Source organism: Stenotrophomonas sp. 63632_Sma, assembly GCF_056482875.1.
Genome location: NZ_CM151220.1, coordinates 2,934,534 through 3,844,995, shown reverse-complemented (window position 1 = coordinate 3,844,995; position 910,462 = coordinate 2,934,534). Strand labels below are relative to the sequence as shown.

Annotated in this window: 820 protein-coding genes, 13 tRNA genes, 1 other RNA gene, 7 pseudogenes and 2 riboswitches (2 of these 843 only partly in view); of the genes and pseudogenes, 491 read left to right on the top strand and 350 right to left on the bottom strand. The window is 66.3% G+C overall.

Features of this window, described 5'->3' with window-relative positions:
- Positions 1-818 carry the 3' portion of a FecR family protein gene (locus ACZK45_RS17885; RefSeq protein WP_478445025.1) on the top strand. The gene continues 115 nt to the left of window position 1, outside the view, so only the last 818 of its 933 coding nucleotides appear in the window; its start codon lies off the left edge, out of view; it ends in the stop codon at positions 816-818.
- Positions 819-1,085: 267 nt separating this feature from the next.
- Positions 1,086-4,004: a TonB-dependent receptor gene (locus tag ACZK45_RS17880; RefSeq protein WP_478445024.1), complete on the top strand. Its 2,919-nt coding sequence runs from the start codon at positions 1,086-1,088 to the stop codon at positions 4,002-4,004.
- Positions 4,005-4,100: 96 nt separating this feature from the next.
- Here ACZK45_RS17880 and ACZK45_RS17875 read toward each other — a convergent pair whose 3' ends face one another.
- Positions 4,101-4,358, bottom strand: coding sequence for a DUF2789 domain-containing protein (locus tag ACZK45_RS17875; RefSeq protein ID WP_006390068.1), 258 nt, complete (start codon positions 4,356-4,358; stop codon positions 4,101-4,103).
- Positions 4,359-4,464: 106 nt separating this feature from the next.
- Between ACZK45_RS17875 and ACZK45_RS17870 the strand changes: the two genes are divergently transcribed.
- The 5 genes from ACZK45_RS17870 to ACZK45_RS17850 are packed head-to-tail and all read left to right on the top strand — an operon-like array spanning position 4,465 to position 7,417.
- Positions 4,465-5,052 carry a biliverdin-producing heme oxygenase gene (locus tag ACZK45_RS17870; RefSeq protein WP_049400694.1) on the top strand — a complete coding sequence of 196 codons (588 nt, stop codon included), beginning with the start codon at positions 4,465-4,467 and terminating at the stop codon, positions 5,050-5,052.
- A 31-nt stretch (positions 5,053-5,083) separates the two neighbouring features.
- Positions 5,084-5,551: a YbaN family protein gene (locus tag ACZK45_RS17865; protein WP_478445023.1), complete on the top strand. Its 468-nt coding sequence runs from the start codon at positions 5,084-5,086 to the stop codon at positions 5,549-5,551.
- Positions 5,538-6,266, top strand: a complete 729-nt coding sequence (gene exbB, locus ACZK45_RS17860) for a tonB-system energizer ExbB (RefSeq protein WP_478445022.1) — start codon at positions 5,538-5,540, stop codon at positions 6,264-6,266. Before ACZK45_RS17865 ends, exbB begins: the two co-directional genes overlap by 14 nt.
- A 9-nt stretch (positions 6,267-6,275) precedes the next feature.
- Positions 6,276-6,701, top strand: coding sequence for a TonB system transport protein ExbD (gene exbD, locus ACZK45_RS17855; protein WP_336685638.1), 426 nt, complete (start codon positions 6,276-6,278; stop codon positions 6,699-6,701).
- Positions 6,698-7,417: an energy transducer TonB gene (locus tag ACZK45_RS17850; RefSeq protein ID WP_478445021.1), complete on the top strand. Its 720-nt coding sequence runs from the start codon at positions 6,698-6,700 to the stop codon at positions 7,415-7,417. The genes exbD and ACZK45_RS17850 overlap by 4 nt, the downstream gene beginning before the upstream one ends.
- A gap of 93 nt (positions 7,418-7,510) precedes the next feature.
- Here ACZK45_RS17850 and ACZK45_RS17845 read toward each other — a convergent pair whose 3' ends face one another.
- Complete coding sequence (locus ACZK45_RS17845) at positions 7,511-9,538, bottom strand: sodium-translocating pyrophosphatase (RefSeq protein ID WP_478445020.1); 2,028 nt, start codon at positions 9,536-9,538, stop codon at positions 7,511-7,513.
- Between the two features lie 310 nt (positions 9,539-9,848).
- Here ACZK45_RS17845 and ACZK45_RS17840 point away from each other — a divergent pair, with 310 nt between their 5' ends.
- Positions 9,849-10,352 (top strand): hypothetical protein, encoded by a 504-nt coding sequence (locus tag ACZK45_RS17840; protein WP_032128388.1) that lies wholly within the window; start codon positions 9,849-9,851, stop codon positions 10,350-10,352.
- 165 nt (positions 10,353-10,517) lie between these two features.
- Here ACZK45_RS17840 and ACZK45_RS17835 read toward each other — a convergent pair whose 3' ends face one another.
- From ACZK45_RS17835 to ACZK45_RS17825, 3 genes are all read right to left on the bottom strand, one after another.
- On the bottom strand, positions 10,518-10,907 hold the full coding sequence (locus ACZK45_RS17835; protein WP_032128407.1) for a DUF488 domain-containing protein: 390 nt from the start codon (positions 10,905-10,907) through the stop codon (positions 10,518-10,520).
- A 120-nt stretch (positions 10,908-11,027) separates the two neighbouring features.
- Positions 11,028-11,822 carry a hypothetical protein gene (locus ACZK45_RS17830; protein WP_049400701.1) on the bottom strand — a complete coding sequence of 265 codons (795 nt, stop codon included), beginning with the start codon at positions 11,820-11,822 and terminating at the stop codon, positions 11,028-11,030.
- A gap of 205 nt (positions 11,823-12,027) precedes the next feature.
- A complete protein-coding gene (locus tag ACZK45_RS17825) occupies positions 12,028-13,284 on the bottom strand; it encodes a 6-phosphofructokinase (protein WP_032128386.1) in 1,257 nt (418 codons plus the stop codon).
- Between the two features lie 136 nt (positions 13,285-13,420).
- Here ACZK45_RS17825 and ACZK45_RS17820 point away from each other — a divergent pair, with 136 nt between their 5' ends.
- From ACZK45_RS17820 to ACZK45_RS17810, 3 genes are all read left to right on the top strand, one after another.
- Complete coding sequence (locus ACZK45_RS17820) at positions 13,421-13,984, top strand: adenylate kinase (protein WP_032128385.1); 564 nt, start codon at positions 13,421-13,423, stop codon at positions 13,982-13,984.
- Positions 13,985-14,312: 328 nt separating this feature from the next.
- Positions 14,313-15,677 (top strand): UDP-N-acetylmuramate:L-alanyl-gamma-D-glutamyl-meso-diaminopimelate ligase, encoded by a 1,365-nt coding sequence (mpl, locus tag ACZK45_RS17815; protein ID WP_317217890.1) that lies wholly within the window; start codon positions 14,313-14,315, stop codon positions 15,675-15,677.
- Positions 15,674-16,252, top strand: coding sequence for an LON peptidase substrate-binding domain-containing protein (locus tag ACZK45_RS17810; protein ID WP_032128383.1), 579 nt, complete (start codon positions 15,674-15,676; stop codon positions 16,250-16,252). The genes mpl and ACZK45_RS17810 overlap by 4 nt, the downstream gene beginning before the upstream one ends.
- A gap of 96 nt (positions 16,253-16,348) precedes the next feature.
- Here ACZK45_RS17810 and ACZK45_RS17805 read toward each other — a convergent pair whose 3' ends face one another.
- Complete coding sequence (locus tag ACZK45_RS17805; protein ID WP_049421707.1) at positions 16,349-18,343, bottom strand: bifunctional DedA family/phosphatase PAP2 family protein; 1,995 nt, start codon at positions 18,341-18,343, stop codon at positions 16,349-16,351.
- Positions 18,344-18,428: 85 nt separating this feature from the next.
- Here ACZK45_RS17805 and ACZK45_RS17800 point away from each other — a divergent pair, with 85 nt between their 5' ends.
- From ACZK45_RS17800 to ACZK45_RS17785, 4 genes are all read left to right on the top strand, one after another.
- Complete coding sequence (locus tag ACZK45_RS17800) at positions 18,429-19,091, top strand: serine/threonine-protein kinase (RefSeq protein WP_253145201.1); 663 nt, start codon at positions 18,429-18,431, stop codon at positions 19,089-19,091.
- Between the two features lie 14 nt (positions 19,092-19,105).
- Positions 19,106-19,594 (top strand): DUF2867 domain-containing protein, encoded by a 489-nt coding sequence (locus ACZK45_RS17795; protein ID WP_430541985.1) that lies wholly within the window; start codon positions 19,106-19,108, stop codon positions 19,592-19,594.
- Positions 19,595-19,777: 183 nt separating this feature from the next.
- Positions 19,778-20,107 (top strand): hypothetical protein, encoded by a 330-nt coding sequence (locus tag ACZK45_RS17790; protein WP_180838353.1) that lies wholly within the window; start codon positions 19,778-19,780, stop codon positions 20,105-20,107.
- Positions 20,107-20,610: a hypothetical protein gene (locus ACZK45_RS17785; RefSeq protein WP_478445019.1), complete on the top strand. Its 504-nt coding sequence runs from the start codon at positions 20,107-20,109 to the stop codon at positions 20,608-20,610. Before ACZK45_RS17790 ends, ACZK45_RS17785 begins: the two co-directional genes overlap by 1 nt.
- Before the next feature lie 141 nt (positions 20,611-20,751).
- On the opposite strand, the gene ACZK45_RS17780 is transcribed toward ACZK45_RS17785, so the two are convergent.
- A complete protein-coding gene (locus ACZK45_RS17780) occupies positions 20,752-21,435 on the bottom strand; it encodes a hypothetical protein (protein WP_125894971.1) in 684 nt (227 codons plus the stop codon).
- A gap of 108 nt (positions 21,436-21,543) precedes the next feature.
- Between ACZK45_RS17780 and ACZK45_RS17775 the strand changes: the two genes are divergently transcribed.
- From ACZK45_RS17775 to ACZK45_RS17765, 3 genes are all read left to right on the top strand, one after another.
- Positions 21,544-22,362, top strand: coding sequence for an SDR family oxidoreductase (locus tag ACZK45_RS17775; RefSeq protein ID WP_071228178.1), 819 nt, complete (start codon positions 21,544-21,546; stop codon positions 22,360-22,362).
- 93 nt (positions 22,363-22,455) lie between these two features.
- Positions 22,456-23,448: a YiiG family protein gene (locus ACZK45_RS17770; protein ID WP_125894969.1), complete on the top strand. Its 993-nt coding sequence runs from the start codon at positions 22,456-22,458 to the stop codon at positions 23,446-23,448.
- Between the two features lie 17 nt (positions 23,449-23,465).
- Entirely contained in the window at positions 23,466-24,431 is a 966-nt protein-coding gene (locus ACZK45_RS17765; protein WP_478445018.1) for a YiiG family protein, read from the top strand.
- Between the two features lie 65 nt (positions 24,432-24,496).
- Here ACZK45_RS17765 and ACZK45_RS17760 read toward each other — a convergent pair whose 3' ends face one another.
- Positions 24,497-25,369 (bottom strand): ion transporter, encoded by an 873-nt coding sequence (locus ACZK45_RS17760; RefSeq protein ID WP_125894967.1) that lies wholly within the window; start codon positions 25,367-25,369, stop codon positions 24,497-24,499.
- Positions 25,370-25,432: 63 nt separating this feature from the next.
- Between ACZK45_RS17760 and ACZK45_RS17755 the strand changes: the two genes are divergently transcribed.
- Complete coding sequence (locus ACZK45_RS17755; RefSeq protein ID WP_293795512.1) at positions 25,433-26,659, top strand: acetylornithine transaminase; 1,227 nt, start codon at positions 25,433-25,435, stop codon at positions 26,657-26,659.
- A 53-nt stretch (positions 26,660-26,712) separates the two neighbouring features.
- Here the strand turns inward: ACZK45_RS17755 and ACZK45_RS17750 are convergent, their stop codons facing one another.
- Complete coding sequence (locus ACZK45_RS17750) at positions 26,713-27,315, bottom strand: HAD-IA family hydrolase (RefSeq protein ID WP_293795510.1); 603 nt, start codon at positions 27,313-27,315, stop codon at positions 26,713-26,715.
- A gap of 123 nt (positions 27,316-27,438) precedes the next feature.
- On the opposite strand from ACZK45_RS17750, the gene azu reads away from it, so the two are divergent.
- Positions 27,439-27,888 carry an azurin gene (azu, locus tag ACZK45_RS17745; RefSeq protein WP_049460658.1) on the top strand — a complete coding sequence of 150 codons (450 nt, stop codon included), beginning with the start codon at positions 27,439-27,441 and terminating at the stop codon, positions 27,886-27,888.
- Positions 27,889-28,019: 131 nt separating this feature from the next.
- On the opposite strand, the gene hemL is transcribed toward azu, so the two are convergent.
- The gene (gene hemL, locus ACZK45_RS17740) at positions 28,020-29,309 is read right to left on the bottom strand and encodes a glutamate-1-semialdehyde 2,1-aminomutase (protein ID WP_478445017.1); all 1,290 of its coding nucleotides are present in this window, start codon (positions 29,307-29,309) and stop codon (positions 28,020-28,022) included.
- A gap of 16 nt (positions 29,310-29,325) precedes the next feature.
- Positions 29,326-29,952, bottom strand: coding sequence for a thiamine phosphate synthase (gene thiE / locus ACZK45_RS17735; RefSeq protein WP_182266644.1), 627 nt, complete (start codon positions 29,950-29,952; stop codon positions 29,326-29,328).
- Between the two features lie 34 nt (positions 29,953-29,986).
- Here thiE and ACZK45_RS17730 point away from each other — a divergent pair, with 34 nt between their 5' ends.
- Positions 29,987-30,211, top strand: coding sequence for a rubredoxin (locus tag ACZK45_RS17730; RefSeq protein WP_080291769.1), 225 nt, complete (start codon positions 29,987-29,989; stop codon positions 30,209-30,211).
- Between the two features lie 59 nt (positions 30,212-30,270).
- Here ACZK45_RS17730 and ACZK45_RS17725 read toward each other — a convergent pair whose 3' ends face one another.
- From ACZK45_RS17725 to ACZK45_RS17690, 8 genes are all read right to left on the bottom strand, one after another.
- Positions 30,271-31,116 carry a SirB1 family protein gene (locus tag ACZK45_RS17725; protein WP_010484022.1) on the bottom strand — a complete coding sequence of 282 codons (846 nt, stop codon included), beginning with the start codon at positions 31,114-31,116 and terminating at the stop codon, positions 30,271-30,273.
- A 298-nt stretch (positions 31,117-31,414) separates the two neighbouring features.
- Entirely contained in the window at positions 31,415-31,858 is a 444-nt protein-coding gene (locus tag ACZK45_RS17720; protein WP_125894959.1) for a DUF192 domain-containing protein, read from the bottom strand.
- A gap of 21 nt (positions 31,859-31,879) precedes the next feature.
- Positions 31,880-32,527 (bottom strand): ribose-5-phosphate isomerase RpiA, encoded by a 648-nt coding sequence (rpiA, locus tag ACZK45_RS17715; protein WP_006389802.1) that lies wholly within the window; start codon positions 32,525-32,527, stop codon positions 31,880-31,882.
- 22 nt (positions 32,528-32,549) lie between these two features.
- Complete coding sequence (locus ACZK45_RS17710; protein ID WP_032128370.1) at positions 32,550-33,029, bottom strand: EVE domain-containing protein; 480 nt, start codon at positions 33,027-33,029, stop codon at positions 32,550-32,552.
- Complete coding sequence (locus ACZK45_RS17705) at positions 33,026-33,619, bottom strand: 5-formyltetrahydrofolate cyclo-ligase (RefSeq protein WP_125894957.1); 594 nt, start codon at positions 33,617-33,619, stop codon at positions 33,026-33,028. The genes ACZK45_RS17710 and ACZK45_RS17705 overlap by 4 nt, the downstream gene beginning before the upstream one ends.
- A gap of 83 nt (positions 33,620-33,702) precedes the next feature.
- A non-coding RNA gene (gene ssrS, locus ACZK45_RS17700) (6S RNA) lies at positions 33,703-33,888 on the bottom strand.
- 152 nt (positions 33,889-34,040) lie between these two features.
- Positions 34,041-34,337 (bottom strand): cell division protein ZapA, encoded by a 297-nt coding sequence (locus tag ACZK45_RS17695; protein WP_005410899.1) that lies wholly within the window; start codon positions 34,335-34,337, stop codon positions 34,041-34,043.
- The gene (locus ACZK45_RS17690; protein WP_005410898.1) at positions 34,334-34,555 is read right to left on the bottom strand and encodes a TIGR02449 family protein; all 222 of its coding nucleotides are present in this window, start codon (positions 34,553-34,555) and stop codon (positions 34,334-34,336) included. The genes ACZK45_RS17695 and ACZK45_RS17690 overlap by 4 nt, the downstream gene beginning before the upstream one ends.
- Positions 34,556-34,708: 153 nt before the next feature.
- On the opposite strand from ACZK45_RS17690, the gene ACZK45_RS17685 reads away from it, so the two are divergent.
- Both ACZK45_RS17685 and ACZK45_RS17680 read left to right on the top strand, forming a co-directional pair.
- On the top strand, positions 34,709-35,257 hold the full coding sequence (locus ACZK45_RS17685) for a YecA/YgfB family protein (protein WP_478445016.1): 549 nt from the start codon (positions 34,709-34,711) through the stop codon (positions 35,255-35,257).
- 5 nt (positions 35,258-35,262) lie between these two features.
- Positions 35,263-36,585 carry an aminopeptidase P N-terminal domain-containing protein gene (locus tag ACZK45_RS17680; protein ID WP_478445895.1) on the top strand — a complete coding sequence of 441 codons (1,323 nt, stop codon included), beginning with the start codon at positions 35,263-35,265 and terminating at the stop codon, positions 36,583-36,585.
- A 504-nt stretch (positions 36,586-37,089) separates the two neighbouring features.
- Here ACZK45_RS17680 and pepQ read toward each other — a convergent pair.
- From pepQ to rph, 7 genes are all read right to left on the bottom strand, one after another.
- Complete coding sequence (pepQ, locus tag ACZK45_RS17675) at positions 37,090-38,421, bottom strand: Xaa-Pro dipeptidase (protein ID WP_346485465.1); 1,332 nt, start codon at positions 38,419-38,421, stop codon at positions 37,090-37,092.
- A gap of 75 nt (positions 38,422-38,496) precedes the next feature.
- Positions 38,497-38,871 carry a PilZ domain-containing protein gene (locus tag ACZK45_RS17670; protein WP_032130391.1) on the bottom strand — a complete coding sequence of 125 codons (375 nt, stop codon included), beginning with the start codon at positions 38,869-38,871 and terminating at the stop codon, positions 38,497-38,499.
- Entirely contained in the window at positions 38,868-41,147 is a 2,280-nt protein-coding gene (locus tag ACZK45_RS17665; protein ID WP_478445015.1) for a DUF1631 family protein, read from the bottom strand. The genes ACZK45_RS17670 and ACZK45_RS17665 overlap by 4 nt, the downstream gene beginning before the upstream one ends.
- Positions 41,148-41,348: 201 nt before the next feature.
- Positions 41,349-42,575: a radical SAM family heme chaperone HemW gene (gene hemW / locus ACZK45_RS17660; RefSeq protein ID WP_478445014.1), complete on the bottom strand. Its 1,227-nt coding sequence runs from the start codon at positions 42,573-42,575 to the stop codon at positions 41,349-41,351.
- Between the two features lie 56 nt (positions 42,576-42,631).
- Positions 42,632-43,228 (bottom strand): RdgB/HAM1 family non-canonical purine NTP pyrophosphatase, encoded by a 597-nt coding sequence (gene rdgB, locus ACZK45_RS17655; RefSeq protein WP_049461728.1) that lies wholly within the window; start codon positions 43,226-43,228, stop codon positions 42,632-42,634.
- A complete protein-coding gene (locus ACZK45_RS17650; RefSeq protein ID WP_478445013.1) occupies positions 43,225-43,614 on the bottom strand; it encodes a VOC family protein in 390 nt (129 codons plus the stop codon). The genes rdgB and ACZK45_RS17650 overlap by 4 nt, the downstream gene beginning before the upstream one ends.
- Positions 43,611-44,336: a ribonuclease PH gene (rph, locus tag ACZK45_RS17645; protein WP_012512000.1), complete on the bottom strand. Its 726-nt coding sequence runs from the start codon at positions 44,334-44,336 to the stop codon at positions 43,611-43,613. The genes ACZK45_RS17650 and rph overlap by 4 nt, the downstream gene beginning before the upstream one ends.
- A gap of 124 nt (positions 44,337-44,460) precedes the next feature.
- Here rph and ACZK45_RS17640 point away from each other — a divergent pair, with 124 nt between their 5' ends.
- Positions 44,461-45,321 (top strand): YicC/YloC family endoribonuclease, encoded by an 861-nt coding sequence (locus ACZK45_RS17640; protein ID WP_019661992.1) that lies wholly within the window; start codon positions 44,461-44,463, stop codon positions 45,319-45,321.
- A gap of 25 nt (positions 45,322-45,346) precedes the next feature.
- Here the strand turns inward: ACZK45_RS17640 and ACZK45_RS17635 are convergent, their stop codons facing one another.
- From ACZK45_RS17635 to fdhE, 7 genes are all read right to left on the bottom strand, one after another.
- Complete coding sequence (locus ACZK45_RS17635) at positions 45,347-46,000, bottom strand: nucleotidyl transferase AbiEii/AbiGii toxin family protein (RefSeq protein WP_478445012.1); 654 nt, start codon at positions 45,998-46,000, stop codon at positions 45,347-45,349.
- Entirely contained in the window at positions 45,997-46,488 is a 492-nt protein-coding gene (locus ACZK45_RS17630; protein WP_049400724.1) for a helix-turn-helix domain-containing protein, read from the bottom strand. The genes ACZK45_RS17635 and ACZK45_RS17630 overlap by 4 nt, the downstream gene beginning before the upstream one ends.
- 70 nt (positions 46,489-46,558) lie before the next feature.
- Entirely contained in the window at positions 46,559-47,638 is a 1,080-nt protein-coding gene (selD, locus tag ACZK45_RS17625) for a selenide, water dikinase SelD (protein ID WP_478445011.1), read from the bottom strand.
- Between the two features lie 26 nt (positions 47,639-47,664).
- A tRNA-Sec gene (locus ACZK45_RS17620) sits at positions 47,665-47,760 on the bottom strand.
- Between the two features lie 24 nt (positions 47,761-47,784).
- Entirely contained in the window at positions 47,785-49,716 is a 1,932-nt protein-coding gene (gene selB / locus ACZK45_RS17615; RefSeq protein WP_478445010.1) for a selenocysteine-specific translation elongation factor, read from the bottom strand.
- The gene (gene selA, locus ACZK45_RS17610; RefSeq protein WP_478445009.1) at positions 49,713-51,137 is read right to left on the bottom strand and encodes an L-seryl-tRNA(Sec) selenium transferase; all 1,425 of its coding nucleotides are present in this window, start codon (positions 51,135-51,137) and stop codon (positions 49,713-49,715) included. Before selA ends, selB begins: the two co-directional genes overlap by 4 nt.
- A 4-nt stretch (positions 51,138-51,141) precedes the next feature.
- The gene (fdhE, locus tag ACZK45_RS17605) at positions 51,142-52,125 is read right to left on the bottom strand and encodes a formate dehydrogenase accessory protein FdhE (RefSeq protein ID WP_125894084.1); all 984 of its coding nucleotides are present in this window, start codon (positions 52,123-52,125) and stop codon (positions 51,142-51,144) included.
- Here fdhE and ACZK45_RS17600 point away from each other — a divergent pair.
- Positions 52,124-52,363 (top strand): hypothetical protein, encoded by a 240-nt coding sequence (locus ACZK45_RS17600; protein WP_478445008.1) that lies wholly within the window; start codon positions 52,124-52,126, stop codon positions 52,361-52,363. The genes fdhE and ACZK45_RS17600 overlap by 2 nt on opposite strands.
- A gap of 49 nt (positions 52,364-52,412) precedes the next feature.
- Here the strand turns inward: ACZK45_RS17600 and ACZK45_RS17595 are convergent, their stop codons facing one another.
- The 3 genes from ACZK45_RS17595 to fdnG are packed head-to-tail and all read right to left on the bottom strand — an operon-like array spanning position 52,413 to position 57,053.
- Complete coding sequence (locus ACZK45_RS17595) at positions 52,413-53,060, bottom strand: formate dehydrogenase subunit gamma (protein WP_049461733.1); 648 nt, start codon at positions 53,058-53,060, stop codon at positions 52,413-52,415.
- Entirely contained in the window at positions 53,057-53,974 is a 918-nt protein-coding gene (gene fdxH, locus ACZK45_RS17590; RefSeq protein ID WP_012481154.1) for a formate dehydrogenase subunit beta, read from the bottom strand. The genes ACZK45_RS17595 and fdxH overlap by 4 nt, the downstream gene beginning before the upstream one ends.
- Before the next feature lie 10 nt (positions 53,975-53,984).
- On the bottom strand, positions 53,985-57,053 hold the full coding sequence (fdnG, locus tag ACZK45_RS17585; protein WP_478445007.1) for a formate dehydrogenase-N subunit alpha: 3,069 nt from the start codon (positions 57,051-57,053) through the stop codon (positions 53,985-53,987).
- 290 nt (positions 57,054-57,343) lie between these two features.
- Between fdnG and gmk the strand changes: the two genes are divergently transcribed.
- The 5 genes from gmk (at position 57,344) to recG (ending at position 63,371) form a co-directional block, all read left to right on the top strand.
- Positions 57,344-58,009, top strand: a complete 666-nt coding sequence (gmk, locus tag ACZK45_RS17580) for a guanylate kinase (protein WP_014038334.1) — start codon at positions 57,344-57,346, stop codon at positions 58,007-58,009.
- Positions 58,010-58,119: 110 nt separating this feature from the next.
- Positions 58,120-58,419 carry a DNA-directed RNA polymerase subunit omega gene (gene rpoZ, locus ACZK45_RS17575; protein WP_005410877.1) on the top strand — a complete coding sequence of 100 codons (300 nt, stop codon included), beginning with the start codon at positions 58,120-58,122 and terminating at the stop codon, positions 58,417-58,419.
- A gap of 106 nt (positions 58,420-58,525) precedes the next feature.
- Positions 58,526-60,688 (top strand): RelA/SpoT family protein, encoded by a 2,163-nt coding sequence (locus ACZK45_RS17570; protein WP_019661980.1) that lies wholly within the window; start codon positions 58,526-58,528, stop codon positions 60,686-60,688.
- Positions 60,689-60,865: 177 nt separating this feature from the next.
- Complete coding sequence (locus ACZK45_RS17565; RefSeq protein WP_005410875.1) at positions 60,866-61,252, top strand: RidA family protein; 387 nt, start codon at positions 60,866-60,868, stop codon at positions 61,250-61,252.
- Positions 61,253-61,259: 7 nt separating this feature from the next.
- Positions 61,260-63,371: an ATP-dependent DNA helicase RecG gene (gene recG, locus ACZK45_RS17560; RefSeq protein ID WP_032127835.1), complete on the top strand. Its 2,112-nt coding sequence runs from the start codon at positions 61,260-61,262 to the stop codon at positions 63,369-63,371.
- A 144-nt stretch (positions 63,372-63,515) separates the two neighbouring features.
- Here the strand turns inward: recG and ACZK45_RS17555 are convergent, their stop codons facing one another.
- Positions 63,516-64,844: a Fic family protein gene (locus ACZK45_RS17555; protein ID WP_125894093.1), complete on the bottom strand. Its 1,329-nt coding sequence runs from the start codon at positions 64,842-64,844 to the stop codon at positions 63,516-63,518.
- Positions 64,845-65,067: 223 nt separating this feature from the next.
- On the opposite strand from ACZK45_RS17555, the gene ACZK45_RS17550 reads away from it, so the two are divergent.
- From ACZK45_RS17550 to ACZK45_RS17530, 5 genes are all read left to right on the top strand, one after another.
- Complete coding sequence (locus ACZK45_RS17550) at positions 65,068-66,006, top strand: nucleoside hydrolase (RefSeq protein WP_032127836.1); 939 nt, start codon at positions 65,068-65,070, stop codon at positions 66,004-66,006.
- Positions 66,007-66,094: 88 nt separating this feature from the next.
- Positions 66,095-66,337 (top strand): type B 50S ribosomal protein L31, encoded by a 243-nt coding sequence (locus tag ACZK45_RS17545; RefSeq protein ID WP_005418951.1) that lies wholly within the window; start codon positions 66,095-66,097, stop codon positions 66,335-66,337.
- 296 nt (positions 66,338-66,633) lie between these two features.
- Entirely contained in the window at positions 66,634-67,911 is a 1,278-nt protein-coding gene (locus tag ACZK45_RS17540) for a citrate synthase (RefSeq protein ID WP_032127838.1), read from the top strand.
- A 291-nt stretch (positions 67,912-68,202) separates the two neighbouring features.
- Positions 68,203-69,273: a hypothetical protein gene (locus tag ACZK45_RS17535; RefSeq protein WP_125894095.1), complete on the top strand. Its 1,071-nt coding sequence runs from the start codon at positions 68,203-68,205 to the stop codon at positions 69,271-69,273.
- 300 nt (positions 69,274-69,573) lie between these two features.
- Positions 69,574-69,936 (top strand): NirD/YgiW/YdeI family stress tolerance protein, encoded by a 363-nt coding sequence (locus ACZK45_RS17530; protein ID WP_125894097.1) that lies wholly within the window; start codon positions 69,574-69,576, stop codon positions 69,934-69,936.
- 47 nt (positions 69,937-69,983) lie between these two features.
- Here the strand turns inward: ACZK45_RS17530 and ACZK45_RS17525 are convergent, their stop codons facing one another.
- Entirely contained in the window at positions 69,984-70,889 is a 906-nt protein-coding gene (locus tag ACZK45_RS17525; protein WP_478445006.1) for an IS110 family transposase, read from the bottom strand.
- A gap of 756 nt (positions 70,890-71,645) precedes the next feature.
- Here ACZK45_RS17525 and ACZK45_RS17520 point away from each other — a divergent pair.
- The 7 genes and pseudogenes from ACZK45_RS17520 (at position 71,646) to ACZK45_RS17490 (ending at position 82,638) form a co-directional block, all read left to right on the top strand.
- A complete protein-coding gene (locus ACZK45_RS17520; protein WP_478445005.1) occupies positions 71,646-72,155 on the top strand; it encodes a CS1 type fimbrial major subunit in 510 nt (169 codons plus the stop codon).
- Between the two features lie 51 nt (positions 72,156-72,206).
- Positions 72,207-74,939 carry a TcfC E-set like domain-containing protein gene (locus ACZK45_RS17515; RefSeq protein ID WP_478445004.1) on the top strand — a complete coding sequence of 911 codons (2,733 nt, stop codon included), beginning with the start codon at positions 72,207-72,209 and terminating at the stop codon, positions 74,937-74,939.
- A complete protein-coding gene (locus ACZK45_RS17510) occupies positions 74,936-76,075 on the top strand; it encodes a CfaE/CblD family pilus tip adhesin (protein WP_478445003.1) in 1,140 nt (379 codons plus the stop codon). Before ACZK45_RS17515 ends, ACZK45_RS17510 begins: the two co-directional genes overlap by 4 nt.
- 18 nt (positions 76,076-76,093) lie before the next feature.
- Positions 76,094-76,801 (top strand): pilus assembly protein, encoded by a 708-nt coding sequence (locus ACZK45_RS17505; RefSeq protein ID WP_478445002.1) that lies wholly within the window; start codon positions 76,094-76,096, stop codon positions 76,799-76,801.
- Positions 76,802-76,860: 59 nt separating this feature from the next.
- Positions 76,861-76,935 (top strand): annotated as a pseudogene (locus ACZK45_RS17500) (ESPR domain-containing protein); the annotation flags it as partial.
- Positions 76,936-77,154: 219 nt separating this feature from the next.
- Positions 77,155-81,825, top strand: a complete 4,671-nt coding sequence (locus tag ACZK45_RS17495) for a YadA-like family protein (protein WP_478445894.1) — start codon at positions 77,155-77,157, stop codon at positions 81,823-81,825.
- A gap of 69 nt (positions 81,826-81,894) precedes the next feature.
- Positions 81,895-82,638 carry a hypothetical protein gene (locus tag ACZK45_RS17490; protein ID WP_107432127.1) on the top strand — a complete coding sequence of 248 codons (744 nt, stop codon included), beginning with the start codon at positions 81,895-81,897 and terminating at the stop codon, positions 82,636-82,638.
- A 281-nt stretch (positions 82,639-82,919) separates the two neighbouring features.
- Here ACZK45_RS17490 and ACZK45_RS17485 read toward each other — a convergent pair whose 3' ends face one another.
- Together ACZK45_RS17485 and ACZK45_RS17480 are read right to left on the bottom strand one after the other, a co-directional pair.
- Positions 82,920-83,564, bottom strand: coding sequence for a hypothetical protein (locus ACZK45_RS17485; protein WP_012511978.1), 645 nt, complete (start codon positions 83,562-83,564; stop codon positions 82,920-82,922).
- A gap of 295 nt (positions 83,565-83,859) precedes the next feature.
- Entirely contained in the window at positions 83,860-86,283 is a 2,424-nt protein-coding gene (locus ACZK45_RS17480) for a penicillin-binding protein 1A (protein ID WP_478445001.1), read from the bottom strand.
- Positions 86,284-86,502: 219 nt separating this feature from the next.
- On the opposite strand from ACZK45_RS17480, the gene ACZK45_RS17475 reads away from it, so the two are divergent.
- From ACZK45_RS17475 to ACZK45_RS17405, 15 genes are all read left to right on the top strand, one after another.
- Positions 86,503-87,561 (top strand): pilus assembly protein PilM, encoded by a 1,059-nt coding sequence (locus ACZK45_RS17475; protein ID WP_010484061.1) that lies wholly within the window; start codon positions 86,503-86,505, stop codon positions 87,559-87,561.
- A complete protein-coding gene (locus ACZK45_RS17470; RefSeq protein WP_478445000.1) occupies positions 87,561-88,466 on the top strand; it encodes a PilN domain-containing protein in 906 nt (301 codons plus the stop codon). The genes ACZK45_RS17475 and ACZK45_RS17470 overlap by 1 nt, the downstream gene beginning before the upstream one ends.
- Positions 88,463-89,119, top strand: a complete 657-nt coding sequence (locus ACZK45_RS17465; RefSeq protein WP_049400744.1) for a type IV pilus inner membrane component PilO — start codon at positions 88,463-88,465, stop codon at positions 89,117-89,119. The genes ACZK45_RS17470 and ACZK45_RS17465 overlap by 4 nt, the downstream gene beginning before the upstream one ends.
- Before the next feature lie 26 nt (positions 89,120-89,145).
- The gene (locus ACZK45_RS17460) at positions 89,146-89,652 is read left to right on the top strand and encodes a pilus assembly protein PilP (RefSeq protein WP_010484064.1); all 507 of its coding nucleotides are present in this window, start codon (positions 89,146-89,148) and stop codon (positions 89,650-89,652) included.
- 21 nt (positions 89,653-89,673) lie between these two features.
- Positions 89,674-91,647 (top strand): type IV pilus secretin PilQ, encoded by a 1,974-nt coding sequence (locus tag ACZK45_RS17455; protein WP_180838615.1) that lies wholly within the window; start codon positions 89,674-89,676, stop codon positions 91,645-91,647.
- A gap of 196 nt (positions 91,648-91,843) precedes the next feature.
- Positions 91,844-92,869 (top strand): AAA family ATPase, encoded by a 1,026-nt coding sequence (locus ACZK45_RS17450; RefSeq protein WP_032127852.1) that lies wholly within the window; start codon positions 91,844-91,846, stop codon positions 92,867-92,869.
- Positions 92,870-92,877: 8 nt separating this feature from the next.
- A complete protein-coding gene (locus ACZK45_RS17445) occupies positions 92,878-93,807 on the top strand; it encodes a DUF58 domain-containing protein (protein ID WP_049422629.1) in 930 nt (309 codons plus the stop codon).
- Complete coding sequence (locus tag ACZK45_RS17440; protein ID WP_197616968.1) at positions 93,804-94,253, top strand: DUF4381 family protein; 450 nt, start codon at positions 93,804-93,806, stop codon at positions 94,251-94,253. Before ACZK45_RS17445 ends, ACZK45_RS17440 begins: the two co-directional genes overlap by 4 nt.
- Positions 94,250-95,254, top strand: coding sequence for a vWA domain-containing protein (locus tag ACZK45_RS17435; RefSeq protein ID WP_197616969.1), 1,005 nt, complete (start codon positions 94,250-94,252; stop codon positions 95,252-95,254). The genes ACZK45_RS17440 and ACZK45_RS17435 overlap by 4 nt, the downstream gene beginning before the upstream one ends.
- Positions 95,251-97,089, top strand: coding sequence for a tetratricopeptide repeat protein (locus ACZK45_RS17430; protein ID WP_197616971.1), 1,839 nt, complete (start codon positions 95,251-95,253; stop codon positions 97,087-97,089). The genes ACZK45_RS17435 and ACZK45_RS17430 overlap by 4 nt, the downstream gene beginning before the upstream one ends.
- Positions 97,086-98,789: a BatD family protein gene (locus ACZK45_RS17425; RefSeq protein ID WP_197616973.1), complete on the top strand. Its 1,704-nt coding sequence runs from the start codon at positions 97,086-97,088 to the stop codon at positions 98,787-98,789. The genes ACZK45_RS17430 and ACZK45_RS17425 overlap by 4 nt, the downstream gene beginning before the upstream one ends.
- A 57-nt stretch (positions 98,790-98,846) precedes the next feature.
- Complete coding sequence (locus ACZK45_RS17420) at positions 98,847-100,166, top strand: dicarboxylate/amino acid:cation symporter (RefSeq protein ID WP_032127858.1); 1,320 nt, start codon at positions 98,847-98,849, stop codon at positions 100,164-100,166.
- Positions 100,167-100,642: 476 nt separating this feature from the next.
- Positions 100,643-102,640 (top strand): transketolase, encoded by a 1,998-nt coding sequence (gene tkt, locus ACZK45_RS17415; protein WP_049461813.1) that lies wholly within the window; start codon positions 100,643-100,645, stop codon positions 102,638-102,640.
- A 306-nt stretch (positions 102,641-102,946) separates the two neighbouring features.
- Positions 102,947-103,225 (top strand): type II toxin-antitoxin system RelE/ParE family toxin, encoded by a 279-nt coding sequence (locus ACZK45_RS17410; protein WP_478444999.1) that lies wholly within the window; start codon positions 102,947-102,949, stop codon positions 103,223-103,225.
- Between the two features lie 11 nt (positions 103,226-103,236).
- Complete coding sequence (locus ACZK45_RS17405; RefSeq protein ID WP_478444998.1) at positions 103,237-103,542, top strand: HigA family addiction module antitoxin; 306 nt, start codon at positions 103,237-103,239, stop codon at positions 103,540-103,542.
- Positions 103,543-103,627: 85 nt separating this feature from the next.
- Here ACZK45_RS17405 and ACZK45_RS17400 read toward each other — a convergent pair whose 3' ends face one another.
- Both ACZK45_RS17400 and ACZK45_RS17395 read right to left on the bottom strand, forming a co-directional pair.
- Positions 103,628-105,580, bottom strand: coding sequence for an acetyl-CoA hydrolase/transferase C-terminal domain-containing protein (locus ACZK45_RS17400; protein WP_478444997.1), 1,953 nt, complete (start codon positions 105,578-105,580; stop codon positions 103,628-103,630).
- A 34-nt stretch (positions 105,581-105,614) separates the two neighbouring features.
- Entirely contained in the window at positions 105,615-106,172 is a 558-nt protein-coding gene (locus ACZK45_RS17395; protein ID WP_478444996.1) for a flavin reductase family protein, read from the bottom strand.
- A 118-nt stretch (positions 106,173-106,290) separates the two neighbouring features.
- Here ACZK45_RS17395 and ACZK45_RS17390 point away from each other — a divergent pair, with 118 nt between their 5' ends.
- From ACZK45_RS17390 to ACZK45_RS17380, 3 genes are read left to right on the top strand one after another with little or no spacing between them, the layout of a single operon-like run.
- On the top strand, positions 106,291-106,656 hold the full coding sequence (locus tag ACZK45_RS17390) for a BlaI/MecI/CopY family transcriptional regulator (RefSeq protein WP_010484077.1): 366 nt from the start codon (positions 106,291-106,293) through the stop codon (positions 106,654-106,656).
- On the top strand, positions 106,649-107,851 hold the full coding sequence (locus tag ACZK45_RS17385) for a TonB family protein (RefSeq protein WP_197616819.1): 1,203 nt from the start codon (positions 106,649-106,651) through the stop codon (positions 107,849-107,851). The genes ACZK45_RS17390 and ACZK45_RS17385 overlap by 8 nt, the downstream gene beginning before the upstream one ends.
- Positions 107,848-108,411 (top strand): hypothetical protein, encoded by a 564-nt coding sequence (locus tag ACZK45_RS17380; RefSeq protein ID WP_197616821.1) that lies wholly within the window; start codon positions 107,848-107,850, stop codon positions 108,409-108,411. The genes ACZK45_RS17385 and ACZK45_RS17380 overlap by 4 nt, the downstream gene beginning before the upstream one ends.
- A 57-nt stretch (positions 108,412-108,468) precedes the next feature.
- Here ACZK45_RS17380 and ACZK45_RS17375 read toward each other — a convergent pair whose 3' ends face one another.
- From ACZK45_RS17375 to ACZK45_RS17365, 3 genes are all read right to left on the bottom strand, one after another.
- Positions 108,469-109,269 (bottom strand): MBL fold metallo-hydrolase, encoded by an 801-nt coding sequence (locus ACZK45_RS17375; protein ID WP_071229432.1) that lies wholly within the window; start codon positions 109,267-109,269, stop codon positions 108,469-108,471.
- Between the two features lie 11 nt (positions 109,270-109,280).
- Positions 109,281-110,099: a S1/P1 nuclease gene (locus ACZK45_RS17370; protein ID WP_180838622.1), complete on the bottom strand. Its 819-nt coding sequence runs from the start codon at positions 110,097-110,099 to the stop codon at positions 109,281-109,283.
- A 565-nt stretch (positions 110,100-110,664) separates the two neighbouring features.
- Positions 110,665-111,294: an OmpW/AlkL family protein gene (locus ACZK45_RS17365; protein ID WP_125894137.1), complete on the bottom strand. Its 630-nt coding sequence runs from the start codon at positions 111,292-111,294 to the stop codon at positions 110,665-110,667.
- A gap of 193 nt (positions 111,295-111,487) precedes the next feature.
- Between ACZK45_RS17365 and gap the strand changes: the two genes are divergently transcribed.
- The 8 genes from gap to ACZK45_RS17325 all read left to right on the top strand — a co-directional run bounded on the left by gap (position 111,488) and on the right by ACZK45_RS17325 (position 123,256).
- Positions 111,488-112,492, top strand: coding sequence for a type I glyceraldehyde-3-phosphate dehydrogenase (gene gap, locus ACZK45_RS17360; RefSeq protein WP_032127866.1), 1,005 nt, complete (start codon positions 111,488-111,490; stop codon positions 112,490-112,492).
- Between the two features lie 125 nt (positions 112,493-112,617).
- The gene (locus ACZK45_RS17355; RefSeq protein ID WP_478444995.1) at positions 112,618-115,293 is read left to right on the top strand and encodes a DUF2339 domain-containing protein; all 2,676 of its coding nucleotides are present in this window, start codon (positions 112,618-112,620) and stop codon (positions 115,291-115,293) included.
- Complete coding sequence (locus tag ACZK45_RS17350) at positions 115,290-116,666, top strand: DUF3999 domain-containing protein (protein WP_049422663.1); 1,377 nt, start codon at positions 115,290-115,292, stop codon at positions 116,664-116,666. Before ACZK45_RS17355 ends, ACZK45_RS17350 begins: the two co-directional genes overlap by 4 nt.
- 638 nt (positions 116,667-117,304) lie before the next feature.
- Positions 117,305-118,480: a phosphoglycerate kinase gene (locus tag ACZK45_RS17345; RefSeq protein WP_032127869.1), complete on the top strand. Its 1,176-nt coding sequence runs from the start codon at positions 117,305-117,307 to the stop codon at positions 118,478-118,480.
- Positions 118,477-119,130 carry an HAD-IA family hydrolase gene (locus ACZK45_RS17340; protein ID WP_253144758.1) on the top strand — a complete coding sequence of 218 codons (654 nt, stop codon included), beginning with the start codon at positions 118,477-118,479 and terminating at the stop codon, positions 119,128-119,130. The genes ACZK45_RS17345 and ACZK45_RS17340 overlap by 4 nt, the downstream gene beginning before the upstream one ends.
- A gap of 180 nt (positions 119,131-119,310) precedes the next feature.
- On the top strand, positions 119,311-120,777 hold the full coding sequence (pyk, locus tag ACZK45_RS17335) for a pyruvate kinase (RefSeq protein ID WP_125892698.1): 1,467 nt from the start codon (positions 119,311-119,313) through the stop codon (positions 120,775-120,777).
- Between the two features lie 196 nt (positions 120,778-120,973).
- Positions 120,974-121,978: a class I fructose-bisphosphate aldolase gene (locus ACZK45_RS17330; RefSeq protein ID WP_010481439.1), complete on the top strand. Its 1,005-nt coding sequence runs from the start codon at positions 120,974-120,976 to the stop codon at positions 121,976-121,978.
- A 129-nt stretch (positions 121,979-122,107) separates the two neighbouring features.
- Entirely contained in the window at positions 122,108-123,256 is a 1,149-nt protein-coding gene (locus tag ACZK45_RS17325; protein WP_154264281.1) for an ABC transporter substrate-binding protein, read from the top strand.
- A 91-nt stretch (positions 123,257-123,347) separates the two neighbouring features.
- Here the strand turns inward: ACZK45_RS17325 and ACZK45_RS17320 are convergent, their stop codons facing one another.
- Positions 123,348-123,947, bottom strand: a complete 600-nt coding sequence (locus tag ACZK45_RS17320) for an O-acetyl-ADP-ribose deacetylase (protein ID WP_032127873.1) — start codon at positions 123,945-123,947, stop codon at positions 123,348-123,350.
- A gap of 275 nt (positions 123,948-124,222) precedes the next feature.
- Positions 124,223-125,182, bottom strand: coding sequence for a cysteine synthase A (cysK, locus tag ACZK45_RS17315; protein ID WP_014038293.1), 960 nt, complete (start codon positions 125,180-125,182; stop codon positions 124,223-124,225).
- Positions 125,183-125,389: 207 nt separating this feature from the next.
- Here cysK and ACZK45_RS17310 point away from each other — a divergent pair, with 207 nt between their 5' ends.
- The 10 genes from ACZK45_RS17310 to ACZK45_RS17265 all read left to right on the top strand — a co-directional run bounded on the left by ACZK45_RS17310 (position 125,390) and on the right by ACZK45_RS17265 (position 139,815).
- Entirely contained in the window at positions 125,390-126,373 is a 984-nt protein-coding gene (locus tag ACZK45_RS17310) for a LysR family transcriptional regulator (RefSeq protein ID WP_043403003.1), read from the top strand.
- Between the two features lie 617 nt (positions 126,374-126,990).
- A complete protein-coding gene (locus ACZK45_RS17305; RefSeq protein ID WP_478444994.1) occupies positions 126,991-127,422 on the top strand; it encodes a DUF2946 domain-containing protein in 432 nt (143 codons plus the stop codon).
- 72 nt (positions 127,423-127,494) lie between these two features.
- The gene (locus ACZK45_RS17300) at positions 127,495-129,558 is read left to right on the top strand and encodes a TonB-dependent copper receptor (RefSeq protein WP_253144038.1); all 2,064 of its coding nucleotides are present in this window, start codon (positions 127,495-127,497) and stop codon (positions 129,556-129,558) included.
- 276 nt (positions 129,559-129,834) lie between these two features.
- The gene (locus ACZK45_RS17295; protein ID WP_253144035.1) at positions 129,835-130,941 is read left to right on the top strand and encodes an efflux RND transporter periplasmic adaptor subunit; all 1,107 of its coding nucleotides are present in this window, start codon (positions 129,835-129,837) and stop codon (positions 130,939-130,941) included.
- Positions 130,938-134,063, top strand: a complete 3,126-nt coding sequence (locus tag ACZK45_RS17290) for an efflux RND transporter permease subunit (protein ID WP_346484921.1) — start codon at positions 130,938-130,940, stop codon at positions 134,061-134,063. The genes ACZK45_RS17295 and ACZK45_RS17290 overlap by 4 nt, the downstream gene beginning before the upstream one ends.
- On the top strand, positions 134,056-134,595 hold the full coding sequence (locus tag ACZK45_RS17285) for a GNAT family N-acetyltransferase (RefSeq protein ID WP_107432154.1): 540 nt from the start codon (positions 134,056-134,058) through the stop codon (positions 134,593-134,595). Before ACZK45_RS17290 ends, ACZK45_RS17285 begins: the two co-directional genes overlap by 8 nt.
- 178 nt (positions 134,596-134,773) lie before the next feature.
- Entirely contained in the window at positions 134,774-136,294 is a 1,521-nt protein-coding gene (locus ACZK45_RS17280) for an alanine/glycine:cation symporter family protein (RefSeq protein WP_478444993.1), read from the top strand.
- Positions 136,287-137,123 (top strand): TrmH family RNA methyltransferase, encoded by an 837-nt coding sequence (locus ACZK45_RS17275; protein ID WP_478444992.1) that lies wholly within the window; start codon positions 136,287-136,289, stop codon positions 137,121-137,123. The genes ACZK45_RS17280 and ACZK45_RS17275 overlap by 8 nt, the downstream gene beginning before the upstream one ends.
- Positions 137,124-137,360: 237 nt before the next feature.
- Positions 137,361-138,353 (top strand): hypothetical protein, encoded by a 993-nt coding sequence (locus ACZK45_RS17270; protein ID WP_125892714.1) that lies wholly within the window; start codon positions 137,361-137,363, stop codon positions 138,351-138,353.
- Positions 138,354-138,363: 10 nt separating this feature from the next.
- A complete protein-coding gene (locus ACZK45_RS17265; protein ID WP_478444991.1) occupies positions 138,364-139,815 on the top strand; it encodes an alanine/glycine:cation symporter family protein in 1,452 nt (483 codons plus the stop codon).
- 201 nt (positions 139,816-140,016) lie between these two features.
- Here ACZK45_RS17265 and ACZK45_RS17260 read toward each other — a convergent pair whose 3' ends face one another.
- From ACZK45_RS17260 to ACZK45_RS17245, 4 genes are all read right to left on the bottom strand, one after another.
- Positions 140,017-141,438 carry a M28 family peptidase gene (locus ACZK45_RS17260; protein WP_032130207.1) on the bottom strand — a complete coding sequence of 474 codons (1,422 nt, stop codon included), beginning with the start codon at positions 141,436-141,438 and terminating at the stop codon, positions 140,017-140,019.
- A 242-nt stretch (positions 141,439-141,680) separates the two neighbouring features.
- The gene (gene mscL / locus ACZK45_RS17255; RefSeq protein ID WP_032130206.1) at positions 141,681-142,085 is read right to left on the bottom strand and encodes a large-conductance mechanosensitive channel protein MscL; all 405 of its coding nucleotides are present in this window, start codon (positions 142,083-142,085) and stop codon (positions 141,681-141,683) included.
- A 55-nt stretch (positions 142,086-142,140) separates the two neighbouring features.
- Positions 142,141-142,857, bottom strand: a complete 717-nt coding sequence (locus tag ACZK45_RS17250) for a fumarylacetoacetate hydrolase family protein (protein ID WP_293794656.1) — start codon at positions 142,855-142,857, stop codon at positions 142,141-142,143.
- A gap of 75 nt (positions 142,858-142,932) precedes the next feature.
- Positions 142,933-143,214 carry a hypothetical protein gene (locus ACZK45_RS17245; protein WP_046985468.1) on the bottom strand — a complete coding sequence of 94 codons (282 nt, stop codon included), beginning with the start codon at positions 143,212-143,214 and terminating at the stop codon, positions 142,933-142,935.
- Between the two features lie 178 nt (positions 143,215-143,392).
- Between ACZK45_RS17245 and ACZK45_RS17240 the strand changes: the two genes are divergently transcribed.
- Positions 143,393-143,728, top strand: coding sequence for a Rieske (2Fe-2S) protein (locus ACZK45_RS17240; RefSeq protein WP_478444990.1), 336 nt, complete (start codon positions 143,393-143,395; stop codon positions 143,726-143,728).
- Between the two features lie 317 nt (positions 143,729-144,045).
- On the opposite strand, the gene ACZK45_RS17235 is transcribed toward ACZK45_RS17240, so the two are convergent.
- The 4 genes from ACZK45_RS17235 to thiS all read right to left on the bottom strand — a co-directional run bounded on the left by ACZK45_RS17235 (position 144,046) and on the right by thiS (position 147,803).
- Complete coding sequence (locus ACZK45_RS17235) at positions 144,046-145,893, bottom strand: SLC13 family permease (RefSeq protein ID WP_010481466.1); 1,848 nt, start codon at positions 145,891-145,893, stop codon at positions 144,046-144,048.
- A 27-nt stretch (positions 145,894-145,920) separates the two neighbouring features.
- The gene (trmB, locus tag ACZK45_RS17230; protein ID WP_010481468.1) at positions 145,921-146,655 is read right to left on the bottom strand and encodes a tRNA (guanosine(46)-N7)-methyltransferase TrmB; all 735 of its coding nucleotides are present in this window, start codon (positions 146,653-146,655) and stop codon (positions 145,921-145,923) included.
- Positions 146,655-147,449, bottom strand: a complete 795-nt coding sequence (locus tag ACZK45_RS17225; RefSeq protein ID WP_010481470.1) for a thiazole synthase — start codon at positions 147,447-147,449, stop codon at positions 146,655-146,657. The genes trmB and ACZK45_RS17225 overlap by 1 nt, the downstream gene beginning before the upstream one ends.
- 153 nt (positions 147,450-147,602) lie before the next feature.
- Positions 147,603-147,803: a sulfur carrier protein ThiS gene (thiS, locus tag ACZK45_RS17220; protein ID WP_008265079.1), complete on the bottom strand. Its 201-nt coding sequence runs from the start codon at positions 147,801-147,803 to the stop codon at positions 147,603-147,605.
- 207 nt (positions 147,804-148,010) lie between these two features.
- On the opposite strand from thiS, the gene ACZK45_RS17215 reads away from it, so the two are divergent.
- Together ACZK45_RS17215 and ACZK45_RS17210 are read left to right on the top strand one after the other, a co-directional pair.
- Positions 148,011-149,864, top strand: coding sequence for an autotransporter domain-containing protein (locus ACZK45_RS17215; protein ID WP_478444989.1), 1,854 nt, complete (start codon positions 148,011-148,013; stop codon positions 149,862-149,864).
- Positions 149,865-149,992: 128 nt separating this feature from the next.
- Positions 149,993-150,066 (top strand) — tRNA-Gly (locus ACZK45_RS17210).
- Positions 150,067-150,137: 71 nt separating this feature from the next.
- Here the strand turns inward: ACZK45_RS17210 and ACZK45_RS17205 are convergent.
- The 16 genes from ACZK45_RS17205 to ACZK45_RS17130 form a co-directional block, all read right to left on the bottom strand.
- Positions 150,138-150,380 carry a hypothetical protein gene (locus ACZK45_RS17205; RefSeq protein WP_478444988.1) on the bottom strand — a complete coding sequence of 81 codons (243 nt, stop codon included), beginning with the start codon at positions 150,378-150,380 and terminating at the stop codon, positions 150,138-150,140.
- A 112-nt stretch (positions 150,381-150,492) separates the two neighbouring features.
- Positions 150,493-151,533, bottom strand: coding sequence for a tyrosine-type recombinase/integrase (locus tag ACZK45_RS17200; RefSeq protein WP_478444987.1), 1,041 nt, complete (start codon positions 151,531-151,533; stop codon positions 150,493-150,495).
- 1 nt (position 151,534) lies between these two features.
- On the bottom strand, positions 151,535-151,732 hold the full coding sequence (locus ACZK45_RS17195) for a DUF4224 domain-containing protein (protein WP_478445893.1): 198 nt from the start codon (positions 151,730-151,732) through the stop codon (positions 151,535-151,537).
- Between the two features lies 1 nt (position 151,733).
- On the bottom strand, positions 151,734-152,027 hold the full coding sequence (locus tag ACZK45_RS17190) for a hypothetical protein (RefSeq protein WP_478444986.1): 294 nt from the start codon (positions 152,025-152,027) through the stop codon (positions 151,734-151,736).
- Positions 152,024-152,608 (bottom strand): hypothetical protein, encoded by a 585-nt coding sequence (locus ACZK45_RS17185; protein WP_478444985.1) that lies wholly within the window; start codon positions 152,606-152,608, stop codon positions 152,024-152,026. The genes ACZK45_RS17190 and ACZK45_RS17185 overlap by 4 nt, the downstream gene beginning before the upstream one ends.
- Positions 152,605-152,853, bottom strand: a complete 249-nt coding sequence (locus ACZK45_RS17180; protein ID WP_478444984.1) for a hypothetical protein — start codon at positions 152,851-152,853, stop codon at positions 152,605-152,607. Before ACZK45_RS17180 ends, ACZK45_RS17185 begins: the two co-directional genes overlap by 4 nt.
- On the bottom strand, positions 152,850-153,353 hold the full coding sequence (locus ACZK45_RS17175) for a hypothetical protein (RefSeq protein ID WP_478444983.1): 504 nt from the start codon (positions 153,351-153,353) through the stop codon (positions 152,850-152,852). Before ACZK45_RS17175 ends, ACZK45_RS17180 begins: the two co-directional genes overlap by 4 nt.
- A gap of 189 nt (positions 153,354-153,542) precedes the next feature.
- Positions 153,543-153,797 (bottom strand): hypothetical protein, encoded by a 255-nt coding sequence (locus tag ACZK45_RS17170; RefSeq protein WP_478444982.1) that lies wholly within the window; start codon positions 153,795-153,797, stop codon positions 153,543-153,545.
- Positions 153,790-154,905, bottom strand: coding sequence for a hypothetical protein (locus tag ACZK45_RS17165; protein WP_478444981.1), 1,116 nt, complete (start codon positions 154,903-154,905; stop codon positions 153,790-153,792). The genes ACZK45_RS17170 and ACZK45_RS17165 overlap by 8 nt, the downstream gene beginning before the upstream one ends.
- Positions 154,902-155,114 (bottom strand): hypothetical protein, encoded by a 213-nt coding sequence (locus tag ACZK45_RS17160; RefSeq protein WP_478444980.1) that lies wholly within the window; start codon positions 155,112-155,114, stop codon positions 154,902-154,904. The genes ACZK45_RS17165 and ACZK45_RS17160 overlap by 4 nt, the downstream gene beginning before the upstream one ends.
- 77 nt (positions 155,115-155,191) lie before the next feature.
- Positions 155,192-155,434 carry a hypothetical protein gene (locus ACZK45_RS17155; RefSeq protein ID WP_478444979.1) on the bottom strand — a complete coding sequence of 81 codons (243 nt, stop codon included), beginning with the start codon at positions 155,432-155,434 and terminating at the stop codon, positions 155,192-155,194.
- Between the two features lie 109 nt (positions 155,435-155,543).
- Positions 155,544-155,831 (bottom strand): hypothetical protein, encoded by a 288-nt coding sequence (locus ACZK45_RS17150; protein ID WP_478444978.1) that lies wholly within the window; start codon positions 155,829-155,831, stop codon positions 155,544-155,546.
- A complete protein-coding gene (locus ACZK45_RS17145; protein WP_478444977.1) occupies positions 155,828-156,163 on the bottom strand; it encodes a hypothetical protein in 336 nt (111 codons plus the stop codon). Before ACZK45_RS17145 ends, ACZK45_RS17150 begins: the two co-directional genes overlap by 4 nt.
- Positions 156,160-156,381 carry a hypothetical protein gene (locus tag ACZK45_RS17140; RefSeq protein ID WP_478444976.1) on the bottom strand — a complete coding sequence of 74 codons (222 nt, stop codon included), beginning with the start codon at positions 156,379-156,381 and terminating at the stop codon, positions 156,160-156,162. Before ACZK45_RS17140 ends, ACZK45_RS17145 begins: the two co-directional genes overlap by 4 nt.
- Positions 156,378-156,593 carry a hypothetical protein gene (locus tag ACZK45_RS17135; protein WP_478444975.1) on the bottom strand — a complete coding sequence of 72 codons (216 nt, stop codon included), beginning with the start codon at positions 156,591-156,593 and terminating at the stop codon, positions 156,378-156,380. Before ACZK45_RS17135 ends, ACZK45_RS17140 begins: the two co-directional genes overlap by 4 nt.
- The gene (locus ACZK45_RS17130) at positions 156,590-156,781 is read right to left on the bottom strand and encodes a hypothetical protein (RefSeq protein ID WP_478444974.1); all 192 of its coding nucleotides are present in this window, start codon (positions 156,779-156,781) and stop codon (positions 156,590-156,592) included. The genes ACZK45_RS17135 and ACZK45_RS17130 overlap by 4 nt, the downstream gene beginning before the upstream one ends.
- Before the next feature lie 730 nt (positions 156,782-157,511).
- Between ACZK45_RS17130 and ACZK45_RS17125 the strand changes: the two genes are divergently transcribed.
- Both ACZK45_RS17125 and ACZK45_RS17120 read left to right on the top strand, forming a co-directional pair.
- Complete coding sequence (locus ACZK45_RS17125; RefSeq protein ID WP_227415982.1) at positions 157,512-157,853, top strand: type II toxin-antitoxin system HicB family antitoxin; 342 nt, start codon at positions 157,512-157,514, stop codon at positions 157,851-157,853.
- A gap of 9 nt (positions 157,854-157,862) precedes the next feature.
- On the top strand, positions 157,863-158,105 hold the full coding sequence (locus ACZK45_RS17120) for a type II toxin-antitoxin system HicA family toxin (RefSeq protein ID WP_197638432.1): 243 nt from the start codon (positions 157,863-157,865) through the stop codon (positions 158,103-158,105).
- 66 nt (positions 158,106-158,171) lie between these two features.
- Here ACZK45_RS17120 and ACZK45_RS17115 read toward each other — a convergent pair whose 3' ends face one another.
- Positions 158,172-158,870, bottom strand: coding sequence for a S24 family peptidase (locus ACZK45_RS17115; protein WP_182680975.1), 699 nt, complete (start codon positions 158,868-158,870; stop codon positions 158,172-158,174).
- A gap of 82 nt (positions 158,871-158,952) precedes the next feature.
- Between ACZK45_RS17115 and ACZK45_RS17110 the strand changes: the two genes are divergently transcribed.
- The 30 genes from ACZK45_RS17110 (at position 158,953) to ACZK45_RS16965 (ending at position 177,437) form a co-directional block, all read left to right on the top strand.
- The gene (locus ACZK45_RS17110; protein ID WP_134709544.1) at positions 158,953-159,432 is read left to right on the top strand and encodes a YdaS family helix-turn-helix protein; all 480 of its coding nucleotides are present in this window, start codon (positions 158,953-158,955) and stop codon (positions 159,430-159,432) included.
- Positions 159,433-159,541: 109 nt separating this feature from the next.
- Complete coding sequence (locus ACZK45_RS17105; protein ID WP_111008138.1) at positions 159,542-160,072, top strand: phage regulatory CII family protein; 531 nt, start codon at positions 159,542-159,544, stop codon at positions 160,070-160,072.
- Positions 160,069-160,380 (top strand): winged helix-turn-helix domain-containing protein, encoded by a 312-nt coding sequence (locus ACZK45_RS17100; RefSeq protein ID WP_478444973.1) that lies wholly within the window; start codon positions 160,069-160,071, stop codon positions 160,378-160,380. Before ACZK45_RS17105 ends, ACZK45_RS17100 begins: the two co-directional genes overlap by 4 nt.
- 1 nt (position 160,381) lies before the next feature.
- Positions 160,382-161,275, top strand: coding sequence for a helix-turn-helix domain-containing protein (locus ACZK45_RS17095; protein ID WP_032129810.1), 894 nt, complete (start codon positions 160,382-160,384; stop codon positions 161,273-161,275).
- A 25-nt stretch (positions 161,276-161,300) separates the two neighbouring features.
- Positions 161,301-161,936, top strand: coding sequence for a hypothetical protein (locus ACZK45_RS17090; RefSeq protein WP_478444972.1), 636 nt, complete (start codon positions 161,301-161,303; stop codon positions 161,934-161,936).
- Positions 161,933-162,127, top strand: coding sequence for a hypothetical protein (locus ACZK45_RS17085; protein WP_088026427.1), 195 nt, complete (start codon positions 161,933-161,935; stop codon positions 162,125-162,127). Before ACZK45_RS17090 ends, ACZK45_RS17085 begins: the two co-directional genes overlap by 4 nt.
- Positions 162,127-162,414 (top strand): hypothetical protein, encoded by a 288-nt coding sequence (locus tag ACZK45_RS17080; RefSeq protein ID WP_201118928.1) that lies wholly within the window; start codon positions 162,127-162,129, stop codon positions 162,412-162,414. The genes ACZK45_RS17085 and ACZK45_RS17080 overlap by 1 nt, the downstream gene beginning before the upstream one ends.
- Positions 162,414-162,791, top strand: a complete 378-nt coding sequence (locus ACZK45_RS17075) for a Ref family recombination enhancement nuclease (RefSeq protein WP_478444971.1) — start codon at positions 162,414-162,416, stop codon at positions 162,789-162,791. Before ACZK45_RS17080 ends, ACZK45_RS17075 begins: the two co-directional genes overlap by 1 nt.
- Positions 162,788-162,991 (top strand): hypothetical protein, encoded by a 204-nt coding sequence (locus ACZK45_RS17070; RefSeq protein WP_478444970.1) that lies wholly within the window; start codon positions 162,788-162,790, stop codon positions 162,989-162,991. Before ACZK45_RS17075 ends, ACZK45_RS17070 begins: the two co-directional genes overlap by 4 nt.
- On the top strand, positions 162,988-163,341 hold the full coding sequence (locus tag ACZK45_RS17065; RefSeq protein WP_032129815.1) for a Lar family restriction alleviation protein: 354 nt from the start codon (positions 162,988-162,990) through the stop codon (positions 163,339-163,341). Before ACZK45_RS17070 ends, ACZK45_RS17065 begins: the two co-directional genes overlap by 4 nt.
- 70 nt (positions 163,342-163,411) lie before the next feature.
- Positions 163,412-164,110, top strand: a complete 699-nt coding sequence (locus ACZK45_RS17060) for a hypothetical protein (protein WP_478444969.1) — start codon at positions 163,412-163,414, stop codon at positions 164,108-164,110.
- Positions 164,111-164,299: 189 nt separating this feature from the next.
- Entirely contained in the window at positions 164,300-164,497 is a 198-nt protein-coding gene (locus ACZK45_RS17055) for a hypothetical protein (protein WP_032954460.1), read from the top strand.
- Positions 164,494-164,958: a lysozyme gene (locus ACZK45_RS17050; RefSeq protein WP_164171517.1), complete on the top strand. Its 465-nt coding sequence runs from the start codon at positions 164,494-164,496 to the stop codon at positions 164,956-164,958. Before ACZK45_RS17055 ends, ACZK45_RS17050 begins: the two co-directional genes overlap by 4 nt.
- Entirely contained in the window at positions 164,955-165,431 is a 477-nt protein-coding gene (locus ACZK45_RS17045) for a lysis system spanin subunit (protein WP_478444968.1), read from the top strand. Before ACZK45_RS17050 ends, ACZK45_RS17045 begins: the two co-directional genes overlap by 4 nt.
- Positions 165,432-165,472: 41 nt before the next feature.
- Positions 165,473-165,772 carry a DUF1064 domain-containing protein gene (locus ACZK45_RS17040; protein ID WP_201118933.1) on the top strand — a complete coding sequence of 100 codons (300 nt, stop codon included), beginning with the start codon at positions 165,473-165,475 and terminating at the stop codon, positions 165,770-165,772.
- Positions 165,773-165,934: 162 nt separating this feature from the next.
- Positions 165,935-166,225: a hypothetical protein gene (locus ACZK45_RS17035; protein WP_478444967.1), complete on the top strand. Its 291-nt coding sequence runs from the start codon at positions 165,935-165,937 to the stop codon at positions 166,223-166,225.
- Positions 166,226-166,835: 610 nt separating this feature from the next.
- The gene (locus ACZK45_RS17030; protein ID WP_239503577.1) at positions 166,836-167,135 is read left to right on the top strand and encodes a hypothetical protein; all 300 of its coding nucleotides are present in this window, start codon (positions 166,836-166,838) and stop codon (positions 167,133-167,135) included.
- Complete coding sequence (locus ACZK45_RS17025; RefSeq protein ID WP_478444966.1) at positions 167,068-168,975, top strand: terminase large subunit; 1,908 nt, start codon at positions 167,068-167,070, stop codon at positions 168,973-168,975. Before ACZK45_RS17030 ends, ACZK45_RS17025 begins: the two co-directional genes overlap by 68 nt.
- Positions 168,972-170,231, top strand: a complete 1,260-nt coding sequence (locus tag ACZK45_RS17020) for a phage portal protein (protein WP_285308866.1) — start codon at positions 168,972-168,974, stop codon at positions 170,229-170,231. Before ACZK45_RS17025 ends, ACZK45_RS17020 begins: the two co-directional genes overlap by 4 nt.
- Complete coding sequence (locus tag ACZK45_RS17015; RefSeq protein WP_478444965.1) at positions 170,224-170,871, top strand: HK97 family phage prohead protease; 648 nt, start codon at positions 170,224-170,226, stop codon at positions 170,869-170,871. Before ACZK45_RS17020 ends, ACZK45_RS17015 begins: the two co-directional genes overlap by 8 nt.
- Entirely contained in the window at positions 170,868-172,079 is a 1,212-nt protein-coding gene (locus ACZK45_RS17010; RefSeq protein ID WP_478444964.1) for a phage major capsid protein, read from the top strand. The genes ACZK45_RS17015 and ACZK45_RS17010 overlap by 4 nt, the downstream gene beginning before the upstream one ends.
- 66 nt (positions 172,080-172,145) lie before the next feature.
- Positions 172,146-172,625, top strand: a complete 480-nt coding sequence (locus tag ACZK45_RS17005; RefSeq protein ID WP_065179723.1) for a hypothetical protein — start codon at positions 172,146-172,148, stop codon at positions 172,623-172,625.
- Positions 172,625-172,927, top strand: coding sequence for a head-tail connector protein (locus ACZK45_RS17000; protein ID WP_065179724.1), 303 nt, complete (start codon positions 172,625-172,627; stop codon positions 172,925-172,927). Before ACZK45_RS17005 ends, ACZK45_RS17000 begins: the two co-directional genes overlap by 1 nt.
- Positions 172,927-173,262 (top strand): phage head completion protein, encoded by a 336-nt coding sequence (locus tag ACZK45_RS16995; protein ID WP_164136024.1) that lies wholly within the window; start codon positions 172,927-172,929, stop codon positions 173,260-173,262. Before ACZK45_RS17000 ends, ACZK45_RS16995 begins: the two co-directional genes overlap by 1 nt.
- Entirely contained in the window at positions 173,255-173,758 is a 504-nt protein-coding gene (locus ACZK45_RS16990; protein WP_478444963.1) for an HK97-gp10 family putative phage morphogenesis protein, read from the top strand. Before ACZK45_RS16995 ends, ACZK45_RS16990 begins: the two co-directional genes overlap by 8 nt.
- A complete protein-coding gene (gene gp17, locus ACZK45_RS16985) occupies positions 173,755-174,117 on the top strand; it encodes a tail completion protein gp17 (RefSeq protein WP_478444962.1) in 363 nt (120 codons plus the stop codon). The genes ACZK45_RS16990 and gp17 overlap by 4 nt, the downstream gene beginning before the upstream one ends.
- A 78-nt stretch (positions 174,118-174,195) precedes the next feature.
- Positions 174,196-174,675: a phage tail tube protein gene (locus tag ACZK45_RS16980; protein WP_164222462.1), complete on the top strand. Its 480-nt coding sequence runs from the start codon at positions 174,196-174,198 to the stop codon at positions 174,673-174,675.
- 124 nt (positions 174,676-174,799) lie between these two features.
- The gene (locus ACZK45_RS16975) at positions 174,800-175,174 is read left to right on the top strand and encodes a hypothetical protein (RefSeq protein WP_065179729.1); all 375 of its coding nucleotides are present in this window, start codon (positions 174,800-174,802) and stop codon (positions 175,172-175,174) included.
- A 77-nt stretch (positions 175,175-175,251) separates the two neighbouring features.
- Complete coding sequence (locus tag ACZK45_RS16970) at positions 175,252-175,467, top strand: hypothetical protein (RefSeq protein ID WP_478444961.1); 216 nt, start codon at positions 175,252-175,254, stop codon at positions 175,465-175,467.
- A gap of 2 nt (positions 175,468-175,469) precedes the next feature.
- Positions 175,470-177,437, top strand: coding sequence for a hypothetical protein (locus ACZK45_RS16965; RefSeq protein ID WP_478444960.1), 1,968 nt, complete (start codon positions 175,470-175,472; stop codon positions 177,435-177,437).
- On the opposite strand, the gene ACZK45_RS16960 is transcribed toward ACZK45_RS16965, so the two are convergent.
- On the bottom strand, positions 177,434-177,817 hold the full coding sequence (locus tag ACZK45_RS16960) for a hypothetical protein (RefSeq protein ID WP_201118950.1): 384 nt from the start codon (positions 177,815-177,817) through the stop codon (positions 177,434-177,436). The genes ACZK45_RS16965 and ACZK45_RS16960 overlap by 4 nt on opposite strands.
- On the opposite strand from ACZK45_RS16960, the gene ACZK45_RS16955 reads away from it, so the two are divergent.
- The 8 genes from ACZK45_RS16955 to ACZK45_RS16920 all read left to right on the top strand — a co-directional run bounded on the left by ACZK45_RS16955 (position 177,810) and on the right by ACZK45_RS16920 (position 191,024).
- Complete coding sequence (locus tag ACZK45_RS16955; RefSeq protein WP_189719880.1) at positions 177,810-178,055, top strand: hypothetical protein; 246 nt, start codon at positions 177,810-177,812, stop codon at positions 178,053-178,055. The two genes, ACZK45_RS16960 and ACZK45_RS16955, sit on opposite strands and share 8 nt — an antisense overlap.
- A complete protein-coding gene (locus ACZK45_RS16950; RefSeq protein WP_478444959.1) occupies positions 178,049-178,810 on the top strand; it encodes a hypothetical protein in 762 nt (253 codons plus the stop codon). Before ACZK45_RS16955 ends, ACZK45_RS16950 begins: the two co-directional genes overlap by 7 nt.
- 7 nt (positions 178,811-178,817) lie before the next feature.
- A complete protein-coding gene (locus ACZK45_RS16945; RefSeq protein ID WP_107432117.1) occupies positions 178,818-179,195 on the top strand; it encodes a hypothetical protein in 378 nt (125 codons plus the stop codon).
- Positions 179,196-179,268: 73 nt separating this feature from the next.
- Complete coding sequence (locus tag ACZK45_RS16940; protein ID WP_478444958.1) at positions 179,269-183,861, top strand: tape measure protein; 4,593 nt, start codon at positions 179,269-179,271, stop codon at positions 183,859-183,861.
- 6 nt (positions 183,862-183,867) lie between these two features.
- Positions 183,868-188,295, top strand: coding sequence for a hypothetical protein (locus tag ACZK45_RS16935; RefSeq protein ID WP_478444957.1), 4,428 nt, complete (start codon positions 183,868-183,870; stop codon positions 188,293-188,295).
- Between the two features lie 354 nt (positions 188,296-188,649).
- The gene (locus tag ACZK45_RS16930; RefSeq protein WP_478444956.1) at positions 188,650-189,333 is read left to right on the top strand and encodes a hypothetical protein; all 684 of its coding nucleotides are present in this window, start codon (positions 188,650-188,652) and stop codon (positions 189,331-189,333) included.
- 48 nt (positions 189,334-189,381) lie between these two features.
- Positions 189,382-190,314, top strand: a complete 933-nt coding sequence (locus tag ACZK45_RS16925; RefSeq protein WP_478444955.1) for an SOS response-associated peptidase family protein — start codon at positions 189,382-189,384, stop codon at positions 190,312-190,314.
- A gap of 203 nt (positions 190,315-190,517) precedes the next feature.
- Positions 190,518-191,024, top strand: a complete 507-nt coding sequence (locus tag ACZK45_RS16920) for a hypothetical protein (RefSeq protein WP_478444954.1) — start codon at positions 190,518-190,520, stop codon at positions 191,022-191,024.
- Between the two features lie 310 nt (positions 191,025-191,334).
- Here ACZK45_RS16920 and ACZK45_RS16915 read toward each other — a convergent pair whose 3' ends face one another.
- The gene (locus ACZK45_RS16915; RefSeq protein WP_125892726.1) at positions 191,335-192,069 is read right to left on the bottom strand and encodes a hypothetical protein; all 735 of its coding nucleotides are present in this window, start codon (positions 192,067-192,069) and stop codon (positions 191,335-191,337) included.
- Between the two features lie 296 nt (positions 192,070-192,365).
- On the opposite strand from ACZK45_RS16915, the gene ACZK45_RS16910 reads away from it, so the two are divergent.
- Positions 192,366-192,770 (top strand): DUF805 domain-containing protein, encoded by a 405-nt coding sequence (locus ACZK45_RS16910; RefSeq protein ID WP_049425112.1) that lies wholly within the window; start codon positions 192,366-192,368, stop codon positions 192,768-192,770.
- 1 nt (position 192,771) lies between these two features.
- On the opposite strand, the gene ACZK45_RS16905 is transcribed toward ACZK45_RS16910, so the two are convergent.
- Entirely contained in the window at positions 192,772-193,746 is a 975-nt protein-coding gene (locus ACZK45_RS16905; protein WP_478444953.1) for a PoNe immunity protein domain-containing protein, read from the bottom strand.
- Here ACZK45_RS16905 and ACZK45_RS16900 point away from each other — a divergent pair.
- Positions 193,745-194,926 carry a hypothetical protein gene (locus tag ACZK45_RS16900; RefSeq protein ID WP_478444952.1) on the top strand — a complete coding sequence of 394 codons (1,182 nt, stop codon included), beginning with the start codon at positions 193,745-193,747 and terminating at the stop codon, positions 194,924-194,926. The genes ACZK45_RS16905 and ACZK45_RS16900 overlap by 2 nt on opposite strands.
- Positions 194,927-195,051: 125 nt before the next feature.
- Here the strand turns inward: ACZK45_RS16900 and ACZK45_RS16895 are convergent, their stop codons facing one another.
- Entirely contained in the window at positions 195,052-195,474 is a 423-nt protein-coding gene (locus ACZK45_RS16895) for an acyl-CoA thioesterase (RefSeq protein ID WP_478444951.1), read from the bottom strand.
- A gap of 79 nt (positions 195,475-195,553) precedes the next feature.
- On the bottom strand, positions 195,554-195,919 hold the full coding sequence (locus ACZK45_RS16890) for a hypothetical protein (protein ID WP_223224661.1): 366 nt from the start codon (positions 195,917-195,919) through the stop codon (positions 195,554-195,556).
- A 167-nt stretch (positions 195,920-196,086) separates the two neighbouring features.
- Here ACZK45_RS16890 and rimK point away from each other — a divergent pair, with 167 nt between their 5' ends.
- The 5 genes from rimK (at position 196,087) to ACZK45_RS16865 (ending at position 200,266) form a co-directional block, all read left to right on the top strand.
- Positions 196,087-196,965, top strand: a complete 879-nt coding sequence (gene rimK / locus ACZK45_RS16885; RefSeq protein ID WP_005418651.1) for a 30S ribosomal protein S6--L-glutamate ligase — start codon at positions 196,087-196,089, stop codon at positions 196,963-196,965.
- Positions 196,966-197,210: 245 nt separating this feature from the next.
- Positions 197,211-197,687: a hypothetical protein gene (locus ACZK45_RS16880; RefSeq protein WP_010481495.1), complete on the top strand. Its 477-nt coding sequence runs from the start codon at positions 197,211-197,213 to the stop codon at positions 197,685-197,687.
- Positions 197,688-197,776: 89 nt separating this feature from the next.
- Positions 197,777-198,250: a hypothetical protein gene (locus ACZK45_RS16875; RefSeq protein ID WP_071229642.1), complete on the top strand. Its 474-nt coding sequence runs from the start codon at positions 197,777-197,779 to the stop codon at positions 198,248-198,250.
- Positions 198,251-198,258: 8 nt separating this feature from the next.
- The gene (locus ACZK45_RS16870) at positions 198,259-198,936 is read left to right on the top strand and encodes a response regulator transcription factor (RefSeq protein ID WP_005410804.1); all 678 of its coding nucleotides are present in this window, start codon (positions 198,259-198,261) and stop codon (positions 198,934-198,936) included.
- Positions 198,899-200,266 carry a sensor histidine kinase gene (locus ACZK45_RS16865; RefSeq protein ID WP_032128829.1) on the top strand — a complete coding sequence of 456 codons (1,368 nt, stop codon included), beginning with the start codon at positions 198,899-198,901 and terminating at the stop codon, positions 200,264-200,266. The genes ACZK45_RS16870 and ACZK45_RS16865 overlap by 38 nt, the downstream gene beginning before the upstream one ends.
- A 173-nt stretch (positions 200,267-200,439) precedes the next feature.
- Here the strand turns inward: ACZK45_RS16865 and coaE are convergent, their stop codons facing one another.
- Genes coaE through ACZK45_RS16850 form a run of 3 tightly spaced genes read right to left on the bottom strand, consistent with a single transcriptional unit; the run spans position 200,440 to position 203,194 of the window.
- Complete coding sequence (gene coaE, locus ACZK45_RS16860) at positions 200,440-201,051, bottom strand: dephospho-CoA kinase (RefSeq protein WP_253143961.1); 612 nt, start codon at positions 201,049-201,051, stop codon at positions 200,440-200,442.
- A gap of 11 nt (positions 201,052-201,062) precedes the next feature.
- Complete coding sequence (locus ACZK45_RS16855) at positions 201,063-201,926, bottom strand: prepilin peptidase (protein WP_032128827.1); 864 nt, start codon at positions 201,924-201,926, stop codon at positions 201,063-201,065.
- Positions 201,927-201,934: 8 nt separating this feature from the next.
- Positions 201,935-203,194, bottom strand: coding sequence for a type II secretion system F family protein (locus tag ACZK45_RS16850; RefSeq protein ID WP_478444950.1), 1,260 nt, complete (start codon positions 203,192-203,194; stop codon positions 201,935-201,937).
- A gap of 360 nt (positions 203,195-203,554) precedes the next feature.
- On the opposite strand from ACZK45_RS16850, the gene ACZK45_RS16845 reads away from it, so the two are divergent.
- From ACZK45_RS16845 to pilB, 6 genes are all read left to right on the top strand, one after another.
- Complete coding sequence (locus ACZK45_RS16845; RefSeq protein WP_180838165.1) at positions 203,555-203,965, top strand: pilin; 411 nt, start codon at positions 203,555-203,557, stop codon at positions 203,963-203,965.
- Between the two features lie 82 nt (positions 203,966-204,047).
- Positions 204,048-206,009, top strand: a complete 1,962-nt coding sequence (locus tag ACZK45_RS16840; protein ID WP_180838166.1) for a hypothetical protein — start codon at positions 204,048-204,050, stop codon at positions 206,007-206,009.
- Positions 206,002-206,448, top strand: a complete 447-nt coding sequence (locus ACZK45_RS16835) for a GtrA family protein (protein WP_180838167.1) — start codon at positions 206,002-206,004, stop codon at positions 206,446-206,448. The genes ACZK45_RS16840 and ACZK45_RS16835 overlap by 8 nt, the downstream gene beginning before the upstream one ends.
- Positions 206,445-207,989: an NAD(P)/FAD-dependent oxidoreductase gene (locus tag ACZK45_RS16830; protein WP_180838168.1), complete on the top strand. Its 1,545-nt coding sequence runs from the start codon at positions 206,445-206,447 to the stop codon at positions 207,987-207,989. The genes ACZK45_RS16835 and ACZK45_RS16830 overlap by 4 nt, the downstream gene beginning before the upstream one ends.
- A gap of 144 nt (positions 207,990-208,133) precedes the next feature.
- Positions 208,134-209,063, top strand: a complete 930-nt coding sequence (gene galE, locus ACZK45_RS16825) for a UDP-glucose 4-epimerase GalE (RefSeq protein WP_478444949.1) — start codon at positions 208,134-208,136, stop codon at positions 209,061-209,063.
- A 116-nt stretch (positions 209,064-209,179) separates the two neighbouring features.
- Positions 209,180-210,907 (top strand): type IV-A pilus assembly ATPase PilB, encoded by a 1,728-nt coding sequence (pilB, locus tag ACZK45_RS16820; protein WP_478444948.1) that lies wholly within the window; start codon positions 209,180-209,182, stop codon positions 210,905-210,907.
- A 227-nt stretch (positions 210,908-211,134) separates the two neighbouring features.
- On the opposite strand, the gene ACZK45_RS16815 is transcribed toward pilB, so the two are convergent.
- Together ACZK45_RS16815 and ACZK45_RS16810 are read right to left on the bottom strand one after the other, a co-directional pair.
- On the bottom strand, positions 211,135-212,508 hold the full coding sequence (locus ACZK45_RS16815) for a sigma-54-dependent transcriptional regulator (RefSeq protein WP_032128822.1): 1,374 nt from the start codon (positions 212,506-212,508) through the stop codon (positions 211,135-211,137).
- A gap of 60 nt (positions 212,509-212,568) precedes the next feature.
- Entirely contained in the window at positions 212,569-214,182 is a 1,614-nt protein-coding gene (locus tag ACZK45_RS16810) for a sensor histidine kinase (protein WP_032128821.1), read from the bottom strand.
- Positions 214,183-214,587: 405 nt separating this feature from the next.
- On the opposite strand from ACZK45_RS16810, the gene sucC reads away from it, so the two are divergent.
- The 3 genes from sucC to ACZK45_RS16795 all read left to right on the top strand — a co-directional run bounded on the left by sucC (position 214,588) and on the right by ACZK45_RS16795 (position 218,512).
- Positions 214,588-215,757: an ADP-forming succinate--CoA ligase subunit beta gene (gene sucC, locus ACZK45_RS16805; RefSeq protein ID WP_004154430.1), complete on the top strand. Its 1,170-nt coding sequence runs from the start codon at positions 214,588-214,590 to the stop codon at positions 215,755-215,757.
- 20 nt (positions 215,758-215,777) lie between these two features.
- On the top strand, positions 215,778-216,653 hold the full coding sequence (gene sucD, locus ACZK45_RS16800; RefSeq protein ID WP_005410793.1) for a succinate--CoA ligase subunit alpha: 876 nt from the start codon (positions 215,778-215,780) through the stop codon (positions 216,651-216,653).
- Positions 216,654-216,877: 224 nt separating this feature from the next.
- On the top strand, positions 216,878-218,512 hold the full coding sequence (locus tag ACZK45_RS16795) for an NAD+ synthase (protein WP_032128820.1): 1,635 nt from the start codon (positions 216,878-216,880) through the stop codon (positions 218,510-218,512).
- Between the two features lie 169 nt (positions 218,513-218,681).
- Here the strand turns inward: ACZK45_RS16795 and ACZK45_RS16790 are convergent, their stop codons facing one another.
- Both ACZK45_RS16790 and ACZK45_RS16785 read right to left on the bottom strand, forming a co-directional pair.
- Positions 218,682-219,884: a lipase family protein gene (locus ACZK45_RS16790; RefSeq protein WP_125892739.1), complete on the bottom strand. Its 1,203-nt coding sequence runs from the start codon at positions 219,882-219,884 to the stop codon at positions 218,682-218,684.
- A gap of 190 nt (positions 219,885-220,074) precedes the next feature.
- Positions 220,075-220,962 carry an outer membrane protein assembly factor BamD gene (locus ACZK45_RS16785; protein ID WP_029379759.1) on the bottom strand — a complete coding sequence of 296 codons (888 nt, stop codon included), beginning with the start codon at positions 220,960-220,962 and terminating at the stop codon, positions 220,075-220,077.
- Between the two features lie 113 nt (positions 220,963-221,075).
- On the opposite strand from ACZK45_RS16785, the gene rluD reads away from it, so the two are divergent.
- The 4 genes from rluD to ACZK45_RS16765 are packed head-to-tail and all read left to right on the top strand — an operon-like array spanning position 221,076 to position 223,774.
- Positions 221,076-222,065 carry a 23S rRNA pseudouridine(1911/1915/1917) synthase RluD gene (gene rluD, locus ACZK45_RS16780; RefSeq protein WP_080291790.1) on the top strand — a complete coding sequence of 330 codons (990 nt, stop codon included), beginning with the start codon at positions 221,076-221,078 and terminating at the stop codon, positions 222,063-222,065.
- Positions 222,065-222,835, top strand: a complete 771-nt coding sequence (gene pgeF, locus ACZK45_RS16775) for a peptidoglycan editing factor PgeF (protein ID WP_032128817.1) — start codon at positions 222,065-222,067, stop codon at positions 222,833-222,835. Before rluD ends, pgeF begins: the two co-directional genes overlap by 1 nt.
- Before the next feature lie 20 nt (positions 222,836-222,855).
- Positions 222,856-223,362, top strand: a complete 507-nt coding sequence (locus ACZK45_RS16770; protein WP_253144040.1) for a DUF4166 domain-containing protein — start codon at positions 222,856-222,858, stop codon at positions 223,360-223,362.
- Positions 223,337-223,774 (top strand): thiol-disulfide oxidoreductase DCC family protein, encoded by a 438-nt coding sequence (locus ACZK45_RS16765; protein WP_478444947.1) that lies wholly within the window; start codon positions 223,337-223,339, stop codon positions 223,772-223,774. Before ACZK45_RS16770 ends, ACZK45_RS16765 begins: the two co-directional genes overlap by 26 nt.
- Before the next feature lie 72 nt (positions 223,775-223,846).
- Here the strand turns inward: ACZK45_RS16765 and otsA are convergent, their stop codons facing one another.
- From otsA to ACZK45_RS16745, 4 genes are all read right to left on the bottom strand, one after another.
- On the bottom strand, positions 223,847-225,211 hold the full coding sequence (gene otsA / locus ACZK45_RS16760; protein ID WP_121504692.1) for an alpha,alpha-trehalose-phosphate synthase (UDP-forming): 1,365 nt from the start codon (positions 225,209-225,211) through the stop codon (positions 223,847-223,849).
- Positions 225,208-226,989, bottom strand: coding sequence for a glycoside hydrolase family 15 protein (locus ACZK45_RS16755; protein WP_346484952.1), 1,782 nt, complete (start codon positions 226,987-226,989; stop codon positions 225,208-225,210). The genes otsA and ACZK45_RS16755 overlap by 4 nt, the downstream gene beginning before the upstream one ends.
- 39 nt (positions 226,990-227,028) lie before the next feature.
- Positions 227,029-227,787 (bottom strand): trehalose-phosphatase, encoded by a 759-nt coding sequence (gene otsB / locus ACZK45_RS16750; protein ID WP_032128814.1) that lies wholly within the window; start codon positions 227,785-227,787, stop codon positions 227,029-227,031.
- Positions 227,788-227,933: 146 nt separating this feature from the next.
- Positions 227,934-230,366 carry a TonB-dependent receptor plug domain-containing protein gene (locus ACZK45_RS16745; RefSeq protein WP_478444946.1) on the bottom strand — a complete coding sequence of 811 codons (2,433 nt, stop codon included), beginning with the start codon at positions 230,364-230,366 and terminating at the stop codon, positions 227,934-227,936.
- Positions 230,367-230,580: 214 nt separating this feature from the next.
- Here ACZK45_RS16745 and ACZK45_RS16740 point away from each other — a divergent pair, with 214 nt between their 5' ends.
- From ACZK45_RS16740 to ACZK45_RS16725, 4 genes are all read left to right on the top strand, one after another.
- Positions 230,581-231,063 (top strand): DUF3574 domain-containing protein, encoded by a 483-nt coding sequence (locus ACZK45_RS16740; RefSeq protein ID WP_478444945.1) that lies wholly within the window; start codon positions 230,581-230,583, stop codon positions 231,061-231,063.
- Positions 231,064-231,099: 36 nt separating this feature from the next.
- Positions 231,100-231,957 (top strand): XAC2610-related protein, encoded by an 858-nt coding sequence (locus ACZK45_RS16735; protein WP_478444944.1) that lies wholly within the window; start codon positions 231,100-231,102, stop codon positions 231,955-231,957.
- Between the two features lie 132 nt (positions 231,958-232,089).
- The gene (locus tag ACZK45_RS16730; RefSeq protein WP_346484957.1) at positions 232,090-233,808 is read left to right on the top strand and encodes a thiamine pyrophosphate-dependent enzyme; all 1,719 of its coding nucleotides are present in this window, start codon (positions 232,090-232,092) and stop codon (positions 233,806-233,808) included.
- A 685-nt stretch (positions 233,809-234,493) separates the two neighbouring features.
- A complete protein-coding gene (locus ACZK45_RS16725; RefSeq protein ID WP_032128551.1) occupies positions 234,494-236,098 on the top strand; it encodes a SulP family inorganic anion transporter in 1,605 nt (534 codons plus the stop codon).
- 79 nt (positions 236,099-236,177) lie between these two features.
- Here ACZK45_RS16725 and ACZK45_RS16720 read toward each other — a convergent pair whose 3' ends face one another.
- Positions 236,178-236,888, bottom strand: coding sequence for a glutathione S-transferase (locus ACZK45_RS16720; protein WP_478444943.1), 711 nt, complete (start codon positions 236,886-236,888; stop codon positions 236,178-236,180).
- A gap of 170 nt (positions 236,889-237,058) precedes the next feature.
- Between ACZK45_RS16720 and ACZK45_RS16715 the strand changes: the two genes are divergently transcribed.
- On the top strand, positions 237,059-237,880 hold the full coding sequence (locus tag ACZK45_RS16715) for a DUF3014 domain-containing protein (protein ID WP_125892758.1): 822 nt from the start codon (positions 237,059-237,061) through the stop codon (positions 237,878-237,880).
- Between the two features lie 181 nt (positions 237,881-238,061).
- Positions 238,062-240,647: an ATP-dependent chaperone ClpB gene (gene clpB, locus ACZK45_RS16710; RefSeq protein WP_478444942.1), complete on the top strand. Its 2,586-nt coding sequence runs from the start codon at positions 238,062-238,064 to the stop codon at positions 240,645-240,647.
- Between the two features lie 72 nt (positions 240,648-240,719).
- On the opposite strand, the gene ACZK45_RS16705 is transcribed toward clpB, so the two are convergent.
- The 3 genes from ACZK45_RS16705 to ACZK45_RS16695 all read right to left on the bottom strand — a co-directional run bounded on the left by ACZK45_RS16705 (position 240,720) and on the right by ACZK45_RS16695 (position 243,684).
- A complete protein-coding gene (locus ACZK45_RS16705) occupies positions 240,720-241,520 on the bottom strand; it encodes a MipA/OmpV family protein (RefSeq protein ID WP_253145662.1) in 801 nt (266 codons plus the stop codon).
- A gap of 140 nt (positions 241,521-241,660) precedes the next feature.
- On the bottom strand, positions 241,661-242,950 hold the full coding sequence (locus ACZK45_RS16700) for an ATP-binding protein (protein ID WP_478444941.1): 1,290 nt from the start codon (positions 242,948-242,950) through the stop codon (positions 241,661-241,663).
- On the bottom strand, positions 242,947-243,684 hold the full coding sequence (locus ACZK45_RS16695) for a winged helix-turn-helix domain-containing protein (RefSeq protein WP_125892767.1): 738 nt from the start codon (positions 243,682-243,684) through the stop codon (positions 242,947-242,949). Before ACZK45_RS16695 ends, ACZK45_RS16700 begins: the two co-directional genes overlap by 4 nt.
- A gap of 181 nt (positions 243,685-243,865) precedes the next feature.
- Here ACZK45_RS16695 and ACZK45_RS16690 point away from each other — a divergent pair, with 181 nt between their 5' ends.
- Positions 243,866-245,152, top strand: a complete 1,287-nt coding sequence (locus tag ACZK45_RS16690; RefSeq protein ID WP_032128543.1) for an O-acetylhomoserine aminocarboxypropyltransferase/cysteine synthase family protein — start codon at positions 243,866-243,868, stop codon at positions 245,150-245,152.
- A 397-nt stretch (positions 245,153-245,549) separates the two neighbouring features.
- Here ACZK45_RS16690 and ybaL read toward each other — a convergent pair whose 3' ends face one another.
- Positions 245,550-247,247, bottom strand: a complete 1,698-nt coding sequence (gene ybaL / locus ACZK45_RS16685) for a YbaL family putative K(+) efflux transporter (RefSeq protein WP_180868515.1) — start codon at positions 247,245-247,247, stop codon at positions 245,550-245,552.
- Between the two features lie 256 nt (positions 247,248-247,503).
- Positions 247,504-249,891 (bottom strand): TonB-dependent receptor plug domain-containing protein, encoded by a 2,388-nt coding sequence (locus ACZK45_RS16680; protein WP_478444940.1) that lies wholly within the window; start codon positions 249,889-249,891, stop codon positions 247,504-247,506.
- A 336-nt stretch (positions 249,892-250,227) separates the two neighbouring features.
- Here ACZK45_RS16680 and ACZK45_RS16675 point away from each other — a divergent pair, with 336 nt between their 5' ends.
- Positions 250,228-252,093 (top strand): ABC-F family ATP-binding cassette domain-containing protein, encoded by a 1,866-nt coding sequence (locus ACZK45_RS16675; protein WP_346484967.1) that lies wholly within the window; start codon positions 250,228-250,230, stop codon positions 252,091-252,093.
- 73 nt (positions 252,094-252,166) lie between these two features.
- Here the strand turns inward: ACZK45_RS16675 and ampR are convergent, their stop codons facing one another.
- Positions 252,167-253,030 carry a LysR family transcriptional regulator AmpR gene (ampR, locus tag ACZK45_RS16670; protein ID WP_012511908.1) on the bottom strand — a complete coding sequence of 288 codons (864 nt, stop codon included), beginning with the start codon at positions 253,028-253,030 and terminating at the stop codon, positions 252,167-252,169.
- Positions 253,031-253,206: 176 nt separating this feature from the next.
- Here ampR and blaL2 point away from each other — a divergent pair, with 176 nt between their 5' ends.
- The 3 genes from blaL2 (at position 253,207) to ACZK45_RS16655 (ending at position 256,115) form a co-directional block, all read left to right on the top strand.
- Positions 253,207-254,118, top strand: a complete 912-nt coding sequence (gene blaL2 / locus ACZK45_RS16665) for a L2 family extended-spectrum class A beta-lactamase (protein ID WP_478444939.1) — start codon at positions 253,207-253,209, stop codon at positions 254,116-254,118.
- An 85-nt stretch (positions 254,119-254,203) separates the two neighbouring features.
- A complete protein-coding gene (locus ACZK45_RS16660) occupies positions 254,204-255,418 on the top strand; it encodes a cation:proton antiporter (RefSeq protein ID WP_032128538.1) in 1,215 nt (404 codons plus the stop codon).
- A gap of 55 nt (positions 255,419-255,473) precedes the next feature.
- Entirely contained in the window at positions 255,474-256,115 is a 642-nt protein-coding gene (locus ACZK45_RS16655; RefSeq protein WP_049422905.1) for a hypothetical protein, read from the top strand.
- Positions 256,116-256,248: 133 nt separating this feature from the next.
- On the opposite strand, the gene ACZK45_RS16650 is transcribed toward ACZK45_RS16655, so the two are convergent.
- The gene (locus ACZK45_RS16650) at positions 256,249-256,992 is read right to left on the bottom strand and encodes a DUF3011 domain-containing protein (RefSeq protein WP_032128536.1); all 744 of its coding nucleotides are present in this window, start codon (positions 256,990-256,992) and stop codon (positions 256,249-256,251) included.
- A gap of 159 nt (positions 256,993-257,151) precedes the next feature.
- On the opposite strand from ACZK45_RS16650, the gene aspS reads away from it, so the two are divergent.
- From aspS to queC, 18 genes are all read left to right on the top strand, one after another.
- Entirely contained in the window at positions 257,152-258,903 is a 1,752-nt protein-coding gene (gene aspS / locus ACZK45_RS16645; RefSeq protein WP_010481582.1) for an aspartate--tRNA ligase, read from the top strand.
- 16 nt (positions 258,904-258,919) lie between these two features.
- Positions 258,920-259,249 carry a DNA primase gene (locus ACZK45_RS16640; RefSeq protein ID WP_478444938.1) on the top strand — a complete coding sequence of 110 codons (330 nt, stop codon included), beginning with the start codon at positions 258,920-258,922 and terminating at the stop codon, positions 259,247-259,249.
- A gap of 31 nt (positions 259,250-259,280) precedes the next feature.
- On the top strand, positions 259,281-259,802 hold the full coding sequence (locus tag ACZK45_RS16635; protein ID WP_478444937.1) for an N-acetyltransferase family protein: 522 nt from the start codon (positions 259,281-259,283) through the stop codon (positions 259,800-259,802).
- A gap of 75 nt (positions 259,803-259,877) precedes the next feature.
- Positions 259,878-260,510, top strand: coding sequence for an esterase/lipase family protein (locus ACZK45_RS16630; protein WP_032128532.1), 633 nt, complete (start codon positions 259,878-259,880; stop codon positions 260,508-260,510).
- Between the two features lie 179 nt (positions 260,511-260,689).
- Complete coding sequence (locus ACZK45_RS16625) at positions 260,690-261,421, top strand: YebC/PmpR family DNA-binding transcriptional regulator (RefSeq protein ID WP_032128531.1); 732 nt, start codon at positions 260,690-260,692, stop codon at positions 261,419-261,421.
- 105 nt (positions 261,422-261,526) lie between these two features.
- Positions 261,527-262,048: a crossover junction endodeoxyribonuclease RuvC gene (gene ruvC / locus ACZK45_RS16620; protein WP_032128530.1), complete on the top strand. Its 522-nt coding sequence runs from the start codon at positions 261,527-261,529 to the stop codon at positions 262,046-262,048.
- Positions 262,049-262,061: 13 nt separating this feature from the next.
- Positions 262,062-262,655 (top strand): Holliday junction branch migration protein RuvA, encoded by a 594-nt coding sequence (gene ruvA / locus ACZK45_RS16615; protein ID WP_005410756.1) that lies wholly within the window; start codon positions 262,062-262,064, stop codon positions 262,653-262,655.
- A 48-nt stretch (positions 262,656-262,703) separates the two neighbouring features.
- Positions 262,704-264,623: a potassium transporter Kup gene (locus ACZK45_RS16610; RefSeq protein ID WP_032128529.1), complete on the top strand. Its 1,920-nt coding sequence runs from the start codon at positions 262,704-262,706 to the stop codon at positions 264,621-264,623.
- Between the two features lie 533 nt (positions 264,624-265,156).
- Complete coding sequence (gene ruvB / locus ACZK45_RS16605) at positions 265,157-266,197, top strand: Holliday junction branch migration DNA helicase RuvB (protein ID WP_010481595.1); 1,041 nt, start codon at positions 265,157-265,159, stop codon at positions 266,195-266,197.
- Complete coding sequence (ybgC, locus tag ACZK45_RS16600; RefSeq protein ID WP_071229045.1) at positions 266,187-266,618, top strand: tol-pal system-associated acyl-CoA thioesterase; 432 nt, start codon at positions 266,187-266,189, stop codon at positions 266,616-266,618. Before ruvB ends, ybgC begins: the two co-directional genes overlap by 11 nt.
- Before the next feature lie 10 nt (positions 266,619-266,628).
- The gene (tolQ, locus tag ACZK45_RS16595) at positions 266,629-267,408 is read left to right on the top strand and encodes a protein TolQ (RefSeq protein WP_006438802.1); all 780 of its coding nucleotides are present in this window, start codon (positions 266,629-266,631) and stop codon (positions 267,406-267,408) included.
- Between the two features lie 24 nt (positions 267,409-267,432).
- Positions 267,433-267,861, top strand: coding sequence for a protein TolR (gene tolR / locus ACZK45_RS16590; RefSeq protein WP_049400778.1), 429 nt, complete (start codon positions 267,433-267,435; stop codon positions 267,859-267,861).
- Positions 267,851-268,906, top strand: coding sequence for a cell envelope integrity protein TolA (tolA, locus tag ACZK45_RS16585; RefSeq protein WP_478444936.1), 1,056 nt, complete (start codon positions 267,851-267,853; stop codon positions 268,904-268,906). Before tolR ends, tolA begins: the two co-directional genes overlap by 11 nt.
- A gap of 284 nt (positions 268,907-269,190) precedes the next feature.
- Positions 269,191-270,510: a Tol-Pal system beta propeller repeat protein TolB gene (gene tolB, locus ACZK45_RS16580; protein WP_014038220.1), complete on the top strand. Its 1,320-nt coding sequence runs from the start codon at positions 269,191-269,193 to the stop codon at positions 270,508-270,510.
- A gap of 64 nt (positions 270,511-270,574) precedes the next feature.
- The gene (pal, locus tag ACZK45_RS16575; RefSeq protein ID WP_032128527.1) at positions 270,575-271,093 is read left to right on the top strand and encodes a peptidoglycan-associated lipoprotein Pal; all 519 of its coding nucleotides are present in this window, start codon (positions 270,575-270,577) and stop codon (positions 271,091-271,093) included.
- A gap of 3 nt (positions 271,094-271,096) precedes the next feature.
- Positions 271,097-271,915: a tol-pal system protein YbgF gene (ybgF, locus tag ACZK45_RS16570; protein ID WP_010481611.1), complete on the top strand. Its 819-nt coding sequence runs from the start codon at positions 271,097-271,099 to the stop codon at positions 271,913-271,915.
- Positions 271,916-272,152: 237 nt separating this feature from the next.
- A complete protein-coding gene (gene queE, locus ACZK45_RS16565) occupies positions 272,153-272,854 on the top strand; it encodes a 7-carboxy-7-deazaguanine synthase QueE (RefSeq protein ID WP_478444935.1) in 702 nt (233 codons plus the stop codon).
- Positions 272,855-272,932: 78 nt separating this feature from the next.
- On the top strand, positions 272,933-273,598 hold the full coding sequence (gene queC / locus ACZK45_RS16560) for a 7-cyano-7-deazaguanine synthase QueC (protein ID WP_049422913.1): 666 nt from the start codon (positions 272,933-272,935) through the stop codon (positions 273,596-273,598).
- 122 nt (positions 273,599-273,720) lie between these two features.
- Here the strand turns inward: queC and ACZK45_RS16555 are convergent, their stop codons facing one another.
- Positions 273,721-274,677 carry a DUF2268 domain-containing putative Zn-dependent protease gene (locus ACZK45_RS16555; RefSeq protein ID WP_346484981.1) on the bottom strand — a complete coding sequence of 319 codons (957 nt, stop codon included), beginning with the start codon at positions 274,675-274,677 and terminating at the stop codon, positions 273,721-273,723.
- Between the two features lie 177 nt (positions 274,678-274,854).
- On the opposite strand from ACZK45_RS16555, the gene ACZK45_RS16550 reads away from it, so the two are divergent.
- Positions 274,855-274,930, top strand: a tRNA-Lys gene (locus tag ACZK45_RS16550).
- 75 nt (positions 274,931-275,005) lie between these two features.
- On the opposite strand, the gene ACZK45_RS16545 is transcribed toward ACZK45_RS16550, so the two are convergent.
- Positions 275,006-275,323: a hypothetical protein gene (locus tag ACZK45_RS16545; protein ID WP_049463266.1), complete on the bottom strand. Its 318-nt coding sequence runs from the start codon at positions 275,321-275,323 to the stop codon at positions 275,006-275,008.
- 650 nt (positions 275,324-275,973) lie between these two features.
- Between ACZK45_RS16545 and ACZK45_RS16540 the strand changes: the two genes are divergently transcribed.
- Together ACZK45_RS16540 and ACZK45_RS16535 are read left to right on the top strand one after the other, a co-directional pair.
- The gene (locus tag ACZK45_RS16540) at positions 275,974-276,825 is read left to right on the top strand and encodes an alpha/beta hydrolase (RefSeq protein WP_293797874.1); all 852 of its coding nucleotides are present in this window, start codon (positions 275,974-275,976) and stop codon (positions 276,823-276,825) included.
- A gap of 84 nt (positions 276,826-276,909) precedes the next feature.
- Positions 276,910-277,848: an alpha/beta hydrolase gene (locus ACZK45_RS16535; RefSeq protein WP_478444934.1), complete on the top strand. Its 939-nt coding sequence runs from the start codon at positions 276,910-276,912 to the stop codon at positions 277,846-277,848.
- A 107-nt stretch (positions 277,849-277,955) separates the two neighbouring features.
- Here ACZK45_RS16535 and ACZK45_RS16530 read toward each other — a convergent pair whose 3' ends face one another.
- Positions 277,956-278,381, bottom strand: a complete 426-nt coding sequence (locus ACZK45_RS16530) for a response regulator (RefSeq protein ID WP_049400506.1) — start codon at positions 278,379-278,381, stop codon at positions 277,956-277,958.
- A 94-nt stretch (positions 278,382-278,475) separates the two neighbouring features.
- Complete coding sequence (locus ACZK45_RS16525) at positions 278,476-279,243, bottom strand: CPBP family glutamic-type intramembrane protease (RefSeq protein ID WP_478444933.1); 768 nt, start codon at positions 279,241-279,243, stop codon at positions 278,476-278,478.
- Between the two features lie 149 nt (positions 279,244-279,392).
- Between ACZK45_RS16525 and ACZK45_RS16520 the strand changes: the two genes are divergently transcribed.
- Together ACZK45_RS16520 and ACZK45_RS16515 are read left to right on the top strand one after the other, a co-directional pair.
- Positions 279,393-279,719 (top strand): TFIIB-type zinc ribbon-containing protein, encoded by a 327-nt coding sequence (locus tag ACZK45_RS16520; protein WP_277778882.1) that lies wholly within the window; start codon positions 279,393-279,395, stop codon positions 279,717-279,719.
- A 473-nt stretch (positions 279,720-280,192) separates the two neighbouring features.
- The gene (locus tag ACZK45_RS16515; RefSeq protein WP_478444792.1) at positions 280,193-281,005 is read left to right on the top strand and encodes an IS110 family transposase; all 813 of its coding nucleotides are present in this window, start codon (positions 280,193-280,195) and stop codon (positions 281,003-281,005) included.
- Between the two features lie 39 nt (positions 281,006-281,044).
- Here ACZK45_RS16515 and ACZK45_RS16510 read toward each other — a convergent pair whose 3' ends face one another.
- From ACZK45_RS16510 to ACZK45_RS16485, 6 genes are all read right to left on the bottom strand, one after another.
- Entirely contained in the window at positions 281,045-281,557 is a 513-nt protein-coding gene (locus ACZK45_RS16510; RefSeq protein ID WP_032128517.1) for a GNAT family N-acetyltransferase, read from the bottom strand.
- 81 nt (positions 281,558-281,638) lie between these two features.
- Positions 281,639-282,664, bottom strand: a complete 1,026-nt coding sequence (locus ACZK45_RS16505; protein WP_346487317.1) for a copper resistance protein B — start codon at positions 282,662-282,664, stop codon at positions 281,639-281,641.
- A complete protein-coding gene (locus tag ACZK45_RS16500; RefSeq protein WP_107431695.1) occupies positions 282,661-284,472 on the bottom strand; it encodes a copper resistance system multicopper oxidase in 1,812 nt (603 codons plus the stop codon). Before ACZK45_RS16500 ends, ACZK45_RS16505 begins: the two co-directional genes overlap by 4 nt.
- 75 nt (positions 284,473-284,547) lie before the next feature.
- Positions 284,548-284,931, bottom strand: a complete 384-nt coding sequence (locus ACZK45_RS16495; RefSeq protein WP_182266569.1) for a CopL family metal-binding regulatory protein — start codon at positions 284,929-284,931, stop codon at positions 284,548-284,550.
- A gap of 85 nt (positions 284,932-285,016) precedes the next feature.
- Positions 285,017-286,822, bottom strand: a complete 1,806-nt coding sequence (recQ, locus tag ACZK45_RS16490; protein WP_049463264.1) for a DNA helicase RecQ — start codon at positions 286,820-286,822, stop codon at positions 285,017-285,019.
- Between the two features lie 546 nt (positions 286,823-287,368).
- Complete coding sequence (locus ACZK45_RS16485) at positions 287,369-287,917, bottom strand: Dps family protein (RefSeq protein WP_125892792.1); 549 nt, start codon at positions 287,915-287,917, stop codon at positions 287,369-287,371.
- 86 nt (positions 287,918-288,003) lie between these two features.
- Here ACZK45_RS16485 and hrpA point away from each other — a divergent pair, with 86 nt between their 5' ends.
- A complete protein-coding gene (hrpA, locus tag ACZK45_RS16480; RefSeq protein WP_478444932.1) occupies positions 288,004-292,086 on the top strand; it encodes an ATP-dependent RNA helicase HrpA in 4,083 nt (1,360 codons plus the stop codon).
- Between the two features lie 53 nt (positions 292,087-292,139).
- On the opposite strand, the gene ACZK45_RS16475 is transcribed toward hrpA, so the two are convergent.
- Positions 292,140-292,676, bottom strand: a complete 537-nt coding sequence (locus ACZK45_RS16475; protein ID WP_032130197.1) for a hypothetical protein — start codon at positions 292,674-292,676, stop codon at positions 292,140-292,142.
- Between the two features lie 130 nt (positions 292,677-292,806).
- On the opposite strand from ACZK45_RS16475, the gene ACZK45_RS16470 reads away from it, so the two are divergent.
- Both ACZK45_RS16470 and ACZK45_RS16465 read left to right on the top strand, forming a co-directional pair.
- On the top strand, positions 292,807-294,963 hold the full coding sequence (locus ACZK45_RS16470; protein ID WP_478444931.1) for a RelA/SpoT family protein: 2,157 nt from the start codon (positions 292,807-292,809) through the stop codon (positions 294,961-294,963).
- A gap of 30 nt (positions 294,964-294,993) precedes the next feature.
- Positions 294,994-296,559 (top strand): hypothetical protein, encoded by a 1,566-nt coding sequence (locus ACZK45_RS16465; RefSeq protein WP_107431691.1) that lies wholly within the window; start codon positions 294,994-294,996, stop codon positions 296,557-296,559.
- Here ACZK45_RS16465 and ACZK45_RS16460 read toward each other — a convergent pair.
- Complete coding sequence (locus ACZK45_RS16460; RefSeq protein ID WP_478444930.1) at positions 296,556-298,655, bottom strand: glycosyltransferase; 2,100 nt, start codon at positions 298,653-298,655, stop codon at positions 296,556-296,558. The genes ACZK45_RS16465 and ACZK45_RS16460 overlap by 4 nt on opposite strands.
- A 96-nt stretch (positions 298,656-298,751) precedes the next feature.
- Between ACZK45_RS16460 and mrcB the strand changes: the two genes are divergently transcribed.
- Together mrcB and ACZK45_RS16450 are read left to right on the top strand one after the other, a co-directional pair.
- A complete protein-coding gene (gene mrcB / locus ACZK45_RS16455; RefSeq protein WP_032130201.1) occupies positions 298,752-301,190 on the top strand; it encodes a penicillin-binding protein 1B in 2,439 nt (812 codons plus the stop codon).
- Complete coding sequence (locus ACZK45_RS16450) at positions 301,187-301,726, top strand: hypothetical protein (RefSeq protein ID WP_180837845.1); 540 nt, start codon at positions 301,187-301,189, stop codon at positions 301,724-301,726. Before mrcB ends, ACZK45_RS16450 begins: the two co-directional genes overlap by 4 nt.
- 69 nt (positions 301,727-301,795) lie before the next feature.
- Here the strand turns inward: ACZK45_RS16450 and ACZK45_RS16445 are convergent, their stop codons facing one another.
- Both ACZK45_RS16445 and ACZK45_RS16440 read right to left on the bottom strand, forming a co-directional pair.
- Positions 301,796-302,701 (bottom strand): IS110 family transposase, encoded by a 906-nt coding sequence (locus ACZK45_RS16445; protein WP_478444929.1) that lies wholly within the window; start codon positions 302,699-302,701, stop codon positions 301,796-301,798.
- 684 nt (positions 302,702-303,385) lie between these two features.
- Positions 303,386-304,736, bottom strand: a pseudogene (locus tag ACZK45_RS16440) (IS3-like element ISStma2 family transposase).
- 202 nt (positions 304,737-304,938) lie between these two features.
- Between ACZK45_RS16440 and ACZK45_RS16435 the strand changes: the two are divergent.
- Both ACZK45_RS16435 and tsaB read left to right on the top strand, forming a co-directional pair.
- Positions 304,939-306,987, top strand: coding sequence for an ATP-dependent DNA helicase (locus ACZK45_RS16435; RefSeq protein ID WP_478444928.1), 2,049 nt, complete (start codon positions 304,939-304,941; stop codon positions 306,985-306,987).
- Positions 306,988-306,996: 9 nt separating this feature from the next.
- Positions 306,997-307,710, top strand: coding sequence for a tRNA (adenosine(37)-N6)-threonylcarbamoyltransferase complex dimerization subunit type 1 TsaB (gene tsaB / locus ACZK45_RS16430; protein WP_478444927.1), 714 nt, complete (start codon positions 306,997-306,999; stop codon positions 307,708-307,710).
- A 502-nt stretch (positions 307,711-308,212) separates the two neighbouring features.
- Here the strand turns inward: tsaB and ACZK45_RS16425 are convergent.
- Together ACZK45_RS16425 and gshB are read right to left on the bottom strand one after the other, a co-directional pair.
- Positions 308,213-309,097, bottom strand: a complete 885-nt coding sequence (locus tag ACZK45_RS16425) for an energy transducer TonB family protein (RefSeq protein WP_125895864.1) — start codon at positions 309,095-309,097, stop codon at positions 308,213-308,215.
- A complete protein-coding gene (gshB, locus tag ACZK45_RS16420; protein WP_012511876.1) occupies positions 309,097-310,044 on the bottom strand; it encodes a glutathione synthase in 948 nt (315 codons plus the stop codon). The genes ACZK45_RS16425 and gshB overlap by 1 nt, the downstream gene beginning before the upstream one ends.
- A 240-nt stretch (positions 310,045-310,284) precedes the next feature.
- Here gshB and pilG point away from each other — a divergent pair, with 240 nt between their 5' ends.
- The 7 genes from pilG to ACZK45_RS16385 all read left to right on the top strand — a co-directional run bounded on the left by pilG (position 310,285) and on the right by ACZK45_RS16385 (position 322,262).
- Complete coding sequence (gene pilG / locus ACZK45_RS16415) at positions 310,285-310,686, top strand: twitching motility response regulator PilG (RefSeq protein ID WP_005418455.1); 402 nt, start codon at positions 310,285-310,287, stop codon at positions 310,684-310,686.
- 18 nt (positions 310,687-310,704) lie between these two features.
- Positions 310,705-311,067, top strand: coding sequence for a response regulator (locus tag ACZK45_RS16410; RefSeq protein ID WP_005410717.1), 363 nt, complete (start codon positions 310,705-310,707; stop codon positions 311,065-311,067).
- Entirely contained in the window at positions 311,067-311,597 is a 531-nt protein-coding gene (locus ACZK45_RS16405) for a chemotaxis protein CheW (RefSeq protein WP_005410716.1), read from the top strand. The genes ACZK45_RS16410 and ACZK45_RS16405 overlap by 1 nt, the downstream gene beginning before the upstream one ends.
- Before the next feature lie 41 nt (positions 311,598-311,638).
- On the top strand, positions 311,639-313,675 hold the full coding sequence (locus ACZK45_RS16400) for a methyl-accepting chemotaxis protein (RefSeq protein ID WP_032130100.1): 2,037 nt from the start codon (positions 311,639-311,641) through the stop codon (positions 313,673-313,675).
- A gap of 100 nt (positions 313,676-313,775) precedes the next feature.
- On the top strand, positions 313,776-320,474 hold the full coding sequence (locus ACZK45_RS16395) for an Hpt domain-containing protein (protein WP_478444926.1): 6,699 nt from the start codon (positions 313,776-313,778) through the stop codon (positions 320,472-320,474).
- A complete protein-coding gene (locus ACZK45_RS16390; protein ID WP_478444925.1) occupies positions 320,461-321,801 on the top strand; it encodes a chemotaxis protein CheB in 1,341 nt (446 codons plus the stop codon). The genes ACZK45_RS16395 and ACZK45_RS16390 overlap by 14 nt, the downstream gene beginning before the upstream one ends.
- The gene (locus tag ACZK45_RS16385) at positions 321,798-322,262 is read left to right on the top strand and encodes a chemotaxis protein CheW (RefSeq protein ID WP_006385148.1); all 465 of its coding nucleotides are present in this window, start codon (positions 321,798-321,800) and stop codon (positions 322,260-322,262) included. The genes ACZK45_RS16390 and ACZK45_RS16385 overlap by 4 nt, the downstream gene beginning before the upstream one ends.
- Before the next feature lie 105 nt (positions 322,263-322,367).
- Here ACZK45_RS16385 and ACZK45_RS16380 read toward each other — a convergent pair whose 3' ends face one another.
- Positions 322,368-323,105, bottom strand: a complete 738-nt coding sequence (locus tag ACZK45_RS16380) for a 16S rRNA (uracil(1498)-N(3))-methyltransferase (protein WP_478444924.1) — start codon at positions 323,103-323,105, stop codon at positions 322,368-322,370.
- Entirely contained in the window at positions 323,096-324,487 is a 1,392-nt protein-coding gene (gene bioA / locus ACZK45_RS16375) for an adenosylmethionine--8-amino-7-oxononanoate transaminase (protein ID WP_285303450.1), read from the bottom strand. The genes ACZK45_RS16380 and bioA overlap by 10 nt, the downstream gene beginning before the upstream one ends.
- Positions 324,488-324,564: 77 nt before the next feature.
- Here bioA and nudE point away from each other — a divergent pair, with 77 nt between their 5' ends.
- The 9 genes from nudE (at position 324,565) to gcvH (ending at position 331,207) form a co-directional block, all read left to right on the top strand.
- Positions 324,565-325,128: an ADP compounds hydrolase NudE gene (gene nudE, locus ACZK45_RS16370; RefSeq protein ID WP_010482713.1), complete on the top strand. Its 564-nt coding sequence runs from the start codon at positions 324,565-324,567 to the stop codon at positions 325,126-325,128.
- Entirely contained in the window at positions 325,125-325,928 is an 804-nt protein-coding gene (gene cysQ / locus ACZK45_RS16365; RefSeq protein ID WP_293798794.1) for a 3'(2'),5'-bisphosphate nucleotidase CysQ, read from the top strand. Before nudE ends, cysQ begins: the two co-directional genes overlap by 4 nt.
- Before the next feature lie 13 nt (positions 325,929-325,941).
- A complete protein-coding gene (mazG, locus tag ACZK45_RS16360; protein ID WP_049422149.1) occupies positions 325,942-326,781 on the top strand; it encodes a nucleoside triphosphate pyrophosphohydrolase in 840 nt (279 codons plus the stop codon).
- On the top strand, positions 326,778-327,107 hold the full coding sequence (locus ACZK45_RS16355) for a YnfA family protein (protein ID WP_032130110.1): 330 nt from the start codon (positions 326,778-326,780) through the stop codon (positions 327,105-327,107). Before mazG ends, ACZK45_RS16355 begins: the two co-directional genes overlap by 4 nt.
- A gap of 245 nt (positions 327,108-327,352) precedes the next feature.
- On the top strand, positions 327,353-327,655 hold the full coding sequence (locus ACZK45_RS16350; protein WP_049422150.1) for an Mpo1-like protein: 303 nt from the start codon (positions 327,353-327,355) through the stop codon (positions 327,653-327,655).
- A gap of 66 nt (positions 327,656-327,721) precedes the next feature.
- A complete protein-coding gene (locus ACZK45_RS16345) occupies positions 327,722-328,681 on the top strand; it encodes an SPFH domain-containing protein (protein ID WP_005410704.1) in 960 nt (319 codons plus the stop codon).
- A gap of 1 nt (position 328,682) precedes the next feature.
- Positions 328,683-329,117, top strand: coding sequence for an NfeD family protein (locus tag ACZK45_RS16340; RefSeq protein ID WP_125895565.1), 435 nt, complete (start codon positions 328,683-328,685; stop codon positions 329,115-329,117).
- Between the two features lie 488 nt (positions 329,118-329,605).
- Positions 329,606-330,718 carry a glycine cleavage system aminomethyltransferase GcvT gene (gcvT, locus tag ACZK45_RS16335; protein WP_478444923.1) on the top strand — a complete coding sequence of 371 codons (1,113 nt, stop codon included), beginning with the start codon at positions 329,606-329,608 and terminating at the stop codon, positions 330,716-330,718.
- Between the two features lie 93 nt (positions 330,719-330,811).
- Positions 330,812-331,207, top strand: coding sequence for a glycine cleavage system protein GcvH (gene gcvH, locus ACZK45_RS16330; RefSeq protein ID WP_005410701.1), 396 nt, complete (start codon positions 330,812-330,814; stop codon positions 331,205-331,207).
- 292 nt (positions 331,208-331,499) lie between these two features.
- Here gcvH and ACZK45_RS16325 read toward each other — a convergent pair whose 3' ends face one another.
- Positions 331,500-331,799, bottom strand: a complete 300-nt coding sequence (locus ACZK45_RS16325) for a hypothetical protein (protein WP_125895567.1) — start codon at positions 331,797-331,799, stop codon at positions 331,500-331,502.
- A gap of 21 nt (positions 331,800-331,820) precedes the next feature.
- On the opposite strand from ACZK45_RS16325, the gene ACZK45_RS16320 reads away from it, so the two are divergent.
- Positions 331,821-332,501: a histone gene (locus ACZK45_RS16320; protein WP_182266552.1), complete on the top strand. Its 681-nt coding sequence runs from the start codon at positions 331,821-331,823 to the stop codon at positions 332,499-332,501.
- 119 nt (positions 332,502-332,620) lie between these two features.
- Here the strand turns inward: ACZK45_RS16320 and ACZK45_RS16315 are convergent, their stop codons facing one another.
- Complete coding sequence (locus ACZK45_RS16315) at positions 332,621-333,514, bottom strand: LysR family transcriptional regulator (protein WP_125895568.1); 894 nt, start codon at positions 333,512-333,514, stop codon at positions 332,621-332,623.
- Positions 333,515-333,628: 114 nt separating this feature from the next.
- On the opposite strand from ACZK45_RS16315, the gene ACZK45_RS16310 reads away from it, so the two are divergent.
- On the top strand, positions 333,629-334,387 hold the full coding sequence (locus ACZK45_RS16310) for an SDR family NAD(P)-dependent oxidoreductase (protein ID WP_032130070.1): 759 nt from the start codon (positions 333,629-333,631) through the stop codon (positions 334,385-334,387).
- A gap of 107 nt (positions 334,388-334,494) precedes the next feature.
- Here the strand turns inward: ACZK45_RS16310 and ACZK45_RS16305 are convergent, their stop codons facing one another.
- A complete protein-coding gene (locus tag ACZK45_RS16305) occupies positions 334,495-335,892 on the bottom strand; it encodes a serine hydrolase domain-containing protein (RefSeq protein WP_032130059.1) in 1,398 nt (465 codons plus the stop codon).
- Positions 335,893-336,178: 286 nt separating this feature from the next.
- On the opposite strand from ACZK45_RS16305, the gene ACZK45_RS16300 reads away from it, so the two are divergent.
- Complete coding sequence (locus ACZK45_RS16300; protein ID WP_293797914.1) at positions 336,179-337,507, top strand: NTP/NDP exchange transporter; 1,329 nt, start codon at positions 336,179-336,181, stop codon at positions 337,505-337,507.
- 30 nt (positions 337,508-337,537) lie between these two features.
- The gene (locus tag ACZK45_RS16295) at positions 337,538-337,885 is read left to right on the top strand and encodes a DUF1304 domain-containing protein (RefSeq protein WP_125895571.1); all 348 of its coding nucleotides are present in this window, start codon (positions 337,538-337,540) and stop codon (positions 337,883-337,885) included.
- 29 nt (positions 337,886-337,914) lie between these two features.
- Here ACZK45_RS16295 and ACZK45_RS16290 read toward each other — a convergent pair whose 3' ends face one another.
- From ACZK45_RS16290 to ACZK45_RS16275, 4 genes are all read right to left on the bottom strand, one after another.
- Positions 337,915-338,298: a hypothetical protein gene (locus ACZK45_RS16290; RefSeq protein WP_260467374.1), complete on the bottom strand. Its 384-nt coding sequence runs from the start codon at positions 338,296-338,298 to the stop codon at positions 337,915-337,917.
- Between the two features lie 27 nt (positions 338,299-338,325).
- Positions 338,326-338,805, bottom strand: a complete 480-nt coding sequence (locus ACZK45_RS16285; RefSeq protein WP_478444922.1) for a hotdog fold domain-containing protein — start codon at positions 338,803-338,805, stop codon at positions 338,326-338,328.
- Between the two features lie 75 nt (positions 338,806-338,880).
- Positions 338,881-341,358 carry an acyl-CoA dehydrogenase gene (locus ACZK45_RS16280; RefSeq protein ID WP_032130064.1) on the bottom strand — a complete coding sequence of 826 codons (2,478 nt, stop codon included), beginning with the start codon at positions 341,356-341,358 and terminating at the stop codon, positions 338,881-338,883.
- A complete protein-coding gene (locus ACZK45_RS16275) occupies positions 341,355-342,272 on the bottom strand; it encodes an alpha/beta fold hydrolase (protein ID WP_032130065.1) in 918 nt (305 codons plus the stop codon). The genes ACZK45_RS16280 and ACZK45_RS16275 overlap by 4 nt, the downstream gene beginning before the upstream one ends.
- A 141-nt stretch (positions 342,273-342,413) precedes the next feature.
- On the opposite strand from ACZK45_RS16275, the gene ACZK45_RS16270 reads away from it, so the two are divergent.
- Entirely contained in the window at positions 342,414-343,016 is a 603-nt protein-coding gene (locus ACZK45_RS16270) for a TetR/AcrR family transcriptional regulator (protein WP_006464233.1), read from the top strand.
- Between the two features lie 150 nt (positions 343,017-343,166).
- On the opposite strand, the gene ACZK45_RS16265 is transcribed toward ACZK45_RS16270, so the two are convergent.
- From ACZK45_RS16265 to hslO, 3 genes are all read right to left on the bottom strand, one after another.
- Complete coding sequence (locus ACZK45_RS16265; protein WP_478444921.1) at positions 343,167-345,929, bottom strand: TonB-dependent receptor plug domain-containing protein; 2,763 nt, start codon at positions 345,927-345,929, stop codon at positions 343,167-343,169.
- Between the two features lie 382 nt (positions 345,930-346,311).
- Positions 346,312-347,160: an XOO1806 family protein gene (locus ACZK45_RS16260; protein ID WP_049420960.1), complete on the bottom strand. Its 849-nt coding sequence runs from the start codon at positions 347,158-347,160 to the stop codon at positions 346,312-346,314.
- 116 nt (positions 347,161-347,276) lie between these two features.
- The gene (gene hslO / locus ACZK45_RS16255) at positions 347,277-348,170 is read right to left on the bottom strand and encodes an Hsp33 family molecular chaperone HslO (protein WP_032130068.1); all 894 of its coding nucleotides are present in this window, start codon (positions 348,168-348,170) and stop codon (positions 347,277-347,279) included.
- 77 nt (positions 348,171-348,247) lie between these two features.
- Between hslO and mtgA the strand changes: the two genes are divergently transcribed.
- The 3 genes from mtgA to ACZK45_RS16240 are packed head-to-tail and all read left to right on the top strand — an operon-like array spanning position 348,248 to position 350,465.
- A complete protein-coding gene (gene mtgA, locus ACZK45_RS16250; protein ID WP_478444920.1) occupies positions 348,248-348,997 on the top strand; it encodes a monofunctional biosynthetic peptidoglycan transglycosylase in 750 nt (249 codons plus the stop codon).
- Between the two features lie 57 nt (positions 348,998-349,054).
- Positions 349,055-350,074: a glycosyltransferase family 2 protein gene (locus ACZK45_RS16245; protein ID WP_032130071.1), complete on the top strand. Its 1,020-nt coding sequence runs from the start codon at positions 349,055-349,057 to the stop codon at positions 350,072-350,074.
- Positions 350,034-350,465 (top strand): CBS domain-containing protein, encoded by a 432-nt coding sequence (locus ACZK45_RS16240; protein ID WP_019336409.1) that lies wholly within the window; start codon positions 350,034-350,036, stop codon positions 350,463-350,465. Before ACZK45_RS16245 ends, ACZK45_RS16240 begins: the two co-directional genes overlap by 41 nt.
- A 233-nt stretch (positions 350,466-350,698) precedes the next feature.
- Here the strand turns inward: ACZK45_RS16240 and ACZK45_RS16235 are convergent, their stop codons facing one another.
- The 5 genes from ACZK45_RS16235 to ACZK45_RS16215 form a co-directional block, all read right to left on the bottom strand.
- Positions 350,699-351,613 carry an IS110 family RNA-guided transposase gene (locus ACZK45_RS16235; RefSeq protein ID WP_107314970.1) on the bottom strand — a complete coding sequence of 305 codons (915 nt, stop codon included), beginning with the start codon at positions 351,611-351,613 and terminating at the stop codon, positions 350,699-350,701.
- 580 nt (positions 351,614-352,193) lie between these two features.
- Positions 352,194-354,167, bottom strand: coding sequence for an AsmA family protein (locus ACZK45_RS16230; protein WP_346487179.1), 1,974 nt, complete (start codon positions 354,165-354,167; stop codon positions 352,194-352,196).
- An 83-nt stretch (positions 354,168-354,250) separates the two neighbouring features.
- A complete protein-coding gene (gene trhA, locus ACZK45_RS16225; protein ID WP_005410682.1) occupies positions 354,251-354,889 on the bottom strand; it encodes a PAQR family membrane homeostasis protein TrhA in 639 nt (212 codons plus the stop codon).
- Positions 354,890-355,103: 214 nt separating this feature from the next.
- Positions 355,104-356,708, bottom strand: a complete 1,605-nt coding sequence (locus ACZK45_RS16220; RefSeq protein ID WP_014038155.1) for a peptide chain release factor 3 — start codon at positions 356,706-356,708, stop codon at positions 355,104-355,106.
- Positions 356,709-356,774: 66 nt separating this feature from the next.
- Positions 356,775-357,659 (bottom strand): M23 family metallopeptidase, encoded by an 885-nt coding sequence (locus ACZK45_RS16215; RefSeq protein ID WP_121504649.1) that lies wholly within the window; start codon positions 357,657-357,659, stop codon positions 356,775-356,777.
- A gap of 149 nt (positions 357,660-357,808) precedes the next feature.
- A riboswitch (SAM riboswitch) is annotated at positions 357,809-357,927 on the top strand.
- Between the two features lie 77 nt (positions 357,928-358,004).
- Here ACZK45_RS16215 and metX (ACZK45_RS16210) point away from each other — a divergent pair.
- The 3 genes from metX (ACZK45_RS16210) to ACZK45_RS16200 are packed head-to-tail and all read left to right on the top strand — an operon-like array spanning position 358,005 to position 361,332.
- On the top strand, positions 358,005-359,036 hold the full coding sequence (gene metX / locus ACZK45_RS16210) for a homoserine O-succinyltransferase MetX (RefSeq protein WP_049401407.1): 1,032 nt from the start codon (positions 358,005-358,007) through the stop codon (positions 359,034-359,036).
- Positions 359,033-360,268, top strand: coding sequence for an O-succinylhomoserine (thiol)-lyase (locus ACZK45_RS16205; RefSeq protein WP_478444919.1), 1,236 nt, complete (start codon positions 359,033-359,035; stop codon positions 360,266-360,268). The genes metX (ACZK45_RS16210) and ACZK45_RS16205 overlap by 4 nt, the downstream gene beginning before the upstream one ends.
- On the top strand, positions 360,265-361,332 hold the full coding sequence (locus ACZK45_RS16200; protein WP_478444918.1) for a homoserine dehydrogenase family protein: 1,068 nt from the start codon (positions 360,265-360,267) through the stop codon (positions 361,330-361,332). Before ACZK45_RS16205 ends, ACZK45_RS16200 begins: the two co-directional genes overlap by 4 nt.
- A gap of 48 nt (positions 361,333-361,380) precedes the next feature.
- On the opposite strand, the gene ACZK45_RS16195 is transcribed toward ACZK45_RS16200, so the two are convergent.
- Together ACZK45_RS16195 and ACZK45_RS16190 are read right to left on the bottom strand one after the other, a co-directional pair.
- Positions 361,381-362,376: an alpha/beta fold hydrolase gene (locus ACZK45_RS16195; RefSeq protein WP_478444917.1), complete on the bottom strand. Its 996-nt coding sequence runs from the start codon at positions 362,374-362,376 to the stop codon at positions 361,381-361,383.
- Between the two features lie 122 nt (positions 362,377-362,498).
- Positions 362,499-363,881, bottom strand: coding sequence for an L-serine ammonia-lyase (locus tag ACZK45_RS16190; protein WP_049456519.1), 1,383 nt, complete (start codon positions 363,879-363,881; stop codon positions 362,499-362,501).
- Between the two features lie 100 nt (positions 363,882-363,981).
- Between ACZK45_RS16190 and ACZK45_RS16185 the strand changes: the two genes are divergently transcribed.
- Positions 363,982-364,212, top strand: coding sequence for a glutaredoxin family protein (locus ACZK45_RS16185; protein ID WP_149909241.1), 231 nt, complete (start codon positions 363,982-363,984; stop codon positions 364,210-364,212).
- 99 nt (positions 364,213-364,311) lie between these two features.
- On the opposite strand, the gene ACZK45_RS16180 is transcribed toward ACZK45_RS16185, so the two are convergent.
- Genes ACZK45_RS16180 through ACZK45_RS16170 form a run of 3 tightly spaced genes read right to left on the bottom strand, consistent with a single transcriptional unit; the run spans position 364,312 to position 366,103 of the window.
- The gene (locus ACZK45_RS16180; RefSeq protein ID WP_010482754.1) at positions 364,312-364,884 is read right to left on the bottom strand and encodes a YceI family protein; all 573 of its coding nucleotides are present in this window, start codon (positions 364,882-364,884) and stop codon (positions 364,312-364,314) included.
- A gap of 3 nt (positions 364,885-364,887) precedes the next feature.
- Positions 364,888-365,460: a cytochrome b gene (locus ACZK45_RS16175; protein WP_005410672.1), complete on the bottom strand. Its 573-nt coding sequence runs from the start codon at positions 365,458-365,460 to the stop codon at positions 364,888-364,890.
- Between the two features lie 10 nt (positions 365,461-365,470).
- A complete protein-coding gene (locus tag ACZK45_RS16170; RefSeq protein WP_032127796.1) occupies positions 365,471-366,103 on the bottom strand; it encodes a YceI family protein in 633 nt (210 codons plus the stop codon).
- A gap of 166 nt (positions 366,104-366,269) precedes the next feature.
- On the opposite strand from ACZK45_RS16170, the gene ACZK45_RS16165 reads away from it, so the two are divergent.
- Both ACZK45_RS16165 and ACZK45_RS16160 read left to right on the top strand, forming a co-directional pair.
- Entirely contained in the window at positions 366,270-369,815 is a 3,546-nt protein-coding gene (locus ACZK45_RS16165) for a hybrid sensor histidine kinase/response regulator (RefSeq protein WP_197617342.1), read from the top strand.
- Positions 369,816-369,911: 96 nt separating this feature from the next.
- Positions 369,912-373,439: an ATP-binding protein gene (locus ACZK45_RS16160; RefSeq protein WP_197617343.1), complete on the top strand. Its 3,528-nt coding sequence runs from the start codon at positions 369,912-369,914 to the stop codon at positions 373,437-373,439.
- Positions 373,440-374,110: 671 nt separating this feature from the next.
- On the opposite strand, the gene mdtD is transcribed toward ACZK45_RS16160, so the two are convergent.
- The 5 genes from mdtD to ACZK45_RS16135 all read right to left on the bottom strand — a co-directional run bounded on the left by mdtD (position 374,111) and on the right by ACZK45_RS16135 (position 378,757).
- Positions 374,111-375,520, bottom strand: a complete 1,410-nt coding sequence (mdtD, locus tag ACZK45_RS16155) for a multidrug transporter subunit MdtD (protein WP_478444916.1) — start codon at positions 375,518-375,520, stop codon at positions 374,111-374,113.
- A 92-nt stretch (positions 375,521-375,612) separates the two neighbouring features.
- Positions 375,613-376,695, bottom strand: coding sequence for a uroporphyrinogen decarboxylase (gene hemE / locus ACZK45_RS16150; protein WP_032127799.1), 1,083 nt, complete (start codon positions 376,693-376,695; stop codon positions 375,613-375,615).
- A 26-nt stretch (positions 376,696-376,721) separates the two neighbouring features.
- Positions 376,722-376,961, bottom strand: coding sequence for a WGR domain-containing protein (locus tag ACZK45_RS16145; RefSeq protein WP_032127800.1), 240 nt, complete (start codon positions 376,959-376,961; stop codon positions 376,722-376,724).
- A 144-nt stretch (positions 376,962-377,105) separates the two neighbouring features.
- Positions 377,106-378,218 carry a 3-dehydroquinate synthase gene (aroB, locus tag ACZK45_RS16140; protein ID WP_478444915.1) on the bottom strand — a complete coding sequence of 371 codons (1,113 nt, stop codon included), beginning with the start codon at positions 378,216-378,218 and terminating at the stop codon, positions 377,106-377,108.
- Positions 378,215-378,757: a shikimate kinase gene (locus ACZK45_RS16135; RefSeq protein WP_032127802.1), complete on the bottom strand. Its 543-nt coding sequence runs from the start codon at positions 378,755-378,757 to the stop codon at positions 378,215-378,217. Before ACZK45_RS16135 ends, aroB begins: the two co-directional genes overlap by 4 nt.
- Before the next feature lie 98 nt (positions 378,758-378,855).
- Between ACZK45_RS16135 and ACZK45_RS16130 the strand changes: the two genes are divergently transcribed.
- On the top strand, positions 378,856-379,059 hold the full coding sequence (locus ACZK45_RS16130; RefSeq protein ID WP_005410663.1) for a dodecin family protein: 204 nt from the start codon (positions 378,856-378,858) through the stop codon (positions 379,057-379,059).
- A 6-nt stretch (positions 379,060-379,065) separates the two neighbouring features.
- Here ACZK45_RS16130 and ACZK45_RS16125 read toward each other — a convergent pair whose 3' ends face one another.
- Positions 379,066-379,893, bottom strand: coding sequence for a kinase (locus ACZK45_RS16125; protein ID WP_253145175.1), 828 nt, complete (start codon positions 379,891-379,893; stop codon positions 379,066-379,068).
- Between the two features lie 40 nt (positions 379,894-379,933).
- Between ACZK45_RS16125 and pdxH the strand changes: the two genes are divergently transcribed.
- The 3 genes from pdxH to ACZK45_RS16110 all read left to right on the top strand — a co-directional run bounded on the left by pdxH (position 379,934) and on the right by ACZK45_RS16110 (position 381,525).
- Positions 379,934-380,533 (top strand): pyridoxamine 5'-phosphate oxidase, encoded by a 600-nt coding sequence (gene pdxH, locus ACZK45_RS16120; protein ID WP_032127805.1) that lies wholly within the window; start codon positions 379,934-379,936, stop codon positions 380,531-380,533.
- Between the two features lie 9 nt (positions 380,534-380,542).
- Positions 380,543-380,902, top strand: a complete 360-nt coding sequence (locus tag ACZK45_RS16115; RefSeq protein ID WP_253145173.1) for a YqfO family protein — start codon at positions 380,543-380,545, stop codon at positions 380,900-380,902.
- A 161-nt stretch (positions 380,903-381,063) separates the two neighbouring features.
- Entirely contained in the window at positions 381,064-381,525 is a 462-nt protein-coding gene (locus ACZK45_RS16110; RefSeq protein ID WP_197616310.1) for a DoxX family protein, read from the top strand.
- Between the two features lie 136 nt (positions 381,526-381,661).
- Here the strand turns inward: ACZK45_RS16110 and prpR are convergent, their stop codons facing one another.
- The gene (prpR, locus tag ACZK45_RS16105) at positions 381,662-383,245 is read right to left on the bottom strand and encodes a propionate catabolism operon regulatory protein PrpR (RefSeq protein WP_346486825.1); all 1,584 of its coding nucleotides are present in this window, start codon (positions 383,243-383,245) and stop codon (positions 381,662-381,664) included.
- A 153-nt stretch (positions 383,246-383,398) separates the two neighbouring features.
- Here prpR and prpB point away from each other — a divergent pair, with 153 nt between their 5' ends.
- The 9 genes from prpB to pbpC all read left to right on the top strand — a co-directional run bounded on the left by prpB (position 383,399) and on the right by pbpC (position 399,218).
- Entirely contained in the window at positions 383,399-384,292 is an 894-nt protein-coding gene (prpB, locus tag ACZK45_RS16100) for a methylisocitrate lyase (RefSeq protein WP_049401429.1), read from the top strand.
- Positions 384,293-384,328: 36 nt separating this feature from the next.
- Positions 384,329-385,486 carry a bifunctional 2-methylcitrate synthase/citrate synthase gene (gene prpC, locus ACZK45_RS16095; RefSeq protein ID WP_014038133.1) on the top strand — a complete coding sequence of 386 codons (1,158 nt, stop codon included), beginning with the start codon at positions 384,329-384,331 and terminating at the stop codon, positions 385,484-385,486.
- A gap of 97 nt (positions 385,487-385,583) precedes the next feature.
- Positions 385,584-388,202 (top strand): Fe/S-dependent 2-methylisocitrate dehydratase AcnD, encoded by a 2,619-nt coding sequence (gene acnD / locus ACZK45_RS16090; protein ID WP_478444914.1) that lies wholly within the window; start codon positions 385,584-385,586, stop codon positions 388,200-388,202.
- Between the two features lie 100 nt (positions 388,203-388,302).
- Complete coding sequence (locus ACZK45_RS16085; protein ID WP_006384133.1) at positions 388,303-388,560, top strand: type II toxin-antitoxin system ParD family antitoxin; 258 nt, start codon at positions 388,303-388,305, stop codon at positions 388,558-388,560.
- 121 nt (positions 388,561-388,681) lie between these two features.
- Entirely contained in the window at positions 388,682-388,873 is a 192-nt protein-coding gene (locus ACZK45_RS16080; protein ID WP_478444913.1) for a hypothetical protein, read from the top strand.
- Positions 388,874-388,896: 23 nt separating this feature from the next.
- Complete coding sequence (prpF, locus tag ACZK45_RS16075; RefSeq protein ID WP_478444912.1) at positions 388,897-390,075, top strand: 2-methylaconitate cis-trans isomerase PrpF; 1,179 nt, start codon at positions 388,897-388,899, stop codon at positions 390,073-390,075.
- 124 nt (positions 390,076-390,199) lie between these two features.
- Positions 390,200-391,660, top strand: a complete 1,461-nt coding sequence (locus tag ACZK45_RS16070) for a bifunctional 2-methylcitrate dehydratase/aconitate hydratase (RefSeq protein ID WP_478444911.1) — start codon at positions 390,200-390,202, stop codon at positions 391,658-391,660.
- A gap of 204 nt (positions 391,661-391,864) precedes the next feature.
- Entirely contained in the window at positions 391,865-396,772 is a 4,908-nt protein-coding gene (locus ACZK45_RS16065; protein ID WP_478444910.1) for an alpha-2-macroglobulin family protein, read from the top strand.
- A 64-nt stretch (positions 396,773-396,836) separates the two neighbouring features.
- Positions 396,837-399,218 carry a penicillin-binding protein 1C gene (gene pbpC, locus ACZK45_RS16060; protein WP_478444909.1) on the top strand — a complete coding sequence of 794 codons (2,382 nt, stop codon included), beginning with the start codon at positions 396,837-396,839 and terminating at the stop codon, positions 399,216-399,218.
- 129 nt (positions 399,219-399,347) lie between these two features.
- Here the strand turns inward: pbpC and ACZK45_RS16055 are convergent, their stop codons facing one another.
- Positions 399,348-399,923: a ferritin-like domain-containing protein gene (locus ACZK45_RS16055; protein WP_049421227.1), complete on the bottom strand. Its 576-nt coding sequence runs from the start codon at positions 399,921-399,923 to the stop codon at positions 399,348-399,350.
- Positions 399,924-399,952: 29 nt separating this feature from the next.
- The gene (locus ACZK45_RS16050; RefSeq protein ID WP_032127816.1) at positions 399,953-400,435 is read right to left on the bottom strand and encodes a peroxiredoxin; all 483 of its coding nucleotides are present in this window, start codon (positions 400,433-400,435) and stop codon (positions 399,953-399,955) included.
- 261 nt (positions 400,436-400,696) lie between these two features.
- Between ACZK45_RS16050 and ACZK45_RS16045 the strand changes: the two are divergent.
- Positions 400,697-401,592: pseudogene (locus ACZK45_RS16045) on the top strand (DnaJ C-terminal domain-containing protein).
- 88 nt (positions 401,593-401,680) lie between these two features.
- On the opposite strand, the gene pilH reads toward ACZK45_RS16045, so the two are convergent.
- The gene (gene pilH / locus ACZK45_RS16040) at positions 401,681-402,052 is read right to left on the bottom strand and encodes a twitching motility response regulator PilH (protein WP_005410644.1); all 372 of its coding nucleotides are present in this window, start codon (positions 402,050-402,052) and stop codon (positions 401,681-401,683) included.
- An 88-nt stretch (positions 402,053-402,140) separates the two neighbouring features.
- Positions 402,141-403,136, bottom strand: coding sequence for a YhdH/YhfP family quinone oxidoreductase (locus ACZK45_RS16035; protein ID WP_478444908.1), 996 nt, complete (start codon positions 403,134-403,136; stop codon positions 402,141-402,143).
- A 153-nt stretch (positions 403,137-403,289) separates the two neighbouring features.
- Here ACZK45_RS16035 and hflK point away from each other — a divergent pair, with 153 nt between their 5' ends.
- The 5 genes from hflK (at position 403,290) to ACZK45_RS16010 (ending at position 408,148) form a co-directional block, all read left to right on the top strand.
- Positions 403,290-404,423 carry an FtsH protease activity modulator HflK gene (gene hflK, locus ACZK45_RS16030; RefSeq protein WP_049401370.1) on the top strand — a complete coding sequence of 378 codons (1,134 nt, stop codon included), beginning with the start codon at positions 403,290-403,292 and terminating at the stop codon, positions 404,421-404,423.
- Positions 404,420-405,283, top strand: coding sequence for a protease modulator HflC (gene hflC, locus ACZK45_RS16025; RefSeq protein WP_010482785.1), 864 nt, complete (start codon positions 404,420-404,422; stop codon positions 405,281-405,283). Before hflK ends, hflC begins: the two co-directional genes overlap by 4 nt.
- Positions 405,284-405,350: 67 nt before the next feature.
- Positions 405,351-405,536, top strand: a complete 186-nt coding sequence (locus tag ACZK45_RS16020; RefSeq protein WP_005410640.1) for a DUF2065 domain-containing protein — start codon at positions 405,351-405,353, stop codon at positions 405,534-405,536.
- Between the two features lie 539 nt (positions 405,537-406,075).
- Positions 406,076-407,368 (top strand): adenylosuccinate synthase, encoded by a 1,293-nt coding sequence (locus ACZK45_RS16015; protein WP_014038120.1) that lies wholly within the window; start codon positions 406,076-406,078, stop codon positions 407,366-407,368.
- A gap of 117 nt (positions 407,369-407,485) precedes the next feature.
- A complete protein-coding gene (locus ACZK45_RS16010; protein ID WP_125895319.1) occupies positions 407,486-408,148 on the top strand; it encodes a hypothetical protein in 663 nt (220 codons plus the stop codon).
- Here the strand turns inward: ACZK45_RS16010 and ACZK45_RS16005 are convergent.
- Both ACZK45_RS16005 and ACZK45_RS16000 read right to left on the bottom strand, forming a co-directional pair.
- A complete protein-coding gene (locus ACZK45_RS16005; protein ID WP_125895318.1) occupies positions 408,078-408,758 on the bottom strand; it encodes a M23 family metallopeptidase in 681 nt (226 codons plus the stop codon). The two genes, ACZK45_RS16010 and ACZK45_RS16005, sit on opposite strands and share 71 nt — an antisense overlap.
- Positions 408,759-408,762: 4 nt before the next feature.
- Entirely contained in the window at positions 408,763-409,725 is a 963-nt protein-coding gene (locus tag ACZK45_RS16000; RefSeq protein WP_125895317.1) for a L,D-transpeptidase family protein, read from the bottom strand.
- 235 nt (positions 409,726-409,960) lie between these two features.
- Between ACZK45_RS16000 and ACZK45_RS15995 the strand changes: the two genes are divergently transcribed.
- Positions 409,961-412,084 carry a methyl-accepting chemotaxis protein gene (locus tag ACZK45_RS15995; protein ID WP_478444907.1) on the top strand — a complete coding sequence of 708 codons (2,124 nt, stop codon included), beginning with the start codon at positions 409,961-409,963 and terminating at the stop codon, positions 412,082-412,084.
- Positions 412,085-412,133: 49 nt separating this feature from the next.
- Here the strand turns inward: ACZK45_RS15995 and ACZK45_RS15990 are convergent, their stop codons facing one another.
- Both ACZK45_RS15990 and ACZK45_RS15985 read right to left on the bottom strand, forming a co-directional pair.
- Positions 412,134-412,757, bottom strand: coding sequence for a hypothetical protein (locus ACZK45_RS15990; protein WP_032127824.1), 624 nt, complete (start codon positions 412,755-412,757; stop codon positions 412,134-412,136).
- Between the two features lie 194 nt (positions 412,758-412,951).
- Positions 412,952-413,170: pseudogene (locus tag ACZK45_RS15985) on the bottom strand (hypothetical protein); the annotation flags it as partial.
- 107 nt (positions 413,171-413,277) lie between these two features.
- On the opposite strand from ACZK45_RS15985, the gene ACZK45_RS15980 reads away from it, so the two are divergent.
- The 3 genes from ACZK45_RS15980 (at position 413,278) to ACZK45_RS15970 (ending at position 415,963) form a co-directional block, all read left to right on the top strand.
- Positions 413,278-414,000: an AraC family transcriptional regulator gene (locus ACZK45_RS15980; RefSeq protein WP_032127825.1), complete on the top strand. Its 723-nt coding sequence runs from the start codon at positions 413,278-413,280 to the stop codon at positions 413,998-414,000.
- Positions 414,001-414,081: 81 nt separating this feature from the next.
- Positions 414,082-415,449, top strand: coding sequence for an amino acid permease (locus ACZK45_RS15975; RefSeq protein WP_125895312.1), 1,368 nt, complete (start codon positions 414,082-414,084; stop codon positions 415,447-415,449).
- Positions 415,450-415,552: 103 nt separating this feature from the next.
- Entirely contained in the window at positions 415,553-415,963 is a 411-nt protein-coding gene (locus ACZK45_RS15970) for a VOC family protein (protein WP_005410627.1), read from the top strand.
- Positions 415,964-416,055: 92 nt separating this feature from the next.
- Here ACZK45_RS15970 and gcvP read toward each other — a convergent pair whose 3' ends face one another.
- Entirely contained in the window at positions 416,056-418,923 is a 2,868-nt protein-coding gene (gene gcvP / locus ACZK45_RS15965) for an aminomethyl-transferring glycine dehydrogenase (RefSeq protein ID WP_071228125.1), read from the bottom strand.
- 62 nt (positions 418,924-418,985) lie between these two features.
- A riboswitch (glycine riboswitch) is annotated at positions 418,986-419,088 on the bottom strand.
- A gap of 299 nt (positions 419,089-419,387) precedes the next feature.
- Between gcvP and ACZK45_RS15960 the strand changes: the two genes are divergently transcribed.
- The 3 genes from ACZK45_RS15960 to ACZK45_RS15950 all read left to right on the top strand — a co-directional run bounded on the left by ACZK45_RS15960 (position 419,388) and on the right by ACZK45_RS15950 (position 422,128).
- Positions 419,388-420,614: a multidrug effflux MFS transporter gene (locus ACZK45_RS15960; protein ID WP_478444906.1), complete on the top strand. Its 1,227-nt coding sequence runs from the start codon at positions 419,388-419,390 to the stop codon at positions 420,612-420,614.
- A gap of 141 nt (positions 420,615-420,755) precedes the next feature.
- On the top strand, positions 420,756-421,652 hold the full coding sequence (locus tag ACZK45_RS15955) for a siderophore-interacting protein (RefSeq protein WP_478444905.1): 897 nt from the start codon (positions 420,756-420,758) through the stop codon (positions 421,650-421,652).
- An 83-nt stretch (positions 421,653-421,735) separates the two neighbouring features.
- On the top strand, positions 421,736-422,128 hold the full coding sequence (locus ACZK45_RS15950; protein WP_008265644.1) for a hypothetical protein: 393 nt from the start codon (positions 421,736-421,738) through the stop codon (positions 422,126-422,128).
- Positions 422,129-422,247: 119 nt separating this feature from the next.
- On the opposite strand, the gene ACZK45_RS15945 is transcribed toward ACZK45_RS15950, so the two are convergent.
- Complete coding sequence (locus ACZK45_RS15945) at positions 422,248-424,212, bottom strand: M2 family metallopeptidase (protein ID WP_125895308.1); 1,965 nt, start codon at positions 424,210-424,212, stop codon at positions 422,248-422,250.
- Positions 424,213-424,902: 690 nt separating this feature from the next.
- Here ACZK45_RS15945 and ACZK45_RS15940 point away from each other — a divergent pair.
- Positions 424,903-425,817, top strand: a complete 915-nt coding sequence (locus tag ACZK45_RS15940) for an IS110 family RNA-guided transposase (RefSeq protein ID WP_478444904.1) — start codon at positions 424,903-424,905, stop codon at positions 425,815-425,817.
- Positions 425,818-426,075: 258 nt separating this feature from the next.
- Here the strand turns inward: ACZK45_RS15940 and ACZK45_RS15935 are convergent, their stop codons facing one another.
- From ACZK45_RS15935 to ACZK45_RS15925, 3 genes are all read right to left on the bottom strand, one after another.
- A complete protein-coding gene (locus ACZK45_RS15935) occupies positions 426,076-427,725 on the bottom strand; it encodes a phosphoethanolamine transferase (RefSeq protein WP_478444903.1) in 1,650 nt (549 codons plus the stop codon).
- A complete protein-coding gene (locus ACZK45_RS15930; RefSeq protein WP_125895855.1) occupies positions 427,722-428,489 on the bottom strand; it encodes a phosphatase PAP2 family protein in 768 nt (255 codons plus the stop codon). The genes ACZK45_RS15935 and ACZK45_RS15930 overlap by 4 nt, the downstream gene beginning before the upstream one ends.
- 111 nt (positions 428,490-428,600) lie before the next feature.
- Positions 428,601-430,304: an ArnT family glycosyltransferase gene (locus ACZK45_RS15925; RefSeq protein WP_049461541.1), complete on the bottom strand. Its 1,704-nt coding sequence runs from the start codon at positions 430,302-430,304 to the stop codon at positions 428,601-428,603.
- A 130-nt stretch (positions 430,305-430,434) separates the two neighbouring features.
- Between ACZK45_RS15925 and ACZK45_RS15920 the strand changes: the two genes are divergently transcribed.
- Both ACZK45_RS15920 and ACZK45_RS15915 read left to right on the top strand, forming a co-directional pair.
- On the top strand, positions 430,435-431,148 hold the full coding sequence (locus ACZK45_RS15920) for a response regulator transcription factor (protein WP_049421248.1): 714 nt from the start codon (positions 430,435-430,437) through the stop codon (positions 431,146-431,148).
- A complete protein-coding gene (locus ACZK45_RS15915; protein ID WP_032129860.1) occupies positions 431,135-432,421 on the top strand; it encodes a sensor histidine kinase in 1,287 nt (428 codons plus the stop codon). Before ACZK45_RS15920 ends, ACZK45_RS15915 begins: the two co-directional genes overlap by 14 nt.
- A gap of 137 nt (positions 432,422-432,558) precedes the next feature.
- On the opposite strand, the gene ACZK45_RS15910 is transcribed toward ACZK45_RS15915, so the two are convergent.
- Positions 432,559-432,948, bottom strand: coding sequence for a VOC family protein (locus tag ACZK45_RS15910; protein WP_049401346.1), 390 nt, complete (start codon positions 432,946-432,948; stop codon positions 432,559-432,561).
- Positions 432,949-433,081: 133 nt separating this feature from the next.
- Between ACZK45_RS15910 and ACZK45_RS15905 the strand changes: the two genes are divergently transcribed.
- Positions 433,082-434,332 carry a DUF819 family protein gene (locus ACZK45_RS15905; protein WP_049421249.1) on the top strand — a complete coding sequence of 417 codons (1,251 nt, stop codon included), beginning with the start codon at positions 433,082-433,084 and terminating at the stop codon, positions 434,330-434,332.
- A 204-nt stretch (positions 434,333-434,536) separates the two neighbouring features.
- On the opposite strand, the gene ACZK45_RS15900 is transcribed toward ACZK45_RS15905, so the two are convergent.
- Positions 434,537-434,761: a YbdD/YjiX family protein gene (locus ACZK45_RS15900; protein ID WP_005410613.1), complete on the bottom strand. Its 225-nt coding sequence runs from the start codon at positions 434,759-434,761 to the stop codon at positions 434,537-434,539.
- Positions 434,761-436,842: a carbon starvation CstA family protein gene (locus ACZK45_RS15895; protein ID WP_032129857.1), complete on the bottom strand. Its 2,082-nt coding sequence runs from the start codon at positions 436,840-436,842 to the stop codon at positions 434,761-434,763. The genes ACZK45_RS15900 and ACZK45_RS15895 overlap by 1 nt, the downstream gene beginning before the upstream one ends.
- Before the next feature lie 215 nt (positions 436,843-437,057).
- On the opposite strand from ACZK45_RS15895, the gene ACZK45_RS15890 reads away from it, so the two are divergent.
- Positions 437,058-437,909, top strand: coding sequence for a pirin family protein (locus ACZK45_RS15890; RefSeq protein WP_478444902.1), 852 nt, complete (start codon positions 437,058-437,060; stop codon positions 437,907-437,909).
- Between the two features lie 83 nt (positions 437,910-437,992).
- Here ACZK45_RS15890 and ACZK45_RS15885 read toward each other — a convergent pair whose 3' ends face one another.
- The 4 genes from ACZK45_RS15885 to ACZK45_RS15870 form a co-directional block, all read right to left on the bottom strand.
- Positions 437,993-438,451 (bottom strand): hypothetical protein, encoded by a 459-nt coding sequence (locus ACZK45_RS15885; protein ID WP_032129855.1) that lies wholly within the window; start codon positions 438,449-438,451, stop codon positions 437,993-437,995.
- 196 nt (positions 438,452-438,647) lie between these two features.
- Positions 438,648-439,367, bottom strand: a complete 720-nt coding sequence (gene aqpZ / locus ACZK45_RS15880; protein WP_032129854.1) for an aquaporin Z — start codon at positions 439,365-439,367, stop codon at positions 438,648-438,650.
- Positions 439,368-439,488: 121 nt separating this feature from the next.
- On the bottom strand, positions 439,489-440,352 hold the full coding sequence (locus tag ACZK45_RS15875) for a pirin family protein (protein ID WP_032129853.1): 864 nt from the start codon (positions 440,350-440,352) through the stop codon (positions 439,489-439,491).
- Between the two features lie 410 nt (positions 440,353-440,762).
- The gene (locus ACZK45_RS15870; RefSeq protein WP_049401338.1) at positions 440,763-442,826 is read right to left on the bottom strand and encodes a 3-hydroxyacyl-CoA dehydrogenase NAD-binding domain-containing protein; all 2,064 of its coding nucleotides are present in this window, start codon (positions 442,824-442,826) and stop codon (positions 440,763-440,765) included.
- Between the two features lie 235 nt (positions 442,827-443,061).
- On the opposite strand from ACZK45_RS15870, the gene rpoE reads away from it, so the two are divergent.
- The 9 genes from rpoE to recO all read left to right on the top strand — a co-directional run bounded on the left by rpoE (position 443,062) and on the right by recO (position 451,738).
- Positions 443,062-443,682 carry an RNA polymerase sigma factor RpoE gene (rpoE, locus tag ACZK45_RS15865; RefSeq protein ID WP_010482816.1) on the top strand — a complete coding sequence of 207 codons (621 nt, stop codon included), beginning with the start codon at positions 443,062-443,064 and terminating at the stop codon, positions 443,680-443,682.
- The gene (locus tag ACZK45_RS15860; protein WP_125895916.1) at positions 443,679-444,569 is read left to right on the top strand and encodes a sigma-E factor negative regulatory protein; all 891 of its coding nucleotides are present in this window, start codon (positions 443,679-443,681) and stop codon (positions 444,567-444,569) included. Before rpoE ends, ACZK45_RS15860 begins: the two co-directional genes overlap by 4 nt.
- A 74-nt stretch (positions 444,570-444,643) precedes the next feature.
- On the top strand, positions 444,644-446,179 hold the full coding sequence (locus tag ACZK45_RS15855) for a DegQ family serine endoprotease (RefSeq protein WP_032129850.1): 1,536 nt from the start codon (positions 444,644-444,646) through the stop codon (positions 446,177-446,179).
- 179 nt (positions 446,180-446,358) lie between these two features.
- A complete protein-coding gene (lepA, locus tag ACZK45_RS15850; RefSeq protein WP_032129849.1) occupies positions 446,359-448,152 on the top strand; it encodes a translation elongation factor 4 in 1,794 nt (597 codons plus the stop codon).
- Between the two features lie 54 nt (positions 448,153-448,206).
- On the top strand, positions 448,207-449,001 hold the full coding sequence (gene lepB / locus ACZK45_RS15845; protein WP_032129848.1) for a signal peptidase I: 795 nt from the start codon (positions 448,207-448,209) through the stop codon (positions 448,999-449,001).
- A gap of 52 nt (positions 449,002-449,053) precedes the next feature.
- The gene (locus tag ACZK45_RS15840; RefSeq protein WP_010482821.1) at positions 449,054-449,437 is read left to right on the top strand and encodes a DUF4845 domain-containing protein; all 384 of its coding nucleotides are present in this window, start codon (positions 449,054-449,056) and stop codon (positions 449,435-449,437) included.
- Positions 449,427-450,107 (top strand): ribonuclease III, encoded by a 681-nt coding sequence (gene rnc / locus ACZK45_RS15835; RefSeq protein ID WP_012511808.1) that lies wholly within the window; start codon positions 449,427-449,429, stop codon positions 450,105-450,107. Before ACZK45_RS15840 ends, rnc begins: the two co-directional genes overlap by 11 nt.
- A complete protein-coding gene (gene era, locus ACZK45_RS15830) occupies positions 450,104-451,000 on the top strand; it encodes a GTPase Era (protein ID WP_006382863.1) in 897 nt (298 codons plus the stop codon). Before rnc ends, era begins: the two co-directional genes overlap by 4 nt.
- Positions 451,001-451,018: 18 nt before the next feature.
- The gene (gene recO, locus ACZK45_RS15825) at positions 451,019-451,738 is read left to right on the top strand and encodes a DNA repair protein RecO (RefSeq protein ID WP_032129846.1); all 720 of its coding nucleotides are present in this window, start codon (positions 451,019-451,021) and stop codon (positions 451,736-451,738) included.
- Positions 451,739-452,367: 629 nt separating this feature from the next.
- On the opposite strand, the gene ACZK45_RS15820 is transcribed toward recO, so the two are convergent.
- On the bottom strand, positions 452,368-453,096 hold the full coding sequence (locus ACZK45_RS15820) for a response regulator (protein ID WP_032129364.1): 729 nt from the start codon (positions 453,094-453,096) through the stop codon (positions 452,368-452,370).
- Between the two features lie 127 nt (positions 453,097-453,223).
- Here ACZK45_RS15820 and rlmD point away from each other — a divergent pair, with 127 nt between their 5' ends.
- From rlmD to ACZK45_RS15770, 10 genes are all read left to right on the top strand, one after another.
- Positions 453,224-454,558 (top strand): 23S rRNA (uracil(1939)-C(5))-methyltransferase RlmD, encoded by a 1,335-nt coding sequence (gene rlmD, locus ACZK45_RS15815; RefSeq protein ID WP_125895832.1) that lies wholly within the window; start codon positions 453,224-453,226, stop codon positions 454,556-454,558.
- Positions 454,559-454,591: 33 nt separating this feature from the next.
- Positions 454,592-455,077: a CYTH domain-containing protein gene (locus tag ACZK45_RS15810; protein WP_071229427.1), complete on the top strand. Its 486-nt coding sequence runs from the start codon at positions 454,592-454,594 to the stop codon at positions 455,075-455,077.
- 115 nt (positions 455,078-455,192) lie between these two features.
- Positions 455,193-455,888 carry a DsbA family oxidoreductase gene (locus ACZK45_RS15805; protein ID WP_121504611.1) on the top strand — a complete coding sequence of 232 codons (696 nt, stop codon included), beginning with the start codon at positions 455,193-455,195 and terminating at the stop codon, positions 455,886-455,888.
- Positions 455,889-456,051: 163 nt separating this feature from the next.
- Positions 456,052-457,059 (top strand): beta-N-acetylhexosaminidase, encoded by a 1,008-nt coding sequence (gene nagZ / locus ACZK45_RS15800; RefSeq protein WP_032129343.1) that lies wholly within the window; start codon positions 456,052-456,054, stop codon positions 457,057-457,059.
- A complete protein-coding gene (locus tag ACZK45_RS15795; protein WP_005410592.1) occupies positions 457,059-457,613 on the top strand; it encodes a hypoxanthine-guanine phosphoribosyltransferase in 555 nt (184 codons plus the stop codon). Before nagZ ends, ACZK45_RS15795 begins: the two co-directional genes overlap by 1 nt.
- 82 nt (positions 457,614-457,695) lie before the next feature.
- Positions 457,696-458,442, top strand: a complete 747-nt coding sequence (locus ACZK45_RS15790) for an S-methyl-5'-thioinosine phosphorylase (RefSeq protein WP_010482830.1) — start codon at positions 457,696-457,698, stop codon at positions 458,440-458,442.
- 88 nt (positions 458,443-458,530) lie between these two features.
- Positions 458,531-458,737 (top strand): cold-shock protein, encoded by a 207-nt coding sequence (locus ACZK45_RS15785; RefSeq protein ID WP_005410590.1) that lies wholly within the window; start codon positions 458,531-458,533, stop codon positions 458,735-458,737.
- Positions 458,738-458,848: 111 nt separating this feature from the next.
- Complete coding sequence (locus ACZK45_RS15780) at positions 458,849-460,174, top strand: IS4 family transposase (RefSeq protein ID WP_478445890.1); 1,326 nt, start codon at positions 458,849-458,851, stop codon at positions 460,172-460,174.
- Between the two features lie 85 nt (positions 460,175-460,259).
- On the top strand, positions 460,260-461,528 hold the full coding sequence (locus tag ACZK45_RS15775) for an FAD-dependent oxidoreductase (RefSeq protein ID WP_478444901.1): 1,269 nt from the start codon (positions 460,260-460,262) through the stop codon (positions 461,526-461,528).
- 179 nt (positions 461,529-461,707) lie between these two features.
- Positions 461,708-461,977, top strand: a complete 270-nt coding sequence (locus ACZK45_RS15770) for a hypothetical protein (RefSeq protein ID WP_032129345.1) — start codon at positions 461,708-461,710, stop codon at positions 461,975-461,977.
- 1 nt (position 461,978) lies between these two features.
- Here ACZK45_RS15770 and pdeM read toward each other — a convergent pair whose 3' ends face one another.
- From pdeM to ACZK45_RS15750, 4 genes are read right to left on the bottom strand one after another with little or no spacing between them, the layout of a single operon-like run.
- Complete coding sequence (pdeM, locus tag ACZK45_RS15765; protein ID WP_478444900.1) at positions 461,979-462,620, bottom strand: ligase-associated DNA damage response endonuclease PdeM; 642 nt, start codon at positions 462,618-462,620, stop codon at positions 461,979-461,981.
- A complete protein-coding gene (locus ACZK45_RS15760; protein ID WP_478444899.1) occupies positions 462,610-465,069 on the bottom strand; it encodes a ligase-associated DNA damage response DEXH box helicase in 2,460 nt (819 codons plus the stop codon). The genes pdeM and ACZK45_RS15760 overlap by 11 nt, the downstream gene beginning before the upstream one ends.
- Positions 465,066-466,673 (bottom strand): ATP-dependent DNA ligase, encoded by a 1,608-nt coding sequence (locus ACZK45_RS15755; protein WP_478444898.1) that lies wholly within the window; start codon positions 466,671-466,673, stop codon positions 465,066-465,068. The genes ACZK45_RS15760 and ACZK45_RS15755 overlap by 4 nt, the downstream gene beginning before the upstream one ends.
- Positions 466,670-467,668, bottom strand: a complete 999-nt coding sequence (locus ACZK45_RS15750) for a ligase-associated DNA damage response exonuclease (protein ID WP_336684999.1) — start codon at positions 467,666-467,668, stop codon at positions 466,670-466,672. The genes ACZK45_RS15755 and ACZK45_RS15750 overlap by 4 nt, the downstream gene beginning before the upstream one ends.
- Positions 467,669-467,781: 113 nt before the next feature.
- On the opposite strand from ACZK45_RS15750, the gene ACZK45_RS15745 reads away from it, so the two are divergent.
- The gene (locus ACZK45_RS15745) at positions 467,782-469,419 is read left to right on the top strand and encodes an acyl-CoA dehydrogenase family protein (RefSeq protein ID WP_049398306.1); all 1,638 of its coding nucleotides are present in this window, start codon (positions 467,782-467,784) and stop codon (positions 469,417-469,419) included.
- Between the two features lie 282 nt (positions 469,420-469,701).
- On the opposite strand, the gene ACZK45_RS15740 is transcribed toward ACZK45_RS15745, so the two are convergent.
- The 3 genes from ACZK45_RS15740 to ACZK45_RS15730 all read right to left on the bottom strand — a co-directional run bounded on the left by ACZK45_RS15740 (position 469,702) and on the right by ACZK45_RS15730 (position 471,909).
- The gene (locus ACZK45_RS15740) at positions 469,702-470,112 is read right to left on the bottom strand and encodes a hypothetical protein (protein WP_014647982.1); all 411 of its coding nucleotides are present in this window, start codon (positions 470,110-470,112) and stop codon (positions 469,702-469,704) included.
- 155 nt (positions 470,113-470,267) lie between these two features.
- The gene (locus ACZK45_RS15735) at positions 470,268-470,609 is read right to left on the bottom strand and encodes a hypothetical protein (RefSeq protein ID WP_004153024.1); all 342 of its coding nucleotides are present in this window, start codon (positions 470,607-470,609) and stop codon (positions 470,268-470,270) included.
- A 124-nt stretch (positions 470,610-470,733) separates the two neighbouring features.
- Positions 470,734-471,909 carry a thiolase family protein gene (locus ACZK45_RS15730; RefSeq protein WP_010482849.1) on the bottom strand — a complete coding sequence of 392 codons (1,176 nt, stop codon included), beginning with the start codon at positions 471,907-471,909 and terminating at the stop codon, positions 470,734-470,736.
- A gap of 183 nt (positions 471,910-472,092) precedes the next feature.
- On the opposite strand from ACZK45_RS15730, the gene ACZK45_RS15725 reads away from it, so the two are divergent.
- A complete protein-coding gene (locus ACZK45_RS15725) occupies positions 472,093-474,933 on the top strand; it encodes a S8 family serine peptidase (RefSeq protein ID WP_478444897.1) in 2,841 nt (946 codons plus the stop codon).
- 44 nt (positions 474,934-474,977) lie between these two features.
- Here the strand turns inward: ACZK45_RS15725 and ACZK45_RS15720 are convergent, their stop codons facing one another.
- On the bottom strand, positions 474,978-476,075 hold the full coding sequence (locus ACZK45_RS15720; protein ID WP_125895918.1) for a Glu/Leu/Phe/Val dehydrogenase dimerization domain-containing protein: 1,098 nt from the start codon (positions 476,073-476,075) through the stop codon (positions 474,978-474,980).
- Positions 476,076-476,353: 278 nt separating this feature from the next.
- Here ACZK45_RS15720 and ACZK45_RS15715 point away from each other — a divergent pair, with 278 nt between their 5' ends.
- Positions 476,354-477,430 carry an HDOD domain-containing protein gene (locus tag ACZK45_RS15715; protein WP_032129353.1) on the top strand — a complete coding sequence of 359 codons (1,077 nt, stop codon included), beginning with the start codon at positions 476,354-476,356 and terminating at the stop codon, positions 477,428-477,430.
- 3 nt (positions 477,431-477,433) lie between these two features.
- Here the strand turns inward: ACZK45_RS15715 and ACZK45_RS15710 are convergent, their stop codons facing one another.
- From ACZK45_RS15710 to ACZK45_RS15700, 3 genes are all read right to left on the bottom strand, one after another.
- Positions 477,434-478,999, bottom strand: coding sequence for a phospholipase D family protein (locus ACZK45_RS15710; protein WP_346486730.1), 1,566 nt, complete (start codon positions 478,997-478,999; stop codon positions 477,434-477,436).
- A gap of 93 nt (positions 479,000-479,092) precedes the next feature.
- A complete protein-coding gene (locus ACZK45_RS15705) occupies positions 479,093-479,791 on the bottom strand; it encodes an RNA pseudouridine synthase (RefSeq protein ID WP_032129355.1) in 699 nt (232 codons plus the stop codon).
- A gap of 47 nt (positions 479,792-479,838) precedes the next feature.
- Positions 479,839-480,339 carry a M48 metallopeptidase family protein gene (locus tag ACZK45_RS15700; protein WP_005414217.1) on the bottom strand — a complete coding sequence of 167 codons (501 nt, stop codon included), beginning with the start codon at positions 480,337-480,339 and terminating at the stop codon, positions 479,839-479,841.
- Between the two features lie 62 nt (positions 480,340-480,401).
- Between ACZK45_RS15700 and ACZK45_RS15695 the strand changes: the two genes are divergently transcribed.
- Both ACZK45_RS15695 and ACZK45_RS15690 read left to right on the top strand, forming a co-directional pair.
- Positions 480,402-480,959: a DUF2058 domain-containing protein gene (locus ACZK45_RS15695; RefSeq protein ID WP_032129357.1), complete on the top strand. Its 558-nt coding sequence runs from the start codon at positions 480,402-480,404 to the stop codon at positions 480,957-480,959.
- 160 nt (positions 480,960-481,119) lie between these two features.
- Positions 481,120-481,386: a DksA/TraR family C4-type zinc finger protein gene (locus ACZK45_RS15690; protein ID WP_032129365.1), complete on the top strand. Its 267-nt coding sequence runs from the start codon at positions 481,120-481,122 to the stop codon at positions 481,384-481,386.
- A 555-nt stretch (positions 481,387-481,941) separates the two neighbouring features.
- Here ACZK45_RS15690 and ACZK45_RS15685 read toward each other — a convergent pair.
- A complete protein-coding gene (locus ACZK45_RS15685; protein WP_080291803.1) occupies positions 481,942-482,535 on the bottom strand; it encodes a mechanosensitive ion channel family protein in 594 nt (197 codons plus the stop codon).
- Positions 482,536-482,570: 35 nt separating this feature from the next.
- Complete coding sequence (locus ACZK45_RS15680) at positions 482,571-482,750, bottom strand: hypothetical protein (protein ID WP_049398314.1); 180 nt, start codon at positions 482,748-482,750, stop codon at positions 482,571-482,573.
- Positions 482,751-482,876: 126 nt separating this feature from the next.
- On the opposite strand from ACZK45_RS15680, the gene ACZK45_RS15675 reads away from it, so the two are divergent.
- From ACZK45_RS15675 to ACZK45_RS15665, 3 genes are read left to right on the top strand one after another with little or no spacing between them, the layout of a single operon-like run.
- Complete coding sequence (locus tag ACZK45_RS15675) at positions 482,877-483,455, top strand: RNA polymerase sigma factor (RefSeq protein WP_032129359.1); 579 nt, start codon at positions 482,877-482,879, stop codon at positions 483,453-483,455.
- Positions 483,452-483,985, top strand: a complete 534-nt coding sequence (locus ACZK45_RS15670; protein ID WP_032129360.1) for a hypothetical protein — start codon at positions 483,452-483,454, stop codon at positions 483,983-483,985. The genes ACZK45_RS15675 and ACZK45_RS15670 overlap by 4 nt, the downstream gene beginning before the upstream one ends.
- Before the next feature lie 10 nt (positions 483,986-483,995).
- A complete protein-coding gene (locus ACZK45_RS15665; protein WP_032129361.1) occupies positions 483,996-484,877 on the top strand; it encodes a DUF4097 family beta strand repeat-containing protein in 882 nt (293 codons plus the stop codon).
- A gap of 49 nt (positions 484,878-484,926) precedes the next feature.
- On the opposite strand, the gene ACZK45_RS15660 is transcribed toward ACZK45_RS15665, so the two are convergent.
- The 3 genes from ACZK45_RS15660 to ACZK45_RS15650 form a co-directional block, all read right to left on the bottom strand.
- Positions 484,927-485,109, bottom strand: coding sequence for a hypothetical protein (locus ACZK45_RS15660; RefSeq protein WP_005410566.1), 183 nt, complete (start codon positions 485,107-485,109; stop codon positions 484,927-484,929).
- Positions 485,110-485,120: 11 nt separating this feature from the next.
- Complete coding sequence (locus tag ACZK45_RS15655; RefSeq protein ID WP_005410565.1) at positions 485,121-485,372, bottom strand: YkgJ family cysteine cluster protein; 252 nt, start codon at positions 485,370-485,372, stop codon at positions 485,121-485,123.
- Positions 485,373-485,643: 271 nt separating this feature from the next.
- Positions 485,644-487,005: an Hsp70 family protein gene (locus ACZK45_RS15650; protein WP_032129362.1), complete on the bottom strand. Its 1,362-nt coding sequence runs from the start codon at positions 487,003-487,005 to the stop codon at positions 485,644-485,646.
- A gap of 192 nt (positions 487,006-487,197) precedes the next feature.
- Between ACZK45_RS15650 and ACZK45_RS15645 the strand changes: the two genes are divergently transcribed.
- Complete coding sequence (locus tag ACZK45_RS15645; RefSeq protein WP_010482882.1) at positions 487,198-487,533, top strand: zinc ribbon domain-containing protein YjdM; 336 nt, start codon at positions 487,198-487,200, stop codon at positions 487,531-487,533.
- A 6-nt stretch (positions 487,534-487,539) separates the two neighbouring features.
- Here ACZK45_RS15645 and ACZK45_RS15640 read toward each other — a convergent pair whose 3' ends face one another.
- Positions 487,540-488,694 carry a tetratricopeptide repeat protein gene (locus tag ACZK45_RS15640; RefSeq protein ID WP_478444896.1) on the bottom strand — a complete coding sequence of 385 codons (1,155 nt, stop codon included), beginning with the start codon at positions 488,692-488,694 and terminating at the stop codon, positions 487,540-487,542.
- A 228-nt stretch (positions 488,695-488,922) separates the two neighbouring features.
- Here ACZK45_RS15640 and ACZK45_RS15635 point away from each other — a divergent pair, with 228 nt between their 5' ends.
- The 4 genes from ACZK45_RS15635 to ACZK45_RS15620 all read left to right on the top strand — a co-directional run bounded on the left by ACZK45_RS15635 (position 488,923) and on the right by ACZK45_RS15620 (position 491,788).
- Positions 488,923-489,525, top strand: a complete 603-nt coding sequence (locus tag ACZK45_RS15635; RefSeq protein WP_180838495.1) for an HD domain-containing protein — start codon at positions 488,923-488,925, stop codon at positions 489,523-489,525.
- Positions 489,526-489,575: 50 nt separating this feature from the next.
- A complete protein-coding gene (locus ACZK45_RS15630; RefSeq protein WP_049398321.1) occupies positions 489,576-489,749 on the top strand; it encodes an oxidoreductase-like domain-containing protein in 174 nt (57 codons plus the stop codon).
- Positions 489,746-490,363, top strand: coding sequence for a DUF998 domain-containing protein (locus ACZK45_RS15625; protein WP_032130397.1), 618 nt, complete (start codon positions 489,746-489,748; stop codon positions 490,361-490,363). The genes ACZK45_RS15630 and ACZK45_RS15625 overlap by 4 nt, the downstream gene beginning before the upstream one ends.
- 78 nt (positions 490,364-490,441) lie before the next feature.
- Positions 490,442-491,788, top strand: coding sequence for a virulence factor family protein (locus tag ACZK45_RS15620; RefSeq protein WP_275943022.1), 1,347 nt, complete (start codon positions 490,442-490,444; stop codon positions 491,786-491,788).
- A 924-nt stretch (positions 491,789-492,712) separates the two neighbouring features.
- On the opposite strand, the gene mprF is transcribed toward ACZK45_RS15620, so the two are convergent.
- Positions 492,713-495,277, bottom strand: coding sequence for a bifunctional lysylphosphatidylglycerol flippase/synthetase MprF (gene mprF / locus ACZK45_RS15615; RefSeq protein ID WP_125893956.1), 2,565 nt, complete (start codon positions 495,275-495,277; stop codon positions 492,713-492,715).
- Between the two features lie 192 nt (positions 495,278-495,469).
- Between mprF and ACZK45_RS15610 the strand changes: the two genes are divergently transcribed.
- On the top strand, positions 495,470-495,817 hold the full coding sequence (locus tag ACZK45_RS15610) for a RidA family protein (RefSeq protein ID WP_005410556.1): 348 nt from the start codon (positions 495,470-495,472) through the stop codon (positions 495,815-495,817).
- Between the two features lie 151 nt (positions 495,818-495,968).
- Here ACZK45_RS15610 and rnfB read toward each other — a convergent pair whose 3' ends face one another.
- From rnfB to ACZK45_RS15565, 9 genes are all read right to left on the bottom strand, one after another.
- A complete protein-coding gene (gene rnfB, locus ACZK45_RS15605; protein ID WP_080291848.1) occupies positions 495,969-496,382 on the bottom strand; it encodes an Rnf electron transport complex subunit RnfB in 414 nt (137 codons plus the stop codon).
- 25 nt (positions 496,383-496,407) lie between these two features.
- Positions 496,408-496,998, bottom strand: a complete 591-nt coding sequence (locus tag ACZK45_RS15600) for an HAD family hydrolase (protein WP_478444895.1) — start codon at positions 496,996-496,998, stop codon at positions 496,408-496,410.
- A gap of 76 nt (positions 496,999-497,074) precedes the next feature.
- The gene (gene metG, locus ACZK45_RS15595; RefSeq protein WP_478444894.1) at positions 497,075-499,162 is read right to left on the bottom strand and encodes a methionine--tRNA ligase; all 2,088 of its coding nucleotides are present in this window, start codon (positions 499,160-499,162) and stop codon (positions 497,075-497,077) included.
- 102 nt (positions 499,163-499,264) lie between these two features.
- On the bottom strand, positions 499,265-499,708 hold the full coding sequence (locus tag ACZK45_RS15590) for a DUF2147 domain-containing protein (protein WP_071228702.1): 444 nt from the start codon (positions 499,706-499,708) through the stop codon (positions 499,265-499,267).
- A gap of 274 nt (positions 499,709-499,982) precedes the next feature.
- On the bottom strand, positions 499,983-500,387 hold the full coding sequence (gloA2, locus tag ACZK45_RS15585) for an SMU1112c/YaeR family gloxylase I-like metalloprotein (RefSeq protein ID WP_049463208.1): 405 nt from the start codon (positions 500,385-500,387) through the stop codon (positions 499,983-499,985).
- The gene (locus tag ACZK45_RS15580; protein WP_346485089.1) at positions 500,384-501,454 is read right to left on the bottom strand and encodes a serine hydrolase domain-containing protein; all 1,071 of its coding nucleotides are present in this window, start codon (positions 501,452-501,454) and stop codon (positions 500,384-500,386) included. The genes gloA2 and ACZK45_RS15580 overlap by 4 nt, the downstream gene beginning before the upstream one ends.
- A 16-nt stretch (positions 501,455-501,470) precedes the next feature.
- Positions 501,471-503,411: a DUF885 domain-containing protein gene (locus tag ACZK45_RS15575; protein WP_071228705.1), complete on the bottom strand. Its 1,941-nt coding sequence runs from the start codon at positions 503,409-503,411 to the stop codon at positions 501,471-501,473.
- Positions 503,412-503,505: 94 nt separating this feature from the next.
- The gene (locus tag ACZK45_RS15570; protein ID WP_049437362.1) at positions 503,506-504,291 is read right to left on the bottom strand and encodes a queuosine precursor transporter; all 786 of its coding nucleotides are present in this window, start codon (positions 504,289-504,291) and stop codon (positions 503,506-503,508) included.
- On the bottom strand, positions 504,288-504,983 hold the full coding sequence (locus ACZK45_RS15565) for a DUF502 domain-containing protein (RefSeq protein WP_005414135.1): 696 nt from the start codon (positions 504,981-504,983) through the stop codon (positions 504,288-504,290). Before ACZK45_RS15565 ends, ACZK45_RS15570 begins: the two co-directional genes overlap by 4 nt.
- A 76-nt stretch (positions 504,984-505,059) precedes the next feature.
- Here ACZK45_RS15565 and ACZK45_RS15560 point away from each other — a divergent pair, with 76 nt between their 5' ends.
- Positions 505,060-506,376, top strand: coding sequence for a hypothetical protein (locus tag ACZK45_RS15560; RefSeq protein WP_346485092.1), 1,317 nt, complete (start codon positions 505,060-505,062; stop codon positions 506,374-506,376).
- 7 nt (positions 506,377-506,383) lie between these two features.
- On the opposite strand, the gene ACZK45_RS15555 is transcribed toward ACZK45_RS15560, so the two are convergent.
- From ACZK45_RS15555 to trxA, 4 genes are all read right to left on the bottom strand, one after another.
- Positions 506,384-506,836, bottom strand: a complete 453-nt coding sequence (locus ACZK45_RS15555) for a DUF4442 domain-containing protein (RefSeq protein ID WP_032128978.1) — start codon at positions 506,834-506,836, stop codon at positions 506,384-506,386.
- Between the two features lie 75 nt (positions 506,837-506,911).
- Complete coding sequence (locus tag ACZK45_RS15550) at positions 506,912-508,537, bottom strand: CHASE2 domain-containing protein (RefSeq protein ID WP_346485094.1); 1,626 nt, start codon at positions 508,535-508,537, stop codon at positions 506,912-506,914.
- Positions 508,534-510,234 carry a FecR family protein gene (locus ACZK45_RS15545; protein WP_032128980.1) on the bottom strand — a complete coding sequence of 567 codons (1,701 nt, stop codon included), beginning with the start codon at positions 510,232-510,234 and terminating at the stop codon, positions 508,534-508,536. Before ACZK45_RS15545 ends, ACZK45_RS15550 begins: the two co-directional genes overlap by 4 nt.
- A gap of 107 nt (positions 510,235-510,341) precedes the next feature.
- Positions 510,342-511,199 (bottom strand): thioredoxin, encoded by an 858-nt coding sequence (gene trxA, locus ACZK45_RS15540; protein WP_164080895.1) that lies wholly within the window; start codon positions 511,197-511,199, stop codon positions 510,342-510,344.
- A gap of 125 nt (positions 511,200-511,324) precedes the next feature.
- Between trxA and ACZK45_RS15535 the strand changes: the two genes are divergently transcribed.
- From ACZK45_RS15535 to ACZK45_RS15500, 8 genes are all read left to right on the top strand, one after another.
- The gene (locus tag ACZK45_RS15535; RefSeq protein WP_164080896.1) at positions 511,325-511,927 is read left to right on the top strand and encodes a DUF998 domain-containing protein; all 603 of its coding nucleotides are present in this window, start codon (positions 511,325-511,327) and stop codon (positions 511,925-511,927) included.
- 105 nt (positions 511,928-512,032) lie between these two features.
- Entirely contained in the window at positions 512,033-514,675 is a 2,643-nt protein-coding gene (gene leuS, locus ACZK45_RS15530) for a leucine--tRNA ligase (RefSeq protein WP_121504589.1), read from the top strand.
- Between the two features lie 136 nt (positions 514,676-514,811).
- Positions 514,812-515,396, top strand: coding sequence for an LPS-assembly lipoprotein LptE (locus ACZK45_RS15525; RefSeq protein WP_032128984.1), 585 nt, complete (start codon positions 514,812-514,814; stop codon positions 515,394-515,396).
- Between the two features lie 9 nt (positions 515,397-515,405).
- Complete coding sequence (gene holA, locus ACZK45_RS15520) at positions 515,406-516,443, top strand: DNA polymerase III subunit delta (RefSeq protein ID WP_032128985.1); 1,038 nt, start codon at positions 515,406-515,408, stop codon at positions 516,441-516,443.
- A 3-nt stretch (positions 516,444-516,446) separates the two neighbouring features.
- Positions 516,447-517,112 (top strand): nicotinate-nucleotide adenylyltransferase, encoded by a 666-nt coding sequence (gene nadD / locus ACZK45_RS15515; RefSeq protein ID WP_197616009.1) that lies wholly within the window; start codon positions 516,447-516,449, stop codon positions 517,110-517,112.
- A gap of 58 nt (positions 517,113-517,170) precedes the next feature.
- A complete protein-coding gene (gene rsfS, locus ACZK45_RS15510; RefSeq protein WP_005418109.1) occupies positions 517,171-517,581 on the top strand; it encodes a ribosome silencing factor in 411 nt (136 codons plus the stop codon).
- Positions 517,582-517,645: 64 nt separating this feature from the next.
- The gene (rlmH, locus tag ACZK45_RS15505) at positions 517,646-518,116 is read left to right on the top strand and encodes a 23S rRNA (pseudouridine(1915)-N(3))-methyltransferase RlmH (RefSeq protein ID WP_005418108.1); all 471 of its coding nucleotides are present in this window, start codon (positions 517,646-517,648) and stop codon (positions 518,114-518,116) included.
- Between the two features lie 22 nt (positions 518,117-518,138).
- Positions 518,139-518,215 (top strand) — tRNA-Asn (locus ACZK45_RS15500).
- Between the two features lie 135 nt (positions 518,216-518,350).
- On the opposite strand, the gene ACZK45_RS15495 is transcribed toward ACZK45_RS15500, so the two are convergent.
- The 4 genes from ACZK45_RS15495 to ACZK45_RS15480 all read right to left on the bottom strand — a co-directional run bounded on the left by ACZK45_RS15495 (position 518,351) and on the right by ACZK45_RS15480 (position 524,541).
- Complete coding sequence (locus ACZK45_RS15495) at positions 518,351-519,772, bottom strand: basic amino acid/polyamine antiporter (protein WP_478444893.1); 1,422 nt, start codon at positions 519,770-519,772, stop codon at positions 518,351-518,353.
- A 138-nt stretch (positions 519,773-519,910) separates the two neighbouring features.
- Positions 519,911-522,745: a TonB-dependent receptor gene (locus tag ACZK45_RS15490; protein WP_032128988.1), complete on the bottom strand. Its 2,835-nt coding sequence runs from the start codon at positions 522,743-522,745 to the stop codon at positions 519,911-519,913.
- 191 nt (positions 522,746-522,936) lie between these two features.
- Positions 522,937-523,587, bottom strand: a complete 651-nt coding sequence (locus ACZK45_RS15485) for an energy transducer TonB (protein ID WP_071228714.1) — start codon at positions 523,585-523,587, stop codon at positions 522,937-522,939.
- A gap of 216 nt (positions 523,588-523,803) precedes the next feature.
- Positions 523,804-524,541, bottom strand: coding sequence for an SIMPL domain-containing protein (locus tag ACZK45_RS15480; protein ID WP_006382138.1), 738 nt, complete (start codon positions 524,539-524,541; stop codon positions 523,804-523,806).
- A gap of 131 nt (positions 524,542-524,672) precedes the next feature.
- Here ACZK45_RS15480 and ACZK45_RS15475 point away from each other — a divergent pair, with 131 nt between their 5' ends.
- From ACZK45_RS15475 to tldD, 4 genes are read left to right on the top strand one after another with little or no spacing between them, the layout of a single operon-like run.
- Complete coding sequence (locus tag ACZK45_RS15475) at positions 524,673-525,281, top strand: Maf family nucleotide pyrophosphatase (RefSeq protein ID WP_032128990.1); 609 nt, start codon at positions 524,673-524,675, stop codon at positions 525,279-525,281.
- The gene (gene rng / locus ACZK45_RS15470; protein WP_010482960.1) at positions 525,274-526,761 is read left to right on the top strand and encodes a ribonuclease G; all 1,488 of its coding nucleotides are present in this window, start codon (positions 525,274-525,276) and stop codon (positions 526,759-526,761) included. The genes ACZK45_RS15475 and rng overlap by 8 nt, the downstream gene beginning before the upstream one ends.
- 30 nt (positions 526,762-526,791) lie before the next feature.
- On the top strand, positions 526,792-530,646 hold the full coding sequence (locus tag ACZK45_RS15465; protein ID WP_180836608.1) for a YhdP family protein: 3,855 nt from the start codon (positions 526,792-526,794) through the stop codon (positions 530,644-530,646).
- A 60-nt stretch (positions 530,647-530,706) separates the two neighbouring features.
- Positions 530,707-532,152 (top strand): metalloprotease TldD, encoded by a 1,446-nt coding sequence (gene tldD / locus ACZK45_RS15460; RefSeq protein WP_201117028.1) that lies wholly within the window; start codon positions 530,707-530,709, stop codon positions 532,150-532,152.
- A 41-nt stretch (positions 532,153-532,193) separates the two neighbouring features.
- Here the strand turns inward: tldD and yjgA are convergent, their stop codons facing one another.
- Positions 532,194-532,781, bottom strand: a complete 588-nt coding sequence (yjgA, locus tag ACZK45_RS15455) for a ribosome biogenesis factor YjgA (RefSeq protein WP_478444892.1) — start codon at positions 532,779-532,781, stop codon at positions 532,194-532,196.
- Positions 532,782-532,849: 68 nt separating this feature from the next.
- On the opposite strand from yjgA, the gene pmbA reads away from it, so the two are divergent.
- The gene (gene pmbA / locus ACZK45_RS15450; protein WP_478444891.1) at positions 532,850-534,217 is read left to right on the top strand and encodes a metalloprotease PmbA; all 1,368 of its coding nucleotides are present in this window, start codon (positions 532,850-532,852) and stop codon (positions 534,215-534,217) included.
- A gap of 87 nt (positions 534,218-534,304) precedes the next feature.
- Positions 534,305-534,676: a DUF4870 domain-containing protein gene (locus tag ACZK45_RS15445; RefSeq protein ID WP_010482972.1), complete on the top strand. Its 372-nt coding sequence runs from the start codon at positions 534,305-534,307 to the stop codon at positions 534,674-534,676.
- Between the two features lie 85 nt (positions 534,677-534,761).
- Here the strand turns inward: ACZK45_RS15445 and ACZK45_RS15440 are convergent, their stop codons facing one another.
- The 5 genes from ACZK45_RS15440 to ACZK45_RS15420 all read right to left on the bottom strand — a co-directional run bounded on the left by ACZK45_RS15440 (position 534,762) and on the right by ACZK45_RS15420 (position 540,075).
- A complete protein-coding gene (locus ACZK45_RS15440) occupies positions 534,762-535,640 on the bottom strand; it encodes a polyprenyl synthetase family protein (RefSeq protein ID WP_049398680.1) in 879 nt (292 codons plus the stop codon).
- Entirely contained in the window at positions 535,630-535,890 is a 261-nt protein-coding gene (locus ACZK45_RS15435) for an exodeoxyribonuclease VII small subunit (protein ID WP_005410522.1), read from the bottom strand. The genes ACZK45_RS15440 and ACZK45_RS15435 overlap by 11 nt, the downstream gene beginning before the upstream one ends.
- A 36-nt stretch (positions 535,891-535,926) precedes the next feature.
- The gene (tilS, locus tag ACZK45_RS15430; RefSeq protein ID WP_478444890.1) at positions 535,927-537,213 is read right to left on the bottom strand and encodes a tRNA lysidine(34) synthetase TilS; all 1,287 of its coding nucleotides are present in this window, start codon (positions 537,211-537,213) and stop codon (positions 535,927-535,929) included.
- 613 nt (positions 537,214-537,826) lie between these two features.
- Entirely contained in the window at positions 537,827-538,372 is a 546-nt protein-coding gene (locus ACZK45_RS15425) for a WG repeat-containing protein (RefSeq protein WP_032128996.1), read from the bottom strand.
- Positions 538,369-540,075 (bottom strand): alkaline phosphatase, encoded by a 1,707-nt coding sequence (locus tag ACZK45_RS15420; RefSeq protein WP_197615832.1) that lies wholly within the window; start codon positions 540,073-540,075, stop codon positions 538,369-538,371. The genes ACZK45_RS15425 and ACZK45_RS15420 overlap by 4 nt, the downstream gene beginning before the upstream one ends.
- Positions 540,076-540,229: 154 nt before the next feature.
- Here ACZK45_RS15420 and ACZK45_RS15415 point away from each other — a divergent pair, with 154 nt between their 5' ends.
- Positions 540,230-541,564, top strand: a complete 1,335-nt coding sequence (locus ACZK45_RS15415; protein WP_006381938.1) for a dicarboxylate/amino acid:cation symporter — start codon at positions 540,230-540,232, stop codon at positions 541,562-541,564.
- A gap of 256 nt (positions 541,565-541,820) precedes the next feature.
- Here the strand turns inward: ACZK45_RS15415 and ACZK45_RS15410 are convergent, their stop codons facing one another.
- Complete coding sequence (locus ACZK45_RS15410; protein ID WP_005414115.1) at positions 541,821-542,594, bottom strand: C40 family peptidase; 774 nt, start codon at positions 542,592-542,594, stop codon at positions 541,821-541,823.
- Between the two features lie 131 nt (positions 542,595-542,725).
- Entirely contained in the window at positions 542,726-543,304 is a 579-nt protein-coding gene (locus tag ACZK45_RS15405) for a C40 family peptidase (RefSeq protein ID WP_065428014.1), read from the bottom strand.
- Between the two features lie 73 nt (positions 543,305-543,377).
- On the opposite strand from ACZK45_RS15405, the gene ACZK45_RS15400 reads away from it, so the two are divergent.
- From ACZK45_RS15400 to ACZK45_RS15370, 7 genes are all read left to right on the top strand, one after another.
- Positions 543,378-543,860: an FKBP-type peptidyl-prolyl cis-trans isomerase gene (locus tag ACZK45_RS15400; protein WP_049398704.1), complete on the top strand. Its 483-nt coding sequence runs from the start codon at positions 543,378-543,380 to the stop codon at positions 543,858-543,860.
- 99 nt (positions 543,861-543,959) lie between these two features.
- On the top strand, positions 543,960-545,204 hold the full coding sequence (locus tag ACZK45_RS15395; protein WP_180836613.1) for a DUF418 domain-containing protein: 1,245 nt from the start codon (positions 543,960-543,962) through the stop codon (positions 545,202-545,204).
- A 3-nt stretch (positions 545,205-545,207) separates the two neighbouring features.
- Positions 545,208-546,458, top strand: a complete 1,251-nt coding sequence (locus ACZK45_RS15390; protein ID WP_478444889.1) for an NAD(P)/FAD-dependent oxidoreductase — start codon at positions 545,208-545,210, stop codon at positions 546,456-546,458.
- Positions 546,455-547,813 (top strand): glutathione-disulfide reductase, encoded by a 1,359-nt coding sequence (gene gorA, locus ACZK45_RS15385; protein WP_253144900.1) that lies wholly within the window; start codon positions 546,455-546,457, stop codon positions 547,811-547,813. Before ACZK45_RS15390 ends, gorA begins: the two co-directional genes overlap by 4 nt.
- 188 nt (positions 547,814-548,001) lie before the next feature.
- Positions 548,002-548,922, top strand: a complete 921-nt coding sequence (locus tag ACZK45_RS15380; protein ID WP_180836616.1) for a DMT family transporter — start codon at positions 548,002-548,004, stop codon at positions 548,920-548,922.
- Positions 548,829-549,257 carry an MGMT family protein gene (locus ACZK45_RS15375; protein WP_428993065.1) on the top strand — a complete coding sequence of 143 codons (429 nt, stop codon included), beginning with the start codon at positions 548,829-548,831 and terminating at the stop codon, positions 549,255-549,257. The genes ACZK45_RS15380 and ACZK45_RS15375 overlap by 94 nt, the downstream gene beginning before the upstream one ends.
- 93 nt (positions 549,258-549,350) lie before the next feature.
- Entirely contained in the window at positions 549,351-550,025 is a 675-nt protein-coding gene (locus ACZK45_RS15370; RefSeq protein ID WP_032128229.1) for a rhomboid family intramembrane serine protease, read from the top strand.
- Between the two features lie 140 nt (positions 550,026-550,165).
- On the opposite strand, the gene ACZK45_RS15365 is transcribed toward ACZK45_RS15370, so the two are convergent.
- The 9 genes and pseudogenes from ACZK45_RS15365 to ACZK45_RS15325 all read right to left on the bottom strand — a co-directional run bounded on the left by ACZK45_RS15365 (position 550,166) and on the right by ACZK45_RS15325 (position 569,414).
- Positions 550,166-551,749, bottom strand: a complete 1,584-nt coding sequence (locus tag ACZK45_RS15365) for a phytoene desaturase family protein (RefSeq protein WP_478444888.1) — start codon at positions 551,747-551,749, stop codon at positions 550,166-550,168.
- Positions 551,750-551,825: 76 nt separating this feature from the next.
- On the bottom strand, positions 551,826-552,320 hold the full coding sequence (locus ACZK45_RS15360) for a VOC family protein (protein ID WP_032128230.1): 495 nt from the start codon (positions 552,318-552,320) through the stop codon (positions 551,826-551,828).
- Positions 552,321-552,447: 127 nt separating this feature from the next.
- Positions 552,448-554,454 (bottom strand): M13 family metallopeptidase, encoded by a 2,007-nt coding sequence (locus ACZK45_RS15355; RefSeq protein ID WP_049460715.1) that lies wholly within the window; start codon positions 554,452-554,454, stop codon positions 552,448-552,450.
- A gap of 308 nt (positions 554,455-554,762) precedes the next feature.
- The gene (locus tag ACZK45_RS15350; RefSeq protein WP_478444887.1) at positions 554,763-556,865 is read right to left on the bottom strand and encodes a M13 family metallopeptidase; all 2,103 of its coding nucleotides are present in this window, start codon (positions 556,863-556,865) and stop codon (positions 554,763-554,765) included.
- Positions 556,866-557,053: 188 nt separating this feature from the next.
- Entirely contained in the window at positions 557,054-557,875 is an 822-nt protein-coding gene (locus ACZK45_RS15345) for a hypothetical protein (RefSeq protein WP_478444886.1), read from the bottom strand.
- A gap of 138 nt (positions 557,876-558,013) precedes the next feature.
- On the bottom strand, positions 558,014-559,990 hold the full coding sequence (locus tag ACZK45_RS15340) for an alpha/beta hydrolase family protein (protein ID WP_240792080.1): 1,977 nt from the start codon (positions 559,988-559,990) through the stop codon (positions 558,014-558,016).
- Positions 559,991-560,150: 160 nt separating this feature from the next.
- A complete protein-coding gene (locus tag ACZK45_RS15335; protein WP_132810558.1) occupies positions 560,151-563,006 on the bottom strand; it encodes a TonB-dependent receptor domain-containing protein in 2,856 nt (951 codons plus the stop codon).
- A gap of 465 nt (positions 563,007-563,471) precedes the next feature.
- A pseudogene (locus tag ACZK45_RS15330) lies at positions 563,472-566,279 on the bottom strand (TonB-dependent receptor domain-containing protein).
- A gap of 342 nt (positions 566,280-566,621) precedes the next feature.
- The gene (locus ACZK45_RS15325) at positions 566,622-569,414 is read right to left on the bottom strand and encodes a TonB-dependent receptor plug domain-containing protein (protein ID WP_478444885.1); all 2,793 of its coding nucleotides are present in this window, start codon (positions 569,412-569,414) and stop codon (positions 566,622-566,624) included.
- Positions 569,415-569,628: 214 nt separating this feature from the next.
- On the opposite strand from ACZK45_RS15325, the gene apbC reads away from it, so the two are divergent.
- Both apbC and dcd read left to right on the top strand, forming a co-directional pair.
- A complete protein-coding gene (gene apbC / locus ACZK45_RS15320; protein WP_026347084.1) occupies positions 569,629-570,483 on the top strand; it encodes an iron-sulfur cluster carrier protein ApbC in 855 nt (284 codons plus the stop codon).
- 77 nt (positions 570,484-570,560) lie between these two features.
- On the top strand, positions 570,561-571,133 hold the full coding sequence (dcd, locus tag ACZK45_RS15315) for a dCTP deaminase (protein WP_010483020.1): 573 nt from the start codon (positions 570,561-570,563) through the stop codon (positions 571,131-571,133).
- 96 nt (positions 571,134-571,229) lie between these two features.
- Here the strand turns inward: dcd and ACZK45_RS15310 are convergent, their stop codons facing one another.
- From ACZK45_RS15310 to ACZK45_RS15300, 3 genes are read right to left on the bottom strand one after another with little or no spacing between them, the layout of a single operon-like run.
- Positions 571,230-571,397 carry a LiaI-LiaF-like domain-containing protein gene (locus ACZK45_RS15310; protein ID WP_005418011.1) on the bottom strand — a complete coding sequence of 56 codons (168 nt, stop codon included), beginning with the start codon at positions 571,395-571,397 and terminating at the stop codon, positions 571,230-571,232.
- A gap of 15 nt (positions 571,398-571,412) precedes the next feature.
- Positions 571,413-571,835 carry an HIT domain-containing protein gene (locus ACZK45_RS15305; RefSeq protein WP_049398714.1) on the bottom strand — a complete coding sequence of 141 codons (423 nt, stop codon included), beginning with the start codon at positions 571,833-571,835 and terminating at the stop codon, positions 571,413-571,415.
- Positions 571,832-572,503 (bottom strand): dienelactone hydrolase family protein, encoded by a 672-nt coding sequence (locus ACZK45_RS15300; RefSeq protein ID WP_125895846.1) that lies wholly within the window; start codon positions 572,501-572,503, stop codon positions 571,832-571,834. The genes ACZK45_RS15305 and ACZK45_RS15300 overlap by 4 nt, the downstream gene beginning before the upstream one ends.
- Positions 572,504-572,706: 203 nt before the next feature.
- On the opposite strand from ACZK45_RS15300, the gene rimO reads away from it, so the two are divergent.
- Both rimO and ACZK45_RS15290 read left to right on the top strand, forming a co-directional pair.
- Complete coding sequence (gene rimO, locus ACZK45_RS15295; RefSeq protein WP_125895847.1) at positions 572,707-574,068, top strand: 30S ribosomal protein S12 methylthiotransferase RimO; 1,362 nt, start codon at positions 572,707-572,709, stop codon at positions 574,066-574,068.
- Positions 574,065-574,901 carry a DUF3025 domain-containing protein gene (locus ACZK45_RS15290; RefSeq protein WP_478444884.1) on the top strand — a complete coding sequence of 279 codons (837 nt, stop codon included), beginning with the start codon at positions 574,065-574,067 and terminating at the stop codon, positions 574,899-574,901. The genes rimO and ACZK45_RS15290 overlap by 4 nt, the downstream gene beginning before the upstream one ends.
- Positions 574,902-575,059: 158 nt before the next feature.
- On the opposite strand, the gene greB is transcribed toward ACZK45_RS15290, so the two are convergent.
- Together greB and ACZK45_RS15280 are read right to left on the bottom strand one after the other, a co-directional pair.
- Complete coding sequence (greB, locus tag ACZK45_RS15285; protein ID WP_032128239.1) at positions 575,060-575,566, bottom strand: transcription elongation factor GreB; 507 nt, start codon at positions 575,564-575,566, stop codon at positions 575,060-575,062.
- Between the two features lie 78 nt (positions 575,567-575,644).
- A complete protein-coding gene (locus ACZK45_RS15280) occupies positions 575,645-577,150 on the bottom strand; it encodes a helicase HerA-like domain-containing protein (RefSeq protein ID WP_125895849.1) in 1,506 nt (501 codons plus the stop codon).
- Positions 577,151-577,272: 122 nt separating this feature from the next.
- Between ACZK45_RS15280 and ACZK45_RS15275 the strand changes: the two genes are divergently transcribed.
- Positions 577,273-578,877 (top strand): transglycosylase SLT domain-containing protein, encoded by a 1,605-nt coding sequence (locus tag ACZK45_RS15275; protein ID WP_180836622.1) that lies wholly within the window; start codon positions 577,273-577,275, stop codon positions 578,875-578,877.
- 22 nt (positions 578,878-578,899) lie between these two features.
- Positions 578,900-579,247, top strand: coding sequence for a ribonuclease E inhibitor RraB (locus ACZK45_RS15270; RefSeq protein ID WP_071228773.1), 348 nt, complete (start codon positions 578,900-578,902; stop codon positions 579,245-579,247).
- A gap of 112 nt (positions 579,248-579,359) precedes the next feature.
- Here ACZK45_RS15270 and asd read toward each other — a convergent pair whose 3' ends face one another.
- Positions 579,360-580,202 (bottom strand): archaetidylserine decarboxylase, encoded by an 843-nt coding sequence (gene asd / locus ACZK45_RS15265; protein ID WP_197615841.1) that lies wholly within the window; start codon positions 580,200-580,202, stop codon positions 579,360-579,362.
- Positions 580,199-580,849, bottom strand: coding sequence for an SCO family protein (locus ACZK45_RS15260; protein ID WP_006381470.1), 651 nt, complete (start codon positions 580,847-580,849; stop codon positions 580,199-580,201). The genes asd and ACZK45_RS15260 overlap by 4 nt, the downstream gene beginning before the upstream one ends.
- Before the next feature lie 122 nt (positions 580,850-580,971).
- On the opposite strand from ACZK45_RS15260, the gene prmB reads away from it, so the two are divergent.
- The 10 genes from prmB (at position 580,972) to ACZK45_RS15210 (ending at position 592,049) form a co-directional block, all read left to right on the top strand.
- Positions 580,972-581,901 carry a 50S ribosomal protein L3 N(5)-glutamine methyltransferase gene (prmB, locus tag ACZK45_RS15255; protein WP_032128243.1) on the top strand — a complete coding sequence of 310 codons (930 nt, stop codon included), beginning with the start codon at positions 580,972-580,974 and terminating at the stop codon, positions 581,899-581,901.
- On the top strand, positions 581,898-583,001 hold the full coding sequence (aroC, locus tag ACZK45_RS15250) for a chorismate synthase (RefSeq protein WP_010483045.1): 1,104 nt from the start codon (positions 581,898-581,900) through the stop codon (positions 582,999-583,001). The genes prmB and aroC overlap by 4 nt, the downstream gene beginning before the upstream one ends.
- A complete protein-coding gene (locus ACZK45_RS15245; RefSeq protein WP_125895652.1) occupies positions 582,994-584,031 on the top strand; it encodes a 2-hydroxyacid dehydrogenase in 1,038 nt (345 codons plus the stop codon). The genes aroC and ACZK45_RS15245 overlap by 8 nt, the downstream gene beginning before the upstream one ends.
- A 93-nt stretch (positions 584,032-584,124) precedes the next feature.
- A complete protein-coding gene (locus tag ACZK45_RS15240) occupies positions 584,125-585,153 on the top strand; it encodes an aspartate-semialdehyde dehydrogenase (RefSeq protein WP_012511725.1) in 1,029 nt (342 codons plus the stop codon).
- 148 nt (positions 585,154-585,301) lie between these two features.
- A complete protein-coding gene (locus ACZK45_RS15235; protein ID WP_346486252.1) occupies positions 585,302-587,356 on the top strand; it encodes a FimV/HubP family polar landmark protein in 2,055 nt (684 codons plus the stop codon).
- A 26-nt stretch (positions 587,357-587,382) separates the two neighbouring features.
- Positions 587,383-587,745 (top strand): VOC family protein, encoded by a 363-nt coding sequence (locus ACZK45_RS15230; RefSeq protein ID WP_125895654.1) that lies wholly within the window; start codon positions 587,383-587,385, stop codon positions 587,743-587,745.
- A gap of 32 nt (positions 587,746-587,777) precedes the next feature.
- Positions 587,778-588,548, top strand: a complete 771-nt coding sequence (gene truA / locus ACZK45_RS15225; protein ID WP_049398724.1) for a tRNA pseudouridine(38-40) synthase TruA — start codon at positions 587,778-587,780, stop codon at positions 588,546-588,548.
- The gene (locus ACZK45_RS15220; RefSeq protein WP_019660598.1) at positions 588,545-589,201 is read left to right on the top strand and encodes a phosphoribosylanthranilate isomerase; all 657 of its coding nucleotides are present in this window, start codon (positions 588,545-588,547) and stop codon (positions 589,199-589,201) included. Before truA ends, ACZK45_RS15220 begins: the two co-directional genes overlap by 4 nt.
- Positions 589,202-589,454: 253 nt before the next feature.
- Positions 589,455-590,144 carry a hypothetical protein gene (locus ACZK45_RS15215; protein ID WP_125895655.1) on the top strand — a complete coding sequence of 230 codons (690 nt, stop codon included), beginning with the start codon at positions 589,455-589,457 and terminating at the stop codon, positions 590,142-590,144.
- A 48-nt stretch (positions 590,145-590,192) separates the two neighbouring features.
- Positions 590,193-592,049 (top strand): C40 family peptidase, encoded by a 1,857-nt coding sequence (locus tag ACZK45_RS15210; RefSeq protein WP_125895656.1) that lies wholly within the window; start codon positions 590,193-590,195, stop codon positions 592,047-592,049.
- A 48-nt stretch (positions 592,050-592,097) separates the two neighbouring features.
- Here the strand turns inward: ACZK45_RS15210 and ACZK45_RS15205 are convergent, their stop codons facing one another.
- Positions 592,098-592,985, bottom strand: a complete 888-nt coding sequence (locus ACZK45_RS15205) for a LysR family transcriptional regulator (RefSeq protein WP_478444883.1) — start codon at positions 592,983-592,985, stop codon at positions 592,098-592,100.
- Between the two features lie 97 nt (positions 592,986-593,082).
- On the opposite strand from ACZK45_RS15205, the gene trpB reads away from it, so the two are divergent.
- From trpB to glmM, 5 genes are all read left to right on the top strand, one after another.
- Positions 593,083-594,300: a tryptophan synthase subunit beta gene (gene trpB / locus ACZK45_RS15200; protein WP_125895657.1), complete on the top strand. Its 1,218-nt coding sequence runs from the start codon at positions 593,083-593,085 to the stop codon at positions 594,298-594,300.
- Entirely contained in the window at positions 594,297-594,974 is a 678-nt protein-coding gene (locus tag ACZK45_RS15195; RefSeq protein WP_180836628.1) for a hypothetical protein, read from the top strand. Before trpB ends, ACZK45_RS15195 begins: the two co-directional genes overlap by 4 nt.
- A gap of 1 nt (position 594,975) precedes the next feature.
- Positions 594,976-595,785, top strand: coding sequence for a tryptophan synthase subunit alpha (gene trpA / locus ACZK45_RS15190; RefSeq protein WP_125895659.1), 810 nt, complete (start codon positions 594,976-594,978; stop codon positions 595,783-595,785).
- A 261-nt stretch (positions 595,786-596,046) separates the two neighbouring features.
- The gene (gene accD, locus ACZK45_RS15185; protein WP_005410473.1) at positions 596,047-596,922 is read left to right on the top strand and encodes an acetyl-CoA carboxylase, carboxyltransferase subunit beta; all 876 of its coding nucleotides are present in this window, start codon (positions 596,047-596,049) and stop codon (positions 596,920-596,922) included.
- Positions 596,922-598,283, top strand: coding sequence for a phosphoglucosamine mutase (glmM, locus tag ACZK45_RS15180; protein ID WP_032128253.1), 1,362 nt, complete (start codon positions 596,922-596,924; stop codon positions 598,281-598,283). The genes accD and glmM overlap by 1 nt, the downstream gene beginning before the upstream one ends.
- An 81-nt stretch (positions 598,284-598,364) precedes the next feature.
- Here glmM and ACZK45_RS15175 read toward each other — a convergent pair whose 3' ends face one another.
- From ACZK45_RS15175 to ACZK45_RS15165, 3 genes are read right to left on the bottom strand one after another with little or no spacing between them, the layout of a single operon-like run.
- Entirely contained in the window at positions 598,365-599,222 is an 858-nt protein-coding gene (locus ACZK45_RS15175; RefSeq protein ID WP_478444882.1) for a polysaccharide deacetylase family protein, read from the bottom strand.
- On the bottom strand, positions 599,215-600,360 hold the full coding sequence (locus ACZK45_RS15170; RefSeq protein ID WP_032128255.1) for a glycosyltransferase family 4 protein: 1,146 nt from the start codon (positions 600,358-600,360) through the stop codon (positions 599,215-599,217). Before ACZK45_RS15170 ends, ACZK45_RS15175 begins: the two co-directional genes overlap by 8 nt.
- 20 nt (positions 600,361-600,380) lie before the next feature.
- Positions 600,381-602,267, bottom strand: a complete 1,887-nt coding sequence (locus ACZK45_RS15165; RefSeq protein WP_478444881.1) for a DUF3413 domain-containing protein — start codon at positions 602,265-602,267, stop codon at positions 600,381-600,383.
- A gap of 195 nt (positions 602,268-602,462) precedes the next feature.
- On the opposite strand from ACZK45_RS15165, the gene ACZK45_RS15160 reads away from it, so the two are divergent.
- The 27 genes from ACZK45_RS15160 (at position 602,463) to pnp (ending at position 630,327) form a co-directional block, all read left to right on the top strand.
- Positions 602,463-603,398: an isopenicillin N synthase family dioxygenase gene (locus tag ACZK45_RS15160; protein WP_032128257.1), complete on the top strand. Its 936-nt coding sequence runs from the start codon at positions 602,463-602,465 to the stop codon at positions 603,396-603,398.
- A gap of 705 nt (positions 603,399-604,103) precedes the next feature.
- Complete coding sequence (tpiA, locus tag ACZK45_RS15155) at positions 604,104-604,859, top strand: triose-phosphate isomerase (RefSeq protein WP_032128643.1); 756 nt, start codon at positions 604,104-604,106, stop codon at positions 604,857-604,859.
- 31 nt (positions 604,860-604,890) lie between these two features.
- Positions 604,891-605,328, top strand: coding sequence for a preprotein translocase subunit SecG (gene secG, locus ACZK45_RS15150; protein ID WP_010486424.1), 438 nt, complete (start codon positions 604,891-604,893; stop codon positions 605,326-605,328).
- A 51-nt stretch (positions 605,329-605,379) separates the two neighbouring features.
- Positions 605,380-605,464: transfer RNA gene (locus ACZK45_RS15145), tRNA-Leu, on the top strand.
- A 111-nt stretch (positions 605,465-605,575) separates the two neighbouring features.
- Positions 605,576-605,932 carry an NADH-quinone oxidoreductase subunit A gene (locus ACZK45_RS15140; RefSeq protein WP_008265012.1) on the top strand — a complete coding sequence of 119 codons (357 nt, stop codon included), beginning with the start codon at positions 605,576-605,578 and terminating at the stop codon, positions 605,930-605,932.
- Entirely contained in the window at positions 605,923-606,477 is a 555-nt protein-coding gene (locus ACZK45_RS15135; RefSeq protein WP_005410463.1) for a NuoB/complex I 20 kDa subunit family protein, read from the top strand. Before ACZK45_RS15140 ends, ACZK45_RS15135 begins: the two co-directional genes overlap by 10 nt.
- A gap of 33 nt (positions 606,478-606,510) precedes the next feature.
- Positions 606,511-607,260 carry an NADH-quinone oxidoreductase subunit C gene (locus tag ACZK45_RS15130; protein WP_005410462.1) on the top strand — a complete coding sequence of 250 codons (750 nt, stop codon included), beginning with the start codon at positions 606,511-606,513 and terminating at the stop codon, positions 607,258-607,260.
- The gene (locus ACZK45_RS15125) at positions 607,257-608,564 is read left to right on the top strand and encodes an NADH-quinone oxidoreductase subunit D (protein ID WP_293797609.1); all 1,308 of its coding nucleotides are present in this window, start codon (positions 607,257-607,259) and stop codon (positions 608,562-608,564) included. The genes ACZK45_RS15130 and ACZK45_RS15125 overlap by 4 nt, the downstream gene beginning before the upstream one ends.
- Before the next feature lie 97 nt (positions 608,565-608,661).
- Entirely contained in the window at positions 608,662-609,189 is a 528-nt protein-coding gene (gene nuoE, locus ACZK45_RS15120; protein WP_006381132.1) for an NADH-quinone oxidoreductase subunit NuoE, read from the top strand.
- A 4-nt stretch (positions 609,190-609,193) separates the two neighbouring features.
- Positions 609,194-610,534 carry an NADH-quinone oxidoreductase subunit NuoF gene (gene nuoF / locus ACZK45_RS15115; RefSeq protein WP_006381131.1) on the top strand — a complete coding sequence of 447 codons (1,341 nt, stop codon included), beginning with the start codon at positions 609,194-609,196 and terminating at the stop codon, positions 610,532-610,534.
- On the top strand, positions 610,531-612,765 hold the full coding sequence (gene nuoG / locus ACZK45_RS15110; protein WP_006381130.1) for an NADH-quinone oxidoreductase subunit NuoG: 2,235 nt from the start codon (positions 610,531-610,533) through the stop codon (positions 612,763-612,765). The genes nuoF and nuoG overlap by 4 nt, the downstream gene beginning before the upstream one ends.
- Positions 612,762-613,856 (top strand): NADH-quinone oxidoreductase subunit NuoH, encoded by a 1,095-nt coding sequence (gene nuoH / locus ACZK45_RS15105; protein ID WP_006381129.1) that lies wholly within the window; start codon positions 612,762-612,764, stop codon positions 613,854-613,856. The genes nuoG and nuoH overlap by 4 nt, the downstream gene beginning before the upstream one ends.
- Positions 613,857-613,859: 3 nt before the next feature.
- Positions 613,860-614,348: an NADH-quinone oxidoreductase subunit NuoI gene (gene nuoI, locus ACZK45_RS15100; protein ID WP_006381128.1), complete on the top strand. Its 489-nt coding sequence runs from the start codon at positions 613,860-613,862 to the stop codon at positions 614,346-614,348.
- Between the two features lie 9 nt (positions 614,349-614,357).
- Positions 614,358-615,014, top strand: a complete 657-nt coding sequence (locus tag ACZK45_RS15095) for an NADH-quinone oxidoreductase subunit J (RefSeq protein WP_032128645.1) — start codon at positions 614,358-614,360, stop codon at positions 615,012-615,014.
- Complete coding sequence (nuoK, locus tag ACZK45_RS15090; protein WP_005417921.1) at positions 615,011-615,316, top strand: NADH-quinone oxidoreductase subunit NuoK; 306 nt, start codon at positions 615,011-615,013, stop codon at positions 615,314-615,316. The genes ACZK45_RS15095 and nuoK overlap by 4 nt, the downstream gene beginning before the upstream one ends.
- A 7-nt stretch (positions 615,317-615,323) precedes the next feature.
- Positions 615,324-617,501, top strand: a complete 2,178-nt coding sequence (gene nuoL, locus ACZK45_RS15085) for an NADH-quinone oxidoreductase subunit L (protein ID WP_478444880.1) — start codon at positions 615,324-615,326, stop codon at positions 617,499-617,501.
- Positions 617,502-617,524: 23 nt separating this feature from the next.
- Positions 617,525-619,033 (top strand): NADH-quinone oxidoreductase subunit M, encoded by a 1,509-nt coding sequence (locus tag ACZK45_RS15080; protein ID WP_478444879.1) that lies wholly within the window; start codon positions 617,525-617,527, stop codon positions 619,031-619,033.
- Between the two features lie 15 nt (positions 619,034-619,048).
- Entirely contained in the window at positions 619,049-620,509 is a 1,461-nt protein-coding gene (nuoN, locus tag ACZK45_RS15075; protein WP_125894343.1) for an NADH-quinone oxidoreductase subunit NuoN, read from the top strand.
- 127 nt (positions 620,510-620,636) lie between these two features.
- Positions 620,637-620,713: transfer RNA gene (locus ACZK45_RS15070), tRNA-Met, on the top strand.
- A gap of 84 nt (positions 620,714-620,797) precedes the next feature.
- Positions 620,798-620,874 (top strand) — tRNA-Met (locus ACZK45_RS15065).
- A 356-nt stretch (positions 620,875-621,230) separates the two neighbouring features.
- On the top strand, positions 621,231-621,821 hold the full coding sequence (gene rimP / locus ACZK45_RS15060) for a ribosome maturation factor RimP (protein WP_032128649.1): 591 nt from the start codon (positions 621,231-621,233) through the stop codon (positions 621,819-621,821).
- Positions 621,822-621,825: 4 nt separating this feature from the next.
- A complete protein-coding gene (gene nusA / locus ACZK45_RS15055) occupies positions 621,826-623,337 on the top strand; it encodes a transcription termination factor NusA (RefSeq protein WP_005410449.1) in 1,512 nt (503 codons plus the stop codon).
- A gap of 92 nt (positions 623,338-623,429) precedes the next feature.
- Positions 623,430-626,075 (top strand): translation initiation factor IF-2, encoded by a 2,646-nt coding sequence (gene infB / locus ACZK45_RS15050; protein WP_032128650.1) that lies wholly within the window; start codon positions 623,430-623,432, stop codon positions 626,073-626,075.
- A gap of 158 nt (positions 626,076-626,233) precedes the next feature.
- Positions 626,234-626,617, top strand: a complete 384-nt coding sequence (rbfA, locus tag ACZK45_RS15045; protein ID WP_005410447.1) for a 30S ribosome-binding factor RbfA — start codon at positions 626,234-626,236, stop codon at positions 626,615-626,617.
- Between the two features lie 107 nt (positions 626,618-626,724).
- Positions 626,725-627,633, top strand: coding sequence for a tRNA pseudouridine(55) synthase TruB (truB, locus tag ACZK45_RS15040; RefSeq protein WP_478444878.1), 909 nt, complete (start codon positions 626,725-626,727; stop codon positions 627,631-627,633).
- Positions 627,634-627,806: 173 nt separating this feature from the next.
- Positions 627,807-628,067 carry a 30S ribosomal protein S15 gene (rpsO, locus tag ACZK45_RS15035; protein WP_005410445.1) on the top strand — a complete coding sequence of 87 codons (261 nt, stop codon included), beginning with the start codon at positions 627,807-627,809 and terminating at the stop codon, positions 628,065-628,067.
- Between the two features lie 151 nt (positions 628,068-628,218).
- On the top strand, positions 628,219-630,327 hold the full coding sequence (pnp, locus tag ACZK45_RS15030) for a polyribonucleotide nucleotidyltransferase (protein WP_032128652.1): 2,109 nt from the start codon (positions 628,219-628,221) through the stop codon (positions 630,325-630,327).
- Positions 630,328-630,461: 134 nt separating this feature from the next.
- On the opposite strand, the gene ACZK45_RS15025 is transcribed toward pnp, so the two are convergent.
- Positions 630,462-631,448 (bottom strand): tetratricopeptide repeat protein, encoded by a 987-nt coding sequence (locus tag ACZK45_RS15025; RefSeq protein WP_236494365.1) that lies wholly within the window; start codon positions 631,446-631,448, stop codon positions 630,462-630,464.
- A gap of 222 nt (positions 631,449-631,670) precedes the next feature.
- On the opposite strand from ACZK45_RS15025, the gene ACZK45_RS15020 reads away from it, so the two are divergent.
- Positions 631,671-632,861: a glycoside hydrolase family 18 protein gene (locus ACZK45_RS15020; protein WP_293797567.1), complete on the top strand. Its 1,191-nt coding sequence runs from the start codon at positions 631,671-631,673 to the stop codon at positions 632,859-632,861.
- Between the two features lie 90 nt (positions 632,862-632,951).
- On the top strand, positions 632,952-633,344 hold the full coding sequence (locus ACZK45_RS15015; protein ID WP_049401221.1) for a VOC family protein: 393 nt from the start codon (positions 632,952-632,954) through the stop codon (positions 633,342-633,344).
- Between the two features lie 129 nt (positions 633,345-633,473).
- On the opposite strand, the gene ACZK45_RS15010 is transcribed toward ACZK45_RS15015, so the two are convergent.
- Genes ACZK45_RS15010 through ACZK45_RS15000 form a run of 3 tightly spaced genes read right to left on the bottom strand, consistent with a single transcriptional unit; the run spans position 633,474 to position 635,603 of the window.
- Entirely contained in the window at positions 633,474-635,033 is a 1,560-nt protein-coding gene (locus ACZK45_RS15010) for a PepSY-associated TM helix domain-containing protein (protein WP_329893986.1), read from the bottom strand.
- A gap of 10 nt (positions 635,034-635,043) precedes the next feature.
- Entirely contained in the window at positions 635,044-635,307 is a 264-nt protein-coding gene (locus ACZK45_RS15005) for a membrane protein (protein ID WP_032128657.1), read from the bottom strand.
- A complete protein-coding gene (locus ACZK45_RS15000) occupies positions 635,307-635,603 on the bottom strand; it encodes a hypothetical protein (RefSeq protein WP_005410439.1) in 297 nt (98 codons plus the stop codon). Before ACZK45_RS15000 ends, ACZK45_RS15005 begins: the two co-directional genes overlap by 1 nt.
- 429 nt (positions 635,604-636,032) lie before the next feature.
- On the opposite strand from ACZK45_RS15000, the gene thrS reads away from it, so the two are divergent.
- The 11 genes and pseudogenes from thrS to ACZK45_RS14945 all read left to right on the top strand — a co-directional run bounded on the left by thrS (position 636,033) and on the right by ACZK45_RS14945 (position 644,519).
- Positions 636,033-637,934, top strand: a complete 1,902-nt coding sequence (thrS, locus tag ACZK45_RS14995; RefSeq protein WP_032128659.1) for a threonine--tRNA ligase — start codon at positions 636,033-636,035, stop codon at positions 637,932-637,934.
- Positions 637,935-637,982: 48 nt separating this feature from the next.
- Entirely contained in the window at positions 637,983-638,525 is a 543-nt protein-coding gene (gene infC / locus ACZK45_RS14990) for a translation initiation factor IF-3 (RefSeq protein WP_005410437.1), read from the top strand.
- Between the two features lie 266 nt (positions 638,526-638,791).
- Positions 638,792-638,989 (top strand): 50S ribosomal protein L35, encoded by a 198-nt coding sequence (gene rpmI, locus ACZK45_RS14985; protein WP_005410436.1) that lies wholly within the window; start codon positions 638,792-638,794, stop codon positions 638,987-638,989.
- Between the two features lie 11 nt (positions 638,990-639,000).
- Entirely contained in the window at positions 639,001-639,360 is a 360-nt protein-coding gene (gene rplT / locus ACZK45_RS14980) for a 50S ribosomal protein L20 (RefSeq protein WP_006380762.1), read from the top strand.
- A gap of 193 nt (positions 639,361-639,553) precedes the next feature.
- Positions 639,554-640,549, top strand: a complete 996-nt coding sequence (locus ACZK45_RS14975) for a phenylalanine--tRNA ligase subunit alpha (protein WP_005417865.1) — start codon at positions 639,554-639,556, stop codon at positions 640,547-640,549.
- Between the two features lie 121 nt (positions 640,550-640,670).
- Positions 640,671-643,054: pseudogene (gene pheT, locus ACZK45_RS14970) on the top strand (phenylalanine--tRNA ligase subunit beta).
- A 27-nt stretch (positions 643,055-643,081) separates the two neighbouring features.
- On the top strand, positions 643,082-643,381 hold the full coding sequence (locus tag ACZK45_RS14965) for an integration host factor subunit alpha (protein ID WP_005410432.1): 300 nt from the start codon (positions 643,082-643,084) through the stop codon (positions 643,379-643,381).
- On the top strand, positions 643,362-643,718 hold the full coding sequence (locus ACZK45_RS14960; RefSeq protein WP_005410431.1) for a MerR family transcriptional regulator: 357 nt from the start codon (positions 643,362-643,364) through the stop codon (positions 643,716-643,718). Before ACZK45_RS14965 ends, ACZK45_RS14960 begins: the two co-directional genes overlap by 20 nt.
- Positions 643,719-643,786: 68 nt before the next feature.
- Positions 643,787-643,863: transfer RNA gene (locus tag ACZK45_RS14955), tRNA-Pro, on the top strand.
- Between the two features lie 117 nt (positions 643,864-643,980).
- A complete protein-coding gene (locus tag ACZK45_RS14950; RefSeq protein ID WP_014037933.1) occupies positions 643,981-644,181 on the top strand; it encodes a hypothetical protein in 201 nt (66 codons plus the stop codon).
- The gene (locus ACZK45_RS14945) at positions 644,178-644,519 is read left to right on the top strand and encodes a low molecular weight protein tyrosine phosphatase family protein (RefSeq protein ID WP_032128660.1); all 342 of its coding nucleotides are present in this window, start codon (positions 644,178-644,180) and stop codon (positions 644,517-644,519) included. Before ACZK45_RS14950 ends, ACZK45_RS14945 begins: the two co-directional genes overlap by 4 nt.
- On the opposite strand, the gene ACZK45_RS14940 is transcribed toward ACZK45_RS14945, so the two are convergent.
- Both ACZK45_RS14940 and ACZK45_RS14935 read right to left on the bottom strand, forming a co-directional pair.
- Positions 644,498-644,935 (bottom strand): GNAT family N-acetyltransferase, encoded by a 438-nt coding sequence (locus ACZK45_RS14940; RefSeq protein ID WP_125894328.1) that lies wholly within the window; start codon positions 644,933-644,935, stop codon positions 644,498-644,500. The genes ACZK45_RS14945 and ACZK45_RS14940 overlap by 22 nt on opposite strands.
- Before the next feature lie 85 nt (positions 644,936-645,020).
- Positions 645,021-645,530 carry a DUF3011 domain-containing protein gene (locus tag ACZK45_RS14935; protein ID WP_125894326.1) on the bottom strand — a complete coding sequence of 170 codons (510 nt, stop codon included), beginning with the start codon at positions 645,528-645,530 and terminating at the stop codon, positions 645,021-645,023.
- A 240-nt stretch (positions 645,531-645,770) separates the two neighbouring features.
- Between ACZK45_RS14935 and ACZK45_RS14930 the strand changes: the two genes are divergently transcribed.
- Positions 645,771-646,166 carry a hypothetical protein gene (locus ACZK45_RS14930; RefSeq protein ID WP_012511691.1) on the top strand — a complete coding sequence of 132 codons (396 nt, stop codon included), beginning with the start codon at positions 645,771-645,773 and terminating at the stop codon, positions 646,164-646,166.
- A 24-nt stretch (positions 646,167-646,190) separates the two neighbouring features.
- Here ACZK45_RS14930 and ACZK45_RS14925 read toward each other — a convergent pair whose 3' ends face one another.
- The gene (locus ACZK45_RS14925; RefSeq protein ID WP_125894325.1) at positions 646,191-646,883 is read right to left on the bottom strand and encodes an aspartate/glutamate racemase family protein; all 693 of its coding nucleotides are present in this window, start codon (positions 646,881-646,883) and stop codon (positions 646,191-646,193) included.
- Positions 646,884-646,909: 26 nt separating this feature from the next.
- Between ACZK45_RS14925 and ACZK45_RS14920 the strand changes: the two genes are divergently transcribed.
- From ACZK45_RS14920 to ACZK45_RS14900, 5 genes are all read left to right on the top strand, one after another.
- Complete coding sequence (locus ACZK45_RS14920; RefSeq protein WP_478444877.1) at positions 646,910-647,281, top strand: ArsR/SmtB family transcription factor; 372 nt, start codon at positions 646,910-646,912, stop codon at positions 647,279-647,281.
- On the top strand, positions 647,281-647,631 hold the full coding sequence (locus ACZK45_RS14915; RefSeq protein WP_125894322.1) for an SRPBCC family protein: 351 nt from the start codon (positions 647,281-647,283) through the stop codon (positions 647,629-647,631). The genes ACZK45_RS14920 and ACZK45_RS14915 overlap by 1 nt, the downstream gene beginning before the upstream one ends.
- 37 nt (positions 647,632-647,668) lie before the next feature.
- Positions 647,669-648,277 (top strand): ATP-dependent Clp protease proteolytic subunit, encoded by a 609-nt coding sequence (locus ACZK45_RS14910; RefSeq protein ID WP_032128666.1) that lies wholly within the window; start codon positions 647,669-647,671, stop codon positions 648,275-648,277.
- A gap of 98 nt (positions 648,278-648,375) precedes the next feature.
- Complete coding sequence (locus tag ACZK45_RS14905; protein WP_032128667.1) at positions 648,376-649,017, top strand: LysE family translocator; 642 nt, start codon at positions 648,376-648,378, stop codon at positions 649,015-649,017.
- Positions 649,018-649,111: 94 nt separating this feature from the next.
- Positions 649,112-649,285 carry a DUF1328 domain-containing protein gene (locus ACZK45_RS14900; protein ID WP_006380555.1) on the top strand — a complete coding sequence of 58 codons (174 nt, stop codon included), beginning with the start codon at positions 649,112-649,114 and terminating at the stop codon, positions 649,283-649,285.
- 22 nt (positions 649,286-649,307) lie between these two features.
- Here ACZK45_RS14900 and ACZK45_RS14895 read toward each other — a convergent pair whose 3' ends face one another.
- The 4 genes from ACZK45_RS14895 to ACZK45_RS14880 all read right to left on the bottom strand — a co-directional run bounded on the left by ACZK45_RS14895 (position 649,308) and on the right by ACZK45_RS14880 (position 650,843).
- On the bottom strand, positions 649,308-649,640 hold the full coding sequence (locus tag ACZK45_RS14895) for an SMR family transporter (RefSeq protein WP_005410423.1): 333 nt from the start codon (positions 649,638-649,640) through the stop codon (positions 649,308-649,310).
- Positions 649,641-649,653: 13 nt separating this feature from the next.
- Positions 649,654-650,226, bottom strand: coding sequence for a TetR/AcrR family transcriptional regulator (locus tag ACZK45_RS14890; protein WP_049401207.1), 573 nt, complete (start codon positions 650,224-650,226; stop codon positions 649,654-649,656).
- A gap of 86 nt (positions 650,227-650,312) precedes the next feature.
- The gene (locus ACZK45_RS14885) at positions 650,313-650,546 is read right to left on the bottom strand and encodes a DUF1653 domain-containing protein (RefSeq protein WP_032128669.1); all 234 of its coding nucleotides are present in this window, start codon (positions 650,544-650,546) and stop codon (positions 650,313-650,315) included.
- A gap of 12 nt (positions 650,547-650,558) precedes the next feature.
- The gene (locus ACZK45_RS14880) at positions 650,559-650,843 is read right to left on the bottom strand and encodes a hypothetical protein (RefSeq protein ID WP_125894318.1); all 285 of its coding nucleotides are present in this window, start codon (positions 650,841-650,843) and stop codon (positions 650,559-650,561) included.
- Positions 650,844-651,247: 404 nt separating this feature from the next.
- Here ACZK45_RS14880 and ACZK45_RS14875 point away from each other — a divergent pair, with 404 nt between their 5' ends.
- The 3 genes from ACZK45_RS14875 (at position 651,248) to ACZK45_RS14865 (ending at position 652,519) form a co-directional block, all read left to right on the top strand.
- Positions 651,248-651,454: a hypothetical protein gene (locus tag ACZK45_RS14875; protein ID WP_049423877.1), complete on the top strand. Its 207-nt coding sequence runs from the start codon at positions 651,248-651,250 to the stop codon at positions 651,452-651,454.
- 131 nt (positions 651,455-651,585) lie between these two features.
- Positions 651,586-652,149 (top strand): DUF3011 domain-containing protein, encoded by a 564-nt coding sequence (locus ACZK45_RS14870; protein WP_049401711.1) that lies wholly within the window; start codon positions 651,586-651,588, stop codon positions 652,147-652,149.
- Positions 652,150-652,315: 166 nt separating this feature from the next.
- A complete protein-coding gene (locus tag ACZK45_RS14865; protein WP_005417823.1) occupies positions 652,316-652,519 on the top strand; it encodes a hypothetical protein in 204 nt (67 codons plus the stop codon).
- Positions 652,520-652,671: 152 nt separating this feature from the next.
- On the opposite strand, the gene dxs is transcribed toward ACZK45_RS14865, so the two are convergent.
- The 7 genes from dxs to ACZK45_RS14830 form a co-directional block, all read right to left on the bottom strand.
- Entirely contained in the window at positions 652,672-654,579 is a 1,908-nt protein-coding gene (gene dxs / locus ACZK45_RS14860; RefSeq protein WP_049424033.1) for a 1-deoxy-D-xylulose-5-phosphate synthase, read from the bottom strand.
- 105 nt (positions 654,580-654,684) lie between these two features.
- Complete coding sequence (locus tag ACZK45_RS14855; RefSeq protein WP_019336875.1) at positions 654,685-655,350, bottom strand: HNH endonuclease; 666 nt, start codon at positions 655,348-655,350, stop codon at positions 654,685-654,687.
- A 503-nt stretch (positions 655,351-655,853) separates the two neighbouring features.
- Complete coding sequence (locus tag ACZK45_RS14850; RefSeq protein WP_049401710.1) at positions 655,854-657,644, bottom strand: acyl-CoA dehydrogenase C-terminal domain-containing protein; 1,791 nt, start codon at positions 657,642-657,644, stop codon at positions 655,854-655,856.
- 65 nt (positions 657,645-657,709) lie between these two features.
- Positions 657,710-658,186: an LEA/WHy family protein gene (locus ACZK45_RS14845; RefSeq protein ID WP_032130304.1), complete on the bottom strand. Its 477-nt coding sequence runs from the start codon at positions 658,184-658,186 to the stop codon at positions 657,710-657,712.
- A 162-nt stretch (positions 658,187-658,348) separates the two neighbouring features.
- On the bottom strand, positions 658,349-658,900 hold the full coding sequence (locus ACZK45_RS14840; RefSeq protein ID WP_032130303.1) for a lipocalin family protein: 552 nt from the start codon (positions 658,898-658,900) through the stop codon (positions 658,349-658,351).
- 142 nt (positions 658,901-659,042) lie between these two features.
- Positions 659,043-659,118 (bottom strand) — tRNA-Phe (locus ACZK45_RS14835).
- Between the two features lie 73 nt (positions 659,119-659,191).
- Positions 659,192-659,267: transfer RNA gene (locus tag ACZK45_RS14830), tRNA-Phe, on the bottom strand.
- 334 nt (positions 659,268-659,601) lie between these two features.
- Between ACZK45_RS14830 and ACZK45_RS14825 the strand changes: the two genes are divergently transcribed.
- On the top strand, positions 659,602-660,627 hold the full coding sequence (locus tag ACZK45_RS14825; protein WP_478444876.1) for an NADP-dependent oxidoreductase: 1,026 nt from the start codon (positions 659,602-659,604) through the stop codon (positions 660,625-660,627).
- A 109-nt stretch (positions 660,628-660,736) separates the two neighbouring features.
- Here ACZK45_RS14825 and ACZK45_RS14820 read toward each other — a convergent pair whose 3' ends face one another.
- Positions 660,737-661,579 (bottom strand): bifunctional transcriptional activator/DNA repair enzyme AdaA, encoded by an 843-nt coding sequence (locus ACZK45_RS14820; RefSeq protein ID WP_049423883.1) that lies wholly within the window; start codon positions 661,577-661,579, stop codon positions 660,737-660,739.
- A 132-nt stretch (positions 661,580-661,711) separates the two neighbouring features.
- Here ACZK45_RS14820 and ACZK45_RS14815 point away from each other — a divergent pair, with 132 nt between their 5' ends.
- The gene (locus tag ACZK45_RS14815; RefSeq protein WP_032130300.1) at positions 661,712-662,473 is read left to right on the top strand and encodes an SDR family oxidoreductase; all 762 of its coding nucleotides are present in this window, start codon (positions 661,712-661,714) and stop codon (positions 662,471-662,473) included.
- Positions 662,474-662,479: 6 nt separating this feature from the next.
- Here ACZK45_RS14815 and ACZK45_RS14810 read toward each other — a convergent pair whose 3' ends face one another.
- The gene (locus ACZK45_RS14810; protein ID WP_197585214.1) at positions 662,480-662,965 is read right to left on the bottom strand and encodes a hypothetical protein; all 486 of its coding nucleotides are present in this window, start codon (positions 662,963-662,965) and stop codon (positions 662,480-662,482) included.
- 161 nt (positions 662,966-663,126) lie between these two features.
- On the opposite strand from ACZK45_RS14810, the gene ACZK45_RS14805 reads away from it, so the two are divergent.
- On the top strand, positions 663,127-663,297 hold the full coding sequence (locus ACZK45_RS14805) for a hypothetical protein (RefSeq protein WP_165929940.1): 171 nt from the start codon (positions 663,127-663,129) through the stop codon (positions 663,295-663,297).
- Positions 663,298-663,359: 62 nt separating this feature from the next.
- Here the strand turns inward: ACZK45_RS14805 and ACZK45_RS14800 are convergent.
- The 4 genes from ACZK45_RS14800 to ACZK45_RS14785 all read right to left on the bottom strand — a co-directional run bounded on the left by ACZK45_RS14800 (position 663,360) and on the right by ACZK45_RS14785 (position 666,423).
- Positions 663,360-663,435 (bottom strand) — tRNA-Ala (locus ACZK45_RS14800).
- A gap of 95 nt (positions 663,436-663,530) precedes the next feature.
- Positions 663,531-664,463, bottom strand: coding sequence for an alpha/beta hydrolase (locus tag ACZK45_RS14795; protein ID WP_478444875.1), 933 nt, complete (start codon positions 664,461-664,463; stop codon positions 663,531-663,533).
- Positions 664,453-665,346: an alpha/beta fold hydrolase gene (locus ACZK45_RS14790; RefSeq protein WP_478444874.1), complete on the bottom strand. Its 894-nt coding sequence runs from the start codon at positions 665,344-665,346 to the stop codon at positions 664,453-664,455. Before ACZK45_RS14790 ends, ACZK45_RS14795 begins: the two co-directional genes overlap by 11 nt.
- A 21-nt stretch (positions 665,347-665,367) precedes the next feature.
- Entirely contained in the window at positions 665,368-666,423 is a 1,056-nt protein-coding gene (locus tag ACZK45_RS14785; RefSeq protein ID WP_125894296.1) for a sugar phosphate isomerase/epimerase family protein, read from the bottom strand.
- A 101-nt stretch (positions 666,424-666,524) separates the two neighbouring features.
- Between ACZK45_RS14785 and ACZK45_RS14780 the strand changes: the two genes are divergently transcribed.
- On the top strand, positions 666,525-667,106 hold the full coding sequence (locus ACZK45_RS14780; protein WP_049461862.1) for a TetR/AcrR family transcriptional regulator: 582 nt from the start codon (positions 666,525-666,527) through the stop codon (positions 667,104-667,106).
- A gap of 180 nt (positions 667,107-667,286) precedes the next feature.
- Positions 667,287-669,617, top strand: a complete 2,331-nt coding sequence (locus ACZK45_RS14775; protein ID WP_253144719.1) for a TonB-dependent receptor — start codon at positions 667,287-667,289, stop codon at positions 669,615-669,617.
- Positions 669,618-669,691: 74 nt separating this feature from the next.
- Here the strand turns inward: ACZK45_RS14775 and ACZK45_RS14770 are convergent, their stop codons facing one another.
- On the bottom strand, positions 669,692-670,765 hold the full coding sequence (locus ACZK45_RS14770; protein WP_100435027.1) for a hypothetical protein: 1,074 nt from the start codon (positions 670,763-670,765) through the stop codon (positions 669,692-669,694).
- 90 nt (positions 670,766-670,855) lie between these two features.
- Entirely contained in the window at positions 670,856-671,935 is a 1,080-nt protein-coding gene (gene rnd / locus ACZK45_RS14765) for a ribonuclease D (RefSeq protein WP_478444873.1), read from the bottom strand.
- 84 nt (positions 671,936-672,019) lie between these two features.
- Here rnd and ACZK45_RS14760 point away from each other — a divergent pair, with 84 nt between their 5' ends.
- The gene (locus tag ACZK45_RS14760; RefSeq protein WP_478444872.1) at positions 672,020-673,906 is read left to right on the top strand and encodes an SUMF1/EgtB/PvdO family nonheme iron enzyme; all 1,887 of its coding nucleotides are present in this window, start codon (positions 672,020-672,022) and stop codon (positions 673,904-673,906) included.
- An 89-nt stretch (positions 673,907-673,995) separates the two neighbouring features.
- A complete protein-coding gene (locus ACZK45_RS14755; protein ID WP_049401698.1) occupies positions 673,996-674,892 on the top strand; it encodes a M48 family metallopeptidase in 897 nt (298 codons plus the stop codon).
- 701 nt (positions 674,893-675,593) lie between these two features.
- Here ACZK45_RS14755 and xseA read toward each other — a convergent pair.
- A complete protein-coding gene (xseA, locus tag ACZK45_RS14750) occupies positions 675,594-676,925 on the bottom strand; it encodes an exodeoxyribonuclease VII large subunit (RefSeq protein WP_478444871.1) in 1,332 nt (443 codons plus the stop codon).
- 45 nt (positions 676,926-676,970) lie between these two features.
- A complete protein-coding gene (queG, locus tag ACZK45_RS14745) occupies positions 676,971-678,041 on the bottom strand; it encodes a tRNA epoxyqueuosine(34) reductase QueG (protein WP_253143613.1) in 1,071 nt (356 codons plus the stop codon).
- A 23-nt stretch (positions 678,042-678,064) separates the two neighbouring features.
- Here queG and ACZK45_RS14740 point away from each other — a divergent pair, with 23 nt between their 5' ends.
- The 6 genes from ACZK45_RS14740 to ACZK45_RS14715 all read left to right on the top strand — a co-directional run bounded on the left by ACZK45_RS14740 (position 678,065) and on the right by ACZK45_RS14715 (position 685,601).
- On the top strand, positions 678,065-679,549 hold the full coding sequence (locus ACZK45_RS14740) for an NAD(P)H-hydrate dehydratase (RefSeq protein ID WP_478444870.1): 1,485 nt from the start codon (positions 678,065-678,067) through the stop codon (positions 679,547-679,549).
- Positions 679,546-680,028, top strand: a complete 483-nt coding sequence (gene tsaE, locus ACZK45_RS14735) for a tRNA (adenosine(37)-N6)-threonylcarbamoyltransferase complex ATPase subunit type 1 TsaE (protein ID WP_049401237.1) — start codon at positions 679,546-679,548, stop codon at positions 680,026-680,028. The genes ACZK45_RS14740 and tsaE overlap by 4 nt, the downstream gene beginning before the upstream one ends.
- Positions 680,029-680,110: 82 nt before the next feature.
- Entirely contained in the window at positions 680,111-681,673 is a 1,563-nt protein-coding gene (locus tag ACZK45_RS14730; RefSeq protein ID WP_032130507.1) for an N-acetylmuramoyl-L-alanine amidase, read from the top strand.
- A 121-nt stretch (positions 681,674-681,794) separates the two neighbouring features.
- Positions 681,795-683,702: a DNA mismatch repair endonuclease MutL gene (gene mutL, locus ACZK45_RS14725; protein WP_478444869.1), complete on the top strand. Its 1,908-nt coding sequence runs from the start codon at positions 681,795-681,797 to the stop codon at positions 683,700-683,702.
- A gap of 11 nt (positions 683,703-683,713) precedes the next feature.
- Complete coding sequence (locus ACZK45_RS14720) at positions 683,714-684,646, top strand: DUF1684 domain-containing protein (protein WP_049401240.1); 933 nt, start codon at positions 683,714-683,716, stop codon at positions 684,644-684,646.
- A gap of 1 nt (position 684,647) precedes the next feature.
- Positions 684,648-685,601, top strand: coding sequence for a TraB/GumN family protein (locus ACZK45_RS14715; protein WP_032130255.1), 954 nt, complete (start codon positions 684,648-684,650; stop codon positions 685,599-685,601).
- Positions 685,602-685,675: 74 nt separating this feature from the next.
- Here ACZK45_RS14715 and phaR read toward each other — a convergent pair whose 3' ends face one another.
- The 3 genes from phaR to gluQRS all read right to left on the bottom strand — a co-directional run bounded on the left by phaR (position 685,676) and on the right by gluQRS (position 688,077).
- On the bottom strand, positions 685,676-686,215 hold the full coding sequence (gene phaR, locus ACZK45_RS14710) for a polyhydroxyalkanoate synthesis repressor PhaR (protein ID WP_032130258.1): 540 nt from the start codon (positions 686,213-686,215) through the stop codon (positions 685,676-685,678).
- Positions 686,216-686,398: 183 nt separating this feature from the next.
- The gene (gene phbB, locus ACZK45_RS14705) at positions 686,399-687,139 is read right to left on the bottom strand and encodes a beta-ketoacyl-ACP reductase (protein WP_180836674.1); all 741 of its coding nucleotides are present in this window, start codon (positions 687,137-687,139) and stop codon (positions 686,399-686,401) included.
- A gap of 17 nt (positions 687,140-687,156) precedes the next feature.
- On the bottom strand, positions 687,157-688,077 hold the full coding sequence (gluQRS, locus tag ACZK45_RS14700) for a tRNA glutamyl-Q(34) synthetase GluQRS (protein WP_478444868.1): 921 nt from the start codon (positions 688,075-688,077) through the stop codon (positions 687,157-687,159).
- Between the two features lie 93 nt (positions 688,078-688,170).
- Here gluQRS and htpX point away from each other — a divergent pair, with 93 nt between their 5' ends.
- Positions 688,171-689,037: a protease HtpX gene (htpX, locus tag ACZK45_RS14695; RefSeq protein WP_049457138.1), complete on the top strand. Its 867-nt coding sequence runs from the start codon at positions 688,171-688,173 to the stop codon at positions 689,035-689,037.
- Between the two features lie 700 nt (positions 689,038-689,737).
- Here htpX and ACZK45_RS14690 read toward each other — a convergent pair.
- On the bottom strand, positions 689,738-690,565 hold the full coding sequence (locus ACZK45_RS14690) for an inositol monophosphatase family protein (protein WP_049401244.1): 828 nt from the start codon (positions 690,563-690,565) through the stop codon (positions 689,738-689,740).
- Between the two features lie 120 nt (positions 690,566-690,685).
- On the opposite strand from ACZK45_RS14690, the gene ACZK45_RS14685 reads away from it, so the two are divergent.
- From ACZK45_RS14685 to ACZK45_RS14675, 3 genes are all read left to right on the top strand, one after another.
- Positions 690,686-691,456 (top strand): RNA methyltransferase, encoded by a 771-nt coding sequence (locus tag ACZK45_RS14685; RefSeq protein WP_049423915.1) that lies wholly within the window; start codon positions 690,686-690,688, stop codon positions 691,454-691,456.
- Between the two features lie 76 nt (positions 691,457-691,532).
- Positions 691,533-692,435, top strand: coding sequence for a phosphate/phosphite/phosphonate ABC transporter substrate-binding protein (locus tag ACZK45_RS14680; RefSeq protein WP_032952775.1), 903 nt, complete (start codon positions 691,533-691,535; stop codon positions 692,433-692,435).
- Positions 692,432-694,558, top strand: coding sequence for a putative bifunctional diguanylate cyclase/phosphodiesterase (locus ACZK45_RS14675; protein ID WP_049460742.1), 2,127 nt, complete (start codon positions 692,432-692,434; stop codon positions 694,556-694,558). Before ACZK45_RS14680 ends, ACZK45_RS14675 begins: the two co-directional genes overlap by 4 nt.
- Before the next feature lie 73 nt (positions 694,559-694,631).
- Here ACZK45_RS14675 and epmB read toward each other — a convergent pair whose 3' ends face one another.
- Positions 694,632-695,648, bottom strand: coding sequence for an EF-P beta-lysylation protein EpmB (epmB, locus tag ACZK45_RS14670; RefSeq protein ID WP_049401246.1), 1,017 nt, complete (start codon positions 695,646-695,648; stop codon positions 694,632-694,634).
- 120 nt (positions 695,649-695,768) lie between these two features.
- On the opposite strand from epmB, the gene efp reads away from it, so the two are divergent.
- The 5 genes from efp (at position 695,769) to ACZK45_RS14645 (ending at position 700,025) form a co-directional block, all read left to right on the top strand.
- The gene (gene efp / locus ACZK45_RS14665; protein ID WP_014037874.1) at positions 695,769-696,335 is read left to right on the top strand and encodes an elongation factor P; all 567 of its coding nucleotides are present in this window, start codon (positions 695,769-695,771) and stop codon (positions 696,333-696,335) included.
- A 197-nt stretch (positions 696,336-696,532) separates the two neighbouring features.
- A complete protein-coding gene (locus ACZK45_RS14660; RefSeq protein WP_014037873.1) occupies positions 696,533-697,876 on the top strand; it encodes a TRZ/ATZ family hydrolase in 1,344 nt (447 codons plus the stop codon).
- A 24-nt stretch (positions 697,877-697,900) separates the two neighbouring features.
- Complete coding sequence (gene ubiG / locus ACZK45_RS14655; protein ID WP_049401248.1) at positions 697,901-698,617, top strand: bifunctional 2-polyprenyl-6-hydroxyphenol methylase/3-demethylubiquinol 3-O-methyltransferase UbiG; 717 nt, start codon at positions 697,901-697,903, stop codon at positions 698,615-698,617.
- Positions 698,614-699,309, top strand: a complete 696-nt coding sequence (locus tag ACZK45_RS14650) for a phosphoglycolate phosphatase (RefSeq protein WP_478444867.1) — start codon at positions 698,614-698,616, stop codon at positions 699,307-699,309. Before ubiG ends, ACZK45_RS14650 begins: the two co-directional genes overlap by 4 nt.
- A gap of 11 nt (positions 699,310-699,320) precedes the next feature.
- On the top strand, positions 699,321-700,025 hold the full coding sequence (locus ACZK45_RS14645; RefSeq protein ID WP_049460737.1) for a squalene/phytoene synthase family protein: 705 nt from the start codon (positions 699,321-699,323) through the stop codon (positions 700,023-700,025).
- 89 nt (positions 700,026-700,114) lie between these two features.
- Here ACZK45_RS14645 and ACZK45_RS14640 read toward each other — a convergent pair whose 3' ends face one another.
- From ACZK45_RS14640 to yidD, 3 genes are read right to left on the bottom strand one after another with little or no spacing between them, the layout of a single operon-like run.
- Entirely contained in the window at positions 700,115-700,963 is an 849-nt protein-coding gene (locus tag ACZK45_RS14640) for a M23 family metallopeptidase (RefSeq protein WP_478444866.1), read from the bottom strand.
- The gene (locus ACZK45_RS14635) at positions 700,963-702,309 is read right to left on the bottom strand and encodes a dihydroorotase (RefSeq protein ID WP_010486624.1); all 1,347 of its coding nucleotides are present in this window, start codon (positions 702,307-702,309) and stop codon (positions 700,963-700,965) included. Before ACZK45_RS14635 ends, ACZK45_RS14640 begins: the two co-directional genes overlap by 1 nt.
- A gap of 1 nt (position 702,310) precedes the next feature.
- Positions 702,311-702,565: a membrane protein insertion efficiency factor YidD gene (yidD, locus tag ACZK45_RS14630; RefSeq protein ID WP_014037867.1), complete on the bottom strand. Its 255-nt coding sequence runs from the start codon at positions 702,563-702,565 to the stop codon at positions 702,311-702,313.
- 272 nt (positions 702,566-702,837) lie between these two features.
- Between yidD and dksA the strand changes: the two genes are divergently transcribed.
- The 4 genes from dksA (at position 702,838) to radC (ending at position 707,418) form a co-directional block, all read left to right on the top strand.
- The gene (gene dksA, locus ACZK45_RS14625) at positions 702,838-704,067 is read left to right on the top strand and encodes an RNA polymerase-binding protein DksA (RefSeq protein ID WP_478444865.1); all 1,230 of its coding nucleotides are present in this window, start codon (positions 702,838-702,840) and stop codon (positions 704,065-704,067) included.
- Between the two features lie 229 nt (positions 704,068-704,296).
- Positions 704,297-705,496 carry a tyrosine-type recombinase/integrase gene (locus ACZK45_RS14620; RefSeq protein WP_014603550.1) on the top strand — a complete coding sequence of 400 codons (1,200 nt, stop codon included), beginning with the start codon at positions 704,297-704,299 and terminating at the stop codon, positions 705,494-705,496.
- Positions 705,493-706,557, top strand: a complete 1,065-nt coding sequence (locus ACZK45_RS14615; protein ID WP_016487843.1) for a PDDEXK nuclease domain-containing protein — start codon at positions 705,493-705,495, stop codon at positions 706,555-706,557. The genes ACZK45_RS14620 and ACZK45_RS14615 overlap by 4 nt, the downstream gene beginning before the upstream one ends.
- Positions 706,558-706,908: 351 nt before the next feature.
- A complete protein-coding gene (gene radC, locus ACZK45_RS14610; RefSeq protein WP_003092330.1) occupies positions 706,909-707,418 on the top strand; it encodes a RadC family protein in 510 nt (169 codons plus the stop codon).
- 66 nt (positions 707,419-707,484) lie between these two features.
- Here the strand turns inward: radC and ACZK45_RS14605 are convergent, their stop codons facing one another.
- Positions 707,485-709,941 carry an ATP-binding protein gene (locus tag ACZK45_RS14605; RefSeq protein ID WP_001223964.1) on the bottom strand — a complete coding sequence of 819 codons (2,457 nt, stop codon included), beginning with the start codon at positions 709,939-709,941 and terminating at the stop codon, positions 707,485-707,487.
- A gap of 392 nt (positions 709,942-710,333) precedes the next feature.
- On the opposite strand from ACZK45_RS14605, the gene ACZK45_RS14600 reads away from it, so the two are divergent.
- The 4 genes from ACZK45_RS14600 (at position 710,334) to ACZK45_RS14585 (ending at position 714,672) form a co-directional block, all read left to right on the top strand.
- Entirely contained in the window at positions 710,334-711,161 is an 828-nt protein-coding gene (locus ACZK45_RS14600; RefSeq protein WP_003092327.1) for a DUF932 domain-containing protein, read from the top strand.
- 80 nt (positions 711,162-711,241) lie between these two features.
- Positions 711,242-713,311: a ParB/RepB/Spo0J family partition protein gene (locus ACZK45_RS14595; protein WP_000994919.1), complete on the top strand. Its 2,070-nt coding sequence runs from the start codon at positions 711,242-711,244 to the stop codon at positions 713,309-713,311.
- A 61-nt stretch (positions 713,312-713,372) separates the two neighbouring features.
- On the top strand, positions 713,373-713,582 hold the full coding sequence (locus tag ACZK45_RS14590; protein ID WP_022580212.1) for a hypothetical protein: 210 nt from the start codon (positions 713,373-713,375) through the stop codon (positions 713,580-713,582).
- Positions 713,583-714,357: 775 nt separating this feature from the next.
- Positions 714,358-714,672: a DUF736 domain-containing protein gene (locus ACZK45_RS14585; protein WP_001273857.1), complete on the top strand. Its 315-nt coding sequence runs from the start codon at positions 714,358-714,360 to the stop codon at positions 714,670-714,672.
- Positions 714,673-714,984: 312 nt separating this feature from the next.
- Here ACZK45_RS14585 and ACZK45_RS14580 read toward each other — a convergent pair whose 3' ends face one another.
- Complete coding sequence (locus tag ACZK45_RS14580; protein WP_006379425.1) at positions 714,985-715,278, bottom strand: helix-turn-helix domain-containing protein; 294 nt, start codon at positions 715,276-715,278, stop codon at positions 714,985-714,987.
- Between the two features lie 287 nt (positions 715,279-715,565).
- Between ACZK45_RS14580 and ACZK45_RS14575 the strand changes: the two genes are divergently transcribed.
- The 9 genes from ACZK45_RS14575 to ACZK45_RS14535 all read left to right on the top strand — a co-directional run bounded on the left by ACZK45_RS14575 (position 715,566) and on the right by ACZK45_RS14535 (position 723,024).
- Complete coding sequence (locus ACZK45_RS14575) at positions 715,566-715,913, top strand: DUF2958 domain-containing protein (protein ID WP_016487838.1); 348 nt, start codon at positions 715,566-715,568, stop codon at positions 715,911-715,913.
- Between the two features lie 342 nt (positions 715,914-716,255).
- Positions 716,256-717,026 carry a DUF2285 domain-containing protein gene (locus tag ACZK45_RS14570; protein WP_003092318.1) on the top strand — a complete coding sequence of 257 codons (771 nt, stop codon included), beginning with the start codon at positions 716,256-716,258 and terminating at the stop codon, positions 717,024-717,026.
- A 111-nt stretch (positions 717,027-717,137) separates the two neighbouring features.
- The gene (locus tag ACZK45_RS14565) at positions 717,138-717,422 is read left to right on the top strand and encodes a helix-turn-helix transcriptional regulator (protein ID WP_001247107.1); all 285 of its coding nucleotides are present in this window, start codon (positions 717,138-717,140) and stop codon (positions 717,420-717,422) included.
- Positions 717,423-717,436: 14 nt separating this feature from the next.
- Positions 717,437-718,294: a replication initiator protein A gene (locus ACZK45_RS14560; protein WP_003092315.1), complete on the top strand. Its 858-nt coding sequence runs from the start codon at positions 717,437-717,439 to the stop codon at positions 718,292-718,294.
- A 241-nt stretch (positions 718,295-718,535) separates the two neighbouring features.
- Complete coding sequence (parA, locus tag ACZK45_RS14555) at positions 718,536-719,174, top strand: ParA family partition ATPase (RefSeq protein ID WP_003092312.1); 639 nt, start codon at positions 718,536-718,538, stop codon at positions 719,172-719,174.
- Positions 719,171-719,434 carry a hypothetical protein gene (locus ACZK45_RS14550; RefSeq protein ID WP_000147048.1) on the top strand — a complete coding sequence of 88 codons (264 nt, stop codon included), beginning with the start codon at positions 719,171-719,173 and terminating at the stop codon, positions 719,432-719,434. The genes parA and ACZK45_RS14550 overlap by 4 nt, the downstream gene beginning before the upstream one ends.
- On the top strand, positions 719,431-719,988 hold the full coding sequence (locus ACZK45_RS14545) for a DUF2840 domain-containing protein (RefSeq protein ID WP_023093372.1): 558 nt from the start codon (positions 719,431-719,433) through the stop codon (positions 719,986-719,988). Before ACZK45_RS14550 ends, ACZK45_RS14545 begins: the two co-directional genes overlap by 4 nt.
- A complete protein-coding gene (locus ACZK45_RS14540) occupies positions 719,985-720,572 on the top strand; it encodes a S26 family signal peptidase (protein ID WP_003092304.1) in 588 nt (195 codons plus the stop codon). Before ACZK45_RS14545 ends, ACZK45_RS14540 begins: the two co-directional genes overlap by 4 nt.
- A gap of 448 nt (positions 720,573-721,020) precedes the next feature.
- The gene (locus ACZK45_RS14535; RefSeq protein WP_000132148.1) at positions 721,021-723,024 is read left to right on the top strand and encodes a relaxase/mobilization nuclease domain-containing protein; all 2,004 of its coding nucleotides are present in this window, start codon (positions 721,021-721,023) and stop codon (positions 723,022-723,024) included.
- Between the two features lie 66 nt (positions 723,025-723,090).
- Here the strand turns inward: ACZK45_RS14535 and ACZK45_RS14530 are convergent, their stop codons facing one another.
- The 9 genes from ACZK45_RS14530 to ACZK45_RS14490 all read right to left on the bottom strand — a co-directional run bounded on the left by ACZK45_RS14530 (position 723,091) and on the right by ACZK45_RS14490 (position 732,773).
- Positions 723,091-723,690, bottom strand: coding sequence for an ABC-type transport auxiliary lipoprotein family protein (locus tag ACZK45_RS14530; RefSeq protein WP_003124411.1), 600 nt, complete (start codon positions 723,688-723,690; stop codon positions 723,091-723,093).
- Between the two features lie 92 nt (positions 723,691-723,782).
- Complete coding sequence (locus ACZK45_RS14525) at positions 723,783-724,712, bottom strand: MlaD family protein (protein ID WP_000433686.1); 930 nt, start codon at positions 724,710-724,712, stop codon at positions 723,783-723,785.
- 91 nt (positions 724,713-724,803) lie between these two features.
- Positions 724,804-725,628 (bottom strand): ABC transporter ATP-binding protein, encoded by an 825-nt coding sequence (locus ACZK45_RS14520; protein WP_155936418.1) that lies wholly within the window; start codon positions 725,626-725,628, stop codon positions 724,804-724,806.
- A complete protein-coding gene (locus ACZK45_RS14515; protein ID WP_000063629.1) occupies positions 725,622-726,779 on the bottom strand; it encodes an MlaE family ABC transporter permease in 1,158 nt (385 codons plus the stop codon). The genes ACZK45_RS14520 and ACZK45_RS14515 overlap by 7 nt, the downstream gene beginning before the upstream one ends.
- Positions 726,776-727,396: a DUF3313 family protein gene (locus ACZK45_RS14510; RefSeq protein WP_000837791.1), complete on the bottom strand. Its 621-nt coding sequence runs from the start codon at positions 727,394-727,396 to the stop codon at positions 726,776-726,778. The genes ACZK45_RS14515 and ACZK45_RS14510 overlap by 4 nt, the downstream gene beginning before the upstream one ends.
- Before the next feature lie 15 nt (positions 727,397-727,411).
- Complete coding sequence (locus tag ACZK45_RS14505; protein ID WP_038421338.1) at positions 727,412-727,759, bottom strand: DMT family transporter; 348 nt, start codon at positions 727,757-727,759, stop codon at positions 727,412-727,414.
- A gap of 80 nt (positions 727,760-727,839) precedes the next feature.
- Positions 727,840-730,944: an efflux RND transporter permease subunit gene (locus ACZK45_RS14500; RefSeq protein ID WP_003092293.1), complete on the bottom strand. Its 3,105-nt coding sequence runs from the start codon at positions 730,942-730,944 to the stop codon at positions 727,840-727,842.
- 24 nt (positions 730,945-730,968) lie between these two features.
- Entirely contained in the window at positions 730,969-732,000 is a 1,032-nt protein-coding gene (locus ACZK45_RS14495; protein WP_225984323.1) for an efflux RND transporter periplasmic adaptor subunit, read from the bottom strand.
- A 131-nt stretch (positions 732,001-732,131) separates the two neighbouring features.
- Positions 732,132-732,773 carry a TetR/AcrR family transcriptional regulator gene (locus tag ACZK45_RS14490; RefSeq protein ID WP_023093369.1) on the bottom strand — a complete coding sequence of 214 codons (642 nt, stop codon included), beginning with the start codon at positions 732,771-732,773 and terminating at the stop codon, positions 732,132-732,134.
- A gap of 100 nt (positions 732,774-732,873) precedes the next feature.
- Here ACZK45_RS14490 and ACZK45_RS14485 point away from each other — a divergent pair, with 100 nt between their 5' ends.
- The 4 genes from ACZK45_RS14485 (at position 732,874) to ACZK45_RS14470 (ending at position 735,948) form a co-directional block, all read left to right on the top strand.
- Positions 732,874-734,277, top strand: a complete 1,404-nt coding sequence (locus ACZK45_RS14485) for an efflux transporter outer membrane subunit (protein WP_000078291.1) — start codon at positions 732,874-732,876, stop codon at positions 734,275-734,277.
- 93 nt (positions 734,278-734,370) lie between these two features.
- Positions 734,371-735,276: a LysR family transcriptional regulator gene (locus ACZK45_RS14480; protein ID WP_000405670.1), complete on the top strand. Its 906-nt coding sequence runs from the start codon at positions 734,371-734,373 to the stop codon at positions 735,274-735,276.
- A gap of 32 nt (positions 735,277-735,308) precedes the next feature.
- On the top strand, positions 735,309-735,572 hold the full coding sequence (locus tag ACZK45_RS14475; RefSeq protein WP_000717310.1) for an EexN family lipoprotein: 264 nt from the start codon (positions 735,309-735,311) through the stop codon (positions 735,570-735,572).
- A 58-nt stretch (positions 735,573-735,630) separates the two neighbouring features.
- On the top strand, positions 735,631-735,948 hold the full coding sequence (locus ACZK45_RS14470) for a DMT family transporter (RefSeq protein WP_000539741.1): 318 nt from the start codon (positions 735,631-735,633) through the stop codon (positions 735,946-735,948).
- A gap of 228 nt (positions 735,949-736,176) precedes the next feature.
- On the opposite strand, the pseudogene ACZK45_RS14465 reads toward ACZK45_RS14470, so the two are convergent.
- From ACZK45_RS14465 to ACZK45_RS14455, 3 genes and pseudogenes are all read right to left on the bottom strand, one after another.
- Positions 736,177-736,356, bottom strand: a pseudogene (locus ACZK45_RS14465) (integrase core domain-containing protein); the annotation flags it as partial.
- Between the two features lie 101 nt (positions 736,357-736,457).
- The gene (locus tag ACZK45_RS14460; RefSeq protein ID WP_000043569.1) at positions 736,458-736,988 is read right to left on the bottom strand and encodes an SRPBCC family protein; all 531 of its coding nucleotides are present in this window, start codon (positions 736,986-736,988) and stop codon (positions 736,458-736,460) included.
- 281 nt (positions 736,989-737,269) lie between these two features.
- The gene (locus tag ACZK45_RS14455) at positions 737,270-738,175 is read right to left on the bottom strand and encodes a LysR family transcriptional regulator (protein ID WP_023093368.1); all 906 of its coding nucleotides are present in this window, start codon (positions 738,173-738,175) and stop codon (positions 737,270-737,272) included.
- 305 nt (positions 738,176-738,480) lie between these two features.
- Between ACZK45_RS14455 and ACZK45_RS14450 the strand changes: the two genes are divergently transcribed.
- The 13 genes from ACZK45_RS14450 to ACZK45_RS14390 are packed head-to-tail and all read left to right on the top strand — an operon-like array spanning position 738,481 to position 750,810.
- Positions 738,481-740,478, top strand: a complete 1,998-nt coding sequence (locus ACZK45_RS14450; RefSeq protein ID WP_001163195.1) for a conjugal transfer protein TraG — start codon at positions 738,481-738,483, stop codon at positions 740,476-740,478.
- Positions 740,475-740,951 carry a ribbon-helix-helix protein, CopG family gene (locus tag ACZK45_RS14445; protein WP_000085131.1) on the top strand — a complete coding sequence of 159 codons (477 nt, stop codon included), beginning with the start codon at positions 740,475-740,477 and terminating at the stop codon, positions 740,949-740,951. The genes ACZK45_RS14450 and ACZK45_RS14445 overlap by 4 nt, the downstream gene beginning before the upstream one ends.
- Complete coding sequence (gene trbB / locus ACZK45_RS14440) at positions 740,948-742,018, top strand: P-type conjugative transfer ATPase TrbB (protein ID WP_023093367.1); 1,071 nt, start codon at positions 740,948-740,950, stop codon at positions 742,016-742,018. Before ACZK45_RS14445 ends, trbB begins: the two co-directional genes overlap by 4 nt.
- Positions 742,015-742,401 (top strand): TrbC/VirB2 family type IV secretion system protein, encoded by a 387-nt coding sequence (locus ACZK45_RS14435; protein WP_000150010.1) that lies wholly within the window; start codon positions 742,015-742,017, stop codon positions 742,399-742,401. The genes trbB and ACZK45_RS14435 overlap by 4 nt, the downstream gene beginning before the upstream one ends.
- Positions 742,398-742,667, top strand: coding sequence for a VirB3 family type IV secretion system protein (locus ACZK45_RS14430; protein ID WP_003092280.1), 270 nt, complete (start codon positions 742,398-742,400; stop codon positions 742,665-742,667). The genes ACZK45_RS14435 and ACZK45_RS14430 overlap by 4 nt, the downstream gene beginning before the upstream one ends.
- A gap of 12 nt (positions 742,668-742,679) precedes the next feature.
- Entirely contained in the window at positions 742,680-745,130 is a 2,451-nt protein-coding gene (gene trbE / locus ACZK45_RS14425) for a conjugal transfer protein TrbE (protein ID WP_000933135.1), read from the top strand.
- Entirely contained in the window at positions 745,127-745,870 is a 744-nt protein-coding gene (gene trbJ / locus ACZK45_RS14420; RefSeq protein WP_003092277.1) for a P-type conjugative transfer protein TrbJ, read from the top strand. Before trbE ends, trbJ begins: the two co-directional genes overlap by 4 nt.
- A 33-nt stretch (positions 745,871-745,903) precedes the next feature.
- On the top strand, positions 745,904-746,209 hold the full coding sequence (locus ACZK45_RS14415; RefSeq protein ID WP_425479879.1) for a hypothetical protein: 306 nt from the start codon (positions 745,904-745,906) through the stop codon (positions 746,207-746,209).
- On the top strand, positions 746,206-747,573 hold the full coding sequence (trbL, locus tag ACZK45_RS14410) for a P-type conjugative transfer protein TrbL (protein ID WP_001000746.1): 1,368 nt from the start codon (positions 746,206-746,208) through the stop codon (positions 747,571-747,573). Before ACZK45_RS14415 ends, trbL begins: the two co-directional genes overlap by 4 nt.
- Before the next feature lie 18 nt (positions 747,574-747,591).
- Entirely contained in the window at positions 747,592-748,296 is a 705-nt protein-coding gene (trbF, locus tag ACZK45_RS14405) for a conjugal transfer protein TrbF (protein ID WP_001211312.1), read from the top strand.
- Positions 748,293-749,285: a P-type conjugative transfer protein TrbG gene (gene trbG / locus ACZK45_RS14400; RefSeq protein ID WP_000776560.1), complete on the top strand. Its 993-nt coding sequence runs from the start codon at positions 748,293-748,295 to the stop codon at positions 749,283-749,285. The genes trbF and trbG overlap by 4 nt, the downstream gene beginning before the upstream one ends.
- Before the next feature lie 2 nt (positions 749,286-749,287).
- Positions 749,288-750,568: a TraB/TrbI/VirB10 family type IV secretion system protein gene (locus tag ACZK45_RS14395; protein WP_003092274.1), complete on the top strand. Its 1,281-nt coding sequence runs from the start codon at positions 749,288-749,290 to the stop codon at positions 750,566-750,568.
- A complete protein-coding gene (locus ACZK45_RS14390; protein ID WP_000108283.1) occupies positions 750,565-750,810 on the top strand; it encodes a DUF2274 domain-containing protein in 246 nt (81 codons plus the stop codon). Before ACZK45_RS14395 ends, ACZK45_RS14390 begins: the two co-directional genes overlap by 4 nt.
- A 750-nt stretch (positions 750,811-751,560) precedes the next feature.
- Here ACZK45_RS14390 and ACZK45_RS14385 read toward each other — a convergent pair.
- The 3 genes from ACZK45_RS14385 to cysS are packed head-to-tail and all read right to left on the bottom strand — an operon-like array spanning position 751,561 to position 754,687.
- The gene (locus ACZK45_RS14385) at positions 751,561-752,808 is read right to left on the bottom strand and encodes an MFS transporter (RefSeq protein ID WP_478444864.1); all 1,248 of its coding nucleotides are present in this window, start codon (positions 752,806-752,808) and stop codon (positions 751,561-751,563) included.
- Positions 752,805-753,257 carry a SufE family protein gene (locus tag ACZK45_RS14380; RefSeq protein WP_049423936.1) on the bottom strand — a complete coding sequence of 151 codons (453 nt, stop codon included), beginning with the start codon at positions 753,255-753,257 and terminating at the stop codon, positions 752,805-752,807. Before ACZK45_RS14380 ends, ACZK45_RS14385 begins: the two co-directional genes overlap by 4 nt.
- Before the next feature lie 53 nt (positions 753,258-753,310).
- The gene (gene cysS, locus ACZK45_RS14375) at positions 753,311-754,687 is read right to left on the bottom strand and encodes a cysteine--tRNA ligase (RefSeq protein WP_478444863.1); all 1,377 of its coding nucleotides are present in this window, start codon (positions 754,685-754,687) and stop codon (positions 753,311-753,313) included.
- A gap of 188 nt (positions 754,688-754,875) precedes the next feature.
- Here cysS and ACZK45_RS14370 point away from each other — a divergent pair, with 188 nt between their 5' ends.
- The 11 genes from ACZK45_RS14370 to ACZK45_RS14320 all read left to right on the top strand — a co-directional run bounded on the left by ACZK45_RS14370 (position 754,876) and on the right by ACZK45_RS14320 (position 766,292).
- On the top strand, positions 754,876-755,445 hold the full coding sequence (locus tag ACZK45_RS14370; protein WP_032129397.1) for a glycine zipper 2TM domain-containing protein: 570 nt from the start codon (positions 754,876-754,878) through the stop codon (positions 755,443-755,445).
- Between the two features lie 318 nt (positions 755,446-755,763).
- Entirely contained in the window at positions 755,764-756,774 is a 1,011-nt protein-coding gene (locus tag ACZK45_RS14365; RefSeq protein WP_032129398.1) for an N-acetylornithine carbamoyltransferase, read from the top strand.
- A 119-nt stretch (positions 756,775-756,893) separates the two neighbouring features.
- Positions 756,894-758,090: an argininosuccinate synthase gene (locus ACZK45_RS14360; RefSeq protein ID WP_125894472.1), complete on the top strand. Its 1,197-nt coding sequence runs from the start codon at positions 756,894-756,896 to the stop codon at positions 758,088-758,090.
- A 137-nt stretch (positions 758,091-758,227) separates the two neighbouring features.
- A complete protein-coding gene (locus ACZK45_RS14355; RefSeq protein WP_478444862.1) occupies positions 758,228-759,316 on the top strand; it encodes an acetylornithine deacetylase in 1,089 nt (362 codons plus the stop codon).
- 75 nt (positions 759,317-759,391) lie between these two features.
- A complete protein-coding gene (locus tag ACZK45_RS14350) occupies positions 759,392-760,720 on the top strand; it encodes an acetylglutamate kinase (RefSeq protein WP_478444861.1) in 1,329 nt (442 codons plus the stop codon).
- 3 nt (positions 760,721-760,723) lie between these two features.
- Entirely contained in the window at positions 760,724-761,326 is a 603-nt protein-coding gene (locus ACZK45_RS14345) for a GNAT family N-acetyltransferase (protein ID WP_049401159.1), read from the top strand.
- Positions 761,323-762,276, top strand: coding sequence for an N-acetyl-gamma-glutamyl-phosphate reductase (gene argC / locus ACZK45_RS14340; RefSeq protein ID WP_293797344.1), 954 nt, complete (start codon positions 761,323-761,325; stop codon positions 762,274-762,276). The genes ACZK45_RS14345 and argC overlap by 4 nt, the downstream gene beginning before the upstream one ends.
- A gap of 20 nt (positions 762,277-762,296) precedes the next feature.
- The gene (gene argH / locus ACZK45_RS14335) at positions 762,297-763,592 is read left to right on the top strand and encodes an argininosuccinate lyase (protein ID WP_478444860.1); all 1,296 of its coding nucleotides are present in this window, start codon (positions 762,297-762,299) and stop codon (positions 763,590-763,592) included.
- A complete protein-coding gene (locus ACZK45_RS14330; RefSeq protein ID WP_024958392.1) occupies positions 763,592-763,855 on the top strand; it encodes a YciI family protein in 264 nt (87 codons plus the stop codon). The genes argH and ACZK45_RS14330 overlap by 1 nt, the downstream gene beginning before the upstream one ends.
- 11 nt (positions 763,856-763,866) lie before the next feature.
- Entirely contained in the window at positions 763,867-765,024 is a 1,158-nt protein-coding gene (gene proB / locus ACZK45_RS14325) for a glutamate 5-kinase (RefSeq protein WP_099480726.1), read from the top strand.
- The gene (locus ACZK45_RS14320; protein ID WP_478444859.1) at positions 765,021-766,292 is read left to right on the top strand and encodes a glutamate-5-semialdehyde dehydrogenase; all 1,272 of its coding nucleotides are present in this window, start codon (positions 765,021-765,023) and stop codon (positions 766,290-766,292) included. Before proB ends, ACZK45_RS14320 begins: the two co-directional genes overlap by 4 nt.
- A 137-nt stretch (positions 766,293-766,429) precedes the next feature.
- On the opposite strand, the gene pgaD is transcribed toward ACZK45_RS14320, so the two are convergent.
- From pgaD to ACZK45_RS14270, 10 genes are all read right to left on the bottom strand, one after another.
- Positions 766,430-766,900 carry a poly-beta-1,6-N-acetyl-D-glucosamine biosynthesis protein PgaD gene (pgaD, locus tag ACZK45_RS14315; protein ID WP_032129407.1) on the bottom strand — a complete coding sequence of 157 codons (471 nt, stop codon included), beginning with the start codon at positions 766,898-766,900 and terminating at the stop codon, positions 766,430-766,432.
- Positions 766,897-768,153: a poly-beta-1,6-N-acetyl-D-glucosamine synthase gene (gene pgaC / locus ACZK45_RS14310; RefSeq protein WP_010486660.1), complete on the bottom strand. Its 1,257-nt coding sequence runs from the start codon at positions 768,151-768,153 to the stop codon at positions 766,897-766,899. Before pgaC ends, pgaD begins: the two co-directional genes overlap by 4 nt.
- A 1-nt stretch (position 768,154) precedes the next feature.
- Positions 768,155-770,041: a poly-beta-1,6-N-acetyl-D-glucosamine N-deacetylase PgaB gene (gene pgaB, locus ACZK45_RS14305; protein WP_032129408.1), complete on the bottom strand. Its 1,887-nt coding sequence runs from the start codon at positions 770,039-770,041 to the stop codon at positions 768,155-768,157.
- Between the two features lies 1 nt (position 770,042).
- Positions 770,043-772,070, bottom strand: coding sequence for a poly-beta-1,6 N-acetyl-D-glucosamine export porin PgaA (gene pgaA / locus ACZK45_RS14300; protein ID WP_121505065.1), 2,028 nt, complete (start codon positions 772,068-772,070; stop codon positions 770,043-770,045).
- A 343-nt stretch (positions 772,071-772,413) separates the two neighbouring features.
- Positions 772,414-773,619 (bottom strand): CynX/NimT family MFS transporter, encoded by a 1,206-nt coding sequence (locus ACZK45_RS14295; protein WP_478444858.1) that lies wholly within the window; start codon positions 773,617-773,619, stop codon positions 772,414-772,416.
- Between the two features lie 222 nt (positions 773,620-773,841).
- Positions 773,842-773,918, bottom strand: a tRNA-Pro gene (locus ACZK45_RS14290).
- 140 nt (positions 773,919-774,058) lie between these two features.
- Positions 774,059-774,135, bottom strand: a tRNA-Pro gene (locus tag ACZK45_RS14285).
- A 56-nt stretch (positions 774,136-774,191) separates the two neighbouring features.
- Positions 774,192-774,305, bottom strand: a complete 114-nt coding sequence (gene cydX / locus ACZK45_RS14280; RefSeq protein WP_032129411.1) for a cytochrome bd-I oxidase subunit CydX — start codon at positions 774,303-774,305, stop codon at positions 774,192-774,194.
- Positions 774,306-774,359: 54 nt separating this feature from the next.
- Positions 774,360-775,514, bottom strand: a complete 1,155-nt coding sequence (gene cydB, locus ACZK45_RS14275) for a cytochrome d ubiquinol oxidase subunit II (RefSeq protein ID WP_049401140.1) — start codon at positions 775,512-775,514, stop codon at positions 774,360-774,362.
- Between the two features lie 15 nt (positions 775,515-775,529).
- The gene (locus ACZK45_RS14270; RefSeq protein WP_032129413.1) at positions 775,530-777,113 is read right to left on the bottom strand and encodes a cytochrome ubiquinol oxidase subunit I; all 1,584 of its coding nucleotides are present in this window, start codon (positions 777,111-777,113) and stop codon (positions 775,530-775,532) included.
- A 228-nt stretch (positions 777,114-777,341) separates the two neighbouring features.
- On the opposite strand from ACZK45_RS14270, the gene cydD reads away from it, so the two are divergent.
- Positions 777,342-779,087 (top strand): thiol reductant ABC exporter subunit CydD, encoded by a 1,746-nt coding sequence (gene cydD, locus ACZK45_RS14265; protein WP_125894450.1) that lies wholly within the window; start codon positions 777,342-777,344, stop codon positions 779,085-779,087.
- Positions 779,084-780,763, top strand: a complete 1,680-nt coding sequence (gene cydC / locus ACZK45_RS14260) for a thiol reductant ABC exporter subunit CydC (protein WP_478444857.1) — start codon at positions 779,084-779,086, stop codon at positions 780,761-780,763. The genes cydD and cydC overlap by 4 nt, the downstream gene beginning before the upstream one ends.
- Before the next feature lie 55 nt (positions 780,764-780,818).
- Here the strand turns inward: cydC and ACZK45_RS14255 are convergent, their stop codons facing one another.
- From ACZK45_RS14255 to ccmA, 11 genes are all read right to left on the bottom strand, one after another.
- On the bottom strand, positions 780,819-781,163 hold the full coding sequence (locus tag ACZK45_RS14255) for a DUF1294 domain-containing protein (protein ID WP_134950782.1): 345 nt from the start codon (positions 781,161-781,163) through the stop codon (positions 780,819-780,821).
- The gene (metX, locus tag ACZK45_RS14250; protein ID WP_125894446.1) at positions 781,164-782,276 is read right to left on the bottom strand and encodes a homoserine O-acetyltransferase MetX; all 1,113 of its coding nucleotides are present in this window, start codon (positions 782,274-782,276) and stop codon (positions 781,164-781,166) included.
- 138 nt (positions 782,277-782,414) lie between these two features.
- The gene (locus ACZK45_RS14245; protein WP_125894444.1) at positions 782,415-783,404 is read right to left on the bottom strand and encodes a tetratricopeptide repeat protein; all 990 of its coding nucleotides are present in this window, start codon (positions 783,402-783,404) and stop codon (positions 782,415-782,417) included.
- The gene (locus ACZK45_RS14240; protein ID WP_032129419.1) at positions 783,398-783,847 is read right to left on the bottom strand and encodes a cytochrome c-type biogenesis protein; all 450 of its coding nucleotides are present in this window, start codon (positions 783,845-783,847) and stop codon (positions 783,398-783,400) included. The genes ACZK45_RS14245 and ACZK45_RS14240 overlap by 7 nt, the downstream gene beginning before the upstream one ends.
- Positions 783,848-783,851: 4 nt before the next feature.
- Positions 783,852-784,469 (bottom strand): DsbE family thiol:disulfide interchange protein, encoded by a 618-nt coding sequence (locus ACZK45_RS14235; protein ID WP_125894442.1) that lies wholly within the window; start codon positions 784,467-784,469, stop codon positions 783,852-783,854.
- An 8-nt stretch (positions 784,470-784,477) separates the two neighbouring features.
- Positions 784,478-786,397, bottom strand: coding sequence for a heme lyase CcmF/NrfE family subunit (locus tag ACZK45_RS14230; protein WP_478444856.1), 1,920 nt, complete (start codon positions 786,395-786,397; stop codon positions 784,478-784,480).
- Positions 786,398-786,859, bottom strand: coding sequence for a cytochrome c maturation protein CcmE (ccmE, locus tag ACZK45_RS14225; RefSeq protein ID WP_032129787.1), 462 nt, complete (start codon positions 786,857-786,859; stop codon positions 786,398-786,400).
- Complete coding sequence (locus ACZK45_RS14220; protein ID WP_478444855.1) at positions 786,856-787,044, bottom strand: heme exporter protein CcmD; 189 nt, start codon at positions 787,042-787,044, stop codon at positions 786,856-786,858. The genes ccmE and ACZK45_RS14220 overlap by 4 nt, the downstream gene beginning before the upstream one ends.
- Complete coding sequence (gene ccmC / locus ACZK45_RS14215; RefSeq protein WP_006378253.1) at positions 787,041-787,811, bottom strand: heme ABC transporter permease CcmC; 771 nt, start codon at positions 787,809-787,811, stop codon at positions 787,041-787,043. Before ccmC ends, ACZK45_RS14220 begins: the two co-directional genes overlap by 4 nt.
- Before the next feature lie 43 nt (positions 787,812-787,854).
- The gene (ccmB, locus tag ACZK45_RS14210; protein WP_032129785.1) at positions 787,855-788,550 is read right to left on the bottom strand and encodes a heme exporter protein CcmB; all 696 of its coding nucleotides are present in this window, start codon (positions 788,548-788,550) and stop codon (positions 787,855-787,857) included.
- Positions 788,547-789,176 carry a heme ABC exporter ATP-binding protein CcmA gene (gene ccmA, locus ACZK45_RS14205; RefSeq protein WP_032129784.1) on the bottom strand — a complete coding sequence of 210 codons (630 nt, stop codon included), beginning with the start codon at positions 789,174-789,176 and terminating at the stop codon, positions 788,547-788,549. Before ccmA ends, ccmB begins: the two co-directional genes overlap by 4 nt.
- Positions 789,177-789,360: 184 nt before the next feature.
- On the opposite strand from ccmA, the gene ACZK45_RS14200 reads away from it, so the two are divergent.
- The 3 genes from ACZK45_RS14200 (at position 789,361) to ACZK45_RS14190 (ending at position 791,868) form a co-directional block, all read left to right on the top strand.
- Positions 789,361-790,509: a pyridoxal phosphate-dependent aminotransferase gene (locus tag ACZK45_RS14200; RefSeq protein ID WP_125894437.1), complete on the top strand. Its 1,149-nt coding sequence runs from the start codon at positions 789,361-789,363 to the stop codon at positions 790,507-790,509.
- 14 nt (positions 790,510-790,523) lie between these two features.
- The gene (locus tag ACZK45_RS14195; RefSeq protein WP_478444854.1) at positions 790,524-791,330 is read left to right on the top strand and encodes an amidohydrolase; all 807 of its coding nucleotides are present in this window, start codon (positions 790,524-790,526) and stop codon (positions 791,328-791,330) included.
- 103 nt (positions 791,331-791,433) lie between these two features.
- Positions 791,434-791,868: a hypothetical protein gene (locus tag ACZK45_RS14190; RefSeq protein ID WP_071229733.1), complete on the top strand. Its 435-nt coding sequence runs from the start codon at positions 791,434-791,436 to the stop codon at positions 791,866-791,868.
- On the opposite strand, the gene ACZK45_RS14185 is transcribed toward ACZK45_RS14190, so the two are convergent.
- Together ACZK45_RS14185 and ACZK45_RS14180 are read right to left on the bottom strand one after the other, a co-directional pair.
- The gene (locus ACZK45_RS14185) at positions 791,855-792,148 is read right to left on the bottom strand and encodes a hypothetical protein (RefSeq protein ID WP_049401115.1); all 294 of its coding nucleotides are present in this window, start codon (positions 792,146-792,148) and stop codon (positions 791,855-791,857) included. The genes ACZK45_RS14190 and ACZK45_RS14185 overlap by 14 nt on opposite strands.
- A gap of 95 nt (positions 792,149-792,243) precedes the next feature.
- Entirely contained in the window at positions 792,244-793,371 is a 1,128-nt protein-coding gene (locus ACZK45_RS14180; RefSeq protein WP_478444853.1) for an MFS transporter, read from the bottom strand.
- 90 nt (positions 793,372-793,461) lie between these two features.
- Here ACZK45_RS14180 and ACZK45_RS14175 point away from each other — a divergent pair, with 90 nt between their 5' ends.
- Positions 793,462-794,250 carry an AraC family transcriptional regulator gene (locus ACZK45_RS14175; RefSeq protein ID WP_125894429.1) on the top strand — a complete coding sequence of 263 codons (789 nt, stop codon included), beginning with the start codon at positions 793,462-793,464 and terminating at the stop codon, positions 794,248-794,250.
- A 97-nt stretch (positions 794,251-794,347) separates the two neighbouring features.
- Here ACZK45_RS14175 and ACZK45_RS14170 read toward each other — a convergent pair whose 3' ends face one another.
- The 4 genes from ACZK45_RS14170 to ACZK45_RS14155 form a co-directional block, all read right to left on the bottom strand.
- Complete coding sequence (locus ACZK45_RS14170; RefSeq protein ID WP_478445890.1) at positions 794,348-795,673, bottom strand: IS4 family transposase; 1,326 nt, start codon at positions 795,671-795,673, stop codon at positions 794,348-794,350.
- 114 nt (positions 795,674-795,787) lie between these two features.
- On the bottom strand, positions 795,788-797,437 hold the full coding sequence (locus tag ACZK45_RS14165) for a pseudouridine synthase (protein WP_049401107.1): 1,650 nt from the start codon (positions 797,435-797,437) through the stop codon (positions 795,788-795,790).
- A complete protein-coding gene (gene scpB / locus ACZK45_RS14160; RefSeq protein ID WP_125894427.1) occupies positions 797,430-798,305 on the bottom strand; it encodes an SMC-Scp complex subunit ScpB in 876 nt (291 codons plus the stop codon). Before scpB ends, ACZK45_RS14165 begins: the two co-directional genes overlap by 8 nt.
- Positions 798,306-798,318: 13 nt before the next feature.
- On the bottom strand, positions 798,319-799,224 hold the full coding sequence (locus tag ACZK45_RS14155) for a segregation and condensation protein A (RefSeq protein WP_006456456.1): 906 nt from the start codon (positions 799,222-799,224) through the stop codon (positions 798,319-798,321).
- 375 nt (positions 799,225-799,599) lie between these two features.
- Between ACZK45_RS14155 and ACZK45_RS14150 the strand changes: the two genes are divergently transcribed.
- The 10 genes from ACZK45_RS14150 (at position 799,600) to ACZK45_RS14105 (ending at position 813,486) form a co-directional block, all read left to right on the top strand.
- Positions 799,600-799,899: a YciI family protein gene (locus ACZK45_RS14150; protein WP_032129789.1), complete on the top strand. Its 300-nt coding sequence runs from the start codon at positions 799,600-799,602 to the stop codon at positions 799,897-799,899.
- Positions 799,896-800,171, top strand: a complete 276-nt coding sequence (locus tag ACZK45_RS14145; protein ID WP_434060509.1) for a BolA family protein — start codon at positions 799,896-799,898, stop codon at positions 800,169-800,171. The genes ACZK45_RS14150 and ACZK45_RS14145 overlap by 4 nt, the downstream gene beginning before the upstream one ends.
- Positions 800,172-800,320: 149 nt before the next feature.
- Entirely contained in the window at positions 800,321-801,358 is a 1,038-nt protein-coding gene (locus ACZK45_RS14140; protein ID WP_032129774.1) for a LacI family DNA-binding transcriptional regulator, read from the top strand.
- Positions 801,359-801,434: 76 nt separating this feature from the next.
- Positions 801,435-804,521 carry a TonB-dependent receptor gene (locus tag ACZK45_RS14135; RefSeq protein WP_049401101.1) on the top strand — a complete coding sequence of 1,029 codons (3,087 nt, stop codon included), beginning with the start codon at positions 801,435-801,437 and terminating at the stop codon, positions 804,519-804,521.
- A 250-nt stretch (positions 804,522-804,771) separates the two neighbouring features.
- The gene (locus ACZK45_RS14130) at positions 804,772-806,376 is read left to right on the top strand and encodes a glucoamylase family protein (RefSeq protein WP_032129772.1); all 1,605 of its coding nucleotides are present in this window, start codon (positions 804,772-804,774) and stop codon (positions 806,374-806,376) included.
- Positions 806,377-806,380: 4 nt separating this feature from the next.
- Positions 806,381-807,721, top strand: coding sequence for a sugar ABC transporter substrate-binding protein (locus tag ACZK45_RS14125; protein WP_032129771.1), 1,341 nt, complete (start codon positions 806,381-806,383; stop codon positions 807,719-807,721).
- Positions 807,718-808,599 (top strand): carbohydrate ABC transporter permease, encoded by an 882-nt coding sequence (locus ACZK45_RS14120; RefSeq protein WP_032129770.1) that lies wholly within the window; start codon positions 807,718-807,720, stop codon positions 808,597-808,599. The genes ACZK45_RS14125 and ACZK45_RS14120 overlap by 4 nt, the downstream gene beginning before the upstream one ends.
- Positions 808,596-809,432: a carbohydrate ABC transporter permease gene (locus ACZK45_RS14115; protein WP_006378064.1), complete on the top strand. Its 837-nt coding sequence runs from the start codon at positions 808,596-808,598 to the stop codon at positions 809,430-809,432. Before ACZK45_RS14120 ends, ACZK45_RS14115 begins: the two co-directional genes overlap by 4 nt.
- The gene (locus ACZK45_RS14110; RefSeq protein ID WP_125894423.1) at positions 809,429-812,596 is read left to right on the top strand and encodes a discoidin domain-containing protein; all 3,168 of its coding nucleotides are present in this window, start codon (positions 809,429-809,431) and stop codon (positions 812,594-812,596) included. The genes ACZK45_RS14115 and ACZK45_RS14110 overlap by 4 nt, the downstream gene beginning before the upstream one ends.
- 2 nt (positions 812,597-812,598) lie before the next feature.
- Complete coding sequence (locus ACZK45_RS14105) at positions 812,599-813,486, top strand: endonuclease/exonuclease/phosphatase family protein (RefSeq protein ID WP_478444852.1); 888 nt, start codon at positions 812,599-812,601, stop codon at positions 813,484-813,486.
- 285 nt (positions 813,487-813,771) lie between these two features.
- Here ACZK45_RS14105 and ACZK45_RS14100 read toward each other — a convergent pair whose 3' ends face one another.
- A complete protein-coding gene (locus tag ACZK45_RS14100) occupies positions 813,772-817,053 on the bottom strand; it encodes an Rne/Rng family ribonuclease (RefSeq protein ID WP_478444851.1) in 3,282 nt (1,093 codons plus the stop codon).
- 407 nt (positions 817,054-817,460) lie between these two features.
- On the opposite strand from ACZK45_RS14100, the gene ACZK45_RS14095 reads away from it, so the two are divergent.
- Positions 817,461-818,435, top strand: a complete 975-nt coding sequence (locus ACZK45_RS14095) for an RluA family pseudouridine synthase (RefSeq protein ID WP_049401092.1) — start codon at positions 817,461-817,463, stop codon at positions 818,433-818,435.
- A 549-nt stretch (positions 818,436-818,984) separates the two neighbouring features.
- Here the strand turns inward: ACZK45_RS14095 and zupT are convergent.
- From zupT to ACZK45_RS14080, 3 genes are all read right to left on the bottom strand, one after another.
- Positions 818,985-819,794, bottom strand: a complete 810-nt coding sequence (gene zupT / locus ACZK45_RS14090) for a zinc transporter ZupT (protein ID WP_049399991.1) — start codon at positions 819,792-819,794, stop codon at positions 818,985-818,987.
- A 98-nt stretch (positions 819,795-819,892) separates the two neighbouring features.
- Positions 819,893-820,309 carry an energy transducer TonB gene (locus ACZK45_RS14085; RefSeq protein ID WP_032129663.1) on the bottom strand — a complete coding sequence of 139 codons (417 nt, stop codon included), beginning with the start codon at positions 820,307-820,309 and terminating at the stop codon, positions 819,893-819,895.
- Positions 820,306-820,656 carry a 4a-hydroxytetrahydrobiopterin dehydratase gene (locus ACZK45_RS14080; protein WP_006456031.1) on the bottom strand — a complete coding sequence of 117 codons (351 nt, stop codon included), beginning with the start codon at positions 820,654-820,656 and terminating at the stop codon, positions 820,306-820,308. The genes ACZK45_RS14085 and ACZK45_RS14080 overlap by 4 nt, the downstream gene beginning before the upstream one ends.
- 90 nt (positions 820,657-820,746) lie before the next feature.
- On the opposite strand from ACZK45_RS14080, the gene ACZK45_RS14075 reads away from it, so the two are divergent.
- Together ACZK45_RS14075 and ACZK45_RS14070 are read left to right on the top strand one after the other, a co-directional pair.
- Complete coding sequence (locus ACZK45_RS14075; protein ID WP_032129662.1) at positions 820,747-821,346, top strand: NfuA family Fe-S biogenesis protein; 600 nt, start codon at positions 820,747-820,749, stop codon at positions 821,344-821,346.
- Between the two features lie 10 nt (positions 821,347-821,356).
- Positions 821,357-823,123: a hypothetical protein gene (locus tag ACZK45_RS14070; RefSeq protein ID WP_478444850.1), complete on the top strand. Its 1,767-nt coding sequence runs from the start codon at positions 821,357-821,359 to the stop codon at positions 823,121-823,123.
- 625 nt (positions 823,124-823,748) lie between these two features.
- On the opposite strand, the gene ACZK45_RS14065 is transcribed toward ACZK45_RS14070, so the two are convergent.
- Both ACZK45_RS14065 and ACZK45_RS14060 read right to left on the bottom strand, forming a co-directional pair.
- The gene (locus tag ACZK45_RS14065) at positions 823,749-824,162 is read right to left on the bottom strand and encodes a barstar family protein (RefSeq protein WP_032129660.1); all 414 of its coding nucleotides are present in this window, start codon (positions 824,160-824,162) and stop codon (positions 823,749-823,751) included.
- The gene (locus ACZK45_RS14060) at positions 824,162-824,620 is read right to left on the bottom strand and encodes a guanyl-specific ribonuclease (RefSeq protein WP_049398780.1); all 459 of its coding nucleotides are present in this window, start codon (positions 824,618-824,620) and stop codon (positions 824,162-824,164) included. The genes ACZK45_RS14065 and ACZK45_RS14060 overlap by 1 nt, the downstream gene beginning before the upstream one ends.
- 219 nt (positions 824,621-824,839) lie before the next feature.
- Here ACZK45_RS14060 and ACZK45_RS14055 point away from each other — a divergent pair, with 219 nt between their 5' ends.
- Positions 824,840-825,451 carry a superoxide dismutase gene (locus ACZK45_RS14055; protein WP_005410310.1) on the top strand — a complete coding sequence of 204 codons (612 nt, stop codon included), beginning with the start codon at positions 824,840-824,842 and terminating at the stop codon, positions 825,449-825,451.
- Positions 825,452-825,583: 132 nt separating this feature from the next.
- Here the strand turns inward: ACZK45_RS14055 and ACZK45_RS14050 are convergent, their stop codons facing one another.
- Entirely contained in the window at positions 825,584-826,420 is an 837-nt protein-coding gene (locus ACZK45_RS14050; protein WP_125895480.1) for an endonuclease/exonuclease/phosphatase family protein, read from the bottom strand.
- 163 nt (positions 826,421-826,583) lie between these two features.
- Between ACZK45_RS14050 and ACZK45_RS14045 the strand changes: the two genes are divergently transcribed.
- Together ACZK45_RS14045 and ACZK45_RS14040 are read left to right on the top strand one after the other, a co-directional pair.
- Complete coding sequence (locus ACZK45_RS14045) at positions 826,584-828,149, top strand: POT-type proton-dependent oligopeptide transporter (protein ID WP_032129657.1); 1,566 nt, start codon at positions 826,584-826,586, stop codon at positions 828,147-828,149.
- Between the two features lie 7 nt (positions 828,150-828,156).
- The gene (locus ACZK45_RS14040; RefSeq protein WP_032129656.1) at positions 828,157-828,783 is read left to right on the top strand and encodes a rhomboid family intramembrane serine protease; all 627 of its coding nucleotides are present in this window, start codon (positions 828,157-828,159) and stop codon (positions 828,781-828,783) included.
- Between the two features lie 43 nt (positions 828,784-828,826).
- Here ACZK45_RS14040 and ACZK45_RS14035 read toward each other — a convergent pair whose 3' ends face one another.
- Complete coding sequence (locus ACZK45_RS14035) at positions 828,827-828,988, bottom strand: hypothetical protein (RefSeq protein WP_165929939.1); 162 nt, start codon at positions 828,986-828,988, stop codon at positions 828,827-828,829.
- Between the two features lie 209 nt (positions 828,989-829,197).
- On the opposite strand from ACZK45_RS14035, the gene ACZK45_RS14030 reads away from it, so the two are divergent.
- The 4 genes from ACZK45_RS14030 to ACZK45_RS14015 all read left to right on the top strand — a co-directional run bounded on the left by ACZK45_RS14030 (position 829,198) and on the right by ACZK45_RS14015 (position 832,477).
- A complete protein-coding gene (locus ACZK45_RS14030; protein ID WP_006455911.1) occupies positions 829,198-829,500 on the top strand; it encodes a GNAT family N-acetyltransferase in 303 nt (100 codons plus the stop codon).
- Positions 829,501-829,537: 37 nt separating this feature from the next.
- Positions 829,538-830,419: a DUF3298 and DUF4163 domain-containing protein gene (locus tag ACZK45_RS14025; protein WP_329893509.1), complete on the top strand. Its 882-nt coding sequence runs from the start codon at positions 829,538-829,540 to the stop codon at positions 830,417-830,419.
- Between the two features lie 19 nt (positions 830,420-830,438).
- Positions 830,439-831,554 (top strand): cyclopropane fatty acyl phospholipid synthase, encoded by a 1,116-nt coding sequence (gene cfa / locus ACZK45_RS14020; RefSeq protein ID WP_478444849.1) that lies wholly within the window; start codon positions 830,439-830,441, stop codon positions 831,552-831,554.
- Between the two features lie 161 nt (positions 831,555-831,715).
- Positions 831,716-832,477 (top strand): hypothetical protein, encoded by a 762-nt coding sequence (locus ACZK45_RS14015; RefSeq protein ID WP_180837504.1) that lies wholly within the window; start codon positions 831,716-831,718, stop codon positions 832,475-832,477.
- Positions 832,478-832,675: 198 nt separating this feature from the next.
- Here ACZK45_RS14015 and ACZK45_RS14010 read toward each other — a convergent pair whose 3' ends face one another.
- Positions 832,676-834,844: a M3 family metallopeptidase gene (locus tag ACZK45_RS14010; RefSeq protein WP_253143580.1), complete on the bottom strand. Its 2,169-nt coding sequence runs from the start codon at positions 834,842-834,844 to the stop codon at positions 832,676-832,678.
- A 130-nt stretch (positions 834,845-834,974) separates the two neighbouring features.
- On the opposite strand from ACZK45_RS14010, the gene ACZK45_RS14005 reads away from it, so the two are divergent.
- Positions 834,975-835,454: a glutathione peroxidase gene (locus tag ACZK45_RS14005; protein ID WP_125895484.1), complete on the top strand. Its 480-nt coding sequence runs from the start codon at positions 834,975-834,977 to the stop codon at positions 835,452-835,454.
- A 77-nt stretch (positions 835,455-835,531) separates the two neighbouring features.
- On the opposite strand, the gene ACZK45_RS14000 is transcribed toward ACZK45_RS14005, so the two are convergent.
- The 4 genes from ACZK45_RS14000 to ACZK45_RS13985 form a co-directional block, all read right to left on the bottom strand.
- Positions 835,532-836,311, bottom strand: a complete 780-nt coding sequence (locus ACZK45_RS14000) for a ferredoxin--NADP reductase (protein WP_046984352.1) — start codon at positions 836,309-836,311, stop codon at positions 835,532-835,534.
- Positions 836,312-836,390: 79 nt separating this feature from the next.
- On the bottom strand, positions 836,391-838,262 hold the full coding sequence (locus ACZK45_RS13995) for an ABC transporter ATP-binding protein (RefSeq protein ID WP_164080938.1): 1,872 nt from the start codon (positions 838,260-838,262) through the stop codon (positions 836,391-836,393).
- A 242-nt stretch (positions 838,263-838,504) separates the two neighbouring features.
- Positions 838,505-838,954, bottom strand: coding sequence for a carboxymuconolactone decarboxylase family protein (locus tag ACZK45_RS13990; RefSeq protein ID WP_012511595.1), 450 nt, complete (start codon positions 838,952-838,954; stop codon positions 838,505-838,507).
- Between the two features lie 36 nt (positions 838,955-838,990).
- Positions 838,991-839,887, bottom strand: a complete 897-nt coding sequence (locus tag ACZK45_RS13985) for an RNA polymerase sigma-70 factor (protein WP_125895486.1) — start codon at positions 839,885-839,887, stop codon at positions 838,991-838,993.
- Between the two features lie 147 nt (positions 839,888-840,034).
- On the opposite strand from ACZK45_RS13985, the gene ACZK45_RS13980 reads away from it, so the two are divergent.
- The 3 genes from ACZK45_RS13980 to ACZK45_RS13970 all read left to right on the top strand — a co-directional run bounded on the left by ACZK45_RS13980 (position 840,035) and on the right by ACZK45_RS13970 (position 842,708).
- Positions 840,035-841,552: a fumarate hydratase gene (locus ACZK45_RS13980; protein WP_125895487.1), complete on the top strand. Its 1,518-nt coding sequence runs from the start codon at positions 840,035-840,037 to the stop codon at positions 841,550-841,552.
- Positions 841,553-841,679: 127 nt separating this feature from the next.
- Positions 841,680-842,015 (top strand): hypothetical protein, encoded by a 336-nt coding sequence (locus tag ACZK45_RS13975; protein ID WP_478444848.1) that lies wholly within the window; start codon positions 841,680-841,682, stop codon positions 842,013-842,015.
- A 57-nt stretch (positions 842,016-842,072) separates the two neighbouring features.
- On the top strand, positions 842,073-842,708 hold the full coding sequence (locus ACZK45_RS13970; RefSeq protein WP_253143575.1) for a glutathione S-transferase family protein: 636 nt from the start codon (positions 842,073-842,075) through the stop codon (positions 842,706-842,708).
- Positions 842,709-842,779: 71 nt separating this feature from the next.
- On the opposite strand, the gene arsC is transcribed toward ACZK45_RS13970, so the two are convergent.
- The 3 genes from arsC to ACZK45_RS13955 all read right to left on the bottom strand — a co-directional run bounded on the left by arsC (position 842,780) and on the right by ACZK45_RS13955 (position 844,880).
- Positions 842,780-843,121, bottom strand: coding sequence for an arsenate reductase (glutaredoxin) (arsC, locus tag ACZK45_RS13965; protein WP_049420898.1), 342 nt, complete (start codon positions 843,119-843,121; stop codon positions 842,780-842,782).
- Entirely contained in the window at positions 843,121-844,275 is a 1,155-nt protein-coding gene (locus tag ACZK45_RS13960; protein WP_478444847.1) for a phospholipase A, read from the bottom strand. The genes arsC and ACZK45_RS13960 overlap by 1 nt, the downstream gene beginning before the upstream one ends.
- Positions 844,276-844,394: 119 nt before the next feature.
- Positions 844,395-844,880: a DUF456 domain-containing protein gene (locus ACZK45_RS13955; RefSeq protein WP_049398758.1), complete on the bottom strand. Its 486-nt coding sequence runs from the start codon at positions 844,878-844,880 to the stop codon at positions 844,395-844,397.
- Positions 844,881-845,116: 236 nt separating this feature from the next.
- Between ACZK45_RS13955 and ACZK45_RS13950 the strand changes: the two genes are divergently transcribed.
- Positions 845,117-845,326 carry a cold-shock protein gene (locus ACZK45_RS13950; RefSeq protein WP_005410290.1) on the top strand — a complete coding sequence of 70 codons (210 nt, stop codon included), beginning with the start codon at positions 845,117-845,119 and terminating at the stop codon, positions 845,324-845,326.
- A gap of 71 nt (positions 845,327-845,397) precedes the next feature.
- Here ACZK45_RS13950 and ACZK45_RS13945 read toward each other — a convergent pair whose 3' ends face one another.
- Positions 845,398-845,892, bottom strand: coding sequence for a glycine zipper 2TM domain-containing protein (locus tag ACZK45_RS13945; protein ID WP_010486804.1), 495 nt, complete (start codon positions 845,890-845,892; stop codon positions 845,398-845,400).
- A gap of 136 nt (positions 845,893-846,028) precedes the next feature.
- Positions 846,029-846,463, bottom strand: coding sequence for a hypothetical protein (locus tag ACZK45_RS13940; protein ID WP_478444846.1), 435 nt, complete (start codon positions 846,461-846,463; stop codon positions 846,029-846,031).
- A gap of 80 nt (positions 846,464-846,543) precedes the next feature.
- Between ACZK45_RS13940 and ACZK45_RS13935 the strand changes: the two genes are divergently transcribed.
- The gene (locus ACZK45_RS13935) at positions 846,544-847,371 is read left to right on the top strand and encodes a tRNA threonylcarbamoyladenosine dehydratase (RefSeq protein ID WP_478444845.1); all 828 of its coding nucleotides are present in this window, start codon (positions 846,544-846,546) and stop codon (positions 847,369-847,371) included.
- Positions 847,372-847,444: 73 nt separating this feature from the next.
- Here the strand turns inward: ACZK45_RS13935 and ACZK45_RS13930 are convergent, their stop codons facing one another.
- Both ACZK45_RS13930 and ACZK45_RS13925 read right to left on the bottom strand, forming a co-directional pair.
- Positions 847,445-848,224, bottom strand: coding sequence for a TatD family hydrolase (locus ACZK45_RS13930; protein WP_478444844.1), 780 nt, complete (start codon positions 848,222-848,224; stop codon positions 847,445-847,447).
- Positions 848,221-848,436, bottom strand: coding sequence for a DUF6116 family protein (locus ACZK45_RS13925; RefSeq protein ID WP_032129638.1), 216 nt, complete (start codon positions 848,434-848,436; stop codon positions 848,221-848,223). The genes ACZK45_RS13930 and ACZK45_RS13925 overlap by 4 nt, the downstream gene beginning before the upstream one ends.
- 163 nt (positions 848,437-848,599) lie before the next feature.
- On the opposite strand from ACZK45_RS13925, the gene ACZK45_RS13920 reads away from it, so the two are divergent.
- The 11 genes from ACZK45_RS13920 (at position 848,600) to ACZK45_RS13870 (ending at position 862,160) form a co-directional block, all read left to right on the top strand.
- Positions 848,600-849,445 carry a glycine zipper 2TM domain-containing protein gene (locus ACZK45_RS13920; protein WP_032129667.1) on the top strand — a complete coding sequence of 282 codons (846 nt, stop codon included), beginning with the start codon at positions 848,600-848,602 and terminating at the stop codon, positions 849,443-849,445.
- 126 nt (positions 849,446-849,571) lie between these two features.
- Positions 849,572-850,114 carry a GNAT family N-acetyltransferase gene (locus ACZK45_RS13915; protein WP_049460564.1) on the top strand — a complete coding sequence of 181 codons (543 nt, stop codon included), beginning with the start codon at positions 849,572-849,574 and terminating at the stop codon, positions 850,112-850,114.
- A gap of 175 nt (positions 850,115-850,289) precedes the next feature.
- Positions 850,290-850,946 carry a glutathione S-transferase family protein gene (locus tag ACZK45_RS13910; RefSeq protein WP_478445892.1) on the top strand — a complete coding sequence of 219 codons (657 nt, stop codon included), beginning with the start codon at positions 850,290-850,292 and terminating at the stop codon, positions 850,944-850,946.
- 78 nt (positions 850,947-851,024) lie between these two features.
- On the top strand, positions 851,025-853,304 hold the full coding sequence (locus ACZK45_RS13905) for a thiamine pyrophosphate-dependent enzyme (RefSeq protein WP_478444843.1): 2,280 nt from the start codon (positions 851,025-851,027) through the stop codon (positions 853,302-853,304).
- Positions 853,305-853,307: 3 nt separating this feature from the next.
- On the top strand, positions 853,308-855,251 hold the full coding sequence (asnB, locus tag ACZK45_RS13900; RefSeq protein ID WP_478444842.1) for an asparagine synthase (glutamine-hydrolyzing): 1,944 nt from the start codon (positions 853,308-853,310) through the stop codon (positions 855,249-855,251).
- Positions 855,252-855,317: 66 nt separating this feature from the next.
- Positions 855,318-855,878 (top strand): NADPH-dependent FMN reductase, encoded by a 561-nt coding sequence (locus ACZK45_RS13895; protein WP_032129634.1) that lies wholly within the window; start codon positions 855,318-855,320, stop codon positions 855,876-855,878.
- A 212-nt stretch (positions 855,879-856,090) separates the two neighbouring features.
- Positions 856,091-857,527: a replicative DNA helicase gene (locus ACZK45_RS13890; protein WP_032129633.1), complete on the top strand. Its 1,437-nt coding sequence runs from the start codon at positions 856,091-856,093 to the stop codon at positions 857,525-857,527.
- 173 nt (positions 857,528-857,700) lie between these two features.
- Positions 857,701-859,944 (top strand): TonB-dependent receptor family protein, encoded by a 2,244-nt coding sequence (locus ACZK45_RS13885; RefSeq protein ID WP_478444841.1) that lies wholly within the window; start codon positions 857,701-857,703, stop codon positions 859,942-859,944.
- Positions 859,944-861,533 (top strand): alkaline phosphatase D family protein, encoded by a 1,590-nt coding sequence (locus ACZK45_RS13880; RefSeq protein WP_049460554.1) that lies wholly within the window; start codon positions 859,944-859,946, stop codon positions 861,531-861,533. The genes ACZK45_RS13885 and ACZK45_RS13880 overlap by 1 nt, the downstream gene beginning before the upstream one ends.
- A 169-nt stretch (positions 861,534-861,702) precedes the next feature.
- Entirely contained in the window at positions 861,703-861,915 is a 213-nt protein-coding gene (locus ACZK45_RS13875; RefSeq protein WP_478444840.1) for a hypothetical protein, read from the top strand.
- Positions 861,912-862,160 carry a hypothetical protein gene (locus tag ACZK45_RS13870; protein ID WP_478444839.1) on the top strand — a complete coding sequence of 83 codons (249 nt, stop codon included), beginning with the start codon at positions 861,912-861,914 and terminating at the stop codon, positions 862,158-862,160. Before ACZK45_RS13875 ends, ACZK45_RS13870 begins: the two co-directional genes overlap by 4 nt.
- Before the next feature lie 149 nt (positions 862,161-862,309).
- Here ACZK45_RS13870 and lpdA read toward each other — a convergent pair whose 3' ends face one another.
- The 6 genes from lpdA to purB all read right to left on the bottom strand — a co-directional run bounded on the left by lpdA (position 862,310) and on the right by purB (position 872,489).
- Positions 862,310-863,746 (bottom strand): dihydrolipoyl dehydrogenase, encoded by a 1,437-nt coding sequence (gene lpdA / locus ACZK45_RS13865; RefSeq protein ID WP_008264626.1) that lies wholly within the window; start codon positions 863,744-863,746, stop codon positions 862,310-862,312.
- 63 nt (positions 863,747-863,809) lie between these two features.
- Entirely contained in the window at positions 863,810-865,009 is a 1,200-nt protein-coding gene (gene sucB / locus ACZK45_RS13860; protein WP_032129627.1) for a dihydrolipoyllysine-residue succinyltransferase, read from the bottom strand.
- A gap of 40 nt (positions 865,010-865,049) precedes the next feature.
- The gene (locus ACZK45_RS13855; RefSeq protein ID WP_032129626.1) at positions 865,050-867,881 is read right to left on the bottom strand and encodes a 2-oxoglutarate dehydrogenase E1 component; all 2,832 of its coding nucleotides are present in this window, start codon (positions 867,879-867,881) and stop codon (positions 865,050-865,052) included.
- Positions 867,882-868,067: 186 nt separating this feature from the next.
- The gene (locus tag ACZK45_RS13850) at positions 868,068-868,964 is read right to left on the bottom strand and encodes a GNAT family N-acetyltransferase (protein WP_478444838.1); all 897 of its coding nucleotides are present in this window, start codon (positions 868,962-868,964) and stop codon (positions 868,068-868,070) included.
- Positions 868,965-868,973: 9 nt separating this feature from the next.
- Positions 868,974-870,389 carry a ribosomal protein uL16 3-hydroxylase gene (locus tag ACZK45_RS13845; RefSeq protein WP_478444837.1) on the bottom strand — a complete coding sequence of 472 codons (1,416 nt, stop codon included), beginning with the start codon at positions 870,387-870,389 and terminating at the stop codon, positions 868,974-868,976.
- Between the two features lie 732 nt (positions 870,390-871,121).
- Complete coding sequence (purB, locus tag ACZK45_RS13840) at positions 871,122-872,489, bottom strand: adenylosuccinate lyase (protein ID WP_125892132.1); 1,368 nt, start codon at positions 872,487-872,489, stop codon at positions 871,122-871,124.
- Between the two features lie 294 nt (positions 872,490-872,783).
- On the opposite strand from purB, the gene ACZK45_RS13835 reads away from it, so the two are divergent.
- Positions 872,784-874,211 (top strand): class II fumarate hydratase, encoded by a 1,428-nt coding sequence (locus ACZK45_RS13835; protein ID WP_049462122.1) that lies wholly within the window; start codon positions 872,784-872,786, stop codon positions 874,209-874,211.
- A gap of 104 nt (positions 874,212-874,315) precedes the next feature.
- Here ACZK45_RS13835 and ACZK45_RS13830 read toward each other — a convergent pair whose 3' ends face one another.
- The 7 genes from ACZK45_RS13830 to ACZK45_RS13800 all read right to left on the bottom strand — a co-directional run bounded on the left by ACZK45_RS13830 (position 874,316) and on the right by ACZK45_RS13800 (position 878,905).
- Positions 874,316-874,741, bottom strand: a complete 426-nt coding sequence (locus tag ACZK45_RS13830; protein ID WP_125892130.1) for a hypothetical protein — start codon at positions 874,739-874,741, stop codon at positions 874,316-874,318.
- A gap of 106 nt (positions 874,742-874,847) precedes the next feature.
- Positions 874,848-875,453 carry a YggN family protein gene (locus ACZK45_RS13825; protein ID WP_164081210.1) on the bottom strand — a complete coding sequence of 202 codons (606 nt, stop codon included), beginning with the start codon at positions 875,451-875,453 and terminating at the stop codon, positions 874,848-874,850.
- A 31-nt stretch (positions 875,454-875,484) separates the two neighbouring features.
- Positions 875,485-876,372 carry a DUF4097 family beta strand repeat-containing protein gene (locus tag ACZK45_RS13820; RefSeq protein WP_125892127.1) on the bottom strand — a complete coding sequence of 296 codons (888 nt, stop codon included), beginning with the start codon at positions 876,370-876,372 and terminating at the stop codon, positions 875,485-875,487.
- Positions 876,373-876,397: 25 nt separating this feature from the next.
- On the bottom strand, positions 876,398-877,426 hold the full coding sequence (locus tag ACZK45_RS13815; protein WP_125892125.1) for an ABC-2 transporter permease: 1,029 nt from the start codon (positions 877,424-877,426) through the stop codon (positions 876,398-876,400).
- Positions 877,423-878,298, bottom strand: a complete 876-nt coding sequence (locus ACZK45_RS13810) for an ABC transporter ATP-binding protein (protein ID WP_032130455.1) — start codon at positions 878,296-878,298, stop codon at positions 877,423-877,425. The genes ACZK45_RS13815 and ACZK45_RS13810 overlap by 4 nt, the downstream gene beginning before the upstream one ends.
- Positions 878,298-878,657 (bottom strand): GntR family transcriptional regulator, encoded by a 360-nt coding sequence (locus ACZK45_RS13805; RefSeq protein WP_006453095.1) that lies wholly within the window; start codon positions 878,655-878,657, stop codon positions 878,298-878,300. The genes ACZK45_RS13810 and ACZK45_RS13805 overlap by 1 nt, the downstream gene beginning before the upstream one ends.
- Before the next feature lie 2 nt (positions 878,658-878,659).
- A complete protein-coding gene (locus ACZK45_RS13800; RefSeq protein ID WP_080355172.1) occupies positions 878,660-878,905 on the bottom strand; it encodes a hypothetical protein in 246 nt (81 codons plus the stop codon).
- 368 nt (positions 878,906-879,273) lie between these two features.
- Here ACZK45_RS13800 and ACZK45_RS13795 point away from each other — a divergent pair, with 368 nt between their 5' ends.
- From ACZK45_RS13795 to ACZK45_RS13770, 6 genes are all read left to right on the top strand, one after another.
- A complete protein-coding gene (locus ACZK45_RS13795; protein ID WP_019337359.1) occupies positions 879,274-879,861 on the top strand; it encodes a glutathione peroxidase in 588 nt (195 codons plus the stop codon).
- 96 nt (positions 879,862-879,957) lie between these two features.
- The gene (locus ACZK45_RS13790; RefSeq protein WP_019337358.1) at positions 879,958-880,935 is read left to right on the top strand and encodes an FKBP-type peptidyl-prolyl cis-trans isomerase N-terminal domain-containing protein; all 978 of its coding nucleotides are present in this window, start codon (positions 879,958-879,960) and stop codon (positions 880,933-880,935) included.
- 23 nt (positions 880,936-880,958) lie between these two features.
- A complete protein-coding gene (locus ACZK45_RS13785; protein ID WP_478444836.1) occupies positions 880,959-882,308 on the top strand; it encodes a UDP-glucose dehydrogenase family protein in 1,350 nt (449 codons plus the stop codon).
- Positions 882,301-882,540 carry a SlyX family protein gene (locus ACZK45_RS13780; RefSeq protein WP_019660397.1) on the top strand — a complete coding sequence of 80 codons (240 nt, stop codon included), beginning with the start codon at positions 882,301-882,303 and terminating at the stop codon, positions 882,538-882,540. Before ACZK45_RS13785 ends, ACZK45_RS13780 begins: the two co-directional genes overlap by 8 nt.
- Before the next feature lie 10 nt (positions 882,541-882,550).
- On the top strand, positions 882,551-883,240 hold the full coding sequence (locus ACZK45_RS13775) for a DUF2058 domain-containing protein (protein WP_180837515.1): 690 nt from the start codon (positions 882,551-882,553) through the stop codon (positions 883,238-883,240).
- Between the two features lie 48 nt (positions 883,241-883,288).
- Positions 883,289-885,361: an acyltransferase family protein gene (locus ACZK45_RS13770; protein WP_293792717.1), complete on the top strand. Its 2,073-nt coding sequence runs from the start codon at positions 883,289-883,291 to the stop codon at positions 885,359-885,361.
- 212 nt (positions 885,362-885,573) lie between these two features.
- On the opposite strand, the gene metH is transcribed toward ACZK45_RS13770, so the two are convergent.
- Genes metH through ACZK45_RS13755 form a run of 3 tightly spaced genes read right to left on the bottom strand, consistent with a single transcriptional unit; the run spans position 885,574 to position 890,350 of the window.
- Complete coding sequence (gene metH, locus ACZK45_RS13765) at positions 885,574-888,258, bottom strand: methionine synthase (protein ID WP_219630850.1); 2,685 nt, start codon at positions 888,256-888,258, stop codon at positions 885,574-885,576.
- A 57-nt stretch (positions 888,259-888,315) separates the two neighbouring features.
- Positions 888,316-889,407 carry a homocysteine S-methyltransferase family protein gene (locus tag ACZK45_RS13760; protein WP_219630851.1) on the bottom strand — a complete coding sequence of 364 codons (1,092 nt, stop codon included), beginning with the start codon at positions 889,405-889,407 and terminating at the stop codon, positions 888,316-888,318.
- A gap of 13 nt (positions 889,408-889,420) precedes the next feature.
- Complete coding sequence (locus ACZK45_RS13755; protein WP_032127664.1) at positions 889,421-890,350, bottom strand: ArsR/SmtB family transcription factor; 930 nt, start codon at positions 890,348-890,350, stop codon at positions 889,421-889,423.
- A 153-nt stretch (positions 890,351-890,503) separates the two neighbouring features.
- Here ACZK45_RS13755 and ACZK45_RS13750 point away from each other — a divergent pair, with 153 nt between their 5' ends.
- Positions 890,504-891,652, top strand: a complete 1,149-nt coding sequence (locus ACZK45_RS13750) for an acyl-CoA dehydrogenase family protein (RefSeq protein WP_180837517.1) — start codon at positions 890,504-890,506, stop codon at positions 891,650-891,652.
- Positions 891,653-891,807: 155 nt separating this feature from the next.
- Complete coding sequence (locus ACZK45_RS13745) at positions 891,808-892,071, top strand: hypothetical protein (RefSeq protein WP_080355173.1); 264 nt, start codon at positions 891,808-891,810, stop codon at positions 892,069-892,071.
- A 139-nt stretch (positions 892,072-892,210) separates the two neighbouring features.
- Here ACZK45_RS13745 and ACZK45_RS13740 read toward each other — a convergent pair whose 3' ends face one another.
- Genes ACZK45_RS13740 through ACZK45_RS13730 form a run of 3 tightly spaced genes read right to left on the bottom strand, consistent with a single transcriptional unit; the run spans position 892,211 to position 897,324 of the window.
- Positions 892,211-895,384 carry a multidrug efflux RND transporter permease subunit gene (locus tag ACZK45_RS13740; RefSeq protein WP_478444835.1) on the bottom strand — a complete coding sequence of 1,058 codons (3,174 nt, stop codon included), beginning with the start codon at positions 895,382-895,384 and terminating at the stop codon, positions 892,211-892,213.
- A gap of 15 nt (positions 895,385-895,399) precedes the next feature.
- Positions 895,400-896,668: an efflux RND transporter periplasmic adaptor subunit gene (locus tag ACZK45_RS13735; protein ID WP_293792733.1), complete on the bottom strand. Its 1,269-nt coding sequence runs from the start codon at positions 896,666-896,668 to the stop codon at positions 895,400-895,402.
- Positions 896,668-897,324 carry a TetR/AcrR family transcriptional regulator gene (locus tag ACZK45_RS13730; RefSeq protein WP_032127669.1) on the bottom strand — a complete coding sequence of 219 codons (657 nt, stop codon included), beginning with the start codon at positions 897,322-897,324 and terminating at the stop codon, positions 896,668-896,670. Before ACZK45_RS13730 ends, ACZK45_RS13735 begins: the two co-directional genes overlap by 1 nt.
- A gap of 250 nt (positions 897,325-897,574) precedes the next feature.
- Here ACZK45_RS13730 and ACZK45_RS13725 point away from each other — a divergent pair, with 250 nt between their 5' ends.
- The 3 genes from ACZK45_RS13725 to ACZK45_RS13715 all read left to right on the top strand — a co-directional run bounded on the left by ACZK45_RS13725 (position 897,575) and on the right by ACZK45_RS13715 (position 904,699).
- Positions 897,575-902,551, top strand: coding sequence for an NAD-glutamate dehydrogenase (locus tag ACZK45_RS13725; protein ID WP_478444834.1), 4,977 nt, complete (start codon positions 897,575-897,577; stop codon positions 902,549-902,551).
- A 382-nt stretch (positions 902,552-902,933) separates the two neighbouring features.
- Complete coding sequence (locus ACZK45_RS13720) at positions 902,934-903,707, top strand: NAD kinase (protein WP_006376667.1); 774 nt, start codon at positions 902,934-902,936, stop codon at positions 903,705-903,707.
- A gap of 47 nt (positions 903,708-903,754) precedes the next feature.
- Positions 903,755-904,699 carry a 5'-nucleotidase gene (locus ACZK45_RS13715; RefSeq protein WP_087923029.1) on the top strand — a complete coding sequence of 315 codons (945 nt, stop codon included), beginning with the start codon at positions 903,755-903,757 and terminating at the stop codon, positions 904,697-904,699.
- 135 nt (positions 904,700-904,834) lie between these two features.
- On the opposite strand, the gene ACZK45_RS13710 is transcribed toward ACZK45_RS13715, so the two are convergent.
- The 6 genes in view from ACZK45_RS13710 to kynU are tightly spaced (at most 42 nt apart) and all read right to left on the bottom strand, a layout consistent with a single transcriptional unit that may run on beyond the window.
- Positions 904,835-905,386, bottom strand: a complete 552-nt coding sequence (locus ACZK45_RS13710) for a DUF2939 domain-containing protein (protein WP_071227460.1) — start codon at positions 905,384-905,386, stop codon at positions 904,835-904,837.
- A 42-nt stretch (positions 905,387-905,428) separates the two neighbouring features.
- Positions 905,429-906,409, bottom strand: coding sequence for an aldo/keto reductase (locus ACZK45_RS13705; protein ID WP_253144061.1), 981 nt, complete (start codon positions 906,407-906,409; stop codon positions 905,429-905,431).
- Complete coding sequence (locus ACZK45_RS13700; protein ID WP_346486134.1) at positions 906,409-907,095, bottom strand: DUF2461 domain-containing protein; 687 nt, start codon at positions 907,093-907,095, stop codon at positions 906,409-906,411. The genes ACZK45_RS13705 and ACZK45_RS13700 overlap by 1 nt, the downstream gene beginning before the upstream one ends.
- Complete coding sequence (gene sbcB / locus ACZK45_RS13695; protein ID WP_478444833.1) at positions 907,092-908,531, bottom strand: exodeoxyribonuclease I; 1,440 nt, start codon at positions 908,529-908,531, stop codon at positions 907,092-907,094. Before sbcB ends, ACZK45_RS13700 begins: the two co-directional genes overlap by 4 nt.
- On the bottom strand, positions 908,531-909,898 hold the full coding sequence (locus ACZK45_RS13690; RefSeq protein WP_478444832.1) for an FAD-dependent oxidoreductase: 1,368 nt from the start codon (positions 909,896-909,898) through the stop codon (positions 908,531-908,533). Before ACZK45_RS13690 ends, sbcB begins: the two co-directional genes overlap by 1 nt.
- 31 nt (positions 909,899-909,929) lie before the next feature.
- On the bottom strand, positions 909,930-910,462 hold the end of the coding sequence (kynU, locus tag ACZK45_RS13685) for a kynureninase (RefSeq protein WP_478444831.1). 742 nt of this gene lie beyond the right edge of the window; only the last 533 of its 1,275 coding nucleotides appear in the window; its start codon lies off the right edge, out of view — the gene reads right to left on this strand; it ends in the stop codon at positions 909,930-909,932.

Genomic DNA, 910,462 nt, shown 5'->3' with positions numbered 1-910,462 from the left:
TCGAACGCTGGCTGGCACAGCCGGGGCACCGTCGGGCCTTCGAGCACGAGCGCGCGCTGTGGCGCAGCGTCGGACCACGCCCGCAGGCCCGGCCCGCCGAACGCCGGCGCCCGCGGCGGCTGCGCTGGGCAATGGCCGCTGCAGCTGCGCTGGCGATGCTGGTGGCATGGCCGGAGGCCTGGTTGCGGCTGCAGGCCGACCATCGCAGTACGCATGTCGTGCAGAACGTGCAACTGCCCGACGGCAGTCGCGCCGTGCTGGATGCGGACAGCGCGATCGCCGTGCGGTTTGATGCCGATGCACGCCGGATCGAGCTGCTGCGCGGGCGCGCCTGGTTCGAGGTCAGCCCGGATGCCCAGCGGCGTTTCAGCGTGCGCGCGGGCAATGGCGTGGTCGAGGACATCTCGACCGCGTTCTCCGTCGCACGCGACAACGATCAGGTGGAAACCCAGGTCGGACAGGGCAGGGTGCGCGTGGCCAGCCCGGCCGACGGTGGCTGGACCTACCTGCAGGTGGGACAGCGTGCGGTCTATGGCGAGCGCAGTGGCGTGACGCGTCTGGAAGATGTGGCGGCCGACAGTGTCGGCGCGTGGCGGCAGGGTGAACTGCTGCTGGAGCAGGCCAGCGTCGCCGAGGCCATGCAATGGGTCGGGCGCTATCGCGCTGGCCCGACCTTCGTGCGTGGCGATCTGTCGCAGCTGCCGGCCGTCAGTGCAGCATTGCGCATCGATCGCCCGGAGCAGGCGCTGGATGCGTTGGCGGCAACAGCAGGTCTTCGGGTTACTCGTCTTCCATTCGGCGTCGCCATCGTGCAGTAGATCCACGCCATGCGTGGATGACCGTCCCTGTGCCGACCAACGGTCGGCACCCACCACTGCAAGCAGCCGACCAACGGTTGGCACCCACCGCGGCAACCAGCCGACCCACGGTCGGCACCTGTCGCGGCCGCAAATCGCTCTTGGGGTTGCCGCGCTTTCATCCGTCTTACTCCGCGAACGTACCCGCCGCCGCCAGTACGTCGCCGTGTCCGCCCGTGTTGCGGATGTCGCCGCGCCCGCGGCACCGATTACCTGACAGGTTCCCCCATGTTCGATTTCCATCGTCCGGGCCGCATGCCGCGCCCGTCCCGCCTGTGCATCGCCCTGCTGGCGGCCGGCCTGGCCAGCGCCGCGCCCTCCGTACTCGCGCAGGATGCCAGCGGTGACCACGCTGCCCTGCAGCGCTTCGATATCCCCGCGCAGCCACTGGACGAGGCGCTGCGCAGCTACATGCGCCAGTCCGGCGTGCAGGTCGTGTACCCGGCCACTCTGGCCCGGGGTGTGACCTCGCGTGCGGTCAGCGGCAGCCTGTCGGCCAGCGAGGCTTTGCAGCACCTGCTGCAGGGCAGTGGCCTGGCGGTGCGCCGGGTCAGTGCCGATGCGGTGACCCTGGAAGCGGCAGCGTCGGCGCAGGCCGACAGCGGTGTGATCGTCACCGATACGCTGAGCGTGGCCGGCGACCGTATCGACAGCGGCGCAACCAGCGACGAGGCGCGCCTGCTCGACGGCTATCGCAGCGTCGGCTCCACCACCACGCTCAACCGCACGCACCTGGAGCGATTCCGCGGTACGTCCAACGGCGACATCGTCAAGGGCGTGGCTGGCGTCACCGCCGGTGATCCGCGCGTTGGCAACGGCTTTGACGTCAACATCCGTGGCATCCAGGGCCAGGGCCGCGTGCCGGTGATCATCGACGGTGGCCAGTCCAGCATGGATACCTACCGTGGTTATGCCGGCCAGTCGCAGCGCACCTACCTCGACCCGGACCTGATCTCCAGCCTGACCATCACCAAGGGCCCGAGCCTGCAGGCCAACGCCTCCGGTGGCATCGGCGGCGTGGTCGAGATGGAGACGCTGAAGATCGGTGACGTGCTGCGCGAAGGCCGGGACTTCGGCGTGCGCGTGCGTGGCGGCCTGGCCAACAACAGCGCCAACAACCTGCCGTCCTACAGCGCCGCGCCGCGCACCGACCGCAGCGCCACCGGCAGCCAGTTCTTCAACGTGGCTGCTGCGGGACACTGGGATCGCTTCGATCTGGTTGCCGCCTACGCCTACCGCGACAACGGCAACTACTTCTCCGGCAAGCATGGCTACGATGACTTCCCGCAGACCCGGCGCACGCTGGCGCCGCTGAACCCGCCGCGTACCGAGGTGTTCAATACCTCGGCGCGCTCGAAGTCGGCGCTGCTCAAGGGCACCTGGCGCATCGACGATGCACAGACCCTGGAAGCGGGCTACCGCCGCTACGAGGGCACCGCCGGCGAGATCATGGCCTCGCAGATCATCCGTGTGGATCGTGACCGCATTCCGCAATGGGACCCGGGCCACGTCGACATGGACAGCTACACCCTGCGCTATCGCTTCAACCCGGACAGCGAGCTGGTCGACCTGCGCGTCAACGCCACGTACACCGATACCGACAGCGTGATGTACAACAGCCTGACCGGCATCACCCCCTGGTACTTCGATCGCCGCACCGAGTGGTACGACGCGCCCAGCTTCAGTGGCGACCCCGGTTACAAGGATGCCTACCGCAATCCGCTGCGGCAGAAGCGCTTCGGCCTGGATGCCAGCAATACCTCGAAGTTCGATACCCGCGCCGGTGCATTCACCCTCGACTACGGCCTGTCCTACAGCGATGAGGACATTGCACCTGGCAGCTCGGGGCCGGTCATGCACGATGACCTGATCAACAACCGCTTCCTGCGCAACGCCGAGCGCAAGGAATACAGTGCCGTGGCCTCGCTGAAGTGGCAGCCCGATGAGCATTGGGAACTGCTGGCCGGCGGCCGCTGGAACCGCGTGGATGTGCATGACCGCAACCGCCTGGCCACGCCCGATGCCTACGAGGTGCAGGGCCAGTACCGCTACACCGAGCTGCTCAATGGCAACCCGGCGCTGCCGTCGTGGCGGGCCAAGCGCATCGCGCTGCTGAACTGGTATCCGGACGCCAACGGCAATTTCACCCAGGAATCGCTGCTGGCTTCACCGTACAAGAAGGGTACGGTGGGCGACATCGGTGGCTGGAACTTCTACGACGCCGGCAAGGCGCAGGACCTGGAGGTGCCGGTCAGCTGGAGCTGGTCGCAGCCGATCCGTCGCCGCGACACCGCGTTCTCGCCGACCGCCAGCGTGGCCTACCGCTTCAGCGAAGACACCATGGTCTACGTGAAGTACGCCGAAGGCACCAAGCTGCCGAGCCTGTTCGAGACCACGCTGGGCCTGTTCACCGCCGCCAAGCCGGTGGGCGAGCTGAAGCCGGAGCGCGCGCGCAGCTGGGAAATCGGAGCCAGCACCATCCGCTATGACCTGTTCACCGCCGGCGACCGCCTGGCGCTGAAGCTGGCGTATTTCGATACCCGCATCGACGACCTGATCACCCGTGACTACCGCACGCTCTCGGCCGGCCTGATCCGCAACGTCGACCAGTTCAAGGTCTCGGGCATGGAGTTCCAGTCCAGCTATGACAGCGGCAAGGTATTTGCTGATCTGTCCGCGCACTATTACTTCAAGGCCAAGACCTGCGCACCGGACATCGCAGCCGAGCGCCGTGCCTATGGTGCACAGCGCAGGAACGATGAACTGGCCAACACGCCGAACTGCGTGGACGGCGGCTTCGAGGGCTCGTACACCAATACCCAGAACCCGCCGCGCTACATGGTCAACCTGACCCTGGGCTCGCGCCTGTTCGACGAGCGCCTGACGTTCGGCACCCGCGTGGTCCACAACGCCGGCCCGATCAGCAAGCTGGACAAGGACTGGAACGTGGGTCTGTCGGCGATCCAGCAGCTGTACCGGCCGACCACCCTGGTCGACCTGTTCGCCAGCTGGAGCTTCAACGACCAGCTGTCGGTGGAGGCGGGCGTGGACAACGTCACCGACCGCTACTACCTGGATCCGCTGGCGCTGGGCGTGATGCCGGCCCCGGGCCGTACCGCGAGGCTGGCGCTGACCTGGAAGTACTGATCGTCGGGGTCGGATCCCTTTCCTGCAGAAAGGGCTCTGACCCCAGCGGGAGACAACGGTAGCGCCGGGCCATGCCCGGCGCCTTCCTCCAGCCAGTTACAGCCCGGTCGCCGCCTTCACGGCATCTTCGTGCAGCGACTCGTTCAGCTCATCCACCACCGTGGTCCATGCCGCATCGGCCTGCAGCGACTCGGACAGGAACTGGCGCTGGGCATCGTTCCAGTACGGCGCTTCGACCACTTCCACATCGGTGGCCAGCTGGTGTTCGCGGATGAAGCGGGCGATGCCCTCGGCGCTGGCATCCAGGCCCAGCTGCAGGAACAGGTTGGTCATGCGCGGTTCGGTGGTGATCATCGTCGGTTCCTGCGGGAAGAAGGGATACGCCATTATCGGTGCACATGGCCTTGGGGAAAGCCCCGTGGCGAACGTCTACAGCAGGACGACCCCCTTGGCATCCCCCATGAACGCACACATCGCCCCTGAAGACAGCCGCAGCCTGCGGCTCAAGGCCGCCACCCGCGACAGCCATGGCGCGCTGGACAAGCGCATCATGGCCGGCGACATCTTCGCCGACCGCAGCAACTTCGCCCGTTTCCTGCGCGTGCAGTACCGCTTTCATCGCAGCATCGATGCGCTGTATGCCAACCCTGCGCTGGATGCACTGCTGCCGGACCTGGGCGAGCGCCGCCGCCTGACCCAGGTGGCGCGCGACCTGCAGGATCTGGAGCAGACCCTGCCGGGGGCCGACATCGCGGCGTTGCCGTCCGATCTGGAGCTACCCGCCGCATTGGGGTGGCTGTATGTGGCCGAAGGCTCCAATCTCGGCGGCACCATTCTGTACAAGATGGCTGCCAAGCTCGGCCTGGATCGTGATTTCGGCGCCCGCCACCTGGCCGCACACCCGGATGGCGCGGCGCGCCACTGGCGTGAATTCACCGCTGCGCTGGATGCGGTGCCGCTGAGCGCCGAGCAGGAGCAGCAGGTGATCGATGCGGCGGACGCCGCCTTCCGCAGCGTGCACGGCCACGTTGAAGTGGAATTCGCCTGATGCACGCCTCCCGCCTATCGGCGCAACGCTGATGCGCTGGCTCTGGTTCGCGCTGGGCTGGCTGATGGTCGGCCTCGGGGTGATCGGCGCGCTGCTGCCGGTGATGCCGACCACCATCTTCCTGATCCTGGCCGTGGGCTGCTTCGCGCGCGGTTCGCCGAAGTTCGAGCAACGCCTGCTGGCGCACCCGCGCTACGGCCCGTCACTGCGACTGTGGCGCGAGCAGGGCGCGGTGTCGCGCAAGGGCAAGGCGTTTGCCAGCGCCGGCATGGCGGTGGGCTTCGCGCTGTTCTGCTGGGGCGCACATCCGTCCTGGCGGCTGCTGCTGGGCGTGGGCCTGTTCTTCGCGGTCAGCGCCGGCTACGTGCTCAGTCGGCCCGCACCGCGGCTGGAGCCCAACCCGGTCGTGGAAGTGGACGACGCCAATGATCCGCGCTCGGCACGCCGCCGTGCAGCGACCCCTGATGCTGATGGAAAACGAGACGATGCTGCCTGCTGACCTGGCCCCCGTGGCTGCTCCTGCACTGACCCCGTGGGGCATGTACCTGGCCGCCGATGTGGTGGTGAAAACGGTGATGATCGCGCTGGCACTGGCGTCGCTGGCCACCTGGACCGTGCTGCTGGCCAAGGGGTGGGAGCTGGCCCGGCAGGGCCGGCAGCTGCGTGCAGCGCGCGCGCTGCTGCCGCAGGCGCCGAGCCTGCCCGGCGGGAGCGTGGAGGCCAGCCTGCAGCAGGGCACCGCACTCGCCATGCTGGACGCAGCGCGCACCGAACTGCGCCTGTCGCAGGAACTGGATAGCCGCGACGGCATCAAGGAGCGCGTGGCCTCGCGCCTGGACCGCATTGAACTGGAAACCGCGCGCATGCAGCGGCGCGGCATCGGCGTGCTGGCCAGCATCGGCGCGGTGGCGCCGTTCGTCGGCCTGTTCGGTACGGTGTGGGGCATCATGAACAGTTTCATCGGCATCGCCCAGAGCAACACCACCAACCTGGCGGTGGTTGCGCCCGGCATCGCCGAGGCTCTGCTGGCGACCGCGCTGGGTCTGGTCGCAGCGGTTCCCGCCGTGCTGGTCTACAACCACTTCAGCCGCGTGCTGGCCGGCCTGCGGGGTCTGCTCGGTGATCTGTCGGCGGCCGTGCAGCAACTGGTCTCACGCGATCTCGATCGTGCCGTTCCGTGTACCGCAGCGGCGCCGCTGCGTGCGGTGCACTGAGGCGCGGCGATGGCGATCAGGACCGCGTCCGACCGTGACGATACGCCGGAAGAAGCGCATGAGATCAATGTCACGCCCTTCATCGACGTGATGCTGGTGCTGCTGATCATCTTCATGGTGGCCGCACCGCTGGCCACCGTGTCGGTGCCGGTGCAGCTGCCGGCCAGCAATGCCAGTGCCACGCCGCCGGAACAGGCACCGGTGTACGTGACCGTCCAGGCCGATCTGTCGCTGCGCGTTGGTGAACAGGCCGTGGCGCGCGACAGCCTGGCGGCTGCATTGCAGGCGGCCACTCACAGTGACACCACGCAGCGCATCTTCCTGCGTGCCGATACCCGTGTGCCCTATGGCGAACTGATGGCCACGCTGGATGCGCTGCGCGCGGCCGGCTACCTGAAGGTGGCGCTGGTCGGCCTGGAGCAGGGCGCACGATGAGTGGACTGCGGCGCTGGGTGACCAGCCTGGCGATCGTGCTGCTGGTGCATGCGCTGTTGATCGGCGCGGCCTGCTGGTGGGCGGCCCGTGCGCCAGCACTGGCTGCAACGGCGCCGCCCGCGGCACTGATGCTGGAACTGGCGCCGATGGCGCAGGCACCGCCGGCGCCGCCGCGCGAGGTCGCCACCGGGCCGCTGCAGCAGCAACAGCAGCGGCAGGCGCCGACGCCGGCCCTGCGTGAACAGCCCAAGGCGCCGGTGCAGCCGCAGGGTGAGCTGCCGCCGCCGCGTACACCGGAGCCGACGCCGTCGCCGGACACCGCTGACGCCAATGTCGCGCAGACCAGCGCACCGCCGCAGGTGGCGGCTGATGCGGCCACACGCTACACCGCACCGCAGACCACGGCGGGTGAGCGCAGTCGTGCCGAGGCGACCTGGGAAGGACGCCTGCTCGGGCACCTGCAGAAACACCGCCGCTATCCGCGCCAGGCCGAGCGGCTGCACCAGCAGGGTGTGGTCTACGTGCGCTTTGCGGTTGCCCGCGATGGCGCGGTCTCGGGCTTGAAACTGGGCCGCAGCAGTGGCTTCGCGCTGCTCGACCAGGAGACGCTGGACACCGTGCAGCGGGCCAGCCCGGTACCGGCGCCGCCGGCCGAAGTGGCCGGCGACCCGGTGGAAGTGATGGTGCCGGTGTCGTTCTTCCTGCGCGGGCGTTGACCTCGTAGCGTCGAGCTTGCTCGACCGCTCTTGCGGTGTGGGCCAGAAGCAGTAGAGCAAGCTCGACTCTACGGGTTTGCGTATGGTGTGGATCTACAGCAGCGGCACCAGCAGCAGCGCCACGATGTTGATGATCTTGATCAGCGGATTGATCGCCGGACCGGCGGTGTCCTTGTAGGGATCGCCGACGGTATCGCCGGTCACTGCCGCCTTGTGCGCCTCGCTGCCCTTGCCGCCGAAGTGGCCGTCTTCGATGTACTTCTTGGCGTTGTCCCAGGCGCCGCCGCCGGTGGTCATCGAAATGGCCACGAACAGGCCGGTCACGATCGTGCCGATCAGCAGGCCGCCCAGTGCGCGCGGCCCCAGCAGCAGGCCGACCACCACCGGCACCGCCACCGGCAGCAACGAGGGCACGATCATTTCGCGGATCGCCGAGCGGGTCAGCATGTCCACCGCCTTGTCGTACTGCGGCTTGCCGGTGCCCTGCATGATGCCGGGGATCTCGCGGAACTGGCGGCGCACTTCTTCCACCACCGCACCGGCGGCGCGGCCGACCGCTTCCATCGCCATCGCACCGAACAGGTAGGGAATCAGGCCGCCGATCAGCAGGCCGATGATCACCGTGTGGTCGCTGAGGTCGAAGCGGAATTCCTGCCCCGGATGTGCTGCCTGCAGGTTATGGGTGTAGTCGGCGAACAGCACCAGTGCCGCCAGTGCCGCAGAGCCGATCGCATAACCCTTGGTCACTGCCTTGGTGGTGTTGCCCACCGCATCCAGCGGATCGGTGATGTCGCGGATCTCCGAGGGCAGCTCGGCCATCTCGGCGATGCCACCGGCGTTGTCGGTGATCGGTCCATAGGCATCGAGGGCGACGATCATGCCGGCCATCGACAGCATCGCGGTGGCGGCGATGGCGATGCCGTACAGGCCCCCAAGCGCGAACGCGCCCCAGATTGCCGCACACACCGCCACCACCGGTAGCGCGGTGGACTTCATGGAAATGCCAAGGCCGGCGATGATGTTGGTGCCATGCCCAGTGGTCGAGGCCTGTGCCACGTGCTGCACCGGCTTGTACTGGGTGCCGGTGTAGTACTCGGTGATCCACACGATCAGGCCGGTCAGTACCAGCCCGATCAATGCGCAGCCATACAGCGCCATCGGCCCATGCACGTTGTCACTCATCAGCCCGGTGGTGATCGGGTAGAAGGCGATGGCGGCCAGAACGCCGGAGACGATCACGCCCTTGTACAGCGCGCCCATGATCGAGCCGCCTGGCTTCACCTTGACGAACAGTGCGCCGATGATCGAAGCGATGATCGATACGCCGCCCAGCACCAGCGGATACAGCACTGCATTGGCGCCGGCCTCGGCCAGCATCAGGCTGCCCAGCAGCATGGTGGCGATCACGGTGACCGCATAGGTCTCGAACAGGTCGGCGGCCATGCCGGCGCAGTCACCCACGTTGTCACCCACGTTGTCGGCGATCACCGCCGGGTTGCGCGGATCGTCCTCGGGAATGCCGGCTTCGACCTTGCCGACCAGGTCGGCACCTACGTCCGCGCCCTTGGTGAAGATGCCGCCGCCCAACCGCGCGAAGATCGAGATCAGCGAGGAGCCGAAGGCAAGGCCCACCAGGGCATGCAGCGCTTGTCCCATCGGCAGGCCCATGCGCAGCAGCAGTGCGTAGTAGCCGGCCACGCCCAGCAGGCCGAGGCCGACCACCAGCATGCCGGTGATCGCACCGCCGCGGAAGGCGACGTCCATCGCCGCGCTGATGCCGTGGCGGGCAGCTTCGGCGGTGCGCACGTTGGCGCGTACCGAGACGTTCATGCCGATGTAGCCGGCGGCACCGGACAGCACCGCGCCGATGGCGAAGCCGACTGCGGTGTACCAGCTGAGGAAGATGCCGACCAGCACGAACAGCACCACGCCGGCGACGCCGATGGTCAGGTACTGGCGGTTGAGGTAGGCACGCGCACCTTCCTGGATCGCGGTGGCGATCGCGACCATGCGTTCATTGCCGGTGGGTTGGCGCAGGATCCAGCGCGCCGAGACGATTCCGAACAGGATCGCGAGAATGGCGCAGCCCAGCGCCAGTGACAGCCCGTGACGTTCCAGCATTAGACCCCTCCGCAGAATGGATGGACAAGCATCCAGTGGCGATGAACTGCACCACGAGGGGGACGACGGGCTGCAGCCTGGAACCAACCCGTACCGACCTTGGTGGTCGTCCGACGTATGGCGGTGTTCAGCATTCCCTGGTGCCCGCAGTATGCGTGCCGCGCACTGTAGAGTCGAGCCGTGCTCGACTGGTTTTTACGAGCCCCGCCGCATGCCGCCAGTCCATGGGCATGATTCGAAAGCCACAGGCCTTTGCGCCCCGTTAAGCCAGCCTCTGCAAGCCTGCGCCCAGTCCCGTAGGAGATTCCCCATGCGCCTGTCCCTGTTGATGCTTGCCGCCCTGGTCCCGGCCGTACCGGCACTCGCCGCGGAAACCCCGGAGCTGCAGCGCGCCGTGGGTGCCCCCCAGGCCGTGGGCGCGGTGCACACCCTGCGGCAGATTCCCGAGGCCTGCGCGCGCCTGGAAGGTGCCTTCACCGGTCAGGCGGCCGAGCCGTATCGCTTCGCGCCGGTGCGGACCAGCGAGCAGTGCCAGCCGCGCGCGCGTTTCGTCGACTATGCCAAGGCGCAGCCAAGCGCCGACAAGGGCTGGAAGCTCAATGATGTGATCCGCGTACCCAATGCCGCGTGCCCGGCGCAGCAGGCGGTAGTGCGGGTGTGGCGCCTGCCGTCGAGCAACAAGGTCGAGCTGGACGGGCAGGGCCAGTCGCGCATCTATCTGGAAGAGGCCAAGAAGCAGGCCGCTGCCGGCCAGATTCCGCAGGTGACGATGTTCGCCGCGCAGCTGCAGATGGAAGGCAAGGCCTGCAATTGAGGCCGTCCAGCAGCGCGCATCAACTCATGGCGTGGATCTACTGACGTGCTTGGCGCTGCGCATCCACGCATGGCGTGGATCTACTTCGCTGCGCATCGGTAGTGCCGGGCCATGCCCGGCGGGCAACCTGGTAGTGCCGGCCGCTGGCCGGCAAACCTGCAATCATCACTCCGCCAGCGTCGCCCCGCGCGCCACCAGCAGCTCTCGCAGGGCCCTGCGATGGCAATGCGCTTCATCCTCGCAGTAGCATCCCACGCTGATGTCGCTGTGCTGTGACATCGCAGCCAGCAGGTCCAGCGCGTGGGCCGCGTCCGGCGCCTTCATCTCGGCCTTGTAGTGGCGGAAGAACGCATTCCAGTCGGCCGCGGTTTTCGCTTCGTGCGCCCGCTTTACCAGTTCCGCGCTGGGTGACAGGGTCGGGAACCAGACGTCGTACCAGTCCTGTTCCGCGAACTCACTGCGCGGCACGCCGCGTGGCGGCCGCCGCACGGTACCGATGCGCAGCCCTTCGCCGGGGTGGCGCGGCGTACCCAGTCGAACAACACGCAGTGCCATGATGACCTCCGGGCGGGGCATCCATCATCCTGCGATGCACGTGCGCCAGGTGTGAACCGCTGTGGAAACGAAAAGGCCCGGGCGCCTGCGCACCCGGGCCTTTTCCCATGCTGGCAGCGATCAGTTGCCGCGGCAGTCCTTCAACCACAACACACGACCAATCTGGTCGTAGCTGTCGACCACGCCGGTCAGCGTCACCTTCTCGCGCGGGCGCAGGGCCAGCGCATACGCGGCCTGGTTGGCTGCAAACGAGCAGGAAATGGCCACGCGCTCAAAGTCGATGCTGCCATCGCTGGGCAGGTCAAAGCTGGTGTTGTAGGTACCGCCACTGCGCAGCACGGAGGTGATGCGACCGGTGATGGCGTAGGTCTTGCCCTTGTAGCGCGGCTCGACCGCGGCCGGGTTGTCCTTGTTCTGGTTGCGCAGCTGGAAGCCGAAGCGGTCGGCGGCAATCGTTACCACCGACGCCTGCGGAGTGGCCTTGGCTGCCTGTTCGCCAGCCTTGCCCGGCTTGATCTGGTTGAGCAGCTTGCACATTTCTTCGCGCACGCCGTCGGCCGAGGCAATGGCGCCCTTGTTGACCTTCACCACCATGCCGACGGTGCCCTGGCCGCCTTCGGAGGTGGCACTGATGATCATCGGAATCGGCTTGTGGGCCATGGATTCCGGCTCTTCGATCAGCATCGAGCCGCCTTCCACGTCCTCGCTGAGGACGTCCATGTTGGCGTTCTTGGCGATCACCCGCATCTGGCCGATGGCACTGGCCACGGTCAGGTCCGGATGGGTGACCGATGAGGTGAAGGTCGTGCCGACGAAGGGATTGCCCTTCTTCTGGAAGTTGCTTTCGCAGGTTGCAGCGAAGGCCGGCGCGGCAGCACCGCACAGCAGCGCGGCGATCAGGATCGGGTGCTTCATGGTTACAGTCCTTGTGAAATGGCAGCACAGGCCCGGGCCTTGAAGGCCGGGCAGCGTCGAATCTGGCTTGCGGCGGCCCCTTTGCCCCGGGCCGGAGCCCGATTGTGGGGTGCTTCGGCGGCCGCCGCAATGTGCCCTGCGCTCCGCACAGGGCTCAGCACAGAGGGGCGTATACGACTTAATCCCCTCCGTCCCCTTTTTCGGCTCAGCCCTCGAAGGCCGGCAGCTTCTGCTTCACGGCCACGTTCTTCAGCGTCACGTACTTCGGCAGGCCGTCGGTGCCGTACGGCAGCGGGGCTTCGCCCTTGATCAGCGGCGACAGGTAGGCGCGTGCCTTGGCGGTGATGCCGAAGCCGTCGCGGCGGATGAAGCCGGCGGGCATCTTCTTTTCATGATTGGCGATCTTCGACAGCGGCGCCGCTTCGATCTTCCAGCGATAGGGCGCATCGGTGCTGCGCACGATCACCGGCATCACGCCGTTCTGGCCCTTCAGTGCCAGCTGCACGGCGGCCTTGCCGACCGCCTGCGCCTGCTCCCAGTCGGTCTTGCTGGCCAGGTGGCGGGCCGAGCGCTGCAGGTAGTCGGGCAGCGCCCAGTGCACCTTCAGGCCCAGCTGGTCCTTGACCCGGCCGGCCAGGTGCGCCGCCACGCCGCCCAGCTGCGAGTGACCGAACGAGTCCTTGCCGCCACCGGCGTCGGCGACGAAGCGGCCATCGGCGGTGGCGATGCCTTCCGACGCCACCACCACGCAGTAGCCGACGCGCTCGACCACCGCCTTGACCTTGGCCAGGAACGCCGCTTCGTCATAGGCGCGTTCGGGCAGCAGGATGATGTGCGGCGCTTCGTCATCGCCGTTGCCGGCCAGACCGGCGGCCGCAGCCAGCCAGCCGGCGTGGCGGCCCATGGCCTCGTAGATGAAGACGCGGGTGGAGGTCTCGGCCATTGCCGCCACGTCCAGCGCCGCTTCGCGCACCGACACGGCGGTGTACTTGGCCGCCGAGCCGAAGCCGGGGCAGGTGTCGGTCACCGCCAGGTCGTTGTCGATGGTCTTGGGTACACCGATGCAGGTCAGGTCATAGCCGGAGGCCTTGGCCAGCTGCGAGACCTTCAGCGCGGTGTCGGCCGAGTCGTTGCCGCCGTTGTAGAGGAACCAGCGCACATCGTGGGCCTGCAGCACCTGCAGCAGGCGGTCGTAGCGGGCGCGGTCGGCATCCAGCGATTTCAGCTTGACCCGGCACGAACCGAAGGCGCCGCCCGGGGTGTGGGCGAGGGCGCGGATGGCCGCAGCACTCTCCTTGCTGGTGTCGATCAGCTCCTCGCGCAGCGCGCCGAGGATGCCGTTGCGGGCAGCCAGGACCTTGATGCCCTTGGCCCGGGCCTGCTCGATCACCGCCGCTGCCGTGGCGTTGATGACCGCGGTGACACCGCCGGACTGGGCGTAGAGGAGAGTACCGTTGCGCATGCTTCTACCTGCTTGGGGGAGGGGACATTGCAGGGACATTACCCGGATGCGGTAAAGTGGCGCTATTGCGGTGCAGCGATACCGGTCCGTCCGGGACGCGAACCTTCTTTGTTTTCAACACGTTGGAGTCAGGTCAATGCGATTGGTTCTGTTGGGACCGCCCGGTTCGGGCAAGGGGACACAGGCGACGCGCCTGAAGGAAAAGCTGGGGATCGCCCACATTTCGACCGGTGACATGCTGCGCGCGGAAATCGCCGCGGGCACGGAGCTGGGCAAGCAGGCCAAGACGGTGATGGATGCCGGCAACCTGGTGTCGGACGACATCCTGCTGGGCATGCTGGAGTCGCGCCTGACCCAGGCCGATGTCGCCAAGGGCTTCATCCTCGATGGCTACCCGCGCAATGTGGCCCAGGCCAATGCGATGGACGGCCTGCTGGCCAAGATCGGCCAGCCGCTGGATGCCGTGGTGCAGCTGGACGTGGCCACCGAGCTGCTGGTCGAGCGCATCGCCGGTCGTGCCAAGGAACAGGGCCGCGCCGATGACACGCCGGAAGCGGTGCGCCAGCGCCTGCAGGTCTACAACGACCAGACCGCCCCGGTGGTCGACTTCTACGCCGGCCGTGGCACCCTGGCCCGCGTCGACGGCGTCGGTGAGCTGGACGAGATCGAAGCCCGCATCCTGGCGGCGATCAAGGGTTGATCCTGCAGGGCCGGTGCACTGCCGGTCTTTCGGGCGCAAAAAGCACAGGCCTGGTCCGCGAGGACCAGGCCTGTGTCGTTTGATAGGCGCCAGCAGAGGGCTTGCTCAGGGCCCCGCAGCATGAGCTCCCTTGGGGATGGCCTCTTGGGGAGTAGGACCGGTTCGGGTACTGCGGCTGGCAGTTCGAATTGTGTCCGGGTTCACAGAACATCGCTATCGGGATTTCCCTGACAGATGATTGGAGTTTTCTCACATCCTGTGTAGGACTTGTCTTACCCCGGATCGGACATTGGCCCTATACAGCCGTCATCGGTCACAATCCTCGGTCATGAGCAGCGTACATATCCTTGCAATCGCCGGCACCTTCATGGGCGGCGTGGCCGCCCTGGCGCGGGAACTGGGCCATACGGTCAGCGGCAGCGACCAGGCCATCTATCCGCCGATGTCGACCCAGCTCGAACAGCTGGGCATCACCCTGGACCAGGGTTACCGCGCCGACAGCGTGCCGGCCGGCACCAATGAGGTGGTGATCGGCAACGCGCTCTCGCGCGGCAACCCGGCCGTGGAGGCCGTGCTCGACGCCGGCCAGCGCTACATCTCCGGCGCCCAGTGGCTGTCCGAACAGGTGCTGCCGGGCCGCGACACCCTGGCCGTGGCCGGTACCCACGGCAAGACCACCACCACCACCATCCTCACCTGGCTGCTGGAAAGCGCCGGTCGTTCGCCCGGTTTCCTGATCGGCGGCGTCGCCGAGGATTTCGGCGTCTCCGCCCGCCTGGGCCAGGGCCGCGAGTTCGTGGTCGAGGCCGACGAGTACGACACCGCCTTCTTCGACAAGCGCAGCAAGTTCGTGCACTACCGGCCGCTGGTGGCCATCCTCAACAACCTTGAATACGACCACGCCGATATCTTCCCCGACGTGGCCGCGATCCAGCGCCAGTTCCACCATCTGGTGCGCACGGTGCCGGCGCGTGGCCGACTGATCGTCAACGGTGAGGATCAGCATCTGGCCGAAGTGCTGGCGATGGGCTGCTGGACCCCGGTCGAGCGCTTCGGATTCGATCCGTCGCTGGAATGGCATGCCGAACTACTGGCTGCCGATGGCAGTGCGTTCCGCGTGCACCATCGTGGGCAGGCGCTGGGCGACGTGCAGTGGTCGCTTCTGGGCCGTCACAACGTGCTCAACGGCCTGGCCGCGCTGGCCGCCGCGCATGCAGTGGGCGTGGCGCCGGCCGAGGTGATTCCGGCGCTGGCGCGCTTCCGCAGCGTCAAGCGCCGCATGGAAGTGATCGGCCAGCATGACGGCATCACCATTTACGACGACTTCGCCCATCACCCGACCGCGATCGCCACCACATTGGAAGGCCTGCGTGCCAAGGTGGGTGATGCGCGCATCGTGGTCGCGATGGAGCCGCGCAGCAATTCGATGCGGCTGGGCGCACATGCGCAGGCGCTGGCACCGTCGCTGGCGCTGGCCGATGAAGTGGTGTTCCTGCATCGTCCGGAACTGGCCTGGGATGCCGCTGCGGTGATCGCTGCGGTACGTGGCGAAGCCCACGCGGTGCCCGATACCGACGCATTGCTGGCGCAGCTGCAGTCCAGCGCGCGCAGCGGCGACCACGTGGTGTTCATGTCCAACGGTGGCTTCGACGGTGCACCGCGCCGTTTCCTGGCCGCGCTGCAGGCCCGATGAGCGTCGACGGTTCGCTGCCGCTGTTTCCGCTGCACACCACGCTGGTGCCGGGTGCGGCGGTGGGCCTGCGCGTGTTCGAGCGCCGCTATCTGGACCTGGTCCGCGACAGCGGCCGCAGTGGTGAGGGGTTTGGTGTCTGTCTGATCCTCGATGGCGAGGAAGTCGGCGCACCAGCAACGCCGGCCGCCTATGGCGTGCAGGTACGCATCGAAGACTTCGATGTCGGCGCCGACGGCGTGCTGCAGTTGCGCCTGCGTGGCACCCGCCGCTTCCATGTCGAGCGCACCCGCGTACGCGACAACGGCCTGGTGGTGGCCGACGTGCGTTGGTGCGATGAAGACCCCGATGACGAATTGCGGCCGCAGCATGCGCTGCTGGCCACGGTGCTGGGGCACATCATCGAACAGGCCGGCGAGGCCTATGCGCCGGCCAACCCGGCATTGCTGGACCAGGCCAGCTGGGTCGGCTGGCGGCTGGCCGAACTGCTGCCACTGAGCGAGCAGCAGCGCCTGCAGCTGCTGCAGATGGATGACCCGCACCAGCGGTTGCAGCAATTGCTGGGCTGGATGCCGTAACCGGAAAACGCCAACCAAGGTTGGCCACTACCAGAGCGCAGCGGAACCGGGAAACGCCAACCAAGGTTGGCGACTACCAGAGAAGCACCGGCTCGATCACGGCATGGTCTTCAACCGCAACACCGGCAGCCCGGTTTCGCTGTGCACATCCTCCCGCTGCGGCAGGTCCTGCACGGCGTCCTTCACCGCGTTCAACGCCGGGTCGACACCCCGCAGCGGGTGCCACATGCCGATCCATTCGAAGTGGCGCTCGTAACGCAGGGTCTGTGCACTGCCCAGCCACAGCGGCGTGTTGCCCGGCTGCAGCTGCGCGGGTGCCGGCCACAGGCGCAGCACATAGCGCTCATCCGGCTTCGCGCCCTGGCGCACCATCAGCAAGGCTTCCACGCGGGTGTCCAGCGTTGCCGGCAATACCGGCAGCTCATCGGCGCCGGTGTTCTTGTCCAGCATCAGCAGCGCCTGCTGCCAGCCGGCCTGCTCCTGCCGCTTCCAGCCGCGGGCTTCCAGCTGCGCCTGCAGCGGCGCCAGCGGGCCCGCCACCTGCACGTCCAGCGGCCAGCGCTGGTCGTCGTCGAACTCGTTGCGGCGCGCCGGCAGCGTGGCCCAGTCGTGCTGCCACCAGGCTTGCGCATCCATCGCCTGCGGTGCCGGCAGGGTCGGCTCGAACCGCTCCAGCTTCACCGGAATGTGGCGCGGCGCGTACCACATCGCCGCCACGGCGAAGACGCCGTAGAACAGCCAGGCCACCGGCTTCACCCAGAACGAGCGGTTGAAGCGGCGGCGGTAGGCGATGCCCAGCACCAGCAGCCAGAACGTGCCGAACAGCATGCCGCCGATCACATCGCTCAGCCAATGCGCGCCCAGGTACAGGCGAGAGAAGCCGATCAGGCTGACCACGATGCCCGACACCAGGTACGGCCAGACGCGGGTGCGACCCGGCATCTCGCGGGCGATCAGCACCGCGAAGAAACCGAAGGTGATGGTGGCCATGGTCACCGATACCGACGGGAAGCCAAAGCCGCTGCTGGCATCGACCGGGCGCACCACATCCACGGTGGCGCCGAGCAGCATGGTCAGGGCCAGGCCGAAGGCAAGCGCGGCCAGCCAGTGCGCGGCGGCCATCCAGCGCCGGCGCCAGATCAGGTAGCCCATCGCCGCCGCGGTGGCCGGCAGCAGTACCTGCCAGGCGCCCAGCGATGCCAGTGCGGCCATCGGGTAGTCGGCCAGCGGGTTGCGCAGCGCCAGCATGGCCTGGTGCACCAGCAGGTCGATCGCCAGCGGCTCGCCGTGTGCGACCACCACGGTCAGCAACGCGAACCAGCCCCAGCCCAGTACCAGCAGCATCAACGCCAGCATCGCCAGCGGCACCGATTCGCGGCGCTTGGGATCAAGCACGCCAACGGTGTAGCGGCCCAGCGTCGGGTGACGGTTGGACCAGTCCAGCAGCCGCGCCAGCCAGTTGTCCATGCGCGCGGCCGACCAGCGATAGCCGTACAGAACGATGGCCCAGACCAGGCCGAGGATCACCGCCAGCAGGCCGACCACCACCACCAGTCGTCCGGCCACGGCGGCCACGGCGTCATACGCCTCGCCAAGAATCCAGCCCGGCGCCAGGAACAGCACCGCCCAGGAGATGCTGGCGATGCCGCTGGCCTGCACGTAACGGCTGGCGGGCATCTTCATCATGCCGGCGATGGCCGGCACGAACGGTCGGATCGCGCCGACGTAGCGTGCGATCAGGATGCTTTTGAAGGCGTTGCGGCGGAACAGGTTCTCGCCGCGGTCGAGCAGCTGCGGGTAGCGGCTGAACGGCCACACGCCGCGCAGGCGGTCACCCCAGCGGCGGCCGATCCAGTAACTGATACCGTCGCCGGCAAATGCGCCCAGGGCTGCAGCCGCCACCGCGTACGGCCCGGAGATCTGGCCCAGGCCGATGAACACGCCCACCGCGAACAGCAGCGGCAGCGCCGGCACGATGGCGCCAAGAATGATCACCGCATCGCAGAAGGCGATGAGGAAGATAACAGCACCCGCCAGCACGGGGTGAGCGGCAATCCACGCGAGCGTGGCGTCGATCCATGAAGAGTCCATTGCCCGATTATAGGGGCGTGAAGGTGACTGGTTCCCAGCCGCTTCGTGACCGTTTGCAACCGGCGCCTTCGCCTAGAATGTGCCCATGCCGCATACGCCAGACGCTCCATCGCATGCTTTGAAGGCCGACAGCTTCGGCCAGATTCTTCTTGTGAAAGGGCCCGATGGCCCCTTCGTGCGCCGTGATCTGGGCGCCACGCCGCTGTGGCTGCGGCTGCCGGCCTGGTGGCTGGCCCGCCGCGAAGCACGCGCGCTGCGCCACATCCACGGCATGGCCGATGTGCCGCAGCTGCTGGCGTGGGATGGCCGTCACCTCGACCGCAGCTTCATGGCCGGCGATGCCATGTACCAGCGTCCACCACGCGGTGACCTGGCCTGGTTCCGCTCGGCGCGTCGGCTGCTGCAGCAGCTGCACCGCAATGGCGTGGCCCACAACGATCTGGCCAAGGAAGCCAACTGGCTGGTCACCGAAGACGGTCGTCCAGCGCTGATCGACTTCCAGCTGGCGGTGATCGGCAACCCGCGCTCGCGCTGGATGCGGCTGCTGGCCCGCGAGGACCTGCGCCACCTGCTCAAGCACAAGCGCATGTATTGCCGCGAGTCGCTCACCCCGGTGGAGAAGCGGTTGCTCAAGCGCACCTCGTGGGTGCGCGAACTGTGGTTTGCTACCGGCAAGCCGGTCTATCGCTTCGTCACCCGCCGCATCCTGCATTGGGAAGACAACGAAGGGCAGGGGCCGAAGCCGTGAGCAGTGCGTCCGTCGTGAGCAGGCCGCCAACTGCCTGCAGCGTGCTGCGTGCGCAGTTGCCCGGTGCCGACTTCGTGCACGCCTGCCAGGCGACGACCCGTCGCGATGGGCGCTCGGCCCTGCAGGCCTATCGCGATATGGCGGCGACCATTCCCGGCTGGTTCGATGGGCTGATGGCACTGCGCAATCGCGGCATGCGCCTGCTCGGCATGAAGCACCTGGGCTCGTTGCGTGCGGTGCAGGATGTTGAGGATCCTCAACCCGGCCAGCGGCTGGGCATCTTCACCCTGCAGTCGCTGGACGACGATGCCATCGTGCTGGAAGACGACGACCGCCACCTGCGCGTGCAGCTGGCGCTGCAGTGGCAGGGCGATGTGCTGGAAGTGGCGACGGTGGTGCATACGCACAACGCGTTCGGGCGCGTGTACATGCTGCCGGTTGCGCCCGTGCATCGGCTGATCGTGCCGCATCTGCTGGAGAAGCAGGTGCAGTTGTACCGGTAGAAACACGCCATGCGTGGATGCTGTTCGCAATTCAATGATTGCGCACAGACGCCAGATAATTGGCGCTGAAAACATCTTTCATCTGCTCGTGGTACTCACCTAGAATCGAGAGCGAGAGAGTCGCATGGAAGCGTCGTCGCGCCGCCCTGGCGCGGGTTCGCATGCGGACGCGAGGGGAATGCTGTGAGTCGATTTTCTGCTTGGCAGTACCGCGCAGTTGCGGTACTGGTGCTGTGTGTGGGTGCGGGAACGGTCTCGGCGGTCCAGCCGTATCAGGAGTATCGCAAGCTCATCGAGTCCGCACAGAATCTGACCGCGCTGAAGGACGATCTCTTTGGTGAGAGTGTCAGCCTCTACAACGGCAAGACCGAATTTGCCGTGACCGATGTCAGCCTGCCCGGCAACAACGCACTGCCTGTGCAGATGCGGCGTCGCTCCAGCGTCGAGATGGATCTGGTGGGGGCTGGAAGCTTCAACGCCAACATCGAGGGAACCGTCGGAAAGGTGAGATGATGATTGATTCTGATGAATTGGCTGATGTGGCTAAAACTATTGCTTGGTATAAGAGCAATTTCTTCGAAGGTTGTGAAGAGGACTTTGTTGCAGACTTTATGGTTTTTTGTTGGCAGGCGGTTGATCCCGGTCGCGTCGCTTTCCTGGATTTGGATGACGAAACTGTAGATGCATGCGCCAACATGCTCTCTGAGTTGAAGCTCCTTGTTGATGAGAAACGCGGGAAATGGGGGGTTTCTGCTTTCTGGAGGCGCTACATCGATTGGGCGGATTACGCCATAGATTTTCCGCTTGATGAGTGCAGGCGATTCATGCGAGAGACTGTTGGTTATCTTGAGCCCTCATTTTTCGTATTTACGGCCACCGGTGGTGCCGAGATGAGGTCCGAGGCAATGGCGATTTTTGCCGAGTACTCACAGTCCGGCAAGGCGCGGGCTACCTATGTTAGATCGGTAATTGAAAGCCGGTTGGCGACTGAATCATTCTATCGACGAACCCTTTGATTCTCTCCGTCGCGAAATATGAGGTACTGCCGCTCTGGTCGTCGTTCGGCTTTTGGTCAGGGGAAAGCCAATATCCACGGTCCGCTCGGTCGATGTCGCCGGGCATGGCCCGGCGACCACAGCATCGCGACGCTCAACGCCTTACGGCGTTGCCGGCACCACCTGCTGGCCGATGAAGTTACGCTTGGCATCGAAGTCATAGGCGATCTGCAACTGCCCCACATCCGGGCAGGCGTGGCAGTCGCGCAGCGGCGTGCGGTACAGCAGGCGGATGCCGCCGTTGTCCAATGGCGAAGCGCCGGCCGACTGTGCCGGCGCGAACGGCGTGGCCTGCGGGTTGGCCTTCAGCAGTTCCTGCACAGCGGGGTCGGCACGCAGGGTGTCGTCCAACTGCACGGCATCCACATCGATGCGCTTGCCGCTGGCATCGACCAGGCGGGTGCCTTCATTGGTGTTGGCGCGGAACGGGTACTCGACCGTGGCAATGCCCAGTCCTTCGTTCTCGTGCCAGGCGGTCACATAGGCCAGCTCGCCGCCGCTGGACAACTGCTCGGCGGCGGTGATGGCATCGGCGCTGGCGCCACCCGCGCGCATCGCATCGCGCAGGCAATCGCGGGTCGCGGCGTTCTCACCCTGGCGGCAGGCGTTGAGATCGCCATCCCAGACCACCGCCTCGCTCCAGCGCATCCTGCCGTCGGCGGCGGCCTTCTCCGCGCTGGGCGCGTCACCGGCGGGCGGCTCCTTTCCGGGTTCCGGCGAACGGCCCTGGCAGGCGGTCAGCAGGACAAGCCCCAGGGCAGGCAGCAACAGGCGGGAACGGCGCATGGCGTGGACCTCGTGCGTTGTCTGGAGGCCCAAGTATCGTCAAGGGCGGGTGAACTCCGCGTCGGCGCGGCATACTAGCGGCTCATTGCATACGCTGGAGTGTGGAACGTGGGCAGTCTGCAGGGCAAAACGCTTTTCATCACCGGTGCCTCGCGCGGCATCGGCCTGGCCATCGCACTGCGCGCTGCGCGCGACGGCGCCAATGTGGCCATTGCGGCCAAGTCGTCGGTGCCGAACCCGAAGCTGCCGGGCACCATCCATACCGCGGCCGAAGCGGTAACGGCGGCTGGCGGCCAGGGCCTGGCCCTGAAGTGCGACATCCGCGAGGAAGAGCAGGTGCAGGCGGCGGTGGCGGCCACGGTCGATACCTTCGGTGGCATCGACATCCTGATCAACAACGCCAGCGCGATCTGGTTGCGCGGCACGCTGGATACGCCGATGAAGCGCTTCGACCTGATGCAGCAGGTCAATTCGCGTGGCAGCTTCCTGTGTGCGCAGGCCTGCCTGCCGTACCTGCTGCAGGCGCCGAACCCGCACATCCTCACCCTGGCGCCGCCGCCGAGCCTGGAGCCGAAGTGGTGGGCACCGCACACCGGCTACACGCTGGCGAAGATGGGCATGAGCTTCGTCACCCTGGGCCTGGCCGCCGAATTCGGTCCGCAGGGCGTGGCGGTGAATGCGCTGTGGCCCCGCACGGTGATCGCCACCGATGCGATCAACATGATTCCGGGCGTGGATGCGGCTGGCTGCCGCACGCCGCAGATCATGGCCGATGCCGCACATGCGGTGCTGGTGCGTGAAGCGGCCGGCTTCCACGGCCAGTTCCTGATCGACGATGAAGTGCTGGCACAGGCCGGTATCACCGATCTTTCCGGATACGCGGTGGATCCGTCGCGGCCGTTGTTGCCGGATCTGTTCCTGGATTGACCGCGCGTCGCTGGAAGAGGCCGAGGGCTGCGACCCTCGGCCTGCTGCGCTAGAATGCGTGGCTGTAATCGATTTCAACAAGGATGTGAGCACATGTCACGCACTCTTTCCGTCGCGGCGTTGGCCGCTTCGCTGTCGTTGATCCTGACCGCCTGCGGTGGCAAGGCACCCGCAGCTGCGGGCGGCGCCGCTGCCTCCGGCACGCCGGACGCCAGCACGGCCCCGTCCGATACACAGCAGCAGTTGACCGCCAAGCTCAACGCCTACATCGGCTGCTTCAACGCGCTGGATTCGAAAACCCACGGCAGCATCCAGTCCTACACGCGCTGGATCAAGGATGTCGACGCTGGCCCGACCGGACGCGAGACGCACGTGTACGGCCCGTTCGAGATCAGCGACTACGACATGAAGCAGTGCGACGCTCCGGTGACCGAGGCGATTGCTGCCAAGCCGGCGCTGGCCGAACTCGATGCGGCTGCAGGTCACTACCAGCAGGCGCTGAAGGCACTGGTGCCGGTCAGCAAGGACGCGCATGACTACTACGATCGCCAGGACTACGAAGACGACCAGTTCGCCAAGGGCAAGCAGCTGCACGCGCCCTTGATGGCCGCCTTCAAGGATTTCGTGGCTGCCAGCGAAACGTTCAATGCCGAGCTGGAGCGCCAGAACGACGCCGCCCAGCGCGAGCAGCTCAAGGCGCTGGAACAGGCCGAAGGGCGCACGCGCGAGTACTACCGTCTGGCGATGATGCTGGAAGCCAAGGCCATCATGGATCTGATGAGCGAGGATGATTTCGATCAGGCCAAGGCCCGCGAACGCCTGGATGCCTTCAACCGCATTTCCGATGAAGCGCACGCCAAGGTTGCCGACCAGGAACCGGGCAAGTCGGACTGGGAAGGCTTCGAGCGTGGGGCCGAGAATTTCCGGCGCGAAGGCAAGGAGCGGCTGCAGCGCGTCAGCGAGAAAAAGCCTTACACCGATTTCGAACGACGCATGCTTGATTCGCCGTCGATGGCGCCGCGTGGCTCTGCCAGCAAGCTCATGCAGGAATACAACACGCTCGTTTTCCAGAGCAACCGCCAGTGACCGGCGCGCCAGCACCCATGCGAGAGACCATGACGACTTCCTGTCTGCGTATCGCGCCGCTGCTGCTGATCGGCGCTGTGGCTGGCCTGAGCGGCTGCAACAAACCGGCAGGGTTGTCGCTGGCCGACCCCAGCCTGGAGAAGGTGAACGCCTACATCGAGTGCTACAACGGCGTTGAACAACCCATTCACGAGGGTTTCCAGACCTACACCAGCTGGATGAAGGACCCTGAAGCCGGCCCGACCGGCAATGAAGCGCAACCGCGTTCGCCCGGCAAGGTGCTGTCGCACCGCGTCGAGTACTGCGGCCAGCCACTGGCCGACGCGCTGGCGAAGACCCCGGCCTTGCCGATGGATGGCCCCGCGCGTGACTATCAGCAGGCCTTCCAGGCATTGAACACCCTGGTCGAGCGCGCCGATGGATACTTCACCCGCGAGGATTATCGTCGTGATGGCGGTGAAGGGATGCGCAGCCAGCATGCCCCGCTGATGCAGGCCTATGCTGATTTCTTCAAGGCCAGCGAAGCGATGGATGTGGCGCTGGAAAAGAACGAGAACGATCGCCGTGCCGCGCAGCTGAAGCAGATCGAGGAGAGCGAAGGGCGCTCGCTGGCCTACTATCACCTTCGCCTGCTGGGCGACGGCAAGCTACTGGCCACGGCGTTCCAGGACGACGCACCGGATGTTGCGGCGCTGCGCGTGCAGCTGGCTGACTATCAGGCACTGGTGACGGAAATCCAGAACGGCGGCGTCGGCAAGGACGACCCGATGTGGGGCCACGTGCAGCGTTCGGCGGACAAGCTGGTGCGTACTGCGGGACGTGGCGTCGAGCGCCTGGAGCAGCACAAGCCGATCACCGCCGAAGCACTGGCGGCAGAGCGGAAGGCGTCGGGCAGTTGGCTCACCACCGACCCGGAAGGAGCGCAGTCAACGATCCTCGCTGCATACAATGATCTGGTGACCACCAGCAACCGCATGCGGTGAGCAACGGCACACGCATCCATGCGTAACCGCCGAGAGGTAGTGCCGGCCGCTGGCCGGCATGTGCCTCAATGGTTGAACGCATCCGGCAGCTTGCCGCCGCACTTGCGGCAGTGCAGTGCATTTGGTTCATGGCCTTCCAGCCCACAGTCCGGGCAGCCGCGCGCATCGCGGCGCGCGGCCTGCTCGGCTTCACGCATGGTGCTGGCCAGTTCGGCGGTATAGATGCCGGTGGGCACGGCGATGATGCTGTAGCCGATCAGGATCAGCACCGAGGTGACGAAGCGGCCGAGCACGGTCTGCGGCACGATGTCGCCGAAACCGACCGTGGCCATGGTCACCACCGCCCAGTACATGCTGGCCGGGATGTTGGTGAAGCCGTGTTCGGGGCCCTCGATCACGTACATCAGCGCACCGGCGATGATGGTGATGGTGATCACCGTGAACAGGAACACCAGCACTTTGCGCCGGCTGCGCCACAGTGACGTCATCAATACGCCGCTTTCCTCGATGTAGCGGGTCAGCTTGAGGATGCGGAACACGCGCAGGATGCGCAGCGCGCGCACCACCAGCAGGCTCTGCGCGCCGGGGATGAACATCGACAGGTAGGCGGGCAGGATCGACAGCAGGTCGATGATGCCCCAGATGCTCACCGCGTAGCGCAGCGGGCGCTTGACCACCGCCAGTCGCAGGAGGTACTCGGCGGTGAAGATGATCGTGAAGGCCCATTCCAGGATGTACAGGCCGGTGGACCATTCGGCATGCAGGTGCTGCACGCTGTCGATCATCACCACCAGGATGCTGGCGACGATCGCCACCACCAGGATCAGGTCGAAATTGCGCGAGGGCCGCGAGTCGTGGCGGTAGATGATGTCGAACCACCGACGGCGCCAGCCGGTCTCGGTGGCGGGGTTCAGCTGGGGGGCGGAAAACGGTCGCATGGGCGCATTGTGCCGCAGGGGTTCCGGCGCGAGAATGGGGATTCCTGAACCCTGCCGACTGCCATGACCGCCGCTACCGATCCGCTGATCTCCCTTTCGCACTATTACCTGCCGGTCTACAAGCCCCGCCAGGTGGTACTGGAACGAGGCCAGGGCGCCCGCGTGTGGGACAGCCAGGGCCGTGAGTTCATCGACCTGGCCGCCGGCATCGCCGTGTGTGGCCTGGGCCACAACGACCCGGACCTGGTCGCCGCGCTGGTCGAGCAGGCCGGCAAGCTCTGGCACACCAGCAACGTGTTCTACAGCGCGCCGCCGTTGCACCTGGCCGAGGAGCTGGTGAAGGCCAGCCGCTTCGCCGAGCGCGTGTTCCTGTGCAATTCCGGCGCCGAAGCCAACGAAGTGGCGATCAAGATGGTCCGCAAGTGGGCCTCCAGCCAGGGCCGCCCGGCTGACAAGCGCGTCATCATCACCTTCCGTGGCAGCTTCCACGGCCGCACCATGGGCGCAGTGACGGCTACTGCCCAGCCGAAGTACCAGGAAGGTTACGAGCCGCTGCCCGGTGGCTTCCGCTACATCGATTTCAACGATGAGGTGCAGCTGGAAACGGCGATGGCCGCCGGTGACGTGGCCGCAGTGATGCTGGAGCCGATCCAGGGCGAGGGCGGGGTGATGCCGGCCAAGTCCGGTTTCCTCAAGCGCGTGCGCGAACTGTGCGACCAGCACAACGCACTGCTGGTGCTGGATGAAATCCAGGCCGGCATGGGCCGCACCGGCACGCTGTTCGCGCACTGGCAGGACGATGTGGTACCGGACATGGTCACCCTGGCCAAGGCGCTCGGCGGCGGCTTCCCGATCGGAGCGATGCTGGCCGGCCCGAAGGTGGCTGAGACCATGCAGTTCGGCGCGCACGGCACCACCTTCGGTGGCAACCCGCTGGCGGCCGCAGTCGCGCGCGTGGCGCTGCGCAAGTTGGCCTCGTCGGAGATCGCCGCCAACGTCAGCCGCCAGTCGAAGGCGCTGCGCGATGGCTTCGCCCGCATCAACGACGAGTTCGGTGTGTTCAGCGACGTGCGCGGCCGTGGCCTGATGCTGGGCGCGGTGCTGAGCAAGGACTTCGCCGGCCAGGCCGGTGCGATCCTCGACCATGCCGCCGAGCAGGGCCTGCTGACCCTGCAGGCCGGCCCGGACGTGCTGCGCTTCGTGCCGTCGCTGAACATCACCGACGAAGAAGTGGCCGAAGGCCTCAAGCGCCTGCGCGCGGCGATTGCCGCGTTCATCGCCGCGCGCTGACGCCGCGGCGCTGGGGTCGGATCCCTCTCCTGCGGAGAGGGCTCTGACCCTGATCAGCTCACCGCGTAACGCTTCAACACCTTGCCCAATCCCCGGCCATCGCGCACGGTTTCCGCGTGCAGGCCGGCGGCGCGTGCGCCGCGCACGTTGGCGAACAGGTCATCGACGAACAGCGTGCGCGCAGGTGCCACGCCGAGTACCTCAAGCGTGCGCAGGAAGACTTCCGGCGCCGGTTTGCGCAGGCCGAAATCGGCGCTGCAGAACACGCGGTCCTGCAGGGCAGGGAACAGTTCCGGCAGCAGGGTGGGCAAGGCCTGTTGCATCAGCGCGCCGTTGTTGGTCAGCACTGCCATCGGCAACTGCAGGGCCTGCAGCCGCTGCAACACGGCAGCCTGCGGATGGCTGGCGGCCCGCCGCGCCGCGGTCCAAGCAGTCACATCGACCGTCGTGCCTAGAAGCTCTCCCAGCTGCGCCAGATAGGCCGGGCCATCCAGCGTGCCATTGTCATGTGCCGCTTCCAGCCCGCTGTCGTACAGCGCGGCCTGCACGGTTTCCGGCACGACATCCAGCGCCTGCGCAAGGTACAGCACGCGCTGCGCGCGCTGGTACTGCACCAGCACGCCATCCACATCCAGCAGCAACAGGTCGATCCGCATTGGTCGAGCATGCCATTGCAGTGAACACGCGGGAAACCCTGGAGCAGCCATGCGACAGACGGTCGCAGACGCGGCCGCAGGGGCCTGCCTAGAATGGCGCTTGAATCCGCAGGAGATGCAACGATGAAGGCTTGGATGGTGGCAGTGGGACTGGGCGCGCTGATGCTGGCGCCGTCAGCGATGGCGCGGGTGTGTGCGGTGAGCATCGACAGCACCGACCAGATGAGCTTCAGCAGCCGCGAGATCAAGGTGGCCGCTGATTGCACCGCCGTGGATCTGACCCTGCGCCACACCGGCAAGCTGGCCGCTACCGCGATGGGCCACAACTGGGTGCTGACCCGCAGCGCGGATTACCAGCCGGTGGCGATGGCTGGCATGCGTATGACCCTGGCCGACAGCTACCTGCCGAAGGCCGACAAGCGCGTGCTGGCGCACACCAAGGTGATCGGCGGTGGTGAAACCGCGCGCGTGCGCTTCTCTACCCAGGGCCTGCAGAAGGGCGGTGACTACACCTTCTTCTGCTCGTTCCCCGGCCACTTCGCGATGATGAAGGGCAAGTTCGTCTTCGGTTGAGCAGCCACGCATGGCGTGGCTCTACCAGTAGATCCACGCCATGCGTGGATGAAAAAGGGGACGGAGGGGATTAAGTCGTTTGTGCACAAACGACTTAATCCCCTCCGTCCCCTTTTTCGTGCAGAGCGGGCTCAGCCCTTGGCGGCCTTGAACGCCACGCGTGCGGCGGCGAGGGTGGCCTCGATCACCGCATCCTCGTGCGCGCTGGACAGGAAGCCGGCCTCGTACGCCGACGGTGCCAGGAACACGCCCTGGTCCAGCATCGCGTGGAAGAAGCGGTTGAACGCCGGGATGTCACAGGCGGTGGCCTGCGCATAGGTCTCCACCTTCTCGCTGGTGAAGAACAGGCCGAACATGGCGCCCACGTGGGTGGTGGTCACCGCCACGCCGGCGTCGGCGGCGGCCGCTTCCAGGCCGGCACACAGGCGCGCGGTGCGCTCGGCCAGGTCGGCGTGGAAGCCCGGCCGCTGGATCAGTTCCAGCATCGCCAGGCCGGCGGCCATCGCCACCGGATTGCCGCTCAGCGTGCCGGCCTGGTAGATCGGGCCGGCCGGGGCGATCTGCTGCATCAGCTCGCGGCGGCCGCCGTAAGCACCCACCGGCATGCCGCCGCCGATGATCTTGCCGAAGGTGGTCAGGTCCGGGGTGATGCCGTAGTGCGCCTGTGCACCGCCAAGGGCAACGCGGAAACCGGTCATCACTTCGTCGAAGATCAGCAGCGCGCCATGCTTCGTGCACAGGTCGCGCAGGTGCTGCAGGTAACCCTCGCGTGGCGGAATGCAGTTGGCGTTGCCAACCACCGGTTCGATGATCAGGCCGGCGATGTCGTCACCCTGCTGTTCGAACAGGGCAGTAGCCGCTTCGAAGTCGTTGTAGGGCAGGGTCAGGGTTAGTTCGCTCAGGCCGGCCGGCACGCCCGGCGAGGTCGGCACGCCCAGGGTCAGCATGCCGCTGCCGGCCTTGACCAGGAACGAGTCGCCGTGGCCGTGGTAGCAGCCTTCGAACTTGACGATGCGGTTGCGGCCGGTGGCACCGCGCGCCAGGCGGATGGCCGACAACGTAGCCTCGGTGCCGGAGTTGACCATGCGCACCATCTCGCACGACGGCACCAGTCGGGTGATGGTCTCGGCCATGGTCACTTCGGCCGCGCAGGGCGCGCCGAAGGACAGGCCATTGTCGATCGCCTTCTTCACCGCCTGGCGCACCGCCGTGTGGTTGTGGCCGACGATCATCGGGCCCCAGGAACCGACGTAATCGATGTAGCGGTTTCCATCGACGTCGTACAGGTAGGCGCCATCGGCGCGCTCGACGAAGAACGGTTCGCCGCCGACCGATTTGAACGCGCGCACCGGCGAATTGACGCCGCCCGGCAGCAGCTGCTGGGCGCGGGAGAACAGGGCGTGGGACTGGTCGTGGTTCATGCGGATTTCCTGGGCATTACGCGAACTGGGCGAGGTAGGCGCGCTGGATCGCAACCGGGTCTTCGGCGGCGAACACGCTGCTGACCACGGCGACCAGATCGGCGCCGGCGTCGATGATGGGACCGACATTGTCCGGCGTCAGGCCGCCGATCGCCACCCGCGGCACGCCCAGTGCGGCGCTTTGCCGCAGCAGGTCGGTGTGGGCGCGGCTGCTGGTGATCTTGGTGGTGGTCGGGAAGAACGCGCCGAAGGCCACGTAGCTGGCGCCGGCGGCCACGGCCTGCTCGGCGTTGGCCAGCTGGTCGTAGCAGGACGCGCCGATGATGGCGTCCGCGCCGAGCAGGGCACGCGCGCTGGGGATATCGCCATCGGTGCCGCCCAGATGCACGCCGGCGGCGCCGACCGCCTTCGCCAGCGCCGGGTCGTCGTTGACGATCAGCGGCACGCCGTGTTCCGCGCACAGCGCCTGCAGGGCGGTGGCCTGCTCCCGCCGCAGCGCGTCGCTGGCGGTCTTGTTGCGGTACTGCAGCCAGGTGGCGCCGGCGGCCAGCAGCGGCGCGGTGCGGGCCAGCAGGCGTGCGGTATCGGGCTCGTCCGGGGTGATCAGGTAGACGCCGCGGGGCGCCGGGGAAGCAGAGGTCATCGATGGCTACCGGTGAGTGAGCCGCGATGGGACAATGGCGGCCCGTGAATCCAGCCTTGATTATCCGATGAGCGATGCCACCCCCACCACCTTGCGTACCTGGATGTGCGTGGTCTGCGGCTTTCTTTACAGCGAAGCGGAAGGCTTGCCGGAAGAAGGCATCGCGCCGGGGACGCGCTGGGAAGACATTCCCGAGACCTGGACCTGCCCGGATTGCGGCGTGACCAAGGCCGATTTCGAGATGGTCGAGGTCGATTGATGGCGGGGCCTGCAGGCCCTTCTGTGGGTGCGGACCGTTGGTCCGCACACCGGACACCCTCAATGCAGCCGCGGTACCGGCCCGCCGAGGTCGATCAGCTTCTCGCGCAGCCACTGCGCATCGCTGGCTTCCGGGTTGCGCTTCAGATACTGCCCCAGGTCGTGGCGGGCACCGGCCAGATACTCCAGCTGCAGGTAGGCCAGGCCGCGATCACGCAACGCGTCGTCCTGCTCCGGGGCCAGCTTCAGCAGGCGGTCGGCACTGCGTGCGGCGCGGTCCCATTCGCCGGCTTCGGCATACACGCCGTGCAGGTTACGCAGCATGCGCATCAGGATCGCGCGCGCCGGCGCCGGATCGAGGATCTGCGCCAGCACCTGGTCGTCGGGCATCTGCCCGCCCAGGTGTGACTTGGCCCGCTCGCGCAGTTCGTCCACGTCCAGCGGGCGGCCGCCATTGAACGGGTCCATCACCAGCACGCCGTCGTCCACCGGCAGGCGCACCAGGAAGTGGCCGGGGAAGGACACGCCGTCGAGCGGGATTCCCAGCCGGCGCGCGACTTCCATCTGCACCAGCGCCAGCGAGATTGGGTTGCCCAGGCGGCGCTCGAATACCTGGTTGAGGTAGCTGTTGCGCGGGTCGTAGTACTCGTCGTGGTCGCCGCTGTAGCCCAGCTCGTCGAACAGGTGGCGGTTGATCGCCGCCATCTTCAGCGGGCTGTTGTCGATGCTGTCCACTTCCGAACGGAGGTGGTCGACATGGCTCTGGATCAGCGCGTCGTAGGTGGACGGCTGCAGATCGGGGTATTCATCGCGCGCGATCAGCAGCGCGGTCGGCAACAGTGGCAGCGCCTCGTCTTCGAGGTCGGCCAGTGCATCCCAGTCGGGGAGTGAGATCCGGTCCTGCATGACCACAGACTGGCGTCATTCGCAGGCGGTTTCAAGCGGTGCCGCGTGAAAAGAACATCGCCTTGGAAATGTCGTGTCGACCAAGGTCGACACCTACCAACAGCCGCCGGCCAACTGTCAGAGGTGGGGCGGTGTGGGCTTGCAGGACCGCAGGCGCCATGGATGGCGCCTACGAGCCCCCAGGGACGGGTTTACGGCGTGTCCTGCAAGTCCACACCGCCCCGCCATCCCTCGGTAACCCAGCTTTTGCCTTTGATGTTGATTCGGCGGGTGCCGGGCGCAGCCCGGCAGAACCCTGTTACTCGATGCCCGGGCCGAAGGTCAGCTCGGTGCCGTCCTTCAGCTTGAGCTTCTCGGCCTGGCCGGCGTTGAGCTCCAGTACATAGCGCGCCGGGCCACCGCTGGGGTAGGGCGGGCACATGTCGCCGGCCGAGCACGGCGGCACGTCGCGCTGCTGGCTGACCAGCTTGCGCTGGCTGTCGAAGTACAGGATGTCCAGCGCAAGCTTGGTGTTCTTCATCCAGTACGCCTGCATTTCTTCGCGGTCGTGGATGAACAACATGCCGTGGTCAGCGGCCATCTGGTCGCGGAACATCAGCCCGCGCGCGCGGGTTTCATCGTTGGTGGCCAGCTCCACCTGGTAGCGCGCACCATCCAGCTCGACCCAGTGGCGGGCCGCATCGGTGGCACAGCCGGCCAGGGCCAGCAGCGGAAGCATCAGCAGCGAACGCAACAGCGACATCGTCAGGATCCTTCGAAAGGGTCAGAGCACGACCGGCGGCTCACCACCGACGATCACCACATCGGCGCGACGGCGCGCGAACAGGCCGACGCAGACCACGCCGGGCAGCTGGTTGAGCTCGCGCTCCAGCTTTTCCGGATCGGTGATCTGCAGGTTGTGGATGTCCAGGATCTGGTTGCCGTTGTCGGTGACCACGCCTTCGCGCCAGGTCGGCTGGCCGCCGGTCATGTCGCGGATCTGGCGGGCGACCAGGCTGCGCGCCATCGGGATCACTTCCACCGGCAGCGGGAACTTGCCCAGCACCGGCACCTGCTTGCTCGGGTCGACGATGCAGATGAAGCGCTCGCTGGCCTCGGCGATGATCTTCTCGCGGGTCAGCGCAGCGCCGCCACCCTTGATCAGGCACTTGTTGGCATCGCACTCATCGGCGCCGTCCACGTACAGCGACAGGTTGCCGCTGTGGTTCAGCTCGATCACCTCGATGCCGTGCTGCTTCAGGCGCGCGGTGCTCTGTTCGGAGCTGGACACGGCACCCTTGATGCGGTGCTGGATGCGGGCCAGGGCATCGATGAAATAGGCCACGGTGGAACCGGTGCCGACACCGACGATCATGCCGTCTTCAACGTACTCGATGGCTTTCTCGGCGGCCAGGCGCTTGGCTTCGGACATGGGAGAACTCTCAGGCAGGGAATCAGGATTTCTTTTCCAGCGACAGCAGCAGCTTCCACTGCGCGGCGGTCACCGGGAACACCGACAGGCGGTTGCCCTTGGCAACCAGCGGGAAGCCCTCGCCGAGTTCTTCGGCGTGCAGCTTGATCTCGTCCAGCGCGATCACCTGCTTGAGCTTGCGGTCGAAGGCCACGTCCACCAGCATCCAGCGCGGGTTCTCGCGCGTGCTCTTGGGGTCGTGGTAGTCGGATTTCGGGTCGAACTGGGTGTCGTCCGGATAGGCCGGGCTGGCGACCGTGGCCAGGCCGACGATGCCGGGCACCTTGGTATTGGAGTGGTAGAACAGGATGCCGTCGCCCACCTGCATGCCATCGCGCATGAAATTGCGCGCCTGGTAGTTGCGCACCCCGTTCCAGGGTTCGACCTTGACCTTGGCCAGGTCATCGATGGAGAAGGCGTCCGGTTCGGACTTCATCAGCCAGTAGCGCTTGCGGGCGGTCATGCGTTCACGGGGGCAGCGGAGGGGAACAGGGTGCCGTCTTCGGTGCAGATCGCATCCACCAGCACGTCCCACGACGCCACCGGCAAGGACTCGACCTGCTGCACCGCGAATGCAGCGCCGACCAGCCAGGGCGGCGCCGGCCGGTCGTGGCGGAAGGCGAAGCTGCGATCATACCAGCCGCCCCCCATGCCCAGCCGCCGGCACTGTGTGTCGAAACCCACCAGCGGGGTCACTACCAGCGCCATCTGCGCCGGTTCCAGGGTGTCTTCCACCGCCACGTCCGGCTCGGGAATGCCATAGCGGTTGCTGGTCAGCGGCTGCCCGGGGCGCCACGGTGCGAAGCGCAGCACGTCACCCGCCAGTACCGGCAGGCAGTAGGTCAGTGTGTCGGGTAGCTGCAACTGCCAGCGGTGCAGGGCAATTTCGCCATCCAGCGCCCAGTAGCCGGCCACGGCGCCTTCGCGCGGGGCGAACGGCAGGGCCAGCAGGGCATCGGCAAGCGATTCGGCGGCGGCGATGCGCTCAGCGGCGGAAAGGTCGCGGCGGCGTTGCCGCAGGTCGTGGCGCAGGGCCTGGCGCGGGTCGGTCATGGCAGCGTGCGGCAAGGATCAGCCGTCATTGTGCCGGAAAGAACAAGGGCGACGCCCGAAGACGCCGCCCTTGCTGGAATATTGCATTCTCCGCAATGTCGATGCATGCGAAACGACCTTGAACCCGGGGGCTCAAGTGGGAACGCTGGAGAACCATCGGGCTTCCCGCTACAAGGCGGACCTGCACTCCCGGCGCTGTCGCGCTCCCGGTGTCGTTCTTAAGGGACAAGGCGAATGTTTGCACATGCCGTCGAGTACCGCAGAGAACGCGTGGCCATTATAGCCAGCACGCAGGATCTGGATAGGCCGTTCGTCGGCAACAGTCCGTGCCAATTCAGATATGAGAAAAGGGGACGGAGGGGATTAAGACGTTTCCGGCACGGAAGGGGCGAATGCGCCTTGATTCCCTCCGTCCCCTCTTCTACGGGGTGCCGTCGATCGCGCGGTCCAGGCGCCGGTTCAGGTCGGCCAGCGTCTGCTGCAGGGCGACTGCCTGGCGGGCGTTCTCGTCGCGCAGCAGTTGCAGTTCATGGGCCAGGTTCAACGCCGCCAGCACGGCGACGCGGTCGACCGCGGCCATGCGGTTGCTGCCGCGGATTTCGCGCATGCGCGCATCGAGCAGGCGGGCGGCGGCCATCAGGCTATCGCGTTCATCGCCGCCGACACCCACGGTGTATTCACGATCGAGGATGCGGACACTGACCGGTTCGGCGCTCATGTGTGCTGCTCCAGGGATTTGAGCCGGCTGATCATTGCTTCCACCCGCGAGCGTGCCTGCTCGTTCTTGGCCAGCAGCGTGGAACGCTCGGCCACCAGCTGTTCCTGCTGGTGGCGCAGGCTGCGGTTCTCCTCGGCCAGGCGCTGGTTGCGTTCAAGCAACGCTTCCACGCGGGCAGCGAAGTCCTGCAGCTGGGCAAGGGGATCGGCGGGTTCCATACGGGCACGATAGGCAAGCCGGGTAAGGGCGGTCAAGCGTTGTCGCAGCAAGGCCTGACGGTCGCAGAGAGGATGCCGTCGGGTTGCTACACTACGGGGTCTCACGGGCGCGCGCGTGCGCGCCCCGGGTTTCCTTTCCGAACGAGCCGCACGATGACCGAACTTCCCTCCGTCGACGACGTTACCCGCGCCAGCCAGGAATTGGGCCTGGGCGCCACCGCTGTCGAGCTGCACGGCGCACTGTGCGGCTGGCTGGCCGCCGGTGGTGCCCCCGGCAATGATTGGCCGGCGCGTGTGCTGGCCGACGACAACCTGCCGCCGGTGGCCGCCGACAGCGTGCTGGGGCAGCTGCTGCAGGTCACCATCAAGCAACTGGAAGACCGCGATTTCGCCTTCGAACTGCTGCTGACCGATGGCGACGACGTGTCCGCGCAGGCTGATGCCATGTTCAGCTGGACCCGTTCCTTCCTGGGCGGCTTCGGCCTGGGCAGCGGCGGCCGCCGCCCGACCCTGTCCGAAGAGGGCGAAGAAGCGCTGACCGACATGGCCAGCCTGGCGCGTGCCTCCAGCGAGGATTTCGAGGCCGGCGGCGATGACGATGACGAAGCCCTGTCCGAGATCGAGGAATTCATCCGCGTGGCGGTGTTGCTGCTGCACGGTGACGTGGTGCTGGCCTCGCGCCATCGGCAGCGCCTGAACTGATGGACATCAAGCAGCGCACCGGCATCGCGGCCGGCGAATACAAGCGTCGGCGCCGCCAGCTGATGGACATGGCCGGCGAGGATGCGATCCTGGTGCTTCCCGCCGCCGCCGAGAAGGTGCGCAGCCTCGATACCCATTACCCGTTCCGGCAGGATTCGGACTTCCAGTACCTGAGCGGCTTCCCGGAGCCGGAAGCGGTGCTGGTGTTGATCCCGGGCCGCCGCCACGGCGAGGCCATCCTGTTCTGCCGCGAGCGCGATGCCGAGCGCGAGGCCTGGGACGGCAGCCGCGCCGGCCAGGAAGGTGCGGTGGCGCAGTACGGCATGGACGATGCGTACCCGATCGACGATCTGGACGACATCCTGCCGGGCCTGCTGGAAGGGCGTTCGCGCGTCTATTACCACTTCGGTCGCGACGCCGATTTCGACCTGAAGCTGATCGGCTGGGTCAACCGCGTGCGTTCGCAGGTGCGCCACGGCGCGCAGCCGCCGCATGAGTTCCTGGAGCTGGGCCACCTGCTGCATGAGCAGCGCCTGTTCAAGTCCGGCGCCGAAGTGGCGCTGATGCACCACGCCGCGCAGATCAGTGTACGTGCACATCTGGCAGCGATGAAGGCGGCGAAGGCCGGCATCCACGAGTACGAACTGCAGGCGGAGCTGGAACGCGTGTTCCGCGCCAACGACGCGGTGCCGGCCTATTGCAGCATCGTCGGTGCAGGTCGCAACGGCTGCATCCTGCATTACCGCGACAACAACGCACGTTCGCGCGATGGTGAGCTGGTGCTGATCGACGCCGGTGCCGAATACCGCGGCTATGCCAGCGACATCAGCCGCACGTTCCCGGTGAACGGCCGCTTCAGCGCCGAGCAGCGCGCGCTGCACGACCTGGTCGGTGACGCGCAGGCCGCGGCACTGGCCCAGGCCAAGCCGGGCGTGGCCTACGAGATGGGTCACCTGGCGGCGGTGCAGACCCTGACCGAAGGCCTGCTGCGGCTGGGCCTGCTGAAGGGCACGCTGGAAAAGAACCTGTCCGAGGGCCTGTACCAGCGTTTCTACCGGCACAAGACCGGGCACTGGATCGGCATGGACGTGCACGACGTGGGTGACTATCGCCTGGCCGGCGATTCGCGGCTGCTGGAGCCGGGCATGGCGTTCACCATCGAGCCGGGGCTGTATATCGGCGTGGACGATACGACGGTGGAACCGCGCTGGCGCGGTATCGGCATCCGTACCGAGGATGACGTGCTGATCACCGATGACGGGCATCGCGTGCTGACCGAAGGCCTGGCGCGCAGCGCCGACGAGATTGAAGCGGTGATGGCGGGGTAAGGGGTTTCGGCAGGGCTTGCAGCCCTGCACCTGCTGCAATCAACGGCAACGTCAAAAGCCGAAGCGGCATTCCGTGGGAGGGCGGGGCACTGTGGGTTTGCGGGGACGCCGCAAGTACGTCCCTGTAGGCTTGGTCGCCGCATCCATGCGGCTCACACCCCGCAAACCCACAGTGCCCCGCCTTTGACAGGTTCAGGCGGCTGTTGGTGTGTGCCGACCGTTGGTCGGCACATCTGTCAGATATCGAATGAATCCTCCACGCATGGCGTGGATCTACTGGCCACTGCGGCCGTTGGAACGCGCGGCTGTTGGTAGGTGTCGACCTTGGTCGACACAGAGCGAGCGCAGCGAGCGACCCGCTTCTGCTTTTCTTTTTTCTTTTCCGTGGTTGAACGCGGCAGGAAACTGTCAGAGGCGGGGCGGGGTGGGTTCACGGCGTCCCCCGCGAACCCACCCCGCCCCGCCAAGCGCGGCTTTTGACTTCTGCGACCAACCACAAGGGGCTCAGCCGTTCGCCGCCGCAAACACCGGTCGCGTCAGGTTGTCCGCCTCGCCCTCAGTGCAAAGCACTTCGTCTTCGATGCGGATGCCGCCATACGGACGGAAGAAATCCACGCGCTCCCAGTTGATCGCATCGCCATGGCCGGCATCCTTCACTTCATTCAACAGCATGTCGATGAAGTACAGGCCCGGTTCGATGGTCACCACCATGCCCGGTTCCAGCACGCGGGTCAGACGCAGGTACGGGTGGCCCGCCGGGCGCTCGATGCGGCCACCCTCGTCGCTGGCCGCGAAACCGGCCACGTCGTGCACCTGCAGGCCGATCAGGTGACCGATGCCATGCGGGAAGAATGCGGCGCTGACGCCGGTTTCCACTGCGGTCTGCGGCGAGACCTTGATCACGCCGAAGTCCTTCAGCACGCCCATCAGCGAAAGATGTGCGTCCACGTGCAGCTGCTTGTAGTCGAAGCCCGGGCGCACCGCTGCGCACATCTGCTGCTGGGCACCGTCGACGGCGGCGATCATCGCGGCGAACTCGTCGTGGCCCTGCGCGGCGTAGGTGCGGGTGATGTCGCTGGCGTAGCCGTGCGCGCTGGCACCAGCATCGATCAGGAAGCTGCGCAGCGGCTGCGGCGCCTTGCGGCCCAGCTCGGTGTAATGCAGCACGGCGGCATGTTCGTTCAACGCCACGATGTTGCCGTAGGGCAGCTCGTTGGCGTCCTGGCCGACGGCCTGGCAGTACGCCATATGGATGCTGAACTCGTCGGCGCCGTTGCGGAACGCGGCTTCGGCGGCACGGTGGCCGCGCACGCCCAGCACCTGCGCCTGGCGCATCAGCGCGATTTCATACGGCGTCTTGCTGCCGCGGTGCCATTCCAGGTAGTTCACCACCGGCGCCGGGTTGTTCGGCACGTAGTTGCCCAGCGTGCTCTGCGGCTCGCCGAGGATCGCGCAGCGCGACGGGTCGGCCGGCAGCAGGGCCAGCGCCTCTTCGGGCTTGCGGATGATGTGGATGTCGAAGTGCTCCACCCACCAGCCACTCGGTGCGTCCGGTACCACGTGCCAGTAATCGAACGGCTGGTGGAAGATCACCGCCGGACGCTTGCCGGGGGTGAACACGATCCAGCTGTTGGGCACGCGGGTCAGCGGCAGCCAGGCCTTGAACTGCGGATTCACCGCATACGGGTAGTCGCGGTCGTCGAACACCTGGTAGTGCAGGGTGCCGCTGGGCACCACCAGGTGATCGAAGCCGCCGCGGGCCAGCGCCTGTTCGGCGCGTCGGCACAGCACGGCCAGGTGGTCGGGATACAGGGCGCCGGGGTCTTGCTGGATCATTGCGGTGGCTCGACACGGAAAACGGCCCTAGATTCTGCCGCATACCGCGAAAAACCGCTGTGCCGGAACCGGCACTCAGACCGTCGAAACCGGTCCCTCGTCGCTGTCCTCGCCCACCCACTGGCGCAGCAGCTGCCGATGTTCGCGTGACAGGGTCAGGAAGCGGAAGCCGGTCCAGCTCTGGCCGGGTGCATGTGCGGGCTCGCTCCACAGCAGGTGCACGCCCACATCGATGGCCTGCTGACGGCCATCACCCAGCGGCAACGGGAAGCGCAGCTGGTACAACGCATCCTCGCGCAGCGGCACGCTAGCCAGCATCAGCATGCCGGTTTCGGAGACATTGCCGAGGCGCCCGACCACGCACTCGCGCATCTGGTCGGTGACCGGCACCAGGTCCGAGACCTGGCGGCGCGGCGCGCGGCGGGTGTCCTGCGGCGGTACGGCTTTCATGCGGGGGTCTCCTGTGCGCGGCCTGTGGCCAGTGCGCGCAGCGCACCAAGGCTGGCTTCCCAGGCACGGTCGACCAGCCGGCCCTTGTCTTCGGTGACCAGTTGCGCGCGCCCGGCACTGATCTGCCGTGCCAGCGTATCCAGGTCGGTATCGGTGATCTTCTGCCCGCGTGGATTGACGAACAGGGCGTGGCCGGTCAGCAGGCTGTACCAGGACAGGCGCTGGCGGCGCAGCGTGCCATCACCGGTATCGATGTCGAACCAGCTGCCGAACGGCAGCGTGGACAGTTGCTGGTAGGCAGCTTCTTCGGTACTGCTGCGGGGCGTTGCAGGCGCTGTGCCGGTGGGCGCGCCGGCGTGTTCGCCCAGGCGCGCACGTGCCTTCAGGCGGGCACTGAGTTCGGTACGCGAGGTGCTTTCATCCTCGCCGCCGGGCGTGGCCAGCCTGCGCGCGACGGCGGCGGCTTCCTCGGCGTGGTAGCCGACCTGCAGCAGTGCGGCCTCCACGTCCGCTGCCAACGCGGTATCGGTGCCGCCGGGGGCGTCGATGGCCTGTGCGGTGATGGCAGCGATGCGCTCGGTCTGTTGCAGGCGTTCCTGCCACTGTGGCGAATCATCGCCATGGCGCAGGCGGGTGAGGGTCAGTGCATCGGCCCAGGCCTGGCGCAACAGGGTCTGCACGAAGCGCGGTGGCGACTGCGTGTCGCAGCACTGGTCGATCTGTGCGGTGGCCTGGCGACGGGCCAGTTCCAATCGTTCCTTGCCGCGCGCGGCTTCCACGTGGCGGCGCTCGGCCAGTTCGGCACGATGGGCCGCCGCGCGCTGGTGCTGCTGCACGTCTTCGTTGGCAGCGGCGAAGGCTTCCGGCGCGCGTGCATCCTGGCCGAGCAGGCCCTGCACGCTCTGCGCCATGCGCTGCAGCAGCTGCGGATCGACATCGTCGTCGCCCAGCCAGTTGGCACCGACTTCGGCGATCTGGTTGAGCAGCTCACGCGCGGGATGTTCGTCGCGTACGAAGAAGCCCGGGTCGGCCATGGCCGCGCGTGCCAGGGGCACCTGCAGGCGGGCCAGCAGGGCGGCCGGCACCGGATCGGGACGTTGCTGCTGTTGCACCTGCTGCATCAGCATGCGCAGCAGGTCCAGGTTGTCCCGGTCGTGACTGCCCAGCTGGGCCTGCGCACCATGCTCGCTGCGCAGCTGCGCGACCACGGCCGCTTGCAGGTCGGCCACGCCGGTTGCCGCGCTGGACTGAGCCTGCAGACGCGCGAGTACCGCGTCGACTGCCGCACTGGGCACTGCGCCGCTGTCCGCCGGGGCAGGGCTGGCGTGCCGGGCCTGCTGCAGCAGCTCATGCAAAGCACTGCCGGTGGATGTGGTCACGCCCGGCGTGGCGGGGCCGGCTGCACCACCCTCGTGGAAGGCGTCCTGTACCAGGCTGGACCAGGAGCCGGCCGGTGCCGAACCGTTCCAGCCGGTCAGGGGGGCCGCGCTGCGCTTGGCCGGCCGTGTGGTGCGGCCGCCACCCACCGACTGGGTGATGATCCGCCGCGTGCTCGACGAGCGTGCCAGGTAGGGGGTGTAGACCAGCCCCGGCAGTACGCCGGACTGGGCCAGCAGGGCATTGGCACGGTCAAGGATATCGCCCAGCCGTTCCAGCACCTGTCGTTCGAAACTGCGATACAGCGCCAGCTGTACCTCGACGCTCAGCGCGTCCTGTTCGGCAATCCGGCGCACCATCGCGCACAGTGCCTGCGGTGCCAGCGGCAGGGTGTCGGCCTCGAAGGCCGGCGCCGCCGCCAGTACCCCCAGGCGTTGGCCGAGCAGGTTCAGTGTGTTGGTTGAACGCAGGGTTTCGCGCCGCACCATCTCGGTCAGCAGCAGGTCGCGATCCACTTCGTGCTCATCAACCAGCGACAGCCCGAGCATGCCCGGCAGCGCTGGCGGCGTAGCACTGGTGCTGACACCGTTGGCCGGTTCGCGCAACCGTGCGAGGGCGTCGGCAACGGCATCGAGCATGCGGTCGGCGAAGTGGCCAGCGAAGGCGTGCAGCTGTCCACGCTGGGCCATCAGTTCGGCCTGCTGCTGCGGATTGCGTGCGCGATCGGCGTCGTGCAGCAGGGTCTGCTCCAGCGCTTCGACAGTCAGGATCAGGGGCGCGGCCAGCGTCTGCCGGCACAGGCCGATCAGCGCGCCCAGCAGCTCACGTACCCGCGGTGGCAGGTCGCTGGCGGCCAGGCGGTTCTTGTCGGCAGGAGTGATGGAAAAGACAGCTGACATCGGCAGGCGGTATCCGGATTCCCGCGGATCGATCTGGTGAATCTACCGTGTCGGCCGCTGTCGGCGCTACTTTAGGGCGAATGTGCATCCCGTTCGCCAGGCATGGCCCGACCGATGAACGGTAGTGCCGGCCGCTGGCCGGCAATCCGCGCCGATCGAGCTGCAGGCCCGGCGGTGGCACTACCCGCTACTGCAAGACGCTCACTCCTCCAGGAACAGGCTCACCACATCGTTGGTGAAGCGGCGGCCCAGTTCGGTCGGCTGCACATGGCCATCGGTCACGTCCAGCCAGCCGTGCTGCACGGCCTCGGCCAACGGTGCATCCAGCACGCTGCGCGACAGCCCGGTACGCGACTCGAAATCGCGCAGGCCGAAGCCTTCGTGCAGGCGCAGCAGATTCAGCATGTACTCGAAGGGCAGGCGCTCAGGAGCGATTACATCGTCACCCCCGAACGAGGCCGGGGTGCCCGCGCTGTCCAGATAAGCCTGCGGATGCTTCAGCTTCCAGCGTCGCAGCACGTGTTCCTCTGCACCGGAGCTGATCTTGCCGTGCGCGCCGGCACCGATGCCCAGGTAATCGCCGAAGCGCCAGTAGTTTAGGTTGTGCGCGCTCTGCCGGCCAGGGCGTGCGTAGGCGCTCACCTCGTACTGGCCGAAGCCTGCCTGCGCCAGCAGGGCCTGGCAGTGTTCCTGCATGTCCCAGGCGTTGTCTTCATCGGGAATGCCCTGCGGCGGCCGCGCGAAGAACACCGTGTTCGGTTCCAGGGTCAGCTGGTAGTGCGAGATATGCGCCGGCTGCAGCGCGAACGCACGTTCCAGATCGGCCTCGGCACCGGCCAGGGTCTGTTCCGGCAGCGCGTACATCAGGTCGATGTTGAAGTTGTCGTAGCCCGCGTCCTGCGCCATCTTCACCGCGCGCTCGGCTTCGCCACTGTCGTGGATGCGGCCCAGGCGCTTGAGCATGGCGTCGTCGAAACTCTGGATGCCGAAGCTGAGGCGGTTCACGCCGGCTGCGCGGTAGCGGTCGAAACGGCCATGCTCGGCCGTGCCCGGGTTGGTTTCCAGGGTGATTTCGGCGTTGGGCGCGAAGCGCAGGCGCGCGCTGGCCTGCTGCAGGAAGCGGTCGATCGCTTCCGGCGGGAACAGGCTGGGCGTGCCGCCACCGAAGAACACGCTGTGCACCACCCGGCCCCAGACCAGCGGCAGGTCCTGGTCCAGGTCGCGCAGCAGCGCATCGATGTAGGCATCGAACGGCAGTTCGCCCTTGGCCTGGTGCGAATTGAAATCGCAGTACGGGCACTTGCGCACGCACCACGGCAGGTGCACGTACAGCGACAGCGGGGGGGGCACCAGTCGCGGCGGGCTGTCGTGGTCAGCGGAGCAGGCTTCGCCGGGCAGGTGGTTGCAGTGGTCGTGGGCGTGCGGCATGGGCTTCTTCGGTAGTGCCGGCCGCTGGCCGGCTTCCCTGGTTCGATCGGGTTGCGTCAGTACAGCGTCGCCAGCTGCTGCTTGAGCTGCTGCAGGGCAAGGGCACGGTGGCTGATGGCGTTCTTCAGGGCCGGCTCCATCTCCGCGGCGGTCAGGCCGTGGGTGGTATCCAGGAACACCGGGTTGTAGCCGAAACCATTCGTGCCGCGCAGTTCGCGGATGATCTGGCCCTCCCAGCGACCTTCGCAGATCAGCGGCTGCGGATCGGTGGCGTGACGCAGCAGCACGATCACCGCATAGAAGCGGGCGCCGCGCTGGCCATCGGGAACGTCGGCCATCGCCTCCAGCAGCTTGGCGTTGTTGGCCGCGGCATTGGTCGGGTGGCCGGCATAGCGCGCGCTGTAAAGGCCCGGCGCACCGCCGAGGGCATCGACGATCAGGCCGGAATCATCGGCCAGCGCCGGCAGGCCGGTCGCTTCGCAGGCCGCGCGCGCCTTCAGCAGCGCGTTCTCGACGAAGGTCAGGCCGGTTTCTTCCACGTCGCCCAGGCCCAGCTCGGCGGCAGAGGTGATCTGCAGCGGCAGGTCGGCGAGGATCTCCTGCATCTCCACCAGCTTGCCGGCGTTGTGGCTGGCCAGTACCAGTTTCTTCATTGACGGGGCTCCAGCAGGTCCCAGGTGTTGCCATACAGATCGCGGAACACCGCGACCGTTGCATAGGGTTCTTCGCGCGGCGCTTCCAGGAATTCGACCCCGGCGGCCAGCATCGCCGTGTGGTCGCGGTGGAAGTCGTCGGTGTTGAGGAAGAAGGCGACGCGGCCACCGGTCTGGTTGCCGATGCGGCTGCGCTGTTCCTCGTCGCTGGCGCGTGCCAGCAGCAGTGCGGCGGCGCTGCCGTCGGTCGGGCCGACCACCACCCAGCGCTTGTGGCCCTGGTCGATGTCGTCCAGCAGCGCGAAGCCCAGCTTGCCGGTGTACCAGGCAATGGCTTCGTCGTAGTCGGCCACCACCAGCGTGGTCAGGGCAAGACGCCGCTTCATGCCGACAGCGCTGCCTGCTGCGCGTCCAGCAGCTCGCGCACGCCCTTTTCGGCCAGGCCCAGCAGCGCGTCCAGTTCGTCGCGACGGAAGGCATGGCCTTCGGCGGTGCCCTGCAGTTCGATGAAGCCACCGCCGTCGTTCATCACCACGTTCATGTCGGTGTCGCAGTCGCTGTCTTCGGCGTAGTCCAGGTCCAGCACCGGGGTGCCGCGGTACACGCCTACCGATACGGCGGCCACTGCGCCCAGGATCGGGTTGCGCTTGATGTCGCCACGCTTCATCAGCACGTTCACCGCATCGACCAGGGCCACGTAGGCGCCGGTGATGGCGGCGGTGCGGGTGCCGCCGTCGGCCTGCAGCACGTCGCAGTCGAGGGTGATGGTGCGCTCGCCCAGCGCGTTGCGGTCCACGCACGCGCGCAGGCTGCGGCCGATCAGGCGCTGGATCTCCAGGGTGCGGCCGCCCTGCTTGCCACGGGCGGCTTCGCGGTCGCTGCGGGTGTGGGTGGCGCGCGGCAGCATGCCGTACTCGGCGGTCACCCAGCCTTCGCCCTTGCCGCGCAGGAAGCCCGGCACGCGGTTCTCGACGCTGGCGGTGCACAGCACGCGGGTTTCACCGAAGCAGACCAGTACCGAACCTTCGGCGTGGCGGGTGAAGCCGCGTTGGATGACGACCGGGCGGAGCTGGTCGGGCTGGCGGCCGCTGGGGCGGGAATCGGACATGGTGCGGGTTCCGTAATGGCAAGGGAGTACGCCGCCACGCCCGCGGCCTTCACGGGGCGGGCAAGGGGGCTCTGGTGAGGGCGCTAGGGTACCATTCCCCCTTTGCACGCACCGGACACAATCCATGATTCGAAGCATGACCGCCTACGCCGGCGGCGAGCGGGTCACCCCGTGGGGCACGCTGGGCTGCGAGCTGCGCTCGGTCAACCACCGCTTCCTGGAGGTCGGCACCCGCCTGCCCGAGGAACTGCGGGCGCTCGAGCCGCAGTTGCGCGAGCGTATCGCCGCGCGCCTGAGCCGCGGCAAGCTGGATCTGGTGATGCGCCTGCGCGCGCCGGAAGCGGCCGCCAACCTGCAGGTGGACGAGGCCCTGCTGGGCCAGCTGGGCCGCCTGGCGCACCGCCTGACCTCCGATTTCCCCAATCTGCAGGTCAGCTTCACCGATCTGCTGCAGCTGCCGGGCGTCACCCGTGGCGAGGCCACCGATGCCGCCGCCCTGCAGGTCGAGGCACTGGCCCTGCTGGACCAGGTGCTGGATGGCTTCGTCGAGGCCCGTGAGCGCGAAGGCGGCAAGTTGTCCGCGGCCATCAGCGAGCGCGTGGACGGCATCGAACGCATCGCTACCGAAGTGCGCACCTTGATTCCGGCCATTCGCGACGGCCAGCGCGCCAAGCTGGCCGCCCGCCTGGCTGACCTGCCGCACCCGGTCGACCCCGGCCGCGCCGAGCAGGAGCTGGTGCTGTGGCTGCAGAAGCTGGACGTGGATGAAGAGCTGGACCGCCTCGGCAGCCACATCGTCGAGATCCGCCGCGTGCTCAAGCAGCGCGAGCCGGTCGGCCGCCGCCTGGACTTCCTGCTGCAGGAGTTCAACCGCGAAGCCAATACGCTGGGGTCGAAGTCGGTGGACAGCCGTACGTCCAATGCTGCGGTAGAGCTGAAGGTGCTGATCGACCAGATCCGCGAACAGGTGCAGAACATCGAGTGATGTTCTGCGCAATCGCCTGGGAGGATCACAGTCCTTCCAGGTAGTCCCCGGCAATCGCGACGCAGTGGTCGAAGCCTGGCGTGTAGTCCAGCGTGTCGATGGCGTTGAACGCAATCTTCAATGTCGGATGGGGATTGCGGATCTGATCAAGAAACGTTGATCGATGGCGGACCAGCGCGTGCGCGGCGGCCGCCAGCGCGTCCGGCTCGCGTTCGATGACCAGCGCAAGATCGAACAGGTCTCGGGCCGTTGTTCGATGCCCGCGATGGAACATTTTCTTGGCGATGATTTCCGCCGACGTTTCCACGCGTATGCGCTGCCCATCGATCGTCCATTCCTCCCAGGCATCATCGAGAAGATTGGGGGCCGCGACGAAATCCACCTCGCCTTCCTCGAACTGCAGCTTCACCCAGGCGCTGGGATCTTCGCTGTAGTCGCCGGTAAGGCTCGCGGCCACATCGCTCAAGCGGGGAGTAACGAACCCCAGGTACTGGGGATTCGGCACGAAGATGTCGATATCCTTGCTGAGCCGATGCCGATGTCGAAACATCAGTACCGTTCCGCCGCCCAAGGTCCAGAACGGATCGGTGATACCACCGTGGCGCCGGATCTCCCCGATGAGGACAAGCGCCCGGGGCAGCAGCGCCTGCCAGGCGCCGGCCGGCAGTTTGCGGTTCACAACCACAGGTCCTTGCGATGGGCAGAAAGTGTGTTGGCCATCTTCGCCACGTTCCGCCAGATGCGCCGTGGCGGCAGCTGCGCGCCGATTGCAGCTTCCTCGACTGCCATCACCATCATGGAGGGAGGGGCTTCATCCAGCAGGTGCGCCATCTGCGCTGCGTAGGTGGCAGGAACTTCCCCGCTGACCAGCACGCGGGCCAACTCGCCAGCCGTCAGTTCGCTCGCGTAGCTCACGTTCGCAGTTCGTGCGGCCATTTTCAGGCCTTGTTTGCGCTGCCGGTTTTCGGTGGTGGGTGCCGGAACATCCAGGCCGAGCACGGACAACAACTGGCCGACACGATTGACGCCCAGGTCGCTCAGGGTGCCCCCTTCCAGGCCGACCACGGTCTGCCGGGAAAGACCGCTGAGATGAGCCAGTTGGCCTTGCGACAGGCCAAGTTCCTCACGGCGGGCACGAACCGCCTTGCCGATGTCGATCAGGTTCATGGTATGAGTGTCCAATATTTTGGACATAAATCAAGTATCCGGGAGGGACGTGTTGGCAAACCTTCACGTCTCAAACCACCCTGACGCCCGGCACTCCCTCGCTCAAGCGCCCCACCACGGCCGCCTGGCCGAACCCCGCATCGTTGAAGCAGGCCAGCACCGCATCCAACGCTTCCGGCGCACAGGACACCAGCAGGCCGCCGCTGGTCTGCGGGTCGGTCAGCAGTGACTGCCAGTGGGCGGCCAAGCCCTCGGCGAAGCGCACCTCGGCGCCATACGAGGCCCAGTTGCGGTTGGAGGCGCCGGTTACGCAGCCACGTTGCAGCAGGTCCAGGGTCTGCGGCAGCAGCGGCACCTGTGCACTGTCCACCTCGGCGGCCACGCCACTGGCGCGGCACACTTCCAGCAGGTGGCCGAGCAGGCCGAAGCCGGTGACGTCGGTCATGGCATGCACGCCGTCCAGCGCAGCCAGGGGCACGCCCACGGTGTTCAGGCGGGTGGTCGACTCGATCATCTGCTGGTAGCCGTCGGCATCCAGCACTTCCTTCTTCAGTGCTGACGAATACACGCCCACGCCCAACGGCTTGCCCAGCACCAGCACGTCGCCGGCGCGGGCATCAGCATTGCGCTTGAGCCGCTGCGGGTCGAGCACGCCGATCGCGGCCAGGCCGTAGATGGGTTCCACCGAATCGATGCTGTGGCCACCAGCCACCACGATGCCGGCATCAGCGCAGGCGCGTTCGCCGCCCTGCAGGATGCCGCGGATGGTGTCCTGCGGCAGGCTGTTGATCGGCATGCCGACGATGGCCAGCGCGAACAGTGGCCGCGCGCCCATCGCGTACAGGTCCGACAGCGCATTGGTGGCGGCAATGCGGCCGAAGTCGAACGGGTCGTCGACAATCGGCATGAAGAAATCGGTGGTGGCGACGATCGCCTGGTGGTCATCGAGGCGGTACACTGCGGCGTCGTCGCTGGTCTCGCGGCCGACCAGCAGTTCGACCGGTGCCGGAAGCGCTGGAACGCCACGCAGCAGTTCGGTCAGCACGCCGGGCGCGATCTTGCAGCCGCAGCCACCGCCATGCGCGAGAGACGTCAGTCGTTGCGGGGCATCGGCCGTTGAGGGGGCGGGGGGCTGCGCGTGCGTGGCCATGCCGACATCTCCTGCGGAAACACGAATGGCGGAAGGCAGCAGGAGTCGAACCTACCAGGGAACGATCGACGCCCCCTACTGGGTTTGAAGCCCAGCCGCATGCCCGGATGCGCATGCCTTCCGAAAGTACGGCGGTACCGGTGGGCTCAGTCGCGGGCCGCGTTCCACTGCAGGTCGCCGCGCGGCCGATGCTGGTCACCGACGCGTCGAGTGTAGCCAACGCGATTGAAGAACTCCAAGATCTGGATGCTGCGTTTGCGGCCCAGGCCGATGGCATCGCGGAAGGCCGCCGCATCCACCGTGCCGCTGGTCTGTGACAGCTGCGCGACGATAGCAGCGAGTGCCGCAATGCGCGCGGGTGAATAGAACAAGTCCGGTACCACCTGGAACAGTTCACCACGTGCGGCGGCGCGGCGCAGGACCGCGCGGACCTCGTCTTCGGCCAGTCCGGCGTCGGCGGCCAGGGTGCGCACCCACGGTGGATCGAAGCCACCGGCGTGCAGTTGCGGCAGCATGCGTTCCAGCAGGAGACGTTCGCGTTCCGGTGGCGCATGGTCATGGCCGGGCAGGCGCCACCACGCGCCCACGCGCTGCAGCGTGCCATCGGCCAGCAGGTCCTGCAGCAGCGCATTCCACAGGCTGCTCGCCAGTGCGGGCAGGGTGCTGCGCTGGAGGCGTCCGCTGTCGACGCCGGGTTCGTCGGGGCGTCGCTCGTGCCAGCCGCGCAGCGAGGTGATCACCTGCTCGCGCAGTGCTTGCCAGTGCGGTGCGAGGATGATCACCGCGTCATCGCGGGTAGCGATGCGTCGCGCGTCCTCGGGCAGGTCGATGCGGTCGGCAGCGCGTCGGCAATAGCGTTGCAACGCGGTGAGGGGAATGCCGGCAGGTGCCTGCTGCAGCAGCGGGACAACACCGGCACCGGTCGCCAGCTGCTCCAGTGCCCCCAGCCAGGCCAGCCGCGCAGGACTGCGCCGACGCCGCTGCGGAGGATCCGGATCGAGCACGACGCCACCGCCCAGTGTGTGGGTGGCTGCTGAATCACGGGCGATGAAACGATCGCCACACATCGCGCAGACTGGTGCATCGAACACCAGCTGCACCAACTGACCATCGCCGTGGTCGTGGTCTTCCAGCAGCACCACATGGGCCTGCCGGTGCATCGTGCCCCAGTGGATGTGCAGCGGTGACCAGTCGCGCAGTGGCGGCGCCAGTGCGGAAAGTCGCAGGCGCACGTCGACGCGGGTAGTGGCCAGCAGCGCGCGTGGATCGGCAATCCAGTCGCCACGGCGGATGTCGTCGCGGGCGATGGCGGCCAGGTTCAGCGCGCAGCGTTGCCCAGCCATCGCGTGCTCGCTGGCCTGGTTCTGCGCATGGATGCTGCGCACGCGCACGTCGGTGGCGGCTGGCATCAGCTGCAGATGCTCACCCACCGCGGCGATGCCGCCATGTACCGCGCCGGTCACCAGCGTGCCGTGGCCGGCCAGCGAGAACACGCGGTCCACCGGCATGCGGAACAGTTCGCTGCGCAGTTCGGCCTGGCGCGTGCTGGCGTCGTCCGCCGCCCATGCGTGTAGCTGGGTACGCAGTGCGCTGATGCCGGCATCGTCGGGTGCGGTGCTGTTGCAGGCGAACAGAGGAGAATCCTGCAGCGGTGTCGCGGCCAGCAGCGCGGCAATCTCGATCTCGACCCGGGCGAGGCGTGCCGCATCCACACGGTCGATCTTGGTCAGGGCCACCGCACCACGATCCACGCCCAGCAGCTGCAGGATGGCCAGATGCTCGCGGGTCTGTGGCATCACGCCGTCGTCGGCAGCGATCACCAGCAGGGCGACATCGATACCCGTGGCGCCGGCCACCATCGTATGCACGAAACGCTCATGGCCTGGCACGTCGACGAAGCCCAGCGTCGCAGCCGGGCCTTCGGCGTCCCTGCTTTCCACCGGGACATAGGCATAGCCCAGTTCGATCGATATACCGCGCGTTCGCTCTTCCTGCAGGCGATCGGTTTCGATGCCGGTCAGTGCGCGTACCAGGCTGGTTTTGCCATGGTCGATATGCCCGGCGGTGCCGACGATCATGCCTGCAGCGCGCTCCATTGGGCGAGGAAGTCGGCTTCGTCGGCCGGATCCAGGCAGCGCAGGTCCAGCCATAGCGCGTCATCGGCAATGCGGCCCAGCACGGGTCGCGGCAGCTGACGCAAGCGTTTGGCCAGGCGATCCAGTCCGCCACGGCGCGCGCTGGTAATGCGCAGTCCGGCGCTGGCCAGCTGCGCCTGTGGCTGGGCGCCGCTGCCGATCTGGCTCTGCATTGGTGACCGTTCAAGATCGTAGTCGGCCGCGAGCACGGAACGCATCGGCTGCAGCAGGCGCTGAGCCTGCACGTCGAGGTCCTCCTGCGTGCGTGACAGGGTGCGCAGGGTCGGCAGCCGCTGTGCCAGCAGCTCCGGCTCGCGGTACAGGGCCAGCACCGCTTCCAGTGCGGCCAGGCCCATCTTGTCCATGCGCAGTGCCCGCTTCAGCGGGTTGCGGTTGATCCGCGCGATCAGGTCGGCGCGGCCGGCGATGATGCCGGCCTGCGGCCCGCCCAGCAGCTTGTCGCCACTGAACGACACCAGATCGGCGCCGGCCGCCAGCGTTTCCTGCACGGTGGGCTCGTGCGGCAGGCCGAAGGCCGCCAGATCGCACAGGCTGCCACTGCCCAGGTCCACCACAAGCGGCAGGCCGTGCTCGTGCGCGATCGCGGCCATCGCCGCGGTGTCGACCTTGGCGGTGAAGCCGGTGATCGCGTAGTTGCTGGCGTGCACCTCCATCAGCAGCGCGGTGCGCGTGCCGATGGCATTGGCGAAGTCAGCCGGATGGGTACGGTTGGTGGTGCCGACTTCCAGCAGCCGCGCACCGGCACTGCGCATCACGTCGGGAATGCGGAAGGCGCCACCGATCTCCACCAGCTCGCCGCGTGACACCACCACGTCGCGGCGGTTGGCCAGGCTGTTGAGCAGCAGCAGGACCGCCGCGGCATTGTTGTTGACCACAGTGGCGGCTTCAGCGCCGGTCAGTTCGCAGATCAATGCCTGCACCCGTGCATCGCGGTCGCCGCGACGGCCGCGGCTGATGTCGAATTCAAGATCCACCGGCGCGGTCATCGCGCGGGTGACCGCGTGCACGGCGGCATCCGGCAGCAAGGCGCGGCCGAGATTGGTGTGCAGCACGGTGCCGGTCAGATTGAACATCGGCTGCAGATCCTGCCGTGCGTCAGCGGCCAGTGCGGCCTCGACTGCTGCCACCAGCGCCGGGCCGTCAACCGCTTCCTGCAGCTGCGTGGCCGAGAGCTGGCCGGCGCTGATACGGTCGCGCAGCACCTGCAGGTGCGAACGCAGCAGCTGGGTGATACGGCTGCGGCCGTGGCCCTCGATCAGTGCTGCCAGGGCAGGCAGACGCAGCAACCGGTCCAGCGAGGGCAGGGCGGAAATCGATGCCGGGGTGGGGGGCGCGGCTGTCATCGCCTCACTCGCCGTCGGATTGCCACAGCAGCGGATTCTGGCTGGCACGCGCATAGCCCTCCTCTGCCAGCAGCAGATCCAGCGCCAGCGTGCCGAGGTCATCGGCCACCGGCTCCAGCGACGGGTCTTTTTCCAGATACAGGATCTTGCGGTAGCTGTGGCAGTGGTCGCAGGTCTCGGCACGGACCGCGCTCTCGCGCACCGCCTCGCCGCTGTCGCCGTCCACATCGGCCAGGGCGCGATAGGCGATGTCCTTGCCGGCCGCACCACACTGGCTGCACTGCACGCGTACGTAGTGCCACTGGCAGGCACACAGCGAGCACGACAGGTAGCGGTAGGAGGCATAGGGCGGCCGCGCCTGCACCACGCTGACCACCGGCAGGGTGCCGCACAGCGGGCACAGCCCCGGTGCATCGGCCAGCGGCTTCAGCTCGGTGGGGCGGAAGCTGTCCGCCAGCACCGCCCAGTAGACCTGCAGCGCGTTCATCACCAGCAGCGCAGCCACCGCATCCACCGACGGCGCGTCATCACGCTCCAGCACCGCATGCGCCTGCGCATCCAGCCACCCGTCATCGGCAGCAGCAACGCGCTGCAGTTCCTGGCGGGTTTCCGCCGGCAGGCCGGCTTCTTCAGCGCAGTGTTGGCATAGCGTGCGCAGCCAGCCGCGCCAACAGCCATCCAGCTGAAGTGTGTTGGTCGGCCGCAACGGCATCCCGGCGCCGGCCGCCGCATTCGATTGCTGTGCACGCGCCTGTGCCTGAAGTTCCTCGCGTTGCTGCGGTGTCAGATCCTCCAGCAGCGCCTGCTGCGCATCGGCCAACGCCGCCAGCAGCTGCAGGTAACCACCGATGGCACTGTGTGCAGCCAGACTGCGCAGGCGGTCCGCACGTCCGGCAAACAGCGACGCGGTATCGGGCAGGATGATGCGCGGAACATCGCGCGAGGCCAGCGTCTCGATCTCACCGGGTTCAAGGATGCGTTGCGCCATGCAGGGCCAGCCAGAAGAACCAGGCTCCATCCTCGCCGTTGTCGACGCTGGCGTCCAGCGTGTTCCAGGCAAAGCAGTCGAGCAAAGCAGTCGAGCATGGCTCGACTCTACAAAAAAGCCGGTTTCGATCATTGCCGTGTTCATCGTGTCGACCAAGGTCGACACCCACCAAAAGCACCGGGGACCTGTCGAGGGGGACCGGACCCACCCCGCCATCCCTCAGGAAACCCGCTCTTGACGTTGATGTTGACGTTGATCCAGCGGGTGCAGGGCCGCAGGCCCTGCCGCTACCCCTCTTCCCGCCGTCCGCGCAGGATGTCCCGGAACCACTGCCGGTGATGCTTGTACGCCCACCCGTAGGTCACCTTGCCCTGGGTCATCGCCCGCACCGAGCCCTTGATCCAGATCGCGGCATAGATGTGCACCACGATCGCGCACACCAGCACCCAGCCGAACAGCGCATGGGCCAGCACCGAGAAGCGGATCAGCCCGATCGGGAAGAAGTGGCTGAAGTACTGCCGCCAGATCACGAAGCCGGTCAGCAGCAGCGCCGACAGGCAACCGATGATCGCCCAGAACAGCAGCTTCTGGCCGGCATTGAAGCGACCCACCGGTGGCAGCTTCTCGTCCTCGTTGCGCAGTACATCGCGCATGCCGCGCATCCACTTGCCATCGTCGGCGGTCGGCAGATTGTCGCGCCACATGCGGAACGCCAGCAGCGCAAAGCCGACGACCATGGCCAGGCCGATGAACGGGTGCAGGATGCGCGTCCATGGCCCACCGCCAAACAACTGGGTCAGCGGGAACAGGGCAGGGTGGAACAACGCCAATCCGGACAGCGCGGTCAACACGAAGCAGATCGCCACAATCCAGTGATTGATGCGGGTCGGCGCGCGGTAGCGGATGATCTGCCGCGGGTGCGGGGCGTACTTCATGGCCGCTGCTCCTCTTCGATCTTCTTCGCCTCGTGCTCGGCTTCCTCTTCTTCCTCGTCATTGACCGTGTTGCGGCCGATGCCGATGTAATGCAGGAAGCCGGCGAAGGCGGTAGCGGCAATCGCCAGCACGCCCAGCGGCTTGGCCACGCCCTTCCACACCTCCACCATCGGGCTGATGCGCGGGTCCTTCGGCAGGTCGGCATACAGTTCCGGCTTGTCCACGTGCTGCAGCACGTACATCACATGGGTGCCGCCCACACCCTGCGGGTCGTACAGGCCGGCGTTCTCGTAGCCGCGCGATTTCAGGTCTTCCACGCGTCCCGCCGCGTGCTCGGTCATCGCCTGCTTGCTGCCGAAGGTGATCGCGCCGGTCGGGCAGGTCTTCACGCAGGCCGGTTCCTGGCCCACCGCCACCCGGTCCGAGCACAGCGTGCACTTGTAGGCCTTGTGGTCCTTCTTGGAGATGCGCGGCACGTCGAACGGGCAACCGGTCACGCAGTAGCCGCAGCCGATGCAGTTCTCTTCCTGGAAGTCGACGATGCCGTTGGCGTACTGGATGATCGCGCCCGGCGACGGGCAGGCCTTCAGGCAGCCCGGATCGCTGCAGTGCATGCAGCCTTCCTTGCGGATCAGCCACTCCAGCTTGCCCTTCTCGTCCTCGTACTCGCGGAACTTCATCACCGTCCACGACTGTTCGCTCAGGTCGGGCGGGTTGTCGTAGCTGCCAACGCAGCTGCCGACCTCGTCGCGCAGATCATTCCACTCCATGCAGGCGACCTGGCAGGCCTTGCAGCCGATGCACTTGCTCACATCGATCAGCTTGGCGACCTGGCCGGTATGCGCGCCACGCGCCTCCGGCGAAGGCGTGGTGGTGGCCGAGCGGCGGATGATGTCCAGGGATTGCAGTGACATGGCGTGTCTCCTACACCTTCTCGACCTTGACCAGGATGCACTTCGATTCGGGCGTCTGCGAGTTGCCGTCACCGATGGCGTTGGTCAGCGTATTGGCGATGTATCCGGGCTTGGCCGCACCGAGGAAGCCCCAGTGGATCGGCACGCCCACCTGGTGCACGGTTTTGCCATCAATCTGCAGGGCCTTGATGCGCTTGGTCACCATCGCCACCGCTTCGATGTGGCCGCGCTTGGAACTGACCCGCACGCGGCTGCCGTTGTTGATGCCCAGCTCGTCGGCCAGGGCCGCGCCGATCTCGACGAACTGCTCGGGCTGGATGATGGCGTTGAGCTTGCCGTGCTTGGTCCAGAAGTGGAAATGCTCGGTCAGCCGGTAAGTGGTGGCTACATGCGGGAACTCATCCGGCGAACCGATCTGTGCGCGATCGCTGGCGAACACGCGGGCCGCCGGGTTGTTCAGCGTCAGTGCCTGGCCGGGGCTGAGCGGGTTGCTGCGCAGCGGTGTATCGAACGGTTCGTAGTGCTCCGGGAACGGGCCCTCGGCCATGCCGGCCTTGGCGAAGAAGCGGGCGATGCCTTCCGGATTCATGATGAACGGGCCCATGCCCCCGGCGGGATCTTCATCCGCCTTGAAGTCCGGCACGTCCACGCTGCCCCAGTCTTTCCCGTTCCAGGCCAGCAGCGTGCGGCGCGGATCGAACGGTTGGCCGGCCACGTCGCACGAGGCGCGGTTGTACATCACGCGGCGATTGGCCGGCCATGCCCAGGCCCAGCCCAGCGTGTTGCCGATGCCGGTGGGGTCGCTGTTGTCACGTCGCGCCATCATGTTGCCGGTCGGGCCCCAGGCGCCGATGTAGATCCAGCAACCGGAGGAGGTGCTGCCGTCGTCGCGCAGGTCGCCGAATGCCGCCAGCTGCTCGCCGGCCTTGCGCACCAGCTTGGTCGGGTCCTTCGGATCGAACACGTCGGCCAGTGCCTTGCCGTTGTATTCCATCGCCAGTTCTTCCGGCGTCGGCAGTTCCGGGTTGGAGTACTTCCAGGCCAGGTCGCGCACCGGCTCCCACCACGCACCGCCGTCCTTCTCGTACATCGCCTTGATGCGATGGAACAGCTCGGACATGATCTCGATGTCGCTGCGCGCTTCGCCCGGCGGATTGGCCCCCTTCCAGTGCCACTGCAGCCAGCGCGAGGAGTTCACCACTGCACCGTTCTCCTCTGCGAAGGAGGTGGTCGGCAAGCGGAATACTTCGGTCTGGATCGCACTGGGATCAACATCGTTCAGTGCGCCGTGGTTCTGCCAGAACGCGATGGTCTCGGTTTCCAGCGGGTCCATGCTGACCATGAACTTCAGCTTGGAGAACGCGCTGATCAGCTTGCCCTTGTTCGGCGCCGAGGCCAGCGGGTTGAAGCCCTGGCAGATGTAGCCGTGGATCTTGCCCTCGTTCATCAGCTCGTACGCCTGCAGCATGTCGTACGGCTTGTCGAGCTTGGGCAGATGGTCGAAGCACCAGTTGTTGTCGGCGGTAGCGGCGTCGCCCCACCACGACTTCATCAGGCTGACATGGAACTTCGGGTAGTTCTGCCAGAACGACATCTGGTTGGCGCGCAGCGGCTTCTGCGTGCGCTTGGCGATGTAGGCGTCGTAGTCCTGCTCGTCCTGTTTCGGCAGCGTCAGGTAGCCGGGCAGCAGGTCGGACATCAGGCCGATGTCGGTCAGGCCCTGGATGTTGGAATGCCCGCGCAAGGCGTTCATGCCACCGCCGGCCACGCCGATGTTGCCCAGCAGCAGCTGCACCATGGTGCCGGCACGCACGTTCTGCGCACCGATCGAATGCTGCGTCCAGCCCAGCGCGTACAGGATGGTCATCGCCTTGTCCTTGCCGGCGGTGGACGCGATCATCTCCCAGACCTGGCGGATGCTGTCCGCCGGCGTCCCGCAGATGCGTTCGACCATCTCCACGGTGTAGCGCGCGTAGTGCTGCTTGAGCAGGGTGTAGACGCAGCGCGGGTCCTTCAGCGTCGGGTCGCTGCGCACGAAGCCGTCGTCACCGTAGGCGTAGTCCCAGCTGGAACGGTCGTAGCTGCGCTTCTCCTCGTTGTAGCCCGAATACAGGCCGTCCTTGAAGGCGAACTCGTCCTTCACCAGGAACGACATGTCGGTGTAGTTCAGCACGTACTCGTGCTGGATGCGGTCCTCGGTCAACAGGTAGTTGATCAGACCGCCCAGGAACACGATGTCGGTGCCGGTACGGATCGGCGCATACACGTCGGCCACCGCGGCCGAGCGGTTGAAGCGCGGATCGACCACGATCAGCCGGGCCTTGTTGTGTGCCTTGGCCTCGGTCACCCATTTGAACCCGCACGGGTGTGCCTCGGCGGCATTGCCACCCATGATCAGGATCAGGTCGGCATTCTTGATGTCGACCCAGTGATTCGTCATCGCACCACGGCCTAGCGTCGGGGCAAGACCTGCCACCGTCGGGCCGTGTCAGACACGTGCCTGGTTGTCGAATGCCAACATGCCAAGGGAGCGGACGACCTTGTGGGTCAGCACCGCGGTTTCATTGCTGGTCGCCGAGGCGGCCAGCATGCCGGTGGTCAGCCAGCGGTTGACCGTCTGCCCGGCCTCGTTCTTCTGCACGAAGTTGGCATCGCGGTCTTCCTTCATCAGCCGCGCGATGCGGTCCAGCGCATCGTCCCAGCTCAGCCGCTTCCACTCGTTCGAGCCCGGCGCGCGGTACTCGGGGTAGAGCAGGCGCGACTTGCTGTGGATGATGTCGGCCAGGCCGGCACCCTTCGGGCACAGCGTGCCGCGGTTGACCGGATGGTCCGGGTCACCCTCGATATGGAAGATGCTCGGCTCGGCGTTCTTGGCGCCATCGCCGAGGCTGTACATCAGGATGCCGCAGGCCACCGAACAATACGTACAGGTGTTGCGGGTCTCGGTCGCGCGGGTCAGCTTGTACTGCCTGACCTCCGCGAGCGCGATGCCGGGCGCGAAGCCCATCAATGCCAGGCTGGAGCCGACCAGGGTTGTCCCGGTCACTTTCAGGAACTGGCGGCGGCTCATCGATGGCATGCCGTTCTCCTGGGATGGCGGGGAGGCGCAGGCCTCCGGGCTGTCGTTGGGTACGGCCCGGTTATAGCACAGGCCCCCGCACGCCCATGTGGCACAAGGCCCGGCGCCTGCCGGACGGGCGCGCAACGCGGCCGCTCTGGTAAAGTTGCGTGCCCGCCCCCCGGGGAAGCGTCTGCCGGGCCTGGTTCCAAGATGTTCCGCGCAGCCCCCGCCGTCCTGGCGCGATCCTCCGCGCCGGATCTGGAACACCGAGGAAAAATTTTGCGAAATCAACCCGTTGGATCCCCCGCATGAGCGCCCCGTCGAAGCCGTCGGACGCCGTTGCGCGCGGCACGCTGTACATCGTTGCCGCCCCGTCCGGCGCCGGCAAGAGCAGCATCGTCAATGCCACCCTGGCGCGTGACCCGCAGATCGCCCTGTCGATCTCCTTCACCTCGCGCGCGATGCGCCCGGGTGAAGTGAATGGCCAGCACTACCATTTCGTCTCTGCGGAGAAGTTCGAGGAAATGATCGCCGCCGGCGACTTCTTCGAGCATGCCTGGGTGCACGGCGACTGGAAGGGCACCGCCCGCCAGTCGGTGGAACCGCAGCTGGCCGCCGGCCAGGACGTGCTGCTGGAGATCGACTGGCAGGGCGCGCAGCAGGTGCGCCAGCTGGTGCCGGGCACGGTCACCGTGTTCATCCTGCCGCCGTCCAAGCAGGCCCTGCAGGACCGCATGCGCAAGCGCGGCCAGGACAGCGAGGCGGTCATCGCCCAGCGCCTGGGCGCAGCCCGTGACGAGATGCTGCACTTCAACGAGTTCGACTACGTCATCGTCAACGAGGTGTTTGACACCGCCGTGGACGAGCTGTGCGCCATCTTCACCGCCAGCCGCCTGCGCCGGGAGGCCCAGAAGGTCCGCCACGCAGGCCTGATCCAGGCCTTGTTGACCCCCGATCCGGGCGCAACTGACTGATTCCAAAAGAATCGGGTAGGGGTTGGCTTGATTTTGTCCAGCCCCTGCCAGTACACTCCGTCCCCTTTCCCTCATTCGACTGAGCGGCCGACCGGTCGCCGGGAGCCCGTATGGCCCGCATCACCGTAGAAGATTGCCTGGAAGTCGTTAACAACCGTTTCGAACTGGTCATGATGGCTTCCAAGCGTGCCCGCCAGCTCGCCAACGGCGTGCAGGCCACGCTGGACAACAGCGAGACCGAGGACAAGCCGACCGTGCTGGCGCTGCGCGAAATCGCCGCCCGCAAGATCGACAACGCGCTGATCGACGAAGTCGAGAAGGCCGAGCGTGAGCGCGCCGAGCGCGAAGCGCTGGAGTGGGCTGCCGCGGAAGTGGTCGCCGACGAAGACATGTCCAAGAACGACGATTGATCGCATCGATCAACGTAATCGTTGGATGTGCCGAACAGCCCGCTCCGTGCGGGCTGTTTCGCATTCAGGATTTGCCGTAAACGTCGCGCTGGAATAGGCTTCGGGCATGAACCCAGGCCCCACTGCCAAGGTCGCCGCAGCCCCCGCTGCCGCCGTACCCGACTACGTCCTCCAGCTTGAACGCGCCGCCCATTACCTGCCGCCGGAACAGCTGCCGCTGTTGCGCCGTGCCTGGGAAGTCGGAGCCGCCGCACACGCCGGGCAGACGCGCAAGTCGGGCGAGCCCTATATCACCCATCCGGTGGCCGTGGCCCAGGTGCTGGCCGAGCTGGGCCTGGACGTGGAAGCGCTGATCGCCGCGATCCTGCACGACACCATCGAAGACACCCCGCTGACCCGTGAGGCGCTGGCCGCCGAGTTCGGCGAAGCCGTGGCCGAACTGGTCGACGGCGTGACCAAGCTGGACAAGCTGAAGTTCCGCGACCGCCAGGAAGCGGCCGCCGAGAGCTTCCGCAAGATGCTGCTGGCGATGTCGCGCGACCTGCGCGTGATCATGATCAAGCTGGCCGACCGCCTGCACAACATGCGCACGCTGGGCGCGCAGAGCCGCGAAGCGCGCGGCCGCATCGCCCGCGAGACGCTGGAGATCTACGCGCCCATCGCCCAGCGCCTGGGCATGAGCCTGGTCAAGAGCGAGCTGCAGAACCTCGGTTTCAAGGCGCTGTATCCGTGGCGCCACGCGATCCTGGAAAAGCACATCCGCAGCCAGCCGGTGGTCCGCCGCGAAGCGCTGGCGCAGGTGGAAGTGCAGCTGTCGCAGCGGTTGGCGAAGGAAGGCATCGAGCACCGCCTGGTCAGCCGCATCAAGACCCCGTGGAGCATCTACAACAAGATGCGCGACGAGAACAAAACCTTCGACCAGGTGATGGACGTGTTCGGCTTCCGCCTGGTGGTGCGCAGCGTGCCCAGCTGCTACCACGCGCTGGGTTCGGTGCATGCAACGTTCAAGCCGCTGGATGGGCGTTTCCGCGATTTCATCGCCATTCCCAAGGCCAACGGTTACCAGTCGCTGCATACGGTGCTGTTCGGGCCGTATGGTTCGCCCATCGAAGTGCAGATCCGCACCGAAGAGATGGACCTGATCGCCGAACGTGGCGTGGCCGCGCACTGGACCTACAAGTTCGGCGGCGATTCACCGAACAGCGCGCAGAGCCGCGCACACGCCTGGATCGTTGAACTGATCGACTCGCAGCGTGCCGCCGGTTCCTCGCTGGAGTTCCTCGACAACGTCAAGGTCGACCTGTTCCCGGACGAGGTCTACCTGTTCACCCCGAAGGGCAAGATCCTGGCCCTGCCGCGCAATTCCACCGCGCTGGACTTCGCCTACGCCGTGCATACCGACGTCGGCAACATGGCCGTGGCCTCGCGCGTGGACAAGAAGCTGGTGCCGTTGCGCACCAAGCTGGTGTCGGGCCAGTCGGTGGAGATCATCACCGCACGCTCGGCCACGCCGAAACCGCAGTGGCTGGAATTCGTGGTTACCAGCAAGGCGCGCACCGCCATCCGCCACCAGCTCAAGCAGCTGGAGCACGAAGACGCAGTGCAGCTCGGCCACCGCATGCTCGACCGTGCGCTGGAGGCGATGGATTCCTCGTTGGAGCGGCTGCCGAAGGGGCGCCTGGATGCGTTCCTGGCCGAGCACCGCTTCCCGCGCCTGGAGGCACTGCTGGCCGAGGTCGCACTGGGCAACTGGATGCCGACCCAGGCCGCGCAGGCGCTGATGGCCTACGCCGAACTGCGTGGCGGCCCGCATTCGCGCCACCACTCGCAGGAAAAGATCCTGATCAACGGCAGCGAGCGCGGCGTGGTCACCTTCGCCGGTTGCTGCCAGCCGATTCCCGGCGACGAGATCATGGGCTACCACACCGCCGGCAAGGGCATCGTGGTGCACCGCATGGACTGCCCGAACCTGGCCGAACTGCGCAAGTCGCCCGAGCGCTGGGTGCCGATCGGCTGGGACACCACCGTTTCCGGCGACTACGACACCTCGCTGGTGGTGGAAGTGGAGAACGGCACCGGCGTGCTGGCGCAGCTGGCCGCCGCCATCGCGCAGAGCCACTCCAACATCGAACGGGTGGACTACCTGGACCGTGACTTCAACGCCGCCGTGCTGGCGTTCAACATCCAGGTGCGCGACCGCAACCACCTGGCCGAAGTGATGCGCCGCCTGCGCCGCCTGTCGGTCGTGCAGTCGGTACGCCGCCAGTAATGCGAACCCGGTAGTGCCGGCCGCTGGCCGGTAACTTCGCGGTGCTTCCGACGTTCATGGGTTTGCCGGCCAGCGGCCGGCACTACCGAAGCGGCGCGGTAGATCCACGCCATGCGTGGATGCGCCCCCACCCGGTACAATCACCGCTCTGTTTTCCCCCAAGCACCGGAGCGACCCATGTCCCGCCAGATCATCAACACCGAAAAGGCTCCCGCCGCCATCGGCCCGTACTCGCAGGCCGTGCGCGCCGGCAACACCGTGTATTTCTCCGGCCAGATCCCGCTCGACCCGGCCACCGGCGATATCGTCGGCGCCGGTGACGTCGAAGCGCAGGCCCGCCGCGCCTTCGACAACCTCAAGGCCGTGGCCGAAGCCGCCGGCGGCTCGCTGGACAAGGTCGTGCGCCTTGGCCTGTACCTGACCGACCTGGGCGAGTTCGCCAAGGTCAACGCCGTCATGCAGGACTACTTCCAGGCCCCGTACCCGGCCCGTTCCACCATCGAAGTCTCCGGCCTGCCGAAGGGCGCCAACTTCGAGGTCGACGCGGTGATGGTCATCGACTGACCGCCACGTGGCACGCAAGGCGGCGGTCACCCCGGTCCTGTCACCGTCCGGCGAAGCATCCTTGGCGATGCTCGCGGGCGTCGGTCCGGCCGTGGCCGCCAAACTGCAGGCGCGTGGCCTCGCCACCCTGCAGGATCTCTGGCTTCATCTGCCGCTGCGCTATGAAGACCGGACCCGGCTGACCCGCATCGAAGACCTGCGCAACGGCGTGCCGGCGCAGGTGGAAGGGCGGGTGGTCGCGGTCGAGCGTGGCATGCGCTACCGGCCGATGCTGAAGGTCGCCGTGGAGGATGAAGGGCAGGGCACCCTGGTGCTGCGCTTCTTCCACTTCCGCCAGCAGCAGGTCGGCCAGTTTGCGGTCGGCAACCGGCTGCGCTGCTTCGGCACGCCCAAGCCGGGCCACCTCGGCCTGGAAATCGTCCACCCCAGCTACCAGGTGCTGGGCCGCAATGACGATCCCGAACTCGGCGACCGCCTCGACCCGGTGTATCCCACCGTGGAAGGCGTTGGCCCGATGACCATGCGCAAGCTGATCGGCCAGGCGCTGGACCGCCTGCCCGAGGAAAGCACGCTGGAACTGCTGCCCAGCGGTTGGCTGGATGGCCTTGGCCTGCCGTCACTGCGCAGCGCGCTGCTGACCGTGCACCGGCCGCCGCCGGATGCCGATCTGGCCGCGCTGGCCGCAGGCACCCATCCAGCGCAGCGTCGTCTGGCAATGGAAGAGCTGCTGGCCCATCACCTCAGCCTGCGCCGCCAGCGCATCGCCTTGCAGGCGCACCATGCGCCGCCGCTGGCCGGCCCCGGCAAGCTGGCCAAGGCGCTGCTGAAGCAGCTGCCGTTCGCGCTGACCGGCGCCCAGGCGCGCGTGTTCAAGCAGATCCGCGAAGACCTCGCGCGGCCCAGCCCGATGCTGCGGCTGGTGCAGGGCGATGTGGGCTCCGGCAAGACCGTGGTCGCCGCGCTGGCGGCGATGCTGGCGGTGGAGCAGGGCAAGCAGGTTGCATTGGCTGCGCCCACCGAGCTGCTGGCCGAACAACATCTCAACAACCTGCGCGGTTGGCTGGAACCGCTCGGCGTGCGTATCGCCTGGCTGGCCGGCAAGGTCACCGGCAAGGCGCGCGCCAAGGTGATGGAGCAGGTCGCCAACGGCGAAGCGCAGGTGGTGGTCGGCACCCACGCGCTGATGCAGGAGGCGGTGGTGTTCCAGGATCTGGCGCTCGCCATCGTCGACGAGCAGCACCGCTTCGGCGTGCACCAGCGGCTGGCCCTGCGCGACAAGGGCGCGGGTGGCAACAGCGTGCCGCACCAGCTCGTGATGACCGCCACGCCGATTCCACGCACGCTGGCGATGTCCGAATACGCGGATCTGGATGTCTCGGCCATCGACGAACTGCCGCCGGGCCGCACCCCGGTGCAGACCGTGGCACTCAACAACGACCGCCGTCCCGAACTGATCGAGCGCATCGCGCTGGCCTGCCAGGAAGGGCGGCAGGTGTACTGGGTGTGCACGCTCATCGAGGAAAGCGAAGAGCTCGACGCCACGCCGGCGCAGGCCACTTACGAATCGCTGCAGGCGCTGCTGCCGGGCGTGCGCGTGGGGCTGGTGCATGGCCGCCTGAAGGCCGCCGAGAAGCTGGCGACGATGGTGGCGTTCAAGGCGGGTGAGATCGATCTGCTGGTGGCGACCACGGTCATCGAAGTGGGCGTGGACGTACCGAACGCTTCGCTGATGGTGATCGAGAATGCCGAGCGCCTCGGCCTGGCCCAGCTGCACCAGTTGCGCGGCCGCGTGGGCCGCGGTTCGGCGGTGTCGCGCTGCGTGCTGCTGTACCAGGCGCCGCTTTCGCAGATGGCACGCGAGCGTTTGCAGACCATGCGCGAAACCAACGATGGCTTTGTCATCGCCGAGAAGGATCTGGAGCTGCGTGGCCCCGGTGAACTGCTCGGTACCCGCCAGACCGGCCTGGCCGGTTTCCGCATCGCCGATCTCGCGCGTGATGCCGGCCTGCTGCCCGGCGTGCATGACCTGGCCGAACGCCTGCTGGACCAGCAACCCGCGCTGGCCGATCGCGTGGTGCAACGCTGGATCGGCACCGCCGTGCGTTACGCCTCGGCGTAATGCCGCATTGGTGGGTGTGGACCCTGGTCCACACATCCACGCATGGCGTGGGTCTACTGCGCGCCGCGCGCGTGAGTCGAGCATGGCTCGACTCTACAGACAGCGCTTTCGATCACCTTCCCGTCATCCCCGCATGGCGTAGATCTACAGCGCCAAACGTTCCGACAGGCCGGGTAGCACGAGATACTCGGACGCCTTCCCGACGCGCTCTTTGCTGACAAGCCCAGACGCCACCAATCCGTTCAGATCCTTCAACGCGGTCGGATAGGTAATGGTGTGTGCCGCCTGGTGGCTGGCGACGGTGTAGGTCCGGTCAGGATCCTTCAGCGCGTTGGCCAGCAACGCGCGCTGACGATGATTGAGAGGCACACCGCCAAGCCGGGCGGTTCGCAGCACGCGTCGCGCTGCCTGATCCTCCGCATGCTTCCTGGCGATGTAGGCATGCAAACCCTGGATCGATTGCTCAATCGCCTCCAGTTGTTGCGCCACGAAGTAGCCAAGATCCCGGTTGTCGCTTTCGGTGTAGAGGTAGGCCCGCATGTACTTGCCTGGGGACTCCTTCAACACGCTGGAAATGGAGAAGTACTCGGTCATCCAATATCCGGCATTCATCATCGCCCAGTAGAACAGTGCGCGTGCCGTACGGCCATTGCCATCCACGAAAGGATGGTCATAGCCAATCTGGAAATGCAGTGCGATGGCTTTGGCGACAGGATGGATGAACGGTGTGCTTTCCTCATTGATGAACGTGCACAGCCGCTCGATCCGTGCGGGCACTTCCTCGGCCGGAGGAGGGATGTGCAGCAGCGTAGGTGGTGAGCCGCGATCGAAGATCGCAACGTTGTCTTCGGCGGTTCTGAAACGCCCGCTGTCGGTTGGAAGCTCCAGCGTGCCGTCGGTGAGGATGCTGTGCAGCTCCAGAATCTCGCCGGGAGTGATCGGGCGTATGCCGCGCTCGCGGATCACGTTCATTGCCACGTAGTTGTTGTAGATCATGCGCTCGGACTGGTCGCGCGGCGCACGGCCTGTGCTCAGCATTTCCTTTGCCACCGCCCGCGTGGTCGAGGCGCCCTCCAGCTGCGATGAGGTCATCGCTTCCTCGATCAGCGAGCGGATCAGGAACCGTCCTTGGCCGCTGGCAGCATCCACACCCTTCACCGAGCCTGCGGCCTCCCGATCAATGTAGTGCAGGTGCCGCTGCATTGAATCGGTAAGTGCCAGCCTGAAGGGTTGCTGCGTCTTGTCCAGCAACAGCGGTAGCGGCTTCAGCAATGCTGCGCGCGTCCACGTGATGCCCAGCCACCATTGCTCCGCGTTCAGGCCCGCCGGTGGCGCTCTGTGGCGGACTTTGTCCCAGTGCTCATAGGCGCCGTTCACCTCGGGCCCGATCCGGGCGTCCAGGATGGTACCGAGGGTCTCCATGTACTTCCGGGTGAGGGTTGCCAGATCGGGAGCTGGCGCGGGCAGCTTCATGGTTGTTTTCTATAAAATGTTCAACACTTTTTATAGCAAATGATGTTGGGCGCTCCAAGCGACCCGAACTAGAATCTGTTCATGTTCGTGAGTGCGTTGGGCGGGGCGTTGGTGGGGCAACGGATCCAACCCTCTCCACTACATCTTTGCCGCCGGGGCAGACCGGTATTGCAACGGTCATCATCCCGGTCCACACTTCGTTGCCGATCTGAAGACGGCAACGATGACCCACAAGATCCCCCTGTTGATCGACACCGACCCCGGTGTGGACGACGCCCTGGCCCTGCTGATGGCCTTTGCCGATGAACGGCATGACGTGGTCGCCCTGACCATCGCCGCCGGCAATGTCGGCCTGCAGTACACCGTCCGCAACGCCCTCAAGCTCTGCGACATCGTCGGCCGCGCCGACGTACCGGTGTTTGCCGGCAGCCCGGATCCGCTGCTGCATCCCTCCGTTGACGCCGCCCACGTGCATGGCCGTGACGGCTACGGCGACGTGGACCTGCCGCCGCCGAGCCGCCAGGCTGAAGCCGAGCACGCCGCACTGGCCATCCTGCGCCTGTCGCACGAGCACGCCGGTGAACTGATGCTGGTGATGCTTGGCCCGCTGACCAACCTGGCCCTGGCACTGAAGCTGGACCCGACCCTTCCCGAGCGCATCAAGCGCATCGTGGTGATGGGCGGTGCGGTCACCTGCCACGGCAACATCACCCCGGCGGCCGAATTCAACATCGCGTTCGATCCGGAAGCGGCGCACGTGGTGTTCACTTCGTTCAAGCACCTGCTGGTGTCGGACTGGGAGGCCACCGTTGCCCATGGCCTGCCGCTGCAGGATGCTGAAAAGTGGCTGCAGGCCGATTCCGATCGCGCCCGTTTCTACGAGCTGATCTCGCGCAAGACCCGTGGCCTGTCCGAAGACAGCAAGGGTGGCCGCTGGTATACCGCCGATGCGGTCGCCATGGCCTGGGCGCTGAACCCGGAAGGGCAGCTGCAGGTCGAATCGCGGCCGCTGAACGTGGAGCTGAACGGTACGTTCAGCCGCGGCGCCACTATCGTCGACTGGAACCGCCAGACCGGCCAGCCGGACAACTGCGATCTGCTGATGGCCTACGACCAGCAGCGTTTCGAGGCCCTGGTGCGCCAGGCCCTGGGCGCGGACTGAAGTCTGTTGGCCCGCACCGGTTGCCCCGAGCGGCAACCGGTGCTTATAATGCCGCTCTTGACCACCAGCCCATTTACGGTGTGAGCCCATGAAGGCCGATATCCATCCGAACTACCGCGACGTCGTCTTCCATGACGTCACCTCCGATTTCAAGTTCCTGACCCGCTCGACCATGGGCACGAAGGAAACCATCCAGTGGGAAGACGGCAACGAATACCCGCTGGTCAAGGTTGAAATTTCCTCTGCTTCGCACCCGTTCTACACGGGCAAGCACAAGGTCATCGACACCTCGGGCCGTATCGACAAGTTCCAGAAGCGCTACGCGCGCTGATCTGTCGATCCAGCTTCGAACCGACGGCCGCGCTCTGCGCGGCCGTTTGTTTTTCCCCAACGCCTACCCAACGGGCGTTTGGATGGACGGAACACTGCGTTCGGATGACAACGCTTTTGCCGATCCGGGCCGCTCAACGGCCGGCGTCTGGCCGCCTGTTGTATACGACTTCTGTCTAGCGCCGGGCAAATGCTGCTGTGCGATAATGGCGTGATCCCCGGCACAGGCCGAGGACGTCATTCACGTGCCTGACCAATGCGCTTGGGCAGGCGCCTTCCCATGAAGGAGCGCACACAGTGTCCGATCTTGATCAGGTCACGCTCAACGCCGGCGATAAGTCGGTCGTTCTGCCCGTCATCAAACCCACCCTTGGCAACGACTGCGTCGACATCGCGAAGCTGACCAAGGAAACGGGGTATTTCACCTACGATTCCGGCTTCACCGCGACGGCCAGCTGCAAGTCCGCCATCACCTACATCGACGGCGACAAGGGCGTGCTGCTGTACCGCGGCTACCCGATCGAACAGCTGTCGGAAAAGTCGAGCTACGTCGAAGTGGCCTACCTGCTGATCAACGGCGAGCGCCCGAGCGCCGAGCAGCTGAAGGCCTTCACCGACGAGCTGGCGGCTGAAGCCAACGTCGATGAGTCGATCAACACCCTGATCGGCAGCTTCGCCAAGGATGCACATCCGATGGCCATCCTGACCGCCGCCATCGCGCAGCTGTCGGGCATCTACCACGCCTCGCTGGACCTGTCCGACGCCGAACAGCGCCGCCAGGCCGCTGTGCGCCTGATCGCCAAGGTGCCGACCCTGTCGGCGCTGATCTACCGCCACGGCAAGGGCCTGCCGGCCAACAAGCCGGACACCTCGCTGGACTATGTCAGCCGCTTCCTGAAGCAGACCTTCGAGTCGGCTGATGGCCAGTACGATCTGAACCCGGACGTGGTCAAGGCGCTGGACCTGCTGTTCATCCTGCACGCCGACCACGAGCAGAACGCCTCGACCTCGACCGTGCGTCTGGTCGGCTCGACCGGTGCCAACCCGTACGCGTCGGTTGCCGCTGGCGTCACCGCGCTGTGGGGTCCGGCCCACGGCGGTGCCAACGAAGCCGTGCTGAAGATGCTGGAAGAGATCGGCAGCGCTGACAACGTCGAGTCCGCCGTGGTCAAGGCCAAGGACAAGACCTCCGGCTTCCGCCTGATGGGCTTCGGCCACCGCGTGTACAAGAACTTCGATCCGCGCGCCAAGGTCATCGGCGAGATGACCAGCAAGGTGCTCAAGCAGCTGGGCGTGCAGGATCCGCTGCTGGACGTGGCCGTGAAGCTGGAACAGGCTGCGCTGCAGGACGAGTACTTCGTCGCCCGCAAGCTGTACCCGAACGTCGATTTCTACAGCGGCATCATCTACAAGGCGCTGCAGATCCCGACCGAGATGTTCACCGTCATGTTCGCCCTGGGCCGTACCTCCGGCTGGGTCTCGCATTGGCTGGAACAGCAGGTTGACCCGGAAATGAAGATCGGCCGTCCGCGCCAGGTCTACACCGGCAGCGACGTGCGCGACTACCAGGGCTGATCGCCCGCGTAGATTGTGCCGAGAACGCCCCGCATCTGCGGGGCGTTTTTTTTGGAGCGGACCTGGTAGGTGCGGACCGTTGGTCCGCACGATTTCGGCGCCCGCGAAAAATCATCCACGCATGGCGTGGATCTACCACCGCATCCGCCTTCGGTAGGTGCCAACCTTGGTTGGCACGCTCTTCACCGCGCCAAGACCGCGTGATTCAAGGGTCTCGCCAGCTTCACAAGCGCTCGCGCAGCCTCAGGACGCCAGCTGCATCCGCAGCATCTGATCCGGAGCGTCCGTCCCATGAGTACCCGATTCGACCCACCCGAGCGCGGCCCGCTCGGCCCTGACGTCGGCACTGTCGTCGCCGCCCCCATCGTCGCCCCGCCAAGCGAAAGCGCCGTGTCCTGGGGTGCAATCTTCGCCGGTGCCGCCGCCGCCGCCGCGTTGTCCCTCATCCTGCTGATTCTCGGCGTGGGCCTGGGGCTGTCCTCGGTGTCGCCGTGGTCGTTCGAAGGCGTCAGCAAGGAAACCTTCGGTTGGTCCAGCATCATCTGGCTCACCTTCACTGCGCTGGCGGCTTCGGGTCTGGGTGGCTATCTGGCAGGACGCCTGCGTACCAAGTGGACGCAGATCCACGGCGACGAAACCTACTTCCGCGATACCGCACATGGCTTCGTGTCGTGGGCGGTGGCCACGCTGCTCACCGCCGGTCTGCTCACCTCGGCCATCGGCGGCGTACTCGGCACGGGCGCGAAAGTGGCCGGTGCCACGGCTGGTGCTGCAGTATCCACCGCCGGCGTCGCCGCAGCGGGCGCCGGTAGCGTTGCGGCGGCTGCACCGGAAGGCGACCTCAACTACTGGGTGGACTCGCTGTTCCGCAGCGCCACCAGCGCAGGGCCGTCTGATCCTGCAACGCCGCCTCCGCCGGGTGCGCCGATGGATCCGAATGCGGCCCCGTCGCCGCCGGTCGCAAGCGTCGGCCCGCGCGACGCGCGCATGGCCGCACCGCCGCGTCCGATGCCGGGTAATGGCCCGGTGGCTGACCGCCGTGAAGTGCGTGCCGAGGTGAATCGCATCATCGTCAACAGTCTGCAGGGAGATGGCCTGGATCCGGCCGACACCCAGTACCTGTCCCAGCTGATCGCGCGCGAGACCGGCATGAGTCAGGCCGAAGCGCAGGCGCGCGTGACCGATGTGCAGACGCGCATGCGTGCTGCGCTGGAGAAGGCCAAGAACACTGCCAAGCAGGCGGCCGACGACGCCCGCAAGGCAGCAGCGTATGCCGCGCTGTGGCTGTTCATCACGCTGCTGATCGGCGCGTTCTTCGCCAGCCTCAGCGCCACCTGGGGCGGCCGCCGTCGCGACCTGTAACCCCCGTTCCATGCAAGGAGACCTGCCATGAAAATGATTCTGCTCTGGTTGTTGGGCGTGCCGATTCCGCTGCTGATCCTGTACGCGATCTTCTTCTGATCGCGCGCCAATGCGAGGTCCACGCATGCGTGGATGGGTATTTGTAGGGTCGAGCCGTGCTCGACTCTACAAAACCTTGCTTCAGGATCTGAACGAATTCTGACACTGAGTGTCGCTTTCACATCTTTTCGGATCTATTGCATAGGCATCACATCCGGGGCGATAGAACCTGAGGGCACTTACTCAGCCACGGAGACCACCATGAACCGACTGCTTGCCATTGCCCTCATCGCCACGCCGCTGGCTCTGCTGAGCCCGCACGCATTTGCCCAGTACACCGGCCCAGGCGCAGGAACCGCTGCCAGCACCGTGGCCGATGCGCGCGCCCAGCGCGACGACCAGCCGGTGGTGCTGCGTGGCAACCTCGTCGCCAAGCTTGGCCACGAGCGTTACCAGTTCCGCGATGCCAGTGGCCAGATCGAAGTGGAGATCGATGACGAAGACCTGCCGCAGCAGGCCATTGGTGCGGACACCGTGGTGGAACTGCATGGCAAGGTCGATACGCATCGGTTCAAGCCGACCGACATCGATGTTGATCGCGTGGCCGTGGTGCCCGCAGGCTGAGGCTCGCGCTCATTGCGACATGTAGAGTCGAGATCCTATGTTCGTGGTCAAGCCTGCTGGAAGCAGGCTTGACCCACCTTCAGCATGGCCGGATCGAAGTCCCGGCCGCTTTTGAAGACACCCCAGGCGATCCTGGCCAGCTTTCTGGCCAGGATGTTGAAGACGGCGGTGCTGGGGTGACCGCGTTTTGACAGCTCGTCGTAGAGCGGTTGCCCCCGGCGACACCGCTTGAGCCCCATTGCGGCCATGTAGAGCATCTGGCGCAGCACTGGCGCGCCCTGTTTGGACAGCCGACGCCGTCCCGTTCTGCCGCCAGACTCGTTGGGCCGGGGATCCAGGCCGGTGCAGGCGATCCACGCGTTGGCGTTGGCCAACGGCCAGCGCGTCATGTAGTAGATCAGGTGAGCGGCGACGGCAGGGCCGATACCAGGGATGGTCAACAGGCGCTTGTAGAGCGCGCCATGCTCTCCATCGCGACCCAAGCGCTGCAGTTCGCTTTCCAGCTCGGACAGCGTCCCAGCCAGAGCGCAGAACAGATCTGACAGCTCCCCGGGGGCACTTTTGCTTACCCCGAAGGATTGCTCCAGGCGCGCGCGTGTCTTTACCAGCGTCTGCCGCTTGCGCAGCAAATCGTGCATCTGCTGCTGCTCGTCGGTACGCGGTACGTATTCACGCAGGCGATCGCTCTCCTTCTTCACGTACCGGGCGATCGCTTCGGCGTCCATGGCGTCCGTCTTGCCACGCGAGCCCGTCGCCCGGCCGTAGTACTTGATCAGACGTGGATTGATCACATAGACAACGTGGCCTGCCTGGCCAGCCATCCGAGCCAACAACTCGTAGTACCGCCCCGTCGCCTCCATGCCAATCCGGCATCGCTGGGGCAAGGTGTTGAGCCACTGGGCTATGCCGGCCCGGGTGTTGGCGATCCTGTCGCCAGCCTTGCGGTCGGCCACTGCCGGTACGAACTCCTTGGAGTCCACGTCCACGCCAATATCGAGAGAATCAGACATTTGTACGGCTCCCAGCTATCTTTAAGGGGCTGGGGTGGTACCGCACCGACGTTAGCTTGCCTACATCGACGATCCCCTTTGGGGGCCGTACGATCCTTTATCGACGTTCGTGTGCGGGATGGGGATCGCTCGACTCGTCTGTCGGCTAGTATCCGCAGATGCATGCTTGACGGTCCCTCCACCCTGGCTCCTACATACCGCGTAGGAGCCGGGAGGAACATACAAGCCATGCTCGACTCGCACGCACAGCGCGAACAGCAGTCGAGCATGGCTCGACTCTACAAAGGCGAGGCAATGAGGTTTGTTGTATTCAATGGATGAGGAAAATTGCATAGCCATGGCCGGTGGATCCACGCCATGCGTGGATGGCCCACTGTAGAGTCGAGCCATGCTCGACTCGCACGCATAGCGCGAACAGCGCGAACAGCAGTCGAGCATGGCTCGACTCTACAAAGGCGAAGCAATGAGATTTTTTGCATTTACCGAATGAGGGAAATTGCATAAGCCTGAAACGTTGAACTAATTCAAAGATTCTTCTTAACGTTCAACGTTTTAGGAATGCTTGAATGGCCTGCAGGACAATGGGTTTCTAACATTCTCTCCGTCGCCCGCAACCACCTCTGCGGGCGGCGCCTCCCTCCCTTTCTCCTTAGGGGAGGGGGGCTTTCTCATTCCCCCCTTGTCCGAGAGAGACAACCCATGCACGCCATTCTCAAGAAGGCCGCGCTCGCTGCAGCGCTGGCCACGGCTTCGCTGTCCGCGCACGCCGTGGAAACCAAGATCTCCGTCTACGCCGACGTCGACCCAACCCTGGCCCTGCTGCGTGATGATGGCAGCGCGCTGCCGGATCTGGTCACCCTGACCCACGACCCGATGCGTGGTCTGCTGCCGAACACCCAGCGCGTTCGTATCCACTCCAACGATCAGACTGCTGATATCGAGGCAAAGATCGGCGGCACATTCGTGCTGGCCAACGGCGACGGCAAGGTCACCGTGCCGATGACGGTCAGCCTCAACGGTCGCGCTCTGGGCCTCGCCCCGATTGAATACGCTGCAGCCGACCTGTTCACCGGGGCAGGCGCCACCCCGGGTGCTTCGATCTCGATGCCGCTGACCATCGCGCAGACCACCCCGGCGGCGATCGCCACCAAGGGTACCTACAAGGGTGTCGTCAACATCGTGCTGAACCAGAAAGCCGCCGCGCCGTAATCCCCGCGCCGGCCCGCACGCCGGGCCGGCTGCCTTTCCAGCGGTACCCCCATGACCCCACACGCCCCCGTCATCACCCGGCTGGCGGTCGCGCTCGCCCTGGCGCTGGCAACGCCGCTGGTGGCCGCGCGCGGCGTCCCGCCCGGCTTCGAGGATCTGGTCGAAGGCCAGACCGAACAACTCGACATCCAACTGTTCGGCCGCTCGGCCGGGCTGTCGCCGGTGCGCGTGACCCTTGAACACGTGCAGCTGGAAGATCCGGCAGGCGTGCTGCAGGCGCTGGATCTGCCCGTCGAGGCGCAGGCCGCGCTGCTGCCCGCGTTGTCCCAGCCCATGCCGCGCAACAGCCACCTGGCCTGCCGCTTCGGCGGCGCCACGGCGGGTTGCGGCTATCTCGATCCGCCGGAAGACCCCGCCGCCGTGCGCGCGCTGTACGACGAAGGCGAGGGCGCGGTGCGCCTGTTCGTTGCACGCCAGTGGATTCCGGGCAAGCCGGCTGCCGAGCGCTTCCACACCGTCAGTGCCAACGCCGAGAACGCCTTCCTGCACCAGCAGGTGATCAATGTAAGCGGCAGCCGCGACTACCAGACGCTTTCCGCGCGTGGCACCGGCGTGCTGGGCCTGTTCGATCGCGGGCATGTCTCCGCCGAATGGAACTTCAACCAGCAGCGCTACCGCGGCCGCGGCAGTGACAGCGCGTTCGAGTTCGACAACGTTTATTACCGCCATGACCTGGGGCAGGCGCACTACCTGCAGGCCGGGCGCATGGACCGCCGCAACCTGTCCAGCCCGCAGGGCGGCACCTTCAGTTTCAGCATGCTGCCGCTGGACCGTCTGCAGGGCCTGCGCGTGGGCACCACCCAGGCCTATGTCGACTCCGATGCCGCCGTGCAGGCCACGCCGTTGACCGTGCTGCTGGCCCGCGACGCACGCGTGGATGCCTACGACGGCACGCGCCTGCTGCAGACCTCCTACCTGCAGGCCGGCATCAACCAGATCGACACCCGCAACTTCCCGTTCGGCAACTACACCATCACCCTGCGCATCTACGAAGACGGCGTGCTGGTGCGCAGCGAAGATGCGCCGTTCGACAAGGGCGGCGACTGGACCAACAGCCAGTGGCAGTGGTTCGTGCAGGGCGGCAGGCGCAACGAGCGCCGCAGTGACCGCTTCGATGGCGAACGCGTGGCGGTGGCCGGCATGCGCGTGCCGCTGGGCCGCGACGTGGCGATGGTGGCCGGTGCCGCCGACCTGGGCGGCTTCCGCTACGGCGAGCTGCGCGTCGACCTGCGCCGCCTGTACGCCAGCCAGGAACTGCGCGCCAGCTTCGGCGGCATGCGCGGCAACGATGGCAGCACCGGCCAGCGGCACCAGCTGTCGTACCGTCGCACCGCGTCCTGGAACATCTACCAGCAGCGCATGCGCGGCAAGGCCTGCCAGTTCGAGGCCGACGCCCGCGACCAGTTGGGCTGCGCCAATTCGCTCAGCGCCTCGATGGCGCTGCCGCTGGCCGGTGGCAGCGCCTATGTGGGCTACACGCGGCGCCAGACCTGGCGCGCCGGGCGTGTCCTGCCGGGTGCGGAAGACGACCCGCTGGCCGAGCTGGACCCGCTGCTGCCGCCGCCGGCGCCGTGGCAACCGCGCCGCGAGCCGCAGCTCAGCCGCACCTGGCAGGCCAGCTTCAGCCGCAGCCATCGCTGGCAGGACTTCAGCGTCTCCACCCGCGTGGGCGTGTGGCAGCAGCGTGCCAGCGACAGCCTGCGCGGCAGTGACCAACGCGACCGCGGCATCTACTTCAACCTGAGCCTGACCCGCCTGCTGCGCGGCACCGCCGGCAGCGGCCAGCGCCGCTACAGCGTGGACGTGCGGCAGCCGCAGCACCAGCGCCCGGACATCAACTACAGCGTTGGCCAAAGCCTGCGCCAGGACGTCGATGCGCAGTACCGCGAGCTGTCAGCCGAACTGCGCGCCAACAACAGCGACCGCTACAGCGCCACGCTCAGCGGCCAGCTGCAGAACAGCCTGGGCCAGAGTGGCGCCACGCTGGCGCACTACCAGCAGCGCGGCCGCAGCGAGACCGCCTACAGCGGCATGCACAGCTCTGGCTTTGCACTGGGCAAGCGCGGCTTGTACTGGAGCGGCAGCAACGGCGCCGACGCCGGCCTGGCCGTGCAGGTGGCCGACACCGACGACGTCGACCTGCGTGGCGTGGCGGCCGAACTGCAGGTGGGCGGCCTGCGCAGGCAACGCCTGCAGATCGGCGAGCGCCGCCTGCTGCCGCTGTCGTCGTACCAGGCGCACCGCGCCGAAGTACAGGACGCCAGCACGCTGGACAGCATTGCCGCCATCCGCGTGACCGGCGTGGGTGGCGCGCGGCCGATGTTCCTCAGCCCCGGGCGGCTGATGCGCATGCCGGTGCCGATCGAGGTGACCTACACCTTCATCGGCAACGCCAAGGATCTTGCCGGAGCGCCGCTGGGCGGCGCCCGCATCCTCAACGCGCCGGTGCCCGGCACCAGTGCCAACGGTGGCTTCGTCGCCGACTTCCCGCGTCGCGAAACAACGCTGTACCTGCTGCAGGACGACCGCCTGCTGCACTGCCCGCTGCAGGTGCGCGAGCGCCGCCAGGTGGTGCTGCTGGTCGGCGCCGTGCATTGCGAGCCGCTGGCCGTGGCCCAGCTGCCGGCCGAGATCCGCCAGCAGGCCCGCGTGACCCGCCTGCTGCAGGAACGCGCGCTGATTGCCGCCACGCCCCAGACCGCTGCTGCAGGAGGAACGCCATGAACCGGCGTGTGTTGTTGGTGTTGATGCTGGTGTGCGCGCTGGTGGTGCTGGCGCCGAGGGCGTGGGCGCAGCGCCCACCCGATACGGATCCGCCCAGTGGTGTGATTACGCGCGATATCAAGATGGCGTGGGATCGCTCGGCGATGCCGGGGGATATCGAGATTTGGGTGCCCAAGACTTTGATCGCGTATGACATAGATCTGAGTAAGCAATACGGAAAGCTCTATCTGACGTGCGAGTCAATCATTGATCCCGCATCTGGAATGTGCCGTACGGAAGATACAGAGGCAGAAAGTGGCGATGTAACCAGTGTGATACCGGTACGGGCGATAGAAGAGCGTACGGGAAGTCCGAGTACGATCAACTTCGCTGCTTCCATCTATAGGGCTGATTCCACCCAAATCTGTTCACTCGACTACTTTCGGGATACCAGATACGCAATCTGGTCTTCGCATTCCAGACCTTGCGGCAGTGACTACGCAGTCGGCACAGGTCTGACCATTGCGATTGCCGGAGATAGCGTTGCGCGCTTGGTGGCCGGTCGCTGGAGGGGCAGTCTCGTACTCAATCTGAGAATGCCACCAGGCAGGCATTTGGCGAAGTATGTCGTCAACTTCGACTTCACCGTCACTGACTACGACGCGATTTCAATCTACTTCCCCGGCTTCGACGGCGTTGCACCCCTGGTCAACATGGACCTGCGCTACGACCCCATCCGCAAGGTCGTTGCCGGGCGCAAAGACGTGGACATGTGCCTCTACGACGGAGTGGGTTCGCAGAGCGAGTTCCTCGGCATCACTGTGCGCGACAGCGGGCCACGTCCACCGCCTGGTCGCGATTTCTCGGTCTGGCATCAGGACGGCGGTAGCGACGATACCCAGCGCCTCGATTACCAGGTTGGCCTGAACTACGGCGGCAACCTGCTGGCCATGAAGCACGGCGAAGAACAGCTGCTCCGCGGCATCGACAGCGCACAACTGCGCATGGTGCTGCTGCCGGGCATCAGCCAGCCCGTGTACTGCGTGCCCACGCCACTGACGCTGGAAACACCACCCACGCCCATCGCCAGCAAACGCCCCGGTCTCTACGACGGCGAGCTGACGGTTGAGCTGCGCGTGCCGACCGCCAAACCCTGATCCCCACGGAGGCTCATCATGAAGAAACTGCTGTTCTGCCTGTTGCCGTTGAGCGCACTGCTGGCCCCGTCGGCACAGGCCAATCTGTCCATTCATCCGATGCGCGCAGCGGTGGATGCAAAGCACGGCACGAAGATCCGGGTGTACTCGCAATCCACCCAGCCGCAGTACGTGCAGGCACGCCTGCTGCGCATCAACAACCCGGCGCAGGTGGGTGAGGAAGAGATCGAAGTGGAAGCGGCCGATGCGGCGATTGCCATCACGCCCGGCAAGTTCGCACTCAGCGGTGGTGGCAATCGCCTGATTCGGGTGATCCCGCTGCAGACCGTCGAGAAGGAGGCGGCCTACCGCATCTATTTCGAGGGGGTCAAAGGTCCCGACGGCACGATCCTGGAAGGCGATGAACAGGCGGCGCAGGCCAACGTTGGTGTCAGCCTGGTCTGGGGCGCGCTGGTGAACGTGGTGCCCGCCAAGGGCAGCGTGGATCTGCAACTGCAGGGCAACACCCTGCGCAACACCGGCACGCTGCGTGTGGGAATCACCGGTGCTGCCGAGTGCAGCGCCGGTGGCGTGTGCACGCCGCTTGAGCTGTCCAGAAGTCTCTACCCCGACGCTGCGCTGACCTTGCCGTTCCAGCTCCAGCCGGGCAACACCCTGCAGTTGCAGTACCGATTGTCGAACGACGGCTATCGCGATCACGTAACGACCCTGGCGCCGAGCGCCTGACCTTCTATTGCCCCGCGCAGGCGCGGGGCTTCATTTCCCTTGCCCTGTTAAGGAAAAAAATGAACAAAATCTATCGTCGTATCTGGAATCACGCAAAGCAATGCTGGGTTGTGGCGAGCGAATCGGCCACCGTTAGGGGTAAAAGGGCGGGTTTCCTGCTTGATCGGCGAAAGGCGGCGCTATTGACTCTCCTGGCGATGGGAGGCGCTATCGGGAGCGCGAGCGCTGGTCACGATTTCGGTTGTTCGCCTACGGACGGCGCTGTCTATCGAGACTGCCTTCCGTTTATGGGACATTGGAATTCGCGTTTAACAACGGGATACGCCGATCTTGGCCCGGGGGTTGAGAACTCGATGGCGATCGGTGCGGGAGCTCGGATATACGGGAGTGATTCATTTGCCTTCGGGCAAGGCGCCACTATCAAGAAACGCAATAGTCTTGCGTTTGGCTATAGTGCTCAGACCCATGATGTGGATAGCATCGCTATTGGGTTCAGGGCAAGTGCGGGAAGCAATGGAGGGCATAACCTTGCTATCGGAACCAGGGCATTTGCCGATTACATTGGCGCGACAGCGGTGGGAAATGGCTCAAAATCGCAAGGCGAGAACACTGTCGCAATCGGGAGTGGGGCGACTGCAACTTCGGCAAATTCGGTAGCCATTGGTGCCAACTCAGTAGCTAGCGCTGGCAATACTGTCTCAGTGGGGAGTAGTAGCACGAAACGGCGGATCGTCAACCTTGCACCAGGTGGTGTGTCCTCCGGTAGCGCAGATGCGGTGACCGGTGGTCAGCTGTACGACACGAATCAGGCGGTGAGTGCCGCACGTAGTCGCGCGGATTCAGCTTATTCAGTTGCAAGTGCTGCCCAGACCACGGCCAATACGGCCAGAACCAATGCCGACAATGCGCTGAGCAAGGCGAGCACTCTGAGTGGGTTGTTGAGTCAAACCTCCACGTCTGGAAATGTCCGCTTGGGCGGCAGCAACAATGGCACGGTGCTGGATATCCGCAACAGCGCAAATGCTAATCGCAAAGTCACAGGAGTGGCAGACGCAACGCTGAGCACAACCAGCACTGAGGCTGTGTCAGGCAAGCAGCTTCATGCCACCAACACCAAGCTGGGGACTGTTGAGAAGACCGCAGATGCTGCGAAAGTGGAGTTGGCAGCGGTACGGACCATCGCGCAGGCCGCCACGAACCGCATCGATGCAACAACCTTGGCTTTGGGCAGAGGCGCCACCGCAGAGAATGGCAGCTACGGCATCAGCACCGCACTCGGCAACAACGCAAAAGCGTACAACGGCCGCAGCGTGGCGCTGGGCGACGACGCGCGTTCTGGCGTGGATGCGGACGGCAACAAGGTAGCCAACCAGAACGCGGGTGTCTCGGTCGGCGCCGGAACCCGCAGCGCAAACGGTGCGGTTGCAACCGGCTTCCGTGCAAATGCAAGCGGCAACTTCTCCATCGCCGTCGGCGGCGACGCCAAGGCCCAGGCTGAGCACGGCACTGCGGTTGGCTATCTGAGCAAAGCCAGCGCCAGCCAGGCAACGGCACTGGGTCGCGGTAGCGAAGCGACGGCACAGTTCGCCAGTGCGCTGGGCAATCTGGCCAAGGCTACGAACACCAGCTCCGTGGCGCTGGGTGACCGTGCTCAGGCCTCGCATGAGAATGCCGTTGCCTTGGGTGCAGGTGCAGTGACCGCCTCGGCCAATTCGGTATCGGTCGGCAGCGCCAGCAGGAAGCGGAAGATCCAGTACATTGCCGATGGTGTGGTGGGTGCCGGCAGCACCGATGCCATCACCGGCAACCAGCTTCATGCCACCAACCAAGCCGTGACCAAGGCCCAGACAGCAGCTGACGGCGCGACCACCACTGCCAATGCCGCAAAGGTGGAATCGGGCAAGGCACTGGCCGAGACGGTGGTGCTGGGTGGCCTGGTCAACCAGACCGCTGCCAATGGCAGTGTTCGTCTGGGCCAGAAGAACAGTGGCACGCAGTTGGATGTGCGCAACAGCGCCAATGCGAATCGCAGGATTCTGGGCGTTGCCGACGGGACCATCAGCGCGACCAGCAACGAGGCCGTGACCGGCAAGCAGCTCCATGAAACCAACGCGAACGTGAATGCGGCACAGACGACAGCCAGCGCAGCGAAGGACAGCGCGGACACGGCACTGGCTGACACCGGAGTGCTGAAGGGTCTTGTCGGTCAAGTCGCTGTCAACGGCAACCTTCGTGTTGGCGAGAAGAACAGCGGCACCGTGCTCGATGTACGCAACAGCGCGAATGCGAATCGGAAGCTGACTGGTGTGGCTGATGGCGTGGTCAACGCCAGCAGCTATGAGGCCGTCAACGGCAGGCAGCTCAACGCGATCAATGACAAGGTGGCGACGGTGGAGGGCATTGCCAAGTCTGCGGGCACGGAAGCTGCCGCGGCAAAGGGGGATGCGGCCAAGGCGTTGGTCGAGACTGCGGCGCTGGGTGGACTGGTGGCACAGGTGTCTGCGTCTGGCAATGTGCGCTTGGGTGAGAAGAACAGCGGTACGACGTTGGATGTGCGTAACAGTACCAATGCCAATCGGAGAATCAGTGGTGTAGCGGATGGCTTGATGGACGGCGGTAGCACCGATGCAGTCAATGGTGGGCAGCTGCATGCCGTTGAGCAGTCTGCGCAGGGGGCGAGGAGCATTGCAGATGAAGCTGTGAGAAGAATTGAGGGGCTTGCCGAGAGTTCTCGCTATTTTTCGAGCGGGAAGGGAGGGCCTCAAGGTGCGGCGCGAGCAGGCTTGATCGGCGTCGCTATTGGTGATTCCGCCGAGGCATCAGTTTCAAGTGAGGGGGCAGTCGCCGTAGGTAGTTTCTCTGCTGCTCGCGGGAAGAATTCTGTTGCTTTGGGGAGGGCTGCCCGCGTGGATGAGCTTGCTGACAATGGGTTTGCTCTTGGCGTTCTCGCTTCAGTGCAGGAATCTGGCGGTGTCTCGATCGGGGCGAATAGCATTGTTCAGAAGGGTGCCACTAGTGCATTGGCTCTGGGGGCTTCCTCTGTAGCCGATGAGGCTCATACCGCGTCATTTGGTAGTGACGAGGTTAAGCGTCGGCTCACCAACGTTGCCCGCGGAACCGCCGACCACAACGCCACCACCGTCGCCCAGCTCAAGGACTCCCTCGCACCCCTCGGCGGCGGCGCAGGCGTGGACGGCAACGGCAACATCATTGCCCCGACCTACGCGGTGCAGGGCGGAACGCAGAACACCGTCGAGGATGCACTGATGGCACTCGATGGCGCCGTCATCACTACCGGCCGTCGCGCGGACAAGCTGGAAGGTCAGCTCAGCTCGATCTTTCAGGATTCACCTTCGGCCCGTGCCGACGGCATGAGCCAGATCGCGCTGAATGGCGTGAATGGCATGGTGCTGACCAATCTTGCCGATGGCCGGGTGGCCCCAGGAAGCCGTGATGCCGTAACAGGCAACCAGCTGTACGCCGCAGAGCAGAAGATCTCGCAGAATCGGAATGATCTGGACGCGATGCGCAAGGAGCGGGAGATGGGGCAGCAGGCAATGCGAGGGTTGGATGCAAGTGTCATCGACTACGGTGGTGCGCGTTTGACTGGAGTGGCCGAGGCGAAGCTTTCGGCTGACAGTTCGGACGTTGTGCGCGGCAGTCAGCTGTATGAGACCAATAGCCGTATTTCGGAACTTGAGGGTGCTGCGCAGTTTGTGAGTATCGGGTCAGCCCCCTTTAGTGAACGCGCAGAAGCGGGTGTGGCAGGGGTCGCGGTCGGAAATTCAGCAAAGACGGGACTGGACGGGGGAACTGCGGTAGGCACGTTTGCAGAGGCGATGGGGAAGAACTCCACTGCTATCGGTAGAGGCTCAACTGTCTCTGTGGATTCCGAGAGTGGGTTCGCAATGGGAGCCGGCGCACTTGTCGGCGGGGACGCTGGCGGTGCGCGTGGAGGTGTGGCGATCGGTGCGGCCGCCAGGGTGGAAGCTGGTGCGGATCGGTCGCTGGCACTCGGTACGGGTTCTTACGCAAACGAGGCGGAAGTTGCATCATTTGGTGGTGCTGGGATGAAGCGCCGCCTCGTAAACATCGCCAACGGCACCGCCAACCACAACGCCGCCACCGTCGGCCAGCTGCGTGGTGCACTCTCCGCCCTTGGCGGCGAGGTGGATGCCAACGGCAACATCGTCGGCCCGCGCTTCAACGTCCAGGGCCAGACACAGTCCACCTTGAGTGGCGCACTTGAAGCACTGGATGGTGCGGTCGTTGCCAATACCTCACGCGTGGACAAGGTCGAAACCCAGCTCCGCTCCGTGTTCCAGGACACGCCCTCGGTCCGCGCCGATGGTGTCAACCAGCTCACCCTCGCCGGTGCTAATGGCATGGTCATCTCCAACGTGGCAAACGGCCTGATCGCGGCCGGCAGCCGCGATGCGGTCAATGGTGGGCAGCTGCATTCGATGCAGCAGCAGCTCAATGGCCGCATGGATGGTCTGGAGCAGCGCATCGACGAGGCCCCGGCACCGCGTGCGCTGGCGTCGTCCTCTGTGCCGAAGCCGCAGGCCGAGGAAACTTCGGTGGTACCGGATGGCAAGGACTCCCAGCAGGTCGCATCGGTAGGCGAGGGGGACAAGCCCACTCAGCAGCCGAAGGCCAAGCAGGACGAATCGCCGAAGCCGCAGGTCGACACCGCCGAGCTGGAGAAGATGCTGGCCCGCGCCAACGAGTACACCGATGGGGCGATCAGCAACTTCGAACGCCGCCTGGACAAGATGGACAAGCGCTTCAACCGCATGGCGGCGATGAGCAGCGCGCAGACGGCGATGGCGATGAACACCGCCGGCCTGGCCACCTACAACCGCCTCGGTGCGGGCGTGGGCTACAGCGAGGGTGAGTCGGCGATGGCGGTGGGTTACCAGCGCGTGCTCAACGAGAAGGGCTCAGCCACCTTCAGCCTCAATGGGGCGTTCACCAACAGCGGTGAGCGCAGCATGGGCGTCGGTGTGGGCATCGGCTGGTAAGCCATGGAGCCCCGGCGTGACGCGCGTAATCCACCCCGCCGCGCCGGGGTCCTCGCCCAGGAGATGGCGATGTACAGATGGGTAAAGGGAATCATCAGCTATCGCACGTTCTATATCTGGCGGGCGCGCTATCGCTACTACACCCGGAACCTGGATCTGTGGACGCTGATGAGCGGGCTGTGCATCGCCGGTCTGTTGCTGGTGCTGTGGTACATGTGGCGGATGCTGAGCGTGCCGACGCCGCGCGTGCACCCGGAGACAGCGGCGCTGCGCATCGAGGGTGTCACCAGGGAGGCGATCCATCGCATCGTGCTGGTACGCCACGCGGGCAGCACGCCGGGTGCCCCGTTCACTACGCCGGAGGAGGTGCGGGCAAGCACGCTGCGCACGATGCGGGTACGGCAGGTGATGGACAGCGAAGTGGTGTGGCGGCTGAAAGCCGACATGCTGGCGGACATTGCTGACTACATCACCGCCACAGGCGGGTGCTTCCCCTACGATTGCCGGCGGGTGCTGGATCGGCTGGACTACGTGCGCCAGGCCGGTGTGGAGAATGCGCAGATCAACGCGGCGCTGGCGACGATCCTGGAGGTGTCGTTGGACCAGATGCCGTCGTTGGAGGCAGACGAGCATGAGCGGGTGAAGAGTGGTTGGTCGGATGGGTTCAACGACATCTACTACCAGTCCTGGGTGTTGCGGGACCTGCAGGCCATGCACGCACAGATGATGCGGGAGTATCCGCAGCGTGCCCCCGCACCGTGGTTGCCGCGGCTGCTCAGCGACCCGCTGCGCGATACCCGTTTTGTCTGGTAGCGGGAGCAAGATGGGCATCATCTGCCAGAGCAGGTAACACCGCTTTTGTAGAGTCGAGCTTGCTCGACTGCTCTCCGCTCAGTCATCGAAATGCACGAAGCACAGTGCGGACCAGCGGTCCGCACCTACCAAACACGGGTGCAGCGCCCCTGTAGAGTCGAGCCATGCTCGACTGCTCTCCGGTCAGCCATCGAAATGCCCGAAGCACAGTGCGGACCAACGGTCCGCACCCACCCAAGGCAGGCACCGCTGCGCTCGCCGGCCATGGACCGGCGCTACCGTCACCCGCCGATGTACGCGGTGATCTCCGCCTCGGCCAGCACCTGCCGTAACTGCGCCACCGACGCGCGTCGCATCGGCTTCTCATCCACCGGTGACAGCGGTGCCTGACGCAGGGCGTCATACGGCAACACGGCCAGGTCGAAAGTCAGCTCTTCGGCACTAAACACCCACACCGGCACGTCCAGGCAGCGTTCGCGGTCCATGCGCAGGCGGCGTGTTCGCGATTCGGCGGGGATGCCGTGTTCGTCCAGGAAGCGGTGCACGGCTTCCGGGTCGTCACTGTGCAGGTGCAGCTGCACGGGGCTGTTGGCGTCGGCGGTGCCGTCCAGCACGGGACCAGCCAGGCGCGGGGCGAAGCCGTGAAGGAACTCCAGCGCGCGCATCGCGGCTTCGCGGCGGCGCTGCAGTTCGTTGCCGTGCTGGGGCCCGGAGAACAGCCGCTGGTACTCGCGCAGGGCGTCTTCGATCTCGGTGTTGCGGGGCAGGGAGGCATCGTCGTGGATGCCGAGCCGGCTGGCGGCCTTCAACTTGGCCTGGTGGTAGTCGCGGATGCCGCCTTCGGCCATCAGGCGGGCGGCTTCGTGGGCGAGGCGGTGACGCCGCTCGCGGGTCTGGCTGGCAGCATGCTGACGGGCGCGATGCATGCGATGACTCCCTGTTGCGACCTGGCTACAGACTAGCGCACGGATGTGACATCTGCGTGGGTATGGCGGATGCAACCGCTTTGGTGGGTGCCGACCTTGGTCGGCACGGGGCGCCAACCGAGGTTGGCATCTACCAGGGCGGCATCGGTGCCAACCGAGGTTGGCACCCACCAAGGCTTTGGTAGGTGCCGACCTTGGTCGGCACAGGGCGCCAACCAAGGTTGGCAACTACCGGGGCGGCATCGGTGCCAACCAAGGTTGGCATCTACCAGAGCGGCACCCACCGTACCCTTCCTCAGAAGATATCGAACGCGGCGGCGTCGGCCTGCGGGGTATTGAGGTTCAGGTCGTAGTCGGTCAGGCGGTCCATGTCTTCCACTTTCACCCACTCGGTGGCGCCGTTGAGGGTGGCCTGGACCATGCCGCTGGGCGGTTCGTTCTGCGCGATCGGGGTGTCCTTCAGCGCGGTGCGCATGTAGTCGATCCAGATCGGCAGGGCGGCCTTGCCACCGTATTCGCGGTAACCCAGCGAGCGGAAGTCGTCGCGGCCCACCCACACGGTGGTCACGTACGGGCCGCCGAAGCCGGAGAACCAGGCGTCGCGGTGGTCGTTGGTGGAGCCGGTCTTGCCACCCACGTCCTCGCGGCCGAGCACCTTGGCCTGGGCACCGGTACCGCGCTGGACCACGTCGCGCATCATCGACACCAGCTGGTAGGCAGTGCGGGCGTCGATCGCGCGCGGGGCGGTGCGGGCATCGGGGTTGACCGGCGCGGCCGGGGTCTCGGTCTTGGCTTCGGCCTTGGCGGCAGCAGCCGGGTCCACATTCGGGGCCGGGGCACCGAAGTTGAAGCCGTCCACCACCTGGTTGACCGGCTGGTCGCTGCTGCCGGCGCAGTCGCGGCAGGCCAGTGCCGGGTTTTCCTTGAACACCAGGTTGCCGTCGCGGTCATTGACCTGGTCGATCAGCCACGTATCCACGCGCGAGCCGCCGTTGGCGAACACGGCGTAGCCGCGGGCCACCGACAACGGGGTCAGCGAGGCGGTACCCAGCGACATCGACAGGTTCGGCGGCAGTTCCGATTCGGCGAAACCAAACTCGCTGATGTACTTGCGCGCATAGTCCACGCCCATGCCATCAAGCAGGCGCACCGAGACCAGGTTGCGCGACTGCACCAGCGCCTCACGCAGGCGCATCGGGCCGCGGAAGCCGCCGCCGTCGTTCTGCGGGGCCCAGGTCTTGCCCCGGCGGTCGCGGAACACCACCGGGGCGTCGAGCACGATCGAGGCCGGGTTGTAGCCCTTGTCGAAGGCGGCGGCGTAGACGAACGGCTTGAAGCTCGAACCCGGCTGGCGACGTGCCTGGGTAGCGCGGTTGAACTTGTTGCCGGAGAAGCTGAAGCCACCCACCAGCGCCTTCAACGCGCCGTTGTGGGCATCCAGCGAGACCAGTGCGGACTGGCCGCGCGGGATCTGGTCCAGCAGCCACTCACCTTCCTTGGCCCCGGCGCGCACGCGCACGATGTCGCCGCGCTGCACCAGCTTGCCCGGGGTCTTGTTGGTCCACTTGGCGGCGCCGGCCGGCAGCACGATCTCGCTGCGGTTTGCCAGCACCACCGTTGCGCTGCCATCGGCACCGGTGCTGGCGACGATGGCCGGCAGCAGGCCGGCCTGGCCGTACATGCCACGCAGGTGCTCGGCCAGGGCAGCGGCGTCTTCGCCGGCACCCACCTGCACCTGCTTCTCCACGCCATGCCAGCCGTGGCGGTGGTCGTACAGCAGCAGGCCGTCGCGCACCGACTGGTTGGCGGCGGTCTGCAGGGTGGCATCGATGGTGGTGGTGACGTGGTAACCCTTGTTGACCACATCGCCGCCGAAGCGGGCGATCATTTCCTGGCGCACCAGCTCGGCCACGTAGGGGGCATCGACCTGCACCGGCGGTTCATGCGCGGTGGCGTGCATCGGCACGGCCTTGGCCGCATCGGCCTCGGCCTGGCTGACGAACTTCAGGTCGGCCATGCGCTGCAGCACATAGTTGTCGCGGCGCTGGCGGGCACGTTCCGGGTTGGAGATCGGGTTGCCCGAAGACGGGAACTTGGGGATGCCGGCCAGCGAGGCCATTTCATCCAGGTCCAGCTCGTTCAGCTTCTTGCCGTAGTAGAACTCGGCGGCGGCGGCCACCCCGTAGGCGCGGTTGCCGAAGAAACTCTTGTTCAGGTACAGCTCGAAGATCTCGTCCTTGCTCAGCTCGGACTCGATCTTCCGCGCCAGCAGGATCTCGGCCAGCTTGCGGGTGTAGCTGTACTCGGAGCTGAGGAAGAACTGGCGGGCCACCTGCTGGGTGATGGTGGAGCCACCCGGCACGCGCTTGTCGTTGGTGGTGGCCAGCAGCCACACCGCTCGGCCGATGCCCATGTAGTCCACACCGCCATGCTCGTAGAAGCGGGCATCCTCGGTGGCCAGGAACGCCTGCTTCAGGCGCTCGGGCACGTCCTTCATGGTGATGGGGGTACGGCGGGTCTCGCCGAACACCGCCATCAGCTTGCCGTCGGCGGCATAGACGTACATGGGCTCCTGCATTTCCACGTCGCGCAGGGTCTGCACGTCGGGAAGCTTGGAGGACACGGCGTAGTACAGACCGCCCACGGCGGCCGCGCCGATCAGCGCCAGGACCAGGACAATCAGGAAGATCCAGCGCAGCCAGCGGCGGAGTCGAGTCATCGGGTTCAGATTCCGATTGCGAATTTCGTGGTCGCAGAGTATAGATTACGCAAGGTGGCGGCTGGGGTCGGCACCGGGGAGCGCAAGGGGAACAGTCAGGGGCTGCATGGTGAATCCGTGAGGGACTTCACAGCAGGGCCGTTGCCATTTGCTAAGAATACGTTATTAATGCTCGGGCGCAGGTCTTGCGTCCAAGTGCCCGTCGGCAGGGGAGAAACCGTGGGGCTCATCCCAAAAAGTCAGTCGCCGCTTGTAGGCGTCGACATCAGTTCGACTGCGGTAAAGCTTTTGCAGCTGTCCCGCAGTGGCAATCGTTTTCGTGTGGAACATTACGCTGTGGAACCACTTCCGCCGAATGCGGTGGTGGAGAAGAACATCGTGGAAGTGGAGGCCGTGGGTGAGGCCATCCGCCGCGCGATGAACCGCTCGGGGAGCAAGGCCAAGCTGGCCGCTGCCGCCGTCGCTGGGTCGGCGGTGATTACCAAGGTGATCCCGATGCCGGCCGAGCTCGACGAGAACGACATGGAAGCCCAGATCGAGCTGGAAGCGGTCAACTACATTCCGTATCCGATCGAGGAAGTGAACCTGGACTTCGAGGTGATCGGGGCGATCCCGAACAACCCGGAGATGGTCCAGGTGCTGCTGGCCGCGTCGCGTTCGGAGAACGTGGAACTGCGCCAGTCGGCGCTGGAGCTGGGTGGCCTGCAGGCCAAGGTGATGGACGTGGAGGCCTTCGCGGTCGAGAACGCCTATGCCCTGGTCGCCAGCGAGCTGCCGGTATCCATCGAGGGTGTGGTCGCGCTGGTCGACATCGGTGCCACCATGACCACCCTCAATGTCCTGCGCGGCGGCCGCAGCCTGTACAGCCGCGAACAGGTGTTCGGTGGCAAGCAGCTGACCGACGAGATCATGCGCCGCTACGGCCTGAGCTACGAGGAAGCCGGACTGGCCAAGCGCCAGGGCGGGCTGCCGGAAAGCTACGAGATGGAAGTGCTGGAGCCGTTCAAGGAAGCCACGGTCCAGCAGATCAGCCGCCTGCTGCAGTTCTTCTATGCAGGCAGCGAGTTCAACCGCGTTGATCACATCGTGCTGGCCGGCGGCTGCGCCGTGCTGGGCGGTCTGCCGGAAATGGTCGAGGAACAGCTGGGCGTGCCGACCGTGGTCGCCAACCCGCTGGCACAGATGACCCTGGGGCCGAAGGTGAACGCGCATGCGCTGGCCCAGGATGCCCCCGCGCTGATGATCGCAACCGGTCTGGCGCTGAGGAGCTTCGACTGATGGCACGCATCAATCTATTGCCCTGGCGCGCCGAGCGGCGCAAGCAACGCCAGCGCGAGTTCTACGCAATGCTGGGCATGGCCGCGATCGGTGGCCTGCTGCTGTCGCTGGTGATCTGGTTCTACTACGACCGCCAGGTGAGCGGCCAGATGGACCGCAACGCCTATCTGGAAGCCGAGATCGAGAAGGTCAAGGAACAGAACAAGGAAATCGACCGCCTCGACGCGCAGAAGGAACGCCTGCTGGCCCGCAAGAAGGTGATCGAGGAACTGCAGGCCAAGCGCTCGCAGATGGTGCACCTGTTCGATGCGCTGGTGCGCACGATTCCCGATGGCCTGGTGCTGACCGCGCTGAAGCAGGAAGGCGACGTGCTGACCCTGGAAGGCCGCACCCAGTCCAATGCCCGTGTTTCGGCGTACATGCGCAATCTGGAGACCTCCGGTTGGATGACCAACCCGGAACTGTCGATCATCGAAGCGCGTGATCCCGAGAAGGACAAGGACGGCAAGGTGGGCCCGCTGGCCGACATCAAGGCGCTGCCCTATGTGTTCGTGGTCAAGGTGAAGCTGCCGGCACAGAGTGAGGAAGTGGCCGGTACGCCAGGCCTCAACGCCGATGGTTCGGTGGCAGCGCCGGCTCCGCCCACAGTGGCACCGCTTGCAGCCGGCCCGGATGCAGCGGCACCTGCTGCACCGGCCGCCGGCCAGCCTGCTGCTGCACCGGCTGCACCGGCTGCACCCGCTCCCGCCGCCGCGCCGGTCAACGCACCTGCTGCCACCCCGGCCCCGGCTACGCCGAACCAGCCGGCAGCCCCGGCTGCAAAGCCTGCGCCGAAGTCCGAGGGCAGCCGCCTGGCGCAGCCGCCGCAGGCCTTCAACGCCCCGCTGCAGGGGGATCGCGCATGAGCCAGAAAATCGATCTGAAGAACCTGGATTTCAACGACATCGGCAACTGGCCGCAGAAGGCCAAGATCGTCTTCTGCTCGCTGTTGGCGCTGGTGATCATGTTCGTGGCGTGGATGCTGCTGATCAGTGGCAAGCGCGAGGAACTGGCCGGCCTGGAATCGAAGGAAGTCGAGCTGCGTTCGGAGTTCACCAAGCAGCAGGAGCGTGCGGTGAACCTGGCGCCGCTGAAGCAGCAGCTGGCACAGATGGAACAGGTGCTGCAGCAGATGCTGCGGCAGCTGCCCAGCAAGACCGAAATGCCGGACCTGATCATCGACATCTCGCAGACTGCGCTGTCCAGCGGCCTGACCAACGAGCTGTTCGAGCCGGAGCAGGAGCAGGTCAAGGAGTTCTACGCCGAGAAGCCGATCAAGCTGCGCATGGTGGGCAGTTACCACCAGTTCGGTGCCTTCGTCAGTGGCGTGGCGTCGCTGCCGCGCGTGGTCATCCTGACCATGCACGACATCAACCTCAAGCCCAAGGACAAGACCAGCGGCAACGCCCGCAGTGGTGCGCTGGAGCTGTCCGGCACGGTCAAGACCTACCGCTATCTGGATGAGACCGAGGTGCAGGCACAGCAGGCGGCTGACGCCGGCAAGGAGGAGAAGAAGTGATCCGTTCCCTCTTTGCGCGTTGTGGGATGGCTGCCGTCGTGCTGATGCTGGCCGCTTGCGGCCGCGATGTGACCAGCACGCCGGGTGATGCACCGAATCTTGAAAAGTGGGTGGAAGGCGAGCGTGCGCGACCGGCGCAGCCGCTGGAGCCGCTGCCGGTGATGCAGCAGTTCGAAACCTTCGAATACTCCGCACAGGGTCTGCGCGATCCGTTCACCGATGCCTGGACCAATCCGCAGCAGGGGAATGGCGGATTGCGTCCGGATCCGAACCGGCGCAAGGAGCCGCTGGAAGGCTTCCCGCTGGACGCACTGGACATGGTCGGCACCATCGGCACCGGAGCCGCCACCGTGGCGCTGGTGATGGGGCCGGACAAGGTGACCTACCGGGTACGCCCGGGCGGCTACCTGGGGCAGAGCGACGGGCGGGTCACGGCGGTCTTCGAAGACCACGTGGAGCTGATCGAACTGGTGCCGGATGGCGCGGGTGGCTGGCTGGAACGGCCGGCAACGCTCTCGCTTGAAGATCAATGATCGTTTACTGGGGATAGCACGATGACCTTTCACCAAGCCAAGGGGCTGCGTCCCATCCGGCGCTCTACCTTGAACCGTGTCAGCGCGTTGGGAGTCGCGCTGATGCTGGCCTGCGCTCCGGCGCTGGCCGCCGCACCGGCGGAAAAGCCGGTGGGCGCCACCGTGGCACCGGCGGCAGCGCCGGCCGGCCTGTCGGTGGCCAAGATCGATTTCAAGCGCGGCGATGATGGCGCCGGGCGCCTGATCGTCCAGTTTGACGGCCAGGGCGCGGTTCCGGACCTGCGTACGCAGGGCAACAGCGTGGTGGTCGATGTCGGTAACGCCCGACTGCCGGCCAACCTGCAGAAGCCGATGAACGTCATCGACTTCGCCACGCCGGTGCAGCGCATCGACGCCAAGCCGTCCGGTGCCGGTACCCAGCTGGTGCTGAGCACCGGCGGTGCGGTCGAATCACTGGCCTACCAGAGTGGCAACGAGTACGTGGTGGAGATCAGCCCGCGGCAGGCGCCGGCCGCCGTCGGTGCAGTCACCGCCGGCAGCGTCACCCAGGCTGCCAAGGCTGTTGGTCAGCGCGGTTTCACCGGCAAGCCGGTGACCTTCAACTTCCAGGACGTGCCGGTGCGCACCGTGCTGCAGTTGATCGCCGAGGAATCCAATCTCAACGTGGTGGCCTCCGATTCGGTACAGGGCAATGTGACCCTGCGCCTGGTCAACGTGCCGTGGGACCAGGCACTGGACATCGTGCTGCGTGCCAAGGGCCTGGACAAACGTCGCGATGGCAGCGTGATCTGGGTCGCTCCGCAGGCTGAGCTGGCCAAGTTCGAGCAGGAGAAGGAAGACGCGCGCATCGCCATCGAGAACCGCGAAGACCTGGTCACCGATTACGTCCAGATCAACTACCACAGCGCCACGCAGATCTTCAAAGCGCTGACCGAGGCCAAGGGCATCGGTGGCGGCAGTGGTGGCGGCAATGGCGGTGGTGGCGGCTCGTCGCAGGAGGAGAGTGGCTTCCTGTCCGGGCGGGGCCGCATCGTCGCCGACGAGCGCACCAACACGCTGATGATCAGCGACATTCCGAAGAAGATCGCGCGCATGCGCGAGCTGATCAGTGTGATCGACCGCCCGGTCGACCAGGTGCTGATCGAAAGCCGCATCGTCATCGCGACCGACACCTTCGCCCGCGAGCTGGGTGCGAAGTTCGGCATCAGCGGCAGCCGCGACAACGTGTACTTCAGCGGCAGCCTCGCTGCCAACGAGGAAACCCGCAAGTCGCAGGTCGATACCGCACTGGCCAACGCCAAGGCGGTCCGTGAGTGGCAGGCCGGTGGCAGCGTCGGCCCGGCGCCGATTCCCAGCGGCCCGACCATCAAGCGTGGCCTGAACTGGAACCTGCCGGTGGCTACGGCCAGCAATCCGGGTTCGCTGGCGCTGTCGATCCTCAACGCAGGCTACCTGCTGGACGTGGAGCTGTCGGCCATGCAGGAAGAATCGCGGGGTGAGGTGATCTCCAACCCGCGCGTGGTCACCACCAACCAGCGCGAGGCGATGATCAAGCAGGGCAAGGAAATCGGCTACGTCACCATCAGCGGCACCGGTGCTGCCGGTGGCGCCGGTTCCACGCCGAACGTGCAGTTCAAGGAAGTGGTGCTGGAACTGCGGGTGACCCCAACCATCACCAACGACAACCGCGTGTTCCTCAACATGCAGGTGAAGAAGGACGAAGTTGACCGCCTGATCGAACTGCAGGGCTACGGCACGGTACCGTCGATCAACCGCCGTGAGGTCAACACCGCGGTGCTGGTCGAGGATGGGCAGACCGTGGTCATCGGTGGTGTGTACGAGTTCACCGACCGCAGCAGCATCAGCAAGGTGCCGTTCCTGGGCGACGTGCCGTTCCTGGGCAACCTGTTCAAGAAGCGCGGCCGCAACAAGGACAAGGCCGAGCTGCTGGTGTTCGTGACCCCGAAGGTGCTGCGCGTGGCCAAGCAGAACTGAGCCCGCGCCTCCGCGAAACGCAGAAGGGCCGCCCTGCGCGGCCCTTCTGCGTTTCCGCCCGTAGATCCACGCCGCCCATGTCCAGTAGATCCACGCCATGCGTGGATGGGTCGTTCAGCCGTTCTTGATGCCATTCGCAGGGCACCCTGCGATGATGTCGGGAACCCGTGCCGTCCCGCGCCGGTCAAAGGCCCCCATGAACCTGCCACCGCCGATGCCCGAAACCGTCTCGCCGCCGTCCGCGCCGGCCACCTCCCGCCTGCATGCCGCTTTCAGCCAGCTGCGCGACGCATTGTCGGCCGAGATCGTCGGCCAGGCCGCGCTGGTCGAACGCCTGCTGATCGCGCTGCTGGCCGATGGCCACCTGCTGGTGGAAGGCGCTCCGGGCCTGGCCAAGACCACGGCGATCCGCGCGCTGGCCTCGCGCCTGGAGGCCGACTTCGCCCGCGTGCAGTTCACCCCGGACCTGCTGCCGGCCGACCTGACCGGCACCGAGATCTGGCGCCCGCAGGAAGGCCGCTTCGAATTCGTACCCGGCCCGATCTTCCATCCGATCCTGCTGGCCGATGAAATCAACCGCGCGCCAGCCAAGGTGCAGTCGGCACTGCTGGAAGCGATGGGCGAGCGCCAGGTCACCGTGGGCCGCCACACCTACGCGCTGCCGCCGCTGTTCCTGGTGATGGCCACGCAGAACCCGATCGAGCAGGAAGGCACCTTCCCGCTGCCGGAAGCGCAGTTGGACCGTTTCCTGATGCATGTGCGCATCGGCTACCCGGACCAGGCCGCCGAATCGGAGATCCTGCGCCTGGCTCGCGAGCGCGCCCGTGGTGCGTTGGGCGAAGCCGCACAAGCGCCGGAAAAGCTGCCGATGCAGGATGTGTTCGATGCCCGCCGCGAAGTGCTGGACCTGCACATGGCGCCGGCGCTGGAACGCTACCTGATCGAGCTGGTGCTGGCCTCGCGTGATCCGTCGCGCTATGACGCTGGCCTTGGCCGCCGCATTGCATGGGGCGCCAGCCCGCGCGGTTCCATCGCGCTGGAACGCTGTGCGCGCGCGCGCGCCTGGCTGGCCGGCCGCGATTTCGTCACCCCCGATGACGTGCGTGCGGTTGCTGCCGACGTGCTGCGCCATCGCGTGCTGCCCAGCTACGAAGCCACCGCTGAAGGCTGGGATGGTGAGCGCCTGGTGCAGGAGCTGCTGGCCCGGGTGCCGGCACCCTGAGCCTGCGCATGACCGATCCATCCCTGCACCACGCCTCCTCCGTCAGTGACGGTGACGGGCTGCGCCCGCAACTGTCCGAACTGGTGGCGCTGCGCCGCCTTGCACAGCGACCGCCGCCGCCACGCCGTGGCCGCGCCGGCAACGCCGGGCAGGCGCCGTCGCCGCTGCGCGGGCGTGGCATGGAATATGCCGAGTCACGCGAGTACGTGGCCGGTGATGATGCACGGCATATCGACTGGCGGGTGACCGCGCGTACCGGACGTGCCCATACCAAGCTGTTCCAGGCCGAACGCGAGCGGGTCAGCCTGATCGTGGCCGATACCTCGCCGGCCCTGTACTTCGGCACCCGCGTGCGTTTCAAATCGGTGCAGGCTGCACGCGCGGGTGCCGTCGCCGCGTGGTCGGCGCAGCGTCGTGGCGATCGCATCGGCGCCCTGCGTGGCAGCGACCGTGAACCACCGATTGCACCGGCAGGCGGCCCGCGCGGCGTATTGCGCGTGCTGGACGCGCTCACCCGCTGGTATGCGCAGCCCCCGGCCGATGACCTTGGCCTGGAACGTGCGCTGGACCATGCCGGTCGCGTCCTGCGCCCGGGTGCACGTGTGCTGGTGCTGGCCGATCCGCAGCAGGCCATCCGTATTCCGCCGGCGCGCTGGAGTGCGCTGGCCCAGCACCACGACCTCAGTCTGGTGCTGCTGGTGGATCCATTGGAACTGCAGCCTCCGTCAGCCGCGCTGCAGTTCCAGACCCTGCAGCAGCGCATCGGCCTCGACCTGCGACGCAGCGAGGTCCAGGCTCATTGGCAGGCCCACTTCGTCGAACCGCTGCAGGACCTGCGGCGCCAGCTGGGAGCGCGCCGCGTCGATGTGCAGGTGCTGTCCACCGACGCGCCCAGCGATGCCTGGCTGGCGCCATCACCGACCGAGGTGCCGGCATGAGCGCGAACCTGCCGCTGCGCGATGTGCAGGTGCCACCCGCCCCATCATGGTGGCCGCCGGCACCGGGCTATCTGATGATCGGCGGCGTGGTGCTGCTGTTGCTGGTGGTGGCGGCCTTCTTCTGGTGGCAGCGTCGCCGTCGCCGCCAACGCTGGTTGCAGCTGTTCGATCAGGAGCTGGCATCTACCGCCGATGCTGCTGCGGAACTGGCAGCCATCGCCGGACTGCTGCGTCGCGCCGCACGCCAGGCGCAGCCCGGCAGTGAATCCCTGCGCGATGATGCCTGGTGGCAGCGCGTGGATCCGAAAGGCACGCTCCCCGCGGCACGACGCAGTCTGCTGGCGGAAGGCGCCTATCGCCCACGGGTGGACGCCAACGATGTGGCGGCGCTGCGCAGCTGGGCGCGCGAGCGCTATCTGGCCATGCTGCTGGAGCGGCGCCGATGAATCTGCTGGCAAGTTACTGGCCATGGCCGGACCTGCAGCTGGCGTGGCCGTTGGCCCTGCTGGCGCTGCCGTTGCCGTTGCTGATGCGCTGGTGGAAGCGTCGTGCCGATCCCGGTGCTGCGCTGCGGGTGCCCTATGCGGCGACGGAACTGGAAGCGCTGGCCGGTGGCGGCCGCGTTGATGTGTCGTGGCTGCGCACGCTGCTGTTGTGGCTGGGTTGGTGCGCGCTGTGCGTCGCACTGGCTCGCCCGCAACAGCTGGGTGAAGCGATCACGCCGCCGCAGGAGGGCCGGCAGATGATGCTGGCGATGGACGTGTCCGGCAGCATGGGCGAGGGCGACATGGTGCTGGGCGGGCAGGCGGTGGATCGCCTGACTGCCGCGAAGGCGGTGCTGGCCGATTTCCTTGATCGTCGTGCCGGTGATCGCATCGGCCTGCTGATCTTCGGCGACCGCGCCTACACGCTTACGCCGCTTACGGCCGATCTGGCCAGCGTGCGCGACCAGCTGCGCGACAGCGTGGTCGGCCTGGCCGGGCGCGAGACCGCCATCGGTGATGCCATCGGCCTGGCGGTGAAGCGCCTGCGCAGCCAGCCTGAAGGCCAGCGCGTGCTGATTCTGCTGACCGACGGCGTCAGCAATGCCGGCGTGCTGGAACCGCTGCGTGCCGCCGAAGTCGCGCGTGCCGAGGGTGTGCGTATCCACACCGTCGCCTTTGGCGGTGATGGCAGCATGCGCCTGTTCGGTATTCCCATTTCCGCCGACCAGGATCCGGTCGACGAGGCTACCTTGAAGAAGATTGCCAGCATGACGGGTGGCCAGTTCTTCCGCGCCCGCGACACTGCACAGCTGGCCGGCATCTACGCCGAGCTGGACCGGCTGGAGCCGATCGCTGCGAAGGGGCCGAGCCTGCGTCCGCGCGAAGAGCGTTATGCCTGGCCGTTGGGCCTGGCGTTGCTGCTGGGCGCATTGGCCTGGCTGTGGCCGGAGCGCCGTCGATGATCGCGTTGGCTTCGAATCTTCCTGACTGGAACGCGCTGCACTTCCTGCGCCCGGAATGGCTGTGGGCGTTGCTGGCGCTGCCGCTGATCATCGTGGTGGCGTTGTATCGGCAGCGGCGCAGCGATGTGTGGCGAACAGCGGTGGATGCCCACCTGTTGCCGCATCTGCTGGCTGCGGGCACGCGCCGCCGTGCACGCCTGCCCTGGGCCGTGCTGCTGGGCTGGACCCTGGCAGCGCTGGCCATGGCCGGGCCGAGTTGGCGGCAGCAGGCACAACCGATGTTCCAGGCCAGCGCACCGCTGCTGGTCGTGCTGGATCTGTCCAGCCGGATCAATGCCACCGATCTGCCGCCGTCGCGCCTGCTGCAGGCTCGGGCGAAAGTGGGCGAGCTGCTGCGTGCCCGCCAGGGTGGCCAGGTGGGCCTGGTGGTCTATGCCGAGGATGCCTACACCGTGGCACCGCTGACCGATGACGGCAGCAACGTCGCGCTGTATCTGGACGCGCTGTCGCCGGATGTGATGCCGCGCGACGGACAACGCGCCGACCGTGGCATCGACTGGGCGACGCGGTTGATGCGCCAGATCGGGGCATTGCGGGGGCAGATCCTGCTGGTCAGCGATCAGGCGGATGATGAAGCGGCACTGGCCGCAGCGCAGGCGCGCAGCCTCGGCATGCAGGTGTCGGTACTGGGGCTGGGCACATCTGCCGGTGCGGCGTACCGGGATGGCACTGGGCAGATCCGCCAGGCCGCGCTGGATGAAGGCAGCCTGCGTGCGGTGGCGACCGCAGGCGGAGGCCGCTATGCCCGCATCGCCACCGATGACAGTGACCTGCGTGCGCTGGGCGTACTTGATGCACGCGAAGGTACTGCAGCGCAGCGGCCCGGCGAGGGCAAGCAATGGCGTGATGAAGGGTTCTGGTTGCTGCCACCGGTGATGCTGCTGGCGCTGTTGGCCTTCCGACGCCGCGCGCTGCTGGCGGCGGTGCTGGCGGTGGGCCTGCTGCCATGGATGAGTGATGTGCAGGCGCAGGCGCCCGCGGTGCCTGCCGCACCGCCGGCGCCGGGCACGCTGTGGAAGCGCGCCGACCAGGTGCAGTACCAGCGCTTGGCCGAAGGTGCGCAGGCTTACCGCAACGGTGATTTCGCCAGTGCCCGCAAGCAGTTCGAGGGCATCGACAGCGATGCGGGCTGGTACAACCTGGCCAATACGCTGGCCCGCCAGGGCAACTACGACGAAGCCATTGCCGCCTACGACCGCGCGCTGGCACTGCATCCCGGCATGGCAGATGCGGTCGCCAACCGTGCCGTGGTCGATGCCGCGCGCAAGCGCAAGCAGTCGGGTGGCAAAGGCCAGGATCAGCAGAAGCCTCCGCAGAACGGGCAGCAAAAACAACCGCAGAATGGTCAGGGCCAGCAGAATCCGCAGGGCCAGCAGCCGCAGCAGGGCCAGCAGAATCCCGGTCAGGGACAGCCACAGTCGGGTCAGCAGGGCCAGCCCAATCCCGGTGACGACAAGAACCAGTCGAGCCCGCAGCCCGGCGAGCGAGGCCGCGATGGACAGCAGGCGCCACCACAGGTGGAGGATGCCAAAGCGCAGGCCCAGGCTGATGAGCAGCAGCGCCAGCGCATGCAGCAGGCCATTCAGCAGGCACGTGAGGGCAAAGGCGATCAGGATGGCAAGCCCGTGCCAGGCAGCGACGGCACCACCCCACGCCAACGCGAGGAGCAGCAGGCGGTGGAGGCGTGGATGCGACGCGTGCCGGATGATCCGGGCGCATTGCTGCGGGCCAAGTTCCAGCTGGAAAACGAACGCAGGAAGAGGGAAGGGCGATGACGCGGGCGATCAACATGCACGGGCACTGGCCCCGACAGGTACTGGCGGCACTGCTGCTGTGGCTGCCGCTGCTGGCCTGGGCGCAGCCGCGTGCGTGGCTGGACCGCGACCGCATCGCGATGGGCGACACGGTCACGCTCAATGTCGAGAGCGACCAGGGCGCCCCTGACTTCACACCGTTGCGCACCGACTTCGACCTCAGCGGGCAGACCAGCAGCCGCCAGGTAGCGTGGAGCAATGGCAGCATGCAGCAGCGCAATCTGTATGGCGTGGCACTCACGCCACGGCGTAGCGGTGCACTGGTGGTGCCGGGCCTGCAGGTGGGCAGCGTACGCACCGCACCGTTGACCCTGCAGGTGGATGCCGCTGCCGTGGCCGGTCCCGACAGCAATGCGGTGGCGTTCATCGAAACCGCTGTCGATGACGAGACACCGTATGTGCAGCAGAGCGTAGGCGTGGTGGTGCGGTTGTATTTCGCCTCGCAGCTGGCCTCCGGCGAACTGGTGCTGGATACACCGGCCGGCGCGTCGTTGCAGCGGGTGGGCGATGACCGCACCGATGTGCGACAGGTCAGCGGCCGCCGCTACAACGTGGTCGAGCGGCGCTTCCTGCTGATCCCCGAGCGCAGCGGTGCACTTCGGCTGGCCGGTGCGCGCTTCAGCGGGCGCAGTGCCGGTGGCTTCTTCGACGATTTCTTCGGCGGCGGCGACGGGCGCATGAATGCCACCGGCGCCGATCGCACGTTGCAGGTGCAGGCGCAACCGGCACAGGCGCCGCAGCCATGGCTGCCGCTGCAGGGCCTGCAGCTGCGCTACACCAGTGCACCGACCAGCGCCCGTACCGGCGAGGCGGCCAACGTGGTGGTGGAGGCGATTGCCGAAGGCGCTACCCGCGCGCAGTTCACCGATCTGCCGGTGCCCGACGTCGGCAACGCGGCGCAGGTGTTCGCAGAACCTGCGCAGTACGAAGAGACCTTCAATGGCAGTACGCCGCGGCTGAAGATCACCCGCCGCTATTCGATCGTGCCGCGCCAGCCGGGTTCGCTGGTGGTGCCGGGGCCGCGCCTGCCGTGGTGGGACGTGCGCAATGGCAAGGCACAGGAAGCGAAGCTGCCGGACCTGACGCTGGACGTGGTGGCCGGTAGCGGGGCTGGCAGTGCGCCACCTGCACCGCTGCCGCCGATCGACACCGATGCGGCGCTGCCGGATGGCGATGGCCAGGACAGCCGTATCGCGGCGACCGATCCGCGCGCCAGTGGTTTGTCCGAGCGGCCATGGCCGTGGATGGGCGCCGCCATCGGCCTGGCGTTGCTGTGGCTGTTGACGCTGTTGTGGGGCTGGCAGCGAGGCCGTCGCCCGCGCGTGGCGGCCAAGGGCGCTGTGCCGGCTGTGGCGACTGGACGTGCCGGCGTGGCCGAACTGCGCCGCGCGCTGGATGGTGAAGGGTTTGATCAGGTGGAAGCGCAGCTGTGTGCGATGGCCGGTGTCGAACGTATCGAGCAGGTCATCGACCGCCTGGCTGACCCCGGACAGCGACAGGTGCTGCAGGACCTGCAGCAGGCGCGCTGGGGTGGGCAGGGCGACCTGGCGTCGCTGCGTGCGCGCTTGCGCGAGGCCTTCCGTGACGGACCGCACTGGTCGGCGGCTGCCGGCACCGCTGACACTGGCCTGGCGCCGCTGTATCCGCCGCGGCGAACCTGAACCGGCGCCGCTTGCGCGCTTTGTTAGAGTGCATTCATTTTTCGAGGAAACCCGCGCATGACAGCAGCTGCTGCCGACAAGAAGAAGTTGCCCCTGCATTGGAAGATGGGCATCGGCTTTGCGATCGGCCTGATCCTGGGACTGATCGTGCACGCCCTGGGCGGCAGCGTCGATGGTCTGCAGGCCGGTGCCAAGTGGGTAATGGACTACATCACCACCCCGGCTTCGGGCCTGTTCCTCAACCTGATCTTCATGCTGATCGTGCCGCTGATCTTCTCGGCGCTGATCATGGGTGTGTCGGAGATGGGCGACATCCGCGCCCTTGGCCGCATCGGTTGGAAGACCCTGGCCTATACCGTGCTGCTGTCCGGCATTGCCGTGGGCATCGGGCTGGTGCTGGTGAACCTGCTCAAGCCGGGTGTGGGCGTCGACCCGCAGGTCGCTGCGATGATGCTGTCGGAGAACGCCGAGCGCAGCAAGGAGATTGTCGCGGGCATCCACGGCACGCCGAAGGGCATGGACATGCTGCTGTCGATCGTGCCGAGCAACGTGCTGCAGGCCGCGTCTGACAACGGCGCGATCCTGTCGCTGATGTTCTTCGCGCTGATGTTCGGCATCGGCATGGTGCTGACCGACAACGAGAAGGTCGCGCCGCTGCGCCGCGCCATCGAAGGCGTGTTCGAAATTTCGATGACCCTGATCAACCTGGTCATCCGCCTGGCCCCGTATGCGGTGGCCTGCTTCATGTTCAACCTGGCCGCGCTGTTCGGCTTCGAGCTGATCATCCGCCTCGGTGCCTACGTGGGCGTGGTGGTGCTGGCACTCGGCCTGCACATGGTGGTGAGCTACGGTACGGCCGTATGGCTGTCCGGTCGTTCGCCGCTGTCGTTCTTCCGCGATACCCAGGAAGCGACGGTGATGGCGTTCTCCACCGCCTCCAGCAACGCCACCCTGCCGACCGCGCTGCGCGTGGCCGACCAGATGGGCCTGCCGCAGCGCGTGTCGCGCTTCGTGCTGACCGTGGGCGCCACCGCCAACCAGAACGGCACCGCGCTGTTCGAGGGCGTGACGGTGATCTTCCTGGCCCAGTTCTTCGGCGTGGACCTGAGCATCGGCCAGCAGATCATGGTGATGGCGGTCTGCATCCTCGGTGGCATCGGCACGGCCGGCGTGCCGTCAGGCTCGCTGCCGGTGGTGGCGATGATCTGCGCGATGGTGGGCGTGAACCCGTTGGGCATCGGCCTGATCCTGGGCGTGAACCACTTCCTGGACATGTGCCGTACCGCGCTGAACGTGACCGGCGACCTGGCCCTGACCACCCTGGTGGCCAAGGGCGAATCGCACGATGGCCCGGCGCTGGGCCCGCAGCAGGACTGAGTCCGGATTCCCGTCCCCGGACTCCGGGGACGGGTAGTGCCGGCCGCTGGCCGGGTACGCGTCATCGCATGCGCGCTGCCGCTCCCACGTTTCGCGATGCGAATCGCGGGCCCCCCCTTACCGGCCTCCACACCCCGGCGCCTATGGCGCAGCCCCCGAACTCCGGGGGCGGGTAGTGCCGGCCGCTGGCCGGGTACGCGTCATCGCATGCGCGCTGCCGCTCCCACGTTTCGCGATGCGAATCGCGGGCCCCCCTTACCGACCTCCACACCCCGGCGCCTATGGCGCAGCCCCCGAACTCCGGGGGCGGGTAGTGCCGGCCGCTGGCCGGCAACTTCATGATCTTCATTGAATTCTGCGCAACTGCCGGCCAGTGGCCGGCACGACCGGGCAAGGTGAACCGACCCCCCGCCCGGCGACTATGGGACAATAGGCCGCCCGCACGTCCGCGGCCGCCTCCCGATTCCGACAGAACCATGACGCAGCCTACCCGTCGCCAGTTGGCCAACGCCATCCGCTTCCTTGCCGCCGATGCGGTTGAAACCGCAAAGTCCGGCCACCCCGGCATGCCCATGGGCATGGCCGACATCGCCGAAGTCCTCTGGAACGACTATCTCCGCCATAACCCGAGCAACCCGCACTGGTTCAACCGCGACCGTTTCGTGCTGTCCAACGGCCACGGTTCGATGCTGCAGTACGCGCTGCTGCACCTGAGCGGTTACGACCTGCCGATTGAGCAGCTGAAGCTGTTCCGCCAGCTGGGCAGCCACACCGCCGGCCACCCGGAACGCCACGAAACCCCGGGCGTGGAAACCACCACCGGCCCGCTGGGCCAGGGTTTCGCCAATGCCGTGGGCTTCGCCCTGGCCGAGAAGCTGCTGGCACAGCGCTTCAACCGCCCGGAGCTGGAAGTGGTCGACCACCGCACCTGGGTGTTCATGGGCGATGGCTGCCTGATGGAAGGCGTGTCGCATGAAGCGGCGTCGCTGGCCGGCACCTGGGGCCTGCACAAGCTGGTCTGCTTCTGGGACAACAACCACATCTCCATCGACGGCAACGTCGAGGGCTGGTTCACCGACAATACCCCGGAGCGTTTCGAGGCCTATGGCTGGAACGTCGTGCGCGATGTCGATGGCCACGACCCGGAAAGCATCAAGGCCGGCATCGAGGCCGCGCTGTCGCAGAGCGACAAGCCGACCCTGATCTGCTGCCGCACCACCATTGGTTTCGGTTCGCCGAACAAGGCGGGCAAGGAATCCAGCCACGGCGCTCCGCTGGGCAAGGACGAGCTGGAAGCCACCCGCAAGCAGCTGGGCTGGGAATACGGTCCGTTCGAGATCCCGCAGGCGATCTACGACGGCTGGCGCGCCAATGGCGCTGGCACCCTGCGCCAGGCCGAGTGGGAACAGCTGTTCGACAAGTACGCCAGCCAGTACCCGGCTGAAGCGTCCGAGCTGACCCGCCGTTCGCACGGCGAGCTGCCGGCCGACTTCGTTGCCAAGGCCGATGCCTACATCGCCCAGGTGGCCGCTGAAGGCCCGACGATCGCTTCGCGCAAGGCCTCGCAGCTGGCCATCGAAGCCTACGCCCCGCTGCTGCCGGAAATCGTCGGCGGCTCGGCCGACCTGGCGCACTCCAACCTGACCCTGTGGAAGGGCAGCAAGTCGGTTGCCAGCGACGACGCCAACGCCAACTACGTGTACTACGGCGTGCGCGAGTTCGGCATGACCGCCATTGCCAACGGCCTGGCCCTGCACGGCGGCTTCATTCCGTTCGACGCCACCTTCCTGGTGTTCAGCGATTACGCCCGCAACGGCGTGCGCATGAGCGCGCTGATCCCGGCCCACGCCATCCACGTCTACACCCACGACTCGATCGGCCTGGGCGAAGACGGCCCGACCCACCAGCCGGTGGAGCACCTGGCCTCGCTGCGCTACATCCCGAACAACGACGTGTGGCGTCCGTGCGATGCGGTCGAGTCGGCTGTGAGCTGGAAGGCTGCGATCACCCGTCAGGATGGCCCGAGCTGCCTGGTGTTCAGCCGCCAGAACCTGCCGCACCAGCCGCGCGACGCCGAGCAGATCGCCCAGATCGAGCGCGGTGGCTACGTGCTGGCCGATGCCGCCGGTACCCCGGACGTGATCCTGATCGCCACCGGTTCGGAAGTTTCGCTGGCGACCGAAGCCAAGGCCCAGCTGGATGCGGCCGGCCTCAAGACCCGCGTGGTCTCGATGCCGTCCACCGACGTGTTCCTGCGCCAGGATGCGGCCTACCGTGAATCGGTACTGCCGAACGCCGTGCGCAAGCGCGTTGCGGTGGAAGCCGGCGTTACCGGTTTCTGGCGCCAGTTCGTCGGCCTGGACGGTGCGGTGATCGGTATCGACACCTTCGGTGCCTCGGCCCCGGCCGACCAGCTGTACAAGCACTTCGGCATCACCACCGCCCACGTGGTGGAAGCGGCCAAGGCGCTGTAAGCAGCCTCGCGAAGCAGGAAGGGAAAGGCCGGCGCACGCCGGCCTTTTCTTTGCTCGAGAGAAAAGGGGACGGAGGGGATCAAGTCGTTTGTGCACAAACGACTTGATCCCCTCCGTCCCTTTTTTCGTCCGGCATGTTGCGCCCTGCGGCACCAGTGTCGCGTTGGCCTCTTCATCTAGCCTGCATTCCTTGCGAAAAGGAGGGCCTGCCGAGGTACCCCCGGAAGTAGTCATGGACAAGAAGAGCGGCGCAGAAACCCATGGTGGATTTGCGGGGTGTAAGGTGATGCCTTACACTGGCGCCGCATGATCGTCAGCTTCAGGCACAAGGGCCTGAAGGCGCTCTATGAGCGGGGCGACATGTCCGGAGTCCGTGCCGATCATGTGGCTCGGTTGCGGCGTTTGCTTCTGCAGCTGGATCAAGCCCGGCTGCCTGGAGACATGGGGCTGCCCGGAAATCGCCTGCACCCCCTGCGCGGGAGCTATAACGGCTACTGGGCTGTAAGTGTCTCGGCGAGTTGGCGATTGGTGTTCCGCTTTCGTGGGCTGGACGTCGAACTGGTCGATTACCTTGATTACCACTAGGAGTCTGCTCGATGTCGTTGCATGATCCACCGCATCCCGGAGAGTCGCTGCGCGAAGACATCCTGCCGGCGATCAGCATGTCGATCAGTGCGCTGGCGCAGCATCTTGGCTATTCCCGCGGACAGTTGTCGACCATCATCAACGGGCACGCCGGCATTTCCGCGGAACTCGCATTCCGCCTTGAGCTTGCGGGTCTGGGCAATGCCCGCATGTGGCTGGCGATGCAGGCAGCATACGACCTGTGGCAGGTCGAGCATCGAGCGCATCCACCCATTGCCCGCCTGTACCTTGAGGATGCAGTGAGGATAGGGCAGTAGATCCACGCCATGCATGGATAAGAAGGGAACGGAGGGGATTAAGTCGTTTGTGCACAAACGACTTGATCCCCTCCGTCCCTTTTTTTCAGGCGGTACGCGCCAGCGCCAGCCGCAGCAGTCGCGCGTCCAGGCGTTCGGCGAAATCCTTGGGTGCCTGCAGGCCCATGCGCTGCAGGTACACCGCATCGCCGTCGCCAGCCGGTTGCCGCAGCGCTGCCCAGACCGTGCGCAGCTTGTCGCCGCGGGTCTGCGTGTTGGCCTTCAGCCAGCCCAGCGCTTTCACCAGCACCTGCTCGATCTCGTTGAAGTCGCTGCCCAACGGATAGTCGGGCAGGCTGCCATCGACGCGGAACGGTGCCAGTGCCGCGGACAGTGCCTGCGGCGTGTTGCGCTGCTGGCGCTCCGGATCCGGTTGCGTGGCCGCCAGCAGCTTGCGCGAGGCGTGTGCCTGCTGCAGCAGGCCGCCCTGGAACGGGGCCTCGGTGATTGCGGTCATCGCATGCACGCAGTCCTCGTCGGTCAGGCCGCGCAGGTCGGCGATGCCGTATTCGTTGAGGTAGATGTCGCGCAGGTGGCGTGGGATGGTGGTGTGCCCGTAGTTCCAGCGCACGTTGGATTCGCGCTGGCCCTTGTCATCGCGCGCGGCGCGGAACATCAGCACGCTGCGCGCTTCCGGCAGCGCATGTGCCATCGCCACGAAGTTGTACTGGCCACCCACGCCGGACACCACACGTCCATCATCCAGCGCATCCGACACCGCCGCGCCCAGCGCGGTGGCCATCATGCAGGAGTTGAAGAAGCGCGCGTGGCGGCGCTGCAGGCGTTCCAGTGTCTCGTTGCCACCGTACAGCTGGTTGATCTCGCTGATGCGGCGCATGCCGATCGCACGGCATTCGTCTTCCGGCAGCGTGCGCAACCACTCGTAGAACTCCGGCGAGCCCAGGTAGAAGGCGCCATGCAGGTACTCGCCTTCGGCAGCCAGGGTGGCGTGGTCGATGGACAGCGTGCTGCCGTTCTCGATGCGTTGCATCAGCGCCAGGTCATCGTGCACCTTGCGCTTGATCACGCCGGTCTGCACCAGCCGGCGGAAGCCCTCGTTGAGCATTTCGCTGCAGCCATACAGGCCGACCTCGAACGGATCCAGTCCGCCGATTTCCTGCACCAGCGGGTGGCTGACCAGCTGCGGATCCAGCGCATGCAGCACGCGCCGGTAGCGCGCGTTGTCGGTGTGGCGCAGCACCAGCGCATGGCTGAGCGCGTCGGCCAGCGTGCCGATGCCGATCTGCAGGGTGCCGCCGTCGCGCACCAGCGTGCTGGCATACAGGCCGATCGCGTAGTCGGCATCGCCGACCGGCTGCCGCGGCAGCCCGAACAACGCCGGGTACGGTGGTGGCGGGGTGATCACCAGATCGAAGAACGACACATCGACCGTGGCCGAGCCACCCAGGTAGGGTAGCTGCGGATCGATCTCGGCGATCAGCAGCGGGCGAGGCAGCCCGCGAGCGGTCATCGCATCCAGCGTGTCCTGGGTGATGTCGTTGTTGCACGACAGCGAGAGCCGGCGGTCGTTCGGCCGCATCGCCACCTTCTGCACGATCACCTGCGGCGCGCGCTGCGCCACCGCATCGGCGGCGTGGGTGTAGTTCAGGCTGGTATAGCTGGACTGCGCCTGCCGCGAGCCGAGCAGGGCGCCGGACTGCATGTAGAACTCTTCCACCTGCACATGTGCCGGCAACGCGTCGCGCGCGATCGCATCGGCATAGGCCAGGCGCGGGAAATCGTCGCCGAAATGGCGCTGCGCAAACGGCGCCATGAAGCGCGCTTCCAGGCCGTTGCCGCGCGCCTTCGGCGGGTTCAGCGACAGCGCGGTATACAGCTGCAGTGGCCGCGACGGATCGTGCTCGACGCGTGCGTAAAGGGCATTGAGCAGCCGATGCGGCTTGCCCAGTGCCAGCGGTGCCCCGATCCGCAGCGGCCCGTCCACGCGCGCAAACAACCAGTCGACGGCGGCGTCCAGGTCGGTGAGGTGTTCGGTCATGCGCGGCGGTCCTGCGTGTGGGGGAGTGCGGGCATTACAGCATGTCGGGCTTGAACCGCCGTCGACGCGAGACTTCGGCGCCAGACACCATGAACTGCCCATCGCCCCGGTAATGCATCGTGCGCGGTAGTTTCGGCCGGGGCGCAACATGGGCGCGCACGATTTCCCAGATGAACAGGTTGTTCGACGCCACCTGGCTGTCGTCGTACAAGCGGCATTCGAAGCACGAATGGCATTGGCCGACCAGCGGCGCGCCGACCTCGCGCGCGGGCAGCGCATCAAGCTCGAAACGGGCGAACTTGTCGACCTCGCGGCCGCTGCAGTTGCCGATGTCCACCACGGTATCGAGCAGTTCCACCCCCGGCACGTTGATCACGCACTCGCCGCTGCCGCGCGCCAGTGCATGGCTGTGGTTCTCGTGCCACAGGTAGGTGGCGACCAGCGAGGGCGAGAAGCCCATCACCATGTGCCAGCCCATCGTCATCAGGTTGCGCTGGCCGCGCCACGCCGTGCTGACCAGCACGATCGGGCCGGGTTCGAGGAAGCGGCGGGCCTGCTCGACCGGGAAATCCTTCTTGGGCAGCGCTTTCATCCGGGGCCAGGGGCGGGAGGAACCGATGCTGGCGCAGCCGGGATGAACCTGGAGTCGAGGGGCTTGACATGAGGTTCGATTACGCGCGTAATCAAATCGTCGATTACGGATGTAAACCATGACCCCGATCAGCGAAGCCGAAGCCGTTGTGATGGAGGTGCTGTGGCAGCAGGCACCGCGTAGCGCCGATGACGTGGTGGCCGCGCTGGCCCATCGTGACTGGGCCGAGCCGACCATCAAGACCCTGCTCAACCGCCTGCTGACCAAGGGGGCGATCGCCGCCGAGCGCGATGGACGGCGCTACCTGTACCGGCCGCTGCTGCAGCGACAGGCGTGGGTGGAGGCGCAGAGCCAGGACTTCATCGGCCGTGTCTTCGAAGGGCGTGTGGCGCCGCTGGTCGCGCACTTCAGCGAACGCGGCCAGTTGAGTGCGCAGGACATCGCCGAACTGAAGAAACTGATCCAGGAGCTGGACCATGACTGAGCTGCTCGACGGACTGTGGCAGGCCAGCCTGTGGCTGGCAGTGGGCGTGGTCCTGCTGGCGGTGCTGCGACCGCTGCTCGTGCGGTTGGGGGGCGCTGGGCTGGCCTACCGCAGCTGGTGGCTGCTGCCGCTGCTGCTGCTGGCCCTGCTGCTGCCGCTGCCACAGGTGGCACTTCTGGAGCATGTGCCGACGCTGCCGCTGAAAGTGGTACCCGGCGCCGTCGAAGGCATGGCAGGGCAGTCGTTGCCGTGGGCCGGGCTGTTGCTGCTGGCATGGATGCTGGGGGCGGTCCTTTGTCTGCTACGCGATCTACGTGCGCAGCGGCGCTTTGAACGTGGCATGGGCCAACTGTGTGCACGCGCCGATGGCAGCTGGCAGGCCAGCGCCGACCCGGGCCTGCCCGCGCTGGTCGGCCTGTGGCGTCCGCGCATCGTGGTAGGCCCGGACTTCGACCAGCAGTTCACCGCACAGGAGCAGGGCCTGATCCTGCAGCACGAGCGCAGCCACCGTCGCAATGGCGATCACTGGGCCAATGGGGCGCTGCTGATGGCACGCGCGGTGTTCTGGTTCCATCCGCTTCTGCCATGGGCTGCACGCCGCTTCCTGCGGGACCAGGAACTGGCCTGTGATGCCCGCACCATTGCCCCGCAGCCTGCGCTGCGCGGTCTCTACGCCAGCACGCTGCTGAAGGCGCAGCTGGTCCATCCGGTTGCGCCAGCGGTCTGCCATTGGCGCAGCCAACCCGTGTTGAAGGAGCGTATCGCCATGTTGAAGCAGTCCAAGCGGAAGGCATTGCCGTGGGTGTCGGGGCAAGTTCTGGTGGTCGGGTTGTGTCTGGGAATGGGAGCGGTGGCGTGGGCCAGCCAGGGCGGTGCAGCCGCAGACGGCCAGACAGGGGCCGCCATGGATCGGGAGATAGAGGTCGACAAGATGCCGCCACCGTCCTATCCGAAGTCCGCCATCGAACAGCGCCAGGTGGGCGTGGTGAACCTGCGCGTGGACGTGGATGCCAACGGCCATCCGACTGACGTCCAGGTGCTCAGTGCAAGCAATCCGGGTGTGTTCGATGCGGTGTCGATCGCCGCTGCGCGGAGCTGGACCTATCGTCCGGCGATAAAGAACGGAAAGCCCGTTGCAGGGGCTGTGAAGATTCCGATCACCTATGCCATGGACAACACCGAGGACTCCCAGTGAAGTCCGCGCCGCTGTTGATGATGGCGGCGCTGTTGGCAGGGTGCGCGACCCAGGATCGCCTGACCACCGTTGATACCCGCAGCGAGAATGTCGGCCATCAGCGCCTGCAGCCGCAGACCGGTGGCGGCAGTGGGCAGCTGCAGGCCTATTCGCTGGGCGCGAGCGAGGGCTACCGGATGCCGCAGTTGTACGCGGCGCCGGATCCGGAGGTCGGTGATCGTGACCCGCGTGCGGAGCTGGCACCGACCACCATCTGCCTGCAGGTGGTGGTTGATGCACAGGGCAGTGTCGAACGCAGCGTGCCGCTGAACGATCGCCCGGAGTGCGCGGCAGGTGCTGCAGGCGAGAATGCGCCCCTGCTGCAGGCGGCGCAGGAAGCCGTGGCGATGTGGAAGTACTCGTCCGCAGCGGTCTGCCACTTCGCGGCTGGCAAGGTGCCTGCCGACCGTGGCGACTGTCGCGGCGCCGAGCGCATCGAGCCGGTGGCGGTCACCCTGCAGTATGCCTTCACCTTCGAGATCGTGAAGGGACAGCACGTGGTGCGTACGCAGGGAAAATGACCGCTTGCGATGACCGGGGCAGCGCCGGGCCATGCCCGGCGAGCGCAGCGGCGTGGGTCAGGCCCCGCCCTGGATGTTGGCCTTCACCGCGGGCTGCATCAGCTTGGGTTCTTCCAGCGTCGCATCGCGTGCCTGGCGCACGCTGACGAACTCCGCCTCGGCCACGCCGTCATGCACGTGGATGTTGTGTGCGCGCTGTTCGCCGATGGTGGTTTCGTTGGCGAATGCACGACCACCCGGACCGTAGTCGTGGCAGACGAACACGCGCGTCGCATCGGGCAGCGCCAGCAGGCGCTGGATTGAACGGTACAACTGCGCGGCATCGCCACCCGGGAAGTCGCAGCGGGCGGTACCGCCGTCGGGCATGAACAGCGAGTCACCGGTGAACAGCGCATCGTCGATCAGGTAGGCGATGCTGTCGCTGGTATGGCCGGGCACGGCGATCACCTGACAGCGCAGTTCGCCCAGAGCAAAGGTTTCGCTATCGCTGAACAGGTGATCGAAGATGTCATCGGCCGCCGGAAGCTGCAGCCCATAGCGCGGTGCGAAGGTGGCCTGCACCGCGCGGATGCCTTCGCCGATGGCCAGCGTGGCCTGCGGGAAGCGCTCCTTCAGGCGGCGCCCAGCTGACACATGGTCGGCGTGGGCATGGGTTTCCAGCAGCCAGCGCAGCTGCAGGCCCTGTTGTTCGATGGCCTGCAACGCGGCATGCAGCGGCGCTTCACTGCTGGCATCGGTATCCGGGTCGTAGTCCAGGACCGGGTCGATCAGCGCTGCCTCGCCGCTGGCCGGATCACTGACCAGATAGCTGAAGGTATTGCTGTCACGGTGGAAGAACGACTGCACCTGGACTGACATTGGAACGCTCCTCAGCGCGTGCCGAGCACGCGGTTCAGCAACTGCGCCAGGTTCTCACCGGCCAGTCGCAGCTGCGCTTCGGCCAGCGGCCGGTAGCGCTCGGTGTATTCGTCACCGATTTTACGCGAGGCCGGATAAACGCCAGCTTGCATGGAGATGCGGCAGCTGGCTTCGGCCCACGTCTGCGGGTCGCGCTGCGGGTTGGACTGGCGCGCCAGCTTCGGCGCGCGCTGGCTCTGCAGCAGCGGGAGATAGCCGGCGTCGTCCAGCTTGCGGGTGTTGAGCATGCCGCTGTCCCACAGCGAGTGCAGGTTGGTACCGCGGTTGCCGAACTGCAGCTGGAAGTCGTTGCCGCCCTTGTCGTGGGCGTAACCGGCATGCATCGGCTGATGGATGTCGCCGACCAGGTGCACGACGAACTTCAGCGCCTGCAGGCGCTCGCCGTCGGTCAGGCTTCGGTCGCCGAGGATGGCGCTCTGTGCCTTCAGGGCCTCGACGATGCAGTTGCCGTTCTTGCAGTGCTTCGGTGCTTCGTAGTGGCAGTTGTCTTCGGCGATGTTGACGTAGTGCCAGCCGGCCGAGCGACGGCCCAGGCCCGGATCCTTGGCACGCAGCTGATCGGCCCACGGCGCGATGCTGGCCAGCGTGGCGTCCGGTTCGGTGGCCAGCAGGCGGTCCACTTCGGCGCGGGTGGTGGGGTTGAGGCGGGCGTCAGCGACTTCGGCGACAAGGCGGTGGCCTTGCGCGCCCCAGGCATGGGCGGGGGCGGAGACGGACAGCAGGGCCGGCGCCAGGGCGGCGGCGAGGAAGAAGGAGTGCAGGGCTTTCATGCGCACATTCTAGCGGGGGCAGGTGGATTGAAGAGCGGCGCGTTCCTGTTCCGAAGTGGGAGCGCAGCGGGAGGGGCGGCGGGACACGCCGTAAACCCATCCATGGGGGCTCGATGGCGCCATCCATGGCACCAACGGTCCCGCCGCCCCTCCCGCTGCGCTCCCCTCCAAACATGGCCGCGGAGGCGGATGCAAACGTCAAAGGCAACATCAAAAACAAATGCAGGATCAAAATCGGCCTCCTGCAATTACAGGCAACCACTACGCCTCGGATGTTCAGGTTCTGCTTCTGCTCTTGCCTTTGCTTGAGCTGGCACGCGCGCGCAGATGGGAAGGGTGGAGAGGGTGGGGTGATCGGGACCGTTCGCCGCATGGATGCGGCGATCGAGCCTACAGGGACGTATTTACGGCGTGTCCCGATCACCCCACCCTCTCCGCCCAATTCCAGATGCCGGTGCTTTTCGTGCAAATAAAAAAGCCCCGGCAATCACCGGGGCAACATGCTGCGAGGGTTTTGCATGTAGCGGGGGAGCGGGGGCGAAGCCCCCGCGCTCAACACACCGCTTTAGAACTTGAAGACGTACGAAGCGCCGTAGACCAGCGGATCGATGTTGACCGTGCCGATCTTCTCGCCGTTCAACTTCACCTTGCTGTCGATGTCGATCCAGCGCATGTCCACGCGCAGTGCGCCCTTCCCGCCGATCGCGAAGTCCACGCCCGCATGCGCGGCCAGGCCCCACGAATCCTGCAGCTTCAGGCGGCTGTCCTTCAGCGCACCGGTGGTGTCTTCGCTGAAGAAGGTCGTGTAGTTCACGCCCGCACCGATGAACGGCGACACCTTGCCCTTGCTGTTGAAGTGGTACTGCACGGTCACCACCGGCGGCAGCTGCTTGGTGCTGCCCACGCGGCCCAGGCCGTTGATGTTGATGTCGTGCTTGAACGGCAGCGCGGCCAGCACTTCGATGCCCAGGTTGTCGGCGATGAAGTACTCACCGGTGATGGTCGGCTTGACGTCGTTGTCGACGTCGACCTTCAGGGTGTGGTTGGCCAGCCAGCCGTTGTTCGACTTCGGGGCCACCTGGTGCACGCCGGCGGAGAGGGTCCAGTCGCCCTTGGACTGGGCCATGGCCGGGGCGGCGGCGAGGGACAGGGCGGCGGCCAGGCTGGCCACGATCAGGGGGGAGGTCTTGCGCATGGGGGTGATCTCGTTGCTGGGTGGATGCAGCCAGTCTCGGCCTCACATCGCGCTAACGCTTTGATCCGGATCAAATCCTGTCCGCCGGCCTGCTGCCTGCCGGGGCTGCCCGGCGGTGGCCAGCCCCGGTTTGCTAGACTTGTGGGCCCTATCCATCCCGCCGCACCCGTCGCGGCCGCAGGAGCTTGAGAACATGGCAATCAAGGTTGGTATCAACGGTTTCGGTCGCATCGGGCGTAACGTCCTGCGCTCGGCGGTGCTGAACTTCGGCGACGACATCGAAATCGTGGCCATCAACGATCTGCTGGAGCCGGACTATCTGGCGTACATGCTCAAGTACGACTCCGTGCATGGCCGTTTCAAGGCTGACGTGGCGGTGCAGGGCAACGACCTGCTGGTCAACGGCAAGAAGATCCGCCTGACCCAGGAACGCGACCCGGCCAACCTGAAGTGGAACGAAGTGGACGTGGACGTGGTGATCGAATCCACCGGCCTGTTCCTGACCAAGGAAACCGCGCAGAAGCACATCGATGCCGGCGCCAAGAAGGTCATCATGTCGGCCCCGTCGAAGGACGACACGCCGATGTTCGTCTACGGCGTGAACGACAAGACCTACGCCGGCCAGGCAATCGTCTCCAACGCGTCGTGCACCACCAACTGCCTGGCCCCGCTGGCCAAGGTCATCAACGACAAGTGGGGCATCAAGCGTGGCCTGATGACCACCGTGCATGCGGCTACCGCTACCCAGAAGACCGTCGATGGCCCGTCCAACAAGGATTGGCGTGGTGGCCGCGGCATCCTGGAGAACATCATTCCGTCGTCCACCGGTGCGGCCAAGGCCGTCGGCGTGGTCATCCCGGAACTGAACAAGAAGCTGACCGGCATGAGCTTCCGTGTCCCGACCTCGGACGTGTCGGTGGTCGACCTGACCGTCGAGCTGGAAAAGGAAGCCACCTACGCCGAGATCTGCGCGGAAGTGAAGGCACAGAGCGAAGGCCCGCTGAAGGGCATCCTGGGCTACACCGAAGACAAGGTCGTGGCCACCGATTTCCGCGGCGAGACCTGCACCTCGGTGTTCGACGCCGAAGCCGGCATCGCCCTGGACGGCACCTTCGTCAAGCTGGTCACCTGGTACGACAACGAGTGGGGCTACTCGAACAAGTGCCTGGAAATGGCCAAGGTCGTCGCCGCCAAGTAAGGCCGGCCAAGATCGCGCACGGACCCCGGCCTGGCCGGGGTTCGTCGTTTATGGGGCCAGCCCTGTCGTAGCATGGGGCGGTCGACCGCTGCCGCTGGGGCGCGGGATTGCAATGGAAGCATGCAATGGAAGCATTGATAGCCCTGGTGGTACTGGTTCTGCTGGCCATCCCGCTGCTGCTGGTGGTGGCGCTGGTGATGATTGCCGGCCTGCGCCGCCGAGTGGCCGCGCTGGAAGGTGCCTTGGCCGCCGCGCCGGCCGCCCGCCCGGCTGCAGCCGAGCCTGCGCCGGAACGGGCTGCGCCCATGCCTGCGGCTGGCGCCGATCCGCCGTTCCTGCGGCCGGTGGCGGCTGCCGCGCCGCCTCCCCCCCAGCCAATGCCGCCGCCGGTGCACGAACCGGTGCCTGCGGCAGTGGAGGCGCCGCGTCCGGTCACGCCACCGCCGGTGCCACCCGTGCCAGTGCAGCCGCCGTTGCCTTCCGAACCGACGCTGCCGAACTTCATCGAGCGCGGCATCGGAGCGGTCAAGCGCTGGTTCACCGAGGGCAACGTGCCGGTCAAGATCGGCATGCTGGTGCTGCTGGCCGGTGTTGCCGCGCTGTTGAAGTACGTCAGTGACCAGGGCTGGCTGGTGCTGCCGATCGAGCTGCGCCTGGCCGGTGTCACCGTGGGTGCGCTGGGCCTGCTGGCGTTCGGTTGGCATCAGCGCGAGCGCCGGCGCTTGTTCGCACTGGCGCTGCAGGGCGGTGCCATCGGCGTGCTGCTGCTGACCATCTTCGCCGCATTCAAGCGGTTCGAGTTGCTCAACCCCGGGTTTGCCTTCGCCAGTTCGATCGCGCTGGTGGCCGGGCTGTGCGTGCTGGCGGTGGTGCAGAACTCGCGCACGCTGGCGGTGCTGGGCATCCTCGCAGGCTTCATGGCACCGCTGTGGCTGTCCACCGGCAGCGGCAACCACGTGGGGTTGTTCAGCTACTACGCGGTGCTCAACGCCGGCATCTTCGCCATTGCCTGGTTCCGGCCGTGGCGCGCGCTGAACCTGCTGGGCTTCGCCTTCACCTTCGGCATCGGTACGTTCTGGGGCGTGCTGCAGTACGCGCCGGACAAGTTCAGCAGCACCGAGCCGTTCCTGCTGCTGTTCTTCGCCTTCTACCTGCTGATCCCGCTGCTGTACGCACGCCGGCAGCCCGCCGGGCGGCGTGACCTGGTCGACGGCAGCCTGGTGTTCGGTACGCCCTTGGTCGCCTTCTCGCTGCAGGCCGGCATGCTGCACGAGCAGCCGATGACGCTGGCGCTGTGCGCACTGGGCCTGGCGGCGATCTACGCCGTACTGGCGCGGGCACTGATTGCGCGCGCGTCGTACACCGTGCTGGCGCAGTCGCATGCGGTGCTGGCGGTGGGCTTCGTCACGCTGGCGGTGCCGCTGGCCTTGTCGGCGCGTGCCACCGGCGCGGTGTTCGCGCTGGAAGGTGCAGGCCTGGCCTGGCTGGGCCTGCGCCAGAAACGCTGGCTGCCGCAGGTGTCCGGTGCGTTGTTGCAGATGGGCGCAGCGTTCGCTTTCGTGGCCGGTGGCGATCACTGGCATGAGGACCTGCGCTTCCTGCTCAACCCGACCGCGATCGGTGCATTGCTGCTGGCCGTTGCCGGCTTCGCGTCGGCCTGGAGCTACCAGCGCAGGCAGCGCCACGAGATTGCCCTGGTCTACTACCTGTGGGGCCTGCTGTGGTGGCTGGGTGGTCTGGTGCACGAGATCACCCGTTTCTTCCCGTACCGCACCGAAGTGGATGCACTGCTGGTGCTGGCTGCCGTTACCGCATGGCTGGCCGCCGAAGTACAGCGGCGCCAGCCGGCGCGTGCGCTGGGGGTGACCGCACTCGCGATGCTGGCGCTGGGCTTCCCACTGGCGCTGATACAGAGCGACGCGCACCATCAGCCGTTCGCTGGCTACGGCGCGCTGGCCTGGGCAGTGTTCGCGGTGCTGGGCGTGCGCACGCTGCTGTGCCTGCGCCAGGGCGGCAATACCGTGGCACGCATCGCGCAGTTCCTGTGGTGGCTGCTGTGGCCGTCGCTGCTTTCGCTGCTGGCTCTGTGGGGTGGTGGCGAGGCCGATCTGGCACAGGGCTGGACGACGCTGCTGGTGACCCTGCCGTGGCTGCTGATGGCGGCGCTGTCGCTGTGGCGCTGGAATGCGCTGCGCTGGCCGCTGGGTGCAGCGTTCGACCGCGTGCGCCAGCCGCTGCAGTGCGTGCTGTTCGGCCTGTTGTCGATCGGCTGGCTGTCCGGCCAGCTGCTGCCGGGCGATGCTGCGCCGCTGCTGTGGCTGCCGGTGCTGAATCCGGCGGAGATCGGGCAGTGGCTGAGCCTGCTGCTGCTGGCGCGTTGGCTGTACAGCGATCAGGCGCCGCAGGCGCTGCTGGGTATCCGCATGCCGCTGCTGTCACTGGCAACCTTCGTCGCGTTGACCAGCGTTGTGCTGCATGGCGTGCATCAGTGGGGCGGCCTGTCCTGGAACGCGTCGATGATGCGCTTCAGCCTGGCGCAGACCAGCCTGACCGTGCTGTGGAGCGTGCTCGGCGTGATTGCCTGGGTGTGGGGCTCGCGCCGCGGCCAGCGCGTGTTGTGGATGGTCGGTGCCGTGCTGATGGGCGTGGTGCTGGCCAAGCTGGTCATCGTCGATCGCCAGCACCTGGGCAACCTGCTGGGCATCGCATCGTTCATCGCCTACGGCCTGCTGTGCACGGTCGTGGGTTATCTGGCACCGGCACCGCCGAGCGCGGCGCCGACCGTGGAGGAAAAACAATGAAGACGTGGAGCAGGGCGCTGCTGCCGGCGATGTTCGGCATGCTGGCCGCCGTCACCGCACAGGCCGCCGATTACCGTACCCAGTACGCCGAGCAGTGGCCGCTGACGTTGTCCAGCGCACAATCGGGTGCCTACCGTGTCGTGCTGGAACCGGCGATCTACCGTCGCGCCGGTAGTGCGGACCTGGGCGATGTGCAGGTGTTCAATGCCGCCGGCCAATCGTTGCCGTCGGCCTTGCTGGCGCCGGACCAGCCGCTGGCACAGCCGCCGGTGCAGCGTGAGCTGCCGTGGTTCGCGTTGCCGCCGCTGGCCGAAGCGCAGCGCAACGACCTGCAGTTGCTGACCGAGCGCGATACCGATGGTCGCGTACGCCGGGTCGAGGCGCGTGTGGGTGGTGGTGCGGTAGCGAACGGGCAGGGCGGTTGGCTGATCGATGCCAGCGTGCTCGGCCAGCAACCATTGGCGGCACTGGTGCTGGATTGGGCGGACAGTGGCCAACCGTTGCAGGCACAGGTGCAGCTGGACGTCAGCGACGACCTGCAGCACTGGCGTGCGATTGGCCGCGACATTCCGCTGGTGGATCTGCAGCGCGCCGGCAAGCGCCTGCTGCAGCGCCGTCTGCAGGTGGATGGTGAAGCGCGCTATCTGCGTGTGCTGGCGCAGGGCGATGCCCGTCTGCCAACGTTGCGCAGCGTACTGGCCGAGTTGCCGCCGGCACCGGCCACACTGCCGTGGGAGTGGCTGTCGCTGGAACCGACCTCGAAGCGCAAGGGCGAATACACCTTCGAGATGGATGGCCGCTTCCCGGCGGCGCGTGCTGACGTGGCCAGCACCGACAACAGCCTGGTGCAGTGGACATTGTTCAGTCGCGATGACGAGAGCGCGGAATGGCAGCGCCGTAGTGCACCGTGGATTGCCTATCAGCTGCAGCAGGGCGCGCAGGGCCAGCGTCAGCAATCGGCTGCGCAGCCGCTGGGCGGTGTGCATCGGGATCGTTACTGGAAGCTGGTAGCGAATCCGGCTGAAACGGCGACGGCTCCAACCCTGCGTCTGGGTTATCAGCCGGAAGTGTTGGTGTTCCTGAGCCAGGGCGCGGCGCCGTATGCGCTGGCGGTGGGCAGCTCGACTGCGCGCCGGATGGAGGCGCCGATCGGTGTGCTGATCGAGGAGCTGCGGCAGCGCAATGATCCGTCGTGGCAGCCGACGCTGGCGCGCCTGGAGGGCAGCCCGGAGCCGCTGGCCGGTGAGTCGGCACTGAAGCCGCAGCACGACTGGAAGTCGTGGCTGCTGTGGGCGTTGCTGGGGCTGGGTGTGTTGGTTGTTGGCGGCCTGGCGGTCAGCCTGCTTCGGCAGAAGCCGGCGCCTTCGGCGTAGGTTCCGGCGAACGGCGCAGCCCCTCGTGGGTGGGGTTTGTCGTGCAAAGCAAAAGCAGAAGCCGCGCTTGGCCGGGCGGGGTGGGTTCGCGGGGGACGCCGCAAGTACGTCCTTGTAGGCTTGGCAGCCGCATCCATGCGGCTGACACCCCCGCGAACCCACCCCGCCCGGCCTCTGACAGTTTCCGTGTGCGTCCACCCACGGAAGAGAAAGAAGAAGAGCAAGAGCGGAAGCGGATCGCTTCGCTCGACGGCCATCGGGGTCAGATCCGTTTTCCGCAGGAAAACGGATCTGACCTCTTCGTTCTTCATCCGACACCACACACTGCTTGTGCCTTTGCCATCCGCTCCGCCTCATGAACCTTTCGAGGCCGGGGTAGTGTGGGCTGGCAGGGGTATCCGCGCCATGGATGGCGCGGCCAAGCCTCCAGGGACGGATTCACGGCGTCCCCTGCCAGCCCACACTACCCCGGCCCAGCCCCAGCATCACGAAGCGCCAGCGCTTTGGCCGTTGCCGTAGCTGTTGCAGTTGCTGTGCGCCTCTGCCTGCCGCAGGCATCGGCCCTCCCACCACCCGCACCCGATACAATGGCCGTCTGCCGTAGCCCGGCATCCCGTCCCTGAGCCAAAGAGTTGCCCATGTCCATCGTCCGCATGACCGACCTCGACCTCTCCGGCAAGCGCGTGCTGATCCGCCAGGATCTGAACGTGCCGATCGAGAATGGCCGCATCACCTCCGAACAGCGCATCACCGCTTCGCTGCCGACGCTCAAGCGCGCGCTGGAGCAGGGCGCGGCGGTGATGGTCACCTCACACCTGGGGCGCCCGAAGGAAGGTGTGTGGAGCGAAGCCGATTCGCTGGCGCCGGTGGCCCAGCGCCTGTCCGAGCTGCTCGGTCGCGAGGTTCCGCTGGTGCGCGACTGGGTCGACGGTGTCGACGTGCAGCCGGGCCAGCTGGTGCTGCTGGAAAACTGCCGCATGAACGTCGGCGAGGGCAAGGACGATGAAGCCCTGTCGAAGAAGTACGCCGCCCTGTGCGATGTGTTCGTGATGGATGCCTTCGGCACCGCGCACCGTGCGCAGGCCTCGACCCATGGCGTCATCCGCTTCGCCCCGGTCGCTGCCGGTGGCCCGCTGCTGATGGCCGAGCTGGACGCGCTGGCGCAGGCGCTGGATGCACCGGCCAAGCCGCTGCTGGCCATCGTCGCCGGCAGCAAGGTCAGCACCAAGCTGGAACTGCTGGCCAACCTGGTCGGCAAGGTCGATCAGCTGATCGTCGGTGGTGGCATCGCCAATACCTTCATCGCTGCCGCCGGCTACAACGTCGGCAAGTCGCTGTACGAGCCGGACCTGCTGGACACCGCGAAGAAGATCGTGGCCGATGCCAAGGCGCGTGGCGCCGATATCCCGCTGCCGGTGGACGTGGTCACCGCCAAGCAGTTCATGCCGGACGCGGTTGCCGAAGTGAAGGCGGTCGACGCCGTTGCCGAAGACGACCTGATCCTGGACATCGGCCCGCAGACCGCGGCGCAGTACGCGCAGCTGATCGGGAAGGCCGGTACCGTGGTCTGGAACGGTCCGGTCGGTGTGTTCGAATTCGAGGCCTTCAGCAAGGGCACCGAAGCGCTGGCCCGTGCCATCGCCAGTTCGCCGGCGTTCTCCATCGCCGGTGGCGGCGACACCCTGGCCGCGGTCGACAAGTTCGATATCGCCCAGCAGGTCAGCTACATCTCCACCGGTGGCGGTGCGTTCCTGGAATTCCTGGAAGGCAAGACCCTGCCGGCGGTGGCCGCACTCGACGCGCGCGGCGCATGAGTGCCGATCGCAGCAAGGATGTCCTGTTCTTCGACCTGGACGGTACGCTGATCGATTCGCAGGTGGGTATCACCGCCTGCATCGCCTATGCGCTGCAGAAGATGGACCATCCGGTGCCACCGCAGGAGACCCTGCTGGGCTGGATCGGTCCGTCGCTGCGCACCACCTTCGCGCCGCTGTTCGGTGAACCGGCGCGGGTGGAACAGGCGGTGGGCTACTACCGTGAGCGCTTCGACGCCGAGGGCTGGCGCGAGCACACGGTGTACCCGCAGGTGGAAGACACCCTTCGCACGCTGCATGGTCGTGGCCATCGCCTGGCGGTGGTCACTGCCAAGAACGAACCGCACGCGCGCCGCATCCTTGCCCACCTTCCGTTCGGCGGGCTGTTCGAGGAGATCGTCGGTTCAACCTTGGATGGCTCGCGCAGCCACAAGCCGGAACTGGTCGGCGAAGCGCTGCGCCGGTTGCAGGTGCAGCCGGCGCACTGCTGGATGATCGGCGACCGCCGCATGGACATTGAAGGCGCGCGTCACCATGGCCTGCGCAGCGTCGGTGTGTTGTGGGGCTTTGGCGGTGAGGCCGAACTCACCGAAGCCGGTGCCGGGCAGCTGGCCCGTGAGCCGGCGCAGCTGGAAACGCTGCTGGCGTGATGCGCCGTTGATCGGTAACGCCGGGCCATGCCCGGCGCCACCACCACCCTGCGCCAGCGTATGTCCGGCCGATGTCCGTTCCATGACCCGCGAAGTCAGGCGGCACAAGGCTGTAACCGTATACATGCGGCGTGAAGGATGTGCTAATTTCCATTCTTTATCGGGAGAGGCCCATTCACCATGTTCGAGCGTCAGCGTCGCACCAAGATCCTTGCCACCCTCGGTCCGGCCACTGATCCGCCGGGCGTGCTGGAGGATCTGTTCCGCGCCGGCGTCAACGTGGTGCGCCTGAACTTCAGCCATGGCGATCCCTCCGGCCAGGCCAAGCGTGCTGCCGAAGTGCGCGCTGCCGCGGCCCGCGTGGGCGTGGAAGTCGGCATCCTGGCCGACCTGCCGGGCCCGAAGATCCGTATCGAGCGCTTCGCCGAAGGCAAGGTACAGCTGAAGGCGGGCAACCGCTTCGACCTGATCGCAAGCACCAGCGCCGGCCCGGGTGACGCCACCCAGGTGGGCGTGAGCTACCTCGGCCTGCCGCAGGACGTGGGTCCGGGCGATGTGCTGCTGCTCGACGACGGCCTGATGCAGCTGCAGGTGGTGGAAGTGCAGGGCGAACGCATCATCAACACCGTACTGAACGACGGTGTGCTGTCCGACCGCAAGGGCCTGAACAAGCAGGGCGGTGGCCTGTCGCTGGGCGCGCTGACCGAGCGCGACAAGGAACTGATCGGCATCGTCGCCAAGATCGGTGTCGACTTCATCGCCGTGTCGTTCTGCCGCAATGCGCAGGACATGAACGACGCGCGTGAGATCGCCCGCTCGCACGGCTGCGATGCCGCGCTGGTGTCGAAGATCGAGCGCACCGAGGCGATCGAGAACCTGGAAGAGATCGTCGAGGCCAGCGACGTGGTGATGGTGGCCCGTGGCGACCTTGGCGTGGAAATCGGCGATGCCGAACTGCCGGGCCTGCAGAAGAAGATCATCAAGGCCTCGCTGGCGCAGAACAAGGTGGTCATCACCGCTACGCAGATGCTGCAGTCGATGGTCGAAAGCCCGATTCCGACCCGCGCCGAAGTGCTGGACGTGGCCAACTCGGTCATCGACGGCACCGATGCGGTCATGCTGTCGGCCGAAACTGCTGCCGGTGCCTACCCGGTCAAGGCCGTGGAAGCGATGGCGCGCATCTGCCTGGGTGCAGAGCGCCAGTTCCAGACCGAGACCGACTTCAACGCTTCGCCGCGCAACCTGGAACGTGCCGACCAGGCCATTGCCATGGCCACCATGTTCCTGTCGCAGCACGTGGGCGTGCGCGCGATCGTGGCGATGACCGAATCCGGTGGCACCGCCCGCTACCTGTCGCGTTTCCGCGCCAAGGCGCCGGTGTTCGCGGTCACCCGCCACGACGGTGCACGCCGCCAGATGGCGCTGATGCGCGATGTCTACCCGATCAACTTCGACAGCCGTGGCCTGACCCCGCGTGAAGCCGCACGCGGCAGCATCCGCCTGCTGGTGGAAGCCGAACTGCTGCAGGCCGGTGACCGCGTCGTGTTCACCAGCGGTGAGCACATGGAAACCCTGGGCGCGACCAACACCCTGCGCCTGCTGGAAGTGGGCGAAGACGGCCGCGCCAGCGGCCTGGGCGATCTGTAAACCCAGGCGGCCCCGGGTCGGAGCCGCTGCGCGGGTCCGACCCGGGGTCAGATCCCCGAAGGGGTCGTGACCCGGCGCAACAGGACATCGCCTGTCCGGTGCGGACATTGGAATCGTTTCCAGACTGCCCTGCACGTCGGTGCAACGGGCGGCGGGGCTATACTTACGTTTTTCCCGCACCCGCCACAGGAAGTACATGAGCATCGAACAGCTGGCTGAAACCGCCCAGGCCATGGTTGCCCCGGGCAAGGGCATCATCGCGATCGACGAATCCACCGCTACCATCGCCAAGCGTTTCGCTGGCGTCGGTATCGAGAACACCGAGGAGAACCGTCGTGCCTACCGCGAACTGCTGCTGACCACGCCGAAGCTCAACGAGCACATTTCCGGCGCCATCCTGTTTGACGAAACCATCCGTCAGTCGACCAAGGACGGCGTGCCGTTCGCCAAGTACATGGCCGACCACGGCATGATTCCGGGCATCAAGGTGGACAAGGGTGCGCACCCGCTGGCCGGCTGCCCGGGCGAGCTGGTGACCGAAGGCCTGGACGGCCTGCGCGAGCGCCTGCAGGAGTACTACAAGCTGGGTGCGCGCTTCGCCAAGTGGCGTGCGGTGATCAACATCGGCGAAAGCATTCCGTCGGGCACCTGCATCGAGTCCAACGCCCACGCGCTGGCCCGCTATGCCGCCCTGTGCCAGGAATGCGGCCTGGTGCCGATGGTCGAGCCGGAAGTGATCATGGACGGCGACCACGACATCGAGACCTGCTACGAAGTCACCGAAGCCACCCTGCGTTCGCTGTTCGATGCCCTGTACCAGCAGAACGTGCTGCTGGAAGGCACCATCCTGAAGGCCTCGATGGTCATCTCCGGCAAGGGCTGCGATGAGCAGGCCGACGTCGAGGAAGTGGCCGAGTCGACCGTGATGTGCCTGAAGAGCACCGTGCCGGCCATCCTGCCGGGCGTGGTGTTCCTGTCCGGTGGCCAGAGCGACGAGCAGTCCACCGAGCATCTGAACGCGATGAACCAGCTGGGCAACCTGCCGTGGCCGCTGAGCTTCTCCTACGGCCGCGCCATGCAGCAGGCCGCGCTGAAGCTGTGGGCCAAGGACATGAAGGGCAACTACGCTGCCGCCCAGAAGACCGTGTACGAGCGCGCCAAGGACAACGGCCTGGCCGCGCTGGGCAAGTGGAACGGTTGATCCGTCCCATCGCAGGATGAACAGGGCAACGCCGGCATCACGCCGGCGTTTGCTTTTGCGGGTATCTTTTCCGCCCCCACGCACCGGGCCGGTGTGCGGGACATACATGGAAGGCCAAGGAGAAAAAACATGCGTTTGGCAGTAATCACACTGGCCGTCGCCACGGTCCTGATCGCTGGCGGTTGCAACCGCATCGGTGGCGGTGGTGACGCAGGCAAGGCCGCGTCGCTCGATTTCGACAAGCCGGTGTCCGGCGAGATCACCTCGCGCAGCGGCATCAACTTCAACGACGGCAGCCATCACCAGCTGTACCAGATCAAGCTGGAAGACAGGGAACTGGTCGGCCTGAAGCTCACCGGCGCACTGACCGGTTCGATCGCCGTGTTCAACAACGGCAGCCTGGTGTCCACCAGCAATACCGGTTACGAACGCGAAGGCGATGTCTCGCTGGCCTTCCGTGCCAACGGTGGCGGCACCTACCAGGTGGCGGTCAACGCCAACGGTCCCAGCGCCTTTGGCCCGTACCGCCTGCGCGCCGAGAAGCTGAAGCCGTACGACGGCAAGCCGCTGGTGGGCAGTGGTGAGATCGTCGACATGCTGGCCAGCAACTCGCAGGACTACACCCTGCAGGTGGAGAAGGCAGGCCTGTACGAGATCCGCCTGGTCTCGGATGTCTTCGATCCGGTGCTGAAGCTGTCCGGCCAGGGCGTGGATGCCGAGAACGATGACGGCGGCGACAGCACCAACTCGCGCCTGAACCTCTCGCTGAAGCCGGGCAAGTACACCCTGACTGCACGCGGCCTCGGCGACGGCGTCAATGGCATGTTCACCCTGTCGGCCACCCGCATTGAACTGCCAGGCAACCTGGTGGATCGCGATGGCACGGCACTGCCGAAGTCGGGCAGCGCGTACACCATGCTGGACAACGAAGGCCGCCGCCGCTTCCTGCTGACCCTGGATCGTCCGGCCGATGTGCGCCTGGACGCGATTTCCAGCCAGGTCGATACCGTGCTGCGCGTGGTTGGCGGCGACGTCGAGCTGACCGACGACGACGGTGGCAATGGCACCAATGCACGCCTGGAAGAGACGCTGCCGGCCGGTCACTACACCGTCGACGTGTCCAGCCTGAACAACGGTGCGGGCCTGGTGGAAGTGCGCGTGCAGGTCGAAGGTGCCAGCGCCGACGGTGCTGCCGCCTCGGCCGCACGCGCCGCTGCCGATGCAGCTGCTGCCGTGGCCGATGACGCCGCTGCTGCGGTGGAAGCAGCCAGCCGTTGAGGTGATCCACACGTAGCGTGGATCACCTCAAGGCCGCAACGGGAAAGGCCGGGCAATGCCCGGCCTTTCCTTTTACCGGAAGCGCTGCGGTTCAGTGCGCAGCGGCGAAGCCCGCATCGCCCAGAGGCGGCAGCATCGATCCGCGCGGTTCGTTGTCCGTGCTTTGTCCCGCGGCGCTCAATGCCTGCTGGTAGGCCTTCGCCGTAGCAGTATTGAACGCCACCAGCACGATGCGCATCGGCTGTGCATGGCTGCGCTGCCACGCCAGTGTTTCCGTCACTGCGATCTGCGCGGCCTGGTATAGCGGATAGCCATACACACCGCAGCTGATCGCCGGGAAGGCGATCGACTTCACGCCCAGCGACTCGGCCAACTGCAGCGATTTCCAGTAGCAGTTGGCCAGCAATGCCGGTTCGTCGCGCTGGCCGTCGTGCCAGACCGGGCCCACCGTGTGCAGTACATGCCGCGCAGGCAATGCGTAAGCGTCGGTGGCGCGCACTTCACCGGTCGGGCAACGCACGCCCGGACGCAGTTCCGGCAACTGCTCGCACTCGGCCAGCAATGCCGGCCCGGCCGCGCGATGGATCGCGCCGTCGACGCCGCCGCCGCCGAGCAGTGTTTCATTGGCCGCGTTGACGATCGCATCCACCGCCAGGGTCGTGATATCGCCCTGCCAAACTTCGATCTTCATGCGTCCGTCTCCTGCCTGTGAGGTGTTCCGCGCAGCATCTGCGCCGGCTGTTCCCACGGTAGGGGACAGGGCATCGATACTGCGTCATGACCGTCTCACGCGCTGCGATCCGACGGCCTTCACGCACGATGGCGGGCGACGCCTTCACGCAGGCTGAAGCAGAAAGGGCTCAGAGCTTTTTTCCGCACGGAAAAGGCTCTGACCCCTGCGATCCATGGTTCTGGCAAACCGGGTCAGAGCCCTTTCCCTGCAGGAAAGGGATCCGACCCGATGCATCACGGCAGGCCGGCCAGCCAGTCGTCGTCGGAACCCTCATTCACATCGGCGAACAGCGGTGTGGAGAAATAGCGCTCGCCGGTATCGGGCAGCATTGCCAGGATCACCGAGCCCGGTTCAGCGCGGGCGGCCACGTCCAGCGCGCTGGCCACGGTGGCGCCGGCGGAGATGCCGACGAAGATGCCTTCCTCCGCAGCCAAGCGACGCGCGGTGGCGATCGCGCGGTCATCTTCGACCGAGACCAGTTCGTCCACCACATCGCGGTTGAGCACGTCCGGCACGAAGTCCGGGGTCCAGCCCTGGATCTTGTGCGGCTTCCAGTCATCGCCCTTCAGCAGCGCGGCGCCGGCCGGTTCGGTGGCGATGATGCGGGTCTGCGGGCGCGCGACCTTCAGCACTTCGCCCACGCCGGTAAGCGTGCCACCCGTGCCCCAGCCACTGACGAAGTAGTCCAGCCGCTTGCCGGCGAAGTCGCGCAGGATCTCGGCAGCGGTGGTGTTGCGGTGATAGGCCGGGTTGGCCGGGTTGGCGAACTGGCTGGCCAGGAACCAGCCGTGCTGCTCGGCCAGTTCGGCCGCCTTGCGCACCATGCCGCTGCCGCGCTCGGCGGCCGGGGTCAGGATCACCTTGGCACCATAGGCGCGCATCAGCTTGCGGCGCTCCACCGAGAAGGTCTCGACCATGGTGGCCACGAACTTGTAGCCACGCGCGGCGGCGACCATCGCCAGTGCCACGCCAGTGTTGCCTGAAGTGGCTTCGACAATGGTGTCGCCCGGCTTGAGCAGGCCGCGTGCCTCGGCGTCGAGGATGATCGCCAGCGCCAGACGGTCCTTCACCGAACCGCCCGGGTTGAACGACTCGACCTTGGCGTAGACGCTGACCTGCGGGGGCGCCAGGCGCTGCAGCCTGACGATGGGGGTGTTGCCGACGGTATCGAGGATGGAGTCGTACAGGGCCATGGAAGCGCTCCGGAAACGGGGCCGCGCCGGGCTTCGGCGGGCGAAGGGGGAGGGCTGGCTGTTCAGGCCAGCGGCTGCCGGCTGACCGTAGCGCCGGCATATGACGCCCGGAAATGACCAGATACCTTTCTTAAACAACCTTTGGTTATAAGCTGGTGACGGCAATTGACCCTAGAGTGGACCTCCGCCCCACGCCGCCTGCCTCCCATGACGCTGACCCAGCTGCGCTACCTGGTTGCCATCGCCGACGCCGAGCTGAACATCACGCTGGCCGCCTCGCGCGTGCACGCCACCCAGCCCGGTCTGTCCAAGCAGCTCAAGCAGCTGGAGGACGAGCTGGGTTTCCTGTTGTTCGTTCGCAAGGGCCGCAGCCTGGAGTCGGTCACCCCGGCCGGCACCGAGGTCATCGCCCGCGCTCGTGCGGTGCTGGCCGAGGCCAACAACATCCGCACCTACGCGGCCAACCAGCGCCGCGAGAGCCAGGGCCAGCTGATCCTGACCACCACCCACACCCAGGCGCGCTTCGTGTTGCCGCCGGCGGTGGCAGCGATCAAGCAGGCCTATCCCCAGGTGAGCGTGCATCTGCAGCAGGCCGGCGAAGCCGACGCGCTGGACCGCTTGAACCAGGGGGATGCCGATATTGCGATCATCAGCACCGCTGGCGGTGAGCCCACTGATGGCATCGCGGTGCCGCTGTTCCGCTGGCGGCGCCTGGTGGTGGTACCCAAGGGCCACCCGCTGGACCGCGCCGGCCGCGCCCCAGACCTGGCCGCGCTGGCCCGCCAGCCATTGATCAGCTACGAATCCTCGACCCGGCCGAATTCCTCGTTGCAGCGCGCCTTCGCTGCGAACGGCCTGGTGCCGGATCTGGCGCTGACCGCGCTCGATGCCGACCTGATCAAAACCTACGTGCGTACCGGTCTGGGCGTGGGCCTGCTGGCGGAGATGGCGGTCAGTTCCAACGACGAAGACCTGAGGTCGTGGCCGGCCCCGGAGCCGATCACTGAGTGCATTGCCTGGGCGGTGCTGCCTCGCGATCGCGTGCTGCGTGATTACGCGCTGGAGCTGGTGCACGTGCTGGCACCGCAGATCGATCCGCGTGATCTGCGCAGGGTGCTGGATGGCAACCAGGCGGCGGCGTGGCCGGTGCCACCGACGTGGGAGTCACTGACCCAGACCATCACGGTGTGAGGTGGGTCGAGCAGGGCGTGCAGCCCTGCACCCGCGGTAGTGCCGGCCGCTGGCCGGCAACCTCAGAAGCAACAGCAACAGCAACAGCAGAAGCTGGCATTGCGTGGGGTGGCGGGACGGTGTCGGAGTGCGGGGACGCCGCAAGTACGTCCCTGTAGGCTTGGCAGCCGCATCCATGCGGCTGACACCCCGCACTCCGACACCGCCCCACCTCTGACAGATTCCGGCGGCTGTTGGTAGGTGTCGACCTTGGTCGACACGGTAGATCCACGCCATGCGTGGATGCATTTCGATTCCAATTCGAAATATTCGATTCCGATGGAGATTCATCCACGCATGGCGTGGATCTACTGCAGATCGCAGAAATCTGTCGAAGGCGGGGTGGGTCCGGTTGCGGGGGCGTGAGCGCCATGGATGGCGCGACCGAGCCTCCATGGACGGATTTACGGCGTCCCCCGCAACTGGACCCACCCCGCCATCCCTCAGGAAACCAGCTTCTGCTGTTGCTTCGGCACCTGCCGTGGCCTCTGCGGGTGCAGGGCGCAGCCCTGCCGAAAAACCCCTCCTGCGACGGTTCGTCGCACGGGCAACCCTGGACCCGGCTCTACACTAGCGGGGTGACCCGCCTGTCCCGCCCGCAGCGCCTTCTGCTCCAGTTCGCCGTCCTGGCGACGCTGTTGATGGTGCTTGCGCCACTGGTCAGTCGCGCGCTGCAGGCGCAGCCGATGGAGCATGCCGCGATGGCAGGCATGGACCACGCCGCCATGGGCCATGACATGCACGACATGGCCATGGCCGGGCACGATCAGCACGGCGCCGCGCCGGCCGCGCCCAGCCGCCCGCCCGACCCCCACGCCATGCACGGCGAAGCCTGCGAATACTGCGTGCTGGCCATGCGCCTGCTGCCGTGGCTGGCGGTGCTGGTGCTGCTGTTGCCGCTGCTGTGGCGGCCGCGGCTGGTGTTCCCGTGGTCGCAGCAGGTGCTGCCGGCACTGCGTTGGCCGGCGCATGCCGCGCGCGGGCCACCGCGCTTCTCCTTCGTCCGCTGATATCCCTATCGAATCTGCCGCACGACGCCTGACCGGGCGCCGTGCGCGCGTGCGTACTTTGGAGCTGTTCCGATGAAAATGACTTCCCGCCCCGCGGGCGCCTGCGCGCGCCTGCCGGTTGCCCTTGGCCTGGCCGTGGCCGCGTCACTGGCCCACGCTGCGCCTGCCGAAGAGGCACGTACCCTCGACACGATGGTGGTCACCGCCGCCGCACCGTCGTCCCCGCTGCACTGGGTGACCGATCCGCGTCTGCCGCGGCAGCCGGTGCCGGCCAGCGACGGTGCCGATTACCTGAAGACCGTTCCCGGTTTTTCCGCCATCCGCAACGGCGGCACCAACGGTGACCCGGTGCTGCGCGGCATGTTCGGTTCGCGCCTGAACATCCTCAGCAACGATGGCAACCTGATCGGTGCCTGCCCGTCGCGCATGGACAATCCGCTGTCCTACATCGCGCCGGAGAGCTTCGACCGGCTGACCATCATCAAGGGCCCGCAGAGCGTGCGCTGGGGGGCGGGCGCGTCGGCCGGCACCGTGCGTTTCGAGCGCGATACGCCGCGCTTCGAGGAACCGGGCCTGCGTGCCGATGCCAGTGCGCTGGTCGGTTCGCGCAACCGCAACGACCAGGTGCTGGACCTGACCCTGGGCAACCCGACCGGCTACGTACGCGCCAGCGGCAACCGTTCCGAAGCCGATGACTACAAGGACGGCCACGGTGACGTGGTGCCGTCGAAGTGGCGCAAGTGGAACGGTGACGTAGCCATCGGCTGGACGCCGGATGCCGACACGCTGCTGGAAATTTCCGCCGGTGCCGGTGATGCGATCGCGCGTTACGCGGGCCGTGGCATGGACGGTGCCGCGTTCGAACGCACCAGCTACGCGGCGCGTTTCGAGAAGCGCAACCTGCCGGGGGCATGGGACACGTTGCAGGCCAACGTGTACTACAACAACGCCGACCATGTGATGGACAACTACACGCTGCGCACGCCGAACCCGAACAGCATGATGCCGATGCCTATGGCGTCGAACGTGGACCGCCGTACCCAGGGCGGCCGGGTCAGTTCCGAGTGGCGCTGGCAGGACGTGCAGCTGGTGGCGGGTGTGGATGGCGAAGACAGCCGCCATCGTGGGCGCATGGGCATGGGCCGCGACACCTACCGCCAGGCCGCCTGGGAAACCGATGCCAACTTCCGCCGCTATGGCGTGTTCACCGAGTTGACCCTCGGCGCCGGCACCGACCAGCGCTGGATCAGCGGCCTGCGCATCGACCGCGCCAGCGTCCGCGATGAGCGGCAGTCGGTGCGCGGGATGATGGGCAACCGGCCGAACCCGACCGCTGGCCTGCAGCGCAAGGAATGGCTTGGCAGCGGCTTCCTGCGCTACGAGCAGGACCTGGCCGATGGCCTGACCTGGTACGCCGGCCTCGGCCACAGTGAACGCATGCCCGACTACTGGGAGCTGTTCTCGCCCAACCACGGCCCGGCCGGTGCGGTGAACGCGTTCACCGGCGTGCAGCCCGAGCGCACCACCCAGCTTGATGTGGGCATGCAATACAAGGGGCCCCGTGTGCAGGCGTGGGTGTCGGCGTACGCCGGGCAGATCCAGGACTACATCCTGTTCACCTACCACGGCAGCGGCATGATGGGCATGAGCCAGGCCCGCAACGTCGATGCCCGCATTGCCGGTGCCGAGGCGGGCCTGGAAGTGAGCGTGGCCGAGCAGTGGAAGCTGGGCGGCACGCTGGCCTATGCCTGGGGCGAGAACCGCGACCAGCATCGCCCGCTGCCGCAGATGCCACCACTGGAAGCACGCCTGAGCGCGAACTGGGAAGGCCAGCGCTGGAGTGCCGGTGCGCTGCTGCGCGCGGTGACCCACCAGCATCGTGTCGCAAATGGCCAAGGCAATGTGGTCGCGCAGGACCTGGGGCCGAGTGCCGGCTTCGCCACCTTCGCGCTCAACGCTGCTTACCGCTTCAGTTCGCAGCTGCAGCTCAGCGCGGGCGTCGACAACCTGTTCGACCGTGCCTACAGCGAGCACCTGAATCTGGCCGGCAGCGCCGACTTCGGTTTTCCGGCTGACCCGGTGCGCATCAACGAGCCGGGCCGCAGCCTGTGGATGAAGGTGAACTACCGGTACTGATCCGCCGGGTGTAAAAAAAAACCGGGGCCGGATCCCCGCCAGGATCCGCCCCCGCCCGACGCCCTCTGCCGGGCAGCTTCGACTCTACGATGGCAACGCCTGCGGTGCACGGCTGGATACACCTCGACACATGCCGACACCGCTGCGGTCAGCCTTGCACGGAACGGGTTCACGGCGCTATCGCGACGCCGGTTCCACGCCAGTAAACGCTTGGCACATATCGCTTCTGTGGGCGCTTGCCTACACTCGGCGGCCGTGGATCACTCAGGACCGTTCATGTTGGCTCGCATCGCTTCGACCCTGGCCCTTGGCCTCAGCCTGGCCGTGCTGGCCGGGTGCGCGGGCAAACAGGAGGCCGCCGCCCGTCGGCAGGGAGAAGCGGTGCCGGTCACCGCGCAGGTCGTGCAGTCCACGCAGTGGAACGACACGCTGCAGGCACTGGGTACGGCCAAGGCGCGCGAATCGATCAGCGTCACCGCCAAGGTCAGCGAGATCGTCGAGAAGGTGCACTTCGAAAGCGGCCAGCATGTTGCCGCCGGTGCGCCGATCGTGACCCTGCGCGGGCAGGCCCAGGAGGCCGCGCTGGTGCAGGCGCAGGCCACCTTCCATGAGGCCGACCAGCTGTACAAGCGCCAGCGCGAGCTGGCCACGCAGCGGCTGGTGTCCAGCGCCACGCTGGATACGCAGAAGTCGATCCGCGATGCCGCCGAGGCGCGTGTGGCGCAGATGCAGTCGGACATCGGTGACCGCCGCGTGCGTGCACCGTTCGCCGGTGTGCTCGGCATCCGCCAGGTCAGCCCGGGCACGTTGCTGACGCCGACCACGGTGATCGCCACGCTCGACGACATCGAACACATGCACATCGATTTCCAGGTGCCGGAAGTGGAACTGGCCGCGCTCGGCGTCGGTGACAAGGTCAGTGCCACCAGCGTGGCGTGGCCAGGCCGTACCTTCGAGGGCGTGGTCAGCACCGTCGACGCACGCATCGATCCGGCTACCCGTGCGGTGACCGTACGGGCCGACTTCGCCAACGGCGACCATGCCCTGCGCCCGGGCATGCTGCTGGACGTGCGCCTGTTCCACCCCGAGCGCCCGGCGCTGGTGATTCCGGAAATCGCCGTGGTGCAGGTCGGTCGCGATACCTTCGTGTACCGCATCACCGCCGACGACAGCGTCGAGCGCGTGGATGTGGTCACCGGCGCGCGCCGTGCCGGCGTGGTCGAGATCAGGCAGGGCCTGGAAGCGGGCCAGCGCATCGTGGTCGATGGCACCGGCAAGCTGCGCCCGGGCCTGAAGGTCGCGGCCAAGGACGCGGCACCGGTCACGGGTGCGAAGCCGGCTGATGCACCGGCGCCGGTCGCGGCCGAGGGCCACGGCGGATGAAGCTGTCCGACATCTCCATCCAGCGGCCGGTGTTCGCCGTGGTGATGAGCCTGTTGCTGCTGGTGCTGGGCGTGATGTCCTTCACCCGCCTGACCCTGCGCGAACTGCCCGCCATCGATCCGCCGATCGTTTCGGTATCAGTGGATTACACCGGCGCTTCGGCCGCGGTCATCGAAAGCCGCATCACCCAGGTGCTGGAAGATGCGCTGGCCGGCATCGAAGGCATCGATACGATCAACGCGCGCAGCACCAACGGCCGCTCGCAGGTCAGCATCGAGTTCACCTCCAACCGCGATATCGAAGCGGCGGCCAACGATGTGCGCGATGCGGTCAGCCGCGTCGCCGACCGCATGCCGGAAGAGGCGCGGCCGCCGGAAATCGCCAAGGTCGAGAGCGATGCCGACCCGATCATCTGGTTCAACATGGTCTCCTCGACCATGGACACGCTGGAGCTGAGCGACTACGCCGACCGCTACGTGGTCGATCGTTTCTCCAGCCTCGACGGCGTGGCCCAGGTCCGCATCGGCGGCCGCCAGCGCTATGCGATGCGGATCTGGCTGGACCGTGACCAGCTGGCGGCGCGCGGACTGACCACCGGCGACGTGGAAACCGCGCTGCGCAACGAGAACGTGGAACTGCCGGCCGGCCGCATCGAGTCGACCGACCGCGATTTCACCCTGCGCGTGGAGCGCAACTACATCAAGCCCGAAGACTTCGCGACCATCCCGCTGGGCAAGGGTCGTGACGGTTACGTGGTGCGCATGGGCGATGTGGCGAAGATCGAGCTGGCCTCGGCCGAGCGCCGCGCGTACTACCGCAGCAACGGCGAGCCGGGCATCGGCCTGGGCATCGTCAAGACCTCCACCGCCAACTCGCTGGACGTGGCGCGTACTGCGCGCGCTGAAGCCGAACGGGTCGCGCTGACCCTGCCCAAGGGCACGCAGATCTTCGTTGCCTTCGACAACACCACCTTCATCGAAGCCGCGGTGGACCGCGTCTACGCCACGCTGGTGGAGGCGATGATCCTGGTGCTGGCAGTGATCTGGCTGTTCCTCGGCAGCTTCCGCGCTGCGTTGATTCCGGCGGTGACGGTGCCGGTCTGCCTGGTCGCGGCATTCATCGCGCTGTATGCGTTCGACTTCTCGATCAACCTGCTGACCCTGCTTGCCCTGGTGCTGTGCATCGGCCTGGTGGTGGACGATGCGATCGTGGTGGTGGAGAACGTGCAGCGCCGCATCGACCTGGGCGAACCCCCGCTGGTGGCGTCCAAGCGCGGTACTGCGCAGGTCGCCTTCGCGGTGATCGCCACCACCGCGGTGCTGGTGGCGGTGTTCCTGCCGGTCGGGTTCCTGGAAGGCAATACCGGGCGCCTGTTCCGCGAACTGGCAGTGGCGCTGGCGGCGGCGGTGGCGTTGTCCGCCTTTGTGGCGCTGACGCTGACGCCGATGATGGCCTCCAAATTGCTCAAGCCGCATACCGGGCAGGCACCGCGTGGCCTGCATGGCTTCATCAACCGCAACCTGGAACGCCTGGCCGGGGCCTATGGGCGGGTGCTCGACCACCACGTGGACCGCACCTGGATCTACCTGCTGGTGATGGTGGCCGCACTGGCCGCCAGCTGGGGCCTGCTCAAGCTGCTGCCGTCGGAACTGGCGCCGGCCGAAGACCGCGGTTCGTTCCAGATCATGATCGATGGCCCGGAAGGCGCCGGCTACGACTACACCGTGCAGCAGGTGCAGCAGGTGGAATCGATGCTGGCACCGCATGTTGGCCCGGACAAACCGATCGTGCGCGCCAATCCACGCGTGCCCGGTGGTTGGGGTGCCAGCGAGGAAATGCACACCGGCCGCGTCAGCATCTTCCTGCAGCCGTGGCGCCAGCGCAGCGAAGGCACGCCGGAAGTGGCCAACGAACTGCAGAAGGAACTGGACACCATCCGCGGCGTGCGCGTGCGTACGCAGGTGGGCGGTGGCCTGGTGCGCAGCGGCGGGCAGCCGTTCCAGATCGTGCTGGGCGGCCCGGAATATGCCGAGATCGCGCAGTGGCGCGACCGTATCCTGCTGCGCATGGCCGACAACCCCGGCCTGGTCGGCCCGGACTCGGATTACAAGGAAACGCGGCCGCAGATGCGGGTCAACATCGACCGCCAGCGTGCGGCCGACCTCGGCGTGCCGGTCACCGCGATCGGTTCGGCACTGGAAACCATGATGGGCTCGCGCCGCGTCACCACCTTCGTCGACAACGGCGAAGAGTACGACGTGCTGGTCCAGGCCGGTCGCGATGGCCGTGCCAGCCCGGCCGACCTTGCCGCGATCCGTGTGCGCGCCACCTCCGGCGAGCTGGTGCCGCTGTCCAACCTGGTCACGCTCAGCGAAGTGGCCGAGGCCGGCACCCTGAACCGCTTCAACCGCCTGCGCTCGATCACCATCAATGCCGGCCTTGCGCCGGGCTATCCGCTGGGCGAGGCGATTGCCTGGGCGCAGCAGGTCACGCGCGAAGAGCTGCCGCAGTACGCGCAGGTGAACTGGAAGGGCGAATCGCGCGAATACCAGAGTGCCGGCGGCGCGGTGCTGCTGACCTTCGCCATGGCGCTGCTGGTGGTGTACCTGGTGCTGGCCGCACAGTTCGAGAGCTTCATCCACCCGCTCACCATCATGCTGACCGTGCCGCTGGGCGTGCTCGGTGCGCTGGTCGGGTTGTGGGTGAGTGGCGGTACCGTGAACCTGTTCAGCCAGATCGGTATCGTCATGCTGGTCGGCCTGGCGGCGAAGAACGGCATCCTCATCGTCGAATTCGCCAACCAGCTGCGTGACGACGGAAGAACCGTGCGCGAGGCGATCATCGAATCGGCGATGGTGCGCCTGCGCCCGATCCTGATGACCTCGATCGCCACCGTGGTCGGTGCGGTCCCGCTGGTGGTGGCCGGTGGCCCCGGTTCGGCCAGCCGTGGCACCATCGGCATCGTGATCATCTTCGGTGTGACCCTCTCGACGTTCCTGTCGCTGTTCGTGGTGCCGGCGTTCTACGCGCGGCTGGCGCCCTACACCCGCTCGCCGGAAGCGGTGAAGCGTGAACTGGAGAAGCAGGAAGCGGAATCGCCGTCGGTGGGTGGTCATGCCTGATCCGACCACCGTGCTGCGAGGCGACGGCTTCCAACTGCGCCCCTGGCGCCCGGATGATCTGGAATCGCTGCTGCGCCATGCCAACGACGCCGAGGTATCGCGGGGCCTGCGCGATCGCTTCCCGTACCCGTACACGCGCGAGGATGGCGAGGCCTTCCTCGCCGGTCGCGTGCTGGCCCCTGGCACCCTGAACCTGGCCATCGAGATCGACGGCCAGGCCTGCGGCAGCGTCGGGGCCCAGCAGGGCAGTGCCGAGCGCGGGCACATGGCGGAACTGGGCTACTGGCTGGGCCAGGCCTACTGGGGCCAGGGGCTGATGACCCGGGTGGTCGGCCTGTTCGCACCCTGGGTGATGGACGAGCTGCGCCTGTTCAGGCTGCAGGCCGGGGTGGTCGATTTCAACCTCGGCTCGGCCCGGGTGCTGGAAAAGAACGGCTTCCAGGAAGAAGGCGTGGACCGCTGCGCGGTCTACAAGCGCGGCGTGCTGCACGACCTGCGCCGCTTCGCCCGGGTGCGCACGCAGCTGCCCTGAACACGCGGGCCGGCCGCGGTAGAGCCGAGGCCGTGCCCGGCCGCCGTCATCACCACCCCGAGCATGGGCTCGGCTCTACAACACAGCGCTACCGCAGCGGCCTTCGATCAGGGAGAATCGACCGGTCCCTTCCAGCCGACGGGACGTCCTTACAACCCGCCGACTGGAGAGAGCGCGCGTGGAAGCTACCGTACATTTCATCAACAGCATCATCTGGAGCAAGGCACTGATCTTCGTGTGCCTGGGCGCCGGCCTGTTCTTCAGCCTGCGCACGCGCTTCATGCAGATCCGCGGCTTCCTCGAGATGTGCCGCCTCACCGTCAAGGGTGAGAAATCCGACGCCGGTGTGTCGTCCTTCCAGGCCCTGGCCATGTCGATGGCCGGGCGCATGGGTATCGGCAACATCGCCGGCGTGGCCACCGCCATCTCCTTCGGCGGCCCCGGTGCGATCTTCTGGATGTGGGTGATGGGCTTCCTCGGCGCATCCACCTCGTACGTGGAATGTACGCTGGCACAGATCTACAAGACCAAGGACGCCGAAGGCCGTTACCGTGGTGGCCCGGCGTACTACATCGAAAAGGCCATGGGCCTGAAGTGGTACGCGCTGGCCTTCGCCATCGCCACGATCATTGCCGCCGGCTTCCTGATGCCCGGCGTGCAGGCCAATGCCATCGCCGACAGCATCATCAACGCCTGCCGTGGCACCGCACTGTGCGGCCCGCTCGATGGCCAGGCCTTCGGCATGGAGTCGGTGCAGGCGCTGAAGCTGGGCATCGGCATCGTGGTGGCGCTGCTGCTGGGCGTGGTGATCTTCGGTGGCGTCAAGCGCATCGCCAACTTCGCCGAAGTGGTGGTGCCGTTCATGGCGGCAGCCTTCATCCTGACCGCCATCGTCATCATGATCATCAACTACGATCGCGTGCCGGAGATGTTCGGCATCATCTTCAGCAGCGCCTTCGGCACCCACGCCGCGTTCGGCGCGATGATGGGCCTGGCGGTGGAGTGGGGCATCAAGCGCGGCATCTACGCCAACGAAGCCGGCCAGGGCTCGGGCCCACACGCGGCAGCCGCCTCGGAAGTCTCGCACCCGGCCAAGCAGGGCTACGTGCAGGCCTTCGCCATCTACTTCGACACCATGATGGTGTGCACCGCCACCGCGTTCCTGATCCTGGCCAGCGGCACCTACAACGTGTACTCGCCGGCAGGTGCCGGCGCCCCGCCGATCTTCCAGGGCCTGGCCGGCATTCCGGAAGGCGCGGGCTATGCCCAGGCGGGTGTGGAAGCCGTGCTGCCGGGCTGGGGCTCGGCGTTCGTGTCCATCGCCATCTTCTTCTTCGCCTTCACCACCATCATGGCGTACTACTACATGGCCGAGACCAATCTCAGCTATGTGAACCACAACAAGAAGCGTCCGCTGACCGTGCTGGTGCTGCGCCTGGGCATCATCGGCATGGTGGTGTTCGGCGCGTTCCATAATGCAACCCTGGCCTGGGCGCTGGGTGACATCGGCGTGGGCCTGATGGCCTGGCTGAACATCATTGCCATCCTCATCATCCAGAAGCCGGCCATGCTGGCCCTGCGTGATTACGAACGACAGAAGAAGCTCGGCCTCGATCCGATCTTCGATCCCGATGCCCTGGGCATCAAGAACGCCGATTTCTGGCGTCAACGCAAGCTGGAGTTGTCCCGTAGTGAATGATCCCTGGAAGAACGCCCGCCGTCCGTCGTCGCGACCGCCGCGGGCCACCCCGCTGCCACCGCGTGAGGGCGGCACCGCGCCACCGCCGGGGCGTGGCAATGACGAACTGCGCCTGTATGGCTGGAACGCCGTGCAGGCCCTGTTCGCCAAGCGCCCGCAGGCGCTGCGCAAGCTGTACCTGGTGGACGCGCTGATTCCGCGCATGCAGCCGGTGTTGAAGTGGTGCGTGGCCAACCGTGTGGGCTACCGCGTGGTGGAGGAGGGCGACCTCAACAAGCTGGCCGCTACCACGCACCACGAAGGCCTGGTGGCCGACGTGCTGCGCGCGCCTGTCGTACCGCTGGCGCAGTGGCTGGAGGATCTGGGCGAAGGCCCGGCGTTGGCGCTGTGGCTGGACGGTGTCGGCAATCCGCACAACTTCGGTGCGATCCTGCGCTCGGCCGCGCACTTCGGCGTCAAGGCGCTGCTGCTGCCGGCTGGCAGCACGCTGGCGCTGTCCGGTGCCGCTGCGCGCGTGGCCGAAGGTGGTGCGGAGTCGGTGCCGCTGGTGCAGTTGCCGGAGACCGCCCAGGCGATGGCGCAGCTGCGTGCGGCCGGCTTCGGGCTGGCTGCGACCCTCGTTGATGGTGGCGACGACGTGTTCCGTGCGTCGCTGCCGGAACGGTTGGTGTACGTGATGGGCGCCGAAGGCGAGGGCATGGACCGCGGCCTGGCCAGTCAGTGTGACCAGCAGCTGTCGATTCCCGGCAGCGGCGCGGTGGAAAGCCTGAACGTGGCCTCGGCCACGGCCGTGTTGCTGGCGCAGTGGGCGAGCCGCCGCCACGGCTGATCCCGTCGTGCTGATGCTGTGTTGATCTCCTGACCCGGCCCTCGCGGCCGGGTTTTCTTTTGCGCGGCGCAAGAGCGCAAACAATGCACGCGCAGCAAACTGGGTCATCTGCGTCAGCTTACGTTGCTTCAAACACGCTTGATGGGTACGCAAGCGATTTTAGTATTTGTCTCATTGCTGGGCCGTTTCCCGCGCCGCACGGTGGAGTTCCTTCCAACGTCGTACAGGAGTGGTTCCATGCATCGAATCCAACGCCGCACACGTCGCACTTGCCTGGTGCTGGCACTCGCTGCGCTTGCCGCACCATCGCTACAGGCCGCGGAACGCAGTCTGGATGGCGTCAATTTCACGGGACCGCTGATCACTCCCAATCCCGCCGGCCTGCCGCAGGGCAACTGGTACATCGAGCCCTATCTGGTGCGGGTCGACAGCCGCGACCACTACGACAACAACGGTGATCGTCGCCGCAGTGCCGAGCACAGTGGCGCCTGGGCCACGGTGGTGCCGATCATCTATGGTTTCAGTGACCGGGTGATGGGCCAGGTCAATCTCAGCGCCTCGCGCTCCGAATCCGGCAGTGCGCGCAGCAGCGGCTTCCGCGCCGGTGACACCACCGCGCGCCTGCAGTACCTGCTGCAGGCGCCGAATGCCGATGGCACCCGGCCGGCCATCTCGGTCGCGCTTGTGCAGCGCTTCAGTACCGGCAGCCACGATCGCATCACCGGCAATCCGTTGGATGCGCAGGGTGACGGCGTGCAGCGCACCACCGCAGCGCTGGGCGTGCAGCAGGTGGTGTGGCTGGGCAATGACCGCCCCGTGCGCTGGCGCGCACAGCTCAGCGCCGGGCCGGCACCGTCGCGCACTGCCATTTCCGGCACCAGCGTGTACGGCACCGATGACAGCTTCCAGGGGCACATTTCGCGCGGCTCGGTACTGGGCCTGTCGGTAGGCGCCGAGTACAGCTTCAATTCGCGCTGGGTGGGGGTGATGGAAATGGCCGCCAGCCGTGAGACCGGCCAGCGTCTGAGCGGCTTCGCACGCAACGGCAGTGGTGCGATCGAGCGGATTGAAGAGCACCGTCCGGCCAGCCGCAACGTCAGCCTGGCGCCGGCGGTGGAGTATCACTTCAGCCCGTCGCTGGGCCTGATCGCCGGCGTCGAATTCACCGTGGCCGGGCGCAACACCGGCCGCATCATCAGCCCCCAGGTCGCCCTGGGCATGTTCTTCTGAGGGGCTGCCGATGAACATCGAATCCATCGTCAACACCATCCTCGGCATCGTCTGGAGCCCGTACCTGGTGGTGCTCTGCCTGCTCGCCGGCCTGTACTTCAGCGTGCGCACCCGCTTCATCCAGTTGCGCGCGCTGCCGGAGATGCTGCGCCTGATGTTCCGGCACGAGCGCTCCGAAGCCGGTGTGTCACCGTTCCAGGCCCTGTCGCTGTCGTTGTCCAGCCGCGTCGGCGTCGGCAACATCGCCGGCGTTGCCATGGCCATCGCCTTTGGTGGCCCGGGCGCGATCTTCTGGATGTGGATCGTCGCCTTCCTCGGCGCCTCCAGCGCCTTCATCGAATCCACGCTGGCACAGATCTACAAGGACCGCGATGCCAAGGGCCAGTACCGCGGTGGCCCCGCGTACTACATCGAAAAAGGCCTGGGCCAGCGCTGGTATGCAGTGCTGTTTGCGCTGGTCACCGTGCTGGCCGGTGCGATGCTGGCCGGTACCCAGTCCAATGCGATCACCAGCGCGGTGAACGAAGCCTGGGACGTGCCGGTGATGACCACCACGGCGGTTCTGCTGGTGGTGCTGGGCGCGATCCTGATCGGCGGTGTGCGCCGCATCGCGCGGGTTGCCGAGTGGGTGGTGCCGTTGATGGCCGTGGCGTATCTGCTGGTGGCGGCACTGGTGATGGTGCTCAATGCAGAGAAAGTGCCGGAGGTGATCATGCTGGTGCTGCGCAGTGCATTCGGTATGGATGCAGCGTTCGGTGCAATGATCGGCACCGCCATCCAGTGGGGCGTGCGCCGTGGCGTGTTGTCCAACGAGGCCGGCATGGGCAGCGGTGCGCATCCAGCTGCCGCCGCCGAAGTCACCCATCCGGTCAAGCAGGGCCTGGTGCAGTCATTCTCGGTCTACATCGACACGATGGTGGTGTGCAGTGCTACCGCGTTCCTGATCCTGTCCACCGGCCTGTACAACGTCTACGACCCGGCAGTGAACGGCATTCCGGATGAGGCGCGCCTGCTGCTGGGCAATCTGCCTGGCGTCGAGGCCGGGCCGCGCTTCGTGCAGCACGCGGTGGAGTCCGCGCTGCCGGGCTTCGGCCGTTCGTTCGTGGCGCTGGCGATCCTGCCGTTCGCGTTCACCACCATTCTGGCGCTGTACTACATGGCCGAGACCAATATCAGCTACCTGTGCCGTGATCGTCCCGCGCCGTGGGTGATGGGCGGGTTCCAGCTGCTGTTCCTGGCCGCGACCGGCTACTCAGCGGTGAACAGTGCAACGATCGCGTGGTCGCTGGGCGACATCGGCGTCGGCCTGATGAGCTGGCTGAACATCATCGCCATCCTGCTGCTGCAGAAGCCAGCGCTGGCGGCGCTGCGCGACTACGAACAGCATCGCCAGGCGGGCAAGGATCCGCTGTTCAACCCGAAGCTGCTGGGTGTGCGCAACACCAGCGTGTGGGAGGGCTGACAGGATCGGGGCAGATCCCTCGCCACGGCGAGGGCTCTGACCCACGCCATCGCCCGGTGGGTGCGCCATTACTCGGTGGATGCGCCCTTACCCGGTGGGTGCGCCCTTACCCGGTGGGTGCGCCCTTACCCGGTGGGTGCGAACCTTGGTTCGCACCGCTCTCGACGCTGCGTTCGCCGGGCATGGCCCGGCGCTACCGCATCACTCGTTCGGCGGCGTGGTCGCCTTGGCCTCGCTGCCGAAGCTGCCATCGGCTTCCGCGGCCAGGTACGCGAACACGGTGTACGCGGCCACGTTCTGCGCCAGCGCCTTCGGGTCGATCTTGTCCAGCGTGTCGTCGGCGGTGTGGTGCAGGTGGAAGTAGTCCGAGCCGTCCTGCGCCAGCCATGCCCACGCGCCACCCTTGGCGGCCAACGGGCCGACGTCCGGGCCCGGGCCACCCTTGTCGGCCTGGTACTCGATGCCCAGCGGCTTCATCACTTCGGCAATCTGCTTCGTCGCTTCGCGCGAGCCTTCCGGGTTCGGCGAACCGGTATTGAAGGCATAGATGCGGCCGGCACCGAAGTCACTCTCGGCCGCCAGCTGGTGCAGGGCCACGTCCTTGGCATGCGCCTCGGCGTAGGCCTTGCCGCCATACAGGCCCTGTTCTTCGTTGGCGAACGCGATCACGCGGATGGTGCGCTTCGGCGCCTGCTTGAGCTGGCCGATCAGATGGCCCGCAGCCATGGTGATGCCCACGCCTGCGCCGTCATCCACCGCGCCGGTGCCCAGATCCCATGAATCCAGGTGACCGCCGATCACCACCACTTCCTTCGGCAGGCTGCGGCCGGTGATCTCACCGATCACGTTGTACGAGGTGGCGGTGCCGTCCCAACCGCAGTCCAGCGCCACCTTCACCGTGGTGCTGCCACGTGCCAGCAGGCGGGCCAGCTGGTCGGCGTCGGGCACCGACAGCGCTGCCGACGGCACCGGGGTCAGGCCGTCGTCGAAGCGGGTGATGCCGGTGTGCGGCACGCGATGCGAGTCGGTACCGGCCGAGCGCATCAGGAAACCGACCGCGCCCTTGCGAATTGCTTCGGACGGGCCCTTGCTGCGGATCGCGCCACCACGGCCATAGTCGCGGCCATCACGGAACGGCAGCATCTGGTAATCGACGAACGCGATCTTGCCCTTCAGCGAACCGGCCGGTGCGGCCTGCAGTGCGGCCAGGTCGGCGAAGCGGACCACTTCGGCTTCAACGGTGCCGCCCGGGCTGCCACCCAGCGCCGTGATCTGCAGCGGCTGCGGGTTCCTGCCGGTCACCGCGGCGTGTTCACTGCGGCGCTCCCACTTCGGGAACGTCACCGGTTCCTTCCAGACCTTGTCGAAGCCGAGGGCCTTGAACTTGGCTTCGGCCCAGGCCACGGCGCGTGCGTCGGCCTCGCTGCCGGCGATGCGCGGGCCGATTTCGGTGGTGAGCGATTCAACCACTTTCCAGCCGGTGTCATCGGCCAGCGCCTGGTCGCGCAGCTGCGCAGCGGTGGACAGCGACGCCGGGGGCAGGGTGGTGGTGTGCGGCGCCGCGAAGGCCGGGGCGGCCAGCAGGGCGAGGGAGGATGCGATGGCAAGGACGCGGCGACGCATGGACAGCTCCGGGAAGGGACCAAGCCTTGGAGCTTAACAGTCGTTCAGCCCGGCGCATGGGCGGGAGGTCATGGCTGGCGCGAACGCTGTTTTCCGCCATGACCGGCAAAGCGAAAGCCCCGCCGGGGCGGGGCTTTCACATGCTTATGTAGAGTCGAGCCATGCTCGACTGCTTCATTTCGCCCAGTCGAGCATGGCTCGACTCTACAGATGGGTGGGGCGCCAGTCGGCGCCCAGCACCCTTACTTCTTCAGGCTGTCGCGGATCTCGCGCAGCAGCACCACTTCCTCGGCCGGTGCGGCCGGGGCGGCTTCCTGCTTGCGCGACAGGCGGTTGATCGTCTTGACCACCAGGAAGATGGCGAAGGCCACGATCACGAACTGGATCAGCGTATTGATGAAGTCGCCGTAGCCGATCACCACGGCCGGGATTTCCTTGCCGTCGGCACCGATGCTGGCCGGTGACAACGTCCAGGCCAGCTGCGAGAAATCCACCTTGCCGATCAGCATGCCCAGCGGCGGCATGATGATCTTCTCGACCAGCGCGGTCACGATCTTGCCGAAGGCCGCGCCGATCACCACGCCGACGGCGAGGTCGATGACGTTGCCGCGCATCGCGAATTCCTTGAACTCGGTGAGCATTCCCATTGTTGTTTTTCTCCGGTGGGGGAAGTGGACAGCGCGCAGGGTAGCGCAGGTGATGTCAGCCGGCGATCACGCCGTGGCGCTCGGCCACGTTTTCCAGGCGGGCACTGAAGCGATCGCCGGGCTTCAGCGCGGCCACTCCGGACGGGGTACCCATGAACACCAGGTCGCCGGCACGCAGGTGCCACAGCTTGGACAGCTCATGCAGGATCTCCGGCACGTTCCAGATCATCTGGTCCAGCAGCGCCTGCTGGCGCACCTCGCCGTTGACCTCCAGCGACAGGTTGAGCGCGGCCAGGTCGCCCACTTCAGCGGCATGCACGATCTCGCTGATCGGTGCCGAGGCATCGAAGCCCTTGGCCGCATCCCACGGATGGCCCTTGTCCTTGGCGGCGGCCTGCAGGTCGCGACGGGTCAGATCCAGTCCCACTGCATAGCCGTAGACCAGCGCATCGGCATCGGCCACGGCCAGTTCACCGGCCGGCGCATCACGGCCGATCGCCACCACCAGCTCCACTTCGTGGTGCAGGTTGGCGGTTGCCGGCGGATAGGGGATGGCATCGTCGTGGCCGACCACGATCGCATCGGCCGGCTTGCTGAAGAACATCGGCCGGCCGCGGTCGTCGGCCGCCGGCACCGCTGCGCCCATTTCGCGGGCATGGTCGGCGAAATTGCGGCCGACGCAGTAGATACGGTGCACGGGGAAGCTGCCGCCACCCACCACCGGCACACGCGGCAGGGCTACGGCAGGGATCACATCGGAGACATCGGACATGCGGGCATCCAGGAAGGGCGTGCCCGCAGTCTAGAACGCATGGCGCCCGCCGTCAGCGGGCGCGTAGGGCGTGGATCAACGCGAGGCCGGCAGCACCGGCTTGCGCACCACGCGGAACTCGCCCTCGACCACGTTCGGGTCGAGCGGACGGGCAGTGCCCGGCTTGCGCGAAGCCAGCAGCTTCCACGCCAGGCCGACCAGGATCATCGCCGCACCGACGAACACGCCGATGAACACCATCGCGGCCAGGATCGCCAGGCCGAGCAGGCCCACGGCAACACGCACCAGCGGGTGACGCGGCTTGCGCGGCGCGAACAGGGTGCGGAACTGGTTGAAGGCGGATGCGCGATTGAACATGGCGGCTCGATAGGCTGGGATCAGCGAAACCAGAGTATCGGGAGGTGCCACTGTCATTGAGTGAAAAACTCGTTAAATATAGCCTGTGCTTATTACGAATCAATGACTTGTGTTCATGTTGCAGCCAGTCACCTGAGCGGGCGTGCGACAATGCGCGTTTACTGTCCGAGCCTTCGCCATGACTGCTGCCGCTGCCCTGATCGCCCTTGATGCCATTGCCGATGGCGCGTTTGCCGAGGTCGAAGCGGTGGTTGATGGCGATGCCGAATCGCTGGTGCTGTACCGCGACGGCGCGCAGGTGCGCGCGTTCCTGAACATCTGCCCGCACGCCGGCCGTCGCCTGGACTGGGCCCCGGGCCAGTTCCTGAAGAGCCGCGAAGGCTACCTGGTGTGCGCCGCCCACGGCGCCTCGTTCGCGCTGGACAGCGGCGACTGCATCGCCGGCCCCTGCAAGGGCGATCGCCTGCGCGCGGTGCCGGTGGACGTGCGCGACGGGCAGGTTTATCTGGCCTGAGGCCGGAAGCTGTCGAGCATGGCTCGACTTTACAAAAGCCGTGTCGACCAAGGTCGACACCTACCAACAGCAGCACAGAATGCCGTTTCGACAGATCGCAGAAATCTGTCGAAGGCGGGGTGGGTCCGGTTGCGGGGGCGTGAGCCGCATGGATGCGGCGACCGAGCTTACAGGGACGTACTTGCAGCGTCCCCCGCAACCGGACCCACCCCGCCATCCCACGGATAGCCCGCTGTTGCTGTTGCTTCGGCCGTTGCCGTTGCCGTTGCCGTTGCCTCTGCGGGTGCAGGGCGCAGCCCTGCCAACAAACCCAACCCTCAGAACATCAGGTTGATCATCAGCACCACCACGCAGGTGTAGATCAGCGACAGCGGGCCGCCGACCCGCCACATCTCGCGCGGGGTGTAGTTGGCCGGGCCGGTGATCATCGAAATCACCGGGTTGGAGGCCGTCATCAGGTTGTTGGACGCCGACAGCGCCACGATCAGCGCGAACGCCGTCGGGTTGCCGCCCGCCGCCAGCGCAAGGTTCACCGCAATGGGCACCATCACGATGGTGGCGCCCACATGGCTGATGACCAGCGAGAACGCCGTGGTCAGCAGCGCCAGCGCCACCTCCAGTACCCATACCGGAATACCGGTGGGTAGCTTGTCGATGGTATGGCCGGCCACCCATGCCGCCGCGCCACTGGAATCCATCGCCCAGCCGAGCGGGATCAGCCCGGCCATCATGAACACCGTCTTCCAGTTGATCGAGGCGTAGGCCTCGTCCATGCGCAGCACGCCGGTCAGCAGCATGCCGGCCACGCCGGTCATCAGCGTCAGCGCCACCGGCAGCTTGCTGGTCAGCGCGATCAGGATGGTCAAGGCGAAGATCGCCATGGCGATCTTGAACTTGTGCGGGCGCTGCTCGCCGGTCGGGTAGTCGGTCACCACCACGAAGTCACGGCTGCGGGCGGCCTGCGCCAGGTCGGTCCAGATGCTGTGGAAGACCAGCATATCGCCGGCGCGCAGCTGCACGTCGCGCACGTCCTCGCGGATCACCTGCTTGTCGCGGTTGATCGCCAGCAGGCTGATGCCGCGCTCCTTGCGCAGGCGCAGATCGGCCGCGCTCTTGCCGATCACGTTCGAGGTCGGTGGCACCACGGCCTCGGAAATGCCGGCGCGGCTGGGGTTGAACAGGTCGCCCAGGTGCTTCAGCCGCGAAGACATGCGCAGGAACTGGTTCTGCGCGAAATCGTTGATCTGCTCACGCGGGCCCATCGCGCCGAGCACGCTGCCGACCCAGATGCGCATCTCCGCCGGTGGCGCCAGGCGAGTGTCATTGCCGGTTTTCAGGGCCAGCAGCAGCGGGGCATCGTGCAGGTTCTCGGCCTCGCCCAGGGTCATGCCCACCAGCGGGCTTTCGGCACTGACCACCAGCTCGAACACATCTCCTTCGATGCCATAGGTCTTGGCGAAGTAGCTCTCGGTGCGCGCGGGCGTGACCCCGTCGTTGACCAGGTTCTCTTCTTCGATCAGCTTGCGGTCGCCGTAGTAGCGGAAATACAGCAGCGAAGCGATCAGCAGCGCCACGCCGATCGGCAGCGGTGCGAACATGCGCAGCGGCTCGATGGTGGCCAGGCCGGAAGGCAGGTTGTTGTTGGCCGAGGCCAGCAGATCGTTCAGCAGGATCAGCGGTGAATTGCCGACCATGGTCAGCGCACCACCCATCACGATTGCCGCCGAAATGGGTAGCAGCAGGCGCTGCAGGGTCAACCCGGTGCGCGCGGCCAGTCGCGAGGCAACGGGCAGGTACAGCGCCATCACCGACGGGTTCTGCATGAAAGAGGAATTCAGGCCGGCAATGGCCGTGGTCATCATCAGCAGCCGCTGCTCGACGCCATGGCCGCGCCGCAGCAGCCACGCGGCCAGCCGGTTCAGCGCCCCGGTGCGGTCCAGGCCCGCACCGAGGATGGTGGTGGCGATGATGCTCATCACCGCGTTACCGGAGAAGCCGCCGAAGATTTCCTCCGGCGCGATCAGCCCGGTGACACCGAGCACCACCAGGACCACCAGCGCGACCACGTCGGCGCGGATGCGCTCGAACAGGAACATCGCCATCGTGAAGCCGACCAGCCCGAGCACGAGCTTCATGTCGTTGGTCAGCGTCAGCGCGGTATCCATGTGGGGCGCGGTGTCCTCAGGCGATCGTCAGGTGCGGTCGTACAGCAGGTCCCAGACGCCGTGGCCGAGCTTCTGGCCGCGGGTCTCGAAGTGGGTCTGCGGCCGCCAGTCCGGGCGCGGCACGCTGCCACGTGGGCCGGCGCGGTTGACCAGGCCGGCGGTGGCGTCGAGCACGTCCCACATCTGCTCGGCGTAGTCTTCCCAGTCGGTGGCGCAGTGCAGGCGGCCGCCCGGGCGCAGCTTGCGCACCAGCAGCTCGGCAAATGCAGGCTGCAGCAGGCGGCGCTTGTTGTGGCGCTTCTTGTGCCACGGGTCCGGGAAGTAGATGCGCACTTCATCCAGCGCGCCATCGGCGATCTCGTTCTGCAGCACTTCCACTGCATCGTGGTGGTACAGGCGCACGTGGTCGGCGTTGTCGTCGGCCAGCGCGTTCAGCAGACGGCCCACGCCGGGCGCGTGCACCTCGATGCCGATGTAGTCGCGCGACGGGTCGTGCTGGGCAGCGAAGCGCAGCGCGGCACCGTTGCCGAAGCCGATTTCCAGCACCTTGTGCGCCGGGCGGCCGAAGGTGGCGTCCAGATCACGCGGCTGGCCGTTGTAGTCGATGCCGAAGCGCGGCCAGCGTTCGTCGAACGCGCGCTGCTGGGCAGGCGTGAAGCGGCCCTGGCGCAACACGAAGCTGCGCACCTCGCGGCGGCCCTCGCTCACGGTGAAGGGCTTGGGCGGGGCCTTGGAACCGGCGCTGTCGAAGGGATTGGTCATCAGCCGATCAACCCATCCACCGGAGAGGAGGCGCTGGCGTAGCGCTTGCGCGGGATGCGCCCGGCCAGGAAGGCCTCGCGGCCGGCCTCGACCGCCTTGCGCATCGCACTGGCCATCAGCACCGGGCTGCGCGCACCGGCAATGGCGGTGTTCATCAGCACGCCGTCGCAGCCCAGCTCCATCGCGATCGCCGCATCCGACGCGGTGCCCACGCCGGCGTCGACGATGATCGGCACCTTGGCGTCTTCGATGATCTGCAGCAGGTTGTACTTGTTCTGGATGCCCAGGCCCGAACCGATCGGCGCAGCCAGCGGCATCACCGCAGCGCAGCCGATCTCTTCCAGGCGCTTGGCCAGGATCGGGTCGTCGGAGGTGTAGACCATCACCTCGAAGCCGTCCTTGACCAGCTGTTCGGCGGCCTTGAGGGTCTGCACCACGTCCGGGTACAGCGACTTCTGGTCGCCCAGCACTTCCAGCTTGGTCAGGTTGTGGCCGTCCAGCAGTTCGCGCGCCAGCCGGCAGGTGCGCACCGCGTCTTCGGCGGTGTAGCAGCCGGCGGTGTTGGGCAGGATGGTGTAGCGCTCCGGCGGCAGCACGTCGAGCAGGTTCGGCTCGCCCGGGTTCTGCCCGATGTTGGTGCGGCGGATAGCCACGGTGACGATCTGGGCGCCTGCAGCCTCGGTGGCCAGGCGGGTTTCTTCCAGATCCTTGAACTTGCCGGTGCCGGTGAGCAGCCGCGAGCCATAGGTCTTGCCGGCGATCACCAGCGAATCGGGGGAGACATGAACGTTCATGGCGCGATTATCGCTTATCCGCCTGAAGATGGGATCACGCAATGGCGTGCAGGCCGTGGATGGGTAGGGTTAGTGCCGGCCGCTGGCCGGCAGATGCAGGGTGCCTGACAGCGTCGGATTGCCGGCCAGCGGCCGGCACTACCCGGGACGGCCTCAGCCCCCACCCAGCGCGTGCACGATCTCCACCACGTCGCCTTCGGCCAGGACATGCTCGCCATGGCGGCTGCGGCTGACGATCTCGCCGTTGACCTCCACCGCCACCCGGCGCTGCAGCAGCTGCTCGGCCTCAAGCAGGTCGTGGAGGGTCGCCGAGGCGGGCAGGGTGCGGGGTTCGCCGTTGAGCTGGATGTTCATCCCTGCATTGTCGCTGATAGCCCGTCGGGATCGGAACGTTTGTAATTTGAACCGGGCGCCAGCTCCGGCACAGCAGGTTTCGACGTGGTCAGGCGACAATCCATGCGGCGGCGCAGCGTGAGCAAACGGCGGCGCGGTGAAACCATTGACCGTGCGCCGGCGTACGTGCGCCGGATTCCAACTTGTTTACCCCACAGGAGTTCCTAGATGCAGCTCAGCAAACACCCGATCCGCTCCCTCATGGCGGCTGCGATCGCACTGGCCGCGCTGCCGGCCATGGCAGGCGAAAATCCGTACTCCAAGGCGGTGTTCTTCGGTGACAGCCTCACCGACGCCGGCTACTTCCGCCCGCTGCTGCCCGAGGCCACGCAGGGGCTCTCCGGCCAGTTCACCACCAACCCGGGCTGGGTGTGGTCGCAGCAGGTCGCCAATTACTACGGCCTCAACAAGGACCCCAACGGCAACGGCCAGAACGGCGACAACTACGCTGTCGGCGGCGCCCGCGTGTCGGTCGAAGGCAGTGGTGCCCTCGGCGCGATCCCTTCGTTGAAGTCGCAGGCGGCCCGCTACCTGGCGGCAAACGGTGGCAAGGCTGACCGTAACGCCCTGTATACCGTCTGGGGTGGCGCAAACGACCTGTTTGCCGCCGCCGGCGCTGCCGGTGCGGGTGCGCCGCCGGCCCAGGTGCAGGGCATCATCGGTGCGGCGGTCACCGACCAGATCGCGCTGGTCGGTGCCCTGAAGCAGGCCGGTGCCCAGTACGTGCTGGTGCCGAACCTGCCGGACGTGGGCATCACCCCGCAGTTCCGCGGCCCCAATGCAGCAGCCGCCACCGCCATGTCGGTCGGCTACAACAAGGCGCTGTATGGCGGCCTGAAGCAGGCGGGCATCGAGTTCATTCCGCTCGATACCTTCAGCATCCTGCGTGAAGTGACCGCCAACCCGGGCATGTACGGTTTCACCAACGTCACCGGCACCGCTTGCAAGATCAACCCGGCCAACACCACGGGCAGCATCATCGGCTGCAACCCGACCACCTACGTCAGCCCCGATGCGTACCAGACCTATCTGTTCGCCGATGGCGTGCATCCGACCGTTACCGGTCACCAGCTGCTGGGCCAGTACGCCGTCTCGGTGCTGGAGGCTCCGCGCCTGCAGCAGGTGCTGAGCCACTCGGCACAGACCGTCGGCCGTTCGCGTGCCGACCAGGTCAGCAACCACCTGGGCGCCCGTCCGGCCGATGGCCTGTCGTGGTGGGGTGGCGTGCGCGGTGACCTGCAGCGCTATGACCACGCCGACCTGTACGACGGCGTGGCGCCGGCCGGCCTGTTTGGTGTCGACTGGGCACGCAACGGCGTGGTGGTCGGCGGCTTCGCCGGCTTCGGTCGCATGAGTGCCGACTTCGGCAACAGCCGTGGCGACTTCACCCAGAAGGACACCACCGCCGGCCTGTTCGCTGCCTGGTATGGCGACCGCGTCTGGGTCAACGGCCAGGTCAGCTACACCTGGTTGTCGTATGACGTGAACCGCAAGGTCCAGCTGGGCCCGGCTACCCGCGAACACGGTGGCTCGCCGGACGGCAGCAACCTGACCGCTGCACTGAATGCCGGTTACGAGTTCGGCACCGAAGGTGGCTTCCGCCACGGCCCGATCGCTGCGGTGATCTGGCAGAAGGTCAAGATCGACGGTTACAGCGAAAGCGCTGCTGCGGGCACGCTGGCCACCGCGCTGGGCTACGACCGCCAGAACGTCGACTCGACCGTCGGCCGCATCGGCTGGCAGGCCCGCTTCGATGGCGGCACCGTCAAGCCGTACGTGCAGGTGACCTACGACCACGAGTTCGAGGGCACCAAGCAGGCCAGCGCGTGGCTGCAGACCCTGCCGGAACTGGGCAGCTACCGCGTGCCGGGCCTGGACTTCGACAAGAACTACGCCACTGCCGTACTGGGTGCGCGCATGGACCTGTTCGGCCTGCAGGGCAACGTTGGCCTGAGCACCACGGCCGCGCAGAAGCGTGCCCGTGACGCGACGATCTTCGCCACCGTGGGTGGCAGCTTCTGATGAATGCAACATCCCGGGCACCGCAAGGTGCCTGGGATGCCTGCACGGCAGCGCCGGGCCATGCCCGGCGGGTGCGGCGGCCACCATTGCGCAACACCGGCCGCTCCGCATAGACTTTCAGCCGCAATGCGGGCGTAGCTCAATGGTAGAGCTGTAGCTTCCCAAGCTACTGACGTGGGTTCGATTCCCATCGCCCGCTCCATGTCTCCCAACGGTTCGCGCCATTTCAGGCGCTCCGCAATATGCAGAGCGCTCCGCAATTACGCATGGGATTCATGCTCTCCGATCTAGCAGCTCCTTCACTTTCATGGCTTGGTCTGCATCGACTAACGTCATGATCCAGGTCGGTTCTGGATCGCAATCGGTGTACGTGGTGACGGCATGTCCGGCGGTCTGGAGCACGCCAGGAGTTCCTAGCGCCTCTAGGGCCGAACATGCGTCAGCTCGCCGTGACTCAGGACCGCGAACGGTGTTGCCTTCCACGGTGACGTTTTCGCTGCGTGATCGTTCGCTCATGGTGCAACCTCCATTGGTGTAAACCGATAGTTACCCAGATCGCTGTGTCGATCTATAACGCGTCGTAGGCGGCTCCGTAACGGCAATTGCCAGCGTTTCCACGACGTTCAGCCTAGCGGGTGGGGGTCGCCTTGGATCCGCGCTTCTTTCGTACGTATGTCTCGGTCGTGGTGACCGATGAATGCCCCAGCTGGGCTTGCGCTTCGCGAATGTCCTTTGCCGAATCGGCCTTGTCCGTACCCGCCTTGGCGCGGAGATCGCGGAACTGGAACTCGCCCTTTGCAATACCCGCTGTCTCCCGGGCCTTGTCGAACCGGTAGCGCAGGGCCGCGCGCCCCAGGGCTAGGCCGTCGTCGTCTACGATCAGCCGCGTGCTGTAGACCTTCTCTCGCCCGTTCGGGCACTTCTCCCCCTTACGTTTTGCAATGCGCTCAAGCAGCGTAGCCAGCTCGCCAGTGATCTCCATAGTGACTCGGTTGCTGGTCTTCGACTGCTGGATGATGAGGCCGCGCGCTGTGACCTGGCGCACGTCCATGGACCACACGTCGCCGACTCGCTGGCCAGTCAGATAGGCCAGGTCCATTGCGTCGCGCAGAGCTGCGTCGGCGTGTGCATAGACGGCCCTGAAAGCGTCATCGTCCACGTAAACGTCGCGGCCGGCTTCCTTGTTGCGACGAATGCCCTCGCAGGGGTTGGGTAGATCGGTAATGCCTTTGCCGCGCGCCCAGTTCCAGATGTGCGAGAACAGCGAAACCTCGCGGTTCGCGATCACCTTCGCCTTCCGCCAATCCAGATACTGCCGGATGTTGATCGGGCGGATGGCTTCAAACGGCGCAGGCGGCGCGTCGAAGTAGCTCAGCAGCGCAGTGATGCAGCGATTGTTGAGGCGCTGAGTGGTTACGGCTTTGGTAGGAACCACCTCCGCTCGGTAGCGGTCGGCGACGTGCCGGAAGGTCACGACTGCAGCGGCGGGGATAGTACTCGCGTGCTCGATCTCGGCCCATCGCTTAATGGCCACGCCGTAGTCGCTACCGAGAGGCGTCTCGCGCCTCGGCTTGCCGCCGTGGTCGTAGTAGTAGTGGGTCACGCCCGATTTCTGCTTGCGTGGCCTGAACCGGGGGATTGCCCCCGGCTTGCTCGGTTTCCGTCCCATTTCAAGCGACCTTGCTGGAAGTCCATGTCGGCGGCGCTTTTGGTGTATGCGCCGTTCCCTCAACGCTGGAGCGCAGCACCACCGGCCAGTCGTGTGCGTCCAGGTAGTGCTTGATTCCGTTCTTGCGTAGAAATGCCGCCTGGCGCGCGCGCTGTGGCGTGCGGCAAAGGCCCGCGATTTCGTCCCGCGAGAGGTACATATCAGAGAGCACTGGCCACCTTCCCTCCGCCTGCCATTACCAGGCGCATCTGGATGACGTTTTCGGCTACCGCAGGCTGCGTTGATACGCGGACGCTCCGGGCCGGGCGGTTGAGCCGGCGCCATGCCGCAATGGCCGCATCGGGATCGGCATGCTTGCTGGTCGACCTGCAGGCGCACTCGACCAGGTGGCCACCGCCGGCGGAGGCGCAGCGCTTGTCGTGGATGTGGCGCGCGCGGTGTCCGGCGGCGCAGTTCGGCAACCCTTCCGGGTGGCTGATATGTTCCTGGGTCATGGCTTGTTGCACTCCTCGATGTGGGCTTCGAGCTTTTCGATCAGGAAGGTGGCTTCGGTGGCCCTGCGGCGGCGTTCGTGCGTGCTGATCGGCATGGGCCCGGCGTCGCGGATCCACTTCAGCGGCTCAAGGAGCCAGCTCGCCTCTACCGGGAGCCGGGTGCGCGGGTCGACTTTCTGGATCAGCGGCTCGCAATCCGGACCGGCCCAATCCTCGCTGTCGCCGCAGCGGACGCACACGCTCCCCCGGAATTCGTGCAGCTTCTCCGGTTGGACTACGCGCGGGGTTTCGAACAGGGCGCGGACAACGAGGCCACGCTGGTGGGCGGCGTACACATGCCCTGCGTCGGCCTGGACCCAGCAGCCCGGGCCCACGTCCTTCCTGTTGCGATACTCCCAGCGCACAGGCTGAGCGGTGTAGAGCGCTTTAAGCAGGGTGTCAGCCCAGGCACGCACTTGGCGACCATCAACCGAGGAGGCCGGATCAACGTGCCGCATGGCAGAGACGACCGCGGCGACGGGCGACGATGCCTTGGTGGCCTCGACAACGGTGGCCGGGGAAACAGGAAGTGGTGCGGTCATGCGAACAGATCCAGTTGGGCCGGCAGTGCCGGAGGTGGGGCAGGCACTGCTGCTCGTTCGATGGAGATCAGATGCAGCAGGCGCGCGCGATTCGCGGCGGCCAGGTCCATGCAGTGCCAGAAGGGCGGATCCATCAGGCCGCCATTGCCTGGGCCCTGAAGGCGTACGCGCCGCGCGAGTGCCAAGTGCTGCCGCATGAAGATCAGCAACCTGTGGCGGGCGAGCGGGAACCCAGCGGCGATCATCGGAACATCTCCAACTGCTGCGGAACGGCCGGACGACGGATTGCGTAGGGGCTGGGATCTCGTTCGTTAAGCAGGTCCAGGGCGATATGGAAGTGGTAGCCGCGACCGTTCATGTCGGTGATGCAGACCATCGGGAAGTAGCAGACCGCGATCGCACCGGAGCAGAACAGGTAGTAGCCGCGACCACACGGCGCGCGGCCGGCCTCGGTGCTGCTGTCCAGCATGTCGCGCGTCCAGCCGGCGGCAATGCGGACGGCTACCGCGTTCGATGCGATCTGCCATGCCTCGTCTCGGTCCATGATTCGCGAGGACACCATGCCCATGGTGCGCAGCGCGGCGTCCATGTCGCCGGCAGCGAGCGCCTGCAGCGCATGGCCGCGAGCCTCCCACAGACGAGCATCCTGGGGTGCGATTAAGTCGAGCTCGACCCCGGACATGCTGGCCAGCTGCCGGCCGACCTCGCGGTGGTCGATTGCAGCGGTGAGCAGCTGGTCAGCCATCGCCGAATCCCTCCTCACGCCTCGCCGCTGCACCATCGGCCACACAGGTGGGGCAGTAGTCCAGACGGCCGTGATTCTTCCAGCCGTACTCCCGTATGCGGCGACGGCACTCCGCTGCCGACTCATTGGGCGCGTCCGCCGTCTCCGTCTCGCCGCACCCGTCGCAGGTGTACTGCAGCCATTTCTCGATCATTTGCCCACCGCCTGGCTAAGCGGAGCCAGCAGCTGCACAAAAGTGATCCACGGGTGTGCCTCATGGCTCTGCGCGCCCTTGCAGCCGTCATCGTGCGGGAACGGGTAGCGTGCATAGCTGGTCAGCTGTGGCCGCTGGCAGATCCTGCAGCGCAGGTAGTCGCCATCGAGTTCCCATCGCATCGAGAACGAGCAGAGCTTTCCGTTCGCCTCGGCGATGGCCTCGCTGTGGACGATCTGCGGCTCAGCCATTGCCCACCGCCTGGCTGTCGAGGACGCGAGCGATGATTGCGGCGTTCTCCTCTGCATCCGGACCGACCAAGTTGCCGATGATGTCGTTCCCGTGCGAGAGCTGGTAGCAGGTGGCCTTCTTGCTCAGGCGCCAGCCTTCCGGCATCTGCCCCAGGTCCACGGCCTGCGCGGGCAAGTGCGCGTCGGCGCTGCCCGGTAGCGGCGTGTCGAAGTGCAGGGCGTTCTTCGCCTCCTGTTTGGCCCGGATCTTTGCCATCACCTCGGGCTGGTTGATGCGAGCCAGCTCAGCATCGCCAGCAACGTGCATGTCGAGGCCCGCCACCCAGCAGTAACCGGCCAGGGTGACCATGACGCCGCCGACTTCCTGCGCCGGCTCGCCGACTGGGCGGCCGAATACGTAGTCGACCAGTGTGGGCACACGCGCCTTGTCATAGCCGTGGGCCTGCAGCAGCTCCAACACTTCTTCCAGCAGGCGGTCGCCGCGCTCGGTCATGTTGCTGTAGAGCGACGGCAGGAAGCACTGGCCCATCCATTCGGACACGCCTGATTGGAAGGACTGCCCCACCGACTGTCGTTCGCCCTTCTCGATGCAGAATTCCGTTGCTTCGCCCAGAGCAACGCTATCCGGTTGCTTGGACGGCTGGCGGGCGGCGAGGGCGCGCAGATCGTCGCGCATCTTCCTCACCGGCTCCCACCACGCATCGCCGTAAACCCGCCTGATGTTCGGCCAAGGGTCGTGGCCGACCGAGTAGTCTAGGAAGCGTGCGACCTGTTCAAGCAGCGCATTCCCCTGACCACCCGGGGAGGGCTGGGCGGAGAGGGCGGCGCGCGGAATGTTCTGCTCCACGATCACCACCTTGGGCTTGTACATTTCCAGCGCGCCGATCCAGTCGGTGTGGGTCAGGCGCTTTTCTTCGTCGCCGTTGACCCACTCAGCATCCAATCCGAGGGCCTTGCACAGGATCTCGATCTCGCCAGCAATGGCGCTCTTGCCGCTGCCAGTGAGGCCCGAGACTTCCACGAGGACTTCGCCATTCTTCGGGTGATCCCCCAGCCTCACCCTCCCACCGGGCTGCGCGTCCGCCAGGGTCTTGTTGTCGTTGCTCATGCTCGCGGCTCCTTTGTGCCGTTGATCTGCTGGCCGCCGACAGCGGCGCGGAACTCCCACCGTTCGGCTTCGTTGGTGTAGTAGGCGGAGCGCTCCTGGCGCTCCCGCTCGGTGAACTGCGTGTCGTGCAGCGCGTGGTCGGCGGCGTCGCGGTTGGCTTTGGCCATCCGTACCGGGTCGTCCTTGAAGATGTCGAGCTGGTTACGCACGCTGGACTCCTGGTATGGGTTACCGGCGAGTGGAAGTCCGGCCGGCGCGGAGCCCGGTCACCCGGGCGGGCGGTTGCTCAGTGGGTGTCGTCAGCGGCCAGCGGCGCGCGCTGCCGCTCGGCGGTGCGGCGCTGCATTTCGGCCTTGAAGGCTGGCCAGGTGGTCTGGAGGTCTTCCCAGCAGCGCCATGCGAAGAACACGGCGCCGATGGCGCATGCGAGGGCGACGGCGTCGACCTGGGTGCGCAGTGCCCAAGGGAGCAGTGCGAGCAGCAGGCCGACGACGATGGCGCAGAAGAAGGGCAGGGCCAGGTGGCGCATTACTCGGTCTCCTGTTCGGCGGTGGGCTCGGCCGGCGCGGGCGCCGGGCCGACGGGCGGGGTGATGGGCGGGATGCCGACGGCCATGGCGGCGAAGAAGTCGTGGTCGGTCATGGCCGCTCACCGTTGGCCTTGGCGATGGCCGCTCGCGCGAAAGCAATTCGGGCCTCAACCTCCACTGGCAAAGGATCTGCCCCTGCTTCGAGTACGTCGCAGAGCATCTGCAACTCGTCGCGCATTTCCGGCGCGGCAGAGATCAGGCGTGCAGTTCTCTCGCTCTCGCCCGAGCTGTCTTGGGAAAGCTGGCAGATGAAGCTGTTGTTGGGTCCGCGCACAATGTGCGTGTAGGCGTCGCTCTGCTCCTGGTATGCCCAAGGCCCTTGCGTCCGACCGGTCATACGGCAGCGCCTTCGACGCGGATGCTGGGCTTGCCGGCGACTTCGACCGATGGGTAGAAAACCCGGTACTTGCCGGTTTTAAGGTTCTTCGTGCGCACGCTGATGGAAGCCCAAGGCTTGCCATTGCAGGTCATGTGCAGATCGACAGTGGTGGAGACGATCAACGCCTCACGTTCGACTGGTTGGTGGCCATAGCGTTGCGAGCGAACGATGCAGCGCGCACCTGGCGGGTATGCGTCCCAGCCGGCTTCAAACGCGTCCATTGCCGCGCCTTCCAGAGCTGAGAGGCGAGCGTCCAGAGTCGGGTGATCGTCGCGATACTGACGGCTCATGCTGCACCGCCTTTGAAGCGAGCGAGGGCGGCCCTAAGGTCGGCCAGGTCGCCGGTGCCGCAGCAGCATCGCCGCGCCTCGGCCAACAGCTTGTCGATGGCTTCGCCGATCTCCTGCAATGCCTCGGCGTACCGGCGGGTGTCGGCGCCGTCGTCAGCAGCGCCATGAAGAGCGCTCACGGCGTGGCGAATGGCTGGGATGGTGGAGGGGGCGCTCATGCAGCACCGCCTTGGGCGCGCGCTGCGCTGCGGACGGCCGCGACGGCGCCAGCAGCGCTCTGGCCATGCCGCAGGACGGCATTGGCGGCGACGCTGGAGGCAGCGACGACCTGGTAGGGGAGGAGGCCCCAGCGGCGACCGGCGCGGGCGACGATGCCAGCGGCTGCAGCGGCGCGCTGAGCGTTGGAGTGGTGGGCGAGGGCGGCGCTCATGCGGCGGCGTCCTGCAGCGCGGCGCGCAGCTGCTTGGCTGCAGCCTGCAGCTGGTGCGCGTGCTGCTCCGCCTCTTCGGCGGTGAGGTGCAGGCGGGCAGCGCCCATGTCTGCGATGACGCGTTCGCTGACGTGGTCAGCGGTGACTTTCATCTCTGCCGATCGGCAGCCCAGGGAAAGGGTGGCCATGCGTGATCTCCTGCGCCCGGCCCCGGGATGGGGTGGTGTTGGGCGACGGAGGCAACGTTAGCTGCACGCTAATCGTTAGTCAACAGCTATCAGCTAACAATTTTATGAATGGGGCTGCTTGGCCTGTCGACCACCCCTGCAAGTGATACGGCTGCGCCAGGGTGGGACACTGTGCAGTAGGCGGTACGGACAGGGCGGACATATGGCCGCATCTGGCCTTGTTTAACGTTAAACGGACCTATCTGCATGCCTGCCGCTGTGTCACTGGAACAGGGCGTTGTGAAGATGAACGAAATTTCAGCTTCGCGCGCTGAGGCTGAACAGACAGGCACTTGGAGTGTCGTTCATTCAGTCGTTCATAGAAGATCTGCGCAAACTGCACGACCAGAGATCGCCGTGGAACGTCCGGACAAGGAGAGCCGCACTGAAATTGCAGGCCCAATGCAATGCACCGAAAAGCGTTGCCGCTATTGGCTTCACTAAAGTTTGACGACCGAAAGCCGACAGTCTTTACGAGGGTGGAATTCGTGTGACAGGTTTCACGGAACGTGACCAAACATGACTGCCAGTTTTGTGTCAACAAACATGTTGTTGTTTTTGCGGAAGTGAAACCCTAAGATTGCCCGCGTAGTAGGTAGCAAATTGCTACCCACCACTTATTGATGTATCGGCAGACCGCCCGGCTGCCTAATAGAGCTGCCCACGGAGGGTCAGCATTTTGGAGAACACTATGCGTCCGAATCAGCTACTTCTGCGTTGCTTTGCCGAACGCGAGGATGGGTTGTGGGTGGCGTATTGCCTCGATCTTTCGCTCGTTGCGCAAGGCGACAGCCTGCAGGAAGCGCGGCACAAGCTCGAAATGCAGGTCCGCGAGTACGTTACCGATGCTCTGGTTGGTCAGGACCGCGAACATGCGGCTTACCTGATGACCCGCAAGGCACCGCTTAGCCTTTGGTTGCGGTACTACTGGGTTGGCTTGCTTGTTGCCAAAGACCGTCTTCTCCACTCTCAGCGTCAGCGCGTCGGAAAGGTGTTCAGTGAACCGCTTCCGATGAAGCCTGTTGCCTGCTGACGGGGGATCATGGTCAAGGAGCGGCCGGTCACCCACAGGGAGTTCACCGCCGTCCTCAAGCACCTAGGGTTCAAGCCTCGGCCACAGAATGGCACCTCGCATGTGCACTGGGTCAAAGAGGCAGGCGGCGGAATCCAGAAAGTGACTGTTGACGAGCACAACTCGCCTTATCACCGAAGGATGCTTAAGCTGATGATGGCCCAGGCTGGTCTCAGCAAGAAAGACTTCTTCGAGCTGCTTGAACAAGTATAGGCCCCGCTAGAGCGGGGCCTTTTCGTTTGTCCCAATTTGGGACAGTAGTGGGGACTTCATCGCTACTTAGAACTTCCGCAGCCCTGCGTGGATCAGCGCCTTACCCAGGATGCTTACATCGCCGGGATCTGGCCTATAGGCCGGGAAGTCGGTGTTGACGCTTACGACGTAGAGGCCGTCGCCGCGCTTCTGCAGCATCTTGATCTGCGTCTCGCCACCGATGTTGATCAGGTAGTAGTCGTCACCGTCGAAGTAGTCGCAGCTGGTGTCGATCCAGACAATGTCGCCGTCTTCGAGCTTGGGTTTCATCGACGGCCCGCGGCCGGTGATGATCTGGATCCTGCCTGGCTTGGGTAGGTAACCGAGCTTCCTGCGGACTTCCCATTCTGCGACCTCGATGGTCTTCACCACCTCTGGGTAGTCCTGGTTGACCATCCCTGCGCCCATTCCCGCACCCCCTTCAAACAAGTCGAAGCGAACATAGCCGGGTGGCGTCTCATTCTCCGGGATTGGTGAGACAGAAACCTCTCCGTCTTCACTCCACTGGGGCCGGTCCATCCAGCCGTGGTCCTTCCCCAATGCGATGCTGATCTTCTTGGCCACATCGTCGCCGATGTACTTCCCGCCGAGCAGCTGGGAGACGTAGGACGCAGACAAGAACCCACCCAACTGGGCGCCTTGGTCCCGGCGTCCCTTGATCCCCTTCAGTTCAAGGGCCTCGATCAGGTGGCGAAAGTTGCGGCTGCGGATCTCTCGAATGTCCATTGCGGCAGGTTAGCTGGTAACTAATCAAATTCGTGCAGCTGCCAGCTTGCAATAAGCTGTTAGCTGTGGACTAATAGCTGCCATGGACATGTCAGCACTCGATAGAGCAGTTCAGTCGGCAGGGAGCCAGCAGGCTCTTGCTCAGCTTCTCGGCATCAAGCCGCCGTCGGTATCCGGCTGGTACGACCGCTGTCGCGTTCCCGCAGAACGTTGCATCGCAATCGAGCTGGCCACCGGCGTCTCCCGCCACCAGCTTCGTCCTGACGTCTTTGGGCCAGATCCTGCGGAATCCCAGACCGAGGCAGTCGCGCAGCTGCGCGTAGAAATCGATAGCCGTATGAGCAAGCGCGCGCTGCGCGCCAAGCTCGGTATGGATAGCGACAAGCACCTGGCCATCCTGCTGCAGCTGCCCTTGGAAGAGGTAGAGGCGTGGCCGGAAGAGGGCGTCCTGCCCGCGCTGCCGCAGATCCAGCGTCTGCTCGGTGTTGAGGCCCAGGCCGCTGCTGAGCCCGCGAACGAGGATCCCGACGCGAACCGCATCGCCCCGGTCGACACCGCTTGAAAGCCCGTCCCCGGCCGTCGTCCCTGACTTGTTGATCTCCATGGCGCCCATCGTGCGCCACCCGGGCCCAGCCCGAAACCTTGAAACGCAGTCCACCCCAAGGTGACCCATGACCTGCCGTACATCCGCACTTAACTGGCTCGACGTTCTCTACAACTCCGTGCGCAAGACGCCCGGTGGTGTCGTGGACGCGGCCGCATTCCTGGCCGACCGACGCGGCAAGTCCATGCACCCGGAGACGCTGCGCGCGAAGTTGCGCGGGCTGGAAGGTGAGTCCGTGACGATGGAAATCGCCGAACTGCTTACCGAGTGGATGCAGGAGAAGGCCGGCGGCAGCGATTACGCCCTGGACTGGATGCAGGCGCTGGCGGGCCAGTTCGGCATGGCCGTCGCCACGGTTCCGCCGCCGCCGGAGGGTGGTTGGTCGGACGAGATCGGCGCCATCCAGACGAAGCTGCTGGAGATCACCACGCGGGTGGGGCGCTTGTCGGGCACCGCAGTGGATGCGATGGCTGACCGCCACATCGACAGCGACGAAGCCAAGCTGATGGTGGAAGAGGCCAACTCGCTGATCACCATGGCGCACCGGCTGATCCGCAACGTGTCGCGCGCTGCAGCGAAGGGGAGGGCGCGTCGATGAGCCATCTTGCTCGCTCCTCCGATCCGCACACCAGCCACGCCGCTGCTGCGGACCTTGTCGCCAGCGGCGCGCTGCGCGTCCAGCACGCGAAGACCGAGGCTGCGGTGATCCGCCATCCCGGCCACAGCAGCCTGCACCTCTCGATGCTGACCGGCCTGGACCGCCACATGCTGGGCCGCCGTCTGCCTGAGTTGGCCCGGGAGGGACGCATCTGGCGTGGTCCGACCGCGCCATGTGCAACGACCGGCAAGCCTGCGTGCACCTGGTGGCCGGTCGCCCCGGGCCAGAACATGACGCTGGGGCTCTGACATGTCGACCATCATCATGTCGCAGTGCTGGCCGCTGCAGGGCCTGAGCGTCACGCAGAAGGCTGTCTTGATCTCGTTGGCTGACCAGGCCAACGACGATGGCGTGTGCTGGCCAGCCGTCGGCACCATCGCTGCGCGCTGCTGCATGTCGGCGCGCGCTGTACGTAGCGCAATGGACCATCTGGAGGCCGTTGGCCTGCTGGCGCGTGATCGCCGCTTCAACAGCAGCACGGTCTATTCGGTTACGCCGGCCAAATTCAACGCTGCCGCTGCGCCGTCCAAGGGCACCCGCAAGACTGGAAAGAACGGTACTGCACCGGGCGCAGGTGCTGCGCCCCATGCAGGGGGTGCGCCCGGTGCAGGTGGGGATGCGCCCGCTGCAGGAGGGGATGCACCGGGCGCAGGTCTGGAGGTGCGCCCCGTGCCGCCTAACCGTCATATAACCCCCATTGAACCGTCAGATGAACCGCCAATTGCGCCGCCGGTGGCGACGCCGCCGACGAAGGCGGAGCTGGAGGAGCAGATGCAGCTGGCCTGCAAGGCGACGTGGGCCGCCTACCGGGCCGCCTACCGCATCCGCCACGGTGTGGACCCTGTCCGCAACGCCAAGGTCAACACCAACGTTCGGGATCTGGTGAAGCGGCTGGGCCGGGAAGAGGCGCCGCAGGTGGCGGGCTGGTTCCTGAGCGTCAACGAGAACTACGCCGTGAAGCGGATGCACGACCTGGGCGTGCTGCTGGCCGGGGCCGAGGCGTACCGCACGCAGTGGGCGACCGGGCGGCAGGTGACCGATACCAGCGCCCGGCAGCAGGACCAGACGCAGGCCAATGCCAACGCGGCCGACGACGCCAAGGCGCTGCTGCGCCGCTTGAAGGGGAACGCGAATGCTCAGTGATGCTGATCAGGACAGGCTGGTCGAAATGCTGGTGGCCACGGCCGAGGTGATGGGCGAGCAGATCCGTCCGACAGCAGCGGCCTACATGGTCACCGATCTGGCGACCTATCCGCTGCAGGTGCTGGCCAACGCGCTGACTGCCTGCCGCCGAGAGGTGAAAGGCAAGCTCAGCCTGGCCGCGATCATGGAGCGGATTGACGACGGGCACCCGGCACCGAACGAAGCCTGGGCGGTGGCAATCCGCGCTGCTGACGAGGCGGTGACCCTGGTGTGGACCGAGCAGACCCGGGACGCATGGACCGTGGCGCTGCCGCTGGTGGAGGCCGGAGACAAGATTGCTGGCCGGGCTGCATTCCTGGAGGTCTATACCCGGTTGGTGAAGGAGGCGCGCGCTGCAGGCGGCTGCGCCGTCTACCAGCCGTCGCTGGGCCACGACGCTGGTGCCCGCGACGCCGCGCTTCAGCAGGCGGTCAACGCAGGCCGCTTGGTCCATGAGCAGGTTGTCGAATACCTGTCGCTGCCGCCTGCCACGCCGGCATTCAACCCGCTGGCACTGCTGGCGGGCCGAGTGGAGGCGAGCCCGGAAGCAAACGAGCGCACCCGGAAGCGGCTGGCCGAGATCGCCGAGCTGCTCGGTTCCGCTCAGGACGCTGCGGCATGAGGCAGGACCACGTCGAACTGGAAGTGCGTCCGGTGTCCGAGCCAGTAGCGGTGGCAGGCTGGTATCTGGCCTATGGGTACGGGATCAAGCCGCTGGTGCTGTACGCCACCCGTGGCACCCGGGTGTGGCGCGATGGTATGCGCCAGATCCCGATCACCCGCTATGCCGGCCCAATTCCGGAGCTGCGCTGATGGCCGCCCGGAAAATCCTCGCCCAGTTCACGACTGACCAGCTGCTGGAAGAAGTGGTGCGGCGTCGCAACGAGCGCAAGGACGTGGGTGACGTGCAGCCTTGCGACGAGTGCCGGCACTTCAAGTTCTGGACCGCTGATTCCGAACCGCCGAAGGACTACAACCCCTGCGACCTGGGCAATCGGATGAGCTTCCACATTGCTGGCGATGACGAGGACCCGCACAGCGGCATCGGTTACTACCGCCGGGTGTGCCCCTCAAGGATGAGCAGGGAGGACGCGCGCTGATGTGGTGGTCAATGTCGCTCGGGCCGCCTCCCACCCGAGAGGAAAGGGCCCGGATGGAGCTGGCAAAGACGGGCCCTTGCATGGCCTGTCTGGCGCTCCAGATGCAGGAGCTGCTGGAGCCGGAGCTGGTGGTCTACGGCTGCGACTACAACCACGCCAAGAGCGGGAACCTGCGGCGCGGTCACATGTTCGGCTACGCGCTCTGCAAGTGGCACCACCAGCGGCATCCGATGGAGGGGAACACCTTCGCGACGATGCGCCAGATTTACGGCCCGAGCCTGATGGATGGCTCGCGGACCTTCCACGAGACGTACGGCTCCGACGACGAGCTGATTGCAAACCAGACCTACATCAACGAACTGAGGGCGGCAGCATGAAGAAGACGAAGGCCATGGCGCCGAGGATCAACCCCCAGCGTGTCCCACGTGAGCGGCGGATGGACCACAACACCGTTTCCCGACCCAAGCGGCTGAAACCGGCGAAGAAGGCGACCGGCCCGGCCGAGACGGTGGAGCAGTTCAAGGCGCGTGGTGGGCAGGTTCAGCGCCTGACGGCCAGCTGGGAACAGGCAGCATGACGGCGCCCGCACTGAATCCGTGCCCATTTTGCGGTGGCTCGGCAACCATCGAAACGTTCTCGGTAGATCACTTCATCTACGGCGACGTGCCTTGGCGGAGGATCCATTGCCAGTGCATCGCCGCGTTGGAGCAACTCGCTGAAGAACCGGAGGCGGAGATCGTTTCGGCATGGAACCAGCGCGCCCTGGTCGGGGTGAGCTGGATGCCCATAGCCGATGCACCACAGGACGGCACGCGGCTGATGCTGTGGGACTCGGTGAGCCGGCGGCCGGTGTTCGGGAGCTGGCGCGGGGACAACCCGGCGATCACGCACTATGCGGCCGAGCCGGCAGGTCCCGCGGCGGCCTGATGAACGCAACCAAGAATCCGGCGCGATCGCGCGCTGCACGAGCAAACCACCAAGGGGAAGGCGCATGCAAATGAACAATGCCCGCGAACTGCTGTCCAGCCGGACTGGCCCAAAAACAATGAGCTTCGACGGGTCTGCCGGTGGCCCGTCCACCCAGGAGATCGTCGCAGCGTTGGCATATGTTCCTCACGGGTTGGGGCATGAGCTGCTGCAGGCACTGTGGTGGCCCGAGAGCGGCCAGCGTCGACGTGAGCAGTTGCGCCAGGCTGTCGTTGGCTTAGTCGCGCCCGAGTTCACTCGGCAGATGCACGAGCTTGCCGATGCCCGGACGGACTTCGGGATCGCCAAGGCCAGCATGGGCTGGGGTGGGGGCACGGTGACGGATGTGCAGCGACGTGAACTGCGGCGTGCTGAGCAGGCGCTGGAAGATGCACGGGCGGCGGCTTGGCCGAACAACACAATGGAGCAACTTGGGGTGCTGGCCGGGGCTGTGATCGATGAGATGGCCGGGGCATGCGAGTGTTCCCGCTGCGCGGGCAAAAAGGTCCTGATGGATCCCGCGATTGCGGGAATCGTGAACTGCGACAGCTGCGGGGGGAGTGGCTTCGATCCGCTCAGCGGCCGGAAGCGTGCGGCGGCCATCGGCGCCGACTGGTCCGCCTACAGCCGGTTCTGGCGACCGGTTTATGAGTGGATGCTCTTCAACTTCCGTGCAGCTGAAGCGCGCGCTGCCAGGCAGTTCAGCAAGGCACTCACGCAGGCGGCATAGCGATGACTTCCTAGGTCATCGGAAAAGACGGCAATCTTGCCACCATCCAATCGCAAGCCCCGGCCCAGCCGGGGCTTTTTCTTTGCCCGCGTCCCAGCCGGACAAACTCTCGTGCCCAGCCGGCGCTAGGGGCGGGCACCAATCAACCGGGAGGGGCATATGCCGAACCGGACGACCTACGGGGCCACCATGAAGGACGAAATCATTGGCACTGCCGCTGGTGCTGTAGCGAAAGCTGCTCCACCTGTGACGGTTGCCGGCGCGGTCGCCGCAGGAGCGAACCTCGATCGCGTGGTGGTGGTTCTGACAATCATCTACCTGGTGGGCCAGATCAGCTACTTGGGCTGGCGCTGGGTTCGCGAGTGGCGGCAGAGGGCGCGAGCATGAAGGCCAAGATCATCGGTAGCAGCGCCGCCGCCGTCATCGCTCTGGCTGCGGCCGCGCTGGTAAAGCCATGGGAGGGCTACTCGCCGACTCCCTATGTCGACATGGTCGGCGTCGCCACCTACTGCTATGGCGATACCAGTCGCCCGGATAGGGCGGTCTACACCGAGCAGGAGTGCGCCGAGAAGTTGAACAGTCGGCTGGGCCAGTACCTGACCGGCATTCAGGCATGCATCCGCGTGCCACTGCAGCCCCACCAGGCTGCGGCGCTGCTCAGCTGGACCTACAACGTGGGCGTGGGCGCTGCCTGCCGTTCGACGCTGGTGGGCCGGATCAACGCGGGCCAGCCCGCCGCGGCTTGGTGCCCGGAGCTGGACCGCTGGGTCTACGCCGGTGGCAAGCGCGTGCAGGGCCTGGTGAACCGCCGAGCAGCCGAGCGCCGGATGTGCGAGGGCCGGTCGTGAAGCGCATCGCCATCGCAGTCGCCGTCTTTGTCCTGTGGTCCGGGGCCATGGTCGGCGTTGGTTGGGCCTGGCGCAGTGACCGGGCAGAGGGCAGGGAGGCCACCCAGCGCGCCGCCGGCGCCGAGGCGGTCGCCGCCCAGGTGAACCAGACCCGTGCCACCGAGCATGCCCAGGCCGAGACACTGGCCACCATTGGAGCAAAGCATGAAGAAGACCGAACTGCGGCCGCGACCGTCCCTGCTGCTGTGGTGGCTGACCTGCGCGCTGGTCGTCTCCAGTTGCGCGACGACCTCGCCACCTGCAGCACCAGCCTCTTGTCCCAAGCCGTCGCCGGCGCCGTCGAACGTGATGCGCACGCCGAACTACGAGCAGAGGTTGCGGGAGCTGCTGTTCAAATCGGCCGGGACGCCGACGACCACGTCCGAGCCAGCCAAGAAGTGATCGTGGCTGACCGGCAACCGGTGACGCAGTGAACCGCCGAGTGCTCGCGCTGGGTCGGCTGAAGACCGGTGAGATGAACAAGACCGAGGCTGCGTATGCCGAACGGCTGCGCGCGCTGCAGGCTGCGGGCGAGGTCCAATGGCACCGGTTCGAGGGCCTGAAACTGCGGCTGGCAGACAACACCTTCTACACGCCGGACTTTGCCGTCATGGCTGCCGACGGGGTCATGGAGTGCCACGAGGTGAAGGGCCACTGGCAGGACGATGCACGGGCCAAGATCAAGATCGCAGCGGTCATGTACCCGTTCCGCTTCATCGCAGTGAAGGTGAGGCCCAAGCGGGACGGCGGCGGCTGGGCAGTGGAGGAGTTCTAATGGTTGCGACAGTGCGTGCGGCAGTACGCATGCGGTGGTGGCTTCGTTGCTACCTCGCTGCAGTGATGTGGTTCGCCCGGGCAACCGGGATGGAGCCGGACTGGGACCGGGTGGACCGGTGGATACGTCGTGGCCTGGTGCTGCAAACAACAGGGGTTACTGATGAACGTTGCACGGATTGAGGCGCTGGCCACTGAGCTGGCCACCGAGCGGGCTGCGCGCGCTGCTGCCGATGCAGCCTTGGCTGCTCGCCTTGACTGCAGCACCGACGCGCGTATCGATCGCTTGATCGGGGCCATCGAGACACAGGGCGAGCAGATCGGCGAGTTGGCGATGCACAACGGGCTGCTGGTGCAGGCCGTGGCCCAGCTGCTGGGTGAGGAAGCCGGTGCACCGGTGCAAGACGAAGGTGCCGAGCCAGAGCGAGTCGACCTGGACGGGAAACCGTACTGATGGCTGCAGGTGCTACCCCGCGCCGCGGCAGGACCCGGCAGACCGGGGGCAGCGCCTTCGCCCACCTGTACGGCACGGCACGCTGGCAACGCACGCGCAAGGCACAGCTGGAGCGTGAGCCGCTGTGCAGCAGGTGCAAGGCCAGAGGCCACGTCACGGTCGCCACGGTGTGCAACCACACCAACGGCCACCCTGCCGGAGAGACGGAGGAGATGTTCTGGACAGGCCCCTTCGACAGCCAGTGTGCCAACTGCCATAGCAGCGACCAGGCGCGACTGGAGCGCGGCGCCGCGCAGGTTCGCGGGTGCGACAACGACGGTTGGCCGATAGGTCACTGACGGTTCCACGATCCGACGTTCCACGCCGAGGGGTAGGGGGGCGAATTTATGGCGCCGGCCGGCTCCTAGACCGTGCGCCCCCCCAAACACGCGTATCCACAATTCACGGGACGACCCCAAAAACGGGCCATCCCAGCCAAGAAAACCCGCATTTTCCCGAGGAATTCATGCCAAGGCCCCGACTGCCCGTCGCAAAGGCTGCGACAAGCGGCGCCGCCATCAAGAATCCGGGCCGGCATGCCGGGAGGAAGAGGCCAAAAGGTACGCGCGCCTTGGGCGAGCCGTTCAAAACCATGACAGCGGCCGAAAAGCGGGCGTGGAAGGAATTCGCTTCGGAGATGCCATGGCTCAATTCCAGCCATCGGGTGCTTCTCCGCCTGGCGTGCCTGTGGACGGCGCGGATGGAAGACCCAAAAGCCGAATTCGGCGTTTCAGCAACCCAGGCTCTCAGCTCGATCCTTTCGAAGCTGGGCGCCACACCTGTGGATGAATCGAAGGTCTCGCATGGCGGTGACGAAGACGACCAGGGCGAAGAGTTCTTCGGTGGCCCCAGCTCCGGCCGACCGCACTAAGGCATATGCACTGAGTGTGGTGGCTGGCCGGATCGTTGCCGGGCCCCATGTGCGCAACGCCTGCCGTCGCCACCTGCAGGATCTGATCGAAGGCCCCGAACGGGGCCTTTACTTTGACCACGAGGCTGCCGAGTACGCATTCCGATACTTCGAGAACGTGCTGATGCTCTCCGAGGGCCAGTTCGAGGGACGGAAGTTCGAGCTGCACCCCTCGCAGGCGTTCATCATCGGCTCGCTCTTCGGCTGGAAGGGTGCAGACGGCCTTCGCCGGTTCCGCCGCGCGTACATCGAGCAAGGCAAGGGCAACGGAAAGAGCCCACTGGCCGGCGGGCTGGGTCTGCTGGGCATGACTGCCGCAGGCGAAGCTGGCGCACAGATCTACTCAGCGGCGGCGAAGAAGGACCAGGCGGGCATCCTGTTCGCCGATGCGGTGAAGATGGTCAAGAAGTCGCCGCTCCTGGCCAAGCGAATCGAGTTCGCTGGCGGTGAGGGCCGGGAATTCAGCATGGCCCACCACGCCAGCGCGAGCTTCTTCCGCCCGGTTTCGCGCGATACGGGGCGCACCGGTTCCGGTCCCCGCCCGTTCTTCGTGCTGGTCGATGAGGTGCACGAGCTTCCCGACCGCCGAATCATCGAAATGCTGGAGCGCGGCTTCAAGTTCCGCCGCGAGCCGCTGCTCTTCATGATCACCAACTCCGGCAGCGACCGGACCTCGGTGTGTTGGGAGGAGCACGAGCATGCCGTCAAGGTCGCCGCCGGCCACACAGAGGCGGTGAACGATCCGACCTTCGTTGGTGACGTGATCGATGACCGCACCTTCAGCTACGTGTGCAGCTTGGACGACGGGGACGACCCGCTCGAGGATCCCAGCTGCTGGGCGAAGGCCAATCCCCTGTTGGGGGTAACTATCACCGAGCAGTACCTGGCGGACGTGGTGGCGCAAGCCAAGGCCATCCCCGGGTCACTGAACGGCATTCTTCGTCTGCACTTCTGTGTGTGGACCGATGCGGAGACCGCCTGGATGACGCGCCCAACGCTGGAACCGGCGCTGGCCGACTTCGACCCGCGCGTGCATGAGGGACGCAAGGTTTACCTCGGCCTCGACCTGTCGCAGGTTCGCGATATCACCGCGATGGCGGCGGTGGTGGAGACCGGCACAGTGCCGGTGGAGGTTGAAGTCGAGGGCGAGAAGCTCGTCATCGAGAAGCCCACATTCGACGCCTGGATTGAGGCTTGGACACCCGGCGACACGCTGGACGCGCGGCAGCTGCAGGACAAGCTGCCATACCGCACGTGGGTCAACGGTGGATACCTGCACGCGCCACAAGGGCAGGCCATCAACTTCCGGCACGTGGCCCAGGTCATGGCCGAGTACGACAACCGGTATGACGTGCAGCTGGTCGCGTACGACCGCTACGCGTTCCGCAGGTTCGAGGAAGAGGTCAACGACATTGGCTTGTCGGTGACCTTCGCCGAGCACCCGCAGGGCGGCTGCAAGAAGGGCAAGCCTTTGGAGGCCGCGGTCGAGGCCGCAGAGCAGTCGGGACAGCCAGCGCCCGAAGGCATGTGGATGCCCGGATCGCTACGCCTGCTGGAGGAGGCGCTGCTGGAAGGCCGCCTGCGCCTGCGCCGGAACCCCGTTCTGGTGTCCGCAATCATGTCCGCCGTCATCGAATCGGACCGCTGGGGCAACAGCTGGCTGTCGAAGGCCAGGTCGGCAAACAAGATCGACGCCGCCGTGGCCCTTTGCATGGCCATCGGTGCGGCACACGCCATGCCGCCGGACGCCGGCGGCATCGATGACTACCTGGAAAACGGGTTCTTTGGACTGATCGGATGACAACCTTTCGCTGGTACAACCCGCTGAGCTGGCGGTTCTTCGGGTACGACGACCCGGCAACGGGCAACTACGTCGAAGTCGACCTATCCACCGGTGGCCGCGGCACGAAGGCGGGTGTTCGGGTCACTCCCAAGAAGGCACTGACGGTCAGCATCGTCTGGTCCTGCGTCAAGGTCCTGTCCGAGTCGGCCGCGGGGCTGCCCTGGAAGCTGTATGAGGACAAGGGCGGCGTCCGAGCGCTGGTTAAGGGAAGCAGCCCTCAGCGCCGGCGACTCTTGCGCCTGCTCAGCAAGCCCAACCCCTACATCAAGTGGCTGGACCTGATCAAAGCGGTTGTGGTGAACATGGCTTTGCGCGGCAACGCCTTCATCATCATTCGACGCGATGACAGCGGCGAATGGATCGGCCTGATCCCCGTGGCGGTGGATAGCGTCCGCATCGACACCGACGACGGGCTGATCTACTGGGCAACGATCAACGGCAGTGAAACGCCGGTGTCGCCGCAGAACATGCTGCACTTCAAGTTGTTCAGCCCAGATGGCATCGCTGGCCTGTCGCCAGTTGAGTATCAAGCCGAAACAATCGGCCTGGCGCGCGCTGCGCAGGATTGGTCGGCCCGCTTCATGCGCAAGGGTGGCTTCACGGGCGGATACATCATCTATCCCGGCTTCCTGACCAAGGAGCAGCAGGCGCAGATCAAGGCGAAGTTGCCGGATATCCGGCAGGGCGACGTGGACGATCTGGGCAAGATGGCCATCCTGCAGGGCGGTCCGACGATCACGCCGGCCGGCCTGACGCAGAAAGACAGCCAGTTCATCGAATCGCAACAGTTCCAGGAAGAGGCGCTCGCCGGCATCTGGGGCGTTCCGCTCTATCTGACGAACCGCGCCCGGTCCACGTCGGTGCTGGGCTCCAATCTGGAGCAGCAGACCAGCGGCTTCGTCACCTTCGGCCTCAAGCCATACCTCGACGCGATCGAGAGCGAGATCAACGACAAGCTGTTCGCTGATGGCGACATGTTCGTGGAGGCCGTTGTAGAGGGCCTGCTACGCGCCGACAGCGGCGCCCGCTCCACCTACTACAAGACCGCCCTGGGCGGCTCTGGCGGCTCGGGGTGGATGACGATCAACGAGGTTCGGGTGAAAGAAAACCTGCCTGTGCTCGATGGCGAGCAATACAACCAGGTCACCCGGTGGACCAGCAACAAACCTGATTCCAGTAGCGACGACCCAACGGGAGATCCCGCCAATGCTTAGCAAGTACTCCTGCCCGTTCGAGGTCAAGGCGGCAGACGATGCCGGCAACTTCGAAGGCTATGCCTCGGTGTTCAACAACGTGGATCTCGGTGAGGACCTGATCCTGCCGGGCGCCTTCGTCAAGGTGAAGACGACCCGGACTGGTCGACTACGCCTGGCGCTGTACCACAACCTGACCCGTCTGATCGGCGATGCCCAGTTCAAGCAGGACGACAACGGCCTGCACCTGAAGGGCAAGGTCAACCTCAACGTCAGCTACGCCAAGGACGCCTACGAGCTGATGAAGGCCGGCACCTTGGACGAAATGTCAGTCGGCTTCAACACGTTGGAGGACGCGATCGAGAACCGCGAAGGGCGGCGGGTGCGCGTCATCAAGAAGGCCGAATTGTGGGAGGCATCGGTCGTCCCCTTCGGCATGAACCCGGAAGCACAGGTGATGAGCGTCAAGTCCGACGTTCGCGCCTTCGAATCGGCCCTGCGCGAACGCATGGGGCTGTCCCAGAAAGAGGCGGCGGCCGTCGCCTCGCTCGGCTTTCCCGCAATCCACCGAGACGGTGGCATTGGGGACACGGAGACCGTGAAGCAGCTGAAGCAACTCGGCACATCCATCGAATCCATTTTCAAAGGTATCAACCAATGAGCGAGAACATCAGCGATATCCGTGATGGCCTGGAAAAGCAGCTGAAGGACGGCTTTGCCGGCCTGCAGCAGAAGTACGACAGCGCCTCGGCCGAGATCGAAAAGGGCAACCAGGTCACCACCGATCTGAAGAAGCAGATCCAGACCGCCACCGATGAAATTCAGAAGGTGGTCGACAAGGTCCTGAAGCTGGAAGAAAAGGGCATCGGCCTGGGCAACCAGCCCGGCACGAAGAAGGGCTTCATCGACTTCATCAAGGGCAACGACGAGTACAAGTCGCTGATCGGCCGCGAGAAGTCTGCCGCTGAGATCGAGATCAAGAAGGACGAACTGGCGTCCATGCAGGAGACCAAGGCGGTCACCAGCGCAGGCATCGTCGTGCCGAATTTCGACCCGACGATCCAGCCGGGCATCCGTCAGGAACTGCGCATCCGCGACATGATCCCGTCGATCTCCGTCACCGGCCAGAGCTACACCTACTTCCGCGAGAAGCTGCATACCCGCGGCGCCGGCCCGGTCGGCGAAGGCGGGGCCAAGCCGCAGAGCAACGTTACCTTCGAGCAGAAGACTGATCTGGTGAAGAAGCTGGCGGTCTGGATCCCGGTCACCGACGAAGCGCTGGACGACGTGCCGCAGATGTACGGCTACCTGCAGCAGCTGCTGCGCTACGACCTGAAGCTGGAAGAAGAAGTCCAGATCCTGAAGGGCGACGGCCTGGGCAACAACCTGCCTGGCCTGATGACTGACGCCACGCTGTTCGATGCCGACCTTTCGAAGGCAAGCGACACCTCGATCGATACCGTCCGCCGCGCGATCTACCAGGTGCGCAAGCAGTCGAAGCTGTCGGCGGACGCCACGGTGATGACCGAGCTGGACTGGATGAACATCGAGCTGGAGAAGGACAGCCAGAACCGCTACCTGTTCGCCAACCTGCAGGGCTTCGTGACCCCGATCCTGTGGGGCCGGCCGGTGGTCGCCTCGGACAGCATGGACGAAGGCGACGGCACCACCACCGGTGGCGAGTTCCTGGTCGCCAACTTCCAGCGCGGCGCCACGATCTACGACCGCATGAGCTTCCTGTTCAAGGTCGGCCTGATCAACGACGACTTCGTGAAGAACCAGCGCGTGCTGCTGGTCGAAGAGCGCCTGGGCCTGGCCAAGCGCCGGGTCGAGGCATTCGTGAAGGGCCGCTTCAAGCCGCAGGCGTGATAGCGAGCTGATCCCGAACGAGGCCGGCAACGCGCCGGCCTCTCTCTTTCGATACGGAGCAGGAACATGAAGATCAAAGCTCAATGGGGCTTCCGCGGCGACGCCCCGAAGCTCAACGCCGAGTCCGCCGATGTGAAGGCTGGCGACGTGTTCGACGGTGTGGATCCGGAATACGGACACGCGCTGGTCGGCAAGGGCCTGGTGGTACAGGTCCACGAAGGTGCCGCACCCCAGGAGACGAAGCCGGCCAAGCCCAGCGAACTGAAGGCGGGCGAGGGCGACGGTGTGGGCGGAACTACCAGCACCGACGCAGTTCCAGGTGCAGGCGCACCGGTGGGCGATGGTGCTGCGTCCGGTGAAGCTGGCACGGCCGGCGCTGTTGCCGACGCCGTGGCCGGCAGCCCGGCAATCGATCCGGTCGGCGCTGATGAAAGGGCGCTCTTGATCCAGCAGCTGGAGGCCGCCGGCGTCGAGTTCGATCGCCGCTGGGGGGCTGCTCGCCTGGCAGCGGTGCTGGCCGAAGCCCAGAACAAGGATCCTGAGTAATGGCGATCACCCTCGACCTTGAGCTTGTCCGCGAACAGTGCCGCGTTGTCGATGAAATCAGCGACGCACTCCTGCAGACGTACATCGCCGCGGCGCTCGTGCACGTAGAGATGCATTGCGATCGCCGTCTGGTTGAGGGTGAACCGTCCAGCGAGGACGAGATGGCGCTAACGGCGGACGTGCATCAGGCGGTTCTGCTGATGGTCGGCAGCTGGGCGGAGAACCGCAGCGCCCTGGGTGAGCTGACCACTGAGATTGCCCTCGGTGTGTCACGACTGCTTTGGTACAGGAAGCGATTCTGATGGCTACTTCAGCAGGGCAGCGCCGTCACTTGATCCGCTTCGAGCGCTCAGTCGATGTCCGCGATCCGCTTGGCGGGCCGCCCAAGAAAGAATGGCAGTTTGTCGCCGAGGCGTGGGCAAAGAAGACGAACCAGCTCAGCGCGACGGCAGAGGCGATCGCTGCGGGGGCGGAGCGATACCGCGAGCAGGTCCGGTGGGACATGCTCCCGCGACATGTCGAGCCCACTTGGCGCATTGTCGAGCGGGGCAAGCCTTATGCGATCAAGAGCATTGCACCGAGCAACGACGGTAGTGAGATGGCGATCATCGCCGTAGCGGGGTTGGGCAATGGCTGAGCAAGTGTCAATTCAGGGGCTGGATGGCCTGTTGCGCTCGCTGCGGGAGGCCCCGAAGGCCATCCAAGGGAGGGCGGTGCAGGCCGGCATGCGCAAGGGCGGCAATGTCATCCGGGACGACGCCAGGCGCCGCGCACCGAAAGCGTCGGGGTTCATGGCCTCGCAGATCGTCACCCGCCGGGCCAACTCCAAGAGCCGACAGCGCGCAGGTGTAGGCCAAGGCGGCGAGTACTTCACCGTAGGCGTTAAGACGGGGCGCCGCCGCAAGTACGCCAACACCAAGCGCAATCAACGGCGTGGGCGGACCGGTAAAACCTATGTCGATAGAGGCTGGGCCTACTACTGGCGGTTCATAGAGTTCGGCACCAAGAACATGCGGGCGTCTCCGTTCCTCACGCCAGCAGGCGAGGCCAAGGGCCCGGAAGCGGCTCAAGTGGTCATCGATGAGACCTGGGCGGCGCTGGACAAGCAGCTGAAAAAGGATGGCTGGCGATGATGGTTCCTTTGATCCAATCCCTGCTGGAAGACGATGCGACCGTCCGGCAGCTGCTCGGCGACCCCGTCCGCCTGTTCCTGGGTAGCGCGCCTCAGAACACGCCGCTCCCCTACGCGACGTGGGAGGTGGTCAACGGCTCGCCAACCGCGATGCTGTCCGATCCGCCGCCGGCTGACGGCTGGCGGGTCCGCATGACCGTATGGGGCGAGGCCCTCAGCCAAGCCAACGGCGTTGCCGTCGCCATCCGCGATGTGGTGGAGCGCGTGGGCAGCATCGAGTCGTACAACCCGACGCCCGACAGCGACGGCACGGATTCGATAGGCATTTCATTCGACGTGCGGCTCCTGCAGCTGCGCTGATCCACACAACGGCAACCCTTCGGCCCCGCAAGGGGCCTTTTTCATGCCCGGCGACGGGCACAACGCAAGGAAACCCCTATGGGACAGGTAATCAAGTCGAAGCACTCCCAGTTGTTCGTCGCCACCGGTGCGGCCGAGGTCACCAAGGTGACCCGACTCCGCTCGGTTGGCTTCCCCGATGGCCAGGCGTCGGAGATCGATATCTCCGATTACGACGACGACTGGGATCAGTTCGTCGCCGGGCGCAAGCAGACCGGCAGCACCAGCATCGAGATCATCTACGACAGCGAAGATCACGAGAAGCTGGAAGATCTCCACAAGACCGGCGCTGTCGTGAACTGGCTGGTGACCGCGCCGAAGTCGGAAACTGAAGGAGCGGCGAAGCCGGTCGCAGTCGCCGGGAAGATCACCCCGCCAACTGACGTTCTGTCCAAGCAGTTCGACGGTTTCGTCCAGAACTTCGCGGTGACCAGCCAGGACAACGACGTCTGGAAGGCCACGATCACCATCCGCGGCTCAGGCGCAGTCACTACCCACCGGCCTTCGGTGGGCGGGTGACCCTCGCAACGGCGCTCTCTCTCGGCCCGCTTCGGCGGGCCATCTCTCTGATGGGGCGCGCGGATCCTCCGCGTGTTAGCCGTGCGCGGCCCGCGCGCCCTGTCGCCATTCAAGGAAACGGCCAATGAGCAAGACCAACGAAACCACCGATACCCAGCCGCAGCAGCCTGTGAGCATCCTGCAGTCGTTCACCGACCTGGGTATGTTCGCGTCCAAGGACGTGCATGCCGACACGATCACCCTGCCGAACGGCGACAAGGCGCGCTTCCATGTGCGCGAGCTGCCGGATGCGGAGTTCCGCAAGCTGTGGGGTGAGGGCGACCGCGCCAAGCTGATCGCGGCAACCATCTGCGACGAGGACGGCAAGCCGGTCATGAACGTGACGCAGGCCGCCCAGCTCAAGCCGCTGGTGGCCGCTGAGCTGCAGCGCGTGGCCATGAAGCACTCCGGTTTCGGCGACGACGCCGCGCAGGCGCAGGCCGACGCGGGAAACGGCTAAGGCAGCGTGGCGAGGACTGGTTCTGGAAGGTCCTCGCCGGTCACCTGCACCGGACGGTGTCGGACTTGCGGGCCACCATGTCGCGCCGCGAGTTCCTGGAATGGTGGGAGTTCCACAAGCAGAACCCCATCGACCCCGTGAGCCTGCACATCAAGCCCGCTGCCTTCGCCGCGTACATCACCGCCTCGCACAGCCAGGGCGGGACCAAGCGCTCCTTTCAGCACTACCTCGACGCCCTTGTGCCCCGGTCCGATGAGGACGAGGCGCAGGACTGGTTCGACGGACTGGGATGACCATGACCGACACCTTCGGGCGGTTCGCCGCTACACCCATTGGCCCGGTACTCGCTGCGCGAGATGGCGGGCTTACCCTGGCCACCACTGGCGCCACCACGCTCGCCAGTCACGCGCGTTCCGACTTCAGCCTTGATGCAGGGACGGTGGGCGTGGAGTTTGCCGTGTGGGGTGATGACGCCGTTGCAGCACTCGTAGGCTTCGCCACTGGCCCGGCAGCGCTGAACAAGGCGCTGGGTGCGGACCTCGCCAGCATCGGCTGGGACCTCGCCGCCGGGCGCCTGCTACAGGCGGGCGGTGCGATCGCCACTGGCCTGCCGGCGGCTACCCATGGCGACATTGTCGGGCTCCAGGTGGTCTTCGGGGCACCGCGCCAGATCCGGCTTTACCTCAACGGCGCGCAGATCCTGGTGCGCGAGCTGCAGCTGTCCGGGCCACTGTTCTTCGCCGCTTCGCTGGGCGCTTCGAAGGCGGGTGGTCTCTGTCTGGCTGTCAACGCCGGGCAGTGGGGGCCGCGAAGCGAGGCGGCGGCCGCTGGCTGGCGGTTGCCCACTGCATCCGTCAGCCCGACTCGGCTGGCCGACGTGGATTGGCTGTCCGCGCCCGGCGACAGCCCGGCCAATGCCCGTTACGAGGGGTTGGTGGCCGAGGGCGTCAACCTAATTCAGGAGCTGGCGTTCTGGCCGTGGGGCGGTGATCCGGTGTCCCAGGCAGCGGCCGCCGAGTGCGTCGTGGTGGATGCGGATGGTCTGCTGGACGGCATGGCTGGCACTGGTGCCTCTGGCAGTTCGGTGCAGATCCTCCTGGCCCCCGAGAGCGGGATGCGGGCCGACGCGGTCCCGGCTTTCCGATGCGCGATCGAGCAGATCGAGATCAACGACGACGGCACCAAGACGCTGCACCTGCGCGATGCGCACGACTACCTGGACGAGACGATCAACCGGGGTGTGTTCCTGCCGAATGTCGCGTCACTGGCATGGAAGCCACAGCCGGTGGTGATCGGCGCGGTGGCCAGCATCCCGGCCATGGGCGCCAATTCGGACGCAACATCGATGTTCGTCGCTGACAGCCGGGTCTACGTCAATGCGGTGATGGACCGCGGCGACTTGATGGAGATCAACACCTACAACGAGGCCCCGGACGGGCAACAGCTGCTGCTGAAGTCGCCACCGGTGACGCCGGTCGTGGTTGACGCCTCCAGCATCGGCGCGGGCATGATGCCGGCGCGGCTGGAGCAGGCGGTGGGTGATGTGATGGCCCGGTTGGGCCGAGCGGCGTGGTCGGCCAGCGACTGCGCGGTGATCGACCAAGCCACGGGCTACATGGGGATCGGTTACTACGCGGGCACAGCCATCACCGGCCGCGCGGCACTGAATTCGCTCCTGCCCAGCTACGGCGCCGGCTGCTATCAGGATCCTGCTGGCGTGTTGCGCTTTGTCCGCGTGACCGCGCCCGAGGCCCATGCCGGTGCGTTCGCCTTCGACCTGTCGGAGGATGATCTGGCGGCTGATCTGGTCATGGTGCCCGATGACGCTCCCAACCTTACCCGACGCATGGCCTACCGACCCAACGGCCAGGCGCTGGGCGCATCGGACCTGGTCACCGACGTTGTCGACGTGCCCCAGTCACGGCGCGATGAGCTGACCGGCCTCTACCGGGGGCAGGTGTATGGTGCTGGTCCGCTGCACGCCCACTACCAGCGGGCCGAGGCTGCGGACCCGGTCATCTCGTTGTTCTGGCACGCGGCCGATGCGCAGCAGGAGATTGAGCGCGTCCTGGCCATGTACCAGGTGCAGCGCCACTTCTACCAGCTCGCCGTCCGTGGTGATCAGGATCTGGCGCCGCTTCCCGGGCAGATCGGTCGGCTTACCTACGGTCGATACGGCCTCGAGGACGGCAAGCCGGTGCTGGTGCGTCGGGTAGAGCGCAACCCTGCCACGGGGGACGTGGTGCTGACGGTGTGGGGCTAAGCCCCCTCCCTGATCATGTCCTCCAGCTGGCTTGCCAGATAGGCAATGTCGACCGATGGGTTGTATAGCCCACTGGCCCACTGGGACGGTGGTGCGTTCGTCCGCAGCGAGAAGTTGGCGGATGCCTTCCTAACCGCTGGTTCGTAGAACGCGTCTTCCAGCCTGGTGAGCCGACGCTTGGAGCCATCGATCGTCCCTGTGGATGCGCGTTGCTTGAGGTGGGCTTTCAGCTCAATCAGGCGCTGCCGGTACTGATCGAGTTCATCCGCACTCAATGCTCGGTGGCGATCGCCTGCGTCAGCCAGTTCCTCAAACTCTGCATGCACTCGCTGCAGCTCGGCCAGCAAGCGCTGCGCCTCTTGGAGATTAAAAGTGTCCATTCAATTCGATCCTGAAAGCGGCCTCGTCCGTGTTGAAATCAGTGTGCGCGGAGGGGAGGCCGACGATCTCAACCGGCACTTGGCCTCCGGCGCGCTGCACACGCTGGAGTCTATTGCCGGATTGGATCAGGGACCTGTGAGACGACGGCTGATCGACTGCTTGGGGCGGCAGGTTCGGTCGCTGAAGCGAAACGAGGATGAAGTTCGCGCAGCGAAGAAGGCAGGGGCCCCGTGCTGATCGGATACGGCATGCCGGCCGTTGCGACGGTCACCCTCACGGGAGCCACGTGGCTCAGCGCGGATCAGGGCTCGGCACTCTTCGACGGCAAGCCCGGCAGGGCCTCGCGGATCCGGCGAACAAGCTCGCTGGCGATCACGATTACCCTGGCCGACGCTGTCGTCCCGGGGATCATCGCGGTTCTCGGCCTGAACATTCCGCCGGGCGTGCAGGTCAGCGCTGCCGGCGCGACCGGCACCACGGTGCGTCTGCCGGACGGCAGCGTCTGCGCCTGGTTGTTCCCGCAGGCCAGCACCCTGGTCTCGGTGGTGTCCGTGGAGATCGCCACCACCGCCACCAACGTGGACGTGGGCGAGATTGCGATCTTCCGGGCGGTGGACGTTGGTATCAAGGACGGTTGGGCCGTGGCCACGATCGACGCCAGTGTCCATGCCCGGACCAAGGGCGGCCAGGTCAACACGGTTCCCGGGGCGCTGTACCGCCGCCTGACTTGCACGCTGTCGGGCCGGTCCACGCCGGTTGTGCGCGGCAACGGCCTCGGCGGCATGGACTGGGAGACGATCGGGGCCGCGCTCTCGGGCCGGCGGCGCTCCTGTGTCGTGCCCCAGTACCGGGATATGGTCACGAAGGCGTTTGATCCGGCCCTGGCGGCGCGGTCCGCCCTCTATGGCTTCCCGACCCAGCTGCCCAGTGCCGAGAACATCAGCCGGCAGTACTTCTCGGGATACATGGAGTTTGAGGAAATCCCGGCCTGATTTTGTTGTGCAGGTTGCCCGCTGGCACAATCCCGATCTCAACGAGCAGGGAGCGGCAATGATTGAACACACGAGCAAAGTCGATGTACCGGAGGGGGATCCCCGGCCAGAAAAGCTGCCAGCCAAGGCTGGATCTGGGCTGGAGGACGTGGGCCGATTGATGGTGCTGCTGTCGCTGGTTGCAGGAGTGGTTGGCGTGTTCGCCTTTGGACGTGTGCCCCGCGTTACGTCGTGGGGCGGGGTTTCCCACGACTGGAACCTGCTCAACGTGTTCGCGGTGGTGCTGAGCACCGGGTGGGCGCTGGCCATGTCATGGGCCGTTTACCGACTGGGGACCGCCCTCTGCTGGCTTGAGCGTATCGGGAAGAAAGTCGAAGTTGAGTAGAGATCGGGCGCAAAGCCCGGAAAACCTGTAGCCCAAGGCCCGCCCAGTGCGGGCCTTTTTTATGGATGAAACCATGAGCCTGTACACCCTCACTGTCGACCTTCTGTTGAAGTCCGGATCGTTCGAGCGGGACAGCGGCAAAGCGGCCCGAGTAGTGCAACGGGACATGTCGAGCATTCAGTCGGCGATGTCTGAGGCAGCGCGACGTGGTGCCGATGACGTGGCGGCAGGGTTCCGTCGCGTGACGCTTGAGGCGGTCGGGATGGGCTCGGCTCTGGCGGCAGTCAAGGCGACAATCGGCCGGGCTGACGAATGGACCGGAATGAGCAACCGCATTCGCCTGGTCACCGCCTCGCAGGCCGAGTTTGTTGCGGCCCAGCAGGATGTGGTCCGGATCGCCAAAGCGACATATCAGCCGTTGGACGCCACCGCGAGTCTCTATCAGAACCTGGCAATGGTTCAGGATCGACTCGGCGTAACGGGCGCGCAGACAGCGCGGATCGTGGAGACGGTGAACAAGACGATTGCCATGTCGGGTAGTAGCGCAGCTGCGTCGGAGGGCGCGCTTACTCAGTTTGGCCAGGCCCTGGCGGCAGGTACGTTGCGCGCCGAAGAGTTCAACTCGATGGTCGATGGCGCATCCAAGCTGGTGCAGACCATTGAAGACGGAATGGGCATTGCCCGCGGCAGTCTCCGCAAGTTCGTGGTGGATGGCGGTGTCGCAGCCGATCAGATCGTCAACGCTCTGCTGAAAATGTCTGACGGCGTTGATGACTCGTTCGGGAAGATGCAAGTCCGTGTCTCGCAGTCGATCACCAACCTAAATACCAACCTGACTGAGATGATCGGCAGGGCAGATGAGGCAACGGGGGCTTCCCAAGCGCTTTCTGCGGGCATTGGGGCGCTTGCCAGCAACTTGGAAATGGTAGCGGTTGCTGGCGCTGCCGTGGCATCTGGCCCACTACTGAAGGCCCTACTGGCGCGGGTGGCTGCAGCTAACGCTGGAATGGCAGCAGATCGGGCCGCAGCCGCGCAGAACGTCGCCGCGGCGCAGCAGCTTGAGCTACGGACCCGCGCAGCAATGCTTGATGCTCAGGCGGAGGTGCGGCGCGCCGCTGCGATCGGCGGAAGCGTGTCTGTCAGTTCCAAGGCAGCTGCCGCGACCCTGGAGCATCGGCAGGCCGTCCTCCTGCTTGCTCAAGCACAAGGACAGGCCGCTGCCGCAAATGCCGGATGGGTGGCGCGCGCTGGAGCTTCGACGCTCGCGATGCTTGGAGGCCCGGCCGGTATCGTCACGATGCTGGCCACCGCCGCAGCCGGGTGGCTGATCTTCCGCGACAACACCGCGATAGCATCGGCCGCGCTGATCGATTTCGGTGGTGCAGCTGACACCGCCATCGAGAAGTTCAAGACCCTCAACGCCCAGATGCAGGCCGGTGAAATTCTGCGCCTGCAGAAGGAGATCGATGAGAACTATCGGACCATCACAGGCTCGATCACTGAGATGGTGGCGGCGGCGACGAACTTCGCTACAGCGAGCCAGGCATCCGAGTTCATTCAAGAAACCCAACGGCTCGATGCTGCCTTCAAGGCTGGAAAGATTGGCGCCGATGAATTCTCCAGCGGATTGGAGGCAGCATGGCGGGCGATGATTGCTGGCTCGCCCGCTGCCGCTACGGTGGCCAAGAGCCTCACGGAAGAGACCGCCGCCGCTGCGACTGCTGGTAGGGAGGTCGATCGCAAGCGGGCGATCTTGGATGCGTTCACTGGCAGCAGCACTCAGGCGAAGGGTGCCACCGACGCGCTGTCGGGCTCCTTCAATGCACTGGGGGACTCGGCCGGCGCTGCTGGTAAGCGGATCGCGTCGGCGATGCAGTCGCTGCCTGGCCAGCTGGCGCGCGTTGGCAAGAGCGCGGCAGAGGTGGCAAAGCTGGACGTGGGCGACTGGTTCAAGGAGGCCCAAGCCAGCGGCGTCGACTTCTCCAAGCGCGACGACCCGAAGGTCAAGCAGTACCTTGAACAGGGCGCCCAGTACATCCGGCTCCAGACGGAGCTGGCCGCTGCGCAGAAGAACTTCACGGAGTCGCGCAAGGCGTCGGCAGCCGCAGAGCGTGCAGGTGCGAAGGATCGCGATGCCGATGCCGAGTCGATCAAGCGCTACCGGCGCCAAGCAGAGGAGGCAGCCGGGGCGATGAACGGCCCACTTGCCGAGGCCATGGCGAGGCACCTCAACAACATGGCTCAGTACAACGAGCTGCTGGAGAAGGGGGCCATCGCCCAGGCTGACGCCAATGTACTGATGGGCGAGAGCGCGTTGGCGTATGCGAGGGTCGCTTCTGAAATCGAGAAGGCCCTGGCCAGCCCCGAGGCGCTCCTTGCGACGATGGATGCCGAGGTCGCCATGCTCGGCAAAGTCGGCCGTGCGCGCGAGCTGTCGCGGCGCGAAATGATGAACGAGCGGGACATGCGGCAGGAGCTGCAGAAGGCGGTGGAGGCCGCTGGCGGCAAGGAGGCGCTGGCGCTATCCAAGGGGGCGGCGAGCTACGAGCAGTACGAGCAGTCCATGCTGGCCGCGGCGCGGGCATCGGCAGACCTGTCCATGCGCGCTGAGGAGGCAGCGGCCAACGTCGAGGCATGGGCTGCGATCGTGGTGGGCGGGGTGAGCGATGTGGCCGATGCCATGGCCGACTTTGTTGCCGGGGGCATGCGCGACTTCGACAACCTGTGGGACGACCTGAAGGACGCGGCCAAGCGGGGCCTGCGCGATCTGGCCCGCGAGTTCCTGCAGCAGAAGCTGGTGATCCCGATCCAGACGCAGATCCTCAATGGGGTGAACGGGCAGGGCGGTGGCTTGAACCTGCAGAGTCTGATGGGGTTGTTCGGCGGCAATGGCTCTGCGGCCGGCGGCCAGAATGTGAGTACGGTGGCCGGCCTGCTCTCCAAGGGGCAGGGCCTGTTCGGCTTCGGTCGTTCGGCAGGTGCCGCGGCGGGAACCCTGACAGGCTTCGGCGACGTGACCAGCATGGCCGGGATGACCGGTTCCAGCTTCTCGGGGCTGATTGGCGGCGGGAGCGCCGGCGCTGGTGCTGGTGCTGGTGCTGGAGCTGGTGCTGCCGGCTCGGCGGCTGCGGCGGTGCCGATCATCGGCTGGATCGTGGCCGGCATGATGAAGAACGCCCAGCTGTTCGATCAAGGCTGGAACATCGCCAATGGGGAGAGCTGGGCCGGCAAGATCGCAACCGCTGGGGCTGTCGGCTTGGCCGACAAGGGGTTCCGTGCCTTGGGCTTCAACGACAAGGTCGCTTCGATCCTGTCTGGCTCCAGCATCCACGCCAAGCTGTTCGGTCGACAGGCGCCCAAGGTCACAGGCCAAGGCATCACCGGCAGCTATGGATTCGGCGGCTTCGACGGCCAGAGCTATGCGGATATCAAGGCCAAGGGCGGCCTGTTCCGCAGCGACAAGAAGTGGACGCAGTTCGGCGCGCTAGATCCGGGCATCGATCGCACGTTCGATATGGCGGCGCGGCAGGTGCGTGGCGCGGCGACCGATCTGGCCAAGCAGTTGGGTGTGGACCTGACCCACAAGCTCGGCAGCTTGCGGGTAGACCTGGGCAAGCTCCAGTTGTCGGCGGACTCCACCGAGGCCAAGGCGCAGCTGGAGGCTTACCTCGCCGATATGACCAATCGGTTGTATACCGAGGCGGTCAAGGCGGCGGGGTTCGGTGGCCAGCTCGACGGCTACTTCGAGTCGGCGGACGTGTTCACCGCGCTCAGTGCGTCGATCGCGCTGGCCGTGGGCAATGCCGATGAGCTGGGCCGAGCACTCAACGGGCTGGAAGTCGACAAGGTCAACAAGGCGGTCGACTACTTCCAGGACCTGGCCGGCGTCGCCGGCACGGACTTGGCCACCCAGGTGCAGAAGGTGACCGGGCTACTCGGCAACTACGCAAGCCTCATGGCCGACGTGAGCACCCAGCTGATGACGGCCAACCTGACGCAGTACCAGTCGCAGGCGCTGTCGATCGAACGCACCTACCGCCAGCAGGTGAAGTCGGCCAATGACTACGCCAAGGCGCTGGGCTTGTCCGGCGCCCGTGCGGAGGACCTGGCCAAGATCGAGGCGCTGCGTGCCACCAACATGGGCAAGCTGCAGGCGCAGATCGACAAGGACAAGAAGGCCATGCAGTACGGCCTGTCGATCAGCGATCTTTCGCCGCTGACGGACCAGGAGAAGCTGGGCGAGGCGATGAAGGAGCTGGAGCGGGCGGTGTCCGGAGGCGACACCAGCGCCGCACAGGCGGCCGCTCAGGCCGCGCTGGGCTTTGGTCGGAACCTCTACGCCAGCGGGCAGGACTACAACAGCCTATACGGCCGCGTGACCGGCCTGATCGACGGCATGAAGGTCGGTGACCTCGACCAGCAAGACGGCACCAGCATGGGGGCGCTGGCAGACGCCATCGAGGCGTTGCCGGACAACTTCAGCCGGGCCGTGTTCGACCTGGTCGTGAACAACGACGCTCAGACGCAAACCACCGCCGCCGTACAGCAGAGCAACGCTCTGCTCGCCGAGCAGAACCAGCTGCTCCGCCAACTCGTGTCTACCACCACCCAGGGCGTACGCAACGCCAGCAGTTCAGCGCTGCGCGAAGCACTCAACGCGAGGTAATCAGCAATGCAAGCAAGGAAACTCACGCTGGTGGAAATCGGCGTGGGCGGGCTGCCGTCCGCGTCTCCGGTGGCACCGCGCTTTTCCACGTGGTTCCCGGTGCCCTTCAAGGCACCGGACGTGCCGCCGGCGAACGGGGTTACCCCCACGCCGGTGGCCGACGGCGTCGTGCTCGAATGGGACGCCGTCAATCTGGAGGGCGTGGTCTACGTCATCTCGCGTAGCGAGAGCCAGGATGGGCCGTGGACGGAGATCCACCGCACCACCGACACCCGCTACGTCTACAGCGACGGCAGCGGCAAGACGTGGTGGTTCCAGATCACCCCGACCGTGCGTGGCAAGACAGGCACCGGAACGGTGGTGGGTATTGTTCCGCCCACGACCTCCAAGGACTTGGCCGAGCAGCAGGCCAAGCTGGCGGCGGAGATCAGCGCCCGGATCCAGGCGATCGCAGACGAGGCGGCGGCACGCGCTGCCGGGCTGGCGCAGGCTGCACAGGACCTGGTCGCCGAGGCACTGCTGCGGCAGCAGGGCGTGACCGAGGCCCTGCAGGCGGTCAGTGCAGAGGCCCAGGCGCGAATCGATGCGCTCCTGAATGAGAAGCTGGAGCGCGAGGCGGCGATCAGCCATGAGCAGCAACTGCGGCAGAGCGCCGATGAATCGCTGGCGCGCGCAGTGTCAGAGGTCGCGGCCGGCAGCGGGACGCAGTTCGACAGCATCAAGCTCTGGCCGTTCAATCAGACCATTGAAGGGTGGACGGGCAACGGTGCTCCCACGCTTGTAGATGGCTGGCTGCGGCCCGCAAACCACGCCACGGCGCCGTGGGTACAGTCGCCGGTGGCGCTGGCAGTGGACGGAAGCGCATACCGTTTCGTGAAGCTGCGCGTGAAGCGCGTGGGCTCGCCGATGTGGAGCGGGTTCCTGCAGTGGATCACTGCCACGGACCAGGCATGGAACACGCAGAAGCGTGCGGCCATCCCGGAGCCGGCGTGGGACGTGAATGGCGTGGCCACGGTCGACGTGCAGGACATTGCCTGGTGGCCGGCCACGGTTGATGCGATTCGCATGCAGCTGGGGGCGGCGCAGACCGTTGCCAGCTACTACCTGATCGACTACATCGCCGTGGGGCGTCCGCAGCCGGGTGCGTCGGTGGCGCTGGTGCAGGAGGAAACCCAAGCCCGGATCACGGCAGACGCGGCGGAGGCCACGCAACGCACCGCGCTGGCCGTGCAGATGCGCGGGAACTACAACGGGACGGATCCGCTGCAGCTGACCGCGGGCCTGGCCTACGAGGAGCTGAAGGCCCGAGTGGCTGCGGACTCGGCGCAGGTGCAGCGCATCAGCACGATGGAAGCTCGCATGCCGGTCGGCACCGGTTCGCTGGCAACCGCGGCATCGGTGACGGCGCTGCAGGAGGCCACCGCGACCACGACGAGCGCGCTGGCGCAGTCGATCACGACGATCAACGCCACATTGCCCGCGATGATTTCGCAGGGCAGCAGCATGGTCCTCAATGGCTCATGGCAGGCCGGCAAGGACGTTGGCTGGACCTACGACCCGGGTGCCACCGGCACGAGCTGGCCGGCGACGGAGGGGCGTGCAGGAGGCATGTGTGTGCGCTTCGACCCGGGGACCATCCGGCAGAAGGCCGCGTACGCCAATGGCCGCACCACAATGCCGACGAGCCCAGGCAAGAAGTACCGCTATGGCTGCTGGTATCGCAGCAGCCCGGACTTCAACGGCACTTCCGGCAACAGCAAGATGCGATTGGCGAATCAGAACGGAGAGCTGATTGGCGGGGCGACGTTCTTCGTGGCTGACAAGGCCAGTTGGACGTACCTGAGCGCCGTTTACACGATCCCGGATAGCACATCGATCACCGGGTTGCAGCTGAGCATCCTGGCCGACAACACCGCCGGTACGTTGTGGGTCGACGACGTAGCGCTGGAGGAAGTGACCGAACTTCTCGCGAACGCTCAAGCGATCTCGGACCTCAGCACCAGCGTGACGCAGTTGGGCAACACCGTCACGTCGCAGGCTGGACAGCTGACGGCGCTTCGCAGCGACCTGACCGGCGTTTCCGGGAGGACCGACGCCAACGCATCTGCCCTGCAGAACCTCACGACGCGCGTGACGACGGCAGAGGGCAAGATCGATTCGACTTCAACCAGTGTCACCAAGCTGCAGTCGGAGATGAAGGCCAGTTTGGCCGGTGGTGGTGGGATGTTCCCATCGGGGACGTTTGAGCAGTTCGCGGATGGCCAGGTGCTGTCCCAGGCCCATGGCACGACGTTCACCGTCAACCCGTCGGCAAAGCGCAATGGAAATCGTGGCCTGTTGATTCAGGTGCCGTCTGACGCCCGCCCTGATCTAAATGCCGATTGCTATCCGGTCACCGAGTTCATTCCCCTCGTCGGAGTTCGACGCCTATACGTCGAGGCGTGGGCGGCTCTTTCTTCTGGTAGCGCTGAGATTCCGGTCGACAACAAGAGCAATCTGCGCATTGGAGTTCAGACCTCTGCTGCAGGTTCTGGCGGTACGGGCAATGTTTGGACGACTGTGAATTGGGGTGTCGCCAGTCTGTCGAAAACCTCGTGGACGAAGGTGAGCGGTTACGTGACGACCAACGCGTCTGCGGCACAGGGGCGCTTGTTCGTTTCTCTCCCTGGTCACGCGACCGACCCCAAGTCCCAACGCGTGATCGGGTCGATTCTGCTGCTGGATGACATTGTCATCACCGACGTAACTGAGGCCTATGGTGCACATCAATCATCGGAGGCGAACGCGCAAGCCATCACCGGGCTTACAACGAGGGTGGTGAACGCCGAGGGCACGCTGACCAGCACAGCAAACCAGATCACCGTGCTGTCCAGCACCGTCAATGCGTCCTTCAACCGTGGCGAGAACCTCAACGTCAATGCCATGTTCGACGGTGACATGGCGCCCTTCGTCAAGGGGAACAGCAACCAGCAGAACGGTGATGTGACCTGGGTTCTTGGAGGCGGGCAGCAGGGCAGCGCAATCCAGATGGTGCACAAGGCCGGTGCTGCCGGCTCGCCGTTCGTCTACGCCAACGGCGGTCGTTGGGTTCCACTGAAGACAGGGCGCACTGGTCGCAAGCTGCGAACTGTGGTCGTTGCCAAGGTGATGGCTGGTGATGCAACGCTGACCGCGCGCTGCCGGGTTCGCCATAGTGCTGGGGAGGGCAACAACGATCAGACAACGCCGAACCTCACGAGTGCCTGGCAGCGGTTCGTGCTGGAGCATCCTGTGGGGGACGACCGCACCGAGGCCATGAGCCAGGTGTGGATTACCAATCGTGGGACAGGCGACGCCACGGTGCTTGTCGATCGCATCGAGTTCTACGACGTGACCGATGAGCTGCTGATCAGTGCCAACGCATCGGCAACGGCCGGGCTCACCACGGCGGTGAACCAGCAGGGCAGCAAGCTGGACGCGACTGCGCAGGACCTGGTGAGCCTGAAAACGCAGGTGGGCGATGTGTCGGCCAGCGGCTTCAACCAGATGCAGACCAAGGTGAATCAGCACGACGGACTGATTTCCGCCAACGCCACCGCAATCCAAGGTGTGCAGGCAGGGCTCGGCGGTAAGGCCGACGCCGCCGTGGTTGTGCAGATGGACGCTCGCATGAAGACGCTGGGCGGAGGCGGGAACCTGCTACGCACAGCGACCATGGAAGGTTCCTTGGACCCTGCATGGTTCACCCGCTGGGCGGACGGCCCGTGGAGGCGAAACAACATCGAGTTTCAGGACGGCCGCGTTCCTACTGGTATGAAGGCCATGGTCCACTATGCACCCATGGGGGGGGTGACAAACGGTTGGGGCTGTAGCACTTGCCAGATCGTACCCGCCGAGCCTGGGAAGACGTATATGGCGTCCGCTTACTTCAACAACTACCGCGTTCGTTCCCGCGTGCATGTGTTCTTTGTAGACGCGAACGGTAACGTGATCGGCCCGGAGTATGAGTCGCCGCTGGTTGAAAACTACGGACAGTCCAGCACCATGGGGGACTATAGGCGCACGTTTGTCCGCTCGGGAGTGTGTCCGCCGACTGCAAAAACGGTGTGGTTCCAGATCGTCTCCTTCAAGACGACGGACATCGCCAACGATGCCGCGATGTGGTGCGTTAACCCGATGCTGGAGCAGTGCCCCGCTGATGCCACGGCGCCGTCGCCGTGGGCTGCGGGTGGAATGGAATCCAGCGCTCAGTGGTCCGTAAACGTGCGGAACGATGGGGTCATTGCTGGTATGCGGGTCGCCGCTACCGGACGCACCGGCGAAGTAAACATCCTGGCCGATGTGTTCCGTGTGTCCTCGCCGGGAGGTGGACAGCGCACGGAGTATAGCGACGGGAACTGGCGCACCTACTACCCGAACGGGCAGCTCGCCACTCGCATGGGCTGGTGGCAATAGCAAATGGCGGGAGGCGCAAACGCCCTCCCGCCAATCAACAGAGGAGCAGACGCATGCCCGCAGGCATCCAGGCCTTCAACCCTGACGGGTCGTTGGAGATTGATTACACGACCCGCTTGGGGTTGTTCATTGGCACGGTTCAGACCGACGCTGTGCACGGTAATTCGACTTGGGTGGGACCGCTGCCCCCTGGGGATTTCCTCTTCTATGTGGTGCCTCCGCCGGCACAGCCTGGCCGCACTCCAACCGTTTGGTACTCGGATGGCCGGGTCTACTGGGGAACGGATGTGGATGCCAACGGGCAACCAGTCTTCTCCCTGGTCCCGGCAACTGTGCTGTACGGAGTGCACTGATATGCCAGCAGGCTTTGAGGCGTACACCCCAACTGGAACAGTGCAGGTCCGCAGTGATCTGCTCAACTTCCATCTGCGCCACAAGTTCGATATCAACGAAGCTGGCGCCGTTGCGTACCAGGTGTCTGGGATCGTAGTAACCCGGTACGTCACGCGTGACTTCCAGGCCAAGAGCCCCGTAGTTGCGGTCACTGGTCCGAACAACAACTTCGGGCTCAGCGTGATTCTGACCAATCTCGGCGGCAACAACTGGCGAGTGTCAGCCTACACGGGCTCATGGTTTGTGTTCGGAACGGTGTGGGTATACGACTCGGTTGTGACTGGAACGCCAGGCAAGACTGGCATCGAGGTCTACCGAGAGCACACCGGCGAACTGGCCTTCGCTTCCTGGGCAAAGCCTCTTCGAATCATGGGCGTAACGACTGCCCCGTTCGGAGCGGCTGAGGGAGCATACATGCAGGTCCCGGCTGGCAGACGCTACGCGGTGATCTCGTCTCGTTCGTGTCAGCGGATTGAGCGCGGCGTGGGCTTCCGCCTGACCGGGCCGCAGGGGGACGGGACTGGTGCAGCGGGTTCGGGGCGCTTCTACTATGCCGGCGCGACTGCCCTGATCCCGCAGGCCGACAATGCGACACAGTTCAGCGCATCGGGCCACTTCGTGCTGATCGACGTGACCGGCCACTAAGCTGCAGCGTCACGGCAACTGAACGACGGGGCGTGTCAGATTGCGCCCATGTGCTATTCCGCCCAGATCACCGCCGCCTACCAGAAGCTGGTCAGGATGACCGGCGCCACGCTGTCACTGCAGGAATTCGCCGCGCTCTATGCTCACGACCCGGGCAAGAAGCGGCCCAAGACCCCGAAGGCGATGGACGACGCCTTCCGGGGCGGGGCGAGCCCGGCTGAGCTGGCGGTGTGGGCTGAGGTGGAGCAGTGGAACCGGGTCGAGGCCGCGGTGCTTGAGCAGGAGCTGTTTGCCAACCGCAAGCGCCTGGCCGATGCCGAGCGGGCGCTGCAGGTGAAGGAGACGAAGAAGGCCCGGGAGGACGTGCGGATCGCCGGCAACAAGATCGATCGCGCCTTGGCCAAGCTGGCCGACCTGAAGCGTACCGACCCCAAGGACCGGGATTGCCGGATCTTCCCCGGCGTGTATGCCCCGGTGATCGTCTCCGAGGGTGGCAAGCTGGTGATCAGGCCCATGCGCTACCAGTGCCGGCTCGCCGGGAAGCCGGCCAACTACGACCAGCGTTACCCGGGCACCTACAACGCCCGCCGCGACAGCCTGGAGAAGTTCTGGGCGCCGGCCTTCGGCCACACCCACGGCCTGCTGGTGGTCGATACCTTCTACGAGAACGTGGAGGGGCCGGACGGCAAGAACCAGGTGGTGCAGTTCACACCGCGCACTGGTGAGCCGATGCTGGTGGCGTGCCTGTGGTCGCACTGGAAGGATCCGGCCCGCAAGGAGCCGGATCTGCTGTCCTTTGCCGCTATCACCGACGACCCGGAGCCAGAGGTGGCCGCTGCCGGGCACGACCGGACCATCATCAACATCAAGCCCGAGCACGTCGACGCGTGGCTCAATCCGGACCCAGCCGACCTGGCTGTGCTGTACCGGATCTTCGACGACAAGCGGCATCCGTTCTACGAGCACCAGCTGGCTGCGTAGGGAGAACCCCGAACGTCAGTGGGTGGTTGCCCGATAGTGCCCAGCCGCCGGCGCTGGCATTCTAACTGTGCCGGATCCGGGGCCGCAGGCAGCTCAACCCGGGGGCGCTTGAGCAGCGCCGCGCCGGCACCGATCCCGAACGATTCAGGCAGGTTGCTGCCGCGTTCGCAGGATCTGCGACGGTCGGCCGTATTCTTCCGGCCATGATCTCCTCCACCTACCAGGGCTTCCGCACCGCGCCGATCCCGTCTGGCTGGGTCCAGACCGGCGAGCGCTGGGCGCTCTGGTACAACGGCCGGGAAACGGCGAACGTCACGTTCGATGGCGGTCCTGGCGTCCGGCTGTGGATGGAAGGCCAGAAGATGTGGCACACCAAGGAAGCGCGCGCCGCCAACGTCCGACAGGCGAAGCGCTACGCCGAGCGCTGGTGCGCGGCCAGGCTCTATCCCGATCTGCCCCTTCGCGAGGCCGTCGCCCGGCTGACCGACAGCACCCCGATCCAGCCGCCGCCGCCACTGCCTGGCCTGCCGCCAACCCGTGAGCAGCAGCAACAGGCTCGGCGCCTGGCCGAGGCTGGGACAAAGGAGATCGAGCGAATCAAGGAAGCGCTGGAACCGCGCCGACCGCCGAAGGAGACCAAGCCCCGCCCGAAGGACGCACGCAAGGCGTGGGTGAGGGCAGGGCTTCAGCAGCTGCAGCGTGGTGTCTGAGAGGCCCGGGAGCGCTCCGCAATTGCTGCGGATGCTGCGTTTCTCTCGGTAAAAATGAACCTGCAGCGCGGCGCATTGCGGAGCGGAAATCATAGGTAAGCCATTGAATCGTAGAGATTCCTGACGAGCTTCCCAAGCTACTGACGTGGGTTCGATTCCCATCGCCCGCTCCATGTCTCCAGGGTGTTCACCCCAGGCAGACGCGGCGCAATCGTTGAACCACACCCCAGTCCAGCGTGTGGCAACGGCGCCGGAACCTCATTCTTCAATGCGTCGGGCTGTGGCTCTTCCGAACCACAGCCCGGGTGGCTTATGCGCCCGCTTGCGCAGCCGCGTCCTTGGCCGCGGCAGTGACGGAACTCCCGAAACCGGTATAGGTCGATCCGTTGCAGTGCAGGTATGCGCGGAAGACGACGCCATTCAACTCGGCGTTGTCAAAATAGCAGTGCGTACCGGTCTTGGATGATTTCTTCACAAGCCGCATTGCCATTGCGTTTGAATCGTCGACGCTGGAGCCAAGACCGGCAACGCTCCAGGACTGGCCCGGGCGGTTGCAGGTGTAGGGATACTTATAGCCATGCGCCGACCCATAGTAGTAGTCGACATTGCACCAGGCCTGCGTCGCCGCCAGGTTGATGGCCAGCTCAAGTACGTTCTGTCCCGCAGTGGTGGTCGTCATGCCATAGGCGGAAAGCGGTGTGGAACTGCATTCCGCTTTGATGCCAACACCCGGTGCCGGGATGCTGACATAGGGATCGCGTGCGAAGACACTGCAGACGGGTCCTTCCTCGGCGACGGCAAGGAAGCCATTGGCGTTGGCCGTCGCAGCATCGATATTGCTGCCAACGCCAGCGACCGTTCCATTCGTGCCGCAGCGCCGGATCACCACCCCTCCGCCGTTCGGCAGCATGTCCATGCCGGGGTCGCAGATGCCAGGCCCGATCGAAGCCCCCGCGGCTCTGGTGTAGTCACCTTCCGCGTTTGCGGCCATCGGGGCCTGGGTGGAAAGCAGTGCCAGCATCAGCGGAAAAGAAATCGCAGCCATTCAAAACCTCGAATCCATGAGTGAGTCGTGACGCTAGCAGAGGCGCCATTCTGGAAAACTGGAATTCGACCAATCCGCCAGTGCTGCAAGCCAGTGATCCGATTCAGAATGCCCACGTCTATGGAAATGTGCGGTAGTTCGCGCTGCGTCTCTGGCTGCGCGGCTGCCGCGGCGGGCTCCTGCAACCTCCGCTGTCTGCCGGGCCCGCTGGGCCGCAGGGTTCAGTTGGTGCTGGGCTTGGGGATGCTAAAAGATCGTTAACCCTTGCCTCCCATCGTCCGCTGCCCGGAGCGCGAATGATCCCCGCACTTTTGCCCCTCAGGCGTTGCTTTGATTTTTCAGGGCGATCCAACCGGAAGGAGTTCTGGTCGTACTCCCTGTCTGCTGCCCTTGTGGTGGCAGTGGGCTACACCTTGATGGACGGCGGATACTGGCTGACGGGCACCGTGCTGCTCGATGGGGAGGCCTTCGAGCCATTCCGGACGCTGGGGTGGGTCATGACGGTCTGCGCGGTCATCGTCCTCCTTCCGCCCATGCTGGCCCTGGCCGTTCGACGACTGCACGACATCGACGAGTCCGGCTGGTACGTCGTGATCGCCTTCATCCCGTTGGGTGTGTTCGTCCTCTTCCCGGTCATGCTTCTGCCGGGCAACGAGGAAGAGAATCGATTCGGCGGTGTTTCCGGCCTGCCGGGTGCCTGACTCAACGCCGGGCGAAGTCCACCAGGTCGGAAGGGTAGTGGGGGCAGGTGCGTAGCGTGGCGTCGTCACCGCCATACAGCACCACCAGCGCAGCCACTTCAAATGCCCAGTAGCCCCACGCGTTCGGCCCGATCAGGCGCCGGGTCCGCTTTTGAGCCTTTGGCGGCAGCAGGAAGAAGTCGCGGTACTGCACCTGCAGGTAGCCGGCCAGCAGTGAAGGGTCGAACGCTTCACCGTCGCGCAGCGGCGCGAACAGCTCGGCGAACGGTCGCGGATGAAAGACCTCATCACTGGCTTCCACCAGGCCCAGCGCCGGCGCGCTGAGGTAGTCCAGCACGCGGTCGGTGTCGAAACAGAGCACCTTCTCCACCAGCGCCGGCAGGCGTTCCTGCGCATCCAGCAGCACGCCCAGTGACAACAGCTGCAGTGCGTATTCGTAGTGCTGCGTTGTACGCGATTGCAACGACGCAGCCAGCGCGATGTCGTGGCCTTGCTGTTGCAGGCTGTCCCGGGCAAGGGCCAGCAAATGCGCATGCTCGAGCCAGAGATCTGCTACGTCGGCATGCATCTGCTGCAACGCCGTGGGGGCGAAGCCGCGGTCAACGCCTTTCAGCAGCAGGTTGCTGCCGGTCTGTGCAACCGTCTCCCAGCCGTAGGCATGCTCCAGGGCCGCATGTCCCTGCAGCGGTTCCTCCACAGATTCACCGCCATTGCGCGCATGGCGTGCAAGCAAGGCCATGCCTGCGTTCCAGTCCGCCTGCCAATCCGGCAGGCGAAGCGTGCGGCGCGGCTGGCCCGGGGCCTTGGCCAGTGCTCTCCATCGCGGCAGCATGTCCTGCAGCAGATTCCGGAGATTCACGGCAGTCATCGGTTCCATCATCAGCGAGAGTCTAGCGGCATTGCCGGCTCGAACCCCATTGCCTGGCAGAGCGTTGAAGGTTTGAATGGTGCACAGTCGCCGCCGCCCAGCCTGCATGACCGTTGATCGAATCGCCCTCCGCCGCTTCACCCAGTGGCTGCCGTTCCTGATATGGGTAGCGATCTGCGTGGTGTGGTGGTCGCCTTGGGGTGTGGTCGTTGGCCTGGCCGCATGCCTTGCCCTGGGCGGCGTGCTGCAGCACTTCGATCTGGTCGGCGATGCCGTAGGGGGCGCACTGCTGCGCTCGCGGGCGAAGCTGCCCTTCGCCACCCGGCCGCCCACGCATGATGTCCTGTTGGATTGGGGCGAGCTGGGCATGGGCGGGCCGGCCTACGGCACCCTGATGCTGCGCGATGGCGCCATTGTCGAGGGCGTATCCACCGCAGGCAGCCACGATGCCAGCGGCGAGTGGCTGGCGCTGGCGGGCAGCGCGCTGCGTTTGGCCAGTGGCTACAGCGATCGCAGCGAAGCGGTGATCGTCTACGACGAAGCGGACAAGAGGGTGATGCACCTGCTGGCGATTGTTCCCAGCCTGTTCTGGCAGGAGCTGCACGAGCGCCGGCAGCTTGGCGGGGATGCCGAAGCCGCGATGTGGTTGCGGGATATTCCCAGTCGATCGACCACGCTGCGCCCCTGCCGGGGTCTATGGCTGGAACAGGAGCATCCGGCGCTGGCCGCCGGGGTGCCGCAGGTGTTGCGGCATGTCCTGCCTGATGCCCGGGTGCTGCAGGCCATCCCGCTGCTTCCCGACGACCTGCGCCTGACTGCGCATCCGACCTTGTTCGCACGCATCTGCCCGTACGCGCTCTGTCTTGATGGCGAGCCCAGTGACCGTCACGCCTGCGATCTGGAGACGGTCATTGCCAGCCCGTCCGGTCGATGCGTGGTGGTGGCGGGAAGCGTGCTTGATGGGGATCTGCGTCCCATCGAGGGCGTATGGCTCGTTCACTGGCAGGGGCGTTGGCTGGCCATTGGCCGCCGTGCGATGGGCGGCACTGGCAAGACCCGGAGTGGGGCCTGGATCGATGTGATCGCGGTCGGCGATGACGGAACGCTTCGCTGCGAAGCCTATGAGGAACACTGGACGTTCGAGGCGATCACACGCATCCCCACGCCACATACGGCATTGGCGCTGCCTGTGGAATGGCGGGAAACCGCATTGGCCGTGCGTGTCCGCGATGGGGGCTTCTCGCTGCGCCTGCCCCGCGCGGATCAGCGGCCCTCAGTCACAGGTTAGACTGCGTCGAATCAAACAGGGAGGTTCCGGCATGCGTCGTCGATGCAGGCCGGGAAAGCGCTGGAAAAGCTGAAGAAATGGGCTGCGGGCAGTACCGGGTGCGGATGACCGGACTTCCGTATGGCTCATGCGCCTGCCGCCTGCACCTGTTGCGCATACTCCTCGGTAAACAGCCCTGACAATGCCCGGCGCTGCTCTGCATCGATGGCGCGCGAGGCGTTGGTTGTGTAGTCGAAATGCACCATCACGCAGCGCCCGCTGGCCACCAGGGCCTCGAACTGGAACGCCTGCTGCACGATCGACAGCGAGGAGCGGCCGATGTTTTCGATGCGGGTCTCGATGCGCACTTCGTGTCCCGGCTGTATCTGCTGCAGGAAGTCGATTTCGTAGCGGCGCAGGATCAGCGTCAGGTCGCGCATGCTGGCCTCGCGGCTGAGATGGCGGAAGATCTCCTGGCGACCTTCCTCGAACCAGACGGGCAGGGCGGTGTTGGTGACGTGGCCGAGTACATCCACTTCGGAGAAACGCGGAAGGATCGTCAACGGCATGAAGTCTCCGGGGTGTAGTGGGTGGGGTCTCCGGCGACGGTGCTGCCATCGCCGGAGACAGTGCGGCGACTACCGGCTGTCAGTCTGAGTAGAAGCCGTTGCCGAGGGTGCCGGGCAGGCCGGGTTCCGGCCACGGCATCAGTGACGTGCAGGCGTCATACAGCGTGCAGAAGTCCTGCCGCAGTTGTGCAGGCACCCAGCTGCCATAGGAAACGTCGGTCGAGTCGCCCTGGCAGGCGTAGGAAACATCGATCCAGCGGGTATTGGCGTGTGAGGCAACGCCCTGGTGCTGTGTCTTGCCCGTGCAGTAGCGCAGGCCCTGGCCGATCAGGGTGTTGTTGGCATCGAAGTAGAGCCGGGAGACTGCGTGGGTGGGCGCAGCCTGTACGTGTGCGGCGCTCCCCATCAGGCCAAACAGCAACAACAGCGGAATTCCCATTCGCATCTGTGGTTCTCCTTGGGTTGTGTAAGCCGGCCGTGTCCTGTCCTGTAGCCGGCAACAGCCATCTTCGCACAGCCCCGGCAGGCACGCAGATACGGCGGCCTGCAGGGCATCATCCGCCCGCCACACGCCCGCGCTATGCTGCGCGCCTGCCGTCCGATCCTGCCGCGATGAAGCTCGCCATCCTGTCCCGCAACAGCTCCCTGTACTCCACCCGCCGGCTGGTCGAGGCGGCGCGCGCGCGCGGCCACACCGTTCGCATCCTCGACCCGCTGCGCTGCTACATGCGCATCGCCGCCGATGGTTTTTCGATGCACTACAAGGGCCGGCCGATGACCGGCGTGGACATGGTCATCCCGCGCATCGGCGCCTCGATCACCCGCTATGGCACCGCCGTGCTGCGCCAGTTCGAGCTGATGGGCGCGCGTACTCCCAACCCGTCCGATGCGATCCTGCGTTCGCGCGACAAGCTGCGCGCGCACCAGTTGCTGGCAGCCAAGGGCATCGACATGCCGGTCACCGTGTTCGGCGACAACCCCGATGACACCGTCGACCTGCTGTCCATGCTCGGCCCGCCGCCGCACGTGGTGAAGCTCAACGAGGGCACCCAGGGACGGGGCGTGATCCTCACCGAGAAGGCCAGCGCTTCGCGTGGCATCGTCGAGGCCCTGCGGGGCCTGTACGCCAACTTCCTGATGCAGGAGTTCATCGGCGAAGCCAAGGGCGCCGACCTGCGCTGCTTCGTGGTCGGTGACCAGGTGGTGGCGTCGATGCAGCGCCAGGCGCCGGAAGGTGACTTCCGCTCCAACCTGCATGCCGGCGGCACCGCGGTGGCGGCCAAGGCCAGCCGCGCCGAACAGCAGGTGGCGGTGCGTTCGGCCAAGGCGCTGGGCTTGTCGGTCTGTGGTGTGGACCTGATCCGCTCCGCGCGTGGCCCGCTGGTGCTGGAGGTCAACTCCACGCCAGGGCTGGAGGGCATCGAAGCCGCCTGCGGGGTGGATGTGGCCACGCGTATCATCGAGCACGTCGAGAAGATCAAAAAGCCGTGATTAATCAATGGCTTGAAATTCTCATGGGCAAATGAGGCCGGCTTTAACGCGCCTTTAATCGGCGCCGGCGTAGCCTTCAGCGAACCGCAGCTCTGCCTCTCAGCAGGATCGGTATCGGGATACGACTTCAGACCCAGGCGGGGCACCGCCTGGGTCTTTTTTATGCCGCCGGAAGTCCCTTGTGGAGGCAGCGTGACGGCCGTAGAGTGGCGCCCATCGTTCCTGGATGGATCCGGAGGCTGGCGATGTACCGCATCACGATGATCGCGTTGTTGCTGGGGCTGTCTGGTGCTGTCTCCGCCAAGCCGGAGAAGACCGCCATACAGATGGACGGGCAGGCCCCGGTGGCCGAGCAGGTCCGGCGGGTTGAGAAGGCCCTCGATGACGGCGAGTACAGCGAGATTTCCGCCGATGACCGCGCCCAGGTGCAGCAGGCACTGGCGCGCATCACCCAGCGCATGGGCGACCACCGCACGCTTCAGGAGCTCCCGCCGCAGGTCCAGGCGGAGGTCTTCAACGACCAGGAGCGGATCAACACCGTTCTTGTCCGCGCCCACGAGGACAGCCGCCAGATCTGTCAGCACACCCGCACCACCGGCAGCAACATGCCTAAGAGCCGCTGCCTGACCGTGGCCGAGCGCCGCCGGATCGAAGAAAAGGGCAAGGCCCTGCTCAACGACCAGCGCACCTTCAACAACTTCAACCCTGCCACCAACCACTAGGCCGTCCGGTGCCCCTGCGCATGGCACTTGCTGGCGTGAAGGTGGTGCGAATACAGTCAACACTCAACTCAAACAAGGATTCGTTTGTCATGAAGTCCCTCCTGATGTCGGCGGTCCTGATCTCAGGCCTGACCCTGGCCACCGCCGCCTCTGCATCGAACCAGTCCGGTGAGGTCTTTATCCCCGGCAAGCCGCTGCAGCAGCAGATCGAGCGCATCGAAATCGAACTCAACGATGGCGAGACCTACAGCGAACTGAAGCAGACCGACCGCAGCCGCGTACGCGAGGCGCTGGTGCGCATGCGTACGGCCGTCGAGCAGCATCCTGACCGCGATTCCATGCCTGAACAGGTACGAACCGATGTCTTCAACGACCAGCAGATCGTGAACACGGTTTTGACACAGGCACGTGAGGATAGTCGTCTAATATGCCAACGTGAAAAGGCCACGGGTTCGAACCGGTCCACGACGCAGTGCACTACCGTTGCCGAGCGCGCCCGGCGGAAGGACAAGGCACAGCGTGATATGGGCCAGGCCCAGCGCATCGGCAAATTCGTAAATTAGAGGTGACAGTGAGAATCCTGGTAATCGAAGACAACAGCGACATTGCGGCCAACCTGGGCGACTACCTGGAGGACCGGGGCCACACCGTGGACTTCGCGGCTGACGGGGTTACCGGTCTGCACCTGGCCGTGGTGCACGAGTTCGACGCGATCGTGCTGGATCTCAATCTGCCAGGCATGGACGGCATCGAGGTCTGCCGCAAGTTGCGCAATGAAGCGCGCAAGCAGACCCCGGTACTGATGCTCACCGCCCGCGATTCGCTGGACAACAAGCTGGCCGGCTTCGATTCCGGCGCGGACGACTACCTGATCAAGCCGTTCGCGCTGCAGGAAGTGGAAGTGCGTCTGAACGCCCTGTCGCGACGCGGCAAGGGCGTGCAGACCCGCGTGCTGGAAACCGGCGATCTGGAATACAACCTGGATACGCTGGAAGTGCGCCGCCAGGGCAAGCTGCTGCAGCTCAACCCGACCGCACTGAAGATCCTGCAGGCGCTGATGGAAGCGGCCCCGGCCGTGGTGACCCGCCAGGAGCTGGAAACCCGTGTGTGGGGTGAAGAACTGCCCGATTCGGATTCCCTGCGCGTGCACATCCATGGCCTGCGCGCGGTGGTCGACAAGCCGTTTGAAGTGCCGCTGATCCAGACCCGCCATGGCATCGGATACCGCATCGCCACCCCGGAAGCCTGATTCGGTGGCAACCAAGGGGGAGCGCCGGCGCACGCCTTATCGGCGGCGCCTGCGCAGCCGCATCATCGTTTCGTTCGTGTTGTTGGGCTTCTGCCTGACGACACTGTTTGCGTTCGCCACCAACTGGGCCCGCCTGCGCGTGGAAAACCAGCTGGTGGAAGAGCTGATGAACCGCAACATCGACGAGTATGCGCGCCGCTATTACGAGCACCCCGGGCATAACCCGGACGCACCGGTGCTGCAGATCAAGGCCTATGCCTATTCGAAGGACAAGTTCGACCGGGTGCGCGAAGAGCGCGCGCAGTGGGCGGGCTTTTCCGATGGCATCCACAGCGTCAGCGGCGATGAGCACGGCGAGCCGTACTCCTACAAGCTGGCCGTACGCAAGACGCCCGACGCCTGGTTCTTCCTCGCCTATGACATGACCGACAGCGTGCGCGGCGGCAAACAGCTCAACCGCGCGCTGGTGCTGTCGGTGCTGGTGTTCAGCGTGCTGTCGCTGGTGCTGGGCTGGTGGTCGGCCTCGAAGGTGATGAAGCCGGTGTCGGATCTGGCCGCGCGGCTGCGTGCCTATCGCGGCGGCACCAGTGATCCCGAGCCGTTGGCGCCACGCTTCCCCGACGACGAAGTGGGGCAGCTGGCCCAGGCGCTGGACGACTATTCCTCGCGGCTGACCGAAGTGGTGCAGCGCGACCGTGAATTCAATGCAGACGTCAGCCATGAGCTGCGTACGCCGCTGGCAGTGATCCGTGGCGCCACCGAGCTGCTGCTGACCCGGCCCGGCCTGGACGAGAAGGTGCTGCAGCGCCTGCAGCGCATCCAGCGCGCCGAACAGCAGTGCAGCGATCTGATCGGCGCGCTGCTGCTGCTGTCGCGCAACGAGCGCGGGCAGGGCACCAGCAACGTCGCCCGCGTGGCCGAGCAGCTGCTGGACGCACACCGTGCGCAGCTGGGTGGCAAGCCGCTGGAGCTGCTGCTGGAAGGTGAGCGCAATCTGGTGATCGACGCGCCCGAGGCGGCGTTGTCGGTGGCACTGGGCAACCTGATCGGCAACGCCGTGAAGTACTCGCAGGACGGCGAGGTGCGCGTGTTCGTCGGCACCAACTCGGTGTCGGTAACCGACAGTGGCCCGGGCCTGAGCGAGGAAGACGCGGCCAAGCTGTTCCAGCGTGGCTACCGCGGCACGCATGCCGGCCACTCGCAGGGCGGCGGCATCGGCCTGTCGATCGTCAGTCGCCTGTGCGACCTGTACGGCTGGCAGGTAAGCGTGCGCCCCGGCGGCCAGCGTGGCGTGATTGCCACCCTGACGTTCTCGCCGAAGCCGTTGTAAGGGCCCCTACTTTGGTGGGTGCCGACCTTGGTCGGCACGAACCCCGCCGACCTTGCATCGCGCCCTGTGTCGCTTGTGCCACCACCGTGATCGCTGCCGCGCCCCGCGCGTGTAGATCCACGCCATGCGTGGATGCACTTCGGTAGTGCCGGCCGCTGGCCGGCAACCAGGCCTCAACCCCCGGCCAACCCCAGATACCGCGCATGCAGCTGTTCCACCTGCACCTGCAGGTCCTCCGGCTGCCCATCATTGACCACCACGTCATCGGCCAGCGCCAACCGCTGTGCGCGGCTGGCCTGCGCAGCAATCATCCGGTCGGCCAGCGCGGCATCAATGCCATCGCGCTGCATCAGCCGCGCGTGTTGCACGGCTTCGGGCGCATCCACCAGCAACACCCGGTCCAGCCACGGGTAGGCTTTCTGCCCGCCCACCTCGGTCAGCAGCGGAATCGCGGCAATCGCATAGGGGCTCTCAGCCTGCTCGCACTGCTGTTGCATCAGCAGGCGGATGGCGGGGTGGGTGATGGCTTCCAGCGCCGTCCGCTCGGCCGGGTCGGCAAACACGTGGGCGCGCAGGCGCCCCCGGTCCAGGCTGCCGTCGGCCAGCAGCATGTCGGCGCCGAAACGCTCGGCAATGCGAGCCAGCGCCGGGCTGCCGGAAGCCACCACGGCACGTGCGGCCAGATCGGCGTCGGCCACCACGATCCCCAGCGCCTCGAAGCGCCGGGTCACCTCGCTCTTGCCGGAGGCGATGCCGCCGGTCAGGCCAACCACATAGCGGCTCATGGGGACTCCCCTCAGCGCAGCCCGCTCATCACCAGGTACTGCTCCACCAGTGGCGCACCCCACATGAAGTACAGCCAGCCGGCGATGGCCAGGTACGGCCCGAACGGGATGGGCGTGGCGCGGTCACGGCCGCGGCTGTACAGCCAGATCGAACCGATGATGGCGCCCAGCACCGACGACAGCAGGATGATCGGCAGGATGCCCTTCAGACCACACCAGGCGCCCAGGGCCGCCAGCAGCTTGAAGTCGCCGTGGCCCATGCCTTCCTTGCCGGTCAGCTGCTTGAACAGCCACCAGACCGTCCACAGCGACAGGTAACCCACTGCTGCACCCACCAGGGCGGGCTTGGCTGGCATATACAGGTTGTCGATGCTGCCTATCAGCCCCAGCCACATCAGCGGCAGGGTCAACTGGTCGGGCAGCAGCTGCGTTCGCAGGTCGATGCCGGACAGGGCGATCAGGAAGCAGGTCAGCACGATGGCACCGAAGCCCTGCCAGCCGAAGCCGAACTGCCAGACGCAGGCCAGCACCAGCACCGAGGTCAGCGCCTCCACCAGCGGGTACTGCAGCGAGATCGGCGCCTTGCAGTGCCGGCACTTGCCACCCTGGATGATCCAGCTGAACAGCGGGATGTTCTCGTACCAGCTCAGCTTGTGCTTGCAGTGCGGGCAATGCGACGGCTCCACCACGATCCCCGGTGGGGGTGGTTCATAGAAGTCCGGTTCCTCCAGGACTTCGCGCGCATCGCGCTTCCACTGCCACTCCAGCCGCTTGGGCAGCCGCAGGATGACCACGTTCAGGAAACTGCCCAGCAGCAGTCCCAGGGCGGCCGCGGCGGGGTAGCCGAGGCCGGGGTGCTGGTCGAGAAATGCCATTGATACCTTTAGCCGACGACGGCGCCGAGTTTGAAGATGGGCAGGTACATCGCGATGACCAAGCCACCGACAATGGTACCAATGAACACCATGATCATCGGTTCCAGCAGGCTGCTCAAGGCATCCACGGCATTGTTCACTTCCTGCTCGTAGTATTCAGCCACCTTGAACAGCATGGCGTCCAGGGCGCCGGCCTCTTCGCCGATGCCGGTCATCTGGATGACCATGTGCGGGAACAGAGCAGTCTGCTTCATCGCCATGTTGACCGGATAGCCAACCGAAACGTCATCGCGCATGCGCAACACGGACTCCTCGTAGACCTTGTTGCCGGTCGCGCCGGCCACAATGCCCAGCGCCTCCACCAAGGGAACACCGGCCTTGAAGGTCACTGCCGTAGTACGGGCAAAGCGGGCGATGGCACTGTTGTGCATGATCTGCCCGATCACTGGTACCTTCAGAATGGCCCGATCCAAGCCATGCTGCATCTTTGGCGATCGCTTGTAGGCCATGATCGTTCCAACGACCACCGCAACGATCACGATCACGATGGGCAGCCACCAGCTAACCATGAATCGAGATAGTCCCACGACCATCTTGGTAAAGGCCGGAAGGTCTGCACCGAAGCTGGTGAAGACTTCTTCGAACTGGGGAACGACCCATACGAGCAGGATCGTACTGACCAGGAAGGCCACCACCAGAATCATGGCGGGGTAGAACAGGGCCTTCTTGATCTTGCCCTTCAGTGCTTCGATGTTCTCCTTATAGGAGGCGATCGTGTCCAGTACCGTTTCCAGCACGCCGGCGCTTTCACCCGCGCGCACAAGGTTGCGGTAGAGCTCGTCGAACTGGACAGGGTGACGACTGATCGCTTCGTTCAGTGAAGAACCCCCCTCGATGTCAGCCCGAATCCCATCCACCATCTTCTTCATGCGCGGGTTCTTGTGCCCGCTGCCGATGATTTCCAGTGCCGAGACGATCGGTACGCCGGATTTCATCATGGTGGCCATCTGCCGGCTGAAGAAGGCGATGTCCTTGGCATTCACCGGCTTGCCGGCCGCGCCGAACAGCGGCTTCGGCTTGGGCTTGACCTGACCGGGGTTGATCCCCTGCTTGCGTAGTTCGGCGCGCAGCAGATTGGCGTTCTTCGCCAACTGCTCACCCTTCATCTTGATACCCCGCTTGTCGGTCCCCTCCCAGACAAACGGTTGCAGCTCCATGGTGCTTCGCGCCACGGGCTCTTTCTTGATCGCACTGCGACTGACAGACATGTTGGCTCCCCAAGGCCCGCCATCCCCAGGCGGGCATCCTGACCGGCGATGGTAGCCGGTTCGGGGCCGTCCGGGGAGCCTGCTGGCGTGACGCCGCGCAGGGTTTTCGACCTGGCGAGACGAAAGGTGACGTACCGCGTCACATTGCCGCGTCCATCGCAGATTCGCTTCTGGGGGGTTCCCATCCGCGAAATTGCTGCCATCATTGGCGCGGGGAAATCGGGGAGACGCTGCCATGGGAGATTGGCACGTAACCTGCGTTGATCCACCCGCGGGGACGGGCAGCCTGCTCATCCGGTCATTTGGGCAAAGTGAGCCACCCCCGACATCAACCACTACTTATCTTGGGGATGTACCACCATGAAGAACCAGAAGGGCTTCACCCTGATCGAACTGATGATCGTCGTCGCGATCATCGCCATCCTGGCCGCCATCGCGCTGCCGGCCTACTCTGACTACACCAAGAAGTCGAAGGTGTCGGAAGTGATTCTGGCTGCTTCGTCGCTGCGTACCGCTGTGGCTGAATACGCTGCTTCGAACAATGCACTGCCCGCTGCGAGCTGGAGCGGTTATGAAGCGCAGTCGTCGAAGTACGTCAAGAGCGTGGCGTGGGAGGATGGCAAGATCGTTGCGACTGCCCAGGGCATCGATGCGGCCATTGATAACCAGACTATTGAGCTGAGCGCATCGCTGAACTCGACCAATGGCACCGTTGCGTGGACCTGTGGCGGTGACATCCCGGCCAAGTTCCGCCCGGGTAGCTGCCAGTAATTCCACCGCTCTTTCGAGCGGGCAGTGTTTCAAGGGAGCCCCGCTTTACCCGGGGCTTGCCTTTTTGGGGGAAGGATAGGGAATGAATGCTCTGCGCAGGATGGCGCCATGGTGTTTTGCATTGGCGCTGATTGTCTATTTGAGGCCATACACGGGTATTCGTCACGACGCCACTCTGTATCTTGCGCAAGCGCTGAGGGTAATTTCGCCGGACGTATTTAATCGTGATCTCTTCTTTGTTGCTGGAAGCCAGGCCGACTTCACGGTATTCCCGCAGCTCTTGGCCGCCTTGCTTCGTCATTTTCCAGTGGGCGATGTTTTTCTTGCGTTTACCTTCTTCACCAGGTTGTGCTTCTACGCTGCAAGTTGGTATCTGATCCGAGTGCTCTTCCCTGGGAAAATGCAGTGGCCTGCTATTTTCTCATTGATCGTGATGCCTACTGGATATGGCTCATACAGCATATTTGCATACGCAGAGCCTTTTCTGACCGCTCGCCCCATTGCCGAAGCTCTGTCTCTGATCGCTTTGGGCCTTTTGATTCGTCGCCACTCGATGTGCGCAATTATTGCCTTGGGCATCGCAGGAGGCCTGCATCCATTGCAGGCGCTGGGTGCGGCGATTGTTGCCTGGTGCTGGCTGGTTATGCAGGACCGACGTTGGCTGTGGGCGCTACTGGCGGCGATCCCTGTCTGCATCTTGGGCATTGCCAAGGTCGGGCCGTTCTCCGGATTGTTCACTAGGATCGATCCGGATTGGATGGAGCTGCTGCTGCAGTTGAGTGACAATATTTTCCTCTCCCACTGGGAGGTCCGGGACTGGTGCATTGTCGTCACGGATTTTTATCTTCTGTATCGGCTTTCCCGTTGTGTTCCCATCGATAGTCCTCTTGTCGCGCTCTGTAAGGCGGTCATGGCGGCATTCGCCGTCGGACTCACGTTGTCCGTTCTCTTCGCCGATATGCTGCAGTTGGCGTTGCCTGCAGGCGCCCAGTTTTGGCGTGTGCTCTGGGTAGTTCACTGGTTTGCGATGGCAGGTTTGCCATGGGTGCTGTGGGATCAGTGGCAACGCCAGCCGAAGGATTGGGTCGCGATTATTCTGATGGTGGCGATCGTCGGGACGGGCGCGAGTGTCTCCCGGACGACTCTGCCATGGGCCGTGCTCGGCCTGATTCCTCTGAGCATTGCTTGGCCATACGTTTCAACCAAGGTGGGAAGAACCATCAAGGGTTTCATGCTGGTTGGTCTCATTGCGATTCTTGTGGTCGCTTTGTTTCGCTATCAGTTCAGTGCGTGGCTGGTTTTCAAGGCGCTCGGTAGCAGTCTGGAACGTGTCCGTCAGGATGTAGTGATACTGGGTTACCCGTTAATAGCTGGCTCATGTGTGGCGCTTCTTGCCTGGATCTATACCCGCTCAGGGAGGAATCTCGGTGCTGCACTGGGAGTGCTTTCTTTGATTGCATTGGGAGGGGCGGTACACCTTTGGGATTCGCGGAGTCCTTGGTCGAGAGTGGTTGAGGCATCTGCAGGCCAAGATGTGTTCGGTGAGCATGTGCCGCTTGACTCGACTGTCTACTGGTACTCGGCAGAACCCTCGCCGTTAGGGCCATGGCTCGTGCTAGGACGTGCAAGCTACTTCAATATCTTCCAAATGGCAGGGCAGGTTTTCAATCGAGGCACATCATTCGCAGGCATACAGCGCCAGCTCCAGATTGGACCGGTGAACGTCCAAGGTGAGATCTGCGACACTGTGAACGCGGTAAACGGAGAGCCTGATTCGTGTTGGATCGGCGACGCTGGGCTGCGCTACATGTGTACGCCTTACAAGGACGTCGCTGCGCCCGACTATTTCGTCCTGCCTTTCCGACAGACTCGCCATGTGCGGGGAACATGGGAGGCTCGTCACCCGGATACCGATGAGCTTCTCGGCAGCTACTACCTGTACAAATGCAGTGACTGGAAAGATCCCTCCGGTAAGGCACACATTGATCGGCAGTCTTGGAACTCCGTTTCGGTTCGTGGTGGGGAGGGAACTGACAATGAATAGATCCTCGCGCGGCGCAATTCACGGGAAGGGAGTAGTTGGCGAAGGTATTGGCTATCTAGCAGCATCTGCCATCGCCTTGGCGGCTGATCTGGGAGCGTTCTATCTCCTCTCATGGTGGATTGGCGGCTGGTACTTTGCTGCTGCCGGGGGCTTCCTGGTTGGCAGTGTTGTCGCCTACGTCATTAGCGTTCGCTGGGTGTTCGTTCGACGCGCGGTCAGCTCTGCCTCGGCGGAGCTGGCCATATTCGTGCTGATTGGTTGCTTCGGTCTGCTGGTTGTCCAGGGCGTGATGTGGGTCTGCATTGAGTGGCTTGGTATGCCGGGGAGCATTGCTAGGCTCGTTGCGGTCGGGTTCTCGTTTACGTCGAACTTCGCATTGCGCAAGTTGATTCTTTTCCGGTCGCGGGCACGCGAACGGGCCATCGGGGAGGTGGCATGAGCAAGCATGTAGTAATCATCGGCGCGGGTCCGGCGGGTTTGACTGCCGCGTTGGAACTAGTGGGTCAGCCGGGTGTGCAGGTCACCGTGCTGGAGGCGGACGACTGCGTGGGGGGCATCTCGCGCACGGTCAACCACAATGGAAACCGCATCGATATTGGTGGGCACCGGTTCTTTTCGAAGTCGGACTGGGTGATGCAGTGGTGGGCGAACCTGATGCCCATCGAACACACAGGCGATGTGCCGTTGAATCTTCGCTATCAGGGCCAAGCGCGTGAGGGCTTGCCGACGGGGGCGCCTGTGGCAGAGAGCTCACAGCCGACTGCGATGCTGGTGCGCAACCGCCTGTCGCGCATCTATTTCAATCGGCGCTTTTTCTCTTACCCGTTGAAGCTGAATGCGGACAGTTTCCGAAACCTCGGGGTGGGCAAGTCCGTATTGTTCGGTTTCAGCTATCTGCGCTCGCAGGTTAGCAAGATTGAGCCGGAAGTGAGCCTGGAGGACTTCCTCGTGAACCGCTTCGGGCAGCGTCTTTATCGACAGTTCTTCAAGGAGTACACCGAGAAGGTATGGGGTGTGCCCTGTAACCAGATCAGTGCCGAATGGGGTGCGCAACGCATCAAGAGCTTGTCGATCACCAAGGCGGTGTTGCATGCTGCGCGAAGCGCGCTGGGCTTGAACGGAAAGGCTGAACAGACTTCGTTGATCGAGAATTTCCTGTATCCGAAGCATGGCCCCGGTGAGATGTGGGAAACGGCTGCCGCGCAGTTCGTCGCGCGTGGTGGCACGTTGTTGATGAAGCATCGCGCTGTTGGCCTGGAAGTGGGCGAAGGTCTGGTGCACAGCGTCACCGTACAGTCCGGGACTGGCGAAGCCTTCAAGTTGGAGTGCTCGCACGTTGTCTCGACCATGCCCGTGCGTGAGCTGGTGTCCGTCTCGCGGACAAGCTGGCCCGAGGATGTGGCTGCGATCGCCGATGGGTTGCAGTACCGTGATTTCATCACCGTCGGGCTGCTTTACGATGCTGCCGATCTTCCGCGGGCACTGGGCGACAACTGGATCTACATTCAGGAGCCGGGTGTGAACGTTGGGCGGGTACAGGTCTTCAATAACTGGAGCCCCTACATGGTTCGTGACGCATCAAAGGTGTGGATGGGGCTCGAGTTCTTCTGTCGCGAGACTGACCCACTGTGGAACATGGATGATGCCGACCTGCAGGCACTGGCCCAGCGCGAGATGCTCCAGATCGGCTTGGTTACTACCGAGCGTGCACAGGATGCGGTCGTGATCCGAGTACCCAAAGCCTATCCAGGCTACTTTGGTGAGGCCTACGCTCAGTTCGACCGATTGCGGTCTGCATTGGATCAGGTACAGAACCTGTTCCTGGTGGGTCGCAATGGCATGCACCGCTACAACAATCAGGATCACTCGATGCTGACAGCCAAAGAGGCTGCTGATCAGATCCTGTCCGGTAACGTGGACAAAAGTCGGCTGTGGTCGATCAACGTGGACGATGAGTATCACGAAGAGGCCAAGGCCTGAGACCAAGGTCCTCCTCATGTCTCCTTCCCGGCGCGTGCTGGGATTGAGGAAGACGATAGTCCAGCGCGGTATTCGATCTGACGTGGAGTCATGCAGATGTGGAACGTCCTTGTCTGTGGAGGGGCGGGTTACATCGGTAGCCACATGTCACAGTGGCTGGCCGAACAGGGCCATGCGGTAACCGTGTTGGACAACCTGTCTACCGGTCACCGGCAGGCAGTTAAATGGGGGGAGTTCATCCAGGCAGATCTACTGGACGAGTCTTCGATCGTGCGTGCGTTAAGCGGGCGGCGCTTTGACGTCGTGATGCATTTCGCTGCGAGTTCGTTGGTTGCATCTTCAGTCGTCGATCCATTTCCCACCTATCGGAACAATGTGGCCGGTACGCTGAATCTACTGACGCAGCTGCGGCGCAGTGATATTGGCAAGTTGGTCTTTTCATCCTCGGCTGCTGTCTTCGGGCAGTCGTCGGCTTCCCTTGTCGACGAACAGCAGCCGAAGCAGCCGATCAATCCCTATGGCGCCAGCAAGTTGATGGTTGAGCGGATGCTTGCTGACGCTTGGGAATCGTATGGCTTGTCATCAGTGGTACTTCGTTACTTCAATGCTGCCGGTGCTCTTCCTGAACACGGCATAGGTGAGGCGCATGCGTGCGAGACTCATCTGATTCCGAACGTGCTCAGGGCCGCCGCCGGACGGGCGCCACCGCTGAAGGTGTTTGGAGTGGACTACCCCACACCTGACGGGACCTGTGTGCGGGACTATGTGCATGTGCAGGATCTCGCACGGGCTCATGGATTGGCGATGAACCTGATGGAGCGGAGCCCGGGAGCCCATGACTTCAATCTTGGCAGTGAACAAGGCTACTCAGTCATGGATATCGTTGAGGCTGCCGCGCAGGTGGTCGGGCGCGCAGTACCTTTCGAGGTAGTCGGCCGCCGGCAAGGGGATCCGGCTCGGCTGGTGGCGTCCAGTGCCAAGGCGCAACGGGAGCTGGGATGGGAGCGAAGCTGGCAGGACCTGGTAGCTATCGTCGAGAGCGCTTGGGGTTGGCATCGGGAGCAGCCGTTCTGAAGGCGGACTTTGTGTGTCTGGACAAGCGTTCACACGGGCTGCGCGGTTAGTATGTCACCCCTGTAGACAACACTATGGCCGCCACGGCGGCCGTCTTGGGCCAGTAAAGGAAGCGTATGAGCGCAGTCACCACCCCCAATCTGGTCGGCATCACCGGCCTGGCCCGCCGCCTGGTCCAGGACGGCGCGCTGGACGAGGCATCCGCCCGCGACGCCATGGCCAAGGCTGCCGCCGCCAGGCAGCCACTGCCGACGTGGTTCGCGCAGAACAAGCTGGTCAGCGCCTCGCAGCTCGCCGCTGCCAACGCGGTCGAGTTCGGCATGCCCTTGTTCGACGTGTCTACCTTCGACGCCAGCCAGAACGCGATGAGCCTGGTCAGCGAGGAACTGCTGCGCAAACATAATGTGCTGCCGCTGTTCAAGCGCGGTGGCAAGCTGTTCGTGGGTACCAGCAATCCAACCCATGCACTGGACGAGATCAAGTTCCACACCAATCTGGTGGTGGAGCCGATCCTGGTGGATGAAGACCAGATCCGCCGCACGCTGGAGCAGTGGCACGCCAGCCACGACACCATCGGCGATGCGCTGGGCGGCGACGACGAGGGCATGGCCAACCTCGACGTTGGACTGGGCGACGAAGACAACGCGGGCGGCGACTCCGGCATCGACGCCAAGGGCGACGACACCCCGGTGGTGAAGTTCGTCAACAAGGTGCTGGTCGATGCCATCCGCAAGGGCGCATCGGACATCCACTTCGAGCCTTACGAAGACGACTACCGCGTGCGCCTGCGCATCGACGGTCTGCTGAAGATGGTGGCGCGCGCGCCGGTGAAGTTGAACCAGCGCATCGCCGCGCGCCTGAAGGTGATGGCGCAGCTGGATATCGCCGAGAAGCGCGTGCCGCAGGACGGCCGCATCAAGCTGAACCTGTCCAAGAGCAAGCAGATCGACTTTCGCGTCAGCACGCTGCCGACCCTGTTCGGCGAGAAGGTGGTGCTGCGTATCCTCGATGGCAGCGCGGCCAAGCTGGGCATCGACAAGCTGGGCTACGAGCCGGACCAGCAGAAGCTGTTCCACGACGCCATCCACAAGCCGTACGGCATGGTGCTGGTGACCGGCCCGACCGGCTCGGGCAAAACCGTGTCGCTGTATACCGCGCTGGGCATCCTCAACGATGAGACGCGCAACATCTCCACCGCCGAAGACCCGGTGGAAATCCGCTTGCCCGGCGTCAACCAGGTGCAGCAGAACAACAAGCGCGGCATGACCTTCGCTGCGGCGCTGCGCTCGTTCCTGCGACAGGATCCGGACATCATCATGGTCGGCGAAATCCGCGACCTGGAGACGGCCGAGATTGCGATCAAGGCGGCGCAGACCGGCCACATGGTGCTGTCCACGCTGCATACCAACGATGCGCCGCAGACCATCGCGCGTCTGATGAACATGGGCATCGCGCCGTACAACATCACCAGCTCGGTGACGCTGGTGATCGCCCAGCGCCTGGCGCGCCGGTTGTGCGGCAACTGCAAGCGCCCGGCCAACCTGCCGGAGCACGCGCTGCTGGCCGAGGGCTTCACTCAGGCGCAGCTGGATGCGGGCATCCAGTTGTACGAGGCGGTGGGCTGCGATGAGTGCACCGAGGGCTACAAGGGCCGAACCGGTATCTACCAGGTGATGCCGATGACCGATGAGATCGCCACGATCGTGCTGGCCGGCGGCAACGCGCTGCAGATTGCCGAGGCGGCGCAGCAGATCGGGGTGAATGACCTGCGGCAGTCGGCGTTGAAGAAGGCGGCAGCGGGTGTGACCAGCCTGGCCGAGATCAATCGCGTTACCAAGGATTGAGGTAAATCCACGCCATGCGTGGATGACGCGATGCATGAGGTTGCCGGCCAGCGGCCGGCACTACCGCGTTTGGTGGGTAGATCCACGCCATGCGTGGATGACGCGATGCATGTGGGTTGCCGGCCAGCGGCCGGCACTACCACGTTGGTGGGTGGATCCACGCCATGCGTGGATGGCGCGGCGGCGCGCGCCAACCAAGGTTGGCGCCTACCAGGGCCGTTCGGCCCTTACTCCATCCCCAGCTTCTTCAGCTTGTAGCGCAGCGCGCGGAAGGTAATTCCCAGCTGCGCAGCCGTGCGGGTCTTGTTCCAGCGGTTCTCTTCCAGCGCGCGCTGGATGGCGCTGCGTTCCAGCTGCTCGATGTACGAGGGCAGGGCGGCACCGCCCGGCTGCAGGTCGGCCACGGCTTCGGCGGGAGCAGCGCCGCCGGGCGCACGCGGGGCGTGCTGCGGCAGGCGCAGGTCGTCGGCACCGATGCGGTCTTCTTCGGCCAGTGCAAGCGCGCGCTCCAGAATGTTCTCCAGCTCGCGCACATTGCCCGGGAACGCATAGTGGGCCAGCGCTTCCAGCGCCGACGGCGCCAGCAGCGGGGTGGCACGGCCGTGGCTGCGGGCCAGGCGTGCCAGTACGGCGGCTGCCAGCTCCGGCAGGTCCTGGCGGCGCTCGCGCAGCGGCGGCACCTTCAGTTCGATCACGTTGATGCGGTAGTACAGGTCGTGGCGGAAGCGCCCGTCCTCGACCAGCTCGGCCAGGTCACGGTGCGTGGCCGAGAGAATGCGCACGTCCACCGGTTCTTCGTTGGCCGCACCCACCGCACGCACCGACTTTTCCTGGATGGCGCGCAGCAGCTTCACCTGCATCTGCAGGGGCAGCTCGGCCACTTCGTCCAGGAACAGGGTGCCGCCATGTGCAGCCTGGAACAGGCCCGGCTTGTCGGCATGGGCGCCGCTGAAGCTGCCTTTGCGGTGGCCGAAGAATTCGCTCTCCATCAGCTCGCCGGGAATGGCACCGCAGTTGACCGGCACGAACGGACCAGCCGCACGCGCGCCCTGGGCGTGGATGGTGCGCGCGACCAGTTCCTTGCCCACGCCCGATTCACCGAGGATGTAGACCGGTGCCTGGCTGCGCGCGACCTTGCCGATGGTGGTGCGCAGTACGTCCATGGCCGGCGAAGCGCCGAGCAGGCGTGCAGCCTGTTCGGTGGCGGGGCCGGGCGCAGGGCGTTCGGTGTTGTTGAGTTCCAGCGCGTGCTTGACCAGGCCGCGCAGCACCGAGATGTCCACCGGCTTGCTGACGAAGTCGAAGGCGCCGGCCTTCAGCGCTTCCACGGCCAGGTCCATGCTGCCGAACGCAGTGATCATCGCCACCGGTGTGCGCGGGTAGTGCTGGGCGATCTCGCTGACCAGCTCGATGCCGTTGCCATCCGGAAGGCGCATGTCGGTGATGCACAGGTCGTACGGGTTGCTGGCCAGCAGCTCGCGCGCTTCGGCCAGGTTGGCGGCGGTACTGATGCGCAGCCCCATGCGGCCGAGGGTCAGTACCAGCAGTTCGCGGATGTCGCGTTCATCGTCGACGACGAGGGCGCTGCGGGTTTCGTTCATGGGCGTGAAAGATAAACGAGGGGGCTGGAAGCGACAAATGTTTGACGCACAGAATTGGAATCAGGTGGGCAACAGCGTGTGCGGGCCAGGCAGCACCAGGCGGAAGCAGGAGCCGCCGGCGGGCACCGGGATGTAGTCGAGCCGTGCCTGGTTGGCGCGGCACAACTCGCGGGCGATATACAGGCCCAGCCCGGTGCCGTGCTCGGAGGTAGTGAAGAACGGGCGGAACAGCTGTGCGGCCACGCTCTCGGGAATGCCGGGGCCACGGTCCATCACGTCGATCACCGCGCTGCGCTCGTGCTGCGCCACGCGCAGGCGCACGCGCGCCGGCTGCTGGCCGATGCGGCCGTACTTCAGTGCGTTGTGCACCAGCACGGTGAGCACCTGGTACAGGTGTTTGCTGTCGACCTGGGCCATCACCGCCGTGTCGCTGATGATCGGTTCGATGCTGTCGGTTTCCAGCGTCTGGCCCTGCTTGTACTCCAGCACGAAGCGGCGCACGAAGGCGACCAGGTCGACGTTCTCGGGTGTGGCGCGCTCGCGCCGTGCCAGCCCCAGCACGCTCTCGACGATGCCGTTGGTGCGCTGGCATTGCTGGCGGATGATCTGCAGCAGGCGGCGGTCGCTTTCGTTGAAACCGGTGCCTTCCTCCAGCAGCTGCACGGCGTAGTTGATCGCTGCCAGCGGATTGCGGATCTCGTGGGCGAGGCTGGCCGAGAAGCGGCCCATCGCCGACAGGGTGAGCGATTCGGCGCGCCGCGAGACCACGCTGGAGTCGTCCAGGAATACCAGCGCCAGTTCGCTGCCGGCCAGCAGGCGGGCGAAGCGCGGTTGCACTTCCGGCTGGTCGGGGTTGAGCTGCAGCGGCAGTTCGTCCTGGGCCCAGCCGTTGCGCCAGCGCTGCAGGCGGCGCGCCAGTTCCGGCGCGGCACTGGCCAGATCCAGGCGTCCCGTCTCACCGATGCCGTCGTTGTCGCCGAGCAGCATCGAGGCCGCTTCATTGGCCAGGGTGATGCGGTTGTCGGCGTCCACCACCAGCACGCCGGTGCGCATGCGGCGGATGATCAGTTCGTTGATCTGGAACAGGTTGGCCACTTCGTCGCCGCGCTGGTTGGCCAGCTGCTGGTTGCGGCGCGCGCGGTTGCCCACCTGGTAGCTGATGAAGGCCAGCGCCAGGTAGCTGGTGGCGAACATGGCCAGCTCGGCCAGCGTGCGGGTGGGATCACCGCCTTCGAGCACCTTCCAGAGGTATTCGATGCCGGTGGCCAGGCTGGCAGCAACCGCCAGGCCCAGGCCCCAGCTCAGCGGCAGCAGGGTGGCGGCGGCGGCGATGTTGAACAGCAGCGACATCGAAATGCCGGCGCTGGCACCGGGCAGGGCATGCGCCAGCAGGGTGGCGGCGATGATGTCCACCAGCACGCTGCTGACCACGATCGGGCGCAGCCAGCGTTCGTTGCGGCCGATCGCCAGGGCCAGCAGCGACAGCAGCAGATAGATCGCCGCGACGGTATCGGCCAGACGCGGGTGATGGGCCTCGCCGACCATGCCGGACAGGGGGCTGTAGAGCAGGCCGGCGATGACCGCGGCGATCAGCACCCGGTACAGCGCGAAGAAGTACAGCTCACGCCGCGGAATCGATTCGATGCGGTCGATCAATGAAGCACTGGGTGACACGCCGGAACTCCCCTTCTGGCTGCCTGGGTCTGGAATCTGCGGCGGCCCTGCCTGGCATCCCCTGAAGCCGGGCGGGTTCGTCGCTTCTATGTGGCCCGCGGTGGAAGCTGCCGGGCAAGCCCGACACTACACACCTTGGTTGACCAGTATAGGGCCCCCGGCAGGACGCCGCCGGAGCCGCCCGGATCGCGCATTTGGCCTGCCGTGGATACCGGTGGCCAACGCCGGCCCGGGCGCAACTGCCTGAATGGCGGTGAAAATCTGGCCGGGTGTGGCGTTTTGTACAGACTTCTTTGCGCCCCGGCGCCGGCTCGGCCACAATAGTGGGCCCGCCGCGGTCCATGCCGGCGCCCCGCCGGGGCCCTGAGGAATTGCGTGCGGTCGTTCCTATTCCCACGGTGACGCATGAATTTCCACGAATACCAGTCAAAACAACTGCTTGCCGAGTACGGCATCCCGGTCCCGGCCGGCAAGGTCGCTGCGACCCCGGACGAAGCGGTTGCCGCTGCCAACTCCCTGGGCCAGGGCCCCTGGATGGTCAAGGCGCAGATCCACGCTGGCGGCCGCGGCAAGGCTGGCGGCGTCAAGTTCTGCAAGACCACCGACGACGTGAAGGCCGCTGCGGCCAAGATGCTCGGCACCAAGATGGCCACCTACCAGACCGCTGGCGTTGAACTGCCGGTCAACCTGGTGCTGGTGACCACCGCCGGCGAGATCGTCAAGGAACTGTACCTGTCGGTGCTGGTCGACCGTGGCACCAAGACCATCACCTACATCGCCTCTTCGGAAGGCGGCGTGGAGATCGAGCAGGTCGCGGCTGAAACCCCGGAGCTGATCCACTCGCTGAACGTCGACTTCGTCGAAGGCGTGCAGGGTTACCACGGCCGTGATTTCGGCTTCAAGCTGGGCCTGACCGCCAAGCAGGCCGGCCAGTTCGCCAGCATCATGGTGAACCTGTACCGCCTGTTCAACGAAAAGGACCTGGCGCTGGTTGAAATCAACCCGCTGGCCATCCTGGACGACGGCAACCTGTACGCGCTGGACGGCAAGTTCGACAGCGACGACAACGCCGCGTTCCGCCAGAAGGCCCTGGTCGCCATGCGCGACAAGACCCAGGAAGATCCGACCGAAGTGATCGCTTCGGAGCTGGACATCAACTACGTCACCATGGACGGCAACATCGGCTGCATGGTGAACGGCGCAGGCCTGGCCATGGCCACCATGGACGTCATCAAGCTCAACGGCGGCGAGCCGGCGAACTTCCTGGACGTGGGCGGCGGTGCCAACAAGCAGCGCGTCATCGAAGCGTTCAAGCTGATCCTGTCCTCGGACAAGGTCGAAGGCATCTTCGTCAACATCTTCGGCGGCATCGTCCGCTGCGACATGATTGCCGAAGGCATCATCGCCGCCGTGAAGGAAGTGGGCGTCAAGGTTCCGGTCGTGGTGCGCCTGGAAGGCACCAACGTGGAAGAAGGCAAGCAGCTGCTGCGCGACAGCGGCATGGCCATCATCCCGGCTGACAACATCAACGATGGCGCCAAGAAGATCGTTGAAGCTGTCAAGAACGCTGCCTGATTCGACACCAAGGAATTCCCATGTCTGTTTTGATTAACAAGAACACCAAGGTGATCGTGCAGGGCTTCACCGGCCAGCAGGGCACCTTCCACGCCACTCAGATGATCGAGTACGGCACCCAGGTTGTTGGCGGCGTGACCCCGGGCAAGGGTGGCACCACCCACATCGACCTGCCGGTCTTCAACACCGTTGCCGACGCCGTGCAGAGCACCGGCGCCAACGCTTCGGTCATCTACGTGCCGCCGCCGTACGCGGCCGACGCGATCCTGGAAGCCGCTGCTGCCGGCATCAAGGTCATCGTCTGCATCACCGAAGGCATCCCGGTGCTGGACATGCTGCGCGTCAAGAACGTGCTGACCCGTTCGCATCCGGACACCGTGCTGATCGGGCCGAACTGCCCGGGCGTCATCACCCCGGGTGAGTGCAAGATCGGCATCATGCCGGGCCACATCCACCAGCCGGGCAAGATCGGCATCGTGTCGCGTTCGGGCACCCTGACCTATGAAGCGGTCAAGCAGACCACCGAAGTCGGCCTGGGGCAGTCCACCTGCATCGGCATCGGTGGTGACCCGATCAACGGCCTGAACTTCGTCGACTGCCTGAAGCTGTTCAACGAAGACCCGCAGACCGAAGGCATCATCATGGTTGGCGAAATCGGCGGTGACGCTGAAGAAGCCGGCGCCGAGTACATCAAGAACCACGTGAAGAAGCCGGTCGTCGGTTTCATCGCCGGTGCGTCGGCTCCGGCCGGCAAGCGCATGGGCCACGCCGGTGCGATCGCCTCGGGCGGCAAGGGCACTGCCGAAGGCAAGTTCGCCGCCATGGAAGCTGCCGGTGTTGTCACCGTCCGCTCGCCGGGCGACCTGGGCGCTGCCATCGCCAAGCTGGTGAAATAAGACCGCTTGTGTAGAGTCGAGCCATGCTCGACTGACGCTCTTGCTTCAAACAGAAGGGCCGCCTCCGGGCGGCCTTTCTGCGTCTGGTGCCCTGACCATCCCGGTAACCCCATCCACGCATGGCGTGGATCTACTGAGCCGGGGCTGTCCACGCAGTGAGCGCGCCCGGCGCGCGCATGGCGCAGCGCTACAATGGGCACATTGCAACCACAGGCTGGATTCCCATGGCTTCGATCCGCATCGCGATGGCGCAGTTCGACTTCCCGGTCGGCGATGTCGCCGGCAACACCGAGCGCATCATCGAGATGATCGGCCAGGCGCGCGACGAGTACGGCGCCGAGCTGGTGATGTTCCCCGAGCTGGCGGTGAGTGGTTATCCGCCGGAAGACCTGCTGCTGCGCCCGGGCTTCCTGTACGAGTGCGAGCAGGCGATGGCCCGCATCGCTGCTGCCTGCCGTGGCATCACCGCCGTGGTTGGTTGGCCGCAGGCGGCCGGTGCGGTGGTCTACAACGCCGCCAGCGTGCTGCGTGACGGCCTGGTCGAGCAGACCTACCGCAAGCGCGAGCTGCCCAACTATGCGGTGTTCGACGAGCGCCGCTACTTCGATGTCGATCCGGATGGCGGCAGCTGCGTGTTCGAGGTCAACGGCATTCCGGTCGGCCTGCTGATCTGCGAGGACCTGTGGTTCGCCGAGCCGCTGGCCGACACCGTGCGCGCCGGTGCGCAGCTGGTGGTGGTGCCGAATGCCTCGCCCTACGAGCGTGGCAAGCATGCCCAGCGCGATGCGGTGCTGGCCGCACGCACCCGTGAGAGCGGGGCGGCGATCGCCTACCTCAACGTGGTCGGTGGCCAGGACGCGCTGGTGTTCGACGGCGCCTCGGTGGTGGCCGATGGCGACGGCACCGTGCACCCGGCCGCCGCCGCCTTCGTCGACCAGTGGCTGGTGGTGGAGTACGACGGTGAAAGCCGCCGCTTCATGCCGCACGTGTGGATGGACGATGGCGACGAGAGCATGGACGCGCTGGCCTGGCGCGCAGTGACCCGTGGCATCCAGGACTACTGCCGCAAGAACGGCTTCAAGAAGGTGTGGCTGGGCTTGTCCGGCGGCATCGATTCGGCGCTGGTGCTGGCCATGGCCGTGGACGCGATGGGCGCGGAAAACGTCACCGCCGTGCGGTTGCCGTCGCGCTATACCGCGGGCCTGTCCAACGACCTGGCCGCCGAACAGTGCCAGGCACTGGGCGTGAAGCTGGAGGCGGTATCGATCGAGCCGGCGTTCAAGGGCCTGATGGAATCGCTGGCGCCGATGTTCGAAGGCACTGCGCCGGACGTGACCGAAGAGAACCTGCAGTCGCGCAGCCGTGGCGTGATCCTGATGGCGCTGGCCAACAAGTTCGGTGGCCTGTTGCTGACCACCGGCAACAAAAGCGAATACGCGGTGGGTTACGCCACCATCTACGGCGACATGTGCGGTGGCTATGCGCCGCTGAAGGACCTGTACAAGACCGAAGTGTTCGGGCTGTCCAAGTGGCGCAACACCGTGGGCGGCGCGCCGGTGATCCCGCCGGCCGTGATCAGCCGCCCGCCGTCGGCCGAGCTGCGCGAGAACCAGCTGGACCAGGATTCGCTGCCGGCCTATGACGTGCTGGACGGCATCCTGTACCGCTACATCGACCAGGAGCAGTCGCGCACGGAGATCGTTGCGGCCGGTTACGACGCGGCCGTGGTCGACCGGGTGCTGCGCCTGGTGCGCATCAGCGAGTGGAAGCGGCACCAGGCCGCGCCGGGGCCGAAGGTCTCGCGCCGGGCATTTGGCCGCGAGCGTCGTTACCCGATCAGCAACGGCTACAAGGGCTGAAGCTGCGGTTGGCGGGTAGTGCCGGCCGCTGGCCGGCAACCCGTGTACCGTGCATCCACGCATGGCATGGATCTACTGGGATCTACTGTAGAGCCGAGCCATGCTCGGCTCAGAGGCAGTCGAGCGTGGCTCGACGCTACATTTCAGGCCTTCCACGCATGGCATGGATCTACCGGGCTTCGTCGAGCAGCTGTTCGAGATCGGCAGTTTCGGTGGCTTCGTCGAACGGGCTGTCCCTCAACCGCGCACGCACGAACGCCAGCCCATCGGCTGCCGCCGCATCCAGCGTGCCGCGGTGGTCGACCGGGTAACGCCGGAACGCGACCGGCTCGCCTCGCAGGGCTAGGCCTGCGGCATACAGCAGGGTGGTCAGATAGGGCACATCGCGGTCCTCGCTGCCGTGGCCCAGCATCAGCGGTTGGCTGAAGCCGCGGCGCGGTACACCGAGATAGTCGTACAGCACCGCCCAGATGCCCGGCACGCTGGTCAGCGGTGCAGTGAACATGCTGCCGGTATCTGCACCGTCCAGCGTGGTGGCCAATTCGCCCAGGCACTGTTCGCGTGCCACTGCCACGCGGGCGCGACCGGTGTCGCTGAGGACGCGGTCGATCTGTGGCGCAACCTGCAAAAGACCGTCGAGCAGATACGCGTGATACGCGTTGAGCGCGCCAGGATTGGCGGTGCGGTTGTCCGGCTTCATCACCAGCGCAGTCAGCTCGACGGCGGTGGGCGTGCCGGTGGTGAAGCTGCCGCGGTAGTGCAGGGAAGGGCCACCATAGGTGGGCGCCAGATGCCCGGCTGTGAGGGCTGCAGCGCCACCCTGTGAATGACCGACCGAGACCCAGCGCGGCGACAGCGCTGCGTTGCCCAGGTACTGGCGGCTGGCCTTGACCAGGTCGATGGCATTGCGCGCGGCCGTGCGGACGTGCAGATAGGCATGCTCGCCGGGGCTGCCGAGCCCCTGGTAGTCCGCGGCGACCACCGCATAGCCCTGGGCCAGGAACTGATCGAGGAAGCGCCCGTCGCGTTCGGGTTGGTAGGGGCCGGACACCGAGGGCGCGCAGCGATCTGCGATGCCCTGGGTGCCATGTGCCCAGGACACCACCGGCCAGCCGCCCGCTGGAGCCGCGCCGGCGGGCAGGTACAGCAGGCCGGTGCCTTCGGCCAGTTGGCCGCGAAGATCCGGGGTGCGGTAGTGGAGCTTGTAGGCCTGCACAGCCTTGGACGGCACCCATGACGCGCGATAGGGGGCAGCAGACAGCAGATCGCCCGGTGCACCCGGTGCGGCAGCCAGGGGTGCCGAGGACAGCGCCAGCAGGGCGGTGGCGAGGAGGCAGGCGAGGGGGCGGAAACGGCGGGGCGGTAGGGTCATGGGGCGCTCCTTCACGGCCGGGATGGCCGTTGCGCCGCAGTGTGGAGGGCGTCGCCGGAGCGGGATGCGACCGGCGTCGCATCCGCCGGGAATTCGTAGAATTCCTAGTGTCGTGGTCCATGGGCGCACGAACCCTCCACGCATGGCGTGGATCTGCCGACAAAGAAAAGGCCCCTTTCGGGGCCTTCTTTTACTTCTTTTCCAGTCGCGCGTTGCGCTGGCCGGTGCTGGCGGACTTTTCGCCGGCGAACGGGTTCAGCTTGCGGATCATCCACGGGTACTTCGGCCACTTGCCTTCCAGCCACGGGTGGTCCGGCTGGTTCAGCTGCAGGACGCGGCGGGCATCGTCGGCCAGGGTCTTGTTGCCCAGGTGGGTGTAGGAATCGGCCAGCACAGCCACGGCGTCGTACTGGAACGCGCTCTGCGGGTAGGTTTCCAGCAGGTAGTTGGCGCGGCCGGCGGCCGAGACCCAGGCGCCGCGGCGCATGTAGTACAGGGCGTTGTCCAGCTCATGCTGGGCGAACACGTCACGCAGCTCCAGCATGCGCTGGCGCGCATCGGCGGCGTAGCGGCTGTTCGGGTAGCGGTCCACCACGATGTTGAAGTCCGAATACGCCTGGTGCGGCGTGGACAGGTCGCGACGGCTGGCATCCAGCGACCATACGCGGCGCAGGAAAACCGTACTGCGGTTGGAGTTGGCCAGGCCGCGCAGGTAGTACAGGTACGCGATGTTGCGATGGGTCGGGTAGGTACGGATGAAGCGGTCGATGCTGGACACCGCGTCATCGTGCTTGCCGGCCTTGTACTGGGCGTAGGCGGTCTCGATCATCGCCTGCTCGGTGTACGGACCGTACGGATACTGGGCCACCAGGCGGCGGAAGCTGGCTTCGGCGCCGCTCCAGTTGCCACCCTGCATCAGCTTGTGGCTCTTCTCGTACAACTGTTCGACCGGCGTCCCTTCATCGGGGCGATCGCCCTTCTTGGCACCACGGTGGCAGCCGGTGGCGGCGATGACCAGCACCAGCAGCAGGGCGGTGAGGCGGACGGGCGCGGAGAGCATGGCGGAGCGTCGGATCATGGGGTCGAGGCGGGACGCGGCTGGAATACGAAGGGTCGATGATAGCCTAGTGTCCTGTCCAGCGACTGAAACCGGCCGCCGGGACCCCAAAATTTCAAAGAATGCCCCCTGCCATGTCTGAACAACCCTCTGAATCGGCCCGCCAGGCCATCGTCCCCGACACCGCTGCCGGCCGCCGTTTCGACGCCGTGGTGGCCGAACTGTTCCCCGAATACTCGCGTTCGCGCCTGACCGAGTGGATCAAGGCCGGGGAGGTCCTGCTGGACGGCGCCCAGGTGCGCCCGCGCGATCCGCTGCGCGGTGGCGAGCTGGTGACCCTCAACGTGGTGCTGGAAACCCAGACCGACGCCCAGCCGGAGGACATCCCGCTGGACGTGCTGTTCGAGGACGAGCACCTGCTGGTGATCAACAAGCCGGTCGGCCTGGTGGTGCACCCGGGCGCGGGCAACCACAGCGGCACCCTGGTCAACGCCCTGCTGTTCCGCGACCCGTCGGTGGCGGTGCTGCCGCGCGCCGGCATCGTGCACCGCCTGGACAAGGACACCAGCGGCGTGATGGTGGTGGCCAAGACCCTGGAAGCGCAGACCGCACTGGTCGAGCAGCTGGCCGCGCGCGACGTGCACCGCCAGTACCTGGCCATCGTGATGGGGGCGCTGGTGGCCGGCGGTACCGCCGATGCCCCGATCGACCGCCACCCACGCGACCGCCTGAAGATGGCCGTGCGCGAGGACGGCAAGGAAGCGATCACCCATTACCGCCTGCGCGAGCGCTTCCGTGCGCACACTGCGCTGGAGTGCCGCCTGGAAACCGGCCGTACCCATCAGATCCGCGTGCACATGGCGCATGTGCGCCATCCGATCATCGGTGACCCGCTGTACGGCGGTGCGCTGAAGCTGCCCAAGGGCGCCAGCGATGAGCTGGTAGCCGCGCTGCGCGGCTTCAAGCGCCAGGCCCTGCACGCCGAGACCCTGGAGTTCACGCACCCGATCACCGGTGAGCCGGTGCGCAACACCGCGCCGGTGCCGGACGACATGCTGCACCTGATGAAGGTGCTGCGCGAAGACAGCGAAGCCTTCGCCGCACGCGAGCGGGACCGCTGGTGATGGCCGCCGCGTTGCCTTTGCTGCAGGCGGACTGGCCGGCGCCTCCGGGCGTCCATGCGCTGACCACGCGTCGGCACGGTGCGGGCATTTCGCCGGCGCCGTTCGCGCAGTTCAACCTGGGCAACCGGCACGCGGCCGATGGTGATACCCCTGCCAACGTGGAGCACAACCGGCAGCTGCTGCAGCAGGGGCTGGCGCTGCCGTCGGCACCGCACTGGCTGCGCCAGGTGCACAGCAGTACCGTGCTGCGCTTCACAACGCCGCCGGTGCCAGGCGCAAGCGAACCGGTGGCCGACGCTGCGGTGACCTCGGTGCCCGGCGTGGTGCTGGCGATCCTGACCGCCGACTGCCTGCCGGTGGTGTTCGCCGCTGCCGACGGTAGCGAGGTGGGCGCCGCTCACGCCGGATGGCGCGGGCTGGCCGACGGCATGCTGGAGGCCACCGTGGCCGCCATGCAGACCCCGCCCGCGCAGCTTCGCGCGTGGCTGGGCCCGGCGGCCGGGCCGGCCGACTACGAGATCGGCGAAGAGGTCTTCCACGCCTTCGTCGGCCATGATCCGGCGGCTGAGGCGGCGTTTGTGGCGACACGCCAGGGGCACTGGAAGGTGGACCTGTTCGCCCTGGCACGTCAGCGCCTGCAGGCGGCGGGCATGGACCCGGCGCAGGTGTATGGCGGCACGGTGTCGACGATGGCCGATCCCGACCTGTATTCGCACCGGCGCGACCGTCGCACCGGGCGCATGGCGACCCTGGCCTGGATCGCGCCCTGACCACGCCGTTGTTCACGCGCGTGCTGGGGCCGGCCTTCGCCACCCTGGCCACGCCGGTGCAGGCGCTGCATGCCGCGCCGTTGCCGTGCCGCTACGTGGGGCAGGCGCGCATCGTGAGAGGGCGGCACTGGCTGGTGCCGCTGCTGGCCGCGTTGGCGCGGTTGCCGAAGGATGGCGACGCGCTGCCCACCGAAGTGGCGTTCAGTGCACACGGGCAGGGCGAGCAGTGGGCGAGGCGGTTTGGCCGCTGGCCGATGGTGTCGCGGCTGTGGGTACACGAGGGATACCTGCGCGAGCAGCTGGGCGCGGTGCGCTTCGAATTTGATCTGCAGGCCCGCGACGGTGGCATCGACTGGTCGGTGCGGCGGGTCTGGGCGTTCGGGCTGCTGCCGCTGCCGAGGCGCTGGTTTGGTGGTGTGCGTTGCCGCGAAGCCTGGCAGGGTGAGCGTTACACTTTCCTGGTCGATGTGACCTTGCCCTGGGCCGGAGCCCTGATCCGCTATGAAGGCTGGCTCGAACCGCAGTGATTCCGCCGCCGAGGCCGGCAGCGCGGTGATCGTGTTCGATGGCGTGTGCGCGCTGTGCAACCGCTGGGTGCGCTTCCTGCTGCGTTTCGACCGCAAGGGCCGCTACCGCTTTGCGGCGATGCAGGGCGCGCAGGGCAGTACGATGTTGCGCGCGCATGGGCTGGACCCGCAGGACCCGATGTCGTTCCTGCTGCTGGACGAACAGGGCGCCTGGACCGATACCGATGCGATCCTGCGCGTGCTGGCGGGGCTGGGCGGCGCCTGGCGCCTGACCGGTGCATTGCGCGTGCTGCCGCGCAGCTGGCGTGATGCCGCGTACCGCGCGCTGGCCCGCAACCGCTACCGCTGGTTCGGGCGGCATGATGCCTGTTACCTGCCCGCACCGGAGCAGGCCGCGCGGTTCCTGGATTGAAGAAAAAAGGGGACGGAGGGGATTAAGTCGTTTGTGCACAAACGACTTAATCCCCTCCGTCCCCTTTTTCCCTCAGCCTTCCAGCGCGTCCAGGTAGCTGCGGCGCCAGTGGTTGATGTCGTAGGTGCGCAGGTGCTCCATCATCGCGTGCCAGCGTTCCTTGCGCCTGCGCAGCGACATCGTTGCCGCGGTGGCGATGGCGTCGGCCACGCCGTCCAGATCATGCGGGTTCACCAGCAGCGCCTGCTTGAGTTCGTCGGCGGCGCCGGCCAGCAGCGACAGCACCAGCACGCCGGGGTCTTCCGGGTCCTGCGACGCCACGTACTCCTTGGCTACCAGGTTCATGCCATCGCGCAGCGGCGTGACCAGGCCCACTGCCGCCGCCCGGTAGAAGCCGGTGAGGGTGGCGTGGGTGAAGTTCTGGTTGACGTAGCGCAGCGGCGTCCAGTCCGGTTCGGCGTGGCCACCGTTGATGTGGCCGGCGATCTGTTCCAGCTGGCTGCGCAGCTGCCGGTACTCGGTGACATCGCCGCGCGAGACCGGGGCGATCTGCAGGTAGGTCAGCGAGCCGCGCTGATCCGGATGGCGCTCCAGGTAGCGCTCGAAGCCGAGGAAGCGTTCGGGCAGGCCCTTGGAATAGTCCAGGCGATCCACGCCGATCGCCAGCTGGCGATCACGCAGGCTGTTGCGCAGGTTCTTCACAGCGGCCTTGGTGGCGGCGGTGCCGGCCTGTCGCGCGATCAGCTCGGTGTCGATACCGATCGGGAACGCCGCCGCACGGAAGCGGCGCCCGCCCGGTGCTTCCAGCTCGCCGTTTTCGAGCACGCGGCCGCCGCCGAACAGGCGCAGGTAGGTCTGGAAGCGATCGGCGTCGCGCTGGGTCTGGAAGCCGACCAGATCGTAGGCGTACAGCGCGGAGAACAACCGAAGGTGGTCGGGCATGGCCTGCAGCAGGTCGGCCGACGGCATCGGGATGTGCAGGAAGAAGCCGATGCGGCAGCCGATGCCACGCTCGCGCAGCAGCGCACCAAGCGGGATCAGGTGGTAGTCGTGGATCCAGACGATGTCGTCCTCGCGCAGCAGCGGCGCGAGCTTGTCGGCGAACAGCGCGTTGACCTTATGGTAGGTCTCGCGGGTGCCCCGGTCGTAGTCGACCAGATCCAGGCGGAAGTGCAGCAACGGCCAGAGGGTGCGATTGGCGAAACCGTTGTAGTAGCCATCGACCTCGCGCTTGCTCAGGTCGAGGGTGACGAATTCGATATCGCCATCCTTCTGCGTGTGCAGCGTGCCGCTGCCGTCGCGTACGCTCTTGCCGCTCCAGCCGAACCACATGCCGCCACGTTCCTTCAGCGCGGCCAGCAGGCCCACCGCCAGGCCGCCGGCGCGGTTCTCGCCCGGTACGGCCACGCGGTTTGAAACCACCACCAGACGACTCACGATGCCTCCTGCCAGGACCGCGACAGGCGCATCGCGGCGGTGATCAGGCCGACGTGCGAATAGGTCTGCGGGAAATTGCCCCAGGCCTCGCCGCTGTCGAAGGCCAGATCCTCCGACAGCAGGCCCAGGTGGTTGCGCTGTTTCAGCAGTAGCTCGAACATCCCGCGTGCTTCGTCCATGCGCCCGATTGCCGCCAGCGCATCGATGTACCAGAAGGTGCAGATGGTGAAGCTGGTTTCCGGTTCGCCGAAGTCATCCGGCGCGATATAGCGGTACAGCGAGTTGCCATGCTTGAGGTCGCGCCCGATGGCGTCGACGGTGGCAATGAAGCGCGCATCCATCGCGTCGATGAAGCCGATGTCGGCCAGCAGCAGCAACGAGGCGTCCAGCCGATGACCACCGAAGGTGTCGGTGAAGTGGCCCAGCTCCTCGCTCCAGGACTCGGCCATGATGCGCGCATGGATGGTGTCGGCACGCTCGCGCCAGTAGTGGGCGCGGTCATCGCGCTTCAGGCGCACGGCGATTTTGCACAGGCGGTCGCAGGCGGCCCAGCACATCGCGCTGGTGTAGGTGTGCACTTCGGTGCGGCCGCGGAACTCCCACAGGCCGGCATCAGGCACGTCGTGCAGGGCGAACGCCTGTTCACCCAAGGGTTCCAGGCGGGCGAAGGTGTGCGCATCGCCCGGGTCCTGCAGGCGCCGGTCGAAGAACAACTGCGTGGACGCCAGCACCACGCTGCCGTAGACATCGTGCTGGCGCTGCACCCAGGCCAGGTTGCCGCGCCGCACCGGGCCCATGCCACGGTAGCCGGACAGGCTGGGTACTTCGTCCTCGTCCAGCTTGGCCTCGAAACCGATGCCATACAGCGGCTGCAACGTGCCGTCGGTGGTGGCCAGGTTGAAGATATAGCCGAGGAACTGTTCCATCGTGCGCGTTGCGCCGAGGCGATTCAGTGCGCGCACCACGAACGCGGCATCACGCAGCCAGCAGTAGCGGTAGTCCCAGTTGCGCACGCTGCCGGGCGCTTCCGGAATGGAGGTGGTCATTGCCGCGATGATCGCGCCGCTGTCCTCGTACTGGCACAGCTTCAGGGTGATCGCACTGCGGATCACCGCGTCCTGCCATTCCAGTGGAATGGACAGGTAGCGCACCCATTCGCGCCAGTAGTCGCGGGTGCGCTGGAAGGCTTCCTGCACATAGCCACTGATCGAGCGGTTGAGCGATTCATCCACGCCCAGGATCAGGTGGATGGGATGGTTGAGCACGAACGGCAGGCCATCGCGGATGAAGCGCACCGGCACGTCGGTGGTCAGCCGCAGCACGTGTTCGGGCAGGATCCAGCGCACGTGGTTGCTGCCCCAGGTGGACTCGGGCACGCGTGCGCCCCAGTCGGCCAGTGGCCGTGCGTGCACGGTGATGCGTGGGCTGCCGGCCAGTGGTCGTACCTGGCGGATCAGGCTGACCGGTCGGTAGAAACGGTCGTTCTGGCGCCAGCGCGGGGCGAAATCAAGGATTTCCAGTTCACCACCGTGCGCGTCGCGCAGCACGGTACGCAGGATCGCGGTGTTGGTCAGGTATTCCTGCTCGCTGCTCGCGAAGTCCTCCAGCTCGATGGCGAAGTCGCCACCCGTCTGCTGGTTGGGGCCGAGCAGGGCACAGAAGGTGGGGTCGCCGTCGAAGGTGGGCAGGCAGCTCCAGACAACGCGGGCACGTTTGTCGACCAGGGCGCCGAAGCTGCCGTTGCCGACCACGCCCAGATCAAGATCGGGTTGGGTCATCACGCGGTACATCTCGGTTGCGGCCGTGGGGTGGCCGGGTCAATAGGCATTCTCACGCAGCCAGGCGTGCACGCTGCGTATGTCGGGCAGCGCGAACACGGCTTTGCTGGGTTCCCGTTCGCCCACCAGTACGCTCCAGCCATGCTGGCCATTGGCGGCGTCGAAGCCGAACTCATCGGTCAGGTCATCGCCGAGGAATACCGGCAGGCGGCCGCGGAACGGCAGGTACTGCATCATCCGGCGCACGGCACGGCCCTTGTCGGTGCCGACCGGAACGAATTCGACCACATGGTCACCGGGCTGTAGGCGATAGCTGGCACGGCCACGCACATGGCGGTCGGCGAAGGCGCGCACATCACTTGCCGCGTGCGGCGCACCGCGCCAATGCAGCGCCAGGCCGACGCCCTTGTCTTCCACCAGCACGCCGGGATGGCCATGGGCAAAGCGCATCGCCTGCTGGTGCAGCGCGTGCAGCCACTCGGCGGTGTCGTCGTCGTGTTCGTCGCGCAGGACGCGACCGTCTTCGCCGCGCAGTTCGTGGCCATGCAGGCCGGCGGCGGGCAATTTCAGGGGAGCGAACAGTTGATCCAGCTGTTCAAGTGGGCGACCACTGACCAGTGCCACGGCACCTTCCAGGCGGTCGCTGATGCGGCCGATGGCTTCACGCACATCCGGCAGAAGCTGCACGGCATCCGGGCGTGCAGCGAATTCGATCAGGGTGCCATCGACATCGAGGAACAACGCACAGGCGTCGTCCAGCAATGGCGGTGGCGGACGCAGGGGGAGCGGTTCAGCCATGACGCCCAGCTTGCCAGCGTGGGCGTGTACGTGGGGTCGAGGGCAGGCTACGGAGTGGGTAGTGCCGGCCGCTGGCCGGCACCGTCATGGTCCCTGGATGCACCCTGAGGTTGCCGGCCAGCGGCCGGCACTACCGGACTGATGAATCAGAACGTATAGCGGACGCGGCCGTAGTAGTACGCGCCATTGCTGCCGATTGGCGACAGCACGTCGTACGGCAGGTTGCCGAAGTAGTGGATATCGCTGTTGGATCGATCCGGGTAGTTGTCGGTCAGGTTCTGGCCGCCGATGGCCACGCTCCATTGCGGGGTGATGCGGTACTCCACTTCCGCATCCAGCTGCCATTCGGCCTGGTAGGTCTGGCGCGGGATGTAGCCATCACCGAAGTTGAACACGCGTGTGGCGCTGCCGTAGCGGTTCACGCGGGTGCTCAGCGACCAGTGGTCGTTGCTCCAGGCTGCCGAGAAGCTGCCACGGGTGCGCGGTGTGGCATCGGTGAGGGTGTTGGTCTCTTCGATTCCGAACAGCACGTAGTCCGGGTTCAGTGCACGCAGCTGTGCCGGCGTGGCCAGCACGTTCTTCAGTGTGGTCTTGGTATACGCGTAGGTCCCGGTGAGCAGCAGCTGGCCATCGCCCAGCGATTGCCGCCAGTTGCTCACCAGCTCGGCGCCGCGGGTGCGGGTATCGGCGGCGTTGACGAAGAAGCTGGCGCTCTGCAGGCCGCTGACGCCGTAGTTGGCGGCCACGTAGTCGGTCAGCGCATCGCCGGTGATGCTCTCCGACAGCGCGATGCGATCGTCGATGTCGATCTGGAAGAAGTCCAGTGACAGGTCGAAGTGCTCGCCAATTCGGCTGGTGAAGCCCAGCGAGGTATTGATCGACTTCTCCGGCTTCAGGTTCTGCGCACCGAGGCCACGCGCGATCGGGTTGTTGACCGACAACAGGCGGCCCTGCACCAGCTGGCCGCCAGCGTTGTAGCCGGTGGAGGTGGATTCGTAGCCGATCTGTGCCAGCGACGGCGCACGGAAGTTGTTGGAGATGGCACCGCGCAGCGCGAACGCCGGGGTGAATTCATAGCGCAGGCCGAGCTTGCCGGTCAGTTCACCGCCGAAGTCGTCGTTGTGCTCGTAGCGCGCGGCCAGATCGGTGGAGAACTTCTCGCCGAACTGACTGGACAGGCTGGCGTAGGCGCTGGCGACATCGCGCGACAGGGTGGCCGCGTCCTGCGGGGTCAAGCCGCCACCGGCCTGCGAACCGGTCGGGCGGTCGGTGTACGGGCCGGCCGCATAGCTGGCCGGGTCGCCGGGACGGGTCTGGTAGCGCTCGTGCCGTGCTTCCACGCCCAGGCCGAGCGTGTGGCTGATGCTGTCGCTCTGGGTGAACACGCGGCTCAGATCGAGGTTGCCCACGGTCTGCGCGTATTCGTAATCGGCGGTCTTGAAGCGGGTCGGGCTGGTCGGGCCCAGCGACGCGTTGAGCGAATCACGCAGGCGGTAGGTGAAGTCGTTCTGGCCGTAATCCAGGCTGCCGTCGTAGCTCCATTCACCCCACTGGCCGCGCACGCCGGCCACGGCCTGCACGTCGCGGTTCTCGCCTTCGGAGATCGGCCGGTAACCGTTCGGATAGACCTGCTTCCAGTTGGCATCGCCATCGGGGTAGCGGAAGTAGTTCGCACCTTCGGTATCACGCTGGTTGAAGGTGCCGAACGCGTAGAACGTCGACGTCTGGCCCACCGGGATCTCAGTGTTCAGCCACAGGTTGATGTCCTTGCTCTTGCCATCGCCCAGCACGTAGTTGCGCTTGCCCTGCAGCGCCAGGTTGTCCGGCGTCTGGTCCCACGGCGGAATCTGGTCGAAGCCGGCGCGGTTGGTGCCGTTGCGGTGCTTGTACTCCAGGCCGACGCGCAGGAAGCCGCCGTCCTCACCCAGCGAGGTGCCGACCTTGGCGCTGATGTTGCCGGTCTGGCCGTCGGTGAGGGTGCGGCCGATCGGCTTGAGGTCGGTGTGGTTGGCGCCGTAGCTGGCCTCGATCTCGCCACCGTCGCCGCCGTTGTCGAGGATCACGTTGATCACGCCGGCCACGGCGTCCGAGCCGTACAGCGCACCGGCGCCGTCGCGCAGCACTTCGATGCGCTTGATCGCGCTGACCGGGATCGAATTGAAGTCGACCGGCGTGGTGCCCTTGCCGATCTTGCTGTCGGTGTTCACCAGCGCGGTGTGGTGGCGGCGCTTGCCATTGACCAGCACCAGCACCTGGTCCGGCGACAGGCCACGCAGCTGTGCGGCGCGCACGTGGTCGGCGCCGCCGGAGTTGGACTGGCGCGGGAAGTTGAACGACGGCAGCAGGGCCTGCAGCGCACTGCCCAGCTCACCGTTGACCACGCCCGCCTTGCGGATGTCCTCGGCGGTGAGCACGTCCACCGGCGAGGTGGATTCGAGCACGGTGCGGTCGGCCGCGCGTGTGCCGGTGACGATCACCGTGTCCAGGTTGGTGGCGTCCTGGGCCAGGGCCGGGGCGGCGGCGGAAAGCGCGAGGGCGATGGCGAGGCCGAGTGGCGACGCAGGCAGGCGGACGGACATGGGGGCTCCAGCAACAACAACGACGGGGAAGGGGGAGATGGTTTCACTTACATCCATCCGGATGAAGCGATATATTATCTTCGCGTGATGGCTGGTGTCGATGCAAGTCCCTGCCGTCCCGGCATGAGCTGATGCCCTGCTGGCATCAGCACGCCGGGCCAGTGGCGCTGTACGCTGCCGGCTCGCCTTGTTCCCCTTCCCCGGAGCTGTACCGATGAAACACCTTGGCCTCGTCTTCGCCGTGCTGCTGGCCACCAGTGGCTGCGCCAGCCTGTCCTCGCAGGCGCCCAGCGCCTATGCCACGGCCACCACCGCCGAACTGAAGGGCGATGCCGCACGCCCGTCCGCCGGCCACGGCTGGGTGCGCAGTGAGCTGTACTTCGGCGTGGGCGAGGAGCAGGGCGCCGGCAACCGCCCGCAGGCCGACACCATCAGCGAGGCGCAGTGGCGCACCTTCCTGGACAAGGAGGTCACCCCGCGCTTCCCGGATGGCCTGACCGTGTTCGATGCCTACGGCCAGTGGCTGTTCCGCGGCGATGCCTCGCCCAACCGCCTGCGCACCAAGGTGCTGGTGGTGCTGCACGAGGACACCCCGCAGCGCCGTGCCGATATCGAAGCCATCCGCCTGGCGTGGAAGCAGCAGACCAAGCATCAATCGGTGCTGTGGTCGCGGCAAGCGGTCGAGGTATCGTTCTGAGTTGAAGGTGCCGCCGCGGTGCCGCAGGGAGCGATGATGAACTACAGGGAATGCCTGCTGGGCCTGGTATTGGCAGGTGTGCTGGCACCGACGGCGCAGGCGCGTGGGGACGATAGCGAAACGCTACGCTTCCAGGTGGCCGCGCATGTGCAGGCGCATGCCGATCCCCAGCAGGACGGCAGCATCGCAGTGCAGCTGTCACCGTCAGGCAAGCGCCAGACGCTGGCGGGTGCGGCGGATGCCGATGGCAATTCGCGATGGTCGCTGGAAGACGTCGATTTCGATGGATATCCGGAACTGGTCGCGCGTGCATCGGTGGGCATGGTCAACGAGGCGGTGGCGGTGTACCGCTTCGACCCGGCCAGTGCCGGGTTCCGCGCGCTGCAGGCCGACACCCACGGCAAGGACAGTTGCGGTGACCTGATGGGGTTGAGCGTGGATGCTGCCACTCGAACCCTGACCAGCAGCTGCCGTAGCGGCCCGATGTGGTACGCCGACCAGTACCGGTTTGCAGGTGCGAAGCTCTACCTCTACCGCAGCGAGAGTGTGCTGATGCTGGGCGACACGTTGAACGCCGCGTTGCAATGGGAACAGACTGACGAGCAGGGTCCGCTGGCGGTCTGGCGCACCTATGATCCCGCCGGTCGTGTGCTGGAGACCGCCATCGCCGATGGCCTGGGCGCACCGCCGGATGGGCCGCTGCGTGGCCAGCAGGCCACCGTGGTGCCAGCGCGCCTGTTCCTGTTCGACCGACCCGGCGCATCCAGCACCAAGCGTTATCTGGTGCAGGGCGACCGTGCGGAAATGCTGGATGAACAGGATGGCTGGATGAAGCTGCGGTTTCTCAATCCAAAAAGCGGCGCGGTGGAAGGTTGGATCAACGTCAACGATTGAAGAAAAAAGGGGACGGAGGGAATTAAGTCGTTTGTGCCGTTAACGACTTAATTCCCTCCGTCCCCTTTTTTTGCGGAAGCATCACTTCATCGGGTCTAGCCTCGGATGTTCCCCCGTTCGAGGATGTATCCGATGAGCAAGCGCGTGGCCGAAATCGTGGTGGACGCCCTGCGGCAGGCTGGTGTCCGCCGTTGCTACGGCATCGTGGGCGATACGCTCAATCATGTGACCGATGCGATGCATGGCAGTGACATCGCCTGGGTGCACGTACGGCATGAGGAAGTGGCCGCATTCGCCGCCGGTGCCGATTCGCTGGTAAGTGGCGAACTGACCGCCTGCGCCGGTTCCTGTGGGCCCGGTGGCCTGCACTTCATCAATGGCATCTTCGAGAGCAATCGCAACCGCGCGCCGATGGTGCTGATCGCCAGCCAGATCGTCACCAGCGAGCTGGGCATGGAGTTCCCGCAGGAAGTGGACTTCAAGGCGGTGTATGGCAGCTGCACGGTGTTCTGCGAGCAGGTGCACAGTGCCGAACAGGCGCGACGCGTGGTGGCGCTGGCCTGCCAGGCCGCGATCAGCCGTCGCGGCGTCGCCGTAGTGATCCTGCCGGCTGACATCAGCGAGGCCGAGGTGAAGCACGATGTGCCGTTCTCGGTGCACTACACCCAGCCGGTGCTGCGCCCCTCCGACGCGGAACTGCAGCGTATTGCCGAGTTGTTGGGGCAGGGCAAGCGCATCGGCATCTATGCCGGCGCCGGCTGCCAGGGTGCACACGTGCAGTTGTTGGAACTGGCGCGCAGGTTGCAGGCGCCGGTGGCGCACACCTCGCGCGCCAAGGATTTCGTCGAGCCGGACAACCCGTACAACATGGGCATGACCGGCATCTTCGGCATCGAATCCGGCTTCCACACGCTGATGGAGTGCGACACGCTGCTGCTGCTCGGCGCCGACTTCGCCTGGGGCCAGTTCTACCCGGACAAGGCCACGATCATCCAGGTCGACCGCGATGGCAGCCATCTCGGCCGCCGCCACCCGGTGAACCTGGGCGTGGTCGGTGACATCGCACCGACGCTGGATGCCTTGCTGCCGATGTTGCCGCCGCGCGAGGACAGCAGTTTCCTGGACGAATGTATCGAACGTCGCGACAAGGCGCTGAAGAAGCGCGAGCAGGAAGAACAGCCGGGCGAGGGCGAGCTGATCCACCCGCAGCATCTGACCGCGCTGCTGTCGAAGTACGCCAGCGACGATGCGCTGTTCACCGCTGACGGCGGCTCGCCGATGGTCTGGGTGCTGCGGCATATCCGCGTCAACGGTCGCCGCCGCACGCTGACCAGCCTGCTGCACGGCACGATGGCCAATGCAATGCCGCAGGCACTGGGCCTGCAGAAGGCGTTCCCCGGCCGGCAGGTGATTTCGCTGTCCGGCGATGGCGGCCTGGCGATGCTGCTGGGCGACCTGCTGACGGCCGTGCAGGAGAACCTGCCGATCAAGGTGGTGGTGTTCAACAATGGCTCGCTGAACTTCGTCGAGCTGGAGCAGAAGGTGGAAGGCCTGCTGGACAACTACACCGACCTGAAGAACCCGGACTTCGGCCGCTTGGCCGAGGTGATCGGCTTCCACGGCCGCACGGTGACCCGCAGCGAGGATCTGGAGGAGGCGGTGCAGGACTTCCTGGCGCAGCGCGGCCCGGCGCTGCTGGACGTGCATACCAGCCGCGCCGAGCTGGTGATGCCGCCGCAGATCGAGGCCAAGCAGGTGGCCGGTACCGCGCTGTATGCGGCCAAGGCGGTGTTGAACGGCCGCTTCGACGACGTGAAGCATCTGCTGGTGGACAACTTCCTGAAGAAGTAACGGGGTGGGTTTGATGCAGGGCTGCGCCCTGCACCCGCTACGAGCCGGAGCCAGAGCAGAAGCGGGTTTCCTGAGGGATGGCGGGGTGGGTCCGGTTGCGGGGGACGCTGCAAGTACATCCATGTAAGCTCGGTCGCGCCATCCATGGCGCTCACGCCCCCGCAACCGGACCCACCCCGCCCTCGACAGTCTCCTGCGATCTGTCGGAACGGCATATTGCACTGGTGGGTGTCGACCTTGGTCGACACGGTAGATCCACGCCATGCGTGGATGAACGAAAGAATGATCGGAATGATCTTCGGTAGAGCCGAGCCATGCTCGGCTGAGAGGCTTCGCATATGGCAGCCGAGCATGGGCTTGGCGCTACAACGAGAGCCTTCCTTTGCTTTTGATCGTTTGATTCTCTTCCGTGGCTGGAGTCCGCGGGAAACTGTCAGGGGCCGGGCGGGATGGGGCGCGCAGGACCGTTGGCGCCATGGATGGCGCCATCGAGCCCCCAGGGACGGGTTTACGGCGTGTCCTGCGCAGCCCATCCCGACCGGCCCTACCCAGAAATCGCTGTCCGCGACCAACCCAGCCACGAGGGGGCCCCGCCGTTGACTGGAACCCATCATTCCACGACGGAATTGGCGCCCGGGCCCCGCTGGGCCTACCATCGGCGGTCCCCACCCCCACCGCCCCTTCCATGTCCGCTCCCGCTTCCGCCGCACCGCGTCGCTGGTTCGTCGCCGGCGACTTCAACGGCTTCTTCGGCCTGGTCGTCGACAACCTCTCCATCCTCGGTTTCATCGCCATGGCCCTGGTCGGGATCTTCCAGTTCCCCGCCGACGTGGTGTTCGGCCGCATGTTCCCCGGCACCGCCTTCGGCGTGCTGGTCGGCAACCTGCTGTACACCCTGATGGCCCGCCGGCTGGCCGCGCGTACCGGCCGCGATGATGTCACCGCCATGCCGCTGGGCCTGGATGCACCGACCAGCATCGGCATGGCGTTGCTGGTGCTCGGCCCAGCCTTCATCGCCTTCAAGCAGCAGGGCATGGACCCGCATGCCGCGGGTATCGCGACCTGGCAGCTGGGCATGGCCGCGCTGGTCATCATGGGCGTGCTCAAGTTCGTGCTGTCGTTCTTCGGCGAAGCGGTCACCCGCGCGCTGCCGCGGGCCGCGCTGCTGGGTTCCATCGCCGGCATCGCGCTGGTGCTGATGGGCCTGCTGCCGCTGCTGGAAACGCTGCGCTCGCCGCTGGTCGGCTTCACCACCCTGGGCCTGCTGCTGTATGTGCTGATCGCCAAGGGCAAGCTGCCGGTGCGTGGCCCGGGCGTGCTGCTGGCCTTCGTGTTCGGCACCGTGCTGTATTACGGGCTGGGCCTGGCCGGTCTGGGCGCGCCGGGCTTCCACGTGCCGGCGTGGGTGCCGCCGCAGGTGGTGCTGCCGCTGCCGACGCTGGGCTTCCTCGACGGCCTGCCCACCGCGATGACCTACCTGCCGCTGCTGCTGCCGTTCGGCCTGCTGATGGTGGTCGGTGGCATCAACGTGTCCGAAAGCGCACGCGCCGCTGGTGATGACTACCGCACCCGCGACATCCTGCTGGTGGAAGCGGTGGCTACGCTGGTGGCCGGTGTCTGCGGCGGCGTGGCGCAGACCACACCGTACATCGGCCAGCCGGCCTACAAGCACATGGGCGCGCGCAGCGGCTACACGCTGCTGACCGGCCTGTTCGTCGGCATCGGCGGCATGCTCGGCATCATCTCCGGGCTGGTGCAGTGGCTGCCGCTGGCGGTGCTGGCACCGATCATCGTGTACGTGGCCATCGACATCACCACCCAGGCCTTCCAGGCCACGCCGCGCCACCATACCGGCGCGATGGTGTTCGGTTTCCTGCCGTCGGTAGCGTACCTGCTGGCGATCAAGGCGCCAGGCTGGATCGCACCGGACCAGCTGCCGCAGCTGCTGACCAAGCTCGATGGCCACGGATTGCCTGAGCTGGCGGTGATCTTCACCCTCGGCAATGGCTTCATCATCACCTCGATGCTGTGGATCTCTGCGGTGGCGGCCATGGTTGATGGCCGCCTGCGCCGCGCCTGCGGCTTCCTGCTGGTGGCGGCGGTGCTGACCCTGTTCGGCCTGATCCACTCGGTGGACCCGCGCGGTGGCATCTACCTGCCGTGGGATCTGGACGGCCTGGCGCGCATCATCAGCTGGCAGTTCGCCGGCGCCTACGTGGCATTGGCGCTGCTGCTGGGCCTGCTGTCACTGCAGAAGCAGGCGGTGAAGCCGCTGGGTGAAAACAGCTGACCCCAGAGTAGTGCCGGCCGCTGGCCGGCATCCTCATGGACCTCGGACGTAGCGTGCAGCTGCCGGCCAGCGGCCGGCACTACCGCTCTCCATCGAGTTCCGGGTAGTGGCGGAAGATGCCGTTGGTGTTGAACGGCAATCGCCGTTCCGAGTCCAGATAGGAGGCAATGTTGGGTCGTTTCGCCACCCGCTCCTGCAGCGCGCGCAGCAGGGGCAGGGTCGGTTCCAGTGCCTGCATGCGGCGTGGGAACATGTAGTTCAGCCCGCTCAGCAGCTGGAACAGCGACAGATCCACATACGAGTGCTCGCGCAGTGCATGGCGGCCACCGTTGGCCGCCAGCACCTGCTCGAAGTAGCTGAGGAACTTCGGTAGCCGTTCGCTGCGCAGCGACGCGGCACGTGCCTTGGCCTCGGTCTTCTGCTCTTCGTAGTACTTCGATGCAGCGATCGGATGGTGGGTGTCATGCACCTCGGCCACCAGGTCGGCGATGGTCAGCTGCAACTGCAGCGCCTGTATCCGCCGCGAGGCTGCCTGTGGCACCAGGTCCAGCGTCGGGCCCAGGAAATCCAGGATTGCCGCGACCTGCGCGATGACCTGGCGACCGGCCTTCAGGAACGGCGGCGCGAAGGGCTGCGCACCTTCACTGCTGCCATCGAGAAACGGCTGCATCACTGCATCGCCGTGCACCCGCGCCATGTCGATGTAGTCGGCACCGGCATCTTCCAGCGCCAGCCGCACGAACTCGCCACGGCCCTGGATGCCGGTCCAGTAATACAGCGCGTACTGCATGGCAGTGTCTCCACACGACAAGAGCAACAGCCTCGCGCGCGTCGTGCAAAGCAGGCGTGAGCATGGCTGCAGGTCCTGCCCAACCCAAACCGCAGCCGAACGAAGGGGGAACCCTCGCCGACACGGGGGGTCACACCTTCTCCATGCGTGTGAAAACGAGGTGCTGCATCATGCAGAGTGGAAAGGCGGTATGGCCCTGGGTGCTGGGCGTGGTGGTGATCGGTGGCGCGGGCGGTTGGCTGTTCCGCGACCAGCTGAAGAGCCTGGCGGACGGAGTCTCGGTGCCGGTGCAATCCACTCCCGCCAGCAGCGCCGCACCTCCACAGCCAATGACGGCCGAGCAACCGGCCCCGGCACCTCCACCGATCAGGCACCCGCTGGAGACAGAGGCGGCCGCTGATCCAGCACTGCCGAACTTGGCCGACAGCGATGCGGCGGCCTGGGGCGCGCTGAGCCAGTTGTTCCAGGGCGAAGGGCCGCTGACCCTGCTGCTGCGCGACCACCTGATCCAGCGCCTGGTCACCCAGGTCGACAACCTGGACAAGCCCAGCGTGCCGCCGACCGCGCTGGCCGCGCGCCCGCTGCCGGGCAACCTGCAGGTCGAGGCGGGTGAGGGCGGCGAACGCATCGCCGCAGCCAATGCGGCGCGCTATGCGCCCTACGTGCAGGCATTTGCCGCGCTCGACCCGGCGGCAACGGCTACCGCCTACAAGCGCTTCTATCCGCTGATCCAGCAGGCTTACGTGGACCTTGGCCGGCCCGAGGGCTATTTCAACGACCGTCTGGTCACGGTGATCGACCACCTGCTGGAGACCCCGGAACTGGCCCAGGCGCCGCTGGTGCAGCGCGACGAACGGGGCCGCTATCGCTTCGTCGATCCCACCCTGCAGTCACGCTCGATCGGGCAGAAGGCCCTGCTGCGTATAGATCCGGCGCAGGCGCGGGCGGTCAAGCAGCAGCTGCGGGCGATCCGCAGCGCGATCACCCGTTGAACCCTTCCACCGCGCGGAACTGATCGGGATCAACGCGCCGACCACACCCGTTCCGGCATGCTGGCCGCAGGCTGACTGGCCTCGGGGTGCAGTCGCAGTCACCCTTGAAACGGGGTGGGGCAACCGCATCTTTCCAGCATCGCCGGCGCGGGCCGGCCCTGATGACCGATGAGGATTCGCAATGCGGATGGACAAGCTCACCTCGCGTTTCCAGCAGGCGCTGGCAGACGCACAGTCGCTGGCCGTGGGCCGCGACAACAGCATCATCGAACCGGTTCACCTGTTCAGCGCGCTGCTGGACCAGCAGGGCGGCAGCACGCGCCCGCTGCTGGCCCAGGCCGGGGTGAACGTGCCGGTGCTGCGCGAGCGCCTGACCGAGGCGCTGGATGCACTGCCGAAGGTGTCCGGCCAGGCCGGCAACGTCTCGATGGGCAATGACCTGGGGCGCCTGCTGAACCAGACCGACAAGCTGGCCCAGCAGAACGGCGATGCCTTCATTGCCAGCGAGTGGTTCGTGCTGGCGGCGCTGGACGACGGCGGCACGCTGGGCATGGCGCTGCGCGCCGCCGGTGCCGACAAGACCCGCCTGCAGGCTGCGATCGACAAGCTGCGTGGCGGCGAGAACGTGCAGTCGGAGAACGCCGAGGAACAGCGGCAGGCGCTGGAGAAGTACACCATCGACCTGACCGCGCGCGCCGAGAGCGGCAAGCTCGATCCGGTGATCGGCCGTGACGAGGAAATCCGCCGCACGATCCAGGTGCTGCAGCGCCGGACCAAGAACAACCCGGTGCTGATCGGCGAACCTGGCGTTGGCAAGACCGCGATCGTCGAAGGCCTGGCCCAGCGCATCATCAACGACGAAGTGCCCGAGGGCCTGCGCGGCAAGCGTGTGCTGTCGCTGGACATGGGCGCGCTGATTGCCGGTGCCAAGTTCCGCGGTGAGTTCGAAGAGCGGTTGAAGGGCGTGCTCAACGACCTGGCCAAGAGCGAAGGGCAGATCATCCTGTTCATCGATGAGCTGCACACCATGGTCGGCGCCGGCAAGGCCGACGGCGCGATGGATGCCGGCAACATGCTGAAGCCGGCGTTGGCACGCGGCGAGCTGCACTGCGTGGGCGCCACCACGCTGGATGAGTACCGCAAGTACATCGAAAAGGACGCCGCGCTGGAGCGCCGCTTCCAGAAGGTCTTCGTGGGCGAACCGTCGGTGGAAGACACCATCGCGATCCTGCGCGGGCTGAAGGAAAAGTACGCGGTGCACCACGGTGTGGAGATCACCGACCCGGCCATCGTCGCCGCTGCGACGCTGTCCAACCGATACATCACCGACCGCCAGCTGCCGGACAAGGCCATCGATCTGATGGACGAGGCGGCCTCGCGCCTGCGCATGGAAATCGACTCCAAGCCGGAGGAGCTGGACCGCCTGGAACGCCGGGTGATCCAGCTGAAGATCCAGCGCGAGATGCTGAAGAAGGAAAAGGACGAAGCCTCGCGGCAGCGCCTGGCCGATCTGGAGAGCGACATCGATGCGCTGGAGCGTGAGTTCTCCGACCTCAATGAAATCTGGAAGTCGGAGAAGGCAGCGCTGCAGGGTGCGACCAAGATCAAGGAGCAGGTCGAACAGGCCAAGCTGGAGCTGGAAGCCGCGCAGCGCCGCCAGGATTTCGCCAAGATGAGCGAGATCCAGTACGGCCTGCTGCCGCAGCTGGAAAAGCAGCTGGCCGCTGCGCAGGAAGCCGAACACAGGGACTTCAAGCTGGTGCAGGACCGGGTCACCGACGAGGAGATCGCCGAGGTCGTGTCGCGCTGGACCGGCATTCCGGTCAACAAGATGCTCGAAGGTGAGCGCGACAAGCTGCTGCGGATGGAAGAGGTGCTGCACAACCGCGTGGTCGGCCAGGAGGAAGCGATCAAGGTCGTCTCCGATGCCGTGCGCCGTTCGCGTGCGGGCCTGTCCGATCCGAATCGCCCGGCCGGTTCGTTCCTGTTCCTCGGCCCGACCGGCGTCGGCAAGACCGAGCTGTGCAAGTCGCTGGCCGAGTTCTTGTTCGACAGTGCCGACGCGATGATCCGCATCGACATGAGCGAGTTCATGGAGAAGCACAGCGTCGCCCGCCTGATCGGTGCGCCCCCGGGCTACGTCGGTTACGAAGAGGGTGGCTACCTGACCGAGGCCGTGCGTCGCCGTCCGTATTCGTTGATCCTGCTGGACGAAGTGGAGAAGGCGCATCCGGATGTGTTCAACATCCTGCTGCAGGTGCTGGACGATGGCCGCCTGACCGATGGCCAGGGCCGCACCGTGGACTTCCGCAACACCGTCATCGTAATGACCTCGAACCTGGGCTCGCACCAGATCCAGGACATGAGCGCTGATGACAGCCCGGAGGCCTACACGCAGATGAAGGCGGCGGTAATGGGCGTGGTGCAGGCGCACTTCCGCCCGGAGTTCATCAACCGCCTGGACGACATCGTGGTGTTCCACCCGCTGGACAAGCAGCAGATCAAGCAGATCGCGCGCATCCAGATGCGTGGGCTGGAAAAGCGCCTGGCCGAACGTGGTTTGAAGCTGCTGGTGTCCGATGCAGCGTTCGACCTGCTTGGCAACGTTGGTTTCGATCCGGTGTACGGCGCACGCCCGTTGAAGCGTGCAATCCAGGCACAGCTGGAGAACCCGCTGGCGCAGCAGATCCTGTCCGGCGCCTTCGTCAACGGCGACACCATCGAAGTCGGCAACGACGGCGGCCACCTGGTGTTCGCCAAGGCGTGAGTCCATCGGGGCGCTGCCTGACCGCAGCGCCCCGTTTCCTGCGGAGTACGCCGGGCCATGCCCGGCGCTCACTCAGAAGCGGTGCGTATAGCCGCTCATCAAGCCGAACTGGTTCGCCTTCTGCACGATCGGGCTGTCGGCCGCATCGCCGAGCAGGCGCGTGCCTTCGGCCGAGATGTACCAGTTGCCATTGCGGCCCACGCGGTGGCTCCATTTCAGGCCAAGACCGGCGCTGACCAGCCCAGCCTTCGGCGTGTGCTGGGCAAAGCCGGTGCGCGCCGCCTGTTCCGGGCTGACGCCGTACCAGGTCTGCATGTAACCGCGATTGCCGTAGTCGGTGGAAACACTGCCGCTGACCACGCCACCGGCCAGGTCGAACAGCGGCATGCTCAGATTCAGATGGATCTGCTGGGTAGCCAGGCCGTTCTCGGCCTTGTCCTCGTCCTTGCGGGTGAACTGCCAGGAGCCGCTCAGCACGGCTTCGCCCAGCGTATAACCAGCCGAGACACCGACCAGGGGACGGGTATCGATATCACCCATGCCGCGCAGGAAGTCCGAACCGCCGAGCAGGGAGTCCTTGTCGCGGCGGATGCCGCTGGCGCCGACGTAGGCACGCATACGGGTGTGCTCGCCAATGGACGTGCCCCAACCGATGCCACTGGTGCCCAGAAACCAGCCCCCCGGCGAGGTGACATCGAACGACAGCGACGGCGTCGCGCGGTATTCCTCGCTGCCGCTGTAGCGCGGCGTCACGCCACCACCAGCGGCGAGCTCGAAGGTCCAGTGGTCATCCTTGGCGTGGGCGATCGGCGCGGCGAACAGCGGCAGCAGGGCCAGGCAGAGCAGGGTGGGGGAACGGCGAAGCTGGGACATGGAATCTCTCGACAATGGGAGGAAAGCAGCGCGCGCATCCGGCGAGTGCTGCAGGGTCGCCAGCGTGGCGATATGCCGGCGACCGATCCCTCCGCAGTTGTGCGGGAGTTGTAATCAACTGTAATGGCGCCCGTGGGCGTTCAGCTGGCAGCCAGCGGCCAGTGCATTTCCAGACGCGCGCCACCCAGCGTGGAGCGGCTGATGCGCAGCTCGCCACCGTGGCGGGCTGCAATGCGGTTGACGATGGCCAGGCCCAGCCCGAAGCCGCCGGTATCGCGGCTGCGGCTGTCATCCAGGCGGGTGAACGGGCGCATTACTTTTTCGTGGTCGGCCTCGGCGATGCCCGGGCCGTCGTCATCCACGCGCAGGCACGCGCGGCCGCCGAAACTGACCAGCGACACTTCCACCTGCGAACGCGCGTGGCGCAGCGCATTGCCCACCAGATTGCTCAGCGCCAGCTGCAGCAGCCGCGGTTCGGCATCCACCCGTGGCAACGCACTGGGCTGCACGCGCAGGACCACGCCGGCTCGTTCGGCATCACGGCGTGCATCGGCCAGGCAGGCCTGCAGCCAGTCGTTGGCTTCAATGCGCTGCATCGGCTCGCCTTCGCCGGGATGCTCCAGACGCTCATAGGCCAGCAGTTCGCTGACCAGCCGGTTGAGTTCGGCCAGGTCGCCGTGCAGCCCCTGTGCCAGCCGTGTACGGCGTTCGTGATCGTCGCTGTCCTGCATCAGGTCCAGGCCGAAGGCCACGCGCGCGATGGGCGTGCGCAGTTCGTGCGATATGGCATGGGTGAGGTCGCGCTGGCGCTGCACCAGCTCGGCCACGCGCGCGGCCATGCGGTTGGAATGGTCGACGATGACGCGGATCTGCGAGCGTGGCGAAACCTGCGCGCGCGCCTGCAGATCGCCGGCGCCGATGCGGTCTGCATGCACGCGCAGCGCGTCCAGGTCGCGCCAGAGCAGGCGCACCCAGGCGTACAGGCTGGCGCCCACCAGCAGCAGGATGCTGAGGTAGGCGGCGATGGTCATGTACGTCGTCATCTGCACCGCGCCAGGCAGGCGCAGGTGCAGCCAGCGGCCATCGCTGCCCTCGATGGGCAGCAGGACCTGCTGGTATTGATCGCGCACGATGAAACCATCGGCCTTCACGGCCACCTGTTCCTGCGCGTCGAGTGCGGGAGGTTTGTCGAGCAGGGTCAGGGCGATGCCGTAGTGTGGCTGCCACTGCTGCAGGCGCTCACGCTGCTGGTCGGCATCCAGGCCGGCCAGGCCACTGCGCAGGGCGTACACCTGACCACGCACCTGCTGGACGAAGACGCGATCCTGCACGGGCGTGTAGATGCCGTCCAGGATGTGGTTGAGGAAGAACACCGAGGCCAGGAAGCAGGCGCCGGTGACGAACCACAGCCACAGGAACAGCCGCTTCATTCCGACCAGGCCGCAGGATTGAACTGGTAGCCGCGCCCCCACACGGTCTTGATCCGCCGGGGTTCGCGCGCATCGTCGCCGAGCTTGCGGCGCAGCTTGCCGATGCAGACGTCAACGCTGCGGTCCAGGCCGTCGAAGCCGATGCCGCGCACCGCCTGCAGGATCTGGTCACGCGACAGGATCTGCCCCGGCTGGCTGGCCAGCAGCCACAGGATCTCGAACTCGGTGGTGCCCACATCCACCGCCGCACCGTGCAGATGCACTTCACGCTGCATGCGATCGATCAGCAGTTGCCCATGCATCAGCCGGCTGGGCGTGCCGGTGTTGCCGCTGCCATGGCGGCGGCGCAGCAGGGCGCGCAGGCGGGCCAGCAGCAGGCGTGGTTCGATCGGCTTGTGCACATAGTCGTCGGCGCCCGATTCCAGGCCCAGCACCTGTTCGATGTCGTCCTCGCAGGCGGTCAGCATCAGGATCGGCACATCGGAGAAGCTGCGGATCTGCCGGCATACATCGATGCCGCCAAGGCCGGGCAGCATCAGGTCCAGCACCACCAGTTCCGGCGCGTGCTGGCGGCAGGCCGCACCGGCGAGGTCGCCACGGGCCACATGCTGCACGGCGAAGCCATGTTCGTGCAGGTAGTCGCTGACCAGTTCGGCCAGGCGGCGGTCGTCCTCCACCAGCAGCACCGGGGTCGGCGAGCCGCTGGCGGCGGGTGTCCAGGGGGATGACTGCATGCGCTTGGGCCTCCGTGCCCGGGCAGGAGCGCCCGGCGGCGAAGCCTAGCAACGGCCCATGACGGCTGCCTGAATCGCGGCCAACCTGATAACCGGTGGTACTGGCGTCATCGCCAGCAGCTTTCAGCGCGTGGTTCTGGCTGGCCTATGGTGGCGGTTTCCCCGGATGGAGCCTGGCGCAATGAGCGACCCGCAGTGGCAACTGGAAACCCTGGCCGTGCATGGCGGCTACCGTCCCGACCCGACCACCCGCGCGGTGGCGGTGCCGATCTACCAGACGGTGGCGTATGCCTTCGATGACACCCAGCACGGCGCCGATCTGTTCGACCTGAAGGTGCCCGGCAACATCTACACCCGCATCATGAACCCCACTACCGACGTGCTGGAACAGCGCCTGGCCGCGCTGGAGGGGGGCATCGGCGCGCTGGCACTGGCCTCGGGGCAGGCGGCGATCACCTATGCCATCCAGACCATTGCCGAGGCCGGTGACAACATCGTGGCCTCCAGTGCGCTGTATGGCGGCAGCCTCAACCTGCTGGCGCATACGCTGCCGCAGTACGGCATCCAGGCGCGCTTCGCCGACCCGGCCGATCCGTCCGCCTTCGCCGCGCTGATCGACGAACGCACCAAGGCGGTGTTCGTCGAATCGATCGGCAACCCGCGTGGCAACGTCACCGACATCGCGGCGATTGCCGAGGTCGCGCATGCCGCCGGCGTGCCGCTGATTGTCGACAACACCGTGGCCACGCCGTTCCTGCTGCGCCCGTTCGAGCACGGCGCCGATATCGTGGTGCATTCGCTGACCAAGTACCTCGGCGGCCACGGCAACAGCCTCGGCGGCGCGATCGTCGATTCCGGCCGCTTCGACTGGGCTGCACAACCCCAGCGCTTCGCACGGCTCAACCAGCCCGACCCCAGCTATCACGGCGTGGTCTATACCGAAGCGCTGGGGCCGGCGGCCTACATCGGCCGCGCGCGGGTGGTGCCGCTGCGCAATACCGGCGCGGCGCTGTCGCCGTTCAATGCGTTCCTGATCCTGCAGGGCATTGAAACCCTGGCGCTGCGCATGGAGCGCATCAACGCCAACGCGCTGGCTGTCGCGCAGTTTCTGAAGTCACACGCAAAGGTGGCCTGGGTGCGCTACGCCGGGCTGGCCGACGACCCCGAGCACGCCGCCGCGCAGCGCTACCTGGGCGGGCACGGCTCGGGCGTACTGACCTTCGGCCTGCCGGGCGGCCGTGAAGCCGGCGCACGTTTCCTCGATGCGCTGAAGCTGTTCACCCGCCTGGTCAACCTGGGCGACGCGAAGTCACTGGCCACCCATCCCGCCTCGACTACCCATCGCCAGCTGGACGCCGCCGAACTGGCCAAGGCCGGTGTCAGCGAAGACACCGTGCGGCTGTCGATCGGCATCGAGCATATCGGCGACCTGCGTGCCGACCTGGAGCAGGCCCTGGCTGGCGCCTGATAGCCGCACGCTTGGTCGTCATCGCCACAGGCGATCACCACCGGCACCGCGATGCGCTACGGTGGAACTGCCTCTCCAAGGCATGGCAACGTGGCGATCCAGATCCCCGGTCGATGCGGGTCGACCGGGGATTTTTTTGTTTCCGGGGTCAGATGCACCGCCGTGTCGACCAAGGTCGACACCTACCAACAGCCGCAGGAAATTGTCGAAGGCAGGGTGGGCCCGGTTGCAGGGGCGTGAGCGCCATGGATGGCGCGACCGAGCCTCCATGGACGGATTCACGGCGTCCCCTGCAACCGGACCCACCCTGCCATCCCACGGAATGCCAGCTTTTGCTTTTGTCGTTGCCGTTGCTTCAGCAGGTGCAGGGCTGCAAGCCCTGCCGCACCCACACTCCTCACACCACCGGAATACTGTGCTGTCCCAGCCCGCGATACGGCGGCGTGGCCATCACCATCTCGGCCAGCGAATAGGCCAGCTCGCGCTCTGCCATCACCGTGCCATCGGCACCGTGTTCCAGCAGATGCTTCACCTCCGCATCGCTGTGCGCACGCGCCAGCAGGGTCAGATCCGGATTGATCGCACGCAGCTTGGCCAGCGCCTCACCGGCTTCCAGCGGCTGAGGAATCGCCAGCACCGCAATCTTCGCGCGTTCCGGATGCGCTTCGGCCAGCACGCGGTCGGCAGCAGCACTACCACGGATCGCCGCCAGGCCCTTGGCGTGCGCCTGTTCGACGTGCTCCTTGTTGTCATCGATCACCAGCACCGGCACGCCGCGATCGCGCAACACCTGCGCCAGCTCGCTGCCGACCCGGCCGTAACCAATGACGATGGCATGGTCATGCAGGTCACGCGAGGGACCGGTGGCCTCTTCCGGCTCGGCGGCCTGGGGCGACTGCTCCTGCTTGGCCTGCCAACGGTCAAGCAGCCCGAACACCAGCGGGTTGAGCATGATCGACACCAGCGCACCGGCCAGCACCAGCGACTGGCCTTCCTTCGGCAGGATCTGCAGCGCGACGCCGAGGCCGGCGATGATGAAGGCGAACTCGCCGATCTGCGCCAGGCTGGCCGAGATGGTCAGCGCGGTGCTGGTCGGGTGGCCGAACGCACGCACGATGAAGAACGCGGCGGCCGACTTGCCGAACATGATGATCAGCACCGTGGCCAGCACCTGCCACGGGTGCTGCACGATGATGTTGGGGTCGAACAGCATGCCGACCGAGACGAAGAACAGCACCGCGAACGCATCGCGCAGCGGCAGCGAATCATGCGCGGCCTTGTGGCTCAGTTCTGATTCGTTGAGCAGCATGCCGGCGAAGAACGCGCCCAGCGCGAACGAGACGCCGAACAGCATCGCCGAGCCGAACGCCACGCCCAGCGCGATCGCCAGCACGGACAGGGTGAACAGCTCACGCGAACCGGTACCGGCGATGCGTTCCAGGATCCACGGGATGACCCGGCGCCCGACCACCAGCATCACCGCCACGAACAGGCCCAGCTGCACGAAGGTCCAGCCGATGTCGGCCAGCACGCTGCCCAGCGAGTGCGATTCCTTGGCCGCGTCGGGGCCGAACACGCCGGCCATCACCGGCATCATCACCAGTGCCAGCACGCAGGCCAGGTCTTCCACGATCAGCCAGCCGACCGCGATCTTGCCGCGCATGGTTTCCAGCAGGCGGCGTTCCTCCATCGCCCGCAGCAGTACCACGGTACTGGCGGTGGCCAGCGAGAAACCGAAGATGACGCCATGCAGGGCTGGCCAGCCCATCAGCGAGGCCACGCCCCAGCCGAGCAGGGTAGCGACCGCGATCTGGCCGATGGCACCGGGGATGGCGATGGCCTTGACCGCCATCAGGTCCTTCAGCGAGAAGTGCAGGCCGACGCCGAACATCAGCAGCATCACGCCCAGCTCGGCCAGCTGGTTGGCCAGCGCCTGGTCGGCGACGAAGCCGGGGGTGAACGGGCCTACGCAGATGCCAGCAACCAGGTAACCGACCAAGGGAGACAAGCGGAGCTTGTTGGCCAGCGCGCCGAAGATGAAGGCGAGCCCGAGGCCAACGGCAACGATGTTGATCAGGTCGGTGTCATGGTGCATCGGCACTCGCAGGAAATCGGGGGGATGCCCCGATTTTCACCTAATGCGCCAAATGCGGCAAACCCAGGGGCAAATCCCTTCCCGCAGCGAAGGCACCTGCCCCCTGGGTTTGCCGGAGCATTTCTCCTCTACCCCGCGCCTTCGGCGCGCCCCTTCAACAAGAAGGGGCTCTCCTCCAGATGCGGCGAGGGGATGCCGGCCAGCGGCCGGCACTACCAGAGCGGCGCTGGGTATGGCCCGGCGCTACCAATACCGCTTACCAGGTGTACTTGACCCGGCCGTATACGTACGCGCCGTTGAAGCCGAACGGCGAGTAGTTGCTGTACGGCAGCATGCCGAAGGTGGAGTTCTGCAGGTCTTCGGTGCGGTCCGGGTACTTGTCCAGCAGGTTGTCGGCGCCCACGGTCAGGGTCCAGTTGCTGCTCGGCTTGTAGCTGGCCGAGGCATCCACCACCCAGGCGTCGCCATAGGTCTGGTCGCGCAGTGCGGTGGCCGAGTTGCGCACGGTGAATTTGCCGTAGCGGGTCGCGGCCAGGCCCAGTTCCCAGCGGTCCGAACGCCAGGTGCCGCTCAGGATCGCCTTGTCGCGCGGATAGCTGTCCTCGATGCGGCCGATCTCATCGCGGCCGATCAGCGACTGGGTCAGGCCCAGCGTGCCGAACACTGCCGGGGTGCCGCCGACGCGGCGCACTTCGGTGTCGTTGTAGCTGTACGCGGCGGTCAGTTCCAGGCTGCTGGCGCTGAAGGGCACCGTGTAGCTGGACACGAAATCGACACCACGGGTGCGCGTATCCAGGCCGTTGGTGAAGTACGAGAACGCGGTCACCTGCGGCAGGCCCAGCGTGCCCAGCAGCGCGCTGGTGGCGGTGTTGGTGGTGATGCTGGACGACAATGCGATGCGGTCATCGATGTCGATCTGGTAGGCGTCGACGGTGATGTACAGGCGGTCGACCGGCTGCAGCACCAGGCCCAGGCTGTAGGAGGTGGAGGTCTCGGCCTTCAGCGGCGAGGCGCCCAGCGCCTGCGCAGCCGGGCTGGTGGTGGGGAAGGTGCCGCGCTCGACGAACACACCGTTGAGGAACTGGCTGGTGACCGCCTGGTAGCCCTGCTGCGCCAGCGACGGCGCACGGAAGCCGCTGGACGCGGTGGCCCGCAGCGCGACCTTGTCGGTGAACGCGTAGCGCGCCGACAGCTTGCCGGAGAAGCGGTCGCCGAAGTCCGAGTAATCCTCGTAGCGGCCGGTGATGCCGGCCGAGAACTTCTCGGTCAGGTCCGCTTCCAGGCCCGCATAGACCGCGTAGTTGTGGCGGTCGGCATGCACTTCATTGGTCGGGGTGAAGCCACCGAAGCCCTGCGCGCCGCTGCCGGTGTACGAGTTCAGCTCGCCCGGCTTCTGGTCCCACTTTTCCTTGCGGTACTCACCGCCGAAGGACAGCGTGACCGGGTAGGCCAGGCCCCAGTCCAGCGACTTGGTCAGGTCGGCATTGAAGATGTCCTGCTGGTACTTCAGCGTGCCGTCGTAGAACGAGCGCGGGCTGGTTGCGCCGAGGCTGTAGTTGATGCTGTTGCGGGTGTGGAAGTCGAGGGTGTTCTCGCCGTGGTTCAGGCTCAGGTCCCAGGTCCAGCCGTTGTCGGTGTTGCCCTTGACCCCGGCCACCAGCGAGCGGTCCTTGGAGTACTGGTTGATCTCCGGCACGAAGCCGTCCGGGTAGGTCTGCGCCAGCAGCGGGCTCTGCCCACTGTGGTTGCGCGAGCGGTAGAACGCGAACGAGGTGATGTCGCGGTTGCTGAGCAGCGCGCTGGCGTAGCCGGTCACGCGGTCACTGAAATCGAAACTGGCGTTGACCGAAGCCGCAGTCGCATCCACGCGCGGGTCGCCGACGATGAAGGTCTTCTGGCCGATGCTCGGGAAGTTGCCGGTGTTCGGGGTGGTGCCGCGGTACGGGCCGGCGCGGTTGCTTTCGTCCTGCTGGCTGATCTGGCCGGCCACGTGCACGCGGCCACGGCCGTTGCCGAACTCGACGCCGGTATCGCCGGAGAGCTGGTACTTGTTGCCGTCACCGGCCGAGTACTGGCCGTAGTCCACCGCCAGGCTGCCGCCACTGCCGCTGCCCTTGAGCACGATGTTGATGACGCCGGCGATGGCGTCCGAGCCGTACTGCGCCGACGCACCGTCGCGCAGCACTTCCACGCGCTCGATGGCGGCGATCGGGATCGCATTGATGTCCACCGCCGACGAACCACGGCCGATGCTGCCGTTGACGTTGATCATCGCCGAGGTGTGGCGGCGCTTGCCGTCGACCAGCACCAGCACCTGGTCCGGTGACAGGCCGCGCAGCTGCGCCGGGCGCACGCCGCTGGTGCCATCGGTCAGGGCAGGGCGCGGGAAGTTCAGCGAGGGCAGGGCGCGCGACAGTGCGGTGGCCAGCTCGCTGGTGCCGGTGGACTGCAGGGCTTCGGGGGTGATGATGTCGATCGGCGACTGCGATTCGGCCACCGTGCGGTCGGCCACGCGGGTGCCGGTGACGATCACCGTGTCCAGGGTGTTGGCGGCGGTGCCGGCCTGCTGGGCAGCGGCAACGAACGGAGAGCCACCGAGTGCGACAGCGACGGCGGCGGCGATCAGGCTGGTCTTGCGGGTCATCGGGACGGAGCTCCGGTTGGCGGGGGCGGCACCGGAATCGACATCACGGGGGTGAGGCGGACGGCGGTTGTTGCGGTGCGCAAAGCAGGAATTAACGGGATATTCAGTGCGTGTCAAATGCCGGTCATCGGAAAAAACGTTGCAGCAGCAACCATTTAGCCCGGATCGGCACTGGCGGGGGAGGGAGCCCGGGACGCGCGCGGCAAGGACGTGGGAGAGAGGAACGCCGGCCGCCGCGCATCCCGGGACGCGTCAAGTATTCGTTAACGCTAGAATTGCGTCGCAGGAACAGTGCTCACCAGCACATTCCATCTGGTTATATGGACGCCTCCCCCGATGATTTCCCTTCGTAATTTCGCCTTGCGCCGCGGCGAGCGGCTGCTGTTGTCCAATGTCGACCTGACCCTGCACGCCGGTTACCGGGTGGGTGTGGTCGGCCGCAACGGTGCTGGCAAGTCCAGCCTGTTCGCGGCGGTGAAGGGCGAGCTGGAGGCGGACAAGGGCGACGTCGATCTGCCCGGCAAGGTGCGCATCGCCAGCGTCGCCCAGGAAACCCCGTCGCTGCCCGACCCGGCGCTGAGCTTCGTGCTCGGCGGTGACATCGAGGTGGCCGCAGTGCTGGCCGCCGAGGCCGAGGCGACCGCCCGTGAAGACTGGGAAGCGGTGGCCGAGGCGCACACGAAGATGGCCGAGCTCAATGCCTACGACGCCGAAGCGCGCGCCGGCAAGCTGCTGCACGGCCTCGGTTTCCCGGCAGAGACCCACCACCGCGCGGTGTCCTCGTTCTCCGGCGGCTGGCGCGTGCGCCTGAACCTGGCCCGCGCGCTGATGATGCCCAGCGACCTGCTGCTGCTGGACGAACCGACCAACCACCTGGATCTGGACGCGGTGTACTGGCTGGAGCAGTGGCTGCTGAAGTATCCCGGCACCCTGCTGCTGATCTCGCATGACCGCGAGTTCCTCGACAACGTGGCCACCCACACCCTGCACCTGCACGGTGGCGGCGCCAAGCTCTATCCGGGCGGTTACACTGATTTCGAGCGCCAGCGCGCCGAACAGCTGCGCCAGCAGCAGATCGCGCACGAGAAGGAACAGGCCGAGCGTGCCCACCTGCAGAGCTTCATCGACCGCTTCAAGGCGCAGGCCAGCAAGGCCGCGCAGGCGCAGAGCCGCATGAAGCGCCTGGCCAAGCTGGCCGGCACCGAAGCGGTGCGTGCCGAGCGCGAGTTCCGCATCGAGTTCGCGCCGCCAGCCAAGCTGCCGTTCTCGCTGATCCGCCTGAACCACGTCGAGGCCGGCTACGGCAAGGACGCGGTGATCCTGCACAACGTCGGCTTCGGCCTGGAAGCGGGCCAGCGCATCGGCCTGCTCGGCCCCAACGGTGCCGGTAAGACCACGCTGGTGAAGACCCTGGTGGGTGAACTGGCACCGATCGTCGGCGAGCGCATGGCGCACCCGGACCTGAAGATCGGCTACTTCGCCCAGCACACGGTGGAGTCGCTGCACGAAGGCCAGTCGCCGATGGAGCATTTCCGCGAGATCGCGCCGGACGCACCGAACCAGTCGTTCCGCGATTTCCTTGGCAAGTGGAACTTCCCGGGCGACCGCGCGTTCGAGCCGGTCGATGGTTTCTCCGGCGGCGAGCGCGCGCGCCTGGCGCTGGCGCTGATCGCCTGGCAGCAGCCGAATGTGCTGCTGCTGGACGAACCGACCAACCACCTTGACCTGGAAATGCGCGAAGCGCTGGCCGAAGCACTGGCCACCTTCGAAGGCGCGATCGTGATGGTCTCGCATGACCGCCATCTGATCGGCTTGGTCTGCGATACCTACTGGCGCGTGGCCGATGGCGTGGTCGAGCCGTTCGACGGCGACCTCGACGCCTACGCGGCCTGGCTGCGCACCCGCCCGCAGGCGCAGGGCACCAAGGCGCGCATGGAACAGGTGGAAGAGCCGGTGGTGGTCAAGACCGCGCCGGTGGCTCAGGTGGTGCAGAAGAAGCCGGTGAACCCGCACAAGCTGGCCGCCGCCGAAGCCAAGGTGGCCGAACTGGAAAGCGCTCTGGCCGAGCTCGACCGCCAGCTGGCCGACCCGGCCAACTACGCCGATGCCACCCGCATGGCCGTGCTTGGCCGCGATCGCGAAACCGCCGCCGCGCAGCTGGAAAAAGCCGAAGCGACGTGGATGGAGCTGCTGGAGTCCTGATCACGCAAAAAAGGGGACGGAGGGGATTAAGTCGTTAGTGACACAAACGACTTAATCCCCTCCGTCCCCTTTTTCATCCCTGTGCCTGCAGCCATTCGCGGAACCGCTTCGCCGGCTCACGCTCGGCACGCGAGCGCAGTCGCGTGAGCCAGTAGCGCCCCAGCTCCAGCGTGGTGCTGAATGGCTGCAGCAGGCGACCCTCGGCCAGTTCCTGCTCGAACATGCGCAGCGGCAGCAGCGCCACGCCGGCACCACCCACCGCGGCCATCGCCACCGTCAACGACGAATCAAACACCGGCCCGCGGGCTTCCACGCCACTCACTCCTGCCGCCTGCAGCCAGCGCGGCCATTCGTCGCTGCGGTAGGAGCGCAGCAGGGGCAGGGTGCCCAGGTCGCGTGGCTGTTTGAGCCGCCGCGCCAATGCTGGTGCGCACAGCGGTGCAAACGGCGCGTCGAGGATCGCTGTGCAGGCCTGGCCCTGCCAGTCGCCATCACCGAAGCGGATCGCCAGGTCCAGGCCCTCGCCGGCCAGATCGATGCGGTTGTTGTGGGTCTGCAGTCGCAGCTCGATGTCCGGGTGCGCGGCCTCGAACGCAGCCAGCCGTGGCAGCAGCCAACCGGTGGCGAAGGTGCCGACCACGCCCAGCGTCAGTACTTCACGGGCCGGGCCACCGGTGTAGCGCGCGATGCTGGCCGAGATGCGCTCGAACGATTCGTTGAGCACCGGATACAGCGCCGCGCCCTCCTCGGTGAGCGCCACGCCGCGCGGCAGGCGATGGAACAGACGGATGCCGAGCCGGTCCTCCAGCCCGCGGATCTGGTGGCTCAGCGCGGCTTGGCTGACGCACAGCTCCAGCGCGGCACGGGTGAAGTTCTGGTGGCGTGCGGCCGCCTCGAAGGCACGCAGGGCGTTCAGCGGCAGGGTAGGGTGCAGCATCGGAGTAGTCGTGAGCCAGGATGATGGCTGATCCTACCTGCCTCGCGCCCAGTTCAGGAGAATTAAGGGGTTGATTGCGACAGCCATTAATCCAGCTAATGCCTCCCGCTGATTTTTCGCGCTGGTCGCCTGCGTGCGAGGCTTCAATAATCGAACGGTCCCCCAGGAGAACCCGCATGCTCGCCCGTCGCCGATTCCTGCAGTTCAGTGGTGCCGCCGTTGCTTCCTCGCTTGCCCTGCCGTTGCTGGCCCGTGCGGCGGGCAAAACCGCCGCCAGCGCACCGACCGATGCCGCCCTCACCGCCGCCACCGACTTCGCCGCACTGGAAAAGGCCTGTGCCGGCCGCCTCGGCGTGACCCTGCTTGATACCGCCAGCGGTCGCCGCATCGGTCATCGCCAGGACGAGCGTTTCCCGATGTGCAGCACGTTCAAGAGCGTGCTGGCCGCCACCGTGCTCAGTCAGGCCGAGCGCAGGCCCGCGTTGCTGGACACGCGCGTGCCGGTGCGCGATGCCGATCTGCTCTCGCACGCGCCGGTCACCCGCCGCCACGCCGGCAAGGACATGACCGTGCGCGATCTGTGCCGTGCCACGATCATCACCAGCGACAACACTGCCGCCAACCTGCTGTTCGGCGTGGTCGGTGGCCCGCCCGCGGTGACTGCGTTCCTGCGCGCGAGCGGTGATGCGGTGAGCCGCAGTGATCGCCTGGAGCCGGAGCTGAACAGCTTTGCCAAGGGCGATCCGCGCGACACCACCACGCCGGCGGCGATGGCTGCGACCCTGCAGCGCGTGGTGCTGGGCGAGGTGCTGCAGCCGGCGTCGCGGCAGCAGCTGGCCGATTGGTTGATCGACAACGAAACCGGCGACGCCTGCCTGCGCGCGGGCCTGGGCAAGCGCTGGCGCGTCGGTGACAAGACCGGCAGCAACGGCGAGGACGCGCGCAACGACATCGCCGTGTTGTGGCCGCTGGCCGGCGGCACGCCCTGGGTGCTGACCGCCTACCTGCAGGCGGGTGCGATCAGCTATGAACAACGTGCCACGGTGCTGGCGCAGGTAGGCCGCATCGCCGATCGGCTGATCGGTTGAGGTAACCGGGGTCATTCAGAAGTGGCTTGCCGGATCGGTTCGGCGCGCGCATCCTGCGCGCGTTCGAATCACACGGAAGTCCCCCATGAGCCATGAACTGATCTACCTGCTGCTGATCTTTGCGCTGCTGGTGATCCCGCGCGCGCTGCAGCGTTTCAGCCTGCCCGCGCCGCTGACCTGCCTGCTGTTCGGCATCATCGGCATGCTCTGGCTGGGCGACCAGGCGCACGACGCAGTGATCGGTCTGTTGGCCACACTGGGCATTTCCTCGCTGTTCCTGTTCGCCGGCCTGGAAGTGGATCTGCAGGCGCTGCGCCGTGGCATGTGGCCGCTGCTGGCGCATCTGGTGATCCGTACCGGCACGCTGTTCGGTGTGGGCTGGCTGGCCTGGCGTTACGCGGGGCTGCCGTGGCAGGCCGCCGGCCTGCTGGCGCTGGCGCTGCTGACCCCCTCCACCGGCTTCATCATGGATTCGCTGTCGCGGCTGGGCCTGAGCGAGGACGAGCGGTTCTGGGTGACCAGCAAGGCCATCGCTGGCGAACTGCTGGCGCTGGCGGCGTTGTTCATCGTGCTGCAGGCGGGCGATCCGGGGCACATGGCGCTGTCCAGCCTGGCGCTGCTGGCGATGATGGTCGGCCTGCCGCTGCTGTTCATCGCGCTGGGCCGCTGGGTGGCGCCGCACGCGCCGGGCTCGGAGTTCTCGCTGCTGGTGATGGTCGGCATGGTGGCGGCCTACATCACCTACCTGCTGGGCGTGTACTACCTGGTCGGTGCGTTCATTGCCGGCCTGGTCGCGCGCCTGCTGCACCAGCGCATGCCGCTGCTGGCCTCGCATGAGAACCTGCACGCGCTGCGCCTGTTCGCTTCGTTCTTCGTGCCGTTCTATTTCTTCAATGCCGGCACCAAGGTGCCCAGCGAAGCACTGAGCTTTGAGGCGCTGGGGCTGGGCATCGTGATCACCCTGGTGGTGCTGCCGCTGCGCATCGGCGTGGTCTGGCTGCAGCGCCGGGTGATGTTCGGCGAGAGCTTCCGCAGCAGCCTGCGGGTCTCGCTGGCGTTGGCCCCGACGCTGATTTTCACCCTGGTGCTGGCGGCGATCATGCGCGAGCGTTTCCAGATTCCGGCGGTGCTGTTCGGCGCGCTGCTGCTGTATGCCGCACTGACCACGCTGTTGCCGTCGCTGGTGTTCCGCACGCCGTTCGATGTCGATCCGGTTGAACAGGAACCTGCGGGTGAAGGCGAAGCCGCGCCGGTGGCGGCCACCGAAACGCTGCCAGCGGCATCTGCAGTCGATCGCTGAGCGGATGCTGCGCGTGCGGTTTGCGCACTTCGGCCATGGCCGTTAGGGTTGGGGCATGAAACTGCCTGCCGTTGTCACCGCTTCCGCCCTCCTGCTCAGCCTTGCTGCGTGTTCGCAGCGCTCCGATACGGTCGCCCATGATCTGGCGACCGCACCGGCCGATGCCTTCATGGCCGCCATCGCCGCGCATTGCGGCCAGGCTTACGCCGGCAAGGTGGTGGAGGACACGCCGGCACCAACCGGCAAGGATCCGTTCGCCGGGCAGCGCCTGGTCATGCATGTGCGCGGCTGTGCCGATCCGGCGCACGAGCTGCGCATCCCGTTCCATGTCGGCGATGACCACTCGCGGACCTGGGTGCTGACCCGTACGGAAACCGGCCTGCGCCTGAAGCACGACCATCGCCACGAAGACGGCAGCCCCGACGCGATCACCCTCTACGGTGGCGACAGCACGCCGCCGGGCACCGCCGAGCGCCAGCAGTTCCCCGCCGACGCCGATTCGGTGGCGATGTTCCGCCGCGCCGACATGCTGGCCTCCACGCACAACACCTGGGCGATGGAGATTGATCCCGACCAGACCTTTGTCTACGAGCTGACCCGCCCGGAGGGCCGCCGCTTCCGCGTGCAGTTCGACCTGAGCAAGCCGGTTGCCCTGCCGCCTGCACCGTGGGGCGACGATAAAGCGTCCGCCCCGTGATCCCAGGGTCGGATCCCTCCTGCGGAGGGCCTCGACCCCAGAAAGGCCCTCAGTAGATCCACGCCATGCGTGGATGCGGGATACCGGACCGGGGTCAGAGTCCTGGCCGTCGGCCAGGGATCCGACCGTGTACTTACCGCGTACCGAAACGCGCGCGGCAGCCGTTGCTCACCCACACCTGGCCACGTGAGTAGCCCCAGCTGCGGCCTTCCTGGCAGGCACTGCCGGACAGCTGCTGCTGCAGCACCGGGCGGCCCTGACGCTCATCCCAGTCGCAGGTCTGCGAGCGGTTGTTGTTGCTGCTGCAGGTAACCGAGTAATTGCTGTTGCCGCCGCCCCAGCCACCGCCACCACCGCCCCAGCCGCGGGCTTCGGCGAATTCGGCACGGCAGCCGCCACTGACCCAGACCGCGCCGTTGCGCACGCCCCAGGTACGCCCTTCGTTGCAGGGGCTGCCGGACAGCTGGCGGACCAGGCGGGCATTGCGCCAGCCGACCGGGCAGCTGCGCTCGCGGTTGTTCTGGCTCTCGCAGCGGATGGTCTCGCCGGGCCGGCCGTTGTTGCCGCCCCAGCCACCGCCATTGCCGCCGCCCCAGCCGCCGCGGGCCTCGACGAATTCGGCGCGGCAACCGTTGGTGACCCAGATGCTGCCGTTACGGCTGCCCCAGGTGCGTCCTTCATCGCAGTCCGAGCCGGACAGCTGGCGCACCAGCTGCGCATTGCGCCAGCCGGTGTTGCAGACCCGTTCGCGGTTGTTCTGGCTTTCGCAGCGGACCACGCCGCTCTGCGCATGCGCGGAAGGGGCGGGCAGGGCAAGGGTGCCCGCGGCACCCAGGCTGAGGGTTACGGCCAGGCTGGCCAGGGACAGCGGTTTCATGGCGGCATCCCATACGGTGGCAGGTGCCCGACTATAGGGAGGGGGGCGATCAAGCCGGTGTGACTGGCCGGATTTGCCCCGGCCGGGGCCTCGGCCGCAGAATACGAGGCTTTCCGGCCCCCATCCGGTGCCGGCGTTCTCCAGCGGAGCTTCCCCCCCATGCGTACCCACTTCTGCGGCCTGGTCGATGAGACCCTGATTGGCCAGACTGTCACCCTCGCCGGCTGGACCGACGTGGCCCGTAACCAGGGCGGCGTCTGCTTCATCGATCTTCGAGATCATGAAGGCATCGTGCAGGTGACCGTGGAAGTCGACAACGCCGACGTGTTCGCCGTGGCCGCGTCGCTGGGCTACGAGGACGTGCTGCAGGTGGAAGGCGTGGTGCGTGCCCGCCACGCGGTGAACGACAAGATGCGCACCGGCAAGGTGGAAGTGATCGCCACCGCCATCACCGTGCTGAACAAGGCCGCGCCGTTGCCGTTCCACGCCCACGAGAATCCGGGCGAGGAAACCCGCCTGAAGTACCGCTACCTGGACCTGCGCCGCCCGGAAATGCAGCGCATGCAGCGCACCCGCATCAAGCTGGTGCAGGCCCTGCGCCGCCATCTGGACGAAAAGGGCTTCCAGGACATCGAGACCCCGATCCTGACCAAGGCCACCCCGGAAGGCGCGCGCGACTTCCTGGTGCCGGCGCGCATGCACCCGGGCGAGTTCTACGCCCTGCCGCAGAGCCCGCAGCTGTTCAAGCAGATCCTGATGGTGGCCGGCTTCGACCGCTACTACCAGATCGCGCGCTGCTTCCGCGACGAGGCCCTGCGTGCCGACCGCCAGCTGGAATTCACCCAGCTGGACATGGAATTCGCCTTCGTCCGCGAGCGCGACGTGCAGGATTTCGTCGAGGACATGATCCGCGCCATCTTCAAGGAAGTGGTCGACGTCCAGCTGGATGCCAGCTTCCCGCGCATGACCTGGGCCGAGGCAATGCGTCGTTACGGCTCGGACAAGCCGGACCTGCGCATCGCGCTGGAGCTGGTCGACGTGGCCGAGCTGGTCAAGGACAGCGAGTTCGCCGTGTTCACCGGCCCGGCCAATGACGCCGAAGGCCGCGTCGCCGCGCTGCGCATCCCGGGCGGTGCAGCGCTCAGCCGCAAGCAGATCGACGAATACGCAGCGCATGCCGCCAAGTACGGCGCCAAGGGCCTGGCCTACATCAAGATCGCCGACAACGGCGAAGTCAGCTCGCCGATCCAGAAGTTCTTCAGCGAGGAATCCTTCGCCGCGCTGGTCGCCCATGTCGGCGCCGGTAACGGTGACATCGTGTTCTTCGGCGCCGGTGGCTACAACAAGGTCTCCGACTTCATGGGCGCGCTGCGCCTGAAGGCCGGCAAGGACTTCGGCCTGGTCGCCGACGGCTGGGCACCGCTGTGGGTCACCGACTTCCCGATGTTCGAGTGGGACGAGGAAGAACAGCGCTACGTTGCCCTGCATCACCCCTTCACCGCACCGGCTGTGGACGACATCGCCGACCTGCGCGCCAATGCCCGTACCGCCGTTTCGCGCGGCTACGACATGGTGCTCAATGGCAATGAAATCGGCGGCGGTTCGATCCGTATCCATCGTCCGGACATGCAGAGCGCGGTGTTCGAACTGCTCGGCATCGGCGCCGAGGAAGCCCGCGCCAAGTTCGGCTTCCTGCTCGACGCGCTGAACTACGGCGCGCCGCCGCACGGTGGCATCGCCTTCGGCATCGACCGCATCGCCGCGCTGATGGCCGGCACCGAGTCGATCCGCGACGTCATCCCGTTCCCGAAGACCACCGGTGCACAGGATCTGATGACCGACGCGCCGTCGCCGATCGTCGACGCGCAGCTGGCCGAAGTGCACATCCAGGTTCGCCCCAAGACCAACTGATCAGGAGATCCAGGCAATGACCGAGTTTGCGTTTTCGCTGGAGTGGGAAAAGCTGGGCAATGAAGGCTCCGAGGCCACCCTGGTCACCGAGCGTGCGCGCGTGTTCGGTGGTTGGCTGGTTCGCGTCGGAACCAACCCGGCGGCGATGGCCCTGACCTTCGTCGCCGACGGCGAAGGCCGTTGGGACGGTGAAGACTTCGGCGTCGAGGATTACGAGGACGACGAAGAGGAAGAGTACGACGAGGACGAGGAAGGCGAAGAAGAGGACGAGGACGAGGACGAAGAGGAGTACGAGGAAGAGGACGAGGAAGAAGAAGCGGAATCGGAATCGCCTGAAAAGGCTTGACCCGCGCTTCGCCCTGACGTCAACTTCCTGCATGTATTCGATCCGCCGCGCCACCGTGGACGACGCGCCGACCCTGTCGGCGCTGGCTGCCCGCACGTTCACCGAAACCTTCGGCCATCTGTATCCGCCGCAGGACCTGCAGGCCTTCCTCGAGGAGGCCTACACGGGCGAGCGCCAGCGCGTGATCCTGGCCCACCCCGATTACGCGGTGTGGCTGTTGGAGCTGGACGGGGAGGCGGTCGGCCATGCCGCCGCCGGCCCCTGTGGCCTGCCGCACCCGGACGTGAAGCCCGGTGACGGCGAACTCAAGCGCCTGTACCTGATCAAGACGCAGCAGAGCTGCGGCTGGGGCAGCCGCCTGCTGGAAACCGCGCTGGCCTGGCTGGAACACGAAGGCCCGCGCACGCTGTGGCTGGGCGTGTGGTCGGAGAACTTCGGCGCACAGCGTTTCTACGCCCGCGATGGATTCGAGAAGGCCGGCGAGTACCTGTTCCCGGTCGGTGATACCCAGGACCTCGAGTTCATCCTGCGCCGCGCACCGCGCGCGACCTGACGTTCACCGCCGCTTGCTGCGCGCGCGTGTTCAATCACCGTACGTTTCCGCCCCGCTGACCGCCAGGCTGTTTGCATGACTCCCCCCGTATTGCTGCTGCATGGCATCTGGAATGCCCGTGCCTGGGTCGGGCCGCTGGCCTGGCGCCTGCGCGCGCGTGGTTTCCAGGTGCACGCGTTCGGTTACTCATCGGTGTTCGGTGGCCCCGACGTGGCCGTGCCACAGCTGCTGGAGCGGCTGGCCGATGCCGGCCCGTTGTCGCTGGTCGGCCACAGCCTGGGGGGATTGCTGGCGCTGGAGGCCTTGCGCCGCCAGCCGCAGCTGGACGTGCAGCGCGTGGTCTGCCTGGGCTCGCCGCTGCGCGGCAGTGGCACTGCGCGTTCGCTGTCCGAGCACGGCTGGGGCCTGGCGTTGGGGCGCAGCAGCGATCTGCTGCTCGATGGCCTGCCGGACTGGCAGGGCAGGGCCGAGGTTGGCCTGATCGCCGGTTCGGTGCCGCACGGGCTGGGCAGCCTGCTGGGCGCCATCGACGATGCCTCCGACGGTACCGTGGCCCTGGCCGAGACACGCCTGCCGGGCCTGGCCGACCATTGCGTGGTGCGTACCAGCCACAGTGGCCTGGTGGTATCGCCCGATGCCGCGCGGCAGACCGCGCATTTCCTGCGCCACGGCCAGTTCGATCACAGCCGCGACGCCGCCGCTGCGTAAGGCGGTTCGCCGGGCAGGGCGGTGCACTCTCGGTAGCGCCGGGCCATGCCAGGCGGCAGTAGATCCACGCCATGCGTGGATGGCGCCTTCCCGATATCCCTTCGGCCCTAGACACGGTTGCCGCCCCCGATCAGGTAGAATCCGCGCCTTGATCCTGAAGCAGCCAGACGGTAGCACCCATGGGTAGAGGCCCCTCCATCGAAGCCCGCAAGAACGCGTCCGACGCGAAGCGCGGCAAGATTTTCACCAAGATCATCCGCGAGATCGGCGTTGCCGCGCGCGGCGGTGGAGGCGACCCCAACAACAATCCGCGCCTGCGCGTGGCCGTGGACAAGGGCCTGGCCGTGAACATGTCCAAGGACGTGATCGAGCGCGCCATCAAGAAGGCTACCGGTGAACTGGAAGGCGTCGATTACGAGGAAATCCGCTACGAGGGCTACGCCCCGGGTGGCGTGGCGGTGATCGTCGACTGCCTGACCGACAACCGCGTGCGCACGGTGGCCGATGTCCGCCATGCGTTCAGCAAGTGCGGCGGCAACATGGGCACCGAAGGCTCGGTGGCCTTCATGTTCAAGCGCCTGGGCGTGCTCAGCTTCGCCCCGGGAGCCGACGAGGAAGCCATCACCGAAGCGGCCATCGAGGCCGGCGCCGATGACATCGTGGTCTACCCGGACGACGGCTCGATCGACGTGGTCACCAGCCCTGACGCGTTCAACGCGGTCAAGGATGCGATGGCCGCCGCTGGCCATGTCGCCGACCACGCCGAAATCACCTTCCGCGCGGACAACGACATCAAGGTCGAGGGCGAGGTTGCCCTGCAGGTCAAGAAGCTGCTGGACATGCTTGAAGACCTGGACGACGTGCAGGACGTGTACTCCAACGCCGAACTCGGCGCCGACGCCTACGCCTGAGCCGTCCTCGACGGCCTGGGCGCGGGCCGTTGAACGGTCACCGCGGACAGTCATGAGCCCATACGCCTGCCAGCGCCTCCCGTTCCGCCCCGCCAGGAGTGCAGCATGACCCGCATCCTCGGCATCGACCCCGGTTCGCAGCGGACCGGGGTCGGCATCATCGATGTCGACGCCACCGGCCGCGTCAGCCACGTGCACCACCAGCCGCTGGTGCTGCTCGGCGCCGACGATTTCCCGCAGCGCATGAAGCTGCTGGTGCTGGGCCTGGCTGACCTGTGCCGCGAGTACCAGCCGCAGGAAGTGGCCATCGAACGCGTGTTCATGGCCCGCAACCCCGATTCGGCGCTGAAGCTGGGCCAGGCCCGTGGCGCGGCCATTTCCGCCGTGGTGCTGCGTGACCTGCCGGTGCACGAATACGCCGCCAGCGAGATCAAGCTGGCGGTGGTCGGGCGCGGTGGCGCCGAAAAGCAACAGGTTCAACACATGGTCGGGCTCATGCTCAACCTGAAAACCAAGCTGCAGGCCGACGCGGCCGACGCGTTGGCAGTGGCGATCACCCATGCCCACGTAAGGGCAACGGCCAACCGCCTGGGGCTCAGTGCCCGCCAGGCGTGGGGCCGCAAATGAGGAGCTGCACGCAATGATCGGTCGACTGCGCGGCATCGTCGCCTACAAGGCGCCGCCGTGGCTGGTGGTGGACGTGAACGGAGTGGGCTACGAGCTGGAGGCGCCGATGAGCACCTTCTACGACCTGCCCGAGCTCGGCCGCGAGGTCACCCTGTACACCCATTACTCGCAGAAGGAAGACAGCGTCTCGCTGTACGGCTTCCTGCGCGAAGGTGAGCGGCGCCTGTTCCGCGACGTGCAGAAGGTCAGCGGCATCGGCGCGAAGATCGCGCTGGCGGTGCTGTCCGGCGTCACCGTCGAGGAGTTCGCGCGCATGGTCCAGGCCGGTGACATCACCGCGCTGACCCGCATTCCGGGCATCGGCAAGAAGACCGCCGAGCGCATGGTGCTGGAGCTGCGTGACCGCGCGGCGCAGTTCGGTGCCGGCGGCGCGCTGCCCACCGGCAGCGGCCCGGCCCCGGCCGACCCGCTCTCCGATGCCACCGTGGCCCTGCAGCAGCTGGGCTACAAGCCGGCCGAAGCGGCGCGCATGGCTCGCGATGCCTTCAACGAAGGTGACGAAGTGGCCACCGTGATCCGCAAGGCGCTGCAGTCGGCACTGCGCTGACCCGCCTTCCTTTCCCCAACCCACCGCCTGAGCTTCGCCAGGAGTCCCATGTCCAGCAGTCAAACCCCGCACGCGGCCGCCCCAGGCGGTCATGGTCACGCCCCTCCAGCCGGAGGCCTGGCGCTGATCATCGGTGCGATCGGCGTGGTCTTCGGCGATATCGGTACCAGCCCGCTGTACACCCTGAAGGAGGCGTTCTCGCCGCACTACGGGCTCAACAGTGACCACGACACCGTGCTGGGCGTGCTGTCGCTGGCGTTCTGGGCGTTGAACATCGTGGTCACGCTGAAGTACGTGACCATCATCATGCGCGCCGACAACGACGGCGAGGGCGGCATCATGGCGCTGATGGCGCTGACCCAGCGCACGCTGCGCAACGGGTCGCGCTCGGCCTATGTGGTCGGCATCCTCGGCATCTTCGGTGCCTCGCTGTTCTTCGGCGATGGCGTGATCACCCCCGCGATATCGGTGCTGGGTGCGGTGGAAGGCCTGGAAGTTGCCGCGCCAGGACTGCACGCCTTCATCGTTCCGATCACCGTGGTGGTACTGCTGGCCGTGTTCGCGGTACAGCGCTTCGGCACCGCGAAGATCGGCAAGCTGTTCGGGCCGATCACCTCGATCTGGTTCATTTCGCTGGCGGCGATCGGCATCTACAACATCGTCGATGCACCGGAAGTGCTGAAGGCGTTCAACCCGTGGTGGGCAATCCGCTTCTTCATGGAGCATGGCTGGCACAGCATCTTCATCCTCGGTGCGGTGGTGCTGGCAGTGACCGGCGGTGAGGCGCTGTACGCCGACATGGGCCACTTCGGTGCCAAGCCGATCCGCCACGCCTGGTACTTCTTCGTGCTGCCGTGCCTGGTGCTGAACTACCTGGGGCAGGGTGCGCTGGTGCTCAACCACCCCGAGGCGGTGAAAAATCCGTTCTTCGAAGCGGTGCCGTCGTGGGCGCTGTATCCGATGATCATCCTGGCCACCATGGCCGCGGTGATTGCCTCGCAGTCGGTCATCACCGGCGCGTTCTCGGTCTCGCGCCAGGCCATGCAGCTGGGCTACATCCCGCGCATGCGGATCAAGCACACCTCGCACGACACCATCGGCCAGATCTACATCCCGGGAATCAACTGGGGTATCGCGGTGATGGTGATCGGCCTGGTGCTGGCCTTCCGCAGCTCGTCCAACCTGGCGGTGGCCTACGGCATCTCGGTGTCGGCCACCATGCTGATCGACACCCTGCTGCTGGCCCTGGTGGCGCGCTCGCTGTGGCCGAAGGCGCGCAAGTGGATCCTGCCGCTGTGCGTGGTGTTCTTCGTCATCGACCTCGGCTTCGTCATCGCCAACGGCGCCAAGCTGCTGCAGGGCGCCTGGTTCCCGGTGGTGCTGGGCATCTTCCTGTTCACCATGATGCGCACCTGGCGCCGTGGCCGCGAGCTGCTGCGCGATGAGATCCGCAAGGACGGCATCCGCCTGGATACCTTCCTGCCAGGCCTGATGCTGGCGCCGCCGGTACGCGTGCCGGGCACCGCGGTATTCCTCACCGCCGACCCGACCGTGGCTCCGCATGCGCTGATGCACAACCTCAAGCACAACAAGGTGCTGCACGAGCGCAACGTGTTCCTGCACGTGGAAACCCTGCCCATTCCCTATGCGATGGAAGGGCAGCGGCTGAAGATCGAATCGGTGGGCGACGAGTTCTACCGCGTCTACGTGCGCTTCGGCTTCATGGAGACCCCGGACGTACCGCTGGCGCTGATGCGCTCGTGCGACCACGGCGGCATCTACTTCGACCCGATGGACACCACCTTCTTCGCCAGCCGCGAAACCATCGTCGCCACCGCCAACCGTGGCATGCCGATCTGGCGCGACAAGCTGTTCGCGCTGATGCACAGGAACGCCGCTCCTGCCACGGGCTTCTTCCGGATTCCGGGCAACAGATTGGTGGAACTGGGCGCGCAGGTGGAGATTTAATCTCCACCTGCGCTACGTCCCACGATCTGCTGCGCAAACCGTGGGTCCCGCGCGCATTCCACCTTATCCCCGCGCCTGTCGGCGCGCCCCCTTGAAACGCAGGCGCCTTGGGCGCCGGCGTTCCGCGCATTCCACCTTAACCCCCCGCCTGTCGGCGCGCCCCCTTGAACAACAAGGGGGCTCCACTTGCGGAGATGCCGCGCGCTTGAAGCTTGGCCCACTCTGCTCTCCAGTTTCCTCCACGCCTGGATCTACCGTGCCGACCAACGGTCGGCACCCACTAAAGCAGAACGCCGTTCCGACAGGCCGCAGGAAACTGTCGAAGGCGGGGTGGGTCCGCTTGCGGGGGCGTGAGCCGCATGGATGCGGCGACCGAGCTTACATGGACGTACTTGCAGCGTCCCCCGCAAGCGGACCCACCCCGCCATTCCCCAGGAACTCAGCTTTGGCTGTTGCTCCGGCCGTTGTAGTTGCTTCTGCGGGTGCCGGGCGCAGCCCGGCCGAAACCCGCGCTTTTGCCGCATAATCAGCACATGACCGACGACCGCATCATCGGCGCCGGCGCCACCCGCGAGGATGACGCCGCCGACGCCAGCATCCGCCCCAAGCGCCTTGCCGACTACCTCGGCCAGGTGCCGGTGCGCGAGCAGATGGAGATCTACATCCAGGCGGCCAAGGGGCGCGGCGACGCGCTCGACCACGTGCTGATCTTCGGGCCGCCCGGCCTGGGCAAGACCACCCTCAGCCATGTCATCGCCAACGAACTGGGCGTGGCCCTGCGGGTCACCTCCGGCCCGGTGATCGAGAAGGCCGGCGACCTCGCCGCGCTGCTGACCAACCTGCAGCCGCACGATGTGCTGTTCATCGACGAGATCCATCGCCTGTCGCCGGTGGTGGAGGAAGTGCTGTACCCGGCGATGGAAGATTTCCAGATCGACATCATGATCGGCGAGGGCCCCGCCGCCCGCTCGATCAAGATCGACCTGCCGCCGTTCACCCTGATCGGTGCCACCACCCGTGCTGGCCTTCTGACCGCGCCGTTGCGCGACCGCTTCGGCATCGTCCAGCGCCTGGAGTTCTACAGTGTCGAGGAGCTGACCCGGATCGTGCGCCGCTCGGCAGCCATCCTGGCCATCGACTGCACCGCCGATGGCGCCGGCGAGATCGCACGCCGCGCCCGTGGCACCCCGCGTATCGCCAACCGCCTGCTGCGCCGCGTGCGCGACTATGCGCAGGTGAAGGCCGGCGGCCACATCGACGAGGCCGTGGCCCAGGCCGCGATGAAGATGCTCAAGGTCGACCCGGAGGGCTTCGACGAGCTTGACCGGCGCCTGCTCAAGACCATGGTCGACTACTTCGACGGCGGCCCGGTCGGCATCGAATCGCTGGCGGCGGCGCTGTCTGAAGAGCGCGGCACGCTGGAAGACGTGGTCGAGCCGTACCTGATCCAGCAGGGCTTCCTGGTGCGCACCGCGCGTGGCCGCATGGCCACCCACAAGGCCTACCGGCACATGGGCCTGAAGCCGAAGAACCCGCCGCAGGACCTGTTCGCGGAGGTTCCCGATGTCGGTTGAGCCCCGATTCAGTTGGCCGACACGCATTTACTGGGAAGATACCGACGCAGGTGGCGTGGTCTACCACGCCCGCTACGTGGCCTTCATGGAACGGGCCCGGACCGAATGGATGCGTGCGCTGGGCTACGGCCAGGAGCGCATGCGCGCCGAGCACGGGATGGTCTTTGCGGTGCGCTCGATGCAGATGGATTTCATCAAGCCGGCACGGCTGGATGACACCCTGCAGGTGAGTGCCCGTCTGGTCCAGCTGAAGAAGGCCAGCATGGTCTTCGACCAGCAGATCCTGCGCGACGGCGAGCTGCTGCTGTCGGCGCAGGTCCGCATCGCCGCACTGGAAGCGGCCAGTTTCCGCCCGCGTGGCATGGACGAGGCCGTCCTTGCCGTGCTGCAACCCCACCTCCACCCCGAATCCGAACACTGAGGAACAACGGATGATCGCAACGCTCCTGGCCCTGCAGGCCACGGTCACCGAGGCACTGCCGGCCGATGTCAGCAACGCCGCGACACAGACCCTTGCCCAGGCCACCACCGGCGGCGGCATCAACTACCTCGAACTGATGGCCAAGGCCAGCCTGCCGGTGAAGATCATCGTGCTGCTGCTGCTGGTCGGCTCGTTCGTCAGCTGGGTGATCATTTTCCGCAAGGCCCGCGTGTTCAAGCAGGCCACCCGCGAAGCCGACGAGTTCGAGAACCGCTTCTGGTCCGGTGCGGACCTGGGCAAGCTGTACAGCTCGGCCACCGACCGCAGCCGCAATGTCGGCGGCCTGGAAGCCATCTTCGAAGCCGGCTTCCGCGAGTACACCCGCCTGCGCGACAAGCGCCGCCTGGACGGTCGGGCCCAGCTGGAAGGCGCACAGCGTGCCATGCGCACCACTTACACCCGCGAAGTGGACCAGCTTGAGCGCAACCTGGAACTGCTGGCCAACATCGGCTCGACCGCGCCTTACGTGGGCCTGGTCGGTACCGTGTTCGGCATCATGGTGACCATGCACGACATGATCAGCAGCGGTGCGCAGGCCGGCATCGCCGCCGTCGCGCCGGGCATCTCCGAGGCACTGTTCGCCACCGCCATCGGCCTGTTCGTGGCGATCCCGGCGGTGTGGGCCTACAACCGCTTCACCACGCGCGTGGAGCGCATGTCGGTGCGGTTCGAGACCTTCGCCGAAGAGTTCAGCTCCATCCTGCAGCGCCAGAGCGCTGGCGACGAGTAAGCGCCTGACCCGGGAGTCCAAGCCATGTCCGCTGCCATCGGTCGCCGCAAGCGCCGCAAGCTGAAATCGGAAATCAACGTCGTTCCCTACATCGACGTCATGCTGGTGCTGCTGATCATCTTCATGGTCACCGCACCGCTGCTCACCCTGAGCTTCGACGTCGACCTGCCGCAGTCCAACGCCAAGGCGCTGGAGAGCAAGCAGGATCCGGTGATCGTCTCGGTGCGCCAGGACGGCCAGCTCAGCCTGAAGCTGCCCGACGCCAAGGACCCGACCGCCGTGTCGGCCGAGGAACTGGAAGGCCGTCTGGCCGGCATCGCCGCCCAGGACAAGGGCGTGCGCGTGATCGTCGCCGCCGACCGCGCCGTGGCCTATGAAAAGGTCATTGCTGCAATGGATGTGATCAAGCGCGCCAAGGTAGACAAGGTAGGCCTGGCCACCGATGCACGCTGACGCCCTGCCACCCCCGCATCAGCGCGAACCCGGCTGGGGCCTGCCCCTGGCGCTGGCGTTGCTGGTGCACCTGCTGGTCGCGCTGGTGTTCATCGTGGCCTGGTTCTGGTCGCCCGAGCGCAACACCGATGCCGCCGCCGGCGACCCCTCGGTCGAGGCCAGCCTGGCGCTGTCCGCGTCCGAGGCCTCCGCCGCACGCCAGGCCCTGCGCCAGTCGGAAAAGCTGGAAGACCTGCCGCCGCCGGTGGCCGAGCCGATCCCGGTGCCTGAAGACACCATCCCGCCGCCGCAGCCGATTCCCGAACCGCGCCCGCAGGACGCCCCCACGCCGCAGCAGCAACAGGCGCAGGAGCGTGTCGCGCAGCCGGACACCAAGGACCAGGAAGCGGTGAGCGCGCTGGCCATCTCGCAGGAGAAGGCCAAGCAGGAACAGGAAGCCAAGCGCCGCCAGGAACAGATCGACCTGACCGAACGCAAGCGCCAGGAAGAAGCGGAACAGAAGCTGCGCCTGGCCAGGCAGCAGGAAGCGGACGAAAAGAAGAAGCAGGCCGAGCAGGAGCGCGTGGCGGCTGACAAGGCCGAGGCCGAGAAGCAGAAGAAGATCGCCGAGATCCGTGCCCGCCGCGAGCAGGCCGAGAAGGAAGCCAAGCTGGCCGAGCAGAAGCTGCGCCAGGTCGCCGCCGCGCGCAATGCCGCCGGCAGTGCGGCCGCCGGTGCCAGCGGTGCCTCCCAGCCGGCCGCCGGTGGCGGTGGCAACAGCGATGATCTTTCGGCCAAGTACGCGGCCGCGATCCAGGCCAAGGTGCTGTCGCAGTGGGTGCGCCCGGATACGGTGCCGCTCGGCCAGCGTTGCCAGATCACCATCACCCAGATTCCGGGGGGCACGGTGATGCAGGCCAAGGTCAGCCCGAACTGCCCGTACGACGAGGCCGGCAAGCGTTCGATCGAGGCCGCCGTGCTCAACGCGCAGCCGCTGCCGTACCGCGGCTTCGAGTCTGTGTTCGCACGCACGCTCAACTTCACCTTTACTGCCCAGGATCGCTGAGGCGGGCAGGGCAAGGTGGCTCTCGGGTCACCTGCGCCCACGGATGTCGCGCTTGCCTCTGGCGGGCCCGGTTTCAGCCGGGCAGGCTGGGGGCTGCTGTGGAATACCACCCTGCGGGGCGGTGTGGCCGGGGCAGGCGGTGCGATGTTAGCCACGACGTTAACGGTGCGTGAGAGGACGGGCTGGAACTGACCCGGAATTCACGTACCCTTGGTTCATGATTGCGAAGCGGTTCACTCCCGCTTTGTTATCCCTCGTTCCGGTTTCCCCCTATTGAGCGCTCCATGAAAAAGATGCCTCGCTGGCTTGCCGTGTTTGCGGCCCTGTTGCTGCCCTTTGCTGCCGTCGCGCAGCAGAAGGGGCTGGATATCGACATCATCGGCGGCAATGCCTCCGCGCTGCCGATCACCATCGTGCCGATGCCCTACCAGGGTTCGTCGGCTGCACCGCAGACCGACGTCGCCGGCGTGGTCCGCGCCGACCTCGAGCGTTCGGGCCAGTTCCGCACGCTGCCGGAAGCACAGATCGTCGAAAAGCCCGTGCGGGGCGGCGACATCCAGTTCGCCACCTGGCGCGCGCTGAAGCAGAACTACATCGTGGTCGGCCGCGTGCTCGACGCCGGTGCCGGCGCCTACCGTGTCGAGTACGAACTGTTCGACGTACCGAAGGGCGAGCGCCTGCTGGGCCTGGCGATGACCGCCCGTGGCAACGCCATGCGTGACGTCGCCCACCAGATGGCCGACGCCATCTACGAGAAGATCACCGGTGTCCGTGGCGCCTTCTGGACCCGCATCGCCTACGTGACCGCCAGCGGCAAGGGCGACGCCATGCGCTACGCGCTGATGGTGGCCGACTCCGATGGCTACAACCCGCAGACCATCGTGCGTTCGGCCGAGCCGCTGCTGTCGCCGTCGTGGAGCCCGGATGGCAGCAAGCTGGCCTACGTCAGCTTCGAGCGTGGCAATTCGGCCATCTACATCCAGAACATCGGCACCGGTGCGCGTGAGCTGGTCACCAGCTTCCGCGGCATCAACAGCGCCCCGGCGTTCTCGCCGGACGGCCGCAAGCTGGCCCTGACCCTGTCGCGTTCGGGTAACCCGGAAATCTACGTGATGGACCTGGGCAGCAAGCAGCTGACCCAGCTGACCAACCACTTCGCCATCGATACCGAGCCGACCTGGGCACCGGACGGCAGCGCGGTGTACTTCACCTCCGACCGCGGCGGCCGTCCGCAGGTCTACAAGGTCGGTGCGGGCGGCGGCAGCGCCGAGCGCGTGACCTTCCAGGGCAACTACAATGCCAAGCCCTCGGTGTCCTACGATGGCAAGAAGATCGCCGTCGCCCAGGGCTCGGGCAACAGCTACAAGATCGCGATGATGGACAGCTCGCTGGGTTCGCCCCGCTGGAGCACGCTGTCCCCGGGTTCGCTGGATGAATCTCCGAGCTTTGCGCCCAACGCAAGCATGGTGTTGTACGCCGCCCGCGAGGGTGGCCGTGGTGTGCTGTACGCCGTTTCTGCCGATGCGCGCGTGCGCCAGCGGTTGGTTCTGGCTGACGGAGATGTGCGCGAACCGGCATGGTCCCCATACCGTACCCAGCGCTAAAAGAGTGTTAATATTTTCGCTGTCTTGAACCCCTCATCGGCCTAGGAGCCACAAAGGTATCGCCATGAACAAGTCCACCCGCGTTCTGCTTGTTTCCCTGCTGTCTGTGGCCGTCCTGGCCGGTTGCTCGAAGAAGGTGAAGGAAGAGCCGGCAGCCCCGGTTGACACCGGCACCTCGACCACCACCCCGACCGCTCCGTCGACCTCCGGCCTGTACGGCCCGGGCGACCTGGACACCGACGCTTGCCTGCGCCAGCGCGTTGTCTACTTCGACCTGGACAAGGAAGACGTGAAGCCGGAATTCCAGGCCATCATGGCGTGCCACGCCAAGTACCTGCGTGACCGTCCGTCCTCGCGCATCACCCTGCAGGGCCACACCGACGAGCGCGGTTCGCGCGCGTACAACCAGGCCCTGGGCGAGCGTCGTGGCAACGGCGTCAACTCGGCCCTGCAGGCCAACGGTGGCTCGGCTTCGCAGCTGACCGTCGTGTCCTACGGTGAAGAGCGTCCGGTCTGCACCGAGTCGAACGAGTCCTGCTGGTCGCAGAACCGTCGCGTCGAAATCGTCTACACCGCGCAGTAATCCATGCGTATTGGCATCAAACTGATGCTGGTCGTTGCGGCAGCCCTCGTGGCTGCCGCACCGGCGCATGCACAGCGACAGAGCCTGGCCGACCGCGTTGGCGCGATCGAGCAGCAGATGTACAACAACAGTGCCAACCAGGACCTGTTGAACCAGATCAATCAGCTGCGGCAGCAGGTCACCAGCCTGCAGGCCTCGATCGAGCAGTTGCAGCACGACAACGCCCAGCTCAAGCAGTCCGCCCAGGACCAGTACCTGGATCTGGACAGCCGCCTGAACCGGTTGGAAGGGGGCAATGCCGCCCCGGCCCTGCCGCCCGTTCCGGCGAGCGCGCCGAAGGCCGCCCCGGCCCCGGCAAAACCCGCAGCGGCGGCCACTTCCGAGCGGCCGCCTTCCGTCCATGGTGATGCCGGCAGCCTTGCCGCCACCGGCGACGAGCGCACCTCCTACAACGTCGCCTTCGATTCGCTGAAGGCCGGCAAGTACGATGATTCGGCGCAGCTGTTCCTGAGCTTCCTGCAGCTGTACCCGAACGGCGTCTACGCGCCGAACGCGCTGTACTGGCTGGGCGAGAGCTACTACGCCACCCGCAATTTCCCGATGGCGGAGACCCAGTTCCGTGAACTGCTCTCGCGCTATCCGACCCACGACAAGGCCGCTGGCGGCCTGCTCAAGGTCGGCCTCTCGCAGTATGGCGAGGGCAAGGTCGACCAGGCCCAGCAGACGCTGGAGACCGTCGTGGCGCAGTACCCTGGCTCGGACGCCGCGCGCACCGCGCAGGACCGCCTGCAGTCGATCCGCCTCGGCAAGCAGATTCGCTGATCCGCTGACCGGGCGTACAATACGTGTCCTGTAGAGCCGAGCCCACGCTCGGCTGCTTTCGTTTCCGGACCGGCAAACCCGCCCGGATCCGGTAGAGCCGGGCCATGCCCGGCGGCTTGCATTACCGGCTGGGCCACACCCGACCGGCTGCAGTTGTAGAGCCGAGCCATGCTCGGCTGCTTTCGTTACCGGCCACGGTAGCCCACCCGCCACGTGTCCCACCAAGAAGTCCCCGCCATGACCGCCGTTACCCCGTCCAGCGCCGCCGCCACGCCCAGCGAGATCGTGCAGTCGCCGCTGCCACGCCTGAAGATCACCGAGATCTTCACCTCGCTGCAGGGCGAAGCCGATACCGCTGGCTGGCCGACCGTGTTCGTGCGCCTGACCGGCTGCCCGCTGCGTTGCCAGTACTGCGACACCGCCTATGCCTTCCATGGCGGCACCTGGTGGGACATCGACGACATCGTGGCCGAGGTGCTGGCCCAGGGCGTGCGCCACGTCTGCGTGACTGGTGGCGAGCCGCTGGCGCAGAAGCGCTGCCTGGTGCTGCTGCAGAAGCTGTGCGATGCCGGCATGGACGTCTCGCTGGAAACCTCCGGTGCGCTGGACGTCAGCGCTGTGGACCCCCGGGTATCGCGCGTGGTCGACATCAAGACCCCGGGTTCGGCCGAAGTGGCGCGCAACCGCTGGGACAACCTGCCGTTGCTGACCGCCCGCGACCAGATCAAGTTCGTCATCTGCAGCCGCGAGGATTACGACTGGGCCAAGTCCCAGTTGGCCGAGCACGATCTGGTGAAGCGTTGCACCGTGTTCTTCTCGCCGAGCAAGGGTGAGATCACCGCGCGCCAGCTGGCCGACTGGATCGTCGAGGACCGGCTGCCGGTGCGCTTCCAGATGCAGTTGCATAAAATCCTGTGGAACGATGAGCCGGGCCGATGAGCCCAGGCAGCGTTCCCTGATGTAGCTCCGGCGCGGGACAGCGTGCTGGCTTTCCCCTCCCAACCGGATGTTTTACCCATGAAGAAGGCAGTCGTGCTTCTCTCCGGCGGCATGGATTCAGCCGCCGTCATCGCCATGGCCCAGGAACAGGGCTTCGCCGTGCATGCCCTGAGCGTGCGCTACGGCCAGCGCCATACTTCCGAACTGGATGCCGCCGCCCGCGTGGCCAAGGCCCAGGGCGTTATCGCGCACAAGACCGTGGACGTGGACCTGCGCAGCATCGGCGGCTCGGCGTTGACCGACGACATCGACGTGCCCGAGGCCGGCGGTGCCGGCATTCCGGTCACCTACGTGCCGGCGCGCAACACCATCATGCTGTCGCTGGCGTTGGGCTGGGCCGAAGTGCTCGGCGCCAACGACATCTTCTGCGGCGTCAACGCCGTGGACTACTCCGGCTACCCGGACTGCCGTCCCGAGTTCGTGGCCGCGTTCCAGGCGCTGGCCAACCTGGCCACCAAGTCGGGCGTGGAAGGCGCGGGCATCAAGGTGCACGCACCGCTGCAGTTCCTCAGCAAGGGCCAGATCGTCAGCGAAGGCGTGCGCCTGGGCGTGGACTTCGGCCTGACCGTGTCCTGCTACAACGCCGACGCCAACGGCGCCGCCTGCGGCCACTGCGATGCCTGCCGCCTGCGCGCGCAGGGCTTCACCGAGGCCGGCGTAGCCGACCCGACGCTGTACGCCTGAAATACGGGTGCCGGGCATGGCCCGGCGCCGCCGGGGTCTGGAATCTGGTAGTGCCGGCCGCTGGCCGGCATTCCCGTGGGTGCCAACCTTGGTTGGCACTGTCCGCAGGGCATGGACCGGCGCTACCGCTGCCGCAACCACCCAGATGCTTCAATAAACGCCCGCACCGCCTTCGGATCGGCATAGTCCAGTTCGATCATCCGCGCGATCCCCGCCTTCTCATCAGCCTGTTGTCGCATGTACCCCTGCGCGATGCGATACCCGGCGTAATAGCCCACATCACTCACCCCGAACGGATTGCGGGCGCTGTTGTAGAGCCAGTTGTCGAGATTTTCCCCGTTCATCTCAGCAATGAAGCGCGTGCGGATTTCCGCTTCGTGTGTTGCGCCGTAGTTGTAGAAGGGTAATGCTGGCCGGCGCCCGCTCAGCCGCTCCGCCACATACTCGGCCACACCCTCGCGCACTGCATACTGGGCCAGGCTGCCGGTGGTCTCGCGCTGCTGGGTATGCACGTACTCGTGCAGGTTGTTCTGCGCGTTGTTCGCCCCCGGACGGCTGTCGTAGAAGATCCGCAGGCGGCTGCGCATCGGCTCCGGCAGCTCGCTCACGTCCACGCGCTCATCGCCCAGCGCCATCTCCGCTCCGATCAGCACCTTGTCACCCAGCGTCGTGCCGCCGGTACGCAGAACACCGACCGCATAGGTGATGTTGGCGGGGCGCAGGGCGGGGTAAAGCTCCCGGAACGCAGCCAGGTCCCGTTCCAGGGTGGTGCTGGCCTGCTGCGCGTTGGCGGTCAATGGCCGTACCGACGTCCAGAAGCGCGGCCACGTACGCATGGCCGTGGCGTATTCGCGAGCGGTGTAGTTGCGCACCTGCATCAGCGCATGCAGGCCGGGGCTGCCTGGATCGATGTAGCGCTCCTGCACCAGTGCGACCTGGCGTTCAACGTCGGGCTCGGTGCGCACGGCGTCATAGGTAGCCCAGAAGCGGCCGATATCATCAGTGACGACCTGGGGCGGGGCGGCCAGTGTTGCGCAGGGCAGCAGCAGGGCGGCAATGAGGCAGAAGGGCAGGCGCATCCGTGGCTCCGGGGAAGGATCACAGATGGGATGCGACGGAGGCCCGGAAGGTTTAAGCGGGCTCACCGGATCGGGTAGTGCCGGCCGCTGGCCGGCAACCTCATGCACCAGGGTTTCACCCGGCCCGGCAAAGTAGGGTAGAATGCCCACCCCGCCGAAAGGCTGGGGCAGTGCAATGGGCCGTTAGCTCAGTCGGTAGAGCAGAAGACTTTTAATCTTTTGGTCGAAGGTTCGAATCCTTCACGGCCCACCATTGCATCCAATGACCCAGGTCATTCAGAAAGGCACCGCAATGCGGTGCCTTTTTTGTGGCGCTCGTCCAGGGCAACTACTTCGTCCGCGCATTCTTCGCTTTAGCCGCCGCCGCGTCGGCAGCCTCCTGTGCGGCCGTTGCTGCCGCATTCGCAGAACGTGCCGCCTCCGCTCTTGCCGCCTCGAAATAGGTGAGCCGCTGCAGACTGGTTCTGCGTTCCAGTTCCATTGCTGCGGCGAAGCTCTCCGGATGCTTTGCAGCACAGGCCTCCTGCACCAGTTGCACGGCACGATCAGACAGCCCGGGCTGGATGTTGCCGAGCAGGCAGTCGGCATACGGTACGGGCGCGGCCGGGCTGGCGGCCAGCGCGGCGATGAGTACGGCACTCAACATGCAAACCTCCTTGTAGGTTTCGAAGGGACTGGCGACCAGCCCGTCCCAAGTATGGACCGGTTCTGGGTAAAGCGGCGGGTACGCCGGCCGGATATCCCGGCACACCCGTTCCGCCAGCCTGCGGCAGGCGAAGAACAACCCATCGCCCCCCCTTCATCCAGATGGCAGTCGGGCATGGCCATCGACCGGCAGCGCTCAGCGGCGTGCAGCATTTCCGCCACGGTCAGCATGCCAACGGCTGCACGCTTCGCGCGTGCCATCGCGTGTTCCCGCCCGGGCGGCAGATCGGTTTCCGGCCAGGGCAGGCCGTCGGCGCCGTCGCCATCGCGGATGCGCTTGAGGCATCCCCAGAATGCGCATCCACGCATGGCGTGGATCTACTTTCGCCTGAGAACAATCGCTGCGATGACGGCTGCGATGCCGAGCGGGATCAGGACGACCGCCAGAAGAATGATCCAGTGCCAAATGCTGAAGCCCCCCATGTCCCAACTCCTTGTAGGAAACGACGAATGCTAGCAAACGCGATCGCAGTCATTTCCCGATACAGTTCAAGCATCGCGCAGCGCCGTAGCATACGTACAGGCTTGCCGAATCGGCCGACGCCTTGGCCTTGGCGTTATGCTCGGCACTTTCCCAGGATGGGCCGCTCCATGCGCTTGATCGTGCTGTCGCTGTTGTTGTCCGCTGTCTCCGCCGCGCCGTTGATGGCCGCCGAGCCGGCGCCGTCCGCACAGGCCGCTGCCGCGACCCCGCTGGTCATCGGCGAGACCTTTACCATCGAGTCGAAGGCGCTGGGCGAAACCCGCCGCATCAATGTCTACCGCCCGCAGCCGTGGGGGCTGGACCCGAAGGCACCATTGCCGGTGCTGTACATGGCCGATGGCGGCATCGGCGAGGACTTCCTGCATGTGGCCGGGCTGGTGCAGGTGCTGAGCGGCAACGGCAGCATGCGTCCGTTCCTGCTGGTAGGCATCGAGAACACCGAACGCCGCCGCGACATGACGGGCCCCAGCAGCGACCCGCAGGACCAGAAGATCGCGCCCCGCATCGGCGGTTCAGCGGCCTACCGCAGCTTCCTGCGCGATGAACTGATGCCGCAGGTGCGCCAGCGTTACCCGACTACCGACGAGCGTGCGCTGATCGGCGAGTCGTTGGCCGGCTTGTTCGTGGTCGAGACGCTGCTGCAGGAGCCGACACTGTTCAACAGCTACATCGCGCTGGACCCCAGCCTGTGGTGGAACCGGGGCACGATGTTGGCCGCTGCGGCCAAGCAGTTGCCGGCGGTGACGCGTGCGCAGCCGCGCGTGTTCCTGGCCAGCAGTGGGCAGCCGGAGCTGGCTGCGTCCGCCGCGCAGTTGGCCACGCTGCTGCAGCAGGCGTCGCCGTCGCCGCTGGTGAAGTACCTGCCACTGCCGGAGGAAACCCACGCGACGATCTATCATCCGGCCGCCTTGCAGGCACTGCGCACGCTGTTCCCGGCGCCGCCGCAGGCCTCGCCCTGATCCGGCGTGGCACTGCACCGCATGACGTGTGAGGATGCGGTAGCGGCGCCACCCGGGTGCGTCGCCCGCAACGGGAGAGCGTGGATGCAGCGTGTGCGTGGATGGAGTGTGGCGGCCTGCCTGTCCGTGAGTGGCTGTGCGATGTCGGTGGCGCCGCCGGCAGCGCAGAGTGAAGTGAAGGAGAGCGCGGCAGCCGCTGCGCCAAGCGTGGTGCTGCCGGTTACGGAAGCGTTGCGCATACATGACCCCGTGGGGCGCGACTACCCGATCTGGGTGGCGCTGCCGGCCGACTATGCGGCGCATCCGGAAAAGCACTATCCGGTGCTGTACGTGACCGATGCGCTGTACAGCTTCCCGCTGGTGCGCAGCGTGCGCAATCTGGTGGGGCAGCAGGGCGTCAACATCGAGAATTTCATCCTGGTCGGTTTGCCGCCGCAGGAAGGCCTGACTTCAAAGCAGAGCCGCTCGCGCGACTACACGCCCAGCAATCCGGCGCGCACGGTCGATGGCTATTACAGTGATGACGTCACCTACGGCGGTGCCGCGCACTACCGTGATTTCCTGGCGACACAGGTGCTGCCGATGGTCGATGCGCGTTATCGCACCGATCCCGCCCGGCGCGTGTTCGCCGGTCATTCCTATGGCGCGCTGTTCGGTACCTACGTGCTGACCACCCAGCCGGACCTGTTCAGTACCTACATCCTGTCCAGTCCTTCGTTGTGGTTCGACCAGCTTCTGCTGCCGCGCATGCAGGATGCCGCAGTCATCCCGACGCAGCCTACGCGCGTGCTGCTGTCGGTGGGCAGTTACGAGACGGACAAGCCAGGGCCGCGTTATTCCACCGGCAACGACATGCTGAAGCAGACCGCGGACTTCACTGCCCAGCTGAAGCGCACGGGTCGCAAGTTGAAGGTGGACAACGTGGTGATTGAAGGCGAGGACCATCTCACGGTCTACCCGCGGGTGATCACTCGTGCACTGCTGGAGGTGATGCCGGGTGAAGGGCCGTACACCGGCGGTTGATGGAGGGCTGCATCCACGCATTGCGTGGATCTACCGGTGGTGTTGACGTGGATCCATGCCGAAGAGAAACGGAATCAGTAGATCCACGCCAGGCGTGGATGATTGCCTCAGGCCGCGCTGGCCTGCGGCGGCGGTATCAACGTGGCATCCGCTGCGTGCCGGAAGCACAGCCGGATGGCATCGAGCAGCTCGCTCATGCTGTAAGGCTTGGGCAGGAAGTGGATGCCGGCGCGCAGCTGCGGCAGCACGCGGTGCTGGTCCATGCCGGAGGTGACCAGGATCGGCAGCTGCGGCAGGTGCTCGCGCACGCGGTTGGCGGTTTCGATGCCGCTGATGCCGCCCAGGCAGACGTCGGTGAACAGCAGGTCGAACGGTTCACCGGCGTTGAGCAGGCCCAGCGCGGCCTCGGCGCTGCTGACAGCGGTGACCTGGCAGGCCTGGCTTTCCAGGGCGAGGCGACTGAGTTCCTGGGTTTCCTCGGCGTCCTCGATCAGCAGGACGCGCGGTTCCACAAAGCGCTTGGACAGCAACATGACGCGGCAACTCCGGACAACAGGGGGAGCGAAAGGCGCGCAAGTATGCGCAAGCCGGTAGTGAGCCCGGCGTGCACGGCAAGCTAAGTGGGCGTTACAGCTGTCCGCGCCGTTGGCGGCGCACGTGCCAGGCCAGCATCGCCACCGCCAGCAGCGCGGTGCCGATGCGCAGGCTGGTGGCCTGCCAGCCGAGCGCGACGGCGTCGTCAAGGCTGAACACATTCCAGACCAGGTTCATCGAAACATGCAGGACCAGGCCGCACCACAGGGTGTCGCCGTCGAGGTGGTCAAGCCAGGCGAAGATGAAGCCGCCCACGGCGATCACTGCGCCGACGAACAGCGCGATGCCGCCACCGTCGAACCCACCGAAGCCCAGCCAGTGCACCATGCCGAACAGCAGCGCCTGCGGCAGCGCGAGCAGCGGCCACGGACCACGCACGATCTTCACCAGCAGCACGAAGCCCAGGCCGCGGAACAGCACTTCCTCGGCCAGTGGGAACAGCACGGCCAGCATCGTGGCGTCCAGCGCGGTCAGCGCGGTGTTCGGGGTGCCGAGCATCGCCAGGCCCAGCCAGCACGGCAGGCTGGCCAGCAACACCCACATAGGGCCGCCCCAACCATTCCCGCGCAGCCCGAGGCTGCCCAGCAGGCCCATGCCACGGGGCCGCAGCAGCGTGGCCAGCAGTAGTGCCACCAGCACCGCCAGCGCGTTGTCCAGCAGGCTGCCGCCGTAGGGTATGGGCAGGGCGGGAATCGGAGTCCCTGCGGCCGCAGCGATATCGCGCAGATTCAGGCCCAGGCCAACGCCCAGCAGGACCAGCAGCAGGCGCGCGGCGGTGGGCAGGCGGGACAACGCGGTCATGTACGCACTCCCTGCGGAACAGGGGCCCAGTGTGTGCGACTGCCGCCGCATCGGCACGCGTCGGAAGTCCCTGTGCCATCGGTCATGCGTTGCCGCACAGTCATCACCGCACAGGTACAGTCGATGCAGGACCGCCAGGAGCAATGCCGATGCTGTGCCCCGTGTGCAAGACCCAGACCCTGCAGATGGCCGAACGCCATGGCATCGAGATCGACTATTGCCCCGGCTGCCGGGGCGTGTGGCTGGATCGTGGTGAACTGGACAAGATCATCGAGCGTGCCGGTGCCGGTGCCGGTGCCGGTGCCGGTGCGGCCGTGCCGCCGCCCGCGCCTGTACAGCAGCATCCGGCATCCTCTCCGCCGCCGGTGATGCACCGTGATACCCGCCACTTGGGCCAGCGCTACGAGGACAATCGGGGCCACGGATACAAGAAAAAGAAGAAGGACAGCTTCCTGTCGGAACTGTTCGACTTCTAGGCGCTTCGCGCTTTGTAGAGTCGAGCCATGCTCGACTGGCTGTTGCCGCCAAGAGTCGAACATGGCTCGACTCTACAGGTTAGGTGCAGTCGAGCATGGCTTGTATGTTCCTCCCGGCTCCTACGAGGTATGTAGGAGCCAGGGTGGAGGGACCGTCAAGCATGCATCTGCGGATACTAGCCGACAGACGAGTCGAGCGATCCCCATCCCGCACACGAACGTCGATAAAGGATCGTACGGCACCCAAAGGGGATCGTCGATGTAGGCAAGCTAACGTCGGTGCGGTACCACCCCAGCCCCTTAAAGATAGCTGGGAGCCGTACAAATGTCTGATTCTCTCGATATTGGCGTGGACGTGGACTCCAAGGAGTTCGTACCGGCAGTGGCCGACCGCAAGGCCGACGACAGGATCGCCAACACCCGGGCCGATAGCCCAGTGGCTCAACACCTTGCCCCAGCGATGCCGGATTGGCATGGAGGCGACGGGGCGGTACTACGAGTTGTTGGCTCGGATGGCTGGCCAGGCAGGCCACGTTGTCTATGTGATCAATCCACGTCTGATCAAGCACTACGGCCGGGCGACGGGCTCGCGTGGCAAGACGGACGCCATGGACGCCGAAGCGATCGCCCGGTACGTGAAGAAGGAGAACGATCGCCTGCGTGAATACGTACCGCGTACCGATGAGCAGCAGCAGATGCACGATTTGCTGCGCAAGCGGCAGACGCTGGTAAAGACACGCGCGCGCCTGGAGCAATCCTTCGGGGTAAGCAAAAGTGCCCCCGGGGAGCTGTCAGATCTGTTCTGCGCTCTGGCTGGGACGCTGTCCGAGCTGGAAAGCGAACTGCAGCGCTTGGGGCGCGATGGAGAGCATGGCACGCTCTACAAGCGCCTGTTGACCATCCCTGGTATCGGCCCCGCCGTCGCCGCTCACCTGATTTACTACATGACGCGCTGGCCGTTGGCCAACGCCAACGCGTGGATCGCCTGCACGGGCCTGGATCCCCGGCCCAACGAGTCTGGCGGCAGAACGGGACGGCGTCGGCTGTCCAAACAGGGCGCGCCAGTGCTGCGCCAGATGCTCTACATGGCCGCCATGGGGCTCAAGCGGTGTCGTCGGGGGCAACCGCTCTACGACGAGCTGTCAAAACGCGGTCACCCCAGCACCGCCGTCTTCAACATTCTGGCAAGGAAACTAGCCAAGATCGCCTGGGGCGTGTTCAAGAGCGGCCGGGACTTCGATCCGGCCATGCTGAAGGTGGGTCAAGCCTGCTTCCAGCAGGCTTGACCGCGAACATAGGATCTCGACTCTACATGGAGCGCGTGATCACGGCCGCCGCAGGATGAACTCGCGGTCGTGGGTGTCGCCGACGATGAAGTCGTACTCGCCAACCTTGCTGCAGCCGTAACGCGCATAGAAGCGCTGTGCGCCGAAATTCTCTTCCCACACGCCCACCCACAGGGTGCGGCGCTGCGGCTGGTCCAGCCAGGCCATGAACGCGTCCATCATGCGTGCACCATGGCCGCCGTTCTGGTGTGCGGCCAGGATGTAGAACCGCTTCAGTTCGATGTCGCCGTCGCGTGCATCCGTGTGCGGCAGGGTGTTGGCACCGGCGGCCAGATAGCCGACCACGGCGTCACCGTCCATCAACAGCCAGATGGCACTGCGTGGATCGGACAGTTCGATGCGCTGCGGCTCGCTGCTGTAGTGCGCCTGCAGGAAATCGTGCAGCTCCTGCGGCGGATAGGAATCGCCCCAGGTTTCGTTGTAGGTGGCAATCGCGATGGCCGACAGCGCGTCGACGTCGGCAAGGGTGGCGCGGCGGATCTGCAACGACATAGCGGTGCCTGCATTGGAACGTGGCGCAGTGTAGCCGGCCCCGGCGGCTGCCGGGGCTGGCCATTGCTCACGAACTGCTGCTCAGAACCACATGCGCACGCCGGCCACCCAGCGTGTGTCGCGTGCGTGGTCACCGGCGTAGTCGGCGGTGTCACCAAACGTGCGTTCGTGGCTGATGCCGATGTAGGGCGCGAAGCGGCGGCTGAACTCATAGCGCAGTCGCAGCCCGGCTTCGACCTTGTTCAGGCCACGGCCGATGCCGTACTCCTTTTCGTCCTTGGCCGCGACGGTGGCTTCCAGCAGCGGCTGCAGAATCAGGCGGTTGGTCAGCAGCACGTCGTACTCGACCTCGGCCTTGGCCAGCACCTGGCCGCCGGAGCCCATGTACAGCGTGGCCGAGCTCTCGAACTTGTACGGCGCCAGGCCCTGGATGCCGACGGCCGCCCATGTGCGCGAGTCGGCCGGGCGGAAGTCCTGGCGCACGCCGACCAGCACGTCCCACCACGGCGACACGCTGCGGCCATAAAGCGCTTCCAGCGACGACGACTCGGTGCGGCCACGGCTGCGTTCGCCATCGGTGCGCAGCCACAGGCGGTTGATGTTGCCGCCGATCCAACCGGTCGCTTCCCAGGCCTGACCATTGCTGCTCTTGCCATCCCAATGTTCCAGACGGTCGATCAGCAGCAGGCTGTTGATCTCTGGCGCATGTTCCATCGCACCGTGGGCGATGGGCGGGAAGGCCGCGGCGCGGTCGGCATCGGTCGGCACCGGGATGGGTTCGCGCGGTTCGGTCGGTGCAGGCGATCCGTGGCCCATCGCGGCGTGGTCCATCGTGGAATGATCCATCGTGGAATGGTCCATCGTCGCCGGCTGCCTCGCGCCATGATCCATCTTCGAGTGATCCATGGCTGAGTGGTCCATCGCGCCCGAATCCATCTTCGAATGATCCATCTTCGAATGATCGACAGGTTCGACCGGCGTCTTCGCGGTTTTCGCGGGCGGATCCATCGCGGCCATGTCATGACCAGCGTGCGACTGCGCGAACACCGGCAATGCAGCGGCCAGGCCCAGGGCCAGCAGGCTGGGGGAAAGCAGTGAGCGGCTCATTCTTCGATCCTCACTTCGCGCATCATGCCCGCTTCCATGTGGTACAGCAGATGGCAGTGGTAGGCCCAGCGGCCGAGTGCATCGGCGCGCACGCGATAGCTGCGGCGGGTGCCCGGCGGCATGTCGATGGTGTGCTTGCGCAGCTGGAACTCGCCCTGTGCGTTTTCCAGATCGCTCCACACGCCGTGCAGATGGATCGGGTGCTGCATCATGGTGTCGTTGACCAGCACGATGCGCATGCGCTCGCCGTAGTTCAGCCGCAGTGGTTCGGCGCTGGCGAATGGGATGCCATCGAACGACCAGGAGAACTTCTCCATGTGTCCGGTCAGGTGCAGCTCGATCTCGCGGTTCGGCTCGCGGCCATCCGGGTCTTCGAACAGGCTGCGCATCGCACCGTAGGTCAGCACCTGGCGGCCGTTATCGCGCAGGCCGATGCCGGGGTCGTCCAGCTTCGGTTCGGAGGCCGAGCTCTGCATGTCCACCAGCGGGTTGTTGCGTTCGCTGGCAGGGTGCTTCGGTGCCTTGCTGGCGGCATCGCCGCCGCCGTGCGCGCCGTGGCCCATGCTGGCGCCGCAGCCGCCTTCCATGCTCTTCATCGCGGCCATGTCGTGACCGCCGTGGCCACCACTGCCCATGTCGTGACCCATGTCGCTCATCGTCAGCAACGGACGTGGGTCGCGCGCGGGAATCGGTGCCTGCAGGCCATGGCGAACCGCCAGTGTTCCGGCGGCGTAGCCGGTGCGGCCCATGTCCTGGCAGAAGATGGTGAAGGCGTCCTGGCCGCTCGGTTCGACGATCACATCGTAGGTTTCGGCCGGGGCGATGCGGAACTCATCGATGCTCACCGGGTGGATGTACTGGCCGTCGGCAGCGACCACGGTCATCTTCAGGCCAGGAATGCGTACGTCGAAGTAGGTCATCGACCCGCCATTGATGAAGCGCAGCAGCACCTTCTCGCCGCTGCGGAACAGGCCGGTCCAGTTGCCGGCCGGGGCGGTGCCGTTCATCAGGTAGGTATAGGTGTGCGCGTTGATGTCGGAGATATCGGTGGGCGTCATCCGCATCCGGCCCCACATGCCACGGTCGGACAGCGCCGCCGACCAGCCGTCGCGTTTCGCGTCGCGCAGGAAGTCGGGCAGGGTGCGCTTGTAGTAGTTGTCGTGCTCGGCCAGCTTCTTCATGCGGCGGAACAGCGCGCCCGGGTCCATGTCGGTCCAGTCCGACAGCATGATCACGTGCTCGCGGTCGTGGTGGTACGGCGCCGGTTCGGCCGGGTCGATGATCAGCGCGCCGTACAGACCAGCCTGCTCCTGGAACATGGAGTGGCTGTGGTACCAGTAGGTGCCCGACTGCTTCAGCTCGAAGTGGTAGTGGTAGGTCTCGCCGGGGCCGATGCCGTTGAAGCTCAGGCCGGGCACGCCGTCCATGTTGGCGGGCAGCAGGATGCCGTGCCAGTGGATCGAGGTCGGGTGGCGTTCCAGCGTGTTGCGCACGAACAGGTCGACGGTCTGGCCTTCGCGCCAGCGCAGGATCGGTGCCGGCAGCGAGCCGTTGACGGTGATCGCCGGGCGGGTGCGGCCGGTGAAATTGGCGAGCGATTCGCCGATGGCCAGTTCGATGCGGGTGTCGCTGAGCACGGCGGGGGCGCCGGCCAGCCGTGGTGCGGCCGTGGCGGCGGCGAGCGCGCGCTGCGGCACGCCGACAGCGGCGATGCCGGCAACCACGCCGCCGGCGGCCAGGCCCTGCACGAACAGGCGGCGCGACGGCATGGGCACAGCGCCCGGACCGGGGGGAATGCGGGTATTCATGGTGGTGACTCCAGACACGTAAAGACGCCGGCAGGCGGCCGGCTGCGGTGCGCAGGGCGCACGGTGCGTGTGGAATCAGCCGATGGGAGGACGCGAAATCGGCGGCAGTGGCGGCGCCGGACGGCCAGTGGCCGGCATCGGCTGCGGGGCCAGCGACAGCGCCGGGCCGGCCATGACCGGCAACGGCAGCACTACCAGCAGCGGGTGCTGGGCACAGCTGCGCACGCAGTCCTTGATCTGGCAATGAGCGTCATGGGCGGGGGCCTTGGCCTGCGGAGCCTCGTCGGCCTGCATGCCGGCGTGGTGGTGGCAGTCGGCGGTGCCGCCATCAACGGCAGCGGCTGCGGCGTGGGCCATCCGGCCCATTTCCTCGTGACCGCTGGCCATGGCCGCGTTCAGCCCGTTGAGCAACAGGCTGAGCATGAGCACGACACGGAGCAGGGTCGAGGCCAGGGACATGACGCTAATCTAGCTGCAAGCGGGCGCGGATGCACTTCCGGCTGAATGGCCGGTTCAAGGTTGGAGCAGCACCAATGTAGAGCCGCTACCCTTCTTCGCGCACGATCTCGACCAGGCGCGGGCCGTAACGGCTCAGCTTGGTGCCGCCGATGCCGCCGACCCGGGCCAGTTCGTCCAGGCTGGTCGGGCGCTGTTCGGCGATGTTGCGCAGAGTGCTGTCGTGGAAGATCACGAAGGCCGGCACGTTCTGTTCGCGGGCCAGTTCGGCACGCAGGCCGCGCAGCGCGTTGAACAGCGCCAGATCCTGCGGCAGCACCGACAGGCCGGTGCGCTGCGCGCTGCGCTCGCGCCCGCTGGTGCTGCTGGCCGGGTCGCGGCGCATGCTGATCTGGCGGCGGCCGGTCAGCACGTCGCGGCTTGCATCGGTCAGGCGCAGGCCACCGTGGCCCTCGCTGTCCACTTCCAGCAGGCTGGCGGCGACCAGCTGGCGGAACACGCTGCGCCAGGTGCGCGCGTCGAGGTCGCGGCCGATCGCGTAGGTGCTGAGCTTGTCGTGGCCCTGCTGCTTCACCTTTTCGTTCTCGCTGCCGCGCAGGACATCGATCAGGTGGCCGACGCCGAAACGCTGGCCGCTGCGATAGACACAGCTCAGCGCCTTCTGCGCCGGGATGGTCGCGTCCCAGGAGGCGGGCGGTGTCAGGCAGTTGTCGCAGTTGCCGCAGGGCTGGGGATAGGTCTCGCCGAAACCGGCCAGCAGCACCTGGCGGCGGCACTGCATCGACTCGCAGTAGCCCAGCAGGTGGTCCAGCTTGGACCGCTCCAGCTGCTTGCGCTCTTCGCCGGCTTCGGACTGCTCGATCATCTGCTTGAGCAGCACCACGTCACCCAGGCCGTAGCACAGCCAGGCCTCGGCGGCCTCGCCATCACGGCCGGCGCGGCCGGTTTCCTGGTAGTAGCCTTCCATCGACTTGGGCAGGTCGGTATGCGCGACGAAGCGCACGTCCGGCTTGTCGATGCCCATGCCGAAGGCGATGGTGGCGCACATCACGATACCGTCCTCGCGCAGGAAGCGGCGCTGGTTGCTGGCGCGTACTTCCGGTGGCAGGCCGGCATGGTAGGGCAGGGCGTTGAAGCCCTGGCCGCAGAGGAATTCGGCGGTCTCTTCGACCTTGCGCCGCGACATGCAGTAGACGATGCCGGCCTCGCCGCGGTGGCCGCGCAGGAAATCGGTCAGCTGCTTGCGGGCGTTGTCCTTCTGCACCACGGTGTAGCGGATGTTGGGGCGATCGAAGGAGCTGACGAAGTGGCGTGCTTCCTGCAGATCGAGGCGCTCGGCGATCTCGCGCTGGGTCGGCGGATCGGCGGTGGCGGTGAGCGCGATCCGCGGGATCTGTGGCCAACGCTCGTGCAGCACGGTCAGCTGGCGGTACTCGGGGCGGAAATCATGGCCCCACTGCGACACGCAGTGTGCTTCGTCGATGGCGAACAGGGCGATCTGGCTGCGCGACAGCAGTGACAGGAAGCGGCCGGTCAGCAGCCGCTCGGGAGCGACATAGAGCATGTCCAGCTCGCCGGCGAGCAGTTCGCGCTCGACGCGCCCGGCGGTCTCGGCATCCAGGGTGGAATTCAGGTACTCGGCACGCACGCCGAGCTGGCGCAGGGCTTCGACCTGATCCTGCATCAGCGCGATCAGCGGCGAGATGACGATGCCACAACCGTCACGCAGCAGGGCCGGCACCTGGTAGCAGAGCGACTTGCCGCCGCCGGTGGGCATCAGCACCAGGGCATCATGACCGGCAGCCACATGCTCCACGATGTCCTGCTGGGGACCACGGAAATCGTCGTAACCAAAGACGCGTTGGAGCAGGTCGTGCGCGGGACGGGAAGCCATCCGGCTAGTTTACCCCGGCGGGGGTTCGGCAGGGCTGCGCCCTGCACCTGCAGAAGCCTTCAAGCCAGAGCAACGTCAAAGGCAACAGCCGGCTCTGGGGTGATCCGTGGGTTGGCGGGGCGGTGTGGGATTGCGGGGACGCCGCAAGTACGTCCGTGTAGGCTTGGCAGCCGCATCCATGCGGCTGACACCCCGCAATCCGACACCGCCCCGCCCTCGACAGGTTCACGCGGCTGTTGGTAGGTGTCGACCTTGGTCGACACATCTGTCAGATATCGAGTGAATTCATCCGTGTCGACCAAGGTCGACACCTACCAGAGCGGACGCTGTCCCGGCAGATCGCGAAAAACTGTCGAAGGCGGGGTGGGTCCGGTGGCAGGGGTGTCCGCGGCATGGATGCCGCGGCCAAGCCCCCATGGACGGGTTTACGGCGTCCCCTGCCACCGGACCCACCCCGCCTACCCACAGGAAACCAGCTTTTGACGTTGATGTTGACGTTGATTCGGCGGGTGCAGGGCTGCAAGCCCTGCCGACCCCCCTCAACCCTTACTGCAGCAGCGAGCGCAGCATCCAGGCGTACTTCTCGTGGGTCTGCAGGCGCTGGGTCATCAGATCCTCGGTCGGGGCGTCTTCACCCTTGGCCGCCACGTCCAGCACTTCACGTGCCGTACGGCAGACCGCTTCGTTGGCGACCACCAACTGGCGTACCATTTCACGCCAGTCCGCACTGTCGGTCAGGCCCGGTTCCTCGGCGATCGAGGTCAGCGCAGCGAATTCCCGGTAGGAGCCCGGGGCATTGAAGCCCAGCGCGCGGATGCGCTCGGCCACGTCGTCCAGTGCCGCCCACTGCTCGGTGTACTGCGTCTCGAACATGGTGTGCAGCGAGTTGAACATCGACCCGGTCACGTTCCAGTGGAAGTTGTGCGTTTTCAGGTAGAGCGTGAACGCATCGGCCTGGAAGCGCGACAGACCGTCGGCGATCTTCTTGCGGTCGCCCTGGGTGATCCCGATATCGATGTTCGGCGCCGACGGTGCCGCCGCTGCAAGCTTCTGCTTGCCGGTCTTGGCCTTGGTCGTGCTCTTGGTCTTCGCCATGGGGTTCCTCCTTGTGGAATCGTTGGCCTTCACAATAAACCGGTCGTGATGACTGGTCGCTTTCAAAGTTTTGAACGAACCGATTGATGAACTCTATCGATAAAAATCCATCGCCCCGCCTGCGCCAACAGCGCGCCGCCATCGACGGCGCCATGAGCCGCGACCGGGGCCGTTTGCTGGGGATGCTCTCGCGATGCCAGGCCAAGCCACAGGATGCGGCATTGGCCGCCACTTTCGAGCAGGCCTTGCAGGCGTCGGTGCAGCGCCGGATGACACGGGCGCAGCAGCAGCCGTCCATTACTCTGGACCCGCAGCTGCCGATTGCGCGTGAAGCCGACGCCATCATCGGGCTGATCCGCGACCACCAGGTCGTGGTGATCGCTGGTGAAACCGGCTCGGGCAAGACCACCCAGCTGCCGAAACTGTGCCTGGCCGCAGGCCGTGGCCAGGCCGGCATGATCGGCTGCACCCAGCCGCGACGGATTGCTGCACGTGCGGTGGCCAGCCGCGTGGCGCAGGAACTGCAGAGCGAACTGGGCCAGCTGGTCGGCTACCAGGTGCGCTTCAACGACAAGGTCAGCGAAGACAGCCGCATCAAGTTCATGACCGACGGCATCCTGCTGGCGGAAATCGCCAGTGACCGCTGGTTGTCGAACTACGACACGATCATCGTCGACGAGGCGCACGAACGCAGCCTCAACATCGACTTCCTGCTGGGCTACCTGAAGCAGCTGCTGCGCAAGCGCCCGGACCTGAAGCTGATCGTCACTTCGGCCACCATCGACACCGAACGCTTCGCCCAGCATTTCGACAATGCGCCGGTGATCAGCGTCGAAGGCCGCACCTACCCGGTGGAAGTGCGCTATCGCGCGCTGGAAGGCGAGGGCGAAGACCAGGGCGAACGCACCGTCAACGACGCCATCGTGTCGGCCATCGACGAGATCACCCGCCTGGATGCGCGCGGCGACGTGCTGATCTTCCTGCCCGGCGAACGCGAGATCCGCGATGCGCACCAGTCGCTGGAACGCCGCAAGTACCGCAATACCGAGGTGCTGCCGCTGTACGCGCGCCTGTCCAACCAGGACCAGGACCGGGTGTTCAACCCCGGGTCGAACCGGCGCATCGTGCTGGCCACCAACGTGGCGGAAACCTCGCTGACGGTGCCGCGCATCCGCTACGTGGTCGATCCGGGCTTTGCCCGCGTCAAGCGCTACAGCCCGCGCAACAAGCTGGACCGCCTGCACATCGAGCCGATCTCGCAGGCCAGCGCCAACCAGCGGAAGGGCCGCTGCGGCCGTATCGCCGAGGGCATCTGCTACCGCCTGTATGCCGAGGCCGATTTCCAGGCGCGGCCCGAGTTCACCGATCCGGAAATCCGCCGCTCCAGCCTGGCCGGGGTGATCCTGCGCATGCTGCAGCTGGGCCTGGGCCGCATCGAAGAGTTCCCGTTCTTGGAAGCGCCGGACGAGCGTGCGGTGGCCGATGGCTGGCAGCAGCTGACCGAACTGGGCGCGATCGACGCCGAGCGGCGCATGACCACCATCGGCAAGCAGATGGCACGCCTGCCGGTGGACGTGAAGCTGGCGCGCATGCTGGTGGCCGCGCAGGCTGCCGGCTGCCTGCGGCCGATGCTGGTGATCGCCTCGTTCCTGGGCATCCAGGACCCGCGCGAACGCCCGCCGGAAGCGCGTGGCGCGGCCGACAGCGCGCATGCGCAGTTCGCCGATGGGCGGTCAGAGTTTGTCGGAGTGCTGCGCCTGTGGGATGCCTATCGGCAGGCCCATGAAGACCTGACCCAGTCCAAGCTGCGTGACTGGTGCGGCCGCCACTTCCTTGGCTTCCTGCGCATGCGCGAGTGGCGCGAGCTGCATCGCCAACTGCGCCTGCTGTGCGAGGAACTGGGCTGGAAGGAAGAAGCCAACGAGGCCTCGATGGCACCGCTGCTGGCCGGCAGCAGTGCACCGGCTCCGGCGCGCGATGACGCCGCTGCAGTGAAGGCCACCCGTGGCCAGCTGCACCGTGCCGCGCGCCTGGCCCGCGAAGGCAAGGCCGAGGCGGCCCCGGCGCCAGTGCCCGTGCGTGCGCAGAAGGAACAGGCACCGGTGGGCGGCGGTTTCAGCGAACGCGTGCGTGCCGCTGCGTACCAGACCCTGCATCGGGCGCTGGTGGCGGGCCTGCCGACGCAGATCGGCCACCGCACCGAGAAGGGTGACTTCCAGGCGCCGCGCCAGCGCCGCTTCCTGCCGTTCCCGGGCTCGGCGCTGTCCAAGCGTCCGCCGCCGTGGCTGCTGGTGGCCAATCTGCTGGATACGCAGAAGGTGTGGGGCATGACCCTGGCGGCGATCGAGCCGGACTGGGTCATCGCCGAGCTGCCGCACCTGCTGCTGCGCAAGCACTTCGACCCGCACTGGTCGCGCGCGCAGGGCCAGGTGCTGGCCTCCGAGCAGATCAGCCTGTTCGGCCTGGTGCTGGCGCCGAAGAAGCCGGTGCACTACGCCCGCATCGCGCCGGGCGAGGCACATGACATCTTCGTGCGCCAGGCGCTGGTGACCGGCGAGATCAACACCCGCGCCAGCTTCGTGGCCGACAACCAGAAAGTGCTGGAGGTCGCCCGCGAAGAAGAAGCCAAGCTGCGCCGCGCCGGCATCGTCGCCGACGAGGACTGGCAGGCGCGCTGGTACCTGGACAGGGTGCCGCCGCAGATCCATTCGGCCGCGGGGCTGGATACCTGGTGGAAGGGGCTGGCGCCGGAACAGCGCAAGACCCTGCACTGGTCGCTGGTCGATCTGTTGCCGGGTGAGGGCAGCGAACAGGAGCGTTACCCGAAGTACCTGCCGCTGGGCCAGGCGCGCCTGCCACTGCATTACCGCTTCGAACCGGGTGCCGACGACGATGGCGTGACCCTGGACGTACCGCTGCACCTGCTCAACGCACTGGACCCGGTGCAACTGGGCTGGCTGGCGCCGGGTTTCGTCGCCGACAAGGCCTCGGCACTGATCCGCAGCCTGCCCAAGGCGATGCGCCGCAACTACGTGCCGGCACCGGACTTCGGCCGCGCGTTCTACGAGGCGTTCCCGCAGCCCAGCGCCGATGCCATTACCGGCGAACTGGCGCGCTTCCTGTCACGTGCGACCGGCGCAACGGTGACCGCGCTCGATTTCGAGCCTGGTTCGATCGAACCGCACCTGCACATGAACCTGCGGCTGCGCGACGAGCAGGGCAAGGTGCTGGCGACCTCGCGCGATCTGGACGCACTGCGCGCGAAATTCGGTGGTCGTGCCGGCGATGCGTTCGCTGCACGCGCTGGGCGCGAGATGGCCGCCGATGGCCTGCGCACGTTCCCGGCCACGCCGATTCCGCTGCAGGTACCCGGTGAAGCGGGCGTGCCGGCCTATCCGGCGCTGCTGGACGAGGGCGACAGCGTGGCGCTGCGCATCTTCGCCGATCGCCAGCAGGCGCAGGAGGCCCATCCGCTGGGCGTGCGCCGGCTGCTGGAGATTGCCCTGGCCGAGAAGGTGAAGCAGGCGCGCAAGCAGCTGCCGGTCGGTGCCAAGACCGGCCTGTTGTATGCGGCGATCGAGTCGCAGGAGCGCCTGCGTGGTGACCTGGTCGATGCGGCGATGAACGCGGTACTGGCCGAGGGGCTGGAAGACATCCGCGATGCGGCAGCCTTCGAGCAGCGTCGTGAGCATGCGGCCAAGGCGCTGTTCGGCGAGGCCATGTCGCGGCTGAAGCTGGCCGAAACCATCCTGGCGCTGGTGGCGGAACTGAAGCCGATGCTGGAAGCACCGTTGATGGGTTGGGCGCGCGGCAATCTGGACGACATGGAAGCGCAGCTTGTCGGGCTGATCCATCCCGGCTTCCTGCGTGACACGCCGGCCGACGCGCTGGCGCAGTACCCGCGCTATCTGAAGGCGATGATCCTGCGTACCGAGCGTGCCAAGCGTGATCCGCCACGTGACCAGGCACGCATGCTGGAACTGCATCCGTTCCTGGAGGCGTTGGCAGCGGGGGAGCAGCAGGGACTGCGCGAACGCCCGCAATGGCAGGCGCTGCGCTGGGATCTGGAAGAGCTGCGGGTGTCACTGTTCGCGCAGGAGCTGGGTGCGCGCACCGGCATCTCGGCGAAGAAGCTGGCGCAGCGGGTGACCGCATTGCGCCAGGCGTGACGTCGTTGCTGCAGAGCCGAGCCCACGCTCGGCTCTGCAGCAACGTCACGGCGTTACTTGGTTCGGCGCACCTTCGGCTGGGTGTTCACGCCGTCGACCTTCAGGTACCACACGCCCATCACACCGGGCTTGATGCTGACGGCGGGGGACTGCTTGCGCACACCGGCCAGGGTGCTTGCATCGGTCTGCTCCCATTCCTGGCCGTTGTCCAGCACGTAGACGCGGCCTTTGCCGAAGCCGCGGAACTCGCCCTGCAGCACGCCGGTGATCGGCTCGCTGCTGCCGAAATCGAAGAAGCCGCGATTCTTCACGATCACTTCCTGACGGCCTTCCTCGCGCGCCGTTTCCCGTACGGCCGCAACCGCCTGGGTGGTGGCCGCTTCGACCTTGCCCTGCAGCCAGCGGTTCAGCGTGGCCAGTTCCTGCGCGTTGAGCTTGTCCAGGCCGGCCGCCTTGAACTCGGCCGGTGACATCTGCTGCTGCAGGTCACCCTCCACCACGCGCTGGGCCAGCGCAGGCGCCGACAGGGACAGCAACAGTGCGGCACAGGCCAGCAGCCGTAGGCGGAAACGCGGGACGATCGAGGACATGTCGGGACTCTCCTGGGTTTGCCCGCGAGTGTAGCGGCATGTCTTCATGCCGGGTGATGGTGGCCGCGGTGATTGTCCCTGAACGGCGCCGGCGCTAGTGTAGGGGCCTCTGTCTTGCCTGCTCGATGCTGTGAACCGCGCTTCCGTCCCCGGCCTGGATGCCTTGTTGAACCGCCCCTCGGCAGCCGTGCTGCCTGCTCCGCTGCGCCAGGCCCTGCGCGGGCACTGGGAAGCACCGGACTGCGACCATCAGATGCGCGCCAGCTGGTCGGTGCTGGGCGACACCCTCGACGCACTGGCGATGCTCTCGGCCGACGAAGGCGCGGTGGTCGCGGCCCTGCTGTTCGATCTGCCCGGCCTGCGCGCCAGCCTGGAGCAACTGCCGCTGGGCAATCACAAGGCCGCAGTGATCGGCCTGCTGGATGGCCAGGATGCGGCCGATCCGGTCTGGGCACTGCATGCCGGCCGTGAGGCCGGGCGCAACAGCGAGGGCCTGCGCCGCCTGCTGCTGGCGATCATCCGTGACCTGCGCGTGGTGCCCATCCTGCTGGCGCAGCAGCTGGCGCGCATGCGCGCGGCCGACAAGCTGGACGACGAGCAACGCCGCGCGCTGGCGCAGCTGACCCGCGACATCCATGCGCCGTTGGCCAACCGCCTGGGCATCTGGCAGCTGAAGTGGGAGCTGGAGGACCTGGCGTTCCGCCACCTGGAACCGGAGACCTACCGGCGCATTGCGCGGGAGGTGGACGAAACCCGCATCGCCCGCGAGCGTTACGTCGAGAACGTCAAGAAGGTGCTGTCGCGCGAACTGGTCGCGCAGGGCATCAAGGCCGAGGTCAGTGGCCGCCCGAAGCACATCTACAGCATCTGGCGGAAGATGCAGAAGAAGCGGCTGGCGTTCGACCAGCTGTACGACATCCGTGCGGTGCGCGTCATGGTCGACGATGTCGCCGCCTGCTACGCCGCGCTGGGCGTGGTGCATGCACTGTGGGCGCCGGTGCCCAGCGAGTTCGACGACTACATCGCCCGGCCCAAGGCCAACGACTATCGCTCGCTGCATACCGCCGTGGTCGGCCCGGAAGGGCGCACCATCGAAGTGCAGATCCGTACCCACGAGATGCATTCGCAGGCCGAGCTGGGCGTGGCCGCGCACTGGAAGTACAAGGAAGGCGGCAAGGGCGCGGAGAAGTCCTTCGACCGCAAGATCACCTGGATGCGCCAGCTGCTGGAGCAGGCGCAGGACGGGCAGGGCAATGAACTGGCCGGGGCGCTCGATGCCGAGCTGACCGAGGACCGGGTCTATGCACTGAGCCCGAAGGACGAGGTGCTGGACCTGCCGCAGGGCGCCACGCCGCTCGATTTCGCCTACCAGGTGCACACGATGGTGGGCCACCGCTGCCGTGGTGCGAAGGTCAATGGCCGTATCGTGCCGCTGACCTACCGCCTGCGCAGCGGCGACCGCGTCGAGATCCTGACCGGCAAGGAGGCCGATCCGCGCCGCGACTGGCTGATGCCGGCCAACGGCTTCCTGGCCAGCAACCGCTCGCGCGAAAAAGTACGCAGCTGGTTCCACAAGCTGGACCGCGCGCGCAACGTGCAGGCCGGGCGCGAGCTGCTCGAGCGCGAGCTGAAGCGTCTGGGCCTGCAGCATTCTGATCTGGCGGTGGCGGCGAAGAAGTTCCATGCCGACAGCGTTGACGACCTCTACATCCAGGTGGCGCTGGGTGACACCGGCCCGAACCAGGTCAGTCGTACCCTGCTGGAAGCCGAACGTGCAGCGAGCCAGCCGACGCCCGCGCCAGCCCTGCCGCGGCCGACCGCGCGCCGCGAGAACCTGGGCAAGTCCAAGTTCACCGTGCAGGGCGTGGGCAACCTGCTGGTGCAGCTGGCGCGTTGCTGCCAGCCAGTGGCCGGTGAACCGATCGTCGGCTACCTGACCCGTAGCCGGGGTGTCACCGTGCATCGTGCAGACTGTGCCGCGCTGGCCCGGCTGGCAGCCACCAGCCCGCAGCGCATCCTGCCGGTGGAGTGGGGCCAGGCCGGTGGCGGCTACGAAGTGGACGTGGTGGTCACTGCGGTCGACCGCCGCTGGCTGCTGAAGGACATCACCAACCTGATCGCCCAGGAAGACGCCTACGTGCTCGACATCCACAGTGACAACGTGCGCAACAGTGGCCGTGCCCACCTGCGCCTGCGCCTGAAGGTGAGCGACTACGGCCAGCTGTCGACCCTGCTGGGCAAGCTGGATGCGCTGCCCGGCGTGAGCGAGGCGCGTCGCCTCGGCTGAGCTTCACGCTGCCCCGGCTACCCTGCACGCATGGAACGCGAGCCTCCGCATCGCCCGCATGGCGCTGAACATCCTGCGCTGGACCGCGTCCGCCGCGAAGGCCGTTGGTGGTGGCTGCAGGCACGTCACGCGCGCCGGGTGTGGCGCTGGGCGCTGGTCGCGGCGCTGGCGGTGTTCGTGCTGCTGGTGCTGCTGCGCAAGCCGCTGGCCGACTGGTTCTGGGATGAGCCTCAGATTGAACAGTTGCTGGCCGAAGGCGATCGCGCACTGGCGGCTGGGCGGCTGAGTGCCGCCGATGGCAGTGGTGCGCGTGAGCGCTACCAGGCCGTGCTGGCGCTGGATGGTGATCGTCCGCAGGCCCGTGAGGGGCTGGCCCGTACCGGCGCCGCGGCCCTGCAGCAGGCCAGCGAAAAACTGCAGGCCAACGACCTCGAAGGCAGCGCGCAGGCGCTGGCACTGGCCCGGGAACTGCAGGTGCCGCAGGGCGATGCGGATGCCGTGGCACGCCAGCTGCAGGCCCGGCGCAGCGCAGGAGCCGGCATCGGTGCACTGCTGGCGCAGGCGCGCAACGCCTTTGCAGCGGGCCGGCTGGACGACGGTGACAGCAGCGCGCTGCCCCTGTTCCAGCGCATCCTGGTACTGCAGCCGGACAATCTTCCGGCGCTGGAAGGTCGCGAGGACGCACTGAGCGATCTGCTGCAGCAGGCCCGCATCCTGGCCGGGCGCGGCGAGCTGGCCGAGGCAGCCGCGATACTGCAGCGTGCGCGCCAGTTCGATGCCGGCCACGCCGATCTGCCCGCCAGCCAGGAAGCATTGGCACAGGCCGTCGACCAGCGCCTGCGCCAGGCCCAGCGCGCCTTGCAGCGTCGGCAGCTGGAATCCGCAGCGAAGGGATTCCTCGCCGTGCTGGCAGTGGCGGTTGATGATTCCAGTGCCCAGCGCGGCCGCGAACAGACCTTGCAGGCGGTGCTGGCACGCAGCCAGAAGCAGGCCGACGATTTCCAGTTCGAAGCGGCGCAGGCCGATGCCGCACTGGCAGCGGAACTGGGTGCTTCGCCGGCAGCGCAACAGCAGCTCGCGCAACGCCTGCAGCGCGCCCAACAGGCGCAGAAGGCGCTGCAGCAGCCGGCGGTCAGCAACACGCAGCGCGAGCGCCAACTGCGCGACCACCTGCGCAGGATCGAGCGCGCCGAACGTGCCGGGCAATGGATCAGCCCCCCCGGGCACAGTGCGTTCGACGCGTTACGCGAAGCGCAGTCACTGGCGCCACGCGATGCACGGGTGAAGGCTGCCGCAGCGCGGCTGCTGCCCGCCAGTCGCCGCTGCTTCGACGACAACCTGCGGCAGAATCGCGTGCAGGCCGCAGGTGCCTGCCTGCAGGCGTGGCAGACCCTGTCGCCGACCGCGGCCGGGCTTCCCTCGGCACGCCTGCGCCTGGCCCAGCGCTGGCTGGCGATCGGCAGCGAACGGCTCGGCAATGGAGACCTGGCGTTTGCCGCACACGCCGCCGAACAGGCCCGGTTGCTGCAACCGGACCTGGCCGAGCTGCCGGCGTTCGAAGACCGCCTGCGCCGCGCCGGCGGTCGCCCGGATTAGGTGAAGAACACCCGCTGCACGGTCGCGCGGGCAGCGTCGAGGGAGAAGTGCTCTGCGATGTTGGCCAGGCCGGCGTCGGACAACTGCTGCCACAGCTGCGGATCCTGGTACAGGCGGACCACCGCATCGGCGAAGCCCGCCGCATCATCCGCCACCAGCACGTCCTGGCCCGGGTGCAGGTGCATTCCTTCCACAGCGCAGGTGGTACCTACCACCGGCTGGCCATGGGCCATGCTCAGGTTGATCTTGCCCTTCACGCCGGCGCCGAAACGCAGCGGCGCGATGGAAATGCGTGCGCCGTCCATGTAGGGCGTGATGTCCTCGACGAAACCGTGCATCTGCACGCCGGGTTGGCGTGCGGCCAATGCCAGCAGCGATTCCGGTGTGGCGGCACCGATGCAGTGCAGGCGTACCTCGGGCAGGCGGGCGCGGATGCCGGCAAAGACTTCGCCGATGAACCACTCCATGGCATCCAGGTTCGGCGGATGGCGGAAGCCGCCGACAAACACCAGATCATGGCGCTGTTCGAACGGTTTGCCGGCGCCGGCGACGTCGTGCAGGTTGGAGATCAGCTCCACCTGCACGGAAGGGGCGTCGGCCTGCAGCTGCTCGCGCTCGGCGGCACTGACCAGCACGGTGACGTCGCACTGCTCCATCACCGCCAGCTCGCTGGCGCGGGTGCGCTCGGCGGCGCGCAGCAACCCGGCATCACCGGCGACTTCGGCACCACGACGTTCGCGCAGGTAGTGCAGGTCCACGGTGTCGAACACGGTGCGGGCCTGCGGCGCATAGCGCTTCAGCAGCGGCAGGCACTCGTGGGCGACATGGTGGCGGACCAGCAGCGCCACGTGGAAACGCGCACCGTGCGTTCGCAGCCAGCTGGCGACGCCATCGAGGAACGGCGCATACCAGACTTCCACGCCCATCCGCTGCAGTGCTTCGGTGGCGGCACCGCCATGTTCGCGGCGGGTGGGAACAAACACCACATGAGCGCCGCCCTGCAGCAGCAGGCGGATCAGGTTCACCTGGCGCAGTGACGCCGAATCGCGATCCGGCTGGGGTACTTCCTCGTCCAGGATCAACACCTGGCGTCGGCCACGCAGCAGCAGCGCGGGTGACGGCACTTCGCCCACCGCCGGATGGTGGGCCAGCTCGGTGGCCCAGCGGGCGGCGAAGATGGCCTGGTTGCGCACCTGGTAGGCCTTCACCCCGCTGCCGGTATCGGTGCCGTTGCTGGTGCCTTCATCGTGGATCACCCGGCTGGCTGGTTGCACCAGCACACGCAGGCCCTGGGCGCGAACGCGGAAGGCCAGATCGGTGTCCTCGTAGTACGCCGGCTTGTAACGGGTATCGAAGCCGCCCAGCTGCTGCCAGAGGGCGCGCGGCAGCATCAGCGCCGCGCCGGAGCAGTAGTCGACGTCCCGCAGGCTGGCAAAGCGTGGGTCGTCCGCCGCCTCGAAACGGCCGTAGCTCCAGCCGCTGCCGTTGGCGAAGATCACACCCCCTGATTCCTGCAGGCGGCCATCCGGGTACAGCAGCTGGCTGCCGACCAGGCCGGCGTCGGGCGTGCTGGCGAACGTGTTCAGCAGGGCATCCAGCCAGCCCGGCTGCGGCACCGTATCGTTGTTGAGCAGCACCACATAGCGGCCGCGTGCGCGCGACACGCCATCGTTGCAGGCCTCGATGAAGCCGCCGTTGTGCTCGCGCACCTCATAGCGCAGTCCGGCGACCTGCGGCATCCACTGCACGGTGGCGTCGCTGCTGCCGTCATCCACGACCAGGATCTCGCACGCCGCCAGCGGCGGATGTGCCGCCAGGGCGCGCAGGCAGGCCAGGGTATGGCCGACGTGGTTGTAGACCGGGATGACGATACTCACTTCCGGCGTTTCGCTGAACGGCACCGTGAAGGGGGCGAAATCCTGTGCCGGCGGCAGGAACAGCGGCGTTCGCGGCGCAGGAACGGCGCGCTGGGTATGCACGCGGATGCGCTGCCAGGTCGCCCGCCACCCACGGGTACGCAGGCTGGCCAGGCTCCGGCGGGCCAGGCCCGTGAGGCGGTTGATCAGGTATCGGATCTCGGCCAGGGACATCGCCATCCGGTTGCAACTCCAGCTTAAGCAGGGGAACCTGGGAGAATTCGCCAGCCGCAGCGGCTGGGGTAGACTCGCCAGACCCTACATTCTCGCATTCCCGTGCCCCGACGCTACGATTCCGACGACATCGACGATTTCGACGACGACGACCAGCAGGACAACGGCCCGCTGTGGCGGCGCCGGCTGATCACCTGGAGCATGGCTGCGGTCGCGTTGGGATTGGGTTTCCTCATTCCCTATACGCTGTACCTGAACCAGCAGGTGACCCAGCGTTTCGGCGAGCTGCGCTGGCAGATCCCGACGCGCGTCTACGCGCGCCCGCTGGTGCTCACCCCCGGCAAGGCGATGGATGCGTCCACGCTGAAGACCGAGCTGGCCGCCTCCGCCTACCGCGATGACGGCCAGGGCAAGGAGCCGGCCACCTATGCGGTGAACGGCGGGCGCTTCGTCATCTCCAGCCGCGGCTACAACGACGTCGATGGCCGGGTTGCCCCGCGCCGGCTCGAGCTGTCACTGGCCGATGGTGCGGTCGCCTCGCTGCGCGACGCCGACAACCGCAAGGCCTTGAAGGCCGCGCGGTTGGACCCGGCCCGCATCGCCACCCTGTACGGCCAGAAGCAGGAAGAACGCCGCCTGATCCGCATGGACGAGGCGCCGGACCTGCTGGTGACCGGCCTGCAGGCGGTGGAGGACAAGGACTTCAACCGCCACCACGGCATCGACCTGTCCGGCATCGCCCGTGCGGTGTGGGTAACCATCCGCTCCGGTGGCCAGAGCCGTCAGGGCGCCTCTACGCTGACCCAGCAGCTGGCCCGCAGCGGCCTGCTTGGCATCGGCAAGGAGCAGACGGTTACCCGCAAATTCAACGAAGTGCTCTACGCGCTGATCATGGAAGCGCGCTACGACAAGCGCACCATCTTCGAGGCCTACCTCAACCAGGTGTATCTGGGCCAGCGTGGCAGCCAGGCGATCCATGGCATGTCCTCTGGCGCCGAGTTCTGGTTCGGTCGCGACCTGCAGTCGCTGGAGACCGAGCAGATCGCGCTGCTGATCGGCCTGGTCAAGGGCCCGTCCTTCTACGACCCGCGGCGCAATCCGGAACGCGCGCTGGATCGCCGCAACTTCGTGCTGGGCAAACTGCACGAAGCCACGCTGATCGATGACGCCGAGTACCAGCGTGCGTTGAAGGCCCCGCTGGGCGTGCCCAAGACGCCGGGCCTGGTTGCCGCCAACCGCTTCCCCGCCTATGTCGATCTGGTCCGCCGCCAACTGGGTCACGACTATCCGGAATCTGCCCTGCAGGGCGCCGGCCTGAGCGTGATGACCGGCATGTCGCCGTCCGCGCAGGCCTATGCCGAAGGCGCGGTGACCCGCACCATCAAGTCGCTGGAGAGCAAGCGTCGCCCCGAACTGCAGGCCGGCATGGTGCTGACCGACGTGCACAACGGTGACGTGCTGGCGGTAATCGGCAGCCGTGAAGTGTCCGAAGTCGGCTTCAACCGTGCGATCGAAGCACAGCGCCCGGTCGGCTCGTTGCTGAAGCCGTTCGTGTACCTGCTCGCGTTGGCGCAGCCGGACCGCTACTCGCTGGCCAGCTGGGTCGACGATTCACCGGTGACCGTGCAGCTCGGCCGCGGCCGCAACTGGAATCCCGGCAATGCCGACAACCGCAGCCACGGCACCGTGCGCCTGATCGACGCGCTGGCGCATTCCTACAACCAGGCCACGGTGCGCGTGGGCATGCAGGTCGGCCCCGAGCGCGTGACCCAGCTGATCCACGTGCTGGCCGGCATCAAGGCCGAGGCGAATCCGGCGGTGATTCTCGGTTCGACCGACCAGAGCCCGTACGCGATGGCCCAGCTGTACCAGTTCCTCGCGTCCGGTGGCGAAATCCAGCCGCTGCATGCGGTGCGTGGCGTGCTCGATCCGCAGGGCAAGCTGCTCAAGCGTTACGACAAGACCCCGGCACCGGCCCAGGAAGGCGACTCGATTGCCGCCAACCTGATCAGTGTCGGCCTGCAGCAGGTGGTTGCCAGCGGCACCGCGCAGCGGCTCAACGCCGATGGCCTCGGCCGCCTGCAGCCGGCCGGCAAGACCGGTACCACCAACGATGGCCGCGACAGCTGGTACGCCGGTTACACCGGCGATCATCTGGCGGTGATCTGGATCGGCAACGACCAGAACGAGCAGGCCGGCCTGTACGGTGCCACCGGCGCGATGCGGGTCTGGTCGGGCATCTTCCAGCGCCTGCCGAGTGCGCCGCTGCGGGTCAGCAACAAGGGCCTGGACTGGCAGTCGGTGGCGCCGACCGGACTCAACAGCACGGATGAAGGCTGTCCGGGCGCGCGTCGTTTCCCGTTCGTGGTGGGCTACGCGCCGGCCTATGCACCGTGTGCGCCGGCGGTGTCGCCGGACGGGCAGGGTGCCGAAGGCGAGGGCGGTGGCTGGCGTAGCTGGTTCGGCCTGGACCGCAAGCCTGAGCCGCCTGCTGAACCTGCTGCGGCGCCCGCCGCCGCCACTCCTCCTCCGAGCCGATGATGCCGATGAACATGCGATCCATGCTGCAGCCCCTGGCCCTGACCGGCCTCAGCCTGGCCCTGGCCGCCTGCGTCAGCAGCGCACCGCCGGTGGCCAAGCCGCCGGTTGATACCACTACGCCGGCACAGCGCCTGGCTGCGGTGGATGCGGCCGCAGGTCCGGACGACAAGGAGCTGTCGGTGCAGCCGCTGCGTGATTCGCAGGTGGAAGACCTGCGGGTGACCGCACAGACGCAGCGCCAGGCCAACGACCTGGCCGGTGCCGCCAGCAGCCTGGACCACGCGCTGGAAATCGTGGCCGGTGACCCGGCGGTGTTGCAGGAGCGTGCCGAGCTGGCGCTGCTGCAGGGCCAATGGGCACAGGCTGAGACGTTCGCGCGCAAGGCGGTGGATCTGGGCTCGAAGACCGGGCCGCTGTGCCGCCGGCACTGGGCGACGATCGAGCAGTCGCGTCTGGCGCGCGGCGAGAAGGAGAATGCGGTGTCGGCGCATGCGCAGCTGGAAGGCTGCACCGTGCCGGGGATCAAGCGGTACTGAGTTTCCGGCCAACGGCGCAGCCCCTCGTGGCTGGGCATACTGCGTAGAGTCGAGATCCTATGTTCGTGGTCAAGCCTGCTGGAAGCAGGCTTGACCCACCTTCAGCATGGCCGGATCGAAGTCCCGGCCGCTTTTGAAGACACCCCAGGCGATCCTGGCCAGCTTTCTGGCCAGGATGTTGAAGACGGCGGTGCTGGGGTGACCGCGTTTTGACAGCTCGTCGTAGAGCGGTTGCCCCCGGCGACACCGCTTGAGCCCCATTGCGGCCATGTAGAGCATCTGGCGCAGCACTGGCGCGCCCTGTTTGGACAGCCGACGCCGTCCCGTTCTGCCGCCAGACTCGTTGGGCCGGGGATCCAGGCCGGTGCAGGCGATCCACGCGTTGGCGTTGGCCAACGGCCAGCGCGTCATGTAGTAGATCAGGTGAGCGGCGACGGCAGGGCCGATACCAGGGATGGTCAACAGGCGCTTGTAGAGCGCGCCATGCTCTCCATCGCGACCCAAGCGCTGCAGTTCGCTTTCCAGCTCGGACAGCGTCCCAGCCAGAGCGCAGAACAGATCTGACAGCTCCCCGGGGGCACTTTTGCTTACCCCGAAGGATTGCTCCAGGCGCGCGCGTGTCTTTACCAGCGTCTGCCGCTTGCGCAGCAAATCGTGCATCTGCTGCTGCTCGTCGGTACGCGGTACGTATTCACGCAGGCGATCGCTCTCCTTCTTCACGTACCGGGCGATCGCTTCGGCGTCCATGGCGTCCGTCTTGCCACGCGAGCCCGTCGCCCGGCCGTAGTACTTGATCAGACGTGGATTGATCACATAGACAACGTGGCCTGCCTGGCCAGCCATCCGAGCCAACAACTCGTAGTACCGCCCCGTCGCCTCCATGCCAATCCGGCATCGCTGGGGCAAGGTGTTGAGCCACTGGGCTATGCCGGCCCGGGTGTTGGCGATCCTGTCGTAAGCCTTGCGGTCGGCCACTGCCGGTACGAACTCCTTGGAGTCCACGTCCACGCCAATATCGAGAGAATCAGACATTTGTACGGCTCCCAGCTATCTTTAAGGGGCTGGGGTGGTACCGCACCGACGTTAGCTTGCCTACATCGACGATCCCCTTTGGGGGCCGTACGATCCTTTATCGACGTTCGTGTGCGGGATGGGGATCGCTCGACTCGTCTGTCGGCTAGTATCCGCAGATGCATGCTTGACGGTCCCTCCACCCTGGCTCCTACATACCGCGTAGGAGCCGGGAGGAACATACAAGCTTGCTCGACTGCGGGTCGGCGAGGTGGGCCGGGCGGGTGAGCTGCGCAGGGGGCGCTGCAAGCACGTCCGTGTAAGCTCGGTCGCCGCATCCATGCGGCTCACGCCCCTGCGCAGCCCACCCGCCCGGCCCCTGGCAGTTTCCGTGTGCGTCCAGCCACGGAAAAGAAAAAATCAGATCAAGAGCGGGTCGCGCGCTGCGCGCACTCGCCGTCATTCTTCTTTCCTGTTCCACCCACCGCTTCTGAAATCCCAGTCGAGCAAGCTCGACGCTACACCGCCCGTGCATCCGTCACCGGGAAACTGTCGAGGGTGGGACGGGAGGGGCAGGCAGGACCGTTGGCGCCATGGATGGCGCCATCGAGCCCCCATGGTGAAGTGACCCCCGAGACTTGGACGGGGTCAGGCGGCCGATTGGGCCTGCTCCCGGTACTTTATCGGGCTCAGACCTTTCAGTTTCAGTTTGATGCGCTCTTCGTTGTAGTACTGGATGTATTCCACCAGCCCAGCCTCCAGACTCTCGAGGCTGTCAAAGCTGTTCAGGTAGAAGAACTCCGACTTCAGCGTTCCAAAGAAGCTCTCCATCGCCGCATTGTCCAGGCAGTTGCCGCGCCGGGACATGCTTTGCTTCAACGAGTGCTTTTCCAGCATATGCCGGTAGTTTTCATGCTGGTACTGCCAGCCCTGGTCGGAGTGGATCATCGGGCGCTCATCCGGGGAAAGCTTCTTGATGGCCTCCTCCAGCATTTGACCCACCAGATCAAATACGGGCCGACGCTTGATCTGATAAGCCACGATTTCGCCGTTGTAGAGGTCCATGATCGGCGACAGGTACAGCTTCATGCCCTGCACCTTGAACTCGGTCACGTCAGTCACCCACTTCTGGTTGGGCCGCTCGGCATGGAACTGGCGATTGAGGTCATTGCCAACCACAACATTGGCCGCCCCCTTGAAGGCCTGGTAGCGCTTCACACGCACCCGCGATTTCAGTCCCATCTCCCCCATCAGGCGCTGAACCCGCTTGTGATTGGTCCGATGACCCTGATTGGCTAATTCCAGCGTCACCGTGCGATAGCCATAGCGCCCTTGGCTTTGATCGTAGATTGCACGGATGCGCTCGCACAGGGCTGCCTCATCCTGATCCGGATGGGCCAGGACATGGTTCTGGTAATAGAACGTACTGCGTGACAGCTCAGCTGCTTCGAGCAGAAGCGACAGCGTATGAACCTGCCTCAATCCTTGGACGGCTTGCGCTTTGCGTCCTGCGCCGCCTGCTCTTCCCGGATCAAGGCATCGAGTTTTTTTAGGTAGTCGGTCTCCGCACGCAGATAGGCGACTTCCTTGAGCAGCTCATCGCGGCTCATATCCTCAGGTGGCTTGGACGAACGGGTCTTTTTCATCGGCTTTCGGGGCGGCGGCGGAGGGGGTGCCAACGCTTGGGCACCGCCTTGAGCATACAGGCGCCGCCATCGCCCCACCGCGCGGCATCGCCAATTTGAAAGTAGGTGGTGGCCTCCCGCCCGGACAAGCCGTCCTGGCTCATCTTCTCCAGGACAGCCAGTTTGAACGGGAGGTCATAGGACCGGGCCTGGCGATGAAATCCCCGCCTACCATGCAGCCGATAGGTCGCCACCCAGCGCCTGACCGTGGAGAACTCCAGGCCGTGGCGACGGGCAATGGCTTTGACCGATGTGGAGGTCTTGCAGGCCTCTTTGGCGACCTGCAGTTTGAAACGCGCGTCGTATTTGTTCATGTATCCCTCGGGGTTGGATCTGGTGTCCAACTCCCGGGGGTCACTTCATGGATGGGTTTACGGCGTGTCCTGCCTGCCCCTCCCGCCCCACCCTGCACGCAGAAACCCAGAGCCGTGAACAACACCGTTGCCGTTGCTGGTGCTCTGGCTCTGGCTTGAAACGGGTGCCGGGCAGCGCCCGGCCGGGTATCCTTTCCCTCTGATGTCCGACCTTGTCCATGCCAGCCGCGAAGCCCTCAGCGACGGCGGCGCGCTCGCCTCGCACCTGGATGCATTCGTCCCGCGTCCGGCACAGCTGCACCTGACCGAAGCCATCGCCGATGCGCTGCAGCAGCGTGATCTGCTGCTGGCCGAGGCCGGTACCGGCACCGGCAAGACGTTTGCCTATCTGGTGCCGGTGCTGCTGTCCGGGTTGCGCACCATCATCTCCACAGGCACCCGCGCGCTGCAGGACCAGCTCTACCACCGCGATCTGCCACGGGTGCGTCAAGCACTCGGGGTCGGCCTGCGCAGTGCGCTGCTGAAAGGGCGTGCGAACTACCTGTGCCGCTATCGCCTGCAGCAGGCGCGCGGCGAGCCGCGTTTTTCCAGCCCTGAACAGGCGGCGCAGTTCCAGCGCATCCTGGCCTGGTCCGGTCGCTCGGAGTTCGGTGACATCGCCGAGCTCGACGGGCTGGCCGACGACTCCCCATTGCTGCCGATGGTCACCTCCACCGTCGACAACTGCCTGGGCACCGATTGCCCGTTCTGGGATGACTGCTTCGTGGTGCGTGCGCGGCAGCGTGCACAGGCTGCCGATGTGGTGGTGGTCAACCATCACCTGCTGCTGGCCGATCTGGCCCTGAAGCAGGATGGCTTCGGTGAACTGCTGCCGGGCGCCCAGGCCTTCGTCATCGACGAGGCGCACCAGTTGCCCGAACTGGCCGCGCAGTTCTTCGGCGAGGGTTTTGGCATGCGCCCGTGGCAGGAGCTCGGGCGCGATTGCCTGGCTGAAGCACGCGGTGTGGGCGGCGCGCAGTCGGCGCTGCAGGAACCGGTCGACCAGTTGCAGCAGGCGCTGCTGGCGCTGCGTTCGGCGATGGAGGGACTGCCTCCGCGTGGCACGCAATGGCGCGCGCTGGCGATGCCACAGGTGCGCGACGGATTCGATACGGTGATGGCAGGGTTGGTGACCCTGGAGCAGGCATTGCAGCCGCTGCGCGAAGCGGCGGCGGGTCTGGATGCCTGTCATGCGCGGGCGCGCGAGGCGGTCTCGCGGCTCAGCCGCTGGCTGGGCGATGACGAACCCACTCTCGATTTCGACACCGATCCGTCGGAAGCGAGCAGTGCGGCCGATGTGCTCTGGTACGAGCTTACGCCGCGTGGTTTCCGTTGCCAGCGCACGCCGATGGATGTGTCCGGTCCGCTGCGTGAGCATCGCGAGCGCAGCCGTGCCGCGTGGATCTTCACTTCGGCAACGCTGACCGTTGGCGGTGGTTTCGATCACATCGCCACCCGCCTGGGCCTGGACGATCCGCACACGCTGGTGCAGCCAAGCCCGTTCAATTGGCCCGAGCAGGCGCTGTGCTACCTGCCCGAAGGCCTGCCCGATCCGGCGGCGCGCGGGTTTGGCACCGCGCTGATCCAGACCTTGCGGCCGGTGTTGCAGGCCTCGCAGGGCAGGGCCTTCCTGTTGTTCGCCTCGCACCGTGCATTGCGTGAGGCCGCCGAGGCATTGCGCGACGGGCCGTGGCCGCTGTTCGTGCAGGGTGAGGCGCCGCGTGCGACGCTGCTGCAGCGCTTCCGTGAATCGGGCAATGGCGTGCTGCTGGGCTCGGCCAGTTTCCGCGAGGGCGTGGATGTGGTCGGCGAAGCGCTGAGCGTGGTGATGATCGACAAGCTGCCGTTCGCGGCGCCGGATGACCCGGTGTACGAGGCGCGGCTGGAGGCGATCCGCAGCCAGGGCGGCAATCCGTTCCGCGACGAGCAATTGCCGCAGGCGGTGATCGCGCTGAAGCAGGGCGTCGGCCGCCTGATCCGCAGCGAGAGCGACCGTGGCGTGCTGGTACTGTGTGACCCGCGCCTGCTCAACCGTGGCTATGGCCGGGTCTTCCTCGATTCGCTGCCGCCGTTCCGGCGTACTCGCAGCCTGGCCGATGTGCAGGCCTTCTTTACGCCACAATGGTCGCCTGCGGCCGATGATGCGGCTGCCCCAGTCGCTGTTGCGACCGGCCCCGAGCCGGGGCCCGGTGCCACGTTCCCCTTGTTCTGACCCGATCCGATGAAACTGCTCGCCTTTGAAACCGCCACCGAAGCCTGTTCCGTTGCCCTGCATGTCGATGGGCAGGTGCTGGAACGCTTCGAGATCGCCCCGCGCCGGCACGCCGAACTGAGCCTGCCGTGGGCGGAGGCGCTGCTGGCCGAAGCCGGCATCAGCCGCCGCCAGCTGGACGGCATCGCGCTCAGCCGCGGCCCGGGTGCGTTCACTGGCGTACGCCTGGCTATCGCGATTGCCCAGGGCATCGCACTGGCACTGGACCGTCCGCTGTTGCCGGTCTCGACGCTGCAGGTGCTGGCGTTGCGGGCACCGGCGGAAGAAACTCAGATCCTGTCAGCGATCGATGCGCGGATGGGCGAACTGTATGTCGCGCGCTTCGAGCGTGTGGACGGCCTGCCGGTGGTGCGTGATGCCGAGCGCGTATGCGCACCCGCTGCGGTATCGCTACCGGAAGGGCTGTCCGCCTACGGCGTTGGTACCGGGTTTGGTGCGGCCGAGGGTGCGCTTGTTACGCAGTTGGGCGCTGGCCTGCGCGGCGTTGATGCCACTGCGTTGCCGCGGGCGTCGGACGTGCTGGCACTGGCGGTGCCGGCCTTCGCCCGCGGCGAAGCCATCGCACCGGAGAAGGTCGAGCCGGCGTACCTGCGCGACAACGTGGCACTGACCCTGGTCGAGCAACAGGCCGCGCGCGAGGCGAAGGCGAAGGCCAACGGCTGAGCCCCTCGTGGCGGGGTTGGTTGATCGCGTAAATCAAAAGCCGCGCTTGGCCGGGCGGGGTGGGTTCGCGGGGGACGCCGTGAACCCGTCCCTGGGGGCTTAGCCGCGCCATCCATGGCGCGGATACCCCCGCGAACCCACCCCGCCCGACCTCTGACAGTCTCCGTGTGCGTCCGCCACGGAAAATCAAAAGAAAATCAAAGTCAAAAGCGGGTCGCTTCGCTCGCATCCACGCGTGGCGTGGATGTGTGTCGACCAAGGTCGACACCTACCAACAGCGGAGCGGGACGCGATGCGCCGGGATCTGTCAGAGGTGGGGCGGGGTGGCTGGGCAGGACCGTTGGCGCCATGGATGGCGCCATCGAGCCCCCAAGGATGGGTTTACGGCGTGTCCTGGCCAGCCACCCCGCCACACCAAATCCACAGTCCAACCGCCGCCTTTGACGTTGACGTTGACGTTGACGTTCAGCGGGTCCCGGGCCGCAGGCCCGGGCAACAAACCCTACCGGTCGTCGTGCAGGGTGCCGCCCGGCAGGAACACCCACGTGCGCGTGACCTGCAGGATATCGATCTCATCCTCGGTCTTCGGCAACGGCGGGAACGGCTGCGCCAGCTTCACCACCCGCAGTGCGGCCTCATCCAGCAACGGCGTCCCGCTCGAACGCAGGATCCGGCTGCTTTCCACGCTGCCATCGCGGCGCACCCCCACGCTGATCACCACCTGGCCACCCAGGCGGCGCTGCCGGGCCTCGTCCGGGTAGTTCAGGTTGCCGACGCGCTCGGCGCGATCGACCCAGGCACGCAGGTAGTTGGCATAGGCATATTCGCGCGTGCTGGCCGACACGAACTTGCGGTTCGGACGCTTGGCGTACTGCGCCGAGCGCAGGTGCACTTCAGCGGCCAGGCGGGCCATTTCCACATCGCGCTGCTCGCGCGCGCTCAGCGGTGCGTCCGGTTCGGGCTGATCCGGCGTGGGCCGGGACTGCGCCTGCGCGACCACCTCTTCGCCATTGCGGCTGCTGACCACCCGCGCCTGCGGCGGCGGAACCGGTGCGGCCGATTGCTGCTGCTGCGGAATCGGGCTGATTCCGGACTGGGCCTGCGGCACGATGCCGGCCTGGTTGTCACGCGGACGCTGTGCGCGGTCGTGTTCGCCACCGCCTTCCTGGTTGGCTGCGGCCAGGAAATCAGCCTGCTTCGGCGTCAGTGCGGTGCGGGTCTGGCTGAAGATCACTTCCAGCGTCGGCACCAGCGGTGCATCGCCCTTCACGGCGAAGCCCACGCCCAGGATCAGCAGGGCGTGGACCAGCACCGACAGCGCGATGGTCGCCCCCAGCCGTTGCGCTTCGCGCGGCGGCGGGGGCAGTACGGCAGGTGCGGCAGACATCAGCGCAGGCCGGCCTCGAGTGCGTCGAACAGGGTGCCGGCAATGTTCAGGCCGTACTGTGCGTCCAGTTCGCGCACGCAGGTCGGGCTGGTCACGTTGACCTCGGTCAGGTAATCACCGATCACGTCCAGGCCGACGAAGCGCATGCCGCGACGCTTCATCTCCGGCCCGACCTGGGCGGCGATCCAGCGGTCGCGCTCGCTCAGCGGGCGGCCTTCGCCGCGGCCACCGGCGGCGAGGTTGCCGCGGAATTCATCACCCTGCGGGATGCGCGCCAGGCAGTAGTCGACGGGTTCGCCATCGACCAGCAGGATGCGCTTGTCGCCGGCGGTGATGTCGGGAATGAACTTCTGTGCCAGCGCCATCCTGTGGCCGCCGTCGGTCAGGGTTTCCAGGATCACATTCAGGTTCGGATCGCCCTGGCCGCTGCGGAAGATCGAGCGGCCGCCCATGCCATCCAGCGGCTTCAGAACCGCCTGGCCGTGTTCCAGGGCAAAGGCCTTCAGCGCCTTGGCATCGCGGCTGACCAGGGTCGGCGGGCAGCACTGCGGGAACAGCAGGGCGGCAAGCTTCTCGTTGTAGTCGCGCAGGCCCTGCGGGTTGTTGACCACGCAGGCACCGGCAGCGGCGGCCACGTCCAGCACCTGGGTGTCGTAGATGTACTCGGCGTCGACCGGAGGGTCCTTGCGCATCAGCACGATCTGGCCGGGACCGAACTCGGTACGGCTGAACGCACCCAGCTCATACCAGCCGGCCGGGTCGTCGCGCACCTGCAGCGGTGCGGTCTGGGCCACCGCCACGCCACCTTCCAGGGCCAACCCGCCCGGGCGCACGTAGTGCAGGGCATGGCCGCGGCGCTGGGCTTCCAGCAACATGGCGAAGGTGGTGTCCTTGGCGATCTTGATGTGGGCGATGGGGTCCATCACCACGATGACGTTCAACGGCATGGGCGCACCTGTCTGGCAAGGCGTTGATGGTAGCGGCAACGCCGGTCGCGCGCCTCCCCGCCTTACTGCAACGCAGCGTCCGCCCGGCGGTCGCGCACGCATTGCGAAACCCGTCACGTTCAGGAGGGTGCCATGCCCCGCGCCATGGGGCGGCCTTGAAGCGGGCGCGGAAAGTGCGATATAGATACGCTTTCGTAGCGGCCCCCGCCAGAGATCGGGCCGTGCGCTTGGGGATAGGCAATGACTGAAAACACGACTGCGGGCGGGGAACTCGCAGGACTCCGGGTGATGGTCATCGATGATTCGAAGACCATCCGCAGGACTGCGGAAACGCTGCTCAAGCGCGAAGGCTGCGAGGTGGTCACCGCCACCGACGGCTTCGAAGCGCTTGCGAAGATCGCAGACCAGCAACCGCAGATCATCTTCGTCGACATCATGATGCCGCGCCTGGACGGCTACCAGACCTGTGCGCTGATCAAGGGCAACCAGCTGTTCAAGGCGACCCCGGTCATCATGCTGTCGTCCAAGGATGGCCTGTTCGACAAGGCGCGGGGACGCATCGTCGGCTCGGAGCAGTACCTGACGAAGCCTTTCACGCGTGAAGAACTGCTGGGTGCCATCCGCACATACGTCAACGCCTGACCAGGGGGGAAAGGCACAATGGCTCGTATCGTTCTGATCGAGGATTCACCGACCGACCGCGCGGTGTTCACCCAGTGGCTGCGCCGTGCCGGCCATGAGGTGCTGGAAGCGGACAACGCCGAGGATGGACTGCAGCTGGTCCGCGACCAGGTGCCGCAGCTGGTACTGATGGACGTGGTCCTGCCCGGCATGAGCGGCTTCCAGGCCACCCGCGCGATGGCCCGTGACGCAGCGATCAAGCACATCCCGGTGATCATCGTCAGCACCAAGGCGATGGAAACCGACAAGGCATGGGGCCTGCGCCAGGGTGCAGCCGATTACATCGTCAAGCCGCCGCGCGAGGATGAACTGATCGCGCGGATCAACGAACTGGTGGCCTGATGCGCTCGCCCTTCGACATTCTCGAAGCCTACGAACGGCGCAGCCTGGCCCATGCGGTGCAGCTGCCCGAACGGCAGTTCGCCCAGGACCTCTGGCGTGGCGTGGGCTACCGCGTCGGCCAGCGCCGGCTGGTGTCCGATTTCCGCGAAGTGGTGGAAATCGTGCCGATGCCGCCGGTGACCCCGGTGCCGTGCGCGCAGCCGTGGCTGCTGGGCGTGGGCAACCTGCGCGGCAACCTGTTCCCGGTGGTCGACCTGAAGTACTTCCTGGAAGGCACGCGTACCGTGCAGCAGGAAGGCCAGCGCGTGCTGATCATGCGCCAGGCCGGCGGCGACGTCGCGCTGACCATCGATGAACTGTTCGGCCAGCGCAGCTTCGAACTGGACCAGCAGATCGCGGCCGGCACGCTGGCCGAAGGACGTTACGGCCACTTCGTCGATCGCGCCTTCCACGCCGACGGCCACGACTGGGGCGTGTTCTCGCTCTCGCTGCTGTCGCGTACCCCTGAATTCCGGCAAGCCGCGGCCTGAGGCCGGGCATCGCCCCCTGCATTGAAGATCGAGGTTGAACGATGAGTACTGCTTCGGACGCCACCAAGACCGGCAAGCTGCGGCTGGGCGGCAGCAACCTCTGGCTGTTCCTGCTGCTGGCATCGATGATCCTGTTCGGCGTCAACACCGGCGTCGCCACCTGGCAGGGCAGTCGCCTGGCCGATGCCGGTTCCAAGGCAGCCGACCTGCAGGTGCTGTCGCAGCAGCTGGCCAACCAGGGCCGTGACGCGGTGGGCGGCAACGCGCAGGCGTTCACCGCCTTCAAGGCCACCCGCAACGCGATCGAACAGAACGTGTCGACCCTGCAGGGGCGCTACGGCAAGGAGCCGGGCGTGTCGGGTGCGATCGCCACCCTGGCCGAAACCTGGGCGCCGCTGGGCAAGCAGGCCGGGCAGCTGGTCGCCAGTGAACCGGCGGTGCTGGCGCTGGCCGGCAATGCCAACAACTTCACCGGCGCGGTGCCGGGCCTGCAGGCCCAGCTGAACGAGCTGGTGCGTGCGATGTCCGCCTCCGGCGCGCCGTCGTCGCAGGTGTACAGCGCCCTGCAGCAGGTGGTGGTGGCCGGCTCCATGGCCCGTCGCGTGACCGAAATGCGCGCCGGTGGCAGCGCTGCGGCGACGTCCGGCGATGCACTGGCACGCGACATCACCGTGTTCTCGCAGGTGCTCGACGGCCTGCGCAACGGCAACGAGGAACTGGGCATCACTGCCGTGCGCGGTGCTGCTGCCGTGGCCGCACTGGAGCAGTCGCAGCAGAAGTGGGAAGCAATGAAGCAGGACGCCGACGCGATCCTGGCCAGCTCGCGCCAGCTGTTCGCCGCACAGTCGGCGGCCACTGCGCTGGGCCAGGGGTCGGCACACATGCTGGACGACAGCCGCAAGCTGTTCGAGGCGTTCTCCTCGTTCGGCTCGGTGTCCGACACCCGCCTGTTCCCGAACTTCTGGATCGGCGTGGTGTCCGGTGCGCTGTCGCTGATCGCGATCATCGGCTTCGTCTCCACCAACGTGCGCAGCCGCTCGCGCGAGCAGGAACTGCGCTACCAGACCCAGGTGGAGTTCAACAGCCGCAACCAGCAGGCGATCATGCGGCTGCTGGACGAAATCTCCTCGCTGGGTGAGGGCGACCTGACAGTGAAGGCCTCGGTGACCGAGGACATGACCGGCGCCATCGCCGACGCGATCAACTACGCCGTCGACGAGCTGCGCCACCTGGTGACCACCATCAACGACACCTCGGCCAAGGTCGCGCTGTCCACCCAGGAAACCCAGGCCACCGCCATGCAGTTGGCAGAAGCGGCGGGCCACCAGGCCAACCAGATCACCTCGGCTTCGGACCGCATCGGCGAAATCGCGGCGAGCATCGAACAGGTGTCGCGCAACTCGGCCGAGTCGGCCGACGTGGCACAACGCTCGGTGGTGATCGCCGCCGAAGGTGCCGGCGTGGTGCGCGAGACCATCCAGGGCATGGACCAGATCCGTGACCAGATCCAGGAAACCTCCAAGCGCATCAAGCGCCTGGGTGAGTCCTCGCAGGAAATCGGCTCGATCGTGGAACTGATCAACGACATTTCCGAGCAGACCAACATCCTGGCATTGAACGCGGCGGTGCAGGCGGCTTCGGCCGGTGAAGCGGGCCGCGGTTTCGCGGTCGTGGCCGACGAAGTGCAGCGCCTGGCAGAACGCACCTCGGGCGCAACCCGACGCATCGAGAACCTGGTCCAGGCCATTCAGGCCGATACCAACGAAGCGGTCACCTCGATGGAACAGACCACCGCCGAAGTGGTGTCCGGTGCACGCCTGGCCGAGGACGCCGGCACCGCACTGACCGAAATCGAGCGCGTGTCCAATGCACTGAACACCCTCATCAAGAACATCTCCATCGCCGCCCAGCAGCAGTCGGCTGCGGCCTCGGACATCACCCGCACCATGGGCGTGATCCGGCAGATCACCGGCCAGACCTCGCAGGGTGCCGGGCAGACCGCCGAATCGATCGGTCACCTCGCGCAGCTGGCGGCCGACCTGCGCCGTTCGGTCGCCGACTTCAAGCTGCCGGCGTGACGCGGGCAGGGCGGCGAGCAAGGAACCAGTCGATGAAGCATTTCCATTCCCCACGCCAGAACTCGCGCGGCTTCCGCGCGGCGGCGACCGGAGCGCGTCCATGAGCAGTCTGCGCGATGCGATGAGCCACGCAGCGCTGGGCTGGGTCAAGCCCGAGCTGGACGAGACCCTGCGCCAGGTGCGCAACGAGGTCGAGTACTACGCGGAAGACCCGGCCGATGCCAGCCGCATGCGCATCTGCGCCGGCTACCTGCACCAGGTGCAGGGCACCCTGCGCATGGTCGAGCTGTACGCCCCGGCGATGGTGGCCGAGGAGCTGGAGCAGCTGGCCAATGCCATCGGCGCCGGTAGCGTGGCTGATCGGGATGAAGCCTGCGCGACCCTGATGCGCGGCAGCGTGCTGCTGCCCGATTACCTGGAGCGCCTGCAGAACGGTCACCGCGACATTCCGATCGTGCTGATGCCGCTGCTCAACGAAATCCGTGCCGCGCGGGGCGAAGAAGGGGTGCATGACAGCGTGCTGCTGGCGTTCGCGCCGGACAGCGTCAGCGCCACCGAGGCCGAGCTGGACCATGCCCGTGGCAGCCTGAGCGGGCGCAACCGCGAGCTGCTGGATACCGTGGGCAGCGCGGTGAAGGAAGAACTGCTGCGTATCAAGGATGCGCTGGACCTGCACCTGCGTACTGGCGGTGCGCCCGAACAGCTGCAGACCCAGGCCAACGAACTTGGCGCCGTGGCCGATACGCTGGGCATGATGGGCCTGGGCGTTGCCCGCGGGGTGGTCGTGCAGCAGCGCGATGCGCTGCGTGGCGTGGTCGAAGGGCGCCAGCAGATCGACGAGAACCTGCTGCTGGATATCGCCGGCGCATTGCTCTACGTGGACGCGTCGCTGGACGACCAGGTCGCCCATCTGGGCGCCGGCGGCAGTGGCGAAGATGACCCCAGCGCGATGGAGAACCGGCGCACGGTGGAGGTGCTGGCACATGAGGCCATCGCCAACTTCGCCGCCGCCCGCGAGCATTTCGTCGCTTTCATTGAAACCAGCTGGAACCATGCCGAGCTGCAGGACGTGCCGCGCCTGCTGGGCGATGTGTCCGGTGCGCTGCGCATGCTCGACCTGAACACCGCCGCCGATTACCTGCGCGGTGTGCAGCAGTACATCGAAGCCGAGCTGATCGGTCGCCAGCGCGTGCCCAGTGGCCGCCAGCTGGACACCCTGGCCGATGCCATGGCCAGCCTGGAGTACTACCTCGAGGCTCTGCGCGACCGCCGCCCGGGCCGCGAGGACATCCTCGACATCACCCGCAGCAGCCTTGAAGCGTTGCGCTATTGGCCGTTGCCGGACCGCAATGCGGTGGCGCCTGTTGCCGCCGCGCCGATTCCGTTCGCATCGCTGCTGGTGGACCGCGAGCCGATCGCGCTGCAGGCCGAGCCGGTACAGCCGGAGCCCATCGAGATTCCGGTGCAGCCGGCCGCGCCCGCCGCCGGCACGGTGCCGGTGCCGCTGCCGGACTTCACCTTCGATCCGCCACCGGCCGCGCCTGCACCGGAGGTGGTGGACAACCGCCTGATGTTCGGGGCGCTGGGGAGTGTCGCCTCCACACCGCTGTCGCTGCATGACGACGCGGATGCACCGCTGGTCTTCGCCGCGTCCAGCGCGCCTGCGCCCGAGGTACCGCAATGGGATCTCGCACCGTTCCATCCGGACTCCGAGCCGACCGCGAGTGCCGAAGACGAGCGCAGTCCGACCTTCGCCAGCTTCGACCCGGTCAGTTTCGAACGGGCCGAAACCAGCGTGGAACCGGCGCCGCAGTGGACACTGTCGGAGGCAACACCGCCGGCATTGGCCGATGTGGCTGTGATGGATGTCGAGGACGACGTCGACGCGTCGGTGCCTTTTGACACCGCTGACGTTGCCGCGCCCGTGTTCGACCCGGTGGCTGCCGAGCACGATGTGGTCGCCGCCGGTGACGACGTGGTGTTCCGTTTCGACGCCGATGCGCTGGACAATGCCGACGACGTGCTGTCGCTGCACGCGATGGAGACGCTGTCGCTGGACGACGATGCCGGATTGCACCCGGCGCTGGAGATCGTCGATCCCGCTGCACCCGTGCGGGTGGACGAAAGCCCTGTGGTTGCCGAAGCGGACGCGGTTCCGGCGGATGTGCAGGAGGACGTGCCCGCGCCGATGGCCGAGGTGCTGACGCCGGTCTCCGATGCACCGGCACCGGCACCGGCGGTGTCGGTGATTGATATCGACACCATCGCGCCCATCGACTTCAGCGAAGCCGACGCGCAGTTCTTCGCCGAGCTGAGCGCGGCGGCGGCCGATTTCAATCCGCAGGCCATGGCGGCTCCGCCCGCTGCGGACATCCCGGTCGTGGCCGGCACCGAGACCGGCTTCGAGGCCGGCTTCGACGACGATGCCGAGAACATCGACGAGGACATCCGCGAGGTGTTCCTGGAAGAGTTCGACGACGAGCTGGCCAACCTGGGCACGCTGCTGCCGGCATGGCGCATGCAGCTGGACAACATGGACCGGCTGCGGCCGATCCGCCGCATCTTCCACACCCTCAAGGGCAGTGGCCGCCTGGTGGGTGCACGCACCCTGGGCGAGTTCGCCTGGAAGATCGAAGGCATGCTCAATCGCGTGCTCGATGGCAGTCGCCCGGCGACTCCGGCGGTGCTGGCGATGGTCGACAACGCCCATGCCGCGCTGCCGCAGCTGAACGCCGCGCTGCGCCATGGCCAGCGCATCAGCGTGGACCTGCAGGCGATGCAGGCCATTGCCGATCGGGTCGGTGCCGGCGAGGAGACCTTCTACGTGCCGTTGCCGGCTGCGGCCGCACCGGCAGCGACACTGGCCGAGTCCGAAGGCGAAGACGAAATCAGCCGCCTGCTGGAAGCCGAGGCCGCTGCGTCGGCGCAGGCCGATGCCACGGCGGTGGCGGAAGACGCCGGTACCCCGGCCAACATCGACAGCGTACTGCGCGAGATCCTTGAGGCCGAGGTCGAACTCCACCAGGCGACCCTGCAGGAATGGCTGCGCTCGGCGCAGCAGGCACCGCAGCCGGTCAGCGACGCACTGCTGCGTGCGGTGCACACCATGAACGGCGCCTTCGCGATGACCGAAGTGCCGGAAATCACGGCGGTCACCGGCGGTGCCGAGTCCTACATCAAGCGCGCCCTGGCCGCCGACGTGGTGCCTGGCGACGAGGGCGTAGCCGCACTGGATGCGACCGCGCAGGCGATCACCGCGACCATGGAGGCGCTGCAGGCCGAACAGCCGCGGATTGTTCCGCAGGGCGCGTTGGTACAGCGGCTGCAGGCATTGGCCGGCGAGCTGCCGGAAGCGCGCTGGCCGCTGTTCGCGCTGGAAGACGAGGACGAAGAGGCCGTCGAGCTGGCGCCTGATGCCGAGCAGGCATCCGCGGCCGAAGCGCCGCTGGCCGGGCTGGACACGCTGGACGAAACCAGCATGCCGTCCGCTTTCAATGCGGCGACCGATCTCATTGCCGAGCCGCAGTCGCATGCCGAAGATGCGCTGGAACCGGTTCCAGCTGCAACCGGGCTGGAGGCGCTGGACGTCGCAGCCGACAGCGGCCTGGACGTGGGTGAGCTGACCGCCAGCGACGATCTTTCGCGTTACTTCGACGCCGGCTGGCCGTCGGTGCCGGGCGAGGGTGAACCTGCCGCGGACGACACCGGCGCGATTGAATCGATCCAGCCGATTGAAAGTGCGCCTGATGTTGCCCAGCACGAATCAGATGCCGTGCCGGCGATCGCGACGGTCGACGACGCTGACCTGACCATGGCGGACGATCTGTCGCCGTACCTCGACGCCAGTGCGCTGCCGGTGGATGACCGCGACGCGGAAGAGTTGCCGGTGTCTGCGGAAGTTGACGCGATCGACCTGAATACGCCGTTGCCGTTTGATTCGGACAGTGACGATGACAACGTCATTGACGACGCTGCTGCACTGCCACTCGACAGCGAGCTGTCGAGCCTGCAGGATGAAATGGCTGTGCCGGGTTTTGCAGAACCGGTCACGCTGGCAGCCGCGCTCGAGGCCGGCCTGCACGTGATCGAGGAGGAGCAGACCCTGGACGACGACGGGCAATGGCCCGTGATCGGCCTCCAGGCCAGCGAACTCGCGCCGGGTGAGGCAGATGCCTTTGCCGAGGATGCGGACGTCGGCGGGGAGGCGGCGGTCGGTGAAGGAGAGAGCGCCGATCAGCCGTCCCCGGCGACGGTGATTGAGGAGATCACCGCAGAGGCGCCGCAGGGCGGCACTGCTGCGGTGCGCTTCTTCGAAATGGAAGACGCACCGGGCCAGGGCACGGTCGATACCGATGCACAGGTTGCAGCGACCGACATCGTGCCGCGTGCGCCGCACCACGAGCAGGCACCTGTTGCGGCGGATGCCGAAGACGGCGCCGATGCACTCGACTTCAGCGTGTACGACCGCGAGCTGGTCGATATCTTTGTCGAGGAAGGCAAGGACCTGCTCGACCACTGCGATGGCCTGATCAGCGAACTGCGCGATGCACCGCAGGACCGCGAGGTGCTGGCCGGCCTGCAGCGTGATCTGCACACCCTGAAGGGTGGCGCACGCATGGCTGGCATCAATGCCATCGGCGACCTTGGCCACAGCATCGAATCGCTGCTGGAGGCGGTGGCCGCTGGCCGTACCGAGATCGAACGTCGCGACGTGCAGCTGCTGGAGCGTGGCTTTGACCGCCTGCACCAGCTGCTCACCCGCACCGGCGCGCACCGCGTGGTGGAGCCGGCGCAGGATCTGGTCGAAGCCTTCGAGGTCCGCACCACCATCGATATCGCCGCAGCCGCTGCGGCCGCGCGTGCGGCCAGCGAGATCGAGACCGTGCCCGCACAGGCCGCGGGCCCACTGGCGGCCCCGATCGAAGCGCCGCTGTCGGCTCCGCTTCCGGCCGAGGGCGTGGTCGATGAAGATCCGCTGGCGCGTCCGCAGCAGGAGCAGGTGCGCGTGCGTGCCGACCTGCTCGACCGCCTGGTCAACCATGCCGGTGAAGTGGCGATCTACCGCTCGCGGCTTGAACAGCAGCTGGGTGCCTTCCGTGGTGCCATGGGCGAACTGGAGCGCACCAATGCGCGACTGCGCGACCAGCTGCGGCGACTCGACCTGGAAACCGAGGCGCAGATCGTCGCCCGCTACCAGCGCGAGCAGGACCAGGCCGACCAGAAGTTCGATCCGCTGGAGCTGGACCGCTTCTCCACCCTGCAGCAGCTCAGCCGTGCGCTGAACGAGTCGGCGGCCGACCTGGGGGGCCTGCAGGGCGTGCTGGACGATCTGTCGCGCCAGTACGATTCGCTGCTGCAGCAGCAGTCGCGCGTCAGCTCCGAGCTGCAGGATGGCCTGATGCGCGCGCGCATGGTGCCGTTCGATGGCCTGGTGCCGCGCCTGCGCCGCGTGGTCCGCCAGTCCGGCATGGATACCGGCAAGCAGGTCCACCTGACCCTGGAAGGAACCCACGGCGAACTGGACCGCAACGTCCTCGACCGCATGGTCGCGCCGCTGGAACACATGCTGCGCAACTCCGTGGCCCATGGCCTGGAAGCGCCGGAACAGCGCCGTGCCGCCGGCAAGCCGGAGGAGGGCGAGATCGCCATCCGCCTGCACCGCGAAGGTTCGGAAATCGTGCTGGAAGTGGCCGATGACGGTGCTGGCCTGGACCGCGAGGCGATCCGCCGCCGCGCCATCGACCGTGGCCTGCTGGCCGCCGATGCGCAGCCGAACGAGCAGGAGCTGGACAACCTGATCTTCGCGTCCGGCTTCACCACCGCCGACCAGGTCAGCCAGCTGGCCGGTCGTGGCGTGGGCATGGACGTGGTGCGCAACGAAGTGCGCCAGCTCGGTGGCTCGGTCGACATCCAGTCGGTGCGGGGCCAGGGCGTACGCTTCACCCTGCGCCTGCCGCAGACGCTGGCCGTCACCCAGGCGGTGTTCGTGCAGATCGGCGAAACCACCTTCGCGGTGCCGGTGGCCTCGGTCAGTGGTATCGGCCGCCTGTCGCGCGAGCGTTTCGAAGCCGCCGACAGCAGCTACCGTTACAGCGGCGAAGACTATCCGCTGTACGACCTCGGCAGCCTGGTCGGGCAGGCCCTGGCGCGTGCCGATGGCCAGGACCAGGTGCCGCTGCTGCTGGTCCGTGCCGGTGATCTGCGTGCCGCCGTGGCGATCGACCAGGTGCTGGGCAACCGCGAAATCGTGGTCAAGCCGGTCGGCCTGCAGATCGCGTCGGTGCCGGGCATCTACGGTGCCACCATCACCGGCGATGGCCGCGTGGTGGTGATCCTGGACGTGGCGCCGCTGGTGCGCCGCTTCCTCGCCAACCCGACGCTGCCTGTGCTGGCCAACGCACCGCGCCAGGAGCGCCAGGTGCCGCTGGTGATGGTGGTCGACGACTCGCTGACGATGCGCAAGGTCACCGGCCGCATCCTCGAACGCCACAACTTCGAGGTCAGCGTCGCCCGCGACGGCGTGGAAGCGCTGGAACGCCTGGAAGAGCGCGTGCCGGACCTGATGCTGCTGGATATCGAGATGCCGCGCATGGATGGCTACGAGCTCGCCACCGCGATGCGTGGCGACCCGCGCTACAGGGACGTGCCGATCGTGATGATCACTTCGCGCAGCGGTGACAAGCACCGCCAGCGCGCCTTCGAGATCGGTGTCCAGCGTTACCTGGGCAAGCCGTACCAGGAACTGGACCTGATGCGTAACGTGTACGACCTGCTGGGGATCGCCCGTGTCCGTGAGTGAAACCCAAGCGGCTCCGGCCGTGGCCCTGCTGGCCCGTCCCGGCGCGGCGCGTGAGCGCCTGCGTGAGGCGTTGTCGCACGCCGATGTGCAGCTGGTGCTGGAAGATGATCCCAACACGCTGGAGGCGCGGGTCCTGCAGGAGGCGCGCCCACAGTTCGTGGTGATCGCGCTAGAAGCCGCCATCGAGGACGCCTTGGAGCGCCTGGAAGCGGTGCTGTCCGCACCGGGTCTGACCCTGGTCTTCGACGAGGCCGAACTGGCTGCACGTCGTGATGGCTGGGAGGCTCAGCGCTGGGGCCGTCATCTGTCCGCCAAGCTGCATGGCCACCAGCAGGTGTTGCCGCCGGGGGCCGAAGAAGAACCCAGCCTGCAGCTGGAGCCGGGCCACCCGGCACCGGCACCGGCGCCGCAGGAAGAAGCGCTGCAGCCGCACCTGGAGCAGGCATTGAGCTGGGCCGACGAGGTCCCCGCTGACACTCTGTACTTGCCGCCTGTACAGCTGCACGAACCGATCGCGCTGGAACAGGCGCTGGCCGCGCTGCAGCCGGTGGTGCCTGAGCCGCTGCAGGCCTCCGCACTGCCGTCGCTGGCAGAGACCGCGTCCGCAGTACCGCCGCTACCGCCGGTCTCCTTCGACCACACCGCCTGGTCGCTGGTCGAGGACGAGGCCGATGCCTCGGCAACCGCTCCGCACCACGCTGCGGTGGAGGCTCCGCTGCCTTCCTTCGATACCGGTCATCTGAGCCTGGTCGATCTGGATGCCGCAGCGCCCGTGGGCGCACGCGCCGGATCGCTGCTGGTGCTGGCCGGCATCGGTGGCCCGGATGCGCTGCGTCGCCTGCTCGGCGCGCTGCCGCCTTCGCTGAGCGTGCCGGTCCTGGTGCACATGCGCCTGGATGGCGGGCGCTACGGCAACCTGGTCAAGCAGATGGCACGCGTGTCGCCGTTGCCGGTGCAGCTGGCTGAAGCCGGCCAGCGTGCAACTCCGGGTGAAGTGCACGTGCTGGCCGATGACATCGGCGTGCAGGCAGCCAGTGACGGCCTGCATTTCGTCAGCGACGCGCAGGGCATTGCGATGGCCGCGCTGCCAGCTGACCACACCGCGCTGGTCCTGCTCAGCGGCGCTGACCTTGCGCATGTTGGTCCGGCGCTGGATCTGGCCGCCGCCGGTGCATGGGTGGCCGGGCAGGTGGGCGAGGGCTGCTACGACCCGGCTGCAGCCACGGCGGTGGTTGCTGCCGGCATGGTGGCCGGTGAACCGCAGGAACTGGCGCAGGCGATTGCCGCGCGCTGGGGTGAGCAGGACGACAACGGAGAAGCACCATGAGCTATGCCAGCAATGACGAAATCCGTGGCGTCCTGATCCAGGCCGGCAACGCGCGCGTGCTGCTGCCCAATGCCACCGTGGCCGAAATGATGTCGCGCGTGCCGGTGCAGCCGGTCTCCGATGCGCCGCGCTGGCTGGTCGGCGAGATCGGCTGGCATGGCTGGCAGGTGCCGCTGGTGTCGTTCGCGCGCCTTTCCGGGCTGGGCGAGGAAGCCGTGGGCGGCCACAACAAGGTGGTGGTGCTGAAGGCCCTCAGCGGCAACGCGCAACGCCCGTACTACGCTCTGCTGACGCAGAACTTCCCGCAGCTGATTTCGGTGCCGCGCGACGGCCTGCTGGCTGACGCCTCGGAAGAAACCCTGCCGGACATCGTGCACATGCGTGTGCTGCTGGGCGAGCAGAGCGCGCTGCTGCCGAACCTGGACGCGCTGGAAGCCGCCCTGGATTCGCTGGCGGCCTGATCGGACATCCGCCGGGCATTTTGAATTCCTGGTAGTGCCGCGCCGCTTTCGCAACCGCATGATTCCGTGGTTGTACCAGCGGCTTACACTACCAGGAATCGGGCCTTACCCCAGATCCCCCAACCGCGCCTGCAGTGCTGCAATCGCGGCCAGGCCGGCCGTTTCCGTGCGCAGGATGCGCGGGCCCAGCTGCAGGCCCTGGAATCCTGCCGCCGCCAACTGATCCCGGTCGCGCGGCGACCAGCCACCTTCCGGGCCGATCGCGATCACGATGCCGCCTGCCGGAGCGGCCGCCAGCGTCGACAAGCGATGTGTGCCCAGCGGGTCCAGGGTCAGCCGCAGCGTATCGGGCGGCAGCGCCGCTGCCGCCTGCGCCAGCGACAGCGGGGATCCCACCTGCGGAATGCGCGCGCGCCCGGACTGGCCGCAGGCTGAGGTCACCACGTTGTTCCAGTGCGCCACGCGCTTCTCCGCGCGTGCTGCATCGAGCTTCACCTCGGTGCGCTCGGCGTTGACCGGAATGATCGCCGCCACGCCCAGTTCGGTGGCCTTCTGCAGGATCAGGTCCATCTTCTCGCCACGGGCGATGCCCTGCAGCAGGGTGATCGCCAGCGGCGATTCGTTGTCGATGGCCTGCACCGCGTCGATGCGCACCTGAACCTCGCGCTTGCCGGCCACGGTCAGCGTGGCGCTGTAGTCATGGCCGTCGCCGTTGAACAGCACGCAGGTGTCTCCCTCGCGCAGGCGCATCACCCGTACCAGGTGGTTGGCGGTCTCTTCCGGCAGGGTCACGGTCTGGCCGCTGTGCAGCGCCAGGTCGATGGGGCAGCGGGTCACGCGCATGCAATCGCCTCGTCAATCGCCGCCAGCGTGGTATGTGCCAGCAGCTCCAGTTGTTCGTCATCCACGCAATAGGGTGGCATCCAGTACAGCACGTCGCCCAGCGGACGCAGTACCACACCGCGCTTCAGCGCGGCCTTGTAGGCGTGCAGGCCCAGCCGCATGGCCGGGTCGAACGGTGTGCGCTTGTTGCCATCGCGCGACAGCTCGAACGCCACCACCATGCCGGCCTGGCGCACGTCGGCCACGTGCGGATGGTCGCTGAACGGTGCGGCCAGCGTGCCCATCACCGAGGCGATGCCGCGGTTGCGCGCGATCACATCGTCGTCGCGGAAGATGTCCAGCGTCGCCAGCGCGGCCGCGCAGGCCAGCGGGTTGCCGGTGTAGCTGTGCGAATGCAGGAAGGCGCGCTCGCGCGAGTCGTCGAGGAACGCGTCGTACAGGGCCTGCGTGGCCAGTACCGCGGCAAGCGGCAGGAAGCCGCCGGTCAGGCCTTTCGAGAGGCACATCAGGTCCGGCATCACCCCGGCCTGCTCGCAGGCGAACAGGGTGCCGGTGCGGCCGAAACCGGTGGCGATCTCGTCGGCGATCATGAATGCACCGTGCGCATCGCACAGTTCGCGCACGCGCTGCAGGTACACCGGGTCGTGCATGCGCATGCCGCCGGCGCACTGCAGGCGCGGTTCCAGGATCACCGCGCAGATCTCGCCCGGGTGCTGGTCGAACAGCGTGGCCAGTCCATCCGCGGCCTGCCGCGCGCGATCTGCCGCACTCTGGCCCGGCTCGGCCAGGTAAGCGTCGGGCGAGGGCGCGAACAGGCCTTCGGCCAGCAGCGGTGCATAGACACGGCGGTACAGCGGGATGTCGCCCAGCGCGAGCGCGCCCAGGGTCTCGCCGTGGTAGCCGTTCTCCAGTGCGATGAACCGCGTGCGCCGCGGCTCGCCACGGTTCTGGAAATACTGGAAGGCCATCTTCAGCGCCACTTCCACGCCGGCGGAGCCGTTGTCAGCGTAGAACACCTTGGCCAGCGGTTCGCGGCCGGGCTGCCGCGGGGCCAGCGCCAGCAGGCGTTCGGCCAGGGTGATGGCTGGCTCATGACCGAAGCCGGCCAGCATCACCTGTTCCAGCTGCGTGGCCTGGGCGGCGATGGCACCACCGATGCGCGGTTCGGCATGACCGAACAGGTTGGTCCACCAGCTGCTGACCGCATCCAGATAGCGATTGCCGTCGTGGTCGATCAGCCAGGCACCTTCGCCGCGGGCGATCGGCACCAGCGGCAGGGTGTGCGGATGCTCGCGCATCTGCGTGCAGGGGTGCCACAGCACCTGCAGGTCGCGCTGCCGCCAATGGCGGGCCAGCGGGGAGGGGGTTGGGTCTGCTAGCATTTCGGGCTCATGAACATGTTGCTGCCTGCACATTCTATCGGCCCCGGCGCAGGCGCCGGCCGCCGCGGAGATTCCGCATGAACGATGACCGTGCCGGCCGTCGCTTGCCGATCATCCATCGGATCACCGATGAGGAGAACGGTCCCTTCCAGCGCCAGCACCTGGACCTGGAGTTCTCCAACGGCGAACGCCGCCGCTTCGAGCGGCTGGTCAGCCGGGGGCATGGCGCGGTGGTGGTGGTGCCGATGCTCGACGACGAAACCGTGCTGCTGGTACGTGAATACGCCGCCGGCATGCACCGCTACGAACTGGGCCTGGTCAAGGGCCGGATCGATGCCGGCGAGACCCCCGAGCAGGCCGCCGACCGCGAACTGAAGGAAGAGGCCGGTTACGGCGCGCGCCGGGTGGATGTGCTGCGCGCGATGACCCTGGCCCCGACCTACATGAGCCACCAGTCGTGGCTGGTGGTGGCGCGCGACCTGTACCCGGAAAAGCTGGCCGGCGACGAGCCGGAAGAGCTGGAAGTCGTCCCGTGGAAGCTGGCCGAGCTGGACCAGCTGATGCTGCGCGAGGACTTCTCCGAGGGACGCTCGCTGGCGGCGCTGTTCATTGCCCGCCAGTGGCTGCAGGGATTGCGATGATCAAACTGACCACGGACCTGCGCGAGACCGCCATCGCCATTGCCCAGGAAGCCGGACAGGCCATCATGCAGGTCTATGCCGATGGCTTCGACGTGCAGCTCAAGGACGACAACAGCCCGGTCACCGCCGCCGACCTGGCCGCCAACCAGGTCATCGAACAGGGCCTGCAGCAGCTGACCCCGGATCTGCCGATCCTGTCCGAGGAGTCGGCCCAGGTCACGTGGGAGCAACGCCGTCATTGGGGCGCCTACTGGCTGGTCGACCCACTGGACGGCACCCGCGAGTTCATCAAGCGCAACGGCGAGTTCAGCGTCAACATCGCATTGATCTACCAGGGCGCGCCGGCCTTCGGCGTGGTGCTGGCGCCGGTCACCGGCATCGTCTGGCATGCCATGCGTGGTGAGCTGGCATACCGTCGCCAGGGCCTGCACGACACCGTGCTGCGCACCCGCACGCCGGCCACCGCACCGCTGCGGGTTGCCGCCAGCCGCTCGCACCGCTCACCGGAAACCGAGGCGCTGCTGGCGAGGATGGGGCGCATCGAGACCATCGCGCAGGGCTCGTCGCTGAAATTCTGCCGGATCGCCGAAGGTGGCCTGGATGTCTATCCGCGTCTGGGCCCGACCTCCGAATGGGATACCGCCGCCGGCCAGTGCGTACTGCACGCCGCCGGCGGTGCGGTACTGTCGGCAGCGACCGGCAAGCCGTTCCGCTACAACCGCCGCGAGACCCTGTTGAACGGCGATTTCATTGCCATTGGTGATACCAGCCTGCCGTGGCGCGACTGGTTGTCCGATTGACCCTGGAGACCGCATGAGCGCGCATGACACCCCCATCGCCGGCAGTGCAGCCAGCAACGAACTGGAACGCCTGCTGGCGATCATGGCGCGCCTGCGCGATCCGCAGGGCGGCTGCCCCTGGGACCTGGAACAGAACTTCGCGACCATCGCGCCGTACACCATCGAGGAAGCCTACGAGGTGGCCGATGCGATCGACCGTGGCGACCTCGATGATCTCTGCGATGAGCTGGGCGACCTGCTGCTGCAGGTGGTGTTCCATGCACGTATGGCCGAGGAGCAGGGTGCCTTCGCCTTCGCCGAGGTCGCACGCGCGATCAGCGACAAGATGCAGCGCCGCCACCCGCACGTGTTCGCCGATGTCAGCGTCGATGACGCCGACGGGGTGACGCGTAACTGGGATGCGATCAAGCGTGCCGAGCGTGCCGCCAAGGGCGAGCAGGACACCTCCGCATTGGCCGGCATCTCGCGTGGCCTGCCCGAATGGCAGCGAGCGGTGAAGCTGCAGTCGCGCGCGGCCAAGGTCGGTTTCGACTGGCCGGGCCCGTTGCCGGTGCTGGACAAGGCGGCGGAGGAACTGCAGGAGCTGCGCGAGGAGTTCGAGCGCGGCGATATTGCCGGCAACAAAGCGCGCCTGCAGGAAGAGCTGGGCGATCTGCTGTTCGTCTGCGCCAACCTGGCACGCCACGCCGATATCGATCTGGGTGCGGCGCTGCGCGGGGCCAACCACAAGTTCGAACGCCGCTTCCGTGCGATGGAAGCGCAGGCTGACGCCCAGGGTGGAGCGCTGGCGTCGATGGACCTGGATGCGCAGGAAGCACTGTGGCAGCACGCCAAGGCGGCGGAGAAGGCGTGAAGACGCTCGCGCTGTTCCTGCTGACCGCGCTGGCCGAAATTGTCGGCTGCTACCTGCCGTGGTTGTGGCTGCGCAAGGGCGGCAGCGTGTGGCTGCTGCTGCCGGCTGCCGCCAGCCTGGCCCTGTTCGCCTGGCTGCTGACCCTGCACCCGACCGCCAGTGGCCGGGTCTATGCGGCCTACGGTGGTGTCTACATCGGCACCGCGCTGTTCTGGCTGTGGCTGGTCGATGGCATCCGCCCCAGCCGCTGGGACCTGTTCGGCGCAGCCCTGTGCCTGGCCGGCATGGCGGTGATCATGTTCGGGCCGCGCACGCCCCCGGTGTAGCGTCGAGCCATGCTCGACGGCTTCCGCTTTTGTAGCGTCGAGCCAGGCTCGACGGCTTCCGCTCTTATGTAGAGTCGAGCCACGCTCGACTGCAACTGGGAGGGCCAGTCGAGCATGGCTCGCCTCTACAAAGGCAGCGCCACCGGATCATGCACTGCCTTGTCAGAATCGGCCACGCCGTCCAGGCCGCTTTCCCTCCCAGGAAGGCGCATGATGGCGGTGACCACGGCCCCCGGAGCACGCATATGTCCCGCTTCGCCAGCTTCCGCGAGTTCTATCCGTTCTATCTCAGCGAGCACCGCCACCCGGTATCGCGCCGGCTGCACTTCGTCGGCAGCTGCGGCGTGCTGCTGCTGGTCGTTGCAGCAATCCTGCGCGGGCAGCCGGTGCTGTTGCTGGCCGCCCTGTTCTGCGGTTACAGCTTCGCTTGGGTCGGCCATTTCTTCTTCGAGAAGAACCGCCCGGCCACCTTCCAGCACCCGCTGTACTCGTTCATGGGCGACTGGGTGATGTTCGCCGACATCCTGCGCGGGCGCGTGCCCTGGTAGCTCCGCTGTGAATGTGGCCTTCACGCGCTATGCTGGGGCCTGGACGTCATAGATAAGGAAAGCAAGATGTTCCCGACCATGTTCTTTACCGTGGTACTGGCCTTCGTGGCCGTGGTCATCCTGTTCAAGGCAGTACGGATGGTGCCCCAGGGCTACGAGTGGACCGTCGAGCGCTTCGGGCGCTACACGCACACCATGACCCCCGGCCTGCATTTCCTGATCCCGATCGTGTACGGGGTGGGGCGCAAGGTGAACATGATGGAGCAGGTGCTGGACGTGCCCAGCCAGGAAGTGATCACCAAGGACAACGCCGCCGTGCGCGTGGACGGCGTGGTGTTCTTCCAGGTACTGGATGCCGCCAAGGCCGCCTATGAGGTGGCCAACCTGGAAGTGGCGATGATCGCCCTGGTGCAGACCAACATCCGTACCGTGATCGGTTCGATGGATCTGGATGAATCGCTCAGCCAGCGCGAGGTGATCAATGCCCAGCTGCTGAGCGTGGTCGACCATGCCACCAATCCCTGGGGCGTGAAGGTCAACCGCATCGAGATCCGCGACATCCAGCCGCCGCGCGATCTGCTGGATGCGATGGCGCGGCAGATGAAGGCCGAGCGCGAAAAGCGCGCGCAGATCCTCGAGGCAGAGGGTTCACGGCAGTCGGAGATCCTGCGCGCCGATGGCGAGAAGCAGGCCACCGTGCTGGAAGCCGAAGGCCGTCGCGAAGCTGCGTTCCGCGATGCCGAGGCGCGCGAGCGCCTGGCCGAGGCCGAAGCGATGGCGACCAAGGTGGTGTCGGCGGCGATTGCCGAGGGTGACGTGCAGGCGATCAACTACTTCGTCGCGCAGAAGTACGTGGAAGCGTTCAAGGAGCTGGCCAGTTCGCCGAACCAGAAGCTGGTGCTGATGCCGATGGAGGCCAGTGGCGTGATCGGTTCGATCGCGGGCGTGGCCGAACTGGCGAAGCAGGCGCTGGCCAGCCAGGACAACAAGGCCGCCGGCAAGCGGCCGCCGCCGCTCGGAGGCTGACATGCGCTGGGAAGTCGTCGGTTGGGGCGCGCTGGCGCTACTGCTGTTCGCTGCCGAAGCGCTGGCGCCGGGTGCGTTCATGCTGTGGATCGGCATTGGCGCGGCGGCAGTGTTCGTACTGGTTGCGGTGTTCAGCGACATTCCACTGTTGTGGCAGGTGATCGCCTTCGTCCTGCTGAGTGTGGTCTCGATCCAGTGCTACCGGCGCTGGGGGAGGCCGCGGGCACGGCCCAGCGATGCGCCGTTGCTCAACCGCCGTGCCGAGCAGCTGGTCGGCCGGGAGGTGGTACTGCAGCAGGCCATCGTCGGTGGCCAGGGACGGGTCAGCATTGACGATGCGTCCTGGCAGGTGAGCGGTCCGGAGCTGCCTGCAGGTACGTGGGTACGGGTGGTGGCGGTGCAGGGCAGCACGCTGCTGGTCGAAGCGGTGGCCTAGGGGTTCCCAGCCAACGGCGGAACCCCTCGTGGGTGGTCGCGGAAGGTGGTTCATGTGTTTGGGTCGGGCGGGTTGGGTTCGCGGGACACGCCGTAGACCCCGCTCCGCGGTCCGGCCCAGCCGCTGGCGGCTGCGCGTTCGGTCGCTTGCGAAGCAGTGCTTCGCAAGCAAAGCGCCCTCACCCATGGGGGCTCGATGGCGCCATCCATGGCGCCAACGGTCCCGCGAACCCAACCCGCCCGGCCCCCGACAGTTTCCGTGCGCGTCCAGCCCACGGAAAAAGAAAAAGAGCAAAGAGCAAAAGCACTCGCTCCGACCCGCCCAGGCCGAGTCAATCCAGAGCCGATGAACTCAGGCTTTGCGCTCTAGCTGTAGAAGGCGGCGCCGGCCGCAGGCCTGCCAAACACCCCGCTGCGCTGCGGCGCGACCTGCGGGCGACCGATCTGGGATAATGGGGATTCTTGTTTCCTCTGCTGCCGGACCCGGTCATGACCCAGAAGACGCTGCTCAACGATACCCACCGCGCCCTTGGCGCCAAGATGGTCGATTTCGGGGGTTGGGACATGCCCATCCACTACGGCTCGCAGCTCGACGAGCACCACCTGGTTCGTCGCGAGTCGGGTGTGTTCGACGTCAGCCACATGACCGTGGTCGACCTGCGCGGTGACCAGGTCAAGCCGTTCCTGCGCCGCCTGCTGGCCAACTCGGTCGACAAGCTGAAGGTGACCGGCAAGGCACTGTACTCGTGCATGCTGAATCCGCGCGGCGGCGTCATCGACGACCTGATCGTCTACTACCTGGGCGACGATTTCTTCCGCATGGTGGTCAATGCCTCCACCCGCGAGAAAGACCTGGCCTGGCTGCGCGAGCAGGCTGCACCGTTCGGCGTCACCGTCGAGCAGCGCCCGGACCTGGCCATCCTCGCCGTGCAGGGCCCGCAGGCGCGCGACATCGTGATCGGCCTGGCCCGTGATGCGGACCGTCAGGCGCTGACCAAGCTGGGCCGTTTCGCCGCCTTGCAGGTGCGGTCCGATGATGGTGTCGAACTGTTTGTCGCCCGTACCGGTTACACCGGCGAAGACGGCTTCGAAATCCTGCTGCCGCAGGACGCCGTGGTCGCGTTCTGGAACCGCCTGCTGGCGGCGGGCGTGAAGCCGGCCGGCCTCGGCGCACGCGACACGCTGCGCCTGGAAGCCGGCATGAACCTGTACGGCCAGGACATGGACGAAGAGATCAGCCCGTACGAAGCGGCGCTGGCCTGGACCGTGTCGCTGGACGAAGGTCGCGACTTCATCGGCCGCGACGTGCTGGAAGCGCAGAAGGCTGCCGGCACCGCCCGCCAGATGATCGGTCTGGTGATGGACGAGAAGGGCGTGCTGCGCCATGGTCAGGCGGTGACCACCGCCGGCGGCCAGGGCGAGATCCTGTCCGGCACCTTCTCGCCGACCCTGGCCAAGGGCATCGCCTTCGCCCGTGTACCGGCCGGTGAACTCGGTGAGGTCACCGTCGACATCCGTGGCCGGCAGGTGCCGGTGCGCGTGGTCAAGTTCCCGTTCGTGCGCGAAGGCCAGGCCCAGCCCGGCGTGCTCGCCGACGCCTGATCCGAAACTGCCGATCGTCACTGACAGCAGTGGCGGCCGGTTGGTTACACTAGCCCCGTTTTTTCCACCCCTGCATATCTCTGGAGCAGTCCCATGAGCGAGATCCCCGGCGACCTCAAGTTCCTCAAGTCCCATGAGTGGGCCCGTGTCGAAGGCAATGGCCGTGTCACCGTCGGTATTTCCGACCACGCCCAGGGCCTGCTGGGTGACCTGGTCTACGTCGAACTGCCGGAAGTCGGCGCCGACGCAAAGGCTGGCGAGCAGATCGCCGTTGTCGAGTCGGTGAAGGCCGCCTCGGACGTCTACAGCCCGATCAGCGGCAAGGTCGTCGAGGTCAACTCGGCGCTGTCCGACAAGCCGGAAACCATCAATGAAGATGCCTACGGCGAAGGCTGGATGTTCGTGGTCGAACTGACCAATGCTGAAGAGGTCAACGAACTGCTGGATCCGGACGCGTATGCCGAAGCCCTGGAAAACGACGACCACTGAGTCGTCACTTCCGGGTTCTGGAACGGCCACCTTCGGGTGGCCGTTTTTGTTTTGGCGAGTGCGTCGGACTCATGACGGCGGGTTCGCTCTGCACCCTCGGCGTGGCATCAGCCGACAGACGAACGGTGCCGATCAGCGTGCGCAGTTTTGCGCAAATCCGCGTTTCCGCCCCGCGCCGAAGCGATCGAATGTGAAAACTTTTCGCCCCCCGTTGCGGCCCCGTTGTGCTGGCGTCGGCGACGGTGCGGGTGACCATCGGCGATGCACGTGCGCTGTTGTCCGGAACATGTGCCTATCTGCGCAGAGTGCTTATTTCAAGTGTTTTTTGTTCAGAGAGCGCATCGACTTCGTCGTATGCGGCGCGCGTGCGCGCCGCTTCAATGGTCGTTGCAGGGCGCGCACGGCGGTGGCGAGGACGGCGTCCGGGATGGCGCGGATGTGAAAATTTTTCGCGGGGGTTGTTGACAGTAAAAAAAACCGTGATTAGGTTTCGCCTCAGCAGACCTTGCCTGCCCAACCGAGTGCGCAGAATCAATCGTCCGATGCGAAGCAGCCCCTTCAAGACCACCGCGACCCTGATGACGGTGGACATGGCCCCGCTTCCCCCGGAGAAATGCAAGGCAACTCCCGTTCCGATGTCCGCTCCGCCGATCGAGGCGGGCATTGCCGCATCCGTAACGGCGCGCCTGACGCGCCGGCGGTCCCCGCACGCAGCATCCGCGGGTTTGATCCACCTGGGCGTTTCAACTCCCTATCACTGACGAGGAGCCATCCCATGGCAACCAAGAAAGCTGCGAAGAAGAAGCCCGCCGCCAAGAAAGCGGTGAAGAAGGTCGCGAAGAAGGCCGCTGCCAAGAAGGCAGTGAAGAAGGTCGCGAAGAAGGCGACCGCCAAGAAGGCAGTGAAGAAGGCTGCGAAGAAGGTCGCCAAGAAGACCACTGCGAAGAAGGCAGTGAAGAAGGCGGCGAAGAAGGTAGCCAAGAAGTCCACTGCCAAGAAGGCCGTCAAGAAGACCGCGAAGAAGGCCGTCAAGAAGGTAGCCAAGAAGGCCACCAAGAAGACTGCCAAGAAGGCAACGGCCCGCAAGCCGGCCAAGAAGGTCGCGAAGAAGGCAACTGCCAAGAAGGCCGTCAAGAAGACCGCCAAGAAGGCAGTAAAGAAGACCGCGAAGAAGGCGACCAAGAAGGCTGCCCCGAAGAAGGCAGCGAAGAAGGTTGCCAAGCGCAAGCCGGCCGCCCGCAAGAAGAAGGCTGCTCCGGTCGCTCTGCCGGCAACCCCGGCGCCGCTGATCTAAGTACTTCCCGATAGCCGCATCCTGAAACCCCCTTCCCTGACTGCCCAGCGGGGAGGGGGTTTTTTTATGGGCCGTTTGCAGGGTCGAGCCGTGCTCGACTGCTTTTCTGACGGTCGACGCTAGCGGTGCGGCGCCGGTGGAAAGCGCTCCACCAGGAAGTCCAGGAAGCTGCGCAGGCGGGTCGAGTGGTAGCGATCGTGGGCGTAGACCACGTGCATCGGCCGACCGGTCTGGCCGAACTCAGGGAACAGCTGCACCAGGCGTCCGGTGTCGATGTCGGCAGCCAGCAGCAGTGCCGACTGCAGCACGATGCCCAGCCCATGCAGCGCTGCCGTGCGCAGCGCTTCGCCGTTGTTGATCTGCAGCCGGCCGCCAGGCACACGCTCGAGTTCGCCAGCATCGGCCTGCAGCCACTGTGCGAGTGCGCTCGGTTCGAAGGACAGGCACTGATGCAGGGCGAGGTCCTGCAGGCTGCGAGGCGTGCCATGCCTGGCCAGGTACGCCGGCGATGCGCACATCATCAAGCGATACGGTGCCAGCGCACGCGCCACCAGCATGCTGCTGTCGGCCAGCGTGCCGATGCGCAGCGCCGCTTCGAAACCCTCCTCGGCGAGGTCGACCACGCGGTCGCTCAGCGTGACTTCGACCCGGACATCCGGATGGCGCGCCATGTATTCGGCCAGTGCCGGTACCAGTGCGTGCGTGCCGAAGATCACCGGCGCACTGATGCGCAACGTGCCCGCCGGTGCCAGCTGCTGGTGCTGCGCCTGTGCGTCCGTTTCTTCCACCAGCCGCAGGATCTCCCGGCAGCGGGTGTAGTAGTCCTCGCCGAAGGGCGTCATGTGCTGGCGCCGGGTAGTACGGCTCAACAGCTGCATTCCCAGCCGTGCTTCCAGCGCACGCAGGTGCTTGCCGGTCATCGTCGCCGAGATATCCATCGCCGCCGCCGCAGCGCTGAGGCTGCCCTTGTCCACGATCAGCACGTAGACCTGCATGCTCTCCAGCAGATTCATCTGACACCCCGGGTGTTGAATGCTGAAACCTGCGCGGAGTTTATCAATCAGGGGTGATCAAACAGCATGTACTGCACGGGCCGGATGTACCGGCTGGCGGATTGGGAGAACATCATGGATCTGGGGCTTGAAGGGCGTACCGCGCTGATCACCGGGGCGGGCAGTGGCATCGGTGCCGGTGTGGCCAGGCTGCTGGCGGCACAGGGAGTACGCATTGCGATCAGTGCACGGCGTGCCGAGCCGCTGCATGCACTGGCGGCGGAGATCGAATCTGCAGGCGCGCCGGCACCGATCGTCCTGCTGGGCGACCTCACCGATGCGGAGCAGGTACGCCACATTGCGGATGCAGCCTCGGCGGCACTGACGCGTGTCGACATCCTCGTCAATGCGGCTGGAGGAGGCCGACCGACCACCGTGGATGCGGGGGACGATGTCTGGGAGGAAGCCATGGCCTTGAACTTCTCTTCGGCACGACGCCTGACCCAGGCACTGCTGCCGGCGATGCAGGCGCAGGGCTGGGGGCGGGTGATCAACCTCAGCGGTTCAATGGAACCGCGCGCGGTGAATGCTGCCACGGCGGCGAAGGCGGCGTTGCATCTGTGGAGCAAAGGGCTGTCGTCGGCGCTGGCCTCACAGGGCATCACGGTCAATGCAATCGCGCCGGGACGCATCAACAGTGCTCAGATCCGGGACCGGCTGCATCCCACCGAAGAAAGCCGGCGTGAGTTCATCGAACGCAACATTCCGATCGGGCGTTTTGGTGATCCGGAGGAGGTGGCGCCGCTGGTGGCCTTTCTGGCCTCGCCCTTGGCCGGCTACATCACCGGCGCGGTGATTCCGGTGGATGGCGGCATGCACTACTTCGCGCATTAGCCTTCCGTTTGTAGAGTCGAGCGGTGCTCGACTGCTTTGCTCTACAACTGCCAACAAAAAGGGCGACCCGCAGGCCGCCCTTCGCACACACGGTGAAGCCCGCCAACTCAGCGCGGCGAGGCCACCGCACGGTTGCTCGAAGCACCCTTGCCCTTGCGCTTGTCCTGCTGCGCCGGGCTCGCGCCTTCGGCCATCAGGTTGTCACTGCCGAAGTCGGTGTCCACGTCCAGCCAGCGCTGCGTCGGCAGGCCGAGCGCGGAATCGAGCACCGTCGGCAGCAGGCCGCTGGGCAGGCCGCTTTCGCCGTTCCACATGATGGCGATGCCGAGATCGCGTTCCGGCACCAGCGCGACCAGGCCGCGATAGCCCTGCACGGCACCGGCATGGAACACCACATCGTGGCCGGCGTAGTCGAAGGTGCGCCAGCCCAGTGCGTAGCCGGCCGAATGCAGGCGCTCGCGGCGCCAGCCCGAACGCATTTCGCCCGGGGTGTTGATCAGGCTCGAATGCAGGGTGGCCAGCAGCGGTGCCGGCAGCACGTCCGGGCGATGGCCGGTGTGGGCCAGCAGCCACTGCGCCATGTCGCTGGCGCTGGCGTTGACGCCGGCGGCCGGGGCGACGCGGTAGTAGGTCGGCTTCGGTGTCAGCGACACCCAGCCATTGCGGCTGCGCACGTGCGGACGCGCCCAGCGCGAGCTGGCCTGGATGCCGGCCAGGCCGAGGCTGGCATCGTTCATGCCCAGCGGCTTGAAGATGCGGCGCTCGACCGACTGCTCGTAGAAGCTCCCCGAGGCGGCATAGACCACGTCGCCGATCAGGCTGAAGGCCACGTTCTGGTAGGCGTAGCAGTCGCCCGGCAGGCACTTCAGGCTGGTATTGGCCAGCTTCTGGGTGAGTGCGTAGTACTCGGCGTTGCCTTCGATGTCGCGGTCGTAGGCGTTGTACGGCAGGCCGACGCGGTGGCTGAGCACGTCGGCCACGGTCAGGCGATCGGTCGCTTCCGGAGAGTTCAGGCGGAAGCCCGGCACGTAGTCGGTGACCTTGCTGTCCCAGCGCAGCGTGCCATCGTTGACCAGCAGTCCGGCCATGGTGCCGGCGAAGGCCTTGGACAGCGATGCCAGGCGGAACACGGTGTGGGCGTCGACCGGCAGCGGGTTGTTGACGTCGGTAACGCCATAACCACGCGCGCTGAGTACGCGGCCACCCTGCACGATGGCCACGGCCATGCCGGGCACACGCTCGCCATAGGTGAGTTGCTGCGCCATCGATTCGATGTTGGCCACGTTGAAGCCGGCCGCCGGCAGCTGCACCTGCGGCACCAGGCCGGTGCGGTAAGCGGCGGGCTGGGTATGGGCGACGGCGGTGGCGGCGGATTCGATGTTGGCCGGCATCGGCGGCAATGGCGGCGGGGTCTGCGCGGTGGTGGACAAGGCAACGGGCATCAACATGCCCAGCAAACCGGTGGCCGCCGAACGGATCGGACGACGCAGGCTGTTCTTTTTCATCGTGGAGACCCGTGCGCGACTGCTGATGGCGATTCTAGCGCCGCTTTTCCCTTGTGCACAAACAAAGCGAAGATGAATGCGCATCTCGTTGAAAAAATTGGAATTTTGACGCCCCGAAAGCATGTGTCAGAACGTATCGTCCGGGCGGGGCCGTGACACTGCGTTGCGGCCTTCTGCGTGGCTGCTGCTGGCGATGTTGCAGTGCATTGGCTAACGTACGCGCTTCACCGCCCCCGGAGCCTGCCATGCCGCTGTCCAACCGCCGTCTTCTGGCGAGGGACACCGCGTGAGCGCGGTGAAGGGCAAGGGGCCGTTGCGTGGGCTGGCGGCGGCACTGCGTGAGTCGCCGGCGCTGTGGTGGTCGTTCCTGTACTTCTTCTGCCTGCTCAGCGGCTACTACGTGCTGCGCCCGGTGCGTGAGGCGATGGCTGCCTCGGCCGATCTGGAGACCGTGTTTCCGCCGATGCTGATCGCCTGGTTCGCCAGCCACGGCATCGCGCTGAAGGATTTCGTCCTGCAGTTCCTGTTCTCCTGCGTGTTCGTGATCATGCTGGTGCTGCAGCCGGTGTACGGCTGGCTGGTCAGCCGCTTCCCACGGCGGGTGTTCCTGCCGGCGGTGTATGGGTTCTTCATCGTCACCTTGCTGGGCTTCTACGCGCTGTTCGACAGCAACGTGCCGGGGCGCGGCATGGCCTTCTTCCTCTGGGTGATGGTGTTCAACCTGTTCGCGGTGGCGGTGTTCTGGAGCTTCATGGCCGACGTGTTCTCCAACGCGCAGGCGCGGGCGTATTACGGCTACATCGGCGCGGCTGGCACCATCGGCGCGTTCCTGGGCCCGCTCATTACCAGCGCGCTGGCACAGCGTGTGGGCATCGCCAACCTGATGCTGGTATCTGCGGGTTTCCTGATTGTCTGCTTGTTGAGCATCTGGCGACTACGGCACTGGGCGGTGCTGCGCGAACGCGAGCAGCAGCTGGTCTCGGGCGAGAAGCCGATGGGCGGCAGCGTGCTTGACGGCCTGAAGCTGATCGCACGCGAGCCGCTGCTGCGCTGGCTGGCCGTGCTGGTGGTGTTCGGCGTGGGCGTGGGCACCCTGTTGTACAACCAGCAGGCCAGCATCGTGCGCGCGGCCTTCAACGACCCGGCTGCCAGCACCGCGTTCTTCTCGCGCATCGACCTGGCGGTGAACGCGCTGACGCTTCTGTTGCAGTTGAGTCTGACTCGCTGGCTGTTGTCGCGCCACGGCATAGCCCCGGCCCTGCTGATTCCCGCGTTCGCCATCCTGATCGGCTTCTCGGTGCTGGCCGCATCGCCGCTGCCGATGATGGTGGCGGTGGTGCAGGTGCTGACCCGCGCCAGTGAATTCTCGCTCTTCAAGCCGGCACGCGAAACCATCTACACCCGGGTGGACCGCCAATGGCGCTACAAGGCCGGTGCGGCCATCGACACGGTGGTCTACCGTGGTGCCGACCTGAGCTTCACCTGGGTGCACAAGGGCTTGTCGCTGTTTGGTTCACACGTGGTGTTCATCGGCGGCGTGGTGGTTGCCGCGTGCATGACCGCCGCCGCATTCGGTGTGCTGCGCGAAGAAAAGAAGCTGCCGCGCGACCGCTGATCCCGTCCAGTCTTTTTGAGGAGAGAAACGATGTCGCTGATCGCGCTGCTGCTGACCGTGCTGGTCGCGGTGCTGCACCTGTACTTCCTGGTGCTGGAAATGTTCCTGTGGACCCGCCCGCTGGGCCTGAAGACCTTCCGCAACACGCCCGAGAAGGCAGAGACCACGCGCGTGCTGGCGGCCAACCAGGGCCTGTACAACGGCTTCCTGGCGGCGGGCATCGTGGTGGGGCTGGTGATCGATCAGCCGGTGCTGGTGACGTTCTCGCTGGCCTGCGTGGTGGTGGCCGGGTGCTATGGCGCGTACAGCGTGAGCCGGCGCATTTTCATGATCCAGGCCGTACCGGCCATTCTGGCGCTGGCGTCGCGAGCGTTCTGAAGTCGGCGCGTGCTGGCAGGCGCCGCCGCTCAGCGGCTGATGGCGCGCATGATGCCCAGCCACATTGGCACGGCATGCAGCGCCGCACCCAGCACGAACAGGCCCGTCAGCAGGTGTACGCGCCAGTCGTTGATGCGCAGGAAGACGAATTGTTCAAGCGCGCGGCCCACCCAGAACACCGCCATGAAACCCAGCAGGACCAACCCCAGACGAGTGCCGACCAGGTCCGGGGCAAAGATCAGCGCGATCAGCCCCATTCCCAGGAACACATAGATCACGCGCAGATTGAGGATCTGCATGATCGCGCGGTTGACCGTGCCGAGCTGGGCGAGCTCGCGTTTCCAGCCGAACAGCCGCCAGAACGCCAGATGGAAGGCGGCAAACCCCAGGCTGTGAATGCCTGCCAGGCGCACAAGCAGTTCAGCGGTCGTCATGGTTGATCAGCCTGTGCGCGGAGGGCGCGGCGATACCCACATCGCGATGGTCGCATGGAACACCTCGGTCCCTGCCGCATCGGTCACGCTGACCTTCACGGGCAGGTCGTAGCCGTCCGCAGCACTGACGATGGACAACATGGGCGTCGCCACGGCCTTCAACGTGCCCAAGGCCTTGGCCTGGTATTTCACTTCCATGCCCTTGGGGATCCAGCGCATGTCTGGCGGCAGGCTGGCGTCCACCATCACCCCGCCGACCAGCTCGGCCAGGTTGCACATCGCGATCGCATGTACCGTGCCGATGTGGTTGTTGATGCGGCGGTGCTGGCGGATCACGCCTTCGCAGCGGCCTGGCTCCAGTGCGGTGATGGTGGGCGCGATGCTGGCGAAGTAGGGCGCCTTGAAGCACACCGCGCGTGAGAACAGCCAGTTGCCGGCAGGCCAGCGCTGCAGGCGGTGGTAAAGCGAGAGCAGGGGCATGGACATGGTTGATGTTCCGGTCGGCGGATAAAGCGACGGCGGGCCGAGGCCCGCCGTCGTGGCAACGCGTGTCGCGGGCGATCAGGCCGCCTGCGAATGCGGGTCCTTGTGCTGGCGGTCGTAGTAGCTGGCCGCGCGCAGTTCGTGGGTGTCGAAGTCGTCCACGGTGATGGTGTCCAGGGTCAGCGTACGCAGTTCTTCCAGCAGGCTGCGCTCGTCCTGGGTGATGACGCCTTCGGCCACGGCTTCGTCCAGCTGGCTCTTGAAGTCCAGCGCTTCGATGCCCTTGCTCTTCAGCGCCTTCAGGAACTTGCGCTCCACCGGCTCGGCCATGATCGCCTTGCTCAGGTAGCTGTTGATACGGCCGCCCGGGTTGTTCTCGCACGGGGTCAGGAACACGCCGCTGGCCAGGCGGTCGCGGGCTTCGTTCGGCGCCATCAGCAGAGCGGCAACACGGCGGCTCAGGCGGTCGCCGGGGGCCTCGGCACGACGGCCCAGCGGGAAGATCAACGCCCACATCAGCCAACCGATCGGACGGATCGGGAAGTTGCGCAGCGCGGCCGACAGCGATTCTTCGATCTTGTGCACGCTGTCATGGAAGGCCCAGGCCAGCAGCGGCTGGTCGGCCTGCGGTGCGCCTTCGTCGTGGTAGCGCTTGAGCATGGCGCTGGTCATGTAGACGTGGCTCAGCACATCGCCCAGGCGGCCGGACAGCGATTCCTTGAACTTCAGCTTGCCGCCGAGAGTCATCATCGAGATGTCGGCCATCAGCGCCAGGTTGGCCGAGTAACGGTCCAGCTTGCGGAAGTAGCGGCGGGTGTAGGCGTCACCCGGGGCAGCACCGAAGCGTGCACCGGTCAGGCCGAACCAGAACGAACGCACGGCATTGGAGAGGCCATAGCGGATGTGGCCGAACAGGCTGCGATCGAACTCCTGCAGACCGGCACGGGTATCCGGATCCTGCGCAGCCTTCATTTCCTTCAGCACCCACGGGTGGCAGAGGATCGCACCCTGGCCGAAGATCAGCAGGCTGCGGGTCATGATGTTGGCGCCTTCCACGGTGATCGCGATCGGCGCGGCCTGCCAGCTGCGGCCGGCGAAGTTGCGCGGCCCCAGGATGATGCCCTTGCCGCCGATCACGTCCATCATGTCCGAGATCACTTCGCGGCTCATGTTGGTGCAGTGGTACTTGGCGATCGCCGACGGCACCGACGGCACGTCACCACGGTCAACCGCCGCGGCGGTGGCCTGCGACAGCGCACTGATCTTGTAGGCCTTGCCGCCGATGCGGGCCAGCGCTTCTTCCACGCCTTCGAAGCGGCCGACCGACAGGCCGAACTGCTTGCGGATGCGCGCATAGGCGCCGGTCACCGCGGCACCGGCCTTGGCACCACCACTGGCGGTGGACGGCAGGGTGATCGAGCGGCCCACGGCCAGGCACTCGTTGAGCATGTTCCAGCCCTTGCCGGCCATGGCAGCGCCACCGATCAGCTGGGTCAGCGGGATGAACACGTCCTTGCCGCGGATCGGACCGTTCTGGAACGTCGAGTTCAGCGGGAAGTGGCGGCGGCCGATTTCAACACCGGCGGTGTCGCGCGGCAGCAGGCCCAGGGTGATGCCGATGTCGCGGGTATCGCCGATCAGGCCATCCGGGTCGTACATGCGGAAGGCCAGGCCGATCAGCGAGGCAACCGGGGCCAGGGTGATGTAGCGCTTGTCGAAGGTCAGCTTGACGCCGAGCACCTGCTCGCCGTTCCACTCGCCCTTGCAGACGATGCCGTAGTCCGGAATCGAGGTGGCGTCGGAGCCGGCGAACGGACCGGTCAGGCCGAAGCACGGCACTTCGCGGCCATCGGCCAGGCGCGGCAGGTACTGGTCCTTCTGTTCCTGGGTGCCGTAATGCACCAGCAGTTCACCCGGGCCCAGCGAGTTGGGCACGCCGACGGTGGAGCTGACCACCGAAGACACCGACGCCAGCTTCTGGATCACCTTGTGGTGGGCCAGCGCAGAGAAGCCCAGGCCGCCGTATTCCTTCGGGATGATCATGCCGAAGAACTTGTTCTTCTTGATGAAGGCCCACAGTTCCGGCGGCAGGTCGGCATGGACGTGGGTGATTTCCCAGTCGTTGACCATGGTGCACAGCTCTTCCACCGGGCCATCGAGGAAGGCCTGTTCTTCGGCGGTCAGCTGCGGCTTGGGATAGTTGAGCAGGATGTTCCAGTCCGGGTCACCAGTGAACAGTTCACCCTCGAAACCGACCGAGCCGGTTTCCAGCGCGATGCGCTCGGTCTGCGACAGTGGCGGCAGCACCTTGCGGAACACCTTCATCATCGGGCCGGTCAGCAGCGGCTTGCGGATGAACGGCAGCAGCAGCGGCACGGCGATGACGGCCAATACAGCGGCTGCGACGATCGTGGCGGTCTGGTTGACGTAGGGAATGAACCAGCAGGCGGCCAGCAGGGCCACGCTGATCAGCGTCCAGGTAACCAGCCGCATGCGGTGGTAGGCGACGAACGCGCCTGCCAGCAGCAGGGCGAGGAAGGGAAGAACGATGCTCATGAGCGTGCTCCGGTGACGTGCTCGTTTGTGGCGGACGAAGCCGCAGCGTCTGCTGCGGGCAACACGTCCAGATAGTCCAACACAGTAGCGGTAAAGGCGTCGTTGTCATCGCCGGCGACCATGTGCGTGGCCTGCGGCAGCTGTACATGGCGCGCGTGCGGCGCCAACGCCAGGAATTCGGCCACGGTCTGCGGCGTGACCAGGTCGCTGCGACCGCCGCTGACCAGCAGCAGCGGGCACTTTACCTGGCGCGCGGCTTCGGCCAGTGCGTCCTGGTGCTGTTCGCTGTCGCGGGCCAGTTCGGCCACCAGGCGCGGATCCCAGTGCCAGCGCCAGCGGCCGTGACCGTCTTCGCGCAGCAGCGCGCGCAGCGACTGCTCGGATTTGCGCGGACGGTGCGGCATGTAGGCCGAGATCACGTCGGCGGCCTGGCTCAGCGAGGCGAATCCGTCGGGATGGGCGGTCATGAAGGCGAGGATGCGCTCGACACCGGCGGTATCCCAGCGCGGGGTGATGTCGACCAGCACCATCGCCGAGAACAGGCCCGGCCAGCGCGACTCGGCCAGCAGACCGAACAGGCCCCCCATCGAGGCTGCAACCAGCACCGGCGGGCGTGGCTGTTCGCCAGCCAGCACGATCAGGTCATCGGCGAACTGTTCGCCGTGATAGGGCAGGTCGGCGGCATTCCAGTCCGAATCGCCGTGACCACGTGCGTCATAAGCCAGCGTCTGCAGGCCGGCTGCAGATAGGGCACGCGCGGTGGCATTCCAGGCGTGACGGGTCTGGCCGAAACCGTGCGCGAACAGCACCCGGCCACGACGACCGTGGTCGCTGGCAGTGGCGGCGAGGCGGGCACCATGGGCCGCCTCCAGGTGCAGGTCATGGAACGCAGCGGGAGTAGGGGACGTAACCATACTTGCTAGTATGGATCGCTTGTGAGGGAAGTCAATACTGCATCGTATGGTGCGGTGCGGCAGCCCTGCAGGAGAGCCCTTTGACGGTTTCGCCCGCAACGGCGTACTGCAACGAACCCCGGCGTATGGTTAAATCAGCCCATGAATCAACCTGACGCTTCCGCCGGCGAACCGCGCGCCGGCCGCAACAGCCGCCTGAGTGCCGAAGACTGGGCCCAGGCGGCCCTCGACCTGATTGCTGAACAAGGCGTAGGCGCCGTTGCGGTGGAACCGCTGGCGCGGCGCCTCGGCGTGACCAAGGGCAGTTTCTATTGGCATTTCCCCTCGCGTGACGCCTTGCTGCAGGCTGCGCTGGAACGCTGGGAACTGTTCGAACAGGAACAGGTGTTCGGCAGCCTGGAAGACGTGCCGGACCCGCGCGTGCGCCTGCGCCAGCTGTTCCAGATGGTGGCGCATGAAGTGCAGCCGCACATCATCTACAGCGAGCTGCTGAAGGCATTGGACCATCCGATGGTGCGTCCGGTGATCGACCGCGTGTCGCAGCGCCGCCTCGACTATCTGATCGCCTCGTTCCGCCAGGCAGGGCTCAGCTCGACCGATGCGCGCCACCGCGCACGCCTGGCCTACGCCGCCTATGTCGGCTTCCTGCAGCTGTCGCTGCAGCTGCAGCAGCCCAAGCAGGCGCGCGAGGATTTCGAGGCCTATGTCGAGCATCTCATCGAGACGCTGATTCCGAACGGTTGAAGATTGCCGTACTGGTCACGAGAAAGCCGCGGCACTGCCGCGGCTTTTTTCTTGCGTGCCATCCTTGCGTGCCATCCACGTATTGCCGGAGGCACAAAGAACAACGGCCCCTTGCGGGGCCGTTGCTGCATCAGCTGATCAGTGGATCGATCAGAACTTCTGCTTGTACTGCATGTACATGTAGCGGCCCGGCAGGTCGTACTGCGGGTCGAACATGTTGTACGAGGTCGAGTACGAGACCGGCGGGTTCTTGTCCCACACGTTGTTCAGGCCGACCATGATGGTGCCCTTCCACGGCGTGTTGTAGCGGAACTGGACGTCGTGGTAGGTCGTGGCGCCCATGTGGTTTTCGCGGTTCTCGGGATCCGAGCAGTAGTTGCGCAGCGAACCACCCAGCAGGCAGGACTCGGTCATCCCCGACTTGTAACGCAGGCCGTAGTTGACGCCGAAATCACCATAGGACCAGTCGACGTACAGGTTGGAACGGATGCGCCAGTACGGATCCTGATCGAGGTAACGTCCCTGGCGACCGTCAACCTGCGAATCTTCCGTGGCCTTCGTTTCCCACTTGCTCAGGTAGGTGCTGTCGAGGGTGACGGTGAACTGGCCGATCGAGGTCTCCGGGAGGCGGTACAGGATGCCCAGATCCCAACCTTCCACCTTGTACGATGCCAGGTTCTGCAGCGGCATGTTGACGTTGGTGATGGTGTAGTGCTCTTCCGTAGTGCCATAGTTCGGGTCACGGGTGATCAGGCCGCAGGCGGCTGCCTGCTCTGCCGGCGAGCCGCCGTAGCAGTAGTTCATGATGTCCTGGATCGCCGGGCGGGTGATGGCGTCCTCGATCTTGATCTGCCACCAGTCCAGCGTGACGTTCAGGCCGGTCACGAAGCTCGGGCTCCACACCAGGCCCAGCGTCTTGCTGGTTGAGGTCTCCGGCTTCAGGTTCGGGTTGGACTTCCAGGTGAACGGCTCGGCGGTCTGGGCGGCACCCGATTGCGGAACGTCCTTGCTGTCCTTGGTGTTGGGCTGGACGAAACCGCTCGGCACACCCTCGGCAATACACTGCGCCAGCACTGCACCGGTCGGGCCGTTGGCGGCCGCGCACGGATCGGCATAGGTTTCGAACGAGTCACCGTCGCCCGCATACAGGTTGCTGATACTCGGCGCGCGGAAGCCTTCCGAGTAGTTACCACGGATCATCAGGTCATCGATCGGCTTCCAGCGGAAGCCGAACTTGTTGTTGGTGGTGTTGCCGAAGTTGCTGTACTTCGAGTAGCGGGTTGCCGCGCTGAAGTCGAGCAGCTTGGCGCCCGGCAGATCGGCCAGCACCGGGATCGACAGTTCCAGGAAGAACTCGTCCAGGTCATAGCTGCCCTTGGTCGGCTTGGCACCGTTGCCGGTGCTCAGGCCCGCAGCAATGAAGGCGTCCGGATCGAACTGGCCGGATTCCTTGCGGTACTCATAGCCCGCAGCGAAGGCCAGGGCACCTGCCGGCAGCTGGGCGATTTCACCGGAGATGTTGGCGTAGTAGCCCTTGGACACCAGGCTGGAGGAATCGTGGGCGGTGAACGAGGTGTAGTCGATGGCGCCCTGGCTGATCGAGCCTTCCGGACCCAGCGCATTGACCGGAACGCAGCCCGGTTTGATGTCGCCACCCGGAGCGGTAACGCACACCGGCACGCCGTCACGAAGTTCGGAAGGACCGTATGCGTTTTCCAGGTTGGACAGATTGAACAGGCCGTAGGTCAGGTCGTTCTGGTCGGTTTTGTCGTAGCGGTAGCCGACATCCCAGTCGAAGTTGCGGTCGGCGAATTCGAAGAAGCCCTCGAAGCCACCGTAGAAGTGCCAGTTCTTCACGTTCTGATTGAACGAACGGCCGCCGCTCTCGTTGAAGCGACGGTTGACGCCGGTCAGGTCCTCACCGGTCGGGTTGTACATGCTGTCCTTGCTCAGGTCCATGCCGGTCACCGGCATGGCGGCCAGCAGCTGCTCGGACTTGCGCTCGTTGTACATCGCCTCGGTGCGGAAGGTGACGTTGTCGGTGATGTTGTACGAGCCCGATGCGAACAGCGAGGTACGCTCCTGCGGCGTCAGCAGGTAGTTGTCCGGCGCGGTGTTGTAACCGTGGACGTTGGCGTTGAACGGCGTTTCCACACCGTTGATCTGGACATAGCGCTTGTCGTTGCGCAGGTAGGAACCCGGCATGCCGGTGCTGCTCTGGCCGTCGAAGAACGGCGGGCCACCGGCGGAGATCTTGCGATCGCCAGCCATGACCTTGTCTTCCTTCACGTAGGAGACACCCAGCATCAGCGACGCACGGTCGGTGGTGGTGCCGATGGTGAAGTCGGCCGCTTCGCGTTCGCCGTCACCAGCGCTGTACTGGCCCTTGTAGAAGTTGGCTTCCGCGCCATCGAAGTTCTGCTTGGTGATGATGTTCACCACGCCGGCGATGGCGTCCGAACCGTAGATGGTCGATGCACCGTCCTTCAGGATGTCGATGCGCTCGATCATCGCGGTCGGGATGGTGTTCAGATCGACGCTGCCATCCAGGCCGGTGGTCCAGCGGCGGCCGTTGACCAGCACCAGGGTGCGTGCAGAACCGAGGTTGCGCAGGCTGATGCCGGACGAACCATCACCGCCGTTGTTGAACGTACGGTTCAGGGCGGCACCGTTGGCGGCAACGCGCTGCAGGATGTCGGCGACCGAGGTCACGCCCTGCTTTTCGATGTCGGCGCGGGTCAGGCTCAGGACCGGCTGCGAGGTTTCGATGTCGGTGCTCTTGATGCGCGAACCGGTGACCGAGATGCGGTCAAGGTTGGTCGCTTCCTGGGCCTGGGCGGTGGCAGTGGACGCCACACCGGCAACGAGCGCGACCAGAACGGCATCGCGCAGCTTGTTGGACTGGAAATTCATTGGCTCTCTCTCTCCAAGAAATCTTGGCTGGGTTAATGCCCGGCGGGGGAGCGAAAAGCGCTCCCAAATCGCGAGGCTGAGCCGATAGTAGCGGGCGTTCGCCAAGAATTAAAGCTGCGTTAATCAAGTCTATGATTTTGGTAAAAATGAAAATTGATGCACGAAATCAAGGGGTTGAATCGCAGGCGACATCACTCTGTCTCGTTTGTTAGCGCAAAGTGACGAAAAAAGTTTCCGTTGATGTGTATCGCAGTGTGTCGATGTGAATTGCGCGGTATCCAATTCGTCGAAAAGCGCTCTGCGTGTATCACGAACGCGCATACGCAACGGGCGCCTTTCGGCGCCCGGGAGAAGTCACTTCAAGAAGACCCAGGAGGTGGGGTCAGAGATCCTGTTCGTAACGCACATACGGCACGGTGCCGTCGTCATTGCTTTCATTGCGCGGGGAGAACGGATTCTTGCCGCGGCTGATCACGTTCTCGGCGCCAACGGTAAGTTGGCCAGACCACGGGGTACGCCAGGTCAGGCCGATGCCCAGGCCCTCCCACTTGCCGGGCTTGCCCGGCACGTCGATCACGCGGCCGATGATGCTGCCGGTGAAGTTGCCGTAGCCGGCGCCGATGCTCAGGCTCTTGCTGTCCCAGCGGTCGACGATGGACGGTGCGGCATCGGCCAGCGGTACCAGGCGGGCCTTGGCGTAGGTACCGGCGATCGAGACAAAACCCTCGCGGCCGATGTTCTTCTGCGCGAATACGGTCAGATCGTTCTGCTCGGCACGCAGCGAGGGTGTCTTGTTCGGGCCGGACAGCCACGCCGGAAGTGTTTCACGACCGGTGCCGGCGGTGATGCCGAGACGGCTGCTGCCGCGGTTCAGCGCAGCGGTACCGGTGAAGCGGCGGCTGTTGAGGTCGTCGTCGTCACCCAGGCTGGCCAGCATGCAGTGACTGGCCAGGCCGCTCATGCTGGTCCCGCTGCTGCTGTTGCAGAGCAGGCCCAGCGAATCGCCGGAGGACAGGCCGAAGGCCGCATCCAGTGAGTTGCGGCCGAAGTGCCAGCGGGCGCCGGCGGCCTGTTCACCGGTGGGCTCCAGGTACAGCAGGGCCTCGACCTTGCCGCTGCCCTTGTTCCATACCGGCAGCACGGTCCGGGTGTCCTTGCTCTGCGCGTGCACGCCCGTGATCGCGCCAAGGGCGATCAGCAGGGCCAGCGGTAGACGCAGGAAGGTACGCATCGGACCAGTTCAGACAGGGACGGACAACGGAAGTTCCCGCGGAGACGGGAACTTGATCCTAGGGTGTTTATGAATTCTTAACAAGCCTTGATCCCCCCAGATGCAAGACAAGCCGTTTACTGAAGCCGTTCAGGCGCCGGTACAGTCCCCTCGGCACCGTGGAACAGTATGCCGAACTCCGTCAAAGGAAAGTGATACTCCCGCCCGCAGAATTCGCAACGGACCTCGACGGCGCCGGTGTCCGCGGCTGCGGCACGGGCCTCGTCCTCGCCCAGCGACTGCAGCATCGACGCGACCCGCTCGCGGGAACAGGAGCAGGCGAAGGACAGCGGCTTGCCGCCCATCAGTTCCGGCTTCTCTTCGTGGAACAGGCGGTGCAGCAACTGCTCGGCCGGGGTGGCCAGCAGCTCGGCCTTGCCCAGGGTCTCGAACAGGGCGCTGGCACGCGCCCAGCCGTCCTCGTCACCCTCGTCACCCGGCAGCTTCTGCAGCAGCAGGCCGGCGGCGCCGTTGCGGTCGGCGGCCAGCAGCAGGCGGGTCGGCAGCTGTTCGGACTGGCGGAAGTAGTCCTCGAAGGCCTCGTCCAGCTCCGGTGCGGTCAGCGCGACCAGGCTCTGGTAGCGCTGCGGCTCGCGCGGGTCCAGGCCCGGGTTCTCGATGGTGATCGCGAGCAGGGCGTCATCACCCAGGCTGGACAGGTCGCGCGGCGCATCGGCGCCGTCGCTGAGCTGGGCGATGCCGCGCAGGGTACCGGCGGCGGTGCACTCGGCAAACAGGGTGCGCAGCGCGGTGCTGCTGCGCAGCTGGATCGAGAGGCGGCCATCGATCTTGGTGTGGCCGGTGAACAGCGCCGAGGCCACGCAGGCCTCGCCGAGCAGTTCGGCGGCGGTATCCGGGTACTCGGCGTGGGACAGGATCTCCTGCCAGGTCGCCTGCAGGCGCACGTGGACGCCACGGACGCCAGCGTCGGGAAGCAGGAAGCGGATCAGGGAATCGGGGTTGGCGGTCATCGGCTCACATCGCGCGTAAACGAGGGCGGTTGCCGGATAATGCGCCGACAACCGGATAGAAGAAGGATGCACCAGTAATGGGGGCAGGGGGAGAGCAGCACAAGGTGGAGGCCATCGCGGAAGTCCCGCGCCGCAGGCGCTGGCGCTGGAAACGGCTGCTCTGGCTGCCGCTGCTGCTGGCCGCTTTCAGCTGCCTGCAGGTACTGGTGCTGCGGTTCATCGACCCGCCGGTATCCACGGTCATGCTGTGGCGCTATGGCGAGGCATTGGGGGAGGCCGACTGGTCCTATCGCCTGCATTACCAGTGGCGCGACCTGGACCAGATGGCAGCGAGCCTGCCGATCTCGCTGGTGGCCGCGGAGGACCAGCGCTTCCCCGACCACAATGGCTTCGACCTGCAGGCCATCGAGAAGGCCCGCGACCACAACGCCAAGGGCGGACGCCTGCGGGGGGCCAGCACGATCAGCCAGCAGGTCGCCAAGAACCTGTTCCTCTGGCAGGGCCGCAGCTGGATCCGCAAAGGCCTGGAAGTCTGGTACACGGTGGCGATCGAAGCACTGTGGCCGAAGGAACGGATCCTGGAGATGTACGCCAACATCGCCGAGTTCGGCGATGGCGTCTATGGCGCGCAGGCGGCGGCGCAGACGTTCTGGGGCAAGGATGCGTCCCGGTTGAGTCCGGCCGAGAGTGCACGGCTGGCGGCGGTGTTGCCGGCACCGCGGCGCTACAACGCGGCAAAGCCAGGGCCGTACGTGCAGCGGCGCGCGGCATGGATCCAGCGCCAGGCACGGCAGCTGGGCGGCGCGGCTTACCTGTCGGAAGACTGAGGACACCTGCCCTCGGGGCGGCAGGCCATGCACCTGCAGGCAACGTACAATCCGGGCATGAACCGCGAACGCCTTACTGTCGTCATCGCCGCCTACAACGAGGAGCAGGCGCTGCCGTGCCTGCATCCCCGCCTGTGTGCGGTGCTGGACGGAATGCCCGACATCGATGGCCACATCCTGTATGTGGACGATGGCAGCCACGACGGTACCTGGCAGGTGATCGCAGGATTGGCGCAGGACGACGCGCGCGTATCGGCGTTGAAGCTGTCGCGCAATTTCGGCAAGGAGGCCGCGCTGACTGCCGGCCTGGATCTGGTGCGCGACGGCGCGGCGATGATCCTGGATGCCGATGGCCAGGACCCGCCGGAACTGGTGCCGCAGTTCGTTGCGCGCTGGCGCGAGGGCCATGACAACGTCTATGGCACGCGCATGGCCCGCGATGGCGAAGCCTGGATCAAGCGCGCCACGGCGGCGGCGTTCTATCGGGTGATCGGCCGCCTGTCACGCACGCCGATCCCTGCCGACACCGGTGATTTCCGCCTGTTGTCGCCACGCGCGCTGAGTGCGCTGCGCGAGATGCGTGAACGCCACCGCTTCATGAAGGGCCTTTTCAGCTGGGTCGGATTCAAGCGTATTGCTGTGCCCTACCACCGTCACGCGCGGGTGGCCGGCTCCAGCAAGTTCAGCCTGTGGCGGCTGTGGAACTTCGCGCTGGAGGGCATCACCGGGTTCTCGACCGTTCCCCTGCGGGCGGCGACCTACATGGGCCTGGCAACGGCGGCGGTGGCCTTCGTATTCGGCGTTTGGGTGATTGCCAAGGCGGCCCTGTACGGTGACCGGGTGGCGGGTTGGCCGACGATGATGGCGGTGATCCTGTTCCTGGGCGGGGTGCAGTTGATCGCGCTGGGCCTGATCGGCGAGTACCTGGGACGGCTGTACGAGGAATCCAAGCAGCGCCCGTTGTACCTGGTTGACGCCTGGCTAGCATCCGCCGTGGCAGACTCGGCCCTGCAACCCACCCTCGGAGGGCAGGCAGATGACCACGGTACGGCAACTGTTGGACGGCAAGTCTCCTGAAGTACATGCGGTCGCGCCGGATGCGGCGGTGATCGATGCGATCCGGTTGATGGCGGAAAAGGGCATTGGCGCGGTGCTGGTGATGGACGGTCCGCGGCTGGTCGGGATCCTTTCGGAGCGCGATTACGCGCGCAAGATCGTGCTGCGTGATCGTTCGTCGCGGGATACGGCGGTGGCCGAGATCATGACGGCGAAGGTGGTGACGGTCTCGCCGGGCGAACAGGTAGAGCATTGCCTGCAGCTGGTGACCGACTACCGCATCCGCCACCTGCCGGTGGTGGAGGGCGCACAGGTGCTGGGGGTGATTTCCATCGGCGACCTGGTGAAGTCGGTGATCGATGCGCAGCGGCGCGAGCTGGATCAGCTGCAGCAGTACATCGTGGCAGGGTGAGTTGTTCGCTGGCGGGCCTGCGGCCCGCCGGCCCGCTTTTCGAAGCTCAAAGCCAAAGCCAAAGCAGCGCCATCCTGCTACGCCGGGAGGCTGAGGGCATGGGCGTGCAGGACACGCCGCAAGTACGTCCCTGTAGCAACTGTGTTGCTGGAGAGTCTCAGGCCCTCCAGGTAAACGGGCACGGTAGTGCCGGCCGCTGGCCGGCAGCCTTTGGTCTTTCGCCCTGGCTCGCCTCAGGCGGGGACTAGCCCGCTTTCAGCGTCGCGCACACGGGCGTTGAGGATGACCAGCATCTTCCGCATCACTGCCACGATGGCCACCTTGCCTTCCTTGCCGCGGGCTCGTAGCGACTGGTAAAAATCGCGCAGCCGAGGTTCATGCCGCATGGCCGACATTGCCGCCATGTAGAGCACTTGCCGGATTTCGGCTCTTCCACCGTGGATGCTTCGTTTTCCTCTCATCGTGCCGCTGTCGTGGGACATCGGGGCTACCCCGACCAGGCTGGCGATGCGCTTGCCAGTGATCCTGCCAAGCTCTGGCAGATAGCTGGCTAGAACTGCCTGCAGCACAGGCCCTACGCCCTTCATCGACTTCAGCATCTTCAGTTGAGGCTGCTGACCAACCTGCTCGACGATCTGCTTGCCCAGACGCTCAACCAACGTTTGTAGGCGGGTGATGTTGCCCTGCAGTAGTCGGCGCAGTTCACGATCAAGCACCATTTCCTGCTGCTGCCGCGCGATGGTCAGGGCGTCCATCGCCTGCCGACGTGCCCGAACGAACTCCCGCATCTTCTGCTGCCAAGACTGCAGCGGCTGATAGGGAGGCAGCTTCACCAGGGCGGCCATCTGCGCCAACGCGTAGGCATCCAAACGGTCGGTTTTGGCAATCTGACCCAACCCCTGAGCCAGTTTCCGGGCGCGCAAGGCATTGGCACGGGCCACCGGATGACCGGCCTTGTGCAGGAAATCCAGCACCGGCTGCTCATAGCCACCCGTGGCTTCAAGCACGATCTGGCGGGTCGGACGCTTCTTCAGCCAAACATCCAGCTCAGAAAACCCGGAGCGGTTGTTGCTGACCTGCAGGGTTTCTCCGTCCGTCGTACCGATATCCAGCTGACGCTTGCTGACATCAATCCCGATCCCGTTCATCACCTGACTCCGTATAGTCTGGAAGGGTCGAGAGCTCCCCCGCTTGCCCAGTCTTATCGCTTCGAGTGGTCGCTCCAGCAACTGTTCGGGCGGATCAAGGGAGATTCCGGCGTGGGCGCCAAGCTACATGGCGATCGTCGCGATCCTGGTTACGGATCGTCGAGATCTAGGCTCGCACGGCGGCCCACGCCGGCTCTCGACGCCTACGCTGCCAGATTCCGATCAGATAAGGCTCGATGGCGCCATCCATGGCGCCAACGGTCCTGCACGCCCATGCCCTCTGCCTCTGGATACATTGCCGCGAGCGCGGTGAGATTCGCCGCAGACGATCTGCTTTTGGTAGCTGCCAACCTTGGTTGGCAACAGCTTTTGAATTTGCTTTTTTCTTCTGACTTTGAATTTCCGCTCTCGTTCCGCGCGCAGGAACCTGTCCGGAGCCGAAGCAAGGCGGCAGGCAGGACCGTGAGGCGCATGGATGCGCCGACCGAGCCTACGGGGACGTATTTACGGCGTGTCCTGCCTGTCGCCTTGCTCCGGCTCTACGCGCGGGAAAAGAGGCGCCGCGAACAACGCTGTAAACCTACTTCGCATATTGCCCACCGCAGTCGGCATCCTTCCCCGGCCCCAGTTCGATGGTCGCCAGCAACGCCGCCGGTGGGGCGATGCTGCCCAGTGCCAGGGCCACGGCTCCCCGGATGCCCAACGCCTTGAAGTCCGGTCGGAATGACGGGTCCTTGAACGTGCCACTGATGTGCAGTGGAGAGCGCAGCACCAGAATGCTCTTGTCCTTCGGGCGCGGTTTCAGCAGCAGGTCCAGGGTCTCGTCGCGCAGGCTGACCGTGCCTTCGCCGATGAGGATCGTATCGGTGGTGTCCACCGCCAGCGCCTGGCTGGTCATCAGGCCGTCGCGCACGCCGAAGTCGGCGAAGGCGCAGCGCAGGGGAATCTGTTTGTCGCCGGTCACCAGGAATTTCAGCGATTCGGTGATGTCCAGCCCTGCCAGTTCCATCACCAGGTTGCCGACATGGCCGCGGCCCATCGCCAGGCCGACCTTGCCACTGCTGCTGCCGAGCATTGCGGCGATCGAGTTGCCGCGGCCGCTCAGGTCCACCTCGCCGCCGATGCCGCCCTTGGCCTGCTCGGCCAGTTTCGCGTCCGGAAACAGCTGGCTGAGCTGCACGCCGCGCACGCTGGCCTTCAGGGCGGTGCTGATCTGCGGACGGCGCGCGTCCATGCGGATCGTGCTGCGGATATCGCCTCCGGCCACGCCGAAGTTCAGCGGGTCCAGCCGCAGTACGCCGTCATCCAGCAACAGGTGTGCATCCATGTCATCCAACGGAAGCGATGGCGCGTTGATGCGGTGGGCCTTCCAGCGCACGTCGGCATCCATCGCGCGCAGCTTGCCGAGGTTGTAGGGCGTGTCGGGCAGCACGCGTGCGCGGGCGGCAACCCGTGCGGCCTCGGCCTTCTGTTCGGCGTTGGCGGTTTCGCCGCCGCCGGTTTTCGGTGGGGCACCGACGAAGCCGGCAAGGTCATCGAAGTCCAGGCGCTTGGATTCCAGCGTGGCGGTCAGCCGCGGCCGCGCACCGCCCACTTCGAACTGCAGATTGCCAACGAGGTCGCTGTCGCCGACCTTGCCGGTGAAGGCGTCGTAGTGCCAGACGTTGTGGTCGCGCTTGAGCCGGCCATTCAACGCATAGGGCGGCGACGGCGGAATGGCAATGCCGAGCAGCGGATAGAGGTCGGCGAGGTCCTGGCCACTGAGCGCAAACTGCAGATCGAACACGCGCAGCTGGAAGGGATTGGTCAGCGTGCCACTGGCTACCGCGTGGGTGGCGCCTGCTCGGCCATCGAGATGGATGCGGAACGGATGGTCGCTGTCGGTCAGCTCCAGCGGTGATTCCGTGCCGCCACGCAGGGTGAACGGATTGCCCTGCCAGTGTCCCTTGCCCTGTACCAGCAGCGGTGGCGCCGCATCGGCCTGTTTCGGCTGGCCGCTGCGCACGTCCACGCGGATATCGGTACGGCCGAGCGCGTCGAGGAACTGCAGGCGACCGTCATCGATGCGCAGCCGTTTGAGCTGCGGGCTGGTCCCACCGGCGCTGCCACCGAGGAAATCCCAATTGCCCGGGTCGCCCTTGCGCGGCGCTGTTTCCAGCAGCACGTCCGGCCGGGTCAGGCGTACTTCGGGCAGCTGCACGCTGCCGCGCAGCAGGGGCCACACCCGCACGTCGATCTCGACGCGGTCTGCGGTGGCCATATCGGGTTGTTTCGCCCAGCTGGCATTGGCGAAGGTGATCGCATCGGCGCGGATCGTACTGGTGCGGCCGAGGTCGACATCAAGGTTCCCGATGTGCAGCGCACGGCCGGTACGTGCCTGCACCGCACGCTCAACCGGCCCCTTGAACCAGTTCCAGTCCCATAACGCGATCAGCAGCAGGAGTGCCGCCAGCAGGAAGATCAGGATCGTGAGCCAGCGCCGGCCTCGTGGGCCGGGGCGGCGGAGGCGCCAGCGGGTCGTGCGCTTTGCGGCAGGGGAGGCGGCAGCATTCACGCCGCCATGGTTGCCCCCTCTTCGTGGACAGGGCGCGAAGCGTCCATGTGCGTGGTGTGCACACGCCGCGTTCGAACGCTGGTTTACAGCACCTGCATGGTGACTGCGACGAAGTGGCAGACGCTGCCACCGATCACGAACAGGTGCCAGATCGCATGCGAATACGGGATCGATTCACGGTGGTAGAAGTAGGTCCCCAGCGTGTACGACAGGCCGCCGGCGAACAGCCAGGTGAGGGTGCCGCCGTCGATCGAAGCCCACATCGGCTTGATCGCCACGACCACCAGCCAGCCCATGGCGATGTAGATCACTGTTGAGAGCACCTTGAAGCGGCCGGTGTAGAACAGCTTGAACACCACGCCGCCCAGCGCCAGCGCCCAGATCGCGGTGAACAGGCCCCAGCCCCACGGACCACGCAGGCCGATCAGGGTGAACGGGGTATAGGTGCCCGCGATCAGCACGTAGATCGCGCAGTGGTCGAACACCTTCAAGCGGCCCTTGGCGACCGGATGCTGGATGGCGTGATACAGGGTGGAGGCGGTGTACAGCAGCAACAGCGCGATACCGAATACGATCGCGCTGGCCAGCTGCCAGCCGTCGCCGTAGATCGCAGCCAGGGTGATCAGCACCGCGCTGGCTGCCAGGGCGAACACCGCGCCCAGGCCATGGGTCAGGGCGCTGGCGATTTCTTCACGGATCGAAGCAATGGACGTCGTGGACATGGGCATGGGCATCGTTCACGGGGAGGGGGACCCGCGTCCCCCTATCATCGCCGCGATGGCCGCCGTGTGCACGCCCGTCACCGTATGGTGGGTGAATCCCTGCGTTGCGCCGATGAATCCGTGAGCGGTAGATCCACGCCATGCGTGGATGAACCACCCGCGACGGCCGGGGGCAGAGCCCTTTCCTTGCGGAAAGGGATCCGGCCCGCTGGCATCAGCCCACCGAAACCGTATGCGCCGCTTCGCGGGTGGCCGAGAAGCGCACGTCCGGCGAGCGTTCCTGCGCCAGCTGCAGGTTGACCCGGGTCGGTGCCAGGTAGACCAGGTGGCCGGCTGCATCCAGCGCCAGGTTCAGCGCATTCTTCTCGCGGAACTCTTCCAGCTTCTTCTCGTTGCTGCAGTGGACCCAACGCGCAGTGGTCACGCTGACCGGCTCGAAGGTGGCTTCCACGCCGTACTCGTCCTTCAGGCGGTAGGCGGCCACGTCGAACTGCAGCACGCCGACCGCACCCAGGATCAGGTCGTTGCTGGTCAGCGGGCGGAAGAACTGGGTCGCACCTTCCTCGGACAGCTGGGCCAGGCCCTTCTGCAGCTGCTTGAGCTTGAGCGGATCGCGCAGGCGGGCGCGGCGGAACAGTTCCGGGGCGAAGTTGGGGATGCCGGTGAAGGTGACTGCTTCGCCTTCGGTGAAGGTATCGCCGATGGAAATGGTGCCGTGGTTGTGGATGCCGATCACATCGCCCGGCCACGCCTCGGCGGCGATCTCGCGGTCGCTGGCCATGAAGGTCAGCGCGTTGGCCAGCTTCATTTCCTTGCCGGTGCGCACGTGGAAGGTCTTCATGCCGGCGCTGAAGCGGCCCGAGCAGACCCGCATGAACGCCACGCGGTCACGGTGCTGCGGGTCCATGTTGGCCTGGATCTTGAACACGAAGCCGGTCAGCTTGTTCTCTTCCGGGGCGATCTCGCGGCCGGTGGTGGAACGCGCCTGCGGCGACGGGGCATGTTCGACGAAGAAGTCCAGCAGCGGCTGCACACCGAAGTTGTTCACGCCCGAGCCGAAGAACACCGGGGTCTGCTTGCCGGCGCGGTAGGCGTCCAGGTCGAACGGATGGCTGGCGCCCTGCACCAGTTCCAGTTCGTCGCGCAGGTCGGCCAGCATCTGTGCACCGATCTTCTCGGCCAGGCCGGGCGCATCGATGGACGGGAAGATGGTCGAGTCCTGGCGGGTGAAGTTGCGGCCCGGTTCGTACAGGTGCACTTCGCCGGTCAGCAGGTGGACCACGCCCTTCAGGCGCTGGCCCATGCCGATCGGCCAGGTCACCGGCGCGCACTGGATGCCCAGCACGGTTTCCACTTCATCCAGCAGCTCGATCGGGTCCTTGCCCTCGCGGTCGAGCTTGTTGATGAAGGTCATGATCGGGGTGTCGCGCAGGCGGCAGACTTCCATCAGCTTGATGGTGCGCTCTTCCACGCCCTTGGCCACGTCGATCACCATCAGCGCCGAGTCCACCGCGGTCAGCACGCGGTAGGTGTCCTCGCCGAAGTCGGCGTGGCCGGGGGTGTCGAGCAGGTTGACGATCTTGCCTTCGTACGGGAACTGCATCACCGAGGAGGTGACGGAGATGCCGCGCTCCTTTTCCAGCGCCATCCAGTCGGAGGTGGCGTGGCGGGCGGCCTTGCGGCCCTTGACCGAACCGGCCATCTGGATCGCGCCTCCGAACAGCAGCAGCTTTTCGGTCAGCGTGGTCTTGCCGGCGTCAGGGTGGGAGATGATGGCGAAGGTGCGGCGACGCGACGCTTCGTTGGCGACTTCGGACATGGCAGTGGCGCCCGCCCGGGGCGCTTTTCAAAGAGATAAGCGCCCGATTATACCGGCCGGGGCCGTTCAGCGCCCGATGCCGCCCTCGACCTCGTCCTGGCGGGCGAACTGCAGTTGGCCCTGTTCGGCGAAGATGCGTGCCGGCACCGAGCGCAGGCCCATGCCGCGGTTGACCTGCACCACGAAGTGCAGGTGCGGCGCGCTGCTGAAGCCGCTGTTGCCGGACAGGCCGAGCGGCTGCCCGGCCCCCACCGCCTGGCCGCGACGCACGCGCATGCCGCCGGCCTGCAGGTGGCCGTACAGCGCCATGCTGCCGTCGCTGTGCAGCACACGGATGAAGTTGGCGCGGGCACCATCACGTTCGCGGTCCTGGCCGTTGCCACGAAAACCATCCTGGATCTGCATCACCGTGCCCTCGCGCGCGGCCAGCACCAGCGTGCCCTCCGGCAGTGCGAAGTCCACCGCGTCGCGGTTCTCCTCGTCATCGTGGCTGAACCGGCCCTGCGGCGCCTGGTCCACGCGCGGACGGGCCGCATCGAAAGGCAGGCGATAGGCGACATCTTCGGCCTGTGCGGCCGGGTTGCCCGGCACCGACTGCAGGCGCAGATCCAGCGTGCGGCCATCGAGCGGGGCGGGCAGGTGGCCGACCACCAGGCTGCTGTCGCCCTGGATCAGCGATTGCAGCGGCAGCCCTTCGACCGGGCGTCCGGGTGCAGCGCGCAGTTCGATCTGCAGCGGTCCTGCCAGCCCATTGTCGATCCGGGCCTGCCATTGCGTGCCGACCGGCTGCAGGCGCAGCCGGGCCATGGGGGCGGCGCCCTCGGCACTGCCAGCGTGGGTGGTTGGGGTGGCGGGGGAAACCAGTCCCCAGCCCTGGCGCCAGTCACCGGCGCTGGCCGTCGTGCTCGCCAGCAGGGACATCAGCAGGCAGGTCAGGGGCAGGCGCAGCATCAGTGGTTCCAGAGGGTAGGGACCGCCGGGACTGTAGCCGATCCTGAACAGGACGACCGCGACCGCCTTCGCATAGTCGCGTTGAAAATATTCATCGCTTTATCCGCATGAAGGGATTGACAGTGCCGGAAAGGGCTGGCATCGTGGCTCCACCATCGAGACCGGCAGAGGGACAGGCCCTTTGAAGCCGGGGCAGCCCGCGGATGCGAAAGCGTCTGCGTAGGTGCCAAATCCTGCGGGGACCGTGGCGTCCACCGAAAGATGGTTCGAACCATGCACCCCACGTGCATCTCGAACGCGGGCCCCGCGAAGGCTCGATGGCCGATTCCCCAACCGGATCCCGCCATGAGCTTCGCCGCCAGTACCGCGCTTCGCCCCGAACCCTTTGTCCCCGTCAGCGTGCCGGTCGAAGACCGCGTGCATGCCGAGCGCGGTGAGTTCGCCGCGGTGCTGTCGATGCGTCACGCCGGCCCCAGCCCGGTGCGCCTGCGCTATGAGTGGGTCGGCCCGGCCAATGCGCCGGTGGTGGTGCTGGCCGGTGGCATTTCCGCCCATCGCCACGTGGCGTCCAATGCACAGTTCAGCGAGAAGGGCTGGGCCGAAGACCTGGTCGGCAGCGGGCGCGCGCTGGATCCGCAGCAGCTGCGTGTACTGGCCTTCGACTTCATCGGCGCCGATGGTGCACTGGATGTGCCGATCGATACCGCCGACCAGGCCGATGCACTGGCGCTGCTGCTGGACCATCTCGGCATCCGCACGCTGAAGGCGTTCGTGGGCTACTCCTACGGGGCGCTGGTCGGCCAGCAGTTCGCGATCCGCCACCGTGCACGCGTGCGCCAGCTGGTGCTGGCCAGTGGCGCGCATCGCCCGCATCCGTATGCCGCCGCCTGGCGCGCATTGCAGCGCCGCGCGGTCGCGTTGGGCCAGCTGCAGTGCGGCGAAGACCACGGTCTGGCGTTGGCCCGGCAGTTCGCCATGCTCAGCTACCGCACCCCGGAAGAGTTCGGCGAGCGCTTCGATGCCGCGCCGGAAGTGATCAATGGCCGCGTGCGCGTGGCCGCCGAAGACTATCTCGATGCGGCCGGTGCGCAGTACGTCGCGCGCACGCCGGTGACTGCTTACCTGCGCCTGTCCGAATCGATCGACCTGCACCGCGTCGACCCCACCGCGATCCTGCCGCCCACCGTAGTTGTCGCGGTGGAGGGTGACCGCCTGGTGCCGCTGGCCGACCTGGTCGGTCTGGTCGAAGGGCTGGGCCCGCGCGGCAGTCTGCGCGTGCTGCGCTCGCCCTACGGCCACGACGCCTTCCTCAAAGAAACCGATCGCATCGACGCGATCCTCGCCACCGCCTTCCGCACTTCTGGAGAGTCCGCATGAGCCTGCACGCAAACGAGCCGTCCTGTAGTCGCACCACTGCCGCCGTCCGTGCCGGCATCGATCGGGACACCGCGCATGGTGCGGTCACGCCGCCGATCGTGCTGTCGTCGAACTTCAGTTTTGAAGGCTTCGGCAACAAGCGCCAGTACGACTACACGCGCAGTGGCAACCCGACCCGTGACCTGCTCGGCGAGGCGCTGGCGGAACTGGAGGGCGGCGCCGGCGGCGTCATCACCGCCACCGGCATGGGTGCGATCAACCTGGTGTTGAACGCATTGCTGCAGCCGGGCGACACCCTGGTGGTGCCGCACGATGCATACGGCGGCAGCTGGCGCCTGTTCAATGCGCTGGCGAAAAAGGGCCACTTCGAACTGGTCACCGCCGACCTGACCGATCCGCGCGCACTGGCGCAGGCGCTGGCCACGCAGCCGAAGCTGGTGCTGGTGGAAACCCCGTCCAACCCGCTGCTGCGCATCACCGACCTGCGCTTCGTCATCGAGGCCGCGCACAAGGCCGGTGCACTGGTGGTAGTCGACAACACCTTCCTGTCGCCGGCCCTGCAGCAGCCGCTGTCGTTCGGTGCGGACCTGGTGCTGCATTCCACCACCAAGTACATCAATGGCCACAGCGATGTGGTCGGTGGTGCGGTGGTCGCGCGCGATCCGGCGCTGCACGAGCAGCTGGTGTGGTGGGGCAACGCGCTGGGCCTGACCGGCTCGCCGTTCGATGCGTTCCTGACCCTGCGCGGCCTGCGCACGCTGGATGCGCGCCTGCGCGTGCACCAGGAAAACACCGCGTCGATCATCGCCCTGCTGGACCAGCATCCGGCGGTCGGCGCGGTGTACTACCCGGGCCTGGCCGATCACCCGGGCCACGCCATCGCCGCGCGCCAGCAAAGCGGCTTCGGCGCGATGCTGTCGTTCGAACTGGCCGACTGCGAAGGCGATGATCCGCATGCCGCAGTGCGTGCCTTCGTCGATGGCCTGCGCTGCTTCACCCTGGCCGAATCGCTGGGTGGCGTCGAAAGCCTGATCGCGCACCCGGCCACCATGACCCATGCGGCGATGACCGCTGAAGCGCGCGCGGCCGCCGGCATCAGCGAAGGCCTGCTGCGCCTGTCGGTCGGCATCGAGGCCGAGCGTGACCTGCTGGCTGATCTCGGCGCAGCGCTGCAGCGCGCCGAAGCCGTGATTGATGCGGCTGCGCGCCGCAAACAGGTGGTGGATGCATGAGCGCGCTCGCCGCTGACATTCCTGCGCTGGGCGCGGGGCGCCTGGCGCTGCTCGGCACTGGCACGGTCGGCTCAGCCTTCGTGCAGCGCTACCAGGCGTTGCAGGCACGCGGGTTGGAACTGCCCAGCGTGCAGTGGCTGGCCAATTCGCGCACCGCACTGGCGATCGACCGTGATCTGGCGTTGCCGCTGGAGCTGGCACGACGCGCACCGCGTGACGGTCTCAGCTCACCGCCATGGGCGAGCGCCGAAGGGCTGGAACGGGGTGACGTGGTGGTCGATGCCACTGCCAGCGAAGATGTGGCCGCACGTCACGTGCAGTGGCTGGCGCGTGGGGTGCACGTGGTCACCGCCAACAAGCTGGGCCGCGGTGCGCAGCTGGCACGTGCCACGGCCATCGCCGAGAGCTGCGCAGACAGTGGCGCACGCTATGGCGACAGCGCCACCGTCGGTGCCGGCCTGCCGTTGCTGAGCAGCCTGCGCGCGCTGGTAGCCGGTGGCGACCACATCCACGCCATCGAGGGCGTGCTGTCCGGCTCGCTGGCGTGGCTGTTCCATCGCTATGACGGCCAATCGCCGTTCTCGGCAGCGGTGCGCGAGGCGCTGGCGGCCGGTTATACCGAACCGGACCCGCGTCTGGATCTGTCCGGCGAGGACGTGCGCCGCAAGCTGCTGATCCTGGCGCGCAGCAGCGGGCTGGCGCTGGATGCTTCGCAGGTGCAGGTGGATTCACTGGTGCCTGAAGCGCTGGCAGCGCTGCCGCTGGAGGATGCGGTGGCCGCACTGGAGCAACTGGATGCGCCGCTGCAGGCGCGTTGGCAGCAGGCGCGCGACAATGGTCGTGTGCTGCGTTTCGTCGGCCGCGTTGATGGCGAGGGTGCGCAGGTAGGCCTGCGCGAGTTGCCGGCCGATCACCCCTTGGCGCAGGGCGCGGGCACCGACAACCGCGTGGCCATCCACAGCGATCGCTACCGCCGCCAGCCGTTGCTGATCCAGGGGCCGGGCGCGGGTGCGGAAGTCACTGCGGCCGCGTTGCTGGATGACGTGCTGCGGATCGTGGGTTGATGTCCGTGTTGCTGCGCTCGCCGGGCCATGCCCGGCGGGCCCGCAATCTCAACGCGACCTCAACGCCTTCAACAATGCCGCATTGAACTGCTTCGTGTCCTGCACCTGCGGCGAATGGCCCAGTTCGGCGAACTCGACCAGCGTCGCGCCCGGAATGGCCGCGGCCGCTGCTCTGCCCAGCACCGGATAATTGCCCAGCGTCGCCTTCACCGCAGGCGGCGCCAGGTCACGGCCGATCGCGGTGCGGTCCTTCTGGCCGATGAACAACGTGGTCGGCACCTGCAGATTCTTCAGTTCGTAGACCACCGGCTGGTTGAACACCATGTCCGATGCCAGTGCCTGGCTCCACGCAACGACCTGCTTGCCCGGGCCTTCATACATGCCCGACTGCATCCGCGCCCACGGTTCATACGCCGGCTTCCATTTGCCGTCGTAGTACACGTCCAGCTGGTAGCGGCGGATGCTGTCATAGCTGATGTTCATTTCGCCGGCGTACCACGTGTCCACGCTGCGCCAGGGAACACCCAGCGCCTTCCAGTCTTCCAGCCCGATTGGATTGACCAGTGACAGGCTGCGCAGGTCCTGCGGGAACATCAGCGCGTAGCGCACCGCCAGCATGCCGCCCATCGAATGACCGACCAGGTGCACCGGTACATCACCCAGCTGCAGCTGTTGCAGCAGGGCATGGGTGTTGGCGGCCAGCTGCGCGAACGAATACTGGTAGCGTTCGGGCTTGCTGGATTTGCAGAAGCCCACCTGGTCCGGGGCGATCACCCGGTAGCCGGCGTTCAGCAGCGGCGCGATGGTCTGCTGCCAGGTGGCTGCGCAGAAATTCTTGCCGTGCAGCAGCACCACCACGCCGATGGCGCGGCGTTTGGGCAGGACATCCAGATAGGCCATTTCCAGTGGCTGCCGCTGCGACTCCAGTGCGAAGATCTTCACCGGATAGCCGTAGTCGAAACCCTCCAGCCGCGGACCATAGGTCGGCGCGGCAAGCGCGGACAGCGGCAGGCAGGCAAGCAGGGCAGCAGCGATCACGCGCATGGGGCCAATCCGGGGTAGGGGAGCCCCGAGCCTAACCGGAACGCGGTGACGGTGTCGTCCGATGTTGAGCCGGGCTCATGCCCGGCTGCAGGGTAGAGCCAGGCCATGCCTGGCTGCGGCCATCAGCACTCGATGACGTTCACCGCCAGGCCACCGCGGCTGGTTTCCTTGTATTTGTCCTGCATGTCGCGGCCGGTATCGCGCATGGTCTTGATCACCTTGTCCAGCGACACCTTGTGCTTGCCGTCGCCGCGCATCGCCATGCGCGAGGCATTGATCGCCTTCACCGCACCCATCGCATTGCGCTCGATGCACGGGATCTGCACCAGGCCGCCGATCGGGTCGCAGGTCAGGCCCAGGTTGTGTTCCATGCCGATTTCCGCAGCATTCTCGATCTGGCTCGGGTTGCCGCCCAGCGCCGCGACCAGGCCGCCGGCCGCCATCGAGCAGGCCACGCCCACTTCGCCCTGGCAGCCCACTTCGGCACCGGAAATCGAAGCGTTTTCCTTGTACAGGATGCCGATCGCCGCCGAGGTCAGCAGGAAGTCGAACACACGCTGCTCGTTGGCGCCGGGGCAGAAACGGTCGAAGTAATGCAGCACCGCCGGCAGCACGCCGGCTGCACCGTTGGTCGGCGCGGTCACCACGCGACCACCGGCGGCGTTTTCTTCGTTGACCGCCAGTGCGTACAGGTTGACCCAGTCCAGCGTGGTCAGCGGATCGCGCATCGCCGCTTCCGGCTTCGACGACAGCTCGCGGTACAGCGCCGGTGCGCGACGGCCGACCTTCAGGCCACCCGGCAGCACGCCTTCCTCGCGGATGCCGCGCGCGACGCACGACTGCATCGCGCTCCAGATCTCGCGCAGGTTGGCGCGGATCTCGTCTTCGCTGCGCCAGCACTTCTCGTTCTCGAACATCAACTGGGCAATGCTCAGGCCGCTGCGTGCGGTCTGCGCCAGCAGCTCGTCGCCGCTCTTGAACGGGTAGGGCAGCGGGGTCTCGTCGGGCACGATGCGGTCATCGGCCGCGTCGTCCTGGTTGACCACGAAGCCGCCACCAACCGAGTAGTAATCGCGGGTGGCGATCACTTCGTCGTCGGCGTTGTACGCGGTGAAGCGCATGCCGTTGGTGTGGTACGGCAGCTTCTGGCGCTTGTTCATGCCGAGGTCGCGCTTCTCGTCGAAGGCGATCTCGTGCTGGCCCATCAGCTGGATGCGCTTGCTGCTGCGGATGCGCTCCAGGGTGGCCGGGATGATGTCCGGGTCGATCAGGTTCGGCCGCTGCCCTTCCAGGCCGAGCAGGATCGCCTTGTCGGTACCGTGGCCGCGGCCGGTCAGCGCCAGCGAGCCGTAGACGTCGGCACGGATGCGCGCGACCTCGTGCAGGCGGCCCGGATCGAGCAGCCAGCGATGGATGAATCGCTCGGCGGCCTTCATCGGCCCGACGGTGTGCGAGGAGCTCGGGCCAATGCCGATCTTGAAAACGTCGAACGTGCTGACAGCCATGGTTGCCGTACTGCGGGTACCGGAAGAGACCGCTATTCTAGCGGTTCACGCCGCACTTCAATGGCTGCGGCGCAGCATTTCCACCAAGGGGACCCTGCCGGTGTTGACTCTGTTCCAGCGTGACGACTGCCACCTGTGCGACATGGCGCTGGCCGAGCTGGCCAAGGCCCGGGCGCCGGAATTCGAATCGGTGTTCCTGGATGACCAGCCAGCGCTGGAATCGCGCTACGGCGCGCGGGTGCCGGTGCTGCGCGACGAGCGCGGCGACCGTGAGCTGGACTGGCCGTTCGACGCGGCTGCGGTTCGGGCGTGGCTGGCCGTCGATCGGTAGTGCCGGCCGCTGGCCAGCACCTGCCCGCATCGGTGAGGTTGCCGGCCAGCGGCCGGCACCACCGGAGATGATGGCCGGGGCGGTGCCCCGGCCCGTTGATCATTTCGCGTCGAACTTCACGATCGTGCTGATCGCGGTTTCATCCGGGATGGTCTTGGTGTCGGCCCAGTCACCGCTGCCGACGCCGAAGTCCAGGCGCTTGACGGTGGCCTTGCCGGTCAACACCGGCTGGGTGCCCGGCTTCCAGGTGAAGGTAAGGGTGACCGGCTTGCTGACGCCGCGCAGCTCCAGCGTGCCGTCGGCGGCGAACTGGTCGTTGCCCACCGCACGGAAGCCCTTGGCGGTGTAACGCGCAGTGGCGAACTTGCCGACGTTGAAGAAGTCGGCGGTCTGCAGGGTCGAGTCGCGGTCGCTGTTGCCGCTCTTGGCACCGGCCAGCGGAATCACCACGTCCAGCGAACCGGCGGCCGGGTTGGCCGGGTCGAAGCTGAGCTTGGTGGCAAAGCCCGGGAAGCTGCCGGTGAACACTTCGCCGTCGTACTTGGTGGCGAACACCAGGATCGAGCCGGCGCCGGGGGCCTGCGCGTAGTCCGCAGCGAGCGCCGGGGCGGTGGCCAGCATGCCGGCCAGGGCGGCGGCCACGGCGGCCGGAGTGGTCAGTTTCAGGTTCATCGGTCAGTCCTTCTGAGGGGAGGCGAGCCAGCCGCGCGGCAACATGCGGGACAGCGTTGCATCGCGCTGGAACAGGTGGTGGTAGAAGGCAGCGCCGGCATGGGCCAGCACCACCGCGATCAACAGCCAGAAGCCGTATTCGTGGATGGCGTGGGACACCGCGACGACCTGCGGATCCGGGCCACTCAGCTTGGGCACATCAACCAGGCCGAACCAGCGGAACGGGCGCAGGCCACTGGCCGAGTCGTACAGCCAGCCCGACAGCGGGATGGCGAACATCAGCACATACAACAGCACGTGGGTGGCGCTTGCGATGCGCTCCTGCCAGCTGGGCACGCCCGGCACCGGCTTGGGGGCGCCGGCGTACAGGCGCCAGCCGAGGCGGAACAGCACCAGCGCCAGTACGGTGATGCCGATCGACTTGTGTGCGGTGTAGACCCAGAAGTACTTGGGCGTCTTGGGCAGTTCGCCCATGGTCAGGCCGACCACGCCCAGGGCGAGGATCAGCAGTGCGATCAACCAATGCAGGATCTGGCTGACACTCCCCCAGGCGGCGGGGGTGTTCTTGGCGGTCATGAAAGGTCCTCTAGCGGGCCGTCTTGGGGTCGGAGTGCGGAACGGGAGCGGGAGTTCCCGGGGCGTCGCTGCGGTCGAGGGTGGCTTCAGCCTCGATCCTCAGCTGTACTGCATCACCGATGACGCCCGGCCAGGCGGTGATGCCGAACGCGCGCCGGCTCAGCGTGGTGCTGGCGGAAAAACCGGCGGTGCGTCGGAACGGGGGAAGGGGGTAGCGCTTGATGGCGTTGAGGGTCACGTCCAGGGTGACTTCCTGGCTGACGCCGCGCAGGGTCAGGGTACCGATCACGTGCGCACGCTTGGCATCGATCGGTTCGACCCGGCTGGAGACGAAATGTGCCTTCGGGAAACGCTCGCCATCCAGAAGGCTGCGGGCCAGCGTGGCCTGGTTCCATTTGGCATCACCTAGGTCCAATCGCGACACGGGGACCTCGACATCCAGTGTGGCCTCGCGCCAGTTGTCGGGATCGAACTGCAGGCGGCCCTCACTGCCGGAGACCGTCCCCATCGCCTGCGAGTAACCCGCGTGGTCGATGGTGAACAGCACACGCGTATGCACCGGATCGAGGCGATAGGTATCTGCATCCGCCCAGGCGGGGGCGGTGGCGAGCAGCATCGGCAGCAGGGCCAGGCAGGGACGCATCGATGGCGGGCTCCGGAAGGGGGACGTTGCGATCATACGCACAGCCCCCCGCCAACGTTGCGTGCATGGCTGCAACAGTTCGTGGTGGGTCCACCGGTGGAAACAGGCTGTTGCAGCCATGAACCCGGCCCTGTGTGACAATCGGGACAGGACAGGGGGGTTCAGGATGACGAGCGGTTGGCGCCTGTGGTGCCGAGGCATCGCGGGAATGGGGCTGCTGCTGATGGCGTTCGCCACGGCGGCCACGGCCCTCGACATGGCGGAAACACCGCGCCTGCGCCGTTTCGGTGCAGCTGAAGGCATGCCCTCGCGCATGGTGCTGGCGCTGGCCGAGGACCGCCAGGGCCATATCTGGGCGGCCACCGATGGTGGCCTGGTGCGCTATGACGGCGGCAACCTGCGGGTCTGGGAACATGATCCGGAGCAGCCGGGCTCGCTGCCCGGCAACGAGATCGAGACCCTGCTGGTCGATCCCCTGGACCGCGTCTGGGTCGGCATCAATGGCAAGGGCGTGGCCCGGCTGGATGCCGACCGCGAACGCTTCAAGACCTTCGATGCGGTCAACGGCCCCTGCATGAGCCAGTTCTGGACGCTGGCCTACGCCGAGGATGCACTGTGGATCGGCACCAGTGGCCATGGCGTCTGCCGTTTCGGTGAAGACGGCAGCCTGCGCTTCTTCGAGCATGATCCGGCCCGTCCTGGCGGGTTGCCCAGCAATACCATCTACAGCAGCCTTGTCGACGCGCAGGGGCGACTGTGGATCGGCACCGAGGCGGGCATTGCGCGCTGGAACGGGACTGGATTCGAGGCTGTCGCGCCGCGCGAACTGGGGGCGCTGAGTGTGTTGCGCCTGAGCCGCGACCCCGATGGCTCGATCTGGGCCGGCAGCCAGAATGACGGCCTCTACCGTATCGACGCGCAGGACCGGGTCAGCCGTCCGCGCTGGGCCGACAGTGCGCGCCTGCGTTCGGCACTGGTGCTGGCCGATCGCCAGGGCGGTTACTGGGCGGGCACCTCCGATGGCCTGTTGCGTGGAGATGCCAGCATGCTGCGGCGGCTCGACGGCGACCGCGGCAGTGGCTTCCTCACTGCCCAGAGCGGTGTGCTTGATCTGATGCAGGACCATGAGGGCGGATTGTGGGTGGCGCTGCTGACCCAGGGCCTGGCCTACCTGCCGCCGGACTGGCGCCGGTTTTCGATCTGGAACCAGCTTGACGGCAAGCCGCTGGACAGCCAGTACCTGCTGAGTGCAGCCAGTGATGGCCGGAATTACTACGTCGGCTCAGCGCATGGCGTGTACCAGCTGGACGCGCAGGGAGTACTGAAGTTGCTGGCCAGCGATCGCGAGATCGGCAGCGGGGCGGTGTGGTCGGTGCTGCCGCGGCCGGACGGGCGCCTGTGGCTGGGGCGTGCCGGCCGCATCAGCGTGTACGACCCGGCGACCCGCGCACTGCACGATTGGCATATCGATGGGGGAGCCGATCTGCGCCAGCGCATCGATCTGATGCGGCAGGCCCCCGATGGCACGGTCTGGCTGTCGGTGATGAACCTGGGCCTGCAGCAGCGCAGCGCCGATGGCCGCGTGCTGCGTAGTTACCCGCTGGAGGATCTCCGCAAGACCGCCGATTCACCTGTCGAGCAGATCCGCTTTGATGCCCAGGGCAAGGCCTGGGTGATGGGCGACATGGGGATCTGGCGTGAACAGGCCGGGCGCTTCGAAGCGGTGCCGGGCGTTTCGCGCGGGTTGATCTACGATCTGGTGTGGGTGGATCCGCAGCAGCTGTGGCTGGCCCGGCAGGGCGCGCTGGAACGCTACCAATGGGATGGCATGAGCCTGCGCCTGATCCAGCGCATCGATGGCAGTGCTGGCGTGCCCTCGGTCAGCATGGGCGGACTGGCGCTGGCCGAAGACGGCCGCCTGTGGGCGACCACGCCACGTGGCCTGCTGCGGTGGGACCCGAAGACGCGCCGCCTGCAGCAGTTCAACGAACGCGATGGCCTGCCCGACGCCGAGTTCACCAGCAGGCCGCCGGCGGTGAATGCCGATGGTCGCGTGCTCGCGGTGGCCCAGACCGGCCTGGTCGTGTTCGATGTGAATGCTGCCGATGCGGTGCTGCCGCCGTCGTCGCTGGTGATCGCCGAGGTCCGCGTGCGGCGCGATGATGCCCGTGGCTGGCAACCGCTGCCGACCACCGGCACGCTGTTGCTGGGGCCGGATGATCGTGATCTGCAGATCGATGCGCGACTGCTTTCCTATGCCAATCCGCAGGGCAACCGTTACCGCTTCCGGGTGCAGGGCTACGACCAGAACTGGGTGGAGCAGGGCGGTGACGGCCAGCGCACGCTGTCGCGGCTGCCGACCGGCAGCTACGTCATTGAAGTCCAGGCGGCAACGGCCAGTGGCACGTGGACGCCTTCACAGCGGTTGCAGGTGAAGGTGCTGCCACCCTGGTGGCGCAGCGGCATGGCGATCTTCGGCTACCTGCTGATCGGCTCGCTGCTGCTGCTTATCCTGGTGTGGTCGATCCGTGCGCGCCTGCGCCGCCGCCAGCAATGGCAGTTGACCGTGCACAAGCAGCAACTGGCAGAGCAGGCCTCCCAGGCCAAGAGCCGGTTCCTGGCCACGCTGGGCCATGAGGTGCGCACGCCGATGACCGGTGTGCTCGGCATGAGCGAGTTGCTGCTGGCCACCCCGCTGGATGCGGTGCAGCGCAGCTATGCAGGCTCGATCCAGCAGGCTGGCAGCCACCTGCTGCGGCTGGTCAATGACGCACTGGATCTGGCCCGCATCGAGGCAGGCCGGCTGGAGCTCGACCTGCGCCCGTTCGATCTGGCTGGCCTGCTCGACCAGGTGCAGGCGTTGATGGAGCCGATGGCGAAGCAGCGCAACCTGGGGTTCCAGCGTGGGGGCGATCCGCCGGGGCCGATCAGCGTCAGCGGCGACGAGATGCGCGTGCGGCAGATCCTGCTCAACCTGCTGGGCAATGCAATCAAGTTCACCGAGCGCGGGCACGTCGGCCTTGCCGTGCGCCTGGAAGAGAACGGTGGCGGACTCTGCTTCGAAGTGCATGACACCGGCCCGGGCATCAACGCCGAACAGCAGGACCGCCTGTTCCATCGCTTCGAACAGGCGGACGGCCCGCGCACCGCGTCGCGCTATGGCGGCAGCGGTTTGGGCCTGGCGATCTGCCAGGAGCTGGCCGTGGCCATGAACGGACGCATCGAAGTGGACAGCCAGCCGGGCAAGGGCGCGCGATTCCGGGTGTGGTTGCCGCTGCCCTGGATCCGGCAGGCCGCCAATGCGCCGGGCGAGTCGCCGGTGCTGCCGGTGCTGCCGCCGCTGCGCATCCTGCTGGTGGAAGATGACGCGACCGTGGCCGAGGTCATCGCCGGCCTGCTGCGTGGCCGTGGCCACGACGTGGTGCACGTGCTGCATGGCCTGGGCGCGCTTTCGGAGATTGCCACCGATGGTTTTGACGTGGGCCTGCTCGATCTCGATCTGCCCGCGCTGGACGGCACCGCCATCGCTCGCCAGCTGCGTACCATGGGCTATGAACTCCCCCTGGTGGCGGTCACCGCGCGCTCCGATGCCTACGCCGAGACCCAGGTCCTGGCGGCCGGGTTCGATGGCTTCCTGCGCAAGCCGGTGACCGGTGACATGCTGGTGACTGCCATTGCCCAGGCGCGCGCAAAACGACAAACCGCCCTTTGAATGCGCCAGTGCCGGGCGTGAACGGCGCGACTTTCGGTTTACCATGCCGACGCCCGTAGTGCGGGAATCATCAGAAGCAGCGTGAGGAGGCAATCGGTGGTGTATCTGCGGGCGGCGATGCTGCTGCTGGTCCTCCTGTGCTGCCTGTCGCCCGCTGCGGCGCAGCCGGTGCCACCGAGCCCGCGCCAGGTGACGGTGTTCGACGGCTTGCCGTCCAATACCGTGAACCGCATGGCCGAGGATCGTTACGGTTACCTCTGGATCGCCACCAACGACGGTCTGGCCCGCTACGACGGGCGCAACTACCGGATCTGGCGCTCGGAAGACGGCCTGCGCGACAACCGCATCTGGACGGTGCTGGTCGATGCCCGCAACCAGCTCTGGATCGGCACCGAGAACGCGGGCCTGGTACGGATGTCGGCCGATCGCCGCCAGCTGCATTTCTACGACCGCAGCAGCCAGCCGTTGATGGGCACCAACACGGTCTGGAGCCTGGCCACCACGCCGGATGGTTCGGTCTGGTTCGGCACCCACGAAGGTGGTCTGTACCGCCTGGACAACCAGGACCGGCTGCAGCGCTTCCTGCCCGAAGCGAACAACCCACGCAGCCTGCCGGCCGCATCGGTGCCTTATCTGGCAACCCTGGCCGATGGCAGCCTGTGGATCGGCACCAAGCATGGTGTCGCGCGCTGGACCGGCACGGACTTTGAACGGGTTGGTGCCGGCATCGTTCCCAGCCTGCTGATCAATGGCCTGACGGCCGAGCCCGATGGCAGCCTCTGGATCAGCACGATGGCCGGTGCCATCGTGCGTCGTCCCGATGGTCGTTTCGAGGCACCGTCCTGGAAGCTGCCCGAAGGCGAACAGGTGCTGGGCATGATGCTGCGCGACGAGCAGGGCGGGCACTGGCTGGACACCCGCACCGGCCTTGGCCGCGCGGTCGATGGCCAGTACCAGGCCGTGCCGCTGTACAGCGCGGTGGCGCGTGGCCCGGTACGCCCGAACTGGACCGGCGCCTACGAGGATCGCGAGGGGGGCATCTGGCTGGCCAGCACCAACGCCGGCCTGTGGCACCTGCTGCCGCGCTGGTGGCAGTTCTCGGTGCTGTCGCGGCTGGAGGACGACCCGCGCTCGCTGCGCAATGCCTTCGTGCTGGGTACCAGCCCATCCAGCAACGGCGGCATCTGGACGGTCGGCAGCCACGGCGCGCTGGACCGCTTCGATCCGAAGAGCGGCCGCATCGAACAGCACCGCACCTGGGTCAACGGCATGCACTGGCTGACCTCGGTGCGCGAGGATCGCCGCGGCCAGGTCTGGATCGGCTCCAACGACGCGCTGCTGCGCTACGACCCGAAGCGGCGTGATCTGCGCCGCTGGGGCCGGGATGCCGGCGCCGACGCGACCATGGAAGGGGTCATCGAATCGATGATGACCTGTGATGGTGACAGCCTCTGGCTGATGCTGCCGTCGGGTCTTCAGCAGCGCGATCTGGATGGGCGCCTGCGGCGCCAGCTGGACAATGGCCAGCGCGGATTGCAGCAGGGCCAGCTCAATCTCGATGTGGAATGCGGGCCGCAGGACCATATCTGGCTGGCCAGCAGCCGAGGCCTGCTGCAGTGGCTGCCGGAAAGCGAGCGCTTCCAGCCGGTGCCGGGCGCACCGGCGACCGCGATCCATGCACTGCACGTGGGCAGCGATGGCCAGGTCTGGCTGTCCGAGGATGGCCGCCTGTCGCGCTACCGCTGGAGCCAGGGCCGGCTGGAGCGGCAGGCCGTGATCGGTGCCGAGCAGGGCTACCCGGCGATCTCCGCTTCGGGGCTGGTGGTCGATGCACAGGGGGTGGCGTGGGCAACCAGCGCGCGTGGCCTGGTGCGCATCGGCGCCGATGGCCAGAGCGTGCGCCTGTATGGCGTGCATGACGGCCTGCCGAGCCAGGAATTCCGCGAGCACACGCTGGTGATGTCGGGAGACGGCCATCTGGTGGCGGGTACGCCGGCCGGTGTGGTGGTGTTCGACCCGGAGCAGGTGCGGCCCTCGATGCGGCGTGCGCCGCTGGTGATCGAGCGGGTGGAGGTGCGCCGCAACGAGCAGGTGCTGGACCTCACCCACGACACGCCGTTGCAGATCGCCGATGGCGACCGCGATCTGCGCATCGTCGCGCGCCTGTTGTCGTTCGCCGATTCGGCGTCCAATACCTATCGTTACCGGTTGGCCGGCTATGACCCGGACTGGGTGGAAGTGGGACCGGCCGGTGAGCGCCTGTTCTCGCGGCTGGCACCGGGCAGCTATCGGCTGGAAGTGCAGGCGCGGTCGGCCGACCATGTCTGGTCACGGGTGCAGAGCCTGGAATTCCGCGTGCAGCCACCGTGGTGGCGCAGCCTGTCCGGCCTGCTGGTGCTGGCCTCGTTCGCGCTGCTGCTGACCAGCTGGTTCGCCTGGCTGTACCGTCGGCGCCTGCAGCGTCGCCACGCCTATCAGCTGGCGCTGCACAAGCAGGAGCTGGCCGAGCAGGCGTCGGCGGCCAAGACCCGCTTCCTGGCCAACCTTGGTCATGAGATCCGCACGCCGATGACCGGTGTGCTCGGCATGAGTGAGCTGCTGCTGTCCTCACCGCTGGATCCGCAGCAGCGCGGCTATACACAATCAATCCGCCACGCCGGCGAGCACCTGCTGCATCTGGTCAACGATGCGCTGGACCTGGCGCGGATCGAATCCGGCCGTCTGGAGTTGCAGTCCAAGCCGTTCGCGCTGAGCTGCCTGCTGCAGGACCTGGCGGCGCTGATGGGCCCGTTGGCTGCACAGAAGGGCCTGCGCTTCACCCTCGACAACCAGTTGCCGCCCGGCCTGCAGGCCACCGGCGACGCGATGCGGGTACGGCAGATCCTGCTGAACCTGCTTTCGAATGCGGTCAAGTTCACCAGCCGCGGCACCATCACCCTGCACGCGCGCAGCGACGCCGAGCTGCGATCTCTGCATTTCGAAGTGCGCGACACCGGCCCCGGCATCAGCCAGGAGCAACAGCAACGCCTGTTCCGCCGCTTCGAGCAGGCCGATGGTGCACGTACCGCGGCGCAGTACGGCGGCAGTGGTCTGGGCCTGGCGATCTGCCGCGAACTGGCGCATGCGATGCAAGGGCGGATCCAGGTGGAGAGCCAGCTCGGTCGCGGCACCTGCTTCGGCGTGACGTTGCCGTTGCCGATGGTGGTCGATGCCGATGCCGAAGCAGATGGTGAAACGCACCGCGAGGACGCGGCCAACATGCCGCCATTGCGGGTACTGCTGGTGGAGGACGACGCGACTGTGGCCGATGTAGTGCGCGGGCTGCTGAGTGCGCGCGGGCACGAGGTGGTACATGCGGGCCATGCGCTGGCGGCACTGCGTGAGATCAGTGCCGGTGATTTCGACGTCGGCCTGCTGGATCTCGACCTGCCGGGCCTGAGCGGCTTCGAGCTGGCCCAGCATCTGCGCAACCAGGGCTACATGCTGCCGCTGCTGGCGGTGACCGCGCGTACTGACCCGGACCTGCAGCAGCAGGTGGAGGCGGCCGGCATCGGTGGCTTCCTGCGCAAGCCGGTGACCGGGGAACTGCTGGTGGAAGCGATTGCCCGGGTGATGGGAAGGTAGGGATTATTGCAGGGCTTGCAGCCCTGCACCTGCAGAAGCAACGTCAACGTCAAAAGCGTGCAATCCGTGGGATGGCGGGGTGGGTCCGGTTGCGGGGGACGCTGCAAGTCCCCCTCCGGGGCCCGGCCCAGCCGCTGGCGGCTGTGCGTTCGGGCGCTTGCGAAGCGGTGCTTCGCAAGCAAAGCGCCCTCACCCATGTAAGCTCGGTTGCCGCTTGCTCGTGTGCGCTGTCCTGCGCACACGGCAAGACCGGGGTTGGGCCTCCTGCCCAACTCGCCCGAGGCATGCCTCGGGCCCACGCGGCTCACGCCCCCGCAACCGGACCCACCCCGCCTTCGACAGATTCTCGCGAGGTGCCGACAGTTGCTTTCTGTAGAGCCGAGCCATGCTCGGCTCAGATCTTTCCGATATCGAAATATTCGATTTCGATGAAGTTTCATCCACGCATGGCGTGGATCTACTTACCGTCACCGGGAAACTGTCGGGGGTGGGGCGGTGTGGGGCTGCAGGACCGTTGGCGCCATGGATGGCGCCATCGAGCCCCCAAGGATGGGTTTACGGCGTGTCCTGAAGCCCCACACCGCACCGCCCAGCGCACAGCATTCACAGAGCCGGTTTTTGCTGTTGCTGCGGCTTCTAGCGGGTGCAGGGCGCAGCCCTGCCGAACCCCCTCACTCCGCGACGTGCTCGACCTGCCGTGGCTCCGGCTTGGTGTCGGGCAGCTGCCAGAAGATCATCGTCGAGGTCAGGGTGATCGCGCCCACGCACAGGAACGTCGCATGCAGTGCCGCGGTGGCGCTGTTGCTGTCCAGGTGATTGCCGAACGCGGCCAGCAGGCTGCCGGCCGCCGCGGCACCGAAACCGGCGGCGAGCATCATCACCATCGACAGCAGGCTGTTGCCGGAACTGGCGAACTCGCGGTCCAGATCCCGCAGCGTCACGGTGTTCATCACGGTGAACTGCAGTGAATTGACCGCGCCGAAGAACGCCAGCTGCAGCAGGCGCCAGGCCAGGTGCTGGCCGGGTGTCATCAGGATGAAGCTGGTCATCGCCAGGCCCACCAGCACGGTGTTGACCATCAACACGCGGCGGTAGCCGTAGCGCTCGACCAGCTTCACCGCCAGCTTCTTCGACACCATGCCGGCCGCCGCCACCGGCACCATCATCAGGCCGGCGTTCATCGGGCCAAGGCCCAGGCCGACCTGCAGCAGCAACGGGATCAGCATCGGCATGGCGCTGCTGCCGATGCGCGAGAACAGGTTGCCAAGGATGCCGATGCGGTAGCTGGGCACGCGGAACAGGGCCAGCGAGAACAACGGCGCGGTGGAGTTGGCGGCATGCAGCCAGTAACCGACCAGTGCGGCCAGGCCGGCCACGGTCATCAGCATCACCAGCGCATGTGGCGTTCCGAGCCCGGAGATGCCGTCCAGCGCCAGCGACAGCACCACCATCGCAAAGGCCAGCATGATGTAGCCGCGCAGGTCGAAACGGGTGCGATGGCTGGCGTAGTGGTCGGGCATGATCTTCATCGCGGCGATGAAACCGATCACGCCGATCGGCAGGTTGATCAGGAACACCCAGTGCCACGACGCGATCTCGACCAGCCAGCCACCCAACGTCGGGCCGATCAACGGGCCGACCAGTGCCGGGATGGCTATGAAGCTCATCGCGCGCAGGAAGTCCTCGCGTGGCACCGAACGCATCACTGCCAGGCGGCCGACCGGCAGCAGCATCGCACCGCCGATACCCTGCAGCACACGTGCCCCAACCAGCTGGTGCAGGTGCTGGGCCAGCGCGCAGGCCAGCGAGCCGAGGGTGAACAGGATGATCGCTACCAGGAAGGTACGACGCGTGCCGTAGCGGTCGGCAATCCAGCCGGAGGCAGGGATGAAAGTGGCCACCGCCAGCGCGTAGCTGAACACCACCGACTGCATCTGCAGCGGGCTTTCTCCCAGGCTGGCCGCCATCGCCGGCAAGGCCGTGTTGACGATGGTCGAGTCCAGCATCTGCATGAAGATCGCCAACGAAACCAGCCACAGCAGGGGGCGCTGGCGGTTGTAGGTCGATGGCGATGTGGACATGGGGTGTGGCCGGTGCAGCGTGGGGGACGTCATGATCGCGCACTGCGGGTCACGGCGCGATCAACATCGCGCCGCAACCGCATGCGCAATGCTCAGCGCTGGCTGTGCGCGTGCACCGCGTCGACCAGCACCTGCACGTGCGCCGGGTCCATGTCCGGCGACATGCCGTGGCCGAGGTTGAACACATGGCCCTCGCGCGAGCCGCCATTGCCGGCGGCATAGGTGTCGAGCACGCGTGCTGCTGCGGCGGCGATCGCATCCGGCGAGGCGTACAGCGTGGTCGGGTCGAGGTTGCCCTGCAGGGCGACGCGGCCGCCGGTGCGGCGCATCGCCTCGTCCAGGTCCAGCGTCCAGTCCAGGCCCAGCGCATCGGCGCCGGTCTGCGACAGCGCTTCGAGGTGCAGGCCGGTGCCCTTGCCGAACAGGATCAGCGGGGTGCGCTCGTTGCCTTCGCCGCGCTCCAGGCCCTCGGCGATGCGCTGCAGGTAGCGCAGCGAGAACTCGCGGTACATCGACGGCGACAGCACGCCGCCCCAGGTGTCGAACACCTGCAGTGCCTGTGCACCGGCCGCGCGCTGCGCGCCGAGATAGGCGATCACCGCCTCGGTGGTGACCTCCAGCAGGCGGTGCAGGGCCTGCGGATGGTTCAGTGCCATCGCCTTGATCCGCGCGAAGTCCTTGCTGCCGCCGCCTTCCACCATGTAGCAGGCCAGCGTCCACGGGCTGCCGGAGAAACCGATCAGCGGCACCTGGCCGTCCAGCTCACGGCGGATCAGGCGCACCGCGTCCATCACGTAGCCCAGGTCCTGTTCCATGTCCGGCACCGCCAGCCTGGCGATGGCCGCTTCATCACGCACCGGGTGGCGGAACTTCGGGCCTTCGCCTTCGACGAAGTACAGCTCCAGGCCCATCGCATCGGGAATGGTGAGGATGTCCGAGAACAGGATGGCCGCATCCAGCGGGAAGCGGCGCAGCGGCTGCAGGGTAACCTCGCAGGCAATCTCCGGATTCTTGGCCATGGCCAGGAAGCTGCCGGCCTTGGCCCGGGTCGCGCGGTATTCCGGCAGGTAGCGTCCGGCCTGGCGCATCAGCCAGACGGGGGTGCAGTCCACCGGTTCGCGGCGCAGGGCGCGCAGCAGGCGATCGTTGCGGAGAGGGCTGGTCACGATGGGCATTCCTTGGACGAAAGTTGGCAGCGGCGTCAGTCGCCGTGCGAGAGGATCTGGAAACCGCGATGCAGTTCGGCATCGCGGGCCTTCTCGAAGGCATGGCGGGCTTCGTCGGCCTGCAGGAACAGCTCGCGCCGCAGCTGCGAGCGGCTGCCGACGCGGCCGCTCTCGCGCAGCAGTTCCCAGCCGCCGAACAGATCCGGCTGCAGGCTCAGGCGCAGGAAGCGCGGTGCCTGCGCACCGGCGTCGGGATGTTGCAGGTAGACGTGCATGGCGCCGATTGTAGCGGGGCCAGGGTGACCCCGGCCGCAACGCGGTCGTGCCGGCCGCTGGCCGGCAATCCTGCCGCGCAGCCCGGTAGTCGCAGCCGCTGGTAAGCTTCCCCGTTTGCTGAAGTTGTAGGCCGGCCGTAGCCACTACCGGGCCGACAGCACCTTCAGCACCGCCGCCTCATCCACGTCCGGCACCACTTCGGCGCGGCCCATGCCGCGCCACAGCACCAGGCGCAGGCGGCCGGCCACGTTCTTCTTGTCCAGCCGCATGCGGCCGAGCAGGGCCTGCGGGTCCAGCCCCGCCGGGATCGCCACCGGCAGGCCGAGGCGTTCCAGCAGCGCCTGCAGGCGCGCGCGGTCGGCATCGTCGGCCAGGCCCAGGTCGGTGGACAGCGTTGCCGCCAGCACCATGCCCACCGCCACCGCTTCGCCGTGGTTCAGCGCATCGCGGCCCGGGGCGGAATAGCCCTGTTCGGTCTCGATGGCGTGGCCGAAGGTGTGTCCCAGGTTGAGCAGGGCACGTTCCCCCTTCTCGAACGGATCGCGCTCGACGATGGCGGCCTTGTGCCGGCAACTGCGCGCGATGGCTTCAGAAAGCGCGTTGTCTTCGCCGGCCAGCAGCGCATCGGCATGCTGCTGCAGCCATTCGAAGAACACTGCATCGCCCAGCGCGCCGTACTTCACCACTTCGGCCAGGCCGGCGCGCAGCTCGCGCGGTGGCAGGGTGGCCAGCACGCGGGTATCGGCAATGACCGCGCGCGGCGGATGGAATGCGCCGACCAGGTTCTTGCCGGCCGGAATGTCGACCGCGGTCTTGCCGCCCACCGACGAATCGACCATCGCCAACAGGGTGGTCGGAAGCTGCACGCAGTCCACGCCGCGCATCCAGCAGGCCGCGGCAAAACCGGCGAGATCACCGACCACGCCGCCACCGAGGGCGAACACGCAGGCATCCCGGGTGGCGCCGAGCGCGGCCAGCGCTTCGATCGCGCGGCCGAATTCGGCCAGGGTCTTGGAGGCTTCGCCGGCGGCCAGCACGTGCTCGCCGACGATCAGGTCGGGGCGTGCGGCCAGCAGCGTCTGCTTCACGGCGGCCAGGTAGCGCGGAGCCACTTCGCTGTCGCTGAGCAGCAGCACGTGGCGGCCGCGCACATGCGAGGCCAACGCGGTGCCGTCGGTCTGGGCACCAGCGCCGATGGTGATGGAGTAGGGGCGGTCGCCGCCAACGGCGACCTGCAGCAGGGCGGGGGAAGTCATGCGGTCAGGTCCTGGCGCTGCCATTGCGTGGCCAGCTTGACCACCAGGTGGGCGGTCGCGTCGGCAGCGGTGTACGGGTCGGTATCGAGGGTGAGGTCGGCCAGTTCGCGGTACAGCGGGTCGCGGTGAGCAGCCAGATCGTGCAGCACCTGCTCGCGGTCCGGGCGCTGCAGCAGTGGCCTGCCTTTGTCGCGGGCCAGGCGTTCCAGCTGCGCGGCCACGCTGACCCGCAGGTAGACCACGAAGCCGCGCTGGGCAATCAGGGCGCGGTTATCCGGATCGAGTACGGCGCCTCCACCGGTGGAAACCAGCTGGCCGCGGCCTTCCAGCACACGGGCCAAGGCTTCGCGCTCATGGCTGCGGAAGCCGGTTTCACCCGAGTGCTCGAAGATGGTCGGGATGCTGGCGCCGGCGGCATCGACGATGGCCTGGTCGACATCGACGAAGTCCAGCGTGAAGCGCTCGGCCAGGCGGCGGCCGATGCAGGTTTTGCCGGCGCCCATCGGGCCGATCAGGATCAGGTTCGGAGCAGGATTCATGCCCTCTGATGCTAACACCTCCGTGCCCTTGCCTTTACGTTCTTCACGTCAGGGTAGGCGTTCCTGCGGGGTCTCCCGCGCCAGCCGGAGTACAGGCCATGACGGTCGCCAAGGTCATCGAAATCACCGCCTCCTCGCCCAAAAGCGTGGAAGACGCCGTGCGCAGCGGGCTGAAGAAGGTTTCCGAGACGGTCAAGGGCATCCAGGGCGCCTGGGTGAACGAGACCAAGGTGGTCACCAATGGCAGCGGCGAAATCACCGAATGGCGGGTCAACCTGCGTGTAACCTTCCTGGTGGAATAGGCGCGCTCAGCGTACGTCCTGCACCTGGCGCTGGCCGTCCAGCACCACCACGTGGTCGGCTAGGGCGGGCAGGGCGCGCAGTGCCTGCCGGCTGACCCGCTCGTAGTACTGCACGAAGCGTTCCAGCTGAGGCCGGCTCATGCCGTGCCGGCCCGGCTGCGCGGCCTGCAGGTTCTGCTCCTGCTGCCAGCGCCAGCGTGGTACCACCGAGAAATCCGGCGGCTGCAGGAACCACAGGCGGTCGCAGCGCTGCCACAACGCCGGGTAGTCGCGGGCCAGCGCCTGGTTGCACCAGCGGCGCCAACGGCCATCGGCGTCGGCCTCGCGCTCCAGTGCGTTCAGCGGGCTGTCCAGTGCGTTGTCATCCTGCGCCGGTGTGCAGAGGAACCAGCCTTCGAACACCAGCAGGTCCAATGGCTGCTGCAGCTGCGGCCACTGAGCCTCGGGCAGGCGTTCATCGGCCAGCTTGTCGAATCGTGGCATCGCGAAGGGCTGGCGTGCGGCCACCGCGTCCAGCACGCCGTGGGCCAGCGGCAGGTCGTGGGTGCCGGGCGGCCCGCGGGTGATCAGCAGCGGATGCACCTGGCGGGCCAGTCGCTGGCGCTGCGCACGGGTGAGGTAGACGTCATCGATCGACAGCGTGGCCGCGTTCAGGCCGCGTGCCTGGGCGCGCGCCACCACCTGCGCGGCCAGCGTCGATTTGCCGCTCCCCTGCAGGCCGCTGATCGCCAATACTGGAACCGCTGCACCGCTGCCCAGCGCATCATCCAGCGCCTGTTCGGCCAATGTTTCGGGGAATCCTTTCACCTGGGGCATATACGCAGCAGCGGCCATGCAGCCACAATAGCCCAATCCGTGTGAGAAGAACGCAATCATGAGCGACCTGTACGCCGAAGCCCTGTCCACGTTTGCCGGCCTGTTCGACGAGGCCAAGCAGAGCCGCGAGGTCGAGCCGAATGCGATGACCGTGGCCACCGCCGATACGCAGGGCCGTCCCTCGGCGCGTACCGTGCTGCTGAAGGCCTTCGACGAGCGTGGCTTCGTCTTCTATACCCACCTGGACAGCCACAAGGGCCAGGAGCTGCAGGCCAATCCGCAGGCCGCGCTGTTGTTCCTGTGGCGCAGCCTGCGCGAGGCGGGTATCCAGGTGCGCATCGAAGGCCGTGTCGAGCAGGTTGCCGATGCTGAAGCCGACGCCTATTTCGCCAGCCGCCCGCGCATGAGCCAGATCGGCGCCTGGGCCTCGCAGCAGTCGAAGACGCTGGCGACGCGCGAGGAATTCGACGCGCGCGTGGCCGAGATCGAAGCCCGCTTCGAAGGCAAGGACGTGCCGCGCCCGGACGGCTGGAGCGGCCTGCGCGTGGTACCCGACCGCATCGAGTTCTGGTACGGCGCGCAGTTCCGCCTGCACGAACGCTGGTGCTATGAAGCCGGTGCCGAAGGGCGCTGGAGCAAGCGCCTGCTGTATCCGTAAGGCAACCTGATGCAACGCCTGCCGCTGTACCGTGTGGTGGTGTTCGTGCCGTCGGCAGCACTGGATGCAGTGAAGCAGGGCATCCTCGCGGTGGACGCGCTGGCGGCCGGCGACTACGAGCACGGGATGTGGTGGTCCGCGCCGGGGTTCGAGCAGTTCCGCCCGCGCGTGGGTGCGTCGCCCGTGCAGGGTGAGGCGGGCCGCACCGAAGTGGTCGACAGCGTGCGCCTGGAATTCTGCCTGCCTCGGAATCCGCAGCGGCTGCAGCGCATCTTCGAACAGGGCATCGTGCCGCATCACCCGTGGCAGGTGCCGGTGGTGCAGGTGGAGGAAATCGAGCTGCTGCTTACTGACGCACGCTTTTTGTAGAGTCGAGCCATGCTCGACTGCGGGTGCTCTGGCGCGCAAGGCAGTCGAGCATGGCTCGACTCTACAAGAGCAGGCTGTCGCGAACGGACTGGTCAGCTTCATCTGCGAGCAGGTCAGCAACCGGCACACTCCGACGAATGCCCTCGATTTCCGGAGTCGCCATGCCCTCCTGGCGTTGCCTGTTTGCCGTGCCATCACCGCGTTGTGGCGTGGAGGCTTACCTGCTGCTGCTTGCCCGCATCGTCGCCGGTGTGATGTTCTGCGTCTCCGGCTGGAACAAGGTGTTCACCGACGCGGGGCGCGAGCGCATGGTGCATACGCTGGTCGATACGGGGATTCCGTTCCCGGTGTTCAGTGCGCCGGTGCTGGGCGGCATTGAATGGATTGCGGGCGGCCTGCTGGTGCTGGGCCTGCTCAGCCGGCCCTCGGCCCTGCTGCTGGCGGCGATCTGTGCGGTGGCGGCGCTTACCGATGGCATAGCGCGCATTCCTGCGGGACTGAGCGTGCCGGATTGGCTGAGCTGGTTCTTCTATCTGAGTGAAGTGCCGCTGGGGGTGCTGCTGTTGTGGACTGCTGCAGTGGGGAGTGGACGGTTCGCCATCGAAGCGCGCTGGGCACGCTGAGCGCTCGTCGTCCGCGTGCAGCCGGAGCGCGTCTGTAGCATTTGGTGTGTTCCGGTAAATCCACGCCATGCGTGGATGAGATGCTTGACGGAAGAGCGGTGCGAACCAAGGTTCGCACCCACCAGGCAACGAGTGGTTACAACCCCTCCGCGCGCAGCCAGCGCCATAGCGTGGTGCGTGATACGCCCAGCGCCTGCGCCATCCCCTCGCGGTCATTGCGGTGTTCCTGCAACAGCGTTTCCAACTGCGCACGCGGCGGGCGCTTGCCGTTGCTTTCCACCGGCAATGCTGCAACGCCCTCGTTCACCAGTTCGGGCGCCAGCCGCAGCAGTCGCGCCGCATCGATCAGCCCTTCGCCCGGCTGCCAGTGGATGCGCAGACGATCAATGAGATTGCGCAGTTCGCGCACGTTGCCGGGCCACTCCGCGGTGGTCAGTACCGCCAGTGCATGCTCATCCAGTGGCGCATCGATGCCGCGCAGCTGGCGGAAGAAGTGCTGTGCCAGCAAGGGGATATCCGCGCGCCGCGCACGCAGCGAGGGCAGGGCGATACGCAACGCGGCCAGGCGGTAGTACAGGTCGCGGCGGAAGCTGCCGGCTGCCGCGCGCTGTTCCAGTGATTGCAGTGTCGCGGCCACCACGCGCAGGTCCACCGGGGTCGGTTCGGTGGCGCCCACGCGCAGTACCTCGCGTTCTTCCAGTACGCGCAGTAGGCGGGTCTGCAGCGGTAGCGGCAGTTCGCCGATTTCGTCCAGGAACAGCGTCCCGCCGTCTGCGGCTTCGACCAGGCCGACACGGCCTCCACGGCGTGCGCCGGTGAAGGCCCCATCGCTGTAGCCGAACAGCTCCGCTTCCAGCAGCGATTCGCTGATCGCGCCGCAGTTCAGCGCCACGAAGCGTCCGCGACGGCCACTGGCGGCGTGCAGCTGCCGCGCCACCAGTTCCTTGCCGGTGCCGGTTTCGCCGGTCACCAGTACGGTGCTGTCGTGCGGTGCATAGAGCGCGATCTGTGCGCGCACCTGGGCCATCGCTTCGCTGTCGCCGAGCAGTTCATGCGTGTCGGCACGCGCTGCCGCGCGCCGGCGCGGGGCGGCTCGGTTGCCGCTGGAGCGGGCCAGGGTCTGGGTCAGTTCCAGTGCATGTTCGAACGCCTGCCGCACCGAGTCGGCCGAATACAGCAGCACCCCAGGCAGGCCGGCCTGTTCGGCGTGGTCGATGGCCATGCCGGTGCCGACGATCACTTCGATGCCGTTGGCGCGCAGATCGGCGATGCAGTCGCGTGCGTCCTCGCGGGTGACGAAACGGCGATGCTCGATATCCAGGCCGAAACTCTGCTGGAAGTTGCTGAACACCGGCACGTCGCTGGCGTGGGTGACCAGGCCGATGCGGCTGGCGATGCGTCGCGCGCGCGCCAGTGCTTCCATCAGATCGAAGCCGTTGGCCTGGATCGGCACCAGTGGCAGCTCCAGCCTGCCGCGCAGCCAGGCGGCGTTGGAGCCACCGGCGATCACCACATCGCAGTGCTCGCGACGCAGGCGCTGGCCGATCACCTCCACCGCTTCCTCGAAGCCGAGGTTGATCTGCTCGATGCGCGCGCGGCGGTCGAACTCCGGAATGACGTCGCCGAGCAGGCCGGTCAGCCGCGAGACGCTGACCGTCCAGATCACCGGGCGGCCGGGGTCGGCATCGGCATGGCGCAGGGGCGAGCGGGGCAGGTACATGGCGGCGGGTTCGGGCGAAGTGTTTCATGATACATCTGTTTCAGTGTTTCATATGTTTCACTGTTGAGTGACGGTCATGTCCGTGAAATCAACGGCTTGCAGCTTGGCATGGTGCTTGCGCCTACCCATCCGTTCTTCAACCTGGATTGCCGCATGACTGCTTCCGCCCCTTTCTCCGCCGGTGCCCGTTTCCGTGAGGCGCTGGCTGCCGAGTCGCCGCTGCAGGTGATCGGCGCGATCAACGCCAACCACGCCCTGCTGGCCAAGCGCGCCGGCTTCCGTGCCATCTACCTGTCGGGCGGCGGCGTTGCCGCGGGCTCGCTGGGCCTGCCGGACCTGGGCATCAATACCCTGGAAGACGTGCTGGTGGACGTGCGCCGCATCACCGATGTCTGCGATCTGCCGCTGATGGTCGACATCGACACCGGCTTTGGCCCGAGCGCGTTCAACATCGCGCGCACCGTGAAGTCGCTGATCAAGGCCGGCGCGGCCGCCTGCCACATCGAGGACCAGGTCGGCGCCAAGCGTTGCGGTCACCGCCCGGGCAAGGAGATCGTCTCGCAGGGTGAAATGGTCGACCGGGTGAAGGCGGCCGCCGATGCCAAGACCGATCCGGACTTCTTCCTGATCGCGCGCACCGACGCCATCCAGGTGGACGGCGTGGACAAGGCTATCGAGCGCGCCATCGCCTGTGTCGAGGCCGGTGCCGATGGCATCTTCGCCGAGGCTGCCTACGACCTGGACACCTACCGCCGCTTCGTCGACGCGGTGAAGGTGCCGGTGCTGGCCAACATCACCGAATTCGGCGCCACCCCGCTGTTCAGCCGCGATGAACTGGCCTCGGCAGGCGTCGCGATCCAGCTGTTCCCGCTGTCGGCGTTCCGTGCCGCCAACAAGGCCGCCGAGAACGTCTACCAGGCGGTGCGCCGCGATGGCCACCAGCGCAACGTGGTGGACACCATGCAGACCCGCGAAGAACTCTACGACCGCATCGGCTACCACGCGTTCGAGCAACAGCTCGATGCACTGTTCGCCGCCAAGAAATAAGCAGTACCCTGCACCATCAAGTTTTCGGAGGGAAACATGAACGATACGACCGCAACCCCGACCTTCAAGCCGAAGAAGTCCGTCGCCCTGTCCGGCACCGCCGCCGGCAACACCGCGCTGTGCAGCGTGGGCCGTAGTGGCAACGATCTGCACTACCGTGGCTACGACATCCTGGACCTGGCCAACACCAGCGAGTTCGAGGAAATCGCCTACCTGCTGGTGCACGGCAAGCTGCCGACCCGCGCCGAGCTGGTTTCGTACAAGGCCAAGCTGAAGTCGCTGCGCGGCATTCCGGCAGCAGTGAAGGCGGCGCTGGAAGAACTGCCGCCGTCGGCACACCCGATGGACGTGATGCGCACCGGCGTGTCCGTGCTCGGCTGCGTGGCGCCGGAGAAGGACGATCACAACCATCCGGGCGCGCGTGACATCGCCGACAAGCTGATGGCCTGCCTCGGTTCGATGCTGCTGTACTGGTACCACTGGAGCCACAACGGCCGCGCCATCGACGTGGAAACCGACGACGACTCGATCGGTGGCCACTTCCTGCACCTGCTGCACGGCGAGAAGCCGCAGGAATCGTGGGTGAAGGCGATGCACACCTCGCTGATCCTGTACGCGGAACACGAGTTCAACGCCTCGACCTTCACCTGCCGCGTCATCGCCGGTACCGGCAGCGACATGTACAGCGCGATCTGCGGTGGCATCGGCGCGCTGCGCGGCCCGAAGCATGGCGGCGCCAACGAAGTGGCGTTCGAAGTGCAGAAGCGCTACGACAACCCGGATGAAGCCGAGGAAGACATCAAGGCCCGCGTCGAGCGCAAGGAAGTGGTGATCGGTTTCGGCCACCCGGTCTACACCGTCTCCGATCCGCGCAACAAGGTGATCAAGGACGTGGCCCGCGAGCTGTCCGAAGAACAGTCCAGCATGAAGATGTACGACATCGCCGAGCGCCTGGAATCGGTGATGTGGGACATCAAGAAGATGTTCCCGAACCTGGACTGGTTCAGTGCCGTCAGCTACCACATGATGGGCGTGCCGACCGCAATGTTCACTCCTCTGTTCGTGATCGCCCGCACCGCCGGCTGGAGCGCGCACATCGTCGAGCAGCGCATCGACGGCAAGATCATCCGCCCGAGCGCCAACTACATCGGTCCGGAAGACCGCGACTTCGTCGCCATCGACAAGCGCGTCTGATCCACCTGCTGTACCCATCCGGCCGGCCGCGTGCCGGCCGGATGCTTTCGCCGCCGCACCGCCGGCACCCGGCCCGCCTCAAGCACTCCGCCAGCCCATGAATACCGATTACCGTAAGAACCTCCCCGGCAGCACGCTGGATTATTTCGACGCGCGTGCCGCTGTCGATGCGATCCAGCCCGGCGCCTATGCCACCCTGCCGTACACCTCGCGCGTGCTGGCCGAGAACCTGGTGCGCCGCTGCGATCCGGCCACGCTCGGCGATTCGCTTAAGCAGCTGATCGAGCGCCGCCGCGACCTCGATTTCCCGTGGTTCCCGGCGCGCGTTGTGTGCCACGACATCCTCGGCCAGACCGCACTGGTCGACCTGGCCGGCCTGCGTGATGCGATTGCCGACAAGGGCGGTGACCCGGCCAAGGTGAATCCGGTGGTGCCGGTGCAGCTGATCGTCGATCACTCGCTGGCGGTGGAGTGCGGAGGTTTCGATCCGCAGGCGTTCGAGAAGAACCGCGCCATCGAAGATCGCCGCAACGAAGATCGTTTCCACTTCATCGACTGGACCAAGCTGGCCTTCGAGAACGTGGACGTGATTCCGCCGGGCAACGGCATCATGCACCAGATCAACCTGGAGAAGATGTCGCCGGTGGTCTACGTGCAGGACGGCGTGGCCTTCCCGGATACCTGCGTGGGCACCGACAGCCACACCCCGCACGTGGACGCGCTGGGCGTGATCGCGATCGGCGTGGGCGGCCTGGAAGCGGAGAACGTGATGCTGGGCCGCGCGTCCTGGATGCGCCTGCCCGACACCGTCGGTGTCGAACTGAGTGGCCGCCCGCAGCCGGGCATCACCGCCACCGATGTGGTGCTGGCCCTGACCGAGTTCCTGCGCAAGGAACGCGTGGTCGGTGCGTGGCTTGAATTCTTCGGCGAGGGTGCCGCGGCACTGACCATCGGTGACCGCGCCACCATTTCCAACATGTGCCCGGAGTACGGCGCGACCGCCGCGATGTTCTACATCGACGGGCAGACCATCGATTACCTGCGCCTGACCGGCCGCGAGGAATCGCAGGTGGCGCTGGTGGAGAACTACGCCCGTACCACCGGCCTCTGGGCCGATGACCTGGCTACCGCACAATACGAGCGTGTGCTGCGCTTCGACCTGTCCAGCGTGGTGCGCAACATGGCCGGCCCGTCCAACCCGCACAAGCGCGTGGCGACCGCCGAGCTGGCCGAGCGCGGCATCGCCGACGAAGCCAAGCTGGAAGCGGGCAAGGCCGAGCAGGCGCAGGGGCTGATGCCCGACGGCGCGGTGATCATCGCCGCCATCACCAGCTGCACCAATACGTCCAATCCGCGCAACGTGATCGCCGCCGCACTGCTGGCGCGCAAGGCCAACGAGCGTGGCCTGCTGCGCAAGCCGTGGGTGAAGTCGTCGCTGGCGCCGGGTTCGAAGGCGGTGCAGCTGTACCTGGAAGAGGCCGGCCTGCTGCCGGACCTGGAAAAGCTCGGCTTCGGCATCGTCGCCTTCGCCTGCACCACCTGCAACGGCATGAGTGGCGCGCTGGACCCGAAGATCCAGCAGGAAATCATCGATCGCGACCTGTATTCCACCGCCGTGTTGTCGGGCAACCGCAACTTCGATGGCCGCATCCACCCGTATGCGAAGCAGGCCTTCCTGGCTTCGCCGCCGCTGGTGATCGCCTATGCCATCGCCGGCACCGTGCGCTTCGATATCGAGAAGGACGTGCTGGGCGTGGACACCGACGGCAACGAGGTGCGCCTGAAGGACATCTGGCCGAGCGACGCCGAGATCGACGCGGTGGTGAAGGCCTCGGTGAAGCCGGAGCAGTTCCGCCGCGTCTACAACCCGATGTTCAACGTGCGTGTGGAGCACGGTGCGGCGGTCAGCCCGCTGTACGACTGGCGCCCGCAGAGCACCTACATCCGTCGCCCGCCGTACTGGGAGGGCGCGCTGGCCGGTGAGCGTACGCTGTCTGGCATGCGCGCATTGGCGGTGCTGCCGGACAACATCACCACCGACCACCTGTCGCCGTCCAACGCGATCCTGGCGTCCAGTGCCGCCGGTGAGTACCTGGCGAAGATGGGCCTGCCGGAAGAGGACTTCAATTCCTACGCCACCCACCGCGGTGACCACCTGACCGCGCAGCGCGCCACCTTCGCCAACCCGAAGCTGTTCAACGAGATGGTGCGCAACGACGACGGCAGCGTGAAGCAGGGTTCGCTGGCGCGCGTGGAGCCGGAAGGCAAGGTCATGCGCATGTGGGAAGCGATCGAAACCTACATGGACCGCAAGCAGCCGCTGATCATCATCGCCGGTGCCGACTACGGCCAGGGCAGCTCGCGTGACTGGGCCGCCAAGGGCGTGCGCCTGGCCGGCGTGGAGGCGATCGCGGCCGAAGGCTTCGAACGGATTCACCGTACCAACCTGATCGGCATGGGCGTGCTGCCGCTGGAGTTCAAGCCGGGCACCACCCGCCTGACCCTGGGCATCGATGGCACCGAGACCTTCGACGTGATCGGCGAGCGCACCCCGCGCGCTGACCTGACCCTGGTCATCCACCGCCGCGACGGCCAGGACGTGATCGTGCCGGCCACCTGCCGCCTGGACAGCGACGAGGAAGTGGCGATCTACGAAGCCGGCGGCGTGCTGCAGCGCTTCGCCCAGGACTTCCTGGAAGGCGCCAAGGTGGCGTGATGCCGGACTGAATGCCTGCCCCCGGAGGCCGGGGGCGGGCTTGTCCGACACCAGGGCAGGGCGCACACTGACTTGGCAAAAACTGCCAAAGGAGAGTTTCATGGCCACCATGAACATTTCGCTGACCGATCCGCTCAAGCAGTTCGTGGACGAGGAAGTGCGCGAAGGCGGCTACTCCAGTACTTCGGATTATGTGCGTGACCTGATCCGCCAGCGTCAGCGCAGCAAGGCTGAAGAGCTGCTCAAGCAGTTGATTGCCGAGGGGCTGGCTTCTGGGCCTGCCGTTCCGGTGACTGCGGCCACATTCGAGCGGATGCGTCGCGAACTGACCGAAAGGATGGAGCGTGAAGGCGATTGAATGGAGGCCCCGGGCCGAGACAGACGCAGCCGACGCCGCGCTGTGGTACGCATGACAGGGAGGGCTGGCACTGGGTCAGCGCTTTCTCGCCGAGCTGGAGGCCACGCTTCAACGTATTGCGATGTTCCCTGCGTCAGGTTCCGTCCGCCATGCCGACCTCGCCGCACAGTTACCGGCACTCTTGCGCTTCATGCAGGTTCCGGGCTTTGAACGCTATCTCGTCTACTACCTCGATCTGCCGGACCGCGTGGACGTCATGCGGGTGTGGTGCGTTGATCGTGGCCTTGACGCACTGATGCAAGACATTTCCTGAAATCCAAACGCTTGGATCCGACGATGAATTTTCTTCCGCAACTCCGAGTTCCCGCCACCTACATGCGCGGCGGCACCAGCAAAGGCGTGTTCTTCCGCCTGCAGGACCTGCCCGAGGCCGCGCAGGTGCCGGGCGCCGCGCGTGACGCGCTGCTGATGCGCGTGATCGGCTCGCCCGATCCGTATGGCAAGCAGACCGACGGCATGGGCGGCGCCACCTCCAGTACCAGCAAGTGCGTGATCATTTCCACCGCTTCGGTGCCTGACCACGACGTGGACTACCTGTATGGCCAGGTGTCGATCGACACCGCCTTCGTCGACTGGAGCGGCAACTGCGGCAACCTCAGCACTGCGGTCGGTCCGTTCGCGATTGCCAATGGTCTGATCGATCCGGCCCGCGTGCCGCGTGATGGCCTGTGCACCGTGCGCATCTGGCAGGCCAACATCGGCAAGACCATCATCGCGCACGTGCCGATGCGCGATGGCGAAGTACAGGAGATCGGCGATTTCGAGCTGGATGGCGTGACCTTCCCGGCCGCCGAGATCCAGCTGGAATTCATCGATCCGTCCGATGACGGCGATGCGGGCGCGATGTTCCCGACCGGCAATCTGGTCGATACCCTGGAAGTGCCCGGCGTGGGCAGCTTCGAGGTGACCATGATCACCGCTGGCATCCCGACGATCTTCCTCAACGCTGCCGATCTGGGCTACAGCGGCACCGAGCTGCAGCCGGCGATCAACGAAGACAAGGCCGCGCTGCAGAAATTCGAGACCATCCGCGCCTACGGCGCCTTGCGCATGGGTCTGATCAAGAACCTGGAAGACGCTGCGACCCGCCAGCACACGCCTAAGGTGGCGTTCGTTGCACCGGCGCAGGACTATGTGTCATCCAGCGGCAAGGCCATTCTGGCCTCGGCCATCGACCTGCATGCGCGCGCATTGTCGATGGGCAAGCTGCACCACGCAATGATGGGCACCGCCGCCGTGGCGATCGGTACTGCGGCGGCGATTCCGGGCACGCTGGTCAATCGTGCGGCCGGCGGCGGCGAACGCGAAGCGGTGACCTTTGGTCACCCCTCCGGCACGTTGCGCGTGGGTGCGCAGGCCGGTCTCGTTGACGGCCAGTGGACAGTAAGCAAGGCCATCATGAGCCGCAGTGCCCGCGTGCTGATGGAAGGCAAGGTGCGGGTGCCGGCCGAGTGATGCGTTGGTAAACGCCAACCAAGGTTGGCGACTACCGGGCCGCAGTGACCAATTGCTTTGGTAGATGCCAACCTTGGTTGGCATGGTGCACGGGCAACCGTGCACCGTAACGAGGAGATCGACGATGTCTGACAGCCACACCCCATCCAACGAGCGTGCAGCGTGGGATGCGCTGCTGGTGGACATCGTCGACTACGTGCGCGACGCGCGCATCGACTCACCGCTGGCGTTCCAGACCGCGCACCACTGCCTGCTCGACACGCTGGGCTGCGGGCTGGAAGCACTGTCCTTCCCGGCCTGCAGCAAGCTGCTCGGGCCACTGGTGCCAGGCATCAGCGTGGTCAACGGCGCGCGCGTTCCGGGCACCCACTACGTGCTGGACCCGGTGCAGGCGGCGTTCAATCTGGGCGCGATGGTGCGCTGGCTCGATTTCAACGACACCTGGCTGGCCGCCGAATGGGGCCACCCGTCGGACAATCTGGGCGGAATCCTCGCCGTCTGCGACTGGCTGGGACGCAACGCGCAGGCCCTGCGCCGCCCGCCGCCGACCGTGCACGACGTGCTGCTGGCGATGATCAAGGCGCACGAGATCCAGGGTTTACTGGCCCTGCAGAATTCCTTCAACCGGGTCGGGCTGGACCATGTGGTGCTGGTCAAGGTCGCCACCACCGCTGTGGTGGCGCAGCTGCTCGGGCTGGATCGCGAACGCATGCTCAATGCAGTGTCGCTGGCCTGGGTCGATGGCCAGGCGCTGCGGACCTACCGGCACGCGCCCAACACCGGTTCGCGCAAGAGCTGGGCCGCCGGCGATGCCACCAGCCGTGGCGTACGCCTGGCGCTGATCGCGGCAACGGGTGAAATGGGCTATCCGAGCGTGCTCAGTGCACCGACCTGGGGCTTCGAGGCTGTGTCCATGCATGGACAGGCACTGACGCTGGAGCGGCCGCTGGGCAGCTATGTGATGGAGAACGTGCTGTTCAAGATCAGCTACCCGGCCGAGTTCCACGGCCAGACTGCGGTGGAGGCAGCGATCGCGCTGCACCAGCAATTGCGCGCGATGGGGCGGCAGGTCGAGGATATCGCGCACATCGCCATCCGCACCCAGGAAGCCTGCATCCGCATCATCGACAAGAGGGGCCCACTGCACAATCCGGCCGACCGCGACCACTGCGTGCAGTACATGATCGCCATCGCGCTGCTGCATGGGCGGCTGGTGGCCGAGGACTATGAGGACGACGTCGCCGCCGATCCGCGCATCGACGCGCTGCGCGCAAAGATGGCCTGCCACGAGGATCCGCAGCTCAGCGCCGACTATCTGGACCCGGACAAGCGCAGCATCGCCAACGGCCTGAGCGTGCGCTTCAACGATGGCAGTGAACTGCCGGAAGTGCTGGTGGAGTACCCGCTTGGCCACGCCCGACGCCGCGGAGAAGGCATTCCGCTGCTGATGGACAAGTTCCGCCGGCACCTGGCCCATCGCTTCCCGACCGCCCAGCAGCAGCGCATCCTGGCGGCATCGCTGGACCCGGTGGCGCTGGCGGCGATGCCGGTGACCGATTACGTGGACCTGTACCTGCCGGGGTAACAACGCTTTGGTGGGTGCCAACCTTGGTTGGCACGGGCCCAACGCCAACCAAGGTTGGCGGCTATCGGGACCGCCTTGGTCGGCACGGATCCGATCCAGCCGGGCGCGGCCCGGTGCCACCGTTCCGATGCATTCCTGCCGAATCCGCGTCAACACCTTGACGCGGCCTGCCTATAATGGCCACCTCGATCAAGGAGTGACGACATGAGCGGTCCGGCACGGCGGAAGCGGTGGGGATGGGCGGCGGCGGTACTGGCAGGAGGCCTGTTGCTGGGCCTGGCCGGCTGCCGCAACGACAGCGGGCAGCTGCCCAAGGCCAGCGGTGAAGCGATCGCCACCCAGGCCGAGCAGGTGAAGGAATTCACCCTGCTGCGCGCCTACCCGGACCAGAAGAATGACGGCCTGTCGCTGGCGCTGGAGTTCTCGCGCCCGCTGGTTGGCACCCAGGATTTCGACAAGCTGGTGCGCTTCGAAGAGAAGGTCGGCACCGACGACAGCAGTTGGACGCTGTCCGATGACGGCCTGACCCTCCGCTATCCGTTCGTGGAGGCCGGCAAGGAGTTCAGCCTGGTGGTCTCGCCCGACCTGCTGGCCGCCGATGGCAGTCGCCTGGGCAAGGAACTGAAGCAGAAGGTGTTCAGCGGCGAGCTGAAGCCGGTGGTCGGCTTCGCCTCGCAGGGCAGCGTGCTGCCGGCCAAGGACAGCCGTGGCCTGCCGGTGGTCTCGGTGAACGTGCCCGAGGTTGACGTCGAATTCCTGCGCGTGCGCGAGAAGGACCTGCCGACCTTCTTCAGCCAGTACCAGCGCGGCGGCCGCCGTGGCAGCTGGGAACTGAGCAGCGACTACGAGCGCAGCCCGATCAACAAGCTGGCCGAGCCGGTCTACGTCAACCGCTTCATCCTCGGCGGCAAGAAGAACGAGCGGGTGCTGACCTACCTGCCGACCCAGGACATCAAGGAACTGCAGGAGCCGGGCCTGTACTTTGCCCTGCTCAAGCGCACCGGTGACTACGAAGGCGAGTTCGATACCGCGTTCTTCTCGGTCAGCGACATCGGCCTGCATACCCGTGCCTACAAGGACAAGCTGTTCGTGCACACCGCCGGCCTCAAGGACGGCGCGCCGCTGAAGGGCATCGACCTGCGCGTGCTGGATGCCAAGGGCGAAGTGGTGCTGAAGGGCAGCACTGACGGCAATGGCAACGCGCTGCTGAACTACACGCTGGATGCCACCCACGTGCTGGTCGCCAGCAGTGGCAAGGACACCAGCTTCCTGCCGTTCAACCAGCCGGCGCTGGACCTGAGCGAATTCGCCGTGGCCGGCCGTGACAATGCCTGGTTCGACGTCTATGCCTGGTCCGGGCGCGACCTGTATCGCCCGGGCGAAACCGTGCGCCTGTCCGCACTGCTGCGCGACAACGATGGCAAGCCGGTCAAGGCTCAGCCGGTGTTCCTGCGCCTGAAGCAGCCCGACGGCAAGACCTTCCGCGAGACCCGCCTGCAGCCGGGCGAGCAGGGCTACATCAACTTCGAGCAGGTGATCCCCGCCGAGGCGCCGACCGGGCGCTGGCAGGTCGAGTTCCGCACCGACCCGGCGAGCAAGGAAGCGATCCAGGGCATGACCCTGCGCATCGAGGAGTTCCTGCCCGAGCGCATGAAGCTGGACCTGGACAGCGCGCAGGAGACGCTGAAGCCGGGTGAGGACCTGCGCCTGCAGGCCAATGGCGCCTACCTGTACGGGGCGCCGGCCGACGGCAACCGCTTCACCGCGCGCATGGCGGTGGCCGCCGAACAGCAGCCGGTAGAGGGCCTGCCGGGCTACTTCTTCGGTGACCCGACCCTGCAGTTGCCGCGCGAAGCCAAGGACGTGATCGATACCACGCTGCCGGGCAACGGCCAGCTGCGTGAGGATGTTGCGTTGCCGGAAGAGGCGGCCAAGGCCAAGGCACCGATCGCCGTGGTGCTGTCCGGCAGCCTGTATGAAACCGGTGGCCGCACGGTCACCCGTACCCTGAAGCGGGTGATGTGGCCGGCCAACGCGCTGGTCGGCGTGCGGCCGCTGTTCAACCCCGACGATGGTGCTGATTCCAACGGCAATGCGCGCTTCGAACTGATGCGTGTGGATGCCGTCGGTGCGCCGCAGCCGGCCAAGGGCCTGAAGATCACCCTGGTACGCGAGCTGCGCGACTACCACTGGACCTTCAACGACAACCGCTGGGACTACGATTTCACCCGCCGCTTCGAGAACAAGGAAACCCGCACCGTCGACGCCGGCAGCAGCGCGGTCGCCTTCGATTTCCCGGTGGAGTGGGGCGAGTACCGGGTGGACGTGTTCGATCCGTCCACCGGCCTGACCAGCCGCTACCCGTTCCGTGCCGGCTGGAGCTGGGGCGATGACAACCGCGGCCTGGACGCGCGCCCGGACAAGGTCAAGCTGGGCCTGGACAAGACCGGCTACAAGGCCGGTGACACCCTGGAAGTGACGGTGACCCCGCCGCATGCCGGCAAGGGCATCCTGATGGTCGAGACCGACCGCATGCTGTACGTGCAGGACATCGACGCCAAGCCGGGGTCGACCTTCAAGATTCCAGTCACCGCCGACTGGGAGCGCCACGACGTCTACATCACCGCGCTGGTGTTCCGTGGCGGCAGTGCGCCGAGCAAGATCACCCCGGCGCGTGCCGTGGGCGTGGTGCATGTGCCGATGGACCGCAAGGGCCGCACCGTGGCGGTCGGCCTGGTGGCGCCCAAGCAGATGCGCCCGGAGCAGGACCTGCCGGTGACGGTCAGTGCACCGCAGCTGGCCGGCAAGATGGCGCACGTCACCGTCTCGGCGGTGGACGTGGGCATCCTCAACATCACCCGCTTCCCGGTGCCCGATGCCGGTGCGCACTTCTTCGCCCAGCGTCGCCTCGGCATCGATGCCTACGACATCTACAGCCGGGTGATCGAGAGCTTTGATGGCGGTGCCGGCAAGCTGAAGTTCGGTGGCGACATGGCGTTGCAGGCATTGCCGCAGGCCAAGCGCCCGACCGCGCGCGTGCAGACCGTGGACCTGTTCTCCGGCCCGGTGCAGCTCGATGCCAAGGGCATCGCCCGCATCCGCCTGAAGGTGCCGGACTTCAACGGCACGCTGCGGGTGTCGGCGCTGGTCTACAGCGATGACCAGTACGGCAAGCGCGATGTGGAAACCGTGGTGCGCGCGCCGATCCTGGCCGAAGCCAGCATGCCGCGCGTGCTCGCCCCGGGCGACCGCAGCACCGTGACCCTGGACGTGCAGAACTTCACCGGCAAGCCGGGGCAGTTCAACGTGAAGGTGGACACCGAGGGCCCGCTGAACCTGGGCGAGGGCAGCCGCAGCGTGCAGTTGAATGCTGATGCCAAGACAACGCTGAGTTTCCCGCTGTCGGCGCGTGAGGGCCACAGCGTGGCCAAGGTGCGCGTACGTGTGGACGGCAACGGCTTCAAGGCCGATCGCCGCTACGAGCTGCCGGTGCGTGCGGCGTGGCCGCAGGTGCTGCGTTCGCAGGTGCGCACGCTGGATCCGCTGGCAGCGGTCAGTCTCGACAACAGCCTGACCGATGGCCTGATGTCCGAGTCGGTGAATGCCCGCCTGCTGGTCAGCCCGCTGCCGCCGATTCCGTTCGCCAGTGCGCTGCAGGGCGCGCTGAACTACCCGTACGGCTGTGCCGAGCAGACCACCAGCAAGGGCTACGCCGCGCTGATCCTGGACCAGGCGACGTCGTCGATGCTCGGTGCCGATGGCCTGGATGCCAAGACCCGTCGCGAACGCATGGAAGGTGCGTTCGGTCGCCTGGCGTCGATGCAGGTGGCCAACGGCAACTTCTCGATGTGGGGTGACGACGGCTACGTGAACCCGTGGCTGACGCCTTACATCACCGAGTTCCTGCTCGATGCCAAGGAGGCCGGCTTCGCGGTGCCGGACAACGTGCTGCAGAAGGCACTGAACCGGCTCAGCGAGGACCTGCTGTCCGGCGGCAACCAGTTCTACGGCCAGGACGACCGCGAGAAGCTGAAGTTCGCCAATCAGGCCTATTCGGGCTACGTGCTGGCCCGGGTCAACCGCGCTCCGCTGGGGACGCTGCGCACGCTGTATGACAACGAGCGCAGCAAGGCGGTCGGCGGCCTGTCGCTGGTCCATCTGGGCGTGGCGCTGTCGCTGCAGGGCGATGCCAAGCGTGGCCAGGCGGCACTGGCCGCGGCCTTCGCCAAGTCCAGCAGCGAACGTCCGTCGTACTTCGGCGACTACGGCAGCGCGATCCGTGATGACGCGCTGATGATCGCGCTGACCCACGAAAACAAGCTGGCCAAGCCGGCCTGGGATGCGCGTGCGGTGGATCTGGGCCGTGGCCTGGATGCGCGCCGCAATGCCGGCTGGATGTGGCTGAGCACGCAGGAACAGGTGGCCATCGCCCGCCTTGGCAAGGCACTGGCCGCCAATCAGAAGGCGCTGGTGGCCGGTGAGCTGGTGATCGGTGGCAACACCGAAGCCATCGGCGAGCGCAAGCTGTTCGGCCGCAATTTCAGCGCCAGCGAGCTGGCCAGCGGCGTGCGCTTCACCCCGCAGGGGCAGCCGCCGATGTTCGCCAGCATCGACGTGGCCGGTATCCCGCGCAGTGCGCCGGCACCGGACAACAGCGTGCTGGGCATTGAGCGCAGCTACTTCGGCACCGATGGCAAGCCGTGGTCGCCGCGCCCGCTGAAGGAAGGCGAAGCGCTGATCGTGCGCGTCACCGTCACCGCCGACACCACGATGCCCGATGCACTGCTGACCGACCTGCTGCCGGCCGGCCTGGAGATCGAGAACTTCAACCTGGGCGATGCCAAGCAGTGGGCCGACGTAGTGGTTGATGGCATCACCATCAGCGACCGCGGCGAAGCTGCCGACACCAAGCACGAAGAGTTCCGCGACGACCGCTATGTGGCTGCGCTGAAGCTCTCGCGTGGCAGCAAGGCCAACGTGTTCTATCTGGTGCGTGCGGTGACCCCGGGTACCTACTCGGTGCCGCCGCCGCTGGTGGAGGACATGTACCGGCCGCAGCTGCGTGGCGTCGGCCGTAGCAACCCGACCACGATCACGGTGGTACAGCCGTGACCGCGCGGACGGGCCGCGACGGCGCGGCCCGTCCCGCTGGCAAGCTCCAATCCGGCGCGCTGCAATGAACAACACGATGACGACCCGGCTGGCGGCCCTGCGCCGCTGGCTGCGGCCGCTGTGGCCGTGGCTGCGCTGGGGTACAGCGGCACTGTTGGCACTGCTGCTGGTGCTGGATTTCGCCTTCCCGCCGCCGCTGCCGAAGCAACCCGATACCAGCACCCTGGTGGTTGCCGCTGATGGCACGCCGCTGCGCGCGTTCGCCGATGCCGAGGGCGTGTGGCGCTATCCGGCATCGATCGACAGCGTCTCGCCGCTGTACCTGCAGGCGCTGCTGACCTACGAAGACCGGTGGTTCTGGCGCCATCCGGGCATCAACCCGCTGGCGATCCTGCGTGCCAGCGGCCAGTTGCTGCGCGGTGGTCGCATCGTTTCCGGCGGCTCGACCCTGACCATGCAGGTCGCACGCATCCTCGACCCGCATACGCGCACGCCGTGGGGCAAGCTCAAGCAGATGCTGCGTGCGGTGCAGCTTGAGGTGCATCTGAGCAAGCAGCAGATCCTGGCCCTGTACCTGGAACGGGCACCGTATGGCGGCACCATCGAGGGCGTGGAAGCGGCCAGCTGGGCGTACCTGGGCAAGCCGGCGGCGCAGCTGTCGCATGCCGAGGCCGCGCTGCTGGCAGTGCTGCCACAGGCGCCGAGCCGGCTGCGTCCGGACCGTCATCCGGAAGCGGCGCAGAAAGCGCGGGACAAGGTGCTGTCACGCATGGCCGAACTGGGCGCGTGGACGCCGGAGGAGGTCCAGGATGCGCGCATCGAGAACGTGGTGGCGCGCTCGCTGCGGCCTCCGCTGCACGCTGCACTGCTGGCGCAGCGCCTGCACTCGGCGCATCCGGGCCAGGCGCGTATCCAGAGCAGCATCGACATCGGCCTGCAGCGCACGCTGGAAGAACGTGTGGCCAGCTATTTCTCGACGCTGCCGGAGCGCACCTCGGCAGCCTTGCTGGTGGTCGACAACCAGACCCTGCAGGCGCGTGCCTACGTCGGTACGTTGTCCTTTGGTGACCGCCAGCGGCTCGGCCACGTCGACATGGTGCAGGCCTGGCGGTCGCCGGGCTCCACGCTCAAGCCGTTCCTGTATGCGATGGCGCTGGACGATGGCCTGATCCATTCGGAAAGCCTGCTGGTGGATGCGCCACAGAGTTTCGGCAGCTACCGCCCCGGCAACTTCGACATGGCCTTCAATGGGCCGATTGGTGCTTCCAGCGCATTGCGGCTGTCGCTCAATGTGCCCTCGGTGGATCTGCTGCAGCGGGTCGGGGCCGCGCGCTTCGCCGCGCGCCTGTCGCACTCCGGCATCCAGCTGCGCTTCCCGCCGGGCAGTACGCCCAACCTCTCGCTGATCCTGGGCGGCACCGGTGCGCGGCTGGAAGATCTGGTCGGCGCGTTCGCCGCGCTGAACCGCAACGGCATTGCCGGACGCGTGCGCTACACCGATGACGAACCGATGATCGAGCGGCGCCTGGCGTCGCCGGGCGCCAGCTGGATCGTGCGCGAGATGCTGGAATCGAACCCGCGACCGGGCTACAGCGTCGGTACCTTCGATATCGGTGGCCGCCCGCGCGTGGCCTGGAAGACCGGTACCAGCTATGGCTATCGCGATGCGTGGGCGATTGGCAGCACGCGCCACTACACCGTGGGCGTGTGGGTGGGCCGGCCGGACGGCACACCGCTACCGGGCCAGTACGGCGCGGTGACCGCGCTGCCGCTGATGTTCGAAGTGGTGGACAGCCTACCGCGCCAGCGCGGCGATTCGGCTGCTGCACCGATGCCGGCCAGTGTCAGCCAGGAAGATATCTGCTGGCCCACCGGCGAACGGGCCGAAGGCCTGCCGACGGCACTGTGCCAGCGGCGGATGTCGGCCTATCTGCTGGACGGCGCGGCACCACCGACCTTCCCCGAGCGCGAGGCGCGGCGCTGGCAGCCGGGGCGGCAGCGTTACCTGGCCGACGTGCGGACCGGACTGCGTGTATCGGCCGATTGCCGTAATCCACATGAGGAAGTAGCGCGCGAGATCGCGCGCTGGCCGGCGTTGTTGTCACCGTGGCTGCCCAAGGCCACGCGCGCTGCCTCGCAGTTGCCGGCGTTGTCGCCGGATTGCCGCGACGACGGGCGTGAGGCCAGCGTGGCCCTGCACATCGATGGCCTCAATGATGGCGCCACGCTGGCGCGTGCACCCAATGCCGAACATGGCGTGCGCCTGCAGCTGCGCGCGCTGGGCAGCGAGCAGGCGGTGGACTGGCTGCTGGATGGCCGTTGGATCGCGCAGACCCGTGGCGCGCAGTTGATGCAGCGCGAGTTCGCCGATCCGGGCGCACACACTTTGACCGCGCTGGCGGCCGATGGCGCGTGGACGCAGGTGCGGTTCAACGTTCTCCGCTAGATGCCGGCCTTGGTCGGCGCGCGGTCCAACGCCAACGACACCGCCGTGCTCTGGTAGGTGCCAACCTTGGTTGGCACGCGATAAATGCGCCCACCAAGGTGGGCATCTACCAAGGCGTATGCGGGGCCGCTATTCCCCGATCCACCCATCCAGCAGGTCGGCGAACTCGTCGGCGTGCTCCTCTTCCTGCGCCAGTATCTCTTCAAGGATGCGCTTGGTGGTGGTATCGCGGTCGCCGATGAAGTTGATCATCTCGCGGTAGCTGTCGATGGCGATGCGTTCGGCCACCAGATTCTCGCGGACCATGTCGCGCAGGTCGCTGCCTTCCTTGTACTCGGCGTGCGAGCGTGCGGTCAGTGTATCGGGGTTGAAGTCCGGCTCACCGCCGAGCTGGACGATGCGCTCGGCCAGCTTGCCGGCGTGCGCCTGTTCCTGCTGTGCATGTTCGAGGAATTCGGCTTTCACCGCGTCGGCCAGCATGCCCTTGGCCATGAAGTAGTGCCGGTAGTAGCGCAGCACGCATACGTACTCGGTGGCCAACGCATCGTTGAGCAGCTTGATCACGACCTTGCGGTCGGCGCTGTAGCTGTCGGTGATCGCACCGTCTTCGATGTTGCGCCGCGCGCGTTCGCGCAGGGTCTTGCGGTCACTGATACCGGGCACCTTTGCGGCAGGCTTTGCGGCTTTGGCTGGCTTGGTGGACATGGCTGGCCGTTTCCTCTTGCGGTGGAAGATCAGGTTGGCAGGTGCTCCAGCACGTATTCGGCCGAAGACACTTCGAACTGGCCGGGCTGCTCGATCCAGGCCGCACGCACCACGCCATCCACCACGTACAGGGCGAAACGGCGTGAGCGGATGCCCATGCCCGAGGCGCTGGCGTCGAGCTCCAGGCCGAGCGCACGGGTCAGTTCGGCATTGCCGTCGGACAGCATCAGCAGGCCGTCGGGCACGCTCTGGTCGGCGGCCCAGGCCTTCATCACGAACGGGTCGTTGACCGCCATGCAGTAGACATCGATGCCGCGCTGGCGGAACGCCTGGAATTTCTCGACGTAGCCGGGCAGGTGGCGCGCCGAGCAGGTCGGGGTGAACGCGCCGGGCACGGCGAACAGCACCACCTTGCGTGCGTCGAACAGCGAATGCGTATCGAGCGTTTCGATGCCCTCGCGGATGCGCTTGAGGGTCACTTCCGGAATGCGGTCGCCGACATGGATGGTCATGGGGAACTCCTTGCTGGGGCAGGCTAGTGGGCCGGATGGGACAGGGGCGTCAAGACATTGGAAAACCCGTGTGCAGGCCCCATCTTCAGGCTTTGTGGCAGGGGCTTCCAGCCACAGCGTGGGGCATGGGGATGGCAGCCGCATTGCGCAGGATCAGTCGGCCTCACCGGGGCCGCACGAGGGGCGGCGTAGCATCGCCGGCGCGTAGAATGAACCTGGGGCGGCGCCACCGGCGCGGCCGAAGCAGATCGAGGTAGCTGGATGGAATTCAAGGATTACTACGCCACCCTGGGGGTGGAACCGAGCGCGGGCGAGGCGGAGATCAAGACCGCCTACCGCCGGCTGGCACGCAAGTACCACCCGGACGTCAGCAAGGAGGCCGGGGCCGAAGACAAGTTCAAGGCGGTCAACGAGGCCTACGAGGCGCTGCGCGATCCGGAAAAGCGCGCGGCCTACGACCAGCTGCGCGCGCAGGGCTATCGCCCGGGCGAGGAGTTCAACGTGCCGCCGAACTATGGTGGTGCTGGCGGTTTCAATTTCGAGGAAGTATTCGGCGGTGGCGGCCCCAATGGCGGCTTCAGCGACTTCTTCGAGAGCCTGTTCGCGCGCCAGCGTGGCGGTGGTGGCGCTGGTCCGGGGCCGGGTTTCAGCAGCCAGGGCCATGCGCCCAACCGTGATACCCGCGCCAAGCTGTCGGTGCCGCTGGAAGCGGCCTACAGTGGCGACAGCCTGCGCATCACGGTCAACGGCAAGCAGCTGGATGTACGCGTGCCCAAGGGCATCCGCCCAGGCCAGGTGATCCGGCTGGCCGGGCAGGGCAACCATGGCGGCAACCTGCTGCTGGAAGTGGAATATGCCGCCCACCCACAGTTCGAGGTCGATGGCCGCAACATCCTCTATACGCTGCCGGTGACCCCGTGGCAGGCCGCGCTGGGTACCAGCATCAGCGTGCCGACCCTGGGTGGAGCGGTGGAATTGAAGATTCCGGCCGATTCCGATGCCGCAAGCTGCGCCTGCGTGGCCGCGGCCTCGGCCTGCCGGGCAATCCGGAGGGCGACCAGATCGTCGAGATCGAGATCGTGGCCCCGGCCGCGACCGACGAGGCGCAGAAGAAGGCCTACCGGAACCTGGCCAAGGCCTTCGGCGAGACCATTTGAAGGTAGTGCCGGCCGCTGGCCGGCAACTTCATTGCCCGGGACGGTGATGCGTGGTTGCCGGCCAGCGGCCGTTACTACCGCGCGCGTCTCAGCCCTGCCCGGCGAACACCCGCTCCAGCACCTCGGACAGTTCGTCTTCCGAGAATGGCTTGGTGATGTAGGCCTTGGCACCCTGGCGCATGCCCCACATGCGGTCGGTGTCCTGGTCCTTGGTGGTCACCAGGATCACCGGGATATGCCGGGTCGCCTCGTCGCGGGCGAGGGTGCGGGTGGCCTGGAAGCCATTGAGGTTGGGCATCACCACGTCCATCAGGACCAGGTCGGGCAGCTCGGCCTTGGCGGTTTCGACCCCGGCGGCGCCATCGGTGGCGGTCAGGATCTGGTGCCCGAGCTTCTCGACGATGCGCTGTATCCCCAACAGCTGCGACGGTGAGTCGTCGACGATCAGAATGCGTGCCATGTTGTTCCCCATGTAATGCCCGCAGTGTAGTGCGGGCCCATTACTGGCGGGAGGGGCGCATCTGCCGTCCGTCGCCTGCCTGCGACGTTCAGTCGATCCGCACCACGGTGCGGCCCAGCGAACCGCCCGCCAGCATCCGTTCGAACACGGCAGGAAGGCCATCGAGGCCGACTTCGGCGGTGCAGATGCGGTCCAGCTGCTGCGGCTTCCAGTCACTGCCCAGCCGCGACCACACTTCTTCGCGCAGCCCACGCGGTGCATTGGCCGAGGACACGCCCAGCAGTGACACGCCGCGCAGGATGAACGGCATCACCGTCATATCCAGCGTCGGGCTGGCTGCCAGGCCGGCACTGACCACGCTGCCGTAGGGCACGGTCTGCGCCAGCAGGCTGGCAAGCATGTCGCCTCCGGCATTGTCGAGGCCCCCGCCGAAGCGGGCCGACTGCAGCGGGCCGGTGTCGGACAGTGCCTCGCGCGGTAGTACTTCAGTGGCGCCGATACCATGCAGGAACTCGGCCTGGTCCGGTTTGCCGCTGACTGCGTGCACGGTGTAGCCGGCACGACTGAAGATCGACAGCGCCAGCGCGCCGACACCGCCGCTGGCGCCGGTGACCGCCAACGGGCCGAGTTCCGGCACCTGCCGGTTGTCCTGCATGCGCAGCAGCGCCAGCGCCGCCGTGAAGCCGGCGGTGCCCAGCACCATCGCCTCGCGCGGGCTGAGCCCGGCCGGCTGGGCAATCACCGCACGCGACTCCAGCCGCACATACTGGCTGTAGCCGCCATCGCGGGTTTCGCTGAGGCCGCAGCCGGTGGCCAGCACCGCATCGCCTTCACGCCAGGCCGGGTCGGTGGATGCCACCACGGTGCCGGCCACATCGATTCCGCCGACCAGCGGGAAACGGCGCAGGATCCTGCCCTTGCCGGTGCCGGCCAGGGCATCCTTGTAGTTGACCGAAGACCAGTGGGCGCGGATCAGTACCTGGCCGGGGTTGAGGTCGTCGACATTGAGCTGGGCCAGGCCACTGCGGTAACCGGCGGCGTCGTTTTCGATGCGGAATGCGGTGAACGGGGTGGTGGGGGCCATCGGCGTTGCCTGACTTCGAGGAAAACGCCACCTTACCCCGTTGCCCCCCTTTCGATCCTGCCGATCCGCCCCATCTTGTATGATCGGTGATGGTTTCACGGCTGGTGGTGCGGGAAGGGCCCGCGCCGCAGCCCAAATCTTGATGGAGCGTGCATGGCCTGGAATACACCCGGCGGCAACAAGGGCGGACAAGGCCCCGAGGACAATCGACGCGGGCCCTTCGGGTCGCGCGGCGGTGGCAATGGTGGTGGCTGGGGCGGACTGCCCGGGCCGCTGAAGGACCTGTTCGACGGCGGCATCATGCGTTGGGTGGTGGCAGCGGTGGTGTTGCTGGTGCTGTTCTCCAGCTTCCAGCTGATCGGCGAACAGCAGCGTGGCGTGGTGCTGCGCTTCGGCCAGTTCTCGCGCATCCTGCAGCCTGGCCCGAACTTCAAGCTGCCGTGGCCGATCGAATCGGTCACCAAGGTCAATGCCACCGAGATCAAGACCTTCTCGATCCAGGTGCCGGTGCTGACCCGCGACGAGAACATCGTCAACGTCTCGCTGAACGTCCAGTACCGCATCGACGACCCGCAGCAATACCTGTTCGGAACGGTCGATGCCAACCAGGTGCTGGAGCAGTCGGCGCAGAGCGCGGTGCGCGAGGAAGTCGGCCGTGCCGACCTCAACGCGGTACTGAACAACCGTGGCCCGCTGGCCGTGGCCGCCGAGGAGCGCCTGCAGGCGCTGCTGAAGGCGTTCAAGACCGGCCTGACGGTGACCGGCCTGACCCTGCAGGACGCCCGTCCGCCGGAAGAAGTGAAGCCGGCCTTCGACGAGGTCAACGGTGCCCAGCAGGTCAAGGAACGCCTGATCAACGAAGCCCAGGCTTATGCCGCCAAGGTCGTGCCGGAAGCCCGAGGCCAGGCCTCGCGCGCCCGTACCACCGCCGAAGGCTACAAGCAGGCCGTGGTCTCCAAGGCCGAGGGTGACGCGCAGCGCTTCAGCCTGTTGCAGGCCCAGTACAAGGACGCCCCGGAAGTGACCCGCAAGCGCCTGTGGCTGGAGACCGTGCAGCAGGTGCTGAGCGAGAACCGCAAGGTGATCGGTGGCGATGGCCGCCAGCTGATCTACGTGCCGATGACCGGCGATACCCGTCCCACCACCTCGGCGCCGCCGGGAGTGACCAATCCGGAGGTGGTGATGCCGTCGCTGCCGGGTGCAGCGGCGGAAGCTTCCCGTGATCCGGGCCGGCCGGTGGGCCGCCCGACCGGGCGACCGAGCGGCCGTGAGGAGGGCAGCCGATGAAGAGTCCTATCTGGATCGCCGTGATCGTGGCGGTGGTGCTGGGCCTGCTCGGCTCGGTGTACGTGGTCCGCGAGGACCAGACCGCCATGGTGCTGAACCTGGGCAAGGTGGTGCGTTCGGACATCAAGCCGGGCCTGCACTTCAAGGTGCCGGTGGTGGAAACGGTGAAGGTCTTCGACCGCCGCTTCCAGGTGCTCGACACCGCCCCGGCGCGTTACTTCACCGCCGAGCAGAAGGACGTCAGCGTCGACTTCTTCGCCATCGGCTACATCTCCAACGTGGGTGACTACTTCCGTGCCACCGGTGGCGATCCGCGCATCGCCAATGCCCGCCTGGCACCGATCATCACCGACTCGCTGCGCAACCAGATCAACTCGCGCACCCTGCAGCAGCTGGTCTCCGGCGACCGCAGCGAGCTGATCGCCGAGCAGCTGAAGGGGATCAACGAAGCGGTGGCCGGCCTCGGCATGCAGATGATCGACCTGCGCATCAAGCAGGTGGACCTGCCCACCGACAGCCAGGTGATCAATGATGTGTACGAGCGCATGCGCGCCCAGCGCAAGCAGGAAGCGGCCAAACTGCGTGCGGAGGGCGAGGAGCAGTCGTTGACCATCCGCGCCCAGGCCGACCGTGACAGCACCGTGCTGATCGCCGAAGCCGAGCGTGATGCACAGCGCCTGCGCGGTGAAGGCGATGCCGATGCGGCGCGCATCTACGGCAAGGCCGGCTCGGCCGACCCGTCGTTCTATGCGTTCTACCGCAGCCTGGAGGCCTACCGTGGCTCCATGACCGACGGCAACGGCGTGATCGTGCTCGACAAGAACGACCCGTTCCTGCAGTACCTGAAGAACGACCGCTGAGGTCGCAGGGCAGTACCCCACGGGGCCCGGCCAGATGCCGGGCCCCGTGCTTTTTCCGGAGTCCCCCATGAAAGATCTGTTCGCCGCCGTCTGCCTGGTGGCGGTGCTGGAAGGCCTGTTCCTGTTCGTCGCCCCATTTGCCTGGAAGCGCATGGCCGAGCGCCTGCTGGACCTGCCCAGCCCAGCCCTGCGCAGCTTTGGCGGGCTGGTGCTGCTGGCCGGCCTGAGCCTGCTGTGGTGGGCGCGGCATTGAAAGGGTAGTGCCGCTGCCGCGGCTAACCCTGGGATTGCCCACCAGCGGCCGCCTGCGTTCACATGCGTGGCCCGGCTCTGGCAGATGCCAACCTTGGTTGGCATTGCCTACCAGCGGCCGGCACTACCGGGAGGCGCCTGACCGGCCGGTACATGCGTGGCCCGGCTCTGGTAGATGCCAACCTTGGTTGGCATTGCCGTACCAGCGGCCGGCACTACCGGGAGGCGCCTGACCGACCGGCACATGCGTGGTCCGGTTTTGGGAGCCCCCCCTTGGTTGGCATTGCTTACCAACGGCCGGCACGACCGGGCGGGGCGGCTGACCGGCCGGTGAAGCCGTCCGTCGGAAAGGTGGCACCCGACCCCGGAAACCCGGATAATGCACAAAAGCCGGACGGGCCTCCCCGTTCGGCTTTTTCCGTGTCTGGGCCTTCCATCGCCGGCTGCTCCCCGTTTGGAGCCGCCCTCCAGGTGCTGGCCAGCCCCGCCACGGTTCAACCGTCCGCGGCCCCGATGGCCGCAACATATGAGGAGCCCGTCATGGGTCAGTCTGTCGTAGTGTTGGGTGCCCAGTGGGGCGATGAAGGCAAGGGCAAGATCGTCGATCTGCTCACTGAGGAAATCGGCGCCGTCGTGCGCTTCCAGGGCGGCCACAACGCCGGCCACACCCTGGTCATCAACGGTAAGAAGACCGTCCTGCACCTGATCCCGTCGGGCATCCTGCGTGACGATGCGCTGTGCCTGATCGGCAACGGCGTGGTGATCTCGCCGGCCGCGCTGCAGAAGGAAATCGCCGAGCTGGAAGCCTCCGGCGTGGAAGTGCGTTCGCGCCTGAAGATCTCCCCGGCCGCGCCGCTGATCATGCCGTACCACATCGCCCTGGACCAGGCGCGCGAGCGCGCTGCCGGCGGCAAGGCGATCGGCACCACCGGCCGTGGCATCGGCCCGGCCTACGAAGACAAGGTGGCGCGTCGCGGCATCCGCATCGCCGACCTGCATTACCCGAAGCAGCTGGAAGAACTGCTGCGCACCGCGCTGGATTACCACAACTTCGTGCTGACCAAGTATCTGAACACCGATGCGGTCGATTTCCAGAAGACCTTCGACGAAGCGCTGGCCTTCGGCGAATACGTGCAGCCGATGAAGTCCGACGTGGCCGGCATCCTGCACGACCTGCGCAAGCAGGGTAAGCGCGTGCTGTTCGAAGGCGCGCAGGGTGCGCTGCTGGACATCGACCACGGCACCTACCCGTACGTCACCAGCTCCAACACCACCGTCGGTGGTGCACTGGCCGGTTCCGGCGTCGGCGCCGATTCGATCGACTACGTGCTGGGCATCGCCAAGGCCTACGCCACCCGCGTCGGCGGCGGCCCGTTCCCGACCGAACTGGACGACGAAGTCGGCCAGGGCATCCGTGACCGCGGCGCCGAGTACGGTGCCTCGACCGGCCGTCCGCGTCGCTGCGGCTGGATGGACATCGTCGCGCTGAAGCGCGCCGTGGCCATCAACGGCATCAGCGGCCTGTGCATCACCAAGCTGGACGTGCTGGATGGCATGGAAAAGCTGAAGGTCTGCATCGCGTACGAATACAACGGCAAGCGCACCGAGTACGCGCCGCTGGACGCGCAGGGCTGGGAAGACTGCACCCCGGTGTACCTGGAGTTCCCGGGCTGGAGCGAGAACACCCACGGCATCACCAACTGGGACGACCTGCCGCCGGCCGCACGTGCCTACCTGCGTTCGCTGGAAGAGCTGGCCGGTTGCCCGATCAGCATCGTCTCCACCGGCCCGGACCGCGACCACACCATGGTCCTGCAGGATCCGTTCGCCTGAGGTAGCGCCGGGCGCTGCCCGGCGTAGGTGACAGTAAGAGCCCCGCGAAAGCGGGGCTTTTTCGTTACTGTGTCGGCACGGCCAGCAGGGAAATGACGTGATGACCCGGATGTCAGCGTGAAGGGCGTAACGGTGGTGCGGATCACCCTGTGGGTGATGTGGAGCCTGTGGGGCATCGCCTGCCTGGTACTGCTGCTGGGTGCGGCCGCCAATGCCCTGGCGTCGCGCACGCAGACGGTGCCGCTGGTGCTGAGTCCTGGCGCAACCGCCCAGATCACCGTCTACCGCCTTATCGATGACCAACTGCGGTTGCGCCTGCGCTATGCCGCGGACGGTACAGAGGCTGACCCCGAGGTGCTGCTGCACATCGAAACTCCGACCGATCAGAGAGACTTCCGCGCAGGGGAGCGTTCGGGAGTGGCCGGGCAGGGCATCAATCGCGCGCTGGCTTCGGTTGAGTCCAGCGGCCTTACGGCGTTCTACTTTGGCTATGGCCGCGGCGACGCATTGCCACGCGGCCGCTCATGGCTACGGGTCACCGTGCTGGAGGTGGACCCGGCGCTGGCCGGGCACGCGGCAGACATCGAGCTGCAGCCACCGCTGGACCTGCTGAAGCTGACCGACCTGGATTACATCTGGCTGTGGCCGTTCTTCTTCTGGAAGATGGCGGCGCTGTTCCTGCTGATTCCAGGGGCTGCGTTGGCTGTCTTTACTCTGGTGTTGAGGCGCTGGCAGCGCCGGGCGTCAGTGCCGCCGACTTCAGCAGGGGATAGGGGTTGATCGACTCTCCCTTCCACCACTGTTTTTCCGGTCCGAGCATGTGTACTTCGAAATGCAGGTGCGGCGCGTCGGCACTGGCATTGCCTGTGCTGCCCACGTAACCGATCACATCCCCGCGTTTGATCACCTGTTTTTCCGCCAGGCCATCGGCGTAGCGCTGCAGATGCGCGTAGTAGTAGCACCAGCGCCCGCTGGGCTCGAACTGGTAAATCGTCAAGCCGCCGCGCTCGCTGTCGAACAGTTTTTCCACCGTTCCATCGGCCACCGCCAGGACCGGCGTACCGGTATCGGCCATGATGTCGATCGCATCGTGTACGCGTCCTTCGCTGCGGGCATCGGTGAACGTATCGCGCAGCTGGGACGCATGGATACCCTGCACCGGCAGCAGCAGACCGGATGGTGCATCCGCAGTCTGCGCGGCCGACGGCGCGGTGTTGGCGGGTGGGGCTGTTGCGGGTGTCGCTACAGATTCCTTCGCCGGCGCCGCTGCCAGTGCCGATTGCGCTTGCGGCAGCGGGGCGGGTACCGGATCACCCGCATCGCGGTGCAGCCACCAGCCTGCACCCAGCCCCAGCAGAACGCCCAGCACGATCAGTTGCGAAAGGCGCATCGGCTCACTCCTGCATCACCACGGGTACCGAGGTATCCACGGCATCGGCCACGCGCTGCGCATCCCAGTTGGTCATGCGCACGCAGCCATGCGATTCGGTCTTGCCCACATGGCCGGGTTCGGGCGTGCCATGCAGGCCGTAATGCGGCTTGGACAGATCGATCCAGACCCGCCCGACCGGATTGTTCGGACCCGGTGGCAGGGTGGCCTTCTTTTCGCCCTTGCGGGCATCCCAGAACAGTTTCGGGTTGTAGTGGAACGGCGGGTCGCGGTAAACGCCCAGGATCTTCCATTCGCCGATCGGTAACGGGTCGTGCTGGCTGCCCGACGACACCGGGACCTGTGCGATCACCTTGCCCTGCGCATCCAGCAGCTGCAGCGTGGAGTCGGATTTGTCGACCACGATCTTCGCCGCCTTCGGCAATGCGGCCAGTGCGATGTTGGGTACCTGGATGCGGCTGCCAGCCTTGGTCAGGTCCACGCCGGGATTGAGCACTTTCATCAGCTCAGGGGAGGCATGGAAGCGCTCGCCGAGGGCTTCTTCCACACTGCCGTAGCCCAGCGATGTGAGCTTGGCCTGGGCGGCGGGCCCTTTCGGAGTGGCCTGGAACGGACCGGCAACATCCTCAGCAGTCAGCGTGTAGCTGGCCAGCGGCCCAACGGTATCGGCCTGCAGGGCCTTCCAGGTGGCGTCGTCCAGTTCACCCGTTACGTCCAGCCCATGCGCTGCCTGGAAACCCGACACCGCGCGTCGCTGGTTGCTGCCCACTTCGCCATCGATCTGGCCAGGGGAGAAGCTCGCGCGATCCAGCAGCACCTGGGCGTGCAGCGCGGAGTGGGGTGCGGTGTCCGGTCCGGCCGTTTCGGCAATGGGTGCGGGCAAGTGGGGCGGCGGCGCCTGCGCGAAGGCTGGCGACGCCAGCAGCGAGAGAGCGAGCAGGGTGGATCGGGACACGGGCAAGGGCATTGGGATCTCCAGCAGGTCACGCCACCACCTTGCCCGCAGCAGCCGCCGAGCCACCGTGAAAGGGATCTGATGCCCGCATGAGCAGCCATGGGTATTGCAGCCGTGTCCAGCGCGCAGGTGCTGCTGCGCAGGGGGCTCACCAAGGTGAACGGTGGCCGACGCCGTCGACGGACGGCGATCAAGATTGCCTGCCGGGCCGCCGATAAGGGCGCATCCCCCCGTTTTGGATACCCCCATGAACTACTTGAGGAACGTCAGGGTTGCCTGGCGTCTTGGGCTGGGCTTTGGCCTGTTGCTGCTGCTGGTTGCCGCCGTGGTGGCCACCGGCGCCACCGCCAGTGTCGTGCAGAAGCGCGCGATGCAGCAGGTGGTCGACGTCAGCGTGGCCAAGGTGCGTCTGCTGTCGCAGATGCTCGATGCCAACAACCAGATGATGGTCGTGCGCCGCGAAATGCTGATTCGCCAGGGCGAAGACCGTGGCAGCGACGAGAAGCGCATTGCCGACCTGGTCAAGCGCTACGAGGCCAGCTGGACCGCCTACCAGGCGCTGCCCAGCGACGCCGACGGCAAGGCCATCGCGGAAACCATCGCCGCCAAGCGTGCCATTGCGCGTCCACTCAACAAGCAGACCAGCGAACTGATGGAGCAGGGCGACTACCCGGGCGCCGTAGCGCTGACCCTGGGCCCCGTGCAGGAAGCGGCAAACGGCTGGAACAAGGCTCTGTCCGATGGCGTGGACTTCGAAGAGAAGGAAAGCCGTGAGGCAGCCGCCGAGGCGATCCGCCTGGGTGAGCGCAGCCTGCTGCAGCTGCTGGTGCTGGGCGGCGTCGCGCTGCTGGTGGGCATCGGTGCCTCGGTGATGATCGGCCGCAGCCTGACCGGTCCGCTGGCCCGCGCGGTGAACCTGGCCGAGCGCCTGTCCAAGGGACAATTGGACCAGGAGTTCCGCCTTGGCGGCCGTGACGAACTGACCCAGCTGGGCGAGGCGATGGCCAGCGTGCGGCAGAGCGTGCAGGCGGCGATCGGCGCACAGCTGCAGATGGCTGAGCAGCATGAGGCGGGCGCGATCCGCTATCGCATGGACGTCACGGCGTTCCCCGGTGACTTCGGCCGCATGGTGCAGGCCACCAACAGCCTGGTCGAATCGCACGTGCAGGTGGAACTGCTGATGGCCGAGGTGATGCAGCGCTACGCCATCGGCGACCTCAGCCGTGACCTGCCCGACTACCCGGGCGAGAAGGGCACGCTGACCCGTACCCTGGCCGCGGTGAAGCAGAGCCTGATGGCGATCAACGCGCAGATCGATGAATTGGCCCGCGCCGCACGCGCCGGTGATTTCAGCATGCGTGGTGATGCCGCTGCGTTCCAGTACCAGTTCAAGGCGATGGTCGAACATCTCAACGGCATGATGGCCAGTTCACAGGCCAGCATCGCCGATGTCTCCGACGTGCTGCGCGCGATCTCGCACGGCGACCTGACCGCACGCATGGACGGCGAGTACGACGGCGTGTTCGCACGCATGCGCGACGATGCCAACACCACCACCGCACAGCTGACCGGCATCGTGCATGGCATCCAGGTGGCTGCCGACAGCATCAACAACGCGGCGCAGGAACTGGCCGCCGGCAACAACGACCTGTCGCGCCGTACCGAGCAGCAGGCAGCCAATCTGGAAGAAGCGGCCGCATCGATGGAGGAACTGACCTCCACCGTGCGCCAGAACGCCGAGCTGGCGCGTCAGGCCGACAGTGAAGCGCATGCGGCCGGTGCCGCCGTGCGCGAGACCGAGCAGGCGATGGCACAGATGGCCTCGGTCATGGGTGAGATCGACCAGTCCTCGGCACGCATCTCGGAAATTTCGACGGTGATCGATGGCATCGCGTTCCAGACCAACATCCTGGCGCTGAATGCTGCGGTGGAAGCGGCGCGTGCAGGTGAGCAGGGGCGTGGATTCGCCGTGGTCGCCAGTGAAGTGCGGACGCTCGCGCAGCGTGCCGGTGTCGCCGCCAAGGAGATCAAGGAACTGATCGAAGATGCCGCTGCCAAGGTGAAGAGCGGCCTGGCAGTGACCGTTGAATCGGAAGCCGCGATCGCCCGCGTAGCCCAGGCAAGTTCGCGCACCACCCAGCTGATGAGCGACATCGCAGCGGCCAGCAAGGAACAGGCCGCCGGTATCGAGCAGGTCAACCAGGTGGTGGTGCAGATGGACCAGGTGACCCAGCAGAACGCTGCGCTGGTGGAAGAAGCCACCGCCGCCAGCCGCGCGCTGGAAGAACAGGCGCATGCACTGACCACGTCGGTGTCGGTGTTCAAGGTGGAAGGCGACGCAGCTTCGGTTGTGCCGCGTCGCGCAGCCTGAGTGGAAGAGGCCGGCACTGGCACCTGAGCCAGTGCCGGTCGCACACGGATCAGCGCTTGAAAAGACGTTCGTGCATCCAACCGTCGTTCGTCAGAACGAGTGTTGCCTTGCCTGGGATATCGCCTTCCACCTGCTCGGCAAAGTTCCGGTAGCTGGCCTTCACCGCTTCAGACTTTGCCCAGTTGTCCGCCCCATCAACCTTGTACCGGAAGTTCACCTGGGACAGCTTTACTCCCATCATGTCGCTGGGCTCGGTGAAGGTATCCACTCCAACCATTGCGAACCTGCCCGTGCAGAATGCGTCCTGCGCAGCCACTGTATCGGCAGCATTGGCGACAAGGAACTTCTTGCCTGTATCGGTGATCTGGTATTCCCCTGCGGGTCGCATCGAGGTCCCGAACATTGATTTGACCTCGGTGTCACGGCGAATGAGCAGTCCGGCATCGACCAAAGCTGCGGCCCGCTTGCGGTTCTGTTCTCCCAGTCGGTCGTCGTCAGCCAAGGTGAAGGGAATCTCGCGGGCAGGAACTGCTGCGCACAGTCCCTTGTTCGTATCCAAGTAGGTCTGGATGGCCTTGCTGAAGTTGCTCTTGCTGGGATCCTTGGCGCTGCCACACGCAGCGAGGACAAGGGTGAGCGCACTGACAGTCAGCGCATGTTTCCTGAGAGACAAGGAAGCTTCCTTTCCATTGAAGTGGAAAGAGTGAATATCACGTAGGCGCCCATGCGTGGTGATCTATTGGTCCAAAGATCCAGAAAGCATCCAGGCAGGATTGCTTCAAGAGCTGCGTTTCAATGCTGTCTGATGGGAATGGACGGCCTATTGCGACATTTTTGGTTGCTGGCTCAAACTCAAGAGGCGTTATCGGCTGCGCGGGAGCGTGTCGTCCTCTTGGCCGTTGCCTTCTTTGCCACCTTGCGCCCACTGCCACTGCGCTTGCCGCCGCCGTCCTGCTTGTTCACAGTGGCCCAGGCGATGCGCTCTGCGGTGCTTTCGCTGGCACCGCGCTCGCGCTCGCTCTCTTCGATGTGCTCGGCCTGGCGCTTCTGCTTTTCGGTATAGGCGGACTTGTCACCGCGGGGCATGGCCGGTTCTCCGGTGGGGGCTGGCCCCCACGGTGGGCCTGGCGGCGTTAAGCGCAAGTCCCGCAAGGGTGATCGCACCGGCAAGGGGCCTCGGCTATGCTTGTGGCATGCGAGTCGAGCCCGCCGACATCGAAGCCCTGTTCGACGCCATCCCGGATGTGCTGTTCTTCATCAAGGACCTTCAGGGGCGTTACACCCACGTCAACCAGACCATGCTGCGGCGGCTGGGCCTGCGCGCGCGCAAGGACGTGATCGGGCGTACCGCGGCCGAGATCTACCCGACCGGCCTCAGTGCGGACTACGTCGACCAGGACGCCCGCGTGCTGTCCGGTGAGGTGATCGAGAACCTGATGGAGCTGCACCTGTTCGCCAACCGCGAACCGGGCTGGTGCCTGACCTGCAAGCGCCCGCTGGTGGTCGATGGGGCCATCGAGGGCCTGATCGGCATATCCCGCGACCTCGGCCAGAAGGACAGCCTGGGCACGCAGTACGAGCAGCTGCGGCTGGCGCTGGCCCACCTCAATGCGCACTACGCCGAAAACGTGCGCATGCAGACCCTACTGGACATCACCGGTTTCTCGCTGTCCAAGTTGGAGCGCAGCTTCCGCAAGGTGTTCCAGATGACCCCGCAGCAGGTGCTGACCCGGCTGCGGATCCAGATGGCCATGCACCTGCTGCACGGTGACGACAGCATCGCCTGCATCGGCCAGGCCTGCGGTTTCAGCGACCAGAGCGCCTTTACCCGCAAGTTCAAGGCTGAAACCGGTTTCTCGCCGCGCGCCTACCGGGCCCGTATTGGTGGCAACGTCGGCGAGCCGGCGCTGGCCTGAGCCGCCTGCTGCGCTGTGCCTATCCCCGTGGGCACGGGACAGGGTAAGGTGTCGCCCCTGTAGCCGCCGCCAGCCCTGCCGATGCCCAACTCGATTCCGACCGCTTCGCCGTCCCGCCTCGGGCACTCGCTCAAGCCCCGCCAGCTGATCATGATGGGCCTGGGCAGCGCCATCGGCGCCGGCCTGTTCCTCGGCTCGGGCGTGGGTGTACAGGCGGCCGGCCCGGCGGTTCTGGTGTCGTATCTGGTCGCTGGTGCGCTGGTGATCATCGTGATGAACGCACTGGGCGAGATGGCGGCGGCCAAGCCGACCAGTGGCGCGTTCTCGGTCTATGCCGCTGATGCCATGGGCGCCACCGCCGGCGCCACCGTGGGCTGGCTGTGGTGGGTGCAGCTGGTGATCGTGATCGCCGCCGAGGCGGTAGGCGCGGCCGGGCTTCTTGCCACGGTCTGGCCGGCGATACCGGTACCGATGGCGGCGCTGGCCTTCATGCTGTTCTTCACCGCGATCAATCTGCTCGGGGTGAAGAACTTCGGCGAGTTCGAATTCTGGTTCGCCATCCTCAAGGTGGTGGCGATCCTGGCCTTCATCGCCATCGGTGTGGCGCTGCTGATGGGCTGGCTGCCGCAGGTCACCTCGCCGGGCTTGAGCAACTTCACCGAGCATGGCGGCTTCGCGCCGAAGGGGCTGGCCGGCATCGGCACGGCGCTGCTGGTTGTCGTTTTTGCCTTTGGCGGCACCGAGATCGTAGCCGTCGCTGCGGCCGAAACCGAAGATCCCGAGCGCAGCATTGCCCGTGCCATCCGCACCGTGGCCTGGCGCATCCTGGTGTTCTACATCGGCTCGCTGAGCGTGATCATCGCCGTGGTGCCGTGGACCAGCGAGGCGCTGAAGTCGCCGTTCGCTGCGGTGCTGGATATCGCCCGCATCCCGGGCGCGGGTACGGCCATCACCCTGATCGCGGTGATCGCACTGCTGTCGGCACTCAATGCCAACCTCTACGGCGCCTCGCGCATGATGTATTCGCTGGCGCAGCGCCGCGAGGCACCGGCGGTGCTCGGCTGGACCGACCCGCGCCAGGTGCCGGTGATCGCCGTGCTGGCCAGCGTGCTGTTCGGCTTTGCCGCCACGGTGATGGAACTGCTGTTCCCGGACCGGGTGCTGCCGGTGCTGCTGAACATCGTCGGTTCCACCTGCCTGCTGGTGTGGACGCTGTCGCTGGTGTCGCAGCTGGTGCTGCGTCGCCGCGCGGATCGCCTGGGTACCCGCCTGCCGTTCCGCATGGCCGGCTTCCCGTGGCTGACCTGCTGCGCGCTGGCGATCCTGGCACTGATCTTCGGCCTGCTGCTGAGCGAGTCGCACACCCGCCTGCAGTTCCTGTCGATGGTGGCGTTGACCGCCACGATCGCCACCAGCAGCGCCATCGCACGGCGCATGCGCGAGGCGTGATTGAAGCTGCCGGCCAGCGGCCGGCACTACCACGGGGGCTGCACATCCGCCGTGCCATCCTGATCGTGTGGGCCGTCCGCGGCCCGTCGACCAGGAGTACCGCATGCTGCGCAGCCGCCCCTTCCTGATGTTCACCGGCCAGGCCGAAGCGGCCTTGGCTCTGTATGCCGAGGCCTTCGCCGATTTCCGCCTGCTGGCAATGCAGCGCCATCCGGACGGCGCCGGTGCCGGCGTGCCCGGGCAGGTCCGCCAGGCCATCTTCCTGCTCGGTGGAACCCACTACCTGTGCTTCGACAGCCTGGACGTGCACGATTTCACCTTCTCACCGTCGATCTCGCTGTTCGTCGAGTGTTCCGGCGCCGAGCAGTTCGAACGTGCCGCACGCGTGCTGGGCGAGGGCGGCCATTGGTTGATGCCGGTGGGCGACTATGACTTCAGCAACCGCTACGGCTGGGTGCAGGACCGCTTCGGCGTATCGTGGCAGTTGAGCCTGGGGCAGATGCCGGATCCGTGATCGGATGTTTGTGGGTGTGGACCTTGGTCCACACGCGCTTATGAAAACGGCCCGCTTGCGCGGGCCGTTTTCTTTACCGATGCAGCGAGGAATCACGCCTCGACTTCATCATCCTTGTAGGCATCGACCGGGATGCAGGCGCACATCACGTTCTTGTCGCCGTACACGTTGTCCACGCGTGCCACCGGCGGCCAGTACTTCTGCAGCTTCAGGCTCGGCAGCGGGAACGCAGCCAGTTCACGCGGGTAGGCGTGGGTCCACTCGCTGGCGGTCACCGCGGTCGCGGTATGCGGCGCGTTCTTCAGCGGGTTGTCCTCGCGGTCCAGGCGGCCGTCTTCGATCGCGGTGATTTCCTCGCGGATCTGGATCATCGCGTCGATGAAGCGATCCAGCTCGTGCAGCGACTCGCTCTCGGTCGGCTCTACCATCAGCGTGCCGGCCACCGGGAAGCTCAGGGTCGGGGCGTGGAAGCCGAAGTCGATCAGGCGCTTGGCCACGTCCTCGGCGCCGATGCCGCTGGTCTTCTCCAGCGGGCGCACGTCCAGGATGCACTCGTGTGCCACCAGGCCGTTGCGGCCGGTGTAGAGGGTCTTGAAGTGCGGGGCCAGGCGCTTGGCGATGTAGTTGGCGTTGAGCTGCGCGACCTGGGTGGCCTTGCGCAGGCCGTCGCGGCCCATCATCGCGATGTACATCCAGCTGATCGGCAGGATCGAGGCGCTGCCGAAGCTGGCCGCGCTGACCATGCCGACCGGGCCGTTGTCACCCAGCTTGCCCGGCAGGAACGGGGCCAGGTGCTCCTTGACCGCGCACGGGCCGACGCCCGGGCCGCCACCACCGTGCGGGATGCAGAAGGTCTTGTGCAGGTTCAGGTGCGAAACATCCGAACCCCACTTGCCCGGCTTGGCCACGCCGACCAGGGCGTTCATGTTGGCACCGTCGGTGTACACCTGGCCGCCGTGCTTGTGGATGATCTCGCAGATCTCCACCACCTCTTCCTCGAACACGCCGTGCGTGGACGGGTAGGTCATCATGATCGCGGCCAGGCGGTCGCTGTACTTCTCGGCGTTGAGGCGGATGTCCTCGACGTCGACGTTGCCGTTGGCATCGGTCTTGGTCACCACCACCTTCATGCCGCACATCTGTGCCGAGGCCGGGTTGGTGCCGTGCGCCGAGTCCGGAATCAGGCAGATATCGCGATGTTCCTCACCGCGCGAGCGGTGGTAGGCGCGGATCGCCAGCAGGCCGGCGTACTCGCCCTGCGCGCCGGAGTTCGGCTGCAGGCTGACCGCGTCGTAGCCGGTGCATTCCACCAGCATCGCTTCCAGCGTGTCGATCAGTTCCTTGTAGCCCAGCGCCTGGTCGGCCGGCACCAGCGGGTGGATCTGCGAGAACTCCGGCCAGGTCACCGGAATCATCTCGGCGGTGGCGTTGAGCTTCATGGTGCACGAGCCCAGCGGGATCATCGTGCGGTCCATCGCCAGGTCCTTGTCGGCCAGCGAACGCAGGTAGCGCAGCAGCTCGTGCTCGCTGTGGTGGGTGTTGAACACCGGGTGGGTCAGGAACGCGGACTGGCGCAGCAGGCCGGCCGGCAGCGCATCGGCAGTGCTGGCATCCAGTGCGTCGACGTCCAGCGAGGCACCGAACACGGCAGCCACGGCGACGATGTCGGCGCGAGTAGTGGTCTCGTCCAGGCTGATGCCGACCGAGTCGCTGTCGATCGCGCGCAGGTTGTAACCAGCGGCGCGTGCCTTGGCGTGGATCTCATCGGCGTGCACGCCGGTGACATGCAGGGTGTCGAAGAAGTCACCACCGACCTGCACGCCGGCGTTGCGCAGCGCGGCGGCCAGGATCGAGGCCAGGCGATGGGTGCGGCGGGCGATGCGGGTCAGGCCGTCCGGGCCGTGGTAAACGGCGTACATCGAGGCCATCACCGCCAGCAGCACCTGTGCGGTGCAGATGTTGGACGTGGCCTTCTCGCGGCGGATGTGCTGCTCGCGGGTCTGCAGGGTCAGGCGGTAGGCCGGGTTGCCCTGCGCGTCGATCGAGACGCCGATCAGGCGGCCCGGCATCGAGCGCTTGTAGGCGTCACGGCAGGCCATGAAGGCGGCGTGCGGGCCACCGAAGCCGAACGGCACGCCGAAACGCTGGCTGTTGCCGACCACGATGTCCGCGCCCCATTCGCCCGGAGCGGCCAGCAGGGTCAGGGCCAGCAGGTCGGTGGCCACGGCCACCAGGCCGCCGCGCGCGTGCACGGCATCGACCAGCGCCTTGTAATCGCCCACCTGGCCGAAGGTGTCCGGGTACTGCAGCAGCAGGCCGAAGGCTTCCGCTTCCAGCGCTTCGGCCGGCGTACCCACGCGCAGCACGATGCCCATCGGTTCGGCGCGCGTGCGCAGCAGTTCCAGCGTCTGCGGGTGCACGGCGTCGTGCACGAAGAAGGTGTCCGACTTCGACTTGGCCGAACGCTTGGCCAGGGTCATCGCTTCGGCGGCGGCAGTGGCTTCGTCCAGCAGCGAGGCGTTGGCGATTTCCATGCCGGTGAGGTCGGCGCACAGGGTCTGGAAGTTGATCAGCGCTTCCATGCGGCCCTGCGAGATTTCCGCCTGGTACGGGGTGTAGGCGGTGTACCAGGCCGGGTTTTCCAGGATGTTGCGCAGGATCACGTTCGGCGTGTGGGTACCGTAGTAGCCCTGGCCGATGAAGCTGCGCAGCACGGTGTTCTTGTCGGCGATCGCACGGATCTTCGCCAGTGCCTGCACTTCAGTCATCGACTCCGGCAGCGCCAGCGGCGCCGGCGACTTGATCTTGGCCGGTACGATGGCATCGGTCATGCCATCCAGCGACGCGTGGCCGACGACATCGAGCATCTGCGCGATCTCGGCGTCGTTGGGGCCGATGTGGCGCTCGACGAACGCATTGTGGTGCTCGAGCTCACGCAGGGAAGGGGTGTTCTGGGACATGGCGAAGGATCCGTCAGGAAAGGGCACACGCACGGGCACAAGCCGCCGGTCGGCGGTCTGCGGGGCGCCCCTCTGTCCTTTTGCCTGAGAGTTTAAAAGCGCGGCGGACCGCAGCTTCGTGCCCCTTCGGCGCCGGATCGAACCGGTCTCTCCAGAGTTCTGTTACGGGTGGTATCGGGCCTGAGCGATTACGGGCGTTGCGCCTTCGGCAGCGGTGTTCCGCTTCTCCCACCGTGTTGCCCGCTGATTATAGCCCGTTGCGGGCCCGCCGGCCGCCTCCAGACATGGCCGCCGCGCCTGAATGGCCGATGGCCATGTCGTGCGTTTTGTGCACCGCTGCATGGCATCGGGCGCAATCCCCACCTATGATGGGCGGATACCCGAATTCATCTGGCGCCGTCCCTGCAGAAGGGGACCGGCGCCCGCCGTGCGTGCCGCGCATGGCCCTGCCGGACGCCTTCCCCATGACCGCCGCTGTTGCTCCCTCCACCCGCCGCATGGCCCTGCTGCTCGCCGGTCTGGCCATGTTCGGTCCGTTCTCGATCGACACCATCTTCCCGGCGTTCCCGCAGCTGGCCCAGCGCTTGGCGGTGGACGAAGTGGCGGTGCAGCAGACCATCAGCGTGTACCTGCTGTTCTACGGCCTGATGAGCCTGGCGCACGGCCCGCTGTCCGATGCCTGGGGCCGCAAGTGGGTGATCCTCGGTGGCCTGGTGGTGTTCGTCGGCGCTTCGGTTGGCTGCGCGCTGTCCACCGACCTGACCACGCTGCTGGCGTTCCGTGCGCTGCAGGGCCTGTCGGCGGGTGTCGGCATGATCGTCGGCCGCGCGGTGATCCGCGACCTGTACCACGGCCACGACGCGCAGCGGCTGATGAGCCAGGTGTCGATGCTGTTCGGTATCGCCCCGGCCATCGCGCCGATCATCGGTGGCTGGATCCTGCTCAGTGGCGCCGGCTGGCCGCTGATCTTCTGGTTCCTGGTGGTGTTCGGGCTGGTCCTGCTGGCGGCCACTGCGCGCTACCTGCCGGAGACCCATCCGGTCGAAGCACGCGTGCCGTTGTCGCCGCGCACGTTGATGCGTGACTACGTACGCATCGGCTTCAATCCGCGCTTCCTGCGCCTGGCGCTGGCCGGCAGCATCGGCTTCGGTGGCATCTTCCTGTACATCTCCTCGGCGCCGGTGTTCGTGATGCAGCACCTGCATCTGGGCGAGGGCGGCTTCGCCTGGCTGTTCATCCCCACCATCGGCGGCATGACCACCGGCTCGTTCCTGTCAGGGCGCATGGCCGGGCACACCACGCCCACCCGCCAGGTCGCCATCGGTTTCGGCCTGTGCGCGCTGTCGGTGCTGTTGAACGTCGGCTACGTGGCGCTGGCCCCGCAGTTCGTGCTGCCGTGGGCGGTGCTGCCGATCTTCCTGGGCGGCATGGGCATGGCGCTGATCTTCCCGATCCTGGCGCTGGCGGTGCTGGACATGTACCCGCACCAGCGCGGCCTGGCCTCGTCGCTGCAGGCCTTCGTGCAGCTGATGATCAGCACCGTGGTGGCCGGCGTGGTATCGCCGCTGCTGAGCGCCAGCCCGCTGCACCTGGCGTTGGGCCAGGCTGCGTTCTTCGGTGCTGGTTTCGTGTTCTGGTACTGGGAACACCAGCGTGAACGCGCGGCGCAGGCAGTCTGCACGGGTCACTGAGCAGCGTGCAGGGGTAGGGCAGGCCGCGACGCCGGCAGCGCTTGCGACGGGAAACCACCGGACTAGGCTGGGCACTCCAGCCAGCCGGTGCACGGGTGCACGACAGCCAGCCAATCCGATGTCGTTGCATGAGGTTCCCCCATGGCTGCGCAGCAGACCTACCGCCTGTTCGAGGTGGCGCTGAAGGAGCGCCGCGTTCTCTCCCCTTCCCTGGACCGCATGGTGTTCACTGGCGCCGACGTGGCGCGGATGAAGACCGAAGGCCCGGACCAGCGGATCAAGGTGTTCTTCCCCTTGCCCGGCCAGGACCTGCCGCAGGTCCCCAGCGGCGAGGACTGGTACCCGCGCTACCGGGCGCTGCCGGACGATCAGCGCCCGCCGATGCGCACCTACACCATCCGCCAGTTGCGTGCGGAGCAGGGCGAGGTCGACGTCGATTTCGTCATCCACGGGGTGACCGGACCCGCTTCGCGCTGGGCCATGCATGCACGGCCGGGCGATCGCGTGGTGCTGCTGGCCCCGGACGCCGACTGCGCCGAGAGCAGCGAAGGCTGGGAGTGGAAGCCACCGGTCGGTGTCAGCCAGGTGCTGCTGGTGGCCGATGAAACCGCGTTGCCTGCGGTAGCCGGCATCCTCGAGGAACTGGCTGCCATGGTGGATCCGCCGCGCACGCTGGCCCTGCTGGAAGTGGCGCAGGCCGGTGATGCGGTTCCCCTGAAGGCGCCGGCCACGGCCGAGCTGGTGTGGTTGCCGCGTGGGCAGGCCGCCTATGGCCAGCCGCTGCTGCAGGCGGTCCAGGAACGGCTGTCAGCGACCTCGAGCGTGCCTGCTGGCGATGCGCTGGAGGAGATCGACGTCGATACGCAGATCCTCTGGGAGCAGGCCGACACCTGCGTGGCCGGGCCGCTGTACGCCTGGGTGGCGGGCGAGGCGGGGGCGGTGATGGCGATCCGCCGCCACCTGGTGCGCGATTGCGGGCTGGACCGCCGCGCGATCACCTTCATGGGCTACTGGCGGCACGGCAAGGTGCTGGACTGACCATACTGGATCGAGCACGCGTGAAGCAGCGCTGCGGGCGGGGTGCGCTATCCTTGCGCCCCCCTTCGCAGCGGTACCGCACCATGTCCACCAGTTCCAAGACCCGCCGCGACCAGCGCCGTCGCCAGGAAAAGCAGGCCGCCAACAAGGCCGCCGCGCAGGCATCGCCGGTGGAACCGCATGCCGAGCTGCGCGATGCGCAGCGCACCCTGCTGGCCGGTGTCGTGCGCCGTGACGGCGAATGGGTGCTGGGCATGGACGGCCGCATCGCTGGCCACAGCGAGAGCGCTGCGCAGGTGCTGGCGCTGATCATGCAGGCCGGTGAACTGCACGAGCGCAACGGCACGCCGGTGCGCCTGATGTACTCCGATGCGCTGCGCGATGCCGCGCAGGCCGAAGCGAAGGAGAAGGGCCAGACCTTCGAGGAATTCAAGGCCGAGCTGGCCGCAGCGATGGCCGCGAAGAAGAACAGCTGACAGGCATTTCGGTAGAGCCGGCCGCTGGCCGGCTGCCCGTTGGGTCTTCATCGCGTAGTCGCCGGTCAGCGGCCGGCACTACCGGAAAGGGGCGGATCCTTGCGGACCCGCCCCTTTTCTCATTTCGCCGCCGGGGCCGCGTTGGCCTGCCAGCCGCACATCTGGCCTTCGTTCTGCTGCTTCAGCCATTCGTTGACCGGGCTGAAGTACTCGATCATCGGGCCGGCATCGAGCTTGTCGGTGCCGGTCAGTTCCTTCAGTGTGGCCTGCCACGGCTGGCTGGCACCCTTGCTCAGCATCGCCCAGTACTTCTGGCCGGCTTCCTTGTTGCCGTAGAAGGTGCACTCATGCAGCGGGCCCTTGTAGCCGGACGCGTCGCACAGGCCCTTGTAGAACTGGAACTGCAGGATGCGCGCCAGGAAGTAGCGGGTGTACGGGGTGTTGCCCGGCACGTGGTACTTCGCGCCCGGATCGAAGAACTCTTCGCCACGGGTGCTGGCCGGCGCCACGCCCTGGTACTTGGCCTTCAGGTCCCACCACGCCTTGTTGTAGTTGTCGGCGGTGATCGAGCCATCGAACACGCCCCAGCGCCAGCGGTCGATCATCAGCCCGAACGGCAGGAACGACACGCCCGACAGCGCCATGCGCATCTGGTTGTTGATGACCGCTTCGCGGCTCTCGGTCGGCGCATCAACCAGGCCGATCGAGCTGAGGTACTTGGGCGTCATCGCCAGCACGATGGTGTCGCCGATCGCTTCATGGAAACCATCGTTGGCACCGCCCTGGAACAGCGGCGGCAACGGGTTGTAGGCCAGGTCGTAATAGATGTGGCCCAGCTCGTGGTAGATGGTGGTGAAGTTCTCTTCGTTCGGCTTGATGCACATCTTGGTGCGCACGTCGCCTTCCATGTTCATGTCCCAGGCGCTGGCGTGGCAGACCACGTCGCGGTCGTCAGGCTTGATGAACTGGGTCTTTTCCCAATACGACTGCGGCAGCGACGGCATGCCCAGCGACACGTAGAAGTCCTGGGCGCGCTCGGTCATCTGCTTGGCGGTACGCAGTTCGGCCTCGCGCTGTGCCTTGTACTGCGCCGCTACGTTGGCATCCTTGCCGGCCTTGGCCAACGCCGCGCTCAGGTTGGTCTGGTACTGCTTTTCAAGCGCTGCAGTGATGTCCAGGCTGCCGGCACCCGGATACGGCTCCAGCTGGTCCCACAGATTCGACCAGTCCTGCTGCCACATGTTGCCCAGCAGGTGTGCGGCGATCAGGCCATTGCCCACTTCCGCCTTGTCCTTGCCGTAGGTCTTGTCCAGCTTGCCGCGTGCGTAGCAGTGCAGCTGCTCGTACATCGGCTTGACCTGTTCCCACAGGCGGTCGGTTTCCGGGCCGATCTGCTCCGGCGGCATGTCGTAGCCGCTGCGCCACATCTGGCCGGCATCGGTGAAGCCCATGCCCTTGGCACCTTCGTTCACCAGACCGACAAATTTCTGGTAGTCGCCGCGCATGCTCTTGGTGGTGCTGTGCCAGCCCTGCCAGGCGTCGAGCTGCTTGTCGTAGTCGCGGCTGCGTGCCAGCACCTGCTCCAGCTCGCCCAGCTGGCGGCAGGAGTTGGGATCGTTGGCATCGGTGCAGTACTTGCCGGCACCGTAGCTGCCTTCCATGCGGGTGGCGATCTGGGTCAGCTCGGCCAGCTTGGCCGGGTCACGCGGTGCCGGCATCGAGGACATCAGCTTCAGCAGGTGGATCGCGCGCTTGCTGTCCTCGCTCATCGGCTTGCCATCGAACTTGGCGGCCTGTTCGATCCAGCTGTTGAGCTGGGTCAGCGAGCGCTCGTTGGCCTTGGCCGCGATGCGTTCCGAATCACTGTTGATGTAGGTGGAGGACAGCCACTGCGCCGAGGTCATCTCCGGGTAGGCGGCCTTGAACTCGGCATTGATGCGGGCCACGAACTGGTCGGCGGTTTCGCCGGCCGGGGCGCTGCTGCTGGCGGTATCGGTGCCTGGGGCAGCTTCCTTCTTGCAGGCGGCCAGGGCCAGCGTGGCGGCGGCGATTGCCGAGGCCAGCAGGAGATGACGGTGTTTCACGGGCGGTCCTTGGGTGGTGAACGACGGCCGAAGGCTAGTGGGCAGTCGCCGCCACCGCAAGTGGCGGAAGTCGGTTGGGTTCGGCAGGGCTGCGCCCTGCACCTGCCGAAGCCTTCAAGCAACGTCAACGTCAGAAGCGGGTATTCCGTGGTTTGGCGGGGCGGTGTCGGAGTGCGGGGACGCCGCAAGTACGTCCCTGTAGGCTTGGCAGCCGCATCCATGCGGCTGACACCCCGCACTCCGACACCGCCCCACCTCCGACAGATTCCGTGTGCTGTGGGTAGGTGTCGACCTTGGTCGACACATCTGTCAGATATCGAAAGGAATCTGGGGTCAGATCCGGTTTCCTCCGGAAAACGGATCTGACCCCAAGGCCGTTCCATCAGATCGCGGAAAACTGTCGAAGGCGGGGTGGATCCGGTTGCGGGGGCGTGAGCGCCATGGATGGCGCGACCGAGCCTTATCTGATCGGAATCTGGCAGCGTAGGCGTCGAGAGCCGGCGTGGGCCGCCGTGCGAGCCTAGATCTCGACGATCCGTAACCAGGATCGCGACGATCGCCATGTAGCTTGGCGCCCACGCCGGAATCTCCCTTGATCCGCCCGAACAGTTGCTGGAGCGACCACTCGAAGCGATAAGACTGGGCAAGCGGGGGAGCTCTCGACCCTTCCAGACTATACGGAGTCAGGTGATGAACGGGATCGGGATTGATGTCAGCAAGCGTCAGCTGGATATCGGTACGACGGACGGAGAAACCCTGCAGGTCAGCAACAACCGCTCCGGGTTTTCTGAACTGGATGTTTGGCTGAAGAAGCGTTCGACCCGCCAGATCGTGCTTGAAGCCACGGGTGGCTATGAGCAGCCGGTGCTGGATTTCCTGCACAAGGCCGGTCATCCGGTGGCCCGTGCCAATGCCTTGCGCGCCCGGAAACTGGCTCAGGGGTTGGGTCAGACTGCCAAAACCGACCGTTTGGATGCCTACGCGTTGGCGCAGATGGCCGCCCTGGTGAAGCTGCCTCCCTATCAGCCGCTGCAGTCTTGGCAGCAGAAGATGCGGGAGTTCGTTCGGGCACGTCGGCAGGCGATGGACGCCCTGACCATCGCGCGGCAACAGCAGGAAATGGTGCTTGATCGTGAACTGCGCCGACTACTGCAGGGCAACATCACCCGCCTACAAACGTTGGTTGAGCGTCTGGGCAAGCAGATCGTCGAGCAGGTTGGTCAGCAGCCTCAACTGAAGATGCTGAAGTCGATGAAGGGCGTAGGGCCTGTGCTGCAGGCAGTTCTAGCCAGCTATCTGCCAGAGCTTGGCAGGATCACTGGCAAGCGCATCGCCAGCCTGGTCGGGGTAGCCCCGATGTCCCACGACAGCGGCACGATGAGAGGAAAACGAAGCATCCACGGTGGAAGAGCCGAAATCCGGCAAGTGCTCTACATGGCGGCAATGTCGGCCATGCGGCATGAACCTCGGCTGCGCGATTTTTACCAGTCGCTACGAGCCCGCGGCAAGGAAGGCAAGGTGGCCATCGTGGCAGTGATGCGGAAGATGCTGGTCATCCTCAACGCCCGTGTGCGCGACGCTGAAAGCGGGCTAGTCCCCGCCTGAGGCGAGCCAGGGCGAAAGACCAAAGGCTGCTTGACCAGCGGCTTGCACACTACCGTGCCCGTTTACCTGACGGGCCTGAGACTCTCCAGCAACACAGTTGCTACAGGGATGTATTTACGGCGTCCCCCGCAACCGGACCCACCCCGCCAACCCACGGATAGCCAGCTTCTGCTGTTGCTGTTGCTGTTGCTGTCGAGGCTGCCGGCCAGCGGCCGGCACTACCGCGGGTGCAGGGCTGCAAGCCCTGCCGAACAACCCTCAACCCTCGCAGTTGGCGAACACGTCGCGGTCGCGCTCGTACAGCGAGGTCTTCACCTGCATCAGGCCCAGCACCGACGGGAACAGGTTGTCGTGGTCGGTGTAGGCCGCTGAACGCTTGCGCACGCACTGCAGGTCCAGCCCGCGGCTGCTGGCGAAGCCCTGCGAGAACCACATCGTCATCGGTACCCGGGTCTGCTCGGCCGGGGCGATGGCGTAGGGCACGCCATGCAGGAACAGGCCCTTCTCGCCCAGCGACTCGCCGTGGTCGGACAGGTAGATCATCGCCGTGTCGTAGTCCTGCATGCCCTGCAGCGTACCGATGGTCTTGGTCAGGAAGTGATCGGTGTACAGCACGGCATTGTCGTAACTGTTGGTGATCTCTTCGCGCGAGCAGCGGCCGATGTCGCGGGTATCGCAGGTGGGGGTGAAGCGGCGGAACGCGGGCGGGTAGCGCTCGAAGTAGGCCGGGCCGTGGTTGCCCAGCTGGTGCAGCACCACCACCCGGTCGCCCGGCTTTGCACGCACCTGGGTGGCCAGGTCCTGCAGCAGGATTTCGTCCATGCAGCGGCCGTCAGCGCACAGGCCCGGGGTGGTCGCATCGGACAATGACTGGAAGTCCAGGCCTTCGCACACGCCCTTGCAGCCAGACTGGTTGTCACGCCACAGCGGTGCGATGCCGGCACGGTTCAATACGTGCAGCAGCGACTGGTGCGCGCGGATCTTCTTCTCGTCGTAGTCGTGCCTGCCCCATGGCGAGAACAGGCACGGCAGTGAAACCTCGGTGCTGGTACCGCACGAATGCATGTCCGGGAAATTGACCACACTGGCCTGGGCCAGTTCCGGGGTGGTGTTGCGGCCACCGTTGAGCCCCCAGTTCTGCGCGCGCACGGTCTCGCCCATGACGATCACCAGCAGGCGCGGTTTGCTGGCAGGGGCACGCGGGGTGGCCTTGGCATCGGTACCGATCGGCAGCTTCGGTGCGCGCTGTACCGGGTTGTCGCCACGCAGTGCACGCGGCACGCCCAGCAGCACATTGGCCGGGGTGGCGAGGTAACGCACTTCGCGCTGGTTGCGCATCAGTGCCGAGACATCCTGGAACGAGATCAATGCGCCGCCCACCGCGGTCACTGCCGCCACGACCAGGAAGCCGACGCGCCAGAGCAGGCTGCGGCCCCAGCTGCGGCGGCGCAGCTGCACGCGCCACAGCACCGCCATCGGCAGCACTGCCAGCAACAGCACCGGCCACACCAGCGATATGGTCATCAGCTCGCGGCTTTCCTTGGGATCGGTCGCCAGCACGTTGCGCAGCATGTCCGCATCCAGGTAGATGTGGTAACGGCTCATGTAATGCGCAGCGAATGCGGTCACCAGCAGCAACAGGCTGATCACCACCTTGGCGTTCCAGCGCCAGACCAGGATGCCCAGCAGCACGCCGTGCGCACCGAGCAGCAACAGCAGCAGCGACAGCGCGTAGCGCAGGCTGCCCGGATGGCTGGCCATCGCGCTGTGCCAGAACAGGCCATTGCCTGCCACCGCGAAGAACAGGCTGGTCAGTGCGATCAGTGCTTCGGTGGACAGCTGCGGCCGCCAGCGGCGAAGGTTCGCCAACGCGGGAAGGCGGGTGGGGCGTTGGACCGATGCACTCATGCGTTTGCCTCCTGGCGGTGGGGACGGTCCAGCTGACGGCGGGCCAGGACGCGTTTGACGATCAGATACAGGCTCAGCGAAAGCAGCCAGCAGATCAACGCAGTAGCAACGTCATGCGAAAGGAAATGCGCGCCCCGCAGTTGCTGGCTCACGCCGAATACCAGGCCGGTGCCAAGGCCGATCCACAACCCGGCCCAGCGCCATGAAGGGCGCCACAGCAAGGCGAAAAAGTACAGGGACAACCATGCATAGCCCGCGCTGGCGTGGCCGGCCGGGAAGCAGGCCTGTGCGGCCATGCCTGCGGGGCGTGCCGTGAAAAGCCCGATGAACGGCTGGTGGCCACCGTAGCGCAGCAGGTCCCAGGGGCATTCCATCGGCACCAGCGACTTCAGCAGGGAGATCACACCTGTGCCTAGGGCCATGGCAATCACGACATAAAGCAGCGCCCACCGCAGGGTGCGATCGCGACCCTTTCGCCAGTGGTGGAAGCACAGCAGGATCGCCACGAGCGCAGCCGCCGTGCTCAGCCACTTGCCGGCCTTGTGCACCACCGTGCGGGTGACCCAGGCGTCCTGTAGCGCCCAATGGCCACCCTCAAGGCGGAACAGGTGATCGGCCACCCATTGGTCGCCGCCGAAACCCATCAGCAGCGTAAACACGGGCAGACCGATTGCGACAGGCAGCCAGAGGTGAGTTACGGCGAATTTTGACGCCAGTGGCGATGTCGCAAGCGGCGCTACCGAATCAAGGGGACGGACGGGCATGCTGGGAAAGGGCGGGTCGGGAATCCGCGGCCATGCTCGTCACCTGGATGTCGGAGAAGGGTCGGACGCTCGTTCGTGCCGGGTTAATGCTTGTCCGGCACGTGTCAGCGTTCAGTCTTCTTCGGCGGTCGCGCCGGCCCGTTCGGCGTGGCATTCCGCGTCCCACGCGGTACCGGGAAGCAGTTGCCAGCGATTCCTGTTGGCAATACCGATATCGATCACCTTGCTCGGGTCCACGCACGGGCTCATCGCATCGTCCAGCACCAGCAGCCAGCGCTTGCCCGGTGCCTCGGCCAGCCACGGGCCGGCGTCGTGCCACTGCTCGGCCCAGGGCCGCTTGAAGCCGAACTCGCGCACCGGCCGGTCTGCCTGCAACAGGTTCTGCTCGCGCCAGGCCACCAGCGCCAGTTCGGCGTCGGGTCCGATCCGCGCGCCCACCCGGCGCATGAGTGCCGACGCCGAAGCGAAGGGGTCCAGGGCAGGCATCAGCACCAGGCCGTAGAGCATCCACAGCATGCCGTGGGTCAGCAGTACCAGCGTCGCGGCACGGCGTACCCGCAGCCACACGATCAGCGTGGCCAGGGCAATGGCGAAGGTCAGCAGGCCATCGCCCAGCACCGGCAGCAACGTCTCGGGCATGGCGCGGCGTTGCAGTTGCGCCAACGCCCATGGGTGCTCGGTCATCAGCATTACGCCGAGTACGCCGGTGGCCAGCATCAGCACCACGCTGTAGCCGAACAGGTAGCGGCGCACGCACACGCGGCGCAGCAGGCCGGGCAGCAGCGGCGCCACGGCCAGTGCCATCGCCGGCAGCATCGGCAGCAGGTACACCTCGCGCTTGCCCGGGCTGGCACTGAAGAACACCAGTACCAGTACGGCCCAGCCCAGCAGCAGCCACTGGCGGCGATCGCCACGACGGATGCGGCGCCACCAGGGCTTGAACAGCATCGGCAGCAGCAGGCTGCCCGGCAGCCACAGGGTCAGGATCACCTGCAGGTAGTACCAGGCCGGCTGCCGGTGGTGCCAGGCATTGGCGTAGCGGGTGCCGGTCTGCTTGAACAACAGCTCGTGCGCGTAGGCCTGCAGTTCGGCGCTGGGCGTATGCAGCAGGGCCCAGCCCAGCGGCGCCAGCCACACGCCCACGCCCAGCAGGAACGCCGGGATCAACCACAGCAGCGTTGCCGGGTGCGGACCCTCCACACGGTGCCCGCGACGGCGCTGGTACAGCCACCAGCCGAACCAGGGCAGCACCAGCAGCAGCGGCAGGAAACCCACGCCCTTGGTCACCGTGCCGACACCGGCGGCGAAACCGGCCAGCCACAACGCGGGCAGGTTGCGACGTTCGCACAGGTGCCGCATCAAGCCCCACAGGGCGACGGTGGTCATCCCCACCAGCACCATGTCGATCTGCGCACGCTTGGCCATCAGCCCGAACTGCAGCGTGCAGAACAGCGCCGCGAGGGCATAGATGGAATGCCGCGGCGACCACAGCCTCCGTGCCAGATCCGACACCAGCCACAGACTCAGCAGGGCGCCCAGCAATGACGGCAGCAGGAACGACCATTGCCAGCTGCCGACCACCTCGTAGGCGGCCGCCTGCAGCCACATGAACACCGGTGGTTTCTCGGCATACAGCTCGCTGCCACGATGCGGCAGCAGCCATTGCCCGCTCTCGACCATGGTCCGTGCGGCCAGCACGAAGCGCGGCTCGTCCGGTGGCTGCGGCTGCCGAAGGCCGATGCCCGCTGCCAATGCAGCAATGATCAGCAGCCACAACAGGGGCAGGCGCCAACGGCGGGGCAGGGCTACGGGCACGGCAGGCTCCGGGAGCAAAACGGCCATTCTGAGGTGGCGGGGGTGGGAAAAGCGTCAGAAGGGGGCGGGACGACCGCATTCCGACATGGGCGGCGCTACCATGGTACGAACTTCCGTGGATGTTTCGTGCATGCGTCTGTTGGTGATCGAGGACAACCGCCAGCTGGTGGCCAACCTGTTCGACTATTTCGAGTCGCGCGGGCATGTGCTGGACGTGGCCCCGGATGGCATCACCGGCCTGCACCTGGCCGGCAGCCACCCCTACGATGCGGTGATCCTGGACTGGATGCTGCCGCGCATGGAGGGACCGGAAGTGCTGCGCCGGCTGCGTGCCGAGCACGCGTCGGAGGTGCCGGTGATCATGCTGACCGCGCGCGATGAACTGCCGGACAAGATCGCCGGTTTCCGCGCCGGTGCCGACGACTACCTGACCAAGCCGTTCGCCCTGCCCGAGCTGGAGGTGCGGCTGGAAGCGCTGCTGCTGCGTGCGCAGGGCCGCAACCCGCGCAAGCGCCTGCAGGTGGGCGACCTGGTGCTGGACCTGGCGACGCTGGAGGCCCAGCGTGAGGGCTTGGTGCTGCACCTGTACCCGGCCTGCCGCAAACTGCTGGAAGTGCTGATGCGGGCCAGCCCGGGTGCGGTGACGCGACAGCAGCTGGAGTTCGCCCTGTGGGGTGACGAGCCGCCGGATGGCGACCTGCTGCGTTCGCATGTCTACGAGTTGCGTCGCAGCGTTGACGGTCCGTTTGCCGAGAAGCTGATCCACACCCTGCCGCGCGTGGGTTACCGGTTGGCGGTAGTGGAGGGTGCCGACGCCGGCAGGAATGCTGATGAGGGCGCGTAAGCCGGGGCCGTTGTACCGGCGCGTGGTGTGGTGGTTGCTGGGCTATCTGGCGCTGCTGTCGATCGCGGTGTTCAGCGTCGGCAACTACGTGCACGAGCACGCCGAGCATGCCGCCTGGCGCGCGCTGCTCAACTCCGAGCTCGACAGCATCGTCGAGCATGTCGAGCACGAACCGCACTATCGCTGGCAGGATTCGGACACGCTGAGCCTGTACCGCTTCGACGCGGTCAACCTTCCCGATAGCCTGCGTACCCTGCATCCAGGGCTGCACGACGGCGTAATGGTCAAGGGCCGCGAGACGGCGGTGATGGTGCGTGAAACCCAGTCGATGGGACGGGTCGCGCTGGTACTGGACATCTCCGACTTCCATGACCTGGAACAGTTCGCCACGCGCTGGGTGATGCTGGCCGGGGTGATCATGATCTTCGTTACCGTGCTGATGGCTTCGTTCGGCATGGAGCGGATGGTGCGTCCGCTGAGCCTGCTGGCACAACACATCGCCGCGCTCAGGCCGGGCGTGCAGGGGCAGCGCATCGAGGTCGACCCGCGCGGCAGCTCAGAGCTGCACACCATTGCCAATGCGCTGAACGATTACCTGGATCGCAACGAGCAGTTCGTCGAACGCGAGCGGGTCTTCATCAGCACCGCCAGCCATGAACTGCGCACGCCGATCGCGGTGATGACCGGTGCCGCCGAACTGGCGCTGGAGCAACCGGGCCTGCCCGAGCGTGCGCGCCAGCAGATGCAACGGGTACTGCGCACCGCACAGAGCGTGGAGCAGCTGATCGAACTGCTGCTGGTGCTGGCGCGTGATCCGGCGCGACTGGCGGCGCGTGCCGAGCGCATCGCGCTGGACCAGCTGCTGCCGGAGATCGTCGACGACCATCGCCACCTGCTGGGCGACAAGGACCTGAGCATCGGCATCCAGGCCGCACCGGTGGACATCGTCGCGCCGCTGGCGGTGGTGCAGGCAGCGATCGGCAACCTGCTGCGCAACGCCATCGAGAACAGTGGCCGTGGCCACATCGAATTGCGCCTGAGTTCGTCGGCGGTGCTGACCCTGCAGGACCCGGGACATGGCATGAGCCCGGAAGAGATCGCGGCGATCCATGCGCGGATGGCCCGTGGCGAACGCGCCGATCGTGGCGGCGGCATCGGACTGGATCTGATCGCGCGGCTGTGCGAGCACCTGGGATGGACCCTGCAGCTGCAGCCCTGCGAGCCGCGTGGCACGCGTGTCACGCTCGATTTCAGTGCCTCGCGACCGCGCTGATCCGGCCGTCCTGGTAGATGCCAACCTTGGTTGGCATGCCCCGGCGGTGGCTGTGCGTGCTCTGGTAGATGCCAACCTTGGTTGGCATGCCGTTCGTCGACCAAGGTCGACGCCTACCCAGGCAATGGCTGTCCCCCTCAACGCCCGTTCGGTCGCGCCACGTGCTGGTCGATCAGGATCACGTTGCCGTCGGGATCGGCCAACTGCAGATAGCCCGTACCCTGGCCATCAGGATCGGTGCGGACCGCCAGTTCGATGCCCCTGGTATCCAGCTCTGCCTGCAGCTCACGCACATCCTGGAAGTGGGGCAGTTCCTGCTTGTGCTGGTCCCAGCCGGGGTTGAAGGTCAGCAGGTTGCCCTCGAACATGCCCTGGAACAGCCCGATCACCGTGCCGTTGCTGCGCATCACCAGCCAGTTCTGTGCCGGATCGCCGCCGGTGACCGAGAAGCCCAGGGCTTCGTAGAAGGCACGGGAGGCCGCGAGATCCTTCACCGAGAGGCTGACCGAAAAGGCACCAAGCTGCATGAGTGGACTCCCTGACGGGATGGGGGGTGTCGGCACTGCAGCATGACCGGGCGTGAAGACAATGTTAATCTCGATCTGCGCCGCCTTATGCGGCGCTTTTTTTTCTCCGCTCTTTCGATCGACAGAGGATCCCATGCCGACCGAACCCGCTACTGCCCTGATCAGCAACGATATCGTTGGACTGGGCCTGATTGCCGCCACCCTGGCCCTGATCTTCTGGGCCGCCAGTGGTCCAACCCCGCTGCTGAAGAAGATCTTCGCCTGGGTGCCGGCCCTGCTGCTGTGCTATTTCATCCCCGCCGTCTACAACACCGCCGGTGTCATCGATGGCCACAACACCTCGCTGTACAACCCGGTCGCGCGTGACGTGCTGCTGCCGGCCGCGCTGGTCCTGCTGACCCTGTCGATCGACCTGAAAGGCGTCATCAAGCTCGGCCCGAAACTGCTGATCGTGTTCTGTGCCGGTACCGCCGGCATCATGCTCGGCGCCATCGTTTCGTTCCAGCTGATGAAGCTGATCCATCCGGAAACCGTGGCCGGTGATACCTGGGCCGGCATGGCGGCGCTGGCCGGCAGCTGGATCGGTGGCGGCGCCAACATGGTCGCCATGCGCGAAGTGTTCGGCACCGATGCCACCACCTTCGGCCAGTTCGCGGTGGTTGACGTGGCCTGTGCCAGTCTGTGGATGGCGATCCTGCTGTTCCTGGCCAACCGCGCACAGCAGATCGACACCCGCAATGGTGCCGACACCCGTGCCATCGACGAGATGAAGGCGCGCATCAGTGCCTACGAGGCGCAGAACGCGCGCATTCCCAGCATGACCGACCTGATGGTGATCGTTGGCGTGGCACTGGGCGGTGTCGGCCTGGCTCATGCCATCGCCGCGCCGCTGGCGGGCTGGTTCAAGGCCAATGTCAGCTGGGCCAGCCAGTTCAGCCTCGACAGCCAGTTCGTCTGGGTGATCCTGCTGTCCACGGCGATGGGCCTGGGCCTGAGCTTCACCCGTGCCCGCCGGCTGGAAGCGGCCGGTGCGTCGCGGCTGGGCACGGTGTTCCTGTACTTCCTGATCGCCTGCATCGGCATGCAGATGAACCTGCTGTCGCTGCTGGATCGGCCGTGGCTGTTCCTGCTCGGCGCGATCTGGATGGCCACGCACGTGCTGGTGCTGTGGGTGGTGGCCAAGCTGCTGCGCGCGCCACTGTTCTTCTTCGCCATTGGTTCGCAGGGCAACATCGGCGCAGCCGCTTCGGCCCCTGTGGTGGCGGCGGCGTTCCATCCAACGCTGGCGCCGGTGGGCGTGCTGCTGGGTACGGTGGGTTATGCCACCGGCACGGGCCTGGCCTACGTCACCGGCCTGATCCTGAAGTGGATGGCCACCGGCTGAGTTCGGACCGCCCTGGCGTCATGCTTCCGTAGATCCACGCCATGCGTGGATGCATTTCATGGGTATCCATGAACAAGGAAGGGGTCAGATCTGTTTCCCGGAGGAAACGGATCTGACCCCGGACTCAACTCGATATCTGCCAGGTTTCATCCACGCATGGCGTGGATCTACTCAACGTCACTCGAGCGCTGTTGAACCGGACCCTCAACAGCAGCGGCCACCGTTGCGTCCGCCATAACGCGCTTCCTGGCGCTCGCGGAAGAACGTCTTGTAGTCCATCGGCTCCTGGTCCGGATGCTTTTCCAGCATGTGCCGGACGTAGTTGTCGTAATCAGGGATGCCACAGCACAGTCGTGCGGTCTGCACCAGGCGCCGCCAGATGCGGCGGTGCGCCTGGTACTGGCCGGCGGGAACCAGTTGGGTACTCATCACAGATCCACCATTTCATGCGGCTTCAGCGCCACGTACGGGGTCTCACGGTCAGTGCGCTGCGGATTGCGGCGGGCCGCCAGGATGGTCTTGATCGAATACACCAGCACCGCGCCCACCACCAGCAGGAACAGGGCGGTCAGGCCGGTGTTGACGTAGGCGTTGACCACGATCTGCTTCATCTGCGCCACCGACTTGGCCGGTGCGGTGATGGTGTCGCTGGCGAGCGCGGCCTGGAATTTGTGCGCCTGGGCCAGGAAGCCCTGTGCCGGGTTGCTGTCGAAGATCTTGATGAAGCCGGCGTAGGTGGTGCAGATCAGCAGCCATATGGCCGGAACCGCGGTGACCCACGCATAGCGGTCACGCTTCATCTTGAACAGCACCACCGTGCCCAGCATCAGCGCGATACCGGCCAGCATCTGGTTGGAGATGCCGAACAGCGGCCACAGCGTCTGGATGCCGCCGAACGGATCCACCACGCCGGTGTAGAGCAGGTAGCCCCACAGCGCCACGCAACCCGCGGTGCCGATGATGTTGGCGGTCCAAGATTCGGTCTTCTTCAGGGCCGGCACGAAGTTGCCCAGCAGGTCCTGCAGCATGAAGCGGCCCGCACGGGTACCGGCGTCCACCGCGGTGAGGATGAACAGCGCTTCGAACAGGATCGCGAAGTGGTACCAGAACGCCATCATCGCGTCGCTGCCACTGGGAATCGCTTCGTGCAGGATCTGCGCGATGCCTACCGCAAGTGTTGGCGCGCCACCTGCACGATGCAGGATGGTGGGTTCACCAATGGCCGCCGCGGTCGCGGTCAGCTGCTCGGGGGTGATGGTGAAGCCCCAGGTGTTGGTGATGTAGTGCGCGGCCGAGGCCGCATCGGCACCGATCACGGCCGCCGGGCTGTTCATCGCGAAATAGATGCCCGGATCGATGATCGAGGCCGCCACCAGCGCCATCACCGCCACGAACGATTCCATCAGCATGCCGCCGTAGCCGATGTAGCGCATGTGCGCTTCATTGGCCAGCAGCTTCGGCGTGGTGCCGGAGGAAATCAACGCATGGAAGCCGGAGACCGCACCGCAGGCGATGGTGATGAACAGGAACGGGAACATGCCGCCCTTCCACACCGGGCCATCACCGCTGGCGGCGAACTGGGTCAGCGCCGGCATCTTCAGTTCCGGCATCACCACCAGGATGCCGATGGCCAGCGCGATGATGGTGCCGATCTTGAGGAAGGTCGACAGGTAATCACGCGGGGCCAGCAGCAGCCACACCGGCAGCACCGAGGCGACGAAGCCGTAGCCGATCAGCATCCAGGTGATCTGGGTGCCGGTGAAGGTGAACGCCGGGCCCCAGACCGGGTCGGCGGCGACCTTGCCGCCGTACCAGATCGCGGCGAGCAGCAGGATCAGGCCAACCACCGAGATCTCGCCGATCTTGCCGGGGCGGATGTAGCGCATGTACACGCCCATCAGGATCGCGATGGGCATCGTCGCGATCACCGTGAACATGCCCCACGGGCTTTCGGCCAGCGCCTTGACTACCACCATCGCCAGCACTGCCAGGATGATGATCATGATCAGGAACGCACCGAACAGCGCGATGGTGCCGGGCACCTGGCCCATCTCTTCTCTTACCAGGTCACCCAGCGAGCGGCCATTGCGGCGGCTGGACAGGAACAGGACCATGAAGTCCTGCACCGCACCGGCCAACACCACGCCCACCACCAGCCACAGCAGGCCGGGCAGGTAGCCCATCTGCGCGGCCAGGACCGGGCCGACCAGCGGGCCGGCGCCGGCAATGGCGGCGAAGTGGTGGCCGAACAGCACGTGCTTGTTGGTCGGCACGTAGTCCAGGCCATCGTTGTTGATCACCGCCGGGGTGGCCCGGGTCGGATCCAGCTGCATCACCTTGTTGGCGATGAACAGGCTGTAGAAGCGATAGGCGACGAGGTACAGCGACACCGCCGCGACGACGATCCACAGGGCATTGATGTGTTCGCCGCGGCGCAGCGCCACGGTGCCCAGACAGAACGCGCCGAGCAGAGCGAGTACCGCCCAGCCCAGTTTGGAAAACCCTTTCATGAGGTGCTCTCTCCCGGAAAGACAGACAAAGAGTCCTGCTTGCCCACGACAGGGTCAATTGGCACAGGACGAATCAGCGGTAGTACTTTGGTCGTACGGCGGCTGCGCTGACGTGCAGCGAACATCAGGGATGGAACAATCGGTTGCGGAGCCATCCATTGGCGTACGGCCGTGTGGCGTCCATCTTCAGTGGCACCCATCCAACAGGAGTCGCCATGAGCTTTCCCGAACCGGTCCGCGTACTGCGCACCATCCGTGGCATGCCCACCTCCGACGGTGCCGGCGTGCGCCTGACCCGCGTCATCGGCGGCCCGACGCTGCCCAACCTGGATCCGTTCCTGCTGCTTGATGAGTTCGGTACCGACCGTGCCGAAGACTACATCGCCGGCTTCCCGGAACACCCGCACCGTGGTTTCGAGACCGTCACCTACATGCTCGACGGGCGCATGCGGCATCGCGACAACCATGGCAACGAAGGCCTGCTGACCCCGGGCAGCGTGCAGTGGATGACCGCTGGCCGTGGCCTGGTGCATTCGGAGATGCCCGAGCAGGAAAGCGGGCAGATGCGCGGGTTCCAGCTGTGGGTGAACCTGCCGGCGAAGGAGAAGATGACCGAGCCGAAGTACCAGGAATTCGCACCCGAGCGCATTCCCGTGGTGCACCCGGAGCCGGGCGTGGAGGTGAAGGTGATTGCCGGCAGCGTGGACGGCACCGATGGCCCGATCGTGCAGCCGGCCACCGATCCGCTCTACCTCGACATCACGCTGTCGCCCGACCGGGCCTGGACCTATGCGCTGCCGGAGGGGCACAACGCGTTCGCCTACGTGTTCGAAGGTGCGATGACCGTGGGTGAGCAGGACGCCGCGCGCGACGTTGCACGCCAGGAACTGGCGGTGCTGGGCGGTGGCGAGCAGTTGCACCTCTCGGCCGGCAGCGAAGGTGCGCGGTTGATCCTGGTGGCCGGCCGTCCGCTGCGCGAGCCGGTGATGCGGCATGGCCCGTTCGTGATGAACACGCGGCAGGAACTGATGCAGGCCTTCGTCGATTTCCAGGAAGGCAAGTTCTGAGGGGGGACGCCGGGCCATGCCCGGCGGATGTCCAGCGCATTGGATGCGGCGGGGATGCTGCCAGGCAGTCATCCCCGTCACCTTCAGCGCCCCGCGGCCACGGCCGACGGAGTCAGGCTCATGCCCTGCGCCAGCTGCTGCAGCGAGCCCAGTTCCTGCGCGCTGTCCGGATACAGCGAAATCTGCGCGTAACGCCCTTTGTCGAGCTTGACCACACTGATGCGACGCTCGGCATAGCCCGGCGGCTGCTGGCCACCCAGATCTGGCTGGTACCAGTACAGCGATTCACCGCCGAAGCTGCCCTTTTCCTGGCGCAGCGAGCGGTTCAATGGAAGGTTGGGATCGCGCGCACTGAGCATCAGGCTCAGTACCTCGCGACCATCGCCGGTGCTGGCGCGGCAGACCAGGAAATCGGCCTGTGCCTGCTGTTGCCACTGCAGGCCGCTGCTGGCCGGCAATGAAGGACATTCGGTGGGAGCCTGCGCGGCGGCCTGGGCCACCGCGAACAGCAGGCTCGACAACACTACAGGCGCGAACTTCATGCATCCCCCAAGGTGGTGTGTCGTTGGCTCCGCCGGATGGACCGGCAGCCTTGGCATCCCATCCCCGGATGCCGCCCCGGCCGGCATGTGCACGGACGGTCAACTCAACCTTAACGGAACGTGAGCGATCGCACAAATCGCGGTTACACGCGTAACCATTGCGACCGATGGTCGGCCGCAATGGTCCGCACAGGCCTCAGCGGTCGTTGCCGATCCACTTGTAGATGATGCCGCCGATCGCGCCGCCCAGCAGCGGGGCAACCCAGAACAGCCACAGCTGGCTGACCGCGCCGCTGCCGGCGAAGAAGGCCACCGCCGTGGAACGGGCCGGGTTCACCGAGGTGTTGGTGACCGGGATGCTGATCAGGTGGATCAGGGTCAGTGACAGGCCGATCGCCAGCGGGGCGAACCCGGCCGGTGCCTTGCCGTGGGTGGCGCCCATGATCACGATCAGGAACACGGCGGTCAGCACCACTTCGCACAGGAAGGCCGCGGCCACGCTGTAGCCGCCGGGGGACAGCGCGCCGTAGCCGTTGCTGGCGAATGCACCGGCCTGGCTGCCATCAATGGCGAAGCCGCTGGCGCCCGATGCGATCTGCAGCAGGATGAAGCCGGCCAGCAGGCCGCCGGCGACCTGGGCGATGATGTACGGGATCAGGTCCTTGGTCGGGAAACGACCGCCGGCCCACAGGCCGACACTGACCGCCGGATTGAAGTGCGCGCCGGAGATATGGCCGAACGCATAGGCGCCGGTTACCACGGTCAGGCCGAAGGCCAGCGCAACGCCGAGGAAACCGATACCCAGCGGATTGCCGTCACCGCCGAACTTGGCGGCCAGCACGGCACTGCCACAGCCACCCAGAACCAGCCAGAACGTGCCGAGGAACTCGGCGGACAAGCGTTTACCCATGCTCATGTGTTGCACTCCTTTGACGGTCGAAAGTGTGATTTATGTCACATTTCAATGATCAGCGGGTGACTGTAGTGTCAACGCCGGGTGCAGGGATACACCTTCGGATGTGTGCAACACGCGATGTTCAGTACTGCGGCAGCGGGATGAATTCCTTGTCGTCGCCCGGAATGGTGCCGAAGCGGCCGGCCTCCCAGTCGTGCTTGGCCTGTTCGATACGTTCCTTCGAGCTGGACACGAAGTTCCACCACAGGTGACGCGGGCCATCCAGCGGCTCGCCACCGAACAACATCGCCTTCACCGGCGTCTTTGCGCGCAGGCGGCCACGCGCACCAGCCTCGGGGATCACCAGGTGCTGGGCAGGGATGTCCACGCCATCCAGCTGCGCGTCGCCTTCGAGGATGTACAGCGCGCGCTCGCGGTGGCCGTTGTCGATATCGATTTCCGCATCCGGGTCGAGGTCGATCGCCACGTTGAGCGTATCGGCGAACACCTTCACCGGCGATTCTTCGCCGTAGGCGCGGCCGGCAATGACGCGCAGCCATGCGCCATTGCGGCGCTGCTCGGGCAGGGTGGCAGCGGCGTGGTGGTAGAACGCCGGTTCGATTTCCTCGTGCGACTTCGGCAGCGCGACCCAGGTCTGCATGCCGTGGATCGGGTTGTCGTGATCGCGGTCAGGTTGCGGCGTGCGCTCGGAATGGGCGATGCCGCGGCCGGCGGTCATCCAGTTGACGTCACCGGGACGGATCACCTGGTCCGAACCCAGCGTGTCGCGGTGGCCGATCGCGCCCGACCACAGATAGGTGACGGTGGCCAGGCCGATATGCGGATGCGGGCGCACGTCGATGGCGGTGCCGGGATGCATGAGTGCCGGGCCCATCTGGTCGACGAACACGAACGAGCCGATGCTGCGGGCCTGCAGGGTCGGGACGGCCCGGCGGACTTCGAGGCCGCCGATGTCGTGCACGCGCGGGGCGATGATGGTTGTCATGCGGGCGTTCTCGCTGGCAGGGATCAGGTGATCAGCATCGCATGCAGCTGTGACGGGGACATGCCCCGTATGGGTAACAGGTTGTTCCAGCCAACGGCGCAGCCCCTCGTGGCTGTGGGTTGGTCGCTGAAGGCAGAAGCAAGATCAAAAGCTGCGCTTGGCCGGGCGGGTGGGTGGCGCAGGGGACGCTGCAAGTACGTCCATGTAAGCTCGATCGCCGCATGCTCGTGTGCGCAGGACAGCGCACACGAGCAAGGCGCCATCGAGCCCCCATGGACGGGTTTACGGCGTGTCCTGCCCACCCACACCGCCCCGCCCAACAAACAGAAAAGCCAGAGCCGGCTGTTGCTCCGGCTCTGGCTCTGGCTGTTGATCCAGCGGGTGCCGGGCCGCAGGCCCGGCCGATCAACTCACACCACCGGTTCGCGCAGGGCGGGGTTGTCCCAGCCCGGGCGCGGTGCGAAACGGTCACCATGGCGCTGCTGCAGCGCCTTCAACCGCTCGACGATCGCGTCGGCACCCACCGCGCGGATGTGCTGGATCGGACCACCGCGGAACGGTGCGAAGCCGGTGCCGAAGATCACGCCGGCATCCAGCAGGTCCGCATCGGCCACCACGCCTTCGTGCAGGCAGGCCACCGCTTCGTTCAACAGCGGCAGGATCAGGCGGTCCTCCAGATCGGCCGGGGCCTGGTAATCGCTGGCCACGTCCGGCTTCTTCGGCTTGCCGTTCTCCCAGGTGTAGATGCCCTGGCCATCCTTCTTGCCGCGCTTGTCCGGTTCCACCGTCTGCAGCGCGGCCGGAATCTGCAGGCCCAGGAACGGTGCCAGTTCGCGGCCGACACCGGCGGCTACGTCCAGGCCCACGGTATCGATCAGTTCGATCGGGCCCATCGGCATGCCGAACTTCACCGCCGCCCTGTCGATCACCGGGCCCGGGATGCCTTCGGCGTAGGCAGTGGCGGCTTCCAGCATGTACGGGAACAGCACGCGGTTGACCAGGAAGCCCGGGCTGCCGGCCACCGGCACCGGGAACTTGCCCAGTGCCTTGCAGAACGCGGCCAGGCGACGTTCGGTCTCAGGCGCCATGCCGTCATGATGGATGATTTCCACCAGCGGCATCTGCGCGACCGGGTTGAAGTAGTGCAGGCCAGCGAACTGTGCCGGGCGCTGGATGTGGTCGCGCAGCTCCACCAGCGGAATCGACGAGGTGTTGGTGGTCAGCAGCGCATCCAGCTTCATCTTCGGTTCCAGCGTCTGGTACAGCGCGCGCTTGGCTTCCGGGTTCTCGATGATCGCCTCGATCACCAGATCGGCCTCGGCCACGCCGCTGCCTTCCAGGTCGGCACGCAGGCGCGCGGCCACCGCGGGACGCTTGCTCTCGTCGCGCACCTTCTTGGCGAACAGCGCCTGCGCGCGTTCCATGGCCGGGTCGATGAAGCGCTGCTCGCGGTCCTGCAGGGTCACCTCGAAGCCCTTGTAGGCGGCCCACGCGGCGATATCACCGCCCATCACGCCGGCGCCGACCACGTGCACGTGGCGGATGCCGGAATCACCACCGCCGAGGCCCTTCAGGCGCTCGGTCAGGAAGAAAATGCGGATCAGGTTGCGCGCGGTCGGCGTGCTGGCCAGCTTCACCACGGCACGCCGCTCGGCATCCAGGCGCGCCTGGATCGGCTTGCCGCCGCTGCGCTGCCAGGTGCTGATCAGCGCGTAGGGCGCCGGGTACTGGTCCTTCTTGGCCTTGCGCGCGACCTGCTTGACCATCTGCGGTGCCAGCAGGGTGCGGGCCAGCCAGGTGTTGGTGGCCCAGGCCGTCGCGCGCTGCTTGAACGGGCGGGTGGTGCCGGACAGCGCCAGCGCGACGGCGGTGTCGAGCACCACCGCCGGTGCCACCACCTTGTCGACCAGGCCGATGCCGCGCGCGGCCGAGGCCGACAGGGTGCGGCCGGTCAGCATCATGTCCATCGCCGCCGGTGCGCCGACCAGCTGCGGCAGGCGCGCGCTGCCACCCCAGCCCGGGAAGATGCCCAGCTGGGTCTCCGGCAGGCCGATGCGGGTGCTGCTGTCATTGGAGGCCACGCGGTAGCGGCAGGCCAGCGCCAGCTCGGTACCGCCGCCCAGGCAGTGGCCGTGAATGGCTGCCACGGTCGGGCAGGGCAGCTCAGCCAGCTTCTGGTAGGTGGCCTGGCCGCGACGGATGGCGTCGTTGACGGTGCCGCGGCGGTCGAACTCCTGGAACTCCTTCAGGTCGGCACCGGCAATGAAGCCGGCCTTCTTCAGCGACTGGATCACCACGCCCTTGGGCGGGTCCAGTGCAATGCGCTCGAGCAGGTCGCCCAGTTCCAGCAGCACGTCCTGCGACATGGCGTTGACGCTGCTGTCCTGACGATCCAGGGAGAGAACCACCACGCCGTCGTCGCGGATCTCGGGGTGCCAGTGGCTGAAGCGGAGACCATCGAAGCCTGAGAGCATGGACGTTCCATCCGGTTGTGTATGGAGAAGCGGCTATGATCCAGAGGTTGTTTCCCCCGCGTCAAATCCCAATAGCAGGGGAGTGGCGACCCCGGATCCATGGCCGTGGACCGGGACGCTAACGGAACGGTGGTTAAAAGCTGGTGCGGCGCCAGGTGATCGGCGACTGAACTTTTCCCGGGATTGGCAGTCTCATTGCCCGACGTCGGTTGGGCTGACAGGAGTGCGGCCCCTCATGGCCGATGTTGATACACCTCAGGAGCTGGATCTGGAACTGGTCCGGCGCGTGCAGCACGGCGAGAGCGCCGCGTTCGATGTCCTGGTGCGCAAGTACCAGCATCGCGTGGTGGCCCTGGTCGGTCGCTACATCGCCGACTGGAGCGAATGTCAGGACGTCGCCCAGGACACTTTCATCCGTGCGTACCGCGCGATCGGAAGTTTCCGCGGCGATGCCCAGTTCTCAACCTGGTTGCATCGAATCGCCGTGAATACCGCCAAAAACTACCTGGCTTCACACAATCGACGGCCGCCGACCGATGACATCGACATCGGTGACGCCGAACAGTTCGACAGCGGGACGCGCTTGCGCGACACCGATACGCCCGAACGCGAGTTGATGCGCCAGGAACTGGAACAGACGGTGATGAAGGCCGTCAATGCGCTGCCGGAAGAACTCCGGTTGGCGATCACCCTGCGCGAGGTGGAAGGCCTGAGTTACGAAGATATCGCGCAGAAAATGGGGTGCCCGATCGGCACCGTGCGTTCACGGATCTTCCGGGCGCGCGAGGCGATCGACACCGAACTCCGGCCGCTGTTGGACATCGGCAGCGCCACCCGTGAGAAGAGCCGCGTATGACCAGTAATCCGTTCAACGAATCGCAGAACCACCAATCGCCCGCCGGGCAGCGCCTGGACCAGCGCCATCGCGAACAGCTGTCGGCCCTGGTCGATGGCGAGCTGGGCGCCGATGAAGCGCGCTTCCTGCTGCGCCGGATGGAGCACGACCCCGAGCTGGCCGGCTGCCAGGAACGCTGGCAGCTGCTGGGTGACGTGATGCGCGGGCAGGCCTCGGCGCTGGCGCCGGCCGGCTTCAGCGCGGCCGTGGCCGCCGCCATCGCTGCCGAACCGGCGCCGCAGGCCGAGCCGCGCCGCGAGGTGCGCCGCAGCGGTTGGCGGGCCTGGGGCGGTGGCGCCGCACTGGCCGCCTCGGTGGCGGCGGTGGCGCTGTTCATGGGCGGCGAGAAGCTGAAAGAGGCCACCCCGGGCGAGCCGCTGGCACCGCAGGTGATCGCCAGCCAGGCCGAACTTGCGCCCGCTCCGGCGCCGACGACGCCGGCTCCGGTAACCGAAGCCTCGGTGGATACCGCCGCAATGGCCGTGGCCGGTGTACCGGCAGTGGCCATGGCCGCGGCCAGCCGACGCCAGGACACCCGTCGCGCCAGCGCTACCCGCAGCCAGCAGGCCGCGCGTGCCGCCCAGCGCGAGGACATGCCGCAACGCGCTGTGGCCGCTGCACAGGCGCCGCTGACCCCGACCGTGCCGGCCAACAATGCCAGCCGCAACATGCCGTTCGGTGAGGTTGGTGGCCTGCAGGCGCGACCGTGGCCGCGCTCCAGCCTGGCGCCCGCTGGCGGTGGCGCGCTCAATGCGAGCTTCCCGGCCCACGCCGGGGGCGCCGCGTTCTACCCGTTCGAGCCGCGCCTGCAGGACGACCTGCCGGTGCCGCCGCGCCCGCGCGACTGAGCCGGGCGCTTTCACGCCCCGCCGTCGGCGGGGCCCGTATTCCTCTTTCCATCCGATCCGGAGGTTGCCGTCCGATGACTCCCCGACTCCGCACGCAGGCCATGGGCCTGCTGGCCCTGACCCTGCCGTTGGTGGCCTGCGCGCAGGCCCCGGCTCCGGCCGCCCAGACCCAGGCCGCGCCGGCCGCCGCGCCGCGGGCCCCGGCCCAGCCGCTGGTCACGGGCCTGCCTGACTTCACCAATCTGGTCGAACAGGTCGGGCCTGGCGTGGTCAACGTCGACACCACCATCGTCCGCAACAACCGCCAGGCCTCGCGGGGCCCGATGGGCGGCGACGATGACATGCCGGAGTTCTTCCGCCGCTTCTTCGGCCCGGATTTCCCGATGCCGGGGCAGGGCCCGGGCGGTCCGGACGGTGGCCCCAGCATCAAGGGCCGCGGCATGGGCTCGGGCTTCATCATCTCGCCCGATGGCTATGTGCTGACCAACTACCACGTGGTGGCCGATGCCAGCGAGGTGAAGGTCAAGCTGGGTGACCGCCGTGAGTTCACCGCGAAAGTGGTGGGCAGCGACCAGCAGTACGACGTGGCACTGCTGAAAATCGACGGCAAGAACCTGCCGACCGTGCGGGTTGGCGACTCCAACTCCCTCAAGCCGGGTCAGTGGGTGGTCGCGATCGGTTCGCCGTTCGGCCTCGACCACTCGGTCACTGCCGGCGTGGTCAGCGCCCTCGGCCGCAGCACAGGTGGTCCGGACCAGCGCTACGTGCCCTTCATCCAGACCGACGTGGCGATCAACCAGGGCAACTCCGGTGGCCCGCTGCTGAACACCCGTGGCGAAGTGGTCGGCATCAACTCGCAGATCTTCTCCGCCTCGGGCGGCTACATGGGCATCAGCTTCGCGATCCCCATCGACCTGGCGATGAGCGCGGTCGAGCAGATCAAGAAGACCGGCAAGGTCACCCGTGGCCAGCTCGGCGCGGTGGTGCAGGAAATCGACGGGCTGAAGGCGCAGGCGATGGGCCTGCCGGACAGCCGCGGCGCCCTGGTCAACCAGATCGTGCCGGACTCGGCTGCAGCCCGGGCCGGGGTGAAGATCGGCGATGTGATCCGTTCGGTGAACGGCGCGCCGGTCAACAGCTGGTCCGACCTGCCGCCGCTGATCGGCGCGATGGCACCGGGCAGCCGGGTCACCCTGGGCGTGATCCGTGATGGCAAGCCGCGCGACCTCAGCGCCACCCTGACCGCACTGACCGAAGACGGGCAGGCCGGTTCACGTGGCCCGGCCACCGGCGACAGCGATGCGGCTCCGCAGGCCGGCGCCAATGCCCTGCTGGGGCTGGACGTCAGTGACCTGACCGCACCGCAGCGCAAGCAGCTGGGCCTGGAATCGGGCGAAGGCGTGCGCATCACCGGGGTCAAGGGCCAGGGCGCGCGTGATGCGGGCCTGTCTCCGGGCATGGTGATCCTGCAGGTGGCCAGCACCCAGGTCGGCAGCGTGGACGCGCTGAACCGTGCGCTTTCCAGCTACAAGAAGGGCGACGTGGTGATGCTGCTGGTGCGCACCGGCAGCGGCAACAGCGCGTTCGTCGCGGTCAAGGCCGGCCAGTAAGGCCTGCCGGGGCCGCTTCGGCGGCCCCGCCTTTTCCCCGAAGCCCCGCCCTGGCGGGGCTTCGGCCATTCCGGGCCCGGTCCGATGAGGCCGTTTTCGCGGGCGGGCGCCGGGCATGCGATAATCGACCGTTACCCTGACGACGCCGCGCGCCGCCGCCACCTATGTCTTCTGATTCGATGCGGAACATCCGCAACTTCTCCATCATCGCCCATGTCGACCACGGCAAGTCCACGCTGGCCGACCGCATCATCCAGCTCTGTGGTGGCCTGCAGGCCCGCGAGATGGAAGCGCAGGTGCTCGACTCCAACCCGATCGAGCGCGAGCGTGGCATCACGATCAAGGCGCAGTCAGTGTCGCTGCCGTACCTGGCCAAGGACGGGCAGACCTACCATCTGAACTTCATCGACACCCCCGGCCACGTCGACTTCTCCTATGAAGTCAGCCGCTCGCTGGCCGCCTGCGAAGGCGCGCTGCTGGTGGTCGATGCGGCCCAGGGCGTGGAAGCGCAGTCGGTGGCCAACTGCTACACCGCCGTGGAGCAGGGCCTGGAAGTGGTGCCGGTGATCAACAAGATCGACCTGCCCACCGCCGACATCGAGCGCGCCAAGGCCGAGATCGAGGCCGTGATCGGCATCGACGCCTCCGACGCCGTGCCGGTCAGTGCCAAGACCGGCCTGAACGTGCAGGACGTGCTGGAAGCGATCGTGCATCGCATCCCGCCGCCGAAGCCGCGCGACACCGACAAGCTGCAGGCGCTGATCATCGACTCCTGGTTCGACAACTACCTGGGTGTGGTCTCGCTGGTGCGCGTGATGCAGGGCGAGATCAAGGCAGGTGACAAGCTGCAGGTGATGTCCACCGGCCGCAACCACCAGGTCGACAACGTCGGCGTGTTCACCCCGAAGCGCAAGGTGCTGCCGGCGCTGCGTGCAGGTGAAGTGGGTTGGGTCACCGCCAGCATCAAGGACGTGCACGGTGCGCCGGTCGGCGACACCCTGACCCTGGCCGGCGACCCGGCACCGAAGCCGCTGCCGGGCTTCCAGGAAATGCAGCCGCGCGTGTTCGCCGGTCTGTTCCCGGTCGATGCCGAGGACTACCCGGACCTGCGCGAAGCGCTGGACAAGCTGCGCCTGAACGATGCCGCGCTGCGTTTCGAGCCGGAAAGCTCCGAGGCGATGGGCTTCGGCTTCCGCTGCGGCTTCCTCGGCATGCTGCACATGGAAATCGTGCAGGAGCGCCTGGAGCGCGAATACAACCTGGACCTGATCAGCACCGCGCCGACGGTGGTGTATGAAGTCCTGAAGACCGATGGCTCGATCATCAACATGGACAACCCGGCCAAGCTGCCGCCGGTGAACCAGGTCGAGGAGATCCGCGAGCCGATCATCCGTGCCAACGTGCTCACCCCCGAGGAGTACATCGGCAACATCATCAAGCTGTGCGAAGAGAAGCGCGGCAGCCAGATCGGCATCAACTACCTGGGCAGCCAGGTGCAGATCAGCTACGAGCTGCCGATGGCCGAGGTGGTGCTGGACTTCTTCGACAAGCTGAAGTCGGTCAGCCGTGGCTATGCCTCGCTGGACTACCACTTCGTGCGCTTCGACGCAGGCCCGTTCGTGCGCGTGGACGTACTGATCAACGGTGACAAGGTCGATGCACTGTCGCTGATCGTGCACCGCAGCCATGCCGACCGTCGCGGCCGCGAGCTGTGCGAAAAGATGAAGGACCTGATCCCGCGCCAGATGTTCGACGTGGCCATCCAGGCCGCCGTCGGCTCGCAGATCATCGCCCGTACCACGGTCAAGGCCATGCGCAAGAACGTGCTGGCCAAGTGCTATGGTGGCGACGTTTCGCGCAAGAAGAAGCTTCTGGAAAAGCAGAAGGAAGGCAAGAAGCGCATGAAGCAGGTCGGCCGCGTGGAGATCCCGCAGGAAGCGTTCCTGGCCGTGCTGCAGATGGACAACAAGTAAGCCCGCACCGGCCCTGCGGGGCCGGTCGTCTGGTGACGTTGCAAAGGACCCTGAATGAAACTGTTTGAGATCCTCCTGGTCGTGCTGACCCTGGCCTCGGGCCTGATCCTGCTCGCGGACAAGCTGTACCTCGCCAAGCGTCGCGCCCAGCGCGCGGGTCTGCTCGATTCCGAGCCGGTGCTGGTGGACTACTCACGTGCGTTCTTCCCGGTGCTGGCGATCGTGCTGATCGTGCGCAGCTTCATTGCCGAGCCGTACAAGATCCCGTCCAGCTCGATGATGCCGAACCTGCTGATCGGCGATTTCATCCTGGTCAACAAGTTCTCCTACGGCCTGCGCCTGCCGATCAGCAACACCAAGTTCGTGCCGGTGGGCGAGCCCTCGCGTGGTGACGTGGTGGTGTTCCACTTCCCCGGCCATGGCGAGAACGATCCGGCCAAGGGCGAGAACTTCATCAAGCGCGTGATCGGCGTGCCGGGTGACACCGTGGTCTTCGAAGGCGACGGCGTGATCCTCAACGGCGAGCCGCTGAAGTACGACAACAAGGGCATCTACGCCGGCCACAAGGGCCAGGGCGAGGGCGCCAACCTGCTGGTCGAGCACCTGCCGGGCCGCACCCACACGGTGCTGGAGACCGACTATCCGCGTGGCCAGGGCCAGTGGACCGTGCCGGCCGGCAAGTACCTGGTGATGGGCGACAACCGCGACAACAGCGACGATGGCCGTTTCTGGGGCCTGCTGCCGGAAGAGAACCTGCGTGGCAAGGCGTTCCTGATCTGGCTGAACTGCCAGGGCTGGTTCTGCAAGGATGGCTTCGAGCCGTCGCGGATCGGCTCGAGCATCAACTGAGCGGGCACCAACTGAGTATTTTCACATCCAACGCGTATCTGGGGAGAACGCAATGAAGACGATGAACACGCAGCGTGGCATGACCCTGACCTCGTTCCTGACGGTCCTGATCGTGGTTGGCTTCTTCCTCTACATCGGCATGAAGCTGTTCCCGATGTACCAGGAGTACTACGCGGTGCGCTCGGCGATGAAGAGCCTGGCCAACGAGCCGGGCGTGGGCAGCATGGAGCCGGCGCGCATCCAGGACCTGTTCTTCAAGCGCCTGTACATCAACTATTCGGACAACGTGAAGCCGGCCAACGTGAAGTTCGACCGTCGCGACAATGGCTGGACCCTCAAGGTCAACTACGAAGTGCGCCGTCAGCTGATCGGCAACCTCGATGTGGTTGGCAAATTCGATTCTTCCCAGGACCTGACACGAAGCGGTGCCCAGTAAATTCATCCAACGTGGCGACCTGATCGGTCATGCCTTCAGCGACCCGGCCCTGCTCAAGCAGGCGCTGACGCATCGCAGTGCCGGTGCGCCGCACAACGAGCGCCTGGAGTTCCTCGGCGACAGCATCGTCAACATGATGGCGGCCGAGGCGTTGTACCGACGCTGGCCCAAGGCCGACGAAGGCGCGATGACCCGTGCCCGTGCCGAGCTGGTGCGTGAAGGCGCGCTGGCGGTGATCGGGCGCACCCTGGAACTCGGCGAACGGCTGACCCTGGGCCCGGGCGAAATGAAGTCCGGCGGTCATCGTCGCGACTCGATTCTGGCCGACGCGGTGGAAGCCGTGGTGGCCGCGATCTACCTGGATGCCGGCTTCGAGGCCTGCCGGGCGGTGGTACTGCCCTGGTTCAGCGCTTCGATCGAGGCACTGCCGGCTTCCGGTCGGCCCGAGAAGGACCCCAAGACCCGCCTGCAGGAATGGCTGCAGGCCCGACAGAAGGCGTTGCCGCAGTATGAACTGGTGTCAGAATCCGGTGACGACCATGCCAAACACTTCCGGGTACGCTGCATCGTAGCCGACCCGGCCGCCAGCACCGAGGGCGAAGGCGCCTCGCGGCGGCTTGCCGAACAACAGGCGGCTGCGGCCGTCCTAGAACAACTGGATTCCAAGTGAGCGAACAAACTCCCCATCATTGCGGCAGCGTGGCCGTCATCGGCCGCCCGAACGTGGGCAAGTCGACCCTGACCAATGCCCTGGTCGGCGCCAAGGTCAGCATCGTCTCCAATCGTCCGCAGACCACGCGCCATCGCCTGCTGGGCATCGCCACCTATCCGGAAGGCCAGCTGGTGCTGGTCGACACTCCTGGCCTGCACAAGGTGCAGAAGCGGGCGATGAACCGGGTGATGAACCGCGCCGCGCGCGGTTCGCTGGAAGGCGTCGATGCCGGCCTGCTGGTGATCGAAGCCGGTCGCTGGGACGAGGAAGACAGCCTGGCCTTCAATGTTCTGCGCGACGCCGGTATCCCGGTGGTGCTGGTGGTCAACAAGATCGACCGGCTGAAGGACAAGGGCGCGCTGTTGCCGTTCCTGCAGGAAGTCACGGCCGGCCGCGATTTCTCGTCGGTGCATCCGATCTCGGCGCAGAAGCGCAACGGCCTGGAAGCACTGGTACGCGACGTACTGGCGCTGCTGCCGGAAGCGCCGCCAATGTTCGGCGAAGACGAGATCACCGACCGCAGCCAGCGCTTCCTGGCCGGCGAACTGGTACGTGAACAGCTGATGCGCCAGCTCGGCGAAGAGCTGCCGTATGCCACCACCGTGGAAATCGAGCGCTTCACCGAAGATGGCAACCTGCTGCGCATCGGTGCGGTGATCTGGGTCGAGCGCGAGGGCCAGAAGGCGATCGTGATCGGCAAGGGTGGTACCCGCCTGAAGGAGATCGGGGCCAAGTCCCGCCTGCAGATGGAGCGCCTGTTCGGGGCTAAGGTGTTCCTGGAGACCTGGGTGCGCGTGCGTGAAGGCTGGTCCGACGACGAGGCCGCACTGAAGGCCTTCGGTTACGAGTAAGCCGTTGCAGTCGCTTCGATGATGATCGAGGACGACACCGGCTTCGTGCTGCATGCACGGGCCTATCGCGAGACCAGCCTGCTGGTCGAAGTGCTGAGCGCGCAGCATGGCCGGATCGGCCTGCTCGCGCGTGGCGTATCCACCGCCAAGGGACAGGTGCTGCGCGCGGCCCTGCAGCCGCTACAGTGGATCCGCTTCAGTGCCCAGCAGCGGGGCGAATTGGCCCAGCTGCGGGGTGCCGAGGCACTGGATGCTGCCCCGCGCCTGGTCGGCCAGGCGATGCTGGCCGGCTTCTATCTGAGTGAATTGACCCTGCGCCTGGCCCCGCGCCAGGACCCGCTGCCGGAGTTGTACCTGGCCTACGGCGAGGCACGCGCGCGGCTGGCCGTGGGCGCCGGCCTGGCCTGGACCCTGCGCCGGTTTGAGCGCGAGCTGCTGTCTGCGCTGGGCCTGGGTTTCGATCTGGACAGCGCCAGCGACGGCCAGCCGATCGACCCGGCCGCGCGCTACGAACTGGACCCACAGGAAGGCGCGCAGCGCCTGCTCAGCGAGCGCGGTGGGGAACGCCGGGCGGCCGCGACGGGTTCTGCGCTGCTGGCGCTGGCCGCCGATGAAGAGCCCGATGCCGCCGACCTGGCCAGCCTGCGCCTGCCGATGCGGCGGGTGCTGGCCCATCACCTGGGGCCGCGCGGCCTGAAGTCCTGGGAAATGCTCGAGCAGCTCGCTCCCAGGCGTTGAGGGGGGCGGCAGGGCTTGCAGCCATGCACCTGCCGAATCAACGTCAACGTCAACTGCAAAAGCTGGCTATCCGTGGGATGGCGGGGTGGGTCCGGTTGCGGGGGCCGCTGCAAGTCCCCCTCCGGGGCCCGGCCCAGCCGCTGGCGGCTGTGCGTTCGGGCGCTTGCGAAGCAATGCTTCGCAAGCAAAGCGGCCTCACCCATGTAAGCTCGGTCGCCGCATCCATGCGGCTCACGCCCCCGCAACCGGACCCACCCCGCCTTCGACAGTTTCTCGCGAGCTGTCGGAACGGCACTCTGCTCTGGTGGGTGTCGACCTTGGTCGACACAGTAGAGCCACGCCATGCGTGGATGCGTTTCGATTTCAATTCGAAATATTTGATTCCGATTGAGATTCATCCACGCATGGCGTGGATCTACTGGCCACCGGCCAACTATCGAAGGCGGGGCACTGTGGGTTTGCGGGGTGTGAGCCGCATGGATGCGGCGACCAAGGCTACATGGACGTACTTGCGCCGTCCCCGCAAACCCACAGTGCCCCGCCATCCCACGGAATGCTGCTTTGGCCTTTGACGTTGCCCTGGCTTGAAGGCTTCGGCAGGTGCAGGGCGCAGCCCTGCCGAACAACCCTTAATGCAGCAGGGCAGCTACCGCGTCGCGGAACCCCGCCTGGGCCTGCCCGGACTCCGGCGCATGATGCAACTGGCGCACCGCCCGGCCCAACCGCGCCGCGCCCACGAAGCCACAGCTCGCCTGCAGCCGATGCAACTGGCTGCGCAGCTGGCGCTCGTCATGCTGGTCCACCGCCTGCTCGACCGCATCGCGTACGCCCGGCAGCTCGGCCAGGAACAGCTCGCGCAGCGCGATCAGGTGGTTGCGCTGGCCATTGAGCGCGGCCAGTGCCGCAGTCTCGTCCCAGTCCTGTACCTGCAGCTCGACTGCGGCCGGCGCCTGGGCCATGACGATCCCGGCCGGGCTGTTGACCAGGGCGCGGCGCACCGCCTTCAGCAGCTGGTCGCGGCCCAGCGGCTTGACCAGCGTGTCGCTGAAACCGGCCTCGCGCAGGCGCGCATGGATCGAGGTATCGCCGTCGGCGGTATGCGCCAACGCCGGGGTGTCGGGATGTGAACGGCGCAGTTCGCGCAGCAGCTGCGCGCCATTGCCGTCAGGCAGGTTGACGTCGATCAGCCACAGGTCATGCGCGCCGGGTTCGGCGCTGGCCAGGGCGCTGGCCAATGAATCTGCGGTGTCCACGTCCGCCGGTAACGTTTCCAACGCCGCCTTGAAAAAACCGCGGCTGATGATGTCGTCCTCGACAAGCAGGAAGCGGGGCCGGCTGGCCCGCGGGGTCATCTGCATCAGGGCTGCCTCCATGTCAGCTGTTGCAATCATCAAGCACAGCGGCGGCGGGCGCAAGCGGGTCCGGACCCTGCCGGTCAGGATCTGCGACAATACGCCCCCATTTTTGCCCGCAGCCTGTTGCCACGTGGCCCGATCCCGCTCCCGCATCGACCGTACCCCGTTCCAGACCGAGATCCTCGACCTCAGCCATGATGGTCGCGGTGTCGCCCGCCGTGAAGGCGAGGGCGGCAAGGTCACCTTCGTCAGCGGCGCCCTGCCGGGCGAGGTGGTCATGGCCGAACAGACCGCCCGCAGCCGCCATTTCGACGAAGCGCGTACGGTGGAAGTGCTGCAGGCCTCGCCGCAGCGCGTCACCCCGAAGTGCCCGCACTTCGGCACCTGCGCCGGCTGCGTGCTGCAGCACCTGGACGAAGACCAGCAGATTGTCGCCAAGCAGCGCGTGCTGATGGACAACCTGGAGCGCATCGGCCACGTGAAGCCGGGCACCGTGCTGGCGCCGCTGGTCGGTGAGAGCTGGGGCTACCGGCGCAAGGGTCGCTTCTCGGTGCGCCGGGTCGAAAAGAAGGACAAGACCCTGGTCGGCTTCCGTGAACAGGATCCGCGATTCGTCGCCGACCTCAGCCAGTGCCTGACCGTGATCCCCGAGATCGGCACCAAGGTCGAGGCGCTGTCCACCTTCATCGAATCGCTCGATGGCAAGCGTGACATCCCGCAGATCGAATTCATCGCTGGCGACCAGGCCGTGGTCCTGACCGTGCGCCACCTGCAGCCGCTCAGCGATGCCGACCGCGTGGCCTGGGCCGCCTTCGGCCAGCAGCATGGCTTCGTGATCTACCTGCAGTCCGGTGGCGTGGATACCGTGCAGCCGCTGGACGGGCAGGGCGTGCCGCTGTCGTTCCGTCTGGCGCCGTGGGATGTCGAACTGGCGTTCCGCCCGCTGGACTTCATCCAGGTCAATGCCAAGCTCAACGAGAAGATGATCGCCCACGCCCTGGACCTGCTGGAGCCGGGTGAGGACGAGCGTGTGCTGGACCTGTTCTGCGGCCTGGGCAACTTCACCCTGCCGCTGGCGCGCCGCGTGCGCGAAGTGGTCGGTGTGGAAGGTGATGCTGGCCTCGTCGCGCGGGCCCGTGAGAATGCCGAGCGCAACGGCCTGACCAACGCCCAGTTCTTCAGCGCCGACCTCACCCAGGACCAGCGCAGCACGCCGTGGATGCGCCAGGGCTTCGACAAGCTGCTCTTGGATCCGCCGCGCTCGGGCGCGATCGAAGTGCTGCAGCAGCTGCCGCTGAAGCAGTTCAAGCGCATCGTCTACGTCAGCTGCCACCCGGGTTCGCTGGCACGCGATGCCGGCTATCTGGTCAACGAACAGGGCTTCACCCTGGTCAGTGCCGGTGCCATGGACATGTTCCCGCACACCGCACACGTGGAAAGCATCGCGGTATTCGAGAAGCGCTGATCGGCTGTCATGCCCATCGCGCATAATGGCGCGATGGGCATCGAAATCGAACGCAAATTCCTCGTCAGCAGTGATGGCTGGCGCACCGCCGCGCACCGGGTGATCCCGATGGCGCAGGGCTACATCAACGACATGGGCGCGCTCGATCGCGGCACCCAGAACGCTTCGGTGCGCGTGCGCATCGAAGGCGACCACGCCGCGCTGAACCTGAAGTCGCGAACCATCGGCCACACCCGCCAGGAGTTCGACTACCCGATTCCGGTGGACGATGCGCGCGCACTGCTGGCGCTGTGCGTGGGCGGCCTGATCGACAAGCGCCGCCATCTGGTCGAACACGCCGGCCTGACCTGGGAGGTGGACGAGTTCCTCGGCGACAACGCCGGCCTGGTCGTGGCTGAGGTTGAGCTGGACAGCGCTGACCAGACCATCGACCTGCCGGACTGGGTGGGTGCCGAAGTCACCGATGATGCCCGCTACTACAACGTTGCCCTGGCCAGCCACCCGTATTCAGAGTGGTGAAACCACCCAAAAAGGGGACGGAGGGGATTAAGTCGTCTTTACCCCATCTGTGCGGGAAACGACTTAATCCCCTCCGTCCCCTTTTATCGAGGGTGTCGGCCCCCATGTGGAAAGGATGAGAATCGACATCTACTCCGACGTGGTCTGCCCCTGGTGCTGGATCGGCAAGCATCGTTTCCAGCAGGGCGTGCAGTTGCTGGGCGCCAACGCGCCTGAACTCGATATCCACTGGCAGCCGTTCCAGCTCGACCCGGATGCTGACGCCACCCCGGTGCCGCTGCGCGAGGCCTATGTGCGCAAGTTCGGCGGCGTTGAGCGTACCGAACAGATCCTCGGCCAGACCCAGACCACCGCGCGGGCCGAGGGCCTGCCGATGGACTTCAGCCAGGGCCAGGTGCGGGTGACCACGCTGCCGGCGCACCGGGTGTTGTGGCTGGCAGGCGAGCACGGCGTGCAGGATGCGGTGGGCGAAGCACTGTTCCGCGCCCACTTCGAGCACGGCCAGAACCTGGCGGACCCCTCGGTGCTGATCAAGGCGGGCGCGGCAGGCGGCCTCGACGCGGGTGAAATCGCGCAGATGCTGGCCTCCGACCGCGGCCTGGCCGAGGTCGAAGCCAAGCTGGCGCAGGCTCATGCATTGGGCGTTTCTTCGGTGCCGACCTTCGTCATCGATGGGAAGTGGGCCATTTCCGGGGCGCAGCCCCCCGAGGCCTTCGCCAACGCCCTTCGCCAGATCGCCGCCGAGCAGGGCGCGCCTGCGGCCCCGGCTGACGGCGACGAGGCCTGCGGCCCGGACGGCTGCAAGGTCTGACCGGATCCGAAAAGGGGACGGAGGGAATTAAGACGTATCCAGCCCGTAGGGGCCGATTGCGGCTTAATTCCCTCCGTCCCCTTTTTCTGACCACTGCGCCTGTCGGCCGGTTCTGCGACAATGCGGCACTGCGCCATGCGGGCGCGCGTTGTGGAGATCGACCATGCTGCTGATCGGCGTTGCCGGCACCGAACTGACCGCCCAGGAACGTGACTGGCTGCAGCACGATGCCGTGGCCGGGGTGGTGCTGTTCAAGCGCAACTTCGCCTCGCGCCAGCAGGTGACCGATCTGAGCGCGGCGATCCGCGCTGCCGCGCCACGCCCGCAGCTGATCTGCGTGGACCAGGAAGGCGGCCGCGTGCAGCGTTTCCGTGAGGGTTACAGCGAGTTGCCGCCGCTGCAGGACATCGGGGCGATGTACGCCACCGACCCGCAGCAGGCGCTGGCCCTGGCCGAGCAGCACGCCTGGCTGATGGCCAGCGAAGTGCGCGCCAGCGGCCTGGACCTGAGCTTCGCGCCGGTGGTCGATCTGGGCCGTGGCAACCGCGCCATCGGCAACCGCGCCTTCAGTGAAGATCCGCAGGTGGTGGCCGCGTTCACCGCCGCCTACGTGCGCGGCATGCATGCGGTCGGCATGGCCGCCACGCTCAAGCATTTCCCCGGCCACGGCACCGTGCTGGAAGATACCCACGTGGATACCGCGATCGACCCGCGCGCGCTGGACGAGCTGCGCGCCCAGGATCTGGTCCCGTTCCAGGCCGGCATCGCCGCCGGTGCCGACGCGGTGATGATGGCGCACGTGATCTATCCGCAGGTGGCACCGGAACCGGCCGGCTATTCGCCGCGCTGGATCCAGGACATCCTGCGCGGCGAGCTCGGGTTCCGCGGCGTGGTGTTCTCCGATGACATCGGCATGGCTGCCTCGCACAGTGCCGGCGGCGTGCCGGCGCGCGTGCACGCGCATCTGGATGCCGGCTGCGACGTGGTGCTGGTCTGCCACCCGGAACTGGTCGATGAAGCCCTGCACGCCGTGCAGGGACGCTCCCTCAATACTGCTGCGCTGCTGGGCCTGCTGGGCCGCGGCGCGCTCGGCTGGGACGGCCTGCTGGCCGATGCCCGCCATGGCGACACCCAATCCCGTCTGCTTGAAACCCTTGGAAGAACCGTCTGATGCCCAACCTCACCATTTCCCAGGCCCTGGCCCAGGCTGACCTGCTGGTCGACCGCCCCACCATCGACAAGGCCATCGCTGGTATCGCCGACGCCATCGCGCGCGATTACAAGGGCGAGGTGCCGCTGTTCCTGTCCATCATGCACGGTGCGCTGCCGTTCGCCGGCCAGCTGGCGCTGGAACTGGGCGCGCGCGGCCAGGACGTGCAGTTCGATTACCTGCACGCAACCCGTTACCGCGGTGAAACCACCGGCGGCGACCTGGTCTGGAAGCACAAACCGGCCACCTCGCTGTTCGGCCGCCGCGTGCTGCTGGTCGACGATATCCTCGACGAGGGCTACACCCTGCAGGGCGTGCGCACCTGGTGCCTGGAACAAGGCGCGACCGACGTGCGCATCGCCGCGATGACGGTGAAGAAGCACGACCGCGCGCTGCCGGACGTGACTGCCGACTACGCCGGCATCGAACTGCCGGACCGTTACGTGTTCGGCTTCGGCATGGACGTCAACGAAACCCTGCGCTGCGTGCCGGCCATCTACGCGATGAAGGAATAACGGCGCAGCCGCCCGCGGCGCGTCTTCTTCTGCCGCCGGCATCCTCGGGTGCCGGCGTTCGTCTTTTCATGGAGTGCTTCGAATGCAACAGATCGCCCTGGCCGTGATCGGCGGTACCGGTGTCTATAACCTGGCCAAGCTTGACGACGTGCAGACCCACGAGGTCGACACCCGCTTCGGACGTCCGTCGGGCCCGGTGCGCGTTGGTACGCTGCTCGGCCATCGCGTGGCGTTCCTGGCGCGGCATGGCGAAGGCCATTCGCTGCCGCCGCACAAGATCAACTACCGCGCCAACCTGGCCGCGCTGCAGCAGCTGGGCGCGCAGCGCGTGCTGGCGTTGAACACGGTGGGGGGCATCACCGAACACTTTGGTCCGCGCGTGCTGGCCTGCCCGGACCAGATCATCGACTACACCTGGGGCCGCATCAGCACGATCTGTGAGGAAGAAGGCACCGACGTAGTCCACGTTGATTTCGGCCACCCGTACACACCAATGCTGCGCAGCAAGATCCTGGCTGCGGCCAAAGTGACCGGCGTCACGGTCCATGACGGTGGCTGCTACGGCGCAACACAGGGCCCGCGCCTGGAAACCATCGCTGAAATCGCCCGTATGCGCCGCGACGGCTGCGATCTGGTGGGCATGACCGGCATGCCGGAAGCCGCCCTGGCACGCGAGCTGGGGCTGGATTACGCCTGCCTGGCGATCATCGCCAACTGGGCTGCCGGCTGTGGTGATGGCGAGGAGATCACGATGGCCGAAGTGCTGGCCAACGTGCAGGCGGCCGGCAACGGACTTCCGGAACTGGTGGGCGAATTGGCACGGGGGTGATTGTCTTCCCCGAGCAAGCTTTGCATACTCAGCTTGTGCGCGGGTTCAGCGTACACCACCCATTCATTGCATAAGGTCTCGCATCACCATGCCGAACGGTACCGTCAAGTGGTTCAACGACGCCAAGGGATTTGGCTTCATCTCGCCGGAGGATGGCAGCGCCGACGTGTTCGCGCACTTCTCCGCCATCAACTCCAAGGGCTTCCGCAGCCTGCAGGAAGGCCAGCGTGTCACCTATGACGTGACCCAGGGCCCGAAGGGTGCCCAGGCTTCGAACATCACGCCGGCCGAGTGATCCACTCGACAGTGCGTTGAAAACCCCGCTTCGGCGGTAATGCTGTTCACTTAAGCAGCTGAGCCAATCAGAATCCGATGCCAGTCTTCTGGCATCGGATTTTTTGTGCCCATCCAACAGCAACTGCTCGACCTTGGTGACCTGTTCAATTTCTCCGACCTGAGCACCTTCACCCAGAACATCCCGGTGGAATGGGTGTCCAGCGCGCTGGAACTCTCCTCGCAGGCCTCCATCCGCAGGCGCAGATTACCCAGCGATCAGGTGTTGTGGCTGGTGCTGGGCATGGCCCTGTTCCGCGATGAACCGGTGCATGAGGTGGCCAGGCGACTGAACATCTGTGCCCAAGGCCTTGCATCGCTGGATCTGCCTGCACGCAGCGGCATCAGCCAGGCTCGCGCGCGGCTTGGCGCAGATCCGGTAGAGGATCTTTTCCGCAGGTGCGGCCAGCATTGGGGTGCCGAGCGCTATCCCGACGATGACTGGCAGGGCCTGCAGGTGCTGGCCGTTGACGGTGCCCTGCTGCGCACCGCAGACACGCCAGAACTACGTGCGCATTTTGGGTCGGGCAATACCGGCACCGAACGGCAGACGCCTTATCCGCTGATGCGGCTGGTGGCGCTGATGAACGTGCGCTCGCACATCATGCTCGATGCCCGGCTCAGCCCCTACCGTCGAGGCGAAATGCGTTTGGCAGAGGACTTCTTCGAGAAGATCCCGGATCGCTCGATTACTCTGTTGGACAAGGGTTTCTGGGGCGCGGATCTGCTGTTGAGCCTGGCCGGAAACGGTACTGAGCGGCACTGGCTTACGCCCTCGCGGAGCAATCTGGTGGCCGAAGAAGTGGAGCGCTACAACGCGCATGATCGGCTGCTGGAAATGCGCGTTTCTCCACAGGCGCGGAAGAAGAATCCCGCACTGCCCACGCACTGGCGGGTGCGTGAAGTGAGCTACGAGCATCAGGGCAGGATCAAGACGGTGCTGACGTCGCTACCGGCAGGGACCTACAGCACAAAAGCCGTAGCCGCGCTCTATCAGGAGCGCTGGGAAATCGAGCTGGGTTTCCGCGATCTCAAAAGCTCGATGCAGCGAAATGCAGTGACCCTGCGCAGCAAGACCGTCGAGCTGGTGTATCAGGAAGTATGGGGGCTGCTGCTGGCGTACAACATCATCCGCCGCGAGGCGAGCCAAGCGGCGGTTGCCTACGGCCGCGCACCCTCGGAGATACGTTTCAAACCTGCCTGCCACTACATCGCCGCGCAGCTGATCGTGATGGCGGCGGCACAACCCGCTTCGGCTACCGGAAGGCGTTTATCCCAGCTGCGATCCGGCGTCGCCAGCCTCTTCCTGGAGCACCGTCCCCGGCCAACAACTCCGAGGACGGTGAAGATCTCCAAAACCCGTTATCCCGTCGATCGCAAGGCTGCACCGCTTAAGTGAACAGCATTACGCTTCGGCGGGGTTTTTTTTGCGCGGATTGCCCGCGACCCGCTCGCGATCCACCCGCCTCGGGCACAATGCGGCCATGACGGAACGACTGCGCATCGCCGTGATCGGCTACGGCACCGCTGGACAGGCAGTGTCCATCCTGCTCACCCGTGACGGCCACGAGGTGGAGATCTTCGAACGCGTGCCCACGCCGGGGCCGGTGGGTGCCGGTTTCCTGCTGCAGCCCAGCGGCCTGCAGGTACTGTGGCAGATGGGCCTGCTTGATTCCGTGCGCGCACATGCCGCGCCGGTGCACCGCCTGTATGGCGACACGCCGTGCGAGCGCGCGGTGATGGACATGCGCTACGAGGGACTGGATGCGCGCCTGCACGGCCTGGGCATGCAGCGCGGGGCCTTGTTCTCGCTGTTGGACGAGGCGCGCGCAGGCGAGGGCCAGCTGCATGCCGGTACCACCATTACCGAGGTGGATGCCGAACACGGCCGTCTGCGCGACAGCGACGGGCGCACGCATGGCCCGTTCGACCTGGTAGTGGTCGCCGATGGCGCCGCGTCGACCCTGCGCGGCACGATCGCCGGCGGTGCCGGGCTGGACCGCGTGTATCCGTGGGGGGCGCTGTGGTGCCTGCTGCCGGCCGAGGACTGGCCGCACGTGCAGGAGCTGCGGCAGCGTTACGTGGCCGCGCGCAAGATGATCGGACTGCTGCCGGTCGGCACGCGCCCCGGTGATGACACGCCGCGCCTGAGTTTCTTCTGGAGCCTGCCACGCGCCGACTTCGAACGCTGGCAGGCCGATGGCATGACGCCCTGGCTGGATGAACTGCATGCACTGTGGCCGCAGGCCAGTGCGCGCTTCGCCCATCTGCGTGATGCCGGCCAGTTGGCGCGCGCGGTCTACCGTGATGCGGTGATGACGCGCTGGCACCACGGCCGCATGGTGCTGGCCGGTGATGCCGTGCATGCGATGAGCCCGCAGCTGGGGCAGGGCGTGAACATGGCGCTGCTCGATGCGCTGGCGCTGCGCGATGCGGTGCGCACCTACGGCGGCAGCACGGTCGCGCTGCAGGCCTACCAGGCGCAACGCAGGGCACACGTTGCGGTGTACCAGCGCTGGAGTCGTTGGCTGACGCCGCTGTTCCAGTCCGACCGCGACGCCTGGGCGAAGGCGCGTGACGTGCTGCTGGGCCCGATGGGGCGCCTGCCCGGTGGCCGTGGCCACATGCTGCGCGTGCTCAGTGGCACCCAGCACGGCTGGTTCGGTGCACTTGCACTGGATCCGGCGTTCGTCGACGCACTGGCCACTGCAGCGGAAATGCCTCGTATCAACGCGATTTCGGCCAATGCGTGAAGCGCGTCGTCACCTGAATTAACGGTTGCCTCACCGCCGATATGCGAGAAGTAGGTTGCACGCGAATGCGCGTCGCCCGTTTTCCTTTCCGTGATCAACATCGCGCGTGGCCCGGGCGGCGCTGCCGTTGCGGCCTGTTGCGGCCCGGATGTGCCGCTGATGTTGAAGAGGAGGACGCCATGTTGTTCGCGGTCGAGGAGCTGGAATCGGAAATCTGCAAGCTGCGCGGATTGCTGCAGATGCTGCACGAGGACCAGCCCGACGTACTGGAGGACGTGTTCGAGTTCCATGTCGGCAGCCTGATCAGTCATGCATCAGCGGAGCACCACGCGCGCATCCGCACCTGCGCGCAGGAAATGCTGGCGGCGATCCAGGCGTTGCCGCGACGACGTGAGGGCGACACGCCTGATTTCCAGTTGATGCCGCAGCTGGGCATTCGTCCGGCCTGATTCAAGCCACCGGCAGTTGCACCAGGCCGTTTTCCATGCAGGCGACCCTTTGCTCGCCGCGGGCGGGCACGGGCACGATGCCGGCAGTGAATGCGGAGAAGGCCGGCAGCACCGTCATCCGCTGACGCAGCCAGAACGCGGGGAAGCGCCGTCGCAATGGCGGCAAGGCGACCTGTGGATGCAGATGCCCGGCGATCACATGCAGCTCTGCATCGGGCATCGGCTCATGGCGAAGCAGGAACGGGTGCAGCCGTACTTCATCGTGGATCTGTACCTGCAACTGAGCATGCGGCAGCTGGCGGTCGTGATTGCCGCGCAGGACATGCACGTCCAGCGAAGCATTGCGTTCGCGCCATGCCAGCCATTGCTGGTACCACGCAGCGCGATGCGCCGGTCCATGCAGGATGTCACCCAGGATCCACAGCTCGCGACAGGCATGCCTGTCCAGCAGCCCCTGCAGGCGTTGCAGGTCTTCGCCGGTGCCGCCGCTGGGCAATGCGATGCCGGCGCGGCGGAATACATCGGCCTTGCCCAGGTGCAGGTCGGCGATCAACAGCGCCTGCCGCGCGGGCCAGTACAGCGCACGCGCGCCAAGCAGAATCAGCGATTCGCCGGCGCGCAGCAGCGGCAGTTCATCGGCCATGGCGGCGCTCCAGCTGCTGGGCCGCACGTTGCACGCGGGTGCGCCAGTCCTCGTTGCTGAACTGCCCGCGTTGGCGTTCAGCCCATAACGGGAAGCCCAGTGGCGTGAGTGATGTCGGGTGCTGCACGGAGAGGACCTGCATGCCGATCCTTGCCAGGACCTGCTGTAGTCCCGGCAGATCCAGGCTGTCGTGCAGCACTTCGCGTTCGGCCAATGCCAATAGCAGGTGACCGGGGTCATGCTCGCGCAGTACGTCGTAGAGCAGGCCTGCCGAGGCCTGCAGCTGGCGCAGCGATCGCGGCATACCGCCGGGCAGGCTGGGGACCAGCAGGCCCGCTACGCGTGCGATGCCACGGAACTGGCGGCGCGCCAGCTCGCCCAGGTTCACCGCGGCACGCAGATCGTCCAGCAGCTGATCGGGGGTGAACAATGCTCGCCATTGCGCCGCATCCAGTTCGATCGCCTGCGCCGGTGCCAGCACCAGGCCATGATCGTTCACCGCGTAGCCGATGCTGTTGCGCTGCCGGCGGGTACAGCGCAGTGCCAGCAAGGCGGCCAGCGCCTCGTGCACGTGACGGCCGGCAAAAGGGTAGACGAACAGGAACTGGCCGTCGCGGCGCCGCACCTCTTCCACCAGCAGATGCTCTGGGCCGGGAAGCGCCGACAACTGCTGCTGCAGTGCCAGCAAGGAGGACAACCAGCGTGATTCGGCACTGTCGTCGGCGCCGGACAGTACCCACTCCAGCTCGCGGCCGAGCGGCATCGACAGTGGCAACTGGCCTCCCTGCCAGCGCGGCACCACACCATCACCGCGCCCTCGTGCCAGCCGCACGAAGGCGGTCATGTCGCGCAGCTGCACCAGTTCCAGCAGGCGCCCGGCGAACTGGAAACGGTCGCCGCGACGCAGGCGGCTGGCGAACTGTTCCTCCACGGCACCCAGGCCACCACCGCTCAGGAACTGCACGCGCACGCTGCCATCGCTGCTGATGGTGCCGATCGACAGCCGATGGCGCAGTACCTGGCGGCGATCGTGCATCCGGTAGTAGCCGTCGGCATCACGCACGACCTTGTGGAAATCGGGGTACTGGGCCAGGGCCTGGCCACCCTGCACGATGAACGTCAGCACGGCCTGCCACTGGTCTTCGCCGAGCGACGCAAAGGCATGGGTACGCCGTACCTGCGCCAGCAGCGCATCGCTGTCGAAGCCACCGGCCAGCGCGCGGCTGACCGCATGCTGGGCCAGCACATCCAGCGACAGCGTCGGCGGCCTGCGCGCTTCGACCACGCCTTGGGCCAATGCACGGCGCACCGCGGCGTATTCGGCCAGCTCCAGCGCATGGCTGGGCACGCACAGGATGGAACCGCTGGCACCCGGGCGGTGACGCGCACGTCCCGCGCGTTGGCGCAAGCGGGCCACGCCCTTCGGGCTGCCCAGCTGCAGTACCTGCTCAACCTCGGGGAAGTCCACGCCGAGGTCGAGGCTGGAGGTGGCAACCACGCAGCGCAGCGCGCCCGCGCGCAGGCCATCCTCGACCTGCTGGCGCAGCGCTGGATCCAGCGAGCCGTGGTGCAGCGCAAGCGTGTCCGGGGCTTCCGGCCAGACCGCGGCCAGCGCCTGATGCCACAGTTCTGCCTGCGCACGGGTGTTGGTGAACAACAGGCTGCTGCGTGCCCGCATCAACGCGTCCAGCACCCGCGGCAGCTGCGCCAGGCCCAGATGCCCGGCCCACGGAAAACGTTCGCCGGGTTCCGGCAGCAGGCTGCGCACGCTGATCGCGCGCGGGCGCACGCCCTGCACGATCGGCGCGTCGGGCTGTCCGGGCAGCAGCACGTCGCGCGCCTCATCCAGGTTGCCCAGCGTGGCCGAAAGCCCCCACAGCTGCACTGCAGGCGCAGCATCGCGCAACACCGCCAGGTTCAACTGCAGCAGCACACCGCGCTTGTTGCCCAGCAGCTCATGCCATTCGTCCACCACCACGCAGCGCAGCTGGCGCATGCGCGGCAACGTATCCGGATAGCTCAGCAGCAGCGCCAGTGATTCGGGCGTGGTTACCAGTACGTCGATGCGGCCTTCGCGGGCCTGGCGTCGCTCGCGGTTGCTGGCGTCACCGCTGCGCAGGCCGACACGCCATCCCAGTCCCAAGCCGTCGACGACGGCCTGGAGCGCGCGTGCGGTATCACTGGCCAACGCGCGCAAGGGCGTTACCCACAGCACCTGCAATGGGCGCACCGCACTGGCGCGGCGGGGCGAGGGCGGTGGATCGATCAGCGCCTGCAGCAACGGCCCGCCGAACATCGCCAGCGTCTTGCCGCTGCCCGTGGGCGTATGCAGCAACCCGGATTCGCCGGCCAGGTAGTGGCGCCACATCGCCCGCTGGAAGGGCAGTGAGCGCCAGCCGCGTGCCGCGAACCAGTCTTCCAGCCGGCGCAGTGCCTGGCTGCGGGTCATCGCGCCAGCGCCTGCAGGCTGGCCAGCTGGTCGGCCTCACTGGCCGGTTTGTCGTGCCGCCAGCGCAGGATGCGCGGAAAACGCACGGCGATGCCGGACTTGTGCCGGCTGCTGCGGTTGACCGCTTCGAATCCGAGTTCGAATACCTGTTCGGCGCGCACGCTGCGTACAGGCCCGAAGCGCTCACGCGTGTTGGCGCGGATCCAGCGGTCAAGCGCGAGGATCTCCTTGTCGTCCAAGCCCGAATACGCCTTGGCCACCGGCACCAGCGTGTCGCCGTCCCAGACGCCGAAGGTATAGTCGGTGTACAGCGTGCTGCGCCGCCCATGGCCAGCCTGTGCGTACAAGAGCACCGCATCGATGGCGAGCGGATCGACCTTCCATTTCCACCAGTCACCGCGGCGTCGCCCAGCCAGGTAGGGTGAGCCGCGTCGTTTCAGCATCAGCCCTTCCACGCCACGCTCGCGTGCCACATCGCGCATCGCCGCCGCCTGCGCCCAGTCGACGGCGGCAACGTCGGGCGACAGCTGGATCCGCACATCGTCCAGTGCACCGATGACCGCGGCAAGTCGCGTACGCCGTTCCTGCAACGGCAGCTCACGCAGGTCCGCGCCGTCGTGCTCCAGCAGGTCATAGGCGAGCACGCGTACCGGCGTGTTGCGCAGAGTCGCTGCTCCTGGCTTGCGACGCTGGATGCGGGTCTGCAGGGCGGTGAATGCGCGCGGCAGGTTGGCGGTCTCGTCCCAGGCCAGCAGCTCTCCGTCCAGCACGCAGCCCTCCGGCAACGCCATCGCGGCGTGCTCGATCTCGGGGAAGCGGCCATCCAGTCGTTCCTCGCCACGGGACCACAGCGCGACTTCGCCACGCCGGCGCAGCAGCTGCAGGCGTATGCCATCCCATTTCCATTCCAGCAGCCAGTCGTCGATCGCGCCGAGGCGTTCGGCAGGATCGCCTTCCAGAGGGGAGGCGAGGAAGAAGGGGTAGGGCTGCTGGCGGTCGGACGGCAGCTCGTCCGGTGACAGCAGTTGAGCCAGCAGCCCGGGCGAGGGGACCCACTCGCCGAGCATGCGCTGGGCGATGCGTGCGATGTCCAGGCCGGACCATTCCGCCAGTGCCTGCTGTACCAGTCGCTGCGAAACGCCAACGCGCAGGGCGCCGGTCAGCAGCTTGTTGAACACCAGGCGTTCGCTGCTGCACAGCTGCCGCCACCCGGCGACGACCGCAGCGCGGCGTACTGCCTCGGGTTGGTTGGCCACGGCCAGCAGATGCTGTTCGATCCAATCAGCCAACGGGCGGTCGGCGGCTGGCTGCGATGGATCATCCAGCAGCAGGGTCAGCGTTTCGGCCAGGTCACCCACCTGCGCGTAGCTGTCTTCCACCAACCAGGGAGGCAAGCCGGATTCTTCGGCAATCCAGCCGCGCAGTTCGCCGCTGGCGGCGATCTTCCGGCGTGCACCGCCCACCTTGCCGCCGCTGAGCAGGTACAGCGCCCACGCCGCATCATGCGCACGCGCGTGGCGGAAGTAGTCGACCAGCGCCGCACGCTTGTCCAGCGTAGCCGTGCTGCGGTCCAGGCGCTGGTAGAGCGCAGCGAAGGCCTTCATTCCTCGCTCCCGAAATCGGTGCGGAAGGCTTCGGCAGCCACGCCGCGCTCGCGCAGGAACGGAATCAACGCATCGGTATTGCCATGGGTAGCGATCACCCGCTGCGCGCCTGTCTGTTCGATGGTCTGCAGCAGTGCTGGCCAATCGGCGTGATCGGAAATGACGAAACCGCGATCGACATTGCGGCGCCGCCGATTACCGCGCAGCTGCATCCAGCCGGATGCGAAGCCCAGCTGGTGGCGGCCGAAGCGGCGCATCCAGGGCGTGCCCGCAGCCGACGGCGGCGCGAGGATCAGCTGGCCGGCGGCGTCAGGCTGGCGGCCCTGCTCGGCCACGGTGAGCGTCTCCAGCATCGGCACCCCGGCCTGCCGGTACACCGCCACGCCATTGGCGATGGCGCCGTGCAGCCAGGCTGGTCGATCGTCCAGCGGCAGCAGCTCGGCCAGCACCCGCTGTGCCTTGCCCAATGCGTAGCACAGCAGGATCGCGGCTTCGCCACGTTGTTCGCATTCGCGGCGCCACGCCAGGATCTCTGCAGCCACCGCCGGCGTGTCCGGCCAGCGGTAGATCGGCAGTGCGAACGTGGCTTCAGTGATGAAGGTATCGCAGGGCACCACTTCGAACGGTGTGCAGGTCGGATCAGGCTGTCGCTTGTAGTCGCCGGAGGCTACCCATACCTGCTGCCCGTCGTCGATGCGTACCTGTGACGAACCGAGTACGTGGCCGGCCGGATGCAGCGATATCTGCACCTGCCCGAGGCGGAACGGCACACCCTCGGCATGCGCCTGCACCGGCACGTCACCCAGGCGCCAGCGCAGGATCGGCAGGCTGCCTTCGCTGCAGTGGTACTCCCTCATGCCCGGGCGGGCATGGTCGCCGTGGCCATGGGTGATGACCGCGCGCGCTACCGGTCGCCACGGGTCGATATGGAAATCGCCGGCGGCGCAGTACAGCCCCTCCGGGCGCAGCACCACCAGATCGTCGTTGCCTGCCATGGGGTCACTGTGGCCTGCGTCTCGTGCAGAGGGTGAGAACCGGCCTGAACACGGGCTTGGCAGGCGATGCGGCACAATCGGGCCGCAGACCTCTTGCCGCCAGGATGGACCGGATGAGTGGACCCAGCTTCAGCAGCAACGCACCGTATGAAACCCATGTGGTGTTGAACCAGCCGCCGCCGTTCGCAGGGCGACAGTTGTGGACCGACGACGTGGCGCTGATGGAGGCCGTACAGCGCGAAGGCGCCGCGAGCTTCGCGCCGCGACTGGGTGTCTATGGTGCACTCGCCGGTGATGAACTGTACCGGCTGGGCTTCGATGCCAACCGTGATCGTCCTCGGCTGCGCACGCATGATGCACAGGGCCATCGCATCGACACCGTGGAGTTCCATCCGGCCTATCACCAGTTGATGGACACGGCAAAATCGCACGGTGTCGCTGGATTGTCCTGGCATGAGCCGCAGCCCGGCGCGCACGTGGCACGTGCGGTGTTGAGCTACCTGCATCACCAGGCCGAGGCGGGCACCAGCTGCCCGTTGACCATGACCCATGCAGCGGTGGCGGTACTGCATTCGCAGCCGCATCTGGCCGAGTGGGCGCGCAAGGCCGCTGCGCCGGTCTATGACCCGCGCGACGTGCCGGTGGCGGACAAGGCCGGCATCACCCTGGGCATGGGCATGACCGAGAAGCAGGGCGGCTCGGATGTCCGTGCCAACAGTACGCGCGCCGAACCGATCGATGGCGAGCGTTACCGTCTGGTCGGCCACAAGTGGTTCTTTTCCGCACCGATGTGCGATGGCTTCCTGGTGCTGGCGCAGGCGCCGGGAGGCCTGACCTGCCTGCTGATGCCGCGCCGGCTGGCCGATGGTGACCGCAATGCGTTCCGGTTGATGCGGTTGAAGGACAAGCTCGGCGATTGGGCCAACGCTTCCAGTGAGGTCGAGTTCTGCGGCGCACAGGCATGGCGCGTGGGCGAAGAGGGGCGCGGCGTGGCCACCATCATCGGCATGGTGATGATGACCCGCCTGGACTGCATGCTGGGTGCAGCGGCGGAGATGCGCATGGCGCTGGCGCAGGCGCTGCACCACGCACGTCATCGACGTACCTTCGGCAAGCTGCTGGTCGAGCACCCGCTGATGACCAACGTGCTGGCTGATCTGGCGCTGGAGTCGGAAGCGGCCACGGTGTTGGCGATGCGGATCGCGCGCGCGGTGGATCGCGCCGGTGTGGATGCCAATGAAGCCGCGATGGCGCGGTTGGGGACGGCACTGGGCAAGTACTGGCTGTGCAAGCGCGCGCCCGCCTTCGTCAATGAAGCGCAGGAATGCCTGGGCGGTGCGGGCTACGTGGAGGAGTCGATGCTGCCGCGCCTGTACCGGCAGGCACCGTTGAATTCGATCTGGGAGGGCAGCGGCAACATCCAGTGCCTGGATGTGCTGCGTGCGCTGGCGCGCGAACCGGAGGCGATGGCGGCGCTGCGCGGTGAGCTGGCATCGGTGGCTGACCGTGATGGGCGCTATGCAGCGGCATTGCAGCGTTGGGCAGCGGCACCGCCACCGGAGGAAGCGCAGGCGCGGCTGTTCTGCGAGCGCACTGCGCTGCTGCTGCAGGCGGCGCTGCTGCTGCGTGCGCGCAGCCCGATGGCGGAGGCATTCGTGCGTAGCCGGCTGGAAGGGGAGCACGGGCTGGCGTTCGGGACGCTGCCGGCGGGGGTGGAGCTGACGGCGATGCTGGCGCGCGCGCTGCCGTAGGAGGCGGCCAACGGCGGAGCCCCTCGTGGTGGGCGCTGATACTGATGGGTGGGCCGCGCGGGTAGATTGCGCAGGGGGCGCTGCAAGTACGTCCATGTAAGCTCGGGCGCGCCATCCATGGCGCTTACGCCCCTGCGCAACCTACCCGCGCGTCCGTGGACACTTTCCGTACGCGTCCAGCACGGAATCAACAGAAAGAGCAGAGAGCGAAAAGCAGAAAAGCCGCGGCAGTGCCGCGGCTTTTCCTGTGCAGCCGAGCCGATGCCCGGCTGCCGGTAGGGCTTAGTGCTTGGCTTCTTCCTTGGCGGCGTTGGCCTTGGCGTCATTGGCGACATCGCGGGCCTTGTCGGCGACCTTCTGTGCGGCGTTCGCAGTGGCGTCGCTGGCATGTGCGGCGGCATCGGTTGCGGCGTCCTTGGCCTTGTCGGCGGCGTTGGCGGTGGCGTCTGCAGCCTTGTCCAGCGCCTGCTGGGTATCGGCGGCGGCCTGCTCGGACGCGGCAGCGGTCTTGTCGGCGGCGTCGCGGGTGGCTTCGGCGGCCTTGTCCACGGCGTCACGGGCGGCAGCGCCTGCGCTGTCGGCAGCCTGCTGTGCGTCCTGCTTGGCCTGTTCGGCTTCGGGGCCCTTGCAGGCGGCCAGGGCCAGCAGCAGGGAGGCGGCCAGCAGGGTGGTGGTGATCGGACGAATCTTCATGGCGGTCTCCGGTACTGCAATGGATGGGGACGCCAGCCTATTCATGCCGTTGTGAAGACGGGGTCGCGATGCAGCGGCTCAGTCGCGCATTCGAAAAAAGAAAAAGCCGCTGGCGAACCAGCGGCTTTTCCAGAACAGCGTGAAGAAAGAAGTTATTACTTCTTGGCTTCTTCAGCAGCGTCCTTGGCCTTCTCAGCGGTGCCTTCAGCAGCCTTGGCAGCGTCAGCAGCGGCGCCGGCAGCGGCGTCGGTGGCAGCAGCGCCAGCCTGGGCAGCAGCGTCAACCGAAGCGTCAGCAGCGGTGGCGGCGGTGTCAGCGGCCTGCTGGGCAGCGTCGGCGGTCTGGGCGCCAGCAGCGGCGGCCTGGTCGGCAGCAGCCTGGGCTTCGGTGGCGGCTTCGTTGGCCGAAGCAGCGGCGTCCTGGGCAGCTTCCTGCTTCGAGCAGGCGGCCAGGGCCAGAGCCAGGGACATCGCGACCAGCAGCTTGTTGATGCTCATTGTGTAAATCCTCGTCGTTAGAATTAGGCAACGCGCATGCTGCGCGCCGACAACATGATGACAAGCCAAGATTGGGTGTCAAGCGATCCCGCATTCATTTTTGCGAAATCATCGTTAAATCTTTTTAAATCAATTCGATGGCGATTGCGGTTGCTTCGCCGCCGCCGATGCACAGGGTGGCAATGCCGCGCTTGCCACCGCGCGTGCGCAGGGCGTTGACCAGGGTCACCACCAGACGTGCGCCGGAGGCACCGATCGGATGGCCCAAAGCGCAGGCACCGCCATTCACGTTGAGCTTGTCGTGCGGGATGCCCAGTTCGCGCATCGGCGCCATCGCCACCACGGCGAAGGCTTCATTGATCTCGAACAGATCGACCTGGTCCAGCGACCAGCCGGTCTTGTCCAGCAGTTTGTGCAGCGCGCCGATCGGGGCGGTGGTGAACCACTCCGGTTCCTGCGAATGGGTCGCGTGGCCGACGATGCGGGCCAGCGGGGTGATGCCGCGAGCGGCTGCATCTTCCTCGGTCAGCAGGACCACTGCAGCAGCGCCGTCGGAGATGCTGGAGGAACTGGCGGCAGTGACGCTGCCGTCCTTCTTGAAGGCCGGGCGCAGGGTCGGGATCTTGGCGATGTCCGAGCGGCCCGGCTGCTCGTCGGTGGTGACCTCGACTTCGCCCTTGCGGGTGGCGACCTTCACCGCGACGATTTCATCGGCGAACGCACCGTTGGCCTGCGCCGCCTGCGCGCGCTTGACCGATTCGATGGCGTAGGCGTCCTGCTCTTCGCGGCTGAACTGGTATTTGTCCACGGCGCATTCGGCGAATTCACCCATCGCCTTGCCGTCATAAGCGTTGACCAGGCCATCGTGGGCCATGTGATCGACCGCCTGGAAGTTGCCGAAGCGGTTGCCGGTGCGCGAGTTCGGCAGCATGTGCGGCGCGTTGGACATCGATTCCATGCCGCCGGCGACAACGATGCTGGCCGAACCGGCCTTGATCAGGTCATGACCGAGCATGATGGTCTTCATGCCCGAGCCGCACACCTTGTTCAGCGTGGTGGCACCGGTCGACAGCGGGATGCCGGCAGCGATCGCCGCCTGGCGGGCGGGCGCCTGGCCGAGGTTGGCCGGCAGCACGCAGCCCATGAGGACTTCGGAAACGTCGCTGGCCGGGATGCCCGACTGTTCCAGGGCGGCTGCGATGGCGGCCGCGCCGAGGGTCGGGGTCGGCACGCCGTTGAACTGGCCGAGGAAGGAGCCGATGGCGGTGCGCTTGGCGGCGGCGATGACGATGTTGGACATGGCAATCTCGTTGATGCGTAAGCAATGTTCGGAAAGGAGACCGGGGGCCGTTGGATGTGCCCCGGTTTCCCGGCAGACTGCGTGGGGGTCGACCCAAGTATAGAGGGTCGGGGAGGGCCGCCGCTGGGCGCGGCCGCACGCCTGCCGGGATGAAGGCAGGACAACGTTCATGGGAAGGAATCGATGGAACGCACGATGATGGTGAGGTCCGCCCTGGGAACCGCGCTGGCGGTAGCGCTGACGGCCTGTGGTGGAGGTGGCGGGGGCGGCAACGTGCGCATCGATACCCCGCCACCACCGCCGCCACCGACTACCCCGCCACCGACGACGCCGCCCCCGGTCAAACCGCAGGAGCCGGCCTTCGACGCGCATCTGTCAGTCACCAATGCGCGCGCCGCACAGGCTGCCGGCCTGACCGGCCAGAACGTGCGCATCGGCATCGTCGACTCCGGCGTGCAGCGCAATGCGGTGGCGTTGAATGGCCGGGTGCTGGCCAACCTCAACTACATCGATCCGGCCAGGAACAATCTAGGTGTCGATGATGTGGTCGGCCACGGCACCGCCGTGGCCAGCCTCGCCGCCGGCGCGGCAACGGGCTCCTGGCCGGGTGGCATCGCGCCAAAGGCGCAGATCGTGTCGGCACGGATCATTGCCGACAAGCCGCCCGTCGATGACGGCAGCGGCAAGGGCAATTCCTTCAGCGGCCCGCTGGGCGTGGCGCAGGTCCACCAGGACCTGATCAGCTACAACGTGAAGGTGATGAACAATTCGTGGGGCGGCCTTTACTGGACCGACCTGCCGACCACCGCGCAGGTGGCCGCCGAATATCGCCCCTTCGTGATCAACCATGGCGGGCTGGTGGTGTTCGCCGCGGGCAATGATGGCCGCAGCGAGCCGAGCAGCCTGGCCGCACTGCCCAGCCAGCAGGGCGTGGCCGGCACGCTGCCGGCTGCCGACCTGGAGCGCGGCTGGCTGGTGGCCACCGCCGTGGATCCGTATGCGCCCGGTACGCTGGCCAGCTATGCCAATGCCTGTGGCCAGGGGGCCCGCTACTGCCTGGCGGCGCCCGGCAGCGCGGTCTACCCCGATGCCAACGGTGGCAGCTACTACTGGAACTACGGCACGTCATTCGCGGCGCCCTTGATTTCCGGTGCGGCGGCGCTGGTCTGGGAGCGCTTCCCGTACTTCAGCAACGATCTGGTGCGGCAGACCCTGCTGGGTACCGCCAAGGACATCGGTGCGCCGGGCGTGGATCCGGTGTTCGGCTACGGCCTGCTCGACATCGGTCGTGCGATCAACGGTCCGGGTCGTTTCGACTGGGGTGATGTGGTCGCCAACGTGGATCTGGCCTCGACCGGCTCGGCGTGGCGCAACGATATCGTCGGCAGCGGCGGGCTGGTCAAGCAGGGCGGGGGCACCCTGGTGCTGGCCGGCAACAACAGCTACACCGGTGCCACCCGCATCGAACGCGGCATCCTGTCGCTGCAGAACGGTGGCGTGATCCGTTCCAACGTGACCATCCTCGGCCAGTCCGATCCGGATTCGACCGGCCTGCAGTTCAATGGCGGCACGCCCCGCGTGATCGGCAATGTGGTCAACGGCAGCAGCGTATTCCTCACCACCGGCAACACCACCGGCACCATCGAGGGCAACTACACCCAGCAGGCCGGCGCACAGTTGATGATCGCACTGGGCGCCAATGCGCTGCAGGTCACCGGCAATGCCACGATCGACGGTGGCGTGCGCGTGCATGGCTTCGTTTCCGGCTACGTGCCACAGAACGGCAGCCGGCAGGACCTGATCCATGCGGCAGGCGGACTCAGCGGCGCCTTCAGTACGCCGGCTACCTCCAGTGGCCTGCAGGGGCTGTCGTTGCTGCAGAGCAGCTACGGCTATGACAGCAACAACGCGTGGTTGAACCTGACCCAGGTCAGCGTCACCGCAGCGGCCAGCGGGCTGGGGGCGTCCGCCCAGGCGGCAGCACAGCGCCTGGAAGGTGCATTCGCAGCGCTGGACAAAAACACAGGCCTGCAGGGATCGGCCTTTGGTGCAGCGGCCGGTGCCCTGCAGTGGACCGGCGGTGGCCCGCAGGGCCTGGCCGCCAGCCTGCAGAGCCTGTCCGGTCAAGCGCATGCGCGAGCCGAAGCAGCGACCTTCGACAGCATCGACATGTCGCGGCGTGCGATCGCCGAGCGCTTTGATCGTGTACAGGCCGCACCGCGCCTGCGCGGGAGCTGGCAGAGCGCGCTGGGTGAGGCGGGGCAGGGCAGCTTCGCCGGCAACGCTGCCGACAGCCGGGGCTGGATGGCCGGCCAGGATCTGCCACTGGGCAGCAACGGCCTGATGGGCGTGGCGTTTGGCGAGACCCGCAGCACTGGTGGCAGCAGTTTCGGCGGTGATCGTGGGCGTGATCGCCAGGCGCAGGCGCAGCTGTACGCCGGCTGGAATCTGGGGCGTGGCTACGCGTTGGCCCAGGTGGGCAGCGGTCAGTTCACCCGCGCGCTGGATCGTCAGCTGCTGCTCGGTGCGGGTGCCTATGGCGTCTCCGCGCGGTACGGCGGCCGTTTCAGCAGTGCCAGCGTGGAGGGCGGGTACCGGCTGGGGCGTGCGGGCGCATCGATGACGCCCTACGTCGGTGCCAGCACCACGCGTGTGGAGACCGACGCCTTCAATGAACTCGGCGGCTTTGGTTTCGGCCTGCGGGGCGATGCCAACCGCGTGCAGCGCAGCCAGATGCTGGCCGGTATCCGCGGCGAGCGCGGCTGGGGGCGTTGGACGCTGCGTGGGCATGCCGAATGGCAGCAACGGCTTGATGGTGCGGATGCGGACTGGCAGGCCAGCTTCGTCGGCGTCGACGCCTGGGCGCCGTTGGCGGGCTGGAACGCGCCGCGCGGCAGTGCGCTGATCGGCGTGGCGCTGGAATCGTGGTGGGGCCGCAATGGCCGCCTGAGCCTGGGCTTCGACCAGCGCGTTGGTGGCGAAGGTGCGCGGCAGGCCGCCTTGCACTACAGCACCGGCTTCTGAAGGACGGCTCGCGCCGGGTCATGCCCGGCGCGACATCGGCGGGTTCAACCGCCGCGCAGGTTGCCCAGGCGCGGGGTGCTGCGGCCCAGCGGCATCTTCAGCTTGCCGATCGACAGGATGCGGCTTTCGGCGATGCGGTCGGCGGCACGCTGCGGCGCGATGTTCTCGCGCTGCGACAGTTCGAAGATGCGGGTGAGGTTGTGGTAGATGCTGCGGATCAGGCGCATTGCGCGTTCGCGGTTGTAACCGTCGATCTCCAGCGACACGTTCATCACGCCACCGGCGTTGACTGCATAGTCCGGCGCATACAGGATGCCGCGCGCATGCAGCTCGTCGCCGATTTCCAGGCTCGACAGCTGGTTGTTGGCGGTGCCGCAGATGATCTTCGCCTTGATCCGCGGCAGCGTGTCGGCGTTGATCGCACCTTCCAGCGCGCACGGTGCGAACACGTCGGCGTTCACCTCGTGGATCTCATCCGGTTTGACCGCTTCGGCGCCGAAATCGCTGACCGCGCGATCAACCAGCGCGCTGTCCAGGTCGGTGACGTACAGCTTGGCACCGCGGTCGCGCAGCAGTTTCACCAGTTCCATGCCGATGTGGCCCAGGCCCTGCACGGCGATGCTGGTCTTGCCCACTTCCTCATGGCCGAACTTGAAGCGCATCGACGCCATCAGTGCCTGCAGCGCACCGTAGGCGGTGAACGGGGCGGGATCGCCGGAGCCACCATGGACCTGGTGCACGCCTGTCACGAACTGGCTTTCCAGGTAGATGTTCTCCATGTCGTTGACGTCGGTTCCGACGTCCTCGGCGGTGATGTAGCGCCCGCCCAGCGAATCGACATAGCGGCCGAAGGCACGGAACAGCACCTCGGTCTTGTCCACTTTGGGGTCGCCGATGATCACCGCCTTGCCGCCACCCACGTTGAGGCCGGCCAGTGCATTCTTGTAGGTCATCGTCCGGCTCAGCCGCAGCGCATCGGCCAGCGCCTCTTCGGTGCTGGCATAGGGGCGCATGCGCACGCCGCCCAGGGCCGGGCCGAGGGTGGTGTTGTGGATGGCGATGATCGCCTTCAGGCCGGCGTCGTGGTTGTGGCAGAACACCACCTGTTCGTGGCCGGTGGTGGCGAGGGTTTCGAATAGCATGGCGTCTCCGATGGCGCGATCAGCGGCGAACTGCAGCGAACGGCCAGTGAACGGTAGGGTCCCAAAACAAAAAAAGCGACGTCGTCGGTGCAGGGGGACGGGTCGCGCGGCGCCATTCTAGTCCATTCCCCCGGCCGGTGCCGTCGACATCGGCGGCCTTCCGGTTAAAGAAGATGAAAGTTCGGCCGATGCTGCGACGACGGCGGGTGGCCGGATTCGCGTGAAGAGGCAGGGCGGTCAGTGACGGCAAGGGCACCACAACGACAGGGCGGGCGGCGATGACGCCGGCCTGGTGGCGATCACTGCGTGGCTGGCTGGCGCGCTCGACCGGGACGGCACCGTCCCGGTTGGCGGCGGCGTCGCGGCAGGCGGTGGCGGCGGCTGCGGCCAGCCTGCAGGGCGAGGCTCTGCCCTCGGCCGAGATCGCTGCACATCTGCAGCGTGGCCTGCATGCACTGGCCCTGTACCCGCGCCTGGCCGGTGAATCCACGGCGGTGCAGGCCGCGGGGTTGGGCGAGGCGGTGGCGCGCGCGCTGCAGGACCGGGACTGGGCGGCCCGTCAGCTGCCGCGCCGCCCGCAACTGCTGCCGCAGCTGATCCAGACGGTCAACGACGATGCTGCGTCGGCGCGGGTGATGGCGGCGATCATCGGCCAGGACCCAGTGCTGACCGGCAACCTGCTGCGCATCGCCAACAGCCCGGCCTACAAGGTGCACGAGCGCCCGGTGGAAAGCCTGCAGCGGGCGGTGACGCTGGTCGGTACCGAAGGCGTGCGACAGATCATCAGCGCAGTTCTGGTGCAGCCGGTGATGCAGGTGCAGTGCGAGGTGTTTCCGCAGTTCAGCACGATCATCTGGGAGCACGCACTGCTGGCCTCGCGCGCAGCCGCTGACCACGCGCGCACGGTCACTTTCGGCGATGCCTTCGCCGCCCAGTGGCTGGGCCTGGTACAGGGGCTGGGGGCCGCGCTGGTGATGCGCCAGCTGCTGCAGGAAGCGCAGGCACGAGATGAAACGGTGGAGCCGGCGCTGGCGCTGCAGCTGCTCCAGCAGTGGTCACTGCCGTTGGCGCAACGCGTGGCTGCGGCCTGGGAGCTGCCAGAGCCGGTGCACCAGGCGCTGGCGCCCGAGGCGGATGGCCCGCTGGCCGACAGCCTGCGCCTGGCCAGCGCGGCCGCAGCGGCCAGCCTGCTGTGCCGGCACGGACATGCCAGCCAGAGCCGCATGCTGGCCCTGCTTGAACAGTTGCCTTCGGCGCCGCCGCATGCGCTGCGCTGGATCTGGCGGCGCCTGCATGGGCGCAGCGTGGAAACACGGGATGACGCCGGACAGGAAGAGGCGGGTCCTGCGCCCTGAGCGCTACAGCTGCGATTCCACCGGCAGCCAGCTGATCACCCGCGCGGTCCAGCGCTTGCCCAGGCTGGCCCCGGGTTCGGCCTCCACCCAGTGCGGCGGTGGCTGCCGCTCCAGCCAGCGCAGGTCATCATCGCGCCCCAGCGCCAGCCACCAGCTGTGCTCCGGGCCGGCCAGGCGCAGATACTCGTCGCGCAGCTGTGCACCGAGCGCCGGGTCATCGAACAGCACGCCCATTTCGGTATTGAGGTAGGCCGAACGCGGGTCGAGGTTGAACGAACCGACGAAACCGCGGCGGTCATCGACCACGAATGCCTTGGTGTGCAGGCTGGCGCCGCTGCTGCCGAACAGGCTGGCATCCAGCTGGCCGTGTGCCTTCAGTTCGTACAGCTGCACGCCGGCCCTCAGCAGCGGCACCCGGTAGCCCATGTAGCCGCCGTGTACCGCTGCCACATCGTTGGCGGCCAGTGAGTTGGTCACCACGCCCACCTGCGCGCCGCGTGCGGCCAGCGCCGACAGCGCCTCGACCCCCTCGTTGCCGGGCACGAAGTAGGGCGAGATCAACAGCGCACTGCGCCGCGTGCTGCGCAACTCGTCGCTGAGACGGCTGACCAGCCAGCCGCGGCGATCGTCATCGCGGTGCTTCATCGGCGGATCGGAAGCGATGCGCACGTTCGCGCTCCAGTGCAGCGGTTCCGGGCTGGGCCGCTGCAGCGCGCGCGACTCGGCCACGCGTTGCAGGTAGGGCTGTGCCTTGGCATGCATGGCATCCAGGTCCGACTGCCGTACCAGCTGCTGCAACTGTGCATCGGTATACGAGGCCAGTGCGGAAATCGGGATCGCCGTGCTGCTGTTCCAGTAGTCGTCGAAGATCTGGTTGGCCTGCTGCACGGCGGGGCCGGCCACCACCAGGTCCAGGTCCTGGAAGTTCACATCGTCGCGCGCGCTGAAGTATTCCTCGCCGATGTTGCGGCCACCGACGATCGCGATGCGGCCGTCGGCGATCCAGCTCTTGTTGTGCATGCGGTGGTTCACGCTGAAAGCGCGTTGCACCAGCTCCAGCGTGCGCGCGATGCCGCTGCGGTTGCGGAACGGGTTGTACAGGCGGATCTCGATGTTCGGATGCGCATCGAGTGCCATCATCAGCGCGTCCTTGTCCTTGGCGTTCATGTCGTCAAGCAGGATGCGCACGCGCACGCCGCGCTCGGCGGCGTCGTACAGCGCCTTGGCCATCAGATGGCCGATCAGGTCGTCGTGCCAGATGTAGTACTGCAGGTCCAGGCTGCGGCCTGCTTGCGCGGTGATCATCGCGCGCGCGGCGAAGGCGTCCATGCCATCACTGAGGAACGCCACGCCGGACTGCCCGGGGTGTGCGTCCTGCAGCGGCACGATCTGCTGGTCGATGCGGGTCTGCGCCGGCTGCAGTGGCAGCACATGCGAAGGTGCGCCCTGTGCCTGCGGGGTGAGGTGGTCGGCCAGCAGCAGCCCGGACAGGACCAGCAGCAACAGCGCGGCGAGGATGATCGCAGCGACGCGCAGCAGGCGTCGCCACAGGGGCTTGGGCAGGCTCATGCCCCGATGGTAGATCCACGCCGTGCGTGGATGAAAGCCAATAGACCCGCTGCAGTAGATCCACGCCATGCGTGGATGGCAGGGATTTCGCGGTCAGAAGCGCTCGTCGCTGCCCAGATAACGCCACTGCCCCGCAGGCAGCGGTCCCAGTGCCACGCGGCCAATCCGCAGCCGACGCACGGCCGCGACCTGCAGGCCGGCAGCGGTGACCGCCACGCGCAGGCCCTTGGCCGTCAGGCCCTTGCCGGCGAAGCGCAGGCGCTGCTCGCTCTGCCAGCTGACCTTGGCGCCGCCCGATTCCTGCTGCAGCCGCGCCATCAGCCACGGGCCGCGCTCGGGACCGCCTTCGGCCACTTCGATCAGGTATTCCTGTTCGGTGCGGCCCAGATTGCGCTGCAGATGGGCCAGCGTGGCCGGGTCCTGGCTGACCACCACCAGGCCGCTGTCGCTGGCCGGAAGCGAGGCGGCCAGCTGCAGGCCGTGGAAGTGACGCTGAAGCGGACGGATGTCGCTGGCATCAAGTTCGCTGCGGCTGTCACTGCTGACCAGCGCACACAGGGTTTCAGCGGCAACGCCTGCCGGCTTGTGCAGCAGCATGCTGACCCGCTCGGCCTTTTCATCGCTGGCCTGCTCGGCCACGACGATCACCGCGCTGTCATCGACCGGGCGCTGCGGCTGCTCTACCACCTCGCCATTGACGCTGACCCAGCCGCCTTCGATGTAGCGCCGCGCTTCACCGCGCGGGATGCCGAGCAGGGCGGACAGGCGTTTGTCGAGACGGATCGGTTCCATGGCGGAAAGGTCAGGCAGGGGGCGCGCAGTGTAGCCGCTGCGGCCGGTCAGCGCTGGCCGCGGTTGGCCAGCTCGGTCAGGTACAGGCGGGTATCGAACTCCAGCTGCAGGTACTCCGGCTCCATGTGCTGGCACAGCTGGTAGAAGGCCTTGTTGTGATCGGCTTCCTTCAGGTGGGCCAGTTCATGCACCACGATCATGCGCAGGAACGCCGCTGGTGCCTGGCGGAACACGGTGGCGATGCGGATCTCGCGGCTGGCCTTGAGGCGACCGCCATGCACGCGGGAGATGGCGGTATGGGTGCCCAGCGCATGCTTGATCACTTCCAGCGTGTTGTCGTAGCAGACCTTGTTGAGCGGCACCGACTTGCGCAGGTAGCGGTCCTTCAGCTCCTGCGTGTAGTCGTACAGCTGGCGGTCGCTGCGCACCTCGTGCGGATCGGGATAGCGCTGCTGCAGCCAGGGGCCGAGCTTGCCCTGCGCCAGTAGTTCACTGACCTGGGCGACCAGGGGTTCGGGATAGCCGGTGAGGTACTTCAGGACTGCCATGCAGGGGCGGCGGGGCGTCGGTAGAATGGGGCATCCAAGATTACACGCGGTACGCATCGACCATGGCAAAGCCCAACGCGCTGCAGGAACAATTGCTCAAGGCCGGCCTGGCCAAGAAGTCGCAGGCCAGCGCTGCCGCGAGCGCGCAGGCCAAGGCCCGGCAGGGCAAGGCCGAATCGACCTCGGCCGATGTCCAGCGCGAGGCTGAACGGGCCCGCGCCGAGAAGGTCGAGCGCGACCGCGCACTGGCCGCCGAGCGCAATGCCCAGGCCAGGCAGGCTGAACAGAAGGCCCAGGCCCGGCAGATCATCACGGCCCATGCCGTGCCTCACAAGGGCGACGACGAGTACCGCTTCAGCGATGGCGCGGCGATCCGCACCCTGCTGATCGACCCCAAGCTGCGCAAGGCGCTGTCGGTGGGCGTGCTGGTCATCGTTGCCCACGGCGAGGGCTACGCCCTGCTGCCGCGCGCCGCTGCCGAAAAAGTGCGTGAACGCGCCCCGGAGGCGATCATCGTCGACCACGGCCAGCCGGGCTCGACCGCCGAGATCTCCACCGGCAATGCCGAGGACGACGCCTACTACGCGCAGTTCCAGGTGCCGGACGACCTGGTCTGGTAAGCCAAAAAGGGGACGGAGGGGATTAAGTCGCAAATGGCCTGCTCCGGCCCGTCTGCCTTCTGCTCAGCTTGCTGAAGGCCTGCCGGTCATGGCTCGGCGCTACCGTTTGCTGCGCGGTGTATCGTCCCCATATCAGGCGACACACCTGCGGAGGATGGCCATGGCCACCGGTTGGGCGGGAGACGGCGCGGTCCAAGACCAGATCGACGCCACCGTCGACGATGCGATCGCCCGCGCGCGGCGCCAGCTGCGCGAGGGGCCTGGTCTGGAACATTGTGAGGAATGCGACGCGCCGATCCCGTTGGCGCGGCGCCAGGCCGTGCCCGGGGTACGGCTGTGCGTGGCGTGCCAGCAGGCGCATGACGACGAAGCGCAGGCGCATGCCGGCTACAACCGGCGTGGCAGCAAGGACAGCCAGTTGAGGTAAAGGTTGTTCGGCAGGGCTGCGCCCTGCACCTGCCGAAGCCTTCAAGCCAAGGCAACTTCAACGTCAAAAGCGGGCATTCCGCAGGTAGGCGGGACGGTGTGGGTAGGCAGGACACGCCGTAAACCCTTCCATGGGGGCTCGATGGCGCCATCCATGGCGCCAACGGTCCTGCCTACCCACACCGTCCCGCCTCTGACAGATTTCCGCGGCTGTCGGTAGGTGTCGACCTTGGTCGACACATCTGTCAGATATCGAATGAGTCATCCACGCATGGCGTGGATCTACCGTGTCGACCCAGGTCGACATACACCAGGGCAATGCGTCGTTCCGACAGCTCGCGGAAATCTGTCGAAGGCGGGGTGGGTCCGGTGGCGGGAGTGTCCGCGGCATGGATGCCGCGGCCAAGCCCCCATGGACGGGTTTACGGCGTCTCCCGCCACCGGATCCATCCCGCCAACCCACGGAATGCCGGCTTTTGTTTTCGCCTTTGCTGTTGCTGGTGCTGTTGCTCCAGCTCATAGCGGGTGCAGGGCGCAGCCCTGCCGAAAACCACCCTCAGCCGTCGCCCTGGATGCCGCCGGGGGCCTGCGCCGGGTCGCGCCAGCGGCGCACCGTGCGCTGGAAGAACAGGTTGTTCGGCAGCTGCAGCACCGTGCCCTCGTGGCCGTCGCCGGTTTCCTGCAGCGTGGTGTAGATCAGGTTCACGTCGATCACCCGGCCCTTCAGGCCCGGCTTCTCGCCGTTTTCCAGCACCTCGATGTAGTCGTGCAGGCGGAACGGGCGGGTGGTGAAGATCAGCAGCGTGCAGAAGATGTTGGACAGCACGCTCCACGCCGCGAAGAAGGCCACCGCGCCCACGGCTGCAAAGCCGGTGAACGCGGTCCACAGCACCGACGGCTTCGCGCCGAGCAGGCTGAGGATGTACAGCAGGGCACTGAAATAGACCACGAAACTGGTGATCCGGCGCGCGCCCATCACCATTTCCGGCGGCAGCGTGTAGTGCTCGGCGAAGCGGCGGATCAGGCGACGGGCGAGCACGCGCAGGAGCCATGCGACCAGCAGCACCAGTACGATCTGCAGCGCGACGCCGGCGTAGTTCAACCACGGGTGGGTCCAGGCGGGCAGGTGATCCTTCAGCGACAACATCATGGGGCGAAAACAGGCGGCGGGAACGGCCCCTGATGTTACCCGGCGCGTGCGGGGGATTCGACCGCCGGGTTCCAGGCCACGCACACCAGTTCCTGGCGGTGCTGCTGCAGGCAGGCGCGGCCATTGTCGGGACGCAGCTGCAGTGACAGGCCCAGCGCCTGCAGCAGGACACAGGCGGTGATCACCAGCAGGGCGGCGCAGGATGGGCTGGACATGGCAGGACTCCTGGACGGCAATTTCGCGAAGGACCTTTCATGGATGCAGCAGCCACCCAAAAGGTTGCATGCCATCGATCATCGATCGGCTCTAAACCTTTTCCCGGGTCGCCGCATCCAAGCGATATGCTCGACACCACCATGCCCGCGCCGCCTGCCGCCAACGACGCCGTCGATGAACCCGCCCTGGTGCGGGCGGCGGCCGCCGGTGACACCGCTGCCTATGAACTGCTGTACCGGCGCCACGCGCCCCGTGTATTCGCTGTGCTGTGGCGGTTGTGTGGCGGCCAGCAGGCACGCGCCGAGGACGCGCTGCAGGAAGCGTTCCTGCAGGCGTGGAAGGCGCTGCCGGGCTTCCGTTTCGAGAGCAGCCTGTCGACCTGGCTGCACCGGCTGGGCGTCAACGCGGCACTGATGGAGCTGCGTGGACGTGCGGGCGGGCAGGATCACGACAGCCTCGACGAAGTGGACGGAGGGTTGCAGGAGCTGGCAGTGCACGATCGTTGCGCCGGCACCGAACGCGACCTCGAACGGGCACTGTCGACACTGCCGCCACGGGCACGTGCGGTACTGGTACTGCACGACATCGAAGGCTGGAAACACCAGGAAATCGCCGAACAGCTGCAGATGGCCGTCGGCAGTTCCAAGGCACAGTTGCATCGTGCGCGCGGCCTGTTGCGCGCACGGCTGGGAGACATGACATGAGTACACACGACCACGATTCCGACCACGATCTGCTGGCCCGGCTGCGCGCGCTGCCGACCGAACGCGGCGTACCCACCGATGGCTGGGCACGCCTGTCGGCGCAGCTGCCGCCGCGTGAACCGCAGGCGGCACCTGCGCCGGGCGACAACGTGGTGGCCCTGCCAGCGCGCTCGCGGCGTCGCTGGTGGCTGCCGGTCGGTGCGGCATTGGCGGCCAGCCTGGCGCTCTACGCGGTGGCACCGTGGCGGCATGCGCAGCCGGAGGTGCCGGTACCTTCAGCGCTGCAGCTGCAGGCGGCGGCGATGACCGAGCAGTACCAGCAGGCCGTCGCTTCGCTGCCCGATGGACGGGCGCCGGAATGGCAGCCGGCGCTGCACGAACTGGATGAAAGCGCAGCGCAGATCCGTGCCGCCTTGGCGCAGGACCCGCGTGCGCCGCACCTGCTTGGCCAGCTCAAGCGCACCTACGCGCTGCGGCTGGAACTGACCCGGCAGGCGGCCTATGCCGCCGAGTCCGGCTTGACGACCTGAGGAGACCCCCATGACCCGAACCCTGATTTCCTGCTGTGTCGCGCTGCTGCTGGCCCCTGCCGTGGCGCTGGCCGACACCCGCATCGACGAGCGCCACACCCTGGCCGCGGGCGGTCGCATCGAGCTGAGCAATGTGGCCGGCAAGGTGACCGTGCGTGGCTGGGACCGCAATGACGTGCAGCTCACCGGCACGCTCAGCGACGGCCTGCAGCTGCGTCAGGAGAAAAGTGCCAACCGTGTGCGCTGGGAGATCGAATACCCGCGCCGCAGCAGCAATGGTGGCGCGACGCTGGTACTGAACGTGCCGCGCTCGGTGGAGCTGCTGCTGAGCACGGTCAGCGCCAGCCAGGACATCAGTGGCATCGATGTGCGACGGCTGCAGGCCGACACGGTCAGCGGCAGCCTGAGCGCGGCTGGCCGCAGTGGCGACAGCAAGCTCAACACGGTCAGTGGCAGCGTCAGCGCACGCCTGCAGACGCCGAAGCTGGACGTGAACACGGTCAGTGGCCGGATCGAGGCCGGCGGCGGCGTGTCCGGTGATATCGGTGCGCAGACGGTGTCCGGTCGGGTCGAGGTGGATGCCGGGCGCGTGCAGCGGCTGGCGGTGGAGACCGTCTCGGGCAGCATCGATCTGGCAGCGGCCGGGTTGGCTCCCGGCGGCCGCATCAACGTCGAATCGGTCAGTGCCTCGGTCACGCTGAGCCTGCCGCGCACGGTGTCGGCACAGCTGTCGGTGAACAGCTTCAGCGGATCGATCAACAGCGATGCCGGGCAGGTGGAGCGGCCGCGCTATGGGCCGGGCAGCCACCTCGATACGCGTCTGGGCGGCGGTGATGGTGACATCCGCATCCAGTCGCATTCGGGCAGTGTGCGGGTACGCCTGGACCGCTGAACGCGATCCGGCAGGCCGCGGCGGCAGCGCCGCCGCGGTCGATACTGGGTCAGCTGGCTTTCTTCAGTGCCCAGGTGGTGCCGAGGACTTCGATCTTGCCACCGGCCTTGCGGAACGCTGCCAGGTCCGAAGCGATCGAATCGCTGCTGACCACTGTGCTGGCGGCCGCGCCCTTGCGTTCGCTGCGGATGCTGTTGCTGGCCTTCGCGGGGGTCTTTGCCTTGCGGGGCATGGTTGCTCCTGTCAGGTGGAAGGGGAGGAAAGCGCCCAGGCATCGGCCTGGCGCAGGTAGTCCTGCCGCTCGCGGCGGCAGTCATCGCCGCCCATCGAAAACTGGCGGCAGATCGCCGGGCGCTGCGAATAGATCGTGCAGCGCAGGTGATAGGGATCGATCGCCGCGCACCAGCCTTCCTCGTTGCGCGCCATCACGGCACGGCCGTGGGTGTCGCGTGACAGGAACTGGCCGGGCACGTGGTCGCCGGGCTGCAGCAGCACGGGCAGCCGGCAACAGACCGCGTCACAACGGCGGCAGTCGATGGGTGCAGGTGCTGCGTCAGGTTGTAAGGCCACAGGGGCCTGGCGGGTGCCCAAAGCGGGTCTCGATGGCGGCTCAGGTGCTGCGCGGACCATGAACGAGCCAGGAAGGCATGGCCGCTAGGCCCGCGGGGCGGGCCAGGCTGCACTGTGGACACACACCGGCGTGGCCGGCGGAAGGTGCAGCGTGGTTCTAGCCGACCAAGAGTAACTTAGACCGCGTAACGTTTTGTTAATCCTGGCTGGCTGCCGCCAGCGCAAGGCCCTGGACCACGCCCAGCGAGGGCTCGCCGTGGACCATGCGGGCCCCCGGGAAGGCCTCGGCCACGGCCTGGCGCAGGTAGCCGGCACGGGACATGCCACCGGTCAGGAACACCGCGTCCGGGTCGCCGCCGATGTCGCTGCGGACCTGGGCCAGCAGTTCGCGGATCTGCTCCAGGTAGCCATGGGCGGCGGCGGCCAGGCCGTCGGCGCTGCTGTCGGCATGCAGGTCGCGGGCGATGTAGTCCAGCGTGCTGCGGTGTTCGCTGGCGGCGCTGAGGGCAATCTTGGCGCGTTCGACATCGCGGTACAGGCGGGCGGTGTTGCCGGTGTCCTGCAGGGCCTGCAGGCGCGCGCCCCACGGTTCGTCGACGTGGTCGTATTTGTGCTGGCGGAAGTCGCGCTGGCGCGTCATGTCCTGCACGGTGGCGGCTTCCACGTAGTGGTGGGCGGGCACGCGGGTGATGCCGCGGCCGAACAGCGGCATGTAGCTGGACAGGCTCAGCGCCAGATCGATGTCGGTACCGCCACGGGCGATACCCCAGGCGCGGTGGATGCGCGGCGCAGCATCGCCACCAACTTCGGCGTGGGCGATATCGGTGGTACCGCCGCCGATGTCAACGATCACCGCCTGGTGCCGCTCGCGGCTTTCGGCGTGGTAATGCATGGCCGCCGCGGCCGGTTCCTCGAGGAAATCGATCTGGTCGAAACCGGCCTGGGTGGCGGCTTCGCGCAGGATGTCCAGTGCCTGATCGTTGCCGGCCGCGCCGATCGAGCTGCGGAACTGCACCGGGCGGCCGAGCAGGGCGGCACGCAGCGGCTGGCCAAGCTGGGCGCTGGCGGTCAGGCGGATGTGCTCGAGGATGTGCGCGGCGATGCCGGTGATGGTCTGCTTCGCGCGCGGGTGCAGGTTGTAGCCCAGCATCGACTTCGGGCTCTGCACCAGGTTGCCTTCGTGTTCCTCGAAATAGGCTTCCAGCGCGTCGTCGCCGTAGACCGCGTTCTGCAGCAGGTCGCTGGCGCTGCGCTCCTTGCCGGCGCGGGCTTCCATCCATTCCCGGCGCAGTGCGCGCAGGGCTTCGCGGCGCAGCGCCTGCGGCGTGCGTTCCTGGCCGGCGGCGCGGGCCGCGCGCGCGGCGCTGTCGATCATCTGCTGCAGCTCGTGTTCCTGGCCGGCGTCGAGCTGGAAGTCGTCCGGGTCGGGCACCACGCCAGGGAAGTACACGCTGGTGCGGAACTGCTCGGCGTCGCCGAAGCGGATCGGCAGCAGTTTCCCCTCATGCACGATGGCGGCGGCGGAGTTGCTGGTACCGAAGTCGATGCCGAGGCGCATGGGGAGTTCCGGGGGGCGATCAGGGGCCGCGCACTCTGCTGCAGTTCGTCGCCGACTGCAAGTTCCTGCGGCCTTCTGTTCTGGGTGGGGGTTCCGGATCGGGTCATGCGAGCCGCCGGGCGCTGGCCGGAAAAGGGCAGGGAGCCAGGCGGTTACAATGGCGGCTGTTGATTCACTTTGAGGTACTTGCTGATGTCTTCTGCCCCCGCCTGCCCGCAGTGCACCCTGGAAAACACCTACGCCGATGGTGCGCTGTGGATCTGCGCCGACTGCGGTTTCGAATGGACCGCCGAGGAAAGCGCCGGTTCCACCCTGGTCGTGCGTGACAGCAACGGCAACACCCTGCAGGCCGGCGACACCGTCACCGTGATCAAGGACCTGAAGGTCAAGGGCTCCTCGATCCCGCTCAAGCAGGGCACCGTGATCCGCAACATCCGCCTGGTCGAGGATGACGCCGAGCACATCGAAGGCAACTCGGACAAGATCAAGGGCCTGGTCCTGAAGACCTGCTTCCTCAAGAAGGCCTGATCGCCTTCAGCGCTTGGCCTGCTGCTGCGCGCGCCAGCGGGCCAGGCTGTCCAGCTTGGCCTGGTAGCGCGCCTGCTCCGGCGCGCCCCCCAGTTCCTGTGCACGCAGCAGTTCGCGATCGGCGCGCTTGAGCTGGCCAGCCAGGAAATAGACGCGTGCCAGCCCGAAGTGGAACTGATGCGCGGTGTCATACAGGCGCACGGCCTGCCGGTAATAGCGGATCGCCTGGTCCAGCTGGCCGGCACGTTCGGCCTTGGCGCCGAACATGTACTGCGCGAACGGGTCTTCGCGCTGCACCGACTTCAACCGGCGCTCAAGTGACTGTGCCTGCGCGGTCAAGCCCAGGCTGCGGAACAGCGCGGAGGCATTGGTCAGTGCGGCATCCTGGCGGCCTTCCAGCTGCAGCGATCGGTCCAGCGCCTGCCGCGCCGCCTCGTTGTTGCCTTCGCGGTGGTCGAGCACGCCGAGGTTGTTCCACACTGGAGCGAACCCGCTGTCCTGAGCCAGGGACGCGTCGAAGAATGCACGCGCGCCGACGAAATCACCGTCGGCGAGGCGCTCCGCACCCCGGTTGTTGTAGAAGTGCGCCAACGCCCGCGCACGGCTGACGGGAACCGGGCCGCGGCGGTCATAGAGCACATTGCGATCCAGATCGACGGTACCGAAACGCCCACCGACGTCGACACCGGCGTTGACGTGGCCGACGCTGTAGACCACGCCCGCGTCCTGGTCCCGGTACCAGGACACCACCTGCCCGACTTCCTGCACGCGGGCCTGGATGCCAGCCTCCCGCGCAAGCGTCACGAACAGCAGGGTGAAGGCCAGGCAGTTGGCGCGGCGGTGCTGCCAGATATCGCTGACGGTGTAGGTCGCATTGGCGTCGTACTGCAGGTCCAGCCCGTGCTGGTCGAAGATCATCTCCACGAGCGCCTGCAGCCGCTGGTCGCGGGAGTAGCTGCGCTGGATCACCTGCTTCTGGAGCATCGCACGCAGGTCCGCGGGAATGGCGAACACTTCTTCCGGGGTCGGCACACGTGCGGCCGACACAGTGATGGTCGGGGTCGTCACCACATCGGCGGGCGGTGCCTGGCCTGCGCCGAAAGCAGGAGCACAGAAGGCCAGCAGCGAAAGAGTGAGGCAATGGGCGGCAGAACGGTACATGACGGTTCCCGGCAGCGGCGGGCGCTCCCGCCTGTGGCGAGTGTATGCCCATGGATGTCCGGCTGCAGCGACCGTTGGTCGGCGCCGCGTTCATCCACAACCGGTGTGGACCAGCGCTCGACAAAGCTGTGGACAACTGGCTCCGGGCCCCGCCCGGCAAGCGTTGTGAGTGCGTGGTGAAAAAACCGCCAGCTTGCCCGGCGCCGGCACAGGCGGGATGATCCGGTCATGGACTTCTCACCGCTGACGCTTGCCCCGGCGCAGTGGCAGGCGCTGCAGGACAGCTATGCAACGCCGCCACGGGCCTACCACCACTTCGGCCATGTGCGCGCGGTGCTGCAGCACTGCCAGGAGGTCGCCGATGGCCCCGGCTGGAAGCAGCCGGCCGAGATCTATCTGGCCGTGCTCTATCACGATGCGATCTACCAGGCGGGGCGCAAGGACAACGAGGCGCGTTCGGCGCAGCTGGCTCTGCAGGCGATCGCACAGGCGCCAGAGCTTGCCACTGTCGACGCCGCTCGCGTGGAGCAATTGATCCTGCTGACCGCCCGCCACGGCGCGCTTGGTCCAGAGGATGTGGATGCCGAGGCGGCGCTGTTCCTGGACTGCGACATGGCCATCCTGGCCGCGCCGGAGCCGGTGTTCGCTGCCTATGACCGTGGCGTGGCCGAAGAATACAAAGGGGTGGTGCCGGGCTTCCTGTACCGTGCCGGCCGTCGCCGCTTCCTGCAGGGCCTGCTGCGCGCTCCTCGGATCTTCCTCAGCGGGTTCTTCCACCAGCGCCTGGACGCGGCCGCCCGTGACAACCTGCGACGTCAGCTGGGTGGTTGAGCCGGCCCGGTACACTGGTGACCTGTTTCCAATGATTGCCGTTTCCGACCGTGTCCGTCCCTGATCCCGATCCCCGCCCGCTGCCACCGGAAGAACCCGGCCCCAACGAGTGCTGCGGCAGTGGTTGCCCACTGTGTGTGCTGGACCTGTATTCCGATGAGCTGCAGCGCTACCGCAAGGCGCTGGCCGAGTGGAAGACGCGGCATCCAGAGGCCGCACCATGAGTCGTGCACGCCCGGCGGCGGTGCTGGCGCTGGTGGCACTGGTGCTGTTCGTGGCCACCGCGCTGTGGACTCAGGTCGCGCGCAGTGATCTGGACTGGGTGCGGGCGACCTTGAGCCTGTACCTGCACGGGCCGTGGGGGCTGGCATTGCGCGCTGCCTACTGCCTGCTGGCGTTGGCCATTGCGGCGCTTGGCATTGCGCTGTATCGAGGCAGCATCGGCCCGCGGCGCAGTGCGGCCGCACCATTGCTGTTCACGGTTTCCGCGCTGGGCCTGGCGACGGTCGCCATCGGCGACAGCTGGCTGCCTGAAGCAACACCGCTGCTGGCACCGTTCATCCATGGGCTGGCAGCCAACACGGCGTTCCTGTGTGCCAGCGTCGGCATGCTGCTGCAGGCCTGGTATCTGCGCCGCGAACCGGGTTGGCAGTCCGCTGCGGGCCTGCTCTGGGGCTGGGCATGGCTGGCCTTTGTGCTGCTGTGGCTGCATGTGCTGTGGCGTGGTGGACCACCGCGTGGGCTGGGACAGAAAGTGGTGATCGCGGTGATCGTTGGCTGGCTGCTGTATCTGGCGATGGCGCTGTACCGTCGCAGCCGTCGGGCCGCGGCCCACTGAATCCCCAACGGCCTGCGCCGGTACGTGCCGTGCACGCGGCGGCGGCGTATCGTGTGCGCATTCCATCGGGGATGCGATATGAAGCGTGCAGGGCTGGGCAGGGCAATGGGGGTGGTACTGGCGCTGGCCGCGCTGCCGGCAACGGCGGCCGTGACCCCGCAGCAGTTCAGCCATGGGCGGTTCGAGCAGATTCCGGTGCACATGCCATCCGGCACGCCGCAACGGGTGGTGATCTGGTTCCACGAACCCACGGCCGGTGGTGACACCAGCCGCCTGCCGATCGAGGCCCTGCGTGCCGATGGCGCGCTGGTCGCGGCAGTGGACATTGCGCACCTGCGCGGTGTGCTCAAGCGCGAGGGGGACCCGACCTGTTCGTTCGGTTCCGGTGACGTCGAGAATTTCTCACGTTGGCTGCAGGCCTCGCTGCATCTGCCCGGCTACCACCTGCCGCTGGTCGGCGGTGATGGCGAAGGTGCCGAGATGGCCTATTCGCTGGCAGCGCAGGCCGATACCCAGGTGTTCGCCGGCGTACTGACCACCGGCTTCTGCCCGGACCACAACCACCAGCGCATGGTCTGCGGCGATGGTGTGAAGCACGACAGGCTGCAGCCGGCTGAACTGAATTTTCCGTGGTTGAGCGCGGCCGGTGACCGCGGCTGCAAGGTCGGCCAGGCCAGCGCGTTCGTGCAGCAGGTCGCGATGGCTCGCGAGTTCAAGCGCACCGCGCGCGGTGATGCGTCACCGGGCCTGGTGGCTGCGGCACGGGTGATCGGCGCGCAGGCCGGCGTCAGCCTGGCACCGCCGCCTGCTGCACTGAAGGGCCTGCCCGTGGTGGAAATGCCGGCGACCGGCAGCGGCGATACGCTGGCGGTGTTCGTCTCCGGTGACGGTGGCTGGGCTGGCCTGGACAAGAACGTGGCGTCGTCACTCAACGAGCATGGCGTGGCGGTCGTCGGCATCGATTCGCTGCGCTACTTCTGGAGCGAGCGCACACCGAAGGGCTTTGCGGGCGACCTGCAGAAGATCATCGACCACTACCGCCAGCAATGGCACCGCGACAAGGTGATGTTGATCGGTTTCTCGCAGGGCGCCGACGTGCTGCCGGCCACCATCAACCAGCTCGACGTCGGCACCCGTGAGGCGCTGGAGCGCATCGTGCTGCTGTCGGTGGGCAGGAAGGCCGACTTCGAATTCCATGTCAGCAACTGGCTGGGCGGTGGCGGCGACGGCCTGCCGATTGCACCGGAAGTGGCCAGGCTGCCGGCGGAAAAAACGCTGTGCGTGTACGGCGACAAGGATGAGGACGCGCTGTGCCCGGATCTGCCGGCCAATGACGGCGTGAGGAAGGTGAAGCTGCCGGGCGATCACCATTTCGGTGGCGACTACGACCGCCTCGCCGAAGTGATCCTGAAGGGCGGGGTGTAGCGTTTGGTAGACGCCGATCTTGGTCGGCGCTGGGGCTGAAGGCGCCGCGGGATGAGCGTGTCGACCAAGGTCGACACCTACCGGGTGGCAGGTAGCGCCGGGCCATGCCCGACGGCTGTTGGTAGACGCCGACCTTGGTCGGCGCCGGGGCTGAAGGCGCCGCGGGATGAGCGTGTCGACCAAGGTCGACACCTACCAGGCGCATGTAGCGTCGAGCCATGCCCGACGGCTGTTGGTAGACGCCGACCTTGGTCGGCGCCGGGGCTGAAGGCGCCGCGGGATGAGCGTGTCGACCAAGGTCGACACCTACCAGGCGCATGTAGCGTCGAGCCACGCTCGACGGCTGTTGGTAGACGCCGACCTTGGCCGGCGCCGGGGCTGAAGGCACCGCGGGATGAGCGTGTCGACCAAGGTCGACACCTACCGGGTGGCAGGTAGCGCCGGGCCATGCCCGACGGCTGTTGGTAGACGCCGACCTTGGTCGGCGCCGGGGCTGAAGGCGCCGCGGGATGAGCGTGTCGACCAAGGTCGACACCTACCAGGCGCATGTAGCGTCGAGCCATGCCCGACGGCTGTTGGTAGACGCCGACCTTGGTCGGCGCTGGGGCTGAAGGCACCGCGGGATGAGCGTGTCGACCAAGGTCGACACCTGCCAGGCGCATGTAGCGTCGAGCCACGCCCGACGGCTGTCGGTAGACGCCGACCTTGGTCGGCGCTGGGGCTGAAGGCACCGCGGGATGAGCGTGTCGACCAAGGTCGACACCTACCCGGCGCATGTAGCGTCGAGCCACGCTCGACGGCTGTTGGTAGACGCCGACCTTGGTCGGCGCCGGGGCTGAAGGTGCCGTGGAATGAGCGTGTCCACCAAGGTCGACACCTACCGGGTGGCAGGTAGCGCCGGGTCATGCCCGGCGGATCGCGGCTTCAATTCCGCCGCGGATCCAGCGAGATCAGGCGCGTGGCATCCAGCAGCGCGGCAGGCAGATGCATGCCGCCGGGCGCCGCGAGATAGCGCGGCCGCCACTGCGGATCGAACTTCGATTTGAAGCGGCGCAGGCCACTGAACCCGTAGAAGCGTTCGCCGTGCCGCGCCAGCAGACCGGCCAGTCGGTTCCAGCGACCGGCCAGCCGATGCTGTGCCAGCCCGGACAACGGTGCCATGCCCAGCGAGAAACGCGCATAGCCCTGCGCGCGGCCCCACAGGAACAGTTCGATGAAGAGGAAGTCCATCGTGCCCTTCGGTGCTTCGTTGACGTGGCGCATCAGGTCGACCGACAGCTCGGCGCCGGCCGGTGCCTGCCACAGGTTGGCGAACGCCACGATCTGGCCCTCGGCCTCGACCAGCGCCACCGGGAAGCGCACCAGGTAATCCGGGTCGTAGCTGCCCAGCGAGAAGCCCTTCTCATCGCCGGCCTTGTCTTCCAGCCATGCATTGGAAATTGCGTGCAGGCGCGGCAGCAGGCTGGGAATTTCCTCCACCGGTGCCACGCGGAAGGTCAGGCCACCGCGCTTGCCCCGGTTCCAGGCTTGGCGCAGATCGGCGCGTTCGCGGCCTTCCAGGCCGAAGTCATGCAGCGGCACCATCGCTTCCTCGCCCAGCTTGACCAGGCCCAGGCCCAGGTCGAGGTAGGTCTGCCAGTAGGTCTCGCCCACCTGGTAGAACACCGGGCGCAGGCCCAGCCGGTCGGCTTCCTCGCGGAAGCGCCAGATCAACGCGCGCGCCACGTCAGGCGGGCCGACCGGATCGCCCATCGCGATCAGCGAACCGCCGTAGCGTTGCATCATCACGAAGCCCTGTTTCGCGTCATCGCGCAGCACCGCCTTGTCGGCGGTCAGTACCAGGCAGGCCTGGGTATCGGTGGCACCGGCCAGTACCGGCGCCAGGGACTGCAGCGTGGCCTCATCGGCGGCTGGCAGCGGACTGCGCGTGCTGTGCAGCAGCCGCGCCAGGCCGAACATCACCAGCGCGATGGCGACCACCAGCAACGCACGCAGTGCGCGCGGTGCATTGCCCGACACTGCGAACTGCCACCACAGCTCGTTCTGGTATTCGACATGACTGTAGGTGAAGAACAGCAGCCAGGTGACCGCAACCAGCACCAGGCCGAGATTGCGCAGCCACGGCCACGACCAGGCTTCGTCCAGCAGGGCACCCTGGCGGTAGAACTCGCGGCGTGCGGCCCACAGTGCCATCGCCACCAGCACTGCCGAGACCGCGATCAACAGCTGGCCACCACGCAGCCACAGCGGCAGCGGGGTGATCACGCACACTGCCATCGCCAGCATCCACGCCGCATGGCTGCGCCGGGCCAGGCCCTGGCCGATCAGCAGCAGTGCAACGCCGCTGAGGCTGCCGATCAGATGGGATGTCTCCAGGATCGGCAGCGAGGCATTGACCAGGTGACGGCGAGGCGTCGGCAGCGTGCCGTCGATGACCAGCGCGGCGCCGATGCTGAACACCGCCAGCGCGATGATCTGCGGCAGCCACGGGCGCAGCGCGTTCCAGCCGGCACGCGTTGCTCCGGCGCTGGCCTGCAGCGGCTGACGCAGGGCGGGCGCAAGGGCGAGCAGGGTGGCCAGCACCAGCGGGAGTACGTAGTAGGTAACGCGGTAGATCAGCGCCGCCGCCAGTACCGCCGCCGGCGCCACCTGCGGCAACAGCTTCAGCAGGCTCCATTCGAACACGCCCAGGCCGGCCGGCACGGTCGAGACCAGGCCGGCCAGCACCGCCACCAGGTACAGGCCGACGAAGCCGGGCAGGCCGGTCGGCGTGGAGTCCGGCAGCAGCACGTAGAACGCGGCACTGGCCAGCACCAGCTCGATCACGCTGAGCACGGTGACACCGATCATGGTGCGGCGGTCGGGCAGCCACAACGCATGACCGAATACGCTGAACTGCCGTCCATCGCGGCCGACCAGCAGCACCGTGGCGAGGTAGGCGAGCAACGCGACGATGCCGACGATACGTACCGCATTGGGATCCAGCGGCAGCGCCAAGGCTGCGGCAGCCGGTTCCATGCACAGCGCCACACTGATCAGCAGCCATGCACCGAACACGAAGCCGAGCGTGCTCATCAGCACCACCTGGCCGATCTGCGCCAGGTCCAGGCCGGCGCTGCGGTAGCCACGCAGGCGCACCGCGCCGCCGGTCAACGCGGCAAAACCCACGGTCTGGCCCAGCGTGTGCGCAAGGAAGGCGGTGATGCCGACGCGCGCGGGGTGCACGCGGATGCCGCTGCGGCGCAGGCCGATGGCATCGAAACCGATCAGGCAGGCGTAACTGGCCAGGCCGAGTACCACGGTGAGCGCGATCTGCGTGCCGCTGAGCTGCCGGAACGCCTGGCGGATGGCGCGATAGCCGTGCTCGTCGAACTCGTTGGCCAGGCCGTGCAGGGCCAGGGCGAGGATCAGCAGGGGGATGACGATGGTGGCAACCCGCTTCCAGGTTGGCGTGGAAGAGGCGGTGGTGGAGTCGACGGGGGCGGTCATCGGCGCAAGGGTGCGGCAGGAGGGGCGAGGGCGGTGTCAACGCGGGCGTGGCGCATCGTGCGCCTGTCATCGTCATTTGACCAGTGGGACCGTCCGAGTCCGGTAGTGACGTGTCGCGGAGGATGCCCGTGCACCCACCGTCGACCGGTTTGGAGGACAATGCAGGCCTGATCAACCGCAGGAGCTACGCCCATGATGGAGCGTTACGACGTCGGACCGCGCATGTCCGAAATGACCGTATACAACAAGGTCGCCTATCTCTCCGGCCAGATTCCGGAAGACACCAGCCAGGACATCACCGGCCAGACCCGGCAGGTGCTGGCAGAAATCGACAAGCTGCTGGCGTTGGTCGCCAGTGACCGCCAGCACGTGCTGCGCGCCGAGGTGTTCCTGGCCGACATGGCTGACTTCGACGGCATGAACAAGGCGTGGGATGAGTGGGTGGTCGAAGGTGCGACCCCGGCGCGTGCCACGGTCGAGGCCAAGCTGGCCCACGCTGACTGGAAGGTCGAGATCGTAGTGACGGCGGCGGTACCGTAACGGCAGGCAAGGTCAGGTCCCACCAGCGGAGGGTAGAGTCGACGGTTAGTCGACTATCGCGCGCAGCGCGGGGTTTTGCGCCGCCGGAACGAAGAGCAGTCGACAAACAGTCGACTCTACCCCGCCGCTCCACTGCCGGTTGGTCTGGTGGCTACGTTGGCACCAGCTCGATGCAGTCCACCGGGCACGGTGGAATGCACAGCTCGCAACCGGTGCACAGATCGGCAATGACCGTGTGCATGTACTTGGCGCCACCGACGATGGCATCCACCGGGCAGGCCTGGATGCACTTGGTGCAGCCGATGCAGTCGGCTTCCACGATCAATGCCACCTGCGGCGCCTTGTGCTCGCCGCGCGAACGATCAAACGGAATGGCGGGTACGTCCAGTACCTGCGCCAGTGCGCGCGCGCCAGCGTCGCCGCCCGGCGGGCAGCGGTCCACGCCTGCCTCGCCGCGCGCCATGGCCTGCGCGTACGGGCGGCAGCCGTCGTAGCCGCATTGCCCGCATTGGGTCTGCGGCAGCAGGCGGTCGAGGCGTTCGGTCAGGGGAGGAATCAGGCTCATGCGTGGCGAAGGCTGCGCGTTGGGGTTACTTCAAGGGCTTGCCACGGAACCAGCGCTCGTGGGCCAGCGCCAGCATCGGCTTGTCTTCGGAACTGTCACCGTAGGCATGGATGCGCACGTAGCGTGACAGATCGAACTGGCGACGGATGTGCTCGACCTTGCGCGGGCCACAGTCACCACCGGCATAGCGACCTGTGAGACGGCCGTCCTGGCTCTCCAGCCGGTTGCAGATCAACTGCAGGCCCAGTTGTTCGCACCACGGCCGCAGATACAGGTCCAGCGAGCCGGACACGATCACCACGGTGTGCTGCTGTTCCTTGTGCCAGCGGATCTGCTCCAGCATTTCCGGGCGCACCACGTCGGGCAGGAACTCACGCGAGAAGCCGGCGGCCAGCGTGGCGATGTCATCGCTGTGGCGGTCGCTGAAGGTCAAACGGGTGGCGCGCGCGCGGATGCGCTCGGCCGAGATCAGTTTCAGCTTGTATGCGGCCAGCCACGGGCCGACCTTCCACCACGCCTGTGCCAGCTGTTCGGCCGTGGCCACGCGGCGCAGGAAACGGCCATAGGTATCGCAGGTGGTCACGGTGTGGTCGAAGTCGAACAGCGCCAGTTCCATTCCGTTGCCTCCCATCGCGTTGCCCCGAGGCCGGTGCTGCCGGCGGGCGTGGCCGCAACCACGCCCGCTGCGGGCATCAGCGGACCGGCATGCCCGGCTGCGCGCCGCTGTCGGCGTCCAGCAGCGCCAGCGCGCCGCCGTCGAAACCGGCCGACAGGATCATGCCTTCGCTCAGGCCGAAGCGCATCTTGCGCGGGGCCAGGTTGGCGATGAACACCACACTGCGGCCGACCAGCTTCTCCGGCTCGCCGTAGCTGGCGCGGATACCGGAGAAGATCTGGCGCTTGCCCAGCTCGCCGGCGTCCAGTTCGAAGCGCAGCAGCTTGTCAGAACCTTCCACGAACTCGCAGACCAGCACCTTGCCGATGCGCAGGTCGAGCTTGGCGAAATCGTCGATGCCGATGTAGGCCGGAGCATCGGCACCCTTGGCTTCGTCCTTGGCCGGTGCCGGTGCCGCTGCGGCCGGCTTGGCGGCGTCGGTCTTGGCGGCGGGGGCGGCAGCCAAGACCGGCTGCAGGGTGTCCTTGGAGGCGTCGATCATGGCGTCAATCTTCTTCGGGTCGATACGGGTGAACAGCGGGGTGTAATCGGTGATGCGATGGCCCAGCAGCGGCTGCGCCAGTTCGGTCCAGTCGTTCACCGGTGCGGCCAGGAAGGCTTCGGCCTGTGCGGCGGTGGCCGGCAGCACCGGCTTCAGTGCGGTGACCAGCACGCGGAACAGGTTCAGGCCCTGGCTGCACACCGCCTGCAGCTGCGCGTCGGCGCCTTCCTGCTTGGCGATCACCCACGGCTTGACGTCGTCGATGTAGCGGTTGGCTTCATCGGCCAGGGTCATGGTCAGGCGGATCGCCGCGGCCGGATCGTTGCGCTCGTAGGCTTCACGGATCGGCGCCACGCCGTCGACGAAGCGCTGGTACTGCGCCGCATCGGGCAGCTGTGCGGCCAGCTGGCCGTCGAAACGCTTGCTGATGAAGCCGGCACAGCGGCTGGCCAGGTTGACGAACTTGCCGACCAGGTCGGCGTTGACGCGGGCGATGAAGTCACCCAGGTTCAGGTCGAGATCGTCGACGCCACCGCCGGACTTGGCCGCGAAGTAATAACGCAGCGCTTCCGGTTCCAGGCCGGCATCGAGGAACGTACGCGCCATCACGAAGGTGCCGCGCGATTTGCTCATCTTGGCACCGTCCACGGTCAGGTAGCCGTTGACGTGCAGGCGGGTCGGCGCGCGGTGGCCGGTGCCATGCAGCACCGCCGGCCAGAACAGGCCGTGGAAGTTGACGATGTCCTTGCCGATGAAGTGGTGCAGCTCGGTGGTGGTGCCGGCGCGCAGGTGCGCTTCGAAGTCTTCGCCGAGCTTGCCGCACAGGGTCTGGAAGCTGGACAGGTAGCCGATCGGCGCATCCAGCCAGACGTAGAAGTACTTGCCCGGCTGGCCGGGAATCTGGAAACCGAAGTACGGTGCGTCGCGCGAGATGTCCCACGCGCGCAGGCCACCTTCGGCATTGAGCCACTCACCCAGCTTGGCCTTCACGCCCGGCAGGGCGACATCGCCGGCCAGCCATTCGCGCAGGAATGCATCGAAGTGGCCCACCTCGAAGAAGAAGTGCTCCGAATCGCGCATTTCCGGCGTGGCACCGGAGATGACCGAACGCGGCTCCTTCAGGTCGGTCGGCGCATAGGTGGCGCCGCAGACTTCGCAGTTGTCGCCGTACTGGTCGGGGCTGCCGCAGTTCGGGCAGATGCCCTTGACGTAGCGGTCGGGCAGGAACATGCCCTTGGCCGGGTCGTAGAACTGCGCCACCGAGCGGCGGCTGATGTGGCCGGCCGCTTCCAGCTTCAGGTAGAACTGCTCGGTCAGCGCCTTGTTGGCCGCCGAATTGGTCGAGTCGTAGTGATCGAAGGCCACGCCGAAGGCGGCGAAGTCACGTTCGTGGCTGGCCTGGATGTTGGCGATGAAGGTTTCCGGGGTGACCCCGGCCTTTTCCGCGGCCAGCATGATCGGCGTGCCGTGGGTATCGTCGGCGCAGACGAACCAGGCCTTGCCGCCGCTCATTCGCCGCGCGCGCACCCAGATGTCGGCCTGGATGTAGCCGACCAGGTGGCCCAGGTGGAGCGGGCCGTTGGCGTAGGGCAGGGCGGTGGTGACGAGCGCGGTACGGGTCATGGTCGCGGGGTGAAGCCGAGGGGGAACCGCAGAGTATCGCATGCCCGCAACGACGTGACCCGGCCGAAGCCGGGTCACGGGGATGAAGCGGGGCCTGGGGGCTTATTCGCGCTGCCAGGTCTGCGCGCGGCAGATGAAGGCAATGCAGCCGGACACGTCCAGCTTGGTGCCGCCGGGCTGCAGTTCCATCTTCGACTTGTAGGTCTTGCCGTTGGCCGGGTCGAGAATGGTGCCGCCGGACCACTTGTTGGCGCCGTCGGCCTTCAGGTTCCAGAGAATGGTCATGCCCTTCACCGGCTTGTTCTTGTTGGCGCCTTCACAGCCGTCGCAGACCGGGTTCGGGCCCTTGTCCGAGTGCAGGATGTCGACCACCTTGCCGGTCAGCGTGCCGTTGGCGGCCTGGCTGATCTCGACGATCGACTTCACCTTGCCGGTTTTGTCGTCGATGGTCTTCCAGCGGCCGGCGGCGCCGTCGGCGGCCTGTGCCGACAGGGCGGCCAGGCACAGCGGCAGTGCCAGCAGCAGGGTCTTGAAGGTCTTGCGCATGGTCCCCTCCCAGGGTTCATTCCGGCACGCTGCCGGCATGGGTCGACTGTATACCCATTCGGCGGGGTATGGGGAAGGGGGGCTTTGCAGGGCTGCGCCCTGCACCTGCAGTAGTGCCGGCCGCTGGCCGGCAACCTCAACGGCAACGGCAACGGCAACGGCAACGGCAAAACCGCCCCGCCTCCGACAGATTTCTGCGGCTGTTGGTAGGTGTCGACCTTGGTCGACACGGTAGATCCACGCCATGCGTGGATGAATCTCGATTGAAGAACGCTCAACCGACTTCGTACAGCTCCAGCGGCAGGTCGTCGGGGTCGGCGAAGAAGGTGAAGCGGCGGCCGGTGTATTCGTCCACGCGGATCGGTTCGCACACCACGCCATGCGCAGCCAGACGCTGGATGAAGGGTTCCAGCCGGGCGACGCGGAACGCGAGGTGGCGCAGGCCCTGTGCTTCCGGGCGGCTGGGACGGGGCGGCGGCGAGGGGAAGGAGAACAGTTCCAGCTGGCCACCGTCGGGCAGGGCCAGGTCCAGCTTCCAGGAATCGCGCGCGGCACGGTGGTTCTCGGCCAGCACGCGCAGGCCGAGGATGCGCACGTAGAAGTCCTTCGAGCGTGCGTAGTCGCTGCAGATCAGTGCGGCGTGGTGGATGCCCAGCAGGGCGTCGGCATCGCGGGTCATTGCAGGGTGTCCAGCCAGCGCTGGGCGATCTTCAGCGCCAGCGGATAGGGTTCGGGGTCGTTGCGGTTGGTCAGCACGATCACGGTCAGGTGCTTCTCCGGGTGGCGCACGATCACGTTGCGGAAGCCGATGCTCTCGCCGCTGTGCCATTGCACCGGGCCATTCAGGCGCCAGCCGAAGCCGTAGTGCGGCACGTCCGGTTCGGGTGTTGCGGTGGCCGGGCTGAACATCGCGCGGCGCGAGGCTTTCGACAGCAGGCGGTCGTCGTACAGCGCCGCATCCCAGCGGGCCAGGTCGTCCAGCGAGGAATAGATGCCGCCATCGCCGAGCACGGCGCTGGTGGTGCTCTGGTCGGTGCGTTGCCAACGGCCATCGATCCAGCTGTAGCCATAGGCGCGTGCAGCGACCGTGTCCTCGCCGTCCTGGTGGGCCACGGTATGCGCCATGCCCAGCGGGCGGAAGATGCGCTGCTGCAGAAAGCTCGCGAAATCCTGGCCGGAGGCGCGGCCGACGATCATTGCCAGCAGTGCATAGCCGCTGTTGCTGTAGCGGTACTGCGTGCCCGGTGCGAAGTTCAGCCGGTCCTGGCGCGACAGCAGGGCCAGCACATCGGCATCGTGTACCTGCCGTGTGTCCGCCGGGTCCATCAGGTCTTCGTAGTCGAGCAGGCCGCTGGTGTGCGAGAGCAGCTGGCGGATCGTGATGGCCGCTGCAGCCGGCGGCAACTCGGGCAGCCACTGCCGGGCCGGCTGGTCGAGCCCAAGCCGGCCATCCTCCACCAGCAGCAGCACCGCCGCAGCGGTGAACTGCTTGCTGACCGAGGCCAGCCGGAAGTTGCTGGCCGCGGTGACCGTGGTGCCGTCCTCCAGCACCGCCAGGCCGTAGCCGCGGCGGAATACCGGTTGCCCGTCGTGCAGTACCAGCACGGCGGCGCCGGGTACCTGGCCATCGTAGGCCTGCATCAGGCCGTCGATGCCCGCATCCGGTGGGGTCAGCACCGGTGCGGCGGAGGTGGCCAGCGGCAGCAGGCCCAGCACGGCGGCGAACAGGGCGACGGCAGGGCGCATGGCGGCTCCGGAGGGGTCAGGGTGAAGGCGCGGGTGTGGCGCTGGCCGGCTGCGCCATCCAGCGCTCCATCTTGCGGTCCAGCACGTCCAGCGGCATCGAGCCATCCTTCAGCAGTTCGGCGTGGAAGCGGCGCAGGTCGAAGGCGGCACCCTGGCGTGCCTTGGCCTTGTCGCGCAGGGCGACAATGGTGGTCAGGCCGGCCACGTTGGACAGCGCCTGGCCGGGCTGGGCCATGATCCGCTCGACTTCGGCGTTGGCGTCATCGCTGCTCATGTCCACGGTCTTCTGCAGGTAGGCCACGGCCTGCTGCTTGCTCCAGCCCTGGGCGTTCACGCCGGTGTCGGCCACCACGCGGGCAGCGCGCAGCAGGCGCGAATACAGGTAGCCGATGCGGTCGTAGGGATCGGTGTAGATGCCCAGGTTCTCACCCAGTGTTTCGGCATACAGGCCCCAGCCTTCGACGAAGGCGAGATCGCCACCCAGGCGGCGGAAGCGCGGCAGCTTGGCCAGCTCCTGCTGCAGGCCCAGTTGCACGTGGTGGCCGGGGATCGCTTCATGCAGGTACTGCACCGGCACGTTCCAGCGCTTGCGGCTGGGCAGGTCGCGGGTGTTCACGTACAGCACGCCCGGTTGCCCGGCCGCAGACGGCTGGTAGGCCGCTGCTGCGGCGGTCAGTGCACGCTCCGGTTCCACCGCGCGCACGTCCAGCGTTGACTTGGGCAGGGTATCGAGCACCTGCGGCAGGCGTGCGTTGACCTGCTGCTGCACCTGGCGATAGCGGTTGATCAACGCATTGGCGTCGCCGTACTGGAACTGGCGGTCGTTACGCATGCTGCGCAGCAGCTTGGCCGGCGTGCCGCGCAGCTTGGCGTCCTTCATCACCGTGGCGATCTGCGCCTGCAGTTCCTGCACGCGCTGTTCGCCCAGCGCGTGCAGCTGCGCGGCGGTCTGGTCGCTGGCCGTGGTCTGCACGATCAGGTTGGCGTACCAGGCCTGGCCATCGGGCAGTGCGCCCAGGCCGCTGCTGGTGCGCGAGGCGGGCAGGTATTCGGTGGCGATGAAACCGCGCAGGGCACGATAGGCCGGCATGATGCGCAGTTCGATCATGCGCTTGTATTCGGCGCTGATGCGGGCCTTGTCCTCGGCCGCGATGGTGTTGGGCATGGTGCGGATCGGCGACCAGAAGATGCTCTCTTCAGCAGTCGGCTTGATCACTGCATCCAGCTGCGGCAGTACCTTTTCCATCAGGTCGCGTGGCTGCACCACGCCGGCCTTCATGCCCTGGCGCATGTTGTCGATGGCCTGGTCGAACAGCTCGGGAATGCCCAGCGAACGGCGCGACCAGGTGTCGTAGTCCTGTACGGTGTTGAACGGCTGCGCGCCGGCACCTGCACCGAGGATCGCCATGATGCTGCCGACGTTGTAGTACTGGCTGATCGGCATCATCCAGCTCGGGTAGCGCTCGGCGGCCAGCGAAGCGCGCGCGTCGCGCACGAAGATCTCGTAGCTGAGCAGGTCCTGGCCCTGCAGGCCGTCGCTGCCGAGTTTCTCGACCTTGCCCAGCCACTCGGTGGTGAAGTCGTGCGATTGCTGGCGCCACGCGGCGGACAGGATGTTGGGCAGCTGGTCGTTGTAGCGGGCCTCGCCCTGGAAGGTTGCCTGCAGCGGATTCAACCGCATCGAGGCATCCCAGTATTCGTCATACAGGCGCTCCAGCTGCACCTGCTTGGGTACGGCGCGGGCCGGTGCGACCGGACGCGGCGTGGCGCGGCGCGCCGAACTGCCACGGGCCGGCGCGGTAGCGCGGGCAGGCCGGGCCTTGGGCTTGGCGGCCTGGCGGGTCTGCGCGGCGGCAGGGCGGCTGGCCTTCTTTTTCGCTGCTTCGGCCGACGGCACGGCGCTGAACAGGAACAACGCGGCGATGGCGGCGGCCAGGGCGCGGGTGGGATGCGGCATCAGGAGCTTCCGTGGAACACAGACCGTGGAGCTTGCACGATCCGGCCGCGTACGGCCAGCGTGAAGGCGCAGTCAGCTTTTTGCTGCTGGGGCTTCAGTCAGCCGCAGCGGCGGCGCGCAACGATGCGGCTCGCTCGGCACCCAGATAGCGGGTGATGGCACGCCGCATCAGGTACAGCAACGGAATCAGGGCGATCGCAAAGCCCATCTTGTAGATGTAGTTGACGCTGCTGACCGCCAGGAACAGCGAGGTCGGCCAGTGTTGCGGGCCCAGCACGAAGGCGATCCAGATCACCACGAAACTGTCCACCACCTGCGAGATCGCGGTGGACCCGGTCGCACGCAGCCACACGTGGCGTTCTCCGGTGGCCTGGCGGATGCGATGGAACACCGCCACGTCGATCAGCTGGCCGAGCAGGAAGGCCACCAGCGAACCGGCGATGGTCCACATGCCCTGGCCGAACACCGCTGCGAATGCCGCCTGGTAGTCCGGCACGCCGTGGCCATCCATCGACGTGACCCACCAACTGGCCGGCGCCAGCGAAATAGCCGCGAAGGCGAACAGGAAGCCGTAGCCGATCAGCACCACCGCCAGCCACGAGATGAAGCGCACGCCGCGCTTGCCGAAGAACTCGTTGATGGTGTCGGTCATGATGAACACCACCGGCCACAACAGGGTGCCGGCGGTGAAGCTGAGCGAGCCGGTCTGGCCGAACAGGTTCCAGTTCAGCGGAGCGATGCCCAGGGTGTCTTCCAGCGCGAAGATCTTCACCCCGATCAGCTCGGCCAGCACCGCATTGCCGCAGAAGAACGCGGCCAGCACGATGAACAGCAGGACCGCGCGGTCCTGCAGCGGGCGCTCGATCGGCGCCGGGGTCATTCGGTGCGTTCGCCGGTGCGTTCGCCGGCACGGGTGAACGGCACGCTGGACGGCGCCACGGCACCGCCGGAAATGATGAAGCTCATGGCCTGGTCGACGGTCCAGTCGGTCGGCGTCAGCAGTTCCACCGGCACGATTTCCAGATAGCCCGAGGTCGGGTTCGGCGTGGTTGGCACATACACCGCGGCCAGCTCACGGTCGGTGCCGTGTTCCTTGATCACGCGGGTGACCAGGCCGACCGATTTCATGTCGCGGTGCGGGAAGTCGATCAGCACCACGCGCTGGGTGCTGCCCGGCTCGGTCTGCAGCATGTCCAGCAGCTTCTTGGCGCTGTCGTAGATGATGCTGGCCAGCGGAATGCGCTTGATGACCGCGCCCACCCAGCGCAGCAGGCGCTGGCCGAGCACGCGGCGGCTGGCCACGCCCACCGCCAGGATCACCAGCAGGGTGGCCAGCAGGGCGATGGTGTCCTGGATCCATTCGGCGCGGACCCAGCCGAGGTAGTGCGGGAAGCTTGTCGCGATCTGCTCGGACAGCGGTACCACCAAGGGGCTGGAAATGCCCGACAGCAGCACGAACACGAACTTGACCACGACCCAGGTCAGCCAGATCGGCAGCAGGGTGAGCAGGCCGGTCAGGAACAGGCGCTGCAGGGAGGGGCGGGGGACCAGGGCGGGGGCTTCGAGCGACATGCGCGCATTGTAGCGGTCACTGCCGGTCGATTACGCTGGGGAATCGACTGTGGCAACGGCACATGGAAGGGAAGCTGTGTTGAAGATTCTGCGCGGACTGGGCTGGACCCTGGCAGGCCTGCTGGTGCTGGCCATCGTGGTGTGGTGCGCCTCGCGCATGTGGCCGGTGCCCGAATCGCGGCTGCAGGCGCAGCAGCGACTGGAAGCACGCCTGCCGGCGACTGGCCACAACGGTTATGCCCTGTTGTGGACGCTGCCGTTCGACGATCTGGATGCCCGCCAGCGCGAGCAGGCGTTGGCCGAGGACGTGCGCCGTTGGGAGGCCGACCTGCGGGGCAGCGGCGGCGGCCAGACACACTTGGTGGCCAACCATGCTGAGCTGCGCTCGCGGCCCGGTGCCAGTTGCGGGCCGGCCGCCAGCGGCTGCCTCGCCCAGGTCCGCGCGGACCCGCAACGCTTCGTGGAGGCCCATGCTGGGCACCAGCAGTTGCATGCGCGGCTGGATCAGCTGGCCGAAGCGGACTACTTCATGTCGCCGTTCCCGCCGAAGGGCGAGGGCGTTCTGGTTCCGTTGCCGACCTATGGCGTGGTGATGGACGCCACCAGTGCACGCGCGCTGGCGTACGTGCAGGGCGATATCGACGGTGCCCTGCGAGGTGCCTGCAGTGGCCTGCAACTGGGCCGGCGGCTGTTGCCCGGCAGCAGCTATCTGGTCGAGAGCATCATCGGTGCCAGCCTGGTGCAGGCCAATGCCCAGCTGCTGGCCGACATGCTGGTCGAACTGCCGGCCGACCACCCCTTGCCGGCGGAGTGCGAACAGGCCATGCAGCCGCTGCGGGCCGAGGAACAGAGCCTGTGCCGTGCCATGCAGGGTGAGTACGCGATGAGCCGGGCGGCGATCGAGACATCGGCGCGGGAGTTCGGCGGCGTGCTGGTGCTGGATCGCAGCAGCACCCTGGCCCGCGCGGCCGGCAATCTCGGCTGGGCCTGTGGCGCGGCAGCCACGTCGGCGCTGGAAGCGGATCGCCCGTTGCCAGTGCCGGCGCCACCGCAGCATGACTTCGGCTGCCTGTCGAACGTAATGGGCTGCGTGCTGACCGATATCGCCGCGCCGATCTATCCTGCCTATTCGTCACGGCCACAGGATGCCGCGGCGATGGTGCGGCTGCTGGGGGCGCAGCGTTGGCTGCGGCAGCAGACGGATGATCCGGTGGACGCACTGCAGCGGCTGCCGATGCAGTTCCGCTCGCCGGTGCGGGCGCCGCAGCTGTCGGCCGACGGCCGCCACCTGCAGGTGCCGCGTCGCTCTCCAGCGCGCAGCGCTGAAGAGAACCCGTGGCTGTCGGTGCCGTTGCAGAAGGAATCGGCTTCGACTGCGGCGGGACGCGACTGAAGCGCGCTCAGCGTGCGTGTGGCTTCAACCGTAGGTAGACCTGCTTGCGCACCTGGGCGACCACCTCGCCGCTTTCATCGACGACATCATTGCTGAACCATCTCAGCACTTTGTCACCAGCGGCCGCTTCGGCGCGCAGTTCGTCCAGCAGTGCGTCATCGATGCGGAACGACGTACGTACGGTGCCTCTGCCGGGCTTGAGGAAATCGATGGCACCGGCACGGTCCCACACGTAGTAGTCGCGGCCGAGGATGTGCAGCAGGCCAAGCATCCAGAACGGATCGGTCATCGCAAACAGGCTGCCGCCGAAATGCGTGCCGACGTAGTTGCGGTTCCAGGGCCGCATGCGCAGTTCGACGTCGATCTGCCGGTAGTCCGGCGAGACCCGGGTGACGTGGATGCCGGTGAACAGGAACGGCGGCCAGAGATTGATACCGAAGCGGAACAGGCGGGCGTTCATGCGGGTCCGGGGGCGCAGGGCGAGGCGCCCAGTCTAACCATTCGCATGCGTATGTTGCACCCCGGGCGGCGAGGGTCACGCCTCGCCGTCGATGACATACCCGTCGCGGCCGTTGGCCTTGGCCTGGTACAACGCGGTGTCGGCGCCTTCGACGAAATGGTGTGGTTGCAGCGTGCCGTCGGGTACGCGGGTGAACACGCCGATGGTGAGGGTGACGCCTGCTTCGCTGCCGTCACCGGGCGCCGGCAGTGCACGCACGCAGGCAATCAGGTCCTCGATGACCTGGCGCGCGCCTTCGGCCGGGGTATCAGGCAGCACCAGTGCGAACTCGTCGCCACCGTAGCGCGCGGCCATGTCGCGTGGGCGTCGCGCATGCGCACCGATCAGGCGTGCAACATCGCGCAGCACGCGGTCGCCGACCTGATGGCCGTGGCGGTCGTTGTGGCGCTTGAAATGGTCAACGTCGATCAGTGCGAGGCTCAAGGACTTGCCACTGCGTCGCGCGGCATCGCATTCCTGTTGCAGCGACTGCTCGAAACGCAGGCGATTGCCGAGACCGGTCAGCGCATCGCGGTTGGCCAGGCGGTGCCAGGCCGAGATGCGCCAGGTCGCCCAGGCCAGCAGCACCAGCAGGATGCCCAGCATGGCGCTGGCCGGTGCCCACCACAGGTCACCGGCGCGCAACAGCAACCAGCTCAGCAGCGGTGGAAGCGGCAGCGAGCACAGCGCCGCGAGCCATGGCAGGCGCAGGCCGAGCAGGATCACGCACAGTGCCACCAGGACGCCACTGATGGCGTGCTGCCAGAGACGGGGCAGCAGGTCGATCTGCTTGTGCTGCAGCAGCATCGAAGCGATGTTGGCCTGGTACTCGCTGCCGCTCATCCAGAACTCGCGGGTGGTCGGGGTCAGCAGCCGCGGTGCGATGCCGCTGGCGGTCATGCCCACCACGATGCGGCGGCCGTGCAGCATCGCCATGTCCACGTGACCATCCAGCACATCGGCATAGGACACCTGCGGCAGGCGTTCGGGCGGTCCGGCATAACGCACCCGCACGTAGTCGTTGCGCCGCCATTGATAGGGCGAACCGATCTCCGGGTCGGGGTCGGGCAGGCCGTGCACCGCGCCCGCGGGCAGGTCGGCCAGCGCCAGGCCCAGTGCTGGCCAGTGGGCCTGGCCGATGCCGGCACGCAGGTACACGCCGCGCGCGACACCATCGCCATCCACTTCCACATCGGTGTGGCCGATCGCTGCGGCACTGGCCGCGATCTGCGGAATCGGCAGCATTTCCTCGGCCATGCGGTCGCCGGCGGCCGGTGCCGCGAGTACCGGCAGCACCACCCGGCCGTTGCGGCGTATCGCGGCGGCCAGTTCATCGTCCTGGCGGCTGTCGCGACGATCAGGTTCGGACAGCATCAGGTCCAGTGCGACGCGCTCGGCACCGGCATCGGTCAGCCGGTCGAGCAGGCGGGCATGGATCGAGCGGGGCCAGGGCCATTGGCCGATGCGCTGCAGGCTGCCCTCGTCGATGGCCACGATCAGCACGCTGGGGTCGGGGCGGTAGTCCCAGTTGCCGACCATGGCGTCGTAGGCCGCTTCGTCCTGTCGCCACAGCCACTGGCCCTGGCTGGCGATCACCGTCAGCACCCCGGCCAGCAGTGCCAGCAGGATCCGCTTCGGCCACGGCAGCGGCGAGCGCCTCATAACAACAGCAACAGCAGCAGGGCGCCACCACCGGCGCCGTAGCACAGGCGGCAGGGCAGCTTGATCTGCTGGGCCGGTGAGTACTCACCCGCATGACCATCGTCGTCGATGTACTGCACACGCACATGCAGGGTGCCGCTCCACGGCCGCTTGAAGCTGACCTGCGGCTCGCTCACGGTCTGGTCGACCAGGGGCGCCCTGAAGTCGCCACGACGGTCCACCTGCACCCGGTACTGCTGGCCTTCGCTGCCGGCCTGCCAGCGCAGGGTCAGTTCGCCATGCGCGGCCTCAGGCGGCTGCAGGGCAGGGTCGACCGGTTCATTGCTCAGTTGCAGGGGCAGGGCTTGGCCGTAGCGGCCCTGATGGCCGTTGCCGTCGCGCGACGCCACCCGCCAGAAGTACTCTCCGGGCGGTAGCGGCTGCGCCAGGCGCAGGTCGGTACCAGGGGTGCTCTGTTCCTGCAGTGGCTGCACGAAGCTCGGCTCGGTGGCGATCTGCAGCACGCTGCTGCGCGCGCCCGGCGCCTGGCTCCAACGGAAGCGCGGGCGGTCGCTGTTGACGGTCTGCCCATGCAGGGGGGCCACGGTGAGCGGCGGCGGGGGCTGGTCGCTGAGTTCGAAATCGGCGCTGGCGTCGAGGCCTTCCACGCCCTGTGCATCCACCGCGCGCAACAGGATGCGCAGCTGGCCGGGGGGCAGGTCACCGATCGCCAGCCGGGTGTCGGCGGTGGTGGCGGCAAACAGCAGGATTTCCGGCGTCGCTGCCTGTACCACTTCCACGCGGTAGCGCGCGGCGCCGTCGACGGGGTCCCAGGCAAGCAGGGTCGGCAGGGGCGCCAGGCGCACCTCGTCGCTACGCAGCTGCGGCGCTGGAAGAAGGGCGGAGACAGCGTCCGGTGCGGCATCGGCGCTGCTGCTGCGGCTGGCCTGTCCAGGCTGGACCAGGCGCTTGCCGTGGGTGTTGCCGACCTGCACCTTGCCCTGTAGTACTTCGGTGGCAGCCACCTGGCCGGTGTCACCGGCGCTGACCCGGAAGACGGTGCCGCGCACGCTGCTGGTCGCCGTAGGTGCATCGATGATGTAGCGCGAGGCCGGGCCACGGGCAGGTGTCACCCGATTGCTGGCGCGGCCCTGCTGCAGGCGCAGGCGGGTATCGACCATACCGGTGTGGCCGTAGCGGCTGAGCTGGTCCAGGCGCAGCCGGGAGTACTCGCGCAGCTGCAGGCGCGAGGCGTCAGCGAATTCAAGCGTGACGCTGGAGTCGCCTTCGGTCTGCACGGTGTCACCGATGCGAAGTTGTTCCCCGGCGAGTATCGCGCGCGAGGCACTGCCATCGGCGCCTGACAGTTCGACCTTGCCGCGCACCGACAGCACGCGGGCAGGTGCCGGTTCGATGCGCAGCCAGCTGATCGGGAAGCGCAGCAGCTGCCCCGGTGGCAGCTGGTAGGGGTTGTCGATGCGGTTGTGCTGTTGCAGCTGCTGCCAGCGCACCGAAGGCTTGAGGTACAGGCCTCCCAGATCCCACAGGGTATCGCCGGGACGGACCCGGTAGTTCCAGTCCTGGGCGGCGGCCATGGCCGGCAGGAAGAGAAGAGCGCAGAGCAGCGCGCCCTGGAAGCGCATGGCGAACGACAGCGAGCGGACGAAGGTCACAGTTTGCAATCCCGGCAATGCGGGGGCGCAGCTGCAAGACCCCATGGCCCCGACCTCATCCCCCCGAACGGATCGTGGCGACCGTACGGCCGCCATCCCGCGCATTATTGCCCGCGTTCAGTGCAGGGATTCTGAACGAAGTGGGTTCCCGTTCAGAACAGCAGGGAGGCCATCCGGCGGCGGTACTGGCCGACCAGGTCCTCGTCGGAGATCACATTGAAGGCGTCGATCAGGGCCTTGCGCGGCAGTCCGTCCTCGAACGTGCGGTCGATCCGCAGCATTTCCAGGAACTGGGCCAGCGCGGCTTCGTCGTGGCCACCGAGCAGCAGCTGTACGCCACGCAGGTGGCGTGCCTTGAGGTCCTTGCCATCGGCGGCGATGCGCGCGTCCAGCACTTCGGCGGCCGGGGCGTCCTTCAGGGCCGAGGCGAAGGACAGCCGGGCGCGTGCACGCACGGCACGGTCGTCGGTGGCCAGGTTGGCGGGCAGGCCATCGATCAGCAGACCGGCTTCATCCACGCCACCGATCTGCAGCAGGGCCAGCGCCAGGTCGAGCTTCAGCTCGTCCTTGTCCGGCTCGGCGGCGATCTGCGCGCGCAGCACGTCCACCTGCGCCTGCGGGTCCAGCGGCGCTTCGTCTTCGGCGACGGCGTCGCCGATGTCGGCCGGCACGATGCCGTGCTGGGCCAGGAATTCACGCAGCTGGCCTTCCGGGATGGCCCCCGGGAAGCCGTCCACCAACTGGCCGCCCTTCACCAGGAACACGGTCGGCACCGAGCGGATCTGGAAGGCGGCGGCGATCTGCTGTTCCTTGTCGACGTCGACCTTGGCCAGTTCGAAGGCGCCGTTGTACTCGGCAGCCAGCTTTTCCAGCATCGGCCCGAGGGTCTTGCACGGCCCGCACCAGGTGGCCCAGAAGTCGACCAGCACCGGCGTCTGCAGCGACTTCTGCAGGACTTCGGCCTCGAAGGTCGCAGTGGTGGCGTCGAATACGTAGGTCGTCTCGGTCATGGGGGAAAGCATCGTTTGGCGTCTGGAGACTGATTCTATGGTGACGATCGATGCCGGTCTCAACCCGGGTTGTAGTAAATGCCTGACAATGCCGCCTTCCTGTCGCCGTCCTTTCCGGAGCCTGCATGTCGTCCCTGTCCCCGTTGCTGCGCCTGTCCGGTCTGGTCGCCGCACTGCTGTTCGTGCTGGCGGTGCTCGGTTTCGGCGCCGGCCTGGATGGCTACGCACAGGCTCGCCACCCGGTGGCGCTGCTGGGTGCACAGGGGGTGCCGCATGCGCTGGCCTTCAATCTGCTGGGCTTGGTGCTGCCGGGCCTGCTGGCGGTGGTTGTGGCCGAGTGCCTGCGCCGTGGGCTGCCGGCAACCGCCGGCTGGGCGCCCCGGGTGGGCAGCCAGATGCTGCTGCTGGCCGGGTTGGCGTTCGCCGCGATGGGACTGCTGCCGCTGGATGTGGATGACCTGCACGGGCCGGCCAGCCAGCTGCATGCCAGCGCCTGGATGATCTGGGTGCTGGGTTTCGTTGCCGGGACCCTGTTGCTGGGCACGTCGCAGTTGCGCCAGGCGCATGGCCGCGCGCTGGGCGCAGTGGCGCTCGCCTGTGGCGTACTGGCCGCGCTGGCGGCGTTTGCCCTGCAGGGCGTGTTGGCGGCGCCGCTGGCACAACGGCTTGCGTTCGCCTGCTGGACGGCCTGGCTGGCCCTGGCCCTGCCGTTGTCGCGGCCGCGCTGAGACCGGCCTCGGGCGCTCGCGGAGCCGGCCTTCAGCGGGCGGGATTGGAGACGTTTGCCGCACTGCGGTACGCTGTACCGCTTTGCCGCCGCATCCGCGTGTTCCATGACCAGCGCTGAAACCAACGCCTACGACCCGCAGCAGGTTGAATCCGCCGCCCAGCAGTACTGGGACGCCACCCGTGCCTTCGAAGTCGACGAGACTTCGGACAAGCCGAAGTACTACTGCCTGTCGATGCTTCCGTACCCGTCCGGTGCGCTGCACATGGGCCACGTGCGCAATTACACGATCGGCGACGTGATCAGCCGCTACAAGCGCATGACCGGCCACAACGTGCTGCAGCCGATGGGCTGGGACGCGTTCGGCCTGCCGGCGGAAAACGCCGCGATCAAGAACAAGACCGCACCGGCGGCCTGGACCTACAAGAACATCGAGCACATGCGTGGCCAGTTCAAGGCCATGGGCTATGCCGTTGACTGGTCGCGCGAGTTCGCCACCTGCCGCCCGGACTACTACGTCCACGAGCAGCGCATGTTCACCCGCCTGATGCGCAAGGGCCTGGCCTACCGCCGCAATGCGGTGGTGAACTGGGACCCGGTCGACCAGACCGTGCTGGCCAACGAGCAGGTGATTGACGGCCGCGGCTGGCGCTCCGGCGCTCTGGTCGAGAAGCGAGAGATCCCGCAGTGGTTCCTGCGCATCACCGATTACGCCCAGGAACTGCTGGACGGCCTGGACGAGCTGGACGGCTGGCCGGATTCGGTCAAGACCATGCAGCGCAACTGGATCGGCCGCTCCGAGGGCCTGGAAATCCAGTTCGATGTACGTGACGTTGACGGCGGCGTGCTGGATCCGCTGCGCGTGTTCACCACCCGTCCGGATACCGTGATGGGCGTGACCTTCGTGTCGATCGCCGCCGAACATCCGCTGGCGCTGCATGCGGCGAAGAACAACCCGGAACTGGCCGCGATGCTGGCCGACCTGAAGCAGGGTGGCGTGTCCGAGGCGGAACTGGAAACCCAGGAAAAGCGCGGCATGGACACCGGCCTGCGTGCGCTGCATCCGGTCACCGGCGAGCCGGTGCCGGTGTGGGTCGCCAACTTCGTGCTGATGGGCTACGGCACCGGCGCGGTGATGGCTGTGCCGGGTCATGACCAGCGCGACAACGAAGTGGCCAACAAGTACGGCCTGCCGATCAAGCAGGTGATCGCGCTGAAGGATGCGCGCACCGAAGAAGAGCGCACCTGGGATGGCAGCCGCTGGCAGGACTGGTACAGCGACAAGAGCCGTGCCTTCGAGCTGGTCAACTCGGCCGAGTTCGATGGCCTGGATTTCCAGGGTGCCTTCGAAGCCCTGGCCGAACGATTCGAGCGCAAGGCCCAGGGCCAGCGCCGCGTCAACTACCGCCTGCGCGACTGGGGCGTGAGCCGCCAGCGCTACTGGGGCTGCCCGATTCCGGTGATCTACTGCGCCAAGTGCGGTGCGGTGCCGGTGCCGGAAGAACAGCTGCCGGTGGTGCTGCCGGAGGACGTGGCATTCTCGGGTACCGGTTCGCCGATCAAGACCGATCCGGAATGGCGCAAGACCACCTGCCCGGAATGTGGCGGTGCGGCCGAGCGCGAGACCGACACCTTCGACACTTTCATGGAGTCGAGCTGGTACTACGCCCGCTACACCTCGCCGGGTGCCCGTGATGCTGTCGACAAGCGCGGCAACTACTGGCTGCCGGTCGACCAGTACATCGGTGGCATCGAGCACGCGATCCTGCACCTGATGTATTTCCGCTTCTACCACAAGCTGCTGCGCGACGCGCGGATGGTGGACAGCAACGAACCGGCGCGCAATCTGCTGTGCCAGGGCATGGTGATTGCCGAGACCTACTACCGCCCGAACCCGGATGGCTCGAAGGACTGGATCAACCCGGCCGATGTGGAAGTGCAGCGCGACGAGCGCGGCCGCATCACCGGCGCGACCCTGATCGCCGACGGTCAGCCGGTGGTGGTCGGTGGCACCGAGAAGATGTCCAAGTCGAAGAACAACGGCGTGGACCCGCAGGCGATGGTCGACAAGTACGGCGCCGACACCGTGCGCCTGTTCTCGATGTTCGCCGCGCCGCCGGAACAGTCGCTGGAGTGGAACGAAGCCGGTGTGGATGGCATGGCCCGCTTCCTGCGCCGCCTGTGGGCCCAGGTGCAGAAGCATGCTGCCGATGGCGCCGCTCCGGCGCTGGATGTTGCAGCACTGGATGCCAACCAGAAGGCACTGCGCCGCAAGACCCACGAGACCATCGGCAAGGTCGGTGACGACTATGGCCGCCGCCACAGCTTCAACACCGCCATTGCCGCGGTGATGGAACTGATGAACGCGCTGGCCAAGTTCGAGGACGGCAGTGCGCAGGGGCGCGCGGTACGCCAGGAAGCGCTGCAGGCCATCGTGCTGCTGCTCAACCCGATCACCCCGCACGCCAGCCATGCCCTGTGGCAGGTGCTGGGCCATGGCGAGACCCTGCTGGAAGACCAGCCGTTCCCGCAGGCCGATGCCGGTGCGCTGGTGCGCGACGCGCTGACCCTGGCCGTGCAGGTCAACGGCAAGCTGCGTGGCACCATCGACGTGGCGGCCGACGCCGCGCGCGAGCAGGTCGAGGCACTGGCCCTGGCCGAGCCCAACGCGGCCAAGTTCATGGAAGGCCTGACGGTGCGCAAGATCATCATCGTGCCGGGCAAGATCGTGAACATCGTCGCCGCCTGATGTACCCCGTACCGGCCACCCGCGTGGTGGCCGGTACCATTCCGGTGCAGGGCCCGGCGTTTGATGGCCCTGCATTCACGAGGCTTCGGGCACGCTGTCTGTTGCCGTGATCGCCCGGCTCCGCCAGACTGTCTCCATGACCCGAATCCTGCTTGCCCTCGTTCTTGTCCTCGGCCTTGCCGGCTGCGGTTTCCATCTGCGCAACAAGCTGATGCTGCCGACCGACACAGCACCGGTGAAGGTGGTTTCCACTGCGCCGTACAGCGAACTGGTCAAGCTGCTCAACCGCAGCCTGCTGGCCTCCGGCGCCAGGCTGGCCGATGAGGACAGCAAGGAGCCCAGCGCCCAGCTGCAGGTACTGTCCGAGCGCTGGGGCGACCTGCCGATCGCCATCGACTCGCAGGGCCGTGCGCAGGAATACAGCCTGCGCTACGCGGTGATCTTCATCTTCCGTCGCGAAGACGGCAGCGAACTGGTGCCGCAGCAGGTGATCGAGCTGTCGCGCGACTACGTGTCGCCACCGACCGACGCCACCGGTACCACCACCGAACGTGAAATCCTGGCCAATGAACTGCGCCGGGAAATGTCCGCCTCGATCATCCGCCGCATCGACAGCGTGGTGCGTGCCGAGATCGAGAAGGGCGGCAGCCTGTCGGCGCCGAAGGACAAGCCGATCGAAGGCGCGGTACCGGCCGAGCCGGTCCCCGCAGCCAAGCACTGAGCCGCGCGCATGGAACTGCGTCCGGAGCAGCTGGCCAGCCAGGGCGCTGATACCGCGCTGGCGCCGGTCTACCTGATTGCCGGCCCGGAAACCCTGCGCGTGCTGGAGGCGGCCGACGCCATCCGCGCACGTGCGCGCGCCTCGGGCATTGGCGAACGTGAAGTGTTCGACGCCGATGGGCGTGATTTCGACTGGAACCAGCTCGACGCCAGTTTCAATGCCCCCAGCCTGTTCAGCGCCCGTCGCCTGGTCGAGGTGCGCCTGCCCAGCGGCAAGCCGGGCAAGGACGGTGCCGAGGTGATCAGCCAGTTCTGCGCCAATCCGGCGCCGGACGTGGTGTTGATGATCACCGCCAACGAATGGAGCAAGGCGCACCAGGGCAAGTGGGCCGAAGCGGTCAACCGCATCGGCGTGCTGTCGGTGGCGTGGGCGATCAAGCCGCACGAACTGCCGGACTGGATCGAGCGCCGCCTGCGTGGCAAGGGCCTGCGCGCGGACCCGGCCGCCGTGCAGCGCCTGGCCGAGCGGGTGGAAGGCAACCTGCTGGCTGCCGCCCAGGAAATCGACAAGCTGGCGCTGTTGGCTGATGGCCAGCCGCTGGATGTGGAGCGCATGGAGTCGCTGGTGGCCGACGCCGCCCGCTATGACGTGTTCCGGCTGGTGGAGGCGACATTCTCCGGGCAACCGCCGGCGGTGCTGCGCATGCTGGCCGGCCTGCGAGGCGAGGGTGAGGCGGTGGCTGCGTTGATGCCGATGGTGATCCGCGAGCTGCTGGCCGGTGCTGGCCTGGCCCGGGTGCAGGCCCGGGGTGGCAACCTGGCCGCCGAAATGAAATCGCGCGGCATCTGGGAATCGCGGCAGGCGCCGTACAAGCGCGCGCTGCAGCGGCATCCGGAAAGCAAGCGCTGGGAGCGCTTCGTGGCTGAAGCGGGACTGGTCGACCGTATCGCCAAGGGGCGCGCCGACGGCGATGCCTGGCTGGCGCTGGAGCGCCTGCTGGTGGCTGTGGCCGAACCGCGTGCCGTGCGCCTGCTGGCGCGGGCCTGAGCAATGAGCCTGCGGATCTACTACGGGGGCACCTTCGATCCGGTGCACCTCGGGCACCTGGCGATCGCGCGGGCTGCCCGTGATGAACTGCAGGTTGCCGTGCGCATGCTGCCGGCGGCCGATCCGCCGCACCGTGCCGTGCCCGGCGCCACGGCCGAGCAGCGCTGCACCATGCTGTCGCTGGCCATCGGCGACGAACCAGGCCTGCTGCTGGACCGCCGCGAGCTGGAACGCGCGGCGCGTTTCCCCGGTCGGCCGTCCTACACCGTGGACACCCTGCGCGAGCTGCGCGGCGAGCTGGGGCCGAGCCGGCCGCTGGCCTGGCTGGTCGGCGCCGACAGCCTGCTTGGCTTGTCCCGCTGGCACGAATGGGAGGCGCTGTTCGGGCTGGCTCATTTCGTGGTGGCGGAGCGCCCGGGTAGTCCGTTGCAGGCCGCGGTGGATGGCGAGCTGGGCCGGGCGCTGGAAGGGCGTTGGGCCGACACCGAGCAGGCCCTGTTCGCCAGCCCGGCCGGGCGCATCCTGCGCCTGCACCACCCGCTGCGCGAGGAATCGGCCAGCGCCGTGCGCTCGCAGATCGCCGCCGGCGGCCCCTGGCGCGCCCTGCTGCCACCCGGCGTGGCGGACTATGTGGCTGCACACGGGCTGTACCGCCCGGCCAGGCCGTGAATGGCGCAGCGGCGCCATCCCCGTATAATCGCCCCCACGTTTATCGAGTCGATCCACTTTGAGCAACCAGACCCAGCCCCAGACCATCAAGGTCGATCTGCCCAGCCCGCCGCCGTCCGTGCCGGAACTGCTGGCCAGCGTCCGCCAAGCCACCGAAGACCTGAAGGCCAAGGACCTGGTCGAGATCGACGTGCGCGGCCGGTCCAGCGTTGCCGACTACATGATCGTCGTTTCGGGCACCTCGACCCGCCACGTCAAGTCGATTGCCGACGAAGTCGTGCGCTTCGCCAAGAACATCGACGTGATGCCGCTGGGCGTGGAAGGCGAGCGCGAAGCCGAGTGGGTGCTGGTCGACCTGGGCGACGTGATCGTCCATGTGATGCTGCCGCGCGTGCGTGAGTTCTACGCTCTCGAGCGCCTGTGGACCGTCGGCGACCAGCCGCCGTCCAGCGACGACGAAGTGGCCTGAGCCACGCGTTGATGCATCCCTTCGACGGCGCCGATGGCGCCGTCGACGTTTTGGAGGACCGTTGATGAAAGCCCGCCTGATCGCCACCGGAGAACGCGCCCCCAGCTGGGTGGCGCAGGGCTTCGCCGAGTACCAGAAGCGGCTGTCGCACTGGCTGCCGTTCGAGCTGGTGGAAATCGAACCCGGCCTGCGCGGCAAGGGGCGTGATCCGCGCCGCGCCACTGAAGACGAAGGCAAGCGGGTGATCGCTGCGCTGCCGAAGAATGCCTATGTGGTGGCGCTGGACGTGCCGGGCCGCCAGCTCAGTTCCGAACAGCTGGCGCAGCGCCTGGAACACTGGCGCGGGCAGGGAAGGGACCTGGCGTTCCTGATCGGTGGCCCGGAAGGGCATTCGCCGGAGGTGTCCGCGCTGGCCGATGAGAAGTGGTCGATCGGTCCGCTGACGCTGCCGCATATGCTGGTGCGCCTGGTGGTGGCCGAGCAGCTGTATCGGGCTGCCGCAATGATTGCCAATCACCCCTACCATCGCGCGTGAAGAGTGGTTATACTAGTCGTCTGCCCGAATAGCTCAGCCGGTTAGAGCACTTGACTGTTAATCAGGGGGTCGTTGGTTCGAGTCCAACTTCGGGCGCCACCTTGTTGAAAAACCTGCATCGCGAGATGCAGGTTTTTTTTTGCGTCTTTGTAGCGTCGAGGTTGCGCGACTGCTGTTGTGGAGCCGGGCCATGCTCGGCTGCTGCGGATGAACCAGCCGAGCCTGGGCTCGGGTCTACAGCGTGAGATTGCCTCGCCAGAACGCCACCAGCGTAGCAACCGCCACAACCAGGATCGCAGCGAACAGTACCCCTTCCCAACGCGTAAATACCTGTTCGCCGCGTTGGTGCCGGGTCAATGCGAACAACGCCACGCCGGGCACGTACAGCAGTACCGACAGCAGCAGGTTGTCCAGCCCGCCGGCATACACCAGCCACAGCGCATAGGCGCTGGCCAGCAGTGCGACCACGAAATCGCGCCAGCGCACGCCTGGTTCACCGGCATAGGCCTGCCCACGCCAGGCCAGCTGTACGCCGAATGCCGTGGACAGGAAGTAGGGCACCAGGCTCATCGACGCGGCCAGCAGCACCAGCCCGGTATAGCTGCCGGAATTGACCAGCACCAGCAGCAGGAACAACTGGATCAGCCCGTTGCTCAACCACAGTGCATTGGCCGGCACGCCGCGCGCGTTCTCACGCCCCAGGAAGGCCGGCATGGTGCCGTCACCTGCGGCGGCATAGAGCACTTCGGCGCACAGCAGCACCCAGGCCAGCAATGCACCGAGAACGGAGATGATCGAACCGATGATGATCACCGTCGCGCCCCATTCGCCGACAATGGCGCGCAGCACATAGGCCATCGACGGATTGGGCAGTCCGGCCAGTTCCGCCTGCGACAGCACGCCCATCGACAACAGGCTGACCAGCACCAGCAGCAGCCACACGCCGAGGAAGCCGATCACCGTGGCGCGACCCACGTCGGCACGGCGTGCGGCGCGCCGCGAGTAGATGCTGGCGCCCTCGATGCCAATGAACACCCACACGGTCACCAGCATCATGCCGCGCAGCTGCTGGCCGAGGTCGCCGAGTGCAGGCGCGCCGAGGAAATCGGCGCGGAACACGTCCATGCGGAACGCGCCGGCGGCCAGGACCAGGAACAGGGCGATCGGCAGCAACTTGGCCACGGTCACCAGGCCGTTGACGATGGCGGCAGTGCGCAGGCCACGCAGCACCAACAGGTGCACGGTCCACAACAGCAATGAGGATGCGGCCACGGCGGCCGGGGTATTGCCTTCGCCGAACACGGGCATGAAGTGGCCGAGGCCACTGAATATCAGCACGAAGAAGCTGGCGTTGCCGAGCACCGAGGCGACCCAGTAGCCCCACGCAGCGGAGAAGCCGATGTAGTTGCCGAAGCCTTCGCGTGCGTACGCGTAGATGCCGGTATCGAGATCAGGCCGGCGGTTGGCCAGGGCCTGGAACACGAAGGCCAGCATCAGCATGCCCGCGCCGCTCAGGGCCCAGCCGATCAGCGCGGCGGCAGGCCCGGCGCTGCGCGCCACGTTCTGCGGCAATGAAAAGATGCCGGCGCCGACCATCGAGCCGACCACCAGTGCAGTCAACGCGGGCAGGCCCAGGCGTTGCGAAGTTGCGGCCATGCAGATCCCCTGCGGCGGTGATGCCGCGTGCACACGGTAGCCATGTGCCCGTGAACATGCCTGCAAGGGGCGGAACGACGAAGGCCCGGGCAGCTGCCCGGGCCTTCGAAGTTGCTGCGTTGAAAGGTGTTGCCTGTATTACTTGAAGGTGTACTTGGCACCGACGGTGAAGTAGCGACCGATGGCACCACTGAAGTGCAGCGGGTTGTAGTTGACACCGCCGTAGGTGGACGGATCCAGCGGCGCAATGCGATCGAACACGTTCTGCACCGAGGCGTTCAACTCGAAGGCTTCAGTGATGTTCCAGCGGCCCGACAGGTCGAAGGTGGTGAACGAGGAGATCTTCTTGACGTCCGTTCCGTCTGCATACGCGAACAGATAGGAGCCGTTCGGACCACGGAAGTCCTTGTTGTCCATCTTCGAGATGTAGTTGGCAACGCCGCTGACGCTCCACGGACCCTGCCTCCAGGTGGTGCCGAAGTTGATGCGGTCCTTCGGGGTGCCGATGCAGTTGGTCACGTCGCAGTTGCCGTGAGTACCCGCGTAGTCAACCGTCACGTCGGCATCGGTGCGCTCGAACTTGAGCACATGGCTCCACTGCAGGTCCATCTCCAGCTGGCCCGGGCCGATGTCGAAGGTCTGGCGGATATCGGTATCGATACCCCGGACCCGGGTCGATGCGGCATTGATGTACTGCGTGTTGACTGCCAGGATGCTGCCGGTGCCGGGCACGCCGTTGAGCAGGTTGCTGTCACGCAACACGTTGCCGGCGGCAATGGCTTCGGAGGTGCTGCCCTGGGCAATTTCGTTGGTGCGCTTGATCTGCCAGGCATCGATGGTCAGCGAGGTCGTGGACGTCGGCTGCAGGACGATACCCACCGAGTAGCTCTTGGACTCTTCCGGCTTCAGATCCTTGTTCGGGCGGGTGATGATGGCCACCGGCAGGGCACCGCAGTCATCCCCGGTGGCACCCGGTGCCGGGTTGCCGTTCGGGCAACGTACCGGATCGGACGCGTTGGAGAACGCTGCCAGGCCACCATCGCCGTTCTCGGCCGGGTTGGGTGCCCGGAAGCCTTCGGCGTAGCTGCCACGCAGTGCGATCCAGTCGGCCGGGGTCCACTTGATGCCGATCTTCGGCGTGGCCTTGCCTTCACCGCTCTCGTACTTGTCGTAGCGAACCGCACCGGACAGTTCCAGGGTTTCCAGCACGGGCGCAGACAGCTCAACGTAGCCTGCGTACACGTTCTGGGTGCCGTCGTAGGCCGAGTAGCCCAGACCGATGATCTGGCCCTTGTCGGTGTAGGTCTGCGGGGTCAGGCTGTTGCTGGTCTTGCGCCATTCGGTACCCAATGCCAGGCCCAGCGGGCCACCCTTCAGGTCCATCAGGCTGCGCGACACGGTGAAGTCGAACATGTCCAGGCTGGACTTGGCGCGGGCGCTGATATCCGGCGAGATGAAGTCGTACAACGCCTGCGAGTTCATGCCCGCGTTGTCACCGATGCGCCAAACACCACCGGCGCAGTTCGGGTTGGCCAATGCGCAACGTACGTTGTCGTAGTTGAGGAAGCCGGTGCGCTTGTTGACCAGATCAGTGCCCGAGTGCAGATAGGCGGTGTCGTAGCTCCAGTCGCCCCAGTTGCCCTTGACGCCGACCAGGAAGCGGGTGAACTCATTGGTGTTGTTGGTCACGCGGGGCCCGACATCCCACGCCGAATAACGCAGGCGCGAGGCCTGGCCGGGAATGGGATTGTCAGGATGATTCGGGCCCAGCACCACTGCGCCCGGGCCACTGTTGCCGTTGACCGGGCCTTCGGGGAAGCCCCAGCTGCCGGATACGCCGGACGGGGTGTTGCTGAAGGTGGTCTCTTTCTTCGAGTAGCCGATTTCGGTGTAGATCTCGCCACCTTCACCAAACGCGAAGCTGGCACGGCCAAACACGTTGACGTACTTCTCTTCCGGGGTCAGATCGCGATACAGCTGGTTCGGATCCCACAGGCAGCCCTGCGCCTGTGCAGTAGCCTCGGTCTGGCCGGGAATGGTGGTCAGGCCAGCACAGCCCGGCAATGCGACCAGGAAGGCAGGATTGTCCTTGGTCACATTGCGATCGTCATACACCGAACCGTTCGGACCAACACCGCCGCGGGTCTTGCCGCTGAGGAAGGCGCCGCCGAGGAACTGGGCGTTGTTGCCATAGCCCCACGGGCGGGTATCGCCGGTACCGATCCACTTGCGGTTCTTGCGATCACTGATCTTGATCGCGTCGGTCTTTGCCACATCCAGGCTGAAGAAGGCATTCCAGCCGTCGGTGGCCAGATCGCCGGTACCGGCGGTCAGGGTCGCCTTCTTCGCGTCGCCATCGCTGTCGCCAGACAGGCCGTAGGAGCCCCGGAGGATCGCGCCCTGGAAATCGCTGCGCAGGATGATGTTGACCACGCCGGCGATGGCGTCGGAACCATAGATCGCCGAGGCGCCGTCCTTCAGCACTTCCACGCGTTCGACGGCGTCGAGCGGGATGGTGCTCAGGTCGGTGAAAACCTTCTGGCCGTCATCGGCCAGGCCGTAGGTGGCCATGCGGCGACCATTCAACAGGACAAGGGTCGAACCCGCGCCCAAGCCGCGCAGCGAGATGCCGGCACCACCGCCGGCAAAGCCGTTGCCGAAGGTCTTGGGAATGGAGCCGGAACCGTCGGCGGTCAGTGTCTGCAGGTACTCGGCAACCGTGGTCTTGCCCGTACGGTCGATTTCCTGGCGGGTCACCACCTGCACCGGGGACGGTGTTTCAGTGTTGGTGCGCGGGATGTTCGAACCGGTGACCGTGATGCGGTCCAGGTTGGTGGCCTTTTCCTGCGCGAAAGCGGAGGTGGAAGCCACGGCGCCAACCAGCAGCAGCGTGCCGCCGGTAAGGATATGGGTGATGGACGATGCCAGGGTGGTGCGGCGGCGGCTGGCGGGCCGTTGGATCAGGTGTTTCACAGCTTCTCTCCTAACTGGAAAACCGTAGCGTTGAGGGCTGTCTCCGGAAGATTCCGGGACGGACCAATCTAGGTTTCCGACAGGTGACGAAGTCGTGAATTTTTGCTTAATCAATAACAGTTGATCCTGTTCCGTCCGTACCCGCCCGGATGGAAGCGCCGGCCCGGCAAGCAGCCGGGCCGGCGATCACCTCAGTCCGGCAGCGAGAACTGCACCGGCACCATGCCGATGGCCGGCACGGCCACGCCATCACGCTGGGCCGGCTCGAAGCGCCAGTGCCTGAGCACCTGCTGGCGTGCGGCCTGGTCCAGGCTGCGCGAGCCACTGCTGCGCTCGATGCTGACCACCGCCGGCTGCCCGTGGGAGTCCACCTCTACCCGCAACAGCACCGTACCCTGCTCGCGGTTGCGCAGTGCCGCCAGCGGGTAGGCCGGCGGCGGGGCGCTGCGGTACTGCAGCTGGGCGCCGGCCAGAGGCGTGGAGGTATCGATGCTCGGTGCCAGCTGGGGCGGGGCCGGTTCGGCGGCCGGCAGTGCGATGCCCTGGGTCTCCTCCACGGTCGCGGTGGGTGCAGGCAGTGGCGGTGCTACCGGCTGCGTCCGGGGTTTCGGCACCACCTGGACGATCTCTTTCGGCGGGATCGGAACCGGTGGCGTGGGCGGTGGCGGGATCTTCTCGATCAGCCTGACCGCAGTCTTGTCACGTGGGACCTGCACGGCCTGGTAGGTCGCCGGGATCAGCAGCAACAGGAAGGCCAGCAGATGCAGGGCGATGGCCGCGCTCCAGGCGGCAACGCGGGCGGGGTCGAAATGCGGGGATGCAACGGGATACGTACGAACCATGGTCCACCTCCATGCCAGTGACGAAGTCCTCAACGCACCAGGGCCCGTGGCGGGGTTGCCGCACGCGGCTGGCAGTCCATCAGTAGCGCGACAGGGCAGCCACTGCCTAGAGGCAGGGGGGCGATCGTTGGGCTGGCCTTCAGCCAACGCCGGCTACGGGCATGAAAAAGGCGGATCTCCTGCGGGATCCGCCTTTGTCGGCAATGGCGAACGGAATCAGCGACCCAGTTCGAACACCACGTCCAGGTTGACCGAGACGGTCGATTCACCCGGTGCGACCGGGGTGGCCTTGTCCATCGCCGCGCCGGCCGACATGGCCCGCATCATCGGCATCGGGCGGTAGCCGCCGCCGGCGTTCTCGGAAATGCTGACGATGCGGCGCACCTGCAGGCCCAGCGACTTCGCATAGGTCTGGGCGCGGGCCTGGGCCTTCTTCAGTGCAGCCAGGCGGGCTTCGTCGTAGACCGGTTCCGGCTGGTCGATCTCGAAGCTGGGGCCGTTGATCTGGTTGGCGCCCTGCGCAGCCAGTGCATCCAGCACCTTGCCCAGCTTGGCGATGTCACGCACCTTCAGGCTGACCGTGTTGCTGGCCTGGTAGCCGGTGATCTTCGGTGCTTCGTTGTCGGCATAGCGGTACTGCGGGTTGAGGCTGACGCCACTGGTCTGCACGTCGCGCTCGGCGATGCCGGCGGCCTTGATCGCGGCCAGTACCTTGTCCATCTGCTGGGCGTTCTGGCGCATGGCGCTGTTGCCATCGGCAGCCTGGGTGACCACGCCGGCCGACAGGGTGGCCACGTCCGGCACGCGGGTCGCCTCGGCATTGGCCGAGATGTTCAGCAGGGTGCCTTCGGCCGGGGCGGCGATCGACGGCGACGACGGGGCAGCATGGGCGGTCATCGAGGTTCCAAGGGCGAGGGACAGGGCGAGCAGCAGCGGGGTGGCGGTCAGGCGCATGGAGAACTCCTTGTTGTGCCGTTGAGGGTGGTGTCGTAGCGATGAACGCGCTGTGAGCCCGTTCGGGGTTGCGCACGTTCCGGGACGGGTTGCCGACGATTCAGGTGGCGGCCTCAGGTTATGCTGTGCCGATGCTCTATCTTGCTTCCCGCTCCCCCCGACGCAACCAGCTGCTGGCCCGACTCGGACGCCCCTTCCAGGCCCTGGACCTGGAGGTCGTCGAGCAGCGCGCGCCCGCTGAAAGCGCCGAACAGTATGTCTGCCGGGTCGCCGCCGACAAGGCGCGCGCCGGGCTGGCCCGGGTGCTGGCCGATGACCCGCAGGCGCGCGTGCTCGGCTCGGACACCGAGGTGGTGCTGGATGGTGACGTGTTCGGAAAGCCCACTGACGCCGCCGATGCGCGGGCGATGCTGGCGCGCCTTGCCGGGCGCACCCATCAGGTGATGACCGCCGTGGTGGTGGTCGGCGCGGACGGGCTGGACAGCGAACTGGTCATTTCCGAAGTGACCTTCGCCCCGATCGACGCTGCCGACATCGCCGCCTACGTGGCCACCGGCGAGCCGTTGGACAAGGCCGGGGCCTACGCCATCCAGGGCGGGGCCGAGCGCTGGATCGAACATCTTTCCGGCAGCTACTCCGGCGTCATGGGGCTGCCATTGCTGCATACCGATCGTCTGCTGGCGCGCTGCGGCGTGCCGGCCACAACTGCCGATGCCGCCAGGGAGGCTGCCGATGTCTGAGGAAATCCTGGTCAATGTGACCCCGCGCGAAACCCGGGTCGCGGTGATCGAGAACGGCATGCTGCAGGAACTGCACATCGAGCGCGGTTGGCGCCGGGGTGTGGTCGGCAACATCTACAAGGGCAAGGTGCAGCGGGTGATGCCCGGCATGCAGGCCGCCTTCGTCGAAGTCGGGCTGGAGCGTGCCGCGTTCCTGCATGCCAACGACGTGGTGCGGCCGGCGCCGGTGGCCAGTGCCGATACCGAGAACACCACGCTGCCGCCGCCATCCAGCGTGCCGATCGTCGAGCTGCTGCGCGACGGCCAGGACATCGTGGTGCAGGTGGTGAAGGACCCGATCGGGACCAAGGGCGCACGCCTGACCACCCAGATCAGCATTCCCTCGCGCTACATGGTGCTGCTGCCGCAATCCAAGGTCGTGGGCGTTTCCGCACGCATCGAGGATGAAACCGAGCGCGCCCGCCTGAAGGCGCTGGTGACCGAACTGTCGGCGCAGCACGGGGGCTACGGCTACATCGTGCGTACCAATGCCGAGGGCCAGCCGGCAGAGGCCATCGCCGAGGACATCGCCTACCTGTCGCGCGTTTGGAACGTGGTCGAGCGTCGTGGCCGCGAAGCGGCCTCGTGCAGCAACATCTATGAAGACCTGAGCCTGCCGCTGCGATCGGTACGCGACCTGATCCGCAAGGACGTTGACAAGGTGAAGGTGGACTCCAAGGAGACCTTCGCGCAGTTGCAGGCCTTTGTTGCCAAGTACATGCCGGTGCTGGCCGAGAAGATCGAGCTGTACAGCGGTGATCGCCCGATCTTCGACATGTTCGGGGTGGAGGACGAGATCGGCCGCGCGCTGGACAAGCAGGTGCCGCTGAAATCCGGTGGCTACCTGGTGATCGACCAGACCGAGGCGATGACCACCATCGACGTCAACACCGGTTCGTTCCTCGGCCAGCGCAACCTGGAAGAGACGGTGTTCCGCACCAACCTGGAAGCGGCACAGGCGGTGGCACGGCAGCTGCGGCTGCGCAACCTGGGCGGCATCATCATCATCGATTTCATCGACATGGACGATGCCGAGCATCGCCGCCAGGTGCTGCGCACCCTGGAAAAGGCGCTGGCCCGCGACCATGCCAAGACCACGGTGTACGACTTCTCGCCGCTGGGCCTGGTGGAGATGACCCGCAAGCGCACGGTGGAAAGCCTGGAGCGCCAGCTGTCGGAGACCTGCCCGCAGTGCAGCGGCCGCGGCAGCATCAAGACCACCGAGACGGTGACCTACGAGATCTTCCGCGAGATCACCCGTGCCGTGCGCCAGTTCGATGCCGCGCGCCTGCTGGTGATCGCGTCGACCAAGGTGGTCGCGCGCATCACCGACGAGGAATCCGCGGCGGTGGCCGAGCTGGAGGAATTCCTCGGCAAGAGCATCCGCTTCCAGGCGGACGAGCAGTACCTGCAGGAGCAATTCGATGTCGTTCTGCTCTGATCCTCGCCGGCCGCAGGCCGGCGGTGGCCGATGAGCGCGCCGCCGCGCCTGCGACTGCGAAGGATCCGCCGTCATTTCATTGCCGCCTGCGCGGTGGGCCTGGTCGGGCTTGCACTGCTGGTGGGCACCTTCAGCCAGCTGCTACCGCTGGCCGAGCGCCATCCCGACAGGATTGCCGCCTGGCTTAGTGAACGCGCTGGCCAGCCGGTGCGTTTCGACCAGCTGCAGACCGCCTGGACCCGGCGCGGCCCGCTGCTGCAACTCAAGGGCCTGCGCATCGGCGCCGGCCAGGGCCTGGCGATCGGCGAGGCCGAAGTGCTGGTATCGATGTACAGCGGCCTGTTGCCTGGCCGGTCGCTGACCGAGCTGCGCCTGCGTGGCCTGGCGCTCGACCTGCAGCAGGGCGAGGACGGTCGCTGGTCGGTACGCGGCCTGCCGCAGGCCGCCAATGGCGGGGACCCGCTGGATGCGCTGCGCCGGCTGGGCGAGCTGCAGGTGATCGGAGGCCGCCTGGGCGTGCATGCGCCGGGGCTGGGGATCGACACCACGCTGCCACGCATCGACGTGCGCCTGCGGGTCAATGGCGACCGCCTGCGTGTAGGCGTGCGTGCCTGGGCCCAGACCCAAGCGCTGCCGTTGACGGCGGTGCTGGACGTGGACCGCGTGCGCGGCAATGGCCAGGCCTGGCTGGGCGCCGATCCGGTCGATTTCCATGCCTGGTCGCCGCTGCTGGCGGCCGGCGGTGTGCGCCTGCGCGAAGGCAAGGGCGAACTCAACCTGTGGCTGACCCTGCGCGATTTCGCGCCGGTGGCGGTGACCACCGATTCGGACCTGCGTGATGTCCGCATCGATGGCGCACCGATGCCCTCGATGGCGGCTCCGCAGCTGCAGCTGCAGCGGTTGCAGGCACGCCTGCGCTGGCAGCGCCAGGCTGATGGCTGGGCGTTGCAGGTGCCGCGCCTGCGCCTGAAAACCGAAGAGGGCGAGCAGCAGCTCGATGGCCTGCAGCTGCAGCTTGGCAAGCAGCTGCGGGTCCGTTCTGGCGAAGTGCAGGCCGGCACCGCGCTGCGTGCGCTGGCCCTGAGCGATCGTCTTGAACCGGGCCTGCGTCGCTGGCTGTTCCTGTCCAGGCCGCAGCTGGATGTGCGCGAGTTGCAGCTGGCGGGCGAACGCGATGGCCCGCTGTGGGCGCAGGGCGAACTGCAGTCGCTGGGCTTCGCCAGCGTGGGCAATTCGCCCGGCCTGCGCGGCCTGGGCGGGCGCTTCGAAGGCGACGCGGATGGCTTCAGCCTGCAGTTGCAGCCGCAACGGCAGCTGCAGTTCGATTGGCCGACCGGCTTTGGTGTGCGTCATGACCTGCATCTGGCGGGACAGGTGGTGGGCTGGCGCGACGAGGGCGGTGGTTGGCGTATCGGTACTGCGGCGATGCGCGTGGAAGGCACCGACTATGCGGCCGACGTGCGCGGTGGTGTCTGGTTCCAGGGGGACGGTACGCGGCCGTGGCTGCAGCTGGCGGCCAAGCTGGACGACGTGCCGATGACCGCGGCCAAGCGCTTCTGGATCCACTCCAAGATGAGCAAGGGCGCCACCGACTGGCTGGACATGGCGCTGGCCGGCGGCCAGGTGCGCAATGGCATCGGCCTGGTCAGTGGCGACCTGGACGACTGGCCGTTCGACAACAACGATGGCCGCTTCGAGGCCACCGGCCATATCACCAACGGTGACATCCGTTTCCAGCACGATTGGCCGTTGATGAGCCAGGTCGACGCCGATATCGCCTTCATCGGCCCCGGCTTCGACATGCATGGGCGCGGCGATCTGGCCGGTGTGGCGGTGCAGAAGTTCGAGGCGGGCATTCCGGATTTCGGGCAGCAGCCGCTGTATGTGCGCGCCGATGCGCAGAGCGAGGCGGGCAAGCTGCTGGCGATGCTGCGGCAGAGCCCGCTGCACAAGGATTATGGCGACACCCTGGACAACCTCACTGCTGCCGGCCCGGCGCATGTGACCTTCGATCTGCTGCAGCCACTGCACCACGATGAAGGTGGCGGCCACCTGCAGGGGACGGTTGATCTGGCCGGCGTGAAGCTGGTCGACAAGCGCTTCCAGCTCGCCTTCGACAACATGCAGGGGCAGGCGCGCTACAGCAATGGCGGTTTCGATGCCGAGGCACTGTCGGTGCGCCACCTCGGCCAGGACGGTCGCCTGAGCCTGCGTGCCGGTGGCTACGTGCACGACAGCAGACTGGCCTTCGAATCGCAGCTGTCGGCCACGCTGGATGCTGGCGTGCTGATCGACCGCGCGCCGGAGATGGCCTGGCTCAAGCCCTACATCACCGGAACCTCGCCGTGGACCATCGCGGTCAGCCTGCCCAAGGTCGCTCCAGGGGCGCCTGCGCCGCCCAGCGAGCTGCGGTTGAGCTCCGATCTGGTCGGGACCCGGCTGGACCTGCCGGCGCCGCTGGACAAACCGGCTGCCGAGCCATTGGCGACCACCGTGGCTGCACAGCTGCCGATGGGGGCCGGCCGCATCGACGTTGCGTTCGGCCAGCGCCTGGCGCTGGCCGCACGCAGCCACAACAACCAGACCGGTGTGCAGGTGACGCTGGGCAGCGACCATGTCGACCGCGAGCCGCCGCCGAGCGGATTGACCGTCAATGGCCGCAGCCCGACCCTGGACGCTCTGGAGTGGATCAGTCTGGCGCGGGGTGGCAGTGATGACGACGCCATGCCGCTGCGTGCGGTGGACGTGCAGGTCGGCCAGTTGAAGCTGATCGGTGGCGTGTTCGAGCAGACCCGGTTGCAGCTGCGCCCGGGCGCGCAGGCACTGGATGTGCGCCTGGACGGCCCGTCGCTGGCCGGGCGCCTGACCGTCCCCAATGCAGACGGCGGCACCATCAGTGGCCAGCTCGACCGCGTGCACTGGCAATCCCTGCCGGCGGCTCCGGGTGCATCGGCCGCACCGGCACGGGTACAGGCCGGCGCCAACGACATGGACCCGGCCAAGCTGCCGCCGTTCGCGCTGGACATCGCCGACCTGAAGTTCGGCAAGGTGGTGCTGGGCCAGGCGGTACTGCGTACGCGGCCGCTGGCCAATGGCCTGAACGTGGACGAGCTGCGCTTCCGTGCGCCCGACCAGGAGATCGACATCAGCGGTCGCTGGCTGGGCCGCACCGGTGGTGCCCGCACCGAGCTGACCGCACAGGTGCGCAGCGAGGACCTGGGCGGATTGATGCAGAACCTCGACTACGGCGGCCAGCTGCGTGGCGGTTCCGGCCAGGCGCAGCTGCAGGCCACGTGGAGTGGGGGGCCGTCGGACTTCCAGCTGGGCAACCTGCAGGGCCGCCTGGACCTGCACGCGCGCAACGGCCAGCTGCTGGAGCTGGAACCGGGCGCCGGCAGGGTGCTGGGCCTGCTCAGTGTCACCCAGCTGCCGCGGCGCCTGATGTTCGACTTCCGCGACTTCTTCTCCAAGGGCTTCGCGTTCAACCAGATCGACGGCAGCATGCAGTTCGGCCAGGGCATGGCACGCACCGACAAAGTGCTGATCGAAGGCCCGGCAGCCAACATCACCATCCGCGGCCAGGCCGACCTGCGCAACCAGCAGTTTGACCAGACCATAGACGTCAACCCGCGTGCAGGCAATCTGCTGACCGTGGTGGGTGCGGTCGCCGGTGGCCCGGTGGGGGCGGCGCTGGGCGCGGCCACCAATGCGGTATTGTCCAAGCCATTGGGCGAGATTGGCGCCCGTACCTACAAGGTGACCGGTCCATGGAAGGAACCGAAGGTGGAAGTGATCGAGCGCAGCCGCGACAAGGCTCCGCCACCCGTACCGGCACCGGCGCCGGCCATTCCGCCGACCGTCACCGGCCTGCCGCGCTCGCGTTGAGCGCGGCTTTCCTGTTCACGGGGCTTGCCTGAGCGCCCCCGCATCCCCAGATCGAGAACCATGACTGATATCGCCCTGACGCTTGCCCAAGACCGCCTGCTGCGCCCCGGCGGCCTGGATACCGCTGGCCTGGAGCGCACCTTCGGCCAGCTGCTCGGCCCCGGTGTGGACTTCGGCGACCTTTATTTCCAGCATGCCCGCCGCGAGAGCTGGAGCGTGGAAGACGGCATCGTCAAGGACGGCGCACATTCCATCGAGCAGGGCGTGGGCGTGCGGGCGATTTCCGGCGAGAAGACCGGCTTCGCCTACTCCGACGACATCCATGCCGATGCGCTGCTGACGGCGGCGCAGTCGGCGCGTGCGATCTCGCGTGAAGGTGGCGCCCAGTCCGGGCGGTCGCTGCTGCGCGGCAACGCGCGCGCGCTGTACCCGGCGCTGGACCCGATCGATGGCATCGGCAACGAGGCCAAGGTCGAGGTGCTCAAGCGCCTGGATGGCTACCTGCGCGCCGCCGACCCGCGCGTGAAGCAGGTGATGGTGAGCCTGTCCGGCGGCGTCGATACGGTACTCATCGCCCGCAGCGACGGTGTGCTGGGCGCTGACGTGCGCCCGCTGGTGCGCCTGAACGTGCAGGTGATCGTCGAGCACAACGGCCGCCGCGAGTCCGGCTATGCCGGCGGTGGTGGCCGCTACGGGTATGAGGAACTGTTCGCCGACGGGCGCCCCGAGGCCTTTGCCCGCGAGGCGCTGCGCCAGGCCCTGCTGAACCTGGACGCCGTTCCGGCACCGGCCGGGGTGATGCCGGTGGTGCTTGGTCCGGGCTGGCCCGGCGTGCTGCTGCACGAAGCGGTCGGCCACGGCCTGGAAGGCGACTTCAACCGCAAGGGCACCAGCGTCTACGCGGGCCGCATCGGCGAGCGCGTTGCCGCCCCGGGCGTGACCATCGTCGATGACGGCACGCTGGACGGACGTCGTGGTTCGTTGAACATCGACGATGAGGGCCACCCGAGCCAGTGCACCACCTTGATCGAGGACGGCATCCTGGTGGGATACATGCAGGACAGTCTCAACGCACGGCTGATGGGCATGGCGCCGACCGGCAACGGCCGCCGCGAATCGTTCGCGCACCTGACCATGCCGCGCATGACCAACACCTACATGCGCGCCGGCCAGCACGACCCACAGGAAATGATCCGTTCGGTGAAGAAGGGCCTGTACGCAGTCAATTTCGGTGGCGGCCAGGTCGACATCACCAGCGGCAAGTACGTGTTCTCGGCCACTGAGGCCTACCTGATCGAGGATGGCCGCATCACCGCGCCGGTGAAGGGTGCGACGCTGATCGGCAACGGTCCGGAAACCATGCAGAAGGTGCGCATGGTCGGCAACGATCTGGCCCTGGATGAGGGCGTGGGCATCTGTGGCAAGGACGGGCAGAGCGTGCCCGTGGGTGTCGGCCAGCCCTCGCTGCTGATCGAGGGCATCACGGTCGGCGGTACCCAGGCCTGAGCCGGGCGATGGCCAGCGCCACCGCCCAGGCCGGCGCGGACTCAGTCCTCGTCGGCTTCGTCGCTGTCGACGGGGTCGGCGTCTTCGGCGCTGGCCTTCAGGCCCAGTGCGGCCGGCAGCATCAGCGTGCGCAGCACCTGGAAGATTTCGCGGTAGGCGCGCGGCGGCTTGTTCCTGGCCTTTTCGGCCTGGGCATTGCGCACCAGCGTGCGCAGCTGCTGGCGGTCGGCCTGCGGGTAGTCGTCCAGCAGTGCAGCCAGCGCCTTGTCACCCTCGGCCAGCAGGCGCTCGCGCCAGTCTTCCGCACGGTGCATCATCGCCACTTCGCGGCGGCCGGTTTCGCTGTTGGCGTCCAGCGCATCGCGGATCGCATCCAGCGTGGCGTCTTCTTCGCGGCGCATGTGCTTGGCCAGGAACGCCAGCTGGCGCTTGTGGGCGATGTGGGCGGTGATGCGCTTGCACTCGGCGATATGCGGCAGCAGGTCTTCCGGGATCGGCAGGCGTGCCAGCTGGGCCGGGGTCAACGACACCAGCTTCTCGCCCAGAGCCAGGACGTCGAGCGCGTCGCGCCGGTTCTGGCTGCGGCTCTTGTCGTGGAATTCACCGGTTTCTTCGTCGCGTCCGCGCATCGTTCCTACCTGATCTCAAAAAAAGTCGCCCGGCGTGATGCCGGGCCCAACCCGTACAGGATAAAGCATTGAACGTGATCGCCCCTGAAGTCGCTGTCGGCGACGACAGCCTGGCCCGGCTGGAACGGCTGGCCGACCTCTCCCAGCAGCTGCTCGACCGCGCCCGTGCGCTGGGCGCCAGCCAGGCCGAGGTCAGCTGCAGCGAGGATCGTGGCCTGGAGGTCAATGTCCGCCTTGGCGAGGTGGAGACCGTGCAGTCCACCCGTGACCGCGGTATCGCCGTCACCGTCTATTTCGGCCAACGCAAGGGCAGCGCCAGCACCGGCGACCTGAACGAGGCCAGCCTTGCCGCCACGGTCGAGCAGGCCTGTGCGATCGCCCGGCACACCGAAGATGACCCGGCTGCCGGCCTGGCCGAGGCCGCGTTGATGGCCACCGATTTCCCGGATCTGGATGCCTGGCACCCCTGGGCGCTGCAGGCCGACGAGGCGGTGGACCTGGCCCTGGCCTGCGAGAACGCAGGCCGTGAGGCCGATGCGCAGATCCGCAATTCCGACGGCGCCTCGGTGTCGAGCATGCAGAGCCTGTCGGTGTACGCCAATTCGCATGGCTTTTTCGGCCGTGAGCGTGGCACCCATCATTCGGTGGGCTGTGCGTTGATCGCCGGCCAGGGCGATGGCATGCAGCGCGATGGCTGGTACACCAGCGCGTTGGCCCGCGAGGATCTGGAAGAGGTGGGCCTGGTCGGTCGTCGTGCTGCCGAGCGCACCGTCGCCCGCCTGCAGCCTCGTTCGATGGCCACCGGCAGCATGCCGGTGCTGTTCGCCCCGGAAGTGGCGCGCAGCCTGGTCGGCCACCTGCTGTCGGCGGTGTCCGGCGGTGCGCTGTACCGCCAGGCCAGCTTCCTGCTGGACAGCGTTGGCCAGCAGCTGTTCCCGGACTGGATGCAGATCGAGGAACTGCCCCACCTGCGCCGTGGCCTGCGCTCGGCCGCCTTCGATGGTGATGGCGTGGCTACCCGTGCCTCGGCCCTGGTCCGCGACGGCGTGCTGCAGCGCTATGTGCTGGGCATCTACTCGGCACGCAAGCTGGGCCTGCAGACCACCGCCAATGCCGGTGGCGTGCACAACCTGCAGCTGGCCGCCAACGCGGGCTCCCTGCAGGACATCGCCCGGCAGATGGGCGATGGCCTGCTGGTGACCGAACTGATGGGGCAGGGCGTGAACGGGGTGACCGGCGACTACTCGCGCGGTGCCGGCGGCTTCCGCGTCGAGAATGGTGAGATCCAGTACCCGGTGGATGGCATCACCATCGCCGGCAACCTGCGTGAGATGTTCAGCAGCATCGAAGCGGTCGGCAGCGACGTCGACCCGCGCTCGCACATCCGGACCGGTTCGATCCTGCTGGGGCGGATGACCATCGCCGGTAATGATTGATGGCGTCGATGGCGTAAGCTATGCCCGCCTGACGCAACCAGCTTGGTGCTGGTGGGTCAAGACCACCCAATGAAAAGGAGTTTTGTCGTGAGCGAATTCGATAACGTCCCGCCGCCGCCGGCCACCACCGACGTGCCGGCCGACCAGCGCACCATGGCCCTGGCTGCCCACCTGCTGGGCATCTTCACCGGCTTCATCGGCGCGCTGATCATCTGGCTGATCAACAAGGATGACGCGGGCAAGGCCTTCGTGACCGACCAGGCCAAGGAAGCCCTGAACTTCCAGATCACCGTGACCATCGCCATGGTCATCAGCATGATCCTGACCATCGTGATCATCGGCGTGTTCCTGGCCCCGATCGTGGGCATCATCAGCCTGGTGTTCAGCATCATCGCAGCGGTCAAGGCCAACAACGGCGAAGCCTACCGCTACCCGTTCGCACTGCGCCTGATCAAGTAATACCGGCGGCATGCGGAATTGAAAACGCCCGGCATTGCCGGGCGTTTTCATGTGCGGGGAGCGACGGGCGGTGCCCGGCGATCGATCAATGATCGCGTTCGACCGCCAGCGTCGCCAGTGCACGCAGTGCATCGGCCTCTTCGCCATACCCGGCCAGGATCGCCTGCATGCGTGCCGCGAGTTCGTGCAGCTGGGCCTTCGCTCCGTCCATGCCGAGCAGGGCGGGGAAGGTGCTCTTGTCTTGCGCCTGGTCCTTGCCGGCGGTCTTGCCCAGCTGCTCGGAACTGGCCTCGACATCGAGGATGTCGTCGCGTACCTGGAAGGCCAGGCCGAGTGCGTCGGCGAAGCTGTCCAGCTGGGCCAGCTGAGGTTCGTGGGCCTGGCCGCACAGCGCGCCCATGCGCACCGCCGCACGGATCAGCGCGCCGGTCTTCAGGGCATGCATGCGGGTCAATGCCGCCAGCGTCTGCTGCTGGCCGGTGGCATCGATATCCAGCGCCTGGCCACCGCACATGCCAGCGGCGCCGGACGCGTGGGCCAGGGTCTGCAGGCAGGCCACGCGCAGCGTGGCAGGCAGCGGTGCATCGGCCAGCAGGCCGAAGGCACGCGTCTGCAGCGCGTCGCCTGCCAGAATCGCGGTGGCTTCATCGAAGGCGATGTGGGTGGTCGGCTTGCCGCGACGCAGCGCGTCGTCATCCATCGCCGGCAGGTCGTCATGCACCAGCGAGTAGGCGTGGATGAGTTCGACGGACATGGCGGCCGCATCCAGGCTTTCCGGCTGCGCACCGAACAGGTGGCCACTAGCGTAGACCAGCAGTGGGCGCATGCGTTTGCCACCGCCCAGCACCGAATAGCGCATGGCCTGGTGCAGGCGCTGGGGCGCTTCGGCAGGCGAGGGCAGCGCGGCGTCGAGCTGGCTTTCGATACGGTCGCGCCAGCGCGCGAACAGAACCTCAGCCGTCATGGCTGGGCGGATCGAAAGGCTCGGATGCTTCCGGCTGCGCCGGATCGCTGAGCAGGCGCACGCGCAGCTCGGCCTGCTCCAGCGCCTGCTGGCACTGGCGATACAGACCGACGCCACGTTCGTAAGCACTGAGCGAAGCTTCCAGGCTCAGCTCGCCGGTTTCCATCTGCTCCACCAGCTGCTCCAGCGATTCGAGCGACTGCTCGAACTGGGCGACCGGGGAGGCGTTTTCGGGGGACTTCTTGGCCATGCGGCAAGTGTGGACGGGCCGCGCGCGGGGGTCAATTCACCAGCCGCCCGGGCGCCACTGCAACTGCGCGCCATGCGCCTGCAACCAGGCCTGCAGCGGTGCGGCGATGACCACGTCGGCGGCGGCCAGCAACTGCGGGCCATCAAAGATCAGCGGCAGCTGCGCGCGGCGCCAGGGGGCGAGGTGTTCGCGTTGGAGGCAGTCCTTCAACGCGTGCGAATGCTGGCGACCGGGCAGCAGAATGCGCTCACCGCCCACGCGTGTACGGACCTGCAGCGGGCGTTCGAAGGCCGGGGTGCCCTGCAGGCGCAGCTGTCCGCCATCGGGCAGTGCCAGCGGTGCGCGTCCATCCCATTCGGCCTGCCACTCGTGGGGAAGCGCAGGCAGCCGGGCCGGCAGCAGGTAGGCGTGGTCGCGCCACTGTTGGATCGCGTGATCGTGCCAGCGCACCCGCGCCTGGCGATCGTTGTCGGCCGGCAGCAGCTCGTCCAGCGCCTGCTGCAGCACGGTGGCCGGCAGCGGTGCCGCGCAATGGCCGGCCACCCAGGCACGCAGCACGCGTGCGGCACGGCCCGTTGAGACCTGACGAAGCAGCTGCAGGGACAGCACGCGTGGAGCGACTTCCAGGTGTGCGATCAGCTCGGCGTCTTCCTCGTCAAGCAGTTCGCGGGTCTGCCCGCAGTGCGTTGCGCTGCCCGCCATCGCCGCAGCGGCATGCGGCCAGCGCTGGCGCAACAGTGGCAGTACCTGCAGGCGCAGGAAGTTGCGATCGGCGTGGTCGTCGGCGTTGCTGGGGTCTTCGATCCAGTGCAGTGCATGCTGGCGGGCATAGTCGAGGAGTGCACTGCGTGGCACTGCCAGCAGCGGTCGCCATAGAGGCTTTCCGCCAAGGCGGCTGTGCGTGGACATCGCCGCCAGGCCATCGACGCCGGAAGCGCGCAGGGCGCGCAACAGGAAGGTCTCGGCCTGGTCGTCCTGGTGCTGTGCCAGCGCCAGGGTTTCGCCGTCGCGCAGTTCGGCCGCGAACGCGGCGCGTCGTGCCAGTCGCGCGGCACCCTCGGTGCCCAGGCCTGTGCCGTTCTCGACCTGCACGCGGTGCACGGCCAGTTCGATGCCCCAGGCGTCGCATTGCTGCTGGCAGTGCAGCACCCAGTCATCCGCATCGGGCTGCAGGCCGTGATGCACGTGCACCGCGCGCAGGGCGGTGCCGGAAGTCTGCGCGCAGCGCCACAGCCAGTGCAGCAGCACGGTGGAGTCGACGCCACCGCTGTAGCCCACCAGCAGCGGCGCATCCAGCGGAACGAGGGCAGGGAAGGCAGTCACGGTGGCAAGTATAGGGTTGCTCGGCAGGGCTGCGCCCTGCACCCGCTACGATCCAGAGCAACGGCAACGGCCAAAGCAACAGCAACGGCCAAAGCAACAGCAACAGCAACAGCAACAGCCAAAGCAACAGCAACAGCAGAAGCTGGTTTCCTGAAGGATGGCGGGGTGGGTCCGGTTGCGGGAGACGCCGTAAACCCATCCATGGGGGCTTGGCCGCGGCATCCATGCCGCGGACACTCCCGCAACCGGACCCACCCCGCCTTCGACAGATTGCCGCGATCTGTCGGAACGGCGTCGTGCACCGCTTTGGTAGGTGTCGACCTTGGTCGACACAGTAGATCCACGCCATGCGTGGATGACTCATTCGATATCTGACAGATGTGTCGACCAAGGTCGACACCTACCAACAGCCGCCGGAAAACTGTCGAAGGCGGGGTACTGTGGGTCTGCGGGGTGTGAGCCGCATGGATGCGGCGACCAAGGCTACATGGACGTACTTGCGCCGTCCCCGCAAACCCACAGTGCCCCGCCATCCCACGGAATGCACGCTGTTGCTGTTGCTTCGGCCGTTGCCGTTGCGTCTGCAGGTGCAGGGCGCAGCCCTGCCGAAAACCTACTTTACCCGACGACCCGAACGGTCGATGCGGAACCGCTCTCCGCCTTCCATCGGCGTGTGGCCATCGGCATCCGGCGTGCCGCGCCGGCAGCCATTGCAGACTTCGGCCACGCCATCCTGGAACGGCCAACCGAAATCGAAGGTGCCGGGCACCACCTGGCGGAACTTCAGATCGAAGTAGGCCACGCGGTTGCCGACGCGGGCGCGCAGCAGGCCTTCCTGCGGTGTTTCCGGACCGTTGTCCCAGGTCAGTACCGGCAGGCTGCGGCCCTTGCGGTTGACGTAGTGGAAGCCCTGGTCGGCGTACACCACGGCCAGGCCATGGTCGTCGTAATTCAGGTCCTTCAAGGTGTCGGCACTGATCTTCGGCCGGTGATCGACCACTTCGCAGTTGGGCAGCGGCCACAACCCGTGTTCGTCGGTCAGCAGCTTGCACGCCGGTGCCTGTGCCGCTGCATTGGCACTGACCAGCACGCCAAGCAGGACCAGCGACCGCGCGAAGCGGCCGCTGGCAGGGGCAGGGTGGGCCTGCCTCACGATCACTTGGCCTCGGCCTTGCGCTCGAATGCGGTCGGCGCCGGCAGCTGTACCGGCACGCCCTTGTCATCGCAGGTGCCGGCCTGGCACAGGCGCTCGCGCAGGGCCGGGGTGGCCTGCACGATCATGTGGTAGATCGCGTTCTGTTCCAGCGTGCCGCGGATCGCCTTGCTGCCCGGGCCGCGTGCCCAGATACCGACGTCTTCGCCGCCGTGCGACTCGGACTTCATCGGCACCAGTGCTTCCTGCATGTAGTCCGGATGCTCGGTGTCGACCTCGCGCAGGTTCGGGCGGCCGTTGGCCGGTTCGAAGCTGCTCGGGTTGTGCGGGTAACGCTTCGGACCGGCCGGCTGCTGGTTGCTGCTGCCGGTATGGCCCGGGCCATTGGCGTAGCTCAGGGTGGTGTACGGCTGGCCGGTGCCGTCCAGCGCGTAGTCCAGCTTGCCGGCGCCGTCTTCGCCGCCCTTGTCCTTCACCTTGCCCAGGATCGGGTTGCCGCGTGCCGGGTAGCCGACGAAGTTCAGGGTGTGCGAGTGGTCGGCGGTGACGATGATCAGGGTGTCGTCGGCCGACGTCAGTTCGTTGGCCACGCGCACCGCGTCGGACAGGGCCACGGTCTCGGTCAGCGCACGGTAGGCGTTGCCGCTGTGGTTGGCGTGGTCGATGCGCGCGCCTTCGATCATCAGCACGTAGCCTTCCTGGTGCTTGGCCAGGTTCTTGATGGCTGCCGCCGTCAGTTCGGCCAGGCTCGGCTCACCGCCCGGATCCTGCGGGCGCTCGTACTCGTAGCGCATGTGGTCCGGCTCGAACAGGCCAAGGATGGCCGGCGCATTCGCGGCGGCGGCCAGCTGCTTGCTGTTCCACACGTAGGCACCCTGCGGATGCGCCTGCTGCCATTCCTGCACCAGGCTGCGGCCGTCCAGGCGCTGGCCGACCTTGTCGTCGTACTCGGGATCGCGCTCTTCCACGGTGGTGAACTCACCACGACCACCGCCGAGGGCGACCAGCGGGCCACGGCCATAGCGCGAGGTGGACAACAGCTGCTGGGCGATGTCCTTGCAGCCGGCGGCCTTCGCGGCTTCGGTCAGGTCGGTGTCGTTTTCCCAGTTGCGCTCGGGCGAGTGCGCGTAGGTGGCGGCCGGAGTGGCATGGGTCAGGCGCGCGGTGGACACCACGCCGGTAGCCAGACCGGCGCTGTCGGCCAGCTGCAGCCAGGTCAGCAGGCCCTTGGACAGGCTGTCGGCACAGTCGGTCCGGCTGCCGGCGCTGACGCCGATCGCACCCATGTGGGTCTTCACGCCGGTGGTGATGGCGGTCATGGTGCCGGCCGAATCGGGCGTCTGCGAATCGGTGTTGTAGGTCTTGCTGAATGCCGTGGCCGGGAAGCGCTCCCAGGACAGCAGGTTCTCTTCACCCGAGCCGCCCTTCTGCTGGCCTTCGTAGATGCGCGAGGCGGCCACCGTGGTCAGGCTCATGCCGTCGCCGAGGAACAGGATGACGTTCTTGGCCTTGCCGGACATCGCGCCGTTGGCGGCGGCCTGGGCGGCGCCGCTGCGGTACCACCACTGCGGGGTCTCGCCGGCCGGATGGGCAACGGGGTTGACGGCGACCTTCACGCCGGCCGGGGCGGACGCGGGGGTGGTGCTGGCGCAGGCGCCCAGCAGCAGGGTGGTGGCGCAGGCGGCCAACAGGGAGACGGAACGGCGCATGGACGCAGGGATCTCACAAACTGTAACGGGACGTTCATTATGCCCGCCCTCGCAAGGCACGCCGATGACACACTGATTTGCCGGCCGGGCGGTCGTTCTGCGGGCCGCCTTGGGCTATCGTGCCAGCATCCCTTCCTTCCCCTCTGGATTGCCTATGAAGCTGGTCTCTGCCTGGCTGCGGATTCCATTCTGGCAGCGCGTGGTCGGTGGCTTCGTGCTCGGCGCGCTGGCCGGCTGGGCGCTCGGCCCGGCCGCGGAAACGTGGTTCGGCCCGCTCGGCGAGCTGTACGTCACCCTGATCAAGATGATCGCCGTGCCGCTGGTGTTCTTCGCGGTCATCAACGCAATCTCGTCGCTGCACGGCCAGAAGTCGGTCGCCGCGCTCAGTGGCCGCACCTTCCTGTGGTTCGTGATCACCGCCGCGTTGGCGGTGTGCGTCGGCCTGGGCGTGGGTACCGTGCTGCAGCCCGGCGCCGGTGGCCTGCAGCTGTCGATGGCCAGCAACTACGTGCCGCGCGAAGTGCCCAGCGTGGTGCAGGTGCTGCTGGACGTGGTGCCGGCCAATGTCTTCTACGCGCTGTCCGGCATCGGCACCAAGGTCAATGCGGCCGGTGAAACCGTGCTGGCTGCCGGTCGCGGCTCGATCCTGCCAGTGATCTTCTTCGCTGGCCTGGTGGGCTTTGCCATCGTCAAGCTGGGCGAGAAGGTGACCGAGGCGCGCAAGCTGGTCGGGCAGATGAGCGACATCATGATCCAGGTGACCCGCTTCGTGCTGGAAGTCACCCCGATCGGCACCTTCGGCCTGATTGCCGGCCTGGTCGGCAGCTACGGTTTCGAGAAGCTGCTGCCGCTGGGCCACTTCGTGCTGGCGCTGTACGTGGCCTGCGCACTGCACATCGTGGTGGTCTACAGCGCACTGCTGCTGGCGCACGGCCTGAACCCGTTGAAGTTCTTCCGTGGCGCGGCGCCGGGCATGCAGGTCGCCTTCGTCAGCTCGTCCAGCTTCGCAGCGATGCCGGTGGCGTTGCGCTCGATCACCCACAACCTGGGCGTGAACAAGGACTACGGTTCGTTCGCGGTGCCGCTGGGCGCCAGCATCAAGATGGATGGCTGCGGCGCGATCTACCCGGCGCTGTGCGCGGTGTTCATCGCGCAGTACAGCGGTGTGCCGCTGACCCCGGAGCAGTACGTGGTGGTGCTGATCGCCTCGGTGCTGGGCAGCTTTGGTACCGCCGGCGTGCCGGGTACCGCGGTGATCATGGCCACGGTGGTGCTGAGCGCAGCCAATCTGCCGCTGGAGACCATCGGCTACCTGTATGCCATCGACCGCATCCTGGACATGATGCGCACGATGACGAATGTGACGGGCCAGATGCTGGTGCCGGTGATCGTGGCCAAGGAAACCGGCCTGCTTGACCAGGCGGTGTATGACAACCCGTCCAGCAATGTGGGTGTGGATGATCCCGACCCGACACCGCCACGCGCCTGAGGTTGCGTGGAGATGAAAGGCCCGCCCTGAACGGCGGGCTTTTTGTTTTGGAGCTGACTGGCGCGGTGCCGATCAGGGTAGGTCCCCGGTAGATCCACGCCATGCGTGGATGGCCGCAGTGCCGACCAACGGTCGGCACCCACTGGGGCAGATGGCGCAGTGCCGGCCAAGGTCGGCACCCAGTGGGGGCGCAAACAAAAAAGCCGCTGCAGGGCAGCGGCTTTCTCGTGTCAGGCGGCGCGGTGGCGCCAGCGGGTCAGAGATCGACCCGGCGGGCCTGCATGAACTTGTTGCCCCAGTAGCCGCTGAGCAGGGTGTCCACGCGGACGTCCTTGCCGGAGCTCGGTGCGTGCAGGAAGCGGCCATCGCCAACATAGATGCCGACGTGGTCGACGCGGCCCTTGCGGCCGAAGAACACCAGGTCACCGGCAGCCAGTGCGGTGCGATCATTGATCAGTTCGGCGTTGTCATCGTGCGCCATTTCGCGGGAGACGCGCGGCAGCTCGATACCCAGGGCCGAGCGGAACACGTAACCGACCAGGCCGCTGCAGTCGAAACCGCTGTCCGGGTTGCTGCCACCCCAACGGTACGGGGTGCCCAGCAGGGTCATCGCGCGGCGCAGCAGCGATTGCACCTTGCCGTTGTCGGCGGCGGTGCCGACAACGCTGCCATTGGCGGCGCTGCTGGTGTCGTAGTTGGCGAGCAGGCGGCTGAGATCACCGGCCACCACGGCCGAGCGGTCCATCAGCGGAATGGTGTCGTTGGCAGCCAGGTGCGGCAGCAGGGCGGCCAGCGTGGCGCTGGCGGCGGCATCGACGCGGCTGCGCTGCGGAGCGGCAGCCTCGGCCTTGGCGGCCGGTCGGGCGGTGCTCTCGGCCACCGGGGCCGGGGTCACATCGGAACGGTTCGGAGCAGTCTGCGACCAGGCCGGAAGGCTGGTCAGGCACAGTGCCAGGCCAAGCAACAGCGGGCGGGCACTACGTGAAGATACGGAAGTCTGGCCTTCGCTTTTCAGGTCGTCAGTCGTCACGCGTCGGTCACAGGAAAAAAACGATGGGGCATCATGCCCTGTAAAAGCGGCAATAAGTTAAAAATTCCGTTAGAAAATCGTTAGTTGCATGGTGATGTGCGTCACAATTTTGAACATATCGCCTGTTCATCTTAGCGAAGGACGCGTTTCGCCCCGGTGTAGTGGTCCTTCCAGTACGGACCGCTGAGCGAGTCCAGCCGGACCGTGCCACCGGTGCTCGGCGCGTGCACGAAGCGCCCTTCACCCACATAAATGCCGACATGGGTGACGCTGCCGCGGCTGCCGAAGAACACCAGGTCGCCGGTGGCCAGGCGCTGCGGGTCGATCTTCGGGCCCTGTACCGCCGCCAGGTCGCGCGAGGTGCGTGGCAGTTTCAGGTCCAGCATCTCGCGGTAGACGTAGGCCACCAGGCCGCTGCAGTCGAAGCCGGAGTCGGGGGTATTGCCGCCATAGCGATAGGGGGTGCCGACCAGGCTGATGGCGCGCATCAGCACCGAGTTGGCCGCCTCGGGATTGTCCGGCACGGTCTTCGGCCAGTTCGCGGTCGGCGGGGGCGGCGCGGGTCGGGTGGCCTTGCCGCCGCCGCAGGCGGTCATCAGCACGGGCAGGGCCAGCAGCAGGGCCGGGGCGAGGAGCCGGCGCAGGCCGGACGAAACTGGCGTGATGTGCATGATCTCCGGATAATGCGCCACCTTAGGATTGGCCGTCATGATGGCGGCGTCCCCGCCGGGCGACAACCCGCCCCAACCCGCCTGCCTCCGGCAGATCCAGACAGAGTTGCGCATGAAGATCGAAAAAGACCGCGTTGTCCGCTTCCACTACACCGTTTCCGAAGTCGGCCAGGAGCCGATCGAATCGTCCAAGGACCGCGGCGAGCCGCTGGCGATCCTGATCGGCCACGGCAACATCATCCCGGGCCTGGAAAACGCCATGATGGACAAGGAAGCCGGCGCGACCTTCAGCGTCGACGTCAACGCTGCCGATGCCTACGGCGAGCGTCGTGAGGGCCTGTCCCAGCGCGTGCCGAAGAAGCACTTCGGCAACACCAAGCTGGCTCCGGGCCAGCAGGTCGTGCTGCAGACCAACTTCGGCCCGCGTGCGGTGACCGTGCAGAAGGTCGGCATGAGCGTCGTCGACGTCGACCTGAACCATCCGATGGCCGGCAAGGACCTGCACTTCGACGTGGAAATCGTCGATGTGCGCGAAGCCGGCAAGGAAGAAATCGACCACGGCCACGTCCACGGCGACGGCGGTCACCAGCACTGATCGCAGCGCGATCGTGATGGCAGCAACGGCCCGCTTCGGCGGGCCGTTGCGTTTGTGGAACACGGCGCGGCCATCCATGGCGCGCAGGCCGGCGGCATAATGGCGGACCTGCCCGACGGACGCCCTGTGAACGCCGCTTCTCCTTCCCTGCAGCCGGTGGCTTCCGGCGAACGCATCGCCGTGCTTGACGTGCTGCGCGGTGCTGCGCTGCTGGGCATCCTGCTGATGAACATCGAGGCCTTCAGCGGGCCGCTGGACCTGGCGTTCACCGGCATCGACGTGCATTGGCAGGGCATCGACTACTGGGCCGATGCCTTTGTCTACGTGTTCGTGCAGGGCAAGTTCTTCACCCTGTTCTCGTTGCTGTTCGGTGCCGGCTTCGCGGTGATGGCGCAGCGCGCTGAGGCCGCCGGGCGCGACTTCACCCCGTTCTACCTGCGCCGCAGCGCTGGCTTGCTGCTGATCGGTCTGTGCCATGCACTGCTGGTCTGGTCCGGCGACATTCTGGTGATGTATGCACTGATCTCGTTGCCGCTGCTGGCCTGCCGCGAGGCGCCACGCAGCTGGCTGCCGTGGATGGGGCTGATGGTCTACCTCGGCGGTGTGGCGATGATGCTGCTGGTCGGCGCGATGGTGTCGATGGCTTCGGCCGAAGATGTGCAGGGCATGCTTGCCGAGGCGCAGCGGAGCATTGAGCTGCAGCGGCAGGTGTACGGGCAGGGCAGCTGGGCGCAGGCCAATGTGCAGCGCCTGAATGAGTTCGGTACGTCGATGGGGGCGCTGCTGATCACCGGCCCGGAAGTGCTGGGCATGTTCCTGATCGGCAGCTGGTTCGCCGGCAGTGGCGCGCTGGCGGCGCCGGAGCGCTTCCCGCGGCTGTACGCGTCGCTGCGCTGGGTCGCGTTGCCGCTGGGCCTGCTGGTCACGTTGATCGGCGTTGCCTGGAAACCCTACCTGGCACCGGGCGCCTACAACCTTCCAGTGACGGCGGCGATGGGCCTGGTGACCATAGGCGGCCTGCCGATGTGCCTGGGCTATCTGGCGTGGATCGTGCACTGGCGCACGCGGCTGGCCTGGCTGGCGCCGGTGGGGCGCATGGCGCTGACCCATTACCTGGCGCAGTCGCTGGTCTGCACGCTGCTTTTCTATCACTACGGACTGGGATGGTTCGAGGTGATGCCGCGCAGCGTGCAGCTGCTGTTCGCACTACTGCTGTTCGCTGTGCAGGTGGGCATTTCGCACGCGTGGTTGCGCCGCTTCCGTTTCGGGCCGATGGAATGGCTGTGGCGTGCGATGACCTACCGGCAGTGGCCGCCGATGCGGCGCGGGGCCGGGCAGGGCTGATCGATGCAGGGCGCGCGCGAGGATGTGATCGTGGTCGGCGCCGGTGCCATTGGACTGGCCGTCGCGCTCGCGCTGCGCGCACAGGGCCGGCAGGTACGCGTGATCGACCATGGGCGTGTCGGCGGCGCGACCTCGCATGGCAACTGCGGCACCATCACCCCCAGCCACGCGCCGCCGCTGCCAGCGCCTGGCGTACCGTTGCGCGCGCTGCGCTGGATGCTCGATCCGCGTGCGCCGTTGTACGTGCGTACGCGACTGGACCCTGCATTGTGGCGCTGGCTGCTGCAGTTCAGCGCACGCTGCAATGCCCGCAACTGGCTGCAGGCCACGCGCGCCCGCGCTGCGCTGCTGAATGATTCCCGGCTGCGCCTGGCACAGTGGGTGCAGGTGCATGCGCTGGACTGCGAATTCGATACCCACGGTCTGGACTACGTGTTTGGCGATGCCCGCAATTTCGATCGCCACGCCGCTGAGTGTGAGGCACTGAACGCGCAGGGCATCGCCACGGCGCGCATCGATGGCGCCGACTATGCGCGCGACAATCCAGCTTTCCATGATCGCATTGCCGGCGCGATCCACTTCCCCGGCGATGCGCAGCTGCGTCCGGACCGCTACACCGCCGAACTGGCGCGCGTGCTGCGTGCACAGGGCGTGGTGATCGAAGAGCACTCGGACGTGCAGGATTTCAGCGCCCACGCGCAGGGTGTGCGCGTGCACGTCGGCGAACGCACGCTGCACGCACGCGAGCTGGTGCTGGCCACCGGGCCGTGGTCGCCGCGCTGGGCACGGCAGCTGGATCTGCGCGTACCGATCCAGCCCGGCAAAGGTTACTCGCTGACCTGGTCGCGACCGGTGCAGGTGCCGCAGCGCCCGGTGGTGCTGAAGGACCATTCCGTGTTCGTGATTGCCTGGCGCGACGCGCTGCGCCTGGGCGGCACCATGGAGTTCGCCGGCGCCGACCCGCAGCTGCGCACGCGCCGCCTGCAGGCCCTGCAGGAGGCCGCCGACCACTACCTGCGCGCGCCGCGCGGTGCGCAGCTGCAGGAGCAGTGGTGCGGGTGGCGCCCCATGAGCGTGGACGACGTGCCGTTGATCGGCCGCGCGCCCGCGCATCCTCACGTCTGGCTTGCAGCGGGGCATGGCATGCTCGGCATCAGCATGAGCGCCGGCACCGGCCAGCTGATCGCCGATCTCGTCTGCGGCCGCACGCCAGCGATCGATCCTGCCCCTTACCGACCCGAGCGATTCCGATGAGCACTGCATCCTATGATTACGACCTGATCGTCCTTGGCGGCGGCTCCGCCGGCCTGGCCGGCGCGATCCGCGCCGCGCAGCACGGCAAGCGCGTGGCCATGCTGGAGCCCGGTGAGCTGGGCGGGACCTGCGTCAATGTTGGCTGCGTGCCGAAGAAGGCGATGTGGCTGGCGGCCGACCTGCACGAGCGCATCGGCCTGGCCAGTGCGATGGGCTTCGATGTTCAAGCGCGCCCGGCGCTGTCGTGGAAGGAACTGGTGATCCATCGCCAGGCCTACATCAGCAACATCCACACCAGCTACCACAAACGCCTGGATGAGACCGGCGTGGTGCGCATTCCGGCGCGCGGCCATCTGCTCGATGCGCATACCGTGGCCTGCAGTGATGGCGTGCGTTACAGCGCCGAGCACATCCTGATCGCCACCGGCGCGCACCCGCTGCGTCCTGATATCCCCGGCGCGGAACTGGGCCTGGTCTCCGATGATTTCTTCGACCTGCGTGCGGCGCCGGCCGAGGTGGCGATCATCGGCGGTGGCTACATCGCGGTGGAGCTGGCCGGCCTGCTGCAGGCACTGGGCAGCAAGGTGAGCCTGCTGGTGCGTGGCCAGCGGCTGCTGGATCGCTTCGATTACGAGCTGACTGATCAGCTGGCCGAGAACCTGAAGCAGCAGGGCGTGCGCATCCATTTCGGCTATCGCCTGCGCGAACTGCAGCGCGATGGCGAACGCGTACGTGCGTTCGGCCATGACGGCCCGCTCGACAGCGTGTTCGACGCGGTGTTCTTCGCCACCGGCCGCCGCGGCAACAGTCGTGATATGGGCCTGGAAGCGCTCGGCATCGGCATTGGCGAACACCAGCAGGTGCAGGTGGACGAATGGCAGACCACCAGCGTGCCGAGCGTGCACGCGGTGGGTGACATCGCCGGCAAGGTCGGCCTGACCCCGGTGGCGGTGGCTGCTTCGCGACGGTTGATGGATCGCCTGTTCGGTGGCCGCCCGCAGTCGAAGATGGATTACGAGAACGTGGCCAGCGTGGTGTTCTCGCACCCGCCGCTGGGTGCGGTGGGCATGAGCGAGGAAGAAGCGCGCGCGCGTTTCGACCAGGTGAGCGTTTACCACAGCCGTTTCCGACCGATGCTGCAGGCGCTGGCCAACGGTACCCAGCGCAGCCTGTTCAAAATGGTCTGCGCCGGCCCGGAAGAACGCGTGGTAGGTATCCACCTGCTGGGCGAAGCGGCCGACGAGATCCTGCAGGGTTTCGCGGTGGCGGTGAAGATGGGCGCGACCAAGGCCCAGTTCGATGACACCGTGGCGATCCACCCGACCTCGGCCGAGGAAGTGGTGCTGATGCGCTGACCTGCGGTTGCTGCAGAGCCGAGCCCATGCTCGGCCGTCGCTCTTTGTAGAGTCGAGCCATGCTCGACTGCGGTGGAAAGACAGTCGAGCATGGCTAGCCTCTACAAGGCGGGCACCGGACGCCCCCGTGCGACAATGGGCGCCCCCACGCTTTCCCGGGCCGCTCCGAGCGGCCCGCCGTCGTCCTGATGTCCAATCCCGCTTCCCGTATCGCCACCGCCTCCCCACGCATTGCGCTGGGGGGTATCGGCCTGGCAGCGATCGGCGCCATCGCTGCTTCCGGCAAGGCGATCATCGTCAAGCTCGGCCTGCGTCACGGCGTGGATGCCACCACGCTGCTTGCCCTGCGCATGCAGATGGCGCTGCCGCTGTTCGTTTTGATGGCGCTGTGGGCCGCGCGTCGGGCCGAACCACTGTCCTGGGCCGACCGAGCCCGTGTGCTGTGGCTGGGTTTCACCGGCTACTACCTGTCCAGCCTGCTCGACTTCCAGGGCCTGCAGTACATCAGCGTGACCCTGGAACGATTGATCCTGTACTTGAACCCGACCCTGGTGCTGCTGATCAACGTGCTGCTGGCGCGCCAGCGGCCGGGCCGATGGCAGATCGGCGCGCTGGTGCTGAGTTATCTGGGCGTGCTGCTGGCGTTCGGCCATGACCTGCAGCGCGAGGGTGGGCAGATCATCGTTGGCAGCCTGCTGGTGCTGGGCAGTGCGCTCAGCTATGCGCTGTACCTGTTCGGCAGCGGGCAGGTGGTCGCGCGTATCGGAGCGGTGCGGCTGACCGCTTACGCCAGCTGCGTGGCCAGCGTGCTGGTGCTGCTGCATTTCGCGGTGACCCATCCGCTGCCGTTGTTGTGGCAGGCACCGGCGCCGGTGCAGTGGTTGTCGCTGGTCAATGCCACCGTGTGCACGGTGCTGCCAGTGCTGGCGATCATGCTGGCGGTGCAGCGCGTGGGTTCGTCGCTGGCCGCGCAGGTCGGTATGCTGGGCCCTGTTTCCACCATCGTGATGAGCCTATGGCTGCTCGACGAACCGATGGGGCCGGCGCAGATCGCCGGCACCGTGCTGGTGCTGATCGGCGTTCTGCTGGTAACCCGCCTGCGGCGCTGACGCCGGAGCAGGCGCGTGCGCGCATCCTGGCGGTGATCCGCGCGATCCCGGCGGGGCAGGTGATGGGCTATGGGCAGGTGGCGATGCGCGCGGGCCTGCCCGGGCGTGCACGCCTGACCGCGCGCATCCTGGGCCAGAACGACGACCCGGACCTGCCCTGGCATCGCGTGTTGCGCTCGGATGGGCGCATTGCCATGGAGGAAGGGTCGGCCGGCTGGCGCGAGCAGTCACAGCGGTTGCGCGCCGAGGGCGTGCGGGTGGAGAACGGCCGGGTGCGGATGCCGGCGGCTGATCCGGCGGCAGCACTGGATGCCGCTGTGTGGGGTCCGGGCTGAGCAACGCTGGCGACTGAACAGGCCGCGCCTGCCGGTCGCCAACAAGACACGGTGCTGCGGCTATGATGGAGGCCGTTCCATGCCGGTGCTCCCATGTTCCCGCGACTGCCAACCGTCACCAAGGCCCTGCTGATCGCCAACGCGATCCTGTTCCTGCTGCAGCAGCCGTTCCTGCTCGGCATGCAGACCTTCGAGCCGTTCATGCTGCAACCCCTGCAGCAGGGCTTCGACGCATTCTCGCCGGGCGGCAACTTCCAGCCTTGGCAGCTGCTGACCTACGGCTTCCTGCACGGCAGCTTCGGCCATCTGTTCTTCAACATGCTGGCGGTCTTCATGTTCGGCGCGCCGCTGGAGCAGACCTGGGGCGAGAAGCGCTTCCTGCTGTATTACCTGGTGTGCGTGGCCGGTGCCGGTGTCTGCCAGCTGCTGGTGGGTACGCTGCTGGAAAACCCGGCCACGGTGCTGGGCGCTTCCGGTGGCGTGTTCGGCCTGCTGCTGGCCTACGGGATGCTGTTCCCCAACCAGCGGGTGATGCTGCTGTTCCCGCCGATCCCAATGAAGGCGCGTACCTTCGTGATCCTGTTCGGCGTGGGCGAGCTGGTGCTGGGCATGACCGGCTGGCAGCCGGGCGTGGCCCACTTCGCACACCTCGGCGGCATGCTGTTCGGCTGGTTGCTGATCCGCTACTGGCGCGGGCAATCGCCGTTCAACAAGCGCCGCCCGCCCGGCCCACCGAAGCGCCCGAACCATCTGCGCAGCGTCAAATGATCCGAAGGATCATTTGACGCTGTAGGTGCCGACCGTTGGTCGGCACGCCTTGTCCCACGCGGGTAGGTGCCAACCTTGGTTGGCACGCTTTGAATGGGATCATTTGACGCGGTAGGTGCCGACCGTTGGTCGGCACACCTCTACCCATCCTGCAACACCACCTGCGCGGCATTGTGCCCGGGCGCACCGGTGACGCCACCGCCGGGATGGGTGCCCGAACCGCACAGGTACAGGCCGGGCAGGGCACCGCGATAGCCGGCTTGGCCGACCATCGGCCGTGCCGAGAACAACTGGTTGGCACTGAGCGCACCGTGGAAAATGTCGCCGCCGACCAGGCCGAAGGTGCGTTCCAGATCCAGCGGCGACAGCACCTGCCGACCGAGCACGCTGCCGGCAAAGCCGGGCGCATACCGTTCGACGGTGGCAATCATCAGGTCCGCCACAATCTCGCGGTGATCATCCCAGTTACGCCCGTCGGGCAGTACCGGCGCCACGTGCTGGCAGAACAGGCTGGCCACATGCTGCCCGCGCGGCGCCAGTGAATCATCCAGCGTGCTCGGAATCAGCATCTCTACTATCGGTTCGCGCGACCAGCCTTCGCGGCGCGCATCCAGCCAGGCGCGGTCCATGTAGTCCAGGCTGGGGGCCATGATGATGCCGGCGCTGAGGTGATCGCCGGGGCCGGGCAGGGCACGGAAGTCCGGCAACCGCGACAGCGCCACGTTCATCCGGAAGGTGCCGGAACCGCAGCGCCAGTTCGCCATGCGTTCGCGTGTGGCAGCGGGTACCTGCGTCGGCTCCAGCAGCTGTTCGTACAGCAGCTTCGGATTGACGTTGGCCACCACCGCGCGTGCACGCAGGGTTTCGCCGTTGGCCAGTTCCACCCCCACGACGCGGCCTTGTTCGGTCAGTACCTGTTGCACACCGGCATCCACGCGCAGTTCGGCCCCGGCCTCGCGCGCCGCGCTGGCGATGGCCTGGCTGATCGCGCCCATGCCGCCGATCGCGTGGCCCCACGCACCCTTTACGCCATTGCACTGGCCGAATACGTGGTGCAGCAGTACGTAGGCACTGCCCAGTGTATACGGGCTTGCGTAGTTGCCGACGATGCCATCAAAGCCGAACAGCGCCTTGATCGGCTCGCTCTCGAACCAACGGTCCAGGTACTCCGCCGCCGACAGCGTGAACAGGTCCAGCAGTTCCTGCCGCAGTGGCGCATCCAGCGCCGCCAGTTCGCGGCCGAGTTTCCCCATCTGCCATAGTGCGGGCAGCGCACGCCAACCGCCTGCTACACCCAGGTCGGGCGGCGCGCGCAGAGCCCATGCGCGCAGTACGTCGGCGAAGATTTCAAGGCGTGCCTCGTACGCGGGCAAGCGCTGCGCATCCCGCTCGGAGAACTTCGCCACTTCGGCCTGAGTGCGGCCAGGTGCCGACAACAGATAGCGGTCGTCGGGCAATGGCAGGAAGTTGTTGGCCGGGCGCGCGACGATGCGCAGCCCATGCGCATGCAGCTGCAGGTCGTCGATCACCTTCGGCTGCAGCAGCGAGACCGTGTACGAGGCGACTGAATTGCGGAAGCCGGGATGGAATTCCTCGGTGACCGCAGCGCCGCCAAGAACGCCGCGACGTTCCAGCACCAGCACCTTCTTTCCGGCACGCGCCAGATAGGCCGCGCAGACCAGGCCGTTGTGGCCACCACCAACGATGATCGCATCCCAGGTCATCTGCACCTCGGAAAAAGGGGACGGAGGGGATTAAGTCGCAATTCGCATGGGGGCACCGGCAATGGGGAGAAACGACTTAATCCCCTCCGTCCCCTTTTTTGATCGCTGCTTCGATGGTGGCGATGTCGATCTTCTTCATCGGCATCATCGCGTTGAATGCGCGCTTGGCCAGTGCCTTGTCCTGGCTGGTCACCGCTTCGATGAGCATGCGCGGGCTGATCTGCCAGGAGATGCCCCAGCGGTCCTTGCACCAGCCGCATTGGCTCTCCTGGCCACCGTTGCCGACGATCGCATTCCACAGGCGGTCGGTCTCGGCCTGGTCCTCGGTCTGGATCTGGAACGAGAACGCTTCGCTGTGCTTGAACGCGGTGCCGCCGTTGAGGCCGACGCAGGGGATGCCGCAGACCGTGAATTCGACGGTCAGTACGTTGCCTTCCTTGCCGTCCGGATAGTCACCGGGGGCGTGATGCACGGCGGTCACCGCGCTGTCGGGCAGGATACTGGCGTAGAAGGTGGCGGCCTCGAGTGCGCCGTTGTCATACCAGACACAGATCGTGTTCTTGTGTGCCATGTCGGGGCTCCACGTTGGACGAAGCCGCAGCGATAGCATGCGCGGTGTTAATCCGGGATCGTGCTGCACCTGCAAAAAAAGGAGGGCGCCCGAAGGCGCCCTCTGCGTTACCCGTGTGGCAGCTGGATCAGCGCCAGACCTTGATCTGCTCGGCTTCACTGCGCTGCATCGGCTGGCCGGCCTTGCAGCTGAAGGTGGCGCCGAAGGCCGGCAGGTTGGCCAGCGTGCCGTTGCTGCGCCACAGGCCTGGTGCACGGATGTCGGCGGTCAGGCGGCGTACGGCCTCGTTCGGCGCCAGCTGCTGCGCCCACAGCGCAGACCAGGCGCGGAAGAAGCCCTGCTGCTGGGCCTGCTTGGCCTTCGGCTCCTGCGCGACATACGCCGCCCAGGCCAGTTCCAGACCGGCGATGTCGGCCAGGTTCTCTTCCTGGGTGAGCGTGCCGTTGACCTTGGCACCCTTCACGCCCGGGAAGTCGTAGGCGCTGTACTGCGCGGCCACGCGGTTACCGAGCAGGGTCCAGGCGGTCTTGTCGGCCGGGGTCCACCAGCTGCGCAGCTCGCCCTTGGCGTCGACCAGCGCACCCTTGGCATCGATCGCGCGGGTCAGCTCATGGCCGACCAGGCCACCGAAGCTGCCGAACTTGTCGGCAGCGTCGGCCTTGGCGTTGAACACCGGGCCCTGCAGGATCGCGGCGGTGACGATCAGGCGGTTCTGGGCCAGATCGTAGGCCAGCGACGGCTGCTGCGGCAGCACGTCCCAGCGACGGTCGGCATTGCCCTTGCCGATGCGCTTCATTTCCTCGCGATGGCGCCAGGTCGAAGCAATCAGCATGTTGCCACCGAACGAACCGCGGCCCATCGGCTGCACGCTGTAGTCGAGGTCGCGCAGCGGGGTGCCAATCTCGATCTTCAGCGCAGCCAGCTTGGCCTGCGCTTCGGCCTTGGCTTCGGTGCTCATCCAGCTGCTGTTCTTGACCGCTTCGATCTGCACTTCGCGCACCTTGTCGACGATCCACGCCGCCTGGCGACGATCTTCGGCGGACAGGTAACGGGCAGCGTATTCGCGACCGACCATCGGGCCAGCGGCTACGTTGATCGCCTCCAGCACGTCTTCCCAGCGCTGCGGCGGCAGGGTTTCGCCACGCAGCACGCGGCCGCGGAATTCGAACTCGGCGTCGCGGTAGGCCTTGGACAGGTACGGCGCCATCGAGTCGCCCACGCGCCAGCGCAGGTAGGCCTTCCACTGGTCCGGCTTGAGCTTGGTGACCATGCCGTCGAGCTGCTTGAACAGGCCCGGGTCGGCCAGCGAGACCAGGTCGTCATCCACGCCCTGTGCCTTCAGGAAGGCATCCAGCTGCAGGTTGCGGTAGCGGCTGTTGAGCTCCTTGGTGGAGATCGGCGCGTAGTTGTTGAACGGGTTGTTGATGCCGGCCAGCGACTGCGCATTGCGTGCCAGCTCGGTTTCCAGCGCGATCACCGCCTGCGACTCGGCATCCAGCTTGGCCGCCGGGGTGCCGGTCAGCGCCAGGATCTGCTTGACGTAGTTGCGGTAGCGCCCCATCAGCGCCACGGTGTCGGCGTCGGTGCGGGTATAGAACGCCGGATCCGGCAGGCCCATGCCGCCCTGCATGAAGTAGCCGATGTGACGGTCCAGTGCCTTCAGGTCGACGTCCGGGCCGAAGTTGAAGGCCACCGGGATGCCGACCTGGTGCAGTGCGGCGATCGAGGCCGGCACATCCTTGGCCTTCTTGATGGCGTTGATGCGGGTCAGCAGCGGGGCGATCGGGTTGGAGCCGTCTGCTTCCACGGCCGCTTCGTCCAGGCCACTGGCCCAGAAGTCACCCAGCAGCTTCTGCACGTTGCCCTGCGGCGCCTTCATCGCTGCGTCGAGCAGTTCACGCTGCTGCTGGCGGCTTCGGTCGACCAGCTGGCCCAGCGCGGTGGTGGCGCCGGTCTGCGGCACCGGGTTGGCCTTCAGCCAGCCTGCATTGGTGGCGTCGTAGAAGTCGCTGCACTGGGCACTGACAGCCGGGGCACGCGCGGCCTTTTTCTTGGCGGCGAAGGCATCGTGGGTCGGGACCAGAGTCGCCAGGCTGATGCCCAGGGCGATGGCAAGCGGACGGAAATTGGGCATGTGGAACGAATCCGTGATGGATTGAGGGCGCGCGCACTATAGCAAGCCGCGCATGGGCGCGGCATGCACGCATCACGGCGCATCCGCCGGGCATGGCCCGGCGCTACCGGGTGTGTGGCATCGACACCGCATGCACGCATCACGGTGGCTCCGCCGTGCCATACGCCGACCAAGGTCGGCATCTACCAACGGCGTGGGCCTGCACAGGCGCAGCAGATCCACGCCATGCGTGGATGACGGGCGCGGCAAAAAACAAAGGCCCGGGAATTCCCGGGCCTCTGCAGGTCTACCTTGGCATCAGCCAGGGCTTACCAGATCACCACCTGCTGCTCGCCGGCGCGGGCCATCGGCGAACCGGCCTTGCACTGGAAGGCCGCGGCAAAGGTCGGCAGGTTCGACGGCGCACCCATGGCGCGGAACTGCGCCGGCGCGTGCGGGTCGGTGGCCAGGCGGACCTTGGCGTTTTCCGGGGTGTACTTGGTGCGCCACACGGTGGCCCAGTTGAAGAAGAAGCGCTGGTCGCGGGTGAAGCCATCGACCTTTGCATCTTCCTTGCCGACGGAGGCCTTCTGCAGCGCGTCGTAGGCGGTAGCCAGGCCGCCCAGGTCGGCGATGTTCTCGCCCAGGGTCAGGTGACCGTTCACGGCCTGGCCGTCGACCTTGTACTGGTCGAACTGCTGGACCAGCTTGCCGGTCAGGCCTTCGAAGTTCTTCTTGTCAGCGGCGGTCCACCAGTCTTCCATGTTGCCGGTCGGCCCGAAGCGTGCACCCTGGTCGTCGTAACCGTGGGTCATTTCGTGGCCGATCACCGCACCGATGCCGCCATAGTTCAGTGCGTCGTCGGCCTTCGGATCGAAGAACGGCGGCTGCAGGATGGCGGCCGGGAACACGATCTCGTTCTGCAGCGGGTTGTAGTAGGCGTTGACCGTCTGCGGGGTCATGCCCCACTCGGTCTTGTCCACCGGCTTGCCGATCTTGGACAGGTTGAACTTGTAGTTGAACTCACTGGCCGCGCGCACATTGCCCAGGTAGCTGTCGCGCTGGGTCTGCAGGCCCGCCCAGTCACGCCACTTGTCCGGGTAACCGATCTTCGGGGTGAAGGTTTCCCACTTGGCGATGGCCTTGGCCTTGGTTTCATCGCTCATCCAGCTCAGGCCCTGGATGCGTTCCTTCAGCGAAGCGGCCAGGTTCTTCACCAGCTCTTCCATCTTCGCCTTGGCTTCCGGCGAGAAGGCAACCTTCACGTACAGCTGGCCGAAGGCTTCACCGGCGTCGTTCTCGATGGTGCCCAGCACGCGCTTCCAGCGCGGCTTCTGTTCCTTCTGGCCGTTGAGGGTCTTGCCGTAGAACTCGTAGTTCTCCTGCACGAAGGCATCGGCCAGGTACGGCGAAGCGCTGTCCACGGTGTGGAAGCGCAGGTAGGCGCGCCACACCGACGGATCGGTATCGCCCAGCGCCTTGCTCACTTCCTCATGGAAGGCCGGCATGGCCAGCGAGAACTTCTCCGGCGCGGCTACGCCCTGCGACTTGAAGAACTCGGTCCAGCTGAAGTTCGGGGTCAGCTTGTCGGCGTCAGCCAGGGTGACCGGGTTGTAGTACAGCTCGACGTTGCGCGACAGCTCGACGCGCGACTTGGAGGCCTTGGCCAGGCGGGTCTCGAACTTGACCACGTCCTCGGCCTGCTTGGCAGCGTCGGCAGCGGCGACGCCGGACAGCTCCAGCACCTTGGCGACGTGTGCCTGGTAGGCCTTCAGCTTGTCGGCGTTCTTGGCATCGGTGTAGTAGGTGCTGTCCGGCAGGCCCAGGCCGCCCTGGCTGGCGTAGGCCAGGTTGACGGCCGAGTTCTTGAAGTCGGCTTCGGCGCCGAAGCCGAACAGGACGTTGTCACCCTTGGCCGCGCTGCTGCGCAGGTAGTCGGCGATGGCCGCCTTGTCCTGCAGGCCGTCGATCGCGGTCAGGTCGGCCTTCAGCGGCTCGATGCCCTGGGCATTGATCTTGGCTTCGTCCATGCCGGTGGCCCACAGGTCGCCGACGATCTTCTCGATATGGTTCGGGTTCTTGACCTGCGCGACCTGTTCAGCCAACTGGTGCTGTACGGCCACCGAACGCTCGTCGAGGATGGTGAACGCGCCCCAGCTGGTGCGGTCGCCCGGAATTTCATTGGCGGCCAGCCACTTGCTGTTCACGTAGTCGCCGAAGGCGCCACAGGCGTCCTTGCTGGCATCCAGATCGCTGGGCTGGAAGGCGTTGTAGGCCGGCAGCTTGCTCTCGTCCAGCGTGTAGTTGGTGGCTTCGGCCGCAGCCGGCGTGGAGGCGGTGGCATCCTTGGCCGGGGTTTCGTTCTTGCCGCAGCCGACCAGCGCGGCCGAAACGGCCAGGGTCAGCAGCACGATCTTGGGAGTACGGGTCACTTTGATGGCCTCCAGGCCGAGTGAGTCAGGGAAGGGCCGCGGGGACGGCCGTGGGCCGAACAATACGCCGCCGGCCTGCCCTGCAAGGGTGTCGAAGGTCATGGCCGTTGGCAAGCACGCACGACGTGGCGCACGCACTCGGGCAACCTGGCAGGATCGGCACAGTGCGATGCCTGCCAGTGTGCTGTTCAGGGCTTTTCCGGGACGGGCTGCTTTGTTGGTTGCAGGTCGTCAGTAAACGGTTCGTTGGCATCCGGATCGGGTGGAACATCCGCGATCCGGGTCCTGCGTTCAGGTTCGCCCTTCACTTGGCTGAGTGCGCCGACGTCAACTCGGGCAACCCTGGGTTTTGCCCAGATGGCATCGTGCCATTGCTGATACTTGTCCGGATCCCAGTAGCGATCGTCATAGAATTTGCTGCCGTCTATCTCTTCCGGACCGGCCGGACCGGGGACCATGATCCGTAGATTGCCGGCAAATCCGGTGCGGCTCCCGGTTACTGCGCGGCGCTCACGGCGCAGCACGGTGGCGATGCGTGGCTTTGCAGCGGAATCCCCGAATCGAGCGTAGATGGCTTCACCCTCGACTACGGCGTGGGAACGTTGCTCTGCCGTCAGCGTGGCCCAGTAGCGCTCCCGCAACTCGACAAACCCTTCGTAGCCTCGTTCGGCGGCGAGATCCATCCAGGCATAAGCCAGTGCGCGATCAGCCGGGGTGCCCGATCCATTCCACAGCATTTCGGCAACCATGGCCTGCGAAGGTTTGTCTGCATAGAACGCGGCACGCTGGAAGAACTTGAAAGCGGCCTCCTGGTCGCCTGCATTGCGCTTCTCCATTCCCAGAAGGCGAAAGCGCAGGTCCGGATGGCCGCTGAGGAACCCGGCGGTGATCATCAGCGGGTCGCTGGTCGGGTCGGCAGGCAGGGCCAGCGGCTTGCTTTCTGCCGCTTGGCTCTGCATGGGCGCCAAGGCGAGCATCGGCAACAACAGTGGCAGTGTCCAACGTTTCACGCAATCTCTCCTTGCAAGCAGTTGTAGGTTCCATCCTGCGGCGGGGGCGCCGCAACGGCCGATAGGCACAGGGGCGTGCTGTCCCGTCGAACGCAGGGAAGCTGCGGGACGGCCCGGCGATGGGGCGTCCCGGTCGCATCACTTCTTCTCTGCCGGGCCGTCGATGTGGCGGGAGAAGAAATTCAGCATGTTGGTGTAAAGGTTGACACGGGCCGGCACGCCATAGAAGCCGTGCATTTCACCGGACTGGATGATCATGCCCTCCGGCGGATTACCGGCATCGGCAAGGGCCTTGGCCATCAGCTCGGTCTGCTCGGGCACTGCGCGCACATCGCGCGCACCGGCTGCAAGGAAAACCGGAATTTTTACTTCCGCGGCGCGCCGTGCGGGGGAGGCCTTGTTCCACTCGGCGACATCGGTACCGTGAGTGCGGCGCAGGTAGCGCAGACCGGACTCGCGCTGCGGGATATCGCCCTTCTTGAACAGCATGTCTACGTCGTACACGCCGACGTAGCCAAAGGCGCATTTGAACATTCCGGGCGCGCGGATCGGCGCCATCAACGACGAGTAGCCACCGAAGCTACCACCGTAGATGCAGATCCGGTCCTTGTCGGCGTAGCCGTTCTTGATGGTCCATTGGGTAGCGTCGATGATGTCGTTCTGAATGCCATCGGCCCACTGCTTGTGGCCCGCATCCTGGAACCCCTTGCCGTAACCGCCGGAGCCACGGAAGTTGATCTGCAGTACGGCGTAGCCGCGGCTGGCAAGCAACTGGGTTTCGCCTGAATAGCGCCAGTTGTCGCGCGGCCCGATCGGACCGCCATGCGGATTGACGATCAATGGCAGGTTCTTGCCGTCCGAGTCGCGCGGCAGGGTCAGATAGCCGTGGATCTGCATGCCGTCGCGTGAGGTGAAGTTGAACGGCTTGACGTTGGCCAGCAGTTTCTTGTCCAGGTGCGGCGCGCGCTGCATCAGGAACCGGGCCTTGCCGGTATCGCGATCGAACAGATAGAGCTCACCCGGATTCGAGTCGCTGTAGACCGAAACGATGATCCTCTTGCCGTCTTCGGTATGGCTGGAGAAATCGACCATTTCTCCCTCGAACGATCCAGCCAGAGAGGCATACAGATCGGCGTCGGGGTGGTTTTCGTCGATCAGGGTGACCTTGGGCGCCCCCGCTTCGGTCACTACAGCGAGCAGGGCCTTGTCGTCCGTAGACCAGATGTAGTCCGATACCTCCGCCACCTTGTCCTGGAACAGTGGAGTAAATTCTCCGGTCGCTGTATCCAGCGTACCGATCGCACCCGGTGCCTTGTCGTCGCTCTGGGTAGCGAACACGCGTCCGTCTGCGGTGGTGCGCTCCACCCAGAGGTGCTTGCCTCCGGACTTGGAAGCATTCACCAGCACCCACTCGCGACCGTCAAGCCGATACAGCTCGGTTCTCTCGTCGTACTCGCCTTCCTCGTTGCGGCTGGAGGAGCACACGGCAAAGCGTGGTTCCTTGGCTGCATCGAGGGCAATGCTGCAGTCGTCCTTCGGAGCCCTGGCCAAGACACTGCGGCGACCAGTGATGGTGTCCACCTGTACCACCTGGGTGCCAGCCCCTTCAGCAGAGCGTGGATAGCGTGACTGCATGATGACGTTGCGGTCATCGCCCTTGAGAGTGTCAAGCAGGCTGAACGATTCGGCGCCCACCGTCTTTCCGCGCTGGGTTGCATCCCGGGTGCCATAGAAGATCACGGGAACGGCCTGCGACCCATCGGCATTGACCGCAAACCATTCGCCAGTTGCAAACGGCTGCGCATAGCCGCCAATTTTCTTGACAGCGTTGAACATGATCCGGTTCGGCGAGATCCAGTGGAATGAACCCACGCTCTTCTTGTCCGGCAGCTGATTGACCTTCAGCACTGCCAGGTCGCTGGTACGCATGATCGTCAGCACGTCCTGGTCGCCGTGGTCCATGCTGATGGCCAGGTAATCGCCATTGGGCGAAATGCGCACGTTGCCATAGCTGGGATGCTTGACGAAATCTTCGACTGAGTAGGTCGATGCGGCAAATGTGGGGGCGGCGAAGGTGAAGGAAAGAGCCAGTGCGGCCGATTGCAGCTTCTTCATGGGATCCCCTTGGTTCTAGGCGTGAATACATGGCAGGCAGAGGGCCGCAGCATGGCGCTGTATGTCCTGGACGGCATGACTGCCTGGATGTGACTGTATGGATGCAGAAGCACGAAGCCCGGCATCTGCCGGGCTTCGCGATGGAGCAAACTACGCGCTATCAGAAGCGGTAGGACAGGCTGACGTAGTAGCGACGACCCAACGGATCGGCGCCGATCAGCGGATTGAAGTACGGATAGTTGGTATCGGTCGGGTCGCGACGGAAGGTGTTGTTGGTCAGGTTGACGACGGTGAAATCAGCCGTCACGTTCGGGCCGAACTTCTTGGTGAGCTGGAGGTTGTACACGCTGTACGGACCCAGGCGCTGGGTTTGCGCGCGATTCCAGTTCGAACCGTAGCGGGTGCTGAACAGCGTCGCGCCCCATTCGTCCTTCGACCAGCTCAGGCTGCCACGGAAGCGGCTGCGCTGGCTCCAGTCGTGATCGGGCAGATCGCGGTAATCGATGAGTTCGTCGTCATCGTTTTCCTGATACTTGTTGGTCAGCATCAGCGAGTAGCCCAGGTCCAGGCCGAACCTGCCAAGGCGATCGGTGTCCAGACGATACTTGTACGACGCATCGATACCGCTGGTTTCCAGCAGCGCGGTGTTGATGTATGCAGTATTCAGACGCTGGATGCGACCATCAAGCGTGGTGCCCGGAGCGCTTGTACGGGTGATCAGGCTGGTCAGGTTCTGGCAGAAGGTCGAGTCCATGCCGAACGGGAAGGGAGAGCCATCCGGGCGGACGCCCAGTCGGCAATTGGCTTCGTTCTGCAGCAGGTAGGTCGAGCTCAACTGCGAGGCGGCATCTTCCAGACGGATCTTGTAGTAGTCCACCGTCAGCGACATGTTGTCCACGATGTCCCACACGAAGCCGACGCCCCACGACTTGCCTTCTTCTTCCTTCAGCTGCGGGTTGCCGGCGGTCAGCGACTGCGCCTGGTAATAGGTGATGTCGGTGGTGCGGTTGCACTGCGTGCGGGTGCGGCCAGGTGTGCCTGCCGGCTGGCCAAGGCCGGTACCCGAACGGCAGCTGTAGTCATCGACGATATTCGAGTACGACGCAGCACCTTCGGCGTAGACCAGCTGCATGTCCGGAGCGCGGAAGCTGGTGGCGTAGGAGCCACGCACCAGCAGGTTGCTGAAGGGACGCCATTCCAGGCCAACGTTCCAGGTCTTTGCGTCGTCCACGGCCGTGATGTCGTCGTACTTGTCGTAGCGACCTGCGATGTTCATCGAAAGGTTGCTGAAGATCGGCACGCGGAACTCGGTGCCGATCGCATAGCGATCACGCGTTCCGTGGGTCTCGCCCGAGCTGGTCAGGTTATAGATGGTCTGGCCGTCGAGCGGACGCAGCTGGTTGGTGCGCGGGTCGCTGTTCACGTCGGTGGTCTGGCGGACGCCTTCGATGACACCGGCAAAGCCAACGGCACCAGCCGGAAGTTCGAACAGGTCGCCGCTGATGTTGAAGTTGACGGTGGCCGAGGTGGCTTCAGCTTTGTTCTTTACGCGGGTTGCGAACGAACGGTAGATTTCCGGCGTGATCGGCGAGTTCCAACGTGCCTGGTCGAGCGCATAGATCGGGTAGTTGTCGGTGGTGTAACCCTGCAGTGGGCCCAGGAAATAGTCGTGGACCGGCTTGGCCAACAGGCGTGGGCGATCGGCGGTGTAGTCGTATTTGCCATAGTTCGCGCTGGCTTCCCAGTCGAATCGATCGGCGATGGTGCCGGTGATGCCGAGGGTGAAATCGTAGCTCTTCTCGTCGTACAGCGTGCTGGCCGCTTCATTTCCGCCCAGCTCGAACGGGTTGAACACGCGCTGCAGCTGGATGATATCCCTCAGATTGGAATCGTAGTACGCCGAAGTTGCAGCACCTGCGCGGTTGGAGGTGAAGCGGTCGTTCGAGGTGGCCCAGAACTCGGTGCCACTGCTGGCCTTGGCGTCTGTCTTGTAGAAGTTGACGCTGCCGAAGGCCTGCAGAGTGTCGGTGAAATCAAACGTACCGTATGCGTAGCCGTTGAAGTTGCGATTCTTGTTCTGGATCGAGCGCGAAGCCGGCTGGGTGTAGCTGCCGCAGTACTTGCCACGGGTTGCGGTGGTCACGGTGGTGTAGCCGAACGCATCGCAGGCCGCCGCGTCATAGAGCGCGTTGAAGTTGCGGGTGTGGCCATTGCGTCCACCGGCGCTGATGGCAGCCAGCGAAAGGCTCGGATTGACGGCCAAGCCGATCTCGTTCTGGCGGGTGTCGGCCAGGAAGTCGCGCTGGCTGGCGAACACCGGCTCGTTCTCCTGGTACTGGAAGGCGTAGGTCGCGCTCCAACGGTCACCTGTCTTGCCGCCGGTGTATTCGACGTTGACGCTATCGCCGCCGCCTTCTTCGGTGGTGCCGGTGGTCAGCTTGATCTGCTGTCCATCGTAATTCTTGCGCAGCACGATGTTGACCACACCGGCGACGGCGTCCGAGCCGTAGATCGCCGAGGCGCCACCGGTCAGGATTTCCACGCGCTCGACGATCGAGCTCGGGATGGCCTTGATGTTCACAACGTTGTTGTCGCGGTTGTACGGCTGCGGATACTGGGCCGGACGACGCCCGTTGATCAGGGTCAGGGTGTAGCCCGGGCCCAGGTTGCGCAGGTTGACAACCTGGGCGTTCGGCGTAAAGCCGCCCACGTTCAGGTCACCAGTGAAAGAGCTGGTGGTGTTCTGGGTCAAGGTCTGCAGCATGTCGCCGACGGACTGGAAGCCTTCCCGGTCAATGTCCGCACGGGTGATCACCGTCACCGGTGCCGGGCCTTCAACGTCAGCGCGCTTGATGCGCGAACCCACCACCGAGACACGATCGAGATTGGTTGCGTTCTTGCCGCCTGCCTCATTGCCGGCTTCCTGTGCGAAGGCAGGAGCGATGCCGGTGGCCAACAGGGCCGTGGTGAGCGCGAAGCTCAGCGGGTGGCGACAGAGCGCCTTGCGGATGGTCATGTATGGATCCCCTGATGAATCGAACCTCGGTCGGCCCCGGTGCGGTTGCCGCCGTCCTTGATGGGCAGTTGCCCGTTTCCCACCGGCTTCACAAGCCGATAAGCCAAAGTTAACACAGACTTAACTTGACCTGTCAACTGTTCATCATTCCGTCATAAAGACAAAGTTGGCAAATATCTGATTCCTCTGTGGAATTATTTCAAGCAACTGATTTTTAAGAATTATTCTTGAGTCTGAATCTGGTTGGCGGGGCTGGGCGTACCGGAGGGCGGTAGCGACCATGTTCAGGGTTCAGTAGGGAAATGGCGCTGATGGCGGCGCAAAGTGAGATGCTGAGCGTCTTGGCCTGGGGCCACGAGAGGCATTGCCTGTGCGTGAGGCCGGGATACGCTTCACGGATCGTGTGGTGACACGAAAAGAAAGGCCCCGCCGAAGCGGGGCCTTTGGGTAGAGGGCGACAGAAGCTTACTTGTCGCCGAACTCGTACTTGGCCTGCACATAGATGGCACGCCCGTAGGCGTTGTACAGGTAATTGTTGTACGGCTGGCCGCTGGTGCCGGCGAAGCTGAAGCGCTGGTTGTCCGGCATCTTGTTGAACACGTTGTTGACCATCAGCGACAGGGTCAGGTTGTCCAATGCACGGTAGTTCACGCTCAGGTTGTAAGTGGTGTAGGAGCCCCACTTGCCTGCCTTGTAGCCGGAGCTGTGGACGTAGTCGTAGCCATTGCCCACGTACGCCATGTAGTTCGGCGTCTTGCCAATGTAGTTGGCGTACAGGGTGGTGGTCCATTTGTCCTTGGCCCAGCCGACCGAACCATCAGCGCGCACCTTGGCGTACGAGTCGTACACCCACATCGCGTACGGGTCACGCAGCAGGTCCAGGAACTCATCGCCCGGCTGCGGCTGCAGTTCGCGCTTGAGCATGTCGGTGTAGTTGCCCGAGAACTGAAGCGAACCGAAGCGGCCCATGTCGTGCACGTACTTGAAGCTGGCGGTCAGCGCTTCCAGGTTCTGGCGGGCGACGTTCATCTTCGGGGTGTAGATCTCGTCCAGCACGCCGGACGCATCGCGGGTGATCCAGTCGTTGACGTTCTGGCAGCTGGCCGAGGTGTTGTTGGCCTGGCCGCCACGGCAGTAGTACTCGGCCAGCAGCAGCTGGTCGGAGCTGAGCGTATCGACCTCGTTCTTGATCTTCCAGTTGTAGTAGTCCACCGACAGCGACAGGTTGTTGATCGGTGCCCACACAACACCTGCATTCCAGACGTCGGCGGTGATCGGTTCCAGGTCCGGATTGCCGGCGCGGGTGCCGAACACCGAGACGCTGTCATACGGGCAACCGGTGGTGTTGGCCGGGTCGTAGCCCAACTGGCCGCAGCGGTAGTAGTCGGTGGAGCCGTTGGCGTAGTAGCCGCTACGGCCCTGGAACGCGTCGGACAGCGTCGGAGCGCGGAACGCCGTACCGTACTTGCCGCGGAACAGCAGGCTTTCGATCGGACGGAACTCGACGCCGATGCTGTAGGTGGACTTGTCGACGGTGTTGCTGCCGATCTTGAAGGCGTCGTAGCGACCGGAACCGGTCACCGTCAGCATGTCATGCAGGGGCAGGCGCAGTTCGCCGGTCACCGCATAGTTGCTGCGGTGGCCGGCACCGGAGACCGCCGTGGTGCCCCAGACGCTGCCATCCATCAGGCCCGGATCGGGGCTGTAGTCCCAGCCTTCGCTTCCACCTTCAACGACCACGGCCAGGCCGGCGTCGCCGCCGGGCAGCTTGAACAGTGATCCATTGGTGACCTGTGCACGGGCCAGGTTCTGCCAGGTGCGGCTCTGGCTGTAGCTGTAGCCGGTGAAGGTCTGGAAGTCACCGGCCGGCAGCGGCGCGTAGAAGGCTTCCCAGTTCGGGCTGTAGATGTCGTAGCCGGTGCTGGTGGTTCCCAGCACCGGGCCGAGCACGCGCTGTTCGAAGTAATCGTTGATCGGGTCATTCCAGCGCACGAAATTGCGCTCGGTCAGCTTGTACTCGCCGCGGGTGAAGCTGAGGCTGTAGTCCCAGTTGCCGGCCGTGCCGCGGCCGCCCAGCGTCACCTGATAGGCCTTGTTGCGGTCGGTGTTCATGATGTCGCGGTAGCCGGCGCCGCCGATGTCTTCCGGGGCGAACACGCGCTGCAGGTTCATGTACTGGCCGCTGGCCTGGTCGTAGAAGCGGCCCCAACCGGAAGATGTGCCCCACCAGGTGTAGCCGGAACCCGTTGCGTACTTGACCTCTTCCAGGCTGTACAGCGCATCGCCGAACAGCTGGAAATTGTCATTCACGTCGAAGGTGGCAGAGCTGTAGATCTGCGCGCTTTCCTTGCCGTTCTTGATGGTCTTGTAGCCGGTGCCATAGGTCGAGCCACATGCCTGGCCGGTGGGCCGGGTGCCGAGCACCGTGGTGCCATCGAACTGCCCGGCCACATTGGCGCACAGGTTCGGGTCCATCATCGCGTAACGGTTGTTGTTGGCCGGCAGCAGCACCAGGAAATCGTTGGAAACGTACTGCGGGCTGTAGCCGTCGGGATTGTTGACCTTGGTCAGATCGCGTTGGTAGCCCCAGATCGGGCTGGTCTTTTCGTACTGCACATTGACCAGCGCGTGGAAGCGGTCATCGACACCATTGAAGCCGCGGGCGCCGCTGAAGCGGAAGCTGTTGCCGCCGCCTTCGCTGTAGGCGCCGCCACGGATGTTGAGGACGCCACCATCCATGCGTTCCTTGAGGATGATGTTGACCACGCCAGCGATCGCATCGGAGCCATACAGTGAGGACTGGCCGCCCGGCAGGATCTCGATGCGCTCGACGATGTCGATCGGAATGCCGCTGATGTTGTTGAACGTATCGCCGCCGTTGTACAGCGCCGGATACGAAAGCATCGGGCGGCCGTTGATGAGGTACTTGGTGTAGCCCGGGCTGAGGCCGAACATGCCGGCGGCTTCGGCGCCCTGGGTGAACGAGGCCGAGGTCTAGCCACCCTGCAGGCCGCCAGTGGACAGCGAGGACTGCTGCAGGACATCGGCAACGCTGGTGAAGCCGCGGGTCTGGATGTCCTCCGCGGTCACGGTCAGGACCGGCGTGTGGTTCTCGATCTCGGTCTGCGGAATCAGCGAACCGGTGACCGTCACGCGGTCAAGCTGGGTCGGTGCGTTGCCGCTTTGCGCCAGGGCCGTGCCGGAGGCGAGCAGTGTGCCGAGCAGGGCGAGCGTCAGTGGGTGGCGCGAGAGTGTGGAACGATGGCGAGACATGGAAAATCCCCGTAGTGAGCGATGTCTTGGCTACCGGCTTCCGTGTCGGCTTAACGACCTGTTCAGTTGCATTCCATTCAGCCGGACCGTAACACGCACTTAACGCAGGGAACACACGATCGTCATTTCGTCAATCAAGGTTTCGGCTGAAAAATGGCGGTATATCAATGACTAACGCCAATTGTTTTGGCGTGTTTCAAAAGATGGCGATATGAAGGGCATTCTTTCGTAGTGCATTTGCTGCTTCTGCATCAATGCTTTACCGAAGGCTTCCTGGAACCAAAAAAAAGGCCCCGCCGAAGCGGGGCCTGGTCCAGACACGAAGTCCGGAAAACGACGGGATCAGAAGTTGTACTTGACCTGGGCCGAGATCTGGCGGCCGTAGACGCTGTAGAAGCCGTCATTGAACGGGGTCGATTCGTTGCCCGGGTAGTTGTAGCGCTGGCCTTCCGGCAGCTTGTTGAACACGTTGTTGACCATCAGCGACAGGACCAGATCTTCCTGTGCCTGGTAGTTCATGCTCAGGTTGTACGTGGTGTACGAACCCCACTTGCCGGCCTTGGCGCCGGAGGAGTGGACATAGCCGTAGCTGCGCCCGGTGTAGGCCAGGTAGTTCGGGGTGCTGCCGACGTAGTTGGCGTACACGGTGGTGGTGAACTTGGCGATGTTCCAGGCCACCGACAGATCGCCGCGAACCTTGGCGAAGTTGTCGTAGTACCACATGTTGTACGGATCGCTCAGCAGATCCAGCTTGGCGGCACCCGGCATCGGCTGCACTTCACGCTTCAGCATGTTGGTGTAGTTGCCGGAGAACATCAGCGAGCCGAAGCGGCCGATATCCTGCTGGTACTTGGCCGCCACGGTCACCGCTTCCAGGTTCTGGCTGGCAACGTTGAGCTTCGGCGTGTAGACACGTTCCAGATTGCCGCTCTTTTCATCGCGGGACACCCAGTTGGTCACGTCACCGCAGCTGGCCGAGGTGTTGTTCGGCAGGCCGTTGTGGCACTGGTACTCGGCCAGCAGCAGCTGGTCGCTGCTGAGGGTCTTGACCTCGTTCTTGATCTTCCAGTTGTAGTAGTCGGCCGACAGCGAGAAGTTGCTGACCGGGGCCCACACCACGCCTGCGCTCCAGACGTCGGCGGTGATCGGCTTCAGGTCCGGGTTGCCGGACTTTTCGCTGTACACCGAGGTGTTCTTGTAGAACGAGCAGGCCTCGTCACGCAGGCCGTAGCCCAGCTGGCTGCAGCGGTAGTAGTCGTTCTGGCCGGACGAGTACGAACCGCTCATGCCCTGGAAGGCATCGGACAGGGTCGGCGCGCGGAAAGCGGTACCGTACTTGCCGCGCAGCAGCAGGCTCTCGATCGGACGGAATTCCAGACCGATGCTGTAGGTGGCCTTGTCGACGGTCTTGTCGGCGATCTTGAAGGCGTCATAGCGGCCCGACGCGCTGACGGTCAGCTTGTCGTGCAGCGGCATGCGCAGCTCGCTGGTGACCGCGTAGTTGCTGCGGTGGCCGGCGCCGGCGACGGCGGTGGTGCCCCACACATTGCCTTTGACGAACGCCTGGTCCGGCGAGTAGTCCCAACCTTCGCTGCCACCTTCCAGCACGACGGCCAGGCCGGCGTCGCCGCCCGGCAGGCTGAACAGCGAGCCGTTGGTCACCTGCACGCGGCCCAGGTTCTGCCAGGTCTTGCTGCGGTGGGTACCGTAGCCGGTGAAGCTGGCGAACTGGTCCGGGGTGATCGGCGAGTAGAAGGCCGCGTAGTCCGGGTTGTAGATGTCGAAGCCATCAGCGGTGGTGCCCAGCTTGGGGCCCAGCACGTTGTCGCCGAAGAAGCCATCGATCTTGTCCTTCCAGCGCACGAAGCGGTTCTGGTCCAGGCGGTACTCACCACGGGTGAAGCTGGCGCTGTAGTCCCAGTCGCCGACCATGCCCTTGCCGCCCAGGGTGACCTGGTAGGCACGGCTTTCGTCGGAGTTCATGATGTTGTTGTAGTGGCCCGGGCCGATTTCTTCCGGCGCGAAGGCGCGCTGCAGGTTCACGACCTTGCCCAGGCCCTGGTCGTAGAAGCTGCCCAGGCTCGACTTGGTGCCCCACCACAGGGCGCTGGAGCCGGAGGTGAACTCGGTCTTTTCCTTGCTGTACAGCACATCGGCGAACAGCTGGAAGTTGTCGTTCACGTCGAAGGTCATCGACGAGTAGAACTGGCCGCTGTTCTTGCCGTTCTTCAGGGTCTTGTAGCCGGCGCTGTACACCGAACCGCAGGACTCGCCCGACGGGCGCTGGCCGACCACAGTGGTGCCGTCATACAGCCCAGCGACGTTCGCGCAACGGCTCGGGTCCATCATCAGCAGCTTGTTGTCAGCGTTGGTGATGACGGCGAAGTCGTTCGACGGGACCTGGGCGGTGTAGCCGACCGGGTTGTTCTGGCGGGTGATGTCGCGCTGGTAGCCCCAGATCGGGCTGCCGTTCTCGATCTGCACGTTGAACAGTGCATGGAAGCGGTCGTCGAAGGCGTTGATGCCCTTGGCGGCGCTGAAGCGGATGTTGCTGCCACCGCCTTCGGTGTAGGTGCCGCCACGGAGGGTCATGGTGCCGCCGTCCATGCGCTCCTTCAGGATGATGTTGACCACACCGGCGATCGCGTCCGAGCCGTACAGCGAGGACTGGCCGCCCGGCAGCACTTCGATGCGCTCGACGATGTCGATCGGAATGCCGCTGATGTTGTTGAAGGTTTCGCTGCCGTTGTACAGCGCCGGATACGAGAGCATCGGGCGGCCGTTGATCAGGTACTTGGTGTAGCCCGGGTTCAGGCCGAACATGCCGGCAGCTTCGGCGCCCTGGGTGAACGAACCCGAGGTCTGGCCACCCTGCAGGCCGCCGGTGGTCAGCGACGACTGCTGCAGCACTTCAGCAACACTGCTGAAGCCGCGGGTCTGGATGTCTTGGGCGGTGATGGACATCACCGGGGTCTGGGTTTCAACCTGGGTCTGCGGGATCAGCGAACCGGTGACGGTGATCTTGTCCAGGTTGGTCGCCTTGTCCTGGGCCATTGCCGGGGCGGCGGCCATCAGAGCGGAAATCAGGGCGACGGCGAGCGTGTTGCGACGTGCGGTGTTGCTTACGTAGTTCATGTAGTTCCATTGGAGAGCAAAAACAAAAACGGCACTGCGCATGCGCCATCGCGCGGGCTGGAAATGCCAGCTCCGCAGCCCAAAACAGTGCGGGTCGAACGTAACATGAACTTAACAATCTGTGCACGAATCTGTAGCAATCCTGAATTTCAGTCAGGTTACGTCCAGCTTGTATGATGCTCGGTTATTCCCCCTGACCCCGCCGGTGCTCGTTGTGAACAGTTCTCCCCGCCGTCCCCATGCAAGCCAGGTCCAGAAGGGACTTACGCCGCATGCCCGCATCCGCAACGTGATCGCGGTTGGTTCGGGCAAGGGCGGCGTCGGCAAGTCGACTACTGCGGTCAATCTGGCCGTGGCCCTGCAGCAGCTCGGCGCACGCGTGGGCGTGCTTGATGCGGACATCTACGGGCCGAGCGTGCCGGCCATGCTGGGCCTGTCCGGTCGCCCGGAAAGCCCCGACAACAAGAGCATCGAGCCGCTGCGTGCGTTCGGCGTGGACACCATGTCGATCGGCTACCTGATCGAAGAAGACACGCCGATGATCTGGCGTGGACCGATGGCCACCTCGGCGATGACCCAGCTGTTCAATGACACCCTGTGGGATGACCTGGACTACCTGCTGATCGACCTGCCACCGGGCACCGGTGACATCCAGCTGACCCTGACCCAGAAGATCCCGCTGGCCGGCGCGGTGATCGTCACCACCCCGCAGGACATCGCCACGCTGGATGCGAAGAAGGCGCTGAAGATGTTCGAGAAGGTCGAGGTGCCGGTGCTCGGCATCGTCGAGAACATGGCGGTGCATACCTGCAGCAGCTGCGGGCATGTCGAGCACCTGTTCGGCGAGGGCGGCGGCGAGCGCATGGCCGCGCAGTACGGCGTGCCGTTGCTGGGTTCGTTGCCGCTGCAGATCGGCATCCGCGAGCAGGGCGATTCCGGTACCCCGATCACCGTGGCCCAGCCGGATTCGGTCCCGGCCCAGGCCTACCGCCATGCCGCCCAGCGCCTGATCGAGGAGGTTGGCAAGCGTCCGCGTGCCTCGATCCCGATCCTGTCGTCGCTGCTGTAAGTGCCGGGGCAGGGGCCGCCGGCAACGCCCGGCCCCCTGCTAGAATCCTCGCGCCCCCTCGTACCCCAGGACAAAGCATGAGCATCAAGAGTGACCGTTGGATCCGCCGCATGTCCGAGCAGCACGGCATGATCGAGCCGTTCGAGGCCGGGCAGGTCAAGCAGGCCAACGGCGAGCGCATCGTCAGCTATGGCACCTCCAGCTACGGCTACGACGTGCGCTGCTCGCGCGAGTTCAAGGTGTTCACCAACATCAACTCGACCATCGTCGATCCCAAGCACTTCGATCCGGGCAGCTTCGTGGATATCGTCGGCGATGAATGCATCATCCCGCCCAACAGCTTCGCGTTGGCGCGCACCGTGGAGTACTTCCGCATCCCGCGCGACACCCTGGTGGTGTGCCTGGGCAAGAGCACCTACGCGCGCTGCGGCATCATCGTCAACGTGACCCCGCTGGAGCCGGAGTGGGAAGGCCACGTCACCCTGGAATTCAGCAACACCACGCCGCTGCCGGCACGCATCTACGCCAATGAAGGCGTGGCGCAGATGCTGTTCTTCCAGGCGGCCGCCGATGACATCTGCGAGACGTCGTACCGCGATCGTGGTGGCAAGTACCAGGGCCAGACCGGCGTGACCCTGCCGCGGACCTGAGCGGCGCGCCATCGCATGACGAAAACGCCGGGCATGCCCGGCGTTTTCATGGGTGCGGCCACACGCTGCGCTCGCCGGGCATGGCCCGGCGCCAGCTTATTTCCCGCGACCGAACAGCATCGCGATGCCCACGCCCACCAGTGCCACCGGCCACCAGGTCAACAGCAGCTTGGACAGGTTCAGGTGCGTCCAGCCGAGGTTGCTGGCGAGCATGAACAGGCCGATCAGGATCAGCAGGACGGCGGCAACGAGGTTGAATCGCATCGGGTCGGCAAACGCTCAGGACTGGGCTGGATATCCTAGCCGTTCCTTCCAGTAGGCGACATGCTGGTCCAGCGCACCCGGCTCGTAGCGGTGCGCGGGGCCACTGCCCCAGACCGGGCCCGGCCACGCGGGGTCGCCGTCATGGCGGCCGATCACATGGAAATGCAGCTGGCGCACGATGTTGCCCAGCGCACCGATATTGATCTTCTCCACCCCGTCGGCGCCCTTCAGGGCCTTGCAGGCGCGGTTGAGCTCGGTGCGCAGCTTGTCCTGCTGCTCGCCGTCCAGCTCGATCCACTCGGTCACCCCGGCCAGGCGCGGTACCAGCACCAGCCAGGGGAATCGTTCGTCGTTCATCAGCCGCACTTGCGACAACGGTCCTTCCGCCACCAGCACGCTATCGGTGGCCAGGCGTGAATCGAGTTCGAATTCGCTCATCCAAGATGCTCCGAGAAGAAGTCCAGGGTGCGTTGCAGCGCCAGGGTGGCGCTGTCTGGATCATACGCATGTCCGACCTCCCGGTTGAAGGCGTGGTCGGCCGGATAGACGAAGGTGGCCATCTGCGGCAGCTTCTCGCGATGGGCCTGCACGGCCTCCGGCGGGATGCTCTTGTCCTGGGCACCGAAGTGGAAGATCACCGGGGCCTTGGGTGTCTCATCCAGGAACTGGACGTTGCGCGCACCGTAGTAGCTGACCGAGGGCAGGCCCAGACGCAGGGCCGACAGCATCGCCACCGTGCCGCCCCAGCAGTAGCCCACCGTGCCGACCTTGCCGTAGGGGGCCAGCCGGGTCGCTGCGGCACGGACCACCTCCAGCGCCTTCTCCATGCCCAGTGCGCTGACCCGTTCCAGGCCCTGCTTCACGCCGTCGGCGTCATAGGGCAGGGCGTCCGGATCGGCTTCTGTGCCGTCAATCAGGTCGAAAAAGGACGGCGCCAGCACCGCATAGCCTTCGGCCGCGAAGCGCTCGGCCACGCCGCGGATGTGCGGGTTGGCGCCGAAGATTTCCTGCACCACCACCAGCCCGCCACGCGGGGTGCCCTCCGGCAGGGCGTGCCAGGCCCGTACCGGGCCGTGATGCGTATCCAGGGTGATCCACTCGGCCATCGTTTCCATCTCGTTGCGGGGAACAGAACGGCATTGTCGGCGCTGCGTGGGTTAGCGCGGTGTCAGCGGCTGTGCGTGATCGGGCGGCTGGCCATTCAGAGCGCGGCCGCCAACCCCGGTATACTGGCGCCCTTTCAGGCCCCGGCCCCCAGGAACCCCTGCCACGACGGCAGGGGCCCAGGCCCCCAGAGTCCCGCGATTCCATGTCCCAGCTGAACCCCAAAGTCGGCTTCGTCAGCCTTGGCTGCCCGAAGGCCCTTGTCGATTCCGAACGCATCCTTACCCAGCTCCGCTCGGAAGGCTACGACATCGTGCCGTCCTACGATTCGGCCGACGTGGTGGTGGTCAACACCTGCGGCTTCATCGATTCGGCGGTGACCGAGTCGCTGGACGCGATCGGCGAGGCGATGAACCAGAACGGCAAGGTCATCGTCACCGGCTGCCTGGGCAAGCGCCCGGAGCAGATCCGCGAGGCGTACCCCAACGTGCTGGCGGTGTCCGGCCCGCAGGACTACCAGAGCGTGATGGAAGCGGTGCACGAAGCGCTGCCGCCCAAGCACGATCCGTTCGTGGACCTGGTGCCCGACTACGGCATCAAGCTGACCCCGCGTCACTATGCCTACCTGAAGATTTCCGAGGGCTGCAACCACAAGTGCAGCTTCTGCATCATTCCGTCGATGCGCGGCAAGCTGGTTTCGCGCCCGGTGGATGAAGTGCTGCGTGAAGCCGAGCGCCTGGTGCGTGGTGGCGTGCGCGAGCTGCTGGTGGTTTCGCAGGACACCTCGGCCTATGGCGTGGACGTGAAGTACGCCGAGAAGATGTGGCGAAACAAGGCCTACCAGACCCGCCTGAAGGCGCTGTGCGAAGGCCTGTCCGAGCTGGATGCGTGGGTGCGCATGCACTACGTCTACCCGTACCCGCACGTGGACGAGGTGGTGCCGCTGATGGCCGAAAACCGCATCCTGCCGTACCTGGACATCCCGTTCCAGCACGCCAGCCCACGCATCCTGCGCCTGATGAAGCGCCCCGGCGCGGTCGAGAAGACCCTGGAGCGCGTGCAGAACTGGCGCCGTATCGCGCCGGACATCACCGTGCGTTCCACCTTCATCGTCGGCTTCCCCGGCGAGACCGAGGCCGAATTTGAAGAGCTGCTGTCGTTCCTCGACGAAGCGCAGCTGGACCGCGTCGGCGCGTTCGCCTATTCGCCGGTCGAGGGTGCCACCGCCAACGACCTGCCGGATGCGGTTCCGGAGGAAGTGAAGCAGGAGCGCTTGGCCCGTTTCATGGAAAAGCAGGCGCAGATTTCCGCTGCGCGCCTGGAGGCCAAGATCGGCACCGTGCAGCAGTGCCTGGTCGACGCCATCGAAGGCGATATCGCGGTGGCCCGTTCCAAGGCCGATGCCCCGGAGATCGATGGCCTGGTGCACATCCAGAATGCCGACCAGGTGCCGTTGCGCGTGGGTGAGTTCGTCGACGTGGACATCACCGAGAGCGACGAGCACGACCTGTACGGTGACGCGCTGCCGGCCGCCACCCGCCCGGCATTCGATCTCAAGATGCTGTGACCGCGGCGACGACCGCCGCCGGTGACGGCAGCGGCGTCCGCCGTTTCGTGCCGCCGCCGCGTGCGGCGGTCGATCCACAGGTGTTCGCGCACCCGGTGTTTGCCGGATTGCGCGACGTTCGTGATCTGTTGGAAGGCCCGGAGTGGCCGTCCATTGCAGCGCTCGAGGCACGCCTCGCGCTACCGGGCATGCAGCTGGTCGAGCAGGATGCCAGGCTGCTGGCCGACGGCCTGCACTACGAAGCCCGCATCGCACAGGGCCGCATCGCCACCCGCGCCGACAACTGGCATGACCTGTTCAACGCACTGGTGTGGGCCCACTACCCGCAGCTCAAGCAGGCGCTCAATGCGCAGCAGTGCCGGCATATCGAGGCGATGCCGCCGGGTCAGCGCAACCGCGCGCAGGCGGCACTGACCCAGTTCGACGAAACCGGCGTGATCGTGCGTGTGCGCGATCACACGCTGCTGGCTGCCTGGGATGTGCACGACTGGTGTGCGCTGTTCGAATCGAGACACTGGCTGAGCGGCGACATTGCCATCGCTACGGTATTCGGGCACGCGCTGATGGAGCAGGCGCTGCTGCCGGGCCGCCGGCTGGTGGGCAAGTGCGTGGTGGTGCACGGCGAAGTCGATGATGCCTGCGTTGACGCAGTGACCGCGGCCATCGCCGAAGGCAGGGCAGTGACCGATCCCCTGCAGTTGCGTCCGCTGCCGTTGGCTGGAGTTCCGGGCTGGCACGAGAGACAGGACGCCGACTTCTATGCAGATGCCGCGTACTTCCGCCCGTTGCGTGCCGGCCGCCAGTATCCGCCGCCGTTGCACGGGGCTATGTAGAGTCGACTGTCAGTCGACTGCTCTTCGTTCCGAGGCCGTGAACGCCTGACAGATGGCTTCGGCGAGTCATCATCCGCGATTGAGGATCGCGGTGCGTTTGCCGTCCGGCTGCGGAGGTTTGTGCCGCGCTTCGCGCGGTAGTCGACTGACAGTCGACTCTACAACGGCTCGTATTCCACCCCGATTACCGCAAAGGTGAACTGGCCGCCGGGCAGCTCCACCGAGAATTCATCATCCAGCCGCTTCTTCAGCAGTGCACGTGCCAGCGGCGAATCGATGCTGATCCAACCCAGGCCTGCGTCGGTCTCATCCGGGCCGACAATGCGATAGCGGCTGGTGTCGCCACTGTCCACGTTCTCCAGTTCCACCCACGCACCAAAGAACACCGCCTGCGGATCGGTCGGCGTGGTGTCGACCACGCGCAGCGATTCCAGCCGCTTGGTCAGGTAGCGCACGCGGCGGTCGATTTCACCCAGCTGCTTCTTGCGGTAGGTGTACTCGGCGTTCTCGGAGCGGTCGCCTTCCGCGGCAGCGGCGGCCAGCGCCTTCACCACCTCCGGGCGGCGCACACGCCACAGCTCATCCAGTTCGGCCTTCAACCGGGCGTGGCCGGAGGCGGTGATCAGGGCGGTACTCTTTTCTGCAGGGGGACGCCAACGCGACATGTGGTGCAACTTCTTTTCAGGGGAACGATGGGGCCGGGTCCTTTCCACAGGAAAGGCCTCCGACCCCGGGAGGGCAGGTCAGCGTTTGCCGCCGAAGATGCCGCCCAGCAGGCCGCGCACGATCTGGTTGCCCAGCTTGGTGCCAACGGTACGCGTGGTCTGCTTGGCCATGGTCTCGATCATGCCCTGGCGGCGCTTGGTGCCGAAGATCGCATCCTTGATCGCCTGGCCGAAACCGCCTTCCTGCGCTTCGTCCTGCTCGCGGCTGCGGGCGGCGGGAGCCTGCGCCTGCTCGACTGTTTTCTGCGCACGCTGGGCCAGCAGCTCGGCGGCCGATTCGCGGTTGATCGCGGTGTCGTAGCGGCTGCCGACCGGGCTGCCGGCACGCACCTGGGTGCGCTCGGCCTCGGTGATCGGCCCCATCCGGCAGCGCGGCGGTGCGATCATCGTCTGCTGCACCGGCATCGGCACGCCCTTGTCCTGCAGCGTGGAGACCAGTGCTTCGCCGGTGCCGAGCTGACTGAGCACCTTGGCCACGTCCAGCTTCGGATTCGGCACGAAGGTCTCGGCAGCGGTCTTCACCGCCTTCTGGTCGCGCGGGGTGAACGCACGCAGTGCGTGCTGCACGCGGTTGCCGAGCTGGCCGAGGATGTTGCCCGGTACGTCGTCGGGGAACTGCGAGCAGAAATACACGCCCACGCCCTTGGAGCGGATCAGGCGCACCACCTGCTCGATGCGCTGCACCAGCGAGGCCGGTGCGTCGTCGAACAGCAGGTGGGCCTCGTCGAAGATGAAGACCAGCTTCGGCTTGTCCAGGTCGCCCACCTCCGGCAGCTGCTCGAACAGCTCCGACAGCAGCCACAGCAGGAAGGTGGAATACAACTTGGGCTTGAGCACCAGCTGGTCGGCGGCGAGGATGCCGATCACGCCGCGGCCGTCGTGATTGACCCGCATGATGTCGGCCAGTTCCAAGGCCGGCTCACCGAAGAAGTTCTCGCCGCCATCCTGCGCCAGGCGCAGCACCGACCGCTGGATCGCAGCGATGGACTGCGCGCTGACCAGGCCGTACTCGGTGGAGATGTCCTTGCGCTCCTCGGCCACCAGGCCGAGCAGGGCGCGCAGGTCGTCCATGTCCAGCAGCAGCAGGCCACGGTCGTCGGCCAGCTTGAACACGATGTCGAGCACGCCGGACTGGGTGTCGTTCAACTCGAGGATGCGCGCCAGCAGGGTCGGGCCCATCTCGCTGACCGTGGTGCGCACCGGGTGACCCAGCTTGCCGTACAGGTCCCAGAAAATGGTCGGGCTGGCGGCCGGCGCGTAGTCGGCCACGCCGATCTCGGCGGCGCGCTTGAGCAGGTTTTCGGCGCCAGGGCCGGGCACCGCCAGGCCGGACACATCGCCCTTGACATCGGCCAGGAACACCGGCACGCCCAGCCGCGAGAAGCCCTCGGCCAGGGTCATCAGGGTCACGGTCTTGCCGGTACCGGTGGCGCCGGCCACCAGGCCGTGGCGGTTGCCGAGTTTCGGCAGCAGGGTGACGGCCACATCGTCGGTGATGCCTTTGCCGAGCAGAATCGGATCCATGGTCCAGCCCTTGTGGTGAATAGCCCAATGTTAACCGCCGGCGGTGACGGTCCGAAGGTCGGCTTGCCCGGACCTTGGCGGCGCCGCTACTCTGCCTGCCTGTTTCGCACACAGTGCCATCAATGCCCGTTCCTGTCCTGATTTCCCGCGGTTGGCCGCTGCTGGCCCTGGCCGGCCTGGTTTCCCTGGCGCCCGACGCCCATGCGCAGCGGGTTTCGGCCCGGGACAAGGTGAAGGTGGATGCGCTGCAGCAGCGCATGACCGCCGCCGAGAAGCGCTACAGCGATGCGCTGCTGCTGGTCGCCAATGCCGACCCCAAGGGCAGCAACGAAGCCGACGCCGCGCTGGAGGACATGGAAGATGTCCTCAACGACTGCGTGAAGCAGAAGGGCTGCCAGATGGGCACCCTGCTGGCCAGCTACAAGCGTCTGCTCAAGCATGATGCTGATGCCGCTGCCAGCGATGACGTGGCCGATGAGGGGGGTGACCGCCTGGAAGCCGACCCCGACCATATCGGCCCGCTTACCGCCGACGTGCCGGAGGCCGCGCGCGCTGCAGCGCTGCTCAACGACAAGCGACATGCCTTCGACACCATGGTCGAGTACAACCCCGCCGTGCAGGCCGGCATCCGCCGCTGGTTGACCGACATGCGCCCGGCGTTGCTGACCAGCTACGAGAACTACCAGAACCTGCGTGCGGTGATGTGGCCGGAGTGGGAGAAGCGTGGCCTGCCTGAAGCGCTGCTGTTCGGCATCATGGCCAAGGAGTCCAATGGCCGCGTGCATGCTTCATCGCGCGCTGGCGCCGCCGGGTTGATGCAGTTCATGCCGGCCACCGGCCGCCGCTTCGGCCTCGGCCCGGATGGCACCGGCTTTGACACCCGCTTCGATGCACGCAGTGCGGCCGAGGCCAGCGCCAGCTACCTCAACGAACGCCTGCGCGAACTGAACAACAACGTGGAAATGTCGGTGGCCGCCTACAATGGTGGCGAAGGCCGCGCCGCGCGCGTGTTCAAGCAGAGCGCCGGGCAGAGCTTCTGGACCGACAGCGTCTACAACCAGTTCCCCGGCGAGACCAAGGACTACGTGCCGATGGTGATCGCCGCGGCCTGGATCTTCCTGCACCCGCAGCAATACGGCGTGGAGTTCCCGAAGATCAGCGCGCAGCCGGCCACGCTGCGCCTGGCCAAGTCGACCACCATCTACGAACTGACCATCTGCCTGGGCAGCCACGGCACCCGCGATGGCTACATGCGCGCGCTGCGCAACCTCAACCCGCGCTATGAGGCCGATGGCTGGATCCCGGCCGGCACGCTGATCAATGCCACCACCCGCATCGCCGGCCTGTACCAGCGCAACTGCGTCAGTGGCCCGCGTGCCGACCTGGCCCGCACGCTGATCACCGCCGATCTGAACGCAGCAATCAAGCGTCCGGCCGCGACCAGCTACACCGGAAGCGTGGCCGTGGGCGGCGTGGTGCCGGTGGCCGATGCGGCCGCGTCCACCAGCGTGCCGACCACGCCGGTCGCTCCGGTGGCCACGCCGCGCCCGGCGGCGCGCCCGAAGCCGGTGCGCAGCCACAAGGTGGGCCGGGGTGAAACCCTGGGCGCCATCGCGGCCAAGTTCCAGTGCGACGTGCCCACCCTGGCCCGCGCCAATGGCCTGAAGGCCCCGGCCTACAGCCTGCGCCACGGCCAGACGCTGAAGCTGCAGGGCTGCGACAAGTAATCCCCCCGACCCTGGAATCCGCATGGACCTCGAAGACACCCGCAACCTGTTCGCCAACCTCCGCGAAAACACCGACTGGGACATCACCGGCCCGTTGCTGTGGGGGTACTTCTTCGTGCACTCCACTGCCGAGCCGTTGCAGGCACTGGCAGAGCACCTGCAGGCGCAGGGCTATACCTTCGTGGAACTGTTCGAGCAGGAGCCGGAAGAGGGCGACGCGCCGTTCCACGTGCTGCACGTGGAGCGTGTGGAGATCCACGACGAAGCCTCGCTGGATCGCCGCAACCAGGAATTCGCTGCGCTGGCCGCGGAAAAGGGCGTGGAAGACTACGACGGCATGGACGTCGGCCCGGCTCCGGCCCTGCAGTAACGCGCGTACCGGTAGTGCCGGCCGCTGGCCGGCATTCCGTTGTGGAAAAAGGGGACGGAGGGGATTAAGTCGTTTATGCATAAACGACTTAATCCCCTCCGTCCCCTTTTTGTCAGCGCAGCTTCGCCAGCGCCTGGCCCAGCTGCACCGGGCTTTCGGCGCCCAGCTGCGGGGCGAACTCGGCTACGCCCGGCGGCAGCAGCACGATCACGGTCGAGCCGTAGTTGAAGCGCGCCATCTCGGCGAAACGCTCCAGCTGGATGCCCCGGCCGCGGTAGTCCTTGCGGGTGATGCGGTCACCGTAGGCCGGAATTTCTTCGCCGCTCCACACGGTTTCCACGCCGGACACCAGCAGCGCACCGACCATCACGCTGACCATCGGGCCGAAGCTGGTGTCGAAATGGCAGACCAGGCGTTCGTTGCGCGCGAACAGGCGCGGCACGCCGTTGACGGCGGCCGGGCCGACGCTGAACAGGCGGCCCGGCACGTGCACGGTTTCGCGCAGGGTGCCGGTCCACGGCATGTGCACGCGATGGTAGTCGCGCGGCGACAGGTACACGGTGGCGTACAGGCCGTCGTTGTACGGCTTGGCATCCTCGTCACTGCCCAGCAGTTCGGCGGCGGTGAACGACTGGCCCTTGGCCTGGAAGATGCGGCCGGCTTCGATCCTGCCGAGCTGGCTGATGCGGCCATCGGCCGGCATCACCAGGCTGCGCGGATCGGCATCGGCCACGCGCGCGCCCGGCTTCAGCGCACGGGTGAAGAACTGGTTGAAGGTGGCATAGCTGCGCGGGTCCGGGTTGGCCGCTTCGTCCAGATTGACGTTGAACTTGCGGGTGACCGTGTCGATCAGCCAGCGCGACACGCGCGGATCGTCCGAGTACGCCAGCGAACGCGCCATCGAGGACAGCAGGCGGTGGGGCAGGGCGTACGTCAGGGCGGTGGTGAGGCTCATGGGGCGGTTTTCTCGGTCAGCTTCTGCAGGTCGCGGGCAATGGCCGGCGCGTTGAACGGGGGCCGCACCAGGCCGGCAAGGCGGCCCTGCGGGTCGAGCACGGCCAGGCTGGCCGAGTGCTCGACGGTGTAATCCTCGGGGTTCTCGTCGAAGTGCTTGCCCGGCACCTTCTGGAACACGAAGCCCAGCGAGGTGGCGAAGCGCTCCAGCGAGGGCACATCGGCGGTGGCGGCCAGAGTGTCCTTGTGGAAGCCGTGCACGTACTCGCCGAGGCGGGTGGCGCTGTCACGGTCCGGGTCGACCGAGATGAACAGCACGCGCGGGCGCAGGCTGTCGGGCAGGGCCTCCCACTGGTTCTGCGCGCCGGCCAGCTCGGCCAGGGTGGTCGGGCAGACGTCCGGGCAGAAGGTGAAGCCCAAGAACACCAGGGTCCAGTGACCCTTCAGTTCGCCCGGGATCAGGCGGGTGCCGTCGGACTGGGCCAGATTGAAGTCGGGCAGTTCGCGCGGCTGCGGGTACAGCGTGATCGCTTCGGTGGCCGGGGCATTGGCCGGCGGCTTCGGCGCGAACACCTGCTGGGCGGCCAGCAGGCCGAGACCCGCCGCCAGGGCGATCAGCAGGATGATGCCGGCGTTGCGATTGAACATGGGAGCCCCCGCGCGAAGTGGGCTCCATCATACCGGCTGCGGCTCGATCGTTTCTGCCGCAACGGATGCCGCCGCGGGCGCCAGCCCCTATAATCGAGGGCCACTTTGCCCGCAGTACCGCCATGACCGCTGAAACGGCCGCCGAACTCCACACGATCATCGATCTGATCCGCTACGGCACCAGCCGTTTCAACGAAGCCGGGCTGACCTTCGGGCACAGCTACGACAACGCGCTGGATGAGGCCACCCAGCTGGTGCTGCACAGCCTGCACCTGCCGCACGATCTGGGCCCGGCCTACGGCCAGGCGCGTCTGCTGCAGGAAGAGAAGGTGCGTGTGCTGGAACTGTTCCAGCGTCGCATCGACGAACGCATCCCGGCCGCCTACCTGACCGGTGAGGCCTGGTTCGCCGGTCTGAGCTTCAAGAGCGACAAGCGCGCCCTGGTGCCGCGCTCGCCGATCGCTGAACTGATCGAGTGCGGCTTCGAGCCGTGGTTGGCCGGCCGCGATGTCAGCCGTGCGCTGGACCTGTGCACCGGTTCGGGCTGCATCGCCATCGCCATGGGCCACTATTACCCGAACTGGGAAGTGGACGGTGTCGACCTGAGCGACGACGCGCTGTCGCTGGCCGAGGAAAACAAGGAACGCCTGCAGGCGCACAACGTGACCCTGCTCAAGTCGGACCTGTTCAACGGCCTGACCGGTCGCCACTACGACCTGATCGTCACCAACCCCCCGTACGTCACCAACGACGAGACCGATGCCCTGCCGCAGGAATACTCCTACGAGCCGGAGATGGGCCTGCGTGCCGGTGACGACGGCCTGGACCTGGTGCTGAAGATCCTGCGCGATGCCCCGCTGCACCTGAGCGAGGACGGCCTGCTGATCTGTGAAGTGGGCGAGTCCGAGCAGCACCTGATCAAGCTGCTGCCGGAAGTCGACTTCGCCTGGATCGAATTCAAGGTCGGCCAGATGGGCATCTTCGCGGTCGAATGCCGCGAGCTGATCGCCCACAGCGCGCGCATCACCGAGCTGGCGGCGCAGCGCCCGTGAGCTCCAATTCGTTCGGCAAGCTGTTCACCGTCACCACGTTCGGCGAGTCGCACGGGCCGGCCATCGGCTGCGTGATCGATGGCTGCCCTCCGGGGCTGGCGCTGGACGCGGCCGAATTCGCCCACGACCTGCAGCGTCGCGCTACCGGCAAGAGCCGGCACACCTCAGCGCGCCGCGAGGCGGACGAGGTCGAGATCCTGTCCGGCGTGTACGAGGGCCTGACCACCGGCACGCCGATCGCCCTGCTGATCCGCAACACCGACCAGCGCAGCAAGGACTACGCCAACATCGGCCAGCAGTTCCGGCCGGGCCATGCCGACTACAGCTACTGGCACAAGTACGGCATCCGCGACCCGCGCGGTGGCGGCCGTTCTTCCGCGCGCGAGACCACCATGCGCGTGGCCGCCGGCGTAGTCGCCAAGAAATGGCTGGCCGAGCGCTTCGGCGTGACCGTGCGCGGCTACCTGTCGCAGCTCGGCGACATCACCCCGGCCGGTTTCGACTGGTCGGCGGTGGAAGACAATCCCTTCTTCTGGCCGCACGCCGCACAGGTGCCGGAACTGGAGGCGTACATGGATGCGCTGCGCAAGTCCGGTGATTCGGTCGGTGCGCGCGTGGACGTGGTGGCCGACAACGTGCCGCCAGGCTGGGGCGAGCCGATCTACGGCAAGCTCGATGGCGAACTGGCTGCCGCGCTGATGAGCATCAACGCGGTGAAGGGCGTTGAGATCGGCGACGGTTTCGCCAGCGCCGCACAGAAGGGCACCGAACACCGCGACCTGCTGACCCCGCAGGGCTTCGCCAGCAACCATGCCGGCGGCATCCTCGGTGGCATTTCCACCGGCCAGCCGGTGGTCGCCTCGATCGTGCTCAAGCCGACTTCCAGCCTGCGCCTGCCCGGCCCGTCGCTGGACACGGCCGGCAACGTGGTGGAGGTCGTCACCACCGGTCGCCACGATCCCTGCGTCGGTATCCGCGCCACCCCGATCGCCGAGGCGATGGTGGCGATGGTGCTGATGGACCAGGCGCTGCGTCATCGCGCGCAGTGCGGCGATGTTGGCACGATCACCCCGCGTATTCCCGGGCAGATCGATGGCTGACACGCGGCCGACCGTGTGGGTGAGCCAGCCGCTGATCGACGCGGCCATCGCGCCGCTGCGCGATCGAGTGCAGCTGCGCAGCACCGACACCGTCACCGCGTGGTCGCCCGACCAGATCGCCGAACAGCTGGCCAGCGCCGACGGCGCCATCATCACCCTCAACGAGCGCATCGGTGCGGCCCAGGTGTCCGGCGCCGCGCAGCTGCAGGTGATCGCCAATGTCGGGGTGGGCTACAACAACCTGGACGTCGACGCGCTCAGCGCGGCCGGCATCCTCGCCAGCAATACCCCGGACGTCCTGACTGAAACCACCGCCGATCTCGGTTTCGCTCTGTTGATGGCCACCGCGCGCCGCATCACTGAATCCGAGCGCTGGCTGCGCGAAGGCCAGTGGCAGCAGTGGTCGTTCCAGACCATGCTCGGTGCCGACATCCACGGCAGCACGCTGGGTATCCTCGGCATGGGCCGCATCGGCCAGGGCATCGCCCGTCGCGGCGCGCATGGTTTCGGCATGAAGGTGCTTTACCACAACCGTTCGCAGCTTCCGGCCGCGACCGAAGCGGAGGTGGCGGCCCGTTACGTTGACCTGGACACGCTGCTGGCGCAGTCCGATCACCTGCTGCTGGTGCTGCCGTATACCCCGGCCTCGCACCACCTGATCGATGCCGCCGCGCTGGCGAAGATGAAGCCGTCGGCGACGCTGGTGAACATCGCCCGCGGTGGCCTGGTCGATGAGATCGCGCTGGCCGATGCGCTGGCCAACGGCCGCCTTGCTGCAGCGGGTCTGGATGTGTACGAAGGCGAGCCAAAGGTACGCCCCGAACTGCTGGCGCTGCGCAACGTCGTGCTCACTCCGCACATCGGCAGCGCCTCGCTGGCCACGCGCACGGCGATGGTACAGCTGGCCGTGGATAATCTGGTTGCCGGGCTCGGCCTGGACGGCGGCCCATCGCGCATGCCGAGCGCGATCAACGCTGACGCGGCGATGGCCGCGCGCGTGACTCTGGGCAAAAAAACCGGGAAACGATAGGGAACCTCCGCGCGCCCCGCTTGAGGAGGTTCCCCGAACCCAGCTGTCGTGCGTGTTTTTTTCCCCATCCCCGTTTTCGTGAGAGTTTCCCCCATGAGCAATGCACAGCGCAGTTTCCACGTGGCCGTCGTCGGTGCCACCGGTGCGGTCGGCGAGACCATGTTGTCGATCCTGGCCGAACGTGATTTCCCGGTCGGTACCCTGAGCGTCCTCGCCTCCGAGCGTTCGGCCGGCGGCGAGATCGAGTTCAACGGCCAGAAGGTCAAGGTCCAGGACCTGGCCACCTTCGATCCGAGCGGCGTCGAGATCGCCCTGTTCTCGGCCGGCGGCAGCGTGTCGAAGGAATATGCACCGAAGTTCGCCGCAGCGGGTGCGGTGGTGATCGACAACTCCTCGGCCTTCCGTTACGACGATGACGTGCCGCTGGTGGTGTCCGAGGTCAACCCGGAGCAGGTCGCCAACCGTCCGCGCGGCATCATCGCCAACCCGAACTGCTCGACCATGCAGATGCTGGTGGCGCTGGCGCCGCTGCATCGCAAGTACGGCATCGAGCGCATCAACGTCTCCACTTACCAGTCGGTGTCCGGCGGTGGCCGTTCGGCAACCGAGGAGCTGGGCAAGCAGACCGGCCAGCTGCTGAGTTTCCAGGAAATCGATCCGCAGCGCTTCCCGGTGCAGATCGCCTTCAACCTGATCCCGCACATCGACGACTTCCAGGACAATGGCTTCACCAAGGAAGAGATGAAGCTGATCTGGGAGACCCGCAAGATCCTCGGTGACGACAGCATCCTGGTGAACCCGACTGCAGTGCGTGTGCCGGTGTTCTACGGCCACTCCGAGTCGGTCGCGATCGAGACCCGCGACAAGGTCACCGTGGCCGAAGCACGCGCGCTGCTGGAGCAGTCGCCGGGCATCGAAGTGGTGGATCGCCACGAGGCTGGCGGCTACCCGACCCCGGTCACGCATGCGTCGGGCACCGACGCGGTGTACGTCGGCCGCATCCGCGAGGACCTGTCGCACCCGCGTGGCCTGAACCTGTGGATCGTGTCGGACAACGTGCGCAAGGGCGCGGCGTTGAATGCCGTGCAGCTGGCCGAGCTGGTCGCCGCCGAGCAGCGCTGATCACAGCGGTTGCCTCATCGGTAGTGCCGGCCGCTGGCCGGCATTGCCGTGATGGGGGCGTGCGTGTATGCCGGCCAGCTGCCGGCACTACCGAAGGTCTCCCATCGGTGGGTGCGGACCCCGGTCCGCACGCTTTATAGTGTCGCCCATGAATAAACGGGCCAAGGGCGCAAAGCGCCCGCTCACCTATCTGTCCGCCGCACTGCTCGCCCTGGCCAGCAGTTCGGCGCTTGCCCTGGGGTTGGGCGACATCCGGGTCCTGTCCAAGCCGGGCCAGCCCCTGCTGGCCGAAATCCCGGTGGTCTCGGCGGACCCGTCCGAACTGGAAAACCTGCGCGTGGCGCTGGCCTCACCGGTCACCTTCGAACGTGTCGGCCTGCAGCGGCCAACCGGACTGGTCAGTGAACTGCAGTTCGAACTGACCCGCGACACGCAGGGCAGGGCGGTGGTGCGCGTCACCTCGCAGGCGCCGGTGGAGACGCCGTCGCTCAGCTTCCTGATCGAAGCCGACTGGGGCCAGGGCCGCCTGGTGCGTGAGTACTCGGCACTGGTCGATGCGCCACCCAGTGCGTTGGCCGTGGCCGAGCCGGAAATCGTCGCGCCGGCCGGTACGCTCTCCAATACCATCGTGCGCGAACCTGCACCGGCTTCGGTGCCAGCAGCAGAGACGCCCACGACGCCGCCACCAGCGGTGGCGCCAGCACCGGCACGCCCGCGTGCGGCCTCCGCGCCAGTTGCTGCACCGGCGGCCGATGGCAGCATCACCGTGCAGCGCGGGCAGACCCTGTCGCAGATCGCCAGTGCGGTGGCACGTGGCAACCAGGTCAGTCGCGACCGCGCGATGATCGCCCTGCTGCGTGCCAATCCCGAAGCCTTCATCCGCGGCAACGTCAACCTGCTCAAGCAGGGTGCGGTGCTGCGCATGCCCGGCAGTGATGCGCTTGCTGCGGTCGACGCTGCCGAAGCGGCGACGCTCGTGCGCGAGCATGCCGCGCAATGGCGGCAGGCACGTACCGTGCCGCAACCGGTGGGCATGGCCGCACCGGTTGCCAGGGCGGCAGCCACGAACGCTTCTTCCCCGGCTGCGGCCAATGGGGCACGACTTGAGATCGCTCCGGCGCTGGCGTCCGACGCCGCGCACGCGGGCACAACCACCGGCACCGCTGCCGGCAGCGAGGGTGACATGCTGGGCAACGAACAACTGCGCCAGGCGCGTGAGGACATCGCCACCCGCGATGCCGAGATCGGCGAGCTGAAGCAGCGCGTGGCCGACCTTGAAAAGCTCAAGGAACAGCAGCAGTCGCTGATCGCGATGAAGGACAACGACCTGGCCGCCGCGCAGCAGCGCCTGACGCAGGCACCGGATGCCCGCGATGCGGCAACGCCGTGGTACTGGCTGGGGCTGCCGGTGCTGCTGCTGGCGGCGGGCGCCGCCTGGCTGCTGCGTCGTCGCAAGCCGTCGCCGCTGCCGCCGCTGCGTGAGGAAGACGATGCCGCCGGCCTGGCCGCAGCGGTGCCGGCGGGTGCGGCGCTGGATACGCTGGCCGAGCAGTCCTCGTGGTCATCGGCTGTTGCCGGCAACGGCCGCCAGGAACCGGCGATGCCCGACTGGGCGACCGAAACCGAAGTGCACGACGTAGTGGTCGCCGAACCCGTCGCCGAGCACGCGGTACGGGCCGACTGGCAGGCCGACACGCTGCGCGACGAGGACGCGGTGGCCTTGCCCGAAGCGGTGACCGATCTGCCGCGCTGGGACGATTCCGCAACCACCGCCGACGAGGTTGTCGTCGCCGCGCCGCTGCAGGACGAACGCGTTGTACCGCAGGCGCCGGCCGAAGTGGCGGTGCCGGACTACGCACTGCATGCCGAACAGCAGCCGCAGTTCCGCGGCGTGTTCGATCTGCCGGCCGACGCGCATGACAACGAGGCGCCGGCGGATGCCGCTCATCCCGAAGCCGTCGACGGCATCGACCATGGCAGCATCGAGGCCTCTCATTCCGACGACATCGCGTCGAGCGCGGCCGTGCCTGCCGACGACGCCGGCTGGTCGCCACGTGCCGGCCAGGAGCGCCTGGAACTGGCCATTGCCTACCTCGATCTGGGCGACGCGCAGACGGCGCGCACCCTGTTGCTGGAAGTCGCCGAAGGCGGTGACCTGCACAGCCAGGCCCAGGCCCGCGAACTGCTGGCCCGCCTGCCGTGACCGAATCTGCCGACAAGGACCTTGCCATGAGCCGCGAACGCCGCATCGACTACGTTGAATTCGCGTCCAGCGACCCGGCTGCCAGCCGTGCCTTCTTCGAGAAGGTGTTCGGCTGGTCGTTCGTCGACTACGGCAGCGACTACACGGCGTTCGACGATGGCCGCCTGCAGGGCGGCTTCTTCCGTGGCCAGCCGCAGCGGGCCAGCGACAGCGGTGCACCGCTGCTGGTGCTGTATGCCGACGCACTGGCACCGGTCGAGGCCGCCGTGCGCGAAGCCGGCGGCGAGATCGTGCGCGCGGTGTTTTCCTTCCCCGGTGGCAGCCGCTTCCAGTTCGTCGAGCCCGGTGGCAACGAACTGGCGGTCTGGTCCGAACGCGATCCGGCCTGAGCGCCGCCCCATCCGCAACATCGAGGTAGCACATGCGTTATGCGCTTGGCGTCGAGTACGACGGCAGCGATTTCAGGGGCTGGCAGAACCTGGGCGAGGGTGGTCCCAGCGTGCAGGCCAGCCTCGAGCAGGCCCTGTCATCGGTGGCTGATGCGCCGCTGCAGGTGGTCTGCGCCGGCCGCACCGATGCCGGCGTGCATGGCCAGTGCCAGGTCGTGCATTTCGATACCGACGTGGTGCGCGATCCGCGCGCCTGGATGCTCGGCACCACCACCCGCCTGCCGCGCTCGATCGCGGTGCGCTGGTGCGTGCCGGTGGCCGATGATTTCCACGCCCGCTTCTCCGCGCGTGCGCGCCGCTATCGCTATCGGCTGCTCAACCGCGAGGTACGGCCGGCGCTGGACCGGCAGACCCTGAGCTGGGAGCGCCGTGCGCTGGACGAGACCCTGATGCACGCCGCCGGCCAGGCATTGCTTGGTGAGAATGACTTCAGCGCGTTCCGTTCGGTGCAGTGCCAGGCGCTGCATGCGCGGCGTGAACTGCAGTCGCTGCAGGTCAGCCGTCATGGCGAAGTGATCGAAGTCGCAGTACGTGGCAATGCATTTCTTCATCACATGGTCCGCAATATCGTCGGATCGTTGATCCTGGTGGGCAGCGGCGAAAAACCGGTGGAATGGATCGCCGAACTGCTGGCCGGGCGCGACCGCACCGTAGCTGGTCCCACCGCACCGCCGCAGGGCCTGGTGTTCCTTGGGCCCCTGTACCCCGACAACTGGCATCTGCCCGCCGAGGTCACGCTATGAGCCGTTCCTACTACCGTACGCGCATCAAGTTCTGTGGAATGACCCGTGCCGGCGACGTCCGCCTGGCCGGTGAGCTGGGCGTGGACGCAGTGGGTTTCATCTTTGCCCGCGAGAGCAGCCGCCGGGTTGCACCGGCCGAGGCCCGCGCGATGCGCCAGGCGATCGCGCCGATGGTCGACGTGGTGGCGCTGTTCCGCAACAACAGCAAGGAGGAAGTGCGCGAGGTGCTGCGTACGGTACGTCCGACCCTGCTGCAGTTCCATGGTGAGGAAGACGAAAGCTTCTGCCGCAGCTTCAACATGCCGTACCTGAAGGCGATCGCCATGGGCGGCCGTGAAGAGGTCAACGCCCGCACCCTGCAGCTGCGCTACCCCAGCGCTGCCGGCTTCCTGTTCGACAGCCACGCCCCGGGTGGCGGTGGCGGCACCGGCGTGGCGTTCGACTGGGGCCGCGTTCCGACCGGGTTGCACCGGCCGTTCCTGCTGGCCGGTGGCCTGAACCCTGAGAACGTCTACGATGCTGTGCTGGCGACGCTGCCGTGGGGCGTGGACGTGTCCAGCGGCATCGAGCTGGAGCCGGGCATCAAGGACGGCTACAAGATGCGCACCTTCGTCGAAGAAGTGCGTCGCGCGGATTGCACCGTTCTGGAGTGATCCGCGTCACCTGAGGGGTCACCCGGAATGTCATCGTCGACGGTGCGTTCCGCCGTGCCGTGAAGGCGGGCGAATCCTGAATGCGATGAGTATCACGCTTTCGGGTAATTCAGGTTCCAGCGCCAAAAAGTCGACACCCCCCGAACATCTGATCGGACACAATGCGCCCAGCCTGTCTTGGCTGGGTGCGATGCCGTGTGCGTGTCGCTGGCCGCACCCTCGAGATACGCCTTACCTTTCGAACGAGGACGCAATGGATATGCCCCATCTCTCTTCCCGCCGTATCCGCCTGGCCCGCCTGACGCTCGTGCCCAGCCTGCTGCTTGCCTTGGGCGCGTGTGCGGCCGGTGACTCATCCGCTCCGACCGCATCGGCACCGGCCGCTGCCGCACCGGCAGATGCACCTGCCACAGCACCGGCCACGGTTCCGGCGGCAGCACCGGCAGCCGACGGCCTGGCTGCGCTGATCCAGGCCAGTGGCGTGAAATGCAGCAACGCCAGTACGGGCAGCGGCTGCACGGCCGGCGATGTGGACAGCGGTGATTTCTACGATGTCGAACTGTCGCCGGACTGTGGCGACCAGGGTTTCTTCGCGGGCGTAGCCGATGCCAAGGGCGTGGAGACGTTGAGTGCGGTGCCATCCACCGGCAGCAAGGCCAGCGTGACCGCGAAGCTGTCGAAGGGGCAGCTGGTCTGCGTGCAGGGCATCGGGCGCACCGGACAGAACCCGCTGTTCTATTACGTCGTTGCGGTTCCCGCTGCGACGGTCGGCAAGTGCAAGGGCAACACGTTGTGTGACACCTATGGCGACAGGCCGCTCACTGGCCTGGCGACCACGGGGGGCGAGGCCTGCCATGCGGCGGCGCCGGGACGTTACGCCGGGAACTGCGCACAGGGCTGGGTCAGTGCGGACGTGCTCGACGTGTTTTCCAACGGAATGTAATCACCGCCAGGGGAGCGGTCCAATCAACCACTGGCAAAGGAACAGCTCATGTCGGATCCAAAAATCACCCGGCTGGTCAGCAGCGTAGGTACCACGCGCACGCTGGAAATGGACGATGGCAGTGTCGTCGAACGATCAGGCGGCAGCGTCTCGTGGCGCAACAACAATCCTGGCAATCTCAAGTTTGAATTCGCCGGCAGCGCGGACAAGACGGTGACCAATCCGCGTACCCGCGAGCAGGCGCTGGAATCGGCGCAGGGGCGCTACAAGGGCGTGGTCGATCTCGACCAATGGGGCAACGCGGTTTTCGAAAGCTATGAAGCCGGCCGGGTGGCGAAGATCCAGCTGCTCGAACGCCGGTTCGGCGACAAGACCGTGGAGGAAATGCTGCCGAGCTACTCCACCAAGGATTACAGCGGCACCACCCACCACAAGGAGCAGGCGGCCACCATCTATGCCGAAGGCGATCGCCAGGGTGTCGACCTGCGCTCGAAGACCGTCGGCCAGATGAGCGTGCGCGAGCGTGAAGTGCTGGCCGACGGCATCCGCCGTTTCGAGGGCTGGCAGCCGGGTGAGGTTGCCACGCAGCAGCCTCCTACGCGCACAGCGGCGGCTGCGCCCGTGCAGGCCCAGACCCAACCGCAGGTACAGACGCCTTCGGCGGCGGCGCCCGCTGCGGGCCAGGCCGCGGCTGCAGTCGGCAGTGCCGCGCTCTACAACGAGGCCTATCAGCATTTCATGGCCTCAGGCCGCCAGTACGAATACGGGCGCCCGGACCATCCGCGCCCGGGTCGCGACAGCAGCCGGCTGGAGCGTGACCTCGATGGTGACGGACGCTTCGGCGTGGATTGCTCGGCGTTCGTATGGCGAGGCCTGAAGAACGCGGGTTACGACGTGCGTGGCGAGAACGCTGCGGGGTTCACTACGTCGACGCTGTTCAATGGTGCGAACACCACGGCTTACGCACGCGAGCATTTCGATGTGACCTCGGCTGCCGAAGCACGCAAACCGAACGGATCGCTGAAGCAGGGCGACATCCTGATGTTCTCCTCGTCGCAGGGCCAGCATGTCGGCATTTTCAAAGGCTACGACGCGCAGGGAAACATCCAGTTCATCGGTTCACAGGGAAGCACCGGGCCGGCCGAAGTCACCATCCGGCCGGGCGGGTACTGGGATGGCGGAAGCACCCGCATCGTTGGTGCGCTGACACCGAAGCCGGAATTCCAGGTGCGCGCGCCGCTGCACGGCAATGGCGAACCTGCGCTGTCCCGGCCAACCGCCACCGTGCAGCCGGCTGCATCACACACGGCGGCCAGCGAGGTGATGAAGCAGGGGCAGCGTGGCGCCGACGTGCAGGCGTTGCAGCAGACTCTCAACCAGCTCGGTGTGCGTGATGCGCAGGGCCATCGGTTGTCAGAGGATGGTCGTTTTGGTGATCACACCCGCGAAGCGGTGATCGCGCTGCAGAAACAGCAGGGGCTGGTGGCCGATGGAATTGTCGGTCGCCAGACCGCTGCCGCGCTGGCGGCGGGCCGTGCGCAGGGCCATGAACCTGCAGCGGCTGTACCGAAGGGGCCGTCGCTGAACGATGCATCGCATCCGGACCACGCACTGCACAACGCTGTCCGCAGCAAGCTTCCCAGCGTGTTTTCCGAAGAGGCTGCCGCCAATATCACCCTGCATGCAAAGCAGAACGGAATCGACGCGGCCGACAAGCTGCAGAGCATCACGGTGCAGGATGGCAAGGCGTTCGTGATGGGCACGACGCCGGGCTTCCGCACCGCGGTCGACCTGGCCCAGGCGCCGCCGTCGCTGGAGCAGACCAGTGCCAAGCTGCTGGCAGATCCTTCGCACCAGCAGCAGGTGCATGAGGAGCAGCAGCGGGTCGCGATGGGCGGTCGCTGAGGCCTGTGTTGCCGGCTCCGGGCGGTGAACGCCGCCCGGGGCCTCGTCTCATTGCAGTTGCGCTGCTGCCCAGTCGGCCAGGGCGTCCACCCGTGCATCGGCCGGGCCATCCGGCCGCGCCAGCACCCAGAAGCCGCCGGTGGCGGTAAACCCCCACGGTGCGACCAGCCGGCCTGCTGCCAGATCTTCGGCCACCAGTGGCTCCGGTGCGATCGCCGGGCCCAGCCCGGCCACGGCTGCTTCCAGCAGGTAGTACAGATGTTCGAAAGCGGTGCCCAGCTGCAGCTTCGCGGTGTCCAGATCGTGCGCCTGCGCCCACGCCGGCCACGCCTGTGGCCGTGAGCTGGTGTGCAGCAGCGTTTCCTGCAGCAGCGCCGAGGGCGGTACCTGCCGCAGGCGCTGCGCGGCCGGATGCGAGGGTGCCACCACCACGCCGACCCGTTCCGGCGCCAGCTCACGCACCTGCCAGCCCCGTGGCCACGGCCCCTGCACCAGCAGCAGCACGGCATCCAGCGCCGCCTGTGCTTCGGTGAAACTGCCATCCAGCGCCGACCACTGCAGGCGCACGCCGGGCAGGGCGGCCTGCAGCACGGGCAGGCGCGGGATCATCCAGCGCGCCAGTACGCTGCCGCTACAGCCCAGCACCAGTGCTGGGGCCGCCGTCGGCCGGCGCAGCTCGCGCACGCAGTCTTCGATGCCGCTGAACGCCTCGCTGCACGCGGCCTGCAGTCGCGTGCCCGCAGCGGTGAGGCGCAGGCCGCGGCCGGCACGCTGGAACAGCGCCAGGCCGAGATGGTCTTCCAGCAGCTTCAGTTGCCGGCTGACCGCGCCGTGGGTGACATGCAGGTCCTGCGCGGCGCGCCCAACCCCGCCCAGACGGGCGGTGGCCTCGAACGCACGCAGCGCATTGAGGGGAGGCAGCAGGGAACGACTCATGTGAGATTTCCTGACGATATGCGCCAGATAATATCCATTTTCCGGTCACGACCCGTGCGCTAGAGTATCCACCTGTCTCGAACCAGCGGTCGCTTCCATGTCTGCCTCCCCCATTGCCGACTACCACGCCTTCCCGGATGCCCAGGGCCACTTCGGCCGCTACGGTGGCAGCTTCGTCGCCGAAACCCTGGTCGGCCCGCTGCAGGAACTGGCCCAGGCCTATGACCAGGCCCGCCAGGACCCCGAATTCCAGCTGGCCTATGACCGCGACCTGGCCCATTACGTGGGCCGGCCGAGCCCGATCTACCACGCCCAGCGCCTGAGCGATCATGTCGGCGGTGCGCAGATCCTGCTCAAGCGCGAGGACCTGAACCACACCGGTGCGCACAAGATCAACAACACCATCGGCCAGGCGCTGCTGGCCGCGCGGATGGGCAAGAAGCGCATCATCGCCGAGACCGGTGCCGGGCAGCATGGCGTGGCCAGTGCCACCGTTGCCGCGCGCTTGGGCCTGGAATGCGTGGTGTACATGGGCGCCACCGACATCGAGCGGCAGAAGATCAACGTCTACCGCATGAAGCTGCTCGGTGCGACGGTGGTGCCGGTCACCTCCGGCTCGGCCACCCTGAAGGACGCGCTCAATGAAGCGATGCGCGACTGGGTCACCAACGTGCAGGACACCTTCTACATCATCGGCACCGTGGCTGGTCCGGATCCGTACCCGCGCATGGTGCGCGATTTCAACGCCATCGTCGGCCGCGAAGCACGCGAGCAGATGCTGGCCGAGTACGGCCGCCTGCCGGATGCGATCACCGCTTGCGTCGGCGGCGGCAGCAATGCCATCGGCCTGTTCCATGCCTTCCTCAATGATCGCCAGGTCGAGATCGTCGGCGCCGAAGCTGCCGGTGATGGCATCAGCACCGGGCGCCACGCTGCATCGATCGCGGCGGGTCGGCCGGGCGTGCTGCACGGCAACCGCACCTATGTGCTGTGCGACGACGACGGCCAGATCATCGAGACCCACTCGGTATCAGCCGGCCTGGACTACCCGGGTGTCGGGCCGGAGCACGCGTTCCTGGCCGATACCGGCCGCGCACGTTACCTCGGCATCACCGACGAGGAAGCGCTGCAGGCCTTCCATCTGCTGGCGCACACCGAAGGCATTCTGCCGGCGCTGGAATCCAGCCATGCGCTGGCACAGGCGATCAAGCTGGCGCGCGGTCGTCCGCGTGACCAGATCGTCCTCTGCAATCTGTCCGGCCGTGGCGACAAGGACGTGCACACCATCGCCGCGCGTGAAGGGCTGGTGCTGTGAGCGCGCGGCTGCGGAACAGCGGCGTGCTGCTGCTGGCGCTGGGCTTGGCCGCGTGCCAGCCGCCGGAGCCGCCGTTGCTGGCACCGGCCGCCAAGGCCACCACGCAGCCTGTGCAGCGGGCCGCCAACGATGATCTTGACCCGATGGCGCGTACGCCGATCGACGATCCGCCGTCTGTGGAAGATAAGGACAGCGATGACGCGCCCGCGGTGGCCTCGGTGGCGCTGGACCATGCCGGCGAGGTGCTGATCGGCCAGCATATGACCGATCTGAAGGCACTCGGGCCGTGGACCGCGCAAGGGGCGGTCGAAGCCATCGGCGGCAGTTGCGAGTACTACGACGGCAAGGGGCTGCCGCCCGGCGTGTCGATGATGACCGATGAAGATCGCGTCGTCCGTTTCGATCTCGGCCTGGATCCGGAGAGCGGGGCGCCGACCCAGCAGCCCGGGCCGTTCGGCCTGCGTGTCGGCATGACCCGCGCCCAGGCCATGGCCCAGTTCCCGAAGCCGCCGGTATCCAGCCCGCATGCCTACGACGGTGACCAGGGCGAGTACCTCACCTGGCAGGACCCGGGCTCGGCCCTTGGCATCCGCGTGGAACTGTTTGAAGGGAGGGTCATCCAGATGTACTGGGGGACCAGCGATGCGATTGAACTGATTGAAGGATGTGCCTGAGATGCCTGTTTCCCGACTCGATGCCTGTTTCCAGCGACTGCGCGAGCAGCAGCGCAAGGCGCTGATTCCCTTCATCACCGCCGGTGATCCCTCGCTGGAGGCCACCGTGCCGGTCATGCACGCGCTGGTCGATGCCGGTGCCGATGTGATCGAACTGGGCGTGCCGTTCTCCGACCCGATGGCCGACGGCCCGACCATCCAGCGCAGCTCCGAGCGCGCGCTGGCGCGTGGTGCTGGCAGCCGCTACGTGCTGAAGGCCGTTGCGCAGTTCCGCGAGCGTGACGCTCAGACGCCGGTGGTGCTGATGGGCTACCTGAATCCGGTGGAGATCCATGGCTACGCGGCCTTCGCAACGGCAGCCGTGGAGGCCGGTGTGGACGGCGTTCTGCTGGTCGACCTGCCGCCGGAAGAAGCCGGCGAAGCGCAGCAGGCCTTCGATGCAGCGGGCCTGGCACTGGTCCTGCTGGCGTCGCCGACTACCAGCGAAGCGCGCGCCGACAAGCTGCTGGCGCTGGCCCGTGGCTACCTCTACTACGTCAGCTTTGCCGGTGTCACCGGCGCGTCCGAGCGCCTGGACAGCGATGCCGCCAGTGCCCGCCTGCAGGCCCTGCGCGCGCGCGCTTCGGTGCCAGTGGTGGCCGGCTTCGGCATCAAGGATGCCGACAGTGCTGCGGCGATGGCCCGCCAGGCCGACGGCGTGGTGGTCGGCAGCGCGCTGGTGGCGGCGCTGGCCGAAGCGGGCTCGGCTGAGGAGGCCGCGCAGCGCGCCCGGGCCTTCCTGGCCCCGCTGCGGCAAGCGCTGGACGCGTAACAGGACGGCCGGCCGCTGGCCGGCATCCTCCATGCCGGCCTGCGCGCAGGGGCTGCCGGCCAGCGGCCGGCACTACCCATCGGTCCAAACACAAGGGTTGCCGGCCAGCGGCCGGCACTTCCCCGCACCTAAACGTACGTCCCAGCATGGTTTTTTCCGGCGGCCCCGTGGCTGGCAAGGGGGTGCACGGGCGGGGAAAGCGGAGCTAGACTGTCCGCCTTTGCGGCCCTTGGGCCGCCCTGAACGGAAGTGTCCTCCCGCATGAGTTGGCTCAGCAAGTTGATGCCGTCCGGCATCCGCACCGACAACACCCCCAGCAAGAAGCGCAGTGTCCCCGAGGGCCTGTGGGAAAAGTGCAGCAACTGCGGCAGCGCGTTGTACCGTCCGGAACTGGAAGAGAACCTGGAGGTCTGCCCGAAGTGCGGCCACCACATGGCGATCCGCGCACGTGCGCGCCTGGCCGCCCTGTTCGACGCCGACAGCACCACCGAGATCGGTGCGCGCCTGGGTCCGACCGACCTGCTCAAGTTCAAGGACCAGAAGAAGTACAGCGAGCGCATCAAGATCGCGCAGAAGAACACCGGCGAATATGACGCGCTGATCGCCATGCGCGGTCTGCTCAAGGGCCGTGCACTGGTGGCCTCGTCCTTCGACTTCGCCTTCATGGGTGGCTCGATGGGCTCGGTGGTGGGTGAGCGTTTCGCGCTGGCCGCCGAAACCGCGGTCGAGATCGGCGCCCCGTACGTGTGCTTCTCGCAGAGTGGCGGTGCGCGCATGCAGGAAGGCCTGTTCTCGCTGATGCAGATGGCCAAGACCTCGGCCGCGCTGGGCAAGCTGCGTGAAGCGGGCCTGCCGTACATCTCGGTGCTGACCCACCCGACCACCGGTGGTGTGTCGGCCTCGTTCGCGATGCTGGGCGACATCAACATCGCCGAACCGCAGGCGCTGATCGGCTTCGCCGGCCCGCGCGTGATCGAGCAGACCGTGCGCGAGAAGCTGCCGGAAGGCTTCCAGCGCTCGGAGTTCCTGTTGGAGCACGGTGCCATCGACCAGATCTGCGACCGCCGCGAAATGCGCGACCGCCTGTCCGATCTGCTGGCAATGCTGGGCCGTCAGCCGGCGCCGGAGGTGGCTTGATGGGAGGCCGCAAGTACTTCGGTACTGATGGCATCCGTGGGCGGGTCGGCCAGGGCGTGATCTCGGCCGACTTCGTGCTGCGCCTGGGCAATGCCCTGGGCCGTGTCCTGGTCGCCCAGCGCGGCCAGGACGGGCGCCGGCCGATCGTGGTGATCGGCAAGGACACCCGCATTTCCGGTTACATGTTCGAAGCGGCACTGGAAGCCGGCCTGGTCGCCGCCGGCGCCGACGTACAGCTGCTGGGGCCGATGCCGACCCCGGCGGTGGCGTTCCTGACCCGCACGCTGGGCGTGGACGCCGGCATCGTCATCAGCGCCTCGCACAACCCGCATTACGACAACGGCATCAAGTTCTTCTCGGCCCAGGGCGAGAAGCTCGACGATGCCACCGAACTTGCCCTGGAAGCGGCGCTGGACGTTCCGTTCACCACCGCCGAATCGGAGAAGCTGGGCAAGGCATCGCGTGCGCGTGAAGCGGTCGGCCGCTACATCGAGTTCTGCAAGGCCAGCGTGCCGCGCGCGTTCGACCTGCGTGGCGTGCGCCTGGTGCTGGATTGCGCACACGGCGCCACCTACCAGATCGCACCGCTGCTGTTCCGCGAACTGGGGGCCGAGGTGATCGGCATCGGTGCCGAGCCCAACGGCGTCAACATCAACGCCGGCGTGGGTTCCACCCATATCGACAACCTGGCGGCCAAAGTCCGCGAGACCCGTGCAGATCTCGGCATCGCGTTCGATGGTGATGGCGACCGTGTGCTGATGGCCGACGACCAGGGCAACCCGGTCGACGGTGACGACCTGCTGTACATCCTGGCCCGCGCCTGGAAGGACGAAGGCCGCCTGCGCGGCCCGGTGGTCGGCACGCTGATGAGCAACTACGGCGTGGAGAAAGCTTTCGCCGATCTGCAGATCCCGTTCGTGCGCAGCAACGTTGGTGACCGCTACGTGCACCAGGCATTGGTCGAAGGCGGCGGTGTACTCGGTGGGGAAGCGTCGGGCCATCTGCTGTGCCTGGACCGGGCCACCACCGGTGATGGCATCGTCAGCGCTCTGCAGGTGCTGGTCGCGCTGCGCAACAGTGGGCAGACCCTGCGCCAGGCACTGAAGGGCCTGGTGCGGGTGCCGCAGAAGACCGTCAACGTGCGTCTGGGCAATGTCTCGGCCAAGGCCACGGTGCAGTCTGAAAGCGTGCAGTCCGCGCTGGCCGTGGCGCAGCAGGCCGTAGCCGGCCGTGGCCGCGCGTTCCTGCGGCCGTCCGGTACCGAGCCGGTGGTTCGGGTCACCGTGGAAGCCGATGACGCTACGCTGATGCAGCAGACGCTGGACCGCTTGTCCGCTGCGGTGCGTGAAGCCGCCAGCTGAGGCGACTGCACATCCGTACAAAGAAAGCGCCCCGGAATTCCGGGGCGTTTTCTTTTGCAGCGGCCCGGGAGGATGGCGTGCTCATGGCCCCGGCACCATCTTCTTCTGGCGTGCCTTGAACCCATTGAACAGCGGCGCGATCAGCGGGTTGTAACTCAGGCGGATGCGCTTGCGCAGCCAGTTGGCCGGGCGGTTGCGGATCGCAAAACGATAGATGCGTTCCGGGTCGCCACCGATCACGTTGCGGCCGAACGGGTGGGTGGTGTGCAGGTAGCGGAAGCCCTGCTCGCGCGCCACTTCGATGTGATCCTGGTCGAAATCACCGTACGGCCAGCACAAGGTATCGGACACGTCGCCAAGCTTGTCCTGCAGGACTTCGCGCGAGATCGCCAGATCCCGGCTCAGGCCCGCGCGGCGCTGCGCACGGTCCAGATCGTCACGGCGCAGCCAGCGGGTGTGGGTATGGGTGTGGCAATGCACTTCGAAGGTGCCGGCGGCGATGGCCGCACGTGCTTCGCTCCAGCGCATCATCACGTCGTCACTGCGGTCCTGCTCGTAGATCGCCGCTTCGCAGCCGCGATGGTCCGGCGTCGAAGGCAGCGTCGCTCCGGCAATGCCGGCATGCGGACGTTCCGGGCCTTCGCCCATCCAGCCGGTGACCACGAACACCACGGCATGCATGCCGTACTTCTGCAGGATCGGATGAGCATACACCCAGTTGTCCAGGTAGCCATCGTCGAAGGTGATGACGATCGACTTGCGCGGCACCGGCTTGCCGGCCAGGAAGCCGGCGTACTGGTCCAGCGTCAGTGAGGTCCAGCCATTGCCTGCCAGCCACGCGATCTGGCTTTCGAAGTTTTCCGGCGACACGGTGATCATGCCCGGCGAAGGGCTGACATGGTGGTGCATCAGCACCGGAACGGTTCGCGCATCATCCATGTCCCAGCTCCTTCAGCCACTGGTGGTAGTAGTGTTCGGTGGCTTCACCGTGGCCGTCCGGCGTGAAGCGGTGTGCGCCGTGCATCCAGTCCCAGCCAGCGCGGCCCATCTGCCGCCGCCGTTCCGGGTCGTCCACCAGCAGGCGCAAGGCACCTGTCAGGGCGGCATTGTCTCCCAAACGGGTGAGGATCGCATTGCTGCCATCGACCACCATCTCCGGCACGCCACCCACCCGCGTGGCTACGATCGGTACGCCCACATAAGCCGCTTCCAGGAACACGGTGCCGGCCGCTTCCTTGTGCGAGGCCAGCGCGAAGATGTCGAAGCCGGCCATCAGCCGGCAGGCTCCATCGCGGTAGCCGAGCAGGTGCACCTGGCGCTGCAGGCCGTGCTCGGCGCACATCGCCTGCAGTCGTTCCGTCACGGCCTGGCCATCACCGACGATCACCAGGTGCAGGTCCGGGTTGGCCTTGCACAGCGGGATCATCGCCTGCAGCAGGTCGGCATGGCCCTTGGGCTCGCGCAGTACCGCCACGCAGCCGACCACGATGTCCTGTTCGCCGAAACCGAGCTCGGCACGCACCTGCGCGCGCGCGTCCTGCAGGCACTGCCAGGGATCGGCCTTGCGGATCTCGCTCCAGCGCGGCGGAACCGCAATCGGCGGCACGATGCCGATGCGCTCGGCCGGAATGCCACGGTCGGCCAGCAGTTGCTTGACGAAACTGCTGACGGTCAAAACCCGGTGCGGAAGCCCGGTATAGGTCAGCAGCGAATTGACCGGGCTCATCAGGTGGCGCGAGCGCACCACCAGCGGCGTGCCGCCCAGGCGTGCACCGGCGGCGGCGATCAGCGCATCGCGGCGGCTGGTGGTGTTGACCACGTCGTAGCGTTCGCGGCGCACCAGTCGCGATACCGACCACACGCCGCGCAGCAGGCGCGCCAGGCCTCCCATGCGCAGCGTATGCACGGTGAAACCGTCGTCGCGTGCCAGTGTGGCCAGGCGCGCATCGGGCTGGCACAGCAACGACACTTCATGGCCACGCGCGCGCATCACCTGCATGTGCCGGAAGATGTAGATCTCCTGCCCGCCCATTCCCTTGGCGGCTTCGGTATGCAGGATGCGCAGCGGACGGTTCATGCAGGATCGGTCCTTGAAGTTCAGCGGTTGCGGAAGCGGGTCAGCGCTTCCCATGCGGAGCGGATGGCGGCGGCGTCCGGCGCCTGCTGCGGCAGCGGACGGTAGTGCCGGTCGAGTGCGGTGGCGTTGCCGAACTTGTCGAACACGTAGATGGCATCGCCATGGCGTACCGCGCGCTGCGACCAGCTCTCCACCACCAGCGCACGTTCGCTGGTGGTGGGCGCGGCCAGCAGGTCCTGGCCAGTACTGAAGTCGCTCAGTGCGTTCTCGCAGCCCAGTGCGTGGCGCATCAACGTCGGCACCCAGTCCTCATGCGAACTGGTGCGCATCTCATGGCCGCTGGCCTGGCCTGGCCAGTGCAGCACGAACGGCACCTGCAGCTGGTAGTCGGAGAAGTTGCCGTTGTGGCCCCAGTAGTTCAGCTTGAGGTCGTTGAACTCTTCGGCATGGTCACCGGTGACCAGCACGATGGTGTTCTCGGCCAGGCCTTGTGCGCGAAGGTCGTCCAGCAGCGAGCCGATCAGGCTGTCTGCGTAGTGCACGGCGGTGCGGTAGCGGTTGAGCTCCGGCGTCGGGTCGTGGTCCGGGCCGAAGGACAGGAAGTCGATCTCCTTGGCCATCGGCGTGGCCACCGGCGGGTAGCTGGCGGGCAGGTGGTAGCCGGCGTGGGTGGAGTCGAGGAACACGAAGCCGAACCACGGGTGCTGCGCGGCCTGGCTGGTGCGGATGTCGCTCTGCAGCGCGGTGACGATGGCTGCGTCACGCTTGTCGGGTGTCAGGGCGGAGGGGCCCTGGTGCAGCTGGTCGCGTACGTCGGCGAAGGCGGTGCGGTCGAACTCCGGGCTGTACAGCGGCGCGCTGCCGTACAGGTGCAGGTCGTAGCCCTGCTGGCCCAGCACCTGGAACAGCTGCGAGCCGCGCTGTTCGTCCAGCATGCTCTGCCAGTAGCCGCCGGGCAGGCCGTAGAGCAGGCCGAACAGGCCGTAGCGGGTGGCGTTGCCGGTGCTGAAATGCTGGTCGTACACGCGCGAAGCCTGTGCCAGTGCCGTCGTATTGGGCATCAGCTGCGGCGTCATGGCGTCCTGGCGCAGCGACTCCAGCACCACCATCAGCACATTCGGCCGATGTGGGTTCTGGCAGCGCAGGGGCTGCAGCGGATACAGCAGCTGCGCATGGCGCGGGTCAGGCAGGCCAGCCTGCTGTTCGCTGACAACGCCCAGTTTGCGCATGAAGCTCTTGGCGGTGATCGGCTGCGCCCAGGGCAGGTAGTTCCACTGCGCGATGACGTCGCGGTCGCCGCGGGCATCGTAGTAGGCGGTGGCGACCTGGCCCCCCCCCATCAGCAGAGCGACCACCGCCCAGGCCTGCAGGACCCGGCGGCGGCGGGGCAGGGCGGGCAACAGCTTCCAGCATGCCCAGGCCAGCAGGCCTTCGGCGGCGAAGATGGCGGCGACCAGCAGTCCGGCCTGCAGCCAGGTTTTCCAGGACAACGCGACCTGGTCCTGCAGCGCGCCGCCGAACACCATGTTCACCACCATGGCATTGAGGTGGAACCGATACAGAGTGAAAACCTTCGCATCAACCAGCAGCAGGCACAGCCACAGGCCCTGCAGCAGCACGGCGCTGATGCTCAGCGTGCGCGTGCTGCGCTGCCACAGGCCCAGCAGCAGCGGCAGCAGGCCTGCGAGGGCACCGAAGGCGAGCAGATGCCCCGGCAGAGCGACGGACAGGTAAACCAGGCCGATTGCGCCACCGGGGTTGTCGGCCAGCGGTACGTTGCCGAGCGTGATCGCCATCGCCAGCAGCGCGTTGCCGGCCACGAACAGCGACCACCAGGCCAATCGGCGCCAGTGACGTGCCGGGCCGGAGGGCAGGGAGGTGTTGGCAGAAGGAGCAGCAGGGCGCATGAAGGACGGAGGCGGCAGGTGGAGCAGGGGCGGGAGTCCCGGTTGTGACGGAATCGTTAATCCGCGCGCGGGTTGCGCATTGTATCGGTTTGTTTCTTCGTATCGAGTGGCGTCCCCCCGGCGATCTGTCACAATGTTCAGGTGGGCCATGAATGCGCTGGCCCTTCCAGACCCAACGACAAGCCAGGAACCGCTGTGAGCCAGATCCCCACCCTCGACATCACCCGTTTCGACAGCGACCGCGAGGCCTTCGTGGCCGAGCTGGGCGCGGCCTACCGCCAATGGGGATTCGCGGGCATCCGCAACCACGGCATCCCGCAGGCCGACATCGACGCGGCCTACGATGCCTTCAAGGCCTTCTTCGCCCTGCCGGAGGAGGTCAAGCGCAAGTACCACGTGGCCGGCAGTGGCGGCGCCCGCGGCTACACCCCGTTCGGCGTGGAGACCGCCAAGGGCTCCAAGCATTTCGACCTGAAGGAGTTCTGGCACATCGGTCGCGAGATCGCCGACGACTCCAAGTACCGTGATGTGATGGCGCCGAACCTGTGGCCGACCGAGGTCGAGGGCTTCCGCGAGCGCGGTTACGGCCTGTACCAGGCGCTGGACAACCTGGGGTCGCGCGTGCTGTCGGCGCTGGCCCTGCACATCGGCCTGCCGGAAGACTTCTTCGCCGACAAGACCAACTTCGGCAACTCGATCCTGCGCCCGATCCACTACCCGCCGATCACCACCGACGACATCCCGAACGTGCGCGCCGGCGCGCATGGCGACATCAACTTCATCACCCTGCTGGTCGGCGCCAGCGCCGCGGGCCTGGAAGTGCAGTCGCACGAGGGCGAGTGGGTGCCGTTCACCTCGGACGCGGACACCATCGTGGTCAACATCGGCGACATGCTGCAGCGCCTGACCAACCACGTGTACCCGTCGACCATCCACCGCGTGGTCAACCCCCCGGGTGAGCTGGCGCGCCAGCCGCGCTACTCGGTGCCGTTCTTCCTGCATCCGAACCCGGACTATCTGATCGACGTGCTGCCGTCCTGCATCACCCCGGAGAACCCGAGCCGGTACCCGGAGGCGATCACCGCCCATGGCTTCCTCGAGGAACGCCTGCGCGAGATCAAGCTGAAGTAATGAGAAGTGAGGCCGCCGAAAGGCGGCCTTTTTCTTTGCAGGGCTGTGCCCTGCACCCGCAGAGGCCAAAGCCAAAGCCAAAGCCAATGCGGCTCTGGGTTTCTGCTGGTTGGGCGGGGCAGTGTGGGTTGGCAGGACACGCCGTAAACCCGTCCCTGGGGGCCCGATGGCGCCTTGCTCGTGTGCGCTGTCCTGCGCACACGGCAAGACCGGGGTTGGGCGTCCTGCCCAACCCGCCCGAGGCATGCCTCGGGCCCATGGCGCCAACGGTCCTGCCAACCCACACCGCCCCACCCCCGACAGTTTCCCGGTGACGGTGGGTAAATCGCGATTCCCGGTAGGTGTCGACCTTGGTCGACACGGTAGATCCACGCCATGCGTGGATGAGATCTGTTGGATCGAAGCGGGGCAGGGGTACCTGGAATGCCGCTTTTGCTCTTGATCTTCTTTTTTCTTTCCGTGGCGGGCGGAACCGCCGCAATGTGTCAGAGGCCGGGCGGGTGGGGATGGCGGGGGTGTCCGCGGCATGGATGCCGCGGCCAAGCCCCAAATCCAACCGGGCTCACCGCGACCCACCCAACCCAGCCGGCCCGCCACGAGGGGCTGCGCCGTTGGCTGAAAATCCATGTAACCGCTTACACGGAAACGGATTTTTGCCGTAACGGGTATCATGACCGGCTGACTTCACATAGGAGCCACCCGCTCATGCGCCGCAAGATCGTCGCCGGAAACTGGAAGCTGCATGGCAGCCGTCAATTCGCCAATGAACTGCTGGGGCAGGTCGCCGCCGGGCTGCCGCTGGAGGGGGTGGACGTGGTGATCCTGCCGCCGCTGCCGTACCTGGGCGAGCTGGTCGAGGACTTTGGCGAGACCGGCCTGGCCTTTGGCGCGCAGGACGTGAGCAGCAACGAGAAGGGCGCCTACACCGGCGAGGTCTGCGCCGCCATGCTGGTCGAGGTCGGCGCCCGCTATGGCTTGGTCGGCCATTCCGAGCGCCGCCAGTACCACCACGAAAGCAGCGAGCTGGTCGCACGCAAGTTCGCCGCCGCCCAGCACGCCGGCCTGGTGCCGGTGCTGTGCGTGGGCGAGACCTTGGAGCAGCGCGAGGCCGGGCAGACCGAAGCGGTCATCGCCGGCCAGCTGGCGCCGGTGCTGGAGCTGGTCGGCGCGGCCGGTTTCGCCAAGGCCGTGGTCGCCTACGAGCCGGTCTGGGCCATCGGTACCGGCCGTACCGCTACCAAGGAGCAGGCGCAACAGGTGCACGCGTTCATCCGTGGCGAAGTCGCGCGTATCGATGCTAGAATCGCTGATTCACTGCCCATTGTTTACGGCGGTAGCGTGAAGCCCGACAATGCCGGGGAACTGTTCGCGCAGCCGGATGTCGATGGTGGGCTGGTCGGCGGCGCCTCCCTGGTGGCCGCGGACTTCCTGGCCATCGCACGGGCGGCGGCCGCGAACTAATCCTAGAAGTTTTGTCCGAGGGCGGTTTCCAATGCTGATGTTGATCCTCAATGTCGTCTACGTGCTGGTCGCTGTGGCCATGATCGCGCTGATCCTGATGCAGCGTGGCTCGGGTGCGGCGGCGGGTTCGGGCTTTGGTGCCGGTGCCTCGGGTACGGTGTTCGGTGCGCGCGGCGCCTCGAACTTCCTGTCCAAGTCGACCAAGTGGCTGGCTGTCGTGTTCTTCGGCATCAGTCTCTTCATGGCCTGGTATGCCGGTCATGGCAGCCGCCCGGCGGCCGACCAGGATCTGGGCCTGATGTCCGCACCGGCGGCAGTCGCTCCGGCGGCTCCGGCGGGCGAATTGCCGGCCGTTCCGAAGGCCGATGCGGTCCCGGCCGCCCCGGTTCCGGCCGCGAATGTGCCGGCTCAGGCGGAATCTTCGGTTTCTGGTGAAGAAAAGCCTTCGGAAGGCTCCCAGAAAGACTGAAGCCGGTTACAATACGCGGCGCATCGGGAAGATAGTCTGATGTGATCGTTTGCCCAGGTGGCGGAATTGGTAGACGCACTACCTTGAGGTGGTAGCGACGCAAGTCGTAGGGGTTCGAGTCCCCTCTTGGGCACCATTTGTAAGTAAAGCGGGTTCGTCTGGCGCGCAAGGCGCCAGGCAGATTCCCGTCCACTCCCCCATGCCAAAGCGCCTGCAGGCGCGGCGGCAGAGGCAAGAGAGAATCGCTGTGCTGGCCGAATATTTGCCGTCTCTGCTGTTTCTGATCGTTGCCACCGGTATCGGCATTACGCTGATGCTGGTTGGTCGATTCCTCGGTCCCCGCCGCCCCGATCTGGAAAAGCTGTCGCCGTACGAGTGCGGCTTCGAGGCCTTCGAAGACGCGCGCATGAAGTTCGACGTGCGCTATTACCTGATCGCGATCCAGTTCATCGTCTTCGACCTGGAAATCATCTTCATCGTGCCGTGGACCCAGGTCTTCATGGAGCTGGGTGCCCGTTCGCTCATCACCATGGGCCTGTTCGTCGGCATGCTGTTCCTCGGTTTCATTTACGTCTGGAAGAAGGGAGCGCTGGAATGGGAGTGATTCAGACTCTCGATGGCCTCATGAACAACCCCACGCCGGAAGGCCGGGTTGATGACATCCTGCGGCCGGAAGGCGACAACCCGCTGCTGGAAAAGGGCTTCGTCACCACCAGCGTCGATGCACTGCTGAACTGGGCGCGCACCGGCTCGATGTGGCCGATGACCTTCGGTCTGGCCTGCTGCGCGGTCGAGATGATGCATGCCGGCGCCGCGCGTCTGGACCTTGACCGCTACGGCGTGGTGTTCCGCCCGTCGCCGCGTCAGTCCGACGTGATGATCGTGGCCGGTACCCTGGTCAACAAGATGGCCCCGGCGCTGCGCAAGGTCTACGACCAGATGCCGGACCCGAAGTGGGTCATCTCGATGGGTAGCTGCGCCAATGGTGGCGGCTATTACCACTACTCCTATTCTGTGGTGCGCGGCTGTGATCGCGTGGTGCCGGTGGACGTCTACGTCCCGGGCTGCCCGCCGACCGCCGAGGCGCTGGTGTACGGGATCCTGCAGCTGCAGAAGAAGATCTGGCGTACACAGACCATCGCCCGCTGACCCCTTCACCTGACAAGAGCGCGCCAAGCCCCCATGGCAGAGCAAGCATCCTTCATCGACCGACTCTCCGCACGTTTCGCAGGTGCGAAGGTCATCGTGGTCGAACCCCGCGGCGAAGTGACGCTGGAAGTGCCTGCCGCCGAGTGGCACGCCACCGCCCTGGCGCTGCGTGACGAGTTTGGTTTCGAGCAGGCCGTGGATCTCTGTGGCGTCGACTACCTCGGTTATGGCTCCGACGAATGGGACACCGCCGACGTGTCCTCGCAGGGCTTCAGCCGTGGCGTCGAAGGCAAGGCCCAGGGCCGTTTCGCGTGGGGCGAGTTCCCCACCGAGGAAAACGGCGCCGACGGTGCCCGCCCGCAGCACATGCCGACCCAGCGCTTCGCCGTGGTCGCCCAGCTGCGTTCGTACCAGCACAACCTGATGATGCACCTGCGCTGCTTCGCCCCTGACGAAGCGCTGCCGGTGGTGTCCTCGCTGACCGGCATCTGGCCGGGCCTGAACTGGTTCGAGCGCGAAGCGTTCGACCTGTACGGCGTGATCTTCGAAGGCCACCCGGACCTGCGCCGGATCCTGACCGACTACGGTTTCGTCGGCCATCCGTTCCGCAAGGACTTCCCGCTGATCGGCAATGTCGAAGTCCGCTACGACGAAGAAAAGAAGCGCGTGATCTACGAACCGGTCACCTCGGTGGAGCCGCGTGTCGGCGTGCCGCGCGTGATCCGCGACGACGCCCGTCTGCAGACCGCAGAAGGTGAGCGCGCGCAGGAGGCAGTGAAGTGAGCCACGTACACCAGGCCGGCGAAGCCTTCGCCAGCAACGCCGCCGAAAGCCGGCAGGAAATCCGCAACTACACCATGAACTTCGGCCCGCAGCATCCGGCCGCGCACGGTGTGCTGCGCCTGATCCTGGAAATGGACGGCGAAACCATCATGCGCGCCGACCCGCACGTGGGTCTGCTGCACCGTGGTACCGAAAAGCTGGCCGAGTCCAAGCCGTTCAACCAGTCGATCGGCTACATGGATCGCCTGGATTACGTGTCGATGATGTGCAACGAGCACGCCTACGTGCGCGCGATCGAGACCCTGATGGGCATCGAAGCGCCGGAGCGTGCGCAGTACATCCGCACCATGTACGACGAAATCACCCGCATCCTCAACCACCTGATGTGGCTGGGTTCCAACGCGCTCGACCTGGGTGCGATGGCGGTGATGCTGTACGCCTTCCGCGAGCGCGAAGAGCTGATGGACTGCTACGAAGCGGTCTCCGGCGCGCGCATGCACGCGGCGTACTACCGTCCGGGCGGTGTCTACCGCGATCTGCCGGGCCACATGCCGAAGTACAAGGAATCGCGCTGGCACAAGGGCAAGGCGCTGAAGCAGCTCAATGCTTCGCGCGAAGGCTCGCTGCTGGACTTCCTGGAGAACTTCACCGTCGAGTTCCCCAAGCGCATCGACGAATACGAAACCCTGCTGACCGACAACCGTATCTGGAAGCAGCGTACCGTCGGCATCGGCGTGGTCACTCCGGAACTGGCCCACCAGTGGGGCATGACCGGCGTGATGCTGCGTGGCTCGGGCATTGCCTGGGACCTTCGCAAGAAGCGTCCGTATGCCAAGTACGATGCCGTCGATTTCGACATCCCGCTGGGCAAGGAAGGCGACTGCTACGACCGCTACCTGGTCCGCGTTGCCGAAATGCGCGAGTCCAACCGCATCATCAAGCAGTGCGTGGCGTGGCTGAAGGCCAACCCCGGCCCGGTCATGGTCAAGAACTTCAAGGTCGCTCCGCCCAAGCGCGAGGACATGAAGGACGACATGGAAGCGCTGATCCACCACTTCAAGCTGTTCAGCGAAGGCTATTGCGTGCCGGCCGGGGAAACCTACGCGGCAGTGGAAGCGCCCAAGGGCGAGTTCGGCTGCTACCTGGTCTCCGATGGCGCCAACAAGCCGTTCCGCGTGCACCTGCGTGCACCGGGCTTCGCCCACCTGTCCTCGATCGATTCGATCGTGCGCGGCCACATGCTGGCCGACGTGGTGGCGATGATCGGTACCTACGACCTGGTGTTCGGCGAGGTTGACCGGTAATGCCGTCCGCCACGCCAACGCCCGCTGCAGGCAGCCGGCGCAAGCCGGCGCCGCAGTTTCTGGAATTTCACGTTATGCATTTCGCTGAGGTCGGCCGATGAAGGCGACAGGTAATTTCGAGGCGGCGCGCGACGTCGACCCGATGGTGGTGCTGAGCGACAAGACCCGCGCTCACATCGATCACTGGCTGTCCAAGTTCCCGCCGGACCGCAAGCGCTCTGCCGTGCTGCAGGGCCTGCATGCGGCCCAGGAGCAGAACGAGGGCTGGCTGACCGACGAACTGATCGCCGGCGTGGCCAAGTACCTCGACCTGCCGCCGGTGTGGGCCTATGAGGTCGCCAGCTTCTACTCGATGTTCGAGACCGAGAAGGTGGGCCGCAACAACGTGGCCATCTGCACCAACATCAGCTGCTGGCTCAATGGCGCTGAGGACATCGTCCGCCATTGCGAGAAGAAGCTGGGCATCAAGCACGGTGAATCGACCCCGGACGGCCGCGTCTACCTCAAGCGCGAGGAAGAGTGCCTGGCCGGTTGTGGCGGCGCGCCGATGATGGTCATCAACGGTCACTACCATGAGCGTCTGACCCTGGAAAAGGTCGACGAGCTGCTGGACGGGCTGGAGTAAGGGCATGGCACATCACCACGAATCCAAGGGTCCGGTCGGCCCCGCGCCGCTGCCGCACCAGGTGGTCTACACCACCCTGCATTACGACACCCCGTGGTCGTACGAAAGCTACCTGAAGACCGGTGGCTACGCCGCCCTGCGCAAGATCCTCGAAGAGAAGATCCCGCCGGAGCAGGTCATCGAGATGGTCAAGGCCTCGGGCCTGCGTGGCCGCGGTGGCGCAGGCTTCCCGACCGGCCTGAAGTGGTCCTTCATGCCCAAGGGCAACATGCAGAAGTACATCCTCTGCAACTCGGACGAATCCGAGCCGGGCACCTGCAAGGATCGCGACATCCTGCGCTACAACCCGCATTCGGTGGTGGAAGGCATGGCGATCGCCTGCTACGCCACCGGTTCGACCGTGGGTTACAACTACCTGCGCGGTGAGTTCCACCACGAGCCGTTCGAGCACTTCGAACAGGCCCTGGCCGACGCCTATGCAAATGGCTGGCTGGGCAAGAACGTGATGGGCTCGGGCGTGGACATCGACATCTACGGTGCGCTGGGCGCCGGCGCGTACATCTGCGGCGAAGAAACCGCGCTGATGGAATCGCTGGAAGGCAAGAAGGGCCAGCCGCGCTACAAGCCGCCGTTCCCGGCCAACTTCGGCCTGTACGGCAAGCCGTCGACGATCAACAACACCGAAACCTATGGTTCGGTGCCGGCGATCATCCGCAACGGTCCGGAGTGGTTCAAGGGCCTGAGCCTGACCGCCAACGGCGGTCCGAAGTGCTTCTCGGTGTCCGGCTGCGTGCAGAACGGCGGCAACTTCGAAGTGCCGCTGGGCACCAAGTTCCACGACCTGCTGGAAATGGCCGGTGGCCTGCGTCCGGGCCGCACCCTCAAGGGCGCGATCCCGGGCGGCGTGTCGATGCCGGTACTGACCGCGGCCGAGCTGCAGGATCTGCCGATGGACTACGACACCATCCGTGCGCTGGGCTCCGGCCTGGGTTCGGGTGCGATCGTGGTGCTCGACGACAGCGTCTGCTGCGTCAAGTTCGCCTGCCGCATCAGCCAGTTCTTCCACAAGGAATCGTGCGGCCAGTGCACCCCGTGCCGTGAAGGCACCGGCTGGATGCACCGCGTGCTGGAGCGCATCGTCGCCGGCAAGGCCACGATGGAAGACCTGCACCAGCTGAAGGCGGTGGCCGGCCAGATCGAAGGCCACACCATCTGTGCGTTCGGTGAAGCGGCTGCATGGCCCATCCAGGGCTTCCTGCGCCAGTTCTGGGACGAATTCGAGTACTACATCGTCAACGGTCATTCGATGGTTGACGGCAAGAAGGTGGAGGCAGCCGCCGCATGAGCGCGCAACCCGTAAACCCGAACGTGCCACCGGATCACGTGACCATCGAAATCGATGGCAAGTCGCTGGTCGTGCCCAAGGGTTCGATGATCATCCAGGCGGCCGACAAGGCCGGCATTTCGATTCCGCGCTTCTGCTACCACGAGAAGCTGCCGATCGCCGCCAACTGCCGCATGTGCCTGGTGGACGTGGAAAAGTCGCCGAAGCCGGCGCCGGCCTGTGCCACCCCGGTGATGGATGGCATGAAGGTCGCCACCCGCAGCGAGAAGGCCCTGAAGTTCCAGCGCTCGGTGATGGAGTTCCTGCTCATCAACCACCCGCTGGACTGCCCGATCTGCGATCAGGGCGGCGAGTGCGAGCTGCAGGACGTGTCGCTGGGCTATGGCCGTTCGGTCAGCCGCTTCAACGAGCGCAAGCGCGTGGTGCCGGACGAGGACATGGGCCCGCTGGTCGCCACCGAGATGACCCGCTGCATCCAGTGCACCCGCTGCGTCCGCTTCACCGCCGACGTTGCCGGTACCTACGAGCTGGGTGGCATGTACCGCGGTGAGAACCTGCAGATCGGTACCTTCGACGGCAAGCCGCTGACCACCGAGCTGTCCGGCAACGTCGTCGACGTCTGCCCGGTCGGCGCGCTGACCAACAAGGTGTTCCAGTTCCGCGCCCGCCCGTGGGAACTGACCGCGCGCGAATCGCTGGGTTACCACGACGCGATGGGTTCGAACCTGTTCCTGCACGTGCGTCGCGGCGAAGTGCTGCGCACCGTGCCGCGCGACAACGAAGCGGTGAACGAGTGCTGGCTGTCCGACCGTGACCGCTACTCGCACCAGGGCCTGTACAGCGAAGACCGTGCGGTCAAGCCGCTGCGCAAGGTCAATGGCGAGTGGAAGGAAGTGAGCTGGGCCGAAGGCCTGGCCGCGGCCGCCGAGATCCTCAAGGCCAACCAGGGCGACAACCTGGGCGTGCTGGTGCACCCGTCCACCTCGAACGAGGAAGGCGCGCTGCTGGCCCGCCTGGCCAAGGGCCTGGGCTCGAGCAACATCGACCACCGCATCAACAACCGGGATTTCTCCGACGCCGCAACCGCCGAAGTGTTCGGCCTGCCGCTCGCCGAGATCGAAGGCGCCGACCGCATCGTCGTTCTGGGCAGCAACATCCGCCACGAACTGCCGCTGCTGCACGCTCGCCTGCGCAAGGCGCAGACCACCAACGGCGCGAAGATCCACGTCGTCAACCCGGTGGACTTCGACTTCGCCTTCAGCATCGCCGGCAAGCAGATCGTCGCGCCGTCAAAGTTCGTCGACGCGCTGGCCAACGCCGAGCTGCGTTCGGCGGTGCAGGGCGGCAACAACACCGTGCTGATCGTCGGTGGCATCGCCGAAAACCACCCGCAGGCTGCCGCGATCCGCGCCGCCGCGCGTGACTTCGCCGCTGCGACCGGTGCCAAGCTGTGCCGCATCCCGCAGGGTGCCAACGCCGTTGGCCTGACCCGCGCAGGCGTGCTGCCGGCCGGCAAGGACGTCGCCGCAATGCTGGCGCAGCCGCGCCAGGCCTACGTGGTGTACGGCCTGGAGCCGGGTCTGGACTTCGCCGACGCCCCCGCCGCGCGCAAGGCGCTGGTCGGCGCCAAGGTGGTGGCCTTCAGCCAGTTCGCCTGCGTCTCCACCCGCGACGTTGCCGACGTGATCCTGCCGATCGGTGCGCTGCCGGAAATCGACGCCACCCTGACCAACCTCGATGGTCGCGAGCAGTCGGCGCGTGCCGGCGGCAAGCTGCCGGGCGAGGCCCGTGAGGGCTGGCGCGTGCTGCGCGCCCTGGGCGGTGAGCTGGCGGTAGCCGGTTTCGACTTCACCGACCTGGCCGGCCTGCGCGCCAGCCTGGCCCCGGTGTCGGTCGCCGTTGCCGCCTCGGCACAGCCGGTGGTTGCCGGCGAAGGCTTGGAAGTGGCTTCGACCGCCGCGATCTACCGCACCGATGCGGTGGTCCGTCGCGCCCCGGCGCTGCAGTCGCATCCGCTCAACAACGCCCCGCGCATCGTGCTGAACGCTGAAGATGCCGCTCGCCTGCAGCTGCAGGAAGGGCAGATGGCCAAGGTCGGCACCGATGCCGGCAAGGCCACCCTGCCGGTGGTGATCGACGCCCGCGTCGCTGCGGGTTCGGTCTGGATTGAATCGGGCCACGGCGCGACCGCGCCGCTGGGTGCCGCTCGCGTAACGGTGGTGGCTGCATGAACGAATTGCTGTTGAACGCGGTCGATCCGCTGCACCAGTGGCTGCTTGGCCTTGGTGACATCGGCGCGCTGATCTGGATCATCCTGAAGATCCTGGTGATCACCGTGCCGGTGATCATCTCGGTGGCCTTCTACGTGGTCTGGGAACGCAAGCTGATCGGCTGGATGCACGTCCGCCACGGCCCGATGTACGTGGGCATGGGCATCTTCCAGGCCTTCGCCGACGTCTTCAAGCTGCTGTTCAAGGAAGTGGTCCAGCCGAGCAGCGCCAACAAGGCGATCTACCTGCTGGCCCCGCTGATCACCCTGGCTCCGGCCTTCGCGGCCTGGTCGGTGGTCCCCTTCGATTCGCAGATCGTGCTGTCCAACGCCAACGCCGGCCTGCTGTACCTGCTGGCGATGACCTCGCTGGGCATCTACGGCATCATCCTGGCCGGTTGGGCATCCAACTCGAAGTATGCGTTCCTGGGTGCGATGCGCGCCTCGGCGCAGATGATCAGCTACGAAATCGCCATGGGCTTCGCCCTGGTCGGCGTGATGATCGCGTCGGGCAGCCTGAACCTGAGCAACATCGTGATGGCGCAGGCCGGCAATTCCGGTTTCTTCGACTGGTTCCTGCTGCCGCTGTTCCCGCTGTTCGTCATCTACTGGGTGTCGGGCGTTGCCGAAACCAACCGCGCGCCGTTCGACGTGGTGGAAGGTGAATCGGAAATCGTCGCTGGCCACATGGTCGAGTACTCGGGCGGTGCGTTCGCGCTGTTCTTCCTGGCCGAATACGCCAACATGATCCTGATCAGCTTCCTGATCTCGATCTTCTTCCTCGGCGGCTGGCTGAGCCCCATCCAGGGCTGGGTCAACTTCGGCGACGTCTCGCCGCTGGTCGACTGGATCTGGAAGGGCGGTGCACCGTGGCTGTTCGTCAAGGTGTTCTTCTTCGCCAGTGCCTACATCTGGTTCCGTGCCAGCTTCCCGCGCTTCCGCTATGACCAGATCATGCGCCTGGGCTGGAAGGTCTTCATCCCGCTGGCCATTCTGTGGATCGCGGTTACCGCCGTCATGGTGTTCTTCGGCGTGATTCAAAAGGGCGTCTAAGTGATGAACAGGATTACCCATTACTTCAAGAGCCTGCTGCTGCTCGAACTGCTGGGCGGCCTTTGGCTGACGCTGAAGTACAGCTTCAAGCCCAAGTACACGATGATGTACCCGATGGAGAAGTTCCCGCAGTCGCCGCGCTTCCGTGGCCTGCACGCCCTGCGCCGTTACCCCAACGGTGAAGAGCGCTGCATCGCCTGCAAGCTGTGCGAAGCGGTGTGCCCTGCATTGGCCATCACCATCGACTCGGCCAAGCGCGAAGACGGCACCCGCCGTACCACGCGCTATGACATCGATCTGTTCAAGTGCATCTTCTGCGGCTTCTGCGAAGAAAGCTGCCCGGTGGACTCGATCGTCGAAACCCACATCCTCGAGTATCACTTCGAGAATCGTGGCGAAAACATCGTTACCAAGCCGCAGCTGCTGGCCCTGGGCGACCGTCTCGAGTCCGAGATCGCCGAGCGTCGCGCCGCCGATGCCGCTTACCGCTGAGGTCGAGAGATGGATTGGGTAAATATCGCTTTCTGGGTGTTCGCCATCGCGGCAACGGTTTCGGCCGGTGCGGTGATCAGCGTGCGCAACCCGGTTCACGCCGTGCTCTGCCTGGTGCTGACCTTCTTCTCCATTGCCTGCGTGTGGCTGCTGGTCGGCGCCGAGTTCCTCGGCGTGGCGCTGGTGCTGGTCTACGTCGGCGCGGTGATGGTGCTGTTCCTGTTCGTGGTGATGATGCTCGACATCGACCCCACCAAGCTGCGTGAGGGCTGGGTCCGCTACCTGCCGGTCGGTCTCATTGTTGCCGTGGCGATGCTGGTGCAGATGCTGATCCTGATCGGCGTGAAGGGCAGGGCGGTCAACCCGTTCCCGGCCGACAACGCCGCTGCGGTCGCTGCCGACAGCTCCAACGTCACCTGGCTGGCGCGTACGCTGTTCACTGAGTACCTGCTGCCGTTCGAGTTCGCCGCCGTCATCCTGACCGTGGCCGTGGTTGCCGCCGTGATGCTGACCTTGCGCCGCCGTACCGGCGTGAAGAGCCAGAACCCGGGTGAGCAGACCATGGTCAAGGCCGGCCAGCGCCTGCGCATGGTCAAGATGGGCGCCGAAGCGCCGGTCGTGCACAGCAACAGCAAGCCGGCCGCCGGCGAGGAGACCCAGCCGTGATTACCCTTGGCCACATCCTTGCGCTGGGCGCGGTGCTGTTCGCCATCAGCCTGGCCGGCATCTTCCTCAACCGGAAGAACGTCATCGTCCTGCTGATGTCGATCGAACTGATGCTGCTGTCGGTGAACATCAACTTCGTCGGCTTCTCGCGTCAGCTGGGCGATCCGTCCGGCCAGCTGTTCGTGTTCTTCATCCTGACCGTCGCCGCCGCGGAAGCCGCCATCGGCCTGGCGATCCTGGTGACCCTGTTCCGTACCCGCCGCACGATCAATGTCGGCGAAGTCGATTCGTTGAAGGGCTGATCCACAGATGGAAATCACTCTCTCCAAGAGTCTGTTGATCGCAGTGGTGCTTGCACCGCTGTTCGGCAGCATCATCGCCGGCCTGTTCGGTCGCCAGGTCAAGCGCTTCGGCGCGCAGACCATCACCATCCTCGGCGTCGCGGTTGCCTGCGGCCTGTCGATGTACACGCTCTACCAGTTGCTGTGGGGCGGCGCGCAGCCGTTCAACCAGAACATCTACACGTTCTTCGAAGTCGGCCAGTACTCGGCCCACGTCGGTTTCATGGTCGACAAGCTGACCGCGATGATGATGGTGGTGGTGACCTTCGTGTCGCTGCTGGTCCACATCTACACGATCGGCTACATGCAGGACGATCCGGGCTACCAGCGGTTCTTCAGCTACATCTCGCTGTTCACCTTCTCGATGCTCACCCTGGTGATGAGCAACAACTTCCTGCAGCTGTTCTTCGGCTGGGAAGCGGTGGGCCTGGTGTCGTACCTGCTGATTGGCTTCTGGTTCAAGCGCCCGACTGCGATCTTCGCCAACATGAAGGCGTTCCTGGTCAATCGCGTTGGTGACTTCGGCTTCCTGCTCGGTATCGCCGGCGTGCTGTGGGTGTTCGGCACCCTGGACTACTCGCAGGTGTTCTCGCAGGCCGGCATGCTGGCTGACCCGCGCGCCCAGCTGCAGATCTGGGACGGCACCATGTTCGGCATGCAGCTGCTGAACGAACCGGTGATCTGGTCGATCGCCACCGTCATCTGCATCTGCCTGTTCATCGGTGCCATGGGCAAGTCGGCCCAGGTCCCGCTGCACGTGTGGCTGCCGGACTCGATGGAAGGCCCGACCCCGATCTCGGCACTGATCCACGCCGCGACGATGGTGACCGCCGGTATCTTCATGGTCACCCGCATGTCGCCGCTGTTCGAGCTGTCGCAGACCGCGCTGAACTTCATCCTGTTCATCGGTGCCACCACCGCGTTCTTCACCGGCCTGATCGGCATCGTGCAGAACGACATCAAGCGCGTCGTCGCGTACTCCACGCTGTCGCAGCTGGGCTACATGACGGTTGCACTGGGCGTGTCGGCGTACTCGGCCGCCGTGTTCCACCTGATGACCCACGCCTTCTTCAAGGCGCTGCTGTTCCTGGGTGCCGGCTCGGTCATCATCGCGATGCACCACGAGCAGGACATGCGCAAGATGGGCGGCCTGCGCAAGTACATGCCGATCACCTTCGTCACCATGTGGATCGGTACCCTGGCCCTGGTCGGTACGCCGTTCTTCTCCGGCTTCTACTCGAAGGACACCATCATCGAGGCGGCCGAGATCCACGCCCACATGCAGAACAGCTGGGTGGCCACCTATGGCTACTGGGCAGTGCTGGGTGGCGTGCTGGTGACCAGCTTCTACAGCTTCCGCCTGCTGTTCCTGACCTTCCACGGCAAGGAGCGCTTCCGCGACGTGCATGATGATCACGGCCATGCCCATGACGATCACCACGCCGCAGATGCGCACCCTGCTGATGCCCATCATGGGGACGCGCACCATGACGACCACGGCCATGGCCACGGTCCGCATGAGCCGCACGAAACCCCGTGGGTGGTGACCCTGCCGCTGATCCTGCTGGCCATCCCGTCGATCGCCATCGGTTTCTTCAGCATCGGTCCGATGCTGCACGGCACCGACTGGGCCGGCCACCATGCACACGACGCAATCAAGGGCCAGGTCAACACGTTCTTCACCGGCATCGTCGATTTCTACGATCCGGCCAAGAACACCGTTGCCTTCCTGGGCGAAGAGTTCCACGGGCCGGTGGCGTTTGCGCTGCACGGCATGATGCTGCCGCCGTTCTGGCTGACCCTGGCGGGCTTCCTGATGGCTGCGCTGTTCTACCTGTGGAAGCCGGACCTGTCGGGCAAGGCGCGCAAGACCTTCGCTCCGCTGGTGTCGGTGCTGGAAAACAAGTACGGCTTCGACAAGCTGTGGATCGATGGCTTTGCCGGTGGCAGCGTCAAGCTGGGCAAGGTCGCACGCTGGATCGACAGCAACATCGTCGACGGCGTGGTCAATCTTTCGGCACGTGTTGTGGACGTCGCAGCCGGCGTGCTGCGTCGTACCCAATCCGGTTTCCTCTATCACTACGCCTTCGCGATGATCATCGGCCTGATTGCCCTTCTGGGCGTGCTGATGCATTACCTGCGTTGATGACCTGTACGGAATAAGAAGACGTGTCGAACTGGCCTCTACTCAGTGTCCTCATCTGGCTGCCGATCATCGGTGGCGCCCTGATCCTTGCGATCCGTGATGCGCAGACCGCCCGTTGGGCGTCGCTGGGCGTAGCGGTGCTGACGTTCGTGGCGAGCCTCTCGCTGCTGAGCGGCTACAACGCGGGTGTCGACGGCATGCAGTTCGTCGAGACCCATGCCTGGATCCCGGCGTACAAGATCGGCTACAACCTGGGCGTGGACGGCATTGCCGTGGCGCTGATCCTGCTGACCACACTGGTCAGCGTGCTTGCCCTGATCGGCGCCTGGAGCGCCATCGACAAGCGCGTCAACCAGTACGTGGCCGCCTTCCTGATCCTGGAAGGCGTCACGGTCGGTATCTTCTCGGCCACGGACGCGATGCTGTTCTACGTGTTCTTCGAGGCGATGCTGATCCCGATGTTCCTGATCATCGGTGTCTGGGGTGGCCCGCGTCGCATCTACGCCGCGCTGAAGTTCTTCCTGTACACCTTCCTCGGCTCGGTGCTGATGCTGGTGGCGCTGATCTACCTGTACATGAAGGGCGGCAGCTTCCAGCTGGCCGACCTGTACGCGCTGCCGCTGTCGGCCAAGGAACAGACCTGGATCTTCTTCGCCTTCCTGATCGCCTTCGCGGTCAAGGTGCCGATGTTCCCGGTCCACACCTGGCTGCCGGATGCCCACGTGGAAGCGCCGACCGCCGGTTCGGTGATCCTGGCCGCCATCGCCCTGAAGATCGGTGGCTACGGCTTCCTGCGCTTCAACCTGCCGATCGTCCCGGACGCGTCGCAGGAATGGGCGTGGCTGGTGATCGCGCTGTCGCTGATCGCGGTGATCTACGTCGGCCTCGTCGCCCTGGTGCAGGACGACATGAAGAAGCTGATCGCCTATTCGTCGATCGCGCACATGGGCTTCGTCACCCTGGGCACCTTCATCGCGTTGTGGCTGGTGCGTGAAGCCGGCAACGCCGATGCCGCACGCCTGGGCCTGCAGGGCGCCATGGTGCAGATGATCTCGCACGGCTTCGTGTCCGGTGCGATGTTCTCCAGCGTGGGCGTGCTGTACGACCGCATGCACAGCCGCCGCATCGCCGATTACGGCGGCGTGGTCAACGTGATGCCTTGGTTTGCGACCTTCGCCATGCTGTTCTTCATGGCCAATGCAGGCCTGCCGGGCACCAGCGGTTTCGTCGGCGAATTCATGGTCATCCTCGCGGCCTTCCAGCGTAATCCGTGGATCGCGCTGGGCGCGGCCACCACCCTGATCATCGGCGCCGCCTACACCCTGTGGCTGTACAAGCGCATCTTCTTCGGTGAAGTGGCCAACAGCCATGTTGCCGAACTGAAGGACATCAACGGCCGCGAGTGGCTGGTGCTGGGCGTGTTCGCCATCGGCGTGCTGGCCCTGGGCATCTACCCCAAGCCGCTGACCGACCTGATGGAGCCCTCGATCGCGAAGCTGGCGATGCAGATCGCATCCAGCAAGCTGCTGTAATTCCAGGATTTGATGATGACCACCTCGCCGCTGCTGCCATTGACCGCCGCTGACCTGCCACCGCTCGCTCCCGAGCTGGTGCTGATCGGTAGCGCCTTCGCCCTGATGATTCTCGACCTGTTCGTCAGCAACCGGAACAAGCTCGTCACCCACCTGTTCTCGCTCGCTGCGCTGGCCGTGGTGCTGTTCATGCTGGCCACCGGCGTGGGCGGGCAGGGGGAGGTCTTCCATGGCATGTTCGTGCGTGATACCGCCGCGGACGTGATGAAGACCGGGATCGTGCTGCTCAGCGGCCTGACCCTGGTCTACGGCTGGCGCTACCTGCGCGACCGCAACCTGTTCCAGGGCGAGATCCCGGTGCTGATCCTGTTCGGCACCGCCGGCATGATGATCCTGGTCTCGGCCGGCAGCCTGCTGATGGTCTACCTGGGCCTGGAACTGCTGGCGCTGTGCTCCTACGCGCTGGTTGCCAGCAACCGTGAGAACGGCCTGGCCTCGGAAGCGGCGATGAAGTACATCGTGCTGGGTTCGCTGGCTTCTGGCCTGCTGCTGTACGGCATGTCGCTGATCTACGGCGCCACCGGCAGCCTCCACCTGGACGTCATCCGCGAGGCCATCCCGCACTCGGAAGAGCGCGTGCTGCTGATCACCGGTGCGGTCTTCATGATCGCCGGCGTCGCCTTCAAGCTGGGTGCCGCGCCGTTCCACATGTGGCTGCCGGACGTGTACCAGGGTGCCCCGGCACCGATCGCACTGTTCATCAGCTCGGCGCCGAAGCTGGCCGCCTTCGGCATGGCCTACCGCCTGCTGGAAATGGGCGTGGGCCCGCTGTCGACCGAACTGCAGCTGCTGATCGCCGGCCTGGCGGCGGTCTCGCTGGTCATCGGCAACCTGATGGCCATCGCGCAGAGCAACCTCAAGCGCATGCTGGCGTTTTCCACCGTCTCGCACATCGGCTTCCTGCTGATGGGCATTGCCGGTGGCGGCTCGCAGGGCTATGCCGCCGCACTGTTCTACGCACTGGCCTACGCCATCATGTCGACCGCCGCCTTCGGCGCGATCATCGCGCTGTCGCGTGCCGGCTTCGAAGCCGAGAACATCGAAGACTTCAAGGGCCTCAATGCCCGCAACCCGTGGATGGCCGGCCTGGTGCTGTGCATCATGGCGTCGCTGGCTGGCATTCCGCCGTTCCTGGGCTTCTGGACCAAGCTGGCGGTGCTGGGCGCGGCCGTCAACGGTGGCCTGCTGTGGCTGGCCATTCTCGGCGTGCTGTGTGCCGTGGTCGGCTGCTTCTACTACCTGCGCGTCATCAAGGTCATGTACTTCGATGAGCCGGTGGGCGAGGCCATGCCGCGCAGCAACGACCGCGTGCTGGGCCTGGTCCTGGGCGTGAACGCGCTGGCGCTGCTGGCGCTGGGCCTGGCATGGAACCCGATCATGGTCTGGTGCCAGCAGGCATTTGCGCATCTTGCATAAAAGTTGACACAAAGCTGCGCGATTCGTGTAATATGCGCAGCCTGAGTTGTCACTGCAGCGGTTCAGCCAGAACATCGTTGCGGTAGCCCTCCTCGAAAGAGCAGGGCAGCAGTTCAAACACTTCCGGTGCGGGGTGGAGCAGTCTGGCAGCTCGTCGGGCTCATAACCCGAAGGTCGCAGGTTCAAATCCTGCCCCCGCTACCAACACATCGAATCGGCGCCAACCAGTTCGATGAATGAGGAAAAGCTTGCAGGTTTTGAAGTTATGCCTCATAATTCCGCTTCTGATGCGGGGTGGAGCAGTCTGGCAGCTCGTCGGGCTCATAACCCGAAGGTCGCAGGTTCAAATCCTGCCCCCGCTACCAAGTAAAGAGATCGCCTTCGAAGTCCTGCTTCGAGGGCGTTTTTCTTTGCGGCTCTGGTTGATCCGCCGGGCCATGCCCGGCGAGCGAAGCGGCCGGTTTCAGGCGGGTCCAAGCCTTGCACCAGCGCGGTGCAGTCGCTATCATCAGCGGCCTAGCAATACCCCTGAAGGCGGCCTCCCAGCGGGAGTCCGGACCCGGAAGGAGGGCCGCAACCGGCAGGCACTGCAGGTTGCAACCGGAATCCAGTCACCGGAGTCTTTCCGGAAAAGGGGCCCAGCGGGCCCTTTGTCGTTTCCGGGGCGTCATGTTTCCATGCCGGCCAAGGCCGGCACCCAACCAAGAGATCAAGGCAGGCTGTGAGCGACAAGGCAACCGACATCGCGAATCTGCTCGCCCCGACCGTTGTGTCGCTGGGCCTGGAGCTGCTGGGCGTTGAGTATCTGCCGGCCCCCGGCGGTGCGACCCTGCGCCTTTACATCGACGTGCCGCTGGCTGAACAGCCCGAGCGCATCATCAATGTCGACGACTGCGAGCGGGTCAGCCGCGAAGTGTCGGCACAGATGGACGTCGAAGACCCGATCAGCGGCAACTACACGCTGGAAGTGTCTTCGCCGGGCGTCGATCGTCCGCTGTTCAACCTGGAGCAGTTCGGCCGTCACCTCGGCGAAATGGCCAAGGTCACGCTGAAGCTGCCGCAGGACAACCGTCGCCGCCTGCAGGGCCGCATCGAAGCCATCGACGAGACCGCAGGTGCCATCACCTTCATCGTCGACAAGGCCGAAGTGGTCGTGTCGGCCGACAACATCGACAAGGCACGGATCATGCCCGACTGGGTGGCGCTGGGGCTGGCCCCGAGCAAGCCGACCGGTCCGGCACCGAAGCGTCCGAAGCCGAACACGAATTCTTCTTCCAACGAGCCGGCGGCAAAGAAGCCGCGCGCGGAGTGAGCCAATGAGCAAGGAACTGTTGCTGGTAGTCGACGCGGTCGCCAACGAGAAGGGCGTGCCGCGTGAAGTGATCTTCGATGCCATCGAGGCCGCCCTGGCCTCGGCAGCGAAGAAGCGCTATCCCGACGAGGAAGTGCTGACCCGCGTGGTCATCGACCACAAGGATGGCAGCTACGAAACCTTCCGCCGCTGGGAAGTGGTGGCCGATGACGTGGTCATGGAATCGCCGGACCGCCAGATCCGCCTGATGGACGCCGTCGATGAAGCCGAAGGCGTGGACGTCGGCGACTACATCGAAGAGCAGATCGAGAACCCGGACTTCGGCCGCATTGCTGCCCAGGCCGCCAAGCAGGTCATCGTCCAGCGCGTGCGCGAAGCCGAGCGCCAGCAGGTCGTGGATGCGTGGAAGGATCGCGTGGGTGAGCTGATCACCGGCGTGGTCAAGCGCGCCGAGCGCGGCAACATCTATGTCGACCTCGGTGGCAACGCCGAAGGCTTCATCCCGAAGGACAAGGGCATTCCGCGCGACGTGCTGCGCGCCGGTGACCGCGTGCGCGGCTACCTGGCCGAAGTCCGTTCGGAACCGCGTGGCCCGCAGCTGTTCATCAGCCGCGCCGCCCCGGAATTCATGATCGAGCTGTTCAAGCTGGAAGTGCCGGAAGTCGGCCAGGGCCTGGTGGAAATCAAGGCCTGTGCCCGTGACCCGGGTGACCGCGCCAAGATCGCCGTGCTCGCCCACGACCAGCGCACCGATCCGATCGGCGCCTGCATCGGCATGCGCGGTTCGCGCGTGCAGGCCGTGTCCAACGAGCTCAATGGCGAGCGCGTGGACATCGTGCTGTGGAACGACAACCCGGCCAACTTCGTCATCAATGCGATGGCGCCGGCTGAAGTGCAGTCGATCATCGTCGATGAAGACAAGCACTCGATGGACCTGGCTGTCGCTGAAGACCGCCTGGCCCAGGCGATCGGCAAGGGCGGCCAGAACGTGCGCCTGGCCAGCCGCCTGACCGGCTGGCAGCTCAACGTGATGACCCAGGACCAGGTCACCGCCAAGTCGGAGGCCGAGCAGGCTTCGGCCCGCCAGCTGTTCATGGACAAGCTGGAAGTGGACGAGGAAATCGCCGGCATCCTGGTCAGCGAAGGCTTCGGCACCGTCGAGGAAATCGCATATGTCCCGGTCGGCGAACTGCTGGCCGTGGAAGGTTTCGACGAAGACATCGTCGAAGAGCTGCGCGCTCGTGCCCGCGATGCGCTGCTCAATGAGGCCCTGGCAGTCGAGGAAGGCCTTGAAGACGGCCAGCCGGCGCAGGACCTGCTGTCCCTGAAGGGCATGGACGAAGCCACCGCGTATGCGCTGGCCGGCCACGGCGTGCGTACCAGTGAGGATCTGTCCGACCTGGCCGCCGACGAGGTCATGGACTTCGGCATCGAAGGGCTGGATCAGGCGCGCGCCGCTGCGCTGATCCTGGCCGCACGTGCCGAGGAGATCGCCCGACTGGAACGCGGCGAATGAGCCGGCAATGAACAGGGCCCTGAGCCGCTCAGGGCGTAGAATCCGCGCCACCTCCAGATGCGGGGGGGCGCCCACAAGATCATAGGATCCGAATGTCGCAGCAAACCACCATCCGCAAGCTTGCCGAACTGGTCAACACGCCGGTCGAAAAACTGCTGGAACAGCTGGCCGGTGCCGGCATGAAGTTCAGCGGTCCCGACCAGGTCGTGACCAGCACCGAGAAGGTGAAGCTCCTGGGCTTCCTTCGTCGTTCGCACGGCAAGCCCGAGCAGGCCCCGGAAGAAACTGATCAGTCTGCAAAGAAGATCACGCTCAACCGCCGGAAACAGCAGGAAGTGACGGTCAGTTCCGGTCGCAGCAAGACGACCGTGAATGTCGAGGTGCGCCAGAAGCGTACCTACGTCAAGGATGGTGCTCGCGCCATGACCCCGGACGAAGAGCGCGCCGACATCCTGCGCAAGCTGGAAGAGTCGCGTGCGCGCAACCTTGCCGAACAGCAGGCCCTGGCCGAGAAGGATCGTCTGCGCGACGAAGCCATCGTCCGTGCCCGTGAGGAAGAGGTTGCGGCCAAGGAACGCGCAGAGGCCGAGAAGAAGGCCGCCGAGGAAGCTGCGGCCGCCGCCAAGGCTGCCGAGGCGCTGGCGGCCAGCAAGCCCAAGCGCGCTCCGATCGATGAAACCGCGCCGCGCCCGCCGCGTGCTCCGGCCGCCGCTCCGGCTGCGCCGCGCAGCGCTCCGCCGCCGCCGCGCAACGACGACCGCAACAACCGCAGTGCGCCGCGCAACGAGCGTGGCCCGGGCGACCGTTTCGCCGGCCAGATGCACCTGTCGGCTGCCGACCGCGCGCGTCGTGGCAACAGCAACAACAGCAACACCCGTGGTCGTCCGGGCGGGCGTAACCAGGCCGGTGGCCGTCGCGACATGTCGCGCGGTGGCAACAATGCAGGTCCGCACGCCTTCGAGCGTCCGACCGCGCCGGTGGTGCGTGAAGTGGCGATCGGCGACACGATCACCGTGGCCGACCTGGCGCAGAAGCTCGCGCTGAAGGGCGGTGAGGTGGTCAAGGCGCTGTTCAAGATGGGCGTGATGGCCACCATCACCCAGTCCATCGACCATGACACCGCCGCGCTGGTGACCGAAGAACTCGGCCACAAGGCGATCCGTGCCAACGACAACGACGCCGAAGACGCACTGCTGGCCTCGACCGGTGAAAATCAGGGCGAAGCCACCCAGCGTCCGCCGGTGGTCACCATCATGGGCCACGTCGACCACGGCAAGACCTCGCTGCTGGATTACATCCGCCGCACCAAGGTCGCCACCGGCGAAGCCGGCGGCATCACCCAGCACATCGGTGCCTACCACGTGGATACGCCGAAGGGCGTGATCAGCTTCCTGGATACCCCGGGCCACGCGGCATTCACCTCGATGCGTGCGCGCGGCGCCAAGCTGACCGACATCGTGGTGCTGGTCGTGGCGGCCGATGACGGCGTCATGCCGCAGACCAAGGAAGCGATCCAGCACGCCCGTTCGGCGGGTGTGCCGCTGATCGTGGCGATCAACAAGATCGACAAGTCCGACGCCGACCCGATGCGGGTCAAGAACGAACTGCTGTCCGAGCAGGTCGTGGCCGAAGACTTCGGTGGTGACACCCAGATGGTGGAGATCTCGGCCAAGACCGGCCTGGGCATCGACGACCTGCTGGACGCCATCTCGATCCAGGCCGAACTGCTGGAACTGAAGGCCGTCGACGAAGGCCGCGCTTCGGGCGTGGTGATCGAATCGTCGCTGGACAAGGGCCGTGGCCCGGTCGCCACCGTGCTGGTGCAGCAGGGCCGCCTGAAGAAGGGCGACTACCTGGTGTGCGGCATCCAGTACGGCCGCGTGCGTGCGCTGTTCGACGAAACCGGCAAGCAGCCGGAGTTCGCCGGCCCGTCCATCCCGGTGCAGGTCCTGGGCCTGTCCGGCGTGCCGGAAGCGGGTGATGACTTCGTGGTCGTCGAGGACGAGCGCCTGGCCAAGGACGTTGCCCAGCAGCGTGAGACCAAGCGCCGTGAATCGCGCCTGGTCGCCACCGCCGGCAGCCGCATGGAAGACATCATGGCGACCCTGGGCAAGGGCGAGGGCCAGCAGGTCCTCAACCTGGTCATCAAGGCCGACGTGCAGGGTTCGGTGCAGGCCCTGAGCCAGGCACTGGTCGCGCTGTCCAACGAAGACATCCGCATCAACGTGATCCACTCCGGTGTGGGCGGCATCACCGAATCGGACGCCAACTCGGCGGCCGCTTCGAAGGCCACCGTCATCGGCTTCAACGTGCGTGCGGACGCTTCGGCCCGTCGCATCATCGAATCCAACGGCGTCGATCTGCGTTACTTCTCGATCATCTATGACGTGATCGATCAGGTGAAGCAGGTGGCTTCCGGTCTGCTGGGCGTGGAGATCCGCGAAGAGATCATCGGTATCGCCGAGGTCCGCGACGTCTTCCGCAGCTCCAAGCTGGGCGCCGTGGCCGGCTCGATGGTCATCGAGGGCGTGGTCAAGCGCAACAAGCCGATCCGCGTGCTGCGCGACAGCGTGGTGATCTTCGAGGGCGAGCTGGAATCGCTGCGTCGCTTCAAGGAGAACGTCGAGGAAGTCCGCAACGGTACCGAATGCGGTATCGCGGTGAAGGCCTACAACGACGTCAAGCCGGGTGACCAGATCGAGTGCTTCGAGCGTATCGAAGTGCCGCGCACCCTGTAATGTGATGTGGCCCGACCAACGGTCGGGCCCTACCATGATGTAGAACCCGACCAACGGTCGGGTACCATGTAGTAGCGCCCGACCGTTGGTCGGGCGACCATTGAATCAAGAGTAGTGCCCGACCGTTGGTCGGGCGACAACTGAACCAAGAGCTCCTCGTGCCCAAGACTTTCCATCGAACCGACCGTGTCTCCGCCCAGCTGCGCCGTGAACTCGGCACCCTGGTGCACAACGCTGTGCGCGAGCACGGGTTGCCCTCGGTGAGCGTGTCCGACGTGGAAATCACCCGCGACATGGCCCATGCCAAGGTATTCGTCACTGCGCTGATGCCGGAACGTTCGGCTGAAGCCGTGGCCGGCCTGAAGGAGCTGGGCTATCGCCTGCGCATGGACCTGGCCCGAGCGATGAAGCTGCGCCACGTGCCGGAGCTGCATTTCCACTACGACGACTCGGTCGACCGTGGTGAACACATCGACAACATCCTGCGCGACCTGCCCGATACGCTGGCCGCCGAGAAGCGTCGCGAGAGCGACGAAGAATAACCGCGCGACGCCGGGCATGCCCGGCGTTGTTGCATTCCGGCTGCGCGATGTCTGATGCAGACCGCGCTGCAGCAGTCGAGCATGGCTCGACTCTACAAAATCCTGTCATGACCCGAATTCAGTTCCGCCGCCTGGATGGCATCCTGCTGCTCGACAAGTCGACCGGCATGAGCTCCAACGCCGCCCTGCAGGTGGCCCGTCGCCTGTTCCGTGCCGAAAAGGGTGGCCATACCGGCAGCCTCGATCCGCTGGCCACCGGCCTGTTGCCGCTGTGCTTCGGCGAGGCGACCAAGATTGCCGGTCTGCTGCTCGGCTCGGCCAAGGCCTACGACGCCGAGATCATGCTGGGCCAGACCACCGACACTGACGATTCCGAAGGCCAGGTGCTGCTGCAGCGCCCGGTGCCTTCGATCAGTGCCGAGGCCCTGCAGGCGGCGCTGGCGCCGCTGACCGGCAGCATCCGCCAGCGTGCTCCGATCTATTCGGCACTGAAGCAGGGTGGGGAGCCGCTGTATGTGAAGGCCCGCCGCGGTGACGTCATCGAAGCGCCGGTGCGCGAGGTGCAGGTGCACGCCATCGAGGTGATGGAGCAGCAGCCCGAGCGGTTGCGGCTGCGCGTGACCTGCGGCTCCGGCACCTACATCCGCAGCCTGGCCCGCGACCTGGGCGAGGCGCTGGGCTGCGGTGCCCACATCAGCGCGTTGCGCCGGCTCTGGGTCGAGCCGTTCCATGAACCGGCGATGGTCACCCTGGACCAGCTGCGGGCGATGGTCGAGGCCGGTGACGAGGCCGGGATGGACGCGCTGCTGCTGCCGCTGGCGGCCGGCCTGGCTGAATACCCGCGGGTCGACCTCGATGCCGACCAGGCCCACCGTTTCTGCGTCGGCCAGCGCCAGCGCAATCTGTCATGGCCGCATGGCCTGGTGGCCGTGTTTGGCCCGGACGATGCTGTCCAGGGCCTGGGCCAGGTCGATGACAGTGGCTTGCTGGCTCCGCAGCGTCGTTTCAACCTCTGACCTGGGCCGGGCGGTTCAGCCCCGGTCCTTGTCCCGGAAGCCCCCGACCGTTACAATTTCGCGGCCGTTTTCCGGCAACCTGCCTCGCGCAGGTTTCATCCTCGTAGTCCACGGCGAGCCTGGCGGTGCGCGAAGCGCGTTCCTGCCGGCCACGCATCACAGAGAAAAAAGAAATGTCGATCGACACCCAGAAGGTCATTGAAGACAACAAGCGCAGCTCGGCTGACACCGGCTCCCCGGAAGTCCAGGTTGCACTGCTGACCGCCCGCATCGAACTGCTGACCGGCCACTTCAAGACCCACAAGAAGGACCACCACAGCCGCCGCGGCCTGCTGCAGATGGTCAACCGCCGTCGCAGCCTGCTCGACTACCTGAAGAAGAAGGACGTCGAGCGTTACAAGGCCCTGATCGAGAAGCTTGGCCTGCGTCGCTAAGCAACGAATCCCCCGCGGCGCAGCGATGCGCCGCGGTTTTGTTTTGTAGCACCGCAATCCCCGATTCAGGCCGGAACGATCCGGCCACCCGCTGGCGGCAAGGGTCGCCGACGGTCCAAATTCGCAGACAGCATCCCCAAGGACACCCTCCGTGGCAAAAATCACCAAAACCTTCCAGTACGGCAAGCACACCGTCACGCTCGAGACCGGCGAAGTCGCCCGTCAGGCCAGCGGTGCCGTCATCGTCAAGATGGACGACACCGTACTGCTGGTCACCGCCGTCGCCGCCAAGAGCGCGCGCGAAGGCCAGGACTTCTTCCCGCTGACCGTCGATTATCAGGAAAAGTTCTACGCCGGCGGCCGTATCCCGGGTGGTTTCTTCAAGCGTGAGGGCCGTGCGACCGAGAAGGAAACCCTGATCTCGCGTCTGATCGACCGTCCGATCCGTCCGCTGTTCCCGGAAGACTACAAGAACGAAGTGCAGATCATCGCCACGGTCATGTCGTTGAACCCGGACGTGGACGGCGACATCCCGGCCCTGATCGGCGCCTCGGCTGCCCTGGCCCTGGCCGGCACCCCGTTCATGGGCCCGATCGGCGCTGCCAAGGTCGGTTACAAGAACGGCGAGTACATCCTGAACCCGACCGTCAGCGAACTGGCTGACTCGCAGCTGGAACTGGTTGTCGCCGGTACCTCCAACGCCGTGCTGATGGTCGAATCCGAAGCCGCGCTGCTGTCCGAAGAAGTGATGCTGGGCGCCGTGACCTTCGGTCACCGCGAAATGCAGAAGGTCATCAACGCGATCAACGAGCTGACCGTCGAAGCCGGCACCAAGCCGTCGACCTGGGAAGCCCCGGCCAAGAACGACGCGCTGATCTCCGCCCTGAAGGAAGCCATCGGCCCGCGCCTGGGCGAAGCCTTCCAGGTGCGTGACAAACTGCAGCGCCGTGACGCCATCTCGGCGATCAAGAAGGACGTGGTCGAAACCCTGGCTGGCCGCGTGGCCGCCGAAGGCTGGAACCCGGCCGAGCTGTCGAAGGAATTCGGCGAGCTGGAATACCGCACCATGCGTGACTCGGTGCTGGACACCAAGGTCCGCATCGACGGCCGTGCGCTGGACACCGTCCGCCCGATCGCCGTGAAGACCGGCGTGCTGCCGCGTACCCACGGTTCCTCGCTGTTCACCCGCGGCGAAACCCAGGCCATCGTGACCATCACCCTGGGCACCGCCCGTGATGGCCAGGTCATCGATGCCGTTGCCGGTGAGTACAAGGAAAACTTCCTGTTCCACTACAACTTCCCTCCGTTCTCGGTGGGTGAGTGCGGCCGCATGATGGGCCCGAAGCGCCGCGAAATCGGCCACGGTCGCCTGGCCAAGCGCGGCGTGCTGGCTGTCATGCCGTCGCTGGAAGCCTTCCCGTACACCATCCGCGTCGTCTCGGAAATCACCGAGTCGAACGGTTCCTCGTCGATGGCATCGGTCTGCGGTTCGTCGCTGGCCCTGATGGACGCCGGCGTGCCGGTGAAGGCGCCGGTTGCCGGTATCGCCATGGGCCTGGTCAAGGAAGGCGAGCGTTTCGTCGTCCTGTCCGACATCCTGGGTGACGAAGATCACCTGGGCGACATGGACTTCAAGGTGGCCGGTACCGCTGAGGGCATCTCCGCCCTGCAGATGGACATCAAGATCGAAGGCATCACCGAAGAGATCATGAAGCAGGCCCTGCAGCAGGCCAAGGCTGGCCGTCTGCACATCCTGGGCGAAATGGCCCACGGCCTGACCGCTCCGCGTGAAGAGCTGTCGGACTACGCGCCGCGCCTGCTGACCATCAAGATCCACCCGGACAAGATCCGCGAAGTGATCGGCAAGGGTGGCTCGACCATCCAGGCCATCACCAAGGAAACCGGCACCCAGATCGACATCCAGGACGACGGCACCATCGTCATCGCTTCGGTCAATGCCATCGCTGCCCAGGCCGCCAAGGCCCGCATCGAGCAGATCACCTCGGACGTCGAGCCGGGCCGCATCTACGAAGGCAAGGTCGCCAAGATCATGGACTTCGGTGCGTTCGTCACGATCCTGCCGGGCAAGGACGGTCTGGTCCACGTGTCGCAGATCTCCAGCGATCGCGTCGAGAAGGTCGGCGACGTGCTGAAGGAAGGCGATGTGGTCAAGGTCAAGGTGCTGGAAGTCGACAAGCAGGGCCGTATCCGCCTGTCGATGAAGGCCGTGGAAGAAGGCGACGCCGTCAGCGCCGAGTAATCGACCTCCGGTCGATGACGGTAGGTGTCAACCTTGGTTGACACGCTCCTGGAATCGCTGAAATGAAAAAGCGGGCTTCGGCCCGCTTTTTCTTTGCCTGGAATCCTGTGGATGAGGACCGTTGGTCCTTGCACTTACGCGTCTTCTTCGTCCTCCCCCAGCCACCAGACCTGGCCTGGCTCCGGGTCGCTCATCGGGTGCTCGCGCTGTTCGATGGCCTCCAGCACCCGGCCGGGGGCTGCAGCGACCCACACCGCCATGAGCTTTTCCACCGCAGCCCGGCCCTGTGCGGCCACGCCGAGGTCACGTTCGCGTCTCCATTGGTCTTCATCTGGCGCCTCATCACCATGCTGGTGCGGCGTGCCGTAGCTGCAGCGGCGGCACAGCCGGCGCACGGTAGCCGTCCAGTCCTCGACCATGCCGATGCCGGGCAGGGTGATTGCCTCCAGCGCAGCGATGTCATCGGCCGAATCGCACTGCACGAACACGGTGAAGGTCGCCATGTCCGATGCCTGCAGGCGCTGCATTGCATTGAACACCGGCACCTCGTGTTCGCTGTACGTACGGCGGCCGGTCGAGGCGCCGTCGTGCAGCACGATGTCGCCGAAGCGAAAGCCGCTTTCGGGCAGCGGTACGTTGTGGATGCGTGCACGCACCGGATCAATGCGGCTCATGTACACCACTTCGGCATCCGACCACGGTGCCAGGCGCACGCAGGCCACGCCGAAGTGGCCCTCGATCGGGCCCTCGCCTTCGGGCAGGGTGATGCCACAGCGGGTCCACTGGCGTCGTGCTTCGGCCCAGTCCGCCATGCCGGTGGCGGCGATGCCGGCATTCCAGGCAGTGGCGACATCGAATTCCCCACGCAGCTGCTCCGATTGCAGGTTGTCCTGCAGTGAGGCAGCCCAGTCGCGCAGGTACTTGTGCGCCAATCCGCGCATGTAATGCAGGTACGGCACTTCGGGGGCGAGTGCGATCAGCTCGCCGAACAGCGCCACCGCCTGCTGCAGGTCGCCCTCTCGGAAGGCGGCGTAGGCGCGTGCCTCCAGGGCCTGGCATTCGTCGAGGGTTTCGTCGTCCAGCAGGTCGCCGTCGTCGAGGTTGTCGTGGTCGGTGCTCATGTCCATGCGCGGTTGAAGGTCCGCGGCTACCTTAGCCGATGCGCGAGCCCGCGAACGCAGCGTCGGCGTGTGTCCTGCTGCAGTGCATGAGGGTCGTTGCATGACTGGCGCGTTGTCGTCATCCGGCGGGATGCACTTGTCCACTGGACGACATGCTACGACAACCGTCCCACAGCCCCATCCGTTTGCTAACGTGGCTGCGCCTTCGAACCGGGAGATCCCATGTTCCGCCAGACCGTGGCTGCCCTTGCCGTGCTGATTGCCGGTGCTTTGCCCATAGCCGTGCATGCGGCACCCGCGCAGCCGCCGATCTTCGGTGCCTACTACCCCGGTGGTTCGGCCGAGCGCTACCCGGTGTCGAGCATTCCGGCCGAGCGCCTCACCCACCTGTTCTACGCGTTCTCCACCATCGAGGACGGGCGCTGCACGATCGGTGCGGAAGCGCCGAAGAATTTCGCGGCGCTGGCCGAGCTGAAGAAGGCGCACCCGCATCTGCGCACGCTGATCTCGATCGGTGGCTGGGGCGCAGGTGGATTCTCCGATGCAGCGCTGACCGAGGGCAGCCGCAAGCGCCTGGTCGACTCATGCATGGCGCTGTTCTTCGATCGTCATGCTGGCAGTTTCGATGGCGTGGACATCGACTGGGAGTTCCCGGTCAGTGGCGGACCGAAGGAGCTGGCACACCGCCCGCAGGACCGCGCCAATCTGACCCGGCTCGCGCAGGCGTTCCGCGTGGCCCTTGATGCGCATGGCCGCAAGGCGGGGCAGCCGACGCTGTTGACCGCCGCACTGGCCGCCGGTCGCCTGCAGACCGATGGCCCCTACGATCCAGCCGCAAGCTATGACCTGCCGGCGCTGGCCAAGGTGTTCGATTTCATCAACCTGATGAGCTACGACATGGGCACCGGCTTCTCGGCGGTGTCGACGTTCAATGCGCCCCTGCATGAAGTGCCGACCGATCCGCTGGCGCCGGAACTGCGGCGCTGGAACAACGTTGCCGGCGCGGTGCAGTACTATCGCGAGCGCGGGGTGCCAGCCCACAAGCTGGTGCTGGGTATGCCGTTCTACGGGCGCGGCTTCAAGGTCACCGGCGATGCACCGGACGGTCTGTATCAGGCCTACAGCGCACCAGCCGATGCCGGCGATTGGCGGGTGATCAAGGCGCGTTATCTCGACCAGCCGGGCTGGACGAAGCACTGGCAACCACAGGCGCAGAGCCCGTGGCTGTACAACGCCGAGCAGAAGGTTTTCATCAGCTATGAAGACCCGCGCTCGATCGGCCTGCGTGCGCAGTTCGCCCGCGAGCAGGGCCTGGCCGGCGTCTTCATGTGGGAGCTGACCGGCGACGACGAACAGGCCAGCCTGCTCAACGCCATGCTGGGCCCCTGGCAGAAGGCACGCATCGGCGATTGAGCTGCATCAGGCGATGTCCGGCGCAACGCCGCAACGCCATCGGCCCGACCCCGCACAGCATGTCCATGCCCGCAGCATTACGCTGCGGGCATGATCCATCTCGAACGCCTGGACCATCTGGTCCTCACCGTCGCCGACATCGACCGCAGCTGTGATTTCTACCAGCGCGTGCTCGGCATGCAGGTCGTGCGCTTCGGCGCCGGTCGTACCGCGCTGCAGTTCGGCCAGCAGAAGATCAACCTGCATCCGGCCAGCGCCCCGCTGCAACCGCATGCGCTGCGGCCCATGCCGGGCAGCGCCGATCTGTGCCTGGTCACGCGCACGGCGACGACCGATGTGCTGGCCCACCTGCAGGCGCAGTCCGTTGCAGTGGAGGAGGGGCCGGTCGCACGTACCGGCGCGCTGGGGCCGATCGAATCGGTGTACTTCCGCGACCCGGATGGCAACCTGATCGAAGTGAGTCGTTACCCCGGCGAGGCATGATCCTGCTTGGGTAGCGTTGAGCTTGCTCGACGGAGCTTGGCGCGAAATCAACAGCTGTCGAGCATGCTCGACGCTACAGGGGGCGTTGCGCGTAACGGTCGGTAGCGCCGGGCCATGCCCGGCGACGGCTCAGTTGGCCCAGACGCTGTTGGGGTCGCCGTTGCGGGCGCGGCGTTGGCTGGCCACAGCCAGGCGGGCGAAGCCGAAGGCCATGGCCAGCGCGATGGCATCGACCCAGAACAGCGGCCAGTGGCCACGCGCAGCAGCACGCCACAGCCAGTCACCATTGAGCGCGCCATGCAGGATCGGCACCAGCGCGGTGCTGATCGCCGCCGCCCACAGCAGTTCGCGTGCCGCCTGCGCCGGGCGTCGCAGCGCGGCCCACAGCGCACAGGCCGCCCAGCTGCCGAAGCAGGCCCAGCGGATGCCGTGGTCGACCGCGGACGGTGCCAGCCGCTCCAGCACCAGTGCGGTGACGAACGCCACCGAAATCGCAACGCACAGCCCGATACAGACGCCGACCGTGGCCCGTGCCATGTTCACCCCGGCACGCGGTTGCTGCGGCTGGCGACGCTTGCGCCGCGATTCGATCCACAACAGGTTGCCGGAGTAGAACAGGAAGGCACCGCCAAGGCCGAGCAGGAAGTACAGCCAGACCACTACGCCGTTGCCGAACTCGCCGAAGTGCAGGGCATAGGCCGCGCTGAGCGTGGCGTGGTTGGCGTCGCGCTGGCCGGGCAGCTGCGAGGCCAGGACGTTGCCGGTGGCCACGTCCAGTGCCACCGCGCCGAGCGGGCCGAGCGTTCCGGTGGATTCGCCGGTGATCTCGATGGTGGCGTTGGCATCGCCGGCGTTGGCCAGCTTCAGGTAGGCCGGTTCGAAATTGGCCACGCCCTGTGCACGGGCCACTTCAAGCGCGCGTGCATGCAGCACGCGCAGGCTGCCCGGCGGTGCCGGGATGCCGCTGGCGTCGCGCACAGGCGCGGTGTCCATTGCGGTCGGTACCGCCTGCAGGGCCTTGCCGTCGTAGATCAGCGGGTTGAGCAGGGCCATCTGCACGAACACCAGGCAGAGCAGGGCGCCGGTCACCGCGAACATCAGGTGGAAAGGCAGGCTGAGCACGCCGATCACGTTGTGCGCGTCCTGCCACAGCTGCTTCAGGTTGCGGCCCGGGCGCAGCGCGAACAGATCGCCGAACAGCTTCGGCAGGTGGATCACCAGGCCGCTGAGCAGGGCCATGCCATACAGCAGGCTGACGATGCCCATCACGTAGATGCCGGCCACCGGCAGTCCGAGGCTGTAATGCAGCTCGTTGACCAGTTCGGCCAGCCCGGTCTGTGGCGGCGTGGTGCTGCCGGCGATCTGTCCCGGCCAGGCGTAGCGCCAGCTGCCGTCATCGGCCTGCCAGTAGGCCAGTGGCTGCGGGTGTTCGGTGCCGGGGAAGGTCATGCCGACGTGGCGGCGCGCTTCCGGATGCGCGGCAAGCACGTCTTCCAGCAGGTACTGCGCGTCGTCCAGGCCGGCGGGGAGTGCGGTGGCTGCACCGGGCGTCTGCCACAGCGGCAGGTCGTGGTGGAACAGGGTCAGCGCACCCGCGTAGAAGGCCACGAACAGGCCGAAGCCGGCAACCAGGCCGACCCAGGTGTGCAGGGTGGTGAACGTGCGCAGCGTCTGCGAACTGAACTTCATGGGAAAGGTCTCATTGCACCGCGCCGGTCAGGCGCAGCAGCCCGAGCACGGCAAAGCCGGCGGCGGCGCTGCCGGCCAGCACCAGCCAGGCGCGCAGCGCGCTGCGGAAACTGAACGCCCACAGGGCGGCCAGCATCCACAGCGGGATGAAGGCGATGAGGGTCGGCACCAGCGCCCGTTGCCACGGGCCGGGCGGCAGCCACGCCAGCAGGCCGGTGACGGCTGCGGCGAGGAGGAAGCCGGCGATGATGCCGGCAAGGGCACGCGGCCACATCAGGGCGACTCCGTACCGGGGCGGTGCCAGGCCGCCAGCGCCGGCAGCAGCATGGCGGCCAGCATCCAGGTGCACAGCATCGCCACCAGGCCGGCGGCAAAACCAAGCTCGGCCATCCACAGCCACAGCGCGGCGGCAGCGGCGACCAGGCCGATCTGGCGGCCAAGGCGGCCGGCACGGCGCAGGCGCGGCCAGCGGCAGTGTGGCGAGGCGGCATAGAAGGCCAGCGCCGAGAACATCGCCGCCAGCATGCCCAGGCTGCAGAAGCCGAGCGTGGAAAGGCCGACGGTGATCATCGCGGGCGGCCAGCGTGGCAGCGGGCCGGCGAACGCGGGGCACGGGCGGGGCCGGCGGGAGCCGGTCGGAGCGGGTGGCGCATCACGGGGTCCTGGGGGAAAGCGGGCAGGCTGGCACAGGGCGGCCTGCGCCGACATGGTAATCATTGCAATTTCACGCCGCCAGCGAGACCCATTCAGCGGACCGTACGGTAGGCCTTGGGCTTTCCCCTGCGCTGGTTTAAGATCAGCGTAGGACCCTGACTGGAACAAGGTGGCCCGCGCCCAGCGCCGGCCGAGCGTGCGACATGAGCACTACCACCGCCCACTGTTGACCTGCCCCCGAAGGCCCTGTGTTCCAGGCGCCCTCGCGGCGCTTTTTTATTGCCCGGGCGCCGCCCCGGGAACGCTTTCCAGCCCGCCCTGCGGGCCCCGCACGAAGCCACTGCGATGATCAACATTACTCTTCCCGACGGCAGCCGCCGCGAATTCGAAAATCCCGTCAGCGTCATGGAGGTCGCCCAGTCGATCGGCGCCGGCCTGGCCAAGGCCACCATCGCCGGTGCCGTGGATGGCGTGCTGGTCGATGCCAGCGACGTCATCGACCACGATGCCAGCCTGCGCATCATCACCGCCAAGGACGAGGAGGGCGTGGAGATCATCCGCCACTCCTGCGCCCACCTGGTCGGCCACGCCGTCAAGCAGCTGTACCCGGACGTGAAGATGGTGATCGGCCCGGTGATCGCCGAGGGCTTCTACTACGACATCTACTCCGAGCGCCCGTTCACCCCGGACGACATGGCCGCGATCGAGAAGCGCATGGGTGAACTGATCGCCCAGGACTACGACGTCATCAAGAAGGTGACGCCGCGCGCCGAAGTGATCGAGATCTTCAAGGCCCGTGGCGAGGACTACAAGCTGCGCCTGATCGAGGACATGTCCGACGACATCCAGGCGATGGGCATGTATTACCACCAGGAATACGTGGACATGTGCCGCGGCCCGCACGTGCCGAACACGCGCTTCCTGAAGGCTTTCAAGCTGACCCGCATCTCCGGCGCCTACTGGCGCGGTGACGCGCAGAACGAGCAGCTGCAGCGCATCTACGGCACCGCCTGGGCCGACAAGAAGCAGCTCGAGGCGTACATCAAGCGCATCGAAGAAGCCGAGATGCGCGACCACCGCCGCATCGGCAAGCAGCAGGACCTGTTCCACCTGCAGGAAGAAGCGCCGGGCCTGGTGTTCTGGCACCCGAAGGGCTGGGCACTGTGGCAGGTGGTCGAGCAGTACATGCGCAAGGTGTACCGCAAGACCGGCTACGGCGAAGTGCGCTGCCCGCAGATCCTGGACGTGAGCCTGTGGCAGAAATCCGGCCACTGGGACAACTACCAGGACGCGATGTTCTTCACCGAATCGGAGAAGCGCACCTACGCGCTCAAGCCGATGAACTGCCCGGGCCACGTGCAGGTGTTCAACCAGGGCCTGCACAGCTACCGCGACCTGCCGATCCGCTATGGTGAGTTCGGTGCCTGCCACCGCAACGAGCCGTCCGGCGCGCTGCACGGCATCCTGCGCGTGCGTGGTTTCACCCAGGACGACGGCCACGTGTTCTGCACGGAAAACCAGGTCGAGGCGGAAGTGACCGCGTTCCACCAGCAGGCGCTGGCGGTCTACCAGCACTTCGGCTTCGATGAGATCCAGGTCAAGATCGCGCTGCGTCCGGAATCGCGCCTGGGCGATGACGCCACCTGGGACAAGGCCGAGGGCGCGCTGCGCTCGGCACTGTCCAGCAACGGGGTGGAGTGGCAGGAGCTGCCGGGCGAGGGCGCCTTCTACGGCCCGAAGATCGAGTACCACCTGAAGGACGCGATCGGCCGTACCTGGCAGCTGGGCACGATGCAGGTCGACTTCATGATGCCGGGCCGTCTGGGCGCCGAGTACGTGGACGAGAACAGCCAGAAGAAGCACCCGGTCATGCTGCATCGCGCCATCGTGGGCTCGATGGAGCGCTTCCTGGGCATCCTGATCGAGCACCATGCCGGCCAGTTCCCGGCCTGGCTGGCGCCGACCCAGGTGGTGGTGGCCAACATCACCGACGCTCAGGCCGAGTACGTCTCGGGCGTGACCAAAACCCTTGCGGAGCAAGGCTTCCGCGTCAGCTCGGATTTGCGTAACGAGAAGATCGGCTATAAAATCCGTGAGCATACGTTGCAGCGCGTGCCCTACCTGCTGGTCATTGGTGACCGCGAGAAGGAGAATGGGGCTGTGGCGGTGCGTACGCGTTCTGGCGAAGACCTGGGCAGCATGAGCCTGCAGGCCTTCATCGAGCGGCTCCAGGCCGAGGGCGCGTAAGCAAAGGTCCGGTCCGGGGGCACAGGCACCCGGACCGGTTCGATACCCTTGGGAGAACGTAATATCAGCACCCCTGACAACAAACAGAACCGCAAGAATCAGGAAATCCGTGTGCCGCGCGTCCGCGTGATCGGCAGTGACGGTGAAATGATCGGCGTGTTGTCGCGCGACGAAGCGCTGTCCATGGCCGAAGATGAAGGCCTGGACCTGGTCGAAATCCAGCCGCAGGCCGATCCGCCGGTCTGCAAGATCATGGACTTCGGCAAGTTCAAGTTCGAAGCGCAGAAGAAGGCCAGCGAGGCCAAGAAGAAGACCAAGCAGGTCGAGATCAAGGAAGTGAAGTTCCGTCCGGTCACGGACGAGGGCGACTACCAGATCAAGCTGCGCAAGATGCGCGGGTTCCTCGAGGATGGTGACAAGATCAAGGTCAACATCCGTTTCCGTGGCCGTGAAATGAGCCACCAGGAACTGGGCCGCGAAATGGCCAACCGGATCGAGACCGATCTGGGCGAGGACATCGTCATTGAATCCCGTCCGCGCCTGGAAGGGCGTCAGATGGTCATGATGATCGCGCCGAAGAAGAAGACCTGAGGCCTGACGGGCCGCCTTCCGGGGCGCCTGGCTGAACGGTTCAGGGTAAAGGGGCGCCATGGGCGTCCCTTTGCTTTTGCAGGAAGCCGGTGAATTGCCGGCGAAAGGGTTGCAGGGGCTGGTGGCAGGGCGGTTTTGCCTGTATCATGCCCGGCTCGACCCACCCAGGACGGGTCGTACGCCGATCATGGCAGGACGGAAAGAGCGGCCCAGGCCGCCGCCAGATCAGTCAGAAACCAGGGTCATATCCCATCAAGGACATTGCAATGCCCAAGATCAAGACCAACCGGGCAGCGGCCAAGCGTTTCCGCAAGACCGCCTCGGGCAAGTACAAGTGCGGCCACGCCAACCGTAGCCACATCCTCACGAAGAAAGCGACCAAGCGTAAGCGTAATCTGCGTCAGACGGGCCATGTCCGTGCAGAAGACGCAGGCCGTCTGGACCGCATGCTCCCTTACCTCTGAGGAACTGAAAAATGGCACGAGTTAAGCGTGGCGTACAGGCGCGTCGCCGCCACAAGAAGATTCTGGATCTCGCCAAGGGCTATTACAACGCCCGTCGCAAGGTCTTCCGCGTCGCCAAGCAGGCGGTCATCAAGGCACAGCAGTACGCCTACATCGGCCGTAAGCAGAAGAAGCGCAACTTCCGTTCGCTGTGGATCACCCGTATCAATGCGGCTGCCCGCATCAACGGCCTGAGCTACAGCCGCTTCATGAATGGTCTGCTGAAGGCCGGCATCACCCTGGATCGCAAGGTCCTGGCTGACATCGCCGTGCACGACGCAGCCGGCTTTACCGCGCTGGCCGAAAAGGCCAAGGGCGCGCTGGCGGCATAAGTCCTTCCCGATGCCGTAACCGTTCACTCGGAACGGTGTCAGGTCAAGGCAATGCATGGGGAAGGGCGCAAGTCCTTCCCCATTCTTTTTTGGGTCCCGGCGAGGCCATGACGGCAGCGCGGGGACGGCGGTGGCGACAGGGGTCGGCCCTTCGCGCATCGCGATGGCAGATCGACTGGAGTTCCGGCCCCCCATGAGCGACATCCAATCCCTCACCACCCAGGCGCTGGCCGATGTGGCCGCCGCACAGAGCCCCGACGTGCTGGAACAGCTGCGGGTGGCCCTGCTTGGCAAGAGTGGCAGCATCACCTCGCAGCTCAAGCAGCTCGGCGCCTTGCCGGCCGACGAGCGCAAGGCCGCCGGTGAAGCGATCAACCAGGCCCGCGACGCGCTGACCCGCGCGCTGGGCGAGCGCAAGGCGCTGCTGGAAGACGCGGCACTGGATGCGCGCCTGGCCGCCGAAGCCATCGACATCACCCTGCCGGGCCGCAATGGCGACCGCGCCGGCCTGCATCCGATCACCCGCACCCTGGAGCGCATCACCGGCATCTTCGGCCGGCTGGGCTACGAGCTGTCGGAAGGGCCGGAGATCGAGGATGACTGGCACAACTTCGAGGCGCTGAACTTCCCGCCGCACCACCCGGCGCGCGCCATGCACGACACCTTCTACTTCGGTGACGGCCGCCTGCTGCGCACGCATACCTCCGGTGTGCAGGTGCGCTACATGGGCGACCACGCGCCGCCACTGCGCATGATCGCCGCCGGCAAGGTGTACCGCAGCGACAGCGACCAGACCCATTCGCCGATGTTCCACCAGGTGGAAGGCCTGCTGGTGGACGAGCATTCGACCTTCGCCGACCTGAAGGGCACGCTGGCCGAGTTCGTGCGCGCCTTCTTCGAGCGCGACTTCGAGATGCGCTTCCGCCCCAGCTACTTCCCGTTCGTTGAACCGGGCGCGGAAGTGGACATCGCCTGGCAGCAGCCCGATGGCAGCACCCGCTGGCTGGAAGTGCTCGGCTGCGGCATGGTCCATCCGAACGTGCTGCGAAACGTCGGCATCGATCCGGAGCGCTACACCGGCTTTGCCTTCGGCATGGGCGTGGAGCGCTTCGCGATGCTGCGTTACGGCGTCAACGATCTGCGCGCGTTCTTCGAGAACGACGTGCGCTTCCTGAAGCAGTTCGCGTAAGTCGCAACCGTGTAGCGCCGAGCCATGCTCGGCTGCTTTTCTGGATGGACGCCTCCTTGCGCATGCGCTGGGCGACCACAAAAACCGCAACGGGAGGCACGCCTCCCACCAGGGTGACACCATGAAATTCTCCGAAAACTGGCTGCGCAGCCACGTCCCGACCCGCGCTTCGCGCGATGAACTGAGTGCGGTGCTGACCGCCATCGGCCTGGAAGTGGAAGAAGTGACCGCGCTGGGCGAGGGCCTCGAGCACGTGGTCGTGGCACGCATCATCGACGCCGTACGCCATCCGGAAGCCGACCGCCTGCAGGTGTGCAGGGTCGAAGCCGGGCAGGGCGAGCTGCTGCAGATCGTCTGCGGCGCACCGAACGCACGTCCGGGCCTGGTTGCGCCGCTGGCGATGGTCGGCGCGCAGATTGGCGAGCTGAAGATCAAGCCGGCCAAGCTGCGCGGTGTCGAGTCCAACGGCATGCTGTGCTCGGCCAGGGAGCTGGGCCTGGACAACGATGCCTCCGGCCTGCTGGAGCTGCCGGATGACGCACCGGTCGGCCAGGCTCTGGTCGATTACCTGGGCCTGCCGGACGCCAGCATCGAGATCAAGCTGACCCCGAACCGCGCCGACTGCTTCAGCCTGCGCGGTATCGCCTACGACGTCGCCGCCGCCACCCGCAGCGACGTGCTGGATTTCACCACCGAGACGATTCCCGCCATCGGCAGCCGTGAGCTGGCCATCCAGCTCGACGCCGGCGCCGAAGCACCGCGTTACCTGGGCCGCGTCATCGAAGGTGTCAACGCCGCCGCCGAGACCCCGCTGTGGATGGCCGAGCGCCTGCGCCGCAGTGGCGTGCGCCCGGTCTCGCTGCTGGTCGACATCACCCAGTACGTGATGCTCGAGCTCGGCCAGCCGATGCATGCCTACGACCTCGACACCCTGCAGGGCAGCATCGCCGTGCGTCGTTCGCGTGCCGGCGAGAGCCTGAAGCTGTTGGATGGCCGCGATGCCGCGCTGGACGACAGCTTCCTGGTGGTCACCGACGCTGATCGTGCGGTCGGCCTGGCCGGCCTGATGGGCGGCTTCGACACCCGTGTCACCGACGCCACCACTGCCGTGTTCCTGGAGGCCGCGCATTTCGCGCCGGCCGCGATCATGGGCCGTGGCCGCAAGCTGGGCCTGCACACCGATGCCGGCCACCGCTTCGAGCGCGGTGTCGACCCGGCACTGCCGCGTACCGCCATCGAGTACGCCACCCGCCTGGTGCTGGACCTGGCCGGCGGCACCCCGGCGCCGGTCACCGAGGCCGTGCGTGAGGCCGATCTGCCGCAGCCGGCAACCATCGTGCTGCGCCGCGCCCGCATCACCCGCGTGCTCGGCATCACCATCGACGATGCGGAAGTGGAGCGCATCCTGCGCGCGCTGGGCATGGACGTGGTTGCCACCGCCGACGGCTGGCAGGTCACGGCGCCGAGCCGCCGCTTCGACATCGCCATCGAAGAAGACCTGATCGAAGAGCTGGCGCGCATCCACGGTTACGAGCAGATCCCGACCACGCTGCCGGGCGGCGCCTCGCGCGTGGCGATGCCGAGCGAGACCCAGCTGGACGCACTGAGCGTGCGCCGCCAGCTGATCGCCCGTGACCAGCAGGAAACCGTCAATTTCGCTTTCGTCGACGATGCGCTGCTGAGCCAGTGGCAGCTGCGCGACGGCCTGGTACCGCTGGCCAACCCGCTGTCGGCCGAACTGGCGGTGATGCGCCCGTCGCTGCTGCCAGGCCTGGTCGCCACGTTGGGCCGCAACGCCGCCCGCCAGATCGGCCGCGTGCGCCTGTTCGAACTGGGCCGCGTGTTCGCCCAGCAGGCACGGTCGGCCGCCGCATGGCGCCGCTGGAAACCCTGCGCGTGGCCGCTGCGGTCTGTGGCGATGCACAGGCACTGCAGTGGGGCCTGCCGGCCCGCAAGGTCGATTTCCATGACCTGAAGGGCGATCTGGAATCGCTGGCCGCTGCCAGTGGTGCGGTACTGGAGTTCCGCCCGTCGGCCCGCCCCTACGGCCACCCGGCCCGTTCGGCCGAGGTGTTCCGCGATGGCGTGGCGATCGGCTGGATCGGGCAGATCCACCCGCGTCTGGCAAAGGCAATGGACATTGAAGCCGACGTCTACGCCTTCGAACTGGACCTGGAGCCGCTGACCGCCCGCCGCCTGCCGCGTGCCGGCGAGCTGTCGCGCTTCCCGGCAGTGCGCCGCGACCTGGCATTCCTGGTGCCTGAACAGGTGGCCTGGGCCGATCTCGCGGCCACCCTCCGCCAGGCTGCTGGCCCGCTGCTGCGCGACCTGAACCTGTTCGACCGCTACGTCGGCCAGGGCGTCGAGCCGGGATTCAAGAGTCTCGCTATGGGCTTGATTTTGCAGGACAAGTCGCGCACTCTGACGGACCGCGACGTGGATGCGGTGGTGGCCGAGGCGGTCACTGCCATCGAGCGTGAACATCACGCCCGGATCCGCGGCTGAGCGGGCAGCACTCGGGGGTAGCAGGCAATGGCATTGACCAAGGCGGAGATGGCGGAAAAGCTGTTCGACGAAGTCGGTCTGAACAAGCGGGAAGCCAAGGAATTCGTCGACGCGTTTTTCGATGTGCTGCGTGAAGCATTGGAACAGGGACGTCAGGTGAAGCTGTCGGGCTTCGGTAATTTCGATCTGCGGCGCAAGAACCAGCGCCCGGGTCGCAACCCCAAGACCGGCGAGGAAATTCCGATTTCCGCCCGTACGGTGGTCACCTTCCGTCCGGGCCAGAAGCTCAAGGAGAGGGTGGAAGCTTATGCTGGATCCGGGCAGTAACCGCGAACTACCGCCGATCCCGGCCAAGCGCTACTTCACCATCGGTGAGGTCAGCGAGCTGTGCGACGTCAAGCCGCACGTGCTGCGCTACTGGGAAACCGAGTTTCCCAGCCTTGAGCCGGCCAAGCGCCGAGGCAACCGCCGCTACTACCAGCGCCACGACGTGCTGATGGTGCGGCAGATCCGCAGCCTGCTGTACGAACAGGGCTACACCATCGGTGGTGCACGCCTGCGTCTGGATGGCCCCGATGCCCGCGAGGAATCGGCGCTGAGCAACCAGATCATCAAGCAGGTGCGCATGGAGCTGGAAGAAGTGCTGCAGTTGTTGCGCCGCTGATCCCATTTCCATCGTAATCCGCTATACTTCACGGCCCGCCGCACTGGCGGGCACATCGCAGCATCAGTCGGGGCGTAGCGCAGCCTGGTAGCGCATCTGCCTGGGGGGCAGAGGGTCGTCGGTTCGAATCCGGCCGTCCCGACCACTGTGATGAATCAAGAAGCCTGCGCAGCGATGCGTGGGCTTTTTTGTGCGCGCGGTGTATGCTGCGCGCCACTCGTACTACCGCGGCTGCTGAACCCGGTACTCACGAGAACACATCATGGAATCTGCAAGAAACCGTGCCTGGCGTCGCAGCCAGGCGCGCAATCGTGGTGGCGACCGCGCCACGACCGCCTACAGCTACAAGCCCGAGAAGAACTGGAAGCTGCTGTACACGCGCGATGCCAAGCTTGCGCGCGCACGCCAGCTGGGCTTCACCTATCCAGTGCTCAGCGCCCGCCAACTGCAGGAACAGGAATGATCAACCTGCTGTTCGTCTGCAGCCGCAACCAGCTGCGCAGCCCAACCGCCGAAGCCATGTGGCGACGGCGGCCCGGCTTCACTGCGCTGTCGGCCGGCACCAGCCCGCATGCACGACGCCCCATCGGCCCGGCGGACATCCGCTGGGCCGATGTCATCTTCGTGATGGAGGCCAAGCACCAGCATCGCCTGCAGGCCGCGTACGCGCGCCTGCTGGAACACAAGCGCCTGCATTGCCTGGATATACCGGACGACTATCGCTGCATGGATCCCGTGCTGATGGATCTGCTGGACACCAAGGTGACCGCGTATCTCGATCAGCTGCCGGCAAAGCGGTAGATCAGCTCCGGGTCACCGTCATCCAGTCCATGCACGATGCCGCTGTCGATGAAGCCCGATGCAACGAGCAGGCGCTGCATGGCGATGTTGGAGGCATTGGTCGAGGTGAACAGCTTGCGCTGTCCACGCTGTGCGATCGCGTGCCGCAGCAGTGCGGCGCCGACGCCCTGGCTGCGCCGCTCGCGCGTGACCATCAGCATTTCGATGAAGGCTTCGCCGAAGAAGTGCTCATGGAGGGTCATGTAGCCGACGATCCCGCGCTCCTGCTCGGCAACATGCACGTTGCCCCGCGCCAGCCACTCGCCAATCTGCTCCGCCCGTCGAGGGTCGCTTGCCGCCACGCTGTCGAGTGCGATCAGCGCGGAGGCATCGGCGGGCGTCGCGTCGCGGAGGCGCAGCGCAGTCGCAGCGGGCATGGTCGGGCTCCTGACAGGAGGGCCCAGTCTATCGGCTCTGCCGCAGGCGCAGCCGCACCCGCCGCAGCCAGCGCGTGCTCGGCAGTCAATACACGCGGAACTCGGCCCGGCAGCCGTCGCTGACCCACACGCCGCGTCGGTCCCAGCCCCAGTTCTGGTCCTCGATGCAGGCCGTCACCGACTTCTGCTTGACCAGGCGCACCTCGTGGCGAACACGGATACGGCATTCCTTGTCCTTCTTTTCGTAGGACTCGCAGACCAGGCGCTCGCCATCATCGTCACGGTCCCTGCCGCGGCCCGGCCAGCGTCCGCGCCCATAGCCGTCGGCGACGAACTCGGCGCGGCAGCCGTCGGTCACCCACAACGTGCGGCGGCTCTGGCCCCAGTTCTGGTTCTCCACGCACCGGGTCACCGACAGCTGCCTGGCCAGGCGCATCGGGCCTTCGATCGGGCATTGCGCGGTCTTGTTGAACTGCGATTCGCAGCGCAGCGCCGGAATGTGATCGGTGTCGTAGTCCTGTGCGGCCACGGTGGTGGCGGCCAGCAGCAGGGCAAGGGAGGTGCCGGTGATCGTCAGCAGCAGGCGATGGGACATGTGCAGGCTCGGTGGGGATGGGGCGGCAAGAATGGCCCAGTCCGGGGCTGCCGGAACGCTTCGTTCCGAAGATGGCTCAGTGGCGGTTTAGTAGTACGCGCGGGCCCATGCAGAGGCTTACATCCCGTATCATCGCTGCACATCCGATCGCATCGGTTTACACCCTCTTACATGTCTCCCACGCCGGTCGGCACAGCCTGTGGCTGTTGTCACTGGCATGCGGCCGGCGCGTGGAGGAGGATGCGCGGACCACGACGACCACAGGGGGTTGCGTTGATCAGCAGTACCGTCATTCATCGCTCGGCCGACGCAGGTGGCGCCGAGGTGCGGGTCCTGGACACCACGTTCAAGGGCAAGCATGTGTTCATTGCCTGGGGCCTGCGCGGGCCGGAACTGACCCGCAGCGCGGACCCGGCTGCCACCGTGGCCGCACGCAAGGCGCTGCACGCGGTTGCCGGCCACAGCGAGGGGCCGCGCAGCCCGGAAGTGTTCATCGCCAACCAGTCGGCGGTGGCGATCACGGTCTATCGCCTGCTTACCGAGGCGCGCTCCGGCGATGCCATCTTCTTCCTGTGCGATTCACAGGCGGTGGTCGAGTGGCTCATCACCGCGCTGGAAGTGCAGGGCGCGGACTGATTCCGCGCTCCGGCGCGCATCGATTCACGCCAGCGCCGCGTCCACCGCAGCCCGTGCGTGCAGTGCAGTGGTATCGAACAGCGGCACTGCGCTGTCTTCCGGTCGTACCAGCAGCATGATCTCGGTACAGCCCAGGATGATGGCTTCGGCACCGCGCGCCACCAGTCTCGCGATCACGCCGGCGTAGACCTGTCGTGAGTGCTCGCTGACCACACCGGCGATCAGTTCCTGGTAGATGATGTCGTGCACGCTGCGACGATCATCGGCTTCGGGAACCAGCACCTCCAATCCGAAGCGATCCTGCAGCCGGCCGCGGTAGAAGTCCTGTTCCATGGTGAAGGCGGTACCGAGCAGGCCCACCTTGCGTGCGCCTGCCTGCACGATGGCCTGGGCGGTGGGGTCGGCGATATGCAGCAGCGGCAGTGGGCAGACCGCCTCGATGCGGTCGGCCAGCTTGTGCATGGTGTTGGTGCAGATCAACAGCAGATCGGCGCCACCGGCCTGCAGGCGCCGTGCAGCGTCGGCCATGTGGTCGCCCAGCGCATCCCAGTCGCCGTCATGCTGCAGCTGCTTGATCGGGGCGAAGTCCACCGACCACAGCAGTAGCTGCGCCGAATGTGCGCCACCGAGGCGCTGCCGCACGTCCTCGTTGATGAGCCGGTAATACTGCGCCGAGCTTTCCCAGCTCATGCCGCCGATCAGGCCAAGGGTCTTCATGCACAGCTCCATGCCGGGGAGCCGTCATGGCAGCACAGCCGATGCGGGAGTTGCACTACACATTAGTGGTTGCTAATGTGTTTGTCATGATCGAGAACGCCCTCTTCAAAGCGCTGGCCGACCCCACCCGCCGCCACATCTTCGAAAAGCTGGCCGAGGGCGGGCAGCATGCCAGCGCGCTGCGCGAGGGCATGGCGATCAGCCAGTCTGCGATGTCCCAGCACCTGGCGGTGCTGCGCGATGCCGGGCTGGTGAGCGAACAGCGCCAAGGCCGTTTCGTCCACTACGAGGTCGATCCGCGCGGGCTGGCGCACATCGGCAACTGGCTGCAGCGCTACCGGGCCTACTGGCCCGCGCGGATGGATGCCTTGCAGGATCTGCTGAAGGAGATGGACTGATGGACGATGTTCTGAACGAAGCGGCTCCCGCGTTGGTGATGGAGCAGTGGCTGCCAGCGCCACCGGAAAGGGTCTGGCGCGCACTGTTCGATCCGGCACTTCGTGAGCGCTGGTTGCCGGCGGCCGATCTTGCCGATCTGCAGCCCTGCCTGTGCGAGGAGGGGCGGGAGCTGGGGTTCCGCCTGCGCGATGCGCAGCCTCCGCATCTGCACAGCCTGGTGTGTTTCCAGCTGCGCGCGGATGACGGTGAGGGGACGGTGCTGACCATCGTGCATCGGCTCACCGACCTGCGCGCGCAGCTGCCGTTGGCCGCCAACGACGATCATCGCACCATGATGCGCGCGGCCTGAGCCGGCGCCTGGATCGAACGCTACAGGGAGCAGGCACATGCGGGACAGAATGCAGCTGATACCGATGGTGGTGGAACGCAGCGAGCGCGGTGAGCGCTCCCATGACATCTACTCGCGGCTCCTGCGCGAGCGCATCATCTTTCTCAACGGTGAAGTCGATGACACTGTGTCGGCGCTGGTCTGCGCGCAGCTGCTGTTCCTGGAATCGGAAAACCCGGAGAAGCCGATCCATCTGTACATCAACTCGCCGGGTGGAGTGATCTCCAGCGGCCTGGCGATGTACGACACCATGCAATACATCTCGGCCCCGGTGCATACGCTGTGCATGGGCACCGCGCGGTCGATGGGTTCGTTCCTGCTGATGGCCGGCGAGCCCGGTCACCGTGCGGCGTTGGCCAATGCCAGCCTGCATGTGCATCAGCCGCTGGGCGGGGTGCAGGGCCAGGCGTCGGACATCTTCATCCATGCCGAGGAAATGCAGCGCACCAAGCAGCGCATCACCCGGCTGTATGCGCAGCATTGCGGACGCAGTGTCGAGGAGGTCGAGCAGACCCTGGACCGCGATCGTTTCATGAGTGCCGAGCAGGCATGCGAATGGGGCTTGATCGACCAGGTACTGGTACGGCGCGACGCGCTCGCGGCCTGAGCCTGCCTCTGTAACCACCGCATCCATGCTGCGCTGTGTGTGCCGCGCCAGGCCGGCGCACTCTATGCTGGTGGGATCTTCTGAAGTGGATGTCCGATATGGCCCTGCATACCTGGTGGTGGTTCCTCGCCACGGTGTTCGTTCTGTGTGGTACGCCGGGGCCGAACATGCTGCATATCCTCGGTCGCAGCGTCGGGCTCGGCTTTCGCGGTAGCGTGCCGGCGATGGCTGGCTGCCTGCTGGCGATGCTGCTGGTGCTGGCGGCCTCCGCAGCAGGCCTGAGTGCGTTGCTGCATTCCTCGCCGATGCTGTTTGAGGTGTTGCGCTATCTGGGCGTGGCCTATCTGGCCTGGCTGGGCCTGAAGGCATGGCGTGACAGTTGCCGTCCGGCACCACCGGTGACGGTCGATGCCGCGCTGCCGGTTGCGGCGTCGCTGGGCGCGTGGAAGGTGTTCCGTGGTGGCCTTCTGGTGGGCCTGAGCAATCCCAAGCTGCTGCTGTTCGCTGCGGCGTTCCTGCCGCAGTTCGTCGACCCGTCGCGTGGCCAGGCGCTGCAGTACAGCGTGCTGGTTGCCACCTTCGCCGGCTGCGAACTGTTCTGGTACGTGATGTATGCCGCCGGTGGCCATGGCCTGCGCCGATGGTTGGCCAAACCCTTCGCGCGGCGCTGGTTCGAGCGGCTGGTGGGCAGCGTTTTCCTGGCCTTTGCAGTGGCCCTGCTGCGTTTCCGCCCGCGCTGATTCACGCCGCGCACGCGGCCTGTTCACGACTGCCGCATCGGCTACGGCCTAGCCTGATCATCCAGTACGCAGTCCCCACGGGGAAAGGTTTGACATGATCAAGTGGGCCATCATCTTCGCCATCATCGGCGTCATTGCGGGCGTGCTCGGCTTCGGCGGCATTGCCGGCGCCGCGGTCGGCATCGCCAAGTTCCTGTTCTGGGCCGGCATCATCATCGCCGTGGTGCTGTTCCTGCTCGGCATGACCGTAGCGAAGAAGGTCAGCTAGCGTTGATCGCGCAGCAGCGTACTCAGTGTGCGCTGCTGCGCGAGAACAGATTGATCACCAGTACGCCAGCACAGATCAGGCCGATGCCGATCAACGCCGGTGCATCCAGGCGCTGCTTGAACACCACCAGCCCGATCAGCGAGATCAGCACGATGCCGACGCCGGACCAGATCGCGTAGGCGATGCCGGTCGGGATCGACTTCATGGTCATCGACAGCAGGTAGAAGCACAGTCCATAGCCGACCAGCGCGCCCAGTGTCGGCGCCAGCCGGCTCATGCCGTCGGATGCCTTCAGCAGCGACGTGGCAATTACTTCCAGCACGATGGCAGCGGCAAGGTAGAGATAGGGATTCATTAAGCGCTCCTGCTCACTGCGGGTCGCATAGTTTCAGGGCCTGTTCGGCCATCGCCAATGCGTTGGCGCGTTCTTCCTCGTCCAGCGGACGCCCATAGGCCGTGGCCCAGTAGCCATCGGCAGCGCAGCGCGCCGCATACAGTCGGGGATCGTTGGCTTCGCCGGCGAACTCGGCCAGCATCGCACGCTTCCAGGTGCGCCAATGCGCGAGCAGGGCTGGTTCCATCAGGTTGCCCAGGGTCAGGCCGATGTCGTTGTCCTGTTCCTGCTGCAGCAGATGCTCGAAATTGGCCTGCACATAGGCGCGGCTGAAACGGCCATGCCCTTCGGGGTTTTCCTGCAGCAGGGCACGCACCCGCGCTTCGAATTCGCCGATGAGCGCTCCGATGGCTTCATCCACCAGTGCCTGCTTGCTGCTGAAATGATGGAACAGCGCACCCTTGCTGACACCGGCGGCCTGTGCGACGTCCTGCACGGTCAGCGCGGCCAGGCCATTACGGCCGATCACTTCAATGGTGGCCTGCAGCAGTGACTGGCGCACGCTGTCGGGCGCCTTGCGGCGCGAACGGGAGGGGGATGCGGACATGGCGGGAAGAAACCGACTGGACGGTACGATTGTAACGCAGGCCCGTGGTGTCACCGCGCTGCCGGCCAGGGCCGGCAGCGGAACCGTCATGCGTCGATGCGGGCGAAACGCGGCTGCGGTCCGTGTTCGCCCGGTACCTGTTCGACGAACATGGCATACGGGCGCACCCACAGGCCGCCTTCGCCATAGAGCGCGCGATACAGCACCAGTGGCTCCAGCGTCTCGCTGCTGCGGACAATATCGAGCACGTCGTACTCGCCGCCCTTGAAGTGGCGGTAGCGACCCGGGGCCAGGGTGGGTAGCGGGCTCAGCTCAGCCATGGGGTGCGCGCCTCACTTGCGTGCCGGGCTGGCCGGCTTCGCGCAGTAGGCATCGATGGCCTCGGCGGTATTGGCCAGGCCCTGTGCCTGTGCCAGTTCCCACGGGCGTTCGCAACGCTGGCTGTGCTCGCACCACTGGTAGCCGGCCGAACCAATGCATCCGTGGGCATCGCGATCGCCGCCCACCTTCGGTATCGCAGACGAGGTGGTCGCCGCATCGGCACGTGCGGCGGCGTCGTGCTGGTTGGCGCACGCGGTCAGCACCAGCAGGGCTGGAATCAGAAGAAGCGCTTTCATCGGGCGGGCTCCGAGCCTAAAGCGACAGTGTCTGTCGCAAATAGCCCTCCAGCAAGCGCTCAGTGCATGGCGGCGCGGATCAGCTCTTCAATCAGCACCAGATAGCTGGCGACGAAATAGAACTTCAGCAGCGTCCAGCGCTGCTGCGAGAAGAAGGTGCGCATGTGGAAGGGGCCCCTGTTGGTGACGGTAGTGTGAAGCTCCGTCAACTCCGTGACAAGGGTCACGGAACGCCTTCACTAAACAGCCTCAGGGATGTGAGGGTTGGGAAGCGCCCGACCGAATCCTGAGGCATTTTCGTACAAATCTGATGGGCCATCTCCGACGCGATCGATAGCCTGAGGGTGTACTGGCACGTGGCCCTGCCGCCTGTCACCGCCTCTTTCCTTCCGCAGGAGCTTCTCATGGTCTTTACTGTCCAATGCACTGCCCGGCACTGGTCCGTGTTGCATCCGAAGGCGGGTGACGCCACCCGTTACGCCCGCGGTGCCGATGCCTTCGACGCGGCCGCTGCGCTGGCCCTCGAGCACCATCGTCGCACCGGCCAGCGCAGCACGGTCCGGGTCGAGGCGCTCGGCAGCACCGTGGATGCGCTCCATATCGGGGAGTGACGCCACCGGCCGAGGCGCAGTCAGCCACGGTTGAGTTGTTTGAATGGGGAAAAAACCGCCGTGGGGCGCCCCCTGTGCGCCGCGCCACGAATCCCGGATGCTTGCGCCATCGTATTCATCCGGAGATTCCGATGGGCAAGGCACTCACCTGGCGAACCCTGGCCTGCACGCTGCTGCCGATGCTGGCGGCCGCGGGCGGCGCGCAGGCGCAGAGCTATGGCTACGGTTATGACGACGATCGCTATGGCGGTCGTGATGGCGGCGGCATCGTCCGCTGCGAATCGATCAAGAACCGCAGCAATGAATGCCGCCTGGAAGGCCGTGCCCGGATGATCCGCCAGTTGTCCGGTTCGCCGTGCGTGGAAGGCGAGACCTGGGGGCAATCGCGCTACGGTGTGTGGGTCACCCAGGGCTGCCGTGCCGAGTTCGTTGGCGAGTACCGCCGTGGCGGTGGCTGGGGTGGTGGCCATGGCAACGGCTGGGGCAACGGTGGCAATGGCTGGGGCGGGGGTGAGGTGATCACCTGCCATTCCAACGGCCACCGCCAGGAGTACTGTGATGCCCGCATCCGTCGTGGTGTGCGCCTGGTGCGTCAGGATTCACGCAGCGCCTGCATCGAGGGCCAGACCTGGGGCTGGAACCGTCGTGGCATCTGGGTCAGCGACGGCTGCCGGGCGCAGTTCCAGGTGAATTGAGCTCGCCCATCGAAAATCAGAATAATCTGATACAGCTCACATTTTGAACGTCGTATCTTCTGTGATCAGGGCACCCTGCGTGCCCCTGATCCGTCGCGATGAAGTCTGCCGTAACCGGCACGCCCGTCCCGCCACCGTCGATACGCTGCCTCAAGGAGTGAGCTGCATGTTGATCCGCCTGCAATGCGAGCAACGCCAATGGCGCGTGCTGCACCCGGACCGGCCGGAACCGATCGAGTTCCGCGACGGTGCCCGGGCCTACGATTTCGCTGAAACCCTTGCACGCCTCCACTTCGTCGACACCGGGCAGCGCGCTGCGGTGCGGGTGGAGGCCAGCGGTGCGTTCGTGGAAGCGGTCAGCTACGGCTGAGGGTTGGGGTTTCCGGCCAGATCATCGTTCCGGAGCCCGCTAGCCACGCACGGCGTGGATCTACTTTGCATCTGTCTCCACGCATGGCGTGGATCGACCCCTGTTCCGCAGTAGATCCACGCCATGCGTGGATCTACTGGTGGTGACCGGCCTCAGCCTGCCGCGCTGAGCGGCGGGGTCCCGGCAGCCAGCTGCGGCCAGCGCTTGAGCACCGCCGCGCGGATGCCCGCCGCATCGATACCGGCTTCGGCCAGCAGGTCCTCACGGCTTGCGTGGTGCTGGTAACTGTCTGGCAGGCCCAGGTGCAGGATCGGGCGCAATACGCCTTCGGCGTTGAGCAGTTCGCCGACGCCGGAGCCGGCGCCGCCGGCCACCACATTGTCTTCGATTGTGACCAGGCCCTCGTGCTGGGCGGCCACGGCCAGCACCAGCTCGCGGTCCAGCGGCTTGATGAAGCGCATGTTGACCACGCTCAGGCCCAGTTCGCGGCCGACCTGTTCGGCGGCGGCCACGGTGCTGCCAAAGGCGAGCAGCGCGACGCGGCTGCCCTGCAGGCGAAGCTCGCCCTTGCCGATCGGCAGGGTCGACAGGTCGGTACCGGCGGCGACGCCGGTGCCGGTGCCGCGCGGATAGCGCACGGCGGCCGGGCCCGGGTGCTGCAGGCCAGTGCTGAGCATCTGCCGGCACTCGGCTTCATTGGACGGAGCCATCACCACCAGGTTCGGCACGCAGCGCAGGAAGCTCAGGTCGAGGTTGCCGGCATGGGTGGCGCCGTCCGGGCCGACCACGCCGGCGCGGTCGATCGCGAACAGCACGTCCAGGTCCTGGATGGCCACGTCATGCACCAACTGGTCGTACGCACGCTGCAGGAAGGTCGAGTAGATCGCCACCACCGGCTTGCCACCCTGGGTGGCCATGCCGGCGGCGAGGGTGACCGCGTGCTGTTCGGCAATTGCCACGTCGAAATAGCGCTGCGGGTATTCCTTGCTGAAACGTACCAGGCCGGAGCCTTCGCGCATCGCCGGGGTGATGCCGTACAGGCGCGGCTCGGCGGCGGCGGCGTCACACAGCCAGTCGCTGAATACATCGGTGTAGGTAGGCTTCTTGGCACCGGCCTTGGCCACTAGGCCCTTGTCCGGATCGAACGGGCCGACGGCGTGGTAACCGATCTGGTCGCCTTCGGCCGGTTCGTAGCCCTTGCCCTTGGTGGTCATCACGTGCAGCAGCTTCGGGCCCTTGGAGGCGCGCAGCGTCTTCAGCGTAGACAGCAGGGCGGACATGTCGTGACCGTCGATCGGACCGGTGTAGTGGAAGCCCATTTCCTCGAACATCGTGGACGGCACGAACATGCCCTTCCAGTGTTCTTCCCAGCGCTTCACGAAGCGCGCCGGGTTGTTCTTCTTGTCGCCGAGGATCTTCTTGCCGCCTTCGCGCAGCGCATTGAGCGTGCGGCTGCCGGTGGCACGGCCGAGCATCTTGGTCAGGCCACCCACCGCCTCCGAGATCGACATGTTGTTGTCGTTGAGGATCACCAGCAGGTTCGGCTCGGGCTCCATGCCACCGGCGTGCATCAGCGCTTCGAACGCCATGCCGGCGGTCATTGCGCCATCACCGATCACTGCAACGACCTGGCGGTTGTCGCCTTCGGACTGGCGGGCGATGGCCATGCCGAGTGCGGCCGAGATCGAGGTCGAGGAGTGGCCGACGCCGAAGGTGTCGTACTCGCTCTCTTCGCGCTTCGGGAACGGCGCGACGCCGTCCTTCTGCTTGACGGTGTGGATCTCGTCGCGGCGACCGGTCAGGATCTTGTGCGGGTAGGTCTGGTGACCGACGTCCCAGACCAGCTGGTCCTGCGGGGTCTGGTACAGGTAGTGCAGGGCCACGGTGAGTTCGATCACGCCCAGGCCGGCGGCGAAGTGGCCGCCGCTCTTGCCCACCGACTCGATGAGGTAGGCGCGCAGTTCGTCGGCGACCGCCCTCAATTCGGATTCGTCGAACGTGCGCAGGTCATCCGGTGTCTGGATGCGCGCGAGGCGGGGATAGCGGGCAGAGTCGATCATCATGTTCGCACTTGTTCTGAACGCCCATTTTCGCCCTCAAACGGGGGTGGGGCAAGCAAACGCCGCCGCCCGTGACAGGACGGTGAGGGTTGCATTTTCAGCGATTCAGGTGCTCAGTTTTGACCGCTTGGGCAATTGCGCCTTCAGGAAGGCCATCTGGTCGGCCAGGATGTTGCGGTTGGACAGGATCAGGTGCTCGATCCAGCTGGGCCGGTAAGGCACCGCCAGCAACGGCATTCCGGCCTGCTGCGGGGTGCGGTCGCTCTTGCGCGAGTTGCAGTGGAAGCAGGCGGTGACCACGTTTTCCCAGCAGTCCAGGCCACCCTTGGACAGCGGCATGACGTGGTCGCGGGTGAGCGTGGGGCGGTTGAACTGCTGGCCGCAGTACATGCACAGGTGCGCGTCGCGGGCGAACAGGGCCGGGTTGGTCAGGTTCGGCGTGGGGTCGATCGCGCGGGAGCGGGCGTGGCCGCGGGCGGCGATGATCGGGTGCAGGTCCATGCCGCTCTGCAGGCCGCTGAAGCGGTTGGTGCCGCCGTGGATGTGCAGGCAGGGATCGCCGAGTGTCCAGGCCACGGCTTCGCGGGCGTAGAGGCACGCCGCATCCTGCCAGGTGATCCAGTCCAGTACGCGTCCGTGGGCATCAAGCGAGAGCAGCCGGACCGAACCGGGGCGATGCAGCGTCGTGGCGTTGGGCGATGCTTCGGCGCCCGGAGCAGAAAACGGAGCTCCGGCTTCGATCAGACCCAAGCGTGTAGTGTCTGTCTCCATCGGGAGAACAGCTTATACCTGAATGTTGACGATTTGTGTATCGCCTGTCGGCGATACGCAAATCGTCAACATTCAGGTCCACGCATTCCTCCTATCCCCCGCACCTGTCGGTGCGCCCCCTTTAGCAACCCAGCCCGCCGTTGGCGCGCTGGGTTGCCCGCGCATTCTTCCTAATCCCCGCGCCTGTCGGCGCGCCCCCTTTAACAAAAGGGGGCTTTTCTCCAGATGGATTTCGGTGGTTTCCATCCACGCATGGCGTGGATCTACGGTGTCGACCAAGGTCGACACCTACCAGCAGCAGAAATCTGTCGAGGGCGGGGTGGGTCCGGTTGCGGGGGCGTGAGCCGCATGGATGCGGCGACCGAGCTTACATGGACGTACTTGCAGCGTCCCCCGCAATTGGACCCACCTCGCCACCCCGCAGGAAGCCAGCTCTTGCCGTTGATGTTGCTGTTGCGGGTGTAGGCCAGCGGTAGCGCCGCGGGTGCCGGGCGCAGCCCGGCTCAGGCGCCGAAGCGCTCGTCGTCCATCGCCATCAGCGGGGCGGCGCCGGCCTGGATCGCGGCGGCGTGGGCGAGGGTGCGCGGCAGTACGCGGGCGAAGTAGAACCGTGCGGTCTCGCGCTTGCCCTGAGCGAAAGCGGCGCCGTGCGCGCTGGCATCGGCGGCGGCCACGCTGCGGGCCCACCAGTAAGCCAGCACCACGTAACCCGAATAGAACAGGTAGTCGTAGCTGGCCGCGCCGAGTTCGTCCGGATTGGAAGCCGAACGCTGCAGCACATCCATGGTCAGCTTGCCCCATTCGGCGGCCTTGGCGCGCAGCGGGCCGATGAACTCGGCCAGCGCTTCGTTGCCCTCGTTGGCCTTGGCGAAGGCTTCGATCTCGGCCAGCATCAGCTTCAGGCCGGCGCCCTGGCTGGACGCGGTCTTGCGGCCGATCAGGTCCAGCGCCTGGATGCCGGTGGTGCCTTCATACAGCGTGGTGATGCGTGCATCGCGGGCCAGCTGCTCCATGCCGTGTTCGCGGATGTAGCCGTGGCCACCGAAGCACTGCAGGGCGTTGTAGGTGTTCTCGATGCCCCATTCGGTCTGGCAGGCCTTGGAGATCGGGGTCAGGAAGCTCACCAGGGTGTCGGCGCGCTCGCGCTCGGCGGCATCCTCGGCGTGGTGGGCGACGTCGATCAGGGTGGCGGCGTGCAGGGCCAGCAGGCGGCTGCCCTCGACCAGTGACTTCACCGTCAGCAGCATGCGGCGCACATCCGGATGGACCAGGATCGGGTCGGCCGGCTTGTCCGGGAACTTGGCGCCGCTCAGGGCGCGCGACTGCAGGCGCTCACGGCTGTACTTCAGTGCGTTCTGGTAGGCGCGCTCGGACAGGCCGATGCCCTGCAGGCCGACGCCCAGGCGCGCGGTGTTCATCATGGTGAACATGGCCTGCAGGCCCTTATGCGGCTGGCCGACCAGGTAGCCCTGCGCACCATCGAAGTTCATCACGCAGGTGACCGACCCCTTGATGCCCATCTTGTGCTCGATCGAGCCGCAGCGCAGTGCGTTGCGCTCGCCGACGTTGCCTTCGCGGTCGACCTTGAACTTCGGGGTGACGAACAACGAGATGCCCTTGGCACCCGGAGGGGCGTCGGGCAGCTTGGCCAGCACCAGGTGCACGATGTTGCCGGTCAGGTCGTGCTCGCCGGCAGTGATGAAGATCTTGGTGCCGGTGATTGAGTAGCTGCCATCGGCATTCGGCTCGGCCTTGGTCTTGAGCAGGCCCAGGTCGGTGCCGCAGTGCGGCTCGGTCAGGCACATGGTGCCGGTCCAACGGCCCTCGATCAGCGGCTTCAGGAAGGCCTCGTGCTGCCAGGCCTCGCCGTGCTGCTTCAGCGCTTCGATGGCGCCGTGCGAGAGCAGCGGGAAGTTGCCCCAGGCCAGGTTGGCGGCGTTGATCATCTCGTTGAGCGGCACGCCCAGGGTGTGCGGCAGGCCCTGGCCGCCCAGCTCCGGCGAGGCGGTCAGGCCGGTCCAGCCGCCATCGACGAACTGGTCGTAGGCCTGCTTGAAGCCGGGCGGGGTGGTCACTTCACCGGTGGCCTGGTCGAGCACGCAGCCGATCTCGTCGCCGACGCTGTTGAGCGGGGCCAGCACGGTGGCGCTGAAGCGGCCGGCTTCTTCCAGCACGGCATCGACCACGTCGGCGGTGGCGTCGGTGAAGCCCAGGCGGGCGAACAGGGGTTCGACCTTGAGCACATCGTGCAGGGCGAAACGGAGGTCGGAAAGCGGGGCGGTGTAGCTGCTCATCGGTACGTCTCGATTTGATCAGGGACAGGGGGAGCGGCGCCGGGCGCCGCGGCGGAAAGCGGGAGTCAGCGCAGCACGCCCGGCAGGCCCGGGGCCTGGTTGAGGGTGCTGCGGCTGCTGATGTCGAAGCTGCGCTGCTTCTTTTCCTGCGGCGTGGCTGCCACCGTTCCCTTCAGGCCATAGGCCAGGGTGCGGTTGCTGGCCAGCGCATCGGCCACTACCAGGCGTGCGGCCGAGCTGGGCACCAGATTGACCTGGATGACGTCGGCCGAGGTGCCGCCGATGGAAATGCCCGGCTTGGCCTGCAGGGTGCCGGCGTCGCTGTCGCCGACGGTCAGCGCCAGCGCGACGTCATCGAAGGTCATGGGCATGGAGCTGTAGTTCTGCAGGCGCAGGGCTACGGTCCAGTTGCCGTCGGCGCGCACGGTCAGCTGCTGCAGGCTGGCCGCCGGTTCCGAAACACGCTTGACGATGCCGTTGTTGCAGGCAACAAGGGCGAGGGTGCACAGGACGATCAAGGCGATACGGAAGCGGTGGAGCATGGGCGCAGGTCCTCTGGAGGGGTGCGTTGGATAAGCATACTACGGCGTATGGTCGTTTGGATCGCCTGTGGCGACCCGTCGCAGAGGGTAGCGCGTGAAGATGGCGGCCGGGCGTGCGCGGCGCCGGATGGCACGCGCGTGGTGCGCCGGATGCGGCGCGGTTCAGTCGGCGGGCGTATCGCGAATCGGAGCCATCAGGCGCAGTGGGCCGAGGTCGTAGCCCATCGTCTCGGCTTTCTCTTTCAACTGTTCGAACCGGGCGCGATCCATTTCCGGCAGGCGCGAGAGGATCCACAGGTACTTACGGTCCGGTTCACCGACCAACGCCCACTGATAGTCCGGGTCCAGTGCCAGGACCCAGTAGTCCGCCCAGACCAGTGGCACCCAGCTCAGCCAGTCCGGCACGAAGCGCACCTGCAACTGGCCGGGATGGCCGGCAACCGGGCGTGCCACGCCTTCAGCAACCACGCGTTCTCCGTCGCCGTTGCGGCAGGCATTGGTGACACTGATGCGGCCATCGCGGCGCAGCCCGTAGTTGGCGGTGATCTCGCCGACGCACTGCTTCTGGAACGACACCGGAAGATGCGCGATCTCGTGCCACTGGCCTGCGTAGCGGTCGATGTCCAGCGTGTCGACTGCGCGCACCGGTTCGGCGGCGATCACCGGGGAGGCGGCCAGCAGCAGGCAGGCAAGCAGGGTGGGGCGCAGAGGCATCGGCAGGCTCCAGGCAGGAGTCTGGAGCGTAGGTGCCACCGCACATGCCGGTGTAAATGTTTCGTCAACCGGGTGGTGTGGCCGCCGCTTGCGCGGAGCGCGAACAAAAAAAAAGACCTGCATTTCTGCAGGTCTCTGAAGATGGTGGCCGAAGACGGAATCGAACCGCCGACACGGGGATTTTCAATCCCCTGCTCTACCAACTGAGCTACTCGGCCAAATTGTGTGGCAACCGTGATCAAACCCGGTTTCCGGAAAAAAAAGACCCGCATTTCTGCAGGCCTTCGAAAGTGGTGGCCGAAGACGGAATCGAACCGCCGACACGGGGATTTTCAATCCCCTGCTCTACCAACTGAGCTACTCGGCCACATGTTTCGTTGCAGCGAGGTCGCTGCCAAGGACGCGTATATTACGGAGGTCGGCTGCCTTCGGCAAGCGTTTTGCCAAGATTTCTTCACATTGCCGTCTGCGCGCTCGCAAGTGCTTGATCCTCCGTTCTGGGGCGGGGCGTGGCCAGTCGATCATCGTCTGCGGTGGAAATCAGCAGATCGCCGCGATCGCCAAAGCTGCAAGGGCAAGGGCTGCGCCGGACCCGCGCCGGTCCGGGCGATGGAACGCTGTTTTCGTGGCCGCCATCGGGGATGGCTGCGGCGTAGTGTCGGCACTCCTTTCCTGATGCTGGCAACAGCAGAGACCTGGCCATGTCCGATCCCTCGACCACCTCCCGCATCGTGCTTGCGTCGCGTCCGCAGGGGGCGCCAAGTGCAGCCAACTTCCGCCTGGAACAGGTTGCGTTGCCGTCATTGGCCGATGGCGAGGTGCTGCTGCGCAACCGCTACCTGTCGCTGGACCCGTACATGCGTGGACGCATGGACGAGGGCCCCTCGTATGCCGCGCCGGTGGCGGTGGGCGCGGTGATGGAAGGGCAGACCGTGGCCGAGGTGCTGCAGTCCAACGCCGAGGGCGTAGCCGCAGGTGAGCTGGTGCTGGCGCCGGGGGGCTGGCAGACCCACGCGGTGCTGCCGGCCAAGGCACTGGGGCGCCGCCTGGACCCGGCCGGACTGCCGCTGAGTACCGCGCTGGGCGTGTATGGCATGCCCGGCTTCACCGCCTATTCCAGCCTGCATGAAATCGCCCGTTTGAAGCCGGGCGAGACGCTGGTGGTGGCTGCCGCGACCGGGCCGGTGGGCGCGACCGTGGCCCAGCTGGCGAAGCTGCAGGGCGCGCGCGTGGTCGCCATCGCCGGCGGCGAAGCCAAGCATGCCTATCTGCAGACGCTGGGCGTGGACGTGGCGCTGGATCATCGCGCCGCTGATTTCGCCGCGACGCTGCGCGCGGCAGTGCCCAGGGGTATCGACGTGTATTTCGAGAACGTGGGCGGACACGTGCTGGATGCAGTGCTGCCGCTGCTCAACGACTTCGCCCGCATTCCGGTGTGCGGCACCATCGCCACCTACAACGAGCGGGGCGTCGAGCAGCCCGGCCCGGACCGGTTGCCCGCACTGTTCAGCCAGATCCTGCGCCAGCGCCTGACCGTGCGTGGTTTCATCGTGCACGACTTCAACCATCTGTGGCCGGAGTTCGAACGCGAGATGCCGCAATGGCTGCGCGACGGCCGCATCCAGTACCGCGAGGATGTGGTGGAAGGGTTGGAGAATGCGCCGGAGGCGTTCTTCGGGCTGTTGCAGGGGCGCAACTTCGGCAAGCTGGTGGTGAAGCTGGATTGAGGCCTTGGCGGTGTGCCGACCAAGGTAGGCACCTACGGGAAGCTGGGTGTGCCGACCAAGGTCGGCACCTACGGGAAGCTGGGTGTGCCGACCAAGGTCGGCACCCACGTCAGGCAGTCGAGGCCTTTTCCCGGCGCAGCAGTTCGCGCTTGCGCGCTACGCCCCAGGCATAGCCGGACAGGTCGCCATCGCGGCGCACCACGCGGTGGCAGGGCACGGCCACCGCCAACGGATTGCTTGCGCATGCGCGTGCGACGGCACGGCTTGAGCGCGGCGCGCCGATACGCGCGGCGATATCCGCATACGAGGCAGTCTGCCCGCGCGGAATCTGCTGCAGTGCCTGCCACACCCGTTGCTGGAACGCGGTGCCACGGATATCCAGCGGCAGCGTGGCGCCTCGCGAAGGATCCTCGACCAGGCCTACGACCTGTGCCACCAGTTGCTCGTAGCCCTGGTCGGCGCCGACCAGTTCGGCTTGGCGGAAGCGTTGCTGCAACGACTGCAGCAGTGTCTCCGGATCGTCGCCGAGCAGGATCGCGACCACGCCGGTCCCGCTGCTGGCCACCAGCACGCTGCCCAGTGAGCTTTCGGCAAGCGCGAAGTGGATGACTTCGCCGCGCCCCCCTGCGCGCCATTGCTTGGGCGTCATGCCCAGCAACTTCGGTGCGTTCTCGTAGAAGCGTCCACTGGAACCGAAGCCAGCATCGTGGAAGGCGTCGGTGATGCGTTCCTGTTGTTCCAGCCCGGTGCGCAGGCGGTCGGCGCGCAGCGCGGCGGCGTACTGCTTGGGGGTCAGCCCGGTGGACTGCTTGAACAGGCGATGCAGGCGCGTCGGGCTGCAGCCAGCGATATCGGCCAGTTCCTGCAGCGAGGGTTCGTCGAGGCTGGCCTGCAGGTGGCGGCAGACCCGTTCGATGCGGTCATCGAGGGCGGTGGTGGCGGTACTGTCCATGGCCGGATTCTGGCACGTGCCGGTGCTGCGGAAACTCCGTTTCCTGCACTCACCTGTGAGGCCCGGAAACGGAGTGTTGGCGGGCCGAACGCACGGCATCGTGGCGGCCACTTCACAACCGGTACCACGACCATGCGCCTGAACAACAAGATCGCTCTCATCACCGGTGCCAGCGCCGGTATCGGCCGCGCCAGCGCGCTGCGCTTCGCCGCCGAAGGAGCAAAGCTGGTGCTCAACGCACGGCGGCCGGAGCCGCTGCAGGCGCTGGCCGAGCAGATTCGCGCTGCCGGTGGCGAAGCCGTGGTGCATGCCGCCGACGTGGCCAACCCGGGCACGGCGCAGGCGCTGGTCGATCTGGCCCAGCAGTCATTCGGCGGCCTGGACATCGCGCTCAACAATGCCGGCATGCTCGGCCCGGGCGTGCCGGCGGCGGAGTTTCCGGTGGATGCCTGGCGCGAGGTGATGGCCACCAATCTCGACGCCGCCTTCCATGCGGCACGCGCGCAGCTGCCGGCACTGCTGGCGCGCGGCGGCGGCTCGCTGGTGTTCGTCGGTACCTTCGTCGGCCACACCGTGGGATTCCCGGGCATGGCGGCCTATGCGTCAAGCAAGGCCGGGCTGATCGGCCTGAGCCAGGTGATCGCTGCCGAATACGGTGCGCGCGGCGTGCGCAGCAACGTACTGCTGCCCGGTGGCACCGATACGGAGATGGGCCGGCAGGCCGCACCGACCGGCGATGCCCGCGACTTCGTGCGCTCGTTGCACGCACTCAAGCGCCTCGCCGAGCCGGAGGAGATCGCCAATGCGGCGCTGTTCCTGGCCAGCGATGAGAGCAGTTTCGTTACGGGTACCGCGATGCGCGTGGAGGGTGGGGTGTCGATCACCCGTACCTGAGCGCGGTCACGTGCGTGGTGAGTAGCGAATGCCGCTGCTGGCCATGAAGCCTTTCGGATCGAAACGGGCCCAGGCTTCGCCCCAGTTGAACCGGGCGCAGCCGCCGGCCAGTTTTCGCCCCAATGCCGTGGCCAAGGTGCGGCGCATGAACGCGACTTCGGCATCGATCGCTGCCTGGGTTGGCCAGCCGTCTTCCAGTGTTGCACCGGGTAGATCGACGCCCATCGTCACCATGTCGAGCTGTTGCCCGTGGAAGCACAGGCTGATGCCAGCGGGCGCACCGCCCAGGCTGAGCCGGTGCAGGCTGAGCCAGTGATAGCCGGTGCCGACATCACGCTCCCCACTTACCAAGGCGGTAAAGGCGATGCGCGCTTCATCCAGTGAGAGCGTGGGGCAGATCAAGGCCGGCAGATTGCCGAGCTGGATGCTGCCGTCGGTCGCATCGAGGCGCATCGGCACGGCGTGTGCTGCGTGCTGGACAGAAGAGGGCATGGCATACCGGTGGGCGTGGTGCGTCGGATTCTGGCTGCACGGGGGCCGCAGCGGCAAGCCAGTGCCTGCACATGACGTTGGCACAGGACTGACCTGTGGCTTACCCGGCAACCTCTAGCGTGATGGGCAACGTTGGCGTTCCGCCGGCGAGGGAGATTTCAATGAACGAGCGAGGCAAGGATCAGGACCCGAAGCAGGGCATCCAGGAAAGCCGCCAGGACAGGAAGCAGGACGACGTGGCCAAGCAGCGGCCGGGGCAGCGCGATCAACAGGTGCGCGATACGCACTCGCGCAGCCCGCAGCGCAAGGACGGCGGCGAGGAGCCGGCCTGAGCCGGGGGGGCTGAAAAGAAAAAACCCGCAGATCACGGAGATCTACGGGTTCTTCTGAATAGTGGTGGAGCCAAGGAGGATCGAACTCCTGACCTCGTCATTGCGAACGACGCGCTCTCCCAGCTGAGCTATGGCCCCACGGCAGGCTTTCAGTGTAGCGCCGCCTGCCGGGCTTGCCAAGCGCCGGACCGGAACGGCGGCAGGCGTGGATCTGCCGCCGTCCCCCAGCCGGTTCAGGCCAGCGCCTGGCGCAGCAGATCGCCCGCGCGCTGTATCGCCATGCCGGTGGAAGCGGCCACGCCCTGCAGGTGGATGCAGGCGTGGATCATCCCCGGCAGCCGCTCCAGCATGCAGTCGACACCCGCAGCCTGCAGGCGGTGCGCGTACTGCTCGGCCTCGTCGCGCAGCGGATCGTGCTCGCAGCTGAGTACGGAGGCAGGCGCCAGCCCCTGCAGGTCGGTTGCGTGGGCGGGCGAGGCCAGTGCCGGCGGTGGATCCAGATCCATCCCACTCAGATAGGCCTGCCAGCAGCGCTGCATCAGTTCGGCGCTGAGGTAATAGCCCGTGGCGTAGTCGCGGTAGGAACCGCTGCCCATGCCGGCATCCAGCGCCGGGTACAGCAGCAGTTGGTGGCACGGTTGCGGCAGGCCCCGTTCGCGCAGCAGCAGGCAGCAGGCGGCGGCGAGGTTGCCGCCGGCGCTGTCGCCACCGATTGCCAGCCGCCGTGGGTCCAGGCCGAGGCGCTCGGCGTTGTCCTGCAACCACCGCCAGGCGTCGGCGACGTCATGCAGTGGAACCGGGAACGGGTGCTCCGGCGCCAGCCGGTAACCCACGGCGACAATCACGCAACCGCTGGCATTGGCCAGCGCGCGGCAGGGGCCGTCATAGACCGCCAGCGAGCATTGGAACCAACCGCCGCCGTGGGCGAACAGCAGAGCCGGTACCGGTCCATCGGGAAGCCCTTCCGGCGTGTAGAAACGCAGCTCCAGCGCATGCCCGTCGCGCGCGATTACCGTGTGTTCGATCACATGCGCAACCGGCTGTGGTGCTCCCTGCAACTGTGGCAACGCGCTCTCGCTGATCGCCCGCAGTTCGCGCAGGTCTTCCGGCAGCGCATGGGCGGCGACGGCGTCGACGAACTGCTGCAGCGCCGGTTCAAGCAGCATGGCGTGCCTCCTGCAGGAACGGCAGCAGCTGTGCAAGGAACGCCTGCGGCGCTTCTTCCATGATGAAGTGGCCGCAGCCCGGCACGATGCTGCCGCGCACATCATCGGCATGCGGTTGCAGGGTCAGCATCGGCGCATCGCCGGTGGCGTGTTCGGCGCCGATCGCCAGCACCGGCATCGGCAAACGGTGCTGCGCACGCAGCTTGTTCTGGCGGATCGTTTCCGGAATCGCGCGGTACCAGGCGAAGCCCGCCCTCAGGGCGCCGGGGCGGCTGTAGGCGGCAATGTAGGTATCGGCGGCCACCGCATCACGGCGGTACGACCAGCGGTCGAACATGAATTCCAGGTAGGCGCGCTCGCGACCGGTGATGAGCGCCTCGGGCAGGTCGGCCACCTGGTTGAACATGAAGTGCCAGAGGAAGATGTTGTCGGCCGGTGCAGCAAAGATGCCCGGTTCCGGGGCCAGGCCGGGAATCACCGCTTCGGTGACGGCCAGCTGGCGCACCGCCTGCGGCTGGTCGCTGGCCAGTGCATAGGCGATCCACATGCCGATGTCATGGCCGACTACCTGGTAACGGTCATGGCCCAGCGCCTGCATGGTCCGGTGCAGTACGGCGGCGGCGCTGCCGGTGTCGTAGCCGTGGGTCGGGCGATCGGATTCGCCGATGCCCGGCGGATCCACGGCAATCGCTTCGAAGCCGGCTTCGGCCAGGGCGTGCAGCACGTGGCGCCAGGCGTACCAGGTCTGCGGCCAGCCGGGAATCAGCAGCACCGGTTCACCGTGGCCAGCGGACACGCAATGCACGCGCTGGCCATCGACGCGCAGGTAGTGGTGGCGCAGCGAAGCGTCGCCGGCAGCGCCAGCGGAAAGGGAAGTGGTCATTGGGAAGTGCTCCGTTGGGGTTCAGGCGATGCCGAGCATCTGCTGCATCTGTGCGGTGCTGATCGGTGCACCGGCGAAGTCGTCGAAGATCTTGTCGGTGACCGGAATGATGTGGTCGCGGATGAACGCGGCACCTTCGCGCGCGCCGGCTTCCTGGTCCTTCAGGCAGCACTCCCATTCCAGCGTCGCCCAGCCCGCGTAGTCGTACTGGGCCAGCTTGGAGAAGATCGACTTGAAGTCGACCTGGCCGTCGCCCAGCGAGCGGAAGCGGCCGGCGCGCTCGGTCCAGTCGGCATACCCGCCATAGATGCCCTGGCGGCCGCTCGGGCGGAACTCCGCATCCTTGACGTGGAACATGCGGATCAGCGGGTGGTAGATGTCCAGGTACTCCAGGTAGTCCAGCTGCTGCAGCACGAAGTGGCTGGGATCGAACAGGATGCGGCAGCGCGGGTGCTGGTCGACGCGTTCGAAGAAGCGCTCGAAGCTGGTGCCGTCATGCAGGTCTTCGCTGGGATGGATCTCGTAGCAGAGGTTGACGCCGTTGTCCTCGCAGGCATCGAGGATCGGCCGCCAGCGTCGTGCCAGTTCGTCGAACGCCGCGTCGATCAGGCCCGGCGGGCGCTGCGGGAACGGGAACAGATACGGCCAGGCGAACGAGCCGGAGAAGGTGCCCATGTCCTGCAGGCCCAGCCGTCGCGAGGCACGGGCGGCCAGGTGCAGCTGCTGCTGCGCCCATTCGCTGCGGGCCTTCGGGTTGCCGCGCAGTGCTTCGGGGGCGAAGCCATCGCAGAGCTCGTCGTAGGCCGGATGCACGGCCACCAGCTGGCCGAGGATGTGGGTGGTCAGTTCGCTGACCTGCAGGCCGTGCTCGGCCAGGGTGCCGCGGAGGTCGTCGCAGTAGTCCTGGCTGTCGGCAGCCGTAGCCAGGTCGAACAGGCGTGCATCCCACGCGGGAATCTGCAGCGCCTTGAAGCCGTGGCCGGCGGCCCACGCGGCAATGCTGGCGAGGCTGTTGAACGGGGCCTGGTCGCCGGCGAACTGCGCCAGGTGCAGGCTGGGGCCCTTGAGGGTCTGCATGTGTTGCTCCAATTGTTTGTCGATCAACAAAGAATAGGCGCGACCCTCGCGGTGGTCAACACCCGCGTTACACTGCGCGCCTCACTGGAGCAGGCAGGCAGATGGCAGGGCGACCGCGCGAATTCGACAGGGACCAGGCGTTGCGCAAGGCGATGCTGCTGTTCTGGCAGCACGGTTATGAGGGCACGTCGATGTCGGCACTGGTCGAGGCACTGGGCATCGCCTCTGCACGCATCTATGCCGCGTTCGGCAGCAAGGAGCAGTTGTTCCGCGAAGCCGTTGCGCTGTACGAGGAAGGCGAGGGCGGCTTCGCGCCGCGCGCGCTGGAGCAGGCCACGCTGCGCGAGGCGATCGGGTCCATGCTGCGTGACGCCGTGTTGACCTACACCCGGCGCGGGCGGCCACACGGTTGCCTGGTGGTGTCCTCGGCCAGCAGCGTGTCGCCCGATGGCGAGGGCGTACGGGACTGGCTGGCCAGCCATCGTCGCCAGCGTACGGCGGCGATCATTGCGCGGCTGCAGCAGGCGCAGGCCGAAGGGCAGCTGGCCGGCGATGTGGCGGTGCAGGCACTGGGCGATCACTTCGCCACGGTGCTGCACGGCATTTCGGTGCAGGCCCGTGACGGCATCAGCCGCGAGCGGCTGCTGGCGATGGTCGATGTGGCGTTGACCCCGCTGCCCTGAGTCAAGCCTTCGGGGCGTGCCGAATGCCCGGTGACTGTGCCGAAACCGCTTGTTTCGCCGGGTTTGGGTGCTGCGCAACGAAATCGTAACAATTTGGGGGATAATGGCGGCTTGCGCAGTTATCCTCCTTTTTGCCGCCCGGCTCGCGCAGGCCGCACGGACGCCTCCTCAGAGCATTTCATGCCCTCCCATTCCGATTCCCGCCGCCTGTCGGGTATGTCGTCTTCCTTCGTTTCCTTCCGCCGCCATCCGCTGGCCCTGGCCTGTGCCGGCCTGGCCCTGGTCGGCAGCTTCGGCGCCGCCGCACAGGACAGCGCGCCGACCCCGACCGGCCTGGACACGATCACCGTGACCGCCGAACACCGTGAGCAGAACCTGCAGGAAGTGCCGGTCTCGGTGGGCGTGGTGCAGGGCGAGCGCATGCGCGACTTCACCGCCGGCGGCGACGACACCCTGCTGGCGCTGTCCGGCCGCGTGCCGAGCCTGTATGCGGAAACCACCACCGGTCGCATCTTCCCGCGCTTCTACATCCGTGGCCTGGGCAACATCGACTTCTACCTCGGTGCCTCGCAGCCGGTGTCGATCATCCAGGACGACGTGGTGCTGGAACACGTGGTGCTGAAGTCCAACCCGGTCTATGACGTGGACCAGGTGGAAGTGCTGCGCGGCCCGCAGGGCTCGCTGTTCGGCCGCAACACCACCGCCGGCATCATCAAGTTCGACACCCTGAAGCCGACCCAGGACTACACCGGCCGCGTCAGCGCCAGCTACGCGTCCTACAACAGCGTGTCGATCGACGGCGGCTTCGGTGGCCCGATCAACGACATCGCCTCGTTCCGTGTGTCGGCCCTGTACCAGCACCGCGACGATTACGTCGACAACACCTACAAGGGCCCGAGCGCCGACGGCACGGTCAGCCCGAAGAAGAACGCCATGGGCGGCTTCGATGACCGCAACGTGCGCGCCCAGCTGCTGCTGACCCCGAGCGACCAGTTCTCGATCCTGGCCTCGGCCCACGCCCGTGATTACGAAGGCACCTCGACCCTGTTCCTGCGCGGTGCGCTGACCAAGGGCTCGAACAAGACCGACGTGCCGCGCGACAAGGTCGCCTACGACGAAGCCGGCAACAACCCGCAGGCGTACAAGACCTATGGCGGTTCGGTGAAGGCGCGTTATGACTTCGGCGCGATCGACTTCACTTCGATCACCGCCTACGAAACCACCTCCGGTTACAGCCGTGGCGACACCGACGGCGGCGCCGCGGTGAACTTCCCGGTCAACGGCGTGCCGAACGGCTACGGCCAGTCGATGGGCCGCATCCGTGATCTGGACCAGTGGACCCAGGAATTCCGCCTGGCCAGCCATGACGACAGCGCCCTGCAGTGGCAGGCCGGTGCGTTCTACTTCAACGGCAGCGACACCACCGACTTCTACCAGCGCGCCTGGTTCCTGCAGGGCGCGGCCCGCAACCCGAACAACTGGGTGCGCCTGCGTAACAAGAACACCTCGTGGGCCGGTTTCGGCCAGCTGAGCTACGCCTTCACCGACAAGTTCACCGTCACCGCCGGCCTGCGCCAGACCAAGGACGAGAAGCACACCCGCCTGCTGAAGACCGCGGACACCGCTGCCGGCGTGGTCACCTACAAGGGCCGCACCGACGTCAAGATGTCCGACACCACCCCGAGCTGGGATCTGAGCGCGATGTATCAGATCACGCCGGACGTGAGCGTCTACGCCAAGGTCGCACGCGGCTTCCGCGGCCCGACCATCCAGGGCCGTTCGGCGGTGTTCAATGCCGACTTCACCACCGCTGATTCCGAGACCATCCTGTCCTGGGAAGCGGGCGTGAAGAGCAGCCTGTGGGACAACCGCCTGCGCCTGAACGCCACCGCGTTCACCTACACCGTCAACGACATCCAGCTCAACGGCAACGATTCGGACGGCAACGGCGTGCTGTTCAACGCCGACAAGGCCAAGGCCTACGGTTTCGAAGCGGACATGGAGCTGCGTCCGATCCCGAACCTGACCCTGAGCGCCGGCCTGAGCCTGCTGCACAGCGAGATCAAGGACAAGCGCGTGTACGCGCAGGTCTGCGGCCTCAATGGCCAGGTGGTCTGCACCGTCGGCGACCCGACCATCAAGGTCGGTGCCAACACCTTCGCGCAGATCGACGGCAACCCGCTGCCGAACGCGCCGAAGTACAACGTCAACCTGGCGGCCCGCTACGACTTCCCGGTGAGCGACGCCGGCACCATGTTCGTCTCCACCGACTGGAACAAGCAGGGTTACACCAGCTTCGTGCTGTACGACAGCAAGGAGTTCAACTCCAAGGGTGACTTCGAGGGTGGCCTGAAGATCGGCTACTCGGGCAACTACGGTGCCTACGAAGTGGCGCTGTTCGCGCGCAACATCACCAACGAGAAGAACCTCAAGGGTGTGATCGAGAACTACATGGCCGCGGTCTACAACGAGCCGCGTACCGTCGGTGTCTCGCTGAACATGAACTGGTAAGCCCACCCCGTCGTGTAACGGAAACGGCGCTCATCGAGCGCCGTTTTTCGTTGCTGGCCAGGCATCATCCGTGCTCAAGGCGTGGCGCTGACGCCCTTGCCCAGCGCTGCATCGGACGGCGCACTGGGGCCCAGCACCTGCAGCTGCATCGCCTCCATCCGCTCCAGTACCTCGCGCTGCTTGCCGTTGAGGCCGCGCGAGGTGATTGCGATGTGCTTGCGTGCAGCGTCCAACGGCGCGGGTTGGTAGTGCACCCTGAAGCGGCGCAGGGCGCAGCCCGTCAGCTTGTCGACCGGTGCGCAGTCGTTCGCGTTGAAATCGATATCGCCGTCGGCGGCAACAATGAAGGGGCTGAGCAGGATCTGCCCTTCGTGGGCAGTGAAGGCCAGTGGCGCGTGGGCCTTGGCGATGACCGCCTGGATGCGTACGGCAGGGATGTCTTCAGGGACGATCCTGTCATCCCAGTAGCCTTCGGTCGGGCGCGAGGTTTCGTAGTTCTGGGTGCCCCATGCCACGCAGTTGCCGGAAGCCACGTGCACCGAGATGCAGACCTGCTGGGAGTGCTGATCGGTCAGGACGCCCGGTGGTACCCAGACCTTCTTCCAGGAATAGAAACGGTAATCGACGTCGGCAAGGCGGGTGGCGCCGATGTCCTTCGATACTTCGTCCATCGTCCCCAGCGGCTTCAGCTTGGCCACGCGGGTGTTCAGGCGGTAGTTCTCCGCACCGTTCAGCAGATAGGTGCCCGGCGGAATCAGATGCACCTCGAACACGTCCATCAACACCGTCCGCTGCGGGCCGGTTTCCAGTTCGTTGGTGTTGAACAGCTGCACATAGCCCTGGGAGGGAATGTCCTTGTGCTGGAAGGACACCCGCGTCGAGAACCCGGGCAGGTCGGTCGAGCGGTTGCCCAGATGAAAGCCGGGGACCGGAGAGCCGACGCCTGGCCCGCCGTTGTGCACGACATACGGGGCCGGCACCAGCACGGCAACCAGACCATCGCGGGTGGCACCGTCAATGATGTCCACCAGCTTGGCTGTGTTCTCCTTTTCCTGTGCATAGGAAAGCGGTGCGGCCTGCCCAGCGCATGCCAGGACCAACGGGGTTAGCAGCAGTGCGCAGGCGGTCGCGATCTTGAGGGTCTGCATCGACGTCTCCTTGTCAGTACCGGCAAACCCTAGCACGGCCCCTGCAGGCCTGAGGTGCACGGCGCCGGCGTGGTCCGGCGCCTTGTGCCATCAACGTGCCGGCAGCAGTGCCTGCAGCCGCGATTCCAGTTCCTGCTGGCGCCAGCCGGCCAGTGCGGCGGGCCATTGGCGACGCTCCAGATAGCTTTCGAGGTGCTTGCGCGAGGCAAGGATGCCATCGGGCAGGCCCAGTTCACGGCTACGCTCGGCCACCGCGTCCTGCAGCTTCTTCAGCACCTGCTTGTTGCTGTCGTTGGCGGGTAGCGCCAGCGGTGCCCCGGCCTCATCGGCCAGCGGTGTGGACAGCGCCTGCCAGACCGCGCCGGCCAGCTTGCGCGGTGCCTTCGGGAACTGCTCGAACAGCTTGCCCAGCGCAGCCTCGTCGGCCGGTGGCGTGCGCGCCAGGGTGGCGGTCAGTTCGTTGTCCAGGATCCAGCTTCGCGGGCGGTCGCTGTTGCGTGCCTGTACATCACGCCAGCGCAGCAGGCGCAGCAGGCGGTGCTGTGCGGCCGCGTCGAGGAACTGCGCCGAGCGCATCGCCAGATGCGGCCAGCGGTCTTCGTCATTGGCGACGCTGGCCAGCAGGCGCTCGCCATCGTCATGCAGCCACTGCTGGCGGCCGAGTGCCTGCAGCTTGGCATCAATGGCGTCATGCAGCGCGAACAGGTGCTCGACGTCGTCGGCGGCATACTGCAGCTGCGACTCCGAAAGCGGGCGGCGCATCCAGTCCGAACGGGTTTCGCCCTTGGCCAGGGCGACGCCGGTGATTTCCGCCACCAGCTTCTGGTAGCCCATGCCGCCGCCGATGCCGGCCAGCGCAGCACCGATCTGGGTGTCGAACAGTGGTCGCGGCAGCACGCCGCACGCCCACTTGAAGGCGACCAGGTCTTCGCTGGCGCTGTGCATCACCTTGGTGATGGATTCATCGGCCAGCCACGGCGCCAGCGCCTCGGTCATGCCGGGAATCAGCGGGTCGATCAGCAGGATGTCCTGCCCGACCGCCATCTGCACCAGGGCCAGCTGCGGCCAGAAGGTGCGTTCACGGATGAATTCGGTGTCCAGGCCGATGCGGGTCGGGCGCTGCTGGAAGTACGCATCCAGCTCGGCGGGGGTGGTGATCCAGGTTGCCACGGGTCAGGGCCTACTACTCGGGTTTGCTCAGGCAGGGGAGAATAGCCTAACGTCGGTGCGCGTCCGTGCCGAAGGAGGCTCTGCTTGCGTTTTTCGTTGTCACCCGTGCTGTGCACCGCCCTGGCCTTGGCCCTGGCCGGCTGCACGCCGTCGCCCCCCACGGCAACGGACCGGAGTGCCGGGGAACAGGCGCGCCCGTCCGCGGACGCAGACAGCGACGAGCGCCCGCAGGCCGGGCAGGGCAGCGTGACCATCGCCGGTGAGGATGCCGCCGAGGATGTACAGCAGTGGACGCCGCCGCGGGTGGACCGCCAGGGCCGCAGCCTGGCCCAGTTGCGCCGCGCCGCCGAGCAGGCGTTCGCCGAAGGACGGCTCTATGAGGATGCCGATGCCGCCATCCCGCTGTGGCTGGCGGTACAGGAAGAGGATCCGGATGACCGCCAGGCCCGCCAAGGCCTGCAGCGCGCCCGCCAGCGCCTGCAGCAGCAGGCGGATGCGTTGCTGGTGCAGCCGCTGAAGCAGCGCGAGGCGCTGGCCGAGGCCAGCCGCCAGGCGCTGGTGCTGCTGACGCTGGCGCCGAAGGACGAGAAGGTGCGTGCGCTGCAGGGACGGGTGGAGCTTGCCCAGCGTGTGGTGGCTTACAACCGCGCCGGCGAAGAGGACCTGCGCTCGGACCGGATCGGCGAGGACGGGGACGGGGCCATCGGCAACTTCCGTGAGGCACTGGCACTGGATGAGGACAACAGCCGCGCACGGCAGGGACTGGCCGCGGCCGAAAGTGGACTGATCCGCCGCGCCGAAGACGCGGCACGCACGCGTGATTTCGCCAGCGCCGGCACCTGGCTGGCCGAAGCGAGCAAGGTGCGCGACTCGTCGCCCACCATCGCCGACGCGTTCGAGCGCATCGAGCAGATCCGTGCGGCGGCATTGCTGCAGCTGCGCGATGACGGCCTGCGCGACCTGTCCACGCCGCAGGGCCTGAAGCCGGCGCGCGAGAAACTGGCCGAGGCCCTGCGCATCGCCCTGCCGGGAGACGCGGTGGTGGCCCAGCTGCGTGAGCGTATCGACCTGGCCACCCACTACGGCAGCTTCCGCCCGGGCCAGGTGTTCAGCGACGCCATGCGCGATGGCGGACGCGGGCCGCAGATGGTGGTGGTGCCGCATGGCGGTTTCCAGATGGGCGCCGGCGATGCCGAGCCGGGCTCGAGCGATGCCGAGCGACCATCGCACTATGTGCGCTTTGATCGAGGCTTTGCGATGGCGATCACCGAGGTCACGGTCAGCGATTTCCAGCGCTACGTGAAGGCGACCAATGCGCGCCCACGGGCGACGCGGCGCGGCCATTCGGTGGTCTATGACGAACGCAGCGGCAACTTCATCCGCCGCAGCGGCGTGGACTGGCGCTCGGATTACGACGGTGGCCGCGCGATGGCCAATTCGCCGGTGATGCACGTCAGCATCCGCGATGCCGAAAACTATGCGGCATGGTTGTCCGAGCAGACCGGGCGCAGCTACCGGTTGCCCAGTGAAGCAGAGTTCGAGTACGCGCTGCGCGGTGGCAGCAGTGGTCGCTACCCCTGGGGCGATGCCGGCACGCCGCCGCCGGGCAGCGGCAATTTCACCGGCAGCAAGGACGTGTCGCCGTCCGGGCGGCATTGGCACAACGCCTTCATCGGCTATGGCGATGGCTGGTGGGGGCCGGCACCGGTAGGGAGTTTCCAGGCCAATGCCTTCGGCCTGCACGACATGGGCGGCAATCTCAGCGAATGGGTGGCCGATTGCTGGCATGCCAGCTACCGGCGCGCGCCCTCCGATGGCGCCGCCTGGTTCAACCCGGGCTGTCGCGCACGGGTGATCCGGGGCGGCAACTGGGCCAATGCGCCGGAGCAGACCCGTGCCGCCTGGCGGCAATCCCAGGACTCGGATACCACCAACGCGCGCATCGGCTTCCGCCTGGTACGCGGCATCTGATCGGCGGCCGGCTTCACCCGTTGCTGGCATCGGCGCACTAAGATTGCGCCGTGCCCGCCGGCCGGCGGGGCCCGCTGGAAGCCGACCCGATGCGCAATGATCCCTTCTCCCGCTCGCCGCAAGGCCCACAACGGCGCGGCCTGTTCGGCAACATCCGCTGGTGGGTGCTGTTGCTGGCCGCTGGCTATGCGGTCTTCTACTGGTTTTCCAACCGCACGGTGGATCCGTATACCGGCGAGAAGGTGATGATCGACAGCAGCCTGGATGCGCGGCAGGAGACCGCTTTGGGGCTGCAGGCCTACCAGCAGATCCTGTCGCAGGAACGGCCGATGGATCCCAATGCGCCGATCGCGCGCGATGTGCGCGACATCGCCCAGCGGTTGATTGCCAAGGTCGATGTGGTGGAGACCGCGCTGGCCCAGGAGCACGGCGTGCAGCCGGCGCATTTCGCGCGGGATTTCCAGTGGGAAGTGAATGTGATCCCATCCGAGCAGGCCAACGCGTTCTGCCTGCCGGGCGGCAAGATGGCGGTCTACACCGGGCTGGTGCCGGTGGCGCGCACCCGTGATGCGATGGCGGTGGTGATGGGCCATGAGATTGCCCATGCGCTGCTGCGCCACGGTGCACAGCGGATGGCCCAGCAGAAGCTGACCCAGATCGGGCAGGTGGCCGGCGCCGCCAGCGGCATGGATGCGCAGCAGCAACAGATGATGATGTCGGCGATGGGTTATGGGTATCTGCTGCCGTATGCGCGCAGCCACGAGACGCAGGCCGATGAAGTGGGGCTGATGCTGGCCGCAGCGGCGTGCTTCGATCCACGCGAGGCGGTGCCGCTGTGGCAGCGCATGGGCCAGGCCAGCGGTGGCCAGTCACCACCGGAATTCTCCTCGACCCATCCCAACCCGGGTACCCGCATCCAGAACCTGCAGGCGTTGATGCCGAAGGCGCTCGAGTACCGGCAGAAGTTCTGCGAGCAGGCAAAGTAGAGGGTTGTTCGGCAGGGCTGCGCCCTGCACCTGCCGAAGCAACAGCAACAGCGTGCATTCCGTGGGATGGCGGGGTGGGTCCGGTTGCGGGGGCCGCTGCAAGTCCCCCTCCGGGGCCCGGCCCAGCCGCTGGCGGCTGTGCGTTCGGGCGCTTGCGAAGCCGTGCTTCGCAAGCAAAGCGCCCTCACCCATGTAAGCTCGGTCGCCGCTTGCTCGTGTGCGCAGTCCTGCGCACACGGCAAGACCGGGGTTGGGCGTCGTGCCCAACCCGCCCGAGGCATGCCTCGGGCCCATGCGGCTCACGCCCCCCGCAACCGGACCCACCCCGCCTTCGACAGATTCTCGCAATCTGTTCGCTCTTCTGTAGAGCCGAGCCATGCTCGGCTCAAATCGTTCCGATATCGAAATATTTGATTCCGATGGAGATTCATCCACGCATGCGTGGATCTACCGTGTCGACCAAGGTCGACAACTACCAACAGCCTCCGGAATCTGTCAGAGGCGGGGCGGTGTCGGAGTGCGGGGTGTCAGCCGCATGGATGCGGCTGCCAAGCTTACAGGGACGTACTTGCAGCGTCCCCGCACTCCGACACCGCCCCGCCATCCCACGGAATACTCGCTTTTGACGTTGACGTTGACGTTGACGTTGCCTTGGCTTGAAGCCTCTGCAGGTGCAGGGCGCAGCCCTGCCGAACACCCCTTTACTTGACCTGCACCTCGATCACGCCGTCGCCAACACGGGCCTGCAGGGCGTCACCCGGCTGCACCTGGTCGACGTGCCGCACCAGGGCACCATCGTCACTGCGGGTCAGGATGCTGTAGCCACGCGCCACGGTCGCCAGCGGGCTGACGGCTTCCAGCGAACGCGCCAGCCCGCGCAGGCGCAGTGCATCGCGTTCCAGCAGACGCTGCATCGCAATCTGCGGGCGCCCGCGCAGGGCTGCCAGGCGGCGCTGCATCGCGTCGAGCTGGCGTTGCGGATGGTGCCCGCGCAGCACCGCCGCCGCATGGCGCAGGCGCGCGGCACGGCGTTCCTGTTGCTGGTTGAAGGCGGCATGCAGGCGCCGACCCAGATCCAGTTGGCGGCGGCGCAGCAGGTCCAGCCGCGCCTGCGGGCTCTGTGCGTTCAGGCGCAGCAGGGCACGATCGGCGCGCTGCATCGCCTGCTGCATCGCATGCCGTTGCAGCTGCACCATGCGCGCCGCCGTGCGGCGCAGGCGCAGGGCCAGTTCGCGCTGGTCGGGTACCAGCAGCTCGGCCGCCACCGACGGCGTCGGTGCGCGCAGGTCGGCGGCAAAATCGCTAAGGCTGAAGTCGGTCTCGTGGCCCACCGCCGACACCACCGGCGTGTTGCAGGCGGCGATCGCTCGGGCCAGCGCTTCATCGTTGAAGGCCCACAGGTCTTCCAGCGAGCCGCCGCCGCGGGTCAGCAGGATCACGTCGTAGCGGCCACTGGCGTCGGCGGCCTGCAGCAGGCGGGTGATCTGCGCGGCGGCACTGCTGCCCTGGACCAGGGTCGGCAGCAGGTCCACTTCCAGCAGCGGGAAGCGGCGGCCGAGCACGCTCAGCACGTCGCGCACGGCGGCACCGGTGGGCGAGGTGATCACTGCCAGGCGCTGCACGTGCGCCGGCAGCGGCCGCTTGCGTGCCGGGTCGAACAGGCCCTCAGCCTCCAGGCGTGCCTTCAGCTCCTCGAAGGCGCGGCGCAGCGCGCCTTCGCCGGCTTCTTCCATGTGGTCCAGCACCATCTGGTACTCGCCACGGGCGTCGTACAGGGTCACCTTGCCGCGCACCAGCACGCGCATGCCTTCGCGCGGCACGAACTTCAGGTACTGCGCCTTCATCCGGAACATTGCTGCGCGCAGCTGCGCACGTGCGTCCTTCAGGGTGAAATACAGGTGCCCGGAGGCAGGGCGCGCCACGCTGCCCAGTTCGGCCTCGACCCAGATCGCCGGGAAGCTGCCTTCCAGCAGGTCGCGGGCCAGGGTGTTGAGCTGGCTGGGGGTGAGGATGTCGTTGTTGCGTGGCTGCATGGGAACGGCGTGCTGCGGGCGGAACGGGGGGCTCAGGATCGCACGTCAGCGCACCGTGTGCTGGCCCAGCGCCCACTGCACGTGTTCACGCACCAGCGGCGAGGGATCATCGATGCGGGTATGCAATGCGGCGAGCGCTTCGGCAGAGGACGGTGCGTTGCCCAGTGCCACGGCGATGTTGCGCAGCCAGCGTTCATGGCCACTGCGCCGGATCGGGCTGCCTTCGGTACGGCGCAGGAACTCGGCTTCATCCCAGGCGAACAGCTGGTCCAACCGCGCGGTATCGAGGTTGTTGCGCGCGCGGAAATCGGCTTCGTCGGTACGCTTGGCGAACTTGTTCCAGGGGCAGACCAGCTGGCAGTCATCACAGCCGTAGATGCGGTTGCCGATCAACGGCCGCATCTCTTCGGGAATGGCGCCGTCGTGCTCGATGGTCAGGTAGGAGATACAGCGCCGCGCGTCCAGCCGCTGCGGGCCGGTGATGGCCTGGGTCGGGCAGACATCGATGCAGCGCGTGCAGGTACCGCAGTGTGCTGTGGCCGCTGCATTGATCGGCAGCGGGATATCGATGTAGATCTCGCCGATGAAGAACCAGGAGCCGCCATGGCGGTCGATCAGGCAGGTGTGCTTGCCGATCCAGCCCAGGCCGGCATTGCGCGCCAGTGCGCGTTCCAGCACGGGGGCGGAATCGACGAATACGCGGTAGCCCAGCGGTGCCACTTCATCGTTGATCTGCGTGGCCAGCTTCTGCAGGCGGTTGCGCATCAGCTTGTGGTAGTCGCGACCCAAAGCGTAACGGGCCACGTAGGCGCGGCCCGGGTCGGCCAGGGTTGCCCAAGCTTCGGTGTCGTCCTTGTGGCTGTAGTCCATGCCCACCGAGATCACCCGCACGGTGCCGGGCAGCAGTTCGGCCGGGCGCGCGCGCAGGGTGCCGTGGCGCGCCATCCAGTCCATCGTGCCGTACAGGCCCTGGCCCAGCCAGTCGGCCAGGTGCGCTTCATCCTCGCCCAGCTCGATGCCGGCGATGCCACAGCGCTGGAAGCCATGCGCACGGGCGAGTTCGCGGATGCGCTGCACGGCCTGGGCCGGATCGACAGGGGCGGGGACGGTGGACATGTGCACCAGTATAAAATCCCCGCATGGCCAACCTTGCCGATCTGTTCGATTCCGCTGCCGCGCGTGCGCTTGATGCGCAGGCCTCGGCGCTGGCCGCCGAGGGCGGTTGGGGCCTGATGGCACAGGCCGGCCAGGCCGCCTGGCAGTGCCTGCTGCAGCATTGGCCGCAGGCGCAGCGGATCGGCGTGGTGGTTGGTGCGGGCAACAACGGCGGCGACGGCCATGTGCTGGCCCGCCATGCGTTGCAGGCCGGACGTGAGGTGACGGTGATCGCCTTGCCGGGGAAGCCACCGTCAACCGCGCTGGCACAGCGTGCAGCATCGGAATTCACATCCGACGGCGGCACCATCACCGATTTCGACGGCGCGCTTCCCGAGGCCGATATCTGGGTCGATGCACTGTTCGGGCTGGGCTTCGATCGCGTGCCGGAGGGCGTGGCGCGGACGCTGATTGCCGCGCTCAACGCGCAGGCGGCACCGGTTCTGGCGCTGGACGTCCCCAGTGGCGTGGATGCCGACCGCGGCGCCGTACCGGGCGAGGCGGTGAGGGCGGCGCTGACCGTGCAGTTCATCGTGCCGCATCGCGGGCTGTACACCGGCGATGCGCTGGACCATTGCGGGCGGAAGGCGCTGGCGCCGCTGCAGCTACCCGCGGCCGCATGGCAGGGCGTGTCACCCGCTGCGCAGCTCTGGACGCAGGTGCGCCTGCCAGCCCTGCTGCCGCCGCGCCGCACCAATACCCACAAGGGCGAATCCGGGCTCGTGCTGTGCGTCGGCGGCAACCATGGCAGCGGCGGCGCCATCGCCATGGCGGCTGAAGCGGCGTTGCGCGCGGGTGCTGGATTGCTGAGCCTGGGCACCCGCCGCGACCACGTTGGCCCGTTGCTGGCGCGGCTGCCCGAAGCCATGACCCATGCACTGGAAGATGGTGACGCGCTGCCGGCACTGCTGGACAAGGCCAGGGTGGTGGCGATCGGCCCCGGTCTGGGCCAGGACGAATGGGCGCGCGCACTGTTTGCGCGGGTGCTGGCCAGCCCCAGGCCACTGGTGGTCGATGCCGATGCACTGAACCTGCTGGCGCAGGATCCGCGCGCGCTGCCGGACGCCATCCTTACGCCACACCCGGGCGAGGCCGCGCGCCTGCTGGGTTGCAGCACGTCTGACATCCAGGCCGATCGCTTCACCTGCGCACAGGCACTGGCCGAGCGCTTCCACGCCGTGGTGGTGCTGAAGGGCGCCGGCAGCATCGTCGCAGCGCCGGGGCAACGGCCACGACTGATCGCGGCTGGCAATCCCGGCATGGCCGTGGGTGGCATGGGAGACCTGCTGACAGGCATCATCGCCAGCCTGCGTGGGCAAGGCCTGGCCGCCTTCGATGCCGCTGCCGCTGGTGCGCTGTTGCATGCGCTTGCCGGCGACGTCGCTGCCGCCGACGGCGCGCGCGGCCTGCTTCCAACTGATCTGCTGTCGCCGCTGCGGCGACTGGCCAACCCGGAACTTTCCCGATGATCGATTTCTTCCTTGCCGACAGCGCTGCCACTGAACTGCTCGGGCAGTGGCTGGCCGCCACCCGACCGCCGCAGGCGCTGGTCGAACTGCGCGGCGACCTGGGCGCCGGCAAATCCACCACCGCCCGCGCACTGCTGCGCGCACTGGGCGTGCAGGGGGCGATCCGCAGCCCGACCTACACCCTGGTCGAGCGCTATCCGCTGGCCAGCGGTGGCGAGGCCTGGCATCTGGATCTGTACCGGATCGGCCAGGCCGGCGAGCTCGATTTTCTCGGGCTGGACGAGGGCAGCGCGGTGTTGTGGCTGGTGGAATGGCCGGAACGCGGCGCTGGCGCGCTGCCGCCGACCGACCTGGTGGTGGCGCTGGAGATCGAGGGGCAGGGGCGTCGCGTCCGTCTCACTGGAGCCAGCGACGTCGGACATGAATGGCTGGAACGGCTCCCCCAAGGGGGCGACTTGCAGGCCATTTCTGTCGGCTGACGAGAACAAACACCGGCAGGTTACGGATTATTAAGGAAAAAGGTGTTGCATTCCGTTCAGCGCGGTGATTGAATCCTGAGCCATGCGCCCGGGGAACCGTCTCATTGCCATCTGTGCCGCCGTCGGACTGAGTCTGGCGAGCGTCAGTGCGTGGGCCGGTGAAGTCCGTCAGGTCCTGCTGAATACCGGCGCCACCGGCACCCGTGCCGAGATCTCGCTGGTCGGCAGTGGCGGTTACAAGACCCTGTCGTTGGCCGGTCCGAACCGCCTGGTGGTCGATTTCCCGGACTCCAGCGCCATACGCAACCTGAAAATGCCGGCCGCGCAGGGTGTGGTCACGGCGGTGCGTACCGGACAGCCGGTGCCGGGGACCTTCCGTGTCGTTTTCGACCTCGCTGAATCGGTGGCGCCGTTCCGCCCACAGATGCAGCGCGAAGGCAATGAATCCAAGCTGGTGATCGAATGGCCGGGCGATGGCCCGGCCGTGGCCGCCAGCCGCCCGCCAGCGACGCCGGCGGTGCAGCCGCAGGCACCGGTCAACACGCCCGCACCGACGCCGGCCGAGAGCGCGCAGTCGCGCAACGACGCCGCGCGCGCCACCGCGCTGTTGACCGCGCAGGTACAGCAGCAGGCCAGCGCCGCCGCTGCCACACCGGCCACTCCGACCCCGGCCCCGTCCACTGCACCGGCCCAGGTCGCGGCAGCGGGCACGGCTGCCAGCAGCACGCCGTCCGCATCGCCGGCTGCCATCCTTGCCGGCCAGCGTACCGCCGCCGTGGTAACCACGCCGCCGGCCACAGCGCCTGCACCGGTTCCGACCACGGTGGTGCCACCGCGTCCGGCCATGCCCAGCGATGCCTCGCGCATCCGCATGCAGGCTGGCATGCGCCACCTGGTGGTGGCCATCGATCCGGGCCACGGCGGCCAGGACCCCGGTGCGATCGGCCCGACCGGCAAGCGCGAGAAGGATGTGACCCTGGCCGTAGCGCGTGAGCTGGCCCGTCAGGTCAACGCGACGCCGGGCCTGAAGGCCTACCTGACCCGCGACAGCGACGTGTTCATTCCGCTGCCGATGCGCGCGCAGAAGGCGCGTGCGAACAAGGCCGACATCTTCATTTCGATCCATGCAGACGCGGCGGAAAACCGTTCGGCCACGGGCTCGTCGGTGTACGTGCTGTCGACCAAGGGCGCTTCTTCGCAGCGCGCCCGCTGGTTGGCGGACAAGGAAAACGCGGCCGACCTGGTCGGTGGCGTGCGCCTGCAGCAGACCGAAGGCACGCTCGCCAACGTGCTGCTGGATCTGGCCCAGAGCGGCTACATGAAGGCGTCCGAGGACGCCGCCGGCCATGTGCTGGGCGGCCTGAAGCGGATCGGCAACAACCACAAGCCGAACATCGAGCGCGCCAACTTCGCGGTGCTGCGTACTTCGGACATGCCGGCGATGCTGGTGGAAACCGCGTTCATCTCCAATCCGGATGAAGAGCGCCGCCTGATCGACCCGGCCTACCAGCGCAAGATCGCCGGTGCGGTGCTGGACGGCGTGCACACGTTCTTCAGCCGTCAGCCGCCGCCGGGCACGTTGTATGCCGCCCGGGCCCAGGCCGAGATCGACGCCGCCGGCACCATGGCCGGCGGCAGCAAGTAACCCGCCAAAGGCGGGTTACTGCTTTCTGTAGAGTCGAGCGGCGCTCGACCGGGCCTTCCCGGTAGCCCGTCAGTCGAGCATGGCTCGACTCTACCCTCGGCCGCTCCGTTATCATCCCCGCATGACGTCTGCTACCCATCCGCGCCCGATCCGGCCGTTGCCGGAGATCCTCATCAACCAGATCGCCGCTGGCGAAGTGGTCGAACGTCCCGCGTCGGTGGTCAAGGAGCTGGTCGAGAACGCGATCGATGCCGGCGCCAGCCGCGTTGATATCGATCTTGAGGAGGGCGGTGTCCGCCTGATCCGCATCCGTGACAACGGCAGTGGCATCGCACCGGAACAGTTGCCGCTGGCGGTGTCGCGCCACGCCACCAGCAAGATTGCCGATCTGGACGATCTTGAATCGGTGGCCACGCTCGGTTTCCGGGGTGAAGCGCTGCCGTCGATCGCCTCGGTCAGCCGCTTCACCCTGTCCTCGCGTCGCGCACATGACGAACACGGTTCGGCGCTGCAGATCGAAGGCGGCAAGATCGGCGAAGTGACGCCGCGCGCGCATGCGCCGGGCACCACGGTGGAAGTGCGCGAGCTGTTCTACAACGTACCGGCGCGGCGCAAATTCCTGCGCGCCGAGCGCACCGAGCTGGGCCATATCGAAGAATGGCTGCGTTCGCTGGCGCTGGCGCGGCCGGATGTCGAACTGCGCGTCTCGCACAACGGCAAGGCCTCGCGCCGCTACAAGCCGGGCGATCTGTATTCCGATGCGCGATTGGCCGAAACGCTGGGCGAGGATTTCGCCAACCAGGCCGTTCGCGTCGACCACAGCGGTGCCGGCCTGCGCCTGCACGGCTGGATTGCGCAGCCGCATTATTCGCGCGCCAGCGCCGACCAGCAGTACCTGTACGTCAACGGCCGCTCGGTGCGCGACCGCGGCGTCGCCCATGCGGTGAAGATGGCCTATGGCGATGTGCTGTATCACGGCCGCCAACCGGCCTACGTGCTGTTCCTGGAGCTTGACCCGACCCGCGTCGACGTCAACGTGCACCCGGCCAAGCACGAGGTGCGCTTCCGCGACTCGCGGCTGGTGCATGATTTTGTCTACCGCACGCTGAAGGATGCGCTGGCCGATACCCGCGCCGGCATGTCGGTGCAGGACATCGGCGCCGGCTCCGCGCATCCGGTGGATGCAGGCGCGGCACCGATGCTCTCCAGTGCGGGTGCCTCCGGTTTCGGTCTGGTACGCGGTGCCGCACCTGGGGCCGGTTCGAGTGGTGGCGGTGGTGGATTCTCGGGTTGGCGCCCGCAGCAACCGCTGGGATTGCAGGTGGCCGATGCACCGGCGGCTTATGCCGCGTTGTATGCCGCACCGGCCGGCGCCGAACGCGGTGCTGCGCTGCCGCCGATGCCGACCGAGAACGGGCTGCCGGTCACCAGTGCCGACGCTGGCGTGCCACCGCTGGGCTACGCGATCGCGCAGCTGCATGGCATCTACATCCTGGCCGAGAACGCCGAAGGCCTGATCGTGGTCGACATGCATGCGGCACACGAACGCATCGGTTACGAGCGGCTGAAGAACGCGCACGATGGCATCGGCCTGCAGTCGCAGCCGTTGCTGGTGCCGATCACGCTGGCGGTGGGCGAGCGCGAAGCCGACACCGCCGAGAATGAAAGTGAAACCTTGGCCGCACTCGGCTTCGAAGTGACCCGTGCCGGTCCCGGTGCGCTGCACGTGCGCAGCATTCCGGCGCTGCTGGCGCATGCCGAACCGGAAGGCCTGCTGCGCGACGTGCTGACCGACCTGCGCGAACACGGCCAGAGCCGGCGCGTGGCCAGTGCACGCGACGAACTGCTGTCGACCATGGCCTGCCATGGCGCGGTGCGCGCCAACCGGCGCCTGACCGTGCCGGAAATGAACGCGCTGCTGCGCGACATGGAAATCACCGAGCGGTCCGGCCAGTGCAACCACGGCCGACCGACCTGGGCCCGTTTTTCGCTGGCGGAGATTGACCGCTGGTTCCTGCGCGGACGTTGAGGGGAGCATCGATGCGTTATCGGGGAATGGGCGGCCTGCTGGCCGCTTTGGTGTTGGCCGCCTGCAGCCCGGCGACGCCGCCGGCACCAGCCTCGGCCGCGGAGGATCCGTCCTATGCCGCCGAGCAGCAGCAGTGGCGGGTGGCACGCTATCAGGACCTGACCCGGCCCGATGGCTGGACCGCGCTGGTCGGCCTGCACTGGCTGCAGAACAAATCCCACTTCGTCGGCAGCGGCGCGACCAATGGCATCCGCCTGGCGGTTGGGCCGGACAAGCTGGGCCTGCTGCGCCGTGAAGGCAGCCAATGGTGGTTCACGCCCGAAGCCGGCGTGGATGTCAGCCATGATGGCCAGCCGGTGCGCGGCCGCATCCGCATCGACACCGACAAGGATGCGCAGCCGACGCTGCTGGCTTTCGATGGCGGCAAAGGCCAGCTCAGCATCATCCGCCGCGGTCCGCGCGATGCGCTGCGGGTCAAGCACGCCGATGCGCCGGCACGTCGCGATTTCGGTGGGCTGGAGTACTGGCCGGGCGGCCCGGACTGGCAGGTGCAGGCGCGCTTCATCGCGCACCCGCCGGGCAAGACCCTGCCCATCGTCGACATCACCGGCCTGACCACCGAAATGCCCAATGCAGGCGCGGTCGAGTTCCAGCGCGATGGCCGCAGCTGGCGGCTGGAGGCGATCGGTGCGCCGGGGCAGCCGCTGTTCCTGATCTTTGCCGATCGCACCAGTGGCCGTGGCAGCTATCCGGCCGGTCGCTATCTGGATACCGATGCCCCCGCTGCCGATGGCACCGTGCGCATCGATTTCAACCATGCCTACAACCCACCGTGTGCGTTCACCGCCTACGCGACCTGCCCGTTGGCGCCACCCGAAAACCGGTTGGACCTGCGTGTGGAAGCGGGCGAGAAGGCGTACCACCTGCCTGAAGGAGAAGGCTGATATGCCGATCAGATCCCTGTTGCGTGCCACCGTTCTGTTGGCGGCCTGTGCGCTGGCACCGCTGGTTGCAGCGCGTACCGTGCAAGCCGATACCGCTGGCGCAGCGGCGGCCAAGCCGCCGGTGCCGTTGCTGTGGAAAGTGACCGGCCCGGGTGACTCGCGCCTCTACCTGCTCGGTTCCTTCCACCTGCTGAAGCCGCAGGATTACCCGTTGTCGCCCGATGTTGAACAGGCGTTCGAGGCCTCGCAGCGGGTCGTGTTCGAACTGTCGCCGGAAGACATGCAGTCACCACAGCTGGCCAGCCGCATGGTGCAGGCGGCGGTGCGCACCGATGGCAGCGAGCTCAAGCGCGATCTGGATGCTGCGACCTGGCAGAAGCTGCAGGTGTTCGCCACCGAAAACAAGCTGCCGCTGGCGCAGATGCAGGGGATGAAGCCGTGGTTTGTCGGCCTGAGCATTTCGGTCGGGCAGATGCAGAAGCTGGGCCTGGACCCGGCACTGGGCCTGGACCGTCACTTCATGGAGCGTGCGCAGAAGACCGGGCGCAAGACTGCGGGACTGGAAGACATCGACACCCAGATCGGCATGCTCGACGGAATGACGCTGCAGGAACAGCGGCAGATGCTGGCCGAAGCGCTGGACCAGGCCGGCAAGGCCGACGAGCAGGCACGCCAGCTGCACGACGCCTGGCGCCGCGGTGACGAGCGCGTGCTGTGGACCCGGATGGCGGCGGAAATGCGCCAGCAGTATCCGCAGCTGTATCAGCGCATCAATACCGGCCGCAATGACGCCTGGGTGCCGAAGCTGCTGCCGTACCTGCAGGCAGGGCAGGGCGGTACGCTGGTGGTGGTGGGCACGCTGCACCTGCTGGGCAACGACGGCGTGGTCGAGAAGCTGAAGGCGAAGGGTTACAAGGTCGAGCGCGTATGCACGGGGTGCAAGGCGAAACGCTGACGTATCGTTGGCGCGATGCCAAACAAAACGGCGCGCCAGGGGCGCGCCGTTTTCGTATCAGCCGTTGCAGCAGCTCAGCGGCGGGTCTTGCCGCCGGTGCCGGTGCCCGGTTCGTTCGGCTTGTTGCCGGTACCTGCGCCGGTTCCCGTTCCGGTGCCGCCCGGACGCGGGCCACCGAAGCCCGTGCCCATGTTGCGCTGGAATTCCTGCCACAGCTCCAGGTTGCGCTCGGTCAGCTGGTTCATCATCGCCCACGGGGTCTGCCCCAGCAGGTTGCCCATCTGCTGGCGGAACTGCTGCTGCTGGTCGAGGAAGACCTGCATGCTGCGCTCCAGGTAGTTGCCCATGAAGCCCTGCAGGGAGTCGCCGTAGAAGCGGATCAGCTGGCTCAGCAGCTGGGTGGACAGCATCGGTTCGCCGTCCTGTTCCTGGTCGGCGATGATCTGCAGCAGGACCGATCGCGTGAGGTCGTCGCCGCTCTTGGCGTCGCGGACTTCGAAGTCTTCACCGTCCAGGATCAGCTGGCGCACGTCCTCGATGGTGATGTAGCTGGAGATCTCGGTGTCGTAGAGACGGCGGTTCGGATACTTCTTGATGATGCGGGTCGCAGCCATGAAGCGGTACTCGTCACAGTAGACGCGCAGCATGGCGCAGTGCAGCAGCCGTTGCAACCGCCTCAGCCCCCGCCAGGCTTGGCTTTCGGCGGCGATCATGTTGCGCAACAAGGGTTTGCGTGCTGCGCAGCATGACCATCGGCAGGGGCCGGCGGCGTTCGCAGCGAGGGCCCGCTGCGCGGCTTACCAACCCATATGGTGGCCGCCGTTGATGTCCAGGTTGCTACCGGTGATCCACGAGGCTTCATCGGCGACCAGGAACGAGACGCCGTAGGCGATTTCCTCCGGCTTGCCCAGGCGTCCGGTGGGGATGTCGGCGATGATCTTGGCACGCACCTCCTCCGGCACCGCCATCACCATGTCGGTAGCGACGTAGCCGGGCGAAATCGTGTTGACGGTGATGCCAAAACCGGCGTTCTCGCGGGCCAGCGAGATGGTGAAGCCGTGCATGCCGGCCTTGGCCGCCGCGTAGTTGGCCTGACCGTACTGGCCCTTCAGGCCGTTGATCGAGCTGATCTGGATGACCCGGCCCCAGCCGCGGCGGCGCATGCCCTCGATGACCGGACGGGTGACGTTGAACACCGAATTGAGATTGGTGTTGATCACATCGTGCCACTGGTCCGCGCGCATTCGGTGGAAGGTGGTGTCGCGGGTGATGCCGGCGTTGTTGACCAGGATCTCGACCGGGCCGAGCTCGGCCTCGACCGCGCGCACCATTGCCTCGGCGCTGTCCGGATCGGAGACATCACCCGGGAAGATCGACACGTTGTAGCCGCGTTCGGTCATCGCCTGCAGCCAGGCCCGGGCCTTGGCTTCGTCGCGGTAATTGGTGGCGACCCGGTGGCCCTGGTCGGCCAGGCGTTGGCAGATGGCGGTACCGATGCCGCCGGTTCCGCCGGTGACCAGTGCGACGCGAGATGTCATGGAATGCTGTCCGGGTATCAGGTGGGGGAAGGGTGATTCTGCAACATCGGCGCGGAAAGTGCGCCGGCCGGCAACAGGATGTCGCTACGCGGCAACCGCGCCGGGTCGAAGGCCTGTCGAGCGGCGGCCAGCAGCGCGTCCAGATCGTGTGCCTGCGCCAGCGCCTCAGGGGCTTGGCCGAGCAGCTGCCAGAGCTGGCGCAGCACCGGCAGCGGGCGTGCGCTGTCCACCGGCAGCGACGCCAGCGACTTGGACAGCTTGTGGCCCGGCGCATCGAGCAGTAGCGGCAGGTGCCAGTAGCGCGGTACCGCCAGGCCCAGCGCCTGCTGCAGCAGGATCTGCCGCGCGGTGGAGTCGAGCAGGTCGGCACCGCGCACCACTTCGGTCACCCCCTGCGCGGCGTCATCGACCACCACCGCCAGCTGGTAGGCCCAGCAGCCATCGGCGCGGCGCAGCACGAAGTCGCCGACCTCGGCATGCACGTCCTGCTGCTGCGGGCCGCGCAGGCCATCGTCGAAGTGCACAAGGCTGCCGGGCGGCACGCGGAAGCGGACGGCCGGGTCCGGTCGTGGTTGCCGGGCGACGCAGCGGTGATGGATGCCGCCGCTGGCGGCAAGGTCGCTGCGGCTGCAGTGGCAGACAAAGGCCTGGTCGCTGGCGAGCAGTTCATCCAGCGCGGCCTGGTAGGCCTCGCCGCCCGTGCTCTGCCAGAGTACCGGGCCATCGTGGACCAGGCCGAACGCGGCCAGCGCCTGCAGCTGTGATTCCGCCGCACCGGGCACGGTGCGCGGCGGGTCGACGTCTTCGACGCGCAGCCGCCACAGGCCGCCGTGATGGCGGGCGAGCAGCCAGCTGCCGAAGGCGGCGAGCAGGGATCCGGGGTGGAGCAGGCCGGTCGGCGAAGGGGCGAAACGGCCGCAGGGAATGGGGGAGGTCATGCTGGCTGAATCGTCGGTCAGGTTGGCGCTTGAATTCAAGCTGACCGCACCGCAAATTGATCGATATCGACCCCTTCCGAGCCGGAATTTCCCATGTTCACCCGTATTGCCCTCTTCCTGGCCACGAACTTTGCCGTGCTGATCCTGGCCAGCATCGTGATGTCGCTGTTGGGAACCGACCCCAGCAAGATGAGCGGCCTGCTGATCATGGCCGGCATCTTCGGTTTCGGTGGCTCCTTCATCTCGCTGCTGCTGTCCAAGTGGATGGCCAAGCGCTCCACCGGTGCGGTGGTCATCACCGAGCCGCGCAACCAGACCGAGCGCTGGCTGCTGGCTACCGTCGAGCGCCAGGCCAAGGCGGCCGGCATCGGCATGCCCGAAGTGGCCGTGTATGAAGGTCCGGAGATCAATGCCTTCGCCACCGGTGCCAACCGCAACAACGCGCTGGTCGCGGTGTCCACCGGCCTGCTGCACAACATGAGCGAAGACGAGGCCGAAGCGGTGCTGGGCCACGAGATCGCCCACGTCGCTAACGGTGACATGATCACCATGGCCCTGCTGCAGGGTGTGCTGAACACCTTCGTGATCGTGCTGGCCCGCGTGGTCGGCGGCATCATCGACAGCGCACTGTCGGGCAACCGCGAAGGTGGCGGCCGCGGCTTCGCCTACTACATCATCGTGTTCGTGCTGGAGATGGTGTTCGGCCTGTTCGCCACCATGATCTCGATGTGGTTCTCGCGCCATCGCGAGTTCCGCGCCGACGCAGGCGGTGCCTCGCTGGCCGGCCGCCAGAAGATGATCGCCGCGCTGGAGCGCCTGCAGCTCAACCACGGCCAGAGCACGCTGCCGACGCAGATCGCGGCGTTCGGTATTGCCGGTTCGACCGCGAAGAAGCTGTTCATGAGCCACCCGCCGCTGGAAGAGCGCATCGCCGCGCTGCGGGCGTCGACGGTGGCGTAAGCCTCCGCTTCCAAGGCAGTGCAGGAACGCCTGGCCTCGCGCCGGGCGTTTTTGTTTGCGCGCGCACGCATGGGTGGCACCGGATCGTTTCCGCGCCTGCGGGGAGATGTCACTTTCTTTGCGCGCAAAGAAAGTAACCAAAGAAACGCTCCGCTAGCCGCGAGCCGTCGCTACGCGCCGGTCCCCTGCGCTTCTCGGTGAATCAGGGGGCGGTGCCGAACTCGCTGCGCTCAGACATCGGCACCTCTTCGCCCCTGATTCCCCTGCGATGCTCGGCTCGCTCAAGGCGGACTGGAAAGTCAAGATCAACGGCAACAGCATCCACGCATGGCGTGGATCTACTGGGTGCAGCTGTGGCATTTGACCTTGGGTCCGCCTTGAGCGAGCCGAGCACCGCAGGTCCGGCGAGGGCGAAGAGGTGCGGGTGTCTGAGCGCAGCGAGTTCCCGCACCGTCCCTCGACGGACCGAGGAGCGCAGGGTACCGATGCACAGCATCGGCTCGCGACCTGGCGGCGTGTTTCTTTGGTTACTTTCTTGATGACGCACATCCGTGTGCGCCACCCTACGGGCCGGCTACGCCGTTCCACGCTGCTCCTGCAGCGTGGTGCACGAGCAAAGAAAGTGACAAGCACGATCACCGCGGATACGAAAACGGCACCTTCGCAGGTGCCGTCTCCATGAACCGCGTCTACGCGCAGATCAGAACTTCGCGTCGAACTCCGCCGCGTAACCGGTGTTGACCAGTACCTTCTGCAGCGACTCGGCCACCTTCAGGTTGCCGGCCACGATCTGGTGGGTCTCCGGACCGCGGTTGTCCATGCGGCCCAAGGTGGCGCCCTTGAAGTCGCAGACCTTGCCACCGGCCTCGCGGACCAGCAGCAGGCCGGCAGCGATGTCCCACGCCTTCACGCCAGCTTCGAAGTAGGCGTCGGCGCGGCCGCAGGCCACGTAGGCCAGGTCCAGTGCCGCCGAGCCGGTGCGGCGGATGTCTTCGCCGTGTACCAGCAGGGCGTCGACCGCCTTCAGCTGGGCGCTGGCGCGGTTGCGCTCACGCGGCGCGAAGCCGGTGTGGATCATCGTGCCTTCCAGATCCTTGCGTTCGGCCACGCGGATGCGGCGGTCGTTCAGCACGGCGCCGGCGCCACGGCTGGCGGTGAACAGTTCATTGCGCAGCGGGTCGAAGATGACCGCATCGGTCGGCTCGCCATTCTCGACCAGGGCGATCGACACGCAGTAGTGCGGCACGCCGCGCAGGTAGTTGCTGGTGCCGTCCAGCGGGTCGATGACCCACATGTGGCGACGCTCGCCCTGCACGCCGCCTTCCTCGCCGAATACACCGTATTCGGGGTAGGCGCGCTTGAGTTCCTTGACGATGACCTTTTCCGCGTCCGCATCCACTTCGCTGGCGTAGTCCATCCGGCCCTTCTGCACCACGTTCAGTGCCTCGAGCTTGTTGATGTTGCGCAACAGGACGTTGCCGGCGAGGCGGGCGGCCTTGACCATGACGGTTACGGCGGGTTTCTGCATGGCGTGGGCTCCCGGAAAGGCAGAAGAGATGGACTGGCGGGGGAAAAGAGCGGGTCCGGCGCAGTGGCCGGCCGCACAGTTTACCATTGGTCATCGTCCAGCTCGACCTTTTCCCTGTTCATGTCCCAGTTTCCTGCCGCCACCCGCCTCCGATTCGTCCTGGTCGGTACCCAGCACCCCGGCAACATGGGCGCCGCCGCCCGCGCCCTGAAGACCATGGGCCTGGCCCGCCTGGTGCTGGTTGCCCCCGAAAAGCCACTGGACGAGGAGGCCTTCCGCCGCTCGGCCGGTGCCGAAGACGTACTCGGTGACGCCCCGGTGGTGGCCACCCTGGCCGAAGCCGTGGCCGACTGCCGCTTGGTGCTGGGCTGCACTGCACGTGCCCGCCGCGTCCAGCTGGAGGAATACCTGCCCGCCGATGCCGCTGCCCGCGCGGTGGCCAAGGCCGGCGAGGGCGCCGAGGTGGCGCTGGTGTTCGGCCGTGAGCGCACCGGCCTGACCAACGAGGAACTGCAGCTCTGCCATGCAGCGGTGCACATCCCGTCCGACCCGGAGTTCAGCTCGCTCAACCTGGCTGCCGCCGTGCAGGTGCTGGCCTATGAAACGCGCATGCAGCTGCTGGGCGCGCAGCCGGCCACCGATGCCGAGCCCGGCTTCCGCGAACAGGCGGCCAGCCACGAGCAGATGGAGAGCTTCTTCGCCCAGCTTGGCGACACGCTGGACGAGATCGATTTCCACAAGGGCCGCGCCCCGGAATCGGCGATGCGCAAGCTGCGCCGCCTGTTCCTGCGCAGTGAGCCGAGCGAGCAGGAAGTGCGCCTGCTGCGCGGCATCCTCGCCGACACCCAGCGCATGGCGCGACTGGCCCAGGCAGGCGGCAAGGACAGCTGACGACGTTCTCATTTTTTCGGGTAGTCTGTCCGGATACCCAGGGGGGATGAAGCCTGTGTCGGGTCTGCGAAAGGCAATGCAGGGGGGACTGCTGAGCCTGGCCATGGTCCTGCTGGCCGGGACGGTGCGTGCAGCACCGGACCCGGTGCTGGTGTTGGGCCGGATCAGCGATGATCCCAAGGCCCATTACGAGCAGCTGCAACCATTGCTGGACTACGTGGTGGCGCGCATGCACGACGTTGGCATCAAGGAGGGGAGGATCCTGATGGCACGCGACCCGCAGCAGATGGCCAGCTATCTGCGGCGGGGCAGGGTCGACTGGGTCACGGAAACCTCCGGTACGGCGGTGGCGCTGGGCCAGCGCAGTGGCGCCCGTCCACTGCTGCTGACCGAGCGCAACGGCGTGCGGGATTACCAGACGGTGTTCTTCGTGCGCCGCGACAGCCCGATCCAGCGCGTGCAGGATCTGCGGGGCCATCGCCTGGCCCTGCAGAACACGGCGTCCACCAGTGCCTATCTGGTGCCGGTGATGACGTTGCTGCAGGAGGGCCTGTCGCCCCAGATCCTGGCCGGAGCATGGGACATGCCGGGCCGGGACAGTGTGGGTTACGTATTTGCACGCAGCGAGCTGAACATCGCGACGTTCGTGCACAAGGGGGTGGTTGACGTGGGGGCGGTGAGCAGCGTGGACTGGAACGACGAGCGGCGGATGCCGGCAGCGTTCCGGCGCGACTTCCGCGAGCTGCTGCGCACCGAGCCCTACCCGCGTGCGGTGGAGATGGTCCGCGCCGACCTTGATCCACGCGTGCGCGATCGCCTGCAGGAAGTACTGCTGCAGGCAGCCAGCGACCCGCAGGCACAGGGGGCGCTGCATCGATTTTTTGGCACTTCCGGGTTCCACCGCGTCGATGCGCATGCGCAGCAGCGGTTGGATGAATTGAAACAAGGATTGACGCGCGTGCGGATGGAAGTGGAATGAAGTGGCTTGGCTCGGGGATGCAGGCCCGGTTCCTGCTCGCGATGGGCGGGGCGATGGTCGTGGTGATCGCGATCCTTGCGGTGTTGTTGGGGCGGCAGGCCGCGATGCAGGGCGAGGTGCGCAACCTCAGCGGCGGCGTCATCCATGAATTGTTCGACCGCAGCGTGCGCAGTCGCGGCGAGGCGATGGCGCGTGAGCTGTCCGACGCGCTGGCCAACCCGTTGTACTACCGTGACCTGGACCAGGTGGGCGTACTGGTGCGCAGTACCGCGCGCCAGCCCGTGGTGCGCTATGTACTGGTGTTCGATGAACGCGGCCGGCTGGTACACGATGGCTCGGTCGAGGTGTCTGGATTCGGTCAGCCGATGGCCGATCCACTGGCACCCAAGGCCGCGGCCGCGCAGATGCTGGTCGTGCAGGAATCGCCGAAGGTGCTCGACAACGCCATGCCGATCATGATCGGCAACCAGCGCATTGGCGGCGTCCGGGTCGGCATGGCGCTGGATGAGGTGCAGCAGCGCGAGCAGGCGGCCAACGCCACCCTGGGCGAGCGCCTGCAGCAGGTTGGCAGCCGTCACCTGGGCTGGCTGCTGCTGATGCTGGGCCTGCTGGTGGTGATCGGCGTGGTGGTGATCCTGTACGTGCAGCGCACCCTGGTCGCGCCGATCCGTGATCTTGCCGTCGCCGCCCGCCGCATCGAGGCCGGTGACTACCAGACACCCTTGGCCGAGAACACCCGCGACGACGAGGTCGGCGAACTGGTCCGCGGTTTCGCCCGGATGCGCGATGCGATCGCACGCCATGACCGCGAAGTGCGGCGCATGGCCTATACCGACGCGCTGACCGGGCTGACCAACCGGCTGGCATTCCGCGAGGCGCTTGATCATCGGTTGATGGCGGCCCGTGCCGCCAACCACCGGCTGGGCCTGCTGTTCGCCGATATCGACGATTTCAAGCGGGTCAATGACACCCTTGGCCACGAGGCCGGCGATGAGGCATTGCTGCAGTTCGCCCAGCGTATCGGCCGCGCGGTCACCGAGGCCGGGGGCGATGAAGCCCTGCTGGCCCGCTTCGGCGGCGACGAGTTCGTGATCCTGGTCGGAGATGGCGACGTGGCGGCCAATGCGCGGCTGCTGGCCGAAGTGCTGGTGCGCGAGCTGGGCAAGCCGCTGGTGGTGCAGGGCAGGGAACTGTTCCTGGGTACCTCGATCGGCGTGACCCTGTTCCCCGACGATGCTGCCGATGCGACCACGCTGCTGAAGAACGGCGACATCGCCATGTACCAGGCGAAGATGGCCGGCAAGAACTGCTATCGCTATTACAGCCGGGCGATGGACCATGCGGTCGAGCGTCGCGTGCATATGGAACAGGAGCTGCGCGGCGCCTGGGAGCGCGGTGAGCTGCGCCTGGCCTACCAGCCGATCTTCCGCATGCGCGACCGCCGCATGGTCGGTGTTGAAGTACTGCTGCGCTGGCAGCATCCGACCCTGGGCACGATCCCGCCCTCGGTGTTCATCGAGGTGGCCGAGCAGAGTGGCCTGATCGAGATCATCGGCCCGAAGGTGCTGCGTGCGGCCTGCATGGAGGCTTCGCAGTGGCCGCGCGGGGCAGCGGGCGATGATCTGTTCGTGTCGGTCAACGTGTCACCGCGGCAGCTGCGTGGCGGCGAACTGCCGGCACTGGTCGCGCAGTGCCTGCATGAGTCCGGGCTGCCGGCGTCGCGCCTGCACCTGGAGCTGACCGAAACCGCCGTGATCGGCGACGAGATGGTTGCCGCGCAGCTGCTGGACAAGCTGCACCGCACCGGCGTGAAGGTGTGGCTGGACGATTTCGGTACGGGCTTCTCCGGGCTCAGTCATCTGCGCCAGGTGCCCGTGGACGGCGTGAAGATCGACAAGAGCTTCGTTGCCGACATGCAGCGCGATCCCGACGACCTTGCGCTGACCACGGCGATCATCGCCATGGCCCACGCGCTGGGCATCACCGTGGTGGCCGAGGGCATCGAGCAGCAGGCACAGTTCGAGCTGCTGGCGCAGCGCGGCTGCGACCTTGGCCAGGGCTACTGGCTGAGCCACCCGGTGACCGCCACCGAAGTGGTGCGGATGATCGAATCGGGCGTCTGACCCCAAGAAAGGGGACGGAGGGAATTAAGTCGCAAATGCATAAGCGACTTAATTCCCTCCGTCCCCTTTTTTGTTACAGCGGGCGCTTGCTCGGGTCGCCGGGCAGTTCGCGCACCAGCTTGGGGATCAGGTAGCCGGACAGGCGTGCGGTCAGGCCGGCAATCAGCGCCTTGGCCTGGGTGTCGTCCACTTCGAAGTGGGCCACGCCCTCGACCCGGTCCAGCTGGTGCAGGTAATAGGGCAGCACGCCAGCAGCAAAGCTGCGCTCGCTCAGGTCCTGCAGGGCCTGCACGCTGTCGTTGACCCCGCGCAGCAACACCGCCTGGTTCAGCAGCTGGGCGCCGGTACCGCGCAGGCGGGCCATCGCTGCGTCCACGCTGGCGTCGAATTCATTGGCGTGATTGGCGTGGACCACGATCGCCAGCGGCCAAGGCAGGCTGCCCAGCCAGGAGACCAGTTCATCGTCCACGCGCTCCGGCAGCACGATCGGCAGTCGGGTATGGATGCGCAGGCGGCGGATGTGCGGTATCTGGCGCAGGGCGTCGGTCAGTTCCACCAGCTTGTGCGTGGCCAGCGACAGCGGGTCACCGCCGGACAGGATCACCTCGTCGATGTCCGGGTCGGCGGCGATGGCGGCTACGGCCTCCTGCCAGCCGCCCTTGGCGGCGTTCTCCGCGCCATAGTCGAAGTGGCGGCGGAAACAGTAGCGGCAGTTGATCGCGCAGCTGCCGGTGGCGACCAGCAGGGCGCGGCCACGGTACTTCTGGATGACGCCGGTGGCCTTCTTGGCTGCGCCATCGCCCACCGCATCGAAGCTGAACCCGGGCGCCGGGTGCATTTCCTCGTCGATCGGCAGCACCTGGCGCAGCAGCGGGTCGGCCGCATCGCCGGGGCGCATGCGGGCCACGAAGCCCTCCGGCACGCGCAGCGCGAACTGGGCCATGGCCGCCTCCGAGACACCCAGCGCGGCCGGGTCCAGCTGCAGCCGGGCCAGCAGGGCGTGCGGGTCGCGCAGCGCCTGGCGCCAGAGCTGCTGCCAGCGCGCGGGCGCACCTGGCGACTGGGGCCGTGGGAAGGCGGAAAGCTGCATGGAGAGGGGGCCTGCGGTTATCATGGGGGCAGAAAAACAGTCGCCCACCGGCATCCGGTGGGCTTTCCATTCTAACGGCTCGCCGCACCCGCGGCGTTTTTGCCACTCAGGAGTTTACGCATGGCCAGCTACGGCATGAACGACGTCAAGAACGGGATGAAGATCCTGGTCAACAACCAACCGGCCGTCATCATCGACACCGAATACGTCAAGCCGGGCAAGGGCCAGGCCTTCACCCGCGTGAAGTACCGCCTGATCAAGGACGGCCGTACCCAGGAAGTCACCATGAAGTCGACCGACTCGCTGGATGCAGCCGACGTCGTCGATACCGACATGAACTTCATGTACAGCGACGGCGAGTACTGGCACTTCATGGACCCGGAATCCTTCGAGCAGGTCCAGGCCACCAAGGCCGGCATGGGCGGCGCCGAGAAGTGGCTGAAGGGCGAAGAGTCCTGCGTGGTCACCCTGTGGAACGGTGAGCCGATCTTCGTGCAGCCGCCGAACTTCGTTGAACTGAAGATCACCGAAACCGATCCGGGCGTCCGTGGCGACACCTCGGGCGGCGGCGGCAAGCCGGCCACCCTGGAAACCGGCGCCGTGGTCCGCGTGCCGCTGTTCGTGAACCAGGAAGAAGTGATCCGCGTCGACACCCGTTCGGGCGAATACTCCGCACGCGTCAAGTAATCCGGCGCAGCCGGATTACGGTAGTGCCGGCCGGTGGCCGGGTACGCGCCATCGCATTCGCGCTGGCGCTCCCATGATCTGCTTCGGCAGATCATGGGCCCCGCTTCACGAGTCTCCAGACCCCGCCGCTTCGCGGCAGCCCCTGACTCAGGGGCGTGTCCCCCAGAAGTATCTCGCCCCACAGCCAGTGAGCCCGCATGAGCGATAGCCCGCACCTCCCCGAAGCCTGCGACCTGCTCATCGAAGCCGGTTACGTCGTTCCGATCGAGCCGCACGCGGTGGTGCTGGAAGACCATGCCGTTGCCGTGCGTGGCAGTGAAATCGTGGCCATCCTGCCGCGTGCCGAGGCGCGCGCGCGGTTCCGCGCCACCCAGGTGGTGAGCCGCCCCGAGGCTGCCCTGATGCCGGGCCTGGTCAATGCGCACACGCACAACCCGATGACGCTGCTGCGCGGCGTCGCCGACGACCTGCCGCTGATGACCTGGCTGCAGCAGCACATCTGGCCGGTGGAAGCGGCGGTGATCGGCCCCGAATTCGTTGCCGACGGCACCACTCTGGCCATCGCCGAGATGCTGCGCGGCGGTACCACCTGTGCCAACGAGAACTACTTCTTCGGCGACGTGCAGGCCGCGGTCTACAAGAAGCACGGTTTCCGCGCGCTGGTGGGCGCGGTCATCATCGATTTCCCCACCGCCTGGGCCAAGACCGATGACGAATACTTCGCCAAGGCCGGTGAACTGCACGACCAGTGGCGCACCGATCCGCTGATCGGCACCGCGTTCGCGCCGCATGCGCCCTACACGGTCAACGATGCCAACTTCGAGCGGGTGCGGATGCTGTCCGACCAGCTCGACATGCAGGTGCACCTGCACACCCACGAGACCGCGCAGGAGATCAACGATTCGATCAAGCTGCACGGCCAGCGCCCGCTGGCGCGGCTGGATCGGCTCGGCCTGGTCAACGACCGCCTGATCGCGGTGCACATGACCCAGCTGACCGATGCGGAAATCCACCTGTGCGCCGAACGTGGCGTCAGCGTGGTGCACTGCCCGGAATCGAACCTGAAGCTGGCCTCCGGTTTCTGCCCGGCCTGCGCCCTGCAGCGCGCCGGCGTGAACCTGGCGATCGGCACCGATGGCTGCGCCAGCAACAACGACCTGGACATGTTCAGCGAGAACCGCACCGCGGCGATCCTGGCCAAGGCCGTGGCCGACGATGCGACCGCGCTCGATGCGGCGACCACGCTGCGCGCCTCCACCCTGGGTGGCGCCCGCGCACTGGGCTTCGGCGACCGCATCGGTTCCATCGAAGTCGGCAAGCAGGCCGATCTGGTCTGCGTCGACCTGTCCGCGCTGGAAACCCAGCCGCTGCACAACGTCCTGTCGCAGCTGGTGTACGCCACCGGCCGCCAGCAGGTCAGCGACGTCTGGATTGCCGGCAAGCCGAAGCTGGTGCAGCGCGAGCTGGTCGGCATGGACCTGCCGGGCATCATCGCCAACGCGCGCCAGTGGCGCGAGCGCATCCGTCATATCCGCGCCTGAACCCCGGCGCCGCAAGGACCCCTCATGACTGCCCCCCACGCTTCCTCCAATTTCGATCAGGCCGAGCTGGACAAGTTCGCCGCGCTGGCCAACCGCTGGTGGGACGCTGACGGCCCGCAGAAGCCGCTGCATGCGCTGAACCCGGTGCGCCTGCAGTACGTGGCCGATCGCGTGCCGCTGCGCGGTGCGCGCGTGCTCGACATCGGTTGTGGTGGCGGCCTGTTGAGTGAAGCGCTGGCCCAGGCCGGTGCTGACGTCACCGCCATCGACCTGGCCCCGGAACTGGTCAAGGTCGCGCGCCTGCATGCGCTGGAAAGCGGCGCCAAGGTCGATTACCGGGTGCAGGCTGCCGAAGATCTGGCCGCCGAGCAGCCGGGCAGCTTCGATGTGGTCACCTGCATGGAAATGCTCGAGCACGTGCCCGACCCGGGCGCGATCATCGAGGCCTGCAAGCGCCTGCTGAAGCCGGGCGGCCACCTGTTCCTGTCGACCATCAACCGCACCGCCGCCGCCTTCGCGGTGGCGATCGTCGGCGCCGAGTACGTGGCGCGGCTGCTGCCCAAGGGCACGCACCACTACCAGGAATTCATCAAGCCTGCCGAGCTGGCGCGCTGGCTGCGCGAGGCCGACATGCAGCTGGTGGATGTCAGCGGCATGGCCTACGAGCCGTGGCGCAACCAGGCCCGCCTGAGCAGCCGTACCGACATCAACTACCTGGCCTACGCGGTCAAGCCGGCATGACCGCGGCCCGCTTCCCGCGCGCGGTGCTGTTCGATCTGGACGGCACCCTGCTGGACAGCGCGCCGGACTTCGTCGCCACCTGCGACGCGATGCTGGCCGAGCGTGGACGCGCACCCATCGATCCGGCCGCGCTGCGCCCGGTGGTGTCGAAGGGCTCGCGGGCGACGGTCTCGGCTGCGTTCCCGGAACTGGACGTTGCCGCACGTGACGCGCTGATCCCGGAATTCCTGCAGCGCTACGAAGCATTGATCGGCCAGCACGCAGTGCTGTTTGATGGCGTGGCCGGCATGCTCGCCGCGTTGGACGATGCCGGTACGGTGTGGGGCATTGTCACCAACAAGCCTGAATATCTGGCGCGCTTGATCCTGCCGCAGCACGGCTGGCAGCAGCGCTGTGCGGTACTGGTGGGTGGTGACAGCCTGGCCGAACGCAAGCCGCATCCGCTGCCGTTGCTGCACGCCGCGCAGGCGATCGGCATTGCCGCCGAAGACTGCGTGTACGTGGGTGACGACGAGCGCGACATCATCGCCGCGCGTGCCGCGGCCATGCCGTCGGTGGCGGCGTTGTGGGGCTATCGCCTGCACAGCGACGATCCGCTGGCCTGGCAGGCCGACGTGCTGGTCGAGAACGCCGAACTTCTGCAACTGGCCAGCCTCTGGCCGACCCGGCCGGCAGCCCCGGCCCAGCCGTAAGGAATCACGTAGTGAGCAGTACCGCGCTGGACAGTTTCCTCGACAAGTGGCGCAGCCGTTGGCCGGAATGGTCGGTGGCCGCCCCGTTCGTGGCCGAATCGCAACGCGAGCTTGCGGTGGCGTGGTTCGCGCTGCTGCAGGAATTCGACGACATGCTCAACACCAGCGGCGACCCGTTGCCGGCCGACGCCAAGCTGGCGTGGTGGGGCGAGGAGCTGCGCAGCTGGGCCGCGCATCGTTCGCGCCATCCGCTGGGCCGCCTGCTGGAGCCGGTGCGTGCGCCGTGGGCACAACTGGCCGAAGCGCTTCCGGATCTGGTTGAAGCGCGCACGGTCGCGCTGGATGCGGCCGGCGCCGAGCGCGCGCTGGCGAACTACGCAGAGGCCGTGGCCGCGGTGGAGGCAGCCCTGTTCGCGGACAAGCCGCGCACCGGCGCCGGTCGTGCGGTGCAGCTGCAGACCCTGGCCCAGCGCCTGCAGGATGCCGGCGTAGCCGGTGTGCCGCGCAGCCTGCTGGATGGTGATGCCAGCACGGCCGCACAGCGCTGGGCGCAGCATCTGTTGAAGGGCTGGGGCAGCCGCGTGCCCGGCCCGCGCCCGCGCCGCGTGTGGTCCAGCCTGGCGCGTGCACGCGTTGCCGCGCAGGCGGCAGGCAAGCCGATCGAAGCCACGCCGGTACGCACCCTGCTGCGTGTGTGGTGGGCTGCGCGCGGCTGATGCCGCTGCGCTCGCCGGGCATGGCCCGGCGCTACCGGGCGCGGTAATCGGGTAGCGCCGGGCCATGCCCGGCGGCCGTTCGTCGCGCGTTACTTCCGTTCCAGCATCAGTAACGGGTCGATACGGGTATCGAACCAGTTCATGCCCCAGTGCAGGTGCGGGCCGGTGGCACGACCGGTGGCGCCGACCGCAGCGATCACCTGGCCCTGTTCCACACGGTCGCCAACTTTTACGTCGATGCGCGACAGGTGCAGGAAGTTGGAGCTGACACCGAAACCGTGGTCGAGCAGCAGCGTGCCGCCGGTCAGGTACAGGTCGGGGCCGGCGAAGGTGACGATGCCGGCCGCCGGCGCCTTCACCGGCGTGCCGGTCGGTACCGCGATGTCCATGCCGGAATGACCTGCGCCGGGCTGTCCGTTGTACACGCGTGCGTTGCCGAAGCGGCCGCTGATGCGGCCCTGCACCGGCCAGATGAAGGTCTGGGTGAAGTCGGTGCGATCGTCATCGCGGGCACGCGCGGCGGTCACCTGTGCCTGTTCGCGCTTGATCCGCTCGGCAATCGCCGGCGGCGGGTTGACCGTCTTCGGCGGCACGCCGTTGACCCGCTCGGTGGGCCAGTCGCGCGGGGTCACCGCAATGGTCGCGGTCTCGCTGCCACCATCAGGGCGTTGCACCTGCACGCGCAGCGGACCCTTCTCGTCGCGGCCGATGCCGAACACCACGCTGCCATAGCCGCTCACCCGCAGTTGGCGGCCGGCGTACTGCACGCGGCTGCCGGCGGGTACCTTGCCGATCACCAGTGCGCCCTGCGATGCGCTGGCCGGGAACACCACCCGGCTGTCGATCAGGCTGCCGATGCCGTCCTGTGCCTGCGCCGACGGTGCGGTGAACAGGAGCGCGGCCACCAGCAGCGCCCCGATCAGAAGTGCGGAGCGCATCAGCGGTCGTAGGTCATGCGCTGGCCGGCCGGCTCGCCCACCAGTTTGCTGCCGTCCCACACCAGTTGGCCATTGACCCAGGTGGAGGCCACGCGCGAGCGGAAGGTCGTGCCTTCAAACGGCGACCAGCCGCACTTGGACAGCACGTCCTCGCGCTTGACCGTGAACGGCACGTCCTCGACCAGCACCAGGTCGGCGAAGTAACCCTCGCGCAGGAAGCCACGTTCTTCCACGTCGAACAGCTGTGCCGGCGCGTGCGCGAACTTCTGCACCACCTGCTCGCGGGTCAGCTTGCCTTCGTGCACGCGTTCCAGCGCGGCCACCAGCGCGTACTGCACCAGCGGCAGGCCCGACGGCGCCTGTGCGTAGGGCTTCTGCTTCTCTTCCCAGGTGTGCGGCGCGTGGTCGGTGGCCAGGACGTCCAGCACGTCATCGGCCAGCGCGGCGGTGATCGCCTCGCGGTCGGACACTTCCTTGATCGCCGGGTTGCACTTGATCAGGTTGCCCTTGGTCGCATAGTCCGGACGCGCGAAGTGCAGGAAGTGCACGCAGGTTTCGGCGGTGATCTGCTTGCGGCTGCCGTCGGCGCGGATCAGCGGGCCCTTCTCGAACAGCGCCAGCTCATCGGCGGTGGAGATGTGCAGCACATGCAGGCGGGTGCCGTGCTTGCGCGCCAGCGACATCGCCAGGCGGGTCGACTTGATGCAGGCCTCGCGCGAGCGGATGTCCGGATGCATGTCCGGGGTCAGCGCGTCGCCGTATTTCTCCTGGAAGGCCTTCAGGTTGGCGTCGATCATCGGCGTGTCTTCGCAGTGCGTGATGATCGGCGTCGGGCATTCGCGGAAGATCGCGTCCAGCGTTTCCGGATTGTCCACCAGCATGTTGCCGGTGGAGGCGCCCATGAACACCTTCACGCCCGGGGCCTTCTTCGGGTCCAGCGCACGGATGGCATCCAGGTTGTCATTGCTGGCGCCGTGGTAGAAGCCGTAGTTGGCCCAGGCGCGGCCGCGCGCGAGCTCGTATTTGGCTTCCAGGATGGTCGAATCCAGCGTCGGCGGATTGGTGTTGGGCATGTCCATGAAGCTGGTCAGGCCACCGGCCACCGCAGCCGCCGATTCGCTGGCGATGTCCCCCTTGTGGGTCAGGCCCGGTTCGCGGAAGTGCACCTGGTCGTCGATCATGCCCGGAAGCAACCAGCGTCCGGCTGCGTCCACCACCTGCTCGCCGTCGCGCGGCGCCAGCCCGTTGCCGATCTGCGCGATGCGGCCGTTCTCGATGCGCAGGTCGCCGTCGAAGGTGCGGCCTTCGTTGACCATGCGGGCGTTGGTGATGAGGGTGGAGGACATGTCAGTGTTTTCCTGTGCAACGGCAAGAGGGGGCGTTGGGAGACTCGGGCACGGGGTCGAAGCCGCCGGGATGGAACGGGTGGCAACGGCCCAGCCGGCGCGCAGCCAGCCAGCTTCCGCGCAGCGGGCCGTGCCGCGAGATGGCGTCCATCGCGTATTCAGAACAGCTCGGCACGAAACGGCAGCGTGGCCCCAGCAGGGGGCTGATGAAGCGCTTGTAGAAGCGCAGCAGGGCAATGAGCAGGCGCGAGATCACCCAGTCATCTTATGCCAGTTGGCATGAAGGCCGCATTTGTGCAGGATGGGCCGTTGGTCGCATGTCGCCGATGGCCTGCGACCGGTACCAGCGCCTTCGGGTGCTGGCCAGGTTCCGTACCGCGCAAGGCGGTCCGTGTTCGTCGGACTGCCTCCAAGGGCGCCTTGACTCCAGGACTGAATGGAGCAGGGGGTCGAGGTTGCTGCTGCGGGTCGGGTAGGCTATAAAGGCCCGCTTTCCCGGGCCCCGGGGAATCCAAGGAAGAGCGTTTCGTGGCTGCTAAAAAAACTGCAAAGAAGGCCGCAACGGCCGCCAAGAAAACCGCCAAGCCTGTTGTGAAGAAGTTGGCGGCAAAGCCCGTTGCCAGGAAACCGGCCAGCAAGCCGGCGACCAAGGCAGCGTCCTCGCAACCGGCGGCCAGGAAGGCCACCGCAAAGAAAACGCCGGTCAAGGCAACCAAGCCGGTGGCGAAGAAGGCTGCTGCGCCCGCCAAGGCCAAGCCTGCCGCTGCCAGCAAGAAGGCGCCGGTGGTGAAGAAAGCCGCCAGCAAGGCCGCGCCGGTGAAGAAGGCCGCCGCCAAGGCGGTGGCGAAGAAGGCAGCAGCCAAGCCGGCGCCGAAGGCGGTGGTGAAGAAGGCTGCGGCCAAGCCGGTCGCCAAACCTGCAGCGAAGAAGGTTGCTGCGGCTAAACCGGTGGCCACGCCTGCCGCTGTAAAGAAAGTCACCAAGAATGTTGCCGCGCCGGCCGCAAAGCCGACCCCGGCCCCCGTAGTGAAGTCCGCACCGAAGCCTGCCCCCAAGCCGGCTCCGGCCAAGCCTGTCCCGGCCAAGACCGTGGCAGTGGCAGCAGCCCAACCGGCCCCCAAGCCGGCCCCGGCCGCCGCTCCTGCTGCTTCGAAGGCCCCGCAATCCAAGAATCCCGTGCCCGTTTCGAAATCGCCTGCCAAAACCGCCGTGAAATCCGATTCCGCCCCGAAGACCGTGTCGCGCCCTGTCGGCAAGGTTGCCGTGGCCGTCGCCGCCCGCTCGGCGGCACCGGCCCCGCGCAGCAAGTACAAGGTGGTCGAGTACAAGACCGACGAGGCCACCGGCCGCCCGATCCTGCCGGCTGGCTACAAGCCGTCCTCGGAAGAGGAATACATGAGCCCGCTGCAGCAGGAGTACTTCCGCCAGCGGCTGCAGAACTGGCGCGCGGACCTGGTGGAAGAGTCCAAGCAGACCATCGAGAACCTGCGCGAGGAAGTGCGTGACATCGGCGACGAAGCCGAGCGTGCGACCCGCGAGACCGAGAACTCGCTGGAACTGCGTACCCGTGACCGCTACCGCAAGCTGATCGGCAAGATCGACAGCACCCTGAAGCGCCTGGAAGCGGGCGACTATGGTTACTGCGTCGACACCGGCGAAGAAATCGGCCTGGAGCGCCTGGAAGCGCGCCTGACCGCCGAACGCACCATCGACGCCCAGGAGCGCTGGGAGCACCTGCAGAAGCAGCAGGGCGACTGATTCCTGAGCGTTGTCTGGTCATGCGAAAAACCCGGCCTCGGCCGGGTTTTTTGTTTCACGATGACTCCAGCCCGGTAGTTCGCTGGACTGCGACGTAGCCCGATACAACAGGTTTATCAATAGCTTACGCGCGTCCATCATATGCCGGTGCTTTCTGAAACTTGACCCGGTTCTCCCTCGCGCCGCTCCTATCTGGCTCCTGGAATCCGGGTCGTTCCAAGGAGTCATCATGGCAAAGATCAAGCTCACCAAGACCGCCGTAGAGTCGGCGCAACCCCAGGCGAAGGACATCGAACTACGGGATACCGTCGTGCCCGGCTTCCTTTGCAAGATTACCCCGACGGGACGCCGGGTGTTCATGCTCCAGTACCGCACGAACTCTGGCCAGCCCCGCAAGCCCTCGCTGGGACTCTACGGGGAGCTAACCGTCGAACAGGCGCGGGTCAAAGCGCAGGACTGGCTGGCCGAGGTTCGCCGGGGTGGTGATCCCGGCGGTGCCAAGGCCGAGGCGCGCAAGGCGCCCACGATGGCCGAGTTGTGCAAAAAGTTCATGGAGGACTACTCCAAGAAGCGCAACAAGGTCAGCACGCAGGACGGCTACCAGGGCGTCATCGACCGCAACATCATCCCGCTGCTGGGCCGCAAGAAGGTGCATGACGTGAAGCGGCCCGACATTGCGGGGCTCATGGAAAAGCTGGCCTACAAGCCGACCGAGGCCAACAAGACCTTCGGCGTGCTGCGCAAGATGTTCAACTTGGCCGAAGTCTGGGGCTTCCGCCCGGACGGTACGAATCCGTGCCGCCACGTCCCGATGTACCCGCCGGGCAAGGAAACCCGGCTCATCGTGGACGAGGAAATGGTGCGGATCTTCCGCCAGTTGGAGAAACTGGAGGCGGAGGGGCTGGAGAACTACGTCATCCCGTTGGCGATCCGGCTGCAATTCGAGTTTGCGGCGCGGCGCTCCGAAATCTGCCCGCTCGAATGGAGCTGGCTGGACTTCGAGAACCGGCGCGTGGTGTGGCCCGACAGCAAGGTTGGCGGCATTTCCAAGCCCATGAGCGAGGAAGCCTATCGGCTGCTTTCGACGGCGCCGCGTCTGGAAGGCTGCCCTTACGTCCTGCCGTCGCCGAACGACCCGGCCAAGCACCTGACCTTTGGCGAGCACTATGGCGGCTGGTGCCGGACGCTCAAGGCCGCCAGCGTGCCGCACGTAGGCACGCACGGCATCCGTCATCGCTCGACCACCGACATTGCCAATTCCGGTGTGCCGACCAAAGTGGGAATGAAGCTGACGGGCCACAAGACCGTGGCGATGTTCATGCACTACGTCCACACCGAGGACAAGCCGGTGCGCGAGGCGGCCGAGCTGGTGGCCAGCCGCCGCCAAGCCATCACGGGCGCGCGGCAGCTTGCGGAGGCGGTGGCATGAACGGGCGCCGGCCATCAGCAGCATCGCTCGCAGCGCCCGCGGCGCTGCTGGGCGACATTCGGGCACTGATCGAGGCGGCGCGCAAGCGCGCCGCCTCGACGGTGAATAGCGAGCTTACGATGCTCTACTGGCGCATCGGCCAACGCATCCACACGCAGGTCTTGGACAGGCGCCGGGGCGCCTACGGCAAGGAAGTTCTGCCCACCTTGGCTGCGCAGTTGGTGGAGGAGTACGGCAGCAGCTTTGCAGAGCAGAACTTGCGCCGCATGGTGCAGTTCGCCGCCACCTTCCCCGACGAGCGAATTCTCGTATCACTGATACGAGAATTGAGCTGGACGCACTTCATCGCCCTGATGCCGCTGAAAGACCCGCTCCAGCGGGACTACTACGCACAGATGGCCAGCACCCAACGCTGGAGCGTGCGGACGCTGCGCGAGCGTATCGACTCGATGCTGTACGAGCGCACGGCGCTTTCCCAAAAGCCGGAAGAAACCATAGCGCAGGAGTTGGCGACCCTGCGCGATGCGCAGCGCATGTCGCCGGCCCTGGTCATGCGCGACCCGTACATCCTCGACTTCCTGGGCCTGCGGGACACTTGGCAGGAAGGCGACTTGGAAGCGGCGATCATCCGTGAAATGGAGTCCTTCCTGCTGGAGCTGGGCGCGGGCTTCTCATTCGTCGCCCGGCAGAAGCGCATTCCGATCGACGACGAGGATTTCCACCTTGACCTTCTGTTCTACAACCGCAAGCTGCGGCGGCTGGTTGCGGTGGAGTTGAAGGTAGGTGACTTCAAGGCGGCCTACAAAGGGCAGATGGAGCTTTACCTTCGGTGGCTAGACAAGCACGAACGGGAGCCGGAGGAAGCCTCGCCGCTCGGGATCATCCTTTGCACCGGCAAGAAGCGCGAGCAGATCGAATTGCTGGAGCTGGACAAGTCCGGCATCCACGTTGCCGAGTATCTGACCGCCTTGCCGCCGAGGGGCGTGCTGGTGGAGCGGCTGCAACAGGCAACGCAACGGGCGCAGTTGCAAATCGAGCAGCGCAAGACGGACAACGAGTAGTCCTGTCCCAAGCAGTCGGGCGTCCCGGCGTGCCGCCGTCGCGCTGTCGTGCTGCGCATCGAGCTTCGCTGCGCGAGTCTCGCCCCTGTCGGGCTTCCATCACTGACGCCTCCGTCCCGGCTCGTTGATCCGGGCCTGCGCGCTCCGCTTGCCAAAAATCGACTCTGTGCAGTGGGCGGGTGTGGGCGGTCTTGCTGTTCCCTTCACCGTATCACGGCGTTCTCGCCGTCAAGGGCGGCGCGCGCCATGCGCGCTTGCGTCCTGGCGGCCGTCTGCGACCCCTGACTGCTTGCGCTGCGCCGTGCTGCCGCCGGTTCCGGGCAATTCCGCCCGAGCAACCGGAGCACGATCATGTCGCAACTGTCCTTTCCCTCGTTCGATTCCTGTCTGCTGGTGCGCGACGCGCACGGGCGCTATCTACCGGCATCGGCCGACGACATTCTGGAAGCTGCGCGCCAGGTCATTGACCGGAAAATGCGGCGCGGAGCAGAGTTCACTTCGCCGGCGGCGGTCAAGGAATACTTGCGTACAAAGTTGGCCAGCTTCGAGCATGAGGTGTTCGTAGTGCTGTTCATGGATACGCGCCATCGTCTGATCGAATACAGGGAGATGTTCCACGGCACTATTGACGGTGCGTCGGTGTATCCGCGCGAAGTGGTCAAGGAGGCGCTGCGGCTCAATGCGGCGGCGGTCGTCGTTTCGCACAACCATCCGAGCGGAAACCCCGAGCCGAGCGCGGCTGACCGGGCGCTGACCCAGCGGCTCAAGGAAGCGTTGGGTCTGGTGGACGTGCGCGTGCTCGATCACATCATCGTTGCGGGCAACGAAACGGCATCGTTCGCCGAGCATGGGCTGATCTAGCCCAAGGGGCTTCGGCCCCTTTTTGCTGCGCCTGGTGGCATAGCTATGGCCCTCGCGGCCTGATGCTCAGGCCGTCGCAACCTGAATCATCTCGTCGTAATGTTTCTTGTCCACCTCTTCCAGCCACTGGAAGATGTTCCCGATGACGCTGTGGCTTTCGCCTGCCAAGTTTTCTGCGGATTCCTCTGTTATCTCAATAACGTCGCTATGTGAATACTTATTGATAAAGCGGTAGATTTTTTCTTTAAGCTCTGGTGTCGTGATGGTGCAATCTTTTAGGCCAGCCTCCATCAATTGACTAATGTCGCTTCGACGCCTTGGATATTTGAAGGTGAAAAACGATTCAACAAGCTTTCGGGCGAGGTTGGCGGTCAAGAACGCCTCATCTCGATTGAGTGTTGTGTGCGCCCTATATTCGTAGAGCTTCTTGAAGATATAGTGGTACTCGGAACCGTAGTTCTTGAGTGAGTCGTCGGCATCCACAAGTAGGGAGTGACGAGGGGAGCCAGGTGGCGCATCCAGGCGATAAAAGAAGCAATTCTCGGCGTTGCCTTTTTTGACTCGATTCCTATTGGTGCCAGTGAACCAGTCTCTCACTAGCTTAAAGTAAGTGAAGTTGTGAGTCAGCACAAAAAGTTGCTTGGCTTCAGTGCATTGCGTTCTCAAAAACGAGTAGGCGTGAAACAAGTGATTAGAATCAAAGCTTGAGACCGGATCGTCAACGACGACGATCGTATCCTTGATGTTATTTCCATTTTCTTTGAGCTTCGTGATGAAATAGACAAATGCAATCGCAGTTTTCTCACCTTCGCTCAAATTCCCATCGTGCTCACCAACCCCGTTTCTGATGATCTCATAGCCTTTCTTCTTCTGATTGAAGTTCAGGCAAAGCTCAGAGCGGCCAATGAAGCGATGCAGGATGTCATTGAACTCCTTTGCCCCGACCGTTTCATTCGAGAGCGCCGCTTCTATGGCTCCGACCTCTAGACTAATTTTTTCAATTTCCTTATGGTCGTTCTTTGCTTCTGACTCAAGGTCATTGCACTTCTTCTCACTTCCAGCATAGTCAAACTCTTGCACCTCAGCCGCAGCAAAGTGAAGCTCCAGTGCCACCTTGCTTTTTGAGGTCTCAGATTTGAAATTTGAAGTCTTATTGTTGTGCTTTCCAACGAGAGCAACAATCGATTTCAGGATGTCATTGAAATTGGTGACATCGTCTTCAACCACATCCGAGATCTGAATGTCTGTCTTCCCAGGGTCTGTGATCTTGGCCTTCAGGGCTTCCCGCCAGGCGTCGATTTGCTGGTCGATCTTTTCAGCAGCAGTTGCGTAGTCCTTTTGAAGCTTCTCTGCCTCGGCCGATAGTTCTTTATAAAACTCGGTCGATGCGGGAAACTGATTAGCTGGAGCGCCTTGAGATTCAATCCATGTCGCCGCGTTCTGAAGTCGGCTCTGAAACTCCGTGAACTCCTTGCTGAAGTGGGCAGCAAGCGCCTCGGCACGAAGCTGGGCGAACGGAGAGCCGCAGAACTCGCAGGATTGCGAGTCGTGGTTTTTATGGATTTCCAAGCCTGCTTGAACCCATTCGCGGATTTCCGGGTTATCGGTCAGCCGCTGGATTGCTTGATTGACCGCCGTAGTCCCAATCAAATCTCTGATGCGGCCCGCCGCTTTCTTAAAGTAGTCCGGCTCAATGGCCGTTGAGGCGAAAGCAATGCTTGGAAGCTGATCTGGCTTGGCGGCATTCGTAAGGTCGATAACCCTCTCATCTGGAAGAACCGACTCCGCCTTGATAATTGTCTCGCCGTTATTCTGTATGAAGTTGAAGAGCTTGCGGCGGTCGTAATTCAAGTAATAACTGTCGCTCGTATCAATCGCCTGAAGTCCAAGCTTCATTTTCTTGGCAGCATTGGTCAGGAACTTCTCTAATGCCTCACGCTGCTTCTTGATATCGCTTTGCTTGTCGTCGTGAGCCTTCTTTTTCGACTGAAGCTCGCTCTTCAGCTTCTCCAGCTTCTGCAAGTCATCAATCTTCTCTTTCGCAATAAGAAGGATGCTCTTTACGGATTTGTCCCAATCAATGTTCTCATGCACGAAGCGTTGATTGAAAACATGAATATTCAATTGGGATGAGTGGAGTGTGGATTCCGTGATCGTTGAGCCATCCTCCAGAACTACTGAAAATTGGCCCGTGCTGAAGCGGGGAACCATCGAGCGAAGCTCAAAGCAAGAGAATAGATTCGATAACGTTGACTTGCCTGTTCCATTCCAACCATAGACCAGGTTGTACCGGCCGAACTTTTGGATCTTCGTTCCATTGAAGTCGCTGAAGATTCCGAACTGTTTGAGGCGGTTGATGCAGACAATCATCTCTATATCTCCGTGTTCTTGCTTTCCCATCATTTGCTTGCGAAACAAATGGTAAACGAAGAGTCCTCTTGCGTCTCCGCTTCGCGGATCGCGCTGCTCCAGGTTCGCTAGTCGCTCATCCCTGGCGGGACTGGCTTCGCCAGCCTTCCGCATCGCTGACGCCTACGGCCCGGCTTCCAGCTTCGGGCCTGCGCGCTTCGCTTGCGTGCGGTCAGCACAAAGGGATGGCCGTTGCCTTGTCCAGCCGTCTCCCCTGACTTCATCACCTTACCCGCGACCGTAGCCCGCGACCGTGTGCCGTCAAGGCGCGCAGGGCCGTGTCCTCGGCTGCGCCTGCGGGCCGCACCAACCCTGCGCTTGGCTCCTTGACGGCCCCCGTCCGCGCGCTCCTTTGGGCGCGGGCGATGAACTCAGGAAAGACGGTGGCAACAGGGCCAACCGGGTTCCTCGTGCCGACCGCACCAAACAGCCGAAAGGCTGGGCTCCGAATCTAGAAATCCGGTGTGCGGTGTGAACAGCAAACCTCTTTTGTCAGGAGAAAGACCATGCAACTCGCATCCCGTTTCGCTTTCCGCTCCCCCTCGCTGCGCAGCGATTACCCGCTGTCCGACGACCAGATTCACCGCGTGGCCCCGTCCATCTTCGCGGATGCCCCGCACGAGAGCCGTTCGCAGCGGTACGCCTATATCCCCACCGCCGCCGTGCTGACCGAGCTTCGCAAAGAAGGCTTCCAGCCTTTCATGGTGACGCAAACCCGCGTGCGCGACGAAGGCAAGCGCGAGCACACCAAACACATGATTCGCTTGCGCCATGCCAGCCAGATCAACGGCGCGGAGGCCAACGAAATCGTGCTGCTGAACTCGCACGACGGCACCAGCAGCTATCAGATGCTGGCCGGAATGTTCCGGTTCGTGTGCAGCAATGGCCTTGTCTGCGGCAACACCGTGGCCGATGTGCGAGTGCCCCATAAAGGCGACGTGGCCGGTCTGGTCATTGAGGGGGCTTACGAAGTCTTGAGCGGTTTCGATCGGGTGAAGGAATCGCGCGATGCCATGCGCGGCATCACCTTGGACGATGGCGAATCCGAAGTGTTCGCCCGCGCCGCGCTCGCCCTCAAGTACGACGACCCCGACAAGCCCGCGCCCATCACGGAATCGCAAATCCTGATGCCGCGCCGCTTCGACGACCGCCGCCCCGACCTGTGGAGCGTGTTCAACCGCACCCAAGAAAACCTGACCCAAGGCGGGCTGCGTGGCCGCAGCGCCAACGGGCGCCGACAGCAAACCCGCCCGGTGCAGGGCATCGACCAAAACATCCGACTAAATCGCGCCCTCTGGCTGCTGGCCGATGGCATGCGCCAGTTGAAAGCCTGAATCCCCACGCGGCAGGGGCAGGCAGCAGCCCTTGTCGCTTTCTTCGCTGCTGCATCCCTGAACCGATAGGAGTTATCACCATGAACGCCGTTACCCAAACCGAAGCCCGCGCCATCAACACCGCCGCCGCTATCCCGCTGGAAGCCGCTGATCCGACCAAGAACCTGATTCTGGTTCCGCTGTCGCGGCTGGTGTCGCGTCCCACTGGCCGCAACGTGCGCAAGACCCCGCGCATGTCCATTCCCGAACTCGCCGCCAGCATCCAGCGTGTCGGCCTGCTGCAAAACCTCATCGTGATTGCCGCCGCCGATGGCGAGCATTACGAGGTCGTGGCCGGTGACCGTCGCCTCGCAGCGTTGAAGCTGCTGGCGAAAAAGCACCGCATTAGCAAGGAATGGGAGGTGCCTTGCCTGCTGGTGGCCGATGGCACCGCCCGCACGGCCAGCCTCACCGAGAACGTGCAGCGCGAAGCCATGCACCCCGCCGACCAGTTCGAGGCGTTCGCCGCGCTCGTGGCCGAAGGCCGCAGCATCGAGGACATTGCAGCGGATTTCAGCGTCACGCCGCTGGTGGTGCAGCGCCGTCTGAAACTCGCCAACGTGTCGCCGCGCCTGCTGGCCGACTACCGGGCCGAGGCCGTGAGCCTTGACCAGTTGATGGCCCTCGCCATCACCGACGACCATGCTGCGCAGGAAGCCGCGTTCTACGATGCGCCCACATGGCAGCGCGGCCCGCACAACCTGCGCGACCGCCTGACCGAACGCGAAATCGACGCCTACCGGCATCCGCTGGTGCGCTTTGTCGGGCTGGACGGCTACGAGCAGGAAGGCGGTGGCATCCGCCGCGACCTGTTCGCGGAGGGCGACAAAGGCGTGTATCTGACCGATGCCGCACTGCTGGAACGGCTGGCGCAGGACAAGCTGGCAGGTATCGCCGCCAAGGTGCAGGCCGAGGGCTGGGCGTGGGTGGATGCCACGCCGGGCATGACCCATGCCGATCTGCAAGCCTTCCAGCGTGCGCCAAGGGAACGCCGCAGTCCGAACAAGCGCGACGCGCAGCGCATCGAGAAGCTGCAAACCAAGCTGCACGAACTGGCCGAGGCGGTGGATGCCGCGCTGGACGACGAGGACGAGGAAAAGGCCGATGCCTTGCAGGAAGAAGGCGAACGCCTGGGCGAGCAGTTGCAGGCGCTGGAAGATGGCTTGCTGGACTATGCGGCCAACGTGAAGGCCGCAGCCGGTGCCATTGTCACCATCGACCGCGACGGGCAGGCCGCGATTCATCGCGGGCTGCTGCGCGAAGCGGAGGCCAAGGCACTGCGCACGCTGGAGCGGCTGCGGCAGGGTTTCGGCAGCGAAGGCGAAGCCGCGAACGAGGACGCAGGCGAGGACGACGAGCAGCCCAAGACCGCCGCCATGTCTGACCGACTGGCGCAGCGGTTGAGCGCGCACCGTACCGCTGCGCTGCAAATCGAAGTTGCACGGCATCCGCAAGCAGCGCTGGCCGCCGTGGTGCATGGCATGGTGCAGACCGTCTTGCAGGAAAGGCACTACGGGCACGACCTGCCGCTGGGTGTGCGCCTCACGGTGCAAGACCGGCTGGAAGGCATGGCCCCGGACTGGCCGGAATCACCCGCCGCCGTGGCGCTGCGCGAACTGCAACAGGTGGCAGGCGAAACCTTGCCGGAGGACAGCGCCGAACTGTTCGCCGCGCTGCTGGCGAAATCACAGGATGAACTGGTGCGGCTGTTGGCCGTGTGCTTAGCTTCCACGGTGGACGTGGTGACGCCTCGCGCCACGCCGCACCAGCCCGGCGCGGAACTGGCGCAGGCCGTGGGGCTGGATATGGCCGCGTGGTGGCAGCCCACCAATGAGGGTTACTTCCGGCATGTGCCGAAGGCCGCGATTCTGGAAGCCGTTGGCGGGTTCGCGCCCTCGCACGTCACCCGACTGGCGAAGTTGAAGAAGGGCGACATTGCCAGCGAAGCCGAACGGCTGGCCGCTGGCACCGGCTGGATGCCCGCCATCTTCCGCTCCGAAGGCCCGCAGCAGACCGGGCAGGACGCGCCGGCGGATGGCGAAGCCGAAGCACAGGAAGAAGTGGCCGCCGTGGCGGATGACCAGCCGCAGGCCGAGGCTTTGGCCGCGTGACTTCGCACCGTAGATAGCGCCCCGGTTCCGGCCGGGGCGCTTCATGTTGAGGATGCCTGCCATGACCCACCAACCCGCAAACCGCCCCCGCATAGCTGCGACCTATGCCTCCGGCACGGTGCGCGCCCGCCGCTGGCACGGCGACGGCGACGTGCGCGGCTACCGTCCGCCGCGTGGCTGGACGGCCCGCGCCGACCTGACCGATCTGCATCCCCTCACGGGCCGCGCCTTGCCGCGCGCCGTGTGGTGGATCATCGAAACCAAGGAATAACGAGCCGCACCGGCCCCAAGCCGTGCCGCCTTGGGGCCGGTGGTCGAAAACTCCGGGCGCGGCGGTGGCCGCGCCCGGTTTCACTGCTCAAAGCCAAAACGCCCCATCGCCGCCTTCGGACAGGCGGCGATGGGGCCACGCACAAGGGCGCTCGTGCGCGAAATCCACGAAGCCAGCAAGTGTGGCGGCGCATCGCGCCGCCAACGATTCGACCGAGCCCCGCCGCAATGGGCGGGGCTGGTGTGGCTACGCCCCGGCTTGCTGCGGCAGGTTGCACGAAAGCGTGCCGTCCCCGACGCTGGCGGTTCGTTGTCTGTACGTCACGAAAGACGGTTCACCGACACGCCGCCCAGCCTCGCTTCTATGGAGCTTCCACACCACGCCTCAGTATGTGGCCGTGAGCTGCGGCAGGGGCGCTCTGGCCTTGTCGTCGGGGCATTGACCTGGCCCGCGTCAGGGCGCAAGCCGGTGCAGCCGTCACGCGGGGATGCCGAGTTGGCCACGTCTCCATTCGGGAGCGGGCGGCCTGTGCGTCCTTGTCTTGTTGTGAATCCTGGCGGTGGCGCGGCTGCGCCTTGTGCTTGATGGCCGCAACCTTGCAGCGAAAACAATTTCCCCTGCGCTGCGCGCATTCCTCGCGGGACAAATTCTTTTCGCTTCCAGGTTCTCCACGTTGTTGCGACCGCTGTGCGGTGCGACCAGCCCATCCCCCGCCGGCCGGATCACAACAAGGACGCACTGGCGCGACCTTGTTCAACCCGAAAGGAGAAACATCATGGCTAACATCGGCACCTTCACCGCAGAGAAAGACGGCTTCACCGGCACGCTTCGCACCCTGACGCTCAACGTCAAGGTCAAGCTGGTTCCCAACGACAAGGGCGACACCGAGAACGCCCCCGACTTCCACCTGCAAGCGGCTGGCCACGAAGTCGGCGCAGCGTGGAAGAAGACCAGCGAGGCCGGGCGGGAATACCTGTCCGTATCCATCGACGACCCTTCGTTCCCGGCGACGGTCTATGCCCGCCTGATCGAGAACGAGGACGGCACGCACGACCTGATCTGGTCGCGCAACAAGCCGAAGGCGGCCTGACAGCCGCTTACCGCGTCCCGCCCACTGCGGCGGGGCGCGATGCTGCTGATCGCAGCACCGCACGCGCAGGATTTCTGCTGCTGCCGCGTGCTGGATACGCCCGTCACGGCGGGCCTGCATGCGTGCCTTGTGGCTCGCAATCCGTGTCAACGAGCGGTGTGTGGCGTGTCGGCGCTGTAAGCGCCGCCGGGCTTTCGGGCTTCGCCCCGTGCCGGCAAGCCGTCACGGCCATCCGGCTTCAATCCCTCACGCCTTCGCGCCTGCGGCGCTGCGCGCTCCGCTTGCTGCAATTCAGTACCACACGCCAACGCGCTAAGGCGTGTCGGGCTCTTCCAATATCGCCCTGAGTTCCTGGCGCACCTGTGCCAGCAATTCATCAGCTTCGCGGGTGCTGTCACCGGCATAAGCCAATGTGAGCAGCGTGAGCGGATGCACTTCCATGACCTCGCACAGATCGGCCAGCTTCTGGATGGTTGGGCTTTTCAGGTCGCGCTCCAGCGTGCTCATGTAGGTGCGACTGGACACGTTGGAGAACGCTTCCTGGCTCAAACCACGCGCCTTCCTTACCGTCCGAATCGCCGCTGCCAATGAGTTCTTCGCTGCCACCTATGGTTTCCCCAAAAAACCAAGATGACAGCCCATTGCGCCCTATAGGACTACAATCTATAGTGTTCATTTGGTGGTGATGTTTTCCTTTTCCGTGCTTTTACGGAGATCCGCATCTGCGGATTTCCTCAGACCCAGGGAACCGCATCCGTGTCTTTCCTGACTTCCACCAATACGCCTTCGTGCCTCTCCGCTTTTGCGGCTTCGTGCGCTTGCGCATACGTGCATCCGTCCGCAGGCACAGATGCGCCTCGGCGATTGCGTGTGTTCGTGGAAGGGGCGCGGCCTTGACCACGCTTGTCACCGAGGAAGACCGGGTGCACCTACTGGCCCACGGCCTCACCCGCGCCGCAGGCCAGGAATGTGACCCGCTGCCCGTGGTGCGCCTGTTCACACCGGACGCACATGCGACCTGGCTATTGGCCGCGCTCGATCCGACCGATGGCGATACGGCCTACGGCCTGATCGACCTCGGGATCGGGATGCCTGCCCTGGCGACGGTGAAGCTGTCCGATCTGGCGTCCATCGTCGGGCCGCTCAAGCAGCCCGTGATACGAGATCGGTATTTCCAGCCGACGCGGCCGCTGTCGGAATACGTTCGACTGGCTCAGGAAAACGGTTCGATCACCGATTGACGCATTCCAGCGCGACCAGGCAAAAAGTATCGCATTGTGACTATTTCGGTCTTAGCCAAGACCTGGCAAGTCTTGATCCGCATGCTTGCACCAGGGTGGTGCGCTCCTGACCAAAACAGTCATGATGCCAGGCGCGAGATTCGGCACGGTGTTCAATGCTGCACCCCATTTCCGGGCGGTGCAGTCGTCGCATTTAGACGATTTCGGCAATGCACTGGAGCGAATCTGTCTTGACACCAGCAGTTAAAGCGTAACCCGAGTTTGATGACCACTTGATGGCGATTCGATAGCTCCCGCACAGCGGAATTGTGGCGACGTTCCCAGAAACAGGGAGGTTTCGCCATGACTGACCGCAGCAGCCAACACTGGTATCCCACGGCCGCGTATCTCTACACGCTGCACCTCGATGGCCCAGCGCTGGCTTGGGAGTATTTGCGCAGGAATCCAAGCTACCGGCGCGACTGGCTACGCCGGCGTCGCAAGCCTGATGCGGCGCAGGCCTGGGGCCTGCGCCTGCTGGAAGATCCCGGCCTGGATGCGCGCGACGCACATCCTGCTTGGTTCCCCGATCACGATGCCGTGGTGCAGCTATACCCCGACGCCGACCCACCACCCGATGCGCATACCTTCGAGTTCTGGCGCATTCCTGGGCGCAAGCAACTGACCCACGACGGCAAGCGCCTGGTGCTCGTATCGCATTGGCCAGGCTGCTGCGTTCGGCTGGCACTCGCACCCGACCTGGAAGATGGTTCGGCCTATCTCTACGCCACACGCGCCTGCGCCACGCCCTGTGCGCGCTACCGCACGCTCGCTGCGAAGCTGGATGCGCTATCTGCCGCAACCGTGGCCACGCCTGTGGCAACAGCCCGCTCCCGCCCCACGCCCGCCGCGCTGCTGGAACTGCATACCTTGCAAGCGCTCGACGCGACCCTCGCGGGAGCCTCCTTGCGCGAGGTGGGCGAAGGTCTGTTCGGCGCGGATGCCGTCGCGGCCGACTGGCACAAAGACAGTGCATTGCGTGCCCGCGTACGGCGGCTGGTACGCCGCGGCGATGAGCTGATGCACGGCGGCTACCGCCGACTAGCGCAGCTTCCAATGTTCCCGTCGCATTAGGGGGGACGTTTCTCGACCCGTGCGAATCGTCCCTTAGCAAGAAGCCTTGCTTTCTTGAGAGTGCCTCTATCCGGCCGCGTGGTGTGGCCGGGCTTGATGGAGGTACATCCCATGCGACCTGCTCCCTCGCGGCCTGCCGCCGCTGCCGTCACTGCGACCTCGCAGCCTCAACGCTACCTGACAAACGACGAAGCCGCCGACTACCTGCGGCTGTCGCCGCGCACGCTGGAGAAGCAGCGGGTGATCGGCGGCGGCCCCAAGTTCCGCAAGTTCGGCCGCCGCGTCATGTACGCGGTGTCCGACCTCGATGCCTGGGCCGACCAGCGCAGCTACGAGGCCACGTCCGATCCCGAATACGCCGAGCGCCACGCGGGCGACTACCGTGATGGCCGCTGATCGTCGGCGCGTGGGTGGCCTTCGCCATGTCCAGCCCGCCAGGGCAAGCCTTGCCGCAGCGCGAACAGCTCGATCTGTTCCGCGCGCTGCCGGGCGACATGGCGCCACGCGATTCCCAGGACTTGATGGCCTTTCCGTTCTTCTCGCTTGCCAAGTCGCGGCGCACGGCGCCGATCGACTTCCGCAGCGGGAACGTCACCATTCGCGTGGAAGGCACGCAGGAGCACGGCATCGCAACGATATGGGATGCCGACGTGCTGATATGGGCCGCCTCGCAGATCGTGGAGGCGCGCGACGCGGGCCTGCGCCCGTCGCGCTGGATACGCGCCACGCCTTACGAGATTTTGCGCTTCATCGGGCGCGGCACGTCCCTCAACGACTACCAGCGCCTGAAGGCCGCCCTCGACCGGCTGCAATCGACCACGGTGGCCACGTCCATCCGCGAAACCACGGGAAGGCGCTTGCATCGCTTCTCGTGGATCAACGAGTGGAAGGAACTCGCCGACGCCAGCGGCACCCCGCTGGGCATCGAGCTGATCTTGCCGGACTGGTTCTATGCCGGCGTGCTCGACGCCGCCCTGGTGCTGACCATCGACCCGGCCTATTTCCGCTTGAAGGGCGGTATCGAACGCTGGCTGTACCGCCTGGTGCGCAAGCATGGCGGGCGGCAGGAGCACGGCTGGCAATTCGACTTCCGACACCTGTACCGCAAATCCGGCAGCGCGGCCCGCTTCTCGGACTTCGCCTACGACGTGCGCGCCCTGGTGGCGCGGCAGTCGTTGCCCGGCTACGTCCTCGGCATCGAGCGGATGCCGGACGACAACACCGAGCTGCTGACCTTCCGGCCCGTGCCGCACGCGGCACGGGGATAACTGCGGGAGAACCTGTGGACGGCCTCGTGCTATCAGGAGTACCGGGTATCGTGCTATCAGGAGTACGACCCTCGTGCTATCAGGAGTACGAAAACGCCGGAAAGCCAACAACGGCGCGGGTTTGCGTTCCCTCTAACTTACCTAACAAGAAATACATAACTTTTAGTAGAAGCGCGCCGTTTCGGTGGACAACCACGAAACGGCACGGCCAGGCCGGCTTTCCAGCTCGGAGGGCCGCGCCATGATCTTCGCGTTTCTCAACCAGAAAGGCGGCGTCGGCAAGACCACGCTCGCCACGCACATCGCCGGCGAACTGGCGATGCGCGGCCTGCATGTCATCCTGCTGGATGCCGACCCGCAGGGGTCATCGCTCGACTGGACGCAGCGGCGTAGCCAGCAGGGCCTGCCCCGTCTGTTCAGCGCCGTGGGCCTTGCCCGCGAAACGCTGCATCAGGAAGCGCCAGAACTCGCCAGGCGGGCCGATCACATCATCATCGACGGCCCGCCGCGCATCGCCGCCCTCGCGCGTTCCGCGCTGCTGGCGGCCGAGCGCGTGCTGATCCCCGTGCAGCCCAGCCCCTACGACGTATGGGCTTCTGCCGAGATGGTCGCACTGATCCGCGAAGCACAGGTGTTCCGGCCAGCGCTGCGCGCGGCCTTCGTCATCAACCGGCGCGTCAGCACCACCATCATCGGCAGGGAGGCACGGCAATCGCTGGCCGAACAGCCGCTGCCCGCGCTGCGCTCGGAGATCCACCAGCGCATCGTCTTTGCCGACAGCGTAGCCGCTGGCCGGCTCGCCCGCGAAACCGCGCCCGACAGCGCCGCTGCCCGCGAGATCGCCGCGCTCACCGACGAACTGCTGCGGTGGCCGACATGACTGGGAAGCCACCACCACGCAGCAAGCGCGTCGGCATCGGTGCGCGTCCCCCAGCGAATCCGCACGCCGAAGCGTGGATTCGCCAGGGCGACGCAGATGCCGTGCAGAAAGGCGACCTCTACACCGCTCGACTGACGCTCGACATCACGCCCGCCATGCGGGCGCGCATCAAGGTGTCGGCCTTCACGCGAGGCGTGACCGTAGCCGAACTGCTGCGCGACCTGCTGGAGCGGGAGTTTCCCCCGGAGGGCACGCCGTGAACGCATCCGCTTCGACCGCCCACACCCCCAAAGCAAGTGCGCCCACGGCTGCGCCGCCGCCGGCGCCTTCGACACTCGCCGGCCAGGCCGGCAACGTGCCGCTGACGCGCGTGGCGCTGGCCTACATCGAACCGCGCTTCAAGCTCTACCTGCGCTTCGGCGAACCGGCGCGCACGCTCCAGCTCGACCGCTGGCGGCGCTGCGCCGTGTTCCTGCCGAACGCGGTTCTGTGCCGCATCCGTTGGCAGGCCAACGACTACGGCACGATCCGCTGGCAGCTCATGGTGATGCAGACCGCCACGCCGCTGGACGCCGTGCAGCGCATCCCCGGCGTGCAGCCGGGCGCGCGTCTGCTGCTGCACGCCGAAGGCGATGCCAACGTGCGCGCCGTGCTGGAACGCATCGACGGCATCGAGGCGCTGGGCATCGCAGCCGCAGACACATCGCCCGCGTACTGGCGCACGCTCGCGAACCGGCTCGCAGCGCGCTCGGCGCTACCCACATACACCGCAGAACGGCACGCCGCCTGGCTGGCCGGGAGGGCATTGCCATGACCACGATTTCCACGACCGGCCCCGTGCCGCATCCTCGCTCGCGCCTGCGCGCTCGCCTCGTGCTGGCAGGCTTCGCCACCGTCGGCCTCGCTGCGCTGGCCTGGGCGGCGTTCGTGCAGCCCCTGCCGCGAATGGCCTACAACCCGTCCGACAGCGTGGCGGTCGGTTGGTATCGCATCGAACCGTTCGACCCGCGCACCGCCTCGCGGCCACGTCCGCTGTCCGTGGACAGCATCGTGCTGATGCCGCTGCCCGACAGGGCCGCCATGCTGGCTGCGCAGCGCGGCTACCTGCCGACCCGCGTTCCGCTGCTCAAACGTGTGGGCGCAGTCGCGCCACAACACGTTTGCATCGTCGCCGGCCAGGTTCGCATCGACGGCGTGCCGGTGGCCGCCGCCCTGCCTGCCGACCGGCTGGGCCGGCCGCTGCCATCCTTGCAGCTTTGCCGCCGTCTCCAACCGGGCGAACTGTTCCTGTTGAGCGCGACCAACCCGGCGTCGTTCGACAGCCGCTATTTCGGGCCGGTCAGCGCGTTCGCCGTGATCGGCGTTGCGCATCCGATCTGGCTGGAGACACGTCCATGATGGCCGCCGATTCGCTGCACTTTGCCGCGCCTCTCATCGTGCCATCGGGCATGTCGTTCTACTGTTCGTCGCCGTGTCGTCGCGCGTGCAGTGCGGGTGCATTCGCACCGCACTTCGCGCTGCCTTCGGCGCAGCCGCCCAACGTGCAGGCGTCTTGCCTCGAACGCGCCTGGCCTGCGGCCATTGGCGTGTTCGCCGGCGGGCTGGCTGCTCGTGCAGCAGCGCCGCCGGGCCGCCGATGCCCGGAGCGGGAGCGAGGGGCAAAGGCGGAAGGCAAGACAAAAGGGTTCGGCACTCTGCCGCCCGCAAAGCCAGTCTGCACGTGGGGGTGGCGCGGCACGGCGCGGCTTCGCCGCCGTGCCGCGTGGGGCGCGAGGCACGCGCCGATGCAGGCATGTCCGCGTGCTTCGCACGCTCGGACACGCCGGAGCTTGCAGGGAGCACAGCCATGACCGACCGCGGCGACCATGATTTCTGGGTGCGCCCTGGCGCGCCGAAGAACCGAGGCAAAGGCCAGGGCCAGAGCTTCGTTTCCAAGGTGCTCAAGCAGGCTGGCAAGGCCAGCGGCGGCAAGTCGGCGGTGCGCCGTCCTACCGCTGGCGGGAGCGGCCAGCACGCCGGCCAGCGGCCCGGCTCACGGCTTGGACGCGGCCATACGGCGGCGCGCTTCGCAGGCGCAAAGCTGACCCCTATGTCACGGCGCGTGACCATCAAGACGCTGCTGGTCAACCAGCGCAACGCCAGTCCGCAGTCGCTCGCCAAGCACCTGCGCTACATCGAGCGCGACGGTGCCGGCCGGAACGGCGAGCCGGGCCGTGCCTACGGGCCGCAGACCGACGAAGCCGACCTCGATGCCTTCAAGGAACGCTGCCAGGACGACCGACATCATTTCCGCTTCATCGTCTCACCTGAAGACAGTGCGGAGCTGGACGACCTGCGCACCTACACCCGGCACCTGATGAACCGGATGGAGGCCGACCTGGGGACGCGGCTGGATTGGGTGGCGGTCGATCACTGGAACACCGACAACCCGCACACGCACCTGATCGTGCGCGGACGCGACGATACCGGCAAAGACCTCATCATCGCGGGCGACTACATCGCCCACGGCTTCCGCCATCGCGCCGCCGAGCTGGCGACGGAATGGCTGGGGCCGCGCACCGAACTGGAGATCCAGCAGACCTTGCAGCGCGAGGTGGAGCAAGAGCGGTGGACGAGCCTCGACCGCACGTTGCAGCGCGAGGCCGGCGAGGATGGCCGGGTGCAGATCGAACGCTTCAACGAACCCCGGCTGCAACGCCAGCGCCTGCTGCTGATCGGCCGCCTGCAACACTTGCAGCGCCTGGGCCTGGCCGACGAGGTGCAGCCCGGCACCTGGGCCGTCCATGCGGACGCGGAGAAGACCTTGCGTGCCCTGGGCGAGCGTGGCGACATCATCCGAACGATGCAGCGGGCCATGAGCGGCAAGCCTCGCGAGCTGGCGGTGTTCGAGCCGGGCGACGACGGCCGCACTATCGTCGGTCGCGTGGCTGCTAAGGGTCTGGCCGACGAGCTGCACGACCGCGGCTATCTGGTCATCGACGGGTTGGACGGCAAAGCCCACTACGTCGCGTTGGACGCCCGCGACGAGCTGGCGAACTATCCCATCGGCGCGGTGGTGGAGGTACGCGGTTCCGCCGAGGTGCGGGCGGCCGACAAGAACATCGCCACGCTGGCGAGCAATGGCCTGTACCGCACCGATCACCACCTGGCGATCGAGCAAGGCCGAGCCAAGCCCGGCCGCGACCCGCAAGAGGCTGTGGCGGCCCATATCCGCCGGCTGGAAGCCCTACGGCGGGCCGGCATCGTGGAGCGCGTGGCCGAGGGGTTATGGAAGGTGCCGGACGACTTGGCCGAGCGTGGCCGCCAGTACGACGCGCAGCGGCTGGGCGGCGTGGCGGTCGAACTGAAATCGCATCTGCCGATTGAACGGCAGGCCCGCGTCATCGGCGCGACCTGGCTGGATCAGCAGTTGATCGGCGGCGGCAAGGGACTGGGCGACCTGGGCTTTGGCGGCGATGCTAGGCAAGCCTTGCAGCAGCGCGCCGACTTCCTCGAAGAACAGGGGCTGGCCCAGCGGCGCGGGCAGCGGCTGATTCTCTCCCGGAATCTGCTGGAAACGCTGCGCAATCGGGAGCTGGCGCAGGCCGCCCAGCACATTGCCGCCGATAGCGGATTGGAGCATCGGCACGTCACAGACGGGCAGCGCGTAGCCGGCATCTACCGGCGCTCGGTCATGCTCGCCAGCGGTCGCTATGCGCTGCTCGATGACGGCATGGGATTCAGTCTGGTGCCTTGGCGGCCGATAATCGAGCCACGACTGGGGCAGCAGATCGCCGCGACTGTACGCGGCGGCGGTGTGTCATGGGAGGTTGGACGGCAAAGAGGTCCTGGGATTGGATCGGGGCCGTAGGCTGTCGTACCGAGTTAAGGTGTCGAGCAGCGTTTTGGCCCTAGCTTCTGTGCTCCGTTAAGACGACTAGTCTGTGCTTATCGACGACGCTGTGGGTGCATGGTTGCTTGCCAATTCCGGTGCAACTCGCAAACGCGCTGCCCCGACCTGAACTGCCCATTCAACGATCTGCCCGGCCAATATATCCGTGGCGACACCGAACGCGCTCACCACATCGGCCTCTCGCTTGCTGCCTGTGGCTTGGATTGCTTCGAAGCGTCTACTGGCAATAGCAGTCCGTTTGGCCGGATCGACCAGTTGCACATCGAGCCGAACCGCGGCGATCGCTTCAGTGCCGCGGTATTCGAGCTGGAACGCCCGCAGCGTACTGCGCAACTCCATATCGGCGCTCATTGGGGTGCTATCGGTAATCACGGAAGTCGACCGCCCATCGCGCATGAAGGCTTCGACGATTCGGTCACGCAGCAGCACCGGTGCGGGGTCGGCCCAACGCACTCCTTGCCAAGCCGACAAGCGACCATCGGGCTGCGCAATGAACAGCCGCTCCGAATCCAGGACGCGACTACTCTCAGGGGCGTAGACGCGCAGCGCCCCGGGTCCCGGAACGGCGCGCGGCGTACTCTCCGCCTGGGCGATGTGATAGTCGGGCAATTTGTAGGTGACCATTGGAGCTGCTTTGGGAAGCACACTGCACGCGGACAAGCCGAGTACTAGCGTCATAGTCACGGCAGCGACGGGAATCATCCTGGCGGAAGTGTTCACGGCTTGGTTTCCTCAATGTTCTCTCCACCGAGCAGGTATTGCGCCGGATTGCGATCCAGTCGGCGCAGCACGGTGTTTAGATTGGCCAGCGCCTGCTGGAGTTCGTGCATGGCAGGACCTGTGGCGGCCAAGCCCTGGTTCAGCGATTCCTGATTGTTTTGCAGTAGCGTCTCAACCCTGAAAGCGGCGCGTTCGAGGGATGCCGTTGCATCACGCGTGTTCACCATGATTTGCTTACCATCGTTATTTAGTAGCAGGTTGGCATCGCGAAGAGTGCTATTTGCTTGGCGCACGGCAGCTGTCGATTCTCTGCTTGCTTCGGTCAGATTGCTGATTAACGTCGCGATCTCGGCCCTCTGGTCAGCGACCGCGCCCGTGGTCTGTTCAAGATTCACCAGACTGCGGTGCACAAGAGCCAAATTCTCCTTCGACAGTAACTCCTGCGTGCGCAGCAAGATGCCGTTGAGTGTCGTCATGCTGTTCCCCTCACCGGAGACCAGGGATGCCATCGCCGAACGTGGTGCGAGGATCAACGGTTCCTCGTCCTCTCTCCGATCCAGCAATGGCACGTTTGGCCCACCGTCGCTCAACTCGATCACCGCGTTGCCGGTAATTCCCGTGATGACCAATTCAGCGCGGGTATCCTGCCGGACCGGGATGGTGGCATTGATGCGTACGCGCGCTATCGCCCGCCTTGGGTCTCGCGGTGAAAGAGAAAGTGCAACGACTTCGCCAATCGTGATTCCGCTGTACTGAACCTGGCTGCCGGGCGTAAGCCCGGTCACTGGCTCATCGAACATAATCCGGTAATACTGGTAATCGTGGTCGGAACGTGTGTCGCTGAGCCAAAGCGCGAAGCCAATACCAATCGCACCGAGCAGCACGACGAACAGACCAATGAATACATGATGGGCACGTGGTTCCATGATCAGACCACCTCGTTCTCAGAGTTTAAATATTGCGTGCGCCCAGCCCAATGCGTGCGCGACGGAAGAATGATGCAGATGCGGAGGGGTTTCATGGCTGCGTCTCTTGGCTGGAAGCACCAGTGGCCTGTGCGGCCGCACGGCCACGGGGGCCGTGAAAGTATTCCTGTATCCACGGGTGCTTGAAGCGCTCGACTGCCTCGATGCCGTCGTTGATGAGTACCTTCTGGTTCGCCAGGACCGCGACACGGTCGCATATGGTGTACAGCGTATCGAGGTCGTGGGTTACCAGAAACACCGTGAGGCCCAGTGCATTGCGCAGGGTCAGAATCAATTGGTCGAAAGATGCAGCCCCGATTGGATCCAGTCCTGCGGTGGGTTCGTCAAGAAACAGGATGTTCGCATCAAGCGCCAAGGCTCTCGCCAGTGCTGCTCGTTTCACCATGCCTCCGGACAACGAGGCCGGATACTTGTCTCCCGCTCCGGCAGGCAACCCCACCAAGCCCAGCTTGCTTCTTGCCAAACGCTCGGCAAGAGGCCGCGCCAGACCGACATGCTCGATCAAAGGAAGAGCGACGTTCTCCAAGACGGTCAGCGATGAATACAACGCGCCCTTCTGGAACAGAATGCCGAACCTTCGCTCCATACGCGCGCGCGCAAGCCATTGGGCTCGCAGTAGGTCGCGCCCCCCGATACGGACCACGCCCGAATGCGGCTTCTGCAGCCCGACGACGCTACGCAAGAGCACGGATTTCCCGGTGCCTGACCCTCCCACCACGCCAAGGATTTCCCCGCGCCGCACGTCCAGGTCTAGGTCCTGATGGACCTGCTGGGTTCCAAACCTGTTGTCCAGGCCGCGCACTTCAATAGCGTGTCGCACACCGTTGTCGGTGTCTTGCTTCACCGCGCTCACCAGCCCATCTCCATGAAGAACAGTGCAGCGATGGCGTCTATCAGGATCACCATGAAGATTGATTGCACGACACTAGACGTCGTGTGGTCGCCTACCGACTCAGCGCTACCGGCGACCTTGAACCCTTCATGGCAGCCGATAGCGGCGATCATCACCGCGAAGAGCGGGGACTTGCTCATTCCGACAAGAAAATGGCGCACCTCGATTTTTTCCTGCACGATGGCAAGGAACTGTGCGGGAGGAATTTCCAAGCTCAGTGCGCATACGGTGGCGCCGCCCGCAATGCCAGCCAAGATGCCTACTAAGGTGAGCAGTGGCAAGGACACAAGAAGCGCCAGCACGCGTGGCAGCACCAGTAACTCGATGGGGTCGAGCGCGTTGGAGCGAAGCGCATCGATCTCTTCATTTGCCTTCATCGAACCGATTTGGGCGGTGTACGCGCTTGCGGTACGGCCTGCAATCAATATGGCCGGGAGCAGCACTCCGAACTCGCGCATGAACGAGAAGGCGACCAGATGCACCGAGAAGATGCTCGCACCGAAGTTGGCCAGCACCGTTGCTCCCAGGAACGCCACCACCATTCCTACCATGAAGCTCAGTAGCGCCACGATGGGAATGGCGTCCACCGCTGATCGCTGGATTTGAGCGATCACCGAGGTCGCGCGCCAGCGACGCGGGTGACGAACGGTACGGCTCCATGTTTCGATGATCTGGCCCACGAACCCGGCCAGACCAAGACACGCACGACAGCCCTGTTCCAAGGTCAGGCCTATGCGTCCCAGACCGCGGAGCAGAGGATTCCCGCTCACCGCTGCTTTCTCCGTCTTCTGCTGATCGGTAGCAGCGGCGGCCAGCGCTCTCATTAGGGCGAGGCGATCCGAGGACAGATTTGGAGCTGCCTCCGGCCGGTCGAGTATCGAGTCTGGCCCGAGAATTTCCACCAGCAGAGCCGCGCCGGCGGTGTCCAGTCTCTGGACTTGCGTCCAGTCGAGTAAGGGAGTGGCGTACCCCTCGGCATGACTGATGCGGGCGGCGGACACGGATTTTGCCAGACTGGCGTAGTGCTCTATCGTCCAGTCGCCACCCGCCAGCCATTTGTGATCACCGCCGACCATGGCATCCTGCCGGAGCCAAGCCTGTGAAGCGTTGCTCATGGCTGCGTGTCCCGCCAAGCGCTGTCGATGCGCTCGATGCAGTTCGTGATCGCCGCTTTGGCATGACCCAGCAATGTGTACGAACCGGCGAACTCTTTAATGACGTTGCCGCGCTCGAAGCAACTGGCGGCAGCAACCCGGCGTCCCGTCCTTAAATCGACTGCTTCGAACTCTAGGCTGGCACCACCCGTCGTCACGGGTCCAACCAGCAGGGTCGTCATTGCATTGACTGCCCGATTCGGTGTCTGCAGTTCGGTGACCGCTACACGCACCCGAACCTGTCCCGCGCCACCTGGGGGGGCGGGACTTTTGCCTTCCTGGCGTTTCAGTTCGCTCGTCACATGGTCTAGCACTTCGCGCTGCTGCGCGTCATCGAGCCCATCGATGCGACCCGAGGCGGTCTTGATCTGCGCTTCTTCCACCACGACAGCGGCATAACGCTTGGGCTCGAATCCCGCTGCGCGGTACATCAGTACGTTCTCGTATCGTGTCGGCGATAACTTCTCGTAGTCGCCGAGAAATCCGGAGCGCGTCATGCTGTTGGTCGCGCATCCAGAGAGCGCGCCTGCTACGCAAAAAAAGATGCCGCCGCGGATCAATGCAGTTTTGCTCTTCATAATGGGTCTCCTTGATCAAACGAAACTAAGACAGGCAATGCCTGCTGCGATGAGGGCGGTGCCAGACCAGCGCGTTACCGATGCGACATCGCCTAGTAGGAGGGCGCCGACGCCCAAGTTTCCAAGTAGCCCGATTCCTGCCCAGGCTGCAGAGGCCGCGCTGATCGGAATCCGCTTGAGCGCGAACCACAAAAGTGCGCCGCTGGCCGCCATGCACGTCACTGCCACACAGAGGCCGACCCAGCGCATCGGACCGCCCGCCGTGATGGCCCGCAGGCCCAGTGGATAGCCCGCTCCTAGAACCCCTGCGGCAATGACAATCGACCAGGATTTCCAGATCAGCGGATGGGTGCTGAATCGCATAAGCCTAGCGAGACATACGCATGAAGCGTGGGTGCATACGAATTCTGAGAATGCGCAGCACGCGGCGGCTCGCAAGAGACTCATGAGCGATCTCCATGCGCGGTGGCGACACTCAGGTTCCACGGCCCAATTCGCTTGATTCCAAACAGGACTTCGTAAAGCAGCGGAATCAAGCCCAACGTCACCAGCGTTCCGAGTGCCAGCCCACCGATCATCGCGATCGCCATCCCTTTCCATAATGGTCCGGAGAAGAGCATGAGTGGCACCAGTCCCGAAATGCAGGTGACCTTGGTCATCACGATTGGACGAAGCCGTTGTATCGCGGCCCCAACCAAGGCTTCATGGCGTGGCAGGCCTTCCGCTAGCCCCTGGTCGATGCGTTCCAGCAAGAGCACGGCGTTGTTGACAATGATCCCGAACAGGGCCAGTACGCCGAAGGTCGCCATGAAGCTGAAAGGTGTGCCGGTCAGCTTCAGAGCCAATACCACGCCGATAAGCGTGAAAGGGATCGTCGCGAGGATCACACCGAGCTTGCGGAAAGAATTGAACTGCCATACGAACAGCATCAGCATCGCCAGAAATGCGAGGGGCATGTAGGTCGACAGCGCGGCGTTCGATTCGGCGGCTTCCTCGATCTCGCCGCCAAGTTCAACCGAGTAGCCCGCGGGCAGGTCCAGGGCAGCGACGCTAGGCGCCAGGCGGTTGATGATCTCCTGGGCGGTGTAAGAGGTGTTCTGTCCTTGCACGGTGATCGTGCGGATGAGATTGCGCCGTTGGATGACCGAGGGCTCGCTCGCGAGCGATACGTCTGCGACCTGAGCCAGCGTCACCGCTGGACCGCCGTTGGTGGGATAGATGAGCGTCGCGCCTACGTCTGCCGTGCTGCGACGCTCGCTTACGATACTGCGCAGGACGATCGGGACGGAGGTGTCACCGTCGCGAATAACCGAGATCGATCTGCCGCTGTAGCGGACATCCAGCCCGCCAGCGATGTCTTCAGTCGTCACGCCCGCCCGACGCGCGCGGTCCTGGTCGACCCGTACGTCGATGCGGCCAACGCGCGTATCCCAATCGTTCTTGACGTTGATGGTGCCGGGCAGCTTGCGCAGCGCTGCTTCGATTTTGGACGCGGCCCCCAACAATACCTCCTCATCCGGACCGCTGACGCGATAAATGGCAGTCCCTGACTCGGTCGCACCGAGCGAGAAACGCTTGGGCTCGGCGCGCACGTCGCCATGTGCTTGCGCAAAGTAGCTGCGGGTGCGGGCGAGGACGGCGTCGATGTCGCTCTTCGGCTTCAATGTGACAACGAAGTACGCGATGTTCGATGCCGGCAGTGGTGGATTCAGGCTAAGGATGAAGCGCGGGCCACCATCGGCGACGTAGCCGATGTGATCGGAGACTTCTGGATTGATGTTCGTGTCGCCCAGCCAACCACTGATCTGCTTCACGCGGGCGAGCGTTTCGCGCGAGTCGGTACCGGGGGCGAGCTGCACCGGAATCTGGAACTGAAGCCGGTCGGACTTGGGCATGAAATCGTACGGCAGGGTGGTGAAGCCATACAGCGCAATGGCAAGCGCCGCGATCATCGACGCTACATAGACCGCCTTATGGTGGAGCACCCACTCCAGTACGCGCCGGTAGCCACGGTAGAAGCGGGTGTCATAGGCGTCGCCCTGCTCCTGCTTGTGATGGGGTTTGGCGAAGTGGTAGCACAATAGGGGCGTGACAGTCAGGCACAGCAGCCACGAAGCGAACAACGTCAGTGCCAGCACGACCACGAGATTGTGCAGATACTCGCTCGTGGCGTTCTGGCCAAAAAAGAACGGCGAGAACACGATCACGATCACGAGCGAGGACGTGAGCAGCGGAATGGCGAGCGTGCGGCCCGCCTCGAGGCAGGCATGCTTACGATCTTCGCCACCGGCCAGGCGGCGTTCGATGTCTTCGGCAATCACAATGCCGTTGTCCACCAACAAGCCGAGCGCAATGATGATGGCGCCCATCGAGACGTTCTGAAGCTCGATGTTCATCGCGCGCATGACGATGAGTGCACTGAGGATCGTCAACGGCACGATCATGCCCACGATGATCCCGGTGCGCCAACCGAGAAATAGCACGACGACACCGAGGACGACGATGATCGTCTCCATCATGACGTGGTTCATTTTGCCCATCTCGTGCTTGACGACATCGGCCTGGAAAGTGACGTATGACAGATCGAAACCCGCCGGCAGCAGCTTCTCCTGGTCTGCAACCCGTGCTTTGAGCGCTTTTCCGAACTGCTCCACGTTCTGACCGGAGGCCATCGAAACCGCCATGACGACAGCGGGCTGGCCTTTGTAGATGGCAGCAGATTCCGGCGGATCGGCTGGCCGCACACTCACCTGCGCCAGTTCACCCAATGCGATCGTCGGCACGGGCGCCGTACTACTTTGCGGTCGTGGCAGCGCGATCGGCATTGCTCGCAGGGAGGGAGCGTCACGCACTTCGCCACTGACCGCCAAGGTTGCATTGATGCCGCCGACAACAATTTGTCCACCCGAAGCGACGACGTTCTGTTTGACGAGTTGGTCGATCACCCCCTGTGGTGTCAGCTCCAATCGCGCGAGCCTAGGCCGATCGAATTCGAGATAGACGCGCTCTTCCTGCAGGCCGTAGAAAGTGATGCGCTCAATACCAGGCACGGTGTACAGGCGGTCGCGCATCTGCTTGAGCGCGACGCGCATCTCGCTCATGGAGTAACCTGGTGCAGTGACCGCAATCGAGGCAACCGCGACGCGGCCGAAGTCTTCGTCGACGAAAGGCCCCATCGTGCTCTGTGGTAAGGCATCCTTCGAATCGGCGACCTTGGCCCGGACGCGCTGCCAGATCGGTGCCAAGTCGGTGTAGCGGTCCCAGATCGTGACCTGGATCATGGCGCTGCCTGCGCGCACGGTGCTCGTCACGCGCTTGACCTCTGCCAGTTCGCGCAAGCGCTCCTCGATCGGCCGGGCAATGAGTTGCTCAACGCGTTCGGCGGGCAGCCCCGGGTTCAACGCCGTGACCATCGCATCGCGGACCGTGACAGTCGGCTCCTCCTGAGAAGGAAAATTCAGGAAGGTCGCGATGCCGGCGACGAAAATGATGAGCGCTACAAAGTAGGTAAGTCGACTGGCGCGCAGCGCCATCTCGGTGATCTTCATGATGAAGTAACCTGGTGGATCGCGTTAGCGCTTGGTCAATTGAGTGGTGGCTTCCAGTGGTGTCACTGGCTGTCCATCGGTGAGCCATCCTCCTCCGGCGGCAACCACCGTCTCGCCGGGCTTGAGTCCAGCGAGGACGCGCGCGCTGTCTCCTTCCTGTACCGGCGTGAAGCGCACCGCGCGACGGTGCACCTTCTTATCTTCAGGGGTGTAGACGAAGACGGAAGCCTCGCCCGGCTTCGTGCCGAGCACCAGCGAGGCATAAGGTATGGATACAGTCTCGGGCCGAGAGGTCTTGGAGGTTGCCGCAGGTGCGTCGAGCACGACCTGTACGGGAATACCTGGCCGAAGTGCGCGCGCTTGCGCGTTATCTTCAGGCACTAGCACCACGGGTAGGAGCGAGCCATTTTCGGCGCGCAGACCGACACGACGTACCACCGCTCGGATTGGTTGTTCGGCTCCGCTCCAGCTCAGTTCTGCGCGTTGGCCGACATCTATGTGAGGTGCCTGTGTAGTAGACGCGTTCGCGATGATCTCAGTGCCACTGCGCACGCCGTCGACCTGAAATACCGGCGCACCAGCAGCAATGTCGGTGAACGCCAAAGCCAGCTTTTCCGCCACGACACCATCGAAAGGAGCGACGATCATCGTGCCACGTTGTGCTCGTTCGGCCAGGCCAAGCGCCGCCTTGGCAGTGCGCGCTTGACCCTCTGCGACCGCTAGCTGCGCCTTCGCGCTCTCGAACGCAGCAGGGGAGATGACTTCGCTTTCGAGCAACCGGCGCTGTTGATCTGTCTGTACACGTCGATCCATCAGGCCGGCTTCGGCGGCCGCCAGGGATGCTTGCGCTTGTGTCACGCGAAGCCGGTCAGGTTGCGCATCAAGTTCTGCCAGGACTTGGCCGCGGGAGAACCGTTCACCCACGTCGACGTTCAACTTGGCGATCCGTCCTCCTGTTTCAAATCCTAGGATGCTGCGCTCGGTTGCTCGCGCCGAGCCAGTCAATTCGATGCGAGAGCTATGCGGGAGATCCGACTGCGCGGCGGCGAGCTTCACTGCGCGCGGAGGCTCGGATACGGTGGATTGCGAGTTTCCGCACCCTGAGAGCAGAGTCGAAATGGATAGTGTGCAAGCAACCGCCAAGGAGCGCGGTGCGCACGCGGTCATGACACCGCTACGGACGCGACTCATGTGCGTCCTTTTGCCGGGACAAGTTCGAGATGGCCCGAGGCGAGATCCTGGAGCGCCCGAAAGAAATGCCGCCGCTCTGCGGGTGCGAGTATTGGCAAACCCAGAAGATCGGCGAACAGGGCGCCATCCAATGCCAGCATGATGAGTGCCGCGGTCTCGGTGCCACGCGGGGATCGACGCACGCGTTCGTACTGCACGCGGTACCACTCGCGCAGTGGGTCGAGAAGTGTTGGATCTTCCGCAGCTGCCGCGAGCAGCGCTGCGCCCATCTTCTGCATCTCGTCGTCGGGCATCGCTTCCACCTGGCTCGACAGCCAGGGGTCCGGATCTCCGGCAAACCTGCGCTCGTGATTGGCTTGTACCGCGTCGAACGCCCGGATCATCTCGTCGATCAGTGTCACGAACAAATCGCGTTTGGTCTTGAAGTGATAGAGAAACGCCCCTTTGCTCAACCCGGCCCGCACAACGACGGCGTCCAGTGTCAAGCGACTGGCACCTTCCTCCAGCACCAGTTCGCGGGCGGCCTGCAGGATGCGGTCGCGAGTTCGCTGGGCTCCTTGCTGGAGGCCGGGCTGCGCATCGGCGCTGCTATGGGCAGTGGACGGGGGGGGCAACTTTGTTTTCGCGCGGGGCGGCATGGTCGTGCTCCAAAAAAGCTTGAGTCATATACAGTCCAGACGGTATAGTAGAAGCCATACAACAGTCCGTCAAGACTTTTTCGGAACGCAAGGAGCTGCCATGTCTCAAATTCTTGAACGCTATCGCCTCATTGCCATGATTTCTCCGCTACTGCTTCTTGCGGCCTGCAGCCATGCCCCGCACTCTGCCGATCCACCTCGCCTGGATGTACCGGCCCATTTCTCAAATGAAGAGGGAGGTGAAGGCATCTTGGACAAATCGTCCCGCCGTACTCTTCCCGTCGATTGGTGGACGGCCTACGGCGATCCGCACCTCAATGCCTTGGTCCGGGCGGCGCTGGAGCGCAATACCGAACTGACGATTGCGCGAGCGCGCGTGGACGAGGCATCGGCCGCCACGCGGCGAGCACGGGCCTCCCTGCTCCCCTCGTTGTCCGCGGGCACGCAGGCAACTCGAGGACGCGACTATTCAGAGAACGTTGCAATCGGCAATGATGGCCGCGCCACGTTGTCCGCATCGTGGGAGGCAGACCTGTCGGGACGGCTTTCGCAGGCAGCAGAAGGTGCGCGCCTGGATGCGGTGGCAGCCGAACAAGCGTGGGTTGCCACGCGGTGGCAGGTCGCGTTTGAAACAGTGTCGGCGGCTGTGCAGCAGCGCCAAGCCAGTGAGCTCGAAGCGCTAGCCGCGGCGCGGCTGGCATCCGCAGAACGACTCGTCTTGCTGATGCAACGGAAGTTCGAGGCCGGACAAGCTACCGGCTTCGACATCGAGCGTACCCGCGCCGGCGTCGTCGCACTGCGCGTGGAGCAAGAGCAACTGCGGCGTGCGCGCGGCGAGGCGACGCATGCACTCGATGTACTAGTGGGACAAACGCCCGGAGCGCCTGCAGCTTCCCCAACTCTTGCGTCGCTCGCCGTCCCGGACTGGACACCGACACGCATACCTGCGGACCTGCTGAGTGAGCGGCCCGACGTGCGCGCCGCCGAAGCGAAGTTCGCCGCCGAAACCGCGCGCTGGAACGCAGCCGAAGGCGAACGCTTCCCCAGGCTGGTGTTGGACCTGAGCGGCGGACGGCAGCGCGTAGAGAGTGTGGGAACCCGCATCACTGGAAACATTTTTTCACTTGGGGCCGGGGTGTCGTTGCCGATCTTCGATGGTGGCGCGATCCGTGCCGGCATCGAGACCGGAGAGGCGCGCAGCCGAGCTGCCCGTGCGGAGTTCGAGCGCACTTTGTTGAGTGCTTTGCAGGACGTAGAGAACGCATATCTCGGTTGGCATACGCAGCACGCAGCACTGGAGCATCAGGCCGAGGGTGTCGCAGTCGCGGAGCGTCAGCTCGATCGCAGCCGACGTCTGTTCGAGGCGGGACAAGTGGACGCCACGGTGGTGGCCGAGGCTGAGGCCGGGGTGCTGTCAGCGCAGGCTTCGCTGATCCGCACGCGGGCCGAGACAGCCATGCAATGGGGCGTCCTGGCAAAAGCATTATCCGGCTCTCCTGTTTGATCGCAGAAACATGCTGGAGCAGCTTGCGAAGGCTAGCTAAATAGCGTGACGCAAGGCGAAGGTGGTGAGGCCTGAGTGATGAGGAATGCGAACATGGAAATTCGACACCTGCGTTACTTTCTGGCGGTGGCAGAGGAGCTGCACTTTGCCCGAGCCGCAGAGCGCCTCCACATAGAGACATCGCCGCTGTCGCGCGCCATCAAGGAACTTGAGGAAGAGTTGGGCGTAGCGCTATTTGCGAGAACCACTCGGAGCACCCGCTTGACTCGTGCGGGCAGGCTCTTCTTTGAGAGCGTGCCGCGTGTCTTCGCAGCTTTGCAGCAGGCGCGCGACAGTGTGAACGCCGCAGCCAATGGCTTTCATTGCCAGCTCCGTATTGCATTGTCTGATGGAATCACGCCATCGCGCCTGCCTGCGTTGTTGGCGCTCTGCCGGCAGGAAGAGCCGGAAGTGGAAGTTCGCTTCTTCGAGGTGCCTTTGGCACAGCAAATCAAGGGATTGTGTGGCGAACTGTACGATCTCGGCTTCGCTCAATCGGATGAAGTCGGCGAAGGCATCATCGCCGTGCCGGTGTGGAGTGACCCTCTGATGGTAGCTGTGCCCGCACGGCACCCCTTGCTATCCCACAAACAGATTCCCCTAGAAGAGCTGTTGCGGTATCCGCTGGTGCTCTGCGACGCGGTGGCGTGTGAGGGCCATGCTCGGCAAGTTGAACGGGTGCTACGTCGCGTGGACATAGAGCCACTGATTGCCGAACGCGTGACTTCCAGCGATCTAATGATGGTCCTGGTTTCGGCGGGACTTGCACTAGGCCTCACAGGAGGCGCGCATATCACAGCCAGCAGGGAACAGGGGGTGGTCGCACGGCCGCTGACTGGACGTTCGCCAATGCTCACGACCTATCTACTACGGCCGGCCAGCGAGCCGTCAGAAATGCTGACTCGCTTCATGGAACGCGTTCATTCGATCAAATCTCCAGATGCCAAAGGTCGGCGGTAAACCATCACACAATCTCCCAAAGAAAATTAACCATGAAGAAGATTGCTCTCATATTGCTTTCCTCGACATTGGCAGCCTGCAGCCCATCTGGGAAACCAGATAAAGCCAACCTTCCGACAGTCGATGAATTAGCGCTCAATCCTGAGCGTCTGAAAGAGTTGCGCAAGCAATGCAAGTTGGATCGACCAATGCTGGGCGACCAACTATGTAACCGGGTTGCCGAGGCTACGCGAAAGCGCTTTTACGAAGATGGCGATGTGCCCCACACCACGCCTAAAGAGCCGCCGAAGTTCTAAGCTGGTGGTCATGCCGGAGTATGTATGCCGGATATGAAAAATTTGAAGGAGAATCGCAATGGGTTGGATCTATCTTGTTTTGGCTGGATTGTTTGAAATCGGATGGCCGGTCGGGCTGAAAATGGCGCAAGAGCCAACATCGCGTTGGAGTGGGGTCGCAGTAGCCGTCTCTTTCATGACAATTAGCGGCGCCTTCCTATGGCTTGCTCAGCGTCAGATACCGATTGGGACTGCTTATGCGGTGTGGACGGGTATCGGAGCGGCGGGAACTTTCTTAGTCGGAATTCATTTCTATGGCGACCCAACCTCCCTGATGCGATACCTTGGCGTGGCGTTGATCATCCTGGGCGTTATCACGCTCAAGTTATCGAGTTGATCGCTAGCTCCATTGGTAGCGTAGTCGCTAGGCGACCCAGCTCCCAGAGTGGATCGGGCGCTGGGAACTCGTACGGTCACCTCCTCTCTCTAGTCGCTATGTGACGAGCTTGCCGGCGCCTCGGGAGAGTTCGAGCCAGTGCGCGTAAGGCGGTGGGAGCACCCATTCCGGGTGGCTCCACCTTCAGTGCCTGCGCCAAGGTGACCTGAGTACGAACTTTGTAGCCAGTCAGGCAGTGAGTTCGGAGGGGATGCTATCGGATTGGATCCAGTTGCGCCGGATCGTCGCCGGCGGTTTGTAAGCATGCGCGCTATGCGGCCGCTGCTCGTTGTAGAACTGTCGCCAACGTTCGATCAGCACCTTCGCTTCGGTCCGACTGCGGAACCATTCGCGGTTGAGCAGTTCGTCGCCCATCGTTGCCTGCGAAGTCAGGACCAGCAGAATCCTGAGGGGAGTTCTCATCATGGTTTTCTCCGTTCAGACGCTTGGGATCAAGCGGCCGGAGACCACTACGCCTGCTTGGCTTTGCGCGCTGCCTCGACCAAGCTGTCGAGCCAGTCCTGATGGCCGTTGATCATCGGGTTGGGTTTGGCGTTGTGCAGCTCCTCGGCCGGTTTGCCCTTCTGAGTTTCCTGCGTGAGGATGCGCACGCGCCTGCCGTCCAGGTTCTCAACCAGCCAGGCGTGATGCACATCCAGGCGCGTATCTGTGCCTTCCTCGCCGGACCAGCCGTGCCAGGCCACGCGGCCGGGTTGCCCATCCGCAGGTGGCACGTATTCGTTGCACTGCCCCTCTACCGGGAAGCCGAAGGTCTCGAAGTAAAACCGATCGCCGTCGGCCAGTACCGGGCCTTTGCCGTCATGAAAGCACACGTTAGCCGAGTTGGCGTAGTAGCTTGGCCACAGCGATGGTGTGACGAGTAGAGGCCATACGTCGGCCGCGCTCAAGCCGGCGGCGATGATCTCATTGGAGGCGAAATTCTCAGTAAAGCCCGGCGTGTAGCCTTCGGGCCAGAGGATGGCGTTCTGTTGCTTGCTCATATCGAAGCTCCTTCACAAAATGTCGATGACGCAACAGGGGTGGCTGCGTCATTCAAGTGGTCATGGAGCAAATCATGAGCCTCCATCTGCAATAAGTGAAATCCTAAGTTTCTATTTTTGATATCATAAAATATGATATCAAGGCCTAGGTTCTGCCATCCACCGACTAGGCTATCTCGCAGCGGCGCTACGAAAGGGCGCGTCTCCAATTGAGCCGACTGATTGCTTATTTGTAGTGCGAGGTAGAGTTGTGCTGAGCATGACGATAGGAGCGATCTTGCCTACTTGTTGTTAGCACAGGAAGTGAACAGCAGTGCTCGTATCCAGCGATGTGCTGGATCGTGATGGGTGCGTTCGTGCCAAGCAGCCGTCTTGGTGAACCCCGGTATCTTCACCGGCGGCAGGGAGATAGCCAGCTTGTCCATACCGGCGACCAAGCGGCTCGGCAAGATCGCAACCATGTCACTGGCACGCAGGATGTCTGGCAAGATCAGAAAGCTCTTGACCGACAGTGTGACGCTGCGTCGTTTGCCCAACTGTTCTAGCGCATCGTCGGTGACGCCGCGGAAACCTCCACCATCGTAGGAAACAAGCGCATGGTCGAGAGCACAGAACTGTTTAACGGTCAGCTTGCGCCCCATAGCCGCAGGATGGTCTTCCCGCAGGACACACACATAGTGTTCCTTGAACAGCTCTCGGGCATGCAGATTTGGCGGAGTGATCTCTGGCGTCAGGAGGGCTAAATCGATCTGACCGCGCTCAAGCTGGTTCTGTAGCTGCCCGCTCTCGACTGGCACTAATGAGACTCGTACACGCGGTGCGTGCCGTTTAAGTGCCGATAGAAATGGGACAGCAACGGCACGCAGCGCATAGTCCGTCGCGGCGATGGAGAAGGTCAGTTGTGCGGTGGCCGGATTGAAGGAAGGTGGCTGGAGCAGCGCGTCGATTTCGGCGAGCACCTGCTTGACAGGCATCCCTAGATCCAGCGCCCGCTGCGTTGGAACGATACCCCGCTGCGAGCGCGCGAAAAGCGGGTCACCGAAGCTCTCGCGCAACCGCGTCAGCATGCCACTCAAGGCCGGCTGGGTTAGTCCCAGACGGGCCGCCGCCCGTGTCACATTGCGTTCGTCTAACAATGCGTCCAGCGCCTTGAGCAAGTTGAGATCCATACTCTTGATATTTTTCATTTTTATTCCAATCTTAAATATCATCGTTTTTCATGATATCTAAATATTGCCTATGAGTGGAAGCAAGGCCCATTGACGGCTTTTTTTGGGTAACTTGCTTGGAACTCTGTATGCGCCGCAGTGCGCTTTCGCTTGCGGCGCTTTTCTTTGACTCGCCACCGCGCTCATTCTTTCTTTTCCCTCGACCATTGTGCTGCGAACGGTCTTTGACCGGCACTAGCCCAGAACCGATCCTGACGCCTGCGACACCCCCTGTGCAACGCTTTCAATGAGACACCAGCGCAGGAGAAATCGGAGGACAGGTCATGCAAGGGACGAACGTTCTGTTCGGCCAGATCGCTGTGGTAATCGGCATCGTGATCGCCGGCGTCTGGGGCGCCACACAATGGACAGCAGCGACCCTTGGCTATCAAGTACGCCTCGGATCGCCCTGGTTCGATCTTCTAGGTGTACCGGTTTATCACCCGTGGCGCTTGTTCGAATGGTGGTTCTTCTTTGATGCCTACGCGCCGCACGTCTTCGACACAGGCGGTGCGATTGCGGGTGGTAGCGGTTTGTTCGCTTTACTCGTCGCCATCGCCATGTCGGTATGGCGTTCTCGGCAGTCGCGGCTGGTTACGACTTATGGTTCGGCACGCTGGGCCGATGCCGTCGACATCCGCAAAGCTGGACTGACCCTCCCGGCGGGCGTCTTCCTCGGCCAACACGACGACCAATACCTCCGACATGAGGGGCCGGAACATGTCCTGAGCTTCGCACCCACGCGCTCGGGCAAGGGCGTGGGCTTGGTGGTGCCTACGTTGCTTTCGTGGCCGGCGTCCGCCGTCATTCACGACATTAAGGGAGAGAACTGGAAGATCACGGCGGGCTGGCGTTCGCGCTTTTCGCACTGCCTGCTTTTCAACCCCACCGATAGGCAGTCGGCCGCCTACAACCCGCTGCTTGAAGTCCGGCGCGGCGCACATGAAGTGCGCGACGTGCAGAACATCGCCGACATTCTGGTTGACCCTGAAGGTGCGTTAGAGAAGCGCAATCATTGGGAGAAGACCAGCCACGCGCTACTGGTCGGTGCAATCTTGCATGTTCTGTACGCAGGCGAGGACAAGACGCTGCGCGGCGTCGCCAACTTCCTCAGCGACCCGGCGTGTCCGTTCGAGCTGACGCTGCACCGGATGATGACGACGAAGCACCTGGGCGATGCGCCTCACCCGGTTGTCGCATCCGCTGCCCGCGAAGTGCTCAACAAGTCGGACAACGAGCGATCGGGCGTGCTCTCCACCGCCATGTCGTTTCTCGGCCTGTACCGCGACCCGACCGTGGCCGAAGTCACATCGCGCTGCGATTGGCGCATCGCCGACCTGATTTCCGCCGAGCACCCGGTATCGCTCTATCTGGTGGTGCCGCCCTCCGACATAAGCCGCACCAAGCCGCTGATCCGGCTCATCTTGAACCAGATCGGGCGGCGGCTGACCGAATCGCTCGACGGCAGCGATGGCATCGCGCGCCGGCACAAGCTGCTGCTGATGCTGGACGAGTTTCCGGCGCTGGGTCGCCTCGATTTTTTCGAGTCCGCGCTTGCCTTCATGGCCGGCTACGGCATCCGCAGCTTTCTCATCGCTCAAAGCCTGAACCAGATCGACAAGGCGTATGGGCAGAACCATTCCATCCTCGACAACTGCCATGTCCGGGTGACTTTCGCCACCAACGACGAAAGGACGGCGAAAAGGATTTCCGAAACCCTCGGCACCGCCACCGAGCTTCGCGCGCAGCGCAACTACGCGGGCCACCGCCTCGCTCCGTGGCTGGGGCACCTGATGGTGTCGCGTCAGGAAACTGCACGTCCGCTGCTGACGCCCGGCGAGGTGATGCAGCTTCCACCTGAGGACGCCGTAGTCATGGTGTCCAGCGTTGCCCCGATCCGCGCGAAGAAGCTGCGTTACTACGTCGACGCCAATTTCAAGGATCGCGTCCTGCCACCGCCCGTGCTCGCAGTCGGGAGGTACGCCGACGCGCCGCCAGCCCGCCCCGACGACTGGAGCGGCTTGGCGATCCCGGCCGTACCTACGGCGCCGACCTCGGTATCCGCCGATGGTCCGGGCGGCACCGATGACGGCGGCCCGCGCCGCCAGCTCGAACTCTCCGAAACCGTCGCCTACGAGCCCGAGTTGGACGCGTGTGCGAACGACCTGGAGCTGCTCGATGACGACGACCTGGCGCTCCCGCTTCCCGGCCAGCTCGACCCGGCCATGCAGCGCACGGCCCGGCTGGCTTCTCTCGACCCCAACGACGGAATCGACCTATGAGCCAATACCGCCTCAATCTTTTCATCCAGCCCGAGCACGCCAAGCGCCTGGATGAACTTGCCGCCAAGAAAGGCGTGTCCAAGTCCTCCATCGTCGCAGCGGCCTTGGCGTCCTGGCTGTCACCCGATGCGGGCGACCAGCGTGAGGCCGCCATTGCCAAGCGGCTGGATCGACTGTCGCGGCAGACCGAACGCATGGAGCGCGACCAGAACATCCAGATCGAAACGCTGGCGCTGTTCATCCGCTATTTCTTGACCATCAGCACGCCGGTGCCAGAAGCCCACAAGGACGCGGCCCGCGCCCAGGGCAAAGCGCGCTTCGAGCAGTTCGTCGAGCAGTTGGGTCGCCACCTGCTGCGTGGCCGCAGTCTGGTGCGCGACGTGGTGGAGGAACTGCACCCCGATCCGATGCGGATGGATGACGCAGCAGCGATGGCGTCCGCCGATGAGCGAGCTGCAGAGCGTGCGTCATGAGTGCCGTTCCGCAGATTCCGCCTGAATCTCGCTCATCCGCCGCGGCGTCCCAGGATCGCCGCATCCAGATGCTGCGCACGGCGATGGGGCCGCTGATCGCCGCTGCGCTCGAAGATCCGGATGTTGTGGAAATCATGCTCAACCCCGATCGCACCCTGTGGGTGGATCGGCTGTCGTCGGGTCGCTCGCCGCTGGGCGTGGAGATGCCCGAGGCCGATGGTGAACGCATCATCCGCCTGGTCGCCGCGCATGTCGGCGCGGAGGTGCATCGCGGCCAGCCGCTCTTGACCGCCGAGTTGCCGGAAACCGGCGAGCGTTTCGAGGGCATCCTGCCTCCGGCCGCCCCGGGGCCAGCCTTCGCGCTACGCAAGCGGGCCGTGAGCATCATCGGCCTGGATCGCTACGTGGCCGACGGCATCCTGACCGCCGGGCAGGCCGAGTTCCTGCGCCGCGCCGTGCGCGAGCGGCAGAACATCCTGATCGCCGGCGGCACCAGCACCGGCAAGACCACGCTGGCGAACGCGCTGCTGGCCGAGATCGCCGCCACAGGCGACCGCGTGCTGGTGCTCGAAGACACCATCGAGCTGCAATGCGCGGCCCGCGACCATGTGCCGCTGCGCACCCGCGCCGGCGTCGTCACAATGACCGAGCTGGTGCGGGCCACGATGCGCCTGCGGCCTGACCGCGTGATCGTCGGCGAAGTGCGTGGCGGCGAAGCCCTGGACTTGGTGAAGGTCTGGGGCACCGGCCACCCCGGCGGCATTGCCACCATCCATGCCGGCTCCGCCTTGGGCGCACTGCTGCGTCTGGAGCAACTGATCCTCGAAGTGGCAGTGAATCCGCCCCGCGCCCTGATCGCCGAGGCGGTCAACGTGGTGATTCACATCGCAGGCCGTGGCCGCAAACGTCACGTCGAAACCATCTCCCGTGTCGTCGGCTTCGACGGTGCGGGCTATCGCCTGACAGATGCGCTGGAAACGCCGTTTCCCGAGCTGCCGCCGGTTCCTCTTGCAGCCGCTGCCGCTGCGCCTTCCTCGACCCCTGACCAACCTGGAGAACTGCCATGACGCACGTTGATGCTTTCCGTCTTTCCGTAAATCCTATTTCTCGCCTGTCCAGCATGGCGCGGCTGCGCCACCTGGCCCGTCCCGCAGGGCAAGGGCTGCTGCTGGCCGCGCTGATGCTGTTGCTGGCGGGCACGGCGCAGGCCGCCGGTTCCTCGATGCCGTGGGAAGGGCCGCTGACCTCCATCCTCGAATCCATCCAAGGGCCAGTCGCCCGGATCGTGGCGGTGATCATCATCATCTCGACGGGGCTTGCGCTGGCGTTCGGTGATACCAGCGGCGGCTTTCGCAAGCTGATCCAGATCGTGTTCGGCCTGTCCATCGCGTTCGCCGCGTCCTCGTTCTTCCTGTCGTTCTTCAGCTTCTCCGGAGGGGCCGTCGTATGAGTAAGGCCACCGATCTTCCGGGCTTTGAAGTGCCGCTGCATCGCTCGCTGACCGAGCCGATCCTGCTGGGCGGTGCGCCGCGCACCGTGGCGATTGCCAACGGCACGCTAGCCGCCGCCGTCGGGCTGGGCCTGCAACTGTGGATTCCCGGCGTGGTGCTCTGGATCGTCGGCCACTCGCTGGCCGTATGGGGTGCGCGCGTCGATCCGCAGTTCATGCAGGTCTTCGCGCGGCATATCAAACACCGCCCGCTTCTGGACGTGTGAGGGGAGGACGCCATGCTGAACCTTGCCGAATATCGTCAGCGCCCGGCCTTGCTTGCCGACTGGCTGCCCTGGGCCGGGCTGGTCGCGCCGGGCGTTGTGCTGAACAAAGATGGTTCGTTTCAACGCACGTTCCAGTTTCGCGGCCCCGACTTGGACAGTGCGACACAGGGCGAGCTGATTGCCACGTCGGCGCGGCAGAACAACGCGCTTCGCCGTACCGGGTCTGGCTGGGCCTTCTATATCGAGGCCGAGCGGATGCGGGCATCGAGCTATCCGCAATCCTCCTTTCCCGAACCACTGTCCTGGCTGGTGGATGAGGAGCGACGCGCGGCGTTCGAGGAGTCGGATGGCCATTTCGAGAGCGTCTATCACTTCACGTTGCAACACCTACCGCCGCAAGAGTCTCGCGCCCGTGCGGCTGGGATGCTGTACGAGAACCGGCCCACTGAGGGTGTGGACTGGCGTGGTCGGCTTGATTCCTTCGTGGCAGAGACCGATCGCGTGTTCGACCTGCTCGATGGTGTGATGCCGGAGATTGCCTGGCTGGACGATAGCCAGACGCTGACCTACCTGCATGCCACAGTCTCCACGCGGCGCTATCGCGTCGGCGTGCCCGACGTGCCGTTCCATATCGACGCACTGCTGGCCGATGCCGCGCTGGTCGGCGGCCTGGCGCCCATGCTGGGCGATCAGCACCTGCGCGTGGTGTCGGTACGAGGCTTCCCGACCTCGACCTGGCCGGGGATCTTGGACGACCTCAACCGCCTGGGCTTTGCGTATCGCTGGAGTACGCGCTTCCTGTGCCTGGACAAAGCCGAGGCGGAACGGGAATTGGGGCGCTTGCGGCGCCAATGGTTCGCCAAGCGCAAGAACGTCATCGCGCTGCTGCGCGAAACGATCTTTCAGCAGGAAAGCCCGCTGGTCGATACCGATGCCAGCAACAAGGCCGCCGACGCCGATGCCGCCTTGCAGGAGCTGGGCAGCGATCAAGTCGCCTTCGGCTACCTCACCGCCACGGTGACGGTGCTCGACGCCGACCCGGCCGTGGCCGACGAGAAGCTGCGCATGGTGGAGCGCGTCATCCAGGGCCGGGGTTTCGTGACCATCCCCGAAACCCTCAACGCAGTCGATGCCTGGCTGTCGTCCGTCCCCGGCAACGCATACGCGAACGTGCGTCAGCCCATCGTTTCGACGCTGAACCTGGCGCACATGATGCCGATGTCAGCGGTATGGGCTGGGCCGGAGAAGAACGAACACCTCGATGGCCCGCCGCTGATCGTCACCCGCACCGATGGCGCGACGCCGTTCCGGCTGGTGACGCACATCGGCGACGTGGGGCACACCCTTGTCGCCGGGCCGACCGGCATGGGCAAGTCGGTGCTGCTCGCCATATTGGCCATGCAGTTCCGGCGCTACTTCGGCTCGCGGATCTTCGCCTTCGACATGGGGCGCTCGATGCGCGCCACCATCCTCGGCCTTGGCGGTGAGCACTACGACCTCGGTGCCGATGGCGGCATCGCCTTCCAGCCACTCGCGCGAATAGCCCACGAGGGCTACCGCACCTGGGCCGCCGAATGGGTGGAGGGCCGGCTGCTGCACGAAGGCGTGACGGTCGGCCCGGACGAGAAGGCTGCCATTTGGTCGGCGCTGCGAAGCCTTGCCGGTGCGCCAGTGGAGCAGCGCACCATGACCGGCTTGTCGGTGTTATTGCAGTCCAACGCGCTGCGCCAAGCGCTCGCGCCCTATGTGTTGGGCGGCGCCCACGGCAAGCTGCTGGACGCTGACCACGACCGGCTGGGCATGGCCGACGTGCAGGGCTTTGAGATGGAAGAACTGATGCACAGCCCCGCCGCCGTGCAAGCAGTGCTGCGCTACCTGTTCGCCCGCTTCGACGAACGTTTTGACGGCGCGCCCACGCTGCTGATCCTCGATGAAGCGTGGCTGTTCCTCGATGAGCCGTCCTTCGCGGCCCGCATCCGGCAATGGCTCAAGACGCTCAGAAAAAAGAACGTCAGCGTCATCTTTGCCACGCAGTCGCTGGCCGACATCAAGGACTCGACCATCGCGCCAGCCATCATCGAAAGCTGCGCGAGCAGGATCTTCTTACCTAACCCGCAGGCCACCGAGCCGCAGATTCGCACGATCTACGAAGGCTTCGGCTTGAACAGCCGCCAGATTGAGATCGTGGCGACCGCACAGCCCAAGCGCGATTACTACTACCAGTCGCGCCTCGGCAATCGCCTGTTCGACCTCGACCTGGGGCCTGTCGCGCTCGCATTCGCGGGCGCATCCACCCCTCAAGACCAACGCGATATTGACCGCGTGCTGACGCAGGCCGGCGCTCCCGGCTTCGCCGGCGCGTGGCTGCGCCATCGCGGCCTCGGCTGGGCCGCCGACCTGCTGCCGTCCGCTCCGGCGGCAGCTTCCTTTCTCGCTTCTCAACCGCTGGAGGTTTCACCATGAAGACCAAGCCCCGTTTGCTCTCTGTCTCACTCGCTGCCGTGCTGTCGGTATCGCTGCTGGCCGTGCAGCCCGCATCCGCGCTGACGGTGTTCGACCCGTCCAACTTCGTGCAGAACACGCTGACCGCCGTGCGCACGCTGGAACAGATCAACAACCAGATCAACCAGCTTCAGAACGAGGCGCAGATGTTGATGAACCAGGCCAGGAACCTGGCAAATCTCGACTTCAACATCGTCAACCGCCTGCGCTCGACGCTCGCCACCACCGAGCGCCTGATCGCCGAGGCGCGCGGCTTGGCCTACGACGTGCAGAGCATGGATGCCACGTTCGCCCGCCTGTACCCGGAACAGTACGCCGCCACCATCAGCGGCGACCGCATGGCACAGGACGCCCGCGAACGCTGGCAGAACACCTTGAACGGCTTGCACACCGCGATGCGGATGCAGGCGCAGGTGTCGCAGAACCTCGCCCAAGACGAAAGCGCGCTGGCCGATCTCGTGAGCCAGAGCCAGTCGGCCACCGGCGCGCTGCAAGCGATGCAGGCGACGAACCAGCTCCTGGCTTTGCAGGCCAAGCAGTCGATCCAGGCGCAGCAGCTCCAGATCACGCAAGACCGGGCCGCTTCACTGGAACTGGCGCGGCAAGCGGCGGCTATGGAGCGCGCCCGCGAAGTGCGGCGGCGCTTTCTGGGCACCGGCACGCCGTACACGCCGCAGTCCGTCAACTTCTATAACAACTGACCGGAGGCGGCCATGCGATGCGCTTCCGTCCTGATGGCCGTGCTGCTGACCGCGTGCGGCCAGCAGCCGGCCGAGAACCTGGCCGACGCCCTGGCCGCAGATCCGGTGCGGCTCAAGGCGTTGCGCGGGCAATGCGCGGCCGACCGGCAGGCCGTGGGCGAGGATGCCTGCCGCGCCGCCGCTGAAGCCTTCCGGCGGCGCTTCTTCGCCGGCCATACCGGGCCGGATGAATACAACTCGCTGGCTGAACTCCCGCCGATTCCGCCGAGCTTCGATACGCCCGCAGATGAATTGCCAGAGGGCGCCGTTCCGCTCACTCCGCCCGAGGATTCGCCATGAACGACGTGACCATCATCGACCGTTTCCTCGATACGTTCTCGCGCTACATCGACTCGGGCTTCGGCTTATTGCAGGGCGAAGTGGCATTTCTCACCGCCACGCTCATCGTCATCGACATGACGATCGCTGGCCTGTATTGGGCCATGAGCCACGCCACCGGCCAGGGCGACGACGTGATCGCCAAGCTGCTGCGCAAGGTGCTCTGTGTCGGCGCGTTCGCCTACATCATCGGCAACTTCAACTGGCTGGCGAGCATCGTGTTCCGCTCGTTCGCCGGCTTGGGAATTACCGCTACCGGCTCGGCCATCACGATGGAGAACTTCCTTCAGCCGGGCCGGCTGGCGAAGACCGGCATCGACGCAGCCGCGCCGATTCTGGAACAGATCGGGGACATGGCTGGGTTCCCCGAGGTGTTCGTGAACATCGACCCTATCGTGGTTCTGTTCATCGCCTGGCTGGTGGTGATCCTCTGCTTCTTCGTGCTGGCCGTACAGCTTTTCATCACGCTGATCGAGTTCAAACTGACTACGCTCGCCGGCTTCGTCTTGATCCCGTTTGCACTCTGGAACAAGACCTCGTTCCTCGCGGAAAAGGTGCTAGGCAACGTGGTGTCGTCAGGCATCAAGGTCTTGGTGCTGGCCGTCATCGTCGGCATCGGTTCAGGCCTGTTCGCCGAGTTCCAGGTGCATCCCGACGAACCATCCATCGACCACGCGCTGGTCGTGATGCTGGCCTCGCTCGCGCTGCTGGCGCTGGGCATTTTCGGCCCCGGTATCGCCACCGGCCTGGTGTCCGGTGCGCCACAGCTTGGTGCGGGCGCGATGGCTGGTGCTGCGGTCGGGGCTGTCGGCACCGGCGTTGCCATCGGCGCCGCCGTAACGGGCGTGGGCGGCGCCGTCATGGCCGGGGCACGAATGGCCCCGGCGGCCGCAAAGCTGGCCGGTGCCGGTGCGCGTGCCGCGACTTCGGCGGCCGGCAGTGCCCGATCGGCGTTCCAGGCCGGTTCCGCTGCGGCCGGCGGCGGTGCCAAGGGCGCGGCGGCTGGCCTCGGCAATGTCGCCAAGACTGGCGCACAAGCCGCAGGCCGCAGCGTCACCTCTGGTGCTTCCGCTGTTGGGCAGAAGGTGGCCGACTCCTTCCGCGCTGGCTGGAACGGCACAGAAGCCGGCAGCGACGGTGCTGGCCCCGGCCAGACCGCAGACGGCACCGCAGGCTCGCAGAAGCAAGAGCAACCGGCCTGGGCCAAGCGGATGCACCGCCGCCAGCAGGCTACCCATGCCGCGACCACTGCCGCCCACACGCTGCGCGGCGGCGACGGCGGCGGCTCCGGGCAAGGCCCGAGCCTGCGGGATTCCGATACCTAACCTTCAAGGAGAACACCCATGCGATTCAAACGACCGCAGGTGCGCTACGCCGATACGCCGCAGCCTGCCACCCCGTATCAAGCCGCCGCCCAGGTGTGGGACGACCGTATCGGCTCCGCCCGCGTGCAGGCGAAGAATTGGCGCCTGATGGCCTTCGGCTGCCTAGTGCTCGCGCTGTTGATGGCCGGCGGCCTGGTGTGGCGCTCGGCGCAGTCCATCGTGACGCCCTATGTCATCGAGGTCGATCAAGCCGGGCAGGTGCGCGCCGTGGGAGAGGCCGCCACGCCGTACCGGCCCGGCGACGCGCAGATCGCGCACCACCTGGCGCGCTTCGTGACGCTGGTTCGCTCGCTGTCCATCGACCCCATCGTGGTGCGGCAGAACTGGCTCGATGCCTACGACTACACCACCGACAAGGGCGCGGCGGTGCTCAACGACTACGCCCGCACCAATGACCCATTCGCCCGCATCGGCAAGGAATCGGTAACGGTGCAAATCACCAGCGTGGTTCGCGCGAGCGACACGTCTTTCAACGTGCGCTGGACAGAGCAGCGCTATGTCAACGGTGCGCCCGCCGGCACCGAACGCTGGAACGCCGTGCTTTCGACCGTCCTGCAAACCCCGCGTACTGAACAGCGCCTGCTCAAGAACCCATTGGGTATCTACGTCAACGGCCTGTCATGGAGCCGCGAACTGGATTCTTCCGAAGGAGCCAAACCATGAAACTTCGTTTCCGCCTTTACGTTGTTCCTTTGACGCTGCTGGCCCTCGCGGGCTGCGCCTCGCAGGGGAAGCCGCCGCCATCCATCTCGCTCGACGAGACGGTGCTGGCCCAGCCGTTGCCCGAACCGCCCAAGCCCGTCGAAGTCGTCGCCGTCCCTGAACCGCTGGCGCTGCCGGCGCAGTTGAAGCCCCTGCCGGAACTCGATGAGGCCCCCGTTGCGCCGGAGCCGGCCGACGAAAAGGTGCGCGTTTCCCGTGCCAATGCAGAAGCGCGTATCGCGCCTACCCGTGAGGGCTACGTCAACGCGATTCAGGTGTGGCCGTTCACCGATGGCGCGCTTTATCAGGTCTATGCGTCGCCGGGGCGCGTGACGGTGGTTTCGCTTCAACCGGGCGAGGAACTGGTAACGGTCGCCGCCGGCGATACCGTGCGCTGGATCGTGGGCGACACGTCCAGCGGCGGCGGGGCCGATCTGCGCGTCAATGTGCTGGTCAAGCCTATCCGCTCCGGTCTGAAAACCAATCTCGTCATCACCACCAGTCGGCGCACCTACCTGCTGGAGCTGACCTCGACCGAGAGGGCATGGATGGCGTCGGTGTCCTGGGACTATCCGAAAGACCGAATGCTCGCGTTGCAGCGCCAGGCGCAGGCAGCGCAGGCAACAACGCCTGTCGATACGGGCCTGTCGCTGGACAAGATCCGCTTCCGCTACGCGGTATCGGGCAGCAACCCGCCGTGGAAGCCTCTGCGCGCCTTCGATGATGGAGAGAAGGTCTATATCCAGTTCCCGCCGGGCATCGCCCAGGGCGAGCTGCCGCCGCTGTTTGTCATCGGCGCGCAGGGCGACGGGCAACTGGTGAACTACCGTTTTCGCTCGCCGTACTACGTCGTGGATCGCCTGTTCGGCGCGGCCGAACTGCGGCTGGGCGGCGATGGCGGCGACGTGGTGCGGATCGAGCGCACCGATGGTGTTGCACGGAGGAACTGACCATGAGCCAGGATGACACTCCCGACCTTGCCGCGCCGCAGGCGGACAAGGTGGCGCCGGAGGCAGTGGCGCTGCGCGCCCAGCCGCGTCCAGTCACACGCCTGAACCGGCGCTCGCTGGCCATCCTTGCCGGCGTCCTAGCGGTCGCCGTGCTCGGCGCGCTGATGTGGTCGCTGCAACCTCATCGACGCAGCACAGGCGAGCAGACCGAGCTTTACAACGTCGATCGCGTGTCAAAGTCGGAAGGACTGGATGCGCTGCCGACGGACTATTCCAAGCTGCCGCCGGCGTTGCTGCCTGCCGTTCCCGAACTAGGGCCACCGCTGCCGGGCGATCTTGGCCCGGCTATCGTGAAGTCGCAGCAACCGGCGACGGCTGCCTACGCGGCCCCCGGTCACGACCCGAACGATGCCCTGCGAAAAGAAGCCGAGGCGGCCGCGGCCTCGTCCGTGTTCTTCCGCTCGGGTGGGCAGAATGCGGCGCCGGTAGCGCAGACACAGGTGGCCGCTGCGCCGGGCTTCGCCGCCAATGCGGCGTTTGACCCGCTGGCGGCCGGGCCGGCCTCCACGGCGGCCCAACCTGCTGACCCGACAGCGGTGCAAAACCGGCAAGACCAGAAAGAGGCTTTCATGAAAGCTGGCCCCACTGAAACCCGTAATTCCGGCAATCTGACTCTGCCAATTTCGCCGTATCAGGTTATGGCCGGAACAGTGGTCGCAGGTGCCTTGGTGACGGGCATCAAGTCGGACTTGCCCGGCGACGTGATCGCCACGGTGACGGAGCCGGTCTATGACACAGCCACCGGGCGCTTCCTGCTGATTCCGCAGGGTTCGCGCATCCTGGGCAAATACAACAGCCAGGTCAGCTACGGGCAGAGCCGCGTTCAAGTCGTCTGGAACCGGATCATCCTGCCGGACACGTCTTCGCTCACGCTCGACAACCTGGCCGGCACCGACCCAGCCGGCTATGCCGGGCTGGAGGACGATGTGGACTACCACTGGGGCCGCATCTTTGCCGGTGCGGCACTCACCACGCTGCTGGGCGTCGGTGCCGAGCTGGCCGCGCCGGAGAACCGGCAGGATGGTGATCGCGTCATCATCGCTGGGCGCGACAGCGCGCAGGACAGCATCAATCAGGTCGGCCAGGAGATGACCCGGCGCAACCTCAACATCCAGCCGACCTTAACGCAACGGCCGGGCCTGCCGGTTCGCATCATCGTCAACCGGGATCTGGTGCTGCGGCCGTACCAGCCGCTGTTCTTCAACCGGGGGACTTCACGATGAGCACGACCAAGAAGCTGCGGCTCGGCCCGCTGCCGAAGACCGAGAGCACCAAGCTGACTTTCGTTTGCCCGACCAGCTTGAAAGTCGACCTCGACCGCTACGCCGCGCTACACGCGCAGGCGTATGGCGAGGCCGTTGATGCGGCGACGCTGATCCCGCATATGCTGGAAGCGTTCATGGCGGGGGATCGAGGATTCAGGAAGGGCACGGCGACCCGCAGCACACCACCGAAGCCGCCATGATTGCACCGCATGCTATTCAACGGCATCCATCGAACGCGCAGCCCAGGCTGCGCGTTCTTCATTCTGGATGCCGCCGAGCCTGTTGGGCTATGATGATGCGACAGGCCCGCCGTTCCTCGGCAATCCAGCACTACACAGTGCGATGCGGCTTTCTCTCCCAACGCTCCTATGTCGCTCCTAGCCGACAACGCCGCTCTTCTTCTAAGCGGCCCCGAAAGGAGCTAACCTACTGTCCCATATACGGTTTCAAGTCCTTCTTGATTTGCGCGAAAGACTTGACACCGGCACTTTTTTGTTGGGTGTGGTTGGCTGGGTAGAACGGGGCCTTCCGGGTATAGGAGGGAGCCTGTGTGCGCGGTTGCTGTAAAGCCTAGCCCATGCCCGGCTCGGGTCGAAGGCGCGGGCAAAGAAGAGCAAAAGCAAAAGCAGCCAAGCATGGCTTGGCTCCACCAAGGGCGGTCATGCGTGTGCTCGCGGCTGTTGGGTCCGCCTTGTAGCGAGCCGAGCACCGCAGGGGAATCAGGGGCGAAGAGGCGCCGCTGTTTGAGCGCAGCGAGTTCGGCGCCGTCCCCTGATTCACCGAGGAGCACAGGGCACCGGCGCGCAGCGTCGGCTCGCGGATGGCGGCGCGTTTCTTTTGGTTACTTTTCTTTTCGCGCGAAAAGAAAAGTGACACCCCACCGCGGTCACGGAAAGAGCCCGCCGGGCATGGCCCGGCGCTACCGGCGCGTGGGCGCGCGGAAATCCGCTCTATTGCAGGTCGCGAAGATTCAGTTTCCGCAACGTCGGGTTCTTCCACGCCGTGATCCCGGCCACGCTCAGCACCGCGAACCCACCCAGCACCACTGCCGGCACCAGGCCGAGCAGCTTTGCCATCGTGCCGGCATAGAACGCGCCCAGTTCGTTGGACGAACTGATGAAGATGCCGTTGATCGACGACACCCGGCCGCGCATTTCTTCCGGTGTGGCCAGCTGCAGGATGGTCGAGCGGATCACCACCGACACGCCATCGAAGGCCCCATAGAACAGCAGGATCAGCGCGGACAGCCAGAAGTGCTGCGACAGCCCGAAGCTGATCACGCACAGGCCGAAGCCGGCCACCGCGAACAGCAGCACGCGGCCGGCATTGCGGTGCAGCGGGTGGCGCGCCAGCCACAGGCCAACGCAGACCGAGCCCAGCGCCGGCATTGCGCGCAGGATGCCCAGGCCTTCCGGACCGTGGTGCAGGATCTCGTGCAGGAACGCCGGCAGCATCGCCACCACGCCGCCCAGCAGCACCGAGAACATGTCCAGCGCCATCGCCCCGACCATGATCCGGTTGCCGACCACGAAGCTCGCGCCTTCAGCGATGCTCTTGAAGATCGGGGCGGCCGGACCGGTATGCACCGGTTCTTCCACCTTCAGCGTGGCCAGGCAGGCCATCGCCACCAGCGCGAAGCCCGTGGCCACCGCGTAGGACAGGCCCTTGCCGCCGAAGCCGACCAGCACGCCGCCCAATGCCGGACCGGCCACCATGCCGGCCTGGAACACCACGGCGCCGAGGCCAGCGCCACGTGCGAACTGGTCACGGGCCAGCACGCGGGCGAACAGGGCGTTGTAGATCGGCGACAGGAAGGCGCGGACCATGCCGGTCAGCGCAATGGCCGCATAGATCGGCCACACGCCTTCGAACGGCAGCCAGCCCTTGGCCACGCCGGTCAACACCAGCGCGGTGGCGATCAACCCGGAGCAGGCGACCATGCCGAGCCGGCGGCGCGGCAGGTGGTCGACCAGATAACCGGCGAACGGTGCGACGCAGAAGAACGGCAGCACCTCGGCCAGGCCAACCAGGCCCAGCGAGAACGGATTGCGGGTGACTTCGTAGATGTGCCAGCCGACGGTGACCGCGACCACCTGGTAGGACAGCATCGCGAAGATGCGGTAGGCCAGCAGCTTGGCGAAACCGGGCCGGGACAGCAGCCCCAGCGCGGTGTCTTCGGCCGTGGCGGGTTCGCTCACGACGGGTCGCGCTGCAGCTGCGCCTGCGCGGTCTCGCGGATGAAGGCCAGCATCGCCGCCACGCCGTTGCTGCGGGTGGGCGAGAGGTGGCGGGCCAGGCCGATGTCCTGGATGTAGCTCGGTTCGGTGGCCAGGATCTCCTGCGCCGAGCGCCCGGAGTACACGCGCAGGGCCAGGAAGATCAGGCCGGAAACGATGGCCGAATCACTGATGGCGTGGAAGCGCAGCGACTGCGCATTGCCTTCCGGCACGATCCAGACCATCGACTGGCAGCCGAGCAGGCGGTGCTCTTCGGTCTTCCATTCGTCCGGGAAGGCGGGCAGCTTACGGCCGAGGTCGATCAGATACTGGTAGCGCTCGGACCAGTCGCCGAAGAAGCCGAATTCCTCGGCGATGGCGGTCTGGGCCTCGGCGGCGGTGGGTTCAAGCGGGAACGGAGAGTCGGTCACAACAGTCTCTACAGTGGAGCGTGGCCGGCGGACCGGCCACGGGGCAGGGTGGGTCAGCCGCGCTTGCGCGACCAGCGCACGCCCTGCGGGGTGTCTTCCAGCACGATGCCTTCGGCGGCCAGCTGGTCGCGGATGGTGTCGGAACGGGCGAAATCGCGTGCCTGCTTGGCGGCGGCACGCTCGTCGATCAGGCCCTGGATGCGGGCATCTTCGCCATCATCGCTGGCCGCGGTGCCGAACCACTGCGCTGGATCGGCCTGCAGCAGGCCCAGGGCCAGGCCGGCACCGAGCAGTTCGCCCTTCAGGCGCGCCTGTTCGGCCGGGTCGGTGGCCCGGCGTGCATCGGCGGCGATGCGGGCCACTTCGGCCAGTGCCTGCGGGGTGTTCAGGTCGTCATCCAGGGTTGCCTCGACCGTGGCCGGGATCGCCACGACCGCCTCGACCGACGCCAGCTCGCGCAGCGTGCCGTACAGGCGGTCCAGGGTGCGCACCGACTGCTCGATGAGGCCATCGGACCAGTCCAGCGGCTGCCGGTAGTGGGCCGACAGCAGGGCCAGGCGCAGCGCTTCCGGCGGGTGCTGGCGGACCAGATCGTGCACGCGTTCGATGTTGCCCAGCGACTTGCTCATCTTGGCGCCGCCGAAGTTGAGCATGCCGTTGTGCAGCCAGAAGCGGGCGAAGATCTTGCCGCCGTGGGCGCATTCGCTCTGCGCAAGCTCGTTCTCGTGGTGCGGGAACTGCAGGTCGACGCCGCCGGCATGGATGTCGATGGTCTCGCCCAGGTGGGCGGCGGCCATCGCCGAGCATTCGATATGCCAGCCCGGGCGGCCACGGCCCCAGGGAGACTCCCAGCCAGGGAGGTCGTCGCTGGACGGCTTCCACAGCACGAAATCGCCCGGGTCGCGCTTGTACGGGGCCACGTCGACGCGGGCGCCGGCCAGCATCTCTTCCGGGTCGCGGCGCGAGAGCTTGCCATAGCCTTCGAAGCTGGCCACCGCGAACAGCACGTGGCCTTCGGCGGCGTAGGCATGCCCGTTGGCGATCAGCTGCTCGATCATGGTGATGATCTGCGGAATGTGCGCGGTAACTTCCGGCTCGATGTCCGGCGGCACCACGCCCAGCGCGGCCATGTCTTCACGGTAGGCGGCGGCGAACCTGTCGGTGATGGTGCTGATCGGCACGCCCTGCTCACGCGCGGCGTTGTTGATCTTGTCGTCCACGTCGGTGATGTTGCGCGCGTAGCGCAGGCCACCGAAACGGCGTCGCAGCAGATCGGCCAGCACTCCGAACACCACTGGGCCACGGGCGTTGCCGATGTGCACGTAGTTGTAGACCGTCGGGCCGCACACATACAGGGTCGGACAGGCCGGGTCGAGCGGGGTGAACGGTTCGAGCTGGCGAGTCAGGTTGTTGTGCAGGCGCAGGGTCATGGGGCTGTGGCTGGGGGACAAGCCTGTGATTTTAGAACGTGTCGGCCCCCTTTGGGGGCACCGCCTGCCACCGGTGGACGCCGGGTCCAACCAGGGTGGGGTGGGCAGGAGCAGCGTGGACGGGTAATGTTCAGCCCCTTGCGCTCGCCACTGCCTACACTATTGCCGTGTCCTTGCTCCCTTCGCCAATGAAATCCACCGCGTTGCTGACCCTGGCCTGCCTGTCGGCGCTGGCCGCCGTGGCGCAGGCGCAGGAGGCCGAGCCCCGCAACCGGGTGGTGATCGTGGAGAACGTGAAGTTCGACTACGCGCAGGTACTGAACGTCGAACCCGTGTTCCAGACCCTGCGCGCGACCCGTACCGAAGAACACTGCGAGCCGGTCTCGACCCGGACCCTGGCGCCGGTCAATGTCACTGGTGAGGAGCCGGTCGAGGACAAGGGCCGGATCAGCCGCTTCTGGGACTCGGTACGCTCGATGTTCAAGCGCAGCGATGAAGAGGTCTCCGAGGACACCGCCGCCGAGTCACCGGCCCCGGCGCCGGCACCGGCCAACAATGGTCCGATGCTGACCCGCGACTGTCGCATCGTGCCGGTGGGACGTGAATTCCGCCGGCCCATCGCCTACGACGTGGACTACGTCTACAAGGGCACCAAGTACCGCTCGCGGCTGCCGGAAGATCCCGGCAACCGGCTCAAGATCCGGGTGTCGATCACCCCCTGGGTCGGCCCCGAGCAGGGCGCCGCCGGCAATCCCTGATTCTGCGACCCCGGCCCCTTGCGTCGGCCCCGGCCGCATGCAAAGATGGATGACCATGAAGCTCACCGACTTCCAGCACGACAGCAGCGCAGCCCGACAGGCGTCGGGCATGACCTCGCGTGCGCGTCGACCGGAACCCCACATCCTCGCTGGGTAACCGGAGCTTTTTGCTGTTCGTCCGAAAAAAACCCAGCCCGCCGGCTGGGTTTTTTCGTTTCCGCGTCATGAAAGCTGCAACTGCAACCTTTTCGTTCCACCTTTGCTTCCTGTTTTCCCTTCCACCGCGTCGAACCCGGCGCCGCCACGCAAGGAAAGATGATGTCCCCCAAGCACTTCCTGAACACCCAGGACTGGAGCCGCAGCGAGCTCGACGCGCTGCTGACCCAGGCCGCGCTGTTCAAGCGCAACAAGCTCGGCGACCAGCTCAAGGGCAAGTCGATCGCGCTGGTGTTCTTCAATCCGTCCATGCGCACCCGCACCAGCTTTGAACTGGGTGCGTTCCAGCTGGGTGCCCACGCGGTGGTGCTGCAGCCGGGCAAGGATGCGTGGCCGATCGAGTTCAACCTCGGCACGGTGATGGACGGCGATACCGAAGAGCACATCGCTGAAGTGGCCAAGGTGCTGGGCCGTTACTGCGACATCATCGCCGTGCGTGCGTTCCCCAAGTTCATCGACTGGGCCTACGACCGCCAGGACATCGTCCTCAACAGCTTCGCCAAGTACTCGCCGGTGCCGGTCATCAACATGGAGACCATCACCCACCCGTGCCAGGAGCTGGCCCACATCATGGCCCTGCAGGAGCACTTCGGCACCCAGGACCTGCGCGGCAAGAAGTACGTGCTGACCTGGACCTACCACCCCAAGCCGCTGAACACCGCAGTCGCCAATTCGGCGCTGACCATCGCCACCCGCATGGGCATGGACGTGACCCTGCTGTGCCCGACCGCCGACTACATCCTCGACGACCGCTACATGGGCTGGGCCGAGCAGAACGTGGCCGAGAGCGGCGGCTCGCTGAAGATCAGCCATGACATCGACAGCGCCTACGCCGGTGCCGACGTGGTCTACGCCAAGAGCTGGGGCGCGCTGCCGTTCTTCGGCAACTGGGAACCGGAAAAGCCGATCCGCGACCAGTTCAAGCACTTCATCGTGGACGAGCGGAAGATGGCGCTGACCAACAACGGTGTGTTCAGCCACTGCCTGCCGCTGCGCCGCAACGTGAAGGCCACCGACGCGGTGATGGATTCGCCGCAGTGCATCGCCATCAACGAAGCCGAGAACCGCCTGCACGTGCAGAAGGCGATCATGGCGGCGGTTGCCGGGCGCTGAATCAAACAAGGGGTAGAGCCGACCGTTGGTCGGCTGCTCCCGCAGCGGCGCATCCAACATTTCAGCCGACCAGCGGTCGGCTCTACCGAATTCCCATCCCCCAAGTGGACCTGATCCCCATGAGCAACAAAGACGTCGTTCTCGCCTTCTCCGGCGGCCTGGATACCAGCTTCTGCGTGCCGTACCTGCAGGAGCGCGGCTACAACGTGCACACCGTGTTCGCCGATACCGGCGGCGTGGATGATGAAGAGCGTGATTTCATCGAGAAGCGCGCCGCCGAGCTGGGCGTGACCAGCCACGTCACCGTCAACGGTGGCCCGGCCATCTGGGAAGGCTTCGTCAAGCCGTTCGTGTGGGCAGGCGAAGGCTATCAGGGCCAGTACCCGCTGCTGGTCTCGGACCGCTACCTGATCGTCGATGCCGCGCTGAAGCGTGCCGCCGAACTGGGCACCAACATCATCGCCCACGGCTGCACCGGCATGGGCAACGACCAGGTCCGCTTCGACCTGGCGGTGAAGGCACTGGGCGACTACCAGATCATCGCGCCGATCCGCGAGATCCAGAAGGAACACACCCAGACCCGCGCCTACGAGCAGAAGTACCTGGAAGAGCGCGGCTTCGGCGTGCGCGCCAAGCAGCAGGCCTACACCATCAACGAGAACCTGCTGGGCCTGACCATGTCCGGCGGCGAGATCGACCGTTGGGAAGCGCCGGGCGAGGGCGCCCGTGGCTGGTGCGCACCGCGCAGCGAGTGGCCGGAGCAGGCGCTGAACGTGACCCTGAAGTTCGTCGAGGGCGAAGCCGTCGAACTGAACGGCAAGGCGTTGCCGGGCGACCAGATCCTGGCCCAGCTCAACAAGCTGTTCGCCCCGTACGGCGTTGGCCGCGGTGTCTACACCGGCGACACCGTGATCGGCCTGAAGGGTCGCATCGTGTTCGAGGCCCCGGGCCTGGTGTCGCTGCTGGCCGCGCACCGCGCGCTGGAAGATGCCGTGCTGACCAAGCAGCAGAACCGCTTCAAGCCGGACGTGGCGCGCAAGTGGGTGGAGCTGGTCTACGAAGGCTTCTACCACGACCCGCTGAAGACCGACATCGAGGCCTTCCTGAAGTCCTCGCAGGCCAAGGTCAACGGCGAAGTGGTGCTGGAAACCCGCGGCGGCCGCGTCGATGCAGTGGCGGTGAAGTCGCCGCACCTGCTCAACACCAAGGGCGCCACCTACGCGCAGTCGGCCGACTGGGGCGTGGAGGAGGCCGAGGGCTTCATCAAGCTGTTCGGCATGAGCTCGACGCTCTTTGCTCAAGTCAACCGTGGTTGACTTGAGCACGAGCCCGCGCATTTCACCTTAACCCTGCGCCGTTGGCGCGCCCCCTTCAACAAGAAGGGGGCTCTCCTCCAGATGCGCTCCGGTAGCGCTGGGCCATGCCCGGCGGAATTCCACAGGATTGTTGATTCATGCTTGAACAGACGCTCGATCACCTGCAGGCCCTGGTGTCCTTCGACACCCGCAACCCGCCGCGTGCGATCACCACCGGTGGCATCTTCGATTACCTGCGCGCGAACCTGCCCGGCTTCAACGTCGAGGTGATCGACCACGGTGCCGGTGCGGTCAGCCTGTACGCCGTGCGTGGTACGCCGAAGTACCTGTTCAACGTGCATCTGGATACCGTGCCGGATTCGCCGCACTGGAGTGCCGACCCGCACGTGATGCGCCGCCTGGAAGATCGTGTGATCGGCCTGGGCGTGTGTGACATCAAGGGCGCCGCCGCTGCACTGGTGGCCGCGGCCAACGCCAGTGATGGCGATGCCGCGTTCCTGTTCTCCAGCGACGAAGAAGCCAACGATCCGCGCTGCATCGCCGCGTTCCTGGCCCGTGGCCTGCCATATGAAGCGGTGCTGGTGGCGGAGCCGACCATGAGCGAAGCGGTGCTGGCGCACCGAGGCATCAGCTCGGTGCTGATGCAGTTCTCCGGTCGCGCCGGGCATGCCTCGGGCAAGCAGGATGCGGCCGCCAGCGCACTGCATCAGGCCATGCGCTGGGGCAACCGTGCGCTGGACCATGTGGAATCGCTGGCCTCGGCGCGCTTCGGCGGCCTCACCGGCCTGCGCTTCAACATCGGTCGCGTCGAAGGTGGCATCAAGGCCAACATGATCGCGCCGGCCGCCGAAGTGCGGTTCGGGTTCCGTCCGCTGCCGTCGATGGACATCGATGGCCTGCTGGCGACCTTCGCCGGTTTTGCCGAACCGGAAGCCGCACTGTTCACCGAAACCTTCCGTGGCCCCAGCCTGCCGGCCGGTGACATCGCCGAGGCCGAGAACCGCCGCCTGCTGGCACGCGACGTGGCCGATGCGCTGGAACTGCCGATCGGCAACGCGGTGGACTTCTGGACAGAGGCCTCGCTGTTCTCCGCTGCTGGATACACCACGCTGGTGTTCGGCCCGGGTGACATCGCCCAGGCCCACACCGCCGATGAGTTCGTGACGCTGGAGCAGCTGCAGCGCTACACCGACGCCGTGCACCGCATCATCGCCGCCGGCGCCTGATCGACCCCACAACGCCGCCCGGCCCTGGCCGGGTGGAACTGCAACGCGGCGACCGCCGCCTGTGACGAAACCGAAATGTCTCCTGCCCTCCAGCCCCACCGCCAGACCCGCCAGACCATCGTGCGCCTGCTTTCCAGCATGGCCAGCGCGAAGGAGATCAGCCAGTACCTCAAGCGCTTCTCGCAGCTGGACGCCAAGCGCTTTGCCGTGGTCAAGGTCGGCGGCGCGGTGCTGCGCGACGATCTCGACGCGCTGACCTCTTCGCTGTCGTTCCTGCAGGAAGTCGGCCTGACCCCGATCGTGCTGCACGGCGCCGGCCCGCAGCTGGATGCCGAGCTGTCGGCCGCCGGCATCGAGAAGCAGACCGTCAACGGCCTGCGCGTGACCTCGCCGGAGGCGCTGGCGATCGTGCGCCGGGTGTTCCAGCAGTCCAACCTGTGCCTGGTGGAGGCGCTGCAGCAGAACGGCGCGCGTGCCACCTCGATCACCGGCGGCGTGTTCGAAGCCGAGTACCTGGGCGTGGACACCTACGGCCTGGTCGGCGAGGTGAAGAAGGTCAACCTGGCGCCGATCGAGGCCAGCCTGCGCGCCGGCTCGATCCCGGTCATCACCAGCTTGGGCGAAACCGCGGGTGGCCAGATCCTCAACGTCAACGCCGACTTCGCCGCCAACGAGCTGGTGCAGGAGCTGCAGCCGTACAAGATCATTTTCCTGACCGGCACCGGCGGCCTGCTGGACGAGCAGGGCAGCGTGATCGATTCGATCAACCTGTCCACCGAGTACGACCACCTGATCGCGCAGCCGTGGATCCACGGTGGCATGAAGGTGAAGATCGAACAGATCAAGGACCTGCTCGACCGCCTGCCGCTGGAATCGTCGGTGTCCATCACGCGCCCGGCTGACCTGGCCAAGGAACTGTTCACCCACAAGGGCTCGGGCACGCTGGTGCGCAAGGGCGAGAAGGTGCTGCGCGCCACCGCGTGGAACGAGCTGGACCTGCCACGGCTGAAGGGCCTGATCGAATCCAGCTTCGGCCGCACGCTGGTGCCTGACTATTTCCAGAAGACCAAGCTGCTGCGCGCCTATGTCAGCGAGAACTACCGCACCGCGGTGATCCTCACCGACGAAGCCGAGGGCGTGTACCTGGACAAGTTCGCCGTGCTCGATGATGCACAGGGTGAAGGCCTCGGCCGCGCGGTGTGGAACGTGATGCGGGATGAAACGCCGCAGCTGTTCTGGCGTTCGCGCAATGGCAACCCGATCAATCACTTCTACTATGCTGAATCCGATGGCTGCTACAAGCAGGGCCATTGGAAGGTGTTCTGGTACGGCGCCGATGGCATCGACCGGATCAGCACCTATGTCGACCACTGCGCCCAGCGCGCACCGAGCCTGCAGGGCTGAATGATGGACCATTCCGATCACTGGACTACGATTCCCACCCTGCGCGGCCAGCACGTGACACTGCAGCCGCTGCAGCCCGAGCATGTGCCTGGCCTGCGCGCCGCCGTGGAGGGCAGCGGCCTGGACCAGCTCTGGTACACCCAGGTGCCTTCGCCGGAGCGGGTCGAGCACTATGTGCAGGCCGCGCTGCAGGCACAGGCGGAAGGCAAGGTGCTGCCGTTCGTGATCCTCGATGCGGCGGGTGACATCGTGGGTACCACCCGCTTCTACGACCTGGATGCCGGCGTGCCCAAGCTCAGCCTGGGTTACACCTGGTATGCACCGCGCGTGCAGCGTACCGGCGTAAACACCGAAACCAAGCTGTTGCTGCTGCAGCACGCCTTCGAAACCATGGGCTGCATCAGCCTGGTGCTGGAAACCAGCTGGTTCAACTTCACCTCGCGCACCGCCATCGCCCGCCTCGGCGCCAAGCAGGACGGCGTGCTGCGCAACCACAAGCGGCACGCCGACGGCACGCCGCGCGACACCGTCATCTTCTCCATCATCGATACGGAATGGCAGGGCGTGAAGCGCCACCTGCAGTACCGCCTGGACAGCCACGCATGAACGATTCGACTTTCACCCTGGGCATCGTCGGCGCCCGTGGCCATACCGGTGCCGAGCTGATCAAGCTGGTGGCCGCACATCCGCGGCTGAAGCTGGCCTTCGTGTCCTCGCGCGAACGCGCCGGGCAGCGCCTGTCCGACCACCATCCGGAGTTCCAGGGCGAGCTGCAGTACGAGAATCTGGACGCCGACGCGGTGGCCGCCAAGGGCGTGGACGCGGTGATCCTGGCCCTGCCCAACGGCCTGGCCGCACCGTTCGTGGCCGCACTGGAAGCGGCGAAGCCGGACACCGTCATCGTCGACCTGTCGGCCGACTACCGCTTCGACAACAGCTGGTACTACGGCCTGCCGGAGCTGACCCGAGGCCGCTACAACGGCCAGAAGCACATCAGCAACCCGGGCTGCTATGCCACGGCGATGCAGCTGGCGGTGCATCCGCTGCTGGACCTGCTGGCCGGTCCGCCGCAGTGCTTCGGTGTGTCCGGCTATTCCGGCGCCGGCACCACGCCGTCGGACAAGAACAACGTCGAACTGCTCGCCGACAACCTGATGCCGTATGCGCTGACCAACCACGTGCACGAGCGTGAAGTGTCGGTCCAGCTGGGCGTGGCGGTTGAATTCATGCCGCATGTCGCGCCGCATTTCCGCGGCATCACGCTCACCGCCAACCTGTGGCTGAACCGCGTGCAGACCCGCGAACAGATCGTCGAGCGCTTCCAGCAGGCCTATGCGGGCGAACCGCTGATCGAGGTAGTGGATGAAGCGCCGTGGGTCAGCCGCATCGCCGGCCGCCACGGTGCGCAGGTCGGTGGCTTCACCCTGGCCCCGGGCGGCAAGCGGGTGGTGGTGGTGGCGACCCTGGACAACCTGCTGAAGGGCGCGGCCAGCCAGGCCATGCAGAACCTCAACCTCGCGCTGGGCATCGACGAACTGACGTCGATCCCGCACTGAACACGTATTCCGGAGCCCCCATGGCAGACCTTCTTTGGCAGAAGCCCGGCGTCGCCGTCGACGCCCAGATCCAGACCTTCCTCGCCGGCGATGACGTGATCCTCGATCGCGAATTCTTCCTGCACGACATCGCCGCCAGCGCCGCGCATGCACAGGGCCTGCAGCACATCGGCATCCTCAGCGCCGATGAACTGGCCGGCCTGCTGCGCGAGCTCGACGTGCTGGCGCAGGACTTCCGCGAAGGCCGCTTCGTGCTGGACACGCAGTACGAAGATGGTCATTCGGCGATCGAAGCGCGCTTGACCGAACGCCTCGGCGATGCCGGCCGCAAGATCCACACCGGCCGCAGCCGCAATGACCAGATCCTGGTCGCCACCCGCCTCTGGCTGAAGGAGAAGCTGCAGCGTGTGGCCCAGCTCAGCGCCGAGGTTGCCAAGGTCGCGCTGGACCGTGCGCAGGCCGAGAAGGATCTGCCGATCCCCGGCTACACCCACATCCAGCGCGCCGTAGTGTCCTCGGCCGGCATGTGGTGGGCGGGCTGGGCCGAGGCCTTCATCGACAATGCCATCCGCGCGCGTGACACCCATGCGCTGGTCGATGCCAATCCGCTCGGCACGGCTGCCGGCTACGGCGTGAACCTGCCGCTGGACCGCGAGCACACCACGGCCGCGCTCGGTTTCGCGCGCATGCAGATCTCGCCGATCTACGCACAGCTGTCGCGCGGCAAGTTCGAGCTGGCCGCGCTGGAAGCGCTCGGTGGTGCCACGCTGGACCTGCGCCGCATCGCCTGGGACCTGTCGCTGTTCACCAGCGCCGAGTTCGGCTTCGTCGCGCTGCCGGCGCAGTACACCACCGGCAGTTCGATCATGCCCAACAAGCGCAACCCGGACGTGATCGAGCTGATGCGTGCGACCCACGCCAGCGTCGCCGCCGCGCGCACCGAGATCGAGCAGCTGCTGTCGCTGCCCTCGGGCTACCACCGCGACCTGCAGTCGTCCAAGGGTGCCATCTTCCACGGCTTCGGCCGTGGCCTGGCCGCGCTGGAGCTGCTGCCGGCGCTGCTGGCCAACCTGGAATGGCGTGACGACAAGCTGCGTGCGGCCATCGATTCGGGCATGTATGCCACCGACGTGGCGGTGGAAGCGGCCGTGGCCGGCGTGCCGTTCCGTGAGGCCTACAAGGCCGCTGCGGCCGGTGCCGACAGTGCAGGGCAGGGGCGTACCCCGGAAGGCAGCCTGGCCGCACGCGTATCGCCGGGTTCGGCCGCCGACCTGCGCCTGGACGAACTGCGCGCGCGCTGGCAGGCGCTGTCCTGATGACGGGCACTGTCTACCTGGTGATGGCGATGCGCCGGCCGGACTTCAACGATGCAGCGGTGCAGCCGCACCGCGATTTCCTCGATGCGTTGCAGGCGCAGGGCAAGCTGCAGCTGACTGGTGGTTTCGCCGACGGCAGTGGTGGCGCCTATGTGCTGTGCAACGTGGACAGCCTGGCGCAGGCGCAGGCCATCGTCGCCACCGATCCGCTGGTGACGATGCAGGCCTCCGAGCTGACCGTGCACGAATGGAACACCCGCTGAGAGACTGACTGATGACCCTGCACGCCGCCAACGCCGCTTCGCCGTTTCCGCAACAGGCGCTGCCGCCGTGGCGGCGTGCGGTGCTGAAAGTCGGCAGCAGCCTGCTGGCAGCCGATGGCGGCGGCCTGTCACCACGCCACGCGCTGGGCCTGGCCCAGTTCGTCTCGGCCAATGTCCTGGCCGGGCGCGAAGTGGTGATCGTGTCTTCCGGCGCTGTCGCTGCCGGGCGCGCGATCCTGCCGCGGGCCGATGAACCTGGCGCGGCGATGGCGGCGCGGCAGGCGCTGGCTGCGCTCGGCCAGGCCCAGCTGATCGGGCTCTGGCAGCGCTTCTTCGAGCGCCCGGTGGCGCAGGTGCTGCTGACCCATGACGACCTGCGCAACCGCCGCCGCTACCTCAACGCCCGCGCCACGCTCAACGAACTGCTGCGGCTGGGAGCATTGCCGGTGGTCAACGAGAACGACACCGTGTCGGTGGACGAGCTCAAGCTTGGCGACAACGACAACCTGGCGGCGACGGTGGCGGCGCTGGTCGATGCCGATGCGCTGTTCATCGCCACCGATATCGATGGCCTGTACAGCGCCGACCCGCGCACCGTGGCCGACGCGCGGCCGCTGCACGACGTGCCGGAACTGAGTGACGAGGTGCTGGCGATGGCCGGCGGCGCCGGCTCGCGCGCCGGTACCGGCGGCATGCGGACCAAGCTGGAAGCGGCAGCGAAGGCGGGTCGTCTCGGCATCGAGACCTATCTGTTCAATGGCCGCAGCGGTGACGTGGTACGCGCGCTGGCCCAGGACCGCCTGTTCGGTACCCGTATCCACGCCGCGCGCAGCCGTGAGGCGGCCCGCAAGCACTGGCTGCGGCACGCGCCGCTGGTCGAGGGTGCGATCGTGATCGATGCCGGCGCGGCGCAGGCGATGCGCGAGAAGGGCGCCTCGCTGCTGCCCGGCGGCATCACCGGCGCGGAGGGCATGTTCCGCCGTGGCGACATGGTGCAGGTGTGCTGGAACGCGCCACAGGGCCGCGTCTGCGTGGCGCGCGGCGTCAGCCAGTACGCGGCCGATGATGTGCGCCGGATCGCTGGCCGCCATTCGCGCGACATCGAGGCCGTGCTGGGCTACAACTACGGTGGCAGTGTCGTCCATCGCGACGATCTGGTGCTGCCATGACCGGTTTGAAGGACTCCCCGATGAGCGAAATCGAAGCGCAGGCGCGTGCCTGCCGTGACGCGGCCCAGATCGTTGCCGGCCTCGACAGTGCGGCGCGCCGCACGCTGCTGCTGGCAATGGCCCAGGCGCTGGAAGTGAGTGCCGGGCTGATCCTGGCCGGTAATGCGCGCGACCTTGCCGCTGCGCGCGAGAAAGGCATTGGCAGTGCCATGCTCGACCGCTTGGCGCTGGACCCGGCACGCCTGTTCGCGATGGCCGAAGCCGTGCGTGAGGTCGCCGCGCTGCCCGATCCCGTCGGCCAGATCACCCGCGACGATGTGCGTCCAAACGGCATCCGCGTGCAGAAGGTGCGCGTGCCGCTGGGCGTGATCGCGATGATCTACGAGGCGCGCCCGAACGTGACCGCCGAAGCGGCCGCGCTGTGCCTGAAGGCCGGCAATGGCGTGATCCTGCGCGGTGGTTCCGAAGCGGTCCACTCCAACACCGCCATCGCCCAGGCGCTGGCCGGCGCCCTGCAGGCCAATGGCGTACCGGCGGCGGCAGTGACCGTGCTGACCGACCTGCGCCGCGAAGCAATGCTGGAGCTGCTGCAGCTGCATGAACTGATCGATCTGGCGATTCCGCGCGGCGGCGAAGGCCTGATCCGCTTCGTCGCCGAGCATGCGCGGGTGCCGGTGATCAAGCATTACAAGGGCGTGTGCCATCTGTTCGTGGATGCCAGCGCCGACCTCGGCAAGGCCATTGATCTGCTGGTGGATGGCAAGTGCAGCCGCCCTGCAGCCTGCAACTCGCTGGAAACGCTGCTGGTGCACCGCGAGGTGGCCGAAGCGTTCCTGCCGCGCGTGGCGCAGGCGCTCGGCGAGCGCGGCGTGCAGCTGCGCGCCGATGCGCAGGCGCAGCCGCTGCTGCCGGGCAGCATGTTGGCCACTGAAGACGACTATGCCGCCGAGTTCCTTGATCTGGTGCTGGCGGTACGCGTGGTTGACGATCTCGACGCTGCCATTGCGCACATCCGTGCCTACACCTCCGACCATACTGAAGTGATCGCCACCGAAGACGCGGGCAACGCCGAGCGCTTCGTCACTGCGCTGCGCTCGGCGGTGGTGATGGTCAATGCGTCCTCGCGTTTCTCCGACGGCGGCCAGCTGGGCCTGGGCAGCGAGATCGGCATCTCCACCACGCGCCTGCACGCGTACGGCCCGATGGGGCTGGAGGCACTCACCGTCGAGCGATTCGTCGTGCGCGGTGAAGGGCAGACCCGCAAGTAGATCCACGCCATGCGTGGATGCTCTTCGCGGTAGACCCCGGTGCCGACCAAGGTCGGCACCCACCAGAGAGAACGCCGACCAAGGTCGGCATCTACCAAAGCAAGTGCCGACCAGGGTCGGCACCCAGGGCAATCGAGTTACACCACCTCGCGGCGGATGCCGATCGGCCGCGCGTGGTCGTCCATGTGCAGCGTGGCGGCCTTGCAGCCCAGCAGGCGTTCGGCCAGGCCGGTGCTGGCCCCCAGGTCGGCGGCCACTTCGTTGAGGCTGGCCAGCGGCCGCGGCAGGCGCCGGTCGTGGCCGCGGAAGCGCGCGCGGTTGTACTCGGCCCAGCCGATCAGCAGTACGCTGGCGCACAGCAGCATCAGCGGCAACGCCACCAGCACATAGGGGTCGAACTGGCTTTGCCGTTCGTACAGCTGCTGCCAGGCCAGCTGGCCGCCGACCAGCCACGACACCAGGGTGACCAGTGGCGCCCACAGGTAGAAGTAGAACCCCCAGAACGCGAGGGTGACGAAGCCCCAGGCGGTGCGCTGGAAGCGTGGTTGGCGATGCGGCTTGCGGATCATCCGCGAGTCGAAGCGGTTGGACGGGCGTTGTGCGTTCATCGGATCCCTCGATCGGGACTGGTCCAGGTGGCGCGCTTGCTGCGACGGCGCAGCAGGGTTTTCGGCAACGCCACCAGGGTGGTGGAAAGGCTGATCAACCAGTACGCCATCGGGTACCAGATGACCCAGAAGTAGTTGCGTCCAATCTGTGTTTCGTAACGACGGTCGATGATCAGGCTGCTGGCGAACTGCAGCAGGCAGACCAGGGCCAGGATCACGCCATGCCACTCCGGCAGCAGGCTGGCGATATGCAGTTGCGGGGGCAGTTCGATGAACTTGCCCAGCGCCCACAGCACCACGATGAACAACATGGTGTAAGCCCAGATCACGCTGAGCACGTACTCCAGCAGTACGCCCCACATGCGCCGCTCCTTCCAGTGCAGCAGCGAGCGGGCGTGGCGCAGCATCACCTCCACGCCGCCCTGGGCCCAGCGCAGCCGCTGCCGCCACAGCCCCTTCAGGGTTTCCGGCATCAGGATGAAGCATAGTGCGTTGGGTTCGTAGCGGATGTCCCAGTGCGCGCGCTGCAGGCGCCAGCTGATGTCGATGTCTTCGGTCACCATGTCATCGGACCACCAGCCGACCTGGTGCAGCGCGGTGCGGCGGAAGCCGGCGATCACGCCGGAGATGGTGAAGATGCGCCCGTACACCCGCTGCGCGCGCTTGATCATGCCGATGATCGAGGAGAACTCGGCCACCTGCAGGCGTCCGAGCAGGGTGGAGCGGTTGCGGATGCGCGGGTTGCCGGTGACCGCGCCGACCCGGTTGCCGCTGACCAGGTGCCAGATCATCCAGTGCAGCGCGTGTTCTTCCAGCATCGCGTCGCCGTCGATGCACACCAGGTATTCCGAGCGTGCGGCGAGCGCCCCCATGCGCAGCGCATTGGCCTTGCCGAGGTTGCGGTCCAGGTGCAGCACGCGCAGCCGTGGGTGCTTTGCCGCCAGGGCGTCCAGCCGCGCACCCGTGTCGTCGCTGCTGCCGTCGTCGATGGCGATCACCTCATAGTCGGCCGGGTAGCGCTGGGCCAGCGCCGCGCCGAGTGTGTCGTCGAGGTTTGCCGACTCGTTGTGGCAGGGAATCAGCAGGCTCGCGAACGGTGGATCGACCATCAGCGGCGGGTCGTTGCGTGGGCGCGAATGGCGTTCGCGCCGGAAGTAGTAATACAGGCCGCCCGACATCCAGAAGAATGCCATCACCATCGGGTAGTAGAAGGCGAACTGGAACAGGACCTGCAGCAACGGATGCATGTCCATGTCACTTCTCCGGGTACGGGAAGTTGCCGGCGGACATTGCCGCGCGGGCATCGCGGGTGGAGGGCTGGTCGGCGATGAAGTCGTCCGGGTACCAGGCGAAGTGGTGCACGCCCTGCGCCTGCAGCTGGCGGATCTGCGCGCGCAGGCGCTCGGCAGGAATCGGTTGCCCGCTGCGCCAATCGACGGTCTGCAGTTCGAACAGGGTGTGCTGCAGCTGTGGGTCATGTGCACGCACCGCGGCCAGCAGCTGGTCGAGCCAGCGTTCCGGATGCTTGCTGCCTTCCATCCACGGCATCGCCATCAGTGCGGTCTGGTCGTAGGCCTTGTTGAACAGGTCCAGGCGCTGCGCGAACCAGGCTTCGCTCTGCGGGCGCAGCACCGGCTCCGCGTACAGGTTGCGCACCGTGGCCAGCTTCGGCCGCCAGCGCTGCGCGCTGTTGCGCAGCGCCAGGGTGAAGTCGATCAACGCCTGCGTGCGTGCGCTGCCCCCATCGCCGGCCGCCAGCGTGGGCAGCTCGGTATCGCGCAGGTACCCATCGTCATGGAACAGCAGGCCCTCGAAGTAGGAGTTGACCGCCAGATCCTCGTAGAGGTCGAGCATGACCTGGCGCGCCTGGGGATTGGTGAAGTCCAGCCGGTACATGCCATCGGCATCGCCGTTGCGGATCGCCAGCGCCTTGCGCTGCACCGGGTCGGGCAGCTCGAAGCCGAGTACCGGCAGCCATGCGTAGACCTTCACCCCCGCACGCGATTTCAGCTGCCAGGCGACGCGACTGAACAGGTCCGCGCGCATCGGCATGTGGCGGTTGGGGAAGTACAGTGCATCGGCGGTGTTGTTGCCGTCCGGGTCGGCGAACGCCTGCAGGTAGACGTGCGTCGGTGCGATGCGCTTGACCCGCTCGATCAGTGCATCCAGATTGCGCGCCTGCTGTGCGGGCTCGGGGTCGTAGACATCATCCAGGTCGATCTGCAGGGCACGGATGCCATCGAGCGCGACGTCGCGGCGCAGCTCGTAGGCCAGCCCTTCCACGGTCGGGTTGTCGCTGACCAGGAAGCGCGCCAGGCCATGCAGGTCGCTGGCCACCGGCGTGCTGCGGCCCTCCAGATCGAAGGACACCGGCATGCCCAGCTGCTCGGCGATGTCGTTGCTCAACTGGTTGTAGGCCGCGTATGGCCATACGATGGCGCGCGGGCGCACGCCCAGATGCTGCTCGATGCGCTGCACGCTGCGCGAGAGATCGGCGCGCAGGCGTTGCGCGTACTGCGCCTCGCTCTCATAGCTGCGCGTGGCGGGGTTGTAAACGCGGGTCACGACAGCCGGGGTGGAGTTCCCCTGTGGGTTGGCGAGCACCCCGTGGTGCAGGTCGTCGGTATGGCTGGCCACTTCGATCAGGCCGCTGTCGTGCATCTGCTTCAGCTGTGCCCAGGTGATGAAGTCGTCGCGGCCGAACGGCCGGTAGCCATAGTCGATGGTGCGGCCAGGTGCCATGTCCACGTAGTCGGTGATCACCGCCACCAGCGCCGGATAGCGGTAAGCCTGCAGCAACGGGAAGGCCTTGTCGTAGACGCTGCGCAGGCCGTCATCGAAGGTCAGCAGTACCGGTTTCGGTGGCAGCGTGGCGCGTCCCCGGGAGGCGTCGATCACCTGCGACAGCGACACCGGGTGGTAACCGTGTGCCCCCAGCCAGTCCAGATGGGCGGCGAAGTTCTGCGTGCTCACCGCATAGGTATCGGCATCCCCCTTGGCTGCGACCTGATCGCGGATGTCGTGGTAGCTGAGGATCAGCAGGCCGTTGTCGATCGCATCGAGATGCAGGGCCTGCTGCGCGAAGGCCGGCGGCGCAGCCGACAGCAGCAGGAGCACGATCAGGCGCAGGATGCGGGTCATGTCAGTCTCCCCAGCGCAGTGCGGCTTCGAAGCCGATATGGCGTTCGCGATGGCCGTCGTAGACCGGCCGCGACCAGCGCACGCCATACTCGAACACGCGGCCCTGGCCCAGCTGCCACTCGTGCATGTATGACACCGACGGCACCAGTGCACTGCCGAAGCCGTCCTGCCAGTAATCGCCCAGCGAGACGGTCAGCCGGTGGCGGAAGTGGCGTTCGTAGTGGCGCCACAGCTGCTGGTCGATGCGCAGGCCGATCTCGACCATGCGATCACGCTTCGGGTTGAAGTAGGGAGCATCATCGCGGCTGCCGCGACTGGTGTATGCACTGCCCAGGCCATCGATCAGCCACCGTGGGCGTGTCAGCAGCCGCTGCTCGACGCTGGTGCTGAACAGTTCGCGATGGTTGCCATCGTCGTAGCGGAAGCGGCTGGCGCCGAACATCCAGTGCGTGCGTTCGCTGCGCCGGTAGTCGACCTGCGCGCTGACGCTGTCGGCAGTGATGCCGGCCACGCGCGCCTGCATTGATGCATCCGGATCATTGCGTGCGGCGGTCAGTCCGGCATGCCAGTGGTCGTTGAACTGCCAGCCCGCGCCGACGCGCAGGCCGGTATCACCGATGTGGTCGTTGGCGCGCAGCACTGCAGCTTCCGCATCCAGACGGCCGAATCGGTAGCGTACGCCCGCGCCCAGCCACAGCGGGTCGATGCGCTGGTCCTGGAAATCGACCGAGCGCCGGTCGGCGAAGGCGAACAGCCGCCAGCGATCGTCGAGTACGGGTGTCTGGACTTCCATGCCATAGCGGCGGTCGTCGTTGCCCAGTGGCGAGGTGCCACCACCGCCGGAACTGCGTCCGATGTCGGTCCATGCCTTCAGCTGCCAACCGCGGTGCGCGCGCCAGGCCTGGTCCATGCGTTCGACGGCGGGCTGGGTGGGGTAGCGCGCGACCAGATCGTCGTGCAGCGGTCGCGCCAGGTCATCGCGCTGCAGGGCGACGTAGGCTTCCTGCATGCCCAGCCGTGGCTCGATGTCGCGCGGGTCCAGCGCATGCGCCATCTGTTGCCGTTGCAGCGCCCTGCGTGGCCAGCCGCGCATCATGTACACGCTGCCCAGCGCGCTCTGCAGGCCGCCGTTGCCCGGTGCGATGTCGACCATCGATTCCAGATCGCGCTGCGCGGTGGGCAGGTCACCGCTGTAGGCGCGCACCATCGCCAGGTTGAGGTCGGCTTCGTAGCGCGACCAGTTTGGATACGGCGACTTGCCGTTGCTCCAGCGCCAGGCAGGTTCCTTGTCGCGCCACGCCTGCAGCAGGTCGACGGCCTTTTCCTGCTGCTCGCTTTCCAGGTAGGCGTAAGCCAGTTCCGAATGCGAGGCGTCGCGCGTCGGATCGCCTGCGACGGCCGCCTGCAGCACCGGAATGGCTTCTTCCGGATGCAGCGTGCCCATCAGCGAATCGCCGACCGCAGGAAGAACATAGTCGGGCAGGGCATGGCCTTCAGCCTGCAGTGCGCGGGCTTCTTCTCGCACCTGCGCATGGCGGCCCAGCCGGTTGAGCAGGATCAGCCGGTCCATGCGGATGCGCAATGGCGCCTGCACAGGTGGGGTGCCTTCGCTGCCCAGATAGCGCTGCATGCGCGCCAGGGTCGATTCGGCTTCTTCCAGCCGGCTGTCTTCGCTGCTGCTGTAGGCCAGGCTCCAGACCACCAGCTTGGCCAGGTAGTCGCCTTCGATGCGTTGCTTCTGAGCAGCGTCGAACAGTTGCGGGCGCTGCTGGTACAGCTCCCAGGCGCGCCAGGCATTGCCGATGTCGCCCAGGGTCAGGACGCGCAGCTTGAACAGCAGGTCGTCGTTGGGCTGCTGCTGGCTGGCGCGCTCGATCGCGCCGAGCGCATCCAGCCAACGGGCCTGGTCGCGGTAGCGGCCGATCTCGGCCAGGGCCGCCTCGCGGTCAGGCGGGGCAGCGCTGCTGGCCCAGGCCAGGGCGGTACAGGCAAGGCCGACGCAGAGCGCCAGCCGGCGGTGGACAACCATTGGGGACCCCCTTGGCTTCCGAACCAGACAACCTGAAAAATGTGACGCACATCACATGCCAGATTTTGGGATGGCCGTGGCCTGCGTCACTCCCCTCGCGAACTCCCATCCAGCAGGGATGGGCGAAACCAGGACAGCGACCTGCAATGTCTTGTCTGAAACGAGAGTCCCCCGCACACCGAGTGGTGGCCTGGGCGGCGCTGCCGCCCCGATGCCCGATGCCGGCACGCGGCAAGGATGGGCATTCGTGGGCACTATCCGCCCGGAATTGTCAGCCCGGCGTCAAAATGCGCAGACGGGCTGACGAGCGGTAGGTGGGGCCGGTTGCGAGGCCCCACGTGGCTTACCAGAGGTCTTCCAGCTTGCGCGGCTTGCAGGCCACCCAGGAGGCGCACAGCATCAGGGTGGCGCAGCCGAACAGGAAGCTGAATGGGATCGTCCAGCCGTCGCTGACGGTGTGCAGCCAGCCGACCAGGAACGGCCCCAGGCAGCTGAAGCTGTAGCCCACGCCCTGCATGAACCCGGACAGCGCGGCCGAGCCGGTGGGGGTGCGGGTGCGCAGGTTGATCAGGGTCAGCGCCAGCGGGAAGGTGGACGGACCGACGCCGAGCAGGCAGGCCCACAGCAGCGGCGCCTTCATCGGGGCCACAAGCAGGCCGGTGAAGGCGATCACGAACGAGAAGAAACCGATCAGCACCAGCGGGAACGGGTTATGCAGGCGCACCGCCATCGACGGAATGACCAGCGACGGCAGCAGGCCCAGTGCCGAGAACACGGCGACCATCACGCCGCCGAACGCGGGCGTGCCACCGGCCTCGACCACGATGCGCGGCAGCCAGGTGAACATCGAATAGGTCATCAGCGAGGTCATGCCGAACATCAGCGTCATGCTCCAGCCCAGCGACGTGCGCCAGACCTTGCCGTGCGGCTGTGCGGTGGGATCGGTGGCGTCGGCCTGCGGCTTCGGTGCGCGCCTGGCCAGCAGCAGCCACGGCAGGGCGGCGGCCAGCGCCAGCAGCGCCCACATGCCCAGCGATACGCGCCAGCCCGCAGCATTCGCCACCGGCACTGCCAGCAGCGCCGGCAGCATCGTGCCCAGCTGCAGCACGCTGATGTACAGCGTGCTCATGGTGCCAACCTTGTTGGCGAAATAGCGCTTCACCAGCGGCGGCACCACCACGTTGCCGATGCCCATGCCGGCCAGTGCAACCACCGAACCGAGCAGCAGCGTGCCGACGTTGCCGGCGCTGGAACGCAGCAGCAGGCCGGCCATCGCCATCACCATCGCCAGCAGCGTGGTGCGTTCCAGGCCCAGGCGCCGCGCCAATGCCGGCGTGGCCACGCCGAACAGCGCGAACGAGGCGGTCGGCAGCATGCCCAGCACGCCGGTCATGGTGGTGCCGAAGCCGAACTGCTGGCCGAGCACGTCCAGCAGCGGGGTGATCGAGGTGACCGCAGTGCGCAGGTTGACCGCTGCCAGCAGGATCGCGGCAAACGCGAGGACACGACCGTGCAGCAGCGACGGCGAATCGGAAGGGGAGGAACTCATCGGTGGTCCTTGCAGGTGTCGCACGCCGCAGCAACGGCATGCAGCGCCGGCATCGGTCTACGCCGAAGCGGCAGGTGGGGGGGGGGGCTGCAGGAGGGCCGGCAGCGCGGCCATTGTACGTGCGCTGCGCGGCAAGGTCCCGTCACGCGGGCGGCCTGGCGCTTGATACAAAAAAACCCGGAGGACAGTGATGTCTTCCAGGCTTCTTGGTGACCACCGAAGTGGTCGGGGAGACAGGATTCGAACCTGCGACCTCTACGTCCCGAACGTAGCGCTCTACCAGACTGAGCTACACCCCGAAGGGAGCCGCCTATTCTAGCGATTCACCCCGATGGCGGCAAGGGGTGAATGCTGTTTTCTTCACACTGCCGAAGCAGTGCCACTTCAGGGAACAAAAAAGCCTGGACGACTTCACCAGGCTTCAATGCGACCACTTGAGTGGTCGGGGAGACAGGATTCGAACCTGCGACCTCTACGTCCCGAACGTAGCGCTCTACCAGACTGAGCTACACCCCGAAGGAGCCGCCTAAGATACCGTGTGAAGGCCCTGTCGGCAACCCTTTTTTACAGTTTCAATGCACGTCGTTGTCGGTGCGGGCGCTTTCGCGCGCTTCGAACCACATCCCGTTGAGGATGGCCACGACCGAGGCCAGTCCGGCACCGAGAATCCAGGCGAAATACCACATGGTCAATCTCCTATGTTCAAGGGATGTGCCGACCGTAGGCCGGCACACCGGCAATCAGTAAGCGTTGGGGTTGTCGCCCATTTCCTCGACCGTCGTCTTGCCCTTCAGTACGCGGTACACCCAGGTGGTGTAAGCGATGATGATCGGCAGGAAGATGGCCGTGGCCAGCAGCATGACCCACAGCGTCAGATGGCTGGACGAGCTGTCCCAGACAGTCAGGCTGGAGGTGGGCTGGCTGGAGGACGGCAGCAGGAACGGGAAGATCGCAAAGCCGACGGTCAGGATGATGCCGGCGATCGAGGCGCCCGAGGCGATGAAGGCCAGGCCACCACGACGTGCGCGCAGCAGTACCGCGCTGGCCAGTGCGCCCAGCAGGCCCAGCACCGGGAACACCAGCGTCGCCGGCATGGAGCTGTAGTTGCGCAGCCAGCCACCGGCGGCCGTGCCCAGTTCGGCGGTCTTCAGCAGCGGATTGGTCGGGCCATCGGTGACCACCTGCGAGGTGATCTGGTAACCCGGCAGGCCGAAGGCCACCCAGGCACCGGCGACAGCGAACAGCACGAAGCTGATGATGGCGGCGACGCTGCCGTAACGTGCGGCTCGTTCGGCCACCGGGCCGTCGGTCTTGATCACCAGCATGGCCGCACCATGCGAAACCAGCATGGCCACGCTGATCAGGCCGGCGATGAGCGCGAACGGGGTGAGCAGGCCGAAGAACGAACCGGTGTAGGTCACGCGCAGGGTGTCATCGAAGTGGAACGGCACACCCAGCAGCACGTTGCCCACGGCTACGCCGGCAATCAGGCCCGGCAGCAGGCCGCCGATGAACAGCACGCGGTCCCAGTTGTCGCGCCAGCGCTTGGACGGCAGCTTGCTGCGGTACTTGAAGCCGACCGGGCGCAGGATCAGCCCGAACAGCATCGCAAACACCGCCAGGTAGAAGCCGGAGAAGCTGACCGCATACAGCGGCGGCCATGCGGCGAAGATCGCGCCACCACCCAGCACCAGCCAGACCTGGTTGCCTTCCCACACCGGGCCGACGGTGTTGATCACCAGCCGGCGTTCTTCATCGGTCTTGGCCACGAACGGCAGCAGCGTGCCGACACCAAGATCGAAACCATCCATCACGGCCCAGCCGATCAGCAGGATGCCGAGCAGCAGCCACCAGATCACGCGGAGCGTGGTGTAATCAAGTGCAATGAATTCCATCTGGATTCTCCTGCCTCAGGCTTGGCCGGGGGCGACTGCATTGGGGGAAGCGGGGCGGATATCGGCCTGCAGCGAGGGCAGGATGTCGTCCGGACCCTTGCGGACCGCCTTCAGCATCAGCTTGATCTCGATGATCAGCAGCACCGTGTACAAGCTGGTGAACACCGCCAGCGTGGTCAGGATTTCATGCAGTGCCAGGCCCGATGCCGCGTAGAAGGTGGGCAGCACACCATCCACCGCCCACGGCTGGCGGCCGTACTCGGCGACGAACCAACCGCACTCGATCGCGATCCACGGTGCCGGCAGCGACCACACGGCCAGCTTCAGGAACCAGCGCTTGTCCTGGAAGTTGTTGCGGCACGAGAAGTAGAACGCCAGTGCGAAGAATGCGATCAGGTAGAAGCCCAGGCCCGCCATGATGCGGAAGGTCCAGAACAGCGGGGCCACGCGCGGGACGGTATCCATCGCGGCCTTGGAGATTTCCTCCGGCGTCGCGTTGAGGATGTCTTCGCGGTAGCGCTTCAGCAGCAGGCCGTGGCCGAGATCCTGCCAGTGGCGATCGAACATCTCGCGTGCTTCGAGGTCGTTCCGGTTCTTCTTCACGCGTTCCAGTGCGCCATAGGCGATCTGGCCGCCGCGGATGCGGTGCTCGGCACGCTCCACCAGTTCCAGGATGCCCGGGATCGGCTGGTCCAGCGAACGGGTGGCGATCAGGCCCATCAGGTACGGGATCTTCACCGCGTAGTCGTTCTGGTGGGTGTCCTGGTTGGGAATGCCGAAGGCGGTGAAGTCGGCCGGTGCACGCTCGGTTTCCCACATTGCTTCGATCGCGGCCAGCTTCATCTTCTGGTGTTCGCTGGCGGCGTAACCACTCTCGTCACCCAGCACCACCACCGACAGCGAGGACAGCAGGCCGAAGGCTGCGGCCACCGCGAACGAACGGCGGGCCATGTCCCGATGCTTGTTGCGCAGCAGGTACAGGGCGCTGATCGACATCACGAAGATCGCACCGGTCACGTAGCCGGCACTGACGGTGTGCACGAACTTGGCCTGGGCCACCGGGTTCAGCAGAACCGCAGCGAAGTCGACCACTTCCATGCGCATCGTTTCCGGGTTGAACACCGCACCGGTCGGGTTCTGCATCCAGCCGTTGGCGATCAGGATCCACACCGCCGACAGGTTGGTGCCCAGCGCCATCAGCCAGGTCACAGTGAGGTGCTTGACCGGGCTCAGGCGCTTCCAGCCGAAGAAGAACAGGCCGATGAAGGTCGCTTCCAGGAAGAACGCCATCAGGCCTTCGATCGCCAGCGGCGCACCGAAGATGTCACCCACGTAGTGGCTGTAGTACGACCAGTTCATGCCGAACTGGAATTCCATCACCAGGCCGGTGGCCACGCCGATGGCGAAGTTGATGCCGAACAGGGTGCCCCAGAACAGGGTCATCTGCCGCCAGACCTGCTTGCGGGTCATCACGTACACGCTCTCCATGATGGCCACCATGAAGGACAGGCCAAGCGTGAGCGGGACGAATAGGAAGTGGTACATCGCGGTCAGAGCGAATTGCAGCCGCGACAGTTCTACGACTGTCTGATCAATCATGGCCTGGCTACCTCGTTGGATAGTGCCGTTGCAGGTGGCGGGAAGGGTGGTCTACGGGGTGAATGATGTGACCGACTACTTCAAACAGCCTTGATCCAGATCAATGTATGAATGGGTATTCAGGAGGATCGTATGCCAACCCGATGAAGACTGCGACCGCCGGCCGCAGGGGGAGGCTGTTGCCTGCGCCTACAATGCCGTGTCTCCCCTGTTACCCGTGAAGACCCCTTGAGCGCTGCCGAAACGACCCCTGACGGCCTTTCCCCGGAAGCCGAAACGACCCGCCAGCGGCGTGCCCGCACCGCCTGGCTGGCCGATCTTGCGCGCTCCGCTCGAGGTCGCCAGCGGCTGGCGGCGCTGTGCATCAGCCTGTCCGGCGCGCTGCTGATCGGCCAGGCCGCTGCCATCGCCTGGCTGGTGCAGCAGGTGCTGGTGGAACGCGCACCGCTGGCGTCGGGCCTGCCGGTGCTCGCTGGGCTGGCGGTGATCCTGGTGCTGCGCACGCTGCTGGGCAGCGCCACCCAGGCGGCTGCCGGTGATGTGGCCGATGCCGCGCGGTTGGCGCTGCGCGAGCGTGTGTTCGCGCGCCTGCTTGGACATGGGCCGCTGTGGCTGCGCCAGCGCCGCACCGGCGAGCTGGGCGAACTGATGCTGCATCACGGTGATGCGATCGAGAGCTATTACAGCGGCTTCCTGCCGGTGCGCACCGAAGTGGTGGTGGTGCCGCTGCTGATCCTGGCCGCAGTGGCCTGGGTGGATTGGGTGGTGGCGCTGATCCTGCTGTTCACCGCACCGCTGGTGCCGTTCTTCATGATGCTGGTGGGCTGGGGCGCTGAAGCCGCCGGCCGTGCGCAGCTGGGCGAGCTTGCGCGGATGAGCGGCCACTTCGCCGACCGCATCAAGGGTCTGGGCCTGCTGCGCCTGTATGGCCGGGGCGAGGCCGAACTGGACGGCATCGCGGCCGCTGCCGAAGGCGTGCGCGTGCGTACGATGAAGGTGCTGCGCATCGCCTTCCTGTCGTCCACGGTGCTGGAATTCTTCGCCTCGGTGAGCGTGGCGATGGTTGCGCTGTACCTGGGCCTGAGCTATCTGGGCCTGATGACGCTGCATGCAGCAGTGCCGACGCTGGGCGCTGGGCTGTTCTGCCTGCTGCTGGCGCCGGAGTTCTACGCGCCGCTGCGGCGTCTGGCCGCGCACTACCACGATCGTGCCAACGCACTGGCTGCCGCCGCCGAGGTGGAGCGCCTGCTGCAGTCGCTGCCCGGGGAGCAGGGCTTGATCGAAAGCGAGGTTGCACCGTTGGCGGTGGAACCGGCCGAGGCTGCCTTGCCGCCGCTGCAGGCGCAGGGTCTGGTGCTGCGCCCGCTGGGTGCGCCGCATGATGTGCTGCAGGATCTGGACGTGCTGCTGGAACCGGGCCAGCGCCTGGCCCTGGTCGGCCCCAGCGGATCCGGCAAGAGCACGTTGCTGGAAGCGCTGGCGGGGTGGTTGCCGCCGCGTGCCGGCAAGCTGCAGCTGCGGCCCGGCGTGCAGGTGGCGTACGCCAGCCAGCGGCCGTACCTGTTCCACGGCAGCATCGCCGACAACCTGCGGCTGGCTGATCCCGGTGCCAGCGATGCGCGCCTGCGCGCGGTCGCCGAGGCCTCGCAGGTACTGCAGTTCGCGCAACGCCTGCCGCAGGGGCTGGATACCGTGATCGGCGAGCGTGGTTTCGGCCTGTCCGGTGGTGAAGCACGCCGCATCGGCCTGGCCCGCCTGCTGCTGCGCGACCCGCAGGTGCTGCTGCTTGATGAACCCACCGCGTTCCTCGATGCCGATACCGAAGCGGCGTTGCTGCGCAGCCTGGCCGCCTATGCACGCGGCCGCAGCGTGGTGGTCGCCACCCACAGCCCTGCGGTGATCGCCTGGGCCGACCGCTGCCTGCTGTTGCCGGAAGGCCGCCTGGTCGAGCCGGCACAGGCGGTGCGCGCATGAGCCGTTCGCCTGATTCGCTGCGCGCGGTGTTCCTGCGCCATCGCCCGCGCCTGCTGCTGACCGTGCTGCTGCTGTGGATCACGATGCTGGCCGGCACCGCCCTGCTGGGCCTGTCCGGTGGCTTCCTGACCGCCGCTGCGCTGGCCGGTGCGGCCGGGCTGGCGCAGGGCTTCAACTTCTTTTCGCCGTCGGCCGGCATCCGCGGCCTGACCATGGCGCGCATCGTGTCGCGCTACTTCGAGAAGCTGGTCGGCCACGATGCCACGCTGCGCATCGCCCGCGATCTGCGCGTGTGGTTCTTCCGCCGCGCGCTGCCACTGGCACCGGCGCGGCTGGGGGCCACGCGTACCGGCGAACTGCTGGCACGCCTGCTGGGTGACATCAATGAGGTGGATGGCCTGCTGGTGCGTGCGATCGGGCCGCTGGTGGCGCTGGGTGCGCTGTCACTGGTGGCGATCGCCTCGGCCGCGGTGATCCTGCCGTCTGCGGCGGTACTGCTGGCGGTGCTGGCGTTGCTGATCGCCTTCGGTGTGCCGTGGCTGGGCGTGCGTGGTCGCGACGATGAGGAGGCCGACCGTGCCGCGCATCGTGCTGCCCTGCGTACCGCAGCCTTCGAAGGACTGGAGGGCGCGGGTGATCTGGCCGCGTTGCATGCCGATGCAGCGTGGCAGTTGAAGGTGCGCGTGGCGGCCAAGCAGCTGGCTTCGCGGGATCGTCGTCGGCGCTGGCGCCTGATCGCGGCCTCGACCCTGCATGGCCTGGTCGCCGGGCTGGGCCTGGTGGCGATGCTGGCGTTGGCCCTGCATGCGGCCGAACAGCAGCGCATCGCGCCGGAAATGGCGGCGGGTCTGGTGTTCCTCACCGTGGCACTGATCGAACTGTGGGCCGGCATGGGCCTGGCCTGGCAGTCGCTGCAGTCCGGGCGCATCGCCGCCGATCGCCTGCAGGCCATCGTCGAGCAACCGCCGACGGTGGAGGACCCGCAGGCGCCGCAGGCGGTGCCGCAGGCCGCGCGCGTGCATTGGGATGACGTGCACTTCCAGTGGCCCGGTGCGGCGCGGCCGGTGTTGTCCGGCCTGCAGCTGACCCTGGCGCCGGGCGAGCGGATCGCGATTCGCGGCGACAGCGGCAGTGGCAAGACCACCCTGTCGAGCCTGCTGCTGCGGCTATGGGATCCGCAACAAGGACGGTTGACCTACGGGGGCCGCGACCTGCGTGATTTCGCCCAGGCCGACTGGCACCGGCAACTGGCGTGGCTGCCGCAGAACGCGCCGGTGTTTGCCGGCAGCGTGGCCGAGAACCTGCGATTGGGTGATCCCGATGCCAGTGACGCAGCGTTGTGGGCGGTACTGCGTCGCGTGCGTCTGGGCGAGTGGGCCGAGCGCAACGGTGGCCTGCAGACCTGGGTGGGCGAGAACGGCGCGACGATGTCGGCCGGCCAGGCACGACGCCTGGCGCTGGCGCGCGCGCTGCTGCGCAATGCGCCGATCCTGCTGCTGGACGAACCGACCGAAGGCCTGGACGTGGATACCGCACGTGCGTTGCTGCAGGACCTCTCCGGGTTGCTGGACGGGCGCAGCCTGCTGATGATCACCCACGACGACCTGCCCGACGGCGTGGTGGATGCGCAGTACCGGTTGCGTGATGGGGTTCTGGTGCGCGAAGCGCTTCGGTAGATGCCGACCTTGGTCGGCACATCCACGCATGGCGTGGATCTACCCATTCGAACGGTTACCACGAGAACTCGCGCAGCATCACCGCGATCGAGGCCACGTTGGCCAGCACGCACAGCCAGAACACCCACTGGAATCCGGCTTTGCGATGCTTGTGGCGGAACAGCGCCTGGCCCAGCAGCGCGCCCGGCCAACCGCCGGCAAAAGCCAGCAACTGCAGTGTGCGCTCGGGAATCCGCCACTGCTTTCGCTGCGCCGCGCGCTTGTCGTGGCCGTACAGGCCGAACGACACTGCGCTGGCGAGCAGGCACCAACCGCCCAGCCACAGCGGCAGCACGCCGCTGACCGTCAGTGCGATCAACGCACCGAATGCGGCCAGCGCGAGGTTACGCCGCCATGCCACTTACAGCGCGTCGAGGAAGCCGCGCACGGCCGGGCCGAAACGCTCGAAATCGACGAGGAAGGCGTCATGGCCCTGCGGCGACTCCAGACCGATGAAGCGCGCATCGGCACCGCCGGCGCGCAGGCCGTCGGCGACCTGTTGCTGCTGCTGCACCGGGAACAGGATGTCGGTGTTGGCGCCGATCGCCAGCGCCTTCTCCACCCGGATCTTCGCCAGCCCGGCCAGCACGTCGCCGTCGGCATACTCAGCCAGGTCGAACCAGTCCATCGAACGGCTCAGGTACAGATAGCAGTTCGGATCGAAGAAGCGCACGAAGCGCCGTGCATGGCCTTCCAGATAGCTTTCCACCTGGAATTCGAGGCCGAACGGATCGTCGTCGGCCTGGTCCGAATCCAGCCGCACGCGGCCGAAGCGCCCATCCCATTCCAGTGCCGAACGGTAGGTGATCACGCCCAGCTTGCGCGCCATGCGCATGCCGGACTCGGGATACTCGGCATCGTCGTAGTGGCCGCCATTCCAGCGTGGATCAAGGCGGATCGCCTCGCGCTGCAGCGAACGGATCGCGATCGAGAACGGCAGTGCCTGCGCACTGCCGGAAATGTTGACGTGGCTGCGCGCAATGCCCGGGTGCAGCATCAGTACCGCGAGTGCGGTCATGCCGCCCATTGAATTGCCGACCACGCAGGCCAGCTGTTCGATGCCCAGGGCACGCACGACTTCGATGGCGGCGCGTGCGCCGTCTTCGATCGACAGCTCGGGGAAGTCGAGGCGATACGGTTGGCCCGTGGCCGGGTTGAGCGAGGCGGGACCGGTCGAGCCCTTGCAGCTGCCCAGCGAATTCACGCATACCACGAACCAGCGGTCGGTATCGATCGGCTTGCCGGGGCCGACCATGCCTTCCCACCAGCCCACTGCGGGGTTGGCGTCATTGGCAGCGGCGTGTGCATCCGGCGACAGGCCGGTCACGATCAGGATCGCGTTGCTGGCGTCGGCGGCCAGCGTTCCCCAGGTTTCGTAGGCCACGCGTGCGCCATGCAGGGCGCCACCGCGCTTGAACGGGAACGGCGAGGGCAGGGCGTGGAAGCGGGTGCCGGGCGGGATGAATTCGGTCATGCAGCCATTCTAGCGGGGCCGCATGTGGAGCTGGCGACACGCTGGTTTCCATCGGCGATGCACCCGGTGGTGCCGGCCGCTGGCCGGCAACCTCATGAATCTGGATGCGCCCACGTGGTTGCCCGCCAGCGGCCGGCACTACGGGAACCGCAGCTCCACCACGCCTTCATGCGGCAGGCTCACCTTCACCGGCACGCTCTGCAGGTCATCCTCGCCGCGGTTGGCACTGCCGCTGCGCGAGATGCGTGCCAGCACTTCCACTTCGCGATGCGCGGACAACGGTGCGGTCGGCATCGGGCTGTCTGCGTCGCCCAGCCCGACCGTGGCCGGGAAACCGGCCAGAGGCAGCTTGCGTGCGGCCACCGGCATCGGCGGTCCACCCACGGCGCGGGCCAGCACGAATACCTGGGTGCTGGCGGGCCACTCGGCGTTGTTCAGCGCAGGCAGTTGCACGCGCACCTGCAGCAGCGCCGGTGGCGCCGCAGCGGCAGCATCGGGCGCCTGGCCGGCGGCCTCACGGGCGATGGCGATCTGCGCCTGCAGCGCCTGCGCGGCGCCGGGCTCAAGCCGTGGCAGCAGGCCGCTCCAGATGTCGGCAGCCTCGGCATTCTTTCCGCGCTGGCGCAGGGCGATGCCCAGCAGCCAGCTGGCGCGCTCTGCATCGGGCGCCAGCGCACGAGCCTGCTGCAACCAGGCCATCGCGGTGTCATCGAACTGCTTGCCGGCATCGGCCTGCGCACGTGCCTGCGCCGCTTCCACCAGCACGCCGGGGTCTTCCGGGGCGAGAGCGGCAGCACGTGCGAAGGCATCCGCTGCGGCTGCGGCGTTGCCCAGTTCGGCCTGCGACCGGCCCAGCAGCGTCCAGCCATCGGCTCGCTGCGGGTCTCGCTTCAGTGCATCCTGCAGGGCCTGCACGCCATCGCGCAGGGTGGCTACCGACGGGGTTGGTTGTACCTGTGCGGCACGCGGATCACCAACCAGCAGATACAGGCAGGCACCGGACACGCCCAGCGCGAGCACACCCACCACGAAACCGCGGCGACCGTGGTGGCGCAGCGGCCACAGCACCAGCGCCGCCATCAGTGCGGCCACCAGTCCAGCCAGCATCGGCAGCCAATGGCTCACCATCCGTCTCCTTCATCGGTCTTGCTGGCGGGGGCGGCAGCAACCGTGCGGCCACGGCGGCGGACGATGCCCAGTACCACCAGCGCGCCGGCGCCCAGCACCAGCAGCGGACCGCCCCACAGCAGCCAGGTGCCCGGCTGTAGAGGCGGTTGATAGAGCACGAACTCACCGTAGCGCGCGACCAGGAACTGCTTGATCTGTGCGTCGTCGCGGCCCTGCTGCATCAGCTGCAGCACCTCGCGGCGCAGGTCCTGCGCGATCTGCGCGTTCGAGTCGGCCAACGACTGGTTCTGGCACTGCACGCAGCGCAGCTGCGCGGCCAGGTCGTGGAAGCGGCGTTCTTCGGCGCCATCGCGGAACTGCAGTGGCTGCGGATCATGCAACGGCTGCTGTGCCAGCACGGCCAGGGGCAGCATCAGAAGCAGCAATGCCAGCAGCCAGCGCATGGGCTCAGGGCGCCGTGTGCAGCGTGCTGCCGGCATTGCCCTGGGCCTTCTCGATCTTCTCCAGTGCCGGGATCAGCTTCTCGTCGACCACGCGCTGGGTCATCGCACCGCTGTACTTCCAGCGCACGACACCGCTGCCATCGACCAGGAAGGTTTCAGGTGCCGCGGTCACGCCCCAGTCGATCGCGGTGCGGCCTTCCACGTCGCTGAGCACGACCATGAACGGGTTGCCCAGCTGTTCCAGCCAATGCAGGGCATCGGTCGGTTCATCCTTCCAGTTGTAGCCGATCACGCGCACGCGCTTGCTCTCGGCGAAACGGGTCAGCACCGGGTGTTCCTCGCGGCAGGCCGCGCACCAGCTGCCCCACACGTTAAACAGGTAAGGCGCGCCGCGCAGTTCGTCGCTGTGCACGATCATTTCCGGGTCGTGCAGCACCGGCAGCGCGAACGCCGGCGCCGGCTTGTCGATCAGCGCCGATGGCAGCACGTCGCGCTGCGGATCGCCCGATTTCATCACCCCGTAGATCATCAGCCCGAGCAGGCCGAAGAAGAACAGCACGCCGATCACGATGGCTACCGGCGGCAGCGGGCGGGAGGGGCGCGGGGCGGGGGACTCGGACATGGAAACTCCTACGGACGAAGGAAGCGGCGGTCGGCGGCGGTGATGAATCCGCCTAGGGCCATCAACAGCGCGCCCAGCCAGATCCAGCGCACGAACGGCTTGATGTGCACCCGGACCGCCCATGCATTGTTGCCCAGCGGCTCGCCCAACGCCACGTAGACATCACCATCGAGGCGTGCATCGATGCCGGCCTCGGTCATCACCTGGCCGCCGCTGGCGTACTGGCGCTTTTCCGGATGCAGCAGGGCCAGCTCGCGGCCGTTGCGGAACACGCGCAGGTGGCCGCGGTCGGCGATGAAGTTCGGTCCTTCGCGATGGTCCACGCCCTCGAAGCGTACTTCGTGGCGGCCGACCACCACCTGCTGGCCCGGTGCCAGCGCCACTTCACGCTGTACGTTCAGGGCTTCCACCAGCAGCGCACCGGCCAGGAACACGGCGATGCCGGCATGGGCGACGATCATGCCGAGCATTTCGGCGGTGAAGCGGCCATTGCCGCGCAGTCGCTGCCAGACGAAACGTGCGGTACCGAAGCCGACCCAGACCGCGGCAGCGACACCGAGACCGGCCTTCCAGCCGTTCTGCGGCGCCTGCCACCAGGCCAGCGCACCCAGCAGCACCGCCAGCCCCAGCCAGGGTGCCAGCAGCGCGAACGCGCGCGAGGGCTGGTCGCGTTGCCACTTCACCAGCGGGCCGAACGGCAGCAGCAGGATCATCGGTGCCATCAGCAGCAGGAACAGGCTGCCGAAGTAGGGCGGGCCGACCGAGATCTTGCCCAGCGACAGTGCATCGGCCAGCAACGGATACAGTGTGCCGAGCAGCACCATCGCGCAGGCGGTGGCCAGCAGCAGGTTGTTGGCCAGCAGCAGGGTCTCGCGCGAGGTGGCGGTGAAGCCACGGCGCGGATCGTCGGCGTCCACGCTGAGCTGGCTGGCACGCAGCGCGTACAGCAGCAGGCTGCCGCCGACCAGCACCGACAGGAACACCAGGATGAACAGGCCGCGCGACGGATCTGCAGCGAACGAATGCACGCTGGTCAGCACACCGGAGCGCACCAGGAAGGTGCCGAGCAGCGACAGCGCGAAGGCCGCGATCGCCAGCAGCAGGGTCCAGCTGCCGAAGGTGCCGCGCTTCTCAGTGACCGCCTGCGAATGGATCAGTGCCGCACCGACCAGCCACGGCATGAAGCTGGCATTTTCCACCGGGTCCCAGAACCACCAGCCGCCCCAGCCCAGCTCGTAATAGGCCCACCAGCTGCCCAGCGCGATGCCCAGGGTCAGGAAGCCCCAGGCGACGTTGGTCCACGGCCGCGTCCAGCGCAGCCAGCGTGCGTCGACACGACCTTCCAGCAGCGCGGCCACGGCGAATGCGAACGGCACCGCGAAGCCGACATACCCGATGTAGAGCATCGGTGGGTGGATGATCAGCCCGGGGTCCTGCAGCAGTGGATTGAGGTCGCGGCCTTCCAGCGGTGCCGGGTTCAGGCGCAGGAACGGGTTGGAAGTGAAGATCAGGAAGGCGAGGAATCCGATGCTGACGATGCCCATCACCGCCAGTACACGCGCCTGCACCGGTGCCGGCAGGTGCCGCGAGAACAGCGCCACTGCGCCGGTCCACAGCGCCAGCACCAGCGCCCACATCAGCAGTGAGCCCTCGTGCGCACCCCACACCGCCGAGTAGCGGTAGATCATCGGCAGCAGCGAATTGGAGTTCTCGGCCACGTAGCGCACCGAGAAGTCCTGCTGCACGAACGCAGCGGTGAGCACCGCGAAGGCGCCGGCGAGCAGCAGCAGTTGTGCGAAGGCGGCTGGCCGTGCCACCGCCATCCATGCCGTGTTGCCGCGATGCGCGCCGACCAGCGGCAGCCCGGCCTGCAGCAGCGAGGCCAGCAGCGCGCACAACAGCAGGATCTGACCCAGTTCGGGCAGCACTCAGCGCACCTCGGGTGCCGTCACCGGCACGTCATGCTTGCGATGGGCGTCGCCCATCTTGTCGGCCACTTCCTTGGGCACGTACTTCTCATCGTGCTTGGCCAGCACCTCGTCGGCGACGAACACATCGTCCTGCAGGCGGCCACTGGCGACCACCGCGGTGCCTTCGGCGAACATGTCCGGCAGGATCCGCGACGTGGTCACCGCCAGCTGGGCATCGCCGTCGGTCACTTCAAAACGTGCTTCCAGCGAACCGACCGGGCGGTTGAAGGAGCCCTTCACCACCATGCCGCCCAGGCGGAACCGCGACTGCGCATCGACATCGCCGCGCAGCACTTCCGAAGGCGTGTACAGGTAGGCGATGTTGCGTTCCAGCGCCATCGCCACCAGCGCGGTGGCCAGCCCGGAGGCGAGCAGGGCCAGCAGTACCCAGACCAGGCGGCGACGTTGTACCGGCGTCATCGTTCCAGCTCCGTCGACAGCGGCGCCGCAGCGTCCTGTTTGACGGCGCGGGTCTGCTGCCGCTGCTGCCGGGCCAAGGCCAGGCGACGGGCCATTCGCAGGCGCAGCCACGAACCGATGGCATCGGAGCCGAGTACCAGCACGAACACGGCGTAGGCGCCGATCACATAGGGCAGGTGGGTCATGGCTGGGCCTCCCCGGCCGGACGTGCGGCATCGACGCGGCCGCCGACCCAGGCCTTGCCGGCCTCGCGGTCGAGATTGTCGGCACGGGCCTTGGCCAGCACCGAACCGGCGAACCAGAACTTGGTGCCGATCACCATCCACCACAGCGGCGCGATCATCGCGCTGCTGATCGCCGATTCACCGAACACGTTGATCGACTGGCGCTGGTGCAGGCCGCCCCACCAGTCCACCGAATAGCGGATCACCGGCAGCAGGCTGACTCCGACGATGGCCAGCAGGCCGGCTGCGCGTGCGGCGCTGCGGCGGTCTTCGATGGCGTGATACAGGCCGATCACGCCCAGGTACAGGAACAGCAGCACCAGCTCACTGGTCATGCGCGGGTCCCAGTCCCACCAGGTGCCCCAGGTACCCTTGCCCCAGATGCTGCCGGTGAGCAGGGTGATCAGGGTGAAACCGGCACCCATCGGTGCGCAGGCCATGGCCAGGATCTCGCAGACCTTGATCCGCCAGATCAGGGCGATGGCGGCATACAGCGCCATCAGCGCGAACACGAACAGGCTCATCCAGGCGCTGGGCACGTGGATGTAGAGGATGCGGAAGCTGTCCAGCTGCTTGGCTTCCGGCGGCACCACCAGCAGCGCCTGCCACATGCCGACCAGCAGCACCGGCACCGCCGCGAGGTAGAACACCCGCGACCAGCGGGCAGCGAATCGGTCGAACGTGGGGGGCGAACCGAGTTGGTGGAACCAGCGGACAATCGGATTCATGCGTGGCGGCTATCCAGCAGGGGTGGATTGGCTCTCAGCTCGGTCAACTCAGAGAAATACGTATTGCAGCGGCGGTGGCCAACGGCGCCAGCACCAGCGCGACCAGCAGGCCGGCGCCCAGCATCAGCAGCGCACCGACCGGATCCTGTCCGCGTCCCGCCGCTGCCAGGCTGCCTGCACCGAACACCAGCACCGGCACGTACAGCGGCAACGACAGCAACGCCACGAGAATACCAGAGCGCCGGATGCCTACGGTCAGTGCAGCGACCACGCCACCGATCAGGCTCAGCAACGGTGTTCCCAGCAGCAACGATGCCAGCAACATCGGCAGCTGGTCATGCGGCAGATGCAGCATTTCGGCCAGCAACGGGCTGACCACGATCAGCGGCAGCGCAGTGGTGGCCCAGTGCAGCAGCACGCGCACCAGCACCAGCCAGGCCAGCGGCACCGGCGCCAGCAGCCATTGCTCCAGCGAGCCGTCTTCGGCATCGGAGCGGAACAGTGAATCCAGTGACAGCTGGCCGGCCAGCAGCACGGCCAGCCACAGCACCGCGCCGGCGGTGGCGGCCAGTAGTTGCGGTTCGCGGCCTTGGGCGAGCGCGAACAGCACCACCACCAGTACCGCGAACAGCAGCGGCTGCAGCGCATCGCCGCGGCGGCGCCAGAGCAGGCGCAGGTCGCGCTTGAGCAGGGCCGCTGCGGTCTGCCACAGGCCCGGTTCGGTGCCTGGCGCGATCATGCGGTACCGCCGAGGTCGAGCTGGCGGGTACGCACCGGTGGTGCGGCATAGGCGCCGTGGGTGGTGACCAGTGCAGCGCCGCCGGCACGCAGATGCGCGGAAATCATCCGGTTGACCAGGGTGATGCCCTCCAGGTCGAGGTTGGCATAGGGTTCGTCGAGCAGCCACAACGGCGCCGGTGACAGCCAGATGCGTGCCAGTGCCAGCCGCCGCTTCTGTCCGGCGGACAGATGCCGAACGAGAGTGTCCTCATAACCGGCCAGGCCGACGATGGCCAGCGCGTTGCCCGGCATCTGCCGTGCGCGACGGCCGTGCAGGCCGCACAGGAAATGCAGGTTCTCCAGCGTGTCCAGATCGGGCTTCAATGCGGGCAGGTGGCTGAGGTAGGCGACGTAACGCGCGCGCTCGGCATTGCCGGCCGGCCTGCCATCGATCTGCACCTGCCCGGCACCAGGCCGGGCCAGGCCCGCCAGCACGCGCAGCAGGGTGGTCTTGCCGGCGCCATTGCCGCCCTGCACCAGCAGGGCTTCGCCGGCGTCCACATGGAAGTCCAGCGGGCCGAACACCGGCTCGTCATTGCGGGAAAAGCTCAGGCCGCTGGCGGCCAGCAATGCAGGGGTGTTCAAGGGGCAGGGTCTTCATGCCGGAGTGCGGCGGCAATTGTAGCGGTGAATGCATACGGTAGTGCCGGCCGCTGGCCGGCAGGCGCGACCAAGCGTCGCAGATAGTCCCGGGTTGTAGGCGGCGGTAGCACTACCGAAGCAGGGATTGCGTAAACTCAGGGGCCTGTCTCCCCATATCCCCAGGCCGATGCAACCCAACACCAAGCTGCCCAAGGTCGGTACCACGATCTTCACCGTGATGTCCCAGCTCGCTGCCGAACACGGCGCGGTCAACCTGGGCCAGGGTTTCCCGGACTTTTCGGCGCCGCAGCGCCTGGTCGACGAGACTGCCAGGGCGATGGCCGCCGGGCTGAACCAGTACCCGCCGATGACGGGCGTGGCGCCGCTGCGCCAGGCCATCGCGCAGAAGGCGCTGGACTGCTACGGCGCGCAGGTGGATGCGGACAGCGAGATCACTGTCACCAGCGGCGGCACCGAGGCCATCTTCAACGCTATTCACGCTGTGGTGCGTGCGGGCGAGGAAGTGATCGTGCTCGACCCGGCGTATGACTGCTATGAACCGGCGATCGATCTGGCCGGCGCCAAGGCCGTGCATGTGTCGCTGGATCCGCAGACCTTCGCCGTCGACTGGGACCGCGTGCGTGCGGCGATCACCCCGCGTACCCGCATGCTGATCGTCAACACCCCGCACAATCCGTCCGGTGCGATGCTGTCGGCGCAGGACATGCAGGCGCTGACCGAGCTGCTGCGCGGCACGCAGATCTATCTGATCTCCGATGAGGTGTACGAACACATCATCTATGACGGTCGCCGCCACGAGTCGGCGCTGCGCTACCCGGAACTGCGCGAGCGCGCGTTCGTCATCTCCAGTTTCGGCAAGACCTACCACTGCACTGGCTGGAAGATCGGCTATGCGATCGCCCCGCCGGCGCTGACCGCCGAGTTCCGCAAGGTGCACCAGTACAACACCTTCACCAGCTTCGGCCCGGCGCAGTACGGCTTCGCCGCGATGATCCGCGATGAGCCCGAACACCACCTGGAGCTGGGTGCGTTCTACCAGGCCAAGCGCGATCGCTTCCGCGAACAGCTGGCCAGCACCCGGCTGAAGGCGCTGCCGGTGCCGGGCGGTTACTTCCAGCTGGTCGACTACTCGGCCATCAGCGACCTGCCGGACCATGAGTTCGTGAAGTGGCTGACCATCGAGAAGGGCGTCACTGCCATTCCGCTGTCGCCGTTCTACGAGAACCCGCCGGCCGGCCAGCGCCTGGTGCGCCTGTGCTTCGCCAAGAATGAAGCAACGATGGACGCGGCGATCGAACGCCTGCGCCTGCTCTGAGCGGAGGCGTGAACATGCAGGACCTGCGCATTTCCCTCGTCCAGGGCGACACCCGCTGGCATGACCCGGCGGGCAACCGTGAGTACTACGGCGCGCTGCTGGCACCGCTGGCCGGCACCACCGACCTGGTGATCCTGCCGGAGACCTTCACCAGTGGCTTCTCCAACGACGCCATCGCCCAGGCCGAAGGCATGGACGGCCCGACCGTGGCCTGGGTGCGCGAGCAGGCCAAGGCCTTGAACGCGGCGGTCATCGGCAGCGTGCAGCTGCGCGAGGGCGAGGGCGTCTACAACCGCATGCTGTTCGCCACGCCCGACGGCGAGCTGCAGTACTACGACAAGCGCCACTTGTTCCGCTATGGCGGCGAGCACGAGCGCTATGCGGCCGGTCGCGAGCGCCTGAGCGTGGAATGGAAGGGCTGGCGGATCAATCCGCAGGTCTGCTACGACCTGCGTTTCCCGGTGTTCTGCCGCAACCGCTACAACGTTGAACGTCCACAGCAGCTGGATTTCGACCTGCAGATCTTCGTCGCCAACTGGCCGTCGGCACGTGCCTATGCGTGGAAGACACTGCTGCGTGCACGTGCGATCGAGAATCTGTGCTTCGTTGCCGCGGTGAACCGTGTCGGCGTCGATGGCAACCAGCTGCATTACGCCGGTGACAGCGCGGTGATCGACTTCCTCGGCCAGCCACAGGTGGAAATCCGCGAGCGCGAACAGGTGGTCACCACCACCATCTCGGCCGAGGCGCTGGCCGCACACCGTGCGCGCTTCCCGGCGATGCTTGATGCCGATGCCTTCCACCTGGAGGAGCAGGCCTGAGCGATGGCCTGAACGCCGCCGCACCAGCACGCGCGCCTGCATTCAACGTGCACGCGCGCGCTGCTAGATTCGCCGCCAGTCCGACCGAACTGGAAGTCCTGCCATGAACACGTCCTTCGCCCTGCTGCTGGCCCTGTCCGCCGCATCCCTGGCCCCGGCCGCGCACGCCGCCGGCAACCTCGATTGCCAGCTGCGCTACAACCTGTCCGGCTGGTCGCTGATCTACAAGACCGCCTCCGGCAATGGCACGGTCACCTGCAGCAACGGCGCCAGCATGCCGGTGCGCATCCAGATGAAGGGCGGCGGCCTGACCGTGGGCAAGTCGAAGATCACCAACGGGCGTGGCAGCTTCACCGGCGCGGTCAGCGTCAACGAACTACTGGGTACTTACGCCTCGGTGGGTGCGCACGCCGGTGCGGTGAAGTCCAGCAACGCGCAGGTGATGACCAAGGGCGACATCTCGCTGGCCCTGTCCGGTACCGGCAAGGGCTGGGACCTGGGCGTGGACGGCACCGCGTTCACCCTCAGCCGGCGCTGAGGCGCGACGGCTCGGCAGATCCCCAGCTGATGCGGATGTAGTGCTGTTCGGAATCGCTCAACAACCGTTCGACACCGAAACCATTCTTGAGCAGTTGTGCGGTCACGTCTTCGACGAGCTGCTCGCTGGCCATCACCTGGCTGAAGCCGAACACGAGATAGCGGCGGCCATTCTCCGAGCCGATCTGGATGGCGTTGTCGAGGTCGCGGTAGAACAGTTCGATCGGGCGCTTGGCGGCATCGGCGTTGGCGCGGGCCTGTTCGGCGGTAATGGTGATCATGGGCATCTGCCTGGTGTGGGAGAGCGCGCACGATAGCCAGGGAATCAAAGCCGTTCCCGGAAGCCGCGCACAGTGCGCTGCTTTTGCAGCAATTCCTAGGCTGCAGCGGGACGCCGCCGCTGCAGCCACAAGGCCAGCAGGCCACACACGATGAGGGTCGGTGCCAGCAGCTGCACTGCACCGACCAGCGCCATTGCCGCACCGATCAACAGGTAGTAGAGCAGGCCGAAGAGCGCGCCTGCGCTGCCGAGACAATGCGGATAGCCGCGCAGGGCCTGGCCGAGCACATTGGGAATGGCAAGGCCGAAGCCCGTCACCACCGGCACCATCGCCGCGACCAGGGCAGGGTGATCATGCAGCAGCGCGGCCAGCAGGCCTCCCGTCAGAACCAGGCCTGCGGCGATGCGGATGCGCGTGGTTGCGGCAACGCCTGCACGCAGCAGGCGGCCATTGCCCCACGCGCCCAGTGCCGAGCCCAATGCCAGCACCGCGCCGCTGGCGCCGAACCAGGTGGCTGGCCAGTGCAGGCGCGCAAACAGGAAGGGGCCGAGTGCATACCAGCTGTACATCGCCACGTTGAAGGCCATCACCAGCAACGCGTGTGACCAGATCCAGCGATCGTGCAGCAGTTCCCGCAGCAGCGGCAGCATGGGCGTGTGCGGGATATGTGCAGGGCGGCTTTCGCGCAGGCCAGCCAGGCATGCGACTGCCAGCAGGACAGCTATCAGCAGCAGGCCGGACTGTACGCCGAGATAGCCATTGGCGGCGACCAGCAGCGTGCCCAGTGCAAGACCGATGGCCGGGCTCAGGGCCAGGGCCATGCCGATCCAGGAGAATGCCTGGGCCAACGCTGGCCCCTGCAGATGGTCGCGCAGCACGGTCTGGGTCACCACCGAAGCGGCGGCGGCGCCGACTGCGGCCAACGCCTGGGCCAGCAGCACGTGGCCGAAGCTGCCAGCCACCAGCCCGCCCAATGCGCCCGCTGCGAAAACGCCGAGGCCACAGAGAAGGGCAGGGCGACGACCGATACGATCGGCCAGACGCCCCCACAGCAGCACGCCTGCAGCGAAGCCGAACAGGTACAGGCTCATGGCCTGGCTGGCGGCACTCGGCGGCAGGGCGAAGCGTTCGGCCAGATCGGCCAGGGCCGGGCTGTACAGGGTCTGTGCCAACTGCGGAAACATCAGCAGTGCAATGGTGAGCAGCAACAGGCGGCGCGACATGCGGGCGCTCCAGGAACAGGGCCGCGCATTGTGGTCGCGTCCGCAATGGCGCACTCTGTATATCCTGTCATCGAATACATGAAATAAGACATGGCCTGGTTGCAGCCGGATGCACACTTCGACGCCGATGCCTGGGGCGCTCCGGTGCTGGGTATCGCGGCCTCATTGGCGGATCACGACTCGGGTTGGCACCAGCATGCGCGCGCGCAGCTGCTGTACACCCGGCAGGGCTGTACGCGCCTGACCTATGGTGATCGCGTCAGCCTGCTGCCGCCCGCGCGCGCAGCGTGGATTCCGGGTGGGCTGCGCCATCGCGCGCAGATGCGCCAGGCGGTCGACTACCGTTCGTTGTACTTCGACGCCACCCTGTCGGCCCAGCTGCCCCGCCAGCCGGCCATCATCGGCGTGGGTCCGCTGCTGCAGGCCTTGCTGGAGCCGATCGCGCAGGCACCGTTCGACCATGACTGGCAGTCGCCGCGCGCACACCATCAACTGGCGTTGTGCGTGCTGGAAATCGTCGCTGCACCGGTGGCGCCGATGGACCTGCCTCTGCCGCGTGATCCGCGGATCGCACGTTGTCTGCCGCTGGCCGAACAGTTGCCGCCCGAACTGGGCGAATTGGCCGCGCGTGTGGACCTGAGCGTGCGTACCGTTGGCCGGCTAATGCAGCGTGATACCGGCATGAGCTACCAGGCCTGGCGCCAGCAATGGCGCCTGATGCGGGCCATGGAGCTGCTGCTGCTCGGCCATCGCGTCGCGCATGTGGCGCAGGACACCGGCTTCTCCGCCGAGAGCCCGTTCATCGCCTTCTTCCGCAGCATGACCGGCACCACACCCGCCGCGTTCCAGCGCCACGCAAAAGGGGACGGAGGGGATTAAGTCGCTTTCGCCCCTTCGACACACGCCGTGGCAAAAACGACTTAATCCCCTCCGTCCCCTTTTTAAAGAAAAACCCCGGCCGGAGCTGTAATGCTGTTCACTTAAGCGGTGCAGCCTTGCGATCGACGGGATAACGGGTTTTGGAGATCTTCACCGTCCTCGGAGTTGTTGGCCGGGGACGGTGCTCCAGGAAGAGGCTGGCGACGCCGGATCGCAGCTGGGATAAACGCCTTCCGGTAGCCGAAGCGGGTTGTGCCGCCGCCATCACGATCAGCTGCGCGGCGATGTAGTGGCAGGCAGGTTTGAAACGTATCTCCGAGGGTGCGCGGCCGTAGGCAACCGCCGCTTGGCTCGCCTCGCGGCGGATGATGTTGTACGCCAGCAGCAGCCCCCATACTTCCTGATACACCAGCTCGACGGTCTTGCTGCGCAGGGTCACTGCATTTCGCTGCATCGAGCTTTTGAGATCGCGGAAACCCAGCTCGATTTCCCAGCGCTCCTGATAGAGCGCGGCTACGGCTTTTGTGCTGTAGGTCCCTGCCGGTAGCGACGTCAGCACCGTCTTGATCCTGCCCTGATGCTCGTAGCTCACTTCACGCACCCGCCAGTGCGTGGGCAGTGCGGGATTCTTCTTCCGCGCCTGTGGAGAAACGCGCATTTCCAGCAGCCGATCATGCGCGTTGTAGCGCTCCACTTCTTCGGCCACCAGATTGCTCCGCGAGGGCGTAAGCCAGTGCCGCTCAGTACCGTTTCCGGCCAGGCTCAACAGCAGATCCGCGCCCCAGAAACCCTTGTCCAACAGAGTAATCGAGCGATCCGGGATCTTCTCGAAGAAGTCCTCTGCCAAACGCATTTCGCCTCGACGGTAGGGGCTGAGCCGGGCATCGAGCATGATGTGCGAGCGCACGTTCATCAGCGCCACCAGCCGCATCAGCGGATAAGGCGTCTGCCGTTCGGTGCCGGTATTGCCCGACCCAAAATGCGCACGTAGTTCTGGCGTGTCTGCGGTGCGCAGCAGGGCACCGTCAACGGCCAGCACCTGCAGGCCCTGCCAGTCATCGTCGGGATAGCGCTCGGCACCCCAATGCTGGCCGCACCTGCGGAAAAGATCCTCTACCGGATCTGCGCCAAGCCGCGCGCGAGCCTGGCTGATGCCGCTGCGTGCAGGCAGATCCAGCGATGCAAGGCCTTGGGCACAGATGTTCAGTCGCCTGGCCACCTCATGCACCGGTTCATCGCGGAACAGGGCCATGCCCAGCACCAGCCACAACACCTGATCGCTGGGTAATCTGCGCCTGCGGATGGAGGCCTGCGAGGAGAGTTCCAGCGCGCTGGACACCCATTCCACCGGGATGTTCTGGGTGAAGGTGCTCAGGTCGGAGAAATTGAACAGGTCACCAAGGTCGAGCAGTTGCTGTTGGATGGGCACAAAAAATCCGATGCCAGAAGACTGGCATCGGATTCTGATTGGCTCAGCTGCTTAAGTGAACAGCATTACGGCCGGAGCTGGGGTTTTTCATTTCAGTCGGATCGCTGATCAGCCGCCGCGCGGGCCGCTGCGGCGCGGGCCGCCCGGACCGCGGTTGCCACCGGGGCCGCCCGGGCCTCGGTTGCCACCCGGACCACCGGGACCACGGTTACCGCCCGGGCCACGGTTGTTGCCACCGCCCGGACCGCGACCGCCCGGACGGGCGCCCTGCGCCGGCTTCGGGCTGCCATACGGGTTGAAGCCCGGGGTGGCGTGGTCGGACGGGAAGCTCGGGGCATTGCCCGGATGGCCGTACGGGTGCTTGTTGCCCTGGCCCTGCGAGCGGTTGCCCGCGCCGGCCGGACGACCTTGGCCGCCTGCGCCGCCACGGCCTTCACCGCCGAAGCCGCCACGGCCCTGGCCGCCACCGGCGCCAGCACCCGGACCCTTCGGCTTGCCGTACGGACGGCCCTGGCCGCCTGCGCCCGGACCACGGGCACCCGGGCCACGTGCGCCCGGACCGGCATTGCGATGTCCGCTCGGGCCGGTGCTCACGCCATCCGGCACGTACCAGGTGCGGAACGCGGCCGGATTGCCTTCCGGCAGCGAACGGTCGTTCTTCTGGGCACGCTGCTTGAACGGCTTCTGCGACTGCTTGGCTGCCGCTTCGCCGCTGACCGTCAGGCCGCCCTTGAAGCCGCCGCCCTTGCCGCCGCGACCACGGCCGCGGTCTTCGCGCACGTTGTCGAAGCGACGCAGCTCGCGACCTTCGTCGGCGGTGTTGTGGCCGTTGACGTAGGCGTTGCCGCGGCCACCTTCGCGCACGCGCACGGTGGTCTTGGCGGCGCGGCGCTGGCCGATCACCGGCTGCAGGGTCAGTGCCGACGGTGCGCCTTCTTCCAGCTTCAGCTGCGCGCGCAGGGCTTCAACCTGCGCGGTGCCCAGTTCCACTGAATGGCCACGGGCCAGTTCGCGCGGCAGGCTCACCTTGCCGTAGCGGGTGCGCTTCAGGCGGCTGACCTGGCAGCCCTGCGACTCCCACAGGCGACGCACTTCGCGGTTGCGGCCTTCCTTCACCACGACGCGGAACCAGTCGTGCGAGTCGGTGCCGCCGATGCGTTCGATCTCGTCGAACTTGGCCGGACCGTCTTCCAGCGCGACGCCACGGGTGAGGCGGTCGACGATGGCGTCGGAGACCTTTTCCTCGCCTTCCGGCGCGCGCACGCGCACCACGTATTCGCGCTCGACCTCGAACGACGGGTGCATCATGGCGTTGGCCAGTTCACCGTCGGTGGTGGCCAGCAGCAGGCCGGTGGTGTTGATGTCGAGGCGGCCGATCGCGATCCAGCGCGCGCCCTTCAGCGGCGGCAGCGATTCGAACACGGTCGGGCGGCCTTCCGGATCATCGCGGGTGGTCACTTCGCCTTCCGGCTTGTTGTAGACCAGCACGCGCGACGGCTCGGCCAGGGCGGTGGCGACGAAGCCACGGCCATCCAGTTCGATCTTGTCGCCGCTCTTGACCGACATGCCGGTCTGCGCGACTTCACCGTTGACCTTGACCAGGCCTTCGGCAATGCGCTGTTCCAGCGCGCGGCGCGAGCCAAGGCCGGCCTGTGCCAGCACCTTGTGCAGGCGTTCTTCCAACTTGAACTGTTCGGAGGTGGCTTCGCGCTTGAGCGAGAGCTTGTTCAACGACAGCTTGCGAGGGGTGTCACTCATCAGTTTTGCTCCGGCCGACGGTTTCGGGGTCGGCCTCTGGTTCGGAATCGGCTTGGTCAACAGCCACGGTCGTCATCGCGACGGCGTTGTCTTCGCGTTCGTTCACTGGCACCGCGCGCTCGCCCGGCGCGGAATCGGGGTGCCCATCATCGAGGGGCGAAGGTGCTTGCTCATCGGAAGCCGGCGCAGGGGCTGCGTCGGCGGAATCGGGGGTGTCACTGCCGGCCAGGCCGGCATCATCGTTCGCGGCAGCGCCTTCGTCGCCGGCCGAGATGTCAGGACCGTCGGCGCTTGCCGTTGCCGGTGCATCGCGGTCCAGGGACAGCTGGGGTTCCAGCTCGCCCAGGTCCTTCAGTTCCGACAGTGGCGGCAGCTCATCCAATCGCTTCAGGCCGAAATAATCCAGAAAGCCCTTGGTGGTGCCGAACAGCGCCGGCTTGCCGGGTACGTCGCGGTGGCCGACCACGCGGATCCACTCGCGTTCTTCCAGCGCCTGGATGATGTTGCTGCTGACCGCCACGCCGCGCACCTGCTCGATCTCGCCGCGGGTGATCGGCTGCCGGTAGGCGATCAGCGCCAGGGTTTCCAGGGTGGCGCGGGTGTAACGGGTCTTGCGTTCGGTCCACAGCCGGCTGATCCAGCCATGCACTTCGCCGGTGACCTGGTAGCGGAAGCCGGAGGCGACCTCGACCAGTTCCACGCCGCGGCCTTCGCAGGCTTCGCGCAGGCGTTCCAGTGCGCGTTCGATGCTGCCCGGCGGTGCCGGTTCCTCTTCCGGGAACAGGTCCTTCAGCTGGGCCAGGGTGAGCGGCTGGCTGGAGGCCAGCAGCGCACCTTCGACAATGCGGTTGATCAGCAATTGATCCATCGGCAGTCAGCGCTCACTCGTCTGCATTGGCGGCGTCGTTGTCGTCGAACTCGCTGCTGAACTGCAGCGGGGCGTTGGTGTTGCCGGCGGCCAGCGATTTCACGTAGATCGGCGCCAGCGGTTCTTCCTGGACGATGTCCAGCAGCTGTTCCTTGGCCAGTTCCAGCACCGCCAGGAACGTGACCAGCACGCCCAGCTTGCCTTCTTCGGCCGTGAACAAGCCTTCAAAACGATAGAACTTGCCATCTTCCAGGCGTCCCAGCACTTCGCCCATGCGTTGCCGCACGCTCAGTGCCTCACGCTTGATGGCGTGGCCGCTGAACAGCTCGGCGCGCTTGAGCACGTCGTGCAGCGCCAGCAGCATCTCCTTCAGGTCCACCGGCGGCGGCAGTTTCACCGTAGCGCGTTCGGGCATGAAGGCATGGGCCAGGCTGGTGTCGCGGTCCTGGCGGGGCAGGGCGTCGATGTCCTCGGCGGCCTGCTTGAAACGTTCGTATTCCTGCAGCCGGCGCACCAGCTCGGCGCGCGGGTCGGCCTCATCGCCTTCCTCGCTGACCGGGCGCGGCAGCAGCATGCGCGACTTCACCTCGGCCAGGATCGCGGCCATCACCAGGTACTCGGCGGCCAGCTCGAAGCGCAGCTCGCGCATCACGGTGATGTATTCCACATACTGCCGGGTGATCTCGGCGACGGGAATGTCCAGGACATCCAGGTTCTGGCGGCGGATCAGGTACAGCAGCAGGTCCAGCGGGCCTTCGAAGGCATCCAGGATGACTTCCAGCGCGTCCGGCGGAATGTACAGGTCCTGCGGAATCTGCAGGACCGGTTGCCCATGCACCACGGCCAGCGGCATTTCCTGCTGCTGGGGGGCGGGCGGCCGGGTTGGCGGGTTCGCGTCGAGCGCGAGTTCGGAAGTCATCTAATGGACATCAGGATTGCAACGGACCAGTCGCGGCACCGGGTTCGCCGGGCCAACGCCACGGAGCCCCAGGGCACCAGACACGCCGGGATCGGCGCGATTCCACACATATCAAACAGCAGGACGCGCCGCAGGAAACGGCAGCGACGGAACTACGGGGAGGTCGTCTACGTGGCCCGGCCAGGTGGTCCGGTTTGAAGCAGCGGGACGGTCGTCGGGGGCTGCGTTGGCCGCAAAAACCGACGGGCTGCTGCATCCAGCCACGTGCAATGGAGTCTAGGGTAAGCCTTTGTTGCGCCAGTGTCCAGCCGGGCCGGGGCAGGGGCCGCATTGGCTAGAATCTGCGGACCCGACAACGCAAGCGAGGAAATGCCGGTGTGGTATGTGATCGAAGGGTATGACGGCCAGGATGTGCTGGCGCAGCGGCTGCAGGCGCGGCCGGAACACCTGGCGCGGTTGCACGCGCTGCGCGACGAGGGACGCCTGCTGCTGGCCGGCCCCTGCCCGGCGGTGGACAGTGAAGACCCCGGCCCGGCCGGTTTCAGCGGCTCGGTGGTGATCGCGCAGTTCGAGTCGCTGCTGCAGGCCCAGGCCTGGGCCGACGCCGACCCGTACGTGGCCGCCGGCGTCTACACCCGCGTGCAGGTGCGACCGTTCCGGAAGGTGTTGCCGTGAACGCGGAACGGATCTCGCGAATGCGTGATGCGCTGCAGCATGCGCTGGCGCCGAGCGTGCTCGAGATCGAGGACGACAGCCATCGCCACGCCGGCCATGCCGGTGCGCGCGATGGCCGCGGCCATTTCAACGTACATGTGGTCAGTGAACGCTTCGCCGGACTGGGCCCGCTGGCCCGGCATCGCGCGGTGTACGCCGCGCTGGGGACGATGATGGAGACCGATATCCACGCGTTGTCCATCCGCGCGCAGACCCCGTCAGAACAGGGCTGAGCCCTTGTCCCACGCTGTCCTGGCGGGTCCCTGCGGGGGCTCGCTGCAGACAGATTTCCATGTCCATTTCGGGACATTCGCCTAACGGACTGTTTACAAGCCCAGATGGAAACGCTTACATTCCGCGCCAATGCTGGTAGGTCCAAGCCGTGGAGGGCGGCTTCGTGAACAAGGCAGCTATCACAATCAAAGACGTCGCTCGCGAAGCCCGGGTCTCCGTGGCCACGGTTTCCCGCGCGCTCAACGGGCATGAAAATGTCGCCGAACCGGTCCGCCAGCTTGTGCTGGAGGTGGCCGCACGGCTGCGTTACACCCCGCACGCCGCCGCCCGCAGCCTGAGCAGCCGCCGCACCAATACGGTGGGCGTGGTACTGCCTGACCTGTACGGCGAATTCTTCTCCGAACTGATGCGTGGCATCGACAATGTCGCCCGTAGCCGTCGCCAGCACCTGCTGGTGTCCAGCTACCACGGTGACCAGGAGCAGCAGGGCGCGGCCCTGCGCGCCATGCGCGGCCGCGTCGACGGCCTGCTGGTGCTCTCGCCCTATGCCGAGAGCCCCGGTTTCCTGACCGACAACCTGCCGCAGTCGTTGCCGACGGTGTTGATCAACACCTATCTGCCCGGGCAGGACCACCCGGTGCTGAGCATCGACGACCATGCCGGTGCGATGGCGATGACCCGCCATCTGCTTGACGCCGGCCACCGTCGCATCGCTTTCATTTCTGGCCCGGATCTCAACTTCGACGCGCGCGAGCGCCTGCGCGGCTTCCGTGACGCGCTGGCGGCTTTTGGCGGTGGCGCCGAGGGCATCGAGCTGCCCGGTGATTTCGACGAAGCTTCCGGCCATCGCGCCGGTCAGGAGTTGCTGGCAGCCGGAGCGCTGCCTGATGCCGTGTTCGCCGCCAACGACATGATGGCCCTGGGATGCCTGTATGCATTCACGCAGGCCGGTGTCCGTGTTCCGACCGATGTCGCCCTGGCGGGTTTCGATGACATTCCACTGGCGCGTTTCGTCCACCCGTCGCTGACCACCATGCAGGTCAGCATCGCCGAGCTCGGCGACCGGGCCATGACGCGCCTGCTGCAGCTGATGGACGGCACCTCCACGGACGGGACAGGGGACAAGCAGACCCTGGTTCCCCGCTTGATAGTTCGCGATTCCACCACTCCGCCATCGGGCCATTGAAGCCAGAGGCGTTCCTTCTTTTTTGATTGATCGCAGGGACCGCGCAAGCGGTTACCGCCACCCGGAGATTGAGTTGATGATGCACACCACCTTCCGCACGCCGGCACGCCGGCTGCTGAGCACCGCACTGGTCAGCTGCCTGATGCTGGCCGCCGCTCCGAACGTCATGGCGCAGTCGGCCAATGCCAGCCTGCGCGGCCAGGTTTCCGGCGCCCAGGCCGGCGCCGAAGTGACCGCCACCAACCTGGCCACAGGCACCGTCCGTCGCGGCACCGTCCGTGCCGATGGCAGCTACTCGCTGATGGGCCTGGACCCGGGCACCTATGACGTGGTCGCCAACGGCCAGTCGCAGAAGGTCACCGTCACTGTGGCCTCGACTGCTACCCTGAACTTCGCCGGTGCCGCCAGCAGCACCCCGGGTTCGACCGCGGCCACCAACCTGGACACCGTCAACGTTGTCGCACCGACCCTGCTGCAGGAAGTGCGCACGTCCGAAGTCGGCAAGACCGTCAGCCTGCAGCAGATCCAGACCACGCCGCAGGTCTCGCGCAACTTCCTGGAGTTCGCCGACGCGGTGCCGGGCATGATCTTCACCCGCGATGCCAAGGGCAACACCTCGCTGCGTGGCGGTGCCACCAACTCCGACGGCACCAACGTCTATATCGATGGTGTGGGCCAGAAGAGCTACGTGAAGGGTGGCGGCATCTCCGGCCAGTCCGGCAGTGCGGGCAACCCGTTCCCGCAGCTGGCCATCGGTGAGTACAAGGTCATCACCGGCAACTACAAGGCCGAGTACGGCCAGGTGTCCAGCGCCGCGATCACGGCTGCGACCAAGTCGGGTACCAACGAGTTCAAGGGTGAGACCTTCTACCGTTATACCAACGAAAGCATGCGTGCGATGACCCCGGCCGAACGCCAGCCGGGCAAGAGCAAGGAAGACTCGGCCGAGAAGGAATACGGCTTCGCGCTGGGTGGCCCGATCATCAAGGACAAGGCCCATTTCTTCGTCACCTACGAAGCCAAGCGCTTCGATCTGCCGGTGACCATCGCGCCGGACGGTGCCGTCACTCCGTCGGCCGCCAATCTGCCCGCCGATGGTCTCGCAGGTCTCGGCCCGGCCAGCCAGCCGTTCCAGCAGGACCTGATCTTCGCCAAGATCGACTTCGAGCCGACTGACAACGATCGCATCGAACTGACCTTCCAGGACCGCGACGAAACCCAGCAGCAGTTCAGTGGCCAGACCGCGAAGGTACACGGCAAGGTCGTGGACAACACCGACCGCCGTTATGCGCTGCGCTGGAACCACAGCGGTGAGCGTTTCTACAACGAGTTGATGGTGACCCACGAGGAGGCCTTCAACAATCCGCTGCCGTTGACCATGGGCAACGGCATCATCTACACCGCACCGGATTTCGGCGACTCGGACGCCAACCGCCCGCAGGAGAAGACACTCGTCCAGGTTGGCGCGGCTGATGCCTTCGCCTCGCAGGTGAAGGGCCAGAAGGGCTGGGCGATCGAGGACAACCTGACCCTGGACGGCCTGCAGTGGGCGGGCGACCACACCATCAAGATGGGCGCCAAGTACAAGCAGATCGACCTGTACGCTTCCGACGCGGCGCAGATCAACCCTCAGTTCTCCTACACCATCGACAACCCGGCGTTCCCCTCGAGCACGCCGTATAAGGCGCAGTTCACCAAGGCCAGCACCGGCGTCACCGGCGTGCAGTCCGAAGTGCGCGCCAAGGTCAAGCAGATCGGCTTGTTCATCCAGGACGACTGGCAGGTCAATGACCACCTGCAGCTGAATATCGGCCTGCGCTGGGACTACGAAAAGAACCCGGTCTACACCGATTTCGTGACCCCGCCGGAGGTCGTGAAGGCCCTGTTCTCGCAGGATCCGAACGCGCCGGCGGGCGTGTCCCAGACCTATGCGCAGACGCTGGCGCTCAGCGGGCTGAACGTCAACGACTACATCAGCACCGGCCACAACCGCAAGAACTTCAAGAACGCCTGGCAGCCGCGCCTGGGCTTCTCGTATGACGTCAATGCCGACGAACGGCACGTGTTCCATGGTGGCGCCGGCCGTTCCTATGACCGCGACCTGTTCGACAACCTGGCACTGGAAACCACCAAGCTGGCACTGCCGCAGCCGACCGTTTACTTCCGCAACCCGGCCACCGGCAACTGCATGTACGGCCAGACTCCGTGCTTTGACTGGAACCCGAACCTGATGAACGGCATCGAGAACGTGCAGGCACTGCTGGGTTCCACCAGCAATGAAGGCATGGAAGTCGATCTGCTGAACAACAACATGAAGGTGCCGTACGCCGACCAGTTCAGCCTGGGCATGAGCAACCAGTTCGGTGAGTGGCTGACCGACGCGACGATTTCTCGCACGCTGACCTATGATGGGTTCGCCTTCACCCTGGGCAACCGCTTCAACAACGGCAACTTCTTCGATAACCAGATGCTGTGTGGTGCCAAGGAGCCGACCTACGGCCAGCCGTGGAACTGCAACATTCCGGGCTTCGGCAGCCTGATCATCGGCCAGCAGGGCATCAAGACCCGTTCCACCCAGGTGCTGCTGTCGGCGCAGAAGCCGTACAGCAAGGAAAGCGGTTGGGGCACCTCGATCGCCTATACCTGGACCAACGCGCGTCACAACCGAAACATCAACGAGCATTACTCGTTCGATCGCGGCACCATCGGTGAGTACCCGACCATCAAGTCCAACGGCGCGCCGCGCCATCGCCTGGTGGTTACCGGCTCGTATGACGGCTTCTGGGGCATTACCTTTGGTGGCAAGCTGACCCTGGCCACGCCTACCCCGGGCAATGACTGGTCCTGCATCGCGCAGGCTGGCACTGCCAACTGCCTGCCGACTCCGGCCGCGGGTACTCCGGGTGGCAATGGCCGCTTCCTGCTCGGTGGCAAGATCTTCGGCTACCGCTCGCTGGACCTGCAGGCGACCAAGACCTTCAAGCTGGCCGGCGATACCGAGCTGTATGCGCGTATCGACATCATCAACGTGCTCAACTTCGACAACTTCTCGAACCTGAACTACGTGAAGAGCGATGGCAAGCTGCTGGTGAGCTACAACGAGACCGGCGATGTGATCGGTACCCCGCGTCAGGTGAAGGCCGAAGTGGGCTTCCGCTTCTAAGCGGATCCGCCTGAAGCAATACCCCGATGCCGCCGCTCCGCCGGCGGCATCGGCAGGAAGAAAAAAGCAATGGCCGGCCCTGTGCCGGTCCATTGCCCATGCCGCTGCCGGCCAGGGGGCAGCGGCATGGGCAATGATCGCGGTGTCAAACCACGTTTTTCGTGGTTTTTTAAGAACGCATCTTGTAAACGATTTCAGATCATTGGACGGTATGCTTTCCCATCGATCAGACCACCGGAGAAATCGCGCCATGCAGGCACGCCATCTGTTGTCCGCCGCAGCGTTGAGCCTGGCCGTGGCCGCCTGCCAGCCGGCCCAGCAGGAACCTGCCAAGCCGCGGCCGCCGGTGATCCTGATCGAGGCCGACGCACCGCCGCGGCCGATGAAGCCGGTGCTGCCGCCGCTGTTCGATGACATCGAGCGCCGTACCTTCCAGTTCTTCTGGGATACCACCAACGAGATCAACGGCCTGACCCCGGACCGCTATCCGTCGCGGCCGTTCGCCAGCATCGCCTCGGTCGGCTTTGCGCTGACCGCCTATCCGATCGGCATCGAGAACGGCTGGGTCAGCCGCAACCAGGCGATCGACCGCACCCTGACAACGCTGAAGTTCTTCCGCGACGTGCCGATGGGGCCGCAGCGCACCGGCAAGGCCGGCTACAAGGGCTTCTACTACCACTTCCTGGACATGCAGGAAGGGCGTCGCTACGACAGCTGGGTTGAACTGTCCTCGGTGGATACCGCGCTGCTGATGATGGGCGTGCTGTTCGCGCAGTCGTACTACGACGGTGACGATCCGCGCGAGAAGGAGATCCGCCAGATCGCCGACACGTTGTACAAGAAGGTCGACTGGCCGTGGCTGCAGCAGCGTGCGCCGCTGATCTCGATGGGCTGGTTCCCGGAGAGCGGCTTCATCGACCACGACTGGATGGGCTACAACGAGGCGATGATGGTCTACATCCTCGCCCTGGGTTCGCCGACGCACCCGGTCAGCCCGGATGCGTGGACGGTGTGGACGCGCACCTACGACAACGACTGGGGCGTCTACCAAGGCCAGGAATACCTGTCGTTCGGCCCGCTGTTCGGCCACCAGTACAGCCACGTCTGGATCGACTTCCGCGACATCCAGGACGCGTACATGCGCGAGCGCGGCAGCACCTACTTCCTCAACAGCCGCTCGGCTGCCCTGGCCCAGCGCGAGTACGCCATCGCCAACCCGATGCAGTGGAAGGACTATGGCGAGAACGTATGGGGCCTGACCGCCAGCGACGGCCCGCAGAACACCACCCAGGAGTACCGCGGCGAGCAGCGCCAGTTCCGCCACTACTCCTCGCGCGGCGCCGGCCTGCGCGAGAACTTCGATGACGGCACCATTGCCCCCACCGCCGCGATCGCCTCGGTGGTGTTCGCACCTGAGCAGGTGATCCCGGCCACGCTGGAAATGCACAAGCGCTACGGCGACTACATCTATTCCAGCTACGGTTTCCTGGATTCGTTCAACCCCAGCTTCAACTACGACATCCCGATCAAGACCGGCCGCCTGGTGCCGGATCGCGGCTGGGTCGCCAGCGATTACATCGCCATCGACCAAGGCCCGATCCTGACCATGATCGCCAACTACCGCGATGACTTCGTCTGGGAAGTGATGAAGAAGAACCCGTACATCCGCAAGGGCCTGGAACGGGCCGGGTTCAGCGGTGGCTGGCTGGCACCGGAAGGTTCGTTCCAGCCGCTGGAACTGCAGAAAGACGAAAAGGCCGCGGCGGCACGCGCGGTGGGTATCGCCGAATCACGCGCGGCTGCCGCGCAGGAACAGAAGAACAATGCCAACCGCAATACAGGCCAGGGCAAGTAACCCGATGCCGAACTGGATCGACCGCCTGCGCCGCTGGGCGCTGCCTGCCCTGGCCGTGTTGGCCGTGGCCGGCTGCGCCCGTACCGAACCGGGCACCACCACCGTGCGCTTCTGGGCGATGGGCCGTGAAGCCGAGGTGGTCAGCGAGCTGATCCATGAATTCGAGGCCGAGAATCCGGGCATCAAGGTGGATGTGCAGAACATTCCGTGGACCGCCGCGCACGAGAAGCTGCTGACCGCGTTCGCCGCGGACGGCCTGCCGGACGTGTGCCAGCTGGGCAACACCTGGGTGCCGGAGTTCGCCGAACTGGACGCGCTGACGCCGCTGCAGCCGTTCGTGCAGCGTTCGTCCGTGGTCGACCCGAAGGACTATTTCCAGGGCATCTGGGATACCAATGTGATCCACGGCGAACTGGTAGGCGTGCCGTGGTATGTCGATACCCGCCTGATCTACTACCGCAAGGACCTGCTGGCCAAGGCCGGCTACGACCACCCGCCGCGCACCTGGCAGGAGTGGGACGAGCAGATGGCGGCGATCAAGCGCATGCAGGGCCCGAACCGCTATGCGGTGCTGATGCCGATCAACGAGTTCGAGCAGCAGCTTTCGCTGGCACTGCAGCAGCCTGATCCGTTGCTGCGCGACGACGACACCCGCGGCAATTTCGCCAGCCCGGGCTTCCGTCGCACGCTGGCCTTCTACGCCAACATGTTCGAGCAGGGCTGGGCGCCGAAGATGTCCGAGACGCAGATCTCCAACGTCTGGGATGAGTTCTTCCGCGGCTTCAACGTGTTCTACATTTCCGGCCCGTGGAACATCCGTGAGTTCAAGAAGCTGCAGCCGAAGGAACTGGAAGGGCAGTGGGGTACGGCCGCGCTGCCGGGTCCGGACGGCCCGGGCGCCGGTATTGCCGGTGGTACCAGCCTGGTGATCTTCCGCAAGTCGCAGCAGAAGGAGGCGTCGTGGAAGCTGATCGAGTTCCTGTCGCGACCCGAAATCCAGGCGCGCTTCCATTCGATCATCGGCGACCTGCCGCCGCGCCGCAGTACCTGGAACGCGCCGTCGCTGGCCAACGATCCGCTGGCCGCTGCGTTCCGTGACCAGCTGGAGCGGGTCAAGCCGACACCGAAGGTGCTTGAGTGGGAGCGCATCGTGCAGGAAATGCGCATCGTCACCGAGAAGGTGGTGCGTGGTGGCCTGGCGCAGGACAAGGCCGTGGAAGAGCTGGACCAGCGCGTGGACAAGGTGCTGGCCAAGCGCCGCTGGATGCATGAACAACAACGCCTGCAGCAGCGCGTGCCGTCGCCGCAATCGAGCAGTGCCGTGGCCGCCGGGAGCGCGCAATGAAACGTACCTCGCTTGCCGGCTGGGTTTTCGCCGGTCCCTCGCTGATCGTGCTGGGCATGTTCTTCGGCCTGCCGGTCGCCTCGGCGCTGGCGCTGAGCGTGACCGATTTCGACCTGTATGCCTTGGCCGACAGCAGCAACCTGCGCTTCGTCGGCCTCGGCAACTACATCGATCTGCTGCAGACGCCGATGTTCTGGAAGTCGCTGTGGAACACCACCTACTTCGTGTTGATCGGCGTGCCGTTGTCGATCGGCGTGTCGCTGGGCGCAGCGATGCTGCTGAATGCACCTGCCGCGCGTTTCAAGGCGCTGTTCCGCACCGCGCTGTTCGCGCCGGTGGTGACCACACTGGTGGCAGTGGCGGTGATCTGGCGCTACCTGTTCCATACCAGCTACGGCCTGGTGAACTACGGCCTGGGCCACCTGGGCATCAGCCCGATCGACTGGCTGGGTGATCCCAACTGGGCGATGCCGACCATCATGCTGTTCGCAGTATGGAAGAACTTCGGCTACAACATGGTGATCTTCCTGGCCGGCCTGCAGGCCATCCCGCATGACCTGTACGAGGCCGCCCGCATCGACGGTGCCTCGCGCTGGAAGCAGTTCCTGCACATCACCCTGCCGATGCTCGGCCCGGTGCTGCTGGTGGTCGGCGTGATCACCGTGTCCGGCTACTTCCAGCTGTTCGCCGAACCGTATGTGATGACCCGCGGCGACCCACTGCAGAGCACCGTCAGCGTGCTGTATTTCATGTTCGAGGAAGGCTTCAAGTGGTGGAACCTGGGACGCGCCTCCGCGGTGGCGTTTCTGCTGTTCCTGATCATCCTGGCGGTGACCACCGTGATGCTGCGTTTCGGCCGCAAGAGGCAGTTGGTATGAGTCGTGAAATCGGCCAGTCGCGCTGGTACCCGTGGTTGATCAATGGTGCGTTGCTGGTGCTGGCCCTGGTCAGCCTGGCACCGCTGCTGTGGATGCTCTCGGTTTCGTTCATGCCACAGGGCGAGGCGACCCATTTCCCGCCGCCGCTGCTGCCGTCCAGCATCACCACGCGCAACTACCATGAGTTGTTCGCGCGCACCGGCATGGGCGGCAACTTCGCCAACAGCCTGCTGGTGTCGGTCGGCATCACCCTGGGTTCGCTGCTGCTCAACACCATGGCCGGCTATGCCTTCGCCAAGCTGAACTTCGTCGGCCGCGAGCGCCTGTTCCAGGTGCTGATGGCGGCGCTGGTGATTCCGGCCCAGGTGGCGATGCTGCCGCTGTTCCTGTTGATGAAACAGCTCGGTCTGGTCAACAGTTTCGGCGGCGTGATCGTGCCGGCGCTGGCCAGCGTGTTCGGCATCTTCCTGGTGCGCCAGTACGCGCGTTCCATTCCTGACGAACTGCTGGAAGCGGCCCGCATCGACGGGGCAGGGGAGCTGCGGATCTTCTTCCAGATCGTGCTGCCGATGCTCAAGCCGGTGCTGGTGACCCTGGCGATCTTCACCTTCATGGGCGCATGGAACGATTTCATGTGGCCGTTGATCGTGTTGACCGACCAGGAGCACTACACTTTGCCGGTGGCGCTGGCCACCCTCTCGCGCGAGCACATCATGGACGTGGAAATGATGATGGCCGGCGCGGTGGTCACCGTGGTTCCGGTGCTGGCGCTGTTCCTGGTGCTGCAGCGGTACTACATCCAAGGTCTGTTGCTGGGGAGCGTCAAAGGATGAAGCGAGCGATCGCCGTTGGACTGGGCCTGTTGTGGACCTCCCTGGCGATCGCCGCACCACCGGCGCTGCCGGCACCGAAGGTGCTGGACGACTTCGACGACATCGCAGCCTGGAAGCTGGTGCTGTCCGACCAGGTCAGCGGATCGCTGCGACCGGTCAGCGGCGCCGGTGGTGGCCGCGCGCTGTGCCTGGACTATGACTTCCACGATGTCTCCGGTTACGTCGGCATCCGCCGCGCGCTGAACATCGACTACCCGGTCAATTACCGTTTCGGTTTCCAGCTGCGCGGTGATTCACCGGGCAACGACCTGCAGTTCAAGCTGATCGATGCCAGCGGCGACAACGTCTGGTGGGTCAATCGTCCCGGCTACAGTTTCCCCAAGGCGTGGACGCCGGTCGAGTATCGCCGTCGCCAGATCGACAAGGCGTGGGGGCCGTCTCCCGAGAAGGAGATGGCACGCAGCGCTGCGGTCGAGTTCACGATCTACAGCAAGGTCGGCGGCCGCGGCACGGTGTGCTTCGACAAGCTGACCCTGCAGGGCCTGCCAGTCCAGGATGACTCGGCGCTGGTGCCGTCGGTGATCGCCGATACCGCCACCGCGCTGCAGGACCGCATGATCGACGGCAAGAGCGATACGTTCTGGATCAGCGGTGGCGTCAAGCAGCAGACCATCAGCCTGGACCTGCACAAGAGCCGCGAGATCGGTGGTGCGGTGATCGACTGGCTGCCGAACCTGGAAGCCCGCCGCTACACCGTGCGCACCTCCGAGGATGGCCGCGACTGGCGCACCGTGCGCGAAGTCACCAGTGGTGCCGGTGGCCGCGACTGGCTGGCGCTGCCGGACACCGATGCGCGCTACGTGCGCTTCGATCTGCAGGACGGCCCGAACTGGCGCTACGGCATCCGCGACATCGCGCTCAAGCCGCTGGCCTTTGCTTCCACCCCGAACGCATTCCTGTCCTCGGTCGCCGCCGACCTGCCACGGGGCTCGCTGCCTCGTGCCTATGTGGGCGAGCAGCCGTACTGGACCCTGCTCGGCCTTGATGGTGGCCAGGAACAGGCATTGATCAGCGAGGATGGCGCACTGGAGCCGGCCAAGGGCAGCTTCAGCATCGAGCCGTTCATCCGCCTCGATGGCAAGCTTCTGGACTGGTCGAAGGTGGCCATCACCCAGTCGCTGCAGGATCACTACCTGCCGATCGCCAACGTCGACTGGGTGCATGAGAAGGTCGGCCTGGCAGTGACCAGCTTCGTGCAGGGTACGCCGGAGCGCGCGCAGCTGATCGGCCGCTACCGCCTGAGCAATCCGGACAAGGTCGCGCACGAGTACACCCTGGCGCTGGCGATCCGCCCGTGGCAGGTCAACCCGCCCACCCAGTTCCTCAACACCGTCGGTGGTTTCAGCCGCATCGATGCACTGGACGTGGGTGAGCAGCTGGTGCGGGTCAACGGTGAGCCGCGCATCTACCCGCTGCAGGTGCCGGACGCGCGCTTTGCCAGTACGTTCGACGGCAAGCTTGATGCGATGCATCTGGAAAGCGGCACGTACCCGGCGACCACAGCGGTGAAGGACAGCACCGGCATGGCGTCGGGTGCGCTGATGTACACGATCAAGCTGGAGCCCGGCCAGAGCCGTGAAGTGGCGGTGGTGCTGCCACAGACTGGTGGCTGGGCACCGCAGGCGCTGGACGTCGCCAAGGCGCAGGCGCAGGTGGCCGAGCAGTGGCGCAAGAAGCTGGGCGTGGTCTCGCTGCAGGTGCCGGCTGCGGGCCAGGCGCTGGTCGACACCCTGCGCACCGCGGTCGCGCACATGCTGATCTCGCGCGTCGGCCCACGCCTGCAGCCGGGCACGCGTTCGTATGCGCGCAGCTGGATCCGCGATGGCGCGATGATTTCCGAGGGCCTGCTGCGCATGGGCCGCAGCGACGCCGTGCGTGACTACATCAACTGGTATGCCCCCTACCAGTTCGAGAACGGCAAGGTGCCGTGCTGCGTCGATGCCCGCGGCAGCGACCCGGTGCCGGAGAACGACAGCCATGGCGAGTTGATCTACAGCATCGCCGAGTACGGGCGCTACACCGGCGACAGCACTTTCACCGAGCTGATGTGGCCGCATGTGCAGGGCGCCTACGGCTACATGGAGCAGCTGCGCGCCAGCGAGCGCACCGAGGAGAACCGGGCACGCAACCCGGCCTTCTACGGCATGATGCCGGCCTCGATCAGCCACGAAGGCTATTCGGCCAAGCCGATGCACTCGTACTGGGACAACTTCTGGGCACTGCGCGGCTACAAGGACGCGGCCCTGCTGGCGACCCAGCTGGGCAAGGTCGAGGCGATGCAGATCGCCGAATCGCGTGACCAGTTCCGTGATGACCTGCAGGCCTCGCTGCTGTCGGCGATGCAGCAGCACAACATCGACTACCTGCCGGGCTCGGCCGAGCTGGGTGACTTCGACGCGACGTCGACGACCATCGCACTGGCCCCGGGCGGCGAACAGGGCAGGTTGCCGCAGCAGGCGCTGGAGGCGACCTTCGAACGCTACTGGAACGAGTTCGTTGCCCGTCGCGACGGCAAGCGCGAGTGGAAGGACTACACCCCGTACGAGTGGCGCAACGTGGCCGCGTTCGTGCGCCTGGGCTGGCGCGATCGCGCTTGGCAGGCCACCGAGTTCTTCTTCAAGGACCGCGCACCGCAGGCCTGGAACCAGTGGGCCGAAGTGGTTTCGCGCACGCCGCGCAGGCCGTTCTTCGTCGGTGACCTGCCGCATGCCTGGGTGGCCTCGGACTTCGTGCGCTCGGCCTTGGATATGTTCGCCTACAACCGCGACATGGACGAGTCACTGGTGCTGGCCGCCGGCGTACCGACCGCGTGGTTGCAGGGCGAGGGCATCGCCGTGCAAGGCCTGCGCACGCCGCAGGGCCAGCTCAACTACCGCCTGCAGCGCAGCGACAAGCAGCTGGTGCTGGAGGTGCAGCCGGGCCTGGTGCCACCGGTGGGAGGCGTGGTGTTGCCGTGGCCATACGCCGGTGATCCGGGCGAGGCGAGTATCAACGGCGAAGCAGCCGAGTGGGTCAACAAGGAACTGCACGTGCACCAGCTGCCGGCGCGGGTTGAGATCGACGTACCGAGCGCAGTGCGCCGAGCCGAACGCAAGGGGCAGTAACGATGAAGCAACAGGGGGCAGGGGGGCGCACGTCGGTGCGTGCCCTGGGGCTGGCAATTGCATTGGCAGTGCCGGGCGCGGTGATGGCGGCCGAGCCGGCTGCCGCGAACGCGGCGCCCGATGTTGCCAGCGCAGCGGGCATGAGCATGGTCACCTTCAACCTGCATCATGACCGCGAAGACTGGCCGAGCCGGCGCCGCACCATCCTGGCCGAGCTCAAGCGCCTGCAGCCGGATGCGGTTGCCCTGCAGGAGGTGATCCAGCGCCGCAACGTGCGAAACCAGGCGCAATGGCTGGCCAGCCAACTCGGCTACAAGTACGTGTTCGTGTCCACCGATCCGGTCGGGGCACCCAAGCGCTACGGCAATGCACTGCTGACCCGGCGGCCGATCCTCGCCCAGGGGGATCATCTGCTGCTGCCGTTGGACGACTACCGCACCGTGGCTCACCTGCGCGTCGACGTCGACGGCACGCCGGTGAACGTCTACGCCACGCATCTGAACGAGCGCAGCGATGAGAGTGGGCAGCGCATCCGTCGCACCCAGGTCGAGGACCTGCTCCGCTTCATCACCACGACGTCGGCCGGTGCGCCGGTGGTGATCGCGGGCGACTTCAATGCGCTGGTGGATGCCGGCGACCTGAGCGAGCTGCGCAGCCACTACGGCGACAGCTACGGCAGCGTGCACGTCAACACCGACCTGTCCGGGGTCAGTACGCTCAACCGCCACTATTACCAGGCGCCTTCGCGGATCGACCACATCTTCTTCCAGCAGGACGAGATGGTCGCGCGTGAGGCGAAGCTGCTGTTCGACCAGCCCGATGACAGCGGACGCTGGGCCTCGGACCACTACGGCGTGTGGACCCGCCTGCAGTTCGCACCGAAGCCCTGACGGAGCAGGCTCCGGCAGGTGCCAACCTTGGTTGGCACGAACGTGTCCGCGTGCACTGAATCAACGGCGCCAACCAAGGTTGGCCTCTACCAAAGCTGTGACCGTGTGCGGGATGTGCCCTGGTAGGTGCCAACCTCGGTTGGCGCGTGCGTGTCCACGTGCACTCAATCAACGGCGCCAACCAAGGTTGGCTTCTACCAAAGCGAAGCCAGCGCCAAACGCACACACAAAAACGGCGGGGATCATTGATCCCCGCCGTTTCGTTTTCACGCGATCAAGGAGCGATCAGTTCGCCGGCGGCGTGCGCTTGGCGGCCTCTTCGTCTTCTTCATCGGTCTTGGCTTCTGCGGCCTGGGCCGCAGCGTCGGCATGGCCATCGGCGACCGGGTCGATCGACGGCGTCACCACCGCTTCGGCGACCGGGGCAGCGGTCTCGATCGGCGCGGCTTCCACCGCCACCAGAGCGACCGGCTGTTCGGCGGCCACGACGGGCTCGACGACCGGCTTGGCTTCAACCACCGGCGCGGCCTCAACGGCCACCGGCTTGGCTTCAACCACCGGCGCGGCCTCAACGGCCACCGGCTTGGCTTCAACCACCGGCGCGGCCTCAACGACCACCGGCTTGGCTTCAACCACCGGCGCAGCCTCGACCGCCGCCGGCTTCGCTTCGATCACCGGAGCGGCTTCAACCACCGGGGCGGCTTCAACCGCGACCGGCTTTGCTTCGATCATCGGCGCGGCAGTGGCTACCGGCTGGGCCGGGGTCGCGGCGTCGATGGCATCGAGCATGCTGGTCTGCACCGGCGAGGACACCGCTTCGGTCTTCGCAGCAGCTTCGACCGGGGCCTGCACTTCAGCCGCGACCGGGGCGGCGGCTTCGACCACAGCGCTGCTCACCACGGCAACCGGTGCGGCGGCAACAGCGGCGGCAGCACGGACCGGTTTCGCGGCATCGGCAGCGGCCGGTTCGGCTTCGTCATCGAAGTCGAACTCCGGCTGCGAACGGGCCGGCTGCGCAGCAGCGACCGGCGCAGTGCCGGCAGTGCTGTCGACGCTCGGCTCGGCGCCGTCGGCGTCGTCACCGTCGTCACCATCGTCCTGGTCATCGCCCAGAGCGTCGCTGCCGGCGGCGTTCTCGGCGCCACCGCGACGACGGCGACGGCCACCGCGACGGCCGCGACGACGGCGGGTCGCGCCTTCGCCGGTCTGCTCGCCATTGGCGTCGGTTGCAGCCTCTTCACCGGCAACCGCAACCACATCGGTCTCGCTGGCGGCGTTGGCAGTGGTGTCGACCGGTGCTGCGGCTTCGGCCGGAGCGGCGGCCACCGGAGCAACCGGCGCGGTCGCTTCCTGCGCGGTCACCGTACTGGCGGCGACCGCCGTGGCGGCCACGGCTGCAGCCGCGGTCACGGCTTCGGCCGGTGCTTCTGCGGCGTTGCGCTGCGGCTTCTCGGCCGGCTTGTCACCGTCCTGCTGCGGGCGCGGCTGCTTCGGCTGCTTCAGCTTCGGCTGCTGCGGGTTCTGGCCCTGCTGCTCGTTGCGCGGCTTGTTCTGCTGCTGCGGCTGCTGCTGGCCATCCTTCTGCTGCGGCTCCTTCTGCTTGCCCTGCTGCGGCTGCTGCTGGGCATTGCCGTTGTTACCGTTGCGGCCGTCCTTGCGCTGCTCACCGCGCTCCTTGCGGTTGCCGCCGTCCTTCTGCTGCTGCGCGTTGCCGTTGCCGCCGTTGCCACGATTGTCGTCGCGACGGTCCTTGCGGTCCTTGTTGCGATCCTTGTTGCGGTCCTTGCGGCCACCGTCCTGCTGCTGGCGGGCGACCGGGGCGGCCGGTGCCGGTGCCGGCGCCGGTTCGCCACCGAACACGCGCTTGAGCCAACCGATCACGCCGCCGCTCGGGGCCGCTGCAACCGGCGCTGCCACGACCGGGGCCGGTGCCGCTGCGGCCGGCTCCACTTCCTCGCGTACCGGGGCGGGGGAGGTGTGCTTGACCTGGGTCACCGCCGGCGGCGGGATGTTCAGCTGACCCTTGGTCAGCGCGTGCACCGGCAGCTTGCGCGGGGTGCCGCGCTGGTAGCTGGGCTTGTTACTCTCTTCACCCAGCTCGTTCTCACGCAGGCGGGTGACGGTGTAGTGCGGGGTGTGCAGCTGCTCGTCGGCGACGATCACGATCGGCGCCTCGTGGCGCTGCTCGATCTCACGCAGGGCGCTGCGCTTTTCGTTCAACAGGTAGTTGGCGATCTCCACCGGGGCCTGCACCAGCACCTGCCCGGTGTTCTCCTTCATCGCATGCTCTTCGGCGACGCGGATGATCGACAGCGACAGCGACTCGACGCTGCGCATGCGGCCGTGGCCGTCGCAACGCGGGCAGACGATCTGGCTGGACTCGCCCAGGCTCGGGCGCAGGCGCTGGCGGCTCATTTCCAACAGGCCGAAGCGCGAGATGCGGCCGACCTGCACGCGTGCACGGTCGTACTTCAGCGCGTTGGCCAGGCGGTTCTCGACCTCACGCTGGTGCTTGTTGGAGGCCATGTCGATGAAATCGATCACCACCAGGCCACCCAGGTCGCGCAGGCGCAGCTGGCGGGCCACTTCCTCGGCCGCTTCCAGGTTGGTCTGGAAGGCGGTGTCCTCGATGTCGCTGCCCTTGGTGGCGCGCGAGGAGTTGACGTCGACGGCGGTCAGCGCTTCGGTCTGGTCGACCACGATCGAGCCACCCGACGGCAGGCGTACGTTGCGCTCGTAGGCGCCCTCGATCTGCGACTCGATCTGGAAGCGGTTGAACAGCGGGATGTCGTCCTTGTAATGCTTGAGCTTGCGCAGGGTCTGCGGCATCACCTGCTGCATGAACTCCTTTGCGTGCTCGTACATCTCCTCGGTGTCCACCAGGATCTCGCCGATGTCGGCGCGCAGGTAGTCACGCAGGGCGCGCACGATCAGGCGCGATTCCTGGTAGATCAGGAAGGGGGCCGGCTTGCTCAGGGCCGCTTCGGCGATCGCGCGCCAGACGTTCAGCAGGTAGTCCAGATCCCACTGCAGCTCTTCGGCATCGCGGCCGACGCCGGCGGTGCGGATGATCACGCCCATGTCGTCGGGGATGTTCAGCTTGTCCAGGGCGTCCTTCAGGGCGGCCCGGTCTTCGCCTTCGATGCGACGGGAGACACCGCCCGCGCTGGGCGAGTTCGGCATCAGTACCATGTAGCGGCCGGCCAGCGAGATGAACGTGGTCAGGGCAGCGCCCTTGTTGCCGCGCTCTTCCTTGTCCACCTGGACAACGATTTCCTGGCCTTCCCTCAGCAGCTCGCGGATGCCGGCCTTGTTGTGGTCGACACCGGCCTGGAAGTAATCGCGGGAGATTTCCTTCAGCGGCAGGAAGCCATGGCGGCCGCCACCGTATTCAACGAAGGCCGCTTCCAGCGAGGGCTCGATGCGGAAGATCCGGCCCTTGTAGATGTTGGACTTCTTCTGTTCCTTCGACGGCTGCTCGATGTCGATGTCATACAACGACTGGCCATCCACGATGGCAACACGCAGCTCTTCAGCCTGCGTGGCGTTGATCAGCATTCGCTTCATTGTTGCGTTCCTCGCAAGCGGCTACCGCGCGGAACGCCATGGGGTTTCGCCTCTGGACACGGTTCGCCGCCCATTCGCGCAAGCGCGGGGAGGGCGGCTTGGGTTTCCAGCGCTACGACACCACGGCAGGCCGCGGGAGCGCTTCACTCTTATGGGTTTTGGGGTGTTACAGGCCGCAGGCAGCTGTCAGCCAGGCTGGAGCGCCACGCGGGACATGTTCAGCACGGTTGCGTGTCAGGCATCCGGCGATGGCCGGGAAGGCCGGTGAGCCGCTAACATGGCCGCCCCGCGGGCGGTGGTCGCGCACTGTGCCGGATTCGTCGGAAGCTGGGCTTCTGGCCCTGAGTAACTTCCAACGAAATCAATCCCTTATCTCGCCCCCCGAGTGTAACAGAATAAACAGCCTGATGACTGCCCAAGACCCCACCAAACCCGCTGGCGACAAGCCTTCCGTGCGCATGATCACCGTTCCCGCCGACCGTGCCGGCCAGCGCCTGGACAACTTCCTGCTCGGCCAGCTGAAGGGTGCCCCGCGCAGCCTGGTCTACAAGCTGGTGCGCAGCGGCCAGGTACGTGTGAATGGTGGCCGCGCCAAGGCCGAGCGCAAGCTGGAAGCCGGTGACGAGGTGCGTGTGCCACCGGTTCGTCTCACTGAAGAGGGAGACAAGGCCGGTCCGCCGGAGGCGTTCATGCGCCGCCTGGAGCAGGCCATCGTCTTTGAGGATGCCCGCCTGCTGGCCCTGAACAAGCCGACCGGCGTGGCCAGCCACGGCGGCAGCGGCATCAGTTTCGGTGCCATCGAGACCCTGCGCGCCCTGCGCCCAGGCCAGACCCTCGAGCTGGTCCACCGGTTGGATCGCGACACCTCGGGCCTGCTGATCGTGGCCAAGAAGCGCTCCGCGCTGAGCGAACTGCAGGCGCTGCTGCGTGAAGATCACGGCGCCGGCATCCGCAAGCGCTACCTGACCCTGCTGGCCGGGCGCATGCCGGACGGCGTGATGACGGTCGATGCGCCGCTGCACGTGGGCCTGCGCCAGGGCGGCGAGCGCCATGTGCAGGTCAATGCGATCGGCAAGGAATCGATCAGCCACTTCCGTGTGCTGGAGCGTCGCGGTGGTCATTCCTACTGCGAAGTCCGCATCGAGACCGGCCGTACCCACCAGATCCGCGTGCATGCCCAGCATCTGGGGCATCCGGTGGCCGGAGACGACAAATACGGCGATCCTGCGGTCAACAAGCGGCTTCGTGAGCAGATCGGGCTGAAGCGTCTGTTCCTGCACGCGGCCTCGCTGGAGTTCGCGCTGGACGACGGCAAGAGCCCGTACGTGCTGAACGCGCCGCTGGCCGATGAGCTGGTCGAGGCGCTGGACCGGCTGCGCTGACGGCGGTTCGGCGGCGCCGGGTGCTTGGTCGGCGCCGTCGCTTCCCTGCGATGAGTGGGCTTGTCACTTTCTTTGCTCGTGCAAAGAAAGTAACCAAAGAAACACGCCGCCATCCGCGAGCCGGCGCTGCGCGCCGGTGCCCTGCGCTCCTCGGTCCGCCGAGGGGCGGCGCGGAACTCGCTGCGCTCAGACACCCGCGCCTCTTCACCCTCGCCGGACCTGCGGTGCTCGGCTAGCTACAAGGCGGACCAGACAGCCGCAGCGTAGACCCATACCCGCACGTAGCCTTTGTAGAGTCGAGCGACGCTCGACTCGCGCGCGCAGCGCGGGCTTCGCTTTCTTATTCTTTCATCGCGTGGCTGGCACGCACAGAAAAATGACGGGGCACGGGCGGGGGCGGCTTGCAGGGGTGTCCGCCGCATGGATGCGGCGGCCAAGCCTCCATGGATGGATTCACGGCGTCCCCTGCAAGCCGCCCCCGCCCGTGACCTCTCGATGCTGCGGGACGTACCAGCCACGAGGGGGCTCAGCCCGTTGGCCGCAAACCCCTCACCACTTGAACAGCACCAGGCTGATCGCCAGCGTGCCCATGCCTGCCACCAGCCCGTACACCGTCTCGTGGCCCTTGGCATAGCGCTTGGCCGCCGGCAGCAGCTCGTCCAGCGCCAGGAACACCATCACGCCGGCGATCAGCCCGAACACCCAGCCGAAGGTGGCGTGCGACAGCGACCCGGACAGCAGCCAGTAGCCCAGCGCCGCGCCTACCGGTTCGGCCAGGCCTGACAGCAGGCTGGCGCTGAATGCATACAGCTTGTTCTGGGTGGCGAAGTACACCGGCACTGCAATCGCAATGCCCTCGGGGATGTTGTGGATGGCGATGGCGAAGGCCAGTGGCATGCCCACCGACGGGCTTTCCAGCGTCGCGAAGAAGGTTGCCAACCCTTCCGGGAAGTTGTGCGCGGTGATCGCGATCGAGGTCAGCAGGGCGACGCGCTTCAGATACTCGCGGCTGTTCTCGCGGAACGCCGGGTCCTGCTTGTCCAGGCTGTCATGCGGGTTGGGGATGAAGTGGTCGATCAGCACGATCACGATCACGCCCAGCAGGAAGGCCAGGGTGCCGTAGGTGAAGCCGGTGCGCTCGCCATAGGCCAGTGCGAACGAGGCAATGGACTTGTTGAGGATCTCCGACAGCGACACATAGACCATCGCACCGCCGGCGAAGGCCAGGCCGAAGGCCAGCAGGCGCGGGTTGGGGCGGCGCGAGAACAGCACCAGCAGGCTGCCGATGGCGGTGGCCAGGCCGGCCGCGAGGGTGACCGCCAGTGCGATCCAGACATTTTCGGGGGGAATCTGCAGCATGTACCGACGCGGTCCTGGTCAACAGACAACCGCCCCGGATGAACCCGGGGCGGGGAGGGCGAGGCGGGCGTCGGCTGGCCTCGTCGGGGCGCGCGCGATCAGCCGCCGCGGCGCAGGCGTTCTTCGATGGCGAAGCACTGGTCCGGCTTCGGCTGCGGCGGGTTGAAGCTCACCGGCACCTGGATCGTGGCCGGCACCGGCTGGCCGTTGCGGGTGGCGGCATTGAACTGCCAGCCCTGCACGGCGGTCCTGGCCAGCTCGTCCAGCTGGGGGTTGCCGGCGCCGGTCAGCAGAGCCACTTCGCTCGGCTTGCCATCGGTGCCGATGGTCACCTTGAAGGTGCTGGTGCCGCCCACACCCATGCAGGCCAGCTCAAGCGGGTACTGCGGCGGCGGTGTCTTCACCGCAGCCACTTCGGTGGGCGGCGGCGGTGGTGGTGCCGCTGGTTCGGACGCGCCACAGCCGGCCAGGCCGGTCGCAGCGATCAGGGACAGGCTCAGCAAACGTACGTTCATGGCAGTTGCTCCGTCAGGGCCGAAGTCTTCGCCGCACAGATGAAGTCGTTCTCGCTCAGGCCGCCCACATCGTGGGTGGAGAAGCGCACGACCGCGCGGTCGTAGTGCACGCCCAGGTCCGGATGGTGGTCCTCGCGATGGGCGATCCAGGCCAGCGCGTTCACGAAGGCCATGGTGGCGTAGTAATCCTTGAAGCGGAAGGTGCGCGACAGGGCCTGGCCGCCCTCGCTCAGCTCCCAGCCGGGAATCTGCGGCAGCAGTTCGGCCAGGCGGGCTTCGCCAAGCTTGTGATCGCTGCCTTTGCGCGGCACGCAACGGGCCTGGGCCAGTGGAATCAGGTCGGCCATGGGAATCTCCACCTCGTGTTGACTGAACAATGCGCCGGACGGTGTATAAACCGAATGAGCGGTTGACGCTTACTTGGCTAGAATAGCCTGATGATCCAGATCTCCGACACTGCCCAGACCCATTTCCGCAAGCTGATCGAACGCGAGGGCGTGCCCGGCATGGGCGTGCGCTTGAGTGCGGTCGAGCCCGGCACCCCGCGCGCCGATGCCCGGCTGGAGTTCGCCGAACCGACCGACCTGCTCGGTGACGAGTGGGCGGTGGACTGCGATGGCTTTACCCTCTACGTCGATGCGAGCAGCGTCGGCTGGCTCGATGGCGCCGAGATCGACATCGTCGCCGGCACCGCCGGTACCCAGCAGTTGACCATCAAGGCGCCGCGCATCAAGGGCGAGGCCCCCGGCGATGCCGCTTCGCTGGTCGAGCGCGTGCACTGGGTGGTGGAAAACGAAGTCAATCCGCAGCTGGCCTCGCATGGCGGCAAGGTGGCCGTGCAGGAAGTCTCGTCCGACGGCGTGGTGCTGCTTCGCTTCGGTGGTGGCTGCCAGGGCTGTGGCATGGCCGACGTGACGCTCAAGCAGGGCATCGAGAAGACCCTGATGGGCCGTGTGCCGGGCGTGACCGCCGTGCGCGACGCGACCGACCATGACAGCGGCCACGCGCCGTATATCCCGCGCGGCAACGTCGCCTGACCGCTGACGCGTGCCTCTGACCCGGGCCGAGCAACTCATCGAACTGCTGCTGGCCCGCCAGCAGCCACGCGCCGTCCTCGAGAAGTCCACGCGCCTGCCCTATGGCTGGGCGCTGTGGCTGCGCTCGCTGGGCCCGCTGCCGCGGCCGTTCCACGCCCGCGAAGTGATTGCGGTATTGCTGCCGCGCCCGCTGCCTGGGTCGCCGGGCCAATCATCCCGGCTGTCGCCGTGGCAGGCGCTGCGCCGGTTGTTCTGGCAGGACTGGGACGCTGCGCCGCGCGATCAGCGCTGGATGCGCTGGACCTCGGCGTTGGCCAGCGCGCTGCTGCACCTGCTGTTCTTCATGCTGCTGCTGTGGGTTGCGGTGATCCGCACCACGGCACCGGAAGCAGAGGGCGCCGAAGGCGAGCGCATGCAGGTGGAATTCGTCGGCCGCGCCTCCCAGGAGGGCGGAGGCGATCAGCCGGGTGCCGAGGCGGCTGCGGCTGCACCGGCTGGCCAGGTTGCCGCCGGCCAGGCAGCAGGGGCCGCGACTGCACCTGAGCCGCGTCCTGCGGCCGCGTCGGCGCCTGCGCCTGCACCGGCTCCAGCACCGACAGTCAGCGCGCCGTCGCCGCCGGCCGAAGCCGAGCCGGCCCCGCTTGCGGCCCCGCCACCGTCGCCGGTGCAGGCCACCGAAGTGGCGCAGGCCAGCACGGATTTCGTGGTGCCGCCGGTCAGCGTGCCGCGCACCGAGGTCAGCATCGTGCCGCGTGACACCACGCCCACGGTGCGCGAGCGCAGCGTGCAGCCGGTGCAGGCGCCGCCAACCCCAACCGTGATGCGTGCGCCGCAGATCGCGGTGCGGACGCCGCAGCTGCGTGACATCCCGGTGCAGGAGCGCGAAGTCAGTACGGTCGATGCACCGGCGGTGTCGCAGCCACTGCGCACGGCCGATGTGCAGGTGCGCGTGCCGCAGCGGGACGTACAGGTGCGCGAGCGTGAAGTGCAGGCGGTGGTCGATCCGCAGGTGCGGATGGCGACCGTCGCCGGTCGTGAACCGGCAGTGCATGCGCCGGCGGGTCGTGACGTACAGGTGCGCGAGCGCGAAGTAGCCTCGGCACCGGCGGCAGCCCCTTCGTCTTCCAGTGGCAATGCACCCGCGGCAACGCCCGCGCCGGCAGCCAATGGCAGCGCGACGCAGGCGAGCAGCAGCGCTGCGCGGCCTGCTGCATCCAGCACGACCCCGGCCCAGGCTGGAGCGCGCCCGGCCCCCAATCCGGGCAACTGGGCCACGCCCGCCAAGGGCGATGACTGGGGGGCATCGAGCCGCAACCAGGACGGCGCCGACAAGGGCGCCCGCCAGGCCAGTACCAGCGGCAAGGGCAGTGGCCTGTTCAATGCCGATGGCAGCGTCCGCGTGCCGGGCCAGGAAGGCGAGGGGCGTGCCGAGCGCGGTGCGCCAGGTGGCGCCAACGACGGCTGGAGCAAGGAACGCATCGCGCAATCGGGCACCTGGTTGAAGCGACCGCCGTACGACTACACACCTACCTCGTTCGACAAGTACTGGGTGCCGCAGGAATCGCTGCTGGCCGAGTGGGTGCGCAAGGGCGTCAAGGCAATGGAGATTCCGTTGCCAGGTACCAGTACGAAGATCTCCTGCGTGATCTCGATCCTGCAGGCCGGCGGTGGCTGCGGACTGACCAATCCGAACATGCAGGACCAGCCAGCGGTGGCACGACCGCCGCCGGACATCCCCTTCAAGAAAGAGCTGCAGGAAGATAACGGGAGCCGCTAACGGCTCCCGTTGTCCACGCATGTTTCCTTATTCCCGCGCCGTTGGCGCGCCCCCTTGAACAACAAGGGGGCTTTTCGATGGACCCATCGCGGGATGTGACGGCCATGCTGGCGCGCTTTGGTAGGTGCCAACCTTGGTTGGCACAGAAGCGCCGACCAAGGTCGGCATCTACCAGGGCATCGACCTCACGCGCTCTGCGACAGAAACACCCAGAACGGCACGTCTCCGCCAACCTGCTGGCCGGCCCGCGCTTTGGTAGGTGCCAACCTTGGTTGGCACAGAAGCGCCGACCAAGGTCGGCATCTACCGGATGCACGTGCGCCGACCAAGGTCGGCCTCTACCTGGGTGGTGACCTCACGCGCTCTGCGACAGAAACATCCAGAACGGCACGTCTCCGCCAACCTGCTGGCCGGCTCGCACTTTGGTAGGTGCCAACCTTGGTTGGCACAGAAGCGCCGACCAAGGTCGGCCTCTACCTGGGTGGTGACCTCACGCGCTCTGCGACAGAAACACCCAGAACGGCACGTCTCCGCCAACCTGCTGGCCGGCCCGCGCTTTGGTAGGTGCCAACCTTGGTTGGCACAGAAGCGCCGACCAAGGTCGGCATCTACCACGGCATTGCGCTTACGCGCTCTGCGACAGGAACACCCAGAACGGCACGTCGCGGCCAACCCAGTCGCGGCTGGCTTCGTCCATCACGTCCAGCAACGTGTCGAAATCCTTCTGCGTGGAGGCGCGCAACGTGTCCACGTCGGCCAGGAACAGTGCGTAGCCGTTGGCCGGCAGCCACTGCAGGTCGCGCAGGTTGTCCGACAGCGCATCCCAGTTGCCGCCGAAGCCGGCAGGGAAATCCAGTTGCGCGGCCAGCCGGGCCAGCAGGGTGCGCTTGTCGGCCACGCCTTCCAGGTCGATGCGGATCACCTTCAGCCCGGCATCGCGCATCGCCGCGGCCAGTGCGCCGATGTCGTCGCTGTCGATGGCGTAAACGCCGGCATTGTTGATGTCATGCAGGCCGAGGCCGAAATCATCGTGGCTCATCACTGCGCTCCCTGGGCCGGTACGGTGAAGCTGCGGAACGATTCGTAGTGGTCGTCGGTGTAGTACCACGCCTCCGGCGGATCGCCGCCGGTGACGATGCGGCGAGCGCCACGGGTGCGCGCACCGGGGGTGTCGACGGTGTATTCGCGGTAGTAGCCGCGCGGGCGCTGCGGCAGCTGCTGCTCGCGGTTGCCGAAGGTGCTGCCGTCCTGGCGGTGCGGGAACGGGCCGCCACGCTGGATCAGGGCGATGGTCTGCCGGGCTTCAGCGGGCAGGAATGCGGGCAGGCCGCTGTCGTTGCCGGTTGCGGGCGTGGCCGTGGCCGGCGCGCGCGCGGCAGGCGCACCCTGCAGGTCCGGCGCGAACTGCGGCGCCGGCGGGCGCTGCATGAAATGGTTGGCGACCAGGCCGAGCAGCAGCAGGGCGATGGCGGTGATCAGCAGCCGGGGGTTGCGCATGGGCAGGGGCGGGCGAGGGTGGTGCGGGCACTGTAGCGCCTGTGCGCTGCACGGTGCATGAGGACGCCGTCGCGTCACTGCTGCGTAACAATTGCCGTCATGCTCACTGGCAGGACGCAATTTCCTTTACATCCCCCTTGGTAATCTGGCGGTCTGTCCCCATCATTCACCGCGCAACGCCCGACACCGTCGGGTGCCCTCGCAATCAGGAGATGCATCATGGCCTATACCCTGCCCAAGCTGTCCTACGCCTACGACGCGCTGGAACCGCATATCGATGCGGCGACGATGGAAATCCATCACACCAAGCATCACCAGACCTACATCAACAACGTCAACGCGGCGCTGGAAGGCACCGAGTACGCTGACCTGCCGGTCGAAGAACTGGTGAAGAAGCTCAAGTCGCTGCCGGAGAACCTGCAGGGTCCGGTGCGCAACAATGGTGGCGGCCATGCCAACCACTCGCTGTTCTGGACCGTGATGGCTCCGAATGCTGGCGGCAACCCGGTGGGCGACGTGGCCAAGGCCATCGACAAGGACCTGGGCGGCTTCGACAAGTTCAAGGACGCCTTCACCAAGGCGGCGCTGACCCGTTTCGGCAGCGGCTGGGCGTGGCTGAGCGTGACCCCGGACAAGAAGGTCGTGGTCGAGAGCACCGGCAACCAGGACAGCCCGCTGATGGAAGGCAACACCCCCATCCTCGGCCTGGACGTGTGGGAACACGCGTACTACCTGAAGTACCAGAACCGTCGTCCGGAATACATCGGCGCGTTCTTCAACGTCATCGACTGGAACGAAGTCGAGCGCCGTTACCAGGAAGCGATCGCCTGATCGCGGTAACGGGATGAACTGAGAAGGCCGGGGGAGACCCCGGCCTTTTCTGTTGCAGGAGTCATTCGGTAGTGCCGGCCGCTGGCCGGCAATCGTGTGGTACCCGAGGAGCCGGCCAGCGGCCGGCACTACCTATTCCGCGCCCTGCAGCCGCAGGGTGGCCATCACGCCCAGGCGCAGGCCGGGCAGGTCGCCGTCGGCTGGCAGCAGGATCGGCTGCTGGCGGATGCCGCCGAAGTGCTTGACCTGGAACAGCACATCCAGGCCATGGCCACTGCTGCCACCGCCACTGGCCGCAGGCGCCTCGGCGCGGCCGCCGGGATTGCGCCGGGCCGGCTGGAAGCCGGGCGTGCTGCGCACCAGTTCCACTGTGTTGGCGGAGAAATCGCCGGCGATCAGGCTGGGCATGCCCTCGGCGGTGGCGCCGATCCAGGTCATCAGGTCGCTGGTCTGATGCTGGCGGGCGGTGGCCTCGTCCGGGTCCGGGCGCAGCCGTGCCACATAGATGTTGACCAGTGCCTCGCCCAGCTTCAGCCGCATCATGCCGGCGGCGCTGAAGGTGCCGGGTGGGTGCAGCAGGGTCACGCCATCCTCGCTGACCGGCAGCCGGGTCAGCATCGCGTTGCCATGCCGCAACGGCTGGCTGGGCGGATCGGCGGTAACGAAGTCGCAGCTGTAGCGCAGCCGGCTGGCCAGCCAGCAGGCCGGATTGCGGCCCTGCTGCTGCAGCACCTGCTGCACCGAGATCACGTCCGGCTGCAGGTCGGTCAGCAACTGTGCGACCTGCTCACGGCGCAACTTCCATTGCGCGTCATCGCGGCTGGGCAGTTCCAGCGCGGCCACGGTGAGTTGCCGGGGCTCGCTCTCGCTGGCGGCGGTGGCCGTTGCCTGCGGCCGCGCCTGTGCCTGCAACGCCATCAGCAGCACCAGGCAACTGAGCAGGAGACGGGCGGGGGCGAGGGGGCGCATAACGATAAGTTTACGCTTTTGTCGTGCAGGTGCCGTGACTTCCGGCACGGAGTGTCGCTGCCTGCCATGGATTGGCACCGTTGTCATGCAGCCCTGCAGCGTGCTTCGCAAGCCCTGCTTCCGGTAATCTTGCGCCTTTCGCTTTGCAGGATTGCCTTACAGGATGAGCCACGACGCAGTTGCCCCCATCGCCGGCCAGGGAAAGATGCCGCGCCAGATCCCGTACATCATCGGCAATGAGGCCTGCGAGCGGTTCAGTTTCTACGGGATGCGCAACATCCTGGTGCAGTTCCTGATCACCTCGCTGCTGCTGCAGGAAATCACTGCGGAAGGCCGTGCCGGTGAAGCCAAGGACATCATGCACAGCTTCATGATCGGCGTGTATTTCTTCCCGCTGCTCGGAGGCTGGCTGGCCGACAGGTTCTTCGGCAAGTACCACACCATTCTCTGGTTCAGCCTGGTCTACTGTGCCGGCCACCTGTGCCTGGCGCTGTTCGAGAACAGCCGCGAGGGCTTCTTCCTCGGCCTGGGCCTGATCGCGCTCGGTGCCGGTGGCATCAAGCCGCTGGTGGCCTCGTTCATGGGCGACCAGTTCGACCAGAGCAACAAGCACCTGGCCAAGATCGTCTTCGACGCCTTCTACTGGATCATCAACTTCGGCTCGCTGTTCGCCTCGCTGCTGATCCCGCTGGTGCTGAAGAACTGGGGCCCGCAGTGGGCGTTCGGCATCCCGGGCATCCTGATGTTCATCGCCACCTTCGTGTTCTGGCTGGGCCGCAAGCGCTACGTGCTGGTGCCGCTGCCGCCGAAGGATCCGCATTCGTTCGCCAACGTGGTGCGTACCGCACTGACCACGCGCGTGGCCGGCCAGGGCCGTCCGGGCCTGGTGATCGCCGTGCTCGGCCTGGTGCTGGCAGTGGCCTCGTTCGGCCTGGTTGGCTCGCTGGGCATTGTCATCTGTCTGTGCCTGGCGCTGGTATCGATCCTGGCCGGTATCGGCGGTGGCACCTGGCTGCAGCTCGATCGCGCCCGTGGCCAGCATCCGGCCGAAGCCGTCGAAGGTGTGCGCTCGGTGCTGCGGGTGCTGGTGATCTTCGCGCTGACCACGCCGTTCTTCTCGCTGTTCGACCAGAAGGCCTCGACCTGGGTCCTGCAGGGCCAGCAGATGCAGATGCCGAGCTGGTTCACCGCCTCGCAGATGCAGGCACTGAACCCGCTGCTGGTGATGATCCTGATTCCGTTCAACAACCTGGTGCTGTACCCGGCCCTGCGCCGCTTCGGCTTCGAGCCGACCGCGCTGCGCCGCATGACCGCCGGCATCGCCTTCAGCGGCCTGGCCTGGATCGTGGTCGGCGGCATCCAGGTGGTGATGGACGGGGGCAACGCCATGTCGATCTTCTGGCAGATGCTGCCGTATGCGCTGCTGACCTTCGGTGAGGTGCTGGTCTCGGCCACCGGCCTGGAGTTCGCCTACAGCCAGGCGCCGCAGGCGATGAAGGGCGTGGTGATGAGCTTCTGGAACCTGACCACCACCATCGGCAACCTGTGGGTGCTGCTGTCCAACGCGGCGGTGCGCAACGATGCGGTGACCCACAAGATCGCCAGTACGGGCCTGAGTGAAGCGGCGTTCCTGATGTTCTTCTTCGCCGGTTTCGCCTTCGTCGCGGCGTTGGCCTTCGGTTGGTACGCGAAACGCTATCGTATGGTCGACAACTACCGTAGCGCCTGAGCCTGACATGACCCCCGTCAATCTGCTGTTGATCGCCATTACCGCCATCCTGTCGTGGATGGCGTTCAACAACCGCAAGCTGGCCGACCGCCTGATCCTGTGGCCGCCAGCCGTCGACCGTCACCGCCAGTACGACCGGCTGGTGACCTATGGCTTCATCCACGCCGACTGGTCGCACCTGATCTTCAACATGATCACCCTGTTCTTCTTCGGGGGATTCATCGAGAGCGTGATGGTGCAGCTGACCGGCAGCTACCTGACCTACCCGGCGTTCTACATCGGTGCGCTGCTGGTCTCGATCCTGCCCAGCTACCTGAAGAACCAGAAGAACCCGAACTATCTCAGCCTGGGTGCGTCCGGTGCGGTGTCGGCGGTGCTGTTCGCCTTCATCCTGATCAAGCCGTGGTCGATCATCCTGGTGTTCTTCATCCCGGCGCCGGCCATCGTCTACGCCGCGTTCTACGTCGGCTACAGCATCTGGATGGACAAGCGCGGCGGTGACCGCATCAACCACAGCGCGCACCTGGCGGGCGCGGCGTTCGGCGTGATCTTCATGCTGGCCATGCAGCCGAGCATCTTCACGCACTTCCTGCGCGAACTCTCCAACCCGACCTTCCGCCTCGGCGGCGGTTGAAGACGGGAGCGGGGCGGATCGGCAGCGATCCGCCCCCGCTGTTTCAGAGCGTGGGCTGCTGACCGTAGGTATCCAGCAGGCGGGCGAACACTTCTTCGCCGATGCGCTGGAAATCCTGGTCCTGGGTCTGCCCCTCCACGGCCAGTTGCAGCAGGCCCTCCAGCAGGGCGCGGTCGGTATCTGAATGGGAATCGCTGGGGTGCATCGGAGCCTCCGCGGTGGTGCGCATGATCAACGGTCGCAAGGGCCGTGCCAGCCTGGCCGTACCCCTCCACAGGCGATAGCGGCCGCCAGCGCTCCAGCTTGAGGGTCGCAAACTGACGTGAATGGAACGGACTTGCCCCTGTTCAGGCTTCACGCGATCATGGCGCCCGGCTGCGCACCATCCACGCAGTCGCCGCAGGAGACAGTTCCATGGCTTCGGTCACGCCCCCCGGTCTGGCCTACGAGGTCGAACACGACCTGGCCAACCATCGCTTCACCGCCCGTGTGCGCGGACAGCTGGCGGTGCTGGACTACCAGATCAAACGCAGGCGCATGGTCATCACGCATACCGAGGTGCCCGAGCCGATTGCCGGCCGAGGCATCGCCGGTGAGCTGACCCGTGTGGCGCTGCGTTTTGCCCGTGAGCAGAAGTACAAGGTGGTGCCGGCGTGTTCCTACGCCGAGGCCTTCCTGCAGCGGCATGAGGAGTACCACGACCTGCTCGTTGGCTGAATGCCAGCGGGCCACGCTTCAGCCATGGCAGGCGATGATGTACAAACATGAACAGGGGATCCCGATGAAGATTGGAAACAACCGGCCATTGCACGGCAGCGTGCTGGCCGGCGTGGTGGGCGTGCTGTTGCTGGCCGGTTGCCAGCGTGAAAGCGAGCCGGCACCGGCGACCGACGCGGCGCCCGCCGCCGAAGCCACCGCCGCAGGCGAAACGCCGGTCACGGAAGCGCCGCTGGACCTGCGCGACGTGATCGAGAACAACGAACGCGAAGTGGTGGGTATCAGCTACCCGGCCGGCATCGATCGCTACCCGGGCCTGGCCCGCGCGCTGCAGAGCTATGCGACGAGTGCGCGCAGTGACCTGCAACAGGCGCTGGACGGGCTGGGCAATGACAAGCCGAGCATGCCCTACGAGCTGTCGCTGAGCTTCGAGAAGCTGCTGGAAACCCCGCAGCTGGTGGTGGTCAGTGCCGATGGCAGCCGCTACACCGGTGGCGCCCATGGCGAACCGCTGGTGGCCCGATTCGTGTGGCTGCCGCAGCATCAGCAGATGCTCAGCGCCGAAAAGCTGGTGGCCGATGCCAAGGGCTGGAAGGCGATCAGCGATTTCGTCGCCGACCAGCTGCGTGAACGCGTGGCCACCCGCCTCAGCGGTGAGGACATGGATCCGGCCCAGCTGCAGGAATCGCTGCGCAACGCATCGCGCATGATTGCCGACGGCACCGGCCCGCAGGCCGACAATTTCAGCCAGTTCCAGCCGCTGACCGACGACAAGGGGCAGATCACCGCGCTGCGCTTTGTTTTCCCGCCGTACCAGGTGGGTCCATACTCGGACGGCACCCAGACCGCCGATGTACCGGCGGCGGTGCTGTTGCCGCACGTGGCCAAGGACTACGTGGAGCTGTTCGCACGCGGTTGACCGCAGTCGAGGAGGTGGCGTGGATACAGGGTTGCAGGAGCGGGTCGCCGGCCTGCTGCAGGAAGCCGGGGTCCGCATCGGCGGTACCCAGCCACAGGATATCCAGGTTCATGACCCGCGCTTCTTCGCGCGGGTCATGGCGCACGGCTCGCTTGGCCTCGGCGAGAGCTACATGGACGGTTGGTGGGATGCCAACGTCCTGGATGAATTCCTTGTCCACCTGATGCAGGCGCACCTGGACGAACGGGTGCACGGTTGGCGCGAAGTGGCCGATGCACTGAAGGCGCGCCTGTTCAACCTGCAGGTGGGACAGGGCAGCTACGAGGTGGGCCGCCGCCACTACGACCTCGGCAATGATCTCTACCAGGCCATGCTGGGCCAGCGCCTGGTCTATAGCTGTGGCTACTGGCGCAATGCCGGCGATCTCGACGCCGCGCAGGAAGCCAAGCTTGACCTGGTCTGCCGCAAGCTGGGCCTGCGCCCGGGGCAGCGTGTGCTGGACATCGGCTGTGGCTGGGGCGAAGCCCTGAAGTTCGCCGCCGAGCGCTACGGTGTCAGTGGCGTCGGCGTGACCATTTCGCAGGAGCAGGCCGAGTTCGCCCGCGAACTGTGCGCCGGCCTGCCGATCGAGATCCGCCTGCAGGACTACCGCGAACTGCACGAGCCGTTCGATGCGATCTTCTCGATCGGCATGTTCGAGCACGTCGGCGACAAGAACTACGCCAGCTTCTTCGAGGTGGCCAGGCGTTGCCTGTCACCGCGCGGCCTGCTGCTGCTGCACAGCATCGGCACCAACATCTCGCGGCATCGTACCGACCCGTGGATCGCGCGCTACATCTTTCCCAACTCGATGCTGCCATCGGCGGTGCAGATCACCAAGGCGTTCGAGGGCCGCTTCGTGCTGGAGGACTGGCACAACTTCGGCACCGATTACGACCTGACCCTGCAGGCCTGGCGGCGCAACGTGGAAGCGGCGTGGCCGCAGCTGGATGCGCGCTACGACGAGCACTTCCGGCGCATGTGGCGCTTCTACCTGGCCGGGTCGATGGCCACCTTCCGTTGCCGGCACGCGCAGCTGTGGCAGCTGGTGCTGTCGCCGGAAGGCGTGCCGGGTGGGTACGTGGCGCCACGTTGAGGCTGCACTTCTGCCCTGCGCGACCGATGGTGCGGATCGTGGAAGACGCGACATCGCTTGACGTCATGCGCGAGCGTTGTCGGCGCTGTGCCTGGCTGGGGTGACGTGGGCGCTAAACTTGTCGACCAGCGGCATCACCGCTTCACTGAAGGCATCGCAGCATGGGTTGGGACATCACCTATCATCCGATTGCGGAATCCGAGATCCGTGACATTTATTTCCGTGCGCTTGAGGATGGCGCGCTGGTCGCCGAGCTGCAGCAGCGGTTCCAGATCGAGCCGTTCTACATGGAGCAGCTGCAGGAGCGCATCGAGGAGGCTCGCTCGATCAGCGCAGAAATGCCTTTCGAGAAGGGGCACGCTTTGTACCTGGCGATCGTGGCCGGCCACCTTCGGCAGTATCACTATCTCCGCGGGAGCGCCCTTTCGTTTTTCATCGACGATCCGGTGGTCGCCCGCTATTTCGCGGACTGGCGGCAACTGGTGCCGTTGCAGTGGGCGGATGCTGCCGCCGGCAACCATCTACGTGAAAACTATGGTGGTGGCGTGTTCATCACGCATGCCCGGCTGAAGCAGTTACGCGCTGATCATGCAGTGGACAGCGCACTGGCTGCGCGCCTGGAGGAGCTGTTCTCCGATGGACGCCTGGTCGTTTTCTGGCGTGTTGTCGATGATGCCATCGCCAAGGGCTGTGGACTGCTGGAGGGCAGCGAGGTGGTCGAGCCGAACCCGATGGATCTCAATGCATCGACCAGCTTGAGCAATCTGCTGAACTGCGCGCCGGATGGCGCGATGCTGTATGCGGAGGCCGCGGCGGCACAGCTGGCGGAGTTCGTGGCAGCGCACCCGGATATCGCATCGACTGCCGCTGCCACGCCCGGTACGCCGAAAGGGCGGTGGTGGGAGCGACTGTTTCGGCGGTGACCGGAGAGCATCCACGCATGGCGTGGATCTATTGGTGGGTGCCGATCGTTGGTCGGTACGATCCATTCGCGCCACGAACCCCGGCATCATCGATCCACACATGACGCAATCCAGTAGATCCACGCCATGCGTGGATGCCCCAACAAAAAACCGCCCGGTCTCCCGGGCGGTTTTCGTTTCAGGCTACCGCGCGGGCGATCAGTTGCCGGCGCCGGTCAGGCCACGCTTTTCCAGCAGCGGTTCGATCTGCGGCTCGTGGCCGGCGAAATCGCGGAACAGCTGCATGGCATCCACGCTGCCGCCCTTGGACAGCAGGGTGGCGCGGAAGTGGTCGCCGTTCTTGCGGCTCAGGCCGCCGTTGTCCTTGAACCACTTCTGGGTGTTGGCGTCGAGCACTTCCGACCAGATGTAGGCGTAGTAGCCGGCCGAGTAGCCGCCCATGATGTGGCTGAAGTACGGGGTCTTGTAGCGGGGCGGGACCGGCGCGTAGTAGATGCCGTCCTTCTCCAGCGCGGCGCGCTCGAAGGCCATCACGTCCTTGGCGGCCGGCACCTGGTCGGCGCCGATCTGGTGCCAGCGCTGATCAAGCATGGCCGCGCCCAGGTACTCGGTGGTGGCGAAGCCCTGGTTGAACTTGGCCGCTGCCAGCACCTTGTCCAGCAGTGCCTGCGGCATCGCCGAACCATTCTGGTAGTGCTTGGCGTAGTTCTTTAGGATGACCGGGTTGTCCGACCACATTTCGTTGACCTGCGAGGGGAACTCGACGAAGTCACGCGGCACCGAGGTGCCCGAGAAGTACGGGTACTTCACGTTGGAGAACATGCCGTGCAGGGCGTGGCCGAACTCGTGGAAGGTGGTGTTCACCTCGTCCCAGGTCAGCAGGGTCGGCTGGCCGGCCGGCGGCTTCGGGATGTTCAGGTGGTTGGCGACCACCGGCTTGAAGCCGGTCAGCTTGGACTGCGAGACGTAGGAGTTCATCCACGCACCGCCGCGCTTGGAGGCGCGTGCATACGGGTCGAAGATGAAGATCGCCAGCTGGCTGCCGTCAGCGTCGAACACGTCGTAGACGGTGACGTCATCGTGGTAGACCGGCAGGTCGGTGCGCTGCTTGAAGGTCAGGCCGAATTCCTGGCCGGCGGCGTAGAACACGCCGTTCTCCAGCACGTTCTTCATCTCGAAGTACGGCTTCAGCTGCGACTCGTCGAAGTTGTACTTGGCCTGGCGCACCTTCTCGCTGTAGAAGGCCCAGTCCCACGGTTCCAGCTGGAAGGTCGGCTTGCGCGCGGCCTTCTGTTCCTTGTCGATCATCGCCTGCAGATCGGCGGCTTCGCGCTTGGCGTTGGCCACGGCGGCCGGAGCCAGCTTGCCGAGCATTGCGTTGACCGCTTCCGGGGTCTTGGCGGTCTGGTTGGTCAGGTTGTAGGCGGCGAAGTTCGGGAAGCCCATCAGCTTGGCCTTGTCGGCACGCAGCTGCATGATGCGCGAGACCAGCGCGGTGTTGTCGAACTCACCGCCGCGGCTGCCGCGGGTGGTCGAGGCTTCGTAGATCTTCTGGCGCAGGGCGCGGTTGGCCAGGTTGGTCAGCGGCGGCTGGCCGGTGGTGTTGAGCAGGGTGATCACGTACTTGCCTTCCAGGCCACGGGCCTTGGCGGCTTCGGCGGCGGCAGCGATCTGCTCCTTGGACAGGCCGTCCAGCTCCTTGACGTCGTCGACGGTGATCGCCGAAGCGTTCACTTCCGACTGCACGTTCTGGCTGAACTTGGTGCCCAGGTTGGCCAGCTCGGCGTTCATCTCCTTCAGCGTGGCCTTGTCAGCCTCGGACAGCTTGGCGCCGGCGCGCACGTAGTTGTCGTAGTACTTCTCGACCAGGCGCACGCCTTCGGCGTCCAGGCCCAGCTGGCTGCGGGTGTCGTACAGCGCCTGGATGCGGGCGAACAGCTTGCCGTTCAGCGCGATCGCATCGCTGTGCGCGGCGAACTTCGCCGAGTAGTCGGCCTGCAGCTTCTTGCGGGTGTCGTTGGTATCGGCGCCTACCAGGCTGAAGAACACGGTGGTCGCACGGTCGAGGATGTCACCGCTCTTTTCCAGGGCGATGATGGTGTTGTCGAAGGTCGGCTTGGCCTTGTTGTTGGCGATCGCCTCCACTTCCTTCAGCTGCTGCGCCATGCCGGCGTCGAAGGCCGGGGCGAAGTCGCTGTCCTTGATCTTGTCGAACTGCGGGAAATGCAGCGGCAGCGGGCTTTCGGCGAAGAACGGGTTGGCCTGCTGGGCATGGGTGCTGGCAGCCGGGGTGGCGGCGCCGGCCGAGAAGGCGGGCAGGGCAAGGCCGAGGGACATGGCCACGGCAAGGGCAAGGCGAGTGGTCAAGGTAGGAACTCCGGTAAGGCAAACAAGGGCCCGAGGGTAACCCGGCCGGCGGCGCCCGCACTTGTGTCAAAAGGCATGTTGCCGGGGCCGGGCGCGGGTACCATGCATTCACCGCCCACGGCCCGCTGCCATGACCACTGCCTACGACTTCAGCTTCCGCGACCTCGACGGCCAGCCGCAGGCCCTGGCCCGGTACCAGGGGCACCCGATGCTGCTGGTCAATGTCGCCAGCCGCTGTGGCTTCACCCCGCAGTACACCGGGCTGGAACAGCTGTGGCAGGAGTATCGCGAGCGTGGCCTGGTGGTGATCGGGTTCCCATGCAACCAGTTCGGTGCACAGGAGCCCGGCGACGCCGCGCAGATCCGCCAGTTCTGTTCGCTGGACTACCCGGTCAGCTTCCCGCTGTCGGAGAAGATCGAGGTCAATGGCGAGGGGGCTGATCCGTTGTGGGCATGGCTGTCACGCGAGAAGCGCGGCCTGCTGGGTAGCGCCCGCATCAAGTGGAATTTCAGCAAGTTCCTGGTCGACCGCCAGGGGCAGGTGGTGTCGCGGCATGCGCCCACCACCAAGCCGGAGCAGCTGCGCGGCGAGATCGAAGCGCTGCTGTGAGATGAACCCAAAAAGGGGACGGAGGGGATTAAGTCGTTTGTGCACAAACGACTTAATCCCCTCCGTCCCCTTTTTGTTTATTTCTCGACGAACGCGCGCTCGAACACGTAGTGGCCCGGCTGGCCGATACGCGGCGAGACCTGGAAGCCACGGGCATCGAGCACGCTGCGCAGGTCGGCCAGCATCTGCGGGCTGCCGCAGATCATCGCGCGGTCATTCTCCGGGCTCAGCTCCGGCAGGCCGAGGGTGCGCTGCATCTCGCCGCTTTCCATCAGCTGGGTCAGGCGGCCCTGGTTGGCGAACGGCTCGCGGGTGACGGCCGGGTAGTACAGCAGCTTGTCGCCGATCATCTCGCCCAGGAACTCATGCTCACGCAGTTCCTTCTCGAAGTAGTCGCGGTAGGCGAGGTCCTTTTCGTAGCGCACGCCGTGGCAGAGGATCACCTTCTCGAAGCGCTCGTAGGTTTCCGGGTCCTTGATGACCGACAGCCACGGCGCCATGCCGGTGCCGGTGCCCAGCAGGTACAGGTTCTTGCCGGGGTGCAGATCGCTGATCAGCAGGGTGCCGGTGGGCTTCTTGCCGACCAGCACCTTGTCACCCGGCTTGATGTGCTGCAGGCGCGAGGTCAGCGGGCCGTCCTGCACCTTGATGCTGAAGAACTCCAGATGCTCTTCCCAGTTGGCGCTGGCGATGGAATACGCGCGCAGCAGCGGCCGCGCCTCGGTTTCCAGGCCGATCATCACGAACTGGCCGTTCTCGAAGCGGAAACCGCTGTCGCGGGTGAGGGTGAAGCTGAAGTAGGCATCGGTCCAATGACGGACCTCAAGCACCGTTTCGGCGCCAAAAGCGGAGGACATGGGCGTATCTATCGGAAGTCGTCGGGGTGATTCTATCTCAAATGAGACAGGTTCTCATTAGGCGGAACGAGAGGCGTTCTCAGCGGTAGCCGGCCGCCTGCAGCTCGAACAGCTCGGCGTAGCGGCCGCCCTGGGCCATCAGCTCTTCATGGGTGCCGCTGGCCTCGATCCGGCCATCGGCCAGCACCAGGATGCGATCGGCCATGCGTACCGAAGAGAAACGGTGGGAAATCAGCACTGCGGTGCGATTATCCGCCAGTTCCCTGAACCGCTGGAACACCTCGAACTCACTTCGCGCATCCAGCGCCGCCGTTGGCTCATCCAGGATCATCACCTGCGCATTGCGCATCCATGCGCGGGCGATGGCGATCTTCTGCCATTGGCCGCCGGACAGGTCCACGCCCTGCTTGAAGCGGCGGCCGATCAGCTGGTCGTAGCCGCCGGGCAGGTCGTCGATCACTTCCTCGGCCATGCCACGCCGTGCGGCGTCGGCGATGCGCGCCTGGTCGTCCATCGCCTCGACCTGGCCGACGCCGATGTTCTCGCCGGCGCTGAGGTTGTAGCGCACGAAGTCCTGGAAGATCACCCCGAGGTTGGCGCGCAGGTCGTCCAGGTCGTAGTCGCGCAGGTCGCGGCCATCGAGCAGGATGCGGCCCTCGTCCGGTTCGTACAGCCGTGCCAGCAGCTTCACCAGGGTGGTCTTGCCGGCGCCGTTCTCACCGACCAGCGCCAGTACTTCGCCAGCCTGCAGCTGGAAATCAAGGTGGCGCACCGCCCATTGCTCGGCATCCGGGTAGCGGAAGCCGACGTTCTCGAACACGAAGCCCTGGCGGATCGGCTGCGGCACGCGCACCGCACCTTCACGCGAGTGGATTTCCGGCTGGATCTGGAAGAACGAGAACAGGTCATCCAGGTACAGCGCCTGGCTGGCCACCTGCGAGAACCCGATCAACAGGCCCTCCAGCAGCTGGCGCAGGCGCAGGAAGCTGCCGGCGAGGAAGGTCAGGTCGCCGATCGAAAAGTCGCCGCGCACCGTGCGCCAGGCGATGTAGGCGTAGGCGGTGTAGTAGCCCAGCGTGCCCAGTGCGGCCAGCAGCGTGCCCCAGAACGCGCGGCGCCGGGCCAGGGCGCGGTTGGCCTGGAACAGCGCCACCGACAGGCGCCGGTAGCGCTCCACCAGGAAGCGATGCAGGTTGTAGATCTTCACTTCCTTGGCCGTTTCCACGCTGGCACCGAGCTGGCGCAGGTAGTCGAGCTGGCGGCGCTCGGGCGTCCACTGGAAGTTGAGGCTGTAGCCGGCCGCGTTGAAGTGCGATTCGCCGATGAAGGCCGGCACCAGGGCCAGCGCCAGCAGCAGGATCAACCACGGCGCGTAGACCAGCAGGCCGACGGCGAGGCTGGCCACGGTGATCGCGTCCTGCACCTGGCCGAACAACTGGCTCATCAGGTTCATCCGGCCCATGGTCTGGCGTCGCGCACGGTCCAGCTTGTCCTGCAGGTCCGGGTCTTCGAAATCCTCCAGATCCAGCGTCGCAGCGTGCTCCATCAGCCGGATGCTGGTGACGTTGGCGAACAGTTCCGAGAGCAGAGCATCGGCGTAGCTGACCAGCCGGCCGAGCAGATCCGAGGCGATGGCCAGGCCGAATTCCAGCGCCAGCAGGCCCAGCAGCGGATTCAGTATGCCGCTGGACAGTGCTTCGCCCAGCGGCGGGAAGCCAGCGTCGTGCTGGCTCAGGTGCAGGGCGCTGTCGATGATCAGCTTGCCGACGTAGAGCATCGCCACCGGCAGCAGCGCACGGATCAGGCGCAGGCCAAGGCTGGCCAGGGTGAGCGCGGGGCTGGTCTTCCAGACCATGCGCAGGAACGGTGGCAGGTTGCGCATCGCCCTGAAGCGCTGGCGCAGGCTGGGTTTCTTCGCGGCGGCAGCGCCAGCGGTGGGGGTAGCAGGCATGTGCGTATTGTGCGCGCCTGACGCGTGCAGATGGGGTCAGTGCAGCCGTGTGGCCGACACCGGGGTCAGATCCCCTTGCGGAGCAAAGGGCTCTGACCTCATCTGCCCGGATCGGGTCAGAGCCCTTCGTAATGCGAAGGGATCCGACCCACCACCTCCACGCATGGCGTGGATCTACCGTGTCGACCAAGGTCGACACCTACCAACAGCTGCAGAACCTGCCTGGCCCGGCTTGCCTCCCTTTACGGCAGCGGCGGCAGCAGCCCGGCGCCCAGCCGGTTCCAGGCATTGATCACCGCGATGCCCATGCTCAGGTCGCTGATGCCCTTCTCATCGAAGTGCGGTGCCAGTGCATCGAACGCCGCCTGTGACGGTGCACCGTCGGTCAGCCGGGTCAGTGCCTCGGCCCAGCCCAGCGCCGCACGCTCGCGGGCATCGAAGAAACGGCTTTCGTGCCAGGCGGGCAGGGTATCGAGCTTGCGCGGCTCGATGCCGCCCTTGCGCAGCGTAGTGGCATGCATGTCCATGCAATAGCCGCAGCCGTTGAGCTGCGACACGCGCAGGAACACCAGTTCCATCAGGGTCGGATCAATCGAGCTGTCATGCACCGCCTGGCTGGTGGCCAGCAGGCCCTTGAAGGCTTCGGCGGCCAGGCGGGTGTAAGGGACGCGGGGAGAGGCGTGGTCGGACATTTTCGGCTCCACGGCGGCCACGATGGCCGCCTTTCATTACAAGGACGCCGTGCCGTCCCTGTTCGTGACAACGTCCGGCAGCTTTTCCGGATTCAGCACGCTGTACACGTTGGCGATGCGGCCAGCGACCACCTCGATGGTGGTGACCGAGTGCAGGCGATCACCGATGAAGCGCAGGATCGCCGGCTCGCCGTTGACGTAGCCCAGCTGCGCCGAATGCGCCGCGCCACGGCGGGCGATGGCCCAGAACAGGCGTCCGATGCGTTCGGCGCCCAGCAGCGGGCGGATCGCCGCGGTAACCACGCCGCCACCGTCGGAGACCAGCAACGCGTTGGCGTGCAGCAGGGTCTGGATCGCTTCGCTGTCGCCGCGCTGGGAAGCGTCCATGAAGCGTGCCAGCAGCTGCCGGTGCTGGCTGGCATCGGCATTGAAGCGTGGCCGCCCAGACTGCAGGCGCTGCCGGGCACGGTGCACCAGTTGCCGGCAGTTGGCCTCGCTGTGGCCGATCAGGTCGGCGATCTCACGGTAATCGTGGTCGAAGGCTTCCTTCAGCAGGAAGGCGGCGCGTTCCTCGGGGCCGAGCTGTTCGAGCAGGGTCAGGAAGGCGACCGAGATGTCGTCGGCCAGCGCATGCAGCTGGGCCGGGCCGGGCGCCGGGTCGGGCTCCAGGGTGACCGCCAGTGGCTCGGCCAGCCACGGGCCGACGTAATGCACGCGCTCGCGCTTGGCTGCGCGCAGCCGGTCCAGGCCGAGCCGGGTGGTGGTGGTGACCAGCCAGGCTTCGGGGTCGCGGACGGCCGCCGGGTCGGCGCCGGACCAGCGCAACCAGGCATCCTGGACCACGTCTTCGGCGTCGGTGCGACTGCCGAGCAGGCGGTAGGCCAGCGCCATCAGACGCGGACGGTGGTTCTGGAAAGCGGTTTCAGCGTTCATGTGGGCAAGGACGCCGCAGTGGCGCGTGGCGTGACAGAGGGTGTGCGTGGATAGTGCAGGCCAGCGGCCGGCACTACCACCCCGCGGCCGGGGGAGGGGGTAAAATGGGGGGATTACCCCCGCCAGCCTCCAGCAAGCGAGCAAGTCGTGACATCGATCAAGCAGGAAGACCTCATCCAGTCCATCGCCGACGCGCTGCAGTACATCTCGTACTACCACCCGGTCGACTACATCAAGAACCTTGCCGCCGCCTACGAGCGCGAGGAGTCGCCGGCCGCGAAGGAAGCGATGGCGCAGATCCTGATCAATTCGCGCATGTGCGCCGAAGGCCACCGTCCGATCTGCCAGGACACCGGCATCGTCACCGTGTTCCTGGAAATCGGCATGGACGTGCGTTGGGACGACGCCACCATGGGCGTGGAAGACATGGCCAATGAAGGCGTGCGCCGTGCCTACATGCACCCGGACAACAAGCTGCGCGCCTCGGTGCTGGCTGATCCGGCCGGCAAGCGCATCAACACCAAGGACAACACCCCGGGCGTGGTCAACGTCAAGGTGGTGCCGGGCAACACTGTCGACGTGATCGTCGCCGCCAAGGGCGGTGGTTCGGAAGCCAAGACCAAGTTCGCCATGCTCAACCCGTCCGACTCCATCGTCGACTGGGTGCTGAAGACCGTGCCGACCATGGGCGCCGGCTGGTGCCCGCCGGGCATGCTCGGCATCGGCATCGGCGGCACCGCCGAGAAGGCGATGCTGCTGGCCAAGGAAGCGCTGATGGAGCCGATCGACATCACCGAGCTGCAGGCCCGTGGTGCGTCCAACCGCATTGAAGAGCTGCGCCTGGAGCTGTACGAGAAGGTCAACGCGCTGGGCATCGGTGCGCAGGGCCTGGGTGGCCTGACCACCGTGCTCGACATCAAGATCAACGATTACCCGACTCATGCGGCCAACCTGCCGGTGGCGATGATCCCGAACTGCGCGGCCACCCGCCATGCGCACTTCACCCTGGATGGCAGCGGCCCGGTGATGCTGGACCCGCCGTCGCTGGAGGACTGGCCGAAGCTGACCTACGATTCGTCCAAGGGCACCCGCGTGGACCTGGACACGATCACCCCGGAGGACGTGGCCAGCTGGAAACCGGGCCAGACCCTGCTGCTGAACGGCAAGCTGCTGACCGGCCGCGACGCCGCGCACAAGCGCATGGTCGACATGCTCAACAAGGGCGAGGAACTGCCGGTCGATCTGAAGGGCCGCTTCATCTACTACGTCGGCCCGGTCGATCCGGTGCGCGACGAAGTGGTGGGCCCGGCTGGTCCGACCACGGCGACCCGCATGGACAAGTTCACCCGTCAGGTGCTTGAACAGACCGGCCTGCTGGGCATGGTCGGCAAGGCCGAGCGCGGCCCGGCGGCGATCGAGGCGATCCGTGACAACAAGTCGGCCTACCTGATGGCTGTTGGCGGTTCGGCCTACCTGGTGTCCAAGGCGATCAAGGCCGCCAAGGTGGTCGGATTCGCCGACCTCGGCATGGAGGCGATCTACGAGTTCACCGTGCAGGACATGCCGGTGACGGTGGCGGTGGATTCCAGCGGTGAGTCGGTGCACAAGACCGGCCCGCGCGAATGGCAGGCCCGCATCGGCAAGATTCCGGTGGTGGTGGAGTAATCCTGCCGCGCTTCCGGTTCAAGCAACGGCGCCCGTGTGGCGCCGTTGTTGTGTGGTGAGGGTTAACGAACCTGCAGCATCTGCTCTGCTCTGCTAGGCTCGGCGCGACCTCACACAGGACGTGTTCATGGGCCTGCATCGATTCATCGCCGTTGCGATCCTGCTGGCCCTGGCCGGCTGCAGTACAACCTCGTCCTATGAAGGTGCGGACTTCTCCGCCTCCTCGCAGTGCCGCATGCAGTGTCAGGCCGACTATCGCAGCTGCATGGCGCGGGGCAGTATCGGCAGCAACGACTTCAGCTGCGAACAACAGATGGTGCCGGCGCCGGACAAGCGCTGCAAGGACGTTGCCAACCCCGAGTTGCGCCGTTCCTGTGAACTGAAGACGCACGACTGCGCGATACGCACGCCGATCATGTCCTGTGGCGAAAGCCGCGATACCTGCATGAGCAGTTGCGGCTGAGCAGCGACAGCCCGTGTGGGCGCATAATCGGCCGATCCATCCACACGGGCCCCGCGCATGAGTACCACGCTGTATGGTTCAACCAGTACCGCCGCGCTGGTGGTGCACTGGCTGCTGATCGAGCTGGGCATCGAGCACGAACTGGTGCTGCTGGATTTCGACGCGCGCGAGCACAAGTCGGCGGAGTACCTGGCGCTGAATCCGGCCGGTGTGGTGCCGACACTGCTGATCGATGGCTTGGTACTGACCGAAGCGGCGGCGATCGCACTGTATCTGGCTGACCGCCATCCGGAGGCCAACCTGCTGCCCGCACTGGGCACGCCGCAGCGCGCCGATGCCTACCGCTGGATGTTCTGGTGTGCCAATACGCTGCAGCCGGCCTATCGGGCCTGGTTCTATCCGCACGAAATGGCAGGTGAGGCAAATATCGAAGCGAGCCGCGAGATGGCCCGTCAGCGCCTTGAGGCGGCCTGGCAGCAGGTCGCCACGCACCTGCAGGCGCATGGCCCCTACCTGCTGGGCACCACGCCCTGCGTGGTCGACTACATGCTGGTGATGCTGATGCGCTGGTCGCGCAACATGCCGAAGCCCAGCGACACCTGGCCGATGCTGAAGGCACATGCCACGTCGATGAAGGCGCGCCCGGCGTTCGCCGAGGTATACCGCCGCGAGGGCATCACCGACTGGCGGTAACCAGAAAAGGGGACGGAGGGGATTAAGTCGTTTGTGCACAAACGACTTAATCCCCTCCGTCCCCTTTTCCGTTACAGGATCTCCAGCACCGTTTCCGGTGGACGGCACAGCCGGGTGCCCTTGGGCGTGCGCACCACGGGGCGGTTGATCAGGCGCGGGTGTGCGGCCATCGCGGCCAGCAGCGTGGCCTCGTCCGCATCTTCCAGGCCCAGTTCGGTGAACTGTGCTTCCTTGCTGCGCACCAGCGCCTGCGCGTCCAGGCCGGATTCGGCCAGCACCTGGCGCAGTGTGGCCACATCGGGTGGATTGCCGAGGTACTCGATCACCTCCGGCTCGAAGCCGGCATCGCGGATCAGCTTCAATGCGCCACGCGAGTTGCTGCAGGCCGGGTTGTGCCAGATCGTCACGTCCATCAGAACCACTCCAGCAGCGACACGCCCACGCCCACGTAGGTGGCCTTGTGGTTGTAGTCGATCAGGCTCTCGCCATAGCCGTCGAAGACCTGCACATGGCCGCGCAGCAGGTTGCTGATCGGGAAGCCGTAATCCAGCTGCAGGGCGCCGTGCGAGCGGCTGCCGGTGCGCAGCGAGTGGCGCGCCATCAGTGAGACTTCGTGGCCGTTGCGGTTCCAGGTCAGGGTCGCATCACCGCGGCCCATGTAGTCCTCGATGTCCGGATTGTTGTCGTCGCTGCGGGTCTCGGGAATGCGGTACCACGGCCGCAGCACCAGCGCCCAGTTCTCGCGGTCCAGGCCGATGTTGAGCATCACCCGGTTCCAGCTGCGCGACAGCGGATCGGCGCGGCCGTTGGACTGGTGGTTCAGCGCGATGCCGGTCATGCGTCCACGCCAGCCACCGATCGAGTAGCCGTTGCGGAACACCATCATCACTTCCGGCTCGTAATTGGTTTCGCGGAACGGGCGCGAATCCTCGCCGTTGTAGGCCTGCCAGCGCGAGCTCTGGGTGTAGCCGGCCCAGATGTCGCCGTTGTCGCCGAACAGGTTCTCGGCGATCTTGGTCTTGAAGCTGATCTGGAACTTCAGTTCGGCGCTGTCCAGCACCTGCGGCGTGGTGACCGTGTTGGCCGGATTCGGCGAATGCGGCGTGGTGTTGCGGTCGCTGGTCCAGAACGCGGGCAGCAGGTACACCGGCTTGTAGGCACGCAGCTGGAATGGGCCGAGCTTGGAGTCCTCGGCCAGTTCCCAGCGGCTGTCCAACAGCGAACCGCGGCCGGCATTGGCCAGCGCGCTGTCCGGCGCAGCGGGGCGGAACAGGTCGCTGACCCGCTCGCGCAGTTTCTCTTCGCCTTGGCTCACGCGTGCGGTCTGGCGTTCTTCGCGACGGGCCTGCGCGGCCGCCTCGGCAGCGGCATCCGCGGCGGCCGTGGTCTGTGGCGTATGCGCGAACAGGCGGTCATAGCAGGCCAGGCGCGCCGCGTCAGTGGTGATGGCGGCACACGCAGCGGGCGAGGTATCGGTGCTGGGCACGAATTCCTGCGCGGCCAATGGGGCACTGGCCAGGGCCAGCGCCAGCGGCGCAAGGCGGGGAAGCAGCGGAGGGAGGGTCATTCCAGCAGGCCCTTCGGTGTATACGGGAATCGCACAGTGTGGCGGCTGTACCGCATCGCGGCCAGCCCCCACGGTTTATGCACGGCCACCGCGTGCGCGCGGCGTGAAGACGGTGCGGCTTACAGGAACCAGGCGAAGGCGAACAGGCCCAGCATCGCGATCACCACGGCCAGTTTCAGCGCCAGGCCGAGCAGGATGCCGAGCCAGGTGGCCAGACCCACCTTGGTCGAGCGGCCCAGTTCACGGGTGTGCCAGTACTCGCCGGCCAAGGCGCCGATCAGGGGCCCGGCAAAGAGGCCGATCGGCATGAAGAACAGCCCGACGATGCTGCCGACGAACGTGCCCCACAGCGCCTTGCGGCTGGCACCGACCCGCTGCGCACCCACCACTGTGGCCAGTACGTCCACCAGCAGCGAGAGCAGGGTCAGTACGCCCAGCGCGACCAGGGTCGGCCAGCCGACGTGGGCGAAGCCGTCGGCCCACGCCGCAAGCAGCAGTCCGATGAATACCAGCGGGATGCCGGGGAGGGCCGGAAGGATGATTCCGGCGATGCCGACGAGGACAAAAATGACCGCTAGCAGATATAAGATGAATGAGAGTCCCATGCTGTCCCGTATGGTGGTCGTTTTGGGGTTGACAGTGAAAGATTTTGCCAGTTGCTTTTTCGTTTTGGGCGGGTTAAGTTGCAGTCGCTGAGCTTGGCAAGGTCACCGTGGATCGTGGCCTGATGAAGCAAGATCTTCCCGATCCGCTGCATCGATGCACCTCGCTTCCCCCTTGCTTGTCAGCCGCCCACCAGGCGTTTCCTACAACAAGAGAGAGTCACCAGGGAGTTAGTGAGATGTCTGATCGCGAGACCGGTACCGTCAAGTGGTTCAACGATGCAAAGGGCTTCGGCTTCATCAGCCGTGAAAACGGCGAAGACGTGTTCGTGCACTTCCGTGCCATCCAGACCCAGGGCTTCAAGAGCCTGAAGGAAGGCCAGAAGGTCACCTTCACCGTCGTGCAGGGCCAGAAGGGCCTGCAGGCCGACGCCGTTCAGCCGACCTGATCGCGCTGCATACCGTCAAATGAAAAGGCCCGCGCAAGCGGGCCTTTTCTTTGCCGTCGGCCCGATGCAGGTCAGCGCAGGATGACCTTGCCGTTGACTACGCGCACGTAGGTGTTCTCGCGGATGCCGCCGAGGTCGCGCTGGTTGACCACGATGGTGCGGCCATCGTCCATGCGCACGCTGATGTCGTAGGTATCGCTGGTCACGTTCTTCTGGATCTGGTTGCCGGCCAGTGCGCCACCGACCGCGCCTGCAGCGGCGGCGATGTTCTTGTTGCCGCGGCTGCCGCCGGTGTGGTCGGAGATCTCGTGGCCGGCCACGGCGCCGACGATGCCGCCCAGGATCGCGCCGGTCGCGCTGGGCGCGGTACGGCCGGACTGCACGGTGTTGATGCGGGTCACGATGCCGCAGTCGGCGCAGCGGCCCTGGTTGTAGCCACCATTGTTGCCGTAGCCGCCATTGTTGTAGCCGTTGTTGTAACCACCACCGCCGTAGCCGGGCGAGGTGGCACAGCCAGCCAGGGCAAGGGTAGCGATGGCGCTGGCGGCGATGAGCTGGATCTTCATGGGGCGTCTCCTGGCCGTGAAGGCGGGTGTCTGGGGTGGTACTGCGTCATGCAGCAGGGTGGACGAATCGTCCCCTTTTGAACGTGAACAAGGCGCCAACCGCGCAGGCCTTGTCCGGCTGCAGGATGAATGCGGCTCAGCGGAAGTCCTGGTGGCAGGCGCGGCAGTCGGCCTGCACCGTTTCCACCACCCGGGCCAGGGCCGTGCAGTCGCTGGGTGGCGCAGCCAGAGCGGCGTTGAGGTTGCCGCGAAGCTGGCTGGCATGTTGCTGGAACTGCGCGCTGTCCTTCAGCCCGGGAAAGGCCAGGTCCAGGTCGTTGGACAGCAGGCGCATCGCCTGCAACCGCGGCACGCTGTCGGCCAGGCTGCAGCGGTTCTGCTGCTGGGCCTGCTGCAGCAGCTGTGATTGCCGTTGCATCACCTGCATCAGGCTGTCCGGGAACGGATCGCCGCGGGCCTGCAGGGCGCGGCCGACCATCACCGTGGCGATCAGGCCGATCAACAGGCCCAGGCCGAGCACGAACAGATAGCGGTAGGCGGTGGACGGGCGGCGGGGCGGGCTGGCGTTCATGGCGGGCTCTCCGGACGTGCAACGGTGGGTTCGATGCCGGCGCGCTGCAGGCGCTGGCGCCTGCACGTTAAAATAGCCGGATGAACGAACAGGTCAAACAACGCTTCGCCGGCATCGAACGGCTGTATGGCGTGGGCGCACTCGAGCGCCTGCAGAGCAGCCGCGTGGCGGTGGTGGGCATGGGTGGCGTTGGCTCGTGGGTGGTGGAGGCATTGGCCCGTTCGGCGGTCGGTCACCTGACCCTGATCGATGCCGATGACATCTGCGTGTCCAACACCAACCGGCAACTGCCGGCGATGGAAGGCAACTACGGCCGCAACAAAGCCGAGGCGATGGCCGAACGCTGCCGCGCGATCAACCCGGACATCGCTGTCGATGCCGTACAGGCGTTCCTGACGGTGTCGAACATGGCCGAACTGCTGGACCGTGGCTTTGATCTGGTGATCGATGCCTGCGACAGCTTCCGGGTCAAGGTCGAGACGATTGCCTGGTGCCGCCGCCGCAAGCTGCCGCTGCTGACCGTGGGGGCTGCCGGTGGTCGCACCGATCCCACCCTGGTGCGCATCCGCGATGTCTCGCGCACCGAGCACGACGCCATGCTGGCGTTGATCCGCAAGAAGCTGCGCAGCGAGTTCAACTTTCCGAAGAATGCCAAGCGCTACTTCGGCGTGCCGGCGGTGTATTCGCTGGAGAATGTGAAGTACCCGCAGGCCGATGGCAGCGTCTGTGGCATCCGCCCGAACCTGGGCGCTGATGCGGCATTGAAGCTGGACTGCGGCGCGGGCCTGGGTGCGGCGACCCACATCACCGGTGCGTTCGCGTTCGCGGCGGTAGGCAAGGCGCTGGAAATGCTGCTGGAGCCGAAGAAGGTCAAGGCCGAAGCGGTCGAGGATCACGCCAACGCGTGATCGGTAGCGCCGGCCGCTGGCCGGCAACTCCGGAATGATTGAATCAGCGCAGATGCCGGACAGCGGCCGGCACCTACCGTTGCATTGCGGGCAGTGCGAACAGCCGCCGCGCGTTCTCCGTCGTGGCCTGGGCCACCGCGTCCAGCTCCATCCCGCGTAGCGCCGCCACGTGGCGGGCGATGATCGCCAGCCGGGCCGGTTCGTTGCGCTGGCCGCGGATGCCGGCGTCAGGCTGGTCCGGGGCGTCGGTCTCCAGCAGCAGCTGTTCCAGCGGCATCTCGCGCGCCAGCCGCTGCAGGCGTTGCGCGCGTTCGTAGGTCAACGGGCCGCCGAGCCCGAGCAGGAAGCCCTGCCTGTGCAGTTGCGCTGCCTGTTCCGGACTGCCGGAAAAGCTGTGCACCACGCCGCGCAGGCCGCCGACGCGACGGATCGCGGCGATCACCGCATCCACCGCGCGCCGTGCATGCACGATCACCGGCAGCTCGAACTCACGGGCCAGTTCCAGCTGACCGATGAAATATGCCTGTTGCGCCTCGGCATCCAGGCCTTCAACGAAAAAGTCCAGACCACATTCGCCGATCGCGCAGGGGCGTTCGCGTTCGATCCACTCGCGCAGCAGCGGCAGGTGCCCAGGCTGGTGCTCGGCCAGGAACATCGGATGCAGGCCGTAGGCTGGGTACAGCCCCGGCGCCTGCTGGCAGACCTCGCGCAGCTTCGGCCAGCTGGCTGCGGTCACCGCCGGCACCACCTGCAGGTGCACGCCAGCGGCCTGCGCACGCTCGACCACCGCGGCGCGGTCGCGGTCGAACTCGCCGGCGTCCAGATGGCAGTGGCTGTCGACCAGCAGGCTCAATGCTGCTCCAGCGGCGGAGGCGTGGTGGCGTTGCGGCGCTTCCAGTTGGCCAGCAGCAGAGTGCCGAAGCCGAGCACCAGCTCATCGACGAACGGAATCGGGTCCGGGATGAACAGGGTCAGCGCGAACAGGCCCGCGGTGAGCTTGAACAGGGTGGGGTAGCGCAGCCGGCGCGCCCATTGCAGTACCGGCAGCAGCATCGGGTTGGCCATGGCGGGGGTCCTCCTGGGGAATATGCAAACGCTACCACGGGCCCAGCATTTCCCGATGCTGAATGGGTTACGGGAATGAGCAGGAAATGTGGAGATTCCGTTCAGGCAGCGCATGCTGCAATCTGGTTCGAGAACGTTGCGGATGGTCCGCAAGGAGCAGGTCATGAAAAGCACAACTACAACTGTCCTGGTCGCAGCGGGCGCGCTGCTGGTCGGTGGCATCGCCACTGCCGCCTTCATGAAGAGTGGCGACAAATCGCCCGATTCCATCAGCGCCGGAACCCCCAATGGTGAATCGCGCCTGGTCGATGGCAACGCCACCGACGATGGCGCGCGTGGTGACACTCTCGACCCGACCGCACCGCGTGGGCTGGAATATGCCGATGTGCTGAAGGTCGACCCGATCACCGAGAAGCAGAAGGCCTACGCCACCGTGATCGGCACCGACGCGGTGCGTGAGACCTCCACCACCCAGACCCCGCATGAAGTCTGCCAGGACGTGACGGTGCAGGAGCGCCTGCCGGAACGTGACGGCAACGTCGGCGGTACCGTGGTCGGTGCTGTGGTGGGTGGCCTGCTGGGCAACCAGGTCGGCGGCGGCAATGGCAAGAAGGCCGCCACTGCGGCCGGCGCGGTGGCCGGTGGCTTCATCGGCAACCAGATCGACAAGCGCCATGTGGGTGGCCGCGTGGTCAACCGCACCGAGCGCCAGTGCCACACCGAGACCGCGACCTCCGAGTCGAGCCGCGTCACCGGCTACAACGTGACCTACCGCAACGAGGACGGCACCACCGGCACCATGCGCATGGCCAGCAAGCCGGGCAACCGCATTGCCATGGGTACCAACGACGTGGTGAAGGGGTACAACGTGACCTACCGCTATGACGGCGCCGAGAAGACGGTGCGCATGGACAACAAGCCGGCCAGCGATCGCCTGCCGGTGGTCGACGGCCAGCTGGTCACGCAGACCGCTGCTGCCGGTGCCACGGCGGCCAGCACGCGCCAGTAATCCAGACGCAGCATGCAGTACCTGACGGGCCGGCTTATGCCGGCCCGTTTCGTTGCAGCCGGCGAAATTCATCCGCGCGGGGCGTGAATCCACCATCATGGACGCTTCCTTCGACATGGAGCCGGCATGAGCATCTTCGACCTGCGCATCGAAACCGAACGGCTGATCCTGCGGCCGCTGCTGCGCGAGGACTACGAGCCGTATCTGGCGTTCTGCGCCGACGAGGAAACGATGCGCACCCTTGGTGGCGTGCAGCCGCCGTCGGTGGCCTGGCGTGGCTTCTGCAGCCTGGCTGGCGCCTGGCAGCTGTTTGGCTTCTCGATGTTCAGCGTGATCGAGAAATCCAGCGGTGACTGGATCGGGCGGATGGGGCCCTGGCAACCGCAGGACTGGCCCGGTACCGAGGTCGGCTGGGGCATCCGTCATGCCAGCTGGGGCCGGGGCTATGCGCCGGAAGCGGCGGTCGCAGCAATCGATTGGGCGTTCGACACGCTGGGTTGGGACGAAGTGATCCACACCATTGCCGAGAACAACGACAACTCGCGGGCGGTCGCGCGCAAGCTCGGCAGCACCCTGCTGCGCATGGGGGAGTTGCCAGCGCCGTACAACGACAAGCCGATGCAGATCTGGGGCCAGTCGCGCGAGCAGTGGCGGCAGCGCGCGCGCTGATCGTTGCCCGGTAGTGCCGGCCGCTGGCCGGCAACCGCGTTGCGGCAGATTCGCGCGATTGCCGGCCAGCGGCCGGCACTACCGGGTTGCCATGCTGCACCCGCGCTTGGCATTCATCGGCGCGCTTGCCAGACTGCACGCAGCTGGCCGCCGGCCGGATCCGATGGAGCAGGCGATGGTGGAAGAGCGCGTCCCGTTGACCGTGCATGGCATGTCGGTCTCGGGTAATTGCCACAAGGTGCGCCTGCTGCTGGAGCAGCTCGGCAGCCGCTACCGCTGGGTGGAAGTGGACAGTGCCCATGGCCAGACCCACACCCCCGAATTCCTGGCGTTGAATCCGAATGCCAAGGTGCCGCTGATCGTCCGCGACGATGGCCGCGTGCTGACCGAATCCAACGCGATCCTCTTCTGGCTGGCCGAGGGCACGCCGTACCTGCCCACCGATGGCTGGGAGCGCGCGCAGGCGTTGAGTTGGATGTTCTTCGAGCAGTACACGCACGAGCCCTGCGTGGCGGTGGCGCGCTTCATCCGTGGCTGGACCCCCGCTGATTCACCGCGCCGCGCCGAGCTGCCACGCCTGCACGAGCGTGCCGCCACCGCGCTGGCGGTGATGGAGCAGCACCTGCGCCAGGCGCAATGGTTCACCGGCAACGGATATGGCATCGCCGATATCGCGCTGTTCGCCTACACCGACGTGGCGGGAGAGGGCGGTATCAGCCTGGAGCCATTCCCGGAAGTGCGTGGCTGGCTGCAGCGCGTGCGTGAACAACCGCGCTTCCTGCCGATGCCGGCCGTGACTGCCGAAGTGCGCTCGCGATTCGAGGCTGCGTGACTCTCACCAGGGTGACCCCCACAGGGTAGCGCCTGGCCAACGCCGGGCGGAATGCAACAACGACACGGAGGGTGTTCGATGTTCGCTGTGGTTCCAGATCCGATTCCTGCACGCATGCGCGTGCTCAACCGCGCCGAAGTGTGCGACGTCAACTTCCTCGATGCGGTGCGTGGCTGGCGCGGCACCCCGCGTCCGCGCCCGGCACCGGATGCGCCGATCCTGCCGGGCAGCACGCTAACTGCCGCAGCGTTTGGCGAGCTGTTCGATTCGCAGCTGGCCAGCCGCCAGCTGGACCTGATGGCACGCGTGCTGCGCGTGCAGAACAAGGTCTTCTACACCATCGGTTCCTCCGGCCACGAGGGCAACGCGCTGCTGGCGCGGGCCTGCCGGCATACCGATCCAGCCTTTCTACACTATCGCTCCGGTGCCTTCATGGCCGAGCGTTCGCGCCAGGTGCCGGGCATCGACCCGCTGCGCGATGCCGCACTGTCTTTCGCCGCCAGCGCCGATGATCCGGCCAGCGGTGGCCGCCACAAGGTGTGGGGCAGCAAACCGTTGTGGGTGCTGCCGCAGACCTCGACCATCGCGTCGCACCTGCCGAAAGCGCTGGGCACCGCGCTGGCCATCGAGAGCGGCAAGCGCCTGGGGCAGCCATTGCCGATCCCGGCCGACAGCATCGTGCTGTGCTCGTTCGGCGACGCCTCGGCCAACCATGCCACCGCGCAGACCGCGTTCAACACCGCGATGTGGTCGGCCTACCAGAAGCTGCCGGCGCCGATCCTGTTCGTCTGCGAGGACAACGGGCTGGGCATTTCAGTGAAGACGCCGGAAGGCTGGATTGCCGAGCGCTTCAGCCGCCAGCCGGGGCTCGACTATTTCTTCGCTGATGGTCTCGACCTGGCCACCGGGCACGCCCAGGTGCAGGCGGCGGTGGAGCACTGCCGGCGCACGCGGCGGCCCACCTTCCTGCATCTGCGCACCACCCGCCTGATGGGCCACGCCGGCACCGACTTCGAGGTGGAATGGCGCGCGCTGCCGGAGCTGTGCGCGGCCGAGGCGCAGGATCCGCTGCTGCGCTCGGCGCAGATCGCGATGGAGTCGGGCTGGATGGATGCGGCCGCCATCGAGGTCGCCTACGAAACGATGCGCGCGCGCTGCATGGCCGCGGCGGCGGATGCCGAGGGCCGCCCGACGCTGCAGTCGCTGCAGGAGGTGATGGCGCCGCTGGCGCCGTACACGCCGGCGGCGGTGCAGGCCGAGGCGCGGCGCGAGGTGCCCGCCGATGCGCGCGAAGCGCTGTATGGCGGTGCGGAGACCCTGCCTGAGCGGCAGGCACCTCGGCACCTCGCCATCCAGATCAACCATGGGCTGCAGGAACTGCTAGCGAAGTATCCGCAGAGCCTGCTGTTCGGCGAGGACGTCGCGCAGAAGGGCGGTGTCTATACCGTCACCAAGGATCTGCTGCGCCGCTTCGGCCCACGCCGGGTGTTCAACACCCTGCTGGACGAGACCATGATCCTGGGCATGGCGCAGGGCCTGGCCAACATGGGCATGCTGCCGATTCCGGAGATCCAGTACCTGGCCTACCTGCACAACGCCATCGACCAGGTGCGCGGCGAAGCGTGCTCGCTGCAGTTCTTCTCCAATGACCAATACCGCAACCCGATGCTGGTGCGGGTGGCCGGGCTGGGCTACCAGAAAGGCTTCGGTGGCCACTTCCACAACGACAATTCGATCACCGCGCTGCGCGACATTCCCGGCCTGGTGGTCGGTTGCCCGTCGCGCGGCGACGATGCGGTGATGATGCTGCGCACGTTGGCCGCGCTGGCGCGGGTGGACGGGCGGGTGGCGGTGTTCCTGGAGCCGATCGCGCTGTACATGAGCAAGGACCTGCATGCGCCGGGCGATGGCCAGTGGCTGTTCGACTACCCCGCCCAGGGCCAGGCGCTGGTACCGGGCGAGGGCCGGGTCTATGCGCCGGAGGCGGGCGACCTGGTGGTCTACACCTATGGCAACGGCGTGCCGATGGCGCTGCGCGCGGCGCGGGCGATCGAGCAGCAGTTGGGCTGGCAGGTGCGGGTGGTCGACCTGCGCTGGCTGGTGCCGCTGGATGCCGGTTTCATCGCCGCGCAAGCCGCCAGCGCCCGGCGCGTGCTGGTTCTGGATGAGGGCCGCCACAGTGGCGGGGTGGGCGAGGGCGTGGTCACCGCCCTGGTCGAGGCCGGTTTCGGCCACCTGCCATTGCGCCGGGTCTGCGGTGCCGATACCTATACGCCGCTGGCGGGGGCAGCAATGTTCGGGCTTCCAAGCGACAATGCGGTGATTGGCGCCGCCCTTGAACTGGCGCAGGAACCTTGATGCATGTGTGGATTGGCGGGAATGTTGTTGCCGGCGCCGGTGGCGTCGGCCGAGGTGCTGCAGGCGCAGGTCCTGGCCATGGGCGAGGCGCTGCACCACCGCGGGCCGGATGATGGCGGCAGCTGGGTCGATGCCGGGGCCGGCATCGCGCTGGCGCACCGTCGGCTGAGCATTCTCGACCTGTCGCCGCTGGGGCACCAGCCGATGGCCTCGTCCGATGGCCGCTACGTGATGGCCTACAACGGCGAGGTCTACAACTTCGCCGCCCTGCGTGCCGAACTGGAGCCGCTGGGACACGCTTTCCGTGGGCACTCCGACACCGAGGTGCTGCTGGCAGCGATCCTGCAGTGGGGCATGGAAGACACCCTGCAGCGCTGCAACGGCATGTTCGCCATTGCGCTGTGGGACCGCCAGGAGCAGTGCCTGTGGCTGGCCCGCGACCGCGTTGGCAAGAAGCCGCTGTACTACGGCTGGGCCGGCGACACGCTGGTGTTCGGTTCGGAACTGAAGGCGCTGTGGCAGCACCCGGCCTTCGACAACGACATCGACCGTGACGCCCTGACGCTGCTGCTGCGGCTGGATTACATTCCGGCGCCGCACAGCATCCACCAGCGCTGCTACAAATTGATGCCGGGCCGCGTGCTGCGCCTGGATGCGGAAGCCGTGGCGGCGGGTGCGGCCGCGCACCGGCCGGAACAGGCGCAGCGCCCATACTGGGATGCCCGTGCACGCATGCAGGCGGCGCTGGCTGCGCCGTTCCAGGGCCGCATCGAGGAAGCCGAGGAGCAGCTGGACGGGCTGCTGCGTGACGCGGTGGCGCTGCGCATGGTGGCCGACGTGCCGGTGGGCGTGTTCCTGTCCGGCGGCACCGATTCGTCGCTGGTGGCCGCGCTGATGCAGGCACAAAGTGGCCAGCCGGTGCACAGCTTCAGTATCGGGTTCACCGGTTCGGGCCACGACGAGGCGCCGCTGGCCAAGGAACTGGCCGCGCATCTGGGCTGCGACCACACTGAACTCTACGTCAGCGGTGCCGATGCGTTGGCGGTGGTGCCGCAGTTGCCGGCGATGTTCGACGAACCCTTCGCCGATGCCTCGCAGGTGCCGACCGCGCTGGTCGCCCGCCTGGCGCGGCAGGGCGTGACCGTGGCGCTGTCCGGCGATGGTGGCGACGAGCTGTTCTTCGGCTATACCCGCTATGTACGCGCGCTGCGCAACTGGCAGATGCTGGGCCGTGTGCCGGGGCCGCTGCGGCGCTGGATGGGCGCGCGCTCCCAGCAGCAGGGCGAGGCCTCGCGTACCGGCGGCCTGGCCGCGCTGTTGGCAGAATCCGGCGCGCGTGGCATCGGTGACGTGTACCGCAACCGCATCTCGCGCTGGCGCGACCCGGCGGCGGCAGTGCCCGGGGCGCAGGCCGCGGGCAGCTTCTACGACCTGGCCGACCCGTTGCACGGTGCCGGCACACCGGCCGATGCGATGATGCTGGCCGATTACGTGACCTACCTGCCGGATGACCTGCTGTGCAAGGTCGACCGCACCTCGATGGCGGTCAGCCTGGAAGCCCGCGCACCGCTGTTGGATTCTCGCGTGGCCGAGTTCGCCTGGTCGCTGCCGCTGGGCTTCAAGCGCAGTGAAACTACCAGCAAGGTGCTGCTCAAGCGCGTGCTGGGCCGCTATGTACCGCAGTCGATGGTGCACCGGCCCAAGCGTGGTTTCGGCGCGCCGGTCAGTGACTGGCTGAAGGGCGACCTGCGGCCGTGGGCCGAAGACCTGCTGCAGCCCGCGCGGCTGGAGCAGGAGGGCGTGCTGTCGGTGGCCGCGGTACAGCCGCTGTGGCAGCAGTTCCTCGGCGGCCAACGCAAGTGGCATACCCATCTGTGGAACGTGCTGATGTTCCAGGCCTGGCAGGCGCATTGGCGGCAGGTGCGCGCGGGCGTGACCGGCGGCTGATCTTCACCGGCATGCAAGGGCCCGGCGACTAGGCTGGGCCTCCCGCACCGTGAGGAGTATGTCCCGATGTCCGTCCCCACCATCGCCGTGTTCGTCGGCAGCCTGCGCAAGGATTCCTGCAACCGCAAACTGGCCCATGCGCTGGAGAAGATTGCCGGCGACCGTGCGCGCTTCCAGTACGTGCAGATCGGTGATCTGCCGCTGTACGACCAGGACTTCGATGGCCACTATCCGGCGCAGGGTACCCGGCTGAAGGACCAGGTCCGTGCCGCCGATGCGGTGCTGTTCGTGACCCCGGAATACAACCGGTCGGTGCCGGGCGTGCTGAAGAACGCCATCGATATCGGCTCGCGCCCGTACGGTGACAGCGCGTTTGCCGGCAAACCGGCGGCGGTGATCGGCGCCTCCATCGGCCAGATCGGCACCGCCGTGGCCCAGCAGCACCTGCGCAACAGCCTGGCCTTCCTGGACATGCACGTGCTCGGCCAGCCCGAGGCGTTCATTCATTTCAAGGACGGCCTGATCGATGCCGATGGCACGGTCCACAATGAAGGCACGCAGAAATTCCTGCAGGGCTACGTGGACCGGTTCCTGGCGCTGATCGCGGTTCACGTCAAGGGCGATTGACGCCAGCGGTTGCCAGCCCCATCTGCGATAATGTCCGCTCGGGTGCCGCAATGGCGCCCGTCGCAGGCAGTGCGACGCCCCCACGCCAGTCTGGCCAGGCACCGGCGGATATCCCCCGTTTCTCCACGGCTTATCCACAGGCTTGTCCATGGCCGCCGGGGTCGGCGCATGCCTACACTCGTCCGGCCCACTTTCGCAGGAAACACCGCAGCATGTCCGCTCGCCCCGGCTTCCGTTCCAACCGCAGAGAGCGCGGTGATGGCTTCGATCGCGATCGCGATCGCGACGAGTCGCGCATCGACCAGTTGCGGGTACCGCCTCATTCGGTGGAAGCCGAGCAGGCGGTGCTGGGTGGCCTGATGCTGGCCCCTGAGGCCTATGACCGGGTCAATGACCAGCTGACCGAAGGCGATTTCTACCGCCGCGACCACCAGATGATCTATCGCGCGATCCGTGAGCTGTCCGAGCGCGAGCGGCCGTTCGATGCGGTGACCCTGGGCGAGTGGTTCGAATCGCAGGGCAAGATGGAACTGGTGGGCGATGGTGCCTATCTGATCGAACTGGCCAGTACCACCCCGTCGGCGGCCAACATCGTGGCCTACGCCGAGATCGTGCGTGACAAGGCGGTGCTGCGGCAGCTGATCCAGGTGGGTACCGACATCGTCAACGACGGCTTCCAGCCCGAGGGACGCGAGAGCAGCGAGCTGCTGGCCTCGGCGGAAAAGAGCGTGTTCGCCATCGCCGAACAGGGCGCACGCGGCCGTACCGATTTCGTGGCGATGCCCGGTGCATTGAAGGATGCCTTCGAAGAGCTGCGCAGCCGCTTCGAGAACGGCGGCAACATCACCGGCCTGCCGACCGGCTACAACGATTTCGATGCGATGACCTCCGGCCTGCAGCCGACCGACCTGATCATCCTTGCCGCGCGCCCGGCCATGGGCAAGACCACCTTCGCACTGAACATCGCCGAGTACGCGGCGATCAAGTCGAAGAAGGGCGTGGCGGTGTTCTCGATGGAAATGTCGGCATCGCAGCTGGCGATGCGCCTGATTTCCTCCAACGGCCGCATCAACGCGCAGCGCCTGCGTACCGGCCAGCTGGAAGACGAGGACTGGAGCCGCGTCACCAGCGCGATCAAGATGCTGAAGGAAACCAAGATCTTCATCGACGACACGCCTGGCGTGTCGCCGGAAGTGCTGCGTTCCAAGTGCCGCCGCCTCAAGCGCGAGCATGATCTGGGCCTGGTGGTGATCGACTACCTGCAGCTGATGAGCGTGCCGGGCAACAGCGAAAACCGCGCGACTGAAATCTCGGAGATCTCGCGTTCGCTGAAGGGCCTGGCCAAGGAACTGCACGTGCCGGTGATCGCGCTTTCGCAGCTCAACCGCTCGCTGGAAACGCGTACCGACAAGCGCCCGGTAATGGCCGATCTTCGCGAATCGGGCGCAATCGAGCAGGATGCGGACATGATCGTCTTCATCTACCGCGACGATTACTACAACAAGGAAAATTCGCCGGACAAGGGCCTGGCCGAGATCATCATCGGCAAGCACCGTGGCGGCCCGACCGGGTCGTGCAAGCTGAAGTTCTTCGGCGAGTACACCCGCTTCGACAACCTGGCCCACGACTCGGTCGGTTCATTCGAATAGCCGTAGTGCCGGCCGCTGGCCGGCAACCACCCCACGGCCGGCAAACCATTCGAAACGCCGAACGTCCGTATGTGGCGTGTAAATGACATGTAACGCGACGCTTCTACGATTCCGCCGCTGCTGCCCTTCGACGCCGCCCTTCGGCGTCCAGCGTGCCCAAGGAATCCGCCCCCATGCCGTCCCACGCTCCGCTTCGCCGCAATCTGCTGGCCCTGTTGGTCTGTGCTTCGCTGCCGTCGCTGGCTGCCGCTGAAACCGCCCCCGCCACCGACGCACAGTCGGCCACCACCCTCGATTCGGTCTCGGTGATCGGCCGCGGTGAAGCGCGCCAGGTGCAGCGCGTGACCGCCGAGGACATGAAGGTGCTGCCGCCGGGTGCCAATCCGCTGAAGCTGCTTGCAACCAAGCCGGGCGTGCATTTCGAATCGGCCGATGCCACCGGCGCCTACGAATGGTCCACCACCATCAGCCTGCGTGGCTTCAACCAGAACCGCCTGGGCTACACCCTTGATGGCATCCCGCTGGGCAACATGGCCTATGGCAACAGCAACGGCCTGCACATCAGCCGCGCGGTGATCAGCGAGAACCTGGGCGGTGCGGAGGTCTCCACCGGCATCGGCGCACTGGGTACGCCGTCCACCAGCAACCTCGGCGGCGTGTTCCAGTTCTACTCGATCGATCCGTCCACCGAGTATGGGGTCGTGCTGGCACAGAGCTTTGGTAGTGACAGCGCACGCCGCAGCTATGCACGCCTCGATACCGGCGAGCACCAGGGCTTTGCCGCCTACCTGTCCGGCGTGTATTCGGAAGGTGACAAGTGGAAGGGCAAGGGCTCGCAGGAGCTGAAGCAGTTCAACGGCAAGGCCACCTACAACTTCGGAACGGACAGCAAGATCACCGCGCTGTTCAACGCCTCGCGCCGGGTCGAGGCCGATTACCAGGATCTGTCGCTGGAAATGATCGATCGCCTCGGCTGGGACTGGGACAACTACGCGCCGGACTGGGATCGCGCCGTCGCCGCCGCACGCGGCAAGTTCAGCGGCGGCGTCAACAGCCCGTGGGATGCGTACTACTCCGGCCACGGCCTGCGCAATGATGACCTGTCCAGCATTGCCGGCGATTTCGGCCTGAACGAGTCGATGCGCTTGAAGGTCAACGTCTACAACCACAGCAACCGTGGCCAGGGCCACTGGTTCAGCCCGTCCAATCCGTCCAACCCGGGCACCAGCCGCGAGATCCCGATCTCGATCCGCACCACCGAGTACGCGATCGACCGTACCGGCGTGACCTCGGCGTTCACCTGGAACGTCGGTGGCCACGAACTGGAAGCGGGCCTCTGGTACGAGGACAACGGCCACAGCGTGCAGCGCAACTTCTACTACATCGACGGCCCGATCACCGACGACTTCTTCCTGCGCAACCCGGACCAGCGCGTGTGGCACCAGCGCTACACCACCATCACCCGCCAGTTCTACGTGCAGGACCGCTTCCGCCTGTTCGATGATCGCCTGACCATCGACATCGGCGCGAAGTCGCCGCACACCCGCACCAGCGTGCGCACGCCGCTGGGCAGCTATGCCAACAACAGCAGCCTGACCTCGAAGAAGGGCCTGCTGCCGCAGGCGGGTTTCAACTTCAAGCTCAACGAAGGCAACGAGATCTTCGGTTCGTTTGCCAAGAACGTCGCCGCCTATGCGCTGGGCGTGGGCAGCCCGTTCAACGTGCCGCAGGCCGCCTTCGATGCCAGCGCGAAGAACCTGAAGCCGGAACAGTCGCGCACCATCGAGCTGGGTTGGCGTGGCTACGGCCGCGGCTATGAAGCCTCGGTGGCGCTGTACGACGTCAAGTTCGACAACCGTCTGCTGGCCATCGCGCAGTGCGTGGGCATCCTCGGTTGCCCGGCACTGTTCTCCAACGTCGGTTCGGTGACCAGCCGTGGCGCCGAGGCAACCTTGCAGCTGAAGCCGATGCAGGACCTGACCTGGTCCAATGCGCTGTCCTGGAATGACAGTACCTACGACAACGACTATGTGAACAACGGCGTGGTGCCGACCCGTGGCAAGACGACCGTCGATACCCCGGAATGGATGTTCGCCAGCACCCTGGCCTGGACCCCAGGCCCGTGGGACATGCGCCTGGCCGCCAACCATGTCGGCAAGCGCTACGTGACCTACACCAATGACGTGTCGGTGCCGAGCTACTGGCTGGTGAACGCTTCGGTGGCCTATGACTTCGGCAAGCTGGGTCCGGCGCAGAACCTGACTGTTGCGCTGAACCTGACCAACCTGACCGACAAGCGCTACCTGTCCTCGATCAACACCAACGGTACCTACGCCGCCGACCCGACCCGCAGCCTGGCGACCATGCAGGTCGGCGCGCCGCGCCAGGTAATGGCCACCGCCACCGTGCATTTCTGATGCGCGGGCCTGTCGATCCGGAAAGCCGTCGTCGCCTGCTGCGCATGGCGTGGCAGGGCACGGGGGCGGCGATCGCGCTGGCGGCGATGCCGGGGCTGGCCACGGCCGGCCCTCGGCCGCGGCTGGGGCGCGATCCGTTCACCCTCGGCGTTGCCGCCGGTGATCCGGATCCACAGGGGGCCGTATTGTGGACGCGGCTGGCACCGGACCCGCTCAATGGCGGCGGCATGCCGTCGCGGGCGGTGCCGGTGCGCTGGTTCGTGGCCGAGGACCCGGGCATGCGCCGGCTGGTGCAGCGGGGGACTGCGGCCGCGGTACCCGAGCTGGCGCATTCGGTGCACGTGGAGGTCAACGGCCTGCGCCCAGGCCGCGACTACTACTACCGTTTCGCCTGCGACGGCGATGAGGAAAGCGCGGTCGGCCACTTCCGCACCGCGCCGCCGCTGGACACGCAACTGCAGCAGCTTCGGTTGGCCCTGTGCACCTGCCAGGCCTGGAACAGCGGCTACTACCCGGTCCTGCGCGATATCGCGCAGAGCGATGTCGACCTGGTGCTGCATGCCGGGGACTACCTGTACGAATACAGCCCGCTGCAGAACGCGCGTGGTCGTGCGCTGGATGCGCAACGCTTCAGTGGCGAGACCGTCAGCCTGGAGCGCTACCGTGACCAGTACGCGCTGTACAAGCTCGATCCGGATCTGCAGGCCGCGCATGCCGCACACGCGTTCGCGGTGATCTGGGACGACCATGAAGTACAGAATGATTACTCCGGCATCCACCCGGAAAAACCCGGCGTATCAACGGAGGACTTCATCATCCGCCGCGCCGCCGCCTACCGCGCGTTCTACGAGCATCTGCCGATGCGCAGCACACCTGCGGGCAACGGCGGCCTGCGCGTGCATCGGCGCCTGCGTTACGGCGATCTGGCACAGCTGACCCTGCTCGATTGCCGCCAGTTCCGCCCGGCCAATCCCTGTGGCGTGGGCGAGTCGCCACGCTGTGATGCTGCACTGGACCCGCGCATGAGCATGCTCGGCACGGGCCAGGAGGCGTGGTTCGCGCAGTCGATGGCGGCCGCGCAGGGCACGCGCTGGAACGTGGTGGTGCAGCAGTTGCTGATGGCGCAGCTGCGGCTGGACGGTGGCACGCCACGCGAGCGCTTCTGGAATGACGCCTGGGATGGCTATCCCGCCGCACGTAACCGGCTGCTGCAGGCGATGCAGGCAGGCGGGCAGGGCAATGCCATCGTGCTGGGCGGCGACTGGCATTCCACCTTCGTCAACGACCTGAAGCTGGATTTCGACGCGGCCAGTGCGCCGGTCGTAGCCACCGAATTCATCGCTCCGGCGATCAGCAGTGGCGGCGACGACACGCCATACGGGCCGTACTACGGGCCGTCGATTCCGCAGAACCCGCATATCCGCTATTTCGACGGTGACCGCCGTGGCTGGTGGAAGCTGCAGCTGAACCGGCAGACCGTGGATGCGGAACTGCGCTTCGCCGACAGTGTGCTGCGTGCGGACGCTGCGGTGCGCACCGCGGCGCGTTTCCAGGTGACCCACGGCCGTCCGGGCGCTGTCCCGGTGTAAATCCCTGCGGTTGTGCCGGCCGCTGGCCGGCAACCTCCTGAATCTCCGGTTTCCCCGCAATCGGTTTCATCGCCCCCAGCCCCGGTTTCGTCGCAAACCGTTTGCGGGCGGCCAGGGCGGGGCGCCAAGGTGTCCGCAGGCGGCAGGGTGCCGCCCCAAGGAGGCCGTGATGAAGACCCTGTTCGCGCTCGGTGTGTGGTGCCTGCTGTTCGTGCTGTGCTGGCCGCTGGCGATCCTCGCCCTGATCGCCTGGCCGTTCGTGTGGCTGCTGAGCCTGCCGTTCCGCCTGGTCGGCATCACCTTCTCGGCGCTGTTCGCCTTCCTGCGCGCCCTGTCCATGCTGCCAGCGCGCCTGCTCGGTGGCCGAGCGGTGGCTGCATGAGGACGGTGCTGCTGGTGGGTCTGGTCCTGCTTGCGGGGCCGGTACTGGCCACACCTTCAACGCCGCCCTCGGTGTGGCTGGAACGCCAGCAGACTGCTGCGGCTGACGAGGCGAATACTGCAGCGGTCTCTGTGCAGAAAGCCAAGGAGCGCTGCAGGGTCGCGAAGGAATGGAAGGTCGGTGAAACCGTGGTCCAGCACCGCATCTGTGACGATCCGCCGAAGAAGCCGGCTGGAAAGGTGTAGTGCCGAGCCGATACTCGGCTGCTTTTCCCGGGATAGCCGAGCGTTGGCTCGGTTCTACATCATCAACGCCAACAAAAAACCCCGCCGAGGCGGGGTTTTTTGTCTGCAGGCGCGTGCCGACCAACGGTCGGCACCTACCCGGATGCAGATCAGTTCGCCTTGTGGATGGCGCGCTTGCTGACCGCCATCGCGGCGTCGTGGATCACTTCCGACAGCGACGGGTGAGCGTGGCAGATACGGGCCAGGTCATCGGCCGAGCCGCTGAACTCCATGGTCAGCACGCCTTCGTGCACCAGCTCGGAGACGTTGGCGCCGACCAGGTGCATGCCGAGGATGCGATCGGTTTCGGCATGGGCCAGGATCTTCACGAAGCCTGCCGGCTCGATCATCGCCACGGCGCGACCGTTGGCGGCGAACGGGAAGCTGCCAGCCTTGTACGGAATGCCTTCGGCCTTCAGCTGGGCTTCGGTCTTGCCGACCCAGGCCAGTTCCGGCTCGGTGTAGATGACCCACGGGATGGTGTCGAAGTTGACGTGGCCCGGCAGGCCGGCGATCAGCTCAGCCACCGCGATGCCTTCCTCGAAGCCCTTGTGCGCCAGCATCGGGCCACGCACGCAGTCGCCGACCGCCCACACGCCGTTGACGCCGGTGTGGCAGTGCGCGTCGACTTCGATCTGGCCGCGCTCGTTGATCTTGACGCCGGTGCCTTCGGCCAGCAGGCCCTTGGTGGCGGCGCGACGGCCAACGGCCACCAGCAGCTTGTCCACGGTCAGGGTCTTTTCGCCTTCGCTGTCGGTGTAGGTGACAACGACTTCCTTCTTCTTGCCCTTGCCGGTGATCTCGGTCTTGGAGACCTTGGCGCCGAGGCGGATGTCCAGGCCCTGCTTCTTGAATTCCTTGGCAGCGGTCTTGGCCACTTCGGCGTCGGCCACGGCCAGGAACTCCGGCAGTGCTTCCAGGATGGTGACTTCAGCGCCCAGGCGCTTCCACACGCTGCCCAGTTCCAGGCCGATCACGCCGGCGCCGATCACCGCCAGGCGGTTCGGCACTTCGGTGAAGTCCAGGCCGCCGACGTTGTCGACGATGGTCTCGCCGTCGAACTTGGCGAACGGCAGTTCGATCGAATCCGAACCGGCGGCGATGATGACGTTGGTGCCCTTCAGCTCGACGATGGAACCGTCATGCTGGGTGACCTTGACCACGTTGCCCGGCTGCAGTTCGCCGAAGCCGTAGTAGGCGGCGACCTTGTTGGCCTTGAACAGCATGCCGATGCCGCCGGTGAACTGCTTGACGATCTTGTCCTTGCGGCCAACCATCGCCTCGACGTCGATCTTGGCATCCTTGAAGCTGATGCCGTGGTCGCCAAAGATGTGGCCCATGTTCCAGAACTGGCGCGAGGAATCCAGCAGCGCCTTGGACGGGATGCAGCCCACGCGCAGGCAGGTGCCGCCCAGCGCCGGCTTGCCGTCCTTGCCCAGCGCTGCGTCGATGCAGGCGGTCTTCAGGCCCAGCTGGGCCGCGCGGATGGCAGCGTGGTAACCGGCCGGGCCGGCACCGATGACGACGACGTCGAATTGTTCAGCCATTGAATTATTCCTTGATGCATTACCAGAACCCCTCCGCGCAGGCGCGGAGGGGCGGGAGGTGTCTTACAGGCCGAACAGCATGCGGCCCGGGTTTTCCAGCTGGTTCTTGATGTCCACCAGGAACTGCACCGAGTCCTTGCCGTCGATGATGCGGTGGTCGTACGACAGCGCCAGGTACATCATCGGCGCGATCACGACCTGGCCGTTCTGGGCGATCGGACGCTCCTTGATGGCATGCATACCCAGGATGGCGCTCTGCGGCGGGTTGATGATCGGGGTCGACAGCAGCGAACCGAAGGTGCCGCCGTTGGTCACGGTGAAGGTGCCGCCCTGCAGTTCTTCCAGGCTCAGCTTGCCATCACGGGCCTTCTTGGCGTAGTCGGCGATGGTCTTCTCGATGTCGGCGAACGACATGCGCTCGACGTTGCGCAGGACCGGCGTGACCAGGCCCTTCTCGGTCGACACGGCGATCGAGATGTCCGAGTAGCCGTGGTAGATGATGTCGTCGCCGTCGATCGAGGCGTTGACCAGCGGGAAGCGCTGCAGGGCATTGGCAGCGGCCTTCACGAAGAAGCTCATGAAGCCCAGCTTGATGCCGTGTGCCTTGACGAACTCGTCCTGCAGTTCCTTGCGCGCCGCCGACACCTTGGACAGGTCGACTTCGTTGAAGGTGGTCAGCATGGCGGTCGAGTTCTTCGACTCCATCAGGCGCTCGGCGATGCGCTTGCGGATGCGGGTCATCGGCACGCGCTCTTCCGGACGTGCGCCACCGGCCTTGCCGGCGCCGCCGTTGCGGGCGAAGTTGACGATGTCTTCCTTGGTCACCGCGCCGCGACGGCCGGTGCCGTCGACGTCGGCCGGGTTCACGCCTTCGGTGATGGCGGTGAAGCGGGCGCCCGGCGGCAGGGTGTCGGCGGCCGACTTGGCAGCCGGGGCCGGAGCAGCGGCGGCGGCCGGAGCGGCAGCGGCCGGAGCGGCCTCGGCCTTCTTCTCTTCAGCGGCCGGAGCCGGGGCAGCAGCGACGGCGCCTTCCTCGATGATCGCCACGACCTGGCTGGAGGTCACGGTCGAGCCTTCGGCGAACTTGATTTCCTTGAGCACGCCGTCGACCGGCGACGGCACTTCCAGGACGACCTTGTCGGTTTCCAGGTCAAGCAGGTTTTCGTCGCGCTTGACGGCGTCGCCCACCTTCTTGTGCCAGGTGGCGATGGTGCCGTCGGCGACGGATTCGGGCAGTACCGGGGCTTTGACTTCGGTGGCCATTGCGGGAGCTTCCTGGTTTGTCTTCTAAATAGGGGGAGGATTATTCAGCGAACGTGTCGTTGAACGGGTTGACCAGTGCATCGGCGACCAGCTGCTGCTGTTCGCGGACGTGGTCAGCCATGTGACCGGCAGCCGGCGAAGCCGAACGTGCGCGACCGGCGTAGTGCAGGTTCTGGCCATCGGCCAGGCAGAACTGCAGGTGGTGGCGGATCTGGTACCACGCACCCTGGTTCTGCGGTTCTTCCTGCGTCCACACCACGTCGGTGGCCTTGCCGTACTTCTTCAGTTCGGCAGCCAGCAGCGCACGCGGGAACGGGTACAGCTGCTCCACGCGGATGATCGCCACGTCGTCCTGGCCACGCTTGGTCTGGTCTTCCAGCAGGTCGTAGTAGACCTTGCCCGAGCACAGCACCACGCGCTTGACCTTCTTGGCGTCCGCATTGGCGTCGCCGATCAGGTGCTGGAACTCGCCGTTGGCCAGTTCGTCCAGGGTCGACACGGCCAGCTTGTGGCGCAGCAGCGACTTCGGCGACATCACCACCAGCGGCTTGCGGGTGGTCAGGTGCTGCTGGCGACGCAGCATGTGGAAGGCCTGCGCCGGGGTCGACGGCACCACCACCAGCATGTTCTCCAGTGCGCACAGCTGCAGGAAGCGCTCCAGGCGCGCCGAGCTGTGTTCCGGGCCTTGCCCTTCATAGCCATGCGGCAGCAGCAGGGTCAGGCCGGAGATGCGGCCCCACTTGGCTTCACCGGCGGCGATGAACTGGTCGATGACGACCTGGGCACCGTTGGCGAAGTCGCCGAACTGGCCTTCCCAGATGCACAGCGTGTTCGGATCGGTGGTGGAGAAGCCGTACTCGTAGGCCATCACCGCTTCTTCGCTCAGCAGCGAATCGATGACGGTGGCCTTCTCCGGCGAATCCACCAGCTGCCGCAGCGGCATGTAGTAGTTGTCGGTCTTCTGGTCGTGCAGGATCGCGTGGCGGTGCGTGAACGTACCGCGACCCACGTCCTGGCCCACCAGGCGCAGGGCACTGCCTTCGTCGAGCAGGGTGGCGTAGGCCAGGTTCTCGGCAAAGCCCCAGTCGCCCGGGATCTCGCCAGCGGCCATCTTGCGGCGGTCGTCGTAGACCTTGGCCACGCGCGAGTGCAGCTGCACTTCGTCCGGAATGGTGTTGATCAGCTTGGCCAGCTCGACCAGCTTGTTCTTCTCGACCTTGGTCGAGATCGGGTCGGACAGCTTGCCTTCCAGCAGCTTCGGCCAATCGACGAACAGCGGGCTGGTCGGCGGGGTCTTCTCGACCTTGGCCAGCTCGGTGGTCACTTCACCGGCATCCAGCTTCTCGCGGTAGGCATCGACCATCGCCTTGCCGGCACCGGCGGCGATCACGCCCGCCTTTTCCAGCTGCTCGGCGTACATCTCGCGGGTGGTGGCGTGCTTGCGGATCACCTGGTACATCAGCGGCTGGGTGATCGCCGGTTCGTCGGCCTCGTTGTGGCCCCAACGGCGGTAGCACATCAGGTCGATGACCACGTCCTTGGCGAACTTCTGGCGGAACTCGAAGGCCAGCTGCGCGGCGAACACAACGGCTTCCGGATCATCGCCGTTCACGTGCAGCACCGGGGCGGCGATCATCTTCGCCACGTCGGTGGCATAGCGCGTGGAACGCGTGTCCAGCGGGTTGGAGGTGGTGAAGCCGACCTGGTTGTTGACCACGATGTGCACGGTGCCGCCGACGGCGAAGCCGCGGGCCTGCGACATCTGGAACAGTTCCATGACCACGCCCTGGCCGGAGAAGGCCGCGTCGCCGTGGATCAGGATGGGCATGACCTGCTTGCGCGCGGTGTCCTTGCGGCGCTCCTGGCGCGAACGCACGGAACCGGCCACGACCGGGTCGGCGATTTCCAGGTGCGACGGGTTGAACGCCAGCGCCAGGTGCACCGGGCCGCCATCGGTGGCGACGTCGGCCGAGAAGCCCATGTGGTACTTCACGTCACCGGCCGAGGCGTGCTCGTCGTGCTCGAACTTGCCTTCGAATTCGTCGAACAGCTTGCGCGGGTTCTTGCCCAGGGTGTTGACCAGCACGTTCAGGCGGCCGCGGTGGGCCATGCCGATCACCACATCCTTGACGCCATCCTTGCCGGCGCTGCGGATGATGGTGTCCATCATCGGGATCAGCGAGTCGCCGCCTTCCAGCGAGAAGCGCTTCTGGCCGACGTACTTGGTGTGCAGGTAGCGCTCCAGGCCTTCAGCCGCGGTCAGGCGCTCCAGTGTGCGGCGCTGGGTATCAGCGTCCAGCTGGTAGTTGCCACCGGCCAGTTCCAGCTTCTTGTAGATCCACTGGCGCTGCTCGACCTCGGAGATGTGCATGAACTCCGCACCGATCGAGCCGGTGTAGGTCGCCTTCAGGCGTGCCAGCAGGTCGCGCAGCTTCATGCGCGGCTGGCCACCGACGCCGCCGGTGCTGAACTCGCTGTTGAGGTCGCCATCGGACAGGCTGTGGAACGGCAGGCCCAGGTCCGGGGTGTTGACCGGTGCGGCCAGGCCCAGCGGATCGAGGCGGGCGTCCAGGTGGCCGCGCGAACGGTATGCAGTGATCAGACGACCGACATTGCGCTCGCGCTCGTCGCCTGCACCGTTGCCGGTACCGGCCTTCAGCGCATCCTTGGCCGCGTCCGCAATGTGGGAGATGACGGCCGAGTGCGGAATGTCACCTGCTTCACGGCCCTTGAAGCCGTCGAAGTAGGTTTTCCATTTGGGATCGACACTATCCGGGGAGACCAGGTACTGCTCGTACAGGTCCTCGACATAGGAGGCGTTGCCGCCGGCGAGTTGCGAAGATTGCGCAAACTGCTTCAGTTGATTGTCCACGATGGAGGGTGTTGATTCGCTTTGTGGGGTATGGCTTCAGAAGGACCCGGCAGGAAGATGAATAGCCCTGCGCGGGCGCGTTCAAACAGCCAAATTGTACCCCCAACCGGACACGAAGGGGCAGCACCAGAGGTATCGCGCGTCCCCCGGTGCCGGTTCCAGACAGGTTGAGTCAGCCCGCTCCGCTCAGATGCCGAGCGCGCGCAGTTCTCTGCAATCACGCGAACGGTCCCAGACGCGCTGCAATTGCTGCTCGAACGGCTGCGAACGTGCCGGCAGCGCGATGCCGGCTTCGCCGTCGAGGCGATGGCCGATCAGACGAAAGTAGAAGTCGCCCGCATCGTTGAGCAGGCAGGCCGAGGCCAGTGCACGGTCGACCGGGTCGGTGACCTCGCGGAACTGGATCACGCTGGGCAGGCGCTGGGCCAGCGCCAGCAGCGGCGTCCCGCTAGAGGCGATCGCGGCGGCGTCGTGCACGATCACCCGCAGCTGCTTGTCGTGGCGGGCGGTGACGAAGCGGCGCAGGGCGGCCTGTACCGGGGGCGCGTCGAGCAGTCCGGGGTCCAGCTGGCGGCTGTGCAGCCACAGCTGCCGACGGGCGCGGTGGATGATGGCCGTGGTGGTGGCCACCGCCTCGGCGCGGCTGTCGATGGCGCTGGCCGCGCCCAGCCGGCGGCGCATCTGCTGGTGGCCGATTCCGGCCTCCTCGAACACCTCGCCTTCGGGCAGGAAACCCTGGCGGGCATAGAAGTCACGGGCGGGCAGCTGGGCGTGCAGATGCAGCTCGGCCAGGCCGAGCCGGCGCCCGGCCTCCACCAGTGCTTCCAGCAGGGCCCCGCCGACCCCGTGGCTGCGATGGCTGGCCAGCACCGCCATGCGGCCGATGCGGCCATCCGGGGCCAGCCGGCCCGTGCCGACCGGCTGGTTGTCACTGTCCAGCGCCAGCACATGGGCACTGACCGGGTCCAGCGCATCGCGTTCCAGCTCGGCGGCGATGCCCTGTTCCTGCACGAACACGCATTGGCGCACCTCGTGGATGGCAACGTGGGCATCGGCGTGGCTGACCTGCTGGACCCGGATCATGGTGGCGACTCAGGCGCGGCCAGCACCGCTGTCGTCTTCCTCGTCGTCCTCGAAGTTGACGATGACCTCGATGCCGTCGTCGTGTACGGTCACGGAGTGGACATCGTCGGACACCGCGTCGGCGTCGATCGCATCCACGCGGTCGCGGCCTTCGACGACCTCGCCGAGCACCACGGCATCCTCGCCGTCTTCCTCGTCTTCGGCCTCGTATACCTCATTCGGGTCGATCAGCTGGAACACCCCGCCGACCAGCAGCTGCTGGACCACGGCACGGCCCTTGTCGGACAGGCCGCGATAAGCGGCGGCGTCCAGCTGTTCGGTGCCAGCCAGGCGCTGCGCGTCCTTCACCGGCAGCGCGAAGTCCTGGCCGCTGACATACAGGCTGGCGCCACGCTTGGCCCGGCGCCAGGCCAGCCGGGCCCACGGGTGGCGCTGCAGCAGCAGGCCCGATGCCAGGGCCTGGACCACTTCTTCCTGTGCCGGTGCGGCCTGGTGGGCCATCACTTCGCCGGCCGCGCGGTAGGTGGTGATGAAGCGGCCGAACCAGTCGCCCAGCTTGTCCGGGTCGTTCATGCGGATGGCGTTGAGCGCGGTGATCACCCGCGCCATCGCCACCGTGTCGATTTCGTTCGGGTCGGCCGGCACCTTCAGGTCGGCATCCTGGTAGCGGATGTTCTCGTCGGCATCGGCGATCAGGGTGTCCAGGTAGTCGCTGATCAGCTCGGCCGAAGACGGCGCGCGCATGCCGAACGAGAATGTCAGGCAGGGATCTTCGGCGACGCCGTGGTGCGGCACGTTCGGCGGCAGGTACAGCATGTCGCCCGGCGCCAGCACCCAGTCGTGGGTCGGCTTGAACACCTTCAGCAGCTTCAGCTCCACGTCGGGGCGGAAGCCCAGCGGCGGCTGCTTGCCCTTGATCGATTCGCTGGCATCGATCTGCCAGCGGCGATGGCCATGGGCCTGCAGCAGGAACACGTCGTACTGGTCGACGTGGGCGCCGACCGAGCCGCCGGTGGCGGCGAAGCTGATCATCACGTCATCCATGCGCCAGCGCGGCAGGAAGCTGAAGTGCTCGATCAGGGCGCGCACGTCCGGGTCCCACTTGTCCACGTCCTGCACCAGCAGGGTCCAGTCGTGGTCGGGCAGGGCGGGGAACACGTCTTCCTGGAATGGACCGGTGCGTACGCGCCAGCCGTCCTGGGTCTTGTCGTGCTCGATCAGGCGTGCCAGCACGCCTTCCTCGCAGGCCAGCCCGGCCAGGTCTTCCGGCTGCACCGGGGTCTGGAAGTTGGGGAAGGCGTTGCGGATCAGCAGCGGGCGTTTCTGCCAGAAGTCGCGCAGGAAGGTGGCCGGCGCCATGCCCAGCGGCTGGCCGGGGCGGGCGGTGACTTCGATCAGGGGGGCGGAGGACTTGCGGGCGGCCATGGGGGAATCCTTGCAGCGGAAAGCGGGAGGGGCGGCGCGGCGGGCCGCCTGAGATCTCCATTGTCCGCCGTTCGCCGGGATTGCGCACGTGCGCGGGTTTGTCGCGGGGTGTCCGGCCAACGGCGGAGCCCCTCGTGGCGGGGTGGTTCAGAATCAAAAGCCGCGCTTGGCCGGGCGGGTGGGCCATGCAGGGGACGCTGCAAGTACGTCCTTGTAAGCTCGATGGCGCCATCCATGGCGCCAACGCCCCTGCATGGCCCACCCGCCCGGCCCCTGACAGTTTCCTGCGCGGCCCGCCACGGAATGGAAGAAGAAGATCAAAGGCAAAAGCGGGTCGCGCGCTGCGCTTGCTCATGCTCCTGTAGAGCCGAGCCCATGCTCGGCTTGCTGTTGGAACAAGCAGCCGAGCATGGGCTCGGCTCTACAATCAGCCAAAAACAACAGAGGGACGCGGCGAAGCCGCGTCCCTCTTTCAAATTCCGTCCCGACAACCCAATGCTCTTCGATCCGTCACCGGGAATCTGTCAGAGGTGGGGCGGGTTGGGTTCGCGGGACCGTTGGCGCCATGGATGGCGCCATCGAGCCCCCAAGGACGGGTTCACGGCGTGTCCCGCGAATCCAACCCGCCCCGCCAAGCACGGCAAAAACCCAGAGCCGCTATTGACGTTGATGTTGCTGTTGCTGTTGCCTGCCGCAGGCAGCGCCCGCGGCCGCCGCCGCAAAGGAAACTCCTTAAATCTTCTTCGCCAGCGACTCGGCCAGGCCGGTGTAGCTACCCGGGGTCATCTCCAGCAGGCGCTGCTTCGCATCCGCCGGCAGCTCCAGCCCCTGCACGAACGCCCGCATCGACTCGGCGGTGATGCCCTGGCCGCGGGTCAGCGCCTTCAGCTGTTCGTACGGGTTCGGCAGGCCGTGGCGACGCATCACCGTCTGCACGGCCTCGGCCAGCACTTCCCAGGCCGCATCCAGATCGGCATCCAGGCGCTGCGGGTTCACTTCCAGCTTGCCCAGGCCCTTGGCCAGCGAATCCAGCGCCACCTGGCTGTGGCCGAACGCGGTACCCAGTGCACGCAGCACGGTGGAGTCGGTCAGGTCACGCTGCCAGCGGCTGATCGGCAGCTTCGCGCTGAAGTGCTCGAACAGCGCATTGGCAATGCCGAAGTTGCCTTCCGCATTCTCGAAATCGATCGGGTTGACCTTGTGCGGCATCGTCGACGAGCCGACTTCGCCTTCCTTCAGGCGCTGCTTGAAGTAGCCCAGCGAAACATAGCCCCAGATGTCGCGGGCCAGGTCGATCAGGATGATGTTGGCGCGGCGCGCGGCATCGCCGATTTCGGCGATGTTGTCGTGCGGCTCGATCTGCGTGGTGTACGGGTTGAACACCAGGCCCAGGCTGGTCACGAAGCGCTCGGCGAAGGCCGGCCAGTCCACGTCCGGGTAGCTGGCGATGTGGGCGTTGTAGTTGCCCACCGCGCCATTGATCTTGCCGGTCAGTTCGACCGCGGCAATCTGCTTGCGCTGGCGTTCCAGGCGGGCGACCACGTTGGCCAGCTCCTTGCCGAGGGTGGTCGGCGAGGCGGTCTGGCCGTGGGTGCGCGACAGCATCGGCTGGCCGGCCTGGGCGTGGGCCAGGCTGCGCAGGGAGGTGGCGATGCCATCCAGCGTCGGCAGCACCACCTCGCGGCGCGCCTGTTCCAGCATCAGGCCGTAGCTGAGGTTGTTGATGTCTTCGCTGGTGCAGGCGAAATGCACGAATTCCAGCGCCGGGGCCAGCTCGGCGTCGTCCTTCAGCTGTTCCTTGATGAAGTACTCCACCGCCTTGACGTCATGGTTGGTGGTGCGCTCGATCTCCTTCACGCGCGCGGCCTGGACCGGGCTGAAGCTGGCGGCCAGGGCACGCAGACGCGCGATGGCGGCGTCGGAGAACGGGGCCAGTTCGACGATGCCCGGCTCGGCGGCCAGGGCCAGCAACCACTCCACTTCGACCGTGATGCGGGCCTTGATCAGGCCGTACTCGGAGAAGATCGGGCGCAGGGCGTCGACCTTGCCGGCATAGCGGCCATCGAGCGGGGACAGGGCGAGCAGGGCGGAATCGGACATGTCGGCAGGGCTGGGGCGAGCGGCGGGGGCCATATTCTACGACGTGCCGGTGAGGTAGTGCCGGCCGCTGGCCGGCAACCACGCCCGGCCCACGATTCCATGGATTGCTGGCCAGCGGCCGGCACTACCCCTTGCGCGTGCAGATCGGCCCTGCGGATGAAACGATCTGGCCCGCCCTCGTCATCCCACGCTGCGGGCAAGGGAGTATCGTTGGCGCAGCCGCCAGCCCGGGAAGCGACACCCTGCCAGCCGCCGCTTCCCTTTCCCCAACTGAAGTAGTGCGGAGTTGATGCAATGAGCAAAGCTGCAAGCAAGGGTTTCAGAATCGAACACGACAGCATGGGCGAGCTGCAGGTGCCTGCGGACGCCCTGTGGGGCGCCCAGACCCAGCGTGCCGTGCAGAACTTCCCGGTGTCGGGCCAGCGCATGCCGCGCGGTTTCATCCGTGCCCTGGGCCTGGTCAAGGGCGCCGCCGCGGGCGTCAACGCAGAACTGGGCCACCTGCCGAAGAACGTGGCCAAGGCCATCCAGACCGCTGCCGCCGAAGTGGCCGCCGGCAACTGGGACGCGCAGTTCCCGATCGATGTCTACCAGACGGGTTCTGGCACGTCGTCGAACATGAATGCCAATGAGGTCATCGCCACCTTGGCCAACCGTGCCGGCAAGGCGGGCAAGACCAGTGTGCACCCCAATGACCACGTCAACCAGGGGCAGAGCTCCAACGACGTGATTCCGACCGCGTTGCGGGTGTCGGCGGTGTTGGCGACGCATGAGCAGCTGCTGCCGGCGCTGGTGCACCTGCGCAAGACCCTGGACAAGAAGGGCCGCAGCCTGCGCAAGGTGGTCAAGACCGGCCGCACCCACCTGATGGATGCGATGCCGCTGACCTTCGAGCAGGAATTCGGCGCGTGGTCGGCGCAGCTGGCGTCGGCGCAGGAGCGTATCGAAGACAGCCTCAAGCGCGTGCGCCGGCTGCCGCTGGGTGGCACCGCCATCGGCACCGGCATCAATGCCGATCCGCGCTTCGGTGCACAGGTGGCCAAGGCACTGAAGCAGCAGACCGGTTTCAAGTTCGACAGTGCCGAGAACAAGTTCGAAGGCCTGGCCGCACAGGACGACGCGGTGGAGCTTTCCGGTCAGCTCAATGCGCTGGCGGTGGCGCTGATCAAGATCGCCAACGACCTGCGTTGGATGAACGCCGGTCCGCTGGCCGGGCTGGGCGAGATCGAACTGCCGGCGCTGCAGCCGGGCAGCTCGATCATGCCGGGCAAGGTCAACCCTGTGATTCCGGAAGCGACGGTGATGGCCTGTGCACAGGTGATCGGTCACCACACTGCGATCACCGTGGCCGGGCAGACCGGCAACTTCCAGCTCAACGTCACCCTGCCGCTGATCGCAGTGAACCTGCTCGATGGCATCGGCCTGCTGGCCAACGTGTCCACCCTGCTGGCCGACAGTGCGATTGCCGGGCTGAAGGTGCGCGAGGACCGCGTTGCCGAGGCGCTGGCGCGCAACCCGATCCTGGTTACCGCCCTCAACCCGATCATCGGCTACGAGAAGGCGGCGGCGATCGCCAAGCGCGCGTACAAGGAACAGCGCCCGGTGCTGGATGTGGCGCTGGAGGACAGTGGACTGGAGGAGGCCGAGCTGCGTCGCCTGCTGGACCCGACCGCGCTGACCGCCGGTGGCATCCAGGCCGGTGGCGGCGGCGCCGGCGGTTGATCGGCCGGTTGTAGAGTCGAGCCATGCTCGACTGTTGTTCCGGAGTCGAGCGTGGCTCGACTCTACAGAAAGCAGAAACGCCGCCCTTTGGGCGGCGTTTTTTTTCAGCGACGGTCGGCGACGATGTTGCCGAAGGTGTCGGTGTAATCCTTGAACTCCGGGATGCGCTGGATCAGGTCCGCCGGAATCACGTCCATGCCCTCCGGCGGCTGGATCTTCACCGGCTGCATGTTGGGATCGGCCGGTGCGGCCACCAGGGTGTTCTGGCGCAGCACCTGCAGTTTGCCGAACATGGTCTGCAGCATCTGTTTCTGCCCGTCGTCCAGCGGAATCTGGATCTCGTCCATCTTCATCGTGCCGTCGGCGAGGATGATGATGTTCGGCGCGGGCGGGCGACGCACGGTGACCATGCCTTCGCTGACGGAAATCTTGGGCTTGCCACGCTCGGCGCGGTGGTTGCGGTACTCCTGGTCACAGCCGGCCAGGCCAAGGCAGAGCAGGGCGGTCAACAGCAGAAACAACTTCTTCATGACATTCGGTTCGGGGGCGTCCGGGGCCGCCATTGTAAGCCGGGCGGCGCACTACGGCCGGCAGCCGGACGCCGCCGCCGGCCGGGTGCGCTGATCTGTCACAGGCCTAGCGCTGGACCACGGTGTCCTTGCCGCAGTCGTCCACGTCGCTCTGGTCCATGGTCGCGTAGGGCTTGAATGCCGGCAGTTCACGTGCGAGCGCCTGCTGGCTGGCCAGCATCGCCGGAAGGCGGTCGCAGATGCGCTTGGCCTGGGCTTCGATCTTCTCGGCTTCGGCATTGATGCGCTTTTCAACACCTTCGCTGTCGCCGCTGAAAATGCCCTTCAGCGCTTCGCCGGCAGCACTGGCACCCAGTTTGGCGCCGGCCAGGCCGACATCCATGCCGTCCATCGCGATGGCGACCACGTGGCCGCGGTAGTCCTGCAGATGACGGCGCTGGATATCGTTGGCGGCGATCTCCTTGCCCGCGATCAGCAGGCGGCCATCCGGCGTGATCTCCGCACGCGGCTGCTTGTCCGCCGAGATCTTGATGTTGCCCTGGGCGATATCCTTGCGGGCATCGTCCATCGCGTTCCTGACGGTCTCGCCGACGCCGCCTGTGGCTTCGGCCACACTCTTGCCAACGGTCTTGTCGGGTGCTGACGACGTGCCGCCGCAGGCGATCAGCGGCAGGGACAGCAGCACAGCGGGCAACAGGCGCAACAGGTTCATGGTGTTCCCCTGGTAGTGTCTGGAAGAGGGTTTACTTGCTGCGCGGCAGAGTGACCCGGCCGCTGACGTTGCGATGATCGACGTCACCGCTGCCGCTGTGGTCGACGGTCAGGGTGCCGCGCACGCCGTCGACGTTGATGTCGCCCGAGCCGTGGCTGCGGACATGCACATTGCCGCCGATGTCGGCCAGATCGACCCCGCCGGAGCCGACCACGCCCACTTCAACGCTGCCCTGCACGCGCTTGAACTCGATATCACCCGAGCCCACGGTATCCAGCCGCGCGTTGCCACGCACATCGCTGATCTTCAGGTCACCGGAGCCGACGGTACCGGTGCTGGCATCGCCGCTGATGTTGCGTACGGTGACGTCGCCGGAACCCAGCGACAGCAGATTCAGGGAGCTGCCGCCATCGATGTTGAGGTCGCCCGAACCCACTGCAGCGTGGATGCTGCCGCGGGTACCGCGGACCACGGCATCACCGGAACCCACGTCCACGCTCAGCGACTGTGCGTTCTCCACGCTGGCATCGCCCGAGCCGATCTTGAACTGCAGCGGGATGTTGTCCGGCACGCTGCCACGGATATCCAGCCAGGCGTAGCTGTTGCCCAGGCTGATGCCGCTTTGGCGGCCGTCGCGGCGCAGGCTCACCACCAGCTTGTCGCCGACCTTGCGCTGCTCCAGCACCAGCTGGTCCAGCCATTCCTGGCTGGACGCGCAGGCGCGGCCGTCCAGCTGGCCGCCGCCAGCGCTGGCGACCACCTTCAGGTCATGCTGATTGACCTCGAACACCACCGTCCTGGCACCAGCCACGTCCAGCTTCAGTGCGCGGGCGGCAGTGAACTTGCAGTTCGGAGCATCGGCGGCCAGCGCCGACAACGGCAACAGCAACAACGCAGAACAGGCGAGCAAAGAACGCATGGGTGGTGCCTCCGGATGGATGGGATCAGATCTCGCCGGCGCGCTTGCGCAGGCGGATGGCAAGGAAGATGAACACTGCACCGACGACGGCGCCGATCCACAGCTCCGGCATCGCCAGCGACTTCAGCTGCGAGGCGGGGGACATCAGGCTGACGACCGAGTCCAGATCGCGGCGCGATGCTTCGTCGGCGCCGAGGCGATACAGCAGGTCCATGCCGGGCACGCCGCCCAGCAGCAGGCGGCCGACGATGTTCTGCCAGAACCAGCCGGTGGTCAGGCCGAACAGCGGCATCATCTTGGTGGAGCTGACAATGATGCCGGCAAACAGCGGCAACATTACCGCCCACAGGAACGGCTTGCTCCTGGCCCATGCCGAGCACAGCAACAGCCAGCCGGCGGTGGGCAGGGCCCACAGGGCATAGACCGGAATCCAGGCCAGGTGCCCAGCGGCCAGGGTCAGCGGGCTGGCCGGGCCCCAGATCAGGGTCATCGGGCTGCCGCCGTGCAGCAGTGCGACGGCGCTGATGATCAGCATGAAGCCAAACATGGTGAGGATGCCGGCGATGACCGCGATCAACGGTGCCATGATCAGTGCGCTGATCACTTTGGACAGCACGGTCTGCGTGTCCGACAGCGGCAACGACTTCCAGAACAGGATGCTGCGGTCGCGGCGATCGTCGTACAGGGCGCCCAGGCAGTAGAAGAACACGACGAAGGCCAGCACCACGAACGGCCAGCTTGAACTGAGTACCAGAGTCAGGTCCAGGCCGTTGCCAAGATCAGCAAGGTCCTTGGCACTGATGTCACGGGTGAGCAGGGCCAGGTTCAGGCCGTTGATGTTCACGTTCTCGCCATCGATGTGCAGGCCGCCGTCGCGTGCCGCACGGTTCAGCGCGAACAGGCCGAAGGCAATGCCGGCGATGCTCATCACCAGTGAGATCAGGCCCGCGATCAACGGGGCATACAGGAAGCCGCCGCGGTTCTCCCAGTACTCGCGCTTGAGCAGCCAGCGCAGGGTGCCGATCGGGCTGATGGGGTGCTTGATGGCATTCATGCGTAGGTCCCCTTCATGATGGCGACGAACAGGTCGGCCAGGCCCGGGATGCGGGTCTCGCCGAGAGAGGAAAGCTGGGTGCGCGGCACGCCATCGAACAGCATCACCGTCTTGCCGAACGCCAGGCTGCGCTCGTCGATCGGCTTCAGGGCGCGCGCGGTGTCCAGCTGGTCGGCATTGACCAGCAGCTCGGTATAGCGCTGGCCGACGTCGTCCATTTCCGCGTCGAGCACGATGCGGCCATCGCGGATGAACATCACGTCGCTGAGGATGTGCTCGATCTCCTCCACCTGGTGGGTGGTGACGATGATGGTTTTCTGTTCGTCGAAGTAGTCTTCCAGCAGGCGCTGGTAGAACTCCTTGCGGTACAGGATGTCCAGGCCGAGGGTCGGCTCGTCCAGCACCAGGATGCGGGCATCGATGGCCATCACCAGCGCCAGGTGCAGCTGCACGATCATGCCCTTGGACAGCTCGCGCACGCGCTGCTTCGGCTGCAGCTTGGTGTTGGCCAGGAAGCGTTCGCAGCGGGCGCGGTCGAAGCGCGGGTGGACGCCGGCCACGAAATCGATCGCCTCGCGCACCTTCAGCCAGCGCGGCAGCACGGCGACGTCGGCGATGAAGCAGATGTCGTTCATCAGTTCGTCGCGGTGCAGTCGCGGGTCGCGGCCGAGCACGCTCAGTTCACCCTCCACCGAGGTCAGCCCAAGAATGGCCTTCAGCGCGGTGGTCTTGCCGGCGCCATTGGGCCCGATCAGGCCGACGATGCGCCCGCTTGGAATGCTGAAACTGGCGTTGTCGAGGGCGACCGTGGTCTTGTAGGCCTTGCGCAGGCCTCGGGCGGTGATGACCGACTCACTTGCAGTGCTATTCATCAGACTTTCCCCTGGGGCAGCAATTCGTCGAGGCTCAGGCCCAGGCGCTGGATGCGCTCCAGAACCGCCGGCCATTCTTCGTTGAGGAAACGGTCGCGCTCGCTGCTGCGCAGCTGCGTGGCCGCCTGCTCGGTCATGAACATGCCCAGGCCGCGGCGCTTCTCGACCAGGCCTTCGTCGGCCAGCTCCTGGTAAGCGCGCGAAACGGTGATGGGGTTGAGTTGATAGTCGGCGGCCACCTGGCGCACCGAAGGCAGGGCATCGCCCGGCTTGAGGATTCCGTCGAGCATCATGGCGATCACGCGCTCCTTCAACTGACGGTAGATGGGAGCGCCGTCGCTCCACTGGATGTCGCTCATATTCAGCTCCGTGGGGTCAGCGGCTGGGCGAACGAGAAATACGGCATGGACAGCGCGCTGTGCAGCCGACGCGGGGGAGGGGGGGAGGAGGAGGGGGCGTTCCCTGCGGGGGAGAGAGTCGCGTCCTGCGCACTTTCAGCAGCGGCGGAAACAGGGGCGGTGGGCGTGGCCCACCAGGCCAGCACGAGCAGGGTCGAAACAGCGACGGCCGCGGGTGCGGTGAGGTTGCGACGGATCCGGACGTTCATGGCTTCCCCCTGTCTCAGGTGACTGGTGTTGTATGCAACTATAACACCGGCACGCCTACGTGCAACCCCTTGCCGTCCCCAACTGATGGCAGGGGTGGTCAGATTGCTGAAACATCCCTTTAGTCGATTGATTTAAAAGGGAAATGAATCTTCTGCAAGGGGCTTTTCGGGGCGGCCTTCCATTCAGTGATGTCCATGCTATGTCATCACTGCGCCTTCGATGGCGCCCGGGCAGCACATTCGCCACGCCGCGCAAAGCCCGGGGTGGACCTGTGCCATCAGGGGCTCCAGAGCCCGGTGCTATAGTTCGGCCGATTCCCGGCCAGCACTGGCCGGGCCTTGTGAATGGCTACCGCGGACCGCCTCTGATGCCCCTGCCGACCGTTTCCCCGTGCCGCCTGCGCGGCCTGTCCCTGCTGGCCCTGATGGTGGCCGGCGCCGCCGGTTCCGCCAGTGCGCTGGCGGCCGACCTGCTCGATCTGGAATACCGGCCGTTGGCCAGCAAGCAGCAGGTGAATCTGCAGCAGCGCTATCACGGGCAGGTGCTGCTGGTGGTCAACACCGCCAGCAAGTGTGGCTACACGCCGCAGTACGAAGGGCTGGAGGCGCTGCAGAAGCGCTATGCAGGTCGCGGTTTTGCGGTGCTGGGCTTTCCTTCCAATGACTTCAAGGGCCAGGAACCGGGTGACGAGAAGCAGATCCAGGACTTCTGCACCCTGACCTACGGCGTCAAGTTCCCGATGTTCGAGAAGGTGCATGTGGTCGGCACGCAGGCCACGCCGCTGTACCAGCGGTTGACCGCAGCGACCGGCGTTGCGCCGGCCTGGAACTTCCACAAGTACCTCGTGGGCCGCGATGGCAAGGTCATTGCCCAGTTCGCCAGCAAGGTGACGCCGGACGATCCGCAGCTGACCGCGGCCATCGACAAGGCGCTGGCGGCAGCCGCCACGCATTGATATCCGGCACGCATGCCTCGACATCGACGGCATGCGTGCGACAATGTTTCTTTTCGCGCCGACGTCGGCGCCCAGACACTTCCAGGAATGCAGCGAATGAAGATGGGAATGCGCGGCGCCGCGGCGTCGGTTCTGATTCTGGCGATGGGCACTTCGGGTGTCGCTCTGTCGCAACAACCGGCTGCCCCCGCAGCCGCCAAGGAGACCGCAACCTTGAATTCCCCCAAGCAGAAGCTCGGCTACGCCATCGGCCTTGATGTCGCCAAGTCGTTCACCCCGATCGCCGATGAGATCGATGTGGCCGCCCTGCGCACCGCCGTTGAGCGTTCGTTCGAGGGCCTGCAGCCGCAGATCACCCAGGAACAGGCCAAGGCCACCGATGCCGCCCTGCGCCAGGTCGTTATGGCCCGCAGCGGCCAGCAGGTGCCGGGCGTGGCACCGGGCTCGCAGCCGCCGAAGGTCGACCGCGTCAAGGTGTCGCAGATGATCGGCTCCTACTCGGTGGGTCCGTCGCTGGCGCAGCTGAAGGACGATATCGATGTCGCCTCGTTGTTTGACGCAATCAGCACCGGCCTGACCAAGGGCCAGCCGAAGATGACGGAAGCTGACGCGACCGCCACCATCCAGGCCTTCATGGGTGCCAAGCAGGCTGAAATGCAGGCCAAGGCCGCCCAGGCTGCGCAGACCAACCGCACGGAAGGCAACGCATTCCTGGCCAAGAACAAGACCCAGCCGGGCGTGGTGACCACCTCGTCGGGCCTGCAGTACCAGGTGATCCGCCCGGGTAGCGGCGAGCGCCCGCTGCCGAGCAGCAAGGTGCGCGTGAACTACGAAGGCAAGCTGCTCAACGGCACCGTGTTCGACAGTTCCTACGGCCGCCAGCCGGCCGAGTTCGGCCTGGACCAGGTGATCAAGGGCTGGACCGAAGGCGTCGCGCTGATGCCGGTCGGTTCGAAGTACCGCTTCTGGATCCCGGGCGAACTCGCCTACGGTGAGAACGGCACCCCGGGCGGCCCGATCGGCCCGAACGCGACTCTGACGTTCGACGTCGAGCTGCTGGGCGTTCTGCCGTAAGTCATTCAGGAGCGAATACGGATATGCGCGTTGCGATTTTTGGTACCGGCTACGTTGGACTGGTGACCGGTACCTGCCTGGCCGATGTTGGTCATCAGGTGGTCTGTGTCGATATCGACCATGCCAAGGTGGATGGCCTCAACCAGGGCATCATCCCGATCTATGAACCCGGCCTGGAGCCGATGGTGAAGGCCAATCATGCCGCAGCGCGGCTGGCGTTCACCACGGATGCCGCGGCCGCCATCGATCACGGCCAGGTGGTGTTCATCGCCGTTGGTACGCCGCCGGACGAGGATGGCAGTGCCGATCTTCAATACGTGCTTGCCGTAGCCCGAACCATTGGTCGGCACATGAGTGTGCCGACCGTGGTGGTGAACAAGTCGACGGTGCCGGTCGGCACCGCCGACAAGGTGCGTGCCGCCATTGCCGAAGAGCTGGCCGCGCGTGGCGCGGACATCGCCTTCGACGTGGTGTCCAACCCGGAATTCCTGAAGGAAGGCGATGCGGTTGCGGACTGCATGCGCCCGGACCGCATCATCATCGGTGCGGCGAACGAAGAGTCGGTGGCGGTGATGCGTCGCCTGTACGCGCCGTTCAACCGCAACCACGACCGCGTGGTGGAAATGGACGTGCGTTCGGCCGAACTGACCAAGTACGCCGCCAATGCGATGCTGGCGACCAAGATTTCGTTCATGAATGAAATCGCCAACATCGCTGAACGCGTCGGTGCCGATGTCGAGCAGGTCCGCCAGGGCATTGGTTCGGATCCACGCATCGGCTGGCACTTCATCTATCCGGGTGCCGGTTACGGCGGCTCGTGCTTCCCCAAAGATGTGCAGGCATTGGCCCGTACCGCCCAGCAGTATGGCCTTGAGCCGAAGCTGCTCAATGCGGTTGAAGCGGTCAACGATGCGCAGAAGGGCCATCTGTTTGCCCTCATCCAGCGTCATTACGACAAGGGCGAGGACGAGGGCGTGCGTGGAAAGACCTTCGCCGTATGGGGTCTGGCCTTCAAGCCGAACACCGACGACATGCGTGAGGCCTCCAGCCGTCGACTGCTGGCGCAGCTGTGGGAAGGCGGTGCGACGGTGCGTGCCTACGATCCGGAGGCGATGCACGAGTCGCAGCGCATCTTCGGCGAACGCGATGACCTGGTGTTCTGCAACAGTGCCGATGAGGCGCTGCAGGGTGCCGACGCGCTGGTGGTGGTGACCGAGTGGAAGCAGTTCCGCAGCCCCGACTTCCAGAAGCTGCGCGAGCAGCTGAAGGATGCGGCGGTGTTCGACGGCCGCAACCTGTATGAGCCGGGCGAAGTGGAAGCCGCAGGACTTGCGTACTACGGCATTGGCCGGGGGCGCTCGTTGCATGTCTGATCTGCCCACTGAACGCGAGCAGGCGCTGGAAGCGCGCCTGGTCGAGCTGGAAATGCGCGTGTCCTTCCAGGAACAGGCGCTGGCCGAGCTGAGCGACGCGCTGGCTGATGCCCGCATGCAGGGCATGCGCAACGCCGATGTGCTGCGCGTGCTGCTGGAAGACCTGGGCAAGGTCCGCAACGCACTGAATTCTTCCGATCCGGCGAGCGAACCGCCGCCGCCGCACTACTGATCCGAATCCTATGAGCGATACCCTCCGCGACCAGCTGATGGGCCTGGGCTTCAAGCCCGCGCCCAAGCCCGAGCGCAAGAATGATGGCCCCCGCCGTGATGGCCGCCCGCAGGGCAAGGGTGGCAACGGCAACGGCAATGGAAAGCCGCAGGGCCCAGGCAAGGGCGAGCACAAGCCCGGTGAGCGTCGTGGGCAGGGCCATGGCGCGGGCAAGCCCGGCGGGCATGCGCGCGGTGGCCAGGGCCAGCAGGGCCCGCGCAAGCCGCGCAGCACCGAAGAGATGGATCTGGCCAAGGCCTATGCCATCCGGGCGCAGCGGGAGAAGGAAGAGCGCATCGAGACCGAGCGCCTGAAGCAGGAAGAAGCACGCGTGCGCCGCGAGGCGAAGGCCAAGCTGGAAGAACTGCTGAAGGACAAGAGCCTCAACGCCGAGGCAGCGGACATCGCCCGCCACTTCCCGTATGGCGGCAAGATCAAGCGCATCTATGTGACTGCCGAACAGCTGACCGCGCTCAATGCCGGTGAGCTGGGTGTGGTCCAGCTCAATGGCCGCTACCTGCTGGTAACGGCCGACGTGCTGGCACAGTCCGAGGCGGTGTTCGCCGCCTCGGTGGCGCTGAAGGTCGATCCGAATGCGCCGGCCGAGGAAGATCCGTATGCGGATCCGCAGTACCAGGTGCCGGACGACCTGGTCTGGTAAAGGCGCAACCACCGCGGACGGCACTGCCTCCGCGGTTGGGGGGAAAGGATGACCGCTGATCCAAGCCGCGGCTACGTGCCGCACATTGACGGCCTGCGCGCGATTGCCGTGCTGGCCGTCATCGTGTTCCACCTGGACCCGGCCTGGTTGCCGGGCGGGTTCACCGGCGTAGACGTGTTCTTCGTCATTTCCGGGTTCGTGGTCAGCGCATCGGTGCACCGGCTGCCGTCGTTGTCGCTGTGGCAGTCGATGCTGCGCTTCTATTCGCGCCGCATCCGCCGCATCGCACCTGCGCTGATCAGCTGCCTGCTGTTGACCGCTGTCGGCAGCGTGCTGTTCATTCCCGAGTCCTGGCTCAGCGAGGCCAGTGACAAGACCGGGCTGATGGCATTCTTCGGCTTCAGCAACTGGGTGCTGGCGCTGATCGGCAACGATTATTTCGCGCCCAAGGCCGAATTCAATCCCTATACCCATACCTGGTCGCTGGGCGTGGAGGAACAGTTCTACCTGTTGTTCCCGCTGCTGTTCCTGGCCTGGGCGCGCGGCGCGCGCGGGCGTTGGATCAGCCTTGGGCTGTTTGCCGTGGTCAGCGCGGCGTCGCTGCTGCATGCGGCGGTGCTGGGCCTGCGCGAGGCGCCGCCATCGTGGGCGTTCTACGCCACCACTACGCGGCTGTGGCAGCTGGGCGTTGGCGTACTGCTGTTCCAGCTGCTGCATGTTCGCCAGCCAGTGGATGCGGTGACGACGATTGCACTGAAGCGCGCTGCGCCCGTGTTCTCGCTGCTCGCGATGGTGGCGCTGGCCTTGCTGTGCTGGGCATTGTGGACCGCACGGGCCGGACGTTCGCCGTGGCCTGATGGCCTGCTGCCGACCTTTGCTGCGGCAGGCCTGCTGTGGGCGCTGCATCATCATCCCCGGTCCTGGGTGGCACGCCTGTTGGCCAGCAGGCCGATGCGCTCCATCGGCCTGCTGTCGTACTCGCTGTATCTGTGGCACTGGCCGGTATTCGTGCTGATGCGCTGGACCGTGGGCCTGCAGACACCCCTGCAGATGAGCGCTGCGATGGCGCTGGTGCTGCTGCTGTCGTGGTTGTCGTGGCGCTGGGTGGAGCAACCGTTCCGGGGCCCCTTGGCGCAGCGTCTGCGCCCGGGTCGCTGGGTGCTGGCAGGTTCGGCTGTGCTGCTGGTCGCGGCCGGCACCCAGACGCTGCTGTACCTGCAGGCACCGCGGATATCACTGAGCACGGTCAGTCGGCATCCCGGCGACTGGTATCCCAACGGCAAGAGCGTGGCAGGCGACTATCCCGACTGCAGCCTGGTGACCACCAAGCGACGCTTCGAAGGTGGCAGCATGCGGACCTATGCGCGTGGTGACTGCGATCGGCCGGTGCCTGCCGGTGCGCCGAAGCAGGTGTTCGTTGCTGGCGATTCGCATGCAATGGCCTACATCGAGCTGCTGCAGCGGCTGGCGCTTGAGAGTGGCTCGGAGGTGATTCTCTACGGTCGTGGTGGATGCCCGCAGGTGAGCCTGCAGAAGTGGCGCGGCGCGGGTGCCGGTTGCAGTGATTTCGACGCAGCGATGCTCGCCGATGTCACGCAGCGTGCGCAGCCAGGTGATGCCGTGGTGCTGGTGTCGCTGCGGATACCGCGCTTGTCCGATCAGTTCGTATTGTTCGATGCGCAGGCGCAGCTGGCGGGCGAGCTGACCCCGGAAGCCACTGCAGGACGCGAGGCCGAAGTGGCCGAGGCGATCACCCAGTGGAAACCGTTGGCCGAGCGCGGTGTGCGAATTGTGCTGGAGGCGCCCAAACCGGTGCTGCCGGCGCCGCCGTATCGCTGCTCTGACCGCTTCAATTCACGCAACGAGGTCTGCCGCAACGGCCTGGACAGCACGCGTGAGGCGATGGAAACGCTGCGTGCGCCGATGCTGGGCAGCCTGCAGCAGGTGGTCGATGGCCTGCCAGGGGGTGTGCTGTGGGATCCGATGCCGGTGCTGTGTGATGACGTGCTGTGCCCGGCGCAGCGCGATGGCCGGCCGTTGTTCTTCGATGGCGATCACCTCAGCGCGCATGGCAACCGTGTGCTGCTGCCGTCGCTGCAGCAGGTACTGCTGCAGCAGTAGGACCGCGCCGGCGTCAGGCCTTGAAGCGGCTCCGGCGTGCGCGGATCAGTGGCAGGCTCGGTGCGAAAAAGCACAGCAGTGCGCCGACCAGGGCAAACGACACCGGACGAGAAACCGTCAAAGCCCAGCGCAATGATGAAGCGAAAAGGGGACGGAGGGGATTAAGTCGTTTTAGGCACAAACGACTTAATCCCCTCCGTCCCCTTTTTGTGTCATTCGGGGTCGTAGTCGAGGTTGGAGGCCAGCCAGCGCTCGGCCTGGGCGCGGTCCACGCCCTTGCGGCGGGCGTAGTCGCTGACCTGCTCGCGGCTGAGGCGGCCGACCACGAAGTACTGGCTCTGCGGATGGCTGAAGTAGTAGCCCGAAACGGCCGCCGTAGGCAGCATCGCGAAGCTCTCGGTCAGTTCCATGCTGGCGTTGGCTTCGGCCTGCAGCAGGTCGAACAGGCGTCGCTTTTCGCTGTGCTCCGGGCAGGCGGGGTAACCCGGTGCCGGGCGGATGCCACGGTACTCCTCGTCGATCAGCGCCTCGTTGTCCAGCGTCTCGGCGTGCTCATGGCCCCAGAATTCGGTACGCACGCGCTGGTGCAGGCGCTCGGCCAGCGCTTCGGCGAAGCGATCGGCGAGGGCCTTCAGCAGAATCGCGTTGTAGTCATCGTGGTCGGCTTCGAGGCGCGCTACGTGCGCGTCGATGCCGATGCCGGCAGTGACGGCGAAGGCGCCGATCCAATCCTGCTTGCCGCTGTCGGCCGGGGCGATGAAATCGGCCAGGCAGAAATCCGGGCGCTCGGCCGGCTTGTCCACCTGCTGGCGCAGGAAGTGCAGGGTGGTTTCGCCCTGCGGGTGCTGCACGCGCACGTCGTCGCCGATGCTGTTCGCCGGCCACAGGCCGAACACGGCCTTGGCGGTCAGCCATTTCTCATTGACGATGCGCTCGAGCATCGCGCGGGCGTCCCTGTACAGATCGCTGGCCTGGGTGCCGACGATCTCGTCGGTGAGGATGGCCGGAAACTTGCCGGCCAGCTCCCAGGCCTGGAAGAACGGCGTCCAGTCGATGTAGTCGACCAGTTCGGCCAGCGGGTAGTCGTCAAATACGTGCAGGCCGGGCTGGTTCGGTGCCGGCGGCGTGTAGGTGTCCCAGCCGCCCTGGAATTTCTGCCCACGCGCGTGTTCCAGCGAAACCAGGCGCTTGGCATCGCCACGGTTGCGATGACGCGCGCGGATCTCGGCATAGTCGGCCTCGTTGGCGGCTACGAAGGCCTCGCGCAGGTCACGCGAGATCAGCGACTGGGCGACGCCGACCGCGCGCGAGGCGTCCTTCACCCACACCGTGGGCGCCTTGTAATGTGGGTCGATCTTCAGCGCGGTGTGCGCGCGCGAGGTGGTCGCTCCACCGATCAGCAGCGGCAGGTCGAAGCCCTGGCGCTGCATCTCCCGGGCCACGTGGCTCATCTCTTCCAGTGATGGAGTGATCAGGCCGGACAGGCCGATCAGGTCGGCGTTGTGCTCGCGCGCGGCATCGAGGATCTTCTGCGCCGGCACCATCACGCCAAGGTCGACCACCTCGAAGTTGTTGCAGGCCAGGACTACGCCGACGATGTTCTTGCCGATGTCATGCACATCCCCCTTCACCGTGGCCATGATGATCTTGCCGTTGCTCTTGGCGGTGTCTCCACTGCGCGCCTTCTCGGCCTCGATGTAGGGCAGCAGGTAGGCCACGGCCTTCTTCATCACGCGCGCGGATTTCACCACCTGCGGCAGGAACATCTTGCCGGCGCCGAACAGGTCGCCGACCACGTTCATGCCATCCATCAACGGACCTTCGATCACGTCCAGCGGGCGGCTGGACGCCTGCCGGGCCAGTTCGGTGTCTTCTTCCACGAAGGCATCCAGGCCGTGCACCAGCGCGTGCGCCAGGCGCTGCGCCACCGGCTTCTCGCGCCAGGCGAGGTCTTCGGTCTTCGCCGCGCCCTTCTTGCCCTTGTAGCGCTCGGCGATTTCCAGCAGGCGCTCGGTGGCATCGCTGCGGCGGTTGAGGATCACATCCTCCACGCGCTCGCGCAGTTCCGGTTCCAGTTCGTCGTAGATCGGCATGGCGCCGGCGTTGACGATGCCCATGTCCATGCCGGCGGCAATGGCGTGGTACAGGAACACCGAGTGGATGGCCTGGCGCACCGTTTCGTTGCCGCGGAACGAGAACGAGACGTTGGAAACACCGCCGGACACATGGCAGTGCGGCAGCGTCTGCTTGATGATGCGGGTGGCTTCGATGAAGTCCACCGCATAGTTGTCGTGCTCTTCGATGCCGGTGGCGACGGCGAAGATGTTCGGGTCGAAGATGATGTCCTGCGGTGGGAAGCCGATCTCGTCGACCAGGATGCGGTAGGCGCGGGTGCAGATCTCGACCTTGCGTGCGCAGGTGTCAGCCTGGCCGCTTTCGTCGAATGCCATCACCACCGCGGCCGCGCCATAGCGCAGGACCTTGCGTGCGTGCTCGCGGAACAGCGCCTCGCCTTCCTTCAGCGAGATCGAATTGACCACGCTCTTGCCCTGCAGGCACTTCAGGCCGGCCTCGATCACGCTCCACTTGGAGGAGTCGACCATCACCGGAATACGGGCGATGTCCGGCTCGGACATGATCAGGTTGAGGTAGCGGGTCATCGCCGCTTCCGAATCGATCAGGCCCTCGTCCATGTTGACGTCGAGGATCTGCGCACCGCTGGCCACCTGCTGGCGGGCCACGTCCACCGCTTCTTCGTAGCGGCCTTCCTTGACCAGCTTGCGGAACTGCGCGCTGCCGGTGACGTTGGTGCGTTCGCCGACGTTGATGAACAGCAGGTCCGGAGTGATGACCAGAGGTTCCAGGCCGGACAGGCGGGTAGGGCGGACAGGCGTCATGGCAGGCGTCGGCTCAACAGCAATAGGGCGGGAAGTGCGGAACGGTGGCGGCGACATTCATGCGGCCTGCTCCTGGACACCGGGCAGGGCGCGCGGCGGCAGCCCGGCCACGGCCTCGGCGATTGCGCGGATGTGGTCAGGGGTGGAGCCACAGCAGCCACCGACCAGGTTCAACAGGCCATCCTCGGCGAAACCGCGCAGGGTGCTGGCCATGTCCTCGGGCGTCTCGTCGTACTCGCCGAAGGCATTGGGCAGGCCTGCGTTGGGGTGCGCGCTGACGTAGCAGTCGGCGACCTGCGAAAGGGTTTCCACGTGCGGGCGCATCGCATCGGCACCCAGTGCGCAGTTCAGGCCGATCGACAATGGGCGCGCATGCGCGAGCGACGCGTGGAAGGCCTCGGCGGTCTGCCCGGACAGCGTGCGTCCCGAGGCATCAGTGATGGTGCCGGAGATCATCACCGGCAACCTTGCACCGCGTGCATCGAAGGCCTCCTCCAGTGCATACAGCGCGGCCTTGGCATTGAGCGTGTCGAAGATGGTCTCGACCATGATGGTGTCGGCGCCGCCGTCGATCAGGCCGTCAATGGCTTCGCGGTACGTGTCGCGAAGCTCGTCGAAGCTGGTGTTGCGGAAGCCCGGATCGTTGACATCGGGACTGATCGAGGCGGTGCGGCTGGTCGGGCCGATCACCCCGATCACGAAGCGTGGCTTGCCTGGTGTGGTTGCGGCTACCGTATCGCAGCAGGCGCGTGCCACCGCTGCGCCAGCCTTGTTCAGTTCGTACACCAGGTGTTCGAGGTGGTAGTCGGCCTGGCTGACCGACGTGGCGTTGAACGTGTTGGTCTCGACCAGATCCGCGCCCGCTTCCAGGTAGGCGGTATGGATCTCGGCGACGATCTGCGGCCGGGTCAGCAGCAGCAGATCGTTGTTACCCTTCAGGTCATGCCCTTCCTGCACGGCGTGGTCGCAAGCGGGGCCATGCACATGATCGTAGCCACCGGCGAAGCGCTCGCCGCGGTAGTCGTCTTCCTGCAGGCCATGGCGCTGGATCATGGTGCCCATCGCGCCGTCGATGATCAGGATCCGCTCGCGCAGGGCGTCGAGCAGGGCGTTGGCACGATCAGGATGCAACCAGGGCAGGGCAGGCATGGCGATCTCGGGCTCAGGGCTTGTTGGCGATCAGTGAAATCACTTCGAAGTGCGGCGGACGCTTTTCGCGGGTGACCGTCTCCAGGCTGGATACCTGCAGGCCGGCCTTGTCGACGAACCTGCGCAGCTCCTTGTCGCTGAAGCCGAGGTTGACGTGGCCGTAGGCCTCGACCGCCGCCTTGTGCTCGTGGCGGGCCAGGCTGCACAGCAGCAGGCGGCCGCCGGAGCGCAGCACGCGCGCGGCTTCGGTCACCGCCTGCGCCGGTTTGCTGGCGTAGGTCAGCGCATGCATCAGCACCACCAGGTCGAAGCTGCCGTCCTTGAACGGCAGCGCATGCATGTCGCCCTCGCGCACTTCCACATTGGGCAGGCGGCGCAGGCGCTCGCTGGCGGCGGCAACCACGCGCGCGCTGGTATCGATGCAGATGTAGCGCTTGGCATGCGGGGCCACCAGTTCGGCCAGCACGCCGTCACCAGAGGCGATGTCCAGCACGTCGCCGGTCTCCAGCAGCGGCAGCGCGGTGCGGGCGAGGGCTTCCCAGGTGCGCCCCGGGGAGTAGTGGCGTTCCATGTCGCCGGCCACGCTGTCGGCCCAGTTCTGGTCGGAGGCGCGGTGGGCCAGCACGGCAGCGACGCGTTCAGCGTCCTGGCGCAGCAGCGGGTCATCGCTTCCGTTGCTCAAGGCATGCCACAATGCACGCTGCGCCGGGTCCAGCTGGGCCTCGTCGAAGCGGTAATAGGCCGATACGCCCGCACGGCGGTCGCGGACCAGGCCGGCTTCCTTCAGGCGCGCCAGGTGGGTGGAGACGCGCGGCTGTGCCAGCCGGGTGATCGCCGACAGTTCGGCCACGGTCAGTTCCTCCTGCTCCAGCAGCGCCAGCAGGCGCACGCGGGTCGCATCGGCGAACACCTTCAGGCGGGTCGACCAGTCTTCAAGATCCATAAATATCTACCTATCGCGATATAGAGATATATTCGCTGAAAGGGCCCGTCGCGGTCAAGTCGCCAGCGTACGGAAACAGCCGGGCCCCGGTACAATCGGGGCACCTGGGCGCGCCGTATGTAGCCCATAACTTCATGTACCCGGGAGGGTGTTGTGGATTTCAGCTTTACCGAAGAGCAGTTGATGCTGCAGGACGTTGCGCGGCGCATCGCGCAGGAGAAGATCGCCCCGAGCGCGGAGCACCATGACCGTACCGGCGAGTTCCCGCTCGACAACATCCGCCTGCTGGGCGAGAACGGCCTGATGGGCATCGAAGTGCCGACCGAATACGGTGGCGCGGGCATGGACCCGGTGGCGTACGTGCTGGCGATGGTGGAGGTCGCCGCCGCCGACGCGGCCCATTCGACCATCATGTCGGTCAACAACTCGCTGTTCTGCAATGGCATCCTCACCCACGGTACCGAGCAGCAGAAGCAGACCTACGTGCGTGCCATCGCCGAGGGCGAGGCCATCGGCGCGTTTGCGCTGACCGAGCCGCAGTCCGGCTCCGACGCCACGGCCATGCGCTGCCGCGCGGTGAAGCAGGCAGACGGCACCTTTGTCATCAATGGCAAGAAGAGCTGGATCACCTCCGGCCCGGTGGCCAGGTACATCGTGCTGTTCGCGATGAGCGAGCCGGACAAGGGCGCACGCGGCATCACCGCCTTCCTCATCGACACCGACAAGGCCGGCTTCGGCCGCGGCAAGACCGAGCCGAAGCTGGGCATCCGCGCCTCGGCCACCTGCGAGATCGAGTTCAACGACTACGTGGCGCAGGCTGAAGACGTGCTGGGCCAGGAAGGCGAGGGCTTCAAGATCGCCATGAGCGTGCTCGATGCTGGCCGCATCGGTATCGCCTCGCAGGCCATCGGCATCGCCCGTGCCGCCTATGAAGCGACCCTGGAGTACGTGAAGGAGCGCAAGGCGTTCGGCGCGGCCATTGGTACCTTCCAGATGACCCAGGCCAAGATCGCCGACATGAAGTGCAAGCTGGACGCAGCGCTGCTGCTGACCCTGCGCGCGGCGTGGGTGAAGGGCCAGTGCAAGCGCTTCAGCACCGAAGCGGCGGTGGCCAAGCTGACGGCCTCGGAAGCGGCGATGTGGATCACCCATCAGGCCGTGCAGATTCATGGCGGCATGGGATACTCGAAGGAAATGCCGCTGGAGCGCTACTTCCGTGATGCCAAGATCACCGAGATCTACGAGGGCACCTCGGAAATCCAGCGCCTGGTGATCGCCCGCAACGAGACCGGGCTGCGCTGAGTTCGACCGGCCGCGCCGCTGCAACGGCGGCGCGGCCAGTAGATCCACGCCATGCGTGGATACACGGTCTTCTTGGCCGAGCGATACCCGATCTGGTCCAATGCAAGCCGGTTTTTACGCGGTCTGCAAAGATGATCTATCGAGGTTGGGGATTCATGACGCTGGTGACGCCGATTGCAGCCATCCTGCTGCTGGCGTACTTCTTTCCGCATGAAGGCTCCAGGGGCAACACGCCGCTGCCCCAGGTTCTGTTGGGTGCAGGCATCGGCGCAGCGGTGAACGTATTGCTGGGTTTGTGGCTCAACCGTGCGCCCCGGCAGAAGGGTATGGCTGCACCCCATCATTTCTTCTTTGTGCCGATGCAATGGGCTGCATTGGCTCTCGTGGTGGTGTGCGTGGTGGTTGCACTGCTGCGCTGAGACGCCGGCTTGGCATGCGCCAACCTTGGTTGGCATGGATCCAGCGGCGCCAACCAAGGTTGGCGACTACCGGCTTCATGGCACGAATGAAAAGGCCCCGGATCGCTCCGGGGCCTTTTCGTTTCAACTCACTACCGGATCAACGATCCGGACGATGCGCGGCTTCCGCGTCGCGCTGGCGCTCCATGAATTCCTTGGAGGACTCATCCAGCTTGTCACCCAGCATGCGGCGCACGACCACGAAGAACACCGGGATCATCAGCAGGCCGAGCAGGGTGGCGAACAGCATGCCGCCGATCACGCCGGTACCGATGGCGTGGCGGGAATTGGCGCCGGCGCCGGTGGAGATCGCCATCGGGATCACGCCCATGATGAACGCGAACGAGGTCATCAGGATCGGGCGGAAGCGCAGGCGGGCCGCCTCGATGGTGGCATCGCGCAGGGTCTTGCCTGCTGCGCGCTGCTCCACCGCGAACTCCACGATCAGGATCGCGTTCTTGGCGGCCAGGCCGATCACGGTGATCAGGCCGATCTTGAAGAACAGATCGTTCGGCAGGCCACGCAGCATCGACAGGCCGAGGGCGCCAAGCACGCCAAGCGGCACCACCAACAGCACCGCCACCGGGATCGACCAGCTTTCATACAACGCGGCCAGGCACAGGAACACCACCACGATCGACAGCACCAGCAGCAGCGTCGCCGCGTTGCCGGCCAGGATTTCCTGGTAGGACATGCCCGACCAGTCGTAGCCGAAGCCAGCCGGCAGATCGTCGTTGACGATGCCTTCCATGGTCTGCATCGCCTCACCCGAGCTGGTGCCCGGTGCCTGCGAGCCGACGATGTTGATCGCCGAGTAGCCGTTGTAGCGGCTCAGCGACGGCGGTGCCGACACCCATTCGGACTTGACCACCGTATCGAGCGGGATCATCGCGTTGGTGCCGTCGGCATTCGTGGTCAGGCTGGAGGGGCTGTAGAAGCTCTTCAGCGATTCCTGGCCGGTGCGGTACGGACCATCGGCCTGCATGGTCACGCGCTTGATGCGGCCTTCGTAGAAGAAGTCGTTCACGTACACCGGGGCCAGCATCAGCTGGATGGTGCTGTACACGTCCGACACCGACATGCCCATCGACTGCGCCTGCACGCGGTCGACATGCAGCTGCAGCTGCGGGGCGTTTTCCAGGCCGTTCGGGCGTACGCCCACCAGATGATCGGGCTTCTGCGCAGCCTGGCCAAGCAGGATGTTGCGCGCCTGGGTCAGCTGCTCGTAGCCGGCACCGCTGCGGTCCTGCAGCCACATGTCGAAGCCGCCGAACTGGCCGAGGCCCTGCACGGTGGGCAGGTTGACCACGAAGATCTGCGCTTCCTTGATGCCGTAGAACGCGCCGTTCATGTTCTGGATGAACTCGGGCGCGGTGAACTTGCGTTCCTCCCATGGCTTCAGGCGGATGAAGCCCATGCCGACGTTCTCGCCGGAACCGACGAAGCTGAAACCGGCCACCTGCAGCATGCCTTCATAGCCATCCTGCTTTTCCAGGATGCCACGCATCTGCGCGAACACTTCGTTGGTCTGGCCCTTGGTCGAGCCCGGCGGCAGCTGCACGATCGCCAGCGCATAGCCCTGGTCTTCTTCCGGCAGGAAGCTGCCCGGCATGCGGGTGAACAGGAAGCCGCACAGTGCGGTCAGCACCACGAACAGGATCATCCAGCGCGGTGCATGGCGCACCGCCGAAGTGATGTGCCCCACATAGGTATGGCTGATCTTGTCGTAGTACTTGTTGAAGGTGCGGTAGATGATGTTCGGGTTGTCGTTGTGCGTCGGCTTGAGGAAGGTCGCGCACAGCGCCGGGGTGAAGCCCAGAGCCAGGAACGCCGAGAACGCCATCGAGATGGCGATGGTCAGCGCGAACTGCTTGTAGATCTCACCGGCGGCGCCGCCCTGCAGGGCGGACGGGATGAACACCGCGGCCAGTACGACGGTGATCGCCACCACCGCGCCGGTGATCTGGGTCATCGCCTTCTGCGTGGCCGGCTTCGGCGCCAGGCCTTCCTCGGTCATGATGCGTTCGACGTTCTCGATCACCACGATCGCGTCATCGACCACGATGCCGATCGCCAGCACCATCGCGAACAGGGTCAGCTGGTTGATCGTGAAGCCGATCATCCACATGCCCAGGAAGGTGCCGAGCAGGGCCACCGGGATGACCAGGGTCGGGATCAGGGTGGCGCGGAAGTTCTGCAGGAAGATCAGCATCACCAGGAACACCAGGAACACTGCTTCAAACAGTGTCTTGACCACTTCCTGGATGGAGATCTTGACGAAGGTGGTGCTGTCGTACGGCGAGAACCAGGTCACCCCGGACGGGAAGCTGGGCTGCAGCTCGTCCATCTTGGCGCGCACCGCATCGGCCACGTTCAGGGCGTTGGCGCCCGGCAGCAGCTGGATGGCGAAGGCACCGGTCGGCTTGCCGTTGTACTGGGTGTCGAAACCGTAGTTGTTGGCACCGAAGGCAACGCGGGCGATGTCCTTCATCAGCACCCGCGAACCATCCGGATTTGCCCGCAGGATGATGTTCTCGAACTCCTGCGGCGAACTGAAGCGGCCTTCAGCCGAGACCGTGGCGGTGAAGTGCTGGCCTTCCGGCGACGGGTCCGAACCCAGCGCACCGGCGGCGAACTGCACGTTCTGCGCACGCACCGCGGCGAGCACCTGGCTGGCCGACAGGCCATAACCCTGCATCTTCTCCGGGTTGAGCCAGATGTTCATGGCGTACTCGGAACCGAACTGCTGGGTGCTGCCGACGCCGGGAATACGCGAGACCTGGTCGAGCACGCGCGAGCCGACGATGTCGTTCAGGGCGTCACGGTTGATGGCCGGCGTATCGGACTGCAGCGCGATCACCATCAGGAAGCCGGCGTTGGCCTTGGCCACCACCACGCCCTGCTGGGTCACTTCCGAAGGCAGGCGTGGCGTGGCCAGCGAGACCTTGTTCTGCACCTGCACCTGGGCGATGTCCGGATCGGTACCGGTCTCGAAGGTCAGGGTGATCTGCGCGCGGCCGTTGGAGGCGGACGATGAGCTGAAGTACAGCAGGTGATCGATACCGGTCAGCTGCTGCTCGATCACCTGGGTGACCGATTTCTCGGTGGTGTCCGCACTGGCGCCCGGGTAGGTCGCCGAGACGGTGACCTGCGGCGGGGCGATGTTGGGATAGGACTCCACGCCCAGGTTGAGGATCGCGATCACGCCGCTGAGCGAGATCAGGATCGCAACCACCCAGGCGAAGACTGGATGTTCGATGAAAAATTTAGGCATGACGGAAGGTTCCCGTTACTGCTTGTTCGAATCGTTGGCGGCCGGCTTGGCCGCATCGGCCTGCTCGGGCTTGGCCGCGTCGGCCGGTGCCTTGCCTGCGGCCGGTGCTGCGCCCGCCGGAGCGGCGCCGCCTGCGGCAGGCTTGCCGTTGGCGTCCTGCCCCGGGGTCCACGGCTTGGCCACCGCCGGCGCACCTTCCTTGACCTTCTGCACGCCGGCCACGATCACCTTGTCACCGGCGGCCAGGCCGTCGCTGACCAGCCAGTTGCCGTTCTGCGCGCCATCGGTCTTCACGTTCTTGCGCACCACCTTGCCGTCGGCACCGACCACCATCACGTAGCCGCCGGTGGTGTCGCGCAGCAGCGCCTGCTGCGGCACCAGGTAGGCGTTGTTGCGCTCGCCGAGGTTGGCCTGGAAGCTGACGAAGGCGCCGGGCAGCAGGATCTGCTGCGGGTTCGGCAGCAGCGCGCGCAGCGACACCGCGCCGGTGGCCGGGTCGACCGTGGTCGAAGAGAAGTCCAGCGTGCCCGGTTCGCTGTAGGTGCTGCCGTCGGCCAGCTTGACGTTGACCGTAGCCTTGCCGTCACCAGACAGCGCCAGCGCACCCTTGGCCTGCTGCGCGCGCAGCTGGGTCAACTCGTCCACGCTCAGCGAGAAGTTGACGTACAGCGGGTCGAGCTGGTCGACGGTGGTCAGCAGGGTCACATCGCCCTGGCCGACCAGCGCACCTTCGGTGACCTGCTGCTTGTTGGCCACGCCGCTGATCGGTGCGGTCACTTCGGTGTAGCCCAGGTTGATGCGCGAAGAGGTCACCGCCGCTTCGGCCTGCTTGACCGCGGCCAGCGCGGTGCGCTCGGCCGATTCGGCGTTGTCCAGGTCGGACTTGGAGACGAACTGCTGCGGCGCCAGCGAACGCGCGCGGTCGGCGGCGACCTTGGCGTTGGCGTAGGTGGCGCGGGCCGAGGCCAGCTGGGCCTCGGAGGCATTGAGCGAAGCACGCAGCGGCGCCGGGTCGATCAGGAACAGGGGCTGGCCCTGCTTGACCTGCGAGCCTTCCTGGTAGACGCGCTTGAGCAGTACGCCCGGCACGCGCGCGCGGACGTCGGCGCTGCGGAACGGCGACAGGCGGCCGACCAGCTCACGCTGCAGCGGCAGGGTCTGCGGCTTGGCGTCGATCACGCCCACCTCCGGCGGCGGGGGCGTCTGCTGTTCCGGCTTCTTGCAGGCAGCCAGCGCGACAGCAACGGCGCACGTCAGGGCAAGGGTGCGGAGTGGGGCGGTCATCAGGAGGAACTCCGGGGTTGGTTTGAAGACGGGGCCGCCGACGGCTGAGGCGCGAACGCGCGCAGGAAGCTGTCGACGGAGAACTCTGCCCAGCGCCGACGCAGCTGCGCGTCATCACGATGGGGGGTATGGAAACGCTGTTTGTCGAAATCCTGACCGGCGATCATGCTCAGCAGCAGTTCGGCCATGAAGTGCGGGTCGTCATGCCGGAGCTGGCCACGCATGCAAACGGTTTCAATCCATTCAGCAAGATGAAGCGTCAGCGCGCCGGCGCCATGCCGGTACAGCGTACGCGCCTCTTCGGGAAACTGGGCCGCGTCGGCGGCGATCAGCCGACAGGCCTGCCCTACGTGCGGTTGGTTGAAATGCTCCAGGAAGTCGGTGGCGAACTGGAGCAGGCTGGCACGCAGGTCGTCAGTGCGGAGTGCACGAACCATGGCTCCGGTAGCGTGGCCGACATGGCGCTGCATCACCCGGCGCAGCAGTTCCTGCTTGTTGCCGTAGCGCGAGTACAGGGTCTGCTTGGAGCAGCCGGCATGCTGGGCCACCGCGTCCATGCTCATCTGCATGCCCTGCTGGGCCAACAGCTCGCGCACGGCATCGAACACGCGCTCATCGCGTGCGTCGAGGGCAACGGGGAGGTAGGCCGGGTTCACGCGGTGGACTATACCGTCCAGTTCAGGATTGTGGAATCGAATCGGCGTCGCCGCGTGTGTCTTCCGGTAACACGCTTTGCCGATCCTGTCGGCAGTGCTGAAGCGCGCACCAGCACCATACCGGTGCGAACTGAATAGGCGTCTAAACCGCAGCAAACCCGAATCTGGTTATTCCGTCCTGCAGCAAGGCCTTTTCGTGCGGTAGGGCTACAATTTCATTTTCCCAACTGAGCAAGCGCATCGCTCTGCCATGAAACCGCAAAAAACCGCAGCCAAGACCGTGAAAAACAAGACCAAACCAGCAGAGTCGGAGGTCGCAGTGACCGCTGGTTTCTCCCTGGAGCCGGTGTACACGGCATTGCGCAAGCGTTACCCCGCGGCCGCACAGGCCGAAGCGGTGGCCTTCGCCACTGACTTCTACAAGCGCATGGAGTCGGACGAGTTCCCGCACCACAGCGCTGAAGAGTGGGCCGCTCTCGCGGCTGAGACGCTGGAATTCGCCCGTGCCCGCAAGGCCGGCAAGGCCAACGTCCGCGTGTTCAATCCGACCGCGAAGGCCAACGGTTGGGAATCGCCGCACACCGTGCTGCAGATCGTCAACGACGACATGCCATTCCTGGTCGACACCGTCACCATGTCGCTGGCCGAACAGGGCGTAGGCGTCCACGTGCTGGGCCACCCGGTGCTGCGCTTCACCCGCGACAAGGCCGGCAAGCTGGTCAAGGTCGGCGAGGGTGATGCCGAGTCGGTGATGCTGCTGGAGATCGACCGCCAGCCGGCCGAAGCCATGGCGGCCATCGAGCAGGCCATCAGCAAGGCGCTGGACGAAGTGCGTGCGATCGTGCGCGACTGGCAGCCGATGAAGGACAAGGCACTGGCGCTGGCCGACGACCTGGGCAGCCGCCAGCTGCCGGTCGACGACGCGTCGCGCAAGGAAGCACAGGAATTCCTGCGCTGGGCCGCCGACAACCACTTCACCTTCTTCGGCTACCGCGAGTACCGCGTCGAGAAGCAGGGCAAGGAAGAGGTGCTGGCGCCGCTGAACGACACCGGCCTGGGCCTGATGCGCGGCAAGGACAAGTCCGCCGCCCGTCCGGTCAAGACCCTGGCCGCGCAGGGCCTGAACACCACGTCCGGGCTGAAGGACGCGCTGATCCTGACCAAGACCAATGCCCGTTCGCGCGTGCACCGCGCCGGCTACATGGACTACATCGGCGTGCTGGAATTCGACGCCAAGGGCAAGATCATCGGCGAGCAGCGCTTCCTTGGCCTGTTCACCTCCAGCGCCTACAACCGTCGCCCGTGGGAAATCCCGCTGGTGCGCCAGCGCCACGAGCACGTGATGAAGCAGTCGGGCCTGGCCTCGGCCAGCCACAGCGGCAAGGCCCTGCGCCACATCCTGGAAACCCTGCCGCGCGAAGAACTGTTCCAGTCCAGCGAGGACGAACTGTTCCGCACTGCCATGGGCGTGCTGGGCCTGCAGGAGCGCGTGCGCAGCCGCCTGTTCCTGCGCCGTGACAAGTACAGTCGTTTCATCTCCGCGCTGGTCTACCTGCCGCGTGAGCGCTTCAACACCGACGTGCGCCTGCGCATCGAAGCGATGCTGAAGGACGCGCTGCACGGCGAGTACGTGGACAGCTCGGTGGTGCTGGGCGAATCGCCGCTGGCCCAGGTGCACCTGATCGTGCGCCCGAAGCCGGGCGAAATGCTGGACGTCGATACCGCCGAACTGGAGCAGAAGCTGGCCCAGGTGCTGCGCAACTGGCAGGACGACCTGCGCGAAGCGCTGGTGACCCGCCACGGCGAAACCGAAGGCCTGCGCATCGCTGCCCGTATCGGCAAGGCACTGCCAGCCGGCTACATCGAAGACAACAGCACAGCTGTTGCCGCCAACGATGTCAGCCAGCTCGATGCCCTGACCGGCCCGGACGACCTGCGCCTGAGCCTGCAGGCCGTGCCGCGCGAAAGCGGCGATGGCCTGCGCCTGAAGCTGTATCGCCAGCTGGACGACATTCCGCTGTCGGACGCGCTGCCGATGATGGAAAACATGGGCCTGCGCGTGATCGCCGAGCGTCCGTACCGCCTGTCGGTCGACAACGCGCCGGTGTACGTGCAGGACTTCGAGGTCGAGTCGACCGCCGGCGCGATCGATGCCGCCAGCGTCGATGAAGCCTTCGGCGAGACCTTCGCCCGCGTCTGGCACGGCGATGCCGAGAACGACGGCTTCAACCGCCTGGTGCTGGCCGCTGGCCTGCACTGGCGCCAGGTCGCCATGCTGCGTGGCTACTGCAAGTACCTGCTGCAGACTGGCGTGCCGTTCTCGCAGGCCTACGTGGAAGGCACCTTCGCGCGCTACCCGCTGCTGGCCCGCCTGCTGGTCGAGCTGTTCGAAGCCCGCTTCGATCCGGCTACCGGCCAGGAGAGCAAGGACGATATCGCCGCCGGCCAGGCCCAGCTGAAGGCCCACTTCGATGTGCTGGCTGCTGGCGACGACGCCACCCTGAAGGTGCTCAAGACCGTGGTCGATGCCCGCAAGGGTGACCGCGACGCGCAGATGCAGGCCGCGCGCGATGCGCTGCTGAAGCTGATGGACCGCGTGTCCAGCCTGGACGAGGACCGCATCCTGCGCTCGTTCATGGGCGTGATCGACGCGACCCTGCGCACCAGCTACTACCAGACCGATGCCAACGGCCAGCACGGCCATGTCATCAGCTTCAAGTTCGATTCGGCGCTGGTGCCGGACCTGCCGAAGCCGCGCCCGTACCGCGAAATCTTCGTCTACGGCCCGCGCGTGGAAGGTACCCACCTGCGCTTCGGCGCGGTCGCCCGTGGTGGCCTGCGCTGGTCGGACCGTCGCGAAGACTTCCGTACCGAAGTACTGGGCCTGGTCAAGGCGCAGATGGTCAAGAACACCGTCATCGTGCCGGTCGGCGCGAAGGGCGGCTTCTTCGCCAAGACCCCGCCGGTGAACGGCGACCGCGACGCGATCTTCGCCAACGGCGTGGCCTGCTACAAGCTGTTCATCCAGGGCCTGCTGGACATCACCGACAACATCGTCAACAACAAGATCGTGCCGCCGGTGGATGTCGTGCGCCACGACATGGACGATCCGTACCTGGTGGTGGCTGCCGACAAGGGCACCGCGACCTTCTCCGACATTGCCAACGGCCTGGCCATCGCGCACGGCTTCTGGATGGGCGATGCGTTCGCCTCTGGTGGTTCGGTGGGTTACGACCACAAGGGCATGGGCATCACCGCACGCGGTGCGTGGGAGTCGGTCAAGCGTCACTTCCGTGCGCTGGGCCGTGACAGCCAGAGCCAGGACTTCACCGCAGTCGGCGTCGGCGACATGTCCGGCGACGTGTTCGGCAACGGCATGCTGCTGTCGCGCCACATCCGCCTGGTCGCTGCGTTCGATCATCGCCACATCTTCCTGGACCCGAACCCGGATGCAGCCACCACGTTCGTCGAACGTGAGCGCCTGTTCACCGTGCCGCGTTCGAGCTGGGCGGACTACGATGCCAAGCTGATCAGCAAGGGCGGCGGCGTGTACCCGCGCAGCCTGAAGTCGATCGAGATCACCCCGCAGGTGCGTGAAGTGCTGGGCCTGGACGAGAACGTCAAGGCGCTGTCGCCGAACGACCTGATGAGCGCGATCCTGAAGGCACCGGTCGACCTGCTGTGGAACGGCGGCATCGGTACCTACGTCAAGGCCGCCAGCGAGCAGCACAGCGATGTCGGCGACCGCGCCAACAACGCGCTGCGCGTGAACGGTGGCGAGCTGCGCTGCAAGGTGGTGGGCGAGGGCGGCAACCTGGGCATGACCCAGCTGGGCCGCATCGAAGCTGCCCAGGCCGGCGTGCTGCTCAACACCGACTTCATCGACAACTCGGCCGGTGTCGACACCTCCGACCATGAAGTCAACATCAAGATCCTGCTCAACGATGTGGTGCGGGCCAAGAAGCTGACCGTCGAGCAGCGCAACAAGCTGCTGGCCTCGATGACCGATGAAGTCGCCGAGCTGGTGCTCAACGACAACTACCGCCAGAACCAGGCGCTGAGCCTGATGGAGCGGATGGCAGTCAAGCGCCTGGGCTCCAAGCAGCACTTCATCCGTACCCTGGAGCAGCAGGGCCTGCTTGATCGCCAGATCGAGTTCCTGCCGTCCGATGCCGAGCTGTCGCAGCGCAAGGCACGCGGCCAGGGCCTGACCCGTCCGGAGTTGTCGGTGCTGCTGTCCTACTCCAAGCTGGTGGCGTTCGCCCAGCTGCTGGATTCGGACATTCCGGAAGATCCGTACCTGTCCAAGGAGCTGCAGCGCTACTTCCCGACCCCGCTGCAGAAGAAGTACGCCGACGCAATGGAGCGTCACCGCCTGAAGCGCGAAATCATCGCCACGGCCGTGACCAACCAGACCATCAACCGCATGGGCGCCACCTTCCTGATGCGCATGCAGGAAGACACCGGCCGTTCCATCGCCGAGGTCGCCAAGGCCTACACCATCAGCCGCGAAACACTGGATGCACGCGCGCTGTGGGCGCAGATCGATGCACTCGACGGCAAGGTGCCGGAGTCGGTGCAGATCGACGCACTGGAAGTGATCTGGAAGCTGCAGCGTTCGTTCGTGCGTTGGCTGCTGTCGCGCCCGGGCGCGATGCCGGGCATCACCGAAGCGGTCAACCGCTACCAGGGTCCGTTCAACGACATCCGCGTTGCCTCGGGTGTGCTGCCGGATTCGCAGCGTCCGACCTACGAAGCCCTGGTGGCCGAGTGGAAGGAAAAGGGCCTGCCGTCCGCGCTGGCACAGCAGCTGGCCGAACTGCACTTCCTGGAGCCGGCGTTCGACATCATCGAACTGGCCCGTACCCGCAAGCTGAAGCCGGTGGACGTGTCCAAGGTCCACTTCCGCCTGGGCGATGCCCTGCAGCTGCCATGGCTGTTCGAGCAGGTCGACGCGCTGGAGGTCAATGGCCGTTGGCACGCCGTGGCACGTGGCGTGCTGCGTGACGAGCTGGCCGCCAACCACCGCAACCTGGCGGGCCAGGTGCTGGGCACCAAGGGCAGCAGTGCTGAAGCCAAGGTGGCGGCCTGGATGGGTCGCGACGACAACAGCCTGCGCTTCACCCTGGCGATGCTGGCCGAACTGGCCGAGCAGAAGACCCTGGATTACCCGACCGTCTCGGTCGCGGTGCAGCGCCTGGGCCAGCTGGCCGCGCATGGTGCGTAAGCGCATTCGCGCTGACGCCCCACGGTTTGCTCTGCAAACCGTGGGCCCCATGCCAACCATGCTCCCAGACCCCCGCGCCGTTGGCGCGCCCCCCTGACTCAGGGGGGCTCCTGATCTGCAGCAGTTGGAGGAACGGCCCCGCGAAAGCGGGGCCGTTCTGTTTCTGCCTGTTTTTCTGCGATCACTGACCCGACGCCGGCCGTCGACCTGCCAGGTGGATGACCGGCATATCCGCCGAGACCGTGAGCGCCATGGATGGCGCGATCGAGCCCCCAGGGACGGGTTTACGGCGTGTTCCGGCGGATATGCCGGTCATCCGCCCCACGCGGTCCAACCCCCGGTGCTCGGTTATGCTCTTCATCAGTTCCCCCCGGATCCACCGATGAGCGACACCCCCCGCATCGCTTTCCTGGCCAGCACCACCGAGCCCGCGCAGATGGCCCGCGCCGCGATGGTCTCGCGCTATGGCGATCACGCGCCGGAGCAGGCGGACGTGCTGTGCCCGCTGGGCGGCGACGGTTTCATGCTGCAGACCCTGCATCGGCACGGGCACCTGGGCAAGCCGGTGTTCGGCATGAAGCTGGGCACCGTCGGCTTCCTGATGAACCAGTACCGTGGCGACGATGACGTGCAGGCCCGCATCGCCCGTGCCGAACCGGCCAACCTGCGCCCGCTGGAAATGGTGGCGCTGACCGAGTCGGGCACCAGTACCGGTTCGCTGGCCTACAACGATGTGTCGCTGCTGCGCCAGACCCGGCAGGCGGCGCATATCGGCATCGACCTCAACGGCCAGGAACGTGTGGCCGAACTGATCGGAGACGGCGTGCTGGTGGCCACCCCGGCAGGCAGTACCGCCTACAACTATTCCGCGCACGGACCGGTGCTGCCGCTGGGCTCGCATACCATCGCGCTGACGCCGCTGGCCCCTTACCGGCCGCGACGCTGGCGCGGGGCGATCCTCAAGGCCGACACCGAGGTGCGTTTCCGCGTGCTTGATCCGTACAAGCGCCCGGTCAGCGTTACAGCGGATTCGCACGAGACCCGCGACGTGGTCGAGGTGACCATCCGCGAGTCGAAGGACCGCCGCGTGACCCTGCTGTTCGACCCGGAGCACAACCTGGAAGACCGGATCCTGAGCGAACAGTTCGTTTTTTGACGACAATAGGCGGCCGGCCCCGCCGACCGCTTGAAGGACCCCCACCGATGGGCGACAACTCCCCCCGTTTGCTGACCGTCGCGGTGACCTCGCGCGCCCTGTTCGACCTCGAGGAAAGCCATGCGCTGTTCGAGAGCGATGGCGTGGCGGCCTATGCCGAATTCCAGCGCCAGCACGAGGACGATATCCTCGGGCCCGGCGTGGCCTTCCCGGTGGTGCGCAAGTTGCTGGCGCTGAATCAGGGCGCCAGCCCGGAGAACCCGCGGGTCGAGGTGATCCTGCTGTCGCGCAATTCGGCCGATACCGGCCTGCGCATCTTCAATTCGATCCAGCACTACGGCCTGGGCATCATCCGCGCAACGTTCACCGCCGGCGAGCCGACCTGGCCGTACGTGAAGCCATTCGGCACCGACCTGTTCCTGTCGGCCAACCCCGAATCGGTGCGCAGCGCGCTGCGCCATGGCATCGCGGCGGCGACCATCCTGCCCAAGCCGCCGGGCGAGACCGCCGCTGCGGCGGCCGACCAGATCGATACCGGTCGCCCGGCCGGCCAGCTGCGCATCGCCTTTGACGGTGACGCCGTGATCTTCGGCGACGAGAGTGAGCGCATTTCGCGCGAGCAGGGCGTGGAAGCCTTTGGCCGCCACGAACGCGAGCGCGCCCGAGAGCCGCTCAGCGGCGGGCCGTTCCGTGGCTTCCTGTCGGCGCTGCACACGCTGCAGGAAGTGTTCCCGGCCGGAGACAGTGCACCGATCCGCACCGCACTGGTGACCGCGCGTTCGGCACCTGCGCACGAACGGGTGATCCGCACCCTGCGTGAGTGGGGTGTGCGCCTGGACGAAGCGCTGTTCCTCGGTGGCCGCCACAAGGGCCCGTTCCTGCAGGCGTTCGGCGCCGACATCTTCTTCGATGATTCGCAGCACAACATCGACAGCGCCCGAGAGCATGTAGCCGCCGGCCACGTGCCGCATGGTGTCGCCAACGAGAGCTGAGGCCACGACGGGTGGGTGCCAACCGTTGGTTGGCACTGCCATGCATCCGTGCCCACCAAGGTGGGCATCTACCAGAGCGCTGTACCCCGGTAGTCGCCAACCTTGGTTGGCATTGCCGTCAGGCCACGGGTCCCGTCAAGGGCTGCCCGACATCCCCAGCTGCAGGTCCACCACTTTCCAGCGCAGGCCCTGCGGTTCCAGCACCACCTTCATCGGCGGCTGGCCGGGGCCGCGATCGACATCGATCACGAAGCGGTCCAGCGCTTCGAAATGATGTTCGGCATGCTTCAGCGGCCGTGCGGGTTCGGTCGCGCCGAAGGCATCGCCGCCCTGCAGTTCATTGCGGCCGCGCTTCCACAGCACGTGACCCTGCAGCATCGCGCCGATCCCGGTCGGGGTCACCATGGTGTCCACCGCGGCACCACCAAGCTGGTCGCCCAGCCCGTACAGCAGGGCACCGAACGGGCTGGCCGCCACATCCGGGCCGGCTTGGCGCACCAGATAGTCATTGAGCTGCGCGCGCAGGCTGCTGCGCACGCGCGGGAAATCGACGTAACGCTCCAGGCGCGCGGTGTCGCGTTGCTCAATGGCCTTGGACAGGCCATTGACGGTCATGTACGGGCCGCCGAACCACCAGGCGGCCAAGGCCAGGACCAGCAGCCCAACGAGTGCGGTGAGTTTCTTCATGCCGCCCAGACTGCCGCAACCGCAGCAGCATGGGGTGAAGACTCAATGACTGGGAGATCCGCGGCCATCACCGAAGGCGTCCACCAGCTGCTGGCGTTCGGCTGCGGTCAGTGCCTCAAGCCGCGTCGCCAGTACTTCGTCCAGGCTGCCGGTGCGGGTGGTGCCCAGGATGCCACTGGCCACGCCGGGATGGCCCAGGGCGTAGGCAAACGCGGTCTGGGCCGGGCGCTGGCTGCGGATGGCGGCGAGTGCCTTCCGCATGTTGCGTGCGCTGTGCATCAGTGTGCGGCTGCTCGGTTTGAGCCAGGCCCTGGCCAGGTACCAGGCATCCGCCGGTCGTGGCAGGCGCGGGCGTGGTGGCAGCAGATGGCCCTGCGCCAGCACGGTGCCGGCCAGTACGCCGATGCCCACCGCGTGCAACTGGTCGATGAGGGGTTCACGGTCCTGCTGCAGGGCGTTGTAATCGAGCAGCACCACGTCGAACAGCGTGGGATGGTCGATCATCCAGCGCAGGGTCGATGCCGTGTGCGTATTGATGCCGGTGTGCCGGATCAGCCCGCGTTCGCGCAGGCGTTGCAGCGCGGCCAGCAGGTCATCGTTGATGTCGTGCTGGCTGGCACCGTGCAGCTGGTAGATATCCAGGTAATCCAGGCCGAGGTTGCGCAGAGAGGCCTCGCAGCTGGCAGTGATGGCTGCCGGCGAGAAATTGCGTTGCTCGGCGCCGCTGACGCCGGCCTGGCCGGTCAGCGTGCCGCCCTTGCTGGAAATCACCAGCGACTCGCGCGGGTATCGCTTCAGCAACGGGCGCAGGATGCGGCCCAGTCGCGGCTCGGCGTGGAAACCGGAATAGTTGTGGCCGGTGTCCAACAGGTTCACGCCCTGTGCCAGTGCATGCTCGACCACGTGCGCGGCCGACTGTTCCGGGAAGCGGCGATGCCCCCAGAAGCCGGAGCAGCCAAGGCCCACCGGCGAAACCGCCAGGCCGGTGCGGCCCAGCGTGCGGCGTTGCTGTGCCAACGGCATCAGAATTCCAGGTCCAGCGCCGCGCACAGGTAGTCGACGAACGGGCCGAGCGCGGCCAGGTCCTTGCCCAGCGTGGACAGCAGGCGCGGGCTGGTCATGGTGGCGTCGTCCAGCGAGCGCCACATCACCCAGTTGCGGTGCTTGAGGTCGTCGATGAATTCGAAGTCGGCCGGGAAGCCGCGCGGCGGACGCACCAGCTTCTCGCTCTCTTCGAAGTCGAAGCGCTTGCGCAGGGCCGGTGCATGCGCTGCGGCCTTCCAGCTGCCCGGGTTGTCGAGGATGAAGTGGCGCACGCGGCGCTGGGTCTCCGGTTCCGGATGCCACAGGCCGGCACCGACGAAGCTCTCGCCCGGCTGCAGGTGCACGTAGAACGAGGGCGCGGCCACCTCGCGGCGGCGCTCATGGAACAGGCGTGCACCCTGCCAGGTCTTGTACGGGGATTTGTCGTTGGAGAAGCGCGCGTCGCGATGGATGCGGAACAGCGAGCCGCCGACGCCGCGGGTATCGGCGCGGAAGTGGTCGCTGACCTCGGCCAGCGCCGGCTGCAGGTCACCCAGCAGGCGCAGGAATGGCTGCCGCACGTGGTCTTCATACTGCTGGCGGTGGTCGTTGAACCACGCCTTGTCGTTATGCCGCGCCAGGCTGCGCAGGAACTTGAAGCTGGCGTCCGAGAAATAGGTACTCACAAGGTCTCCTGCAGGTTCTGGCCCCAGTCGCGCAGCGATTGCAGCAGGGCCTGGCGCCGTGCATCGTCGGGCGCTTCAGCGGCCAGTGCATCGAGCTGCTGCTGGTACTGGGGCAGGTTGAGTTCGCCCAGCCCGCCGTCTCCGAGCAGGCGCTGGCGGCGGTAATCCTGCCAGCGCTGGCGTTCAGCCGGCGCGAGGCTGTCGGGATGATTGCGCGCGCGGTAGCGGAACAGCAGCTCCGGCAGGCGCGGGTCGCGGAAGCGGCCTTCCAGCGCGGCCAGCTGCTCCGGCGCGGTGGTGCGTGCCAGCGCAAGCAGCGGCTTGTCGCCATTGCCGAGGAAGCCGTCGTAGAGCGAGGCATCGACATCGGCCACGGTGGCGGCGCGGGGCTGGTTGTAGACCTGCCGGGCCTTCTCGGCCAGCTGCGGGGCGAACGCGCGCAGGCGTTCCACCTTGGCCTCGATCGCGGCCACGTCCAGGCCGAGGCGCGCGTGGTCATCGGCACGCAGGTGGTTCCAGGCGATCAGCGCCGGCACCTTGTTCAGATGTACTTCCTTCAGCGGCACCCGCGCCACGCCTTCGGGCAGCTCGCTGGCGCGCATGTACAGGCGCTGCGCGATCACCTCGGCCGGCAGTTCCAGCAGGTCGTCGATCTCGCCTTCCAGGTCGAACACGATCACCCGGTTGTTGATGGTCGGGTGCGCGGCCAGCGGCAGCACCGGGGCTGCGCACAGGCGACTGGCCGGGTAGCGCATGGAAATGTGCAGTACCGGCTTCATCGCGGCCACGTCCAGCAGGCTGCCGACGAAGCGTTTGTCGCGCAGCTTCAGCGCGTACTCCCACAGCCGTGGCTGCGACTGCTTGAACAGGCGTGCCATGCCGATGGTGGCGCGTACGTCGGACAGCGCTTCGTGCGCATCGCCTTCGCGCACGTTGTTGGCCTCGGCCAGGTGCTCGAGCTTGAACGAGGTGGCGCCATCCTCGCGCAGCGGCCACCGGATGCCGTCCGGGCGCATCGCGCGCATCAGCCGCAGCATGTCCAGCAGGTCCCAGCGCGAATTGCCGTTGCGCCACTCGCGTTCGTACGGGTCGTGGAAGTTGCGGAACAGGCCGTAGCGGACGAACTCATCGTCGAAGCGCAGCGTGTTGTAGCCCAGCGCACAGGTGCCGGGGCGCGACAGCTGCTCGTTGATGCGATCGAAGGCCTCGGCCTCGCTGATGCCCTCGGCCAGTGCCTGCTGCGGGGTGATGCCGGTGACCAGCGTGGCCATCGGCGAGGGCAGCAGGTCATCGGCCGGGCGCACGAAGAAGCTGACCGGGGTGTCGATTTCGTTGAGGTCGGCGTCGGTGCGGATGGCGGCGTACTGCGAGATGCGCGTGCGCCGCGGGTCCTGGCCGAAGGTTTCCAGGTCGTAGAACAGGAAGCTGTCAGCCATCAGTGCGCGCCCTCCAGGACCGGCAGCTGGGCGTGGATCTGTGCTTCCAGTGCGGTCCAGTCGATGTTGTCCAGTGAATCGTGACCGGCGGTGGCGGCCACCAGCATGTCGCGCTGCAGTTCGGTGCGGCGCAGCGCCTCGGCGTACGGCGTGTGCAGGAAAGTGACCATCGTGTAGTGCGGTACGAAGCGGGTCGGCCAGCGCCGCTGCAGTTCCTGTTCCAGCTCGCGCTGCAGCAGGAAGGCGGGATCGGCCACGCGGTCGCGCATCTCCAGGTAGTTCTCCAGCGCCATCTGCTGGATTGCGCGCGCATTTGGCTTGCGCTCGGCTTCGAACGCGGCGAACGCGCCTTCCAGATCATCGGCCTCCATCAGGTGACGGGCCAGCGCAACGCAGTCCTCGAACGCGCAGTTCATACCCTGGCCATGGAACGGCACCATCGCATGCGCGGCGTCGCCGATCAGCACGGCGCGGCCCTGCTGGTGCCAGCGTTCCAGAGTGAGCGTGCCAAGCAGGCCCGGCGGATGCTGCTCCCAGTCCGCGCGCAGGTTCGGGATCAACGGCAGGGTGTCGGCGAACTCGCGCGCGAACAGCGCCTCGGCCTGTGCGCCGGTGTTGACCGTGGCGAAGCTGGGGTCGCCCTGGTTGGACAGGAACAGAGTGACGGTGAAGGTGCCTTCATGGTTGGGCAGGGCGATGCACATGTAGTGGCCGCGCGGCCAGATGTGCAGTGCATTGCGCTCGATGCGGAAGCTGCCATCGGCAGCCGGCGGGATCTCCAGCTCCTTGTAGGAGTGGTCGAGGAAGGCGATGTCCTCACCCAGCGGCGCGCGCCGGTTCATCGCCGCACGCAGTGCCGAACCGGCACCGTCGGCACCGATCAGGGTGTCGAAACGGATGTCGTGCGGGCTGTCGTCACGGTCATCGATGAAGCGTGCGTAACCCGCATCGAAATCGACGGTGTGCAGGCGGCGATGGAAGTGCACGGTGGCGCCGGCCTGTTCGGCCAGCTCCAGCAGCGTGGTGTTCAGGTCGCTGCGGTGGATCGACCAGATCACTTCGCTGTCGTCGCGGCCATAGCGCTGCAGCTGCGGTTCGCCCTCGCGCGGGTGCACCATGCGCCCGCGCATCATCACCGCGCGCGCCATCACCTCGTCTTCCACGCCCGCCTGACGCAGTGCGTTGCGCCCACGCTCGGCCAACGCCAGGTTGATCGAGCGGCCGCTCTCGTAGTCGGCCACGCGTGGATCGCCGCGGCGTTCGTACAAGGTGATGCGCCAGCCCTGGCGTGACAGCAGGATGGCCAGCAGGGACCCGGCAAGGCCGGCACCGATAATGCTCAACGAGCGGGAAGCGTGTGCGATCAACGAACTGTCCAGCAGTAGGGGAGGGGCCGGCTTAGAGGCCGGCCCAGGCTTCCACTTCCTCGACGAAGTGGTGCACGTCCAGGTAGCGGTTGTAGAGCGGCGTGGGCGAGATGCGGATCACGTCGGGTTCGCGCCAGTCGCCGAGCACGCCGATGCCGCGCAGATGCTCGAACAGCGCACGGCCGCGCTCGCGGCCACCGATCACGCGCAGCGACAACTGGCAGCCACGGCGCTGCGGCTCGGCCGGGGTGATGATGTCCAGCACGCCGGACAGGCGCGCACGGACCAGTGCTTCGAGCATGCCGGTCAGTGCCAGCGACTTGCTGCGCAGCGCCTCCATGCCGGCGCGCTCGAACAGGTCCAGCGAGGCGCGCAGCGGCGCCAGGCCGAGGATTGGCGGATTGCTCAGCTGCCAGCCTTCGGCACCGATGGCCGGCGTGAACTGCGGTGCCATCTGGAAGCGGGTGGATTCCTCATGGCCCCACCAGCCGGCAAAGCGCGGCAGGCTGGTGTCGCGGTGATGGCGCTCGTGGACGAAGGCGCCGGCAACCGCGCCCGGGCCGC

Bases quoted from the DNA above. Each gene is read 5' to 3' on its own strand.
- ACZK45_RS17880 (WP_478445024.1), top strand. From the start codon at position 1,086: ATGTTCGATTTCCATCGTCCGGGCCGCATGCCGCGCCCGTCCCGCCTG.
- ACZK45_RS17875 (WP_006390068.1), bottom strand. From the start codon at position 4,358: ATGATCACCACCGAACCGCGCATGACCAACCTGTTCCTGCAGCTGGGC.
- ACZK45_RS17870 (WP_049400694.1), top strand. From the start codon at position 4,465: ATGAACGCACACATCGCCCCTGAAGACAGCCGCAGCCTGCGGCTCAAG.
- ACZK45_RS17865 (WP_478445023.1), top strand. From the start codon at position 5,084: ATGCGCTGGCTCTGGTTCGCGCTGGGCTGGCTGATGGTCGGCCTCGGG.
- exbB (WP_478445022.1), top strand. From the start codon at position 5,538: ATGCTGCCTGCTGACCTGGCCCCCGTGGCTGCTCCTGCACTGACCCCG.
- exbD (WP_336685638.1), top strand. From the start codon at position 6,276: ATGGCGATCAGGACCGCGTCCGACCGTGACGATACGCCGGAAGAAGCG.
- ACZK45_RS17850 (WP_478445021.1), top strand. From the start codon at position 6,698: ATGAGTGGACTGCGGCGCTGGGTGACCAGCCTGGCGATCGTGCTGCTG.
- ACZK45_RS17845 (WP_478445020.1), bottom strand. From the start codon at position 9,538: ATGCTGGAACGTCACGGGCTGTCACTGGCGCTGGGCTGCGCCATTCTC.
- ACZK45_RS17840 (WP_032128388.1), top strand. From the start codon at position 9,849: ATGCGCCTGTCCCTGTTGATGCTTGCCGCCCTGGTCCCGGCCGTACCG.
- ACZK45_RS17835 (WP_032128407.1), bottom strand. From the start codon at position 10,907: ATGGCACTGCGTGTTGTTCGACTGGGTACGCCGCGCCACCCCGGCGAA.
- ACZK45_RS17830 (WP_049400701.1), bottom strand. From the start codon at position 11,822: ATGAAGCACCCGATCCTGATCGCCGCGCTGCTGTGCGGTGCTGCCGCG.
- ACZK45_RS17825 (WP_032128386.1), bottom strand. From the start codon at position 13,284: ATGCGCAACGGTACTCTCCTCTACGCCCAGTCCGGCGGTGTCACCGCG.
- ACZK45_RS17820 (WP_032128385.1), top strand. From the start codon at position 13,421: ATGCGATTGGTTCTGTTGGGACCGCCCGGTTCGGGCAAGGGGACACAG.
- mpl (WP_317217890.1), top strand. From the start codon at position 14,313: ATGAGCAGCGTACATATCCTTGCAATCGCCGGCACCTTCATGGGCGGC.
- ACZK45_RS17810 (WP_032128383.1), top strand. From the start codon at position 15,674: ATGAGCGTCGACGGTTCGCTGCCGCTGTTTCCGCTGCACACCACGCTG.
- ACZK45_RS17805 (WP_049421707.1), bottom strand. From the start codon at position 18,343: ATGGACTCTTCATGGATCGACGCCACGCTCGCGTGGATTGCCGCTCAC.
- ACZK45_RS17800 (WP_253145201.1), top strand. From the start codon at position 18,429: ATGCCGCATACGCCAGACGCTCCATCGCATGCTTTGAAGGCCGACAGC.
- ACZK45_RS17785 (WP_478445019.1), top strand. From the start codon at position 20,107: ATGATTGATTCTGATGAATTGGCTGATGTGGCTAAAACTATTGCTTGG.
- ACZK45_RS17780 (WP_125894971.1), bottom strand. From the start codon at position 21,435: ATGCGCCGTTCCCGCCTGTTGCTGCCTGCCCTGGGGCTTGTCCTGCTG.
- ACZK45_RS17770 (WP_125894969.1), top strand. From the start codon at position 22,456: ATGTCACGCACTCTTTCCGTCGCGGCGTTGGCCGCTTCGCTGTCGTTG.
- ACZK45_RS17765 (WP_478445018.1), top strand. From the start codon at position 23,466: ATGCGAGAGACCATGACGACTTCCTGTCTGCGTATCGCGCCGCTGCTG.
- ACZK45_RS17760 (WP_125894967.1), bottom strand. From the start codon at position 25,369: ATGCGACCGTTTTCCGCCCCCCAGCTGAACCCCGCCACCGAGACCGGC.
- ACZK45_RS17755 (WP_293795512.1), top strand. From the start codon at position 25,433: ATGACCGCCGCTACCGATCCGCTGATCTCCCTTTCGCACTATTACCTG.
- ACZK45_RS17750 (WP_293795510.1), bottom strand. From the start codon at position 27,315: ATGCGGATCGACCTGTTGCTGCTGGATGTGGATGGCGTGCTGGTGCAG.
- azu (WP_049460658.1), top strand. From the start codon at position 27,439: ATGAAGGCTTGGATGGTGGCAGTGGGACTGGGCGCGCTGATGCTGGCG.
- hemL (WP_478445017.1), bottom strand. From the start codon at position 29,309: ATGAACCACGACCAGTCCCACGCCCTGTTCTCCCGCGCCCAGCAGCTG.
- thiE (WP_182266644.1), bottom strand. From the start codon at position 29,952: ATGACCTCTGCTTCCCCGGCGCCCCGCGGCGTCTACCTGATCACCCCG.
- ACZK45_RS17730 (WP_080291769.1), top strand. From the start codon at position 29,987: ATGGCGGCCCGTGAATCCAGCCTTGATTATCCGATGAGCGATGCCACC.
- ACZK45_RS17725 (WP_010484022.1), bottom strand. From the start codon at position 31,116: ATGCAGGACCGGATCTCACTCCCCGACTGGGATGCACTGGCCGACCTC.
- ACZK45_RS17720 (WP_125894959.1), bottom strand. From the start codon at position 31,858: ATGTCGCTGTTGCGTTCGCTGCTGATGCTTCCGCTGCTGGCCCTGGCC.
- rpiA (WP_006389802.1), bottom strand. From the start codon at position 32,527: ATGTCCGAAGCCAAGCGCCTGGCCGCCGAGAAAGCCATCGAGTACGTT.
- ACZK45_RS17710 (WP_032128370.1), bottom strand. From the start codon at position 33,029: ATGACCGCCCGCAAGCGCTACTGGCTGATGAAGTCCGAACCGGACGCC.
- ACZK45_RS17705 (WP_125894957.1), bottom strand. From the start codon at position 33,619: ATGACCGACCCGCGCCAGGCCCTGCGCCACGACCTGCGGCAACGCCGC.
- ACZK45_RS17695 (WP_005410899.1), bottom strand. From the start codon at position 34,337: ATGAGCGCCGAACCGGTCAGTGTCCGCATCCTCGATCGTGAATACACC.
- ACZK45_RS17690 (WP_005410898.1), bottom strand. From the start codon at position 34,555: ATGGAACCCGCCGATCCCCTTGCCCAGCTGCAGGACTTCGCTGCCCGC.
- ACZK45_RS17685 (WP_478445016.1), top strand. From the start codon at position 34,709: ATGACCGAACTTCCCTCCGTCGACGACGTTACCCGCGCCAGCCAGGAA.
- pepQ (WP_346485465.1), bottom strand. From the start codon at position 38,421: ATGATCCAGCAAGACCCCGGCGCCCTGTATCCCGACCACCTGGCCGTG.
- ACZK45_RS17670 (WP_032130391.1), bottom strand. From the start codon at position 38,871: ATGAAAGCCGTACCGCCGCAGGACACCCGCCGCGCGCCGCGCCGCCAG.
- ACZK45_RS17665 (WP_478445015.1), bottom strand. From the start codon at position 41,147: ATGTCAGCTGTCTTTTCCATCACTCCTGCCGACAAGAACCGCCTGGCC.
- hemW (WP_478445014.1), bottom strand. From the start codon at position 42,575: ATGCCGCACGCCCACGACCACTGCAACCACCTGCCCGGCGAAGCCTGC.
- rdgB (WP_049461728.1), bottom strand. From the start codon at position 43,228: ATGAAGAAACTGGTACTGGCCAGCCACAACGCCGGCAAGCTGGTGGAG.
- ACZK45_RS17650 (WP_478445013.1), bottom strand. From the start codon at position 43,614: ATGAAGCGGCGTCTTGCCCTGACCACGCTGGTGGTGGCCGACTACGAC.
- rph (WP_012512000.1), bottom strand. From the start codon at position 44,336: ATGTCCGATTCCCGCCCCAGCGGCCGCCAGCCCGACCAGCTCCGCCCG.
- ACZK45_RS17640 (WP_019661992.1), top strand. From the start codon at position 44,461: ATGATTCGAAGCATGACCGCCTACGCCGGCGGCGAGCGGGTCACCCCG.
- ACZK45_RS17630 (WP_049400724.1), bottom strand. From the start codon at position 46,488: ATGAACCTGATCGACATCGGCAAGGCGGTTCGTGCCCGCCGTGAGGAA.
- selD (WP_478445011.1), bottom strand. From the start codon at position 47,638: ATGGCCACGCACGCGCAGCCCCCCGCCCCCTCAACGGCCGATGCCCCG.
- selB (WP_478445010.1), bottom strand. From the start codon at position 49,716: ATGATCGTCGGCACCGCCGGGCATATCGACCATGGCAAAACCAGCCTG.
- selA (WP_478445009.1), bottom strand. From the start codon at position 51,137: ATGACAGCCGCGCCCCCCACCCCGGCATCGATTTCCGCCCTGCCCTCG.
- ACZK45_RS17600 (WP_478445008.1), top strand. From the start codon at position 52,124: ATGCAGGGCCAGCCAGAAGAACCAGGCTCCATCCTCGCCGTTGTCGAC.
- fdhE (WP_125894084.1), bottom strand. From the start codon at position 52,125: ATGGCGCAACGCATCCTTGAACCCGGTGAGATCGAGACGCTGGCCTCG.
- ACZK45_RS17595 (WP_049461733.1), bottom strand. From the start codon at position 53,060: ATGAAGTACGCCCCGCACCCGCGGCAGATCATCCGCTACCGCGCGCCG.
- fdxH (WP_012481154.1), bottom strand. From the start codon at position 53,974: ATGTCACTGCAATCCCTGGACATCATCCGCCGCTCGGCCACCACCACG.
- gmk (WP_014038334.1), top strand. From the start codon at position 57,344: ATGAGCGCCCCGTCGAAGCCGTCGGACGCCGTTGCGCGCGGCACGCTG.
- rpoZ (WP_005410877.1), top strand. From the start codon at position 58,120: ATGGCCCGCATCACCGTAGAAGATTGCCTGGAAGTCGTTAACAACCGT.
- ACZK45_RS17570 (WP_019661980.1), top strand. From the start codon at position 58,526: ATGAACCCAGGCCCCACTGCCAAGGTCGCCGCAGCCCCCGCTGCCGCC.
- ACZK45_RS17565 (WP_005410875.1), top strand. From the start codon at position 60,866: ATGTCCCGCCAGATCATCAACACCGAAAAGGCTCCCGCCGCCATCGGC.
- ACZK45_RS17555 (WP_125894093.1), bottom strand. From the start codon at position 64,844: ATGAAGCTGCCCGCGCCAGCTCCCGATCTGGCAACCCTCACCCGGAAG.
- ACZK45_RS17550 (WP_032127836.1), top strand. From the start codon at position 65,068: ATGACCCACAAGATCCCCCTGTTGATCGACACCGACCCCGGTGTGGAC.
- ACZK45_RS17545 (WP_005418951.1), top strand. From the start codon at position 66,095: ATGAAGGCCGATATCCATCCGAACTACCGCGACGTCGTCTTCCATGAC.
- ACZK45_RS17535 (WP_125894095.1), top strand. From the start codon at position 68,203: ATGAGTACCCGATTCGACCCACCCGAGCGCGGCCCGCTCGGCCCTGAC.
- ACZK45_RS17530 (WP_125894097.1), top strand. From the start codon at position 69,574: ATGAACCGACTGCTTGCCATTGCCCTCATCGCCACGCCGCTGGCTCTG.
- ACZK45_RS17520 (WP_478445005.1), top strand. From the start codon at position 71,646: ATGCACGCCATTCTCAAGAAGGCCGCGCTCGCTGCAGCGCTGGCCACG.
- ACZK45_RS17515 (WP_478445004.1), top strand. From the start codon at position 72,207: ATGACCCCACACGCCCCCGTCATCACCCGGCTGGCGGTCGCGCTCGCC.
- ACZK45_RS17510 (WP_478445003.1), top strand. From the start codon at position 74,936: ATGAACCGGCGTGTGTTGTTGGTGTTGATGCTGGTGTGCGCGCTGGTG.
- ACZK45_RS17505 (WP_478445002.1), top strand. From the start codon at position 76,094: ATGAAGAAACTGCTGTTCTGCCTGTTGCCGTTGAGCGCACTGCTGGCC.
- ACZK45_RS17495 (WP_478445894.1), top strand. From the start codon at position 77,155: ATGGCGATCGGTGCGGGAGCTCGGATATACGGGAGTGATTCATTTGCC.
- ACZK45_RS17490 (WP_107432127.1), top strand. From the start codon at position 81,895: ATGTACAGATGGGTAAAGGGAATCATCAGCTATCGCACGTTCTATATC.
- ACZK45_RS17485 (WP_012511978.1), bottom strand. From the start codon at position 83,564: ATGCATCGCGCCCGTCAGCATGCTGCCAGCCAGACCCGCGAGCGGCGT.
- ACZK45_RS17480 (WP_478445001.1), bottom strand. From the start codon at position 86,283: ATGACTCGACTCCGCCGCTGGCTGCGCTGGATCTTCCTGATTGTCCTG.
- ACZK45_RS17470 (WP_478445000.1), top strand. From the start codon at position 87,561: ATGGCACGCATCAATCTATTGCCCTGGCGCGCCGAGCGGCGCAAGCAA.
- ACZK45_RS17465 (WP_049400744.1), top strand. From the start codon at position 88,463: ATGAGCCAGAAAATCGATCTGAAGAACCTGGATTTCAACGACATCGGC.
- ACZK45_RS17460 (WP_010484064.1), top strand. From the start codon at position 89,146: ATGGCTGCCGTCGTGCTGATGCTGGCCGCTTGCGGCCGCGATGTGACC.
- ACZK45_RS17455 (WP_180838615.1), top strand. From the start codon at position 89,674: ATGACCTTTCACCAAGCCAAGGGGCTGCGTCCCATCCGGCGCTCTACC.
- ACZK45_RS17450 (WP_032127852.1), top strand. From the start codon at position 91,844: ATGAACCTGCCACCGCCGATGCCCGAAACCGTCTCGCCGCCGTCCGCG.
- ACZK45_RS17445 (WP_049422629.1), top strand. From the start codon at position 92,878: ATGACCGATCCATCCCTGCACCACGCCTCCTCCGTCAGTGACGGTGAC.
- ACZK45_RS17440 (WP_197616968.1), top strand. From the start codon at position 93,804: ATGAGCGCGAACCTGCCGCTGCGCGATGTGCAGGTGCCACCCGCCCCA.
- ACZK45_RS17435 (WP_197616969.1), top strand. From the start codon at position 94,250: ATGAATCTGCTGGCAAGTTACTGGCCATGGCCGGACCTGCAGCTGGCG.
- ACZK45_RS17430 (WP_197616971.1), top strand. From the start codon at position 95,251: ATGATCGCGTTGGCTTCGAATCTTCCTGACTGGAACGCGCTGCACTTC.
- ACZK45_RS17425 (WP_197616973.1), top strand. From the start codon at position 97,086: ATGACGCGGGCGATCAACATGCACGGGCACTGGCCCCGACAGGTACTG.
- ACZK45_RS17420 (WP_032127858.1), top strand. From the start codon at position 98,847: ATGACAGCAGCTGCTGCCGACAAGAAGAAGTTGCCCCTGCATTGGAAG.
- tkt (WP_049461813.1), top strand. From the start codon at position 100,643: ATGACGCAGCCTACCCGTCGCCAGTTGGCCAACGCCATCCGCTTCCTT.
- ACZK45_RS17410 (WP_478444999.1), top strand. From the start codon at position 102,947: ATGATCGTCAGCTTCAGGCACAAGGGCCTGAAGGCGCTCTATGAGCGG.
- ACZK45_RS17405 (WP_478444998.1), top strand. From the start codon at position 103,237: ATGTCGTTGCATGATCCACCGCATCCCGGAGAGTCGCTGCGCGAAGAC.
- ACZK45_RS17400 (WP_478444997.1), bottom strand. From the start codon at position 105,580: ATGACCGAACACCTCACCGACCTGGACGCCGCCGTCGACTGGTTGTTT.
- ACZK45_RS17395 (WP_478444996.1), bottom strand. From the start codon at position 106,172: ATGAAAGCGCTGCCCAAGAAGGATTTCCCGGTCGAGCAGGCCCGCCGC.
- ACZK45_RS17390 (WP_010484077.1), top strand. From the start codon at position 106,291: ATGACCCCGATCAGCGAAGCCGAAGCCGTTGTGATGGAGGTGCTGTGG.
- ACZK45_RS17385 (WP_197616819.1), top strand. From the start codon at position 106,649: ATGACTGAGCTGCTCGACGGACTGTGGCAGGCCAGCCTGTGGCTGGCA.
- ACZK45_RS17375 (WP_071229432.1), bottom strand. From the start codon at position 109,269: ATGTCAGTCCAGGTGCAGTCGTTCTTCCACCGTGACAGCAATACCTTC.
- ACZK45_RS17370 (WP_180838622.1), bottom strand. From the start codon at position 110,099: ATGAAAGCCCTGCACTCCTTCTTCCTCGCCGCCGCCCTGGCGCCGGCC.
- ACZK45_RS17365 (WP_125894137.1), bottom strand. From the start codon at position 111,294: ATGCGCAAGACCTCCCCCCTGATCGTGGCCAGCCTGGCCGCCGCCCTG.
- gap (WP_032127866.1), top strand. From the start codon at position 111,488: ATGGCAATCAAGGTTGGTATCAACGGTTTCGGTCGCATCGGGCGTAAC.
- ACZK45_RS17355 (WP_478444995.1), top strand. From the start codon at position 112,618: ATGGAAGCATTGATAGCCCTGGTGGTACTGGTTCTGCTGGCCATCCCG.
- ACZK45_RS17350 (WP_049422663.1), top strand. From the start codon at position 115,290: ATGAAGACGTGGAGCAGGGCGCTGCTGCCGGCGATGTTCGGCATGCTG.
- ACZK45_RS17345 (WP_032127869.1), top strand. From the start codon at position 117,305: ATGTCCATCGTCCGCATGACCGACCTCGACCTCTCCGGCAAGCGCGTG.
- ACZK45_RS17340 (WP_253144758.1), top strand. From the start codon at position 118,477: ATGAGTGCCGATCGCAGCAAGGATGTCCTGTTCTTCGACCTGGACGGT.
- pyk (WP_125892698.1), top strand. From the start codon at position 119,311: ATGTTCGAGCGTCAGCGTCGCACCAAGATCCTTGCCACCCTCGGTCCG.
- ACZK45_RS17330 (WP_010481439.1), top strand. From the start codon at position 120,974: ATGAGCATCGAACAGCTGGCTGAAACCGCCCAGGCCATGGTTGCCCCG.
- ACZK45_RS17325 (WP_154264281.1), top strand. From the start codon at position 122,108: ATGCGTTTGGCAGTAATCACACTGGCCGTCGCCACGGTCCTGATCGCT.
- ACZK45_RS17320 (WP_032127873.1), bottom strand. From the start codon at position 123,947: ATGAAGATCGAAGTTTGGCAGGGCGATATCACGACCCTGGCGGTGGAT.
- cysK (WP_014038293.1), bottom strand. From the start codon at position 125,182: ATGGCCCTGTACGACTCCATCCTCGATACCGTCGGCAACACCCCCATC.
- ACZK45_RS17310 (WP_043403003.1), top strand. From the start codon at position 125,390: ATGACGCTGACCCAGCTGCGCTACCTGGTTGCCATCGCCGACGCCGAG.
- ACZK45_RS17300 (WP_253144038.1), top strand. From the start codon at position 127,495: ATGAAAATGACTTCCCGCCCCGCGGGCGCCTGCGCGCGCCTGCCGGTT.
- ACZK45_RS17295 (WP_253144035.1), top strand. From the start codon at position 129,835: ATGTTGGCTCGCATCGCTTCGACCCTGGCCCTTGGCCTCAGCCTGGCC.
- ACZK45_RS17290 (WP_346484921.1), top strand. From the start codon at position 130,938: ATGAAGCTGTCCGACATCTCCATCCAGCGGCCGGTGTTCGCCGTGGTG.
- ACZK45_RS17285 (WP_107432154.1), top strand. From the start codon at position 134,056: ATGCCTGATCCGACCACCGTGCTGCGAGGCGACGGCTTCCAACTGCGC.
- ACZK45_RS17270 (WP_125892714.1), top strand. From the start codon at position 137,361: ATGCATCGAATCCAACGCCGCACACGTCGCACTTGCCTGGTGCTGGCA.
- ACZK45_RS17265 (WP_478444991.1), top strand. From the start codon at position 138,364: ATGAACATCGAATCCATCGTCAACACCATCCTCGGCATCGTCTGGAGC.
- ACZK45_RS17260 (WP_032130207.1), bottom strand. From the start codon at position 141,438: ATGCGTCGCCGCGTCCTTGCCATCGCATCCTCCCTCGCCCTGCTGGCC.
- mscL (WP_032130206.1), bottom strand. From the start codon at position 142,085: ATGGGAATGCTCACCGAGTTCAAGGAATTCGCGATGCGCGGCAACGTC.
- ACZK45_RS17250 (WP_293794656.1), bottom strand. From the start codon at position 142,857: ATGTCCGATGTCTCCGATGTGATCCCTGCCGTAGCCCTGCCGCGTGTG.
- ACZK45_RS17245 (WP_046985468.1), bottom strand. From the start codon at position 143,214: ATGTTCAATCGCGCATCCGCCTTCAACCAGTTCCGCACCCTGTTCGCG.
- ACZK45_RS17240 (WP_478444990.1), top strand. From the start codon at position 143,393: ATGACTGCTGCCGCTGCCCTGATCGCCCTTGATGCCATTGCCGATGGC.
- ACZK45_RS17235 (WP_010481466.1), bottom strand. From the start codon at position 145,893: ATGGATACCGCGCTGACGCTGACCAACGACATGAAGCTCGTGCTCGGG.
- trmB (WP_010481468.1), bottom strand. From the start codon at position 146,655: ATGACCAATCCCTTCGACAGCGCCGGTTCCAAGGCCCCGCCCAAGCCC.
- ACZK45_RS17225 (WP_010481470.1), bottom strand. From the start codon at position 147,449: ATGAACGTTCATGTCTCCCCCGATTCGCTGGTGATCGCCGGCAAGACC.
- thiS (WP_008265079.1), bottom strand. From the start codon at position 147,803: ATGAACATCCAGCTCAACGGCGAACCCCGCACCCTGCCCGCCTCGGCG.
- ACZK45_RS17215 (WP_478444989.1), top strand. From the start codon at position 148,011: ATGCAGCTCAGCAAACACCCGATCCGCTCCCTCATGGCGGCTGCGATC.
- ACZK45_RS17205 (WP_478444988.1), bottom strand. From the start codon at position 150,380: ATGAGCGAACGATCACGCAGCGAAAACGTCACCGTGGAAGGCAACACC.
- ACZK45_RS17200 (WP_478444987.1), bottom strand. From the start codon at position 151,533: ATGGGACGGAAACCGAGCAAGCCGGGGGCAATCCCCCGGTTCAGGCCA.
- ACZK45_RS17195 (WP_478445893.1), bottom strand. From the start codon at position 151,732: ATGTACCTCTCGCGGGACGAAATCGCGGGCCTTTGCCGCACGCCACAG.
- ACZK45_RS17190 (WP_478444986.1), bottom strand. From the start codon at position 152,027: ATGACCCAGGAACATATCAGCCACCCGGAAGGGTTGCCGAACTGCGCC.
- ACZK45_RS17185 (WP_478444985.1), bottom strand. From the start codon at position 152,608: ATGACCGCACCACTTCCTGTTTCCCCGGCCACCGTTGTCGAGGCCACC.
- ACZK45_RS17180 (WP_478444984.1), bottom strand. From the start codon at position 152,853: ATGATCGCCGCTGGGTTCCCGCTCGCCCGCCACAGGTTGCTGATCTTC.
- ACZK45_RS17175 (WP_478444983.1), bottom strand. From the start codon at position 153,353: ATGGCTGACCAGCTGCTCACCGCTGCAATCGACCACCGCGAGGTCGGC.
- ACZK45_RS17170 (WP_478444982.1), bottom strand. From the start codon at position 153,797: ATGGCTGAGCCGCAGATCGTCCACAGCGAGGCCATCGCCGAGGCGAAC.
- ACZK45_RS17165 (WP_478444981.1), bottom strand. From the start codon at position 154,905: ATGAGCAACGACAACAAGACCCTGGCGGACGCGCAGCCCGGTGGGAGG.
- ACZK45_RS17155 (WP_478444979.1), bottom strand. From the start codon at position 155,434: ATGCGCCACCTGGCCCTGCCCTTCTTCTGCGCCATCGTCGTCGGCCTG.
- ACZK45_RS17150 (WP_478444978.1), bottom strand. From the start codon at position 155,831: ATGACCGGTCGGACGCAAGGGCCTTGGGCATACCAGGAGCAGAGCGAC.
- ACZK45_RS17145 (WP_478444977.1), bottom strand. From the start codon at position 156,163: ATGAGCCGTCAGTATCGCGACGATCACCCGACTCTGGACGCTCGCCTC.
- ACZK45_RS17140 (WP_478444976.1), bottom strand. From the start codon at position 156,381: ATGAGCGCCCCCTCCACCATCCCAGCCATTCGCCACGCCGTGAGCGCT.
- ACZK45_RS17135 (WP_478444975.1), bottom strand. From the start codon at position 156,593: ATGAGCGCCGCCCTCGCCCACCACTCCAACGCTCAGCGCGCCGCTGCA.
- ACZK45_RS17130 (WP_478444974.1), bottom strand. From the start codon at position 156,781: ATGGCCACCCTTTCCCTGGGCTGCCGATCGGCAGAGATGAAAGTCACC.
- ACZK45_RS17125 (WP_227415982.1), top strand. From the start codon at position 157,512: ATGCGTCCGAATCAGCTACTTCTGCGTTGCTTTGCCGAACGCGAGGAT.
- ACZK45_RS17120 (WP_197638432.1), top strand. From the start codon at position 157,863: ATGGTCAAGGAGCGGCCGGTCACCCACAGGGAGTTCACCGCCGTCCTC.
- ACZK45_RS17115 (WP_182680975.1), bottom strand. From the start codon at position 158,870: ATGGACATTCGAGAGATCCGCAGCCGCAACTTTCGCCACCTGATCGAG.
- ACZK45_RS17110 (WP_134709544.1), top strand. From the start codon at position 158,953: ATGGACATGTCAGCACTCGATAGAGCAGTTCAGTCGGCAGGGAGCCAG.
- ACZK45_RS17105 (WP_111008138.1), top strand. From the start codon at position 159,542: ATGACCTGCCGTACATCCGCACTTAACTGGCTCGACGTTCTCTACAAC.
- ACZK45_RS17100 (WP_478444973.1), top strand. From the start codon at position 160,069: ATGAGCCATCTTGCTCGCTCCTCCGATCCGCACACCAGCCACGCCGCT.
- ACZK45_RS17095 (WP_032129810.1), top strand. From the start codon at position 160,382: ATGTCGACCATCATCATGTCGCAGTGCTGGCCGCTGCAGGGCCTGAGC.
- ACZK45_RS17090 (WP_478444972.1), top strand. From the start codon at position 161,301: ATGCTGGTGGCCACGGCCGAGGTGATGGGCGAGCAGATCCGTCCGACA.
- ACZK45_RS17085 (WP_088026427.1), top strand. From the start codon at position 161,933: ATGAGGCAGGACCACGTCGAACTGGAAGTGCGTCCGGTGTCCGAGCCA.
- ACZK45_RS17080 (WP_201118928.1), top strand. From the start codon at position 162,127: ATGGCCGCCCGGAAAATCCTCGCCCAGTTCACGACTGACCAGCTGCTG.
- ACZK45_RS17075 (WP_478444971.1), top strand. From the start codon at position 162,414: ATGTGGTGGTCAATGTCGCTCGGGCCGCCTCCCACCCGAGAGGAAAGG.
- ACZK45_RS17070 (WP_478444970.1), top strand. From the start codon at position 162,788: ATGAAGAAGACGAAGGCCATGGCGCCGAGGATCAACCCCCAGCGTGTC.
- ACZK45_RS17065 (WP_032129815.1), top strand. From the start codon at position 162,988: ATGACGGCGCCCGCACTGAATCCGTGCCCATTTTGCGGTGGCTCGGCA.
- ACZK45_RS17060 (WP_478444969.1), top strand. From the start codon at position 163,412: ATGAACAATGCCCGCGAACTGCTGTCCAGCCGGACTGGCCCAAAAACA.
- ACZK45_RS17055 (WP_032954460.1), top strand. From the start codon at position 164,300: ATGAAGGACGAAATCATTGGCACTGCCGCTGGTGCTGTAGCGAAAGCT.
- ACZK45_RS17050 (WP_164171517.1), top strand. From the start codon at position 164,494: ATGAAGGCCAAGATCATCGGTAGCAGCGCCGCCGCCGTCATCGCTCTG.
- ACZK45_RS17040 (WP_201118933.1), top strand. From the start codon at position 165,473: ATGAACAAGACCGAGGCTGCGTATGCCGAACGGCTGCGCGCGCTGCAG.
- ACZK45_RS17035 (WP_478444967.1), top strand. From the start codon at position 165,935: ATGAACGTTGCACGGATTGAGGCGCTGGCCACTGAGCTGGCCACCGAG.
- ACZK45_RS17025 (WP_478444966.1), top strand. From the start codon at position 167,068: ATGGCGGTGACGAAGACGACCAGGGCGAAGAGTTCTTCGGTGGCCCCA.
- ACZK45_RS17020 (WP_285308866.1), top strand. From the start codon at position 168,972: ATGACAACCTTTCGCTGGTACAACCCGCTGAGCTGGCGGTTCTTCGGG.
- ACZK45_RS17015 (WP_478444965.1), top strand. From the start codon at position 170,224: ATGCTTAGCAAGTACTCCTGCCCGTTCGAGGTCAAGGCGGCAGACGAT.
- ACZK45_RS17010 (WP_478444964.1), top strand. From the start codon at position 170,868: ATGAGCGAGAACATCAGCGATATCCGTGATGGCCTGGAAAAGCAGCTG.
- ACZK45_RS17005 (WP_065179723.1), top strand. From the start codon at position 172,146: ATGAAGATCAAAGCTCAATGGGGCTTCCGCGGCGACGCCCCGAAGCTC.
- ACZK45_RS17000 (WP_065179724.1), top strand. From the start codon at position 172,625: ATGGCGATCACCCTCGACCTTGAGCTTGTCCGCGAACAGTGCCGCGTT.
- ACZK45_RS16995 (WP_164136024.1), top strand. From the start codon at position 172,927: ATGGCTACTTCAGCAGGGCAGCGCCGTCACTTGATCCGCTTCGAGCGC.
- ACZK45_RS16990 (WP_478444963.1), top strand. From the start codon at position 173,255: ATGGCTGAGCAAGTGTCAATTCAGGGGCTGGATGGCCTGTTGCGCTCG.
- gp17 (WP_478444962.1), top strand. From the start codon at position 173,755: ATGATGGTTCCTTTGATCCAATCCCTGCTGGAAGACGATGCGACCGTC.
- ACZK45_RS16980 (WP_164222462.1), top strand. From the start codon at position 174,196: ATGGGACAGGTAATCAAGTCGAAGCACTCCCAGTTGTTCGTCGCCACC.
- ACZK45_RS16975 (WP_065179729.1), top strand. From the start codon at position 174,800: ATGAGCAAGACCAACGAAACCACCGATACCCAGCCGCAGCAGCCTGTG.
- ACZK45_RS16970 (WP_478444961.1), top strand. From the start codon at position 175,252: ATGTCGCGCCGCGAGTTCCTGGAATGGTGGGAGTTCCACAAGCAGAAC.
- ACZK45_RS16965 (WP_478444960.1), top strand. From the start codon at position 175,470: ATGACCGACACCTTCGGGCGGTTCGCCGCTACACCCATTGGCCCGGTA.
- ACZK45_RS16960 (WP_201118950.1), bottom strand. From the start codon at position 177,817: ATGGACACTTTTAATCTCCAAGAGGCGCAGCGCTTGCTGGCCGAGCTG.
- ACZK45_RS16940 (WP_478444958.1), top strand. From the start codon at position 179,269: ATGAGCCTGTACACCCTCACTGTCGACCTTCTGTTGAAGTCCGGATCG.
- ACZK45_RS16935 (WP_478444957.1), top strand. From the start codon at position 183,868: ATGCAAGCAAGGAAACTCACGCTGGTGGAAATCGGCGTGGGCGGGCTG.
- ACZK45_RS16930 (WP_478444956.1), top strand. From the start codon at position 188,650: ATGCCAGCAGGCTTTGAGGCGTACACCCCAACTGGAACAGTGCAGGTC.
- ACZK45_RS16925 (WP_478444955.1), top strand. From the start codon at position 189,382: ATGTGCTATTCCGCCCAGATCACCGCCGCCTACCAGAAGCTGGTCAGG.
- ACZK45_RS16920 (WP_478444954.1), top strand. From the start codon at position 190,518: ATGATCTCCTCCACCTACCAGGGCTTCCGCACCGCGCCGATCCCGTCT.
- ACZK45_RS16915 (WP_125892726.1), bottom strand. From the start codon at position 192,069: ATGGCTGCGATTTCTTTTCCGCTGATGCTGGCACTGCTTTCCACCCAG.
- ACZK45_RS16910 (WP_049425112.1), top strand. From the start codon at position 192,366: ATGATCCCCGCACTTTTGCCCCTCAGGCGTTGCTTTGATTTTTCAGGG.
- ACZK45_RS16900 (WP_478444952.1), top strand. From the start codon at position 193,745: ATGACCGTTGATCGAATCGCCCTCCGCCGCTTCACCCAGTGGCTGCCG.
- ACZK45_RS16905 (WP_478444953.1), bottom strand. From the start codon at position 193,746: ATGCAGGCTGGGCGGCGGCGACTGTGCACCATTCAAACCTTCAACGCT.
- ACZK45_RS16895 (WP_478444951.1), bottom strand. From the start codon at position 195,474: ATGCCGTTGACGATCCTTCCGCGTTTCTCCGAAGTGGATGTACTCGGC.
- ACZK45_RS16890 (WP_223224661.1), bottom strand. From the start codon at position 195,919: ATGCGAATGGGAATTCCGCTGTTGTTGCTGTTTGGCCTGATGGGGAGC.
- rimK (WP_005418651.1), top strand. From the start codon at position 196,087: ATGAAGCTCGCCATCCTGTCCCGCAACAGCTCCCTGTACTCCACCCGC.
- ACZK45_RS16880 (WP_010481495.1), top strand. From the start codon at position 197,211: ATGTACCGCATCACGATGATCGCGTTGTTGCTGGGGCTGTCTGGTGCT.
- ACZK45_RS16875 (WP_071229642.1), top strand. From the start codon at position 197,777: ATGAAGTCCCTCCTGATGTCGGCGGTCCTGATCTCAGGCCTGACCCTG.
- ACZK45_RS16865 (WP_032128829.1), top strand. From the start codon at position 198,899: ATGGCATCGGATACCGCATCGCCACCCCGGAAGCCTGATTCGGTGGCA.
- coaE (WP_253143961.1), bottom strand. From the start codon at position 201,051: ATGAGCCGCTATGTGGTTGGCCTGACCGGCGGCATCGCCTCCGGCAAG.
- ACZK45_RS16855 (WP_032128827.1), bottom strand. From the start codon at position 201,926: ATGGCATTTCTCGACCAGCACCCCGGCCTCGGCTACCCCGCCGCGGCC.
- ACZK45_RS16850 (WP_478444950.1), bottom strand. From the start codon at position 203,194: ATGTCTGTCAGTCGCAGTGCGATCAAGAAAGAGCCCGTGGCGCGAAGC.
- ACZK45_RS16845 (WP_180838165.1), top strand. From the start codon at position 203,555: ATGAAGAACCAGAAGGGCTTCACCCTGATCGAACTGATGATCGTCGTC.
- ACZK45_RS16840 (WP_180838166.1), top strand. From the start codon at position 204,048: ATGAATGCTCTGCGCAGGATGGCGCCATGGTGTTTTGCATTGGCGCTG.
- ACZK45_RS16835 (WP_180838167.1), top strand. From the start codon at position 206,002: ATGAATAGATCCTCGCGCGGCGCAATTCACGGGAAGGGAGTAGTTGGC.
- ACZK45_RS16830 (WP_180838168.1), top strand. From the start codon at position 206,445: ATGAGCAAGCATGTAGTAATCATCGGCGCGGGTCCGGCGGGTTTGACT.
- galE (WP_478444949.1), top strand. From the start codon at position 208,134: ATGTCACAGTGGCTGGCCGAACAGGGCCATGCGGTAACCGTGTTGGAC.
- pilB (WP_478444948.1), top strand. From the start codon at position 209,180: ATGAGCGCAGTCACCACCCCCAATCTGGTCGGCATCACCGGCCTGGCC.
- ACZK45_RS16815 (WP_032128822.1), bottom strand. From the start codon at position 212,508: ATGAACGAAACCCGCAGCGCCCTCGTCGTCGACGATGAACGCGACATC.
- sucC (WP_004154430.1), top strand. From the start codon at position 214,588: ATGAATTTCCACGAATACCAGTCAAAACAACTGCTTGCCGAGTACGGC.
- sucD (WP_005410793.1), top strand. From the start codon at position 215,778: ATGTCTGTTTTGATTAACAAGAACACCAAGGTGATCGTGCAGGGCTTC.
- ACZK45_RS16795 (WP_032128820.1), top strand. From the start codon at position 216,878: ATGGCTTCGATCCGCATCGCGATGGCGCAGTTCGACTTCCCGGTCGGC.
- ACZK45_RS16790 (WP_125892739.1), bottom strand. From the start codon at position 219,884: ATGACCCTACCGCCCCGCCGTTTCCGCCCCCTCGCCTGCCTCCTCGCC.
- ACZK45_RS16785 (WP_029379759.1), bottom strand. From the start codon at position 220,962: ATGATCCGACGCTCCGCCATGCTCTCCGCGCCCGTCCGCCTCACCGCC.
- rluD (WP_080291790.1), top strand. From the start codon at position 221,076: ATGTCTGAACAACCCTCTGAATCGGCCCGCCAGGCCATCGTCCCCGAC.
- pgeF (WP_032128817.1), top strand. From the start codon at position 222,065: ATGGCCGCCGCGTTGCCTTTGCTGCAGGCGGACTGGCCGGCGCCTCCG.
- ACZK45_RS16765 (WP_478444947.1), top strand. From the start codon at position 223,337: ATGAAGGCTGGCTCGAACCGCAGTGATTCCGCCGCCGAGGCCGGCAGC.
- ACZK45_RS16755 (WP_346484952.1), bottom strand. From the start codon at position 226,989: ATGACCCAACCCGATCTTGATCTGGGCGTGGTCGGCAACGGCAGCTTC.
- otsB (WP_032128814.1), bottom strand. From the start codon at position 227,787: ATGGCTGAACCGCTCCCCCTGCGTCCGCCACCGCCATTGCTGGACGAC.
- ACZK45_RS16745 (WP_478444946.1), bottom strand. From the start codon at position 230,366: ATGTCCGTCCGCCTGCCTGCGTCGCCACTCGGCCTCGCCATCGCCCTC.
- ACZK45_RS16740 (WP_478444945.1), top strand. From the start codon at position 230,581: ATGAAACACCTTGGCCTCGTCTTCGCCGTGCTGCTGGCCACCAGTGGC.
- ACZK45_RS16735 (WP_478444944.1), top strand. From the start codon at position 231,100: ATGAACTACAGGGAATGCCTGCTGGGCCTGGTATTGGCAGGTGTGCTG.
- ACZK45_RS16730 (WP_346484957.1), top strand. From the start codon at position 232,090: ATGAGCAAGCGCGTGGCCGAAATCGTGGTGGACGCCCTGCGGCAGGCT.
- ACZK45_RS16725 (WP_032128551.1), top strand. From the start codon at position 234,494: ATGTCCGCTCCCGCTTCCGCCGCACCGCGTCGCTGGTTCGTCGCCGGC.
- ACZK45_RS16720 (WP_478444943.1), bottom strand. From the start codon at position 236,888: ATGCAGTACGCGCTGTATTACTGGACCGGCATCCAGGGCCGTGGCGAG.
- ACZK45_RS16715 (WP_125892758.1), top strand. From the start codon at position 237,059: ATGCAGAGTGGAAAGGCGGTATGGCCCTGGGTGCTGGGCGTGGTGGTG.
- clpB (WP_478444942.1), top strand. From the start codon at position 238,062: ATGCGGATGGACAAGCTCACCTCGCGTTTCCAGCAGGCGCTGGCAGAC.
- ACZK45_RS16705 (WP_253145662.1), bottom strand. From the start codon at position 241,520: ATGTCCCAGCTTCGCCGTTCCCCCACCCTGCTCTGCCTGGCCCTGCTG.
- ACZK45_RS16700 (WP_478444941.1), bottom strand. From the start codon at position 242,950: ATGAAGCGGCTGTTCCTGTGGCTGTGGTTCGTCACCGGCGCCTGCTTC.
- ACZK45_RS16695 (WP_125892767.1), bottom strand. From the start codon at position 243,684: ATGCAGTCATCCCCCTGGACACCCGCCGCCAGCGGCTCGCCGACCCCG.
- ACZK45_RS16690 (WP_032128543.1), top strand. From the start codon at position 243,866: ATGAGCGACCCGCAGTGGCAACTGGAAACCCTGGCCGTGCATGGCGGC.
- ybaL (WP_180868515.1), bottom strand. From the start codon at position 247,247: ATGCACCATGACACCGACCTGATCAACATCGTTGCCGTTGGCCTCGGG.
- ACZK45_RS16680 (WP_478444940.1), bottom strand. From the start codon at position 249,891: ATGACCCGCAAGACCAGCCTGATCGCCGCCGCCGTCGCTGTCGCACTC.
- ACZK45_RS16675 (WP_346484967.1), top strand. From the start codon at position 250,228: ATGATTTCCCTTCGTAATTTCGCCTTGCGCCGCGGCGAGCGGCTGCTG.
- ampR (WP_012511908.1), bottom strand. From the start codon at position 253,030: ATGCTGCACCCTACCCTGCCGCTGAACGCCCTGCGTGCCTTCGAGGCG.
- blaL2 (WP_478444939.1), top strand. From the start codon at position 253,207: ATGCTCGCCCGTCGCCGATTCCTGCAGTTCAGTGGTGCCGCCGTTGCT.
- ACZK45_RS16660 (WP_032128538.1), top strand. From the start codon at position 254,204: ATGAGCCATGAACTGATCTACCTGCTGCTGATCTTTGCGCTGCTGGTG.
- ACZK45_RS16655 (WP_049422905.1), top strand. From the start codon at position 255,474: ATGAAACTGCCTGCCGTTGTCACCGCTTCCGCCCTCCTGCTCAGCCTT.
- ACZK45_RS16650 (WP_032128536.1), bottom strand. From the start codon at position 256,992: ATGAAACCGCTGTCCCTGGCCAGCCTGGCCGTAACCCTCAGCCTGGGT.
- aspS (WP_010481582.1), top strand. From the start codon at position 257,152: ATGCGTACCCACTTCTGCGGCCTGGTCGATGAGACCCTGATTGGCCAG.
- ACZK45_RS16640 (WP_478444938.1), top strand. From the start codon at position 258,920: ATGACCGAGTTTGCGTTTTCGCTGGAGTGGGAAAAGCTGGGCAATGAA.
- ACZK45_RS16635 (WP_478444937.1), top strand. From the start codon at position 259,281: ATGTATTCGATCCGCCGCGCCACCGTGGACGACGCGCCGACCCTGTCG.
- ACZK45_RS16630 (WP_032128532.1), top strand. From the start codon at position 259,878: ATGACTCCCCCCGTATTGCTGCTGCATGGCATCTGGAATGCCCGTGCC.
- ACZK45_RS16625 (WP_032128531.1), top strand. From the start codon at position 260,690: ATGGGTAGAGGCCCCTCCATCGAAGCCCGCAAGAACGCGTCCGACGCG.
- ruvC (WP_032128530.1), top strand. From the start codon at position 261,527: ATGACCCGCATCCTCGGCATCGACCCCGGTTCGCAGCGGACCGGGGTC.
- ruvA (WP_005410756.1), top strand. From the start codon at position 262,062: ATGATCGGTCGACTGCGCGGCATCGTCGCCTACAAGGCGCCGCCGTGG.
- ACZK45_RS16610 (WP_032128529.1), top strand. From the start codon at position 262,704: ATGTCCAGCAGTCAAACCCCGCACGCGGCCGCCCCAGGCGGTCATGGT.
- ruvB (WP_010481595.1), top strand. From the start codon at position 265,157: ATGACCGACGACCGCATCATCGGCGCCGGCGCCACCCGCGAGGATGAC.
- ybgC (WP_071229045.1), top strand. From the start codon at position 266,187: ATGTCGGTTGAGCCCCGATTCAGTTGGCCGACACGCATTTACTGGGAA.
- tolQ (WP_006438802.1), top strand. From the start codon at position 266,629: ATGATCGCAACGCTCCTGGCCCTGCAGGCCACGGTCACCGAGGCACTG.
- tolR (WP_049400778.1), top strand. From the start codon at position 267,433: ATGTCCGCTGCCATCGGTCGCCGCAAGCGCCGCAAGCTGAAATCGGAA.
- tolA (WP_478444936.1), top strand. From the start codon at position 267,851: ATGCACGCTGACGCCCTGCCACCCCCGCATCAGCGCGAACCCGGCTGG.
- tolB (WP_014038220.1), top strand. From the start codon at position 269,191: ATGAAAAAGATGCCTCGCTGGCTTGCCGTGTTTGCGGCCCTGTTGCTG.
- pal (WP_032128527.1), top strand. From the start codon at position 270,575: ATGAACAAGTCCACCCGCGTTCTGCTTGTTTCCCTGCTGTCTGTGGCC.
- ybgF (WP_010481611.1), top strand. From the start codon at position 271,097: ATGCGTATTGGCATCAAACTGATGCTGGTCGTTGCGGCAGCCCTCGTG.
- queE (WP_478444935.1), top strand. From the start codon at position 272,153: ATGACCGCCGTTACCCCGTCCAGCGCCGCCGCCACGCCCAGCGAGATC.
- queC (WP_049422913.1), top strand. From the start codon at position 272,933: ATGAAGAAGGCAGTCGTGCTTCTCTCCGGCGGCATGGATTCAGCCGCC.
- ACZK45_RS16555 (WP_346484981.1), bottom strand. From the start codon at position 274,677: ATGCGCCTGCCCTTCTGCCTCATTGCCGCCCTGCTGCTGCCCTGCGCA.
- ACZK45_RS16545 (WP_049463266.1), bottom strand. From the start codon at position 275,323: ATGTTGAGTGCCGTACTCATCGCCGCGCTGGCCGCCAGCCCGGCCGCG.
- ACZK45_RS16540 (WP_293797874.1), top strand. From the start codon at position 275,974: ATGCGCTTGATCGTGCTGTCGCTGTTGTTGTCCGCTGTCTCCGCCGCG.
- ACZK45_RS16535 (WP_478444934.1), top strand. From the start codon at position 276,910: ATGCAGCGTGTGCGTGGATGGAGTGTGGCGGCCTGCCTGTCCGTGAGT.
- ACZK45_RS16530 (WP_049400506.1), bottom strand. From the start codon at position 278,381: ATGTTGCTGTCCAAGCGCTTTGTGGAACCGCGCGTCCTGCTGATCGAG.
- ACZK45_RS16525 (WP_478444933.1), bottom strand. From the start codon at position 279,243: ATGACCGCGTTGTCCCGCCTGCCCACCGCCGCGCGCCTGCTGCTGGTC.
- ACZK45_RS16520 (WP_277778882.1), top strand. From the start codon at position 279,393: ATGCTGTGCCCCGTGTGCAAGACCCAGACCCTGCAGATGGCCGAACGC.
- ACZK45_RS16515 (WP_478444792.1), top strand. From the start codon at position 280,193: ATGGAGGCGACGGGGCGGTACTACGAGTTGTTGGCTCGGATGGCTGGC.
- ACZK45_RS16510 (WP_032128517.1), bottom strand. From the start codon at position 281,557: ATGTCGTTGCAGATCCGCCGCGCCACCCTTGCCGACGTCGACGCGCTG.
- ACZK45_RS16505 (WP_346487317.1), bottom strand. From the start codon at position 282,664: ATGAGCCGCTCACTGCTTTCCCCCAGCCTGCTGGCCCTGGGCCTGGCC.
- ACZK45_RS16500 (WP_107431695.1), bottom strand. From the start codon at position 284,472: ATGAATACCCGCATTCCCCCCGGTCCGGGCGCTGTGCCCATGCCGTCG.
- ACZK45_RS16495 (WP_182266569.1), bottom strand. From the start codon at position 284,931: ATGTCCCTGGCCTCGACCCTGCTCCGTGTCGTGCTCATGCTCAGCCTG.
- recQ (WP_049463264.1), bottom strand. From the start codon at position 286,822: ATGGCTTCCCGTCCCGCGCACGACCTGCTCCAACGCGTCTTTGGTTAC.
- ACZK45_RS16485 (WP_125892792.1), bottom strand. From the start codon at position 287,917: ATGGCGAAGACCAAGAGCACGACCAAGGCCAAGACCGGCAAGCAGAAG.
- hrpA (WP_478444932.1), top strand. From the start codon at position 288,004: ATGAACTCTATCGATAAAAATCCATCGCCCCGCCTGCGCCAACAGCGC.
- ACZK45_RS16475 (WP_032130197.1), bottom strand. From the start codon at position 292,676: ATGTCCTCGATCGTCCCGCGTTTCCGCCTACGGCTGCTGGCCTGTGCC.
- ACZK45_RS16465 (WP_107431691.1), top strand. From the start codon at position 294,994: ATGGAACGCGAGCCTCCGCATCGCCCGCATGGCGCTGAACATCCTGCG.
- ACZK45_RS16460 (WP_478444930.1), bottom strand. From the start codon at position 298,655: ATGGCGATGTCCCTGGCCGAGATCCGATACCTGATCAACCGCCTCACG.
- ACZK45_RS16450 (WP_180837845.1), top strand. From the start codon at position 301,187: ATGATGCCGATGAACATGCGATCCATGCTGCAGCCCCTGGCCCTGACC.
- ACZK45_RS16435 (WP_478444928.1), top strand. From the start codon at position 304,939: ATGTCCGACCTTGTCCATGCCAGCCGCGAAGCCCTCAGCGACGGCGGC.
- tsaB (WP_478444927.1), top strand. From the start codon at position 306,997: ATGAAACTGCTCGCCTTTGAAACCGCCACCGAAGCCTGTTCCGTTGCC.
- ACZK45_RS16425 (WP_125895864.1), bottom strand. From the start codon at position 309,097: ATGTCTGCCGCACCTGCCGTACTGCCCCCGCCGCCGCGCGAAGCGCAA.
- gshB (WP_012511876.1), bottom strand. From the start codon at position 310,044: ATGCCGTTGAACGTCATCGTGGTGATGGACCCCATCGCCCACATCAAG.
- pilG (WP_005418455.1), top strand. From the start codon at position 310,285: ATGACTGAAAACACGACTGCGGGCGGGGAACTCGCAGGACTCCGGGTG.
- ACZK45_RS16410 (WP_005410717.1), top strand. From the start codon at position 310,705: ATGGCTCGTATCGTTCTGATCGAGGATTCACCGACCGACCGCGCGGTG.
- ACZK45_RS16405 (WP_005410716.1), top strand. From the start codon at position 311,067: ATGCGCTCGCCCTTCGACATTCTCGAAGCCTACGAACGGCGCAGCCTG.
- ACZK45_RS16400 (WP_032130100.1), top strand. From the start codon at position 311,639: ATGAGTACTGCTTCGGACGCCACCAAGACCGGCAAGCTGCGGCTGGGC.
- ACZK45_RS16395 (WP_478444926.1), top strand. From the start codon at position 313,776: ATGAGCAGTCTGCGCGATGCGATGAGCCACGCAGCGCTGGGCTGGGTC.
- ACZK45_RS16385 (WP_006385148.1), top strand. From the start codon at position 321,798: ATGAGCTATGCCAGCAATGACGAAATCCGTGGCGTCCTGATCCAGGCC.
- ACZK45_RS16380 (WP_478444924.1), bottom strand. From the start codon at position 323,105: ATGCGCGTGACCCGCTGCCCCATCGACCTGGCGCTGCACAGCGGCCAG.
- bioA (WP_285303450.1), bottom strand. From the start codon at position 324,487: ATGCTAGCAGACCCAACCCCCTCCCCGCTGGCCCGCCATTGGCGGCAG.
- nudE (WP_010482713.1), top strand. From the start codon at position 324,565: ATGAACGATGACCGTGCCGGCCGTCGCTTGCCGATCATCCATCGGATC.
- cysQ (WP_293798794.1), top strand. From the start codon at position 325,125: ATGATCAAACTGACCACGGACCTGCGCGAGACCGCCATCGCCATTGCC.
- mazG (WP_049422149.1), top strand. From the start codon at position 325,942: ATGAGCGCGCATGACACCCCCATCGCCGGCAGTGCAGCCAGCAACGAA.
- ACZK45_RS16350 (WP_049422150.1), top strand. From the start codon at position 327,353: ATGTCCCGCTTCGCCAGCTTCCGCGAGTTCTATCCGTTCTATCTCAGC.
- ACZK45_RS16345 (WP_005410704.1), top strand. From the start codon at position 327,722: ATGTTCCCGACCATGTTCTTTACCGTGGTACTGGCCTTCGTGGCCGTG.
- ACZK45_RS16340 (WP_125895565.1), top strand. From the start codon at position 328,683: ATGCGCTGGGAAGTCGTCGGTTGGGGCGCGCTGGCGCTACTGCTGTTC.
- gcvT (WP_478444923.1), top strand. From the start codon at position 329,606: ATGACCCAGAAGACGCTGCTCAACGATACCCACCGCGCCCTTGGCGCC.
- gcvH (WP_005410701.1), top strand. From the start codon at position 330,812: ATGAGCGAGATCCCCGGCGACCTCAAGTTCCTCAAGTCCCATGAGTGG.
- ACZK45_RS16325 (WP_125895567.1), bottom strand. From the start codon at position 331,799: ATGTCCACCGTCATCAGGGTCGCGGTGGTCTTGAAGGGGCTGCTTCGC.
- ACZK45_RS16320 (WP_182266552.1), top strand. From the start codon at position 331,821: ATGCAAGGCAACTCCCGTTCCGATGTCCGCTCCGCCGATCGAGGCGGG.
- ACZK45_RS16315 (WP_125895568.1), bottom strand. From the start codon at position 333,514: ATGAATCTGCTGGAGAGCATGCAGGTCTACGTGCTGATCGTGGACAAG.
- ACZK45_RS16310 (WP_032130070.1), top strand. From the start codon at position 333,629: ATGGATCTGGGGCTTGAAGGGCGTACCGCGCTGATCACCGGGGCGGGC.
- ACZK45_RS16305 (WP_032130059.1), bottom strand. From the start codon at position 335,892: ATGAAAAAGAACAGCCTGCGTCGTCCGATCCGTTCGGCGGCCACCGGT.
- ACZK45_RS16295 (WP_125895571.1), top strand. From the start codon at position 337,538: ATGTCGCTGATCGCGCTGCTGCTGACCGTGCTGGTCGCGGTGCTGCAC.
- ACZK45_RS16285 (WP_478444922.1), bottom strand. From the start codon at position 338,805: ATGTCCATGCCCCTGCTCTCGCTTTACCACCGCCTGCAGCGCTGGCCT.
- ACZK45_RS16280 (WP_032130064.1), bottom strand. From the start codon at position 341,358: ATGAGCATCGTTCTTCCCTTCCTCGCCCTGCTGCTGGCAGGCGCGTTC.
- ACZK45_RS16275 (WP_032130065.1), bottom strand. From the start codon at position 342,272: ATGGTTACGTCCCCTACTCCCGCTGCGTTCCATGACCTGCACCTGGAG.
- ACZK45_RS16270 (WP_006464233.1), top strand. From the start codon at position 342,414: ATGAATCAACCTGACGCTTCCGCCGGCGAACCGCGCGCCGGCCGCAAC.
- ACZK45_RS16265 (WP_478444921.1), bottom strand. From the start codon at position 345,929: ATGAATTTCCAGTCCAACAAGCTGCGCGATGCCGTTCTGGTCGCGCTC.
- ACZK45_RS16260 (WP_049420960.1), bottom strand. From the start codon at position 347,160: ATGCGTACCTTCCTGCGTCTACCGCTGGCCCTGCTGATCGCCCTTGGC.
- hslO (WP_032130068.1), bottom strand. From the start codon at position 348,170: ATGACCGCCAACCCCGATTCCCTGATCCGCTTCCTGCTTCCCGACGCT.
- mtgA (WP_478444920.1), top strand. From the start codon at position 348,248: ATGGGGGCAGGGGGAGAGCAGCACAAGGTGGAGGCCATCGCGGAAGTC.
- ACZK45_RS16245 (WP_032130071.1), top strand. From the start codon at position 349,055: ATGAACCGCGAACGCCTTACTGTCGTCATCGCCGCCTACAACGAGGAG.
- ACZK45_RS16240 (WP_019336409.1), top strand. From the start codon at position 350,034: ATGACCACGGTACGGCAACTGTTGGACGGCAAGTCTCCTGAAGTACAT.
- ACZK45_RS16235 (WP_107314970.1), bottom strand. From the start codon at position 351,613: ATGAACGGGATCGGGATTGATGTCAGCAAGCGTCAGCTGGATATCGGT.
- trhA (WP_005410682.1), bottom strand. From the start codon at position 354,889: ATGTCCACGACGTCCATTGCTTCGATCCGTGAAGAAATCGCCAGCGCC.
- ACZK45_RS16220 (WP_014038155.1), bottom strand. From the start codon at position 356,708: ATGTCCGAAGTCGCCAACGAAGCGTCGCGTCGCCGCACCTTCGCCATC.
- ACZK45_RS16215 (WP_121504649.1), bottom strand. From the start codon at position 357,659: ATGCTGCGCCTGCCCCTGACCTGCCTGCTGATGTCCCTGCTGGCGAGC.
- metX (WP_049401407.1), top strand. From the start codon at position 358,005: ATGAGCTTCGCCGCCAGTACCGCGCTTCGCCCCGAACCCTTTGTCCCC.
- ACZK45_RS16205 (WP_478444919.1), top strand. From the start codon at position 359,033: ATGAGCCTGCACGCAAACGAGCCGTCCTGTAGTCGCACCACTGCCGCC.
- ACZK45_RS16200 (WP_478444918.1), top strand. From the start codon at position 360,265: ATGAGCGCGCTCGCCGCTGACATTCCTGCGCTGGGCGCGGGGCGCCTG.
- ACZK45_RS16195 (WP_478444917.1), bottom strand. From the start codon at position 362,376: ATGCGCGTGATCGCTGCTGCCCTGCTTGCCTGCCTGCCGCTGTCCGCG.
- ACZK45_RS16190 (WP_049456519.1), bottom strand. From the start codon at position 363,881: ATGGCTGTCAGCACGTTCGACGTTTTCAAGATCGGCATTGGCCCGAGC.
- ACZK45_RS16180 (WP_010482754.1), bottom strand. From the start codon at position 364,884: ATGAACCTGAAACTGACCACTCCGGCCGCCGTGGCCGCCGCCCTGGCC.
- ACZK45_RS16175 (WP_005410672.1), bottom strand. From the start codon at position 365,460: ATGACCGCCAAGAACACCCCCGCCGCCTGGGGGAGTGTCAGCCAGATC.
- ACZK45_RS16170 (WP_032127796.1), bottom strand. From the start codon at position 366,103: ATGCGTCCCTGCCTGGCCCTGCTGCCGATGCTGCTCGCCACCGCCCCC.
- ACZK45_RS16165 (WP_197617342.1), top strand. From the start codon at position 366,270: ATGACGAGCGGTTGGCGCCTGTGGTGCCGAGGCATCGCGGGAATGGGG.
- mdtD (WP_478444916.1), bottom strand. From the start codon at position 375,520: ATGTCCACATCGCCATCGACCTACAACCGCCAGCGCCCCCTGCTGTGG.
- hemE (WP_032127799.1), bottom strand. From the start codon at position 376,695: ATGCCCATCGTGACCAGCCCTCTCCGCAACGATCGCCTGCTGCGCGCC.
- ACZK45_RS16145 (WP_032127800.1), bottom strand. From the start codon at position 376,961: ATGCACGTCTACCTGCAACATCCCGACGCCGGTGCGCAGGCACCGCGC.
- aroB (WP_478444915.1), bottom strand. From the start codon at position 378,218: ATGACTTCCCCCGCCCTGCTGCAGGTCGCCGTTGGCGGCGACCGCCCC.
- ACZK45_RS16135 (WP_032127802.1), bottom strand. From the start codon at position 378,757: ATGAATCCTGCTCCGAACCTGATCCTGATCGGCCCGATGGGCGCCGGC.
- ACZK45_RS16130 (WP_005410663.1), top strand. From the start codon at position 378,856: ATGACGGTCGCCAAGGTCATCGAAATCACCGCCTCCTCGCCCAAAAGC.
- ACZK45_RS16125 (WP_253145175.1), bottom strand. From the start codon at position 379,893: ATGGCCGCTGCTGCGTATATGCCCCAGGTGAAAGGATTCCCCGAAACA.
- pdxH (WP_032127805.1), top strand. From the start codon at position 379,934: ATGAGCGACCTGTACGCCGAAGCCCTGTCCACGTTTGCCGGCCTGTTC.
- ACZK45_RS16115 (WP_253145173.1), top strand. From the start codon at position 380,543: ATGCAACGCCTGCCGCTGTACCGTGTGGTGGTGTTCGTGCCGTCGGCA.
- ACZK45_RS16110 (WP_197616310.1), top strand. From the start codon at position 381,064: ATGCCCTCCTGGCGTTGCCTGTTTGCCGTGCCATCACCGCGTTGTGGC.
- prpR (WP_346486825.1), bottom strand. From the start codon at position 383,245: ATGTACCTGCCCCGCTCGCCCCTGCGCCATGCCGATGCCGACCCCGGC.
- prpB (WP_049401429.1), top strand. From the start codon at position 383,399: ATGACTGCTTCCGCCCCTTTCTCCGCCGGTGCCCGTTTCCGTGAGGCG.
- prpC (WP_014038133.1), top strand. From the start codon at position 384,329: ATGAACGATACGACCGCAACCCCGACCTTCAAGCCGAAGAAGTCCGTC.
- acnD (WP_478444914.1), top strand. From the start codon at position 385,584: ATGAATACCGATTACCGTAAGAACCTCCCCGGCAGCACGCTGGATTAT.
- ACZK45_RS16085 (WP_006384133.1), top strand. From the start codon at position 388,303: ATGGCCACCATGAACATTTCGCTGACCGATCCGCTCAAGCAGTTCGTG.
- ACZK45_RS16080 (WP_478444913.1), top strand. From the start codon at position 388,682: ATGTTCCCTGCGTCAGGTTCCGTCCGCCATGCCGACCTCGCCGCACAG.
- prpF (WP_478444912.1), top strand. From the start codon at position 388,897: ATGAATTTTCTTCCGCAACTCCGAGTTCCCGCCACCTACATGCGCGGC.
- ACZK45_RS16070 (WP_478444911.1), top strand. From the start codon at position 390,200: ATGTCTGACAGCCACACCCCATCCAACGAGCGTGCAGCGTGGGATGCG.
- ACZK45_RS16065 (WP_478444910.1), top strand. From the start codon at position 391,865: ATGAGCGGTCCGGCACGGCGGAAGCGGTGGGGATGGGCGGCGGCGGTA.
- pbpC (WP_478444909.1), top strand. From the start codon at position 396,837: ATGAACAACACGATGACGACCCGGCTGGCGGCCCTGCGCCGCTGGCTG.
- ACZK45_RS16055 (WP_049421227.1), bottom strand. From the start codon at position 399,923: ATGTCCACCAAGCCAGCCAAAGCCGCAAAGCCTGCCGCAAAGGTGCCC.
- ACZK45_RS16050 (WP_032127816.1), bottom strand. From the start codon at position 400,435: ATGACCATCCATGTCGGCGACCGCATTCCGGAAGTGACCCTCAAGCGC.
- pilH (WP_005410644.1), bottom strand. From the start codon at position 402,052: ATGGCACGCATTCTGATCGTCGACGACTCACCGTCGCAGCTGTTGGGG.
- ACZK45_RS16035 (WP_478444908.1), bottom strand. From the start codon at position 403,136: ATGGCCCCCACCACCCCGTTCACCGCATTCCGCATCGAAAACGACGCC.
- hflK (WP_049401370.1), top strand. From the start codon at position 403,290: ATGGCCTGGAATACACCCGGCGGCAACAAGGGCGGACAAGGCCCCGAG.
- hflC (WP_010482785.1), top strand. From the start codon at position 404,420: ATGAAGAGTCCTATCTGGATCGCCGTGATCGTGGCGGTGGTGCTGGGC.
- ACZK45_RS16020 (WP_005410640.1), top strand. From the start codon at position 405,351: ATGAAAGATCTGTTCGCCGCCGTCTGCCTGGTGGCGGTGCTGGAAGGC.
- ACZK45_RS16015 (WP_014038120.1), top strand. From the start codon at position 406,076: ATGGGTCAGTCTGTCGTAGTGTTGGGTGCCCAGTGGGGCGATGAAGGC.
- ACZK45_RS16005 (WP_125895318.1), bottom strand. From the start codon at position 408,758: ATGCGCCTTTCGCAACTGATCGTGCTGGGCGTTCTGCTGGGGCTGGGT.
- ACZK45_RS16000 (WP_125895317.1), bottom strand. From the start codon at position 409,725: ATGCCCTTGCCCGTGTCCCGATCCACCCTGCTCGCTCTCTCGCTGCTG.
- ACZK45_RS15995 (WP_478444907.1), top strand. From the start codon at position 409,961: ATGAACTACTTGAGGAACGTCAGGGTTGCCTGGCGTCTTGGGCTGGGC.
- ACZK45_RS15980 (WP_032127825.1), top strand. From the start codon at position 413,278: ATGCGAGTCGAGCCCGCCGACATCGAAGCCCTGTTCGACGCCATCCCG.
- ACZK45_RS15975 (WP_125895312.1), top strand. From the start codon at position 414,082: ATGCCCAACTCGATTCCGACCGCTTCGCCGTCCCGCCTCGGGCACTCG.
- ACZK45_RS15970 (WP_005410627.1), top strand. From the start codon at position 415,553: ATGCTGCGCAGCCGCCCCTTCCTGATGTTCACCGGCCAGGCCGAAGCG.
- gcvP (WP_071228125.1), bottom strand. From the start codon at position 418,923: ATGTCCCAGAACACCCCTTCCCTGCGTGAGCTCGAGCACCACAATGCG.
- ACZK45_RS15960 (WP_478444906.1), top strand. From the start codon at position 419,388: ATGACCGCCGCTGTTGCTCCCTCCACCCGCCGCATGGCCCTGCTGCTC.
- ACZK45_RS15955 (WP_478444905.1), top strand. From the start codon at position 420,756: ATGGCTGCGCAGCAGACCTACCGCCTGTTCGAGGTGGCGCTGAAGGAG.
- ACZK45_RS15950 (WP_008265644.1), top strand. From the start codon at position 421,736: ATGTCCACCAGTTCCAAGACCCGCCGCGACCAGCGCCGTCGCCAGGAA.
- ACZK45_RS15940 (WP_478444904.1), top strand. From the start codon at position 424,903: ATGAACGGGATCGGGATTGATGTCAGCAAGCGTCAGCTGGATATCGGT.
- ACZK45_RS15935 (WP_478444903.1), bottom strand. From the start codon at position 427,725: ATGAGTGCATCGGTCCAACGCCCCACCCGCCTTCCCGCGTTGGCGAAC.
- ACZK45_RS15930 (WP_125895855.1), bottom strand. From the start codon at position 428,489: ATGCCCGTCCGTCCCCTTGATTCGGTAGCGCCGCTTGCGACATCGCCA.
- ACZK45_RS15920 (WP_049421248.1), top strand. From the start codon at position 430,435: ATGCGTCTGTTGGTGATCGAGGACAACCGCCAGCTGGTGGCCAACCTG.
- ACZK45_RS15915 (WP_032129860.1), top strand. From the start codon at position 431,135: ATGAGGGCGCGTAAGCCGGGGCCGTTGTACCGGCGCGTGGTGTGGTGG.
- ACZK45_RS15910 (WP_049401346.1), bottom strand. From the start codon at position 432,948: ATGCAGCTTGGTGCCTTTTCGGTCAGCCTCTCGGTGAAGGATCTCGCG.
- ACZK45_RS15905 (WP_049421249.1), top strand. From the start codon at position 433,082: ATGCCGACCGAACCCGCTACTGCCCTGATCAGCAACGATATCGTTGGA.
- ACZK45_RS15900 (WP_005410613.1), bottom strand. From the start codon at position 434,761: ATGAGTACCCAACTGGTTCCCGCCGGCCAGTACCAGGCGCACCGCCGC.
- ACZK45_RS15895 (WP_032129857.1), bottom strand. From the start codon at position 436,842: ATGAAAGGGTTTTCCAAACTGGGCTGGGCGGTACTCGCTCTGCTCGGC.
- ACZK45_RS15890 (WP_478444902.1), top strand. From the start codon at position 437,058: ATGAGCTTTCCCGAACCGGTCCGCGTACTGCGCACCATCCGTGGCATG.
- ACZK45_RS15885 (WP_032129855.1), bottom strand. From the start codon at position 438,451: ATGAAGTTCGCGCCTGTAGTGTTGTCGAGCCTGCTGTTCGCGGTGGCC.
- aqpZ (WP_032129854.1), bottom strand. From the start codon at position 439,367: ATGAGCATGGGTAAACGCTTGTCCGCCGAGTTCCTCGGCACGTTCTGG.
- ACZK45_RS15875 (WP_032129853.1), bottom strand. From the start codon at position 440,352: ATGACAACCATCATCGCCCCGCGCGTGCACGACATCGGCGGCCTCGAA.
- ACZK45_RS15870 (WP_049401338.1), bottom strand. From the start codon at position 442,826: ATGCTCTCAGGCTTCGATGGTCTCCGCTTCAGCCACTGGCACCCCGAG.
- rpoE (WP_010482816.1), top strand. From the start codon at position 443,062: ATGGCCGATGTTGATACACCTCAGGAGCTGGATCTGGAACTGGTCCGG.
- ACZK45_RS15860 (WP_125895916.1), top strand. From the start codon at position 443,679: ATGACCAGTAATCCGTTCAACGAATCGCAGAACCACCAATCGCCCGCC.
- ACZK45_RS15855 (WP_032129850.1), top strand. From the start codon at position 444,644: ATGACTCCCCGACTCCGCACGCAGGCCATGGGCCTGCTGGCCCTGACC.
- lepA (WP_032129849.1), top strand. From the start codon at position 446,359: ATGCGGAACATCCGCAACTTCTCCATCATCGCCCATGTCGACCACGGC.
- lepB (WP_032129848.1), top strand. From the start codon at position 448,207: ATGAAACTGTTTGAGATCCTCCTGGTCGTGCTGACCCTGGCCTCGGGC.
- ACZK45_RS15840 (WP_010482821.1), top strand. From the start codon at position 449,054: ATGAAGACGATGAACACGCAGCGTGGCATGACCCTGACCTCGTTCCTG.
- recO (WP_032129846.1), top strand. From the start codon at position 451,019: ATGATGATCGAGGACGACACCGGCTTCGTGCTGCATGCACGGGCCTAT.
- ACZK45_RS15820 (WP_032129364.1), bottom strand. From the start codon at position 453,096: ATGCAGATGACCCCGCGGGCCAGCCGGCCCCGCTTCCTGCTTGTCGAG.
- ACZK45_RS15810 (WP_071229427.1), top strand. From the start codon at position 454,592: ATGGGCATCGAAATCGAACGCAAATTCCTCGTCAGCAGTGATGGCTGG.
- ACZK45_RS15805 (WP_121504611.1), top strand. From the start codon at position 455,193: ATGAGAATCGACATCTACTCCGACGTGGTCTGCCCCTGGTGCTGGATC.
- nagZ (WP_032129343.1), top strand. From the start codon at position 456,052: ATGCTGCTGATCGGCGTTGCCGGCACCGAACTGACCGCCCAGGAACGT.
- ACZK45_RS15795 (WP_005410592.1), top strand. From the start codon at position 457,059: ATGCCCAACCTCACCATTTCCCAGGCCCTGGCCCAGGCTGACCTGCTG.
- ACZK45_RS15790 (WP_010482830.1), top strand. From the start codon at position 457,696: ATGCAACAGATCGCCCTGGCCGTGATCGGCGGTACCGGTGTCTATAAC.
- ACZK45_RS15785 (WP_005410590.1), top strand. From the start codon at position 458,531: ATGCCGAACGGTACCGTCAAGTGGTTCAACGACGCCAAGGGATTTGGC.
- ACZK45_RS15775 (WP_478444901.1), top strand. From the start codon at position 460,260: ATGACGGAACGACTGCGCATCGCCGTGATCGGCTACGGCACCGCTGGA.
- ACZK45_RS15770 (WP_032129345.1), top strand. From the start codon at position 461,708: ATGTTGTTCGCGGTCGAGGAGCTGGAATCGGAAATCTGCAAGCTGCGC.
- pdeM (WP_478444900.1), bottom strand. From the start codon at position 462,620: ATGGCCGATGAACTGCCGCTGCTGCGCGCCGGCGAATCGCTGATTCTG.
- ACZK45_RS15760 (WP_478444899.1), bottom strand. From the start codon at position 465,069: ATGACCCGCAGCCAGGCACTGCGCCGGCTGGAAGACTGGTTCGCGGCA.
- ACZK45_RS15755 (WP_478444898.1), bottom strand. From the start codon at position 466,673: ATGAAGGCCTTCGCTGCGCTCTACCAGCGCCTGGACCGCAGCACGGCT.
- ACZK45_RS15750 (WP_336684999.1), bottom strand. From the start codon at position 467,668: ATGGCAGGCAACGACGATCTGGTGGTGCTGCGCCCGGAGGGGCTGTAC.
- ACZK45_RS15745 (WP_049398306.1), top strand. From the start codon at position 467,782: ATGAGTGGACCCAGCTTCAGCAGCAACGCACCGTATGAAACCCATGTG.
- ACZK45_RS15740 (WP_014647982.1), bottom strand. From the start codon at position 470,112: ATGAAGATTCGTCCGATCACCACCACCCTGCTGGCCGCCTCCCTGCTG.
- ACZK45_RS15735 (WP_004153024.1), bottom strand. From the start codon at position 470,609: ATGAGCATCAACAAGCTGCTGGTCGCGATGTCCCTGGCTCTGGCCCTG.
- ACZK45_RS15730 (WP_010482849.1), bottom strand. From the start codon at position 471,909: ATGTCCAACATCGTCATCGCCGCCGCCAAGCGCACCGCCATCGGCTCC.
- ACZK45_RS15725 (WP_478444897.1), top strand. From the start codon at position 472,093: ATGGAACGCACGATGATGGTGAGGTCCGCCCTGGGAACCGCGCTGGCG.
- ACZK45_RS15720 (WP_125895918.1), bottom strand. From the start codon at position 476,075: ATGCTATTCGAAACCCTCGCCACCACCGGCCACGAACAGGTGGTGTTC.
- ACZK45_RS15715 (WP_032129353.1), top strand. From the start codon at position 476,354: ATGACGCCGGCCTGGTGGCGATCACTGCGTGGCTGGCTGGCGCGCTCG.
- ACZK45_RS15710 (WP_346486730.1), bottom strand. From the start codon at position 478,999: ATGAGCCTGCCCAAGCCCCTGTGGCGACGCCTGCTGCGCGTCGCTGCG.
- ACZK45_RS15705 (WP_032129355.1), bottom strand. From the start codon at position 479,791: ATGGAACCGATCCGTCTCGACAAACGCCTGTCCGCCCTGCTCGGCATC.
- ACZK45_RS15700 (WP_005414217.1), bottom strand. From the start codon at position 480,339: ATGGCAGTCCTGAAGTACCTCACCGGCTATCCCGAACCCCTGGTCGCC.
- ACZK45_RS15695 (WP_032129357.1), top strand. From the start codon at position 480,402: ATGGCAAAGCCCAACGCGCTGCAGGAACAATTGCTCAAGGCCGGCCTG.
- ACZK45_RS15690 (WP_032129365.1), top strand. From the start codon at position 481,120: ATGGCCACCGGTTGGGCGGGAGACGGCGCGGTCCAAGACCAGATCGAC.
- ACZK45_RS15685 (WP_080291803.1), bottom strand. From the start codon at position 482,535: ATGATGTTGTCGCTGAAGGATCACCTGCCCGCCTGGACCCACCCGTGG.
- ACZK45_RS15680 (WP_049398314.1), bottom strand. From the start codon at position 482,750: ATGTCCAGCCCATCCTGCGCCGCCCTGCTGGTGATCACCGCCTGTGTC.
- ACZK45_RS15675 (WP_032129359.1), top strand. From the start codon at position 482,877: ATGCTCGACACCACCATGCCCGCGCCGCCTGCCGCCAACGACGCCGTC.
- ACZK45_RS15670 (WP_032129360.1), top strand. From the start codon at position 483,452: ATGAGTACACACGACCACGATTCCGACCACGATCTGCTGGCCCGGCTG.
- ACZK45_RS15665 (WP_032129361.1), top strand. From the start codon at position 483,996: ATGACCCGAACCCTGATTTCCTGCTGTGTCGCGCTGCTGCTGGCCCCT.
- ACZK45_RS15660 (WP_005410566.1), bottom strand. From the start codon at position 485,109: ATGCCCCGCAAGGCAAAGACCCCCGCGAAGGCCAGCAACAGCATCCGC.
- ACZK45_RS15650 (WP_032129362.1), bottom strand. From the start codon at position 487,005: ATGCGCCTCGGCATCGACTTCGGTACCAGCAACTCCGCCGCCGCCATC.
- ACZK45_RS15645 (WP_010482882.1), top strand. From the start codon at position 487,198: ATGTCTTCTGCCCCCGCCTGCCCGCAGTGCACCCTGGAAAACACCTAC.
- ACZK45_RS15640 (WP_478444896.1), bottom strand. From the start codon at position 488,694: ATGTACCGTTCTGCCGCCCATTGCCTCACTCTTTCGCTGCTGGCCTTC.
- ACZK45_RS15635 (WP_180838495.1), top strand. From the start codon at position 488,923: ATGGACTTCTCACCGCTGACGCTTGCCCCGGCGCAGTGGCAGGCGCTG.
- ACZK45_RS15625 (WP_032130397.1), top strand. From the start codon at position 489,746: ATGAGTCGTGCACGCCCGGCGGCGGTGCTGGCGCTGGTGGCACTGGTG.
- ACZK45_RS15620 (WP_275943022.1), top strand. From the start codon at position 490,442: ATGAAGCGTGCAGGGCTGGGCAGGGCAATGGGGGTGGTACTGGCGCTG.
- mprF (WP_125893956.1), bottom strand. From the start codon at position 495,277: ATGACCGCCCCCGTCGACTCCACCACCGCCTCTTCCACGCCAACCTGG.
- ACZK45_RS15610 (WP_005410556.1), top strand. From the start codon at position 495,470: ATGATGGAGCGTTACGACGTCGGACCGCGCATGTCCGAAATGACCGTA.
- rnfB (WP_080291848.1), bottom strand. From the start codon at position 496,382: ATGAGCCTGATTCCTCCCCTGACCGAACGCCTCGACCGCCTGCTGCCG.
- ACZK45_RS15600 (WP_478444895.1), bottom strand. From the start codon at position 496,998: ATGGAACTGGCGCTGTTCGACTTCGACCACACCGTGACCACCTGCGAT.
- metG (WP_478444894.1), bottom strand. From the start codon at position 499,162: ATGACCCGTACCGCGCTCGTCACCACCGCCCTGCCCTACGCCAACGGC.
- ACZK45_RS15590 (WP_071228702.1), bottom strand. From the start codon at position 499,708: ATGCGCAAGACCTTCAAGACCCTGCTGCTGGCACTGCCGCTGTGCCTG.
- gloA2 (WP_049463208.1), bottom strand. From the start codon at position 500,387: ATGACCCGCGATGCCGACGCCCTGCTGGGCATCCACCACGCCGCACTG.
- ACZK45_RS15580 (WP_346485089.1), bottom strand. From the start codon at position 501,454: ATGCGCCCTGCCGTCGCCCTGTTCGCCGCCGTGCTGGGCCTGCTGCCG.
- ACZK45_RS15575 (WP_071228705.1), bottom strand. From the start codon at position 503,411: ATGCCGCATCCCACCCGCGCCCTGGCCGCCGCCATCGCCGCGTTGTTC.
- ACZK45_RS15570 (WP_049437362.1), bottom strand. From the start codon at position 504,291: ATGACCCCGGCGCCGATCGAGCGCCCGCTGCAGGACCGCGCGGTCCTG.
- ACZK45_RS15565 (WP_005414135.1), bottom strand. From the start codon at position 504,983: ATGTCGCTCGAAGCCCCCGCCCTGGTCCCCCGCCCCTCCCTGCAGCGC.
- ACZK45_RS15555 (WP_032128978.1), bottom strand. From the start codon at position 506,836: ATGAACGCCCGCCTGTTCCGCTTCGGTATCAATCTCTGGCCGCCGTTC.
- ACZK45_RS15550 (WP_346485094.1), bottom strand. From the start codon at position 508,537: ATGAGGCGCTCGCCGCTGCCGTGGCCGAAGCGGATCCTGCTGGCACTG.
- ACZK45_RS15545 (WP_032128980.1), bottom strand. From the start codon at position 510,234: ATGGGGTCTTGCAGCTGCGCCCCCGCATTGCCGGGATTGCAAACTGTG.
- trxA (WP_164080895.1), bottom strand. From the start codon at position 511,199: ATGACCGAGACGACCTACGTATTCGACGCCACCACTGCGACCTTCGAG.
- ACZK45_RS15535 (WP_164080896.1), top strand. From the start codon at position 511,325: ATGTCGTCCCTGTCCCCGTTGCTGCGCCTGTCCGGTCTGGTCGCCGCA.
- leuS (WP_121504589.1), top strand. From the start codon at position 512,033: ATGACCAGCGCTGAAACCAACGCCTACGACCCGCAGCAGGTTGAATCC.
- ACZK45_RS15525 (WP_032128984.1), top strand. From the start codon at position 514,812: ATGACCCGAATCCTGCTTGCCCTCGTTCTTGTCCTCGGCCTTGCCGGC.
- holA (WP_032128985.1), top strand. From the start codon at position 515,406: ATGGAACTGCGTCCGGAGCAGCTGGCCAGCCAGGGCGCTGATACCGCG.
- nadD (WP_197616009.1), top strand. From the start codon at position 516,447: ATGAGCCTGCGGATCTACTACGGGGGCACCTTCGATCCGGTGCACCTC.
- rlmH (WP_005418108.1), top strand. From the start codon at position 517,646: ATGAAAGCCCGCCTGATCGCCACCGGAGAACGCGCCCCCAGCTGGGTG.
- ACZK45_RS15495 (WP_478444893.1), bottom strand. From the start codon at position 519,772: ATGGCCGCAACTTCGCAACGCCTGGGCCTGCCCGCGTTGACTGCACTG.
- ACZK45_RS15485 (WP_071228714.1), bottom strand. From the start codon at position 523,587: ATGGTTCGTACGTATCCCGTTGCATCCCCGCATTTCGACCCCGCCCGC.
- ACZK45_RS15480 (WP_006382138.1), bottom strand. From the start codon at position 524,541: ATGCGCCTGACCGCCACCCCGCTGCTGCTCGCCCTGTCCCTCGCCCTT.
- ACZK45_RS15475 (WP_032128990.1), top strand. From the start codon at position 524,673: ATGCTCTATCTTGCTTCCCGCTCCCCCCGACGCAACCAGCTGCTGGCC.
- rng (WP_010482960.1), top strand. From the start codon at position 525,274: ATGTCTGAGGAAATCCTGGTCAATGTGACCCCGCGCGAAACCCGGGTC.
- ACZK45_RS15465 (WP_180836608.1), top strand. From the start codon at position 526,792: ATGAGCGCGCCGCCGCGCCTGCGACTGCGAAGGATCCGCCGTCATTTC.
- tldD (WP_201117028.1), top strand. From the start codon at position 530,707: ATGACTGATATCGCCCTGACGCTTGCCCAAGACCGCCTGCTGCGCCCC.
- yjgA (WP_478444892.1), bottom strand. From the start codon at position 532,781: ATGCGCGGACGCGACGAAGAAACCGGTGAATTCCACGACAAGAGCCGC.
- ACZK45_RS15440 (WP_049398680.1), bottom strand. From the start codon at position 535,640: ATGACGGCTGAGGTTCTGTTCGCGCGCTGGCGCGACCGTATCGAAAGC.
- ACZK45_RS15435 (WP_005410522.1), bottom strand. From the start codon at position 535,890: ATGGCCAAGAAGTCCCCCGAAAACGCCTCCCCGGTCGCCCAGTTCGAG.
- ACZK45_RS15420 (WP_197615832.1), bottom strand. From the start codon at position 540,075: ATGCGCCGTTCCGTCTCCCTGTTGGCCGCCTGCGCCACCACCCTGCTG.
- ACZK45_RS15415 (WP_006381938.1), top strand. From the start codon at position 540,230: ATGAAGCTGGTCTCTGCCTGGCTGCGGATTCCATTCTGGCAGCGCGTG.
- ACZK45_RS15405 (WP_065428014.1), bottom strand. From the start codon at position 543,304: ATGACGGCCAATCCTAAGGTGGCGCATTATCCGGAGATCATGCACATC.
- ACZK45_RS15400 (WP_049398704.1), top strand. From the start codon at position 543,378: ATGAAGATCGAAAAAGACCGCGTTGTCCGCTTCCACTACACCGTTTCC.
- ACZK45_RS15395 (WP_180836613.1), top strand. From the start codon at position 543,960: ATGGCGGACCTGCCCGACGGACGCCCTGTGAACGCCGCTTCTCCTTCC.
- ACZK45_RS15390 (WP_478444889.1), top strand. From the start codon at position 545,208: ATGCAGGGCGCGCGCGAGGATGTGATCGTGGTCGGCGCCGGTGCCATT.
- gorA (WP_253144900.1), top strand. From the start codon at position 546,455: ATGAGCACTGCATCCTATGATTACGACCTGATCGTCCTTGGCGGCGGC.
- ACZK45_RS15380 (WP_180836616.1), top strand. From the start codon at position 548,002: ATGTCCAATCCCGCTTCCCGTATCGCCACCGCCTCCCCACGCATTGCG.
- ACZK45_RS15375 (WP_428993065.1), top strand. From the start codon at position 548,829: ATGGCTGCTCGACGAACCGATGGGGCCGGCGCAGATCGCCGGCACCGT.
- ACZK45_RS15370 (WP_032128229.1), top strand. From the start codon at position 549,351: ATGTTCCCGCGACTGCCAACCGTCACCAAGGCCCTGCTGATCGCCAAC.
- ACZK45_RS15365 (WP_478444888.1), bottom strand. From the start codon at position 551,749: ATGACCTGGGATGCGATCATCGTTGGTGGTGGCCACAACGGCCTGGTC.
- ACZK45_RS15360 (WP_032128230.1), bottom strand. From the start codon at position 552,320: ATGGCACACAAGAACACGATCTGTGTCTGGTATGACAACGGCGCACTC.
- ACZK45_RS15355 (WP_049460715.1), bottom strand. From the start codon at position 554,454: ATGCCCAATTTCCGTCCGCTTGCCATCGCCCTGGGCATCAGCCTGGCG.
- ACZK45_RS15340 (WP_240792080.1), bottom strand. From the start codon at position 559,990: ATGAAGAAGCTGCAATCGGCCGCACTGGCTCTTTCCTTCACCTTCGCC.
- ACZK45_RS15335 (WP_132810558.1), bottom strand. From the start codon at position 563,006: ATGACCATCCGCAAGGCGCTCTGTCGCCACCCGCTGAGCTTCGCGCTC.
- ACZK45_RS15325 (WP_478444885.1), bottom strand. From the start codon at position 569,414: ATGAACTACGTAAGCAACACCGCACGTCGCAACACGCTCGCCGTCGCC.
- dcd (WP_010483020.1), top strand. From the start codon at position 570,561: ATGAGCATCAAGAGTGACCGTTGGATCCGCCGCATGTCCGAGCAGCAC.
- ACZK45_RS15310 (WP_005418011.1), bottom strand. From the start codon at position 571,397: ATGCGATTCAACCTCGTTGCCGCCGTCCTGCTGATCCTGATCGGCCTG.
- ACZK45_RS15305 (WP_049398714.1), bottom strand. From the start codon at position 571,835: ATGAGCGAATTCGAACTCGATTCACGCCTGGCCACCGATAGCGTGCTG.
- ACZK45_RS15300 (WP_125895846.1), bottom strand. From the start codon at position 572,503: ATGGCCGAGTGGATCACCCTGGATACGCATCACGGCCCGGTACGGGCC.
- rimO (WP_125895847.1), top strand. From the start codon at position 572,707: ATGTCCCAGCTGAACCCCAAAGTCGGCTTCGTCAGCCTTGGCTGCCCG.
- greB (WP_032128239.1), bottom strand. From the start codon at position 575,566: ATGTCGCGTTGGCGTCCCCCTGCAGAAAAGAGTACCGCCCTGATCACC.
- ACZK45_RS15280 (WP_125895849.1), bottom strand. From the start codon at position 577,150: ATGGATCCGATTCTGCTCGGCAAAGGCATCACCGACGATGTGGCCGTC.
- ACZK45_RS15275 (WP_180836622.1), top strand. From the start codon at position 577,273: ATGCCCGTTCCTGTCCTGATTTCCCGCGGTTGGCCGCTGCTGGCCCTG.
- ACZK45_RS15270 (WP_071228773.1), top strand. From the start codon at position 578,900: ATGGACCTCGAAGACACCCGCAACCTGTTCGCCAACCTCCGCGAAAAC.
- asd (WP_197615841.1), bottom strand. From the start codon at position 580,202: ATGAGCCTCACCACCGCCCTGACGTACGCCCTGCCCCACCGCCTGCTG.
- ACZK45_RS15260 (WP_006381470.1), bottom strand. From the start codon at position 580,849: ATGTTCAATCGCAACGCCGGCATCATCCTGCTGATCGCCCTGGCGGCG.
- prmB (WP_032128243.1), top strand. From the start codon at position 580,972: ATGACCGCTGAAACGGCCGCCGAACTCCACACGATCATCGATCTGATC.
- ACZK45_RS15245 (WP_125895652.1), top strand. From the start codon at position 582,994: ATGGCTGACACGCGGCCGACCGTGTGGGTGAGCCAGCCGCTGATCGAC.
- ACZK45_RS15240 (WP_012511725.1), top strand. From the start codon at position 584,125: ATGAGCAATGCACAGCGCAGTTTCCACGTGGCCGTCGTCGGTGCCACC.
- ACZK45_RS15235 (WP_346486252.1), top strand. From the start codon at position 585,302: ATGAATAAACGGGCCAAGGGCGCAAAGCGCCCGCTCACCTATCTGTCC.
- ACZK45_RS15230 (WP_125895654.1), top strand. From the start codon at position 587,383: ATGAGCCGCGAACGCCGCATCGACTACGTTGAATTCGCGTCCAGCGAC.
- truA (WP_049398724.1), top strand. From the start codon at position 587,778: ATGCGTTATGCGCTTGGCGTCGAGTACGACGGCAGCGATTTCAGGGGC.
- ACZK45_RS15220 (WP_019660598.1), top strand. From the start codon at position 588,545: ATGAGCCGTTCCTACTACCGTACGCGCATCAAGTTCTGTGGAATGACC.
- ACZK45_RS15215 (WP_125895655.1), top strand. From the start codon at position 589,455: ATGGATATGCCCCATCTCTCTTCCCGCCGTATCCGCCTGGCCCGCCTG.
- ACZK45_RS15210 (WP_125895656.1), top strand. From the start codon at position 590,193: ATGTCGGATCCAAAAATCACCCGGCTGGTCAGCAGCGTAGGTACCACG.
- ACZK45_RS15205 (WP_478444883.1), bottom strand. From the start codon at position 592,985: ATGAGTCGTTCCCTGCTGCCTCCCCTCAATGCGCTGCGTGCGTTCGAG.
- trpB (WP_125895657.1), top strand. From the start codon at position 593,083: ATGTCTGCCTCCCCCATTGCCGACTACCACGCCTTCCCGGATGCCCAG.
- trpA (WP_125895659.1), top strand. From the start codon at position 594,976: ATGCCTGTTTCCCGACTCGATGCCTGTTTCCAGCGACTGCGCGAGCAG.
- accD (WP_005410473.1), top strand. From the start codon at position 596,047: ATGAGTTGGCTCAGCAAGTTGATGCCGTCCGGCATCCGCACCGACAAC.
- glmM (WP_032128253.1), top strand. From the start codon at position 596,922: ATGGGAGGCCGCAAGTACTTCGGTACTGATGGCATCCGTGGGCGGGTC.
- ACZK45_RS15175 (WP_478444882.1), bottom strand. From the start codon at position 599,222: ATGGATGATGCGCGAACCGTTCCGGTGCTGATGCACCACCATGTCAGC.
- ACZK45_RS15170 (WP_032128255.1), bottom strand. From the start codon at position 600,360: ATGAACCGTCCGCTGCGCATCCTGCATACCGAAGCCGCCAAGGGAATG.
- ACZK45_RS15165 (WP_478444881.1), bottom strand. From the start codon at position 602,267: ATGCGCCCTGCTGCTCCTTCTGCCAACACCTCCCTGCCCTCCGGCCCG.
- tpiA (WP_032128643.1), top strand. From the start codon at position 604,104: ATGCGCCGCAAGATCGTCGCCGGAAACTGGAAGCTGCATGGCAGCCGT.
- secG (WP_010486424.1), top strand. From the start codon at position 604,891: ATGCTGATGTTGATCCTCAATGTCGTCTACGTGCTGGTCGCTGTGGCC.
- ACZK45_RS15135 (WP_005410463.1), top strand. From the start codon at position 605,923: ATGGGAGTGATTCAGACTCTCGATGGCCTCATGAACAACCCCACGCCG.
- ACZK45_RS15130 (WP_005410462.1), top strand. From the start codon at position 606,511: ATGGCAGAGCAAGCATCCTTCATCGACCGACTCTCCGCACGTTTCGCA.
- nuoE (WP_006381132.1), top strand. From the start codon at position 608,662: ATGAAGGCGACAGGTAATTTCGAGGCGGCGCGCGACGTCGACCCGATG.
- nuoF (WP_006381131.1), top strand. From the start codon at position 609,194: ATGGCACATCACCACGAATCCAAGGGTCCGGTCGGCCCCGCGCCGCTG.
- nuoG (WP_006381130.1), top strand. From the start codon at position 610,531: ATGAGCGCGCAACCCGTAAACCCGAACGTGCCACCGGATCACGTGACC.
- nuoH (WP_006381129.1), top strand. From the start codon at position 612,762: ATGAACGAATTGCTGTTGAACGCGGTCGATCCGCTGCACCAGTGGCTG.
- nuoI (WP_006381128.1), top strand. From the start codon at position 613,860: ATGAACAGGATTACCCATTACTTCAAGAGCCTGCTGCTGCTCGAACTG.
- ACZK45_RS15095 (WP_032128645.1), top strand. From the start codon at position 614,358: ATGGATTGGGTAAATATCGCTTTCTGGGTGTTCGCCATCGCGGCAACG.
- nuoL (WP_478444880.1), top strand. From the start codon at position 615,324: ATGGAAATCACTCTCTCCAAGAGTCTGTTGATCGCAGTGGTGCTTGCA.
- nuoN (WP_125894343.1), top strand. From the start codon at position 619,049: ATGACCACCTCGCCGCTGCTGCCATTGACCGCCGCTGACCTGCCACCG.
- nusA (WP_005410449.1), top strand. From the start codon at position 621,826: ATGAGCAAGGAACTGTTGCTGGTAGTCGACGCGGTCGCCAACGAGAAG.
- infB (WP_032128650.1), top strand. From the start codon at position 623,430: ATGTCGCAGCAAACCACCATCCGCAAGCTTGCCGAACTGGTCAACACG.
- truB (WP_478444878.1), top strand. From the start codon at position 626,725: ATGACCCGAATTCAGTTCCGCCGCCTGGATGGCATCCTGCTGCTCGAC.
- rpsO (WP_005410445.1), top strand. From the start codon at position 627,807: ATGTCGATCGACACCCAGAAGGTCATTGAAGACAACAAGCGCAGCTCG.
- ACZK45_RS15025 (WP_236494365.1), bottom strand. From the start codon at position 631,448: ATGAGCACCGACCACGACAACCTCGACGACGGCGACCTGCTGGACGAC.
- ACZK45_RS15020 (WP_293797567.1), top strand. From the start codon at position 631,671: ATGTTCCGCCAGACCGTGGCTGCCCTTGCCGTGCTGATTGCCGGTGCT.
- ACZK45_RS15015 (WP_049401221.1), top strand. From the start codon at position 632,952: ATGATCCATCTCGAACGCCTGGACCATCTGGTCCTCACCGTCGCCGAC.
- ACZK45_RS15010 (WP_329893986.1), bottom strand. From the start codon at position 635,033: ATGAAGTTCAGTTCGCAGACGCTGCGCACGTTCACCACCCTGCACACC.
- ACZK45_RS15005 (WP_032128657.1), bottom strand. From the start codon at position 635,307: ATGTGGCCGCGTGCCCTTGCCGGCATCATCGCCGGCTTCCTCCTCGCC.
- ACZK45_RS15000 (WP_005410439.1), bottom strand. From the start codon at position 635,603: ATGATCACCGTCGGCCTTTCCACGCTCGGCTTCTGCAGCCTGGGCATG.
- thrS (WP_032128659.1), top strand. From the start codon at position 636,033: ATGATCAACATTACTCTTCCCGACGGCAGCCGCCGCGAATTCGAAAAT.
- rpmI (WP_005410436.1), top strand. From the start codon at position 638,792: ATGCCCAAGATCAAGACCAACCGGGCAGCGGCCAAGCGTTTCCGCAAG.
- rplT (WP_006380762.1), top strand. From the start codon at position 639,001: ATGGCACGAGTTAAGCGTGGCGTACAGGCGCGTCGCCGCCACAAGAAG.
- ACZK45_RS14975 (WP_005417865.1), top strand. From the start codon at position 639,554: ATGAGCGACATCCAATCCCTCACCACCCAGGCGCTGGCCGATGTGGCC.
- ACZK45_RS14965 (WP_005410432.1), top strand. From the start codon at position 643,082: ATGGCATTGACCAAGGCGGAGATGGCGGAAAAGCTGTTCGACGAAGTC.
- ACZK45_RS14960 (WP_005410431.1), top strand. From the start codon at position 643,362: ATGCTGGATCCGGGCAGTAACCGCGAACTACCGCCGATCCCGGCCAAG.
- ACZK45_RS14950 (WP_014037933.1), top strand. From the start codon at position 643,981: ATGGAATCTGCAAGAAACCGTGCCTGGCGTCGCAGCCAGGCGCGCAAT.
- ACZK45_RS14945 (WP_032128660.1), top strand. From the start codon at position 644,178: ATGATCAACCTGCTGTTCGTCTGCAGCCGCAACCAGCTGCGCAGCCCA.
- ACZK45_RS14940 (WP_125894328.1), bottom strand. From the start codon at position 644,935: ATGCCCGCTGCGACTGCGCTGCGCCTCCGCGACGCGACGCCCGCCGAT.
- ACZK45_RS14935 (WP_125894326.1), bottom strand. From the start codon at position 645,530: ATGTCCCATCGCCTGCTGCTGACGATCACCGGCACCTCCCTTGCCCTG.
- ACZK45_RS14930 (WP_012511691.1), top strand. From the start codon at position 645,771: ATGCGCGGACCACGACGACCACAGGGGGTTGCGTTGATCAGCAGTACC.
- ACZK45_RS14925 (WP_125894325.1), bottom strand. From the start codon at position 646,883: ATGAAGACCCTTGGCCTGATCGGCGGCATGAGCTGGGAAAGCTCGGCG.
- ACZK45_RS14920 (WP_478444877.1), top strand. From the start codon at position 646,910: ATGGCAGCACAGCCGATGCGGGAGTTGCACTACACATTAGTGGTTGCT.
- ACZK45_RS14915 (WP_125894322.1), top strand. From the start codon at position 647,281: ATGGACGATGTTCTGAACGAAGCGGCTCCCGCGTTGGTGATGGAGCAG.
- ACZK45_RS14910 (WP_032128666.1), top strand. From the start codon at position 647,669: ATGCGGGACAGAATGCAGCTGATACCGATGGTGGTGGAACGCAGCGAG.
- ACZK45_RS14905 (WP_032128667.1), top strand. From the start codon at position 648,376: ATGGCCCTGCATACCTGGTGGTGGTTCCTCGCCACGGTGTTCGTTCTG.
- ACZK45_RS14900 (WP_006380555.1), top strand. From the start codon at position 649,112: ATGATCAAGTGGGCCATCATCTTCGCCATCATCGGCGTCATTGCGGGC.
- ACZK45_RS14895 (WP_005410423.1), bottom strand. From the start codon at position 649,640: ATGAATCCCTATCTCTACCTTGCCGCTGCCATCGTGCTGGAAGTAATT.
- ACZK45_RS14890 (WP_049401207.1), bottom strand. From the start codon at position 650,226: ATGTCCGCATCCCCCTCCCGTTCGCGCCGCAAGGCGCCCGACAGCGTG.
- ACZK45_RS14885 (WP_032128669.1), bottom strand. From the start codon at position 650,546: ATGGCTGAGCTGAGCCCGCTACCCACCCTGGCCCCGGGTCGCTACCGC.
- ACZK45_RS14880 (WP_125894318.1), bottom strand. From the start codon at position 650,843: ATGAAAGCGCTTCTTCTGATTCCAGCCCTGCTGGTGCTGACCGCGTGC.
- ACZK45_RS14875 (WP_049423877.1), top strand. From the start codon at position 651,248: ATGGTCTTTACTGTCCAATGCACTGCCCGGCACTGGTCCGTGTTGCAT.
- ACZK45_RS14870 (WP_049401711.1), top strand. From the start codon at position 651,586: ATGGGCAAGGCACTCACCTGGCGAACCCTGGCCTGCACGCTGCTGCCG.
- ACZK45_RS14865 (WP_005417823.1), top strand. From the start codon at position 652,316: ATGTTGATCCGCCTGCAATGCGAGCAACGCCAATGGCGCGTGCTGCAC.
- dxs (WP_049424033.1), bottom strand. From the start codon at position 654,579: ATGATCGACTCTGCCCGCTATCCCCGCCTCGCGCGCATCCAGACACCG.
- ACZK45_RS14855 (WP_019336875.1), bottom strand. From the start codon at position 655,350: ATGGAGACAGACACTACACGCTTGGGTCTGATCGAAGCCGGAGCTCCG.
- ACZK45_RS14850 (WP_049401710.1), bottom strand. From the start codon at position 657,644: ATGAGCAGCTACACCGCCCCGCTTTCCGACCTCCGTTTCGCCCTGCAC.
- ACZK45_RS14845 (WP_032130304.1), bottom strand. From the start codon at position 658,186: ATGCTCCACCGCTTCCGTATCGCCTTGATCGTCCTGTGCACCCTCGCC.
- ACZK45_RS14840 (WP_032130303.1), bottom strand. From the start codon at position 658,900: ATGCCTCTGCGCCCCACCCTGCTTGCCTGCCTGCTGCTGGCCGCCTCC.
- ACZK45_RS14825 (WP_478444876.1), top strand. From the start codon at position 659,602: ATGTCCGATCCCTCGACCACCTCCCGCATCGTGCTTGCGTCGCGTCCG.
- ACZK45_RS14820 (WP_049423883.1), bottom strand. From the start codon at position 661,579: ATGGACAGTACCGCCACCACCGCCCTCGATGACCGCATCGAACGGGTC.
- ACZK45_RS14815 (WP_032130300.1), top strand. From the start codon at position 661,712: ATGCGCCTGAACAACAAGATCGCTCTCATCACCGGTGCCAGCGCCGGT.
- ACZK45_RS14810 (WP_197585214.1), bottom strand. From the start codon at position 662,965: ATGCCCTCTTCTGTCCAGCACGCAGCACACGCCGTGCCGATGCGCCTC.
- ACZK45_RS14805 (WP_165929940.1), top strand. From the start codon at position 663,127: ATGAACGAGCGAGGCAAGGATCAGGACCCGAAGCAGGGCATCCAGGAA.
- ACZK45_RS14795 (WP_478444875.1), bottom strand. From the start codon at position 664,463: ATGCTGCTTGAACCGGCGCTGCAGCAGTTCGTCGACGCCGTCGCCGCC.
- ACZK45_RS14790 (WP_478444874.1), bottom strand. From the start codon at position 665,346: ATGACCACTTCCCTTTCCGCTGGCGCTGCCGGCGACGCTTCGCTGCGC.
- ACZK45_RS14785 (WP_125894296.1), bottom strand. From the start codon at position 666,423: ATGCAGACCCTCAAGGGCCCCAGCCTGCACCTGGCGCAGTTCGCCGGC.
- ACZK45_RS14780 (WP_049461862.1), top strand. From the start codon at position 666,525: ATGGCAGGGCGACCGCGCGAATTCGACAGGGACCAGGCGTTGCGCAAG.
- ACZK45_RS14775 (WP_253144719.1), top strand. From the start codon at position 667,287: ATGCCCTCCCATTCCGATTCCCGCCGCCTGTCGGGTATGTCGTCTTCC.
- ACZK45_RS14770 (WP_100435027.1), bottom strand. From the start codon at position 670,765: ATGCAGACCCTCAAGATCGCGACCGCCTGCGCACTGCTGCTAACCCCG.
- ACZK45_RS14755 (WP_049401698.1), top strand. From the start codon at position 673,996: ATGCGCAATGATCCCTTCTCCCGCTCGCCGCAAGGCCCACAACGGCGC.
- xseA (WP_478444871.1), bottom strand. From the start codon at position 676,925: ATGCAGCCACGCAACAACGACATCCTCACCCCCAGCCAGCTCAACACC.
- queG (WP_253143613.1), bottom strand. From the start codon at position 678,041: ATGTCCACCGTCCCCGCCCCTGTCGATCCGGCCCAGGCCGTGCAGCGC.
- ACZK45_RS14740 (WP_478444870.1), top strand. From the start codon at position 678,065: ATGGCCAACCTTGCCGATCTGTTCGATTCCGCTGCCGCGCGTGCGCTT.
- tsaE (WP_049401237.1), top strand. From the start codon at position 679,546: ATGATCGATTTCTTCCTTGCCGACAGCGCTGCCACTGAACTGCTCGGG.
- ACZK45_RS14730 (WP_032130507.1), top strand. From the start codon at position 680,111: ATGCGCCCGGGGAACCGTCTCATTGCCATCTGTGCCGCCGTCGGACTG.
- mutL (WP_478444869.1), top strand. From the start codon at position 681,795: ATGACGTCTGCTACCCATCCGCGCCCGATCCGGCCGTTGCCGGAGATC.
- ACZK45_RS14720 (WP_049401240.1), top strand. From the start codon at position 683,714: ATGCGTTATCGGGGAATGGGCGGCCTGCTGGCCGCTTTGGTGTTGGCC.
- ACZK45_RS14715 (WP_032130255.1), top strand. From the start codon at position 684,648: ATGCCGATCAGATCCCTGTTGCGTGCCACCGTTCTGTTGGCGGCCTGT.
- phaR (WP_032130258.1), bottom strand. From the start codon at position 686,215: ATGGCTGCGACCCGCATCATCAAGAAGTATCCGAACCGCCGTCTCTAC.
- phbB (WP_180836674.1), bottom strand. From the start codon at position 687,139: ATGACATCTCGCGTCGCACTGGTCACCGGCGGAACCGGCGGCATCGGT.
- gluQRS (WP_478444868.1), bottom strand. From the start codon at position 688,077: ATGACCTCCCCCATTCCCTGCGGCCGTTTCGCCCCTTCGCCGACCGGC.
- htpX (WP_049457138.1), top strand. From the start codon at position 688,171: ATGTTCACCCGTATTGCCCTCTTCCTGGCCACGAACTTTGCCGTGCTG.
- ACZK45_RS14690 (WP_049401244.1), bottom strand. From the start codon at position 690,565: ATGCAGAAACCCGCCGTAACCGTCATGGTCAAGGCCGCCCGCCTCGCC.
- ACZK45_RS14685 (WP_049423915.1), top strand. From the start codon at position 690,686: ATGTCCCAGTTTCCTGCCGCCACCCGCCTCCGATTCGTCCTGGTCGGT.
- ACZK45_RS14680 (WP_032952775.1), top strand. From the start codon at position 691,533: ATGCAGGGGGGACTGCTGAGCCTGGCCATGGTCCTGCTGGCCGGGACG.
- ACZK45_RS14675 (WP_049460742.1), top strand. From the start codon at position 692,432: ATGAAGTGGCTTGGCTCGGGGATGCAGGCCCGGTTCCTGCTCGCGATG.
- epmB (WP_049401246.1), bottom strand. From the start codon at position 695,648: ATGCAGCTTTCCGCCTTCCCACGGCCCCAGTCGCCAGGTGCGCCCGCG.
- efp (WP_014037874.1), top strand. From the start codon at position 695,769: ATGGCCAGCTACGGCATGAACGACGTCAAGAACGGGATGAAGATCCTG.
- ACZK45_RS14660 (WP_014037873.1), top strand. From the start codon at position 696,533: ATGAGCGATAGCCCGCACCTCCCCGAAGCCTGCGACCTGCTCATCGAA.
- ubiG (WP_049401248.1), top strand. From the start codon at position 697,901: ATGACTGCCCCCCACGCTTCCTCCAATTTCGATCAGGCCGAGCTGGAC.
- ACZK45_RS14650 (WP_478444867.1), top strand. From the start codon at position 698,614: ATGACCGCGGCCCGCTTCCCGCGCGCGGTGCTGTTCGATCTGGACGGC.
- ACZK45_RS14640 (WP_478444866.1), bottom strand. From the start codon at position 700,963: ATGCGCTCCGCACTTCTGATCGGGGCGCTGCTGGTGGCCGCGCTCCTG.
- ACZK45_RS14635 (WP_010486624.1), bottom strand. From the start codon at position 702,309: ATGTCCTCCACCCTCATCACCAACGCCCGCATGGTCAACGAAGGCCGC.
- ACZK45_RS14620 (WP_014603550.1), top strand. From the start codon at position 704,297: ATGGCAAAGATCAAGCTCACCAAGACCGCCGTAGAGTCGGCGCAACCC.
- ACZK45_RS14615 (WP_016487843.1), top strand. From the start codon at position 705,493: ATGAACGGGCGCCGGCCATCAGCAGCATCGCTCGCAGCGCCCGCGGCG.
- radC (WP_003092330.1), top strand. From the start codon at position 706,909: ATGTCGCAACTGTCCTTTCCCTCGTTCGATTCCTGTCTGCTGGTGCGC.
- ACZK45_RS14605 (WP_001223964.1), bottom strand. From the start codon at position 709,941: ATGCGGAAGGCTGGCGAAGCCAGTCCCGCCAGGGATGAGCGACTAGCG.
- ACZK45_RS14600 (WP_003092327.1), top strand. From the start codon at position 710,334: ATGCAACTCGCATCCCGTTTCGCTTTCCGCTCCCCCTCGCTGCGCAGC.
- ACZK45_RS14595 (WP_000994919.1), top strand. From the start codon at position 711,242: ATGAACGCCGTTACCCAAACCGAAGCCCGCGCCATCAACACCGCCGCC.
- ACZK45_RS14590 (WP_022580212.1), top strand. From the start codon at position 713,373: ATGACCCACCAACCCGCAAACCGCCCCCGCATAGCTGCGACCTATGCC.
- ACZK45_RS14585 (WP_001273857.1), top strand. From the start codon at position 714,358: ATGGCTAACATCGGCACCTTCACCGCAGAGAAAGACGGCTTCACCGGC.
- ACZK45_RS14570 (WP_003092318.1), top strand. From the start codon at position 716,256: ATGACTGACCGCAGCAGCCAACACTGGTATCCCACGGCCGCGTATCTC.
- ACZK45_RS14565 (WP_001247107.1), top strand. From the start codon at position 717,138: ATGCGACCTGCTCCCTCGCGGCCTGCCGCCGCTGCCGTCACTGCGACC.
- parA (WP_003092312.1), top strand. From the start codon at position 718,536: ATGATCTTCGCGTTTCTCAACCAGAAAGGCGGCGTCGGCAAGACCACG.
- ACZK45_RS14550 (WP_000147048.1), top strand. From the start codon at position 719,171: ATGACTGGGAAGCCACCACCACGCAGCAAGCGCGTCGGCATCGGTGCG.
- ACZK45_RS14540 (WP_003092304.1), top strand. From the start codon at position 719,985: ATGACCACGATTTCCACGACCGGCCCCGTGCCGCATCCTCGCTCGCGC.
- ACZK45_RS14535 (WP_000132148.1), top strand. From the start codon at position 721,021: ATGACCGACCGCGGCGACCATGATTTCTGGGTGCGCCCTGGCGCGCCG.
- ACZK45_RS14530 (WP_003124411.1), bottom strand. From the start codon at position 723,690: ATGGTCACCTACAAATTGCCCGACTATCACATCGCCCAGGCGGAGAGT.
- ACZK45_RS14525 (WP_000433686.1), bottom strand. From the start codon at position 724,712: ATGGAACCACGTGCCCATCATGTATTCATTGGTCTGTTCGTCGTGCTG.
- ACZK45_RS14515 (WP_000063629.1), bottom strand. From the start codon at position 726,779: ATGAGCAACGCTTCACAGGCTTGGCTCCGGCAGGATGCCATGGTCGGC.
- ACZK45_RS14510 (WP_000837791.1), bottom strand. From the start codon at position 727,396: ATGAAGAGCAAAACTGCATTGATCCGCGGCGGCATCTTTTTTTGCGTA.
- ACZK45_RS14505 (WP_038421338.1), bottom strand. From the start codon at position 727,759: ATGCGATTCAGCACCCATCCGCTGATCTGGAAATCCTGGTCGATTGTC.
- ACZK45_RS14500 (WP_003092293.1), bottom strand. From the start codon at position 730,944: ATGAAGATCACCGAGATGGCGCTGCGCGCCAGTCGACTTACCTACTTT.
- ACZK45_RS14490 (WP_023093369.1), bottom strand. From the start codon at position 732,773: ATGCCGCCCCGCGCGAAAACAAAGTTGCCCCCCCCGTCCACTGCCCAT.
- ACZK45_RS14485 (WP_000078291.1), top strand. From the start codon at position 732,874: ATGTCTCAAATTCTTGAACGCTATCGCCTCATTGCCATGATTTCTCCG.
- ACZK45_RS14480 (WP_000405670.1), top strand. From the start codon at position 734,371: ATGGAAATTCGACACCTGCGTTACTTTCTGGCGGTGGCAGAGGAGCTG.
- ACZK45_RS14475 (WP_000717310.1), top strand. From the start codon at position 735,309: ATGAAGAAGATTGCTCTCATATTGCTTTCCTCGACATTGGCAGCCTGC.
- ACZK45_RS14470 (WP_000539741.1), top strand. From the start codon at position 735,631: ATGGGTTGGATCTATCTTGTTTTGGCTGGATTGTTTGAAATCGGATGG.
- ACZK45_RS14460 (WP_000043569.1), bottom strand. From the start codon at position 736,988: ATGAGCAAGCAACAGAACGCCATCCTCTGGCCCGAAGGCTACACGCCG.
- ACZK45_RS14455 (WP_023093368.1), bottom strand. From the start codon at position 738,175: ATGAAAAATATCAAGAGTATGGATCTCAACTTGCTCAAGGCGCTGGAC.
- ACZK45_RS14450 (WP_001163195.1), top strand. From the start codon at position 738,481: ATGCAAGGGACGAACGTTCTGTTCGGCCAGATCGCTGTGGTAATCGGC.
- ACZK45_RS14445 (WP_000085131.1), top strand. From the start codon at position 740,475: ATGAGCCAATACCGCCTCAATCTTTTCATCCAGCCCGAGCACGCCAAG.
- trbB (WP_023093367.1), top strand. From the start codon at position 740,948: ATGAGTGCCGTTCCGCAGATTCCGCCTGAATCTCGCTCATCCGCCGCG.
- ACZK45_RS14435 (WP_000150010.1), top strand. From the start codon at position 742,015: ATGACGCACGTTGATGCTTTCCGTCTTTCCGTAAATCCTATTTCTCGC.
- ACZK45_RS14430 (WP_003092280.1), top strand. From the start codon at position 742,398: ATGAGTAAGGCCACCGATCTTCCGGGCTTTGAAGTGCCGCTGCATCGC.
- trbE (WP_000933135.1), top strand. From the start codon at position 742,680: ATGCTGAACCTTGCCGAATATCGTCAGCGCCCGGCCTTGCTTGCCGAC.
- trbJ (WP_003092277.1), top strand. From the start codon at position 745,127: ATGAAGACCAAGCCCCGTTTGCTCTCTGTCTCACTCGCTGCCGTGCTG.
- ACZK45_RS14415 (WP_425479879.1), top strand. From the start codon at position 745,904: ATGGCCGTGCTGCTGACCGCGTGCGGCCAGCAGCCGGCCGAGAACCTG.
- trbL (WP_001000746.1), top strand. From the start codon at position 746,206: ATGAACGACGTGACCATCATCGACCGTTTCCTCGATACGTTCTCGCGC.
- trbF (WP_001211312.1), top strand. From the start codon at position 747,592: ATGCGATTCAAACGACCGCAGGTGCGCTACGCCGATACGCCGCAGCCT.
- trbG (WP_000776560.1), top strand. From the start codon at position 748,293: ATGAAACTTCGTTTCCGCCTTTACGTTGTTCCTTTGACGCTGCTGGCC.
- ACZK45_RS14395 (WP_003092274.1), top strand. From the start codon at position 749,288: ATGAGCCAGGATGACACTCCCGACCTTGCCGCGCCGCAGGCGGACAAG.
- ACZK45_RS14390 (WP_000108283.1), top strand. From the start codon at position 750,565: ATGAGCACGACCAAGAAGCTGCGGCTCGGCCCGCTGCCGAAGACCGAG.
- cysS (WP_478444863.1), bottom strand. From the start codon at position 754,687: ATGACCCTGCGCCTGCACAACAACCTGACTCGCCAGCTCGAACCGTTC.
- ACZK45_RS14370 (WP_032129397.1), top strand. From the start codon at position 754,876: ATGAAATCCACCGCGTTGCTGACCCTGGCCTGCCTGTCGGCGCTGGCC.
- ACZK45_RS14365 (WP_032129398.1), top strand. From the start codon at position 755,764: ATGTCCCCCAAGCACTTCCTGAACACCCAGGACTGGAGCCGCAGCGAG.
- ACZK45_RS14360 (WP_125894472.1), top strand. From the start codon at position 756,894: ATGAGCAACAAAGACGTCGTTCTCGCCTTCTCCGGCGGCCTGGATACC.
- ACZK45_RS14355 (WP_478444862.1), top strand. From the start codon at position 758,228: ATGCTTGAACAGACGCTCGATCACCTGCAGGCCCTGGTGTCCTTCGAC.
- ACZK45_RS14350 (WP_478444861.1), top strand. From the start codon at position 759,392: ATGTCTCCTGCCCTCCAGCCCCACCGCCAGACCCGCCAGACCATCGTG.
- ACZK45_RS14345 (WP_049401159.1), top strand. From the start codon at position 760,724: ATGGACCATTCCGATCACTGGACTACGATTCCCACCCTGCGCGGCCAG.
- argC (WP_293797344.1), top strand. From the start codon at position 761,323: ATGAACGATTCGACTTTCACCCTGGGCATCGTCGGCGCCCGTGGCCAT.
- argH (WP_478444860.1), top strand. From the start codon at position 762,297: ATGGCAGACCTTCTTTGGCAGAAGCCCGGCGTCGCCGTCGACGCCCAG.
- ACZK45_RS14330 (WP_024958392.1), top strand. From the start codon at position 763,592: ATGACGGGCACTGTCTACCTGGTGATGGCGATGCGCCGGCCGGACTTC.
- proB (WP_099480726.1), top strand. From the start codon at position 763,867: ATGACCCTGCACGCCGCCAACGCCGCTTCGCCGTTTCCGCAACAGGCG.
- ACZK45_RS14320 (WP_478444859.1), top strand. From the start codon at position 765,021: ATGACCGGTTTGAAGGACTCCCCGATGAGCGAAATCGAAGCGCAGGCG.
- pgaD (WP_032129407.1), bottom strand. From the start codon at position 766,900: ATGAACGCACAACGCCCGTCCAACCGCTTCGACTCGCGGATGATCCGC.
- pgaC (WP_010486660.1), bottom strand. From the start codon at position 768,153: ATGGACATGCATCCGTTGCTGCAGGTCCTGTTCCAGTTCGCCTTCTAC.
- pgaB (WP_032129408.1), bottom strand. From the start codon at position 770,041: ATGACCCGCATCCTGCGCCTGATCGTGCTCCTGCTGCTGTCGGCTGCG.
- pgaA (WP_121505065.1), bottom strand. From the start codon at position 772,070: ATGGTTGTCCACCGCCGGCTGGCGCTCTGCGTCGGCCTTGCCTGTACC.
- ACZK45_RS14295 (WP_478444858.1), bottom strand. From the start codon at position 773,619: ATGAGTTCCTCCCCTTCCGATTCGCCGTCGCTGCTGCACGGTCGTGTC.
- cydX (WP_032129411.1), bottom strand. From the start codon at position 774,305: ATGTGGTATTTCGCCTGGATTCTCGGTGCCGGACTGGCCTCGGTCGTG.
- cydB (WP_049401140.1), bottom strand. From the start codon at position 775,514: ATGGAATTCATTGCACTTGATTACACCACGCTCCGCGTGATCTGGTGG.
- ACZK45_RS14270 (WP_032129413.1), bottom strand. From the start codon at position 777,113: ATGATTGATCAGACAGTCGTAGAACTGTCGCGGCTGCAATTCGCTCTG.
- cydC (WP_478444857.1), top strand. From the start codon at position 779,084: ATGAGCCGTTCGCCTGATTCGCTGCGCGCGGTGTTCCTGCGCCATCGC.
- metX (WP_125894446.1), bottom strand. From the start codon at position 782,276: ATGACCGAATTCATCCCGCCCGGCACCCGCTTCCACGCCCTGCCCTCG.
- ACZK45_RS14245 (WP_125894444.1), bottom strand. From the start codon at position 783,404: ATGGTGAGCCATTGGCTGCCGATGCTGGCTGGACTGGTGGCCGCACTG.
- ACZK45_RS14240 (WP_032129419.1), bottom strand. From the start codon at position 783,847: ATGCGCTGGCTGCTGGCATTGCTGCTTCTGATGCTGCCCCTGGCCGTG.
- ACZK45_RS14235 (WP_125894442.1), bottom strand. From the start codon at position 784,469: ATGTCCGAGTCCCCCGCCCCGCGCCCCTCCCGCCCGCTGCCGCCGGTA.
- ccmE (WP_032129787.1), bottom strand. From the start codon at position 786,859: ATGACGCCGGTACAACGTCGCCGCCTGGTCTGGGTACTGCTGGCCCTG.
- ACZK45_RS14220 (WP_478444855.1), bottom strand. From the start codon at position 787,044: ATGACCCACCTGCCCTATGTGATCGGCGCCTACGCCGTGTTCGTGCTG.
- ccmC (WP_006378253.1), bottom strand. From the start codon at position 787,811: ATGAATCCGATTGTCCGCTGGTTCCACCAACTCGGTTCGCCCCCCACG.
- ccmB (WP_032129785.1), bottom strand. From the start codon at position 788,550: ATGATCGCGCCAGGCACCGAACCGGGCCTGTGGCAGACCGCAGCGGCC.
- ACZK45_RS14200 (WP_125894437.1), top strand. From the start codon at position 789,361: ATGCAACCCAACACCAAGCTGCCCAAGGTCGGTACCACGATCTTCACC.
- ACZK45_RS14195 (WP_478444854.1), top strand. From the start codon at position 790,524: ATGCAGGACCTGCGCATTTCCCTCGTCCAGGGCGACACCCGCTGGCAT.
- ACZK45_RS14190 (WP_071229733.1), top strand. From the start codon at position 791,434: ATGAACACGTCCTTCGCCCTGCTGCTGGCCCTGTCCGCCGCATCCCTG.
- ACZK45_RS14185 (WP_049401115.1), bottom strand. From the start codon at position 792,148: ATGATCACCATTACCGCCGAACAGGCCCGCGCCAACGCCGATGCCGCC.
- ACZK45_RS14180 (WP_478444853.1), bottom strand. From the start codon at position 793,371: ATGTCGCGCCGCCTGTTGCTGCTCACCATTGCACTGCTGATGTTTCCG.
- ACZK45_RS14175 (WP_125894429.1), top strand. From the start codon at position 793,462: ATGGCCTGGTTGCAGCCGGATGCACACTTCGACGCCGATGCCTGGGGC.
- ACZK45_RS14165 (WP_049401107.1), bottom strand. From the start codon at position 797,437: ATGAGTGACACCCCTCGCAAGCTGTCGTTGAACAAGCTCTCGCTCAAG.
- scpB (WP_125894427.1), bottom strand. From the start codon at position 798,305: ATGGATCAATTGCTGATCAACCGCATTGTCGAAGGTGCGCTGCTGGCC.
- ACZK45_RS14155 (WP_006456456.1), bottom strand. From the start codon at position 799,224: ATGACTTCCGAACTCGCGCTCGACGCGAACCCGCCAACCCGGCCGCCC.
- ACZK45_RS14135 (WP_049401101.1), top strand. From the start codon at position 801,435: ATGATGCACACCACCTTCCGCACGCCGGCACGCCGGCTGCTGAGCACC.
- ACZK45_RS14130 (WP_032129772.1), top strand. From the start codon at position 804,772: ATGCAGGCACGCCATCTGTTGTCCGCCGCAGCGTTGAGCCTGGCCGTG.
- ACZK45_RS14125 (WP_032129771.1), top strand. From the start codon at position 806,381: ATGCCGAACTGGATCGACCGCCTGCGCCGCTGGGCGCTGCCTGCCCTG.
- ACZK45_RS14120 (WP_032129770.1), top strand. From the start codon at position 807,718: ATGAAACGTACCTCGCTTGCCGGCTGGGTTTTCGCCGGTCCCTCGCTG.
- ACZK45_RS14115 (WP_006378064.1), top strand. From the start codon at position 808,596: ATGAGTCGTGAAATCGGCCAGTCGCGCTGGTACCCGTGGTTGATCAAT.
- ACZK45_RS14110 (WP_125894423.1), top strand. From the start codon at position 809,429: ATGAAGCGAGCGATCGCCGTTGGACTGGGCCTGTTGTGGACCTCCCTG.
- ACZK45_RS14105 (WP_478444852.1), top strand. From the start codon at position 812,599: ATGAAGCAACAGGGGGCAGGGGGGCGCACGTCGGTGCGTGCCCTGGGG.
- ACZK45_RS14100 (WP_478444851.1), bottom strand. From the start codon at position 817,053: ATGAAGCGAATGCTGATCAACGCCACGCAGGCTGAAGAGCTGCGTGTT.
- ACZK45_RS14095 (WP_049401092.1), top strand. From the start codon at position 817,461: ATGACTGCCCAAGACCCCACCAAACCCGCTGGCGACAAGCCTTCCGTG.
- zupT (WP_049399991.1), bottom strand. From the start codon at position 819,794: ATGCTGCAGATTCCCCCCGAAAATGTCTGGATCGCACTGGCGGTCACC.
- ACZK45_RS14085 (WP_032129663.1), bottom strand. From the start codon at position 820,309: ATGAACGTACGTTTGCTGAGCCTGTCCCTGATCGCTGCGACCGGCCTG.
- ACZK45_RS14080 (WP_006456031.1), bottom strand. From the start codon at position 820,656: ATGGCCGACCTGATTCCACTGGCCCAGGCCCGTTGCGTGCCGCGCAAA.
- ACZK45_RS14075 (WP_032129662.1), top strand. From the start codon at position 820,747: ATGATCCAGATCTCCGACACTGCCCAGACCCATTTCCGCAAGCTGATC.
- ACZK45_RS14065 (WP_032129660.1), bottom strand. From the start codon at position 824,162: ATGAGCCACGATGATTTCGGCCTCGGCCTGCATGACATCAACAATGCC.
- ACZK45_RS14060 (WP_049398780.1), bottom strand. From the start codon at position 824,620: ATGCGCAACCCCCGGCTGCTGATCACCGCCATCGCCCTGCTGCTGCTC.
- ACZK45_RS14055 (WP_005410310.1), top strand. From the start codon at position 824,840: ATGGCCTATACCCTGCCCAAGCTGTCCTACGCCTACGACGCGCTGGAA.
- ACZK45_RS14050 (WP_125895480.1), bottom strand. From the start codon at position 826,420: ATGCGCCCCCTCGCCCCCGCCCGTCTCCTGCTCAGTTGCCTGGTGCTG.
- ACZK45_RS14045 (WP_032129657.1), top strand. From the start codon at position 826,584: ATGAGCCACGACGCAGTTGCCCCCATCGCCGGCCAGGGAAAGATGCCG.
- ACZK45_RS14040 (WP_032129656.1), top strand. From the start codon at position 828,157: ATGACCCCCGTCAATCTGCTGTTGATCGCCATTACCGCCATCCTGTCG.
- ACZK45_RS14035 (WP_165929939.1), bottom strand. From the start codon at position 828,988: ATGCACCCCAGCGATTCCCATTCAGATACCGACCGCGCCCTGCTGGAG.
- ACZK45_RS14030 (WP_006455911.1), top strand. From the start codon at position 829,198: ATGGCTTCGGTCACGCCCCCCGGTCTGGCCTACGAGGTCGAACACGAC.
- ACZK45_RS14025 (WP_329893509.1), top strand. From the start codon at position 829,538: ATGTACAAACATGAACAGGGGATCCCGATGAAGATTGGAAACAACCGG.
- ACZK45_RS14015 (WP_180837504.1), top strand. From the start codon at position 831,716: ATGGGTTGGGACATCACCTATCATCCGATTGCGGAATCCGAGATCCGT.
- ACZK45_RS14005 (WP_125895484.1), top strand. From the start codon at position 834,975: ATGACCACTGCCTACGACTTCAGCTTCCGCGACCTCGACGGCCAGCCG.
- ACZK45_RS14000 (WP_046984352.1), bottom strand. From the start codon at position 836,311: ATGTCCTCCGCTTTTGGCGCCGAAACGGTGCTTGAGGTCCGTCATTGG.
- ACZK45_RS13995 (WP_164080938.1), bottom strand. From the start codon at position 838,262: ATGCCTGCTACCCCCACCGCTGGCGCTGCCGCCGCGAAGAAACCCAGC.
- ACZK45_RS13990 (WP_012511595.1), bottom strand. From the start codon at position 838,954: ATGTCCGACCACGCCTCTCCCCGCGTCCCTTACACCCGCCTGGCCGCC.
- ACZK45_RS13985 (WP_125895486.1), bottom strand. From the start codon at position 839,887: ATGAACGCTGAAACCGCTTTCCAGAACCACCGTCCGCGTCTGATGGCG.
- ACZK45_RS13975 (WP_478444848.1), top strand. From the start codon at position 841,680: ATGGGCCTGCATCGATTCATCGCCGTTGCGATCCTGCTGGCCCTGGCC.
- ACZK45_RS13970 (WP_253143575.1), top strand. From the start codon at position 842,073: ATGAGTACCACGCTGTATGGTTCAACCAGTACCGCCGCGCTGGTGGTG.
- arsC (WP_049420898.1), bottom strand. From the start codon at position 843,121: ATGGACGTGACGATCTGGCACAACCCGGCCTGCAGCAACTCGCGTGGC.
- ACZK45_RS13960 (WP_478444847.1), bottom strand. From the start codon at position 844,275: ATGACCCTCCCTCCGCTGCTTCCCCGCCTTGCGCCGCTGGCGCTGGCC.
- ACZK45_RS13955 (WP_049398758.1), bottom strand. From the start codon at position 844,880: ATGGGACTCTCATTCATCTTATATCTGCTAGCGGTCATTTTTGTCCTC.
- ACZK45_RS13950 (WP_005410290.1), top strand. From the start codon at position 845,117: ATGTCTGATCGCGAGACCGGTACCGTCAAGTGGTTCAACGATGCAAAG.
- ACZK45_RS13945 (WP_010486804.1), bottom strand. From the start codon at position 845,892: ATGAAGATCCAGCTCATCGCCGCCAGCGCCATCGCTACCCTTGCCCTG.
- ACZK45_RS13940 (WP_478444846.1), bottom strand. From the start codon at position 846,463: ATGAACGCCAGCCCGCCCCGCCGCCCGTCCACCGCCTACCGCTATCTG.
- ACZK45_RS13935 (WP_478444845.1), top strand. From the start codon at position 846,544: ATGAACGAACAGGTCAAACAACGCTTCGCCGGCATCGAACGGCTGTAT.
- ACZK45_RS13925 (WP_032129638.1), bottom strand. From the start codon at position 848,436: ATGGCCAACCCGATGCTGCTGCCGGTACTGCAATGGGCGCGCCGGCTG.
- ACZK45_RS13920 (WP_032129667.1), top strand. From the start codon at position 848,600: ATGAAAAGCACAACTACAACTGTCCTGGTCGCAGCGGGCGCGCTGCTG.
- ACZK45_RS13915 (WP_049460564.1), top strand. From the start codon at position 849,572: ATGAGCATCTTCGACCTGCGCATCGAAACCGAACGGCTGATCCTGCGG.
- ACZK45_RS13910 (WP_478445892.1), top strand. From the start codon at position 850,290: ATGGTGGAAGAGCGCGTCCCGTTGACCGTGCATGGCATGTCGGTCTCG.
- ACZK45_RS13905 (WP_478444843.1), top strand. From the start codon at position 851,025: ATGTTCGCTGTGGTTCCAGATCCGATTCCTGCACGCATGCGCGTGCTC.
- asnB (WP_478444842.1), top strand. From the start codon at position 853,308: ATGTGTGGATTGGCGGGAATGTTGTTGCCGGCGCCGGTGGCGTCGGCC.
- ACZK45_RS13895 (WP_032129634.1), top strand. From the start codon at position 855,318: ATGTCCGTCCCCACCATCGCCGTGTTCGTCGGCAGCCTGCGCAAGGAT.
- ACZK45_RS13890 (WP_032129633.1), top strand. From the start codon at position 856,091: ATGTCCGCTCGCCCCGGCTTCCGTTCCAACCGCAGAGAGCGCGGTGAT.
- ACZK45_RS13885 (WP_478444841.1), top strand. From the start codon at position 857,701: ATGCCGTCCCACGCTCCGCTTCGCCGCAATCTGCTGGCCCTGTTGGTC.
- ACZK45_RS13880 (WP_049460554.1), top strand. From the start codon at position 859,944: ATGCGCGGGCCTGTCGATCCGGAAAGCCGTCGTCGCCTGCTGCGCATG.
- ACZK45_RS13875 (WP_478444840.1), top strand. From the start codon at position 861,703: ATGAAGACCCTGTTCGCGCTCGGTGTGTGGTGCCTGCTGTTCGTGCTG.
- ACZK45_RS13870 (WP_478444839.1), top strand. From the start codon at position 861,912: ATGAGGACGGTGCTGCTGGTGGGTCTGGTCCTGCTTGCGGGGCCGGTA.
- lpdA (WP_008264626.1), bottom strand. From the start codon at position 863,746: ATGGCTGAACAATTCGACGTCGTCGTCATCGGTGCCGGCCCGGCCGGT.
- sucB (WP_032129627.1), bottom strand. From the start codon at position 865,009: ATGGCCACCGAAGTCAAAGCCCCGGTACTGCCCGAATCCGTCGCCGAC.
- ACZK45_RS13850 (WP_478444838.1), bottom strand. From the start codon at position 868,964: ATGATCCGGGTCCAGCAGGTCAGCCACGCCGATGCCCACGTTGCCATC.
- ACZK45_RS13845 (WP_478444837.1), bottom strand. From the start codon at position 870,389: ATGGCCGCCCGCAAGTCCTCCGCCCCCCTGATCGAAGTCACCGCCCGC.
- purB (WP_125892132.1), bottom strand. From the start codon at position 872,489: ATGTCCGATTCCGCCCTGCTCGCCCTGTCCCCGCTCGATGGCCGCTAT.
- ACZK45_RS13835 (WP_049462122.1), top strand. From the start codon at position 872,784: ATGAGCAAAGCTGCAAGCAAGGGTTTCAGAATCGAACACGACAGCATG.
- ACZK45_RS13830 (WP_125892130.1), bottom strand. From the start codon at position 874,741: ATGAAGAAGTTGTTTCTGCTGTTGACCGCCCTGCTCTGCCTTGGCCTG.
- ACZK45_RS13825 (WP_164081210.1), bottom strand. From the start codon at position 875,453: ATGAACCTGTTGCGCCTGTTGCCCGCTGTGCTGCTGTCCCTGCCGCTG.
- ACZK45_RS13820 (WP_125892127.1), bottom strand. From the start codon at position 876,372: ATGCGTTCTTTGCTCGCCTGTTCTGCGTTGTTGCTGTTGCCGTTGTCG.
- ACZK45_RS13815 (WP_125892125.1), bottom strand. From the start codon at position 877,426: ATGAATGCCATCAAGCACCCCATCAGCCCGATCGGCACCCTGCGCTGG.
- ACZK45_RS13810 (WP_032130455.1), bottom strand. From the start codon at position 878,298: ATGAATAGCACTGCAAGTGAGTCGGTCATCACCGCCCGAGGCCTGCGC.
- ACZK45_RS13805 (WP_006453095.1), bottom strand. From the start codon at position 878,657: ATGAGCGACATCCAGTGGAGCGACGGCGCTCCCATCTACCGTCAGTTG.
- ACZK45_RS13800 (WP_080355172.1), bottom strand. From the start codon at position 878,905: ATGAACGTCCGGATCCGTCGCAACCTCACCGCACCCGCGGCCGTCGCT.
- ACZK45_RS13795 (WP_019337359.1), top strand. From the start codon at position 879,274: ATGCCCCTGCCGACCGTTTCCCCGTGCCGCCTGCGCGGCCTGTCCCTG.
- ACZK45_RS13790 (WP_019337358.1), top strand. From the start codon at position 879,958: ATGAAGATGGGAATGCGCGGCGCCGCGGCGTCGGTTCTGATTCTGGCG.
- ACZK45_RS13785 (WP_478444836.1), top strand. From the start codon at position 880,959: ATGCGCGTTGCGATTTTTGGTACCGGCTACGTTGGACTGGTGACCGGT.
- ACZK45_RS13780 (WP_019660397.1), top strand. From the start codon at position 882,301: ATGTCTGATCTGCCCACTGAACGCGAGCAGGCGCTGGAAGCGCGCCTG.
- ACZK45_RS13775 (WP_180837515.1), top strand. From the start codon at position 882,551: ATGAGCGATACCCTCCGCGACCAGCTGATGGGCCTGGGCTTCAAGCCC.
- ACZK45_RS13770 (WP_293792717.1), top strand. From the start codon at position 883,289: ATGACCGCTGATCCAAGCCGCGGCTACGTGCCGCACATTGACGGCCTG.
- metH (WP_219630850.1), bottom strand. From the start codon at position 888,258: ATGACGCCTGTCCGCCCTACCCGCCTGTCCGGCCTGGAACCTCTGGTC.
- ACZK45_RS13760 (WP_219630851.1), bottom strand. From the start codon at position 889,407: ATGCCTGCCCTGCCCTGGTTGCATCCTGATCGTGCCAACGCCCTGCTC.
- ACZK45_RS13755 (WP_032127664.1), bottom strand. From the start codon at position 890,350: ATGGATCTTGAAGACTGGTCGACCCGCCTGAAGGTGTTCGCCGATGCG.
- ACZK45_RS13745 (WP_080355173.1), top strand. From the start codon at position 891,808: ATGACGCTGGTGACGCCGATTGCAGCCATCCTGCTGCTGGCGTACTTC.
- ACZK45_RS13740 (WP_478444835.1), bottom strand. From the start codon at position 895,384: ATGCCTAAATTTTTCATCGAACATCCAGTCTTCGCCTGGGTGGTTGCG.
- ACZK45_RS13735 (WP_293792733.1), bottom strand. From the start codon at position 896,668: ATGACCGCCCCACTCCGCACCCTTGCCCTGACGTGCGCCGTTGCTGTC.
- ACZK45_RS13725 (WP_478444834.1), top strand. From the start codon at position 897,575: ATGAAACCGCAAAAAACCGCAGCCAAGACCGTGAAAAACAAGACCAAA.
- ACZK45_RS13720 (WP_006376667.1), top strand. From the start codon at position 902,934: ATGAGCGACACCCCCCGCATCGCTTTCCTGGCCAGCACCACCGAGCCC.
- ACZK45_RS13715 (WP_087923029.1), top strand. From the start codon at position 903,755: ATGGGCGACAACTCCCCCCGTTTGCTGACCGTCGCGGTGACCTCGCGC.
- ACZK45_RS13710 (WP_071227460.1), bottom strand. From the start codon at position 905,386: ATGAAGAAACTCACCGCACTCGTTGGGCTGCTGGTCCTGGCCTTGGCC.
- ACZK45_RS13705 (WP_253144061.1), bottom strand. From the start codon at position 906,409: ATGCCGTTGGCACAGCAACGCCGCACGCTGGGCCGCACCGGCCTGGCG.
- sbcB (WP_478444833.1), bottom strand. From the start codon at position 908,531: ATGGCTGACAGCTTCCTGTTCTACGACCTGGAAACCTTCGGCCAGGAC.